This window comes from Streptomyces sp. 1222.5 (assembly GCF_900105245.1).
GTDB classification, from domain to species: domain Bacteria; phylum Actinomycetota; class Actinomycetes; order Streptomycetales; family Streptomycetaceae; genus Streptomyces; species Streptomyces albidocamelliae.
Map to the genome: position 1 here is coordinate 111,186 of NZ_FNSZ01000001.1, position 920,208 is coordinate 1,031,393.

Consider the following 920,208-nt stretch of genomic DNA (forward strand, 5'->3'; position numbering starts at 1 on the left):
TCTCCCCGCAGATCAATCCGCAGCTGAACCCGCAGATCAACCCGCAGATTTCTTCGGCAGCGCCGCAGGCCGGGCAAGGCACTTCGGCGGGCCAGGCCAACCTGTTCCGCCCGGCCCAGGAGTGCAGTCCGCAGACCCTTCTCGACGCGAATGTCCCGGTGGCGCTGCTTGCCGCGTCCCAGACCCGAGGCGTTGATTGCACCCAGGCCAACAGTCAGTCGAACTCGTTCGCCAGCGTGCAGTAGCGCTGTCGCCGTCAAGCGCCGCCACTCCGCGGGCCGTCGACGAGTGCACTCGGAGGCATTCGATCGATACGGCCCCGGGGGCTTCGTGTGTTCGAAGGCGGCGCGTCGTTGTCCGGTTTGGAGTTTTTCGCACTAATCTCCCGTAACTGTAAAAAGGCGATCCCGCACAGATCGCCCTCACTCACCTCACCGGAGATGACATGCGCAAGCTTCGCAACGTTGCCGTCCTGGTCGCCGCGATCGGCACCATCGGTCTCATGGGCGGCACGGCCCACGCCGACCAGGGCTGGGGCAAGAAGGGCGGGGACCACGGCGACAAGTACAGCGTCCAGCAGAGCGCCAACTGCAAGTCGCACGACCTGAACCTGGACCTCCTCGGCGAGGTCGGCCTGCTCAGCGGCCTGGCGGGCAACGCCCTCAACGGCGAAGGCAACCCGGGCGCCCAGGCCACCAGCATCGGCTCCACCATGGGCTGCAACAACAGCGCCTTCTGAGATTTCCTCCGACGCAAAGACGTCGGACAGTGAACGGTCCCAGCACCGAGCCTCGGGCAGAGTGCCGGGACCGTTCACGTACATCGGCAGTCTGCGAGGCAGCGAGGCGCGCCGCCGGACGATTCACGCCTGCGCACCTGGCGCCCTTGCAGAGTCCACCACTCATGTCGGTCTGCCCAGATCGCTTCACTTCCACCTGACTTCGACGGAGATGACATGCACAAGGTCCGCACGGCCGCCGTCTTGGTGGCCGCCTTGGGAAGCCTCGGTTTCATGAGTGCCGGCGCTGCCCATGCCGACCAAGGCCCGGGCAAGGGCCACGGCGGTAGCTTCAGCGTCCTGCAGAGCAGCAACTGCCAGTCGCACGACAGCAACGTCGACCTCCTCGGCGAGGTCGGCATCGGCAACGGCCTGGGGGGCAACCTGCTGGGCGGCGAGGGCAACCCGGGCGCCCAGCAGACGTCTCTGGGCTCCACGATGGGCTGCAACAACAAGGTCGGCTAGTCGGTACGTCCTTTCCCGGTACGCAGGCTCCGTGCATGTGTGCCGGGAAGTTTCATGTCTGCGGCGTCTGCCTGCACATGACGAAATGCTGGTCGGGAATCGTCTTCCGGACCAGCATTCGCACGAGCGCTCACACGTTGATATGCGGCTTCGTGAACCCGTCAGGCAGTTTGGCCGTGTTGGAGCACTCCACAACCGCACCGTCCCTGGTCGACTCGCCTTCCAGCACTGAGTCGTCCTGGAACATCACGTTGGGGCGGTCTGTCGACGCGCAGTCCTGTTCCTGCTTGACGACGTGCGTGCCGTCCTTGTCGATGTAGGTCTCACTCTTCTTCGCGCAGACGACGTCGCCTCGGACGGTGTTGGTGCAGTCATCCGATTTCCCGCCGGCGTACGCGTGTCCAGTGCCGACGATGACCGCGGCCAGGCCACCGACGAGCGCTGCGACGGTGGCAGTCTTTTGGGGAGAGAACATGTGGTGACTTCCTTTGCATGAAGGCCCGCGCGAGCCAGTGCAGTTGCAAGGCGCGCGCGGGCCGGGGAGGTCGAGGATGATGCTTTGCCGATGCCGGAAGGATGGCCGCAGCCCGGACGCGTGAAGTTGCGTCCGGGCTGCTGTCACCACGCCAGCACACCGTGCCCGTCCGGGCCCGTTGCCGGACCTAGACGCCACGGGTGAGGGACCGCGGCACCTCTTTACTCGTCGTCGTCGCCCTCGTGCTGGCCGTACGTCTGCTCGGGCGCGTGCTGACCGTAGGAGGCATGCTCGGGCGCGGAGTGCTTGTGCTCCTCCGGCGCAGCCGCCGGCTTCGACGGCGCCTGCACCTGCGGCTGCTCGTAGTAGTAGCCACCCCCGACAGCCACCGCGCTGGAGTTGGCAACGGCGGTGACAGGCACGCCACCGTCGTTGCCGCCGGCGAAGCTGACGCCGCCACCGAAGGCGGAGAGCCCTGCAACCGCCGCCGCTACGACCGCAGCACGCTGAAACTTACGCATGTGTAACCCTTTCGTGCCCAGACAGGACGCCTGGATTGACTACTTAGGGTGATAATTACATACGCTACGTAGTTACCTGGGGATCTACACTCCCCTTGGTGCGTCGACGCCCCGCACGGCGGGGCCGCGGCAGCGGTGACTGCGGACCTCTGCGGTCAGAGGAAGCTGGGCGCTTCCTGCTTGCCGTCGGCCTCTGCCGGCACTCCGGTCGTCGTGGACGCGCAGGTCACCTTCGGTCCGAGCCGCGTCGTGCCCGTGCCCAGAGCGGCGGGCAGCGTCAAGGGCTGCACGGGCATGCAGTTCTCCTGGTGAGGAATGACGCCGTCTTCCGGAATTTCCCCCGTGATGCGCTGAGTGCAGGTGACACTCCCCAGGAGGTCCCGGGTGCAGGTCCCCTGGTCTGCCGCAGCGTAGGCGTGCGTGAGGCCGGTGGACGCCACGGCGAGACCACCGACGAGTCCCGAAATGGCAGCGATCTTCTTCCTGCTGAACATGTGATGCGTGTCCTTTTTGCGGGTGCCCGGGCACCATCTGTCGCGAACGTTGCGCCGGCGCTGTTGCGACACTCAGGCAGCCGATCGGAATGCGCCCCAGGGGCCGCGCCGATGGGTGTGCACCGAGTGTCGCCACGGTGACGCGCTGTCGGCCTCAGCCAGTGAAGGCGCTGTTGTACTGGCCGTTGTACTGGCCACAGGTGGTGTCCGTGGTCTGAGCGAGACCGAGCACGCTGAGCGGGATGTCGTTCTCCGCCACCGTCTGCGGGCTGCACTCCTGGTACGGGCGGTAGACGTCAGACCGCTCCGGCCCGTTGCTGCCGTAGGTGTCGGCGGCAGCGGTGCCGGTGCCGATGGCGGACAGGCCGCCGGCCGCCACTGCTGCTGCGATCACGACCTGCTGAAACTTACGCATGGAACCCTCGGTTCTCCATCGCTTTACCTGAAAGGCCAATTGCCTAGAGTGACTGAGCAGACACTAGCAGTAGCGACATAAGGCGTTCCACATCAGTCAAACGTGTCCCGTGAAACATGGACGCTCACGAACAACTGGCCTCACTGCACGGTGGCTTGCGGCGCGGGCAGTACCGGCGCCGCCGGACAGGTTCCGCCTGGTGCACCGCGGCAGCACGTCAACACGGGGAATACTGGACGGAATCCGCGTCAAACCGATGACGGCTTCGGGCCCGGGATGTGAGGGCGAGCAGAGACGGCGAGGATCAAGTCCCGGAGCTTTTCGACATACAAGCACACGTTCTTGTAAGCGATGTCGGTGTCCGGATAGCGGCAGGCGAGCCACAGCCCCTCATGCAGCCGGTTCACCCACGCGCACACCTGATCGCCGTACGACACACGGAGAAGTCCATATGCCTTCTGCTCGGCCCAGTTGACCGAGCCGGGAACGAGACGGGCATCCACGTAGGAAATGATCGAGTACATGTCGGGTGAGGTGGGGCGGAAGTCCTTGCCCAGCAGACGCAGAACCCGGGCGAGCGGAATGCGCGCCAGTGACCGGTTGGCCTGCAGTTCGGCGCGGACCGAGGCGAGTGCACCGTCGAAGTCCCGTGCCGCCGGCACTTCGATCGGGGCGCCGCCGACGTACCAGCCCACCGACTCCGACCATGCGGACTTCAGCCGGGTGTGGAACGGCACGACTGTGCGATAGACCGGTTGCCCGCCCAGCTCGTGGACGATCAGACTGGTCGCAGCCAGGATGCCCACCAAACTGCCGCCGTAGGGGCGGCAGTACGTCTCGAACGCGGCGGCTGCGTCCGCGTCGACGAGCGGCTCACGCACCAGCTTCTGGGCGGGCAGAACCCCACCGGGTTCGAGGCCCAGATCGACGGGGAACTCCGGCAGCCTTCCGTCGCACCGGCCGATGAACTCCCGCCAGCGGCTGACGATCGTGTGGGTGTCGTCGATGGCGTCCGCGTTCGCCCGCTCCTGCTCGCAGAAGTCGACGTAACTGCCGACAGGTGTCCCGGCGACGGACCGTCCTGTCAGCCGTGCCGTGTACAGCTCGTGGATCTCGTCCGGGATGCGCTGCAGCGAGTAGGCATCGACGTTGGTGTGGTCGAAGGCCAGGTACACGCTGGTGCAGTTCTCGCGGACGACTGCGGCATAGATGAGGTTGGGCCAGCCGAGCGCGTCCGCCGCGGCGTCGAAACGGTCCTGCAGATACCGGATCAGCAACTCGGCGTCAGCGTAGTCACCGACCACCTCGCGGCGAAGAGTCACGTCGTCCTCGTCGAGAGTGAACCGCTGCATGTCGTCACCGGACCACCTGAACCCGCTGCGCAGCGTCTCGTGGCGCAACGTCCAGTCGCGCAGCGCCTGTTCCAGCGCGTCGAGGTCGACCTGGCAGGGCAAGTCGAATGCCGCACCGAGCCAGGTCGGCACGAACAGCCCGTCCTCGCGCACCGACCGCGCCGTCCTGATGTGCGACTCCTGGATGTAGGCCGGCGGCCGCGGATCCGGCGGTAGCACTGCTGCGGCCGCGATAGTCGCCGGGCTGAACGTCCACTCGACGAGCCGCCCGGGCCGGATGTCGCAGCGCTGAATGTCAGAAATTCGCACAGTGGCGTCTCCTTCGCAGGAGACACAGGCTTGATCAACATGAGGTTGCACGCGAGCGATTGCCTGCTGTGTCGTCAGCTTTTCAGCAGGACGGGTGACACCTCGAACAATGGATCGGCCGCAAGCCGCATCAGGAAAGGCCCGCCCCTTAAGGGGACTTGACAGACAATACGAAGACAGAGTTCCCCGGAATCGTCAGCACCGAGGGAACTCTGCCCGCGCGTCGATTCCCGCACCGATCCTACGCACATTCGTAGATGCGGCACACGTCCTTCAGCTATTGCCGGCGTCACGTGCCACGGCGGCCACTTCTAGTGCCGGGCACGCCGCTCTGCAGCGACGGCCGACCTGTGAGCTGCGAGGCTCAGCGCAGGCGGTAGCCGGGGACGTTGCCGTACCGGGCCCTTAAAGGTCCACGAAAGAATGATGCGTTCACAAGGCGGTGGCGTTGACGGAAACGGCGCGGCCATCACACCGCCGAAGCAGTTCAGTTGGGGGTTGCGACATGGGCGTTCCGGTGCCTCATGCGCCGCCCCTCCAGCAGGTTGCAGAACCTGTGGGTCGGCTCAGCGCGGTGAACGGACATGTCCAAGACGGCTGTCACTGCGTGATCACACCGGCCACATCGTGATCATTCCAACCGGTCGGTGGAGCCGTAACAGACTCAGGGCTTCGGGATGAAGGCGGGGTCGATGCCCATCCCGTCGATGCCCTCGCGCACGGCACGATCGAACCGCTTGACCTCTGCTACGAGAACCACCCAAGCCACGGGTGGGGTCCAGAAGTCCGGCGTGAAGACGGAACCGACCCGCCAGCCCTCATCGGAGTGGACGATGCGGATCATCCCCTCCTGGGCCTGCATCGAATCAAGCGCGAAGTCCTCATGACCGGCAGCCGGGCTCTACCGGCTTCATTCGCAGTGCGTCGGGCTTCAGCCCGGTGGTGAAGCGAATCTATAGCCCGCTCTGACCTTGGCCGTGGGCATGGAGCTGCACTGTTGGCCCGCGCCCACGACGGTGGTCACGCCGGGCGGTTCTGCTGCTCGATGTACTGCTTCACGATCGACAGCGGGCGCCTCCGACCGAGCCGGTGAAGTAGGAGCCGGACCAGAGTCGCTGTGCCCGCCAGTAATGCTGTACGAGGTCGGTGAATTCCTGCCGAAGCCGTCGGGAGCTGACGCCCTTGAGGGAGTTGACCAGCTTCGACAGGGTGACCTTCGGGGGGAAGCTCACCAGCAGATGTACGTGGTTGGCCTCGCCGTTGAACTCCTTCAGCTCGACCTCGAAGTCCTCGCAGACGGCCCGCATGATTTCTTCACACCGGATCAGGTGTCGGTCGGAGAAGACCATGTGACGGTACTTCGTCACAAAAACCAAGTGCGCATGCAGCACGAACGCGCAGTGCCGACCAGTTCTGATGGTGACATATTCAGCCATAAACCAAGTATGTATGGTTATCGTTATGCAGCTCAGGTACGGCTTCCGCCTGTACCCGAACGGTCCTCAGCGCGCAGCGCTGGCACGGACGTTCGGGTGCGCACGGGTGGTCTTCAACGACGCGCTTCGTGTTCGTGAGGACGCCCGCGTCGGTGGCCGTTCGTCACCTCCGCCGAGCTGGGCAAGCGGCTCACCGCCGCGAAGAAGACCCCCGAGCGGGCATGGCTCGCAGAGGTCTCCTCGGTCGTATTGCCACAGTCGCTGCGGGACCTGGACACCGCCTATCGGAACTTTTTCGATGCTTTGAAGGGCAAGCGCCCCAAGATGGGGGCGCCCCGTTTCAAGAGCCGAAAGGACACCCGGCAGGCCGTACGGTTCACCGCCAATGCCCGCTGGTCGATCACGATCGGTGGTGACCTGCGCTTGCCGAAGATCGGCGATGTGGGTGAAGTGGTCCCGAGTGCTGCCCTCCACACCGTCCAAGGTGACGGTGATCAAGGACAGCGCGGGACGGTTCTTCGCGTCGTTCGTCGTAGAGACCGACCCGTCCGAAGTACTGCCTGCCACGACCCCCGAGGCCGGAATTGACCTGGGACTCGGGCACTTCGCCGTCCTCTCGGACGGCACGAAGATCGACAGCCCCCGTTTCCTGCGCCGGGCCGAGAAGCGCCTCAAGCGCACGCAGCAGTCCCTGAGCCGTAAGACAAAGGGATCGAAGAACAGGGAGAAGGCCCGGCACAAGGTCGCCCGTGCTCACGCACGGGTCGCCGACGCACGGCGCGAGTTCCACCACCAGCTCTCCACCAAGCTGATCCGCGAAAACCAAGCCATCGCGGTGGAAGACCTGGCGGTCAAGGGACTCGCCCGCACACGCCTGGCCAAGTCCGTGCACGACGCCGGATGGTCGACGTTCACGGCCATGCTCGAATACAAAGCCGCACGGTACGGGCGCACCTTCGTGCGCCTCGGCCGGTTCGAGCCGACCTCTCAGGTCTGCTCGGCCTGCGGGATCAAGGACGGACCCAAACCCTTGCACGTCCGCGTGTGGACGTGCAAAGAGTGCAGGACCGTACTGGACCGGGACATCAACGCGGCGGTCAACGTCGCAAAGGCGGCCGGACTGGCCGTGACAGCCCGTGGAGCGCAGGTAAGACCGGTACCCGTACCGGCACAGCGCGTTGAAGCAGGAACCCACCGAGACGGTCAGACGACCGTGGTAGGAATCCCCGCCCTTTAGGGCGGCGGAGCGGAAGTCAATCATCAGGGCTCTGCGGACAACAGACTGCTGTTCCCTTCACCTTCAAGGCTGAGCCACGTCATCCCGTGACGCCCGGGAAGCAACGTCGTTAAAGCAATGCGTTCCCATGATCCGGGCCCCGGGAAGTCCTCGCACAGTCTTCCCGGGGTTCGCGGTCGGCCGCCCTGGTACATGGACCAGGATCTGCGGCCGGCTGACTGGGCGGGCAGTCGTGCGGAGCGGCCACGTGGGCGCGCCGACCGGGTTTCGAGTACGTCCCCGGTACGGGCAGGATGCCGGCGCAGGTGCCGGCACCCGGGACACGCTCCAAGGTGTCGGCGCCCGCTCGTCCGGCCGTGGAGGCCTGGCCGTCCCCGCGTGTCGGCCGAACCATCACGGGGGCGTGACTGCGTTTTCTGGCCGAAGCCGTCGAAGCGCTGCCCTGGTCAGGGCAGCGCTTCAGCATGGCGCTCATGGGGCGAGGGCTCAGTTGCTGACTTCCGCCGATCGGAGCCCGCTTCTCGCTTCACCGAGGCTCACTGGTCCCTCAGCTTCGCGGCCCAGGCAGCGCTGCTCCTCAATCATTCAGTTGGCAGCAGGTGGAGGAGGGTGTCCGGGAGCGAAACAGGGCCTGCCTGGAGGAGGTTTCCCAAGGGGTTCGGTTCGACGCCTGTGCCGCGGGCCGCTGCGTGGTGCACTCGCGTCTGCGCCTGCACGGGGCAGGCGGACAGCATCATGCCGGCCGACGCGGCAAGAACCGCGGTCGCAATCATCTTTTTCATGGCTTGATCAACGAGGCTTGAGGCGATCGGTTCGCCAGACGAAGATCACGGCACGAACTCCTCACCCATTGAGACGGTGCGCAGGCGGATGCGCGGTGCGAGCTCCGCAGGGGCGGGGTTCTCAGCGGGGACCCGGGGTGCCGTGCCCGCGTCGTCCGCCCTGATGGCCCTCGAGCGGCCCGTCGCCCGACTGGCCGCTCCCGTTATGCAACGCTCTGGCGTCGGGACTGTTGCATTAGATTCCCAATCGTTGCAACGATTTCCCTGCATCACCCTGCGAATAAAGGGATTTGAGGCAACAAGGAAGTTGCCCGCTAGGTGAATGCAACGTAGCGTTTCCGGTGTCAGAAACGGCGGGCCGCAGGAGCCCGCACCTGAAGACCGAGGAGTCTCGCCATGCCGAAGTTCGCCACCCCCGCCCCCGTGACCGCCCACCTCGACATCCCCGCCGGACGCATCCAGCTCATCGCCGCCGACCGCGCCGACACCACCGTCGAGATCCTGCCCGCCGACCCCTCCAAGGGCCGCGACGTGAAGGCCGCCGAGCGGATCGACGTCAGCTACGACGCCGGCGTCCTGCGCATCACCGCCCGCGAGCCCGCACACCGCGTCCTCGGCAACCCCGGATCCGTCGAGGTCACCGTCCAACTCCCCGCCGGCTCCCACCTCCACGCCACCGCCGCCCTCGCCGAACTCCGCGGCGTCGGACGCCTCGGCCACGTCACCCTCGACGCCGCACAGGCCACCGTCAAACTCGACGAGACCGACGAAGCCCGCCTCACCCTCAAGGCCGGCGACATCACCCTCGGCCGCCTGGCCGGCCCCGCCGACATCAGCACCCAGAAAGGCGACCTGACCGTCACCGAGGCCCACCGCGGCACCCTCACCCTGCGCACCCAGCACGGCCGGATCTGCGTCGGCGCCGCCCGCGGCACCTCCGCCACCCTCGACGCAGGCACCGCCTACGGCCGCATCCACAACGCACTCGCCAACACCGACGGCGCCACCGCCGGCCTCACCATCCACGCGTCCACCGGCTACGGCGACATCGACGCCCGCAGCCTGTGAGGGAGCGCCGCATGACCAAGCCCGTCCTGTGCGCAACCAGGTCCCACAGCCCCGAACGGTCGAGGTTCGGGCCGCGCGTGCCGGGACGGGGCTAAGGGCCGCCCCAGGCCCCCCGATCGGTGACCCGGCCCCCACTCCCGTCACGGGCGGTCCTGCACAAGGTCAGCAGGGTGACGCGGTCAGCAACACTGTGTCGCCCGCCGCGGGTGGCCAGGTCACAACGTTGCGATGGTTCAGGTTCAGGCGCGCCGGTCCGGTTTCAGCGCGGTGGTCGCTGTGGAGGTGTTGTTGCCCGAGCCTTCGCGAGGAAGCCGACCAGTGCACCGCCCTCCCCAGCGGCGCTCTTCCCCCAGCGGAGGCCGGCGGCTGACGACGCCCGGAACGACATCAAGGACACGCCGCCGCCGTTCCTGCGTGATGAGGGCAGGCCCGCTTCGTAGCATGAGCCGATGATCACGTCCGATGAGCAGGGCCCCCAGCGGCGCGGGCGGCGAAAGACGGGGCGCCACCGCCACCGGCTCAGGCTCACCCTCGGCCTGGTCGGGATCGGCGTGATCGCTGCAGGGTTCGTCTTCCGCGACGGCTTTTCGCAGCCGGCCCCCCTCGGCTTTGCCGGCACTCCACCGCCGACGGCCCGGAGCACGGCCTCCCCGGTCCCGGCGGCGGCGCCTCCGGCACCGCGTCCCACCGGCGACGTGCGGATCGCCGCCGTGGGGGACGTCGTGATGGGCACGCTGCCCGACGATCTGCCGCCGGACGACGGCGCCTCGTTCTTCGACCCGGTCGAGGACCTGCTCGCCGGCGATGTGGTGCTGGGGAACCTGGAGGGCACCCTCACCACCGGCGGGACCAGCAAGTGCGACGGCGACAGCCCGCATTGCTTCGCCTTCAACGCCCCGCCGTCCTACGGCCGCTGGTTCAAGAAGGCCGGCTTCACCGTGATGAACCTGGCCAACAACCACATCGACGACTTCGGGGCGGAAGGGCGGCGCCAGACGTTCGCCGCGCTGCGCGCCGCGGACCTGCCGTTCACCGGCCGGGCGGGACAGATCACCCTCCAGCGGGTGCACGGCCTCCGCGTCGCGGTGCTCGGGTTCGCCCCCGATGAGGGGTCCGCCGACCTCACGGACATCCCCGCCGCGAAGCGGCTGACCGCCCGCGCCGCGGCGATGGCGGACCTCGTCGTCGTCACCATGCACGCCGGCGCCGAGGGCGCGGACCACACCCATGTCGAGCCGGGCACCGAGTACTTCCTCGGCGAGGACCGCGGCGACGCCCACCGCTTCAGCCGCGCGGTGATCGACGCCGGCGCCGACCTCGTGGTGGGCAGCGGCCCGCACGTCATGCGCGGGATGGAGTTCTACAAGGGCCGGCTGATCGCCTACAGCCTGGGCAACTTCGCCGGCTACAAGGTGTTCGGCCTCGACGGCATCCTCTCCACCAGCGGCGTCCTGCAGGTCACCCTCCACGCCGACGGCACCTACGCCTCCGGACGCCTGCATCCGACCGAACTCGTGCCGCCGGGCACGCCGGAGCCGGGCGGCGACGCGATCGACCTCGTCGCCGGCCTGTCGGAGGAGGACTTCGGCCCGCACGCCGCCCGTATCGCCGACGACGGAACGATCCGGCGCCCCTAGCCCGCGCACCTGTCGGGGTGCCGGTCCAAGAGCGCCCGGTCCAGGAGCGCGCCCGGTTCCACTCTCCCATTTAGATTGTGCACAATTTAATTGTGTGCTTTGATTCGGGTCGGGGCACCCCGGACCTTCCCCAGCAGGGAGGACGGACGCGCGCCGGAGAGCGAGCGATCCCTTCGCCCTCCCCCGCGCCTGTCCCAGGTGCTCGACGCGCCCGCCGCCGACCGCGGTGCGGCGCTCCCGACTCACAGGAACCGGAACACGCCATGAACTCCCCCAAGAGGCTGCTCGCGCTGTCCGCACTGGCGACCGCGGCGGTCGTCGCCGGCACCGCCCCGACCGTCGCGACGGCGGCGCCGCGGCACGAGGACGAGCCGGCCAGGCCGACCGTCGTGCTGGTGCACGGTGCCTTCGCCGACGGGTCGAGCTGGAACAAGGTGACCCGGCGCCTCCAGGCCGCGGGCTACCGGGTCGTCGTCCCCGCCAACCCGCTGCGCGGCCTCGAGAGCGACTCCGCCTACCTCTCGAACGTGCTCAAGAACGTGCCCGGCCCCGTCGTCCTGGTCGGCCACTCCTACGGCGGCGAGGTCATCACCGACGCGGCCGCCGAAAACCCGCAGGTCAAGGCACTCGTCTACATCGCCGCCATCGCCCCGGAGAAGGGCGAGAGCGCCAACGACATCCTGGGGGCCTATCCCGGCAGCGAGCTGCCCGGCGCCCTCAACCCCCTGCCCTACCCCCGCCCCGGCGGCAGCACCGGCACCGACCTGTACGTCAAGCCCGACAAGTTCCGCGCCGTCTTCGCCGCGGACGTCCCCCCCGCCGAGGCCCGCGCGATGGCCGCGGCGCAGCGCCCCATCGACGCCTCCGCGCTCGACGCCCGCAGCGAGCACGCCGCCTGGCACACCCTGCCCTCCTGGTACGCCGTCGCCCGCAACGACCGTACGATCCCTCCCGCCGCCGAGCGCCACATGGCCGAGCGGGCCGGGGCGCACATCACCGAGGTCGACTCCTCCCACGCCATGGCCGTCTCCCACCCCGGCGCCGTCACCCGCGTGATCGAGCAGGCCGCCCGGGCGACCGCCTCGCCGTGACGACACCTCGCCTCCCGGCGCGGGCCTTGAGGATCGGCCGCCGGCTCACCGGCTCCAGTACTGGGCGAGGGCTCCCTCCCGGTACGGGGCCGGGCTGACGCTGAGTTCGCCGGCGAACGGGCGGTCCAGGACGAAGACCAGGAGCAGGCTGAAGCCGACCAGTCCCGCGACCGAGGCGACGAACAGGAGCTGGACCCGCAGTTTGCGCATGCCGTAGAGGAACGTGAGCGGGACCAGGACGAGTGCACCGCCGAAGGCCAGGACCTGCAGCAGCGGGGGGAGTTCCTGTCCGGCCATGGTCAGCCGGGCGCGGCGCTGGGAGGCGACGTCGTTGAGGTGGCTGACGGCCTCCTCGTAGAAGACCTCCTCGCGGCCGCTCTTCGGGTCGAAGGACTGCAGCACCTCGAAGGCGGCCCGCAGGTGGCTCTCGGTGGCCCCGTAGCTCGGGTGGCCCGCGCGCATCCGGGGCCACTGGTCCTGGACGACCGCGTGGACGTAGCCGCTCAGGCTGGCGTCGAGGCGGGCGTGTACCGGTGCCGGGAAGGCCGCGGCATCGCGGGCGATGAGGGCCGCGTCGGTGGCCTCGGACGCGACGATGGTCTGGGTGTCCTCCATCTGCGTCCACAGGGTGACGATGACGAACGCGAGGATGATGCCGTAGATCGCGCCGAACATACCCAGCGTCACCCCGACCATGTCGTTGTGCTCGCCGCGGGCGACCGAGGGATAGCGGCGGCGCAGCAGCACACTGCCGGTGACGGCCACCAGGACGGTCCCGCCGACGGCGACGACGGCGAGGGTGAAGGTGCTGAAATGGTTGAGCAGCCACAGCGACGACATGGGCGCGGAGTCTAGGGCGCGGCGAGGCGCCCTTCGCGCCGGTGCGGGCGCGTGAGCGATGCGGGGGCGGGGAGTTCGGGCGGGCGGTGCACACCATCGAGTGAGCGGCGTTCCCGCCTCGGCCCCCAGCACCGACGTGTGTGCCGTGCGCGGCGGCACGGTCGTCGCTGCCGTGCCGCCGCGTGTCCACCCACCTCCACCACCGTTGCGGGTACCCGCGGGCAGGCGGCTCACCCCGGGCCGCCGCCGAGCCGTGCGGACCATGGCCGGCCCGGCCGTCCGGGCAGCCACCGGGCAGGCCGTTGGAGCAGGCCGTCGCGCCGGTGCGGTTTCGGCCTCAGGTCTGTGCGGGCGGTGCCCAGGGCTTCGCCGCGGGACGCGGGGCCTCGAAGGCGCTGCGGAGGGTCTCCTTCAGGGACTTGGGCGGTGCTTCCTTCTCCTGGGTGGAGTGCATGAGCCGGGCGACGCTCACGCGTAGGTGGCACTCGCGGTGCCGCTGGCGCACGAGCACCACCCATGTGCCGTCCCGGGTGAGCAGGGCGTGCCGGGCCGGTTCGTCGCCCGGCCGGACGTGCCGGGCGAGTACGCCGGGCGTGTGGTTGCGGGCCGCGTCCTCGGCGGCCGCGACGGCCTGTGCTTCGTCCCCGTCGATGGGGTGGGTGCCCACCAGCATCCAGCGGTGCAGCTTCAGTTCCGAGCCGTCGACGTGCTCGGTCACCCGGGTGTCCTCCTCGATGAGGACGTACCACTGTGCGGTCATGCCGGTGCTTGCCTGTCTGTTCAGGGCCTGGTGAGGGGCCTGGCGAGGTCACACGAGCATGCGGTCCGGGCACCGGCGAGGACGCCCTTCGGCCGGCTGGGACGTCGTGCCTGTCGTGCTGTTCGTTCCCGAATCCTGCCATGTGGATCTTGAACGGCGGGTGCCGGGGCCGCGCCCGCGCACGCCGCGCCGTGGTGGCCGCCGGCGGGGGGTGGCCGGGTGGCCCGCGAGGGGGACCATCGGGCCCTGCCCGCCGGCACCGCTGGTCACCGACCCTGAAGACGGCACCTTCGCATCGGCCGGGAGAAGGCGATCGCCATGATGTGGTACGGCGGCTGGGGGCCGGGCGGCTGGTTCCTCCTGCTCGTGACCATGCTGCTGTTCTGGGCTCTCGTGGTCGCGGCGGGCGTGGCCCTCGTGCGCCGGCTGTCCGCTCCCCCGCGCGGCCGGCAGGCCGCGCCGCCTTGGGGGGCCGGTGATCCGCGATGGGGCGGCCGGCGGGCGCAAGAGCTGCTCGCCGAGCGGTTGGCGCGCGGGCAGATCGACGAGGAGGAGTACGAACGCCGTCTCGCGCTGCTGCGGGAACACCGGTGACGGCCCCGCGCGCCGCGGCCAGGGGCGCGGCAGGAGGCGGGGGGCGGCGGGTGACCGCAGGCGGGTTCACTCGTTTGCCGGATTGCCGGGCCCCACCTCCTAGGTCGCGGAAGGCAGCCGCCTGATGGTCTCGTCCTTGCTCCGCCGCTTGCCCAAGGTCTCCCCCCGCGGCCTGCTCCACGCCGAGCAGCGGCTCGCCGAGCGGTACGCCGATCTGGTGCGGCTGGCGTATCTGGTACTGCCCCCGGCCCTGGGCAGACACCGGCGGGTCCTGCTCGCCCACGCGCTGGTGCAGCGGACCCTGCACGCCGCGGCGCCCGGCGTCCCCGCGCCCCGCGCGGCCCGGGACGACGCCCCGCCCATGTTCCGGTCGCCGTATGTGCCGGTGCTGCGCGAGGTCCTGGCCGTCTCCCGGCGGCCGCCGGTCTGGCCCGGCCGCGTCCCGCCGCCGGGGATGCTGCTGCCCCGGCTGCCCGTGGTGTGGGGGCTGCGGCTGTCGCCCCGCGCGGGCGGGGCCGACGAACTCGCCCTGAGCCGGGCGCTGTCGGAGCTGTCGGCGACCGCGCGGGCCGCCTTCATCCTGCTGCGGGTGGAACGGCTGACCGAGGCGGAGACACGCGGGGTCCTGGAGGCGGCCGGGTGCGGCGGCGTCGAGGCCGAACTGCGCGCGGCACTCGATCTCGACGCCGTCCTCGACTCCAGCGCCGCCGGGATCCTCACGTCCGAGGAGTTCGACCCGTGCACGGTGCGGGCCCGGCCGAGCGATCTGCTGCGCCGGCGCCGTCGCGTGCACCTGGCGGGAATCGCCGTACTGGTGGCGCTGATCACCGTGGTGACGCTGGTGGTCAGTGACGGTGTCCCCACCGTGCCCGCGGGGGCCGGGGCGCACCGTGCGTCCCGGCCCGCGCCGGCCGTCGACGACGTGGTCCGGGTGGCTTCCGGGGCGTGGGCCGCCACCTCCCGGGTGGACTTCACGGCCTGGCCCGCGCGCGGCCGGCGCGTGAAGGACCGGGCGCTGCTGCGCCGGGCGCTGACGGCGTGGGCCGGGGACGCGGACGCCACGCGGATCAGCCGGAGTGCCGGCACCGCGGCGGGGCCGCCCCTTGACGCACCGCACCTGCTGTACGCCGGGCCGGTCGGCGGCAGCACGGTGGTGCTGCTGTACGACGGTCAACGCCTCGCGCGCTACCGGGAAGCGGCCTTGGGAGCTGCCCGGTCCCTGGTGCTGGCCCGGGTGGACGACGCGGACGTGACGACGGCCGCCGCCGTCGCCCTGGACGCGTCCGGGGAGACGGTGCGCTACCTGCTCGCGCCCTGGGTGGCCGAGTCGCGGACCCGCGACCTGATGCGTCCCGACACCCCGGCCCGCCCGCTCGCCGTGGACGGCGACGGGCTGACCGCGCCGGTCCCGGGGTTCGGCGCGGGCCTCGGCTGCGGCAGCCGTACCGTGCTCCAGCTGCGCTCGTCCTCGCGGATCGCCGAACACCATGCCTTCCTGCTGGCCGGGCTCGGCGAACTCACCGCCGTGCACCTGACCTACACGCCCCTGCCGGGGCACGGGGCACCGGCGCGGCAGCCGCGGGAGGCCACCGGCCCGGCCGCCCTGCTCGCCTGGGCCCGGACGGGCTGCCCCGTCGGCCCGCCGCGCGGGTCGGGGGTGAAGGCGGTCAACGCCTGGGACTTCGCCGAGCAGGACCTGCCCGACGGGGCCGGACACGGCGTGTGGACGTGCGCGCGGGCCGACACCTGGCGCGGTCCCGGCGAGGTGACGGTGGCCCTGCGCACGGGCGGGGCGGGCGCCGGCGGACAGGCCCGGATCGTGGCCAGGGCGCGGGCGACCGGCGCCTGCGGCAGGTTCGGTCAGCACGTCGTCGTCCACACGAACTGGCGGTCCCCGAAGGGTGCCTGGTACGTACTCGCGGCGGGCAGCCGCGCCGTGAAGGGGCTGATCGTCACCGGTGACGTCACTGCCGGCGCCGACGGCGCCACCCTCGCGGTGCGCGCTCCGGCCCGGGCCCGCACCACGGTGCGGGCCCGGCTGGCCGCGGGCCTGCGGCCCGTCGACCTGTCGGCGGCCGTCGTGGCGCTGCGGTCAGGGGGTGCCTACAGGCAATCGGTCCAGCCCCCGCTCGGGTGAGTGCGCAATCCTCCGAGCGCGTCAGGATCGTCCCGGCGGGCGCTTTCGGTGCTGGCTCCCGGGGAGGCCCAGCGGCTGCCCGTGCCGCTCGGCGAGGAGGAGACGCTGCGGGTGGAGCACGCCTGTGCGCCCAGGTCCGTGACGGACATGGAGTCGGAGCTGCCCGGTTTCCGGGTCACCACTGAGGACTGGCAGTCGCTGGTGCACCGCGCCCTGACCGCCGGCATTCCCGCGCCGCGCATCGCGCAGCGCGCCGGTCCGGGCCCGCTGGACGTCGTCCAGGCCGTCGGCGACGGACCCTGGGCCTCACACCTGTCCCCGCCTGGGGCGCCGGCCCTCGCGGGTCCCGGGCCGGTCATCCGGGGTCGGTGCAGCCGAACAGGCCGGCGTGGCCCGGCGGCAGCTGGGTGAGCAGACGGCGCAGCAGTGCGTCGTCCGCGGCCCTGGCGAGGGTGGGCAGGACTGCGTCGATCTCGCGTCTGGCCTCGGCGAGGCCGGCGTTGCTGCGGTCGGCGACGGCCTCGACGAAGGAGGCGGGGGTCAGCGGTTCGCTGGCCGGCTCGGCCGCGGTCAGCAAGGACGCGCACCCCTCGGGCAGGAGGGCGGCCAGGTCCGTGCGGTCGTCGCCCACCAGGTGGGCGCCGAGGACCTCCAGCACGTTCTGCACGGCTCTGGCTCCCTGTCGGGGCCGGTCGTAGCCCGCGCGTTCGGTGACCTCGGTGAGGAAGGTGCCCAGACTCCAGTCCATGACAGCTCCTAGTCGTCGCATCTCTTCTCGGCGGTGGCCCGTGCACGTGCCGTGCGGTGACCCGCCGTCCGCCCGGAGCCCCGGGTGGTGCGCGGCGGGTGGGGGCGTCAGACGGGCGCGGTGGCGTGCACCAGGCGGTGGACGTGGGCGACGCTGCCGCACCGTGCCGCCAGCAGGTCGGCCTTCGTCCTGGCGTAGCCGGCGCCGAGTTCCTCCCGGCACGGCCGACTGAGGTGCTGGCGCACCCGGTTGACGAGGGTGCGCTCCTGCTCGTCGGTGTGGCGGCCGGTGGCGCAGGCCAGTTGCCGCAGCCTCCACTCCCCCTCCGCGGAAGCGAGCTCGCGCACCCGCAGGAGCGCGAAGAGGACCTTGACGGCTTCCTGGTGTGCGGTCTCGATGTGTTCGACGGTGTCGTCGTCCTCGAAGCAGGTGAGGAGGACCGGGTGCACCGAGGCCCGCTCGGCCTCACCGTGCGCGATCATCAGATGCGCGAAGTCGTGGAGCGCGGCGGAGCGGTCGGCCTCGGTGCTGCGCATCAGGCGCAGGAGGTCCTCCATCGTGCGGTGGTCCTCGAGGATCAACTCGACGACATCCTGGGCGGGGTTCATGGATGCGCCTCCCTACGTGAGTGGGTTTCACCTCCGCTACCCGCACCATCATCACAAATTCCCTACTTTGCCCCTTTTGCCCAGTCTTCGCAGGTCACCAGGGTCGCCGGGCGGGGGCCGGCCCGCAGCGGCGCGGCCCCCGCCCCGCGTCGGGGCACCGGTCCGTCAAGTCGCGGGGACGGGCGCCCGCGTGGGGCCGGGCCGGGTGCGGCAGGAGCGTGTCGTCCGCGGAGCGTCGCGGGGGAAGTGCATACGGTGATCCGGCGGGGGCACACGGTGTCGCGGAGCGTGTATCCGCTCCGTCCGACCGGAGTGCCGCCATTTCACAGGTGTGCGCTCGGCGCAGGTCGCGGGACCGGTGTGACGGCCCGCCGCACGAGAGGGGTTGCTGCTGTGCTGCTGCCGGCGGAGAAGGAACTGCGCGCGGTGCTGGCCCGCTTCGCCGAGGCCCGCTTCCGTCATGACCTGCAGCCCACCGGCCGCTCCAGCCGGGAACTGGAGGAGACCTCCGCCCGGTTGTGCGCCATGACGTCCACGGGGTCGGTGGACCAGGCCCTCGCCGCCGCCGACGTCCTTCTGGAACAGCTGCGGACGCAGCGCCGCACGGCCGCCGCGGCGGGCCGGGCCCTGGCCGCCTGAACCACCGGCAGTGCGGTCACGGCAGGGGAAAGCCCCGGCCGGTGGACCGGCCGGGGCTTTCCGCCACACGCTGTGATCGTGAAGGGCGGTCGCCTGCGCGGCGAAAGGCACTGCGGGGCTTCAGCCGAACGATCGTCCCCGCAGGCAGGGGTTGAGGCCCGGGGACACTGTCCCCTTCACCATCACGCCCTGTCCAACCGCATCCGCCCGCCGGACATTCCCGCGGCACCCGGCACCCGGCACCGCTCGCCGGCGGCCCGCTCGCCGTGTGGGCCGCGCTATCCGCGGGGGCCGCTGATCCGGTCCGGCTCGATCACGTAGATGACACGGACCTGGTCGCGGCCGCCGAACCACGGGTACGGGCCGCCGAGATACCTCCGGGACAGCGACTCGATGTGCTCGACCGCGCCCTGCGTCCGTACCTCGGTCACCCGGCCGCGGATCTGGACGTACGACGCCGGATCCGCGGGATCCGCGACGGCCACCGCGACACGGGGATCACGGGCGATGTTCCGGGTCTTCTGATGGCTCTCCACGCTGTTGATGAGCACATGACGCCCGTCGGTGTCCACCCACGTCTGGGTGAGCTGGGGGGAGCCGTCCGGCATGAGGGTGGCGAGGTAACAGGTGGCCGGACGGCGCAGCAGCGCCACCAATTCCTCGCCGAGCAGGACAGGCACCCGTTCCTCCGTTGCGCGATCACCGAAGCAGGCCGCCACGGTAGCCCGCGGACGGCGGCCGCGGACGTGTGCCGCGCGCGCTGGGGTCTTCGGTCCTGCCGGGGCGGGGCGCCCGGCGGTCAGCCGCCGGGGCGGAAGCGGAGCGCGGACCAGGTGTCGTCGATGGCGATCTGCCGCACGGGGCGTACGCCGTGCGCGGAGAGCGCGGCGGCCAGGATGTCGCGGTTGAGGTCCGTGCCGAGCTTTCCGCCCTTGGGGTAGGCCACCCAGGCGAGGACGTCGCGGCGCGCCGCGTCGAGCACCGCCCGGGCATCCGCCCCGAGCAGGTCACCGGAGGCGGTCACGAAGACGAGCACCGCGTCGGCCGACGCCGCGTCGCCCGCGGCCACCCCGCCCGCGGCTTCGACCTCCAGGGGGACGTCGTCGGGCTTGCCCAGGACGGCGACGCTCTGACCGGGCTTGATCTGCAGTTTGCTCATGACGGACACCCCCTGATGCTGTCATCCGGGATACGGCTCCGCCCACCGCGGGGCTCATGCCCGCGGGCCTGCCGCCTCCTCCCTTTTTTTGGGGGGAGCCGTGGTGCGCCCCGGCCGGGGTCGGCGGGAGGCGTGCGCCGGCTGCCGGACCTCTGTGCCGCACGCGGCTCAAGGTGCCGCGGGCGGCCGTCCTGCGGCTGTGGCGGCCGTGCCGTTTCCTACACTCGCGGGATGAACTCCTACACGTGCACCCACTGCGGCACCGTCGGTCTGATGGAGGGTTTCATCGAGGACGCCGGCGAGCACTCACGCGGGTACGCGCGCTGGATCGAGGGCGCATTGGAGCGGGGGATCTTCGGGGGCGCCAAGCGGTTGGGCCGGCCCCGGCGGCAGATAGAGGCCTACCGCTGCCCCAAGTGCGGGCACCTCGAACTGTTCGCCACCGGCGAGGTGTAGCCGCACGCTCGCCGCTGTGCGGCGGGCGTGCGGCACGGAGGTCGGCGGGCCGGCCCCGCTTGTCACGGCGAGGCGTGGTGCGGGGGCAGGTCGGCGATGGTGCCGGTGCGGGCCGTCGTCACGCGGAACTGCGTGCGGGTTCCGGTGAGTTGCAGGACGCGCTGCGGCTGGGCCTGCAAGCCGGACAGGACGAGGAGTCCGCCCTGGGTGTCGGTGTGCCGGTGCAGGCCCTGCAGGAGGCCCAGGCCGCTGGCGTCCAGGAACGGCACTCCCGCGAGGTCCAGGCAGAGGGTGCGGTTGCGGATGCGCACCGCGTCGGTCACCCGGGTGACCCGCGGGCAGGTGTCGAAGTCCAGTTCGCCCGTCACCGTGACCACGGTGCGCTCGAGAAGGTCGCTGACGTGCACGTCGAAAGACGGCATGGGGAAACCACCGTTCGGGATCCAAGCCCATCACGGTCGGCTCCCACTGCCGGAAGTTGGCCGTCAAGCGCGCGGCATGCGGTGCCGCATCACAGCCGAGCGAGACCACCCGCACCATCCACCGGCCACCCGGTCCCTTTGTCACCGCACGGTGGCGCGGGGTCTCCCACCAGACCAGGCTGGTTCTCCTCCGAGCGTGTCACATCGGGGCAACCGGCACCAGAGCTCCCGTGGCGGTGGGGGCGGCGGGCGGGTGATTGGGTTGCCTGTGGGCGGTTTGCGCCGATGCCGCGCCTGTCCTGCGCTTGCGAGGGAGGGTGCCGGGTCTGCGCGAGGTCGCCGTCCCGGGCGTGGTCGGCGGCGGGCGCCGTCCTGAACGGCTGTTCCGTACCCTGGCGGCATGCGCATGCGCCCCACGTTGAGCTGGACCCCTGCGGACAACTGGCCGCCGGGCACCACGGACGTGGGGCCGGTCGCCGATGCGCTGCGCGCGGGCGGGGTGCTGGTGCTCAGCGGGGCGGGCATCTCCACGGAGTCGGGCATCCCCGACTACCGGGGCGAGGGCGGCAGCCTGAGCCGGCACACCCCGATGACCTACCAGGACTTCCTCGCCGGCGCTCAGGCCCGACGCCGGTACTGGGCGCGCAGCCACCTCGGCCGGCGCACCTTCGGCCGGGCCCGCCCCAACGCGGGCCACCGGGCGGTGGCCGCGTTCGCGCGGCACGGCCTGCTGGCGGGGGTGATCACCCAGAACGTCGACGGCCTGCACCAGGCGGCGGGCAGCGAGGGCGTCGTGGAACTCCACGGAAGCCTCGACCGGGTGGTCTGTCTGTCCTGTGGTGCCTTCAGCCCGCGCCATGAACTCGCCCGGCGCCTGGAGGCAGCCAATCCCGGTTTCGATCCGGTGGCCTCCGGCATCAACCCCGACGGTGACGCCGACCTCACCGACGCGCAGGTCGGCGACTTCCGGGTGCTGCCCTGCACGGTCTGCGGCGGCATCCTCAAACCGGACGTGGTGTTCTTCGGGGAAGCCGTTCCCCCGCAGCGGGTCGAGCACTGCCGCGCGCTGGTGCGGGAAGCGGCCTCGCTGCTGGTCCTGGGGTCCTCGCTGACGGTGATGTCCGGGCTGCGGTTCGTCCGTCAGGCCGCCGAGGCCGGCAAGCCCGTACTGATCGTCAACCGGGATCCGACCCGCGGCGACCGGCACGCCCTCACCCGCGTCGCGCTTCCCCTGGGCGGGGCCCTGACCGCCGTGGCCGGCCGGCTGGAGATCCCCTTCGACGGCCCGAGCGCGGCCTGATACGCCCGGAGGAAAGATCCGGGCCGCGCGGGAGGCGATACGGCCGTGGTTCGGGGGTAGCCGCTGATCCGGCCGGTGAAGGGAGACGCGGCGCATGGCTGTGGAGGCGAACTCCGCCAGGATCACGGGGAAGGTCCAGGGCAGGGACATCGTCCTGGACGGGCCCCTGTCCAAGGACGAGATCCGGGACAGGGTGTGGTGGTGGCGGATGGCCCGCCCCCGGACGTCCAAGGAGCAGGAGGACTGTCGGCACGAGTACGACGGCTCCCGGCGGGACGTGATCGCCACCCTGGGCGGGTACTACGAGGTTCCCGGCGACCCGCGCGCGCCCGAGGCCGCCGAGTTGACGGAGATGCTGTACGCGGAGCTCAACCCGGACGGTTGAGCCGGTTCGCGCGGTGGTGGGCGCGGCCCGGCCGGTGCTCGCGCCCCTCTCCTCGCGGTGGAGCGGGCGCGTGGCGTCATGCGGCCGCGCCGGGCCCCACGGGCCACGGGGTGGCTCAGTACGCGGAGTTGACGTTGTCGATGGAACCGTAGCGGTGCGCGGCGTAGTTGGCGGCCGCGGTGATGTTCGCCACCGGGTCGGTGGAGGTGTGGGCGGTGCCGTCGACGTGGTAGGCGTTGAAGGTGGGGTCGATCACCTGCAGCAGGCCCTTGGACGGGGTGCCGTTCTTCGCGTTGACGTCGTAGTTGTTCTGGGCGTTGGGGTTGCCGCTGGACTCACGCATGATGTTGCGGTGCAGGCCCTCGTAGCTGCCGGGGATGCCCTTCTTCTTCATGATGGCCAGCGACTGCTTGATCCAGCCGTCGAGGTTGTTGCCGGCGGCAGCGGGGTCGGCGTGACCGTCGCGCGCGGGGGCGGCGGCGCTGTGCGCGGCCTTCGGCGCCTCGGCGGCGTGCGCGGAAGCCGGCACCAGGGTGAGGGCGGCGGCAGCGGCACCGGTCGTGGCGAGGCCGGTCACGGCGAGGCGGGCAAGACGGCGGGAAGCGGTGATCGCGGTCAAGGGACTCTCCTGTGGGACGTCGTCGAGGCGCCGGCCGGATATCCGGTCGCGGCCTGCAGGGCGTCGGGGCGAGCCCTGCTGCACGCTCCAGCGGGCACGTCCGGCGATCAACGCCCGGTCGGCCAGCGGCTTGCGGCAACGACCAACATGGTTAGCGACCCGCGGAAGCCCACGCAAGAATGTGACGTACTACCCACTTTCGGAGAAACATCCTAAATCGGGCATCGAGTGGCTTTTCTTCCTGTTCGCGGCGGTGCGGACCTACGGCCCCGGATAGGACGTGACATGGCTCCTATGGGGCTCATCACCCCTGCGCCGGTGAATCCGGCCCCGCTGCGGCCCCCGCGCCCCTCCCGCGAGGGGCGCGAGCGGGGCCGGGTGCGTCACGGTCCGCGTACGGAGGGTCGCCTAGCGGGCACCGGCGGTGGGGGCGGGGGCCGGACCGGCTGGACCGGAGCGCACCACGGCGGTGGTCGGTCTCTCGCCGGCGTCAGGACTGAAGGTGCCGGCGGTCCCCCATCACCACCACGGGGTGCCGTGCCGGGTCCAGGGTGCGCAGGAGGGTCTTCATGCCGGGCTCGGGGACGGTGACGCATGCCGACGTGCCGTCGCCGTGGTCCATGTGGAGCCAGATCCCGCCGCCCTTGTCCACGCCGTCGGGGCGGTTCCAGTCGAACGGCGGTGCGCCCTTGAGCCGGTTGTAGTCGATGGCGATGACGTAGTCGAAGTCATGGGCGTGGGCGGGTTCCGGGTTCAGCATGGTGGCGTAGGCGTTGTCGTCGTACCAGTACCTCAGCCGGCTGCCGGGGTCGGTGAGCGTGCCGCCCGCGTCGGTGAGGGTGAACACGCCGACGGGGCTGTGCTCGTCGTCGATGCGGTGGTCGGTCGTCCAGCCCAGTCTGCCGTTGTGCGCGGGCCAGCTCTGCGTCCGGTACCAGGTCGAGCCCTGCTTCTCGTACAGCACGGCGAGGCTGTCGGGGGAATCGGGGCCTTCGCCGTAGACGACCACGGCCTGCCCGGTGCCGGGGGGCAGCTGACGGGACATCCGGTCGCCGACACCCGGAAGGCGGAGGCCCACCGCCTGGCCGGGGCGGGCCGACGCGGCGCCGGGCGCGCCGCCGGAGACCTTCCGCTGGGCACCCTGGCCGCACGCCGTGGCGGTCAGCAGGACGCCGCACGCGAGGGCGGCGCATATGGCGTGCCGTGCACCGCCGCGCCGCACCGGCCGACGAGGGGAGGGGGTCACCGTGAATATCCGCATGGTCCAGATCCTGTGACGCGGCGTACGGCCCCCGCATCCGGACGCGGCATCCGGCGCAACCGCCCCTTGAAAGGGGCGGCGCCGGCCCGGTCCCGGTCCGCCTTCCGCGCCAAGTCCCCGTCCCCGCCGCGCTGCTGGGGCTGCCGGCCGCACGACGGCCCGCCGCCTGCTCCCGCGGCGCCGCCTCACGCGCCCGGCCCCCGCGTGGGGGCCACGAGCTGGGGGGCCTCGCCGGATCCCCCGCTCAGGCTCGCTCCAGGGCCCGCTGCAGTTCGTCGACCACGACGGTGGGGGTGCCGGTGCCCTGGACCAGTGCCGGCACGTGTTCGGCGACGCGGTGCAGGTCCAGGCCGAGGGTGTGCGCGACGTCCCGCAGCACCGCTGCGGCCCGCTCGACGGGCAGGTGCCCGGGCACCGCCACGGCGCCCTCCGCCATGCAGATCCGCGAGCGCACCGCCACCTCGTGGCGGAGCTGCTCGAGCTCCGCCCGGAGCAGGACGCCGTCGTCCCCGAGCGCCTGGTCCACCGCGCACAGCGGTTCCCCCGGGGCCTGCCCGAGCCGGTAGAACCGCATGTGATCACCTCAGGGAGTAGCGGAACAATGGCGCTGCTACCCAGGCATCCGCGCCGCAAAGCTCTGCGGGGCCGCCACCGGGCGATCGTCCCCCGCGGGCGGGGCCCGGGGCGCTCGGCCTGGACCGAGGAGGGGGTCGTATGACGTGGACGGAGCACGTGCGGCGGGCGGCCGGTGAGGTCGTCGCCGGGTTTCCGGCCGACAGCGGGATCTACGCGGTGACGTTCCGGATCGACAGTGTCGAGCAGGACCCGCGGTTTCCGTACGTGGCGGTCGGCTACACCACCGAGGCCGACGCGGCCGCCGCGGCGGGGGCGGCGTCGGACGCGTGGGAGGCGCGCTGGAGTTACGCGTTCTTCCCGCGGACGGGACTCGAAGGGGTCGAAAGCGTCGGGCGGGACGCGGACGGTGCCGCCTGGCACCGGCGGGAGGCCGAGGCGCGGGGGCTGTGTACGAGGACGACGGCGAGCCGGGGGATCGCGACGAGCGGCTGGCCGCGTGGTTCTGCCAGGTGTGCGTCGCGGCGGCCCGGCATCTGCACGAGGACGGTGTCATCGTCCGGGCGCTGGGCCGGCCGGTCCCGGTGATCCTGTACGACATGTTCGACCCGGACGCGATGTTCGCGCTGACCGCCTGCGCCAATCCGGCGGAACTGGTCGCCGAGTTCATGGCGCAGGACCCGGGCGGGGAGGGTACGGCGCTCGCCGGGCCGGGCGGGTGAGGCGCGCGCCGGGCGTCGCACCGGCGGCGAGGGGCGGCGCCCGGGGGTGGGTCCCCCGGGTGCCGCCCCGGTGTGGTGCCGGGTGTCAGCCGACGCCGACCGCGGTCCAGGCCGCGGCGACCGTCTTGGCTTCGGCGCTGTCCGCGCCGTACAGGTCCGTCGCCGCCTTCAGGGTGCCTTCGCGGGCCGCCTTGTAGTCGGTCTTGGACGTGAAGTACGTGGTCAGCGCCTTGTACCAGACCTGCAGGGCCTTGTCGCGGCCGATGCCGGTGACCTTGGAGCCGTCCTTGGTGGGCGAGTCGTAGCTGACGTCGTTGATCTTCTTCGCGCCGCTGCCCTCGGCGAGGAGGTAGAAGAAGTGGTTGGCGACGCCGGAGGAGTAGTGGACGTCCTTGTCGCCGACGTCCGCGGACCAGTAGTCGGCGGAGCCGCCGTCCTTGCTGGGCTTGTCCATGTAACGCAGCGGGCTGCCGTCGCCGTTGATGTCGATCTTCTCGCCGATGAGGTAGTCGCCGACGTCGGTGGAGTTGTTCGCGTAGAACTCCACGCCGGTGCCGAAGATGTCGCTGGTGGCCTCGTTCAGGCCGCCGGACTCGCCGGAGTACTCCAGGCCCGCGGTGTGGGAGGTGACGCCGTGGCTCATCTCGTGGCCGGCGACGTCGAGGGAGGTGAGGGGGGCGGCGTCCTTGGTGCCGTCGCCGTAGGTCATGCAGAAGCAGCTGTCGTCCCAGAAGGCGTTGACGTAGGCGTTGCCGTAGTGGACGCGGGAGTAGGCGCCGACGCCGTCGTTCTTGATGCCGCTGCGGTTGAAGGTCTTCTTGTAGAAGTCCCAGGTCTCCTGGGCGCCGTAGGCGGCGTCCGCGGCGGCGGTGGCCGCGTTGGAGACCTTTCCGTCGCCCCAGGTGTCGCTGTCCTGGGAGAACAGCTTGCCGGTGCCGTCGGAGCCGTGGTCGAGGTTGTAGGTCTTGTGGCCGCCGCGGGTGCCGTCGGTGAGGGTGTACGACGATCCGGCCTGGGTGCTGGTCAGGTCGACCTTGCCGCTGTACTGGGTGTTGCCGACGCCGGTCTCGATGCCCTGGTACTGGAAGAGCTTCTCGCCGGTGGCGGCGTCGGTGATGACGTGCAGCTGGTTCGGGGTGCCGTCGTCCTGGAGGCCGCCGACGACCGTCTCGTAGGCGAGGACGGGCGTGCCGGAGCCGGCCCAGATCACCTTGCGCGCGCCGTTGGCGGAGGACGTGGCGGAGCCGAGGGTCTTGGCGGCGGTGACCGCCTGCTTCTCGGCGTGGGCGGCGGAGATCCGCGGCGTGAGCGAGGCGGGCTTGATGGCGGAGGTGGTCGCTCTGGTGACGCCCTCGGTCTTGCCGGACTTGGCCGTGTGGACGACCAGGTCGCCGCCGAGCACGGGCAGGCCCGCGTAGGTGCGCTCGTAGCGGGTGTGGGTCGTGCCGTCGGTGTCCCTGACGACGTCCTTGACGACCAGCTTCTCCTTGGCCCCGAGGCCTATGCGCTGCGCGGTGCCGGCGGCGCCGGCCTGCGCCTTGTGGATCAGTGTGGTGCGGGCGGCGGCCGACAGGGTGGTCGGGGCCGCGGCGAGCGGCTTCGCGGCCGCGGGTTCCGCCGGGATCTGGGCGGAGGCACTGGTGGCCAGGCCCGTGGAGAGCAGGGCTCCGGCCGCCACCGCGGTGGCGATGGCCAAAGTGGTGCGCTGGTGACGCACGTTGAGGAGGCTCACGAACAAAGGCTCCTTGTTGTGGGGGGAACGCCGCCCGGCCGGGGTGGGGCCGGCCCAGACGGACATGGGATGGATCGTGCTCGTACAGCGGGTGGACAGAGACTGACACTTATGACGTGTACATGTCACTACCTGCCGGGTGATGTTGGTCGAGAATCGGCCGACCGGCGCCGGCGGGGGAAAACGGCAGGCGGGAGCAGCGGCGCGCATGTGTGCGTGCGGCCGCGGGTGCCGCGGATCGCGGGGCGCCGCGACGGGCGGGGGGCTGCGGGTGACCGCGGGCGGGTGCGGCGGTCAGCGCCTCAGCGGGCGGGGGCGGACCGCCGCCGTAGCGCTGGCCTAGCTGTAGCCGCAGTTGCGGTGCCGCGGGGTCCGCGGCACTCACCTCGCGGCGGGCGGGGGTGCCGGGTGCGGGTGTGAGGAACCGTGGGCCCGGCGGCGGTCAGGTGCGTCCTGGACATCCCCGGCGGAGCAGGCGGAGCCGTGCGGCGGGCAGGCCAAAAGCAGCGGGGGGCATGAAGTCTCCATGAAGTGTGGGGGGTTGGAGATGCACACACGAGAAAACCCCAGTCACGTCGCCGCGGGCTACGCGGGGCGGCCAGATACGACAACTCCCCCACGTCCCCTTCACCGGGCGGTCACCGCAGCGGCGGTCGCACGGTGCGGCCCGCACACATCCCGCACACATCCGAACGTCTTTCGCGCACATCCCGGCGGGCCCGCGGGGCGGGTATGTGCGGCGCTGACGTGTCCTCAGACGCCCGCTTCGACGAGGTCGTCGGTGTGGAAGGTGCGGCGGTAGACGGCGGGTGAGACACCGAAGGCCGCGCGCATGTGGGCGCGCAGGGAGTTGGCGGAGCCGAAGCCGGAGCGGTGGGCGACCAGGTCGATGGACAGGTCGGTGGTCTCCAGCAACTGCTTGGCCAGTTCCAGGCGTTGTGCGGTGAGCCACTGCACGGGGGTCATGCCGACCTCGTCGCGGAAGCGGCGGGTGAAGGAGCGCAGGCTCATCCGGGCGTGTTCGGCCAGGCGGTTCAGGGAGAGGGGCTCGCCGAGGTGTTCCAGGGCCCAGGCGCGGGTGGCGGTGGTGGTGGCGACGGTGGGTTCGGGCACCGGTCGGTCGATGTACTGGGCCTGGCCGCCGTCCCGCCAGGGCGGTACGACGCACATGCGGGCGGCGCGGTTGGCGGCGGCGGCGCCGTGGTCGCGGCGGATCATGTGCAGGCACAGGTCGACGCCGGCGGCGACGCCCGCGGAGGTCAGGACGTCGCCGTCGTCGACGAAGAGGACCTCCTCGTCGACCTTGACGCGGGGGTAGGCGCGGCGGAACTCGGGGGCGAGGTTCCAGTGGGTGGTGGCGGGCCGGCCGTCGAGGAGGCCCGCGGCGGCCAGGACGTAGGAGCCGGTGCAGATGGACACCAGGCGGGTGCCGGGCCGGATGCCGGCGATGGCCGCGGTGACCTCGGGCGGCAGCGGGCCGCCGCGGCCCAGCTCGGGCATGGCGTGCGTGGGCGGGACGATCACGGTGTCCGCGGCGGCCAGGGCTTCGGGGCCGGCCGCGGGCTGCACGGTGAACCCGGCGTCGCTGAGGACCGGGGCGCCGTCGGCGGTGCAGACGGTGACCTCGTACAGCGGGCGTCCGCCGGCGTCCAGGACGCTGCCGAAGACGCGGGAGGGGATGCCGAGTTCGAAGGGCGGGACGCCGGGCAGGGCGAGGACGGCGATGCGGTGCCGCCCGGCCGCGTCGGCGCTCCGGTCGGGGCGGGGGTCGGTGCACGGCCACTGCATCTCGCTCATGGCCAGATCCTGTCACATAGTGGCCAAACGGCCAACACCATGGTGGGGGCGGGTGCCGGATCGTGGACTCACGTCGCACCGGGAAGGCCCGGGCGGCGGCATCCGATCGAGACGGAAAAGAGTGAGGCGGACAGCATGCGTGCGGTGGTCGTGGAGCAGTGGGGCGGACCGGAGACGCTCGTCGAGCGTGAGGTCGCCCGGCCCGAGCCGGGACTGAACGAGGTCCTGGTGCGGGTCCACGCGGCCGGTGTGAACCCGGTGGACTTCAAGACCCGGGCCAGCGGGGCCCTGATCGAGTGGGGCGATCTCCCGGCGGTCGGCTGGGACGTCTCCGGCACCGTGGAGGCCGTCGGACCGGGCGTGGGGATGTTCCGCCCCGGGGACGAGGTGTACGGCATGCCGCTGTTCCCGCGGCAGGCCGGCGCCTACGCCGAGTACGTCGTCGCCCCGGCGCGCCACCTCGCGCCCAAGCCGGTGAACCTCACCCACGTGCAGGCGGCGGCGCTGCCGCTGGCCGCGCTGACCGCCTGGCAGGCCCTGGTGGACACCGCCGGGGTCCGCGCCGGTGAGCGGGTGCTGGTGCACGCGGCGGCCGGCGGGGTCGGTCACCTGGCCGTGCAGATCGCCAAGGCCCGCGGCGCGTACGTCATCGGCACGGCCAGCGCCGGCAAGCACGACCTGCTGCGGCAGCTGGGCGCGGACGAGGTGATCGACTACCGCACGGTCCGCTTCGAGGACGCCGTCGGGGACGTGGATGTGGTGCTGGACGGGCTCGGCGGCCAGAACGCCGAGCGGTCCCTGAAGGTGCTGCGCCCGGGCGGCCGGCTGATCACCCTGCCCGGCCCCGACGACGTCCCCGCCGACGTCCCCGGCCACGTGCGGGCGGTGTGGATGCTGGTCGAGCCCGACCACCTGGGCCTGCGCGAGATCGCCGCCCTGGCCGAGCGGGGCGCGCTCACGCCCGTGGTCGAGACCGTCGTACCGCTGGCCGAGGCCGCGAAGGCGCACGAGATCGGCGAGCAGGGCCGCACCACCGGGAAGATCGTCCTGAGCGTCGCCTGACGCCGGCCGGCCCGGCCGGGCCGGCTGCGGACAGGTGCAGGGGGACTGGAGCCCCGGGACCGACCGGTCCCGGGGCTCTGGGCGTGCCGGGCGGGCGGGGTGGGGGCTCGGGTCTTCGGGGGCGGGGCGGGACCCTCGGGCGCGACTTCGGTGGTGGGGGCTAGGCTCGTGGCTGGTCACGGTCACCTACAAGGGGGTTCGGGGTATGGGCGGGCGAGTGACGGCGGTCAGCAGCAACGGGGAGTACTCGTTCACCAAGCCGAACCGGGACAGCGTCAGATTGCTCGCCGGACTCGGCGTGGAGGGGGACGTGCATGCCGGCGTGACGGTCAAGCACCGCTCGCGCGTCGCGCAGGACCCCACCCAGCCGAATCTGCGCCAGGTCCACCTCCTTCACGAAGAGCTCTTCACCGAGGTCGGCGAAGAAGGGTTCTCGGTGGCGCCCGGCGAACTCGGCGAGAACATCACCACGCGCGGCATCGATCTGCTCGCTCTCCCGGTCGGCACCCTGCTGCGTATCGGCGAGTTGGCGGTCCTGGAAGTCACCGGCCTGCGCAATCCCTGCCTCCAGATCGACACCTTCCAAGGCGGCCTGCTGAAGCGGGTCGTCGGCCGCGACGATGCGGGGAACATCGTCCGCAAGGCCGGAATCATGAGCATCGTCAGAGAAGGCGGCGTGGTGCGCCCCGGCGACACGATCGAGGTGGACCTCCCGGACGGGCCGCACCGGCCCCTGGAGCGGGTCTGACCGGCTTGCCGGGCAGGCCGTGACATGACGACGGCCGCGGGGGATCTTTGAGGTGCCGAGCCCCCCGGCCGAACTCCCGGGCCGGCTCGTGCTTTCCCCGTGGCACCGACGGCCAGGACTGACGCGGACTTCCACCGCCCCGCGGACGCCGCGACGCGCCGGACACCCCTGCCCCGCCGGGCCGGTGAGTGTGTGTCATGTGTGCCGGGCGCGGCACCGCGCCACCGTGGGGGCGGGTACGCCCTGACTTCCGGCCATTCTGCGGGGTGTGACGACCATGGCGACCTGGTCTTTCACCCCCACAAGACTAGTCAGATTCACACTAGTCCGAACTGAATGGAGATCTGCCGCAGGTGGGCCGTGCCCGTGACCTGCCCACACGGCGTTCACACCCCGCACACAGGGAGGGCACGTCTCAAACACGGTCCGTCAACTGGCCTTGCCCCGTTGCTCAGGCGAAGCTGCTCCCGGCCCACAAGGCCGTCGACCCTCACGAAGGAGCTTTCATGCGCACGAACCTGCGCTTCGCCGTCACCGCCGCGGCAGCCACCGCCCTGATCGGTGGAGCGCTCGCCGTCACCTCGGTCACCGCCACCGCGGCACCGGCCGGCCTGTACGCGCCCTCGGCCCTGGTCCTGACCGTGACCCACCCCGGCGGGACGACCGACACCGCAGCTCGCGCCGTCACCCTGAGCTGCATGCCCGGCGCCGGCGGCACCCATCCCGATCCCGCCGCGGCCTGCGCCGACCTGCGCGCCGCCGGCGGACAGCTCGACTCGCTGCTGTCCACGGCGCCCGGCCAGGCGTGTACGCGGCTGTGGTCGCCCGTCACCGTCACGGTCGACGGTGTCTGGCAGGGCACGCGCACCTCGTGGAAACACACCTTTGCGAACTCCTGCGAAATGAACAACGCCGTCGCGCAGAGCAGCCTGCTCAACTTCTGATCCCGCGGGCGCTCCCCCGCCCCGGCTTCCCGGCCCTGCCCGAAAGTGGCCCTTGCCTGCCGCGCGCTAGTGTTCCCGCGTGGCAGGCAAGGGCATATCCACGGCGCGTGGCGACGGGCGCGTCGAGCGGGGCAACCGGACGCGGCGGCTGGTGCTGGCGCAGTCGGTGCGGATCGCGTCCGTGGAGGGCCTGGAGGCGTTGTCCGTGGGCCGGTTGGCGGCGGAGACGGGTCTGAGCAAGAGCGGGGTGTTCGCGCTCTTCGGGTCCAAGGAGGAGCTGCAGCTCGCCACCGTGCGGGAGGCGGGACGCGTCTTCGCCGAGCGGGTGGTGCATCCGGTCGCGGCGGAGCCCGCCGGGATCGGGCAGGTGTGGCGGCTGTGCGAGGCATGGCTGGAGTACTCGCGGTCGCGGGTGTTTCCCGGCGGCTGCTTCTTCTACGAGATCGCCGCCGAGTTCGACGCCCGCCCGGGCCCGGTGCACGACGCCGTGGTCCGCGCCCAGCGCGACTGGTCGGCCCATGTGGAGCGCACCCTCGCCGAGGCGGTCGGCGCGGGCGGCCTGCGGGCGGACACCGAGGTGGCTCAGCTCGCCTTCGAGCTCGTGGCGCTGATGGAGGCGGCCAACGGCATCGCGGTCCTGCACGGCCAGGAGAGCGCCTACCGGCGGGCCCGCACAGGCATCGCCTCCCGCCTGCGGGCAGCCGCCACCGACCCCCACCAGGCCCCCCAAGTCCCGTGAACGCTCAGGCGTTTGCGCTCGCGCCGGGCCGTCCAAAACAACTAGCACGACCGTTCGTACAATTTTAGGCTCGGGTCCATGACCCTTCACGCAGCGGACATCGTCGAGTGGAACCGGATCGCCGTACAGGAGGCGGTGCGGGTGGTGGATCTGGCGGGGGACGACGACTGGGAACGCGACAGCCCGTGTGCGGGGTGGACGCTGCGCCGCCTCGTGGCGCACATGGCGGCTCAGCACCACGGTTTCGCGGCCGCCGCACGGGGCGCGGGGCACGAGGCCGCCCACTGGCGGGAACCGCGGGACATGGGCGAGCCGGCGCGGGTGCACCGCGCGGCCGCGGCGGCCGTACTCGACGCCTTCGCAGAACCGGGCGCCCTCAAGCGGGAGTTCGTGCTGCCGGAGCTGGGCGGCGCCTTCCTGGGCCGCCGGGCCGTCGGCTTCCACCTGGTCGACTACGTGGTGCACGCCTGGGACGTCGCCGCCACCCTCGGAGCGGAGGTCTTTCTGCCGGACGAGGTGCTGCTCGCGGCACTGGCCGTCGCCCGGCGCGTCCCGGCCGACCCGGCCCTGCGGGGGCCCGGCGCCGCCTTCGCCCCCGTGGTACCCACGCCCGAGGAGGCCGAGGGGGCGGGAGCGCTGGAGGAGACGCTGCGGCTGCTGGGGAGGCGGCCGGAGCTGTGGCCGGTGCGCGGGTGAGCACACGCCCACGGCCCGCCGCGCGACGGCGGCTTGCGTGCGCTGCGGCTGCGGCTGCGGTCGACCGCTGCCGCCCCGCCGCGGACGCCACGGCCGCTGCGGCGGACGCGGCGGACGCCCGGCGGTCGCCTCGGTCGCCGGCCGCGACGACGGGGGCGATCTGGAGTGGTCCGCCCGGCCGAGCGGCCGGGGTGCCCGGCCGTACCACGCGACTTCGGTGAACCGGGCCCTTGGTGAAGAGGACCTGGTCATGGCCCGAAGGACTTCTGCGGCACTGGTCACGGCGGTCCTGGCGGGGGTCGACGCGGCCGACGTGCCTGTCGGTGTGACGGCGGCCGGTGATCACCGATTCGCCGATGACCGGTCCGGGCCTGATGCCGTTCATCGATTCCAGCACGCCGCTCTTGGTGGTCTCGGAGGGGAAGCAGGCGACGGCGCAGCGCAGGTGGCCCTGCCGAGAAGGGAGAACGGCCTGATCAGGGTTGAAGCGGTGTGCGGGAGAGGGCGCGGATGCCTCGGGCGCGTCGCGGGCTGGGCCTGGGCCGCGGCGGGGTCAGGCGAACGATCCGTGGTCGCCGAGGATGTCGCGCAGGCGGACGTGGTCGGTGTAGGCGGTGTTGTCGCAAACGGCGACGAGTTCGGTCCGGGTGACCAGGTGGGTGCCCTCGTCGTCCCGGTCGCAGACGACCAGTCGGAGCGTGCCCGCGGCGGCCATGACGGCCAGCGCCACCTCGACGCTCATGTCGTCACAGACCCGGGGTTCGGCCGCGTCCATGATCTCTACCGCCGCCTTCTGCGCGGGGGCGGCGCTCGCCGGGCGGGGCTGCATCTGAGTCGGTGTCAAAAGGTGCCTCCTGCAGAGATGGGTCGGCTTCCTGAGCACGAAGGTTCTAGACCGCCGGGTCCACGGCGGATGTGCGCAGGGGGGTGCGCCGGGTCGCCGAAGAGGGACGGCGGCGGCGTCGGGAGGTGGCGCGCTCGGGGCGTTCGGCCACCGGTGCGGTGATGACGACGGGGATGCCGGACGGGGCCTGGGCTCCGGTGATCCGGCTCAGCGCCTCGTCGCCCGAGCGGATCGGGGTGGTCTGCGGCCGGATGCCGGCGGCCGACATGACGCGGACCATGGCGCGGCGCTGGTTCGGCGTGACGAGGGTGACGACGCTGCCGGACTCCCCGGCGCGGGCGGTACGCCCGCCGCGGTGGAGGTAGTCCTTGTGGTCGATCGGCGGGTCGACGTTCACGACGAGGTCGAGGTTGTCGACGTGGATGCCTCGCGCCGCGACATTGGTCGCCACCAGCACATCAACGTGTCCCGTCTTGAAATGCGTCAGCGTGCGGGTGCGCTGCGGCTGCGTTTTCCCGCCGTGCAGTGCGGCGGCCCGGACCCCGCTGTGGAGCAGTTCCCGTGTGAGCCGGTCGACGGCGTGCTTGGTGTCCAGGAACATGATCACGCGGCCGTCCCGGGCGGCGATCTCGATCGTGGCGGCGTGCTTCTCGGCGTCGTGCACGTGCAGGACGTGGTGCTCCATCGTCGTGACCGCACCGGCCGACGGATCGACCGAATGCACGACGGGGTCGGTCAGATAGCGGCGCACCAGCAGGTCGACGTTACGGTCCAAGGTGGCGGAGAACAGCATTCGCTGCCCGTCGGGACGCACCTGGTCGAGCAGTGCCGTGACCTGGGGCATGAAACCCATGTCAGCCATCTGGTCGGCCTCGTCGAGCACGGTGACGCCCACATGGTTCAGCCGGCATGCACCGCGGTCGATGAGGTCCTTGAGCCGTCCCGGGGTCGCGACGACGACCTCAGCCCCGCCTCGCAAGGCGCCGGCCTGCTTGCCGATCGACATCCCGCCCACCACCGTGGCGAGCCGCAGCTTGACGGAGCGGGCGTACGGCGTGAGCGCGTCGGTCACCTGCTGCGCCAGCTCACGCGTCGGTACGAGGATCAGCGCCAGCGGCCGCCGGGGCTCGGCGCGCTGTCCAGCGGTGCGGGCGAGCAGAGCTAGGCCGAAAGCGAGGGTTTTGCCGGAACCGGTGCGTCCGCGGCCCAGGACGTCGCGGCCGGCCAGGGAGTTCGGCAGCGTCGCGCCCTGGATCGGAAAGGGTGCCCTCACGCCCTGCTTGCCGAGTTCGGCCAGTAGCGGTTCAGGCATGTCGAGATCGGTGAAGGCCTCGACGGCGGGCAGCGCGGGAGTGATCGTCTCGGGGAGCGCGAACTCGCCCTGGGGCTCGGCGCGTCGGGGGGCGTAACCGCCGGAACGGGCCGGCCCTTGGGAACGGCGTGGGGCCGGCGAGCCGAAGCGGCTGCCGCCCTTTCGGGTGTCGGCGCCGGCGGCACGGGTACGGCCGGAGCGGTCGCCTGTACGGTTGCGGTTCATGCGGAACCTTCCTCGATGTGGCACATATCAAGGAATTCCCGTAGCTGTGACGGCACGAAGAATCGCAAGTATGGACCGATGAAACAATGAAGCGAATTCGCGCCGGCGGAAATCCCCGCAGGCGCCGGGCTGGAATCCGTGACGCTACGGGGGACGTGGAATCCTGCGTCGACTGCGGTGCGCGTCTTCAGGATGCGCCTGCCACGCAGGAAGCACCCGCGTGGGGGGAGACTGCGGGTCCGTCCGCATCGTCGGGCATGTTGAACCGCTGCGGGAAATACGTACAGCTGGGGCCCGCACCCCGAGGGATGCGGGCCCCAGCTGCAAAGTGTGTGTCAGCGTCAGGCCGGAACGATGTTCTCGGCCGTCGGGCCCTTCTGGCCCTGGCCGATGTCGAAGCTCACCTTCTGGCCTTCGAGCAGCTCACGGAAGCCCTGGGTGGCGATGTTCGAGTAGTGGGCGAACACGTCGGGGCCGCCACCGTCCTGCTCGATGAAGCCGAAGCCCTTTTCCGCGTTGAACCACTTCACGGTGCCAGTAGCCATGTCATATCTCCTTCGGGGGTACATCGGTATCCGCACTGCACGGACGCCATATATCGCTGAGATGATTACCCCGCCCGGAAAATGACCGGAATACATAAGAGCCCCTACCCGGCAGGAGCCGAGCGGGGCACTTGAAGCTTTGGGAACCACAACTGCAACTGAGATCGACAGTAGCACACCGGATCGGCCTGTCGGGGTTCAATAATTCCCCTCTGTTCATCGGGCCAGAAATCTCGCTGCATCGCCCGCCCGAAATCTCACCTCACGGACACAGATATTGATGCACACGGAGTGCAACGTTGCAGGACGTTCGTGTCGCCCACCGCAAGCGGGCTGCCCAGGGCGGGCCGCCACGCGCGGCTGTCCGAAGATCGGGCGAACGCACCGCCACGGCCGCATGGCCTTCGAGGCCGGCTCGTCGACGTCCGCCTCACGCATGTCACTGATGCGTGACGGCACAGAGCCGCGCGCAACGGCGGCGGGCTTGAGCGGCTGGCGGGCGGACGTGAGCACGCGTGCCGGTTGGCTGCCGATCGAGATGCGCCAGGACCCCGGCAGGGGGTGCCGGGGTCCTTCTGTCGTGCTGTGTGTACCGACTCCAGGCCGGCGTGGGGCGGCCGGCGCGGAGCCGGGACGGGCGCCTGGTCTGCTCCGCCCGTTCTGTCCGGCCCGGCGTCCTGGTCAGGCTGAGGTGTTCGGCTGCGGCCGGCCGCCCTGGGTGCGCAGTTGCTCGTTGATGCGCTGGGCTTCTTCGAGCTGGTCTTCGAGGATGACGATGCGGCAGGCGGCCTCGACGGGGGTGCCCTGGTCGACGAGTTCGCGGGCGCGGGCGGCGATGCGCAGCTGGTAACGCGAGTAGCGGCGGTGGCCGCCTTCGGAGCGCAGCGGGGTGATCAGGCGGTGTTCGCCGAGGGTGCGGAGGAAGGCGGGGGTGGTGCCGAGCATCTCGGCGGCCCGGCCCATGGTGTAGGCGGGGTAGTCGTCGTCGTCGAGATTGCTGGCGGGCCGGGTACTGGCAGGGGGCATAAACCTCTTCTTTCACGGACGCGTCGGGGGGCCCGGGTCGCCGTGCGGCGACCCGGGCCCCGAGCTTTCAACACCATCTACCGGCCGACTGCGCCGGCCTTCTGTGTCCGCAGGGTCCGCCTGGGAGGACGGGGCTGCGGGGATCGCGGATGCGTGACCGGGGACCACCTTCCAATCCGGGGCCTTGCGGTACCCGGGCGGACTTCCTCCTCGCCCGGGCGATCCTGATGGCGCTCTGCTCCTTACCTTCGACTACTCGGTTGCACTGCTACTTACCGCGGGTACTGCTCGCCACCCCATCGGGTCGCGTCCCGCCTGGCCTGTTCGCACGGCGTTCGGCCGTGCCCACGTCGACTTCCTGGGTACGACAGAAAGCGTAACTCCGCAGATGGGCAATGTCTACCGTCGCCGTGACAGATTTCCTCCGTTGCTGCCGCCATGATTCCTGCCCCGAGGGCGCCTGGAGGAGTGCTGCGCCCGGCCGACTCCGGGTCCGGCGGATCAACGTTACCGACACGGAGACGACTCGCCGACGACCCGGCCGGGGGTTGTGTCGTGCCGGGGGTTGTGTCGTGATGCATGCCGCCAGCCCCGCTGGCACCACCGCACCCGTGACACCGCCCGTGACGCCGCCCGCGCCCTCGACAGCCCGGCACCGGCCCTGGAGACGGCACGGGCCCTCGCAGCAGCGGCTTCTCGGCCGGCTTCGGCGCGCTGAAGCGCAGGAGTCCACCGGGCGTCGACCGAGGCGACCTGGCCGTTCGGGCCGCACTCCGCGGCGTCAGTGCTGCGCCGGCCCCACGGGCCGGGCGGCGGCCTGGACGAGGTTGTGCTCCAGGCGCTCCAGGGTGGCGAGGGCGTCGGCGCGCTCGTCGTCGGAGAGGCCCGCGGTGGAGAGGTCCTCCAGCCGGCTCCAGACCTTTTCGACCTCCCGGCGCAGGGCGTGGCTGGCGGCCGTGGGTTCGATGAGGGAGGCCCGCTTGTCGGTGGGCGAGGCGCGGCGGCGCACGAAGCCGGCCTGTTCCAGGCGGCGGACGGTGCGGGTCATGGTGGCGGCGTCGGAGTCCATCAGGCGTACCAGGTCGATCTGGCGTTGGGGGCCCAGTTCCCACAGGTGCATCATGACCAGCTCCTGGCCCGGGTGCAGGCCGATGCGGCGCAGCAGCTGTCCGGCGAACATGCGGTGCAGGCGGGCGAGGCGGAAGATGGCGTGGCTGATCGGCCCGCCGCCGGCCGCGCCCGGGACCGGGACGGTGGCCTCCCGTTGCGCCGCCGCGGATTCCTGTCCGGCCCCGGGTGTCGACTCGGCCATCTCTTCCTCACTCTCCTGTTTGGACAGGACAACTCTACCGTTCACCGATGCCTGGCAGAGGTTTCCTGCTTCTTCCCGGGTGCATCGGTGCAGCTGGAGTGGTGTTTGTGGCGTCGCTTCCGGCTTCGGGGAATGATCCAGTGGGCGTTTACTGTTCGGACAGTGATTTACTTGTTCGGACAGGCATGTGCGGGGAGCGGGTGCGCCCGGCCCGCCGAACGCCACGCATCCCACGAAGGAGACCTGCGATGACCACCGCGTTCGACCCGATCGTCCTGGGCGGCACGCCCCTGGCCAACCGCGTCGTGATGGCGCCGATGACCCGCAGCCGCGCCTACGGAGCGGGCGCCGAGCCGACCGAGCTGATGGCGACGTACTACGCGCAGCGCGCCGGCGCCGGCCTGATCGTCACGGAGGGCGTCCAGCCCTCCCCCGTCGGCCAGGGCTACCCCGACACCCCCGGCCTGCACACCCCGGGGCAGGTGCGGGCGTGGCGGACGGTGACGGACGCCGTGCACCGCGAGGGCGGCGTGATCTTCGCGCAGCTGATGCACACCGGCCGCATCGGCCACCCGAGCCTGCTGCCCGGCCACCTGGTGCCGGTGGCGCCGTCGGCCGTGGCCGCCCGGGGCCGGGTCTACACCCACGAGGGGCCGAAGGAGTTCGTGACGCCGAAGGAGCTCGGCGAGGCGGAGATCGCCCAGACCGTCGCCGACTTCGCGGCCGCGGCCCGCAACGCCGTCGCGGCCGGCTTCGACGGCGTGGAGATCCACGGCGCCAACGGCTATCTGATCCACCAGTTCCTCAGTGACAACGCGAACCTGCGCACCGACGCCTGGGGCGGCGGCGCCGAGGGCCGGATCCGCTTCGCCGTCGAGGTCGTCACCGCCGTGGCCGAGGCGGTCGGCGGCCGGCGGGTGGGGCTGCGGATCTCCCCGGGAAACCCCTTCAACGACATCGCCGAGGACAACCCGGGCGAGGTCTACGGCGCCCTGCTGGACCGGCTCGCCCCCCTGGACCTGGCCTACCTGCACCTGCTGGAGGGCCCGGACGCCGAGCTGACCGGGCGGCTGCGCAAGGCCTGGCCCGGCACGTTCGTCCTCAACCCCTTCACCCACCCCGACGCAACCGGCCCCGACGCGCTCACGCTGATCGAGGAGGGCGCCGCGGACATGGTGGCCTACGGCGCGCTGTTCCTCGCCAACCCCGACCTGCCCCGGCGCCTGGCCGCCGGCGGCCCGTTCAACACCCCCGACCAGACCACCTTCTACGGCGGCGACCACCGCGGCTACACCGACTACCCCGCCCTCACCGCCTGAACGCCCCGCCACCGCCTGGAGGTACCGATGTCCCGCGCGATCACTTTCTGCGAGTACGGCGCGCCCGAGGTGCTGCGGCCGGCCGAGGTCGCCTTGCCGGAGCCCGGCCCCGGCCAGGTCCGCATCCGGGTGCGGGCCGCGTCCGTGAACCCCCTGGACGTGAAGATCCGCTCCGGTGCGATGGCCGGCGCGTTCCCCGTCCGTTTCCCCGCGATCCCCGGTCTGGACGCGGCCGGTGTCGTCGACGCCGCCGGCGAGCATGCCGGCGCGGCCGTCGGCGACGCGGTCCTCGGGGCCACGGTCGGCGGGAGCTACGCCGCGTACGCGCTGCTTCAGGAGCCGGTGGCCAAACCCGCCGCCCTGCCGTGGGAGGTCGCCGCCTCGCTGGTCACCGTCGGCCGGACCGCCGCCCGCGTCCTGGGCGAGCTCGGCGTGCGGGCGGGCACAACCCTGCTCGTCCACGGCGCCGGCGGCAGCGTGGGCATCCTCGCGGTGCAGCTGGCCGCCGCCCGCGGGCTCACCGTCGTCGCCACGGCCGGCGAGCACGACATCGAGCGGGTCACCGCGCTGGGCGCCACCGCGGTCCGCTACGGCGACGGCTGGCTGCGGCGCGTGCGGGACGCGGCACCCCAGGGAGTCGACTACGTCCTGGACGCCTCCGGCGCCGGGGTCCTCGCCGACTCCGTCGCGCTGACCGGCGACAGCGCACGCGTCGTCACCATCGCCGACATGTCCGCCGCCGAGCACGGCGTCCGCTTCAGCGCCGGCGGCCCCGACCGGCCCGGCCAGACCGGCCGGGCCGACGACCCGCTGCCGCAACTGGCCCGAATGGCCGCCGCCGGCACGCTCACCCTGCCCGTCTGGCGGACCTACCCCCTGGAACAGGCCGCCACTGCACACGCCGACCTCGAAGCCCACCGCAACCACGGCAAGACCGTCCTGCTGCCCTGACCCACCCCCACCCGGCACCCCTTAGGCGATCCGCCGATCCGGCGATTCCGGCGATTCCGGCGATTCCGGCGACGGGAACGGCCCGCGGCCGCGGGCCGGACCGGGTCCCGGAGCCGGCCCGCGCCAAGTCCCTGGCAGGCCACCCCTGTTCGCCCTCCAGCCCCGCCCTCGCCCGTCCCGGTGCACAAGGCCCGGGGCCCGGGTGGCCGGCCGTGCGGCGGCCTGCCCGCGGCGGGAGCCGAGGGGGCGCACGGGCACCGCACCGTCCGGGCCGTCCGCGGCCGGGTCCGCCACCAGGCGGACAGCGGGCGGGCGTTCCGGTCCGTCAACAGGCGTGCGCCGGGCGGGTGTTCGGGCGGACGCCGTATCAAGTCCCCGCCTCCCGCGCGAAGGTCGTCACGATGTCTTGCAGGCTGTTTCAGCGGGCTGCGACGATCCCGGCATGGACGCGCGCGTGGTCGGCATACCCGAGGTGGACGGCACCGAGCAGGTGGCCGTGGTGATCGATGTGATGCGGGCGTTCACCACCGCCGCGTGGGCGTTCCACCGCGGGGCGGACAAGATCGTCCTCGCTGCCGACCAGGGCGAGGCGCTGAGGATCAAGGCGTCTCACCCGGGCTGGCTCGCGCTCAAGGACGGGGCGCCGGCCAGCGGGTTCGACCTGGTCAACTCCCCCGGCCGGATCCGGGAGGCCGACCTGGCCGGCCGCACCGTGGTCCAGAAGACCACGGCGGGAACCGTCGGAGCCCTGGCGGTCGTCGAGGCGGAACTGGCGCTGTGCGCGAGTTTCGTCGTGGCCGGCGCGGCCGGGGACCGCCCCGACGCCGGCCCTTTCCTGCACCGGGCGCGCACCTCCCCGGCCGCGGACGACCTGCGCGGCGGGCGACGCCGCGGTGCTCACCCCGCCGATGTGGAACTCTGCCTGGAAGTCGACCGGTTCGGCTTCGCCATGAAAGTGGGGCTGGAGGACGGGACGGCGGTGCTGCGGACGCGACCGGACACGGCATCGGCCGCGCACCGCGCACCGTAGATCACCATTCATGATTCATGCCGGCCGCGGGGGCGGGCGGGAAGAGGGCACCGGCCGGGCACGTAGGCTCCCGCCATGGCAAAGCGCAAGGTGCGACGGCGCGCGAGGAGGATCCTGGGTGCGGACCCGGTGGCTCTGGTCTGGTGCGAACTGGCCCGGCCCATCCCCGCACCCCCCGAACAGGTGCACCGGGCCGCGGGCAACAAACGCCTCAAGCCGGGCCGCCACTGGCTGCTCTACGCCGGCGCGGTGCTGTTCTTCTTCGTCGTCGTCCCCATGATGCTGATCGACAAGCTCGGCGACCGCCTCGAGCGCCGGCCGGCCGGCCGACGCGCCCCGCATCCCCGCAACGAACCGGAGCCGGCCTCAACCTCAAGTCCAGGGTCAGGGTTGCCCGATACCGCGTCCTCGCCCGGCGCCCCGGAACCCGGCCGGGACCGTCAGGGCCACCGTCGCCCGAGCGATCCCGCGCACGGCCTCTTCGACGGCGACTGGGAGCGCACCGCGGGCCGGCTGCTGCTGCACTGGTACGGGCACTCCCCCAACCCCCAGCGCCTGGTGATGCTCACCGGTGACGGCATCTGCCTGGCCGCCTCCCCGCGGCGCAGACTCTCCCCCACCAAAGCCGCCGACTTCCACGCCGTCGCACGGTTCTCCCCCGCCGAGGCCCGCATCGAGGCCGAGGCCGGCCGGCCGCGCGGATTTGGCACCTTCGTCCTCCACTTCCCGGACGGATCCTGGCTGGAACTGGGCCGGCTGGCAGGACCGGAGGACGCCGACCACTTCCTGCGCACAGTCAGCACCTGAGACGGACCAGGACCTGCCCGGCCGGGCTTCTTGGAGGGCTTCCCCGAACCCTTCCGGCACTCCTCGATCGCAGCTGACTGTACGTCACATTCCGTAACGGACATGCCGGTTGCGGAGTCGGCCTCCCGCGCGGCCGGACGTCCGGTGCCTGAGCGTCCCGGTCCCGTCAACGGCAGGTGCCGGTCGTCCACCGGGGGGAAATCGTTCGCCTGATGACGTGCGGGCCAGGACGCCGGGGGCATGGAGTTCCTCTGCTATCACCGCGACCGGCCCGCTTCCCTGCCGCTGCGCGAGCAGCTGCTGGAGGCCCACTGGTCGTACATGGACAGGTACGCCAAGCAGATGATCGCCCGGGGTCCGACTCTCGCGGACGACGGCGAGACCCCCACCGGAAGCGTGCACATCGTCGACCTGCCCGACCCCGCCGCTGCCCGCGCGTTCGCCTTCGACGAGCCCAACTACCAGGCCGGCGCCTACCGGGACGTGATGCTGCGACGGTGGCACAACACACTGGGGCGCACCATGTGGGACTTCCCGGGCGGCCGGAGGGGCGGCAACCGGTACCTGGTGCTCGGCCTCGGCACCGGGCAGGCCGCCGACCTCGCCGTGCCGCACGACCGGGACGAACTGATCGCCTACGGGCCGTTGCTGTCCGACGACGCCGCCACCTGGCTGGGCACGGCCGTCCTGCTGCGGGCACCGGACCCGCAGACGGCACGCGCCGTCCTGACCCCCCACGGCTACGCCGACATCGAGGTCCACGCCTGGCAGTTCGGCGGCCGGCCGTCATGACCGGCAACGGCAGCCGGCCCTCTCGCCGGACCGCCCGAGTGAACGGCAGCGCAGCACCTGCTCTGCCCCTTGGGGTTCACCGAGCGGAGTGCGGGGGCCGGGGGCCGTACCCGGGCGGCCACGGCGCGGCGCGGCCGGGCCCGCCCCCACGCCGTCCGCGATGTCCGGCAGCCGGCGCCTGGCTCACCGCGCTGCGGCGGAGCCGTCGAGGGCGGCCGCGAATCCGGCCAGAGCGGTGAAGTCGTCCCTGTGCAGACCGACGCGTGGATCGACGTGATGCAGCAGGAAGGGGGCGCGGTGGGCGGCGGCGACGTGGCGGTGGTCCGCGTCGCTCTGCTCGTCGTCCACCCAGGCGAAGGGCCGGCCACCGGCGTGGGCGATGAGTGGCGCCGACTTCCAGTGGACCGTGTCCGGGCGCTCGCGCAGCAGCGCGTCGCCGAAGTCGACGAACGGCAACGACGGCAGGCCGAGGGCGGGAGCGATCCACCGGTTCGCCTCGCCCATCCAGGTACTGGCCCAGCACAGCTCGGACCCGAGGGCCGGCAGGGCGGGACCGCGGGCCGGGTCGAGCCACACCGTCCGAGGACGCACGTAGGACGGCGGGCTGCCGGCCGCGGAGGGCCGGCGTGCCTCGGCCGGCAGGTCAACGGTGACGTAGCCCTTCGGGCACCTGCCCGAAGGCGTCGCGTACGGGTGCAGCGGCCCGTCGACATCCAGGAACAGCAACGGTCGGGGGCGAAACTGGGCGGTCGGGGAGTGTTTGCCCGCCCCGGCAGTCACCTGTCAGGATGGTGATGTGAATCTCGAGCATGTCTTCGTCTGCGGGAACCCGGCGCTGGACTTCGCCGCGACGCTGCGCGCGCGCCGTTCGGTGCGCTTCGAGATGTTCGTGACGCCGGACCGGCTGAACGCCTGGTACGTGGAGTCCGGCCTGGTCGACGCCGTCGCGCCCAGCACGCAGGCCGACGTCGAGCAGGCGAGGACCGTCCGGGAGGCCGTCTACCGGCTCGTCACCGCCCGCCGGCTCGCGGAGCCCTACGACACGGCGGCGCTGACCGTGGTGAACAGCGCCGCCCGCACCGCGCCCGCGGTGCCGCAGCTGACCCCGTCCGGGCGCTGGACGCAGGCCAGTGCCGACGAAGCCCTCTCCCTGGTCGCGAGGTGTGCCGTCGAGCTGCTCAGCGGGCCGGACGTACCGCTGCTCAAGGAGTGCGGCAACCCCGAATGCACCCGCACCTACATCGACCGTTCCCGGGGCATGCGCCGGCAGTGGTGCGGCATGGAATCCTGCGGCAACAAGATCAAGGCGGCCGCGTACCGCGCCCGGAAGAAGACCGCCTCCGCCCCGCCCCGCTGACCCTCCGCCCCCGCCGCCCGGCCGGAGCGGGCGCCTCCAGCGCCGAGCGAGGGCCGGCCGTCCCCCGGCCGCTGCCGGGCCGGCGGCGCCTGTGGGCCAGGAGGGCGCCGGCTTCCCGCGGCGATGCGGGCCGCCGGCCGGCGTCGCAGCGACGATAGGGGGTGGGCGATGTCCGATGAGTTTTTCCGTGGCCGGCAGTCAAAGATCACGGTTGGTGCGGCTCAGCCGCGCAACGGCCGCAGCGGGCACGCACCGACCGCCCACCACCCGGACACCAGACACCGAGGAACCACGATGCGCACCCTGATCAGCACCGCTTTCATCTCGCTCGACGGCGTCGTGGAGGCTCCCGGCGGCGAGCCCGGTCACCGCAACTCCGGCTGGACCTTCAAGCACACCGAGTTCCTCCCCGAGGCGTTCGAGATCAAGGGCCGGGAGCAGAAGGAGGCCACCGCCATGCTGCTGGGCCGCACCAGTTACGAGGCGTTCAGCCCCGTGTGGCCGGACATGGCGGACTTCGCCGACTACAAGGTCATGCCGAAGTACGTCGTCTCCACCACCCTCACCGACGACGACCTCGTGTCCGACTGGGGTGAGACGACGATCCTGCGCAGCGTCGAGGAGGTCGCCGCGCTGAAGGAGACCGAAGGCGGGCCGATCATCGTGCACGGCAGCGCCACCCTGAACCACGCCCTCTGCGACGCCGGCCTCATCGACCGCTACCACCTGCTCGTCTTCCCGCTCCTCCTCGGCGCCGGCAAGCGCCTGTTCAGCACCACGGACAAGGACACGCAGAAGCTGAAGCTCGTCGAGCACGAGGCGTACGCCAACGGCCTGCAGAAGCAGGTCTTCGACGTCGTGCGCTGAACCCGGCCGCCGCGCGAGCCGCGGTGGCCGGTCGGGCACGCCCTGAACTCGGGGCGGTGCGCACTGCGGTGCGCCATCGCGCCGGCAGGGCGCAGCACGGCCGTCGTGACACCGGCCTTCCCGTGCGCGTGCCGCGGTCACCTGCTCTGCGCGAGTCGCCCGGCTCCGGCTCCGGCTCCGGCTCCGGCTCCTATGAGATCTGCCCGGTGTGCTCCCCGCGGGGGGGGCGATCGTGCGCAGCCGATCCGCGGCGGGATCACTTCGCCCCCCCGGGGCATGCCCCTTTGTCCGGTCACGGCACTACAGTCGCCGCATGCGGCGAAGGACAGGCCTGGCGGTGTCGGCCGGAGCGGCGGTCCTGGCCTGGGGCGAGTGGATGAACTGGCGCTGGTCCCGCGCCCTGGTGGGCCACCATGAGGGCACCGCCGAGGCTGTCGTCGTACTCGGATACCGCAATCCGCAGAAGTCGGCGAACGCCGTCAACCGCCAGCGTGTGCGTGCGGGCATCCGCTCCGTCGCCGCCGACCGCGCACACAGCACGCGTGTGATCTTCAGTGGCGGCGCGACCGGCGGCGCTGCCCCGGAGGCACGGGTGATGGCCGGCTACGCGAGGCGGGTGCTCGCCTTCGAGGGGACCGTGGTCCTCGAAGAGGCCAGCGGGACGACCTGGGAGAACATCACGAACGTGATCCCGCTGCTGGAGGACGCCGACCGCATCAAGATCGCCTCCCAGCCCGCCCACGCCTTCAAGGCCCGCGCCTACCTGCGCCGCCAGCGCCCCGATCTCGCCACCAGGCTGGTGCGCGCCGGCGACTACCGCCTGGGCGAATGGACGGCCCTCAAACCGCTGCTGGCCCTGTACGGGCTGTGGACCCTGCGCGCTCTGACACCGGGCGAACGCACGATCACACCGTAGGCGGCGCTGCCGCCGGAGCCGTCCGGGACGGCGCGGCCCTGTCGGCCGAGAGCCGGTCGCCCCAACAGACGCGCCGCCGCCGGGGCAGGGAACCGCCTCACAGCGCGGCATCAGGCCGACCGGGAGATCTGCCGCGTTATCACCGTCCCGGCCCGCCCGCGCCACCGCCTCACCGGCACCGGCACCGAGCCCGGTGGACCGGCCCGCGCCGGCGCTCAACCAGGCGGGCCGGGCGGCATGAGCGGCCCCGCCGGTGCGGCAGGCCGGGCACAACCACCCACCGCAGCAAACCTCTTGCTCTTGCAAGTAAGATGCAACAAGCTAGTGGGGTCCTTACCTGCCGTGCCGGACCTGGAGTCTTGTATGCCCCGATGGATGCCCGATGCCGGACCGCAGCGCATCCTCGCGGCGTCGAACCTCGTCTACACCCTCGGCAGCGGTCTCCATCTCACCGCCGGGGTGCTGTACTTCACCGAGGCGGTCCGTCTTCCGGCGGGCGAGGTGGGCCTCGGTCTGGGCATCGCCGGTCTCCTCGCGCTGGCCCTGGGGGTCGCGGTCGGCCACCTGGCCGACCGCCGCGGTGCACGCGGCATCTATGCGGCGACCCTGGTGGTGCAGGCGCTGGCCACGGCCGGCTTCGTCCTGGTTGACGGCTTCTGGCCGTTCGTCGTGGCCGTCTGCGCGGCCGCCGCGGCGAAGGCGGCCGGCACGGCCGCCCGCTCCCCGCTCATCCGGCACCACGGAGGAGACCGGCCGCAGCAGTTCAGGGCCTACCTGCGTGCGGTGACCAACGTCGGTATCTCCCTGGGTGCCCTGCTGGCGGGCTGGGTGGTTCAGGTGGGCACGCTCACCGCCTACCGGGGGATGGTCGCCGGCAACGCGCTCGCGTTCGCGGCCGCGGCGGTGATCCTTCTCCGCCTGCCGCCCCTCGCGCCCCTGCCCGCCGCCGGCGGCCCGCGCCGCATCGCCCTGCGAGACCGCCCCTACCTGCTGCTGACCGCCCTGGACGGCGTCATGGCCGTCCAGTTCAAGGTGCTCACCGTGGCCGTCCCGCTCTGGATCGTCGGCGCCACCACCGCCCCTGCCTGGCTCATCTCGGCCACCATGCTCACCGGCACCGTGATGGTCGTCGCCTTCCAGGTCCGGGCCGGCCGCAGCGTCGACTCCCCCGCCGCCGGCGCCCGCGCCTACCGCCGGGCGGGCGTGGCCTTCCTCATCGCCTGCTCGCTGTTCTCGCTGTCCGCGGGCGTCCCCGCGGGGGCGGCCGCGGCCCTGCTCCTCACCGCGGTGGTGATCCACACGGTCGGTGAACTCTGGCACTCGGCGGCCGGTTTCGAGGTCTCCTTCGCCCTCGCCCCGCACCACGCCACCGGCCAGTACCTGGGGGTGTTCGGTCTCGGCGCCGGCCTGGCCGAGGCCCTCGGCCCCGGACTGCTCATCGCGCTGTGCATCACCTGGGGCCGCCCCGGCTGGTACGTCGCCGGAGCCGTGTTCGCGCTGACGGGCCTGGCCGCACCGCCCGCGGTGCGCTGGGCACAACGCCACCACCACGCTGCGCACACCCGGCCGACACCCGCGCACCCGGCATCGGCCGCCGCCTGACCCGGAAGCGGACAAGGGAGCAGCCCGGCACCGGCCCGCGGCCCGCGCGGACACCGCGGCGAGGGGGCCGCCCAGCCCGGGCGGCGCCGCCCCCGCGCCGCCCCGGCCGCACCGCCCGCCAGAGGGGTGCGCCGCCCACCCGGGGGGTGCGCCGCCTGCCGCACCACTGCGGGATGAAAACGCGGCGGGCAGGGTGTGTCAGCCCGAAGCAAGCTCCGTTCGCGCAGGTACGGTCCCCCGCATGGTGACGCCCGACCACCCCTGTCCCGGCCACCGCTCCCCCGCCGCCCTGGCGAAGGGAAACCCGCGACGCCGGGCATGCCGGAGGGCGGTCACGCTCCTGCTGTACACCGTGCTGTTCGCCGCCCTCGGGGCGGCGACGGCGCCCGCGGCACCGGCAGCCACCACCCGTGCCGCCCCGGCAGCGGCACCGGCAGCGCCCGCGGCCCCCACAGCCCCAGCGGCGCCGGCGGCGGCGGCGCCGACCTGCCAGGTCGGCGCCTACGTCACCGACCTCTACGGACTGGACGTCTCACCGCGGACCATCAACGCCGACTTCTGGCTGTGGAGCGTGTGCCCCAGCGCCGGCCTGGACGCCACCCGGCGCCTGGAGTTCATCAACGCCACCCAGGTCAGCCAGAGCGACCGGTCCGTGGAGAAGGTCGGCGACCAGTACTGGTCCCAGGTGAAGGTCTCCGGCACCTTCCGCCAGCAGTTCGACCTCAGCGAGTACCCCTTCGACAAGCAGGACGTCCAGATCCAGGTCGAGGACTCCCAGCTCAACGCCTCCCAGTTCGCCTACGTCGCCGACCGGGCGAACTCCGGCTACGACCACGCCATCAGCCTCGACGGATTCGAGATCCGCGACTTCAGCGTGCGGGTGGTCACCCACACCTACCAGACGTCCTTCGGCGACCCCCGCATCAAGCACGGGCAGCAGAGCCGCTACAGCCAGTTCGTCATCGAACTCCACCTCGACCGCGTCGACCTGGCCGGGTTCATCCGCCAGGCCTGGCCCGCCTACGTCGCCTTCCTCATCTCCCTGATGTCCTACTTCATCTGGGCACCGGAATTCCTCACCGTGCTCGCGGCCCGCCTCGGCATCCTCGGCGCCTCCCTGTTCAGCGTCGTGCTCAGCATGCGCTCCACCAGCCTGACCGGAACCCAGTTCGGTGTGACCCTCGTCGACCAGATCCACCTCGCCACCCTGCTCTACACCCTCGTCGGCGTCGGCTGCACCACCTACATCCTCCTGAGCTGGGCCAACCCCGACAAACGTGCCGCCGTACGGCGCACCAACCGCATCGTGGTCTGGTCGATGACCGCCGCCTACGTCGTCGCCAACGCCATCTCCATCGGCTTCGCCGTCACCTGACACCCCACCACCAGCCCCCCGGTGTACGCAGCCCGGCCGGCGGCGCCGGTCACCCGGCCTGCGGGGCTGCGGGGCTGCGAGGAGGACGACGTGATCGGCCTCGACGTCGAAGCCGAGCACCCCGACGGCCATGGTGTCGGCGGCGCCGCTTGGTGCGGATACTGGCGGTCATGGCCCTCTACGACGTACTCGGCGCGACCTACACCCGAACCCGCCGGGGCGATCCGCGGATCGCCGCGCAGATCCACGCCGCGCTCGGCGACGCCCGCGAGGTGATCAACGTCGGTGCGGGCAGCGGCTCCTACGAGAGCGCGCGCACCGTCCTCGCCGTCGAACCCAGCCCGGTCATGATCGCCCAGCGGCCGCCCGGCGGTGCGCCCGCCGTGCGGGCCGTCGCCGAGCACCTCCCGCTCGCGGACGGCTGCGCGGATGCCGTGACCGCCCTGCTCACCGTCCACCACTGGAGCGATGTGGCGGCCGGCATCGCCGAACTGCGGCGCATCGCCCGCCGCCGCATCGTCGTGTTGACCTGGGACCAGCAGGTGTTCAAGGAGCGGTTCTGGCTCGTGCGGGACTACCTGCCCCAGGCGGCCGCCCTCGACGACAGCCGCGCCGTGCCCCTCGAGGAGCTGGCCGGCCTGCTCGGCACAGCACGCACCCAACCGGTTCTCGTCCCCCATGACTGCCAGGACGGATTCGGCGCCGCCTACTGGCGCCGCCCCCACGCCTACCTCGAGCCCGCCATACGCGCCGGGATCTCCCTGCTCGCCCAGAGCGGCGAGGACGTCCTCGCGCCGGGCCTGGCCCGCCTCGCCGACGACCTCACCACGGGTCGCTGGCACACCCGCTACGCCGACCTGTTCGCCCACGAAAGCCTCGACGTCGGCTACCGGCTCCTCGTCACCGACACCACCCCCTAGCCCCTCCCGCCCCCTCCCTTGCGTGCACCGGCACGGTCAGCCGGCCCACGACACACACGGGGCGGTACTCTCTGCGCCCGGCCCGGTGCGCCGCCGGCGGTCACAGGGGCAGGGGGGGCATGGGGACAGCGCGGCAGCGGCAGGCCGGAACAGAGGCGGGCACGCAGGCGGAGGCGGCGGGAGAGCGGAGTCTGCTGCCGGTGCTCGGGGTGGTCGTCGTGCTGGCCGCCGTACTGGAACGCTGTCTGTCGCTGTTCGGCGGACCGAAGACGTACATCCTCTGCGACGGCCTTGCAGAGCTGTCCGGACGGTTGGAGCAGGAAGCGAGCAGGAACCGGTGGGCCCTGCTGGCCGGCCTCGTGCTGTCCGTGACAGCACTGGCCCTCTCCCGCCTGCGCCGCGGACGCGTCCTTCCCGTGCTCATGCTGTCTTCGGTGCTGGTCCTGGTCGTCGTGGCCGACGACTGTGCGGCGCGCGCCGACGCCGTCGCCCTGCAGATCTCCGCATCCCAGACGTGCGAGGAACCCACCACCGTCTACGACACGTCCCGAGGCTGGTTCCACTTCGATCCCTTCGGCCAGGCGCCGTGACCCCTTGGGATCTGCCGGGTCCGGGCGGGGTTCCCGGCGGCGAGGCGGAGAAGGGCCGGCGGCCGGCCCCGGTCGGGCTCGCGCGGCGGCGCGGGTCGCTGCCCGGCCTGGGTGATCGCCGCTGCTGCACCCTGGCCTACGATCTGCGGACACCAGCAGGCGGGCCGCGGTCGTGTCCGAGAAGAAGTGCGCGGTGGCGGGCGTTGCGTTCTTACCGGGCCCTGTGGGCTCTGGCCGCCGTGGCGTCCGCCCGCGCCGGCTGTGGCCGGCTGGCCCCGCCGCCGGTCCCGGACGGTGAGCCCACCGAGCTGCCGCCCCAGCGGATGACGACCGTGTGGAGCGACGGCAAGGGCGGCGTGCTGAAGCTGAAGCCGGACGGAACGTTCACTGCCGACCGTGTCTGCGGCGACTACGACATCGACGCCTTCGGGCCGAAGAACGAGCCCCGGTCGGGATCGGACACGTGGAAGGCCGACGACTGGAAGGGACAGACCAGCATCACGGTCTCCTACGACCCCGGCGACGTCGACTCCGGCTACGAGGCCCTGCGAGAGGGCACGACCTCGAAGCTGTGGACCTACGTCGGTGACCCCGACGACGGCCACTCGCTGTGCGTCCTGGCCGAGCGGCACGGCTGAACCCGGCGGCGGCAGACCGCCGAGGCCCACCCTTCTGCCGTCCGGCCGGCCTCACCGGGCAGCCCGCACCGGGCACCGCGGGAGGACACCCCCTCCGTGCGGTGCGGGCCGCAAGGCATCGGGACGGGACGAGAAAGAAGGGGGGAAGGCCGCCGCCTCACCGGGGGTGGCGGCCGGTTCAGCCGGCGCAGTCGTCCGCCGCCACCGGCTGGGGCTTCGACAGCGACACCTGGTCCTTGACCGTCTGGTCGTCGGGGTCCTTCACCGGGGACGTCGCCGTGAAGTCGGTGAGGGCCCAGTAGTGGTGGCCGTGCCCCTGCAGCGGGCCGGTGCCGGTGTGCTCGTAGTCGATCCACAGCACCCCGCTGACCTGCTGCCGCTGGTAGCGGTGCTGCAGGTGCGCCTTGTGGCCCTTGGGCACGAACGCGCTGAAACTCTGCGTCGTCCCCCGCGACGAGCCCCACGTGTACTGGAAGTCCGTGCGCAGGGACGCCTTGACGAGCTCGCTGAGCCCGATCTCGACGCTCGCGCCGACCGTCACGCTGTTGGAGGTGGTGTACTCGCTGTGGTCGCTGTAGGTGATGTTGTTCTGCTCGTTGCCGCCCCGGCAGTTGGCGTAGTCGGCCGTCAGCGGCTCCCAGGGGCCGAACCCCTTCGTCTCCGGCTCGCCGTAGGGGTAGAAGCCGCACGCCACGCCGGGCGCGTCGGCCTGCCGGTCCACCGCGCAGTCCTCGACTATCTGCCGGGCGGTGATCTGGCTGTCCGTCGGCGTGTCCGGGTAGGAATCGGCGGGGCCGCCGAAGACGGTGCCGTCGGCCAGGCAGACGTACCTGGCCCGGCAGGAGGTGGGCGTCTCGGCGAACGCGGTCCCGGCGCCCACGGCACCGAGACTCACGGTGGCTGCGGTCAGCGCGTACAGGCGGGCTTTGCGACGGGTCATCGGCAGGTCTCTTCCTGGTGCGAAGTCCCTGCGTGAGCCGGACCACGCCCCCGCACCATCCCACCCGGTTCACGCCCCGCTCGGGGGGCTGCGGGCGGGGTCATGGGCCGTTCTGCTCCCCCAAAGGTCCAGGGCGGGCAGCCGCGGCCGCGCGCAGCGGGGGTGGGGGGCTTGTGGCCGAAATACCGCTACGGGACAGGCCGGTCCGCCCCTCACGCCGGCATGGCGGCCCGTCGTGGTCGGTGCCGGGCCGGGCCGGGCCGGGGCGCGGGCCGGAAGGCGACAGCGAAGGCCGGGCCGGCATGCCGCGGGCGCGGGCAGCCGCCCCGGACAGGGGGTGGGGGGTGGGGGGTGGGGTGTCGGGCTCAGCGAGGAGGGTGGTGGGGGGTGGACGGCACGGCAACGCCGTGGGGGCGCCGCCGTGTTGGAGTGCGAGCCTAGAAAAACCGCCCCGGCAGGCACAAGCGTTCCCCCGACAACGTCCGGAAGGACCGGCCGGCGTTCGGTGAACCGGCCGGTAACGCTTACCGTTTGCTGATTTTGGCCCCCCTCCCGCGCCTCCGGTGCGGCCGGCGTGCCGCGCCCCGGTGGCCGCGCGGGGCGTGAGGGAGCACGGGCGGCATGCCGCGGCAGCCATCAGGTGGCGGCGTGCGGGGCAGCGGACCGCCGCCTGCCTGGACCGGGCACCGCACCGCACCCGGCACGGGCGGGGCGCGGCCGGGTCCGTGGCCCGGCCACCCGGCGGCGCCCCGCGCAGCGGGGAGGGTGCCGCCCGTCGGGCCGGGCCCCACCAGGGCCGGCACGCCCCTGTCCGAGGACAGGCGGGGGCGATATCCGGCCATGCGTGCGCGCTGCCGGCCTGTGATCGACGGCTTGGCGTCGACCGCTTCACCCGCCCCAAGTCCGCTGCCCGGGACTATGGTTGAGCGATGCGCGCGCATCCTGTCGGCCGGCCGGCCGATCTCGACGTGGTGCGGGAGTCCTATGACCGCGTGGCCGACAACTACGCCCGTATGGTGATGACGACGGGAGTCGGTGACAAGGCGTCGATCGACGCCTTCGCCGACACCGTGGACGGGCTCGGGCCTGTCCTCGACGTCGGCTGCGGCCCCGGAACGGTGACCGCCTACCTCGCCGGCCGCGGACTATCGAGGTGTCCGGGGTGGATCTGTCCGCCCGCATGATCGACCATGCGCGCCGTCTTCATCCGCACTGCCGTTTCCGTGTCGCCTCCGCCACCGACCTCGACCTCGGTGAAGCGTCTGTCGGGGGCGTGCTCGGGTGGTGGTCGTTATTCAACCTCCCCCGTGACGTGCTTCCTCAGGTTCTCGCCGTGTTCGCGCGCGCGTTGAAGCCGGGCGGGCACTTCATCACCGCCACCCACGTCGGTGACGAGGACGCGGTGCGGACCGAGGACTACGGGGGCGTGCCCGTTCGCTGGACGAGCTACCCATGGCGGCCGGAACAACTCATCGCCCTGATCGAGCAGGCGGGCCTGCGCACGGTCGCCGAACTCCGGCTGCCCGCCGAGGAGTACAGCGGGCCGGGTGTGGTCGTCATGGCCAGGCGCCCCGGCTGACGCTCCGCCCGCGCAGACGGCACCAGGTCCGGGCCGGGGCCCGCCGCCTCCCCCCGGGGGGCCTGGGCAGGCAGCCGAGCCTCCTTCGCGACCGCGGAAGGAAAAGCCGCGCGCGCCGCCCGGCGCTGCGGCCGGGAAGGTCCGCCGGGTCGCGGGAGGCGGTACGGGGAGCGCGGAATTGCGTTTCCCCGGGAGGCGGTACGGGGGTGCGCGGGCACGGAAAAATGTGTTTCGGCTGTTGCCCCGGCGTCTTTACGGTGGCGCGGTGACGACTCAGGTGATCGTGGTCAACGGTGGTTCCAGCTCGGGGAAGTCCGCCGTCGTGCGGTGTCTGCAGGCCGTCCTGCCGGGTCCGTGGCTGGCCTTGGGGACGGACACGCTCATCGAGGCGATGCCGGCGTCCCTGCGGGCGTCGCAGGGCGGGATCGAGTTCGCCGCGGACGGAAGTGTGAGCGTCGGGGCCACGTTCCGGGCGCTGGAAGCGGCGTGGATCGAGGGGGTCGCAGCGATGGCCCGGGCCGGTGCCCGCGTCCTCGTCGATGAGGTGTTCCTGGGCGGGTCGGCCTCGCAGCAGCGCTGGCGCCATGCCCTGGGTGGCCTGGGGGTGCTGTGGGTCGGCGTCAGGTGTGACGCGGCCGTCGCCGCGGGCCGTGAGGTCGCACGGGGTGATCGGACCATCGGGATGGCCGCGTTGCAGGCCGACGTGGTGCACCGCGGTGTGACCTACGACCTGGAGGTCGACACCACCGGCGCGGAAGCGATGGCGTGCGCACGGACCATCGCCGCCCAGGTCACATGAGCGGACGCCCCCCGGCGTTCTGCCGCCCGGCCGGGGGCACCGGGACACCTCGGGCAGCGGTCGTGCGCGGGCGTCCGCCCGGCCGATGCCCCCCTCCTCTCGCCGCGGACGCGGGCGCCTGGCCGGCGTGGTGCGGCACGAACGCACACGACGTCGGCATGCCCCCCCTGGCCGGTCCGGCCGCTGCGCTTGTCCGGCATCCGCTCTCACACCGCGCTTGCTGCGCGCCCCCCACTTCGTGTGCTGCACGATCGATCTCCTCCGGGCGTCCAGACCGGATCCTGGCCGACTGCCGCGGACCGGCGGGTGGCGACGAAACCGGCGCCACCCGCGTCGTGTTCGTTGCCCCGACTGCCGCGGACCGGCCCGTTGACGCGGCAGCCACCGGCGCCGGCTGGGGTCAGCGCATGTCCCACTCGTCCGCCAAAACGCAGTCAGGCACCGTGCACGCCCAGTTGTGGAAGCCGGCGACGAAGAAGGCCTCGACAGCAGGATGTCCCCGGCCCGCTGGGCCCGTACCGGCAGCCCGAGTTCCTCCGCTACGGCCATCGCCCTCCGCACAGACCGCAGGCGGCATGCCACGGTCCCGGGCATCTTCCTGGAGCTGTGCGGTCCCTTCGGTGGGAACTTGTCCGACCAGGCCAAGCTCCTCGATGCAGGCCTGCGGACCGCACCAGGCGTCCACCGCGACAGCGGCCAGTTCCCCAAAGGTGCGGCAGCAGACCGTGAGGGCCTCCTCGTACGGCGGCGCGGTGGGGAAAGGACATCCGGCCCGCCGTACCAGAGCACCGTGCGGCCGGTCATGGATGCAAGGAGTGCGGGTGAAGCCCTGCGCCCCCATCGTCGTGGCCACTTCCTCGATGCTCATGGCGGACCGGAGCGGGCCCACGGTCCTGGACGCCGACACAGTCCCGCCGCGCTGTGCCGGCGTCGTCGATGACGGAGCACATCGGTGCACCCCCCTTACGGTGTGGTGCTCGACCGCGTCGTGCGGCACGCTGATGCGCGGCGGCTGAACAACCGGGCTCCCACCAGCCTGTGAGACCGGCGGATCGGCAGAAGGAGACGACGCCTCGGCATCCGGGTCCGGCGGGCTCCTCAAAGCGGGTTCAGCCCTTGGCCACCAGACAGAAGGGGTGCCCGGCCGGGTCGAGGAGGACCCGCCAGCGATCCTGCTGGGGCTGGTACTGCGGCCTGCTCGCGCCGAGATCGAGCAGCCATGCCTCGGCCTCGTCGAGGTCGTCGACGTCGAAGTCGAGGTGGAACTGCTGAGGAACGGTCTGCTCCGGCCGGCGGGGAGCCCGGTAGTCGTCGACCCGCTGGAAAACCGAGGAAGAGTCCGTCCCCGTCGCGGAGAGCGGCAAAGTGGGCGTCGGACTTCGGATGCGGCTCGAGACCGGTGGCCCGCTGGTAGAACGCCGCGAGCGCCGGCGGGTCGGGGCAGTCGAGTGTGATCGCGGACAGCTTCATCTGCGATGGCATGGCAGCTCCGGACCGGTCGGTGGCTCTCGCGACCTCCCACCCTGGCCGCGCGGAAGGAGTACCGGGGCGAGGGCGTCAGGCGAGGGCTTCAACCGGGCCCGAGGCCGGCAGCGCTGCCGCCAGGGCGGCCGGCACCTGCTCTTCGAGGCGTGGACGGCTGCGTTCCCTTCGCCGGCGATCCGTGCGAAGGACTCGTCTCGCCCTGATCATCGCCCTGCGCAAAAGCAGCCGTGGCCGGTCGCGGCCGCCCAGGGGCCACAACGCCGCGCGCCCCCGGGCCCGGCCGCCGAACGCCGCCGCGCCTCACGGCTTCTTCGCCCTGCTCGCCCTCGACGTCGTCCGCCGGCAACCTCCGCCGCACCCCTCATGACCGTATGACCAGCACACCGGGCCGGCGGGCACGCGGACCGGCACGCGGCCGTGACCACCGGGCGCGGGCCCGGTGGCCGCCTCCCCCGGGCGGCGCCGGCGCACACGCCCCCGGGGGCCCCGCAAGACCCGCAACCGGGCGAGAGGCAACCGAGTTGATCCGACCCCATGCAGGGACGGGCGCCCCGGGACGCTCCGGGCGGACTGCGCGGCCGGACAGGACGGCCGCGTACGGCGGGGGCCATCTCCGGTCGTTCGCACGGTACTTCACAGCCGGCGGGCGGGTGTCGCGCAAGGCGTCGGCGTCTCACGGTGGACCAGGTGCGCGGTCGGTCACCGCTGTTGCTGGGGAGTCGGGCGGGGCGCTGTCCGGGTGACTTCGCCCGTGTCGCGGTGGATGCGCGGTCGGCGGGTGCGACAGGTTGGAGCGGCAGAGAGTCCGATTCTCTACCTACCGCACGAAAGGGCTGCCGTGAAGAAGGTAGGCATCTACGCGACCCTGTCCCTCGCCGCTGCCATGGCGTGGACGGGCACCACCGCGAGCCAGGCGTCCGCGGCACTGCGCACCGACCCCGTACCCCCCGCGAAGATCAACGTGATCTTCAACAACGGCGGCTGGATTGGCGACATCTCCAACACCGGGGACGGCAACAGCAACAACGTCCAGGTCGGCAACCTTCAGGGCGGCACCCAGGGCGGCACCGGCAACACCCAGGGCGGCACCGGCAACACCCAGACCGCGGCGCAGGGCGGCACCCACAACATCCAGAACGGCACCCAGGGCGGCACGGGCAACGTGCTGGGCGGTACCCAGGTCGGCGGGAAGAAAAACACCCAGGGCGGCGTCCAGGGCGGCACCCACAACGTCCAGGGCGGCACCCAGACCGGCCGGACCAACACCCAGGGCGGCGCGCAGGGCGGCACCAACAACGTCCAGGGCGGCACCGTCAGCGGCACCCGCAACACCCTCGGCGGCTCCCAGGGCGGCACCGGCAACACCCAGGGCGCCACCCAGGGCGCCGGGAACAACAACACCCAGGGCGCCACCCAGGGCGGCACCCACAACCTCCAGGGCGGCGCCACCCAGGGCGCGACGCTGGCCAGCGACGAGGACATCGACAAGGCCACCGACCGGATCATCGCCGACTCCTTCGCGATGGCCTCCCACCTCGCCACCCCCTGACCCCCCTGCCCTCCCTGACCCCCCTGCCCCCCTGACGCCCCCGGCGCGGGCCCCGCTGCCGCCGCATCACGTGACGGCAGCACCGCCCCCCCCCGGCAGCCGCAGCCGCGATCCGCAGCCGCGGATCCGGGGCCCTCACCGGACGGCACCCGAGACGACCCGGCATCTCCACCAGCCCCCCACGGGGGGCGTGGGCGGCGCCGGGGCGGGGGCGTGTCCGGCGGGCCCGGGGGCGCCGGGTGCGGATCGCGGCCGTCGTCGTAGGTCATGAACCAGTGGGTGCCGACGTGGTGGGCCGGCGTGTCCGGGTGGTGCGCATCGAGGAGGATGCGGCAGACGAACTGCGCGGCCGGGCAGGCCAAGGCGGTGTCCATGGGTGTCGAAGGAGCGGACCGCCACGGGCCAGCCGTCAAGGTCCTCGCCCTGCATCCGCCAGCAGTACAGATCCTTTGTGTTCCGTGACCGCCCAGATCAGCAGCCCGTCTTCCCGACGGTCCGTCCACGGCTCCTGGTTCAGGTCCAGGCAATCCGTCGAAGCCACCCACGCCGAACGTCCCGGCCATGCGCCGGCAGTCACCCGGCAGTTGGGTACCCGCCCGCGGCTGAACCGGGCCCCAGCCACCTCCGGCCGCCGGGCACGGCCGCGACCAGCCGGTGATCTCCCTCAGCCGCTGCACCCAGCCGGCCCCGGCCCCGCCCTCGTTCTCGTTCTCCTTAAGGGCGGCCGCCGGCATCTCCGGCACCTGCCGGTGCGCGGCCACCAGCACCGGCCGTAGAACCCCAGCAGCATCGTGTGCCGTCCCCGTGGCGACCCGCCCGGTCCCCGCACGCCCACACCCCCCTCTTCACCACCCGCCCCGGCAGAGGGATCCAGGACAGCCGCCCGCACCGGCACACTCCCCCGGCCGTCGGATCGGTGAAACCGTCCAGGACAAGGGTGCGCGCAACACCGAACCGGCCGGCGAGCAGCCCGGTCAGCGCCTGCGGCTCAAGGCCGGCGGGCAGAGACAGATGACCGCCCCCGGAGCCGGAGCCGGAGCCGGGCCGGCAGATCATCCACACTCGCGTGCGTGAGCTCCATGACGCCCCCGTGAAACCCACCGGCACTGGCCACGCAGGGCGCCCGCACACCTGGGCATCCAGGGCTGCGCCGGACACAGCCTTCGGCCCTGGGGTGCCGGGATGATCCCGATTCATAAGGAGTTCGCACAGAGCACCGTCGCCCGCGAGCAGCAGGCCGGGGCCGCGTGGCTCGCCGAACTGCCCGGAATCGTGCAGGAACTACTGGCGCGCCGGGAATGCGTGCCGCGGGGCGGGGTCATGCACGGGGGCGTGGGGGTCATCGTCCCGGTACGGCGGCGCTTGGAGGACAGCGCCGCGCTGACGGTGTCGTTCCCGCAACCCGGCAACGTCCACGAGCCCGACGCGTTCGTCGCATGGGGCGGGTGCGGTGCCGTCCTGCTGCACGAGCGCGACGACGAACGGTTCGCGATGCTGCTGGAGCGGGTCCAGTCCTCGACGGCCGGGTCCAGTCCTCGACGGCCGGCGTTCAGGACGGCGACGAGGTGATGAGGGCCGCCGGACGGCTCAACCGCCGCCTGGCCGTCCCCGCACCGCACAGCCTGCCCCGGCCCCTGCTGCGTGAGCAGGGTCGATGCCTGGCAGGAGCACCTGGGCAAGAACGCCGCACAGCTGCCGCACGCACTGCCGCAGCAGCTGCTCGATGCCGCCGCGGGGGACCGCCCGGGAGCCGGGCCGGGCCCAGCCGGACACCCTCGTGCATGGCGACCTCCATGCCCGCAACAACCTGCGCGCCGGCCGGGAGCCATGGCCGGCCGTCAACCCCCAGGGGCATACGGGAGATCCCGCCTACGACGGCGCCACCCTGGTGAAGTCCCGTGCGCTGACACCCCTTCAAGCCGATGACCTGGGCAAGGCCGCCCACCGCATCGTGGACGTCCTCGCCGAGGCCGCGGAACTCGACCGTGAACGCGTCCGGCGGTGAGCCCGGTTGCCTGCCGCCCCAGGCCGCGTTCCGGGGCCGCCGTCACAGGTCCCGTGGGGCCCGCAGCGGACCACAGCTGGACCGGCTCACCGCATGCGCCGACCGCCCGGCCCCGTTGCTCACCCCACACCCCTCATGCGTGACCGTGCCGGCCCGGCCGCAACCGGTGCACGCACCGGTATACGGCCACCGTCGCCGGATACCGCCCCCGCACACGCACCAGGCACGCCGACGGCGGGCACGACACGGCGAAAACGCGCCCGCAGGCACGCATCATCCCCCCACAGCCCCTGCTGCCTCCTCGGCGCCCGCGGCGCCCTCGGTGCCCACGGCGCCCTCGGTGCCCACGGCGCCCGCGGCGCCCACGGCGCCCACGGCGCCCACGGCGCCCACGGTGCGCTCGGTGCCCGCGGGGTCCGCGGTGTCCTCGGCCTCCCAGCGCAGCAGATCGCCCGGCTGGCACTGCAGCACCTCACACAGCGCGGCGAGCGTGGTGAAACGCACCGCCCTGGCCCGGCCGTTCTTCAGCACCGCCAGATTCGCCGGCGTGATCCCCACACGCTCCGCGAGCTCGCCCACCGACATCTTCCGCCGGGCCAGCATCACATCGATGTCCACGGCGATCGGCATCAGATCACCTCGTCCAACTCCGCCTGCATCCGCGCCGCTTCCCCATCACGGGCAACAGCCTGCACGAGGAGCATCCGCAGCACACGCACGATCAGCGCCACCCCCAGCACAGCCACCCCCACGCCGCCCATGATGACAGTGACCCCCGGATCGTCCCGCTGCCCCGGCGCGTTCACGGCCGTCACCGCGAACCACACCACAGCAGCCGCCACGATCGCACCGGTCAACGCGTCCACATACCGGAACGCGGCGTGAGAGAACACCGTCTCCCGCCGCACCATCCCCACCAGCCGCCCCACACAGACCACAGCAACCTGCACCGCCACCATGCCCACGGCCGTGAACACCCGCAGCCAGGCCAGCGCCGGCGACCCGCCCTCCGGATCACTCCCACTGGCCACCACCCACACCATCGACACCTGCACGAACACCGTGCCCGCGAACACCACCACCAGCACAGCCCGCAACGCCCCCACCATCAGCCTGCCCACAACCCCACCCTCCTCACGAATGACAACCGAAATCTATCGAAACTCGATAGGACGGGCAAGCCGCGGCATCCCCCGCCACCCCCAGGTGCACCACCACAGCCGCCACAGCCGGGAACGATCCCCCACCATGGACGGACCCCAAAGACGGACATCGGGCACCGGGCCCGACAGACACCATTTCGACGCCGTGCCCAAAGCACCAAGTTCGAGCTGCGCACGTCTGCTGATCGCACAGGTCCCGCACCACGGCGGACGCCAGGAGACGGCCCCGCACCACGGGCAGGGACCCCCGGGGACCCTCTCGCCACCGGGCGGACGCGTCACCCCCTCCCCCGGCACATGACGCGCCCGGACAGCCGGATCCCCCCACGGGAGGCGCAGACCACCGGGGCCGCAGACCACCGGGGGCGCAGACCACCGGGGGCGCAGACCACCGGGGGCGCAGACCACCGGGGGCGCAGACCACCGGGGGCGCAGACCGCGGAGAAGGCACGACGGCAGCACCCGCACAGCAGGACAACGCAGGAGAACCATGCCGCCGGCACCAGGCCCCCACGAGCCCGGGCGCGCGGGTCCCTCAACGGCCGGCGAGACGGCAGCACGGCAGCACGGCAAGCAGCCGGGCCGACCAGCCCCCCCCCGCGCACAGGGAACGTCCGCGGCCTGCCCCCCCCACGGGGCCGACACCAGCGGCAGGACGGGGCCGCAGCGACCGCAGCCCGGGACCGGGGCCAGGGCCGGCCACATGCCGCCTCGCGAGCCGTCACCGCCAGCAAGCACAGCGAGCACCAGGAGTACGCGGGCCGACCCGACGGGCAGGAAGCACCACAGCCTGCCAAGAACACGCAGTGACCCCACCAGGCCGGACGACGCGAACAGCGAAGGCGGCCACAGCACAGCCGCAGGCACCAAAACACACACTCACAGGCCGACGGCACCGGGCATACCGGGAAAGCAGCCACCCCGAACAGCCCGGGACACGTAAGGCACGGGGCGCCACAGCCCGCCGCACACACGGCGACCAGACCAGCAGGACGACACGACCGCAGACGAAGCCGGAGAGTGCAAAAGCACGGGCTCCGCCGGACTGCAGGCTCCGCCGGACTGCAGGCTCCGCCGGACTGCAGGCTCCGCCGGACTGCAGGCTCCGCGGGACTGCAGGCTGTGCGGGACTGCAGGCTGTGCGGGACTGCAGGCTGTGCGGGACTGCAGGCTGTGCGGGACTGCAGGCTGTGCGGGACTGCAGGCTGTGCGGGACTGCGGGCTGTGCGGGACTGCGGGCTGTGCGGGACTGCAGGCTGTGCGGGACTGCGGGCTGTGCGGGACTGCAGGCTGTGCGGGACTGCGGGCTGTGCGGGACTGTGGGCTGTGAAGGCCGGTCAGCGCGGCAAGTGAGGGGCACACGGCAGCCGGGGACGGGCGAGGCGCCGCAGCCCGCCGCAAACGCCAGGCAACCGGACCCGTACGGCGACACGAGGGCGGGACGGCAAAGCGGGAGCCTCAAGCCCACGGACACCGGTGAACACACAGAGCGGCAGGAACGCGCGGGCAGCCCGCGACGGGCCGGGACACCACAGCCTGCCGCAGAACACCACGGCGACCCAACCGCCAGGACGGGCCCGCAGCGACCCCGGCCAGGGCCGGACCAGGGGTGCAGGAGTGCTCCCTCACGGGACATCGAGGCTGCCCAGCGAGGCGGACAGGTCCCGGATGACGGTGCGCTCAAACGGTGAGCCGACAGCCGGCGTCAACCGGCCGGTCCACCGACCAGCGGACGAACACCAGCCACCCCAAAAGCTGAAATGAAGACACGCAGTCGCCGGACAGGAACTGCATCCACCCAAAAACACAGAAAACACGAGGATCTCTCATGCTCAACGCTCGACGTCACATGGCCCGCATCGCCGGCATCTCCTGCATCGCCGCCCTCGCCGCCGGAACGATCGGCGTGGCCAGCGCCGAAGCCGCACCCATGATGCAGCACCACGCGGCCGCACACTCATCCAGCCACCACCAGAACAACAACATGAAGGGCGGAAACACCCAAGGCGGCACCCAGGGCAACGGCCGAGGCAACACCCAGGGCGGTACGCAGGGCGGCGGCAACGGCAACACCCAGGGCGGCACCCAGGGCGGCGGCAACGGCAACACCCAGGGAGGCACCCAGGGCAACGGCCGAGGCAACACCCAGGGCGGTACGCAGGGCGGCGGAAACGGCAACACCCAGGGCGGCACCCAGGGCAACGGAAACGGGAACACGCAGGGAGGCACCCAGGGCGGCGGCAACGGCAACACCCAGGGCGGCACCCAGGGCGGCGGCAACGGCAACACCCAGGGAGGCACCCAGGGCGGCGGTAACGGCAACACCCAGGGCGGCACCCAGGGCTGACCAGCACAACAAACCCACCCAGCCCCGCGGAGACACCCTCCGCGGGGCACCCACCCGCCCCCCCACCCCAGCCCCAGCCCCCACCCACCACCACCGCACCGCCACCGGCCGGCACCGCACCACCCCGCAGACCCAAAAGACCGCACCGGCCCGCGACCACGCCCGGCACCGACCCAAAACCGCCCTCACCACAACCCAGCCGAACAGGCAAACCCCAGCACCCGCCCGCACCCAAAACAGCCACGCCCACACGGACCTACGAGTGCCACGGCGTGGCCCTGAGCACGTGATGACCCGGTTGCGTATGCACGCGGCCACCCTGGCTCGCGAACCCAGCACCGTCTTCTGCGCCGAGCTTTTGAAGTCTGCGTTCTGATCACAAATCCGATGACGTGGCCCTTCTGGCCAGTCGAAGGCGCCGATGGCGTCGGTGAAGGTGGTGCCGTCGGCGACCGTCGGCGACACGGCCGACCTGCTGGACGGTGCCGCGGGCCATGAGGCGGGAGCTGGGGTGCGGCCGGCCCTGTGCGCCTGAATGCGACCGCTGACGGGGCCATCGCATGCATGGCAAGCCGACGAGACGGCCCTCGGTTTCCAGGTGCGGTGCCTGACCGCGCCCCCTCTGCCTCAACGACTACTGAAAGCACATTAGTTGGCTCAGCCCTGGTGCCGATTTCGGGCAGGCATACTGGCAGCGGGGTTTCACGGCGTTGACGAGGGCTGCGGTGGACGGGGGAAGCGTCGTGGTGAGCCGGGAAGTGCGGACCATGAGAGTAGCCATGAGGGCCGTCGGCGTCGCCTCCAGCAGTTCGCGGGGTGCAGGAGCGGCGCTCGAGTTCTCGGCTTCAACTCCGGACCTGATTGCTCTCGCCCATGCTGCCGGACGCGCTCGACCAGTTGCCCGTGAACGCCTCGCGGACGCCATTGCTCTGGCCAGGGCTTTGGCACGCACTTCACACCTTGGACAGGCAGCGCAAGTCATCCGTCTTCTCGGAGCAACCGATGAGCAGGGGCAGGCGTGGCTCTCGCTCGTACGCCAGATCGCTGCTGACGGTGACGACGAGGCGGCCCGGGCGTTGGCTGACGCCATCGGCAGCCGGCCGTGGCATGCGAAGGCCGTAGGAGTGCTCGCCGAGAGCCGTGCTCGAATCGGCGAGTATGAGGCTGCGCGCTCGCTTGCGATGTCGATCCCCTATCCCCACGACCGCCTCCGAACCTGGGCTTCGCTGGCCGAGGCCTCCGCCGTATCCGGCAATCCCACGTGGACAGCCGAATTCCTTGACCGGGCGGAGCAGACAGAGACCCTCGACGACTGGACGGTGCCAACACTGCCCATCCTCATACGCGCAGCCGAGGCCGCAGGCGATCACAGCAGGGCGCTCGTGTTCCTTGCTCGCCTCGAAAGTGCCGCCCGACGTGAGCACGCCGACCGGGAGGCACTACGCGCCGTGCGCACAAGCCGATTGCAAGAGGGTGCTCTGAGCGATACCCCCGCGTTGCTGCCCCTGCTTCAGGCAGTGATCAGCGTCGGGGAATATGAGCGGGCGGAGGTCCTCTTGGCGAAGGTGCGCGGGTGGACGGGCCGGGCCAAGGCAAGATCGGCGGTTGCCGGCGCGCTCGCACAGTGCGGCAAGGCGGGTCGCGCGGAGCGACTGGCGTGTTCCATCAAGGATCCCGGTCATCGGGCAAGCGCGTTGGCGGCGCTCGCCGATGCCGCTGCTGTTGCAGGGAACGCGGCGAGAATCACCGCGGTGGGCAAGCTGGTCGCTGCGTCGGGCGAGCTGGTGAATACCGGGCCGGTCATCGCTGTGGGCGAGGCTTGGGCAGCCCTGGGTGCAGCCGACCGTGCCGAGGCCTGGGTCCGGTCCATCGCCATGCCCGCGCTTCGTGTGGAGGCGCAGGCCGCCGTCGCCGAGGCGCTGGCAATCGCCGGTGACCTGGGGCGTGCGGAAGCCCTTGCTCTCGATATCGGAGATCTTCAACTGCGCGGCGAGGCGCTGTACCCCCTCGTGACCGTCCTGGCCGAAGCAGGGCTCCTGGCTCGGGCCGAGGCTGTGGCCGGCTCGATCCCGGAGGCGAGCACGCGGGTGCGGGCGCTGGCGGTGATCGCGGCCCACGCCGAGAAGGAGGCCGAGGCGCGCAGGCTCGTCGGGCCGGCGCTCGGGGTGGGCGACTGGCCCGCAGTGATCGAGGTCTTGGCCCGCGTGGAGCCGACTGCCGTCACCACCATCGCCGAGGAGTCGCTGCACCACGTCGCAGACCGCCAACTGTGATGACAGCGGCAGCGCAGAGGCTGTTCGCTGCCGGCATCGCCATCAGGACAAGGAGAGCCACCCCATGGGGAACGACGTCGAGCAAGCTACCTACGAGGCCGCGACTTCCCGCGTGCGTATGGTCTTCGATGGCAGGACCATTACCGTCCATCGCCGTCTCGCGCGCGGACTGCCGTGGCAAACTACCCACTACGGCATCAAGTTGGTGCTGGGCGCGCACCTCGCCTGGCTGGGAGGAGAGGGGGAAAGACGCCGGTTCGATCTCTACCTTTGCAGGACACCGACCCCGCGGGTTCCTGTGGCGGTCGGCCGTAACCCCCACAAAGGCCGTGCGCGGGAGACCGAGAGCCAGTGGCGGCGCCTCGAATATGAGATCAACCAGGCATCCGCGCGCAGGATACGCGCAGTGCTGGACGCTACCCTGGGGGCCGGGCCGTGGAACGACAGCACCTGGCAGGTAGCGGAACAACTGGCGCCGGAACTGTGTGTGTTCACCGAGTGGGCTGTCGCCGCCCCGCCGTTGCAGGGTTCCGCGCCTCGGACGCACCGCGAAATGATCGAGCGCCTGGTCCTCGGACGCCTGCGGGGCGAGTCCGGGTCGAGCAGCGCCTCACCCTGCGCCTGGGAGGGATTTGCCGCCGATGACTCCGCCCTCGTTCGGGTCCAGGCCGAGGCCTGGCACAACCTCGTCGAACGGCTCGAATACACGGCCGACCGCAGTTGATCTGTTGGCGGAGGCCCTTGAACAGCGCTGGGCCGGCAGGCACCGGAGCGCGCAGGCAGAGCCGAACCTGTTCCGTATGGCAAGTCGCCGTGGGCTCAGGACACGGCGGAGCTGATCAGGGCGCCGGCCTCGGCGAGCGCGACGCGCGAGGCTACGCAGGTGCCGACCGGCTCCGACAGCGCCTCGAAGTGACCGGGCATCAGGGCCTCAGCAACCCGCCCACCCACCAGTCGTGCGGCTTGCCATCGTTGGCGATACCGCGATTGCGCAGCGTCCCTTCGACGGTGAAACCGAGTTTCTCTGCGACGGCACGCGAGCCGGTGTTCCCGGCCCACCACTCGATGCGGTGGACGTCGAGTGTGGCCCAGCCCCAGTCGCACAGGGCCCGAGCGGCCTCCACCGAGTACCCGCGTCCGCGCTGTCCCTTGACCGCCCAGTAACCGAGCTCCCAGAAGCCGCAGCTGACGAGAGTCAGGCAGTACGAGCCGACCAGGATGCCAGTGTCCTTACGGAACGCGCCGAGGGTGTAGTCCCTGTCCTCGGCCCACTGAGCGGGAGTTTCTCCCCTACGAGCTTCTTCGCGTCCGCGCGCCGGTACGGCACCGGCACCGGGGTGTAGAACTGGATGTCCTCGTCCTGGCAGGCTTCGTACACCGCATCCGCGTCGTCAGGTGTGAAGGCCCGCAGCACCAGACGGCCGGTCTCGAGCGTCACTGGATCCATCGCGGCAGTATGACCACCATCAACAAGCGGCGCCCAGCGAATATCCCGACAGAGCACCGCCCGTCGCGACACCGCGGGCTGGTCGACGGCCGACGCAGCACCCCACGACAATCGCCCCCGAGACAGAACTGCGCCCAGAAGACAGGGGCGAATCGGTGCTCCGGTGAACCACCGTCCGCCACCCAGTAAGAAGTGACACCAAGCTGCTGGTCACAGCCGCGTTGGAAACACCGAGCCGTCCCGGCTGGCGTAGGCGGGCGATGCGCCGACAGCGACCAGGTTGTCCAGGACGGCCAGCCCAGCGGAGACTGCCATCAGCGCTCCCAGATGTCTCCAGGCCTCCAGGATTTTCCGCGCCCTCAGCAGGCGATGGTGGTCCAGAAGTGGGCGGGGAAGGTGCGCGAGCCCGCTTGGCCGCTTGCCAGTATGTCGAGTTCGGCGCCGGTGGTCGGGGTGGTGATCACGGTCGACAACGTGGCCTTGCCGTCGGAGTCGAAGACGCCGGACACTCCGGAAGCGTAGGTCTTCTGGCCCACGATCCAGTAGTCGATCCAGACTGGCCGGCCCGAGTACCACGAGGGCCAGTAGGACGATCCGTGCGCGACGTCAACCGTCACGATGTCCTCGCGGATGTAGGCGTGCCTGCCACCGACGCCGATGTCGACGGTCTCGCACCGCTGGGAGACGCCGGCCACGGTCACGTAGTCGTTCCACGTCGAGGCGTCGACGTACGTGGTGTTGTCCAGGGCGCAGGGAGCCAGCGGGGCGCTCACGAAGTTGCTGTAATAGACACCGACGTCGTGCCACCACACCTGATAGGTGACCGTCAGCGTCGCGCCCGGCGGCGGGTTGGACACCGAGAAGTTGAACGTGGCGTTCTTCCTGGCGGTGTCGAACGCTCCCGGTGCGGTACCGGTCTTGGTGCTGCCGCTGATGGTGTAGAACGCGGTGATCGTGGTGTTGGCGGGCGCATAACCGACGGACTCGACGTTGAGGGTGACCCTGTCGACGGGTATCACGATCGTCGTCGGACCGCTGCCGCTGTTCTGCACGGCGCAGTGCTGGTCCAGGTTGGGCGCGACCGGGCCGCCCGGGTCGGCGGAAGCGGGTGACGCACCAGCGGCGCTCAGGCCGATCAGGAAAGCGAGAGCGGTGGTAACCGCCCTCCAGGATCTCCAGGTCGTCCAGGTTCTCTGGGTCTTTCGGGTCATCGCGGATCCCCCAGGTCGTTGATGCCGGACGGTGTTCTCCACTTGCGGCGGCAATGACGCCCGTACAGCACCCACGGTTCCTGGTCCGGTGCGGCTCTGCTCGGTCCCAGCGGAAGGACCAAGTACGCCCGCTAATAGGCCGTTTGGCGCACTGCCGAGCATCCCGAAGGTCCTCGCCCCTCTCGTCCGGGCAGAACACGATGTGCTCTACGGCGAATGCCTCGCGCCAGCCGGTGCACTGGGCGGCGCCGCGACCGAGAGAGTCAGCCGGTCGCAGGAGAGCGACCGGGCCGAGCGGGCCGTGGTCGCCGGCGTCCTGTCCAGAGCCAACCGTGCGTGGCAGCGGGCTGGGCATCGACGCCGTACGCACACTTGCCCGCCACCTCATCGACAATTGGGGCGGATGCCGGCCGGTCGGCATCACGCGGCAGTACGACCGCGGTCCGGACGGCACCTGGCACGACGGCCTCCTGATGGATCTTCTGGTCGTCGAACCAGCGCGCTGTCCCCTCCCCCTGGGCCGAGGGCCACGGCAGAGGGCAGCCGCTGCCACCGACCGGTCGCGACAGCATGCCCGGCGCCTGAAGGCGTTCGCGGAGCGGCACCGCCAGAGTCCGGTGGAGACGCCGCGCGCGAATGGGCCGGTTGACGCGCTTGCCGTACACGCCCGGTACGCCCTCGTCGGCAAGCGTAAGCATCAGGTCGACAAGGACCAGCGCGCGCTCTCGGCGTCGAGGTCGTCGCCGCCCGTCGCAGTGCCGCTGGCGTGCCACGCGTGCCGCGCCGATCTGGTCTGCAGAGTGTGCTGAACTGCTCCGGGCACCATGTGGGGACGGGCGGAGGACGAACCAGATGTGGGGCGCGGGCGACACGAACGAGCGAGCATTCGACGTCCGGGAACGGCTCGCCCTGTTGGCCGCTGCCCTGGCCTCGCTGGTGGTCGAGCTCGACTGGCTGGCCGTGAACGTCGCGATCCCAGGGATCGCGCACGACCTGCAGCGGTCCCCGACAGACCTGCAGTGGTTGATCAGCGCCTTCACGCTGGCCTTCGGTGGTGTGATGCCAGTCGCCGGCTGGGTCGTCGACGCTTTCGGGCGGCGCCGGACGACCATCTACGCCCTGGTGCTCTTCATTGTGGGCTCAGTGATCTGCGCGTTCGCAGATTCTCTGGCCTTGCTGATTGCGGGCCGGGCGTTGCAAGGCGCGGCCGGCGGCTTTGTGGTGCCAGGGGCAGTCGCGATGACTGTCGGTGGATTCACCGGGCGTCGGCGTGACATCGGGCTGGGCGCCGTAATGGCGACGGCGAGCAGCGCGGCAGCCCTGGCACCGTTTGCCGGCGGGCTGTTGGTCCACTTGTTCGGATGGCGGTCGGTGTTCTTCATGACCGTCCCAGTGGGCTTGGCCTCCGTCGTGTTGATCTACCACTTCGTGGTTCCGTCGAGCAATCCGATGGCGACGGCCCGGAGGCCACCTGTCCGCAACGGGGCGTGCATCATGGGCGGTGCCGTAGCCCTGACTGTCGCCGCGGACCGCGGGTCCACCTGGGGATGGACGTCACTGGCCACCTTCCTGTGCGTCGCGTGCGGAGTATGGCTGCTGGCGGGGTTCGTCTGGCTGGAAAGCCGCGAGTCCTCGGCCATGTTCAGCCGCAACCTGTACCAGGACCGGCGCTTGCACATCTTGACGCTCAGCGGGGCGACCTCCGTCATCGGATTCGTCATGCTGTCCACGCTCGCCATGTGGTACCTCCAGGCCGGCCGCGGCCTGTCCGCGTTTCTGACGGGAAGCCTCTTGCTGTGCTTCTCGCTGCCCAATGCGGCCGCCACCTACGCCGCGGGGCGCCTGGTGGCCCGACGAAGCTCGCACGTACTGCTCACCGCAGCTCTGGCAGCCGCAGCCGTCGGTCTCGTAGCGACGACTGCGGTTCCGTTCCCCGGTCCGTACGCACTTGCTCTGGCCGTGTGCGGAATCGGGGTCGGTCTGAGCGGCGGACTGACGAATATCTTGATCCAGCAGCGCTCCTCCGCTGAGGAGGCGGGAGCGGTGGCAAGTGTGACCACCGCTTTCAAGTACCTCGGTGCCGCCGTGGCCACCGCCCTGGCCGCCACCGCTCTGGAAACACTGCATCACAGCGTGGGTGGATCCGCGGCCGACGCCGGTGGAATCGATACAGTCCTCCGCGCCACCGCAGCCCTGCCCGCCGCGGCGGTCATCCTGACTGCTCCAGCTGCCCTGGCACGTCATCGTCGATGACCTGCTTGTTTTCGCTTCAACGGCGGCTGGGTGCAGGAGTCCGGACCGCGGTGAGCCGACGCATTCCACCGCTATTTTCCGTCCGCGCCCGGTCCATGGGAGAAAGCCGAGGAGAAGAGAGTCCAGCTTCCGCCGATCGATGACGGCGCTTCGATCGCGGCCGAGGAATTTGCTCCCAGGCAGACTGATCGCTGCTGCCACGGCTGGCGGAGGCGGACTGGCGACGGTTTCGTTCGCCCGGGCGAGTGTGGTGCTTCAGGCGCTGCCTGGTGACGTCGGCGTGCAGGGTGAGGGCTGCGGCTCAGGAGCCCGGAGCTCAGGGTGGCGCCTCGAACAGTGCGCGGCGGCGGGCGGGCTGGCGTCGCACGAGCGGGCAGCAAGCAGAACCCGGGCGCCTTGGCGCAGTACCGGATGACCATCATCGAGCAGATGCACCGGGTGATCAGCCCCCTGTGTGTATGGAACAGGCACGGTCGACCGCATCATGCTGCCGCAGGCCGGAACGGTGCGCCTCGCCGCGGACTCCCCGCAGCTACCAAGGTGACGCCAGTAAACATTGGACAAGCAAGCGAGTTCCACGCGCAAGGGAGCACGATTCAGATTGGGAAGACGTTCGGCATCGGCCAGCAATACAGTATCGAAGGTGCTCATGCCCGCGAAGGTGGGGAGGCGTACGCCGACGGCGTTCCGATTAGCTGACGCACGGTCAGGAACATGCAACAAGAGTGACCTTGCGAGTCCAAGCGATAACCAGATGACGAAGAGGCCGAGGATTGGGTTGAGGGATTCGGATCCCCGATTACTGGCACCCGCAACCCCGTCTCGAAAGGACAAAAGAGCTCCGTGAGCGGCAACGGTCATACGGCTGGACCAAGCCCGAGAAGGGCCAGCCGATCCAAGCGCGCGTCAGGCAAGTTCGTACACATGTACCGCCGCTACCACGCGTGGCGCGCCCCGTTCCCGCTGGGGGTGCGGATCGTGTGCGACGTCCTGTTCGGCGATCGGCAGCCTGTGTGGAGCGATCCTCATCGCAGCGCCTCTTCTCGGGTTCTTCGGGCTCGCGTCGAGTAAGGGGCACGACGACGGCATCGACTGGAGCGACCACCGAATGGGAGGGCAACCCAAGAACCCCGGGCCAAAATTCTAGGGCCTCCTCACGGTCCATGAATGCCATCCAATTTGTTCCTCCCCGCCCTGCACCCTCACCCGCTGCGTAGTAACGGGGTGCACAGCACGATGCAGCGCTGAAGCTGGACACCCTCTATCCGGATCGCTGACGCAGGCCGCCCGCGCCCTGATCCAGCAGGCGATCGGAGCCCTGGACTGACCCCAACGCCTGGCGACGGCGGCGTCGGCGGCAACGACGGCAGGGCAGCGGGGCCCGGCCGGCCGAGGACTAACGCGAACGGTTCACCAAGCTCAGGCATCGCACCCCTGCCCCGCAACGGGAGACGCCCCGCCGTCTGCATGGCTGAGCCTGCCGTCGTCGCCTTCACCAGCCAGGCACCCGTGCAAAGCGCCTTGCACAGAGCGGGATTGTCATCAGACGGCTTGCTCGTCCTGGTGCAGCAGGCGTCGGCCTGCTGCCAGTCCTCCTCGTCAACAGCCCGCTCTTGCCCCGTGAAGTGAGGGCGGAGCTCTTCAAGGCCAGGAAGCGTCTCGACTTCGCCGTGAACCCCCGGCATATCGGCGTCGGTCACGGTCAGCCAGGCAATCTCCTGGCCGCCGTAGTGGAGTAGCCAGATAATGCCCGGTTGGCCACATCCCCGTAATGGCGATCACCACTGACGGGCAGGTGAGATCCCAGGCGGGGTGTCGCTGTGGCCACCTCGAAACCGTATGTCGGCGAGCACGCTGAGGACGTGGGCCCCAGCAGGAGCCCTGATCGCCGGGCCGGCCACTCCCGACATGTAGAGGAAGGGGCGTGCATGACAGCAGACCATCACGATGCGCACCCCTCCTTGGAGAGCCCTCACGGCACCAGGGTTGACGGTGACGGCCGACGCCATGCCATTGTGGAAGCGACAAGGACGGCGGGTGACACGATGGCGACAGAGGCACACGACGGGCCCGGTCCCGAGCCCGCACGTGACCACGCGAGCCCACAGCCCAGCACTCCGAAGCCTCCGCGCGAGCAAGGCGGTTGGGCTGCAGACCATGTTCCTCTGATCATGCTGGCTCTCATCGTCCTGGTGCTGGGGATCGCGGGCGCGGCATCGAACGACAGCGTCACCTGCCCCGGCGGAGCCAGGAGTTGCGGCACTCCCTGAAACAACGCCACGGCCTCTCCAAATGATCAGGTCGGGGCGCGCCCAGTGCAGTGCTGTTGGGACGCCCCACAGCTTGGCTGCTCCTCGACCGAGAGGGCGCCCGGGGCGGATATCGAGGTTGCCCGTCAGGTGTAGTCCAGGTTCACGAATCTGGAGTAGGGGACTGCGCGAGACGGTCACCGCAGGAGGTGGGACCGGATCCGCCCTTTCTCGACGGCGAGGTCGACCTCGCCGGCTCGCGACGAGAGTTCGCCCCCTGCATCGTCCGAGCGCTCGACGTCCCCGTCGCATGGGGTACACCTGCTCGTCTACTCGCCGCACCGGCGGGAATGGTCCCCGCAGCCTCGTGAGGGGCGCATCCGGGCTGATCTGCTTCTGCGCTTGAGCCTCCTCCCCCGCTGGTCGATGTCCAGCGGTCGTCGGTGTTCTGCCGCAGGGAGGTCCGCCCTTGTGCGTGGGGCGGGCCACCGAGTCGATTCAGGTGGCGGTGGGCCAGGACCGCAGCAGGGTGGCGATCTTCCCGGCGGTGCAGGCGGGGTCCAGGAGCAGGTCCTTGAGAGCGATGGCATCCTCACGGGCAGGCTTGACGGGAATCCCGGCGGCCTCGAGGTACATGACGCCGGTGGCGGCGGCGACGGCGAGGTTGGAGCGCTCCAGCCAGCGGCAGCGGCCCAGCGTGTGTACCAGGGCAGCGGCTTTGGCGTAGGGGCACCCGTAAACGGGCTGTTCGAACAGCTCGGCCCGGTGGCGGCCGACCGCGGAGACGGGAACGCCGTAGTCATCGGGTGCCGGGGCGTCCGCTCCGGCGGCCTCGGCGACCTGCAGGATCCAGGGAACGTCGATGTGCAGTTCCATCAGGCAGCGCGCCCTCCCGAGGGTGTCTGCTGAGCTTGTTCGGCCTCGTCGAAGACCGACTGGTGGTCGGCCAGGAACCGGGCGGCGGCATCCACCGCGCGGGCGCGCAGGCCGCTGGTGTCGTCGTGCACGAGGCGGGCGAGGTAGTCGCCGATGCTCAGTCCGAGGTCGGCGGCCCGCTTCCTCGCGAGTTCCGCGACGTCTTCGTCCACGCGCGCACCCAACTGTGTCTTCGCCATACCAGCATGGTAACAGCTGTTACCATGATGAGTGGGTGAGCCCGGCGCGGGAGGGACGGCGGTGGCCAGGGTGTCGCCCCCGCGGCGATGCGCACCCTCGGTGGTGCTGCCGGTCCTCACGGCGGCCCCGCCTGAGGGCCGCCGAACGTCCTCAGAGCGCGCGCGCTTCGTACGCTAAATGTACGTGTCGTGTCGTGGTGGGAGACGTGGTTCGTCGGCAAAGGCACGACGAGCGTCGCGGTCTCCTTGCACCCCCTGAAGGACTGACGCGCGCGGTCGGCAGTACGCCAGCACGGTCGGGTCGGTACTCAGGGTGCCCGAGAACTCCATCAAGGTGATGGCCGGGCGTCAGCCGATGACGTCTTCGACGTTCCTCGCCTTGCCCACCGCCGACGGATTACTCGCCCCGGCAGGCTGCGGCGGGCCACCATGGCCCCGTGCAGGGCGCCGGATCGAGAGGGCCGCCCACTGTCGTGACAGGCACTAGTCGCACACAACCGTCGCGTGCACGCCCGCCTTGACCAGAACCCCGGTCACGTCTTGGGCGGCCTCGAGCCACACGGGCTCCGTGACCGCCACCGGTGCGCCGTCGAGCACCGCCCTGCTCTTGACAAGGCTGAAGCCGGGACAGTCCGGATCGCACGGACCGCCTCCGCCTCCATGGTGCGGTCCCCCGCCTGGGTCACCAGGACGCGGAAACCCGGCTCTTCCATCCTTCCTCCGGCGAGCCTGTCCAGGGTCAGCGTTGCTAGCCGGTCCGCCGACGCTGAGGCCGCGCGGGGCGCCGACCCGAGCGGCGGCCAGGAGCCGGAATGCCGTCGGCGGGTGCCACGCCGGGTGAGGAGAAGTCGCCGGGGACCTCTGGGGCGGGAGCCGGAACGGTGGCGGCAGGCTGTTCGGCGGCCCGGCGGAGGGCGGCATGCGGGATGAGCGGGGCGCGGGCGGCGCAGACTTCTTCGACGGTCCAGACGCGGCTCACGGTGGGGTCGTGACGCAGGATGAGCGTCACGGCGCCCGCGCAGTGCGTTCTGGCGTCCGGGTGTGCCTCGCACCCCGTCGAGCCGCACGCGGATGGTGGCCGCCTGTCCATTCGTAGAGCAGTCGCAGAGCAATCGCAGAATGTGTCGGTTCACTATGGGCTACCCGCTCCCGGCGGGACAGCAGGCCTGGGCCCGGCCGGCGACGCTGATACCGCTTGTGGTCGTCGCGACAGGCGGGGGCCCGGGCTCCACACAGCCCGAAGGGCGCCATCCTCGATGGCGCCCTTCAGGACCCGCCTCAGGAGCGGCGATCGGGTCGCTTTATCTCATCCTTGATGTCGCCCTTGACCTGCTGCCCTTCGCCCTTGAGTTCCTGCGCCTTGCCCTTGGCCCGCAGCTTGTCGTTCTCCGTGACCTTGCCGACGCCCTGCTTCACGTTGCCGATGGCCTCGTTCGCGAGGCCCTTGGCCTTGTCCTTGGAACCAGACATGACTCTCCTCTGGGTTCGGAATGAGTGAATCCCTCTACCAAGGACCGCACAGGGGGCCCTTGGCGTCCAGCTGGGGTCACCCAACCGGGCCATCAGCCCCTCGGAGTGCTGTAGGTGCGGGCGGGCGGCCGCCAGGAAGGGCTCGGTGCGTCGTCGGCGTAGCGGGCGGGGGGACGTTGCCCGTCAGGGCCGGCTCGTGATCCGCTGGCTGATGTGTTCGAGGAACTCCTGCAAGCTGGACGCGGCGACCTCGAAGTCGTCGAACCAGGAGGCCGTGGTGGACTTCCAGATGTGTCCGCTGTCTGAGATCGCGAACAGATGGCCCCCGCCGTCGCTGGCGAAGACGATCGCTTCGCCGTCGACCGGAGCGGGGCCGTATTCGCGGAAGTGCTCGGCCGCCGTCGCGGGTGAATGGATGAAGTACCCGCTGTCGATGCCGGGCAGCAAGGCCTCACTGATCACCCAGTAGAGCGCGGTCAGGTCGGAGGGGATCGGCGTCAGATCCACGAGGCCGCCCGTCGCCCGGTGGCTGTCATCGGTAGCCAGCATCAGAGCGTTCTGATCGGGCGGGAAGCCGTGCGTCCCATGGAAGGACCCGGTGAACTTCGCCAGCGCCACGTCGGCCCGCTCCCATCAGGACCGGACCCACTCCGCGTCAAGCCGCTCACCAGGCACGTATCCCCCTCAAAAACGGGTGGGACCTGCCGTCACGAGCCCGGGAAGAACCTACCGGAGGGTACAGAACGGGGTGCGATGGGAACCCACGCTGGCTCTGCTCACGAGTTTGCGTTCTGACTCACCTTCTGTGGTCCATGACTTTGGGTCACCTGTCACATCTCGAAGAGGGCTTCCGCTTGTGGCGGGATCGGGGGGGCGAGGACGTTGCGCAGGCGTGTGAGGTCTTGGCGCCATCTCGGCCCGTCCGTGGCCTCGTCCCACAGCTCGGCGATTTCAGACCGCTCGTCGACTACTCGGTCCAGGGCGCCGACGGCAAGCGCCCTAAGGTCGCAGGGCAACTCCGGCAGCGGCTTTGATGGGCCGTAGTTCGAGCACGCGGGCTCGCCATGAGCGTGCTGTGCGACCACCAGGGCCGCTGCGGCGACTGCTCGCTCGGCGTCGGGGGTGATCAGGTAGTCAGCTGGATCGGCGGCGCGTTTGAGGACTCTGCGGATCATGGACTCGCGTTGTTCCATGGGTGCCTCGTCCAGGTCGCCGGCGAAGTCTGCGGCGGTGTCATTGTCGAAGGGGCCGATGTCCCAGGTGCCCATATCTCTCCTCGCGTGATCCTCTGGGGATCGTCGCACTGGTCACCGACAACGAGGTTAGGAGGCAAGCATCACGCGCTTGCGCAGGGGCTTGAAGCGAGCGCGTCCGTACATCTGCCGTTTGATCACTCGCGCGTTGCTGCAGCGGTGATGCCGGCCTTCCTCAGCTTGCGGGCCAGGTGCTCCAACTCCGGAAGCGTCCCGGCGTACACACCGCTCACCACCCGCCGGGCCAGGGCCTTGGCGCTCGCCAGGTCGAGATCGAGTTCAGCCCGCAGTACCCGCATGATGGCGACACCGTTGACCGGCAGGCTGCTCACGTGCAGCCTCGCGGGTCCGTGCTCGGCGAGCATCTGGTCCCGCCGCTCGGCCGGCATGTCGCCACCGCACACGACTGCCGCCCCATCACAGGCGGAACACGATGCCTCGACGTCCCACCGCAAACGGCCGCCGGCGAGGGCCTGAGTCCCCCAACACTTCAGCTGCGCACCGCAGTCCGGACACACCGCCTCGTACGAGACGGATTCGCACACCACCTGCTCCATGCCCACCCCCATCCCAGGCGAGATTAAGCGACAAGCTCAGCGGGCGGGCGGCCGGTGGCCGGGACGGCGCTGCTCGGGCAACGGCTGACGCCCGGGTGAGGTGGCCGGCAGGCGGGCGGCGCGTCCGGTCGCAAGAAGGTGGGCGGGGACGTGGAGGTCGACGAGGAGGGTGAGGTCGAAGTACGTGTCGATCTCGTCGGCCCGCACGGGGCGGATCGTGATGGCGGGGGGTGTGGAGGTGGTCATGCGGGGTGCCCTTTCGGTCCAGGGGGTCCGGGCTCGCTGGGGTGGAGTCCGGCGGCGCGGGGACCGTGGCGGGGCGGGAGGTTAGCGAGGCAACCGGAACGCCGCCGGGGGGCGTACGGGACGGGGTGCCGGGGCGAGTCGGCAGCGCACCCCGGCGAGGGGGTGGAGGCACACGGCATGCGCGGATGGCGGCGCACGCGGGGTCCGTGCGGCGCTGGCTGGCCGTCCATCGCGGCCCGGTAGCGGGCGAGCAGCGTCGGGTCGTCCAGCAGTTCGGCGAGCCGCTTGCGCATCCCGTCCACAGCGTCGGCCTGGACGTCAGGGGCGGCGAGTAGGGGCAGGTCGCGCCTCCAGTCCTCGTGTGCGAGCAGCTGCTCGGACACCCACGTCATCAGGTCTGTCGCGGTGTGGGTCTGCAGACCGAAGGTGACGCCTCGCTGTCTGCGCCGTCGTTGGGAACGGTCAGCGCATCACTAGACGCACTCATGCCCCTGCCTGGTGACTTCTGCCGTGGCCTGCACGTAGAGCGGTGAGCGGACGACGACGCTCCTGGACGCTGTCGTGGCGCGTCGCTCGCCCGTTCGTTTGGAACGGTTAAGACGATGTCTCGATTGGTTAGACGAGCACCATATTGCGGTGTCCCGAGGCTGACGCGCTGCATGATCGTGACATGTCGAATCCTGCTTCCTTCCGTGACCAGTCCAACTGGGGCGACGGCTACGAGCTGGCCATCGAGGTTGGCTCAACTGGTGACGTCGAACTTCAGACTCTCCTGAGTGCTCTGTGGCCGGCGGCAGGCGTGCAGGGCTGCTTCGGGCGGCGCGACCGTGAGCCTGACGAGCAGGACGAGGTGTCGTGCACGGTGGCCTCGCTGACTGAGCACGGTCACCTGCTCGGCCAGGTGCGCTTGCCGACGGGGCAGTTGGCGATTTGCGGCTGCACGGCCGTCCGCGGTGGCGACGAAAGTAGCGACTGGCTGGACTTCTACATCCCCACAGGAGCATTGGACAAGGCCGGCATCGTGTACTGGGACGGCCGGCCGTTCTTCAGGTCTGCGGTCATCGACGACTGGCTCGTCGGCATCGCGACGGAGACCTTCAAGCAGGCGCCGTTCAGCCTGGGTCTCGTCGGCTGGATGGTCTCCGGAGGCGCCGATGCCTCGACGCTGGCGGGCGAGCTGCCCAAGAAGCGCGACATGGGATACCTGCTGTCGCGCGGCGGCGTCCTGCACTATGGGGCTGCCAACACCTGACGCCGACGACTTTCGCCCGCGAATGCTGCGGTAGCAGATCAGGCTGACGCGCTGGGGAGGCGGACCAGTTCGGCAGGAGTTCACCGCACCCGAGCAGGGCTCCCGCTGTGAACTGAGTGGGACTCCCCTACGACGGAACCTCACCGACGCGCCCGCAGCGCTGACCGACGGGATGGCCGCTCCGCTGTGGCCGTTGACCACACCCCCGCGCCGGGCGATCGCGCACACCTCATCCTGCCCCGCCCGTTCCGGAGGAGGCGCGGCATTTCTGAGGTCCGATGGATGAACCCGCACGGGTTTCGTAACGCATCCGATCTCGTCGCTCGTCCGAGCGATCCGGTGGAACGTCGTGCGCGCCATGGTCGCTGCATGACTGATGCCCCCCACCACAACGCCACGGACCCGCAGCGCGCCCCCGAGCCGGCCGAGAGCCCGGCCGGCGCCACCCGAAGGTCCGTCATCGCCACCCTCGGCGTGGCCGCACTGGGACTCGCCGCCACGCAGGCCGCGGCCGCGACGCCCCGGAGCGCGGACCGGCCCGCTCCCCCGCTCGCCGCGGCGTGCGTCCTCACGCCCGAGCAGACCGAGGGCCCCTACTACCTGGACCTGGAACGGGTCCGCAAGGACATCACCGAGGGCAAGGCCGGCGTTCCGCTGACCCTGCGCGTCACGGTCATAGACAGCACCACGTGCGCCACGCTACCCAACACGGCCGTCGACATCTGGCATTGTGACGCGGTGGGGGTCTATTCCGGCTACGTGGCCGGCGGGTCCACCCCCGACACGACCTTCCTGCGTGGTGTGCAGCTGACCGACGCGTCCGGGGTGGCGGAATTCACCACCGTCTACCCGGGGTGGTACGTCGGCCGGGCCCTCCACATCCACGTCAAGACGCACGCCGGCGGAACCGTCTCCAACGGGACCTATCACGGAGGCCATGTATCCCACACCGGCCAGCTCTACTTCCCGGAGACGTACAACACCAGGGTCGCCGCCCTGTCCCCCTACCGGAACAACACGGCCACGCGCACGCTCAACGCGAGGGACGGCATCTACCGCAACGGCGGTTCGGCCACCCTGTTGACCCTCACCCAGACGGGCAGCGACCTGAGCAAGGGCGTGACCGGGACTGTCGTACTCGGGATCGACCCCCGCGCCACACCCTGACGGTCCTTCCGGGAGCGGTGGCCGGGCGGGCCCTGGGACGGTTCCGGCCGCCGCGCGCACCGCCCACTCGCCGCACAGGGTTTCGGCACAAGAACGTGCGGCCAGGAATCGGGGATGAGCCGGAGTCGAACGTGCGAGGTATGCGGTACGACGCTGATCACGAGGCCGCAGGGCGGCCGGCCGGCTCGGTACTGTTCCAACGCCTGCCGGCAACGGGCGCTCCGGCGGCGGACGGCAGCGCGGGACACCGTCCGTCCCCAAGGTGCCGCGTCGGTTGCGGCTCCCACCGTGGCACCCGCTGTGGCGACCGCAGCAACCCGTGACCGCGCTCTGCCGCTGGCGCTCGACTCCTTCGTCGGCCGGCGGCGGGAGCTGTCGGCCCTGCGCGCGCTGCTCAGCAGCACACGGCTGCTCACGCTGACAGGGGCGGGCGGTGTGGGCAAGACACGGCTGGCGTTGGAGTTCGCCGGAGGGTTATCGAGCCGGTACGCCCGGCTCGACCTGGTGGAGCTCGGCTCGCTGCGGGACGGCGCAACTCTGACGCAGTCCGTGGCCGCCGCGCTGGGCGTGGGCGAACGGGCCGGCCAAACCGGGGTCGACCTCCTGGTCCACGCCATCGGAGACGCCTCCTGCCTGCTGCTGCTGGACAACTGCGAGCACCTCGCCGAGCCGTGCGCCCGGCTGGTCCTGGCCCTGCTGGGCCGTTGCCCCCGGCTGCGGATCCTGGCCACGAGCCGTGAGGCATTGCGGGTGCCCGGGGAAACCGTGTTCCGGGTCGGCGAGCTGTCCCTGCCGCCGGCGGACGCCGGGGACGACGTGACGGCCCTGCTGCGGGCAGACGCGGTACGGCTGTTCGTGGAACGGGCCGCGCGCCGCTCGCCCGGGTTCGCGCTGGACCGGAACAACGGCCGCCTGGTCGCGGAGATCTGCCGACGGCTGGACGGCCTGACCCTCGCCGTAGAACTCGCGGCCGGCCACATCGGCACCCTCGCGCCGGGCGACATCCTCGCGGGCCTGGACGACCAGTTGTCCCAGCTGGACCTCCTGGCCGGTGGGAGTAGGACCGGGCCCCGGCGGCACAGCGGGCTCGCCACCGCCGTCGACTGGAGCCACCAGCTACTGGATCCGGCGGAACAGGCCGTCTTCCGGCGTCTCGCGGTCCTTGTCGGAGGGTTCGATCTGGCCGCGGCGCGCTCGGTGTGCGCTGGCGGCGGCATCGAGCCGCGAGAGGTCTTTCCCCTCCTGTGCGCGCTCGAGGAGAAGTCGCTGATCGTACGGCTGCCGGGGGACGCGGCACCCACCCGCTTCCGGCAGCTCGGTGTCATCCGCGCCTACGCCATGGAACGTCTGCGCGCATCCGGCGAGCTGGGCTCCACCCTGCGCAGCGCCTTCGCGTGGCTCCACGAGGTGGCCGAGAGAGATGGTGGGGATGTGTTCGCCGACCAGGCGAGCAGCCCTCTGACGGCGGAACGGGACAACCTCGCCTCGGTGCTGTCCCGCGCCACCGGCCAGGGCGAGGCCGCGCGGGTACGGCTGACCCTGGAGCTGGCCCGGGTGCACTACCAGCAGGAGCAACCGTCGGCCGCGGGCGCACTGCTGAGCGGATTGCTGCGGGAACCCGGAGGTCGGGCACTGGGCGGGGAGGTGGCCGCGCTCGCCGCACGCGTGGCCGCCCAGCAGGCCGACCCGCACCGAGCACTGTCAGTGGGTGAGCGGGCGGTGAGCCTGGAGCGGCGGCGTCACGTGCCCGCCGGGCTCGCCAACGCACTCGACGCCAGGGCCGCAGCGTGGCTGTGTCGCGGCGCATTCGCCGAGGCCGTCACGGATCTGCGCGCGTGCCTGGGCGTCGTCGCCCCGCTCGGCTCGCCCGAGGACGTCGCGTGGTGCACCCAGCACCTGGCCTGGGCGCTGCTCCAGGCGGGCGGGGAGCACGAGGCCGACGAGCTGATGGCGGATTGCCTTCCGGTGCTCAGGGAGCAGGCTCCCTGGCACCGGGCTGCGGCCGCGCTGCACACCGCGGGCGCCGTACGGCTGGCTTTGGGGCAACTGGAGAGCGCCGAGGCCCTCTTCGCCGAAGTGCTGCGCATCGCACCCGGGGGGAGCTTCCACGCGCTGTACCCCGTCGAGGGCTTGGCGCTGGTGGCCACAGAGAGCGGTGACATGCAGCGTGCTCTGCGGTTGTGCGAGGCGAGCGCGCAGGCGCGACGCCGACTGGACACCGAGCCCGAGGCACCCTGGCGGTACAGGATCGAGCAGGCCGCGGCCCGTGCCCGGACCCTGCTGCCAACGGCGGCGCGGGAGGCCGCGGTCGTCGGCGCTCGCAAGCTGCACGGAGACCGGCTCGTCGCCTACGCCCTGCGGACAGGGAGCGGTGAGCAGGTCCGGCGCGGGCCGGACCACATGAGGATCGGCGACGAGCGGTGGCGGCTGACCGCCAGGGAGTTCATGGTGGTCGAACTCGTCGCGAAGGGGCTGACTAACCGACAGATCGCGGATGGGCTCGGGCTTTCGGCACATACGGTCGCCACGCACCTGAACAGGGTGCGCGACAAGCTGGGTCTTCGCTCACGCACACAGATCGCCCTGTGGTTCGGTCGAAGAGATTCGGAAGCTTCGGTTCCCTGACATCCGTCGCCTCCCGGCAGGCGGCGACCTAGGGCGTCTCTCTGATCGGTTGGTCAGTTGACCGGATGTGGCTGTCCGGTTAGTGATCACTGATGCGACGTGGGGCCGGATCGAGCCGCTGATGCCGGCCGATCCGGTTCGTGGTCGGCGGTGGGCCGATCACCGCCGAACTGTGGAGGCCATCGCGTGGAAGTACCGAACCTGCTCGCCTTGGCGGGACCTGCCCGACGAGCTCGGCTCGTACCAGACCGCCCACAAACGGCTGATCAGATGGGCCGTGGACGGCACCTGGGAACGCATCCTTGCCGCGGTCCTGGCAGTGGCCGAGGGTGCTGACGACATCAGCTGGACCGTGTCGGTGGACTCCACCGTCTGCCGGGCTCACCAGCACGCCGCCGGGGCCAGGGAAAAGGGGATCCAGGCCGGGCCGAACCGGACGATCACGCGCTCGGACGCTCCCGCGGCGGCCTGAGCACGAAGGTCCACCTCGCCAGCGACGGCCATGCACGACCCCTGGCCCTCCGCGTCACCGCAGGCCAGGCGGGCGACGCCCCAGCCTTCGAGAGCGTCATGGCCGGCATCCGTGTTCCGCGAAGCGGCCCCGGAAGACCGAGGACCCGACCCGACGCCGTGCTGGCGGACCGCGCGTACTCATCCCGCGCGATCCGAAATCACCTACGCCGACGTGGAATCCACGCTGTCATCCCACAGCCGTCCGACCCGGTCGGCCACCGTCTGCGGCGAGGCCGCGCCGGCGGTCGCCCACCGGCTTTCGACGCTGAGGCGTATAAGCAGCGCAATACGGTCGAGCGATGCATCAACCGGCTGAAGCAGTGGCGGTGATGATGAAGGGACGGCATTTCAGTCGTAGAAGAAGAGCTCAAGGTCCTCGATGGACCCAGGCCCGGTGAGGAAACCCTCGGCCTTCGCGATCTCGTCTTCTGGTGGCAGTTCGCCCTTCAGGAGCTGCTGCATCCAGATTTCTCCCTGCTCGCCGACCGCATAGATGCCAGACAGCAGCTCAGACATGCCAGCAGGGTTTGTCGGGATGCGTCCGGCGACCGGTTGGAGCACCCAACCGCCCGACCGGGCCGCGAGCCGCAGCACCCCGGCCCAGTTCGCGATCCTCGCTATGCGTATGTGCCACGAGTCCTCGGTGAACGGGGCCATCCGCCCACCGTGGAGAGGGTTGGTGGCGGCAGCGATGTCCCTGATGACTTGCCGTTCCACGGCGTCACGGACCCAGCGCCCTTCCTGCGCTTCTTCGATGGCGGCCTCCCACCACGTCCACCCGCCGTCGAGTCGGTCCGCGAATGTGTCCATGTGGACAGGGTTCCACGCGCGATGCCGCAAGCATTCAGGGGGCGCCGATCAGTGGATCGACTCATCAAGGAGACAGGCTCTAGGCCCCTTCGAGGCGGACCCGCCCCCGGTGCAGCCCGATCCTCCGCTGGAAATCCGGACAAGGCCCCGCCGAACCCCTACGAGGAGGCCCCCCGGTAGTGAGTGGCGGCCGTCACCCAGCTGAGGGCCGGGGGCGGCACTTCCGGCGTGGTCATGCCCGCGATGGTCCCGCTGAGGGCGGCACGAGACATCCGCAGATTTACGTAAAAGCGCTACTCAATCGCACCGCTGCGGGTGACGGCCCGCGGCGCCGTGACGGACCACTCGACCGCGGGTGCCAGGCCTTCGGGGGCGGGCCAGCCGTTGATCAGGGCGCGCAACTCGAGGTACCGGTCCCAGCGCGCGTCGTTCCCGCCGGCAGACGCCCCAGCAGCAGCCGGTGCAGCCCGGCGTCGTCGGGGCGGCCGCAGGCGCGGGCGCAGCAGGCGGTGAGCGCCGCGACGACGGGCGCGCGGCCCGGGCGAGTCGGGGGCGCCTTGCTCTCGGACCAACTGATGCGCATTCGCTTCCCGATCGTCAGCCCCGAAGGCGCCGGCCAGAGGGTTCGGGCAGGCTGGTCGTCATGAGCGTGATCTCTCCCCTGGTGCAGCAGTTGGGACTGGAGCCGCACCCCGAGGGCGGCTGGTTCCGCCGGACCTGGCAGACCCAGGCGCAGACCCTCCCGGACGCCCGCCGCGCCGTACGCCCCTGCGCGACCGGGATCTACTACCTGCTCCATCCCGGTGAGGTCTCCCGCTGGCACCGGGTAACGTCGGACGAGATGTGGCTGTGGCACCGCGGCCACACCCTGAGTCTCCGGCTCGGCGGCAACGGCCCCGACCCGGACCCCAGCCCGGCGGGGACGGTGGTCCTGGGACCCGATGTCGAACGCGGCCAACAGCCCCAGTACCTCGTCCCGGCCGGCGCATGGCAGACCGCCCAGTGCGAAGGCGACGAGCCGGTACTGGTGTCCTGCATCGTCGCACCCGGCTTCCACTACGACGACTTCGAGATGCGCTGACCCCGCCCGTCCAGCAGCCCGACCGGGCGGTGAGAGAGTGGTGGCATGTGCGGCCGATACGTCTCCACCCGGCGCCCGCAGGACCCGGCGCAGCTGTTCCACGCCGCCGAGTGGTCCCCCACCGAGGCGCTCGCACCGAACTGGAACGTCGCCCCCACTGATGACGTGTCGGCGGTTATGGAGCGCGCCCCGCGCGGCCACGGACTGGAGAGCCTGGTTGGGCTGGGTGAACGGGCCGCCGAGCGACGAGGACATTGAGGCGATGCCGGCGGAGGCCGAGACCGAGCAGACTCCCCCCGCCAGCGGATGTGGTCCGCTCCCAGCAGCCGCGAGGTAGCCACACCGCACCCCTGTGCGAAGCTTTGGGCGGGTCGGTGCACCGCTCGACCTCAGCCGTGGAGCCCGGAGGGCATCATCCGATGACGGATTCCGGTCCGAACCCAGGCAGGCCACCCGGCCCATACACGGGCCCAGGGTGGCACGCTGCTTCCGGCCCTTACCTCTCGCCCGGCCAACCAGCGCACCCGCCGGCGGTATGGAACGGCGCTGCCATCACCGCGCTGGTCCTCTCCCTGCTGTCGTTGCTGTTGCTTCTCGGTCTCGGCGTCCTAGGGCTGCTCGTGTCGTTTCTCGTCTTCACGCCGCTGGCGCTCGTTTTCAGCATCACCGCCAGCATCCAGGTCGCCCGACGGGGCCAGCGCGGCATGGGCCTGGCCGTCACGGGATTCCTCCTCGCGCTGCCAGGATGGCTGGTCACCGCTTTCCTGTTGTGGTGACCCCGCTCTCCCTGCCGATGGAACAGGGACGCCGTCCACAGACCGACCAGTAGCTTCGTCTGCCGGAGCAGGGGCAATGTGCGGGCGGCCCAGGGCGTTCCCGGTCGGAGTGGGCTGCCGGCGATCCCCAGATCCAGAGGGCGTGTTCGGGTGCGTCCCGGATCGCTCGGGTGGTCTTGGCGATGTTGTCCGCGGTCTCGGTCTCCACCGGCGACATCGTTCGCCTTCACCGTCATGCGGTGCGGGGTTACCGCCCCGCCGTAGTCAGGACACGGTCATCCGCCGGCAGCAGGCCGGCCTGCTGCACCGGACCGAGGGCGTGGGTGAAGGTGTGGGTGGTGGTCCAGATGGCGCCGTATGCGGCCTTGTAGGCGCGCTGGCCGGGGTCGGTGGTGGTGCGGCCCAGGTCGAGTGCCGTGCATCCGTCGGTCGTCAGATCCGCACACAGCAGGTGCAGCAGGGCATGGCCCGCGGCCATTTCGCGGCAGGCCGGGTCCATCGCGGTCACCACCGAGTACACGCGCGGCCGTGGTCGAAGGCACAACTGGGCGACGCGGCTGTTGCTGCCGCCCCCTGTACACGCACACGTCCACGACGAACGCCAGGACGCCGCCTCGCGGGCCGAGGCGCTGCTGGAGTATCTGGGCCACGGCAATCTGCCACGCTCGTGGACTTCACCACCCCCGCCGACATCCCGGTCGAGCTGGCCGGAATGGCCTGGCGTGACGCCGAGCAGCCGCACCGCACGCACAGCGCAGCGTTCGCACCCCCCGTCGACGCATCCATCGCCCCGTACGTCCGGTGGCGTGCCAGCGCGGCACACAACGCCCGCTACGACGAGGCCGCTTCCCCGCGCGCTCCTGCCACACCCCAGTCTGTTCCCCTTGAAGATGCCGACATCGCGCGGCGGGTCCGCTCCATGGCCGGCCACATCACGGGATCACGTTCGGTTGAGATACGGGATCTCCGGCGGCCGGCTTGACACCACCCGGGGAGCGGCTCGATCGGTTCGTCTATGAGCCGCCGACGTGGCCACGTTTGCCCGCTTTACGAAGTATAGGAGTTGGCGCATAGGTGACTTGACGCCTGGTGGACAGGGCAATGTGCTGACCTCGGCACTTGACGGCACCACGCTGTCCTCCCATGAGAGACATGAACAACAAGCGGCGCCGCTGGGTCCGCCCTCCCCGGCCTCGGCATACGGCGGCGGCCGCCGCCCTCGTGGCGCTCGTGGCCGGTCTGACCGCCGCCCCTGGCGCCGCTCAGGACCTCGGCCCGCACACCGGGCGAACGGAAGCCGCCGCGCAAACCGGAGCGGCCCGGTCGCCGATCACCTCCCGGCACCAGCTCACCCTGATCACCGGCGACCGCGTCACGCTGGAGACGGACACCTCGGGCAAGCAGAGCGTGTCGGTCGAACCCGCCAAGGGCCGTGAACGCGTCGCGTTCATCAAGCGCCAGGCCGGCCGCGACTGGACGGTCATACCCGCCGACACGCTCCCGCTGCTCGCGACGGGCCGCCTCGACAAGGCGCTGTTCAACGTCTCCGCCCTGGTCCGGGGCAAGTACGCGCAGCGCTCGAGCCTGCCGCTGATCGTCGAGTACGCCGGGGACGCGGGCACCGCCCGGCGACAGCTGACCGCCGCCGGCGCCGACACCGTCCGCCCCATCGGCGGCACCCCCTTCGCCACCCTCGGCGAACACCGCGCGGACGCCGCCGGGTTCTGGAAGGGCATCGCCCCGGGCCGGGCGGACGCCACCTCCTTCGGAGCGGGTGTGCGCCGGGTCTGGCTGGACGGCCACTCCAGGATCCAGCTCGACAGCACGGTGCCGCGCATCGGCGCCCCGCACGCCTGGGAGAAGGGCTACACCGGCACCGGCGTCAAGGTCGCCGTGCTCGACACCGGTTACGACCCCGGCCACCCGGACCTCAAGGGCCTCGTCACCGAGTCCGCGAACTTCACCACCGAGCCGAACACCGACGACCTGAACGGTCACGGCACCCATGTGACCTCCACGGTGGCCGGTTCCGGCGCGGCCTCCGACGGCAAGTACAAGGGTGTGGCACCCGGCGTGCAGATCCTGTCCGGCAAGGTGTGCACCGCGGACGGCAACTGCGACAACTCCGGCATCCTCGAGGGCCTGGCCTGGGCCGCCCAGCACGGCGCCAAGGTGATCAACCTCAGCCTGGGCGACACGGACACACCGGAGACCGACGCCCTCGAGGCCATGGTCGACACCGTGAGCCGTGACTACGGCACATTGGTCGTGGCCGCGGCCGGCAACAGCGGTCCCGACAAGGTCTCCTCGCCCGCCTCCGACGACCGGGCGCTGGCCGTCGGAGCGGCCGAGGACGACGACGACCTCGCCGTCTTCAGCTCGGTCGGCCCGCGGGTGGGCGACTCCGGCCTCAAGCCGGACATCATCGCCCCCGGCGTCAACGTCGTCGCCGCGAGGGCGGGCGGCACCACCGCCGACGACGGCTATGTCGCGATGAGCGGCACGTCCATGGCCACGCCCCATGTGACCGGAGCCGCCGCCATCCTGTTCCAGCAGCACCCCGACTGGACGGCGGAGCAGGTCAAGCGCCAGCTTATGCAGTCGGCGACCGGCGCCAGGGAGCACGGCGCCTACTTCCAGGGCGCCGGACGCGTCGACGTCGCCCGGGCGGTCGACCAGGACGTCACCGCCGACACCACCGCACTGGGCTTCGGGCTGATCCGCTGGACGGACGGAAAGCGGCCTCCGGTGACCAAGACCATCACCTACCGCAACCCGGGCGCCGCACCGGTCACCCTTCGGCTGAAGGACAACCCGAGCAGCGGGAAGAAGGACGTGCCCGCTCCCGCCGGGCTGTTCCGGCTCAGCGCCGACACGGTCACCGTGCCCGCGCACGGAACCGCGGCCGTCACCCTCACCGCGACCCCGGAAGCCACCACGACGTACGCCGCCTACAGCGGCGTGGTGACCGCGAGCACCGCGGACGACCAGGTGTCGGTGCGCGTCCCGTTCGGCATGGACGTCGAGCAGCCGTCCTACGACCTGCGCATCGGGATGAAGAGCCGCACGGGCGCCGCCCCCGACAACGCCTACCTGCTCGTCAACTCGGCTGACGGCAAGGCGTACGAGGTCGAGGCGCTCGGCAAGAGCAGCACGGTGGTGCGACTGCCGAAGGACACCTACTCGGTGAGCGGCTTCTACTTCGACGCCTCCTTCACCGAGGGCACCATCGTCGGCGTACCGAAGGTCGTGATGAGCGCCGACCGGCAGGTGACCATCGACGCCCGCAAGGCGAAGCCCGTCACGGTGTCGGCACCGAGCCGCTCCGCACGCATCATGTCGGCCGAGATCGGCACGATCAGCATGGCCGGGCAGCTGCTCTCGGTCACCATGTACAACGCGATCGGCACGGATCACATCGACGGCGTGTACGCGGTGCCGACGGACCAGTGCAAGGACTCGAAGTTCACCTACCTCGTCACCAGTATCTGGGGCGAACCGGCCGGCGCGGACGGGAACCCCGCCTCGGTCTACTACCTCACGCGACCGGTGCACGGCGCCATCCCGGCGGATCCCGCCTACAACCCCCGCAAGTCGGAACTGGCCAGGGTGAACACCACGTTCGCCGCCACCACGCCGGGAACCACGGCCACGCGCATCGTGTGGACGTACGTCGGCAACGTCCGCTTCAGCGGCCGGGCGATGGAGGGGATTCCGGTCCCGGCCCGGCGCGTCGACTACTTCTCGGCGGCAGACGGCCTGCGCTGGCAGACGGCCTTCGACCAGAACAGCTTCCTCGATCCGGACGCGCACGGGCAGAGCTATCTCAGCGACCTGCACGGCTACAAGGCCGGCTCCCAGGTCGACGAGCGCTGGAACGGCGGGATCCAGGCCGTGGGCCTCTCGTCCCAGATGGCCGCCTTCCGCGAGGGCGACACGATGTACCGGCCCTTCCAGTCGGCCGCGAACGGCAACCTCGACCTGGTGGCCGACACCACGTCCGGCCTGCCCGAGGTGAAGCTGTGGCGCAACGGTGAGCTGGTCTCCCAGGACTGGAGCATGAGCGACGTCCCGGCCGACGCCACCCCCGTTGACTATCGTCTGACGGTCGAGCACAACCGTGACATGGCCCCCAGTTCCGTCTCCACGAGTGTGCAGGCGGAATGGCGGTTCCGGTCGCAGACCACGGCGACCCGGCAGGCGCTGCCGCTGTACGCGGTCCGTATGTCGCCGAAGCTGGACGAGTGGAACCGGGCCAAGGCCGGCCGCAAGCTCGACATCCCGGTCCTGATCCAGCGGACGGCCGGCGCCCCGGCGTCGCCCATCCGCGTCTTCACCACCGAGGTCTCCTTCGACGAGGGGAAGACCTGGCAGTCGGTGCGGGTCAAGGGCTCCGGCATGGAGCACACCGTGACCGTGGAGCACCCGCGCCGCGCTGCGGGCGGCTCGGTCAGCCTGCGCGTCCACGTCGAGGACGCGGCGGGCAACTCCTTCAAGGAGACCGTCATCAAGGGCTACCTGCTCAAGTAGCCGCCTTCGCGTAGTACCCACTCGAGTAACTGCTTCCGCGAGTAGCGCAGCCCGGCCGCAGCGGCCGGACGCACACGAACAGGGCCCGCCGGACACGTCCGACGGGCCCTGTTCGTGAGGGTTGCGGCGTCCGCCGTACTCTCAGAGCCAGTCGCGGCGGGCCGCGTGCCAGCCCAGCTGCATACGGGTCGCGACGCCCGCCAGGCTCATCAGGCCCTGGATACGCCGCTGGACGGTGCGCTTGCTGACCCGCAGCTGTCCGGCTATCGCCTCGTCCGTCATACCGGCGACCATCAGGGAGAGCAGGTGCCGGTCCTCCCCGACCGGCGAGGCGGCATCCGTGGTGCCGGCGCCGCCGATCTGGCCCTCCTCGGTCACCCGGAGCGGGGCACCGATCTCCCAGTGGTGTTCGAACAGGGCGATGAGCGCGTCCAGCAGGCTGCTCTCCCGCACCACCGCGGCCCGCAGCTCCCTGGGGTTGCGGGACGTGCCCGAGGCCGCCAGCGGCAGGATGGCCACCGAGCGGTCGGCGATCGCCATCCGCAGCGGCAGCAGAGGCACCGCCCGGGCGACCTCTCCGGCGCACACGCCCTTGACGACAAAGTCCACCGAGTCGGGGTCGTCGAAGTACGCCTGCTCGTACAGGGCCCGGTAGAGCACGCCCCGGTCCAGCGCGTCGAACTCCTCCTGATTGCTCTCCGGTGACATGGCCACGTACTGGGCCTTCACGAACCACATCATCTCGCGGCAGGCGCCGTCCTGGAGCTGCCGCAGATGCTGGCGCAGTGCCGCGGCGCCGGTGATGATCTCGACGGCCTCGCCCGTGCTCCGGGCCCATGCGCTGCGGCGGTGTGTCTCCGCCAGTTCGTAGACGGCGGCCCGGGTCTGTTCCAGGGCGTCGAAGTGGCGTTGGAGCCGGGGCATGAGGGCCACCTGCGGCGGCACGGCCGTGAACCATTCGGGACTGTCCTCGACCACCGACGCCAGGCCCTTGTGCTCCAGCGCGCGCAGCAGCAGCCGCGCGGTGACGACGTCGAGGGCCGAGCGGCCGGAGATGTCCTGAGCGGACGCCGTCCCGGTGGCGACCAGAAGGCGGTACACCTCGCTCTCGTCGGCCGTCAGGCCCACCGTCTCCAGCATGTCGCCACCTTTCTCACCATCCTGGCCGCCTCCGCCCCGGTTTCCCGTAAGGGAACGCGGTGCACCCGGCGGATGTTCCATCAGCCCCTGCGCCCAGGCACCACGACGGTTGTCACCGGCGATCTGGTTCACCGTGACGGAGCGGTGCCGTCAGCATCTGGTGGATGCGGCTGGGCTCCGCCAACGCAAAGGCTGTCCCCGAACGCAGGAACCCCCGTCGCCACCTGGCCGACGGGGGTTCCTCAGCTGTCACGTTCCTGTCACCAACACCATCGACGCACCTGGACCCCGAAGGCCCACCTGCGTGAACGGCATCGATCTAGACCACGTGGACACCAGCAGACGCTTCCGCCTACCTGCGCCATGTGGTATCGCGGCCCACTCGCTAGCACCACGTACCACTCATCAAGATCCGGACGTGGTGCGGACCGAACCAGCCTGGCACTCGACGTTTCCACTCTTTGTCGCAGGTCAGGAGCGTGGTCAGGCGTGTACCACCAGCAGACGAAGAACCTCCTGGTGTCGTACTCGGCGAGAAGCTCGGCTTCATCTAGATCCGTCCGACGGACTTACGGACGGATGCGCAGGCCGAACGACGAAAGGGCGTCCGACCGGGCCAGGTGCCCTGCGGGCGCCCTCTTGAGCCGGCCGCGGAGCTTGAGGTGGCCCCGGCTCTTGAGGTGGCCGCCGCAAGCGCCTGCGCCGGGGTGACAGGAGATGCTGGGAGGGAGAGCGACCGACGAGGACGGCCTGGATTCCCTCCTGGCCAGCTCGAGCCGCGGATCCTTGGGGCGCGCGTGTGGCCCGGTGACCTTCCCGCACAAGAACAGTGCCACCAGCCCGGCCGGGCGTGCTCTCCAGCTCCGGGCCGTCGCTCGCTCTACACACGTTCCGCCAAGGCCGGGACCATGAGCTGGGCCACCGCTTCCGGCGGCCCGCTGAAGCAGACTTCGCTGGAGGACGTCTGCGGCGGCTCACTCACGACGTACTGCTCCCCTGTGCTGCGAACGGTTCCGCAAAGTGAACTCCTCTGTTAGCGGAAGTTCCCTACCCACACCCCGCCCCAGTGGTGAAGCCATCGGGTTCGATCCGGCGCGCTCCGGCCCGAACGTGGTCCCCGCGACCGCACGGGCCCCTGCGCGCCAGCGGCGTCCTCCACCGGCGCGCCGCCCGGCCGCCCGGAGACTACGGCCCCGGCGCGGCCGGGCCGGTGCTCCGCGGACCTCTGCTCATGCTCCGCCGCGGCGGGCCGGGACGGGCGCCGCGGATGCGGGGGCGAGGTGCGGGATGCATGCTCCTTGAGAAGCCGGATTCTGGACATGCTGGAGGAGCGGCGGTCTGCGGGCAAGAGACCGGTGAAGGCCGGGGAGACGGCGGTGGAGCCGGGCCCTCGACATGGAACACCTGTACGGCCGTGCTGTCGGAGGGGGCGTACACCGCACGACGAGGGCAGGGTTCAGAGGCTGAACAGGCTGGGGTTGTCGCGGACGTAATCGGCCACCCCCGATGGAGGCCGCCCGGTGACCTGCTCGACCCCGTCCGCCTTGCGGTCGTATCGATTCTCGGCGTGAAGACGAGCCATGGTGGAGATGTGCTGAAAGGCATGGTCCGGCAGCCCCAGCGGTCTGAGATCATCGTTGATCCATTCCTGCAGCGGGACGTCCGTGTACCTGACCGGTCGTCCCAGAGCTGTGGAAAGCTCTGCCGCCATGACGGCGGCGTCCTCCGAGCGCGGGCCGGTCAGCTCGTAGATTCGGCCGATGTGCGGGGACGGATCGGCCAGGATCTCCTCAACAACCGCGGCGACGTCCCGAGCCGTCACAGGGGAGGTTTTCGCCCGGCCGAAGGGCAGTCTGATGCTTCCGTTCTTCGCGATCGAGGAGAAGCCGACACGGAACAGCGGGTTCTCCATGAAAACAGTGGGCCTGATCTGGACGACGGGCAGGCCTGACCAGCCGAGGACCTGCTCCACCAACCAGTGCTGCCGCTGCTGCACGGACTCAGAGGTGCTGGTGAGATCCATCTCCGAGACAGTGAGCTGCGACATGTTCACGAACACTTCCAGGCGTCCGTACGCGCGGGCGACGGCCGCTGCCGTCACGGCAGCCTCCAGATACTGTGCCGACACACCCATACCGAAGTACATACGTCCACAACCGGCCAGGGCGTCGGCAACGTCGACCGCGCGCGTCAGGTCTCCGACGACGACCTCCGCTCCCATCGTGCGCAGCGCCTCCGCTCGCTCATCCTCGCGATGCGCCATGGCCCGGACGCACAGGCCCCTTTGTTTTAGGCCCTCGACCACATATCGGCCGACGGCACCGACACTGCCCGCCGCGCCCGTCACCAGAATGGGCAGCGCGCGGGCTTCCGGGGTGCCGTCCATACGAGCAGACTGGGGTGCGCACCGCCACGGCGCAACTGGAGACGGCCGGCCTCGCCGACGTTGTGCCAGGCAGTCACCGTCTGTGAAGCAGGTCGGCCTGTTCGTCCGCCTCGGGTTCCGAGGCCGTCCTCTGTACCGCTCGGCGCGGAGTGTGGTCCGTGCAGTGGCCGGGGTGATACGCCGGGGCATACGGGAACGCGGTCGGTAGCGACGGGGGCTGTCGGCGGGGTCGGCTACCTTCGAAAGGTCCCGAGTGGACCGCGCGTTCCCGCGCGCCTGATGGCTGCGGGCCGGGCGGGAACGGTGTGCTCGCCCCCCGGTTGTTCTGGCTCGGGGGCGGCCTCTTCCCAGCACCGGCTTTCCCCGGCCTCGCCCACGGTCCGGGCACCGGCCCGTGGGCGAACTGACCACACTCCGCCACCCCCGCGGACCGGACCCATTCCCCTCCCTGCCGACAGGAGACCCCCGCCGTGGCCCACACCGACCCCGCCATCCCCCTCACCCCATCACCGAGTGCTGGCCGGCGTGACAAGCCCGAACGGCAACCGCCCGCCAGAGTGCACCGAGATCGACCCCTGCGAGCCGTGCACCCAGGACGCGGAAGCTGCGGTAATCGAAGCCTCCATGGGCCTGCACGACCGACCGACAGGGACAGCCGAACCCCGACGGACGTCTACGACGCCTGCCTGCCGCCTCAGCCCACGACGCTGAGGAGCGCTACCTCATGGACGCCGAGGAGACCAGCAGCGAGACCGTCAGCCTGCGCGTCGACTCCACAACACGCCTGGACCCGGACGTGGCCCGCCGGCCGCAGGAGGCCCTCATCCGCCTCACGACGTAATACGACACGCTTCAGGGGTGCAGTGCTCGTTGCAGTGCCTCGATGGCGAGTGTGCGCGCGACCGTGGTCGCCTTGGAGTCGCGGAGGCTGTCGAGCATAAGGAAGTCGTGGACCATTCCCAGCACTCGGACCGCGGTGACGTCCACTCCTGCCTCGCGGAGCTTGGCCGCGTAGGCCTCGCCTTCGTCACGCAGTACGTCGGCCTCGTCGGTGATGACCAGTGTGGTGGGAAGGCCACGGAGCTGCTCGATGTCGGCCCGCAGCGGCGAGGCATAGATTTCGGTGCGCTGCTTGGGGTCCGAGGTGTACGCGTCCCAGAACCACTTCATCCCGTCGCGAGTGAGGTAATAGCCGTCGGCGAACTCCTGGTAGGACGGAGTGTCGAAGTTCGCGTCGGTGACGGGGTACAGCAGCACCTGGGCAGTCAGTTGCACATCTCCGCGTTCCTTGGCCATCAGCGCGAAGACCGTCGACATGTTGCCGCCCACCGAATCGCCGCAGACCGCTATCCGTGAGGCATCGAGGTTCTGTTCCCCGCCGTTTTGGAGGATCCACTTCCCGACCGCGTAGTTCTGCTCGATCTGAGTCGGATACTTCGCCTCGGGGGCCCTGTCGTAGACGGGGAAGACCACCGCGGCGTCCGCTCCGACCGCCAGTTCGCGGATCAGCCGGTCGTGCGTCTTCTCGTCGCCGAACACCCATCCGGCGCCGTGGATGTACAGGATCACCGGAAGGGTTTTCATCGTTCCCCGGGGACGGATGATACGCGTGCGGACGTTGCCGTACTGCCCGGCGTCGATGGTCACCCAATCCTCGTCCACCGCCGGCTTGGCCACCCCTTTCCCTTCCTGGAGACCATCGAGAATCTCGCGGCCGTTCTCCGGCGAGACCTCGTAGATGCGCGGATGTGGCGACGTGGCCTCCGTCAGCTCCCGGGCAGAGGGTTCTAGGACTGGGGTTGCGACGGATCGAGAAGCGGGCATGCTGCGCCTCCTGCCTAAGATGTAGCGGTACATGCGGCTGGCTCACCTCCCATCGTCTCTCAGCAGCGCATCGGTGCAAATCGCGGGACAGGCGTGAAGCCCAGGTCACGTTGGGTCGTCGAGGTCGCACCATGGCGCGGAACCACCGTCGGGTCCCGGCTTGTGGCTGCACTTCCGTCCCTAAGCGGGGCACCGCCGCATCCGAAATGGCCTGCCGAAGAAACCGACGGGCCGGCTGCTCGCTCAGGCGGCCCAACCGATCAGCACGCCCCACCCGGTGAACCTTCGCGGTCACAGCAGTAGGTTCTGTCTCTTTGGCCAGCGTCGTGTCCAGATGAGAATGGCGGCGAGGTGGAGTGCGGCCTGGTAGGCGGAGGCGAGTTTGTCGGTCTGTGTGACCAGGCCGCGCCACTGCTTGAGGCGGTTGGTGCACCGTCCGATGGTGTGGCGCTGCTTGTAGGCATCCGCGTCGAAGACGGGCGGCCGCCCGCTTCGGCCAGCAGCCCGGGTCCGTCGGGGCCCGACAGCCAGGGGTGGTTGTACGTGCTGGACAGGGCGTAGAGGCGGTCGGTGTCGGGCACGCGGCGTCTCCCTGGTCCCGGTGGTGTGTCGTCTGGGCGGGCTGTCGGTTCAGGCTGCCGCGCGCCGCGCCGCACGCGGCCGTCGAGGGCGGCCGTTCCCGTGTTGCGGGAGCGCGGCACGCGCGGCTGCCTGCGGCGCTCCGCCAGGCGGTCCGCAGGCGGCGTTCACCGCTGGGCCCGGGGGCGAGGCTGGACGCATGGGCCGGGGAGGGAACCGTGCAGGGCCCCGGACGCGGGCGCCCGCCCGGGATTGCGTTGAGGGGCCGGGCGGGCGCAGGGGCTGAGGGGGTGTCCTCCTTACGGGCGCGCCGCGGACGAGGCGAACGGGCGCGCGGCAAGGTCCTCCGCGGGGCGGGCGCACGCCCGGGCGGCCTCGGCCGGGCGGATGACGGAGAGCGGGCGGGAGGTGGACGGGCGGCGCTGGTTCAGCGAAGGCTCCTCGAGAGGGTGAAGCATCGGTCGGACAGAGGTGATCAGCAGCAGCGGCCCCCGATCACCAGGGACAGAAGCGGGCGAAATTCGCTTATCCCTTGGGGTGGGAGGGGAGTTGATGCAGCGGTCTGGGATGCGGGAGAAAGCCGGGTTCGCGCTCCCGGCGCAGTCCGTACGGCGAACCGTCCAACCGGCTTGTCGCTCCCTGGTGTGTTCCTGCCGGATGCCGCCGGTGGCCGTATTGGGGCGCGGCTCCGGATGAGGCGCCCGTGACAGCATGCTGCGGTGACAGACACACGTGACCAGCGTCCCGACGAAGACACTCTCGACTTCCTGCGTTCCGTGTTCCCGCCGGAATGGCGCGAGCCGGCGCTCGGGCATGAGGCCGTCGCGGAGTGGGAGCAGAAGAACGGGGTGGTCCTGCCGGAGCCGTACAGGACCTTCATCGCGGAAGTCAGCAACGGGTCGAGCCTGGGCCCCGCCGGCGACGGCGGTCTCCAGCCGCTCGGCTGGCTGCCCGACACGTGGCCCGCCCCCGGCCCGCGGCAGCCAGGCGAACCGTTCCCCCTGAGCGCAGCGTGGCCGTGGGAGGACGACGGGAGTGTCGTCCCCGAGGACCCGCGGATCGACGCGGCGTTCAACAAGGGGTCCATCGTTCTCGGGGCCGAGGACGGGCCGTCGTTCTGGCTCCTGCTGACCACCGGCCCCCGCCGCGGCGAGGTGTGGATGATCGCCGACGTCGGCGCTATCCCGGTGCCCGGCGACCAGGCATGGAGCTTCGAGGAGTGGGTGCGGCGCTGGCACACCAGTGACGACTGGTGGGACTGATCCCTCCGTCCAGGGCCAGGCGGAACTCGGGCGGCCGTCAGCCGCCGCGGGCACTGCCCGTCGGCGGCTCACGGCAAAGGCATGGCGCGCGGTGGGGGCAACGCGCAGGGCCTGCGCCCGGGCACCCGGAGGGGGGTGAGCCACGGCGCGGGCCCTGGGCCGGCGGGCGGTGTCAGTCAGTCTGCATCGGCACGTCGATGTACGTGCGGCTCACCCAGCCCCAATGGCCTTGTGGGCGCCGTAGTAGGGCTTGAGGTAGCCCCAGTTGCCCCGGTAGCAGGCCCAGTAGACGCCCTGGCCCTGGGTGAGCAGCCCGAGGTTGGTGTAGCTGGTGCCGGGCCCGGTGCGGAAGTTGACGGTGGCGGTGACCCGGGTGTCGAGCTTGACCTGGTGGGTGCACGCCTTGGAGCCCGTCGCCGCGCTCGCCGGCGCGGCCGCGGCGAGCGACAGTCCGAGAACTGAGGCGGCCACGGCCATGGTCCGGACACGGTGCGCGGGCGTGGTGCGGCGGAGGGCGGACGGAAACGGCACGGCGATTCTCCCCTTGCTCGGTGGTGGTGCGGGGAGCCTGAAGCCGGGCAGCGGCCCGCAACCGGTGCGGCGTTCGGGCGTGCCAGGGCCCGGCATGGCGATCAGGGACGGCGTTCCGTGCGGTGGGACCACTCCCTGGGCGGTGCGCGCGGGGTTCAGGCGGCGGCTGGTGCGGCCGCGGGCGTGGTGGGGGCTGAGAGCAGGAGTGCGCACAGGGCGGCCGGCCAGCAGCGGGAGGGTGAAGTGGCCGCCGAGCGGACCGGCCAGGGCCGTGCCGCCGGCCACGCCCAGGCGGATCGCGCTGGACATCCAGCCGACCGCCTCCGTCGAGGTGCCCGGCGGCGCGAGCGCGGTGACGGTCAGGCTGGCCACGGTGAGCAGGGGGACGAACAAGGCCCCCGGCAACACTGCCAGGTCGAGCACGGCCGGGGCCGGGAGCGGGGCGAGCAGCGGGAGCCATCCGGCCGCGAACAGGGCCGCCGGCACCAGCAGGTGCCGTGGCTGGGGGGCGGCAGCGCTCTGGAGGCGGGCGAACAGCACGCCGCCGAACAGTCCGGCAGCGGAGAACATCGCGGGCAGCGCGCCTGCCAGCCATGTGCCGCGTCCTGCCGCCCAGCAACGGCGATCCCGGCGACGTCGAGCGCCCCGACCGTGCCGCCGAGGAACACCAGCGCGCACAGCATCAGGCGCATGGCGGGCGGGCGCAGCACCCCCAGCGCATGCCGGTGGCGGGCCACGGGGCGCCAGACTCGGGCGGGGCGCGCGGTGGCGAAGACGAGGGAGCCGACAAAAGTGGCGGCGGCCGCCAGGACGAGGGCCGCTGCCGGGGTGAAGTAGGTGGAGACGGCGACGGCGAGGGCGGGCCCGCGACGTAGACGATCTGCTGGGTGGAGGAGTCCAGGGTGTAGGCGGTGCGCACGTGGGCGGCATCCGGCAGCACCGCTGGGTACAGCGATCTCAGGCCGCCTTCCAGGGGCGGGCATCCGGCTCCGGCCAGGGCGACGCACACGGCCGTGAAGGGGAGGCTGGCGGTGCCCGCCAGCGCCGCCGCCACCAGCACGGCTCCCAGGTGGCAGGGCAGTGGCAGGCCTCGCCGGTCGGCCAGCCGCCACAGCAGGGGCAGCCCGAGCGCCGGACAGACGCCGTAGAGGGCAGGCCAGCAGCCCGGCCGTGGCCAGGGAGTGGCCGTCGGCCCGCGCGTGGAGGATCAGTGCGACGGGCACGATGCCCAGGGCCAGGCGCCCGGTCACCGAGGCGGGCAGCAGGCGGCCGCAGCAGTGGTGGCGCAGCACGGCGCGGAAGGTCGGCGGAGTGGACGCGGCCGTCGCGGGGCGGGCCGGGACCTGGTGGGTGGGCGGCTGGGGTGCGGGCTCCGCCACTTCGGCGGTGCGGGAAACTTCGCGGACCCGCACCTGGGCCATGCCTGCCTGCCTCTGCGCGAAGAGTCGTGGTGTCCCGCCGGGGGGGCCGCCCTTCGGCGGCCTCGTCAGGGGCGCACGCCGTGCGGCCGGTGGCTGCGGCAGGGGGGAAGAGCCGCTGGTGGCACAGCTCAACAGGCCCACGTCACTGCCTCAACGCCGCATCCCCGGCAGCGGGCGACGCCGCGTGCGCGCCCAGCATCTGGTGCGGCGTTCCGTCGCGCCGGTCCGCCTCACGGCCCCGCAAAGGGTGGCAACGCCGGTGGCGAAAAGCCTCACGGCTGCTCGCCCACGGCAGCGGCCGACGGCGCCCCAGAGGAAGGGGCATCGGGCAGCCGGAGGAACTATTCGATTGCGGACGTAGCCGATGGCTTGGCACGGTTCAGCACACCGTGCGCGCCTGCATCCTGATCTGAGGAGGCCCTCGTGGCTGTCATTTCGGAACGCCGTTTAGCTCTTCTTGGAGGTGGCTTCTCCACCGACGACGACGGTCTGCTGGATGACTGGGTGCTCGAGCAGGTGCGCGCTCCTCGCCCCAAGGTGTGCTTCATCCCTACTGCCAGTGGTGACGCCCCCGCCTACATCGAGCAGTTCTTCGAGGCGTTCCGGTCACGTTCCTGCGAGCCCAGCGTCTTGCATCTCTTCCGACGTGAGCTCGATGACGACGCCCTGCGCACCTTCCTGCTCTCCCACGACGTCGTCTACGTAGGTGGGGGCAACACCGCGAACATGCTGGCGGTCTGGCGCGCGCACGGCGTGGACCGGCTCCTTCGCGAGGCCTTCGACCGCGGCACCTTGCTGTGCGGCATCAGTGCTGGTGCGAACTGCTGGGCCCAGGGCTCTCACACCGACTCTTTCGGGCCGCTGACCCACCTCTCGGACGGGCTGGGCCTGCTTTCCGGCTCGGTCTGCCCGCACTACGACAGCGAGCCCGGCCGCCGATCGTCCTATCAGGCAGCCGTGGCAAACCGCGCGCTTCCGGCCGGCTGGGCGGTCGAGGACGGCGTGGGTGCCCTCTTCACGGACGGACGGCTGGCGGACGCCGTGACGCGCACGCCTCAGGCCTGTTTGTATCGGGTAGAGGCCGGCGAGGATGGCGGAGTGAAGGAGCAGGCCATGCACTGTCGCCTGCTCGTCACACCACAGCAGCCCGCCTCACCTGCATGAAGTGGAGAGGGAGCGGCCCCGCCGGGTACGGACAGGATCAGCCTTGGAGCTCGCGTTCAAAAGGGAGCGGTGGCGCGCCCTGACATGACACACGGCGGCACCCCACCAGGGGAGTGCCGCCACGGTGAAGGCGTATCGTCGGGCCCTGTCCGCTGCGCGCAGGACACCCGTTTTCCCGGCGGAGCGCAGCTCCCGGCGGCGGTGGCCGTCATCGCCCGGACACGACGAACCTGTGGCGACCCAGGCCTGCATACCCGCCTGCTCAGGCAGACGGGGTCAGTCGGCCAGGCCCAGCAGGCCGTCCTGGCGCACCCAGCCCTTGGTGCCCTTGGGCAGGCCGGATGCGGAGCGGCGGGTGAGCTTGGTGTAGACCCAGTTGTTGTGGCTGCACATCACCGTGACCTTGTCGCCCCGGTGGAGCAGCCCGCGGCTGGTGTAGCGGGTACTCGGGCCCGTGCGGTCCCTCCAGCCGTTCTTGCCCGCGGTCGCGGGGAAGTCGCGGAAGTTTATCGAGCACGTGCGGCTCTCACCGACGGCATGAGCGGCCGGGGCGGTCGTCACGGTCATCGCGGTGGCGGCCGCCACCGCGAGGGTGACGGGTACAGCCGAGCGGAGGGCGAGACGGCGCATCATGACGGGGCGACCTTTCACAGCAAGACGGGCAGGGAGGCGCCCGGGCGGCTGCCCGGGCGCAGCCGATGCAGGCCCTGCGGTGCTCGCGCCTGCCTCCGGTACACCCAGGTCGCCAACGCGTGGGTGAGTTGGACGTCGTCGTGGGCCGGGGCGCGCAGCTGCTGGGCGACGAGCTCGCCGGGGGTGTGCTCGCGCAGGCGGCCGTCCCGGGAGCTGGTGATGGCGAGAGGTTCGTCGGTGCTGTCCCCCTCCAGCTCCAGCCACCGGCGCAGCGTCTCGCTTGGCCGTGGGTGACTTCCTGCAGCACCAGCCCGGGACAGGTCGGCGCCGGGCCGACCGGCCTCTGTCCTGCCGACCGTGGGCGCCGGGGCGGTCATCCAACGCAGGGGATCCTTGTCCTCACCGACCCAGGCCAGGGCGTAGGTGTCGGCGCCCTGCCGGGCAAGCCACGAGGGGAAGTCGTCGGCGCGGGAGTCCTGCTCGCTCATCGAGGGGCTTTCTGCTCGGCGGTGGGGACGCCGCGCTGGGGTGGAGACGGCGGCTTCGGGCAGCTTGCCCGCGCCCCCAGCACCCGGTCGGCCGGCCACTGAACCCGGACCGCCCGCCGGGACACAGCACGCCGCGGCTGACGGGGACGTCCCGCACGGCGGGACGCACACTTCCCGAAAGCCAAAGGCCGTTGGCCCGGCGGCTACCTTCCCCTGCGGCTGCGTACCAACGCCACGAGGGCAATCACGACAATGGTGATCAGGAGCCAGAGGGGCGGGTCGCCGACCCCCTTGTACGCCAGCACGGTCGAGTCGGTACTCAGGTGCACGAGAACTCCATCCCACGAGGTGATGGCCGGGCTCAGCCGATGGCGTCTTCGACGTTCTCCGCCTTGCCCACCGACGACGGATTACTCGCCCGGCAGGCTGCGGCAGGCCACCATCGCCCCGCGCACGACGCCGGATCGAGAGGACCGCCCACTGTCGCGACAGTGCGCTCCCACCAGTCGCACTCAACCGTCGCGTGGACGCCCGCCTCCGCGAGAACCCCGGCCGCGTCCCTTGCGGCCTCGAGCCATACGGGGCCCGTGCCCGTCACCGGTGCGCCGTCGAGCAGCACCTTGCTTTTGGCGAGGCTGAGGCCGGTGACCGTCCGGACCGCACGAACCGCATCCGTCCTGCGGTCCCCTGTCTTGGAGCTGCTGCGCGTCACGGGCCCCCTCGGGCCGACGGACGAGGCCGGGCCAGCCCCATCCTCTCTTGAGACCCCATGGTCAGCGGCAGGATCTCTCCGGTCACCGGCCACTACGTCACCCTCGACGTGGAGGACGCACAGTACAGCGTGTTCTACCTGGAGAACGGGCAGGGCACGCCTCTGGTGTGCCAGCACACCGCGGGCTGCCACAACCACCAGTGGCGGGGCCTCCTCGAGGACGAGGAGATCACCGGCCGCTACCGGGTGATCGCCTACGACCTCGCCCGGCACGGCAAGTCGGACCCGCCGTCGAACCAGGAGTGGTGGAAGGAGGAGTACCGGCTCACCGCGGACCACTTCACGTCCTTCATCGTCGCCTTCTGCGACGCCCTCGAACTGCAGGACCCGATCTTCATGGGTTCCTCGTTCGGGGGGGAACGTGGCCCTGCAACTCGCCCTGCGGTACCCGGACCGGTTCAAAGCGGTGATCCCCGTCGAGGGCGCGGACTACTCACCCGGCTTCCACCTCGACTGGTGGCAGCATCCCCACGCCAATGCCGCCCAGGTGTGCGCCAGCGGCGTGTGGGACCTCATGGCACCGCAGTCCCCGGAGCAGGACCGCTGGGCCACCCGCTTCTACTACACCCGGGGATCGGAGGAGTTCAGGGGCGACCTGTACTGCTACTCCGTCGACACGATCTGAGGGACCGGCTGGACGACATCGACGGCGACCGGTGTCCCGTGATCATGCCGACCGGCGAGTACGACTACCTCACCACCCCCAAGGACGGGCGCCGGACCGCAGAGGCCATCCGCGGAGCGGAGTTCATCGAGATGAAGGAGATCGGCCACTTCCCGATGAGCGAGAACTACCCGCGCTCCGCTCAATACCTGGGGCAGGCCCTGGAGCGGATCGAGAAGCGGACCGGCTCCTGAGGCCACGGCGTACGTCCGTGCGTCCCGCGCACACGGTCGCACGCGTGCCGGCCGGCCACTTCAACGGCTGGTCACCCCTCCGAGACCCGGACGTCAGCGAGGGCGCCGAAGGAGCGCGAACCGCGTGCCGTCCGGGTCCGTCACCTGGGCCACGCGTCCGTGGGCCCCATCGTGGGCCGGTACGCGGACCCGGCCGCCGAGGTGCGTGCGTGGCCGCGGCCGGTACGCTCGTCGTGGCCGTGATCCTCCCCCGCGGCCGTGTGCTGACGGAGGCCGTCCCGGCTCAGGCCGAGCACGGCGAGACGCCGCTCATCGCCGACCAGGCTTGAACTCCGGAGGGGGTGGCGCGGGCGTCCGCGACGACGAGCGGGGCCATGCGCAGGGTGAGTCAGCCGTCAGTCGGAAGCGTTCAGCAGTTCCTCAGCCCGGTCCCTGGCCGCGGCCACCTCTCGCTCGGCGAGGCCGCACAGCCGCAGGCACGACGACGCGATGGCGTCCGTGTCGGCCGGTTCCGGCTCACGGGAGTGCCGTATCTGGATGACGACCTCCACGAGCTGGATCAGCAGTTCGCCGATCCGTTCGGCGGGCATGCTCCGCGCGACGTCCCCGGTCGCCGCCAGGGCGCCGAGGGCGCCGTAGTTCGCCTGGAGTCGGCCCCGTTCGGCGCGGAAGGTGTCGAACCGTTCGGTCCGCACCTCCGGCAGCAGATAGAGCGTGCCGATGTTGTAGGTGGTGCCGGCGAGGGTGCGTACGTCCAGGGCGGCCACCGCGTAGAGGGCGGCGGCCGGCTCGGCCCGCTCGGGCACCAGCGCCCGGATCCGCTCCACCATCCGCAGACTGGGCCGTACGGATGTGGCCAGCAGCTCGGCGAGGATGTCCTCCTTGGTGGCGAAGTGGTAGTAGAGCGAGGCCTGGCGGATGCCGACCCGTTCGGCGATCGTGCGGGTGCTGGTGCCGGCGATTCCGCGTTCGACGAAGAGAGCCCCGGCGACGTCGAGGATCTGTTCACGGGCGGAGGTGCCGGGGTCGGACGGCGGCGTGTGCCGGGGCCTGCCTTGACGGGGACGCGTCGTCGTCATGGGCCCATCCTGCCACCCCGGTGCCAGGCACTCGGCCGGGGCCGGCAGGAAGACGGCTGCTGCGCCGCCGTCGCTCACGAGGAGGCCGTGTACGCCCGCCAGCCGCCGAAGCGGGTGATGTCGGGCGCGCTCTCGACGGCGTACGGCTCGACGAGGAAGCCGCTGACCTGCCGCCCGTCCGCCAGTTCCACGGTGCCGATGGTCATCGGCGGGGGGACGGCGGCGGTGAACGTTGCGAAGCCCGCCGCCGGAAGCCGCCAGACCTCGCCCTCGATGCCCGTCAGGGCCAGGTCGCCCTTCCCGGAGCCGCGCGCGGCCTCGGCGCTTCGCCCGGTGCCGGCGCCCTGCCCGGCCGGGGCGACCCGGACCAGGCCCGGCCGGGGAGGGTCGGTGGGCAGGGCGTACAGCCGGTAGCCGGCGGCCGTGCGCACCGGGCCCACCAGCGTGCCGCCCGCCTGCACCACCTGGGCGTTGAGCGGCTGCCCGGTGAGATGGGCGCCGACCACGAACAGGTCGAGCCCCGGGTTGGCGAACCGCTCGGCCAGGACGGCCAGGGCGCGGTCGGAGAAGGCCGGCCCGGTGAACATCACGCCGAACGGCAGGCCGTCCGCGAACCCCGCGGGTACGGCGAGCGAGGCGCAGTCCAGCAGGTTCGCGAAGTTGGTGAAACGGCCCAGCCGGGCATTGGCGCCGACCGGGTCGGCCGCCACCTGAGCGAGGGTGGGGTGCCAGGTGGTGGTCGGGGTCAGCAGCGCCGTACAGCCGTCGAGAAGGGCGCGTCCGGCGGAGCCCAGCGCGGCGAGGCGCGCGGTGTCGGCTGCCCAGTCGGCGGCCGTCTTCTCCCGGCCGGCCAGCACGAGGGCGGCGACGGTCGGATCGAGGTCCGTGCCGATCAGGTCGCGGTGCTGTTCCAGATGCGCGCCGACGGCGGCGTACCGCTCGGCGACGAACGCGCCGCCGTACAGCAGGTCCGCGGCCTGGAGCAGCGGGGTGATGTCGGTCTCGACGATCTCCGCCCCGGTGCTCGCCAGCCGGGTGACCGCGGCGGCGAAGGCCTCGCGCCAGCCGTCGGCCATGTCCTGGAGGTGCTGGGGGGCCGGGACGGCGATCCGCGGGCGGGCGGGGGGCGGCGGGAGCGGGGCGCCGGTGCGCGAGAGCGGGTCGGACGGGTCCGGGCCCTCGATCGACTCGGCTGCGGTGCGGGCGAGTCGCAGGTCGCGGGCGAAGACGCTCACGCAGTCGAGGGTGTAGCAGGCGGGGACCACACCGGTCACGGGCACGAGTCCCTTGGTGGGCTTGACGCCGACGATGCCGTTGAGGGCGGCGGGCACCCGCCCGGAGCCGGCCGTGTCGGTGCCGAGTGCGAGGTCGGCGATGCCGAGTGCGACCGCGACGGCGGAGCCGGAGGACGAGCCGCCCGAGACGCGGTCCGTGGCCCAGGCGTTGCGCACCGCGCCGTACGGGCTGCGGGTGCCGACGAGGCCGGTGGCGAACTGGTCCAGGTTGGTCTTGCCGAGGACCACCGCGCCGGCCGCGCGCAGCCGCGCGACCGCGGGCGCGTCGGCCCGCGGCACGTACACGTACGACGGCGCGCCCGCTGTGGTGGGGAGCCCGGCCACGTCGATGTTGTCCTTGACGGCGACGGTCAGGCCGGCCAGCGGCAGCGCCGGGTCGATACCGTCCGCCTCGGCGAGTGCCTGCCCGCGGGGCCTGAGGTGGATCCAGATCTCGGGTCGGCCGGCGTTCACGGCGCGGTCGTAGGCGGCTGCCACGCGTGCGGCCGGTGTCATGACGCTCATGCTCGCACCGCCGCGAGGATCTGGCCGGGCGCGACCTGTTCACCGGGCTTGACGTAGATCTGCAGCAGGGTTCCGGCGGCGGGGGCGTGCACCTTCGACTCCATTTTCATCGCCTCCAGGGAGAGGATCGGATCGCCGTCGGCCAGGGTGGCGCCGGGTTCCGCGGTGATCTGCCAGACGGTTGCGGTGAACGGCGCGGTGACCGGGACCGCGCCGTCCGGGACGGTGACGGCGGTGGGTGCGGTCGCGGGTGCCGGATCGTCGTCGCGGTCGAACTCGCCGGCCGTCCGCCAGCGCTGCCTCTCGGCCTCGAACGCGGCGTTCTGCCGCTGCCGGAAGGCGGCGATCGAGTCGGCCTCGGCGGTCAGGAAGGCGTGGTGCTCGGCGATGGAGAAGGTGCCCTCCTCGACCGGGAAGTCACCGCGGCCGGCATCGGTCTCGGCGCGCAGTTCGAGCAGTTCCTCCGCGGTGACGGGGTACCACTCGATGCGGTCGAAGAAGCGCAGCGCCCAGGGGGAGTCCTGGAACAGGCCGCCCTTGCGGAACCGGTTCCAGACCTGCACGGTGCGGCCGACGAACTGGTATCCGCCGGGTCCCTCCATGCCGTAGACGCACAGGTAGGCGCCGCCGATGCCGACGGAGTTCTCCGCGGTCCAGGTGCGGGCCGGGTTGTACTTGGTGGTCACCAGGCGGTGGCGTGGGTCCAGGGGGGTGGCCACGGGAGCGCCGAGGTACACGTCGCCGAGTCCGAGCACCAGGTAGGAGGCGTCGAAGACGGTGCGGTAGACGTCGTCGGCGGTCTGAAGGCCGTTGATACGGCGGATGAACTCGATGTTCCAGGGGCACCAGGGGGCGTCGTCGCGCACCCCGGCCATGTACCGCTCGATGGCCAGCCGGGTCGCCGGATCGTCCCAGCTGAGCGGCAGCCGCACCGTACGGGAGGGCACCACCAGTTCGTTGGTCGGCGGGACCTCTTCCTCCAGTTCCCGCAGCAGTGCGGTCAGGTCACGGGCCCGCAGCCGGCGGGGGTCGGTGTGGATCTGGAGGGAGCGGATGCCCGGGGTGATGTCGACGACGCCGTCGGGCGCGTGCGCGGCCAGGGTCTCCTGCAGGGCGTGCACCCGCATGCGCAGGCCGAGGTCGAGCACCATGGGGCCGTACTCGACCAGGACGTTGTCGTCGCCGTCCCGGCGGTAGGTGACGGCCGGCCGGGCGTCGGTGGCCTCCAGCCGGCCCAGCACCCCGTCGTCACCGTCACCGCCGGAGCTGGTCAGCGCGGGGAAGGCGCGGTGGTCGTCGAGGCCGGCCGCGTCGGCTTCCTTGACCGGTACGAAGCGGACGGTGTCACCCGGCCGGAGCTGGCCGAGCTTCCACAGGTCGCCGCTGGCGACCACGGCCGGGCACACGAACCCGCCGAGGGACGGCCCGTCGGGGCCCAGGACGATCGGGGTGTCCCCGGTGAAGTCCAGCGCACCCACCGCGTACGGGGTGTCGTGGATGTTGGAGGGGTGCAGTCCGGCCTCGCCGCCGTCCTGGCGGGCCCACCGGGGTTTCGGCCCGGTCAGGCGGATGCCGGTGCGGGCCGAGTTGTGGTGCACCTGGTAGTCGGTGGCGTAGAGGGTGTCGACGTCCTCGCGGGTGAAGAACTCCGGTGCCGCATGCGGGCCTTCGGTCACCCCGATCCGCCAGTGCGAGACGATCGCGGGCCGTCGCCCGGGCGGGGTCGGGCGGCCGTCCGTGGCCGGGCCGGTGCCGGGCCGCAGGACGTCCCCGGCGCGCAGCGCCCGCCCGCCGTGGCCGCCGAAACCGCCGAGAGTGAACGTCGAGGCGCTGCCGAGGTACGCGGGCACGTCGATGCCGCCCCGGACGGCCACATAGCTGCGCAGTCCGGGCCCCTGGCACGTGCCGAGGACCAGGGTGGCGCCGGCCGGCACCGGCACCGGTCCCCACCGGGCCACCGGGGTGCCGTCCACCGTCACCGGGACGGGGGCGCCGGTGACGGCGACCACGGTGGCGTGTGAGAAGCGCAGGGTCAGCCCGCCCGCGGTGACCTCCAGGCCCGGTGCCGTCTCCGGGTTTCCGGCGGCGAGGTTGGCCTCGGCGAACGAGACGGCGTCGAACGGCCCGCTCGGCGGCACGCCCACGTGCCAGTGGCCGAGCCGGCCGGGCAGGTCCTGCACGGTGGTCAAAGGGCCCGGCACCAGCACGTCGATGCGCGGCTCGGGGTCGTGGGCGGTGTCGAGCGTGCTGGTGCTGTGCACCGCCTCGCGCACCTCATCCCGCGCGGTCAGCGCGCGCAGCAGACCCAGGTTGGTGACGATGCCGTCCACCCGGCTCGCGTCCAGGGCCCGGCCGAGCAGATCGAACGCGGCGTCCCGGCCGGCGCCCCTGGCGATCACTTTGGCGAGCATCGGGTCGTAGTACGGCGAGATCTCCAGACCGGTTTCGGCGAAGCCGTCGACGCGGACGCCGGGCAGGGCGTCCGCGCCCTCGCCGGGAAAGACCGCCCGGGTGATCAGGCCCGAGGAGGGCAGCGAGGCCTTGCCGGGGTCCTCGGCGTAGACGCGGGCCTCCACGGCGTGCCCGGCGGGCGCCCATTCCCGCTCGAACACCGTGTCGTCGACCGTGCCGTCACGGGCCAGCAACAGCATGAGCTCGACGAGGTCGACACCGTACGCCTCCTCCGTCACCGGGTGCTCCACCTGGAGGCGGGTATTGACCTCCAGGAAGGCGGCCTCCTCGCGCACGGGGTCGTAGACGAACTCCACGGTGCCCGCGCCCCGGTAGCCGACCGAGGCGAGCAGCCGGCGCGACGAGTCGTGCAGCAGGGCGCGCACCGCCGCGGGCAGCGCCGGGGCCGGGGCCTCCTCGATCACCTTCTGGTTGCGGCGCTGCAACGAGCAGTCGCGGTCGCCGAGCACGGCGATCCGGCCGGTGCCGTCACCGAAGACCTGCACTTCGACATGGCGTGCGGGGCGCACCAGGCGCTCCAGGAACACACCTGCGGAGCCGAAGTGGGACTCGGCGAGCGCCGCGACCCGCGCGAAGGCCTCGCGTACTTCGCCGTCCGTCGCACATGCCTGCATGCCGATGCCGCCGCCCCCGCCGGTGGCCTTGACCATCACCGGCAGCCCGATCGAAGCGGCGGCCGTGACGGCCTCCTCGGCGCTCGCCAGCAGCTCCGTCCCGGCCAGCAGCGGCACCCCGGCGGCCTTGGCCAGGGCTCGCGCGGTGTGCTTCTCCCCGAAGGCGGTGATCTGGTCGGCGGTCGGCCCGGCGAACCTGAGGCCCGCCTGCTCCACGGCACGCGCGAAGGCGGTGTTCTCGGAGAGGAAGCCGTAGCCGGGGTGGACGATCCCGGCGTCGTGGGCGAGCGCGGCCTCGATGATCGCGTCGCCACGCAGGTACGACTCGCGGGCGGGTGCCGGGCCCAAGTGGACCGCGTGGTCGGCCTCGCGAACATGCGCGGCGGCCCGGTCGGCGTCGGAGAAGACGGCGACGGTGGCGAGCCCCATCCTCCTGGCGGTACGGATCACGCGGCGCGCTATCTCACCGCGGTTGGCGACGAGTACGGCGGTGGGACGGATCATGCGGCTCCCTCCGCGGTGCCGGCGTCCTGCGCGGACCGTGCGCCGGCGGCGGCTTGCGCGGGCCGTGCGCCGGCGGCGGCCGGTGCCGGGTCCACGACGAGCATCCGCAGCGGGGTCGGGTTGAAGTCGTTGCACGGGTTGTTCATCTGCGGGCAGTTGGAGACCAGCACCAGGACGTCCGTCTCGGCGCGCACCGCGACACGGCGGCCCGGCGCCGACATGCCGTCCACGATGCCCAGCGCGCCGTCCGCCTCGACGGGCACGTTCATGAACCAGTTGAGGTTGGAGACGAGGTCCCGCACCCCGAGACCGCGCCGACCGGCCTCGGCGAGGAAGTTCTCCCGGCAGCCGTGCTGGAACATCACGTGGTGGCCGTAGCGCAGGGTGTTGGACTCCTTGCCGCAGGCGCCGCCGATGGTGTCCTGGCGGTCGATCTCGTTGGCGACGACGGTCATCAGCGCCCGGCCCTCGTTGCTGCGCAGCACGGTGCCGGTGCGCACATAGGCATTGCCCTGCCAGGCCAGGGTGTCGGGGACGCTGTAGCGCTCCTCGGGATCGTGGGCGTCGTAGAGCAGGCAGTCGGCCGACTGGTTGCCGCCCACGTCGACGATCGTCAGGACGTGCCCCCGGCGCACCACCGCCGACCAGGGCGCGGTGGGGGCCACCGTCTCATCGAGGACGACGGCGCCCTCGACCAGGCTCGCCGCCCGGTCCAGGCGGGTGCCCTTCGCGTGGATCGCGCCGACGGGGACGGTGGAGGCGACGATGCCGCCCGAGACGGTCGGGTGGGTGACCGGTGTGTTCCCGGTCGGTGTGGTCGCCATGTCACAGCCCCCTGGCTTCGCAGTAGTCGACGGTGTTGAGATACGCCCGGTGCAACTCCGGGGTGGTGGTGAAGCGCGGCTCGCCGGGACCCGTCGGGGCGCCGCGCCAGGCGTGTACCCGCAGGGGGCCCACGACGTAGTCCGGGCGTGGGTCCAGCGGGTGGGTGACGTTGGCGACCAGCACCAACAGGGGCATTTCTGCGACGAGTTCGACATGTGTGCCCGGTCCGGCGCTGCCCTGCCAGCCGAGGGTGCCGTCCGCCTCGACGCGCACGCCCTGGAACATGGACACGCTGGGTGGCAGGTCGCGCCGGCCCAGGCCGTGCTTGGCGGCCGCCTTGAGGAAGAGCCCACGGCCCGACGGTGACGGGCCCTCGGGGCGGGCGTCACCGTACTTGCGCTCGTTCCAGGCATCGGTCGTGGTTCCGCAGAAGGCGTCGTGCCGGCCGGAGGAGTCGGCGCTGACGACGGCCAGGACCCGGCCGTCACCGGAGAGCAGAGGATGGTTCTCGCTCAGGTAGGCCTGCCAGGGCACCTTTTGGGTGTCGGCGACGTTGAGCCGCTCGACCGGTTCCAGGGCGTTGAAGAGCAGCAGGTGGGCGCAGGCGTCACCGGTCGGGTCGTCGAAGCGCAGCCGGGTGCCGCGGGCGAGCACTTTGTGGCTGTAGCCGCCGGGCGCCACCGTCTCGGCCCACACCAGGGCGGCCGGGTCCACTCCCGGCGGACGGTACGGGCTGCCGGACGCCGGAAGGTACGGCATCCACTCCCCCGGCCGCCCGCCCTGGGCACGGGCGTCGTGCCGGGCGCTGCGGACACTGTCGGTCGAACGCAGATCACGGGTGCGGGCGGTGACCCGCCCGGTCGGGCGCCGGCCGTGCGGCGTGCCGGCCGTCGAACTGTCCGCGGTGGTCATGGATTTCCCCTCGTCCCTTCGTCGGTGCGTGGTCGGTGTCGCTGCTCGCGTCGCCGGGCCCTCGGGCGGGCTGGGCCCTCAGGCGGGCTCGGCGACGGCTGCGGCCTCGCGGGGCGGCTCGGTATGCGTGTGCGGCACGTGCCGCAGCTCGATCCGGCGGTGCAGCCGGCGGCCCAGGAAGTAGCCGGCACCGACGGCGAGGCTGAGCCCGATGAACAGCAGGGCGCTCCAGCGCAGCCACCAGGTGCCGCCGGTGAGGTCGTAGATCTCCGCACGCGGCCAGATGAGATTGACCGTCATGCCGGCCTGGTAGAGCACCGCGACCGCGTTGACCGCCACTGCCCACCGGCCCAGCGAGAAAAGGGGCCGCCCGGTCTCGTCGACACCCGCTGGGAGCCCCCCGGCGGCCCGCCACCGCAGACGGCTGACCAACAGCGGCACAGTCACACCCAGGTAGGCCAGGTACAGCAGAGCGATGCAGAGGCTAGAGAGCGCGGTGAAGATCGCCGACTGGTGGATGTTCACGAGGAGCGCGGCGGCGGCCCCGGCGCCCACCACGATCGACGTGGTGACCGGTGTGCCGGTGCGGGCCGAGACCTTCGCAAGGTGCCGGTGGAAGGGCAGGGCGCCCTCGCGCGCCATGGAGTACATCATCCGCGCCCCGGAGGTCTGCACCGCCAGCGTGCAGGCGAACACCGCGACCGCCACACAGCACAGCAGCAGCCGGCCCACGACCCCGCCGAGCCGGTCGGTGAGCACCCAGGACAGTCCGCCCGCGGCCAGCTTGCCGTCGGTCAGGCTGCCCGCCGCCATCAGCCCCGACAGGATCAGCAGGGCCCCGCCGACTCCCGAGGTGATCAGCGCCCGCAGGATGGTCCGGGGAACGGTGCGGCGCGGGATGTGGGTCTCCTCCGCCAGCTCGCCCACCGAGTCGAAGCCGACCATGACGTACGCCGCCATCAATGAGGAGGCGAGAAAGGCTCCGGCATAACCGCTCTGCCCGGCCGAGCCGGTGTGGTGGAGCACCACCTGTGGCCCCCGCTCGGGCAGGAAGAACAGCACCAGGACGAGCGCGATCACGCCGATGATCTCGACCGTGACGCCGAAGCTGGTGGCGGCGGCCATGTGGCGGATACCCAGGATGTTCACCGCCGTGGTAACCACCAGCAGCAGGCAGCCCAGCAGGACCGCGTTGCGCGCGCCGGTCGCTGAGCCGACCGAGGGATCGGCGCCCGGCCCCCCGGCGATCTGGAAGCCCGACCAGATGCCCGGCAGGACCGCCTGAGCGGCGATCGCGGCCGCCGCGACGGTGAGGATCTGCCCGATGATCATGATCCAGCCGAAGAACCAGCCCGCCGTGGTACCGGCCAGCCGGCTCGACCACTGGTAGATCGCCCCCGAAATGGGCCAGCGCGCCGCTAGCTCGGCGAAGCAGAGCGCGACCAGCAACTGGCCCGCGAAGACCAGCGGCCACGTCCAGAAGAACGACGCGCCGCCGAGGCCGAAGCCGAGCCCGAACAACTGGAAGACGGTGGTGAGAATCGACACGAAGGAGAAGCCCGCGGCGAAGGACGCGAAGCCGCCCACTCCGCGCCGGAGTTCCTGCTGATAGCCGAGGGGAGCGGTCCTGGTTGTGGCGCCGCCGTGCTGACTCTGCCCTGGGGGGAGTTGGGGCCGGCTCATCACCGCACCTCCGATCGATCGACGGATACCTGTCACCTGACAGGTATGGCGATCGTCGGCGGGACCGGTCTCACGCCCGGGTCGGGGGAGTTAACTTCGTGTATCCGCAGCCACGAGAGCGCCCCGCCATGGTCTTCGCGGTCCTGCAGGAGGGCCGCCGACCCCCGGGCCCGGCATGACTGTCGCCCCCTGTGCCGCTGGTGCGTCCGCTGCCACTCCCCGCTCTCGGCGAAGGCGTGGGCCGGGGCCTGGGGCGGGCCTCAGCGGCCGGCCTCGCCACCGCCTGGCAGAGGCGACCCGGCTCACCCGGTGGTAACTGCTTGACGAAATGGCCGAGTCGAGCACGCCGAGCCGCCCCGTGAAGGCCGGGCACGGGGGTCGGGCCGGCAGACCGGCAGCAGCCGATGCGCGGGTACGACGCGGTCAGGCACATCACCGGCCGGCGGGCCCCTGAGCCGACGCCCACCTCGCCCTGAACGGTGTCACCCTCTGGTAGCCCCCCGACGGCGAGCCGGTCTCCCTGGCCGGTGTGATCCTCCAGTCCGCGGGCCAGGTCCGGAAGAACTGGAAGATCCTGCGCGACTGCCGCCAACGGGGCGACGGCCTCCATCACGCCGTCGCCACCATGCACAACCTCGCCATGGCACGGTGAAACAGCTGGCCGAAACACCACTCAGCCCCGCCCTCACCAAGCCTTCCCCGAGCGGAGGCTCGCCGTGGCGCGGTCCGCGTGGAACGCGACTCCGTAGGCCCGGCCGAACCGGTTGGCCTCCATGACCGCCACCGACTCGATCTGCTCCGCGTTCAGGCGCAGCGACCAGCGGTTGCCGGGCCGGTCGAAATACGCGGCGCGCATCCGTTCCGTCAGGCCGCCGGCACCCGCAGCAGCGCTCCGACCCTGAGGCACAAGCGCAGCGCGTCCCTCTCCGAGGGGCGTAGCTCGACCAGTGTCTCGCCCTCGGCATGCGCTGGACCTGCCTGTGAGCAGGCCCAGCGGTCCAGGCGCCAACCGGCACCTCGACGCGAAGGCCCGCAAGCAGTCCAGCGGGCGCATCGTCCACGAGTCGGCCATGACGTCGGCGGCGGCCTCCAAGTAGCCCCGCCGCCGCCCGAAGTCGAAGGACGCACTCCGCTTGGCAGGGTGCCTCCTTGAGCGGTGCAGCTCAGTCGGCGTCAGCGCAGTCCTGCTGCACCCCGGAACTCTCGGCCGCGAGCTGCTCGACGATCGCGTCCTCGCCATCCTTGCCCTGCGCAACCGCGAGGCCAATCGGGCCAGATCCGTCGGTGTAGTGCTTGACGAAGATCGCGTACAGCGGCGTCTGATGGACCGCGTTCTTATCCATAAACGTCTGGAGCATCGATCGGGTCTTGTCGTCCACCGGCTTCTGATCCTCACGCCACTTGGCAGCGAGAACTCCCATGATCTCGCGGGTACAACTCAGCGTCGGCGAGTTGGCGGCCTGCGCGGCCCCCGCCCCAGCGCCATCGGACTTGCCATGGCCACTGGAACAGCCTGCCACCAGCAGCACGGCAGCCAGCGACAGCCACAGCCTCTTCTGCATCTTTCCCCCAGCCCTGTCGCGCGACGCGCGGAGCCACATCCTGCCGCACGTTCAGCGGCCGCGCGGCCGATCAGCGGTACTGCCTCAGGAGCATGCCCAATGCGCCGATCTTGGCGCCGGTGTCCGGCTCACCCGCACCCTGCTCTTCTGACAGTTCCCTGACGGGGTGGAGCAGGACGCCGAGGCCGGGGTGCGCCTTGCTGTAGAGCAGGACCTTGCGGTGCCGGTCGCGGGGGAGGCTGGGCGGGCAGTGACACAGCCACCGCCGGCCTGGCCGGATCCGCTGGTCTGCGGGCCTTCGCTCTATTCGGCGTCGTTCAACTAGGCCTGGCCGTCGTCCATGCTCTGGCCCGCTATGCCGACACGCCAGCACCTCGCCTTCCGCAAGGAGCTCCGGCAGGTCGCCAAGCAGCTCCCAGTACCGGACCGCGCTCTTCTACTGCGCGACCTCGCCCGGTTCCCGATGGCGGTTGTCAGTCGTGCTGTCACCAGGTCACGGCGAGGCCGGCCGGAAGGGCCCCCGGGGGTGGCGGGGCCCGGTGATTTCTTGGACAGGTGTCCAGCTATCCTGGACACCTGTCCAAGAAGGGAGAGCTCGCTGCTCATGGAAATCGTGGCGAACGTGCTGGTCGGCCTGGTGGCCGTGTTGCACATGTACATCCTGGTGCTGGAGATGTTCCTGTGGCAGCGGAAGCCGGGGCGGGGGCTGCACGGGTTCGACCCGGAGACGGCCCGAGCGACCGCTCCGCTGGCCGCCAACCAGGGCCTCTACAACGGCTTCCTCGCGGCCGGACTGGTGTGGGGGCTTCTCGCCGCCGACCCGACCGGCTTCCGGGTCCAGGTGTTCTTCCTGTCCTGTGTGGTGGTGGCGGGCGTATTCGGCGCCACCACGGCCAACCGCCGCATCCTGTTCGCCCAGGCGCTGCCCGGCGCGCTCGCGCTGGCCGCCGTCCTCGCCGCACGATGAGCCGGGCGCCGCACGAGGACCCGAGGGCGGCGCGCACCCGCGCCAGGCTGCGCGCCGCCCTGCTCGCCGAGTGCGCCGAGCGACCGCCGGCGGAGGTCGCCGTGGCCGCGCTGGCGCGCCGGGCCGGGGTGGGCCGGGCCACGTTCTATGTGCACTACGACGGCATCGAGGCGCTGGCGGTCGACGCGTGCGCGGACGTCGTACGGCAGGCGGTGGACGCGCTGCACGCCTGGCGGGGGCGGCCCGATCCGGTCCACGCCCCGCCCGCGCTGCGGGAGTTCTTCACCGGTCTGTCCCCGCACGCGGCCCTGTACCGGTCGCTGCTCGCGCCGGGCGGCGGCGGGCCGCTCGGCCGGGTGCTGCACCGGGACCTGCGGGCCCGCAGCCTCGAGGAGCGCGAACTGGCCGGCGCGGCTGACGCCCCGCTGGTCGCGTCGGCGGTGGCGGCGACCTTCGCGGGTGTCCTCGCGGACTGGCTGCACGGACTGCTGCGGGCCGCGCCGGAGGAAGTCGCGGACCAGGTCTGGCAGTTGCTGGTCGCACTGCACCGGAGCCGGTGACCGGTCACTTGCAGGCGACCTCCCGCGCCGCCCGGGGCCAGGCCTCCACTCCGGAGGACGTGCGGACGTAGGCGGTGTCCCGGTCTCCGTCAGCCACAGGTGCCGGTCACGGTACCCGGTGTCGCGGACGCCCGCGGGCATGCGGACCTGCTTGCGGTACGGCGCGCTGAGCAGCCCGTCACGGGCGAGCACACCCTCGGAGATCACAAAGGCGATGGAAGAAGACGGCGACACGGCCTACGGTCCGTCCAATAGGTCGCCATTTCGCAGCAATCGCCCTGTAGCCCATGCTGATCATGGCGTGGCAGGATCGACCACAGTCGGTCACCGTTCGAGATCATCGACGTGAGCGAGGTCAAGCCCGAAGATGTGGGCACGCTGAGCCTGCGCTACGTGGACGGAACGCCCGTGCTCGTCGTCAACGGAGGAACGGCTATCCCACCTCGCGGTCGCGAACGCGGAGGGGGCGCTCGTGGCGTCGTACGCCATCAGTCCGGTAGCCGCCACCGAGCCAGCCGTCCAGACCAAACAGAACGTGTTCGAACTCGGCACTGACTGGGCAATCACGGATCCGCTCCACGCTCTGGCCGCAGTCCAACATTCCAATACTGAAGCGGACGGCTCGTAGAGCCATCTGTTGTAGCGCCGCCCCGGTCCGAGCCACTCAAAGCCCGTGCCGGGGCGTTCGCCTCCTGGCCCTCGGCCTGTCCCCGGGCCGGGCGGAGCTGATCCTCGGTATCCGCGGTGCCGCGGCGTGGCGGGGAGACGATCCGACGTTCGCCGCCGCCTGCGACGCGGTCAGCGCCGCCTCACCCCCAGGCGCGGGCAGCAGGGTCATCCGGCTGACTTCCCAGCGCGTGGCCCGTTTCCTTGAGGAACTGGCAAGCCGGGCACCACCGTCATCGCGGCCGCCGTGGAGTGGGCGTGATCTCCGCTGTCCAGGCGTAGCGCCGGACTGTGCGAGGCCCGGGGCTCTCGAAATTCGAGGCCCGGGGTTGCGCTGGAGAACGTCGACCGGGAGCTGCGGGAGGAGATCGGCGCGGCGCCGGACGCACTCACCCACGCACCACCGCGTGCCCGCTCGGCGAGCCAGTAGACGGTGCAAGCGCCGAACGACCGGATCGCCGAGGCGCGCCACCCCTCGCGCAGCTCAGGCAGCGACAACGGCACTGCGCGCTTGGGCGGGTGCGTCGAGTCGGCGGCGTGAGAGGCCAGCGCGTAGGAGGCACGCTCCCCCGACCGGCCAGTGCCAGGTGAAAAAAGTCTGCACTCGACCCGAACATCCGGCCGGGTTTCCCCCATAACCGTAGTACCAGGAATTCGACGCCCAGGACCACAAGCGATTGGCCCGGACCACGTGGTCCGGGCCTTCGACATGCCTCGGACCTTTCTTGCCGGCCGCTGCTGTCCAAGCTCCGGCTTCCAGCCCCAGGGGGTGAAGAAGCCGATCTCGGCAGGACGTGACGCAAGCTCTCGAAAAACCAGAACTCGACTCGGAGGTAGTACCGGTGATCCCCCGCCAGACGACCGAGGGAACGTCCGCACCGATCGCGGATACGCTGGATACGCCCACCCTGGGCCGGGCCGAGACCCCCCAGGGACGCTCTCAGGCAGAGAGCCGGAGCAGGACCGCCCACCGCGAGGCGTGCACCACCCCCACGCGGACGACACCACCACAGGTGTCCGCCGTCTCTGCTCCTCCGCCTCGTAGGAGACGCCCGATGCCTCGGGACCAGCACTCCCCCGCATCCGCACACCCTGATCCGCCCAGCACGCCCGGGCCACCGCCCGCCAGAAAACCGCCGCTCCTGTCACAGCGCACCGCGCTGATCCTCTTCATAGCCGTCGTCGGCGGCATCGGTGTCGGGCTGACCTTCCTGTCCGAGAAGTCCTACCCCACGGCGTATCTCGCCGGGATCGGCGGAGCTGCGGCCTGCACGGCAGGGCTGCACCAACTGATCGAGTAACCGGGGGCCGGGCCAGTCGATCGAGGTCCGCTTCGGCGCCAGCCGGGCCGAGGCCGTCGACGTCGGGGTTGTACTCGGCTTCAGGGGCGGGCGGGTGGGCAGGTGTGCGGCCAAGAGGAGGGCGTCGGGCTCACGTGGGTGGGGGCGGGACGTTGTCGGTGGCGGCCGGTACGTTGCGATCATGGGTGTCTATGTGGTGAGTGTCGCCGCGCAGGACTGGTCGCGGCCGGGGGAGGACGGATACGGGGACGTCGCCGCCGCGCTGAACACCGAGCTGGAGCGGCGCGCGCTGCCCCCTTACGAGCTGCGGCAGGCCGCACGGGAGGCGCCGGGCTGGTTCGAGGAGAAGGTCAGCCAGCCCATGGACGGCTTCGTGGCACTGTGCAGGACGCGGCTGACCGACGCGGAGCTGTCGACCCTCCTCGACTGGAGCGTGCTGGTGCCGTTCACGCTGGAGGAGGAGATCGTGCTCCCCGTCGGCACCGCCTACTCCGGCGAGGAGACAGCGGTCGCCGGGGCCCCTCAAGTGCTCGCCCTGGCCGAGCGGCTGGCCGACGCCGTCGCACTGCCCGTGGACGCGATGCCGGCGGGCGACAACCTCGCACTGAGCCTGTGGTTCCTGCAGGGCGGGGCGGAGTGGACCGCCCGGGTGCGGCCAGGAGCGTGGGTCGAGGACCGGGACGCGGCCTTCTACGTGGCGCTCTACCTGCGCGCCGCGCAGTACTCCCTGCGATACGGCTGCCCGATGACCTACTCCTGAGGCACGGCGGCGGCCCGACCGGCCGGAGCGGCCGTATACGGGTCCAGGGACGGGTCCGGGCCGGGGGCCGCGTCCGCCACGCGCCCCACCTGAACACCGCCGCGCTGCGTCGCTCCCGCGAACCCAGCGGCAGCGCTGATCGGAACACCCCCGCGGGCGCGGGGAGCACCCGCTGTGGTGGTTAGCAGCCGAGGCTTGGTTCGATGTGAGGCCTTACGACCGCATCCAGTCGGCGAAGGCGTCGACCAGGCCCGTGTAGAACCTCTCGCCGGGCACCGATGCCGGGTTCTTGCTGGCGCCGTAGAACGCAACGTTGGTACAGCTCCTCCATGTGCCAGTCATGATCCAAGATCAGGTAGACGGCAGCTCGCCGCCCCGTCATTCCACGGTCTGCGAGAGCCTGGCCGGCCTGCCGCGCGGGAGCCAGCAGGCCAGGAGCTCCCTCACACCGCCTCACCGCGCCTCCACACCAACTTGATCAGCCCAGGCCAACCCACCCACTTCTGATCACACCAACCGCACCTGGACACAGCGGCTCTCCGCTATCGGCATGCGGTGGGCGTAGTTCGGGTGCCCTGCCAATAACGTCCGCAACAACGGCCCCCTCGACCCGGTCAGCCTGTAACCGCGCCCTCGCCCCGGCCGTGCGGGAGGTGTGCCGCTCCCGCACGCTTGGCATCCTGACGGCGGTGGTGGCTGCCTGGCCCTACCGGGGCCAGGCAGCCACCACCGCGACCGGCCACAATTGTCGTACGAGCACAGCGATCAATCTGGGCGAGTTCCTCCGCACCCGCCGCTCCCTCCTGCACCTCGAAGACGTCGCCCTGCCGGATTTCGGAGGCCGACGCCGGGGTGCGGGCCTGCGCCGCGAGGAGATTGCCCAGCTCGCCGGAGTGAGCGTCGACTACTACACCCGGATGGAACAGGGCCGCGTGCCCAACCCCTCGGGCGCGGTACTCGACGCTCTCGCCCGCGCACTGCGGCTGGACGGGGACGCCGCCCGGCACCTGCACCGCCTCGCCCGGCCGCAGTCCTCCGCCCGACACGTTCGCCGGCGCCAAGCCCGGCCACAACGCGTGCGCCCGATGCTCCAGCGGCTACTGGACGATCTGGTGGGCACACCGGCAATAGTGATGGGCCGGCGCATGGACATCCTGGCCTGGAATACGGCAGCGTGCGCCCTGTTCGGCGATTACGCAGCCCTGGACCGAGCCGAGCGCAACATCGCCCGCATCACCTTCCTCGACGAGACGTCCCGCGAGCTCTATGCGGACTGAACCTCCTGCGCCCGCGAGAACGTGGCCTACCTCCACTTGGAAGCAGGACGACACCCCGAGGACCCCCGGTTGGCGAACCTGATCGGCGAACTGTCGATGAAGAGCGAGGACTTCCGCCGCTGGTGGGCCGAGAACCCGGTTCAGGACAAGACCTCGGGGACCAAGCGATTCCACCACCCGGTGGTCGGCGATCTGGAACTGGCCTACGAGACCCTGCGCCCAGCGGATGACCCCAAGCAGGCGCTGATCACGTATGCCGCCGAGCCTGGCAGCGCATCGCACGACGCCCTGCGGATGCTGCTGGCTTGGGCCAACGAGGCCCCTTCCCCAGTGCCGGCTGCGCTGACAGACAGCCAACCCTGCCGTCCGGTCGGCCGCTGAACGAGCCTTGGCGCCGCCTGCCGTGGGCGGGGCGGTAGATCCGCGCCCACGGTCCAAGCCCCGCCGGGTCAGCTTCCACTCGGCGCGCTCAAGCTGCTTGAGGCCCCCGCCAGCACCCAGTAAAAAGCGCCGCAACCATGTCCGGCAGCGGTTTTCCCGGAGCTCTGCTCCCCGCCTGTGATCAGGATGGACGAGGTGCGGTTGTTGATCCCGCCGCTGAGGCTCGGTGCGTCCTTGGTGAGTTAGAGGCTTTCACCGTCGAAGTCGCGGCCGTCGAACAAGGTGACCGCCCACCCTTCGGGGACGGAGCCGACGCTCCCTCGGACGATTCCTCTTCCATCCGTCCCAGGTGCTTGTCGCTGTCCGGCGCGGCAGGGTGCTTTCCAGCTCCGCCAGGGCTCTCGCCTCCCACGCCACACCAATCTGGCGAATCGAAACAGGCAAGCCGGTCATTGCGATGTGAATGTTGATCAGATTCCCTCTAAGCGGAGATACCGCAGGGGCGGGCAAGCCGCGTACATGCGTCAGTTGGGCGCACAGTACGCGATGGCATAACCAGTCTCGGTTTCACCGCTGTAGGGGTTGTCGACGAAGACCTCCCAGGTGTCACCCGGCGTGTTAGTCGTGTTCCGCGCAGACCTGCCAGCGATGGGCCCGAAGCTGAGATTGTGGCCGCCGGAGATCGCTGTCTGGCCGGCCGGACAAACAGCCCTGCTGATCCCGAAGCTGCCTGGCGCCACACTCACCGTAGGTCCCGCCACCTCCGTGGTGCTGACGGCAGGACCCGTCGCGCCGGTAGCTCCCGCGGCGCCCGTCGCTCCCGTAGCGCCGGTCGCTCCCGTACCACTGCCGGCGGGCCCGGTCGCACCAGTCGGCCCCGTCGCACCGGTCGCACCTGTTGCTCCCGTGGCGCCGGTCGCTCCCGTACCACTGCCGGCGGGTCCCGTCGCGCCAGTCGGCCCCGTCGCGCCGGTCGCACCGGTCGCACCGGTCGCACCGGTCGGGCCCTGGCATTCCTCGCCACCGACGACCTGAGAACCCCGGAGCGACTGCACGATATCGTGGACTTTGGCTTTGATCTTGCTGCTCATGCAGTGACCGTCGTCGCCGTAGCCGTCCGTGGCGGTCGTGTGATTGGTGACAGACTGCGCCGCGGCAGCAGCCGGGCTCACCACCCCGGCCGCCAACACCAGTGCAAGCGACGCCACCATTCCAGCCCTTTTGCATCGCTTGCGCGCAATGGGCCCAAGTCGCGAAGTCGTCCTGAGTGCAGGATTCATCGAGTACTCCTCGTTCCGCCAACTTCGGGTGAATCCCGAATGCAAGAACGAGGTTGGACTATGAGCTTCTGGTCGGCCTCTCTTTCTGGGAGAACCCGCCGCATCGTCCACTCATTGGACTAACTTGGAACTCCGATGGGGCGTTCATGGCCGACCGCGATGTTGGCACTCCGACCCATGAATTCCTCACTTGACGCTCGATCGCCCACAGGGCGTTCTGCAGCGTGATGCGTTCAAGGCGCGGAAGCTCCAGCACGTAGGCCGGTCAGCGCGAATTCCCTGTTCGCAAGGACACGCCCACGTTCGCCCTGCGGCAACGTCCCCCGGTCCAGGAGGGCTTCGCAGCATTGTAGCGATTCGCTATATTCGCCCATCCGACAGGATGATACGGCCAGCTGGTCCAGCGCCCGCCAGTCGTAAGTCGTACCTGTTCCACGAACAGAATGTCGTCAGGCCTGGGGGTGTCTTGCGCAAGGAGCGGCCTGTGAAAGAGACCTCTCGGGCCGAGTGGTCTCAGCACTTCCATGACGGCCGCGGGTTCCGGCAGCTGGGCGGCCCTGCTCGCCTAACTTGATCTTTAACCTGTGCGGCGGGGCTTCGGGGTGGTTGTCTTCTTCTTTGGTCGTTTTGCTGGTTGTGTTTTCTTGGGTGTGTGCACGTCGTGGCGGGGTGCGGGACGGGTGTTTTTCCGGCCTGGTGGCCGGCCGGGACCGGGGCGGGTGGGTTTCGGTGCTCTGGCCGGGCAGGCGGCCTGTGGGCGGATGTGCCGGAAGTCGCGGCGGACTCGGGCGGGAGTGAGCCTGTCCGGAGGGCTGGGTTTCTCCCAGGGACGGCGCCGGTCGGCGGCGAGTGGGCGGGCGAGACGTAGTTGGGTGTAGGCGGCGAGGATCAGCCAGGTCCAGCGGTCGGCGGCCTCGGGTGTGCGGATCTTCGGTGCGGTCCAGCCGAGGGTCTGTTTGAGCAGGCGGAAGGTATGTTCGATGTCGAAGCGTCGCAGGTAGGCCTGCCAGAGACGGTCGGCGTCCGCCGCAGTGGCGTCGGTGCCCGACCACCACAGCCAGACCGGCTTCGGTGTTGCTCCGCTGGGCAGGCGGTCGATGTCCAGGCGGATCACCGTCCCTTCGACGACTGGGAGGGTGCCGTCGGCGACTGCCCAGGAAGAGCGATGGGTGAGCCTGGGGTGCAGCCGGTCCCAGGAGCGGGCTCTGGCGGTGCCGTATAGACGTGTGTCGGTGACAGTCTCGGTGTCCGGGATGCCCCAGGTGTCGGGCTGGCCGAAGACGAACTCGCTGCCGTGCCGGGGTGGCCGGCCCTGAGTGTGAGGCTGCCGGGGCGGGACGGCCCGCCGCAGGACACGGTCCGAGCGCATCCGGGCCAGCACCTGCACCGGCAGGTCCCTGAGCAGGAACGCGAGACGGGGTGCGTCGTAGCCGGCGTCGGCGATGAGGAGGATCTTCGGATCGCCTTCCTGCCATTGGCCTGCCCTGATCAGCGTCTCGAGCAGTTCGCGCAGCTGCCGGGCGGTGACGGTGGCGGTGTCGTCCCCGGGTGCCAGGCGCAATGCGTCCAGCGGCGCGGTCCAGGAGCTGCGGCCCGGTTCGAGTGCGCAGATGATCGAGTACGGCCAGCCGGGAACCGGAATGTGCTGGTCTTTGCCCCGGCCGTAGGTGTGACACAGGATCCGTTGCGGTGAGGTGTGGGCACTGGGGCGCAGCCAGCAGGTGATGTCGACGGCCAGGACCAGCCGGCCGTCGACGGCCCGTGGCAGGGGCACCGAGGCCAGCACCCTCCGCAGCCGGTCGGTATCGACCCGGCCGCGGGCGACGGCTGAGTAGAGTCCGCCATGGCCGCGGCGGTGTTCGCCGACCAGCGACAGCTCGGGCAGTGACCTCACCGGCCCGTCGCCGCACAGGACAGCATCAGCCAGCTCGAACAATGCATCCGAACGAGCGGTGAGACAGGAGTAGAACTCGCCCCGGAAGCATGACAGTTGCTCCAAAGCATCTCGTCGCGTGTCGCGATGCAGCAGACTCATCCCCACGGCCTTCGTTCTGAAGATGTGTGTTCCTTGGTCGGAGCACATGTTCAGACGAAGGCCGCTTCCGCGTACGGCGGATACCGGACCGAGTGATCAAGTTCGACGCACCATTCGACGTCGGACGTTAAAGATCAAGCTAAAGGTTGTCCCGTAACCCGTGGGCCGGATGATCCGAAGTGGATCGAGCCGTTCTCCGGGTTGTCCGAGGTGCAGTTCGCCAGGCTGGTGGCACTGGTACGGCGCCGTGGCGGTGACGTTCAGCGCGGCCGTCCCTGGCGGCTGCCGCTGGAGGACCGGGTGCTGCTGGTGGCGACGTACTGGCGCACGAACCTGACATTGCGGCAGGTAGCGCCGCTGTTCGGAGTCTCGAAGTCCGCCGCCGACCGCATCCTCGATCACCTCGCACCCCTGCTGGCCATCTCACCGGCTCGCCGGCCGCGCAAGGACACCGTCTACATCGTCGACGGCACCCTGGTTCCTACCCGCGACCGCACCATCGCTGCGTCCAGCAAGAACTACCGCTACTCCACCAATCTGCAGGTCGTCGTCGACGCCAACAGCCGCCTGGTCGTGGCGATCGGACTGCCGCTGCCAGGCAGCCGCAACGACTGCCGGGCGTTCACGGAGTCCGGCGTCGACCGGGCCTGCCGCGGCGCACCGACTATCGCCGACGGCGGCTACCAGGGCACCGGCCTGCTCATCCCGCACCGCAAACGGCGTGGTAAGGAGAATCTCCGCCCGCAGCAGGAGGCGGAGAATGCTGTCCACCGACGGGCACGGGCACGGGTGGAACCTGCACTGTCCCGGCTGAAGAACTCTGTCGTGAGAGGAACACGCGGACCTCTTGGAAGCACGGCGGCGGGTGCCTCGGGGCTCGCCGCCAGCACGCTCGTCCAAGAGCTCGGTCATCCCATCAGAGGTCTGGGCCCGGGCGTGATCGGTGGTGGTGATCAGCGCAGGGCTGGTGACGTACCGTTCCCAGCGGTGCAGCCAGTGGGTGTACCCGTCCCTCGCCGGTTCTAGGCATGCCGCGCCATCTGCGCCGGGCCAGCGCCCCCGACGGCATGCTGACACAGCGCGGCGGCCGATGGCACCTGACGACCGTAGCGCGTCTGCTTTCTCCGGAGGCCCGGGAAAAATGCGACCACAGTCGGCCAGGGCACGGACGGAGCGGAAGGAGCAGCAGCGCCGGGACCAGGCAGCTCACCTGGTGTCCCAGCGTGAACGCTCAACTCAGCGAAGCTTGCCGCGGCCTCCGCCCGGGGCCGGCGCGGCACGACGCCCGCCAGTCGGCCGGCGCCCGAGGCGTGCCCGGCGCGGTTCGCCCTCCACGCCAGCTGCCCGCCGTGTCCTGGTCACTGAGGATCCCGCGTCCATCGGGGCGCTGACCATCGTCGCGCTCGCGGCGGAGGCGCAGGTGCTGCGCAAAGCGCTCACCCTGCGCCATCCGGATCTGAGGAACGCCTTCTACGACCAGGTCCGCGCCCGCGGCCAGACGCCGGACAGCGAGAAGCGGCTGCGTCGGCAGGTCCGCAAGCTCAAGGAGTTGCGGGCCGCCGACGCCGAAGAGATCGCCCAGCTGAAGGCCGACGTCGAGGCGCTGGTCGGCGCCCAGCACCAGGCCACGGTGGAGAACAGTCACCTGCGCCAGCAGCTCACCGACCGGCATTCGGTCGTGCGTATGCTTCCGGCGTAGATGCCGCCCGGAACGTAGCCGGTCAGCTTGCGCAGGCGCACCCGGCGGCGGCCTTCGCCTCCGCCGGGCTCTGCGCGGGGTCGAGGGCCTGCTCCTGGGGAGTGCAGCAGGCGGTGGTGCCGCAGCAGGCGTCCGGGGCGGCGTCGGCCTTCTCCAGGGTGTCGGCGTCAGCCTTGACCACGTACACCTCCCACGGCTCCTTGCCCGGGCCGGTCACCCACACCTTGTCCTGCAGCGCGTAGCAGCAGGAGGTGTCGTTCTCCTCGAACGTGGCCAGGCCCGATTCCTTCAGCCGGGTCGTGGCGGCGTTGACGTCCTCCGTGCCGGCGACCTCGACACCGAGGTGGTCCAGGCGGGTCTCCTCACCGGCCGCGCCCTCGATGAGGACCAGCTTCAGCGGCGGCTTGGTGACGGCGAAGTTGGCGTAGCCCTCGCGCCGCTTGGCGGGCTCGGTGCCGAACAGCTTGGAGTAGAAGGCGATCGAGCCTTCCAGGTCGGCGACGCGCAGGGCGAGCTGGACTCGGGACATGGCGGTCTCCCATCCGGGACGATGCTGTATCGACGACTGTCGATACAGCCGAGGTTGCCACCTGAATAGACATCCGTCAACATAGAGGTATGTCGAACCAAGCTGATCTGCCGGTACTCGGGCAGGACGAGGCGTGCTGCGCCCCGATGGTCCGCGAACCACTGGGCGAAGCGGATGCGGCCGAGCTGTCGCGGATGTTCAAGGCTCTGTCGGACCCGATCCGGCTGCGGCTGCTGTCCCTGATCGCCTCCCACGAAGGCGGGGAGGCGTGCGTGTGCGACCTGATCGGCCCGTTCGACGTGTCCCAGCCGACCATCTCCCACCACCTGAAGGTGCTGCGCGAGGCCGGGCTGGTCGGCTCCGAGCGGCGGGGGACCTGGGTGTACTACTGGGTGCTCCCCGAGGCCTTGGCCAGGCTGTCCACCCTCCTTGAGACACCGGGTGCGCCCGTGAAGGCGTCCGCGTGAGCGCGCCGGCCCCTCTCGCGCGGCGGGCAGCAGCGGAGGCCGTCGGCACGGCGGCGCTGGTGGCCGTGGTGGTCGGCTCCGGGATCCAGGCAACCGAGCTGACGCGCGATGTCGGCGTGCAGCTGCTGGCCAACTCCCTGGCGACCGTCTTCGGCCTGGGCGTGCTCATCGCCCTGCTCGGCTCCGTCTCCGGGGCGCACTTCAACCCCGCCGTGACGCTGGCCGCCTGGTTCGCCGGGCGCCGTACCGGCGACGGCCCCAGCCCGCAGGAGGTGGCCGCGTACGTGCTCGCCCAGATCACCGGGGCGATCGGCGGTGCGGTCCTCGCGGACGCCATGTTCGCCCGGCCGCTGGCCCAGTGGTCGACGCACGACCGCTCCACGGGACATCTGTGGCTGGGCGAAGTGGTCGCCACCGCGGGACTGGTCTGGCTGATCTTCGGGCTGGCGCGCGGTGGCCGCGCGCACCTGGCACCGGTCGCGGTCGCCTCCTACATCGGTGCCGCCTACTGGTTCACCTCCTCCACCAGCTTCGCCAATCCGGCGGTGACCATCGGCCGGGCCTTCACCGACACGTTCGCCGGCATCGCCCCCGCCTCCGTGGCACCGTTCCTCGCCGCCCAGCTCGCCGGCGCCGCCGCCGGCTTGGCCTTGGTCGCCGTGACCTTCGGCCGCCAAACGCCGGTACCCGGGGACGAGGTTGTCGTCCCGCACGGCGAGCAGCAGCTCTCCGCCCCCGCCCGACCTGCCGAAGAAAGCACCGTGTCCTCATGACCACTCCCGCCGCCCCGTCCGTGCTGTTCGTTTGCGTGCACAACGCCGGCCGGTCCCAGATGGCCGCCGCCTTCCTCACCCATCTCGCAGGCGACAAGGTCCAGGTCCGCTCCGCCGGCTCCGCCCCCGCCGACGCCGTGAACCCCGCCGTGGTGGAGGCCATGAAGGAGAGCGGCATCGACATCTCCGCCGAGACCCCGAAGGTCCTCACCGTCGAGGCGGTCCAGGCCTCCGACGTGGTCATCACGATGGGCTGCGGGGACGCCTGCCCCTACTTCCCGGGCAAGCGGTACCTGGACTGGAAGCTGGACGACCCCGCCGGACAGGGAGTCCAGGCCGTCCGGCCGATCCGCGACGAGATCGAGCGGCGCATCCGCGGCCTGCTCGCCGAACTCGGAATCGAGCCGGCGTCGTGAGCACAGCCACCGGCGTCCGTGTCGCGGCGATGCAGCCCGAGCACGCCGCGGCCGTGCTCTCGATCTACCAACTCGGCATCGACGAGCACAACGCCACCTTCGAGACCACGGCTCCGACCTGGGATGCCTTCGATGCGGCCAAGCTGCGCGAGCACCGCCTCGTGGCCCTCGATGACGACGACCAGGTGGTGGGCTGGGCAGCGGTGGTACCGGTGTCCGACCGGTGCGCGTACGCCGGGGTCGTCGAGCACTCCGTCTACGTCCATCCCGGCGCCCGCGGCCGCGGTGTCGGCTCGGCGCCCTGATCGACTCCACCGAGGCCGCCGGCATCTGGACGATCCAGTCCGGCATCTTCCCCGAAAACACCGCCAGCCTGACCTTGCACGAGCGGGCCGGGTTCCGGGTCATCGGTACGCGCGAGCGCATCGGCCAGCACGACGGTCAGTGGCGCGACGTGGTCCTGGTCGAACGCCGCAGCCCGGGCTGATCTCGTAGCGCAGGGAGTCGAGGCCGATCACGACCTCCACCGGCATCGTGGCGGCGAACGTGGTCTGGCCCGATGCGGCGGGGCCGATCGCGACGAGGAGGGTGCCGGGCGTCGGCTGCTGACAAAGGCGAAGACCGACGCACCCGGTGGGCGCACGCCCTATCGGGGAAACGATCACGGCGGGTCTCCAACCCGTCCAAGACGGCGCACCCACGCCGCACATCAGACACGCGCCGGCCCCGCGTAGCCCCTGAAGACACAGCCCCTCACGGAGTCCCCGCCTACGTCACCGGCTCTGCCCCTGGCTATGGGTGATCGTTGGGCTTCCCCGCCGAGCACGAGGCCCACTCCCCCGCCCGGCACTGCGCATCCCATGGCGTGCAGCCGAAAAAGGTGCCGTTAGCTAGCTTTCGCGCGTTTCATTCCTATTCTGCGTCCATGACTATCGACTACGCGGCAGTCTTCCAAGCGCTGCCCGGTGCGGTCGCTCTGCTCACCCCCGACCTGGTCTTCGCCGACGCCAACCTGGCATTCCTGCGGCAGGCCGGACGCAGCCGCGACCAGGTGGTGGGCCACTACCTCTTCGACGTCTTCCCCGACCACCCGGACGAGCCGCCAGCCTCCGGCGCCCGCAACCTGGAAGCGAGCCTGCGCCGCGTGCTGGCCAACCGCGAGATCGACACCATGGACCTGCAGCGCTACGACGTGGAATCCAGTCAGCGGCCGGGACTGTGGGAGGAGCGCTACTGGAGCCCGGTCAACGCGCCGGTCTTCGCGCCCGACGGCCACATCGCCCTGGTGATCCACCGTGTCGAGGAGGTCACCGGACTCCTGCGCGCCACCAGCCGGCCGGACGGCTCACGCCAGCTCGAGGCCGAGCTCTTCAGCCGAATGCGGCAGCTGCACGAAGTCAACGAACGCCTGCGCCGCGCCCACGCCCGCGAGCGTGAGGTCGCCCTCGCCCTGCAGCGCGCCATGCTCCCCGTCCCGGTCCCGATCGCCCACCACCAAGTCGCTGTGCGCTACCGGCCCGCAGTCGACTCCCTCAACGTCTGCGGCGACTGGTATGACCTCGTCGAACTCCCCGACGGCGACAAGATCGCCGTCGCCGTCGGAGACGTCGTCGGCCATGGCCTGAACGCCGCCGGCGTCATGGGCCAGCTCCGCAGCGCCCTGTCCGCCACCTCCCGGGTCGCCACAGGACCGGCCCAAGCCCTGGAGGTCCTCGGCCGCTACGCGCAATCGTTGACCGGCGCCGAGTCCACCACCGCGGTGACCGTCTTCATCGACTTCAACCACCACCTCATCACCTACTCCAGCGCCGGCCACCCTCCCCCGGTCCTCCTCCGCGGCGACGGCACCGTGGCCCTCCTGGACCAGGCCACCGACCCGCCGCTGGACGCCGCATTCGAACCGAGCCCCCGACCGGAAGCCACCACCGCCTTCACCGGCGGCGACACCCTCCTGCTTTACACCGACGGCCTCATCGAACGCCGCCACCAGGACATCGACACCGGACTCAGCCAGCTCACCGCTTCGCTGGCCCGCCACAGAGAACTCACCCACCCCGAAGCACTCGCCGACGCGGTGATCAACGACCTGATCCCCGCCGACGGCGTCACAGACGACACCGCCCTCGTCGTCGTCAGCCTGTAACGCGACCCAGTCCACACTGCCCGTCTCCACCCCTGCCGAGAATGCAGGGGTCACTGCCGCTGCGTGAGCGCGCCCAGACACGGAATGCGGTCTCCACGGACGCGGCCCGGCGGCCGGGCGCATCGGCGCTGGGCGCGGTCACCGGGCCCCCTGCCAGTGTCGGTTACGGCCCCGTGAACCGCCGGAAGCACACCGGCACATCAGGCAGGTGGCTCGGGACCAACGCTCGGGTCACGAGCCACCAGCCTGCCCTGCCGCACCCCTGGCTGATCCCTTCGCCAGAGGGCCGACGGCGTGGGCGGCCTTCCGCACCTAAGCCCCCTCGCGCGTGGGCACTGCTACGCCAAGCCTCTGCGTTGCCCCGACCGCCCGACACCTCAGGCCGGATGGTCCCACTCAATCCAGGCAGGCATGCATCGACACCCGTCCGCACGTCCACCGCCCGGAGGACTCCCCGACATGACCTCGCCCGGCAACCCCTCACCACCCAGGCAGCAAGCACCCCATCGCGCCGGACAGCGACGCGTACCTGGCGCGAACGGCAGAGGAAGTCACCCAGCTCCGCCATACCGTCGCCTCCCACGCGCGGGCGGAGTACGGAAGGTCAGGCCAGGTTGATGTTCTCGGCCTGGGGGCCCTTCTGGCCCTGGGTGACGTCGAACGTCACGCTCTGGCCCTCCTGGAGCTCCCGGAAGCCCGAGGAGTTGATCGCCGAGTAGTGGGCGAAAACGTCCGGACCGCCGCCGTCCTGAGCGATGAAGCCAAAGCCCTTCTCCGCGTTGAACCACTTCACAGTTCCCGTAGCCATGTCTCATGCCTTCCAGTCGATGGACGCCTCCCACAACGTGCGGAAGGCGGAGGTGATCGCCCTGGTTCCTGCGGCACAGCACAGCAAAACGCCCACGCCTACGGCGTGGGCAAAGGGAAATTCCGAACCACGACAGCTGACGCAGACGGTACACGCCCGCACATGCAGTCACCACAGGAAACGCGGCGGCCTGCGCGCCCCGGGTCAAGTCACGGCCGTTGGATGCGCCGATTCGGCGGCGCGGCGGTGTTCGGCGTCGATGCGCTGGGACTCCTCGAGTTGGTCTTCGAGGATGATGATGCGGCAGGCGGCCTCGATAGGGGGTGCCCTGGTCGACGAGTTCGTGGGCGCGGGCGGCGATGCGCAGCTGGTAACGGGAGTAGCGGCGGTGTCCGCCGCCCGAGCGCAGCGGGGTGATCAGGCGGGCTTCGCCGATCGCGCGTGAGGAAGCCCTGGTGCCGAGCATCTCGGCGGCCCGGCCCATCGTGTAGGCGGGGTAATCGTCGTCATCGAGACGGCCGAACGAGGCGTCTGCTGTCACCGCACCTCTCTGTGGAACGCGCGGAGGGGCCCGGGAGCATGTGGCTCCCGGGCCCCGAAGGAACTGCTACACCATCTGCCGGCCCTAGTACTGCGCCGGCCTTCTGTGTCCGCCCACCCGGCCTGAACTTCGCCGGGGGTGCGGGGATCGCGGATGCGTGACCGGAGACCACCTCACTATCGATGTCCTGCGGTACCCGGGCTCCGTATTGCTCGCCCGGGCGATCCTGATGGCGCTTGGCTCCTCCGTTCTTTCCTCTGGATCACTCACTTACCAAACGGGAACTGCGTACTGCTGATACTGCGAACTGCTTGTACTGCCGGTGTTGCGTCCTGCTGGTGGCCTCTCACAGCGCCACTTCGACAGCCGGCCCCGTCGCCCATCCTGCATCTGCTCTGGCTTAGAACTCCACTGCCGAACCTCCCGGTGCGCGCGCCCGCAGCAAGACGCCTTCACCGAGGTACCGCTCACTGACTTCACTGCTGGGTACTGCCATACGGGTACTGCCACTGCGGTACTGCTCACGGCGGCCCCTGATCACCGCGGGCCACCCGGTCCGGTCACCAGTCCCGTCGCCGTCCTGCAACCAACCTGGCTTCGAAACTCCGTCACCGCACCGTCCTGATCACTGCAACTGCTGGTACTGCGGTCCAGCCGCCCGGCAGTTCGTCTCTGCCGGGCCCTTCGATCTCTTCGGGCTACGAGAGAAACCATAACCACACCACAGCCCAATGTCTACTACGGCCAATACAGATTTCCTCGCGTTCGGCGATGAGGTAATCGGCCTCAACCAGCGACGCCGAAGCGCAGGGCGGCCTTCGCCGGGGTGCCCGCCACAGGCAGGAGGCACAAGAAGGCCGCTCTGACCGTGGTGGTCGGGCACCGCCGCCATCACGACGGACCTCGACCGCTGCTGACAGTCCTTCCCGCGACGCTCCGACACCGAGCACATGTTTCGCCTGTTCAAGCAGACGCTCGGATGGACCAAGCCGCGGCTCCGCAACCCGGAGGCGGCAGACCGGTGGACGTGGCTCGTGATCGCCGCCTGCACCAGCTCCGGCTCACCCGCCCACTGGCCGCCGATCTACGGCGCCCCTGGGAGAGGCCGCCCGAACCGAACAGACTGACATCCGCCCGCGTCCGACGAGGGTTCCGGAACCTGCGAGCGAGGACCGGCTCTCCAGCCGGTGCGCCAAAACCGTCCCACCCCGGGCCTGGCCGACCGCGTGGCTCGAAGAGCCGCCGTCTGGCCACCCGTCATGGCGTGGGCGGAGTCCCCCTTGCCGTGCCTCAAGACCGCTGGCTGGGAGTGTGGGGCCGCGCGTCCGTCCATCGGCGGCGTCTACTGGTGGGCTCTCGTATTCAGCTGTCGCCGGATCCCCACCCGCTTCTAGCCTGCGGTGCCCGAGGTGCTGGCTGCCGGCGTAGGGGTTCTGGGATCGGGGTGAAGATGAGAAGGCTGGGGTTGAAGGGCCTGCGTAAGGGCAAGGAATGCACCAATGCACCCACACGGTATGTCTATGGGCGGTAACGATGTCTATGGGTGGTAACGGCAGTGACGGCCCCCTCGTGTTCGACGCCGACGAGACGGGGTTTGAGCACGATGTGCTGCAGCGCTCTGCCGAGGTGCCGGTCGTTGTCGAGTTCTGGGCCGACTGGTGCGAGCCTTGTAAGTCGCTCGGACCTCGGCTGGAGCGGTTGGCAGCCGAATACGCGGGCAAGTTCGTGCTCGCGAGGTTCGATGTCGAGGCGAATCAGTTGCTGTTCCAGCAGTTCGGCGTGCAGTCGATTCCGGCCGTCTTCGCGGTCGTCTCCGGACAGGCGCTCCCTCTGTTCCAGGGCGCAGCACCGGAGCCGCAGATCCGCCAGGTGCTGGACGAGCTGATCGCGATGGCCGGCTGATGGCTGCCCCGTAGTTCCTCGACGCCCGACCAGACGTGGCGGACATGCCTGAACTTCCCTCGGATACCCGTAAGGCATGTACGAAATCGGCTACGTCCCTGACTTGCCTGTCACCTCCCAGACGCCCTAGATAATCCCCGCCGCGGCCGGGACCGGCACCGCTGGGACCTCATCCGGTACGGCCCGCAGCTCCTCTCCCGTGGCCGGGAACGCCATCACAGATGGTGTCCCGCCACCTGAACCACCGCGTGCTGCTGCCCGATCCTGCTCCGTGCGCGGGGACATGGTGGTGATCCCGTAGACGTACTGGGTGTCTCCGTCGTAGGTGGCCTTGTAATGCGTGCGGGCACGGAAGTGATAGGTCTTGCCGCTGTCCAGAGTCGGTGTCCAGGTGCCGGCGGTGCCGCTGCTCGTCCACGCTGACGGCCGATAGGTTGTCGGGGTCGTGCTGCTGCCGGCGTACAGCTCAAACTCCGGTCGCACGACAGCCTGCGAGCCGTCCGCCGAGGTGGGAGTGGCCGTGAACCGTGGAGTCTGGTCCCTGATGTACGGCGGGGAGGTTGCGGCAGAGCAGGACGTGCTCGGATCGGCGATCTTCACGTAGGACGGTGCGGTGTTCGGAACGCCGACGTACGTGATCGACAGCTTCGGTTTCCGCTCGGCCGTGATGGGGTCGTCCTTGGGCGACATGAACTGCTTCCACGCGTACGGGTCATCCTCGTCCGCGCGCAGTCCCAGCGTGGTGGTGGTGTCCTTGGCCTTGGCTGTGTAGGCCACGGCAGCGGTGGCGTCGAACTCTACGGAACCGTCCGGACAGCTGCCGGAGAAGCCCTTGGCCGCGGACACGGTGTCCACCCGGGCCTTCCATGACGGCGGACTGGACCACGTCCTGCCGGAGCTGATCGAAGACGTCCGCCACAGCTCGATGTCCTTCTTCGTACAGTTGGCCGACCACATCTCGTAGGCCGCGAAGTCGGCGTGCAGGATCTTCTTCCCGGCCACGGCCCGGGTGTCGAACTGGAAGAGCGAGCGGGCCTTCTTGTTGTCCACATACGCGTCGTAACCCACACCCAGCGCATGACTGGTGTTCCAGAACGACGTACCGGGCATGTTGGACCACAGAGACGTGTAGCCGACCAGCTTGACGGACACGGTCGGCGGATCGATGACCACCGGGTACGAAGTGTCCGGATCGATGAGGAACTGCTGCGGTCAGCCGGTCGGTTGTCAGCGTCGTGTCCGCAACGGCCGTGCGGGAGTCAGGCTCCGGGGTGACTGCCTCGACCGGATCGGCGGTTTCTCCGGCCGCCTCGGCGTCATCGTTCGAGTCGGCCGAACCCATCATGGTGCTGAGGCCGGTGTCTACACTGGAGGGGCCGGAGTCCCACATCAGCGGCGAGCCGCTGATGAAGGTCGGCCGTCCACCGCCATCGACCAGAGCGGTCACGCCTCCGTGCGTGCGGACCTTCAGATCTTTGGTGGTGACCGGGTAGCGGATGGTGCCCAGCGAGGCTGCAGCCTGCGGAGTGTGCACCACAAGGTTTTGGGTGAAGCCGTCCGGCAGCACCTGCACCACGAGGTCCACATCCGGCCGCGGTACACGGCGTGGGAGCCGTCCAGAACCGGCTCAGGGAGCGGCCACGGCGAGAACACCTCGTAAGCGTGGCCGTCCCGCTCGAACCGCACCAGCGGCTCCTCGCTGCCGCCACCGGACAGAGTCACATCGTGCGCGGCCTTCGGCGCGAGAGTGCCGTTGGCCTGCTGAACGAGGGTGGTGTCGACCGGCGTCCACTTTCCGTCCTTGCGGACACGTTCCACCGCGGGGCGGACTCCGCGGTGAAGGTGCCGTCCGGATTCGCGAAGACCTGGTTGGTCTCCGTGGTGAGGCCCTGCACCGCAACCCGCTGCCGCGTCTCCGCGGCCTTGCGGGATGCCTTCAGCTCCGCCGACTCGGCCGGAAGCCCGTCGTCTTCCCAGAATGCGCGGCCCTTCGCCTCATCGTTCGCCGGCATCGTGGATGCCCCACCGACACTCGTATCGGCACCGCCGTCCCCGTCAGCCGCACCCGCCGCTGGAGATCCGCCCAGCACACCGACTACGACAGCCGCCGACAGGATGGCTCCAACTGTTCCTGAGACGGGCCGGCGCCATCGGCGCCGATACTGTCCCACTCCCATACCTCAACCCCAACTACCAGCAGAAAACCACAAGTCGCGGCAGATTAAAGATCAAGTAAGGAAGCGATCAAGAGTCGGAAACCCGCCCAGCCAGGGGGTTGCCGCAACGAACCACCCACTAAGTCAACTGTGAAGAAAATCGCACGACTTACTCACACTTTGGTCGACTTCCGCACAGCAAACGCAAAGTCAGCACGTCCCTCCCTGACGTTCCCACAGGCATTTTCCGCCTTGATCGTGCCGCGTGCCGCCCGAGTGGCACGACTCCGGCCTACGCCGGTTGTCGCCATGGTGTCGCGACGGTGCAAACGAGCGAACTCACCAGCACCCGTCCTCACAAGCTCGAGAGAGGCTTCGCCGAAAACTTGGGCTGGCTGCGGGGCGGCTAGCATCACCCCGCTGCTACGGACACCCCTGGTCACACAGCTCAGGGGCCGGCCTTCCACCTGGGGGTTTCATGGGCAAGCGTGCCGCCGCAACGGCCGTCGCCACACTCACGATCACATGCCTTTGCACTTCGACGGCTTCGGCGGACGCCCATCGGGGTGACACACAGGTCCTCTCCGCCACCATCAACGGCGGCAAGGCTGTCTTGATCGGGACTGCCGCGCAGACGTCCTTCACGGCAACCGTCACCGCCAGCGACCCCCAAGGCATCGACTACATCGACCCGCTCCTTTATAGGGGGCCCATCGCCGCGCCCACTGGCTACCTCGCCGCAGCACAGGGACCCGAATGCGCCTCGTCCAAAGACGGGACCACACGATGCACCTGGCGCTTCGTCATGAGTCAATCGTGGCTCCAGAACGCCGATGCCGGAACCTGGCGGCTTCACGTCAACGCGACAGCACAGGACGGCGACTACCACTGGAAGGACGCCGCGGCATCCGTCGACGTCCAGCGCGCCTCACACCTGACGGCCAACCCCTCACCTGAGCCCGTAACCGAGGGAAAGTCCATCACCATCACCGGCGCACTCAGCCGCGTCAACTGGACCGACTCCAAGTACCACGGGTACGCCAACCAGCGCGTACGCCTGCAGTTCCGCACACCCAGCGGCACCTACAGCACCATCAAAACCGTAACGTCGAGCTCCACAGGACACCTTAAAGCCACCGCCACCGCCAGCCGAGACGGATACTGGCGCTACAGCTACGCAGGCAGCAGCACCACCGCTCCCATCACCGCACCAGGCGACTTTGTCAACGTACGGTAACTAGGGCTGACTTCAGCGGCGATGCCTGGCGCGGCCGGCCTCCGCTACCCGGCCCGCGTATGTCGGCGCGCTGGGCTCAAAGCGTGCACATGCCCGCTGCGCCCCAATCCTCACCAATGCTGGTCTCAACCAGACCCGCATTGGCCGCATCCACGGCCCGCTCGGCCTCGACTTGGGTGCACGCCGCACTCGACAGGCGCGAGGCCCGGGTTCTGCGAGGGGACGGGGCCGATCAACAGCTGACAGCAGGCCAGGAGTCATGCGGTCGCGAGGGACACCTCGGTTGACTTGATCAAGGCCACGACCGGCGAGCCGGCCGCCAGGCACAGCTCGGTGACCGCGTACTTGGTGATCGCCGCGGTGAGCTATCCCCCATCGATCGAGACCTTGACCGTGGCCATCGCACCGCTCGTGGCGACGTCGCTGACGGTGCCGGGCAGCTAATTGCGGGTGGACAGGGCTTCCACGCGGCCGGTGGCGAGCCCACCTCGGTGAACTTCGCAACTCTCACCTTGCTAGGCGGCGCGTCACAGGTTGTAGCGTCGTCCTCGTCCCCGGCACGGGCGAGGCTAGGGGAAGGACAGACGGCGACAGGGCGGCGGCAACGTCGCGCGCGTGCCAGCCCTCAGGCTGCCGGCGCCGCGGTCCAGCCGAGTTCCGGGCCCGGCGGCGTCTGATCGCACGGCTGGCACACCCAGCTGGCCAACTCCGGGGCGAGGAGGCCAACAGTGGCCCGAACGACGGCCCGTGGGTGAGCCTTGGCACTCCTGTGTCCTGTCGTTCGGCACAGTTGCGGATTATGATCAACAGCAAGGCGGGGTCGTAGCACAGAGGTAGTGCGCCGCGACATCATCTCGGAGGACGTCGGTTCGAATCCGGCCGCCCCGCCCCTCTCAGGGTGATGGCTGCTGACTGCATCCGTCGTCGCCCCGCCCAACGACGTCTGGGCGGTCCTGGAGCACACTCCGCCAGGCGAGGGCCCTGCGGTAGCCTCGCGGGAGCTGCGGCCGCTGCGCTGGGGTCTCGTGCCGACCTGGGCGAAGGAGGCGAAGATCGGCGCGCGGATGATCAACGCCCGGGTGGAGACCGTGCACGAGAAGCCGGCCTTCCGCCGCGCGTTCCTCAAGCGCCGCTGCCTGCTCCCCGCGGACGGCTTCTACGAATGGCAGCCGAGCACGGACCCGGCCACCGGCAAGGCACGCAAACAGCCGTACTTCATCCACCCCGAAGACGAGCAGGTGTGGGTTGTGCCCGGGCAACGGCGGGGTGTGCGGAGCGGGGGCGTTGATGTCCGCGACGTTCCATATCTGCACGACGGCGTCAGCGCCCACGCTGGCCAGTACGGTGCCATCTTTGTTGAAAGCGATTCCCTCTACAGAGTCTGCATGCCCGGTCAGGTACTTGGGGCGCGCTTGCGGGCGGCCGGGGTTGCTGACGTCCCACAACCGGACATCCTGGTCCGCTGTGACCAGTGTCTTGCTGTCGGGGCTGAACGCCAGCGACACGGCTCCATTCTTGTGCTCGTCATACGGCTTGTCGTACGGCTGTACAAGCGGTTTACCGACAGCACGTGGAGATTGCCGGTCGGCTACCTTCCACAACCTAATATTCTCCAACGACGTCTCGGTGGCCAACGTGTTGCCATCAGGGCTGAAGACCACTTCACCGACGGGTTTTGCGTCGGGAGAAGGACTCGACAGCGTCCGAGGGTCCTTCAGTTGCGTGATGTCCCACACCCACAGTCCGTCGGGGCTGCCGGCGGCAAGAGTGCGGCCCGAAGGGCTGAAAGCCACGGAGTCTGCGTCCGGATCCTGCCCGCTGCCGTGCAGATACGCACGCAGAGGGCTGCCGACCAGGGTGGGGTGCTGGGGGTCGGCCACATCCCACAGGCGCACAAGGCCATCGTTGCTCGCGGTGGCGAGCATCCGACCGTCCGCGCTGAAGCGGACCTCACGTACCTCCCCGGACCCGATACGAAGGGGCTTCAGCTGTCGAGCACCTGAAGAGGCGGCGAGATCCCACAGCCGTACCGTTCCCTCCGAGCAGGTACAGGCGAGCAGGTTTCCGCGAGGCGAGAAGTCCACCGCGTTGACCCGGTCCGACGGACCGTACAGCTTGATGGCCTGCGGGCTGCTCGCGTCTGTGATCAGTCGACTGGTGAGATCGGTGTTGTCGTCACTCACACGGCGGCGATATGCCGCTAGATCGAACTGCGCGGCCAAAGAAGGCTGTGTAGGACGCATCCGGTCGCCTTCAACCATGAGTCGCTGGAATATGGCCGCGTCCCGCTCGGTCCGGGCCTGGGAGCGCTGATGGAATGCGACGACGGCAGCAGCGGAGGCGATCAACGCCAAGGCGGACAGCAGGGCGATCATCGCGCGCCGCACATGCGTGGCGCGCTGTTTTTGCCGTATCGCCGAGCGGAGGAAGGCGCCTGCCCCAGGGCTGATCTGCTCGTGGTCGGCAGTCGCCCACCATGTGCGCGCCTGATCCAGCTTCGCCCCCCGGTACAGCAGCCCAGCATCGCACTGTTCGCGCTTCCAGGCGGCGGCGTCCTCTTCAAGGTCCTGCCGAATGAGCAGACCGGCACGGTCGGTCTCGATCCATGCGCGGAGGCGGGGCCACGCACGCAGCAGCACCTCATGCGTGATCTCGACACCGTCCTGTCCTCGGGTGAGCAGGCGCCCCTCCGTGAATGCGTCGATGACAGCAGCGGCATGGTCGACGCCGTCGGTCAGCTCCATGTGGGGGATACGGCGGCGGGTGTCCTCCACGCCGTCACCGATTTTGATCAGGCGGAGGAACACAAGACGTACGGCGGCCTGCGCTTCCGCGTCCAGTGCGGCGAATAGTTGTTCGGCCGTGTTGGCCAAGGCACGCGGGATGCCGCCAGTTGAGCGGTAGCCGTCCACGGTGAGTACGTGGCCATGCCGGGCCTGCCAGGTCATCCGTAGGGCATGCGCCAGCAGTGGCAGCCGCCCCACCTCGTAACCGCCGACTCCGTCCGGAGGGTAGGCATCGGCACGCACGGTGGTGGCCACGGGCTGGTCGAGGTCCCGGAGCAGGACCTCGACCAACCCCGGTTCGACCTCGAGGCCGGCGGCCGAGGCCGGGAACAGGATCGCCTCCCGTACACCTTCCCGCGACAGCGGTCCGAGGAGGACCTGGCCCTCCTGTAAGGCCGACCTCAGCTGTGGGAAGTCGGCACAAGGCGTATAGAAGTCCGACCGGAGCCCGAAGACGATCAGCGCAGCCGGGGCCTCGCCGTGCGAGCCGCAGGCAGCCAGCGCGGAAAGCACATCGAGGAAGGAGTGCTGTTCCGGGGCGCTCTTGCACAGCGTGAACAACTCCTCGAACTGGTCGACTACGACGACCAGCCGCTGTCCAGCCGCTCCCTCGGAAGCGGCGCTGTCTTCGCGTGACCGCAGCGTCTCACGCACCATTGCCGCACACGCCGCCGCCTCTTCCCGAACGGCCTCACGAAGGCGCTGCGCACTGATGCCAAGTGCAGTCGCCAACTGCGCCGTCAACGTATCTAATGGCGTGCTCGTAGGCGTGAAGGATAAGCGCGGCCAGTCAGCGGAGCCGGCCAGTCTTCCCTCCGCTATGCCCGCCAGCAGCCCCGCATGCAGCAGAGAGGACTTTCCCGCCCCGGACGGCGCGACCACGGCCAACGGTCCGCCCCCATGCAGTCGCTCATCGAGGCGGGACAGCAACTGTGCGGTGAGTTCAGCCCGCCCGAAGAACCAGCGGGACTGCCCGGTGTCGAACGGCGCAAGCCCCGGATACGGGCACTGTGCCTGAGGGCTGCTTGCCTGCGACTGCCGACGCCGGTGAACGCCGTCCTCGTAGTGGAGATGCAGGTCCCGCTCTGCAATGTTCTGGTCCCGCCCGGCCTGAAATACACGCGCCTGGTCTGATGCTGCGGCCCGCAGTCGGGCCTGTGGCTCGTCCTCGGCGGAGTCGCCCGCGTGCGTCATCGTTCGGTGATGCTTTGGTCGCGCCCGGCTTGGTAGACCCGGCCGTGACCGGAGGCGGTTGCTTTCATCACCTGCGAGCTCACCGCCTGCTGCTCCTGCGCTGGCAGGACGGGAGCGAGGTGGTCGTCCAGGAGCACCCGGAGCTGGTCGGCAAGGCCCGGATCGGCGCGCAGCAGCAGCTGCAGCCGCATCTGCCAGTCGGTCACCAGATCCTGCTCGCGGTTCTCGTCGTTCTCCCGACGCGCCTCAACTACATGGGCGTGTGCGTCGGTGAGTTCCCTGTGAACGGACTCGGCCTGGTCGGGTCGAACCAAACGCCACCACTCGACCACATGAGTACGGGCCTGCTGCCACGCATCCGTGGCCATCGCCCCCACCAGAGCCGTACCAGCTGCCATCACGATCGGATCCATGGTGCCCCCTAGCCGTGTCCGACTTCATCACCGTACGAGGGAGCCGCCTGATGCGCAGCCCTTGAACTCGGTTTGTCCGCCGCGATATCTGAGTGGATCGGGTGAGCCAACACTCGACCGAACGCGACCGTTGGGAAACGCAGTTCGGCCACCGACCCGCGATTCACAGAACAAGGGCGGCGTCGGCCAGACGTGGACGATCACCCCCGTGGAAGCCTGCCCCCCGAAGCGCACAGCATCGTGGGGCCTGCCATCCTCACCGGCCTCTTCGGGCCCATCGCCGCATACTTCGACAGCTGACCACTGGCCCCGGCCCACGCTCTGCAGGACGGCACTGCGGTCTTGTCCTGCAGACACAGCAGCCAGCCAAGATCATTCGTAGGTCCCATGGCGCAGCAGGGCTTCTCGGTGCATCAGCCGGTTGCCGGCCACGCCGGTACGGCTCTCGATGCTCACGAGTCCAGGAGGACCAATCCCCAACAGCCCTTGGCTTGGGGCACTCACTTGCGCTGTGGCCTTCCTCGCGGGAGTTGTAGCAGACAACTTGATCGAGACAGTCCTTGGCCGTGTGCCCCTGCTGGTTGCACACATAGCAGCGAGCGTTTCCGGACCACCGTAGGGCTGTCGCTCGCCTACCAGGCGTCCCCGCACTCCGACGCCGACCTCGCCGCCGTCAGCGAGGCGGAGCGGGAGCTGGGCGAGACCGGGCGGGCGCTGCTGCGGCCGTCGGGCACCGAGCCGCTGGTGCGGGTCATGGTCGAGGCCGCCGACATCGAGCAGGCCCGGTCGGTGGCCGGGCGGCTCGCCGATGCCGTGAAGTCGGCCCTCGGCTAGTGCGGTCCCCGCGCGCCTAGTCCGCGTTCACTTGACGCTGCTGTTTCCAGAAGTGCTTCTGGGCCAGCAGCGTCAGTGTTCCCGCGACGACGATGCCCAGCAGGTTCAGCAGGAGCTGGTAGGTCGAGCCCAGGGTCTGGCTCGTGTCGCCGTAGGCCAGGGCCACGGCAGCGTTGGCGGCGGCCGGTACCGTCGTCACCGAGATGGCCACGCCGACCAGCGCGCCCGACTTCGCCGAGGTCAGGGAGAGGGTGCCGGCGATGCCGGCCAGCACTGCCACGATGAACGAGAAGGCGTCGGGGGCGTATACGAAGGCGGTGTTGGGCCTCGCGCCCTCCAGGCCGGACTTGTGGAACAGTCCGGCGGCATCCATGAACAGGCTGAAGCCGACCGTCAGTGCCATGGCCACCGCGAAGCCCACCAGCAAGGCGATCACGGAGCGCCAGGCCAGCCGGGGATGACGCTGGACCAGCGCCGTGCAGATGCCCGCCAGCGGACCGAACTCCGGCCCCACCGCCATCGCGCCCACGATGAGGACGGCGTTGTCCAGCACCACACCGCAGGCCGCGATCATCGTGGCCAGGGTGATGAACGCGACGTAGGTCACTGACAACGTCGACTCCTCGTGGGTCGCGTCCGTCAGGCCCTCCCACAGCACCGCGTCCGCGCCCTCACCCGGGGCATCCGCCTCGGCCTTGTCCGCGCGACGGGACAGCGAGAGGTCGACGTTCTCCACGGCGATCGACCCGGTCCTGTCAAGCTCCAGCTCGCGCAAAGAGGTGAGGAGTCCGTCGCCCGCCTCTCGCGCAACATCGCACAGCACGAGGTCTCCGGCGGGATTGCGGGCGGCTCCCGGCAGGACCACGAGGTGGGCGGTGCCGACCGTGTTCTCGATCTTCCGCACCACCTCGTCCGTCTTCTCGGCCGGGGTGATCAGGCGCAGATGCAGCATGACGCCTTTCTAACAGGTAGCCAGGTACACGTCACAGCTTGCGCAGCCGGCCGCTACCGGCTCGAGGTCGGCATCTCCGATGAGCTACCCCCGCGGGCGCCGGGACGGCAAGGTCGTCGAGGCGGCCCTGAAGGCTGAGGGGGAGCTACCCCCGCGGGCGCGAGGACGACCGGCCCTGCTCGACCACAGTCCGGCGGTCGAACTATCCCCGCGGGCGCGGGGACGACTTCACCGCCGCGTTCAACGCGGACAGATCCCGCGAGCTACCCCCGCGGGTACGGGGACGCGGTACCCCGGTTCTGTGGGCCGCTCGGTGCCGCTACGACTCGGCTTGGGTCACTCCGGCCAGGTCTTGGCGGTCTCGTCGTCTCCGCGCTCCGGCCAGGACGCCGCGTCGCCCGCCCTGGGCCAGCCGTCGAGAACCGAGCTCCTCTTGTCGCGGGTACGCCATTCCGCGACCTGGCTGCCGTCCATGCGCTGCAGGACGAAGTGATCGCCCCGGTACCAGAGGGCTTCGGTGACCCGGTCACCGACGAAATACGTCCGGGTGACGATGTCCTCCTTCTCGCTGGTCTCGGTCTCCTCCGTGGCGCGCAAGACCCGCAGCTGGTCGGTGACGGTGGTGCTGATCCCGGCGGAGAAGCCCTTGAAGACGAAACCCGCCTCGGCCGTGACGGAGATACTCGTCGTCCGCTCGACCTCGGTCCTGTTCGACGTGGTCAGCCCGATGGTGGTCCGCTGCTTCTCCTCGTACTGGGAGAGACCGGAGTGCTCGTAGTAGAACACCCGCTCCCAGTAGCCGTACTGCTTGAGGATCAGGTACGGGTTGTGCTGCGCCTGCTGGTCGGCGGAGCCGCCGCCGTCCTGGACGCCGAAGGGAACGGCCACCTGGCCGATCAGCACCTCCGGAGTCCGCGCCGGCTCCGGCATGGTGTGCCCGGTCAGGCGGATCACATCACCCACACCGTCCGCAGGCCACGGCACCGGCTGCAGATCCGTGACCGGCCTGTACGTGTCGACGAGCTGGAACTTCCACAGCTGCGAGTCGAAGTTCGCGTCGCCCGGCTGCTGCGCGTAGTACACGTCCACCGCCGACCGCCCGCCGGACCAGCGCTCCGGCGTGATCGCGAGGCCGCTGGCCTTGTTGATGATCTGGTACCAGCCCGAGCCCCGGTCGACCAGGTTCCACAGCTGATGGGGACGCTTGTCCTCACGCTGGATGTGGTACTGGTCCAAACCCGACGGGCCGGTCGACCAGTACTCCGGCGTGAGCGCCATACCGCCGCGCTTGTTCACCAGGAGGTAGTCGTTGCCGTCCATCGGGAACAGGTGCCACGTCTGGCTGATCGCGCTTCCCGCGCCGGAAGCCTGGATGTCGTACTGGTCCACCGTCGACGGTCCGGTCGACCAGGACTTCGGAGTGAGCGCCAAGTTGGACCGCTTGTTAACGATTTGGTAGGTCTTGCCAGGAGCTAACGCCATGGTGTCTCTTTTCCCGCGCGGCCGGGCCTCCCCCGGCCCACGCGTGTCGTGACCGCACTGATCCGGCTGGGCCTTGCCCATGAGGGGCAGCCACAACGCCCCCACGCCTCCCTGAGCTGGCATGGCAGGGCGACAACCGGCGGGAAGAATGCCCTCCCCCTGACCCCCACAAACCGCTCTCAAAGAACATCAGCCGCAGAAACGTCACATGCGGCTGAACTGGTACGGCACCGGCACCACCCGCCGGCCACGCGCTCCGGGGGAAGGAGCACCATGATCCGCCGGTTCAGCAGGTGCCCGCGGTGGGCTTGGGGGCTCGTTCTGCCAGGTCAGGTCGGGCGTCGTCGGAGTCCTCACCCGCGACACACCGCGCAGTTTGCACTCTGGGACAACGATGGGAGTCCCGGGCGGCCGTGGAGCCAAGCCCGGGACGACTGCCTCCCGTTTCTCATGAACACTGCATATTCGCGCGAGCGTGTGACACATGGTGGCTTGCCGCGTCGATGTACGTCTTGGTGACGTCGGTGATGAAGTCGCGGCTGCTGTCGGGGCTGAGGGCCTGGGCCTGAAGGTGGTCATGGAGCACGCTGTAGTGCCGCACGTCGGATGGCTTCTCCAGATAGAGGTCGCTGGTGAACCGCTCCAGATACACCACCGTCGCCGCGGAGCTGTCGGCGAACCGCAGGATGGAAAGCTGTCCGGACAGGCCCGGATGGGCGCCCGCTGTGTAGGGGAGCACCTGCACCGTGATGTGCGGCTCGGCGCCGAGCGCGTTCAGGTGCTCCAGTTGTTCCCGCATGATGTCCGGGCTTCCGACGACACGGCGCAGTGCCGATTCGTCCAGGACAACCCACAGGCGCAGCGGACGGGCCGGGTCGTAGATCCGGTGCTGACGGCGCAGCCGCACCTTCAGACGCGTGCCGGCCTCTTCGACGGTGAGCAGGGGGATCGTTTCCCCGATGACCGCGTAGGCGTAGGCGGGGGTCTGCAGCAGAGCAGGGATCGCCATGGATTCGTAGGTGTGGAGTGAGGCGCCGTCCGTCTCCAGGGCGATGTAGACGCTCTGGGGGATGTCGCCGTAGGCGTGCCACCAGCCCGGTTGCCCGGATTCCTTGGCCATCTGCAGCAGTGAGTCGATGACCTGCGGGTCCGTCACCCCGTAGACCGCGCACAAATCGCGCATATCGCGGGGGCTGATGGTGCGGCGGCCGTTCTCGAGGTGACTGATCTTGGACTGGGAGACCATGAGGCGCTCGGCTACTTCGGTGCTCTTCAGTCCACTGGCCTGGCGAAGCCGGCGCAGCTCGGCTCCCAGACGGCGTCTCCTGACGGTGGGGTTGATGTTCGCCGCCACGAGCGGTGTACCTCCGGGGTTCAAGCCATCGTGCTGGTCCGCAGACTGCCACGGACACCGGCTGTTGATCATGCGCCATGCCGTCGTGTTCGCGGCTGCCAAAGCGGACTGTGACCTTGTCATTTGCCTCACGGGAGCGACCGCCAGACGTTCTACGGGGAGATACCGAAAGCAGGCACTGGGCAGACGGCCCGCCGGGTGCCCGCCGGGGTCATCGGCCAGCACGACGGCTGCCGTGATGCGCTTGCCCACCGGCTCCCGGCGCATCCCGAAGCTGCGGCACACGTGCAGCCAGGAGCCGATCTTCACGCCGCCGAGCTGGGTGTCGCGGGTGAGGGCGGCGGGGTCGGCGCCGGAGGCGAGGTGGGTGCGCAGCAGGTGGTATTTGCGGTGCCAGTCCGCGCCGTGCGGCAGCCGCCAGTACGGGGCGAGAGCGGTGAGGGCGTCGACCCGAGTCTGGTCGAGGACGGTCTTCGCGGCGAGGTGGCGTTGTTCGGCGAGCCAGACGCCGACGGGGGTGGTGGCGGGCGCGGCGATGCCCGCCTGCGCCACCTCACCCTGGCCCTGCCGCCCGAGCACGCCGCCGGCCTGTTCGACGCTCAGGCTGTGGGCGCCACCGAGCAGCAGCAGGTTGCTGCCCAGGCAGCCTCGGTCGCCAGTGGTGGTGCTCGGTTGCAGCAGGACGGTGTCGCTGCGCGCTGCACAGCATTTGCATGGGTTAGGCGGCACACCGGTGCTGCACGGGTAGCAGGCGAGTGGCAGAGCGCTTTCACGCGCTTCCTCGGGTCGGTGTCTCGATGTGGGCGCTGGATGGCTGGCAATCGCTGTGCTGCCTCAAATGATCCTCAGTAAGTAGATCTTGCGATTGTTGTGAGCATGCTCGATGGATAGCGTCCGAGCATCTGATCACCAGTGTGGTGATCCCACGAAGGGCGTCTACGTGTCCCTGCTCAGGAAAAAGCTCGCTGGTACGGGAGTTGTCGCGGTCCTTCTCGCGGGTATGGCCTCCGCTCCGGCCCTCGCCGACGACGAGCCCACCGTAGACGTGCCCACCGTCTCCGCGGACGAGACGACGGACATCAACGACCGCAGCGACTGGGAAGACGAGCCCGAGTCTGCGATCAAGCAACCCAACTACTGTGACGGCCCCTACACCTGGTACGCCATCACCTCGAAGAAGAACTACTTCGTGCCGTCGTGGTGGAACGGGACCTCCTGGAAGGACGGCCCCGGCGGGACCATGAACGTTTCGGTCACCAAGTCAGGGACGATCTCGGCAGAGGTAACCGGCTCCCTCGAATGGAGCTCCAACGCCGTCATTGCCAAGGCCAAGGCCTCGGTCAGTGTGAAGATCGGCGGCAGCTTCAGCATCTCCACCGGTCACCAGTACACTCACCCCGTCCACAGCAACAAGTACGGCCATCTGCAATACGGCTCGTGGGGATACAAGGTGACGTGGGCTCATTACCAGCGAGTCGGCTCCTGCGGGGTGAAGACCATCGGCAGCGGGAAGGCGATCCTGCCGACGTCCGAGACCGGCTGGAAGTACTGGGAGACCTCCTCATGAGTACTGCGCGCAAGCGGCTGGCCGCACCGGCCTGCACCGCCGCCGCAGCCATGTCGATCCTGCTTCTCAGCTCGTGCAGCCAGAGTTCCGACGACCACACCAAACCCTCCCCCTCAAGGGCGGGCACCATCTCTCCTTCAGGACCGAGTTCCACGCCGGACGGCCAGCTGATCAAACGCGCCACCTCCGTTGTGGCAAGCGTGCCCGGCGGAGCCCTGCTGGAAGGTGGGTCGGAGCGCGTGAAGGACGGTATTCATACGCGTCCTGTGCTTCGCGAGGGCAAGGCCTATCGGCTCGTGCTCGCCTGCGTCGGCCAGGGGCGCGCGTTGCTGACCGTCGTCCCCAAGAAGTCGGGCGCCGACGCGGTGATCCCCTGTGACCAGGCCGTGGTCCAGCAGCGAATCAAGGGGCACGGGCCGGTCCACATCGACGTCGTCGGGTCGAAGGGCACGACTGGCGCTCTCGCCTGGCGCATCAACGAGCTCTAAACCGCCCTGCGCTGTCCGGCCACCGCGACAGCCGGGTGTGGTGTTACCGCACGAGCCGGGCGAGTCAGCCGGCTGACTGCGGGACTCGGAGTTGGCAGCGGGTGTGACCTGCAGCGGCACGACGGCCATCGCCGATGACGGACACAACGGGCCGCACACCCGGCGTGTTCGGCAGAGGGAGGCGGTTCCGGAAGCATCCAGACCTCCGGCCGCCTCCCTGCGACCAGCCCGGCTACCCCGCTCACTCGAGCCTGAGTGCGGCCATCGCCTGGGCGATGCGCTCGGGATGGACGGTGAAGTCGAAGTGCCAGCGGCGTGCGATGACCTGGCTGGTCTCCTTGGGCAGGCGGTTGGCCTTGTCCGGTAGACGTTCGAGGATGCGGTGGTCGTGGCTGGTCAACGCCGTCGCGATGGCCCAGACGGGTTCGTAGGCGGTGCCCAGGATGGTCTCCGCCTCGGCGCCCGGCGGGATGTAGACGGGGACGATCAGGGAGGCGGTCTTGCCGGACACATCCAGGCGCAGGGCGCGGCCGAGGGACTGAACGCAGCGGATGACGCTGCGGGTGGGGTCGGCGAAGAGGACCGCGTCGACGCTGGGGATGTCGACGCCTTCGGCGATCAGCTTGGAGTTGGCGAGGTTCGCGACGTCGGCGGCGGCGAACTCGCCGAAGATGCGGGCGCGTTCCTCGGGGGTGTGCTCGACCGTGGGCGAAGAACAGCTTCGGGTCGATCCCGGGCGTCAGGCCCGGGTCGGTGGTGGCCAGCAGGCGCAGTATGTGGGGCAGTTCGCGGGTGAAGCGGCGGGCGTCGGAGACCAGGTTGAAGTAGACCAGCACCTTCCTCAGGCCGTGCTCGGTCATGGCGCGCAGGACCGCGAGGTGCAGGGCGGTGGTGCGCAGCGCACCGTCGTCCCTCTCCGCGTCCTGGCCTGGGGTGCCGGCCGCAGGCGTGGTGCCGGGGGCGGGCAGGTTCAGGCGGCGGCGCAGGCCGGTGTCGGTGAGGGTGGGCACCACGATGCGGTAGTCCGCCGCTCGGCCGTCCGCCACGGCCCTCGCCAGGGGGTATTCGATGACCTTCTTGCCGTAGACGGCCTAGTTGTCCATGGAGTTGGCGAATGCGTCCACCTCCCCGCCCTCCGGGCGGCGGCGCGGGCGGGTCACGTCGGCGGACTCCGCCAGCTCCGGGGCGGCGAAGATCCGGGGAGTGAGCCGCGCGACACGGGGAGTTGCCCGACTCTGGGCGCCGCGGCCCACTACAGGGAAGCACGCGGCGCCACCCGGCACCCTGCCGGGGACGAAACGGCCCCCGTCACATCTTTGGGCAACGGCGACCGTGCCCGTAGGCAGCATTCGGCGAGGCCTGAGGGGCCCAGTGTTCGACCAGCGATGCCACGTCAGAGCGGACGTAGGCGCGGACGTGACCTTGACCCGGGCGCTGCTGCCGCACCCACAACGAGCGGATTGCGTCCCATCATGGGGCGGCCCTCTGCACACTGCGCCACGTTCAGAACTTGTCCACCAGCCAACCGCAGACGCCGAAGAAGAAGGCGACACAGAACAGCCGGAAAGCAATGGCCTGCATGCGCTCCACCGTGCGTTTGTCGGCCTCTCGCTGTGCCAGTCCCACCTCGGCCGCGCGCTTCAGCTCATGTTCGTCTATGACTTCCCCCCTGATCAATCAGCCCCTGCAGAATGCCAGAACACCGCTGCCTCGTCGCGTCCGCCTGGACCGGGCGCAGTGGGCGTGGTCCGGTTCTGCGCTGACGGCCCACCAGCTGCATCCCTTGGGCCCGGACTGAGCGGGGTCGAAACCCTCGGCTTGCGCCGGACGAGAGCTCGGGCCTGTTCGGGCGGTCCCCTGGCGTGGCGGGGCTTTTGCGGTGACGATTGCGAGACGGTGAGGGGCGTCTATCAGGGGGGATCATGACCAAACCGAGGAAGGGCGAGTCTGCCTCCGAGGTCATGGCGCGACACAAAGCGGTCATGGCGCAGCGGGAGAAGGCGCTCGATCTCATGGCACGTCAGGTGGCCGCCAGGAAGGCCGAGTCCGACAAAGCCACGTCGCAGAAGCCGGCTACCAGACAACCGGCGCGCGTTGTACGGGTGGGTAGCAGTGTGCGGACTGTCTCTGGCGGCCTACCGTCTCTGGGCAAGCATCGCTGACCCACTGCGTGATCAACCTGGCTGCTGTCCCCGGCGGTTATGCCGCTGTACTCTCGACCGGCCTGGGGAGAGGGGCGCGGTATGCGCTGCTGCCCGGGCCTGTGGATCTCACAGGCGGTGCGCGGCGGGGGTGTTGTGTCGGTGGGGGCGCGTAGCGTGGGCCGGCACAGCCAACTCGCAGCAGGTACCACCATGCCACCACGTCTTGGAGAGCCGTCCGTTTCCGTCGCCGTGCCGGCCGCGCGGCAGCGTCGGCCGCGGCGGTCTTCGGTCCGTCACGGCCAGGCGTCGTGCGCCGACTACGGCTGCGCCCGCGCCGCCTGCCGCCAGGCGGGACTGCGTGCCCGCCGCCAGCGCGAGCAGGACCGTCTGCGTGGTCTGTCCGCTCGTGTCCCACCGCATACCGCCGCCCGGTGGGCTGTGCGGCTGCGCGAGTGGGGGATGTCCGCGCAGGACATCGCCGACCGGGCCGGCCTGTCCGTGACCCTGATCCGCCGCGTCCTGCGCACCCCCGCGCACGACACCGCAGCCCCGAACATCGCCCGTACTTCCGCGGACGCCATCCTCGGCATCCCGCTCCCCCACCGCCGCAACCCCGGCGCCCCCGGCACCCCTGGCCTGACCGGCTCCGCGGAAGCATCCCGGCTGCTGGCCGACCTGGCACGGGCCGGATGGCCCGCCACCACACTCGCCCAACACCTGAACGTCAACCCACGCACCGTCGCCGAAGTCCGCGACAAACGCCCCCGCCTCCACCTCGATCTGGCCCTGCGGATACGCCACCTGCACCGCGACCTGATCAGCCTCGACCCGGCCGGCCACGGCATCCACCCCACCGACATCGCCCGCACCCGCGCCGCAGCCACCCGACGCACCACGGCAACAGCCGCCTGATCCAGGCAGCTCCAACACACGGCACGTCGGGCGCTGAACCGGGATGTGTGGGGCCCCGCTGCGGTGGGCTCGATGAGTTCGCTGTGCCGTACACGGCGGCGTGCGGTGAGGTCCTCGAGCCCGCTGCTGCCGCCTACGGCGCATGGAATGCCTCTCGTGAAGCGAATACCGGAGGCGACCGGATTCCGTTCGCCCTGGGCTATTGGGGCGAGCGCTGCTTCCCTTCCGCGTGACTCAAGATCGTTCTTCCCTACCTTTCGCAAGGTGAGCAGGTACTCGTTGACCGCATGAACACAGAACCCCAGACCTCCGCCTCCACCGCCCTCCGGCCGACAGCACCACGTTGGCGTCGGCTGTGCCGGTCCGCCGCCGTTGTTCTGGGCGTGACGCTCGCTGCCGCCCCATACGCCGGTGCATCCGCCGCACCCCGCCCCGCAGATCAACGAACGGCGCCGGGAAGGGTCGAGGCTCCCGCCGCCGCGAGGTACGGGAAAGCCGTGATCCAGGTGACCAACGCAGAGCAGTTCTCCACGCTGCTCCAGACCAATCCGAAGGTCGTCGTGCTGTTCACGGCGGTCTGGTGCGGCCCCTGCAAACTCATCAAGCCCGAATTCGAGCGCCTCTCGACGGCGCCGGAGAACAGCACCATCGCGTTCGCGGCCATTGACGTCGACCAAGTTCCAGACGTGTCCGAGAAGGCCGGCATCAGAGCCATGCCCACGTTCCAGACCTACTTCGATGGAGAGAAGAAGGGCGAACTCCTCGGGGCCGACCCGCAAAAGCTCCGCAGGCTGGTCAACGAACTGGCCGGCGTCTAGCGCCCGATTCCACCCGCCTCGCTTGCGTGGCGCGGGGGCCGCATCGCCGTCCCGTGCCAGGGCTTCGGCCCCGGCACGTACGTCCCCCTGCGCGGTCGTCGGCGAGTGCCGCCCGAGCATGCGCCGAGCCGAGTACGCGGTGATGGCCGACTGAGCGGCCTCGGTCGCCTCGCGCCAGCGGCGCCAGGCGTCGTACTCCGCCCCGGTGAGGCCCGCGCGCTTCGCGCGTTCCTGATCAGCGGATCGGCCCAATGATCAGTTCACCGGTGCCCCGCCGAACTGGCCCGACGACAATCGCTACCGGAGCCGATGCTCGCCGCCCCCGTATATGACCGGGCCGGGACTGCCGCACAGCGGGCAATCGCTCTGTCCGCGATGAACGTGTTTGTCGGGGCGGCCCCGTACCAGGACGCGTGCCGGTATCCGCCGGGTCGCCGAAGCGCTGCTCGGACGGCTGCGGATCAGGGTGCCGCCTTCGGCTGGTGGGTCCGGACCCGAAGGCCGGGACGTCGGTGGGCGACAGGTCCGGGCGCGGCCGGTGCCAGCTCGCGGGATGCCGCCACCACCCGGCATTGTCGCGGGCTACGTCGACGCCGACCTCCACCACCAGTTCCGGCTCCACGAGGGTGACGTGCAGGCGCTCGCGTGAGCCCCATCCGGCGCTGAACGTCCAGCCCGTCCAGGGGTGGTCGTCTCCGGCCGGGTGAGGAGACCGGCCCGCGGTCTGCGGGAGCGTCGTGCTGCGCCCGATGTACCGCAGGCGCAAGTCGGTGTCGTAGCGGCCCAGCAGCAATGTGCGGGGCGCTGCCGGGGAGCCGGTGAACGCGCCGACGATGGCGTCCTCGGTCTCCCAGGCCTTGCGCTTGCGTCATCCTCGGACGGACGGCTCGTACCGTCCCTCCAGCCTCTTGTAGACCACGCCTTCGAGTCCGGCCGCCGTCCAGCTGGTCAGCCACTCACGCACGGTGGCCTCCTCGGTAGTGGAGGGGCACAGCACCCACAGCGCGGTGAGCCGACGGTCCGTGAAGAGGGCTTCCAGGGCGGCCCTGCGGCGGCGGTAGCTCCACCTGGTCGTGTCCGTGCTTGAGAGCCGGAGCAGGTCGAAGGCGACGAAGTGCGCCGGCCACTGCTCGGCCAGCCGTGTCGCGCCGGCGCCGCGGCGCTGAAAGCGGCCCTGCAGCCGCTCGAACGCCAGACGGCCCGCGGCGTCCTATACGACCGGCTCCCCGTTTATGTGGGCTACCGCACCTGTCTCATCGCAGCTCCTCTGCGAGGCGGTGTGCAAGGTGGAGAAGATCGGCCGGGCGCAGCACGCGTCCGTCGAAGCCTGGGATGGGGACGTGGAGCGGCTGGGTCCAGCGGGCGGGGATTGCGTCCAGCCCGTAGTACGCCCCCGCGAGGCCTCCGGTCACCGCGGAAACGGTGTCCGTGTCACCGCCGAGGTCGATCGCCGCGCGTATCGCGTCTTCGAAGCTGGTGGTGGTGCGCAGGGCCCAGCCGGCTGAGCCCAGACAGGGCCAGACGGCACCGTTGAACTCGGTCGCCTGCTCGGGGTGCCAGTCGGGCGCGAGGACGGTGGCGTAGCGGCCGCGGTGGTCGGGGTGGACAAGAGCCAGGACGTCCGGGAGCGCGGCGAGGGGGTCAATGTCCTCGAACGTGACACGGATGAGCTCGTGGAAGATCGCGGTGCCTTCCCAGGCCGCGCGGTCCCCGTGGGTGAGGGCAGCGATCCGGCGGGCCGCCTCCATGGTGACTTCTTGGCCGGCGGACGCGAAGTAGGCTGCGGAGGTCGACGCCCGCATCAAGGAGCCGTTTCCCGCCGCTCGTTGGTTGACCTGGAAGTGGATCGCGGCGGCGAGGTCCCAGGGCAAGCCGTTGGTCAAGACGTCCTCGGTCTGCAAGCCGATGTCCTTCGGCTCTGATGCCGCCCACCGCTGGAAGCGGGCGAAGATGTCCGGCAGATCCAGCCCGCCCCGCTCCAGCAGCGACTCCGCGACCAAGACGGCCATCTGCGTGTCGTCAGTGGCCTCGCCGGGGTCCCAGCCACCACCTCCGCACATCTCGCCACCGGCACAGGCGCGGGAAACCGCGCAGAGAACGCTCCCTGGGGGCCAAACTCGAAGGGGGCGCCCAGAGCGTCACCCACCGCTGAGCCGACGACCGCGCCAGCGGCCCGCTGAATCCACTTCATTCGCGCAGGTTATCCGCGCCGCGCCGACGGCTGTCCTGTCCCAGATAAGTGTGGGCAGGGCGAGGACCCTGACCTGCGGTGCCTAGAGTTGAGCGGGACACGAGAGCGGCCAATGTCTCACTCGGCCGTAGGCAGGACGATGAGTCGCTCACGGCGCCAGCGGTGGCCTAGTCACCACCTGGCGCGCAGCACGCCGTCGCTATCCGGCAAGGCAGCATGGAACAGCGGGTGGCGCTCGTCGAGAATCAGGGGCAAAGAGCAGGCTGCTTTCGCGCCCGCGACCAGGGAGGCGAGCTGTTGGTGATCGGTTTCGTCGATGGTGACGTGGCGGATTGTTCCGTTTGGTGCCTCCCAGACGAAGTCCATGGAGGCGTCTGCGGGCAGCGCAGCAAGGACCTCGTCAACATCGGGGTTGAGGTCCGGCCAGATCGCCAGGAGCGCGCGAGGACCGAGCCCAGAGCGTACCGGGTCGAGATTGCTCGCGGTGAGGCGGTGCCAACGGGTCGCGTTACGGACGTAGACCTCTTCCAGGAGCAGCGTCTGTTGCGACGCGAGTTCGACGCGGACTCGATCCCAGAAGTCCTCGTCGGCAGCCTCGGTCACTTCAGGTTCCTCAAGATCAGCCGCGTAGGGGGAGGCGCTGATTGGTTGTGCAAACAGGCCGAGTTCACGTGTCTGGGCGACCGCTGCGTCGCAGGGTCGGTCGCTGCTGACGTACACGTACTGGTCCCACCCGACGTGGATGGTGAACGTGTCCTCGCGCTCCAACCGGCACCAAGCACCCTCGTCGCGAAGCATGGTCCGCACCAGCTCCAACGCTACAGACAGTGAAACTTCGGCACCGTCGTAGTAGCCAGTCAGGTCCGGCGGGAACAGGTCGGCGAGGCCATGGCCGTCAAGCGGTTCTTCCAGGCCGAAGTTGACGAAGCCGGTGACCTCGGGTTCACGGATCTCCAGTGTGTCGATGCCCGCTTCCCGTGCGAAGGCGGCGATCGCTTCCAAGTAGGCCGCCTCGACCGGTCCGTGGTCGCTCACCGTGTCCTCAGCACCCGTGTAGTGCCCCCGCTCGTCACGGTCGGCGGGGTTGTACTTGGTTATCTGATGAGCGAAGGACGGCGGCACGAAGCTCCCTGAGCTGATGAGGCGGGGCCTCAGCATAATTCGTGCCATCAGACGTAGATCCCGCCTACACATCAACGGAACGCGGCCACTCACCCACAAAAGCGTGGGACTCCCTACACATAGCTGGGGCAGGACTCCGGGCCTCTGGAATGCCGCCGACTGACGGCACGACCGTAGGAGCCCTCAGCCACCGGCACAAGGCCGACGGACTCGGAACCTGCCTACAGAAAACTGGGACGCGGGCGCAGTCGCCTACAGAAGAGCGGGGACTGCCTACACATCGTTGGGACCTGACAACGGCCGCACGACCCTATCTCCTTCCTCGGCTCCCCGAACCATCGGCGGCGAACGCGTCTCGTCTACGGAGGTGCGCCGCCTGAGACACCTTGGGTCTGAGACACCCGTACAGGTCGCTAGAGTCGTCCTCGCGCCGGGCTGATGCGACTGTGGACGCGGAACCGGGCGGGCGGGTCACCGGGAGCGGGGCGAAGGTCGACGGCGACCGGTCCGGCGAAGGTGTACCCCTGTTCGGCGGCGTGACGGCACACCTGATGGACGAGGACGGGTGCCACGGGCGTGGGGTTGTCGGAGAGCTGCCGGTGGATATCCGGGGGCAGTTCGATGACGTAGGCGTTCGGCGCCACGATGTGCTGCCGGCCGATAATCAAGGCGTTGTCGTCACATTGCCGCAGGAGTATTGCCACGACCTCGCCCGGCCTCGTCCTGGTCGGCAGCAGGTAGCCCTGCACAGTCGTTGCCCAGCGCTCCATGACGCGTTCACTCGCGCGCAAGAACCTCATCGAGGGCTCCTGAAACAGGCGGGCACAGGGCCGCCGAGCAGTGCGGAAGCTCGCTGGAGCGGATCGACGATCCTCGCGGTCGCGGCCTTGGGAAGGGTGCGGCAGGTGAAGCCGAGCTGGGACATGGCCCGCAGGACCTCGCCCGCACTGAAGTCGCGGGGATCTTGACGAGTGACGGCCTGGCCGACCTGCTTGGCGGGGTAGGTGCGGCGGCCGATGATCACGGAGTCGCCGGCGACAGGCTCGGGCTTGACGCCCTTCATCGTTTCCAGCACGCCGTTCTTCGTCAGGTCGAACGGAAAGCGAGCGATGACACAGCGCATGATGCCTCAAAAGGAAGAGGGGCCGTAGCCGGCCGCGGGTGGGGCGGTTCAGCGGGAGAGGGCGAGGACGCCCAAGGCGTTGCCGTGGTCGTCGACCATGGGCAGGGCAGCGAGCCGCCGGTGGCGCATGGTGTGCTCAGCGTCGGCGATCGTGGTCAGTGGCGTGGCGAAGGGCACCCTGTTGCCGACGATGTCGCGCAGGCGGACCTGGTCGGTGTAGGCGCGGCTGTCCCGGACGGCGGTGAGCCGGGCCTGGGTGACGATGCCGGTGCACTGGGCGTCTTCGTCGCAGACGAGGAGGTGAGTTGTGCGGGCGGCGGCCATGACGGACAGCGCCACCTCGACCGTCATCGCGTCCCAGACCTGAGGCCCGGCCGCGTCCATGGGATCGGCCGCCGTCTGCACGGCGTTGCTGCTTGTGGAGCGGGGCTGCATCTGGACCAGCGTCACGATATGCCTCCTGCACAGGTGGATGAGTTTCCGGATCACGTGGTTCTCAGGCCGCCGCCGCGGCGAAGGTGGGCCGGCGCATGCCGGCGCGCCGGGCGGCCGAGGCGGGACCGCGGCGGCCGCGGGAGGAGGATGTGCTGCGCTTGGGGCGCTCGGACACCGGGGCCGTGATGGTGACCGGGATGCCGGAGGGGGCCTGGGCGCCGGTGATCCGGCTCAGATCTGCCTCACCCGAGCGGACCTGGGTGGTCTCGGGCACGATGCCGGCGTCCTGCATGAGGCGGTTCATGCCCCGGCGCTGCTGGGGGGTGACCAGGGTGACGACGGTGCCGGACTCTCCGGCCCGCGCGGTCCGGCCGCCGCGGTGGAGGTAGTCCTTGTGATCGGTCGGCGGGTCCACGTTGACGACGAGGTCGAGGTTGTCGACGTGGATGCCGCGCGCCGCGACGTTCGTGGCGACCAGGACGGTGACGTGCCCGGTCTTGAAGCGGGCGAGGGTGCGGGTGCGCTGCGGCTGCGACTTCCCGCCGTGCAGGGCGGCGGCTCGGACACCGGAGTTGAGGAGTTCCTCGGTGAGGCGGTCCACGGCGTGCTTGGTGTCCAGGAACAGGATCACCCGGCCCTCGCGCGCCGCGATCTCCGTCGTCAGCCGCTGCTTGTCGGGGCCCTGCACGTGCAGGACGTGGTGCTCCATCGTGGTGACCGCGCCCTGGGAGGGGTCCACGGAGTGGACGACGGGGTCGGTGAGGTAGCGGCGGACCAGGAGGTCGACGTTGCGGTCCAGAGTCGCGGAGAACAGCATCCGCTGGCCCTCTGGCCGGACCTGGTTCAGGAGCGCGGTGACCTGTGGCATGAAGCCCATGTCGGCCATCTGGTCGGCCTCGTCCAGGACGGTGACCGCGACCTGGTCCAGCCGGCAGTCGCCCCGCTCGATGAGGTCCTTCAGGCGACCCGGGGTGGCGACGACGACTTCGGCGCCGCTGCGCAGCGCGTTCGCCTGCCGGCCGATCGGCATGCCGCCGACGACGGTGACCAGGCGCAGCCTCACGGCTCGGGCGTACGGGGTGAGGGCGTCGGTGACCTGCTGCGCGAGCTCCCGGGTGGGGACAAGGACGAGCGCAAGCGGCTGACGGGGCTCGGCACGCAGGCCGACGGTGCGGGCCAGCAGGGCCAGACCGAAGGCGAGGGTCTTGCCGGAACCGGTCCGGCCACGGCCCAGGACGTCACGGCCCGCCAACGAGTTCGGCAGCGTCGCCCCCTGGATCGGGAACGGCACGGACACGCCCTGCGCGGTGAGCGCCGCCAGCAGGGTCTTCGGCATGTCGAGATCGGCGAACGCCTCGACGGCGGGCAGCGCCGGAGTGATCGTCTTCGGCAGGGCGAACTCCCCCCGCGCCGCGGCGGACCGCCGGCCCTGACCTCCCGAGCGGAGGGGAGTGCCCGAACGGCTCGGGGCGGACGACGTACCGAAGCGGCTGCCCCGAGTCGAACCGGCGGCGGAGCCGAAAGCGGGAGTGCCGGTCCGGCGGGTGCGGGAAGAGCGGCTGTTCGTACGTGTGGGGTTCATGCAGAACCTTCCTTGATACGGCACGCATCAAGGAATTCCCGCAGCGCAAGCAGCATGGGGAATCACAGGCACGGACCGAATGAAACGCGAAATCGGACGTGGCGCACGGGAATCCGTGTCGACGCAGGCATAAAGGATGCGCGCGGAAGTGAATCCGGGACATCGACGGGTACGGCTCCGAAGAGGAGACCGTGTCCCTCGACAGGGTGTTCCGGCAGGAGAACTCACTGCGGAAGCACATGCAGCTGGCGCCCGCACCCCGAGGGATGCGGGCCCCAGCTGCAAGAGATACGCGTCAGCGTCAGACGGTAACGATGTTCTCGGCCGTCGGGCCCTTCTGCCCCTGCGCGATGTCGAAGGTGACCTTCTGGCCCTCCCGGAGCTCGCGGAAGCCCTGGGCGGCGATGTTTGAGAAGTGGGCGAACACGTCAGCGCCGCCACCGTCCTGCTCGATGAAGCCGAAACCCTTTTCCGCGTTGAACCACTTCACGGTGCCAGCAGTCATGCCATATCTCCTTAGGGCAGTACATCGGCATCCGTACCGTACGGACGCCGTGTCGCCGCGATGATGCCCTGCCCGGAAAATGACCGGATATACAAAGCGCTTCGGGCGGCACATGGCCAGCAGGAGGCGCTTGAAGTTTTTGGGTACCAAAACTGCAACTAGGGTCGACAGTAGCACGCCGACGGCGGGTTGTACGCGCTGAATAATTCCCCCATGCCAGCAGCGCTGAAAATACTCCCCACCTTGACCGATAAATTCTCACTCCGCCGTGGCAGATATTGGTTTGGCCCCCGCCCGGACGGAGGAGAAAACCACTTTGACATCGCAATCGATGGACAGACCCTGATCCAACCGACAGCCCCGCAGATGAGAGCAGAAGGAAGGACGAGTACCCAGGTCAGGGGCGTGGCCGGCCAGGCCGGAACAGCGGTCGGACGGCGCCCTCGGTAGTGACGGGGACTTCCAGCGGCGAGGCCCACTCGGTCAGTTCAGGCTCCTCGCGGCTCGTGGCTCCCCCACCGAACTCGCCAAGGCCGCATAGGGCTACAGCCCCAGCTGACCACCACGCCTGAGCGAGCGTCAGAACGCAGCCGCGGGGGGAGCCCAATGGCGAAGGGGCCCACCGTTGGGGCCCCTTCTTCTGGTAGCGGGGACAGGATTTGAACCTGCGGCCTCTGGGTTATGAGCCCAGCGAGCTACCGAGCTGCTCCACCCCGCGTCGGTGGTGCCACCCTACACGGACGACGTGAGGGCGAGCGGACGCCGCGTCAGCCGTCTACTGCTGGCCGTACACGAACGTGGTCCCGGACGGAGGCTTGCCGCGCGCCAGGCGCCTCTGCGGCACGCCTGCAGCTTCGGCAGGCCGGGTCAGATCCTGGTCGACACCGCCCGTGATCGGACTCGTCTTGCCGGGGCCCGGTGGGCAGCATTGAACGCTGCTGGCCCCGGGGCGGTCGTGGCAACCGGGCAGCCGGGCTCTCGCGCGGGATTATGGGGGCGCCGGAGTTCCCTGTCTCCCCCCGGGGGGCAGGTCCCGGCGGCGGAGTGTCCGAAGGGCGGTGGGCCGTGTGGTGGAAGGTGTGGGGCGCGACGGAGAGCAGGAGAGTCGGGTGTCGGCGGCGGACCCGGGCCTGTGGCAGCGGGTGGTGGAGCAACTGGGTACGGCTGTGACGGTGGTCGACCGAGCAGGGCGGATCGTCGTCGTCAACCCCGCCGCCGAGCGGCTGCTGGGACGCCCGGCAGCGGCGTTGTACGGTCAGGACCTGCATGACCTGTGCCACCGGGACCCGGGAGGCGCCCTGATTCCACGCGAGCGCTGCCCGCTGCTGCGGGCACTGGCCGAAGGGCGTGCGGCGTACGGGGACGACGACAGGTGGCTGCGGGTTGATGGACGGCTGATCCCGGTCTCCTGGTCGGCCACGCCTCTGAGGGACGGTGGCCTCCCCTCGGGCATGGTCGTACTGGTCGTCGAAGCCGGGAAGGAGCGGCGAGGCGGTCGAGAACACGAGGAACGTGCGGAGCACGTGGAACGGGGCGAACAAGCGGAGCGAGCCGCCCGTGCGAGTGCTCTGGAGGACCTCACCGAGCGGCTGACGCTCGTTGCGGAGATCACCGACGTCCTCGGGCAGACCCTGGAGGTGGACGAGGCCCTCGCCCGGTTGAGCCGGCTCCTGGTTCCCCGTCTCGCCGACTGGGCGGCGGTGGACCTGCGGGTCGGCTCCCGCCAGGTGTACCGGGTTGCGGTGACCGGCCCCGAGGGCCGAGACACCGGACAGGAGGACTGGCGTGGTCACCTTCCGCCGGCCGGGGAAGGGGCCCGCTCGCCCCTGGTGCAGGTGCTGAGCGGGGGCGACCCCGTCCTGCAGGACCGGACGTGCGTGGACGTACCGCCGGACTCCCCCCTGGCCGCCGTCCACAGTGCCTTCCTCCGGGCGACCGGCGCAGCGTCCGTCATCACCGTCCCGCTGGGCGCCCGGGGGCACGTCACCGGCGCCCTCACCCTGGTGCGCAACGACCCGGCGCGCCCCTTCGACGACGGTGACGTGGACGTGGCGGGCGACATCGGCCGACGGGTCGGCCCAGTCATCGACAACGCCCGCCGGTTCGGCCGCCAGCGTGCCGTCGCCGAGGCCATGCAACGCAATCTTCTTCCCCCGCTGCCCCGGCACGGGCGGGTGCAGCTGGCCGCCAGGTACCAGCCCGCTCCGGCCGGCTCGCAGGTCGGTGGTGACTGGTACGACGCGTTCCCCCTGAGGGACGGCACGCTCGCCCTGGTCATCGGCGACGTCCTGGGCCACGATCTGACCGCGGCCGCCGGCATGGCGCAGTTGCAGGGCATCCTTCGTGCCCTCGCCTGGGACCGCACCGGTCCGACGGGTGCCGTCCTGGACCGGCTCGACAACGCCATGCAGGCCATCACCAGCGTGCCGATGGCCACCCTTATCCTCGCCCGGCTGGAGGGCCCCGACGCCCCCGGCACCGGCCCGTGGACGCTCCACTGGACCAGCGCCGGGCACCCGCCGCCCCTGCTGCTGACCCCCGACGGGAACGCGCAGTACCTCGAAGCCGGGCAAGGACTGCTCCTCGGGACGCATCTGGGCGTCGCCGCTCACCGGCCGAGTGCCGCCCGCGGCCTGCCGCCGGGATCCACGCTCCTCCTCTACACCGACGGGCTGGTCGAGGTACCCGGGAGCGACCTGGACACCGAGCTCGCCCGACTGCGGAACCATGCCCTCGCCCTCGCCCACGAGCCGCTGGACACCCTGTGCGACCGGCTGGCCGCCCGGATGCCCCCGGGCAGCACCGACGACATCGCCCTCCTCGCCCTGCGTCTGCCGGGTCTCCGGACCGGAGGTGAATGAGCGCTCGAATCCGCCATGCTGCGGGCGCCCGGGCGCTCAGCGATCGAGGACCAGGACGCGGCAGCGGGCCTGCCTGGGCGTCGCGCGGGCGCCCGGTACGGGTGACCGCCATCCCCAGGACCGCAGGGCCCTCAGGGTCTGTACGTCGCCGGGGGCCACCAGCGTGACGCCGAGCACCGCGCCATGGTCGGTCAGGAGCCGGCGCTGCAGGCGCCGGGCGAGATTCCAGTCACGGCCCGGGTGCTGGGCGCGTACCGAGGGCCTGACGACGATCGCGGAGACGGCGAAGAGCCTCCCGGACACGACGATCCGGCGCAGAGCGGCTGGAAGGCACCGGTCGAGACCGGGCCACCGGGGGCCATCGTCACTCACGGGGAAGCCGTAGGCGTATCCCGTCATGGTGGTGCTCTCCGCGATCAGCAGGGCGAAGCCCGGTCGCCGCAGATCCGTCACGAGTCGACGAAGGAACATTCCGCGCCCCTCGTTCCACTGCCACAGGCCCCCTCCGCAACTGTCCGCGTACAGGTCGCCGAGTTCCACCAGCCGGTCCGCGACCTGGCAGCGGGTCAGGGGGCGGAGGCACTCCCCTACCGGGGGCGATGCGGCCTTGCCCCTGGTGCGCGGTCGCTCACCCCGCTCGCGGTACGGCACTACCGCCGCAGGCCCGGACCGGTCCGGCACGTGCTCAGTCATGGAACGAACCCAGCCCCGGGAACGGACGTAACCGCAGCCCGGCGTCGTCGAGCGCCGAGAACGGCAACGACCCGGAGCCGGTGCGCGTAAAGCCCTCGGTAGACCCACCGTACTCCGGTGGCACAGGCGCACGACGGCTGTAGGCAGGGAAAGCAGCGCGCTGACGGGCAACGGTGAGCGGCGTCCAGTGCGCGCCGGATCTCCTCAGGCAGACTCTCGCTGGGGGGGCGGTGCTGCAGGCGTGTCAGAGGCTCCCTCGCCCTGGAACGTAACCACCCGCGATCAGTTCCTCACCAGCAGCTGACGTGATCCTGACAGCACCCTGCAGCGGACGACCGCTTCCGCACGATTCCTGAGCAAGACGTGAGCTTCGAGGCCAGCCGATGCAGCGAATACATGCGCCCTCGTCACCGCCGTTGGGCTCCCGCCTTCCCCAGCCGCGACTTCACGAGGGCACCTGGCGCTCCGTCCTTCTTCGGACGCCGACTCGTCTGGGCCGTCCGCGCGCTGCGCAGGGTCCAGTCGGGCACCACAGCGAGCTGGCAAGGAAGTTGGAAAGCGCTTCGTCAGGTACGTCCGGCTGGGTGTCGGGCGGTGACGGGCGGGGTTCGGGCTTGGTTCATGTGTAGAAGGAAGTCGCGATACGGGCCGAGACCACATCGTCCACCTCCCAGAGTATGCCCACCACATGGCGGAAGCCGGCCAGTTGGAGCGCTCCAGCCAGCGGCAGCGGCAGCGGCCCAGCGTGTGCACCCGGCGCGCTTGACGTAGCCCGGGCAGATCTCGAAGCCGCCCGGGCAGCCAACCAGGAAGTAGCCAGAGCTCTCAACCAGCGGAGCTGACACGCTCTGTCGGCATCACCTCTTCCAGCCGACCCGCTGGACGGATCAGGCCAAAAACGCCGACAGCCAGCGCCCAGAGCAGGAGAGGAAGAGCGGCGACCCGTTCCATACCACCCATGCCGAGACTGAGGTAGTGATGGGAGAGGAACAGCCCGAAGGCCGTGATCGCTGTGGCTCCCAGCAGGCTGGTGCCCCACCTCAGGAGAGTCGGCCCGTGTTCTGCCAGGCCGAACCCCGCCACGACGAGACCGATGTTGCCCCCTGCCATGATGAAAAGGGCGCCCACGACATGCTGGTTCTCATTGACGTCCGCCGGTGCCAGCCCGGCCAACCCGAATCCCACCCCGGCACCGGCGAGCAGCAGGCGGGCCAAGGCAGGAGCACGTCCCCTGCGCCAAAGGGCACCACCGGTCAGGGCGGCACCGACAACAAACAGCACCCCCAGGACGGCAAACGAGACATTCATCAGACCGTGTTCGGGGGAACAGATATACCGCGGTTCAGGATCTGGCTGCAGAGCGCAGTGAGCGTTACCTAAGTCGCTGATGTTGTTCCCCGCCCAGCTATACGTTCTGGCCCAAGCCGACTCGGCAATCCAGTGGATGACGAAGAACTGCGCCACGCCCACGATCCATACCAAGCACCCGATCCGGACTCGCACCGGTCCACCTTCCGCCACGCGAATACTCTGCGGACAGCCGATCATGCGGCGCCGGACTCAGACACTCCGACAAGCCCCCTGGGTGAAGGTGGGGCAGACCCGACTGTGGCCGGGCCTTTCTGACCGCCCTCGACCTCGAACTCGACGGGCTGCCCTTCTTTGGATCGCAGTGAAGTCGACGAACACATCCTTGCTGCCGTCCTCCGGGGTGATGAACCCGAACCCCTTGTCCTCGCTGAACCACTTCACAGCGAGCACAGTCCGCCTGCCATCAGCGGGCACCCCCCGAGGGCGGCGCCGAGGCTGCTTGAGCACGCCAGTGCCCGCAACATCAGGACGATGATGACCTTCCACAGCCGGGTCGAGGAGGCCGAGGCTTTCGCAGTCCATCTGCCGCAGACGGCTGGGGACCTGTATGCAGACGAGGTCACCGCCCACGCGCTCGACGAGGCCAGCCGAAGCGGAGGAAAGCCTGCCATACATTTTCCGTGCCAACGTCGTCAAGCGCGCGTTGCGCCGCCCTCAGTTCGCCCTCAAGTAGCCCCACCGCCTCGTCGACCAACGGCCTCCGCGTCATCCCCTGCCCTGCCTCATCGCAGCCGCACAGCCTACTCAACCCGGCAAAGGTTCTGCTCAGTGTGTCCCCGATCGCGAGGCGACCGCCCGTCACGGCCGGAAGTCCGCGACAGCTCAGTGACGCGGACTTCGGGCAGAGCGAGTGCCCACCCACCCCAGAGGAGCGCCGCGTCCTCGAGGATGATGCATCGGCTGCGCCCACGGCGACGCGGCAGTCATGGTTTCCGCTTGTCCAGTACACGATCGCGATATGCGCGCCAGGCGTCCAAGGCCGCGCGGGCAGAGTCAGCGGTGAGGAAGTCTCCCGACCCAGTGTCGAAGGCTCGCGCCTTCAGGGCATCCGCGACCGCGAGAGCCGCCCAGGCTGCTGGTTCGCTGTCGCCCTGGATGAACAGGCCCACCCCGGTGACCGGCGCGTCGTCAGCCTCGTTGAGCGGCGTGCTGATCGAGAAGCCCGGCCCTTCGTAGTCACCCCACCCGTCCGGTGAATACTCGATGCCCGCCCGCACGTTCGCCAGGGCACCGCGAACATCCCGGCCCGTGCCCAGACTCGGCGGATCCCAGTCATCGGGAATCTCGTCGATGGCACCAGCCTCGGGCGGAAACCGCATGATGAAGACGTCCCAGCTCACCTGCTCACGCTACGCGTCAGCACTGACACCCCTGTCGCCGGAGCATGGCCAAGAGGCGCTCGCCGCGACCCCGTCCCGCGCACCGGCCGCCAGGCCAACCGGCTCATCACCGTGCTCCGGCACGGCCGGGATCTGGACGTTGCGGCCACGGAACTCGGCATCGACCTGCGCGCTGTGTGGGCCAGGGCCCGTACCGACACCGACTGGTGATCGCTCTAGCCGGCCGGGATCCCGACGTCCCCGAGGAACGCGGCCGCACCCTGCGGGCCGACTACCTTCGCCTCCTGGACCTCGGCCCCTCCTCGGGCCGAGCGGAACTGATCCTCGGTATCAGCGGTGCGGGGGCATGGCGGGGAGACGATCCGACGTTCGCCGCCGCATGCGACGCGGTCAGCGCTGCCTCGCACCCATGCGGGGCCAGCAGGGTCATCCGGCTGACTCCCCAGCGCGGGCACCACCGTCGTCGCGGCCGCCGCCATCGGCGTGAGCAGCGCGGCGATCTACCAGCGTCGCGGCCGGGACGAGGAGTTCGCCAAGGCCATGGACGACGCGCGGGCATCCGCCCGACAGGCCGCTGCAGATCTGGCCTGACGTTCACCCACGAGACGTGCACAGCGGCGGACGGGTGGGCGAGGACCGTCCGGGAGACCGGTACTCCTGGGGCGACCGGCGACTGGATGCAGCCTCGTACAGATGCTCCGCAGCCGCTCCTGACCGCGAGCGACCAGCCGGGCGTCACGGCGTCGCGGGGCGGCTCCACGGGGCGTCGTCAAGTTAGTGAGGGGGTTGCCGGTTGGGGGTGTGGCGGGGCCGGGTGGGAGCCCTGGTTCATACAGCCACCTCGCGTGGGAGATGACCTCTGCCGGGAACCGGAACCCTTGTACGACGGCCCCGCTGACTCCACGTACGGCCCCTGCCCGAGAAGATCAGCAAACCCGGCGATCATCCTAGGCCCGAGGCCTCACTCCAGTTGACGACGCCTCGGTATCTCTTTCAGGGTGGTTCAGGCGACGGAAGGGAACTGCTCGGACGAGAAGTCCCCCTCGGACTGGTCGACTTGGGCTCTGGCCGCGGAGAGTAGTTCGGCGGCGTGCTCTGCGTCGTGCTGGCGCACGGCGCGCTCCAGCCGCACCAGCAGCCGCGAGAATTCCAGCGGGGCGTACGCGGTGGCCGCCAGACTCGCGTGACCTGCGGCGATGAGCCTGCGTGCGGAGCCGAGTACGGGAGGTTCGATGGCCGAGTCGGGGATGACCCTCGCATGGCGCACCGACGGCAGGAGGGCGGCCACGCGCGCCTCGTCGCGCTGTGCCAGAGCCGGGTAGAGGGACTCTCGCGCCTGGTTCTGCCCCGCTGTGATGCTCTTCTCGAAGAACATCTGGTCCAGCCCGGCCAGCAGTGCCGCGCCCCGCCCGAGAACGGACGCGGCGGCCTCGTCGCGGATCTGAAGGATCGTTGCGATGTTCTCCTCCTTGAACGGTCCGTGGTGCCCCGTCTGCTGGTCCATGTACCGCAGAATCTGGGCGCCGCCGACCCCCACCCCGTCGGTGCCGGTGTACGTGACGTCGGCGAGGTGGTGGAAGCGGAAGCCGGCGGAGAAATAGGTGAGGAGACCGGCCTCGTGCGCGCGGTGCACCAGGGTGACCGCCTGCTCGAAGGTGAGCTGCTCGATGACACAGCGGCTGGGGTAGGTGTCGGCCGTACCGTCCCAGGTCACCTTGTCGAACCCGGCCTCGGCGACCAGCTCGATGCCGAGCAGCCCCACCTCGAAGCGGTCGCTGATGGTCCGGGGACGTCCCGCATGGGACCGCATCGTCACGGGTCGGTCGTCAACGATGGGTGTGTTGAGGTTGAAAGCGGCGGCCAGGGCCTGGGTGTGGCGGTTGCGCCGCACATTCCCGGCGATGGCGCGCATGAAGTCGATCGCCTCGGTGGCGGTCATCCGCTCCATGGCCAGCTTGCACTCGGTCAGGCCGTCCATGAACAGCGCGGAGCATGCGGCGGACACGGTGTGCACGGTCTTCAGCAGGGAGTCGGCGACATTGCCCTCGAACATGGGGCGGCCCACGTAGGAGGAGACCGGTGCCGTCGTGCCGGTGTGCAGGCGAACCCGGGAGATCGACTGCGGTGCCGGGATCCGGTAGGGCTCCACGGCCTCACGGTCCTGTGCGTCGCCCCGCTCGAGGTGCTCGATGTGCACGATCACCCCTCGGAGGTTCTCGCTGCGCCGTGTGGTGCCGAGGAGGTGCCCTTCGCCAGGGTCGGTGATCGACATGTAGCTCTGGGTGTCTCGGAAGCCGGGGCTGCTCCAGGGGCGGACGGGCAACGGCACTCGCTCACCGTCCGAGGCCAGTGTGTAGGCGAGGTGTATGGCGAGGACCTCGTCCTCGCTGAGTGCCCTGCCGCGTTCGCGGGCCGAGACGAGACACCTGGACACAGCGGTCAGATAGTCATCACTGTCCAGGTCCGTTCGCTCAGGCCAGTGCACGGACACCTGGTCCTGCGCCCGCGAGCGGACATGGACTTCCGCCGCGTCCTCGGTTGCGACGATGCGGAAATCTCCGTCGTCCGGCGGCTCGGTCCCGCTCGTCCCGTGCTCGATGACGTACAGCCGGCGGCACTGCTCCTTCAGCGTGTCGAGCCCCTGCTGCCGGTCCGAGACAATGGGCAGAAGAGCTGCCATCTGATCGGCGAATTCACCTGCCTCAGCGGGAAAGTCCTCCAGCAGCCCCGCCACGAGTTCCTCGACTCGTGTACGCAAGCTCACTATGTCGTCCGGCCCGCGCAGGGCGAACGGGCGGCGTTGTACGTAGCTCTCGTCGGTGCGGTGACGCGTGGTCAGGTCGGTGCGCTGCCAGGCACATAGGTTGATGGCGTACTCCAGTACCGCTCGGCGCACCGCTCCGTGCGTGAAACGGCGGATGCGCCCTTCGTGGTGGGTGTGAACGTCACAGGGCATGGTCTTGTCCTTCAGGAGGGGTATTCCGACGTCGTTCGGATTTCGGGGTCGACGGTCGGCGGATCGGTGCGAGGATGGCCGTCGTCCCGGGGCATCCGGCGATGGCGGTAAGAAAGATCCCCTTCCGCCTGACCTACGGAGCGCATGTCCTACGAGCCCCGCACATCAAGTAGGCCCCGCCGGCGAAACCGACATGCAGGAGCCGCGGACGTAGTTGACGTGGGGCGATGCCTCCAGCGGCAGCGCCGGCACGTCGTCTGGCAGGCCCAGGACGGGACAGTGCACGCACAGGCGTCACAGGAGACCGGTCAGTCGCTCCTGCGTCGAGGTCCTGCCGGACGGCACCCAGGTGAATCTGGGGTGTACGACCGAGGTACCCACCGGCAGAGCCCCCGGCCGACCCCCCGGCGCAGCTCGAGCAGCAGGACGAGCCCCGTGGACCCCAGCACACCGGCTGAGAGCGACGACGGCGGTGAAGCCGGGCTCTGGCCTTCTCCTCGAGGGCACAGGGTCACCCGCCATCGTGCACGTCGAATGTACGCGATAGGTACGCTGAACGTCTGGTTCAGACGGCCGCCGAGGCGGGGCGCGTACGCGCGCCTGCTCAGGCAACTCACACAGCTCTACCCCGCCGCGGAGCACAGGAACACCGCTCCCCCCACAGCGCGGAAGGCGCCGCCTGCGCCCCCCCGTCCGGAGCCCGATGCTGCGGCCCCGGCCGCGTCCGACCAGCGCTGCCCGGGCCGGCGACGGCCTCACGCCGCCCGGCCGCGAAGGAGGCGGCCCCGGCGAACCCTGCCCGCGGCCGGCGGCGCGTACGCGCACGGTCCGCTGCTCGTCCTCGAACGCGGACGCCGACCGGAACGTCGCCGGTTACGGCGACGGCGCCGTTGGCGCCGGCGGTGAACGCCAGGTTCACGTCGAGGCCGACCAGGTGGCGCTTCGTGCACTCTGCGTCGGTCAGGAGGCGGCCGTCAGGCTCCTGGGCGGACTTGGCCACCGACTGCCTGTTGCAACGCGGTTTGGAGCCGGTCGCGGGCCTCGGTCTGCGCGGCGATCCGTTGGTTGAGGACTGCCAGACGTTGCAGCGCGACCCGCAGGCCCCCGTCCGAGGGCGGTGCCGCCGCCACATCACCGTCCAGGCACGGCAGGAACACCCGCACGTCGTCCAGGGTGAGCCCGGCGGCCAGTAGGTAGCGGATGTTGCCGACTCGCACCACCGCCCGCTCGTCGTAGACGCGGTAACCGTTGGAGGCCCGTTCGGAGGAGATCAGCCCGGCCTGCTCGTAGTGCCGCAGCGCACGAGCGGTCGTCCCGGTTGCCCTGGCCAGCTCACCGATCCGCACCCGTCCCACCTCCCGGGCCACTCCTATCACGCCACGACCGCTCCGCCGTCGACCGGGAGCACCACTCCGGTGACGAACGAGGCGCCCGGGGCGGCAAGCTGGGCGATCGCCCAGGCCACCTCCTCGGGGCGGCCAATCCGGGCCAGCGGGGTGTGCGCCAGTTGCCACTCCCGCACTGCGGCCATCCGCTCCGGCGTCAGACCCTGGTGCTCCCCGATGGGAGTGTCGATCGCGCCGGGCGCGACTGCCACCACCCGGACCCCGCGGGGTGCCAGCTCAACCGCCCAGCTGCGGGTCAGCAGCTCCAGAGCGGTTTTCGTCGCCGCATAGACCGAGCTGCCCGGCCAGGCCCGCTGTCCCACCGATGTACTGACATTGACGATCACCCCGCGCGACGCCTCCAGGAGCGGCAGCACGGCCTGAGCCAGCAGTATGGGGGCGACGAGGTTGGTGGCGAGCTGAGCCTCGATCATCTCGGGCGTCAGCGTGCCCAGAGCGCCGCTGCGCACGATGCCGGCGTTGTTGACGAACACGTCCAGCCGACCGTGTATCTCCCGTACGGCCTCGACAATGCGATGGGGCTCGCCCTCGGCAGTGATATCAGCGGCCAGCGGTGTGATCCTGGCGTCCCCAGCAGCGGTCTCCTCGAGCGGCCCGACTCGCCGCCCGATCGCGACTACGTGGGCGTCCTCGGCGGCGAAAGCACGGGCAGTGGCCCGGCCGATCCCGGTCCCGGCTCCGGTGACGGCGACGATCCTGCTGGTACGCGGTGCGGTGCAGTTCATGCCGGTCATCGTCCAACCCTGCCGCCAGCGACAAGGTCAAGCAGCGCCTACCAGAAGGCAGTCACCGCCGCTGGTTGCCGTGGGCGTGGAGGCCCGTCCCGCGGGCGGGGCCCTCCGAGAAGACGGCCTGTCGGCCTCAGGCGGGAATGGGAGCAACGCCTCCTGCCTCACAGCCCGGTACCTCGGCGAGCGACCGCGCGGTGAGACATGGGCGCATGTGCGGCCGATACGTCTCCACCCGGCGCCCGCAGGACGTCGCCCCCACCGACGACGTCTGGACGGTCCTGGAGCGCACCCCGCCTGCGGCGGTGTGCGTTCCCGCACGTTGCGTCTGAGGCGTGCCACCGCTGTGCAGCTTCACCGCCCGGCCCTGCAGCCCGACGGCCGGTGCGGGCAGACCGACCGGACCGATTCCCAGCAGACCGACTGGACCGATTCCCGAGGCCCATGCGCGACGCACGGCCGGCCCGCCGACCAGCGCACGGCCGGACACGCACGGCCGGACGCAGACCGCCCCGCACCCCGGAAGTACCGGGGCGGCCGTAAGGCAGGCGGGGCGTGTCGGCAACAGAAGCTGGCCGTCCTGCGCGCAGGCGTAGCGGGCGTGCTCCTGTACGGCCATGGGGTGGAGTGGTGAACGACGGGCGCGCGAGGCCGGTGGACGGCGTGCCAGCAGCGGGCACGCCCGCCGGACGGCGCCCGACGGCGCGGCCGGGAGCGTGGGGCCCTGGCGGCGCGGGACGGCCGAATGCCGGGAGGCAGGTGTTCGGGCGCCGCCGGACTGGCGCGGCCGCCGGACGATGCCGGGGTGAGGGTGGGCTGTCGGCGGTTACCGGGGCAAGGACGCGCGGCGGAGGCGGTGTTGGCATCTGCCTCCCGGCGTGGGGCCACCCCGCAGCCCGTTCCGGCGGCACCACGCCATGCTCGGCATCGCCCGGATGCACAACCTCGCCCTCGCCGGACAGGTCGCAGGTGGCACGATGGCCCGCCATGCCCGAGGCGGCTCCAAGATCTTTACGGGACACCCCTTAGGGCACGGTGAAGAGGACCTTGTCCTCGTCCGCGGCGGGGTCCGCCTGCTTGAGCCTGGCCCTGATGCTGGATCCGAGCTGCAGATCCAGGCCATTGGTCGAGACGACCTTGGCCAGCACGGCGGGGTCGGCCAGCCACACTTTGCCCTCGCGCGGCCTGCCCCGCTCCACGTCGGTGTCGACGACCGCGGCGTCGAACACCTCGCCCACGCGGTCCTTGAGCACCGCGGCCTCGGCCAGGTCCACGGTCTGCCGGTCCGCCAGGCCGCCCTTCCCCCGTGCCGTGTCGCACGGGATGCAGGACAGGGCGTCGAGCACCCAGTTCGGCGGGGCCTTGTCCGCGCACGCCATCACGCACAGCTCACCGGTGTACCGGTCGACCAGGCGCCGCAGCGGAGCCGTGCAATGGGTGTACGGGGCCGCGATCGCTGCGTGCATCGTGTACGCCGGCTTCTGGTTGTCGCGGAACACGGTGTACTCCGCCTTGAGCATCGTGCTCGTGGCCTCGGTGAGGAAGGCCATGTGCTGCTGGTTCTGGGGATCGAGCTTGCGGACCAGCGTGGCGTACGAGATGCCGGGCCGCCAGGCGATGCCCAGGGCCTTCGCGATGTCGTGCAGGCGCTTGATCACGTTCTGATCGGCCTGCTCCTTCTGGGTCCGCAGGATGCCGGTACCCGTGTCGAGCATGATCTGGGCCGCGGACATCCCGGTCATGAGGGAGATCTGCTCGTTCCAGCCCTCGACCGGCAGCGTCGCCACGTAGCGCAGCCGGAACGATCCGTCCTCCAGGGTGACCTCCTGGTCCGGCAGATTCACCGAGATGCCGCCGCGCGTGATTTCGACGGCCTCCCGAAGCTCGCCGATCTCGCGCAGCAGGGCGAGGGACTCCTCCGCCGTGCCGTTCTCGATGGCCTGCTGGGCGCCGGCGTAGTCGAGCTGGGCCCGACTTCGGATCACGGCCCGGCTCACGGACGAGTCGGTCAGATTGCCGTGGGCGTCGAGGTCGTGCTGCCACAACAGGGCGGGGCGGTCCTTGTTCGGCAGCAGGCTGGCCGCGCCCTCGGAGAGGACGGGCGGGTGCAGGGGCACCTTGAGGTCGGGGAAGTACAGCGTTTCGATCCTGTCGTGCGCCTCGATGTCCACAGGGCTGCCCGCCCTGACGAAGGTCGCCACGTCCGCGATGGCGTAGTACACGCGGTAGCCGCCACCGGGCCGCCGTTCCAGGTGCATGGCCTGGTCGAGGTCCTTCGAGGTCGGCGGATCGATCGTGAAGAACGGCAGGTGGGTAGCGTCCTTGTCGGGCAAGCGCGCCTCACCCGCGGCCTTGTCGGCCGCTTTGAGTACGCCCTTGGGGAAGCTCAAGGGGACCTTCAGCTCCGCGCGGAGTTCCTCCAGCGCGGTGCGCAGAGCGTCCTGGGCCTCGGCAGACATGTGCATCGGGCGGCGTTGCATGCCCCGAGCGTAGGGCGGCGGTCACGAACCGGCGCGGCGAGCGGGGCCGGGCGGCGTAGGGGAACAGCGCTGGTCCCCTGCGGACCGGCAGAGGAAGCGGCGCAGGGGCGCAGCCCGCAGACAGATGAGGCGAGTGGTCCCCCTCCTGGTGGGCCGTCGGTGGACGCACCGCGGAACGGCTGGCAGACGGCGGCCTCATGAAAGACGAACCGGCCGCGCGCGGCGCCCGCTCGGCCTCCGACGTGAGACTCACGGGAGGCCCCGCACACGAAGGCTCGAGTGCGCGGGGCCCGGGAGGCGCGTGGAGAACGTGGAGTAAGTGCTCTCCAGGCAGGCCTCACAGGGGCCTACTACGGGCTGGATGCAATCCCCACCCGCTGGACCCAGCCGCACCCCCATGTCCCACCTCCCAGGATTCGACGGACGGGTGCTGCACCTGGCGGATCTCCTCCACCTTGCACACCGCCTCGGAGACTGAACCGGGTGCTGCTCCGCACTCCCCCACCGGCTATGGCCCTCCACCGCAGTTCTCTGGCCAGTGGCTCCGCCATGGGGACCGGTCGAGACAACGCAGCATCCGCAAGAGGCAGTGGAAGCGCCACTCCGCGCCGAGGGCCACGACATCAAAGGGCAAGGAAGTGGCCCGCCTCTCCTCGCTCATGGACCGCACATCGACTTCCCGGGCCGCCCCCTCTTCACCATCAAGCCCGGCGGACCCGGGCAGGGCCTGTGCCCTTTCCGCTACCCAGAGCTGTCGAGGACGACAAGGATCGACGCGGCGAACCCTGCCCGCCGAGCCGGGCTCAGCACTGGTTCAACGACCTCGCTGAGTCCTGTATGGCACCCTCCTGCACGGGATCGCAGGATTGCGGGCGCACTGGATCATCGGCCGGGGCGGCGGCACGCAGCGCCGCCTCGACCCGGCGGTTGCTGGTCATGGTCGACGTGACTGCGGTCATGGTGAGGAGGAGGCCGGCAGCGGTGAAGAGCGGGGTGCGTACGTCGTAGGTGGTGGCCAACCAGCCGCCGAGGAAGGCGCCGAACGGGGCCGCGCACATGGCGAGCATGCGGGAGGTGGAGGCGACCCGGCCCATCAGGTCGGCGGGGACGATCGCCTGTCGGAGGGAGGGGCCGAGCACCATCGTGGCGCCCATCCCCGCGCCGCAGACGGCGAGCGCGAGGCCGGCGACGTACGGGTTCGGGGCTGCGGCGAGGCCCAGGACGGCGAGGCCCTCGACTGCGGCCGTGCAGGTCAACGCGGTGCCGGTGCCGAGTCGTCGGCCAAGGAAGGAAGCGATGCCCGCGCCGAGCAGACCGCCGGTGGCCTCCGCCGTGAGGAGCAGGCCGAAGCCGAAGGTCTGGATGCCGAGACGATCGTGCGCGAAGAGGGCGAGTACGGTCTCCACGGCGAGGAAGGCGATGTTCCCGACCGCTGGACGCAGCGCGAGCCCGAGCAGCAACCGATCCCGGAACACGTACGAGGCGCCGGCCCGCGCTTGCCGCAGCAGCGACTCACGGGCCTGTGGTACGGGACGGGGTGCAGCGGGCAGCGACCGTACGAGCAGTGCGGAGAGCGCGAACGACACCGCGTCGGCGAGTAGCGGAACCGCCCGCCCGACTGCGAGCAGGGCGCTGCCCGCGGGCGGCCCGGCGAAGCCGGACGCGGCGGTCTGGGTGCCGCGCAGGCGGGAGTTGGCGCGCTCCAGGAGCGCGGGGTCGCGGCCGAGCAGATCCGGCAGATAGGCCGTAGCAGCCGTGTCGAAGAAGAGTCCGCCGAGGCCTAGGCTGAAGGCAAGGGCCGCGAGCAGTGGAACGCTCAGCACGTTGAGTGCGGCCGCTGCCGCCGGTATCACGAGCAGTAACGCACGCGCCGCGTCCGTGACCCACATCGTGCGCCGGCGGTCCCAGCGATCCACCAGCGCACCGCCGAGCACCCCGAAGAGCAGCCACGGCAGGGTCCCCGCGGCCGTGACGACGGCGAGCGCCATCGGATCCCGCGTCAGCGTCAACGCCAGCAGCGGCAGCGCGGCATGCGTGACCCCGTCACCGAGTGAGGACACCGTCTGCGCAGTCCACAGCCGCCCCAACCCGGTCGGCAACTTCCGGACGTCTGAGGTCACTTGGCGTCCCCCTGGGCCTGCTCGCGCGATGCCGGGTGGAACAGTGCGAAGACGAGTGACGCGTCCGGCAGCGACGGATCCGACAGCTCCCGGTATTCGTCCGCCAGCGCCTGCAGCCGCGCGCCCAGTTCCGCGAACTGCTCCTCGGTCAGCCGCAGATGCGCCATCCGCACGTGCCGTGCACCATCCGTCGGCGCCGCCTCCAGGTCCGCCACCGCATGCCGCATCAGCACATCCGGCCCGCCCTCCCCCGGATCCGGGAGCACGATCGCCCGCGCGGCCATGGCGTAGTACCGCTCGGTGACCCCTCGGACCTTCCGCGTCCGCACCACCTTCACCAGGCCGGCTCGCTCGAGCAGCCGTACGTGGTAGCTGGAACTCCCCTTCGCAAGGCCCACTCGCTCGGCGATCTGCGTGATCGTCGCGGGCTCGAAGCGGAGTACGGCCATGATCCGGTGACGCGTGAGATTGGAAACGGCGCGTAGCTGTTCGTCCGTGGTGACGTGCAGCGCCTCGGGAAGATCATCGGTAGGCATGGTCTCAATGGTCAACGATTCTTGACCATTGGGCAAGGGGGTTTCATTCCCGGCTTCCGGAATCAGCTGTTCAGCAGGTGCGGCGATGGAAGGCCCACCTCACCCTGAGGCGGCGAAGGTGGAGGGTCAGACCGCCCTCACCTGGCGCAGGCAATCGGCCACCAGCCGGTTTCAGTCGGTACGGTCAAGATCGTGGTGCGCCACGACGAAACGGCTGGCCGGGGGCTTCTCTTCCCAGGATTGGACGCCGTGGCCGGACCGGCGCAGCAGGACCTCGCAGCCGACCGCGTTGGTGAGGAGGACGAGTTCGAGGTCCATGCCGACCCCGTCCCTCACACGGTCCCGCAGTTCGAGCATCTGGTAGAAGTCGTAGGGCTGGTCGATGTCCGGGATCCACTCCTCGTCAACCGCCCTGCCTCGCAGGTGTATCCGTGCCCGGAGAAGGGTTCGAGAACCGCCTCGTGCAGGGGCAGAGGCGAGACGTGCAGCAGGGCCTCGTCCGAACCGGTTCTCGGCGCAGTGTCGTCCACGCGCGTCCGCAGTTCCAGGACGACTCCCAGTGCACGCCCCGCCATTTCGGTGAACGGCGTCGCCCAGGGCTGCCGGACCGCGAACGGCACGACGACCTCCTCGCCCCTGGACACCGTGAAGGGGCCGTCCGCATAAGCACGGTTGACCTCGTCGTCCCCCGCGCGGACTCCGGGGGCGGCAGGCCATACGCGAGTACCTCGAAGGAGAAGCCCTGGATCTCCGTGGCGAGCAAGCCGCCTCGCACCGCCACCTGTCCGGGGACCACGTCTCCAGGACGGATGACTCCGGCGAACACTTGGGCGTCGACGTCCACCGGACGCCCGCGCGCGCAAGTATTCGAGTGCACATCTTCTCCGTAGCCTGCACCCATCCTTGCTGCTGCGGCGTCGTGTCCGCTTCATCTACCGCGGCTGCCCCTTTGGCGGGGCTTTCTTCTCTTCGGCGGCACCTTCTCCCGGAAGAAGAGGACGGTGGCCACGGAGCCGTGGTGGGCCAACACGTTGCTCAGATCGCCGTACACGGCGAGAGCCTCCACCAGCAACACCCAGCCCAGCGCCCGGCGATGACCCGCCACCAGCAGAACGCACAGGACCAAGGCCAAGACGACGTCACGGATTCCCTTGATGACCAGGAAGCCGTGGCCGTCGCCGTCAGGGCACCGGTGGTTTCAGGAGCGAGCGGCGACCAGCAGGGTGAAGGCGGCGATGATGACGGCGACGCGGACGTAGTGGTAGCGGTTCCAGCGGTGCAGCTGCTGCTTCCAGTCGGCGGGCCGGTTGTCGGGGGTCCAGGTCTTGTTTCGGTTGTTGATCGGGACGAGCAGCAGGATCGACATGACCACGCTGAGGATCAGAAGTCCGGCGGCGATGACGACGAGTACGGCGCCGTGATGGTGCCATCCGGCGACGGCCCAGATCGCGCTGAGGACGACCGAGCCTATGTACCAGAACGGCATCAGGGCGCCGAGCATCCGGCCGCCGTGGGCGTGGCCGAGCTGGCCGCTGTCCTCGGGAAGCGCGTCCAGGATCCGGTTCGTGATGAAGGCGACGCAGAACTCCACCCCCACCATCAGGCCGACGATCACGGTGGTGACGACTTCAAGGGTGTTGAGCATGACGATCCCTCCGCTTTCTAGCATTGCTAGCCGACAGGGCAACGCTAGTACTGCTGCCGCTCGGTTGTCTAGCAGTGCTAGGATCGATTCATGTCGGTAAAGGAACGCAAGGAGCGCGAACGGGCGGAGCGCGAACGCCTCATCGTGGCGACAGCCCGCGAACTCGCCGAGCAGCAGGGCTGGGATGCAGTTACCACCCGCCGGCTCGCCGAGCGCATCGAATACAGTCAGCCCGTCCTCTACAGCCACTTCCGCGGCAAACGGGAGATCATCGGAGCCGTCGCACTGGAGGGCGCCGCCGAAATGGCCACGGCGGTGCGGGCCGCGACCTCCGCCGAGGACGACCCGCGCGCCCGGATCGCCGCCCTGGCCCGCGCCTACCTCGACTTCGCCGCACGCAACCCGGCGGTCTACGACGCCTTGTTCCAGCTCGACGGCGGCCTCGCGTACGCCCAGGAGGACACCCCGGAGCCTTTGAAGGACGCCTTCGCCGCGCTGATGGAGAGCCTGGGCGAGGTCGCCGGGGACGGCGTCGATCCGGGGTTGTTCACTGAGGTGTTCTGGGCGTCCCTGCACGGCCTGGCGACCCTGACTCGCGCGGGCCGCCTGCTGCCCGAGTACGCCGAGTCCAGGGTGGAACTGCTGGTGGACCGGCTCGCCATGGTCTGACACCCCCGGCCCACGGGCACGCAGCCGGGACCCTCGGGCCCCGCCGCCTGCCTGCGCAACGCATCCGCCCACTCGCGTCCACACGGCGCAGCCGCAGATCGCCGGGCCCCGCTGGGCATCTTCAAACAGGCGGCCGTTCTGCTGGCCGTCACTAACTCTGTTGCCATTCTCAGAGTTCGACTTCACCACGACGCTGCGTTCATCCCGAACGCCTGTCGTCTTGGTGTGGTCGTGGTGTAGGAGAAACGGCAGGTCATGCCTTAGCCCAGTGCGCGCGGCGCGGCGGGGAACGGGCCGGGTCGGGGGGCGTGTTGGTCGCCGCCGTAGACCCGGCCAGTTTCAAGTGAAGAAGATGGCCCGCCCTCACGGGGGTTGAGCTCGTCCGCGTGATGGCTACCCTCGTCACGAGTGACTCGCGGCCCTCAGGGAACGCTCGCCTGCTGCGGGCACATATGGGAGTGGGGCCCGGCCGTATCCGGCCGAGCCCCATCACCTCTCGCGCGTGGCGCGTTCCTGGCGCCGGATGTGTCCGTCGCCTACCAGCGGTACCAGCGGCCCTTACGGCCGCCACTGTCCGCGGAACGGACGACGAAGCCCAGCAGCCACACGACGAGCACGATCACCGCGATCCACCACAGCGCCTTCAATGCGAAACCCGCACCGAAGAGAATCAGAGCCAGCAGAAGAACCAGAAGCAGGGGAACCATCGTTATCAACCTCCTGGCCACCAGATGCCCTCACCTCTGACTGACAAGCCCACAAGATGCGAGTTACTTCCGCGGGGAACGGGGCATATGCGCGGGCGCCGCCAGCCACGCATGGTTCCCCCAGCCCCACCCCTCACGCACCGCCGCACCGACACGTCGGCTGTGGTGGGCGGACCGGTGGCCAGGGTGGAGTGGGCCTTGCTGTCGAGCCTTGCCGCTCAGGCGCACCGGTCGGAGGCATCACGGCTGAGGCGCTGGTAGCGAGTGGCTTGCCGCACCCCAGGACGGCGGAGGTGTCACAGGCCGATGTCGCTGCGCGGCCGGGTCGGCCTGTGGCGGAAGTACTGGGAAGCCACCCTCCGCGACTGCCGCCGATGGGGCGCCGGCCTCCACCCCGCCGTCCAGGCCGTAGCCACCAGGCGCAACCTCGCCATGAAGGAAAACCGCAGGCCGGCCATCGTCCAGACCCGCCCGTCCACCAAGCCATTCGCAACACCCTCGCAAGACCCATTAGGCGCCGACAGCCGACGCACTGTACGTCGGGGACATGGCAGGCATCCCAAATCGCTCCGGCGAGTCCGGGCCGGCGTATGCGGCTCGGCGTGCCTCAAAAAACTGCCACGGAGCGGAAAAACCGCCTTCTGTCTCACATCTGTCATGCGGGGTGCTCCGCGTGTTTCATAGAGGTGTGGCCTGCGGTGCGCGACCATATGGATGCGGCACAGCACAATTTCCAACCGGTGAGCGCCGAGGCGCGCTGATTGTGTGGGTCGATGTACTCGACACCAGCAAGCAACGACGTAAAGGGCGGCAGCCGGCAGGAGGAACACCGACACAGGAAGAAGGACGGGCATGTCCGGCAGTGAAAGTGAGAATCCAGCAATCCCTTCGCCGACGCCCACACCGAGTCGGCGGCCCAGGACGAACCGGGACTGGTGGCCGAATCAGCTGGACCTCCAGGTTCTCCATCAGCACTCGCCCCGATCCAATCCGATGGACGAGGACTACGACTACGCGGAGGAGTTCGCGACCCTCGACGTGGACGCGCTCAAGCGTGACGTCTTCGAGGTGATGACCACATCCCAAGACTGGTGGCCCGCGGACTACGGTCACTACGGGCCGCTCTTCATCCGTATGAGCTGGCATGCCGCGGGAACGTACCGTATCGAGGACGGCCGTGGCGGTGGCGGCAGCGGCGCACAGCGCTTCGCCCCCCTCAACAGCTGGCCGGACAACGCGAGCCTGGACAAGGCCCGCCGTCTGCTGTGGCCGGTCAAACAGAAGTACGGCCGGAAAATTTCCTGGGCCGATCTTCTGGTCTTCGCCGGAAATTGCGCCATGGAATCCATGGGGTTCAAGACGTTCGGGTTCGGATTCGGGCGACAGGACATCTGGGAACCCGAGGAGATTTTCTGGGGGCCCGAGGACACATGGCTCGGAGATGAGCGCTACAGCGGCGACAGGGAACTCACCGGTCCTTTCGCCGCCGTACAGATGGGACTGATCTACGTCAATCCGGAGGGGCCCAACGGAAACCCGGACCCGGTGGCCGCCGCCCTGGACATTCGAGAGACGTTCGGGCGCATGGCGATGAACGACGAGGAGACGGTCGCACTCATCGTCGGCGGCCACACCTTCGGCAAGTGTCACGGTGCGGTCGAAGCCAGCTACATCGGCCCGGAACCCGAGGCCGCCTCCATCGAGCAGCAGGGACTCGGCTGGCGGAACACATACGGCACCGGCTCGGGCCCCCACGCGCTCACCAGTGGTCTCGAGGGCGCATGGACCGCTGAGCCCACCAAGTGGGACAACGGGTATCTGGACAATCTCTACGGGTACGAGTGGGAGCTGACGAGCAGCCCCGCCGGCGCCCATCAATGGACTCCCTCGGATCCCGCGGCCGTGAGCACCGTACGCGACGCCCATGATCCGTCGAAGCGGCACGCTCCCATGATGCTGACGACGGACCTCGCGCTGAAGGTGGACCCGGTCTACGCGCCGATCACCAAGAGGTTCCACGAGAACCCGGACGAACTCGCGGTCGCGTTCGCCAAGGCGTGGTACAAACTGCTGCACCGCGACATGGGACCCCTCTCGCGATACCTCGGTCCGTGGATTCCCGAGCCGCAACTGTGGCAGGACCCCGTTCCCGGCGTCGATCACGAGCTGGTCGGGGACGAGGACATCGCCGCCCTCAAGGGCAGGATCCTCGCCTCAGGCCTTTCCATCCCCCAGCTGGTCACCACCGCCTGGGCGTCGGCGGCAAGCTTCCGCGGCACCGACAAGCGCGGCGGGGCGAACGGAGCACGGATCCGGCTCGCTCCGCAGAAGGACTGGGAGCTCAACGACCTCCCCGAGATCTCCGAGGTACTGCGCACGCTCGAGCAGATCCAGCAGGACTTCAACCTCTCCCAGACCGGGGGAACGCGGGTCTCCCTCGCAGACCTGATCGTCCTCGGCGGGAGCGCGGCCGTCGAGGAGGCAGCGAGGAACGCCGGGTACGACATCACGGTTCCGTTCGCACCGGGGCGTACGGACGCCTCACAGGAGCAGACGGATGCGGCGTCGTTCGCCGTGCTGGAGCCCAAGGCGGATGCCTTCCGCAACTACCTTCCCGCCGGTGAGAAGCTGTCGCCGGAGACACTCATGCTGGACCGCGCCAACCTGCTGACGCTGACCGCTCCCGAGATGACGGTGCTGATCGGTGGCATGCGGGCAATGAACACCGGCTTCAAGGGGTCTCCCCACGGGGTCCTGACCCACCGGCCGGGAATCCTGACCAACGACTTCTTCGTCAACCTGCTCGACATGGGCACGGAGTGGAAGGCGTCGACTGCGGACGAGAACGTGTTCGAGGGTCGGGATCGCGCCACCGGCGAGGTCAAATGGACCGCTACCGCCGTCGACCTGGTCTTCGGTGCGCACTCCCAGCTCCGCGCCCTCTCGGAGGTCTACGCGGCCCAGGATGCGAAAGACAAGTTCGTACGTGATTTCGTGGCAGCGTGGAACAAGGTGATGAATCTCGACCGGTTCGACCTCGCCTGAGCCGGGCGTCCCGGGCGGTCCTCATCGGCCGCCCGGGACGTGGCGAAGAGCGGCGCTCTGCGTCCCTGAGTCAGGTGTCTCTCGGCAATTCGCCGGCGCCATGGCCGTAGTGACAAAGGCTGTCGAGGGAGCACGCCGAGGGTCAGCTTGGGTCGGTCACACCAGCGGCCCCGCCGGAGAGCATTCCGGCGGGGCCGCTGACGCATTCGGAAGATCCCCTGCAGAGCCCGAAGGTGAATCTGCGTCTGCTCGATCCGGAGATCCAGGGGCGTGAGCCCTATTTAGGCCACGGCTTCATCCCGTTCGGTGCATGAACGCAGATCAACGGGCGATCCGCGCTCACCATGAGGTCCAACCCCTCGCCAGGTGTGCTTCCAAGGCTCCATATCAGGCCGTTCGCGTAAGCGGCTACTGCACCGTCCTGCCGCATGAAGACGTGCGAATAGCTGAGCCACCAGCCGACGGGAAACCACGAGCCGCCGATGACGGAACCGATCACCGACGCTTCGTCCTGATGCCTCCCGCCGACCCCCACTGCGTCGACGAAGAACGGTTCACCGTTGATGAAGTTGGGGCCGTCCTCACGGGCCGGTCCGATCTTCAGTCCCCGGAACGATGCGAGGAAGTCGGTCGTCACTGGACTGGGAACGTACCCCTGCCCCTCCAGGGACTGGACGTCGGAGGACACGTCGACACATCGCCCGGGAAACCAGCCGGCCAGCCGCAGGGCGGCCATCGTCGTAGGAGTCAATCCGGAGGTGAAGTCCATAGGCCTGCCGCTCGCTAGTAGTTCACCCCCAGACTGTCCATGACTCGCCGGCATGCCTTGCACGGAGTCGCAGGGGCACCATGGTCGCCCTTGGGCGTATCGCTCACATGTACCGTGGACATGTTCCCCCCTCGGATTCCCGGCTCGTCCTCTCTTGCGTACGCCTTGCTCAGGCACTGCATCTCGGCACATCCACCGTTCATAGGGTGGTCCTGCTGATCGAGAATCTCCGCCATGTCGTCCGGAGCGGTGACGGGTTCCTTGTTGTCCGATCGGTAGACATGGCCGCTCCGAGATTCGTATTCGGCGGCGAAGTCGCTTCCGCAGATCTCGCCCGCGTCGGCCTGCGACCAGGACCGGCGTGATCCCAGCACATAGTACGTGTGCAGCTCGCTGACGTGAGGGACATAACGATCATCGCTCGCAGGGGCAACATGCCTGGCCAGAGACCTCTTTGCCAACAGGAGGATGCATGTACCAGCTACCTGCGCAAGAAATATCGGCGGGGAATCGCTGAGCTTTACTCCAGTTCGGGACTGCGCGGCCAATGAGGCGGCGAACAATTCAACTGACTGAGCCACAGAGCGCACGGCTCCTCAAAGTGACCCCGCCCCCGGCATCACACCCACCGCCGAGCACCGCCGTGCCCTGCTCGCGCGATGTTCCGGCTTCCGGCGAGATGGCCCTCGCTGTAACGGAAAGCGACCAAACGCCACATAAAGTAGACCTATTGCCAAAAGTCAATGGACAGGATTAGATCGCCTGAATTCATCCAGATCAGGATGGGTCCGGCGGATGTAGATCACTGCGGTCCGCCACCGATCACACAGAGCCCAGCCAGCACCCGAGCGGTGAGCGGAGGCGACAGTCGGCGTGGTGAATACCAGAAGCAGCGATGCGAACGGCATCGACTCCCCCAAGTCCCGCGCTCACCGTCCACCACACCAGACCCAAGGCCCGCGAACCCGGCAGACCATGGGGCCCCAGGAACGGCACAGTGTGCGCATGCGGCTGCTCGACGCCGTGGACGAGGACCGGCGTGATGTCGACGTGCTGGTGACGGCGCTCCAGCAGGCCGTGGCCGAGGTGCGCGGCTTGGGCGGAATGGTCCATCTCCCGGGCGGCGGGATGAGCGGCATCCTCTACCTGGTCGCCGACAGTGGCCTGCCGGAATCGATGACCCGGCCCTGGTTGGTCATCCCGGCACGGGGCACGGCACCGCCCAGCCGGGCCGCCCGTCACGACGCCATCATGTGGCAACCTCACCTGGCCCCGCCCGACCCGGTGCCGGGCCGGGACCCTGCCGCACTGTGGCCTTCCCGGCTCCCCGCCGGCATCGCGCACCTGGCCGTCCCCGTTCCGGGCGGCGGCAAGCGGCGGGGCGCGCTCTCGGTCCTCTTCTCAGCGGATGACCAGCCCGGCGCGGCGGAGTGCGCGTTCCTAAACGAGGTGGCCGCCTGGGTGTCCGGGAGGCTCAGTGCTTCCGGGATCCTCAACCCGTCTCCCGCCCTGCTGCGGGCCCTGGAAAACGGGCCCGGATCTGGGGAAGTGGACCCGTGGTATGCGGAAGGGGTGCCCTCCGTCACCTATACATGGGACCTGCGTACCGGTGAGCTGACCTCCGACCGGCCCGTGGAAAAGGTGCTGACCGGCATCGATCCGGAGGTGATGGCCGGCGGCATCGAGGCATGGGCGGCGCTGATCCACCCCGATGACCTTCCGGGGGCGGTCACCGGCTTCGACATGGGCATCCAGCTCCGCGGCGGCTTCCAGGACGAGTACCGGATCCGGCGCCAGGACGGCACGTACCTGTGGATCGAGGCTCGCGCCCGGACGATCACGGACGAAGCCGGGGCACCGGTGAAGGTGATCGGCACCCTTCGTGACAGCAGCGAAACGCACACCACCGCCGAGTCGGTGGGACGGGCGCTGCGACACATGAGCGACGGCTTCGTCTCCGTGGACACGGACTGGCGCATCGGGTTCCTCAACGAGGCGGCTGAAAAGCTGTTCGGTCCCGCGGGGGACGTGGCCGGATGTCTGCTCTGGGAGATTCCCGCACTGCAAGCCGTGCCGGGGCTCGAGCAACGGTGTCGGATGACAGCGGCCGAGGGCGGACCGGCCGGATTCGACGTACCGGGGCCGGACGGGCGGTCCTGGTACCACCTGCGACTGGTACCGGTCCCGGAAGGACTCACGCTCTACATCACCGACACCACCGAGCGGCATCTGCGCGAAGTCGAGCGAGCCGACGCGGAACAGGCAGCCGCGGAACGGGCGGCCCTGGTCCAGCGGATCACGCGGGAGCTGGCCGAGGCGGCCACCGCCCAGGACGTGATGGCGGCAGTGGCCGACAGCGTGATGAAACCCCTTGGGGCCACGGGGCTCATCATGCTCGGCGTAACCGGCGACCGGCTCACCGTCATCGGATCCCGCGGATATCCGGAACGCTTCATCCGACTTCTGGACGGCACCTGGGAACTGGGGGACACGACGAACCCGGTGGGGTACGCCCTGCACACCCGCGCTCCCCTCTGCATCTCCTCGCCCGAGGAGATGCTGGAGAGTTACCCGGCAACCGAGAAGCTGGTCCGCGAGGGAGGCAAAGCGACGTGGGCCTTCCTACCGCTGGCCGTGTCGGGGCGCGAGATCGGCGCGGCAGTGATCTCCTTCGGCCGACCACGGGCACTGGGCGAAGAGGAGAAGACCCTGTTGGCGGCTCTCAGCGGACTGATAGCGCAGGCGCTGGAGCGGGCCGGGCTCTACGACGAGGCGACGACGCGAGCCCGTACCCTCCAGCGCAGCCTGCTGCCCAAGGCACTGCCCGAGCTGCCTCAGGTGACGACGGCGGCCCGCTACCAGCCGGCGAAACAGGGAGCCGACGTCGGTGGTGACTGGTACGACGTGATCCCGCTTTCCGCGGCAAGGGTGGCACTCGTGATCGGTGACGTGATGGGCCACGGCATGGCCGAAGCCGCCATCATGGGCGGCCTCCGCACGGCTGTGCGCACCCTCTCGGAACTGGATCTACCGCCCGACGAAATCCTCAGTCACCTCAACGACATCGTCGGCAACCTGGGAAGCGACGCTTTCGCCACCTGTCTGTACGGCATATACGACCCGGTGACCCGACGTCTGGCCTACGCCAGCGCCGGTCACCCGCCCCCGGCCGTGGCTCACCCCGACGGCACCGTCAACTTCCTGCCTGTCACTCCGGACCCGCCGTTGGGGGTGGCCGCTCCCCCCTTCGAAGCCCTGGAGACCCTGCTGCCCGCCGACAGCCTCCTCGCCCTCTACAGCGATGGTCTCGTCGAGAGCAAGGACAGGGACATCATCACCGGCATGCGCCACCTCGCCGAGCTCCTCTCGCAGTCCGCGAACGCCCTGGCGACCTCGCCGGCGGACGCGTCGGAGCTGGACGCCCTCTGCGCCACACTCGCCTCCGCTCTCCTACCGGCCCACGGCGCACTGAGCGATGACGCCGCCCTGCTGCTGGCCGCCACCCACCCGCTGGCCGCGGAGAATGTGTCCGAGTGGCCGTTGCCCGAGGACCCGATGGCGGCAGGCCAGGCCCGCGAGCTGGTCCGTTCACAGCTCACCGAGTGGGGCCTGACCGATGAGGACCTGATCATGACCACCGAGCTGCTGGTCAGTGAGCTGGTCGGGAACGTCGTCCGGCACGCCTACGGCCCCATCCGACTGCGCATGCTGCGCAGCCGCACACTGACCTGTGAGGTCACCGACGCCAGCCTGACCACACCGCACATCCGCCACGCCTCCGCCATGGACGAAGGAGGGCGCGGCCTGCAGCTCATCTCCGCACTGTGCCAACGCTGGGGCACCCGGCACACCCGAACCGGCAAGTCCATCTGGACGGAGCAGCCCCTTCCACGGTCCCAATGATCTCTGAGCGTGGCGGGTAGCCGGACCGACGGCACATCGGGCGCAACCTGTGACCGCCTTCGTGTCGTTCGGCTAAGTCACGGGCAGCCCAGCCCTGTGACCCTGACGCCGGATCAGCTCGCCCTACGGCGCGACCGTCGCGCTCTGCCGCGGACTGTGGGCACTCGGTGTCGGCCAGCCGCAGCCGGCGGAATTCCTCTGCGTCGGAGAAGTCGAGCTCACCAGTGAGCCGGCCTTGGCCAGCGCGGGGAGTTCCGCCTCGGTGCGGGAGTGGACGCTGGAGTGGACGAGGCTGAAGGACGTCGCGTACGCCGAGCGAGTGATGACGTCCACCGGTCCCGGTCGCGTCAGAACCGCGCTCCGGACACGGGGGGACCCGAGGGCTGTCCCCCACCGGGTGTCGCGGCGCGGTCGGTACCGGCACCAAGGGCCTGCTCACGGAAAATGATTTGAGCGAGACGGCACCGCTCCCCTACTTTCGTGGTGGACCGTGAAGTCGTCGTATGGAGGTGAGCCCCGTGAACACAATCACCCATGGGTGCTCCCTCAACCCGTCACGGTCCGGCGGCTGACATTCGGTGTCGCCAGGAGCGCCTGAGATCGAGGCACTCCTGAGGAGACTCCGATGAACACAAGACCTCTCATTTCTGGCCTGAGCGACAACGCGGTGACCGTCACGCGTGTCGCGGACAGGCAATGGCACGCGCTGGAAGACGACCTGGTGGTCGGGCGCGGGCATGCGGAGCACCGGCCCGACGGACGCTTGTTCGTCAGCATCGACGCCTGGAACGACGCCGCCTTCGACCGGCTCGCCGAGGCGATGGTCGCGGAACTGCCGGCGCCTCTCTACACGGTGGTCGACGAAGCCGACGTCGAGCTGACGGCCGGCTGGCGGCGAGCCGGTTTCACGATCCGGCGCCGCGAGTGGGAGTACGTCGTGCCGACCGACCCGCGGGTCACAGGGCTCGAAGCAGTCCTGCCGCCTCCGGGCGTGACGATCGTGCCCGCCGGTCAGGCGGACGAGAGTCTGCTGCGGGCGTTGGACCGCGCGATCCGTGACGAAGTCGAAGAGACCGTCGGATGGCAGTCGATGCCCGCGGAGGTGATTCCCCGCCCCGCCGGCGACACCGTCGTCCACCCGTCGAAGTACGCGGTGGCGGCGACGCCGCACCGCTACCTGGGGCTGATCCGGGTGGTAACGGTGAAACGGCCCCGCATCGGGCTGATCGCGGTCCGGACCGGCGAGCAGCGCCGCGGCATCGCGCGGGCACTGCTGGCCCACGCGCTCGGAACGCTGTACGGCTCCGGGAGCACCGCCGCCTGGACCGAAGTCCACGAGTCCAACCACGCAGCCTCGGCGCTGTTCGACGGCATCGGCGCCCGGCCGATGAGCAGCAACCTGGAGCTGGTGCGATGACGAAGAACAAGAACGTCATCGAGGTCGAAGGCAAGGTCGTCGAGTGCCTGCGCAGCGCCATGTTCACCGTGGAGCTCGAGAACGGCCATCAGGTACTCGCGCACATCAGCGGGAAGATCCGCAAGCACTACATCAAGATCATGCTGGAAGACCGGGTGTTGGTGGAGCTCCCGCCGTACGACCTGACGCGTGGCCGGATCGTGTTCCGGTACCGGAACTAGCGGCGGTCGGCACCTTCCACGGAGGCTGTTCCTGGGGCGCCCCGGTCACGGCCATTGCGTGACCGGGGCTCCGAATGGCCTATACGGCGGCGATGTCACCGGCCCATCCCATCGAAGGCACACTCGCGTTGCATCGGCACGGTGGGGCGCCCTCGACGTGTGCACGCGACAGTGTGCGGCAACTGCTCGATCCACGGCTTCGAAGCCATGCCCGGACACCACCGCATTCCGGCCGCTTCCGCTACGGCGGCACGCGCGGCCCTGGGGCAGGGGGGTTCGGCCGTGGTGGCGGGGCGGGACAGTCGCGACGGTGGGCCGCCACCGGGCAAGACAGCGACCGACGCCCCTGTCCCCCTTGTCGCCCGAAGGCAACTGCGCTGCCACTCGGGAGCGTCGGGAGCCCACCTCGGAGCGCGGGTGGCCGGTGTCATCTACCGGTGGCTGCGCGAGAATCAGCGGCGGTGGGCTGCTGCAGGTGCACTTTAGTGTCTCGGGCAGTCGGTGCGCGCATGACTGGCCGGCCGCGCATGAAAATGACTCCACTCATCAGGCCCGCTGGAAACGACCATCTAGGCTGGCGCGGTGACTGATGAGCAGGAGCGGGTGCAGCCGTCGGGAGTGTGGGCCACAGCGGTGGGAGTGGCCAGGGTACGGGCGCTGGAGACCGAGCGGGAGAACGCGCTGTTCCGCGACCCACTCGCACAGGCCTTCGCCACCGCAGGCGGCCTGTGGCCCTCCTCGCCGCCGCTGCCCGATGACGAGGCCGCGCGACGGCGCCGGCTGGCCGTGTCGTTCTCCATCGTGATCAGGACGAAGTTCCTGGACGAACTGTTGCAGCAGGCCTCCGCCTCCGGGGTCCGGCAAGTCGTGCTGCTCGGCGCCGGCATGGACAGCCGGGCCTTCCGGATGGACTGGCCCGAGGGCACCCGGCTGTTCGAAGTCGACACCGCCGCGCCACTGGACTTCAAGGCTTCCGTGCTGCGCCAGGAGCGGGCCGTCGCACGCTGCGAGCGGATCACCGTCGCGGTGGATCTGCGTGAGGACTGGCCCGGCGCGCTGGCCAACGCGGGGCACGACCCGGCGTTGCCGACTGTGTGGATCGCCGAAGGGCTGCTGATCTATCTGCCCGAGGACGCGGTGGAGCTGCTGCTGGCCCGGATCAGCGCACAGTCGGCGGCGGGCAGTCGGATGGGGCTGACGTTGGGCTCGCGTGGCGTGCTCGAGCGCTTCGGCGCCGATGCCGCGCCGGGATCAGCGGCGTCCATGTGGGTCTCGGAGATGCCCGACGACCCGGTGGGCTGGCTGGCCGGGCACGGCTGGGAGGCCGACAGCCACACCCTGCGCGAACGCGCTGCCGCTTACGGCCGCCCACTCAGCACCCCGCCCCAGCGCGAGGAGGGACCCGGCGGACTGATCTCGGCGGTCCGCCGGTAGAGGGCTTCCTCGAGTGGGGCCTGGCGTCACCTTCGCCAGAACAGGTGGTGCGTCACGCCGCTCGGACTGGGCACGATCTCCAGGTGGAACCGGTCGAGCAGCTCATCGGGGGACTCCCAGAGCCGTAGTCCGGACCCGAGCTTCACCGGCGAGACCGCCACGTGCATGGTGTCGACGAGGTCGGCATCAAGGAACTGCCGGACGGTGGTGACCCCGCCGCCGAGTCGGACGTCCTTGCCCTGCGCCGCTTCCCGTGCCTGTGCGAGGACCGTGGCCGGGCTGCCGTCGACGAAGTGGAACGTGGTGTCGGACAGCATGAACGACGGACGCGTGTGGTGCGTCATGACGAACACCGGGGTGCGGAACGGAGGCTCCTGGCCCCACCAGCCGCGCCAGTCATGGTCCTGCCAGGGCCCGCGCTGGGGCCCGAACTTGTTGCGCCCCATGATCTCGGCGCCGATGTTGCGCGCGAAGTCCCGCGTGAAGTAGTCGTCGAGGCCCCGGCTCCCCCCGGAATCCCCGCGCATGGGCCAGCTCGCCGTGGCTCCGGCCCAGGCGAACAACCTCTCGGGATGATCGAAGCCGAACGGCCGCTCGAGACTCTGGTGCTCACCGGCACCGATTCCGTCACTCGAGACGTTGAAGTTCATGACTCTCAGCAGTTGCTCCACGTGCGTCCTCGTCAGTCCTGTCGCGCCGGCGTGCGGGAAAGCGCCGCACATCTTGACGTCGAACGGGACGTGGCCGGATCGACAGCTGCCCATAAATTTCTTCGCGGCGTGGCAGGTACCGACCCGTGCGAAGGGGCGTTGCCCCAGTTGCGGCCCTGGTAGCCGGGTGCGGTGAAACGGTGGGGCGAAAAGAGAAGAGCGACCCGGGCCCGGCGGTCAGGAGCATGTCGGGTTCAGAGCGTCCGGTAGGTCTCGTCGGGCCGCGTTTCGGGCCTTCTCCCAGGCCGGCCGACGGTAGCGGCTGCCGCGAGCCGACCGCTGGACCTCCAGCGCTCCGCGGCGGCGAGGCGGTCAGGGTGTGTCGCCGGAATAGTGGAAGCGGCAGGCCACCCCCGGGCCCGGTATGCGCGGTTCGTCAGCGTTCGGGTCGTACAGTGCTCGGCCGCCGGGCCACCGCGACAGTTCGGTGGACAGCGCGACGCCACCGTCGACTTCTTGCGCCGTCCACCCGGTGATGTCCAGCAACAGACCGTCCAAGGGGCCGCCGACGAGCGTGGCGTACGTCCGTTGGGGCAGGGGGCCGGGATTGGGGTCGTCGTGTTCGCAGCCGTAGACCCGGCCACGCAGCAACTGCTCATCGCCGTTCATACGACCAGCCTCCCAGCCACCACCGACAACCCGGACAGGCGCTGGGTCGTTCCCCGTGCGGGACTGCCGGATCAGCGAGGCCGCCAGCAACCCCGCGCCCAAGCGCCCGCCGGCGAGTAGGCCGAGGCGTGGAGCCCGGCGGATGAGCGCGGTTTCGGGTGATGCTGTGGTCATGTCCAGGGCTTCTCCGCAAAGCGCCCTCATGACCCGTACACCAGCAGCGGGGTAGTCCCCTAGGTCGTCAGCCTGAGGCTTTCCGGCATCTCCATCGCGCTCTCATCGTCCGCCGCGGTCGGCAACGCCTTATGGCCCTCCGACCAGTGATTGATCCACCCACAAACGCCGCATGCGTACCGGCCATTGACCCCGGCGACCTCGGAACCGCACCTCCCGCACTGGGTCCGGGTGATCTCCTGGCCGGCAAGGAACGCGGCGGCCGCCGCTGCCCGTTCAGGATCCGGCACCGGCTGTACGCGCTTCCGTGGTCGACTCACGCCCTCGACCCTATCCGCGGTTCGAGCGCAGCGAACCCGTCGGGGCCGAAGCGACGCTGCGGTGGCCCGGTCGGTGTTGAGCACTCCCCGGTCCCGGCTGCGGCCGTGGGCAGGGCGGCACGTACTGGACATTGCTGTACGGCGCGTGCGCGGGGCCGCCGTTGGTTCACCGTGCTTCGTTGACTTCAGGTGCCGTCACTTCAGTTCGATCTCGATGAAGGTCAGCGGGGCGGTGCCGGTGTTGACGACTTCGTGTTCGGCGCCGGCAGGGCGCGCGTAGGACTGGCCGGCCCGCAGTTGCGAGGAGGTGACAGTGCCGTCGGGAGTGACTACACCGGTTTGCCCGTCGGTGACGGGTACGACGACGTAGTCGTACCCGTGCACGTGACGGCCGGTGCTCTCCTGGGGTTCGAAGTCCCAGCGGGTGACCCGGACCCGCTCGTCTTCGTGCTGCACGGTGGCGCGGGCGGTCGTCGTCACGGGCGATCTCCTCATCGTCGGTTGCCGTACGGGTATGGCTGGTGTCCCAAGTGGCAGGCTATCCGCCGCGTGCTGCGACGGCGGGGAGGTGTCCGCTCCTCGCCGGGCGAACAGGTCGGCGACCAGGATGAGCGGAGGCCGGGCGCGGCGGCCGTCGCATACGACGGCGGACGCCCGCAGGACCACCGGGGCCCTGAGCGACAACAGACGGACTTCGGGCAGGGGCACCGCTCGGCAGCAGCCAACACCGAGTCGCCGCTGGTCGGCGCTGGCCGCATCTGCCAGGCGCGGTGTGGCCGAGTACCTTCCCGAGACCACGTCGATAACTGGGTGCTCGTCGCGTCGGCGAATGTGAGGATGACGATCGGTCGACGGACGGCGGACACACGGGATGGCAGTGGCGAGGACATCGGTCGAGGCGGTGGACGCGGTGGACTGGAGCCGGTTCCAGACAGGTAAGCCGGAGCACCATCCGATCGAGGAGGTGCCTCGAGCACTGCGACGCCTGGTCGGAAAGGGTCCCGCGGCGACGGAGGAGGACTGCTACCCGCTGTACGACTGCTTGTTCGGGCCCAAGGGTGCGCTGCCGTCAGCGGCGATCGCGGCCCTGCCGTTCCTCGCGGCACTCGCCTCCGACCCCGCCAACGGGGCGCGGCTCGCCCTCGTCGATCTCCTCGACGCTCTGAACGGCGCGGCGCGTGGGGCCGGTGAACAGGGCACGGGCGAGCAGTGGCAACAGGAGTGGCGACGTCAGGGCACCGCCATCATGGCCCTGCTCGCGGACCCGGACCAGGAGATCCGCCGGGCTGCCGTCCCCCTCGCGGACGGCAGCACGTTGCTGGAACGGTGGCACACCGAGACCGACCCGGCCGTACGCGTGGCTCTGCTGCTGGCGTTGTCCACCTCCGCCGTCGCTACCACCAGCGAGCCGGACACTCGGGCTCCTGACGGCCGGGATCAACTCACCTCCGCCGTACGAGCGGTGCTGGGCCAGGTACTGCGGGACGACGAGCCGGTGATGAAGGTCGCGGCCGTGTTCGCCTGGGCGTCCCTCGACCGTGACGTTGCCCTCCGCCACATCGATCTGCTGCTGGACGTCCTCACCGATCCCGCCGTACGGCCCCGCTTCGAGCAGATCTGGTTGCTGCCGGACGTCGAAGGCCCCCTGACCCGTGACGACGTCGTCCCATGGGTGACCGGTCTCTTCGACCACGTCCCCCGGACCGCCCTGTCGTTCGTGACCCGGTTGGCCGAAGCGGCGGAACGTACCGCGGACACCGGGCTCCGTCGGGTCGTCCTCGACGAGGCATGGCGGCTCTTGGTGCTGCTGCCCTCCGCAGCTCCGTCGGTCCTGCCGCTCGCGGCACGTCTGCTGGATTGCACCGACAACTGTGTGCGGCTGAAGGCCACTCATCTCCTCGCGATGCTCGTCCCTCACTCCGCACCGTACGCCGACCGTCTGGCGCCACTGCTCGACGACCCAGGAACCGACGACATCTCCTGGATCGAAGGGACAGTCGGCGCGTACGCGCGCTGGGCCCTCGTCCGCCTGGGCGACCCCCGTGCCCTCCCCGGCCTCGTCGATTACCTCTGCGCGCCCTACCGGGAGCACTACGGACGCAGCTATGTGATGGGCGACCCGCGCCTTCCGGAGATCCACGAGGTCCTCGCCCCTCTGCGGGAACACGCGGATGTCGTACTGCCCGCACTCCTTGAGGAGGTACGGCAGCAGTACGCACACCGCGGCGAACACGGCCCGCTCACCGGCGACCTTTTGAAAATCGCCGAAGAGTGGGGGCCGGACGCGCTGCCCGCGCTACCGGGCATCCTGCCGCTCCTGGACGATGCGCGGTACTCGCTCAGGGTGGTCGACGTGCTGGTCGCGATGGGGCCGGGCGCCGCGTTCACGGCGCCCGCCGTGCGCGACGCGGTGGTGCTTGACCACCCGGCCAATCATCACAAGATCGCTTGGGCCGCGTGGCGCATCGCAGGCGACGACGGCACCGCGCTGCGCCTCTTGGGCGGGGCGGTGGAACACGATCAGGGCCCGTGGTACGGGCCGGTCGCCCTCCTGTCCGACTTCGGCTCCGCCGCCGCCGGCCACGCCGGGCGGGTACGTCAGATCGTGGAGGACGCCAAGCACGGGCAGGTAGAGGCGGCGGTCGCGCTGTGGGCGATCACCGGCAATCCGCAGCCGACCCTGTCGGTACTGGAGAACACCGTCCTGAGCTTCACCGAGGACGACGACCGATACGGGTACCTCCTTGAGGCACTCCGCGGCTTCATCCGCATCGGCGCAACCACGCCGGCCGCGCGGAAAGCGCTCCACATCCTCAGAGCCTGCGATCGCCGCCTGTCCAACTACAGGGACTACCGGGCCGTCCTCGACGACCAGGAACTCCGATCCGTCATGGAGGCGGTGCTCGCCCTCCCTGCAACGGATTGACGGGGCGTCGGGATCGCCGTCGATCGCCGGCGTCAACCGCGGCGTGGGCCGGACCCGGCGCAGCGGACACAGGTCGTCGCCGCTGGACGGATCTCCAGACGTTCGGGCGGGATCGTCCCGCCGCAGCCCTCACACTGCCCGTACTGTTCCTGTTCGAGTCGTTCCAGTGCCCGGTCCAGTTCTTGAAGGTGCTCGCGCGTCTGCGCCATCAGCGCGGCAACGTGGGCCCGCTCGAAGGCGGTGGTGCCCCCTTCGGGATCGTGCTCGTCGTCCACCGCGACCAGGGCGTTCGCCGCGACGATCCCGTCGAAGTCACGGCTCAGCGCGGCTGCCCGAGCGAGGGTGTCCGCACGGTCGGCGGCGAGGCGTGCGTGCACGGTCGAGACGGTGGACGGGCCGGGCTCGTCGTGGCCGTACCGGACTTCATCACCCATGCTCCGACAACGCTGATCCGTGGTTTTCCATTCCCCTTGGCCATCCGTGTGCCGCCGCCGGGCGGTACCTGCGCCGGCAGGGATTGGATTGCGCGCCATGTAGGTGGCCGCAGGAAGCAGCGTCGACACGCGAGGACCTGCCACGGGCGCAGACTGGACGGCGGCCGAGTCAGGACTGCCGCCCGGTCCGTTCGGCTAGGTAGCTCCGGACGAGGGACTGGAAGCCGGGGTCGGGCCGCAGGCCGAGGGCGGCGGCGCGGCGGTTGTCGAAGACGGCGGGCCAGGAGGCCACGATGGCTTCGACGGCCGGGTCCGGTGCGACGGTGACCAGGTCGGCCGCGGTGTCGCCGGCCGTCTGCCGCAGCACGGCGAGCATCTCGGCGACCGTCACGGTGAGGGCGGGGAGGTTGACCGGTGCTTGGCCTTGGAGCCGCCCGGGCCCGGCGCCGCGGTCGACCCGCGCGACGCGGAGGAGGCCTTGGAGGGTCGTCCGGGGTGACGCCAGCGCCACTCTCAGGTCGGGCCGCACAGGACAGGTGGCCGGCAGTCCGGCGAGGGGTTCGCGGATGATCGAGGACAGGAAACCGGAGGCGGCCGCGTTCGGGCGGCCCGGCCGCACGCTGACGGTCATCAGCCGGGCCACACGCCCGTCCAGGAATCCGCGGCGGGTGTAGTCGGCGATCAGGTGCTCGCAGATCAGCTTCTGCGTTCCGTAGCTCGAGCGGGGCATCGCCGGGGTCGCCTCGCTGACCACGGGCGGCAGCGGCAGGGCGGGGTCGTGGCCGTAGACGGCAAGGCTGCTGGTGAACACCACCCGTGCCACCGGTCCCTGTGCGGCCGCCTGGGCGCGTGCGGCATCCAGCAGCGCACGGGTGGTGTCGACGTTGGCGCGCATACCGAGGTCGAAGTCGGCCTCGCATTCCGCGGACACGGCGGCGGCGAGGTGGAACAGGACGTCGACCGGTTCGGCGAAGATCTCGTCGAGCCGGTCGTTCAGATCCCCGTGGACCAGGTTCACGAGCGGATCGGCTGCCGTCGCGGAGTGAGGTGCCCTGACGCGGTCGGCGAGAACCAGCCCGGTGATCGGCACACCGTTGAAGGCCCGTTCGCGAAGGAGTGCCGTAGCGAGCCGCTCCCCCAGGAAGCCGGAGGCACCGGTGATGACGATCCTCATGCGAGCTCCTTCCGGGCGGGGTGATCGCCTGCGCGGGCTGCGGCCGCGACGACGGACGGGGTGTTCCCGGGCCCGCGCCAAGGGGCACGCGGCGCTTGTTCGGGCAGCAGGCAAGCGCAGTGATCATGTGGTGGCGACGGTGTTCGTGAATCCGCCGCGGTGGGAGGAAACCCGGCCATGCTTCCCTTCTGCGTCCGGGCGCGAGGCGGCGCCAGCCGCTGTACTTCAAACCGGCCGGCCCCGATCTGGAACCCGCACCCGAGGAAGGCCCTGCCAGGCTGCTTGTCGCAGCGAGGGTGAGCAAGACCAGGCTGATCGACGCGATGCCGCTATCCCCGCGCGCCGGCTCGCGGACCACGATCATGCGTCGTCCCGCCTCTCCCCCGCGGACACCGCCCATTCGGCAGCGGCGGTCGCACTACCCGGCCCCACCCATCCGTCAAACAGCGCAGTCCTCTCCATCCCAGCGCCGCCGCACCGGACAAGGCCACTTCACGCCACTTACCGAGCGGGTCGAGTGGTCCGATTACCGGGCGGCTACGCCGGCGAGAGGGCTGGGCCTGACCGGCCGTGGTCAGACGGTCTTCACGACGGTGCCGGCGCCTTCCAGTGCGGTCACCTCGTCGGGGGGTGCGGTGGCGTCGGTGACGAGGGTGTGCAGGAGCGCGGAGGGGCCGACGTAGGCGTAGGCGGTGCGGCCGAGCTTGCCGCCGTCCGTGGCGACGACGGTGCGTCGGGCGGAGGCGATGCTCGCCTTCTTCACCGCGGCTTCGTCCAGGTCGTAGGCGGTCAGGCCGTCGGCCGCGCTCAGTCCGCAGCAGCCGAGGACGGCGGTGTCGAAGCGCAGGGCTGCCAGGGAGGCGAGGGTGAGAGGGCCGGTGAGGGCTCCCTCGGCGGCGCGGGGCTGCCCGCCGGGCACCACCAGCGTGGCCTGGCCGGGTGTCTCGCCGAGCAGGTGGATGGCCTGCAGGGACAGTGCCATGACGGTGACGGGCCGCTCGCGCAGGAGACGGGCGACCTCGAGGCAGGTGGTGCCGCTGTCCAGCAGGACGCTCTCACCGTCGGCGATGAGGGCGCAGACCTCGGCGGCGATCCGGCGCTTGGCGTCCACCGCCTCGTGGGCGCGTAGCGCGAAAGGGGGCTCCGCGCCCCTGAGCAGCAGGGTGCGTGCCCCTCCTCGGACGCGTTCGAGGACGCCCTGCGCGGCCAGGGTGTCGAGGTCGCGCCTGATGGTCATCTCCGAGGCGCCGGTCAGCTCGGCGAGTTCCTGGACCGTGGCGCCGCCGGAGTCCCTGACGGTCTTCGCGATCAGCCCGTGCCGGTCTGCGTTGCTCATACCGGGATTGAACACCACCCGAAAACAAACATGCAAGGCGTTCATAAGAGCACCTTCCGAACACGAGTATTGTTCGTTTACGGTGGTCGGCATGGAACGTTCGCTTCGAGCCGCGCGTGTGGCGACCTATGTCCACTTCGTCCTGTGCGGCACCCTCATGGGCGCATGGGTCGTGCACATCCCGGCCGTCGAGGAGCGGGTGGGCATCAGCCACGCCACGCTCGGCGGCTTGCTGGTACTCCTCGGGCTGGGAGCCTTCGCAGGAATGCAGATGGCCGGCCCTTTGACCGACCGCCTCGGCTCACGCGTCGTGGTGCCGGCCGGCGGCGTGCTGTGCGGCGCGACCCTGGTGTTGCCCGGACTCGCCCATGATCCGTGGACACTGGCAGGAGCGCTGTTCGTCTTCGGGTTCTGCAACGGCTGCCTGGACGTCAGCATGAACGCCCACGCCGTGCACGTGGAGAAGGCGTACGGCCGGCCCGTCATGTCGGGCTTCCACGCCACGTTCTCCGTCGGCGGTGTCCTCGCCTCCCTCGTGGCGGCGGGCGCGGCGAGCGCCAGCCTCGACCTCGTCGCAAGCATGGCCGCCATGGGAGCCGTTGGCATCGTGATCGCCCTGGCGTCGGCACGCGCCCTGTTGCCGGCCGATCCCGCCGGCACCCGCGCCCGCTCCGCGGACGAGGCCGAGGCATCGCCGGTCGGCGCGCGCCACAGCACCGGGGGGCGGGTCTGGCTCCTCGCCGTCCTGGCGCTGATGGTCATGCTGTGCGAGGGCGCGGCCAACGACTGGAGCGCTCTGCACCTGAAGGACGTCCTCGGTGCGCCCGCCAGCACTGCCGCCTTCGCGTACGGCACCTTCGCTGCGACCATGACCATCGGCCGGCTGGTCACCGACCGCCTCGTCGCCCGGTTCGGTTCCACGGCGATCCTGCGCCACGGCTCGGCCATGGCCGCTGTCGGCATCACGCTCGTGGCTCTCGGTCCCTGGATGTGGGCCGCGTTCGCGGGCTGGGCACTGTTCGGACTGGGCCTGTCCGGGTGTGTCCCGCAGTTGTTCAGCGCGGCCGGGCACGCCGACCCCGCGGCCGCCGGCGCCAACGTCTCCCGCGTCGCCGGTCTCGGCTACGTCGGCATGCTCGCCGGTCCTGCCGTCATCGGCTGGCTGACCCGCCTCGTCGCCCTGAACCACGCCTTCGTCCTGCTGACCCTGCTGTGCGTGACCACCGCTGTGGCTGCCGGGGTTTTGCGCACCGGACGTGAACGCACGCGCCGGAGCGAGATGGTCCGCATAGGCCATTGACCGCTTGTGCGGCACGGTCCTGACCCCCGTGCCGCACAAGCCCCAACTCCTCACGGCCCCGGCCGGGAGCAGGCGAGGAGATGCTCAGCAGCCGCCGGCAGTACCTGTACGGCATGCCCGTGTGGAAGGCTGGTGGGTCGCTGGCCCGTCCGACGGTGGGGACCTACGGCGTCTCGGCCGACCTCGCCGACACCGCTCCGACCAAGCCGTCCGCCGACTCCACGGGCAACGGATTTAGCGGTGACCAGCGTTCTCAAACGGCCCGGCCTTTCCCCATGGTGGTGCGATGTGGAGAGCCCCGAACCCGCCCTCGCCGCCTCGGATCTGCACGTGGTGATGTGCTGTGCGATGTGCACGGTCACCTGTACGCGGTGCTGAGCTGCACTGTGTTGTGGGGAGTCGAACCCCCGCGTTGCTCTTCACGCGCCAGGAGTGGGCTGGAAAACCGCCGGCCCTCGGTGTGTGCACGCCTCCGAAGCAGCTACCTGCTCCACATCGTCCCAGCCTGCTGGACTACTCAGTCCAGCAGATCGACCTCCCAGTTCGTACGCTGGATCCGCACATCGACTTCGCGGATCTCCCGGGCGAGCGCATCCGCCTGACCGCGGAGTTCTGCGACCGGAAGCGCGGAAAGCATCATCAACTCGGACCGAAGCTGCCGGCCGTATCCCCGATCGCCCTTGCCCGCCGCCGCGTCCGCCGCCGCGGTGACCACCGAGTGACGCAGCCGCAGGACATCCCGGCGGGCGAGGGCATCGGTGAGCGTGCCGTCCGGACCCATCTCCACGGTGGCATTGGTGCGGTTGATCTGCCGGATCAGCGTTTCCAGAGCGTCCAGCACCTCGCCGGTCTCGGCCAACAGCTGCGCCGCATCCTCGGCGGGTGTCTCACCTTCCTGGTACCGCGCACTGCTGACCACACGCGCTCGCAGTTGTTCTACACGGCGCGTCGCTTCCGCACGTTCCGCCAGTGCCTCAGCAAGCTTCATCGTCTCCCGCCTCCCTTCCATGAGGTCGCACGAGTATACGAGTGCGAACCGGCTCCCCCGCACCTGGATATTGCTACGCCGGGGCCCTGCTTCTGCGTGGCAGGACTCGATGGTCAGCACGCCCCGCCCCTTCGGCAGTCCCGGTGACAGACCTATACCTGTGTGACAACTCTCGGTTGAGGTCTCCTTGTTCACCAATCCGTCAGGTAATGGGTAGTGGCTTGCGTATTGACGGTGCAGATCGAGCCGTACAGCCGCATGGCCCAGAATCCCTTCCCGTCCCTTCAGCCTCAACAGCGAACCCCCGAGGCGGAAGTGCGCCGTGGCAGAGCTGTACTGGTCGTAGCGCTCCAGGCCACCGTGCGCCCCATGGTCGCTCTCACCCTCGACGGCCTCGCTCGAATGCAAGCCGCCCTCCCGTTCTGGAGCACCGTGCAGTCCGAGTTCGAGGAGAGCTTCGGCGCCGACAAGGCGGCCCAGCTCCGCGCCACTCTCGAAGACATCCTGGACACCGGGTTCCGCCCCTGGGCCGAGTGACGGACATTCTGGTTTCGAGGGCATCGAGCGATTCCCCCCCCCGGTGTGGCTGCCGGGACCCATGCTGCCGGGGTGCGGTCGCGACCACTGAGGGCGACGCTGAGGGAGGCCGCAACCACTGTCCCTGCTGGCCGGACAGCGATGAAGGCCGGTGGCAGCACGAGTGGCACAGGAGGGATCACTGTGGGTGCTATGCGCATCGCCGTCGCCGGAGCGACAGGGAACATCGGGGCACGGACCGCGGCTGCCCTGGAACGGGCTGGGCACGAGGTGGTGCGTATCAGCCGCTCGCTCGGCATGGACCTGATCACCGGGGATGGGCTCGACGCCGCCCTGTCCGGCGTCGACACCGTCGTGGACGCGACGAGCCACGAGGCAGCCGACCGGGACGAGGCGGTGGCCTATTTCGGCACCGCGACCCGGAACCTGTTGGCCGCCGAGACGCGGGCCGGCGTACGGCACCACGTGCTCCTCACGATCGTCGGCGTGGACCGTGTCGAGGGGAACGCGCACTACGCCGGCAAGCGGGAGCAGGAGCGGCTGGTGTCCCAGGGCCCCGTGCCGTGGTCGATCGTTCCCTTCACGCAGTTCCACGACTTCGCCGCGACGGTGGTGGCCTGGACCGAGCACGAAGGCGTCGCCACGATCCCCCCGCTGCTCGTCCAGCCGATCGCGCCCGCGGACGTGGCCGACGTCCTCGCGGAGATCGCCGCGGGCACGCCCCAGGGGCGGTATCGCGACGTTGCCGGCCCGGAGCCGCAGGACCTCGTGGACATGGCCCGGCGCACCAACGACGCCCACGGTCATAGCGTCAGACTTGTCCCGACCTGGTCATCCATACTGGGGCCGGAGATGGCCGGCAACGTCCTCCTGCCCGGCGAGGACGCCCGTATCGCGCCGACCACCTTCGAGGAGTGGCTCGCGAACGATCGGCGAAGCGGCCGAGGCAACACCTAGTCGCTGCATGCGTCGAGGGTCGTCGACAGTGCCGTGCGGTCGCGGGCCGCGCAACTGCGGGGATGGCCGACGAGCCGAACCGGTGCGTGTCGGAATCACGCCTTCGGTCTCCGGGCGGGATGGATGCCCGCTTCGTTGGACTGGCCGTTGATCAGGTCCGTTGGAGCGGTTCCCCGGCGCAAGGATCGCGGAAGACGGTGCAGCGCCGCGGCCCGCGCGCCGTCCGCCTGGTCGAGGGCCCGGTCGGTCGGTGTGATCATTGCGGGTTCGCCCCGCGCGACCGCTCCACAGGACCGGACTGTGGATTCTTCACCGCACCGGGTGTGGTCGTGGCCCAGAAAGCTCATCGCTTTGTGCGGCTGTCGTGTTCAGCGGTGGGCTGCCCCGACGAGTAGCACGAGCGCAGTGAGGACGACCGCGAGGGTCATCGCCGTCGTGGCAGGCGCCCCGAGGACTCGCCGGTTCGCTGGACGCTGTTTGCGGGCGAGCCCGAGCGCCACCCACGCCGCCTGAGCCAGTACGCCGGCGACTACGGCGAGGAGCCACGGCATGAGGGCGTCCGGAATGGGGGCGGCGCTCGTCACGAAGGCCCCCGCGATCGGACTCACGCAGGCGAGCCCGATCCATGGAGCCATGCGCCGCCTCGGTTGCGTTCCCAGCAGTGCGGCCAGGGCGAGGCCTTCGCCGGCCGCGTGCACGAGGAGTGCCGCCACCACGGCGACCGAGGCGGTCAGGGCCAGGGTCGCCCCTTCCAGGAAGCGGTGCAGAGCGAGCCCCGCTGCCGCGCCTATGCCGCCCGCGCGCCCCAGTGCGCACGGGCAGCCGATGCGGGTCAAGGCGCCCACCAGCCAGAACGAGGCGAGCGCGGCCAGCGGTACCGCCCACTGCGGCACGCCGACCTCAGGGGCCTCGTCCCACGCGTCCGGCAGAAGATGGAGGACCGCAATGACCAGCAATATCCCGGACGCAGCTGCCAGTACAAGCGTCGAGCGGCCCGACGCCCGCCGCGCCGACCAGGCGCCCACCACAGTGGCCAAGGCCACCAGGAGCACAGCTACCAGTGATTCGGTGGAGGGCGGCTGCCATTCCGCTCCGTCGACGGTGCGCGCGCCCACTGCCTGAGCCACGAGGAGCATGTTCCCTCCTCCGGGAGCGGCGGGCTACGTGCCCAGCGCCCGCGTGCGCCGGCTTCGTCAGCGGCGGTAACAGTAGGAGTCCGAGGAAGCGTCACCGCCTTGCAGGCGTGTCTGGTGCACGCGCAGGCCGAGGAAGTCCGCGCCGTGCGGGAAGAAGCCACTGTCGACCGAGAGACCCCCCTGCGACGTGTCGGCGTCGAGTTTGATCATCCACGGATCGATGCCCGCGGGATAGAACTGTTCGTCCCAGGCGGCGTACAGGGAGTTCGTCAGGTAGACGCGCCGCCCGTCGCGGCTGAGCTCGACCATCTGCGCTCCGCCCGTGAGCGGTACGTCGGGCTCGGCGGGGTGCGGCTGCCCGCCGACGATGCCGCCAAGACGCACGGCCGCGGTTTGTCTCGGATGGAACGGGTCGCTCACGTCGTACTGGAGCAGGTCGCCGGTTCCCCATGCGGAGATGTACAGCCACTGGTCGTCCACCGACAGGTCGATGTCGGTGATCAATGGGGGGACGGCTCCGAACGGCTTCAGGGCCGGGGGCAGGTCCTCCGGCTGTGCGGGCTCGGCCGGAATGGTGATCACCTTCCGGACCTTGAAGTCCTCGCCCTCCCGGTTCCACAGCCATACCGAGGCCGACAGGTCCTCCACGTTGATCACGGTGTTGGTGAACCCCCAGGTCGCCTCGGGGTCGTGCGCCGGGCGCAGTTCCAGCACCATCTGGTGCTCGTCCCCGAGGTCCACCTGTTGCAGGTGCCGACCGGTTTCGAGGTCCCAGAAGTGCAGTGAGTGGCCGTACCGGCGGTTCAGCAGCAGTTCGGGGACGACGCCGCCCTCGATCATGGAGGGGCTCCCCCACTCACTGGTCACGGCGATGTTCTGGCGCAGATGCCACCAGACGTCGTAGGCGAGCCGCTGCGGCCCGCGTTCGCTCTCCCAGCTGCGCAGCACGTCGAAGCTTTCGTGGTCCAGGAGCGCCACGCCGCCGGGCCCGTCCGCACCGTCCGCGCCGCCCAGGCAGGACAGAAAGACTCCGTCGGGGCCGCAGTGCAGGGTGTGTGGGCGCGAATACCCGGCCTTGGCGGCCAGTTCCTCGGCCTCGATCACCTTGACCAGGCGAGGGCGCGCCGCGTCGGGGACGGTGTCGAAGATGTGCAGCCGGGAGGAGCGCAGCCCCGGAACGATGAGAAAGCGACGCGCGGCGTGGTGATGACCGGCGTGCGCCAGCGCGCTCGAGCAGGCGTTCCAGCCGAAATGATGGAGTTCATTGCCCAGGTCGGGCAGCGTGGCGTGGGACGTCACGCGGCCGTAGGTCGGGGATGCGGGGGCGGTGTCGACGGTGAACAACGCGTCCGCGCGCTGTGCGGTCGGATCGAAGCCGACGACATAGGCAAGCTCCTCGGGGGGCGCGGCGACGGCATCGGCCGGGGTGCGGTACAAGGTCGGGTCACCGTGGCCGTCGGAGTCATGAATGTGCTCGGTCGTTCTCATCGCTTTTCCTTACTCCCGAACGGAAGCCAGGATCGGGTGAACTCCCGGCAGACAGGCCGGATCCCTCGTTCGGCATCGACGTGCGGCGAGGGCCGGATGTGCCACCGATTCGAGCGTTTCACAGCCCCGGGAACTCTGCCAAGGCGGCAGCATGACGGCCATCCTGTATGAGCCATGTCCGCGGTTTCGGTGTCGGCACGGCTGCTGAGCGGATCGAACTTCCAGCGCCGTCTGCGGCTGCCGGAGCCGTTGGGCCACCGCCGACTCTGGGGCTTGCCGCCGACCTCCTCGCGGTATGTGACTGCGGCGCCACACCAGGTGAGCGCATGGTACGGCCCGGAGATCAAGGCAGCTCTCGTCCGGTCACCGGCGGCGGGGAAACCCGGACCTGATCGCGGGTCAGTGCCTTGACCATACGTTTCCGTCGTTCCGGTGGTTTGCCGTCCCTGCGCCGGTGCCCAGCGCGAGTCGCCTCGGACACTGACCGGGGCGGCACCGGCCGTCGGAAGGGGGGCGGCATGCCCGACGGCAGGATGCTGATTGCGGTGCGGGAGCACTCCGGTGCTCAGGGGGCGGCGCCCGAACAACTGCGCGCTGTTAGCGCGGCGCTCGAGACGAAGGGCTTCGAGGTCCGCTGGGCCGTGACCGCCGAGGACGCGCAGGCGGTACTGCGCACGGAGGCCGGACTGGCGGCGGCCCTGGTCGCCTGGGACTTGCCTGGTGATACGGCCACGGGCTCGTCGGACGGGAACGAGGGCGGCGGAGCGGCGGTGCTGCGGCACATCGGCCGTCGGTTCCAGGACCTTCCGGTGTTCCTGGTGATGGGGGGTGAGGGCATCCGGGACCTGCCGCTGTGGGTGTCGGAGATGGTCGTCGGCTACGTCTGGCCTTTGGAGGACACCGCAGGCTTCATCGCCGGCCGGATCGCGACGGCGGCCCGCGCCTACCGCGAGGCGGTGCTGCCGCCATTCTTCCGGGCACTGCGCCGCTTCGACGACGCCCATGAGTACTCCTGGCACACCCCGGCGCACGCGGGCGGCGTGGCGTTCCTGAAATCACCCGCGGGCCGCGCCTTCCACGACTACTTCGGCGAGCGGCTGCTGCGCAGCGATCTTTCGATCTCGGTGGAAGAGCTGGGCTCGCTCTTCGAGCACACCGGCCCGATCGGGGCGGCGGAGCGCAACGCGGCCCGCGTCTTCGACGCCGACCTGACGTACTTCGTGTTGCACGGGGACTCCACCTGCAACCGCCTGGTGGGCCATTTCAGCGTCACCCGGGACGAGTTGGCGCTCGTGGACCGCAACTGCCACAAGTCGGTACTGCACGGCCTGGTGGTGTCCGGGGCGCGCCCGGTGTACCTGGTGCCGACCCGCAACGGCTACGGTCTGGCAGGCCCATTGCCACCCACCGAACTGGCACCGGAGGCAGTGGCGGCCCGTATCGCCGCGCACCCACTGGCCGAGGGGGCGCTCTCCGCCGGCCCTCAGTACGCGGTCTTCACCAACTCGACGTACGACGGCTTGTGTTACGACGCGGTGCCGACGGCGCGTGCGCTCGCGGCGAGTGCGCCGCGGGTCCACTTCGACGAGGCGTGGTTCGCGTACGCCCGCTTCCACCCGCTGTACGCGGGCCGCTACGGCATGGCGGTGGACGAGTCGTCCTACCCCGGGCCCGACCGGCCGACCGTCTTCGCCACTCAGTCGACGCACAAGCTGCTCGCCGCGCTGTCGCAGTCGGCGATGGTGCACGTGCGGCCCGCGCCGCGAGCACCGGTGGAGCACGAGCGGTTCAACGAAGTGCTGATGATGCACGGCACCACTTCGCCTCTGTATCCGATGATCGCCTCCCTGGACGTGGCGACCGCGATGATGGACGGGCCGCAGGGCGAGTGGCTGGTCGACGAGGCGGTGACCGAGGCGGTCAGGTTCCGTCAGGAAATGGTCCGGCTGCGGCGCCGTATCGAGGCTGCCGGGGACCGTCCGCCGTGGTTCTTCGGCGTGTGGCAGCCTCCGACGGTCACCGACCCGGCGACCGGCGCCGAACTCCCCTTCGACGAGGCTCCCTCGGAGCTGCTGCGCACCGAGCCGTCCTGCTGGACGCTCGACCCAGGCGCCGACTGGCACGGCTTCCCGGGGCTGACCGAGGGGCACTGCATGTTGGACCCGGTGAAAGTCACCCTGTCCTGCCCAGGGATCACAGCGAGCGGAGAGATGGAGGAGGAGGGCATCCCGGCGCGCGTGCTGACGGCGTACCTGGCGACCAGGAACATCGTGGTGGAGAAGACCGACAGCTACACCACGCTCGTCCTGTTCTCCATGGGCATCACCAAGGGCAAGTGGGGCACGTTGCTGGACGCGCTGATGGACTTCAAGGCCTTGTACGACGGCGACGCACCGCTGGAGCGGGTGCTGCCGCAGGCCATCGCCGCCCATCCGAACCGGTACGGGGGACTGAGGTTGCGCGAGCTGTGTCGACAGATGCACGACCAACTGCGCTCGGCACGGCTGGTGGAGCTTCTGGACACCGCGTTCCAGGAGCTGCCGGAACCGGTGTTCCCGCCGCAGCACTGCTATCAGCGGCTGGTGCGGGGCGGCACCGAGCGGGTACGCATCGCCCAGGCGGCCGGCCGGATCGCGGCGGCGATGGTCACCGTCACACCGCCAGGCATCCCGGTGCTGATGCCCGGGGAGAGCGTCGGCGCGCCCGACGGCCCGCTCCTGCGCTACCTCACCGCGCTGGAGTCCTTCGACCGCCGCTTCCCCGGTTTCCGCAGCGAGACGCACGGGGTGACGATCGACGCCGACACGGGCGACTACCAGATCGAGTGCCTGCTCCCGGATGGGGACGAACAGCACGTCGCACCTCCGGCTCAGCGGCACGTCCCGCAGCCGGCCCGGCAGCCTTGACGTGTCCTACGCCGTGGTCGGGACAGGCGGAGGTCGAGTCGAGGTCCGCCACGAACGCGGTGCCGGCGAGTAGCAGCATTCCGCACTGCTTCCGGATGGCAGGAGAGCCGTGGCGGCTGTACCCGCGCCGCAGCGGCACGTGCATGCACCGGAGGGGGCTGGACCTGCTCATACCGCCGTAGCCGGAATCCGTGCATCTGTCCAGTCCCGAAAGGCAGTGCCATGACGGGGCAGGCACGCGGCGGGCCTACTGGATGCACCGGGGCCGCAGGACAGAGCGGCTCCCCCACGAAGGAGTCCCCCTCATGTCCCCCACCGCCACCACCCCCAGCACCTCCCGCAAGCGGCGACTGGCCCTGCTGGTGGCCACGACCGGCCTGGCAGCAGGCGGCGTCATGATCCCCGCCACCGCCTTCGCCGCCACCCCGCCCGCACACACAGCACCCGCGCACCACGGTCCACACGGCCACGGCAAGTCCACCAAGACCACCACCACCACGACCGAGACCACCACCAAGAACCGCCGCGGCACCACGACCACCAAAACCACCGAGACGACCACCACCACCAAGTCGCGACGCGGCACCACAACCACCAAGACCACGACAACCGAAACCAGCAGCAAGGGACGGAGCAAGTTCCACACCCACGACCAGCACATCGCCGGCGACGGCCCGGTCAACGGCCAATAGGGACACATGGCCGACCGGGCGGGCGGTCCGCGACCAACCGCACTGTCGCCGTAGTCAACCGGCCGCTGATCGCCGTAACGGGTGATCCGTCATCCACGACACGGCGGTGGTCCCCCCTCCTGACGCCCCTGAGGGCTGCCTGGACAGTGAGACCCATGGAGGCGACCGGTCCCACAAGCACCTGCCTGCTACCCGGACGCTCGCCTCGTGGTGCCACGCAAGTCCGGTCCGAGCCCCACTTCGGCATGGTCCTGCAGGCAGCGCCGCACGTCGTCGGCGGATCAGTGAGCCGGCAGACGGCGCGCCCGCAGGGACGATCGAGCGGCGAACCGGCGGGTTCCCCGTCCCCGATTACGGGGTCCGCCCACCGCCGCTCTTCGTGCCCAGCCCCACTGGGACGGTCAGGACCCGGCGGAGACGGCCGCGTCGAGGCCGCGCGAGGCGACGAGCTGTGCGCTGCCGTCGGCCAGGCGGTAGCACAGGCCCACCACGGCGGCCTTCCCGGCGGCGACCTTCTCGGCCAGCACCCGGGAGCGGTCCAGCAGCAGGTCGACGGTGTGCCTTATGTGCTCGGCGAGAATCTCGTCCGGCTCGACCCGCCCTGCGGCTCGCGCGGCCAGCACGCTGGGGGTCACCCGCTCGACGACGTCCCGGATGTATCCGGCCGGCGTCATGCCGTTCTCCAGGGCGGAGCAGGCGGCGGCGACTGCGCCGCACGAGTCGTGGCCGAGGACCACGACCAGCGGGGAGCCCAGCACGTCCACCCCGTACTCGATGCTCCCGAGCACCTCCGGTCCCATGACGTGGCCCGCGGTGCGTACGACGAACAGATCGCCCAGGCCGCGGTCGAAGATGATCTCGGCGGCCAGCCGGGAGTCGGAGCACCCGAACATCACAGCGAAAGGCTGCTGGGACGGCGCGATCTCGCTGCGGCGAGTGGCGTCCTGGTTGGGGTGCTCAGGGGCGCTGTTGACGAAGCGCTGGTTGCCGGCCAGCAGCAGCTCGAAAGCGTCGCGGGGTGTCGGGGCCTTGTTCTCAGTCATGGCCGCAGCCTAGGACGGGGCGCCGGCCGTCGCACGCCTGGCCCCTCCCTGCCGGCCGGCGTGCCGTCGAAATTCCTCGCCCTGAGCCCGACCAGCCCGGCAACGGACGCACCCCACTCTTGACGCGTCGGCGCCTCACCGGGCCCGGCGCCGAGTTCAGCTGGTGGCCGGGGCGGCGGCGTACTCCTCGTCGGTGACGGGCGTCAGCCAGTGCACGACGTCGTGATCGGCGTCCGCTTCGTTGAGGGCAAGATGCACCATCAGCCGGTTGGGTGCGGCGCCGTGCCAGTGCTCCTCGTCCGCCTCGAACAGGACGCGGTCGCCGGGCCGGATGACCTCGATCGGTCCGCCCCGGCGCTGGCACAGGCCGATCCCTTCGGTGACGAAGACGGTCTGGCTCAGCGGGTGGCGGTGCCAGTGGGTGCGCGCGCCGGGCATGAAGTGCACCAGGTTGGCGCTGACCCGGGACGGAGAGGGTGCGGCAGCGACGGCGTCGATGTAGACGTCGCCGGTGAACCGGTCGGCGGGACCCTTGACGGTGTCGATGGCGCTGCGGGTGATCTGCAAGGTCATGCCTTTCTCTGCGGCCGGCCTGCGTGGCCGGGCTGGTCGGTCGTGGGATCGTGTGGGCGGCGCGTTGCCGGAGAAACCGCGGCCCAAGGGGGTCAGGGCGTGAGCAGGGCCTTGATGGCGCGGCGCTCGTCCATCGCCTTGTAGCCCTCGGCGACCTGCTCCAGCGGCAGGGTGAGGTCGAAGACCTTCCCCGGGTCGATCCGGCCCGACAGGACGCGGTCGACGAGGTCGGGCAGGTACCGGCGTACGGGGGCGGGGCCGCCGCGCAGGCCGACGTGGGAGAAGAACAGCTCCTGGCCGTCGATGGCGACCTCGTGCGGTACGCCGACGAAGCCGACGTTGCCGCCGGGCCGTGCGGAGTGCAGGGCCTGCTGCATGGCCCGGGCGGTGCCGACGCACTCCAGGACGGAGTCGGCTCCGATGCCGTCGGTGAGGTCCTTGATCCGGGCGACACCCTCGTCGCCGCGCTCGGTGACGATGTCGGTGGCACCGAATTCGAGGGCGAGCCGCCGGCGGGACTCGTGGCTGCTCATCGCGATGATCCGCTCCGCGCCCATCTCCTTCGCGGCGATCACCGCGCACAGGCCGACCGCTCCGTCGCCCACGACCACGGCGGTGGATCCGGGCCTGACCTCGGCGGCGTCGGCGGCGTACCAGCCGGTGCCCATCACGTCGGAGACGGCCAGCAGGCCCGGCCAGTATTCCTCGCCGGGCACCTCACCGGTGGCGACCAGGGTGCCCTGGGCGTTGGGGATGCGGACGTACTCGGCCTGGCAGGTGCTCATGAACTCGCGGTTCACACAGTTCGACTGGAAGCCGTTACGACAGTTCGCGCAGGTGTTGTCCGACGTCGCGAACGAGCCGACCACGAACTGGCCCGGCCTGACCGCGGTCACCTCGGCTCCGACCTCCTCCACGAACCCGACGTACTCGTGTCCCATGGGATGCGCCGCATCGGTAGCGTCCAGGCCGCGCCAGGGCCACAGGTCGGAGCCGCACACGCACGTGACGGCCGTGCGAATGACGGCATCCGTCGGCTCGAGGATCTTCGGGTCGTCCAGGGTCTCGAAGCGCACATCGCCGGGGGCGTGGATCACTGCTCCGCGCATGGGGAAATCCTTACGTTCGTCGGAAGGGGGCGGGGCCGGCCCGGCCGCCGCCGTAGTGGGTGGCACGGGTCGGGGACCTGAGAGGGACGCCGTCGTCCTTCGCGCACTGCCCGGCCCGGGTACCCACCCGGGCGGCGGCGCCGCTCGGGGAGTGCCCCTTCTCCAGGTAACCGCTCGCGCCGACGGGTAGCGAGATACCAGTGAGAGGTGTACCGGCAGTACATCCCTCCCGCAGCGATCAGGCCGTACGGTCGAAGACATGGACAACCGTGAGGAGGTCCGCGAGTTCCTCACCTCGCGGCGAGCGAAGATCACCCCGGAGCAGGTCGACCTGCCGGCCGGATCGCGACGGCGTGTGCCCGGACTGCGCAGGAGCGAGGTCGCCGCACTGGCCGACATGAGCGTCGAGTACTACGCGATACTCGAACGGGGCAACCTGGCCGGTGCCTCCCCCGCCGTCCTCGAGGCCGTCGCCCGCGCGTTGCAGCTGGACGACGCCGAGCGCGCCCATCTGCTGCATCTGGCCCAGGCCGCCGACGGCTCCGACACCCTCACCCGGCCCCGGCGCCGGTCCACCAGCCGCCAGTGGACACCGCACCGCAGCCTGCAATGGACTCTCGACGCCATCACCGCGGGGCCCGCAGTCGTGTGCAACGGCCGCACGGACGTTCTCGCCGCCAACCCGCTCGCCCGGGCCTTCTACACCGATCTGTTCGCCCATGGCGAGAACCAGGCCAACCTGGCCCGCTTCAACTTCCTCGACCCGGCCTCCCGCCACTTCTACCCCGACTGGGAACTCTTCGGCGACATGGCCGTGGCCATGCTGCGCCGCGAAGCCGGCCGGGACCCCCACGACAAAGACCTGCACGACCTGATCGGGGAGCTCTCCACCCGCAGCAGGGATTTCCGCACCCGCTGGGGCGCGCACAACGTCCGCCGCCACGGCACCGGTACCAAACGTTTCCGTCACCCCGCCGTCGGCGACCTCACCCTCGCCTACGAATCCCTCGACCTGGCCGCCGAACCCGGGCTCACCATGACCATCTACACCGCCGAACCCGGCTCGCCCTCCGAGGAGGGACTACGCCTGCTCGCCTCCCTGGCCGCCACCGAGAACGCCGACGCGGCAGCACAGCACCCCACCGTCTGACAGCACCGCCCGCGAGGTCACGGCACATGCGTGCTCGAAGGCCACCGCGAGCAGAAGGAGACGTAGTGTCAGAGGGGGGCTCAATCAGGGCCGCCACGACTTCTCCGGACCAGGGAGCTTGCACAACTCGTTCGAAGAGCCTGCCGGCGAGATCGACGTCGACCGCTCGCATGAGAGGCCGGCAGGCTCACGGGCAGTGTGAGGTGGTGCGACGTGGCGTCGGAGGGTCGGGATCGCTGGACGCGGTCGGGCGTCGGGCTGCGCTGTGTTTCCCGGGGTGAGGAGCGGTGGAACTGGTTGTTCGTTCCGGGCCGTCCGGACCTCGGGTCGGAGTCCGGAGTCCGTACGGGGACTGACACGTGCAGCCGACGTGCCGAATACGGTGTTGCTGGTCGATCTGCGTCCGTTGCCGAGCTGGAAGGCAAGGTCGCCGGACTGTGCCTGGTCAGCAGCGCCCCGCACGCGGGATGGCGGCAGGCGTTCGGCAAGTGGGCCGAAGCGCGTCCGATCCACGGCCTGGACGAGGTGGCCGCAGCCTACGCGCGGGACCCGAGTGACGAATCCTCGCGTCGGTTGACTCTTGCCGCCGCGGAGTGGAACTTCACGCCTGACGGACTCGCCGCAGGCCCTGCCGTGCTCGACGATCTGCCCCACTGCCAGGACGCGGTTGCCTGGGCGGACGCTCACTTCGACGACATCTACCAGGCCCGGTGGAAACCTCGGAGCGGCGAGCCCGCAACGCTGATCGTGAGCGGCGCCGAGGATCACGTGGTCGACCAGAGTCTCTGGTCGGAGGACGCCGCTTTCGACCATCCCCGCGTGCTGCGGCGCACGATCGAAGGCGGAGGCCACTTCCCGTGGATCGAGAAACCCGAAGCAGTCCGCTCCGCCTTCGCCGACCTGACAGCCCTTGTGGACGGGCACCGGTGAAAAACCGTCAAGGCGCGGCTCGGCAGGACGAACGAACGGAGGTGTTCGTCGCGGGCCGCGACGAGGCGCAGTGCCCGCCGTGCGGCTGGCGTGACCGTGCCGATGCGCGGGAATCCGCGAAGGACCTCGCCCAAGTCGCCGTAGTGGTCGTCGTCCCCGGTGAAGCGCACGACGACCTGCTCCAGCACCGCCAGGGTGGCCCCGGATCGCCGGTGATCGCCCACAGGGTGACCGCCGCCGCCACCCTCCCGTACTCGGCGTTCTCCGTGATTTCGCGCACCCGTCCGGCGTGCGCCGCAGTGGCGGGGCCGAAGTCGGACAGGAAGGACCGGTCCGCAGGGCGGCGCCTGCTCGTCGTACCCCCCTTGGGAGCCGCAAAGCGGTGCCGTCGTCATCCCCCGCGATGCGCCACGCGGCCCACGCCGTCTTGCGGTGGTTGCCCGGGTGGTCGAGGACGATCGCGCCGCGCACGGCGCCCGCCGTCGAGGGTGCACCGGGACCCATCGCCAGCAGCACGTCGACCACACGCAACGAGTAGCGCGTGTGTGGAAGCAGCTCTCAGCCTGCGTGAACAGCGCGCCCGCGAACGCAGCTTGCGGCGTGCTACCCGGGTAGTGCCGAGTGCACCGGGCAGCGCAAACCCGGGTGCAGTGTGTCGTACCCGGAGACGATCCGGATCGCGACAGTGGAGCACCACCGTCGTCGAAAAGGACAATGCATGCCGGGGCTGACGACCGCTCGGCGACGAGCGCGCGGAGCTGCCGCGGTAGGTGTAGGTGCAGTCGCCACAGTCATGATCCGACGCAGCGCCCGGAGGCGCGGCGAGTCGCTTGGTCGTCAGGCGCCACCCACAAGCGCGAACGAGAACGCGCGCGTAGCCGGGACGGTGGCTGCGCTGCACGTCGAACAGCACGCGAAGGGCAGGTGGTTGGTCTTCCTCGCGTACGGACCGTTGGCGGCCGCGACCAGGCGCGCTTCGTGAACCACGCGCCCGTGACGCAGGACGCCGCGCAGCACTTCGGCGCTTCCATCGGCGCGATCGGCTGGCTGTCCCAGGTCTTCACGCTGATCTGCCGGCGGGATTTCCTCGCGAGCGCGGCCCGGGCACCATCGCCGCCCTGGGCCCGGCTCTCGACGAGGCCATCGCCGAACTGCGCTACGAATCCGGGGCCACCGTCCGGTCACCTACATGCGCGGGAACCGCGCAGGAGAAGATCGTATCTGACAGGGCGGTATGCCACCGCCGACGGATGGAGCCCACGCGTCGCCGGTCCGGCGGGGCACTCGGGGCCTCCGGCGTGGTGGCACTTCGGAGATTGGAGACACCCCCCATGCGTCTTTCCACCGCCTACAGAACCACGTCACGGCGGATCGCCTCCGCCGCTGTCGCAGCCGGCACGGTCGTCGGACTCCTCGGCACGTTCACCGCGGCAGCCGACGCGGCGACAGGAGCACACCCCGCCCGCCCGAACCGTCCCATCATCGGCGGCACCGAGAAGCCTGTCGGCTCCTACCCGTTCATGGCGGCGTTGCTGACCAAGGGCCGGGGCAACCCGCAGGACCGGCAGTTCTGCGGTGGCAGCCTGCTGGCACCGGACATCGTCATGACAGCTGCGCACTGCGTCATCGACGCACCGCCCAAGCAGCTCGAGACGGTCGTCGGCCGCACCGTGCTGTCCAAGAAGAACCAGGGCCACCTGCGCAACGTCACCGACGTAGTCGTCCACCCCCGCTACGCCCGGGGGCAGGAGGCGTACGACATCGCGTTCCTGATGTTGGACAAGCCCGTGACCGGTACCGCGCCGGTCAACTTGCCGACCGCTGGCACAGATGCTCTCATCCGCCCGGGCGCCAAGGCGACCGTTATCGGCTGGGGCAACACCGACACCGAAGTGCCGCACTACCCCGACCGGATACGCGCGGTGGACGTCCCGATCGTGTCGCACATCGAGTGCAAGGCGTCCTACCCGGACTACGACAAGAAGGTCAACGTCTGCGCCGGCGTCGAGGGCAAGGACTCCTGCCAGGGCGACAGCGGCGGCCCGATGTTCCGCAAGCTGCCGGGCCGCCGCGGGGTCTACCAGACGGGAATCGTTTCGTACGGCGACGGCTGCGCCTCCCAGGGCGCTCCGGGCGTGTACACGTACACCGGTTCGTCCAAGCTGTGGGACACCCTGAGCGAGTCCGCGAAGGGCAAGAAGCTGAAGCAGTTGCTCGGCCGCTGATCCGGCGCAAGGGTGGGCCCGGGTGACCGGCTGCCCGCCCCAGCGATACGTCCCGGGACCGGCAGGAGTGGTATCAGCGCTTTCACTCCCGCCGGCACGGAACCTTCACCCTCACCGCCTCCTCAAGACACTGCACGCGATCCCCCATTGCCCAAGGACGGTCCGCAGCGTGCTGGCCGATGGAGGCGTACCACTCAGGCCGGAAGGGACGGTCCAGGACAGCCACGCAGGGGCAACTTTCGGCACGAAAGGACACACGCACCGTGCAGCGGCCGCTGCTCCGATCCGATCACGCCGTATCAAGGACTAACCGGGCGACGCGGCTGCAAGTCGCGTCCCGACAGGCCACGGCAACCTTCACTGGGCCAACCTCACCCAGGCGCCCCTGGTCTTCCTCGACCGGGAGAAGTGGGGGCGCCTGCCCATCAGCTACGACCTCGGCTTTTCGGGTGGATGGGACTGGCGACCGTATGGACGCCGACACTCGACGACAGCAGTCATGTCCTTTTGGGCGTCCGCCATCTCCGACGAGGCCGACACGCGCAGCCAGGCAAGTCGAAGGCGCTGGGCAGCACGATTGACCCGCTTCTGCCCTTTGCAGGGCCTCTCACCGACCGGCCCTCGACACGCATTTGAACAGTCCGCAGAGCCAGGGCCACCTGTCCCCTCACTACTGACTGCCGTGTTGACACGATCTCGTTGGCGGAGCTGCCTAGGCAACCCTGCCTCTCCGACTTGCTGACGATCACTCAATGCCAAGGGCCCCGAAGCCTAGGTCTTCACGCATGAGACGACGCATCTGAGCCATGGCCGTGCGACGCGTTCCTATCAGCGACGCTTCCTCGGCGGAGCCGACTGCCGTCCCCCTGGCGTAAGCGTCGCGTATCGCGCGCAGGCGATGAAACGCCTCATTACTCGCCGCTACAACCTGCGGCGGGCCCACGAGCCAGAGGCGCTCGCTGGCTGTATAGAGTCCGGTGCCACGGACGGCCTCCCTCACAGCCGCGTCACGCGCCGACTCGGACCTGTGATCGCCCAGGGCAACGGCCCGCATCTCCTCTCCTGCCGCTTTGAGAGCGGACACGAACTCCGTGTACACCTCGCGCCGTACTTCCAGCGCGTGCCTGCCCTCCTCCCGGCGCCACCGGTTGCGATCGGCGATCAACGTGGCTGTGATACCGATGACGGCACCGGTCAGTGTCGAGAGAAGCGACATCCAATCCATGTGCCGCAGCTTGACTCAACTCGTGCACCGGCACCAGTGGCTCTCACCACGGAAGCGGGCGCAGTAGTCCTCGGGAATAGTGGGAGTCGTCATCAGTGGACCTCGCTGAGCCCGCAGGACTTCCCTTGCAACGCATCCCGCATCCACCGAAGCACCTCGCAGACCTTCGCGAATGCTCCACCTGGCCGGAGGTAAGCGCCGCGGGCGCTGCCACGTCCCTGAGCTTCGCGCGGCTCAGGGACGCGGGCACGCGGCGGCCGACGCGTCGGCAAAGGACGGGCCGCCTGTTCCCTCACACCTCTACGAGGAGGAGGAACCTGTCGAGAAGGTGTGGCGGACGTTTTGACAATCTGCTTGCCGCGGCTGACGAGCTGAGCCATGGACGCCTCGGGCACTAGGGCCTGTCCGATGGGTCCGAAACCGATTCAGTGCCTGTTTCGCATTTCCTGACCCGTGTCAGTGGCTCGCGCTCCGCAACGCGGTCGGGGCTGCTGGTCCGCTGACGTCACAAAGCCGGCGAGGATTGCGGCCAAAGCCGGGTCACGAGCTGGACGCCGATCCGTCCGCTCCGTACCGGAGGCCGTCGAGGAGCAGGTCGAGGAGGCGTCCGGCCCGTTCGCGCTGGTCCGGAGCGCTGGTGATCAGCCCGATGCCGGCCAGGTTGAAGCCGACATCGAAGGGGTCGATGCCCGGGCGCAGGAGACCGGCGTCGGCGCCGGCGTGCAGCAGGGTGCCCAGCGCGGTGGCGAGCTTGTCGAGGGTTTCGGCGAAGGGGTCCGCACCGGATGCGGCCGCGGCCCGCAGTGCGTCCGCCATGCCCTGCTTGGCAGTGAGGTAGTCGATGAAGTCGTCCATCCACAGGCGGATCGCCCGGTCCGGCGCATGGTCGGCGAGGAGGTTCGTGGCGCTGTCGCAGACACGGGCCAGCTCGTTGCGGTAGGCCGCCTCGATGAGTGCCTCGCGTGTGGGGAAGTGGCGGTAAAGCGTGGCCGAGCCGACGCCCGCGGCTTTGGCGATGGTGTCGATCGCGACGTCCGGGCCTTTCTCGGAGAAGGCGCGTACGGCCGCTTCGAGGATGCGCTCGCGGTTGCGGCGGGCATCGGCGCGCAACACGCTCGGCTTGGTGGTCAAGGCTGCTCCCTTCGTCAGGGGATCAGTCTATCTGGACAACCGGGGAGTTCCCCGGTTACCGTCATGACTAACCGGGGAACTCCCCGGTTACGGCGTTGCTCGTGACGCTTCACGCGCAAGGAATGGCGATCATGACAGCACAGCAGCCCATCGGTTCCGGCTTCGGGGCCCGCAGCACCACGGCCGACGTCCTGGCCGGCCTCGACCTCACCGGAAAGCTCGCAGTCGTGACCGGCGGTAGTTCCGGACTGGGGCTGGAGACCACACGCGCCCTGCGGGGCGCCGGCGCGACTGTCGTCGCAGCCGTCCGCCGTCCGGAAGCGGCCGCGGAAGCCTTCACCGCAGTGGACGGGGTCGAGGTGCGCCGTCTCGACCTGGGCGACCAGGCCAGCGTGCACACCTTCGCGGACGAGTTCCTGGCAAGCGGCCGCAGCATCGACATCCTCATCAACAACGCCGGCGTGATGGCCCTGCCCGAGACCCGCCTCGGACCCGGCTGGGAGGCGCAGTTCGCCACCAACCACCTGGGCCACTACACACTCACGAACCGGCTGTGGCCCGCCCTGGCAGCCGACGGCGGCGCGCGCGTGGTCGCGCTCAGCTCTGCCGGACACCGTTATTCGCCGATCCGCTGGGACGACGTCATGTTCGCAAACGACTATGACAAGGCCGTCGCCTACGGGCAGTCCAAAACCGCGATCGCGCTGTTCGCCGTCCACCTCGACGCGCTCGGCCGCGAGCGCCAGGTGCGGGCCTTCGCCGTCGCCCCCGGTGCCGTCATGACCCCGCTCCAGCGGCACATGACCCGCGAGGAGATGATCGCCTTCGGCTGGATCGACGACCAGGGCAACACGGCCCCCAGTTTCAAGACCCCCGAACAGGGTGCCGCTACTCAGGTCTGGGCGGCCGCCTCCCCGCAGCTGGCCCACACCGGCGGCGTCTACCTGAACGACTGCGACATCGCCCCGCTCTCCCAGGACGACGCACCCGGAGTACGGCCCTACGCGGTCGACCCCGAACAGGCCGCACGCCTGTGGACCCTGTCCGCCCAGCTGACCGGCACCAACGCGTTCGCGAACCGGTGACACGACGGCATAGCGCACTCCCCTCCAAGAAGCCCGCACCTGAAATCTCTGCAAGAAGGGTCACGAAATCATGACGCACACCGATCTGGCCGCCGTCGCGAACGAAGCACAGGCATGGTTCGACAGCTACGTCGAGACGTTCATCGGACTGGCAGCAAAGGGGAGCACCGATCCCGTGCCGCTCCTCGACTACTTCTCGGTGCCGATCAGCATGACCACGGGCACGGCCCACACCGCTCTCACCTCCACCGAGGCGCTCTCCCAGGGACTCGCACACGAGCTGCGCGCACTGCGCGACGCCGACTACGGGGGCAGCAAGGCCCTCGGCCCGGTGGTGCGCGTGCTCAACGAGCGGGCCGCGCAAATCGAGGTGACCTGGGCGCGCCAGGACAGCCAGGGGCGGGAGTTCCAGCGTGTCCGTGTGCTCTACCTGGCCGCCCGTACCGACGCGGGATGGCGGACGGTCGCCTCCGTGATCCTGGCCAGCTGACGAAGCACATTGCCCGCGCGGTCCCCCGCGGTGCGCTCGCCAGTCAGCGAGGCGACAGGACCCCGCCACAAGATCGCCAACGCGACAGTACGTGCTGATCGATGTCACGTCGATGCTCGTCCCCACGGCTTAGGGGCTATCCGGTGGGTCGGCGGGGATTCCTTGCCTGCCTTCTAGGCCGGCGCCATGGACAACGGGCTCGCTCACGAGGGAAGCGCCTTCATCAATTTTCGACACTACGTCCCGGATCCGAAGGAGCACGGGTTTCGGTGGGTCGATATCAAGCGGCTCCGCTTCTCCGCGGGGGCCCTGGACGATAGAGGGCTGCTTGCCGCACTGATTGGGCATGAGCAGTTCCGGGACGACTATGCAGGTGGTGGAGTGCTGCCGGGCGGGCCCAGGCATGGTCCGTATTGGCTGTGGTTGATCACTCCCGACCTCTACGGGCCCATCAGCCAGGAGAAGGCCGTGCAGGTCCTGCGGGAGTGGGTGGATCCGCTGTGGGACGTGCCCACCGAGCTGGAGGCAGATCTGCAGCGGGAGGTGTTCGACCGCCTGGCTGCAGCCGATGGCATCTACTACCTCAGCGAGCTCGGTGATGAGGCGATTCATGACTGGGGACGTGTGCACGACTACTTCCACGAGTTCGTGCTCATCGACCGCTCGTCTGGGCAGATCACCCTCGTCGTCGCGGCCGACGACCGAGCCAACTACCGGGGCATCCGCTGCAGTGGCTGATATCAGTAGCGGAGCCACAGCCGAATCGCGGCAAGAGTGACCGTGCCGTGGAAGACGTAGGCCCTCTTGTCGTAGCGGGTCGCCACTGCTCTGGAGCCCTTGAGCGCATTGAAGCAACGCTCGACTTCGTTCCTCCTTTTGTAGGTTGTGCTGTCGAAGCCGGTCGGCCGCCCGCCGTGGCTACCGCGCCGTTGGCGGTTGACCTTCTGATTCTTCGGCTTGGGGATGGTGTGCTTGATCTGGCGTCGCCGCAGATAGCGGCGGTTTCCGCGGGAGCTGTACGCCTTATCGCCACACACGTGGTCCGGTCGCGTCCGCGGGTGACCGCCAGTGGGGCGCCGGACACGAACGCGATCGAGAACCTTGATCAACTGTGGCGCGTCACCCCACTGACCGGGGGTGACCAGCACGGCCAATGGGCGGCAGCTGCCGTCACTCGCCAGGTGAATCTTCGTCGTGAGGCCACCCCGTGAACGGCCGAGCGCCTCATCGGGGCGATGTTCGGCGGGACGGCGCCAGCGCCCCAGCACCCGGGGCAAGCGGTGATGAGCCCCGGCCGCCTGCTGATGGGCGCGGCAGACCGTCGAATCCACGCTCACCACACTCCAGTCGATCTGCCCCTCGACATCGGCGTCGGCCTGGACCGTCCGCAGGAGACTCTCCCACGTGCCATCCGCGGACCACCTGCGATGCCGGTCATAGACCGTCTTCCACTTCCCGAAGCGGGTCGGAAGATCACGCCACGGCAGGCCAGTGCGCTGCCGGAACAGAATCCCGTTGATCACGCGCCGGTGACACTGCCAACGTCCGCCCCGTCCAAGGTTCTTGGGCAGATGCGGTTCGAGTCGAGCCCACTCGTCGTCCGATAGATCACCCCGGCCCACATCAGCCGGAACGAGCCACCGCCAGGTGAGTCACTCGACTCGTCGGACAGGCCCTAGGCCGCGGAGATAGGGCGGAGCCAAGCAGCGGATCGCGGTTCCACACGCTCACGTCCACCAGGTCTGCGATGGGCTGCGTCAGATCCACCGCCCGCGCCGACGCCGACAGACCGACGACGGTCATGGTAGACAGGCCCACTCATCACCGCCCAACCGAACAGTGCCGGACCTTATCGACGGGAACTATCACCGCCCTGGCATGCTGAGCGGCCAGCAGCCCCGGCAAGGCCGTCCGAAAGCAAGGAACCGAGTTGAGATCTGCCCTGTTGGCAGCGTGTGCCGTCACCATGCTCACTGCGTGCGCCGCGCAGGAGCAGTCGCCGCTCCGCACCAGCGACGCCCAGAAGCCATCGCCTTCGCTTCCGGCTACGCCCAGGTGCCAGGCGGACGGTTTCACCTGGCAGTCGGTTGTCCACCGAACAGCCCTGATCGGACTCTCCGATGCCAAGGAGATCCAGATACCGGCACATGGCTCGGCTTCTCCCCCCAAGCCGAAGTTGATCCGCACGCTGTCGGCCAGCATCTCGCCCACAGCCGTCGAAGCGGGGGTGCGCTCTACCGACGCACTGGCATCGTTGGAGGACAAGACTTCGGAGATGCTGGAACCGATCAATTCCCGCGTCGCCCTCCACGATCCGGCCGAACTCACGACGTCGAAAATGATCAACGACTCCGATGCCACGGTCAGGGGCCGGTTCGTCGAGGCCGTGGGCCTCAGACTCGTGACGGGGACGTTCACGGTCACCTGCACGGGTGGCACGGTCCACGGGACGGTCACCACCTGGGGAAGGGGCCGCAGCTACGAGAGCCTCCGATGCGGAATCAAGGACCATCTGTCGGGCATAGGTCGGGAAGCCGAACGGAAAGCCTGTACGGATAGGAGGGCCGTCAACCAGACGGCCTTTGCAGCGCGCCGGCGGGCCGGTGCCGCGGCCGTGTTCTCAAGCGTCGATGGCTCGGGGCGGCGACGGTTGTACTCGGACCGGCCGTGACCGCCGCGCGGCGTGCGGCCATAGAAGACTGCTGCTGTCAGGCAACAGGTACCCGGAGAGCGCGCAGAGCCGGTCACCGCGGCGGCGGCCCGCCTGACGGCAGGAACGCGCGGGGTCATTGGTGGCGAAGGCGAGGGCCCAGTGACGGCGGTGGCCGCAGACAGGGCCAGGAAGGCCGCCGGAGGAGCCAGCCGGTCACTGCCTGCACGGACGACGGAGCAGCCGCAGGGCTTTTGAAGGACACCGAGATCGAGATCGACCGCCGTTCGGAGTCTTCAGACTTCGCGTCTTCGGAACGCAGACTCCAGCGACTCTCCATGTCCGTCAGATTGGTGCAGGGCCGAGATGAAGTGCGGCCAACGGCGGCAGCCGTCGGCGCATCTGGCACCATCGAGTCCCGCCCCGGGACCCAACCTCCGAGCACGCGACGCGGCCATGAGACAGGACCCGGCTAAGGGTTTTCCACCTGATGGATCCGGGCTCTCATCGCCGCCCGGCGCGGCAACTTCGACGGAGTCCAAGCCCTACCACGCCGGGCGGGGGTCCCGGAGCTCCGGCGGCGTCTGCTTGGGCAGTCGCTGGTGAGCGTCAGTGCGCAGCAGAATCCCGGGGCTCGGCACGAACTCGTCGGTCGGCGGTGCAGGCTCGTGAAAACGCTCCGTGCGCGGCAACGCCACCTCCACCAGCTTGCCGTCGTGGAACATCCACAGGCCGAAACAGTCGTCGTCCTGGTCGCGGATCAGCACCTGCACCCCGTGCGGATTCGGCCAGGGCAGCGCCTGCAGATCTGCGAGGAGCCCGGAACGTCCATGGGCTTTGTCGAACTCGAGCGCCCAGCCGTAGCCGAAGCCGCCGTCCTGGCCCTGCACAGGTTCGAACCGCCCCCGCCAGCTCCGGCCGGGGTCCTCGCGGGTCAGCGGTTCCATCACGTCGTCACTGTAGGGGGCCAGCACGATGACGTCTGCGGCTCTGCTCATGGCGAGATGGGACCACGCACCGTACCCACCCGACAACCTCTGTTACGCGGCAGGCACTCGGCGAGCAGGTCGAGGACGTCACGCCAGGCTCGCTGTGCGTGCTGTGGGTGGTAACCGACTCCGGGGACCACGGCGTGGTCGACCGGTGGGTGGTGGAAGGCGTGCAAGGCGCCGCCATAGACGACGAGGCGCCAGTCGACGGCTGCGGCCTGCATCTCCGCGGCGAATGACTCCCGTTGCGCGCGTGGCATGATCGGGTCTTCCGAACCCACTCCGGCCCACACGGGGCAGCGGATGCGCGCCGTCTCGCCCGGCCGGCCCGTGGTCAGGGCATTGACCGTCCCGATCGCGCGCAGGTTGACGCCGGCACGTCCGAGTTCCAGCGCGATGGCGCCCCCAGTGCCGTAGCCGACGGCGGCGATCTGGTCGGGGTCGGTCCGCGGCTCGGCGCGGATCACGTCGAGCGCCGCGTGGCCGATGCCTCGCATGCGGTCGGGGTCGGCGAGCAACGGCATGCAACGGGCGAGCATCTCCTCGGGGTCTTCCAGGTAGCGACCGCCGTGGAGATCGAAGGCCAGTGCCACGTATCCCAGCTCGGCGAGCGCATCGGCCCGGCGGCGCTCGACGTCGCTGAGCCCCATCCCTTCGGGCCCGACCAGAACCGCGGGCCGACGGTCGAAACCGGCCGGAAGTGCGAGGTGTCCGATCATTGTCAGGCCGTCGGCCAGGTATTGGACCGGGCGCGTTGTCATCGTCCTCATGCGCTGCGACTGTAGTGATCGACGGCCCTGATAGGGCCAGGGTTCTGCCACTGGCAGACGGGGCGAACGCATCGCGTCCCAGCGTCCCCTGAGAACCCGAGATCGGAGCGGAGTTCACAGGGTAGGTCGGGTGTCGGCGTGGTGCTGTCCGGGACCGAGGATTTCGGTCTGCTTGCCTCGCTCCCTGCGGTTCCACGCGGTGGCGTGTGCCGGTACAAGCGGAGGACGGCCATGCACTGCAGCGCCATTGACAGCGCCATGGCCCAGCAGATGCCTGCCAGACCCGATCCCGACATGCCGTAGGCGAGCGCCAGTTGCAGCGCCACCCCGCCAGACGTGATGCGGGCGAGAGCCGGGCTACTGCCGCTGCCCTCGAAGACTCCGCCGAGGGCGATGAAGCACGCCAGCAGTAGGAGGTAGGGTCCAATGCCGCGCAGATAGAGCGCTCCGGCTTCGACCACCGGGCCCTCGGCACCGAATACCCGCATGATCCACGGTCCGGCGGCGAGCAGTGCCAGGGCGGCCGTGAGTCCCAGCCCTCCGGCGAGGGCCAGTGCCTGGTGTCCGATGCTGCGCCGCTCGTCCCGCCCGGCACCGAGCAGATGCGCGGTATGGATGGCGGCAGCCTGGCGTACCGAATAGAAGGCCATGGTCGCGACGTACATCGCTTTGGTCGCGATCCCGTAGGCGGCGACGTCGCTCACGCCGATGTGGGCGACGACCGCGACCAGCGCGAGTGACCCCGCCATCCTGATGAGGAAGTCGGCAGACATCGGCAGACCGGTCGCAGCGGTTCTGCGCACGTCGGTGATGAGCTTGCCGGCTTGGGGTGAGGTCTCGCTCGCGGCCTGCCGCAGTGTGCCGTTGCGGTGCAGAACGAGGAGACCACAGGTGAGTGCGGCTGCCCGCCCCAGCACGGTGGAGATCGCAGCCCCGCGCACTCCGAGTCCCAGACCGAGAACAAGGACGGGATCCAGTCCGAGTACCAGCGCGTTCGCCACCACTGACAGTTTCATCGGGGTACGAGTGTCGCCGGTGCCCTTGAGGATGCCGTCAACGACGTTGGTGGCGAAGAACACCGCGACGCCGGGAAACGCGATCGAGAGGTAGTCGCCGGCGAGGGACAGAGAAGGGCCGTGGCCGCCCAGCACGAGTCGAGCCAGCGGCTCGCGGAACAGGTATCCGCCGATGGCGATCGGGGGTGTGACAAGTGCCCAGAGCGCCCAGCCGCCGCGTACGGCCGAACGTATCGCCGCCGGATCTCGCGCACCCCTGGCACGCGCGACCAGCACGGTCGTGCCGGAGCCGGCGATGAGGATGACGCCCAGCAGGAGGTTCTCGACGTTGGTGGCGACCGCCACCGCGGCGACCGCGTCCCCGCCGAGTCGGGCGACCCAGAGCATGTTGATGATCCCGGCTGTGACCCCGGCGAGGAGCTCGAAGTAGACCGGATAGGCAAGCGAGATCAGCTTGCGACGGTGTTCCGTTGCACCCATGGCAGGTCCCCCTCTTTTCGCTGTACCTCGAATCGAGGTACAGCGAAAAGAGATAACATGACGGAGCGGAGGGAACAAGCCCACGGACGAGCGAACCAGGAGATCGGTGCATGCTGGAGCTGTCGATTCTCGGCTTCCTCTACGAGGAGCCCCTGCACGGCTACGAGCTGAAGGCACGCATCCAAGCCCTCAGCGGCCACATCCGTCCGGTCAGCGACGGCGCGCTCTATCCAGCCATCGCACGGCTGGCGAAGGCAGCCCTCCTCGAGCAACGCACCGAACCCGGCAGCGGTGCCGCACATCGCCGGATCCTGTCCCTCACGGAGACAGGCCGGACCGAACTGCTGGCTCGCCTGAGGAACCCCAAAGACACAGAAATCACCGACGGGCAACGCTTCTTCACACTGCTGGCATTCTTGCGCCACCTGCCGGACCGCGCCGAGCAGGCCGCCGTTCTCCGACGCCGTCAGTCCTTCCTCGACACCCCGTCAAGCTTCTTCTACCGCGATGGCGAGCCGGTTCGAGCCGAGGAAGCACCGGACGTGTTCCGGCAGGGCATGCTGCGCATCGCGCGTGCCACCGGAGCCGAGGAGAGGGCGTGGCTGGACGAGGCGATCCGTAGCTTGGAAACCTGAGCGAGAGCCGGCCGCTGCGGCCACGGCACAAAAGAGACGGGCTTTCACCCGGGAGAGCCTCCACGATGCTCCTGGGTTCTCGCCGACGCAGCACACCGAGAGCAGGCGAAGGGGACGCGGCCGGTCAGACCCACGCCTAGGGGGATATGACAGCCCTTAGGGCAGTGGCCTGCACACGTCTGGGCCTCCATATGGAGGTTCGGATGTCATGCAGTCAATCAGCAGTCGTCGCCGCCTTCTTGCCTCGTTCCTACCTCCGAAGCGGAGAGCAAGGCGTCCAAAGCCGCTCGGGCCTCGGCAATTCGGTTACGCCACTTGTCGCCTCGCAGGGCCGCAGTGTCCCACTCAACTACCGGTTCGGCGCCTGTCGTGCAGTAGCCATACACCTGATGGGCCACCCGGCTGGTGAGGAGTTCGTCGTAGTGGAACGTGCCCTCGAAAGCTGCCCAGGCCACTGCCCGCGTGTCTGCGCAGACACGCCGCAGTACTGCTCCCGTGTACTCGCGCAGATCGAGCGAGACGTCAGAGAAGTCAAGGTCGTATGACACTAGACCGAGTCGCTCGATGGCCTTTGGTTGCCCCAACAGAGGGAAAGACAGGAAGGCGTCAGGGACCATCCCGGCGAGGTGAAAGGCCTCCTCCGGCAACGGGGTGTTGCCAGAGCCGATGACGAAGACGTTCACCGAGGCCGGACCTCGCCAGCACAGCAAATCCCTTATCTCAGCAGCCATCGTCCCGTCCCCTCCAACGGTATACGTCGGCGAACAGAGGGGACCCACCCGCCGGCCACTGCCGCTCCCCGCTCCGTCGCTCACGCCGGTAGCAGCCCACGCCGCAACCGATCGACGTCCCAGGCGTACAGGATTCCGCGGCCGCTACAGGGCTGGGGTGAGTTGGGCCTGGCCGAAGAGCAGAGCATAGCCGGTGGGAAGCTGCTGCAGGATTCGGGTGAGGAGGTCGGGGCCGGCGAGGGTAGCCACAGTTGTGAGGACGGATCCGGTGTCCCAGCGGGTGGTGGCGAGGGAAGCACCGGCTTGTGTGGCGAGGTCCTTGACGAAGGCCCAGCCGGTCAAGGGCTGGAGGGTGGGGATCTGTGCGGAGAGGATGCGTGCGGCTTCCAGGGGAAGGCGGGCAGCGAGCTCGACGCGTTCGTCGCCCGTCAGCTGGCGTCCGAGGCCCGCGAGGACGAGGCGGACGGCTTCTTCGGCTCTCTCCCGGGTGGGGTAGGCCCCTTCGTAGCGGACCTTCTCCAGCATCTGCTCGTAGGTGCTGGTGGAGTTGTGCTGCAGCGGTGCATGCAGGTCGGTCGTCACTGCAGTGGCTGCCTTTCGTGTTTCGGTCGCGGGGGCCCGGTAGGACGGGAGGGCGGCGGCACTCCCGTGCGGGTCCGCGGGCATCCGGTGAGTGTGATCAGTCGGGTTGGGGGTGGCCGAAGAGGAGGTCGTAGCCCGCGGGGAGCTGGAGCAGGATCTTCGACATGAGGTCGTCGCCGGCCGCGTCGGCGACCGTGCTGAGCACGGCGCTGACGTCCCAGGCGGCGGTCTGCTCGGTGGCCCCTTCGATCCAGGCCGCCGTCGCCCTGACGAACCTCTCCGGGGAGAGGGGTTCGGTTGCCTGCAGCGGGTTGAGGAGGATCAGGGCGAAACCGTCCGGCAGGCGAGCCGCCAGCTGGGCGCGCACCTCGCCCACCAGATGTGCGCCCAGCAGGGCCAGCACGACGCGGGCCGCTCGGTCGGCTTCCTGTCGGTTGGTGTACTCGCCGCGTTCGGTCACGCGGTCGAGGAACGCTTCCATTCGCAAGGTCACATCGACCGCCACCTTTCCTCAGCCCGTGGAGCGGAGGACGGGCGAAGAGAGCGAGGCGCCCGTCCTGCGCTGCTGCTCGGCCTGCTGTCGCCGATGGCTCAGCCGGAGATTTCCCTGCGGTCCGATCCCCCGCCGACAGCGATCTTGCGGGGCTTGGCCCGCTCGGCGATCGGGATACGCAGGGTCAGCACGCCGGCGTCGTAGTCGGCCTTGATCCGCTCGGTGTCGAGCGTGTCCGCCAGCACGATCTGGCGGGAGAAGACGCCCAGCGGCCGCTCGGACAGTTCCATCTGCACGTCGTCGGACTTCGCCACCGGCCGGCGCTCGGCCCTCACGGTCAGCATATTGCGTTCGACGTCGATGTCGATCGCCTCGGCGCTGACGCCGGGAAGGTCGAAGACCACGACGTACGCGTCGCCCTCACGGTAGGCGTCCATCGCCATCGCCGACGGCCGCGACCACGTCCCCGGGCCCACCAGCTGCTGAGCCAGACGGTCCAGCTCACGGAAGGGGTCAGTGCGCATCAACATCGGAAAACACCTCCAGCAGGTTCAGGCAGTTGCTGCCAATGCGCCTCACGGAAACCGTTGTAACATGTCATCCAATGGATGACAACCTCGACGTCATCCAGGCGACGACCACAGAAGGAGGTGCCCATGAAGTCACCCGACCAACCCGACAGGCCGCCCGCCGCGAGGGCCAGCGCCCCGAACCCGGCGTCCTTCCTCGCGGCCGCGGCAGCCCTGGAGGCCATAGACAACGCCCTGCAAGCCGCCCAGCACCAACCCACACCCACCCCCGCGACCGCGTCCGCGTCCGACGTGGGCCCGGAGCAAGCCCTCGCCTCGCTGCACCTACTGCGACACGTCCGTGAGCAACTCGCCGGCTGGGAGACCGGCCTGATCGAAACCGCCCGCGAGGCAGGCGCAAGCTGGGCCGACCTTGCCCCTCCCCTCGGCGTCGCCAGCCGCCAGGCCGCCGAACGCCGCTACCTGCGCGGCCGGCCCGGCCCCGCCGGAAGCACCGGCGAACAACGCGTCCAGGCCACCCGCGACCACCGCGCAGCCCAGCGCAGCACCACCGCCTGGGCCCGCCGCCACGCCGCCGGTCTGCGCCGCATCGCCGGCCAGATCACCGCCCTCACCGACCTCCCGGCGGCAGCTCGCCAACCCCTGCGCCAGCTCGACGAGGCCCTCGGCCAGGACGACCCCACCGCACTCCTCGCACCCCTCAAAGCCACACAGCCACACCTCGCAGCCCACCCCGACCTCGCCGCCCGACTCGACACCCTCACAACCTCCACCACGACCACGAACAATCCCGACTGATGCCCCACCCCGCGACAGACCGCGCCCCGCCCCATGGGATGCCTGGCGGAACGACCTCGGCCAGGCATCACGGGGTAAGGCGTTCACAACCCCGGAACTGGCACCGTCGGCTTCTCGCGACCACGCTTCAACTGCCTGCTCAGCGGCGCCCCAGACCCTCTTCCTGCAATTGATCACGTTGCTCCGATGACTGAATTGTGAGGTATCCGCGACCATGCCGACCGAGACCTTCGAGTTCCAGGTCGAGGCCCGTCAGCTGCTCCAGCTGATGATCCACTCCGTCTACTCGAACAAGGACGTCTTCCTCCGCGAACTTGTCTCCAACGCCTCCGACGCACTCGACAAACTGCGCCTGGAGAAGCTGCGTCACGACACGCTCGACGCCGACATTTCCGACCTGCACATCGAGATCGGCATCGACCAGGACGCCCGCACCCTCACGGTGCGGGACAACGGCATCGGCATGTCCTACGACGAGGTCGGGCAGCTGATCGGCACGATCGCCCACTCCGGCACCGCCCAGTTCCTCCAAGAGTTGCGCGAGGCCAAGGAAGAGGCAGAGGAAGGGCTCATCGGCCAGTTCGGCGTCGGCTTCTACTCCGGCTTCATGGTGGCCGACGAGATGACCCTGCTGACACGACGCGCCGGGGAAGGGGAAGGCACCCGCTGGACCTCCCGCGGTGAGGGCACCTACACCCTGGAGACGGTCGCTGACGCGCCGCAAGGCACCTCGGTCACCTTGCACCTCAAGCCGGCCGACCCCGACAACCAACTCCACGACTACACGTCGGCGTTCAAGGTCCGGGAGATCATCAAGCGGTACTCGGACTTCATCACCTGGCCCATCCGCATGGCACCCGAAACTCCGGCCGCCGAAAGCGATGACGACGGCAAGGGCGACAGGGCACCGGCGCTCGAGACGTTGAACTCCATGAAGGCGCTGTGGGCGCGGTCCCGCGACGAGGTGTCCGAGGAGGAGTACCACGAGCTGTACAAGCACGTCGGCCACGACTGGCGTGACCCGCTGGAGACGATCCGGCTCCAGGCGGAGGGCACCTTCGAGTACCAGGCCCTGCTGTTCCTGCCGGCCCATGCCCCCTTCGACCTGTTCACCCGTGACTACAAGCGCGGCCTGCAGCTCTATGTCAGGCGGGTCCTCATCATGGAGGACTGCGAAGCACTGCTGCCGCCGTACCTGCGCTTCGTCAAGGGGGTCGTCGACGCGGCAGATCTGTCGCTCAACGTCTCCCGGGAGATCCTCCAGCAGGACCGCCACATCGAAATGATGCGCCGTCGCCTGACGAAAAAGGTCCTCTCCACGGTCAAGGACATGATGGCCAAGGACCCCGACCACTACGCCACTCTCTGGCGGGAGTTCGGCACGGTCCTCAAGGAAGGGCTCGTCACCGATTCCGAAAACCGTGACGCCCTCCTCGCCGTCGCATCGTTCGCCAGCACGCACCACGACACCGAGCAGACGACCCTCAAGCAGTACGTGGAACGGATGAAGGAGGGGCAGGACGCCATCTACTACCTGACCGGGGAGTCCCGGCAGAGCATCGAAGCCTCCCCGCACATGGAGGCGTTCAGGGACCGCGGCATCGAGGTCCTACTGCTGACCGACCCGGTCGACGAGGTCTGGGCCGACGCGGTCGGCGAGTACGAGGGCAAGAAGCTGCGCTCCGTCGCCAAGGGCCAGATCGACCTCGACACCCGGGGCGGCGACACCTCCGACGAGGAGCAGAAGAAGCGGGACGAGGAGTACGCAGCACTCCTCGGATGGATGACGCAGGAGCTGGGCGAGGACATCAAGGAGGTACGCCTGTCTTCGCGGCTGACCGTCTCCCCCGCGTGCATGGTCTCGGACAACGGCGATCTGACCCCGGCTCTGGAGAACATGTACCGCGCCATGGGGCAGGAAGTACCCCGCACCAAGCGGATCCTGGAACTCAACCCCCACCACCAGCTGGTGCAGGCCCTCAACCAGGCGTACAACGAGCGAAAAGACCACGCAGAGCTCGGCGAGACCGCCGAAGTCCTGCATGGCCTGGCGGTCCTCGCCGAAGGCGGCCAGCCCAAGGACCCTGCACGGTTCGTCAAACTGACGGCAGACCGCCTGGAACGCGCTCTGTAGCCCACCCCACGACACACCGACGCCCACCTGGGAACAGCTGGCCGGCTTGCTTCGCTCAGCACGAGCAGGGGCGCTGGCCGGCCCGGGGCGCGCCGCGCAACCTGCCATGCGGTGCGCCCCGGCCGAGCGAGGGACGCTGGATGCGGCAGCGGAAAGACCCGGGGCGGCACGGTGGATGACCGCCGTGCCGCCGTGCCGCCGTACGAGGGGTGACACATCCGGCTGCGGCGGCTCGTCCGGCGGCAGATGCTGACGAAATCCAGCTGGCCAGTTCCGTCATGACACCGCCGGCAGGTCGCCTCAGGGCTGGACCGGCCATGCCCTACCCACGGCTCGCGAGAGTAGCCGCCGTCTCCAAGGAGGCGGCGGCTACTCCGTGGACCCTCAATTCCCGTTTCCCGATGGCCCCGAGAGTCTCAGTGACTGCTGGTGTCACCGTGGCTGCGGACGATCTCCTTCACTTTGGCGACCGCGAATCCCCATCCTTGCTCAACCGTCGGCTTGGCGGGCACAGCGATCTCGTCAGGGTTGGTGAGCACGTCGAGGAGCACCGGCCCGGGGCTGTCGAAAGCGCGACGTACGGCCTTCTCCAGTTCGGCCGGGTCACTCACCCGGATGCCGGTGATCCCCATCGCGGTGGCGACCGCTGCGAAGTCCGGGTTGTCCAGTACTGTGCCGAACTCCGGAAGGCCGGCCTGCTCCTGTTCGAGTTTCACCATGCCCAGACGGCGGTTGTTGAAGACGATCAGCTTCACAGGAAGTTGATGGGTCTTGAGTGTCATCAGGTCGCCCAAGAGCATGCTCAGACCACCGTCCCCGCAGAAGGCCACGACCTGCTGCTCTCGATTCAGGCATTGGGCGCCTAGCGCTTGTGGCATGGCGTTGGCCATCGACCCGAGGTTGTAGGAGCCGATGAGGCGGCGTTCGTGTCGCATTTCGACGAAACGGGAAAGCCATACGGTCGCCATGCCCGTGTCGGACGTGAACACGGCATCATCCGCCGCAAGCCGATTCACCGTGGCCGCCAGCGCCTCCGGACGAATGTCCTGAGTGCGGTTGTCGAGTGAGGAGCGAATACGGCCGATCAGGCCCTTGTCGTGCGCGGGATCCGCGAGCCGGAGCTGACCTTCGTGCCACCGGTCGAAGCGCTCACGCGCCTTTTCCAGGTGCGACCGGTCCCGTGCACCCCGAGCCCCCGGTGCCGGTGCGGAGAGGTGGCGCAGGAGATCACGAACGGTAGCGCCCGTGTCGCCGACGAGGCCGATGTCGACAGGTACCCGCCGCCCGATGTGTGCTGCCTCGCTGTCCACTTGGATGACGGTCTTACCCTGCGGATACCAATCCCGGTAAGGAAAGTCGGTGCCCAGGAGCAGGAGGGTGTCGGCGTCTTCGAGGGCTGCTGCAGCAGCCGGGTTGCCGATCAAACCGGTCTGGCCGACCTGGAACCGGTTGGCTGCGCCCTCGAAGCCCTCCTTGGCCTTCAAGGTGAGGACCATGGGAGCGGCCAGGCGGTCGGCCAGGGTCAGCACATCATCACGTGCGGCCCGGGCGCCCCTTCCCACAAGCAGCGTGATGCGCTCGGCATCGTCGAGGGTTTCGGCCGCTCGCCGCACGGCCGACTCGTCCGGTCGGCTGAGTGGGGCATTCAAGGAGAACCTGGCCGGACGGTCCCCGCTCAGTTCCTGTTCCCCGAGGTCACCCGGCACGGTCAGAACAGCTACGCCCTTGCGGCCCAGAGCAGTGCGAACCGCGGTCTCCAGCATCTGCGGGAGTTGTTCCGGGGAGGTGATGGTGGCCCGGAAAACGGCCACGTCACTGAAGAGGGCATCGTTGTCGACTTCCTGGAAGTAGTCGCTGCCGAGTTCGGCAAGCGGCACCTGGCCGGCGATCGCCAGGACCGGGGTATGGCTCTTGGCTGCGTCGTACAGGCCGTTGAGGAGGTGGACGGAACCAGGTCCGACCGTGCCCATGCAGACACCGAGAGTGCCGCTGAGCTGCGACTGGGCGCTCGCGGCGAATGCGGCAGCTTCCTCGTGCCGGCATCCCACCCACTCCACGTCGTCGGTGGTACGGATGGCGTCGGTCAGAGGATTGAGCGCATCTCCCACGACGCCGAAGACCTGGCGTACGCCAAGATCGCTCAGTGCGTCCACGATGACGTGCGCAACAGTACGAGCCACGTGAGTCCTCCAGATCAAACAGTGAAACGGTCGGGGTCAGCGGCCTTCCAGTCGGCCGCCCAGGACTGCGGAGGCTCGGCGAGAAGCCGTCCCGGCTCGAGCCACTCGTGCAAATCTGCGTAGGAGCGCTCGGTGTGGGGGGCTATTCGCCGGCGGAGCATGTGCGGACGCAACTCGGCAGGATCGGTGACGCCCATGGACGCCATGATCTGCAGCGCACTGGATACGGTCGCTTCCTGGAAGCGCTGAACACGCGGTGCCTTGTCGCGGACGTCGAGAGCGCGGGCACGTCGTGGATCCTGCGTCGTCACACCGGTGGGGCAGGTATTCGTGTGGCACCGCTGAGCCTGGATGCAGCCGACGGCGAACATCATCGCCCGCGCCGCGTTGCCGTAGTCAGCGCCCTGTATCAAGCGTTTGACCAGATCAGTACCGGTCGCGATCTTGCCACTCGCCCCGACTTTGATCCTGTCGCGCAAGCCCGCACCGACAAGCGCGTTGTGCACCGTGAGCAGGCCCTCGGTGAGCGGTGCCCCCACGTGGTCGGCGAACTCCATGGGGGCGGCACCGGTGCCCCCCTCTCCTCCGTCTACGACGATGAAGTCGGGCGCCGTGCCTTCCGCCAGCATCGCCTTGCACACGGCGAGGAACTGCCGGCGGGATCCTACGCACAGTTTGAATCCTGTCGGCTTGCCGCCGGACAGCTCCCGCAACCTGGCGATGAACCGGATCAGTTCCCTGGGGGTGGAGAACGTTCTGTGGTACGGCGGCGAGATGACCGTCCGACCCTCGGGCACGTCCCGTACCTTCGCGATCTCGGCGTTGACCTTCGTACCTGGCAGGACGCCGCCAATGCCTGGCTTGGCACCCTGAGAGAGTTTCAGGGAGACGCACTTGACGTGATCGTGCGCGGCCTTGTCGGCGAACTCGGCAGGATCGAAGTCACCGTCGCCAGTGCGGCATCCGAAGTACCCGGTGCCTATCTCCCAGATCAGGTCCCCACCGGGCCTGAGGTGGTACTCCGACAGGCCGCCCTCACCGGTGTCCTGCGCGAAATTCCCCGCAGCCGCCCCACCGTTGAGCGCAAGGACGGCGTTGGCCGACAGCGAGCCGAAGCTCATCGCCGACACGTTGAGCAGCGCCATGTCGTAGGGGTGCTTGCAGTCGGGCCCCCCGACCCGCACCCGCGGCGGCGTCTCTGGCACCGGGCAGGGAGCCATCGACGGCACGAGGAATTCGTAGCCAGGCTGATAGACGTCCCGTTCGGTGCCGTACGGCTGCTCTGCGTCGGTACCTTTGGCCCGCTCGTAGACGAGGGTGCGGACATCCCGGTCGAAGGGGCGCCCATCGAAGTTCCGCTCAATGAAGTACTGCTGCAGTTCCGGGCGGATGCGCTCCAGAAGAAACCGGGCATGCCCCAGCACGGGATAGTTGCGCAGTACCGAATGCTGGCGCTGCAGCAAGTCGACCCCACCCACCAGCCCCAGCAGCGTGAGCGGGACAGCGGCCGCCCACCACCAGGGCGACAACCCGACCGCGGCCACGGCCGCCGCTATGCCAGCGGCCAGAGTGAGAGCGACGAAGAGAGTGCGTATCACCCTTGGCTTCCTTGCCCTGGATCGGCGATCCACTCCTGCGATTTGGCCCACACCTGAGGTGTCCGCGGCCTGGGTCGATGCAAAGTGATCAGATCCTGCGTCTATCGCCCGTGCAGCCGTCAGCAGCCGGTCGACCCGACGTGCTGTCATCGCCCTGCCCGCGGACGAGGCCCACGGCTACCACCACCCGCACCGAGACGGCCTACGCCACCACCCCGGGGCGGGCCCCACCGGTACGAAGATCCCGTTCAACACCGAGAGGGCAGTCAAGTCGGCTCACACGGTCAAGCCACGCAGGGCTCGGTGGATGACGTTCTGCGGGTCCGCCCCGTATACCGCCGACTCCCGCAGCGTCCGCCATGTACGTAGACAGGTGTCGACACTGGCCGAGTCATCGACCCACAGTTCCGCATGCCAGTTCTCGACGATCACCTGCCGGTCGTCGTACAGCCAGAAACCAGTGGCTGGGGAATTTTCACGGACGCGGTCAGCGGGACGATCCCCAGCTCCACGGTGTCCAGGCCGATCGATGGAGAAGCCTTAGGTGCGTCGGTGGCCGCCTCGACTCCCTTACCGGCCCCTCTCGCCGGCCGTGACTGAAGCTTTTGCACTTCGCTCATGCGCCTGTTGGCCCTGGGACGCGCAGGACGCTGGTGAGTGGGGCCAGTACGCGCCATCCCATCGTTTCGTACAGGGCCCGCCCATCTGGCGTCGCGCCCAGCACGCCTGCTGTAGCCCCCTGCTCTGCGGCAGCGTCGGCGAGCCCGCGCATCACCACACGCCCCAGGCCGCGGCGCTGGTGGGCCGGGTCTGTCTCCACCTGGTCGACGACGGCGGTGGGGCCGGTGACAGCGATCTGTCCACGCGAGGCGAAAGCGCCGTCGGCCGTCCGCACCAGGGCGCGGGTAACGCCAGCACGTGTCCAGGTCGTCAGCTGATAGCCGGCAGGGAGGGGGCCCGGGACCTGGGTGGGGTCGACGAGTAGGGACGCGGACATCAGGTAGCCGGATCCGCCGGCGAGTTGCCAGCCCGGGGCCAGCCAGGGTTCGAGTGTTTCGGGTGGGACGAAGGCCTTCAACCAGACACCGGGCGTGGTGGTGCGCTTGGTGATCTCTTGGAGGGTCGCCTCGACCGCGGAGGACAGGACGTGGCGCATGACGTGTCCGGGTAGGCCCACGTCGACGGTGAAGCCCCAGGGCGACGGCACAGGTTCGGCTGCACCGCGCGAGGCGGACCAACCGTGAACCCATGCCCGTACAGCCTCGTCCGTGCTTGCGAAAGGCAAGGCTTCTCCCTCATGCCGGTAACAGGTGCACCTCGCAGGTGATTATTACATCAGGAGATCCACCGCGAGGGAAGGCTCGTCCCGGCAGGCCTTTGCCATGCCTCCTGGTCTCCCGCCATGGCCGGTCGCCGACCCTGGTTGCGCGGTGGCTCAGCCAGGGAAGCCACGGTCCACACCGGCACGGCCATGGCCTCAGGTTCCGAAGCACCCCAAGTAGTGCCAGACCTTCTCAGGCGCCTGCGCGTCACCCGGGATGGCGAGCACGGTCAGCGGTCAACACCCGCTCGCGGAGCGCGCTTTCGCCGCACCTGCATTGGTTCCACGTGAAGGGAAGCAGCATGTAGAGCCGCAGAGAGCCGGGAAACGGCCAGGAAAGAGGGGCTTCGGCCACGAACAGATTGCCCCTGCCTCATTCCTGTTTGCGCCGGGCGAACCAGTTGGCCGCCAGCAGCCAGGACCACAGCAGGACCAGCACGGCCGCTATCGCTATGCGGCTCACGCTGTCCTTGTCCATCAGGCGCCACACCAGCAGGCCGATACTGATACATAGCATCGGCCAGAAGAGTCGCGGGCCCCACCGATTTCCCGGCCTCGTCCACCGCGGCGGGACACGAGGATCGGAAGGTTGCGTCATATGCGCCCTCCTTTCCGGCAGCCGTGCGCCCTGACTGTCCGGCTGTACCGGACACACGGCGGGCGCCGCCTCAAGCAGTCTGACTTACCGTCAAATGTTGTGCACCAGCATCCAGGTGGCGAACGCCAGGAAGACCACCCCTGTCACCCGCTGCATGGCGTACCCCTTCCCCGTGGGTTCGGTCCCCTCAGGATTCTTGACCCAGCCCCGCTGCATTCGACTATTCATCCGCCACAACAGCTGAGGACGGATGACCTGCACGAGGCCCGTGATCAGGAACAGGGACATGAACACGATGAAGGCGGGGCTGGAATTGCCGCCGTCGGAGGCCACACGCACTATCGCACTGTGTTCCATGATGCCCCGCTTCCCTGACGTCTCCTCAACAAACGTACTGTCATATGCACGCCTGAATGTGTGTGGTGTTTCATGCGTGCAACGGCGGTTGTCGGAATGGGCGTGGCGTCTGGCGCTTTTCCGCGCTGTGTTGGATGACCCGCTGGGCTCCTGTCGCCGCTTGACTGTCAGCGTTTGTTTCGCCGACGAATCGCTACCGCGGCCAACACGAAGCCCAGCACGACAATCAGCACCTCCACCCACGCAGGGACGAAATCCGGTGCCCGGCCGCCCACCGCCGTCACGACCCACTCTCCGCCGGCCATACCCTTCCCTTCCCTCAGGCGAGCCACATGTGCAGCTCTGACTCGCGGCCGACGTAACCGCCATGGATGATGTGTCAATGTCGGTTGGCGGTAAGCGCTCATCGGACCGCACGGTCGACGACTGGTGCCGGTGACGTCCGCCGCGCGGTGTCACCTCGACGGACGACGCGCCTCGGACTCATCCCCGGTAGCGCCGCCCGGGGGCTCGTTCTGCAGCGCCGCGCGCATCGTGCGAAGCCGGCGGGTCTGAAGGTTGCTGTTGTAGACCATCCATCCGATGAAGACCACAGTGAGCACGGCCATGCCGATGGTCTGCCGTGGTCCGGCGGTGAGCGCGGTCAGCACGGTGATGGCACTGAAGAGCACCGCCAGGAAGGCCAGCGCCGCCACGCGGTGCCGGCTCCGGTGCAGCCGCTGCCCGACCAGGTCGCGCATCGCGGTCCGCTCTTGCGGATCCGACGGCACCTCACCGGTTCGCAGCTTCCGGTCCAGTGACACGAGGCCGTCTGTCGTACCGCCCGCGGCCCGCTTCTCCCTGCGGCGCGCGACCAGCGCCACGCAGATCCCGCCAAGGGAAATGACCGCGGTGCGCACCACCACGGAGGGAAACGACCGCCCCGGGTACAGCAGCGTGATCAGGACACTGGCAGCAAGGACGGACAGAGCGATCTGCGCCCACAGGTGCTTCGCCAGAAACACGTTGATCCGTTCCATGCCCGGCCTCCCTAGATCCGCTTCCTGGCCCGGACGGTCGTGAGCAGCATGGCGCACGCCACGGCCAAAAGGATCCAGGCCACTGCGCAGTACGCCCAAGCCGTCATCCCCCGTACCGCGCCGACCGAACTCGCCACCGCCCACACGGCCAGGACGAAACAGAGGGCGGTCCATGCGATGTCGGCGAACCGGAAGCGTAGTTGAGCGCGCTGACGGGTGCCGGGCTGCAACGTGCCGAGTCCAGTGACCTCGGCCCTCTTGCGCGATTCCACGAAACGTCACTCCTCTCAGCCGGACTGGGTCTCCCGACTACCCGGGCCCTACGCGCACACGCACCAAGTAGGCCTATGTATGCGGAAGTTGTTGATCCGTTTACCTCTGGCCGGAAAGCCACCCAAGGGCCTGTTCGACCTCACCATCACTTGCCGAGAACCCTCGTTTGCGATGGATGGACGGGGGCACGAGGTCTTCACCGCAACAATGGCGAAGACCCTACGAGGAGGCGTGCCTCATGAGTGCCGGCGAAAAGGCCAAGGCGAAGACCGAGCAGGCTCAGGGAAAGGCCGAACAGGCTGTCGGAAAGGCCGTCGGGAACGACCGCATGGCCGCCGAGGGCCAGGCCAAGAAGAACACGGGTGACGCCCGCGAAGCCAAGGAAAAGGCCAAGGACGCCTTCAAGCACTGAGCCGCCCTCGGCGCATGAGAGGGGCTGTCCCGGGAAGAACCGGGGCGGCCCCTCTTTCTCGTGTGCTCCGGAACCGCCGACCCTCCGAAGGCCGTCACCTGCTTGTGTCGACAGCCTCCTGATCACCAGCAGCAAACCTGGTCATTCGGCTGTGCGGCCTCCGACAGCTCCCTTTTCGACGTGGGGGCGGCCGCCACGCTCTACCCCCTCATTCTCCGTCGACAGCATTCGACGTCCACGCTTGCCAACACGCGCACAGACGCGACCGCTCTGACCTGCGGCACAGATCGCCGACCCGAGCCCGCGGCTCGGTACGGCACGGTGCACCCCATCGCAGCGGACATCTGACACGCTCCCCGCCTCGCCAACCTCCTCCATGTGTTTTGTCATGGGAGGTGGGGGCATTCGCAGCCTGCATCGAGGCGACGCGGGTATCGGCACCAGGCTGCCCACGACGTTCCGCGGACGGGCCAGGCCGAATCAGATGACGAGGGGTTGGTCACGATGACCGTGGCACGGCAGCAGGGCAGCGGGGGCGGCTCCAGCGGCCTGTACGACGTACTGGAGCTCATCCTCGATCGCGGGCTCGTCATCGACGCTTTCATACGCGTCTCCGTCATCGGCATCGAGATCCTCACGATCGACATACGGATCGTCGTCGCCAGCATCGACACCTACCTCCGCTTCGCCGAGGCATGCAACCGCCTCGACCTGGAATCCGGACCCCGCAAACCAGCGGGCCGCACCGACCTGACGGAATCGCTGACCGAGTCAGGCGCCCGTGGCAAGACCAAGGGAGCCCTCTCCGGCGCCGCCGAGACCGTCTTCGACGCCTACCAACAGGCACGCGACGAAGGCAGAGCCCGTCAGAGCGAGCGCGCTGCGGACCGGGAAACGGAGTGACGTGACGACTACCAGGGCTGACAGGGTCAGCAGTGCCTCCCCGCCGCAGTTCCAGGTCACTATCGGCTGTACTGCCGCCGGGCGGTCCGGGTAGCGGAAGGTGGTCTGTACCCGGTCGCTGCTCTCCATTTCCGTCCGTGGCCGACATGCCGCAGGGAGCTGGGCGTCCAGCCGTGCCACCGCCCCACTGGCTGCCGGGGCGGCGCACGCCTGTCGTCCCGACGACCTCGATGCAGCGGTATCCGCTGACGGCGATGGTCTGCGTGTTCTCCGGCGGGGCGGAGATCATGGCCGTACGGGAGGTCCGCTCGGACAAGACGGCAGGTGGGCTATGGCTCCTGCGTCGGGTGCGTCCCCCTGCCGCCTTCTGAGAACCTGGTGACGAGGGGTGGTATCCCATGACCGGTTCGTGCGGCGAGCTGAATCCTGGCTTCGGGGACGCCGTTCTGCGTGACCTGGGTGCCGGTGTCTTCACCCTCGACGCGGCCGGGCTGATCACCTACGTCAATCCATGGGCGGAGCGTCTGCTGGTCCGGCCGGCGGCGCAGATGCTGGGGCGTGACGCGCATGATCTGCTCCACCGCAGCCCGGACGGCGGTCGGGTTCCGCCCGAGCGGTGCCTGCTGCGGGCTCCGCTCGCGGGCGGCACGGATGCGGTCGAAGGAAGCGAGGAGTACTTCCTGCGCGGGGACGGGGTCCTGCTGCCGATCATCTGGTCGGCGACGCCGCTGGTCCTTCGCAGTGGCGCGCCCAGCGGGTTGGTGATCGTCTTCAGTGACTTCAGCTTGCACCGGGACGCCGAAGACCGGGCGACCGCCCATACCGCCGCTCTGGAAGCGCTCACCGACCGGCTGAATCTCCTCTCGGAGGTTTCGTCGGTCCTCATGTCCCACATGGACGCCACCGTCGCCGTGCGCGAGCTGCTTCCCTTGCTGGTACCGGTACTCGGTCACTGGGCCGCTATCGACCTCGTCGACGCGCGATCCGGCGCCCTGCAGCGCGTCGCCGTGCGCAGCCCGGCCGATCCACGCCTCGCCGGGCAACTGACCGGCCCGCTTCCGCTGCCGGCGACGCATCAGCCGGAGATCATCCGCGGCGACCGTCCGGTCCTGTTGCAGGCGACCGACATGCTGGATGCGGACGTGCCGCTCGCGACCACCCACCGGATCTTGTTCGAACGACTCGGCGGCCATTGGGCCACCGCCGTACCCATCCGGTCCCGCCGGCGGTACTACGGCGTCCTGACCGTGGCGCGAGCCGAAGAATCCCCTCCGCCGGCCGAGGCCGAGATGCGGCTGCTCGCCGACATCGGACGCCGTCTCGCGCTGGTGCTGGACAACAAGCAGCTCTACGACGAGCAGCGCAACGTCGCGGAGACCATGCAACGCCAGCTACTCGCCCCACTGCCGCAGGTCGACCACCTGCGCATGGCCGCCCGCTACCTGCCGGCGCAGCGCGCCCTGGAGATCGGCGGCGACTGGTACGACGCCTTCCTGCTCTCCGACGGCGTCATGGCCCTGGTGATCGGCGACGTGGTGGGCCACGATCTGCAGGCCGCGGTCCACATGGCCGAGGTACGGAACATGCTGCGCGCTCTGGCCTGGACCCACGTGGAGCCCCCCAGCATGATCATGCAGCGGCTGGACGAGGCAGTGACCCACACCAGCGACGCACCCATGGCCACGCTGATCTTCGCCCGGGTCGAAGGCCCAGAAGGAGGGCCTTGGCGGCTGCGCTGGGTCAACGCCGGTCACCCTCCGCCGCTGCTGATCACGCCCGACGGAGCGACACGATTCCTCAGCGGCGGCCACGGGCCGCTGATCGGCATGAGCACCACCTTGCACCTGGGCCTGACCTGGCCGGACGCGTGTGAGGACCTACCGGCGGAGGCCACCGTGCTCTTCTACACCGACGGCCTGGTCGAGAGCAGGGAACAGCCCATCGACGCCGGCATGGCCAGACTCCGCCACCACGCCTCCCTCCTGGCCAAGCGACTGGACGCCGGGACCATCGACGACTTCTGCGATGAACTCCTGCGGCGCCTCTCCCCTCACGGCGACGACACAGCCCTGCTGGCCCTGCGCCTCCCACCGGCCGGAGCCGGCGCCCGCGACGACCACAGTCCGGCACCCCCACCGCAAGACCCTCACAGCCCCGCCGCCCCTGAACGGGCCGCTCCCGGTTCACTCCAGGAACACGCTCCCGTCCAGGACCCCACACGAGCGACCCGCGAGGCCCGGCGCCCGCCGGACAGACCCGACATGTAGGGCCCGCGGTCGATGGGAGGGCAGACTCTGGTTCCTGAGCACTCGCTACGAGGCCTCTGTGTCGGACGTGAGCGCGGTTGTTCCCATGAATGCCGCCCTACGTCCTCTGCGCATGGGCCTTGTTGGCCGTACTCGCAGGACAGAATCTCTGAACTGACGACGCGCAACCGATCGAGTCGTTCGCGAGGTCAGTAATTCAGGTGAGGCCACCCGGTCGAGTTGCCCGCCCTCTGGTGGGGGACGCGCGCCGTCCTGAGGTGATGGCCGTCCGAACGACCTGGCGGTACCTCGATTGCCGGCCGACGGCGGCGTGCACCACCATGCTCACCCCAGTACAGGACGCTACCGGCAGCCAGGGCAAAGCCGATTCCCGCGCCCACCAAGGCACCGAAGGCACCTCCCGAGGCGAAGCCGAGCACGGCTCCGGTCAGCAAGCCCGCCAGCGAGGCACGGATGAAGTACCTGCGAATCCTCTCGTCCACCAAAATCACCGCCTTTCACAGGGCTCTCTGCCCAGCCCTCCAGCAACTAACCGGCGATTCGTCAGACCAGGTGAATGATCGGCAGTTTCGGCGAGGCCTGAAATATCGACCAGAGGACTGGGAAGGTTCCTCCTTCGTGGCCGGTCCGTGAATACCAGCTTGGCAAGGGCCAGTTACTGTCGCCTGTTCAGTTCAGGTGGGCGTCGAAAGGCCATGTCGAAATCGACGGTCAGGTGTTGGAACCGCCGCTGGTGTGGCGTTGCCCGGAGCGGCTGCCGTGCCAGTCCAGCACCAGGGTGGTGGCGTCGTCCGCCAGCGCGCCGCGTTCCCGCATGCCGTCGGTGAGCAACACCAGGCGGTCGCCCGGTTCCGGACGCAGCCGCTGCACCTCGTAGGTGACCAGGGCGGGCACCCCGAATGGCAGGTTGACATTGAGGGGTAGTTCCTCCACTCGGCCTTCGCGCATCCGCAGGGGCTGGGAATGGCCGGCGTTGACCAGCTCGCAGGCTCCGGTGTCCAGCTCGATGCGCAGTAGCTGCCCGGTGGCCATGCCGCGGGCGTGGCTGGAGAGCGCCCGGTGTGCGGTGTAGGCCTGATCGAGGATGCTGTGCCCTGCGCGGCGGGCTCCGCGCAGGGCGTTGACGGTCAGCGTGGCCAGCAGCGCGTAGGCCGTGTCGTGGCCCATCGCGTCGGTGATCGACAGGTGGAGGGTGTCCTGGTCGAGGGCGCAGTCGTAGGTGTCGCCGCCGATCTCGTCGGCCGGGGCCAGAGCACCCGCCAGGGTGAAGTGGGCCGCCCCGCAGCAGGACGCCGACGGCAGCAGCTGGTGCTGGATCTCCGCGGCCAGACTCATCGGGGTGGTGCGCCGGCCCCAGTGGTAGAGATCCGTGAAGCGGCGGTCGGTCACCACTACGTAGGCCAGCGCGTGCGCCGCGCTGCCCACCGCCTCATGTACCGCGTCGTCCGTGTACGGCACGATCAGGTCCAGGACGCCGATGCAGTCACCTCGGTTCGTCACCGGCGCCACCAGCCGGCAACCGCCCTCGACGTCCTCCTGGTGCAGTCGCTGGGACCGCAGTGCCCGGTCGTAGACGCTGCCCGCCGGCGCGATCCGCTCCGTCTCGCCTCGCGCCTGGGCGGCTGTGCCGGCTCTCGGTAGCCGTACTGCTTCATGCCCGAGCATGTCGACGAACAGAAACGACACCTTCGCCGCCGAGAACCGCTTCTCCAGGTTCCGGGCGACCACGTCCACCGACTCCACCGGCGCTGCGTCCTCCGCCGCCCGCAGCACATCGTCCAGGCCCGAGCCCGCATCACCGGCCACAGCCACCTCCCCAGTCCACTCGAACCGGGTTCCCGGCAGCCCGGGTATGGATGCGCCCGGCCGACCGCCGCGCGTAGGTCCGCCGTGGTTCGCGCGCGGGCCCTGGGCACCGGGCACCGGGCACCGGGCACCGGGCACCGGTCCCGAGCGTCGGGGCGGCGCACACCACTACCGCAAGCGGGGCATAACCGTTTAATATTCTCCAAACCTCTGCCGGAACTACGACGCTGCCCGCGTCGTGGTCACCGTTCGCCTCCCCGCAGGCACCCGGAAGGGGTTTCTCCATGACCTGCACTCCGAGCGAAGACCCGGCAGGCTCCGACTGGCGTGATCAAGCGGCTTGCGTCGGAGAAGATCCCGAGATCTTCTTCCCTCTCTCGGACCTCGCGGCTCCGCATGCCGAAGCTACCCTGGCCCGCGCGATATGCCGCCGCTGCCCCGTGATCATCGCGTGCCGCACCTGGGCACTCGACCACGGCGAGGACGACGGCATCTGGGGCGCCACAACGGCCGCCCAGCGCCGCGCCATCCGACGAGCGACCACAGAATCCCCGGCAGCGTCCAGGCGCCACAGCGACGAGACGGGAGAGCCGTCCGAGTTAGCGGTCCGGATGCACGCCGTACCGCAGCAGCGCCTGCGGGAGGGCCCGCATGGCCGGCCACCCCGGTTCGCGGGGCGGCCTTGGTCAGGCGGCGCTCTTCTTACGACGCCGGCCGGCGCGGGCAAGGGCGTCGATGAGGTCCTCGCGGCTCATCTTCGATCGGCCCGGCACCTCCAGCTCGGTCGCCCGCTGATACAGGTCCGCCTTGCTCAGCTTCTGCAGCTCCCGTTTCCCGCCGGTCGCGGCGCTTCGGGAGCGGTTCGAGGCTGCTCCGGTCTTCTTCGGCGGCGCCTTCCGCGTCGGAGTCTTCGCCGCCCTGCCGGCCGCACCCTTGCGAGCGGTCCCGCCCGGCGCGGACGTCCGCTCGGCGGTCGGCTCCTCTCCACCGCCACGGCCGGAGCGGGCGGCCTTGAGGCTGCCCTTGAGAACCTTCATCAGGTCGATGACGTTGGTCGCCTCCGGCGGCGCATCGGCCGTGGCGATCTCCTGGCCCTCTGCTTTGGCCTTGACCAGCTCACGCACCTTCTCCTGGTAGGTGTCGCGGTACCGCTTCGGATCCCAGTCGGTGCTCAGCGCGTCGACCAGCTGCAACGCCATGTCCACCTGCTTGCCCTGTCCCGCCTCTCCGGAGGGCAGTCCGGGCAGTTCCTTGCCCGGGTCGCGGACCTCGTCCGCCCAGTGCAGGGTCTGCAACACGAGCACCCTGTCCTCCGCGCGCAGGGCGGTCAGGTACTGCTTGTTGCGCATCACGAAAGTCGCGATGCCGGCCTTGCCGGTCCGCAGCAGGGCCGCGCGCAACAGTTCGTAGACCTTGGTGTACTCCTTGCCACGGGGCGCGATGTAGTAGGTGCGATCGAGGTACACCGGCTCGATGGCGTCCAGGTCGACGAAGTCGGAGATCTCGATGCTCTGCGAACGCCCCGGCGCGACCTCATCCAGCTCGTCCGGCTCGACCACGACGTACTCGCCCTCGCCGACCTCGAAACCCTTCACGATGTCGCCCGTGCCGACCTCGTCACCGGTGCGCTCATTCACCCGTCGGTTGCGGATCCGGTCGGAGGTGCCGCGCTGCAGCTGGTGGAAGTGCACCGTGTGGTCCTCGGTCGCGGTGTACAGCCCCACCGGCACCGTGACCAGCCCGAACGTGATCACACCGGTCCATATCGCCCGCCCCATACCCCTGCTCCGTCCCGGCCGCCCGGCCACGCCCGGCACGACGGCCGGTGCTGCGCGCCTTGCCTCCACGCTCGCACCGCCCACACCTCCTCGCGCGCCGGGCGGCCAGGTCAGGCGCCCGAACGGGCCTCGACCGCAGGCGGAGAGGCGCCGTGCCGTCGTAGCGGGCCGAATGTTCGAGTACACGATGCGTAGGGACGCGCCTGCACCGGGGATCCCAGGCCCTTGCGGTGTCCGGCCGTGACTGGGACTCGTGCCTCTGTCCAGTCCCGAAAGGCAGTGCCATGACGGGGCAGGCACGCGGCGGGCCTACTGGATGCACCGGGGCCGCAGGACAGAGCGGCTCCCCCACGAAGGAGTCCCCCTCATGTCCCCCACCGCCACCACCCCCAGCACCTCCCGCAAGCGGCGACTGGCCCTGCTGGTGGCCACGACCGGCCTGGCAGCAGGCGGCGTCATGATCCCCGCCACCGCCTTCGCCGCCACCCCGCCCGCACACACAGCACCCGCGCACCACGGTCCACACGGCCACGGCAAGTCCACCAAGACCACCACCACCACGACCGAGACCACCACCAAGAACCGCCGCGGCACCACGACCACCAAAACCACCGAGACGACCACCACCACCAAGTCGCGACGCGGCACCACAACCACCAAGACCACGACAACCGAAACCAGCAGCAAGGGACGGAGCAAGTTCCACACCCACGACCAGCACATCGCCGACGACGGCCCGGTCAACGGCCAGTAGGGCGCGCACCGGTAACGGCTACGACCTGGGGCCGGTCGCCCTGCTCCTCACCCGAGGCTTCTCCTCACCCGCCGGTGCCGCCGCCCTGCGAACCCTCCGGCACGCCATTTCGGCCCGCGAAACCGCCGCGCGAGGCAGACCTTCTGTCGCGTAGTGTCCCCGGTCATGACCGTGCTGCATGGTGCCTTAATCGTACTCCGCCCGAGCGTCACCGAGGACGTTCCCGCCCTGGCGGCCATCCGGGCCACTCCCGAGGTACTTGCCCGATGGAAGGGTGCGGACGATCTCGAAGCCGACGTCGCAGCCGGCCTCGAAGACGACGGCTGCCACTGCCTGACCGTTCACCACCAGCAGCGAATCATCGGCATGATCCAGTGGTATTCCGAGGAAGACCCCGACTACCGGCACGCCGGTATCGACATCTTCCTCGACCCCGCCGTGCACGGCGGCGGACTGGGCACCGACGCCGTACGCACACTGGCCCGCCACCTCATCCACGATCGCGGCTACCACCGGCTGGTCATCGATCCGGCGGCCGACAACACCGCGGCGATCCGCTGCTACGAGAAGGTCGGGTTCCGCCCGGTCGGCATCATGCGGCAGTACGAGCGCGGTCCGGACGACACCTGGCACGACGGCCTCTTGATGGATCTACTGGCCTCGGAGCTGACGCGCTGAGCCCTCCCCCGTGGCGTCGTCCGGTGACCGGAGAACGATCGTGCGCGCCCTCTGGCCTTCGGTCTCCTGCTGCCTTTAGGTTCGGTGCTGCGGGATCACCGAACCTCGTCAACTGCCGTTCCTCTTGGGAGCTTCACTCGTGAGTGAGCCTAGTCCCCGTCTGCGTCAGACGCTCGCGTCCTGGGAGGAAGCTCCGGGATGTGGGAGCAGTCCGCCGGAACGCCAGGACGTCCGCGTGGACCCCGGATCAGTTCACCGAGATGGCCGGCTGGATGGCGAGCACGGCGGCGGACATCACGCGCGCCGCGGACGCGATCTCGACCATGAAGCCGGGGGCTGACAGGTGAGGAGCGCTCCCCGGCTGGCCAAGGAGCAGAAGCAGCTGACGTCCGAGCTGATCTCCGCCGTCGCCGGCCGAGTCGAGGTTCCCGCGGAGCCGACGGTCCTGTTCGAGGCGCTGTGCTCTGCCATGGGTGAGCGACGCGGCCGGCCCACGACGCTCAGCATCCGGGAGTTCCCGAAGGACATCGCCCACGGCACGACCGGGCTCTGGCTGGACCTCGAAGGCCAGGATCTCGTGGTCATCGAGGAGAACCTGACTCCAGACCACCAGTTGGTGGTTCTCGGGCACGAACTCTGGCACATGCATGCCGGTCACTCGGGACACGGCATCGGCAGCGGGGCGATGGCCGCACGAGTGGCTCTCACCGCGGAGATCGACTGGCCGGAAATCGTCCGTCGCGTCGCCGCCCGTAGCCACTCGGTTCAGGAGGACGAGGTCGCGGCGGAGAAGTTCGGACTGCTCATGGGCAGCCAGATGCGCACCTGGCTGCTCGACCCCGGCGCCGCCGGTGTGCAGCTCGACGAGGTGGCGCGACGTATCAACGCCGCCTTGGGGTACCCCGGAGTGCGGGGATGACCGCGTGAACATGGGCGACTTGGTCTACAACCCCTACACCGGCGTCGCGATCCTCCTCGTGGTTGTGCTGTTGTACAAGGTGCCGGCCTTCGTCAGGGCCTGGCGCAATCCTCTGGTCCGCCAGGTGGGCGGGCTGCTCACGGTGGCCTGCTGCGTCTTCATCTTCGTCGTACCCTCAACCATCAAGAGGGTCAACCAGGTCACGGGGGTCACGAACTTCTCGGCACCGTGGGTCTACAGCCTGCTCACGGGCTTCTGTGCCTCGTGTCTGCTGCTGATCATCAAGTGGCGGGGCGGGCTCCAGGTGAAGGTCCGGCGCGCCACCATCTGGGTCTACGGCAGCTACGGGGCGGTCGTCACCGCGCTCTGGGTGCTCTTCGCGCTCGGTGACCACCACGTCGAACGAGTCAAGGACCTGGACACGTACTACGCCACCACCCTGTACATGCGCGAGATGGTCGTTCTGTACCTGCTCGCGCACACCGTGGCCGTCCTGATCACCTCCGCCCTGCTGTGGAGCTGGGAGAGCCGCGTGCGCGGCACCGGCTGGCTGCACGTCGGAGTGGTCGTCCTCGGCGTCGGCTACGCGCTGAACCTGGCCTACGACGTCGCCAAGGTGATCCCGGTGGTGGCTCGGTGGACCGGTCGGACCGGTCTCGACTGGATGAGCACCGACCTGGCGCCGCTGATCGCCTCGCTCGGCGGACTGCTCATCGGCATCGGATTCGTCCTGCCGCACGCCGCCGAGCGCTTCTCCCACCGGTGGAGTGCCCGCCGCCTGTACTGGGCCCTGCGCCCCTTGGGCCGCGTCCTGCGGATGGTCCCCGCGGCATCGGCGCCCGTGGCGCTCGGCCGGTTCGAGTCGCTGGACCTGCGCCTGACGCACCGGCAGACCTTCATCCGGGATGCCCTGCGGCAGGTGAGCCCCTTCATGGACGCCGCCCTGCGCGAGGCGACCCGGGAGCGGCACCTCGCCGCCGGCGACGATCCCGCCGCGGCCGCGGCCGCGGCGGACGCCGCCGTCATCCTTGATGCCGTCCCACGACTGCACGTCAGCAGCATGCCCGAACACCCGGTGGAGCGACCGGCGGAGAGCATGCGGGACCTGGCCGCGATCTCGCGCGCCATTCGCCGCTCTCCGCGTGTGCGGTCCACACACCGGGCAGTGCCCAACCAAGAAGAGAGCGTGAACTCATGAGCGCGAGAGCCGCCATATCCACCACCGTCCACGCCGATGCCGATCAAAGGGCGATCGTCATCGGCGGCGGCCTGACCGGGATGCTCGCCGCGCAGGCTCTCGCCGGTGAGGCGCACGTCACCGTCATCGAACGTGACACGCTCCCCGCCGCTCCGGAGCCACGGAAGGGGCTGCCGCAGGCGCACCACGCGCACCTGCTGTGGTCCGGCGGAGCGGACGCCATCGAAACGCTCCTGCCGGGAACGGCCGAGGCTCTGGCCGGGCGCGGCGCACGCCGCATACCGCTGACCACCGGCATGGTCGGCTTGAGTCCACAGGGTTGGTTCCGCCGCTGGGACGAGAGCCACTACGTGATCGGCTGCACTCGTGACCTCCTGGACGCGGTTGTCCGCGACCTGACGCGGAAGCACGCCGGCGATCGCATCACCCTTCTGCAGCGGACGGAGGTGCTGGGCCTGGAAGGCGATGCCTCCGCCGTCACCGGCGTTCGTATTCTCCGGGAAGGGGGCGAGGAGGAGACCCTCTCCGCCGGCCTCGTCATCGACGCGAGCGGCCGGGCCTCTCGCACCCCGCAGTGGTTGGGCGTCCTGGGCGTGCGGGCGCCGGCCTGCCGGGTGGTCGACTCCGGGCTCGTCTACGCCAGCCGGCTCTACCGGGCACCCGAGAAGACCCACCACATGGCGTGGCCCATCATCAACATCCAGGCCGTCAACCGCGGCGAGGGCCCCGGCCAGTCCGGCGTCATCCTGCCTGTCGAGGACGGCCGCTGGCTCGTCACCCTCTCCGGGACCAAGGGTGGGCAGCCCACCGGCGACAACGACGACTTCCTGCCGTTCGCGCGGCGGCTGCGGCACCCCGTCGTCGGCGAGCTGATCGAGAACCTCACCCCGCTGACCGACACCCGGATCAGCCGGACCACGGTGAACAGCCGACGGCTCTACGAGAAGACCGCCATGCCGCAGGGCTTCGTCGTCCTCGGTGACGCGGTGGCCGCCTACAACCCGGCCTACGGGCACGGCATGTCCGTAGCGGCCTTGAGCGCGCTCACGCTCCGGGACACCGTACGCCGATACGGCTGGGCCGACCCGGGAGTGTCCCGGCGTGCGCAGAAGGGCGTGGCCGCTCACGTGAACACGGCCTGGACCTTCGCCGCCGGATCCGACGTCTTCTATCCCGGAGCCACCGAGAACGGCCCCACACTGGGCGAGCGCGTCGCCGCGCGATTCGTGGACCGGCTGATCTACACCGCGACCGGTTCCGGACGCGTGGCGCGCGGCGTCACCGACGTCATGACGCTCCAGGCCGGCCCGCACACGCTCGCCCGCCCCGGCACCCTGGTCGCGGCCATCCGCGGCCCTCTCAAACCGCAGCTGTCCCAGCCCCCGCTGACGGCCGAGGAACGTCAGGCCCTCGCTGCGACCTGACCGATCTGACCTGGGACCGCGGCTCGGGACGGCCTTTTCCTGACTGCCCCGAGCCGCGGACCGGCCGGTTCCTACTGCTTGCCGAGGATCTTGTTCATCTCGGCGATCTCGGCCGACTGCGAGGTGACGATGGACTTGGCCATCGTCGTCGCGGGCCCGTAGGCGCCCTTGGCCTGCTCGGTCTTCGCCATCTCGATGGCACCCCGGTGGTGGCTGACCATCATCTGCACGAACGCCTCGTCGAAGGAGTCACCGGACAGGTCCTTCAGCTTGCCCATGTCGTCGCCCGACATCATGCCGGGCATGGACGAGTGGTCCATGCCGGGCATCGACGAGTGGTCCATGCCGGACGTCCCGGCGTGCGGGACCTTCTCGCCCCAGGCCTTCAGCCAGCCCGACATGGTGTTGATCTCCGGATCCTGCGCCTGCTTGATCTTGGCCGCGAGGTCCTTCACCCGCTGCGACTTCGCGCGCGACGGCGCCAGGTCGGCCATGGCCACGGCCTGCCGGTGGTGCGGGATCATCCCCAGCGCGAACGACTCGTCCTGCCCGTTGTGGCTGCCCTGCGCAGCCGGTGCGGTGGCCGACGCCCTGGCGGAGGACCTCGCCCCCATGCCGTGGCCCGCGTGCTTGGAGGAGGAGGACTCACTGCTGCCGCAGGCGGCCAGGATCACCGCAGCGACGGCGGCAGCGGCCGGCACGGCGGTCCGGCGGATGAGAGAACGGCGAAATGCCATGGAAGTACAGCTCCTTGAGTGCCCGCGCCCACGCGCGGGAAGAAACGGATACAGACACACCGGGGCACACCACCCGCCTCGGGCGAGTGCTGTGCGGGCGCCTCTAGATCCGCAGAAGCTGCAGCTCGGAAAGATCCGGCGGAGCGCGTCCGTCCACCGCTCCGGCGGCGGGAACGCCGCCGGCGGTCGCTGCGGGCTGGACGGCAGCGGGTGACGGCATCAAGGCCGGCGGAATGTAGGCAGCGGCCGTACCGCCCGCTGCGCACGTTCCGCCCGCATGATCCATGGCCATACCGCCGTCGCCCGCGTCCGACAGGTGCCGGCAGTCTTCACCGCCCGTATGGGCGAGTGCGGGCCGATGCCCGTGGCCCGTCGACTGTGCGGCCATCAGGGCGTGCTGTCCCGTTGCCGGCATACCGGCGGGCGACAGGGAGTGCATCCCCAGCACCCCCGCCACCACGGCGAGGACCAGCCACATCCAGCGCGCAGGACTCACCTCGGAGTTGGTGCGCGCGCTGGACATCATGGACCCATCGTATGGGTGCTGCATTCCTCGGGGGCGCAACGGCCCTTCAAGTGCCGCATGCCACACCCCTTCCCCGCCGGTGTCCGCAACGTTCAGTCCTCGACGGCGCGCCGTACGCGGCGGGAGGGTGAGAACGCGTAGAGGTCCAGGATGTCCGGGGGTTCGGCGATGCCCGGGCCGCCCGCCCGGACCCACGCCGTGATGTCGGCTGTGGCGTCGGTGTCGTTGACCAGTCCGAGCCACGCCGGTCTGCCGCCCGCGGCCCGGCCCGCCGGGGAGGGCTGTACGACGATGACGTTGGCCTGTTCGCAGGCGTCGAGGCAATTGACCGCGCGGACCTGCGCGATCGGACCCAGCTCGGCCCTGAGTGTGGCGAGCTGGGCCGCGTGGTCGACGCCGGGACCTTGGCGGTGCCGCAGCAGCAGCCCCGGCACACCGTGACCGTGCACCTCGGCGTGGCCTGCTCCTTGTCCGCCTTGCCGCGGCTCGTGCGGCGGCTCATGCGGCGGCCCGCTTCCACGCAGCCTCGCGCAGCAGTCGCAGGCCGTTGAGGCCGACGATGACGGTGGAGCCCTCGTGGCCCGCGACACCGAGTGGCAGCGGCAGAGTGCTCGCCAGGTCCCAGATCACCAGGCCCGTGATGAACAGACCGGCGATGACGAGGTTCTGCACGACCAGGGCGCGGGCCCGGCGCGACAGCGAGATCACGGCCGGAACGGTGGCGAGTTCGTCGCGGACGACGACCGCGTCCGCGGTCTCCAGCGCCAGGTCGGAGCCGGCCCTGCCCATGGCGACACCGGTGTGGGCTGCGGCCAGCGCCGGGGCGTCGTTGACGCCGTCGCCGACGACCAGCACCTTGCGGCCGGCGGATTCCAGTTCCCTGACAGCGCTCACCTTGTGCTGCGGCAGCAGGCCGGCGCGTACGTCCTCGATGCCGACTTCCTCGGCGAGGCGGGCGGCGGCACGGGGGTTGTCGCCGGTGAGCAGCACGGGCGCCGTACCGGTCAGGGAGACCAGTGCCCCGACGGTCCGGGCCGCGTCGGGGCGGAGCCGGTCGGCGATGCCGAGCAGGCCCACCGGCCGGCCGTCCACGGTGACCAGCACGGCCGTACGGCCCTCTTCCTCCAGTGCGGCGGCGAGGACCGCGGCGCGGGCGGACGAGGAGTCCGTGGCCCCGGTCAGCAGCCGGGCGGGTGTGCCGACCGCGACGACCTGTCCCTCGACGGTCGCGGTGACGCCCACGCCGGGGGTCGAGTCGAAGTCCTCCGCGAGCGGCAGGGACAGCCCCCGCTCCCGGGCCGCTTCCACGATCGCCCGCGCCAGTGGGTGCTCGCTCGGGTGCTCCGCAGCGGCCGCGACGCTCAGCAACTCCTCGTCCGTGAGGCGGGATCGGGCCGGCGACCGGACTTCGGTGACCCGCGGGGTGCCTTCGGTGAGGGTGCCGGTCTTGTCCAGGGCCACCGCGTCGACCTGTCCCAGGCGTTCCATCACCACGGCCGACTTCACCAGGACCCCGTGCCGTCCGGCGTTGGCGATCGCCGACAGCAGCGGCGGCATGGTGGCCAGCACCACGGCACACGGCGAGGCCACGATCATGAAGGTCATGGCCCGCAGAAGGGAGCCGTCGAGGTCCGCGCCGAAGGCGAGGGGCACCAGGAACACGGCGAGGGTGGCGGCCACCATGCCGAGGGAATAGCGCTGCTCGACCTTCTCGATGAACAGCTGTGTCGGCGCCTTGGTCTCCGACGCCTCCTCGACCATGCGCACGATCCGGGCGATCACCGAGTCCGACGCGTCACGCTCCACACGCACGCGCAGCGCGCCGGTGCCGTTGAGGGTGCCGGCGAAGACCTCGTCGCCCTTGTCCTTGGCCACCGGCAGGGGCTCGCCGGTGATGGTCGCCTGATCGACGTCACTGGCCCCGTCGAGGACCCGGCCGTCGACGCCGACACGTTCGCCGGGCCGCACCAGGACGGTGTCGCCGACCGCGAGATCCGCGACGGGGACCACATGCCCGGTGCCGTCGTGCGCCAGGCGCGTCGCCGTGGCGGGCGCGAGGTCCAGCAGCCCGCGCACGGAGTCGGCGGTCCGTGCGGTGGCCAGCGCCTCCAGCGCGCCGGACGTGGCGAAGATGACGATCAGCAGTGCGCCGTCCGTCACCTGCCCGATCGCCGCCGCCCCGAGCGCGGCCACGACCATCAGCAGGTCCACATCGAGGGTCTTCTCCCTGAGCGCCTGTAGCCCCGCCCGACCGGGCTCCCAGCCGCCGGCCGCGTAGGTGAGCGCGTACAGCGGACCCCAGGCCCAGGCCGGGGCGCCGGTCAGCTGCAGCGGCAGGGCGAGCAGGAAGAGGACGAGAGCGGCGGCCGCCCACCGTGCCTCGGGCAGGGCGAGGACGCGGGTACGGCGTCGGGGCGCATCGCCCTCCCGCATGGGGACGGCCTTGCCGGTGGGGGCCGGAGCGAGGGTTGTCACGGAGATGCGGTCCTTCGAACGGCATGAGCAGACTTCGGGCTTCCGGGTTGCGCGGTGCCACGTAAGCCACCGTACAGGATTGAATGAAGAGTCATTCATGCGTTCATGGGTGGTCGTCCGTAGGATGAAGGCCATGGGCCACGGAGCTGATGCCAAGACCACCGCCACCGCGCGCCAGCGCCTGGAAACACTGGGCGCCGCCGACGTGGCCGCCACTCTCCAGGCCTTGGCGACACCCTCCCGGCTGCGGATCCTGGCCCGCCTCCAGGAGGGACCGTGCGCGGCGACCGAACTGGCCGACGCGGTCGGCATGGAACAGTCCGCCTGCTCGCACCAGCTGCGACTGCTGCGCAACCTGGGACTGGTCACGACCGAGCGCCGGGGCCGATCGATCATCTACGCCCTCTACGACAACCACGTGGCCGAACTTCTGGAGCAGGCCCTCTACCACCTCGAGCACCTGCGGCTGGGACTGCGCGACGCCTCGGCCACGCCGACCGCGGCGGCCGAGGCGCACTGAGGGACGGCCCCAGTTCGGTTCCTCCGCCGGCCGCTGCCGAACGACCTGCCCGGGCTCCGAGCGAGCCGTGCCGGCGGCAGCGGGCCTAGGAGTCAGGCGAGGTTCGTCAGGGCGTGGACCAGCCCCCACGCCGCCCGCTCGGCCGCGGCCGTCACCTTCCTCAGCGCCCTCGCCACGGACTACGAGTGGATGCGGGCCGAAGTCCTCTACTAGCGCCTCTACATGGCCGGCCACGTCGCCAGTGACCTCACCGCGGGAACCCTCCTGGGCGACCCGATCGGCGACTACGCACTCGCCGTCAGCGGCCAATCACCCTTGCCGAGCGGCACCTTCCCCGGCGAGGCGGGTCTCGAAGCCGTCGAGGAGCGACTGGAGGCCGAACTCGAAGGTCCGGTCGGGCGCTGCGACGTACTCCGTGGCGGCTGCGGTGTCGAGGCGTTCCCGCAGACGCGGGAATCGCTTGGCGGTCTCGGTGGCGCGTGTCATGGCGTCGGCCATCAACTGCCCGGCGTCCGCGCCGTCCTTGCTCAGCCGGCGGTTGAGCGAGACCTGGGCGGCAGGCCCGAGCGCATTGCCGAGCACGAAGGTGAACACGGCGGCGGCCGCCCGGTCCGCGTCGTCCGCGGCGAAGCCCGCCTCTTCGTAGATGGCCAGACCGAGGTCGTTGTAGCGGGCCTGGCCGGGACCGTACAGAAGGTGGCTGCCGAACGCCTGCACGAGCCAGGGATGCCGGGTGAGCATCGCATGCATGGCCCCTGCATGGGCGGTGGCGGCAGCGCGCCAGCCGGTGGCACCGAGATCGGGCAGCTCGACCTCGCCCCAGATCGCGTCACCGGCGAGTCGGACCAGATCGTCCTTGGTCTTGATGTGCCAGTAGACGGCCGTGGCGGCCGAGCCGAGCCGTTTGGCCAGGCTCCGCATGTTGAGGCCGTCCAATCCCTCGTCATCGAGCAGCTCAATGGCCGCACGGACGATCCGGTCTGCGGTCAGGGTCTCGCGGGGCATGCACTCATCTTACTTGCACTTAGTTCAGGGAGCCTTGCACTTTGTTCAAGTCATGCCTACGAGGCCAATGCGCTCGGTGTCCCCGGTGTCGCCGTCGGGGTCCTCCACGGCGGTCAGGAGATCTTCGCCTCGCACGGCGTGACCAGCGTCCGCACCCCACTGCCGGTCGACGAGAACACGCTGTTCCCGCTGGCTTCGGTGTCCAAAACCTTCACGGCGACCGCGCTGATGCGCCTGGTCGCCGAAGGAAAGGTGGACCTTGACGCCCCGGTACGGACGTACGTGCCCGAACTGAAGCTCGCCGCCGAGGAGTCCGCGGCACGTATCACCGTTCTGAACCTGCTCAACCACACCGCGGGCCTGGAGTGGAACCTGATCGACGACGGCGAGGGCGACCGCTCCCTTGCCGGGCTCGTGGCAAAACTCCCACAACTGCCGCTGATCGCACCGCCCGGAGCCCGCGCCTCCTACAGCCAGGCCGGTTACAACCTGGCCGGCCGGATCATCGAGAAGGTCACGGGCCTGCCCTTCGAGCAGGCCATGGCCTCGCTCGTCCTCGAACCGGTCGGCCTCGCGGACACCGTGTACGGCCTCTCCGAGGTGATGGTCCGCAAGTTCGCCGTGGGCCACAACCGCGGGGAGGACGGCGCATTGCGCCCCGCCCGGCCCTGGGCGGCATTCAAGGAGGGCGCGCGCGGCGACAACCCGGGCGGGGGCCTCGCCTCCTCGGCGAGCGACCTTCTGCGCTGGGCACGGTTCCAACTCGGCGACGGTGGAGGCCTGCTGCCGGCCGCGGAGCTGCACCGCATGCGGGAGCAGACGGTACGGCTGCGCGCCAGCACACTGGGCGAAGGCTTCGGCATCTGCTGGTTCCTGCACGATCTGGACGGCCTGCCCGGGATCGGCCACGGCGGCTCGGGAAACGGCCAGTTCGCCGAGCTGCTGATCGTGCCCGACCGCGACTTCGCGGTGGTCTCCCTGGCCAACGCCGGCCCGGACGGCTACCCCTTCAACCAGTCCGTCGTTCGATGGGCCCTCGAGCACTACCTCGGCGTCATCGAGAAGGCGGTGGAGCCGGTTCCGTACGACGAGGGGCGAGCCCGGCAGGTCGCCGGCCGCTATGAGATCGACGCCATGAACCTCGACATCGCCGCCGACGGTACCCGGCTCACCCTGGCGGTCGGCATCAAGCCGGAGATCCGTAAGGCGTCGGACGAGGAGATGCCCCCGGACTACCCGGCCGCGGACATCGGCTTCCTCCCCGGCGACGGCGACGAGTACATCGTCACCGAGGGCGGCCTCGCAGGGCAGCGCGGCTACTTCTCCCGCGACGCCGAAGGCGCGATCACCGGTGTCGACCTCGCCGGCCGACTCTTCAACCGGGTCGCGGAAGCACCCTGATCGAACCCCGGCAGACAGCAGGGGGAGGCCACTGGCTGGACCGTGCCCCACCGGCTGTGACAAGCCCGTATCGCTCCGCCTGGTCACCGCCCAGGGGCTGCTCGGACGCCGGGCCACGCGATGTCGTCAACGGCGAGAAACGGCTCCCTTGCCACGACCGCAGGGGTCGCCCCGGTGAACTCCACGACCTCCCGGTGCAGATGGGACTGGTCGGCGTAGCCGGCGTCGGCCGCGACGCGGGCCACGCCTTCACCGGCGACCAGGCGGTGGGCGGCATGGTCGAAGCGGACCAGCTTAGCGGCGCGCTTGGGCGGCAGCCCGAGCTGCGACCGGAACCGGGACCACAACCGCTTACGACTCCAGCCGACCTCGGCCGCGAGGTCGTCGACCCGGGCCAGGCCGCGGCCGGCGACGATCCGGTGCCAGGCCCAGGCCACCTCCGGGTCCACCGGCGGGCCGTCCTCCTGCCGGCGAGCGAGCAGCGAGTCCGTCAAAGCGAAGCGATCCTGCCACGCGGAGACCTCCCCGAGTTGCTCGCGGATCCGGGAAGCAGCCCTGCCCCACAGGTCGTCCAGCGAAACGACGACACCGTCCAGTTCGGCCGGCGACGTGCCCAGGATCGCGCCTGCGATCACCGGGGACAGCCGCACCTGCACACACTCGACGTTCTCTCCCCGCGCACGGACGGCGCCCGCGGACCCGAGCCCCGGCCCGGCGACCACGCTTCCCAGCTGCTGCCGCCCGCCGGCACCGTCGATGACGGGCGAGCCGGCGCCGAAATCCAACAGCAACGTCACGGCCGGGTGCGGGACGATCCGGAGTGCTTGAAGGTCACGGACGTGGAATCCGGCCATGGTGACACCGTCCACTCGGCTGGGCCGTCGCGGGCTCTCGACACCCCACACAGCCGCACCGTGCACGAAGGTCCGCATGGTCCCATCGTAGGCGTGCCGGCTGAGGGGAACATTCGTCCAATCCAGCTGCGCGCACCGCCGGAGACAGTGGGCGCATGACTGTTTCTGACGGTTCGTACGCGAACGACGGTGCCGGCGTCGCCGAGGCCTCGCCACGGTCGGCCTTGACCCTGTCGCTGGAGGACGGCGACATCCATGTGTGCCAGGACGGTCCCCGTGACGCCCCCGCGCTCCTGCTCCTCCACGGTTCGGCGTCCTCGGGGCGCTCGTGGGGCCCGATGGTTCCGCTGTTGCGCGGATCCCACCGCGTCATCCGTATCGACCTGCTCGGGCACGGCCGGTCGGCCAAACCGGCCGACGGCAGCTACACGATCCCTGACCAGGCGCGACGCGCCGCCGCGGTACTGGACCGCCTCGGCATCGAGCACACGGTGGTCGTCGCTCACTCCAGCGGTGGCACGGTCGCCACCGCCCTCGCCGAACAGCGGTCCGAGCTCGTCACCGCGCTCGCACTCGTCAACACCGGCCCCAGCTTGGCCGCCTACCTCGCACCGGACTCCGCCGCGACCGGCTTCTTGCAGTGGCCGCCGACCGACGAACAGCTCCGGGAGCTGGCGAGCACCGGCTTCAGCCGAGCGGGCTATCAGGTACCGGAAGAGCTACTGGACGACGTCCGAAGCATGACCCACCACACGTTCATCGCGACGATGCAGGCCACCCGCTCCTACCTCGAGCAGCGCGCGCTGCCGGACCGGCTGGCGGTCCTGGGCAAACCGCTGTTGGTGATCTTCGGTGCAAACGACCGCAGATGGCGGTCCTCATCCGCCGGCGAGTACCGCGCTGTTGCGGGCGCCGAGGTCGCGTTGCTGCCCGGTCTCGGGCACTCGCCGATGCTCGAGGATCCACCACGAACGGCCACCCCGCTGCTGGCATTCGCCGCGAAACACGCCGTACCGGCGGACCGATGAAGAGGAGCCGCGCCCTGCGCGTACTGGTCTCCGGCGCCAGTGTCGCCGGCCCCGTGGTGGCCTACTGGCTCAGCAGGCAAGGCTTCGCCGTCACGGTCGTCGAGCACGCACCCGCCCTGCGCAGGACCGGTGGCCACGCGGTCGACCTGTTCCGGCCCGCGATGGACATCTCGCAGAAGATGGGAGTACTCCCGAAAATCGAGGAGCGGGCCACCACGACGAACCGTATGACCGTCCATCGGGAGGGCTCACGGCGTCCCGTCCGGGCGGACCTCTCCAAGATCTTCGGTGCCGCCTCCGACCGACACGTGGAGATCATGCGCGACGACCTCAGCGAGATCTACTACGACGCCGCACGCGACGACGTCGAGTACATATTCGGCGACACGATCACCTCGATCTCCCCCGACGGCGACGTGCGATTCGCGCACGCCGCGACGCGCCACGTCGACCTCGTCATCGGCGCGGACGGGTTGCACTCCAACGTGCGCCGTCTCGCCTTCGACAGAGAGTCCAGCTGCCACGACTTCATCGGTGCCTACTTCGGAGTGCTGACGCTGCCGAACGTCGCCGCGCTCGACGGCGAACTCCTCATGCACGTCGGCATCGGCCGCACCGCAGGCATGTACGGCGCGCGGCACCTCGGCGACGCGCGAGCGCTGTTCCTGTTCCGCAGCGAGCGTGAACTCGCCTACCACCGCCACGACGTGTCCCGTCAGAAGGAGTTGCTGCGCGACGCGTTCGCCGGCATGCACGTCCAGGTGGACCGCTGGCTGGACGAACTCGACCATGCCCCTGCCTTCTACTTCGACTCCATCACCCAGCTCCGTATGGACACTTGGTCCACGGGGCGGGTGACCCTCGTCGGCGACGCGGGCTACTGCCCCGGTCCGGCCGTCGGCGGCAGCACCAGCCTGGCCGTCGTCGGCGCGTACGTACTCGCCGGGGAGCTGGCACGGGCGGACGGCGACCACGGGCGTGCCTTTCCCGCGTACGAACGCGCGATGGCAGGGTACGTGCGCAACAGTCGCGAGGTCGCGCTGAGCGCGGCCAAGACCCTGATCCCCACCTCACATCTCGGCGTACGGGGGCTGGTTCAGGGCGCCCGCCTGATCTCCGCCCTGCCCGCCGGGCCCAGCCGCGCCCTCCTCCGCCTCACCACCAAGAGCGCCCGCCTCCACAACTCCGTGGTGGTCGACGAATATCCGGCGTCGACCACCGCGTCACGACGCCGCGCCGTCCTCGCGGGCGACGCCCCAGACGGGCTCGGAAGGGAACAGTCACCGCGTCCTGACCACCGAGGGTCGCTGTCAGAGGGCGGTTGACCACGGCGAGCGCGGCCTCCGACTTCGGCCACTGTGCGGTCAGGTACGGCGGTTGCCGGACGCGGCGGGGCACGGGGCAGAAGCCGTAGCGGATCGTGTGCCGAGGCAGGCAATGACACGGTCCGTTACGCGATGATCGGGCCGACTTCGGCTGGCGGAAACAACCAGTTGCACGAGACGGGGCCGACGGGCCGAAGGCACGAGCCCGTCAGGCCCTTTCGGGCTTGCGGGCCAGCAGGCAGACGTGCGGTCTCTTCACCCGGCCGCCGGGCTCCTGCTCCAGCCTCGCGGTGACGACGAGTCCGGCCTGCTCCATCAGGCCGACCATGCTGTCCGAGGGCAGCAGGTACGACTCGTAGGACACCGGGCGGCCATAGCCCTGGGTCGGCTGCAGCCGCTCATCGCCGACATGGTCTTCCCAGAGCAGGTAGCCGCCAGGTGCGAGCGTGCGATGGAACTCGGCGAACACCGCCGGCAGCCACTGTGGGGGTGTGTGGTGGGTGGAGTACCAGGCCAGGATGCCGCCGAGCTCGTCGTCCCTCATCTCCAGCGCGGTCATGGAGCCCTCCGTGAACCGTAGGTTCGGATAGGCGTGCCGGGCAAGTCCGATCATCTTCGGTGACAGATCGACTCCGAAGGCGGACACCCCCGGCCCGGCCAGGTGCGCCGTCACCCGGCCGGGGCCGCATCCCAGGTCCGCGACCGGCCGCGTCCGCACGAGCTCGGCGAACCCCGCCGGCATCGCGCGTGACAGCGGGTCCAACTCGGCGGGAGGCGGGACGCGTTCGACGTAATCGGCGTGCGGCGACCGTGTCGTACGACTCGCGCACGGCGGCCAGGAAGGAGGGCTCAGCCATGCGGGCGACCCTAGACCAGGGGACCGACAGGCCTTGTCACGACCTGACAGTTCACCCACCACCCCGGTAAGTCGGCGGCCGGCTCATGCGATCATGCGGGCGGCTCTCGATCGAACGGTGGACGGTCAACTGATCGGGCGGTCGCACGAATTGAGCCCTCGGAAGTCGAGCGGTCGAATGAGAACGGGAGTACGGCGTGAGCGGGGCCGAAGGACAGGACGGGTCGTCCGTGTCGGACGAGGAGTGGGAGCGGTTCCTCCGTGAATCGGCGACGGGGGCAGCCGGGGCCCCCGTGGAGCCGTCGGCACGTGACCGTGAGGCGCAGCGGCGCCTGCGGGAGCGCCCCGGGCAGCCTGAGGGCCGGCGTACGTACTCACCGGCCAGACCTCGACGCAGGACAGGCTGGTACGTGACCGGGCTGGTGGCGGCCGTGGTCCTCCTGGTCGTGGGGCTCTTCCCGCAGCAGGTCGTCGGCTGGTTCGGTGGCGGCGACAGCGGGCGGGACGGGACGCCGTTGGCCGGCGAGTCGGAAAGGCCGCGCAAGGCGCCCGGCTCCGAGCCGGATCTGCGCCCGACGCTCGCCGAGCCCTTCCGCGGTTCGCCTGCCGCCCGCTGGGCCGACGGCGCGGCAGGGATCACGGTGCCGCCGGCCAAGGCGACCGGCTGGATGGACGCCTCCCAGGTCGATCGGGCGCTGCGGCAGAGCCGGGACTTCCTGGCGGCTGCGGGGCTCGACTCCCGCGTGCTGCGCGGTGATCGGCCCACGAAGGCCATCGCGTTGTTGAACCCGCACCAGAAGGACGTCCAGGCGTATCTCCGTGCCGCCCTGTCGTCGGCGGCGCCCGCTCCCAAGACCGACCCGCTGCTGCTGTTCAGCCGCTTCCAGCCTCAGCGGACCCGACTGGTCGGCGACGTGGTCAAGACGCGCGGTCGGCTCACGTACCAGGAGGGGAAGCGCGGGGCGCTCGAGGTGACGGCCGACGTCACCTTCGTGTACCCGGTCACTCCGGCGGGCCACAGCGGGCGGGACGCGGAGGTCGTCCGCACGATCGTGCGGCGAAAGATAGTGATGAGCTGGGACGACCCGGCCAAGATCATCACTGAACCGGGCACGATGTCCCTCGTTCTGTACGAACTCGACATGACCAACGGCGGCTGCTCCGCCCCGTCCGGGTACTTCGTGCCGCCCTTCGGCACTGGCGACGAGGAGCCCACCGACGAGAGCCACACCGTTGATCCGTACGACCGCAGCAAGCCGATCGGCACGACGGCCACGGGCGAGGACTGCGCGACCGCCACCCGCTCCTGAAGCCGGCCGCACGTGGCAGGCCCGCGTCAGGGGCCTTGGGCCGGTCGGCCTGGGGCGCAAGCCGCCTCGCCGCGGGTCGGACGTGGCCACCGCACCACCCGGAGGGTATGCGGTGGCCGGCAGCGGCGCTGATGGAGCGCAGGCCCGGCCTGCTGGTTACAGGCCGACCGGGTTGACGTAGGTGCCCGGGTGGGTGGCACCGTCCTGCTTGAGGATCTGGCCGCCGAACGGCCACTTCAGAGCGAAGTGCTTCGTCTCGTTGGGCGGGGTGACCAGGAACTTCGCCGGAACGAACTTCTCCTTCTGCGGCGTGGACCTGGCCACCGGGAGCAGGTTGATGCTGAAGTCGACCGTGTCCCCGTGCCCCAGGACCATCTTCTCGGGCTTCTTGGCGGAGCGCACCAGCGACCAGGTGCTGTCGGTCTTCTGAGCACCGATCATGTCGACACCGGCGAAGCCGGACAGGGTGCAGCTGCGGTTGCTCTGGTTGGTGAACCAGATGAACGCCTGGGTCTGCTTCTTGGTCTGGTCCATCTCCGGCTTCGCGTCCTCCCCTGTCGCGAAGCCGGCCTTCAGGTCTGCGGTGTGGCAGCGGGTCGGCGCGGCCTTGGCGGGGGCGGCCGAGGCCGGCACGGCGGCAGCGGCGGTACCGGCGACGACGACGGCCGCAAGGGCCACGGCGGTCAGCTTGCTCTTCATGGAGTTTCAGGTTCCCCTCGTATACGAATCGGCGCGCGAGGTCAGCGCGCGCCTACGCACCTGAAGACGTGCAATACCTGGAGGACGTTCCGTGTGCCGGGCAACCACTTCCCGCGGCCAGGCTCCCAGTCCGCGTCTTCTGACGGCCGACCTGCTCTTGCCGGCCCCGGAGCCGGGCGTCGTCCACGGCGTTGCCCATGCTCACCGGGCCGTGGCTGCCGTCTGGGATCCAGGCCGGCACACACGCACGGACGCACGCGATGCAGAGGGAGCTGATGCGGTCGTTCCAGTAGGTGGGGACGTTCTCCATGTGGTTCGGGCCGGTGGAAATACCGCCCCGGATTCTGGTCCTCTCCTGCGATGCGGTCGCCGCCACGCCTCGGTCAGGTGAGGGGCTCGACGGTCCGCGCCGTCGAGTCATAGCTCCGGGCAGCGTCGAAGGTGCCGTCCCACTGCTGTGACAGTTCGGCGGGGAGCAGTTCATCCGGCCAGGAGACCGCACCGGACCGGGCCCGCGCCAGGCTGATGTGCGGGACCCAGTTGCCCGGCTCGTGCGGGCTTCCTTCTCCCGAGCCGCACCCGGCCAGCACTTCCCACACCTGCCGCTGCAAGGCCGCCAGCGCTGCGTCCGGCACCACGCGCCAGGCCAGGACCTTCACTCGCCCAGAGAAACGGATGACTCCCCGCAGGCTCAGCGGAAGGGGAAGCGCCGTAAGAGCCGCGCACAGTTCACGTCGTACGACCCATGGCAGCTCGGGCGATGTCGCGAGCGTCAAGTGCGGCCGGTTCGTCGGGTGCGGGTGAGCGGCCAGACTGGGCAGACCCGCGTCGGCAAGCCGCTGCCAGACGTGGCGCACCCGCTCCTCGGTCGAGGTGTCGGCCAACAGTTCTACGGTGTGCACCGAAGTAGCCTAAGAGCTGTCCCGCAAAAGCTGGTGGGGCCACGCAACGCGGACTTCGTGCCTGTGGCAGCCTGCCGTCATGCCGGCCGAGCTGCGTGAACATGCAGGGCGTCATTACGCCATCCAATTCCACTACGCCTTGCCCGACGATGCCTGGGCTGTGGAGCTGAGCGAGGCCGTGGCTGCGCCAGCTGCGTGGGCCGAGGATCCCAGCGCCGATAGGCACCTGCCTGGAGCAGCCTTCTTGGTGGCGTTCGTCCCTGACGAAGATCCGGACCTGGAACCGACTGTCCACATCCACAGCCATGATGAACACGTCATCCCCTACGAGATCATGCGCTGGTTCATGGAGCAGGTGGCCGGCCAGGTCGAACGCTGCCGCATCGCGTTCGAGCAAGACGGGCCGGAAGCGGTGGAATGATGTTGCCATGGCTGGTGTGGTCACGGCGTAGGAGGCTTCCTGCTCAGTCCAGTTCACCGGGCTGAGCTGCGGCAGTTCGGCAGGGTCGATGCCCCCCTCTGATGATGCCGCAGAGGTTGTTGGCCATGTCGGCCAGGCCGGTACCGAGCGGTCGGTCGCTGGAATCGACGACGAAGTCGTCGAACGCCCCTGACTGGCAGCATCACGGAGCTGCAGACAGTGCCTTCTTCGCAGACGTGGGACGGCAGGCGTCGCCAAGAAGCCACAGCGGTCCCGGCCCGTGTGCGACCGCCTGATTCGCGCGTGGCTCCACCGGAGTGCAACCTGTGCGGGAAGTGGGAATCGGCATCGTGGCGCACCCCTTGTCGGCCAGGGGTCGCACCGACCCACGGGCAATCAGCTCCGAATCGAGTTGGGGATAGGGTGATTCGATGCCACAGAAGCGCCCATCCTTGATCACTGAGGCGGCGGCTCTGGCCGTCGCCGGGGTCGGGCTCCACCGGTACGAGATGGGTCCGGCCGTGATCGGGGCGGGGGTGGATGCGACCGTCGTCATCGTCGAGTCCGGGGACGATCCAGGGGTCGGCGGTGTTCAGGACGCTACCAAGGTGCTTCTGCGAGGGGATGCCGTTCCGGCATTGCGCCCACGGCTCGAATTCCGGGCTCCCTGGCCCCTTCATGTCTTCGTCCGCCTGGACGGGGGCTGCCTTCCTCTGGGCACCGCACTGTGTCGGGGAGGGTCGTCGATACCTGCCCACCTCCCCTATGCTCTTCTGAAACTGGACAAGCCTCTGACCCGCGAGGTGTTGGACGCGGTGCGGCCCGTACCGGAACCCGGGCCGGTACCGGGGGTGGACTGGGTCGGCCACGTGGAATCAGATCCGATCCGCGCCCTGGAGGCTTTCGTGCTCGGCTGGTTTCCCGCCGAGGCAGCAGGATCGATCGGCGAAAGAACCAACGAGGGTGAGCAACCGGACGATCTGCCGGAGGCGTTGACAGCCTTTTACAGCGTGGCCCGCCGTCGCCCCGCTGTCCTCGGGTTCCGTAATCCGGTGCTGCAACAGCCTCAGCGGACGTCGGGCCCACTCGGCGGCCGACTGGTCTTCGCCGTAGATGCCGAAGGAATCCGGGACTGGTCCGTCGCTTGCCCGCCGAAGACCAAGACGTCGGGCGAAGACGATCCCCGTGTATGGCTCACCGAAGATCCCTCCACGGATGACCCGGAGACGAGCCCTGAGGAGGAACCGCTCAGTCGCTTCCTCCTGCAGTACACCCTCTATGAGGCCATGAACATTGCCCCCTACCAGGCACGGACCTACTGCATGCCGACCCCGTGCCTCGCCCCGCTGCGGAGCGTGTTGCGTCCGGTTCCCCTGAGCCCGTTCCTGCCGGCCTACACCGGTGAGCGGTTCTTCGCCGCACCTGGACTGCTCGCGGCGATCAGCAGCGACGAGAAGGAGGCCGTCGTCACCTTCGCCGCGCTCCATCGCGCCACTTTGACACCACTGCTCGCGCACGGGTACCGCTGGTTTCATTTCGACGGTTGAGACGCGAGTTCTGCCACCATCGCGGACACCTGTTCGTCAGGGGAATCGCGGCTGTGCCCACGGCGGTCTCGTCGCGTGCGCCGTACCCGAACTGCCCATGAGGGTTGTCCGCCAGCCGAAGGTTTGCGCACCGCAGCCGGCTGCCTGCGGCGGGCCAAGGGGCCGCTAGCCTGCCTCCATGGTCACGGGCGAGGACGCTGAGCACATCGGAACCGATCTTGCGGCAAAGCGCTGGGATGCGACCCGCGCGTGGGCGGAGAAGCAGCTCGTCGAGGGCGAACACATCGAGGCAGTCGTACGATTGCGTGGCGGCTGGACGTCGGAGATGCGCAGATTGGACGTCCGCGGGCCTGGCGGTCGACGCTCGCTGGTCCTCCGGTCGTTCATCAGGCCCTTCTTCGTTCGCCACGCCGAGGGCCTGCTGACCCGCGAGGCAGCCGTGCTGCGCCTGCTCGACGGTACGGACATCCCCGCGGCCAGACTCGTGTCCGTGGACGCGGCAGCCGAGTACTGCGATCACCCCTCCTTGCTGATGTCCCGGTTGCCGGGGACTCTGCGCCTGGGCGATGAAGATGCGGAGCAGCTTGCGGAGTTGCTTGCCCGACAGTTGCTGCGCATCCACCGGCTGCCGGTGACCGTCGACACCAGGCCCCGTGACTATCAGGCGTGGACCTCTCCTGAGCGTGTGAGGCCGCCTGCATACACAGCGCAGCCCAGGCTGTGGCAGCGGGCCGTGGACGTGATCCGCCGCGAGCCACCGCAATACCGGGCCTGCTTCCTGCACCGGGACTTCCACCCCGGAAACGTCCTCTTCACAGGGGACGGTGACGGCTTGAGGGTCAGCGGCGTCGTCGACTGGGTGGAGACCTCGTGGGGACCGGCCGACCTGGACGTGGCCCACTGCTCGACCGCCCTGGCTCTCCTCCACGGGGTTTCCGCGGGCATGCAGTTCGCCGACCGCTACCTTGCGGCGGGTGGAACGCTGACCGACGACCCCGTCGACCATCTCTACTGGCGGCTGTTGGACGCCTTGGCCTTCGCTCCGGACGCCGAGAAGGTCGCCGCCCCTTGGCGCGAAGTGGGCCGTGCCGATCTGACCCCGACCCTGCTCACCCGGCGGCTTGAGGGATATACGAGGGCCCTTCTCGATCGCTACGCCTGAAGCCGTAGCCGTATAGCCGTACGGGCGACTTCGCATGGAGTGCGGGGAGGAGGATCGACCACCTGCTAGCGTGCGCGCATGGACGACCTGGGACTCGTGGCGTGGCCGCCTGCGCCGATCAGGACCGGGCGGCTCGTCCTCCGTGAGCCGGAGGCGGGGGACCGTGCGGTGTTCATCGAGCTGCTCTCTTCACCAGAGGTGAACACCTACCTCGGCGGCCCCCGCCGGCGTGACGAGCTTGAGCGCGAGACGCCTGAGGTGCCCGAGCGGTGGCCCGGGAGTTTCGTCGTGGATCTCGACGGGGCGATGATCGGCCAGATCCTGCTCAGGAGAGCGACCGGGCACCGTCGTCCGGCTGCCGTGGGGAAGGCCGATCTCGGTTACCTGTTCCTGCCCCAGGCTTGGGGATTCGGGTACGCCGCCGAGGCCTGCGCGGCAGCACTCGGCTGGTTCGACGGCGTCCTTCCCGGCGAGCCGGTGGTACTCACCACCCAGACCGCCAACGTCGGCTCGATGCGCCTCGCGGCGACGCTGGGGTTCACGGAGGTGGAGCGGTTCGAGGCATGGGGCGCCGAGCAGTGGCTCGGCATGTGGTCCCCGGGCGCACCGTCCAGTTGATCGCCGTCGACCGATGCCTACGTCGGCCGCCGGTGACACCTCGACCGGTAGTCCGACCATCAGCGTGCGCCTCACGTGCCATCAGTCAGCAACCGCGAGCCGAGCGGCCCATGCCGAGCAGATGCTGCGACAGCTCTATGCGGGTGAACCGCCGGACCGCTCCGCACGGAGCATGGAGTAGATCACTTGATCGTGCCACTGCCCGCCGCGCCACTGCGCGGAGCGCAGCACGCCCTCCCTGACGAAACCCGCCTTCTCCAGCGCACGCTGCTCGGCGAGGTTGGCACGGTCCGTCCAGGCTTGGAGCCGTTCTGCCCTGGTGTGGTCGAAGAGGTACTCGGCCAGCAGCCGCTGAGCCTGCGTGCCTATGCCGCGGCCGTGCGCGGCGGGCACCAGGCCGATCGCCAGGGTCCAGCAGGTGGAGGTGGCCGGCCGCCCCCAGGTGCTGGCGAACCATTCCACCCGCCCCACGGTCCGGCCCGCCTCCGCTACGCAGAGCACGCCGCCGTCGGGCCTGAGCAGGCCGGTATCGGCGAACTCCCGCCGCAGGCCGGCCGGTGAACCGAAGCCGAACCACTGGTAGGGGCCGACCCCCTCGGGCCCGTTGAACTCACGCTCGAACAAGTCGAGGTCGTCGGCTGTCACCGGACGCAGCGTGATCTTGTCGGACATGGAACGCCTCCTGCTCCTCATGACCCCACGGCTCGACCCCGTACGGCCGGTGTGGGCAACGGCGCCTGACTCTTCCACACACCTGGCCAAGCCCACGCGGGGTGCCGCGAGTTCGGGCCCGGAAACGATCACCGAAAGGCCGTCGAAGGCCGCCGGCGGTCCGGGTGCCTGCCCCGTCAGGCCCGGCTGGTCGCCCTGGCGTGGAGATGGTTGAGGGCGGTCACGACTGCGGTGTTGCGATACCACAGCAGCCACCTGCCGACCTGACTGCCGAGTTCCTGCAGCACCGTGAGTTGGGCGGGTGCCAGGTCGTGCAAGGGCTGCTCGTGATGGGAGGAGATCATCCCGATCACGGTGCCGTCCGGCCGGAACAGAGGGACACTGTGACAGGCGCGGCTACCCGTCTGGAGAATCACCTGCCGGGAACCGTCGTCGAAGCTGTCCGAGGCGGCGACGTCCTTGACGGTCACCTGACGGCGGTCGAGCGCCGCCTGAGCACACGAGGTCGTCGATGCTCCTACGAAGGCGAAGTAGTCGCTGAAGCGCCGGTTCACTCCGACATGCTTCTCCATGCGCAGCATCCCGTTCTCCACCAGCTGCACATTGCCCATGCGGGCGCCGGTCACGCTCAGCGTCCTGCGCAGCGCAGCGGTGAGAACGGCGCCCGGATTGTCGAACTTGGCTCCGACCGCTCGAAGGGCCGGCACCGACGGTGCGGCGATGCCCTCAGTGCTCGGCACCCATTTGGCAGCGTCCGGCTTCGGAGCAGGCAGCTGCACGGCGACGTCGGCCAGGGTGTGCAGCTTGATGTTGAACTTCTGGGACGAGCTACGGAGCAGATCGAACGCCTCCCGCTTCGAGGACAGTCTGAAGTGCTTCACGAGCAACTTCTCGGCACGGGCGACGCCGGCGTGAGCCAGCCGACGATTGCGCTCATCGACTTCCTGCCCCGCGTCGTGTTGCAGCTCAGTCTCTGCGACAGCCAGCGGGGCGGGCGCCTGCGGTTGTTCGGTCACTGACGGGCCTCCAAATCGGGAAAACACCCGTACGCCAGCACGCGGCTGCGTCCGCGCACGAGCGGAAGCACTGCGGTGCCTGCTGGCCGAAGCACCCACCCCCACTCTAAGACCATGTCCTACATGGCAGTTGTTGAGTGGGGCATGGGGAGTGGATGGTGGGGATGGATTGTTCCGGCAGGTCTGTGCGAGATCGCAAGGTCGTTGCTGCCGCCGTCGCGGGTGCGTCCGCAAGGCGGTGGGGTTGCGAACATCGATGATGAGGCGGTGTTCGCCGCGATCATCTATGTGCTGGTCAGCGGCTGCGCCTGGCGGGCGCTGCCGCCTTGTTTCGGTGCGTCGAAGTCGACCGTGCATCGCCGGTTCCTGATCTGGTCCAGGGCTGGTGTCTGGGGAGGCCCGCATCGAAGGGTGCTGCAGCTGCTGGACGAGCGAGACCTGGTCGACCTCTCCCGTACGGTCCTCGACTCTGCCCACGTGAGGGCGAAAAAAGGGGGCGAACACGCAGGTCCGAGCCCGGCGGACCGGGGTAAGCCCGGTTCCAGGATGCACGTCCTGTCCGACGCGGACGGACTGCCCTTACGGGTCGGGCTTTCCGCGGCCAACACCCACGACAGCCTCGCCCTGAACCCGATGCTGTCCCACTTCCACATGGGACACGAATCCCATGCAGCCGACTCCAAGCCCGTGCGTATTCACGCCGACAAGGCCTACGACATCCCTCACCTGCGACGATGACTGAGAGGCAAGCACATCGGCGTGCGCATCGCCCGCAAAGGTATCGAGTCCAGCGAGCGATTGGGCCGCCGGCGCTGGGTGATCGAGCGCACCATCTCCTGGCTGTCCGGGTACCGCAGGCTCAGCCCCCGCTACGAACGGGACCCGAGGAACTACCTGGCCTTTCTCGGCCTTGCCGCGGCCATCTGCTGCCACAAACGACTGCTCAACCTGACCATGTAGGACACGCCGCAAGGGAGTCGCAGAGACTGCACTGGCCGAGCCTGTGTCGCGGGTGGCCTCGGTTCGCCGCCGGACGGGGTAGAGATGCGATGCGCTCGGACCGCATGCTCGCGAGTCTTCCCAGTAGCCGGCGAAGGAGACGGAGGCACTCGCTGCGCACAATGACGTCGAAGTCCTGAGGCGTCGACCGGCACGGGCCGCGGTCGACGCCTCACTGACCGACGCTCAAAGCGTCAGGCGAGGTGTCGGGAAAAGAACCTCACCGTGCTGTCATGCTCGAGGGCCGGAACGTCCCCGTGCTTGCCCGGGTTGGCGTGGAGTGTTTTGTCGGCGGAGGCCAGGGCGTCGAAGAGTGCCAGGCTCTGATCCCGTGGGACGCGTTCGTCGTCCCACTGCACTAGGAATTCGACCGGGACGGTGACCCGGGCGGCGTCTTCGCTCGTCCCTAGGACGCCTCCAAGACCCAGTACCGCCGCATGGACACGGGGTTCGGCCGCGACGAACGGCACGCCGAGTCCGCAGCCCAGCGAGATCCCCCAGTAGCCCACGGGGCCGGCGCCGACATGATCGAGCCGCTGGACCTCATCTACGACCGCTTGCCATTCGGGAACGGTCTGACGGGCCACCATCGCCTGGAATCCGGCGATCAGCGGCGCAAGCTCTTCGCCGGCTTCCACACGTGCCTGGTTGTCGGCCGCGATCCGGTTGTACTCCTCAACCACCGGCCGGTCCCCATGCCCTGGCACATCAACTGCCACGACCGCGAAACCGCACTCGAGGACGAATCGACGCGCAAGGTGCACCACGTCAGGATCCTTCTTGTGCCGGCCGCCGCCGTGCCCCACAACGATGAGCGGACGAGGACTGTCAGCACCTTCCGGTGTCCACAGCACACCGGGGACCTCGCCGAGGAAGAAGAGCTGCTCGCGGACGCCGTCGGCCGACGTCTCAGCGGTGAAACGCATAGCGATTCAAGCCTTTCGGGATGCCTCCTGCGGGCACTCCCTAGACCATGCAAGAGAGGGAGACCCGACCTGTCACAGTGTTAATCGGTCTCACCTCCTTGGTTCGCAGCAATGCACGGCGCACAGAAGCTACCACGAAGATCTGCAACTACGCATCACTGGACGACACTTCACGTCGGACAGTCAGGCGCCCAACAGCGACGGACACTTGGGCTGGCAGTCCGTGGCGCGACAGCCGTCTTTTCGCCCCACACACGTGGAAACGGTGAAGGACAGAGATAGCAGGTCTGCCGCTGCCCGCAGACAGGCAGACAAACCAGCTGAGGTGTGAGTACAGGTACTCATGCCCGCGAGCCAGTACTCGGAAAGGCTGGCCCTATGACTACCTCTTCGGTGCAGATCCACTCTGCTCTGCCGCGCGTGCTGGGCGCAGCCGCCACGGGAGCGATTCTGGCCATCGGCGCCCGAAGCTACCTCTCCTGGGCCGACCGCCGCAGCGCTCAGACTTGCCAGGACAGCGACACCCTCTGCGTCACCTGGTGGAACCTGACGGCCCTGCCCCTCATCCTTGCGGTCACCCTGCTCGTGCTCACCATTACCTACAAGCACCTGGACATACGACCAAGACTCGTCATCATCCCGCCGACAGTTCTGCTAGCTCCCATTCCCCTCGCCGTCGGCGCGGGGAGGGGATGGTCGGCCGTCGCCCTCGCTGGCGCCGCTTGGTCGGGTTGCCTGGCCCTCGCTGCATGGAAGCGCTCCCGAGTCCTGGCCCTCACAGCGTCAACAGCGATTTTCCTCGCCGCCATGATCCTTACCTACCACTGACGCCCGCCAGCCGAAGCGGACGCCCGTCGCCGGGCGGGGCGGTAGCGGTGGCGCGTCTCACGAACTGCCCCCGGCCTGCGTCCGTCACGGCATGTCGAGTTCAGGCAGCGAGAAGAGCTCCGCGATCGCCTGCACGATTCGTTCGTCGTCATCGTCACCGATCGCTGCTTCAGGTCCGATCACCTTGGCGGCCGTAAGAGCTTTCACCAGCATATGCGGGTCTTCCCCTCCTGGGCGGGACGGATCCTCGAAGCTGAAGTGAGTGATCAACTGTCCGTCCCGGTAGTACTCGAAGGCGGGAGCATGTGCCTTGGCCACGCAAGGTTCTGTCGCGAAGACGGCCAGCTCACCACCATGACGGCACAGCTGCCCGTACGGGACGAGATCGTGGTCTCCGCTCTCCCAACTGAGCATGTGATGCATGATGACGCTCCAGTCCTCGCCTTTGCCGTAGGCCAGCGGCAGGCGACGCGCGGCTAGAAGTCCTCGGGTCAGCGCGTCCGTGGACACTCCTCTGAAAAAGACGACGTTGATCTCCTCCTGCTGTGGCAACGGCCTTCGAACCCAGTTCTTCATGTCTGCACGATAGAAGTGCCGACTGACACCCGCGTTCTCCAGCCCAACCGGCAAGGAGTCAACACGCCCTCTGCCGGTACGTGGCCTTGCGCCACACGCATGCCCTCTACGCTGTCTTGAACGCTGGACCTAACCATCAGCGCCGGCTCCCACACTCCGTTTCGTGGCCGCGGGGCTTGACGAACGATCACGCCATGTAGACGCCGTTACTCACGGCAAGAGCGAGAACTGAGGGCCTGGGAAATCCCGACTGTCGAGCTCATGCACAGTAAGCGGCGAGACGTCGCAGACTTCGGCCTGGCCCGTGGGCACGTCTGCCGTGCCAGGTCCGCGCTCTGCTGGTGGGACAGCGGGCCGCCGAAGGCTTGGATGGTGTCACTCATGCTCGTGAGGGCCAAGGTGCCGGGCCAGGGCCCGCCAGGGCCCACAAGTTGGAGTTCTTCAGGTAGGCGATGCCGTGTTCGACGCGGAAATCACAGTGGAAGGCCTTGACTGGCTGCCGGCCACAGCCTGACGCCGCCGTAGGAGGGGATGAATCCTCCTGCGACGTCCCCTGCATGGCGATGCTGCTTGCACCCGTCTGAGTACGAGTACTCATGCCTGCCCCGACCCTCCTGCTGAACAGTGGCGGACGGCTGACCTTCAGCTGTTGATGAAAGGCAGACAAGTATGTGGGACATCGCGCGGCGCCGGGTCGCCTCAAGAAGCGTCTGGACATCGTTGGTGCTTGTGGCTCTGCTGGCCGTCTCAGCCTGTTCCACGCCCCCGGACCGAGCCGTCAACGAGAAGGAACTGCGTACGCTCGGGCAGAACGATCCGGCGGTGCGGGCTCGGGGGCGAGCAGAACGAGAGCTTCGGAGCACAGCTCGGGCGTACGCCGACCGCGCATCACTGCCGTTGGGGCTGATCGTCGTGCGGGATTCCTGCGTGCCGGGGTCGGGACCCGGCTGGTTCTTCCAGCAGGAGACCGACAACTTCAAAATTGTCTGCTCGATGGACGTCACCGCCTACTACGGCGCCGATCCCCGGGACCTGGGTGACACGCTCGACGGAATTCTCACCGCGGGCGACCACGACCGGTCCGGTCGAGGCGAGCCGGATAGCCGCATCCCATTCACACATGACCGCGAGGGCAAGCGGCTGGTCGACTACTACCGAGCACACGGTCCCACACGAAAGAGTCCCCATGCCCCCGAGTCGACCGACCTGACCGCCTCCGGGCAGATACTGAGCTGGGACGCGACCGCGGGCGGGCCCTCGCGCCAACTGGTGGAGGAGCCCTACGCCGGCCTCGTCAACGATCCGCCGGTGTCACGCGTCGTACATGACCCGAAGGCCGCTACAGTCTCGGCCATCCGCAGACAGTACGGATTGGTATTCAAACTCCAACTTCCGCAGACGGGTTATTACGCAATACTCAAGAACGGTCAAGTGCGCACGAAGTGACCACTACACCAAACGAGGAAGTCGAACCCGGGACACGACGGTCCTCGACGTCGAGGTAACGGTCACGGACGGACCTCCCGTAAGGCACGCGATTCGATTCACGTTGCCCTCAAAGTGCTCGCGAGCGACCAAGGAGTACCTCAAGATTCACGATCGCGGAGCGGGACCACTTCTCCCTGGACCAAGATTCAAGGATCACGCCTGCCTGACCCGTACCCGACCACCGGGAGTTGCCGCACGCATCTCCCCGGCGCCTTCCGGGGCGGAGTGGATGGACCGAGCCACATGAGTTGCCCGAGGAGATGACATGAAAGAGTCACCTGCGAGTTGGAGGGACGACCCCGTAAGCCCTCATCGTCACAACTCAGCCCTACAGCGGTTTTATTGAGAGGAATCATGCGTAACATAACCACTTCCGCCGCCCTCATCACGGTCTGCTGCGTCGGACTCCTCACCGCCTGCACCCACGGAGACGACAGGGACGAACCCAAGCCCAGTGCGCGTGCCACGTTTGAACTGGGTCAGAGCGCGGATACCGCCGGCGTAGGCGGCAACGGGACCATGCGCATCACTCCTGACACGGTTCTCTACATCAGCAGGACGAACGCCGGTGCACCGGAGCATGATCTGTACGCAGTCGTCACTTTCAGCGCCGAAAACCGATCCAAAACACCGGTGACAGCGACGACCAAAGTCGGCGGCTTCCGATGGAAGGCGACCAAGGGGCACAGTGTGAGTGCAGGAAACAGCAAGAGTGCGGCAAGGATCGCTCCCGATGGCTTCGCCGACGGCGGCCCGACCGTACCGAGCGGCAACTTCCGCAGAAACACTATTGCCTTCGACATCGCTAGCGCCGAAAAAGGCGGCATCCTCGTTTACGTTGATGGCAACGGTGACGCCTATCGGTGGCGGATCCCCAACGCCAGCACGGGGCCCGTCGTGTCCGCGCTGAAGCTCGCACTCACATGAAGAGGGCGGCTTTGGACGGGACCTCGACCGCTCTCAGTGGACTCAGCCGGCAACCTGTGTCCCGCGGACGAACCTGAAGCTGTTCACGACTCGTCACAAGATCTCGGCGAGTCCGCGGGCCGCACGTTCCCGATGTGATGATCCGACCACTGCTGGGCTCGTGAGTGCTCGGCCGTTGATCGTGGACGATGACCTGTGGCAGCTCATCGAGCCGTTGCCGCCGCCCTGGCCCGAGCGGTCGCCTGGGCCGAAGCCGGTGGATGACCGGCGGTGCCTGCAGGACATTCTGTACGTCTTGGTCGATGACATGGCCTGGCAACTCCTGCCGCTGGAGTTGGGGGTTCGGCTCCGGACAGACCCGCTGGCGCCGCCCTGGACCGCTGGCAGCGGGCCGGGGGCCCCGACCAACTGCGCCGCGTCCTGCTCGCGAAGCCGCACGCGGGCCTGTGAACTCGACTGGACGCGTGCGTGGGTGGCCCCCCACTTTCGCGCGATAAGGAGGGAGCCGCGACCGGCCCGTCACCGGTCGGCCGGCGGAAAGCGGCAAGCACCATCTGATCTGCGACGGAGCGCCCCGCTGTACGTCATCATTTACCGCGGCAAACGTCAACGACATCACGCAGACCCTAGCCCTCGTCGACGGCATCCCGCCGCTGGCCGGATGCCCCGGACGTCGCCGCCGACCCCCCAAGCCGTGCTGGGCAGCAGGCGTACGACTCCCGGACCGTGCGCCGCGAACTCCACCATCGCCAAATCCTCCTTAAGGACTCCCTGGCCGTAGAGGGGCTGGGCAGACTCCGCTACGTCGTCGGGCACACGCTCCTGAAGATGGCCCGCTCATAATGCTGTTACGAGTTCCGGGAAGGCGGAGAGTGCGGGGGACACCCTCCACGCGTTCGCTTCCTACTCACCTGTCTCGTGCTCCGCACGATCCGTGGCCGGCGGCTCATCAAAGACGATCACGACCGGCGCGTTTGCCTCCGCTTGTGCGCGGTCCGACGCCGTCACGATCTCTTCGTAGGTCCATTCCCTGTACAGGCGCTCCCCGTGGGCATCGGTGATGTCAATGATTACGCCGGTCCCCTCCTCAGCGGGTTGCTCGGGGACGAGTCCCAGCTCGTACGTGGCGTTCTCGAGGAGGGCTTCGGTGACGCGGATGCCGGTGAGTCTTTCGGCCAGAGCGAGGACCGCCGCCTTCGGGTCGACGTCCGGGGCGCTCTCGTCGTGCTCCCCCTCAGGAGTGACGGGGAATCCGACTTCCCGCAGCAGGGGGACCAGTTCATCGGGGGTGCTGCCGTCGCGCGAGGAAGGGACCTCGAACGTCGTACGGAGTTCGCCGTCCTCGAACCAGTGGAAGAGGTGGATGGGCTTGCCGCCGTTGGTCGAGTGCACCACCACCCGACCACCCTTCGACAGCGTCTGCACGCACGCGCCCGCGAGCCCCAGGCCACCGTCAAAGCCGAGGACGATGGTCCAGTCGCCCTTCTCGCCCGGAGCGCGGAAGGCGCCCGCGACGTAGGACTCGTCCCAGTAGTTGTAGTCCACCTCGGCGCGGTGGGCGTCGTCCGCCTCGATCAGCCCGGCCGTTCCCTCCCCTGTGCCGCGTGGTTCCGCCTCTATCGCGCGCAGCACATCGCGCGGGCTTCGCCCCCGTACCAGTGTCAGGGTGTACCCACTCTCCATTGCGTGCCGGAAAAGCGGGGAGGTGCGGATCCAGGTGTAGTCGTGCGCGGTCACCGAGTTCATACGCCGCAGTGTGCCTGATGCCGCTGACAACGCTCGGTGTCAGCGGGTATCGCGGCTAAAGCTGGTCCCCGGGCCGCGCCACTTCAAGAACAAGGTCGGGTTACGAGCTCGACGTGCCCGCTCCGCCATGCAGAGGTGGGGCATGCTCCGTTCGCGCAGCGGTGATCGGCGGTGGACGCCGGCGCGCGAGGACTGCGATCGGCCGGCTATTCCAGGTCTCGTACGTGGTGTACAAGACTGGCGACTGCTGACGCGGCTGGGTGATCTGGCACTGCAGCGGTGACGGGAGCAGGTTCAGGGTCTGATCTCCAGCTCCTGCGCGACCGCCCTTATCAAGGGAGGTGGTTGCCCCGCGAGAAGGAGACCATAAACCAGACGACCAGAGGGATTAGAACCAGCAGGACGAATCCTGCCAACACCTTCGCCCAAGACGCAGTCCTACCTCGTCCTTCAGCCTGCATGGCCTTTCCCCCCGTCCATGATGCGGCAGAAGCCGAGTGTATGCGGAGGTTCGGAGCGACAGCAGTCACGCGCCAAGAGGAGCCGTGCAGATCCGCGCTGGGCCAGGTGGAGTGACGCCTGTACGTCGTACCATCAGGCTGCACCACGAGGTGAGGCCACAGGGCCGCAGCAGCACCCAGCCTGACGATGCACCGCCCGCAGCTCGCACTGCTCGCCTACACACCCCTCGCCCGACTCGCTCTGCACCGCCTGGCAGGCCCTGACCTCGCGGCCGGTTGCTCGGAGCTGTCCGGCCGTTGCGTCCGGCAGGTGGTAGTGCAACGGCCCCGCAGACAGGATAAGCAGGGTTCAACTGCTACGCCTGCGGGTCCGGTGCATCTGGAGGCAGCAGCATACTGCGGTGTCCTCGCGGGGCACCTTCTTCATCCGGCTCACGAGCGCCAGAAGGTCTGGCCGGGCATGCCTTCTGCCATGCGGCCAAAGATCACGCCAAGATCACAATGTTCACCGCGCAGCAAAGTTCCTTTTGTCTCATTCAGGCGAGAAGTGGTGGAGGACTTGTCTTTTTTGCCTCTATTGTCTTGACCCCCGGCGTGTGGAATCACAGCCGGATCGAGCATCCGGCGTGAACTCAAAGCTCTTCTCGTGCGGAGTGTGATTGATCGGGCTGCATAAGTTGCCCAGGAGACGACATGAAGGAGCCCCATGTGAGAGCACTCTCCCCAACGGGGGGTCGACCAGACCCCGCTGAGGATGCCGCTCTGCTCCAGGAGCCGCAGGGCGCCTCTCAAGAGTTCGCCGAGCTGTATGACCGATACGCACCCGCCATCCACCGCTACGCCACACGCCGCTTGGGCGCTGGGCTGGCCGACGACGTCGTAGCAGAGACCTTCCTCGTAGCGTTCCGTCGCCGACAGCGCTTCGATCCGGCCCAAGGTCAAGTCCGCCCTTGGCTCTACGGCATCGCGAGCAACCTGATCGCGGCGCACCGGCGTTTCGAAGTGAGGCAGTATCGCGCGCTGGCCAAGACCGCGATCGACCCGCTACTGACGGACTATCACGACGATGTGGACGATCGGGTGGCTGCCACAGCGGTCGCACGCCAACTGGCCGCCGCGCTCAGCCACCTCTCCAAAGGAGATCGAGACGTCCTCCTCCTGATCGCGTGGGAGTCCTTTTCCTACGACGAAGTGGCGCAGGCGCTGGCGATCCCCGTCGGCACAGTGCGCTCGCGGTTGCACCGGGCGCGCAAGAAGGTCCAGAAGACTCTTGGTGGGGTGAACCCCGCCGCGGTACACGAGGAGTTCGCGGATGGATGACATGACGCTGCTGCAGCAGATGCGCGCCGAAGTTCCCCGCCCCGACCCGGCACGGCTGGCCATCGGCCGGGAGCGGCTGCTGGCAGAAATCAGGCAAGAACCGTCGAACAGTCCAGCCCCCCGTCGTACGGCGGGAAGTGTCCTGGGCAGAAGGAATCGGGGTGTCGGCGCCTCTGCGTCCGCGGGCACGGTCCGGCCCCGTTTGCTTGGCCGGCCAGTGATTCGCGCCGCCCTGGCCACGGTTGTGGTGGCCGCCATAACCAGTGGTGTGGTGACGGTGGTGGACGCCACCTCACGCGAGGACCGCCATGCGGCAGCGCCCGGCGCCGACTCCCCTCGCATGCGGGCCGTCAGCGCCAGCACCGTCCTCAAGGCTGCCGCTGCCCATCAGCGGCGCCAGGAGAAGCAAATCGCCCCGCGCGACGATCAGTTCATCTACACCAAAGAGCTCGTCACAGAGACCGAGATCAAGACAGGGAAGACGCGAACGCTCGTCGATGAGAACTGGCACTCGGTGGACGGCACCAAGCGCGGTTGGACGATGGAGGTGGGGAAAGGCTGGTGGGCCGAACCACTGAAGCCCAACCAGTCGATGTGGCCCCCCGCCAAGTGGCAGGAACTGGAGAAACTGCCCACCGAACCGTTCAAGCTGATTCTCTTCGTACAGAAGCGGCTCATCGGCCGGAAGCCGACCCCGACCCCCGACATCAGGGATCACGACTGGCCCATGATCGAATTCGGCCTTGTCAACCTCCTCCACAGACGGCCAGTGATGCCGCCGGGGCTGCGAGCAGCGGCGTTCGAAGCACTCGGCATGATCCCCGGCGTCACCGCGACCCCCGGAGTCACGGACGCCGACGGACGCCCCGGCATCGCGATCGCCTACAAGGACCCCTTCCATCAGTTGCCGACGAGCGACGTCCTCATCTTCGCCGACGACACCTACGACTTCCTCGGCTTCGAGGACTCACATGTGGGAGAAAGAAGGGCGTACAAGCGCATCTTTACTCTCGAAAGCTACGCCATAGTCGACAAGGTCAAGCAACGGCCATAAGACGTTAGAGCTGAGTGCGGCAGGCCGAGAGCTTGGATCCGCGCATGGCGTGCGCGTTGGCATCCTCCGCACCCGCAGGTGGGGTCGAGCGGGGTGAAGTCTGTTTGGGCACCCAAGAAGCAGCGCTGTTCGCGCTGCGGCTACGTCAGGCGGCGTCCGGATGCTCCTGCTGCAAGGTGATCCGACCTTTCACCTGAACGGTCAGAACCTGTCGGCGGATGGCCGGGTCGCCGGGAGTTCCCACCTGATCTCGCCCTCATGCCGGTGGCTGGTGGGCGCCAGACCAGCAGCACCGGCGACGGCAGCGGAGGCGTGGTGATCCGGATGGATATGGGCACGGATCGCCCCGACTTCCTGTTCGCGCAGCCAGGCAACCAGTGCTCGTGCCGCCTCGGTGGCAATCCCACGCCCCTGCCACCGAGTCCCGACCACCCAGGCGACCTCGGCGGCACGTTCGAACTCGCCCCCGGTGATCGTTGCTTGCACCGTCCCGACCAGACGCTTCTCCGCCCGAAGCCGGATCACCCAGTTCCACCACGTCTGGGAGGCATGGGGAGAGCCCGCCACCAGGCGTGCGTACCGTGACCGCAATGCCTGCGCAGAGTAAGGGGTACCGCCCGTGAAGGCGTGCAGAGCCGGGTCGGAGAGTACTTCGGCCATCTCGTCCGCGTGCTCGACGGCCAGCGGTACGAGGCTCAGCCTCTCGGTCTCGACGGCCTCGATCTTCAGGGCGTCCACGCCGCCTCCGGTACGGACGCTCGCTCTTCCGCCGTCCCGGCGCGCACCTCCGCACTCCGGCACGCATGCACGGCCCGGGGGCTCAACGCGGTCGGCCCGCGCGTCGACGTCGCTGCGGGCGTCGGGTGGGCATGGGTACGCCTTCGTCCGGGACCGCTGCGGGCGAGGAGAACCCGCCGGGAACGCTCGCCCGGGCGGCAGCCGGGACCTGTGCGACGGGCCGCTCGGCCGCTCGGCGTGGACGCGCGGCGCGGGCCACGACGGTGACGTGCGGGATCCGCGGGGCGCAGGCCTCGCAGACCTCTTCGACGCTCCATACCTGGCCCACCGTCGGATCGTGGCGCAGGATCAGCACCACTGCGCCGGCGCACTGGACCGTCTCGGGGTGGGCGGAGCACTGCTGGGCGCCGCAATAGCAGAAGGCATGGGGGCGGACGGTGGCCGCCTTGGCGTGAGCGGCCGCATGCCCGGCCGCGAAGGCGCGCAAGGCCGCAAGGTCGCGGGAGCGGGCCGGCATCCGGCAACCCTCCTTGCTGCACGTGACCGTGGCGGAGTGGTCGCGGTGTCCGATGAGGCGGACGGTCCAGGCCCGCCCGGGGACCCGCTCGGTGGGGGATGCGCTGTACGCGGTCGTCACAACAACGGCCGTCCATTCTTGGTCGCGAGAAAAGATGCGTCCACTATGAGTTACCCACCGAGCGAGCATGCACCGGTTTTCCCTCCACCGCCGTGCGCGCCATCGATCCGGCGGCTCAGATGGTGACGCAGATCCCGTCCTCGATCACCCGGCCGTCGCGCTCCAGGCCGCCGCACACGAGCTTGGCGCCCGCCTGCTCGTAGCCGACCGCCCAGCGGTGACTCGCGGCGGAAACCTTCGAGGAGTGGAAGTTCCCCCAGTACGACCGCAGCGTTCCGGGGAGTCCGTCCCTGGTCTGCACGGTGATGTCCTGCACGAACCTGTTGTGGTGCGCCGTCATCACACAGATGTACTTGCCGCACTGGCTGTCGACCTGTGCGCTTGCCGGCGTGGTGGCGAGCAGCGAGAGGGCACATGCTGCGAGCAGCGTCGCAAGCTTCTTCATGTTGTTCATGCCCTGCTGAACGATCACATGGCTCCAAGGTGACGAGAGTCAATACGTGCGCCGCGACATCGATGACAATCCCGACGAAGGTCCTTTCCGTAGGAGTCATAGGAGGCAAAACCTCCAGCATGCTCGCCGGCTACCCGCACGGCCTCGGAAGCGACAGGACCACAGCGGTACGCGCCCCCAGCCCGGCCATGTCGCGCCCGACCGCGCGGCGACGTCACGGAGGGCGGCAGCCCGGCGAGGGGCGCTACCTGCGATCGGTGAGACGCGCCCGTGCCCTCCGCACGCGGTCACCCGTTTCGCCGGCGGGCCCCTCCGTACACATGAACGACTGGAGTCGCCATGAACTCCATCTCCGCCACCGACGTCACTCTGAGGGGCCTGGGAGCGTGCTGCGCCGTCGGCAATGTGGTGCTGCACGCCCTCCTCGTCCCTGATCACCTCGAGGAGAATTTCTACGTCGGCGTTCTCTTCGCCCTCGGCAGTGTCGTCATGCTCGCCGTGGCGGCGGCACTGGTGACCTTGAAACGCCCCATGATCGCGTGGCTGACCGGAGCCCTCGTCAGCTTCGGAATGATCATCGGCTTCCTGCTGTCGCGCACCGTAGGTCTGCCCGACGGCTATTACGAATCCGGCTGGGAGCCGCCGTACGGCCCGCTTTCCTTGATCGTCGAAGGACTGTTCATCCTCGCGTTCCTCACCTGGCTGACCAACACGCCGCCGACCGCCGACACAGCGAAACCGCCGCGGAAAGCGGACCGGGAACCGGTCGTGGCCGGGCGAAACGGTTGGTGGCGGTGATACAGCAGGCGTCTGCCGGACATGACTGCGCGGTGGGCCGCGGTGCGCGGCGGCGTGCCCGCTGCTTCAGCTCCTCCTCGTCGACAAACGTGAGCATCGGCTGCCCCGGTTCGCACAACATGGTGACGGCGAACTTGGTCGGCGCGTCCGCCAGGGCGTTGCCGTCCTGGTAATGGATCACGTCGCCGCCGGGTTCCCTGAACGTCTCACCGGCCTTCACCATGCGCTCCGGCTCTGCTTCCAGTTCGAGCCGGTGCCGGGATCGCCCGGAGGCCACTCGGCGAGGACGGCCGGCGCACCAAAGTCACGTCAGCTGTGGCAATCCGTGCGCAGTCGCTGCCTCGTTCAGGGTTTGAACCCCGGAAGTCAGCTCCCCCAGTATTTCCTCAGCTGACCTTCCATGAACGGGTTCGGACTCACACTCACTTCACCGGCGAAGGGGTAGTCGAGAACGAGGACGAGGGTAAGACTCAAGCCGACCAGCAACGCGATCGTGCCTACGAAAAGCAGCTGCACCTTGAGGTTCTCCACCCCGTAAAGCAGGGTGACCAGCATCACGACCACCGCTCCCCCGTAGGTGAGGACCTGCAGAAGAGCGGGCAATCGTTGCGTCGCGGCCAGAATGCGGATTCTGCGCTGTGCGGTCACATCGTTCAGCCGCTCCACCGACTCGTTGTAAAAGGTCTGCTCGGAAGCGCTTTTCGGATTGTAGCCCTGGAAGACTCCGTACAAAGCCTCGAGTTTGCCCGAGGTCGCGCTGAGACTATTCCTCCCTTCACGCATGAGCGGCCATGCGTCCTCTACGACGGCGTGGATGTATCCCCCGATGGCCACATCCAGTTTTTTCTGCACCTCATCCGGAAATGAATGCGCGTTGCGGGAAATCACAGCAAGATCTGTGGCCTCGGAAGTCACCACTGTCTGCACTTGCTCAAGCTCGGTCCACAAGGTCACGATGACGAAAGCAAGGACGATTCCGTAGATGGCTCCAAACAGCTCGAGGACCGTGCGCGACACGTCGTTGGTCACGCCATGGGTCAGCTGAGGAAAAATTCGACGCGCCACCAGGCAAGCGGCGAGCGACAGAACAACAACGCCTCCCACCATGACGAGTGCGAGGCCGGCGGTGTTCAGGTTGTTCAGGAGCCAAAGTCCCACAAGGCCCACTTTACCATGCATGACCATCTATTCCGGATTTCTGATGAATCCTCCACACCCGACCCTGCTCATGGTCTGCGTGGGTAAAGTTGGGGAGCCGGACGAGTGAAATCCCCGCTATACGGGTTTTCAATCGAGGGTTCCACCTCCCCAATCTGTGGCCTGCGGGACGTCCTACCCGGACTACCTGAGGTAAATCGTGTGACCGTGCCGCCCGGGCACGCTACTTTTGGCGCATGAACGTCACTGGCCGAAGCACCACAGCGACCGCGCGAGCGACCCGCTCGCCGGTTGCCGCCGCCTGACGTATTCCACTTCCCATCGGCGACCGGAAACGGTTTGCCGGTGGTTCCATGGCGTTCCCGCCCAGGTTCCGATGATCGTGCCGCCCGTTTCCGGTGCCTCCCCGCCGCACACGCGAAGGAGCCACCCCATGAACACCGATCACGTCGTCCGCACATTCGTCGAGTACTTCGAGGAGCGCGGCCACCGCCGGATCACCGGCTCGACTCTGCTGCCGCCGCCCGGCGACCCGGTGCTGTTCACCACCTCCGGTATGCACCCGCTCACCCCCTACCTGGAAGGGCGGCCGCACCCCCTCGGCAGGCGCCTGGTGAACGTGCAGCGCTGTCTGCGCACCACTGACCGTCGCCGAGTGACCAGGTACCGAGCATCTCGAACACGGTCAGATGCGTGGTGTCGCCGACCTCACGGGTGTCTCCCACCGCGCGGGCTGCCCGAAGGGCATGTGTGTGAACGGTCAGCGCGTCGGTGAGGTGCCCCGAGCGTTCGTAGTGCCGGTGGAGCGTGGTGGCTCCGCTGGCCCTGCGAGTGGCGGCCGAACTGGCCCTTTCACACCCCCTGGATCCACTGGCCCAGGCGGAAGATCCCAGCCTCTCATCGGTATGACCCAGCCGGTGAGCATGGAGAGATGAGGGCGAGGAGGCGCGACTGTTCAGGCTGCTGGGCCTGCACCCAGGGCCCGACGCGGACGTGTACGCCGCCGCCGCGCTGACCGGCGGAACCGCGGAGCGCGCCCGGCGGTCCCTGGACGCCCTGTCCCGCGCGCACCTGGTGCATCGGAGCGGGCCCGGCCGTCATGCCATGCACGACCTGCTGCGCGCCTACGCCGCGGAGCTCACGAGCCGGCACGACGTGGCGGCGGAGCGTGACGCCGCCCTGACCCGCCTGCTGGACCACTGCCTGGCGGCGTCTGCTCTTCCGCTGGTGGCCAGTCCGCGGATCAGCAGCACGGCGAGGGGCTCGTTCAGCGGGTGCTCCGTCAGCAAGGGCCGCAGGACGGCGGGCACTTCCTCGGACTTCCCCTGTCCCAGCAGGGCGTGGGCCCAGGCGAGCGCCGTCTCCAGACGCTCCTGTGTCCAGGCGGTACGCGTGCGCTCCGCCCACGCCCCCGGCAGCCCCGCCAACGGCACTCCGCGCCACAGTCGCAGCGCCTCTCCGAGGAGTCGGATGCGGCGTTGGTCGGGCAGATGCGGCTCGCGCGCCCGCACGACGAGCGAGCGGAGACGTCCTCTCCCCGGATGAGGCACTCGCGCTGCTGCGCTCCCTGATCGGACCGCGCGTCGATACGGACCGCGCGGCGGCCACCGCCCTGGCGGAACAGTGCGGGCGCCCCTGGTGGAGGAACTGCGGGACGAACGGCGGCGCCTGGACCTGCTCGACTCCGGAGACGGAGATCCTCCTGGAGTTGTGGCAGGAGCGCGGCGTGCCCGTGGAGCTCACCACCGAGGACACGCCTCTACATCGACCCTCACCCGAGCCAGGAACACGGCGACTCCAACAGCGACGCCACCACCTGGAAAGTCGGCGTCTGGCCTGGCGTTGGTGCTCAGCGGCCTCGTCGTGACTTTCCTGGGGCAGCAGTCGTCTCCGGAGTCGCGGGCATCGGCAAGACCGCGCTGGCGGTGCGCTGGGCCCACCAGATGCGTGACTCCTTCCCCGACGGACAGCTCTACGTCGATCTCCGGGGCTACGACCCGGACGAACCGGTCTCCGCCGCCCAGGCCCTCTCGGGCTTCCTCTCCGCCCTGGGTGTGCCCGGCCCGGAGATACCGTAACGGAGCAAGTCGACGGCGTGTAGGTCCGCCTCCAGGACGTATCCGCCGGAGGTGCGTGCGATGCGAAGCGGCGTACCGGGTACGGCTGCCCCGTCACCGCCTGCCGTGGGCGCCACGCCGTCCGTGGATGCCGCGCCGTCGAACAGCCGCCTCAGACGGCTGATGTGGGAGTAGAGGGCCGAGCGGGCGCCGTCGGGCGCGGCGGTGTCCCAGACCCGGTCCACCAGCGTGCTCGCGGGGACCGGTCGGCCGGTGTCGGCCGCCAGCGCCGCGAGGACCGCTCGGCGACGCGGCTCCCCGATGTCGACCGCGCGCCCCGTGACGCGCAGTTCCAAGGGTCCGAGCAGGTGCAGGTTCATCGCGCCTCACGCGGGAGGGAGGAGGGAACGGGCTTCACGCGGTGGGGTGTTCGTCCGCCGGGCAGGGCCGGCATGCCCTCAGTCCTCCGTCGTTCGCTCCGGGGCCGCCGGCCGGGCAGCCGTCACAAGGTTTCCGCAAGGTTCACCGTAGATCCTCACCTCACATGCCGTCAGGCGGATCGCGGCAAGCACCGCGTGCAGGGGGAACACCGACGTCCGCTCCCGGAGCCTTCCCGGGAGCGGCGTGTCCGCCCGCCCCGCCGGCAGTCGCGTCAGACGTGACCAACCCGACGCAACAAGAGAATGGAATTGTCATGCGCAAGATAATGTCCCGAGCCAACCGGACGGCCGTCGCCGTCGTCGCGACCGCCTTCATGGCGTCCGGAGCGGTCGTCGCGGGGGCGACGACCGCCTCCGCGGACGGCTGTGTGGGTCCCCTGTGCGGCGCGGTGAAGAACCGGACCGGCGAGACGATGCACTACACGATGAGTCTCGGCGAGGGCCCGCACTACTGCGACGTGTGGAACTGGGGCGGCGGCACCGGGAGCGAGTTCAAGCACGCGAAGTGCAAGCAGGAGTCGTTCGGCAACGGAACGCGGGGCGGCAACGGCACCGGCAAGGACGTCGACGCCTTCACGTTCGCCACGCACGGCTACCACGAGCGGTTCTCGCGGGTCGGCACCTGGCACTGGCGGGCCAAGGGGGTCTGGACGAAGATCCGCAGCGGGGAGATCGGCGACTGCGGCATCGGCGACCACAACGAGGTCTGGTGCACCGTACTCGTGCAGGCCTGAGGGGAGCCGCTGGTAGTCGGGCATTCCCAGGAAGGCGGCGGCACGCGTGTGCCGCCGCCTTCCGGCGGGACCGGCCTCCGCGGCCCGCGCCCACCCCACGACGGCGCCGACGCGTCGAGGCATCTCACGCGGCGAGCCCCCTTACGGAGTGTCAACGGCCGACTACGCACGCGCACGCATCGGGCAGTCGGCCGACGGGCGCCGCACGCTTCCGGCCGGCCCTCCCCTCCCCCGACCTGAACCGGTCACCGGACCGGGCTATTCTGGCCGGCATACCTGGACACGGGGTGCCCCTGCACGGGGGCTGAGATCACACCCGTTGAACCTGAACCAGTTAGGACTGGCGGAGGGATGTCGTATGTCGTTGCCGTATGCCCATGAAGAGACGGCCGTCGCCGAGTCGCGGGGTGTCTTCGACGGCCGGATGCCGACCGCCCCCGGAGATCTGCGAGTGGAGGCGCGCGGCATCGCGCCGGTGCCCGAGGACGCTCGCTACGGCAGCCCCCGCCGGCTGTTCACCGTGTGGTTCGCCCCCAATCTGACGATGACCGGCGTCTTCACCGGTACGGTCGGCGCGGCCCTCGGACTGGACTTCGCCACCGCGCTGCTCGCCGTGGTGCTCGGCACCGTGCTCGGCGCGGTGCCCACGGCCTACCTGGGAACCTGGGGCAGCCGGACCGGGGCGGGCCAACTCCCGCTGGCGAGGCTGGCCTTCGGACGGGCCGTGGCTCTGCCGGGCACCCTGCAGTGGCTGTCCTCCATCGCCTGGGACGCCCTGATAGGCCTGTTCGGGGGCGACGCGCTGGCCCAGCTGTTCGGCTGGCCGTTCTGGCTGGGCGTCCTGGTGATGCTCATGGCCCAAGGGGCGCTCGGCGTGATCGGGTACGAGGCGATCCACCGCCTGCAGACGGTGATGACCTTCGCGCTCGCCGCCTCGCTCGTCGCGTTGGCGGTGAAGCTCGTGCACGGCACCCAGCCCGCGACGGCCGCGACCGTGCACGGCGCCGACCAGGCGGGAGCGTTCGTGCTGACCTGCACCATCGCCTTGAGTCTCGCGCTCTCGTGGGCCCCGTACGCCAGTGACTTCAGCCGCTACCTGCCCCGCACGGCGTCGCGTTCCAGCATGTTCTGGTGCACCCTGCTCGGTGTCAGCGTGTCCTTCGTCGCCGTGCAGGCGCTCGGTCTGTGGGGCGCCGCTGAGTTCACCGACCAGACCGCCCGCGGTGTCGACCATCTGCTCGGCGGCGGCGCGCTCGGCGCGTTCGGACTCCTCGCGGTCGCCGTCGCGGCCCTGTGCAGCAACGCCATGAACGACTACAGCGGGTCGCTGGCGCTGCAGACGATCGGAGTGCGGCTTCCGCGGCCGGTCGCCGCCGCGCTCGCCGCGGCGCTCGGCTTCCCGCTCGTGCTGTGGATGCACGCCGCTGACACCACTGCCCGCTTCCAGAACGTGCTGTTGTTCGTCGGCTACTGGATCCCCGCGTTCGTCGCGATCGTGATCGTCGACTGGGTGGCCCGCGCACGGGCGCGCGGCGACCGCCCGGTCGACCTGGCGGAGGAGGAAGCCGCGCCGCAGCCGTGGTGGCCCGCCGTCACCGCGTTCGTCGTCGGTTTCGCCGTGGCGGTGCCGTTCATGAGCACCAGCCTGTACGTGGGTCCGGTCGCCCAGGCCCTGCACAGCGCCGACCTCGCCTACCCCGTCGCGTTCCTCGCGGCGCTGCTCGTCTATGCGCCGTTGCGGGTACGACGCCGGTCCTGACCCGCGCCCGCTCCTCCTGGGGGAGTTGCCTGCCCCTGCTGGGCGGATCGTGTGCGGTGGCGTTCCGGGACTCGGCTCAGCGCGTCACTCGGTGGCGGAGGTAGACGACTCGCGAACTGAAGGTGCGGGTCTCGACGAGTTCGAGATCCACGCGGCGCTCGTGCCGGGGGAAGAACGGGATGCCACCGCCGAGGAGCACCGGGTAGACCAGCGTCCGGTACTCGTCGATCAGATCCAGCGCGGCCGCCTCGGCGGCGAGGGCGGCGCCGCCGATCGCGATGTCGCCCTCCCCCGGCTCGGCGCGCAACCGCTCGATCTCCTGCGTCAAGCCGCCGGAAGCGAGCCGGGCATGGCCCTCGACCTCCGACAGCCTGGTGGAGAACACCACTTTGGGGAGCTGCTTCCAGAGCGCCGCCCATTCGAGCTTCGAGTCGTCGAGCGACGGGTCCTGATCGGCGGTCTCCCAGTACAGCATCGTCTCGTACAACCGTCGTCCCAGGAGGTGGACGCCGACGTCTCGTACCCTGTCGATCCAGGAGCGAAAGATCTCCTCGTCGGGCACCGTCCACTCGACGCTGCCGTCCGGTCCCACGATGTAGCCGTCGAGCGAGACGCTCATCGAATAGGTCACTCTGCGCATCGGAAGGCCTCCTCGGCAACGGTTCGAGAGTACGACCGCCCAATGCCGTACGCTTGTTGCGGCTCGCGACAGCCCCTCCCGATGTCGCCACTCCACGGGCATTCGCCCCGTACCTGAGTACGTTCTGAGTAGGCGCGCTCATGTGGTACGACGTGGTGCGGGACACACTCCGAACCATGACACATGTTCCGCCACCGGCCGAGGAGCTGCGGCTCATCGACACCGAGCTGTGGCAACTGGACGCTCGTCGGGCCCAGTTGCTGGCGCGCCGCGCCTGGCTGGTCGCCCATCTGCCCTCGCTGTCACAACCAAGTCCGGTGCCGCCCACGGCCTTGCCCGCACCGCACGGCCCCGAGGCCACCGCGCCGCGCGTGCAGAATGTGCTGCTGCTCCTGGGCGGCCTGCTGCTGACCATCGCGGCGGTCGCGTTCACGCTGGTCAGCTGGGGCCATCTGGAGATCGCCGGACGCTCGCTCGTGCTGGGCGCGGTCACGGTGGCCGCCCTGGCCGCCCCGCTGCCGCTGCTGGGTCGCGGTCTGCGTTCGACGGCCGAGGCGGTCGCGGGGCTGGCGCTGGCACTCACGGTGCTCGACGCCTACGCGCTGCACGCGGTCGCCCTCACCGGCGTGGACGCCACGGGGTACGCCACCGGGGCGTCGGCGGTGCTGGCGGCCGTGTGGACGGGGTACGGACGCGTGCCGCGTACGAGCACGCTGCGGCTGCCGCTTCCGGCCGCCCTCACCGCGGCGCAGCTGCCGCTCCTGCTGGGGGCGGTGGCGGCCGACGCAGGGCGGTACGGGATCACCGGCGCGCTGCTCGTGACGGCCGCGTGCGACACGGCCGTGGCGCTGCGCGCTCCGGCCGGGCCGGTGCGGATCACGGCCACGGTCGGCGCGTACGGCATGGGGGCCTGGGGAGTGCTGGGTGCTGCCCGGCTGTCGTGGACGGCGGACGGTCCGGGCGCCGGGGCCCTCGCGGCCGTGCTGCTGTTCTTCGCGGCCGGTACCGCGCTGGCGGCGGCATGGCGGGGTCGTGCCGCGGGGCACGCCGTCGGGCTGTCCGTCGCCGTCGGTCTGCTTGCCGTCGCCGCGCTCGGCGGCATCGTCCACCCGGTACTGCCGGTCGCCTGGCTGGTCCCCGCTCATCTCGTCCTGGGCACAGCACTGCTGGCTGCGATACGGGCCGTTCGGCTGCCGGAGCCGGTGCGGCGCGGCCTCGTCCTCGCCTCCGCCGCCGTGCAGGGACTGGCCGTGCTGTGGGCGCTGCCCCTGCCCACGCTGACGCTGCTGGGACCGGCCGGCTGGACGGCACGGATCTGGTCCGGAACACCGGGTGGTGCCCGGGAAGCCGTGTCGGCGGACGCGCCGTGGCTGTCGCAGCTGCTGACGGCGCCGCTGGTCCTGGCCGCCGTAGCGGCCGTCCTCGCACTCGCGGTCCGCGCTACGACGTGGCGCCCGAGGGCGCTGATGGGCGCGCTGGCGCTGGGGTGGTCCGCGCTCATGGCGGTCCCGGTGGTGCTCGACGCGCCGTACCCGGCGGTGCTCGTGGTGGAGCTGCTGGCGACGGCGGCGCTGCTCGCGGCGGGGCCGTGGTCTCGGGTGACGGAGAGCGGCGGCCCGCTCCCGGCGCTGGTGCTCGCCCTCGTCACGTCGGTTTCCCTCGCGTTCCTCTCGCTGCCGACGCGGTCCGCGACCGTAGGGGTGCTCACCGCCCTGACAGTGCTCTTCGGGGCGGCGTCCCTCGGGCAGCGCCTGGTCATCGTCGCGGTCCCGGCCGCGCTCGGGTACGGCACCGCTCTGGCCTGCGCGGTGGGTACCGCGGCGGGCTGGGCACCGGAGCACACCGCGCTGCTCGTGCTCGTGGTCCCCGCCGTGGCGGCGCTGTCCGCCGCACGGGCGACCGACGCGCGGACGGCCTTGGTCACCGAGGTGACGGGAGCGGCCGCGGGGCTCCTGGCGATCGGGCTCGCGGTCGGCGATCCGGCGATGCTCTCCCTGACGCTGTCCCTGTCCGCGGTGATCGCCGCGGGTACGGCCGTGCGCGCCGACCGCCGTCCCGCCGCCTACGCGGCCACCGCGCTGTTCGCGCTGGCCGCCTGGGTGCGTCTTGCCGCCTGGGGTGTCACTGCACCTGAGGCATACACGGTGCCGGCGTCCCTCCCGGCGCTCTTGATCGGCGCGCTGAGGCGGCACCGGGATCCGCGGGTGTCGTCGTGGGTGGCGTACGGCCCCGGGCTGGCCGCCACGCTCCTGCCGAGCCTCGCTGCCGCCTGGACCGACGCGCACGCCACCCGACCGTGGCTGCTGGGCGCGGCGGCACTGCTGGTCACCCTGGTGGGCGCCCGACACCAGCTGCGCGCACCGCTGCTGCTCGGTGGTGGGGTGCTCGTGCTGGACGCACTGCACGAACTGGCGCCCTACCTGGTGCAGATCGCCGGCTTCCTTCCCCGCTGGGTGCCGCCCGCGCTCGCAGGTCTGCTGCTGCTCGCCGTCGGCGCGACGTACGAACGGCGGCTGCGGGACGTGCGGCGGGTGCGGGACGTACTCGGCCGGATGAGCTAGTCCCGTACTTCGCGGGTCGTTGATTCGGATGGTTCGGGTCCCGGAGCGGTGTCCGGGGCGGGTTGTGGCGCGTTGGACCGGGTGTGTGGACGACTTCCCGGTCCCCCGCGGCCACGGTCTGAGTGTCAGCGCCTTCAGTGCGTGGTGACGTCCGTGGTGGAGAAGCGTCTGGGCGCTCTGCCTGTCGCTGGCGAGTTTCCCCGTGCATGCGCGGGTCTTCGACGGCGGGACCGCCGAGGTTTCCCAGGTCGTCGGTGCGATGAAGGACTTGCGGAGACTGGCCGGGCCGCAGGAGTTCTTGATGGTCGCCGACGCCGAGCTGGTGTCCTACCCGCACATCGCGGCCCTGCTCGAAGCTGGGGTGCCGTTCATCGCCCCGGTCGCGGCCGCCCAGATCAAGGACGAGGTCTACGCTGTCCTCGGCCTGGAAACCGCCCGAGTGGTGGACTGGGTCCCCGACCGGGAGGCGGGCAAGAAGCCTGGCGAGCGCGAGGTCTGTCGGGTTCTGGAGGACGTCCACCACCTGGCCGGCCCTCGCAATCGCGGCCCGGTGTTCGCCCTGCGGCGGATCCTGGTCCACTCGACCGGCAACGCTGCCGGGCAGCGGGCCGCCCGCGCCAAACGCCTCGCGAAGGCGGCCGAGGACATGGACAAGCTCGCCCGAGCCGCCGGCGGACGCCACTACAAGACGGCGGAGAAGGTTGCCGCCCGCGCCGGAGTGATCGCCGCCAAGCGTCGCGTGACCGCCTGCCTGCGCCGGCAGGTCCGTGAGGACGAGGCGGGCGCCCCGCCCTGGAGCGGGGCTTCGACCAGGACGTGCTCGACGCCGAAGCGAAGGCTGACGGCTGGTACGCGCTGATCACCCCGCTCATCGCCGAGCAGGCCGACCCCGCCCAGGTGCTGATTCGGTACAAGGGCCAGGGCGCGGTCGAACGCCGCTACGCGGACTTCAAAGGCCCGCTCGCCGTCACGCCACTCTTCGTCCAGCACAACCGCCGCGCCGCCGCCCTGATCCAGGTGATCTGCCTCGCGCTGCTGGTCTTCTGCCTGATCGAGCGGCAGGTCAGACGCGCCCTGGGCCCCGACCAGACCATGGCCGGGCTCTACCCGGACAACCGCACGACCTACACTCTCCGTTGTGACAGCCGTGGAGTCAGTGATCCGCCCAGCGGTCCCGGCCGACCTGAGCGCCGTGGCCGAGATCTTCACGCACTATGTCCGCCACACCGTGATCACCTTCGAGGAGACCCCTCCACCGGTGGCCGCCTGGCACCAGCGGCTCGACGACCTCACCGCACAGGGCCTGCCCTTCCTGGTCGCCGAACTGTCGGGCGAAGTCGTGGGCTATGCCTACGCAGCCCCGTGGCGTCCCAAGCCCGCCTATCGGCACACCGTCGAGAACTCGATCTTCCTCGCCCCCCGCCGGACGGGCCAAGGTCTCGGTGGCGCCCTGCTGGAAGCCCTACTGACCGCCTGTGCCCGGACGCACGTACGACAGATGATCGCCGTCATCGCCGACGCCGGCACCGACGCGTCGGTCACACTGCACCGCCGTTTCGGCTTCGCCGACGTGGGCCGGCTGGCTGCCGTCGGCTACAAGCATGACCGCTGGATCGACACCGTACTGATGCAACGAACGCTTGGCCACACACCGGCAAGCCCACACCCGGACTCAACGGAGATCACAGACCTGAATCGGTGACCTGCGAAGTACGGGGCTGGTGGTGCTTCGTCAGGTTGGGTGTCCACACGTCGGCAGCGGGCCGCATCCGGTCCCAGCTCGCGGATGCCTTCGGAGAACACCGTTGTGGCATGGGGGAAGGTCCCCGTGTCGTCGTTCCACTCAGGCGGTGGCTGTCAGCGGGGCATGGGCACTGGCTTCCCAGACAAAGTCGTCCAGATCCTTGCAGGGGCCGGCAACGCCGGAGAGCAGGAGTCGATGCGATCCGGTGCCCTCGGCGGAGACGCCCACGTCCTTGGCGAGACCGCGGCGCTTGTACAGACCGAGCTTGACGTGGCCGGCGTCGGTGGCGAACTCGACGTACTTGCCGCCGAAGCTCTTGCCCACCCTCAGTCCCCGCTCTGCGTAGAACTGCTTGGTGGCCTTCACGTCCTCGACGCCCAGCAGGACCACGAACTCGTCGAAGTCCCGGGAGACCGGGCCGGTGTCCTTCTTCGACGACGTCGCGATCTTCACGATCGTGCCGTCCGGGGCCTGGACGACGCCGCCGTAGCCCCACAGCGACTTCGAGGCGGCCTTGAGGGAGGTGGCACCGGCGTCCAGAGCCGCCTTGATGAGAGCGTCGGCGTTGCCGGGCTGGGACACCACCAGCGACAGGGTGAAGCCGCGGAATCCTGTCGTAGGGGTCCCGGACGCCCGCAGGCGCAGGTGCGGCGAGTCGGGCCCCAGAAGGGCGGAGTAGAAGCGGTTGGCCGCCGCGAGGTCGGCCACTTCCAGGATGACGGCGTCGATGGAGTTCATGCCGTCGACGTTACGGGCGGCGGGGCAACCGGTGCTTCTCGAAAACTGACCGATCGGCCCGCCGACCTTGATCAGATCACCGGCGGTCCCGCTTCGATCCGGCGCAGCACCGGAGGGAGGCGGTCCAGCCCGGGGCCGGTCTGTATCTGTCGCTCGTCCCACCAGGTGGCACCGGCGTCGTACAGGGGACCGATCACGTCCCTGGCCTTCGCCGCGTCCGGGGGCGTGGCACCGCCGAGCACGCACTCGAAGGGGCGCTCGGCCTCGGCTGTGCGGTGCTTGCGCACATAGGCGACCAGCTCGCGTACGTCCGACACGTCCGGCACGTGACCGTGCCGCGCCGTCTCGAAGAGCGGCACCGCGCCGTCCCACCGCGCTGCCCGCCGCATGGGCGCACGACGCGGCCAGAACCCGCCGATCCACACCGGCGGTCCGGGCCGTTGCACGGTGGCGGGCAGCAGCGTCACGTCGCGTACCTCGTAGTGCCGGCCGTGGTGGTTCACCGGTTCGCCGGACCAGAGGCGGGGCAGCAGTTCCAGCCCCTCGTCCAGCCGCTCGGCGAGGACACGCGGCTCGGCGGTGTCACCGAAGCTACGGTATTCGTCCTCGATGGGGCCGCCCAGACCGGCGGCGAAGATCACCCGGCCGCCGCTCAGGTGGTCGAGGGTGGCCACCTGGCGGGCCAGTTGCTGCGGACGGTAGCGGGGAACCGGCGTCAGCAGCGTGCCCAGTCGGATCCGGGAGGTGGCCAGCGCCGCCGCGGTCAACAGCATCCAGGGGTCTGCGAAGGGACGCCCTTGGTGCTGTCGGTGCAGTACGTGGTCCCAGACGAACAGACCGTCCCAGCCGGCCTGTTCGGCGGCAGCCGCGACGGTCGCGACCTTACGGGGGTCGGCGAATTCACCGAAGTTCGGGATGTTGACGGAGAAGCGCATCCCACCAGGTTGCGCAGTCGGGCGCAATGCGGCAACCGGACGTACATACATGCGGCTTGAACGTGCGATACGAGCCGCACAGGGGGTGTTGCACTCGGCCGTCGAGCGCGCTCGCCAAGACCGCTCGACGTTGGTCGCACCTACGTGACCGGGAACAACCGGAGAGCTGTTTCACTGCCATCGCCGCGTCCTCGCCCTCGCTCTCGCACAACCAGTTCGCCGTCGTCATCGACGGCGAACTCTGGAGCAACCCCGTCGTGACCCGGCACGGGTGGGGTTGCGGCGGGCAGCGAAGGTGGCAAGGTGGTCCGGGCTCAGGAACTGTTCGTCGGCTGGGGCAGTCCCGCTCACGCAGCACGTACGCCTCGACCACATTCGCGTCACCCGCGAAGGAGACACAGTGCCCGCTGAGGACATCAACGCACGAGCCTGGACACTCTACGGGCAGCGCCAGCTCGCCCGCTCCTACCTGCCGCCCATCCCCGATCGACTGTCCTGGGCACCGTGGGAAGGGGTGGGGCCCGGTGCCGAGATCCTCGGCGACATCGCCGGCCGTCGCGTCCTGGACATCGGCTCCGGCGCCGGCCACCATGCCGTGCACCTCGCCCAGGCCCACGGTGCGCGCGTCATCGGGATCGAGCTGTCGCCCACCCAGTACGAGCGCGCCGTCTCCGCTCACGCGGGCGTCGCAGGCGTGGAGTTCGTCCGGGCAGACCTGGTCGACCACCTCGCCGGGGCCGAGCCCTTCGATGCCGCATACGCCATCGGCACCCTGGCGTTCCTCGACCCGCACCGCTCCCTGCCCGCGATCCGTGACGGCCTGCGCCCCGGGGCTCCGCTGATCCTCTCGCTCCTGCACACCGACCTGTACGACCGCGGCCCGTCCACCGAGGTCGTGCCACGCGAGCAGTTCATCCGGCTCAGGGACGATCCGCCACTGCCCACCCAGATGTGGGTTCTGGCGCCCCACTTGTGGGAGGACCTGCTCACCGAGTACGGCTTCCGCGTCGAGGCAATCGACCTGCTGCGCCATCCCGACCGTAGCGAGCGGGTCGTGCAGCAGCTCATCCGGGCCCGCCGCCTCGCCGTCCGGCCCGCACGTCTCTCCAGCCGCCCTCGCACCGGGCTGCCTCCGACGCCGCACGCGGCCATCGGTGTCGGGACGATCCTTCTCGGCGAGCAGGGTCTGCTGCTCGGTCGCCACAGGCGCGGCACCATCGAACTGCCCGGCGGTACCGTCGAGGCCGGGGAGTCCTTCGAAGCGGCTGCTGTCCGCGAACTCCGCGAGGAGACCGGCCTGATCGCCAGCCCCGAAGACGTCGAACTTCTGGGCACGCTCGTCGACCACGCCGGAGGCATCGTGCGCGTCACAGTGGGCGCCGTGGTCGGCGCGTGGGAGGGCCGACCCGCCACGCAACCGGACGAGAGCGTAGGCGACTGGGCCTGGTATCCCCTGGACCAGCTGCCCGACGGCCTCTTCGTGTGCAGCGCGCAGATCCTCACGGCCTGGCGCCCCGGCCTGCCCATCGACCACTCCCCGGCGCACTTCACGCCCTTCGCCACCTACCACACCCCTCAGTCCGCTACGCCCCTGACGGACCGCTTCGCGTGAGGACCGACGCGCAGCCAAATGGGCTTGAGTCTCCAGTAGATGGAGACGGCAGAGTGAGGGCATGGACGTTACGACCCTCTGCTCGATCGGGGAGCTGTCTCGGCGGACCGGCTTGTCCGTGAGGACCATCCGGTTCTACTCCGACGCGGGGGTGGTGGCGCCGACCACCCGAAGCCCCGCCGGTTATCGGCTCTACGACCTCGACGCACTGCTTCGCCTGGAACTCCTCCGCACACTGCGCGAACTGGGCATGGACCTGGCCACGATTCAACAGGTCCTGGACCGCGAGCTCTCGCTGGCGGACGTCGCAGCGGCACACGCCGACGCCCTAGATGTCCAGCTCCGAGTGCTCCAGCTGCGTCGGAGTGTTCTGCGAGTCGTGGCCCGCCGGGGCTCCGATCCGGAGGAGATCAAGCTCATGCACAGGCTCACGCAGTTGTCCGCCGACGAACGCCGCCGTTTGATCGACGAGTTCCTGGACGGAACCTTCGGCACAGCGGATGCCGATCAGGCCGCGGTGGCCATGATCCGCGCCGCCACTCCCGACCTGCCCGACGACCCGTCCGACGAGCAGGTCGCCGCGTGGGTGGAACTCGCCGAGCTGGTCGGCGACGAGGACTTCCGGGCCCGGATGCGCCGTACGGCCGTACGCCAGGCCGCCGGGCGCCCGCTCCACATCGAGAGCGAAGCCGGCGAGGACCTGACGGACTTCACCCGCCAGAAGGTGGCCGAGGCCATGGAGGCGGGCATCGACCCGCTCAGCGACAGGGCCGTACCCATCATCGACGATCTTGTGCACCGCTTCGCCAGGGTGTTCACGCGCACCCCCGACAGGGCATTCCGGAACTGGATGGCCCAGCAGTTCGAGGAGGCTCACGACCCCCAGGTCGACCGGTACTGGCGGCTGGTGTGGATCGTCAACGGCTGGGAGGTGGTCCCCGGCCTGACCCCGGTGTACCCCTGGCTCGTCCAAGCCCTGCGCAACGACGACGCCGCCTAGGCCGTGTATCGAAAGCGGATCCTGAGCTGTGAATGATCTCGGTTCATGGGTCGGGGAGATCTCACGGACGAACAGTGGGCGGTGCCGGAGCCGTTGTTGCCGAAGGGCACGAGGGTCGGGCGGCCACCCATCTGGCCTCGGCGGCAGTTGATCGACGGCATGCGGTCCCGGGTCCGGACCGGTGTTCCGTGGCGGGACGTGCCCGTCGAGTACGGACCTCGGCACCCTGGGATACGTGGTGGAGGACGCGGCCCGCCCCGGGACGGCACTCGTCGTGGAGACCGGTCGACCGGCCGTCAAGGAACCGGACCCGGTGCCGGCCGAGCTCGTCCTGCCACGCGAGGTCACCGCGGGAAATCCGGGCCGCGCGGTCGAGCGGCTGGACGCCCCGCTCCGGCGGCTCGCCGTTCGAGCCACGCCTTTCAGCCGCCGGCTGACGGAGACGGAGCGCCGGAGGGTCCAAGAAATGGTTTGCCGACCCGGTGGCTGTGTGTCACCGTTCGGCCTGGACCGGCAGTTGATCATCGGCGGCCGGTCGATGTCGACATGTCGGCGGCCTCTCGGGGATCCACCGGAGAGCTGACGAAACGATGGGAACCGGGGCCGTGGGGAACAGTTACGAGGACGAGTGTCGCCGGTCGTTGGCCGAGGAGCAGGCGAAGAGTCTTGCTGGGACCAACGACTGGGAACATGTGGACAGGGAGCGGGTCCACCAGGACTGGGACGTCCTGTACCGGGAGATCACGGCTTTCCTGGACGGCGGCTCCCTGCCGGGGGACCAGCAGATCCAGGAGCTCGTCCGCAGGCACTTCGACATCGTCAGCCGGTTCTACACCCCCTCCAGGGAGGCTTACGTCGGCATGTCGCTCTTCTACGCCGAGGACGAGGCCATGAGGGCGTTCCACGATTCCTACCACCCCCGGATGGTGGAGTTCCTGGGCGCCGCGATCAAGGTGTTCGCCGAGCAGGGGAGCGGGTTCGCCCCCAGCGCAGGGGCCGAGGCTTCGGCGTAGTCGGGCGACACGGCCCAGGACATGCATGGGCGGGGTTCAGGCCCAGGGGCTGTCGCAGCCCGTGGGTGGAGGAAGCAGAGACCGGGGTCTCGGGCTGGTGCCGAGGCAACATCGTGCGTGAGGACGACTTCGTCTGCGTCTTCTGCGGGAGCGATCTGCCCGCGGCGTGGAACGTGGATCCCGCTGCGTGAGACCGCGCGTCACAGCCACTCGATGGTCGCGACGAGGACGGTCGCCTCGTAGCGGACGGCGAGCTTGTCGTATCGCGTGGCGACAGCGCACTGTCTCTTGAGGCGGTTGATCCGGCACTCGACCGTGTGACGCTCGCGGTAGTCGGCCGGGTCGAATCGCGGCGGCCGGCCGCCGCGGGAGCCGAGCTTCCGCCGGTTGCGCGCCTGGTCGGCCTTGTCTGCGATGGTGCAGCGGATCCCGTGTCGGCGCAGGTAGGCGTGGTTCTTGCGGGAGGCGTACGCCTTGTCGGCCCGCACCCGGTCGGGGCGGAGGCGCGGCCGGCCCGGCCCGATGCGAGGCACCCGGACCAGTGGTCGTTCAGCTGATTCTCATCATGAGGCCACACACTCCGGGTGTGGTGTCGGCCGCCTGTCAGGCCCAGAATCGACGATTCGTCAGAGTCGCGGTCCAACACACCACTTGAACGGCTGTTGAAGGAATGTCCGGGGGATAACAGTCATGAGGAACGCGTTCAGGCGCCTGAGCCTGCGGTTGAGGCTTGGTCTGTCCGCCGCCTTGGCGGTGACCATCGCCGTCAGTGCCGTCGCGATCGCGTCGTGGCTGGTGACCAAGCAGCAGTTGACCGATCAGCTGGACTCCAACCTGCAGAACGTGCAGGCGTCGCCGGGATACGTCCAGGAACTGCTGAGCCTCTGTGGTGCTGAGCTGCCGGGTCAGGATCAGCGCACCGAGACACCCACGCCCTATGTGGTGCAAGTCATCACGTCTGACGGCACGGTCTGCGTCGCCCCAGGCCACAAGAAGCTGGAGGTCGGCGAGTCCGACCTCGCCGTGGCCCGGGGCATCCTCAGATCGACGGTCCACGACACCGTGTCAGCCGACGGCCGGAGAATGCGCGTCTCGACCACGCGCCCGAACACGCCGCCAAGGTTCTCCGGGGGCTACGCCGTATCGATCGCCCAGTCGTTCAGCGTCGTCGACAAGCCATTGGGCAGTCTTGCTCTCTGGTTGCTGGGGTTCTCGGGAGTCGGCATCATCGGGGCGGCGACAGCGGGCATCGCCATCAGCCGAGGCGGCCTGAAACCGGTGGAAGAACTGACCCGGGCGGCAGAACACATCGCCCGGACACAGGACTTGGCCATCCGCATCCCGGCTGGCGGTGGCGACGAGATCGCCCGGCTCTCCAAGAGCTTCAACGAGATGACAGAAGCGCTGGCGGTCTCGCGAGACAGTCAACAGCAGCTGATCGCCGACGCCGGCCACGAGTTGCGTACGCCGCTGACATCGCTCCGCGCGAACGTCCAGCTGCTGGCCAGGAGCTACCGGTCCGGCCGAAAGCTCCCCGAGAAGGTGATGGACGATCTGCTCACCTCCGTGGAGTCACAGACCGGGGAGCTCGCCGTCCTCATCGCCGACCTTCAAGAGCTTTCCCGTTCCGACGCGGTTCACGATGCGACCACTGCCGGTGTCGTGCCGATGCATGAGGTGGCTCGTCGTGCCATGGAAAGAGTGAAACACCGCGGGAGTGACATCCAGTTCATCAGCGACCTCGGCGAGTGGTACGTGATGGCCGAAGCAGCCGCGCTGGAACGGGCCGTCGTGAACCTGCTGGACAACGCGGTGAAGTTCTCACCGCCCGGTGCGGTCGTCAGTCTGCACCTCAGCAACGGACAACTCGTCGTACGCGATCGAGGGCCAGGGATCCCCGCCGACGAACTACCGCACGTCTTCGACCGGTTCTGGCGGTCCCCGACGTCTCGCAGCATGCCGGGAAGCGGCTTGGGCCTGGCCATCGTGGCGAAAGCGGTCGAGGGAGCAGGTGGCACCGTGACACTGCGGGCCGCTGCCTCTCGGGGAACCGAAGCAGTCGTACGAATTCCAGGTACCCGGACACCGCCCCCGGAGGGCCCCGGCATCCCCTGAAGCCAAGGCGGTCGCGTCCGCAGCAACGCGGCTCCAGGGTCCCAGGTGCCAGGTGTCAGGTGTCAGGTGTCAGGCGACGGAACCCGCGGAGCCCGTCCGCTCGTAGCGGCTGGGGAACGGGAAGTAGGACTCCAGGAAGGCCTGGAGTTGGCCGGCGAGGTGATCACGCTGCTCGGCCGGGGTGTTCACGTCGTTGAGGCAGAAGAAGTCGAAGCGGCGGGTCGCCAGCAGATCTGCCATGCGGTCGGCGGCGTCGGGCCGGGCGACGTCGATGTAGCGCAGCTTGAACGATCCCGGCACGGCTCGGCCGGTGAGATACGCGTGGTGGTGGTGCAGGGACGCGCCCATGGCGATGTCGGTGGTGTCCCGGAGGCGGGAGCGACTGGTGCGGGCCACGTCCTCGGCGAACCGCTCCTCGATGTCGCGCATCACGGACCGGATCTGCGGGTGCGGGGTGTGCATGAACTTGTTCACGGTGAACCGCGCGTGCTCGCCCAGCAGGAGGCGGCGGACGTTCTTGCCCGCGGCATTGGGCGCGGGCTCGTCCGGGTGTGGGGCGCCCAGACCCAACTGGAAGGGCGAGAAGGGGAGCTTGGCGATGCCGTTGCCGTGGAAGAAGTGCCCGGCGGTGACGGGGCGGCCGACGAAGACGTCGTCGTTGAAGTAGAGGTAGTGCTCGGACAGGCCGTCGATGTGGTGGAGTTGGGTCTCGATGGCGTGGGAGTTGAACACCGGTAGTGCGGTGGGGTCGCTGAAGACGTCCTTGTGGTCGATGACCTGGATCCCGGCGGCGCTGGTGTCGAGCCAGTCAGGGGTCTGGCCGTCGGTCACGAGGTAGACGGTGCGGACGAACGGGGCGTACATCTGCAGGGAGCGCAGGGAGTACTTCAGTTCGTCGTGGCTGGTGTAGCGCGAAGCGCCGGTCTCACGGGCGTGGATGCGGGGGGCGGCGCCGTCGCCGAGGTGGGCCTGGCGCCTGGCGGCGTGGACGGGGTCGTTCCCGTCGACCCAGGTGTAGACGACGTCTATGGGGAAGTCGACGGCGTCGATGGTGGGCAGGAGGAAGTCGGCCCATGTGGGGTAGGTCCGGTCGGCTACGTCACGGGTGGCCGGCACGAGGGCGTCGGCGGGCAGGACATCCGAGACGGCGTTGGAACGCGGTGCGACCAGGGCTCCGGCGAGCACGGGACGCGGGGTCTGGGTGCGCAGGCCCTCGATCCGTTCGGCAGCCCGCTCGTCGCCGCTGTCCTCAGCTGCGAGGAGTTCGTCTCCCTCGCGCCAGAACTCCACGTCACAGCCCTGGGAGAGGTCGGCGAGCACCTGGTCCGCGGGGCCGAGCAGGATCTCGCCGAAGCGGATGGCGTCGCCTCGCTTGAGAGCCGTGGGCAGGGCGCCGTCCGCGTACAGGGCCGTGTCGGCCGGCCAGGGGTCCTTGCCGGGCTTCATGGCGTACAGGGCCGTCGACGCGTACAGCTTTCGCAACGCGTCCAGCAGTGCCTTGCGGTCCCTGAGGCGCACCCCGACGACGTGTCGCAGCGGTGAGCGGCCGGGCACCAGGAAGTACTGGACGCCCGCATGGTCCAGGGCGTCGGCGACCAGGGCCAGATTCCGGGCCGATGCCCCGGCCGCTGTGAGCGACTTCACCCGGCGACCGAAGTAGGTACGGCCTCCCGCGGAGAATTCCACCAGCTCGGCGTCGCCCGCGAGCAGCTTCCTGCGGCGGTCCGCCATCTTGTCAGCGCGTTCACGCTCGGCTGCACGTCGCTTCTGGTCAGCCGCTTCCGCTTCCGCTCGGCGACGCACCTCCTCGCGCTCGCGCTCCCGACGCTCGCGAACGGAGGCGGGAAGGAGCCGCTCACCTGCGGTCTTCAGTCGCGACGGCATGACGTGATCGGTTCCTTCTTCGCAGCGGACGACTGCCTCGCCCGGTTCGCGGCCCTGGCGGACATGACGGACAACGAAATCCGCTGATCATACTAAGCCGGTTTTCGATCGCGATCTCTTTCAGCAACCACAATGCGGCCACATGTAGCCATCTGGAACATACTCGGATATTTCGGATAATCAGCAGGGGCTCGGTACCGGCTTCTGAACAGGGCCCAGTCGCCAGCGAATTCACCGGTCATGACCGCCCCGCGAGCCGGTCCCCGAACCGCTCGGGCGCCAGAGCGCCGGCCAGGATGTCGACGTCTTCGTCGGGTGTGAGCGTCAGGACCGCCATGGTCCGCTCCACCGTGCCGCGGTACGCACCCGGACTCGGCACGCTTTCGATGTCCGCCGCACCGTCGGCGCGGTGGGTCACCCGCAGCGAGGGGTTCACCTTGGCGCCGACCCGGACGGCTCGCCGGACGCGCGTCAGGGCGCGAAGGTCCGACTCGTCGAGGGTGATCGGGTGGAGCGGGACAAGACGGCTGCCGTCCGGGGCGTGGAGCATGCTGCCACGGGTGGGGTCATCATGTGCGGCGTTCAGGGCACTCCTACTGACCAGGGCCGACGGGAACGCGCGATGGATGTTGCTCCAGGCGTCGAGGGCGGTCGGTGCGTCGAGATCGGTGATGTTCTCCAGGCCGGCGGGCCACGCGGGCGGGACGTGGTCGCCGATGCCGGACCGCCGGGCGGACCAGGCCGCGTGGTACGGCGCGAGCAGCAGGTCGTGGGTCATGCGGAAGTAGTGGAGCCAGTCCGGGTCACGAGGACGAGCCGGAGCGTGGCGGTTCCCGTCCCGGTGCCGCTCTGGGCGGGGGTCGTGGACGACCTCTCAAAGGGTTCCGAGAAGTCACCGACTCGACCGAGGCGGTGGCATCGACATCGACCACATATCGTCAGAGCGACGATATGCCTAGGGCGCGAGGAATCACATACGCGGACGAGCTGCCGTCGAGAGCTCTACCATGGAGCCGGTGACGAAGACACAGCCCGCGACGGGCAGTTCGGACTGGACGCGCCTCACGTCGGGGACCGACCACGATTGGCGCGTCCCCCTTCTGTGGCTGTCCGGGCTCGGCTACAACCGCGCCGCGCCCACCGAGCTGCTCGTCAGGCTGTTGGACATCGGCGAGACCAGCATGCTGTACCGTCACGACCTGCCCGACGGGGTCATGGATGTTGCGATCACCCACCGCAGGGAGGACGTCCGTACCGACGTCGCGACCATATGCGGTCGTCGGCTCTCCCCCGCCCAAGCGGAACGACTCTCCGGCGCCTCGCCCGAACCTGCCTTGCGCGAACGGTTGACGGGGCTCGCCGCGGAGAGCGCCGTGGCCCGACGGATACGCCGAGGCGTCGAGCCTGCCCCGGAACCCTACGCCGCGCCGCCCACCACACCGGCCGAAATCGCCGCGATGGCCGCCGAGGTTCCCGACATCGCCCCGGACAGGCTGACGACGGCACTGTGGTGGATCGGCGCGCTCCACGAAAACCCCGACGCCATGCGACTGCTCGCCGCCTCTCCCAAGTTGCTGGTCCGCCGCAGCGTCGCCAGAGCACCCCGTCTGCCCGCGGACGTGGTCGATCTGCTCGCCCGGGACGAGGACGACGTAGTGCAACTCTTCCTCGCCGAGTCCTGCGACGACGCGCCACCCGAGATGCTCCTCGCCGTGGCCGGCTGGTGGAACGGAAGCTTCTCGTTCCCGGGCCGGCCCCTGAACCATCCCAACTTCCCCCGCGCGGGCCTGCTGCGCTTCGCCACGGACCCCAACCCGCGACTGCGGGCACTCGCGCACCACGATCCCGCCTCCACCGCCGCAGATGTCGAACGGGCCGCCGGCGACCCCCATGAGACCGTCCGCAGAGCCGCGGCTGAGGACCACCGGCTCGCAGCCGAAATGGCGATCGCCCTGGCCGGTGATCCGGAGGAAGGGGTACGACTGCGCGCCTGGACGAACCCTGCCCTGCCTCCGCACGCGCTGGTACCGCTCCTGCTCGCACTGCGTAGCGCAGAGATGGCCGTCAAGAACCCTGGCATACCGGTCCCGGTCATGCACAGGCTGGTGGATTACGCCACTCCCCTGCTGCATGCCGCTGAGCGCCGGGCCGGCGAACGGACGGCAGGTCCTTCGTGACGACGGGTCAGCCCGCCGATCGTGCCGGACCGAACCGAGCCCGTCCGGCGTCAGGCGGACAGCCGACCCGCCACTACGCCGGCCGCCTTCTTCGCGTCGTCACACACCTTCGCGGGCGTGTCGCCTACTGTGACCGAGACCCGTACGAACTCCTCCGTGGTCACGTCGAGCGCCACCGAGCATTGGCGGCATCCAACCACCGGGTGATACTGCGGTCGAAGTCCACGGCCCCGGCGCGTACCTCGGTGTCCGCACCGGCGGCCAGCCGCCCCAACGCCTCCAGATGCTCTCTCAGCGCCACCCGGGCGTCCCCGCGTAGTTCCTCGCCCGCTGCTCCTACCAGTGCCGCGGCCCGCAGGTCGCCCAAGGCCCCGGACGGAGCCGAGTTCAGCGATGGCCGGGCGCCAACGCGTCTCGATGCGTCCCGCGGCCTGCTCGTGGTGCGCGTTCAGTACCGGTCCCACCACCGCGACGCCGATCGCCAGCAGCGCGGCCACGCCGACCAAGGCGATGAGCATCAACCTGGACCCGTTCAGACCACGCAGCGACAGCACACGATCGACGCTACCGATGCTCGAATCCCCCGCCCGCGGCACCACGCCGGATCCCGTGGTCGAGGTACCGGGAGGCCATGGCGTCCATGACCCGCCTGGCGCGCAGCCAATAGCGGTGTGGGCGGCCAAGACGAAGCCCTCGCCGAGGTGAGGGACCGTCGCTATTGCAGCCAGATCCCGTCGCGCATCACGACTCTCCCGCGCAGTTCCGGCTCGCCGCGCCAGGCGCGCACGGTCCTCGGGACCACGCGTACGTACAGGAAGGGACCCTCTTCCCCGCGGGGATCCCATCCGAACTTGTCGGCGAACGCCTCCGCCGCGTCGCCCGGCACCTCCTGGTCCGGGAAGCATTCGGCCTCACCCTGGAGGAGCACCACGTCGAAGGTGTCCGGTAGCGACAGGCGGACGCGCGGCTCTTCGCGTACGTTCCGCGCGGTCACGGAGGTGGCGCCGGTGCACATCCACACTGCTCGGCCGTCCCACGAGAACCACAGCGGCACCTGGTGGGGCCCGTGCTCAGGGTGAGCCGTCGACACCCATACATCCCGCTCGGTGGCGAGCCGCTCCTGAACGTCGCGTACTCGCTCCGCCGTCCGGCGACGACCGATTCCCGTGGTCTCCATGAGGAGCGACCCTAGCCAAGCAGGCGCACAGAGCGCCTGGGGCGCAGGACCTACTCCCAACGACCGATCACCCACTCGGCCTTCGTCCCGGGGCGCCCCACTTCGGTGCCCGGGTGGCGGGCGCGAATCGGCCAGGAGGCGACCGCTCCTCATCCGCCATGTCACAGATCGCCGGGCTGTCTTGTCTCAGGTGGTGAGGGCAGAGGCTTCCAACGGGAGGGTGATGGTCATGCGGGTGTTCGTGGCAGGTGGGAGTGGCGTACTGGGGCGGCGTCTGGTGCCGCGACTACGAGCGTCCGGACACCAGGTGACGGCCACGACCACGAGTTCGGCGAAGGTGGCACAGCTCGCGCAACTGGGCGCGGACGGCGTGGTGATGGACGGGTTGGACGCGGCATCGGTCGGTGAGGCCGTGGCGAAGGCCCGGCCGGACGTGATCGTGCACCAGATGACCGCGATCTCCATGGCGCATGCCGGCAAGCCCGACATCAAGCATCCGGACCGGTGGTTCGCCACCACCAACCGGCTGCGCACCGAGGGGACGGATCACCTGCTGGCGGCGGCCGAGGCGGCGGGTGTGTCCCACGTCGTCGCACAAGGCTACGCCTCCTGGAACGGCATCCGCGAGGGCGGCTGGGTGAAGACCGAACAGGACCCGCTGGACCTGCTCGAAGGGACGGCGGCGCACGTGGGGTTGAAGGCGCTGTGTCACGTCGAGGACGTCGTACTCAAGGCCGGCGGCGCAGTCCTGCGTTACGGCGCCTTCTACGGGCCCGGCGCCATCGACGACCAGGTCGAACTGGTCCGCAAACGGCAATATCCGCTGGTGGGGAGCGGCGCCGGCTACAGCTCGTGGGTGCATCTCGACGACGCGGCGAGCGCCACGGTCCTGGCCGTGGAGCAGAGGGCGAGGGGTGTGTTCAACGTCGTCGACGACGATCCGGCTCCGGCCCGCGAGTGGCTGCCTCACCTGGCGGCCTGCGCGGGGGCGAGGCGGCCGATACGTGTCCCGGTGTGGCTCGCCCGGTTGCTGGCCGGCGATCAGGCGGTGGTGATGATGACCGAAGGACGCGGGTTCTCCAACGCCAAGGCGAAGCGCGAACTGGGCTGGCAACCGCGCTACCCCTCGTGGCGTCAGGGCTTCGAGGAGGAACTGGCGTGACCCGGGTCGAGGAGTTCCAGGAGCTGCGGCCGCTGTTGTTCTCGATCGGTTACCGGCTCCTGGGCAGCGTGAGCGAGGCGGAGGACGCCGTGCAGGAAACCTGGTTGCGCTACGAGGCGTTGTCGGCCGCCCCCGTCTCGGCCAAGGCGTACCTGTCCACCGTGGTCACCCGAATCTCGATCAACACGCTGCGTTCCGCGCGCGTCCGGCGCGAGGAATACGTCGGGCCGTGGTTCCCCGAACCGTTGCTGACCGATCCATACGAGGATCCCGAGCGCTCGGCCCAGCTGGCCGACTCGGTGTCGATGGCGGCCCTGCTCCTGCTGGAACGGCTCACCCCACTGGAGCGCGCGGCGTTCGTGCTGCGGGAGGTGTTCGAGTTCGGCTTCCCGGAGATCGCCTCGGCGGTGGGCCGATCGGAGTCCGCGTGCCGTCAGCTCGTGGTGCGGGCGCGCCGTCACATGACCGCCGGGCGGCCGCGGTTCGAGGTCGACCGCCGCGAGCGCGAGGAGCTCGCGACACGGTTCTTCGGGGCCCTCGCGGAAGGGGATGTGGAGGCGCTGCGGGAATGGCTCGCCGCGGATGTGCAGATGGTGGCGGACAGCGGCGGCAAGGCCCCGCAATGGGCCCAGGGCTTCTGCGGCGTCGACCCCGTGTCCCGGGTACTCGCCCTGCTTCTCCCGCTGTTGGTGCGGATCGGCGGTGCGGTGGAGCCGCACCGGGTGAACGGGCAGCCCGGCGCGATCTTCCGCGACCGGGACGGCAAGGTCATCAACACTTGGACGCTCGACGTCGTCGACGGTCGTATCCAGACGATCCGCACGGTGAGCAACCCCGACAAGCTCGGCCACGTGGGCCCGGTGGCGGATGCCTGGGCCGTCCTCCGCGAAGCACAGCAGCCGGCCGAGGGCGCCGACTGAGCCGAACGGTCGGCGGCGCACCGGCGTGCATGCCGGCTCGCGCCACATGAGCCAGGGCCAGGAGCGGACGAGCAGAGGAGGAGAGGGACAGGCATGACGAGGATCGGCATCGTCATCGGCAGCACACGTCCGGGCCGCGAGGGCGATCGAGTGGCCGAATGAGTGCGGCGGCTTGCGACACAACACGCAGGCGGAGTAGCGGACTTCGAGCTTGTGGGCCTGTCCGACCACGGGCTGCCGCTGCTCGACGAGGTCGTCCCCGCGGCCAGTGCGCCGGCGGACAGCCGCACACCCGGCGATGGGCAGAGCGGCTCGGCCCGTACGACGCGTACATCTTCGCCACACCGGAGTACAACACCGCTCCGCCCGCGTCGCGGTCATGGCGGACATCGGGCCCCAAGTGGCTCTGTCGCTGTGCGAGGTCTTCGCGGAGTTCCGGCCGCGGAAGCCGCACAGGGCGGAGGTGCACCGGATGGCAGACGAGCTGCTGGGGTGGTCACTGGCGCTCGGCGCGCTGCGCACAACGGCGCCGCCAGTCCGCCAGAACGCCTAGTCACCGGGAAGGCAGCGGCCACCACAGGCCGCACGGTCTGCGGTCTTCGGAGGGAACGCTGCTACCCGGCCGGCTCCTCACCGGCCCGGCACTCGCCGCCGGGCCTCTTGCCAGGCGCTCGGCCGTCACCGCCCCGGCCGCGGGCCGCGAGCGGTGGCGAAGCGGCGCTGATACGCGGCGGGGCTCACGGACAACTCCCGTACGAAGACCCGCCGCAGGCTCTCGTAGCTCGGGAAACCGGCCAGGGCGGCTGCCTGTGTCGCGGTGTGTCCTTGATCGAGGAAGGCCTTGGCGAGGTCGAGCCGGATCGAGGCGACGTAGCGGGTCGGAGAGGTGGACAGCTCCTCACGGAACAGTCGTGTGAGATGCCGGGGGCTGACATGGAGGTGCTTGGCGAGTTCGCCGAGTGAATGGTCTCCCGAAGGATCCGCGAGGACCAGGTCCGCGACCTTGCGCAGGACGGGTGACCGTGGCGGTGGTCCCTGCAACGGAGCGGAGAACTGCGACTGGCCTCCGGGGCGTTGCAGGTAGACCACCAGGGCGCGGGCGACGTCCCGGCTCAGCTCGGGCCCGTGGTCCTCCTCCACGAGGGCCAGCGCCAGGTCGATGCCCGCGGCGACGCCCGCCGACGTGTAGGTGGTGCCGTCGCGCACGTAGATGGCGTCGGGCTCGACATGGGTCTTCGGACAGCGGGCGGCGAGCTCGCCTGCGACCTTCCAGTGGGTGGTGGCGCGCTTTCCGTCGAGCAGGCCGACGGCCCCCAGGACGAAGGCTCCGGTGCAGACGGAGGCGACGCGGTGGGAGCGGACCGCCAGATCCCTCGCCGCCTCGATCAGATCACGCGGGACGGGGGTCCTCGGGTAGACGTCCCCGCCCGGCACCACGAACGTAGCCGGGGCGGGCTCGAAGGCCGGGCCGCCGTCGACGCCGATCCTGATGCCGACCGACGACCTGACGTCGGCACCGGTCGGCGACAGGAGGGCGACCCGATAGTCGGCACCCAGTCGATTCGCCTCCGCGAACACATCGGCGGGACCTGCGACGTCCAGGAGTTTCACCCCGTCGTAGACGAGGATCGCGACCCGGTGGTGTGTGTAGGGGGTCAAGGTTCTCTCCCAGGACGTCTCGGTGTGAGTGGCCAGGGCGGCACCGCTCGTCTTCGAGAGTGCACGAGGCGCGCCGTGCGATGCGGGTCTGGACTCGCCGTCCCATCCTGAGGTGGCCGTAATCGAGTGGTTCCCGGCCGGACGGGTGCGGTGCCGAAGCCTGCCCGGTCGGCAGTGTGGACCACGGACGCACAGTCCAGTGGCCCGTAGATCGCAGGGAGAGCACGGACAGATGATCGACTTCATCGCGGGGGTGGAGATCCCCGAGACCTCGGCTGTCGTGGAGGCCACGAGCCTTCTCCGGGAAACGACCGCTCCTCTGCTCTTCCACCATTCCCGGCGTGTCTTCCTCTTCGCCTCCCTGCACGCTCGCAGGCTGGGCCTCCGGCCCGACCCCGAGCTGCTGTACATTTCGGCGATGTTCCACGACGCGGGTCTGCTGACCCCGTTCTCCGACGCGGAGCAGCGGTTCGAGCTCGACGGCGCCGACCACGCGCGCAAGTTCCTGCTGGACCGGGGTTTCCCCGAGAGCGCCTCCGACGTGGTCTGGACGGCGATCGCGCTGCACACGACGCCGGGGATTCCCGGCCGGATGGGCCCCGAGATCGCCGCGACGAACTTCGGTGTGCTGACCGACGCGGTCGGCTGGGGCCTGGACCGCCTGGAAGGCGACCAGGTGGACGAGATCGTCGCCGCCCATCCACGCGGAGACTTCAAGGGCGAGTTCCTGCAGGCTTTCGTCGAGGGACTCAGGAACCGCCCGGATACCACGTACGGCACGGTCAACGCGGACGTCCTGGAACACTTCGTTCCCGGTTTCCACCGCACGTCCATGGTGGAGCGCGTCATCCATGCGCCCTGGCCCCAGTGACGGTCGTCCGCACCACCGGCCGACGGCGTCCCGGTGCGCTCACCAGGCTTACCGCCCGGTTCGGCCGTACGGGCGAGGTGGTGGCGGCAGGAGCACGTCGATCACCCGCGAAGGGCATCAAGGCCCGGACAGAGGATTCCCTGCCGTGGACGATCGCGGCATCTCCCACCGCTTCCACGAGAGGAGCCGTCGTGCGAGCCATCACCGTCCGAGACCGCGAAGCCGGGGTCAATGGGCCGGTCCTGGAGGACATGCCGCACCCGCACGCCGCCGAGAACGACGTCATCGTGCGGGTGCACGCGGCGGGTTTCACCCGGGGTGAGCTCGACTGGCCCGGAACCTGGACCGATCGGGCCGGCCGTGACCGCACGCCCTCGGTGCCGGGGCACGAGGTCTCGGGAGTGGTGGCGGAACTCGGCTACGGGACCACCGGGCCCAGCGTCGGCCAGCGCGTCTTCGGGCTGACGGACTGGACTCGTGACGGCTCGCTCGCCGAGTACGTCGCCGTCGAAGCCCGCAATCTCGCTCCGCTCCCCGCCGACATCGACCACACGGTGGCAGCGGCGCTGCCGATCTCGGGACTGACCGCCTGGCAGGGTCTGTTCGACCACGCCCGCCTCGCCGCCGGGCAGACCGTGCTGGTCCACGGTGCCGCCGGCGGCGTCGGCTCGATCGCCGTCCAGCTGGCCCGCCAGGCGGGAGCCCGTGTCATCGGGACGGGCCGGTCCACCGACCGGGACACCGTCCTCGGTCTGGGCGCCGATACGTTCCTCGCCCTGGACACCGACCAATGGGCCGCAGCCGATCAGGTCGACGTGGTGTTCGACGTGATCGGCGGCACGGTCCTCGAACGCTCGGCCCCGCTCGTGCGCGCCGGCGGCACGCTCGTCACCATCGCCCACCCGCCGACCGTGCGCCCCGAGGACGGGCGGTCCGTCTTCTTCGTCGTGGAACCCGACCGCGCGCGTCTCGCCGACCTCGCGCAGCGACTTCGGGACGGACGACTCGAGGTGCGCGTCGGCTCCATCCGCCCCCTGGCCGAGGCAGCCGCCGCCTTCGCGCCGGACCGGCGCGTCGACGGCCGCACGATCATCCGCGTCGCCGAGTAGTGAGTGGTGAGAACGAGGCGGTGGTACGGACGGTGAACGGCTGCCCACTTCGGGAGTGGTGAACGGCTGCCCACTCGGGGAGCGGGGTGCGCCCTCGCCCTCCGTGCCGTGACCAGCGATCACCGAGGGGACCCCAGCCCCCACGGCGCCCTCACTGTCCGCGATCGCGGGGTGATCCGCCGATGTGGGCGAAGCGACTCCCGGTGTTATTCAATGAGGTGTGCGGTCAGGGATCTCGGGGCCCCGTCGCACGGGTCCGAGTACGGCCCCGGTGCTGCACCGGGGATTGCCGAGAGAGCCGCATGGACTCCACACCCTCCCCCTCGTCTTCTTCGCCGTTCGAGCTGGTCAGCAGCGCCCTCGGGCGCTACATCCCGCGCGGTGGAGCGACAGCGGCGGGTGGTCCTGTCGAGGCGCAGGGCGAGCGCGCCACCGGCCGGCGCGTGCCCGACAACGGGGCGGCAGGCCGACAGGACCAGATCCTCGGCGCGATCAACGTCGACGGGGATCTGAGGATCACCCGCTGCAATCTCGACGCCCCGGTGTTCGCGGGTCTGAACGCCGTGCCCGGGAGCCCCCTCGTCGACCTGCTGCCCCCCAGGGACGTACCGACGGTGACCCGGCGGTTGCGGCAGGTCCTGGAGACCGGTGAGGCGCATGTGGCCCGGATCCAGCGGCTACGGCGCGATGACGGGTCGGAACTGGTGGTCTCGCTGAGCATCCTGCCTGCCGCGGCGCCCCAGGAAGGCCTGACCGTCTCCGTGATCGCCATGGCCAGGAGGCTGCATCTGTACGCCGCCGAGACCGCGATCGGCACCTCTCTGGACATCGGCGAGACCGCTCAGTCGCTGGCGGAGTCCCTGCTGGCCTGGGGGGACGTGGCCGCCATCGACCTCGACTTCGCCGTGTGGACGGGCGAGGGGGTCAGCGAACGGGCGCACGGGCGCATCCGGCTGCGGCGGGCGGCCCTGGTGCCGGACCGGGTGTGGCCCGAGGGCTATGTGACTCCGGGTGACGATCTCCCCAGTGACGCGAGTCGCCTGCTGTCCCAGGCGGTGCAGCGTGACGACGCCCCGCAGGCCATCGTCATACCCGACCGGGAGTCGGTCGAGCGGGTGCTCGGCAGTCCACTCGTGATGCGTGCCCTGGTGCCGGGTGACCGGTCGGCGGGGGTGGCGTGCATACCTCTGGTCCTGGACAGCGTGCCGCCCGTCGTGCTGGGCGTGGCGGAGGTCTGGCGGCGGGCGGACCGCCCCTTCCGGGACAGCGAGCTGTTCGAGTTGCAGGAACTGGTGGCCAGGACCGCCCATCACGTCGACCTGGCCCGTCAGCACCAGCGCGAGCACACGCAGGTGCTGGCGTTGCAGCGCCGACTGCTGCCCAGGACCGGCGGCGACAGCGTCGAGATCGCGAGCGTCTACCAGCCCGCCACCCCGGACAGCGCGGGCGTCGGCGGTGACTGGGTGAACAGCTTTCCGCTGCCCGACGGCCGTACCGCGCTGGTGGTCGGCGACGTCGTCGGGCACGGTCTGGGGGCCGCGGCGACCATGGGGCAGCTGAGCATGGAGGCCCGCGCGCTGCTGTCCGCGGGTCTGGCGCCCGACGAGGTGCTGGAGCACCTGGACGAGACCGTGTCCCTGCTGGACGACGCGGAGTCCGGGCTGGCGGCCGGCTACAGCGCCCTCGGGTCGACCTGCTGCATCGCCCTCTACGACCCGGTCAGCCACCGCGTGGCGTTGTCCAGTGCAGGCCACCTTCCCCCGATCCTGGTGTCGCCGGACGGGCGCGCGGGCCCGCTCGCGGTCCGTCCCCATCCCGGGCTCGGCGCGGAGTTCGCCCTACGGGAGCCGTTTGACGTGCATACGTTCGACGCGCCTCCGGGTTCGCTGCTCGCCCTCTACACCGACGGCCTGGTGGAGGATCCGGCCCTGTCGATCGACGAGGGCATCGGCAGACTGGCGGACGCGGTGTCCGCGGTGCACCCGTGGGACGCCCTGCAACAGGCCGCACGGCGCGTCGTCGCGGTGCTCGCGCCCGTGCGGCAGCGCGACGACGTGACCCTGCTGCTGGCGCGCATGATCGGCTACCGCAAGGAGGACACCGCCACCTGGCGACTGCCCGCCCGTTACGACGCGCCCGCTCGCGCCCGGGCGCAGGTCTTGGCGCTGCTGCGGCAGTGGCACACCAGGGAGGACACCCTGAACAACGTGTCACTGCTGGTCGGCGAGCTGGTCACGAACGCGGTGCGCTTCGCGACGGGTCCCATCACGGTACGGCTGATCAGGTCCGGTCACGGCCTGCTGTGCGAGGTGGGCGACACGGGCAACGGCAGGCCGCGTCTGAGCCGGCGCGACCTCCTCGACGACGGCGGTCGTGGCCTGCACATCGTGCACAGGCTCAGCAAGCGGTGGGGGGTGCGGTGGACGGACTCCGGCAAGGTGGTCTGGGCGGAAGTCGCGAGGTGACGCGCTTCCGGACCGACGCGAGGCCGGCGTACGGGCAGCGCGAGGTACGGGCGGCGCATGGGGTGAGCTAGTGGCGGCGTGAGCGTGGCCCGGTCCGAGGGACGGCGCTCACAGCGGTACGGGTGGCGTGACCGGTGATCCGGGCGGCCCGTGCGCCGGTACGGGCCGCGTAGGTGCGTACTACAGCCACTCCCCCTCCAAGGCGGTGGCGGTGAGGCCGGGTGCCGCCGCGTAGAGGACGGCACGGCTGCCCGGCTTCTGTCCGGCGTCGTACGCCCGACGCATGATGTCGAACACGGCGGCGCCGCCGCGATTTCCGCTGGTGTAGCTGTCGCGGCTGTAGTCCAGCAGCCCCGACGGCCAGGTCTCGGGCATCGTCTGCTCCATGTACTCCAGCACCCGGGTCCCGCCGGGGTGCGCGAGCAGCACGTCGGGGTGCCAGGAGTCGGGGCTGTCCTCATAGCGGACGCGCAGCCACTCCCACATCGCGGTGACCGTCTCCTGTACGGCGCGCGGGCCCCGCCGGTCCATCACGAAGTGGGTGCCGTCGGACCGCGTCTCCAGGCGGTGCAGGTCCTGGGTGCCGGGCAGGGTGTGGTTCCAGGCGGCGTCCAGCCGCAGCACCGATTCGCGCCTCGGGCGGCCCGTGACCACGGCGGCGACCGCGGTGTCCGCGAACAGCAGCCGGACGATCAGGGACTCGAGGGTGTCGTCCGCGGGCTGATAGGTCGTGCTCAGCGCCTCCGCGATCACGACCAGGACCACTCGGTCGGGGTCTGCGGCCACGAGATCCGCGGCCAGCGCCAGGGACCGGGTTCCCGCGATGCAGGCCCACTGCGTGGCCGGCACCAGCATCGCGTCGTCGCGGAGCCGGAGCTTGTTGGCCAGGGCGATGTCCAGACCCGGCAGCGCCGGGGTGGTCGAGTTGCTGGTGATCAGGCAGTCGACGTCGGCGGCGTCGATCCCGGCGATCTGGAGGGCCCCGCGCGCCGCACGCTCACCGTAGTTCTGCACGGCCTCCCAGGCCGGCGCGGTCCGCTCCTGGACCGTCTGCGGCGCGGGTATCGCTCCGAGCGCGGCCATCACGCGGTCCACGTCCTGCTGGGTGAACCCTTCGCGCGCCAACGCCTCTTGGGCCGGTCCGGCGCCGACGGCCCCCAGGCTGCCGCCACTGCCCGGCGCGACGGCTGTCTCCAGCGGCAGCATCCATCCGCGGCTTTCGATGCCCGTGCCGGCCGCGATGCCGTCGATCCGCGGCGCCCAGGCGGCATCCGGGTGCCGATCGCGCACCTCCGCCACGATTTCGCTGGTCTTCACGGCGTGCTCGCCGTGGATCACGGCAGGAGCGCAGACGTAAGCAGCCATGGTGAGGCCCTTTCTGGGGGAAGCAGGGGGGAACGACACGATTGCTGTGTGATGCGCCACTTTGATAGCTCACGCCCAAGGGGGTGGCGGTTAGCTCCACTTCGGGAGTCAGTGGCCGGTTCGAGCATGGACGCTAAAGGGACATTTGCGCTGTGATGCACACAACTTGGCCACCTTTTGGGCGCGTGACACGGCACACATCGCCGAATGAAGGGGTTGCACCTCGGGGCGGGCCACGCCACGCCACGCCTGCCTGACTTGCCGTCAGCCGGACTCGGCTACCTCGACGGGGTCCCGCCAAGGGCAAAAGGGCGCGGAAGGCCGGTGCGAAGAGGGCAGCCCTTCAGGGGGTGAGGCCGCAGGCCGGCGCACCCTCGGCCACTCCGGCGGGCCCGCCCAGGCCGGGCACCCCGACGGCACAGGCGCCGCGCCGCTGTGTGACCTGAGCAGGCCGACGGCCCTGCTGGACAAATTGGGACAAATGCCTATTGAACTTCTCCGGCGGGAGAGCGCGTCCCGCTCGGCCGCCTCACCGAAGGGGCTTCTCGAGGAGCGTGTAGGACTTGGTCGTGCCACCCGGCTGGGGCTTGCCCTCCTTGTGCCCTACGACCCGGTAGCCGGCCTCGAGGTAGTACGCGGTAAGACGAGCGTTGCCGGCCAGACAGTCGAGGCGGGCCAGGGTGCGTCCCGCTTCCGCCACACGTCGCTCAGCGGCTCGCAGCAGGCGCAGTCCTGTTCCTGGCGGAGCGGCGGTACGGTCCACCATCAGGCGATGCACATACCCGGCCGTCGGAGGCTGCGGACCCCAGGCGTCCGGGTCCTCCCACCACAGTTCCCAGGCCCCGACCTGACGACCCTGCAGTTCCGCGATCCACACTTCCCCGTCTTCCATGATCCGGCGGAAGTGGTCCTCACCCAGTTCGCCGGGCTGCCACTGCCCGGTGGTGCCCCGGGAGTTCATCCAACGGGCAGCCTCGTCACGTAGGCGGACGAGGGTGGAGAGATCTGCGCCGGCAGCGGGGCGGAAACGTAGATCGTTCACCCGTCGATCCTCACACGAGCCTCCCGTGCTCCTCCCTCCGGGCCCCGTGGGTGACTCCCCAGGATGGCGAAGGCGATGCCGGAAAGGGCCCACGTACCAACGGACACATATGTGCGGCCGATGCACCGTGTCGGAGCCGGGGCCGGCATCCGGCCACCCGGCTCCGCCTGGCGTCGCTCTTCTCATACGGCGTACCGGACCCGAAAGCGATCGGGCGCTGCCGGATCTCGGTCCACGACCTGAATGGGCGCCCCGAGCCACTGCCACACGCGGACGCCGTTCTTTCGGGAGAACCGAATCCGCCCGCGGGTGCCGTCAACCGCGACGTGTGGCCAGGATGCGGCAACGCGCGCCCTGTCGGCGCCGTGCGAACGCAGCGCTTCGGCGAGGACAGTGATCGTGTCGTAGCCCTCGAAGGCAACGAAAGAAGGTGCTTCGGCGAGTTGGGCACGCAAGGCTGCCTCGACTCGTGCACCGAGTGGGCCCGGACGTTCGGGCAGGTAGCGCAGGAACGGGACTCCGGCGCCGTCGACACCCAGCAGGTCCGCCCATGCGGCGAACTCCGGTTGGCCGGCCGGTGCACCGATCAGGATCTCGTCGAGGCGCCGGTCGCGGCGGAGGGACCTGACCATGGACACTGCCGGTTCCGGGTGGCCGACCAGAAGGAGGAGTGCGGTCGCACGGTGGTCGACGAGTGCGTCGCACACCGCGGCAGGGGCGAGCGCGCGCGTGTCGAGTTCGATGACGGTGCCGCCGCGTGGAGTGAGGTGGTCCCGCAGGGCGCCGACTCCAGACGCCCAGTAGACACTCGGCTGGGTCGCCACGGCGATGTGGCTGTGGCCCGCACCGAGGAGGAAATCCGCATAGACCCGCCAGCCGTCGGACTGCGGCGGAGCAAGACGCGCGACCCATTGCGTCGGCTGTTCGGTGAGCGCGTCCAGGACCGCTGAGGAACACAGGAACGGCAGACCAAGGGCATCCGCCCGGTCGGCGACGGCACGAGCGACGACGCTGTGGTACTCCCCCGCCAAGGCGACCACACCCAGCCGAGCCAGTTCCTCCACGGCTGCCGCGGCTTTCCCAGGGTCCGCCGCGGTGTCTCGTACCACCAGTTCAAGTGGTCTTCCACCGATCCCTCCGGCGTCGTTGACGTCGCGCACGGCGAGCTCCAGCCCGGCGAGCAGGTGTCGGCCTGCCTCGACCCAGCCGGGCCGGGTCAGCGGAACGAGTGCGCCGATCCGAACGGACCCTTCAGTCTGCTCTGCCTGCACTGCTTCGGGTGGCGATGACGACGTACTCATGCGGTGGTCTCTCCCGTACGGCGATTCGGTCGCGGACGGGCGGTCCGCTTGGAACTCCCGACAAAAATAGTGGACTTCACCTGGTCAGTGGTCGGTGCCGTGCACGAGGCTGCGGGAGTAGCGAGGTGCGGTCAGCCACGTGATCGCAGGCGACAAACCTGGCGACGCCGACGGTCATCCCCGGGATACTGGCGCCCATGGATGAGGTCGAAGTCGTCGTCGCCCATTCCGAGCGCGCGACCCTGCGGGTCGGCGACGTGTTCCTGAAGGTGGACGCCGATCAGGCGCGCATCGACGTCGAGGTCGAGGTGATGGCCCTCGCGCCGGTCCCGACCCCGATGGTCCTGTGGCGCAAGCCGCCCGTGCTCGCGATGGCCGCAATTCCGGGAACGACGCTCGGGCGCCTCGGCGGGCCGTCGACCGGGTCGCCGGCGGCGTGGGCCGCGGCGGGCGCCGCCATCCGGACACTGCACGAAGCGCCCCTGCCACCCCGGCCCGGCCGCGCCGGCCGGAGCATCGCCGCCCTGGCCGCGGAACTCGACGAAGAGTGCGAATTGCTCGTGGCGAACGGCGTGCTGCCGGCGGACCTGGTCACCCGCAACCGCCAGGTCGCCGAGGCCGCGCTCCGGCCCTGGGCTCCGGCGTTCACGCACGGCGACCTGCAGATCGCGCACGTCTTCGTCGACGGCGACGAGGTCACCGGCATCATCGACTGGTCCGAGGCGGGCCAGGGTGATGCCCTGTACGACCTCGCCACCTTCACGCTCGGACACGAGGAGCACCTGGCCGACGTCATCGCAGGCTACGGCTCCGGCATCGACCTCGACGTGATCCACGCGTGGTGGTCATTGCGAAGCCTGCTGGCGGTCCGCTGGCTGATCGAGCACGGCTTCGACCCGTTCACGCCGGGCTGTGAGGTCGACGTGCTGAGATCCCGGATGTGAGGCTGCGCGGACCGACTGCTACGAAGGTGTTCTGCTCGGTCCGCACGTAGTGGACGGCTACTTGCCGGTCTGAGCCCCGGATCCTGGCCTGTCGGATGGTGTTGTCGCAGCGGCCGGACGAGCCGGGGCGATCATGCGGAAGGAAGGCTGCCGAGAATCTGTGGCTGCACGGGCCGAACCGGGACGGCATCGCGGCAGAACTGGCGACGCGGGCCGATGCCTCGGAGGCCCACTGATCATGCCTCAGAAGTCCGGCTGCCCATAGCTCACGAAGAAGTGCCCGGAGGCGTGGCTCATGGGATACCCCCACTGCACGTCTGTGAGCATGCGCAGGATGAACTCACCCGCTCCGCAGTCGAAATACCGCTCTTCGCCGCATTCCGACCGCGTGACAACGGTCCACTCGTCAGGGTCGGTCGCGCCCGTCGACCACATGAGTCCCGGTTCGAATTCCGACCAGCCCCAAGGCAGGAGTCCGCCGGATGCCAGGTCGGGGCCGTACCCCTTCCACGGGTTGCGGTCGACGCCAGAGCCGCCGGGCACGGCAAGTTCGAAGTACTCGTCGAAGCTGCCCACGCCGAACAGGTCGACGATCTCCTTGTAGTCGGTGGGCAGCCGTGTGCCGAGGTCGGCCTCAATGGTGGGCCAGTCGACGCGCGGTCCGGGTGCCGGTTCCCAGCCTGTGACGATGCACAGCTTCTCGGCCCAGGATGCGCCCTCCGGAAAGCCTGCCGACGCGGGGTCCTCGCGGTGAGCGATCACGACGACCGTACGAGGGCCGTGCGGCGAGGCGACCAGGCCACACCCGATCCAGCGGTTCCGGTAGCCCCAACCCCGCATCTCCAACAGTTCCCGCGCGTCGAAGGGCTCGACCAGCGGCAGGCCGGTGCGTTCGGTCAGCGTCGGATCGACGAACCCGCCCGCTGCCAGGTTCCGATGTTGTCCCGCCCATGAACCGACTGCCGCCACAAGTGCGTGCAGGTCCGTACCCTGGGGGTTCTCCATGATGACGGTTTGGTCCCGATCCGGGGGATGCCCCTCGATTCGGCACCGGACCGCGTCGACGACTGCACTGGTCTCCATGGCCGTAAGTCAAGCCCATGCCACTGACATCCCGGCGGCAGCCAGGTCTCACCAGGCCGCGCCTCCGTAGGAGCAGTTGGGACACCAGTGGTGGCTATGGCGTACAGCCGACTTTGACCGACCAGGCCGTGAGGGAGGCTGAGCGGCTGTTGGGCGTCGCACGCCCGGTGCGCTGCGGACCTGCTCCGGCGTCAGAACGGTGGCCAGGTCGGCGACAGCCGGTATGTCTTCCGCACCAGTCGGCAGACCTCATGGAGTTCCGACCACGTCCCGTTCGACAGCGTGACGGGCATCGGTCACCGTGAGCAGGCGCTGCTCCGGAGGTTCGGCGACGCGGTGGCTGCGGATGTCGTACGGAGCGGGTACATAGGATCGCCGGCATGGCACTACGACCTGTTCAGGTGAACATCAAGGCTCTTGACAGCTCGGCGGTCGGCCGGTTCTGGGCGGAGGCGCTCGGCTGGAGCGCGTACAGCCCCGGCGTGACGACCTACGTCGGGCCCGCCGGCGGTCCGGTCTGGCCGGACCCGGTCGCGGTCTGCATCGACGTCGTTCCCGTACCGGAACCCAAGACGGCGACGAAGAACCGTGTGCACCTCGATCTCGCCACCACCTCTGCGGCCCACTACGCGGAGTTGGTCGCACGCGTCCGGGCGCTCGGTGCGACGCCTGTCCACGTGGGTCAGGGCCACGTCCCGTGGACGGTCCTCGCCGACCCCGAGGGCAACGAGTTCTGCGTGCTCGAGCCTTGGGACGTCTACCAGGGCACCGGGCCGATCGCCGCGGTGGTGGTCGACTGCGAGGATCCGCGCGCCATGGCCAGGTTCTGGGGCGAGGCGCTGGACTGGACCCTGCACGAGGTGACCGACGATCTCGCGCGGCTGCGCTCCGCCAAGGGGAACGGCCCGTATCTCGAGTTCCTCCGCACACCCGACGTGAAGACCGTGCCGGACCGTGTCCATCTGGACCTGCTGCCGTACCCCGGTGACGACAAGGCGGCGGAGGTGGACCGGCTGCGGACTCTCGGCGCCACCGATCTCGACATCGGCCAGGGCGACGTCGCGTGGACGTGCCTGACCGACCCGGAGGGCCACGAGTTCTGCGTCTGCGCCCTGGCCTGAGCCGGTGGCGTGCCGGGCGCCCGGCATCCGAGTCCGTGCGCGAATCTGAACAGCCGGCTCCCGCGTCATCGTCGCCGGATCCACGATGTTGTGTGCCATGTCAGGCACGCTCTCGTCCACGGCGTCCAGCCAGGGTCTCCCTCACCCCCTCGCCAGCTTCTCCAGCCAGGCGTGTCCGGGATGTACGCGCTTCAGCCAGGTGTCGAGTCGGTCTTGCCGCGCTTGGCCGAGTAGGGGGAAGACGCCATGGAAGTCCGCATGGTCCTTGGGACGAGCCGCTTTCGCTTTGAACAGCAGGACGAGCTCGGGCACCAGATAGGGGATGCCGTCCGCGGTTCGCTCGATGAGCCTGTCGTACGGCAGTCTCAGGCTCTCGTCCCGCCGGCAGATCCATGTCCCGCCCTCGTGCGGCTCCCGGAAGACGTCGAAGAAGAACCGACCGCTTTCCGGGTCCCGCAGCCAGGTCTGGTGGGTGACGGCGAGCGCCTCCGCTCCTGCGCCCGTCCAGATCCGCCCCGAGCCCACCGCGTCGAAGACGTACGTCGGGAAACGGTCCCGAATCTCTGTGAAGCCCCCCGCGGGCACGGCGATTTCCAGATCACCGTGCGGCCGCGACTGCTCTCCGCGGAACAGATCCAGCGCCCAGCCCGCCGCGACGCACCACGGGGCATTGACCCCGGCCAGCCGCTCAGCGACCTGTTCCGGCCGCCAGGCGTGCGCCCACCGAGCGTCCTTTTCGTCCGGGTCGAGAACAGCGCCCCCCGGCGGCACGGAGTCGGTCACCGGATCGACGTACCGCTTGAGATGTCGTGGGAACGGCGACGCCGAAGGGCCCACGCACGGCGGAACTGTCGGGTCAGGACGGCAACGGAAGCCATCGGTGCCGGTCCTGTCTCCCGGTACAGGAGGTCACCGCCTTTGCGCCTCACCGCGGCCAACCGAAGTGCCTGGACACCGACGAGGGCGTCGATGAACGGTCGGTACTCGGCCACGACGAGTGACGGAAGATCTCGGCAAGCGGCAAGAGCCTTTTCGGCTCGGTCGGTCTGTGAGCGGACCAGATGTTCCAGAGCGGGTACGCACGCCTGCGATTTGCTCCGCAGGTCCTCGAACTGGACGCCATGCCGGATGAGTTCGTCCTGTGGGATTCCGATCCGGCCGTGGGTCACGTCCTCGGCCAGATCGGCGAGGAAGTCGCAGCGCTGCCATCCCTCGATCAGCGCTCGGCATCCGGCAGCGAAGGGGTCGTCCGCTCCGGCGTCCGGGCGGGGCGCGAGCAGCGAGGCTGTCAGCATCAGGGCGGGGAGGGCGTAGCGGTCCACGTAGTCCTGGAAGTCTGCCTCGGTGTCGAAGCCCGTCCAGGCGGCCTCGACCGGTGCACCCGCCAGAAAGGCGCGCACACGTGCGGCCATGTGGGGGTGCCGACGGACGGCGTCCCACAGAGCCGACAGGGTGTGATCCGCGGGCGGATCGTCGGCCTCCAGGGCACGTCCGGTCTGCTCGGCCCAGGAGCGCAGAGCCGTCCGGCGGGCGCTCACCTCGCCGGCGTCGATCAGCTCATCTGTCCTGTGCATGTACGCCACAGCGGCGATGACGGGCGGCTGAAGCCGAGCGGGGAGCAGCAACCGGACCGCCACGTACTCGTGCAGGGCAAACTTTCGCACGCCCCGGCGTCGGGTCTCGTAGGCCCGCCGCACGTGCGGATCAGTGATCCCCGCCTTGGCCAGAGCAGTGGACCAACGCATCGCAACCCTTCGGAAGACCGTCGAGCGGCCGCTGCCGGCGCTCCCACCACCGCGGCCGCCGGTGAACGGCCCGATGCACCCGCACTCCGGCACACGTTCGCGAACAGTACTTCGGGTCCGTGTTCAAGGTCCATCTGTCCAAGTCAAAGCCGCAGGACCGCCGGAGCGGCCGAGCACCGTACTGACCTGCCCGCAAGCAGACCACCGGTTTCCCGCAGCCGAACATCTCACCCCACATCGCCCTTGACTCGCGGCAATCGGGAACCTTGGACGTCCTGAGGCAATCGTTCATACCGTAGGCGTCACTCTGAGGCCGGGCGCTCGGCCTTGTGGCGTCGCTCAGGTGCGAGGCCTGGGGTTGAAAGGGTCTGCCGTGGGAGTGGAAGAAATCTTGGACGAACCTCGTCGTCGTGACGCGCGTACGCCGCCCGCAGGGCGCCACGGCACGGGCCACCGCACGGAGGCCGGCAGGACACACTGCATCCGGTTCGCCGTTCTCGGTCAGCTTCGCGCCACCCGCGCGGACCGGACTCTCCACATCGGCTCGCCGCAGCAGCAGGCGATGCTGGCGGTGCTGCTGCTGCGCTCCGGGCGGGCCGCGTCCATGTCGGAGCTCATCGACGGGGTGTGGGGCGAGGAGCCGCCGTATTCGGCGGCGGCGATGATGCGGACGTACGCCTGGCGCCTGCGGCGGAGCCTCGACGAGTCCCCCACCCAGCCACAGATCCTCGTCTCCGTGGGTGACGGCTACCGGTTGGTCCTGGATCCCGGCGATGTCGACGCGGTACGGGCCGAACAGCTCGCCGGGCAGGCGGCCGGGCACCGCGCGGCCGGGCGGCCTGCCGAGGCGGCCGCCCGGATCGGGCAGGCGCTCGCGCTCTGGCACGGGGAGGCACTGGCCGGTGTGCCCGGCCCGCACGCGGAGCAACAGCGGGGACGGCTGGAAGAGGTGCGGCTGACGCTGCTGGAACAGCACTTCGACCTGCTGATAGGACAGGGTTCGCCCCTGCTGGCGGTACCCGAGTTGGGCGCCCTGGTGAGCGCCCATCCGCTGCGCGAGAGCTTCCACGCGCTGTACATACGGGCCTTGCAGCATGCCGGGAGACAGGCCGACGCCCTGGCCGCGTACCACCGGCTGCGCACCCAACTGGCCGACGCGCTGGGCGTCGAGCCGAGTCGGGAGCTGCGCGCCCTCTACCAGCGACTACTCGCCGATGACGCCTCCTCCACCCCTGCCGCCGGACCAGAGGCCCCGGACCGCGCCTCGGTGGACTCCATTGCTGAGACTGGCCGGCGCTCCTCTCCGCGCATGCCCGACGGCGGCGAAGGAACCTCGGCCCGCCACGGGGCTGCGGTTTCGCCCGGCTCCGTGGATCAGGCTGCCGCGTTATCCATGACGGGCCTACCAGGCAGCGTCGGCGGCGATGCCCCGGGATCCCCGGCGCCCGCCGCCGCGGCCACGCCTTCCGCCGCAGCCGGCGGGATCTTCGTCGGCTCGCCTCCCGTTCCCGCACAGTTGCCGGCCGGCACCGTGGACTTCACCGGCCGCTCGCCCGCGCTCGACCAGCTCACGCGGGCGCTGGCCACGGACCACGGCGACGCACCGCCGGTCGTCGTGATCACCGGCATGGGCGGGGTGGGAAAGTCCGCCCTGGCGGTGCGGGCGGCGCACGGTGTCAGCGCCCGGTTCCCCGACGGCCAGCTCTACGCCGACATGCGTGGCAACCGGCACGACCCCACCGACGCCGGCGTGGTGCTCACCAGTTTCATCACCACGCTGGGAGTGGCGGCACAGTTCGTACCGGAGAGCCTCGACGACCGCGCCGGACTTCTGCGCTCGCTGCTGAACGGGCGGCGCGTGCTGATCCTGCTGGACGACGTGCGCGACGCCACCCAGATCTCGCCGCTGCTCCCCGGAGCGGCCAGCTGCGCAGTGCTCATCACCAGCAGGTCGAGACTGTGGGGGCTGCCCACCTCGGCCCGTGTGGACCTGGCTGCCTTCGAGGCGGACGAGGCGGTGTCCCTCCTGGAGCGCATCGTCGGCCCCGCCAGGGTCGCCGAGGACCAGGAAGCCGCACGGGAGTTGGTGCACAGCTGCGGTCTGCTCCCGCTGGCCGTGCGGATCGCCGCCTCCCGGCTGGCGTCGCGGCCCGCCTGGGGCGCACGGTCGCTGGCGGTACGGCTGGCCGACGAGCGCCGCCGGATGGCCGAGTTGCGTGCCGGTGACCTCACCGTGGCGTCGGTGTTCGAGATGGGGTACCGCCAGCTGAGTGAGGCGCAGGCCAGGACGTTCCGACTGGTCGCGGCGGTGTGCGACGCGGAGATCGGAACCCCGGCGGCGTCCGCCGTACTCGGCCTGGACGAGGAGGACGCCGAGGAGCAGCTCGAAGCTCTGGTCGACCTCTCGTTGCTGGACACCTCCGGCCCGGGCCGGTACCGGCTCCACGACCTGCTCCGTGTGTACGGGCAGCAGCAGGCGACGCGGGAGGAACGCCTGTCCGCGCTGGACCGGCTGCTCGACTTCCTGCTGGGCACCGCGGCAGGGGCCTTCCAGCGGGTGGTGCCCGGTGACGCGGTCGCCACCACGCTGAGCCCGACTCGCTCGGCCGGAGTGCGGTTCGCCGATGTGCGGACGGCCCGGGCCTGGGCCGCCGCCGAATCCGAGGCCGCCTTCTCCGTCGTCCTGGTCGCCGCCCGCGAGTCACGGGTGGCGGAGGTTGCCGCCCCGAGCGCTGGGCCACAAGCCGCAACCAGTGCGCCCCTCTTGCGCGTCGCAGTGGATCTGCTGATCGCCCTGACGGCCTTCGGGCCCTACGTGCAGCGGGAGCAACTGGTCCGGGCCGCCATGGCGGTGGCCGAGGCGGCCGAAGAACTCGCTGATCACCGCACCGTGGGCCGCGCCCGCTTCCTGTGCGGCAACATCGCGGTGCAGGGCGCCGGGTTGGTCGTGGCCAGGCAGCATCTGCGGGTGGCCGAGACCCACTGCCGGGAGAACGGCGACGCGCCCATCCTCTGTCAGATCCTCAACGACCTCGGACTGGTCGCGCTCCTCCAGCACGACCACGAAGACGCCGTGGACCGCCTCGACGAGGCGGTCCGGCTCGCCCGCGAACTCGGCCAGCGGTCCGGCGCTCTGGTGACGACGGTGAACGCGGCCCTCGCCAGGCTGCGTTGCGGGCGCGTCGAGGAGGCCCGGCGGGCGTGCGAGAGCGCACTGGCCGAGCTGAGAGCCGCCGCGGACCATCAGGGCGTGGCCTACGCGCTGTCCGTCCTGGGACTGTGCATGCACGAACTCGGCCGGTACGACGAGGCGGTGGCGCGCTACACCGAGTGCCTGAGCGTGTGCCGGGCGATGGAGCTGCACAGCCGGGAGGCACAGGCCCACTACCGATTGGCCGACACCCTCCGCGCCATGGGCCGACCGGCGGAAGCGGTGGCCGCCGCCGGGCAGGCGGTGGCCCGCTGCGCGGACGGCCGTTCCGAGCGCGACCACGGGCACGCGCTGGTCGCGCTCGGCCGGGCGCTCGCCGACCTTGGCCGGACCGCGGAGGCGGCGGCCCGACTGGGTGAGGCCGCCGCCGTGTTCACCCGGCTGGAGTTGCCGGACGCACTGCACGCGACAGCGCTGCGGGAGGAACTGCCCGTGTGACGGCGGGCGGGATCGGCGTCGTAGACCGATCAGCTTTTGGGCGGGGGCTGCGAGACGGTGTTGTTCCAGTCCTCCGGGCCACCCGCGAAGACGTGGACCCCGCCCGGCCCGTCGCCGTGCCGGTGTTCCGTCACGCCGCGGGCCACCACGACGGACGCCGCCGCGCACAGAAGCGCGGCCGCGAACAGTCCGACGGCGATCCTGGCGGGTGCCGGCTTTCGTGCGGCGCGCCCGTCCGGTCGACGGCCGGCCTCATGGGAACTGCGCATTCCACATCTCCTCGTGCTCTTCCGTGCTGACTTGCCGTGCGAAGGCGGGATCACCGTGGCAGGCTCCGATCTACATCGGATCTACGCCGCGATCCACGGTCGGGCGTCGGCGTACGGACGCCGGCCCCTCGGTCCCGGCCATCAAGTCCGGCCATCACTCACGGCGGCGCCGGACCGGTCCCTCAGCCTCGCAGGAACACCTCGGCCGTCACCGTCGAGTAGTGCAACGACATCAGACGGAAGGGAAGGCGCAGCAGGAGGATCAGCGCGCGCACCCGCTGCTGCTGATCCGCGTAGTAGTCGTCCAGGACGTTGATGTGGATCGCTCCGGGGCCGGCCTTTCCGAGTACGTCCGTCACGAGCGCCAAGACACCGGAGTCGGCGGACCCCAGACCGGTGACGGGGGCGAACTTCCGCTCCAGGAAAGCCAGTCGGCTGACCCTCGCCTCGTGCTCCAGCGCTTCGTCGAGAATGTCGGTCATCGCCCTGTGGGGATCATCGGGCAGCCCGAAGCGGTCCTGGAAATAGGCGTCGAAGCCGGCGGGATCGGTGCGGTAGGCGAGGAGGGCCGCCTCCAGCAACAGACCGCCGGTGCTTGTCACCTCCCCTGCGTCGGCGATCAGTTCGCGGTGACAGCCATCGCCCAGATCGATGAAGAGACCGCCGCCGTGCCGCTGCACCCGGTGTCCCAAGCCCAGCGCGAGCAAACGCTCGTAGAGGACGGTGGCGATCGCCCGGACGACGGGGCTGGACGCGGGGACGAGAACGAGCGGCGACTTGGGCAGCCGGAGCCGCAGATAGGCCCGGTAGTTCCTGGGTGACAGCCGGACGACCGGACCGTCATCGTCCATCCGGGCCGTCAACAAGGGTGTCTGCGAGGCTCCTTCGAGGAGTCGGCTCAGGACTGCGCCGCCTACGGCGGTAGCGGTCTCCTGCTCCGGACCCAGGCCCCTGTCCAGCCGTACTCGACCGGGCGCGACGCTGACAACGGCGCACTCCCGGTGGGCGCCGGCGATGCGGGCGGCGACGAGTGCCGCGGCACACTGCGCCGACCGGTTCGAGCCTGTGGCCGGGGTTGCCGCGGCGTACACCAGGGCGCGCACCGGTGCCCCGGCTGCGCGTTCGGCGACCACCTCGACGATTCCGGGGGCGGGCGCCCGGATGGTCACTGGTTCGCCCGCTCCGGCCACCAGGACCTCCCCGTGTGCGGGGACGGGGGCCACCGAGGGGAGCCGGTCACGGCAGAGCCGTACCGGATCGCGATCCGGCTGAGACCGAGGCCGGGGCCGGTAGGCCCACCGCGTTCTCCGCGGAGCGCCGTCGTGGGTCACCAGGAGGAAGTCGAGTGCCTCGGCCGGCTGCTCCTGGTGGACGTGGGCCCACAACGCCCACGCCGCGTCCGAGGGGGTGAGGTGCCACCGCAGGTCGTCGAGCAGCGCGGGAATCCCGCGGCCGGACCGCAGTCCCTCGCCTGCCACGACCAGGGCGTAGGCGTGATCGGCCGGGCTGATCAGAACGGTCTCGCGTTCCACCTGCTGGCCGAGGGAAGGGCCCGTGATCACGGGCCCGGGTAACAGGGGGTCGCGCATCAGGTGGGAGCGGATGGTGGAAATAGCCGAGGCGAGCGCCCCGAGGGAAGACGGAAACGGGGACTGGCCGGGCTGCGGGTCCGCCGTGGGAGGCAGGCACCGGCACCGGGGGGCGGCACGGCACGGATCGTCGCCCCCGTGACTCGGGGTGGCCTGTGAGCCGTACGCGTCAGAGCGCAGTGCGCGCAGGACCTCACCCGTGTGCGCGGCTTCGCCGGGTCGCCGCCCGGTCTCCAGGAACGCCTGGACTGTGCGTACGGCGTCCACGTCGTGGGAGGCACGGAAAGAGAGGGCGAGTGCGTCCAGCAGCCTCGCCGGTGCGTCCGGTCCGTGGGCAGCCGTCAGAGCGGTGAGGCGGAACAGGAGGCCGGTGACCGCGTGGAAAGCGCACTCTCCGGCACCTTGATCCGTCTCCCCCGCCGCACGGGCTGCCGCACCACCCTGCTTCCCTCCAGGCACGAAGAAGCCCTTGTGCGGCGCACCGTGGCGGTCGGGGCCGTCGAGCATCGCGTATGCCGCCAGGAGCCGACGGGCCGTCACGAGGTCCATGGAGCGGATCCTGTCGGCAGGTGATCAACAGTGCCTCTACGAGCATCCGTTGCCGCTCGTACGGGTGCATAGCGTGCGAAGAGTGAGCGTAGACCGGGATGCCTCAAGGTCGTATCAGGCAAGGGTGCTCCGGTCCGCCGGAACCGGTTTCCCGGGGCACCTCGAAGCGCACGAGCACAAGGAGACTCCCCGCATGGCCACCTCCCCCGTCATCCGCACGTCCGGAATCTCACGGCGCCGCACGTCCGCCGTCACGGTCGTGGCCGCCCTCCTGGCCGTGGTGTCCCTGCTGGTACTCACCAGTGGGACGCGGCCCGGAGCCGATGCCCGGAGCCAGCACTCCGCGTCGGCGCCGGCCCGGTCCAACCCGCCGCTGGATACGGATTTCCCGCCCTGCTGCTGAGTGACTTGACTGGTTGTTGAACTCTCTGGTTTACTTTCCGGTAACATATCCGGAGGGTTGATCAGCGTGCACGACATGGCGGAATTGGGGTCACGGATCCGTCGCCAGCGCCGCTTGAGGCGCATGTCGCAGACCGACCTCGCAGGCAGCGATCTCTCGCACAGTTACATCTCGCTCCTGGAAAGCGGCAAGCGCACCCCTTCCGAAGAGGTGCTGCGCCGCATCGCCGCGCGCCTGGAATGCGACCCCGGGTATCTGCTCGAGTGTCTCGCGTCGGAGCCCCCCGGCAACCTCGAGGTGGAGATCTCCTACGCGGAGATGTCCCTGGCGAACGGCGAGCCCGAGGCGGCTTTGACCACCTTCCTCGCCGCCCGCGAGAAGGCGGGCGACGGCGGACCGGCCGAGGTCCGGTCCGCCGTGGGCTTCGGCGTCGCCCGCTCACTCGAAGCGCTCGGCCGCCTCGAGGAGGCACTGGTCGAGTACGAGCGGCTGCGCGAGGCCGGCACCGATCACCAGGGACAGCCGGCGAGCGCGGTCGCCGATCTGACCGTGGTCATCGCCCTGTGCCGCTGCTACCGGGAGCTCGGCGACCTCGCGCACGCCGTGGAGCTGGCCGAGTCGAAGCTGGCCGACCTCCAGCGGCTGGAGATCCCTCCGTCCGTCACCGCGATCGAACTCATGTCGACACTGGTGGGGCTGTACAGCGAGCGCGGCGATCTGAACCGCGCCGGATACCTCGCCGCGCGCGCCATCGAGGAAGCGGAACAGCTCACCGACAGCCGGGCCCGTGGCGCGGCGTACTGGAACGCCAGCCTCGTCGCCCACCGCAACGGCCGGGCGGCGGACGCCCTGACGTTCGTCCGCAAGGCCCTCGCCCTCTATGCGGAGGGCGAGGACCAGCGGGCCATGGCCCGGTTGCGCAACGCCTACGCGGTGGTGCTGCTGGACGCGGAAACCCCGGACGCAGCCGCCGCCAAGCAGCAGCTCACGCTCGCGGAGCAGGAACTCGACCGCCACGGCAGCACCGTCGACCAGGCCTACTGCCAGACGGCGATGGCCCGTGCCGACCTGGCGCTGGACGACAGCGCCGCCGCCGCGGACCGGGCTCGGTCCGCGCTGAACCTGCTGGGCACCGGGCACCGACTGCAGAGCGCCCGGGCACTTCTGGTACTGGCCAGGGCCGAGCTGCGGCAGGGCCACGCCGAGCGGGCCCGTGCGGCCTGCGAGCGGGCCGCCCTCTCTCTCGAAGCGTCCGAGGCCACCCGCCAGGCCGGCTTCGCCTGGGCCGAGCTGGCCGAGACCCAGCAGGCGTCGGGGGACGAGCGGGGCAGCCTCGCGTCCTACCGGGAGAGCCTGCGTTGCCTCGGATACCGCTCCAGCACCGTTCCGGCCGCCGAACCGACTCCCGCCGCCGCCGAGGGCTGACACTCCCGCACACCCTCCGCCCGTGGACCATCCGTGGTCCACGGGCTTCTTCTTTGCCCCTCCCCTTGCCCGCCTGGCCGGGCGCACCTCCATCAGATCTCGACCCGGATTTGTGACTGACAATATTGACTAGCTAGTCACGCCTATGTGACCATGGTTGTGACAGCGCAGGAGATGTCGAATCGCGGAGGGATGGTGCTCGTCTTGAAAAAAGCAGCATCCTCACCTTTCCGTGGTCAGGGTGTCACGGTCCTCGGAATGTCCGCGGGAGTCGGCAAGACCGCCGTCTCGATCGGCATTCTCCGCAGCCTCTCCCGCCGGGGCGTCGACTGCGCTCCGTTCAAGGCGGTCGCCGTCGTCACCCCTGACGAATACGCCGGGCGGTCGCTGCCGCCCTGGCGACGGGGCGTGGTGCAGAGCTGCACGGCCGCCGGGACGGTTCCCCGCTGGTGGCACAACCCTGTCCTGGTGAACCTTCCGGACGCGCGCACCCCCGTGGGGGATCTGTACGTACGCGGTCGGCGCCTCGGACGGGTTCCGGTCACCGGGGCCGACCGCCTCGATCTCGGTTCGCTGCCGGACCGGCTGCGCCGGCGTTGCCAGGACGCCGTCGAGGAGGGCTACCGACGCCTCGCCGGCGAGGTGCCGTGGCTCCTCGTGGAGGGTGCCGCCGGGGCAGGAGACCTGCCCCCGGCCGCCGATCTGGCCAACCGGATCCTGCCCGAGCTGGCGGGACTTCCGGTGATCGTCGTGGCAAGCGCCCGGCAGGCGGATCCCGCTGACGTCTCCCGGCTCACGGACCGGCTGACCCCGGCCCTGCGCGCGCTCCTGCTCGGCTTCGTACTCAACCGGGTGAGCGACCACCCCGCCGCGGACGCAGCCGCCCAACGGCTCGCCCGCGCCTCGCGCTTGCCCGTGCTGGCGCGGATCACCGACGCACCACCTCCCCTCGGGTACGACGGCTCACCGGAGAAGATCGACCTCATGTGCGAGTACCGCGCCTCGTGTGTCGACGAGTCGGGGCTGATGCGCCTGCTCGACGCACTGCCCGCCGCCCGCCCCGGCCTCGTGGAGGCCACGCGATGAACGCCGTCGAGGTCGCGGGACTGCACCGAAGCTACCCGCCGTCACGCGGCGGAGGAACCGCGCGCATCGCCCTGAACGGCATCGACCTGTCGGTCGGCGAGGGCGAGGTGCACGCGCTGCTCGGCCCCAATGGAGCGGGCAAGACGACCCTCTGCAAGATCCTCGCCACCGTCCTGGTGCCCGGCGCCGGCAGCGCGCGCATCCTCGGACACGACGTCGTGAGCGAACTCGCCGCGGTACGCCCGCTGATCGGATGCGTCTTCGGCGGCGACCGGGGACTGTACGGCAGGCTCTCCGCGCGGCGCAACCTGCACTACTGGGGTGCCTTGTACGGCGTACCCGGCCGCGAGATCCGGCAGCGGACCGCCACGCTCCTGGAGCGGTTCGGCCTCACGAAGCACGCCGACGAGCGCGTGGAGACCTTCTCGCGCGGCATGAAGCAGCGCCTGCACCTCGCCCGCGGGCTGATGCACGGCCCGCGTGTGCTGCTGCTCGACGAGCCCACCACAGGAATGGACCCCGTAGCGGCCCGCGACTTCCGTGCCCTGATCGGCGAGTTGCGCGAGGAAGGGCGGTCCGTCCTGCTCACCACCCACGACATGGCGGAGGCCGAGGCCGTCTGCGACCGGGCCACCCTCATCGACGGCGGACGCATCCTGCGTACGGCCACCCCCCGTGAACTCGGCTCGCTCCTGTCGCGGCACGAGCGCGTCGAGGCGACCGGTGTCCCGGACGAGCTCGTCGGACGGATCCGGATCCATCCAGGCGTGGTCACGGTCGGCGCCGGCCCGCGCGGGACCACCCGGATCGAGGTGAGCGACCGTCAGGCGCTCGTACCCGTACTGCGGCTTCTCGTCGACGCCGGCGTCACCGAACTGGCGACCTCGCGCCCGGGACTGGAAGAGGTCTATCTGACCCTCATCGGCGAGCGCGGCATGGAGGTCGTCGGATGAGGACCTTCCTGGCCGGCCTGCGCCTGCAAGCCGCCCTGCTGCGCCGATCGCCCGGCGAACTGCACACGCTGGCGACCGTGCCGTTGTACACCCTGATCCTCCTGGCCATGACCGACGACCCCACCCGGCCCGGCATCGCGGCCAACGCGGTCATCGCGCCCATGCTGATGGCGCTCTGGTCGCTGGGACTGTTCACCGCCGGAGACCTGATCGACCGGGACCGCTACAGCGGCACCCTCGAACCCACGGTGGCGGCCCCGGCTCCGCTGGCCCTGGTCGTCGGCGGGCGCATCTGCGCCGTGACCGCGGCCGGTCTGATCGCCTTCGTCGAGGCCTGGGCGGTCGGCCTGTGCTTCGGCGTCCACTTGACGCTGCACCACCCGCTCGCCCTGCTCGCCGGCATCCTCGCGTCGTGTCTCGCCACGGGATGCACCGCGACGATGATCGCGGCGGTGCTGGTGCTCACCCGGCGCGGCCGGCCCTACCAGAACTCCCTCAGTTTCCCCGTCTACCTGCTGTCCGGCATCGTCCTGCCCATCAGTGCGCTCCCCCACTGGCTGCATCCGGTCAGCCGCCTGATCTACCTGTCCTGGTCGGCCGATCTGCTGCGGTCCGCCTTCCGGCCGGACGCACCCCGGCAACTGCCCGCGCAGTTGCTGGCACTGGTCCTGCTCGCGGCGGCCGGCCTGGGCGCCGCCACGCTCCTGCTGCGCCGTGTGCTCGACCGCGTGCGCGTCCTCGGCACCCTGGGGCACGCGTGACACCCCACCCGCGCCACAAAGCGCTCACCATACTGCGGCACGGCAGCGCGATCGCCCTGGCCGAGTTGAAGGCGGTCTACACCTGGCGGACCTGGTTGTTCGGCTGGCTGGTCCGCATGCTCAGCCAGGTGGTGTTCTTCACCCTCGTCGGGCGGCTGACCGGCGCCGGCGGCGACGAACGGTTCCTGGTCACCGGCAACGCCCTGATGGCGTGCGCCATCGAGGCCACCATGGTCGTCGCCTCCAGTGCCTGGGAACGCTCGCTCGGCACCCTGCCCCTGCTGGTCGCGGCACCCTCCCAGCTCGCCTGGACCTTCGTCGTGCGCAGCTTGCAGTGGGTCGTGAGCGGTACGGCCACCTCGGCGGCCGCACTGTTCGCCCTGGGCCCGGTGTTCGGGCTGCGCTGGACACCGGGCACCGTGCCGGTCGCCCTGGTGCTGGTCGTGCTGACGGCGCTCGGGACCTATTGCTTCGGGCTCACGCTGGCTGCCCTGGTCACCGATCGGCCCGCCCTGCGCAACGTCGTCTCCAACACGGCCTACCTCGGCATGATGGCGGTCTGCGGGGTCCAGGTCCCCACCGGCTACTGGCCCGGGCCGGTCCAGGCCATGGCCCAGGCGCTGCCGCTGACCCACGAACTCGCCGCGCTGCGCGCCCTTCTCGACGGTGCTCCGGCCGTACGGGTACTGCAACAGGCTTCGCTCGGCGCGGTCATCGGCGCCGGCTGGCTGACCGTCGCCGTACTCGCCTTCGGCCGGGTGGCACAGCGCGGGCGGCACACCGGAGCCATCGAGTTCGGCACATGACCACAGGACCACCGGCCAGGCGGCCTCCGACGCGTACCCGAGCACGCGGTCGTCGACCGCACGACCACCCGGCGCACGACCCCCCGATACACGACCACCCGGCACGCGGCCGTCGAGCACACGGCCGTAGCCGCTCATGAACCCCGTGAGCCCGGCCCATGAGCCACTGGCCGGCACATGGGTCCCCGAACCACCGGTACCGCGCCATGGTGCGGCGCCGGCGGCCGGCCGGAGGCTTCCGCCCGGCAGGCCATCGTCCCCCGGCCCCGACCCCGTGAGAGGAGGTGCACCATGGAGCGCAACCACGTCAGCCTTCTTCGTCCCCGCCTGGACAAGATCAAGGTGAAGCCCGTCAAGTAAGGCCCCGCTGCCGGGAAGCCGCTGTGCTTCCCGGCAGCGTCCGTCCGTCCACCGGCCTGGACCTCCGTGCGCCCGGCGGACCGTACCGCTATCCGCTGAGCGAGGGTGTATGAGCACGATGATCGGTGACCTGCCGATTACGGTGATCGGGGAGGGCGACGGGCGTTGGAGGACCACGACGCTCTGCCTGGCCGTCGACTTCGGTTCCCGTGACGATCCGCCCGCCCTGGGTGGAGTCGCCCATCTGCTGGAGCATCTACTGATGTCGGCGCCCGTCGACGGCGGCCGTTCGCTCAGCGAGCGTGTCGAGCGGCTCGGCGGACGGGCGAACGCCACCACCGGTCTCGATCGCATGTTCTTCCAGGCGCAGGTGCTGGGCGACCATGTCCCAGAGGTGGCCCGCCTCCTCACCCGGGCTGTGCTGGATCCTCAGCTCGACGATGCCGTGCTGGAGACCGAGCGCCAGGCAGTGCTGCAGGAGTTGGCCGCCGCGGCGGCCGATCCCAGCGACACGGTGCAGGACGCCTTTCTCGCCGCCTGTTTCTCCGGGCACCCGCTGGGCCGTCCGGTCGGCGGAACCGACGACGCCATGCGCGCGACGGAGTTGGCGGACGTGCTGGGCGTGCACCGTGGCGTCTTTCTGCGCAGGCGCATGACCCTGGTCTGCACAGGAGGAACCGCGCCCGCCGAGGTCGCCGAGCAGCTCGCCGGCACCCCCTGGGCGGAGGTCCCAGCGCCCCGCCCGTGGGCGGCCGCCGAGCCGGTGGCGGAGCCGCTGCCCGCTCTCGCGGCGGGGCCGTGGACACCACGGGCCACGAGTGCCGATCCGGACGGATTCTCCTGGTTCGCGACCGGAAGCCGTTCCCCGTCCGTGCACGATCCCCGGCGCCACGCCTTCACCGTCCTGGCCCAGTTGCTCGGCCCCTCCCCCGCCTCGCCGCTCTACCGCAGGCTGCGGGGCCAGGAAGGGCTGGTCTACGCCTTCTTCACCTGGTCGCGCGGCTACACGGAGACCGGAGCCTGGCGCATCATGGCCGGGGTCGAGAACCGCAGTCTCCGGCGCGCGCAGGAGGTCGTCCGCGAGGTGCTGCTGGAGGTCGCCGCGGACGGTCCCGATCCGGAGGACCTCGCCGTGGCCCGGCGCCAGGCGGTGACCGATCTGGTAACCACCGCCGAGCGGCCCTGGGACCACGCGATGGCCCTGAGCCAGGAGACCGGCCTGGGCACCCGCCCGTGGTCCCTGGAGATGGGGATCCGCGATCTGGAGAGCGTAACGGCGGAGCAAGTACGATACGCCGCCGCCACCGTGACGGAGCATCAGCTCACGGTCGTACGACCGGAGCCGGCATGATCCCCGCGGACGCTGGCCCCCAGGACGCCGACCCCGCCTATCTGGCGGCCTGCCGGGACGCCGGCCTGCTCGTGGACACCGGTACGGGGCACTGCGTGCTCGGCGCGACCCAGGACCCGTTGAACGGGCGCCACTACTGCCTCGTCGAGTACGCCCACCCGGCTCCGGTGACGACCGAGGCGGCCGAGGCGCTGCGCCGGTATGCCGCGGCCGTCCATCCGCACACCGGCGGAGTGCTCCTGCGTACCGGACCCGGCGTCCGGCTCGGCACGCCCTGGACCCCTCATCTGACCTACCTGCGGCACGATCCGCCCGCCGACGCCGACGCTGACGCCTCAGGCGGTGATACCGCTTCCGGTGTCGTGGTCCGTGCGGCGGGCCCCGAGCACCAAGGGCAGATCCGGGCCTGGCTCGCCGATGCCTTCGAGGCGGGGGCGGCCCAGCAGGGCGCGCCAGCGCTTCGAGGGGACGCGGAGGTGCAGGCGGACGCGGTCATGGCCGCACCCGGGCGCTCAAGCCTCGTCGCCGTCGCCGGGGGCGAGCCCGCCGGGCACGCGACGCTGCTGCCGTTCACCGACGAGGTGACCGGCACCGACTATCTCGAACTCTTCGACACCCTGGTCGCCGAGCCCTTCGACGTCCGCGCCGTGACCGCGCGTCTGGTCGAGGCCTCGCTCGCCCGGGCCGCCCGCGCCGGCGTTCCCCTGCTGGGCAATGTGGTCCACGGCGGCTCCGCGGGCTCCACGGAGCACGGCGCCCGCATCGTCGCCTCGCTGCAAGGGCGTGGCTGGCGTACCGAACACGTCTACTGGCTTGCCCCAAACCCCGACCGCCACCGCGAGGAAGTGACGTGACCGCGCACGACGACGCCCAGGCGTCTCGCCACGAGCCCCACCGCGCCCCCCTCCCGGTGCCGGATCTGGCCCTCTTCCGCCGCCTCCTCGACCTCCACGAGGACGCCACGCCCTACGAGGTGGTGACGGCGGCGGGCCGGGTCTCGCAGGCGTACCGGGCCCTGGTGATGACGGCGGCCGCCCGGGAGGGCGTCGTCGGCAGCGGATCGGCGGACGAGTTGCGGCGCCGGGCCGCGCGCACCGCGTTCTACGCCCGTGTCCAGGGTCGTTGTGCCGCACTGGGCGCCCGTCCCCTCAAGGGGCTGTCCCTCGCGGCGTGGTACCCGGACGACCTGCCCCGGCCGATGAACGACCTCGACCTGGTCGTACCGGACACGGCCACCCTGTGGCGGGTCGTCGGGACCTTGGTGGCCGAGTACGGGCCCCGGGAGATGGACCTGGCGGTGCTGGACGGCGAGGCCCGGCAGCTCGCGGTGGCCCTGTCCTGGCCGGGCGCGGACCCGCTGCTGGACTACGAGACCCGCGTGGAGATCCTGACCTGTGCGCTCACCGGCGACGAGGGTGCGGTGCCGCGGCGGCGCGTGCTGCCGGAGGATCCGCTCGCCGCGGGGCTCCTGGCCGTCGCCGAGGAGCGCTTCCAACGGCCCTTCAACGGCAAGGACGTGGTCGACGTCATGATGGCGCTGGCCCCGGGGCGCCCTCTCGATCTGCCGCTGCTCGCGCGCGCCGCCGACGCGTACCATCTCGCTCCCGAGCTCGCGGAACTCCTGGAGCTGTACGCCGGCGCCGTCCCGTACAGTGCCCCGGGCGCGGAGTCGGTCCCGGAACAGGGGCGGATGCCGTCCGGATTCCACGCGCTGCTCGCCGCGCTGGGCGAGGCGTCCGCGCGTGAGCTGCGGCGACGCGAGGACTGGCACAGGGAGCGCGGGACGGCGACCGCCCCGGGGGCGGGCGCGCTGCGCCACGGCATGCGGCTCACCGCCCTCGAATCCGTGCCGCGGCCGCATCGCCGGGCGGAGGCCGCCAGACTGCATCCGTTCGACGGCGGCAGCCTGCTGCTGACCCCGGTCGCCGATTTCCTGCTGGTGACCGGGGCCGTGGTCGATCCCGCGCTGTACGACGCGGCGAGGAGCGCTCTCGCGGAGGTCAGTCCAGCAGTCCAAGGGAGCTGAGCAGGGCACCCAGGGAGTCCGCGTCAGCGGTTCCGAACGGCCGCTCGGGACGCTCCTTCCGCGCTTCGGAGGCGACGCCCGACTTGCGTTCCGCGAACGCCGTGAGATCGCGGTTCAGACGCACCGCGTACTCCCCCACGGACGGCCCCCTCAGCAGCAGCGACACGGTTCCGGCCGCCGCGGTCGCGGAGTGTACGGCCTGCGGGGACAGGGCGTAGGAGCTGCCCACGGACTCGGTGCGCTCCAGCAGGTGCCGCGCCGGGCCGCCGTCCGCGGCCAGCCGTCGTTCCACGTCGGCCACGTCGCCGTAGAGCCGGTGGACGTAGCTGCCGTGCAGGATCGTGGAGGCGAAGGCCCAGCGGTGGTTGTGCGGTCGCCCGTGCGGGTCCAGGTCACCCCCCGCCCAGTGCTGCAGGCGCAGCCGGGCACCCGAGGACGGGTCCTCGTGGAGCACCATGCGGTTGCCCCAGGGCCTGACCTCCGAGAGGCCGAGCAGCCGTGGGTCGGTCCGCGCGGACCGCAGCAGTGCGGCCAGCCGGTCCGGCCGGGCGAACCGGCGCAGCGCGTCCTCGAGGGCTCGGGCGGTCTGTGCCGCGTCGTGCCAGTCGACCTCGGACAGGTGCGGGTCAGGCATGGGCGCGCGGGACGGCGGGAGGGGGCTGCGGCATGGTGTGCTGCCGGGCGATGCCCCGGGCGTAGGCGTCGGCCAGCCGGCGGCCGTCCGGGACGGTGAGCCACATCCGCATCAGATGGCGCTGCTCGTCCGGTCCGGTGCCGTTCTGGAAGCCGTCGCGGGCGTGCAGGACCGTGTGGTTGTTGACGTACTGGACGTCGCCCGGCACGAGGTCCATGGACAGGGCGACGCCGGGCTCGCCGGCGATGGTGTCCATCATCTCCAGCGCGTCCAGCTGCTGCCGGCTCGGCTCGGGGGGTGCCTGGCCGCCGGCCGGCTGGAGGTATGCGGGCTGCCCGTTGGCGGCGGCCCTGCGGCGCCAGGACGGCCGGCGGCGGAAGGAGAGCTTGCCGTCCAGCCAGGAGATGTGCGAGGCCGCGTAGTACGGGACGCGGTCGCCGTCGGCCTCGTCCTTGTTGTTCATCCAGAACGGTTCGTAGAGGCCGTCGACCAGGTCCGGCCTGCGGCGCAGCAGTTCGTTGTACACGGTGACCGAGCTCGCCACGCGCGAGGCGCCTCCCGTGCGGGACCGGCCGACGCACAGCAGGGACACGATGTCGCACCAGTCGGTGTGGAAGGGGAGTTCCACGTTGGTCTGGTAGGCGAACCGGTCGGGGCGCGCGGGGCCGTCCTCGCGGACGTGGGCCAGGTACAACTCCCGTTTGTCCTGCGGTGTCGGGAACCCGATGGCGCACGACAGCGCCCAGTACATGAGTTCCAGACGCTCCGGTGACTGGCCGGCCACCGGCATGCCGCGCACGAGCAGCACCCCGGGACCGTCCTCCAGGTGATGCCGCCAGCCCACGGCCTTCACCGCGAGCCGGGGCAGCCGCAGTTCGTCGGCGGGGATGTGGTGCAGCGGGCGGGATCCGCCGGCCAGCCGGGCGGCCAGTGCAATGAGTTCGTCCAGGTCCTGGTCGGTGAGGCGGACCTGCCAGTCGCCGGGCCGGGTGGCCATGCGGTCCCCGCGCCAGGCGGCCGGGGAGTCGAGCGGGGCGCGCAGGACCGGGCCTGCCGTGAGGTCGGTGTTCATAAGTCGACGCTAGCCTTCGGCGACACTTTGTGACAAGTAATGTGACTCGCCTGTCACAAACCCTTGATGGCTGGCTTGATGCTCTGTCATGATGGCCTTCCCGACGCCACTTTGGAGCAAAGTGAACGCTCATACACCTCTCGCGGATCCCGTAGTCCGGCGGTCCGCCGTGACCACCGTCGAGCCACTGGAGCCCGTGGACGTCGTCGTACGTCACGAATTCTGCGGACCCCTGCTGTGGAGCAATCGCCGCCACGCGTTCTTCCTGCCGAAGGAGGACAGCGAGAACTCTCTCGTCACGCGGGCCGTCGAGCGCAAGCGCGCCGACCAGGAATGGGACGACGGGTCACTGCCCGCCGGCCTCGCGGACGACCTGCGCGAACTGGGCCTGGACGGCCGGGTCCGGGAGATCCGGTCCCCCTACCAGGACCGGCTCAGCGGGCCACTGGAAATCTACTTCGACTACACGTGGCTGTGTAATCTGGCCCGCCACAAATGCGGCCAGGATTCCTTCTGCTACGCCGCCGAGTTCCTGGGCCCCACCACGATGCGTGAACAGCGCGTGCGTGAACTCATGGCCGAACTCGCGCAGTGGGGCGTCATGCGCGTCCATCTGGCGGGCGGCGAGCCGACCATCAACAAGCGCGCCCTGGCCAACTATTTGGACAGCGCGAGCGAGCAGGGGCTCTACACGTCGATGGCGACCAACGGTCTCCTCATCGACGACGACACGCTGGACATCATCCTGCGGAACGGGCTGAAGTCCGTCAGCTTCAGCATCGACGGCGCGTCGGAGGAGACGTTCGGGGCGGTGCGCGGCCCCGGTCTCTTCGACAAGGTCGTCGCCGCACTGCGGCACACCGTGCGGCGCAAGCGCGAGACCGGTTCCGACATGCGGGTGTGCGTCAAGCCGACGTACACGCCGTCCACCCCCTACTCCGAACTGGAGGCGCTGGTCGAGCTCGCCATCGACGCCGGCGCGGACGTGGTGAAGTTCGCCAACCCGGAGCGCTGCCTCCACCACGAACAGGGCTTCTACTCCCAGCAGGTGGACGAGTACTACGCCGCCATCGAGTACATCGGCACGCTGCAGAAGGCCTACGGCTCGCAGATCTCCATCACCAACGTCAGCAACCCGATGGCCGGCTGCGGCGACATCGGGATACCGGGCCTGTCCGGCTGCATCGGCGGTCAGGAGCTGATCGCGCTCAACCCCGACGGCAGCGTCACGCCGTGCCTGATGCACCCGCGCAAACTCGGCAACATCGACGACCAGTTCAGCGGCCTGCGGGACTTCTGGAACGGGTCGACGCAGCTCACCGACTTCTGGAAGGCCCTGGAGAAGCCCGAGGGCTGCTCCGGCTGCGACATCTACAGCTCCTGCCGCTCGGGCAGCACCACGCGCCGCATCGTCCAGATCGGCCGCTTCGACCCGGAGCGCACCACCGGCGACTTCAGCGCGGTCAAGGACCCGCTGTGCACCCGGGACTACCTCGCCCGGCATCCCGAGAAGAAGCTGCCCGAACCGCCGGCGGACCCCACGGCGTTGCGGCACTTCCGCGAGATAGCCGTACGCCACTCGTTGTGAACTCCCCTGCTCTTCGAGGAGCCCCCATGAGAGTCGCGCTCGTCAGTTTCTACGACTCGCAGCGCTTCGCCGAGTTCCCCATCACGCATGCGCTCAGCTCCATGCGACTCGGCGCCTACCTGAGCCGTCAGCACCCTGAGTGGGAGATCCGGCTGCGGGCGTTCGACGAGCAGGGCTGGTCGGCCGAGGCGGCCGGGGCCTCGCTGCTCGCCGAGGGGTTCGACGTGGTGGGCGTTCCCGCCTACATCTGGACCCTGGAGCGGACCCGGCAGCTGACCGTGGAGCTGTCGAACGCCCCACAGGCCCCGCTGGTGGTCTGCGGCGGGCCGGAGACCAGGGCCATGCCCTACGCCGACTGGCCCGAGGGAACGGTGTTCGCCATGGGGCAGGGGGAGGAGCCACTCACCTGGCTCTGCGAACAGCGTGCCGAGGACCCCGGGTTCGACGGGCTCCGCCTGGCGAACGGGCTGGCCCAACCGCTGTACTCGGCGCGCCGGGAGCGCCGGGACGCCTACCGCCACGCGGTCCCCGACCGGCGCGACCGACGACTCCCGCACGGTATCGAGCTGTTCGGCCCGGAGTTCGAGCAACTCCTGGCCGGTGACCCGGTGGAGACCGACTTCACCTGGTACGAGACCGCGCGGGGCTGCATCTACGACTGCAGCTTCTGCGGTCACAACACACTGCCGTTCTTCGCCACCTTCGACACCGACTTCGTGCGCACCGAGATCAGCAACATGCGGGCCCGGGGGATCCGCCGCATCTTCCTGATCGACCCGATCCTCGGCGGCAAGGCCGCCCGGGGCAAGGAGATCCTGCGCATGTTCCGGGACCTCGCCCCGGACATCGCCATCAACGCTTACATGCGCCCCGAGTTCCTCGACGACGAGTTCGTCGAGGTCCTGGTCGAGTCCAACATCGAAGAGCTGCTGATGGGGCTCCAGACGACCAACCCCAGCGTGCCCAAGCACGTGCGCGGCAACCACTTCGGAAAGATCATGAAGTACGTCCCGCACCTGACCGCCCGGGGCATCCCCTGGCGGGCCGAGCTGATCGTCGGACTGCCCGGGGACGACATGGCCGGCCTGCGCGAGTCGCTGCGGTTCACCGTGGAGGAGCTGCGGCCGTGGTCGGTGCACTCCTACCACCTGACGGCCATCCCGGAGACCAAGCTGTTCGAGCTGCTCGACCGCACCGACGACGAGATCTGGATCAAGGCCGACGACAAGCTGCGCGTGGTCTCCGCCAGCAGCTACAACGAGCGCGAGCTGCGGGACATGCTCATCTACGCGGGCGCCGTCACCTCCCTCCACGCCCACCTGCGCGAACAGGGCGTGTTCGACACCCCGTTCAGCGAACTCGACGCCCAGGTGGGCCGCATCCTGTCCGACCCCGCCGCCCGCGCCGCCCGCTCGACCTTCCTGCGCATGGGCCAGGACGCGGGGCGGGCCGCCTGGGCCGCGTACGGTGCCGGCGCCGTCACGGCCGCGGCCGGCTGAGGGGGACGGTCGTGGCAGCACACACCCCGGTGCGGTTGACCGTTCGCCGACACGCCGAGTCGGTGTGGAACGCGCAGGCCAGGATCCAGGGCGACATCGCCTCGCCGCCACTGACCGCGGCCGGAGCCGCCGAGGCCGAGCAGTGGGCGGCCGGGCTCCCCGACGACGCCGGCATCCGCACCATCTGGAGCAGCGACGCCGTGCGTGCCCGATCGACCGCGGCCGCCGCCGGCCGCCGACTGGGTCTGCCCGTGACCAGCACCCGGCTGCTCGCGGAAGCGGGCGCGGGGGTCCTGGAGGGACTCACCCATGCCGAGGCCGCGCGCACCCTCCCCGAACACCACCGGGTGTGGAAGGCACGCGGCGACCTGGACGCCATCCCGGGAGCCGAATCGGGCGACCGGCTCCAGGCCAGGGCGATCGCCTTCCTCACGGCCGCTACGGGACCCGGCGGAGCGGAACTGTACGGCGGCACCCAACTCGTGGTGAGCCACGCCGCGTTCCTGCGCTGCCTGGTGAACACCGCGCAGCGGCGGCCCCGCACCACCCCCGTGGCGATCGGCCACGGAGACACCCATCTGCTCACCGATCCCTGGACGGCTCTCCGGCCGGAGCGGCTCAACCAGCTCTGGCGGCCCGCGGCCCATCGTGTCTCCCCGGGCCCCGACGGCGACGCCGGCCCGGCCCCGCGGTTCGTGGTCAAGCTGGTCCCGGGCCTCGGCGCCGACGGAAGGCTGGACCGGTACGCAACCGTCCAGCACGCCGTGAGCACCGCGACCGGCACTCCCCCGCTCCTGGCTGCGGCGACCCGCGGTGACGGCTCGGCCGTCACGGTGCGCCGGTTCGTGCCCGGTGCCACCCTCGGACACCACCTCGGCTCCGACGAGGAATGGGAACTCCTCGGCTTCTACGAGCGGTTCAACACGCGGCTCGGGGCAGCGGTGGAGGCGGAGGCGCTCACCGGAGTCCGATCGCTCGGCGACCGCATCGACATCGCGCTGCGCGGACCGGACAACGAGGCAGTGCGCGAACTGCGCACCCTCACCGGCGACCGCGGACTACGCGCGTTGTTCTACGACCGTTCCCGGGTCGCGGACTTCGACCTCCACCGCGACAACACCCTGCGCACCGACACGGGGCAGTTGCTGCGGATCGACCTGGACTCGCTCTGCCCCGGCCCTCCACGGCTCGGCGAGGCCTGCGCCCTCGTCGGCGCCTCCGCCCTCTACTCCGCAGGGCGGTCCGCCTCATCGCACGAACGACCCCACGCCAGGCGGCTCGGCGGCGACTCGGACCACGCCCGGGAACTGCGGCACCTGGTCCGGGTCCGGCTCCTGCTGGGCCTGTGGTTCTTCCTCGCCGCCCCCGGAGCCGCCGGCACCGCGGGCAGCGAACGGCACGCCGCGCTCTACCGCGCGGCCCTGACCGAGCTGACGGCGCTCGACCAGGAGAAAGGCAACTGCACCCGATGACCCCACCGACCGAGGACTCGTTCCTCCTCCTCAAGCCCGACGCGCTGGAAAGGGGACTCGCCGACCACGCCGTCGACGCCCTCCGCCGTACCGGCCTCACCGTGACGGGGCGCGCGCCCATCCGGCTGACGGAGAGCCAGGTGGCGGGGATCTACCCGCAGGTCGACCCGGACCTGCGTCCGCTCACCGCCGGCATCATCCGGCGCTATCTGATCGGCAGGCCCGCCGCGTACATCACCGTGAACGGCAGCGATGCCTGCGCACGGGTGGTGGAGGTCAAGACCGCGCTGCGCCGGGAACTCGCCGACGTCCTGTACGGCAACCTCGCGCACAGCCCCGACACCCCCGACCAGGCCGCCTCCCAGCTGCTCGTGCTCGCCGGACGCGGACCCCACGCCGTGTTCACCCCCAAGCCCGGCCCGTGGCGCGGCTGGAGCCAGGAGCGTATCGAGGCGGCCCTCGACGTCTGGGCCGCGGACGCCGTCGAGGTGGGCACCAGCAGGCCCACCCGCTGGTCGCCGCTCCGGGAGACGGAGGGCCCCGGGGTACGGGTGGCCGTGCCGCGCCGCTGGGTGATCGCCTTCGACGACATCGGGGCCTTCCTCGCCCGGCTCGCCTGCCACGACGATCCGGGATTCGCCGTACGGGCGACGCTGGCCGCCCTCTACGACCGCGACGGACTGCCGCTCGCGGCGCCCACCGCCGCCGACGCGGAGGCCCTCGCCGCCCAGGTGACCGAGTTCGGCCTGCTGGCCACGCTCACGGCCGGGTCGGACGGTTCCCGACGAGTCGCAAGGAGTGCCACACGATGACCGGCAAGCTGGGCAGGAGCGTCCGCGCAGCGTCGGACCTCTGCTTCCGCGCGCTGTCCGCGGCGGCCAGACGGATCGCCCCCGGAGCGCGCGCATCCGCGCGGGAGCAGACCGAGTCGGATCTGATCCGCTTCCGGCGGGCGCGCAACCGCAGCGGCGACAGCTACCCGCTGTGGTGAGCCGCGCCGACGGGGCCGTCTCCGCCGTGTCGTACGCCCTGACCTCCGCCGTGTACTACGCCGTGCTCACCCCGCTGGCCCTGCTCGGGCGCATCGTCGGTGCACGCGCCCCCCTCGCTCTGCGGTCCTTCCGTGCGGGCCCCGGCTCGGCCCTGCGGCGACTCGACCGGGCGTTCGGACCGGACGACTTCCGGCCCGGACGGGCGGGGATCTCACCCACCGAACGTTCGTGCCACTACCACGACAGGCCGAAGGGACCGGTGCAGCCGTGACCGCCATCGTGGGCATCTCGGCCTTCTACCACGACAGCGCCGCGGCGCTGGTCGTCGACGGCGAGATCGTCGCCGCCGCGCAGGAGGAGCGCTTCACCCGGCGCAAGCACGACCCCGCCTTCCCGCAGCAGGCCCTGGCCTATCTGCTCAGCCAGGCACCCGGCGGAGTGGACGCGGTCGCCTACTACGAGTCGCCCTGGCTCAAGCGCCACCGTGTCCGGCGGAGTCTGCTCGGCGCCGCTCCGGGAGGGGCCGAGGCCTTCCGGCTCGCGCTGCGCGGCGGCATCGCGCGGCCCGACGGCACGGAGCGGCGCATCCGTGCGGGGCTGCGGGCCGCGGGACTCTCCGCGGACCTGCCGATCCTGTGGTCGAGGCACCACCTCTCGCACGCGGCGAGCGCGTACTACCCCTCCCCGTTCGAGCGTGCCGCCGTCCTGACCGTCGACGGGGTGGGCGAGTGGGCGACCACCGGCATCTTCCTCGGCGAGGGAGCGCGCATCACCGCCCTGGACGAACAGGTCTTCCCGCACTCCCTGGGCCTGTTGTACTCGGCGGTGACCCATTTCTGCGGATTCAAGGTGGACAGCGGCGAGTACAAGCTGATGGGCCTGGCGGCCTACGGCGACCCCGGCTCCCCGCAGACCCGCGCGTTGCGCGAACTGATCCTCGAGCGGCTCGTCGACGTGCGCGAGGACGGCTCGTTCGTCCTCGACATGCGGTACTTCACCTTCCACCGCGGCGGCACCATCATCGACGTACAGCGCTGGGAACGGCTGTTCGGGATGGAGCGGCGCAGGCCCGAGACCGGCGGTGCCGAGCGGTACGCCGACCTCGCTCTCGCCGTGCAGCAGGTCACCGAGGAGGTGATGGTGCGTCTCGCGCGCCACGCACGCGAGCGCACCGGCGCCGACGCACTGTGCCTGGCCGGAGGGGTCGCACTCAACTGCGTGGCCAATTCCCGGGTGCTGCACGAGGCCGGGTTCGACCGGGTGTGGATCCAGCCGGCCGCCGGAGACGCCGGCGGCGCGGTGGGCGCCGCCCTCGCCGCCCACCATCTGGCCCTGCGCGGCCCCCGTCCCACCGCTCCGGTCCCGGACGGGATGAGGGCGGCCCACCTCGGCCCGGACATACCCGACGGCGCGGTCGTCGACCTGGTGCACCGGTACGGCGCGCGCTGCACGTCGTACGACGACTTCGGCAAGCTGGCCGAGGAGGTGGCCGGGGAGCTGGCCGACGGGAAGGTGGTCGGCTGGGTCCAGGGGCGGATGGAGTTCGGTCCCCGGGCACTGGGCAACCGCAGCATCCTCGCCGATCCGCGCAACGCCGCCGCCAAGTCCTGGCTGAACTCGAAGATCAAGGCCCGTGAGGACTTCCGTCCGTTCGCGCCCTCGCTCCTCGCCGAGGCGGCGGACGCGTACCTGGAGCCCCCCGTGCCCTCCCGGTACATGCTGCTGACCACCCGGGTCCGGCCGGGCGACGACGGCTCGCCCATCCCGGCGGCCACACATGTCGACGGCACCGCACGGCACCACACCGTCGAGGCCGCGGACAACCCCCGCTTCTGGCGGCTCATCGACGCCTTCCGCACCCGCACCGGCTGTGCCGCCCTGGTCAACACCAGTTTCAACGTCCGTGGTGAGCCGGTGGTCGCCACCGCCGACGACGCGTACCGGTGCTTCCTGCGCACGGGCATGGATCTGCTGGTCATCGGCGACCACCTGTTCCGTCAGGCCGACCAGTCGGCCGAACTCGCCCACGACAGCCTGCCGCTCGACTGACCCGACCGAACCGGACGCCCCGTTCACCGGGACCACACGGCCGGCATCGCCGGCTGGCGTCCGTCGCAGGAGGAGAAGGACAACTCATGACCACCGCGCTGCTGTGCACCGGCTGGCCCCGCGGGATCGAGGTGGCGCTGGACCGGCTCGAACGCGACGGGCGACACCCCGCCCTGCTCATCCTGCCGGACACCGTGGCCGGCGACCGGGAGCCGGCGGATGCGGCCTTCGAACGGTTCGGGCTGCCGGTGCTCCCCCTCCCCCAGGCGGAGATCGGCGCCGGCCGGCTCTCTCCGGAGAGCAGGCGCGCGGTACGTGCCGCGGGAGTGACCGCTCTGCTGGCGTTCCGCAACGACGGCGGTACGGTCGACCGCAGGGCGGCGGTCCGGGTCGCGCTCTCGGTCCCGGTGCGCGAACTGCTGGTCATGCACGGGCGCGGGGACGTCACCCGGTACGGGCGTACGGCTCTGCTGGCCGCCCTGTTCCGCGACCGTGAACCGGGACGCGAGCGGTGGCGCGAGCGCGTACCGCGGCGCGGGCGTAGGACGGGGCGCGGTCGCCGGGAGGACGCCCCGCCGGCGGAGCTGTTCGATCCCGTGGCCGGACGTCACCTCCCCCGGGGCGGCGACTTCGCCGGTGTCGACGCGCGCGGCGGCCTGGAGGTCAGTCCGCTGGGGTTCCTGCGCGTGCCCGGGATGGCGGAGCCCGCCGATCTGGAACCGTCCGCCCGGCGCCGGGTGATCATGCTGGGCGGCAGCGCGCTGTACGGGCTCGGCCTGCCGGACAACGCCGCCACCGTCCCCGCACGCCTCTACTGGCGTCTCGGCGGCGCCGACGACGGGCCCGAGGTGCTCAGCTTCGCCGTGCCGGGAGGATGGTCGCGCGGCGAGTCCGCGATGCTGCTCTACCGGCTGCGCCACGCCCGGCCCGACAGCGTGGTGACCCTCTCCGGCTGGAACGACTTCAACACCCTGTTCGCCATGGACCTGGTCAACGGACCGGGTGCACAGGTGCTGAACTGGACGTTCTCCGACTACCACCACTATCTGCGGATCCACGCCCCGCACGAGATCGACGACACCCACGTCCCGTTCGCCCGCAAACCCTCGGTGGTGCGCAGCCTGCCGCACCTGGACTCCGCCGTCTTCCCCCGCTCGGGAGCACGGCTGCGCAGTTCTCAGTGGCTGGACAACCAGGCGCTGATGGCCACCGTCTGCGAGCAGCAGGGCAGCCACTTCGTCTGCGCCCTGCAGCCGCACTCCCTGCTCCAGCCGGCGCTGGGCACGGAGTTCACCCGAAATTGGGTCACCTCGCACTACGACTTCGCCTTCACCGGAAGGGACGGGCAGCCCGGCCGCGCCGAACTGTTCGACGCCTACGCCGATTCGATCGCCTCCGTCTACCAGGTCTACCGGCAGGGCCTGACCGCGTTGTCCTCACGCTTCCCGACCGCGACCTTCCTCGACCTGTCCACCGTCTACGCGGACGAGGACGCCCCCTGCTTCCTCGACGGAGTCCATCTCACCGCCCATGGAGCGGACGTACTCGCCGACGCCCTCGCGAAGGCGCTGGGGCAGCCGTCAGCGGACGTCCCCCACGGGGAAGGAACCTCGCTGCCCGCAGCAGCGGACAAGAGCCCGGACGACCTCGTCGCCCGGTACGACCGGCGCCTTCCCTAGCCCCCCGCGCTGCCGGCGCCATGGGGCGCTGATCCCCGGCGCGGCGCGACGAGCGTACTCCCGCCGCGGCCACCGTCAGGATTGATGCGCGTCACCGCCGGGAAGCCACCAGGGGCCGATCGACCGTCCCGTTCCGCGTGCCGAGCGTGCGTTCTCCCCTCCGCCCCTGGATCGGTGGACGGGTGACCGGCGAGGGGAAGCGACCGTGGGGGCGGTCGCGTGCAGTACACCGTGACGAAGTGGGGGGGAAGCAGCACATGACCACCGCGGCATTCACCAACAAGGCGATCCTGCGGTACTCGATCGCCTTCATCGGGTACGCGGACCTCGAGGGAGAGGTCCAGAGCGTCTCGCACCAGGCCCTGCGCGGGGACAACTACTACCAGGACCTGCCCGAGCCGAAGGACTGGACCGGAGCCCTCAAGGGCGTTCAGCACAGCAAGGACGCGGAACGGCAGGTGGTGAACCTCCTCGCCGACGAGATCTATCGCCACCTGGGATGCCAGAGCACCGCTCAGTACACCGCGCGAATCGGCGCGGTCCGCAAAGGCACGGTGGACCTGTACTCCGACATGGGCCCGTGTCACTCCTGCCGGTCGGTGATCAAGGACTTCCGCAGGGATTTCCCGGCCCTGACCCTCCAGATCCGCTACCGCAACGCGCTGCGCGGCGGCGGGTCGGCGGCCCTGATCCCGGCGGGCGACGGCCTGTACGGGCAGTACGGCATCGGCGACGCCACGCAGCGCACGGACCAGCTGTGGGCCAACACCTACCCCGGCAGTCCGGTGGCCGCGGCCACCGGCACCTTCGACGTCAAGGTCACCGGGCCCGGCGGCCGGCGATTCACCGGCACCGTGCGGGGCGTCGACCAGCAGCCCCACTCCTCGTACCTGTACCCGGCACCGAGTTCCACCGCGGCGCCGCTCGACGAGGTGGGCGCTGTCATGGACGGGATCGCACGGGACCTCAGCACCCAGATGGTGCCCGAGCGGCTGATGCGCCCGCAGGCGTTCCGGCAGTGGATCCGCGGCATCGGCCAGGGCACCGTACGGCTCGACTGCGAACGGGGGCCCGGCAAGGACGGCCGGACGGCGATCGAGGCGTTCATCGAGGACTTCCCGAAGGTCCGCATCGAGGTGGCCTACCCGGGCGCGACCGCGCAATCGGACGGCCGCGGCTACACGGACGCCACGGAACAGGACGGGGGCACCTGGCTGAAGATCTTCCCGGCCGCCCGCTGACCGACGGAGTCCTTCGCGCGCCCGTTCGCCCCTGCCGTTCCCGCCTCAGCCGAACCGGCGACGACGGCTTCCGGGGCTTCGGGCGCGTCGCCCTTCCACACGCCTGCGAGCCCCTGGGCTGACGCGTGTCACCTGGGCGCGCCACAAATCCGCTGCCGCAGGCCCCACCGCGTCCCGCAGGGCGTCCACCGCGATGGCGAACTGTGTCGCCTTCGTGGGCACAGCTCTGAAGGCCGCCGGGGCGCCGCGGCCTGGGACCGCGGCCCTACGGCTTGGTCATCTTCGCGGTCCCTACAGCTTGGTCATCTTGCTGTAGGGGCTCAGGATCCGCATCTGCTCGGAACCGAAATCCACGAGTACCGCGACTCCGTCCTCGATGCCGATCACCCGACCGAGGCCGTACGCGTCGTGCGTGACCTGGTCGCCCACGGCGAAGTGCTTCGGAGGCGGCGTGATGGGAGCCTTGAAGGGGCTCGTGGGCAAATGGCGCTTAGGTGCAGCAGGCTTTGTCATCGCCTCTAGTATGCGCCTACGAAGTGCACTGGTGGCTACCCTCGCTGACCGTTGGACCCCGTTCCAGCACGAGCTGAGCCTGCCGGTCGGCCGGCCGACGGGCGGTTCGACTTCGTAGAAGGCCGAACCGCCCGTACCCTTCTGGTGTCTACGGGCGTCACATAGCGGGCGCCGAAAAGTTGGAGGCAATACCTCGTGCTGATTGCTCAGCGTCCGTCCCTGACCGAAGAGGTCGTCGACGAGTTCCGCTCCCGGTTCGTGATCGAACCGCTGGAGCCGGGCTTCGGCTACACCCTCGGCAACTCTCTCCGTCGCACCCTCCTCTCGTCGATCCCCGGCGCTGCTGTCACCAGCATCCGCGTCGACGGTGTCCTGCATGAGTTCACCACCGTGCCGGGCGTCAAGGAGGATGTCACCGACCTGATCCTCAACATCAAGCAGTTGGTCGTCTCCTCGGAGCACGACGAGCCGGTCGTGATGTACCTGCGCAAGCAGGGCCCGGGTCTGGTCACCGCCGCCGACATCGCGCCCCCGGCCGGTGTCGAGGTCCACAACCCCGACCTCGCCCTCGCCACGCTCAACGGCAAGGGCAAGCTGGAGATGGAGCTGACCGTCGAGCGCGGTCGCGGCTACGTCTCCGCCGTGCAGAACAAGCAGGTGGGCCAGGAGATCGGCCGCGTCCCGGTCGACTCCATCTACTCGCCGGTCCTGAAGGTCACGTACAAGGTCGAGGCCACGCGTGTCGAGCAGCGGACCGACTTCGACAAGCTGATCGTCGACGTCGAGACGAAGCAGGCCATGCGTCCGCGTGACGCCATGGCGTCGGCGGGCAAGACCCTGGTCGAGCTGTTCGGTCTCGCCCGCGAGCTGAACATCGACGCCGAGGGCATCGACATGGGCCCGTCCCCCACGGACGCCGCCCTGGCCGCCGACCTGGCGCTGCCGATCGAGGAGCTCGAGCTCACGGTCCGTTCCTACAACTGCCTCAAGCGTGAGGGCGTCCACTCGGTGGGCGAGCTGCTCGCGCGCTCGGAGGCGGACCTCCTGGACATCCGCAACTTCGGTGCGAAGTCCATCGACGAGGTCAAGGCGAAGCTGGCCGGCATGGGCCTGGCCCTGAAGGACAGCCCGCCCGGATTCGACCCGACCGCCGCCGCCTTCGACGCGGACGACAACGGGGGCACGGGTTTCATGGAGACCGAGCAGTACTGATCGTCTCGCCGGGCCGCGCATAACGGGGAGGGCAGCCGCGCTGCCCTCCACCGATGACCCCGGGCCCGCGACAGCCCCCTCAGAGATCACTCTGAGGGGGCTGTCGTCTCCGCGCGTTGAGAGGCAGCAAGGTCGGGCCCAGGGCTCGCCACGAGGACGACATCCCGGTCCTGCGGGCCGAGCTCTACGACGACGTGGTCAACTCCTCCCGGGCCGGGAGCGGACCGTGGCGGCCGGTCACACCCGGCTACAAGGATCCGCGGCTCGTGGTGGAGGACGAGGAGCAGCGGCGCGCCGAGTTCTACGTGGTGGAGCTCGAGGGCGGCAGTCTGATCGGCACCACGGTGCTCTGGGGCATCGACCCCCACAACCGATCCGCGCACATCGGGCTGGGGCTGCTGCCGTCCTCCCGTGGCAAGGGCTACGGCACCGACGTGGTCGCGGTGCTGTGCCACTACGCCTTCGTCGTGCGCGGCCTGCAGCGGCTGCAGATCGAGACGCTGTCGGACAACACCGCGGTGCTGCGCTCCGCCGAGCGCAACGGCTTCGTCCGCGAGGGTGTGCTGCGTTCCTCGGCCTGGGTGTTGGGCGAGTTCGTCGACGAAGTGGTGCTCGGACTCCTCGCCCAGGACTGGAAGCGGGATGCGCAGGTTCAGGCTGCCGTCCGCACCCAGGGCTGAACGGTCAGCGGCCCTCCAGGTAGGTGGTGCGCCCGTCGTCGTCGAGTTCGAAGGGGCCCTCGGGGATGATGCAGAACTCGTTGCCCTCGGGGTCTGCCATGACCAGGAATCCCCCGTCCGCGTACTGCTCCAGTCGGCGCCCACCGAGCGCCTCGACCCGCTGCTGCTCGCTCGCCGGGTCGGGTGAGGTGATGTCGAAGTGCATGCGGTTCTTGCCCGACTTGGGCTCGGCGGTCTGCTGGAAGCCCAGGCCGAGACCGTTCTCCCGCCGCAGCCACACGTACGGCCCGGTCCGGCCCACGACCGGCCTGCCGAGCAGCTCGGCCCAGAACGCGGCAAGCCGCTCAGGGTCGGTGGCGTCGACGATGAGGGCGTTGATGTGCGTCGGGGAATCTGCCATGGTGGCATCCTCTCAGAACGCGTGAGGGTGCCTGACGTACACACGGTCACCGAAGCCCCCCGCCTCCCGCTCGTCCACGCCGGCGCCCCCTTCCAGCGCAGGCCATTGGCAGAACACGACTGGCCCCTCGCCGCCCGAGGAGCACCCCGGACCATGACCGCCTTCGACACCTGTGGCACGCGCGTCCACACCGCCCGGCAGCTTGCCGACCTGGTGACCGATCGCCTCGGCGCAGCCTTCGTCGAACGGGACAGCGACTACCTCGGCGTCTACCTCCTCGCCACGCTCAGCGACGCGACTCGCATCCAGATCCAGCCCAACGCCGTACCCGGCGACGACGGCGACCTCTACGACGAGCAGCACCCCGACCTGCCCGTGCTCCTTCTGATCGCCGCTCCGAGTCCAGACCCTGCCCTCCACGACCGACTCGCAGGCATCGAAGGACTCGCCAGGCTCACCCCGACGCGAAGCTGAAGCCATCTTGGCGAGCAATCGTCAAACCTGTGGACGTGGACGAGTTCTGGACCCGCCGACGGCGGGGAGACGCGGGTCACGTTCGTTCGTGTCACAGGGCGTCGAGTCACCTCGTCTCAAGTGGTGTAGCCACTGACGACCGCAGAGGGAGCACACCATGGACGCGCGACTGAACTACTTCGCCGGCCCGACCACCGGCAAGGTCCTGAAGCATTTCATGTCGGCGGGCAAGGCTCTCAAGGAGTCGCCGCTGCCGGCCGCGACGCAGGAGCTGGTGGCACTGCGCGTCAGCCAGATCAACGGCTGCGCCGCCTGCATCGACATGCACACCAAGGAGGCCGCCGCCGCCGGCGAGACCTCGGTACGGCTGCATCTGGTCGCGGCGTGGCGGGAGGCCACGGTGTTCACCGACGCCGAGCGTGCCGCGCTGGAGCTGGCGGAGGAAGGGACCCGGGTCGCGGATGCGGCCAGGGGCGTCAGCGACGAGGTGTGGGCGTACGCCGCCAAGCACTACGACGAGGAACAGCTCACGGCCCTGGTGGTCCTGATCTCCTTCATGAATGCGGTGAACCGGCTGAACATCATCACCCAGCAGCCGGCCGGCCACTACGAGCCCGGACAGTTCCACTGAGGGGAAGATGTCCGCGCCGGTGAGTGCGCCCGGGTGAGAAGGTGCACGGGGAGGGGTTTCGTCGTGAACAAGGTCGATGAGTTCGAGGAGTTGCGGCCGCTGCTGTTCTCGATCGCCTACCGCATTCTGGGCAGCGTGGGTGAGGCCGAGGACGCGGTGCAGGAGACGTGGCTGCGCTTCGACGGTTCGGCGACCCAGGTCGCGTCGGCCAAGGCGTTTCTGTCGTCCACGGTGACGCGGATCTCGATCGACGTCCTGCGCTCGGCGCGGGTGAGGCGGGAGGCGTACGTCGGCCCTTGGTTCCCCGAGCCGCTGCTCAACGATCCGTATCAGGATCCGGCGCGCTCGGCGGAGCTGGCCGACTCGGTGTCGATGGCGGCGGTGCTGCTACTGGAGCGGCTCAGCCCGCTGGAGCGGGCGGTGTTCGTCCTGCGAGAGGTGTTCGACTTCGGGTTCGACGAGGTCGCCGCGGCGGTGGGGCGGTCGGAGGCGGCGTGCCGGCAGCTGTTGGTACGGGCCCGACGGCACATGCAGGCCGGGCGGCCACGGTTCGAAGCGGATGGTCAGGAGCGGCAGGAGCTGGCGACGCGGTTCTTCGACGCGCTGAAAGGTGGTGACGTGGGCGGACTGCGGGATCTGCTGGCCGCGGATGTCCAGTTGGTCGGGGACGGCGGCGGCAAGGCACCGCAGCTCGCCAGGGCCGTCAGCGGTACCGAGAACGTGGCCCGGCTGCTCCTCTCCGTCTTCCCCCTGTTGGCCCGCGTCGGCGTGACGTTCGAGCCACAGGAGATCAACGGGCAGCCCGGCGCGATCTTCCGCGACCGGGACGGCAAGGTGCTCCACATCCTGGCCCTCGACGTGTTCGACGGGCAGATCCAGACCATTCGCTCCGTGATCAATCCCGACAAGCTCGGCCATCTCGGGCCGGTCGCCGACGCCTGGGCCATTGACCGCGAGGTGAAGCAGGTCCGGATCGGTGACTGCCGATAGACCTCGGCACGAACGTACCGTCCCGTCGCGAAGGCGTTCCCCTGCGGCCGGCGAAGCCGGTCCGGCACGACTGTCAGAGTCGTCTGTCAGGCTCTTCCCATGGAGATGACGCTGCAACTGACGATCGACTGTGCCGACCCTCAGCGGCTGGTGGCGTTCTGGAGCGAGGCTCTGGGATACATCCCCGAACCTCCCCCGCGCGGTCATGCCACGTGGCGGGAGTACTGGGCGGCCACGGGGGTGCCCGAGGAGGAGTTGCCCGAAGGTGCGGGCGACGTCCCGGAGTCGATCGTCGACCCCGCCGGTCGGGGGCCGCGCGTGTGGTTCCAGCAGGTCCCGGAGCCCAAGGCCGGCAAGAACCGCATACACCTCGACCTGAAGGTCGGCGGCGGGCGGGACGTCCCGTTGGCGGTCCGCACGCAGCGGGTCACCGCCACGGTGGAAAGGCTGGTGAAGGCCGGCGCCGACGTGCTCCGGATCACGGACGATCCGGACATGGGACAGTACGCCGTCCTGCTCCAGGACCCGGAAGGCAACGAATTCGACGTCGTCTAGGCGGGGTCGGGTCACGTTGCCGGGCGGACGCCTCTGGTGCCACTCGGCGGACAGGTCGGCGGGGAGCGGTGGCTAGGATGAGTCATGAACCCGAACTCCGTGCACCATCAACCTAGTTGGACCCAGCGGCGGCGGACGGCTGTCCTGGCCTCCCTGCTGAGCGCCGCGGCACTCGGATGGACCGCGGTCGCGCTGAGCGTGCACACGACCGGCTCGGCCGCACTGGACCCCGACCGTGTGACCGATGCCGACGTGGCCCGGCTGGGCGCCACTGTGATGGCCGGCATCGCGGCGCTGGCCGCGGGGCTGTGGTGGCGCCACTGGGCGACCGTGAGCCGGCCGTTGGTCGGCGGTGGTTCGGCGCGCGGGGCGTTCGCTGTATCCGCGCTCCATTCGCTCTTCGTCGTACCGGTGATCCTGCTCGCCTCCTGGGAGTGGAAGGCCCTTGCGATCGCCTTCACGTGCGCGGTGCTCGCCGCAGGTGTGCGGGAGGCCGCCGACGTGACCGGACGAGCCACTGAGGCTTTCGCCTAGGGGGACGCGGCTCCCCGCCGGGGGGACGCCGGTGTCAGCGGGTTGGCCGGCCTGCTGACCGGGACTCCGCAGCGGTGTCCCTGGCGCCTCGAAAGACTTCAGAAGGCCCAGTCCTCATGAGGGTGCGTGCGGCGGCCGTGTCGCTGGAGGAGCCTCAGGGCCGTTCGGAGTCCGTGCCTGATCGGTCGGGGCGGGCTGTGCGCTGGGCAGGTGGGGCGGTGAGACCCGTGCGTCGGCGGGCTGTACCTGGCCCGCGGGCGAAGCCCAGCCGAGGGGTGGGGCCACCCGGGGAGCCGCGCCGGCCGCTCCCTGTCCGTCCGACGGGGCCCGGTAACCGACGGGACCGCTCTGTTGTCCGTGCTGCGCGCCGAGCGGCGAGTAGTAGATCGGCCACGGGTGCGACGAGGTCACGTGGACGGCGGGTGCCTGAGGGACGACGGTACTCACCGTGGCGATGCCGCGGCGCCGTGCGAACCACAGGACCGCCGCGGCATAGATCAGGATCGTCGGTATGTCGACGGCCGCTTCCACCCAGCCCATGTCGGCGGCCGTCTCGTCCGAGTCGAGTGCACCCTTGATACCCGCCGCGATGCCCATCCCCACCAAGTTGTTGAGGGTGTGCAACGCGATGGAGGCTTCGAGCCCGCCGGTGCGTACCGCCAGCAGCCCCATCACGCCGCCGAAGACGACCAGATCGGCGAAGCCCCATGCCGTGCCCCACCCGTGAGCCGCGGCGAACAGCACGGCCTGGGGCAGCACGGCGATCCACGGTGACCGCAGCCAGGACCCGACCGCCTGCACCAACCAGCCCCGGAACACGTACTCCTCGGCAGCCGCCTGCAACGGTACGAAGCAGCAGAGCATCACGAGGGCGAGGAGGAACGAGCGCCAACCGACCCACTCGGCCTCCCCACCGCTGTCCCCCGTCCCCGGCAGCAGGAACGTGATCCCCAACGACACCACGACGACCGGCAGCGCCAGGCAGAGGCACAGTCCCAGCCAGCGTCGGCGCAGCCGTCCTGTCACCGACGAGACGGTCCCGGCCGGACGGCCCTGCACCCAGCGCGCCGCCAGAAGGACCGCCGGGATCGCGATGGCGATGGACAGCAACTCGACAGCCATGTCGCCGATCGAGCCCCAGGTGCGCATGTCGTCGGCGTCGGTCGGGCGGTCGAGGATCACCCCGCCGACCTCGGATGCGACGACGAGCACCATCATGAGCAAGGCCGTGCCGACGCCCACCACGACCGTCCCGGCCAGCGGGCGCCACCACCGCCCGCGCCGTCCCTTCAGGAGCGCCAGCCGGTGGAAGGGCAACGGAGCGACCGGGTCCGGGTCCTGCGGGACAACCGGAGGACCGTAGGGATCGGGGTAGTTGATCGACATGACGCCAGCATGCCAACTTATGCCGACCCGAGCACCCTGCTCATGGTCCGGTCCGGCCGGCACACCCCAGTCGACGCATGCAGGGCCGCTCCGAACGTCGCCTCGGCGCCAGGGCGGGGTGCGGTGGTGTTGAATACGGCTCCATGAGCGAGCGTGGGCGTGCGGCGAGTCGGACGGCTGTGCTTGTCTGCCAGGGCCGGGCGGCCGCGGACGGGGGAACTGCTGACGGCCGGTTCACGGATCCGGTGGCGGCACGGCTGCTCCGCGGCGCGGAACGTGCCGTCGTGGACCAGGTTCGTGCGGGCACTCCCCCACACGGCTGGCGGGAACGCACGATGTACGAGAGTGTGCGAGCGTGCGCCGAGGTGGTCGTACCCCGGACTGTCGCAATCGACGAGACGCTCGGTGCTCGCGCGACCGGCCAGCTCGTGATCCTCGGAGCCGGTCTCGACTCGCGGGCGTGGCGGCTGGCCGAGCTCGCGCGGACGGATGTGTGGGAGGTCGACCATCCCGCCTCCCAGCAGGACAAGCGCGTCCGTCTCACGGAGGCCGCCGCCGTACCGCGGGAGTCGGACGAGGGCGATCGGCACGGCGCCGAGTTGCCGGCTCTCGCCCGATCCGTACGGTTCACGCCGGTCGACTTCGCCATCGATGATCTCGGGACGGCGTTGGCGGCCGCCGGGCACGATCCGTCCGCGCCGACGACATGGCTGTGGGAGGGCGTCGTGCCGTACCTCAGGCGCGACGAGGTGCGCGCCACCGTGGCCGCTCTCGCCGCCCGGACTGCCCCGGGCAGCGCACTCGTCCTCAACTACCAGGCGCCGTCGGCGAAGGCGGCCGTAGGACGCCTCCTGACGCGGGTGCTCGGCAGTTCGATCACGGCGGGCGAGCCGTGGCGCTCGCTGTGGAGACCACAGCAGATGGCCGCACTGCTCGCGGAGTACGGCCTGCGCGTCGTGGCGGACGACCATCTCCTCGACCTCGCACACACCCTCGGCAGCCCGGCACGCGCGCGGGCGTCCTTGCGGTCGGGTCGCGTAGCCGTCGCGGAGAGCCGATGAGGCGCGAAGCGGCAACGGCAATCGGGCTGACAGACAGCGTGTTGCAGGGCGTAGAGCCGCTCGGGAGCGGTGCTACGCCCTGCAGTGCGGTGCGCGCGTCTGCCGCCTACGGTTCCGTGCCCCACACCAACGTGCCGCCCACGTACACGGTCACCTTCGCAGCGTCCGCGTACGACGTCCCGGTGCCCCGACTGTAGTCGTCGGTCTCGTTGAAGTCGGACCAGTCCGCTTTCGTCAGCCGGAGCTGGATGTCGCCGGTGTTCGCGCCCGCGGCGAGGGAGCCCGAGGCGAAGGTGACGTCGAGGCTGTGGTCGGCGCCGGTGCGGGCGGCCGGCAGGGTCGTGACGGACGTCTTCACGGTGGAGCATCCGACCTGGGCGTAGTCGCACCACGTCTGGAAGCCGGCGGACGACGACTCCCCGGTGAACCAGTAGCGGACGGTCACCCTGGACAGGTCGACGGCGCCGGTTCCCGTGTTGACGAGCTGGAGACCGGGCTTGATCTGGTTGTCGCCGGTGGCGGAGTCGTTGTTCTTGTACTGCGCCTTCAGGCCGCTGGTGCCGCCGCCCCCGCCGCCGGACGTCTTCGTCGTCGCAGAGACGGCCGCCGAGGCCACGGAGACGTTTCCTGCCGCGTCGCGCGCCTTGACCGTGTACCCGTAGGTGGTGGCGGGCGACAGACCCTGATCGGTGTAGGACGTGCCGGTGGCTGTCCCGGCCTTCACGCCGTCGCGGTAGACGTCGTAGCCGGCCACTCCGGTGTCGTCGGTGGCGGCGGTCCAGGTGAGGGAGACGCTGTCGGCTGCCGTCGCGGAGACGGTCAGTCCGGTGGGTGCCGTCGGCGCCTTCGTGTCACCGCCGGTTCCGCCGCCGCCCGAACCGCCCACGGGCGGGTAGGCGTTGGCGAGCAACTGGCGGAACTGGGCGGAGAACCAGTGACCGGCCAGCGGCGCGTCGGCCAGCGCTCCGGTGGGGTTGTTGCCGTTGCGCGCGTTGCCGGTGTACGTCGGGTCGCACATCCGGTCGAAGCTCTTGCCCTCGTCGTTGTCTATGGCCTTGCTCGCGCCGTCCGACTCGCCCGGCGGCTTGGCCCAGACGTAGGCGTCGATGCCGGGTTCGGGTGCGGTGGCCGGACGTTCGCCGAGTCCCGCGCCGCGCTGGTTGCACCAGTTGCCCGCGTGGATGCGACGGTCGACACGGCCGCCGTCGACGTAGGCGTCCACGCTGGTCGCCGGACCGGGACCGGTCGGCCTCGCGGAGCCGCCCCAGCCGTTGCGGGAGGTGTCGATCAGCATGCCGATGCCGCTGTCGAAGCCCTGGGCGACCAGCGCGGTGCGCAGGCCCTGGGCGTACGTCGTCTCGTCCACGTACTGGTTCCAGTCGATCCACTTCGACTGGCGGACTGTCTGCCCGTTCACCGTGTCGGTGATCTTGACGTTGGGTTCCTTGGTGGCCGAGTAGTTTGCGGTGTTCACGATGAAACCGGTCACGTCCCCGACGGTGGCGCCGCTGGTCGTCGCGGCCTTCTTGAACTCCTGCGCGGAGGGCACCAGGTTGCTGTCCCAGCCGAGCCAGCCGTGGTGGCCCGCGTCTATGTAGTTGTACGTGTTCGGCAGCGCGCCGAGCTTGTGCAGGGCGTAGCCCACGCCCTTCTCGTAGTTGCCGTTGGATTTCATGGTGGCGCACTCGGGGGTGGACCCGGCCGTGCCGCCGGCGTTGGTGACCAGATTGGGCAGCGAGTCGGGTTCGACGAGGTTGACGATGCGCAGGCTCGCGTACGCCGGGTCGGCGAGGACCGTGGCGATGGGGTCGATGTACTCGGTCTCGTAGCGCCCCAGGTCGTCGGGGCCCAGCTCGCCGTTGGAGGCGAGTGCCGCGCAGTCGCGGCCGGGCAGGTCGTAGATCACCAGTTGGACCAGGTTGGCGCCCTGTGCCTTGGCCGCGTCCAGGTGCGCCTTCAGACCGCGCGCCTCGGAGGTGCCGTTGATCGCGGCGATGCGGTCGAGCCAGACGAAGGTGGGCTGGTCGGCGACGGCTGATCCGCCGGGTTCCGCGGCCGCCCTGGCCGACCAGTCGGGGTTCACATAGGGCTTGGCGCCCACGTAGGGGTTGTCGAGTCTGGCGGCGGCCGACGCGGTGCCCGGCAGGGCTGCCACGCACAGTCCCGCCGCCAGTACGACGGACGCGACGGACGCCATGGCCGCTCGCTCGCGGCGACGTCCGGGGTGCGGTGGCGGGCCGTCCGGCTCGCGGAAGCGTGTGATGGGCCTGAGGAGGGACATGAAGCGACTCCTGAATTGACGGCGGTCTGGTGACAGGCTGTGGGGTAGGCGCGGTCCGAGCACGGACGGTCGGCTTCGCGGGCGCACGGGCGTGCTCACCGGGCGGGCACGGGCGGTTAAGGCTGCTTGTACGGGGTGCGCGCGTGGTGCGACTGGTGCGATCAGGAAGGTGCGCGGCGTACCTCGGTCCGACCGGAGCCCGGTCTGCGACACCGTGGCACGGGGCGCCCTGCCGATCACGGGGACTGCGGGCTGACCGGGGAGAAGCAGGCCGACGTGTGCCCCGCCGCCCGGCCGGGGGCGCACCGGCAGTCCAGTCCGGCCTTCCGTCGAGCGAGCAGGCGTGGAACCGACCGACTGAATGGCCGGCCGGCGGAGCGCGATCCGGTGCCGGGGTACGACGACCGTGGCGGAGCACTCGGGGGGCAGTGCCCGGCCGCTGGAACACGCGGAGGACAGGACACCGGCATTGGGAGCGCTCCCACGGTGCAGCCGTCCGGCCACTCGTGTCAACACCCTTGCCACGAAAGGTCTTTCGCTTCGGATTCTCACGCGGGGTACAGCGATTACGACCGCAGGTATTGACGTGTGCACGCTTAGTGGCTTCCATGGGCGCAGTTCGGCTCCGACGAGCCGGGCCGGCCCGGGGCGGGACACCCCGGACGGCCCGCGGGAGCCGTCGGCCGGACGCCCCCCAGCACCCGAACCCGGTAGGCAGTACCCCACGTCTGGCCATGGGAGCGCTCCCACACCACCAACGCCCCGCCGAGAGGACCCCCACGATGCGTCATCCTCCCGCTCACCGCCTCGGCCGCACCCTCGCCGCCCTTCTCTGCGCGACCGCCGCCGCGCTGGTACCCCTGCTGTCCCTACCGGCCACGGCGCAGGCCGCGGCGCCCTCCGAGCCGCATCGACCAGCGGCGGCCACCGCTCCGGGTGCCGGCTACTGGCACACCAGCGGGCGCCGGATCCTCGATGCGCAGAACGAGCCGGTGCGTATCGCCGGGGTCAACTGGTTCGGCTTCGAGACCGCCAACTACGCGCCGCACGGACTCTGGTCGCGTGACTACAGGTCGATGACGGACCAGATGAAGTCGCTGGGCTACAACACGATCCGGCTGCCCTACAGCGACGACATCTTCAAGAACACCACCCCCAACGGCATTTCGTACGCGGGCGGCATCAACGCCGATCTGGAAGGGCTGACGTCGCTCCAGGTCATGGACAAGATCGTCGGCTACGCGGGCTCGGTCGGCATGAAGGTGATCCTCGACCGCCATCGGCCCGACTCCTCGGGGCAGTCGGCGCTCTGGTACACCTCGGCCGTACCCGAGACCACCTGGATCGGCGACCTCAAGGCGCTGGCCGCACGCTACCTGGGCGACACCGCCGTCATCGGCATCGACCTGCACAACGAACCGCACGATCCGGCGTGTTGGGGATGCGGTGACGCGGCCACCGACTGGCGGCTCGCCGCTGAACGCGCCGGCAACGCGGTACTGTCCGTCAACCCGGACCTGCTGGTCTTCGTGGAGGGCGTGCAGACGGTCGGCGGCCAGAGTTACTGGTGGGGCGGCAATCTCGCCGGCGCCGGTTCGGCCCCGGTGCGCCTGAACGTGCAGGGCCGCCTGGTGTACTCGGCGCACGACTACGCCACCAGCGTGGCTCAGCAGCCCTGGTTCGGCGACGCGTCGTTCCCGGCGAACATGCCCGGGATCTGGGACAGGTACTGGGGCTACCTCTTCAAGCAGAACACCGCCCCGGTGCTCCTCGGCGAGTTCGGCACCACCCTCCGGTCCACTGTCGACCAGAAGTGGCTGGCCGCGCTGGTGGACTACCTACGGCCCACCGGTACGTACGGCGCGGACAGCTTCAACTGGACGTTCTGGTCGTGGAATCCGAACTCCGGTGACACCGGCGGCGTCCTCAAGGACGACTGGCAGACGGTGGACACGGCGAAGGACGGCTACCTCGCGTCCGTCAAGGCACCCGGGTTCGGCGGAGGCGGCTCCGGCGGCGACACCACGGCACCCTCGGTTCCGACGGGGCTCAAGGTGACCGGCACCACGGCGTCCTCGCTCTCGCTCACGTGGTCGGCGTCCTCCGACGACACCGGCGTGGCGGGGTACGACGTCTACCGGGGCACGGGCAAGGTCGGTTCGGTCACCGGTACCTCGTTCACCGACAGCGGGCTGACGGCGGGCACCACGTACGACTACACGGTCCGGGCGCGGGACTCGGCAGGCAACACCTCGGCGGCCTCCGCCACGCTCTCCGCGACCACGGCCGGCACCGGCGGGGGCGGGGACGCTGGGTGCTCGGCCGCCTACAAGGTGAGCAGCGACTGGGGCAGCGGCTTCAACGCCGACGTCACGGTCACGAACACCGGCCGCGCTACGACGAAGTCATGGCAGGTCACCTGGAGTTGGCCGGGCGGCCAGACCGTCACCGGGATGTGGAACGCCTCCTACACCCAGAGCGGCCGGACGGTGACGGTCACCGATGCCGGTCACAACGGCGCCGTCGCGCCTGGCGCGTCCACCTCGTTCGGCCTCGGAGCGGCCCCGGGCGGTGCGGGTACACCGGTCCTGGCCTGTCACGCGGGCTGACGCCCGACGCCCCGTGCGGGGAGAGCCGGCCGGCCCCGGGGCCGGCCGGTGGGACGTGGCAAGGGGCGACGGAGTGGCCTGTCGCAGCCGTACGCGATGGCCGGCCACGGCGCTCCCCCGTCCCCGCGGACCTCGGAGGGCCAGGCGAGGGCGTCGCGGAGGTAGCCGGGCAGCATCTGACAGACCGCGGGGTTCACCGTCGAGCCGTGCGTGCGGAGGTCGTCCGGCGAGATGGTCAGGCTGCCGCCCGCACCGGTGCGGACGACGGCCCGGAACGTTTCCCCACCGCGGGCCGGAACCCTGGCGAGGTGGCCGGCCAGGGCGGCACGGCCCAGCTCGCCCGGGTCGACATCGGTGGTCGTACGGCCGTAGCCCTTGCAGATCCACACACGGCTGAACGGCTCATACCGCTGGACCTCCCATACCACCAGGCCGTCGGCGTCACTCTCAGGGGCCATGACTGCGATCATGCCCCGAACCACCGACCGCACCGCCCCTACCAGCGAGTACTGGCCGAAAACAGTGATGGTGCCGGCGCGCGGGCGAACGGCCGTACGGTCGGAGGTCCTGCATCGACGGTCGGAGAAGGCGTCAGGCGAGGCGGCGGGAGAAGAACCGCACGGTGCTGTCCAGTTCGTGCGCCGGGACGTCTCCGTGCCTGCCCGGGTGGGCGTGCAGCGTCTTGTCCACCTTGGCGAGCGCGTCGAACAGGGCCAGGCCCTGCTCCCGCGGCACGCGTTCGTCGTCCCACTGCACAAGGAACTCGACGGGCACGGTGATCCGGACGGCGTCCTCGCCCTTCGCCAGCACTCCGCCGGGACCCAGCACGGCAGCGCGGACGCGGGGTTCGGCGGGCTTGAACGGCACGCCGAGGTCGCATCCCGACGAGATTCCCCAGTAGCCCACCGGGCCGGCACCGACATGATCGAGTCGCTGGGCCGCGTCCATCACCGCTCGCCATTCCGGAACGGTCCGGCGGGCCACCACCGCCTGGAACGCCGCGATCAACGCCGCGAGGTCCTCACCGGCTGCACGAAAACGTGGTTCCCGTACGGCGAGCGACAGTCAAGGCATCTGATACAGGTTGACGTCCGGTAACGATCTCCCGATGTCGGCCACACCAGTGCATGGAACATACATACGATCCCCTGCATGAACAGAGCTGTGAAGATCGGCCTCGCCGGTACGTGCACCGCCCTGCTCGTCCTCGGGGGAATCGGTACGTACAACATCGTGCACAGCCTGAGCTCCCCGGGCGACGGCACACCGGCTGCCGGGGGCACCTTCGACGCGGCGGCGCTGTCGAGCACGCCACCGTCCGACGCCGAAGCGGTCGAGCTGACCCGCGCGTTCCTGGACAGCTGGTCGCATCAGCACCTCGACGGCGCGGCGAGCGACACCGACGTGCCGAACACCGCCGGACAGGCCCTGCGGGACTACGCGGACGGCCTGCGGCTGAAGAAGCTGTCCTTCGCTCGCGTGCACGCCGCCGGGCCTTCTGCGGTCACCCAGGGCGCCACCAAGGTCGACTTCGAGGTCACCGCACGCGTCGCGGGTGGCACGTGGACGTACCCGAGTGCGGTGGCCGTACTGAAGAGCGCGGAGGGCGTGCTCGCCGTCCACTGGAACAACTCGGTGCTGTACCCGGGCCTGGCGGAGGACCAGTCGTTGACCGCGGGTGAGCTCCCCGCCGACGCGAGCGCGGTGAAGGTGGTGGCACGCGACGGGAAGACGAACCTGTCCGCATTCCCCTCCCTGCGGGAGATCACCACGACGATCCGCCAGAACGCCCGGGCCACCGGAGGCAGCACCGGGACCGGCGTCGCCGTGGTCGACGGCGGCGGCGCACTCGTGGAGCGAGTGAAGGTCTTCTCCAAGGGACGGCCGCCCGTCATCAAGACGACCATCGACGCCCGACTCCAAGCGGCCGCCGAGAAGGCGGTGAAGGACTCCCACTTGCAGGACAAGCCCGCCGGGACGGTGGCGCTCGACTGGAACAACGGCCACATCCTGGCGATCGCGCACACCGGTGCGGACGGGAACATCGCCATCAACGGCATCAAGTCACCGGGCTCCACGATGAAGATCATCACCACGGCGGCGTTGTTCGACCAGGCCGGCCTGACGGCGAACAGCCCGGCGCCGTGCACCGATTCGCTGATGGCCAACAGCCAGGTGTTCCACAACGATCCAGGTGTGAAGGCCAACCCGTCCTCTTCCCTCGCCCAGGCGTTCACGGTGTCGTGCAACACCTCCTTCATCAAGGACGGCTTCCACCATCTGGTGCACGGCGGGGACGCCTCCGCCCTGCACGACGAGGCCGTGAACGTCTTCGGCATGGGCAGCTGGTCGATCGGCGGCGGAGTGGCCACCACCGACCCGAGCATCCCGCCGGACGTACAGGGCAGTGACCAGGCCGCGCAGTTCATCGGCCAGGGCAAGGTCACGGCCACTCCTCTGTTCATGGCGTCCGTGGCGGCGACCGTGCGCAACGTCGGCTTCGAACAGCCGGTCATCCTTCCGGGGCAGCACCAGGACACCGCGCCGCAGCCCATCTCCGCGCGAACGGCCGGGGCTCTGCAGTCGATGATGCGCGGCGTCGCCGCCTCCGGTACGGCGGCTCCGCGGCTGGGCGGCCTGGCGGGCGTCGGAGCCAAGACGGGCACCGCCGAGGAGGGCGACCACACCAACGGCTGGCTGACCGCCTACAACTCCCGCATCTCGGTGGCAGCCCTCGTCGAAGGCGGCAGGTCCGGCGTGGACTCCGCCGGCTATGTCGTACGGCAACTGCTCACCGCCGGCTGACGCCCGTCCCACCCGAACCGGCGGGCGCCGGGCGTCGTGACTGCGCCCGTCCTCCACGCGCCCTTCTCCCGGCGTGATCGCCGCAGGGTCCCGGCACGCGAGGTGCAGGGACCCTGCGGAAGGACGGGCTGCCGGTCAGGACGAAGGCACGGTGTCCTCGAACGTGGTGCCGGCCGAGCGGTAGGCGGCCACCTTCGCCGCCACCGCCGCCGGGGTGAGCACCTGGTCCTTGACGTGCAGGACGTAGTCGACCTGCTCGTCGTACTTCCGCGGGCTGGTGCTGCTCTGGCCCGTCAGGTCGATGAGCCACTGGTTGAAGTTGATCGACATGGGCCGCTCCGGCAGGTAGGCGGCGTCGTGCGTGCCGAAGAGCCGGCCGTCGATGTAGTAGCGGATCGTGCTGTTGTCGATGGTGAGGACGACGTCGTGCCAGCCGTCGTAGCTCTGCCGGCCCTCGGTGTGCTGGTTCACGGCCTGCCACGGGTCGGGGTTGTAGGTCTCCCAGGACGTCGTGTACAGGATGTTCGACGGCTCGCCCCAGCCGCCGTTGGGCAGGTACTCGAAGTCGTACTCCGCGTAGTCGTCCGCCATCGGTGCCTTGAGGTCGTTGATGGTGAAGAACGTCTGCACCAGGTGGTCGCCGTCCGGGCCGCTCCTGGGCGCGTCGCCGAACTTGATCCGTGCCGCGTACGTGCCGTTCTTGAACTTCGTGGCCTTGGTGAGGACTTCCGTCTGCCGGGTGCTCTCGCCGGTGCCGGAGGTCGAGGTCTCCAGGTTCATCACCGAGTTGCCGCCGGAGGAGGAGAACGTCACGTTCTCGGGCGCCCAGGTGGCGCCCGGCACGCCGGGGCCGCCGGAGTTGGAGCGCACGTTCCAGCCGTGGGCCGAGATCTTCGGGTCGTTGTACGCGGTGTAGTCGAAGTCGTCGAAGAGGGCGGCCCCTCCGGCAGGTGGATCGGTCGGATCGGTGGGATCTGTCGGGTCGTTCCCCTCGGGAGCACTCCCCCAGACCACGGCCCCGTCGACCTGGGCGGTGACCTTGCTCCAGTTCCCGTACGCGGTCTGCGCCGGACCGAAGGAGTAGTCGTCGGCCTGGTTCAGCGGTTGCCAGTCCGAGCGGTAGAAGCGCAGTTGCAGGTCGCCGGTGTCGGTGCCGGGGGCGAGTGAACCGGCGCCGGCGGTGAACCCGATCTCCAGATAGCGGTCGGCGTTCGCCGTGGGACGGGCCAGGGTGCCGAACGTGCCGGTCACGTTGGCGCAGCCCTTGACGGCCCACGAGCAGGCGAAGCGGTAAGTGGTGCTCGGTGCGTCGGACTTGAAGTAGTAGCGCACCTTGAGGCCGCTGAGCGCGACACCGGCGGCGCCGCCGTTCTTCACCTTCAGCCAGGGTTCGGCCTGGTCGCTGCCGGTGGACCCGGTGTGGTACTGGACGGTCAGCTCGCCCTGGGCCGCGTTCGCGGTCGCCGGCTGCGCGGCGAGGCCGGCGCAGCCGAGCACGGCGGCTGTGGCGAAGGTCAGCGCGTTCTTCCTGGTTCTGCCGAGGCTGGGCCGGGGCATGTGCGTCCTCCTCATGGCTGTTCACTTCCGAAACGGTGGGGGCGTCGGGATGTGCGAGTCGGGGACGTACGGGTGTAGCGGCCGTGCCGGGCGCGATCGGCGGGTGCACGGACGGGGAGTTCGTACGGCCTACGTGTCCGGCCGTCGGAACCTGACCAGTCGAACTGGTCAGGTGACCTCTCGTAGAGGAGAAAGTGGCATAGACCAAACGCGCCGTCAACTCCCAGGCGGCACACTTTAGTTGTGGATCAGCGTCGGTGCGTGGTCAACTGGACAGGTAACTGGTCAGCCGGCGTTGAGGGGGCGGAAGGTGGACGCCGACGAGAAGAGGGGCGCGCCGGGGGCGGTGCTGAAACGTGAACGCGTGCGCGAGCACATCCTCGAACTCATCGAGGCGCGGCGCCCCGGCGATCCCATCCCCTCCGAGCGCACGCTCTGCGCGCACCTCGGCGTCTCCCGGCCCACGTTGCGCACGGCGGTCGACGAACTCGTCACCGCGGGCCTTCTCGTCCGCGAACACGGGCGCGGCATGTTCGTCGCGCCGGAGAAGATCACCCAGGAACTCGTCTCCCCGGGACACGCGTTGGCCGTGACCCAGGCCGCGGGCGCCTGGTCCAGCCGGCTGCTCGAATTCACCACCATGGCGGCCGGGGCTCGCGTCGGCCGCAAGCTGCGTCTTTCACCGGCCGCCGACATCGTCTACGTTGCCCGGCTGCGCCTCGTCGACGGCGCACCCATGGCCATCGAGCACCTGCACATCCGGGCCGACCTCGTCCCGGGCCTCAGCTCCCAGGAGTTGGAGAGTGGGGATCTCTACGAGCATCTGCGTGAACACCACGCCGTGCACGTCCGCGAAGCCGTCCAGGCGATCGAACCGACCGTCGTCACGCGCGCAGAGGCAGAACTCCTCGGCGTGCCGGAGCTGTCGCCCGCCCTGTTGTTCGAACGGCTCACCTCGGACGCGGACGGACGGCCCGTCGAGTACGTCCATTCGCTCTACCGGGGTGACCGCTACCGCATCGTCTCCCGGCTCACCCTGGGCCCGGCCGCGAACCCTCCCGACCCGCTGCCGGGGCATCATCCGGGCATCCCGCCGGGGGACTTCGCCCACCGCGACCCGGTCGTCTCCTCCACCCGGGGCGACGTGCAGGCGTAGCAGTTCCACGTACCCGTTCGACTGATCAAAGGTGAGGGGCATTCGGGGAGACCAAGCGCCGGCTCCTGACCCGTCTCACGGCGGCCGGTACGGCACCCTGCGACGGGTCTCCAGGCCGCGTGGGAGCCGACGTCGGGCGTGGACCTACTGAGTACGAGAACTCATGTGCGCCGGGACGGCGGCTGGCAGGCTCACCTGCATGACAAGCGGCAGAGGGGCGTTGACGGCCCTGCATCTCTTCCTGGTCTGGGCGACGACGGCGGCCGCGATGCCGGCGCTCGGCTACGCGTTGGTGGTGGCGGGCTGGGGCGGTGGCGCCGGGGCAGCGGTGCCCGTCCTCGTGCTGGGTGTGCCGATCACGGTGGTCCTCCTGGCCATGGCGGGCCTACCGGCGAGGACCGTGGTCCCCTTGTGCGGCTCGGCAGGCCGACGGGTCGGGTGGGCGGTGGCGGTCTTCGCCCTCGGCACGCCGGGTGTCCTGGCCGGGCTGGCCGCCTACAGCGGGGACGTCGACCTGGGGAGCGCCGGCACACGGATCGCGTTGACGGGGGTGCCGTACGCCGTCGCCGCGGCGTTCTTCGTGCCGAACCCGTGGGTCCGGCTGGGAGCGGTGGCCGCGCTGGCGGCCGGCCTGGTCTACGGGGGCTTCGTCGGCCCGGCGCAGGCGCGGCAGCGCCATCACACGGCGGAGATCGCCCGCTACCGGGAGCATCGTGGACTGCTGTACCTGGGCGCGGCGCCGCCCGGCATGCGGGTGTCCCGAGCCGTGGTCGGGCCCGCCTCCTTCATCGTGGACTACCGCCCTGTGCGGGAGGGATACGAGTCGGGGTACGTGGGCCTGGTGGTGCGCTCACCGCTCACGCGGGCACCCCGATGCCCGGAGCCCGCCGACAAGGGCACGACCTGCACGGTGAACGCGCACGGTGTGATGCGCGTGATCCGCCGTCTCCCCGGCGGCGCCCTCGCCGTCACCCTCATTCGCCGCCACCACGACGCGGAGGTCGAGGTCAGCAGCCAGTCCCTCGACGAACCCGGCCTGCGCCGCCTGCTGCACACGTTGCACCCGCTGTCGGACGCGGAGCTGGAATCGCTGATGCGGGAGAAGGTGATCAGCCAGGGCTACTGAGCCGGGCCGCCTCGGGCCGAGTACCCACCGGCGCCGGCAGCGGTCGGCGTCGCGCAGGACGACCCTGTGCGTGTTGGATGGGCACAGACGGTGTGCGTCCACGCTGAGGAGGAGATGGTGCTCGGAAGAAGCACTCGGCTGTTCGCGGGCGCCCTGACCGCGGTCTGCATGGTGCTCATCGGCTCCAGCGCGCCGAACAGCGCCCTCCTCGCCAGGCCACTGCCGATCGACGCCGCCAAGGCCGTCGTACCGAATCGCGTCATGACGTGGTACATCTGCAATCCCTGCAATCGGAGCGGGTACAACCTCGGCCGGGCAGCGGAGATCGCCACGTACGCGCCCCAGGTCATCGGCCTGCAGGAAGCGTGCGTGCGTGACGTCGAGGAGATCCGGAAGCTTCTGAAGAACCTGTACGGGTTGGACTACCAAGTCGAGTACGGGACCGTGCTGCGGAACTGGAACCGCTGCGGGGGTCTGCCGTGGCGACCGGGAGCCTACGGCCAGGCCATCCTCTCGGCGGCACCCATGACCGCGCGCGTCAGCGTCGAATATCCCGACGGCGGATCCGAGGACCGTGGGTACATGGCGGTCACCGCCCTCGTGGACGGCCGGCCCGTCCGCGTCTTCAACACCCACCTCGCCCAACGACGTCAGGAGGCGGTCCGGGCGGACCAGGTGGACGTGCTCGCCCCACAAGTCGCCCGGTACGACCGCGTGATCGTGCTCGGCGACTTCAACTCCGTGCCGTCCGCCGCCGAACTCCGGCGGATGTGGGCGCTGGCCTCGGATGCGGATCCCCATTGCCGGCCCTCGCCCGCCGACGCCTGTGAGACGACCACCGACTGGCACAGCAAGTTCGACTACGTGTTCCTGCGCGGCATCGCCCCACTCGCGCACGGTGTGCACCCGAGCCCGTACTCGGACCACCACCTCTTCCGCACCGACCTGGGGCCGGCCTGAGGCGTGTACCGCCGGATCAACCGCTGTCCGCCGGGCGGAAAAAGCAAAGGCAAGGAGAGACCTCTCCTTGCCGTACTCAAGTTATAGCGCGTCGGGGGGCTTGCGGCAAGACCCGGGTCACGGCGCAGAATCGTCGGCCGATGCCACAACCTGCAGAAAAGGGAGCGCAGTGATCGAGCGGTACGTGTTGGATCTTCAAGAGGCCGACGAGAATCAGGTCCCGCTCGTGGGTGGCAAGGGCGCGCACCTGGGCGGGCTGACGCGGATCGAGGGGATCCGCGTACCGGACGGCTTCTGCGTGACGACGGACGCCTTCCGGCGGATGATGGCGGAGGCTCCGTCGATCGATGATCAGCTCGCTCGGCTGTCGCGCTCGAACCCGGACGACCGGGAGACGATCCGCACACTCAGTGCGGAGATTCGCCGGACCGTCGAGGGGATCGCCGTCCCGGACGATCTCGCGACGGCGGTCACCCGCGCGCTCGCCCGGCTCGGTGCGGAGACCGCCTGTGCCGTCCGGTCCAGCGCGACGGCGGAGGACCTGCCGACGGCCTCCTTCGCCGGCCAGCAGGACACGTACCTGAACGTGGTGGGGCCGACGGCGATCCTCCGGCACATCAGCCGGTGCTGGGCCTCGCTGTTCACCGAGCGGGCCGTGACCTACCGTCAACGCAACGGCATCGACCACCGTACGGTCCAGATGGCCGTGGTCGTCCAGCGGATGGTCTTCCCGCACGCGGCAGGCATCCTGTTCACCGCCGACCCCGTCACGGGGAACCGGACGGTCGCCACCGTGGACGCCGGCTTCGGCCTCGGCGAGGCCCTGGTCTCCGGCCTGGTGAACCCGGACGTCTTCACGGTGCGGCACGGCGAAGTCGTCGCCAGGACGATCGCCGTCAAACAGCGTGCCGTGCACGCCCTGCCGGCCGGCGGAACGCGGGAGGTGGCGGTCGACCCGCCGCGGCAGGAGCAGCCGGTGCTGACGGATGCGCAGGTCGTGCGGCTCGTGGGGCTCGGGCGGCGGATCGAAGCGCATTTCGGCCGCCCGCAGGACATCGAATGGTGCCTGGCCGACGACGGCTTCCAGATCGTGCAGAGCCGGCCGATCACCACGCTGTTCCCCGTTCCCGACATCGGCGACCAGGAGAACCACGTCTACGTCTCCGTCGGCCACCAGCAGATGATGACCGACGCCATGAAGCCTCTCGGGCTCTCCATGTGGCAGCTGACGGCCATGGTGCCGATGCACGAGGCCGGCGGGCGGCTGTTCGTGGACGTCACCCGGCGCCTGGCCTCCCCCGCGAGCCGCGCCGGCCTCCTGGACGTCATGGGCAGGGGCGATCCGCTGGTCAGGGACGCACTCGAGACCGTCCTCGATCGCGCCGATTTCGTCCCGTCGCTCCCGGACGCGAGCCCCGGCGGGCCGCCTGCGGGCGGCGGGTCCGCCCCGATCGCGACCGATCCGGCCGTCGTCACCGAGCTGATCGAGCGCAGCGAGGCGTCCCTCGCTGCCCTGGAACGCGACATCCGGACGAAGACCGGACCGGCACTGTTCGACTTCCTGCTGGAGGCCTTCGAGGAGCACAAGCGAGTCCTCGGTGATCCGCTGAGCATCCAGGCGATCATGGCGGGCATGGAGGCCACCTGGTGGCTCAACGACCGGCTGCGAGAGTGGCTGGGCGAGAAGAACGCGGCCGACACGCTCACGCTGTCCGCCCCCGACAACGTCACCTCGGAGATGGGCCTGGCGCTGCTCGACGTGGCGGACGTGATCCGTCCGCACCCCGAGGTGGTGGAGTTCCTCCAGGGCGTCGAGGACGAGGGGTTCCTGGACGAGCTGGCGAAGCTCGCGGGCGGGACCGAAGCACGTGACGCCATCGAGGCCTACCTCGACCGGTACGGCATGCGCTGCGTCGGCGAGATCGACATCACGAGGCCGCGCTGGCGCGAGCGGCCCGGCACGCTCGTGCCCGTGATCCTGGACAACGTCAGGAACTTCGAACCCGGTGCGGCCGAGCGGCGCTTCGAGCTCGGGCGCCGGAAGGCACGGCAGAAGGAACAGGACGTGCTGGCACGCCTGCGGACCCTGCCGGACGGGGACCGGAAGGCCGACGAGACCAAGCGGATGATCGACCGGGTCCGCACCTTCATCGGGTACCGGGAGTACCCGAAGTACGGCATCGTCAGCCGCTACCTCGTCTACAAGCAGGCCCTGCTGGCGGAGGCCGAACGCCTCGTACGGGCCGGTGTGATCCCCGAGCGGGAGGACGTTTTCCACCTCACGTTCCAGGAGTTCCACGACGCCGTGCGCTCGAACCGGGTGGACCTGCGGCTGATCCAGCGGCGCAAGGACGCGTTCCGGTCGTACCAGGCGCTCACACCGCCCCGGGTGCTCACCTCGGACGGCGAGGCCGTCACCGGGGCGTACCGGCGCGACGACGTGCCGGCCGGCGCCCTGATCGGGCTCCCCGTCTCCGCAGGGACAGTCGAGGGAAGGGCCCGCGTCGTCCTCGACATGGCGGACGCCGATCTCGAAGCGGGCGACATCCTGGTCACGGCCTTCACGGACCCCAGTTGGTCCCCGCTGTTCGTCGGCATCGCGGGCCTGGTGACGGAGGTGGGCGGTCTGATGACCCATGGCGCGGTGATCGCCCGGGAGTACGGCTTGCCGGCCATCGTGGGGGTGGAGCAGGCCACCCGGCTGATCCGGGACGGGCAGCGGATCCGCGTGCACGGCACCGACGGGTACGTGGAGATCCTCTCGTGACCGACCCAGATTCGTGAGGCCCCCCTCGCCGGCCCCTCGGTGGCCGAGGGGCCGGCGAGGCGTGGACCGGCGTCACTTCAGGGCGGGAGGTGCCGCTTCCCTGCCGGTGCCCCAGGAGGAGGGCGTCGAGCCGACCTGGAAGGACAGTTCGCGCAGCCGGCGGAGGTTCTCGGTGGTCAGGTACGTCTTGCCGTAGGCGGTGCCGTCCGTCCGCGCGGACTGGATGTAGCGCTGGGTGTCCGAGGTGCCCGGCGCGCGCACGGTCAGCCGGCCCTGCGGGTAGTAGCGGCGGTCGAGCGTGATCTCGACGCGTTCGAAGACGGGCGTGGACAGGCCCCAGGTGTCGGTGCCGGGCTGCACCGGGAAGAGGCCGATGGACGAGAGGACGTTCCAGGCCGACATGGTGCCCAGGTCGTCGTTACCGGTCATACCGGTCGGCGCGTCCGTGAACAGGGTCAGTGCCGCGTGGACCACGTCGGTCGTCTTCCAGGGCTGCCCGGTCGAGAGGTAGGTGTAGGGAGCGATCAGGTCCGGTTCGTTCTGCGGGTTGTACTTGTCCGCGTTGTAGTAGTCGTACGGCCCGTTGACCCACACCTCGCGGGCGGTCTTCGCGGGGTCGGCGACCAGCTCGTCGTAGGCGAAGAAGGAGTCGAGCCGCTGGTTGGCGGCGTCCTTGCCGCCGATCAGGTCGATCATGCCGGGCAGATCCTGGGGCACCAGCCACTGGTACTGCCACGACGTCCCCTCGTGGAAACCCTCGCTGCGGGCCGGGTCCGCCGGTCCGGTGAAGGCGCCCGAGGCGTCGCGCGCGCGGAAGAACCCGGTCGACCGGTCGTAGATCTTCCGGTAGTTGCGTGCCCGCTCGGTGTACCGCTGTGCGTCCGCGCGGTGTCCCAGGTCCTTGGCCATCTGCCCGAGCATGGCGTCGGACAGGGCGTACTCCAGGGTGGCCGAGGCGCCGTGGTCGTAGTCGGAGTCGCCGGGCTTGGCGTGCGGCCGGCCCTTGATGTAGGGAGCGAAGCCGTCGGCGATGTACTCCTTGTTGGCCTCACGGCCGACGGGAGCGGAGTCGGCGGGCGGGACGCCGTCGGCGTTCCGCTTCAGCGCCCGGTAGGCGTCCTCCTCGTGCCCTTTCAGCAGCCCCTGCTGGTAGGCGTTGGTGAGGAAGGGGGTGACGGGGTCACCGGTCATGATGTTGGTCTCGACCGTGCCGTACCCCCACTTGGGCAGCCAGCCGCTGTCCTTGTCGATACGGATCACGGACAGCGCCATGTCACGTGCTTCACGAGGCGCCAACAGGGACAGCAGCTGGGTCTGGGTCCGGTAGGTGTCCCACAGCGACCAGTTCTGGTAGTAGGTGAAGTCCTCCGCGCGGTGCACCTTCTGGTCCCAGCCGGTGTAGCGGCCGTCGGCATCGCTGCCGATGTTCGGTGCGAGGAACGAGCGGTACAGCGAGGAGTAGAACGTCCGCCGCAGGGTCGTGCTGCCGCCCTGGGCTCGTACGTCGTCGAGCCGGTCCTCCCAGGCGTCCACCGCGGCCCGGTGGGCCTTGTCGAAGGAACGGCCGCCCTCGGCACGGAGGTTGAGATCCGCCCCTCGCGCGTCGACGTACGACAGCGCGGTGGTCGCCTCGACGGTACGGTCCTCGGAGGTGTCGAAGCGTACGAAGGCGCCGTTGCGTTCACCGTCCGCCTGTGACTTCTTCGAGCCGTCGGTGACGTCGGCGCCCTTCCAGGTTCCGGACGCGGTGAACGGCCGGTCGAACCGCGTGATCGTGTAGACCGTGTACGGCTTGGTGTCCTGGCAGAAGCCGCTGCCCGTGACGGCCGTCCGCACGGTCCGGTTGTCGAGGATCTCCACCTCGGTGTGGAGCGTCTTGTGCAGCGACTGGCCGGCGTTGATGAGCACGTTGGCCTTGTCGGTGGCCGGGAACGTGTAGCGCTGCACGGCCGTGCGCTTGGTCGCGGTCAGCTCTGCCCTGACACCGCTGTCGAGGCCGACGCCGTAGTAGCCGGGCGAGGCCGTCTCGTCGTCGTGGCTGAATCCCGCGGCGTAGGTGGCGTCGTCCGTGCTGGTGATGTCGCCCGTCGTGGGCAGCACCGGGAGGTCGCCGCCCAGCCCGCAGCCGACCCCGGACAGGTGGACCATGGAGAAGCCGCGTATGTGGTCCTGTGAATAGTCGTAGCCGGTGTTGTGCCCGGTGTCGGGGGAGAACTGGACCATGCCGAACGGTACGGCCGCGCCGGGATAGGTGTTTCCCTCGTTCTCCGTGCCGATGAAGGGGTTGACCAGATCGGTCAGCCGGTCCGCGCCGCGCGTCCCGTCGACCGCGGCGTGCGCTGCCGGTGTGACGAGTCCGGTGCCCGGCACTCCGGTGCACAGTCCCGCGCCCAGTAGAGCGGCGACCGCCAACGCGCTCAGGGAGCGCGGCCGGTGACAGCTGATGCGTTGTTTCATCATGCGCCTTTCGACAACGTTGTCAGGGCCGCGGGTCATTCTTCGTGAGCGGTATTGGGGCGTCAAGGTGGCCTACAGCGGCGGTTGTTGGGGGCTCCTGCGTTGTTCGATGGATCGGACGCACCCGGGTGCGACGGCCGATCGTCCGACGGGAGCCGGTCGGTGGACGGCCGGCCGGTCGGAGACAGCCGGGCCCGGCCGGGCTTCAGCGGCACCGTGTCGATGGCAGGTACCGATGAGGCACAGTGGGAGAGTCACTCCCACGTCCCGTCGCCCGACGGCCCCCGCACCACGCCCCCAGGCCCCACCTGGCCGAAGCCGGCCAATGTCGATGCCAGCACTGGAGCAGGAGGACACCGATGCGTCTCTACGCCCAGACCCCGCCCCGCCGGATCCGTCAGGTGCTCGCGGACCTGATCGCCGTGGCTCTGATCGCGGCCTCGGTCTGGTTCGCGCTGACCGTCCGCGACGTGATCATGTCGCTGGCCGAGCCCGGCCGGAAGGCACAGAGCGCGGGTGACGACCTCGCCACGGGCCTCAACAACGCCGCCGACAGCGCCTCCGGAGTACCGCTGATCGGGGGCGCCCTGAAGAAGCCTCTCCAGGCCGCGGCCGGCGCCGGCGACGGTCTCTCCGACGCCGGCCGGTCACTGCAGGACGTCGTGGGCCAGGTCGCCGACCTGACCGCCCTCGCGTTGATCGTCTTTCCCGTCGCCTTCGTCCTGGTGCTCTGGCTCCCGCCGCGCCTGCACTGGATCCGGCGCAGCGCCACCACCGAGCGACTCCTCGACGCACCCGGGGGTGCCGACCTGCTGGCCCTGCGGGCCCTCACCGGACCGCTGCGGGATCTCGCCCGGGTCCCCGTCCCGCCGGGTGGTCTGGCCGACGCCTGGCGCCGCGGAGATCCGCAGGCGATCGCCGACCTCTCCGAGGTCGCCCTGGCACGGGCGGGGTTACGGGCCTGACGGCCGGAACGGGGCGGTACGGGCGGCGCCCCGGCTGACCGGGCTCTCCTCCCCGTGGGGGGCGGACGCACTCCCCCGCCGTGACCGTCCTCCCCCGCTCGGGTCGGCCGTCAAGACGCCGTGAACCAGGCCGGCCCGCTCCGAACGACAGGCCCTAGCCGCGTGGGGTGATCCGGTGGTCGAACCCGAGGGTCCCGGGATCGAGGGCCGTCGCGCCGCCGTCGACGGTGAGGACCGAGCCGTTGACGTACGACGCCGCCGGGGACAGCAACCAGTCGATCACCTCGGCGACTTCACCCGGTTCGCCCGGCCGGCCCATGGGCAGGAACGCGGTCGCCGCGTCGTAGGCGGCATCCACACCGCCCTCGAGGCCCGCTTCCTCCGCGAAACGCGTCATGCGCCGGTCGGCCATCTCGGTGCGCACCCAACCGGGGCACACGATGTTGGCCCGCACGCCCTGACGCCCGTAGTCGACGGCGACGGAGCGGCAGAGCTGGAGCAGGGCCGCCTTGGAGGTGGCGTAGGGGGCGTTGCTCGTGCCGTTGCGCAGCGCGGACACCGAAGCGACGGCGACCACGGCCCCGCTCGCCGCCACCAGGTGCGGGAGCGCCGCACGCAGGAGCATCAGCGGGCCGGTGACGTTGGTCCGCATCACCTCGTCCCAGTCCTCCAAGGACAGGTCCCCCACGGCTCCGCCGCGCCCGATGCCCGCGTTGAGCACCAGCCCGTCGAGTCGCCCGTGGGCGGCCAGGGCCGCCCGGACGAGACCATCGGCCGCCGCGGGGTCCCCCACGTCCGACGGATGGGCCAGGACCCCGGTCTCGGCTTCGAGGCGTCGCAGGGGCTCGCTGCGCCGGCCGCACGCGACCACGTGGTGGCCGCCCTGGCTCAGCAGCCGGGCGGTCGCCTCCCCGATACCCGAACCCCCACCCGTCACGATGACAACTCGCTTGTCCGTCACTGCTGTTCAACGCCCTCCTCCGGGATCACGAAGCACGACCGAGCCTAGGTCCCGGCGATCCGTCCCGGACGACTTTGAGACAGGTGGCCATCGCGGGCGACGCAGCGCATGTGAGGGACGGCGGGCTGACCGGCGGCTCCGCCGGACGCCCAGGCAGAGGCCGTCGCGCCCCCTCGCCCGATCTCGTCGGCGGGCCGGGAATATCGAGGTCACACCCCGCGTTGCGGTGATCATGACGTCGCCGCTGCCCGAAGTTCTGCGATACACGGCCTTCTCCAGCGACCCGGAGGGGGGTAATCCCGCCGGGGTCGTTCTGGACGCCGCCGGCCTGGACGATGATGACATGCTGGCCATCGCCGCCGACCTCGGCTACTCCGAGTCGGCGTTCCTGACCGTCCTGCCGGAAGGCGTCGAGGGGCGCACGGAGCGGGCCTACGGCATCCGCTACTTCAGCCCCAAGGCCGAGGTGCCGTTCTGCGGGCATGCCACCATCGCGACCGCCATCGCGCTCGCCGAGCGGACCGGCCCCGGGGAGCTGGTGTTCGCGACGCGCGCGGGTACGGTGCCGGTCGAGGTGGTCGCGGAGGGCGGCACGCTGCGGGCCACGCTCACCAGCGTCGCGCCGCACATCGAGGAGGTCTCCGACGCCGACGTCACCGAGGCGCTGGCAGCCCTCGACTGGCCCCGGACCGAACTCGACCCGGCCTTCCCACCCCGAATCGCCTTCGCCGGCAACCGCCATCTGGTCCTCGCCGCAGCCACTCGCGCCCGCCTGGCCGACCTCGCCTACGACTTCACGCGTCTCGAAACACTCATGCATCGCCTCGACCTGACCACGGTCCAGTTGGTGTGGCGGGAGTCGGACACCGTCTTCCACGCCCGTGATCCCTTCCCGGTCGGCGGCGTCGTCGAGGATCCGGCGACCGGCGCCGCTGCCGCCGCGTTCGGTGCGTACGCCCGCGAACTCGGCCTGGTTCCCGAGCAGTCCGTCCTCACCCTGCGCCAGGGCGAGGACATGGGCCGCCCGGGCGAGCTCACGGTGACGCTTCGCGCGGACGACCCTCGCGTCCGAGTGAGCGGAGCCGGGGCTCTCATCGGCTGAACGGGGCTCGGCGCCGACGCGCTCGCGCTGACGCCGCCGAACGAGCGCACACCTGGGACGGTTCGAGTCGAGCGCCGACCGGGTCCGTCGCCGCGTGGGGCCCGCGTCGTCGGCGGACCGTGCCTCGACCGGACCTCGGCGCCGTCCCGTGTCGCACGCGCGGTTCGGACTTCGGTCGGCGTCACCGCTCGGGTCGGCGCCGTAGTGTCCGTGCACTCCGGTCTGCCCTGGCGGCGCCCGCGCAGTCCCGGCTTCCGGGACAACGCGCGCGGCACCGCCCGAATCTCCTCGTTCTCGAAAAAGTTCCGATCCGATGCAACCCGGCCCCCGGCCCGTGCGTATACGAGGCAACACTGCACCTCACACGGGGGAACACCCATGCATCTGGACCGTTCGGCCGGTCGGACCGCCGGCCGTCCCGGCACCGCTGTCACGGCCTGCGCCGCTGTCACCGCCTGCGTCGCTCTGCTCTCGGCCGTCGACTGCTCGACGGACGCGGGGACCGGCGTTCGTGTGGCCGACGACGCACCGCTCACGCGGGACTCCGCGACTGCCCCCGCCCAGGCCAATGGCAGGACGGCCCATGCACGCCCCGCTCCGTCCACGCCGGAACCCGCGGTACTGGCGCGGGCGACGGTGCACCTGTCCGACGGCCAGACGGTCGGTGTGGGCATGCCGATATCCGTCACCTTCCCCCAGCCGGTTCCCGCCGCCGACCGCAAGGCCGTCGAGGACTGGCTGCGCGTGCGGACCTCGTCCGCTGCCACCGGCGCCTGGAGCTGGGTGAAGGGACACAACCTCCTGGACGGGCAGCGTGTCGACTTCCGCCCGAGCACCACAAAGTCCGATCTCCCCTACCTCGGCAAGGACCACATCCTGGGCGCCATCGCCCTCGCTCCGGCGGACGGGAAGCGGGTGTACGACGCCGTGCGGCCCGGCGCACGTGTGGAGATCAAGGGCCGGCATGCCACGAGCAAGGGCTCGGACTCCGCGTGCATCGACCGTCAGCCGATCACCCCCGGCCGCTGACGCCGAACCTCCGACGCGCCGCCCTGGACGAAGGAGGCCGGGCGCGTGCACCGGACGTCCGCGCCGGACGAGCACTCGCCGGGCACGCAAGCCCGGATCATCAAGGAGAGGAAGTCCCATGGCCCCCACCGGTATCGAGGCAGCTCTGAACGATCTGCTGTTCAACCGCGCACTCACTCTGCAGGAGGCGGCCGATCGCCACTTCACCCCGGAGTACCGCCAGCGCACCGACGGCCGGTGGGCGGATCGCAACGAGTTCCTGGAACACATCGCTCACCTGCGCACCCTCGTCGCCGACGGGCACGTCGAGGTGCACGAGGAGCTGTACGACGGAAGCAAGTACGCCGACCGGCACACCGCCCACATCACCAAGAAGGACGGCTCCTTCGTCGGCATGGAGGTGTACGTGTTCGCCGATCTCGCGGCCGACGGCCGGTTCAGCCGCATCGAGGAGACCACCCTGATGCTCCAGGGCTCCCACTCGGACCGCGACCTCGGCAGCGCCCGCTGACCGCCCCCGCCGAGCGTCGTCGGACTCGCCCGGAGGAACGCGCCGCCCGCGGCAGGCGTCAGGAAGCGTTCGCGAGGATCTTCCGCGCCACCTCGGCCGCGGCGTGCCCGCCGTCGTCTCCACCCGACGGCGGGGACAGCCCTTCGATGCGGACGGCGACGGCGGTGCGGCGTCCGCCGGGCGCGTCCGTGCAGCCGATGAACCATGAGGTGGCGGACTCACCCCGGCCGCCGACGGTCCAACCCGTCTGTCCGTGCCGCCCGATGACCTCCCGCAAGGCGTCAGCCGTGCCCCGGGAGATCGCCCGCTTCGCGGAACGGCCGTCCTCGGCCTCGGGCGGCCGGTGGGTGGAACCGTCCGCATCCGTCACCCGTTTCACCAGCTGTGGGGGAACCAGCCGTCCGCCGTTGGCGACCGCGGCCACCACTCGCGCCATCGCGAGCGGAGTCGCCCGCACCTCTCCGGCACCGATCCCCGTCAGGGCCACGCCGGCGGACGACGTGCCGACGGTGGGGTAGCTGCTCTCGGCGACGGACAGGGGCACCTTGAGCGTGTCGTCGTTGAAACCGAAATTCCCTGCCATCGCGCCGAGTCGCGTCAGGCCCATGTCGGCGGCCATCTTGACGAAGACGTTGGCACAGGAACGGCGGAGCGCCGTTCGGATCGAGGCGTTCTCGCACTGTGGCGACGTGCCGGTGACCCGGGTCGTGGAGAGGGGCAGAACGAAGGTGAGCGGGCTGACGGTGGACTCGTCGACCGTCGTGTAGAGCTTGTGCTCCAGAGCCGCGGCCGCGACGACGACGCTGAAGGTGGCCCCTGGGGCATCGGGCTTTTTCAAGGCCCGGTTGAGCATTGGGGAACGGCTGTCGGTGGTGGCCGCCTTCCACGCCTGAGCGTCCTTCGCTCCCCGGCCGCTGAATCGCGCCGGGTCGTAGGACGGCGTACTCACGACGGCCAGGAGCTCCCCGGAGTCCGCGTCGAGCGCCACCGCGGCGCCCTGCTGGTCGCCCAGCGCGTCGAACGCGGCCTTCTGGAGGGCGGGTTCGATGGTCGTCGTGACGTTGCCCGGTGCGGCCCCGGACGCTCCGGCGCCCAGCGTGTGGTCGTACACGGCTTCGAGGCCGGTGTTGCCGTACACCATCGATCGATAGCCGGTGACCGGCGCGTAGAGAGGGCCGTTCGTATAGGTGCGCTGGTACGGGACCCTGGCGAGGTGACTGGGCTTGGAACCGGTGACGGCCTGCCCGCCCACGATGATGTCACCCAGCCCGTGCGTCGACCTGGGCGGAGAGACGCCCTTGCCCGCGGTGCCGGTGCCCGTGTCCTGGCTGCAGCCGCTCGTCACAGCCGCGATTGCGACGAGAGCCCCCGTGACGCCGAGCGCCACTCTCGTGTTCGTGTGCATGGGTGCATCCTAGGGAACAGGGCCAACAGGACGAGCAGTTGCGCACGAACGGTTCATAAGTGCCGCTTCCACACGAGCATCTGGACAGTGCGTGGATGCGCGCCTTCAGTCTCCGCCAGGGCGATCGGAAACGCCTGGAAGCGCAGGTTCCGACTTCGGCCGCTCGCCCTCCACCCCCGCGGCACGGCCGAAATCGTCCGGCGCGGCCGTCGGCACGCCGCGGCTGCTCCGCGTGCGGATCTCCGCTGCGCCCTTTATCGTGCACGCGCGCGGGCGGAGGACGGCTCCGGTTGAAGTCGTCGGCGGGCAGGCTGACAGTGGAGGGTATGAGCCGTCACCGGCGCCCGCCTCGCAAGGCCCCGTGGATCGCGGCCGGCGCGGCTGTGCTCGTGCTGGGGGGCGTGGGTGTGTGGCTGGCGAACACGGACGGTGGTACACCCCATCCCAGTCCGTCGCCCTCGAAGGACATCTCCCTGCCGACGTCGACCCCGCACCCGTCCCGGACCCCCGCGCCGGAGACGTCGAGCAGCACGCCGTCGGCGACACCGACCACCCCGGCGCCCCGTCCGACGAGGACGGCACCGAGCAGGCCGCCCCGGACGTCCCAGGCGCCGAGCACCCCGCCGGCACACCGCCCCGCGCCCACCGTCTCCGCCCCCGCCCAACCACCGACCCACCGGTCGACGCAGGCGACACCGAGACCGGTCCGGCCACCGGTGACCACTCCGGCGCCGGCGACCACTCCCGCGGTAACGCCCTCGCGCCCCACGACGACCACGGCTCCACGGCCATCGACTCATCCGCCGACCCGGCCGCAGGCACCCGCTGCCACCCGCACTCCCACCCCCGCCCCGACCGCCACCGGGTCCGGTCCGACGACGACGTGGTACACCTCGGCCGCCGCGATCGCCGCCGCGCAACGGATGGCGGCGGCCGGGACCGTCGGTGACCCCGCGTGTTCGATGGCCTCCGTGGGCCGGCCGGATCCGAGCCTCGTCCCCCAGGGCGGCCGTATCGGCATCGGGAGTTACGGCGGCTACTGGTGCCTGATCTGGTAGGAGCGGCCGGACGGACGGTCAGTCCCGAAGCACCCAGCCCGGCGTCCAGGTTCCGGCGGTGTCGTGGCCGGTGGCCGTGGCTGCCAGGTAGGTCCGGAGGGTGGCCAGTGCCGGGTGGGGGTTGTCGCGGTGCCAGACGAGCGAGTGCGGGTAGACGGGCTGCGGGTCGGTCACCGGGATCCGGCGCAGGCCGTGGGCGGCGGGCCAGACGTGACGTGTGTGCTCCCCCATGAAGGTGGCCAGCGCAGGGGTGTCGGCGATGGTGTCGAGGAGTGCGTCGGAGCCGAAGTTGGGGCCGGTCGCCTCGATCGTGAGGCCGAACTCGGCGACGAGGTCGTCGTAGAACGCGGCCCATTCGGAACCGGGGACGATGCCGGGCATCCAGATCCGGTGCCCGGCGAGCTGAGCGACGGTCACCGAACGGGCGCCCGCCAGCGCGTGGGCGGGGCCGGTGAGGAGCTGGAGAGGCTCGTCGAGCACCCGGGCGGACTCGATGTCGTCCGGAAAGGGCCGGCCGGGCATGGCGACCGCGCGGAAGGACGCGTCGATCGTGCCGGACCGGATGGCGGCGACGGCAGTCTCGATGTCGAGGAGCATCAGCACGTCGAGGTCGATCTCGGGGTGTGCCTCGTGGAAGCCGCGCATCAGGCCGGACGCCGCGCCGCGTGAGGCGATCACGTCGACGCGCAGCGGACGGCGACTGGTGTGCACGGACGCGACCGCGCGCTCGGCGACACGCAGCAGCTCGCGCGCGTGGGGCAGGAAGGCCTGCCCGTCGATGGTGAGCTCGGCACCGCGCGGCGTGCGGGTGAACAGTCGTACGCCGAGAGTGCGCTCCAGCGCGGCGATGCGCTTGGACACCGCCTGCTGGGTGACTGCCAGCTGGGCGGCGGCCTCCTGGAAACGCCCCGCGGCGGCGGCGACGACGAAGGTCCGGACGGTGTCGAGGTCCATGACTGCACCCTACGGCCACAACCATGGGTTGTGGGTGGCGCCTCTGGAGTTGTTTGACCCCTGGTAGAGCGCTCGCTTTGATGATTCCGGTCGCGATTCGGTTGTGCAGCTGAGCGGTGTGGGGGGCAGGCGTGAGGAGCGGGCACCGGCTGGAACGGCTTCGCGGACATCGACTGGGGAGGCCCTTCGGGTGGCTCTGGGCTGCCTACGGGACCAGCGCGCTCGGCACATGGCTCGCCTTCGGCGCGGTCCCGCTGATCGCCGTCCATGTGCTGCGGTGCGGGCCGGCGGAGGTCGCCGCGCTCTCCTCCGTGGGGGCGGCGGTCGGCGCGGCCGTGGCGGTGCCGCTCGGGCCGTGGGTGGAGTTCCGTCGCAAGCGGCAGGTGCTGATCGCGACGGACCTGGTGCGGTTCGCGGCGCTGCTGACGATTCCGGCCGCGTTCGCGCTCGGCGCGCTCACCTTCGTTCAGCTCATGCTGGTCTCGATCGTCGTCGCCGCGGCGGACATCACCTTCCGCGCGGCCTCCGGCGCGTACCTGAAGGCGCTGCTGCCGGCCGAGGATCTCCTCGTCGCGAACGCCCGGTTCGAGTCCACGTCCTGGACGACCACGATCATCGGACCGCCACTGGGAGGTGTGGCGATCGGACTCCTCGGTCCGCTGGCGACGGTGGTGGCCGACGCGGTCAGCTACCTGCTGTCCGCTCTGGGTCTCCGTGCGATGGGCGGGGCGATGGGCGGGCACGAGCCGCGGCCCGAGGGCCGGAGGACCGCGCGCTTGCGAGCCGGGGAACTGCTCGACGGCTGGCGGTACCTCCTCACCGACGTGGCGCTGCGGCCGCTGTTCTTCAACACCGCCCTGTTCAACGGCCTGGTGATGGCCACCCAGCCGCTGCTGGCCGTCCTCATGCTCGGCCGACTCGGGTTCTCGCCGTGGCAGTACGGCCTCGCCTTCGCGGCACCCTCGATCGGCGGGCTGGTCGGTTCACGGCTGGCCCGACCGCTCGTCACCCGGTTCGGACAGCACCAGGTCCTGGTCGTGACCGGGGCGCTGCGCGCGCTCTGGCCCGTGGGCCTGGCCTTCCTGGGACCGGGCACCGGAGGGCTGGTGCTGGTGATGGGCGTCGAGTTCGGGCTCATCTTCTGCTGCGGGGTCTTCAACCCCGTCTGCACCACCTTCCGCCTGGGACGCACCGCGACCGACCGGGTCACCCGCACCCTGACCGCCTGGGCGGTGTCGACGAAGGCTGCGACCGCCCTCCTGACGGCCCTCTGGGGTGTGCTGGGCAGTCTGCTCGGCCCGCGTACGGCCATCGGGCTGGCCGGCGTGTTCCTGCTGGCCACCCCGCTCCTGCTCCCCCGCCGGGCGGCGGGGCGTGTCCCGGAGCCGGCAGCGGCACCGAACCGCGCCTGACGACCTCCAGGTGGCACCGAGGGCGTGCGAGGCCCGAGCCCCCGACCGCTCTCCGCGGTGGGGGGCTCGGGCGTTGTTCATGCCGTCGGCAGCAGCGGGCCGGAGGCTTCCGGTGCGGCGGCGCCGCCTTCTTCGCCGGACTGGAGTCGCAGCTCGGGGGCGGGACGGCGGAAGCCCTTGGTGATCGCGCCCAGCTCATCGACGCGACCGCCAGGACCGTGGTGGACCTCGGAGCCACAGCCACCGAGCTGCGCGACGTCGCCAGGGCCGCGGGTGTCACCCCCGCCTCGGTGCTCTACTACTGCGCCGACATCCAGGAACTGTTCTCCGCCGTGTTCGAGCGCAGCGCCGCGACGTACATCGTCAGCCGCGAGGAGGACATCGCGGCGGCGGGCCCGGTGGCACGGTTGCGTGCCTGCGTCCAACACCCGGCTGCTCTTCGAACTGTTCCCGGTCGCGCTGCGCAACGAAGGGGCGGCCGACCAGCAGCGCACCTTCGTCGGCCGGCAGACCGAGCTCACGCCCGGGCGCGTGTCGTGCGGCCCGGCGGACGTGATGTGCGCGGCCACTCGTCGCCGGCCGTACCCGACCGAACGGGGCACAGGATGTCGGGTCCGCCCGGGTGCGTCCTTCCTAATGTGAGTGATCGAAAGGGAAGGAGGCCGGGGTGCTGGAGCGACTGAACCAGGCCATGGAACACATCGAGTGCCGGCTCGACCGGCGGATCGAGGGCGCCGACCTCGCACGCATCGCGCTCACGTCGGAGTACCACCTGCGGCGGCTGTTCTCCGCGCTGGCGGGGATGCCGCTGTCGGAGTACGTCCGGCGCAGGCGGCTCACGGTCGCCGGTGCCGAGGTGCTGGCCGGTGACCGGACGCTGTTGGAGATCGGGCTGCGGTACGGCTACACGTCCGGCGAGGCGTTCGCGCGTGCGTTCCGCGCCGTGCACGGCGTCGGTCCCGGCGAGGCCAGACGGTCCGGCGCGCCTCTCCAGTCCCAGCCGCGGCTTTCCTTCCGTCTCACCGTCGAAGGGAGCAGCAGCATGCGATACCGGATCGTGCAGAAGGACGAGTTCCGTGTGGTGGGCAGGAAGGCGCGCGTCCCCCTCGTGCACCTGGGGGTGAACCCTGCCATCGCCGAGTTCGTCCGCGGCCTCGGGCAGGAGACGCTGCAGCGTATCCAGAGCCTGTCCGATCAGGAGCCGCAGGGGATCGTGGCGGTGACCGACAACCTGGACCCCAGTCGGGCGGAGGGGACCGAACTCGACTATTACCACGGGGTGGTGACCCGGGCCGCCGCGCCGCAGGACATGGACGCGCTCACGGTGCCGGCCGGATCGTGGGCCGTGTTCGGGAACTCCGGGCCGTTTCCCGAGGCGCTCCAATACCTCTGGCGGGACGTGTTCACGCAGTGGTTCCCGTCCAATCCGTACCAGAGCCGGCCGGGACCGGAGATCCTGCGGACGAGGCTGTCGCCGGACGCCACCCGGGCGGACGCGGAGCTGTGGATCCCCGTGGAGCGGACCCTGCTCTGACGGAAACGTCCGTCCTGGTCGTGGGAACCGTGCCCCGGCGTCGCCCGCCGGGGCCGGGGCACGGGGTCGTCAACCGCGCAGCGTCGTCGGCGCGCTGTTGTACGCCTCCGCCGTCAGCACCGGACGGCGGGACGAACAGGCGTCCGACGGCCAGGACAGCCGGACCGTGCGCGACTCCCCGGGCAGCAACCACAGGTAGTTGTCGCTGTACAGCGTCGGCAGCACCCGACTGCCGTGGGCGTCCTCCAGCAGGGACAGCCGGACCATGGCGGCCACCGCCGAACCGCGGTTGGCGACGGTCGCCGTCAGTCCGTGACGGTCCCCGGAGCGCGACACCTTGGTGATCGCACCGGTCAGTCTCACCTGCTCGGCCTTGTTCAGGTCGCGCAGGGAGGAGGCGTCGCGGTACCGCCAGTACGTGTTCCGTGACACCTCCTCGCCCCGGGCGTCCGTCAGGGTGAGTCGCAGCAGGTGCAGGTCCGGGAGGTCCTTGCTCCACTCCGCGGTGAACGCCTTCTCCGTGCCCGCCCGGCTGACGTTGACGTGGGCCGTCCTGGCCGGGCCGAGCTGCCGGCCGCCCAGGTCGAACACCCGGGCCGAGACAGTCGCTCCACGCAGGTCGGTCGAGGTGTGGTTGACCGCGATGACCTGCCACTTCACCGGGTCGGCCTGCACGTGCAACGGCTCGCAGGCAGAACGGGCGCCGTAGTAGGTCCCGTTGACGTCGAAATCGTAGTCGTACGTCTGCCAGACCGTGCTGTGCCAGGCCGGATGGGACATCCACAGCATGAGGCCGGACGCGTTGTCCCACAGGTTGGCGTTCCACGCCTCGAACATGGCGCGGGTGTTCTCGTAGTTGACGAACTGCGCCTTGCGGGCGAAGTCGTCCAGGTCTCCCGCTTCACCGAGGCGCGCTTCGATGGCCGCCTTGTAGACATGGGGTGCCTGGTTGCCGCGATCGCTCCAGTCGTGGAGGTACCAGGCGCCCTTGATGGGCCACTCCGGCTCGTCACCCGTCATGGTGCGCACGCTCGCCGCGGTGGAGACGACGGGCATGCCGATCTCGGTGTGGAAGCCGAAGTCCTTGCTGCCGTACGTCATGGGGTCGAAGTACTTCTCCGGCTCCACCCAGCCGTACGGGCCGCCGCCCGTGACGATGCCGCCCGCCGAATTGTTCTGGTAGAGCAGGCCGGGCGCCTGCTCTGCCACGGCCGCGCGCATGCCCTTGTCGATGGCGGCAGGGGGGTTGCCCTCGTTGGCGCCGCACCAGAGGACCACGCACGGGTGGCTGCGGAAGCGCAGCACGGTGTCGCGGGCGAGTGCGACGAACGCCTCGTGGTCCGGCGGGTCCATGCCCCAGGCGTTGGGGAAGTCGTTCCACACCAGGATGCCGTGCCGGTCGCAGGCGGCGAAGAACTCCTCCCGGTCGCTGCTGCCGACCCAGTTGCGGATCATGGTGAAGTTCATGTCGCGGTGCATGCGCACGGCCGCGTCCATGCGTTCCGCCGGCATACGGCGCAGCAGCTCGTCCCAGCCCCAGTTGCCGCCGCGGGCGAGCACGCGTACACCGTTGACGCTGATCTTCAGCGGATCGGGGGTGTTGGAGACGGACTTGACGTCGGTCCAGTTCTCGCCGTCGTCGGACACCTGGATGACGTACGTCTTCGGGTACGCGGTCTCCCAGACGACGGCGACGCGGTCGAACCCACGCCGGGATCCGAGGTCGACCTGGATCCACTGGTGGTCCTCGTAGGCGGAGGACCAACGGGTGTTCGGGTTGCCGTCCGTGGCGTTGGACGCGGGGTTGTCGGACTCCTCGGTGGAGGCGGTCGCCTTCTGGCGCAGGGAGAGGTCGGTGCCCGGGACGGCACGGTCGACGACGCTGAAGGTCCACAGCGAGTTGCCCCAACTGGTGTTCCGGAGACCGCAGTCGAGGCGGACGTAGCGTGCGGTGCGCCGGTCGAAGTCCTCGACCTGGAGGCTGGCGTTGCCGTTGCTGAACGGAAGCGGCACCGCGCCGTTGTCCACGGACTTCACGTCGGTCCAGTCCGAGCCGTTCGCCGAGACCTGCACGACGAAGGTCTTCGCGTACGCCTGCTCCCAGGTGAGGTCGACCCGGTCGAACGACTGGACGGAGCCCAGGTCGACGCGTATCCACTGGTCGTCCTCGTAGGCGGAGGACCAGCGGGTGCCGGCGTCGCCGTCGGTGGCGTTGGCCGCGCCGTTGCCGTCCTGATCGGTGGTGGAGGCCTCGGCGGCGGCGTGCAGGGCGAGGTCGACGCCGGGTCTCGCGCTGTCCCCGACGGAGAGCGTCCACAGGGAACTGCCCCAGGAGGTCGCCCGGGTCAGGCACTTGACGCGGAGATGCCGGGCCTGCTGCCGCTCAAAGGTCACGGTCTGCGTGTAGGCGTCGCGGGACGCGGTGAACGGGAGCGGCACCTCGTACTCGTAGCCGAACTGACGGATGCCGAAGCGGGTGGTGCGCCGGTCGCTCTCCTGTCCGCCGACCGCCGCCGTCAGCGTGAGATCGTGCAGACGGGCCTCGCCCAGTCCGTTGGGCCACCACAGTTCGGGGTCGCGCAGCTTCAACTGCGCGAAGGCGTCGGGGGCGAAGACGACGTCGGCGCTCTCGCCGGCCTTCACGGTCACGCTCTTCGACACCCGCGCGCTTCCGAAGGCCGCCGTGACCGTCGCCCGGTGATCGACGGAGTCGGCGTTGCGCACCGGTACGACGACGGTGACCTCGGCGACCGACACGTCCGGCAGGTCGGGCAGGACGGTGTCCACCCGTGGATCGCCGATGACGACGTGCCCGGTCGAGCGCAGCCGCACGTGGTTCCAGATGCCGGCCGCACGGTCGCGTACGGCGGGCATCCAGTCCCAGCCCGACGACGCGAGGTACGTCGGGGAGTTGAGGTTCATCTGCTGGGCGCCGGCATCGACCCACGCGTCGCCCTCGGGACCCTTGTCCCCAGGGCTGCCGGGCACCGGCATCGGGGTGATCCGTACGGCGAGCCCGTTCTCGCCGGCCCCGTCGAGCTGCCGGGTGATGTCGAAGGCGGCACGGGCGAACGGGTACGTCAGGTCGCCGACCTGCTTGCCGTTGAGCCATACCTCGGCCTTGTGGTTGACGCCGTCGAACTCCAGCCACACATGCCGTCCGGCGCCGGTGCGCAGTCCGCGCGGGAGCGTGAAGTCCCTTTTGTACCACCAGGAGTGGCGTGACAGAGCCTCCGGAATGCGCAGGTTGTTCAGGCCCGCCACCGGGTCGGGCAGTTTGCCCTGGTCCACGAGCGAGCCGAGCACCGTGCCGGGAACGGTCGCGGGCAGCCAGCCGCCGGTGTCCACGGACGTCCTGGACAGGGCGGCGCCGTCCGCGTCCGCCCAGTCGTCCATGGTGAGCCGCCAGCCCGACTCCACGGGCACGCTCCCGTCGTCGGCGACGGTGAGCCCGGGTGCCTTGCCCGGGTGGGAACCCCAATCGGTCCAGCCGGTGGCCGAAGGACGGTGATCCTCGGCGGTGCCGTACACCTCGAAGCCGTTGAGGCCGAGGGGCAGCGGGCTGGAGCGCTTCTGGGAGGTCATGCGCACCCGGCGCGCCCTGACCGGGCGCGGAAGCTGGATGTTCACGACGCCCCCGGTGCCCGCCGTGGTGCGGTACGCCGCCGTCCAGGACTCGCCGTCGGTGGACGTCTCCACCACGAAGGCCGTCGAGTAGCTGGACTGGACCTCTTTGCCGGTCGTGCCGCTGTGCACATTGCCGCTGGTGGGCGGCGTGTAGACCGGGGTGGAGGCGGCCGCCTCGAAGGTCAGGCGGACATGGGTGACCTCGCAGACGGCCTGGAGGTCCACGGCTATCCACTGGGGGTCACCGCCCTCGGCGCGCCATCCGCTGCCTCTGACTCCCTGAACGGAGAGACGGTCGACCACGAAGGAACCGAGCGTGGCGGCGTAGGCGGTCGAAGAGACCGAGACCGGTCGGTAGAGGGCCAGTTCGCCGGAGGTGGAGCGTTCGACGGGTGCGCCGGTGGGGACGGCAGCAGCATGCGGCACGGGGAGCACGGAGCCCAGGCCGAATCCGGCCAGCAGGGTGCTACCCGAGGTGACGACGGTCCGTCGCGACAGGTGCCGCGACGGACTCGACTGATCTGTCATGTGTGTGACGTCCCATCAAAATACGCGGGCCGAACCGGCTCCGCACGCCCCGCGCCGAAACGGATGACAACGTTGCCAAAGGCTGTGTCGGATGGCGTTTCCTGTCAACCCCTGATCGCCGATTGCCTCCGTCGGCAGCGAGTGCTCCCTCGTGGGGGTTGCCTGTGGCAAACACTCGGCATCGATGTTCGGCCGGTGGAGTCTCGAGCGCGTAGAGGGGATCGGAAGGTTTCGAGAGACCTCGCCGGGCGGGAGTCGTGGGCCTCGACTTCCCTCATCGAAGCTGGTGTTGGCTGGCCCCCCGCGTCAGGCGTCCGCCCCTGCCGACGCGAGCCGGAGGGGCCGCGGCGCGGCGCACAGTCGCCCGTCCGTCCCGACGTTCCATCGCTTGTGCAACTGGCATGGTTGCCTGATGGCATACAGAGGTCGAGCCCCGGAGATCTCGCCCAGAGCAGGAACGACGCGAGACCGACCGCCGCTTCGCAGGAGGTGGCGGTGCTGTCGTTTCTGGTGGCGATGCCGCGGGAGCCTTGGAGGCGCGCCAGGAGATCGGCCATGTGGCTGGTGATGTCCGGCCGGACGGCAGAGATGGTTCGGACATATGGCCGATGTTTGCAGCGACATTTTGTCGCAGCCTGGAAGCGTGGGAAGCCGCCTATCCGGGGGCCCGCTGTGGGCCCGCTGTCCGGGTTTCCGACCTCGGGCGCCCCTTCCTGCCGTGAGTAGCTCACCCGCTCCGCCTGGCATCTCCGTGCAGAGCTTTGGAGTGGGCCTTTCTCCATGTACTTGGCAAGGGTCGGCGGCAGGAAGTTTCGGCGGTTGTCAGACGGGTGCCTGGCCTGAACGGAGGCGAAGTCACATGTGCTCCGACGTCACCGCCGCCGATACGAGCGGTGCGACAGTCTCCACTGAGATGAAGATGGCCGAGGTCCTGGCCGGTGTCCTGCGCACTGAGCGGGTGCCGGTCGAAGGTGACTTCTTCACGGAGCTGGGTGCTGATTCGCTGGTGATGACGCAGTTCTGTGCGCGTGTGCGGAAGCGTGAGGATCTGCCCACGGTGTCGATGAAGGACGTCTATGGGCACCCTACGATCCGGAGCCTGGCCGCCGCCTTCACGGAGCATCCGGCCGCCGGCCGGCCGGAGTCGCCTGCCACCTCACAGACCGCCATGCCCGCCTCGGCAGAGAGTGACCACCGATCCGGCGTGCCGGCCGCGCCCCGGTTCGCCCCGTGGCGGTACGCGCTGTGCGGAATGGCCCAGCTCTTGGCCTTCCTCGTCTACTCCTCCGTCGCCGCCACTGTCGCCGTGTTCGGCTACCAGTGGACCGTGGAGGGCTCGGGGGCGGCGGGCGTGTATGCGCGGGCGGTCCTGTTCAGCACGGCGCTCTTCGTCGGCGCGTGCGCATTGCCCATCCTGGCCAAGTGGATACTCATCGGCCGCTACCGTCCCGGCCGGATTCCCTTGTGGAGCTTCGCGTACCTGCGCTTCTGGTGCGTCAAGACCCTCATCCGCACCAGCCCGGTACGTCTGTTCACCGGCTCACCGCTGTACGTGCTGTACCTCAGAGCCCTTGGCGCACACATCGGAAAGGGGGTCACCATCCTGGCCCACCAGATCCCCGTCTGCACCGACATGTTGTCCATCGGCGACGGCACAGTCGTCCGCAAGGACGTTCTGCTGTCCTGCTACCGGGCGCACGACGGGTGCATCGAGACGGGACCCGTCGCCCTCGGGGCCGATGTGACCATTGGTGTGCAGGCTGTCCTCGACATCGACACGTCGATGGGCGACCACTCCCAGCTGGGGCATGCCTCCTCCCTGCACCCTGGACAGGCGATCCCGGCCGGAGAGTCGTGGCACGGGACGCCGGCGCAGCCGACGACGACCGACTTTCGCACCGTCGAACCCGCCACGTGCGGAGCTCTTCGCAGGGTTTCCTACAGCCTGTCGCAGCTGCTCGCCTTCCTCCTGGTGTACCTGCCCCTGACCGTCGCCGGTGTAAGCCTCGTGTTCATGGCGCTGCCCCGACTCAACTCGGCATTCACGCCCGGCCTGCAGGCCCTGGACAACCCCGCGTTCTATCTCGAGGCCCTGGTCGCCTCTGTCGTGGTCTTCTTCGGAGGCATCGCCGCGGGTCTGGTGGCGCTGAGCACGATGCCGCGACTGCTCAGCCTGGCGATCCGACCGGGCAGGACCTACCCGCTGTACGGCTTCCACCACGGCGTCCAGCGGGCGATCACTCGTCTGACCAACGTCAGGTTCTTCACCACGCTGTTCGGTGACAGCTCCGCGATCGTGCACTACCTGCGGTGCCTCGGTTACGACCTGTGCCGCGTCGAGCAGACCGGGTCGAACTTCGGCTCGGTCGTCCGGCACGACACCCCATATCTCAGCACCGTGGGCCGAGGCACGATGATCGCCGACGGCCTCTCGATCGTCAACGCCGACTTCTCCAGCTCGTCCTTCCGCTTGTCCCGCGCCTCGATCGGGCCGAACAATTTTCTCGGCAACCACATCGCCTACCCGTCCGACGGCCGGACCGGTGACAACTGCCTGCTCGCGACAAAGGTCATGGTCCCGATCGACGGCGAGCTACGCGAAGGCGTGGGCCTGCTTGGCTCACCCAGCTTCGAGATCCCGCGTACGGTGCTGCGCGATACGCGATTCGAGCGGATCTCCCACGGGGAAGAGCGGCGCCGCCGGCTCGCCGCCAAGAACAGGCACAACACGACCACCGCGAGCCTGCACTTGCTGTCGCGCTGGTTCCACTTCTTCGTACTCGTGCTCATCACCATGACCGCCATAGAGCTCTACCACGCCATCGGTGTACCGGCGTACGCGCTGGCGGGCCTGCTCACCCTCGTGTTCACCGTCGTCTACTTCACTCTGATCGAAAGAGCCGTCACGGCGCTGAAGCCGCTGAGGTCGCTGTACTGCTCGATCTACGATCCGGACTTCTGGAGCCACGAGCGCTACTGGAAGCTGACGGCGCACGACTACGTGCACCTGTTCAACGGCACCCCGTTCAAGACCATGATCTGGCGATGGCGGGGCGCCAGAATCGGCCGTCACGTCTTCGACGACGGCTGCATGATCTCCGAACGCGGCCTCACCAGCATCGGATACGGCAGCACGCTCAACGCCGGCTGCATCATCCAGTGCCACTCGCAGGAGGACGGTGCCTTCAAGTCCGACCGCGTCGCGCTCGGCGCGGGTGTCACCATCGGCGTGGGTGCCCTCGTCCACTACGGCACGACGGTCGGCGACCAGGCGCAGCTCGCTGCTCACTCCTTCCTCATGAAAGGCGAGGAAATCCCACCCGACGCACGGTGGGAGGGAAACCCCGCTGGGGACGCGGACGCGATCAGCCGGCGATAGGCCACGCGGCGGTGGGCGCCTCCTGCCCAACAGGGGAAAACCTCTTGTCGATCTTCGAAGGGGTGTGGGACTCTACGAGCCGAGTCATCCGGCTCACCCGTCTCACGGACTGTTCAAGGACTGAGGCCATGATCACGGCGTCCCCCAGCGGCCGCCGTCAGCACTGACCCGCCTGCCTCTGTAGCAGCGCCGGCGACCGGTGCGACTGACGTCTCCTCACGGCGGCCACACAATGCGGTGCCTCGTGCACCCCGGTCAATGTCATGCCTTTTCACGTGAGGTCATCATCACCATGGACATCGATGTCCAGAGCTTTGCCGTTGCCAATCTCCGCCGCCGCCCCGTGGTGACTGAAGTCCGCGGATTCGTCGTGGGATTCGACCCCGGCACCACCAGCCCGTACATCAACTACGCCACCCCGCTGCCGGGCGCGAGTCCCACCGACCGGGACATCGCCGCGCTGATCGGGGCGTTCCACGAACGCGGTCTCAAGCCCCGGCTGGAGTTCGCCCCGGACTCCGCACCCGTCGTGGAGGCCGCCCTCCAGCGGTATGGCTTCACCACCGAAGCAGTGCACCAGTACCTGACCTGCACACCGACCACGCTGACTCGGCCGTCGGGTGTTCACGACGTCGAGACCCCGACCACCGACCAGGAGTACGCGGCGATCGACGGCGCCCTGGCCGAGGCGTTCTCCGGCGAGTTCGCCGCTTCCCCGGAGGGCGCGGATCGGCTGCGCCGCACCCAGGAGAACGGCGGGGCGGTCCGGTTCGTCCGGGCACCCGATGGCGGCTGCGCCGGTGCGGCCACCTGCTCCGCACCCACCGTCGGCACCTCGGAACTGGCGGGGGTGGGCACCCGTCCCGCCCACCGCGGCCGGGGCATCGCCGCCTCGGTCACCGCCGCGCTGACCGAGGCCATGTTCGCGCGGGGAGCCCGTTCCGTCTGGCTGGAGTACTCGGGCGACGGATCGCGGCGCGTCTACGAGCGCGTCGGTTTCCGGCCCGGAGGCACCCGTCTGTACATGTCGCTACCGCACGAGGGCTGACGTCAGGGTTGGGGACGGCGCAGCGCCGTCCCCAACCCTGACGCGGGCGAGCCGCCTCGGCACCTGACGGTTCGCCCGCCGTCCTCGGCGTTCTTCGCCACCGACATGCCCTGCGCGGACAACAGCACCGTCCGGGCCCGCCTTCAGCTCATCACCGACCCGCTCCTCTGCGGATGGCGTTGCTCGATGCGGCCCTAGGTCGGCTCCCGGTCGCCCATCGGCGCACCGGCCGCCAGCTTCAGCAACTCGTCGACCGACCACTGGTCGTAGGCGTGCTCGCCGTACTTGGCGGCGAGCACGCGGCCGTCGCGCGCGACGAGGAAGTCGCCGGGCAGGCCGAGCCGGCCGCCGTGGGGGCGAGTGACGGGCAGACGCTCCCGGCCACGGACGACGTTCCAGATGCCACTGAGGACGGCCCATACGATCGGTCCCCAGACACGCGGGTCGAGCAGGGCGCGGGGTGAGCTTTCCACGCCGAACTCGACGTACAGCCGCCGGTCCGGGTCGGCCACGACGGCGAACGGCAGATCCTCCACATGCGGCGCCAGTTCCTCGGCCGGCGAGTGGAACAGCACGACTTCGCGCACACCGGCGGCCTCTGTCTCCTCGTGCCGCCGCACCACGGTCCGCAGGTGCAGATTGCAGACCGGGCATCCGGCGAAGCGACGGAACTGCAGGTGGACCAGTCGGTCAGGGTCGGGAAGGGCGATCCGCTCCCCGGCGACGGTGGACAGATGGCGTGGGTCGACGGTGGATCCGGGCTCCACCGGGCTGCGGGTACGACGCATGGTTCCCCCTGTAGGCGTACGGCATACACTTACGAGTGTTAGGCGTATGCCGTACGCTGTCAACCGCCATGCCACGCCCTCGTTCGCTCACCCCGGACCAGCTCGCTTCCGCCGCCCTCGCCGTCATCGACCGCGACGGGCTGGCCGCGTTGTCCATGCGTGCCGTCGCCCAGGAACTCGGCATGAGCACCATGGGCCTCTACCGGTACGTGGAGGACCGCGGGGAACTCGAAAGGCTCGTCGTCGAGCGGGTTCTGCACGATGTGGACACCGGGACGCCGGATCCAGCAGCGTCATGGCGCGAGCAGGTCTCGGTCATGGCACGGCGCCTGCGCGACACCGTGGGCGCCCACCCGGAGGTGGTCCCCCTCACCGTGGCCCACCGGCATCACTCCCTCGGGGTACTGCGCTGGTCGGAGACGGTGCTGGCCGTCCTCACCGCGGCCGGACTCGATGGGGAGCGGCGAGTCGTCGCACTGCGCGGTCTCCTCAGCTACGTCATCGGAGCCATCCAGCTGGAGCACCTCGGGCCCCTGTCCGGCCCCGGAACGACAGCCATCGCCCGACTCTCCCCCACCGACTTCCCGCTCATGACCCGGACCGCCCGGGACGCCCGTGACGTCGGCGCCGACCAGGAGTTCCTGGGTGGCCTCACCATGCTGCTCGACGGCCTGGAGCCCTAGGACGCCGAGCGGGTCCTCCCCGGGGCGAGGTGAACACGAGGGGCGACGCCGCGCGGGACTTCGTCGGCCGGGCACGCCCGGGGCCCCCGTGTGGCTGCGCCGGTCAGCCGGTTCTCGGAAGGCGCCGAGAACTCGGATGGTCACAGTCGCCGTACGCGCAGTACGCCGGTTCGCATCGGGAAAGTGAACTCGCCGCGGGCGGTCTCCGGCCGGGTCGCGAGGAAAGCGCGGATCCGGGCCAGCGTGGCGTCCCGCTCCGGTTCCGGCAGGACCAGCGTCCCCGCGCGAGTCGCCAAGGTGGCGACGAGGGAATCGGCTGTGCGGCGCTGACCGTGCGGGAACTCGGCCTGCTTCGGCCATCCGAATCGGGCGGCCGCGCCGCGCCCGGGAAGGTGCATGTCGGCCGTCTCGGCGCGCCAACCGGCGGGCCTGTCACGGGGGCCGACAGCCGCGTCCCCGCTGACCCGTGCGAGAGCGGCCACCCACTCGACCTGGTCGTCCATGAGGTTCCACAGGCCGGCCAGGATGCCGTCGGGTGCGAGGACCCGGGCGATCTCCGGTCCCGCGGCGGCCATGTCGAACCAGTGCATCGCGTTGCCGGCCGGTACCGCATCCACCGAGGCGTCCGGCAGCGGGATCGCCTCGGCACCCCCCGACAGGGCGCGGACACCGGGCAGCCAGCGGCGAAGTTCGGTCCGCATCCCCGCGTCGGGCTCGACCGCGATGACTCCGGCACCCAGGGCGACCAGCGTGGCGGTCAGCTTGCCGGTTCCGGCGCCCAGGTCGAGTACGCGGGGGCCGGGCGCGGGTTCGAGTGCCCAGCGCACCGCGGCCTGCGCATAGTCCGGTCGGTGCGCGGCGTACGCGTCCGCCACCGCACGAACGACGAGGCGTGAAGCTGCCGTTCATCCTGATCCACGGGGTGACCCTAGCGGTGCGGCCGACGGTCGGCCATACCGCCCGGCTGGGCGCGTGCGCCCGTCGACGCGCCGGGGTCACCTGCGCGGTGAAGGCAACACGATGCCGGTGGGGGTGTTGAGGCCGGTGAGGGGAACGGTGGTTTGCCGTTCGCCGCTCTCCTGGACTCTCACGACGCGATGGTGGGAAGCATCGGCCACGTAGAGGTTCTTGTGACCGTCGACGGCGAGGCCCAGCGGACCTCGCAGACCGGTGATCGGCACCGTGGTCTGAGATCCGCCGCGCCGCGCCACCTTCACCACGCGGTCGTTCCCGCTGTCGGAGATGTAGAGGTCGCCGCCGGCGTTCAGGGCCAGCCCGGTCGGCTGGGAGAGGCCCACCGTGGGCACGGTGGTCTGACCGCTTCCGTCCACCGCTACCTTGACCACCCGGTTGTTGATGAAGTCCGAGACGTACAGGCTGCCGTCGCCGGCGAGCGCGAGACCCCAGGGGTGCAGCAGGCCGGTCGTCGGGAGGGTGCTGCGCCGCCCGTCGGGCGTCACCCTCACGACGCGGTTGTCGAAGCTGTCGGCGATGAACAGGTTCCCGCCCCTGTCGACTGCGAGGCCCAGGGGGCGCGAGAGGTCGCCCGCGGGCACCGTGGACTGCGTGCCGTCCGCGGCCAGCTTCACGACCCGGTTGTCGCCCGTGTCGGAGACGTAGAGGTCGCACTCCGCATCCCATGCCAGACCGGTCGGACGTACCACGCCGTCGAGCGGAACGGTCGCCTGTTCGTCTTCCGCGGCCGGCAGCGTGACCACTCGGTTGTCGCCGTAGTCGGACACGAACAGTGCTGCCTCGGCAGACGTGCGCGCGTCGCCTTGCACGGCGCCGGCGGAGGGGATCGACAGCGCACAGACCATGAGGAGGCTCGCGGCGCCCGCCAGCCGCCCGGTCCATCTGCGCGTGCGGTCGGCTCCGGGCAAAGCCGTGTCCGTTCGTGACGTCGCGGTGGTGTGCTCCACGATTCACCCATCTGTCATCGACAGCCGGCGCCCTGCCGAACGTCCTCTCGCCGACCTTAGGAAGCGCTGCGACGGGGTGCGGGAACCACGCCACCGTCCGGTGTGCTGATCACTCCGATGCCCGCGCCCGGCCGTGCTCGGACGGGGGCGGCTGTCGGCTCATGGCGGCCGAAGCCCGGCGTTGCCCTGGAATGCGCGAAGGGCCCGGCCTGATCGGCCGAGCCCTTCGATTGGTAGCGGGGACAGGATTTGAACCTGCGACCTCTGGGTTATGAGCCCAGCGAGCTACCGAGCTGCTCCACCCCGCGTCGGTAGGACCACTCTACCCCCTCCAGAGCGGCGGCCCGACCAGCCGGCCCGGACGGCCCGCCGCGTCATGCCGAGCCGCCCCGGCGGGCCGGTCCGGGCCTCCGGGGACCGGCATGGTCACGGCCGGCCCTCTCTTCGTCAAGTCCCGAGTCCTCGGAACGTGACCCTGTTCTCGCATTCGGGCCTACTTGAAGCACGGGCCGCACCGGAAAGACCGGAAACCGAAAAGGTCCCGATAACAAGTAGGAGATGACCATGCAGCGCACCAGCCACACCACCCCGGAAATCCGAACCAAGCGCGGCTTCCGTATCTCGACCCTCGTCGCCTCGGCCGTGGTCGTCGCCGGCGGAATCATCCTTCCGGCCACCGCCGCGTCGGCGGGCACGATGCCCGACTCGGTCGTGACGACGGTGGCCGCCCACCATAAGAACCACGATCAGAAGGATCATCACAAGAAGAGCCAGCACAAGAAGGAGCACGAGAAGAACAAGGGCAATGCGACGGGTGGTGACGGGGGTAATGCCACGACCAACGGTGGCGGAAATGCGACCGGCGGAAACGGCGGCAACGCCACCACCAACGGTGGCGGGGACGCGACCGGCGGAAACGGTGGCGACGCCACGACCAATGGCGGCGGAAATGCGACCGGCGGAAACGGCGGCGATGCGACCACCAATGCCGGCGGCGATGCGACGGGCGGCAATGGCGGCGACGCCACGACCAATGGCGGTGGCGACGCGACCGGCGGAAACGGCGGCAATGCCACGAGCAACGGCGGTGGCGACGCGACCGGCGGAAACGGTGGCGATGCCACTGCCTGAGGCCCAGGCCGCTGACGGCGGCCAGTGAACGACGGGGGTGGGTGGCGCGACCACCGGCCGCGCCACCCACCCCCTGATCCTCGATCCCGAGCCCCGGCATCCCCGATCTCCAAGGAAACGGCACTCCTCATGACCCGCAACGTCCGGAAGCACGGCCTGGCCATGGCCGCCGCCTCGATCCTGCTCCCCCTCGGCATGGTTCTGATCCCGGCAGGCGGCGCGATCGCCGCCACCGCACCGCACTCGATGGCGGCCTCGGCCAAGCACGACGACCACGGCAGCGGCAAGAAGGACCACGGCGACCACCACAAGGGCGATCACCACAAGAAGCACGACGAGCACGGCGACCGGCACCACAAGGACCACGGCGACCACGACACCTGCCGCGCCGGGAACGGCAACGGCGGCAACGGCGGCAACGGCACCGGTGGCGACGCCACCGTCTGCACCGCCCCGGGCGGCACCGGCACCGGCGGCACCGGCGGCCGGGGCAGGGGCTCCTGCGGCGGCAAGGGGACCAACGGCAGCAACGGCACGGGCACCAACGGCAAGAACGGCCCGCCGTGCCCCGACGGGAAGACCCCGCCCCCGGACAGCGGCGGCGGCTCCAGCACCCCGGACGGCACCGGCAGCACCCCGCCGCCCGAGAAGCCCGCTCCCCAGCCCGACACCGGCGGGTCCGCACCCGACGCCCCCGCTCCGCCGCCCCCGCCCGACGTGGTCGTCAAGTGAGCGCGCCCGACAGACACCCCAGGTGAAGCTCTCCGACCCACTGCCCCGCCGCCCTCCCCGCGGCGGGGCAGCGCTGTGTTCCCCGATCGGTCAGCCGACGCGGCGGGCTCGGCGATTCGGCCACCGCCGGCTCGGAGCCGGCCCCTTGTGCGGCAAGGTTCGATGCACGGCGCAAGCTGCCCCGCACGCTGAAACGCGGGACGACTCGCCCGGCCCTCAGGCCGAGGAGTTCCAGTACCGGGACACGTCCCGGCTACAGGCCGGTGCGCAGATGACGGCCGGCACGATGGCGCGTCGGCTGCCCTCGCTGGTCCTGCGCTCCCTGAAGACGGCATGGCAGGTGGACCGGGTGGCCGCGGTGGGGCTGCTGGCGTGCCAGGTGGGCACGGGGGTGCTCGCCGCGCTCGGGCTGCTCGCCGTGACCGGTTCCTCTGGTCGACGCGGATTGTCGCAAACTCCTCACAGAGGGTGACACCGTCTGTCATTCTGCACCCGGGTGGGCTCTCGGCCGGAGCCCGCCCGTCACCTGGCCCGTGACGCCAGAGTCGTCTGCTCGAGGAAGGCCTTCGTGCGTAAGTGGCACATCACCACCCTGTCCATGGCCGGCGCCGCCTGTCTGTCGTTGAGCGCGTCGGGGTGCGGCGGTACGAAGAACGCCGACACCTCCGCCGCAAAGGGCCCGGCGGTCACCCGCTCGTCCCAGAGCGCTCCGCCCTCCCCCTCGGGCGCCGGGCATGACGGTGACTGGCACGTCGTCAACAGCGCCCGGCTGCCGCCCGATGAGGATGCGGCTACGGCGAAGAGGGCCGACGACGGGAAGGACCTCGCGAAAGAGCGGCAGGCCATCGACGCCGGAACACCCGACCCGTGTGCGTTCATGACCATGCGGACCTACAGCGACATCACCGTGCACGACGCCTACATCGCCGTGCACGGCGGCGGCCCGTACGTGGGCGACCCGACCAGCTCCTCGCCCGCGGATCGCCGCAACTGCTACATCACCAAGGGCGAGTGGGACGGCAAGCTCAAGAACAATCCACTCACCGGGGAGGTGATCAGCGTGTACAAGGACCCGGACGGCTACATGGCCGGCCGGCTCCGCAAGCGGCTGGCGGGCGATGAGCCGTGCGCCATCGGACCGCAAGGGTATGTCCAGAAGGTCCAGGGATGCACGGTCGTCAACCTCGACCCGTACGGCGCTGGCTTCGACCGCAGCAGGAGCAACGCGAACGTTCCCGACGCGTGGTTCAACCTGCAGCGCGACGGTGACGGCGTCGACACCATCACGGTCGTCATAAAAACCAGCAACGGCTACCTGACGCAATGGACTTACTACGGCGCCGACCAGGGCGCCGCCCTCAACGGCGGCCGCATCATCGCCAATGGACTGCGAGTCGCGTTCGGCCTGGACGACGCCTGAGCCAAGACACCGCGAGGCGAAGCGCGTGAGCCCTTCGCAGGGCCGGCGCGTCGCCTCGCGCTCCTGTGGCGGCCAACGTCGCCGCGCCGTCCGCCTCCGTTCGCGGGAAAATCGGATGGAGGGGTGCCGTGACGCCCCTGCGTCCGCATGGCCCCGATTCGGGAGTGAGTGCTGTGGGAAATCAGCCCGGCATGATCGATAGCGTGGTGCGCGGAGGTGCGGCAGGCGCCGCCGGCACGACCGTACTGAACGCCGTGACCTATGCCGACATGGCGGTGCGAGGCAGGCCGTCGAGCCGGGCCCCGGCCGAGGTGGCGGAGAAGATCGCCCAGGACACGGGGCATCCGGTTGCCGGAGCGGGCGAGACCCGGGACAACCGCCTCTCGGGCCTCGGTGCGCTGTCCGGTATCGCCGTCGGCTGCGGGATGGGCGTGGCCGTCTCGCTGATGCGTCAGGCCGGCCTACGGATGCCCTGGTGGCTGGGTGGTGTCGTGACCGGTGGCCTCGCCATGGCCGCGACCGACCTGCCGATGGCCCGGCTGGGCGTGAGCGATCCGAGGACCTGGTCGGCGAAGGACTGGGTGTCGGACGTGATACCGCATGTGGTGTACGGACTGGTCACGTACGGGATCGTGACGGCTTCCGACCACCGGACGTGAGGGGCGCCGGGATCCGGCTGCCGTACCCAGGTGCCCGGCACGGTCTCAGAGGCTCGCCAGGATCTGCGGCGACAGGTTCCTGATCATGGTGTTGGTCCAGCGGATCTGCCGCAGCGTCTGCGGATGGCACTCCGAGGCCAGGGTCAGCGGCGCGTCGTTCCTGGTGGCCTGTGCGACCTGGGCGAGCATCTCCCGGTGCAGGGAGTTCTCCGTGGCGTCGAGATGCAGTGCGCGCAGGTCGCGCAGGAGGAGCAGGCCCGGCTCCGGACGGTGTCCGACCGCTTCGGCCGCCTTCCGCCTGAGCTCGGCGAGGACGCCGGAGCTCGTCCCCGAGGAGTCGTCGAGGTCGAGGCCCTGGTCGTGAGCGGCCTGGGCCAGTCGCAGCGCGTGTTCCTCGGACCATCGGGCGAGGTCGGTCGCGACATGGTGCACCTCATGGTCGGTGCGGTGGCGGTCGGCCACCAGTTGGAGTTCCCTGGCCAGGTGCTTCTCCCCGCGGTGCAGCACGCGCAGGCTGAGGGTGATGCCGTTCATGGGGCGTCCTCCGTACGGTTGTCCCGGGCCGGCTGCGCGGTCTGTGCGACGACGGCGGACGGTCCTCCGGCAGTGGCCGGTACGGCGTCGGCGTGCACCGGCGCGGACGCGGTCGTCGTAGGGGCCGGGGCCGGTGTGCCCCGACCGGGTTCGACCAGGCGGAGTGCCGCCGCGGCGGTCTTGAACAGCGGTTGTTCGGAGGCCGGGTCCCAGTCGGGGTTCGCCTGCCATCCGAAGAGGTCCTTGGGCCCCGGCCGGCCCCGGTTGACCCGGTCGTCCATCCGTCCGCGCACACCGACCATGCGCCCGTCCTTCACGGCGATGTCCATGGCGTCGCCGTCCGAGTGGAGAATCGACGCGGCCTGCACCCAGTGCTGTACCGCTTCGGGCTCGACACCGGCCTCCAGGAACGTGTCCACGCGTGGCGGCCACGGCTCGCGGCGGCTGTAGGGGGTTCGCAGTCCCCAAGGCCGCGCGATCCGGTCCATCGAAGCGTCCATGCCGGCCTCCTGGTTCGCCGCACGGAATCCGCCGCGTGGCCTGTCCTGGGTACCCTGCGGAGCTGCGCCGTACCGTTCGGTGTCTGCGCCCGGCACCCGTAGTGCCTCGGTACGGCCGGCCGGTCTCACCGACGTGCACGTCAGAAGAGGGTGGCCGCGCCCACCGACGGAGCGTCGTCGTAGACGAGGAGGCCGTCGTCGCGCAGGCGCACGCCGGGCGTCGGGGTGTGCGCGGTGAGGCGTCCGTCGTGCATGAGGTGGCGGACGGGCTCGCCCAGGGCCAGTACGGCGAAGTCCGCGATCAGGCGGCGGTGGCATCGCCACCACACCGCCTCGCTGCACATCACCGCGGTGCGTGCCTCACCCGCCTGCCGCATCAGCTCGTCCATGGCGGCGACGAACCCCGGGCTGCGGGTGTGCGCCGCGTAGCCGCGGAAGGAGTCGTTGCGCCAGACGGTGTCCGGCGAGTCCGGCGACGGCTTGCGCCATCCGCCCAGCCGCTGCTCCCACCGGTAGTCGAGGTGCTCCTCCGGCATCCACTCGGCCAGCCGCTGCCGTGACAGGTCGGGGTTGCGGCGGCTGCCGGGCGCGGTTCTGACGTCCACGACGGCGGTGACACCGGCTCCTCGGAGGAGTTCGACCAGCGTGGTCCGGTCCGCTGTGCTGTGGCCGAAGGTGATCAGTCCGGCGTGGCTCCGTGGCCCCTCGGACGGGGCCGCTCCGGTCATCGCGGGCCCCGTCGCCGGCCGAGGACCGTGCGTGATTCAGCCGAAAGCATCTCGTTCCTCCGGTTGCGGGCGATGTGCTCCCCCGCCCCCGGTACCCGTCCCCGTCCGGTCCGATACGTCGCGGCGGGCGGAAGGGCGGCCGAGGCCGGCAAGGCGGCCCCGCGCCACCTCCTCCGCCGGCCGGCCGGTCGGCGCGACGGGACGTCGACGGTCAGCCGCGGCCGAACTTCCGCCGCTCCAGCGCGACGGCCAGTTGGGGATACCGGCCGGGAGCGAGTCGTACGAGCCGGTCCACGATCTTGGCGTCGGTGCCGACTCGGATACGGGGACGGCCGGCCTCGACGCCGTCGACGATGATGCGGGCCGCCTGTTCGGCGGGCATCTTCAGCAGCTTCTCGTTGTAGACGCGGGCGCGGTCGAGCTGCTGGCGTGTCGGGGCGAGGCCGCGTGCTCGGGCCTGTTCCAGCGCGGCGGTCGCGATGTTGGTCTTCACACCGCCCGGGTGGACCACGCTCACCCGGACCGGGTGACGGCCGGCGAGCATCTCGGTGCGCAGCGCCTCGGTGAAGCCGCGGACGCCGAACTTGCTCGCGCAGTAGGCGGACAGGGTGGGCTGTGCCAGGTATCCGTTGAGGCTGGAGATGTTGACCACGTGGCCGTCGCCGGAGGCGATCAGGTGCGGCAGGAACGCCTTCGTGCCGTGGATGACGCCGAACAGGTTGACCGCCAGCGTCCGGTCGTAGAGTTCCCACTCCGCGTCGAGGACCGACTGGCCGCCACCGGCGATGCCGGCGTTGTTGTAGATCTGGTGGACCACGCCGAAGTGCTCGGCGACGGTGGCGGCGTAGGCCTCGACCGCCGCGCGGTCGCTGACGTCGAGGTGGGCGGTGTGCACCTCCGCCCCGAGGGCCTTCGCCCGGTCCGCGGTTTCCTCCAGGCCGCGATCGTCGACGTCGCTGACGGCCAACCGGGCTCCCCGCTTGGCCAGTTCGAAGGACAGGTTCCGGCCGATGCCGGACCCGGCTCCGGTGACGGCGGCGACCCTGCCGCGGACGCTGCTCATACGGGATCTCCTGTCGGTGGGGCGGGCGTGACGGGGGCGGTGGCGGCGCCGGCGAGATCGCTGGTGAGCTCGACCAGGCGGTCGAGGAGGCCGGGGGCGAGATGGTGGCCCATGCCCGGGATCTCCACGTGCCGGGCGCCGGGGATCGCGGCGGCGGTGGCACGGCCCCCGCTGGGGTGCACCATGCGGTCGGCGTCTCCGTGCACCACGAGCGTGGGCGCGGTGATACGGCGCAGTTCGGCGGTGCGGTCGCCGGAGGCCCGGATGGCGTCGATCTGACGCGCCACCGGTGCGCCGGCGCGGTTGCCGCCGCACCGGTCCCAGACGGTGGCCGCCCAGGCTCGTTCGAGGGTCTCGTCGGGCCGGTACGACGTCCCGCCGATGTGGGCGAGCATCGCCAGGTGCCGCTCCACGGACTCCTCGACGGTGCGGGCCGGGGCCTTGGCCAGCCGGACGAGGGTCGACCAGGCCGGCTGCCCGACCTGCCGGCTCCCCGTGGTGGAGAAGATCGAGGTGAGCGTGGCGACCCGCTCGGGATGCCGGGCCGTGAGGGTCTGCGCGATCATGCCGCCCATCGACATGCCGACCAGGTGGACCCGCTCGATGCCGAGGAAGTCGAGCAGGCCGACGGCGTCGGCGGCCATGTCGGCGAGGTCGTAGGCGTCCGGCCGGGGCCGGGCGAGGAGCTGCCGCAGCCGGCCCGGCGGCGGGGCGTCGATGCGGCTCGACCGGCCGGCGTCCCGGTTGTCGAACCGGACCACCCGGAAGCCGCGGCCGGTGAACCCGTCGACCATCCGGTCCGGCCACGAGGTGAGGTCGAGCCCGAGCCCGGCGATCAGCAGCAGGGGGACGCCGTCGGCCGGACCTTCGACGCGGAAGCAGAGCCGCGGCCCGGCCGGCAGGTCGACGAAGCGGTCCCCGGTGTCGTCCGCCTCGGTGGACGCCACGCGCGCGACGCCCGTCACGCGGTCACCTCCGCGGGGGCTGCGGCACGGGAGAAGTGCAGCTCGGGATCGGACACACCGCTGCCTCGCAGCAGTTTGACGTCCTCCCGGTAGTCCATCGAGGTCAGCCACGGCATCCGGTCGCCCTGTCGGGGCAGGGAGTCGACGGCGCGCCGGATGTAGCCGGCGCCGAAGTCGAGGAACGGCCGGGTCGGCATGTCCGGGTCGGCCGGTTCGGGCCGGCAGATGTCGTACGCGTGCCGGTCCATGTGCGCCACCAGCCGGCAGAAATGTTCGCAGAGGAGGCCGATCTTCAGCGTCCAGGAGGAGTTGGTGTAGCCGATGGCGTACGCGAGGTTCGGCACGCCGGAGAGCATCATGCCCTTGTAGGCGAGGGTGTCCGCGAGCCGCACCTGCCGGCCGTCGACGGTGACGTGGACGCCGCCGAAGGCCTGCACGTTCAGCCCGGTGGCGGTGACGATGACGTCCGCTTCCAGTTCCCGGCCCGACTCCAGCAGGACGCCCTTCTCGGTGAAGGAGGCGATGCGGTCGGTGACCACCGAGGCGTCGCCGTCGCGGATCGCCCGGAACAGGTCGCCGTCGGGGACGGCGCACAACCGCTGGTCCCACGGGTTGTACGGCGGGTTGAAGTGCTCGTCCACGGCGAAGCCCTCGGGCAGCTGCCTGACGTTGATCCAGCGGATCAGCCGTCGCGCCGCCTTCGGATGCCGCTGGCACCAGCTCCAGATGAAGCGCTGCTGGGCGATGTTCTTGCGCCGGGTGAGCGCGTAGCCGCGCTCCGGGCCGAGGTACTTCTTCAGCGCGTTGCCGATCAGGTCCTTCCGCGGCACCGGCAGGATGTACGTCGGGGTCCGCTGGAGCATCGTCACGTGCGCTGCGGTGCCCGCCATCGCCGGTACCAGCGTGACTGCGGTGGCACCGCTGCCGATCACCACGACCCGCTTGCCGGCGTAGTGCAGGTCCTCGGGCCAGGCCTGCGGATGCACGATCGGCCCGGTGAACCGGTCGCGGCCGGGGAAGGACGGGGTGAACCCCTCGTCGTAGCGGTAGTAGCCGCCGGCGCAGAAGATCCATCCGGCGGTCAGCGTGATCCGTTCCCCGGTGTCGGTGCGCTCCACGTCGGCGGTCCACCGCCCCTCGTCGGTGGACCAGGACACCGCGAGCACCTTGTGGTGGTAGCGGATGTGCGGGTCCAGGCCGTTCTCGGTCGCCGTCTCCCGCAGGTACGACAGGATGCGGGGGGCGTCGGCGATGGACTGCTCGTCCCGCCAGGGCTTGAACTCGTAGCCGAAGGTGTGCAGGTCCGAGTCGGACCGGATACCCGGGTAGCGGAACAGGTCCCAGGTCCCGCCGGAGGCCTCGCGGGCCTCCAGGATCGCGAAGCGCTTCGACGGCAGCTCGGTCTTCAGATAGCGGGCGGCACCGATGCCCGAGATCCCGGCCCCGACGACGAGGACGTCGAGGTGCTCCGGGGCGGGTGACTGGGGGGCGGTTGACATGGCTGGCGGCTCCAGGCGTTGTCGGTCGACGCGTCCATGGTGTGCGGCGGCCCGCGGGACCGCAAAGGGCATGTCGCACCGCTCCTGCCCGTTCGAGGTGGCGATCTGCACCTCTACGATGGGCGCCATGTCGTGGAAGACGCCGTCGCCCCGGGTCCGGGAGCTCATCCGCCAGGGTGCCGAGATCGCGCTCAATCCGCCGGCCGAGTGGCTCGCCGAGCTCGATGCCGCCACGCTGACCGGCCAGGCGAGGCAGCAGATCGCCGCGGACCCGGTGCTCGCCGCGGGCACCCGCCGGACCAACCGCTCCAACCTGCTGTTCTGGGCCGCCGCCAACGTCCGCGCGCCCGGTGAACCGGTCCCGGCGAACGACACCGAGGCACCCCTGGCCGTCGCCCGGGACCTCATCCGGCGCGGCCTGGACGAGTCGGCCCTCGACGCCTACCGCGCCGGCGAGAGCGTCGCCGTACGGCTGTGGACGCAGGTCGCCTGCTCGCTCACCACCGATTCCGAGGAACTGCGCGAGCTGCTCGACGTGTCCCTGCGGTCCATCGCCGCATTCGTCGACGACACGGTGAGCGCGATCTCCGTCCGTATGCGCGCCGAACGGGACGAGCTGACCCGCGGCACGCACGCGGAGCGCCGGGAGACGGTCGCCCTGCTGCTGGAGGGCGCCCCGATCACGCGCCGCCGCGCAGAGAGCCGGCTGGGCTACGGCCTCGATCCCACGCACACCGCCGCGATCGTCTGGACCGACGCCCCCGACGCCGACCTGCGCCACCTCGACCGTGCCGCCGACTCCCTCGCCGAGGCGGCCGGCCAGGCACGCCCGCTGAACATCCTCGCCAGCGCCGCCACCCGGTGGGTGTGGGTTCACGGCGGCCCCGACACCGACCGGCTGCGCGCCGCACTCGACAGGCTGCCGGGGGTGCGGATCGCCCTGGGCTCCACGGTGCCGGGCATCGACGGCTTCCGCCGCAGCCACCTCGACGCGCTCACCACCCAGCAGATGCTCACCCGGCTGACGTCGCCCTCCCGGCTGGCCTCCCACCACGAGGTCGAACTCGTCGCGCTGCTCACCGCCGACCCCGAGCGCGCCGACCGATTCGTCAAGCGCACCCTGGGCGACCTGGAGACCGCACCGCCCGAGGTCGTCGAATCGCTGCGCGTCTTCATCGCCGAGCAGTGCAACGCCACGCAGGCCGCCGTACGGCTGTTCACCCACCGCAACACGCTGCTACGGCGCCTCGCCCGCGCGGAACGCCTGCTGCCGCGCCCCCTCGCCGAGCACTCGGTCGAGGTCGGCGCCGCCCTCGAGGTCCTCCGCTGGCGGGGACATCCCTGAGCCGCTCCTGCCCACACGTAACCGTTGGGTAATTGTCCGGTGCCGCGGTGTGGTTGCCGGGCAAGCTCCCCGGATGCAGATGACAGAGGACTTCGCGACGACGGCCGCATCCGTGGCCTCGGCCATCTTGATCGCCGCCACTGTGGAGGTCAGCGCGTACCGCAAGTCCCTCCAGAACTCGGCCAGGACCGGATTCACGAGCTACCGCCGTCTCTCCGAGGAGTGGCGCGCACTCCCGCCCGAGGGCCGGCGGGCGGCCGCGCGAACCTTCTTGGAATCGGACGGTCCCGCCCTCGGGGTCGGAGCGCTCAAATCCTGGTGGACCGTGGTGGTGGCGTGCGTCTGGTCCGTGTTGATGCTGGCGCAGGGCGTGGTGATCGTGGCGAGCCTCGCATGGCTGGCCTCGGACCATCCGAAGGCGGAGCGGTTGGCGCTGGCCATGCTCACGATCGTGGCGGGCGGATCGCTGATGGTCGCTGTGGTCCCGATCCTGCGAGTGCTGCGGGCCCCGTTCGAGCCCTTCGGCGACATGTGGGCCGAACGGTTGATCCGGGACCAGGTGGAGCGGGTTCTGGCGGACGAGAACGCCGGTGCGGACACCGCTGACGGCGGCGCCCGGTCGCGGGGGGCGGCGGGCACGGATGAACCGGCACCTCGCACAAGTTGACCTTGTGCGAGGTGCCGGCTTGTCTCAACCGTCAGCCCTGCGTACCGCCCTGGGTGTTGCCGCTGCCACCACCCTGGGTCCCACCCTGGGTGTTGCCGCTGCCACCACCCTGCGTACCGCCCTGGGTGTTCCCGCTCCCGCCACCCTGCGTCCCGCCCTGAGTGTTGCCGCTCCCGCCACCCTGCGTACCGCCCTGGGTGTTGCCGCTGCCACCACCCTGCGTACCGCCCTGGGTGTTGCCGCTGCCACCACCCTGGGTCCCGCCCTGGGTGTTGCCGTTGCCGGAGCCCTGGGTGCCGCCCTGGGTGTTGCCGTTGCCGGAGCCCTGGGTGCCGCCCTGGGTGTTGCCGCCCTTCGGCATGCTCTTCGAGGAGTTGCTCTTCGACGAGCTGTTGGAGCCGCTGTTCTTCGACGAGCTGTTCATGGAGCTCTTGGAGCTGTTGTGGGAGGAGCTGTGCCGGTGGTGATGGTCGCTGGCGTGGGACGCCGTGTGGTGCTTCATCATCGGCGCGGCCTCGGCGCTGGCCACACCGACCGATCCCGCGGCCAGAGCGGCGAGGCAGGAGATACCGGCGATACGGGCCAGGTGACGTCGGGCGTTCATCATGGGGGATTCCTCGGATTTCTGAATTCTGTGATCTGTGTGGATTGCAGTTCGTGGTGAACTTGCTTGATTTAATTTCAGCTCTTTCGGCCACCGCTGTACGTCCCCCAGCCGGTGGAGCGATCGGTTGACCCGCGCTTCGCCCCCTCGGCCGACCGGTTGCGGAGCATCGTGAGTGGTGAGGACCATTTCCGTGAGGTCTTCTGGAGACACATGGCGAGGAGCCGGTTAGAGGATGAGATGACATCTCCGAACGCGTTGCCGACCGCCCGCGAGGGCCGACCGCCCGGTCACGGAGGGGAGGCCGAGGTTCCCGCGCTGCATCTGCGCAGGTCGTTCCGGTGGCAGGCGCTGCTGCGGATCGCCGTGGTGATCGCGTTCGCGGTGGATCTGGCGGTGTTCCCGCCGTCGGAGCGGCTACCGCTGTCGGTGGTGGTGGCCGCCGTCTACGTACTGTGGACCGTGGCGACGCTGTGGGCCGCGTTCGGACCGCACCAGCCGTTTCCGAACTGGGTGTACCCGCTGGCCGACCTGACACTGCTCACGGCGTTGATGGCGGTTTCCGGGAATTTCTCCGACCCGAACTGGAGCTCCCCGCTCTCGGCCGACATTTTCCTGTTCATTCCCGTTCTCGCCTCCTTTCAGATGGAGCCGATTCTCACCGCAGCCTCCGGAGTACTGGCTGCGGCGAGCTATGCCATCGGCACCAGCCTGGGACACATGCAACAGCCGTACTGGCATTTCATCTTCGTCCACACCTTGTTCATTCTCGTGGTCTGCGCCGGCTGCGTTCTGCTCTCCGACGTCCAGCAGCACCGGGTGCGGTCGATCAGGGAACTCGCGGAACATCGCCTACGGCTGCTGGACCGCATCATGGCGGCGGAGGAACGTGAACAGCGGAAGATCGCGGAAGTGCTCCACGACGGTGCCCTGCAGAACGTCCTCGCTGCCCGGCACTTCATCGACGAGGCGGCGTGCAGCCCGGAGGATGTCACCGATTCCCTGCAGCGCGCCGACGAGGCCCTCACGGCCGCGAGCAGGCAGCTCCGCTCCTCGGTACGGACGCTGCACCCCGAGGTGCTCGTCTCGGGCGGCCTCGTACCCGCCCTGGAACATCTGACCCAGCAGGCGTCCGAGCGCGGCAGATTCCACGCCGAGGTCCACGCGGCCATCACCACCGCGGGGAGCGCCGACCGGCCGCTCTACTGGCTGGCCAGAGAACTGCTGGAAAACGTCGTGAAACACGCGCAGGCGAAAAATGTCACCGTCACCCTGCAGAAGAACGACTCGGCGAGCGTACGGCTGTCGATCCGCGACGACGGCATCGGGATTCCCCCCGACGCCATGACCAGAAGTCTTTCTTCCGGGCATATCGGTATCGCCTCACATCGTGCCCGCATCGAAGGAATGGGAGGCACGTTCACCCTCCACGCCAACCCCTCCGGCGGCACCACGGTCGAAGCCATCCTCCCCCTCGGATAGCCGCCGGTCCTTGCCGGCGGCGAGAGGCTGCGCACCGTAGGTGATGCGGACGACACCGTCGGCGTGCCGTTCCGCGGACGCCCGTACGCCGAACACGTCGGCGAGGATCTCGGGGGTGAGCACTTCGAGGACCGGTCCCGCGACGACCACCGTTCCCTCGTGCAGGACGACCACGTGGTCGCAGAGCCGGGCGGCCAGGTCCAGGTCGTGCAGGACCGCCAGCGTGGTGACGCCGGTGGTGCGGATCAGGTCCAGCAGTTCGAAGCGGGCGCGGATGTCGAGATGATTGGTCAGCTCGTCGAGCACGAGCAGCCGGGGCTGCTGCGCCAGTGCCCTCGCGAGCAGGACGCGCTGCCGCTCCCCTCCGGACAGGGAGGCGTAGTCACGGTCGGCGTAGGGCCGCACGCCGCACCGGTCGATCGCGTCCTCCACGGCCCGGTGGTCCTCGGCGCCGTCGCGTCCCAGCAGACCGTGGTGCGGGGCGCGGCCGAGCGCGACGATCCCGGTGACGGTCAGCCCGGAGGTGGTGCCCGTGGCGTCCTGGAGGACGGCGGCGGTGCGGCGGGCCGCGGCTCGTGCGGACAGGGCCCACACGTCGTCGCCGCCGACAGCGACCACGCCGTCCGCCGGGCGGAGCGAACGGTAGACGGCGCGCAGCAGTGTGGATTTTCCGCTGCCGTTGGGGCCGACCAGGCCGACGATGTCGCCTTTGCGTGCCTCCAGGCTCACGGCGTGCAGGATCGGCCGGTGGTCCAGGGTGATGCGGAGCTGGTCGACGGTCAGTTTCATGGGTCAGTCCAGGCCCTTGTCGCGGCGCAGCAGCCACAGGAAGAAGGGGGCGCCGAGCAGGGCGGTGAGGATGCCCAGCGGCAGTTCGTTGGGGCGGTCGAGGGTGCGGGAGAGCAGGTCGACGAGGACGAGGTAGAGGGCGCCCAGCTGGGCGGTGAGGGGCAGGAGGCGGCGGTGGTCGGCGCCCAGGGTGAGGCGGACGAGGTGGGGGATCATCAGGCCGACGAAGCCGATGCTGCCGGCCACGGCGATGACCGTGCCGGTCAGGAGTGCGCTGAGCACCAGGAGTATCGCGCGCAGTCGGTTGACGTCGACGCCCAGCGCGGTGGCGGACTCGTCGCCCGCCAGCAGGACGTTCAGGCGCCGTCCGAACAGTGTCAGGAGGGCGGTGCCGGTCAGGACGACCACGGCGACGGTCGGGAGCCGGCCCCATTGGGCGCCGGCCACGCTGCCCAGCATCCAGAACATGACCGTGCGCAGTTCGGTCGGTGTCGCCTGGAGCTGTACGTAGGACGTCGCCGAGAGGAAGACGTAGCCGACGGCGACACCGGCCAGGACCAGTCTGGTGGGTGCCATCCGGCCCCGGCGTCTCCCGAGCGCGAAGACGAGTGCGCCCGCCGCCACCGCGCCGAGGAAGGCAGCCGCCGACACCCCGAGCCCGGCGAGTGCCACGCCCCCGCCCAGGGTGATGACCAGCACGGCGCCGAGCGTGGCGCCGTAGGAGAAGCCGAGGACGACGGGGTCGGCGAGCGGGTTGGACACCACGGTCTGCAACACTGCACCGGAGACGGCCAGGCCCGCGCCGACCAGTGCGGCGAGGACCACCCTGGGGGTGCGGAAGTTCCACACGATCTGGTCGGTGGCGAGGTCGGCGGCCGTGCCATGCCCGGTGATGTGGTGCCAGACGATGCCCCAGACGTCATCGAGCGGAACGGTGACCGCTCCGATGCTGATCGCCACGATCATGGTGGCGATCAGTGCGCCGGGCAGGAGGGTGAAGGCCAGAACGGCCCCGAGCCTGTCGTGTCGGTTCAGAAGGCGTCCGGGTGCAGCATCCGCGCGATCTTCTGTACGGCCAGGTCGTTGCTCGGGCCGAGGTACATGGAGTCGGACAGGACCACGAACGTGTTCTTCCTGGCGGCCGGCCACTGGGGGAACTCCTTCAGCAGTTTCCTGGCGTAGGCCGCCGGGTCGGGGTCGTGGTAGCCGATGACGACGAGTGCGTCGACGTCGGTGGCGGCCACCTTCTCCTTGCTCAGGTCGGCGAAGGCGGTCCTGGAGGCCGACTCGAAGGCGTTGGCGCCGCCGGCCCTGGTGAGGATGTCGTTGTAGATGCCGTGGGCGACGACGGAGCTGAAGTCGTTGCCGCCCATGGACATGTTGGAGAAGAGCACCATGACCTTGGGCCTCTTCTTGCCCTTGACCTTGGCTGCCACCTCGTCGATGTGTTTCCGGGAGGCGGCGATCAGCTTCTCGGCCCGCCGGGGGACGTTGAAGACCTTCCCCATGTCGCGCAACAGCGTGTAGCTGTCGGCGACGGTCATCTTCGAGGTGTCCTGCTCGCAACCCTGGGGTGAGACATAGGTGTTGGCCCCGACCTGCCGCAGCTGGTCACGGGTGGCGAAGCCGTTCTTCTCGTCGAAACCGTACGACGTCGTGGACAGCACCAGGTCGGGGCGCAGGCCGAGCATGGCCTCGCGGGGAATGTCGTAGGCGTCGTTGAGTTCGATGTGTCCGGTCGGCAGCGCCTTGACGGCCTTGGCCCGGCCCGGTACCTCGCTCATGCCGTAGTTCTGCTCGTTGGCAACGATTCGGTCCCCGAGGCCGAGGGCGAGCAGGGTCGAAACCTCCGCCACGGAGGCGCCGTTCATCACGACGACCCGACTCGGTGCCTTCTTGAAGGTCTCGGACCGGCCGCAGTTCTCGAGGGTCACCGGGTGCCCGGTCCTCGACGCGGCCTCGGTCTGGTCGCCGTTCGTCGTCCCCTCGGTCGAGGAGTCGGCGCATGCCGTCGTGACCAGGCACAGGGCCGCGGTCAGCACCGCGGCGACCGGCCGTTTGATGGACATGGTGGCTCCTCGCTCACAAGCTCGGTGATGTTCTGTTGCAGTAGTCGTGGCGCGGTGGTCTCGAGTTCCCGACGCGGTCCGACTACTGCTTCCGGGAGGCCGGACGGGGATCGTGTCCGGCCGGTGCGGGCAGCTTGCCGGTGGTCACGCAGTGGTCGAGGTACCGGAAGACCAGGTCGCGGTCGATGGGCGGACAGGTGATGCCGCTGCCGCGCAGGCCCTGGCGGACGTTGTCGGCGCGGACGTGTCCGAGGCGCAGGTCGGGTGTACCGCTCCCGGTGGTGTCGTGGGCGTCGAAGAAGGCGAGCAGGGTGGCGGCGGGCCCGGACGACGCGGGCAGTTGGTCGCGCCATCGGGTGAGCGGCAGGCGTCGTACGGCGTACCCGTACTCCTCCACCCAGTCGTAGAGGTCGCTCAGCCGGACCCTCGGAACCGCCGCGTGGTTGAAGACGGGCCCGGCGGCCGTGCGGGCCAAATGCACCACGGACTTGGCGATGTGGTCGACCGGTGTCCAGGTCTCGTCCTCGGACAACTCCGGGAGGATTCCCGCCGGGAGACCGGCGCGCAGCACGCTCCACAGGAAGTCGTCGGCGTTGACGTACCCGGAGCCGGCGGGTCCGACCACGCGTCCCAGACGGTGCACGGTGACCGGCAGACCACGCTCGGCCGCCAGTTCGAGCAGGCGTTCGGAGGCCCACTTCGACTGCTGGTAGCCGTGACGCAGGCCCGCGTGCGGTGGCAGGAACTCCTCTCGCACCTCGGAGTCGAGGTTCGCCGGCGGGGCCACGGACAGCGTGGACACGTAGTGGAGGGGAATGGTCCGTTGGGCCGCCAGGCGCAGCAGGTGCCGGGTGGACTCGGTGTTGACCGCGCGCAGGGTGCCGTACTCGCGCAGGATGCTGACCGTGGCGGCGTTGTGGAAGACCGCGCCGCAGGTCCCGGCCAGTTCGCCGAGGAGATCGGGTGCGAGGCCGAGGTCCGGGCGGGCCAGGTCGGCGGGGACGGCGGTGATGCGCTGCCGCGCGGATTCCGGAAGCCCGAGGTGGTGTTCCCGCAGGGCTTTGTGCACGCGGTCCGCGGCCGCGTCGCCGGTGGGCGCCCGGACGGTGCAGACGATCTCTGCGTCCGTGGCGGCCAGGAGTTCCGCGAGCAGGTGCGCGCCGACGAAGCCGGTGGCTCCGGTCAGCAGGATGCGCGTCGGAGTGTCCGTGCGCCTGCATGTCCCGGGGCGGATGTCCGGGTCGAGGACGGTGTCGGTGTGCAGCGCCGCGGGGAGGCCGGTGGCGGCGGGTGAGCGGTCGTCGAGGAAGCGGGCGAGTGCCGCCGCCGTCGGGTGCTGGAAGAGCCAGGCGACCCGTACGTCACGGGCGAGTACCGTGCCGAGCCGGTTGGCGGCCTGGATGGCCTGCAAGGACTGGGCGCCCAGGTCGAACACGTCGTCGTCGGGGGCGATGTCGTCGACACACAGGATCCCTTGCCAGACACCGATGACGGTCCGTTCCAGGCGACTGCCGACGGTCGGGACGCGGGGCTCGGGCGCGGTGCTCAGTGCGGGTCGGTCGATCTTGCCGGATCCGGTGCGGGGCAGACGGGTGTGGAAGGCGACGGCCGAGGGGATCATCGCCGCCGGCAGCCTCGCCCGGAGGTGAGCCCTCACCTCGGAGGCGGACGGGGTCGGGGGGTCCGTGACCAGATGGGCGGCGAGCCCGCGGGCGCCGTCCGGCATCGTCCGGCCGACGACGGCCGCCTCACGGATCCGGGGATGGGTCAGCAGCGCGCTCTCCACCTCGGCCGGGTGGACACGATGACCGCTGATCTTGAATTCCTCGTCCGCTCGGCCGAGGAACCGCAGTTGCCCGTCGTCACCGATGTCCACCAGGTCGCCCGTACGGTAGGCGCGGGGCGCTCCCGGAAGCGCCGCGAGAGGCACGAACCGAGCGGTGTCGCGGACTTCGGTCCCCCGGTAGCCGAGGGCCAGGTTGTCACCCAGGAGGTACAACTCCCCGCGGACGACGGCGGCCCTGGTGCCGGGCAGTGGCAGCCCGATGGGTACGGCGTCCGGGGCGAGCCCGGGGGCGTGCAGGTCGGCGACGGTGGCGACCACGGTGGCCTCGGTCGGGCCGTAGGTGTTGAACAGCCGGACCGAGGTGCCGACGGCCTTGCGCCAGCGCTCCACCCGTTCCGGCAGCGCGGCCTCACCGCCGATGACGACGGTCCGCACGCCCGCGGGCAGGGCGGCCGTACCCGTCGAGAGGGCGTGGGCGAGTTCGTGCCAGTAGGCGGTGGGCAGGTCCAGCACGCTGATCCGCAGGCGCTCGCACGCGTCCAGGAACCGCGGGACCGACTCCGTCATGTCGTCGGTACGGACGACGAGGGTGGCTCCGGCGCAGAGCGTCAGGAGGATCTCCTCCACGCTGGCGTCGAAGTGGAGCGGCGCGAACTGCAGGACGCGGTCGTCGCTGCTCAGCCCGTAGCGGTGGGTCGCCCCGGTCACGAAGTTCGCCAGGGCGCCGTGGCTGATCTCGACGCCCTTGGGGCGGCCGGTGGAGCCGGAGGTGTGGATGAGGTAGGCGGGGTCCTGGGGCGAGGGAGGTCTCGGTGCGGGGCCGGGCGGCGAGTCCGGCTGGTCGAGCGCGAGTACGGGTGTGCCTGTGAAGGTGTCCGCCCAGGTGGTCGTCGTCAGGACCAGGACGGGCTCGGTCTCGCTCAGCAGCTGTGTCGTCCGGTCGGGCGGAGCGGCCGGGTCGAGAGGACAGTAGGCCGCGCCCGCGCACAGCACGCCGAGGACCGCGGTGACGGCACCGATCCCCCGCGGCAGCGCCACGGCCACCAGGGTGTCCGGGCCGGCACCCCGCGCCGTCAGGCGGAGGGCCAGATCGCGTGCGTCGGCGTACAGCCGTGCGTACGTGATGCTGTCCCCGGCGTGCTCCACGGCCGCCACCGCGCCCCGGTGGGTGGCGTGGTCGGCGATCAGGCTCAGCACCGGGCGGGCGGGGGCGGGCAGTGGACCGCCGTCGAGAACCCGTGCGGACGGCGGGCTCAGGGGCCGGTCGGGAGCGGCCACCGCCTCGGCCAGCAGTGCGAGCAATTCCGTGTGGAAGGCGGCGACTTCGGTCTCGTCGTACAGGTCGGGGTTGGCGTCGGTCGCGATCCGCAGTCCGGTCCCGTCCGAGCGGTCGTACACGTTGACCGCCAGGTCGTCGACGGGACCGGCGGAGACGTTGTGGACGGTGCTGCGGCGTCCGGCGAACCGGAGATCGTACGCGAACGGCATGATGTTGACACCGGGCCCGGACAGGCGCCGCTGCCCGCCCACCAACTTCAGGTCGCGGCGCAGCTGTTCGTAGCGGTAGCGCTGGTGCGGCAGTCCGGCGCGGAGTTCGCCGGAGACGCGGGCCGCCAGGTCACGCAGGCTGTCGTCAGCGGTGACGGACACCCGCAGCGGCAGGATGTTGCGCACCATCGCCGGTACACGCAGCGACACCGAGCCGAGGCGGCCCATGACGGGCAGGCTCAGGATGGCCTCCGCCGCACCGGTGACGCGGTGGAGATGGGCCGCCGTCACCGCGAGCAGCACCTCGGACCAGGTCACCGACAGCTCTCGGGCGACTGTGCGCAGCGCGTCCACCTGGTCCGGTTCGAGATCGGTGACGCGGCGGTGGAAGGTGTGGGCGGGCAGCGCGGACCGGCCGGCCGGTGAGGCCACCGAAGGGCGGTCGGCGTACCGCGTGTTCCAGTGGGCGCGGTCCCCGGCGTGCCGGTCGCTCTCCCGGTACGCCTGTTCCTCGGCGCGGACGGAGTCCAGTGTACCGAAGCCGCTGTCCGGGATCGGCTCGCCGGCCATGAGGGCGGTGTAGACCTGGGCCACACGGCGGGCGACCAGGGAGAGGCCGAAGCCGTCGAGGGCGATGTGGTGCACCCGGTGGTACCAGAGGTACTGCTCGTCTCCGGTCTTCAGCAGGGCGTGGCCGAATACGGGTCCCCTGGCCAGGTCCACGGGCCGGGCCAGGTCCACGGTCATCCACGCGACCGCGGCACCGCGCGGGTCCGGTTCGCCGGTGAGGTCGACGATGTGCGACTGCCAGTCGGTGACCGGGGTTTCGAGCTGCCAGGGCCGCCCTGCCCCGTCCGCCTCGTAGGTGACGTTGAGGGCTTCGGTCTCGGAGACGACGTGGTGGAGGGTGAGTTCGAAGACGGCCGCGTCGACGGGCCCCTCTATGCACACGTATTCGGCCGTGTTGTAGGCGGGACTGTCCGGGTCGAGCTGCTGGCCGGTCCAGATGCCTTCCTGCGCGGCCAGGAGGGGATGGCGGCGTGCGTGTCTAGGTGTCGGCATGGTTCCCCCCTCCCGGGCGTTCGGCCAGCAGCCGCCACCACTGGGCGAAGGAGGTGCGCTCGGCGAGGTCCACGAAGCTGACCTCGGCACCGGCGGACTGCCACCGTTCGAGCAGGGTGACGATGCGCAGGGAGTCGAGGCCCGCGTCCAGCGGGTTCTCGTCCAGGTCGACTTCGTCGGGGGTCAGGTACAGGAACTCGGCGAGGTCGGCGCGGAAGCTGTCGAGGGTGAGGGGTTGAGACATGGTCTCTCTCTACGGCGGTGTCGGCGGCGTCAGTTGACCTTGCGGGCGGAGTCGCCCCAGAAGCGGTCGCGCAGCTCCCGGCGGAGGATCTTGCCGCTGGGGTTGCGCGGTACGCGGTCGATGAACTCGTAGCGCGAGGGCAGCTTGAAGGCGGCCAGCCGCGGCACGAGGAACGTGTGCAGGTCCCGTGGGCTCGGCCGCTCGCCGGGAGCGGGGACGACGAAGGCGTGGACGCGTTCGCCCCAGCGCTCGTCGGGGGCTCCGACGATCACGGCCTCGGCCACGCCCGGGTGGTGCTCCAGCACGTTCTCGATCTCGGCGGGGTAGACGTTCTCGCCGGCGACGAGGACGGCGTCCTTGATCCGGTCTTGGATGAACAGGTAGCCGTCCTCGTCGAGGTACCCGGCGTCGCCGGTGTGGATCCAGCCGTCGACCAGGGTCTGGGCGGTCCTGTCGGGCAGGCCCCAGTACTCGACCATGCGGGCCGGGGTGTGCAGGCAGGCCTCTCCGATCTCGCCCGGTGGCAGCGCTCGGCCCTTGTCGTCGATCACCTTGGCGCGGACGCCCGGATAGGGGCGGCCCGCGGCCTGCATGCGCGGTCCGCCGGGCACATGGTCGGCCGGTGGCAGGCACAGGGCGGTGTTGCCGGTCTCGGTGAGGCCGTAGATCTGGGCGAACTCGCAGTCCAGGACGGTGAGGCTCTCCTCCAGCAGGTTCTCGGAGATCGGTGAGCCGCCGTAGACGGTCTTGCGGAGCGTGGTGAAGTCCTCCGCGGTCACGCCCGGTTCGGTGAGCAGCAGACGGAGCATCGCCGGCACCACGCAGGCGGTGGTGACGCCGAGTTCGCGGATCAGGTTGACGGCGTGGCGGGCGGCGAAGGCGCGCATCGCCACGATGGTCGTACCCGCGTTGAGGTTCTGCGTGGCCCACCACAGGCCCCCGATGTGGAAGCCGGGGATGCCGACGAGCGCGATGTCACCGTCCCGCCAGTCGATCCAGTCGAGGCCTTCGCGCACCAGGGCGTCACGGACGGCGAAGAAGCTGCGGTGGGCGAGGACGACGCCTTTGGGGAGTCCGGTGGTGCCGCTGGTGTAGAGCTGGGCGACCGGGGTCCCGGCTTCGGCCGCGAACTCCGTTTCCGTGCAAGGGTGTTGTGCGCTCCACGCGGTGATGGTTTCCAACGGTACGACCGTCTCGGGCGGCGCGGTCGGCATGCGTGCCACGATCGGCGCGAACTCCGGCTCCAGGAACAGGAGTCTGGTTCCGGAATCCTGGAGGATGTGGCTCACCTCGGGTGCGGTGAGCCGCCAGTTGATGGGGACCAGCACGGTGCCGCTCTTGGCGCAGCCGTAGAGGATCTCGTAGTAGTGCTCGGACTCCTTGCCGAGGTACGCCACGCGGTCGCCCTCGGCGAGTCCGGCTGCCCGGATGGCGTGGGCGATGCGGTTGCTCTCGTGGTGCAGGGCGCCGTAGGACAGGCTGCGGCCTTCGCAGAGCACGGCCGGGGTGTCGGGCCGGTGTACGGCGTGGAAGCGGACGGTCTCGACGAGGGTTTCCATGGGCGGTCCCTTCGGTGGCCGGGTCAGGGGAGGTTGACGAAGGCGAGGGTCGCCTCGCCGTCGCAGCGTCCGCCGTCGGCGTCCCAGTAGCGGTAGGAGGTCTTGGCGTGGAGGAACGGCTTGCGGCCGTCGGGCTCGCGCCGGGTGACGGACAGGAACTCCACCTCGCCCGAGAAGGAGCGGGGGTTGATCGGGCGCCGGAAGCTGCCCGAGAAGCGGGCGATGAGGACGTCCGGGAGCTGATGCCGCCAGAAGTCGTCCAGGGTCCAGTCCTCGAACCCGGCCAGGAGTCCTTCCCGGACGGACTTCGCGACGAGGTAGTACATCATCTGGTTGTAGGCGATGTTGACCTCGACCGAGTTCAGGTGCCCGGTGTCGTCGATGTAGCAGGACTCGGGGATCGCGAACTCGCAGCGCGCTGCATGGTGTTCGGGCCCCGTCGTGACGACCGCGGACGTCAGGTACTTGCAGTGCGCCTTGTACGGCGCCAGGACACGCTCCAGGAGGTCGGTGTCGGTGGCGTACGGGCGCTGGGCGGAGGTGGTGGTCATGGCACTCGTATCCCGTCGTGCAGTTTGTGGTCGTCGTGGACGGTGACGCGGTAGGAGACGGTCGGTTCCGGGGTGGCCGTGTGCCGGGCGCGGTGGACGAGGCTGCGGTTGTCCCAGACGAGCAGATCGCCCTGCTCGAAGCTCTGCAGGTGGATGTCGCCGTGCTCGAAGGTGTCGTCGAGTTGGCCGGTGGCCTCGAAGAGGCGGTGCAGGAGGTCGTCGTCGAGTGGCCTGCCGTCCGCGTCCTCCATGCCGACGGTGAAGCCCTCACTGATGTAGAGGACGGTCTCGCCGGTGAAGGGGTGCGTGAACGTGGTGGGTTGGCGCACGGCCGGAGTCTTGCGCTCGACCTCCTCGACGACTTCGGAGAGCGGGCGGTAGACGTCCTGCGGGCGGATCTTGAAGTACTTGCGGACGGAGTGCCGGCAGTAGGTGCCGGCGATCCGCTTCCGGAGATCCTCGGGCAGTTTCGCGTGGGCCCGGCCCATGTCGATGAAGTAGGTGCCGCGGTCGCGCAGCGGGACGACCTGGGGGTGGATGAGGGTGATGCCGAAGGGATCGGGCATGAACTGGTAGTCGGCGTGCCAGAAGTTGCCGGTCCTCGGTACGCCTATCTGTCTGCCGTTCTCCGGGACGTTGGAGGACACGAAGATCTCCGGGAGTTCGGGGTGGTGGTACATCGGCTCGTAGTAGGTCTCCGGGCGTCCGAGACGGCTGCCGAGGTCGAGGAACTGTCGGGGGGTGAGGTCCTGCGCCTTCAGGACGGCGATCTTCTTCGTGTAGACGGTCCGCTTGAGCCTCTGGACGTCCGCCTCCGATGCGGTGGTGTGGTCGAAGCCCTCGATCGTGGCGCCGAGGGCGGAGCCGGGATGTTCGGTGATCTTCATGAGTCGATTCCTTCGTGGGGGTGTTCTGAGAACGGGTGCCGGGAAGTCCGGGGGGCGGCGCTGTCTAGGAAGCGGCGGGGGTTCTGCGCACGGCGTGGGCCAGGGGCACACCGCAGGCGATCCCCGCCGCTATCGCGAACACGGCGGTTCGCAGGCCGGCCGCCGAGGGACCGCCGGCCGGATGCCGTCCGATGGCGCCGGCCAGCGCCACCAGCACCGCGAGACCCACGGCGCCGCCGATCTGAAGACCGGTGGAGGTGATTCCTGACGCCACGCCCTGCTCGTCGGGGGCGACACCGGCACCTGCGGCGATCCATATGCAGGTCCAGGCGGCGCCCTGACCCAGACCGACGAGCACGATGCCCGGGAGGAGCAAGGGGTAGGAGCCGTGCGGGGTGAGTGCGAGGCCGAGGACGGCGGCCCCCGTCGCACCGAGTGCCATGCCGCCGGCCAGCGTGCGGTGCACACCGACGGCCGCGACGGCCCGCTCCCCGGCCTGTGTGCCCACCGCGACCACGACAGCAGGAACCAGGAAGGCCAGGCCGGTCGCCAACGCGCCGTACCCACGCACCTCCTGGAAGTACAGGGTCAGGAAGTACGGCAGTGAGCTGAACGTGGCGCTGTAGACGGCGGTCACGGCGATCGGCGCCACAAGCCCGCGGTGCCCGAACAGGCGGCCCGGCACCAGCGGATCGCGTGAGCGCGTCTCGACGACGGTGAAGAGGGTGAGCAGAGCCACCGACAGCACCGCGCTCACCAGGACGGACGGGTTGACCCAGCCGGCCTCGGGCGCCCGCACCAGCAGGAACACCAGCAGGGTGATGCCCGCGGTACCGGTCAGCGCGCCCGCCAGGTCGAAGCTCCGCGCCGCGACCGGTGGGACGTCCGTGGGGAAGAGCACCCAGCCCGCCCACGCGACGGCCGCCGCCAGGGGAACGCTGACGAAGAACACCGACGGCCAGCCGAACTCCTCCACCAGGACGCCTCCGAGAAGGGAACCGAAGCAGAGACCGCCGGCGCCCGCGGCACCCCACACCGCCAACGCCCGGTTCCGGTCCGGTCCTTCGGCGTAGATCGTGTTGATCAGGGACAGGGTGGCCGGGAAGAGCAGGGCTCCCCCGATCCCCTGGACCGCCCGCACGGCGATCAGTACTCCCGGAGCCACGGAGAACCCTCCCACCAGCGAGGACACCGCGTAGACCGAGGCCGCGACGACGAACGTCCGGCGCCTGCCCAGCAGGTCCGCGGCCCTGCCACCCAGCAGCAGGAAGCCCCCCGTCGTCACGACGTAGGCGCTGACCACCCACTGCAGATCGTGTTCCGCGAAGCCGAGGTCCGTGCCTATGGCGGGCAGGGCGACGTACACGATGTTGAAGTCGAGGGCGACGACCAATTGGGCCAGCGCCAGAACGAGGAGCGGCAGTCGTGCCGACATGGTCCGCTCCACCTACTCGTTCGCTCCCATCAGCCGCCTGATCTCCGTGATGAGCACCACCAGCGCCTGCCGTTCGGCCAGGGTCGTCTCGGGATGCCACAGGTCCACGAGGAGACAGGTGCGTGGACGGTCGCCGTCATTGCGCGCCTCGTGCTCGAAGGAGTAGTCGAAGAGCAGGCACCGGCCCTCCTGCCAGGTACGGGTCTCACCGGCGACGGTGATGCTGCACCCCTCGGGGATGTCCACGGCGAGGTGCAGGTTGATGCTGAAGTTCCACAGGTCGCAGTGCGGGGCTATGGACGCCCCGGGCAGCAGGATGGAGAAGTGGCTCTCCAGGAGGGGGCAGATCTTCCCCTCGTCGACGGCGAACTCCTCGAGCACCTTGTACGCGGTGGGCACGAGCGCGGCCGACGGCTCGACCATGGCTCCACCGCGGTACAGGTGGAGGGCCTGCCAGTCATCCTGCCTGGTCAGATGGTGCTCGTAGTCGGAGAACGCCTCCCGGCGCATCTCCCAGGCCGAGGTCAGCTCGTCCTTGATGGCGGGATGTGCGCCTTCCAGTGCCTCGACGACGGAGACCAGTTCCGGGTGAGCACGGGGATCGTGCCACGGGGTGGGAGACAGTCCCGGCAGGATCCATCTGGCTCCCCGCCGGCGCGGGTGCCGGGCCTCACCCCCTCCGGGTTCCAGCATCCGCTCCACCCGGCTGAGGGATGTCGCACCGTGGTCGCTTCTGATCGCCGCGAACGCGTCGTCCAACTCGGGTGTCATGAGGTCCTCCTGGCCGCTCGTGCGACCGTCGCTGTGCCGTGCCGTCGCATCAGTAGTCGGGCGATTGACCGGACGAGTTCCCACGACTTCTGGGCAAGGTGGCGCGTCACCAGGGGACTTGGCGCCTCCGTTCACTCGTGAGGGGCTGGGGCGAGGCGTCGCTGCCGGGGTCACGGGCCCACGCCGCCGGCTGCCGGCGCCGCCTCGCGTGTCGTCCGCGGGCGGCGCCGGTCCGGTCGCCGTCAGGCCGCCCGACCGGCCGGGGCGGTCCCGGGAGGGGTGGGTTTGCCGGCGGCCGCGCTGCCGGCGGGTCCGTCGGCTTCGGCGAGCAGCGCCGTGAGGGTCATCCGCGCGCGGGCCACGCGCGAGCGCACCGTCCCGACCGGGCAGCCTCCGAACCGGGCCGCCTCCTCGTAGGACAGGCCGACCACCTGAGTCAGTACGAACGCCTCGCGGCGTTCGTCGGGGAGGGCGTCCAGCAGGTCGAGGAGGGCGATGCCGTCGTCGAAGCCGGGCAGACCCCTGGGCTGCGCCCACTCGGCGGCCGCCTGCCAGTCGTGGGTGTGGGCCGTCCGGGGACGTACGGCGGCACGGCGGAAACTGTCGACGACCGCGCGGCGGGCGATGGACAGCAGCCAGGTACGGGCGGAGGCCCGGCCCTCGAAGCGGTGCAGGCTGTCGAGTGCCCGCACGAACGTGTCCTGGGTGAGGTCGTCGACGTTCTGCGGGTCGGCGCCCAGATGGGTGACGAAGCGCAGCACGTCGGAGTGCAGGGCCCGCACGAAACGTTCGGCCGCTTGCGGGTCACCGCTCCGGGCGGCCAGCGCCCAGGCGGTCGCGGCGGCGTCCGCCGAGGCCTTGTGCGTTCGCGAAGCGGGCAGGGCAGAAGTGATCACGAGGTGTCCTTCGCAGGTCCTCCGGAGCCCGGTCATGGTGGGACCGCGGGTTCTCCGGTGAGTGGGGTGCCGCCGTAGGGGTGGTACGGCGGCGCCCGGGGCTCGTGCGCACTTGTGCGCGGGCAGCGGTGATCGGGGGTTCTCGGGAACCCATCAGGTCCTCAGGGGCCACTCATGGCCTCAGGACCACTCAGGTCCTCGGGAACCGCTCACGACACCACCGCTGAGCTCTTCCGACGAGGCCTCAGAACGCCCGCTGGAAGGGAAGGAAGGTGGAGCCCCGGTGGATCCGGCTGTCTCAGGCGACAGCGAGGCCCACCGGCGGCCCGCGGGAGATGATGGCGTGGCAGAGCAGGAGTCGCGCCAGGGGGCGGTGCCCGGAGTCGCGGCGCCTGCGCACCGGCGGCCGGCTCGGCGGCACGGGCAGGGCGAGCAGCATCCGCAGAGGGGTCACCAGGCGCGTCGCGGCGGTCCTCAGCAGGCGGAACACCGCGCGCTCGCCGTGCGCCAGCCACAGGCCGCAGAGAATCGCGGCGAGCAGGTGGGCGGCGAACATGCCGAACGTGCCGTTGCCGCCCATGCTGTGTGCCATGTGCGCACCGGGGTCCATGGGCGTCATGGAGCCCGACCCGATGTCTCCCAGGCCGGGCATGTGCATCGCGTCCATGTGCATGGACCCCATGTGCATGGGCCCCATGTGCCTCGAACCCACGTGCGGGGAGCCCATGTCCGTGGGGTTCATGTGCAGGGAGCCAGCGGGAGCGGCCCCCGTGCCCGTGGCGTCCACGCCCTGTGCCACGGCGGACGAACTCTCGGACCGGCCGGACACGAACGCCTGCGCCAGCGAGAAGCCCTCGTGCAGGACCACCTGCGCACCGACCACGACCGTGACGATCAGCGCCTGTCCGCGCTCACGCCCGGCGAGGCACCAGCCGGCGGCACCCGTCCCGGCGGCCCCCGCCACCATGGCCCACCACGGCACCGGGACACCGGACATCATCACGTGACCGAGGGCAGCGAGCAGCACGCAGGCGGCGGCGAACACACCGGCCCGCAGCGTGCGGCACCACCCTCCGACAGTCATGACGCGCCCATCTTCCCACCAGTGGTCCGGTCGTCGTCAGGGGGTACGTACGAACGCGCGCCCCGGACTCAGCCAGAGAAGAGTGACACACACCGAACCGTCAGGGCGGGAACTCCACGGACATCGCGGACGACTCCGGCAGGTGACCGTGCTCAGGCGCGGCAGCGCAGCATCTCCAGCGGCGGCCTGGTGTGGAGGTCCGTCCAGAAGTCCGCGCCGAACTCACGGACGCCGGCCTCGGACACCTGGAGCGGGACCCACTCCACCGCGCGGAAGCCGGCCGCCCGCAGACAGTCCTCGTAGACCTCGCGGCGCGGGGCCGTGGTGACGATGCTGATCGGCTCGGGTTCGACGAGGGCGGTGACCCGCACCCGCGGACCGGTCTCTGTCTCCTCGCCGGTCGGTTCGCAGCGGAACCCGTACCTCTCCAGGGACGGACAGTCGAACCGGTAGTCGGGCTTCTGCGCCAGCACGAAGAATTCCCCGCCCGGCACCAGGCTCCGGTGGATGTTGCGGCACATCCGCTCCATCGCTGCGACGCCCTCGGCACAGTTGAGACACTGGACGCCCATGGTGACGTCGAAACGCCGTTCGATAGGCCGGAGTTCGGTCACGTCGCCGACCTCGTAGCGCACTCCCGGCGGGTCACGCCGCTCGATGTCCCGGGCGGCGGCGACCATTTCGACGGAGATGTCCACGCCGAGGCCGTCCGTGGCACCGCGCCGCTTGAACTCCCTGCTGTACAAGCCGGTGCCGCACGCCACGTCGAGGACCGCCCTGCCGCTCACGTGCCGCCCCCTCCTGCGCTCGGTCATGTACGTGGCCACGCCGGCCTGCCCGAGGTGAAGACGGGCCGGGCCGTGGTCATGGCAGCGAGTCTTCTCCGTGCCCGCCCGGCCGACGTACTGGCAGATGGCACGGGGAAGTCGGGCGACGGCCTCCGAATCGACCAATGCCGTTCGAGCACGGCGTTCACGGCATGCGCCTCGTCGACACGGTCAGGGCCGGAAAGCGGCCGTCCCCGCGCGGACCACCACGGCGGACATCCGTACGCGGCCGCCGCGGCGGAACGTCAGTGTGAACGGCACCCGGTCACCCGCCCGCCACGCGCCGGCCGGGACCGGCACCGTCAGGTCCATTCCGTGCGGCGACATCGCGACCGTCCGCCCGGCCGGTATCTCGACCGATGCGATCGAGGATCGGTAGGCCGTCGCCCCTCCGCCCATGCGGTGCCGGGCGAGTGTCACCCCACCGGGGACGCCGGGCGAGGTGACCCCCAGCAGACGGTCGGTCGAGCCGCCCTCGTTGGTGATGCGGAAGAACGCCGCCGTCTCGGGCGAGCCGCCGGTCGGGAGCAGCACCCGTCCTTCGGTGACGTGTATGCGGGCGGGGCTTCCCGCGTGGCCCGCGCCGACCCAGGTGGTCAGGCCGGCCAGCGCCAGGCCGGCCGCGGCGACGGGCACAAGAGTGGCGAGGAGGGCGTCGGTCAGCCGCCTGCGATCGGTGAGCCGGGCGACGGCGCCGGCAAGGAGTCCGTTCACCGGGGCACCGCCCGCTTGCGCCGCCGCGCGCGTGCCGGGGCGGGTGTGGGCCGCCACGCCCGCAGGCGCAGGCTGTTGCCCACCACCAGTACGGAGCTGGCCGACATCGCCGCCGCCGCCACCATGGGGTTGAGCAGCCCGGCCACGGCGAGCGGCACGGTCACGACGTTGTAGCCGAAGGCCCACACCAGGTTGGTCCGGATCGTACCGAGCGTGCGCCGGGCGAGCAGCACGGCGTCCACCAGGGCTTCGATGTCCTCGCGTACGAGTGTCAGGTCGGCCGCGCCGATGGCCACGTCCGTACCGCTGCCCATGGCGATGCCCAGATCGGCGCCGGCGAGTGCGGCGGCGTCGTTCACGCCGTCCCCGACGACCGCGACCCGCCCGCCACCGTCCTGCAACCGCCGGACGAGGGCTGCCTTGTCCTCGGGCGTGCAGCGGGCGTGCACCTCGTCGATGCCGAGTGCGCCGGCCACGGCTCTGGCGGGTGCCTCACCGTCACCGGTGGCGAGAACCGGCCGGATCCCGAGTCGGCGCAGTCGGTCCACGGCTCGGTAGCTGCCGGGCCGGACGACGTCGCCGACCGCGATCAGCGCCTCGGCGCGTCCGTCGACGCGTACGAGGACGGGTGTGTGCGCGGCGTTCTCCGCGGCCGTGAGCGCGGCCCCCAGCACGGTCGGCAACTCGCCCTCCGGGGAGAGGACTTCCACTGTTCGGCCGTCGACGCGGCCGCGTACTCCCCGTCCCGGTGTGGCCGTGAAGTCGCGGACGGCGGGGAGCGGTTGCCCGGCCAGTGCGCGTCGCGCGCAACTGGTGACGGCTCGCCCGAGCGGGTGTTCCGAACCCTGTTCCACGGCACCGGCCAGGCGGAGGACCTTCTCCTGGCCTAGACCGCCCGGAGCCGCGGTGATCCTGGCGACGGTCATGTGGCCGCTGGTCAGCGTGCCGGTCTTGTCAAGGACCACGGTGTCGACGTGCCGCAGTGCCTCCAGGGTCCGCGGACCGCCGACCAGTACGCCCAGTTGGGCGCCGCGGCCGGTCGCGGCCATGAGGGCGGTGGGCGTGGCCAGGCCGAGCGCGCAGGGGCAGGCCACGACGAGTACGGCCACGCACGCGGTGATCGCCGCCTGGGGGTCGGCTCCGGCGCCGAGCCAGAACCCGAGCACGGTGACGGCTACGGTCAGCACGACGGGTACGAACACCCCGGCCACGGCGTCGGCCAGGCGCTGCGCCCGCGCCTTGCCCGCCTGGGCGTCGGTCACCAGCCGGGTGATCCGGGCCAGTCGGGTGTCGCTCCCGACGGCGGTGGCTCGCACCAGGAGCAGACCACCGGCGTTGACCGCTCCTCCGACGAGGGCGGATCCGGGCCCCACCTCGACCGGCTCGCTCTCGCCGGTGACCAGGGAAAGATCCAGGGCGGAACTGCCCTCCACCACACGGCCGTCGGTGGCGACCCGCTCACCGGGGCGCACGGCGAAGACCTGCCCCACCCGCAGCTGTTCGATGGGCACGGAACGCTCGCCGTGCCCATCGTGCACGGACACCTCCTTGGCGGCCAGCTCCGCGAGCGACCGCAGGGCGGCTCCGGTACCTCGCCCGGCCCGCGCCTCCAGGAACCGTCCGGCGAGCACGAACAGCGGTACGCCGACCGCGGCTTCCAGATACACGTGCGCGGGGCCGTCCAATGCGGACGGCAGCAGACTGAACGGCATCCGCATCCCCGGGTCGCCCGCTCCCCCGAGGAACAGCGCGTACGCCGACCAGGAGAAGGACGCCACCACGCCCAGCGACACGAGGGTGTCCATGGTGGCCGCGGAGTGACGCAGTCCGCGCACCGCCCGTACGTGGATCGGCCAGGCGCTCCACACCGCCACCGGGGCCGCCAGCACGAAGCACAGCCACTGCCAGTTCCGGAACTGCAGGGACGGCACCATCGACAGGACCAGCACGGGAACGGCCAGCAGCGCGGTGACCACGAGCCGCTCGCGCTCCTGGAGCGCGGCGGACTCGGCATCCTTCTCGCCACCGTCGGTCCCGTCGCGCCTGTCCGGTGCGGCGGGCTCGGGCAGCGCGGCCTCGTACCCCGCCCGCTGGACGGCCGTGACGAGGTCCTCCGCGGGGATGTCCGCGGGATGGCTGACCCGGGCGCGTCCGGTGGCGAGGTTGACGGTGGCCGTGACCCCGTCGAGCCCGGCCAGATTCTTCTCCACCCGGCGGACGCACGCGGCACACGTCATACCGCCGACCGTCAGATCCGTGACCACCAGCGGCGCCAGGGGTTCGGCCCCCATCACTCACCGCCGCCGTGCATGCCGGGCATGTCACCCGTGCCGCCTCCGCTGCCTCCGCCGCCTCCGGAGCCGTGCATGCCCGGCGCCACCGGCCCGGCGGCCGATCCCACGGCGTACGCCGCCGAGAAGACCAGCACCAGCAGCAACAGGAAGCCACAGAGCCTGGGCGGGGGCAGCAAGGTGCGGGGAACCGCGGCCGCTCTGCGGAAGGGGTGTCGGGACTCGGCCATGCTCGACCTTTCTGGTCGCTCGAACCGTCGTACGGCGCAAGAGATCGCAGCCGTACCGCTCCAGCAGTCGGACGGATCGGTGGCGGAGTTCCCGCACGGGACGATGGCGTAGGCCACATGGCGGACCCGTGCGGAGCTCGACGTCAGCCGGTGTCGGCGGAGCGGGTGTTCCAGCGTTCCTCGATCCTGGCCAGGCGCCAGTAGGCGATGGCGACCGCCCAGACGACCACGAACAGACCGACGATGACGTAGCCGACGCTGTCCAGGTCGAGCCCCGCGATCCAGCCGGTGACGCCGTCGCTCAGGCCGAGCTTGTCGTGCAGGACGCCGACCAGTTCGATGGTGCCGACGAAGAACGCGACGGCGATGGACAGGCCGGTGATCGTGAGGTTGTAGAACACCTTGCGGACGGGGTTCGAGAACGCCCACTGGTAGGCGAAGTTCATGAACGTGCCGTCGAGGGTGTCGAACAGGCTCATGCCGGCGGCGAACAGCAGGGGCAGGCACAGCACCGCGTACCAGGGCAGCCCGGCGGCGGCGCCGTTGCCGGCCAGCGCGAGGAGCAGGACCTCGGTCGTGGTGTCGAAGCCGATCCCGAAGAGGAAGCCGAGGGGGAACATCTGGCCCGGGCGGCGGATGGACCTGGTGAGCCGTCCCAGGATGCGGTTCATGAACCCGCGCGAGTCGAGGTGCGCCTCCAGCTCGGCCTCGTCGTACTGGCCGGCGCGCATGGCCCGGAAGACCCGCAGGATGCCGAACAGGGCCACGAGGTTGAGCGCGGCGATGAGGTACAGGAAGGACCCCGAGACCGTGGTGCCCACGGTGCCCAGGACCTGGTGGGTACGGGAGCCGTCGTTCATCAAGGTGCCGGCGAGCTTCGCACCGCCGGCGACCAGGGCGGCCATGGCGACCACGACGCTGGAGTGCCCGAGGGCGAACCAGAAGCCCACGGAGACGGGCCGCTTGCCGTCTGCCATCAGCTTGCGGGTGGTGTTGTCGATCGCGGCGATGTGGTCGGCGTCGAAGGCGTGCCGCATGCCGAGCGTGTAGGCGGTGACGCCCAGCCCGACCCCGAACGCCTTGGTGCCGACCTCGTAGTGATGCGGTATCACCAGCAGGAAGAGGATCCCGAAGGCGACCACGTGCAGTGCCACGATCACGGCCAGGAGTCCCGCGGTGCGGACGGTGTCCTCGCGACGCCAGCGGAAGGACGGTTCGGCGTCGGTTTCGGGCACGCCTTGGGACACGGTCATGCGGTCACGCTCCAGCACCTCGTGGATCAGCTTCGTGATGCCGTGGCCGGTCTCCTGGCTGACGGGTCGACGCGCCCGCCCCTGCCTTCCCGGCCGTGCGGCCAGTGGCATACGTGGGGCGGGAACTCCCCGATCACAGTGGCGAGGGCCGCTCCGGACTGAGCCCCTGAGGGCTGTCACCGGTCTTCCCGAACACCACGGCCCGCCCACCCTAGAAGGCCGAGGTCGTCGGCTGCAAGATTGCACAACTGCGCAGGTATGGAGCCGATCGTCCGGGGCTGCGATGATGGCGGCATGCATCTCGTCCCCGCGGACCGTGCCGGGCGGCGCACCATCGACGGCCACCGGGTCTGTGACGCCATCGCCGCCGTCGGCGAGCCCGAGCGGGTGCGCACCTGGGCCGACCGCTTCTCCCTGCTCTCCGATCCCGGGCGGCTGTCCCTGCTGCTCGCCGTCCACGAGGCCGGTCCCATCGCCGTCTCCGACCTGGCCGTGGCCACCGGAATGCGCGACACCACCGTCTCCCAGGCACTGCGCCTGCTGCGGGCCGCGGGAGTGGTCGAAGGCCGCAAGGACGGCCGGATCGTGCGCTACCACCTCGTCGACGGGCCGACGGCCGCGCTGCTGGAGCACTGCAAGTCCGCCGACACCGGCGACGTCCGCGTACGGCCCCACCGGTCCGAGGAGTAGGGCACCGAACGCGGCTGCGCACCGGGGAGCGACCGCGGTACCGCGCCGCGTCGGCATCCGGGCCGGTGTCGGCCGGAGCCCTCAGCCGCGGGCGCGGGCGTTGAGCCGGGCGGCCTGTCGCGTCAGGTGGTCGCGTTCCGCCAGGTTGGGAGCCTTGTGCGCCGCCTCGGCGTACAGGCGGGCGGCCGTCACCACATCCCCGTCGCGCTCGTGCAGGTACGCCGACACGGCCGAATGGCGGGGCAGCGACGCGTCCAGTTCCGCCAGCGCGGCGAGCCCGGCACGCGGGCCGTCCGCCTCGCCGACGGCGACGGCGCGGTTGAGCCGGACGACGGGGCTGTCGGTGAGGCGTACCAACTCGTCGTACCACTCGACGATCTGCACCCAGTCCGTGTCCTCCGCACGCTGCGCGTCCGCGTGCAGGGCGGCGACGGCCGCCTGGGCCTGGAACTCGCCCAGCCGGTCCCTCGACAGAGCCGCCTGCAAGAGGGTGATGCCCTCGGCGATCGCCTTCGTGTCCCAGCGGCCGCGGTCCTGCTCGGCGAGCGGCACCAGGCTGCCGTCCGGCCCGGTCCGGGCGGGCCGCCGGGCATGATGCAGCAGCATCAGCGCGAGCAGCCCCGCCACCTCCGGGTGGTCGATCCCGGCCGCGAGCTGCCGGGTGAGCCGGATCGCCTCCGCGGCGAGGTCGACATCACCGCCGTACCCCTCGTTGAAGATCAGGTACAGCACGCGCAACACGGTGGCGACGTCGCCCGGCCGGTCCAGCCGCACGCCCGAGACGGTGCGCTTGGCCCGGCTGATGCGCTGGGCCATGGTCGCCTCGGGCACCAGGTACGCCCGGGCGATCTGCCGGGTGGTCAGCCCGCCCACCGCGCGGAGCGTCAGTGCCACCGCCGACGACGGCGTGAGCGAGGGGTGTGCGCACAGGAAGTACAGCTGGAGCGTGTCGTCCACCGCGGGCGAGGGCGCCGGTGGCGGCTCCTGGTCGACACGGTCCTCCCGCCGGCGGCGGGCGGCATCCGCCCGCACCGCGTCGAGGTACCGGCGCCAGGCCACGGTCACCAGCCAGCCCTTCGCATCCCGCGGCGGATCGGCCGGCCACACGCGCACCGCTTCCAGCAGCGCGTCCTGTACGGCGTCCTCGGCCGCGGCGAAGTCCGCGCCCCGCGCCACCATGACGGCGAGCACGCCGGGCGTCAGACTTCGCAGCAGCACCTCGTCCACGGCCGGGTCACTCCGTGACGGTCGGCGGCTCGGCGAGGAACGGGCGCAGCTCCAGCCACTCGTGGATCGGCTCGCCGCCCGCGCCCGGCGCGGCCGACAGTTCGCCCGCCAGCTCGACCGCCCGCTCGTAGGTGTCGACGTCGATGACCATCCAGCCGGCGATCAGGTCCTTGGTCTCCGCGAACGGGCCGTCGGTGACCGGCGGGCGCCCCTCACCGTCGTACCGGACCCACGTCCCCTCCGGGGCCAGCGCCTGGCCGTCGACGAACTCCCCGGTCTTCTCCAGCCGCGCCGCGAAGTCGCGCATGTACTGCACGTGCGCCGTGATCTCGTCCTGCGTCCACTGGTCCACGGGCACGCAGTTGGCAGGGGCCGGCGCGCCCCGGTAGTGCTTCAGCAGCAGATACTTCGCCATGGTGACCTTCTCCTCGAATCTCGTGCGGCCCATTGTGGCCGCCTTCACCCCGGAGACGGAGCGGGTCACGCGATCTCGACATCGCCGCCGGAAGTTTTTCAAGCCGGGTGCGACGCCCTTGCCCGAACGGACTTCCCGCACGTCGGCTCGGCCGTGCCTCAGCCGCCCGGGCTGCCGGCCTCGGGGAGTCTGCGTGCCATGCGTTCGTCGTGCACGAACAGGGCCAGGCCGGCCGCCAGCACCACGCAGGCCGCCCACACCGCGTGCACACCCCATTGGAACGTCAGCCAGCCCCCGCCGAACGCCCCCGCGAGGAAGGCCAGCACGACGGCCGCGAAGTGGCGTGCCCGGCGCCGGGCGTCCGCGCTCCGGCCGACCACCGCTTCGTAGGCGTTCTGCATGGCCGAGCGGAGGTTCCCGGTCGTCATCGTGCTGTTGTAGACCGTGTCGACCAGGGTGCGGAAGGTGGACATCTGGACCGACGCCATGAACGCGATCAGGACCGTGACCAGGGCGTCCGGCGCGCTCGCGGGGATGAGTCCGACCACCGCCAGCACCACGCACTCCAGCACCATCGCCACGCAGGCCGGCCGGCGCAGGAACGCCGCCACCCTCGGCCGCCGCAGCGTTTCGGCGACCAGGACACCGGCGAGGAAGGCGACGACCGCCGGGAGGTGGCCCAGCGCCTCCCACCAGTGCCGCTGCGCGGCCGCCACGCCCATCAGGACCACGTTGCCGGTCTGCGCGTTGGCGAACACCCCGCCACGGCTGATGAAGGTGTAGGCGTCCAGTCCCCCGCCGACCAGCGCCAGCAGGATGCCCAGCCGTACGGACCGGTCCGTCGGCAGCACCTCTCCGGCCGCACCCGGCCCTATGGCACCGGGGCCCGCGGCACCACCGGCCGGCCGGGCGACCGGGCTCGGCCCGGTTGCAGCGCCACGCCCCGCGGCACCATCGGTCCCGGTCGCGGCAGGACCCGACTGCTCGACCGGGCGTCGCCCCATGGCGCCGTCGGACCCCGCGGCGGCGCCCGGCTCCGTGGCACCGGTGGCGGGCGGGCTCTGCTGCTGCTCGGAGTGGCCTCCCGCCTGCGGTGTGGCGTCCGACATGCCTGCCCCTTCCGCCTCCCGCGGCCCGTCGCCGCCGAGCCGCCAGGCAACCTGGCGCGCGGGCGTCGAGCCTGTTGTGTCCCCCGGCCGGCAGTCCGTGCCGCCGCAGCCCAGGTCGATCAGCCGCCGTCCGTGCACCTGCCGATCCGGCAACCGGCCCCCGGCCTGCTCGCGCGCCTCGGCGCCGCTCCGACCGGAGGCTCGCCCTGCCGGAGCCGCCGTATGTTCCGGCCGGCCCGAAGCCCCGGCGCGGCGCGGCGCGCAGATGTCTTCCGATCATCCCCCACTCCCCCGGCCGCTGCCCGGTGGCGCCGGGCAACCCCGGCCCGGCGTCGGCCTCGGACGCCCTGCCCGGGAAAATAAGCGTCCGCGCGCGCCGGCCTTCCCGAGGATCTGGCCGTGGAACTCCGGGGCGGACCCTTCCTGGCCGGTCCCGCCCAGAGCCCGCTGGACCCGCAGGACCCGCTGGTGACCGGCCCGCCCGCGTCTCCGTTCCGCGTTCGCCCGGCCACGGCCCACTCCGCGACAGGAGCTCGCGGACGCGGGCGTGCGGCCTCCCGAGCGCCAGGCGGATGCGCCCGCCGCATGCCGGGGGGAGCATGGAGAACAGCTCACCACACCCAGCTTCAGCCTCACGCGCCCTCCGGACGGGCGTCCGACGCGGGACATGGCCATGAACGAACCCACGGACCCCCACACCACTCTGCACCGGGACTCCGCCCTCGCGACCACCTTGCGGGACGTCGTCGAGCACCTGGGCGCGAACACGGGCCTGGCCTACCTGCTCGACAAGGACAAACAGACCCTGCGGACCGCGATCGTCGCCGGGGCCCAGCCCGCGATCTACACCATGCCGGAACGCGTGGACCTCAACGCTCCCTACGCCACCGCCGCGGCGTTCCGCACCGGGCAGATGACCATGGCCGGGTTCGCCGCGCCGTACTACCCCGACCTGAAGCTCGCCAGCCGCATCCCCTTCCCCTATTCGGTGATCTCCCTCCCCCTGGACGCCGAGAGCAGCCGTCTCGGCGTCCTCACCTTCGCCTGGGTGCCGCCCCGTACCCGCTTCCTGCACGCCCACGAGATCGCCTGGCTGACCGACCGGGCCGAAGACCTCGGCCGTACCCTGCACACCCTCCTCGGCCAGGGCGTCGACATGCATCCCGGCACCAAGCCCGCGCTGATCCCGCTCTATCAGTCGAAGTCCCATGCGGCGCAGGCCGACAACTCGGGCTGGGGGCTGCCCCACGTCCCGGGCTCCACCGAGGTCAGCTTCATGTACCAGGTGCACCAGCTCGCCGCCGAGCTCAACGAGGCCGCGAGCGTCGACGAGATCATGCAGGTCGCGCGCGACCGGGTCATGGCCCCGTTCGGCGCCTCCGCGTTCGTCGTGAGCACGCTCAAGGACGGCAGACTCTGGATCACCGGGCACAGCGGGTATCCCACCGTCGCCCTCAGGCTGCTGCACGGCCAGGCCGCCGGCCCCCATCGCCCCGACGCCGACGCCCTCCTGACCCACACCCCACTGTTCTTCGAGGACCACGCCACCCTCACGCAGGCGTACCCGCACGCCGTGGACGACGAGCTCGAAGCGACCTGCATCCTGCCGCTCATCCTCAAGGACCGGCTCACCGGGGTGTGCACTCTCGGCTTCGGCCGGCCCCGCACCTTCAGCTCGCAGGAACGCGCCGTCGCCATGATGATGATGGACCTCCTCGGTCCCGCGATCGAACGCGCGAGTCTCGACGAGAACGCCCGCTCCCTGGCCGAGAACCTGCAGAAGAAGCTCCTTCCCCGCGATCTCGTCGAGGTCCCCGGCATCACCACCACCGCGCGCTACCTGCCCGCTCCCTCCACCGCCGGACTCGGCGGCGACTGGTACGACATGATCCCGCTGCCCGCCGGCCGCCTCGCCCTGGTCATCGGCGACGTCGAGGGGCACAGCATCGAGAGCTGCGTGGTGATGGGGCAACTCAGGAGCGCCGTCCGCGCCTACACCACCGAGGGCCACCCCCCGGACGCCGTCATGACGCGCGCCAACCGTCTCCTCAACGCCCTCGACACCGATCTCATGGCCACCTGCTGCCTCACCACCGTGGACCCCTCGACCGGCGTCGCCGAGACCGCCCTCGCCGGTCATCCGCCGCCGCTCATCCGCACCCCGAACGGCCACATCGCCGCCCCGGATCTTCCTCCGGGTATGCCTCTGGGGATCGACCCCGAGACCACCTACACCGCCGATGAGACCCCGCTCAGCCCCGACACCCTGCTCATCCTCTACACCGACGGCCTCACCCACACGTACACCCATGACACCGTGCTGTGGACCCACACCCTCGACACCACCACCTCGCCGCCTCCCCACGCGGCCGTGTCGGCCACCCCCGCCCAGGACGCTCCCTCCCTCGACACCCTCGCCGACCATCTGATCGACCAGGCCACCACGCACGGCACGCACCACGACGACGTCGCGCTCCTCCTCGCCCACTACGAAGGACCGGACCCCGGCCCCAACCGGCGCATCACGCGCACCACGTTCCACCGCCACGACCTCACCGCGGTCAAGGCGGCCCGCGAGTTCATCACCGACAACCTCCACCAGTGGGGCCTCGACGACCTCATCGACAACTTCCAGCTCATCACCAGCGAGATCGTCACCAACGCCCTCATCCACGCGGACAGCGACGTCGATCTCCGCCTCCGCGAATACCCCGACCATCTGCGGCTCGAAGTACGCGACACCAATCCCACGCCGCCCATCCCGACGCCCATCACCCAGACCCTGGAACAGAATCAGCACGCCGAACACGGGCGGGGGCTCAACATCGTCGACACCCTCTCCACGCAGTGGGGCAACACCCCCAGCGGGCGGGGCAAGACCATCTGGGTCGACATCTACAACACCTAGCGAGCGGTCGTCCGCCTCCCCGGCGCAACCATGTCCCCCGCACGGACGGGACGGTTCCGCCGGCGAACCCCCCAAGTGGACGACGGCGCTTGTGGCGACGGTCCTCAAATCTGGACGCCAGGGCACGAACCCGTGCCCGCGCCTGTTGAAAGGACTGTCGAGATGAAGCAGTACAACCGGTCGGTGTCCATAGCGCTCGTGGCCGTGTCCGTGGTGGGTGTGTCGGCGGGCATCGCGTCCGCGGACGGCATGGCCCCGTCGCACGCCCAGAGCGACAAGGCTTTCGTCGCGTTCATGGCGAACGTGAACGTGAGCGAGATCGCGGCGGGGAGCAACGCGCAGAAGAACGCGACCAGCGAGTGCGTCAGGCAGGCGGGCCATGTCCTGTACGACAACCACACGCAGCTCGAGGTGAAACTCAAGCCGGTCGCGAAATCCTTGGGCGTGCCGCTGCCCAGCGGTCCGACCAAGGCCGACCAGCGAATGTTCGCCCCCGTGGCGGACAAGGCGCACACACCCGCCTACGACACGGCCTGGCTGAAAATGATGTACCCGGGGCACAAGGAGGCACTGGCCACCATCGACCAGGAGATCGCGAGCACACGGAACAGCCAGGTCAAGGCGTACGCCGAGATGGCCCGTCCGATCATCCAGGCCCACCTGGCCATGGTCTACGGCGCCAAGTGCCACACGCCCCCGAGCACGGGCTGACCCGCCGGTGCAGGAGGTCCGGGTACCGCGGCGGGGCGGATCCTCTCGGGGGGTTCCGCCCCTGCCCGCGTCGGGTTGTCGGCGTGCGCGCCGCCCGAGGGTGTTCGCCCCGGTGCCGTCACACCGGGGAACGGCATATGGTCCGTATATGGGTGATGCTCGACTGCTCGCCGTGGGTGGAGCGGCACGGGGCTGCCGCTGTTCCACGCCGGCGCGGGTGCCCGAGCCGGCCGGGCAGGTGACGCGCTGGGCGGCGACCGGTGCCGGCGCCCGGAGGTGAAGCGTGTCCGACGCGCTCACCGGCCCTTCCGCCGCCGGCTCCGATCCCGGGACGGTGGGCGCCGTCCTCGGCCGGCTCGCGCGGGACACCGGCGCCTACGCGAGCGCCGTCTATCTGATGCCGCCGGACCGGCAGGTGCTGCAACTCGCCATGCTGAGCGGTGTCCCGATGCGGATCGCCTCGCCCTGGTCCCGGGTGGCGCTCGCCGCCGCGACTCCGGTGAGCGACGCGGTGCGCGAACGGCGGCTGGTGTGGATCGGCGGTCAGGAGGAGCTGGCGCGCCGCTATCCGCAACTGGCGCTCGTCCTCCCCCACCCCTTCGCCATGGCCGCCGCACCGATCGTCACCGGCGACCGGGCATGGGGTGGAGTGGTGCTGCACTGGGCCGCCACCCACGCGTCCGCGCTGAGCGCACAGGAGCGGGACGCCATCTCCGGTGCCTGCCACCACCTGGGGCTCCTTCTGCGGGAGGCCGCCGCCGGCGGACACCCGGTGCTGGCCGGTCCGGAACCGCGGGTGCTGCCCACGCTGCGGCCCCGTGCCACCGCGCCGGCCGAGGCACAGGCCGCGGTCGACTTCGCCGAGCGCCTCCCCAGCGGCTGCTGCGCGCTCGACCAGGACGGCAGGATCACCTTCCTCACCACCGCCGCCGCCGAGCTCCTCGACGCCGACATCCCCGACCTTCTGGGCAGGCGGCCCTGGGAGGCGCTGCCGTGGCTGGACAACCCCGTGGCCGAGGACCGCTACCGGGCGGCGACGCTCAGCCGTCAGCCGACGTCCTTCACCGCCCGGCGACCCCCGGACCAGTGGCTGTCCTTCCACCTCTACCCGGACGCGTCCGGCATCAGCGTGCGCGTCGTCCCCACGCAGTCGGGCGGCACCGTCGTTCCCCCGCACCTGCTGCACCCCGCGCCCGCCGCCGGACCGGGCCGCGCCACGGCGCTCTACCACCTGATGCATCTGGCCGCGACCCTCACCGAGGCCGTCGGCGTGCGGGACGTCGTCGAGAAGGTCGCCGATCAGGTCCTTCCGGCCTTCGGCGCCCAGGCCCTCGCACTCATGGCCACGGAGGAGGCCCGGCTGCGGATCATCGGGTTCCGCGGCTACTCCGCCGAGATCCTGCACCGCTTCGACGCCGCCCCGCTGACCTCGGACACGCCCTCCGTGCACGTCCTGACAACGGGTGCCGCCAGGTTCTTCGGCACCTTCACCGATCTGAAGCGGGCCTACCCGCCCCCGGTCCTCCAGGACGGCATGGCCGCCTGGGCGTTCCTCCCTCTGATCACCTCCGGGCGTCCCGTCGGCTCGTTGGTCCTCGCCTACGACCGGCCCCGCACCTTTCCGCCGGAGGAGCGCTCGTTCCTTTCCTCGATGGCCGGACTGATCGCCCAGGCACTGGACCGCGCCCGTCTGTACGACGCCAAGCAGCAGCTCGCCCACAACCTCCAGGCCGGTCTCCTGCCCCGCACCCTGCCCGGCGTTCCCGGCCTGGACGTGGCGGCCCGCTATCTCCCCGCGAGCCGCGGCATGGAGATCGGCGGCGACTTCTACGACCTCATCCGCCTCGACGAGTCGACGGCCGCGGCGGCCATCGGTGACGTCCAGGGCCACAACGTGCAGGCCGCCACCCTCATGGGGCAGGTCCGTACGGCCGTCCACGCCACCGCCGGCGCGTCTCCCGGTGAGGTGCTCGCCCGGACGAACCGCCTGCTCAACGACTTGGACGCCGGTCTGTTCACCAGTTGCCTCTACGCCTATCTCGACCTCGACCGGCAATCCGCCTGTCTGGCCACGGCCGGCCATCCACCGCCGATCCTGCGCCACCCGGACGGCCGGACGGAGATCCTCCATCTACCGCCCGGAGTCCTCCTCGGCATCGATCCGGCCGCCGACTACCCGACCACCGACGTGCCGTTCCCGCCCGGGTCCGTGCTCGCCCTGTACACCGACGGACTCGTGGAGGCTCCGGGCACGGACATCGAGGACGCGATCGACGCCCTCGCCGACCGGCTGGCGCAGGCCCGGGAGCGGACCATGGACGCCCTCGCCGACACCCTCATCGACAAGGCCCGGCTCACCGAGCCCCGCAGCGACGACATCGCGCTGCTCCTGATCCACCCCCAGCGGACGCCCCGCTGACAAGCTCGGCGCCGGCGGGTCGCTCAGTGGTCCGTCACCGACCGGGCGGCCGCCTCGATCACACCGGTGACCGCCGCGGGACGGGCGACGGCGACCGCGTGGGAGGAGTCCACCTCGGTGACATGGGCGTTCGCCCGCTCGGCCATGTGGCGTTCCGCGGCCGGCGGGATGACGCGGTCGTCGTTCGCGACCAGGCACCAGGACGGGAGGGCGTGCCATGCGGCGTTCTCGCTCCGGGCCCCCAGGGCGGAGGCATCGATGGGCCGTTGGGTCGCGGCGAGCACCGCCGCCTCCCGTTCCGGGACGTCCGCGGCGAACACCTGTCGGAACAGCTCCGGCCTCACATACAGGTCCGTTCCCCGCCCGCCGCCGGGCAGCGGGTAGGAGGCCTGGTCGAGCGCGCCGGGGAGCAGGCTGCCGGGGAACGCGCCGAGGATGTCATCGGCGCTCTCGCCCTTCTCGGGGACGATCGCGGCCGCGTACACGAGCGCCTTGACCTGAGGGCTCGACGCGGCGGCGTTCGTGATCACCTCGCCGCCGTAGGAGTGGCCCACGAGGACGACCGGTTCCTCGATGGATTCGAGGATGCTGCCGAGGTAGGCGGAGTCCTCCGCCAGGCCGCGCAGCGGGTTGGCCGGGACGACGACGCGGTAGCCGAGGGTCTGAAGCCTCTCCGTCACCAGGTTCCAACTGGATCCGTCGGCGAAGGCGCCGTGCACCAGGACGATGGTGGGGTTCTGCGGCCGCTTCTTCGCCGGGGCGGCGAGAGAGGTCGTGGCGGTGCTGATGACGGCCGCGGCGGCGAGCGCCGAAACGGCCGGAAGGGTTTTGATCATGATGAGTTCCCGTGGAGTGTCGTGCGCGCACGCACGCTTGGCGGAGCAGTGTTCCGCCTTCAAGGTCCCTGATCAGACCCTCCCGGCTCATCAACCGATCGGCCCACCGGGCGGGGGAAGGGCAGGGGCCCGATCGTCCGACCCGGCCCTTGCCGGCGACCACGGTGCCTCGTACTGACGCGGGCCAGAGGCCCAGTGGGTCGCTCAACAGTGCGGCCGGTGGCGGCCGTTCGCCGGTCACTGCGGCGTGCTCAGCCCCCAGCGTTGCCCGATGGCGCCCCGAGCGGTGTCGTCGGGTCCAGGTCGTCGAGGATCTGCTGGAAAGGGCGGCGCAGGGCCACCGCCGCGGGTCGGCTGTCGGAGTGGGCGTAGGCCGCCAGTGCCGCGCGGGCCTCGGTGACGAAGGGCCGGAACTCCTGCTCGGAGAGCAGGGCGTCGATGGCCCGGGCCGTGGCGTCCGCGACGGGACGCAGCTGCCGCTGGGCCCGTCGCACGTCCGCGACCAGATCCGGGCGGTAGGAGAAGGCGGCCGCCTCACGGGCGAGGGTGCCGAGATCCGCGGCGATCCGCTCCGCCGTCTCGATGGCTCGGACGAGGCCGGCCACGGCGCCCCGGTGTCCGCGCCGCAGCGGATTGAAACGCATCGCGCGCTGGGCCTCACCCGCGCGGGTGGCGTCCGCCTTGACGGCGGCGATGTGACCGTTGACGACGGCGAGGTTGTCCCGTGCGACGGCCGGCCCGCCGGTGAGGACGGCGGGGGCGACCGTGACCCCCTGGGCGAGCCGGTTGCGGGCGTCGTCCGCCAGGGCCTTCAGGACGCGCCGCGGATGCGGGGGCCAGAGCAGTGGGGCGAGCGCTGTCGTCACCAGCGCGCCCATGGCCGTTTCCCAGAACCGGGACAGGGCGTAGGCGTCGGGAGCGGGGTTGGCGAGGACCAGCAGGGAGGAGGCGGGAACCTGGACGTTCAGGCCGGCGCCCTTGGGGAAGAAGATGCCGACGGCGAGGCCGAGGGCCACGACGACCACGAGTGACGCGGTCGACGGCCGCAGGACGTTCAGCGTCGCGATGCCGATCGCCACGCCCGCGACGACGGCCAGGACACGCTCATAGGAGATCTGCAGGGCGCTCATCGGGTCGCCGCGCAGGGCGACGAGGGGGACGATCGCCGCGTAGACGGGTGGCTGGTCGGCCCCGACCCACTTGGCCGCCGTCCAGGCGGCGACCACGGTGACGAGGATCCGGCAGGCGGCTGGTCCTTCGGCGCGCAACTGGTCGCGGATCCGGTCCCATCGGCTCACCCGTGAAGCGCTGTCGGGCTTCATGAAGGGGAGAAATGATCGGAAACCGTCACGCGGGCACCATATCCCGAGCACGGTTCCCGCAAGGGGCAACTCCGTGCCGGGGCGCAGGTGTCGTACGCCGGGTGTCCGGGCCGTCCGCCGGGGTCAGCCGGCGGGGCGCGCCGACGGGGCGGGGATCGCGGCGTCGACCCGCTCGACCAGGATCAGGGCCGCATCGTCCTGTCGGCGGCCTCCTCCGTGCCGGAGGAGGTCGTCGCGCAGGGTGTCGAGCAGGACCGCGCCCGTGAGCCCGGTCCAGCGCTGCAGCCGCCGTAGCAGGGGGTAGAAGGTGCCGTCGTCGGCACGGCATTCGGTCACTCCGTCGGTGTACAGCAGGATGCGGTCGCCCAGCCGGAAGGGCCTGGTCACCAGGTGGTGCCCGGCCTGGGCCAGGTCGCCGAACCCCAGCGGCAGTCCGCTCACGGACGGGGTGAGGGGCACCGAGCAGCCGCTGCGCAGCAGGAGCGGCCGGGGATGGCCGAAGTGCACGATGCGCACGACTTCCTCGGTGGGGATCTCGACGATGACGGCGGTGGCGAAACACTCGGAGAAGGCGCCGGCCGAACGCGCGTAGCGTTGCGTGCTGTCCTCCAGGCGCTTGGCCAGGCGGTCCAGCGACCTCTCGGTGTGCGCGGCCTCCCGGAAGCAGGTCAGCAGTGCGGCGGCGGCGTCGACGGCGGGCAGGCCCTTGCCGCGGATGTCGGCGATGAGCACCCGCACGCCGAAGGCCGTCTCCAGGCATTCGTAGGCGTCCCCGCCGATGCGCGCCCGGTGGTGTGCGGCGAGGTACAGGCCGTTCAGGCGGACCGGTCCGAGGCGTTCGGGCACCGGCCGGAGGACCACCCGCTGGGCCGTCTCGGCGATCAGCCGGACGTCGGCCAGTTCCTGTTCCCGGCGCAGCCGGACGGCTCCCGCCCACATGGCCGCCAGGGACACGGCGGCGATGCAGATGATCGTGCCCAGGGACGGGGCGTCGAGGAGCCAGCCGTGGAGCCATGCGACGAGCAAGGAGGTCAGGCTGGTGAGCAGCCCGACACAGGCTATGCCGGTCACGGTGCAGGTGGCCGCCGCCAGTGCGGGTACGGCCGCGAACACGGGTCCGAACCGGGTGTGCGAGGGAGCCCAGAGGACCAGGACGGCCGAGACGACCAGGGCGAGGAGGGGCACGAGGATCCCTACGGTCGCCCCGTACGCCACCTCGCCGACCGCGCGCCGGGCACGGGGCATGTGTGTGCGCTCCTGTACGAGCACGGGATCTCCTGTTCAACGGGCTGCTGACGCGCCTCCGTCGGGGGATCGGCAGTGGATCCGGAAGGCGTCTTCACGCTAGGCGCGGCACCGGACGCCGCTCGTGGCCCGTCCGGCTGTTTCCGCGGGCAGGGGGCCGTCCTCCGAGCGGCGGAACGGCCGGGTCCGCCGGTCGGCCGACGGCGGCGTTCCCCCGATCGGCCGACACCTGTGTCAGGAGCCGGGTCCCTCCGCCGGTCCATTCGGCGGCCCGTGCGGCGGGCCTAGCGTCGAGGCATTCCCACTCACACAGGAGGACGACATGCCCGATGTCTTCGCACGCCTGGCCCGGGAGGGCGTCTCCGTCTGGCTGGACGACTCCGGCCGGGCCCGCCTGGACGCGAGCTCGATCGACGTGCACGTACGGCGGGGACGGGTGTCCGGACTGATCACCGATCCGGCTCCCACCGCCCTGTTGCGCTGCCTGTACGCGAGCCGCGTCGGTACGCGGGGGCTAGTCGGCGGGGCAGCCGACAGGACGCCTTCGTGGTTCCCCGCTCCCGCCGTGCTGCGCGACATGGGGGCTGCGGATCTCCGCCTCTCGTGCGATCTGCTGGCACCGGTCCACCGGGACAGCGGCGGCCGGGACGGGTACGTGAGCGTCGCGCTCTCCCCCCGGACCACGAACCGTGCGACCGACGTGGTGAACGCGGCCGTAGCGCTGCGCACACGGGTCGGACGGCCCAACCTCATGATCCGGATCCCGGTCACGGACGCGACCCTGCCGGCGATCTCGGCCTGTCTGGAGCTGGGCATCCCCGTCCAGGCGACCGGGGTGTTCAACCCGCTTCGGCACGAGCAGGTGCTGTCGGCCGCGTGCACCGGCCTGGAGCGGGCCCGGGACCGGAGGCAACGGCTGAGTGACGTGGCCTTCGTGGTGTCCTTCTCCCCCGGCGCGGTGGACGTCGCCGTCGACCGGTGCCTGGAGCTGGCGGGCGGAGCCGAGGCGGCCGCGCTGCTGGGCGCGGCGGGGCCGGCACTGGCCCGCCTCGCTCAGGAACGCCAGGAACGGCTGCTGGACAGCCCCCGCCTGCGGCGGCTGACGGCGGCCGGAGCGCTGCCGCCGCGCCTGCTCTGGCTGTCCTCCGTCCCGGCCCGGTCCGCGGACACCCGGTACGTCGAGGAACTGGTCTGCCCCGGCACCGTCACGGCGGTGCCCGAGAGATTGCTGAGCGCGGTCGCGGATCACGCGTACGTCAGCGGGGACCGGGTGCGTGGACGTTACGACGACGCCCGTCGCCGGCTCGGCCACCTCGCGTGGTTCGGCGTCGAGCTGGACAGCCTGACCACGGCTCTGGAGCAGGAAGCGGCCCGTAGGACCCGTCGAGGACGGATACCGGCCACGCCGGTCGCCACGCCCGACGCCTCCCGGGTACGGCACACGACGGGGTGCTCCCCGCGGCGGGCATCGCAGCCTGACGGGAATCGGGCTTCCACGCACCGGGCCGGTCCTTCAGGCCCTTCACGGCATGCGGAGGCCCCTCTCGCCGGATAGGCTCTTTTCCCGCTTTCGCAGGGGAAATCGGTTCTCCCATCGCAGATGGGCTCTTCCCCGGGAATCGGTCATGCGCAGAACGCAGAGGACAGCTCGCGTTGGTGCCGCTGTGGCGGCCGCGTCGCTGCTCGGCGCGGGGCTCGGTCTCACACCCGCCGCCGCGGCCGCGCCGCCGGCCGGCACGCCCTCCCCCGCGTCGAGTGCCGGGCAGGACGCGATCACACCGGTCACGGCGTCCACCACGACCGTCCCCGTCCCCGTCCGGGGCACGGACGGCAGGACACACCTGGCGTACGAGCTCACGGTGGTCAACGAGAGCACCCTGCCGGCCACGCTGACCGGGGTGACCGTGCAGGATCGCGACGGCCACCGCACCCTGCTGAAGCTGACCGGCGACTCCCTCGAGGCGCACTTCCGGCCCTCCGGTTCGGCCCCGGCACCAAGCCCACCGACCAGTTGTCGCCGGGGCGTCAGGGACGGGTCTGGATCGATGCCGTCGTACCCGCCGGCACCTTGTTCCCGCTGCGGCTCGGCCACCAGGTGTCGGTGACGTATCCGAAGGCCGTCGGCCTCATCCCCGGGCATGTGACGGAGTCGGTGGCGAACCTGACGGTCCCCGACCGGCATCCGGTCGTCCTGCGTCCGCCGCTCGGCGGCGCGGGCTGGCTCGACGGCAACGGATGCTGCGACCAGGTCACTTCGCACCGGGCCGCGGGTTCCCCGCTGAACGGGTCCACCTGCTTCGCCGAGCGCTTCGCGATCGACTTCGTGCGCCTGGGCGCCGACAACCGGTTGCGCACCGGCGCGGTGGACAAGGTGAGCAGCTATCCCTACTACGGCGTCCCCGTCACGGCGGCGGCCGACGGTGAGATCGTCTCGGTCGTCGACGGTCTGCCGGACTCCACACCGGGCCAGAGCCCGGCGAACCTCCCGCTGAGCGACTACGCGGGCAACCACGTCGTGGAGAAGCTGCCGGGCGGCGAATATGTGCTGTACGCCCATCTCGAACCGGGCTCGACAGCCGGCAGGGTGCGGGCCGGTCAGAAGGTGGCGGCGGGCACGCAGATCGGGCAGCTCGGGAACTCGGGCAACAGCGACGCCCCGCATCTGCACTTCCAGGTGATGAGCGGACCGGACCCGCTCGCCTCGAACGGACTGCCGTTCGTGTTCTCGTCCATGTCCCTCCAGGGCGAGCTGAACGGCTCCATCGACCGCCTCTTCAGCGGGAAACCGGCCCGGATCGGCCCGGCCCCGGCCCACCGGGCCCGACGCGGACGACGAGATGCCCCTCTACCTCGACCAGGTCGGCTTCCCCGCGAACCGGTGACTTCCGGGTTCCCCCGGCCCGCCCTCATGTACGGCTGGTGAAGAACTCGGTCCAGACGGCCTTGCCGTCCGCGTCGTGGCTCTCGTACCCCCACGCCGCGGAAAGCGACTCCACGATGAGCATGCCGCGCCCGCCGGTGTCACCTTCCGCCGGCTGCCGGACACGAGGCGTGCTCAGCGGGTCGTCGTCCTCGACCTCGACCCGGATGAGGCTGTCGTCGGCGTCGATACGGACGTGGAAGACATGGCCGCCGTCCTCGGCGCGGGTCCCGTGGTTGACGGCGTTGGAGGCCAGTTCGGAGACACACAGCCGCACGTCGTCCACGCGACCGGTCACCTGCCAGGCTTCCAGCGTTTGCTCGGTGAAAGCCCGGGCGGCCGCTATGGACTCGGGGACGGCGGTGAACGAATGCTCTGCATGTTCTTGCTTGTGCATGGCATATGTCGCAATCAGGGGGCGCAACCGTACGGCGCGCGTGTCCTTTTCTTGTCCAGAGCCGGCGCCGGTGAAACGCCTGTTCTCCCTGCGAGCGGCGGCGCTGCCGTTCTGCCCACCAGTACGCCTCCGTGGGCGCTCGGGCCGCCTCGTCCGAACGGCTGACCTTGCGGGGGACTCGCGTCCATGCGGGTTGCAGTTGCCGCTCGGACGAGTCGAAACGGCAACCGCGACCGTTGTGCAAGGCACCCGATACGCCGCCAGAAAGGCCCCGCCATGCAGCGCACGACCTTCTTCCTCGCCCTGGGCGCCCTCCTCAGCGCCGCGGCCACCGGGTTCCTGGCCACCACCGCCATCCGGAACCACCACGAGCATCACTGACCTGTCGCGGGGGGGGACGAGAGCCGCATCGCCAATCCAAATGCGCGCCGCCCACGTATCACGTGATGAGGTGACCTCGGGTCGGCCCGTCACGTGCCGCCGAGGTCGTGCGCGACGATGGAAGAAGGCGTATACCCATGCGAGCAACACGCTCGACGCGTCTCGCCGTGGCGTCCGCGGTCGGCATCGTGCTGGTCGGCGGCGCCACGATCGGCGCGGCGGGGACGGCCGCGGCAGCGACCCCCGCCGTGCACACGAACGTCGGCACCGACTGGTGCGGCGGCGGAGGCGACTGGAACCGCTGGTGCTTCGACCACCACGGCGACCGCTTCGACAACCGCTTCGACAACCGTTTCGATCACCGCTTCGGCAACCGTTTCGATCACCGATTTGATCACCGCTTCGATCACCGCTTCGACCGGGGCGCCGTCGTGATCATCGTCCTGTAGTCCCCGCCCCGGGGAGCCGCCCGGTCGCCCTCCTGCCTCCGCTCGTACGCCGCCTCGACCGGCTACGGGTGCTCGTAGAGCTGAAGCACGCCGGCGAGCGAGAAGCAGAGGGCGCCCGTGAGGGTGCCCCAGTTGGCGATGTCGGCGTTGACCAGGCTGCCGGTCGCCGGGCGGGTGTACGCGGCGAGTGCGGAGACCATGAAGAGGACGGAGCCGAGCTGGTTCACGGCGACGATCCACCAGCCCAGGCTGTGCGGGTGGACGCAGGGCCGGCCGTGGCAGAGCTCGACGAAGCCCAGGTGCCCCGAGACGAGGAACAGTACGCAGCCGATCACGTCGGGCACCCAGATCAGCCGGTTGACCTGCTGGACGCTCAAGCCCTGGAGGAAGGAGTCCAGCAGGTTGACCGCGAAGACGAGCGTGCCCAGGAAGAGGACGAACGCGCCCAGCCAGTCCACCCGCATCGGCTCGTAGCTCCACCACCGCCAGCGGCGGGTGGCGAGTCGGCCTGCCCCGGTGGTGTCGTGGCGGGGTGCGTTGATCACCTGGAGCAGCGAGACATAGCCGCCGGTGTTGAAGAACAGGCCGCCCGCGAAGTAGATCGACGCCAACTCGGTGGCGTCGCCCGACCCGTACAGGGCGAAGCCGGCACCGGCCGCGAAGAGGCCCCCGCCGATGACGAACGCGACCGCCGCGATGACGTTGAGTCTGCGCAGCCGGCCGAGAGCGGCGACGTCCGCACGGGTGCACCGGCTCTCCGTCCCGCCGGGCGGGCGGACGGCGAGTGCTCCGCGCCGTCGTGCGGTCCGTGACTCCCACACCGCCTCCCCGCCGCCGGGCAGCGGCCAGGTGACTTTGGTGACGAACGGTCCAGCGCCCTCGGCATGCTGCTCAGGCTGCCCCACGCGCCGAGCCTAGACATCGGCCGGGACCGCAGGGCTCACGAAACGCCGAACCGCGCGCGGGTCCCGCTGGGTAAGCTCGCACGCAATTGTTCTCGGCCGTGCGGGGAGGGGTCGTGGCGGGCCAGCCCGGTGCGGACGTGGCGGACAGCGAGACGGCGGGGCTCGGCGCCGGCCGTCTTCTCCGCGATCGATCCCCCGTAAAACCCGCGCGACATCCCCCGATAACATGTTCGACTTATGGCGATCGACCTGGACACCGGCCCTTACACCGGAAAAACGCACCATCCAGCTCGATCGGCAACCTTCATGGACAATATCGACTAAAATCGGCCGGAAAATTGACACCAACAACACCGCGGGTATTCGCGCGAATAGACTGGAGATCCGCATTCGCCGCATGGCGCCGGCCGCGGGCGATCCTGTGGACCGTGGCCGGGGCCGTCACCGTCGGCTTCCTTGTCGCGCTGGAGATCGCCGCACGCCACTACGGCCTGCCCGGGCCCATGACGAACCAGGCGAAAGAAGTCGTACTCGCGCCCAAATCCGGGCCGCTGCTGTACGCCAGCATGGCGTTGATGATGGTCGTGCTCCCCTGGCGGCAACGGTTCATCGCGGCCGGTGTGGCCGTCGGCATCGACATCGTCTTCTTTCTGGTGCGGTGGGCTGTCGACGCCAAGATGATGTTCGGCAACGGAGCGTTGTGGGTGGTGCTGGGCTATGCGGTCATCGCGGTCGCACGACGCACAGGCCGGGAGCGCGCGCTGCTGCTGAAAGGCGTCGGCCTGGCGCTGCTGCTGGTGGCCGGCCGCAAGACGGGTGACACCTGGCTGCTCATCACGTCGAAGACCCGCCCGACGGTGCTGGACCAGTACGTCGCGACGGCCGACCACGCGCTGGGCAACCCGTCGTGGGTGGTCGGGAGAGTGGTCAGGGCCACCGGTCCGGTCGGCACCCATCTCCTCGACTACGTCTACATCCAGCTCGCGGTCGCCGCGGTCGTCGTCGCGCTGTACCAGCTGCGCGACGTGGCGAAGGAGGGCCGCTTCCCGAGCCACCACCTCGTGCGCACCTTCCTGGTGATCGGCCTCCTGGGGCCCGGCATCTACATGCTCTTCCCCGTGGTCGGCCCCGTCTTCGCCTACGGCCCCGGCGCCACCGGCACCGGCGGTCTGCACTGGGCGGTGGGCGACCTCTGGCCGAACACGCCACCGGTCGGCGCGCCGCACCCGATGCTCTACGACGATCTCACCCCACGGAATTGCATGCCCAGCCTGCACACCGCGTGGGCCACCGCGATCTTCATTCATTCCCGCAAGGCCCCACGCGCTCTGCGCATCGGAGGCGCGTTCTGGCTCGTCGCCACCCTCGGCGCGACTCTGGGTTTCGGCTACCACTACGGTGCCGACATCATCGCCGGCGTGGTGTTCACGCTCACCATCGAGGCGGCTCTGCGTTCGGCCGCACGCGGCTGGGATCGCGCGGGAATGCAGTTCGTCGCCTACGGAACAACGGTTTTCGGCGTGCTGCTGATCTCGTACCGCTATCTGCCGGTGGAGATGGCGAAGCACCCGTGGGCGTTCGGCCCCCTTCTCGTGCTGGCGACGGCCTCGGTGATCCAGGGCTACATTCGGACCACCAGAACGTGGGAACCCCAGGTCGCCCCGGTCGTACAACCGGAGCCCCAACCTGAACCCGTCTGAAGCCTGCCGCACCGAGATGTCGACCGGGTGAATCACCAGTGGCGGAACACGGTGTCGAGGGAAACGGAATGAGTTCGCCGCTGGTCCGGGCCCGTCGTCCCCGGACCGGCCGGCGCGTCCTGGAGGACACGGAACACGGTGAGCGCCGCCAGTCTTCCGTGCCGTTCCGGCCGCCCGCCACTTCGCTCCGCCGACGCTCTCGGGCGGTCGGGCGCCCGTCGCCCCCGGGGCCGTTCGGCTACAGGCGGACGACGATCAGGGCGACGTCGTCGCGTCCGCCGTCGGCCACGCCGAGCCGGGTCAGGAGGGTGTCGGCCAGTTCGTCCGGGCTCATCCGCGCGTGGCGGCCGATGACGTCGGTGAGGCGGCGCAGCCCCACGTCGATGTCCTCGTCGCGGCGTTCGACGAGTCCGTCGGTGTACAGGACGAGCGTGTCGCCCCGGTTGTACGGCACCGTGACCTGGGGGCGCTTGTCCTCGTCCAAGGGCACGCCGAGCGGCGGATCGGTGGCTTGGTCGAGCAGGACCGTGGTGCCGTTCGCCTGGGTCAGCACGGGCGGCAGATGCCCGGCGCTGGTGTAGATGACGCGCTCGGCACGCGTGTCGACCACAGCCTTGACCGCGGTCGTGGCCAGAGCGCCCTCGCAGGTCTGGGCGTAGCGGCTCAGGACGTCCATCGCTCTGCCGGGTTCGTCGGTGGCTCGGATGGCGGCGGACAGCGTGCTGCGAAGCATGCCCATGACCGCGGCGGCGTCGAGGCCGTGGCCCACGACGTCGCCGACCGCGACGGTGTACCGGCCCTCCGGCAGGTCCACGACGTCGTACCAGTCGCCGCAGACGTTGAGTGAGCGCGCGGCCGGCAGGTAGCGCACGGCGATGTTGCGGTGCTCGGCCAGGTCCGGGGTGTGCAGCATGGACTCCTGGAGCCTGAGGGCGGTCTGCCGCTCCCGGCCGTGGGCGTCGCGGAGTTCGTCGTTCAGGCGCTGGAGTTCCTGTGCCCGCGTGTACAGCTCGGCCTCCATCGCGGCCCGCTCGCCGCACGGGTCGTCGGGCCCCGCCCGCAGGTCCCGGCTCATCAGGAACTCGGTCATGTCCTCGACCCGGTGGATGATCCACGCGACCTCTCCGTCGGGCCCCAGAACGGGCGTGTTGATCGGCGACCACCACTTCACCTGGAAGACGCCCGGACTGCCGGTCACCGGGACGTCGTACTTCTGCACCGCCATGGTGTCCGGCCTCCGCGAGGACAGGACCCGTTGCAGGGATGCGCTCAGATTGCGCACGCCGTCGGCATGCGGGTCGGCGGGATTGTCGGGGTGGACGTCGAAGAGGTAGCGGCCGATCAGCTCGTCCCGGGTGCGGCCGGTGGCCCGCAGGTACGCCTCGTTGACCTCGGCGATCACCAGGTCGGGGCGGAGCACCAGGTAGGGGCTGGGCGTCACGGTGAACAGCGCCCGATAGTCGATCCGCGATGTGGTCACGGTCGGCCTCCCGTCGCGCCGCCGGCTCCCGTACCAGAAGTATGCGCCCGGGGGCCGCCCGCGAGCGCGCCCGAGGGGGGGCCTTCAGGGGCGCGGGCCCGCGCCGCCGCCGAGTCCTCCCGGCACCAGACCCGTCCACTCGGCTGCCACGGTGGCCGGCTCCGTGTGCGGGCCGATCCACTCGCACAGCAGCACGGTGGCGTCGTCCTGGAGACGCCCTTCGTGGTACTCGAGCACGGCATGGATGAGGCGGCGCAGGGTCTCGGGCACGGGCAGGCCGTCGGCGTGGTGGCGGATGAGGAAGTCGGTGAAGCGCTCGATGCCGAACTCCCGGCCACCCGGCCGGCGGGCCTCGGTGATGCCGTCGGTGTACAGGACGACGCGGTCGCCCGGCTGGAGGTGCTCCTGGCAGGCGGTGGTGGGCAGCCCGAGGTCGGTGCCCATGGGATGACCGGGCGTGCAGGCCAGGCGGGTGGTCCAGCGGTTGTCCCGGATGACGATCGGCGGGTGGTGGCCTCGGTTGACCCACTGCAGGACGCCGGTGCCGGTGTCGAGGGTGGCCAGGATGCCGGTGACGTACCGCTGGTGGTCGTACTGCTCCAGCAGGGCCGCTTCGACGGCATCGGACCTGCCGACGAGGTCGGCGCCCTGGCGGCGGGCATTGCGGTAGGCGCCCAGCGCGAGCGCTCCGGACAGGCCCGCGGCGGTGTCGTGGCCCATCGCGTCGAAGATCGCCAGGTGCACCAGGGGGCCGTCGACGGCGTACTCGAAGACGTCGCCGCTGATCTTGTAGGCCGGTTCCAGCGAGGCGGAGATGGCCACTCGCGCGTCCGCGTAGGTACGGGGAGGCAGGAGATTCCACTGCATCTCCGCCGCGAGGCTCATCGGCTGCGCCCGCACCCGCTTGGCCAGCTCGTCGCTCGTCGGCCGCTTGCTCACGATGATCAACGCGATGAGCGCGGCCAGCGCCTCCATGTCCGTGCGGGTCGCGGCGTCGTTGCGGCCCGCGCTCACCCGGATCAGCCCGATGCGTTCCGTCCCGTCCAGCAGCGGTACCCACCACTCGAAGACGTCCCCACCCGCCGACGCGGCGGGCAGGACGTCGCTGTACTGATACGCGCGTCCCGGTACGGTCCCCTCCACGTGGAGTTCCGCCTCGTGCTGCCCGCCGGTCGCCTCGTCCCCGGCCAGCAGGCGAAGGCTGTTGCGCTGCAGGTCCGCCACGTAGATGACCACCTGGTGGAAGCCGGCGGCGCGCGCGCATTCGGAGGCCTTGGCGGGCAGCATCTCGGCCGGCATGCAGTGGCTGGCGCGCAACAGATCGGCGAGCATCGCCCGGCCTCCCTCGCCGCTCCCACCCTCGCCGCTCCTTGCCGTCACCGTCCACCTCCCGTCGTCGCCGGTCCGACACGAGCACACACGCCTCCCTCACTACGAAACACCAGGAAGCGGCGAACGCGCACGAGCACGCGGGCGCTGCGGCGGGGCCGCGACCGGACAGCGGTGGGGCCAGGCGGCCGGCGTATCCGCGTGCCGGCTACGCGGAGGCCTCGATGGCCGCCGGGAGGCCGTTCAGGCGGAGGCGGACGGCACCCCGCAGATGGGCGAGGTCGGCGGCGCCGTCACCGGTGGGTACGAGGAAGGCCGCCTGCTCGGTCCAGGTCAGCGAGGTGCCCCGGCCCTCGGGGGTCAGTTCGACCGTCACCAGCGAGGTCCAGCGCAGGACGTCGTCGACGAGTGACTCGTAGCCCTGGACGATGCGCCTGTCCGGCACGATGTCGAGGTAGCGGGAGCGGTACTCGACGCGTTCCTCGGTGCCGTCGAGGTGGCGGAAGGTGCCGCGGGCCCGATCGCCGCCGCCGATGCGGAAGTCCAGTGTGTACGTCGCGCCGTGACCGGGGAGTTTGAACCAGCGCCGCAGGACCTCGGGATCGGCGAACGCCCCGTACACCGCCCGGGGTTCGGCGTCGAGGTGCCGGGTCTCGGTGAAGGCGGTGTGCTGGGCGGCCGTCACCGCTCGCGCGTGGGTCATGATCGGTGAACGCGGGGCCGGCGGCCCCCATTCCCGCCCGCGACGGGTCCGGCCGCCTCAACGCCGTTCAGGGACGGCCGTGTTCCGGCACAGGCGTCTCGCGCCGACGGCACGCGCGGCCGGGGACGCCTGCTCTTCGGTCGAGCGGGCATACGGCGTGAGCCGGGGGACGGACGCCGCCGGCGACCGCCGTACGCCCGCTCGACCACAGGGGGAACCATGCCGACCGCCGCGACCCGGAGAACCGCCGGCCCTCCGCAGCCGACGCGGGAGAAGTGAATGGGTACCGCCACGAAGGTTCCCGAGACCCGGGACATGAGCGGCGAGGAACTGTCCGGCGACGAGGCGTGGGCCGCCCTGCGCCGCTATGGCGGCTGGTCCCTGCTGCGTGACGCCTTCACCCGATTCCGGTACGCCGACGGCTTCAGCCACTCCCGGGCCCTCGCCCTGCAGACGGTCCTGGCCGTCATCCCCCTGACGATCGCCTTCGTCGGCCTGTCGGCCACCCTGCACACCGAGACGCTGGGCAGGCTGGCCGAACTGACGATCCACCGGATCGCCCGGGGGCCCAGCGCCGGCGTCGTCGACGACGCCCTCACCCGCGGCCGGCGCACGGCCGGTGACGGCGCCGCGGTGGCCCTCTGGCTCTGTGCCGCCTTCTCCCTGGTCAACGTCACCACCGCGATGTGCCAGATCGAGCGGGGCGCCAACCGGATCTACGGCAACGAACGCGACCGTCCTTTCCGTGCCAAGTACCTGCGCGGCCTGCTGATGGCCCTCGGCGCGGGGCTCCCGCTCGGCCTCGGGTTCGTCGTCCTGGTCGCCGGTGACGACCTCGCCGCGGCGGCGGTGGCGGTCTACCACCTCGACGACAGCGCCCGGACGGCCTGGGACGTCCTGCGCTGGCCCTTCGGGCTGCTGCTGGCCCTCATCTCCGCGAGCACCGTCTTCCGCCGCTCCCCGCGCCGCAGGCAGCCCGGCTACACCTGGCTGGCGTTCGGCGCGGCCGTCTACCTGATCCTGTGGATGACACTGACCTGGCTGCTGACCCTCTACCTGAACGTCAGCGGTTCCTTCGACACGATCTACGGCCCCCTGAGTGCCTTCATGTCCTTGCTGCTGTGGGCCTACCTGACCTCCGTCGCCCTCTTCCTCGGACTCGCCTTCGCCGCGCAGCTGGAGGCGGCGCGCGGACGGCGGCCCGAACCGATCCGGGCCGACCCCGGAGTGTGAGTGCTCCTGTGCGGGCACCCGTCATTCTTGGGACACGTTTTACGCAACGCACGCAACTGGGTCCGGTCCCCTGTCTGTCTGACAGGGAGTCGGGCCCATGAGGGCCGAAGGGCTAGAGAGCGGGGGCAGGTCGTGGGACGGCGCAAGGGCGGCATAGGGATCGCACTCGTCACGGCTGCGGTGCTGGTGGGCGCGAGTGCCTGCGGCGGGGGCGGTGGTGACAAGGCGGGCGGGGACGACGCCAAGGCGTCGGGCAAGCCGGGTGCGAGTGCCTCGCCCTCGCCGAAGAAGCCCAAGGGGCCGCCGATGCTGCTGGAGACGATCACTCCGCAGAGCGGAACCACGGTGGGCGTGGCCATGCCGATCTCGGTGGTCTTCACGAACCCGGTGGCGGCGAAGGCGCGGGCGAACGTCGAGAAGCACTTGAAGGTCAGCACCTCGCAGCCGGTCACGGGCGCCTGGCACTGGTTCGGCGACAAGCGGGCCGACTGGCGGCCGCAGACGTACTGGCCCTCCGGCACCAAGGTGAAGATCGACGCCGACATGACGGGCGTCGGCAACGGCAACGGACGCTACGGCGTGCACGGCTACACGCACACCTTCAAGATCGGCGACGATGTGCGCGCGGACGTCTCCGTGACGGGCCACACCATGAAGGTGACCCGCAACGACAAGACGGTGCGCACCCTGTCGATCAACGCGGGCAGCCCGCAGTACCCGACGTGGAACGGCACGATGGCCGTCATCGACAAGCAGGAGAAGGTCCACATGACCTCCTGCAGCGTCGGCATCAGCTGTGACAAGGGCAGCTCCAACTACTACGACCTCACGCTGCCCTGGGACGTCCACCTGACCCAGTCCGGCACCTACGTGCACTACTCGACCGGCGACCCCAACCCGGGCAGCGGCAGCGCCCGCGGCTCGCACGGCTGCGTCCACCTGTCCATGTCGGACGCCAAGTGGTTCTACGGCCAGGTCAAGCAGGGCGACCCCGTCACCATCACCGGCTCGTCGCGCGCCAAGGCCCCGGCCGACAACGGCTATGCGGCCTTCAACCTGAGCTGGGACGAGTGGCTCGCGGGCAGCGCGTCCGGGAAGGGAACGACCTCGGCGCTGTGACGTCCTGATGTGACGGGCGGGCCGTCCGCCGCTCCCGCGGTCCTGTTCTCCTCCCGGAGAGCGGGACCGCCGTCCTTCCCGGCCGGCGGCTCAGCCGGTCTCGCCCCCGGACTTGATGAGCGGCGCGTCCCGAGCGAACTCCCGGAACCCGACGCCGTAGTACAGTCCGCGTGCCCTGGGGTGCCCCGGTGCGCCCAGGCAGGCGACCGTCATGTGGTCGGCGCCGGCCTCACGGGCCAGCCGCATCCCGTGCAGCAGCATCGCCCTGCCGAGCCCGCGCCGCCGGTGGTCCGGGTGCGTTCCGACCGGCTCGAACTGGGCGGTCCTGTTGGCCGCGTCGAGCCACATGATCGTCGATGCGGCCATCGTCCGGTCCGGCGCCTCCACCAGTACGTGCAGGTCGCCTCGGTACGGCGGGGTCCGCCGTACCCCCTCGTAGCCCTCGGCCGTGTACGTCGACGGTGTCCAGGCGTCCACGTGCGCCTGGACCGCGGCCCGCGGCCCGGCCTCGTCGGCGGTGCGGAACCGGAAGCCGTCGGGCAGTACCGGACGTTCCACGTCGTCGAGGTCCCGCTGGTTGAGCTGCGTCCAGGAGCCGGTGTCGCCGAGTGCGGCCGGATCGGTCCCGTAGCCGTGCGCCGCCCAGCGCCCCATGGCGTACTCGTCGGCGGCGCTCGGCACCACGGTGCGTTCCACGCCGGCCGCCACGGCGTCGTACCAGTCGATCACCTCGTCCACCAGTTCACCGTGGTCGGGATGGACCTGGTAGCTCAGACCCGCGCCGGTGACGTTCTTCACCGTTCCGTCGCTCCGCGTCACCCGGTGGGGCAGGACCACCCACCCCCAGGCGACCAGGACGTCACCGGAGAACCACAGGCGGCGGACCCAGCTCCCGCCCTCGCGCGCGTGGCCCTTGCCCCAGATCCACGCCAGTTCCCCCAGCGACGCGTCGCTGTTCACCAGGTCGGGACGGATGGCGGTGACCCGCTGGGCCAGGTCCTGCATGAGCTCCACGTCGGCCGCCGTCAGAAGCTCGAAGTCATCCATGGTGCGCCACTGTGCCAGGGCGCCGCGGCGCCATCGACTGCTTTTCCGGGCGCGGAGCCGGAGCCGAGGGGCGCGCGGGGCTTGCCGCGCGCCTCTGCGGTCTGGTTGGGTACCAGCGCCGCAGGCACGGTGGGCGTGCCGGGCGGTGGGAGCGGAGCGATCAACGTGCACACGACGGTACGGCAGGACGGCTCGTGGTCCTTGCCCGAGGGGCTGGGACAGGCGATCCGGGGCACCGCCGAGGAGATCGCCACGCTGGTGCGCGGCGCGAGCGACACGGCGCTCGCCGTGCCGGGGTCGAAGTGGACCATCGGCGAAGCCGCCGCCCATCTCGCCATGGCCAACGAGCTGATGGCCGACCTGGCGGCCGGACGGGAGCGCCCCTACGGCGACGGGACCCCGCAGAGTCTCGCCGAGGCGAACGCGAAGTCGCTCGCCGTCTTCGACGAGCGCGGGGCGGAGCCTCTCGCGAGGATGATCATGGAGCAGGCCGAGGCGTTCCTGGACGCCGTGTCGGGTTTCGAGGCCGACGGCCCGGCACCCACCACGCCGCTGGGCCCGATGGACCGCTCCGTTCTCGCGTCCTACCTGCTCACGCACATGCTCGGCCACGGGTACGACCTCGCTCTCGCCATGAAGCGGCCGCACATGATCGACCGGGCCCGGGTGGGCCTGTGCATGCCGTTCATGCTGTCGGTCATGCCGCGGGTCGCGAACCCGACGGCCACGGCCGGGCTCGACGCCCACTACCGCATCCGGCTGCGCGGGGGCGGCATGTTCGGCGTGGCCCTGGCCGACGGCGCCGTGCGGGTGACACCGGGGCCGCCGCCGCGGCGCGCGGACTCCACCATCCTGCTGGATCCCGTCGCCTTCCTGCTGATCGCGCTGGGCCGGCTGAATCCCTGGCGTGCCATCGCGCAGGGGCAGGTCCTCGCGTGGGGCACCCGGCCATGGCTGGCCCCCCGCTTCCCCACCCTGTTCACCGCGCCCTGAGCCGACGGTCAACGGATCGACGGTTGTCCCCGGCGCGGGCGGCCGGTGGCACCGCCGCGGGAGCGGTAGACCACGTAGGGCCGCGCCAGGCAGCCGAGGGGTGGCGCGAACGCGTGGACGACCCGGCTGAACGGCCACAGCGCGAACAGGGCCAGGGCGAGCAGCGCGTGCACCTGGTACACGAGCGGTCTGTGCGGCATGGCCGTGACGTCGGGTTCGAGGGTGAACAGGCTGCGGAACCAGACGGCGACACCGAGCCGGTGGTCGTAGGGGTCGGCCGCCGAGGAGACGGTGGCGGTGAGCCCGGCGAGCAGGACGAGGGCCGGCAGGGGGTGCATCACCCGGTCGCTGCGGCTGGTCCCGCGGCGTACGGCGGGCACGCGCAGACGGCGGTACAGCAGCAGGCCGAGACCGGTGGAGGCGGCGACGCCCGCTGTGCCGCCCATCGCCAGGGCGACGGCGTGGTACTGCTCCCCGCCCATCCCCAGGCGCCCGGTGAGGGCCTCGGGGACGAGCAGGCCCACGACGTGGCCGCAGGCCCGTTCATCGCCATGGACGCGCCCACCGAACTCCTCGGCGCACTGGAGCCGTTCCTCGAGCGTCAGGCCTCATGGATGGGCGGCCTCGGGGCATACCGGTGACGCGTCCGGTGCCGGCCCTCTCTCGACGAGAGCGAACACACCCGTGGGGGCCCACCGGCCGGACCGGCGGACCCCCACGGCGGTCGCCTCCTGGGTCAACCGAGCGCGTTCCAGAACGCGCAGTGGTGGCGGAGCCGTGCCGTGCCCGTGGGCGCGATGTGGTCCGGTGCCAGTGACTGCACCGTTTGTTCGGACCAGGGCGGTGCGGACGGGCCGTTCGGGTCGGCGGTGCGGGCGAAGCGGGTCCAGTAGTCGATCATGGTGTCGGCCAGCCGCTGCTGTGGCGCGGTCAGCTCGCGGGGGCGTCCGCCCAGGTCGAACAGATAGGGCAGCTCGCTCGCATGCGGTGCGCCGAGTGGGAACGGCGGTGTGCCGGGGGTGAGCGGCGGGGCATGTTCGTCGGCGAACTCGTAGCGCCAGACGGGCACATGGGCGGCGAGCAGGTCGCCGGTGCGTGCCGTGGGGCAGGCGAAGTCCGCGTCACCGATGACCGCGCCGAACACCTGGCCGCCGTCGTTGCGGTGCACCGGGTACTCTCGGACGATCGCCTTCGCCCGGCCCGGGGCGGGGAAGAAGGCGGCCGCGACGTCGGGCCAGGTGCCGGGAGTGACGGGATTCCCGGCCTGGACGATACCCGCGGCCCAGCCGTTGCCCTCGTCGTGGTTGTTGCCGATGAGCACGGGGACACGGTGGAAGTGGCCGGCGGCGATCGCCGCCGCGGGCTCGCCGGGCAGCAGGGGCGTGCCGTACGCGGGCTGCTGGTCGGTGTCCTGGACGGCGAGGAGCCGGGTGACGTCCACGCGTCGCAGACAGGCCATCACCTCGGGGGCGGATCCGCAGCCGGCCGTCGCCGCCAGGTCCGCGCCCGTGGCACGGGCCCTGGAAAGCGCGACGGAGGAGGGGGCGAACGGCCGGTCGGGGCGCCCCGTGCACGGGCCGCTCTCGATGATCGCCCGGTCGAAGAGGCCCGCGGCGGCCGGTGACGCGAGCTGGGCGCAGACGCTGTAACCGCCCGCCGACTCGCCGGCCAGTGTCACGTCGTGCGGGTCCCCGCCGAAGGCTCCGATCTCGGCCCGGACCCAGCGCAGCGCCGCCTGCTGATCGGCCAGGCCGAAGGTGCCGGAGCCGGGCAGCCCGCGGTGTGCGAGGAAACCGAGGGCTCCGAGGCGGTAGTTCACGGTGACGACCACGACGCCGCCCCGGGTGGCCATGCGGTGGGCGTCGTACGAACTGCCCGCTCCGGTGGTGAAGCCGCCGCCGTGCAGCCACACGATCACCGGCCGGGAGCGTGCGGGTCCCGCACCGTCGGGCGTGGTGACGTTCAGGTGGAGGCAGTCCTCGTCGGTGCTGCCGCCGGGCACCTCGCCGGCGGGTTGCGGGCAGGCGCTCGCGGGCCGGGTCGCGTCCCGCACCCCGGACCAGGGGGCCGCCCGGTGGGGCGGCGCCCAGCGCAGCCCGCCGCTCGGGGGCGCCGCGTAGGGGATGCCCTCGAAGGTGCGGTAGCCGTCGTGGCGGGCACCGCGCACCAGGCCGTCGTGGGTACGCAGAGTCGTGGTGGCACCCGGCGCCGAGCCGGCAGGGGTGCGGGTCGTCGCTGCGGCGGGACGGCCGGGCTCCGGCGATGGCGCCGCGGACCAGGCCGTCGCGAGTACGGCGGCCAGGGCGCAGCACAGGGTGGTCAGGACGCGGTGCGTGGTCATCGTCTCCCCCAGCGGGTCAGCTGCCGCCCATGCCGCCCTGCGCGGCGATCATGGTCGTCGGCAGGGCGCGTACGGCCTTCTCCAGTCCGGGCGCGAGGGCTGCGAGCCGTGCCGTGCAGGCGTCGATGCGGGCCCGGAAGGTCTTCTGGTCCTGGCGTGACACGACCGAGCGGACTCCGCCGGCGGCGGCCAGCGCGAGCAGCGCGGCGTCGGCCAGGGGGATGTCCTGTGCGGGGCCGTCCCCGTGCAGCGCGGCGGACACGCGGGTGTGCGGTGCGGCGGGCGCGGCGTGGTCCGTCAGGGTCAGCCGCCGGGTGCCGAACGGGGTGCGGGGTTCCCGCACGGTGAGGAGTCCCTCCGCGGCAAGCCGGTCCTCCACCTCCGTCAGGGTCCGCTTGCGGTGGCGGCGCACGAGCTGCTTCCAGCCGTGACCGCCCGCGGCGTCGCACAGCACGCCGTCCAGGACGGGGTCGCCGGTCGGCCGGGTGCCGGACACGGTGACGGTGCCGCCGTCCTCCCCGAGCCGGCCGCGCATCGCGAGGTCGACCAGGGCGGCGGCACGGACCAGCAGCTCCGTCCGGGAGCGGTCGTACGGGCCGTGGGCCGCGTCGTCGTGGGCGAGCAGATACATGTGGCGGGTCAGGTCGTCGGTCACGTCTCGACGCTACGGCCGGGCGCCCCGGCCACGGATCGGCCGCGGGAAGGGACCGGCACTGGGAGCACAGGAGGATCGCGGCCCGGTCTCCTCCTGGAGGAGGAGACGGCTGTCAGGGGCGCCGCGGCTGGACGAGGCCGTGGTCATAGGCGGCGACCACGGCCTGGACGCGGTCGCGCAGACCCAGTTTGCGCAGCATCGCGGTGACGTGGTTCTTGACGGTGGCCTCCGACAGGCGCAGCCGCTCGGCGATCTCCGCGTTCGACAGGGCCTGCCCGATCAGGGTGAGCACCTCGCGCTCGCGGCCGGAGAGGTCCCGCAGGGAGGGCGGCGGCTCGAGGTCGGGCGTGGTGCGCAGGAACCGGTCGAGGACGCGACTCAGCACGGTCGGCGCAAGGAGCGCGTCGCCGCGCGCCGTGAGCCGGATCGCGTCGACGAGTTCGGCGGGACGGATGTCCTTGAGCAGGAACCCGCTCGCCCCGGCGCGCAGGGCGGCGACCACGTGCGCGTCCACGTCCCAGGTGGTCAGCACGAGCACTCGGGCCCGGCTGCCGCACTCCGCGATCCGCCGAGTGGCCTCGATGCCGTCCAGGACGGGCATGCGTACGTCCATCAGCACCACGTCGGGCTCCAGCTCCCGCGTCAGCCGCACCGCCTCCCGGCCGTCGGACGCCTCACCGACCACCTTCAGGTCGTCCCGGGCGTCGATGATCATGCGGAATCCGGTGCGGACCAGGGTCTGGTCGTCGGCCACCACCACGCGCAGCGTCATGACGCACGCTCCACCGGCAGCCGTGCCGCCACCTCGAAACCGCCTCCGGGCAGCGGACGGGCGCGCAGGCTGCCGCCCACGAGCCGGGCGCGCTCGTTCATCCCCACGAGACCGCGTCCCGATCCGGCCGTACCCGAACCACCGGACGGGGTACGCCCGTTGTCGACCACTCTCACCGTCACGCACTCCTCCTCAGCCGTCACGCGCACACTCACCTCGTCGGCGCCGGCCGCGTGGCGCAGAGTGTTGGTCAGGGCCTCTTGGACGATCCGGTACGCCGCCAGGTCCACCGCGGCCGGCAGCCCCTCGGTGGCGCCCTCGCGGTGCAGGCGCACGGTCATCCCGGTGGCCCGTACGGTGTCGGCCAGCTCGTCCAGACGCGCGAGCGAGGGTACCGGCTGCCTCGGCTCCCCGGCCTCCTCCCCCTCGTCGGGCCGGAACGCTCGTAGAAGCAGGCGGAGTTCGCCCAGCGCCGAGCGGGCACTCGTCTCGATGGCCCGCAGCGCCTGCCGGGCCTGTTCGGGCCGTTCGGTGAACACGTGGTCGGCGGCGCCCGCCTGAATGACCATCACCGAGAGGGTGTGGGCGACGACGTCGTGCACCTCGCGCGCGATCCGTGCGCGTTCCTCCACCACGGCCCGGCGCGTCTCCGCCCTCGTGCGGGCCCGTTGCGCGCCGCGCCACTGCCCTGCGGTCCATGCCAGGACCACCGTCAGCAGATAGACCGTGAGCCCCGTGGGGCCGCCCGCCGCGAACGCCAGCGGCGCCGGCAGACACATCGCCGCGAGCGCCCGCGCCGACATCCACCGCGGTCTGGTCGCCGACAGCACGCACAACGTGATCTGCGCCGCGAGCAGCGCTCCGGTCAGGGTGACGGCGGGCAGCAGCGCCCACACCGCGAGACCTGTCACCGCGTCGGCCGCGAGTACGGCGATCGGGGCGCGCACCTGCCACCTGAGGGCAAGGACCTGCGCGAGGACCAGGGCCACGGCCACGGCCGGCCGCGGGCCGTCGTCCGCGCCGGCGACAAGCACCGAGGTGCCGAGCACCGCGAGCACCAGACCGGCCGACCCCCACCACAGGGCGCTGGCCGAACGGGGCGGCACCCGGCCCGGCGCCTCCCCGTCGAGGGCGTCGTCCTCGCCGCCTCTCACGGCCGGGGCCGGCCCGCCGCGCCGGGCCCGAGCGGCGTCCTCCGGGGGGTGCCCTGCCGGCATCGTGTCTCCTGCCGCTGATGGTGGTACGTCACCGACCCTAACCTCCGCCGGGGGCGCGGCGGGGTCCGTCCACGCACCACCGGTCGTGTGCCGCGCCCTCGCTGTGCAGGGCGAGCCTGCAGCACGGGATCAGCGGTCCGGGCCGCTCACCCGGTACGCGGCGCCGCCTCTCCCATTCCTCCTGCCACAGCCGGCGGCGGTGGTCGGCGCGCAGGCGCCGTTCGCACCAGCCGAGGAAGACGGCGCAGTAGAAACCGGGCACGCACCACCAGGAGGCGTGGACCGCGAAGTAGACACCGGTGGCGGCGCTGGAGGTGGCGAGGACCAGACAGACACGGGCGTCTCGCAAGCTGTTCGTCATCGGCTGCTCCGGGTGTGTCGGCTGCGGAGGGCTCGGCCCGCCCGGCTGAGGCCGAGCAGAGCAACGGTGATGAACTGGAAACGACGCCGCCTACCGGGAGGACGCGGACATTCACCGTGTCATTCCCGGTCAGGCCGTGGGCATGCGCACGGAGGTTCGGCGCGGACACGGCCTAGCGCATCGCCGTGGCCGTACGCGCCGGAATCGGTGTTCCCGAGTCGGGCATTTGCCTGAATCGTCGGCGCATCTCGGGCCCTGTGGCGGGCAGGCGGGCTGCTTCGCTTGAAGGAGACCGCAGGAAGACACCACGTGTCAGGCGCGCTCGAAGGCCGCCGTACAGCGCAGGCCGCCTTTCGCGCAGGGACCGACCAGCAGAGGAGTTGGGTATTCGTGAGCAAGGTGCTGTACGTGCATGCCAAGGGCGGCCCCCCGGTGGGACATGCCCTGTCGCGGGTGGCCGCCAGGTCCGCGGTGCACCTGCTGGCACTCAGCGAACTGCCCGCCACCGTCACGGCGGAAGCCGCCCGGCTGTGCGCCACGGCCGTCACCGTCCGGGACGCCGACGGCGTCGACCTCGTCGAACTCATCACCGACCGTGCCCGGGAGGTCGGCGCCGAGGCCGTCATCACGTTCTCCGAGTACGCGGTGGTCGCTGTCGCCGAGGCGGCACGGCGGCTCGGGCTGAAGGGTCCCGGACCTGCGGCGACGCTGGCCCGGGACAAGCGGCTGATGCGTGCCGCCTGGGAGCGGCACGGCATCCCGCAGCCCCGGTTCCGCGGGGTGCGGACCGTTTCCGAACTCGACGCGGCGGGGCGGGAGTTGACGTACCCGCTGCTCCTGAAGGCGGCTTGGAGCGCCGGCTCCACCGCGCACCAGATCATCGACTCGCCCGAGGACCTGCACGGCGCCTGGGCGCGTTCGGGTGCGGTGATGACGGAGTCCGCCCGGCTCGGCTTCGCGGAACTGCATGTCACCGGCGCCGGCGAGGACTTCATCGTCGAGGAGATCGTCAGCGGCTGCGCGCAGGAGTGGTTCGACGGCCCCGGCTGGGGTGACTACGTCAGTGTGGAGGGCGTCGTGGTCGACGGCGTCTTCCAGCCGGTGTGCCTCAGCGGCCGGATGCCGACGATCGCCCCCTTCACCGAGCGCGCGGGGATCACTCCGGCCGCTCTCGGCAGCGAGGCGCAGGACAGGATCGTGGAGCTGGCCCGACGGGCCGTGGCGGCGCTCGGACTCGAGAACTGCGGCACCCACACCGAGATCAAGCTGGGCACGGAGGGCCGTATGTGGGTCATCGAGACGGCCGCCCGGTTCGGTGGTGCGATGACCGTGCCACAGATCGAGGAGGTGTTCGGACTCGACCTGGTCGGCCTGTTCACCGACCAGTTGCTGGGCAGGTCGCCGGACTGGCCCGCACGCGTCCTGACACCCGACGACGCCGACGGCGCGGCCGGGTCCCTGGTCGTGCTCGCGGTGGACGGCGACGGCAAGGCGTGGCCGCAGCGGCACGTCTGGGACGCGTCCGCCGTCGTGCGGTCCGCGCCTCTCGGCCCGGGCAGCACGCTGTCCGTGGTCGCGGAGAGCTCCCTGCCGGACGGCACCCCCGTGCCGGTCTACGACCCCGCCGCGGGCGCCAACACCATGGCGGGCCTGTGCCTGCTGTCGGCCGACCGGCCGCAGAGCGTCGTACGCGACTTCGCGGCCCTGGTGGAGGCGCTGCCGCACATCCTGCCCGCGGGCATCGGTGGGGAGGCACGGGCATGACGCTCGCCGTGGACCAGGCAGGCCTGCCCGAGGCGGCGGGCGACCGTACCGTCGTCGGCGCCAACCTGTCGCTGCCGCTGTTCCGGACGCTGTCCGGGGTGCTGGCCGGTCATCCGTACCTGAAGGTGGTGCTGGACCGGTCCGAGGACACCTGGCATCTCCTCGACACGCGGGTGCACCCCTTTCACGTCAACTACATCGCCACCCGGATCCTCGGCATGACGCTCGACGAACTCGACGCGGATCTGGACGCGTTCAACGCCTCCGTGTACATGGACCCGGAGCGCCGTTTCCTGCTCGGGGTGCTGTCCCTGCACACCGACGACGACCCCGACGGCTCCGAGCGGCCCTTCCTCGTGCTGGAGACGACCGAGGCCGACACGATGAGCGGTGCGCTGCTGGAGGAGTTCTACACCTATGTGCGCGGGCGGGTCGACGGGCGGCTGCCGCTGCTCCTGAAGCCCGCCAATCACGGGCAGGAACAGGAGCTGGCCTCGATCGGTGAGGCCCGGGTGCCGCGCATCCTCAGCCACGAGCTGTTCGGCAACCGGACCCGGACCTGCCTCAACCCCGGGGAGGCGGAGGGCCGGCTGCGGTACTTCCGCAGCACGGCGGAGTACGCGGCCGCGGCCGCCGAACTCGGCTGGTCGGACATCGTCGCCATGCCGTGCCTGCCGGACGACGTGCCGCGGGTCGCCGGATTCGTCAACACGGCCCCCATCACACCGCTTTCGCACACCAACGTCCTCGCCTCGGGCTGGGCCATTCCCAACGCGATCGTCCGTGACCTCGACGCGCTCGTGGAGCGGGACGGTCTCGACGGCGCCTGGGTGCGCTACCGCGTCCGCGAGGACGCGATCACGCTGGAACGGCTGCCCGGCGCACCGGCTCTGGACCGGCCCGTCTGGCATCAGCAGCGCATCCGCATCGGGGCGCCGCTGCTGGAGGAGGCGCCCGTCCTGGCACTGCACCGGCTGCGGCGGACCGACCGCGACAGCTATGGGACCAAAGCGGCCAACCTCGGGGAGCTGCACCACGTCCTGGACAGCCGCACCGCCGATCTGACCGCGTTCTACGCACGGCCGCGCCCGCCGCGCCCGCATCTGCTCACCCACCTCGCCGCCCGTCTCGGTGAGACGGACCCGTCGATGGAGCGGCTGCGCGCCGCCGCGGCCGAGCGCGTGGCGGACACGGTCCGGGCGCCGGAGGGCGTGGCTCTGCCCTTCCGGCTGCACCACCTCTTCCTCACCTCCTCCCCCGCGCTCCAACAGGGCATCGGCAAACTGAAGATGGCCCTCGAACTGGAGGCGTTCGACGTCATCGACTCGCTCTGCCTTGGCCTGCAGCGTCTGATCCACGGCACACCCATGCCGGAGGAGGTCGCCCGGATGATCACGGGCGCGGTGCCGGCCGCTCTGGCGGACGGCCGCCGGCTGGTGGTGCGCTCTTCCTCCAACGCGGAGGACCTGCCCGGCTTCTCCGCCGCCGGCATCTACGACTCCGTCACCACGGTGCAGGGCGAGGACCAGCTCATGGACGCCGTCCGGCAGGTGTGGGCCTCCCTGCTCTCGCCGCGCAGCGTGCGCCTGCGGCACCAGGTCGGCATCTCCCTGGACGACACCTACATGGGCGTGATCGTCCAGGAGTACGTGCCCGCCGGCCTCGGCGGTGTGCTGGTGACGTGCAATCCCACGCGCCGCGAGGACTTCCGCAACGTGTACCTCAACTGCGCGCCCGACTCCCCCGAGCGGGTGGTGGACGGTACGGTCCTGCCGCACCAGTACCTGTACAACACCGTGGAGGGCGGCGGTCGTACCGTCGACGTCGGCTCGTCGGGCGCGGACCTCCCCGGGCCGACTCGGGCGGCACTCGCCCGACTCGCCCTGACGGGACGTCTGTTGCAGTCGCACTTCAGCGCGGAGGATCCCGACGACGCACTGGACATCGAATGGCTGATGACCGCCGAGGGCGCGTTCCGGCTGGTCCAGATCCGCCCCTACGCCCGGTGAGGCACCGTATGTCCGCCCTGCCCTTCCGGAAGACCGCGGCGGTCGCGCCCCCGGCCGCCCGGCACATCATCCGCCTCAACAACGGCTTCCAGCTGCTGTTCAACCTGCTGTGGTGGATGCCCGTCTTCTACGCCTACCAGCGGGACGCCGGTCTGTCCGACGGCCAGATCTTCGGCATCCAGAGCATCTACTACATCGCGTTCTGCCTGTTCGAGATACCGACGGGAGTGGTCGCCGACCGTATCGGCGCCCGCAACTGTCTGCGCGCGGGCGCCGTGGTCATGACGGCGGCCAACCTGGTGCCCGTGGTGTCGGCGTCGTACCCGGGCTTCCTCGTGCACTTCCTGGCCATCGCCGCCGGCCGTTCGCTGACGTCGGGCGCGGCGAGCGCCTACCTCTACGAGGGGCTGCGTGCCGAGCGGGCGGAGTCGCACTACCTCCGGGCGGAGGGTACGGCCCGTGCGCTCGGACTCGCCGCCAAGGTCGGCTGCTGGCCTCTGGTGGGGCCGCTGATGGCGCTGGCACCGCAGGCCCCGTACGTGCTCAGCGCGGCGAGCGCGGCCGGTTCGCTCGGCTGCGCGCTCGCCCTGCCGCGGCTGGCTCCGGGCGGCGCGGACGCCGGGGCGGACGCCCGGCGGGGCCGGCGTGGCTCCCTGCTGCGCGACTCGGGAGCCGCGCTGCGTGCCCTGCGGGCTTCGCCGTGGCTGGCTCTGCTCATGGTGCAGGGAGTGGCGGTGTTCACGCTGTCCCGGATCTGTCAGGTCAACCTGTTCCAGCCGGTGCTGCTGGAGCACGGGGTCGGGGAGAGCACGCACGGCAGTGTGCTGGCGGCGATGACGGTCGCCGAGGCCGTGGCCTCGGGCCGTCCGCAGTGGCTGGGCCGCAGGCTGTCGCCGATGGCGTGGGTGTCGGTGCTGAGCGTGGCGCTCGCCGCGACACTCGCCGGTACGGCCCTGGGCGGCCCGTGGGCCGTGATCGCTCTTCTGTGCGCGTTCGCCGCGATCACCGGGTTCGTGTATCCGGTGCAGCGCAAGCTGGTCAACGACGCCATTCCGCTCGACGCACCGCGTGCCACGCTGTTGTCGGTGGAGAGCATCGTCGACCGTGGTGTGTGTGCGATCGCCGCGGTCGCCGCCGGGGCGTACCTGGCGGCGGGGCGGCTGGACGCGCTGCTGTGGCAGAGCGCGGCGGTCACCTGTGTGCTCATACCGGCGATCCACATCGCTCTGCACCGGATGAGCCCGGAGAAGGCCGCCCGGCGGGCGAAGGGAGCCGCCTTCTCCGCCGGTTCCTCCGCCCGCTCCGGCACCCGGGCGGCACCCCTGCCACCGGAGCAGCCGGTGCCCCTGCCGGTCGACGAGGGAGCGGCACCCCGCCCGTGATCCGCCCCAGGTGCGGGTCACGGCCGCGCAGCCGCGACATCGGCTGGCCGGAACTGGCCGGTCCGGCACCCACCTGAAAGGACACGCGTGGTATGTGACGCACAGTGAGCGAGTCGGTACGGCGGAGGAGTTGTCGATGGACGAGGCCGATTTCCACACGCTGCTGGCGTCCTTCCCCGTGTCCTGGCGGGAGATCGCCCGCGGCGCGGGTCCGGTCGGGAGCGGGGGTGGTGCGTTCGCCGACGAGCGCACCGCCCGCCGCTTCCTCGCCGCCTTGTGCGCCGAGCGCGCCGGTCCGTCGCGGTTGCCGGACGACGGCGCGTACCAGACCCTGCCGTTCGCCGATCTGAGCCCGGCCGCGGTGTTCGTCCGCGATCCCCACGGCCGCTACGTCTGGGCCAACCACGCGTACGCCCACATGTACGGGACCACACGGGACACGTTGATCGGGCGCCACCTGTCCGACTTCGACGAGCCCGACGACGCGGCCCGGTTCCTCGCCCTCGACGAGGAGGTGCTCACCCGTGGCCACCCCGTGCGGCACACGCTGGTCTACCAGCGCTCGGACGGTTCCCCGGGCCACGCGGCCGGCTACCGCTTCCCCGTGCACTGGGGCTCCCCCTGTGTGGCGGGCATCTACGTCGACATCACCGACTACGTCCACGCGTTGGACGAACGGCGCCGGGCCGAGGAGGACCTCCGCGCGCTGCGGGACCACAGCGGTCTCCCGTGTCTGCGTCTGTCGGCGGACGGAGTGGTCGGGGAGGCCAGCGCCGCCGTCGCCGAGGTGCTCCGGGTACGCCTGCGTGACCTCGTCGGACACCCCGCCGACCGCCATCTGGCGCCGACGCCCGAGCGGACCGCGTTGCACCGCGTCTGGGGCGACCTCGTCGGCGGCCGCCGCAGAAGCGTGCGTACCAGCGCGGTCATCGTCGACGGCGACCAGCGCCGGCGCCGGGCCTGGGTCTGCCTGAGCGCCAGTCGCCACGCCCCGGAACGCCGCCCTCACATATGGGCCGTCATCACCCAACTGGGCCTGAGCGACGAGGCGCAGCCCCCACTGACGGCGACTCAGGTGCGTATTCTCGCCCTGCTGGCCGCCGGCCACAACAACGTGGACATCTCCAAGGCCCTGCACCTGTCGCGGCAGACCATCGACTATCACCTGGGACGGTTGCGGCACCGGCTGGACGCACCGACCCGCCCCGCCCTCGTCGCCCGTGCCTACGCGCTCGGCATCCTCTCCCCCCATGTCTGGCCGCCCCGCGCCACCACGGCGACCCATCCGCGAAGTCCCGCGTGAGCGGCGCGGCGGGGTGAGGCCGTGACCCGCCGGCATGGGCGCTCCGGGCACCGCACGGGTGCCCGGACGGCGGGGACCGGTGCGTCGGTGCAGCGCGAACCGTCGCAGGGCCGGGAGCCCGCCGCCTGCGATGCGGCGGGGAATCCGATCAGCACGCCGAGGGCGAGGGTCAGGGCCGCCACCGCGACCGTCGCGGCCTTCACCAGCCGGCGGCCGGAGGCGGCAGCCCCGCGTAAGGCTCTCGCGACCAGAGCCGATCTTGGAATGAGCATGACAATCCTCATCCGGAGTCGGACCTGGAGCGGATGGGTGGGTCGCACACAGAACGGCGTCACGCATCGGTGGCTCGCGCAGGTTGCTTTGCGCACATCGGCGTGAACGGTGCGCGGCGCGCCGGCTTGCCGGCAGCGCCGCACACCTCCGCTTCTACTTCAGCTCGGCGCCGAACGCCGCCTTGCTGTACGGCGCGCCGACGGCCTTCCCGCCGAAGCTGAGGACGCTGTCGGTGACCACGCCGGACGGGCCGCCGCGCAGCACCCAGACCGCGCCGTTGCCGTTGTCCTCCCACGGCGCGTCGGCGGCCAGGTCGGCACGGCCGTTGCCGTCGGTGTCGAGCAGCCGGACGGTGGCGCCGAAGGCGTCGTACTTCTCGGCGGTGCCGGGGACGCCCTGGGTGTTCTGCCCGATCGACTGGGCGCCGGCACCGGTCAGACCGGCACGGCTGCCGCGCAGGACGTTGACCACGCCCATGTCGTTCTCGCCGGGCACGCCGACCGCCACGTCGTCGATGCCGTCACCGGTGATGTCCCCGACGGCGATCGACGCGCCGAACCGGTCGTCCTCCTCCCGGCTGCCGGGGACCCCGGGCGTGTCCTGCGAGTACGTCGCCCAGGTCCCCTCCCCGCCGAGGCCCCCGGCCCTGCCGTACATCACCGAGACCGAGTTGTCGTTCTCCGAACCGGTCAGGAGGTCGTCGTACCCGTCGCCGTTCACGTCGCCGGTCGCCACCGCGCCGTCGCCCTCCGGGTGCTGGTCGGTGACGCGCTTGAGCCCGGTGGGACCGCTCAGGTAGAGCGTGCTGCAGTAGCTGCCGTCGCCGCAGTACTCGGTCACGACCAGGTCGGCGCGGTGGTCGCCGTTGATGTCGCCGGTGTCGCCGTCCCGGACGTCGATGTACTTCAGGTGGCCGGGGTCGAGCGGGGTCTTCGCGGCCGGGACACCGGTGCGCTTGAGCGGGCCCTTCCAGATCGTCCCGGTGGTGCCGATCGGGTCGTCGCCCGGGGCGAAGCCCGCCCGGAACACGGCGAGATCGAGGCGCCCGTCGCCGTCGAAGTCGGCGGTCTGCGTGGAGGTGGCCGGGATGGACCGGCCGCCGGACAGGCCGTGCGGGCCGCCCCAGACCACGACCGCGCCGTCCCGCGTCGAACTGCTGCCGACGACGAGGTCCGCGTAGCCGTCACCGTCCAGGTCGCCCTTGGACAGCTGGCTCCCGAAGGCCTGTCCCTTGACGGCACTGCCGGGGATGCCGGTGGTGGCCCGGCTGAGGTTCGTACGGCGGGTGGTGGACAGGCCGTGCGGGCCGCCGTACATGACGGTGACGAATCCGGCCTTGGCCTGGCCGCCGACCGTGCCGCTCGGGGCACCGACGGCCAGGTCGGCGTAGCCGTCGCCGTCGAAGTCGTCACGGACGGGCGTGCCCTTCGGCGGAGCGGCGGACGCGACCGGGACGGTGAGGGCGAGGGAGGTCAGGCCGAGGGTCAGCGGCAGGGCCCAACGGACGTGCGAACGCGAGCGGAACAAGGAGGAACCCCCTGGTGTACAAAGGATGGTCACCGCAGGAGACTCACGCCGCGCGCGAACGGTTGTACGACCAGGGGCTGTTCACCGTTCGCCGGACCCCGGCCGGGCGCCGGCCACGTCCGCCGGGTGTCCCCGGTCGTCCCGTACCGCTGCGCCGGAAAGGGGCTCTCCTGCCGTGCGCCGGGGGCCGCGTCGGCCCGGGCCGCGGCCGGCACCTGCCGGGAGGGTCAGGACGGCGAGGCACATGACGACGAGCGCGACACCGGCCCAGCCGGCCGCGGGGAGGCGCTCGCCGACGACGAGGACGGCCAGGACGGCCGCCACGGCCGGTTCGAGCAGGGACAGGGTGGTGGCCGTGCTCGCCGGCACATGTGCGAGACCCCAGCCGAACAGGACGTAGCCGGCGAACATCGGGACGAGCGCCATGTAGGTGCCGACGGCCGCGTTGGTCCAGGAGCCGACGAGCGGGCCGCCCGTCACCAGCAGGACGGGGACGAGGAGCACTCCGCCGAGCCCGAAGACGGCGCCCATCGCCGCACGGGAGGGGATCCCTCGGGTGATCAGCCGGTGGGCGGCCCAGGAGTACAGGGCGTACGTCCCGGCCGCGACGAGCCCCAGTGCGACGCCGAGCAGCGTGCCGCCCAGGGACGACCGTTGCGTGCCGCCGGAGGAACGCGTGGCTTCCACGACGCACAACAGGACCGTGCCGAGCAGGCCGAGCGAGGCCGCGACCATCCAGCGGCGGGTGAGCCGGCGACGGTCCACGACCCGTTCGATCACCGCCGATGCCAGTGGCGCGGTGCCGATCGACACCACGGTGCCCACCGCGACGCCGGCCCGGTGCATGGAGCTGTAGAACGCCAGGGGGTAGAGCCCCACCGAGACGGCGCCGAGGAGTACGGTCCCGCGCCGGGCGCGCAGTCGCTGCGCGCTCCGGGCGACCGGGCCCGCGGCCGCGAGGGCCTGGAGGAGCCCGCCCAGACCCATGGCCACGGCGCCGATCGCGAGCGGGCCCACGGCGGGGGCGAAGGTGGCGGCCGTGCCCGTCGTACCCCACAGCACGGAGGCCGCCAGCACGCACAGGGCGCCGGTCGTCGCGGACCGGCCGCCGTCCACGCCCTTCACAGCCGGTCCAGCAGAGCGGCCGCGAGGGAGCGGGCGCGCCGTAGCCGCTCGTCGTCACCCTCCAGACCGGCGCGGGCCATCGCGCCCTCCAGCAGGAAGGCCAGATGCTCGGCGGTCGTGCGGGCCTCGTCGGCGCGCCCGGGCAGCAGCTCCGCGAGATGCCCGGCGATCAGCCGCTCGACCTCCTCCTTGTGGGCGCGGACCACGGCTCGGCCCTCGTCCCCGGCCGGCAGCTCGGCGGCGGCGTTGAGCAGTCCGCAGCCGCGGAAGCCGCGCTCGTAGGTGAACGCGGCGTGGTCCGCGTACGCGTCGAACACCGCCAGTACGCCCTCGCGCGGCCCGTCGGCGTGCTCCAGCCGGGCCCGGTACAGACCGAGCCACTCCGCGTGCCGGGCGTCGAGATAGGCCCTGACCAGCTCGGCCTTGGAAGCGAAGTTGTTGTAGAGACTCATCTTCGCCACGCCGGCCTCGGCGGTGATCGTGTCGATGCCGGTCGCCGCCACACCGTCGGCGTAGAAGCGGCGGGCCGCCGCCTCCAGCAACCGCTGCCGGGCCGGCCGGCGGCGGCCGCCCGTCCTCACATCTGCTTCCGTCTCGCCCATCACAATCCAGACTAGGTAGGTAGGTCTACCTAGATTAGACGCGGGCGCCGGGCCGCGCCACCTTCGGCGCGGGTGGCCGCGCAGACCTCAGTGGCAGACGAACGACTTGTCCGCCGTGCTCGTGCTCAGGGCGCACGTCTTGCCGCGTACGGCCCCGGCCGCGTCGTGGAAGGTCAGGTTCCAGGCGCCGCCGCTGTTGAGCACCGCGTATCCGAAGACGCGGAGACCTCCCGGGGTCTGTTCCTGGGTGATCGACGGGTGCAGGGCCTGGCGCGGCGTGCCGATCAGCTTCCCCATGACCTTGGTGTCGTCCGGGCCCCTCGGCGCGTCGGTCGGCGACTACCTCTCCCAGCCGGCCGGAGACGGCGGCCTGGGCGTGGGCACGGTGGTCACCAGTGTGCTGTTCCTCGCGGTCGTCCTCGGTCTGGTCGTGTACCTCGGAGTGACACGGAAGGACGTCGTCGCGCCGGAGCCTGGCGCGCGGCACTCGGTCTGACCGGCCGCACGGCACGTGTTCAGGATGCGTTCAGGCTTCCTGTGCCACGGTCGGGGATCTCGGCCGCCACCGGCGGTCGCTCATCCGACAGGGCGCTCGTCCCGCATTGCGGGGCGGGCGCCCTGTCGTTCGACCGGCAAGGAGAAAGTGACTTGGAGACACCGGAGGTCCTCACCGACCTCGATGTGGCGAGCACGTCGAGTACGACCAAGTCGGTGATGAAGAAGCTGCCCGAGGTGACGCTGGCGTTCTGGGTCATGAAGATCGCCGCGACGACTCTGGGCGAGACGGCGGGCGACCTCTTCGCGCAGACCCTGAAGCTGGGCTACTTCCTCACCACGATCGCGCTGTTCCTGGTGTTCGTGGTGACGCTGGTCGTCCAGCTGCGCTCGTCCCGCTACCACCCGTTCTTCTACTGGACCGTGATCCTGTCGACCAGCATGGCCGGCACCACGATGTCCGACTTCATGAACCGCGACGCCAGCGCCGCGTACCTCTCGAACGGCGCGACCAGGCTGGGCTGGGGCCCGCAGGGTCTGGGGCTGGGTTACCCCGCCGGTGCGGCGATCCTGATCTCCGTCCTGCTGGCGATCTTCCTCGCCTGGAAGCTGAGCGGGATGACGTTCCAGATCCGCGACATCGTCACCTTCAGGGGTGAGGCCCTGTTCTGGTCGGCGATCCTCGTGTCGAACACCCTCGGCACCTCCATGGGCGACTTCCTGTCCGACAGCTCCGGATTGGGCTACGCCGGGGGCGCGCTGCTGGTGACCGGCGCACTCGCCGTGCTCCTGGCGCTGATGCGAGTGCCCGCCGTCTCGAACGTGCTGCTGTTCTGGATCGCCTTCGTCCTCACCCGCCCGCTGGGCGCCACCGCGGGCGACTTCCTCACCAAGCCGGTGGCCAAGGGCGGCTTGGATCTCGGTACGGCGGGCTCGTCCGCCGTCCTGCTCGCCGTCCTGTTCGGCCTGATGGCCCACGCGCAGGTGCGGGAGCACCGGGCCGCCGGCCGGCCGGCCGGGGCGGAGCGGGCCCCGGTCACCCGGCGGGCAGACCGACCGTGAACCTGGCCCCGGGCCGGTGCCCGGGGTCGTAGGACACCTCGCCTCCGACGGCGCGGGCCAGGCGTCGCGCGAGCGACAGGCCGAGGCCCGCGCCGTCGTGCCCGTCGTCGGAGTCGGCGCGCCGGCCGGGCTGGAACAGTTCGTCGACGAACGCCTCCGGCACCCCCGGGCCGTCGTCGGTGACGTCGATCCGTACGGCTCCGGGGACGCGCCGTGCGGACACGGTGACCTGGCAGTGGGCGTAGCGGACGGCGTTGGCGAGCAGGGGGCTGAGGATGCGTTCGAGGAGAGCGGGGGCGACCCCGGCCTCCAGCGCCCGGGCCCCGGCCTCGCGCACGGTGGGGTCCGTCTCCACCACGGTCTTCACCCCGTCGGGCACATCGAGGCCGCGGAGCAGCCGGTCCAGAACGGGCAGGACGCCGGTGGTTCCGGGGGCCGTCGCCGGGCCGGCGGCGTTCTCGCGGGCGTCGGTCAGCAGGGTGTCGCAGATCGTGCGCATGGACCGGGCGGCCTCGGCGATCACCTCGTGGGTCGAGTGGATCTCGGCGTCCGTGCGGGGGTGGGCCCGGGACCAGTCGAGTTCCATGATGATCCGGGTGAGCGGTGTGCGCAGTTCGTGGGACAGCTCTCCCGTCAGCTGCTGTTCGTGGCGCAGGACGGTGCGTATGCGGTCGAGCAACGCGTCCAAGGAGGTACCCAGCCGGGCGAGTTCGGCCGGGTGCTGCTCGTTGCCGAAGCGCTCGGCCGAGCCCACGGCGCTCCACTGCGTGGCCTGGTCGGTCATCGTCCGCACCGGGCGCAGGGCCCGGCCGACGGACAGGCGGGTGAGGACGTACGTGAAGCCGAGCATCACGGCGTCCAGGACGAGCGACCCCAGCAGCAGGGCGTCGGCCGAACTCCGGTACGGGGTCAGGTCCAGCGCGGTGACGACGGTGGCGGTGGCGCGGCCCCCGTGGAGGGGCTGTGCGCACAGCCGGACGGGCCGGTGATCGTGTGCGTCGACGGTCGCGCAGGCATGCCTCCGCTGCGCGGCCAGCCGGTCGGCGGCCCGGGTCGGTGGGCTGCCGGCCGTGACCGACGGCGGTTTCTCCAGCAGCCGGGTCCCGGCGTAGATCCACACGTTGGCGTCGAGGAGGCGGTCGTTGACGCTTTCCAGGACGCGCACACCGGGTCCGGTGGTGTCGACGGTCGTCGCCACCGCCGCGGCCCGGCTGCGCAGTTCGTCGTCCGCCTGGTGCTGCAGGTGCCGGTCCGTCACCGCGTTGAACACCACGGTCAGGATTGTCATCAGCAGGGCGGCGGTGGTCAGTGCCACCAGGGAGAGGCGGCCGCGCAGGGTGCGCGGGGCGAGGCGGCGCAGGGTACGCGGGGCATGGTTCACGACAGGCGGTGTCCGATCCCGCGCGCCGTGTCGATGCCGAGGCCGCTGCCGGTCTCCCGGAGCTTGCGGCGCAGCCTGCTCAGGTACTGGTCCAGGGTGTTGTCGCTGACCTGTGCGCCCTCGGGCCAGCCGGCCCGCACCAGGTCGCGGCGGCGTACGAGCGTTCCGTCCGCGGCGACGAGCGTGGCCAGCAGCCGGAACTCGGTCGGTGACAGGGCGCTGCGCTCACCGCGCACGCTCATACTGTGGTCCACGGCGTCCAGGACCAGGTCGCCGGTTGTGGCCGCCGCCGTCGCCGGGGTCCGTTTGAGGACGGCTCGCAGTCTCGCGGCGAGTTCGGCGAGGTGGAAGGGCTTGGGCAGGTAGTCGTCGCCCCCGGCGGAGAATCCCGACAGGCGGTCGGTGAGCTGGTGCCGGGCGGTCAGAAAGATCACGGGGGCGGTGAAGCCGTTGGCCCGCATGGCCTGGCACACATCTCTTCCGTCCGCGTCGGGCAGGCCGATGTCCAGGACGGCGGCGGCCAGGTCGGCCGTGGCCAACCGCAGGGCGGTCGCGCCGTCGGCGGCCGGCACCGGGGCGAAGTCCTCCTCGGACAGGCCGCGGCGCAGCACGTCGCGCAGAGCGTGATCGTCCTCGACGACCAGGATCTTGGGGCGCATGATCCTCCGGCGGGTCGGGTGTGCGGGCGGGGAGAGCGGTGGGCGGCGTACCGGCGCGCCCTCAGCCGTCCATCGGCAGCCACCTTACCGTCTACAATGACGTAGACACTCTAGCGGACGCAGGCCCGCCCCAGCCGCACCGGAGTGCACACGGCGGGCGCGGCGACTCCCGCGTCGTCCTGCTGAGCACAGGTGTGCCAGGACGACACGGGAGCGTGGTGGGTGACCCGGAACCCGCCGGTGTGCCGGGTGCCGCTACGGCCGGGGCCGGGTCGGCCCGGTCGCCGGTGAGCAGGTCGCGGGTCAGGGCGACGGCGAGCACGCATGCCGCGACCAGCCCGGAGAAGATCAGCCGCTCCCGCCCTGACGGGTCGGTGAGCATGGAGAAGAGCACGAAGGAGAGGACCCCGCCCGGGGGACGCCACGGGCGGCGGTCCGGGTGAAGGACGCCGGGGCGTCGCCGCGGCGACCAAGGGAGTAGGCCATGCAAGAGGGCCTGCGGGCCCGGCATGACTGTGTCCCCTCTGTCGAAGGTATGACCTGGGGGTGGTGTCACCGGGCCGGGGAGGTGCCGTCCGAGACGCTGATCAGAGGTCCGATCACCGTCCCGCGCAACGCCGGACCGCCCTTGCGCGGCAGGTGCTGCAGAGCCCGATGCCGACCTTGAACAGGTCGAAGACGCTGACGCTCATCCGGTGCCTCCCCGGTACTCCGTGCAGGCGTCGAGCAGCCAGGTGGCCAGGTAGCACGCGAAGGAGGCGCGGACCAGCAGCCAGACGGCGGAGGCCGCCTCGTCCCGCACCACGAGGGTGACCGGGGCCTGCGCCAGCAGGGTGGTCGGGCAGGAGCCGACGGGCGTGACCCGCGGATCCAGATCGATGGCACAGCCCTGGGCCAGCACCTCGCGCAGGAGGTGCCCGGACAGGGCCAGCGTGGTGCGCTGCGCGGAGACGTCGGTGACGGAGGCGGAGCCGTCGTCACCGATGGCGTCCCGCAGCCGGGCGAGCAGCTCCTGCCGCCGGCCGTCGGGCGCCACCAGCAGCCATTCGTCCGGGCCCATCCACAGCGCCTTGACGTCGCCCGACAGCTCGGCGCGCACGGGGTCCGGCAGGGTGATGCCCAGACAGGCTTCGACGGCCTTCGCCGCGGCGCTTCCGGGCTGCGCGCGCAGGCTGAGCTGGGTCAGGAAGGGCAGTTCCCGCACCCGCAGTCCGGAGGGCAGCCCCGCGAGGCGGTCCTGCCACTCGGCCAGGGGGCTGAAGCGAGTGGGTGTCTCAACCGTCACGGCGAGCTCCCTCCTTGTCGAAGAGCACGGGTTCGGTCACGGTCACCGGGACGGTACGGCCGTCCAGCGGGACGTACAGGGTTTCGCCGATACGCCGGGTTCCCGCGCGCACCAGGGCCAGGGCGAACGTCCGCTGGAGGGCGTCGCTGCGGTAGCTGGAGGTGACGTGGCCCAGCATGGGCACCGGGGGCGCCGGAACACCGCTGGTGGCGATGATCTGGGCCCCTTCGGGCAGCAGGACTCCCGCGTCGGCCGGCAGCAGGCCGACCAGCTGCTTGCGGTCGTCACGCCGGTTCTCCGTGCGGGTGAAGGACCGCTTGCCGACGAAGTCCGCCTTCTTCTTGGACACCACCCACGACATGCCCAGGTCCTGCGGGGTGACGGTGCCGTCGGTGTCCTGCCCGATGATCGGGTAGGCCTTCTCGGCGCGCAGCACGTGCATCGTCTCGGTGCCGTACGGGGTGATGCCGAAGGGACGGCCGGCCTCGTACAGGGCCTTCCACACCGTGATGCCGTACCAGGCGGGGACGTTGATCTCGTAGGCGAGTTCACCGGAGAAACTGATGCGGCACACGCGGGCCGGCACGTCGGCGACCGTGGTGTCCTGCCAGGACATGAACGGAAAGGCGTCGTTGCCGACGTCGAGGCCCGGGGCCAGCAGGGCGAGTACGTCGCGGGAGCGGGGGCCGACCAGAGGGATCGTCACCCAGTGCTCGGTGACCGAGGTGAGGTGCACCCGCAGGCCCGGCCACTCCGTCTGCAGCCACTCCTCCATCCATTCGAGGATCTTGGCCGCGTTGCCGGTGGTCGTGGTCAGCAGGAACTCCTGCTCGGCGACCCGGATCACGGTGCCGTCGTCGATGACCATGCCGTCGACGCCGCACATCACGCCGTAGCGGATCCGGCCCACCTCGAGGGTGCTCATCAGGTTCGTGTACAGCCGGTCCAGCAGGACCCCGGCGTCCGGGCCCCGCACATCGATCTTGCCGAGCGTGGAGCCGTCCATCATCGCGACGCCGGTACGGGCGGCCCGGCACTCGCGGAGCACGGCGTCCTCCATGCCCTCGCCCGCCCGGGGGTAGTACCGGGGGCGCTTCCACTGGCCGACGTCCTCGAAGGGAGCGCCGTGTTCGACGTGCCAGGGGTGCAGGGCGGTCACCCGTACCGGGTCGAACAGTTCACCGCGGTTGCGGCCCGCGAGGGCGGCGAAGGCCACCGGTACGGCGGGGGGGCGGTGGCTGGTGGTGCCGAGGTCGGCGACGTCCACCCCGAGGGCCTCGGCGACGATGCCCGAGGTCATGACGCCGGAGGTGCGGCCCTGGTCGTGGGCGGTGCCGATCGTGGTGTAGCGCTTGACGTGCTCCACCGAGCGCAGGCCCGCGCCGACCGCCCGCAGGACGTCGCTGACAAGGGCGTCACGCTGCAGGTCGACGAACTGGTGGGAGCCGTCCGGTGTCTCCTGGGGGCTGGGGACCCGCCACAGCACCCGGGTGGGCGCTCCCTCGGGCTGCGGGGCGCCGGTCGGCAGGGTGACCGGCTGTCCGGTCAGGCCGAGGGCCGACAGGGCTCGCGAGGCCGCCTCCGCTCCGTCGGCGAGACAGCCGGCCAGGGTGAACGTGCCGCGGGCCGATCCCGCGGTGCGGACCGTGTCCGGGCCGTGGCCGGGGACGAAGGCCCCGGTTCCGGCGTCGTAGCGCAGGGTGCCGCGGGCCTGGCTGAACAGGGCCACGGCGGGGTTCCAGCCGCCGGACACCAGCAGCAGGTCGCAGTCGATGCCGTGCCGGTCGCCGAGGCGGCCCCGGCCGAAGGCGGCCACGTGGGCGCGGGAGACACGTTCGGTGCCGCTGGTGCCGGTGACCACGTGGCCCGCGCGTACCTCGACACCGCGTTCGGCGCACGCCGTCTGCCAGTGCGCCGGTACCTCCTCACGCGCGTCGATGACGGCGGCGACACGGACGCCGGCGTCGGCCAGTTCGAGCGCTGCCGGGTAGGCGCTGTCGTTGGTGGTGAACACGACGGCCCGCCGCCCGGGGAGCACCCCGAAGCGGTTGAGGTAGGTGCGGGCCGAGCCGGCCAGCATGATGCCGGGGCGGTCGTTGTCGTCGAAGGCGACCGGACGCTCGTAGGCGCCGGTGGCGTACACGACCTGCCGGGCTCGGATGCGCCAGACCCGCTGCCTCGAGATGTGGGCCGGTGCCGCGGCACCGAGGTGGTCCGTGCGCTTCTCCAGGGCCAGGACGAGTCCGTCGTCGTAGTGGCCGAAGGCGGTGGTGCGGTGCAGGACCCTCACGTCGGCGTGGCCTTCGAGTTCGGCGGTGACGTCGTCGGCCCACGCGGTCGCCGGCGCGCCGTCGAGGAGGTCCCGGCTGCCGAGCAGCGACCCGCCGGACCGCGGGAGTTCGTCGACGAGGATCACGCGGGCACCGGCACGGGCGGCGACCAGTGTCGCGGCCAGGCCGGCCGGACCCGCGCCGACGACCAGGAGGTCGCAGTAGGCGTGCATGGTGTCGTAGCGGGCCGAGTCCGGCCGGCTGCTGAGCCGGCCCCGGCCGGACAGGCCCCGGGCCACGAGTCCCTCGTACAGCTCGACGGTGGTGGCCGTGAGCATGGGTTCGGGGAAGGGGGCTTCGATCTGCACGAGCGCGTTGGGCTCTTCGGCTCCGGCGGCGAGGACGCCCCGCGGCCGTCCGTACTTGATGCCGCTCGCGACGTGGTGCACTCCGTTGGCCAGCAGGGCCGAAGCGAGGGTGTCGCCGGGGTGACCGGTGTAGGCGGTGCCGTCGAAGGAGAAGGAGAGCGTGGTGTCCCGGTCGACGTGGCCGTGGCCGGGGGCACGGAAAGGGGTGTTCATCGGCTGGCCTCCTGGCCCGTCGCCTGCGGTGCGGCGGGTGCGGTGCTCGGGATGGAAGGGCGCTCGGCGCCGATGGTGTGGACGGCGAGGAACTCGTGGGTGACGGTGTCGCGCAGGGCGTTGAACCAGCGCCGGCAGCCGGCCGAGTGCACCCACCGTTCGGCGAAGGGGCCCCTGGGGTTGTCGCGGAAGAACACGTACTGGGCCCACTGCTCGTCGTCGAGGGCGTAGGGGTCGTCGGGGTAGGGGACGTGCGCCTGACCGCCGTAGTGGAACTCGATCTCCTCGCGGTCACCGCACCAGGGGCAGGTGATGAGCTGCATGTCGGTACTCCTCGGCTAGTGGGCGACGGCGGCCGCGCCGTGCTCGTCGACCAGGGCGCCGGTGGTGAAGCGGGAGAGGGTGAAGGGCGCGTTGTAGGGGTGCGGTTCGCCGGTGGCGATGGTGTGGGCGTAGCACCAGCCGACGCCCGGTGTGGCCTTGAAGCCGCCGGTCCCCCAGCCGCAGTTGAGGTAGAGGTCGTCGACGGGGGTCAGGCCGACGATGGGTGAGGCGTCCGGGGTGACGTCGACGATGCCCGCCCAGGTGCGCAGCATGTGGGCGCGTGCGAAGACCGGGAAGAGTTCGAGCGCGGCGGCCGTCTGGCGCTCCAGGATGTGGAACGCACCGCGCTGTCCGTAGCCGTTGTAGCTGTCGATGCCGGCGCCCATGACGAGCTCGCCCTTGTGGGCCTGGGAGACGTACACATGGACGGCGTTCGACATGACCACGGTCGGGTGCACCGGTTCGAGGAGCTCCGAGACCAGGGCCTGGAGCGGGTGGCTCTGGAGCGGCAGCCGCAACCCGGCCATGGACGCCAGCACGGACGAGTGGCCCGCGCCCGCGAGCGCGACCTTCCCCGCGGCGATGGGACCGCGGGTGGTCCGCACGCCTCGGACGCGGCCGCCCTGGATGTCGAGCCCGGTGACCTCGCAGTCCTGGATCAGGTCGATGCCGTACTCGTCGGCCCTGCGGGCGAAGCCCCAGGCCACGTAGTCGTGTTTGGCGATACCCGCGCGCGGCTGGTACGTCGCGCCGAGCACCGGGTAGCGCACGTCGGGCGAGACGTTGACGATGGGGCAGACCTCGGCGACCTCGTCCGGCTCCAGCCACTCGGCGTCGATGCCGTTGAGCTGGTTGGCGTGGACGCGGCGCTTGCTGTCCCGGATGTCCTGGAGACTGTGGGCGAGGTTGAGCACGCCGCGCTGGCTGAAGAGGATGGGACAGCCGAGGTCCTCCTCGAGGGTCTCCCACAGCTTCAGTGAGTGCTCGTAGATGCCGGAGCTCTCGTCCCAGAGGTAGTTGGAGCGGATGATGGTGGTGTTGCGGGCCATGTTGCCGCCCGCGAGCCAGCCCTTCTCCAGGACGGCGACGTTGGTGATGCCGTGGTTCTTGGCGAGGTAGTAGGCGGTGGCCAGGCCGTGTCCGCCGCCGCCGACGATGACGACGTCGTAGGACGGTTCGGGGTCGGGGTTGCGCCACAGGAAGTCCGGGTGGTCGGGCAGGACGTCTCCGGGCGTGGCCGGTCGGTTGTCACGCGGGTTCATCACTGGGCAGCCTCCTGGGCCGCGAGCTGGGGATCGGCGGGGTAGAGCGGGAAGCGGTCGGTCAGGACCCGGACGCGGTGGCGCAGCGCGTCGGCGGTCCGGTCGTCGAAGCCGGGCAGGAGGGCCGTGGCGATGATGCCGGCGACCCCCGTGAACTCCTCGGCCCCGAAGCCGCGGGCGGCCAGGGCCGGGGTGCCGATGCGGACGCCGGAGCCGACCGTCGGCGGGCGCGGGTCGAGGGGGACGGCGTTGCGGTTGGCGGTGATGCCGACCCGGTGCAGCCGGTCTCGGCCTGCCGGCCGTCGAGTTCCGCACGGCGCAGGTCCACCAGGACCAGGTGCACGTCCGTGCCGCCGGTCAGGACACTCACCCCGGCTGCCCGGGTGTCGTCGGCCGGCAGCCGCTCGGCCAGGATCGACGCCCCTTGGAGCGTGCGGCGCTGACGTCGGCGGACTCCGGCTGGGCGGCCGTCGTGAAGGCCACCGCCTTCGCGGCGATGACGTGTTCGAGGGGGCCGCCGAGCGTCTTGTGGGTGGTGGTGGTCACCACATGCACGTGGGACACCGGAGAGGGGTGCAGACCGGCGGCGACCAGGCCCGCTAAGTGGGCCATGTCGACCATGAAGCAGGCGCCGACCTCGTCGGCGATCCGGCGGAACTCGGCGAAGTCGAGCCGGCGGTGGTACGCCGACCAGCCGGCCACGATCAGCTTCGGCCGGTGTTCCTGGGCGAGCTTGCGGACCTGCTCCATGTCGATGCGGTGGTCGTGTTCGCCGACCCGGTAGGCCGCCGCCTTGTACAGGCGTCCGGAGAGATTGATCCGCATGCCGTGGGTGAGGTGGCCGCCGTGCGCCAGGTCCAGCCCCAGGACGGTGTCGCCGGGCTGCAGCAGGGCGGCCATGGCGGCCGCGTCGGCCTGTGCGCCGGAGTACGCCTGCACGTCGGCGGCCTCGGCTCCGAACAGCTGCTTGACGCGGTCGACGGCGAGCCGCTCGAGCACGTCGACGTGCTCGCAGCCGCCGTAGCAGCGGCGTCCGGGGTAGCCCTCGGCGTACTTGTTGGTCGGCACCGAGCCCTGGGCCCGCATGACCGCGAGGGGCACGAAGTTCTCGCCGGCGATCGTCTCCGGGGTGCCACGCTGCCGGGCCGGCTTCGCGTCGATGGCCGCGGCGATCTCGGGATCGAAGTCGTCCAGCCGGGTGCCGAGCACGGCGGAGCGGGCCGCTCGCTGACCGGTGGCTTGGGCGTTCATGGAAAACCCCCTGGTGAGCGACTGAAAGCCAACTGATATATTAATCCGTTGTTGCGCTACAGTAGGAGCGCCGTAGGACAGCGTCAAGGGAGGTTCCGGGGTGACTTCGTCGACCGTTGTCGGCCCCGGTGGGGGAACGCTGGCCGACCGGGCCTACCGCTCCATCTCCGACCGCCTGGTGACCCTCCGGATCCATCCCGGGGAACCGATCAACGACGAGCGGATCGCCGCCGAGCTCGGCTTCGGACGCACCCCGGTCCGCGAGGCGCTCAAGCGGCTGGAGCACGAGCGGCTGATCGTCTCCTACCCCCGGCGCGGAACCTTCGCCACGGAGGTGCAGATCGCCGACCTCGGCCACATCTCGGAGGTCCGCAAACAGCTGGAGCCCCTCGCGGCGAGCATGGCCGCACAGCGCGCCGGCGAGCGCGACCGTCAGGACCTCGAAGGACTGCTCGCAGAGCTGGCGGACGCGTCCGACCGCGGGGCCGACCTCATCCGGCTCGACATGACCGTGCACCGCGCGCTCTACGCCGCGACTCGGAATCCCTACCTCGAGGACACCCTGATCAGGTACGACAACCTGGCCACACGCATCTGGTGCCTCTTCCTCGACCGGCTGCCGGGCCTGGCGGGCCATGTGCACGAGCACGGGCCTCTGCTGCGCGCCGTCATCGACGGTGACGCGGAGAAGGCCGCGGACCTCGCCTCGGGACACGTGGCAGGGTTCGAGGCGGCGATCCGCAGCGTCATCTGACCCGCCCCGCCGCGGGCGGTCGCCACCCCTCATCACGTGTGCCGTAAGGTCTCTTTGGCATATACAGCTAACGTTTGGTGGGGATGACGTGACGATCGACAGCAACTCCCGGCATCTGACCGAGAGGCTGACCGCCGAGCGCGACGCCTTCCTCACGCAGTGGGCCCGGGTGGTCGGCATGGACGTGCAGGGCCGCCTGAGCACGGTCGAACTGGAGCGTGAACTGGGCGAGTTGTACGACGCCGTCGTCGCCGCCCTCACCACGGGCGGACTGGACGGCAGGGGCGAGCACTTCCGGGAGGTGCGCAGCCTGTTGATCGAGCTTTCCCGCAACCGCGCCCGGCAGGGTTTCACGCCCACGGAGACCGCCCGATGCGTCTTCGCCCTCAAGGAGGTGCTGGAGCCGACTCTCGCCGGGGACGAGAACGGCATGCGTACGTATCTGCAGTTCGCGCGGCTCCTCGACGACCTGGGTCTGCTGACGACGGAGGCGTACGTACGCACCCGGGAGGAGATCATCTCCTCGCAGGCCGAGCAGCTGCTGGAGCTGTCCACCCCGGTCGTCCAGCTGTGGAAGGGCGTGGTCGGCGTTCCCCTCGTTGGCACGCTCGACTCGGCCCGTACCCAGGTGGTGATGGAGAAACTGCTGCAGAACCTGGTCGACAGCGACTCCACCCACGCCATCATCGACATCACCGGCGTCCCGACCGTGGACACCCAGGTCGCCCAGCACCTGCTGAAGACGGTGGTGGCCGCCCGCATGATGGGCGCGCAGTGCATCATCTCCGGCATACGCCCGCAGATCGCCCAGACGATCGTGGCGCTGGGGATCGAGTTCGGTGACATCCCCACCAACGCCTCGCTGTCCGACGCGCTGCGCCGGGCGCTGAAGGAAATCGCCCAGGACGCCGAGGACGATGTGCGGGGTCTGCTGTGACCGACCGCGTCCCCGTACTCAAGATCGGCGAGATCCTGCTGGTCTCCATCCAGACGGACCTCGAGGACCAGATGGTGATGGACCTCCAGGAAGACCTGTCGAACCGTATCGTCGCCGACGACGCCAAGGGCGTCGTCATCGACATCTCCGCACTGGAGATCGTCGACTCCTTCGTCGGCCGGATGCTGGCCACCAATGCGGCGATCTCGCGCGTTCTCGGCGCGGAGACCATCGTCGTCGGCATGCGGCCCGCCGTCGCCATGACGCTCGTCGAACTCGGCCTCTCCCTCCAGGGTGTCCGGACGGCCCTCAATCTGGAGCGCGGGCTGAAACTCCTGCGTCGTCTCAGCGCGAGCCGCGCATGAAGAACTACGGCACCGCGAGCGCCTCGATCGAGACCGTCTCGGTTGCCACCAGCAGCGACGTCGTCTCCGCCCGCCAGATGGTGCGTTCCCTCGCGCACAGCAACGGTCTGTCGCTGATCCATCAGACGAAACTGGTCACGGCCGCGAGTGAACTCGGACGCAACATGCTGGTCTACGGCGGTGGGGGCGTCGTACGGGCGGCTGCCGTCGACGACGCCGGCCGCTGCGGCATCTTCGTGGAGTTTGAGGACCAAGGGCCGGGTATAGCGGATCTGGAGCTTGCGCTCACCGACGGGTGGACCTCGGGCAACGGCATGGGGCTCGGGCTCAGTGGCGCCAAGCGGCTCGTCGACGAGTTCGACATCGAATCGGGTCCCGGGGGTACCACTGTGCGCATTGTGAAGTGGGGCAGGTGAACGGCACTTTTGTCGGCGCGGCCGGCGAAGTCTGCTGGCTGAGGTCGGACATCGCGCTGGCCGCGGCGGCCCGCCGTCAGGCGGGGCTGCTGGCCCGCGGCATCTGCCTGTCCGAGGAGCGGGTTGCACGCTTCGAACTGTGCGTGACGGAGATGGCGACCAATCTCCTCAAGTACGCCGACGACGGCTCCCTGGCGCTGCGCCTCGTACGCGTTCGCGACCGCGTGGGCGTGGAGTGTCTGTCCCTGGACAGCGGTCCCGGGATCGACGACGTCCAGCGGGCGCTGCGCGACGGCACCTCCGCGTCCGGGAGCCTCGGCATCGGCATGGGCGCCATCGAACGGCTCGCCGACGTCTCCGGCATCCACTCCCTGCGCGGCCGGGGCACCGTCGTCCAGGCGCGCTTCTGGGCGGACGGGCAGGTGCCGCCGCCCGGTCCCGCGGAGACCGACGGGCTGACCCGGCCGATCAGTGGCGAGCAGGTCTGCGGTGACACGTGGGCCGTGCGCGCGGTCGAGAGCGACGGCGCCGAGGCGCTGCTGCTGATGATGTGCGACGGGCTCGGGCACGGGCCCCTGGCAGCCCGCGTCGCCGACCGGGCCGAGGAAGCCTTCCGGGACAGCCGGCACAGCCGTCCGGAGACCGTGCTGCAGGACGTGCACAGCAGTCTGCGCGGCACCCGCGGTGCCGCGGTGGCGATCGCTCTGCTCGACCCGGCCGGGCAGCGTGTGCAGCTGTGCGGGGCCGGCAACATCTCGGCACTGGTCGCGTCCGCGGACACCCGCACCGGGCTGCTGTCCATGCCGGGGATCGTCGGGGCGCAGCTGCCGCGTCCGCGTTCCTTCGAGGCCGCGTTCCCGCCCGGCGCCGCCCTGATCATGCACTCCGACGGCCTCAGCGACCGCTGGAAGCCGGCGGACTTCCCCGGCCTGTTCGCACAGAACCCCTCGCTCATCGCCGCGCAGATCCTCAACCAGGCCGCGGTCCGCCGGGACGACGCCGGAATCGTCGTGGCGGTGCACAGGCAGCCGTGATCGCCGGAAGGTCTCTGCACGAGCTGATCACCATCGCCCTGGGGGAGGCGAGGGACGTGGTCACCCTGCGCCGTTGCACACAGGCGGTCTGCCGTGCCACGGGGGTGGCGGGCACTCCCCTGGTGCGGCTGACCACCGTCGTGAGCGAGGCCGGCGAGCACCTCCTCGGTACGCAGGACCTCACCGCGGAGCTGTGCCTGGAGGAGTCCGGCACCGTCGCGGTCGCCGTGCGGTTCCGCTGGAGAGAGGAACGCCGTCCGTCGGACGCCCTGCTGGCCACGGCCGCCCGGCTGCTCGACGCCACCCGTCTGGAGCCCGTCGCGGACAACGGCCGCCATGAACTCGTCCTCTCCAAGCGTGCTCCGGCCCGGGCCGGGTCCTGGCCCTGTACTCGGAGCTGACGAGCGAGCTCCAGGCGACGAACAGCGGCGTCGTGGCCCTGTACGCGGAGCTGGAGGACAACACAACGGCGCCACACAGATCTCCAGCTCTCCCTGAGCCATCTCGCCGAGACCGTGAGCGCGGCTCCCACCGGGCCGGAAGAAGCCTGCACCCACCTGCTGGAGCACCTGCCGCCGGACGGCAGTGACGACGTGGCCCTGATGGTCGTACGGCTGCACGCCGTCCGAACCGTCTGACCGACGCCGCCGGCCGGGGACGGAGGGCGACTGGGGCAGAGTCGCGTCATCCGCCGCCGCGGAAACGATCCGAATCACTCATTAGGTTTCAGTGATTGCTTTAGCCCGATTCGGCGGACATCACTCATGGCATGTTGACCTCCTCACACCGCCTCGGGAGGATCCGCGTGCCCAACTCCCCCACGCCCATGGACGCGTCGCCGCGCTACCCCAGGTGGGCCGACCGACTCATACGCCAGCTGGACGCCTTCGCCGCCACCCGGTCCGGAGCGGAGCGAGTGCCGGCCCTCGTCCTCAGCCGTCAGGAGGGCGGCGACGCCAGGTCACCCGCGTTCATGATCCGGGAGTACGCGCACCGGCTCTCACCGGTCCGCGGCACCTCCCACTTCCAGGTGCCGCATGCCGTCGTCGACGACCAGGAGCTCACCGGCGGCTTCCTCGCGGCGATCGACCGCGTGGCCCTGCGGTTCCAGCTCACGATGCCGTCGGGACGGCTGCGGCTGCCCTCCTTCCACACCTGCCGGGCCGTGCTGGAGGCGGAGCGGGGCACGGGGGATCTCCAGGCCCAACAGCAGCCGATCGTCGACGACCTGTACACCGCGCTGCTGACGAGGCGGAGGTCGCTGCGGACCGGCGCGCGCGTCGCGGAGCTGTTGGGGCAGCACCTCCTGACCGGCTGGCTGCAAGGGCTCGTCGCCGCGCTGATCGTCGGCTTTCCCAAGCTCTGCTACCGCTTCCACCTGCGCCACCGGGGTCTGCGCTGGGTCGCGGACGAGAGCAACGCGTCCTGCTTCCTGGACGCGGCACTGACCTTCTGCCGCGACGGCGAGCTGGACCGCGACGATCCGCGGGTGCGGCGGATCCTGCTGCGCGCGCTGCTCACCGACCTGCGGAAGGCCACCCGGAGCAGGACCTGGCTGAGCCATCTGTGGGCCCGGCGCCGGTGGTCCTTCGTCGTCCTCGTCCCGGAGATCGACGACGTGGACGGCGCCGGCCGGGCGTTCCTCGGCGCCTTCGAGGAACTCGCCGGCGACCAGCCGTCCAGACCCCTCCTGGTCCTGGCCGCCTGCGCGGGTCCGCCCCCGGCGTACGCCGCCCCGCTCGACGCCGACCTGAGCCGGCCGAACGGCATCCCCGACAAGGTCTTCACCTACCTCAAGGAAGGCAGTGCCGAGCCCGTACGTCTCGTCACCCTGCCGGCCGAGGACGACACCGAGGGCAAGGCGAAGGAGAGGATCGAGACCCACCCCGGTGTCATGGTCCGCAGGGACAGCCCCCTGGACTGGATGCGTCCGGCCGTGCTTCCCGCGCTGGCCCTGGCGAGCGCCGGCGTCCTCCTGGCCCCGCACTACCTCTGGCCGACGCCCCCACCCAAGCCGCCGGCGGCGCCCTCGTGCGTCACGGTCGGGACGGGCGAGCGGGTGGGCGTCACGGACGGCAGGCAGTGCAGCCTCGCCGTGCCGGGAAGCCGCGGGAAGGAACTGCGCGACCTCGAACGCCAGGTCGCCGAGGAGAACGCCCTCGTCCCGGGCGGGCGTTACCGCACTCTGGTCTTCCTCGCTCCTCTCAGCCTCCAGAACGGCGTCTACGACGATCCGCCGGTGGGACTGCAGATCCTGCGCGGTGCGATCGCGCAGCAGCACCGGCTCAACGCCGGGGTCCGCCAGAACAAGATGCCGATCCGGCTGCTGATCGCCAACACCGGCCAGTACTTCAAGTACGGTGCCAGGAACGCGCGGTCACCGAAGGATCCCGACGTCACCCGGATGATCGTCGAACGTCGGCGGAAGGACCACATCGCCGCCGTCATCGGGCTCACGCAGAGCCGGCCGGAGTCGCTCGAAGCGGCCCGGGAACTCGACCAGGCCGGCATCCCGGTCATCGCCAACGCAGTGACCGGCAGCAACATGGTCGGGCCCGACTCGCCGCAGCGCTACTTCCAGATCTCCGCACCCAACGCGCGGGTCGCGCCGGTCCTCGCCGACTTCATCGAACACTCCCCCACCGTGCACGGCCTCAGCAGCGGCACACCGCACGCCGTGGTCGTGTACGACCCGACCGACGCATACTTCAGCACGGACCTGAAGAACCTGTTCCTCGACTCCTACGGCAAGCACGGCGGCGTCGACCTGGTCGGCTTCAGCGAGAAACCCGGGGCGACCACACCGGACAACATCGCGACGGACGTGTGCAACAAGGTCTCCGCCACCCACGGCATCATCGTGTACCTGGGCCGTTCCGGGGTCCTGCCCAGCCTGCTCAACGCCATGCAGAGCGCGGGCGGACACTGCCAGCCACCGGAGGGCAGCACCATCCCGCTGATCGCCGAGAGCGCCCCCATCGACTTCCAGCTCCATCCGGCCGAGACGGCGCGCGCGTACCCGTACATGACGCTCCTGTACGAGACGGCGAACGCCCCCACGCAGGACCCTCGCGACCCCTACGCGCAGTTCACCCGGGATTTCGCGGCCGTCTTCGGCGGCCGCAGCGCCGACGCCGACGCCGCCGGCGGTTTCGACACGGTGGGCATCGTCACCAAGGTCGTCGAGAACCTGCTCCCGGCGTCCCACGACGTGCAGCCCAACGACATCTACCTGTGGCTCACCGCCCACGGAGTGTCCCAGTACCCCGGCGCCTCGGGTGTGCTGCGACTGGACGGCAAGCACAAGTACCCGCCGGACAAAGCGGTGTTCATCCGCGAGATCGGCCAGCCGGACGGCGCGACGGCCACCCTGCTCAGCTGCGGGATACTGCCCAACCGGCAGCACCCGGCGCGCTGGGGGTCCGCGCCCGACACCTTCCCCTGCCCCCGGGACGGCACCCCGCCCGCCTTCTGATCCGGTGCCGAGGACGGCTGCACGACGGGGCGGTCAGAGACCGACCACGATCAGTGCGATGTCGTCGCGTGCGCCATGGCTGACCCCCAGGCGCTCCAGCAGTGCGTCGGCCAGGTCGTCCGGGGTCTGCCCGAGGCAGTCGCGCAGGGTGTCGGTCAGACGCTGCAGTCCCTTGTCGATGTCTTCGTCACGGCGCTCGATCAGGCCGTCGGTGTAGAGGACCAGGGTGTCCCCCGGGTGGTAGGCGGAGCCCGCCTGGGGGCGCGGCACATGTGTGGGTCTGGCGCCGAGGGGCGGGTCGGTGGCCTGGTCCAGGAGTTGGCAGGTGCCGTCGGGGCGCATGAGGACGGGCGGCGGATGACCCGCGCTGGAGTAGATGACCAGCCGGGAGCGGGTGTCGACCAGCGCGGTGACGGCGGTCGCCGCCAGTGCGCCGTCGACGGAGCGGGCGTACAGGCCCAGCACCTCGAGCGCCTGGGCCGGGCCCGCCACGGCACGACTGGCCGCCGACAACGCGCTGCGCAACATGCCCATGACAGTGGCGGCCTCCAGTCCGTGGCCGACCACGTCGCCGACGGCCACGAAGAAGCGCCCGTCGGTCAGGTCGACGGCGTCGTACCAGTCGCCGCACACGTTCAGCGAGCCGATCGCCGGCAGGTAGCGCACCGCCATGTTGGAGTGCCGCGCCAGGTCGGGCGAGTGGAGCATGGCCTCCTGCAACGTCATCGCCACCTGCCGCTCGCGCGCGTGCGCCCGCCGCAGTTCCTCGTTCAACCGTTCCAGTTCCTTGGCGCGGGCGTACAGCTCCGCCTCCAGGCCCGCGGGCGGGGGGCCCGGCCGGTCGACGGGTTCCGGCCGCCGCCGCTCACGGCGGCTGCGGACGTAGCCGGTCACGTCCTCGACCCGATGGATGATCCACGCGACCTTGCCGTCCGGTCCGAGCACGGGGGTGTTGACCGGCGACCACCAGCGTTCCTCGAAGGAGCCCGGCTGCCTGGTGACGGGGATGTCGTACCGCTGGACGGCCATGGTGTCGGCCCTCCCCGTGGTGAGCACCCGTTGCAGGGAGGCCGACAGGTTCCGCCTGCCGTCGGCCTCCGGGTCGGCCGGGTTGTCGGGGAACGCCTCGAAGATGTACTGCCCGATCAGTTCCTGACGGGTGCGGCCGGTGACCCGGCAGTAGGCGGCGTTCACCCCGACGATCACCAGACCGGGGTCGACGACCAGGTAGGGGCTGGGTGTGGCGGCGAACAGCGCAGCGTAGTCGACCAGGTCACCGCTCGGCTGCTCTCCGACATCAGTAGCACCCACGTGTCCAATGTAAGCGGGCATCGCCCGGCAGGCTCGCGTACGCGCGGCCACCACGGAGGACCACCGTCGCGGGGCGCGGTCAGCGTCCGGCGTACAGCGTCTCCAGGTCTCCCGAGAGCGCGGCGCGCACACGCCGGGTGACGTCGTCGGCGAGCACCTCGGGTGCGTCGTCGAGCAGGGCGGCCATCGTCATCTCGGCCACGTCGGCCGGGAGGATCTTCGGGGAGTCGATGTCCGCCGCGAGGTCGGTGTCCACGTAGCCCGCGTGCACGCCGACGACCAGCGTGCCCTGTTCGCGCAGCGCCAGCCGGAAGGCGTTCGTCAGCGACCACTGGGCGGACTTGGAGGCCGCGTAGCTCGGGAGCCGCCGGTTGGCCACCCAGGACGCCACGGACAGCATGGTGACGAGAGCCCCGCCGCCGTTGGCGGCCAGCACGGGCGCGAACGCCCGGGACACGGCCCAGGTGCCGAAGTAGTTGACCTCCATCTCGCGCCGTGCGCCGTCGAACGACCCTTCGAGGAGGGCCGGACCACCCGCGACGCCGGCGTTGTTGATGACGATGGTGACGTCGTCCGCGGTGCGCGCCGCCGCGGCCACCTGCTCCTCGTCGGTGACGTCCAGCCGCAGCGGGGTGACTCCGGGTTCACGCATGCTCTCCGGATCCCGGACACCGGCGTAGACCTTGGCGGCACCGTGCGCGAGCAGCGCCCGGGCGAAGGCCAGGCCGATGCCGCGGTTGGCTCCCGTGACGAGAGCGGCGGAACCCTTGATGTCCATGGTCGGCCCTCCTGTGAGGGAATGGAATGTCGAACGTCCTGCCGGCCCGGCGGACACCGTCACTCGACGCAGGGCGTGAATCCGGCAGCGGCGTGCGGGAAAGGGCCGGACACCTCCCGGCCCTCGTCCCAGTCTCCCCTTCCGGCATGCTGATCGCCTTCCGGCACGGGCGGCGGACCGGACCGGCCGGGGACCCGGCCCGGTCAACGGGGCCGGCGCGGCGGCCGGGGAAAGAAGGAGCCGGTGCGTGCCGCGTACGCGTCCCAACCGGGAAGTCCGGCCATGTGCCGTTCCAGCAACCGTTTCCCGCTTCCGTCGATCAGCAGCACGCTCATCACCAGGGGCGGGGCGACGGACACGGCCGTCGCCTGCCATCCGCCGTCGCAGGCGACGAGGAACAGCCCCCACCAGACACAGAAGTCCCCGCAGTAGTCGGGTGCCGGGTGAAGGGCCACAGCCCCCGGTCCATGACGCGGCCACGGTTGGCCGGATCCGCCTTGAAACGGGCCGGCTGGGCGTCGCCGACGGCCTCGAAGAACAGCCCGACGGCCCAGCCGGCCGTGCCCGCCCAGGCCAGGGCGGACAGCGGCCGGGACGGGTACTGGGCCGCCTGCACCGGCAGGGACACCACCTGGACCAGGGCCCCCTGGAGCAGGTAGATCATCCGCAGGGCGTACGGGTTCCGGTCGCCCCGCGTGCGGGCCGGCATCGCCTCGTACCGCGGGTCCTCACCGTGGCCGCGGCCCCGGTGCGGGGCCGGCGGGCGCTGGGGGGCGTCACATCTTGGGCATCAGGACGGTGTCGACGATGTAGACGTTGGCGTTGGCGGTCCTGACGTTGCCGCAGACGACCTTGGCGGTGTCGTCGACCGTGTAGGACTCGCCCGATCCGGAGGTCGTCACCTTGGACTTCTCCAGCGTGTCGAAGGAGCCGTTCTCCAGGTCCTTCGGCGCGAGCTTCCGGCCGACGACGTGGTAGGTGAGGATCTTCGTCAGCTGGGCCTTGTCGGCCAGGGCCTTGTCCAGGGTCGCCTTGGGGATCTTCTTGAAGGCGTCGTTGGTCGGCGCGAACACCGTGATGTTCTGGGCGTTGTTGAGGGTGTCGACCAGGCCGGCCTTCTTCACCGCGGTCACGAGGGTGGAGAGCGCCGGGTTGTTGGAGGCGGCGGTGGCCACCGGGTCCTTGGCCATGCCGTCGAAGGAACCGGCGCCGTTCTTCGGCACGGCGGAACAAGCCGCACCGAACGGCTGGTCCATGCTGCTCGCGCCGCTGCTCGAACCGTTCATGTCGGCACCGCCCTTCGTGGCCGAGGCCGACGCCTTGCCGGCGGAGTCGGACTTGTCCGAATCGCCGCCGGAGCAGGCGGTGAGGGCCAGGGGCAGTACGGCGGCCGCGGCGAGAAGGCCGGTGGTACGGCGGATACGCGTGTTCATCATGTTCTCCTGTTGAATCGCGCAGCACTGTGCGGCTGCGTCAGGGGGTGTGGGGAAAGTGGCTCTGGAGGGCATGAGGCCCAGGTGACGAGGCCGGCCGCATCATTCGACGGTCACGACCACCGAGTGCCATCCGCTGGCGCCGTCGGGAACGGTGCGGGTGCGTCTGTCCGTCTGCACGGCTCCCGTGCGGTCGGTGGCGCGCACCGTGAGGGTGTGGCTGCCTTGGGTGGCCTGCCAGGCGAGGGACCACTGGCGCCAGGTGTCCCGGGTGTCCTCGGCTGCCAGGTGGGTCTCCTGCCAGGGGCCGTCGTCGACGCGGACCTCGACCTTGTCGACGCCCCTGTGCTGGGCCCAGGCGACGCCGGCGACCATCACCGTGCCGGCCTCGGGCCGGGCGAACGGCCTGGGGGTGTCGATGCGCGACTGGGTCTTGACGGGAGCCTTGCGCGCCCACCCGCGCTTGACCCAGTAGGGGTCGTAGGAGGCGAAGGTGGTGAGTTCGATGTCCTCGATCCACTTGCAGGCCGACACGTAGCCGTACAGGCCGGGGACGACCATCCGGACGGGGAAGCCGTGTTCGAAGGGCAGGGGTTCGCCGTTCATGCCGAGGGCGAGCATCGCGTCGCGGCCGTCCATGACGTCCTCGACCGGACTGCCGATCGTCATGCCGTCCACCGAGCGGGCGACCAGCTGGTCCGCCGGTCCACCGCGGGAGGGGGGCCGCACCCCGCACTCGGCGAGCAGATCGGCCAGTCGTACGCCGGTCCAGCGGGCGTTGCCGACATAGGGCCCGCCGACCTCGTTCGACACGCACGTGAGGGTGATGTCCCGCTCGATCAGCTCCCTGCGCAGCAAGTCGTCGAAGGTGTGGACGGCCGGACGGCGCACCCCCTTGCCGTGTACGCGCAGCCGCCAGCCGGTGGCGTCCACCTTGGGCACCACCAGCGCGGTGTCCACCCGGTAGAAGTCCTCGTTCGGGGTGACGAAGGGACTGATCCCGGGGACCCGCGGCCCCGCCCGCTTCGGTACCGGCTGCGCCGGTGACCCTGGGCGCGGCAGTACGACCCGCCGGCGCGAGGCGACGGCGTTCTGGCCGCGCGAGCCGTTCAGCGACCGTCCGACGGCACCCACGGCGGCCGAGGCCGTCGCGGCGGAGGCGGCAGCCACCACGAACCCGCGGCGGTCCCAGTCCTCGGCGGCGGTCCTCTCAGCTCCCCCTTCCCCGGCCGCGGTCCCGGACTCCGGTGAGGATGACTCCCTCACCGTGGTCAGGCGGTGGACCAGGACGTACAGCAGCAGCGCTCCGAGGAGCGCCCCCACGACGGACGGCAGGGCGTCGGTGATGCCCTGGGAGTCGGGGCGGCTGAGGGCGGCCGCCGCCCCGACGGCCCCGAAGAGCAGGACCCCGGCGGCCCCGGCCCGCCTGAACCGTGTCGCCAGCACACCCAACCCCAGGGCCAGCACGGTCAGTACGGCGAGGATGCCGAGCTGCAGGACGAGCTTGTCGTCGGTGCCGAAGTGGCGGATCGCCCAGTCCTTGACCGGGGCGGGCGTCGCGTCGATGGCCGCGCCTCCGACCGCGACGACCGGACCGGCCTGCGGCCGCACCGCCGCCGCGGCCAGTTCTGCCACGGCCAGGGCGGCGCAGCCGGCGAGCACTCCGCTCAGCGCGCCCAGCGCGCCCAGCGCAGGACGCGGCGGAACCGGCCGTGTTCGCTGATCCTTCTCTTCGTCCCTCACGCCGGGAATCCGGTTCTGCCCGCCCACCGGATTGGTGATCGCCCCGATCAGGTGAAAGAAGATCTCGCGCCAATCCGCCGTGCGTTCCGCAACGGATGAAGGGCTTCACCTGTTCCGGCTCGCGGATGTTCCCTCGTCCGCGGACGGCCGGGCGGCCCAACGCCGCGTCGGCGGGGAGTACTTGCTCAGCACCCGATACGGCTGGAGCATCAGCCGCACGACAACCCGTCCGTCGCCAGGGAGGAAGGCATCGAATCGATGGCGCGAGGTCACGACGGCCGACCGGCCGACCCGGCTCTATGGGTCCGGCACTGCCCGCAGCAGCCGGAAGCCGCGGTCATCACCCTTCACGGAGGACGGGCGGACGGCTACCAGACGTCACGGCCCTGGCATCTGGCGGCGCTGAGGATGCGTCCGGTCCTTCGCAGCGCGGCGTCGGCCGTCTCGCTCCAGGAAGCGGTGCTGGGACACGTCCGCTACCGACACCGGGGGTGGAACCACGAGGATCCCCTCCAGGACGCCTACCGCGCGCTCGACGAACTCGAACAGCTCGCGGGTCCGGTACCGGTGGTCCTCATCGGCCACTCCATGGGAGGCAGGGCGGCCTTGCGCGCGGCCTCCCATCCACGGGTACGGGGTGTCGTCGCCCTCGCCCCCTGGCTGCCACCGGAGGAACCCACGGCGCACCTGCGCGGCAAACGCGCCGTCGTCCTGCACGGCGACCGCGACACCGTGACCAGTCCGGACGCCTCCCTGCGCTACGTCCGACGGGCCCGGCTCTCGGAGTCCCGCGCGGGCATCGTCCTGATCCGGCACGGCGACCACGCGATGCTGCGCCGGGCCGCCCTGTGGCACCGCTGTGTCGGCGGACTGGTCGCGGACCTGCTGCACCCGCGGGAGAGCCCGTCGGGACTGGCCGCCGAGAGCTACGCGGCCACCCTCCCTCTCCTGCTGTAGGCAATCGGGCCGACCTGCCCCTCGACGCTCTCCGCCGGTCTCCGCGCGCGGTCGGCGGTCAAGATCGATTGTCAGTGGTGGATGGGAGAGTAGGAGCATCAAGACGGAACGAGGGGGAGCTGTCATGTCAGGAACCCAGAACTACATCAACCACGTCGCCCTGGTGCTGGACGCAAGCTCGTCCATGAGACATCTGAGCAGCAAGGTCATCGAGGTCGCCGACCAGCAGATCGCCTATCTCGCCCGCCGGTCCAGGGAACTGGACCAGGAGACCCGCGTCACGGTGTACGTCTTCGCCGACAAGGTGGAGTGCGTCATCTACGACAAGGACGTGCTGCGGATGCCGTCGCTGAAGCAGCTGTACCGGGTCGGCGGCATGACGGCCCTGCTGGCGGCCGCGCTGAAGTCGCAGGCGGAGCTGGCACAGACGGCCCAACTGTACGGCGACCACAGCTTCCTGACGTTCGTCCTCACCGACGGTCAGGAGAACGCGAGTCACCGCTGTCCCGACGCCCCCACCAGGGATCCTCGTGAACTGGTGCGGGCCGTGGCCGAGATGATCGAGACGCAGCAGGACAACTGGACACTGGCCGTCCTCGTGCCGGACCAGATGGGCAAGCGCGAGGCCATGCGCTGCGGCTTCCCGAAGGACAACATCGCCATCTGGGACGCCACGAGCACCCAGGGTCTGGAGGAGGCCGGCCAGGTCATCCGGGAGGCCACCGAGAAGTTCATGGTGGGCCGCACCAAGGGCATCCGGGGGTCGCGCGCGGTGTTCTCCGTGGGCGCCGAGGCGGTCAACAAGGACACCATCAAGGCGGCCGGCCTCACTCCGGTGGATCCGACGCAGTACGAGCTGATCCCGGTGGCCCGGGACGCGGCGATCCGGGAATGGGTCGTGGAGAGCGGCCACACCTACCGCACGGGTGGCGCCTTCTACCAGTTGAGCAAGTCGGAGAAGATCCAGGCGCGGAAGCAGATAGCGGTGCTGGAGAAGAAGACGGACCGGGTGTACACGGGCCCGGAGGCCCGAGCCCTGCTCGGCCTGCCGGACGTGGAGGTGCGCGTCAAGCCGGACCACAACGACGACTTCACGATCTTCGTGCAGAGCACCAGCGTGAACCGGAAGCTGGTGCCGAACACCCGTCTGCTGCTGATGAACTGACGCCTCGAAGGTCCGCCGCGCTTACGTGATCCCCCCGGGTGGCCGTCAAGGCGCCGCCGCCCTGGCCGGCCTCGATCGGGGCCGGCCGCTCGCCTCACGTGACGGGTCCTCGGCCACCGGGCGCAGGCGTATGGCGGCGTCAAGGCCGGGGCCGGGGGCCGGGCTCAGGGGGTGATGTCGCCGCCGGAGGCCTGGACGAGGTGGCGGACGACGGGCAGGCCGAGGCCGAGCAGGACCAGGTCCGGGGCGCCTCGGTGCCGGCCAGTCCGGCGGCACCGGTGCGGGCGTGGTCCACGGGACAACTGCATCGGCGGAGGACGGGGTTCGGCATGCCGAAGGTCAGCGAGCGCGGGGCAGGCTGATCCGGAAGGCGGCCCCTCCGGCGGGGGCGTCGGTCAGGGTCAGGGTCCCGTCGTGGCGGCTGACGACGTCGCGGGCGATGGCCAGGCCCAGGGCGGCTCCGCCCTCGTCGCGGCTACGGCCCTCGTCGAGGCGGACGAACCGTTCGAAGACACGCGTGCGGTCGGCCGGGGCGACGCCGTCTCCGTCGTCGGCCACGGTCAGCACGACGGCGTCGCCCACGGCGTCCACGGTCACGGTGATGCCGGTGGACGCATGCCGCTGGGCGTTGTCCAGCAGGTTCCCCAGCACCCGGGAGAGCTGGTTCCTGCTGCCCTTCACCTCCAGTGCGGTGTCGGCGGCGGTGACGGCGGGGGTGATGCGGTCGATCCGCGCCCGCCGTGCCACCTCTTCCCGCACCAGGGCATCCAGGTCGACCAGGGTGTCCAACGGCCGCTCGCCGGCGTCGAGGCGGGCGAGCAGCAGCAAATCGGCGGCCAGGTGCTGGAGGCGCACGACGTCCTGCAGCAGGTCGGGCACGTCGAGCAGCTCGGAGTGCTGTTCCGCCACCTCCAGTTGGGTGCGCAGGGAGGCGATGGGGCTGCGCAGTTCGTGGGAGGCGTCGGCGACGAAACGGTGCTGGCGCTCCACCGACTGCTCCAGCGCCGCCAGGGTCTGGTTGGTGGTGCGTGCCAGCCGGGCGATCTCGTCGCGCGAGCCGGGCTCGGGCACCCGGCGGGCCAGGTCGCCGCTGCCGGTGATCTCCGCCATCTCCGCCCGGATGCCCTCCACCGGCCCGAGCGCTCGCCGCGTGACCAGCCAGGTGACCCCCGCGACGACGACGAGGAGACACGGCAGACCTGTCAGCATCGCGCGGACGACCTGGTCCGACGTGGCCTGTTCGTCCGCCAGCGAGGCCCCCGCGTACACGGTGTAGGTACGGCCGTCGTACGTCGTTCCCTGGACGGCCGCGAACCGGTACTCGTGGGACTCGTCGCCCACCCGCACGGTGAGCGTCCTGCGTCCGACCTCGGTGCCGACCTTGCCGCGCGCCGGGGTGCTGTCGTGCCCGTGGTCGTCGTTGTCGTCGTCGTCCTCGTGCCTGCCGCCCGACGCCGTGCCCTCGGGTGCGGGTGCGGGCGCGTAGTCGCTGATCACGCCGCGGCCGCGCAGTTCGTCACCGGCGGCCACTACCTTGCCCGACGCGTCGGCGACCTGCACGAGGTCGTCCTCGTCGTCGGGCAGGTCGAGGGTGCCGAAGTCGCCGTTCAGCGCGGCCTGGGCACCCGCCACGGTGCGGGCGGTGACCTCGGCCTCCAGGCCGGCCCGCTCGGTGAGGTTGTGCCGCAGGACGGCGACGACGAGGATGCCCGCGGCGACGAGAGCGATCGAGACGACCGCGGTGGCGGCCAGCGCGGCGCGGGCGCGCACGGAGGCGAACGGTCTAGGCATGACGGCCCCCGTCGGCTTCCAGCCGGTAGCCCGCTCCGCGCAGGGTCGTGATCGACCGCCGTCCGAAGGGCACGTCGATCTTTCGGCGCAGGGCGCTGACGTAGACCTCGACGATGTTGGGGTCGCCGTCGTAGGCGAAGTCCCATACGTGATCGAGGATGTCGCTCTTCGACACCACCTGCCCGGCGTGCACGGCGAGGTGTTCCAGCACCGCGAACTCCTTGGCCGTCAGGGCGATGTCCGCCCCGGCGCGCTCCGCGCGCCTCGCGGCGGGGTCGACCGTCAGGTCCCCGATGCGCAGCACCTGGACGCCGGCCCGGGTGCGGCGGCGCAGCAGCGCGCGGATACGGGCGAGCAGCACCACGTACGAGAACGGCTTGGTGAGGTAGTCGTCCGCGCCGGTGTCGAGGCCCTCCGCCTCGTCGTACTCACCGTCCTTGGCGGTGAGCATGAGGATCGGGGTGTCGTGGCCCGCGGCCCGCAACTGTGCGCACACGCGGTAGCCGTTGAGGCCGGGCAGCATGATGTCGAGGACGATCAGGTCGTAGTCCTGCTCCCGCGCGAGATGCAGACCTGTGACGCCGTCATGGGTGACGTCCACGGCGAAGCCCTCGGCACCGAGTCCACGGGCCAGGGCGGTGGCGAGACGTCTCTCGTCCTCGACGATCAGCAGGCGCATGCCTCCAGCGCCGCAGACCCTTGCTGAAGGGATCTCCAGGAACCTCCAGCGTGGCTTCAGGATCGCTCGTCGATGGTGGTCGGCGTCGGGACGGCACACACCGTCCCGCACTCGTCCAGAGCCTCGTCCGGAGGCTCGTCCGAGAAGGGAGACTTCCTCATGAGGGCTCGTTCGCACACGCCGGCCGGTCGTCGGCGCACCGTCGCCACCGTGCTCGCGGCCACGGTGGTGCTCGGCGGCGCGGGGGCCGCGACCGCCGTCGCCTTCGCCGAGGACGGCGATCACAGGGGGTTGGAGACGGCCGCGGCCGGCTCGGCCGGGACCGACCGCGACGACCACGGCGACCACGGCAGTGACCGCACGATCGTCAAGGCCGGCAAGGTCGATCTGAAGCAGGCCGTGGCGGATGCCACCCGGTCCACGGCGGGCACGGTCACCGAGATCGAACTCGACGACAGCCTGAGCAAGCCGGTCTGGAAGGCCGAGGTCGTCGACGCCAGGGGCACCGAGCGCGAGTTCACCGTCGACGCCACCGACGGCATGGTCACCGCCACCGCCACGGCGAAGGACGACGACTCCGACGATGACGCCGCCCTCGCCAAGTCCGCGGGGACCGACGTGACCAGGGCCGTGGACGCGGCGCTCGCCAGGATCAAGGGCACCGCGACCGCGGCGGAACTCGAAGGCGAACACGGCACGCCCGTCTGGCACGTCGACGTGACGGACGCAAAGGGTCGCGACCACGAGGTCACCGTCGGGGCCCGGTCCGGCAAGGTCACGGCCTCGGAGGCCGACGACCACCACCGGCACGGCGACTCCGACGACCGCGACGACGACTGACGGCAGAGGACGGAGGTACTGGTGTACTGACGTGCCGCGAACCGGGCGGGGACCGCTCCGGCGGACACCCCCGCCCCGCCCGGACCCCACTGGCTCACGGATTGCGATGCGAAACGACGGCAATCTCGTTGCCACGAACGGGGGTTGACCGGCCCGGTCAGAGCGGCTGCCCGACGGAGGGGTCGCCGGTGTCTCAGGAAGTCGAACGTCCCAAAGCCCTCGTCGTGTCCCACAAAGTAGACGGAACCCCTGAAGCCGCCGCCGCCGAACACCTCGTAGAGCTCCTTGGAGTCCTCTGGCAGCGGAACCCCCGGCTTCCCCTCGATCGCCGCCCAGTCGACGGAGAACGTGCCCGTCAGGCCCTTGACCGGGTGCCGCTTCGACGGAGGATGGGGCAGAGAGGGTCTGCGTGGTGAAGTGTAGGACTCTGACAACTCCGACAGCAGGGAGCGTTTCTTCCGATGGCCGCACAGCCCGCACGCCCTGAGAGCAGCGGTCCCGAGACCGCCTCGGTCATGGATGTCTCGCCGTTCAAGCCTTCTCTCGTCAAAGCGGTGTTCAGGGACGTGACCCCGATGCACCTCTCTCGATCAGCCGCGTGGGCCGCCGCGTCGGTGACGCGGACCGTGCTGAAGGAGATCATCGACGGCGCGAGGAGTGCGGCGGCGGAACAGGCCCGGAAGAAGCTGATTCCCGGGGACCTTCTCTCGGCGATCGAGCGGAACGTCGAGCTCGAGGTGGGGGTCGAGTGGTACGACCACAGCCCGACGTTCCAAGGCCTGACCGGTGTCCTGTACGACGCCGAGGGTGTCATCGTGCCTTCTCGTAAACGCAGCAGGTCGCGCAAACCGAGTGCTGTGGTCGGTGCCCACAGGTTCGAGGCCGGGGTCAGGAAGCTGCTGCGGAGCCAGGGGACGACGGCCGTCCCAGCGCTGGTCCGCGACCTGGACGGAATCGCGAGCGTGTTCCTGACGGACCTCGCCCGGGACGCGGCCAGGGTCGTCCGAGAGGGCGGGGTCAGACGTGTTGGTACGGTCACCCTGGTGATGTCGGGTGAACCGGCCCCACCTCCGTCCCTCAAGGATTCCTTCCGGGCCCCGGCCGCCCGCAGGGAGGACGGGCGGACCATCGGCAGGGATGACGTCCTTGCCGCCACCACGATTCAGTTGTTCGGCGGCAACCTCAGGCAGCGAGCCCTCACCGAAGCACGCGAGGCGACACAGAGTCAGCGCCGGTCTCGATGACGGTGCCGTTGAAGGGAATCATGCACCGCTCCGCCACCATATCCACCGCCCTCATCACCGTCTGCTGTCTCGCGCCTCTCACCGCCTGCACCGGCGGCGACAACAACAACAGCAGCCCGAAGCCGAGTGCGCGTGCGGCGCTCAAGCTGAACCAGAGCGCCGACACTGCCGGTGCCGGGGGCGGTGGGACCCTGCGTATCACCCCCGACACCGTGCTCTACCTCCGCAGGACGAGCAGCGGCACCCCCGAGCGCGACCTGTACGCCATCGTCACCTTCAGCGCCGAGAACCGCTCCAAGAGACCGGTGACGGCCACGACAAAGACCGGTGGCTTCCGCTGGAAGGCAGCCAACGGGCGCACCGTCAGCGCAGGGAACAGCAAGAGCGCGGCGAGGATCGCACCCACGGGTTTCGCCGACGGCGGCCCGACCGTCACCAGTGGCACCTTCCGCAGAAACACTGTCGCCTTCGACATCACCAACGCGGAGAGGGGCGGCACCCTCCTGTACGTCGACGGCAACGGTGACGCCTTTCGATGGCAGATCCCCGCCACCAGTTCTGGGCGTGCCGTATCGGCGTTGAAGCTTGCTCTCACTTGAGTGATCCCCGAGCAGGGGATCCAACCCGAACCGCTTCCCTGTGGCGGAGCGGTGCAGATCCGTACCTTGGCCTCTTGAACCACCGATGGAGGTGAGTACGGATACTCAGGCTCCCCGGCCCGCGTTCGGGAAGGCTGGGTCAATGACCGCCTCCCGTCCGCACCGATACCCCGTCCTGCCGCGCGTACTGGGCGCGGCTGCCGCGGGAGCGGTACTGGCCACCGGTGCCCGGTGCTACCTCTCCTGGTCCGACCAGCACAGCGGCCGGGCCTGTCAGGCGACCGACAGCCTCTGCATGACCTGGTGGGACGTGACGGCCGTCCCCTGATCCTCACAGCCGCGGCCCGGACCACCGTCATCGAAGAGATGACGGCCCGCCTGGGCCCGGGGCCGGTTGCCGCCCCCACGACGGCGTACGTCTTTCGCGGCGCGTCCTGAGCGCAAGAGGGCCTGCGCCGGTACCCGCCGCGCCTGAGCGCGATCTGGCCCGGGCTACGCGACTACCGTGACCCCGTCACTCCGCGTCGGATAGACCACTCAACCAGGCCGCGAGAGCCGCGCCGATCTCGTCGGGGGCGTCCTCCTGCACCATGTGGCCGCCTCGGACGGTCAGGTGTGTCTGGTTCGGCCAGGCCCGGGCGACGGCCCGGTGCGAGGCGAACATGGCCCCCGGAACGGCCTCGATGAACAACTTGGGCACCGTCGACTTCGCCAGCCATGCGGCATAGCGCATGATCGCGTCGTGCACCTCGCGCGGCTCGCCCGCGACGGGCACCTCGCGGGGCCACGTCAGCGTCGGCCTGCGCGATTCCCCGGGCTCCGCGTAAGGGCGGCGGTACACGGCCATCTCCGCCTCCGACAGACCTCGCAGCACCTCCGTGGGCAGAACCTCCTCGACGAAGAAGTTCCGGTCGAGGACCATGCCCTCGCCCTCGGCGGAACGGATCGCCCGGAAGACGGGCACCGCGGACTCCGGCCAGTCGCTCCAGGAGTCGATCGGGGCCACGAACGCCTCCATGTAGGCGATGGCCCGGACGGCGGAGGGGTGACGGTACGCCCAGTCGAAGCCCAGGGCCGAACCCCAGTCCTGCACCACCAGGATCACCCGCTCCCGCACACCCAGCGCCTGGAGGAGCGCGTCGAGGAAACGGCGATGCTCCACGAAGCGGTACGAGCCCGGTCCGCTGTCGGGGAGCTTCACGGAGTCCCCCATCCCGATCAGGTCGGGGGCGATGCAGCGGCCCTTGTCCACCAGGTACGGCAGCACGTTCCGCCAGACGTACGACGACGTCGGGTTGCCGTGCAGGAACACGATCGGATCGCCTTCGCCCTCGTCGACGTACGCCATCTCGAGTCCGCCGACGTCGATACGGCGCTTCCGGTAGCGCTCCCCCGCCGAAATCACGCAGCCCCTCGCTTCCGCCGCTCCACCGCACGAGGTGATTATGGGCCGATTCGGCCGGAATGCCGTGGGAGTCGCGCCGAGCCCTTCGCCCGGACGGCATCACGCATGCCGGAGGGGGCAGGCGCGTCACCGGTTGTGCAAGGGCGTGCCGGGGCCGCCGGGGACGGTCACTCAGGTCGGAAGGTCGGCGATCGTTGCCGTGACCGCCGCCGGAACCGCGGCGAGGAGATCGGCCACCTCGATCCTGATGCTTCTGTCGGGCCGGCCGCTGCCGCAGTGCACACGCCCCGGGCCACGGGTGGCCGGGCAGTGCTGCCGGCAGGAGACGGTCCTCCGGAGGACCGAGGGAGGCGAAAGCGTTCACCCTGCCCAGGTCAGCGGGCCGAGCGGCCCCGGGTGCGGAGCGGGACCGATACGGGAGAAGCAGACATAGAACAAAATTACGATCGTACCGACCCCTTGACCGAAGCCGACCCTGGCGGGAGCCTGCTTGGCCTGCGACGGGATCGGGGGGACTTCGAGCATGCCCGAAAGGGTTCTTCAGTATGTAGATTCACCGGATTACGCCCACGATCTGCGCGCCGTCCGCACCGTTTGGACGGCCCCCGGCATTCTGGGTGGAGCGGGCATGTTCATCTTCACCACCTACGTGACTCTCCCGCTGCTCACCCGCGTGGGATCGGCCGACGGCCGCGAAAGCGCGCTGATGCTGCGCAAGATCGCCGACGGTGGACGGGAGAGGCAGTTCCTGACGAGCCTGCTCGGCATCGGGGACGCGCACACGCGGGGCCCGGGCATAGCCGATCCCGCGGTGCGTCGGCGCATCGGTGAACTCGGTGCCGTCCACAGAGGGCTCCCGGGCATGAAAGGCGAATACCTCGACGTCTTCGCCGGTGTCATCGCCCTCTCGTACCCGCGCACCGCGGCCGCCCTGAAGTACCGCCCCGACACGGACGACTGTGACCGGTACTGGCGCTACTTACGCCATTCCCTGGCACTCTTCGGAGCCCAACTCGGCGAGCGGAAAACGGTTACCGACATGTGCGAGCGATTCGTGACGCGGCACTCCGGAGCCGACCGCCATGCCCACGCCTGTCTGGCCCAGCTCCGGGCCGCCCATCCCCGGCACATGACGACGTGCCACCGCGCCCTGTTCCCGGCAACGCGAAGAGTCGTCGGCACCACGCTCGCCGCAGAGCCGGACCGGCGCCGGTGCGTCTCATGACGGTCCTTCCGCGCACGGCCGGTCGCACCCGCACGGCGTTGCGGCTGCTCCCCGGATACGGCCGGCATTTGCTCCTTCACCCATATCGCAAGGGACTGCCCGCCGCAATGGGCGGCCGGGCGCTGGAAATCGCCGCCTACGACCTCTTCGTCGGCCTGCTGCTGGCCGGTTTCACCGAAGCGACCGGTCGGCGAACACGGCGGGGAACGGCGCAACTGCTCATCCTGGTCAACAGGATCGCCTTCCTGCTCGATGACGAATTCGAGCGCCGCGTCGGCCTTGAATCCGTGCACTTCGACGAACTCGCCCGGACCTCGGACATCGAGCAGGCCATCGTCAACATGCGTGCCCATCTCGACGCCACCTGTGACCCGGCCCGGCGCGACAGGATCCGCCGGGCGCTGCGCCGGACCGTCGACAAGGACTACCGGCGCTACGCCACCTCGATCGAGAGCCGAAGCACCACACCGTCGGTGGACGAGCTCCTGGAGGACGCGGAGGTCGACTGCGGCGTCGTCATGAGACAACTCGCCGAACTGATAGGCCTGTTCCAAGGACGTATCGCACCGCAAGGTGCTCTGGACGACTTCCACGCACTTGGCCTCGCCTGCCGTTTCGCCGACGACCTCAGGGACTGGCGGCACGACCACATGACAGGCGGGGCGAACATACTCCTGAGTCTCGTCGACCGGCACCCGATCGAAAGCCGGCGCCTCGCACGGGCACGGGAATCGGGCGTCCGGATGAGCGAGAAACAGTGGAGCCGTCGCTGCCCCGACGCATTCTCCGAGTTCACCCGCCTCTACGAGAGGCACTATGCGGTCATCCGCTCCCACTCCCTGCGCATCGCCGCGGATCTGATGATGGAGCCGGGCCGTGCCGGTCACCGCGCGAGAACCGACGGGCCGACAGCCGCCCGTGCATAGGTCCCGGGCGCGGAACACAGGCAACAGACAAGGAAGCCCCATGCGCAAACCGTCGGACCCGCCCACCACCCTGGCACTCACCGACGGCCGGGCGACGGATCCGCAGGTCACCGGGTACAAGGCGGCCACTCTCGCCCGGCTGCTGAGAGAGGGGTTCCCGTGCGCCGACGGCGTCGTCATCCCCACCTGGATCCACCGGCGACACCAAGAGGACACCGCCACCGCTCCGAACGGCCGGGCCGGCCACTTGGCCCCCCTGGAGCACGCCCTTGTGGAGATCACGGACCTCCATCCCACGGAGCCGCTCGCCGTACGGTCCTCCGGCACCGCCGAGGACACGGTCGAGGCCTCCTGCGCCGGCCTGCACACCAGCGTGCTCGACGTGACCGGACCCGACGCGCTGCGGACCGCTGTCCTGGAGTGCTGGGCGTCCGCGGAGAACCCCGCACGCGCCCGGTACGCGGGAGCCGTCGACGCTCCGCCCATGGCAGTCCTGGTGCAGCGCATGCTCGAACCCGAAGCGGCCGGCGCCGCCTTTGCCACCGGATCCGAGGGCGGCGGCCCAGGCGCGGTGTCAGTCTCCGCGGTACGGGGCCGTGCGGACCGACTGATGCAGGGAGAGTCGCCTGCCGACGAGTGGACGGTCACGGGCACCCACGCCGACCGCCTGCGGAGCACCTGCGCGGTCATCACCTCCGAACAGGCAGTTGCCGTGGCGGAGTTGACTCGGCGGGTTTCCGCGGCCCTGTCCTGTCGCGCCGAGATCGAGTGGGCCCTGCGCGACGGCGACATCACCCTGCTGCAAGCCCGGCCGGTGACCCACGCCGACGCGGTCGAGCCCGCCTGGCCGGTGCCGGCGCGCGGCGAGTGGCGGCGCGACATCCGCCTCGGTGAGTGGCTGCCGGAACCGGTGACCCCACTGTTCGCCACCTGGTTCCTGCCGGCAGTCGACCTGCGGTTCCGGCGCGCCCAGTGGCAGCGCAGCGGAGTGCTGGTGTCCACACCGTCGTACCGGATCGTCAACGGCTGGTACTACCACTCACCGCTCGGTGAACGCCGCTCCGTCGCACTGCTCGAAGGGATGCTCGTCAACCCCCGTTTCGCCTGCGCCATGCTCGCCGGCCGACACCGGCCGTCGGTCCCCGACAGGTTCGTCACGGCCAAGGAGACGGCCGCACTCGACCACCACACACGCCGGTACCGAGAGCTGCTGAGCTCGGTGACCGCCGGGTTCGAGTCGATGTCCGAACTCCAAGTGGCCGAGTTCGTGGACCGCGTCGTGGCGGTCGTCGGAGACTATCTGTGGCCGATGCTCCTGGTGGGCGGCGCCGCCTGGCGTGCCGAACAGGCGCTGGCCCGCTACTACCGGCGGCGGCTGCACCCTTCGCTGGGGGCGCCGTACCAGGAACTCCTGGTGGAGCGTGGACGGAGCGAACCGGCACCCGCGCACGCGGTCTCCACCCTGGACTGGTACCGGCCGACCCTCGGCGAAGTGGCCGAAGCACCCGATCCGCGGGCAGGCGCTCCCGTGACACGCGCCACCGGCGCCCTGCGGCTCGAGCAGGCGTGTCTGTCGGTGCTCCTGCAGCACAACACCGATCCGGCCCCTTTCCAGCGTCTGCTCACCCTCGCACGGGACAGTGCCCGCCGACGACGGCTGCACACCGGGAAGCTCACCGAACCCTGGCCGGTTCTCCGGCGGGCGCTGCACCGGCTCGGTACGGCGCTCGTGGACCAAGACGTCATCGACCGCCCGGAAGACGTGCACTTCCTGACCCTGCCCGAATTGCGGACCGCCCTCTCCACGGGATCGGGCACCTCCATGCGGGAGGCGGTCGCGGACCGGGTTTCCGCCTGGGCCCGTCAGCGCGCCTTGCGCCCGCCGTTGGCGCTGGGCACCGCGGCCTGCCTGCTCCCGCTCCTGCTCGGGCGTCCGACCACGGCGAGCGCGTCGGACGGCGACGTACTGCACGGCATCGGGGTCAGCCCCGGAAGGGCCACCGGCCGGGCCAGGATCGTCGACCATCCGGAGACAGCGCGGATGGCGGCCGGTGACATCCTCGTCGTCCGCTCCCTCGTGCCGGCGCTCGCTCCGCAGATCATGCGTGCCGCGGCGGTCGCCGCCGACGTGGGAAGTGTGGCCGCACACATGTCGGTCATCGCCCGCGAGTACGGCGTGCCTGCCGTCGTCGCCCTGCACTCGGTCACTCGGAGCATCCGTGACGGCGAGGTCATCACCGTGGACGGTACGACGGGCCGCGTACATCGGCGTGGGGCCGTGGGGTAACGCGGCGGACGAGGAGACGGAAACCATCCATGGCGCACAGCGCTTCCCACATGGGGACGGGGAATCGGCTCGCCGCAGCCTGCCGGATCACCCGTCCGATCACGTGTCTGTTGGCGGCGCTGTCCGCGGCGTGCGGCGGCAGTCTCGCGGGCCACCCGGCCGCGGCGGGCTGGGGCCGTGACACCCTGTCAATGGTGTCCATGGCCGGGGTGATGGGCGTCGCGAACGCCGTGAACGACATCGCCGACCTGCCGGCCGACCGGATCGGCAAGCCCTGGCGGCCCATAGCCTCCGGACAGCTGGGGGTCCGTACCGCCTGGTCCGTGGTCCTGGCGCTGGCGCTGCTGACCATGACGACCGCCGCCGCGCTGGGACCGACCCAGACACTTTTCGCCGGTGCACTGCTCCTGCTCGACCTCGCCTACTCCTACCGGCTCAAGGACACCGTGCTGGTCGGCAACCTCGTCGTCGGTGTGGTCTGTGGCGGCACATTGCTGTTCGGTGCCTCGGTCACCGGCGGACTCACCCTCCGACCCTGTGTGGCGGCCGGGACGGTCCTGCTGTTCGTGCTCGGCTACGAGATCGTCAAGACGTTGCAGGACAGCGCTGCCGACGGCGAGGCCGGCTTCCGCACGCTGGCCACGGTCTTCCGGCCGGAAGTGAGTGTCGGCGCCTACGCCACCGTGGCCGCCGCCCTGTGCTTGGCGGTGCTCGCCGTAGGCGCCCCGGTCAGTTCGGCACCCTCCCTGTTCCTCGTCTGTGCCGCCCCGTTCCTGATCACGCCGGTATGCCTGTGCGCCTGGATCCTGTGGACCTCACCGGATCGGGACGCCTCGACGGCGCGGGTGCTGCTCATTCTGCGCCTGGCCTGGTTCCCGGGCCTGTTCTCCCTTGCCCTGCTCAAGTAATGCCCTGCTCGAACGAGGTGTGTGGTGGATACCTGATGAACCTGACGAACCATGTGCATACGCATCACATCGCGCTGGTGACGGGCTATGCCGTCGTGAGCTATCTCATCGGCTGCGTCTCGACCAGTTACTACGTCACGAAGGCCCACATCGGGCAGGACATCCGCGACCTCGGCAGCGGGAACGCGGGCGCCCAGAACGTGGGCAAGGTCCTCGGCCGGCCCTGGTTCTTCGTCATCCTGCTCCTCGACATGCTCAAGGGCTACGTCGTCGTCCTCGGCGGTATCCACCTGGGCCTGTCGAGCACGGTCGTCACCCTGGGGATCGTCGCCGTCGTCTCCGGGCACATCTGGCCGGTGCACATGGGGTTCAGGGGCGGGATGGGCATCGCCACCTCGCTCGGTGCCGTTCTGGCGTTCCACTGGCTCGTGATGGCCGGCATCGTCGGGATCTTCGCCGCGACCTACTTTCCCCAGTTGTGGACCGGACGCACCGTGGCCCGCAAAGCGGCCGCAAGAAGTGCGGTCGCGGCGATCAATCTGACGGCCCTGTCGATGGTGCTGCTCAAGGAGCCGTTCATGAGCTGGTTCTCGCTCATCATCCTGGGCTTCGTCCACTACGCGGCCTACCGGTCACGCCTCGCAAGGGGCTGGCCGCGCCCGGCCAGGGACAGGGCGGCCGCATGAGCACCGCACTGCGCGAGCACTACTCGGACCAGTTGCACGCCATCGACGAGCGCATGCGCGCCGGCTTCGCGCTCTGGCCGTGGGGTCACCACGACCGTATGCGCGCCCTGGTGGAACGCCAAGTGGCCCGGAAGGGCAAACGGCTCCGGTCGCTGTTCGCCCTGCTCTGCGCGGAACTCCTCGGCGGCGACCTGGAGAAGGCGCAGCCGCTGGCCGCGGCCGTCGAGTTGTACCACGCCGCGTCACTGGTGCTCGACGACGTCCAGGACAACGCGGACTTCAGGGACCGCGACCGTGCCGTGCACGTCAGCGAGAGCGTCAGCAACGCGATCAACCTCGCCTGTGTCGTACGGTCGTTCGCGCACCATCCCCTGCACTGCTCCGATCTCACGCTGATCGAGAAGGACGGGGTGCGGCACCAGCTGGATGTGATGGCGACACTCGTGCCGCTCGGCCAGAGCATGGACATCGGGTGGCACCAGGGCTGGTACGACTTCCGTTCGGTGCCCTATGAGGAGCTGGTCCGGCTCAAGACCGGTGCGCCTTTCGCCTGTGTCGCCGCGGGTGCCGCCGTGACCGGTGGCCAGGACGAGGCCACGCGTGCGGCGATGGAACGGCTCGGCTACCGCGTCGGAATCCTCTACCAACTGGTCGACGACCACAACGACATGTTCCAGACCGCCGGGGACGGCGACGGGGAGGACGCATCGGGCCGCGTGCCGAGCGACCTCGTCGAGGGCAAGTTCACCAGACCGATCGGCTTGCTGTGCGAACGGCTGAGCGCGGACGGCCGTGAGGATCTGGCCGAACAGGTGGTGGCCCGGCTGCGGGATCCCGGCGGAGACGGTCCACGGTGGATTCTGGACCTCATGGCCGCCCACTCCGTCGCCTCACGAAGCGTCCGGGAGATCCACGACCGAGCGGTGGGCATCGAGCGGGACGCTGCGGCGCTCTCCCACGTTCACGGCGTCGCGACCGGCCGCATGTCGGAGTTCGTCCGTCATCTCGCCTCGATGGCCGGCGGGGGGTCTCACCCCTTCGAGGTGCTTCCGTCCCGGTCGTAGAGCAGTCGTTCCAGGTAGCGGGTCAGAGGCAGCCCCGCACGCATGTCCAATTCGTTGCCGAGGATCCGCTTCGCCCAGATGGGAGCGAGGACCGCGGCGACGGACGGCAGCGCCGCACGCCGCCTTCGGGTGAGCAGGGTGTCCGACAGCAACAGGAGTTGGGAAGCGAAGGCTCCGAGTCCCGACTCCCGGCAGGCATAGCCGAGAGTGGGGCCGCCGAGGATCAGGGCGGCCCCCCTCCAGTCGGTGCTCAGCAGCGCTCCGGTCGCCGGCATGATGCCCCGACCACCCGAACCCCTCAGAAAGGGCGACCAGTTGTGGCCGGCGACCACCAGTGCCGCATGCAGGGCAACCGTGTGCCGACTCCGCCCGGCCAACCTGGTGGCCGCGTATCCCTTGGCCATGTCCAGCGCCGCCACGGTCAGAAACGGCACGAGTCCCGCGGCCCGGTACGCCCCGGTCGCCGACACGCACTCCGGGTGTGCCGTGCGCAGGTCGACACCCACCGCACACCTGGTCACGAGCTGCGCGGACGGCAGCGCCCCGATGAGGAACGAGCAGCCGGCTCGCCACAGTCCCGCGCCGACGGGCATGACCGGTCTCGCTCCGACCGGTTCCGCGCTCTCGAAGACGACGCTGTCAGGCACCCTCAACTCCCCACGTCCGGCCGGGTCCGGTGCCCTGGGAGCCTGTCCCACGGCTGCGCCTTCATGCGCGGCGCCGACGACCGGTGCCCGCACCTTGATCGTGGTGGTGGCCGTGGAGGCGCGGCCGGGGCAGCCGTGTTTCGCCGTTGCCGCAGTCAGGGAGAACAACTAGGGTTGCTCGACGTGAACACCGGACCGGCACTACGCCACGCACGGATCGGCTACCCGGTGGAGGGCTGATCGCACGGTGGGTGCGCGAACGGCACCCCACTTCGGCACGCGGACCTCCCCGCGCTCGCGCACGACGAGTCCCTTTCCCGCGCGCAGCGACAGCGAGGTCAACCGCATGTCAGTCACGTTCAACCACACCATCATCGCCGCCAAGGATCGCGGTGAGTCGGCGCGGTTCTTCCGCGAACTGCTGGAACTTCCGGAAGCGCCGTCCTGGGGTCCGTTCATCAACATCCAGCTCCATGACGGGGTGCTGCTTCAGTTCGCCGAGCCGCCGGTGGAGATCCAGATGCAGCACTACGCGTTCCTGATCGACGACGACCTGTTCGACCGGGCGTACCGGCGACTGTGCGACCGCGGTGTCGAGCACTGGGCCGATCCGCAGATGCGACGCCCCGGTGAGATCAACGACGAACACGGCGGACGCGGGGTGTACTTCAAGGACCCCGCCGGTCACGCGATCGAGCTGATCACCCGTCCGTACCTGTAGGCGAGTCCGGTAACCGGGACGAAAGCCGGCCGGGCGCCCGAAACGCGGCGCCCGGCCCGCGATCCGCCTAGCCGACAAGCCGGCGGCGCCAGTTCAGTGAGGTGACGGAGATGGCGCGGGCGGGGTCGCGGTCCCACTCGGCGTCGAGTCCGGCCGCTTCGAGGGCGGCCACCACCTCGTGCCCGATCGCCGTGGTGGTCTCGGACGAGCCGTCGAAGCCGCCGTACAGGAGCATCAGGCCGTGGCCGGACGCGGCGGAGTCGGTGCACTGGGAGTGGAAGTAGACGAAGCCGCGGGTGTCCGGACCGCCCTCGGCACCGATCTCGGCGTCACCGCAGTTGCGGCAGCAGGTGAAGTTCTCGCGGGCGGTGACACCGGCCTCCTGGAGGGCGGTGAACGCGCGGGTGAGCCGCTCGGGGTCCGTCTCGCCCTCCCAGGTGGCCTGCTCCGCGACGCGCTCCAGCCAGAGCCGGTCGGCCAGGGCGGTCGCCTGCTCGCGCGACACGGGCCGGTGGTCGCCGGTGACCAGGTATTCCTCGGCCAGCTCGGCCAGTTCGGCGCGGGAGGCGTAGCCGCCGGCCAGTACCTCACGAAGGCGGCTCTCCAGGTCCCGGCGGTCGCCCTCGTCCAGGTCGAGCGGCGGCACCTCGCGGACGGGGCCCATGTCCAGCGGCGACCAGGCGAAGCCGGCGTCCCAGCCGTCCTCCCGTCGGGCCCAGCCGGTCAGCGCGGCTGTCACGGCCTCCGGTGTGCCGGCCGTCGTCTGGAAGTGCCGGTCGGCGGCGCCGTCGCGGTGCTCCAGGGTGTAGTCGCCGCCGGTCTTGTGCCAGACCTGGGCGAAGACGTCGGGCAGGTCGGGTATCCGCTGGAGCACCAGGAACCGGTCGTCCTCGCCCCCGATGCGCCGCACCAGCCCGGCCAGTTCGTCGGCGGACACACGCTCGTGCCGCTGCCGGTTCTCCGTCTTCACCACGATCTCGAGCATGCACGCAGCCTGGCACACGCCACTGACATCGGGGCCGACGGGGCGTGCGGCCACGGCGGTCGGCCGGTCGCGACCACGCGGCACGGCCACTTCGTACGGACGGTGCCGGCGACCGGCGGGTGTTCAGCAGTCGAACACCGACCAGCAGATGTCGTTGCGCAGACGCTGGTCGTCTCCTCACGCAGCTGGTGGGCACTGCCCCGCCTGCGGTCCTCCCGGCCGACGAACCAGGTCGCCGGCGCGGCCGTGACCATGCCGTAGGTCGTGATGCCGACGACCATGACGACCGCACCGACCACCCTCCCCCACGGTGTGACCGGGAAGAAGTCTCCGTAGCCGACGGTGGTCGCCGTCTCGATCGCCCACCACTGGGCTTTCGGGTACGACGTCAGGTTCGCGTGGCGGGCGCCCTCTTCGGCATCACCACGGCCCAGGAACCGGCGAGCATCACCAGCACGAGGACGATCGCCGCGCCGCCCGCCGCCTTCAGGTGCAGTGACCGCCCCTCCCGGCCGACCAGCACGGCGAACACCCTGGTGAAGAACCGGGAAGCATGATCACTCCTTCCGCCCGGGGCCAGTGTCCCCGCGGGCCGGCGACCTCGCATGCCGGGAGGGCCGTGCGGGCCCCGCCGGGGCGCGGGTCGGTGGCTTCCGTGCCCGGGCCGCGAGCGGACCGAGCCAATTGGTCGGTGACATCTCTGGGCATGGCGTCCACCGCGCTCTACCCTCTGTGCCCGACCTCGGCCTCTTCCCCCAAGGAGGACGTACGACGATGAGACGCAGCACGAACGACACCCCGGACCACACCCGTTTACGACGTTCGGCCGCCGGTCTGGTCGCCTCGCTGCTCGCTGTCGCGGTGATGGTGATCGGCGGCGCACCGGCGCACGCGGCGCCGACGGCACCGTCCGGCCGGGCGCCCGCCGCGACGGTGGATCTGTCGCGGTGGATGGGCGACATGCACGGCTATCTCGACGGGCAACCGCTCAACCGGATCGCCATGCCCGGCAGCCACGACTCGGGCAGCTGGAGCATTCCGGCCGACCCGGCGCTGTGCACCAGCGGTTGGTCCTACAACGTCGCCAAAGTCGATCCGCGGCTGGCCGCCAGCATCTCGCGCTCCCAGAGCGGCAGCCTCACCGACCAGCTCGACCAGGGCGCCCGCTATGTCGATCTGCGGCTGTGCTTCGAGGGCGGGCAGTGGCGGACCTTCCACGGCGCCCCGATGGGAGGGGTGTTCTTCGACGATGCCTCGGGTGAGGCGGCCTCGGTGAAGCGCTGGGTCGACGCACACCCCTCGGAGGTCGTCGTCTTCAGCGTTTCGGTGGCCGCACCGGCGGGCACCGACGTGAAGGAGCCTCTGACCCGGTTGCGGGACCTGTTCGGCTCCCGGGTCGCCACCCGGACCGACCTGTCCCCGACCTCCACCTACGGCGACTACGTGAAGGCCGGGAAGAACGTCGTACTCGTCGACTCGTCGGGTGCGGTCGACCAGCCCTGGGCCTGGCACGGGGACAGCGTCTCCGACCGTGGCAGCTACCCGACGGGCGCCCCGTCCTGGTGGGACATCCTCAAGTCGTTCTTCAACGGAAGCCCGCCCCAGCAGATCTACGACCAGACGCTGACCCTGAACCAGGCGGCGCTGGCCCGTGATCCCGGCGCCGACGCCGGCCGGTTCTTCGTGCTGTCGAGCATCGTCCAGCCCGATGTGCAGATACCCCAGCTGTTCCTGATCCGGTTGCTGTCACCGTTCTTCCCGGCCTCCGTCCGGGACAACTACCTGATGTATCTCGCGAACGGGCTCAACCCGCAGGTGGTCACCAAGCTGCGGACGGACTGGCGTGCACCCGGACTGGCCCGCAACATGAACATCGTGACGATCGACGATCTGGGCGGCCGGCCGCAGGGCGATCTCCAGCGCGCCGTCATCGACATCAACACCCTCCCGGGACGCACCACTTGACCGGCCCCTGAGCCCGCCGGTCCCCGATACGGGGACCGGCGAACGCGGCGGGGTGCTCGTGCGTCACAGGTCCGGCGACCACTTCCGGATTCGCCTCGACGACGCACCGTAGGACCCTGGGGGACTCATGCACACGACCACGACCACGGCCGCCCGCACCGTGCGTCTGCTCACCGCGGTCGCCCTGTCGGCCGTCACCACCGCCGCGGTCACCGGATGCGGCGGCGACCGCCACGACGGTCCGCCGAATGACCACCCCGACCGGTCGGCGACCCGGCCCGAGGTCCGGGCCCGCCAGGTGGCCGACGCCTGGGACGGCTCCCCGGCGGCCGCGAAGTGGCGCACGGGCTACTACCCGATGGCGGACGCGATCCGGTTGCCCGACGGCGGTCTCCGTGGTGCGGCCGACCGGCGCGCCTACGAAACCGGCAACTTCGACCTGCGGGGAGCACTGCCCTCCGCGCCCCGGCCGGACGGCGAGGTGAGGTGGAGGAACGGTGACACCCTCGGCATGCCGATCCTTTCGGCCCAGGAGGTGTACACGACCCTGGATCGCGACGGCGGTCCCGGCCCCCGCCTGACCGTGACCGCGGCGAAGCCGGGCGAGACGACCGTGGTCACCAGCCGGGGCCGCGCGACCGTCCCGGCGTGGCTGTTCACCGTGAAGGGCTACGACACCCCGCTCAGGGTCGCCGCCGTCAGCCCTTCCCCGCTCCCCCAGGCCCCCATCAGGCCGCTCGGACCGGAGCCGACCGACGAGCTGACGCCACTCGGCGCAGTGGTCGACGTGGCCCCGGACGGCAGGTCCGTCACCGTCCGCGCCACGCACGGCTCCTGCGACGACGGTCCCGTCGTGAAGACCCTCGAGACGGCGCACAGCGTCGTGCTGTCCGCGTCCGTGGCGGGGGCCCGGGACGGCATCTGCCCCAGCAACCTGCTCATCGAGCGGGTGAGGTTGACGCTGAAGTCCCCGGTCGGCGGCCGCGCCCTCCTGGACGCGTTCACCGGCCGGCCACTGACGCACAGCCAGTGACGCGGCTGCTGGGAAATGCGTGGGGGCCCTCGTCTGTCGGCCGGTAGCGTCGGAGGAAGACTCGGGGGGTGGGCCGGTGCGGCCGGTGCTGTCGGTGGACGTGGACGGGCCGCTGAATCCCTATGCGGCGAAGCCGTCCAGACGGCCCGAGGGTTACGGCACGCACCGGTTGATGACTCCGCGTTGGGCTGCGGCCGAGCGACGGCGCCTGGCCGCCTGGGGCCTTCCCGACAGGGCGGCGAAGCCCCTGCGGGTATGGCTGAACCCGGCTCACGGCCCGGCGCTCACCGCCCTGCCCTTCGATCTGGTGTGGGCCACGACGTGGGAGGAGGAGGCCAACACCTCTCTCTCGCCTCTCCTGGGGCTTCCTTCGCTGCCGTACATCGCCTGGACCGATCCCCGTGCCCAGCCGGAGGGCGGAGTGTGCTGGAAGACGCCGGACGTCGTCGCCTGGGCGAGGGGCCGCCCCTTCGCCTGGGTCGACGACGAGATCACGGACGTGGACCGGGCCTGGGTCCGAGCCCATCACAGAGGTCCGGCGCTCCTCCGCCATGTCGATCCGCGGACCGGCCTGACCTCGGAGGACTTCGCGCGTCTGACGGAATGGGCGAGCCTCTTGGCCGGCTGACGGTACCGGCGCACGGCGCGGCGGAGCCCGCCGTGCGCCGGTCAGCGGACGTGGCGCGCGAGCCGGGTGGCCGTGTACACCGCGTGTTCGAGGGGGCCGCGCCGGAAGCGGTGGGTCCACAGGGTCGCCACGAGAGCGGCGGCGGCGACGAACCCGAGGAGCACCGGCAGCGCGCTCATGCCGTCGCCGTCGATCGCGGGCACGTACCAGACGTCGAGGAGGAGCCAGAGGGCGACGACGTGCAGGACGTACGCGGTCAGCGCCGTCATCCCGACCGCAGCGATCGGCCTGGTCAGGTGGTTGACGCGGGGCAGGCGCTCCGCGACGGTCAGGCACCCGGCCAGCACCACCAGGGCGATACCCGTGCTGCCGATGACGGAAAAGGTGGTCTGGCTGTGCGGTGCGGCCACGAGCAGCCAGGCGAGCGGGGTGTGGTCGTCGGGGCTGCCGACGGTGTCCGACCACCACGCCGACGCCGGCGAACCGCCGTCCGTCGCGGCGGCGACGGCGGGAAGAGCGCCCGGCACGGTGTGCAACGCCAGCCAGGAGCCGCCGTGGCCGAGCACGGCGAGCGCCCCGCCGGCCAGGGCCAGCCTGGGCCGGATGCCGGACCGGGTGAGGTCGAGTCTGGCGACCGCCATTCCCGCGACGAGGAAGGGGATCCAGGTGAGAACGGGGTACGTGCCCGTGAACAGCAGCTCCACGACACCGCCCGTGTCGGTGAGCCGGGCCAGCGGGTCCCACGCGATGACGGTGTCCGCCCAGTCACCTGCTTCGGCCGACTGCCGGATCACGTACAGGATCTGCGGCAGGACCAGCGCGCCGGCGGCGGCGATGAGCGCGAGCGTCCCGGCCCGCAGCCGGTACAGCGGGAGGACCGCCAGGAAGAGCAGCCCGTAGAAGCTCAGGATCACGTCCACGTCGGTGTCCAGCGCGGTCAGGACGTAGCCCATGACCACGAGGACGGCCGCGCGGATCGCGACCCGGGCGACGGCCTGCCGACCGGGCTGCCCGGTCCGGGGCCGCGGCCGGCCGGTGATGATCACGAGTGAGAATCCCGCGAGGAGCGCGAAGAGGGCGGACGAACGGCCCCGCGCGCACTCCACCAGGAACCCCACCGGACCGCCCACCGCGGTGTCGGGGCCGACGTGGGCGGAGTACATGCCGAAGACCGCGAGGCCGCGGGCCAGGTCGATGCCGACCAGCCGCCCTGCCGAGGACGCGGCCGGACGGAGAGCGGTGGGGGACGGGCCCCCGTCGAGCACACGCGACACCACTGTCGGCACGGCAGGCCATGCGTTCTGCCCCATGTCCTCATGGTTTGCCCGGCGCCCGGAACCGCTCACCCGACGTGTTTCCGAAGGCGCCCCGCCGACCGGCCGAAGCCAACCCCGCCGACCGGCGGGGGCCGGGCCGCCAATCGGACGGGATCCGGCTCCGCGCCGCGCGGTGCGGGCGTCCGCGTGGTAGGCATCGAACAGCGGGCACGCAAGGAGCGGAGCGCAGGTGATCCGGGTACTGGTGGTCGATGACGAGGCCCTGGTCCGTACGGGCTTCACGCACATCCTCAACACCGCGGACGACATCGAGGTCGTGGGGGCGGTCCCCGGCGGCCAGGCCGTCCGGACGGTGCGCGAGGCACGCCCCGACATCGTCCTGCTGGACATCCGCATGCCGGACGTGGACGGACTCACGGTCCTGTCCGAGCTGCGCCGCATGCCGGACTGCCCGGTGGTGGCGATGCTCACCACGTTCGACTCCGACGAATACGTGGCGACGGCGCTGCGCTCGGGCGCCGCCGGCTTCCTGCTGAAGGACACCGATCCGGAGCAGCTCCCCTATCTGGTGCGGGCTCTGGCAGAGGGCGGTACGGTGCTGTCGTCCAAGGTCACCCGCACGGTGGTGGACGGCTATCTCGACCAGGGCGGCCGTGAACCCGCCGCCCGTCTCACGGCCCGGCTGACCGAGCGTGAGCGTGCCGTCCTCGTCCTGATGGCGGAGGGCCTCGCCAATGCGGACATCGGCGAACGGATGCATCTGAGCGCCGGCACGGTCAAGGGCCATGTCAGCGCCGTGCTGAGCAAGCTGGAGGTCGGCAGTCGTGTGCAGGCGGCCTTGATCGCCGAGCGGGCGGGCCTGCTCGGACCGTCGCGGGAGGAGGACACCCGGTGAAGCGCCGGGGAGTACCGCCTCCGCTGCTGGACGCCTTCCTCGTCCTGGTCGCGCTGATCGACACGTGGGCCAACGTCGGCTTCGACCGGGGCGCACCCCTGGGCTGCGCGCTGCTCGCGTCCTTCGCCCTGGTGCTGCGCCGGCACCTGCCGCTGACGACGTTCCTGCTCACGCTGCCCACGGCCCTGGTCACGGACGCGGTGTTCGCCACGCTGGTGGCGCTGTACACGCTGTCCTCGCTCAACCGCCACCGGGTGCTGCTGGGACTCTGCGCCCTGACGTACGCGGTCATCGACTTCCTCCCCTGGCCGTGGTCGAACCTGCGGGCCACCGAGCTCGGTGGCACCCGCAACGTCGTCCACATCCTCTACTCCGTCGCCTCGGCGGCCGCGCCGGTCTTCCTGGGCCAGCTCGTCCAGGCCCGCCGTGAACTGTCGCTCCGGCTGAGCGAGATCACCGAGGCCCGGGAGAACGAGCGGCTGCTGACCGCCCAGAGCGTGCTGGCGAAGGAGCGGGCGCAGCTGGCGCGGGAGATGCACGACGTGGTCTCCCACCAGGTCAGCCTGATCGCCGTACAGGCCGGAGCACTCCAGGTGGGCAGCCGGGACCCGGAGACGAAGTCGGCCGCGTCGACCATCCGGCGGCTCAGTGTGCAGACCCTCGACGAGCTGCGGCACATGGTCAGCGTGCTCCGCGCGTCCGGCAGCCGTCCCACGGAGCTCACTCCTCAGCCGTCCCTCGCCGACCTCCAGCGTCTGGTGGACGGCAGCGGTATCGAGGCGGAACTGAAGACTGATCTGCCGGGGGACCTGCCGCCCGCGACCCAGCGCGCCGTCTACCGGACCGTGCAGGAAGCGCTGACGAACGTCCGCAAGCACGCCCCCGGCGCCAGAGCCATAGTCGCCATCCACCACCTGAACGGCACCATCGGCGTCACCGTCACCAACACCGCCCCCACCCAGGCGCCGCTCCCGCTGCCCGGTGCCCACCACGGTCTGGTGGGGCTGCGCCAGCGGGCCGAACTCCTCGGGGGGACCATCACGTCCGGCCCCACCTCCGACGGCGGCTACGAGCTCCACCTCGAGCTGCCGATAGGGACCACGTAGTGACCGGGGCGCCACAGCCCGGTACCGGCACCTGGTCGACGGCCCCGAGGGCTGGGACGACACCACCCACCGGCTACGGCGCCGGGGAGGTCGGCAGGCCGGCGTCCGTCGTCGTGACGAGCGCGCCGCCCGCGTCGGTGCGGCTCACCGACCTCGACCGGACGTTCGTCACCACCGGCCTGCCCGACGCCGTCGCCGCGGCGTGCGAGCGCGCGGAGGCGGCCTCCTCGGCGTCCGGCGACTACCTCGACGTCGTCCTCATGGGCGGCGGCTCCGCGTTCGACGCCGGCTTGGTCGACGCGCTGTCACTGCACCTCGCGCCCGTCGTCCTCGATGCCGGGACGCCGCTGTTCACCGGCCGTACCCGACGCACGCTGGTGCAGCGCGGGGCGACCGTGACGTCCACGGCGACGCATCTGTTCTACGACGTGCGCTGAGGCCCGGGTCCGTCATGCGGCCGCGGTGAGCGCGGCCGCGGTCAGCTGTATCGCCGTGTCGGCGCGGGCGAGGACGACCAGGCGGATCCCCCCGATGTCGGCGTCGGCCTCGAGCAGGCGCCGCACCGGAGCGCTGTGGGTGGCCACGGACATCACCAGGCCGAGGCGGCTGCACAGCCGGTGCACGCGCAGCACCACGCCGACGGCCGTGCCGGACGCCGCGGGCCCGTCGAGCACGAGGACGAGGGAGGTCGGTGCGTGCCCCTCCAGGAGATCACTGATCCGGGCGAGCAGGACCGCACGGCCGTCGCTGCCGGGATCGTCGTGCACCGTGACGACGAGTACGCCTTGATCGAGCGCATGGGACACCATCACGGCCATCCATCTCATTTCCCGACCAAACGGTTCATACTCGGACTACCCCGTCCGGGCGGGCTGATGCCGACAGCGGCCGGTCCCCGCCCGGGGCCATAAGGGTGTCTCCGGGCGGTGCCGGGAGGCGGGCGCGGGGCCGCGTGGTCATGCTGGGCCAGGTAGTGGCAGACACCAGGCGACAAGGAGCACGGTATGCCGACGGACACGGTCGGACGGTTTCTGACGGCACTCGACCCGGACCACCGGGAGGCGATCGCCGCCGAGCCGCGCGAGGAACAGGAGCGGCTGGCGGCGGCCTGGGAACGCGAGCTGGAGGCCGACGACGAGCTCGACACCCTGGACGAACTCTCCCCGCCGGCGGCGGAGGCCGAGGCGGCCCGCCGCGTCCTGGAGCGCGAACTCGGCTAGAGCGCACCCGGTCATTGCGGAATCATGAACAATCCTCACGTTTCTGTGGACTCCTCGACAGGGCTCTCCTAAGGTCGCCGCGGCGCGACCACCCGTCGTCCGCATCCCGAGGAGCCCCATGTTCCGCAGGACACTCCACCGTGCCCTGGGCCTCGCCCTGGCCCTGGTCGCGGGTACGGCCGTGGCCGGGCCCGTGCCCGCGCAGGCCGACCCGATATCCCAGGCACCCGGCCACCGCCTGGTCGACGCCTACACCGGCGCCCCGGCCGCCGCCCGGCCGCTGCCCGGCACCCGGCCCCCGCAGCACCCGTACCTCGCGCCGAACGGCCGGTCAGGGATGCACGCGGACGGCTGGGGCAGCGCCACCTACGGCTGGTCCGGCCCGCTCGGCGAGCACCCGCGGGTCGACAGCGAGCGGATGGCGCTGCTCGGCGGCGAGTGCGCCAACGTGACCTTCGACCGGGCCGGCCGGATCGTCACCGTCTGCGGGACGTTCACCGGGTTCCTGGTGAAACTGCTCGACCCGCGGACCCTCGCGACGCTGGCCGAGTACAAGCTGCCGCAGCGTCCCTCCACGGTGGAGGCGATCACGCGGCTGGACTTCTCACGGATCTTCAAGGACACCTCCGGCGGTGCCTACTCGTACCTGGACGACCAGGACCGGCTGGTGCTCGCCGACTCCCGACAGCACATCGTCCGCCTCGCCCACCGGCAGAGACCGGGCGGCTGGGAGTTCACCGTCACCGACGACTGGGACCTCACCGCGCGGGTGCCCCACGACTGCGTGACCTGGACGAACCTGTACCCCACCGGGACGTGTGACCCGGTCACCTCCGTCATGCCGGACTGGCAGGGCCGGATCTGGTGGGTCACCCGGCAGGGTCGCGTCGGCACGGTCGATCCGGGCAGCGAGGCCGTCCGCTCGATCCGGCTGGACGGGGAGGAGATCCAGAACTCCTTCTCCGTCGCCGCCGACGGGGTCTCGATCGTCTCCGACCACGCCCTGTACGAGTTCACCGCCACGGCGGACGGGACACCCGCGGTGGTGTGGCGGCAGACCTACGACCGGGGTACCGGCACCAAGCCCGGCTCGGTGAACCAGGGCTCGGGCACCACGCCGGACATCTTCGGCGAGGGCGGCCGGTACGTCGCGATCACCGACAACGCCGACGACCGCATGCACGTCCTCGTCTACCGGCGCGGTGCCGGCATCCCCGCCGGGCGACGGCCGGTGTGCGAGATCCCCGTGTTCCGCTCCGGCGCGTCCACCACGGACAACTCCCTGATCAGCTGGGGCGACAGCCTGGTGGTCGAGAACAACCACGGCTACGAGAACGTCACCTCGCTCACTTTCGGGCGGAGCGTCGTCGGCGGAGTCACCCGGATCGACGTCCGTCCCGACGGCAGCGGCTGCGACATGGTCTGGGCGAGCGCCGAGCGGTCGCCGTCCGTCGTGCCGAAGCTGTCCACCGGCAACGGGCTGCTCTACCTCTACACCAAGGATCCCGACCCCCTCGGCATCGACGCCTGGTATCTGACCGCCGTCGACTTCCGCACGGGACGCACCCGGTGGAAGCAGCTCGTCGGCACGGGCGCCGGCTACGACAACAACTGGGCACCGATCACGCTCGGCCCGGACGGCACCGCCTACGTCGGCGTCTTCAACGGCCTGGCCGCCGTACGCGACGACGGCTGAACGGGGGCGGGCATGCCGACGGTGTGCGGAATCCTCCCGTCGGCATGTCCCGCGAAAGTAGGGTGCTGCCCATGAAGGCACTTTTGTTGTCTGGTGGCTCGGGTACCCGTTTGCGCCCTATAACCCATACATCGGCGAAACAACTCGTGCCGGTCGCGAACAAGCCGGTGCTGTTCTACGGCCTGGAGGCGATCGCCGAGGCCGGCATCACCGAGGTCGGGATCATCGTCGGCGACACGGCCGAGGAGATCCGGGAGGCGGTCGGCGACGGCGGGGCGTTCGGCCTCGACGTCACCTACATCCCTCAGGAGGCCCCGCTCGGGCTGGCCCACGCGGTGCTGATCGCCCGTGAGTTCCTGGGTGACGACGACTTCGTGATGTACCTCGGCGACAACTTCGTCGTCGGCGGCATCACGGATCTGGTGACCGCCTTCCGCGCCGAGCGGCCGGAAGCGCAGATCCTGCTGACGAAGGTGCCCAACCCGACCGCGTTCGGGGTGGCCGAGCTGAACGCGGCCGGCCGGGTCGTCGGTCTGGAGGAGAAGCCCCGGCATCCCAAGAGCGAGCTGGCGCTGGTCGGCGTCTACCTGTTCACGCCGGCCATCCACGAGGCCGTGCGCGCGATCGAGCCGTCCTGGCGCGGCGAGTTGGAGATCACGCACGCCATCCAGTGGCTGATCGACACCGGCCGTGACGTGCGCTCCACGACGATCTCCGGGTACTGGAAGGACACCGGGAACGTCACCGACATGCTCGAGGTCAACCGCTCGGTGCTGGAGACCGTGGAGCGCCGGATCGACGGCACGATCGACGACGACAGCGAGATCATCGGCCGGGTGGTCGTCGAGCGCGGCGCGAAGGTGACCGGCAGCCGGATCGTGGGTCCGGTGGTCGTCGGCGCGAACACCGTCATCGTCGACTCCTACGTCGGCCCCTTCACCTCGATCTCCGCGGAGTGCAGGATCGAGGACAGCGAGATCGAGTACTCGATCGTGCTGCGCGACTCCTCCGTGAGCGGCGTACGCCGCGTGGAGGCCTCCCTCATCGGCCGCAACGTCGAGGTCACCCCGGCGCCCCGCAAGCCGGCCGCCCACCGACTCGTCCTCGGCGACCACAGCAAGGTGCAGATCTCCTCATGACGACGAACATTCTGGTGACCGGCGGTGCCGGCTTCATCGGCTCGCACTACGTCCGTACGCTCCTCGGCCCCGCCGGGCCCGGTGACGTGACGGTCACGGTCCTGGACAAGCTCACGTACGCGGGAAATCCGGCCAACCTCGACGAGGTGCGCGACCACCCGGGATTCACCTTCGTCAAGGGCGACATCTGCGACGCGGAACTGGTGGACGGGCTCCTCGCCACGCACGACCAGGTGGTGCACTTCGCCGCCGAGTCGCACGTGGACCGTTCGATCCTGGGGGCCGCCGAGTTCGTCCGGACCAACGTGCTCGGCACCCAGACCCTGCTGGACGCGGCGCTGCGCCACGCGCCGCGGACCTTCGTGCACATCTCCACCGACGAGGTGTACGGCTCCATCGAGTCCGGCTCCTGGCCGGAGACGGACCCGCTGAGCCCCAACTCCCCCTACTCCGCCTCCAAGGCGTCCAGCGATCTGCTGGCCCTGTCCTACCAGCGCACCCACGGCCTCGACGTGCGGGTGACCCGCTGCTCCAACAACTACGGGCACCACCACTTCCCCGAGAAGGTCATCCCGCTGTTCATCACCAACCTGCTGGACGGCCGGAAGGTCCCGCTGTACGGCGACGGCGGCAACGTCCGCGACTGGCTCCACATCGACGACCACGTACAGGCCGTCGAACTGGTGCGTACCAAGGGGCGCGCCGGCGAGGTCTACAACGTCGGCGGCGGCACCGAGCTGTCCAACAAGGAGCTGACCGCCCTCCTGCTGGAGGCCTGCGGCGCGGACTGGAGCAGCGTCGAGTACGTCACCGACCGCAAGGGCCACGACCGCCGCTACTCGGTGGACTGCGGCAAGCTGCGGACGGAGCTGGGCTACGAGCCCCGCAAGGACTTCGCCACGGGCCTCGCGGAGACCGTCACCTGGTACCGCGAGAACCGCGCCTGGTGGGAGCCGCTGAAGGAGCGCGCCGCGCTCTAGTGCCATGGCCGGGGGCGGTGGCCCTCGCCGCCCCCGGTCCCCTTCCGACGACGAACAGGGAACCATGACCACCACTTGGCTGATCACCGGCGCGACGGGGATGCTCGGGCAGGACGTTCTGGCGCGGCTCGGCCGGGACGGCGAGGAGGCCGTCGGCCTGGGCAGCGGCGGTCTCGACATCACCGACCCCGACGCCGTGCACGACGCGGTCGCCGCGCACCGGCCCCGGACCGTGGTCAACTGCGCCGCGTGGACGGCCGTGGACGACGCCGAGGCGCACGAGGCGGACGCCCTGCGTGTCAACGGTGACGGGCCCCGCAACCTCGCCGAGGCCTGCGAGAAGGCGGGCGCCGGACTGATCCAGGTGTCGACCGACTACGTGTTCGCGGGCGACGGCACCAGCCCGTACCCCGAGGACGCGCCGACGGCACCGCGCAGCGCCTACGGACGTACCAAGCTGGCGGGGGAACGGGCCGTGCTGGCGGCGCTCCCGGAGACCGGGTACGTCGTGCGCACGGCCTGGCTGTACGGCGCGGGGGGCGGGAACTTCGTCGACACGATGATCGGGCTCGAGGCGGCCCGGGACACCGTCGACGTGGTCGACGACCAGCGCGGACAGCCCACGTGGACGGTGGACCTCGCCGACCGGCTGGTGCGGCTCGGCCGGGCCGCACTGGCCGGCACCGCGCCCGCCGGTGTGTACCACGGCACCAGCGGCGGGGAGACGACCTGGTTCGGGCTGACCCGGGAGATCTACCGGCTCCTCGGCAGCGACCCCGGACGCGTCCGGCCGACCACCAGCGCCGCCTTCGCCCGGCCCGCGCCCCGCCCCGCGTACAGCGTCCTGGCGCACGACCGCTGGCGCCGTGCCGGTGTGGAACCGATCCGCCCCTGGCAGGAGGCGCTGGCGGCGGCCTTTCCCGCTCTGCTCGAGAAGAAGAGAGGTTCAGCCAGGTGAGCAACAGAATCCAGCCGACCGCCCAGGTCGACGAGAGGGCCACTGTCGGTGACGGGACGACGGTCTGGGATCTGGCCCAGATACGCGAGGACGCCCGGCTGGGCACCGGGTGCATCGTGGGCCGGGGAGCGTACGTCGGGCCGGGGGTGCGGATCGGCGACAACGTGAAGCTCCAGAACTACGCGCTGGTCTACGAGCCGGCGGTGCTCGGTGACGGGGCGTTCGTCGGGCCCGCGGCGGTCCTCACCAACGACTACTTCCCGCGGTCGGTGGACCCGCAGGGCCGGCTGAAGCGCGGGGACGACTGGGAGGCCGTGGCGGTCGTGGTCGGCGAGGGGGCGTCGCTGGGCGCCCGTTCGGTGTGTGTGGCACCGGTGCGCGTCGGCCGCTGGGCGCTGGTCGCGGCGGGTGCCGTGGTCACCCGGGACGTGCCGGACTTCGCGCTCGTGGCGGGTGTCCCGGCCCGCCGTATCGGCTGGGTGGGCCGGGCCGGGGTGCGCCTGGTCGAGCGGGAGGACGTGCCGGGCGGGTGGGAGTGCCCGGAGACGGGAGCGCTGTACGAGGAGAAGGGCGGCGAGCTCGTCGAGCGAGCCTGACGCCGATTTGCCCAAAACGCCGATCCTCGAACATCGGCAGGCATAACATGTGTTCGAACTGTGCAGACCGGGCACAGTGAGGCCACAAGTCGGTGGTGCCCAGGGGGGGTTACCGGGTGAGGACACCTGTGCCTGAAGCGAGGAGCGGGCACCGCTCCGTCGCCTGACGTCTTTCTTCTTCTCGCCGCTCGGCCTTCGCGCCGCGGCGCTCATGAGTCTGTGCAAGCACAGGACCCACAGGGGGGTTGGTGTGTCCGAACGATGACCAACACACGTCTGGCGGCGCTCGGCAGCGAGGATCCGCCACTGCTCTCGCTCACCCGACGACTGCTCACGCTCGCCGAGTCGGGGCTGCCCTCGATGCTGCTCCCCGGCGGCGAGGCCTTCGCCTTCACCATGGCCGGACGGGAGGCGCCCGACAGCACCTGGACCCTGGAGCGGCGCGGAACGAGCATCCGGTACGCGGCCATCACCGTGCTGGGTGCCCGGTTCCTGCCCGAGAACCGTCAGCGCGCGGTGCTCGGCGGGCGTACCGCCCAGGAGTTCGCGGGCCTGCTGGTCGAGTCGCTGCCCACGGTGACCAACCTCGGTGACGCGGCGCTCATCGCCTGGGCCGCCGCCGACACCGCGCACCCCAAACTGTCCGACGCCCTCGCCCGGCTGAACGTCCTGGACGAGGCGGGCCGGCCGCAGTACACGGTCGAGGCGGCCTGGGTGCTGTCCGCCCTCGCGGCGGCCCGGGAAGCGGCCGACGTGGAGGACCGGCTCACCGCGGCCCGCGACCGGCTGCTGCGCGCCCGGATCGGGGGCGGCCCGCTCTTCCCGCACGCCACCGGCCCCGGCCTGGTGCCCTGGTACCGGGCGCACGTGAGCTGCTTCGCCGACCAGACGTACCCGTTGCAGGCGCTGGCCCGCCTGCACGCGAGCGGCGACGGCGGCGACCCGGAGGCACTGGCCGCGTCCGAGGCGTGCGCCGTGCGCATCTGCGCACTGCAGGGCGACGGCGGCCAGTGGTGGTGGCACTACGACGCGCGCACCGGCGGTGTCGTGGAGGGCTATCCGGTCTACAGCGTCCACCAGCACGCGATGGCGCCGACCGCGCTCTTCGATCTCACCGACGCCGGCGGCAGCGACTTCGGCGCGGCGGTCCGCAAGGGCCTGCGCTGGATGACCGAGGTGCCCGAGCTCGCCGAACACCCCGAGCACCGCGAGCCGTTGATCCTCGACGAGCTCGGCGTCACCTGGCGCAAGGTATACCGGGGCGATCCGAAGAAGGCCGTACGCGCCGCCCGGGGCCTCGGCACCCGGGTCGCGCCGGGCCTGCGACTGAAGACCCTGGACCGGGTGTACCGCCCCGTCTCCGTGGACCGCGAGTGCCGGCCGTACGAGTTCGGCTGGATGCTCCACGCCTGGCAGGGGGGCGGGATATGAGTGTCCGTCAGTCCCTGTTCGGAGTCGAACTCGACCCGCTGACCTTGGACGAGACCGTGGAGCGGTGTCTCGAGGCCGTACGCGACGGCAAGAAGCTCGAGATTGGCGTGGTCAACGCCGCGAAGCTGGTGAACATGCGGCGGGACCAGCGGCTCGCCCGGGCCGTGGCGGGCTGCGATCTCGTCCTCGCCGACGGACAGGCCGTCGTCTGGGCCGGCCGGGTGCTGCGCGCCCCGCTGCCGGAGCGGGTCGCCGGGATCGACCTGTTCCTGCGGCTGCTGGGCGAGGCGGAGTCCGCGGGCATGTCCGTGTACTTCCTCGGCGCCAAGCAGGAGGTGCTGCAGCGGATGCTGCTCCGGGTGGCCGACCGCTTCCCCGACCTGAAGGTGGCCGGCAGCCGGAACGGCTACTTCGACGACTCCGAGCAGGAGGCGATCGCGGACGGCATCGCCCGCAGCGGCGCCCGGATGCTGTTCCTCGGCATGACCTCGCCGAAGAAGGAGATCTTCACCGCGGCCCACGGCGAGCGCACCGGCGCCCGCGTCGTGCACGGCGTGGGCGGCTCCTTCGACATCCTCGCCGGGGTCACCAAGCGGGCCCCCGAGGTCTGGCAGCGGTGGGGCATGGAGTGGCTCTACCGCGCGCTCCAGGAGCCGCGCCGCCTGGGCCGGCGTTACGTCACCACCAATGCTGCCTTCCTTCTCATGACGGCGCGCGAGTACTTCCGGCCCGCCCCGTCGCCCGCTCCCGCGAACAGGAGTCGCTGATGCGCGTAGTCGTGGTTGGACAGGGTTACGTGGGCCTGCCGCTGGCGATCCGCGCCGCCGAGGTCGGACACGAGGTGGTCGGCTACGACGTCGACTCCCGCCGGGTCAAGAGCCTCGCCGCCGGTGAGTCCTTCGTGGAGGACGTCTCCTCCGAGCGGATCCGCACGGCACTGGACGCCGGTGTCTACCGCGCGAGCGACTCGGCCCGCGACTGCGCCGGTTTCGACGTGGCCGTCGTGACCGTGCCGACACCGCTGCACGAGGGCACCCCCGACCTGCGCTACATCAAGGAGTCGGGGACCACCCTCGCCCGCTACCTGCGCCCCGGGGCCACCGTGGTCCTGGAGTCGACCACCTACCCCGGTACGACGCAGGAGCTGTTCGCCCCCATCCTGGAGGACGGCTCGGGGCTCACGGCGGGCACCGACTTCCATCTCGGATACAGCCCGGAGCGGATCGACCCCGGCAACGCCGTCTGGGGATTCCAGGAGACGCCGAAGGTCGTCTCGGGCGTCAACGAGCGGTCGCTGAAGGCGGTTCAGGGCTTCTACGCGCAACTCGTCGACACCACCGTGCCCGTGGGCTCGCCCAAGGAGGCCGAGCTCGCCAAGCTGCTGGAGAACACCTTCCGCCATGTGAACATCGCGCTGGTCAACGAGATCGCGATGTTCGCCCATCATCTGGACATCGACGTCTGGCAGGCCATCGACGCCGCCTCCACCAAGCCCTTCGGCTTCATGAAGTTCACGCCCGGGCCGGGTGTCGGCGGCCACTGCCTGCCCATCGACCCGTCGTACCTGTCCTGGCGGGTGCAGCGCGAACTCGGCCAGAGCTTCCGCTTCGTGGAGCTGGCCAACGACATCAACAACCACATGCCGGAGTATGTGGCCCGGCGCATCGGCGAGTTGTTCAACGAAAGACGCCGCTCCGTGAACGGCTCGAACATCCTGCTGCTGGGCCTGGCGTACAAGAAGAACACCGGTGACGCCCGGGAGTCGCCCGCCCTGCGCATCTCCCAGCTGCTGCTCGACATGGGGGCGCAGGTCAAGGCGGCGGACCCGCACGTCGTCGAGAGCCTGCCGGTGGACACCCGTCTGGTGCGGGTCGAGCCGACCGCCGAGGAGCTGGCGGCCGCCGACGTGGTGGTCCTGCTCACCGACCACGACAGCTTCGACTACGGCGTCATCGCCGAACACGCCCCCTTCGTCCTCGACTGCCGCCGGCGGCTGTCGCCCGGACCCACGATCGAGGTGCTCTGAGCCATGCCGCGTGTCGTCTGCGTCGCCGGGGCCCGCCCCAACTACATGAAGATCAAACCGGTGATGGACGCCCTGGAGAGCCGGGGCGCCGAGGTGGTCCTCGTCCACACCGGCCAGCACTACGACCCGGCGATGAACGACGTGTTCTTCGCCGACCTCGGCATCCGGCCGCCCGACCGCTTCCTCGGGGTCGGCTCCGGTACCCACGCCGAGCAGACCGGACGCGTGATGACCGCGTTCGAGCCGCTGCTCGGCGAGGTGTCCCCGGACATCGTCGTGGTGGTCGGCGACATCAACTCCACGCTGGCCTGCGCCCTGGTCACGGCCAAGGCAGGACCGCTGCTGGCGCACGTCGAGGCGGGCCTGCGCAGCCGCGACTGGAGCATGCCCGAGGAGGTCAACCGCGTCGCCACCGACCGGGTCAGCGACTACCTGCTGGCCCCCTCCCCCGACGCCACCGAGAACCTGCGCGCCGAGGGGTACCGGGAGGACCAGATCCACCTGGTCGGCAACGTCATGATCGACACACTGCTGGCCAACCTCGACCGGGCCCGGGCGTCCGACGTGCTCGGCCGGTACGCCCTGGCCAGGGGCGAGTACGGCCTGGTGACCCTGCACCGCCCGGCCAACGTGGACGACCCCGAGGTCCTCGCCGGACTGCTGAAGGCCCTCGGCGAGATCGCCGGCCGCTGCCCGCTCGTGCTGCCCGTGCACCCGCGCGCGGCCGAACGGCTGGCCGAGATCGGCGTGCCCGGGGGCGTCAGGCTCGTACCGCCCGCCGGATACCTCGACTTCATCGCCCTGCAGGACTCCGCCCGCCTCGTGCTGACCGACTCGGGCGGCGTGCAGGAGGAGACCACGGCGCTGGGGGTGCCGTGTGTGACCCTGCGGGACAACACCGAGCGGCCCATCACCGTCGAGGAGGGCACCAATGTGCTGGCCGGCCGGGACCCGGCGCGCATCGTGGCCACCGTGAACCGGGTGCTGGACGATCCACCCGCTCCGCGCCGGCCCGAGCTGTGGGACGGCCGCGCGAGCGACCGCATCGCCGACGTGCTGCTGGAGGGAGGGACGGTGGGCACCCGGCCGAGGCCCACCGATCGAACGTTCCCCATATGATCCGCTTGCAACCTATGCTCGTTGGACGTCGGGTCGCTAGGGGGGACCGCCATGGATCTCGCTGAGATCTTCCGTGTCATGCGCAGGCGCTGGTACGTACTGCTGCCCGGACTGCTGCTGACCGCGTGCCTGTCCGTGGCCGTGGCCCTGGTGGTTCCCGTCACCTACCAGTCGCAGAGCACGGTCGTGCTGCTGAACTCGCAGAAGGCCACCGTGGCCTACGACGGCAACCCCTTCCTCAGCACCCAGACCTCGCTCACCGGCATGGCCGACAGCCTGGCCCGCAACCTCAACTCCGACATCTCCCTGCGGGAGCTCAAGTCCCGTGGCGCGAAGGGCACGTTCGAGGCCAAGCTCGCCGACAACGCGCAGGGGCCGCTCATGTGGCTGACCGTCACCGGCACGGACAGGACCGCCGTGCTGACCTCGGACCGCCTTCTGACCGCCTATGCCAAGGAACGGCTGGACCAGTTCCAGAAGCAGCAGTCGGTGGCCCCCAAGGCCATGATCCGCATGACGACCATCGTGCCCCCGCAGAACCCGGTGGCGCAGACCAAGACCCGGCTCGAGTACCTGATCATGGCCGGGGGCCTGGGTCTGGTCCTGAGCCTGGTCGCCACGTTCTACGTCGAGGCACGCCGGCGGTCGCGCACGGCCGCGGCACAGCCGGACGCGGCCGTCGGCCCGGACGGGGACCAGACCGCCGGGCCGGTCGCCTCCCCCGACCCGGTGGCCGGGGAATCGGTCACCGAACAGACCATCGCCCTGCGGACACAGCCCAGTTGGGCACGGTCCGCCGAGAACAGGCCCGCCGCCGAGCCGAGGGCCGGGCGTCCCGTCATGGCCGCGGCGCCCGCCGCCGAGCCGCTGGACGAGGAGTCGTCGCATGGACAGCGTTCGCACACCGGACAGCGACCCCTCTGAGGAGAGCGGCGCCCCCGCGCCGCCCGAGCCACCGCCACCGTCGCCTTCCCCGTCTCTCGGCAGAAAGGTCCGTTCCGCGGCCCGCTGGAGCCTGATCAACACCGTGGTCATGCGCCTGGGCAACTTCGCCACCGGCATCCTGCTGGCACGGTTCGCCCTCGGACCGGCGGAGTGGGGCGTCTACGGCATCGCCCAGACCGTCCTCCTGGTCCTGCTGTCCGCCAATGAGCTGGGCGTCGGGCTGGCCATCGTCCGCTGGGACGGCGACCCCCGCCGCTTCGCGCCGACCGTGCTCACCCTGGGAGCCGTCTCCAGCGCCCTGCTGTACGCGGCCATCTTCGTCTCGGCACCGACCGTCGCCGGCCTCCTCGACTCCCCCGAGGCCTCGGGCGTCCTGCGGGTGATGTGCCTGTGCCTGGTGATCGACGGCGTGGCCCAGGTCCCGGCCAACTTCCTCACCAGGGAGTTCGCCCAGGGCAAGCGGATGGTCATCGACGCGCTCAACTTCGTCCTCAGCACCGCCGTGACCCTGGTGCTGGCCTTCGCCGGCTGGGGCGCGATGAGCTTCGCGTGCGGCGCGGTCGCGGGCAACGTCGCCGCTCTCATCGGCTGCGCCCTGGCCGCCCCCGGCACCGTGCGGTTCGGCTGGGATCCCCAACAGGCCCGCGCGCTGCTGGGGTTCGGACTTCCGCTGGCCGGCGCGAGCCTTCTCGCCCTCGCCGTCGTCAACGTGGACACCATGATCGTCGGTTCGTCCCTCGGCCAGGTGTCCCTCGGTTTCTACGTCCTGGCGTTCAACATGTCCGGCTGGCCCGTGCGCATCATCAGCGAGGCCGCACGCCGTGTCTCCTTCGCCGGCTTCTCCCGCCTGGCCGGCTCCCCGGCGGCCCTCGCCGAGGGCTTCGGCCGCGCCCTGGGCGTCCTGGTCACCGGCACCGTGCCGCTGTGCGTGCTGCTCGGCGGCCTCGCCGCACCGGTCGTCCAGCTCGTCTACGGCCGTACCTGGGTGCCCGCCGCGGCGGCGCTGCCCTGGCTGATGGCCCTGGGCCTGGTCCGCATCGGCTGTGAACTGGCCTACGACTGTCTCGTCGCCGCCGGACAGCGCCGCTCCCTCATCCTGGTCCAGGCGCTCTGGCTCGTCGCCCTCGTCCCCGTACTGGTCGTCGGCGCGCACGTCAACGGCATGGTCGGCGTCTCGCAGGGCCATGTGCTGGTCGCCGCCGGACTCGTCGTACCCGCGTTCCTCTACGCTCTCCGCCGGGCCGGGATCGGGCTCGGCCACATCGCCAGGGCCTGCGCCTGGCCGCTGCTCGGGGGAGCCGTGATGGCTCTGGTGCTGCTCGCCGCGCGCCGGTTCCTCGGCGACAGCGCCCCGGCCCTGGTCCTGGTCGGCACGGCCGCCCTGGCCTGCTACGTGGTGTGCGTCCTGCCCAGCCGCCGGTTCCTGCTGGGTTCCCGAGCGGTGGAGACCGTATGAGGGGGCTCCGCCACCTGCTCACCGTCCTGCTGCTCGCGCTGTGCGCCGCCTGCTCCGGTGGCGGCGGCTCCGCCGAGGACGGCAAGGGAGCCACCACCGGCCCCGGCAGGGCCGGGCCGGCGCACCCGCCGAGCGGCACGGGACGGGAAGCGGGCTTTCCCGACGCCAACACCACCGGCCCCCGTGTTCCCTTGACACCGCACGACACGGGCGACATGACCATCAGGACCGACGGCACCGTCATCAAGGGCTGGGACATCGCCGGCTCGCTCGACATCTACGCGAACGACGTGACGATCGTCGACACCAGGATCACCTCCGCCAACTGGTGGGGGATCAACCTGCGCCCCGGCCACCGCGGGCTGAAGGTCCTCCACACCACCATCACCGCGGTACCCGGCAAGGGCCCCGACAACGGCGGGGTGGACTACGCCGTCTCCAACATGAGCACCAGCTCCGTCGAGGTCGGCTGGTGCGACATCTCCGTGTTCGGCAACGCCCTGTCCATGGGCCAGGGCCACATCCACGACAACTACGTCCACGGCCTCGTGCCGTTCCGCAACGCGGGCGGCGAGTGGCAGCACACGGACGCGGTGATCAGCGGCGGCAGCAACAAGGGCAAGCTGATCATCCGGCACAACACCCTGCTCAATCCCGTCGCCGTCGGCCAAGGGGCCTCGGCGAGCATCGGGCTGTTCTCCGACACCGGCCCCGTGTCCAACACCGTCGTCGACGGCAACCTGCTGGCCGGGGGCGCGTACACCCTCTACGGGGGCGGCAAGGGCGCGACCGGGATCACGGTCACGAACAACGTCTTCTCCACCCGGTACCACCGCAACGGCGGCGGCTACGGAGCCGTCACCGCCTGGAACGCCGACGGCTCCGGCAACGTCTGGCGCGGCAACCGCTTCACCGACGGCACCCCGGTCACCCCCGCGCCGGCCGGCTGAGGAAGAGGAACATGCGACGGATCGTCCGTGCCCCCTGGGAACTGCTGAAGCGCGCCTTCGGCTGGCTCGTCCTCTTCGAGCTCCGCAACAAGGTCCTCCTCGCCCCTACCGCGCTGCGGCTGCGCCGGCTGGAGACCGCCGAGACCCGCCGGCTCTCGGCCTGCACCGCCGAGGCGCCGGCCGCCCTCGTCGCCACGGTCATCGCCACCCACCGCCGCCCCGACCAGCTGCGGGCCGCCGTCCGCTCGGCACTCGCCCAGACGGTGCGCGACCAGGTCGTCGTGGTCGTGGACGACGGCGCCGGACTGACCGAACTTCCCGACGACCCAAGGCTGTTCGCCGTGTCGCTGGCGCGGAACACCGGTGTGGCCGGTGTCGTGCGGAACGTGGGCATCCGCCTCACCCGCTCGCGCTACGTGGCCTTCCTGGACGACGACAACCTGTGGGAACCCGATCACCTGGAGCGATCGCTGGCGGTGCTGGAGGCCCCCGGCGGCCCGGACGGTGTCTACACGGCGCTGCGCCGCGTCCTGCCGGACGGTACCGAACGGGACGTGCTGTCCGTGCCGTTCGACCGCCGCCGGGCCGCCCGGGAGTCCTTCCTCGACACCAACGCGTTCGTCGCGCGCCGCACCCCGGGGCTGCGGTTCAGCCGGCTGCGGCGGACGCCGGAGGTGCTGCCGCGCGAGGACTGGGAGCTCGTCTTCCGGTACAGCCGCGGCCACCGCGTGCGCCACGTACCGCACGCCACCGTGCGGTACCTGGTCAACCCCGAGAGCTTCTACACGACCTGGTCCGGCTGAGCGGCGCCCGGCCGGGCCTCACGGTCCCGCGGGCGCCCGCAGCGCGCCCGGCCGGAGCAGGGCGGCCGCCGCCGCACGGCTGGCCTCCCTGCCGAGAACGGCACGCGACGCCTCGCGCAGGAACACGGCCGCCCGGAAGCATCCGGTCGCGAGGGCGCCGTGCCGACGCCCGTACAGGCGTACGCGGTTGAGCGTGAGCAGGGTCCACAGCCGGGGCGACACCCGGGATTCGCCGCCCAGGTGCACGGCCTCCGCGGTCGGCTCCAGCTGTGTGCGGTAGCCCAGGTCCCGGGCGCGGAGGCAGTACTCGGTCTCCTCGGAGTACAGGAAGAAGGACTCGTCCCAGGGACCGCACGCGGCCAGGCAGTCCGCCGAGAGGGCCATGAGCGCGCCGGTCGCCCAGTCCGGGCGGGTCGGGCGGGCGTAGGCGGCGGGGTCGGTGACCAGTTCGCTCAGCCGCGGGAACCGTCCGGCCCGCCGGTTGCCGATGACCGCCTCGCCGAGCGCCCGGGCCAGCGTGGACTCACGGCGCAGCGAGTACAGCGGCGCCTCGCGGCCCTCCTCGTACAGGAGGGGTACGGCGATCCCCACCTCGGCGTCGAGCCGGTCGACGAGCCGCTTGGCGCAACCCTGCCGCATCCGGATGTCGGGGTTGCAGACCAGCACGGTTCCGTAGCCGCCGTCCCATTCACCGGCGGCGTCGAGCGCGGCGTTGATGCCCGCCGCGTATCCGGCGTTGCGGCCGGTCTGGACGATCGTGGTGTCGGGAGCGAGGGTGCGCAGCACCTTCACGGTGTCGTCGGCCGAGTCGTTGTCGGCGACGACGAGCCGCCAGTCGAGGCCGGCCATGCCGTCCGGGAGGGCGGCGAGGAACCCGGGGAGCACCGCGGCGCTGTTCCAGGTGACGACGACGACTGCGACGGGGCTCATCGGATCTCCACGAGTCGGGGCGACGGGATGTCGGGGGTCTTGCCGGGCACCGGGGCGGGGGCAGCGGCAGCCGCCTCGCGCCGGACGAAGCTCAGATAGCTGCCCCCCGCCCCCAGGACCAGGAAGAACATGCCGGCGAACATGGGGAAGCTGAGCGAGTCGAAGGTGGCGCTGATGACGAGGGCGACCAGGGACGAGGCGAAGAACGCCTGGCCCAGTTCGCGGTCGGAGTCGGTGCGGGCCAGGCGCCGGATGGAGCCGCCCTGGTGGATGCCGGTGATGAACAGCACGAGCAGGGCGATCGCCCCGAGCACTCCCATCTCGGCGAGGGTCAGCATGTACTGGTTGTCCGTGAAGAAGTACAGGTCCGGTGTGAAGGTGCCGAAGCCCCGCCCGAACAGGGGGTGCTCCTCGAGGTAGGGCACGATCGCGCTGTACTTGACGGTGCGGGCCTGGGTGCTGCTGTCGGAGTTGGACAGGAACGACGCGAACAGTTCGGTGATGGTGCCGATCAGCCCGGGGATGAGCACCTTGAAGCCGGCCACCGACGCCGTCATCAGACCGATCGCGGCCCAGCGGCGTTGCGGCTTCCAGCGGGGCACCATCACCAGGGCGATCAGCAGCATGCCGATGATCGAGGTCCTGGACACGGTCAGCGGCAGCGCGCCGGCCATGAGGACGACCGGCCCCCAGCGGCGCAGAACGTGGAGGTGGCGGCGTACCGGGTCGAACGCCTGCTGGACGGCGAACGGCACCAGGATCGCGAGCATGCCGCCGAACTCCAGCGGCTGGGCGGTGGTGGACCGGGGGCGGGTGAAGGAGCCGCGGTCCATGGCGGTGACCTGAGCGACGCTGGTCTGCAGTCCGGGGATGTGGATCGAGTCGGCGATGTTGGTGGCCGAGAAGAAGTCGTAGTAGCCGATCGCGGCGACGACGGTCCCCATCACCACCAGGCGGCGCATCAGGACGTCGAGCCGGCCGCGCTCCTGCACCCCGGCCGAGGTGAGGACGACCAGCGACACCCACACCAGGAATCCGATGAGTCCGCGGTCGGCCCCGAGGACCTCCTGGTGCGAGCTCTCGCGCATCGAGTTGGCGATGTACGCCATGAGGACGGCCGTGCCCAGCACGCACATGGCGATCCGAGGGAGCCGGGTCCCCGGCGCCGGGAGGATGCGGCCGCCGAGCCAGGTCGCGAGGTACCACAGCAGTCCGAGCAGGGCGAACACGTTGGCCGGGGTGCCGACGCCCCCCAGCGCGGGCAGGGCCAGGTTCGACGGGACGAAGAAGGCCAGCACCAGATAGACGGTGAGGATCGCGGTGGCGTCGACGCGCCGGCTCAGCGCGCCCGCGCGCAGCCGCTTCGGGGCGCGGGTCTCCTTCTTCGGCGCGGCGGCGCTCGGGCCTGCGCGCCGCCGGCGGCGCACGACCGAGACGCCCTCCATCAGGATCGACAGCAGGAACGCGCTGACCACGCCCAGGATGACGACGGCGGCGATGTCCTGGTAGCGGCTCTTCGACTTCGCCACCGGGGTCTGCGGCAGCACGACGGGCGTCGTCTGCACACGGTAGGGGGTCGGGACCTTGTCGGCGGACTGCAGGGCCTTCAGCTGCTCACCGGCGAAGGCGGTCAGGGTGTTGGTCTCCTCGAGCACCTTCTCGCGGTCGGTGCCGGTGACGCTGAGCACGAGCAGCGGGCTGTCGCTGGCCGGGGCGAAGCCGGCCGTGTACGGATCGGTCACGCCCCGGCCGCGCAACTCCCTGGCGGCGTCGCTCGATTCGAGGGTGCGGATCAGCACGTCGGCCGTGACGATGAGCGAACCGCCCGCGTTCGAGATGGGGTTGCCGAAGGTGGGGGCCAGCCGTGCGACGGCCGAGGAGTCCAGCAGGGCGACGGAGCTCTGCGACTGGTAGGAGACGGGCACGGTGACGTACAGATAGCCGCCGCCGAGCAGGCTGAGCAGCGTGAAGGGCACCATGAAGTACCAACGTCTGCGCAGAATGGCCCATATCTCACCAAGGCTCACGAACCATCCCCCCATTCGGTGGCATCCAGCCGTGTGTCCTGCCAGTATCGGGGGTGACGGAAGGATCTCCTATGTCGCCCGGGAACGTCGCCGACGCGCTGCTGCGCCGCTGGTACGTCGTGGTGCTTGCGCTGTTGCTGACGACGGCCGGCGCGTACCGGGTGGTGCGCCCCGCCCCGCAGTTCACCGGCTCGGCGGTGGTCGTCCTCAAGCCGCCGGCGACCCGGAACCAGCCCAACCAGCTCACCAACCTGCAGCCGCCGCTGGCCCTGGTCTCGTACGGGATCGTCGAGCAGTTGCAGTCCCCCGCGGGGGCACGGGAGTTGCGGGCGGCGGGCGTGCGGGGGACCTATCACCTCGTCCCCCGCAACAGCGGCACCAGCGCGACGCCCCGCTATCTGATCCCCTCCTTGCAGGTGCAGTCGCAGGCGTCCGGCTCGGACGCCGCCGTGACCGCGGTCCGCCGGATCATCGACGTCTACACCGAGCACGTCGAGCGGTTGCAGACCGCGCAGGGCGTCTCCGCCGGAGCGCGGATCACCGCCGCCGTGCTGGTCGCGCCGAGCGCCGCCGAGGTACAGGGTGACCGGAGCCGGGGTCTGGCGGGCACGGCCCTGCTGGGCGCGGCGGCCGGTGTCCTCGGCGCGTTGTGGCTCGACCGGTACCTGATGGGCCGCAGGACGGTGTCCCCCGGCCGCCACGCCGGTGCGGTGGCGGTGGCCGACTGAGTGGTGCCGGTGCTCCATCAGATGCCGCGGCGCTTCCACGACTCCCACCACAGCCGTTCCCGGCCGCGCTCGGCGACGGCCGACCACACCAGCGGCTGCAGGTAGGGCATCGCCTTCGGGCCGATCCGCCGACGGAGCCGCAGCGCCCGGTACTCCGGCAGCGCCGCGTAGCCCGGCAGGCACTCCGCGGCGAACGCCACGCAGTCGTCGACCGGGACGACCTCGGTACGCCCCCGGTCGTAGGCCCGGTAGGCGCGGCGCAGGGCGAACCGGGCGAGCCGGGTGTGGACCTGGTCGGCCAGGCGGTCGGCGTGGGGCAGCCGGTCGCCGCACTTGGCGAGTACCGAGTCGAAGGCCACCAGGCGCTGACGCAGGTCGTCGAGCTGGCCGCCGAAATCGGTGGTGGACATGTTCTTGCCGTGGACGCGGTAGAACGCCTGGTCGGCGCCGCGTACGTAGCCGACGTCGGCGTGGGCGGCGAGCCGCATCCACATCTCGATGTCGCCGGCGTGGGGCAGGGCCGGGTCGTAGCCGCCGACCGTGCGCTGCAGGCTGGTGCGGACCACGACCTCGGGCGAGGTGATGCAGCCGGTGCCCTCGCGGAACCGGCGCTCCAGCCACCACTGCCCGGGGTAGACGACCGAGCCGGTGGAGCGGGTGCGGGCCCGCGGCAGGGGGCCGCCGTGCTGGAAGCGCAGCGGCCGTCCGTAGGCGAACCCCGCCTCGGGGTGGGCGTCCAGGAGGGCTGCGGCCCGGACCAGTGAGCCCGGGACCAGCCGGTCGTCGGCCGACAGCAGGGCGACGTAGTCACCGTCGGCCCATTCCAGCAGGCCCTCGTTGTAGGTGGCGATGTGGCCCTTGTTGGTCTCGTGGACGAGGACCTCGATGCGGGGGTCGGAGGCGGCGAGTTTGAGCGCGGCCTCCGCGGAGTCGTCGGGCGAGGCGTCGTCGATGATGAGCACCCGGACGTCGACGCCGTCCTGCTCGTCCAGGACGCTGCTGACGCAGTCGGCGAGGAAATGGCCGTACTTGTAGCACGGGATCACGACACTGACGGTGCTCATCGGTGGGCAAGCCAATCCCCGGTGGTGGTCTCGGCCCAGCTGGGCGGAGACCACCACCGGTGGGTGCGGTCGGTCAGTTCTTCTTCTTGCGGACGGTCTTGCTGGTCAGGGTCCAGCTGTGGGTCTTCACCGGGTGGCGGTGCTTGTCCCGGGCCGTGAGCGTGACCTTGAACCGTGTGCCGTCGGGCAGCGGTGCGGACAGGTGGACGGCCATCCTGTGGGTGGCCCGGTCGTAGGAGGTGACGGCCGTGACGTGGAGCTTCCTGGCGGCGGCCGCCTTGGTGCCCGACAGGACGGTCACGGTCGCCTTGACGGACGACAGCTTCGTCCTGGCGGGGAGCGTCACGGTCAGGGCGTCGGACGCGTCCGCGGTGTGCTTCAGCGAGGACGTGGTCACCTCCGAGGAGGTGGCCTTGGCCAGCGATCCACTGGGGTTGTCCGCGGTGAAGACGGGGCCGACCCAGTAGTTGGCCGATCCGTACGAGCTGTTCGGGAAGGCCGGGCCGGCGCCGTACCGGTAGAGACCGTTGTGGTGCGCGGTCGTGTCGGCGGTGCCGGTCAGCGGGTAGGACTGGTGGGCCGCCGTGAAGTACCCGCCGTCGACGGCGTAGTGGCCGTTCGGGGCGTGGTAGGAGACGACGTAGGCGGTGTCCGCGGTGACGGCCACCGGGGTGGTGAACGTCATCTGCTGCCAGCCGGACGCGGTCTCGCCGGTGAAGGTGCCGGTGGCGAGGAGCGTGCCGTCGTCGGACCACAGGCTGCCGGTGTGGGTGCCGGTGTTGCCGGTGCCCTTGTAGAAGGTGACGCCGGTGATCCAGCCGGCCGCCGAGGAGGTGAACCGGGTGCCGAGCTCGACGGAGTTGGTGTCACCGGTGACATCGGTGGTGGCCGGCACCGTGGAGGGGTTCCACAGCGTGCACGGGCAGGTGACCGCGGGCGGTGTGGAGCTGGTGGTGAAGCTCCATGTCACCGGGGCCGCCATGGCGTTGCCCCACAGGTCGGAGGCCTGGACGGACGCGGTGTACGTGGTGTGCAGCGCCAGCTCGGTCGACGGGGTGAACGTCGCCTTGTTCGAGGCGGGCAGTGTCTTCGCGCCGGGAACGGCGTCGCCGTTCGCGTCCTTCAGGGTGAAGGTCAGGGTGTCGGCGTCGATGGCCGAGCTGAACACGGCCGACACCGGTGCGGTGATCGAGACGCCGGTCGCGCCGGACGTCGGGGAGGTCGAGGTGACGGTGGGCGGGGTGGTGCTGGCCGTCGAGGTGTCCAGCACCACGTCGACCCAGTAGTTGCTGCCGGAGGACGCCGAGGACGGGAAGCCGCTGGTCGAACCGTAGTGGTAGACCCCGTTGCCGCCGTCGGTGCCGGACTTCAGCGCCGTGAGCGGGGCCAGGCCGGCGTCCTTGTCGGAGAAGTAGCCGCCGTCGTAGGAGTAGCCGCCGTTGGGGGCGAAGTACGAGGCGACGTAGGTGGTGTTGGCCTTGACGGACACCGGGGTGGAGAAGTTGAGCTGTTGCCAGCCGGAGGCCGTCTCGTTGGTGAAGGTGCCGGTGGCCAGGCGGGTGCCGGAGGCGCTCCACAGGCTGCCGGTGTGGGAGCCGGTGTTGGCGGGCGACTTGTAGAAGCGGACACCGGTGATCGAACCGGCGGCGGTGGTGCGGAACTTGACGCCGAGCTCCACGGAGCTGCCGTCGCCCGCGTTGACGGTGCCGGGCACGGCGGAGGCCGGCCAGACGGTGCAGGGGCAGGCCTGCGGGCCGACGGTCACCGGGACGGTGGTGACGGCGCCGATGTTGACGCTGTCGTCCACCGCGCGGACCTTGATGGAGGTCGCGCCCGGGGTGGTCGGGGTCCAGCTGTAGCTCCAGGAGGTCAGTCCGGTGGCGGCGTTCCAGGTGGATCCGCCGTCGGTGGACACCTCCACGCGGGCCACCACACCGCCGGCCGAGTCGCCGGCCGTGCCCTTGATGGTGACCGGCTTCAGCGCCGGGACGGTGACCCCGGAGGCCGGGGCGGTGACGGTGACGGCCGGGCCGGTGGCGTCGGTGGTGGCCGTGGCGGCGGTGAGGTTGCTCTGCAGGCTCTTCGGCTGGACGCCCATGTCGGCGAGGACGTTCACGGTCGCCTGCTGCATGCGGCTGTCCTCGGTGACCACCGTGTCGTCGGGGTTGTACGTGGGCACGTTGGTCAGTCCCCACGACCACTGCACGGTCCCCGACCCGAACACCAGGGCCCCGGAGTCCTGGTCGCGGAACTCGACGAGATTGTGCGTCGCGGTGCCGTTGCCGTAGACGTTGCCCCAGTCCATGCGGAGCTTGCCGTCGTTGATGTCGACCGTCGTCGACGAGACGTCGATGGCTCCGGCCGGACGGGTGCTGTTGTCGAGGTCGCTGTCCCACTCGTAGCCGAGGGTGCCGGTCGGGAAAGTGGCGGTCTGGCCGGCGGAGAGGTTCGCGACGGAGGTGTTGCGCCAGATCCGGTTCTTGCCGTACGAACCGGGGACGGTGATGGCGTCGCTGCGGTAGCCGTTCACCGTGAACATGGAGCCGGTGAGGATGTTCGGCGGCTGGTAGGTCTGCCCGTACTGGGTGCTGGTCGGGTCCATCCAGGTGCCCGTCCAGGTGCCGCTGGGGTCGGCGATGCCGTTGCCCTGCGCCATCTTGGTCATCTTGTAGCAGACCATGGTGCGGTTCGCGGTGTTCGCGCCGTCGATGCTCGGGGCTAGCCGCGTCTTCCAGAAGACCTCGTTGCCGCTGAAGAAGGCCTCCCGGACCCCCGACTTGCGGGCCGCGAGCACGTTGGAGTACTGGCTCTGCGTCCAGTACTCGTCGTGCCCGGAGGACACGTACACCTTGTGGTTCTTCAGCAGGGTCGCGCCGTTGGTGGACACGTCCACCCCGGAGAGGTAGCTGACGTCGTAACCGTTGCGCTCCAGCCAGGACAGCATCATGAACTCGGAGCCGTAGATGCCGTTGTCGCCGCCGATGTCCAGCGGCCGGTTGTAACTGACCTCGTAGGCGCGCCCGTCCGGCGCGGGGCCCGCGCCGCCGTACAGGTCCTGGCCGCCGTAGTCGTTGTAGGCCTGCCAGGTCTCGTCGCTGGTCTGCACGACGACGTCGGAGGTGCTGGAGTCCTTGCGGACGACGAACGGGTACGGCATCAGGCCGTCTCCGTCGGTCTGCGTCAGGTTCGCGATGTACAGGCCGGACACCGCGTCGCTGGGCACCGTCCAGCTCGCGGTCACCGGCCAGTTGCCGCAGTCGACCAGGCCGGTGCCGGCCTTGGTGGTGCAGTTGGCGGGCTTGGTCGTGTAGTTGGCGGGATAGGTCACGGCTGCCTGTGCCGCGGTCGAGATCTCACGGGCGCCGTCGCCGCCGTACCAGCCCAGGCGGTAGATCTCGATGTGGTACGAGGTCTTCGACTGGACCTTGAACTGGACGGTGTCGCCGGCCTGCACGCTCTCCTTGGTGGAGAAGCCCTGGATGTCGCCATAGGCGTTGGGCGAGAACCAGTCGGACTTGGGGTTGCCCGGCTTGGAGTTCTCGCAGACGATCGGGTTCGAGCCCGAACCGCACGGATCGGACGCCGCCTGGGCGGGCACGGCCTGCGGGAGCACCGCCCAGATCAACGCTGCCACGACGGCGAGGCTTCTGCCCCGGATCCGTCTGCTCCATCTTTTCATGTGTACCTCTCAGCGGTGCTGTGCAGGACCGACCCGTGCGGTCGGGGTGGTGCGTGAGGCCAGGTACCGATCAGCCTCGAAGCGCGTCGGCGAGCGCGTCCACGACCCGCTGCTGCTGGTCGGGGGTGATCTGCGGGTAGAGCGGGAGCGACAGGATCCGATCCGCGGCCTTCTCGGCGTTCGGGAAGTCGCCCCGGGTGTGCCCTAGATGCCGGTACGCCGGTGTGAGGTGGACCGGGGCGGGATAGTGCACACCCGCGCCGATGCCCTCCGCGTTGAGCTTGCCCACGACGTCGTCGCGGTCGGCACCGGTGACCTGGACGACGTAGAGGTGCCAGACGTGGATGTTGCCGGCGGCCGTCGCCGGGAGCACGACCCGTCCCGCCGCGGCCAGATCGGCGAGCAGCGTGTCGTAACGGGCCGCTGCGGCGCGCCGGGCGGCGTTGCCGTCGGCGAGCCGGGCCAGCTTGGCCCGGAGCACGACGGCCTGGAGCCCGTCCAGCCGGCTGTTGAACCCGGGCACGTCGTGGCGGTACTTGGCGACTCCGCCGTGGTTGGCGATGGCGCGGACCAGACCGGCCAGTTCCTCGTCGTCGGTCAGTACCGCGCCCGCATCGCCGTAGGCCCCCAGGTTCTTGCCCGGGTAGAAGCTGGTGGCCGCGATCCCGCCGCTGCCCGGCGACCGGCCGTCGCGGGTCGCGCCCTGGCTCTGCGCGGCGTCCTCGACGACCCGCACCCGGCCGGGCAGCCGGCCGGCCAGCCCGGTCACCTCGGCGCACTGCCCGTACAGGTGCACGGGCACCACCGCCCGGGTGGCCGCGCCGACCGCGTCCAGCGCGGCCTGCGGGTCGAGCAGGTAGCCGTCGGGCAGGCAGTCCGCGAGCACCGGCCGCGCGCCGGTCCTGGCCACCGCGCCGGCGGTGGCGATGAAGGTGTTGGCGGGCACGACGACCTCGTCGCCGGCCCCGACCCCCACGGCGCGCAGGGCGAGTTCGAGGGCGTCGGTGCCGTTGGCGACGCCCACGCAGTGCGTGACGCCACCGAACTCGGCGTACTCGCGCTCGAACCGGCGGACCTCCTCGCCGCCGACGAACGCGGTGTCGGCCAGGACCCGTTCGAATCCGGTCCGTACCTCGTCGGCGACTTCCTCGTGGGCCGCCTTGAGGTCCACAAGCGGAATCTGGTTCATGTGGCCGGTCCCCCCGTTGTCCGTGTCCCGAGCTCGTCCAGCACCGGGGCGGCCGCCGCACGCAGCCGCCGCGCCGGGTTCCCCGCCCAGACCTCGCCGGGCGGCACATCGCCGAGCACCGTGCCGCCCATCCCGACCAGCGACCACGCGCCGACCGTCGTGCCCTCCCGGACCAGGGCCCCGGCGCCGACGTAGGCGCCCCGCTCCAGCCGCGCTCCCCCGCCCAGCCGGGCGCCGGACGCGAGCGTGGCGAAGTCCTCGACCACGTCGTCGTGGGTGAGGACGACGTGCGGCATCACCGCGACGTGCGCGCCGACCCGCACGGCGGCGGTCAGGGCACAGTGCGCGAGCAGCACCGATCCGGGGCCGACGCGCGACGTCGAGGAGACCGCCGCCGTCGGATGGATCACGGTGGCGTAGCGGTCCCCGGGCAGGCCGAGCCGGCGCACCAGACGGGCGCGGGAGGCGTAGTCCCGGGGGTTGCCGACGCAGACCACGACCTGTGCCGCGGAGCGCTCGTGGACCAGGTCGCAGCCGCCCAGTACGGGCACGCCCTCCACCTCCGTGCCGTACAGGGCGGTGTCGTCGTCGAGGTGCCCGAGCAGCTTCAGGTCGCCCGCGTCCCGTACGGCCTGCGCGGTCTCCCGGGCGAAGCCGCCCGCGCCGATGATCAGCAGTTCGCTCATGGGCGGCCCTGTTCGCGCAGTACCGCCACCACCCGGTCCTGCTGGGCCTCGGTCATCGTGTGGTACATGGGCAGGATCAGCGAATCGCGGCTGATCCGCTCGGTGACCGGCAGCGGTGCGCGGGGGTGGTCCGCGTAGGCCGGTTCGAGGTGCGTGGCCATGATCCCGCGCCGGGCGGAGATGCCGGCCGCGGCGAGCGCGGCGAGCAGGTCGTCCCGTCCGACGGGGAAGTCCTCGGCCGGGAGCACCCAGTAGGACTGGAAGTTGCTCTGGCCGTGGGCGGGGTCGCGGACCGGGACGAGGCCGGGGACGTCCTGGAGGAGCGCGTCGTAGCGGGCCGCGAGGTGGCGGCGGCGCTGGATCATCGCGTCGAGCTTGCCGAGCTGGACCAGGCCGATCGCGGCCTGGACGTCCGTCATGCGGTAGTTGTAGCCGACCTCGAGGTAGCTCTCCAGGACCGGCCGGTCGCTCGCGTGACGCTCGGCGGCCGAGACGTTCATCCCGTGCTCGCGCAGCCGGCGCAGGCGCGCGGCCCACGCGGCGTCGTCCGTGGTGATCATGCCGCCCTCGCCGGTCGTGACGACCTTGCGGGGGTGGAAGGACCAGGCGGCGAGCAGCGCGCCGTGTCCGACGGGCTTGCCGCCGACGGTGGAGCCGATGGCGCAGGCCGCGTCCTCGACCAGGGGCACGTCCCACTCGGCGCAGGCGGCGCGCAGGGCGGCCACGTCGGCGGGTACCCCGCCCTGGTGGACGGCGAGGACGGCCCTGGTGCGGGGGGTGCGGACCGCGTCCACGGTGGCCGTGGTCAGGTTGCCGGTGGCCGGGTCCACGTCCGCGAACACGGGCTCGGCGCCGACGTATCGCACGGCGTTGGCCGTGGCGATGAACGACAGCGACGGGACCACGACCTCGTCGCCGGGTGCCAGGCCCAGCGCGACGAGCGACAGGTGCAGGGCGGTGGTGCAGGAGCTCACCGCGATACCGTGCTCGGCGCCCACCCGCTCCGCGAACGCCCGCTCGAAGGCGGCGACCCGGGGCCCTTGGGCCACCCAGCCGGACAGCACGGCGTCGGAGGCGGCCGCGGCCTCCTCCTCGCCCAGCCAGGGGATCATCACCGGGATGCGGTCCGTGCTCATCGCGCGGCCTCCCCGGCGGCGTCGGCGGCGCGCTCCGCACGCCACCAGTCCACCAGGTCCCGCAGGCCCGTGCGCAGGTCGATCCGTGCGGTGAAACCGAGTCGTTCGGCGGCCCGGCCGGTGTCGGCGAGCCGACGGGTGACCCCGTTCACGGCGCGCGCGGGTCCGTGCTCCGGCGCCAGGCCGGACGCGCCCATCGCCTCCAGCAGGCCCTGGGCGAGCTCCTTCAGCGAGGTCTCGGTGCCGCTGGCGACGTTGAACACCTCGTCGGTGAGGTCCGACTCGGCGGCCAGCACATTGGCCCTGGCGATGTCCCTGACGTCGACGAAGTCCATGGTCTGGCTGCCGTCCCCGAGGATCAGCGGCGGCTCGCCCGACTCGATGCGCTCCATCCAGCGGATGAGGACCTCGGTGTAGAGGCCGTGGATGTCCATGCGGGGGCCGTAGACGTTGAAGTACCTCAGGGCCACGTAGTCCAGGCCGTACATGGCGTGGAAGCTGCGCAGCATGCCCTCGTTGAACGCCTTGGCCGCGCCGTAGAAGGTGTCGTTGTTGTAGGAGTGGTGGCGCTCGGTCGTGGGGAACTCCTCGGCCATGCCGTAGACGGAGGCCGAGGAGGAGGCGATCACCTTGCCGACGCCGGCCTCGACGGCCGCCTCGAGGACGTTGAAGGTGCCGTCGACCATCACCTCGTTGGCGAGCCGGGGTTCCTCGGCGCACTGGGTGATGCGGATGGCGGCGAGGTGGAACACCAGGTCGGCGCCCTCGGTGACCTTCCGTACGGTGGCGGCGTCGCGGATGTCGCCCTCGACGACCTCCACGACACCGCTGCCCAGGGCCCGGTCGAGGTTGCCCATCCGTCCGCGCACGAAGTTGTCGAGTACGACGATCTCGCGGGCACCGCCCTCGGCCAGGAGGTCGACGAGGTTCGAGCCGATGGTGCCCGCCCCTCCGGTGACCAGGATCTTCTTGCCTCGTACGCTGCTCAACTGAACTGCCCTCTCGGTGGGTGGAACTGTCAATGCCCGGCGCGGAGGCCGACGACCGCGCCGCGGAACTCCAGGCTCCGGGAGGCGGCTTCGAGAATGTCCAGCACGCGCAGGCCGGCCCGGCCGTCGGTGAGCGGGGCACGCCGGTGCCGAATGGCGTCGGCGAACTCGTCGACCATGCTGCGCAGCGCTTCCTTCTCGCCGATGGCGGGGGCGACCATGTCACCGGAGCGGTACGAGACGAGCATCTCCCGGCGCTCGTCCGCGCCGATCTCCTGGGGCGCGGCCAAATCCACTCCGCGGTCGTAGACCGAGACGCGCTGGAGCGGGTTGAGGTCGTCCCAGAGCAGGGTGCGCTTGGCGCCGCCGACCATGGTGGTCCGCACCTTGGTCGGGGAGAGCCAGTTGACGTGCACGTGGGCGATGGCACCGGTGTTGAGCTGGAGTGTCAGGTAGGCGACACAGGCCTGCCCGGCGCCGATCGGGTCGGCCCCGTGGGCGGCGACGGCGACCGGTTCGACGGTGTCGGGGAGGATGAAGTCCAGGATGGAGAGGTCGTGCGGGGCCAGGTCCCACATGACGTCGATGTCCTTCTGGACGAGCCCGAGGTTGATCCGGACCGAGTCGACGAAGTGGATCTCGCCGAGTTCCCCGGAGCGGACCAGTTCCCGGATGCGGCCCACGGCGGGGGTGTAGCAGTAGGTGTGGTCGCACATCAGGGTGAGTCCGCGTTCCTCCGCCTCGGTCACCAGGCGCAGGCCGTCGGCGTAGGTCGCGGCCAGCGGCTTCTCCACGAGGACGTGCTTGTCGGCGCGCAGGGCGGCCAGGGCGATGTCGAGGTGGGTGCCGGCGGGTGTGGCCACGGCGACGGCGTCCACGGAGGGGTCGGCGAGGACGGCCGCGTAGTCCGCGGTGGCCTGGACGGTCGAGTAGCCGCCGAGGACGCGCTGGGCCCGGTCTACGTCCAGGTCGCACAGCCAGCGCAGCCGGAACCGGTCGCTGGCCTGGAAGTTGCGTACGAGGTTGGGGCCCCAGTAGCCGGCCCCGACGACCGCGACGCCCAACGGCTGCGTGGTGCTGCTCACCGTGTCCTTCTCCTTGTGGTTCATCAGTAGGCCCCCGTTCCCCGCACCACGGCCGAGCCGGTGCGCATCAGAATCACCAGGTCGAGGCCCATCGACCAGTTGTCGACGTAGCCGAGATCGAGCCGGACCGCCTCGTCCCAGGGCAGGTCGGAGCGGCCGCTCACCTGCCAGAGCCCGGTGAGGCCGGGTTTCACCAGCAGCCGGCGCTTGACCTCCGGCGTGTACTCCTCCACTTCGTCGGGCAGCGGCGGGCGCGGTCCGACGAGGGACATGTGGCCCTTGACCACGTTGATGAGCTGGGGCAGTTCGTCGAGCGAGCTGCGGCGCAGGAAGGATCCGACGCGGGTGATGCGCGGGTCCTCCTTCACCTTGAACAGCAGCCCGTCGCTGTTCTGGTTGAGGTGTTCCAGTTCCGTCCGGAGGTCCTCCGAATCCGGCCGCATCGTGCGGAACTTGAGCATGGTGAAGTGGTCGCCGTACCGGCCCACCCGCTGCTGCCTGAACAGGGCGGGCCCGGAGCTGTCCAGGCGGACGATCAGGGCGATCAGCAGCATGGGCAGGGCGAGGAACAGCAGGAGCGCCGCCGCGAGCGAACGGTCCAGCATTTCCTTCGGCAGCCGGGACATCGGAGAGAGGTTGGGTGCCTGGATGCGCAGCAACGGCACGCCGTTGGTGGGCTGTACGGTCAGCCGGGGGGCGGACACGTCGGCGAGTACGGGGGCGAGCAGGAAATCGACGTCCTGCACCGCCGCCGTCCAGGACATCCGGCGCAGTACGGAGGCGTCGAACTCGGGGGCCGGCAGCACCACCACGGTACTGACGCCCAGGGCTCGGACGGCGTCGTCGATGTCGCCGACGCCGCCGACGACGGGGAGGCCCAGCTCGCGGATCTCGGCGGCGTTCTCCGGATCGCTCAAGCACACACCGGCGACCTGGAGTTCGTGCACGCCACCGGCGCGCCGCAGGGCGGCGACCAGTTCCACGGCGGAGTGCGACGGTCCGACGAGAAGCGTCGTGCTGCGGTCCCGGCCTCGCGCCCAGCGCCGGTAGAGCCGGCGGCGGAGCGCGTAGCGGACCGGCAGGGCGAAGGCGGCGGCCGGCACGGCGGCCATGATCATGTCATGGAGAAGCCCCCAGTCGTGCGTGAACAGCCAGTGCACGCAAGCCGCCAGAGCCGGCAGCGCGACCGCACCGCGCAGCACCCGCACGTACTCCTCGGACCCCAGGCCGAGGGCACCGCGGTCGTAGGAGCGGTGGGCCAGCATCGTCACGATCCACATCGGCGGCAGCACCAGGGCGACCGCCCAGCGGCCGTACACCGCGTGGATCATTAAGGCCGCGCCGACGGCGGCGAGGCCGTCCGCGGCCAGCAGGACTAGCCGGTACTTCCGTTCCCAGCGTCTTCGGCGAGCATCCGGGATGCTCCGTTCCACAACCAGCTGCTCATGCGTGACCTCAATGGTCATGCCCCCCCCACCACATACGCGGCGATCCCTGACCGAACCGAACGGGCACATTCGGTCGCCAGTCCTTGGTCAGGGCTGAATCAGCGCCGCTGCGTCTCCTCCACGCAGCGGCACTGGAAAACGAGGGAGCTTCGACGGTTCCCCAACCGCCTCATGCCCCCCGCATGGTGCGCATTGCCGATCCTGATCCGGTTCACAAGGCCGCGCCCTGACGTCCCGCCAAGGCCGCTTCCCCCTCCCAAACCGGTCCGGCGGTCATCAATCTAGACCACTGGACGCAGTCGCGGGAACAGTTGGACGAAACACTCGGCGCACGCCTGATGACGACGCCATACTGCCCAGGTGACGAGCATCGTGATACCGGCGCACAACGAGGGGCGCGTCATCGGCCGGCTCCTCGATTCGCTGCTGACCGATCCCTCCGACGACGACACCGACATCGTGGTCGTGTGCAACGGCTGCACGGACGACACCGCCCGGATCGCGGCCGAACGGGGCCCGCGCGTACGGGTGATCGAGATTCCCGTCCCCTCCAAGCACGCCGCGCTGCGGGCCGGTGACGATCACGCGCGGGGCTTCCCGCGCGTCTATGTGGACGCCGACGTCGTGCTCACGGGCTCCGACGTACGGACGCTGACCGGACCGTTGCAGGACGACACCTCGGGCGTCCTCGCCACCGCCCCCGAACGCCGCGTCCCGCTGGCCGGCTGCGCCTGGCGGGTGCGCGCCTACTACCGGGTGTGGCAGCGGCTCCCGGCGGTGCGCGAGGGGTTGTTCGGCCGGGGGGTCATCGCGGTCTCCAAGGCCGGTCACGCCCGGATCGCCGCGCTGCCGCCGCTGATGGCGGACGACCTGGCCGCCTCCCTGGCGTTCACCCCCGAGGAACGGCTCGTCGTCCGTGAGGCGGGTGTCGTGGTGCACCCGCCGCGCACCTGGCCGGACTTGATCAGGCGACGGGTCCGGGCCGCGGTGTCCACCGCCCAGGTGGAGCGGCACCAGCCACCGGAGCAGGCCTCGGCACGGACGAGCAAGGCGGACCTGAAGGACCTGCTCCGCGGGGAGCCAAGGCTCTTCGCCGGCGTCGTCGTCTTCGTCGCGGCGGCGGTCGTCGCGCGACGGAAGGCCGAAAAGGCCATCCGCGCCGAGGACTTCGGCACCTGGCTACGGGACGAGAGCAGCCGGCAGAACTGACCGCACCGCACCGGAGTTCTTGAACATGTACCTCACCGACCGCTCCACCCCTCCCGACGCGGACACCGGGACTGCCCGAGGACGCGGCCCGGCGCGCAAGGTCGCCCCCGTGGTGCTCGTGCTGGGCACGGTCAGCCTGATCACCGACATCTCCTCCGAGATGGTCACCGCCGTCCTGCCGCTCTACCTCGTCACCCGGCTCGGCTTCAGCCCCCTCGGATTCGGCACCCTCGACGGCGTCTACAACGGTGTGAGCGCACTCGTCCAGCTCACCGGCGGCCACCTCGCCGACCGGGTGCGCAACCACAAGCTGGTGGCCGGGCTCGGCTACGGCCTGTCCGCGCTGTGCAAGCCGCTGCTCCTGCTCGCGAGCAGCGTCGGCACGCTCGGCACCGTCCTCGCCCTGGAACGGACCGGCAAGGGTCTGCGCACCGCCCCGCGGGACGCGATGATCTCCCTGTCGACACCGTCCGCGAACCAGGGCCGGGCCTTCGGCGTGCACCGGGCCATGGACACCACCGGCGCGATGCTCGGACCGCTGGCGGCCTTCCTCATCCTGCGCACGGCCGCCGACGGCTACGACGCCGTGTTCGGGGTGAGCGCGTGCGTCGCCGTGCTCGGCGTTCTCGTGCTGGTGCTGTTCGTACCGGGCAGGCGCCGGGGCGCGCCGGGGGCAGAGGAGCGCAGGCCGCCGGTCCGCGTCCGCGAGGCGCTGGCGCTGCTGCGGCTGCCTCGGCTGCGGGCCCTCGCCGGCTGTGCCGCGCTGCTCGGTCTGACCACCGTCAGCGACGCCTTCGTCTACCTGCTCCTGCAACGGCGCGCGGGCATCGGCGACGAGTGGTTCACGCTGCTGCCGCTGGGCACCGCGGCGGTGTTCCTGCTGCTGGCCGTGCCCCTCGGGGCGCTGGCGGACCGGATCGGGCGGCGCACCGTGTTCCTCGCCGGGCACGCCGGTCTGCTCACCGCCTACGCCCTGTTGCTGTGGACCCCGTCCACAGCGGCCCTCCCCCTCCTCGTGCTCGCCCTGCACGGCTCGTTCTACGCGGCCACCGACGGCGTGCTGCCGGCCGCCCTCGCCGACGTCGTGCCCGAGCAGCTGCGCGCGACCGGTCTGGCCGTCGTCGGCACCAGCCAGGCGCTGGCCCGGTTCTGCTGCTCGCTGGCCTTCGGCGCCGCCTGGACGGTGTGGGGGGACGGCCCGGCGCTGGCCGGATCGGCGGTCGGTCTGCTGTGCTGCGCCGCCGTCGCGGGCATGGTGCTGCGGCCCACCGGCGGTGAGCGATGATCTCGACGACGACAAGGATCCGGATGACACCGCTGGGCCGCCGCCTGCTCGTACTCGTCACGGCGGTACTGGTCCTCGCGGGCGTGGGCACGGGCATCGTCCTGCACGCGGCCGCACGGGCGGACCGCGTGAACCAGCCGCGGTCGGGCGGTCCCGGCGTCAGCGCGGGCAAGGTGTCGCTCGATCAGCAGGGCCGCCTGATGTTCGTCAACGCGGCCACGGGCCCGCACCGCACGGCGGTCGCGTCCGTCCCGGCCGGCGACCCCGGGTCCGGGCGCACCGCCGCGAGCCTGAAGTGCGCGCGCTTCTACGCCGCCGCCGGCACCGGCGTCTGCCTCCAGTCCGTCCCCGGCGTGCTCAAGCAGAGCAACCGGGCCCTGCTCCTGGACGCCGGTCTGCGCACGGTGCGCACCTTCCCGCTCGCGGGCAACCCGAGCCGGGCCCGGGTCTCCCCCAGCGGCCGCTTCGCCGCCTGGACCGTCTTCGTCTCCGGCGAGTCGTACTCCTCCGCCTTCTTCTCCACCCGGACCTCGATCCTGGACACCCGCACCATGCGGCTGACCCCCAGTCTGGAGACCTTCTCCATCGTCAAGGACGGCAAGCCGTACCGCGCCTCGGACGTCAACTTCTGGGGTGTCACCTTCGCCGCGGACGACGACACGTTCTACGCCACCCTCAACACCGCCAACCGCACCTACCTGGTGCGGGGTTCGCTGTCCCGGCGTGCGGTCACCACGCTGGTCCAGAACGTGGAGTGCCCGTCGCTGTCCCCCGACGGGACGCGCCTCGCCTTCAAGAAGCGGATCCTGTCGCGCACCAACCTCTGGCACGAGTACGTCCTCGATCTGAGGACGCTGCGCGAGACCGCGCTCGCCGAACGCCACAGCGTCGACGACCAGGCCACCTGGCTGGACGACCACACCCTCGCCTACGCCCTGCCCAGCGACGGGAAGGTCGGCAGCAGCGACCTGTGGAGCGTGCCCGCGGACGGCTCGGGAACCCCGCGCCTGCTGATCGCGGGCGCGTCCTCCCCCGCTCCGCTGTAGACCCGGGCCGGCGGCGTCCCTGGGGCGAACGGGGGGCATGACGGCGACAGGCCCGCGCCGGACGCCGTCGCCCCGGGAGCACGGCCGTACGCTCGGGCGCATGGTCCGGCATCGCATGATTGACGTGAACGGCGTTCGGCTGCACATCGCCGAACAGGGCGACGGCCCGCTGGTGGTGCTCCTGCACGGCTTCCCGGAATCCTGGCACTCCTGGCACCGCCAGTTCGACCCGCTGGCCGACGCCGGCTTCCGGGTGGTCGCGCCCGACCAGCGCGGTTACGGGCGCAGCGACCATCCCGAGGACGTCGGCGCGTACACCATCCTCCACCTGGTCGGCGACGTCGTCGGGCTGATCCGGACACTGGGCGAGGAGAGGGCGTACGTCGTCGGGCACGACTGGGGCGCGCCGGTCGCCTGGCACACCGCGCTGCTGCGGCCGGACGTGGTGCGCGGGGTGGCGGGCCTCAGTGTGCCGCCCCCGTTCCGCGGGACGCGGCCGCCGCTCGCCACCATGGAGGAGATGTTCGGCGGCCGGTTCTACTGGAACCACTTCGCCCGCCCCGGTGTCGCCGACGCCGAGTTCGGGGCGGACCCGCGCACCGCCCTGCGGAAGTTCTTCTTCTTCGCCTCCGGTGACGCTCCCGACGCCGGTGAGGGCAAGCAGCCGCTCGTCGACCCCGAGCGCGGCTGGCTCGCGACCATGCCCGATCCCGAGGTGCTGCCGCGGTGGTTCACCGAGGACGATCTCGACGCCCTCACCGAGAGTTTCTCCCGGGGCTTCACCGGCGCCCTCAACTGGTACCGCAACCTCGACCGCAACTGGGAGCTCACCGCTCCGTGGCACGGCGCCGTGGTGGACCGGCCCGCCCTGTACGTCTACGGCGACCGGGACGTGGTCCCCGCCTTCCCCGGCACACCCGAACTCATCGCCGAGCTGCCCGAGTTGATGCCCAGCCTGTGGCGCCCGCCCCTCGAACTGGCCGGCTGCGGGCACTGGACCCAGCAGGAACGCCCAAAGGAGGTGAACGCGGCCCTCCTCGAGTTCCTCCGGGCCTGCGGCTGAGGCCCGACCGCCCGGCCCGACAGGCCGGCCGGGCCCCTCGGCTCTCCAAGCGGTCCCCGACCGGGACCCCGCACACTGCGCGCAGTCAGCAGCCGCTGCAACCCAAGGAGAGCCGTGTCCACACGTCTGTTCACCTCGGAGTCCGTCACCGAGGGGCACCCCGACAAGATCGCCGACCAGATCAGCGACGCCGTCCTGGACCACCTGCTGGCGGCCGACCCTGCCGCCCGGGTGGCCGTCGAGACCCTGATCACCACCGGTCAGGTGCACGTCGCCGGCGAGGTCGGCACGACGGCGTACGCGCCGGTCGCCCAGCTCGTCCGGGACACGGTCCTGCGCATCGGGTACGACGCCTCGGCCAAGGGGTTCGACGGGGCGTCCTGCGGGGTGTCCGTGTCGCTCGGCGCCCAGTCGCCCGACATCGCCCAGGGGGTCGACACGGGCGGCGCGGGCGACCAGGGGCTGATGTTCGGCTACGCCTGCGACGAGACGCCGGAGCTGATGCCGCTGCCGATCCACCTCGCGCACCGGCTCTCCGCCCGCCTCGCCGAGGTGCGCCGGGACGGCACGGTGCCCTACCTGCGCCCGGACGGCAAGACGCAGGTCACCATCGAGTACGACGGTGACCGGCCCGTCCGGCTGGACACGGTGGTCGTCTCCTCGCAGCACGCGGCGAACGTCAGCCTGGACGGGCTGCTGGCGCCGGACGTGCGCAGGTACGTGGTGGAGCCGGTGCTGGCCCGGCTGGCCGAGGAGGGGGTGAAGGTGGACACCGAGGGCCACCGGCTGCTCGTCAACCCGACGGGGCGGTTCGAGATCGGCGGTCCGATGGGTGACGCGGGCCTGACCGGCCGCAAGATCATCATCGACACGTACGGCGGCATGGCCCGGCACGGCGGTGGTGCCTTCTCCGGCAAGGATCCCTCCAAGGTGGACCGTTCGGCGGCGTACGCGATGCGCTGGGTGGCCAAGAACGTGGTGGCGGCGGGCCTGGCCGCCCGCTGCGAGGTGCAGGTGGCCTACGCGATCGGCCGGGCCGAACCGGTCGGGCTGTTCATGGAGACCTTCGGCACGCACGAGGTGCCGGTCGAGCGGATCCAGGCGGCCGTCACCGAGGTCTTCGACCTGCGCCCGGCCGCGATCATCCGCGACCTCGGCCTGCTGCGGCCCATCTACGCCCAGACGGCTGCGTACGGGCACTTCGGCCGGGAGCTCCCGGACTTCACCTGGGAGCGCACGGACCGCGTGGACGCGCTGCTGTCGGCGACGGGGCTCTGACATGACGGACGCACCGACGCACCGGGGCCGCGGTTCCCGGACCCTCGCCGTCACCGGGTCCCTCGCCACCGACCATCTGCTCACCTATCCCGGGCGGTTCGTCGAGCAGTTCCTCCCCGGCCGGCTCGACCACGTGTCGCTGTCCTTCCTCGCCGACACCCTCGACGTACGGCAGGGCGGGGTCGGCGCCAACATCGCCTACGGACTGGCCGCGCTGGGGCACCGGCCGGTGCTGGTCGGCGCCGCGGGCACCGACTTCGAGCCGTACGGCCGGGCGCTCGCGGCACACGGGGTGGACGTCTCGGCGGTGCACGTCTCCGAGACCCGCCACACCGCCCGATTCATCTGCACCACGGACGCCGACGGCAACCAGCTCGCCACCTTCTACCCGGGCGCGATGGCCGAGGCGGACCGCACCGACCTGACCGAGGTGATCCGGGCCCGGGAGGTGGACTACGTCCTGATCGGGGCCGACGACCCGGCGGCGATGCTGCGCCATACCCGCGCCTGCCGCACCCTCGGGGTGCCCTTCGCCGCCGACCCGGCCCAGCAGCTCGCCCGGCTCGACGGTCCCGCGGTGCGCGAACTCGTCGACGGGGCGGACCACTTGTTCACCAACGAGTACGAGCACGACCTGCTGCTCACCCGCACCGGCTGGAGCCGTGCGCAGGTCCTCGACCGCGTCGGCACCTGGGTGACCACGCTCGGCGCCCGGGGCTGCCGGATCGAGCGGGTCACCGGCGACGGGACGGTCGTGCCGGCCGTGCCGGTGGCGACTCCGATCGACCCCACGGGGGTGGGCGACGCCTTCCGGGCCGGATACCTGGCGGGTCTGAGCCGCGGCCGGCCCGAGGCGGACCGGGCCCGTCTGGGCTGCGCCATGGCCTCGCTCGCCCTGGCCGCGGTGGGCACGCAGACGTACACCGTCGAGCCGGGCGTGCTGGGCGCGGCGCTCACCCGGGCCTACGGTCGGGACGCGGCCGCGTCGGCGGACCTGACACGAGTGGAGGCGGCATGACGGAGATCGCACTGGTGACCGGGGCCAACAAGGGGCTCGGCAAGGAGATCGCGCGGCGACTGGCCGCCGAGGGCCTGACCGTGTACCTCGGGGCCCGGGACGAGGAGCGGGGTCTCGGGGCCGCGAGGGAGCTGGCGCGGGCCGGGCGGGAAGCGGTCCCGGCCGGCGGGGACGTGCGGTTCGTCCGGCTGGACGTCACGGTGCGCGACCAGGTCGACGCGGCCGTGCGGCGGATCGAGGAGGAGTGCGGGCGACTCGACGTCCTGGTCAACAACGCGGGGATCGTCACCGAGTGGGGCGTCCCCGTGGAGGAAATCACCGAGGATCACCTGCGCCGGGCGTTCGAGGTCAACCTGTTCGGCACGGTCGCCCTGACCCAGGCCTGTCTGCCGCTGCTGCGGCGCTCGAAGGATCCGCGGGTGGTCAACCTGTCCAGCCCGCTGGGCTCGTTGAGCCTGCTGAGCGATCCCGGCGGTCACCCGGCGGCCTCCCGCGGTCTGCTCGCCTACAGCTCCTCCAAGGCGGCGCTGAACGCGGTCACGCTGGTGTACGCCGAGGCCCTGCGCGCGGAGGGGATCCGCGTCAACGCGGCCAACCCCGGGCTCGTCGCCACGGACCTGAACGCCGACTCGCCGTTCAGCCGGGGCACGCGCACGGTGGAGCAGGGTGCCGAGGTACCCGTGAGGCTGGCGCTGGGCGCGGGGGGCACGGGTGGCTTCCACGGCGGTATGGAGGGGGACGTGACCGAGCGGGTGCCGTGGTGACCGTCGGCGCGGGACGGAACGCGGGCTGAACGCGGCCCGAGAGGACGCGGGTCGCGTCGCAGCGGGACGGCCCCCGGCGGCAGAGGTGCCGCCGGGGGCCGTTCCCGTCGGAGGGTGTGCCCGGGCCGGTCAGCCGCCGGTGCGGACCGCCCCGTTCGCCAGGTCGAGCAGGTTGCGGGGCGTGCGGGCCTCGGACACGTCCTCGTCGGGCAGCACGATCCCGTACTCGTCCTGGATCGCCGCCGCCGTCTCCATGAGCGCGAGCGAGTCGTAACCCAGCTCCTCGAAAGGGGTGTCGAGCGTGGCACCGCTCACCTCGACGCCCTCCTCCTCACCGGCGCAGTCCACCAGGATGCGGCGCAGGTCCTCGATGTCCAGGGTTGCCATGGCAGTCGTCTCCTCGAAGTCCGTGTGACGTGGTCCCGGACATCGTGCGGCCACCGTCTTGGAGGCCGCTGGAACCGGTCCAGCGGCGCTCCGGTGGCCTCCCAGCCGCCCGCGATGCCGGTCTCCCACCCTGAGGAGCACCCAACGGGGGGCTTCGGAAGGGGCGGTGGGCCATGGGCACGGACGACCGGCGGGTACGGGTCGCGGGAGGCGGGGGGCCTGCCCGGACGGGAGGCGCCCGGTCGAACGGGCTGAGGGTGGTGCCCGGCGGGCTCGGTCCGCTGGAGCCCCGGCGGCTGGTCGAACACGCGGAGGCGGCGCTGGAGGTCGTCGTCGGGGCCGTGGGCGGTCCTGCCACCGGCCGCCTCGGCCGGGTGCCGTCGGACGCCGTGGGCGCCTGCTACCTCGACCTGTGGATCTGCGATCGGCTCCTGCGCCACGACGGGGGTGGCCGGTCGGCCGCGGCCCAGTGCCTCGTCCCGCTGCTGTTGCTGGAGGGCGTCGGCGGGTTGGCTGCCGCTCTCGGGGCCGGACTGCACCGGCCCGAGCCCGCGGCGGTCGAGTACCGGCGCCGGCGGCGGGTGCTGGTACGGGCGGCACGGGAGCGCTCGCCGCAGGTGTGGGGGCGGCTCGCCCGGCGGATGGACCGCCTCGCGGCGGGCGAGGACCGTCTGGCCCACCCGCTCACCGCCGTACGGCACCGCGCGCTGCCGCGTCCGCTGCCGGAACTGGTCGGCGGGCTGGAGGAGGAGCGGCACCGCCTGGCCGCCGCCGCGGCCCGCGAGCCGGCCGCCGACGTGCGGTACGGTCCCGCCGAGCGGTACGCCCTGCTGACCGCCGCGGCCGCCTGCGTCGACGGCTGGCAGCCGCGCGACACCGGTGTCCACGACGCCACCCTCGGCATCGGTGCCCGTCGCGCCCGCCTGTGCGGGGCTCTGTGCCGGCTCTCCGTGCGGCTCGATCTGCCGGTGTCCGAGGCGGCGCGTACGGCGTGGCGGGCGGACGTGCTGCGATGCGCCGTGGCGTGACGCCGCTGCTTGCCGTGGCGCCGGCGGACTCCTTCGGGCCGGTGCGGGCGGCGCTCGCCCGGTACGGCGATGTGGCCGTGCACGCGGATGCCGCGGACTGGGCCGTGGACCGGGAGGAGGAGGCCGCGCTGTGGGCGGGCGCCGAGCGCGGGCGGCTGGCCGGGCCGCTTCCCGCGCCGGTGCGGCAGCGGCTCGTGGCGTCCCGGCGGCTGGTCAGATGCGTGGCGGGGGCCGTCCTCGGGGTCGATCCGCTTCTCCTGGAACTCACCCGTGATCCGGGCGGCCGGCCCAGGCTGCGCGGGTACGCCCACCTCCAGGTGAGTCTGAGTCACACCGGGAGCCGGCTGGTGCTCGCGCTCGGTGCGGGCGGAGTGCCGGTGGGGGTGGACGTGGAGCGTGCGGACCGGCCGGTGCGGGTGGAGACACTCGCGGGCCGCATCTGTACACCCCACGAACGGGCAGTGCTGGCGGGCCTGCCGCCGGCCGGACGTCCCGCCGTACTGCTGCGGTTGTGGACCCTGAAGGAAGCCCACGCCAAGGCGCTCGGGGCCGGACTGCGGCTGCCGTTCACCGGCTTCGGATTCCGCTTGCTGGGCCGTACGGCGGTGCTGACCGACGACCGGGGGCGGCCGGTGCGGCCCGTGGAGTCGCGGTTCACGACCCATCTCACCGGCACCGGGCACCTGGTCAGCGTCGCGGCGGCTCCCCCCGCGGGGTGATTCCGCTTGGCGGACACGAACTCCGGCGGAAATTCGTACGCCTTTTCGTCGACATTGTGTGAAGACCGTCCCGGGCGCCAGTGAATGCACCCGCCAATTAGAGCAGTCCACGGCTAGTGTGACGCCGATCACTTCTGAGCCGCTGGCATTGATTGCGTTTGCTCTTATACCGTTCAAAACAGACGTGGACTGGACCATCAGGTGGTACGCGGACGGCCGCACGGGGGCACCGCGGAGCATTCTCGCCACATCCGACGTCACCTACATCATCCGTAGCGGACGGAGATCGTTTGCACGATTCGGCGGACCATTTCGCGTGCTCGAAAAACAGGGGGAAAGAAATTGAAGTTCAAACTGCTGGGACAGTTCGAAGTCGTACTGAACAACGGCCGGCCGACGACCCTGACCAGGTCGAAAGTCAGCCAGCTCCTGGGACTGCTGGTCGTGCAGAACGGCGAGTCCGTCGGAGCCCACACACTGATCGAGGAGCTGTGGGGGGAGAACGTACCGCGCAGCGCGCTGACCACCCTGCAGACGTACATCTACCACGCCCGCAAGCTCTGCGGCATCGGCCCCGGCCGCCAGTCCGTCCTGGTGACCCGGCCCGCCGGCTACAGCATCGAGGTGCCCGGCGACTCCGTCGACAGCGTCGTCTTCGAGGGCCTGGTCAACCGCGCCCGCACCGCACTCGACCAGCGGGACGCGGCGAAGGCCGCCGGGCTGCTCGACCAGGCGTTCGCCCTGTGGCGCGGCCCGGTACTGGCCGGGATGATCACGGGGCCGGTGCTCGACGCCCACCTGACCTACATCAACGAGCTGCGACTGTCCGCGCACGAGCTGCACATCGCGGCCTGCGCGCGCCTGGGCCGCCATCAGGAGATCATCCCGCGACTGCGCCTGCTGGTCGCGGAGAACCCGCTCAACGAGAGTTTCCACGCCCAGTTGATCAAGGCCCTGTACAAAAGCGCGCGGCGGGCCGAGGCCATCCAGGCCTACCGAAATCTCTGTCGCATACTCGACACGGAACTGGGCATCGAACCCGCACCGGAACTGCAGACGCTGCAGCAGGACCTCATGACCGGAATTCCGGCGGGCCAGTCCACCGACCACTCCTTCGGGCAGGTTCTGTTAGCCGAAGGAGCAGTCCCCCGACGCAGCTATTGCTGACAGCCTTGAAGCGTGCCCGAGCCGCGGCAGCGGAGATCGGGCGGGTATTCACCCACACAATTCTTGGCTGTCCGGAGGGAAACGCATGTCCGAGAACCCGGTATCCGTCGCCATCGCTTATCACAGCGGGTACGGGCACACCACGAGAATGGCCGAGGGGGTCGAGGAGGGCATCAGGTCCGTGGCGGGCGCCGCGGTCGAGGTGGTCAAGGTCGACGGCATCACCGAGGAGGACTGGGCCCGGCTCGACGCCGCCGACGCGATCATCTTCGGATCACCCACCTACATGGGTTCGGCGAGCCCCGCCTTCCACACCTTCGCCGCGGCCACCAGCGGGCGCTGGTACGGGCTGGCGTGGAAGGACAAGGTCGCGGCCGGTTTCACCACGTCCGGCGCGATGAGCGGCGACAAGCTGAACACGCTCCAGTACTTCACGGTGCTCGCCGCACAGCACGGTATGCACTGGGTGAACCTCGACCTGCTGCCCGGTGACACGGAGAACGACCTGAACCGGCTGGGCGGCTGGCTGGGGGCCATGGGCCAGTGCCCGGGCGACCAGGGTGCGGAGTCCATGCGCAAGGGCGACCTGCTCACCGCTGCCCACCTCGGGCGCCGGGTGGCGGAACACGCCCTGCTGCTGCGCACCGCGCGGGAGCGCACGGCCGCCTGACGCCGGCACCACGCACGAAGAGGGTGCCCCGGGGATGCAACCCCCGGGGCACCCTCTTGTGCCTCGTACGCCGGGCCGCTCAGTCCGCCCGCAGACCGCGGCGCAGCGCGTCGATCTGGTCGCGCACCATCCGGCGGGACACGGCGGCGTGCCCGATGCCGACGGAGGCGTGGAACGTCCCGGGGTAGTGGACCAGTTCGGTGGGCACGCCCGCCTGGATCAGCCGGTGCGCGAAGTGGATTCCCTCGTCCCTCAGCGGGTCGTACGCGCACACCCCGACGAACGCCGGCGGCAGCCCCGACAGGTCCTCCGCGCGGGCCGGGGCCGCGAGGTGGGAAGCCGGTCCGGAACCGGTGTAGTGCTTCCAGCTGAGCACCAGTGCGGACCGGTCCAGCACCGGCGTGTCCGTGAACTCCCGTGCGGAGACGGTCTCCAGGCGGTCGTCGAGCTGCGGGAAGAGCAGGTACTGGTAGCGGATGCGCGGACCGCCGGTGTCGCGGGCGCGCAGCGCCAGGGCCGCCGCCAGGGCGCCGCCCGCGCTGAACCCGCCCACACCGATCCGGTCCGGATCGACGCCCAGTTCACCGGCGTGCGCGCGGGTCCACTCCAGTGCCGCCCAGCAGTCGTCCAGGCCCGCCGGGAACGGGTGTTCGGGGGCGAGGCGGTAGTCGGGGGAGACCACCACCGCGCCCACCTGGTCCGCGATCCGGGCGGCGAACGCGCGCGGGGTGTCCAGGTCCCCGGTGACGAACCCGCCCCAGTGCGGGAAGAGGAGCGCGGGCAGCGGGTCACCGGGCCGGACTGCCGGGGCGTACGTCCGCACGGTGAGGCCGGGGCCGCCCGCGACGGGCAGCACCCGGTCGCTCACCCGGACCCGGTCGAGGTGCTCGTAGTGCGGCTGCTTGGCCATCACCTGACGCATGACCGCCCGGGCCGACTCGGGATCGGCGTAGTCCAGCGGCCGCATCCCCGGTGCCTCCGGGGCGAGTTGGGGGTCGAAGTCGTAGGAGGACGGCATGACGGAACTCCTCGGGAACGGCAAGGGACGGCGTCGGCGGCCCGGCCGGCTGCTCGCCGGGCCGCCGACGCCGTCGAGGGGGTGGGACGGTGGTCGGTGGTGGTGCCGCCCCCCGGAGGGACGGCGGGGCGGGGCTCCGTCAGCCGGCGTTCCGGCTGAAGACGGTGAACCTGCGGACCCCGAGGGCCGCGCCCTGACCCCACAGACGGTTCTCCGGACGGCTCGCGTCGTCGAGGAAGGTCTGAGCGGTGGGCTCGCCGCGCACCGGGTCGTAGTAGTGCCCCGTCTCCGTGGTCAGCCGGACCAGGCCCGAACCGGGCACGCCGGGGCGGGCGCCGTCGAGGGCGTCGAACAGACCGAGCCCGAAGGTGAACTGGCGCGGCGTCACCGTGGCGGGTGTGCCGCCGTGGTCGAGCAGCAGGTGGCGTCGGGAGGGCAGCAACTGGCCGATCCGGTCGACGGTGAACACCTCGCGTCCCTCCAGGCACCAGCGGATCACGCCCCGGGAGCGGTCGTACTCGATACGGACGTGGTGTTCGGCGGTGGGCGAGGAGCGGCGGGCGACCGGCACGGCGTAGGTGAAGGCCGCGTAGTCACCGAGGGTGTCGCGGTGGTTGGGGAGGCGCTCGTAGAACGCGTACACCGTCTTGTCGGTGAAGAAGAAGTCGACCGCGATGCCGGTCTCCTGGTCCTCCGCGGGCAGTCCGGCCATGGCGAGGCGCAGATCGTCGTGCGGGTCGGCGACCGCGGAGCCGAACGGGTGCGCCGCCGTGCCGAACGTGCCGGCCGTCAGCCGCGCCTCGGCGACCAGGAGGCGGCCGGGCTCGGCGGTGAAGCCCAGCGTGCCCTCGGCGGTGTGCTGGTCGGGGTACGACAGCCACTTGACGTGGTCGAGCGAGCCGGGCAGGCCGCTCGGCTCGTGCTGGCCGAGGGTCAGGGTGAAGGCGGGCTCGCCGGTGTGCGGGTTGCTGCCCTTGGCGGCGAGGCGCAGGCCGCGCCCGGACGTGTCGGCCACGGCGTCCTCGCCGACGCCGCCGCCGAAGGGGATCCGGGTCCAGCGGGCGCCCGGGCCGCTGGTGGCGAAGCCGCCGGAGAAGTCGTCCTCGAACAGGACGCGCCGGCCGGCGGACGAGGCGGTGCCCCTCGCCGAGGCCGGTCCGGCCGACAGGGCGGTGCCGGCGAGTGCGGCGGCGGTGACGGTGAGTGCCGTGCGGCGGCTCAGGGACATACGGGTTCCTTTCCGAAGGACGTGCGCGGGGCCGGTGGGCGGATCAGAAGCCGAGCGACTGGTAGGCGTAGGCGGTGGCGGCGGACTCCACCTGGAGACCCTGGTGGCCGGCCATCGAGTTGACGTCCCGCCAGAACCGCTGCACCGGTTCGGCCGTGGACTGGCCGGTGGTGCCGACGCCGCGGAAGAGCCGGTTGGCGACGCCGACGAGGAGGTCGGTGGCCATGGCGCAGTCGCGCCAGCCGCGCATGGTCTGCGCCGGGGTGAGACCGTGGCCGCTCTCGTCGGCGCTGCGGGCGGCGCGCTCCAGGAGCAGCTCGGCCGCGTCGATCTCGCCGGCGCTTCGCGTCAGGGTCACGTCCCAGGTGACGCGGTTGAAGGACGGCATGCCGGGCAGCGCGGGAGCGGGGTTCCGCGCCGCCGCGCGGATCTTGCGTTCGGCGTGCCGCCGCCAGGCCGCGAGCGCACCCTTGGCGGCGCCCAGTGCGGGAGCCGCGAACATCATGGTCGTGCCCTGCATCGGGACCGCCAGGCGCGGCGCGACGTCGACGGCGCCCCGCCCGCTGAAGAGGTCCTCACGGCTGACGGAGCGGGCCTGGGGCACGAACACGTCCTCGACGGTGACGGTGTGGCTGCCGGTCGCGGCCATGCCGACGTTGTGCCAGGTGTCCTCGGTGCGCCAGGCGCCGCGGGGCACCGCGAAGACACGGGGGGCGCCGGCCGGGCCGGACCCGGCCGGCGGGTTCGCCGCGAGCAGCGCCCAGTCGGCGTGGTCGATCGCGCTGACGAAGCGCCAGGTGCCGCTGAGCCGATGGCCGCCGGGGGCGGGGTGCGCGGTGCCGAGCGGGGTGAGGGAGGCGACGAGGAACGCGTCGGGTCCCTCGGCCCACACCTCCCGGCGGCCCTCCCGCGGCAGATGGGCCGCCATCCGGCCGACGTGCGCGGCGAGCGAGACGCACCAGGCGGTGGCCGCGCAGCCCTCGCCGACGGCGCTCACGGCCCGCCCGAGTTCCAGGAAGGTCCCCTCGGTGCCGCCGTGTGCCGCGGGCACCAGGTACCGCGCGAATCCGGCGGCCACCGCCGCCTTGACGACGTCCGGTGCCAGGCGCCGCTCCCGCTCGGCGGAGGCGGCGCACCGGGCGGCCTCCTGGGCCACGTCCCGGGCGGCCGCCACCAGCGCCTGACGGTCCGGCGGTACGGAGGTCGTCGTGTGCGGAGGGTCGGTGCTCGGTGTCGGGGCCATGCTGGTCTCTCCTCGACTCGTACGGTGGACCGCTTCGGGCGCTGTCGCAGCCGGGCCGCGGCCGGCCGGCGACCGGGAGCCTCGCCGCCACCGCCCGTATTTCGCTTGGCCGGCGCTTGGACGTGCCTGGCGCGGTGCACGCCGGACACCAGCGCGCTCCCAGCCGACTGCGAGGCACCGCCGGGACGCTGTGGCCCGTTACCGCTTCCCGTGCGCCTCGGAGGAGAGCCCGTGATCATCCACACCCTCGTCTACCGGTTCGCGGACTCGGTCGACGAGTCCCAGCGCCGCGAGTTCTTCACCGACCTGGAGAAGATCGCGCGCGGCTCGGGCCTCGTCACGCACTTCGGTCACGGACCGCACCACCGGCTGCCGGTCGACGACCACGCCGCCGGGACGACCGCCAACGCCGTGGCCCAGTTCGCCTGCCGCGACCTCGACGACCTGCGGGCGTTCTCGGAGCTTCCGCACGTGCACGAGCACATCGCCGGCTGGCGGTCCCGCATCGAGTACGACGCCGCCTACGCCAACCACGACGACCTGCTCCACGTCATCGCGCCCGCACTCACGAAGGAGAGTCCCATGCACCACACCGAACACACCGTCACCGTCAACGCCCCGGCCGCGATCGTCTGGGACGTCCTCGTCGACGTCGAGGGCTACGCGCGCATCTTCCCGCCCACGGAGGACGTGAAGATGCTGGAGGAGTCGCCCGAGCACCAGATCGCCCGCCTGACCGTCGACGTCAACGGCGAGGTGCAGTCCTGGATCTCCCGGCGGGACATCGACGCCGGGCGCCGCGTCATCGCCTACCGGCAGCTGGAGAACGCCCCGATGATGGGTTACATGGGCGGCGAGTGGCGAGCCCTGCCCATCGACGAGCACACCACCCAGCTGGTCCTGACCCACGACTTCAAGCCCCGCGAGCCGGAGGACGGCCTGATCGCCGGGAAGTTCACGTACGAGCAGGCCGACGAGATGATCAAGGCTGCGGTGGAGCGCAACAGCGTGGCGGACCTCGGCGCGGTCAAGGACGAGGCGGAGAAGCTCGCCGTCGAGGGCGCCGCCGAGTGAGGCGCCTCGTCGACCTGAGCGTGGTCACCCGGCACACGCCGAGCGAGGCGACACCCGTCACGGTGGAACTCCTCGACCACGTCACCGGCGCCACCGTCCTCGGTCTGACGCCCGAGGACTTCCCGGACGGGATGGCGATCTCCAACGAGACGGTGACGCTGACCACCCACACCGGCACGCACATGGACGCGCCGCTGCACTACGGCCCGGTCAGCGGCGGCGCGCCCGCCAAGAGCATCGACCAGGTCCCGCTGGAGTGGTGCGTGGGTCCGGGCGTACGGCTGGACGTGCGGCATGTGCCGCCCGGCGAGGGCATCACGGTGGAGCACCTGCGCGCGGCACTGCGCGCGGCCGAACACACCCTGCGGCCCGGCGACATCGTCCTGCTGTGGACCGGTGCCGACGCGCTGTGGGGCGAGGCCGAGTACCTGACGAAGTATCCGGGCCTGACCGGCGAGGGCACGGCGTTCCTCGTGGAGTCCGGGGTGCGGGTGATCGGCATCGACGCCTGGGGTCTTGACCGGCCCATGCGGTCGATGATCGACGACTACCGCCGGACCGGCGACAAGAAGACCCTGTGGCCCGCGCACGTCTACGGCCGCACACGCGAGTACCTCCAGTTGGAGAAGCTCGCGCAGCTGGCCGCGCTGCCCGCGCCGACGGGCTTCACCGTGGTGTGCTTCCCGGTGGCGGTCGCCGGGGCGGGGGCGGGCTGGACCCGGGTGGTGGCCCTTCTCGACGACGAGGGCGGTCATGCGCGCTGACGACCTGGTCGGGGTGTGGCACCTGGTGTCGTTCCGGGAACTGGACGGCGCCGGCACCCCCGGCGTGGGCCCCCTGGGCGACGCTCCCCGGGGCCGGCTCGTCTACACCCGGGACGGACACGTCTCGGTGCACATGATGCGCGGTCCGGACCCCGGCCCCGTCCCGTACATGGGCTACGCCGGGACCTGGCGTCTGGAGGGCTCCCGGATCGTGCACCGGATCGAGGTCACCCCCCGGCCCGACTGGATCGACACCGAGCAGACCCGGGAGGCGACGCTGGCCGAGGGCCGTCTGACGCTGCACGCCCGCACCCGCGTCGACGGGGTGGAGCACCGCAGGGTCCTCGTCTGGCGCAGAGACCGCGCCTAGGGGCGGGCACGCCCGAGGGCCGCGACCACGGATGCGTGGTCGCGGCCCTCGGGTCTGCCGTACGGCGTCCCTGCGACGACGTCGGTGGACCAGGGCTACGACGTCAACGCCGGCGCGGTCGGGAACCCCGCCGCCAGTGCCAGCGCCGCCGCCTCGCCCCGCGTGCTGACGTCCAGCTTTCTCAGGATCTTCGCCACGTGGAACTTCACCGTGTGCTCGCTGATCAGCAGACGCCCGGCGATGGCACGGTTGCGGTGGCCCTGGACGAGCAGTTCCAGGACGTCGAGCTCCCGCGGGTTGAGGTCGCCGAGCGGATCGTTGCGCTGCCGCTCCGGCGCGGCCAGCGGCAGCCGGACGGTGACGATCGTGCCCCATCCCGGTACCGCGTCGACGTCCACGGCACCGCTGACGGCCGCCGCCCGGTCGGTGAGCCGGTGCACGGCGAGCGCGTCACCGGCCAGGGTGCCGGGGCCGTCGTCCCGGATCACCGCGCGCACCTCGGACTCCTCGACGTGCCAACTGATCCGGACCCGGCTCACCGCGCCCTGCTCCAGCATGGTCAGCACGGTGCCGCGGGCCGTCGTCCGCGCCGTCTGGGCGATCACCGAGGGGATCAGCCGCTCGGCCGCCTCCCCCACCGGGCCCTCGAACTCCAGCCGCACGTTGCCGTAACGGGACAGCAGTCCGAGCATCTCGGTGAGCCGTCCGAAGGCGTCGTGGGCCGTCTCCTCCCCCGGTACCCGCTCGGTGTCGCCGACCGAGCGCAGTTCGATCAGCGAGGACACCGCCAGGTCGACGGCGGTCCGGCGGGCCGTGCCGTCGTCGAGGCTGCGGTTGCGCAGCAGCCCGATCAGCGAGGTGAGCGTCGACGCGTGGGAGTCCGTCAGATCGGAGACGATGCGCGCGCGTTCGCTGTTCGCCATCCAGGGCGCCGTCTGGTTGACGGGGACGACGGTGGGCCACAGGGCCATCACCCGCAGCATCGCCAGATCCCACAACTGCTGTACGACGGGCAGGACTTCGGGGTCGGGTGCGGTGCCCTCCACCGGCAGCACCGCGAGCAGCGCGCCCGCCGAGCCGGGTGGCGCCGAGGCCACCGCGAGGACCGGGCGTGATGCGTCGGCGAGTCTCGCCCGGTCGAACCGCGGCCTGCCGATGTCGACGTGTGTGGCGAGCTGGGCCATCTCGGCCGCGGTGACCGCCTCGGTCAGCTCGGCGTCCCCGTGGCTCCAGGTCGCCGACGTCGGGCAGTCGCCGGTCAGCATCACCAGGGCCTCGTGCGCCACCAGGTCGGACAGCGCGTCGGAGAGCGTGGACAGTACCTGCTTGATGGGTGCCTGCATCAGCGCGGCCGCAACCGTCAGGGCACGCTGCGGGTTCCCCCAGTCCCGATATGCCATGTCTTTCATGCTACGGGCCCGGCGTCCGCTCCCCACTCGCCGAATGGCTGGTAGTGACCGGCCGTTCGGGTGGTCCGCCGGGCCCCGGCGGACGCCCCACCATCCTCCCAGCGCCGTCCCAGCGGCCCGTAGGGCGGTGTCGGTCATGTTGGGTGCGGCGCACGGCACATGGCCGTACGCCGTCAGCTTCGGCACGAAGGGGGCCACAAGGTGAACGAGTCAGCAGCGGCTCGGCAGACGGGCGGGACGCGATGACCCGCCGCACGGTGATCACCGGCATGGGGGTGCGGACACCCGGCGGGAACGGGGTGAAGGCGTTCTGGGAGCTGCTGACCTCCGGCCGCAGCGCCATCCGCCGCATCTCCTTCTTCGATCCGTCGCCCTATCGGTCGCAGATCGCCGGCGAGGCCGACTTCGACCCCGTGCTGGAGGGGCTGACCCCCCTGGAGATCCGGCGCATGGACCGGGCCACGCAGTTCACGGTGGTCTGCGCGCGGGACGCGGTCGCCGACAGCGGGCTCGGCTTCGAGCGGCTGGATCCCGGCCGGATCGGGGTGAGTCTGGGCAGCGCGGTGGCCGCGGCGACCAGCCTGGAACAGGAGTACCTGGTGCTGTCGGACAGCGGACGCGACTGGCTGATGGACACCGCCAACCTGTCCCCGCACATGTTCGACTACCTGGTGCCGAGCGTGATGCCGGCCGAGGTGGCCTGGACGGTGGGCGCCGAGGGCCCGGTGGCCATGGTCTCCAACGGCTGCACCTCCGGGATCGACTCCGTCGGCCACGCCTGCCGGCTCATCGAGGAGGGCAGCGCCGACGTGATGCTCGCCGGTGCCGGCGACACTCCGGTCACGCCGATCGTCGTGGCCTGCTTCGACGCCATCAAGGCGACCACCTCGCGCAACGACGAACCCCAGCGGGCCTCCCGGCCGTTCGACCGCACCCGCAACGGCTTCGTCCTCGCCGAGGGCGCCGCGATGTTCGTACTGGAGGAGTACGAGCACGCCCGGGCGCGCGGCGCGCACATCTACGCCGAGATCACCGGCTACGCCACGCGCTGCAACGCCTACCACATGACCGGGCTGAAGGCGGACGGCCGCGAGATGGCCGAGGCGATCCGCTCGGCCCTCGACGAGGCGCGCACCGACGCCACGGACATCGACTACATCAACGCGCACGGCTCGGGCACCAAGCAGAACGACCGCCACGAGACCGCCGCCTACAAGCGCAGCCTGGGCGAGCACGCCCGGCGCACGCCCGTCAGTTCCATCAAGTCGATGGTCGGGCACTCGCTGGGCGCGATCGGCTCGATCGAGATCGCCGCCTCGGCCCTCGCCCTGGAGAACGGCGTGGTCCCGCCCACGGCCAACCTGCACGAGGCGGACCCCGAGTGCGACCTGGACTACGTACCGCTGACGGCGCGCGAGCGCGGTCTGCGCAACGTCCTGACCGTCGGCAGCGGCTTCGGCGGCTTCCAGTCCGCCATGGTGCTCCGGCACGTCCCTGGAGGTACCGCGTGAGCAGCGCACTCGTCACCGGAATCGGCCTGATCGCGCCGAACGCCACCGGCCCGGAGCCCTACTGGGCGGCCACGGTCGAGGGGCGGACCGGCATCGGCACCCTGACCCGCTTCGACGTGTCCCGCCATCCGGTCCGGCTGGCCGGTGAGATCCGGGACTTCGACGCGTCCGCCCAGCTGCCGGGCAGGCTGCTGCCGCAGACGGACGTCTCCACCCGGTACGCCCTGGTCGCCGCCGAGCGGGCGCTCGCCGACGCGGGGATCGAGCCCGGCGCCTACGCCGACTACGACATGGGCGTGGTCACCGGCAACGCGCAGGGCGGCTTCGAGTTCACGCACCGCGAGTTCCGCAAGCTGTGGTCGCAGGGCCCGGAGAAGGTCAGCGTGTACGAGTCGTTCGCCTGGTTCTACGCGGTGAACACCGGCCAGATCTCCATCCGCCACCAGCTGCGCGGCCCCAGCAGCGCCCTGGTCGCCGAGCAGGCCGGCGGTCTGGACGCGATCGGGCACGCCCGGCGTACGATCCGGCGCGGCACGCCGATGGTCGTGACGGGCGGCGTCGACTCGGCGTTCGACCCCTGGGGCTGGGTGTCGCAGATCGCCGGCGGGCGGCTGACCACCTCCGGCGACCCGGACCGGGCCTACCAGCCGTTCGGCACGCACGCCGGCGGCCATGTGCCCGGCGAGGGCGGCGCGATCCTCGTCCTGGAGGACCCGCGGACGGCGCGGGAACGGGGTGCCCGGCAGGTGTACGGGGAGATCGCCGGCTACGCCTCCACCTTCGACCCCGCTCCGGGCTCCGGCCGGCCGCCGGGCCTGCGCAGGGCGGCCGAACTCGCCCTGGTGGACGCGGGGCTGGCACCCGGTGACATCGACGTGGTGTTCGCGGACGCGGCCGGCAGCCCGGACCTCGACCGTGTGGAGGCCGAGGCCGTCAGCGGGCTGTTCGGTCCGCACGGCGTACCGGTGACCGCGCCCAAGGCCCTGACCGGCCGGCTGTGCTCCGGCGGCGGCCCGCTGGACGTGGCCGCCGCGCTGCTCAGCCTCCGCGAGGGCGTGATCCCGCCGACGTACGGCACGGACGAGGTGCCCGAGGAATACGGCATCGACCTCGTGCGCGGCGCGCCCCGGGAGGCCCCGGTCCGGGCGGCGCTGGTGCTGGCGCGCGGCAAGTGGGGCTTCAACTCGGCGGTCGTCGTACGCGCTGCGGGGGCCCGGGATGACTGAGGGACTCAAGGAGGTCGTGGAGACGACCGGCGGGCTCCGGGAGGCCATGGCGCGGTTCCCGACGGGGGTCGCCATCGCCACCGTGCGCGACGAGCGCGGACTGCCGCACGGGCTGACCGTCAGCTCCTTCTGCTCGGTCTCCCTGGACCCGCCGCTGGTCCTGCTCTGCGTCGCCCGGTCGGCGCAGTGCTTCCCGGTGTTCGCGCGTGCCTCCGAGTTCGCGGTGAGCGTGCTGCGCGAGCACCACGCGGAGCTGGCCGTGCGGTTCGCGACGGCCGGGGCCGAGAAGTTCGGCCCGGGCGGCCTGGGGCGCACCGCGCGGGGAGGCGTGGTCGTCGACGACGCCCTCGCCGTCGTGGAGTGCCTGGTGGAGCAGCGGCACGACGCGGGTGACCACGTGATCGTCGTCGGCAGGGTCGTCGGTACGCACCTCACCGAGTCGGGCGCGCCCGCCGTCTACTTCAACCGCCGGTTCGCCGCGCTCGGCCCGGCCTCATGACGACCCCCACTCCGGACACTTCGAAGGTGACGCACATGGCGTTCAGCCGGCCGCTGCGGCCGATTCCCGACGACGAGACCCTGCGCCGCCAGCTGGCCGGTGCGGACGTGCCCGCGCTGTTGCTGACGGTGGCCCACCTGACGGGGGACACCACCCTGCTCCGCGACGACCTGCGCGCACCGGGCTGGCTGTTCCAGCCGCAGGGCGGCCTGACCGCCGCGCGGCAGGAGGAGGCCCGCCGGCTCGCCTTCGAGGCGCTGACCGCGTGGCGGGACCGGGGCGGCACCCACGAACCGCCGGACCCCGCGCTGCTGCGGACGATCACCACCTGGGCCATGGGTTCCGACACCGGTGATCTGCTGGAACTGCTCGCGGAGGAGATCGCGCTGCCGCGGGACGACCCCAAGGCGCCCGACTGGACGCTGGAGCGGCTGCGCCCCGGCGCCGATCTGGACGTGGCCGTGATCGGCGCCGGGTTCAGCGGGCTGCTGGCCGCCCACCGGCTCGCCCAGGCCGGAGTGCCGGTCGTGGTGTATGAGAAGAACGAGGACGTCGGAGGCACCTGGTTCGAGAACACCTATCCGGGCTGCCGCACCGACGTGGCCAGCCACCTGTACAACTACTCCTTCGCGCCCCGCGCCGACTGGCCGGACCACTTCTGCCGGCGCGACACGGTCCTGGAGTACCTGCGGGACTTCGCGAAGGAGTCGGGGGTCGCCGACCGCGTCCGGTTCGGCACCGAGGTGCGGGAGCTGCGCTGGGACGACCGGGAGCGCCGCTGGCACCTCACCCTGGACGGCCCCGACGGCCCCCGAACGGTCACGCACCGGATGGTGATCAGCGCCGTGGGCCAGCTCAACCGGCCGCAGCTGCCGGCCGTCGACGGACTCGGCAGCTTCACCGGGCCCGCCTTCCACTCCGCCGCCTGGGACCACACGGCGGACCTCGCGGGCAAGCGGGTCGCGGTCGTCGGCACGGGCGCCAGCGCCTACCAGATCGTGCCCGAACTGGCCGGTGTCGCCTCCGAGGTGGTCGTCTTCCAGCGCAATCCGCCCTGGCTGCGGCCCACCCCGCACTACCATGAGCCGCTGTCCGGCAGCACCTCCTGGCTCTGCGAGCATCTGCCGTACTACGCCCAGTGGTACCGCTTCTGGCTGTTCGCGCCCGGACTGCGCGGCATCCTCGACGGCTGGATCGTGGACCGCGACCACCCGCCCACCGAACGCGCCGTCTCCGCCCTCAACGAGCAGCTGCGTGCCTCTCTCCTTGAGTCCATGGAGGCCCAGCTCACCGACGCCCCCGCGCTGCGCGAGAAGGTCGTGCCGCGCTACCCGGTCGGCGCCAAGCGGGTACTGCGGGACAACGGCACCTGGCTCGCCACCCTCAAGCGGGACGACGTGACGCTGGTGACCGCCCCGGTGGAACGGGAGACACCGCGCGGACTGGTCGCGGACGGCGAGGAGTTCGAGGTCGACGTCATCGTCTACGCCACCGGGTTCCAGGCCTCGCGGTTCCTCACCCCGATGAAGGTGACCGGCGAGCAGGGCGTCGACCTGCACACCCGTTGGGGCGGGGCCCCCCGTGCCCACCTGGGCATCAGCGTCCCCGGCTTCCCCAACCTGTTCTGCCTGTACGGGCCGAACACCAATCTCGTCGGACAGGGCGGCAGCATCGTCTACTTCTCCGAATGCGCCACCCGGTACGTCCTGGACGCGATCCGCCTGCTGCTCACGCGGGACGCGGACGCGGTCCAGGTCCGCGAGGACGTGCACGACGACTACAACGCGTGGGTCGACGCGGCGAGCGCCGACCGGGCCTGGGTCTGGTCGAGGGTGAGCGGCTGGTACAAGGACGGCTCCCGCTCCTCCACCAACTGGCCCTTCTCCGCGGCCGAGTACTGGACACGCACCCGGCGCGCCGACCCGGACCACCTCCGACTCCGCTGACACGCGACGGCTTTTCCGAATCTAGGACGGGACACACAGATGGTGGACACAACCGCCGGCCCGCTGGCCACGGCAGCCCGCGACATCGCGGCGACCGCCGCCGGGCTCGCCGCCCGCATGGCCGAGCAGCGGCACATCGACGCCGGCCTGGTGACGGCGATGCGCGAAGCCGGCTTCATGAGGCACCTGGCACCCGCGCGGTACGGCGGCGCCGGGGGCACTCTCGCCGACCTGCTGGACGCGGTGGCGACCCTGGGCGAGGCCTGCCCGGCCACCGCGTGGTGCGCCTCGCTGTTCGCGAGCACGCCCCGCTTCGTGCCCTGCTTCCCCGAGGCCGGGCAGAAGGAGTTCTGGGCCGACGGTCCGGACACCGCGTTCGTCTGCTCGGTGCTGCCGTTCGGCGAGGCGGTGCCGGACGCCGACGGCGACGGGCTGCGCGTCAGCGGACGGTGGCCGTACATGAGCGCCGCGGAGCACGCGGACTGGCTCATCGTCTGCGCCCGGACCACCGGCGCCGGCGGGTCCCGGCTCACGCTGGTGGCGGTGCCCGCGTCGGCCGTCCGCATCGAGGACACCTGGAACAGCGTGGGGATGCGCGCCACCGGCAGTGACACCGTGGTCCTGGAGAACGTGCCCGTCCCCGCCGCCCGGTACGTCGACCGGGACGCGGTGTTCGCGGGGCGGGCCGCCGACGGAACCTCCATCGCCCCGCTGGCCGCCGTGAACGGCCTGACGTTCGTCGTCCCCGCGCTCGGCGCTGCACAGGGCGCCCTGGCCGAGCTCACCCGGCACCTGGCGGGCAAGCTGGCGGAGGTGACGCCGACGCCGGGCATGCCCGGCCCCGGCGGCAACCTGGCCACCCAGGAGATGACCCTGGCCCGCTCGGCCGCCGAGATCGACAGCGCGCGTCTGCTGCTCACGCGCATCGCCCGACTCGCCGACGACGGTGGCCCGTTCACCGGGCGGACGATCGCGCGGAACATGCGCGACAGCGCCTTCACCGTCGAACTGCTGCTCTCCGCCGTCAACCGCGTCTTCCGCGCCGCGGGCACCGGCGGGCAGGCGGCCCACGGAACGCTGGAGCGCTTCTGGCACGACGTCAACGCCGTCGCCACCCACCAGGCCGTGCAGTTCGAGCCGGCCGCGCACCACTACGCGCGCGCCCTGTTCACCACCCCTTGAGGAGGACGTCATGAAGAGCACGAACCCGCCCCCGGAGTCCGCCCCCTCGGCCGACCGCATCCTGGAGACGGCCCTGGCCTTCCAGGCGTCGAGGACGCTGCTCAGCGCCGTCGAGGTCGGCGTCTTCACCGAGCTGGCCAAGAAACCGGCCGACGTCCACGAGTTGCGGGAGCGGCTCGGCCTGCATCCGCGCGGCGCCCGGGACTTCTTCGACGCGCTGGTCGCGCTGGGCTTCCTGCGCCGCGAGGACGGCGTCTACCACAACACTCCCGAGTCCGAGGCCCACCTGGACCGGGCCAAGCCCGGCTACGGGCATGTCGCACCGATGCTGGAGATGGCCGGGTCCCGGTTGTTCGGCATCTGGAACCGGCTGTCGGACGCCCTGCGGACCGGCCTCTCCCAGGACGAGTCCAAGGACGTGGACCGGGACACCTACGACGCCCTGTACGCGGACCCGGCCCGCCTGCGGACGTTCCTCTCGTCGATGACGGGCATCAGCCATCGCGCGAATCTCCGGATCGCACGGCAGGTGCCCTGGGAGGACTACACGACGATGGCCGACATGGGCACCGCGCAGGGCGACCTCGCGGTGCAGGTGCTGCTCGCCAACCCGCGGCTGACCGGCATCGGTTTCGACCTGCCCCAGGCGGAGCCGGTGTTCACCGAGTACGCCGAGCGGCACGGCCTGACGGACCGGCTCGGCTTCACCGGCGGTGACTTCTTCACCGACCCCTTCCCGCGGGCCGACGTGCTGACCTTCGGCCACATCCTGCACAACTGGGACCTGGAGAGGAAGAAGATCCTGCTGCGCAAGGCGTGGGAGGCGCTGCCGCAGGGCGGCGCGGTGGTGGTGTACGACACCCTCATCGACGACGACCGGTCCGAGAACGCGTTCGCCCTGCTCATGAGCCTGAACATGCTCGCCGTCACGGACGGCGGCTTCGGGTACACCGGCCTCGAGTGCCAGGGGTGGATGCGGGAGGCCGGTTTCGAGCGCACCTGGACGGAACACCTCGTGGGGCCCGACTCGATCGTGGTAGGGGTCAAGGAATGAACGCGATGAAGCAGAACAAGGAACTGGTCTCCGAATACATCCGGCTGTTCTACAACGAGAAGGACTTCGACCGGGCCCGGGAGCTGCTGACCGAGGGCTTCGTCAACCACCACCACGGTGTCGGCGCCGGCCGGGACCGTACCGTCGAGACGTTCCGGGCCGCCGTCTCGGTGATGCCCGAGTTCTCGCTCACCGTGCGGCGCGTGGTCGCCGAGGGCGACCAGGTGTGGACCCACAGCGTGGCCAGGGCGGCGCCGGGGGCGCACCCGTCGGTCGTCGTGGACATCTGGCGCGTCGAGGACGGCCGGCTGGCCGAGCACTGGGACGTCGGCCAGCCCGTGCCGGAGGGTTCGACCCTGGACGCGATGATCGAGGGCGCCGGATGACCGCTCTGATGCGGGCCGTCGTCCAGCGCGCCTTCGGCGGGCCGGGCGTCCTGGAGCCCGCCCGGGTGCCCCGGCCGGCCCCGGCGCTCAACGAGGTGCTGGTCCGGGTCCACGCGGCCGGTGTGAACCCGATCGACGCCCTCGTCCGGTCGGGGGAGCTTCCGCTGCTGGGCGCACCGCCCTTCACCGTCGGCTGGGACGTCTCCGGTGTCGTGGCCGGGACCGCTCCGGGCGTGACCCGGTTCGCGGTCGGGGACGAGGTGTACGGCATGCCGTGCATCCCGCGTGCGGCGGCCGCCTACGCCGAGTACGTCGTGGCGCCCTCCCGGCAGCTCGCCCGCAAACCGGCATCCGTCGATCACCGTACGGCGGCGGGGCTGCCGCTGGCCGGGCTGACGGCGTGGCAGGCGCTGGTCGAGACCGGGTGGGCGGGGCGGGGCACACGGGTGCTGGTGCACGGCGGGGGCGGCGGCGTGGGCCATCTCGCCGTGCAGATCGCCAAGGCCCGCGGGGCCGAGGTGACCGCCACGGCGAGCGCCGGCAAGGCGGCCTTCGTGCGTGCCCTGGGCGCCGACCGGGTGATCGACTACCGGGCGGTGGACTTCGCCGCCGAGGTCCGGGACGTCGACGTGGTCCTCGACGGCGTCGGCGGCGACACGGCCGTACGCTCGCTCGACGTGCTGCGGCCCGGTGGCGCGCTGGTGACGATCGTGGAGATGCGGAACACGGAGCTGGCCCGGCTGGCCGAGGCGCGCGGGCTGCGTTTCCACGGTGTCACGGCGGAACCGGACCACGTGGGTCTGGCGGCCCTCGCGGACTTGGTCGACGCCGGTCTGCTGCGCCCGCACATCGACCGCTCGCTGCCGCTGGACGAGGCGGCACAGGCCCACCGGCTGCTGGACACGGGCACGCTGACCGGGAAGGTGGTGCTGGAGACGGCCTGACGTCGGGGGCCGGCTCCGTCAGGCGGGCGCGAGCGGTTGTACGCAGGCGATGAGGAGGGCGACGTCGTCGTGGCCGGCGGGGTGCCGTAGCTCCCGCAGGAGCCGGTCGCAGGTCTCCTCCGTCGACCGGTCCTGTGGTGTCAGGAGGCGCATGAGGTCGTCCAGCCGCTCGTCGATGGGGTCGTGGCGGGTTTCCACGAGTCCGTCGGTGTACAGGACGAGGCGGTCGCCGGGCTCCAGGTCGAGGGTCGTCACCTCGAAGGGGACCCCCCGGACGCCGAGCGGGGTGCCGGTGGGCAGCCGGAGCAGTTCCGGCTGCCGGCCGTCCCGCACCAGGACCGGAGGCAGATGGCCGGCGGATGCCGCGTGCAGCCGGGCGCGGTGGGGGTCGTACACCGCGTACAGGCAGGTGGCGAGGTGGTCCAGATCGGCGGTGATCTTGTCGAGGTGGGTGAGGATCCGGGCCGGGTCGAGGTCCAGGTCGGCCAGGGTGGAGGTGGCGGTGCGCAGCCGGCCCATGGTGGTGGCGGCGGTGACACCGCTGCCCATGACGTCGCCCACCGCGAGGGCGGTCCGGTCGCCGTCGAGGGCGATCACGTCGTACCAGTCGCCGCCCACCTCGCTGAAGGCCTGGGCGGGCCGGTAGCGGGCGGCGACCTCGAGGCCGGGTCGTCCGGGCGGGAGCTGCGGGAGGAGGCTGCGCTGCAGCGTCTCCGCGGCACCGCGGATGTGCTGGTGCAGCACGGCGTTGTCGATGCTCAGCGCGGCGGACGAGGCCATCTCGCACGCGAGGGTGAGGTCGTCCTGGTCGAACGGCAGGGGGTTGCGGGCCCGGGCCAGGCCCATGACGCCGATGATCTGATCGCGGGCGATCAGCGGCACGGCCATGTCGGTGTGCACACCCGCCCGGGCCAGCAGACGGGCGGCCTCGGAGTCGGCGGCGATACGGCCCAGATCGTCGCCGCTCACATGGGTGATCAGGAGGGGGCGGCGGGTGCGGACGCAGTGGGACGCCGGATGGTCGGCGTGGTACGTGACGAGGCTGCCGGGCGGCACGATGGCCCGGTCGGCGTCGGTGGGGTAGGCGGTCTTCACCGCGACGGCACGGAACAGGGCCGGGCCCTGGTCGAGGTCCGCCCGGCCCGTCTGCAGGACCGAGTCCAGGAGGTCCACGGCGACCATGTCGGCGAGGTCGGGCACCAGGACGTCGGCCAGTTCCCGTGCCGTGCGCTCCACCTCCAGGGTGGTGCCGATCCGGCCCGAGGCTTTGGCGAGGAGACGCAGCCGGTGCTGGGCCTCGTCGGCCTTCTTCGCCGCCCGGTACCGGTCGGTGACGTCGACGACGACATAGGCGAGGCCCAGGACGTGACCGAGGTGGTCCTCCAGCCGGTAGGTCGACACCGCCCACGCGTGGTCGGTCTCCGGGTCGGCGGCGGTGCGCCCCACCACCTGCTGGTCCACCACGGGGGCGCCTGTCGCCAGCACGTGCCGCATCACGGTCTCCGCTCCCAGGAAGGGGGCGCCGGGCAGGATCTCGCGGAACTTCCGGCCCACGTGGTCGGACTCGGGGACGCCGTGCATCGCCGCCAGGGCCGGGTTGATGGCCAGGTACCGCAGGTCGGGGTCGAGGACGGCCAGCCCGATGGGTGCCTGGGTGACCAGACGGGTGGACAGGGCCACCTTGCGTTCCACGTGCCGCACCGTGGCCCGGTCGGCGGCCAGCCCGAGGGCGTAGTGGTCACCGAGGTTGTCGGTCAGCCGCATGTTGCGGAACTCGACCATCCGGGTGCTGCCGTCCTTGTGCCGGACGGGGAACGCCCCGGCCCAGTCCCGGCCGGTCGCCATCACGTCGGCGAACAGTTCGATCACCGCGTCCTGGTGCTCCGGGCTGACGAGCAGCGGTGCGGCGTACTGCCCGACCGCCTCACTGCGGGCGTAGCCGAACAGCTGCTCGGCCTGGGGGCTCCACATGTCGATCCTGCCGTCGGCCTCCAGCAGCACCGCGGCGACGTTCAGCAGGTCCATCAGCCCGCTCGGGGCCACCGCGCCGCTCGCCGGACGATCGGCCGGCTGCGAGCCCGGGCTCGCTCGCGTCATCGCACGCGCTCCTTCCACCTGCCGGTCCCGGCGGGCGTACCGGCTTCGCCTCGCCGGTCGGGCGGAACGGCGTCCTCCCGGGAGATCAGCAGCTCTCTCCACGATGCAGCACCGGACCGGGGACGGCCACGGCGGCGGACCGGACCGCCCTCGGCGGCGGTCGGCCGGCCAGGGGGGAAGCCCGGCGCGGCATGGCCGCGGAGCCGGCGGGCACCCGTGGTCCGTGCCCAGGCCTCCCGGGGTGGCCGGAAGGAGCGGGGATGATCGACGAGCGTCCGGGATCGGACGAAAGGCGGGCCCGGCGACTGCGCGATACCGCCGCGGAGGTGTTCGGCTGGGCGGAGCTGCGCCCGGAACAGCTCACCGCCATGGAGTGCGTGCTCCAGGGCAGGGACACGCTCGTCGTCATGCCGACCGGGTCCGGGAAGTCCGCCGTGTACCAGGTCCCCGCCCTGCTGCTGGCCGGCCCGGTCGTGGTCGTGTCACCCCTGCTGGCCCTCCAGCGGGACCAGATCGCCGGGCTGCCCGACGGCGACCGCTCCCCCGGCGCCGTGGCCCTGAATTCCGACCTCGGCGCGGCGGAGACGGAGGACGCCTGGGACGAGGTGCGCGGCGGGGAGGTCCGGTACGTCTACCTCTCCCCCGAGCAGCTCGCCAAGGACGACGTCGTACGGCGGCTCGCCGATGCGCGCCCCGGGCTGTTCGTCGTGGACGAGGCCCAGTGCGTGTCCTCCTGGGGCCACGACTTCCGGCCCGACTACCTGCGGCTGGCGCAGGCCGCGCGGCGCCTGGGCCGGCCACCGGTCCTCGCGCTCACCGCGACCGCCGCTCCCCCGGTCCGGCAGGACATCGTCGAACGGCTCGGCATGGACCGGCCGCGGCAGCTCGTCACCGGATTCGACCGGCCGGAGATCAGGCTGGAGGCGCGCCGCCACCTGGACGACGACGAACGGCGGCGCACGGTCGTCGAGCGGGCCGCCGCCGAGGAGAAGCCCGGCATCGTCTACGCGGCGACCCGCAAGGACAGCGAGTTCTACGCCGCCGAGCTGAGCGCGCTCGGGCTCGCGGCCGAGGCGTACCACGCGGGCCTGCGCGCCGCCGAGCGCCGGCGGATCCACGAGGCCTTCCTCGCGGGCCGGACGGATGTTGTCGTGGCGACCTCGGCCTTCGGGATGGGCATCGACAAGGAGGACGTGCGTTTCGTGCTGCACGCCTCGCTGCCGGGTTCCCTGGACGCCTACTACCAGGAGATCGGGCGCTGCGGCCGGGACGGGCGCTCCGCCCTCGCCGTGCTGCACCACCGGACCGAGGACACCGGGATGCAGGCCTATTTCAGCGGCCGCACCCCCAGCGGGGACACCCTGGCGACGGTCCTGCGGGCCGTGCACGGCCGCGGCGATCCGGCGGGGCTCGACGAACTGAGACGGGACACCGGGATGGGGCGCACCCGGCTGACGAAGGCCGTGAACCTCCTGGAGGAGGCCGGCGCCGTCGTCACGAACGCCTCGGGCGCCGTCGGGCCGGTCCCGGGCACGGCCGAGGCGGGCGCGGTGCGCCGGGCCACGGACAGCGCCGAGGCCCACAGGCGCATGGACCGCTCGAGAGTCGACATGGCCCGCGCCTACGCCGAGACGACCGGTTGCCGACGGCGCTTCCTGCTGGGCTACTTCGGCGAGGAGTACCAGGAGCCCTGCGGCAACTGCGACGTCTGCGACGGGCCGGAGGCCGGGCGCGGTGACGGGACGCCGGGCGAGCGTCGTCCGGCGCATCCGGACACCGGCCGCTATCCCGTCGGCGCCGCGGTGCGGCACCAGGGGTGGGGCCGGGGGACGGTGCTGAGCGAGGACGGGGACCGCATCACCGTGCTCTTCGACGAAGTCGGCTACCGGACACTCGCCCTGGACGCCCTGGCCGGCCAGGACGGCCTCCTCACGGTGACGGACGCACCGGACGGGCAAGGGCCCGACACCTGACGGGGCGGCCATCCCCCCGATGACGTACGCGAGTTGGAGGCACGGACGCCTGCACCGGCCCGTCGGCCCCACCGGTCGTCATCTGCCGGCCGCGGCCCTGCGGTGCGCCTGCTCGAACTCGGTCAGCGGGTCGCCGTCGGCCTGCCAGGGCCACGCCGTGACGACGCCTCCGAGCGCTTCGAAGACCGCGCCGGCCTCCTGGCGCCGGTCGGCGGCCATCAGCGCGTAGGCGAGGACGTTGAGGTCGGCGAGGGCCCTGGCGTGGCGGAGGAAGCCGGGCTGCGCCCACGTGTGGGCCACCTTGTCGACGGCCTGCGTGGCCATCGGCTGCGACCAGTGGTTCCGGGCCACCAGCGCCTCCACTCCGCCTCGGCCCATGAGCGAGTGGTACTGGTTGACCTGCGCGGTGAGTTCCGTGGCCACGCAGGGCACGTTCGCCGGCATGCGCAGGCCCAGGGAATCCACGAACTCCAGTACCTGGACGCGCGATCCGGCCTCCTCCGGGCTGAGGTAAGCAAGCATGCCGAGATAGGCCTCGCGGTTCCAGCGGTCGCGCGCGAGGACCTCGTTCCACACGCCGAAGACCTGCGACTGCTCCCAGGCCTCCAGGCGGGCGACCGCCAGCAGGATGACCCAGGGGGTCGGGTCGTCCGGGGACGTCTCGGCCGCCCGGACGCACAGGTCCACGGTTGCGTCGGCGTCTTCGAGGGAGCCCCGCCGCCGACCGCGTTCGACCTGCGTCCAGGCGTGCAGTGCGAGCGCGTCGGCGTTGTGCGGTTCGCGGGCGGCCCACGCGCGCGACAGCTGCGTTTCGGTCAGGTAGTCCGCGAGTACGCCCATCCGGTGCGCCCGGCGGTCCCAGTCCCCGCGGTCCTGGTCGAGGAGCCGGGAGATCTGCGCCACGCACAGGTCCGTCGTCGCGATCATCCCGGTCTTCGTGGTCGCCAGCAGCGACTTCAGAAGCTTGCCGAGGTCCTGGTCGTCCAGTTCCGGGGCAAGGCGCGACCTTTTGCGGCGACCTGAAAGAAATCCCATGCCGGGAGGCTAAAGGGGACGGGGCGGTACGCAAGGTTTGCGCCAAGATCGTTATGGATTACACGACTCAGGCGCGTGATGACACGTCTCAACTCCCGGTTACCCGCTCGTAGCGTGGACTGCTCCGGCGCCACGGGTGCGCGGGCCGGTCAGGCGCGTCGACGGGTACGCGTGCGTGCGGGACGGCTACGCGCGGGTGCGGGGTGAAAGCGCGGAGGCCGGCAGCCGAACGCTCGGCACCGGCCTCTCCGGGCGCCCGGCGTCCGGGCGCGGCCGATCGGTCCGCACTGCTCACAGAGAGCCGGGCGGAAGGTTCCCGCCGGGCGCGTGCGCCCGCTGCCGCGGCACGTTGACGACGGGCCAGGGCGCCGAGGGCAGCACCCGGGACAGTTGGTCGCGGACGCGGTTGGCCTCGTCACGGACCTGTGCGGGGACGTCACCACGCTCGGCGACCAGGCGGTTGAAGATCGGGGTTTCGTGGAACACGCGGAATCTGCCTTTCGGGCGCTCGCGACGGCGATCGCCGGCCGCGACCGCCGATCATGGACTGACCGAGTATCCGATGCCGAGGGCCGGGCCGGTGACCAGTTGAGGCCGACCGGACGAGGGAATTGGTCACAGAGCGGTGGCGTCGGGCCGACGGAGCGTTCCCGGGGCGGTCAGTGCTCCCAGGTCTCCGGGCCGGCGCCCCGCCACTCGATCCACTCGGCGTTCGTGACGTCCGCCGGCTCGACGTCCTCCAGACCGGCGGCCCGCAGGAACTCGACGATGTCGATGAGCGTGTACGCCATCCCGGCGAAGGACCGGCCGATGCGGACGCGGCGGCCACCGTCCTCCGCGGGCGGAAACACGGTCACCTGGTACATGGAGCCACCTTCGCCCGGGCCGGGCCGTGGCGCATGCGGAGGGCCCCCGGGCGGGTGGTGGTCCGGGGACCCGCCCACGGTCCCGGCCTCCCGGGTGCGGCCCCGCGCCCCTCCCTCAGGATGGGAGGGCGCACGCACCCGGGAGGAACAGGTGGAGGCAGTGGCCGACACGACGAGCGACGACGAGAAGCGCGAAACCTGGGACACCTTCGGCGAACTGGTCGCCATGACACCGTCCGCCCCGGAGAAGTGGCTGGCGACCGACGCGTCGCGGTCGGCGGGGCAGCACAAGGACGGCGGCGGGTCGACCGGACATGCCTCGGGCCGGGCCGTCGTCGAGATCCTGCGCAAGAAGAAGGGCGATCTCACGGACTCCGACTACGCCACATGCGCAAGGTCAACGGGTACATCCACCGCCGCCTGGCGCAGCGCCCGTCCGGGGACGTGCGGGACAGCCGGGGCGGCACTCGCTGATGAACTGGGGGCACGACCCCCTGGACGAGAGCTGACCGCGCGGGCCCTGCTCGGCCGGCGCCGACATCACACGCGCGATCGGGGGTACCCCGCTGATGGAGGTCATGATGTTCGAGGCTGGAGACATCCGTGAGTGGCGGGGACACGACGTGGTGGACCGGGACGGCCACAAGATCGGCACGCTGGAGTCGGTCTACGTGGACACGGCGACCGACCGGGCCTTCTTCGCCACGGTGACCGTGGGCATGCCCACCCGCCGCCGTCTGGCGTTCGTCCCCCTGCCCGGCGCCACGGTCGGGCCGGGCTACGTGAAGGTCGCCCACAGCAAGGACGTGGTCAAGAAGGCCCCGTCGATCGACACGGACGGGGAACTGCCCGCCGCCGAGGAGCCGGGCGTCTTCGCCTACTACGAGCTGGACTACGCGACGGGCGCCGGCGGCCAACGACGTCTCGGCCGCCGCTGACCCGCTGCGGAACTCGGGAGATCCGATGGTCCTGTTCCTGTTGCTGATTCTGGTGGCCCTTGTCCTGGGCATCGTCGGGTTCGCCGTTCACGGCCTGTTCTTCCTGCTGATCATCGGCGCCGTCGTGCTCGTCCTCGATCTCGTCTACGCCGCGACGCGCTTCCGGCGCGGTGGGCGGAAGCACCGCATCGTCCGCTGACCCGGCCGGTGCCCCGGCGCATCGGGCCGGGTCAGTCCACTGCCTGTCCGATGCCCAGCATGTTCCCCTCGCTGTCCCGGAACCAGGCGCCCCGCGCCCGCCGTGGGCCCGGCGCACGGGAGCTCAGGTAACCCTCGACGTCCACGATGCCGTCCCGGGTGTGCGCGCCGCCGTACACGGAGGGCAGGCCGAACTCCTCGAACTCCACGCCGCGCCGCCGCAGTTCCGCGACGACCGCTTCGATGTCGTCGACCTCCCAGGACATCTGCGTGAAGCTGCCGGACGAGGCGCCCGCGGAGTGGAACACCTGGAACTCCGCGCCTCCGCACCGGTACAGCAGCCCACCGGGTCCTTCCTCGGCGGGCCGCAGTCCGAGCCGCTCGGCGTAGAAACGCCGGGCCCGGTCCAGGTCCTGGGCCGGAAGCCTGGTCGCCACACGGCCGTGGGCCAGCAGGGTGCCGTCTCCTTCGTTCATGACCCCAGTCTGGGCGCCGACCGGCCGCGGACCGCGGAGGCGTGACGCCGTTTCGAAATATCCCGCGGACAGCGGTACAACCAATCCGTTCCTTCGGTGGTCACATGATGCAAGGAGCAATTACCTCCAGGACTTACTAGGGGGAGAAATGCGATTCACTCGTTCCGCTCTGGCCGCCACCGCCTTGGCGGCCCTCTCCGTGGGAGCCACGACCGCATTGGCGGCCCCGGCTTCCGCGGCGGCCAACACCACCCCGCAGAAGGTCTGCGGGAGCGGCTACAAGACGGTGAACTCCGCACCTGTGGGCTCGCTGGGCACCGTCTACCTGACGTACAACGCCACCAACGGCAAGAACTGCGTCACGACCATCCGCAACAACCCGGGCACCGCCCTCTCCATGTCGGCGTGGGTGTACGTCTCCGACACCGATCAGGGTGACGACGACTACGGCGTGTACACCTCGTACGCGGGTCCGACGTACGTCTACGGCAAGGCCCACTGCGTCGACTGGGGCGGCCAGATCAAGAACGTGTACGTGCAGGTCACCGGCTCCAACTGCGCCGCTCTGAAGGAGAGCCGGGTCACCTTCACCCGCTGACCCGCCCGCTGTCCCCCACCCCGCCCGGGACGCCTTCCGTTCCGGGCGGCGGTGAGGTGCCAGGGGGCTTCCGTTCCCTGCGCGAATTCGCTCGCGCTCGTCGATCACGACGCTTTCGGGGAGCCGGAGGACCGACGAGCCGCGCACCACGCGAGGCATTCCGTCCCTGCGCGGAACCGGATTCACCGGATTCACCGGATTCACGCCCGGAGGGCGATTCCCGGTGCCCTCCTTTTCGTTTTCGCGTCGCGATACGGCCACGTTCCCGGAATCCGCGACATCCGTGCACCGCGCCCGGTCCGGGCGCTGAAGCGCCGTACCCCTCCCGCCGGCTCCGTGCGCGTGCCGGACGTTTCCGCCGGCCTTTCGAGAAGCGGTGGCATTGCCGTGCGGCGACGGTGACGGCCGAGTTCACGTCGGTCCCCCGGGCGACCCGGCCGCTCCCCCACCCCGCACGAGTCTTGATTTCCTACGCGTCAGTAGCGATCCTTCCTGGGCAGCAGACCGCCCAGTACATGACAATCGGACCGCCGACCGAGGGACGTGGGTCGTGAGCGCAGGTGTCAGGCCGTACCGCCGCAAAGAAGTGACCGTCGTGTCGCTGCTCCTTCTCGTACTCGCCTGCGTCCTCGGCCCGACGCCGAGTTCCGCGGCGGCGAACGAATGGTGGGTGCCGGTCTCGCGGCCCGCACCGGACTCCCGGATCGATGTCACCGGCGAGCCGTTCACGGGCACCGACGCCCAGGGCAGGGTGCGCGGCTTCGTCGACGCCCACGACCACCTGTTCGCCAACGAGGGTTTCGGCGGGCGCCTCATCTGTGGCAAGACGTTCTCGCCCGCGGGGATCGCCGACGCGCTCAAGGACTGCCCGGAGCACTACCCCGACGGCTCGCTCGCCGTCTTCGACTTCATCACCAAGGGCGGTGACGGCCGGCACGACCCGGTCGGCTGGCCCACGTTCAAGGACTGGCCCGCGCACGACTCGCTGACCCACCAGCAGAACTACTACGCGTGGGTGGAGCGGGCCTGGCGCGGCGGCCAGCGGGTGCTCGTCAACGACCTCGTCACCAACGGCGTGATCTGTTCGGTGTACTTCTTCAAGGACCGCAGCTGCGACGAGATGACGTCCATCCGGCTCCAGGCGAAGATGACGTACGACCTCCAGGCCTACGTCGACAAGATGTACGGCGGCACCGGCAAGGGCTGGTTCCGGATCGTCACCGACAGCGCGCAGGCCCGCGAGGTGATCGAGCAGGGCAAACTCGCGGTCATCCTCGGCGTCGAGACCTCCGAGCCCTTCGGCTGCAAGCAGGTCCTGGACATCGCGCAGTGCGACAAGCACGACATCGACGCGGGGCTGGACGAGCTGTACGCGCTGGGCGTGCGCAGCATGTTCCTCTGCCACAAGTTCGACAACGCGCTGTGCGGGGTGCGCTTCGACTCGGGCAGCCTCGGGACGGCGATCAACGTCGGGCAGTTCCTGTCCACCGGCACGTTCTGGAAGACGGAGAAGTGCGCGGGGCCGCAGGCCGACAACCCCATCGGCAACGCCGCGGCCGCCGGCGCCGAGGCGAAGCTCCCGGCGGGCGTGGCCGTCCCCTCCTACGCCGCGGACGCCCGGTGCAACACCCGCGGGCTCACGGACCTCGGCGAGTACGCCGTACGCGGCATGATGAAGCGGAAGATGATGCTGGAAGTCGACCACATGAGCGTCAAGGCCGTCGGACGTGTGCTCGACATCTTCGAGGCCGAGTCCTACCCCGGTGTCATCTCCTCGCACAGCTGGATGGACCTGAACTGGACCGAACGGGTCTACGGACTCGGCGGCTTCATCGCCCAGTACATGCACGGCTCGGAGGGCTTCAGCGCCGAGGCGAAGCGCACGGACGCGCTCCGCGACAAGTACCACGTCGGGTACGGCTACGGCACGGACATGAACGGCGTGGGCGGCTGGCCGGGACCCCGCGGTGCCGACACCGCCAATCCCGTCAAGTACCCCTTCCGCAGCGTCGACGGAGGCTCCCTGATCGACCGGCAGACCACCGGCGAGCGCACCTGGGACCTGAACACCGACGGAGCCGCGCACTACGGCCTCGTACCGGACTGGATCGAGGACATCCGCCTCGTGGGCGGTCAGGACGTGGTGGACGACCTCTTCCGTGGGGCGGAGTCCTATCTCGGTACCTGGGGAGCGACCGAGCGGCACCAGGCGGGCACCGACCTCGCCAAGGACGCACCGGCGACGGCCAGTTCCACCGAGTGGAACCCGTTCACCAGCTACGCGCCGGGCCGGGCCGTGGACGGCAGCCGCGACACCCGCTGGGCCAGCGGCTGGAGCGACGGGCAGTGGCTGCGGATCGACCTGGGCTCCACCCACCTGGTCGGCCGTGTCACGCTCGACTGGGAACGCGCGTACGGGAAGTCGTACCGCATCGAGCTTTCGACCGACGGCGTGAACTGGCGGACCGCCTGGTCGACGACCTCCGGTGACGGCGGCCTCGACACCGCGCGGTTCACCGGCACACCGGCCCGCTACGTCCGGGTCACCGGCACGGAACGCGGCACCCAGTGGGGCTACTCGCTGTACGACGTCGGCGTCCACAGCGGCTGACCCCGGCCGTCCCGTCCCGGGCGGCGCTTCCACCGGGCTCCTCGCCGCCCTCACCCGTTCGAGGCACCCGTCGCTGCGCCTGCGTGTGTCGGCGGCGGGGACGCCGGAGTGTGCCCCCCGTGGAAGCTACGGCCGACGGGCGACGGGGAGACGAGATGATCGTGTCGGTGGTGTCGATGCCCGCGGGGACCACCACGCGTACGGACCTGGCGGAGGCACGTGACCGCCTCGCCGCGTCCGATTTCCTGCTCGTCGACGTCCAGCTGCCCGACGAGCAGGCGAGCGAGGCGGGACCGGTCGTCGACGGGCTCGGACTCGTGGCCGAGTGTCCGCCCTGGTTCGGCAGGGCGGGTGAGCCGGCGCGGGCCCAGTTCCTGGGCGACCGGACCGGCCTCGTCGTCCCCGTCGTCGACGACGGCCAGGTGGACCACGTGCACGTCCTCGTGACGGAGCGGCACCTGATCACGCTCCACCGGGGGCCGGCCGAGCCACTGGAGAGTCTCCTCGTCCGGCTCGGGCAGGAGAACCCACCCGACACCGTGTCCCTGCTGTTCCTGCTGCTGGAGGAGGCCCTGGACACCTTTCGCCGGGCCGCGGTCGCCGACCTCCTGGTGGTCGAGGACCTGGAGGACGAGATGTTCGAGAGCCGGCGTCCCCAGCAGGTCTACCGCCTGTCCCAGCTGCGGCGGCGTTCCGCGCTGCTGCACCACTACCTGCTGCCCTACCTCCAGGCGACGGACGAGCTCATCAACCGCAGGGTGCTCAACCGCGCCTTCCCGGAGGACCGCCAGCGGCTCGCCCGGGAGTTCCAGCACACCGGCCGGCTGGTGCTCACCGACATCCAGTCCCTCCAGGAGGCCAACCGGCGCGCCTTCGCCAGCTACTCCTCCCTGGTGTCGGGTGAGCAGAACGGCGTGATCAACCGGCTGGCCATCGTGTCGACGATCTTCCTGCCGCTGACGTTCATCACCGGGTACTTCGGCATGAACTTCACCTATCTGACGGACGAGATGGAGAGCAAGGCCGTCTTCTGGCTGCTCGCGGTCGCGTTGCAGGTGGTCGTCCTGTTCGGCGCGATGTACGTGCTGCACCGCACCCACATCTGGCGCAGACTCCGCGACGACGGGCTGGACGACGGCTGAGCGAGCGCGTCAGTCAGGGGCGAAGGAGAAACTGCGCCACGGGCCGGTGGACCTGACGACCTGGTCGGACGACGGCCCGTCCAGGTAGATGCTCTCACCGCCGGGCGGCACCGTGCAGTCCGGTGTGGTGTACATGAGCAGGCTGCTCGTCGTGTAGTTGTCGACGCGGGTCACGCCCTCGCGGAAGCGGTAGCACCCCTCGGTCACCGGATTCGAGATGGTCTGCACGTGCCGGGCGCCGTTGTGGGCGACGATCTGACCGTTGGCCTGATCCTCGCAGGCGGTGAGCGCGAGACCGAGCACGGCGATGCCGGTGAGCGCGGCCACGGACCGTGAAGCGGGCATCGAGCCTCCTGTGCCGGGGGACGGGGAAAGCTGCCGGGGAGTCCTCCCGCCCACCACTATCCGCCAGAGCGGGCGGACACGCCTTTTGAGTACGACCGTCGCGGTCACGTTCGCGGTCACGGCCGCCCCTTCCCCCGCCGGCCCCGTCCGGCCGGGTGACCGGCCGGACGGCAGCTCACTCGCGCGGGCGGCGCGTTCCGCCGTGCCGGGCGATAGTGGAGGCGTGTGCCGGCGAGGCCGCCGTACCGAGCCGGTCCGCGCTCACGGGAGGTCGCGGATGGATCTGATCCACTTCCGGCTGCTGGTGCCGCCCGACCTCACCCGGCCGGTCCTGGACCTGCTCACCCCGCACGACCGCGTCCTCAACCTCACGGTCGTGCGGGGTGCCCATGTGCCGGACGGCGACTGGGTCGAGTGCGACGTGCTGACGGGCGCCGCGAACGGCCTCCTGGCCGATCTGCGCGAGCTGGGCGTCGACCGGACGGGGTCGATCGCCGTCGACGACGTCGACACGATGTTCTCGGACCGCGCCGAGCGGATCGCGACCCGCCTGCCCAGCGCACTCGTGCACGCGCCGCTGTGGGCCGCCGTCGAAGCCCGGATCCGCAAGGCGGGCACCTATCCGCCCTCCTTCTACCTGTTCTTGGTCATCGCCGGCCTCATCGGCTCCGTCGGCATCATGACCAACTCGCAGATCCTCATCGTCGCGGCCATGGTGGTCGGTCCGGAGTACAACGCGATCACCAGCATCGCCCTCGGCCTGGACCGTCGTAGCCGCCCCAGGGTGCGGGAGGGGATGCGGGCACTGGCCGCCGGCTTTCCGCTGGCCATCGTGGTCACGCTGGGTTTCGCGGCCCTGGTACGGGCCTTCGGCCTGCAGTCCCGCGCCTTCGAGCGGGGTGTGCGCCCCGTGTCCCACCTGATCGACACGCCGGACTTCTTCTCCGTGGCCGTGGCCGCCCTCGCCGGCGTCGTCGGCATCGTCTCGCTCACCGAGGCACGCGGCAGCGCCCTGCTAGGGGTCTTCATCTCCGTGACCACGATCCCCGCCGCCTCGGACGTCGCGGTGTCGGTCGCCTTCGCCGACTGGCACCAGGCGTGGGGTTCGCTGGTGCAGCTGCTGCTGAACGTGATCGTCCTCGTGGCCGTAGGTGTCGCCACCCTGCGTCTGCAGCGGCGCCTGTGGCGCCGCGCCGCCCGCCGGGCCGCCGCGCAGACGCAGCGCTGACAAGCCCGGCCCTCCCTCCTGACCTGGGCATATCACCAGGCGCGAGTCCGACGGGCCGCAGCCGCATCCCCGGCTTACGCTGATCCGAAGGGACGCGTTCGGGTGAACCGCGCACCGGAAGGGGCAGCCCGATGGACGACTACCCGCGCATCGAGAACCACGGCCTGCTCGGCGATCTGCAGACGGCGGCGCTGGTCACCACCGACGGAACGGTCGACTGGCTGTGCCTCCCGAGGTTCGACTCGCCCAGCGTGTTCGGAGCGCTGCTGGACAAGGACAAGGGCGGCCACTGCACGGTCCGGCCGGTGCACGAGATGTACGCGACGAAGCAGTTGTACCTGCCCGACACGGCGGTCCTGGTGACCCGGTTCATGACCGAGGCGGGCGCGGGCGAGGTCCTGGACTTCATGCCCGTGACGGGGACGACCGCCACCCCCAGCCACCGCCTCGTCCGGCTGGTGCGGTGTGTGCGCGGCACCATGACGTTCGACGTCGAGATCGCTCCGCGGTTCGACTACGGCCGTACGGCGCACCGGTTGCACATCACCGAGCACGGGGCGCTCTTCGCGGCGGAGGACGGCACGGAACTCACGGTGCACCCCATCCGCGAACCGGAGGACGAACGGCTGGTGGACGTCCTCACCGACCGGGGGAACGACCTGCACTTCACCTTGACGCTGGAAGCCGGACAGCAGCGGGGGCTGGTCCTGGAGTCGGCCGCCGACGGGCCGCCGCGGCAGATCCGCCTCGCCCAGTACCAGGAGCTCTTCGAGGAGACCATCAGATTCTGGCGCTCCTGGTTGAGTCAGTCGCAGTACTCGGGGCGCTGGCGGGAGACGGTGGAGCGCTCGGCGATCACGCTGAAGCTCATGACGTACGCCCCGACCGGTGCCCTGGTGGCCGCCCCGACGACGGCGCTGCCCGAGCAACTGGGCGGGGAACGCAATTGGGACTACCGCTTCACCTGGATCCGGGACGCCTCCTTCTCCGTGTACGCCCTGCTGGGGCTGGGGTTCACCGAGGAGGCGAGGGCGTTCATGAACTGGCTGGGCGACCGGGTGAAGGAACGGGCCGGCAGTGACGGCGATTCGGGCCCGCTGAACATCATGTACCGGGTCGACGGCTCCTCCGACCTGGTGGAGGAGACCCTCGACCACTGGGAGGGCTACGCCGGTTCGGCGCCGGTGCGGATCGGCAACGGCGCGGCCGACCAGCTCCAGCTGGACATCTACGGCGAGGCGTTGGACAGCATCTACTTCGCGCACCGGCACGGGATCAGGCTGGGACACCAGGGCTGGACCTCCCTGCTGACCAATCTCGACTGGCTGGTCGACCACTGGGACCAGGCGGGCGAAGGGCTGTGGGAGACCCGCGGCGGCCGCAAGAACTTCACGTACGGCCGCGTCATGTCGTGGGTGGCGTTCGACCGCGCCCTGCGGCTCGCCGAGTCGCACGGACGCCCGGCCTCGACCGCCCGCTGGAGCAGCGAACGGGACGCGATCTACGAACAGGTCATGGCCAAGGGCTGGAGCGAGGGACGGCAGGCCTTCGTGCAGCACTACGGCAGCGACGTGCTCGACTCCGCGCTGCTGCGCATGTCCACGGTCGGGTTCATCACCCCCGAGGATCCGCTGTGGACGTCGGCGCTCGACGCGATGGAGGAGGAACTGGTCAGCGACAGCCTGGTCTACCGTTACAACCCCGAGGCCTCGCCCGACGGTCTGCGCGGCTCCGAGGGCACCTTCTCGCTGTGCACGTTCATGTACGTCGACGCCCTGGCGCGCGCGGGGCGCACCCCCCGGGCCCGGCTGGTGTTCGAGAAGATGATGGGGTACGCGAACCATCTGGGCCTGTACTCCGAGGAGATCGACCCGACGGGCCGCCAACTGGGCAATTTCCCGCAGGCGTTCACACATCTCGCCCTCATCGACGCGGCGCTCACCCTGAACGAGACTCTGGAGAAGCGGTAACCGGGGCCCGGTTCAGGAGGGCGACGGCACCGGTCCGAGCAGGACGACCGTGTCGCCCTGCCGCCCGGGGGCGGGCGACGGGTCCTCTGTGACCGGTTCCAGGGCGCCGCCGGCCCGTACGACGAACAGGGCGTCGTGACCGGGCGGCCGGGGCGCCGACGCCGGCTGGACGTGGAAGCGGGCGCCCCGCCCGTGGCGGTCCGCGAGCGCGTGGCGGACCAGGCGCGGGCCGAACAGCGTGCGGCCCGCGGTGCAGGGTGCGACCACGCCTTCGCCGCCCGGGGGCGGGCCGATGCGGTAGACCGGCCCGTCGACGCCGTCCTCCAGGAGGATCGAGGCGAGCGCGTTGAAGTCGTCGTCGGCCGTGAACAGGAAGACCGAGGTGACCCCCTCCAGTTTCGCCTGCGGCTCGGTGGCCAAGGCCATCAGCTCCCCGCCGGCGAGTTCGACCCCCGCCCGCTCGATCCGCTCCCGCTCCTGTGAGCTGCCCGCCCACATCAGAACGTCCACACCGGCGGTGCGCAGTGCACGCGCGAGTTCGACGACCCAGCCGTCGCCGCCCACCAGCAGCGGACGCGCCCGCTGGGGACGCCTGACGCCCAGCCGACCGGCGACCGGCATCGCTGTGAGCCCGTAGACGAGGACGGTTCCGACGATGACGAGGAAGGTGACGGGGAGGATCTTCCCGGCGCCGTGCAGCCCCTCGGCGGTGAGCGAGGCGGAGAAGGTCGTGGCGGTGGAGGCGGCGACGATGCCGCGTGGGGCCATCCAGCCGACGAAGGCCCGTTCACCGGCGACGAGGTCCGTGCGAGCGGTGGACAGCACGGCCACCAGCGGTCGGACCAGTACGACGAGCACCACGACGAGCACGAGCGAGGGCAGCAGCACGCCTACGAGGGACTGCGGTGTCACCGTGGCCGAGATGGAGACGAACAGCAGGCCGATGATCAGCTGGACGAGCGTCTCGAAGAACGGCCTGCGTGCGGGCATGTCGAGGCCGGGCAGATTCGCCACGGCCAGCCCGGTGACGATCGCGGCGATGAGGCCCGTGTCGTCGTACGCCATGTCGCAGCCCGCGGCCACCGCGACGACGGTGGCCAGCTGGGCGAGCGTCCCCAGCGACTCGCCGAGGCGCAGCTTGCGCAGGGTGTACCAGAGGAGCGCGGCACCGATCGCCCCGCCGGCGAGCCCGACGGCGAGGCCGACGAAGAACGCGCCGAAGCGGAAGTGACCGCTCCGCAGCCCCCCGGAGACGATCGAGTGGAAGGTGACCGCGCCGAGGATGCCCCCGACGGGATCGATCAGGGTGCCCTCCCACATCAGGACCCGCCGTGCCTTCTCCGACGGCCGGACGTGCTCCAGCAGCGGGCCGACGACGGTCGGCCCGGACACCACGAGGATGACCCCGATCATGCTGGCCACGGCCACCGGCACACCGAGCAGAGCCGGTCCCAGGACCACGACGGCTCCCCAGGTGAGGACCACGCCGAGCACCATCAGCCGGACGACGACACCGCGGATCGCGCCCCTGAGGTGGCCCAGGTCCAGGCCGAGCCCGGCGTCGTAGAGGATGATCGCCACGGACACCGAGACGAGCGGGGAGAACGCAGGCCCGAGGAGCTGGTCGGGGTGGATGTCGTCGGTCAGGGCCCCGGCGGTGAACCCGGCCGGCAGGAGCAGGAGCAGGGCCGGGATCCGCAGTCGGCTCGCCAGGATCTGGCACCCGACGGCGAGGGCGACGGTCAGCCCGACGCCCAGCAGGATGTCGTCGGTGGTCACGCGGACTCCACTCGCGCCCGCACGCCCGGCACCGGTCGGGCCGCCGCCGGGTCAGCCCTCGTCACCGGTGCCGGCGCGCCGCAGGTCGGCGTCGGTGAGGCTCTCCAGCTCGCCGTGGGTGTCCAGCCAGTAGAGCAGGACGACCGTGGGGATCACGAGCACCAGCGCGACGAGGGTGACGAAGCCCAGCCAGCGCATGGTGCTGTGCGCGCCCGCGCCGTCGGCGACGGTCAGTGAGGTGGGGATGAGGTAAGGGCGCTGCGCCATGCCCCAGGCGAGGACGGCCGAGGCGACAGCGGCGACGGCCGTGACCCGGGACCAGGCTCCGGAGGGGCGGGTCAGCAGCAAGGCGGTGGCGGCGGTGGCCAGCGCCGCCACGACCACGAAGACGAGGCCGACGCCGTGCGTGAGCCCGTGCCACACATGAGGGGCGTCCCCGTGGGTGACGACCAGGGTGATCACGGCGAGGACGGCGAGGCCCGCCAGGGCGCCCCAGGCCCGGCGCCGGAAGTAGACGTCCAGGTCCGGCGCGGTGAACCGGCGGGCGTCGGCGGCGAGGAAGACGGCGCCGAGCGACGCGGTGGCGGCGACGGCGAGCAGCCCGAACAGCAGTGAGGTGGGGTTGGCCCAGGCGTCCGTCGAGGCCGTCGTCGTCGCGTTCACCCGGCCCGAGGCCACTCCCCCGGCAGCGGCGCCCAGGAAGAACGGTGTCAGCAGGGAGGCGACGGCGAACACGGCTCCGTACAGGCGCCGGCCGGCCAGCTTCCGGGCGGGCTTGCGCAGGGCGAAGCCGGCGCCGCGCAGCACGGTGCCCACGGCGGCGAGCACCAGGGGCAGCCACATCGTGACGAACACCTGCTGGAAGAAGACCGGGAATCCCGTCCACATGATGACGAGGACGAAGATCAGCCAGACGTTGTTGACCTCCCAGACGGGAGCCATCGCGTGGTCGATCAGCCACCGCGGACGCTTGCCTCGCTCGGCTCCGCCTGCGGTCAGGTCCCAGAAACCGGCTCCGTAGTCGGTGCCGCCGCCACAGGCGTAGGCGGCCACCGCGAGCAGCAGGACGACGGCGATGACCCCGGCGATCACCGGGGGCTCCCGGCGGAGCGCGGCCCGTACGGGGTGTCGGTCTCCGGTGCCTCCCGCGGTGGGCGCGGGCCGCCCGCCGCGTCGGCCTCGCGCCAGCGGGTCCGCATCTTCAGCAGCACCACCAGGAACGACCCGAAGACGAACACGTAGACCACGATGACCAGGGCGAACATCAGCCACAGACTGGACGCGCGCGTCGAGGTGACCGCTTCGGCCACGCGCATGTTCTGGTACACGATCCAGGGCTGGCGGCCCACTTCGGTGGTGATCCAGCCGCATTCGACCGCGACCACGGAGGCCACGCCCGCGACGGCGGCGCAGCGGTAGAACCAGGGGGAGGCGGGCAGCCGCCGGTGGCGCAGCCACACGAAGGCGTAGCAGAGGGCGAGCAGGATCAGCCCCGACCCGATGAAGACCATGGTGTCGAACGTGAAGTGGGCGATGGTGGCCTCGGCGGCGGTCGGCCGGTCACTGGCGGGCACCGAGGTGAGCCCGGTGACCTTGGTGTCCGGGCGGAAGCCGGCGAGGATCGAGTCGAGCTGGGGGACCTTGATGCCGCCGGAGACCGTGCCGTCGGGATGGAGCCGGCCGTAGAGGTACTCCGGGACATGGGTGTCGGTCTTCCAGACGATCTCCATGGCGGCGAACTTCACCGGCTGCTTGTGGAACACCTGCCGGGCGATGGAGTCGCCGAGCACGAACTGCACCGGTGTGCACACCGCGGCGAGGGTGAAGGGGATCGTGAAGCCGAGGCGGTGGTAGTGGTCCCGGCGCCCGCGGAGCCAGCCGGTCGCGTAGACACCGGCCACGACGTAGCCGGCCGTCAGGAACATCGCCACGACGAAGTGCCAGTACTGCGGGCCGAACATGGGCGTGAAGATCGCCTTCCAGATCTTCACGTCGGTCGGGTTGCCGGCGGCGTCGAGGGTGAAGCCCCGCGGGGTGTTCATCCACGAGTTCGCGGCGATGATGCCGAAGGCGCCCAGCAGGGCCGCGAAGGGCAGGGGCAGGCCGAGCAGGAAGTGGGTGCGCGCGGGGAGCCGCCGCCAGCCGTAGAGATAGACGGCGATGAGCACGGCCTCCAGGAAGAAGGCCCAGGCCTCGACCCCGAAGCCGATACCGAAGACGTCGCCCCACCGGCCCATCATGCCTGGCCAGAGCAGTCCGAACTCGAAGGACAGCACGGTGCCCGTGACGACCCCGATCGCGAACTGGACCGCCATCACCGCCGACCATCGGCGCGCCAGCAGAAGGGCTGTCGCGTCTCCGCGGCGCAGCCCGTAGCCGTGCATGATCAAGGTGATCAGCGGCAGGGCCACACCCAGCGGCACCAGGATGATGTGTGAAGCGAGGGTGAAGGCCATCTGGGATCTGGCCGGGAGCATCTGCGCGGGCATGTCCGCCAGCATCAGAACGGTGGGCATGGGTGCCTTTCCGGGAGGCGGCGCCGGGCGGGTGGGTTCAGCCGCCGGTGGCGAAGCCGGGGAACAGGGTCATGCCGCCGTCGACGTAGAGGGTGGTTCCCACGACGTAGTCCATGAGGTCGGAGGCGAGGCCCACCACGGCGTGGGCGATGTCGTCCGGCTCGCCGACCCGGGCGTAGGGGATCAGCTTCAGCAGGTCCTGCTCCGCCTGCGGCGTCTCCCAGGCACTGCGGTTGATGGGTGTCTTGATGGCTCCCGGGGCGACCGCGTTCACCCGGATCTTCTTCGGGGCGAGTTCCTGCGCGAGGGTCTCCATCATCATCTGCACGCCGCCCTTGGACGAGGCGTAGTTGACGTGGCCGGCCCAGGGGATGAGCTGGTGCACCGAGCTCATGCAGATGATCTTCCCGGCCGCCCGCGACACCTCGGGGACGACTCCGCGGCGCAGGAACTCCTTGGTCGCCTCGCGGGCGCACAGGAACTGACCGGTGAGGTTGACGTCGATGACCTTCTGCCACTGGGCGAGGGTCATGTCGGTGAAGGCGGCGTCGCGCTGGAGTCCGGCGTTGGCGACCAGGATGTCGATGGTGCCGAACTCCTGGACCATCCGGTCCGTCATGGCGACGACCTGGTCCTCCTTCGAGACGTCGGCCTCGTAGGCGGCGGCCTTCACCCCGAAGGCGGCGATCTCCCGGACCACCTCCTCCGCCTCGTCGCCGCCGGCCACGTAGTTCACGACGACGTCGGCTCCGGCCCGGCCGAGGGCGACGGCGGTCGCCCTGCCGATCCCGGAGTTGGCGCCGGTGACCAGCGCCTTCTGACCCTCCAGCAGCTGTGCCGGAATCACGTTCTTCGGTGCGCCCTCGGTGGAACTCACGATGCCCTGCTCCTCTGCCTGCCCGGATCGTCCGGACGCGGCCCGGACGGTTCAGGCGCCAGACAAACACCGCGCCGCGCGTTCGGCATGCCGGGACGGACCGCATTGCGCCTTGCGGCTGAGCATCTTCGCCCGCGTGGAGGGCGCGGCCCGGCGGCCGCGTCAGCCGAGGCGCTCCAGCAGGTGGTCACCCACGCGCAGGGCGTTCGCGATGGCCGTGAGGGACGGATTGACCGCGCCGATGCTCGGGAAGAAGCTCGTGTCGACCACATAGAGGTTGTCGAGGTCGTGGGCCTTGCAGTTGAGGTCCAGGGCCGAGGACGCCGGGTCGGTTCCGAAGCGCACGGTGCCGGCCTGGTGGGCGGTGGCGCCGATCGGCATGCCCTTGTGCAGGTAGATGCTGCGGGACAGCAGCTGGTGCTCGTGCATGCCGAGCCGGCCGAGCATGTGCTGCAGCTTGTGCCGCAGCCGCTTGAGACCGGCGATGTTGTTGTCCTCGTCGAGCGTGAGCCGGATACGGCCGTCCTTCTCCAGGGTCACCCGGTTGTCCGGCTGGGGCAGGTCCTCCCCGCACAGCCAGAAGTCGACGGCGTGATGTGCCATGACCTCGAAGGGCATGTCCGGCGACACCGCGCCGGCCCAGCGGGGGGCCTGGCCGTGGATCTGCTCGGCGTCCGACTTGCCGAGCATCTGGATGCCGCCGAGCGGGTAGTCCCAGTCGTCCGCGCCCAGGTACCAGTCGTGCAGGGCGAGGGTCTTCTGGAACTGCGTGTCGTTGGGCTCCTTCGAAAGGGCCATCAGCGCGAGGTTGTTGTGCCGCATGTAGTTCCGGCCGACGACGCCGGAGCCGTTCGCCAGCCCGTCGGGATGCCGGTCGTCGGCGGAAGCGAGCAGCAGGGCCGCGGAGTTGACCGCGCCGCAGGCCACGACCACGACGCTCGCGGAGAACCGGGCCTCCTCGTCGCCGGGGAGCTGGGCGACGACGGTGGTGACGCTGCGCCCGGTGGGATCGGTCTCCAGCCGGGTCACGCGCGCGTGGGTGACCATGTCGACGTTGGGGTGCTCGAGTGCCGGCTCGACGCAGATCACCTGGGCGTCGGACTTGGCGCGGACCAGGCACGGGAAGCCGTCCACCCGGTTGCAGCGGATGCAGGCGCTGGCGTGGGTGGCCCCGCCGAACTCGTCCTGGGTGAGGTTGACCCCGATCGGCAGGTGGAAGGGGTGCAGCCCCTGGTTCTCCAGGTCCTGGCTCAACTGCTGGATGCGGGGCTCGTGTTCGACCGGTGGGTAGGCGTACTGCGCACTGCTCGGCCCCTCCGTGGGGTCCTCGCCGTGCCGGCCGTGCACCAGGTAGAGGTGCTCCGCCTGCGTGTAGTACGGCTCCAGGTCCTCGTAGGCGAGGGGCCAGGCGGGCGAGACGCCGTCGTGGTGGCGCAGTTCGCCGAAGTCCTCGGGACGCAGCCGGAACAGCGCGGCGCCGTAGAACTTGGTGTTGCCGCCGACGTAGTAGTTGACCTCGGGCGGGAACTCGTTGCCGTGCCGGTCGAGCCAGAACTCCGGGGCCCGGTACTTGGCCTTGACGAAGACGGCGGTGGAGTCCCAGTTGTCACGCTCGCGCGGCAAGTAGCCGCCGCGTTCGAGGATCAATACCCGCTTGCCCGACGGGGCGAGGCGGTGCGCGAGGGTGCCGCCGCCCGCACCGGTACCGATGACGATCACGTCGTACGGGGGGAGTGCGTCCACGGCAACCACCGTCCTCGCTCGTGTGGTCTGGGCTGTTGCCGGCTTTTCCTCTTCGAACGTACGCGCAGTGCGGTCGTGCGGCACCCGGAGCGGGACCGGCCGGCTCACAGAACGGCGATCGGGTTCACCGGGGAGCCGGTGGCCGCGGGGAGCCGCAGAGGGGCCACGACGCACAGGAAATGCCAGCGGCCCTGCTCCTCGCAGACCGGGACCAGCTCCTCGAAGTCCAGCCAGTCCAGCAGGTGCACTCCCATGGCGTTGACGGCCAGTACGTGCACGGGGAACGGGACCTCCGCGACGGCGCTCGGCGCCGCGTCGCTGTTGCCGTCCGACCCCAGGACGGACACCTGCCGCTCGGCCAGGAAGCCCATCGCCGTCGGGTGCAGGCCGGCCCGCGCCCGTGTCACGTCCCAGGCGCCCAGGGTCCGGCGCCGGAGCCGGTGGCCGATGCGCACCAGCAGTACATCGCCCGGCCCGACGCGGGTCCCCTGGGCGGTCTCGGCCGCGGCGAGGTCCTCGGCGGTCACCTGGTCCCCGGGGTCGAGCCAGGGCACTCCGCGCAGGCGCGGGATGTCCAGGAGCACGCCCCGGCCGACGATGCCGTCCCGGACCAGGTCGACGGTGAGGGTGCCGGCGCCGTCCGGGGTCACGGTGCCGGCCGGGACCCCGCCGTACAGTTCGCCGTCGAACATCACGTGGCACAGGGCGTCGAGGTGGCTGTCCACGTCTCCGTGCACGTTCATGGCGAACCGGTCGCGGGCGAAGTACAGCCCGTGCTCGTGGCCTTCGCGGTCCGTCGGCGCGGTCATCCGGTGGGTCGCGGGCTCCGGGCTGTCCGGACCGGGCCGGGTCTCGACGGGGGCGGCGAGCGACACCGTGCGTCCGGACCGCACCCCGGTGGCGGCCGCCACCACGCGCCCGGGTGTGATCAGGTCCAGCGCGCCGCGCCGGTGCTCCCCAGCCCGCTCGCGCAGCCTCCGGTACAGCTCGCGGAAGGCCGCTGCCGACAGGGGCCGCGCGGCGGCGGGCGGCTGCGCGCTCATCGTGCGCTCCCGGGCGTCGGCCCCGGCTCGGGCTCGGCGCCGTCGTCCTCCCAGGTGGCCGCCGGCCGGGCCGCCGGCAGGCCGGCGGGCCTGCCGACCGGCGGCACGGCGCGCCCGGGCGGCAGCAGTTCGACGGTGACGAAGCCGACGACGGCGGCGAGGATCGCCACGGGGATCATCGCCCCGCTGCCGAGCACGAGGACGACGAGCAGCACACTGCTGACCGGGAGCCGCAGCGCGGCGGCCGTCGCGGCGGCCATGCCCGCGGCCATGCCCGGCACCACGCCGAGGCCGGGCAGCGGCGCGAGCAGAACGCCCACCGCCGCACCGAGGAACAGGGAGGGGAAGACGGGGCCGCCGCGCAGGCTGCCGAGGCACAGCGCGTACGCCACGGCCTTGCACAGCAGGACGGCGATCAGGGCGCCCACGCCCCAGGCGTGCGGATCCGCGGCCAGCCGCTGCAGCACGGCCTCGCCGGAGGAGGCCACGTCCGCCGGCGAACGGCCCACGGCCAGGGTGTACACCGCGGCACACGCCCCGGCGGCGAGCGCGCAGAGCGCCGTGCGCAACACCACCCCGCCCGCGACGAACACCGCGGCCCGGCGCCCCATGGACAGCACCAGGTGCACGGCGGCGGCGATGGCGACGGCCATGAGCACGGACCAGAGCACGTCTCCCGCGTCCAGGCGGGGGAACGGGACGCCCACGGTCATCGAGAGGCTTCCGGTGGACAGGCCCGTCCAGCGGCCGAAGCCGGTGAAGACCAGCGACCCGATGCCGCTGGAGAGCAGCGCGGGCAGCATGACCGCGAAGAGCTGCGGGCCGCCCACTCCGGCGACCTCGATCAGGATCACCGCGCCGATCAGCGGATTGCCGAAGATCGCCGACAGGGCCGCCGCGGCACCGGCGGCGCCCACCAGGGCGGTGCCCCGCGCGGTCGCCGGGGTGCGGATCAGGTCCCGGAAGAACAGGGCGAGTCCGCCGCCGAGCGCGATCAGCGGGGCCTCGGGGCCGAGGGTGGCGCCGAGCGGCAGGCTGGCCGCGGCGGCGAGCACCACTCCTGGCAGGGCGGCCGGGGACATCCCGCCGGAGTGCAGACCCGAGGCGGGGATATGCCCGCCGGCGCCCCGCATCCGGCTGACGACGAGACCGACGAGGAGGCCGGAGACCGCCAGCAGGGGCAGCGGCCACCACCAGGGCGGCGTGCTCCAGCCCAGATCGGCCGGGAGCCCCACCCACAGCAGGTGTTCCAGTTCGTGGAGCCCGGCGAGGAACCAGAAGGCGGCCAGGGATACCGGCACGCCGACGACCGCCGAGAACACGAGCGTCCTCTGGTAGGCGGGGTCGCGCAGCAGATCCCGCAGCCGGTCGGCCTCTTCCGGCTGGGTCCCGGCGGCGGGGGCGGGAGTTGCATCGGACCGGGTCACGACACCGTCCCTCCCGTGTCAGCCGGGGATCGTGCGCTGGTGTGCCGGGCGCCTCCCTGGCGGAGCGTCTCCCGTCATTGCAGCATTCGGCAGTTGGCCCCGCACGTCCGGACGGCTTCCGGAGCGGGGACGGTGACGGCTGCCCAGCGCCGTTCCCGGACAGGGACAGGGCCGTTCGGGTGCGGGTGCCGCCCGGGCGCCCCGCTCGGTGTGCGGGACCCGGCCGCGCCCCCTTCACTGAGATGGACAGACCGATCCGAGTGCACGGAGGCGCGGCATGACAGGGAACTGGACACGGGGTGCGGCCGGCACGGCGCTGGCCCTGGCCGTCACGGTCGGGGCGGCCGGCTGCTCCGACAACTCCGGAACCCCGTCCACCGGCTCCAGCAAGGCGGCTTCGGCGGCCTCCTCCCTCGCTTCACAGGGGACCGACGCGCTGGCCTCCGCCACGGCGGAGGCCAAGCGCAAACTCGACGAGGCCAAGGGCGGTGTCAAGGCCAAGGACGACGTGAGCCTCGGCTCCGCCACCATCGGCAGCGACGGCAAGGCCACGGCCAAGGTGACCGCGAAGAACACCGCGGACGCCAGTAAGTCCTTCGCCGTGCAGGTCAACTTCACGGACACGAGCGGCAACCTGCTGGACGTGACCGTGGTGAAGATCAGCGACGTCGCCGCCGGCGCCTCCGGTGACGCCACCGCCACCAGCAACCGGAAGCTGACCGGACAGGTCAAGGCGGACGTCGCCACGGCCCTGCGCTACTGACCGCCCGTGGCCTTTGCTCACCAGGTGTGGGCCACGTCCACCACCAGACGGTCGGCCACGTGCTGCACCCGGAACGGCAGCCGTGCCCGCACGCCCAGACCGACCTGGGTGACTCCCTCGTAACTGGAGCCGAACTTGGTGTCCCTGAAGGTGCGGTAGCCGGTGACGCTGACGCCGGGCAGCGTCTTGCCGGGCCGGGCGGGGTAGGTGGGTTTTCCGGTCTCCGGGTCGTACGCGGGCGCGCCCACCCTGATGTCGAGGATCGCCCCTCCGGCGACCGGTATCACCGTGTCGGACGGGTCCTGGCGGAAGGTCTTGACGTAGGCGACGGAGTAGGTCAGCGGAGCCGTGCCGCCGCCGACGTCGAAGACCATGCGGTCGTAGCAGGTGTGCCGTCCGGTGCGGATGTCCGTCAGCGAGTGCGCGACCGCCGAGTCGCGGGTGGCGCGCTTGGGCAGACTGCCCCATCCCGTCGGGCACGTCGTCGCGGCGGCGGCCGACGTCCTGCCGTCGGCCGCCGACGCGGCCGTGGCCACGAGGTTCAGTGATCCCGCTGTCACGAGCGCGACCACGGCGACCACCGGCCATCTACGCTTGTTCATGTTTTGCCCCCTGGCGTGACGGTATCGAGCGAAGCGTCACTCATATGACGTTCGCCACCGGCGTTTGGTTGTGCTGTCGCCGGAACGATGTCTACCGCCCCGCTCTGTCCGCCGGTCCCGCCGTTGCGTACCGTACGGTGCGACGGAGGAGGGGACCACCGATGGCCGAACTGCGCCTGGGGCCACTGCTGAGGCACACCGACGACTCGTCCGCCACCGTGTGGGTGGAGACGAGCCGGCCGTGCGCCGTCGAGGTGCGCTGCTCGACCGGGGCACGGGCGGACGCCCCGACGTTCCAGATCGCCGGGCACCACTACGCGCTCGTCACCGTGACCGGACTTGAGCCGGGGACCTCGGCCTCCTACGAGGTCTTCCTGGACGGCGACGCGGTCTGGCCGTTGCCCGGCTCCGCGTTCCCGCCCTCGGTCATCCGGACCCCCGCCGAGGGCGACACCATCAGGATGGCCCTCGGTTCCTGCCGGTGGGCCGCGCCGCCCGCGGACGGCAAGGACCCGGTCGGCACGGACGCCCTGGACAGCCTCGCCACCCGGCTGGCCACCGACCCCGACGCCGAACGCCCGGACGTGCTGCTGCTGTTGGGCGACCAGGTCTACGCCGACGAGACCTCCGCGGACACCCGGAACTGGCTGGCCTCCCGCCGTGACCTCCGTGAGGCCCCGGGCAGTCAGGTCGCCGACTATGAGGAGTACTGCCACCTCTACTACGAGTCCTGGCTCGACCCGCAGATCCGCTGGCTGCTGTCCACCGTGCCGAGCCTCATGATCTTCGACGACCACGACGTCGTCGACGACTGGAACACCTCGGCCGCCTGGCTGGCCGACATGCGCGCGACCGCCTGGTGGCAGGAACGGCTGCTGAGCGGCCTGATGTCGTACTGGGTGTACCAGCACCTCGGCAACCTCACCCCGGCCGAGCTCGCCGACGACGCGACGTACGCGGCGGTGCGTGACACGCCCGACGGCACCGATGTGCTGCGCGCGTTCGCCGCCAAGGCGGACGCCGACTTCGCCTCCGTGCGCTGGAGTTACCGGCGTGACTTCGGCCGGGTCCGGCTGCTGATGGTGGACTCGCGGGCGGCCCGGGTGCTCGACGAGGACCGCCGTGCCATGCTCGACCCCGCCGAGGCGGAGTGGGTGCGGGAGCAGGTGCTGACCGGCCCGGGATCGTACGACCAGCTCCTGATCGGCACCTCGCTGCCCTGGCTGCTGCCGCATCTGGTGCACGACGCGGAGGCCTGGGACGCGGCCCTGTGCGCGGGAGAGCGCGGGGCGCGGTGGGCGCGGCGGGGCGAGCGTCTGCGGCGCGGGGCGGACCTGGAGCACTGGGCGGCGTTCCCCCGGTCCTTCGCCGACCTGGCCGCTTTGATCGCCGAGGCCGGTTCCGGGGCGGGTGCGCCGGCCGGTGTGTACGTGCTGTCGGGGGACGTGCACCACGCCTATGTGGCGGAGGCCGAGTGGCCGTCCGGTGGCCCCGACGCGCGGGTCGTGCAGCTCACCTGCTCGCCCGTGCACAACTCCGTGCCGGTCTGGATGCGGCTCGGGTTCCGCTTCGGCTGGAGCCGCCCGGCCCGGCTCCTCGGCCGAGTACTCGCCCGGCACGGCCGCTGCCCCCGGCCGCCGGTGAAGTGGCGCAGGAAGGGCGGCCCCTGGTTCGGCAACCAGCTCATGACCCTGACGCTGCACGGGCGTTCGGCACGGCTGCGGCTGGAGCGGGCCGGCGCGGACGGCGGGCTGCGCACCGTGCACGAGACTACGCTGACCACACGGTGAGCCCGCAGCCGTGCGGCGCCGGCGTCCGTCAGGGGCTGGGGGGATCGCCGCCGGTGCGGAAGGTGAAGATCTGGTCGAGGCCGACGATGGTGAGGGTGCGCAGCAGGCTCGGCGGGACCTCGGCCAGGACGACGTCGGCGCCCGCGGCCATGGCACGTTGCCGTGCGGCCAGGAGTTCCGTGATGCCGGTGGAGTCGCAGAACTCCAGGCCGGACAGGTCCAGGGTCAGGCTCTCCCCCGGGTTGAGGACGACGTGCTCGACCTGTCGGCGCAGGGTGGCGGCCTGCTCGTAGTCGAGTTCGCCGGCCACGGTCAGCACGGGCCCGGTGGCGGCGGCGCGGTGAGTGATGTTCAGCGGAGTCATCATGAGTGATTCGTTGCCGGGCGGGTGGCGGATTGGTGGGCGGGGACGCCCAGGGCGAGCAGGGCGGTGTCGTCGTCCAGGCCGTCGCCGAACCCATCGAGGAGTCCGGTGAGCGCGGTGATCACCGCGTGGGGTGGGGCCGGTGCCTGCTCGGTGACGAAGGCCAGCAGGGCCTCCTCGCCGTACAGGTCGTCACGGGTGGGTCCCTTGCGCGCCTCGGTGAGCCCGTCGGTGTAGAGCAGGAGGGTGTCGCCGGGAGCCAGTGTGGTCCTGGCGGTGGTGAAGGGGGCGGTGGGGACGACGCCGACGAGCAGCCCGCCGGGGGTGGGCAGGTACGCGGCGTGGCCGTCGGCCCGCAGGACGAGGGCCGGGGGGTGGCCGCCGGAGGCGAGGTGGACCGCGGTGCGGCCGTCGGCGCCTGGTTCGAGGATGCCGAAGATGCAGGTGCAGTACCGGGGGTCGCCGGTGCCGGTGTACCGCTCGTGCAGAACGGCGTTCAGCGTGGCCAGCGCGGCGGCGGGTTCGGGGTCGTGGTGGGCCGCGGCGCGCAGGGTGTACCGCGTCAGCGAGGTGACCGCGGCCGCCTCGGGGCCCTTGCCGCACACGTCGCCGAGGAAGAACGCCCATCTGGCGCCGTCGATCGGGAAGAGGTCGTAGAAGTCGCCGCCGAGCCGGTCGGGAGAGGCGGCGTGGTAGTGGACGGCGGTCTCGACACCGGGGACGACCGGCAGGAAGTCGGGGAGCAGCGACTGCTGGAGGACGGCGAGCGTGTCGGCCAGGCGCTGCCGGTGGGCGTCGGCCAGCAGGCGGGCCTCCTGGGCCTCCGCGCTCGCCTGCTCGGCCTGCGTACGCGCGTGCTCGGCCTCCGCGCGCGCCCGCTCGGCCTCGGTGCGGGCGCGTTCGGCCTCCTGGCGGCGGCGCAGCAGTTCCTCCTCGTACGCGCGCCGGTCGGAGGCGTCGAAGAGCGTGGTGCGGATCAGCAGGGGCTGGCCCTCGCTGCCCTGTTTCACGGCGGAGGAGACCAGCACCGGGAGCCGGTTCCCCGCGGCGGTCCGCAACTCCAGGGCGATGCCCTTGATCTCGCCCTGCATCCGCAGCAGCGGTGCGAAGTGGGTCTCGTGGTACAGCTTGCCGCCGACGGTCAGCAGGTCGGCGAAGCGCTTCCTGCCGACCACGTCCGCGCGTGCCAGGCCGAGCCAGTCGAGCAGGGTCGCGTTGATCTTGGCGATGGTGCCGTCCATCAGCGTGGACAGGTAGCCGCAAGGCGCCGACTCGTACAGTTCCTCGGCGCTGTCCTCCAGCAGCGCGGAGAACGCGGCGTCCGTCCGGGCCTCGCCCCCGGTGCCGGTCGGCTCGGGCGCCCCGTCCTCGCAGCACATCACGGCCGGCTCTCCAGGAAGCGGAGGATCTCCTGGACGGTGGCCTCCGGAGCGCTCAGCTGGGGGCAGTGCCCGGTGGCGTCGAGGGTGACCAGGCGGGAGGTGGGGATCGCGGCGTGCACGAAGGCGCCGACCTCGCGCGGGGCGATGGCGTCCTGGGCGCACTCCAGGACCAGGGTGGGCACGGTCACCTTGCGCAGGTCGTCCCTGCTGTCGCTCAGGAAGGTGGTGCGGGCGAACACGCGGGCGATGTCGGGGTCGGTGGCGCAGAAGCTGTTGGTGAGCTCCTCCCCCAACTCGGGGCGGCCGGGATTGCCCATGATCACCGGGGCCATGGCGGAGGACCAGCCCAGGTAGTTCGACTCCAGGGAGGCCAGCAGTTCGTCGATGTCCTCCGCGGTGAAGCCGCCGCGGTAGCCGGCCTCGTCGATGTAGCGGGGCGAGGGGGCCACCATCACCAGTGCGCCGATCCGCTCCGGCACCGCGTCCACCGCGAGCGCGCCGATCATGGCGCTGACGGAGTGCCCGACGAACACCGCGTCCTCGAGATCCAGGGCCGTGCAGACGTCGGCCACGTCCTGGGCGTAGCCGTACAGGGAGGAGTACCGCTCCTCGGTCCAGGCCGACAGGTCCGAGCCGCCGCAACCGACGTAGTCGAAGAGCACCACCCGGTGCCGTTCGGCCAGCGCGGGCACGATCAGCCGCCAGAGGTTCTGGTCGCATCCGAAGCCGTGCGCGAGCACCACCGCCGGGGCGTCGGCCGGGCCGGTGACGGTGACGTTGTTCCTGCGCCGGATGTCCATGGGGACCATGGTGCCATGCGCTCCGACGTGGCCGGACACCGCTCGGGTGCCGCCTGCGGCCAGGGGTGCCACGGTGGCCGGCGGCCGCGTCAGGTCGTCGTCAGGTGGCGCTGGATCCAGTCGGCGGCGGTACGGCGGAAGAGGCGGCGGTTGTCCGCGCGGCGGAAGTCGTGGCCCTCCTCGCGCAGCATGAGGAGTTCGGCGTCCAGACCGCGCTCCCGTGCCGCCCGGACGAACTGCCGCGACTCCCCCACCGGCACGTTGGTGTCGTGCTCGCCGTGCACGGCGAGCACGGGGACGCGCAGGGCGTCGATGCGGCTCATGGGTGACAGGGCGCGCAGCAGGTCGGCGTCGCGTTCCGGATGCCCGTACTTGTGCGCGGCCGACTCGGCGATCCACGGTTCGGTGCCGACGAAGAAGGTGGACAGGTCCGACATCCCGCAGACGGCGACCCCGGTGCGGAACAGCTCGGGATGCCAGACGAGGGAGGCCATCGTGAGGTAGCCGCCGTACGAGCGGCCCATCACCGCGAGGCGCTGCGGGTCGGCCAGGCCCGCCACCACGACGTGGGCCGCGCAGTCGGCCACGTCCTCGATCGCGGCGAACCGGCCGGTGCCGAGGTCCGCGTCGACGAAGGAGCGGCCGTGGCCGGAGGAGCCGCGGACGTCGGGGGCGAAGACGTCCAGGCCGCGTTCGAGGAGTTCGTGGTAGAGCGGCTGGAGGACGGGGCGTTCCTGTTCCTCCGGGCCGCCGTGCAGATGCAGCACGCACGGCGCGGCCTCGTCCGGGGAACGGCCCGGCGCGCGGTAGTACCAGCCGCCCAGGGAGAGCCCGTCCCGGGCGGTGGGGTGCAGGGGAAAGGGCCGTACGGGCGGATGCCCGGCGGCGAGGACCGCGTCCTGGTCGCGCGAGGACCAGGGGGTGCGCAGGGCCGTGCCGTGCGGCAGCCACCACACGCCGGGCCGGCGCCGCGAGCCGGACAGGGCCACCACGGGGCCGTCGGGGTCGGCGGTCGGTACGACGCGGGTGACCACCTCGTGCGGCAGCGGGACACCGCGCGAGGTGCCGTCCGGGGAGCCGTCGGCGGGCGGCTCGCGGAGGTCCGTGCCGAACTCCAGCGGCGCGCGTGCGGGCAGGGCGGTGATCTCCAGGTCGCTGACCCCGTGGCGGTTCCAGGACAGTACGGCGTGCTGCCCGTCCCGGTGCAGGCCCAGCAGTTCCAGGTCGCAGTCCGGGCGGCCGGCGGCCACGCGCTGTCCCAGCCACTCCCCGCGCGTACCGAGCCGGACCTCCAGCAACGCGGCGAACTCACGGTGGGTGTCGCTGCGCAGCCAGAGGGTCTGGCCGTCCGGGGAGAAGCCCCCGATCCAGGGGTCGCCGTCGGCCGCCCGGACGGTGCCGGTCACCGTGCGGTCCCGGCGCCTGAGGACGACGGCCTCGCGGCGTCCGCGTGGCCCCCGGCGCAGCAGGGCGAGCCTGCCGTCGCGGGTCAGGGCGCATGCGCGCAGCGTCGGTGCCCCCGCCTCTCCGGCGACCAGTTCCGGTGCGCTCGTGCCCTCCGGGTCGACGAGGTAGACGGCCAGCGCTCGCGGGGCGGCCTCGCGCGTCTGCGCGGTGTGGTCGGCCTGGACCACGGTCCGCTCCGTCTCCTGGTGGGCGGCGGTGGTGAGCGGCCTGCCGCCCAGCAGCACCGCCTGGCCGTCGCGGCCGGCCCAGCGGCCGGTGTGGGCGGGGGCGGGCAGGTCGGTGGTCGGCGGGGGCCCGTCGGGTCGCGCCCGGACGTCTCCGGCGGGCGCGGGTTCGGTGACGGTGACCGCGACGGCGGAACCGTCATGGGTCCAGCAGCCGAGGTAGGCCGACGCGCCGGGTTCACCCCCGGCCAGGAGCCGCCTTCCGGTGCCGTCGGGGCGCACGCAGAGGACCCGGGTGAGTTCCCCGCCGCCGGGGGCCGTGGTGTAGGCGATCCACCGGCCGTCCGGCGACCAGGAGACCTCCGTGACCGGGTCGGGGTCGGCGTCCAGGAGCCGGGGCTCGTCGCCGTCCACCGGGCCGGTCCACAGCTGCGGCACACCGGTGCGGTCGCAGATGAAGGCGACGTTCCGTCCGCCGGGATCCACGGACGGATACCAGCAGCTGTGCGCGGCGAGCCGCTGCGGTACGTCGTACGGGACCGAGGCGTCGGCGAGGAGCACGGGCTCCGGCGCCGCGCGGGCTGCGGTCGCGGCCGCCGTCGTGCCGGCCTCGGCGAGTGCCGTGAGGGCGGCGGCCGCCGTGCCGTCCCCGCCCGGCGCCGCGGCGTCGGTGTGCGGCGGCGGTGCCCCGGTGTCCGGGCGCGGACCGGTGGTCAGCGGATGCCGTGTGTCTGCAGCCATGTCTCCAACAGCGCTACCTGCCACAGTGTGTTCGCTCCTCGCCGGGTGCGGTGCGCGTTCGGTGCCGCGAGCAGTTCGTCGATGTGGTCCTGGCGGAAGACGCCCCGCTTGACGGCTTCCGGGGCGGTGAGCGCCTCGCGGACCCGTTGCAGCACCGGGCCCGCCATGTGCTTGATCGCCGGGACCGGGAAGTAGCCCTTGGGCCGGTCGACGACCTCTCGCGGGAGGACCTTGCGTCCGGCGGCCTTCAGGACGCCCTTTCCGCCGTCGGCCAGCTTCAGTTCCGGCGGGCAGGCGGCGGCCAGCTCGACCAGTTCATGGTCGAGGAAGGGCACCCGGGCCTCCAGGCCCCAGTCCATGGTCATGTTGTCCACGCGTTTGACGGGGTCGTCGACCATCATCACGTGCGTGTCCAGCCGCAGGTCCGCGTCGAGCGCCGTGTCGGCGCCGACGGCCGCCATGTGGGCGTGCACGAACTCGGCGGAGACGTCCCGCTCGGCCAGCATCTCCGGTTCCAGGATGCGGGCGAGCTCGGCGTGGGACCGGTCGAAGTAGGTGTCGATGTAGGCCTGCGCGGCCCGCTCCCGGGGCACGTCGGCCATCGCCGGGTACCAGCTGTAGCCCGCGAACACCTCGTCGGCGCCCTGGCCGCTCTGGACGACCTTGACCTCCTTGGCGACCTGTTCGGACAGCAGGTGGAAGGCGACCACGTCGTGGCTCATCATCGGCTCGCTCATGGCCAGCACCGCCGATTCCAGGGCTCCCGACACCCGGTCGGAGGGCACCATCAGCTGGTGGTGGTTGGTGGCGAAGTGGCGGGCCACCAGGTCGGAGTAGGGGAACTCGTCGCCCTCCTCGCCCCCCTCGGACTCGAAACCGACGCTGAAGGTGGCGAGGTCGTGCTGCCCCTCGTCGGCGAGCAGGGCGACGATGAGGCTGGAGTCCAGTCCGCCGGAGAGCAGTACCCCCACGGGCACGTCGGCCACCATGCGGCGGCGCACGGCGGTCCGCAGCGCCTCCAGCACCGCGTCCGTCCAGTCCTCGGCGTTCAGACCGGCGTGCTCCGGGCGGCGCGTGTACGGCGGCTGCCAGTAGCGGTGGTCGCGGAAGGTGCCGTCCCGCTCGATGACGCGGACGGTGGCCGGGGGGAGTTTGCGGACGCCGTTCAGGACGGTGTGCGGTGCGGCGACGGTCGCGTGCCAGCTGAAGTACTGGTGCAGGGCGACGGGGTCGAGGGAGGTGTCGACGTCGCCGCCCGCCAGGAGGGCCGGCAGGGAGGAGGCGAACCGCAGCCGGTCGAGCGTGTGCACCAGGTAGAGCGGCTTGATGCCGAGCCGGTCCCGGGCCAGCACCAGGCGGCCGGTGTCCAGTTCCGCGATCGCGAAGGCGAACATGCCGAGGAAGTGATCGACGCAGTCGGTGCCCCACTGCCGGTAGGCCTTGAGCACGACCTCGGTGTCGGAGTCGGAGTAGAACGTGTGGCCGAGCGCGCGGAGTTCGTCCCGCAGCTCACGGTAGTTGTACACGCAGCCGTTGAAGACGCCGGCGATTCTCTCGCGGGGGTCCGCCATGGGCTGGGCGCCGCTCTCCGACAGGTCGATGATCTTCAGCCGGCGGTGGCCGAGGGCCACCGGTCCCTGGGACCACAGGCCGCGTCCGTCGGGGCCGCGGGGCGCGAGTCGGTCGGTCATCCGTTCCACCGCCGCCATGTCCGGCCGCTCGCCGTCGAACCGTATCTCTCCGCTGAGTCCGCACATCAGAGGATCCCCTTCTCCCGGGCTGAGGACCGTACGGTGCGGGCCGTACGTCCGTTGCGGCGGAGCTGCCGGCCGGGCGGCCCGGTGCGGGACGGGTGCCCCGGCGATGGGTGCTCGGGAATCGGGGGGTCCTGTGGGATGAGCATGAGCTTGTTCGCACTCCTTTTTCGGACGACGGCGGCCGGCGGTTTCGGCCGCGCGGCCGGCCCGCCCGCCGATCGCGGGCGGGGCGGTCTGATCACGCGCTCGGGGTCGGGGCGGGGGGCCTGCCGGGGCGCCGGTGGGCGGCGAGGGCGTCCAGCCGTGCGGTGGCGGGCCGCCGGCCGGCCGCGGGGCGCGAGGCCGGGCGTTCGCCGCGGGTCTCGGCCACCATGAGGTCGACGCTGGCGAGGAGGTCCTCGGCCTGGGCGGCACGGCGCAGCCGGTGCGCCGCGGTACCGGTGGCCAGCGCCTCCTCCAGCAGGCCGTGCACGGTCTCCCAGTCGCCGGCCGCCTCCAGCGCGGGGCGCAGCCGGGCCAGCATGCCCGTCAGTACGTCTGGCGCCGGCGCCCCGTACCGGGTGACGGGGTCGACCAAATGTCCCTCGAGGCCCGATCGCGCCGCCCGCCAGGCAGCTGCCCGCAGCCAGTCGTGGCGGCCGTCGCAGACGGGACCGTCGGCGTGTTCCAGCTGCTCGCAGGCCTCACGCACCAGGGCCCGGAAGAGGCCCGCGACCAGCACCACGGTCTCCACGCGGGGGCAGGCGTCGCAGATCCGCAGTTCCAGGGTGTTCTGGTGGGCCGAGGGCCGGACGTCGTGGTAGATCATGCCGGCGTCGCTGATGACACCCGAGCGGATCAGTTCCGCGACCGCCTCGTCGTAGTCGGCGGCGTCCCGGTGACAGCCCGCCGGTCCGGCGGTCGGCCACCGCTGCCACAGCATGGTGCGCCAGCTGGCGTACCCGGTGTCCGTCCCCAGCCAGAACGGTGAGCTGGCGGAGAGGGCCAGCAGTGGCGGCAGCCAGGGCGACACCAGGCACATCGCGCGGACGGCGGTGTCCCGGTCGGGGACGTCCACGTGTACCTGTGCGCTGCAGATGAGCTGTTCGTCGGCGACGCGCCGGTAGTCGTCGGCCATCCGCTGGTAGCGGGGATCGGCGGTGACGTCCCGGGAGCCGAGACCGGCCAGCGGGACGGTTCCCGCGGCGACGACCGCAAGGCCCGCGGTGGAAGCGGCCGCGTCCAGGCGGCGCCGGGTGGAGGCGAGGTCCGTCCACAGACCGTCGAGGGTGTCGTGCACACCGCTGTTGCTCTCCACGACCGACCGCTGGAGTTCGCTGGTGAGGCCGGGCCTGTCGAAGCGGCCGAGCAGTTCGGCGGCCCGCGGGACGAGCCGCCCGCTCTCGACGTCGAGGACGTGGAATTCTTCTTCTGCCCCGAGGCGCACTGTCACGATCTCTCCCCGGTAGTGGTGGACAGCCGCCGCTACGCCGGCGGACCGGCCGGATGACGGCGGTTGACGTGGGTCCGGGTTCCCTCATCGTCCGCCAACAAGCCGCATACAGCACATTTTGTGGCGAAGATCGCTCATCTGAGCATACGACTGCTCCTACGACGCTGGGTCACGGCTGACACACGCGTACCCGGACAGCGGCCATGTCTCACCCGTCCCGGGCGAAGCGGTTCCCCGTCCCTTGCCGGACGGGGCTGCGCCTCAGGGCCGCGGGCCGTCGGAGCCGGGCAGGCCGGCGTTCCAGTCGAGGCGGAGGACGGCGAGGTCGTCGGTGTGCCGGTCGGCGTTCAGGGTGCGGGTGCCCGCGATCAGCCGGTCCAGGTGGATGCCGGGGTCGGGGGTGCGGATGCCGTCGATGATGCGCAGCAGGCCCTCCACGCCGAGCCGGGCGCCGGTGCTGTCGGCGAAACCTTCGACGAGGCCGTCGGTGTAGGCGATGAGCGCGCCCCGGGCGGGCAGCGCGAGGGTGGTCGCGGGCCACTTGCCGAGACCGGGCGCGATACCGAGGGCGACTCCGTGCGCGGCGGCGATCTCCCGGGTCCCGTCGGGGGTGATGAGGAGGGGCTCGTGGTGCCCGGCCAGGTGCAGGGTGAGGATGCGCGCACCCGCATCGAGGGTGATGAGGGTGCAGGTCGCGAACAGGTCGCTGCCCGTGCGTTCGGCGATGTGGATCTGTTCCAGGAGGTGCAGCAGATGCTGGTCGCGGTGGCCGCCGAGCGTCAGGGCACGCCAGGCTATGCGCAGACAGACACCGAGCGCGGCGGCGTCCGGGCCGTGGCCGCTGACATCTCCGATGACGGCGTGGACCTGTCCGTCGTCGGTCTGGACGACATCGAGGAAGTCACCGCCGAGGAGAGCCTGTGCCCGGCCGGGGTAGTAGCGGCTGGAGGCGGTGACGGCGCCGGGCGAGAGCAGCGGTTCCGGCAGCAGACCGCGTTCCAGACGGGCGTTCTCCTCGGCGCGCAGGCGCCCGATCTGGAGGTCCGCGTTGGCGCGCTCGGCCTGCTTTCGCTGGACGGCGTAGCGGACGGCGCGTTGCATCAGGTCGGGGTCGACCTTGCCCTTGACGAGGTAGTCCTGGGCGCCGGCGGCGAGGGCGTCGACTCCGGCGCGGGGTTCCTCGAGGCCGGTCAGCACGATGATGGCGGCACGGGTGGCGGCCTGGACGGCCTGGACCGTCTCCACTCCGGACGCGTCGGGCAGGTGCAGGTCGAGCAGGACGCAGTCGACGGGGTGCGAGGCGAGCGCCGTTCGCGCGTCGGCGGCCGTGCGGCAGCGCGTCAGGGCGTGCGGCATGTCGGTGTCGTAGAGGAGTTCCTCGACCAGGAGGGCGTCTCCGTCGTCGTCCTCGACCAGCAGGATGCGGAACCGCTCCGCGCGAACCGCGGCCCGGCCGGTCACGACTGCGTCTCTCTCTCGGCGGCGGGCGCGGGCCCGACGGCGGGCAGGGTGAGGACGACTCGGGTGCCCGGCTTGTAGTCGGGGTCGATCCCGATCGTGCCGCCGTGGAACTCGACGACCTTCTTGCACATCGCGAGACCGATGCCCGTGCCCGGATAGGCGTCCTTGGTGTGCAGCCGCTGGAAGAGGACGAACACCTTCTCCTGGAACTCCGGTGCGATGCCGATGCCGTTGTCCGTGACCGTGAACTCCCAGACGCCGTCGTCGGACACGGCGCCGACGTGGATCCGGGGCGGGCGGTCCGGGCTGCGGAACTTGATCGCGTTGGACAGCAGGTTCTGCCACAGCATGCCCAGCTGGGTGCTGTCCCCGACGACCGTGGGCAACGGGTCGTGGGTGATCTCGGCCCCGCTCTCCTCCACGGCCACGCTCAGCACGTCCAGCGTCCGGTTCAGCACGCCTTCGAGGTCCACCGTCTGGTGGTCGTTGTGCACCCGGCCGACCCGCGAGAAGGCCAGCAGGTCGTTGATCAGGAGCTGCATGCGGTTGGCGCCGTCGACGGCGAACGCGATGTACTGGTCCGCCTTGTCGTCCAGCTGTCCGCCGTAGCGCCGCTGGAGGAGCTGGGTGAAGCTGGACACCTTGCGCAGCGGCTCCTGGAGGTCGTGGCTGGCGACGTAGGCGAACTGCTCCAGTTCCGTGTTCGACCGCTTGAGGTCCTCCGCCTGCTCGTCCAGCAGACGGCGGGCCGCCTCACTGAACTGGAGCTCCTCCACCAGCCGTCGGCGCATCGAGTCCACGTCGGAGGCCAGTTGCCGCAGGTCGGCGGGGCCGGTGCCGGCGAGGGAGCGGTCGAAACGGCCCCGGGCCACCTCACGGGCGGCCGTGCCCAGCCGGGCGAGCGGGCCGGTGACACCGCGGCGCAGCCCCTCGAAGACGAGCACGGCGACGAGGGCGATGACCATGGCGATGACGGCGAACATCCAGTTCCGCAGGGTCACCGCCCGCCGCAGGTCGCGCACGGCCTGCTCCCGCTCGCTCTGCAGGTGGGCCTGCTGCCGGGTCATCGCGCCGCGCAACGCGTCGAACTCCGACTTGCCCTCGGCGGCCCGCCGGGTGGACAGTACGACCGCCTCCTGGGCGGGGGCGGCAGAGACGGGCTCGGCGATGCGCTTCTGCCAGGTGCCGGCCAGCTCCTCCACGGTGGCCAGGTCGGCGCGGGCCCGGGTGTCACCCTCGACCAGGGGCCGCAGTCGGCGCAGGGCGGCCTTCTCGTCGGACACGCCCTCCGCGTACGGCTGGAGGAAGTCCGAGCGGCCCGACAGTCCGTAGCCGCGGATGCCCGTCTCCTGGTTGACGAGAGCCTGTTCCACCCGCATGGCGTCGATCAGCGCGGGCGAGCGCCGGTCGACCAGCTGGGTCGTGATCTGGGACGTACGCCACATGGCCCAGCCGCCCAGTGATCCGAGGACCGCCAGGACGAGCAGGGTGCCGGCGACCCCGGTCCGCAGCCAGCGCCGGGTGGTCCAGCCGGAGAACGCGGCCGTGGCGGACGGCTCGGTCTGTATCGCGCTCTGCATTCTTCCCTCGACGAGTCGGCCGCTGTTGTCATGTGGCAAGCACACTGTACCCAGGGACCGACAACGCATGTTGTCTCGTCACCGATCGACGCCGTAGGGTGACGCCATGCCCGCTCACCCTTCCCCCTCGCCTTCGCACGGGGAAACGGCCGCGCTGGTGACCCAGGTGGTGGAGGAGCTCACCCGGCGACTCGCCCGGGACGCCCACCACCCGCCCGCGGGCACGGTAGCCGACGCCCGAAGACGGGCGCTCGTGCGCCTGCGCGTCCTTCGCGGCGTCAAGCAGGCCGTCCGGCACCTGGAGGACCAGGCAGCCCGCGCCGCGGCCGCGAGCGGAGCCGGATACCCCGAGATCGGCCGGGCTGTGAACATGAGCCGTCAAGGAGCCCGACGCCGCTGGCCCGGGCTGATCAGCAACCGCACACCTTCCCCCACCTCGCCCGAACCCCGGAGCTCGTGACCCATGGCTGCCGCCGCAATCCGCCCCTACGACGTCCTGCTGGTCGAAGACGACGTCGCCGACGCCATGCTCATCCAGGACGCCCTCGCCGAGCGCGGTACCCGGAACCTCACCCAGGTCTCCGACGGCATCGCCGCCCTGGAGTACCTGCGCGACCCGGACAACGAGCGCCCCGACCTCATCGTGCTCGACCTCAACATGCCGCGCATGAACGGACGCGAATTCCTCGCCGTGGTCAAGGAGGACGCCGATCTGCGGACCATTCCGGTCGTCGTCCTGACCACGTCCGCCGCGCCCGACGACGTCACCGGCGCCTACCGCCACCACGCCAACGCCTACGTCACCAAGCCGGTGAACCTGGAGGACTTCGAGGCGGCCGTCCGCAGCATCGACACCTTCTACCTCGACATCGCGGTCAAGCCGCCCCGGGAGTAGGACCCCGGGCAGGGGCGGCGCCACGCCGCCACCGCTCCGGGACACACGTGACGAACGGCCGGATCCGGTGGATCCGGCCGTTCTGCGTCCGCTCCGGGCGCGCTCTCAGTCCGCGCTGAGCATCCCCTCGCGCAGGCGGGCCAGGAGGCGGGAGATCAGTCGGGAGACGTGCATCTGGGAGACGCCGAGACGTTCGCCGATCTCGGCCTGCGTGAGTTCCTCGACGAAGCGCCAGTGGATGATCCTGCGGTCGCGTTCGCCGAGTTCGGCGATCATCGGTGCGAGGGCGTGGAAGTCCTCGACCAGTCCGAGAGCCGCGTCCTCGTCGCCGATGAAGTCGGCCAGTGCCGCCTCACCGTCCTCGCTGCCGCTGATCGCCGCGTCCAGGGACGCCGACTTGTAGCCGTTGGAGGCGAGCTGGGCCTCGACGACCTCGTCCTCCGGAAGGCTCATCAGCTCGGACAGTTCCTTGACCGTGGGGGTACGGCCGAGCCGGCTGCGCAGCTCCTCGTTGGCACGGGCCAGCTGGACGCGGGCCTCCTGCAGACGCCGGGGCACGTGCACGGCCCAGGACGTGTCGCGGAAGAACCGCTTGATCTCGCCCACGATGTACGGCACCGCGAAGGAGGTGAACTCCACCTCACGGGACAGCTCGAACCGGTCGATCGCCTTGATCAGACCGATCATGCCGACCTGGACGATGTCCTCCATCTCCTCCGCACCCCGGCTGCGGAACCGCGCCGCCGCGAAACGGACGAGGGACATGTTCATCTCGATCAGCGTGTTGCGCGCGTACTGGAACTCGGGCGTGCCCTCCTCCAGCACCGCGAGCTGGTCGAAGAACACCTTGGACAGCGCCCGCGCGTCCCGGGGGGCGACCTTGGACGGGTCCGCTATCGCCGGAACGTCCACCTTCTGCTCAGTGCTCTGCACGGTCGTCGTCGCCATCATGCGCCCCACCCGGTCGATCGGCCCTGTTGTCGTCGGCTCCGCGGCCGACGCTCCCGCGTCTACCCCGGCTCGCCACATGCATGCCCCCCGGGTTCGGAATCCGGGTCCAGGGCGATCGTCGCGGTGACCCGCTTGCCCGTAGCCGCCCGCTCCGCGCCGAGCGCCACGGCGATGGCCTTGACGATCTCCAGCCCGTGCTGGCCGACCCGCCCGGGGTCCGCCACCCGCGCGGTGGGCAGCACGGGATCGCCGTCCCACACCTCCACCTCCACCGTGTCCCCCGACACACGGAGCTTCAGCAGCACCGGGCCGGGCGCGTACTTGCAGGCGTTGGTGACCAGTTCGCTGACGACGAGCTGGACGAGATGCACACTCCGCTCGGACACGGTACGACCCCCGGCAGCGACCTCGGCCAGGAACCCGACGGCGAGGTGACGCGCCTCGGCTATGCAACCGCCGTCACCGGACAGCACGGCCGCCCTCACCGGTCCGCCCACCACGATCGCCTCAGCCACCGCCAGCGGCTCGGCCGTCGGGACCGGGTCGGCTGCCGTCATCGACCCGGCCGAGGCCGACGGCCCGGCCGCCGTCGCCGACGCGGTGGTCGGCACCGGGTCGACGGCGGCCACCGGCTCGGTCGCCGGCAGGTCGGTCGGTGTCGGAGCCGGTCCCCTCACCACCGGCCCGGCCATGACCGACGGCTCGGCCACCGTCATCGACTCACTCCTCGGCGAAGGGGCGACGTCGGTCAAGGGCCCGGCAGCCTCCACCGGCCCGGCCACCACCATCGTCTCGGCCGTCGGAGGCAACCCGGTCCGCGGCGCCGAAGGCACGGCCGTCACCTCGGGGTCCGGCATCGGCACCGGGTCGACGGCGGCCACCGGCTCGGCCGGCGGCAGGTCGGTCCGCGACGAAGGCACGGCCGGCGTCGGCGGCCCTGCCGAGGCGGACGGCGCGGCTGCCGTCGTCGGGTCGGTGGTCGGCAGCACGTCGATGCCGGTCGAGGGCTCGGTCGGCGGCACCTCACGAGTGATCGCCGGTTCGGTCGGCGTCGGAGACACAGGCGTCGTCGCCGGCTCGGCAGGCGTCACCGGCCCGGCCGCCGCCGTCGGCTCGGTCGGCGGCTCGTCGTCCGGTATGCCGCCACACCCGCCTTCGCGCTCCAGACCCATCGGCTCTGCCATACCCACCTCATCCACACGGCTCCGCACCCGGGCGGACACGGGGTCCGCGCTTCTGCTGCCTGTGCCGAGGCCATCCGGGTGCATAACCAGTACCACGCGCGCGCCACTCCCCGGCCCGGAAACCGTCCGCGCCCCGCCGGAACCGTGTCCCCGTAGGGCTGAACACCCCTCCCGCGGCCCCGGGGAGTGACGCGGTGGCCGCCGGGCATCTGATTGTCCGGGCTGGATCGGAGGCCCGCATCACGTCTTGCACAGATGAAGGAGACCGGGCGTGACCCTCGACGGCATAGCGGCAGCCCCCGTTCGCACCGGCGAACCGGACCTCGCGGCCCGCAAGCAGCGCCTGCGCCGGCGCCTGGAGCGGCTGATCGGCGTGGCCGCCACCGAAGGCAACGAGCTCGTGCCCCTGCGCAACGGCGACAAGATCTTCCCGGCGATGCTCGGCGCGATCCGCGCGGCCGAGCACACGATCGACATGATGACGTTCGTGTACTGGCGCGGCCAGATCGCCCGCGACTTCGCGGCGGCGCTCACCGACCGGGCCCGCGCGGGCGTGCGGGTACGACTGCTGCTGGACGGTTTCGGCGCCCAGCAGATCGAACAGCACCTGCTCGACATGATGGACGAGGCGGGTGTGGAGGTGGCCTGGTTCCGCAAGCCCGTCCGGCTCTCGCCGTTCAAGCAGAACCACCGCTGTCACCGCAAGGCCCTCATCGTCGACGAGCACACCGCGTTCACCGGTGGCGTCGGCATCGCGGAGGAATGGTGCGGCGATGCCCGCAACCCCGGCGAATGGCGGGACACACACGTCCAGGTGCGCGGCCCGGCCGTGGACGGTGTCGCGGCCGCGTTCGCCCAGAACTGGGCCGAGTGCCACGACGAACTCTTCGACCACCGCGACCGGTTCGTCGAGCACCAGCAGCCGGGCTCGTCGGTCGTGCAGGTGGTGCGCGGCTCCGCCAGCATCGGCTGGCAGGACATGCAGACCCTGATCCGGGTGATGCTGACCTCCGCCGAGGAACGATTCCGCCTCGCCACCGCCTACTTCGCCCCGGACACCTTCTTCATCGACCTGCTGTGCCGGACCGCCGAGCGCGGCGTCACCGTGGAGATCCTGCTTCCCGGCCCGCACACCGACCAGCGCGCCTGCCAGCTCGCCGGACAGCATCACTACACCCGTCTGCTCGAAGCGGGCGTACACGTCCGTCAGTACCAGCCGACGATGATGCACGCCAAGATCATCACCGTGGACTCGGTCGCCTCCCTCATCGGTTCCACCAACTTCAACCGGCGCTCCATGGACCACGACGAAGAGGTCATGCTCGCCGTCCTGGACGAGGAGTTCACCGCCACCCTCGACGCCGACTACGACGCGGACCTGAAGAACAGCGTCGACATCGACCTCGGCCGGTGGAGACGGCGCGCGATGCTCCAGCGCGCCAAGGAGGCGGCCGTCACCCCGGTCCGCCGGTTCCTCTGACCCGGTTCGGTGACCGCTCGCCGGGTGTACACGCTTCAATGGGCGGGTGATGGAGATTGCGTTCCCGCCCGTCGAAGGTTTCGTGACCGCGGGACATCGCCCGGCCGGACGCGCTTGCCCCGCGACACTTCGGGTACCGCGATGGAATAAGAGTGGTAACCGTGTGGACCGGCGATTACTGAAAGCGATGCGTTCGTGACTGGCCTCAGTGGCTCCGGAGACGGCCGAGTGAGCGGACCGGACGACGACTCCGTGTCCCTCGCCTCGACGATCGCCGAGGCCGTGGACAGACTGGCCAATCTGTGGTCGGTCGCCGCTCAGGGGGCGAGCCTGCGCTTGTCGCCGCACCAGTTGCGGGCCCTGCGGATCCTGGAAGCGGAGCCGGGGCAGAATCTCACCGCGCTGGCGGTGGGCATGGACATCGGGCTGCCGACGGCCAGCCGGCTGTGCGACCGGCTGGAGGCGGCCGGTCTGCTGGAGCGGGTACTGCACCCGCAAAAACGCCGTGAGGTGCAGCTCCACCTCACCGGACACGGCCGGCAGGTCCTGCACGAGGTGGCCTCGCGCAGGTCGCAGGCGCTGGCCGCCGTGCTCGCGGCCATGGAGACGACCGAGCGCGACGCGCTGCGGCGGGGACTCCAGAGCTTCCTGGCGGCCCAGGACGGGGACTCGCCGGAGGGGGGCGGCCCCGGCTGACGGGGGCGCGTCAGCCCTGGTGGCCGCGCCAGTCGAGGCAGACCACGGCGGCGTCCGACACGAGGTCGTCGCTCCCGAAGTGCTGGACCAGGCCGGCGACGACCGCGCGTGCCGCCTCGTGCGGCGGCGCGGGACGGGTGGCACTGAGGATCTGCCGCAGGGCGCCCTCGCCGAAGAGGTCGCCGCCCGCGGAGCGGGTGCCGTGCACGCCGGTACTGACCACTATCAGCCGGTCGTCCGGTTCGAGCTGGAAGTGCTGCTCGACGTATTCGGTCTCCTCGAACATGCCGAGCGGGAGCTGGGCGTCCAGCTCGACGCGTTCGGTGTGGCCCCGCCGCTGGCGGAACAGTTGCGGTGAACCCGCGTCGACGGCGGTCATCGTGCCCGTGGCCAGGTCGCACCTCAGCAGCAGTGTCGAGGCGTACGCCTTCCCGCCGTACTGGGCGTAGACGGCCTGGTCGGCGAGGCAGGCCTGGTCGGCCAGGCCGAGACCGCCCCGCCGGGCGTTGCGCAGCGCGCCGACCGTGAGGCTGGTGAGGAGAGCGGCCTCGATGCCCTTGCCCATGCCGTCGGTGACGGTGAGCGTGAGGTGGCCGGCGTCGGCCGACCAGTCGAAGTTGTCGCCGCCGATGGAGTAGGCCGGCTCCAGATGGGCGCCGATGACGTATTCCTCGCGGGCGGAACCGCGGCCGGGCAGGAGCTGCCACTGCATCTCGGCCGCGAGGGTGAGCCGGCGGGTGCGACGGGCCTGGAGGTACAGGTCGGTTTCGTGGTCGGCGGTGACGACCTCGTGGCCGAGTGCCGTGGCGAAGCCGCCCAGCTGGAGCACGGTCTCCGGGTCCGCGGCGCCGTCGGGCAGGCGCACCGAGAGGACGCCCAGGCGGTCTCCGCGCACGGTGATGGGGAGGTGCACCAGGTGGGCGGCCGGGTCGCGGAGGACCTCGATCACCGGGCTCTGCCGGACGAAGGCGCTGCCGACCGGGCCCTCCTGCGCGGGTATCGGGTCTCCTGTGCAGGGCAGGTGGGAGACCGGCTGCAGGACGGCCAGTCCGTAGTCGGCGAGCAGGAGGGTCACCTCATGCGCACCGAGGCGTTCGGCGAGGATGCGGTGCGCCGCGGCGACCAGGGCGTGGGGCGGGGCCGCGCGGAGCTGGGCCTCCACGGACGGGAGCGGTTCAGAGGCTGTCACGGCATCGGCCCTCTCGACTCGTAGAGCCACGCTATCGTGCCCGGCGTACCGGCGAACGGGGAGCGTCACGACCGGCCGGGCCGCCCGCGCCAGTCCAGGCACACCACCAGCGCGTCGTCGTCCGGCAGGGCGCCCGTACCACGGTGACGGTTCAGCTCCGTCAGGATGGCGCGGGGCACGTCGGGCGCGGGCAGCAGCCGGGTGGACTGGATGGCCCGCACGAGGGCCGCCTCGCCGTACGCCTCGCCCTTCGGGGAAGCCACCGCGTGGACGCCGTCGCTGACGAAGACCAGCCGGTCGCCGGGCTCGACCGCGAAGTCCTGCGTCACGTAGTCGGTCTCCTCGAACATGCCGAGGGGGAGCTGGGCGTCGAAGGTGACGCGCTCGACGGTGCCGCCCCGCAGCCGCAGCAGCTGCGGGGAACCCGCGTCCACGACGGTCGCCCGGCCGGTGGCAAGATCGAAGTCGAACATCAGGACGGACAGGTAGCAGCGCCCGCGGTAGTGGGCGTAGACGGCCTGGTCGGCCAGGGCCGCCTGGTCGGCGATGGGGATGTCGGCGCGGCGGGCGTTGCGCAGCGCGTTGATGGCGAGGTTCGTCAGCAGGGATGCCTCTATGCCCTCGCCCATGCCGTTGGTGACGTACAGCATCAGGTGGTCGGCCGTGGCGGACCAGTCGAAGTTGTCGCCGAAGATGGCGTAGGCGGGTTCCAGCTGGGCTCCGAGGTCGTACTCGGCGCGGGAGCAGGAGCGGCCGGGGAGCAGTTGCCACTGCATCTCGGCGGCCAGGGTGAGGCGTTCCTTGCGGCGCGCCTGGAGGTACAGGTCGGTGTCGCGCTCGGCCACGATCACCTCGTGCCCCAGCACATCGGCGACCTCGGCCAGCTCGGACACCAGCTCGTGCGTAGCGAGGCCGCCCGGGAGGGTCACCGACAGTACGCCGAGCCGGTCGCCGCGTACGCTCACGGGCAGATGCACGTACGTCCGCCCGTCCCGCCCCTCCTCGCAGTACGGCGCCTGCGAGGCGAAGGCCCGGCCGACCGGGCTGCCGTGCACCGGGACCGGCTCCAGGGTGTGCGGCAGCACGGACACCGGCTGAAGCACCGTCAGGCCGTAGTCGGCCATGAAGAGCTCGACGGCCTCCGCGTCGTACCGCTCGGTCAGGACGGCACGGACGGCGTCGAGCAACTCATGGGGAGCCGCTGTGCGCAGGGCGCGTTCAGCTGCTTCGAATCTCTTCACGATGGGGATACACCAATCTTTCTCCGTACGCCGTGCGGGCTTCCCCGGGCCGGGTTCGGCGGGAGGAGCCGCGTCGGTCGCCCCGAGTCATCTGTAGCCGGCGCGGGCGCCTAGTACGCTGAGGGGCACCACAGTGCCTGCGAGAGTGTGACCGTGACTGCCTTCCGCCGCCGCCCGGAGCCCGACGAGGTCGCCCGTGTGACCACCACGGCCGCCGAGCTGCTGGAGGTCGTGTGGGGTCGCGCGTCCACCGCGCCCACCTCCGCGTCCCAACTGCGCGTGCTGCACATCCTCGAGCACCAGGACGGCATCAACCTGCGCACCCTGGCCGAATGCCTGGCCTCCACGCCGCCGTCGACGAGCCGGCTGTGCGACCGGCTGCAGGCCGCGGGGTTCATCGAGCGGGTGGTCGGCACGGAGGACCGGCGCGAGGTGCGGCTGCACCTCAGCGGCAGGGGCCGCGCGTTCCTCGCCGACCTGCGCGCCCGCCGGGAGCAGGAGTTGCGGAAGGTCCTGGCGGACATGCCCGCCGCCAAGCGCGTAGCCCTGCTGGACGGGCTGGAGGCCTTCTGTGCCGCCGCGGCGACGCAGATACACAGGGACACGCCGGACTCCGGCAGCCAGACCGCCTGAAGTTCCGCACGCGGCAGCGGTGTCACCACCGCCCTTCGGCGATCATGACCAGTACACGGAGAGGTCTCCGTCCACCGGAGCATTCCACGTCCTTCCCCGCGTACATCCGACACGGCTACTCTGTTGCCTCATGACTATTGTTGTCAAACAACAACAGTGCCCGAGGGGCGTCCTGTCCGAAAGTTCGAATACCCCGTACCGGGGAGATCCGCCGTGACTGTGTGCCATGTCTCGCGGAGCCGGTGGCCCGGCCGCGATCCGGGTCGGCGGTGACACGGTCGCGCGCGGCGAGAAGAGGTTCACACCGGTGACACACAGCGGCGTCCCGGACGCCCGGGAGGGCGGGCCCTGCCGACACCTGTGCCGCTCGGACGGGAGCGCTCCGCGATGTCCTTCATGAGTGCCCCTTTACCCGCTGCGACGGGTCACATGGGGGAAATCACCCGGGGCCGACGCACTGCGTACAGCCGGCACGTACGACTAGACCCGCAGAACTCTGCGCTGTGAGGATGACTTCATGCACGCGGCTCCCGAGACAAAAGTTCACGTAACCCGCCACGAGCAGACCTGCGTTCTCACCGTGCGCGGCGAGGTGGACCACGACGACGCCGAGGACTTCGACGCGGCGTGGGAGGCGGCCGACCGGGCGGCGCTGCCGGTGACGGCGGTCGATCTGTCCCAGGTGAGCTTCGCCGACAGCATGCTCCTCAACGCCCTTCTGGGGGCGCGGCGCCGGCATCTGGCCGACGGCCGGGACCTGGTGGTGCTCGGCCCGTTGCAGCCTGCGGTCCGCAGACTCCTGACCATCAGCGGCACCATCGACCACTTCCACGTCGTCGACGCCGGCCACGGCCACAGTCACGGCCATGTGGACGGCACCACACCATGAAGCGGATCACCCCGGGTAGGCGAAAACGGCACAACGAGAACACTGTGCTGTCAACGGCACAGACTCAACAGGCACGGAGACGCATCCATGGTCATCCCGCTTAGGAAGCAGGCGGCGGATGAACAACACGACGAGGGCCCACTGCGGTCCGGCACGGCCTGGGACACGGCCGGGATATCCATCGCCGACACCCGGCGGACGGTCCGCACGCTGCTGGCGCGGGCAGGTCATCATCCCGACGACCGGCCGAGTCAGGACGCCCAGCTGGTGGTCAGCGAACTCGTCACCAACGCCCTTCGCCACGCGCCCGGACCGGGCGCCCTTCTGCTCGAACTGTCGGCCGAAGACGCCGTGTTGCTGATCGCCGTCCGCGACGGCTCACCCCGCCCGCCCGACGTGCGCCCCCAGGACGGCAGCCGGGTCGGCGGACACGGTCTGCGCCTGGTCACGCAGTTGTGCGAGCAGGTGCGCACGGACCCGTGGAGGACCGGCAAACAGGTCACGGCACACCTGCGGTTGGGCACCCCCACCGACTGACGGTCGAACTGCCGCACGGGGCGCCTTGTCACGCCCCGTCCGGCGCCCCTCCCCCGGTTCCTCCGCCCGCCGTCGGCAGGCGTGCCGGTCCGCCTTGCGGGCAACCGGAAGCACGAGGGGAAACGGGGCCGGACATGGGGGAAGACCAGAAGGAGGTCGGCGATGGTGTGGTGGCTCTGGGTGGTCCTCCTCGTCGCGGTGGTCGGACTGCTGAGCGCGGCGACGCTGGCGGTTCAGGCCAGGCGCCGCGCGGGGACCGTGATCGCGGTGCGCGGAGGCCGCCGCCCCGGCCGGGGAGGCCGGCTGTGAACAGGCTGATGCTCGCCTCCGAGTTGGGCAGGCGCGTGGTCGTCACCCTGGCCGGTGAGGCCGTGGCGCAGATCAAGGACACCGTCTTCGACGCCGGGGCGGGCCGGATCACCGGCTTCACCCTGAGCGGACGGGGCCTGCTGGCCGGCCCGCTGAAGAAGAGCCTGCCGTTCTCCGCGGTGCACGCCGTGGGGCCCGCGGCCGTGATGATCCCGAGCGAGACGGTCCTGGAGGACCGGGACGCCGTCGTGGGGTCGCGGGACGCGGGACACGGTCAGGTGATCGGGGTGCCCGTGCTCACCGACGAGGGCACCGAGGTGGGCACCGTGCGCGACATGGTGATCGAGGCCGGCGCCGACGGGCGGGTGGTCGGTTTCGAGATCGCTGCCAACGAGAACCTGGACCCGCACAAGCGCCGGGTGTTCATCCCCCGCGGGCAGACGCTGGCCGTGTCGGGGCAGGCGGTGGTCGTGCCCGCGCGGGCCAGTCATTTCGTCGCCGACGACCTTCCGAGCTTCGACGCCCAGGTGGAGGCCTTCCGGGCGGACGCCGCCCGGGCGGTTCCCGAAACCCGTACGGCCGGCGAAGGAGACCTCGCATGATGCTCTTCACGCAGACCCGGGGCCTGCCGGTGATCACCGCCGAGGAAGCGGCGACCCTGGGCACGGTGAAGGACCTGACCATCGATCCCCACTCCAGGAGCGTCGCCTGTCTGCGCCTGTCCGGGGCACCGAAGGACGCCACGGTCGTCGACTGGAGCGCGGTGGAGGCGGTGGGCAAGGACGCCGTCATCGTGCGGTCGCGCAACGCCGCGGGGGCCGGGCAGGACCACCTCCCCGAGCATCACGAAGCAGTCGGGAGCCGGGTTCTGACCGAGTACGGCGTGGAGCACGGCACCGTCAAGGACATCGCCTTCGAACCGGCCACGGGAGCGATCCTCACCGTGTACACGGCCCTCGGCGACATCGCGGGGGAACGCCTCATCGGCCTGGGCTCGCATGCCATGGTCGTACACGCCGAACGAGCCTGACGGGCCGCCAGTGCGCCGCGGCCGGTTCGGGAACCGGCCGCGGCACTTTCCAAGGAGCACGGGCTGAGCCCTCAACCCCGCACGCGCCGGGTATCCCCGACTCCCGGGACCGGTCGGCTCCATACGGGTGATCACGGAAAACGGCGGAACGGACCGTCAGTGCTCGGCCACCCGGCGAACCACGCCCGTGCCCAGCGTGATCACGGCTCTGGGGCGCATGGGCTCCTCGCCCCGGCGGGAGAGCACGACCACCTCCTCCACCACGGCCGAGCGCGCGGCGAGCCGGGCGGTGCACTCGGCGGCGAGGCCCTGCGGGTCCTGGGTACGGCCGAGGGACAGGTGCGGGGTGAAGCGGGCGCCGCGTCCGCGGCTCAGCGGGAACCTCGCCGCCAGCACCGCGTGCAGCCGGGCCCACGGTGCCGGCCCCGCCGCGGCGGGGTCGAGCCACACGGTCGCGTAGTGCCGGTGGCGGAAGTACCGCACCCCGGCCAGGCGCGCGGTGAACGCCCGGCTCTCCGACGCGGCGGCGGCCAGCAGCGGCAGGGCCGCCCGGAACTCCTCCTCGGGTACGAAGCCGAACAGCAGGTTCACGTGCGGTGGCCACCGGCGTACCTGCGGGTCGTGCTCCCAGCGGATGTCCTGGATCGCCGGCCAGAGCTCCCGCGGCGGCAGCCACGCCACCGCCGTACGGGGCGTCGGTGCCACTTCGAGCGCGTCCACCGGCTCGGCCCCACCGGAATGCGGTTTTCCGTCCACACTCCATGATGCGGTCCGCGGCCCGCGGGCCACGGGTGGCGGGACCGGTGCCGCGGGTGGGGCGCCTCGGTCGCGGAACGGCCGTCAGGCGCCGGCCGTCGCGAGCAGGAGTCCGAAGGCGATCAGCGTGACGCCCGTGGTGCGCCCGAGCGCGCGGTGGATCCGCGGCTTCTGGAGTACGGGCCCCGCCCTGGGCAGCAGGAGCACGTAGCCGCCCAGCCAGGCCAGGGTCAGGGCGGTGTGGAGCAGGACGAGGAGTGTCATGGCCCGGGCCGGGGGCAGCCCGGGCGGGGCCGGCGTGGGCAGCAGCCCGGTCTAGAAGACGGCGATCTTCGGGTTGAGGAGGTTGCTGACCAGTCCCGTCCGCCAGGGGCTGCCGACCGCCGCGGGACCCGCGTACGACGGGGCGGCGGACGCGGCGCGCCGGTGCTGCCACAGCGTCTGGGCGCCCAGGAACACCAGGTAGCCGGCGCCCAGGAGCCTGACGGCCAGGTAGGCCGCGGGCGAGGCGGCCAGCACGGCGGCGAGCCCGGCCACGGCCAGCGCGCCCCAGACGAGCAGACCGGTCGCGATCCCGGCCACGGTGCGCAGCGCGTCCCCGAGGCCGGCCACGAGGGCGCGCCGGGTCACCACCGCCATGTCCGGGCCCGGTACGACGGTCAGCAGGTCGAGGACGCCGATCGCGGCGACGAGATGGGTCAGCACGCTGCCGTTCCCTCAGTGGACGACGGTGGAGTGGGGGTTGGCGTCGGCGCCCTCGGTGCTGAGCAGCACGACCACCGAGGCCGAGTCGAGCCCCAGCGCCGTACGGCGTTCCCCGGCGCCCGGCCCGGTGAGCGCCGCGTGGCAGCCGGCGAGCGCCGCGGCTCCGCAGGGGCCCGAGGAGACACCCAGCGCGGCGAGGCGGGCGGCCGCACGGGCGGCCGCGGCGTCGGGGACGGCGACCGCGGCGTCCAGTCCGCCGTACAGGTAGGGCCAGGCGTTGCGGGAGGGCGTACCGCAGTTCAGCCCCGCCATGACGGTCCGCGCGGTGGGGACGCTGACCGGTTCGCCGGCGTCGAGGCTCGCCAGGACGCAGGCGGCGGTCTCCGGCTCCACCGCCAGCAGTGCGGGGGCGGGACCGGCGGGGCGGCCGCGGTAGTGGGTGAGGACGGCCTGCGCCAGCGATCCCACCCCGACGGGTACGGCGACGAGGTCGGGGCCCGCGGCGACGCCGGCGGCGGTCAACTGCTCGTCGATCTCGGCGCACAGGGTGGAGTAGCCCTCGACGATCCACCCCGGTATCCGCTCGTAGCCGGGCCAGGCGGAGTCCTGGACGAGGACCGTGTCCGGGTCCGCGGCCGCCTCGGACACGAGGCGCACCGCGTCGTCGTAGGAGCCCGTGACCTCGGTGACCTTCGCCTGCTCGGCGACGATGGCCTCCACGGCCCGCGGGTGCACCCCCTCCGGGACGTAGACGTGAGCCTGCTGCCCGAGTCTGCGCGCCAGCCGGGCCACCGCCCGGCCGTGGTTGCCGTCGGTGGCGGTCACCAGCGTGACCGGGCCCGGCCGCTCACCGCTCGCGGCGCGCTCGGCGAGTACGCGGTGGATCGCCCAGGACGCGCCGAGCGCCTTGAAGGCGGGCAGGCCCAGACGGCAGGACTCGTCCTTGACGAAGACGCGCCCCACGGCGAACTCCGCCGCCAGCGCGGGAAGTTCGGTCAGCGGGGTGGGGAAGTAGTCGGCCAGCGAGGAGTGGAAGGCCCGTACCGCGGCGGTGGGCGCGGGGGCGCACCGCCACTGCCGGGCGCCGGGACGCACGCGCCAGGGCAGTGCGGACGAGGGGGAGGCGTTGTCGGACACACGTACAGGATCCGGCAGGGTTCTATGATCGGTCCAGCGAATGTTTCCGACTCGCACCCATCGGATGAGCCGATCGTTCGAGGGAAGCGGGACGGGCGGGAGGCGGGCCCACCATGTTCGATCTGCACCGGCTGCGGCTGCTGCGCGAGCTCAAGCGGCGCGGCACCCTCGCGGCCGTCGCCGCCGCCCTCTCCTACGCCCCCTCGTCCGTCTCGCAGCAGCTCTCCCTGCTGGAGGCGGAGGCCGGTGTGCCGTTGCTGGAGCCGGTCGGTCGGCGGGTGCGGCTGACCGAGCAGGCCGAGATCCTGGTCGCGCACACGGAGGCAGTGCTGGAGCGCCTCGAACGCGCGGAGGCGGACATCGCCGCCTCGCTGACCGACCTGACCGGGACGCTGCGTGTCGCCTCGTTCCAGACGGCCGCGCTGACTCTCGTACCGGCCGCGCTCGGCCTGTTGCGCGACAGGCATCCGCATCTGCGGGTGCACGTCACGCACATGGAGCCGGAAAGGGCCCTTCCGGCCTTGCAGGCACGCGACTTCGACCTCGTCCTCGCCGAGGAGTATCCCGGCGACCCCGGCCCGCGGCCCACCGAACTCGAACAACAGGACCTGCTGGAGGACCCGCTCCGGCTCGCCGTGCCCGAGGCGGCCGGCTCCCGCGGCCGGGGACCGATGGCGGCGCTGCGCGCCCTGGCCGGCCACCCCTGGGTGATGGAACCCGAAGGCACGGCGGCACGGCACTGGGCCGTGGCGGTGTGCCGGGACGCCGGCTTCGAACCCGACGTGCGGTTCGAGACCACCGACCTCCTGCTGCACCTGCGCCTCGTCGAGCAGGGACACGCCGCGGCCTTCCTGCCCGACCTGCTCCGGACCGCACAGCCCGCGACCGTCCCACTGCGACCGCTCCCCCGCGGCCGGAACACCCGCCGCATCTTCACCGTGGTCCGCCGCGGCCGGGGCGGGCACCCCGCCGTCGTGGCGTGCCGCGACGCGCTCATCGGCGCGGTGGAGCGGGGCGCGGGCCCGGCGCGGGGCGGCACGGCCGGGTGAGCGGTCGCCGGCCTCAGTCGACGAACTGCTGGCCGCCGTCGACGTCATAGGTCGCCCCGGTGAGCGCCGTGTTGGTCATGAGGTGCACGGCGAGCGCGGCGACGTCCTCCGCCACGACGACCCGCCCGATGGGCAGCGTGGCGCGCAGGTGCTCGCGGCGGGCGTCGAGCTCGTCCCCGAGGAGCCTGGCCGACAACGGGGTGTCGACGAAGCCCGCGGCGATCAGGTTGACGCGGACGGGCGCCAGTTCGAGGGCGAGGCCGGCGGTGAGCGCGGGCAGCGCCGCGGTTACGGCCGAAGCGCTGCCGAGGCCGCCGCGGACCCGCCGGGCGCCCGTGCCGCCCATGAGCAGCAGGCTGCCGCCCGGCCGCACCCTGCCGGACAGGTGGCGGGCGACCTCCACCGCGAGCACCATGTGCCCCGTGAGCGCGCGGCGCGCGTCGTCGGGGTCCATGTCCAGCAGGCTTCCGTACGACGGGTGGCCGGCGGTGATCAGCACATGGTCGATCGGCCCCGGCAGTTCCTCGAAGAAGTTCCGCAACTGCGCCGGGTCGTCGGCGTCGAAGGCGGCGGTGCCGACCGCTTCGGCCTCGGCGGCCGCGGTGCGCAGCCGCTCGGGGTCCCGGCCGGTGAGGATCACGTCGGCGCCCTCGGCGCGGGCATGCCGTGCGGTGGCCAGTCCGATGCCCGCGCTGCCGCCGATCACGATGAGGGTCTGTCCCTGGAGAGCGGGATCGCGGGGGTCGCACGCCGCCGATGGCTGAGCACTCATGGACCCTCCTCCGCCGCGGCGACCTCGTCCTCTGCCAGCCTGCACCCTTGACGGCGGCCCCGCATGTGAGCGGCGCCGTGCCCGGGGGCCCCGGACCCGTGCCCCTCCCCCTCCGCCTCGCGCGAGGCGGAGGGGGGGTCCGCCGGGTGTGTCCGGTCAGGGCTTCCTGGCGAGTCCGCCGTGTTCGGCGATGACCTCCCCGGCCGGCCCGCCGGGCTCGGGACGCCACTGCGTGACCGGAACGACGCCGGGCTCGATGAGTTCCAGGCCGTCGAAGAACGAGGTGATCTCGTCGACGGTGCGCAGGTTGTAGGGGACCGCACCGCTCTTGTTGTAGCCGTCCTGGGCATCCTCGAAGACGGGGTCGATGCCTCGCGACCCGTCGTTGATGGAGAGGTAACTGCCCGACGGCAGCGCCGCCATGAGCCGGGTGACGATGGAGCGGGCCTGCTCCCGGTCGGCGACGTGCCCCAGGATGTTGCTCAGGATGAGCGCGGTGGGGCGGCTGAGGTCCAGCGTCTCGGCGGCGGCCGCGAGGATGCGCTCCGGATCCGTCACATCGGCGTCGATGTAGGCGGTCGCGCCCTCGCGGGACGAGTACAGCAGGGCGCGGGCGTGGGCCAGGACCATGGGGTCGTTGTCGACGTACACGATCCGGGCGTCGGGCGCGAGCCGCTGGGCGACCTCGTGGGTGTTGTCGGCGGTCGGCAGGCCGGTGCCGACGTCCAGGAACTGCCGGATGCCCGCCTCGGTGACGAGGTGGGTGATGTTGCGGCGCAGGAAGGCCCGGCTGCTGCGGGCGATGGTGACGATGCCGGGGAAGACCGCGGTGTAGGCGTCTCCGGCCTCCTCGTCGACGGGGTAGTTGTCCTTGCCGCCGAGCCAGTAGTTCCAGATGCGCGCGGAGTGCGGCACCGAGGTGTCGATCTTCTGGTGCGTCTCTGGTTCGGGCGTCGTAGCGGGATCGGTCATGAGTCGAGTCCGTCTTTCAGCCAGGGCGTGGATCAGTCATGGCACAACCTACGTCCGAACACCGCCCGCCCACTCACCAGTTCGGGTTTCCGACCACTCCGCCGGGCGGCCCGCGCCCCAGGCTGCCTCGGGGCGCTCCGGACTTCTTGGACGTACGTGGATCGCGCGCTGGGTGTGGCCCCCTGATCAGCGGCTACGTCCTGGCTCCCGGACCACGGGCCGCGGCTCCGCCGCCCGGTGCGCGAACCGTGGGCGAGCGCCTGCTCCGGCGACGCGGAGTCCTCATCCGGACACCGCGGCCCGGTCCCTTCCCGGGGAGGGGCGCCACCCCATGGGCATCACGGGTGCGAAGACACGTCGGGGGCTATGTGAGACCGTAGTGCAAGGAAAGTTGCCCGCGGACGGGGCCGACAGCATGGGTCTCAGGGATATGGCGAACGAGCACCGGGGCGATCCGTTCGGCATCACGTCGGCCGCCGTCGTCCTGGTGGACGTGCACGGCATGATCCGTCACTGGAGCGAGCGGGCGGAGACTCTGCTCGGGTATCCGGCGGCGGACGTGCTCGGGCGTCCGGCGATGTCCGTGCTGGTGAGCGAGGAGTCACCGGCGTCCATGATGTCGCGGGCCCGGCGTTTCGAGGGCTGCTGGGAGGGCCTGGTCACCGTCCGTCATCGTGCGGGCCACCCCGTGGAGCTGGCCGTGCGGGCGTGCCCGCTGGACGCGGAGCAGGGCTCCGGCTGGCTCGCCGTGGCCTGTGACGTCGCCTCCTCGCGTCAGTGGGAGTTGGACCAGGCGGTGCTGCGGAGCCTGCTGGAGGAGTCGCCGATCGGCGTCGGGGTCCTGGACGCCGATTTGCGGTTGCAGTGGGTGAACCAGGTGCTGGCCGCGATGGAGGGCCTGCCGCTCCACGACGGGGCCGAGGGCACGGCCCGTATCCCGCAGTCGGGTGAGGTGCCGCCGTCCGTCGACTGGCAGGCGCGCCAGGTGCTGATGTGGGGCCGGGTGTCACCGGCCCTGGAGCAGGTGACGCCCCCGGCCGGCATGTCCCGGCGGGGCTCGCACGGTCACCTCAGGCTCCGCTCCTCGTTCCCGTTGCGCGATCCCTACGGCAAGACGCTCGGGGTGTGCCACACCGCCGTCGAGTTCAATGCCGAGGACCGGGCGCGCGAACGGCTGGCCCTGGTCAACGAGGCGGCGCAGCGCATCGGCACCACTCTGGACCTCGACCGCACGGTGCAGGAACTCGCCGAGGTCCTCGTGCCGCAGCTGGCCGACTTCGCGGCGATCGATCTCTTCCAGGGCGTCCTCGCCGCCAAGGACCTCAGCTCCGGCCCGATCGCCGGGGGCACGCTCCAGCGGGCCGCGCACCTGTCGATCCGCGAGGAGATACCGGAAGCGGTCGTCCCCATCGGGGAGCCCACCGGCTACCCGCCCAAGTCTCCGCAGCGACGCTGTCTGACCACCGGCCGGCCGATCCGTGATCCGGTGCTGAATCCGACGACCTGGTGGCTGGCCGGCGATCAGCAGCGGCTGGCCAAGCTCGTCCGGCTCGGGGTGCACACCCACCTGGTGGTACCGCTCCGGGCGCGGGGCGTGACCATGGGGGTGGTCACGCTGTTGCGCTGGGACAACCCCGACCCGTTCGACGAGGAGGATCTCCTGCTGGTCGAGGAGCTGGTGGCCCGCGCCGCGGTCTGCGTGGACAACGCCCGGCGTTTCGTCCGCGAGCACAATGCCGCCCTGGCCCTGCAGACCAGCCTCCTGCCGCCCGATCTGCCCGACCACTGCGCCGTCGAGGTCGCCTACCGCTATCTGCCGACCGACGCCGAAGCGGGCGTGGGGGGCGACTGGTTCGACGTCATCCCGCTGTCCGGCGCCCGGGTCGCCCTGGTCGTGGGGGACGTCGTCGGCCACGGCATCCATGCCGCCGCGAGCATGGGGCGGCTGCGTGCGGCCGTGCAGACGCTGGCCGACCTGGACCTGACCCCCGACGAGCTGCTCGCCCACGTCGACGACCTGGTGCTGCGCCTGGCGGAGGAGGCCGAGGCGGCGACGGACAACCCGATGGTGGTCGGGGCCACCTGCGTGTACGCCGTGTACGACCCGATCTCGCGGAAGCTCAACGTGGCACGGGCCGGCCATCCCACCCCCGCCATCGCCCATCTCAGCGAGCCCGTCGAGCTGCCCGACATCCCCGCCGGTCCCCCGCTCGGCCTGGGCGGTCTGCCCTTCGAGTCGGCCGAGATCGAGCTGGAGGAGGGCAGTGTCGTCGCCCTGTACACCGACGGTCTGATCGAGGCCTCGGACCGCGATGTCGACGTCGGCTTCGAGCGGCTCTGCTTCGCCCTGGCCCACCCCGACCGGCCGCTGGAGGAGATCTGCGACACGATGGTCCGCATCCTGCTGCCGGACCATCCGCGCGACGACGTCGCCTTCCTGATCGCCAGGACCCGCGCGCTGACCCCGGACCGGGTGGCCTCCTGGGAGGTGCCCGCCGATCCGCAGGCGGTGCACGAGACCCGCGAGAAGGTGGCGTGCCAGCTGGCCGCGTGGGGGCTGGAGGACGTCGCCTTCACCACCGAGCTGATCGTGAGCGAACTGGTCACCAACGCCATCACGCACGCGTCGGGGCCGATCGGTCTTCGTCTGATCCATGAGCGGACCCTCATCTGCGAGGTGTCGGACACCAGCAACACCTCGCCCCACCTGCGGCGTGCGCTGAGCACCGACGAGGGAGGACGCGGTCTGTTCCTGGTCGCGCAGGTCGCCCAGCGCTGGGGCACCCGGTACACGGCGACGGGCAAGACGATCTGGGCGGAACAGCAACTGCCCGGCACCGGCTGCCGCTGAGGGCGTCCGGCCCAAGGGTCGCGCGGGTCAGCCGTCGTCCCTCGCGCCGCTCGCCTCGTGGGCGCGGCGCAGCGATGTCTCCTCCGCCCGGTCGGCCAGTGCCAGCAGGCGGTCTCGTCGGCGGGGCCACCACAGCAGGTCGGCCAGGAGGAGGACGACCAGCAGCCAGGAGGCGATGGTCTCCCCGGTGGTTCCCGTCAGCGTGTCGTACACGGCGAGAGCGAGCGCGAGCACGGTGACGAGGAGGATCACCCAGCGGCGCAGCCGGTCCTCCTCGGCGGCCCGGCGCAGGGCACCCGCGTACTCGGAGACGGCGGGCGCCAGCCGGGGGTCACCGACGGCCTCGCCCCGCCGGGTGGCGCGGACGACGGCCGCGCGGTCGGCGGCGTTCATGTGCCCGGCGGCGGGCCAGAGCCTGTCCGCCCGGCGGGCCACACGGATGCCGTAGAACACGCTCAGCACCACGAACACCACGGCGGGCCCCAGCCAGGACCCCGACTCGACGAACACGAAGGCCCCGAAGAACACGCCGGTGGCGACGCCGGCGCCCAGCGCCCTGCCCGCCCGCCCCCGCCGCCACAGCACGCCCGGTACGAGGATCATCTGTCCACGGTGGCCATCACCCGGCACGGCCGCAACCGGCGCGTCCGCGCGGCGGCCGGGAGCGGGCGCCGCACCGGTGCCGTCACATACCGCTGGTCCTGCGTTTCCACTTCGTACGGGTGGCGCCGAAGCCCGTCTCGTGGTCCCAGATGTGCGTGCACGAGGGGCACTGCAGATGGAGGAGACTGCCGGTGTTGCTGAGCAGGTAGCGCCAGTGGTCCGGGCACCGGCGGCCCTGCTCGCACACGGCGCACTCCCGGTGGTCCTCGCAGTGCGGGCAGGTCACCCAGGCGCGGCGCCCGATGTCCGCCTGCGGATCAAGCGGAAGCACGGCCGTTTCCGCGTTCGGGGAGAACGCCGGCCCGGACGAGGGTGTCGTACACCCGCTGCTGCTCCTCGTCGAGGCCGGAGTACAGCAGGTCGTACGCCTCCTCCTCGTCGCGCAGCACCTTCACGGGGTCCCAGCCGGGGCCGAGCGCGTCCATGACGTGGGCCCGCCGGATCATCTCGTGGCTGTTCAGATCGACGGCGAAGTCGACCGGCTCGGTGGGAGGAGTGGGATCATGGAGGGACATACCATCGAACTTAGGTACGCCTTCCCCACCGCGACAAGGGCAGGTGGGGGACATCACAGGCCGGCGCGGGACGCCGGATCAATTCGGATGCGCGCACCGGGGGCCCGCGGATACCGTCCCCCGTGACGTCTTCCGATGCGCCGAGCCCCGGTTACTTCCTGACGACGAAACCCACACCGGTGCCCAATCCTTCTCGGGAGACGTCCCCACGCTTTCCCTCACTTCCCTACGCGCCTGTCCACCGCACCCTCCAGGGGGATCTGTCTGCATGACCCGGTTCAGCCGCCAGCGGGCCAAGACCGAAGCCAGGAACGAGATTCAGGCCGAGGTGCCCGGGTTGACCGCGCGAGGACGCACCTCGCCGCTCTCCACGCACGGGCAGTGGATCCTGCCCGCACGGCGGCGGGCACCCGCCGTGCCCTCGGCCGTGACCGTCAATCACGAGGGCGGCGCGGGATACGCCCGTACGCCGAAGGAGGAGCTGTTCCTGCTGGCCGTCGGCAACCTGGTCGGGCAGGAGACCTTCTACGAGAGCGCCGGCTCACGGGACGACCGGTACTCCGCTCTCGTACGGCGGCTCGCCGTCAGCGATCCCGCGTGGACCCTGGGGCTGCTCCGCTGGCTGCGTACGGAGGCGCACATGCGGACCGCGTCCGTCGTCGGTGCGGCCGAGTTCGTCCGGGCACGCCTGGAGGCCGGAGCCTCCGGGTACTCTCGGCAGGCGGTCGGGGCGGTGCTGCAACGCGCCGACGAACCCGGTGAGTTGCTCGCCTACTGGACCTCCCGGTACGGCAGCCGACTCCCCCAGCCCCTCAAGCGCGGTGTCGCCGACGCCGTACAGCGGCTGTACACCGGCGGTGCGCTGCTGAAGTACGACACCCCGTCCCGGGGCTTCCGCTTCGCCGACGTCCTGCGCCTGACCCATCCCGTACCCGCGCCCGACCGGCCCTGGCAGGACGGGGTGTTCCGGTACGCCCTCGACCGGCGCTACCGGCCCCACCTCGCCCTGCCGCCCGCCGGCGACCACCTCCTCCTCGCGCACCGGGCCCTCATGGCCGTGGCCGTGGCGGAGCGGTACGACCTCGTCACCTCGCCCGGCGGGGCCGAGCGGCTCTCCGCCGCCGGAATGACCTGGGAATCCGTGGCCGGATGGCTCCAGCGCCCGCTCGACGCGGCCGTGTGGGAGGCGCTGATCCCCTCCATGGGTCCGATGGCCCTCGTCCGCAACCTGCGCAACTTCGACGCCGCCGGCGTCGACGACCGTGTGGCGGCCGAGGTGGCCGGCCGCATCTCCGACCGGGACGAGGTGCGCCGCTCGCGCCAGTTCCCTTTCCGGTATCTCGCCGCCCACCGCAACGCGCCCTCGCCCCGCTGGCACGACGCCCTGGAGACCGCTCTCGGGCACTCGCTCGCCCAGGTGCCCGCGCTGTCCGGCCGCACCCTCGTCCTGGTCGACCGGTCGGGGGCGATGTTCGACACGCCCAGTGCCCGGACCCAGCTCAACCGCGCCGATTCCGCGGCCGTGTTCGGCAGCGCCCTCGCGCTCCGCGCCGAGCACGCCGACCTCGTCGAGTTCGGCACCGGCAGCCGGGTCGTCGCACTGGCGCCCGGCGAGTCCGTGCTGCGCGCGGTGGACCGGTTCCACGAGCTCGGCGGCACCAGCACCGCCGCGGCCGTCCGGCGGCACTACCGCCACCACGACCGCGTCGTCGTCGTCACCGACGAACAGGCCCACCCGTCCTACGGCGTCGACCCGTTCGCCGCCGTCCCGCGGCACATCCCCGTCTACACGTGGAATCTCGCCGGATATACGTACGGTCACGCCGCGAGGGGACGGCACCGGCACACGTTCGGCGGCCTGAGCGACGCCGCCTTCCGTCTCGTCCCGCTCATCGAGTGCGGCCTCGGGGCGGCCTGGCCCTGGGAGACCGGTGCGCGCCCGATCGGCTGACCGGCGTGCGTTTCCCTTTCGGGCAAGCCTCGTTAGGTCACACATGATCAAGAAGATTGCCTGTGCGTCCGCCGTCGCCGCAGCTCTCCTGGCTGCCGCCCCCGCCGCCGAGGCGGCCCCGAAGCCCGCCCCCGCCTCCGGAGTTCCCGCGGCGCCCCTCCTGAACGGGCTCCTCGGATCCCTCGAGGTCGGGCATCCGGTGACCTCCCTCAAGACGATCGTCCCCACGGGCGTACGGGGCGAATGACCGGCTCCGCCCCCGGCGCGCGGGCGACCGGCACGACCGATCGCCGCGACCCACCGCTGCGGCCCCCGGTCCTGGGTACACGAACTCCGTCGGGTCGTACCAGGAGAGGGTCGCAGTGGACGGATCGTCGCTCCGGGCAGTGGGCTGGGCACGCTCGCTGCCGCTGGACAGTGAGGTGAAGGTGGCACGGGACTGGGCGCGTGCGCACTTGAAATCCCTCGGCTGGACCAGTGATTACCCCGAGACGGTGGACGCGGTGCTGCTCGCCGTCTCGGAACTGGTCACCAACGCCCATGCCCACGCGCACAGCAGCGCGCAACTGGTCCTCACGTGGGACAACAACTGCCTGCACATCGCCGTGCACGACGCGTCCAGCAAGCTGCCGACGCCCCGTCCGCCCAGTACGGACGGGCTCGGGGGCCGGGGCATGCTCCTGGTGGACGCCGTCGCGGACGAGTGGGAGGCCCGCCCCTGCTCGCGGGGCAAGACCGTCATCGCCTGTTTCCGGCCGCGCGCCGAACCGAGCGGGCCTGAAAAACGATGACTTGACGATCTCCCTTTCACCGGTTTTCGTCGCCGGCCTCCGTCCGGGAGCGCTCCGACCGGGCCAATTGCCCTTGTCACGTGCCGTCGGAGAGAAGTCGCGCCAGACGAAAGGGTGATAAGCCATAACCAGGACACATGTAGCGGCGTTTCATCGGGTGCGGGTGATTGCCCGCGACCATGTATGGAAGGCAAGGGACCTATGAGACGGGCTACCCGAAACAGTGTCATCGCCGTCGCAGCCGCTTCGGGCGCGATGGCCTTGGTGGGCTCGGCGCACGCCGACTCCGCAGCGGACGGTGCCGCGGTCGGTTCGCCCGGACTGATCTCCGGCAACAGCATCCAGTTGCCGGTGCACATCCCGGTGAACGCGTGCGGGAACACGGTGAACGTGGTGGGGCTGTTGAACCCCGCGATGGGCAACCGCTGTGCCAACGAGGGCGGTGGGGCGGCCGGGACCGGCGCCTCCTCCACTTCGAGCAGCCAGGCCGCCGAGGCCGCGAGCGTCACGCGCGATTCGCCGGGTGTCGTCTCCGGCAACGGTATCCAGCTGCCGGTCGATCTCCCGGTGAACGTCACGGGCAACTCCATCGACGTGGTGGGAATCGCGAACCCCGTCTTCGGCAACCAGTCGACGAACACCTCGCACCACCCGGAGACCGAGACGCCGGCCGAGCCCTCGCCCGAGCCGCCGACCCGCGTCACGCCGCCGGTCCACAGCGAGCCTCCGACCGCGCCGCGACCGCACGTCCCGCCGAAGCCGGCCCCGGTGCCGGACAAGGCGGTGCCCGTGCTCCCGCACACCGGTACGGACGGCATGCTGGCGGCGGCCGGGGTGAGCGCGGCGTCGCTGCTCGGCGGCACGCTGCTGTACCGGCGCTTCCGCACGCCGGCCGCCCAGCTGAAGGGCTGACCGGCCCGCGCTCGGCTGCCTCTGATACGGACCGGGTCACCTGATCGAGGGGGCCGCGGGCCCGCACACCGCGGGCCCCGCGGCCCCTCCCGGGACACGGAAGGACGGTCAGGGCAGGATCGAGTCGATGTACCCGCCGTCGACGCGCAGCGCGCCGCCGGTCGTGGCCGAGGCCTGCTCGGAGCCGAGGTAGACGACCATGTGCGCGATCTCCTCGGGCTCGATCAGCCGCTGGAGCAGGGACTGCGGGCGGTACTCACGCATGAACGCCCGCTGGGCCTCGTCCCAGGGCAGGTCCCGGTCGACGAGTTCGTAGACGAAGTCCTCCACACCGCCGGTGTGGGTGGGGCCCGCGATGACGGAGTTCACCGTCACGCCCGTGCCCGCCGCCTTCTTGGCGAATCCGCGGCTCACCGCCAGCAGGGCCGTCTTCGACATGCCGTAGTGGATCATCTCCGCGGGGATGACGACGGCCGAGTCGCTGGCGACGTACTGGATCCGGCCCCAGCCGCGCTCGGTCATGCCCGGCAGGTACAGCCGGGTCAGCCGTACGGCGGCGAGGACGTTCACCTCGAAGTAGCGCCGCCACTCCTCGTCGGTGATCTCCAGCGGGTCGGCGGTACCGAAGACACCCAGGTTGTTGACGAGGATGTCGATCTCGGGCAGCAATTCCGTCACCTTGTTCGCGCCGTCGTCGGTGGAGACGTCGGCCGCCACCGGCACGAGGTCGGCGCCGGGCACCTCACCGGTCAGCGACTCGACGCTGTCGGCCACCCGCCGCTCGTCGCGCCCGTTGATCCCCACGCGGGCCCCGGCCCGGGCGAGGGCCGTGGCGATGGCCGCTCCGATGCCCTGCGTGGAGCCGGTGACCAGGGCTGTGCGTCCTGTCAGGTCGATCTGCATGGGGGGACGGGTTCCCTTCGTACGCTCGTGAATGCGACGGCCCGTCAAGTGTGGCGGGGCGGCACGCGGAAGGGACGCGGGGCGCGAGCGCGATGGCCCTTTCGGCCCAGGCGCCGGAACGGCGGCCGGGCGCGAGAGGTGACTGCTGTCCGTAGGGAGCGGACCGTGTACGGCGTTCACCCGTTCGGCGTCAGCTTCCGGGGTGTGGCCCGCAGATCCCCGAGGGCCTGTGGGGCCCGGACGCCAGTGGGTCTGACCTGGTCTTTTCGGACCGTGTTCGGGCATCGCGGGGCACTGTCCGGGGTGCGTAATCGCATACGTGTCCATACCGTCGGAGTCGGGATCAGCAGCGCCCGACGGCCGCTCGATGTGGGTGGGCGACGCGGAGGTTTCAGGCTAGTCAGGGAGACGGACAGGCATGAGCCGAGCCAAGCGCAGGCCCCACGGTGCGGCCCGCCACGGGGAGACGTCGACGCCGGACGAGCAGGGTGCGGGCTTCCGCCCGCACCGGGAGAGGGATGCCGCCGGGTTCCGGCGAATAGTGCCGCCCGACGACGTCGGGCCGCTGACCACGCACCGGAGCCCGGCCGGCGAGCACCCGGGATCCGTGCCGCCGCCCGGCCCGGCACGCCGATCCGGCCCCCGGACGATGCGGGTGCGCATCTCCGAGGGGGATCCCTGGTCGGTGATGGTGACCAGCTTCCTGCTCCTGGCCGGTCTCGGCGTCGTCGCGATCGTCACCACGGTCGTGCTGTGGGTCATGCTGGAGGTGCTGGCCCCGAACGCCCTGCCGGACCTGACGACCGTGCTGGCCATCGCCGTCGGGGTGGTGACCCTCGAAGTCGTCCTGGGCGCGTGCCTGGCGACGCTGAGCACCTTCGTCTACAACCTGTCGGCGCAGTACCACGGGGGGCTCGAAGTGGCCGTCACCGACGACCTGTCCGACCCCACCCCGGCCGCCGCCCAGGCGCTGCTGCTCATGGCCCGGAGCCGGGCACGCGCCCGCACGTATCTGCGCCGGCACAGGCCGTCCTGGGCCGGCCAGGCCGTACGGCGACTGCCCGCCGGCGGCCCCCACACCGGTGGGCCCTCGCCCGACCGGCCGGCGCGGACGGCCGACGGTCCGGACGGGGCGCGGAAGGGATCCGACACCGCCTGACCGCCGCCGCCCCACGACGAGGGGCTCCGGACCCCTCAGCCGTCGACGGGTATCCGGTACGCCAGAGCCGTGACGTTCAGATCGCCGTTGTCCACCCACTGCGGGAACTTCAGCGTCTTGTGCCTGGTCGCGGCCGGCGGGGTGACCTGGAGGTAGGAGGCGTGCACCGCGTCGGACGTCCCGGTGTTGGCGTGCGTCCAGGCGACGACGGCCTCGGCGCTCTGGCCCCGGTGGAGGGTCAGCGTCGACTTGGCGGGGCTCTTGGCGTACCAGGTGTCGCCCCAGTGGGTGGTCGAGGGAAGCGTCCGGTGCGTGCCGTTCTCCAGGCCGAGACCCGGGTAGCCGCGCAGCAGGCAGGTGCGGGCGCCGACGTTCTTGAGCTTCAGGACCACGCCCTGATGGTTCATGCCGCCGGCCAGCTGCTGTCCGAACGAGGCGCTCAGACCGGCTACGGAACAGGTGGGCGTCGAGGCCGCCGCGCCCGTCCCGGTCGCCCCCGCGACACCGGCGGCGGTGATGCCCAGTCCGGCGGCGGCGGTCACCGCGAGCGCCGCGCGCACGAGGCTCCGGCGGCGCTCGGAGCGGTCGGCCGCGGCGGGCCGGGGTGTGAGGCTCTGGTGCTGGGTCATGGCGAGCGTTCTCCCTTCGCTTGCGTTCTCGGGTTCTCCTTCACCCTGGTGTGATGCCGGAAGCGAGAGAAAAGTTCGGGAGGAAGGGCGGGAATGGCGCGAAAAGGCCGGAGCACCACCGGCGCGGTGTGCGCGGTGGTGCTCCCGTCCCCGTGGTGCCGCCCGGTGGGGCCGCGGGTGACTCAGGCGCCGGCGAGAAGACCCAGCGTGTCGATCACGCGGTGGGAGAAGCCCCACTCGTTGTCGTACCAGGCGACCACCTTGATGTGCCGGCCGTCCACGCGGGTGAGGGCCGAGTCGAAGATGGAGGAGGCGGGGTTGCCCGTGATGTCGGCGGACACGAGCGGGTCCTCCGAGTACTCCAGGACGCCCGCGAGCCTGCCCTCCGCGGCGCGGCGGTAGGCCGCCAGCACCTCGTCGCGGGACACGTCGCGGCTGACGGTCGTGTTCAGCTCGACGATCGAGCCGACCGGGACCGGCACACGGATGGAGTCGCCGGACAGCTTGCCGTCGAGGTTCGGCAGGACCAGGCCGATCGCCTTGGCGGCGCCCGTGGTGGTCGGCACGATGTTGACGGCGGCGGCACGGGCGCGGCGGGCGTCGCGGTGGGGGCCGTCCTGGAGGTTCTGCTCCTGGGTGTAGGCGTGCACCGTGGTCATGAAACCGTGCTCGATCCCGGCGAGGTCGTCGAGCACGGAGGCCAGCGGGGCCAGCGCGTTGGTGGTGCAGGAGGCGTTCGAGACGATCGTGTGCAGGGCCGGGTCGTAGGCGTCGGTGTTCACACCGAAGGCGAGCGTCACGTCGGCGCCGTCCGAGGGCGCGCTGACGAGTACCTTCCGCGCACCCGCGTCGAGGTGGGCCCGGGCGGCCTTGGCGGAGGTGAAGCGGCCGGTCGCCTCCAGCACGATGTCGACGCCGAGCTCGGCCCACGGCAGCTGCGCCGGATCGCGTTCGGCGAGCACGCGGATGCGGCGGCCGTCCACGACCAGGGTGTCGCCGTCGACGGTCACCGGGCGGCCGAGCCGGCCGGCCGTGGTGTCGTAGGCGAGCAGCCGGGCGAGGGTGGCGGGCTCCGTGAGGTCGTTCACGGCGACGATCTCCAGGTCGCTGGAGCGTTCCAGCAGCGCGCGCAGCACGTTGCGTCCGATGCGGCCGAATCCGTTGACGGCGATGCGAGTCATGTGTGGTGTCCCTTCGTCCGGGGACCAGCCTCGCGTCCGGACGAGGTCCGTGGCCGTGGCGTGAGCGCCACGGTTCGCAAGGATCGCGCCAGGGCGCGCCGAGAGCGGTGAGGCCGGCGGCGGAGGCCGGCTACTCGCCCCGGGTGAAGGTGCGCCGGTACTCGCTCGGAGTGGTGCCGAGGATGCGCTGGAAATGGGCGCGCAGGTTCGCACCGGTGCCGAGGCCGACGTCGTTGGCGATCTGCTCGACGCTGCGTTCGGAGCGTTCCAGCAGCTCACGGGCCATGTCGATACGGGCGCGCATGACCCATTGCATCGGTGTGTAGCCGGTGTCCTCGGCGAAGCGCCGCGAGAAGGTGCGGGGCGAGACCGCCGCGTGCTGCGCGAGCACCTCCAGGTTGAGGGACTCGTCGAGCCGGTGCAGCGCCCACTCGCGGGTGGCTGCGAAGCGCTCGCCGAGCGGTTCGGGCACGCTGCGCGGCACGTACTGGGCCTGGCCGCCGCTGCGGTAGGGCGCCGCGACCAGCCGGCGGGCCGCGTGGTTCGACGCGGCCACGCCGAGATCGCCGCGCAGGATGTGCAGGCACAGGTCGATGCCCGAGGCCGCGCCGGCCGATGTCAGGACGCTGCCCTCGTCGACGAAGAGCACGTTCTCGTCGACCTTGACCAGGGGGTGCTTCGCGGCGAAGGCGCGCGTGTAGTGCCAGTGCGTCGTGGCGCGCCTGCCGTCCAGCAGACCGGTCGCGGCGAGCGCGAAGGCGCCCGTCGAGATGGCGGCGAGCCGCGTCCCCCGGTCGTGGGCGTCGATCAGCGCGTCCACGACGGCGCCCGGCGGGTCGTCACGGTCCGGGAACCGGTAGCCGGGGATGAAGACGATGTCGGCCCAGGCGAGGGCTTCGAGGCCGTGGGCGACGTGGTACGACAGTCCGTCGCCGCCGGCCACCGGCCCGGGCGCCGCACCGCACACCCGGACCTCGTAGGGCATGCTCGCGCGGGTCGTGAACACCTGTGCCGGGATGCCCACGTCGAGCGGCTTGGCGCCTTCGAGGACGACGACGGCTACGCGGTGAAGACGCAAGGACGGCACGGGACCAGCGTAGATGCAGGGCGCTCCGCCCCGGCCCGCTGCCCGCGCCTTTGGGCCAGCGGGTCCCGCGCCGCTGTGACATGCAGGCCGGGCGAAGGGCGGTTAGCGTGAAGGGGAAGGGCCGCGTTCCCGGGGGGTACGCCCGCCCCCGCGGGCGAGAGCCCTGTCTTCGGGGCCGACAGCCCACGTGGCGCATGTCGTGCTTCTCGTCCCCGCGCGGTTCCGTCCGTGGCCGCGTCGTACCTTCCCCACCGCGGCCACGGCACCTTCCCCCTCGTCCCGGAAACCCCCACAAGAGGTGGAAAGAAGGAAGGCAGGCCCATGAAAGGACAGCGAGCGAGGCGCCTGTGCGCGTTGACCGCGATCGGCGTTCTCATGGCCGGTGGCGCTGCCGTCGGAGCAGCGGGCTCGGCCTCCGCGGCCACTCCGGACCACGCACCGGCCTATGGTGGCTGCTCCGATGGCGGCGGCTGGTGGAACGGCTACTGCAACGGCTACGGAAACCGGGGCGACTTCTACCGCAACGGCTTCATCGGCGGCAACGGTTTCGTCGGTGGCGGCGGTGTCGTGGTGATCGTGCTGGGCTAGGCGGTGGAGAGGAACAGCAGGCACAACGACCGCACAGGACGGTCGGGGCATCATGCCGCGGCCCGATGACACGAGTTCGCACGGTTCACGCCGGGCACGGCCCGGCGTGAACCGTGCGGTCGTCGGAACATGCCGCCTGGTGGAGCAATCACGGTGTGCCGCGGCCCGGCGCAGCAGGCTGGTGGTTCTTGTCGGGGCCGGGTGACGGGAGACCGGGGTGCGAAGGCCGCGTAAGCCGAACCGACGGGCGGGCCGTGCGCCCGCGCGCCGTACCACCCGCACCGCTCCGCCCGTTCGCGCGCAGGCCGCGGCGTCCGCGCACGGGAGCGACGGGTGAGGCTCGGACAGGGCCGGCGGGACCCGCAGGCCGTCCCGGCCGCCCGGACCGGGCTGCCCGCGCCGCCGGCGTGGATGCGCTGGCTCCCGGTGCTGTACGTCGCGGGCCTGCTGGTGCTGGAACCCTTGACGCCGGTGGACTGGCCGGTGAGTTTCGTGCTGGTCGCGCTGCCGCTGGTGGCGGCCTTCGCCCACGGGCCGGCGGTGGTGGCCGCCACGACGGTGTTCGCCATCGTCTTCGAAGGCGTCCTGGCGGGCACCCCGTGCTGCGCGGGCCGGGCCGTCGGCTATCTGTGGGACCGCCACTACGTGGCCTCCTACGTGTGCACCGCCCTGGTGGGAGCGCTCGGCACGGTACTGGCCGCCCACCGCACCCACCGTGAGCGCACGCTCGCGGACGTACGCTTCGTGGCCGACATCGCCCAGCGCGTCCTGCTCAGACCCGTGCCGCACCGGATCGGCGCCCTGCGGCTGGACAGCCTCTACGTGTCCGCCGACGCGGAGGCGCGCATCGGCGGCGACCTGTACGAGGCCGTCCCCACGGCGCACGGCGTCCGGCTGCTCATCGGGGACGTACGCGGCAAGGGCCTGCTCGCGGTGGAGACCGCCGCCGCGCTGCTCGGCGCCTTCCGCGAGGCGGCGCACGACGAACCCGATCTCCCCGCGCTGGCGGACCGCGTGGAGACGAGCATGAGCCGCCGGGCCACGCAGCTCGGCGGCAGTGAACTGGCGGAGCGGTTCGTCACCGCGGTCTTCGCCGAGATCCCGCCGCGCGGGAACGTCGTGCGGGTCGTCAACTGCGGCCACCCTCCCCCGCTCCTCATCCGCCCCGGCGAGGTGCGCGAGCTGGACCGCGGGCGGTCGGCTCCGCCGCTGAACCTCGGCATGCTCGTCGGGGACACCTACACCGTCGACGAGTACGACTTCGGCCCCGGAGACCAGCTCCTGCTGTACACGGACGGCATCACGGAGACCCGCGACCCGGCCGGCACGTTCTATCCGCTGCTCCAGCGGCTGCGGTCCTGGGGCCCGTTGCCGCCCCGGGAACTGCTGGCGAACCTCCACGGCGATCTGCGGGCCTACAGCCACAACCGGCTCACGGACGACACGGCGGCGCTCTCCGTGTACCTGCTCGCCGACGAGCCGTCCCGGGCGGCCCCGCCGTCGGCCGACACCGGCCGGAGCGGCGAACCGGGCTGAGACCAGGGGCCCGGCCCGTCGAACAGGTGCGTGGTAGCGTCCCGGCGGAGGCGCCGACGTGCCTGCCCCGGACGAGATGTGCGCCGTACCCGGTCCGCCAAGACGACGCACGCGCGGAGGCATCGTGGACAACGGCACGCACCCGATCGACTTCGGCGGCACCCCGCCCCGGGCCCGCCCGCTGGACGTGCGGTGGATCCACGGCTCGCCGTCGGCCAAGCACAACACCGACCCCGACATCCAGGTCCACGCCTACGACGAGCACACCTTCGTGCTGCGGCAGAACAAGGCGGTTCACTACGAGGCGCCGTTCCTGTTTCTGCTGTGCGGCGCGGAACGGGCCGTGCTCATCGACACCGGGGCCACCGAGTCCGCGGAGTTCTTCCCGCTGCGCCGGGTGGTCGACGCGACGCTCGCGGACTGGCTCGAACGCCATCCCCGGGACGGATACGAACTGCTCGTGCTGCACACGCACGGACACGGTGACCACGTCGCGGGCGACGGCCAGTTCGCGGACCGCCCCCGCACCACGGTGGTGGGCGCCGAACCCGCGGTCGCCTGGCGGTACTTCGGGTTCGACGCGGACCCCGACGCGGTCGCCCGGGTCGACCTCGGCGGCCGGGTGCTGGAGTGCCTGGCCACCCCGGGCCACCACGAGGCGGCCGTCACCTATTACGACCCGCCCACCGGGCTGCTGCTCACCGGTGACACGGTCTATCCCGGCCGGCTCTACATCCAGGACGTGGCCGCCTTCACCCGCAGCATGGACCGCCTGATCGAGTTCGCCGGCCGCCGGCCTGTCACGCATGTGCTCGGCTGCCACATCGAGATGACGACCGAGCCGGGCGTGGACTACCCGGTCCGCACCACCTACCAGCCCGACGAGCCCCCGCTCCAGCTGACCCCCGGCCACCTGCGCCGGATCCGGGACGCGCTCGCCGACCTGGGCGACGACGGGTCCCGGTACGCCCACTCCGACTTCATCCTCTGCCCGCAGGACTGACCGGATCCGGGACCCGGACCGGTCGGGGCGTGGATCAGGCCGCGGCCGTGGCGCCGCCCGGTTCCCGGTCGCGGTGGATCGGCGTTCCCGAACCGGTCAGCGGAGCACCCGTGCCGCCCCGCCGGGCGGCGACGATCTCCGCCGCGATCGACAGGGCGGTCTCCTCGGGGGTACGGGCGCCCAGGTCGAGACCGATCGGCGACCGCAGCCGGGCCAGTTCGCGCTCGCTGACGCCTTCGTCCCGCAGCCGCCGGTCGCGGTCCTCGTGGGTGCGGCGCGAACCCATCGCCCCGACGAACGACACCGGCATGGCCAGTGCCGTCCTGAGCAACGGTACGTCGAACTTCGGGTCGTGGGTGAGCACGCACAGGACCGTGCGGGCGTCGGTCGTGGTGCGCCGCAGGTAGCGGTGCGGCCAGTCGACGACGACCTCGTCGGCGTCGGGGAAGCGGGCCCGGGTGGCGAAGACGGGGCGGGCGTCGCAGACGGTGACGTGGTAGCCGAGGAACTTGCCCGCCCGTGCCAGCGCCGCCGCGAAGTCGACCGCGCCGAAGACGATCATCCGCGGCGGCGGCACGCTCGACTCGACCAGCAGGGTGAGGCCGCCGGGGCAGCCCGAGCCGTCCGCCGAGACGTCCACCGTGCCGGTACGGCCGGCCTCCAGCAGGGCCCGCCCCTCGGCGGCGGCGGTCCGGTCCAGGCCGGCGTGGCCGCCGAGACCGCCCTCGTGCGTGCCGTCGGCCCGCACCAGCAGCGCGCGGCCGAGGAGTTCGGCGGGGCCGCGGGCGACGCGGACGAGGGCCGACGGTTCGCCCCGGGCGGCCGAGGACACGGCCGGCCCGAGGACCGCCCGGGCGGGCGCCCGCCCACCCACCGGCGTGATCAGCACCTCGATCGTCCCGCCGCAGGTCAGTCCCACCGCGAAGGCGTCCTCGTCGCTGTAGCCGAAGCGTTCGACGATGCTCTGCCCGGTGTCGAGCGCCTGTCGGCACAGGTCGTAGACCGCGCCCTCCACGCAGCCGCCCGAGACCGAGCCGATGACACTGCCCGCGGTGTCGACCGCGAGGGCGGCGCCGGGACCGCGGGGGGCGCTGCCGCCGACGGCCACCACGGTGGCCACGGCGAACTCCCGCCCCTCCTCGATCCATTGATCCAGTTCCCCGGACAGGTCAAGCATCCGGCGCTCCCCCGGTTTCCGGTCCGTCTCCCGGCAGCGGCCTGCTTCCGGAGGCCCCCGCGTCCCCGGACGCCGCGAGGACACGGTCCGGCCGGATGGGGAGGTTGCGGTGACGGGTGCCGGTCGCGTGCCAGACCGCGTTGGCGATGGCGGCCGCCGCTCCCACGATGCCGATCTCGCCGATGCCCTTGATGCCGACGGGGTCGTTCGGGTCCGGGTCCTCGATCCAGTCGGCCTCGACGCGGAGCACGTCGGCGTTCGTGGCCACGTGGTAGCCCGCCAGGTCGGCACCGACGACACCGCCCGAGGCCCGGTCCCGTACGGCTTCCTCGTGGAGAGCCATGGAGATGCCCCAGATCATGCCGCCGACGAACTGGTTGCGCGCGGTGAGCGGGTTGACGATCCGGCCCGCCGCGAAGACGCCGAGCATGCGCCGCACGCGGACCTCGCCGGTGGCGGGGTCCACGGCCACCTCGGCGAACTGGGCGCCGAAGGAGTGCCGTTCGGCCGGCGCGAGGGCGCCGATGGCCGCGGTGGTGTCCGACCGTACGGTGATGCCCTCCGCGGGGATGTCCGTGCCCAGGGCCAGCCTGTCCCGCAGTTCGCCGGCGGCGGCCGTGACGGCCCAGGCCCAGGAGCGGGTGCCCATGGAACCGCCTGCGATCATCGCCGGGCCGAAGTCGCTGTCGCCGATGCGCACCCGGACGCGCTCCGGGGGCACACCGAGCGCGTCGGCGGCGACGAGGGTGAGGGCCGTACGGGCTCCGGTGCCGATGTCGGCAGCGGCGATCCGCACGCTGAAGGTGTCGTCCGGGTGGGCGGTCACGGTCGCGGTGGACGGCGCGGCGCCCGCCGGGAACGAGGCGGCGGCCGTGCCGGTGCCCAGCAGCCAGCGTCCCTCCCGGCGCAGGCCGGGTCGCGGGTCGCGGTCCGCCCAGCCGAACCTGCGGGCGCCCTCCCGGAAGCAGGCGGCCAGGTTGCGGCCGGCGAACGGCAGGCCGGAGACGGGGCCCTTGTCGGGTTCGTTGCGCAGGCGCAGCTCGATCGGGTCGAGGCCGCACTTCTCGGCGAGTTCGTCCAGCGCCGCTTCCAGGGCGAACGATCCCGGTGCCTCGCCGGGGGCGCGCATGAACGTCGGTGTGGGCACGTCGAGGGGTACGACGCGGTTGGCGGTGTGGTGGGCGTCGGCGTCGTACATCACGCGGGCGACGCCGGCGCTCGGTTCGACGAACTCGTGGACGGTGGAGGTGAGGCTGACCGAGCGGTGCTCCAGTGCGCGCAGGCGGCCGTCGGCGTCGGCGCCGAGCCGGACGTGCTGGGTGGTGGGGCTGCGGTAGCCGGCGAGCGAGAACATCTGGCGCCGGGTCAGGACCACGCGTACGGGGCGCTGCAGGACGGTCGCGGCCATCACCGCGGCCACCTGGTGGGCGCGCACGCCCTTGCTGCCGAAGCCGCCGCCGACGTGTTCGGAGCGGACGCGCACGGCGGCGGGGTCGAGCGAGAAGAGGTTCGCGAGCTCGCCGATGACCCAGGTGGCGCCCTGGTTGGAGTCGATGACCTCCAGCCGTCCGCCGTCCCAGCGGGCGGTCGCCGCGTGCGGCTCCATCGGGTTGTGGTGCTCTTCGGGGGTGGTGTACTCCTCGTCCACGACGGCGGCGGACGCGGCCAGTTCGACGTCCAGGTCCCCCTTCTCCGTCACGGCGGGCATGTGTCCGTCCACCGGGTGGGCGTCGGGGTGCTCGCCCGTGAACTCCACGTCGTGGGGCTGCTGTTCGTAGTGGACCACCAGTGCCTCCGCGGCCTCCCTGGCCTGTTCGGAGGTCTCGGCGACGACGAGGGCGACCGGCCAGCCCAGGTGCGGTACGCGGTCGTGCTGGAAGACGGCGCAGGTCGGGTCCGGCGGGATGCCCAGCAGGCCGACGTAGTCGGTCGAGACGCGGGGCGCGTTGCGGTGGTCCAGGACGGCGAGGACGCCCGGCATGGCGAGGACGGCGTCGGTGTCGATGGCGCTGATGCGGCCGCGGGCGACGGTGGACAGGGCCAGCCAGCCGTACGCGAGGTCGGCGAAGGGCACCTCGCCCGCGTAGCGGGCCGCTCCGGTGACCTTGTCCCGGCCCTCCACGCGGGTGTGCGCCGTACCGACTGCAGGGGCGGGTGCGGGTGTCCGGGTTCCGGTGGTGGCGGTGGTCATCGGGCGGACTCCTCGGTGAGTCGGGTCAGCTCGGCCACCACGAGGTTGCGCATGAGGGCCACCTTGTATCCGTTGTGCGGCAGCGGCCTGGCCGCCGCCAGTTCGGCGTCCGCCGCTGCCGCGAAGGTCGTGGCGTCGGCCGGAGCGCCGATGAGGACGCGTTCGGCTGCCAGGGCGCGCCAGGGACGGGAGGCGACCGCGCCGAGCGCCAGGCGCGCGTCCCGGACGACGCCGTCGCGGACGTCGAGCGCGGCGGCGAGGGAGCCGATGGCGAACGCGTACGAGGCACGCTCGCGGACCTTGCGGTAGCGGGAGCCGGCGGCGACCGGGACGGGCGGCAGCGTGACGCCGGTGATCAGCGCGCCGACGGGCAGGGCGGTCTCCAGGTGCGGGGTGTCGCCGACGGGCAGGTAGAACTCGCCGAGCGGCAACTCCCCCGGCCCGTCGGGGGCTTCGTAGTGCACGACGGCGTCGAAGGCGGTGAGGGCGACGGCCATGTCCGAGGGGTGTACGGCCACGCAGTGGTCGGACGCGCCCAGGATCGCGTGGTTGTGGTGGTCGCCCTCCAGGGCGGGGCAGCCGCTGCCGGGTACCCGCTTGTTGCAGGGCGCGGTGATGTCGGTGAAGTAGCCGCAGCGGGTGCGCTGGAGCAGGTTGCCGCCGACCGTGGCCATGTTGCGCAGCTGGCCGGAGGCCCCGGCCAGCACCGCCTGTGCCAGCGCCGGGTAGCGCCGCCGGACCTCGGGGTGGGCGGCCAGGTCGCCGTTGGTGACGGTGGCGCCGATGCGCAGGCCGCCGTCGGGTGTGGATTCGATCTCGTCGAGGGGCAGTTCGCGGATGTCGATGAGCCGGTTCGGCCGTTCGACACCGGTCTTCATGAGGTCGACGAGGTTGGTGCCGCCGCCGAGGAAGCGGGTGTCCGGGTCCGCGCCGAGCAGGGCGACGGCGCCGGCCACGTCGGACGCGCGCTGGTAGCCGAACTCCCTCATGCCACAGCCCCCTCGGCGTCGGTCGCGGAGCCGGCGGGCGCCCGTCCGTGGGTGTCCGCGCTCGTGCCGGCCGCGGCCGCGCGGGCCACCGCCTCGACGATCGAGACATAGGCGCCGCAGCGGCACAGATTGCCGCTCATCCGTTCTCGGATCTCGTCGGCGGTCAGGGGCGGTGGTCCCGCTTCGGGCCTGACGTCGTCGGTGACGGCGCTCGGCCAGCCGGCGGCGTGCTCCTCGATCACCCCGATCGCCGAGCAGATCTGTCCGGGGGTGCAGTAGCCGCACTGGTAGCCGTCCAGGTCGAGGAATGCCTGCTGCACGGGGTGCAGCCGCTCGCCCTCGGCCAGTCCTTCGACCGTGGTGATCTCGTGGCCTTCGGCCGCCACGGCCAGTTGCAGGCAGGAGACCGTTCGGCGCCCGTCGAGCAGAACGGTGCAGGCACCACATTGCCCCTGGTCACAGCCCTTTTTGGAACCGGTCAGATCGAGGCGCTCACGCAGGGCGTCGAGCAGCGTGGTGCGGTGGTCGACGGGCAGTGTGTACTTCTCGCCGTTGATCTTCAAGGTGATGACACTGGACGTCGATAGGGCCATGAGCAGCTTCTTTCGCGTTTCCAAAGGGAATTGGGGGTCCGGCGACAGGAGTGCCGGCTGGTGCGAAGCGTGCGAGGTGGGTGCCGGGGCAACGTGAGGAACCGGATGCGCGGGGACCTGACCGCGGGCGGCAGGTCCCGACTGCCGGTCGGCGGATACCGAGGTGGCAGGCGCCGACTGCCGTGAGGCCTCGCCCGCGGCTATCGTGGGCGTAACCGGACGACTGTCCGCTACCCCTGAAACGTAACGGACAGTTGTCCGCTTAGCAAGTGCGGGCTTCGGCCAGGAACCCGCGAGGAGGACGAGTGCCGCAGAAGAAGGACGCACCCCTGCGCTCGGACGCCCAGCGCAACCGTGAACGCATCCTGGAAGTGGCACTCACCGAGCTGACGCGCTGCGCGGACGCCCCGCTGAGCGCGATCGCGAAAAAGGCCGGCGTCGGGCAGGGCACGTTCTACCGCAACTTCCCCAACCGCGAGGCACTGGTCCTCGAGATCTACCGGCACGAGATGCAGCAGGTCGCCGACAGCGCCTGCCACTTGCTGCGGACCAGGCCGCCCGAGCGTGCGCTGCGGGCCTGGATGGACCGGCTGGCGGAGTTCGCCATGGCCAAGGCCGGCCTGGCCGACGCGATCCGGCAGGTCACCGGTGCCCCGGGCGGACCGGCGAAGCCGGAGCCCACACCGGTCGCCGCCGCGGCGGACCTCCTCCTGCGCGCCAACGAGGAGGCCGGCACCATCCGCCCGGGCGTCACCGCCGACGACCTCCTCCTCGCCATAGCGGGCCTCTGGCAGCTCGCTCCGCACGAGGACTGGCAGCCACGCGCCGCCCGCCTCTTCGACCTCGTCATGGACGGCCTGCGCACGGGGGCGCCCGAGGGCTGAGCACGTCCGGCCCACGTCGCCCGGCAGAGGCTCGGCAGGGACGCGGCGCCGCCGGTGTCCGCCGACGGGTCCGTGCCCGGCGCGGCGCCACCGGTGCCCGCCCGACGAGTTCGATCACGGCCGGGAACGACCGCGACGGGGCAGCACGCGGTACCGGCCCCCGGCAGGTGCTCGGCAGGGACGCGGCGCCGCTGATGTCCGCCCGCCGAATTCGAGCCCGGCCCCGCCCTCGGGCACCACAGGGTGGCGGCCCGCCTGCCGGAGCACGGCCGGAAACGACCGCGACGAGGCGGCACGCGGTACCGGAGGCCGGGTGCCGACACCACTCACAGGACCGAGGTGTCCGCCGACGGGTTCATGCCCGGCCCCGCCCTCGGGCACGACAGGATGGCGGCCCGCCTGCCGGAGCACGGCCGGAAACGACCGCGACGAGGCGGCACGCGGTACCGGAGGCCGGGTGCCGACACCGCTCACAGGACCGAGGTGTCCGCCGACGGGTTCATGCCCGGCCCCGCCCTCGGGCACCACAGGGTGGCGGCCCGCCTGCCGGAGCACGGCCGGAAACGACCGCGACGAGGCGGCACGCGGTACCGGAGGCCGGGTGCCGGCGCCACGTCGCCCGGCGGGGGCCCGGCAGGGATGCGACGCCGCCGGTGCCCGCCGGCGGGTCGGCGCGCGTACCGGAGGCCGGGTGCCAGCGCCGCTCACAGGCCCAAGGTGACCGCCGCTCCGACCCCGCCCAGGCCGAGGGCGACCGCGGCCTCGGGCCAGCCGCCGCGGCCCCAGGGGAGGTAGTGGTCGACGGAGAGGCGGCCGGGACCGATGGCCGCGACGGCCAGGGCGGCCACGGCGATGCAGACGTTGTACTCCACACCGCCGTCCTCGTCCCAGAGACCGTGGGCGCCGGTGACGGTCACCATCGCGTTGATCATCGTGCCGATCAGCGCGGCGGCCGCGAGCGGCGTCAGCAACCCGAGGGCCAGGCCGAGTCCGCCGAGGAACTCGGACCCGCCGCCGATGACGGCGAAGACCTTCCCCGGGCGGTATCCGAGCCCGGCGAAGGCCTGACCGGTCGCCGTCAGGCCGCCGCCGCCGAAGAGTCCGAACAGTTTCTGCGCGCCGTGCGCGGCCATCAGCAGCCCGAAGGTCAGCCGCAGAAGCAGCAGGCCCCAGTCCGCGGCGGACGACGTCGATGCGTTCGTGGCGTGCGCGTCCGCCGGACCTGGCGGACGGCGCGGAATGCGATTCTCGTTCATGCCAGTGCTCCGATAGCGCGCCGCAACGGGCATTGCCCCCCTGCCGATCCTTCCGCCGCGTCCATGATCACGCATCCGGGGCGGGCCCGGACCCCGGGCGGTAGCCTGCTCGTGAGGACAGCCATGGCCGACGAGGTACGCATCCGGCTCCTCGGCGGGTTCGCGGTGGCGGTCGAGGACCGCCCGGTCGCCGCCGGGGCGTGGCGCCTGCGCAAGGCCCGCAGCCTGCTGAAACTGCTCTGCCTGGCACCCGGCCACCGGATACACCGCGAACAGGTCTACGACCTGCTGTGGCCCGGCCTCGACCGGTCGGCGGCGTCGAACAACTTGCACCAGGTGCTGTACGCGGTGCGCCGCGCGCTGGCCGCCACGGGAGCGCCGGGTGAGGTCGTGGTGCTCCGCGACGACATGGTGGTCCTCGGCCCGGAGGGCGGCGTACGGGTCGACCTCGACGCCTTCGACGAGGCGTCCCGGCGGGCCTCCGACGGTGGCGGCACCGCGGCCTACCGCGCCGCACTCGACCTGGCCGGGCCCGGTCTGCTGCCGGAGGACCGGTACGAGGCCTGGGCGGGCGAGGCGGCCGAGGCGCTGGAGAGACGGCGCGCGGCCCTGCTGCTCGGCCTCGCCGAGGCGCTGGAGCAGGATCACGACACGGCCGGGGCCCTCGACGTACTGCGGACCCTGGTGGCCGGGGATCCCCTGCACGAACCCGGTCACCGGGCTCTGATGCGCGTCCTGGCCGAGGCGGGGCGGCGCCGGGAGGCGCTGGCCGTGTACGAGAGTCTGCGGGACGCGCTCCGGCGCGACACCGGCGCCGACCCCGACCCGCAGACGCGCGGGCTCTACCGTGCGCTGCTGGCCGACTCGGTCGAGCCCCCAAAGGAGCCGGCGCCCCTTCGGCACCGGCTGCCGGCACCGGCCACCGCGCTCATCGGGCGGGAACGGGAGATGGCGGAGATCGTACGGTCCCTGGGGTGCGGCAGGTTGCTCACCCTCACCGGGGCCGGTGGTTGCGGCAAGACCCGGCTGGCGCTCGCCGTGGCTGCCCGCCGGGGCGGCGACTTCCGGGACGGTGCCTGCTTCGTGGACCTGGCCGGGCTGGCGGAGCCGGACCTCGTGCCCGAGGCGGTCGCGACCGCTCTGGGGCTCCCCCTGCCGCCGTCGGGCGGGAGCCGGCAGGCGCTGGTGGCCCAGCTGACCGGACGGGAGCTGCTGCTGGTGCTGGACAACTGCGAGCACCTCGTCGACGCGTGCGCCGCCCTGGCCTCCCAGGTCATCGCGCGCTGTCCGGGCGTCGTCGTCCTCGCGACCAGCCGGGAGCCGTTGCGCAGCTACGGGGAGCGGACCTTCCGGGTGCCCTCGCTGGGGCTGCCGGATCCGCACCGGCTGCCGTCCGTGGCGGAATTGGGCCGCTTCGCCTCCGTACGGCTGTTCACGGAGCGCGCGGCGCAGGCGGACCCGGGGTTCCGGCTGACCGACCGGAACGCCACCGCCGTCGCGCAGATCTGCTTCCGGCTCGACGGCATGCCGCTGGCCCTCGAACTCGCGGCGGCCCGGGTGCACGTGCTGGCGCCGCGGCAGATCGCCGAACGGCTCGACGACGCCCTGGTCCTCCTCGGCCGGGGCGACCGGCGGGGCGTGACCCGGCAGGAGACGCTGCTGGCCACCCTGGAGTGGAGCCATCGCCTGCTCGACGAGGAGGAACAGCGCCTGTTCCGCCGGCTCGCGGTGTTCGTGGGCGGGTTCTCGCTGGCCGCCGCCGAGCAGGTGTGCGCGGACGGCGCGGACGAAGGCGCCGTCCTGGACGTCCTCGACCGGCTGGCCGACAAGTCCCTGGTGTCGGTGGAACCCCGGCAGGACGAGGTGCGCTACCGGCTGCTGGAGACCATCCGCCAGTACGCCGCGGGCCGGCTGCGGGCCGCCGGGGAGGCGGCGGCGACCGAGGTCCGGCACCGGCGTTTCTACCTGGCGCTCGCCGAGTCCTGGGACCGCGAGCCGCCCGCGGGGGTGCCGGCCGCCACGTCGCTGGAGCTGGAGGCCGACCACGGCAATCTGCGGGCCGCCCTGCGCTCCCTCCTGCGCGACGAACCGGACGGCGCGCTGCGGCTGGCCGTCGCCCTGCGGTCGTTCTGGGCCGAACGGGGACTGCTCGCCGAGGGCCGGCGATGGCTGGAGGACGCCCTGGCCGCCGCGCCGGACCCGTCCCCGCAGAGGGCACGGGCGCTGATGGGACGGGCCGTGCTGGCGATCCGCCTGGGTGACGGCGCCCCGCTGGAGGAGATCGCCGAGCAGATCGTGGCGGTGCACCGGGGACGCCCGGACCCGGCGGCGCTGGCGTCCGCCCACTGCCAGCGGGCCATCCTGCTCTGGATGCGCGGCTCGTGGGAGCGGGCCCGCACCGCCCTCGACGTCGCGCGCGCCCTCGCCCTGGAAGCGGGTGAGCCGTCGGTCCTCGCCGCCGCCGCGCATCTCGCGGGCGTCTGGGCCGTCTGCCGCGGTGAGGGCGCGGCGGCCCGGGAGGCAGCCGGGGAGAGCCTGCGGCTGCTGGAGGACGTCAAAACCGGCTGCCGGCCCTTCTTCCCGGTCATCACACCGGGTTACACGGTCGAGGAGGCCGCGTCCGGACAGGTCTCGCTGTACTTCGAGGAGACGGTGCTGGCCGGCCGAGCGGTGGGCCCGTCCCGCGCCCGCGGCCACGCCCTGGCGAACCTCGCGTGGGCGTGCCGCCTCGACGGGGACACCGGCGCCGCCACGACGGCGGCGGAACGCGGTGTCGACTGCTTCCGCGGGCTGGGCGACCCGTACGGCGAGTCCCTGGCCCTGAACACGCTCGGCAACGTCCTGCGCGGCGCGGGCGATCCGGAGGCCGCCGGCCCGTGCCTGGACGCTGCGCTGGCGATCAGGCGCCGCCTCGGGGACCGGCGCGAGGAGGGCATCACCCTCGGCTGCCTGGGGCTGCTCCGGCTGGCCGGTGGTGAAACCGGCGCCGCCCGGACCGCCTTCACCCGGGCCCTCGCGGGCTTCGAGGAGACCGACGATCTCCCGGGCACCATCAACGGCCTGCTGCACCTGGGGCTCGTCGCCCGGGCCTCCGGCGACCCGGTACGCGCCCGTACCCTCCTCGGCCGTGCCCGGGAGCTGGAGCACGTCGCCGGGTCGACGTCCGCCGCCGGCTGGGTCTGCCTGATGCTGGCGCGGTTGCAGGAGCAGGCGGGGCAGCACCGGGCGGCCGAGGCGACGGCCGCCCGGGCCGGCGAGTTGTTCGCCGGCCTCGGCGACGCCCGGGGAACGGCCGCCCTGCGCCGCACGATGCCACGGGCGGCCGGCGGCAAAGCCGCTGCTGAGTGAGTGCTAAGAGCCGCTGCCTACGGTCGTGGGAGTCAGCCGAAGCACTCACACCGAGGAGCCGACCATGTCGATCGACACGGCAAAGGGGGTCCTGGGGGACGCCACGATCGCCGAGCTGGAGGCGGGCCTGCGCGGCACCGTCGTGCGTCCCGACGACGCCGACTACGACCGGGCCCGCGCGGTCTGGAACGGGTGCCACGACAAGCACCCGGCCCTGATCGTGCGCTGCGCCGGGACGGCCGACGTGATCCGCGCCGTCGAGTTCGCCCGCAGCCAGGACCTGCTCGTCGCCGTGCGCGGCGGCTCGCACAGCATCGCCGGGTTCTCCACCTGCGACGACGGCATCGTCATCGACCTGTCCGCCATGAAGGGCGCGGTCGTCGACCCCGTGCGGCGCCGGGTGGTCGCCCAGCCGGGCATGACCTGGGGGGACCTCGACCACGAGACCCAGGCGTTCGGGCTCGCCGTGACCGGTGGCCTGGTGTCCACGACCGGCATCTCCGGCTTCACCCTCGGCGGCGGGGTGGGCTGGCTGCTGCGGCGCCACGGCCTGGCCTCCGACAACCTGACGGCGGCCGAGGTCGTGACGGCGGACGGCCGCGTGGTGCGCGCGGACGCGCGGGAGCACCCGGAGCTGTTCTGGGCCCTTCGGGGCGGCGGCGGGAACTTCGGTGTCGTGACCTCCCTGGAGTACCAGCTGCACCCGGTCGGGCCGCAGATCCTAGGCGGCCTGATCGTCTACCCCCTGGATCAGGCCCGGCAGGTCGTCACGGGCTGGCGGGACCTGATCGGCGGCATGCCCGACGAGCTGACGACGCTGGTCAACCTGATGACGGCGCCTCCCCTGCCGTTCCTGCCCGAGGAGGTGCACGGCACCAGGGTCGCGGTGGTGCTCGGGATGTACGCGGGCGCCCCGGCCGCCGGCGAGGCGGCGGTGGCTCCGCTGCGGGCGCTGGGCACCCCCGTCGCCGACCTCATGGGCCCGATGCCGTACACGGGCATGCAGTCGATGATCGATCCGCTCTGGGCGGCCGGTGCGCAGAACTACTTCACGTCCGCGTTCATCGAGCCTTCCGACGCCGCGCTCGACGCCGTCCTGCGCCGGCACCTGACGACACCCACGCCGAACAGCGAGCTGCATCTGCACCAGCTGGGCGGTGCCTTCGCCCGGATGCCCGCCGACGCCACCGCCTTCAGCCAGCGGGACGCGGGCGTGCTGTGCAACGTCGTCGCGCGCTCCCCCGACGCGACGGATTTCGACTCGCACATCGCCTGGGCCCGGAGCACCCGCGAGGAGATCGCCCGCCATGGCCGCGGGGCCATGTACGTCAACTTCACGGGCGACGCCGCCGAGGACAAGGTGCGCGCCTCGTACCCGGACGCCGTCCACCGGCGGCTCGTCGCCGTCAAGGACACCTACGACCCGGCCAACGTGTTCCGGCTCAACCAGAACATCCGCCCCTCGAAGACGAGTTGACGGCAACCAACAGCCCGGCCGCCCTGCGGAGGGCGGCCGGACCCGTGTCAGAAGGCGATCTCGTCGAACAGCACGGGCAGGTCCGGTTCCGGGGCGCGGCCCAGTACCTGCTCGGCCCAGATGACCTTGCCCTTCGCCACGTACCGTGTCCCCCAGCTGTCCGCGAACTGGGACACCAGGAACAGCCCGCGCCCTCCCTCGTCGTTGGATCCCGCGCGGCGCAGCCGGGGCGAGGTGTTGCTGCCGTCGGAGACCTCGCAGACGAGGGTGCTGCCCAGCAGGATCCTGACCCGGCCCGGCGGGGCGCCGTAGCGGATGGCGTTGGTGAGGAGCTCGCTGAGGATCAGTTCCGTGCTGAACGCCTGCTCCTCCAGCCCCCAGTCGGCGAGTCGCGTGCTCACCTCGGTGCGGGTCCGGGACACGGCCGTGGTGTCGAACGGTACGTCCCAGGTCGCGACGCGGGACGGGTCGAGCAGCCGGGTCCGGGCCACCAGCAGCGCCACGTCGTCACTGGGGTGCTCGGGCAGCATCGTCGTCATGAGGGCGCGGCAGGTCTCCTCCGGGGTCTGGTCGGCGTGCGCGACGGTGGAGCGGAGCATGTCCAGTCCCTCGTCGATGTCCCGGTCGCGGCTCTCGATGAGGCCGTCGGTGAACAGGACGAGCCGGCTGCCCTCGGGGAGGTCCAGCTCGCCCGTCTCGAAGGGGTGTCCGCCGACGCCCAGGGGCGGGGACAGCGGCAGGTCGGGGAAGGTCACTCGGCCTTCGGGGTCCACCACGGCGGGCGCGAGGTGGCCTGCGCGGGAGAGGGTGCAGTGCCCGCCGACGGGGTCGTAGATGGCGTAGAGGCAGGTGGCGCCCGTGAGCGGTGCGCGGTCGTCCTCGTGTGCCGTCGGCGTGTCGAGGCGGGTGACCATCTCGTCGAGGTGCCCGAGCAGTTCGTCGGGGGTCAGGTCGAGGGAGGAGAAGTTCAGCACGGCGGTGCGCAGCCGGCCCATGGTGACCGCGGCCTGCAGCCCGTGTCCGACGATGTCGCCGACGACCAGGGCCACCCGGAAGCCGGGCAGCGGGATGACGTCGAACCAGTCTCCGCCCACACCGGAGCGCGCGGGCAGATAGCGCGAGGCGATCTCCAGCGCGTCCTGTTCCGGCAGGCCGAGGGGCAGCAGGTTGCGCTGGAGGGTCACCGCCATGGCGTGCTCACGGCCGTACCGGCGGGCGTTGTCGATCGCGACGGCGGCCCGGGCGACCAGTTCCTCGGCCACGGCGACGTCGCCCTCCTCGAACCGGGGGGAGTCGGCGGCCCGCCAGAAGTTGACCATGCCGAGTACCACCCCGCGGGCGCGGAGCGGCACCGTGATCAGTGAGTGGATGCCGGAATCCAGCACTCGCCGGGCCCCGTCCGGGTCCTGGGCCCGCCAGTCCTGGGCGTCGTGCAGTGTCGGCACCAGGACGGCCTTGCCGCGGCGCAGGGCCGCCACGCTCGGCGTGTCCGCCATCACGAAGCGGATCACCTCGCCCACCGGTTGCAGCGGCGTCCCCGACCGGGAGGCGCGCAGCGCGGTGCGCCGCATCTGGCGCACCGCTCCCGTGGGCTCCTCGCCGCGCAGCACGGAGTCGAGGAGTTCCACCGTGACGACGTCGGCCAGCCGCGGGACGGCCACCTCGGAGAGCTCCTCTGCGGTGCGCCGCACGTCGAGCGTGGTGCCGATCCGCATCCCGGCCTCGTACAGGAACGACAGCCGGCCCCGCGCCAGCTCGGCCTGCCCGGATAGGGCCCTCAGCTCGGTGGTGTCCCGGAAGGTGGCGACGAGGCCCTGGGCATCGCCGTCCGGTCCGATGAGCCGGGTGTTCACCGCCAGCAGCCGGTCGCCCGCCGGAGTCACCTCGTCGGACGCGGACTCCCCTGACAGCAGCAGCCGTCGCAGTCCGGGCCCCAGCTTCAGCTCGTTCAGCTTGCGCCCGTCGGCGTCCTCGGGCAGGTCCAGCAGCCGGTGTGCCTCGTCGTTGGCGAGCAGCACGCGTCCGTCGCCGCCGATGATCAGGACGCCTTCGCGCACCGCGTGCAGCACGGCGTCGTGGTGCTCGTACATCCTGGTCATCTCGGCCGGGCCGAGCCCGTGGGTCTGCCGCAGCAGCCGGCGGCTGACGAGCGCGGTGCCGCCGGTCGCGAGCAGCAGTGCCCCGGCCGCCGCCCCGAGCAGGATGGGCAGCTGGTCGTTCAGCACGTGGGCGAGGTTGGCGTACTGGATACCGGCGCTGACCATGCCGACCACGCGCCTGCTCGCGTCCGTCACGGGGACGACCGCGCGCACGGCGTCGCTGGGCTGCCCGTGGTACGTCTCGGTGAACGCCTCGCCCGCGGCGGCCGGCCCGACACCCTCGGCCTTCTTGCCGATGAGGGCCGGGTCGGTGTCGGCGAGCCGGACACCCTTGGGGTCGAGGACGGTGATGAAGTCGACTCCGGCGGCCTTCTCCGCCTCCTCCGCCGCCTGCTGGAGCCGTACGCCGGCGCCCGGTGACCGCAGGGCGAGCGCCGTACCGGGTGCGTGCGCGAACGCCTCGGCGGCGGCCAGCGACTTCTCCCGGGCGCTCTGCTCGCCGTCGTAGCGGCCCTGCACCACCAGGGCGGCGGACGCCACGGCGACGAGCACCAGCACGATGAGGGCCTGGAGCAGAAAGACCTGCGCGGCGAGCGTGCGGATGCTCAAAGGTGATGTGAAGCGGCGTCCGCGTGACGGCCCTGGACCGCGGGGCGGTCCGGACGACCGCCGCCAGCCGAGCGGCAGCGCCGCTCTCGCCCATGACCGGCGGGAACGTCCGCTCATGCCCCTTTTCTAACACTCAGGCTCGTCGGTCGGCGACCGGTGCGTCCGCCGCCGACGGGTCCGGGACGGGAAAACGCCTGGTCGGGGCGGGTTCTGGCCGGTCCCTCCTTGTCATGTGGCGGGCCGGGAACAGGTGACGTCCCGGGCCGGCGGCCGGCCACTCGCCAGGCAGGCGTCGACCGCGGTGTCGACGCAGGAACTGCCGAAGACGCCGTAGAGCGCGTGCTGGTCCGCTCCGCGCAGGGTGATCAGGCGGGAGCCGGGCCGCCTTCGGTGCACCGCCCGCGCGCCGGGATGGACGGTTCGCGGGTCGCCGGTGGCGTTGACGAGCAGGGCCGGCAGGTCGGCGCGGATCCTCGTCGGCCGCGCGCGGGGCGGGTCCCAGAACGCGCACGCGCCGATGTCGTTCGTGACGGGGGCGAACAGCGTGTCGGTCGTGTCCGCGCGCCGCAGGTCGCGCCGGTAGGTCTCCGGGGCGGGCACGGTGTGCCGGCGCGGCCGCCGTCGACCAGGACCGCGGCGCCGGCGATCCGGTCACGGGTCACCAGGTGGTGTACGGAACGGCGCACCTCCGCGGCTGTGCCGCACGGTCGGGGCGGGTGGCGCTAGGGCCGCGCGGAGGCCGCCGCCGGAACGGTGCCGAGCGTCGTCGGTGCGGTGACGCGTGCGAGGGCCGTGGCGAGGGCCGCGGTCAGGAGGCGGGTACGCCGGCACGGTGCGGGACTCGGTACGTGGATCGCCATGGGGCATCACGCCAGGCATCGCCCGGGTCGCGGTCACTGCGGCAGGCAGCCGGTTCACGGTGGGGGCGGCACCAGCACGGCGAGAGGAGCGGCCCCCCCCTTGCCCAGGGGACGCAACCTCGGCCCGTGCGTTGCCCTCTCACCCTCCGGAAGGGGGACACATGAAGATCACGCTTCGATCCGCGTCCGTCGCTGCGGCGCTCGCCGGCTGCTGCCTGGCACTCGTCTCGTGCGGCACGGATCACCCGGAGGCGCGCGGGACGGGTGGGCCGACGGGTCCGGCCGCCGGGACGGCCACGGCCACGCCCGCGCCGGGAGTCCCGGCGCTCCGGGCGTTCCGGACGTACCTGCGGACGGAAGGGCCGAAGGCGGACGCCGCCATCGCCTCACATGTGCTGGGCGTCCGTGTCCACGAGGCCGGGTCCGGCGCGCGGACCAGGGCCACGGTCGAGGTGGACTACGGGGTGTGGGACGACGAGCGGCTGGACCGCACCGCCGAGGTGTTCGCGCGGTGGCGGCGTTCCGTGTACGGCGACCACGGCCACGTCCGGGTACTGGCACCGGCGAAGATGGACGCGGAACGGGACTGGTAGGAGGGGCGCGGCCCGGCTCAGTCGTGGACGGGTGTCATCTCCGCGGTGGCCCCGGCCGTCTGGTCGCCGTACGCGATGCGTGACATGTCGGTCAGCAGCGAGTCGAGCCAGGACACGGTGGCGTAGTACAGGCGCGGGGCGCCGGGCGGCTCCAGGGTGAAGCCCGCGAGGACGGAATCGATCAGCGGCAGGGGCGCGGTCGGGGTGTCGTCGCCGGGGTCGAGGGCCGCCGACACCAGCAGCATCCGCCCGGCCACCCGCTCCCCCAGTCCGCCGACCGAGTCGGCCGCGGCCATGTTCAGCCTGGCGAGCGGTGGGTCCAGCAGCCGGTCGGAGCCCCACAGGGTGTGGTGCCCGGCGATCAGCACCGACTGCCAGTCCGCGGGCTGCACCGTCTCGTGCCCCCGGCCGCCGAAGGGCGTCGGTTCGCTCTGGTACTGCGCGTACGCCGACTCGGCGAGGATGACCGCGCGTTGCAGGGACCGATGGCCGGGGACCCGCGAGGGGGCGGCCGTCCCGCAGCCGCCCGCGACGGAGGCGCCGGTCGCGACCACGATCTCGGCCGCCCTGCGCAGGAGTTCCGCCCCCGCGTGCCGCAGCTCGTCATGAGCTCCCCGGGGCCAGGCCAGCAGGCCGAAGACCGCGCCGATCGCGCTGCCGACCAGCACGTCCAGCATCCTGGCCTCCGCCAGTCGCCAGGTCGGCGGCGCCAGCTGGGCGAAGACGAGGGCGACGAGCACGGTGAACAGACCCTGTGCCCAGCCGACGCCCTTGACCGGCCCCACGGTGAAGGCGAACAGCATCCACAGGGGCAGCAGGGCGGCGTACACGGCGTTCTCGCCGCCCGCCGCGGTCAGGATGCCGGCGGCCAGCACGGCTCCCGCGAGCGTGCCCGTCAGCGCCCGGCGGATGGTGCTCCAGGTCTCGTCCATGGTGGTCCGGGTCAGGGTGAGCGTGGCCAGGGTGGCCCAGAAGCCGTGCGGCAGGGTGTCCAGCCCGGCCACGAGCCTGGCCGCCGTCAGAGCCAGGGCGATACGGACCGCGTTCTGAAAGAACACCGACCCTCGTCCGGCGTGGCCGCGCAACCGGTGCCACCACAGGACGGGGGCCGAGGCGGTGGCGTACCAGAACCGGCCCCGTGCCACCTCCACCCGGGCGTGCCGGCCCCGCACGGCCAGATCGGCCGCGGTGCCCATGGCGAGCGCCGCGTCGGCGATCTCCAGCAGGGCGGCGTGCAGGCGCAGTACGGCGGGCGGGAGACCGGCCGGCGTGGTCCCGTTCTCCGGTACGGATCGGGCGGAGCCGGTGGCGAGGAAGGCCGGGCCCCCCGCCCCGGCCGTCAACGCGGTACCGGGTTCGGTGGCCGGGCCGGGTCCCGCCGACGCGGCCGACAGACGGGCGCGGGCCTCGACCAGCTCCTTGTGCGGCTCCACGGGGGACGGCCCCCCGTCCAGGCACGTCTCGGTCGCCGTGGCCAGCCGTGCCACGGCCCGCAGGACCGCGAGCACCTGGGGGCCCGGTCGTTCCCCGCGCACCGCGCGCAGCCGTGCCAGCCGCCCGAGCAGGGCACGGGTGGCGAGACCCGTGTGGGACAGTGCCCGGTCGCGCACCCCGGGCCCGGCGGGGCGCTCCGCCTCCGGCACGGTCAGGGACCGCAGCGACTGGCCCGCCTCCCGGGCCTCGCGGATGTCGGCGGCGGTCAGGGCGTGCGGCGGCGCGACGAGGAGGATCGCGCAGCGGGCGGCGGTCCCCGCGGCCCGGGTGGCTCGCGCGCGGTACGTCTCCGGGCGCCGCTCGGGCAGGATCAGCGCCTCGGCGGCGATGAACAGGGCCAGCCCGGTGGTCGTCCCGATCAGCCGGTCGTCGAGGGAGGCGGGGTCGTACGGGGGGAACGACGGCAGGATGTACAGCAGCTGCAGGCCCGGTGCCGCCCCCGCCTGACGGGGCCCGCCCACGGCGGAGAAGGCCAGCGCGAAGCCGACCACCAGCATGCCGACGACCGCGGTCCACGTCCGCACCGACAGGTAGGTGCCGACGACGACCAGCACCCAGCACACCGGCACCAGGCGGGCCACCACCGCCGCGCGCTGCCGTCCGGTGCCCGGGATCCGGGAGAGGCCGCCGAGGGCCACGGTGGCGAACAGCGCGTAGGTGGCCGCGACGGGGTCGCCGAGGCCGTAGCGGAAGAGGAAGAAGCCGGCTGCGGCGACCAGCGTCACACGTATCGCCCGGCGGCCCGGGGCCACGTAGGCGGCCGGTATCCGACCGGCTGGGACACCCCACACCCCTACAGAATCTCCCACCCGCGCACGCCCGGCACCTTTCAGGGTTCTCGGTGCTCGTGCGCGGCGCGCTCCAGCTCCTGTGCCTCCGCCTCCGCCAGCCGGGTCTCGGCCTCCACGTCGATCGAGCGGGTCAGCCACCAGTAGAGCAGCGCGGACACCGGCAGCCCGATGAACAGGGAGATGTCGGCTCCGCCGAGCGCGTCCGCGGCGGGGCCGACGAACAGGGTGCCGACGGAGAAGAACGGGATCATGACGGCGAAGCCGACCAGGTAGGCGATGATGCCGTGCCAGCCCCACCGGCCGTAGATGCCGTTCGGCTTGAAGATCTCGGCGATGGCGTAGTGGCCGCGGCGCACCACGTAGTAGTCCATGAGGTTGACCGCGGTCCAGGGGATGAACAGGTAGAGGACCAGCAGCAGGAAGTTGTTGAAGTTGGCGAGGAAGTTCGCCGTCGCGGACAGCGCGCCGATCAGGGAGAGCGCCGCGGTCAGGCCGATGGTCAGCAGGCGTACGCCCAGCGTCGGCCGTACGCGTTTGAACGAGTCGATGGCGCTGATGAGGGTCAGCGAACCGCCGTACATGTTGAGCGCGGTGACGGAGACCAGGCCGAGGGCGGCGAAGAGCAGCACGATCGCGCCGAAGCCGCTGAAGACCTTGTCCCCGGCGGCGTTGATCGACTTGATCGTCTCGAAGTCCTGGCCGGCCCACGCGGCGAGCAGTGCCCCGAGGACCATCAGCCAGATGCCGCCGAGCGCGGAGCCGAAGTACGTCCAGTAGAACGTCTTGCGCACCGTGACGTCCGGCGGGAGGTAGCGCGAGTAGTCGGAGACGTAGATGGCCCAGCTGATCTGGTAGCCGGCGACCACGCCGAACTGCGCGAGGAACGGGGTCAGCTTGAAGTCGCCGAGGTCGAAGGAGCCCGCCGGGTAGTGCAGGGTGACGAGCACGCCGACGGTGAAGATCCCGAAGACGACCAGGAAGGTGTACGTCAGGACCCGCTCGGCCTTGTGGATGATGTCGTAGCCGATCAGCGCGATGACGAGCGCCACGATCGTCACCACGACCACCCACAGTTTGACGCTGCCGTGCAGGGTGGTGTGCAGGGAGTCGGCGGCGAGGATGGTGTTGAAGACGTTGAAGCCGGCGTACTGCACATAGGCGAAGAGCCACACCAGCAGGGCACCGACGTAGCCGAACTGGGGGCGCGACTGGATCATCTGCGGCAGGCCCAGCTGGGGGCCCTGGGCCGAGTGGAAGGCCATGAAGAAGGTGCCGATGACCGTGCCGGAGACGATGGCCAGCAGCGACCAGATGAGGTTGCCGCCCTCGGTGATGCTGATCAGCCCCACGGCCAGGGTGGCGATCTGTGCGTTCGACATGAACCACAGGGGGCCCAGGTGCCAGAGTTTGCCGTGCCGCTCGTCCAGCGGGACGTAGTCGATGGACCGGACCTCGAGACCGGACACCCGCGGCTCCGCTGAAGTGCTCATGACGCCTCCCGAGGCCAGTGTGCCCCTGAAGGACATTGTCGTCTTCCCAGGACGCGGTGACGAGCGCGGATCGGGCGTGGATCGGGCGCGGACCGTGAACGGGTTCCCGGCCGCTCGCATTGCGGTTGTCCCCGGCTCCGTTCCGGTTCTAGGGTGCCGCGGTGGATCACTTCTCGCGTTCGTGGACGGCGTTGCGCACCGCGGTGGCCGAGCTGGGGGACGCGGATTTCGCGCGGCCGTCCGGCTGTGCCGGCTGGCTCGTACGCGACCTGGTGTGCCATCTGGTCATCGACGCCCAGGACGTCCTGATCACCCTGGTCACGCCCGTGGACGCCGAGCCCACCGTGGACGCGGTCACCTACTGGAGCCTCGTGGAACCGCCGACCGGCGAGGACCCGCTGGACGCGCTGATCCCGCGGCTTGCGGCGGCCTACGGCGAGCCGTGGCTGCTGAGGTTCCACCTCGACGACGTGGGTTCCGCCGCGGGCCGCGCCGCCGGACTCGCCGATCCGGCCGTACGGGTCGGCACCCGCGACCAGGTGCTGACCATCGGGGACTACCTGACGGCGTACGTGCTCGAATGGACGCTGCACCACCTCGACCTGATCGCGCATCTGCCGTCGGCCGCCGGGCCGCCCGCCGACACGCTCGCCGCGGCCCGCGCCGCGCTGGAGGACATCGCCGGGGCCCCGTTCCCCGCCTCCCTCACCGACCGGGACGCGCTGCTCGTCGGGACCGGCCGCCGCACACCGACCGACGCGGAGACCGCCGCCCTGGGCGCCCTCGCGGCGAGACTCCCGCTCGTCCTCGGCTGAGGGGACGCGGTCGGTCCGCGGCCACGCACTCAGTCGGCGTGGAGACGCGTGTCCAGCCAGTCGAAGACACGCTGTTCGAACAGGGCGCGGCCCATCGGCTCGCAGTGCATGTGCGCTCCCTCCGCCTGCGTGAAGCGCACCAGGTGTTTCGGGCCGGGCAGCGCGTCGTGAAGGCGCTGCGAGGCTCCGGGCCAGAAGTGCTCGCCCTCGGGGTCGGTGATCAACAGGGGCGTGGTGATCCGGTCGATGACGGGGGTGAGGTCGTACCGGGAGACCTCGGTCAGCAGGTCGAACGGGGAGTCGACGGCATAGGGCTTGGCACGCCAGCGCCAGGTGGCGGCCAGGGCGGGGTCCTCGTCCAGCGCCTCCAGGACGACCTTGTCGAAGGTCGCGCGGTCGCCCGACTCCCACAGGGCGCGCAGGTCGGGCCCCAGGTTGCGCCACCAGCTCTCCACCACACCTACCACCCCGGGGTCCGCGACGGCGGCGGCGACGCGGTGCTCGAACGCCAGCGCACGGGGCACCCAGTAACCCGCCTGACTGATGCCGGCGAGGACGATGCGGCGGGGGTCGACGTCCGGGCGGGCGACGAGGAAGTCGACGAGCGGTGTGACGACGTTCTCCCAGTCGTGCCGGAAGGTGACGCCGCGTTCGAAGAGCATGGACTGCTGGCCCGGGCCGTCGAAGAGCAGCGCACGGTATCCGCGGGCCACGGCCGGCGCGGCGAGCAGTGTCCACGCGGAGCTGATGGGGCCGTCGCTGCCGTTGTTGGCGATCAGTACGGGCAGCGGGCCGGCGCGGTCGGCCGGGCCCACCAAATATCCCGGCAGGGAACCGCCCTCGTACGGGATCGCGACCCGTTCGGCGGGGGGCTCCCAGGCACGCAGGAAGCGGTCGAAGCAGTCGCGGTGTTCGGGGAAAACCTTCCGCAGATGGGTCTCCGGATCCGGGAAGGCGTCGACGGCGACGAGGGCCGTGCCGAAGTAGCCGGCCGCGCGGAGGTACGCGTCGCGGGCGCTGGTCGTGTGTCCGGCGGCCCCGCTCCGCTCGGCCTGTGCGCGGACCCGCCGGGCCAGGTCGGTCCACACGGTGAACCACCGCCGCCCGTCGCCGTCCGCGACGGCGGACGCGGCGGACAGCACCTCGCCCACGTCCGCGCCGTGCTGCCAGGCCGAACCCAGCGCGAGCAGGATCTCGTAGTCGAACTGGTCGTTGTCGCTGAATCGGTGGGTCATGGCTGCTCCCGGACGGACCGGCACCGCCCCCGCGTCCGGACCGTACTCCCACGGTAGGAGCCCGCCCGACGGCCCGCACGCGGTGCGGCGTGCGACCGGTGGTGGGCGACCGCATGATGGAGAAGCGGTGGCGGGGGCGGTCACGACAGTGAGGGGAGAACCGCATGGCGCAGCAGCAGTCGGCGACGAAGGCCCCGGCCGAACAAGCCGTCGGCGCGGGCAGTGTGTTCCTCTCGTTCGCGCCGTGGATCATCTTCGGGGTGGTCGCGAGTCCCAGCACCTGGGAGTACGCGGCGCTCGCCGCGCTGGTCGCCGCGATCGTGCTGTCGGGCAAGGACATGCTCCGCGGGAGGCTCCGCGTCCTGGACATGGCCGGCATCGTGTTCTTCGCCGTGCTCTCGGTCCTCGCCCTGGCCCTGGACCGCGGTCAGCTCATCTGGCTGGAGACCTACGCGCAGGTCATCTCCAACGGGCTGGTGGCGGTCGTGGCGCTCGGCTCGCTCCTCGTCGATCCCTTCACCGCCCAGTACGCCCGCGAGTCGACGCCCCGGGAGTACTGGCACTCGCCGGTCTTCCTGCACATCAACCGGGTGCTCACCGGCGCCTGGGGCCTGGTGTTCGTCCTGATGACGCTGTCGACCTGGCTGGCCATCCGCTTCCCGTCCCAGGACGACTGGTTCAACTGGGTCGTCCCCGTCGTGCTGCTGGTGTGGGCCATCAGGTTCACCAACAGCTACCCGGAGTCGTACAAGGCGCGCGTGACCTAGGGGTGCGTCCCGGCGCCCGGCGGAAGGAACCGCCGCGGCGGCTGTGTCCCGTCCGCGCCCGTCGCATGGTCGCCGGGCGCGTTCGTGACACGCTCCCCGGTGAGACGGGGGAAGGCCCGGGCCGCCACCAGGAAGACCGCCGCGGTCAGCACGAACGGCCAGGTGAGCACGTGTCCTCCGGACGGGGCCAGCAGAGCGGCGACGGCGGGTGTGAACGTGGTGGCGGTCGCGGCGCCGAGCAGCGCGTACCCGAACGTGGCCCGGGTCGCCGCCAGGCACCCCCCGTGGAGCGCGAGTGTCACGAGCACGGCGTTGTACCCCATCGTGCCGTCGGCGATCCGCGCGCCCGGCGCCCCCAGCGCCCAGGCGGTGAGGAGGCCCGCCGCGCTTCCGGAGCAGGCGGCCAGCCCCGCCGCCCGGCTCGCCAGGAAGAGCCCCGCGAGCAGCAGTGCCCCCGCGTACCACTGGTCCAGGAAGAGGACTTGGGACACGTTGCGGAAGAACGCCCGCCACAGGTCGTACGGGGGGAGGGTGGTCGGGCCGGTGGCCGGGCGCGGGAGCACGGCCCTGCCGTCTCCGGAGGGCCGGATCCGCCGGAAGGCGGGCGCGGCGAGGGTCACGGCGCCCGCCAGCAGACAGAACGGCACGGTCAGCGGCGGCAGGCTCCACCCGCGCAGCAGCCGGGTCACCGCCGCCGTGACGATCGTGGCCAGAACGGAGCTCGCCGCCGCGAGCAGCGCCGTCGCCGGCCGGCCCGCGTCGAGGAACACCGCACAGCCCAGGGCGGTCAGACAGGAGTTGAAGCCCTCCAGCCCCGCTCGCACCCGGTCGCGGTCCACGCCCAGCAGGCACGCGGTCGCGGTGCCCAGGGTGGCGCCGCCCACCGCGTAGGCGCCGTAGCGCCAGTCCGCCGCCAGCAGGGCCAGGCCGAGGACGGCTCCGGCCCAGGCCCGGTCCAGGAACAGGACCTGGGCCAGGCCCCGCAGCACGTACGCACCGAATGCCGGGCCCCTCCGCCCGGGCTCGTCCGGGCGCCGCCCCCGTCCTCGCTTCGACGCGTGCCCACGGCCGGGCACCGGCATCCTCGTGCCGCACCGCATACGCTTGCCCCCCCACCCCTTGGCTTTCCGCTTCGCGGTACTATATTTCCGCGATACGACATGGGGGTGCGGTCGGCCACGTAGTGGACAGCCCTTGCCCGCCGGGGCCGCTCAGGGAGCTGTCGCGACCTCGAAGTCCCAGGGGCGGGGCCCGGTGCCGTCGTGCCAGGCGCTCAGTTCGTCGCCGTTCACGCACAGGATTCCGCACTGTTCGGCGTATTCGAGGGCGGGGGCGGTGAAGTCGCTCGTCGTGACGACCACGGCTATGTCGGCCTCGTGGACGGTGAAGCAGGTGCCCCCGAACCGCTGCAGATCCTGCGAGCCGACCTTGTTGGTCTCGCCGTAGCGCTTGCACTGCACGATCAGGCGCCGCCCGTCCGGGGTGACGGCCGTGACATCGGCTCCCAAGTCGCCGGCTCCTCCGACCACTTCGACATCCCCGCAGCCGTCACGCAGGCACAGGTCGGCTATTGTCCGCTCGAAGGCATCGGGGTCGAGTTCGGCGCAGTCCACCGGCTGGTCGAGGACGGCGGTGAGCTCCTCCCCCGCCGCCGTCGTCAGGTCGGGCGCCTGCGGCACCTCCGGACGGAGGGGATCGGCGCCGTACCCGGGGGCCGGGGCCGCCGCGCCGGTCGGGCACTCGACGGCCGGCACCGCCGCGGCCGCCGCCATGCCCTGCACGCCTTCGGCCGCCGTCGAGCCGCACACGCCTTCGGCCACCGCCATGCCGTACGTGTCCGCCGTCGCGCCGCGCATGTCGCGGAGGTTCTCGGACGCGGTCTCGGCCGCGGCCTCCAGCGCCTCGGCCGCGCGGCGCGCGCACCTCGCGGCGGACAGCCTGCGCCACCGGGACCGGGAGGCGAGCACGGACGCGACGATCAGTACGGCGAGCAGTCCGGCCCACACCGGGCGGCGCTCCGCCATCCCCACCGCGAGGCGCGCCACCGATGCCACGAGACACAGGACGAGCGCCAGCAGGACGAAGAACAGCGTGGTGGTACGGAGGTCGAACCGCCGGTCGGTGTACAGGCGTCGGTCACGTGGTGCGGGTACGGTCATGCCGGTCTTCCCCTCCCGAGAACGAAGATCGTTCATGTCCTCGTTCCCAAGATCACCGACTTCACCGGTGGGGAGGGGAACCCGAGTTGGGGACGACCGGGCGAGGAGCGCGGCACCTCCGGACGCGGCGGAGCGGGTTCCCGCACGGACGCGGGAACCCGCTGCCGGCACCCGCCTTTCGGTGCCGGACCTCTATGAGGTCGGGTCGGTCACCAATAGTGCCGTCGGCCGGCGACCGCGTGCCCCATGGAACCCAGGATCCACAGAACAGCCCCGATCACCACCAGGATGATGCCGATGGTCCACAGGATCGATACGCCTGTGAGGAAACCGATGATGAGCAGGATGATGCCGAGGGCGATCATGTCGTGCCTCCTGCCGATAGCATTCCTTCTGCTCTCCGTGTGCCCCCAACTCGCTTTTATGTGCGCCGAAAAGAGCAAAAGGTTTCCGGGGAGATCCACGCTTGGGGGAAAAGCTCGGGATCGAGCCGCATTGAGGATGGAAAGCAAGATGCCCGACGCCACCTTCCTTCTCATTTCAGGTTGACCGGCGAATTAATCTTCGTATCACCGACCATGACCGATCGGAGTGGCGTCGAAGCGATCGCGCCGGTTCGTCTGCCGGTCGTGAGGGCGACGGTCAGCAGGAGGAGTCCGCAGGCCGCGACCAGGAGCCAGCCGGGGCGGGAGGCCCGGGCGAGCCCGGCGGGTTCGGCACCGGACACGAGCGCGCCCGCGAGGGCGATGCCGAGGGCGGCGCCGAACTGACGTGCCGTGGAGGTGATCGCCCCGGCCACGCCGGCCCGGGCGGGAGGCAGCCCGCTGACCGCGGTGTTGGTGAGCGGCGCATTGGCGAAGCCGAAACCGACGCCGATCAGGAGGGAGGCGAGCAGCAGCAGGAGAAGACTCGTGTGCGGTTCGAGGCCCGTGAGGCACAGGCCTCCGGACGTGATGAAGACCGCGCCGAGGATCAGCGGGAGCCGGGGGCCGACGCGCCCGACGAGCCGGCCGGACCAGGGTGCGCACACGGTCGCTCCGACGGCCATGGGAAGGGTCACCGTGCCCGCGGCGAGGGCGGTGTATCCCCGACCGTGCTGCAAATAGAGGGTGTTGAGCAGAAGCGTCACGTTCAGCGCGACGAAGACCGCCGTCGCGCCCACGGCCGCGCCACTGAGCGAGGGACTGCGGAAGAGCCGCGGATCCATCAGCGGCTCGGCCCGTCGGGACTCCACCCACACGAATCCCACGGTCACGGCGGCACCTGTCGCGTAGGCACCGAACGCCGCCGGGGCCGTCCAGCCGATGCGGGGGCCTTCGATGAGCACGCCGATGAAGACCGCGATGACCACGGTCAGCAGGACCTGCCCCGGCACATCGAGCCGGCGGGCCCGCGGCGCCCTGGACTCCGGTACGAACACCGCGCTGAGCACCAGGGCGGCCACCACGACGGGGGCGTTGATCCAGAACAGCGACCGCCAGCCGAACCCCTCGACCAGCGCGCCGCCCGTGACCGGGCCGACCGCCATGCTGAGCCCGAAGACGGACGCCCAGACTCCGATCGCCTGCGCCCGCTCCCTCGGATCGGGCATCGCGTTCACCACGATCGCGAGCGCCACGGGACTGAGCATCGAGGCGCCGGCCCCCTGGACCGCGCGGGCCGCGACGAGCGCGCCGACCGACGGAGCCAGCGCGCAGACCAGCGAGGCCGCACCGAACACGGCCAGCCCGCACTGGAACACGCGTCGCCGCCCGAACCGGTCCGCCAGTGCGCCGGACGAGATCAGCAGGGCGGCCAGGACGATGGTGTACGCGTCCACGGTCCATTCGAGACTGCGCGTCCCGACGCCGAGTCCGCTTCCGATCGCGGGCAGGCCCACGTTGACGACGGTGGTGTCCAGGCCCACCAGGAACATGCTCAGACAGCAGACGGCCAGCACCGTCCAGCGTCTGCGTGAACTCGGTTCGGGTCCTGCCGGGAGAACAGTTGTCGCGGCCACGGTCGCCTCTCAGGTACGGGAGCACTGAGAGGCCAGGCTGGGCCAGGACGGCAACAATCGACCAGCGTTTTTGCGGGGACCGCAAAAGAACGGCGTGCCGGGCCCTGGGGTCGTTCCCCGTCGGCCCCCGCCCCTCAGGCGACCGGCGCCGTGATCTCCCGCTTGAGGATCTTGCCGCTCGGACCCATCGGCAGGGCGTCCGCCAGCCAGACACGGCGCGGGTACTTGTAGGCCGCCACCCGGTCGCGGACGAACCGCTGGATCTCCTCGGTGTCCGCCTGGACGCCGGGGCGCAGGACGACCGCCGCGGCGACCTCCTCGCCGAGCCGCTCGTCCGGCACACCGAGGACCGCGGCGAGGGCGACGGCCGGGTGCTCGTGCAGTACCTCCTCTATCTCCCGCGGGTAGACGTTGTAGCCGCCCCGGATGATGAGGTCCTTCTTGCGGTCGACGATGTACAGGTAGCCGTCCTCGTCCCGCCGGGCCAGGTCGCCGGTGCGCAGCCAGCCGTCGGGGATGGTGGCGGCGGTCTCCTCGGGCCGGTTCCAGTAGCCCTTCATCACGTTGGGCCCGCGTACGGCCAGTTCGCCGACCTCCCCCGGCGCGACGTCGCGGCCCTCGTCGTCGAGCAGCCGCACCTCCACGTCGCGTATGGGGGTGCCGATGGAGCCGGCCTTGCGGGGGCGGTCGGGGTGGTTGAAGGAGACCACCGGGCTGGTCTCGGACATGCCGAACCCTTCGAGCACCATGCAGCCGAAGCGCCGCTCGAACCCGTGCAGGACCTCGACCGGCAGGGACGCGCCGCCCGACACGCACATGCGCAGGCTGGACAGGCCGGCCGCGCCGGCCTGCGGATGCTGGAGCAGCGCGGCGTACATGGTGGGGACGCCCTCGAAGACGGTTGCCCGGTCGCGGGCGATGGCGTCCAGGACGATCTGCGGCTCGAAGCGCGGGACGAGGGTGAGGGACGCGCCGCTGAACACGGCGACGTTCATCGTGCAGGTCTGACCGAAGATGTGGAACAGCGGCAGACAGCCGACGATCACGTCCTCGGACGTCATCCGCTGCACCTCGGTGACGTTGACCTCGGTGTTGTGGCGGATACCGGCGTGGGTGAGCGAGGCGCCCTTGGGACGGCCGGTGGTGCCCGAGGTGTAGAGCAGTACGGCGATGTCGTCGCCGGCGGTGGCGGCCACCTCGTGGCGCGGTTCCAGACGGGCGAGTTCGGCGGCGAGGTCGGCCGGTTCGACCGCCAGGTGCCGTACCCCGGCCGCCGCGGCGCCGGCCGCGCCCTCGCCGGGCGCCTGGTGCCACTCGAAGAGCAGCACGGCGCCGGAGTCCTTCAGGTGGTACTCGGTCTCGCGTTCCTTGAGCAGCGGGTTCATCGGCACGACGATCGCACCGGCGCGGAGGACGGCGTAGTAGAGGACGACGAACTCGGGTACGTTCGGCAGCATCAGTGCGACCCGGTCGCCCGCGCGCACGCCCTCGGTGTGCAGGAGGGCGGCGGCCTGGGCGCTGAGCCGGTCCAGCTCGGCGTAGGTGGTGGTCACCGGTCCCAGCCGCAGGGCCGGGTGCCCGGGCAGCCGGCGCGCCGTGTCCACCAGGAATTCCGCCAGGTTGGCCATGATGCCTCCTCGCATCCGTGCTCTCGGCGTTGGCGGGTCCCGTCGTCAACGCTCACGAGATGGTGTCCCGCAGGATCATGGACGTCCATGGCAGCGCCGACAGTTCGGACGTCCCGGTGTTGTTCCGGGCCACAATTCGGCTGCCTTACGCTGCGGTCATGGGTCTGACGAGTGTGGGTGCCGCCCTGCGGACGCGCCTTCCGGAGCTGGGTGAGCTGATGACCGAGCGGATACGCGCGGAGGTCGAGTCGTACGCCGACGACGCGCTCATCCCGTTCTCCTCGCTCCGGGAGTCCTGCGAGGACAACGCCGACCTGCTGCTCGCGCGTTTCGCGTTCGGCGCCGGGCCGGACGTCGGGGCCGCGCAGCAGACGGGGCGGCTGCGCTCCGAACAGGGCGTGCCCCTGGCGGACACCTTGCACGCCTACCGGATCGGCTTCGAGTTCCTGTGGTCGGAACTGGTCGACGAGGCCCGCAGGCACCCGGATGTCACCGATGCCGAACTGGTCGCCGGGTCGTCCGAGATCTGGGCCCTGTTCGGCCGGTACGCGGAGGCCGTGGCCGCGGCCTACCGGGAAGCGAGCGCGGAGCTGACCCTGCAACGCGAGGCGCGCCGGTCGGCCCTGGCCGAGGCGCTGTTCACGGGCGCCCTCGCGGACCGTACGACGCCGTGGGAGGCGGCCAGGCAGCTCGGTCTGCCGGAGCGCGGCCCGTACGCGGTGGTGGCCGCGTCCGTGCCGGACCCCGGGCAGGAACCGCTGCCCGGGATCGAGACGGCACTGCGCCGCTCCGGTGTGCCGTCGGTCTGGCGGCTGCTGCCCGACCAGCAGATCGGGCTGATCGCGCTCACCCACCGCGACGCGGAGTCGGTGGGTCTGCGGGCGCTGCGCAGCCGGCGCGCGAGGGTCGGTGTCAGCCCGCGGTTCGACTCGCTGCGGGACACCCCGCAGGCGCTCCGTTTCGCCCGGCTGGCGCTGACCGGGCTGCCCGGCGACGGGCCGGGCGTGACCCGCTTCGACGACAGTCCGCTGGCCATGCTGGTCGCGGCGGCCCCGGCGGAGGCGAGCCGCCTGGTGGAGGTCTCCCTCGGGCCGGTGCTCGCGCTGCCCGCGGCCGAACGTGGCCGGTTGCTGCGCACGCTCGGGCACTGGTTCACCGCGGGCGGCGTGACCGCCGACGCCGCGGAGGGCCTCTTCGTCCACCCGAACACCGTCCGCTACCGGCTGCGCCGCGTCGAGGAGTTGACCGGCCGCTCGCTCACCGACCCGATGACCGCCGCCGACCTGGGCGCGGCACTGTACGCCCTACGCCTCCTGCCCACCTGACGCGAGCCGACGGCACCTGATCGCCGGCCGGCGTGGCGACCGGACCGATGCCCGTCGTCCAGCCGGCGTGGTAGGCCGGGCGGCACCTGTTCTCGACCCTCCACTTGACCGCCGACGCCACCGAAGGCCTCTTCGTCCACCCGAACACCGTCCGCCACCGGCCGCGCCGCGTCGCGGAGTTGACCGGCCGCTCGCTCACCGACCCGATGACCGCCGCCGACCTGGGCGCGGCACTGTACGCCCTACGCCTCCTGCCCACCTGACGCGAGCCGACGTGATGACCGGGCCGATGCGGGCGGTACGGAGCGTCGAGCCCAGGTGTCAGCCGACGTGGCGCATGGAAGAGGCGGTGCTGCCGGCTGTGGCAGCACCGCCCTGGCGCCCTTCCCGTCAGCCGCGGCGGCCGGCCGGATCGTGGGTGACCGAGTCCCGGCCGGCACCGCCGGAGGCGTCTGACGGTCCGGTGCCCGCACCGGACGCCGTCGGCTTCGCCTGGTCCCCGTGGCCCGGCCACCACGCCGCATGCCCGATCAGCGCGGTGAGGCTCGGGGTGAAGAACATCGCCATGACGAACGCGGCGACGGCGATGCCGAAGGAGACGGCGAAACCCATCTCCGTGAGCAGGGCGTTGCCGGCGAGCATCATCGTGGCGAAGGTCGCCGCCAGGATGAATCCGGCCGCGGCCACGGTCGGCCCCGCGTGCCGCAGTGCCATGCCGGCCGCCTCGCGCGGCTCGCGGCCCTCGCGGGCCTCCTCCCGGAGCCGGGCGATCATGAGGATGTTGTAGTCGGTGCCGATGGCGACCACGAAGAGGTACATGATCACCGGCAGCATGAACATCAGGCCCGAGTGGCCCTGCCCCTCCTGGAAGATCCACACGGTGGCGCCGAGAGTCGCGCCGAAGCCGAGGCCCACCGAGGCGATCAGATACCAGGGGGCGACGACACTGCGCAGCAGCAGGCCGAGGATGACCATGATCAGCAGGGCGGCGACGGGGAAGACCGTCCGGTAGTCGTGGTTCACCGCGCTGTCGATGTCCTTGAAGATCGAGGACATGCCGCCGACGAGGGCCTCGGTGCCGTCGGGTGCGGCCGAGTGGGCGACGTCGCGGACCTGGCCCACGGCGTCGATCGCCTTGTCCGTCGACGCCTCGTACTTGAGGGTCACGGTGAAGTCCGCTGTCGTACCCGCCTTGTTGACCTGCGCCATACGGGCGTTCGCGACCCCCTCCACCGCGCCGAGCTTCTGCGCGTAGGCGCCGAAGGCGGCCTTGTCCAGCGGCTTGCCGTCGGTGCTGGACAGATAGACGTCGGTGGGTGCCGCGGCGCCCGCCGAGTACGCCTGCTGCATCTCGTCCTGGACGACCATGGACTCCTTGGTCTTCGGCATCGAGCCCGACGCCAGGTCGAACGTGGCGTTGAAGCCCAGCGTGCCGAGCGACAGGACGACCAGGACGAGCCCGGACAGCACGGCCGTCAGCCCGGGACGGCGCTGCACACCCCGTCCGAGGGCGGCGAACCGGGCGTTCTCCGGCTCCTTCTGCCAGGACTTGGAGGGCCAGAACACCTTCGGGCCGATGAGGGAGACCACGGCCGGGATGAGGGTGAGGCCCGCGATCAGCGTGGCGCCCACGGCGATGGCGAGCGCGGGGCCCATCTGCTTGAGGAAGCCCAGCGTCGACAGCACCAGCGCGAGGAAGGCGATGATGACCGCTCCGGCGGCCGAGGCGATGGCCTCGCCGACCCGGTCGACCGCGTTCACCATGGCCTGCTTGGGTTCGTCACCGGCGCGCAGACGTTCGCGGTACCGGAACATCAGGAAGAGGAAGTAGTCCGTGCCCACGCCGAACAGCACGACGATCAGGATCGACGAGATCGAACTGTTGGCCTGGAGATCGAACAGCTTGGTGGCGTACGCGATCAGCCCGTTGGCGATCGCGGACACCAGACCGATCAGGAGCAGGGGCAGCACGGCGAGGATCGGCGCCCGGAAGATGATCAGCAGCGTCACCAGGATGATCACGAAGGTGCCGATGCCGATCAGGGCCTGGCCCCGCTTGGACGAGTCCTCCTGGTCGAGGGCCTGCGCGGCGGAGCCGCCCAGCTTGACGTCGAGATGCGTGCCCTTGGCCAGGTCCTTGACGTCCTTGCGCAACTCCTTCGCGGCGTCCACCTGTTCGGGCTGGCCGGCGTTCTTGCTGTCCATCTGGACCAGGGTCATGGCGTACTTGCCGTCCTTGGACGGCTGGCCGGGGACGACCTTCTGCACCTGGTCGATGTGCTTGCCGCCCAGTTCGGAGGTGATCCGGGCGACGTCCTTCTGATCGGCGGCGGTCAGTCGGCCGCCGTCGGTGCGCTGGTACAGCGCGATCGCGGACGGAGTGAAGGCGCTGGGGAACGCCTTCTCCTGGAGCTCCGCCGCTTTGATGGACTCGTAACTCTTGGGCAGGAAACTGCTCTCGTCACTGTTCGAGGGCAGACTCGGAGCGGTGGCGACGATCGCCACCGCGGCAATCAGCCATGCAACGATCGTCCAGACGGGATGTCGGACGACGACGTTGCCTACTCGTCGGAACATGCGGAAGGTCCTCCTGGGCAGGAAGATCACCGCAACCCGGGGAGCGGTCCCTGGTATCGGCGACCCCGACCGGCTGCCTGGAACGGGCCGGTCGAATGGTTGTCTTGGTCTCACATCGTAGTGACCACGCCCCAACCCCGCCGAGGCGGCCGCGTCTTGGCGTGTCCCCGGCCGTCCGCGCACCTCAAGGCCCCGGCCGCGCAACCCCGGCAGAGGACGTCACGCGTTCGTCCGGGTTCGGTTCAGACGGGTGCGGGCGCGCCCGGCCGGCACAGCGCGGCGGTGTCGCCGCCGCTCCTCGCGGGTACGGCGCCGAGCCGGTAGGAGCCGGACAGGTCCCGCACCTCCACCGAGAACACCGCGCCGACCGCGCCGTCCCCCGGCAGGTGCTCGGCGAGCAGCGCCAGGATGCGCTCGGACAGACGCGCCTTCCGCGCCTCGGGCCGGCCGGGCATGGGGCCCACCTCGACGTGCACGAAGACCGTCTCCCGGCCCGTGCGGTCGCCGACGTACGTCTCCACCGGGCGGAACAGCGTCTTGCACACGCCGGTCGAGCCGGACTCCTCGACCACGAGCGGGTGCAGTTCCCGCGCCAGGGTTCCCGGGTCGAGGACTCCTGCCAACCGGGACGAGTAGGCGATGGCGAGGTGCGGCATGGGGGACCCTTCCCGGATCTAGTTTCTCAGGGCAACGATTTTCCCCTACCCCGCGACGGGGCCGAACCCCGGCCCCCGCCGCTTGACCTTGCCCTTGAGGGCAGGGTCTACCGTGCGAGTGAGGTGAACGGAATGAGAATCAGCGAGCTCGCACACGAGGCCGGCGTGACGACCAAGGCGGTTCGGTACTACGAATCGCTGGGCCTGGTCAGACCGGCGCGCCTGCCCAACGGATACCGCGACTACACCGGGGACGACGTACGGCTCGTTCGGGAGATCAGGGCGCTGCTCCGGCTCGGCATCCCGGTCGAGCGCACCCGGCCGTTCCTGGAGTGCCTGGCGGCAGGGAGGGCGCACATCGACGACTGCCCCGCCTCACTGGCGACCTATCGCGAGGCCATCGACGAGCTCACCGGGCGCATCGAAGCCCTGACCGCCCGCCGGTCGGCGCTGATCGCCCACCTCGACGCCGCCGCGCGCCGGGGCAGCACCGTCGTACCCACCGGCACCGGGGCCGCGCACGACACGCACCTGTCCCTGCCCGCGGACCTGCCCGCTCCCGAGGACGACGGAGCCGCCGACCACCTGCCCGGCACGAAGGCACCCGCCCTCGTCCTGGCCGACACGGCAGGCCGCAGCGTTCGGCTGGACGAGCTGGGCCCCCGGCGCACGGTGATCTATGTCTACCCGCTCACCGGCCGGCCCGGGGTCGATCTGCCGGAGGGCTGGAACTCCATCCCCGGGGCTCGCGGCTGCACCACGGAGGCCTGCGACTTCCGCGACCACTTCCAGGACCTGCTCGAAGCCGGCGCCGGCCGGGTGTACGGGCTGTCGAGCCAGGACACCGGCTACCAGAACGAGGTCGTGGACCGGCTGCGGCTGCCCTTCGGCATGCTGTCCGACCCGGACTTCGCCCTGGCCGGCGCTCTCGGCCTGCCCACCTTCGACGCGTCCGGCACAAGGCTGTACAGACGCCTGACCCTGATCCTGCGGGGCGACAGGGTCGAGCACGTCTTCTATCCGGTCTTCCCCCCGGACGAGCACGCCGGGCAGGTCCTGGACTGGCTGCGCGCGAATCCGCTGTAGGGCCGGACCGCGTACGGCCGACCGGGTCCGCGGGGGTGTCCGGCCGGCCGTGGCCCCACGCCGTGCGGCCGGGGGCGTCAGGCACGAAGTTCCGGGGGGAAACCGGTCCAACGGAGCTCGGGGGTCAGGTGGGACATGTCGTTGGAGAAGAGGAGCGCGGCGGGGCGGTCCGGGCTGTAGCGGATGACGGTCAGGGAGGCGTTGCCGTGGTTGAGGCCCATCCAGCGCCAGGGCGGTGCGTCCAGGGCGTCCCGGACGAGCCAGGCGATGAGGAAGTTGTGCGTGACGACCAGCTCGTGCCGGGGTTCGTCGCCGTCGACCGGACCCGTGAAGCGGGCCAGGGCCCGCCGGGCGAGGTCGGGCCGGCGCTCCTCGGCGGGGAACGGCGCCAGCCGGTCGAGCATGGAGTCGGCGAACTCGGCAGGCAGCTCGTCCCGTTCGGGGAGGTGGGGGAGGTAGTCACCGGCGAGTTCCGAGGACTGCACCGGAAGCCCGTCGAGTTGACCGGCGACCAGGCGCGCGGTCTGCTCGGCGCGGGGCAGGGGGCCGTGGTGAACGGCCGAGAGCGGGGTGTCGCGCAGCCGAGCGCCGAGGAGTTCGGCCTGGCGGCGGCCGGCGTCCGTCAGTTCGCTCCCGTCCTCCGACGCCTCGCCGTGTCGCGCGAGGTAGAGGTAGCGAGGAGCTGTTCCGGTCGTGGTTCCGGTCATGCGGGTCCCCCAGGGCCTTCGGCGTCGACGTGGACGATCTTGTGCATGATCGGAGGGACGCCGCCCGTGCCGGCCCGGTTCCCCGCGGGACCGGTGGACCGCCGGCCGGTCAGCTGTCGTGGGCGGCCACCGGCAGCGGCGGGCGCACCATGAACACGTCCACCGGATCCTCGGAGTCCACGGTGAACCCGTGCCGCTCGTACAGCCGCCGGGCGGGGCTTCCCCGGAGCACGTTCAGCCGGACCGGGTGTCACGGTCGCACCGGGACAGCAGCCGGCGCAGCACGGCCGCACCGATCCCACCGCCCTGCAAGAGCGGGTCCAGGTAGAAGTGCTCCAGCCAGAGGCCGTCCGCGCCGGGCCGCAGGGACACGCAGCCGGCGAACCCGCCGCCCGCCTCGATGACCCAGGTGTGCGCGGGCACGAACCCGTCACGCAGCCGCTGCCGTACCCGCCGCTCGTCGTAGCGCCCGAGCCGCTCCAGGTCGGCCCGCAGCACCACGGCCCGCAACTCGGCCACCGCCTCGACGTCCGCCGCCACCGCCGCCCGTATCTCCCACTCCGCCATGATCGGCAGGTTGGCGGGGGTGGCGACACAGGGACGGAGATCCACCACTGAAGCCTTGTTCAACAGTTAGAGGTGTCGGCGGGACACAAAAATCGCGGGCCCCGCCCACCCAGAACTAGGATCGGGGACGGCGCACGACGCACCGCTCCGTGAGGGGGCTCCCCGGCTCATTCAGGAGAATCGCCATGGCGACGCTGCTGTCCCTCAATGTGGGAATGCCCAAGGACGTCCCCTGGCAGGGGAGGACGGTACACACCGGCATCTGGAAGACCCCCGTCCAGGGGCCCCGCACGGTCCGGCGTCTGAACATCGACGGTGACGGCCAGGGTGACCTGGCGGGGCACGGCGGCGAGATGCGTGCCGTCCTCGTCTACCAGGCGCAGTCCTACGACCACTGGAGGCGCCACCTGGGCCGGGACGACCTGGACTTCGGTGTCTTCGGGGAGAACTTCACCGTCGACGGGCTGCCGGACGACGAAGTGTGCATCGGCGACCGGTACCGCATCGGCGATGCCGAGTTCGAGGTCAGCCAGCCCCGGGTCACCTGCTACCGCGTCGGCATGCGTCTGGGCGAACCCGCCATGCCCTCGCTCCTGGTCGCCCACCACCGACCCGGTTTCTACCTGCGCGTCATCACCGAGGGCCAGGTCCGGGCCGGCGACGAGATCACCCTCACCCGCAGGGGGCCCGAACACCTCAGCGTCGCCGACGTGGACGCCCTGCTCTACCTCCCGGGCCGCGACCCCGAGTTGCTGCGCAGGGCATTGAACATCCCCGCTCTCAGCCCCGGTTGGCAGCAGTCATTCCGTGAACTCTCCGCCCCCCGGGAACCGGATCGGCCCTCGGAGGGCGCCGGCGCGCAGCCGGCCGCGCGGGGATGGCCGGGTTTCAGGGCGATGCGCGTCGCCCGCATCGTCGCCGAGACCTCCACCGTCTCGTCGCTCTACCTCGACTCCACCGACGGGACGCCCCTGCCCGCGGCCCGTCCGGGCCAGTACCTCTCCCTGCGTCTGCCCGTCGGCGCCGCACCCTCCGTGCGCAGCTACTCCCTGTCGTGCGCGCCCGTCGACGGCGTCTACCGCATCAGCGTCAAGCACGAGCCCCACGGACAGGTCAGCCACTACCTGCACACCCGGCTCCACCCTGGAGACAGGGTGGACGTGGCGAGCCCCCGCGGGACCTTCGTACTCGAGGACGGCACGGACCCGGTCGTGCTCGCCTCGGCGGGAATCGGCGCCACGCCCGTACTGGCCATGCTCCACCAGCTCGCCGCCACCCGGGACCCACGCCCCCTGTGGTGGATCCACGTCGCCCACGACCGTGCCGGCCATGTCTTCGCCGACGAGGCCCACGCCCTTCTCGCTCAGCTGCCCCACGCCGAGGAGCACATCTACTACACCGCGGCCGGGGACACCGTCCCCGAGGCCGGCCGGCCTCCCGTCACCCCGGGCCGCCCGAGTGCCGCGTCACTGGCGGCCATGGGCATCACCGCCGACGCCGACGCCTATCTCTGCGGGCCGACCGCCTTCATGGACGACTTCGGCGCACTCCTTCGCGACCTCGGCCTGCGCCCCGAACGGATCCGCACCGAGCAGTTCAGCGCCCTGTCCGCCATCAACCCGGGCATCACGCCCGCGGAGGTGATCCGGCCGCACCAGCCACCCGGCCCGCCCGGTTCCGGCCCGCTGATCACCTTCGCCCGCAGTGGCATCACCACGGCCTGGTCACCGGCTCACGCCTCCCTGCTCGACCTCGCCGAGGCCTGTGACATCCCCACGCGCTGGTCCTGCCGCACCGGGGTCTGCCACACCTGTGTCACCCCTCTCGTCGCCGGTGACATCACCTACACCACCCAGCCCCTCGAACCGCCCGAGCCCGGCACCGTCCTCGTCTGCTGCAGCGAGCCCACGACCGAAGTCGTCCTCGACCTCTGAGGACCGTCGATGCGACCGACCGCCGGCCCCGTCGCCCACCGCCCTGTGCCGCCGCTCCCCCGGGCACAGGTGACCGATCCCTCATGCGTCCCTCCGTGAAAAGGGTGGACCCGCCGTCCGCCACGGCCGATCGTGGGCGGCATGAACGATCACCGTGAGGTCCCCGCCCGCCCGTCCGGCGCCGCCGCGTCGAGCGACATCACCGGCGCGCGCGACGAGGCCGGTGAAGTCCGCCGATTCTGGGGCCGGCTCGGTCTTCCCGGGCTGGTCGACGTCCACACGCACTTCATGCCCGAGCGGGTCCTGCGCGAGGTGTGGGACTACTTCGACACGCAGGGGCCGCTGACCGGTGGACTCGCATGGCCGATCGGCTACCGGAAGGAGGAGGCCGAACGCACCCTGCTCCTGCGGGAGTTCGGGGTCCGGGCCTTCACCTCGATGCTCTACCCGCACAAACCCGGCATGGCCCCGTGGCTGAACGGCTGGGCGGCCGGGTTCGCCCGCCGCACCCCCGACTGCCTGCACACCGCCACCCTCCACCCCGAGCCGGGCGTCGAGACGTACGTGCGGGAAGCCGTCGAGGCGGGCGCCCGTGTGTTCAAGGCACATGTGCAGGTCGGTGCCTACGACCCGGCGGACGAACTCCTGGAAGGGGCCTGGGGGTTGCTGGCCGAGGCGCGGATCCCCGTCGTGATCCACTGCGGCTCGGGGCCCGCGCCCGGCAAGCACACCGGGCCCGAACCGATCGCGCGGGTGCTGGCACGTCACCCGCGGCTACGGCTGATCGTCGCGCACATGGGCATGCCCGAGTACGAGGACTTCCTCGGCCTCGCCGAACGGTACGACCAGGTACGGCTGGACACCACCATGGCCTTCACCGACTTCGCCGAGCGGCTGGCGCCGTTCCCGCCCCGTGCCCTGCCCCGGCTCGCCGCCCTCGGTGACCGCATCCTGCTCGGCTCCGACTTCCCCAACATTCCCTATCCGTACCTGCACCAGTTGCGGGCGCTGGAGCGGCTGGACCTGGGGCGGGAGTGGCTGCGGGCGGTGTGCCACGACAACGCGGCGAGGCTGTTCGGGCTGCCGGGGGACGAGGGGAACGGCGCCACCGGGTGACGCCGGGCGGGCCGCCCCGGGTCAGACGGCCGTCGTCAGCAGTTCGCTGAGCGGCTGCGCGGAGTCGGTGCCCGAGTGGCCGAAGGGCGCGTCGAAGCTCCAGACGAGGAAGAGCAGGAAGACCACCAGGGCGCTGAAGGCGGTGGCCAGCATCAGTTCGCGGGTCGAGCGGCGGATCTGCAGGGTGTAGAGAAGGCCGAGGGTGATGACGGCGCCGGCGACGAGACCGAACCACACGGCGCCGGGCAGGGTGGTGCCGGCGCTGTCCAGGCGCTGGTGGCGGGCGTCGTCCGCGGCGGCGACCTGGTCCAGCAGGGGCTGGTAGGCCTGGGCCTGGAGTTCGTCGGACGGGGTGTGGTGGGCGATGTCGCTGCGGATGCGGCGCAGCAGGGCGGCGCCGGTGCCGTCGACGGGCGCGTCCTTCTCCATCGCGGGCCATTCGGTGCCGACGGCGTGCCTGGCGTAGTCGTTGATGTGCTGTTGCACCTGGGTGTGGAAGGCGGCCGGATACACGTCCAGGCGCTGGTCGATCTCGTACAGCGCCTGGGCCTCGCGCTGGACGGTGTCCTCGGCCGCGCCGCGGGCCTCCCAGACGCCGGCGATGGCCAGGCCGAGCACGATGGCGTAGACCACGCCGACCATCATGACCATGTACTCCAGCACGTCCGGGGTCTCTGAGGTGTCCTCGTCCACGGCGACGCGGCGGTGGCGCAGCACGATCGCCGCGACGACGAGGACACAGACCAGGATCGAGACCAGGGTGTAGACGAGCCACTCGGGCACAGCACAACTCCAGGGGGCGGACGAACAGGGGACGGGGTGGACGGGGCAGGTGTGGCCGGCCCGGCGGCCACGCGGAGGCCACGGCCGGTCGTGGCGCGGGGTCAGCCGCGGGTGCGGCGGCGGGAGGGCCGTAGCGCCGCCGCGGCCAGGATGGCCGGTGTGGTGACCACGACGGTGGTCATGGTCGTCGGCGTGCCGGTGAACGCCGACCGGCGCGGGCCGCCCGTGTAGTGGGCGCGCGGCACCCATCGGAAGGCGGGGGGTGCCTTCGGCGGGGCGGAGGCGGCCGCGCGGACCGGAGTCGCCGCGGGAGCCGGTGCGGACTCGACCCGAGCCGGCGGGTCCGCTTCCCGAGGGACGGACGGGGCCACTGCCGGAGACTGGGCGGGCGGGGCCGGCCGCGGGGTCCCGGAGGGCGGCGGCGGCACCTCCCGGGGTGTCTGCCGAGGTGGTTCGGACACCGGAGCCCGGGCGGCGGGCGCGGGCGCGCACGGTGAGGGGGACTGCCGGGTAGACGCCGGTGCCGGCCGCGGGGGTCCGGACGCCCGGGCTCCGTGGCCCATGTCGATCCACACATCAGGGGCGCAGACGACCATGTGCGCTCCCGACGGCGGGTGGTCGATCGTGATGGTGGTGTCACCGTGCTGGGACAGTGGCCACAGAGCGGCGGCCGCTCCGAGCCCGACGCTGATCCAACCACCCACCGGCAGCTCCTTGCCTCGAGGACGTGCCTGGCGACACGCCTTCCGACACGTCCGGTTGTCCACCGGGACGCGGGGGTCGCCGCTCCGAGGCGGCGTCACCGGAAGTAACGATCATGGCCGGTTCCGGACACGGACAGCGACATCCGAACAAGGGGTCGGCCGGCCCGCTCGACGAAAGGGCCGGTCGGCGCGGCACGTCTCCGTGATCCGGCCCGCGTCGGACCGTTGACGCCGGGGGTCCCGCACCACGATAGTTACCAGCCAGTAAGTATCGCTCTCGCCGCCGCGACGGGCCTACCGTCCACCGTCACCCGAGGACGTCCCGCGGGAAGCCGGCGGCCCGAACCCCGGGGGCTCGCCGACCATGACCGACCATGCCCGCGCGGCACAGGAACTCCTGCGCGACGGCAGCCACTTCACGTGGTAGGAACGTGCTGTTCGCCGGCCTCGCGCTGTGGGGCATGGACTGGTTCAACGAGACAGTCAATGCCCTCGTGCGACCGCCTGTGTGGCGGTCGCACTTTGGCTGCACCGGGTGGGGGTACTGCCCTGGGACTGGAGTTGGTGGCGGGCAGGCGCCCTACCTCATCCTCCTCCTCGGCTACGCCCCCTTCTTCGTGGTGAGTTTCGCCGTGCACGACATGGCGCGGGTGCGGACGAAAGTCGTCACGGTGGGCGCCTGTTCGTCTTCGGTTCTCTGGGCTGGATCTGACCGGTCAGGTGTGCCCCCGACGCGGCATGGAACTCATCAATTCCGGGGGGAAGATGTCGACCAAGTGGAAACAGGTGGACCGACCCGTATCATCCATGTGTCGGGCCGGACCCGCAGTACCCCACTTCTGGTCCCCGCTTGCCACGACCACCCACCGGGGAGCCCGTCAGGGTTACGGATGGAGGACAGATGTCTGAGAACACCACCCCCGTCACCGAGTTGACTTCGCACTACGTCAATCAGGTGGCCGGCGACCTCGAACAGAACGTCAAGGAACAGGAACGCCTCGCGGCGGAGATCGGCTCCCTGCAGCAGCAGTTGGCGACGCTGCAGCAGGACCACACCATTCTGGTGAGCATGCAGCAGGCACTCGGCGCGGTGGCCTCGGTCACCACGGCCACGGAGCCCGGCGGCCCCGTGGTGCCCGCACCACGGAAGAAGTCCTCCGCCGAGCCCGTCAAGCGCCGGGTGGGGAAGGCGTCGTCGACCGCCGAGCAGGCCGGGACGACGAGGAAGGCCTCCGCCAAGAAGGCGGCGCCCAAGCCCGCGGCCAGGTCGACGGCCAAGCCCGCGAGGAAGACGGCCGCCAAGACGGCTCAGCCCACCCTCGTCGAGCTCGTCCGCGCACATCTCGCCGACCAGAGCGAGCCCCGCTCGGCGGCGGAGGTCACCGAGGCTCTCGGCCGGGCACACCCGGACCGCGAGATCCAGACCAAGGTCGTCCGCACCACCCTGGAGAACCTGGTGGCGAGGACCGGTGCACAGCGCACCAAGCAAGGGTCCTCCGTCTTCTACACCATTTCCGGTACCCAGGAGCCGACGACGGGAGACGAGGAGCCGGCGGAGTCGGCCGTCGCCGGGTAGGTCCGTCGAGCGGGCCGGCAGTCGGGTCAGGCCGCGCGGGGGCGGCCCGCCTCGGTCGGGCGAGGCGGACGGGCGGCGGTCGGTGCCGTCCCGTCGTATCCCGTGTCGGGCAGGGCCCCGGCCGTGCGCAGCCTGCGCCACTCCCGGGGCGAGTGGCCGTACGCCCCACGGAACACCCTGCTGAAGTGGGCGGGATTGACGAATCCCCAGCGCTGGGCGATCGCCGACACGGCGGGCGCGGCGCTGCCGCCTCGCGCGAGTTCCCGCGCGCACTCCTGGAGCCTGCGGCGCTGGATGAGACGGGCGACGGTGATCCCCTCGTCCTCGAACAGCCGGTGCAGGTAGCGGACCGAGATGTGGTGTGCCCCGGCGACGGTCTCGGGGGCCAGGTCCGGGTTCCCCAGGTGCCGGTCTATGTGGTCGCGGATGCGCAGCACGAGCTGTTCGCGCGCGGTGTCGGCGATCCCGACCCGGCTGCGTTCCGCCACCAGCGTGGCGAACAGGTCCACCGCGCTCGACGCGAGCCGCCCGGCGACGGCCGGCGGGTAGGAGTGCGCCTCGCCGACGAGCGTCGCGAGGAACGGCGTGAGGATCGCCCCGAGCCCGGCCGTGGCGGTGATCGGTGTCGCCGTGATGTCGCGCAGGTGCTCGTCGGGCACGTCCAGCGCGCGGCGGGGCAGTTGGACGACTCGGCCGGCGAACCGCTCGGGGAAGTCCAGGGTGTACGGACGCGCGGTGTCGTACACCACCATGTCGCCCGGGCCGGCCGTGACATGGCGGCCGTCCTGCAGAAGGGTCACCCTGCCCGCTGTCTGGACATGGACGGCGACGCAGGAGTCCGAGCCGCCTATGTGTGCGGGGGTGCGGCTGATGCGCTGGGCGTCGGACTCCACGGCGGCCACCCGCAGCCGGCCCAGCCGGCCGCCGGTGATCCGTCCGTGGAGCGGGCCCGCGCCGCGGGGTACGACGGACACCGGGACCAGGGCTCTGCCGACCGCGTCCCGCCAGTAGGCGAGTTTCTCGTGGTCGGGGACGGTGTCCGTCGACAGCACCAGGTCCACACGGGTCTCCTCTCCGTCACCACGAGCCAACCAGGCGGGCCGCACGGATCACCAGGCACCTTCGAGGCAGAAACCGCGGGCACCGGCGGGTCGGGGAGAGTGCGCGGAGGGAACAGCGGCGTGCGTCCGGCGGTACGTGCCCTCGCGGGCGCAGGACCTGTCGTGGTGTCACCGGGCACCGCCCACGGTGGTCATCGGTCCGTGTCCATGCGGTCGAGGTGGGCGCGCACCCGGGCGACGCGCGAGGGGTCCGCGCCGGGGCCGAGGGAGACACAGCGATCGAAGGCCTCACGTGCCTCCTCCGGGCGTCCGGCGGCGAGCAGCGTCTCGCCGAGCACGGTGAGGTAGCGGCTCTCCAGGGCGGTGTTGCCCTGGGCCCGGCACAGTTCCACGGAGGTCCGCAGATGGCGGACCGCTTCCTCCCAGCGGCCCAGGCGGGCGTGGATGCGGCCGAGGCCGACGAGCCCGCTGCCCCGGGTGAACGCGGCGATGTGCGGGTCGACACGGTCGCCGGCCTCCTCCAGCCGGTCCAGGGTCTCCCGGTAGGCGACGAGGGCCTCCTCGTTGCGCTCGGCGCTCTGGAGGTCGTAGGCACGCTGGAGCAGCGCCTGAAGCAGGCCGTGCACATCACCCGCGGCGCGGAACAGCGGGATGGCCCGCTCGTTGCGGTCGGCGGAGGAGACGGAGTCGCCCAGGAGGCGATGGGCCCAGCCGGCGTACTGGTGCGCCCACGCCTCCTGGACCGGATCACCGGCGAGCCGTGCGGCGGCCAGGGCCCGTGCGGAGTAGGGCAGGCTGTCGCGGGGCCGGCCCTCGCACAACAGCGTGGCCCAGGCTTGGTAGTTGAGGTGGGTCGCTTCGAGCAGCGGGTCGCCGAGCGCCTCGGCGGAGCGGGCGGAGGTGCCGAAGACCTCGGGCCAGTGGCCCCAGAAGATCCACTGGTCGGAGAACCAGTGCAGGGACTCCGCCACCTCGACGACGGTGGCGTGCTCCCCGTCCGCGGCGGCCGCGCGCAGGGCCGCGAGCCAGTTCATGCCCTCCGCCTGGAGCCACTCGCGGGCCTTCCCGGCACTGGACAGGTCCACCGTGCCGCGCCAGGACGCCGGTGGCGCGCCGTGCCCGGGTTCGTACCAGCGGCCCGCGACGACCGCCGTCTCCAGCAGCCAGTGGAACATCGACCGGCGCGCCCGCTCGGCGTCCTCGGGGCCGTCCTCGGCGGCGAGCCGGTCGCGTGCGTAGAGGGCGAGCAGGTCGTGCAGCCGGTAGCGGTCGCCGGCGGTGCCGAGCAGTCCGGCCTCGACGAGTTCCTCCAGGGTGTCCTCGGTGTCGTACAGGTCCTGACCGGTGAGCCGGGCGGCGCAGGCGGCGCCGGTGTCCGGGCCGGGGACCAGGCTGAGGCGCCGGAACAGCCGAGCGGCCGTGGGGGTGAGCTGGCGGTACGACAGGTCGAAGGCGCCGGCCACCCGCAGGTCTCCGGCGGTCAGCGCGTCGAGTCGCCGTTCCTCCAGGGCCAGCCGGTCCGCGAGCCGGCGCAGGCTCCAGCCGGTGCGGGTGGCCAGCCAGTTGCCGGCCACCCTGAGGGCTAGCGGCAGGTGCCCGCAGAGCCGGGCGACCTCCGCGAGGGCCGCCGGATCGGCCGCCGCGCGGTCCTCGCCGACGAGGGAGGAGAGGAAGGCGGCCGACTCCGCGGTGCCGAGGCCGCCGAGGGGCAGGCGGTGCACGCTGTCGAGGCCGGTCAGCATGCGCCGGCTGGCCACCAGCACCAGCGCGCGTCCGGTGCCCGGCAGCAACGGTCGTACCTGGGCCTCGTCGCGGGCGTTGTCCAGGACCAGCAGGCACCTGCGGTCGGCGAGCACCTGCCGGTACAGGGCGGGGTGGGCCGGTGCGCCGGCCTTGGCGAGGTCCCGGTCGGGCACGCCCAGCGCCTTGAGCACACCGACCATCAGTTCGGCCGGGGCGGGCGGGGTGTCGTCCGTGCCGCGCAGGTCCACCACGAGCTGCCCGTCCGGGAAGCGGTCGGCGAGCCGGCGAGCCGCGCGCAGGGCGAGGCTGGTCTTGCCCGTGCCCGGTGCGCCGGAGACGGCGACCACGACGGGCTGGCGCGCGGTGGCGTCGTCCTCGCCGGTGAGGTCGCCGGGTGATCCGGCGAGTTCCGTCAGCCGCAGCAGTTCGCCGTCGCGGCCGACGAAGTCGTCCGTGCCGCGCGGGAAGGAGCGCACACCGAAGGGGTGGTATCCGGGGGTGCGGCCGGTACGGGCGGCGGCGAGCAGGCGTTCCCGGTCGGTGTCGTGGAGTCCGAGGCCGTCGGCGAGGGCGGCCACGGTGCGGCGCTGCGGGGCCGCGCGGCGTCCGCGCTCCAGGTCGCCGATGCCCCGCACGCTGACCCCGGACGCCTCGGCCAGCCCTTCGATGGTCAGCGAGTTGGCAAGCCGGAGTTCTCGCAGCAGCGCCCCGAACGACGCGTCGTGTGCGGACACGGCCCACCCCTTCTCGCACCAGAGGTTGAACATTCTATGAGGTGGGAGGCGTTGTCGATCAAGGAACAGGGGTGCGGCGAAGTCCGGCCACCGCGCACGGGGCGGGGCGGCGAATCGTTTCGCGAGACGCGCGGCCGGGTGGCCGCCGACCTCCGCCGGAGCGGATTCCACCTCGGCGCCGGCGCCGCCCGACGGCGGCCGGGATGACCGGAGCCGGTGGTTCATGTGGCGCGATCTCCTGTACGCGACCTGCGGAACGTCTGGTACAAAGCGGGATCAACCAGCCCCGTCCGGTCGCCGCAGGAGCGTCTCGCATCCCATCTTTACCAGCGCTTTTTTCTGTCTGTCGAGTACGCCTGCCCTCTTGCGTCACAACCGGAATTTCCGCTTCTGCTGAACGGTCGGCAACGGCTGACAAATCGTTCGACATGGTTACGGTCAATTGTCGCCAACCTGACCCGTACCACTACCCCACCCTGGGGCAGATGTCTTAGATTCTGCCCCAGGAATAGATTCCAGACATGACGGTCAACCTACCAGCTTTGCCGGTCCACAAATGATCACCGGGAGCGGAATGGAACCCTTCTGTAACACCGAGCGAAGCCTGGCCGGCGTACTGCAGGACGCGGCCGGGAGAGGCACCATCAGGGGGACGCGGGTTCACATCGGCCGGCGGGAACACGTCTACAATCTCGGCCAGCCCGACGCGAACATTTATCTCGTCGAGAGCGGCCAGGTCAAAACACTCACCCACACACGCGACGGCAAACAGTGCCTCCTGTCGATACACGGCCCCGGGGACGTGTTCGGGGAATCCAGCGTGCTGGCCGCGAACCGCACCGAGACCGCACAGGCCATGCAGGTCACGACGCTGGTCCAGGTGCGCGTGGCGCAGATCATGAACGACTGCGACCCACCCCTGCGCGAGGCGCTCATCGGCCACATGGCGAGCCGGCTGCTGGAGCAGCAGCAGGTGATCGCCAACCTGGTGACGATGGACAGCGAACACCGGCTCGCGGCGTTACTGGTGAATCTCGGCAAGAAGGTCGGAAAGCGTAGGGACCAGACGGCACTGATTCGCGACCGGATAACCCAGGAAGAGCTGGCGGAAATGGTCGGGACGACCCGTTCGCGTATCGGCTACTTTTTGAAAAGGTTTTCGGTTGCCGGCGTGGTGCATCGCACCGAGGACGCACACCTCTGCATTCATATAGCGGAACTGACGGATTATCTGGAGAATTCCTCGCTGTCCGCCGGCCTGTAGGACCTGCAGACCGGGGCCGGATATCCCGGAATACTTCTCGGCGGCGCCGGATCGGCGCCGCCGGATTCCGGGACCTCTTCCCGCACGGCCTTCTCCATACGTCGGACCATTTCCTCCAGCAAGCGCTGCGAGGTGCCGAAGTTCAGGCGGATGAAGCCTTCGCTCCCGTATTCGCGGCCGTCGCTGACGGCGACCTTCCCGCGGCTCAGGAAGAACTCCGCCAGGTCGTCGGTGCCCAGCCGCTCCGCCAGCCGGCGGCCGTCGAGCCAGGCGAGGTAGCTGGCCTCGGGGGGTACCAGCACCAGGTCGGGGCCGAAGGACTCCAGCAGTTCGGCCAGCACCTGCCGGCTGCCGTGCAGATAGTGCCGCAGGGTCCGCAGCCAGGGACCGCCCCGCGTGAAGGCGGCCTCGCTCGCGCTGACGCCGAGGATGCCCACGCCATCTCGTTCCCTGGGGCGCATCTCCATGAGCCGGTCGTGGTCCTCGGGCCGGCCGGCGACGGCCATCGCGCACTTCAGACCGGACAGGTTCCAGCCCTTGCTCGCCGAGGCGGCCGTCACCGTCGGCACCCGGGCGGCCTCCGGCAGCGAGCCGAGCGGTACGTGCCCGTGCCCGGGGTGGGTGAGCGGGGCGTGCACCTCGTCCGAGAACACCGCCACCTGGAACTCGGCGGCCAGCTCCAGCACTTCGCGCAGTTCCTCACGGGTGAGGACGCGGCCGGTGGGGTTGTGCGGGTTGCACAGGAAGTAGGCCGCCGCTCCCGACCGGAAGGCCCGGGCCAGCCCTTCCAGGTCCAGCCGCCAATGCCCCCCGCGCAGGCGCATCGGCCGGGAGACGACCTGCCGTCCCGCCGCCGCGATGGCCTCGAAGTACGGCGGATACGCCGGTACGTCGACGACGACGGCGTCACCCGGCTCGGTGAACCGCTCCAGGGCCACCTCCATCACGCGCATGGTGTCGGGGAACAGCACCACCTTCTCCGGCTCCACCCGCCAGCCCCAGCTCTCGTGCGCCCACGCGGCGAACGACCGCTGCACCGGTGCGTCGGTGGTGTAGGCGTAGGCGTAGCCGAGGTCCCCGCCCTCCGTCAGGTGCGCCCGGACGGCGTCGATCACCGGCTCGGCCACCGGGAAGTCCATCTCGGCGATGAAGGCGGGGAGGATGTCGGGCGGGTAGCGCCGCCACTTCTCGCTGCGCCGCCCGGACAGCGTCACGGCACGCAGACCGTCGAACAGGTGGATGAGCTCCCGCTGTACCTCCGACAACGCTCCTCCTCCGGGCGGTGGGCGCGGCTGGCGGCCGCTGGTGGGCCGATGCCGGCTCACCAGGTGACCGGCAGCTCCTTGACGCCGTGGATGCCGAACAGGTGGTGCCAGAAGGGCACGTCGGCGGCGGGGACGGCGAGCCGCAGTCCCGGCAGCCGGGTGAACAGCCGGCCGAGCGTGACCTGGAGCTCCACGCGGGCCAGGGACTGTCCGGGGCACTGGTGGGGTCCGTGACCGAAGGCGAGGTGACCGCGGGCCGTACGGGTCACGTCGAAGCGGTCGGGATCGGCGAAGACGTCGGCGTCCCGGTTGGCGGTGGCGAGCTGGCACACCACGCCCTCCCCCGCGTGAATCGTTTCTCCGCCGAGGGTGACATCAGCCGTGGCGATGCGGTTCATGCCGATCTGCATGGCCGTCTGGTGCCGCAGCAACTCGTCGACGGCGCCGGGGATCAGGGCCGGATCGGCCCGCAGGGCGGCGAGCTGCCCGGGGTTCTCGAGCAGCAGCATGGTGCCCGTTCCGATCATGGTCGCCGTGGTGTGGTGGCCGGCCGCGAGCAGCAGCCAGGCGATGATCGCGACCTCCGCGCGGTCCAGCAGACCCGGCGCCACCTGCTCGACGAGCAGCCGACTGATCAGGTCGTCGCCCGGCTGCTTCTCCTTGGCCGCCACCACCCCTTCCAGGTGGTCGAGGATGTCGTCCTTGGCCCGCATCATCTCCTCGGGGCCGCTGCGGCCGTTGATGAGGACGCGGGTGCGCGACTCGAACAGCGGACTGTCCTCGGCGGGCACTCCGAGCAGTTCACAGACGACGGTGGACGGAACGGGGTAGGCGAGCGCCTCCATCAGGTCCACGGGGCCACCCTCGGCCTCCATCAGGTCCAGGCGGCCGTCGACGATCTGCTCGATCCGGGAGCGCAGTTCCTCGGCCCGGCGGCCGGTGAAGTCCCGGGCGAGCATGCGGCGGTAGCGCAGGTGCTCGGCGCCGTCGAGCCGGGGGAAGGTGCCCTTGAGGACCTGCGGCACGGGACGCGGGAACATCCGGGGGAAGTCCGGGTGGGAGCTGTCGGCGCTGAAGCGCGGATCGTCCAGCACGGCCCGGACGTCACGGTGCCGGGTGACCACGCGCGCCCGCTGCCCGCTGGGCAGGGTGGCCGGGGCGAACGGGTCCTCCGCCTGCAGCCGGCGGTACCCGGGGGGCGGGTCGAACGGGCAGCCGGGCGCCTTCTCCTGGGGGAAGGCCGGTGGCTCCGCGCCGGGGGCCGGGGCCGGCTCCCCCTGCGTCCCGGTCGTGTCGGTCGAGTCCGTCATGTGTCACCCTTCCCTCGCTGTACCCGCGGTCGGCACCGGCACGGGCTTCGACGCTACGTCCCGGCGTCCGACGGTTCTGTTCACTTCTGAGCATCACCGGGCCCGGATCGCTCGTTTCACGCCTCCCGGTGGGCGAGAACGACGGCGGAGTTGATGCCGCCGAAGCCGAACCCGTTGGACAGCACGAACCCGTCGCGCACCGGCCGGGCCTCCTCGCGCACGAACCGCAGCCCGGGGTCGACGGGATCCAGCAGGCCGGGATCGGGGTGGACGAACCCGGCCCCCAGCTGCACCACCGCGGCGACGGCTTCCACGACGCCGGCCGCGCCGAGGCAGTGACCGGACAGGGCCTTCGTCGCGTTGATCCACGGTCCCTCCTCGCCCGTCCCGAACACCTCGCGCAGGGCCTCGGCCTCCGTCCGGTCCCCGAGGGGCGAACCCGTGCCGTGGGCGCTGACCCAGCCGATGTCGCCGGCGCCGACGCCCGCCTGAGCCAGCGCGCCCCGCATGGCCCGGACCTCGCCGTCCACCGACGGGTCGGCCAGATGGTTGCCGTCGAGGACGACGGCACACCCCGCGAGCCGGGCCAGCACCGTCGCCCCCCGTCCGTGGGCGGACCGCGCGGACTCCAGGACCATGCAGGCCGCCGCCTGTCCGGGGTGGAAGCCGCGCCGGCCGGTGTCGAACGGCGCGGGAGCTCGGGTGGGCGAACCCTCCGCCGGGGCCATGGCTCCTAGGGCGAGGTACCCGCGCGTCTGGAGCGTGGACAGCCGGGTCATCGCGCCCACGACCACACAGACGTCCGCCGCCCCCGCCGCCAGCATGCGGGAGCCGTGGGCCAGGGCGAGGTTGCCGCTCGCCGAGGCCCCGCCGACGGTGCATCCCTCGCCGCGGACGCCGAGGACGCGGCTGAGCGTGCCGACGTGGTCGGTGTCCTGCTGGTGCAGGGCGTACCGGGCGGGCAGATAGGCCGCGCTGCGCTGTGCGCGGAGCCGGCCGTCCTCGGTGACCCGCTCCGTGAGGTTGTTGCCCGCCACGACGATCCCCACGCGCTCGGGCGGGGGTGCCGTGCGGTGCAGCCCGGCGTGCCGCCACGCCTGGAGGGCGGCGACGACCGCGGCGCGTACGGCGACCGGGGAGCGCAGAGCGGTGCGGCGGGCGAGCGTCCGCAGGTCCGGCGGCAGGTCGGGCACCGCCTCCAGCGCCTTGTCGGGGGTGTCCTCGGCCGCCAGTTCGGCCGTGAACGCGGGCCAGGCCACGCCGGGTTCGCCGGCGTCCTCGGGGGGCCGCGGCGCGGCGAGCGCTCCGCGGCCGGTCCGCAACGCGACGGCGAGGTCCCCGGGATCGGACGCGATGGCGCCAAGGACGCCGAGTCCGGTCACCACCACGGCGCCGGCCCCCGCCGGTCCGCTCACAGTCGCTTCCGCATGACGGCGGCCAGCGTGCCGATGTCGAGGCCCTGGTGGAACTCGTGCACGGGCACCACGATGCCGAGTTCCTCCATGGTCAGGGTGACGATGTCCGCACGGTCGATGCTGTTGCACCCCAGGTCCGACAGGGTGCGGTCGGGGGTGAACAGGGCGGGGTCCACCTCCGGCACGATCTCCAGGGTGGTGCGGCGCAGCACCGCCAGCACACGCTCCTCGTCGCCGTCCGGACCGGGGACGCTCGCGGCTGATCCGTTCACTGGTGGTACCTCCGGTTCGTCAGATCCATGCGTAGCGGCGGTGGTAGTCGCGTACGCCGGTGAGGGCGAGCAGCTCGGGGCGGTCGACGGCCCGTCGCAGCAGGGCGTCGTACCGGCCGGGGTCGATGTCGCGGTGGGGTTCCGGCCGCAGGCAGGCGGTGTTCTCCGGGAGCAGGGCCGAGTACTCCTCGAAGTCGAGGTCGGCGCGGGCCCGCAGCCGTGGTCCGATGCGTGCCTCGGCGACGGCGGTGGCCGACTCCGGTCCGGCGACACCGCTGAAGAACTCCGAGGAGCAGCCGGAGCCGTAGGAGAAGAGGCCGACGCGGGCGGGCCCGTCGATCGGGGCGTGGTCGAGCAGGCTGGCCAGGGCGAGGTAGAGGGAGCCGGAGAACAGGTTGCCGGTCTGGCCGGGGTGGATCAGCGACGGGGCGACCCGGCGTTCGAAGTCCTCGGTGACGGCGCCGGCCGGGCTGCGGTACAGCTCGCGCATGAGGCGCCGGTGCGCCGCCCTGACCATGCCGGAGAACGGGGTGTGCAGGGCGAGGAGGTCGAACGTCGTGGCGAAGTCGGCGCCCTCCACCCGGGACCGGTAGTCGGCGAAACTGCGTGAGAAGCACTCCAGATAGGCCATCAGCGACCGGTCGGCGTCGGCGATGTCGAGGTCGGGCCGGGGCCGGGCGGAGTCCAGGGTCTCGAAGCTGTGCACACCGAACGCGCCCAGGTCGGCGGCGAGGACGCGGGGGCGGTCGCCGACGAGCAGGGCCACCGCGCCGGTTCCGGTGACCGGTTCGGCGTACTGGGCGCGGGCGTCGGCGAGGGACATGTCGGTGGAGACGATGAGCACCTTGGCCCCGGGCGAGAGCCCCGCGGCCAGGTAGCCGACGGCCAGCTGGAGCGCCGCCGTCGCGGCGTAGCAGGCCTGCTTCATCTCCAGCAGCCGGCAGGTGGGCGGCAGGCCCAGGTGCTCGTGCACGTACGAGGCGACGGACTTGCTGTGGTCGAGTCCGGACTCGGTGGTGGTGACGAGCAGTTCGATCCGGTCGCGGTCGGCCGGGTCGAGCCGTTCGAGCAGCGGCCGGGCCGCGTTGACGGCGTGGGTGACGGGGTCCTCGAAGGGCAGTGCCACGGACCGGCGGTCGGAGGCGACGTTGTCGAAGCGGCGCGCGTCGAGGCCGCGTCCGTCGAAGACCGCCCGGGCGCTGATGGCCGCGCTGCCGGCGTACACGTCGAGGGCCTCGATGCCGTACCCGGCGCCCGTGCCGCTCATCCTTCCTCCTCCGCGGTGGCCGGCGCGGCGGAGTCCTGCGCGGAGGTGCCGGAGGCGTCGAGGGACGTGAGGAACGCGAGCAGGGCGGTGGTCACCCCGTCGGGGTCGGTCACGGTCGGGAAGTGCCCGGCCTGCGGCAGTTCGTGGTAACGGGCGTCGGGGATCGCGCCGTGCATGAGGTGCGAGGTCTTGCGCGGGACGACCGCGTCGACCGCGCCGGCCACCACGAGGGTGGGTACGGCGATGTCACCGAGCCGGCCCAGCAGATCGGGTTGCTGCGCGAACACGTCCAGGTAGCGCAGGCCGATGTGCGGGGCCATGCTCTCGCAGCGCAGCAGCCGGGCCGTGAACTCCGCGCGCCGCCGGCCGACGCCCGCCGCACCGGCCGCGACGACCCGGTCGAGGTCCTCGGCGACGAGGTCTTCCAGGCGGTTCACCTCGCCGGCGCGGTTGGCGTACTTGTACGAGCTGCACACGAGCGCCAGGGACGCGGCCCGCTCCGGGTGGGCGAGGACGAAGCTCTGGGCGAGGAGTCCGCCGAAGGAGGTACCGACCACGTGCACGGGACGGCTCAGCCCGAGGCGGTCCAGTACGCCGCCGTACAGGTCGGCGATGCCGGGCAGGGAGATGTCGTCCGCGCCGGTGGTGGCGCCGACGCCGGGATGGTGCACGACGAGCACGCGGTACCGGTCGCACAGGCCCGCCACCTGGTCGGCGAAGACGCCGGCCCCCATGTTGAACGGAGGCAGCAGCAGCACGGTCGGACCGGTGCCGCAGTCGAAGACCTCGACCGCGCCGCCGCCCATCGGCAGCAGATGACGCCGTGTCCCGGGGGCGCGTTCGCGCAGGACGGTGTAGTTCTCGGACGCCGGAGGCGGGGAGCCGGGCTCCTCCTCCAGCGCCCGGCGGATGTCCGCGGGCAGGGCGTCCGTCGGATGGTAGGCGCGGAGCGCCGAGGGGCCGGCCGCGCCGGGCACCTCGGTGAGATCCCACACGGGTGCCGGGTCGGCGACGAGTTCCGCGAGCCGGTCTGCGGCGCTCTCCAGCTCCTTGCGCTCGATGCCCAGGGGCACGGCGAGCCGGATCAGGTTCCGCTGCGGCGGTTCCGATCCGTCGGTGAGCCGGACACCCGGGGCGAGGTGCGGGCCTCCGCGCACCCCGGTGGCCGCGTAGATCCAGGACAGGTAGGAGGCCACGGGGTGCCGCAGTGCGGTGCCGGGCGCGGCCTCGTCCACGTCGAGCAGCACGCAGTGGGCGGCGGGCCCGGGCACCAGCGGCACCCTGCCCAGCTCCAGGCGCTGCCGGAACGCGGCCACGTCGGCCACCCTGCGGGTCACGAGACGGTCCGTGGACTCCTGGTCCAGCAGGGCGGCGGACAGCATCCGGCGCGCGGACAGCCCGGGTTCCCGGCCGCGCTCCAGCATCCGTTCCGTGAGCCGCTCGGCGAGGCGCTCGTCGGTGGTGGCGAGAAGTCCGCCGCCGTCGACGCCGAAGTCCTTCGACAGACTGAACGTCACGGCCTGGGCGAGGCCCAGCATGTCCTCGGCGACCTGCCACAGGTCCTGGGCCGGCCGTCCGGAGTCCGCCGCCACCAGCAGCGCGTTGTCGAGCAGCCGGGTGGCGTCGAGGACCAGCGGCACGCCCCGGGCACGCGTCCGGTGTGCGACAGCGCGCAGGTTGTCCAGGGACAGCGGGGCGCCGCCGTGGGCGTTCGTCGCGGTCTCCACCAGGACGAAGGACACGTCGCCCGCGTACCGGTCGAGCGCCTTGTCCAGCGCGTCCAGGTCGAGGTCGGCCGCGTAGGGCCCCTCGCCGGCGACGGGCAGCGCCACGGACGGGTCGAAGCCCTGCTCCACCAGCGTGGCCAGCCAGGTGGGGAACGCCGAGTTGTGCAGGACCCGGCCGCGGGGCCCGGGCCAGGCACGGCACAGCCGTTCCTCGGCGGCACGGCCCGACGCGGCGAAGAAGCGGTGGGCGAACGGCAGCCAGGGCAGCTCCGGCGGCTGCTCCCCCGTGAGCTGGGCCTCGTCGGCGAGTTCGGCGAGCGCCCGCGTCCGTTCCCGCTGCCAGGGGTCGGCGCGGTCCGCCCACGAGTCCGTGACGAGGTCGAGCTCCACCTCGACGTGCGGGATCCGGACGGGGTTGTGACCGTGGGCGGCGAGCTGGACCAGACGGGGGCCCCGGTCGGGGGCGGAGTCCGGCTCGTGGGCGCGGGACACGGGCTCGCTGTCGGCGCCGGAATCCTGCCGGCCGGCGTCGCCACGGGGCCGGTCGCCGGTACCGGCGGTGACGGTGGACGGCGTCGTGTCCGCGGCGGGTACCGCGGGGTCGGCGATCAGCAGGATGACGTCACTGACCTCGGTGGCGTCCTCGCCCTCGGGCTGCACCAGGTACAACGTCCGGTTCTCCGGGCGGAACTTGTTCTTGAACTGGTAGTTCCCGCCGCCGAAGATCCCGGCGTCACGGAGCTCGGCCAGTGCGCGCACGGCCCTGCCGGAGGCGTTGGGCGACGTACCCATCTCACCGCCGAAGCTGGCACCGAAACTGAACACCTCGCAGCCCTCGCCGCGCAGACGCTCCAGGATCCGGACGAGGGCGAACTCCAGCCCGCCCAGCGGCATGGCGTCGGGGTAGAACTCGACGTCGAGCAGATGGCCGTTCTCGGACGGGATCCGAGTGATCACGACCGCGTTCACCAGGGCGTCGTCCAGGTAGGTCAGGAAGACCCGGTGCCGCTGGTCGAGCCGGCCGCCCGCCAGCTCGTCGCGCACGCGCCGTACGTACGGGTTGACCATCTGCTTGGTGGCCGCCCAGCCGTCCACGAGGCGGGCCAGCTCGGCGTCCACGGCCGGATCGTCGCCGCTGCGGTACTCGTCCGTACGGCAGGCACCGGCCTTCTCGAACCGCTTGACCATGTAGCGCAACCGGCTCATCCGGCCGCCGGAGAGCTTGAACGAGCCGAGGTCCTCGATGCGCTGCAACGCGCCGAAGGGGGTGGCGGTCACGGGCGCGCCGTCCACCTCCTCCAGCCGTACCAGCGACAGCAGGTTGGGGCGGAGGCCGTGCTGCCGGGCGTGGCGGAAGTACTCTCCGGCCAGTTCCGCGAAGTGCTCCTCAGGGCCGGTGTAGTTCCACACCAGCATGGCGCCGCCCTGCCGCGAGAGCGCGAAGAAGCCTCGGCGTTCGGCACCGACGAAGAGGTGGGGCGCGATGTCACGGCCGCCGAGCCCGCTCTCCTTCCCGTGCCGCTCCTCCAGTTCCCGGAGCACCGGGGCGAGTTCGGGGTCCGCCGCGGCCTCGGTGCGCGTCAGCGTCCGGGCCCGCGCCGGGGTGCCGGGTTCGGCGGCGGTGCCGACGGCCGGGACGGGGCCGGCGGCGGGACCGGGCTGCGGGGCGGGCGGCCGGACACGGGCCACGGCCGCCTCTCCGTGTGTCTCGCACAGGGAGCCGGCCAGTGACTCCAGTGTGGGCCGGTCGAACAGCAGGGCCTTGGGCAGGGCACCGAGCCCGGACTCCAGGGCGCTGACGCTGCGGAGCATGTCGAAGGAGGTGAAGCCGTTCGCCTCGAAGGTGACCGCAGGGTCGAAGGGGCGCCCGAGGACGCCTTCGAGCAGTCCCCGCAGGGCTTTTACGGCGTCCTCGCGGCCGGCGGGTGCCTGCGTGCCGTGCGGCGGGGGCGCGGGCGTGTCGTCGCCGCCCGAGCCGGCCGCACCCGGTAGGGCCGCCGCTGCCGGCGAGGGCGGGATCTCGCGCGGCGCCGGGCGGGGGGCGGCGGCCGCCGCGGACGCCCGGACGTGCGCGGCCAGCGCGGTGATGGTGTCGTGCTCGTAGAGGTCGGCTCCCTGGAGGTCCAGGCCGTGCAGGTCGTTCAGGGCGCGTGCCACGTCCATGCGGAAGATGGAGTCCAGACCGAGGTCGCCGAACGGTGTGTCGTCCGCGAGGTCGTCGGCGGAGAGGCCGAGGACGTCGGCGACGAGACCGCGTACGGTGCCGCGCACCTCGGTGTCCGGGAGGTGCCGGGCCGCTCGTTCCGGCGCCGGGGGCGCGTCCCCGTGGCGCGGGGCGGTCGTCGGTCCGTCGGCGGCCGATGCGGCGGGAACGGCGGCGGTGGGGCCTCGCCCGTCGGCCGAACCGCGGTCGGCCGGTTCGGGTGCCGGGGTGTCCGCCCGGGCGGGTACGGCCTGTTCCGGGGACGGGGCCGGCACGGGAGCCGTGGTCAGGGGCTGGAGCCTGATCCTGGGACGAGGCGCGGGGGCGGGTGGCGGTGCCGTGCCGGCTTCCGGTGCCGGCGCGGTGGCGGGTGCGGTGGTGGATCCGGTGGTGGATGCCTGGGGGACGTGCGACAAGGGGTTCTCCGTCCTCGCTTGCCGGGTGCCGGTACCGGGCGGGTCGCCGAACCAGTGGCGGCGCGGCCGGAACGCGGCCCGCGGCCCTGACCGGGTGTGCTCGTCCGGCCGGTGGGCGTCGTCGGGCGGTGTCCAGGCCTCCAGCACCACATGGGCGTTGGTGCCGCCGAACCCGAACGAACTCACCCCGGCCCGCCACGAGATGCGTCCGTGCTCGTCCTTCGCCCCCTCCCAGGGAGCGGTCGCGGTGCCGATGCGGAACGGCGTGCCGTCCAGTTTCAGGAAGGGGTTCGGCTCCCGCAGATGCAGGTGGGCGGGCAGGGTGCGGTGAGTCATGCACAGCAGCACCTTGAGCAGGCCGGCGATCCCCGCCGCGGCCTCCAGGTGCCCGATGTTCGTCTTCACCGATCCGAGCGTGATGTGCGGTTCGCCCGGCACGGGTTCGCCCGCGTCGGCGTACAGGCGGCCGAAGGCGTCCTTCAGGCCCTCGGCCTCGATCGGGTCGCCGAGCCGGGTCCCGGTGCCGTGCGTCTCGACGTAGGTGACGGTGGCGGGGGCGATGCCCGCGGCCCGGTGGGCGCGGACGACGACGTCGGCCTGGGCGCGCGGATTGGGCGCGGTCAGGGAGGGCGACCGGCCACAGTGGTTGACGGCGCTGCCCCGTACGACGGCCAGCACACGATCGCCGTCGGCCTCTGCCCGGTCGAGCGGCTTGAGCAGGACCGCGCCGACGCCCTCGCCCCGCACGTATCCGTCGGCGTCCTTGTCGAAGGTACGGCAGCGTCCGGCGGGGCTGAGCAGCCCGGACTGGTCGAAGACCCGGAAGAGGCCGGGGCTCAGGGCGAGGCTGACACCGCCTGCGACGGCCTCGTCGCACTCGCCGGAGGCCACGGCGCCGACCGCCCGGTGCAGGGCGACCAGCGAACTGGAGCAGGCCGTGTCGACGGTCTCGCTCGGGCCCCGCAGGTCGAGCAGGTGGGAGATGCGATTGGCGACCAGCGACCGCGCCACCCCGGTGGCCATGTGGGCCTCCGTCGGGGCGCCGGAACGGGCGATCAGCTCGCCGTAGTCCGAGGTGGCGACGCCCACGAACACTCCCGTCGAGGTGCCCGCCAGGTCCTCCGGGCGGTATCCGGCGTCCTCGAAGGTGCGCCAGACCGTCTCCAGGAAGAGCCGGTGCTGCGGGTCCATGAGGCGTGCCTCGGTCGGGGAGATACGGAAGAAGGCCGCGTCGAAGTCGGCCACGTCCGCGAGGAATCCGCCGCGGAGCCCCGCGGTCGCGGGGTCGGCCAGCAGCTCGGTGCGGTCCGGCGGTACGGGTCCGACGAGGTCGTCGCCGGCGGCCAGGTGCCGCCAGAACGCGTCGAGGTCCGGCGACCCCGGCAGGCGTCCCGCCATGCCGATGACGGCGACGTCCCGGCGGCGGGCGGGGCCCGCGGTGGCGAACGCGGGCCGGGGCGGCGGGGCGGGCGCCACGGCGGCGGTGTTCCCGACGTGCCGCGGTGCGGCGGCGCTGTCCTGGACGGGTGCGGAGCCGCCGGTGGCCTCGGCGGGCCGGGGATCCGGGGTGGTCGCGGGCGTCGCCCGCACAGTGGCCGGTCCGTGTGCGGCGCGTACCGCGGCCGGGTGCGCGCGGCTCAGGTACGAGGCCACGTCGCCCAGCGTAGGGTGCTCGAAAAGGACGGTCGGCAGCAGTTCGAGACCGTACCGGTCGTTGATCCGTACGATGAGTTCGCTCAGCGAGAGCGAGTCGAAACCGAGGTCCATCAACTCGGCCCCGGTGTCGACCTCGTCCGGGTCGACCATCAGGAACTCCGCGCCGAACAGTTGCAGTTGCCGTCGTACCGGCTCGGTCCGGTCGTCGGCGTCCGGCTCCTGTGGGGCCGGGGCCGGCCGCGCCGCTTCCAGGGGTTCGGTGTCCGTGTGTGTTCCCTTCTCGGCCTCCGCCGCCGCGTCCGTCGCCGGCCGCTCCACCGGAAGGAGCCTCGGCTCCGATCCGGCCAGGGCGGTGCGGAAGACGGCGAGACCCGTGTCGGTGCGCAGGGGGACCATCGACCACAGCTGGGCGAACAGCCGGCGGGTGGCGTCGTCGACGTCCATGCCGCCGTCCTCCCACAGGGGCCAGCCGATGGCGACGGTGCGGCCCGAACGCTCGCCCAGGTCCCGCAGCCGCTCCCGCGCCTCGGCGAAGTCCAGCTGGAAGGCGTTGGCGTAGGCGTAGTCGCTCTGCCCCAGGTTGCCGGTCTCCCCCACGAGCGAGGCGCACAGGACGTAGAAGTCGAGGTCCTCGTCCCGGGTCGCCTGATCGAGCAGCACCGTGCCGGTCACCTTGGGACCGAGCACCTCGGCCGCCTCGTCGGCGGTCTTGAGCACCGCGCGCGCGTCCCGGTGCACGCCCGCCGCGTGCACGATGCCGTTCAGCGTGCCGTAGCGGGTGCGGATGTCGGCCAGCAGCCCGGTGACGTCCTCGGTGGAGGCGAGGTCGGTCTGCCGGTACCAGACCGTGCTCCCGCCGCGCCACAGCTCCGCCGTGCGCCGCTCGATGGCCTCGTCGAGCGGGGTGCGCCCGGCGAGCACGAGATTGACGGGGGTCTCGTCGGCTAGGAAGCCGCCCAGGATCCGGCCCAGGGCACCCGCGCCGCCGGTGACGAGGTAGGTGCCGCCCGGCCGGATCGGCAGGGGCCCGTCCGGCGCCGCCTGGGGTGCCGGCCGGTCGGTCAACCGCCGTACGTGACACAGGCCGTCGCGGTCGACGACGAGTTCGGTGACGCCGGTGGTCACCCGGGCGAGTTCGTCGGCGAGGACGGTCGCGAACCGGGCCGCCGCCGTGCCGCCGTCCGGCCGGGCCGCCTCGTCGTACGTGTCGAAGGCGATCCGTACCCCGGCGCAGCCGCTGTGCTCCAGCGCGAGGGACTTCAGCAGGCCGCCGGTCGCCGAGAACTGCGGCTGCCGCCAGGCGGGCCCGTGCGCGACGGCGGTGCGCAGCCGCACTCGACGGTCCCGGGCGAGCAGGGCCGCGGCCGCCCACAGCAGCGGGTACGGTCCGGCGTCCAGGTCGTCGCCGAGGGTGCCCGGCCGTGGCGGCCCGGCGTCCGGCGGGCAGGCCAGGACGACGGCGTCGGGCAACCGGTCCCGCTCGGCGAGGAGTTCGGCGAGCCGGCGCAGGTCGGCCGGGGCGGGACGCGACGGGAGGACGACGGAGTCCTCCTCCAGCGCACAGCGGTCGCCGGGACGCGTCGTCAGGCAGTCGGCGCCCCTGCGGGCGAATTCCGCGGCGACGGCGCGGCGCACCGGGGACTGGGGCCCGAGCAGCAGGACGCGGCGGGGTGTGTCCGCCGTCCCGGGCACGTCCGCGGCCCGCGGTTCGAGCACGGGCGCCAGACGGTACACGGTGGTTCCGCCGGGCTGCGGGTCCCCGCCCGTCGCGCTCCCGGACGAGGCGTGCGCCCCGGGGCGGGGCTCTTCCACGATCCGGTCGTGCGGGAGTTCCGCAGCCGGGCCGGGCGTGCCCAGGGTGGGGTCGGTGATGCCCGTGTCCAGCCAGTGCCGGGTCCGGTCGAAGGGGTACGTCGGGTAGGTCACCCTGCGTGCCGCGCGCCCCGCCCAGAGCGCGGTCCAGTCGACGTCGTCCCCGCTCGTCCAGCGCGCGCCGAGCCGGGCGAGAGCCGCCTCCGGCTCCGTACCGGCGGTGCCGTCCGTGGCCCGGGCGTCGCGCAGCAGGGCGGAGCCGGGGCCATGCCGCCCGCTGCCCGGGCCGGGAACCGCCCGGCCGACGGTGATGCCGGGAACCTCCGCCCGGCCCGTGTCGGCGTAGGACCGCAGCAGGGTGGCGAGCCGGGCCGTGTCGGCGCAGACCACCGCGAGCCGCTCCGGGAAGTGACGGCGGCCGGTCTGGCTGGTCCGGGCGAGTGACGCGAGGGCCGTTGCGGCGCCGGACGGTGAGCCGAGATGGTCCGCCACCCGGCCCGCGTAGGCCCGGAGCCGTTCGGCGGAACGTGCCGACAGCAGGAACAGGTGCGGTCCGGGTTCGGCCGGGGAGATGTCGTCGGGCTCGCGGTACTCCTCCACGACGAGGTGGGTGTTGGCGCCGCCCGCGCCGAAGGAGCTGACGCCGGCCCGGCGGGGGCCGCCGTCCGGCGGGGCCGGCCAGTCGGTGAGCGTACGGACCGGCTCCAGCGCCGATCCCGCGAAGTCGATCTTCGGGTTGAGGTCGTCGAGGTTGACGCAGGGGGCGAGTTTCCGGTGCCGCAGCTGGAGCAGCAGCTTGGTCAGGCCGGCGATGCCCGCGGCGCCCTCCAGGTGCCCGATGTTGGACTTCACGGACCCGACCGCGCAGGGACCCGGCCGGTCCGGTCCGCCGAGCGCCCTGCCGAGCGCGGCGATCTCGATCGGGTCGCCCAGCGAGGTGCCGGTGCCGTGGCACTCGACGTACGACACCGTCCCGGGCGCCACCGAGCAGTTGTCCAGGACCCGACGGACCAGTTCGGCCTGGGCGTTGGGGTTGGGCACGGTGTAACCACCGGTCTTGCCGCCCGCGTTCATCGCGCCGCCCTTGATCACCGCCCAGATCCGGTCGCCGTCCGCGACGGCCCGGTCCAGTGGTTTGAGCAGGACGGCGCCCACGCCCTCACCGGGCACGAAACCGTCGGCCCCGGCGTCGAACACCTTGCACCTGTCGTCGGCCGACAGCATGTTGAGGGCGCTCAGGGAGACGTGGTGCGCCGGGTGCAGGATCAGGTTCACCCCTCCGGCGACGGCGGTGCGGCATTCTCCGCGCCGCAGGCTCTCGCAGGCGAGGTGGACGGCGGTCAGCGAGGAGGAGCACGCGCTGTCCACGGCGATGCTCGGGCCGTGGAAGTCGAAGAAGTACGACACCCGGTTGGCCACCGACCAGTGGGCCGAGTGCGCGCCGGACAGCCTGCCCTGGGGCCAGCCGGTGGCGGCGAGCTGACCGTAGGTGCCGTACATGACGCCCACGAAGACCCCGGTGTCCGCCTCATGGGTCTCCGTACCGAGCCGGCCGTTCTCCTCCAGGAGGTTCCAGGCCGTCTCCAGGAACAGCCGCTCCTGGGGATCGATGTGGGCGGCGTCCCGGCCGAGGATGCCGAAGAACGCCGGGTCGAACAGGTCGATGCCGTCCAGGAACGCGCCCCAGCGGCTGTACGAGCGCTGCGGGGTGACCCGCCGCGCGTCGAAGGTGGGCCGCCAGTCCCAGCGTTCGGCCGGTACCTCCCTGAACGAGGCGGTGCCGGCGGCCAGGTTGCGCCAGAACCCGTCCACGTCGTCCGCGCCCGGGTAGCGGCCGCTCACGCCGATGACGGCGATGTCGGACGCGGCGGACCCGGTGGGCGGGGCGGCCGGGACGGCGGGGGCCGTCCGGGGGCGTACGTCCGTGTCCGCGTCCCTGTCCGTCCCTGTCTGCCGCGGCCGCACATCCACGGCCGGGGCGGTGTCGGCCAGCAACGCGTCGAGGGCCGCGCCGTGTTCGGTGGCGAAGTGGTCGGCCAGCTGGGCGATCGTCAGCTTCTCGAACAGCAGCGTGGCGGGCAGTTCCCCGAAGTCCTCCTCGAAACGGCCGATGATGCGCAGGCTGACCAGCGAGTCGACGCCGTAGTTCTCGAAGGTGACCTCGTCCGCCAGGGAATCGGGGTCGAACTTCAGCACCTCGGCGAAGACACCGCGCACATAGCCGCGGACCCGCGCGTCGTCGGTCGCGGACGTCGTGCCGCGCTCCGGGTCCTGGCCGGAGACGTCGGCGACGAACACACACTGTTCGAGGTCGTCGGCCGGGGTGCCGGGCACGCCCAGTGTCCTGAGGGGCCCGAACCCGCACGCCGTCAGCTCCCGGTGCCACTGGGCGGGCCCCAGCAGCGGCGCGTGCGGCAGCCGGTGCTCCGCGTCCTCGAAGGCCCACCAGCCCGGCGTCAGCCCGAAGGTGAGCGTGAGGAAGTCGGAGGCCCGGGTCACCTCGTTGATCAGCAGACTGCCACCGGGGGCCACGAGTTCGCGCACGTGCCGCAGGGTCCGCCCGATGTCCGCCGTCGCGTGCAGCACGTTGGTGGCGAGGACCAGGTCGTAGCCGTGAGGGGTGAAACCCTGGGCGGCGGGGGGCCGTTCGATGTCCAGCGTGCGACAGTTCAGGTACGGGCGTCCGGGTCCGAACTCCCGCTCGCCGTGGGCGAGGAAGACGGGCGAGACATCCGTGTAGTCGTAGGAGACCGGCGGTTCCTCGCGGGCCGCGCCGGGGTCGCCGAGTGCCACGTCGAGCGCGTCGAGGACGAAGGCGGTACCCGCTCCCGTGCCCGCGCCGATCTCGAGGATCCGCAGCGGGCGTCCGGCGGTGGCCGCGGCCCGGTGACGGCGCAGCACCGCCACGGTCTCCGCCGCCATGAGCCGGTGGTAGTGGTCGGACAGCGGCTGGCCCCGGTAGACCGCTTCGACCGGTTCCACGGAGCCGCCGGGGAAGAGGACGTCCGTGGGCGGGCGGGTGCCGTCGAGGACGTCGGGCAGCGCCGCGACACAGCGTTCCAGCAGCGTCACGTGCGGCCGCATCGCCGGATGACGGGCGACCAGGGCCTCGGCCGGGTCCGGGCCGCCGCCGGCGGCGGGTCCGGTCCTGAGCAGGATGTCCGTCACCGCGTCCAGCAGACGACGGCCCGCGCTGCCCTCGGGGTGCCCGTCGGCCCACCGTCCCGGCTGCGAGGTGCCCGAACCCCCGGTCGAGAACGCCGCGTTGCGCCGCAGCAGGCCGGCGGCGACGCGCTCCAGGCCGGCGAAGGCGTCGCGGGCTTCCTCGAGGGAGTCCGGGACGGCCCCCAGCAGGGCCAGGCCCTTCGGTGTGCCCTTGACGACGACGGCCTGTCCGAGGCCGGCGCCGAGCACGTCCGTCAGTGCGGCGATGCCTTCGGCGGGTTCGAGGGAGCCGATGCCGAGAGCGGCGAACCGTGCGACGTGGTGCCGTTTCGCGACCGCGCCGACACTCCCCCAGAAGCCCCAGTTGATCACGGTGACGGGGAAGGACGCGTGGTCACGCAGGTGCGCGGCGTAGGCGTCCTCGAAGGTGCTGGCCGCCGCGTAGTTGGCCTGGCCCGGGGCGTCGGCGAAGGAGATCGCCGAGGAGAAGCAGACCAGGAAGCCGGGCGGGTCGTCGCGGAGCGCGTCGGCGAGCGCCCGGAGGCCGGCCGTCTTGGGGGCCAGCACCTCGAGGAACGTGTCCTCGTCCATGGCGGCGAGCGTCCGGTCGCGCAGGACGAGCGCACTGTGGAAGACGCCGTCGATCCCGCCCGCCCAGGTGCGCGCCTCCGCGACGACGCGGCGAGCCTCCGCCGGGTCCGCGATGTCGCCGCGCAGGTAGACGGCCTCCCCGCCGAGTGCGGACAGCTCCGCCAGCAGGGCGCGGACGGTGTCGTCGAGGGGGCGGCGGCCGACCAGGGCGAGACGCGCGTGGTGGGTGCGGGCCAGGTGGCGGGCGAGCACCGTGCCGATACCGCCCGCGCCGCCGGCCACGAGATAGGCGCCGCCCTCGCGGAACGGACCCTCCGCGCCGTCGGGCCGGCCGGCCGGCGCCGGCACGAGCACGCGGACCAGACGGCGTCCGCCGCGCACGACGACGAGGGGGTGCGTGCAGGGTTCGGCGATCAGCAGGCCGGCGAGTTCCGCCGGCGAGGACGCCTGCGGGGGCAGGTCGACGCAGCCGGCACGCCACTTGGGATACTCGGCGGAGGCCGACCGCGCCAGGCCCAGCAGGCCCGCGCTGTGCGGCTGGACGGGGCCGGCCCCGTCCGTGGCCACCGCTCCGGACAGCACCACCTTGAGGGTGAGGCCGCGGCTTCCCGCGCCACGGGCGAGCAGCGCCTTCAGCAGCCGGAACAGGCCGAGCGTGGCCGGATCGGGGCTGTCGGCGGGCGCGGGCTCCGCGGGGTCGTGCGACGCGAGCCAGTACACGGTGTCGGGCGGCGCGCCCAGGGAATCGGGGAACTCCCGTTCGCCGACGGTCTCCAGGGGGACGGTGGTCACGGCGGACGCAGGGTTCTCCGTGGGGGTACCGGCACGGTCGAGGGCCGCGGCCAGGGCGTCGGCCAGGGAACGGGCCCCGGCGGTGTGGAACACCCAGGTCACCCCGCGCGCCGGGCTTCCCGTCGGCTCCGGGACGACCGGAGTGGCGTCCCTCAGGTGCGGAACGTGCACCACCGTCCGCGGAACCATGACCTCTTGGCCCGCCGCCGCGGACGCGGCCGCGGTCGTCGACGCGGACTGCAACGCGGACGATTGTGTCTCCTCCGCGCGCGTAGCCGGTGCGGCACCGGCGCCGGGCCCCGGCAGCTGCCGTAGGGCCACTCCGGCGAGGGACACACAGACCCGCCCCTCGGCGTCCGTCACCCGTACGGTGAACCCGGAGCCGTCCGGTGCCGCGTGCGCGTACCCCGTCCTGGGGACCGGGGCCCACACCTCCAGCGCCCGCATCGCGAAGGGCACCAGCGGGTTGCCGTCGTCACCGGCGGTCAGGACGGTGAGTGTCTGCAGGGCCGCGTCCAGGACGGCCGGATCGAGCGGCCAGGACGAGTCGTCGCCCACCGCCGCCTCCGGGGCACGCAGCAGGCCGAGTGCCTCGCCGTCACCGGCCCACACTCCCTCCAGCGCCTGGTAGGCCGGCCCGTAGGTGAGGCCCCCGGCCGCGAAGTCCGCGTAGAGCTCCTTCCCGGGGCGCCAGGACGGGCAGCGCCGGCGCACCGCGTCGGGGTCGAGCCGGTCGGTCACCGTTCCGTCACGGGTCAGCGTCTCGAAGCGGCCACGGGCGTACGGCAGTCGGTCCCCGTCGGCCGTCAGGACCTCGAAGCCCGCCGCGCGCCCCGGCCGGTCCGTGGTCGTCACGCGGACCTCGCGGCGGGCGGTCACCTCCAGCGGGCGCAGCCACTGGATCTGCGAGAGCCGGACGGGCCCGGTGACGCCGTGCCGTGCGGCGGCTCGAACGGCGAGGGACAGGCTCGCGACACCGGGAAGCACCGCCTTGCCGGCCAACCGGTGGTCGGCGACCACGCGGTCCCGCGGATCCAGCGTCTGCCGCGACGTGCCGGCCTCCTCGGCCGCCGCCCCGGCCTCCGGCGGCGCGGGTCGTACGCCGTCGACGGGCCTGAACTCGGCCGCCCAGTGCCGGTCGCGGGCGAACGGGTAGGTGGGCAGCGGCACCCGGCGGGCGCTGCCGGCCGGGTACCCGGCCACCCGATCGAGGGTCCCGCCGCGTACGTAGGTCTCGGCGAGTCGGCCCAGGCGTTCCCCTGGACCGCTCTCCGCGGCGACGTGGACATGGGGGACCTCGCCTCGTTCGGCCGCCGTGCGCAGCGCGCGGACCAGTTCGCCGCGGCCGTGTACGACGAACGCGGCGCGCAGCGGGAAATGGGTGCGGCCGGTGGTCAGTGTGAAGGCGACGTCGGCGAGTTCGGGGACCGGGCCGTGCGTGGTGTCGAGGGCGTCGGCGAGCCGGTGCAGGGCCTGTCGCAGCGCCTCGGGGGTCCGTGCGGACACCGGCACGAGGTGGGCCCGGGCGGCACCGGTGGTGTGACGGCGCGGCCGCGGGGCCGGTGCCTCGGCGACGACGGCGTGCGCGTTGGTGCCGCTGAAGCCGAAGCTGCTGAGCGCGGCGACCCGCACCCCCGCGCGGCCGGGCCGCCACTCGTCGGCGCGGGTGAGCACCCGGAAGGGGCCCCGGCCGAAGTCGATCTCGGGATTGGACTCGTGGTAGTGCGGGGAGGGCGGCAGTTGCCGGTGCCGCAGGGCCAGCAGCACCTTCAGCAGCCCGGCGACACCGGCGGCCATGGTGGTGTGGCCGATGTTGGCCTTCACCGAGCCCAGCGCCGTCCGGCCCGCGGAACCGCCGTCGTCGGTGCGGAAGGCGTCCTGGAGCGCCTTCACCTCGATCGGGTCGCCGAGCGGCGTCCCCGTGCCGTGGGCTTCGACGTACCCGATGTCCTCGGGAGCGACGCCGGCCGCGCGGTGCACCCGGCGGATCAGTTCGGTCTGTGCGGCGGCGCTGGGCGCGGTCATGCCGTTCGTCCTGCCGTCGCCGTTGACGCCGGTGGCCCTGATGACGCCGTGGATGTGGTCGCCGTCCGCGAGGGCCCGCGCGAGCGGCTTGAGGACGACCACGCCGACGCCCTCGCCGAGCACGATGCCGTCGGCGCGTGCGTCGAAGGGTGCGCTCGTCCCGGTCGGGGACAGCATTCCGGCGTTGCTGCACCTGATGTGCACCCGGGGGGTGAGCATCAGGGCCACGCCGCCCGCGAGGGCCGTCCCGCACTCACCTCGGCGCAGGCTCTCACAGGCCAGGTGGACGGCCGTCAGCGAGGAGGAGCAGGCCGTGTCGACCGCCAGGGTGGGGCCCGTCAGGTCGAGGAAGTACGCGATGCGCGCGGCCAGCACGGAGGGGGCGGAGCCGAGGAACGCGTGGCTGGTGTCGGACTGCCCGGCCGCCGCGAGGACTTCGTCGTAGTCACCGGTCCCGCATCCCACGAACACCCCGCAGTCGCGGCTGCCGCGCTCGTCGGCCCGGCCGGTCGCGCCCGATCCGTACCCGGCGTCCTCCAGCGCCTTCCACGCCTCTTCGAGGAAGAGCCGCTGCTGCGGCTCCATGGCCTCCGCCTCCAGGGGCGAGAGCCGGAAGAACGCCGGGTCGAACTCGTCGACGCCGCGCAGCAGGGCGGCCCATTTGCTGTCGGTGCGGTCGGTCATCGACCGGTCGGGGTGGTACCAGCGGCCCGTGTCCCAGCGTTCCGCCGGCACCTCGGCGATCTCGCTGCGACCGGCCGACAGGTTCTCCCAGAAGGCGTCCAGATCGTCGGCGCCGGGAAAGCGGCCGGACATGCCGATGACGGCGATGTCCGCAGCGCCGACGGGACCGCCCGGGTCGGCCGGGGCGGTGAACGGTTCGGGGGGCGGCGCGGGTTCGGGCTCGCCCTCCGGTTCGTCGTCGCCCTGTGCGGCCGTCGCCTCGGCCGGTGCGCGGCGGGGCACCGGACGGAGGGTCACCATGCCGTGGGCCGTGGCGGACACCGCCGAGGCCGTGCCCGCGCCGCCCGGCACGGTCGGGTGCGAAGGGGCCGGCAGGTGGGGCTGCGCACCGGTCCTCGCCGGGGTGCCGCCCGTTCCGGACCCGCCGGGTTCCCGGGCCCTGTCCCCCGCATCCGTCTCGGCCGCCTGGCCGGAGTCGGCCTCGGCCCGTTCGGGCTCGGGGTGACGGGGTCCGGCGGACGGCTCGGGGGCGAGGGCCGCGCGGTGCAGGGCCGTGGCGCTGCTCCGGGCGGCCGACAGGGCGGCCGTCATCGCGGGCACCGTCGGGTGGTCGTACACCGCGACCGCCTCCAGACCCGCGCCGTGGCGCTCGTTGAGGTCACGGACCACCTCGACGGCGCCGATCGAGTCGAGTCCCATCTCGGCGAAGGTCCGCTCGTCGTCGATCTCCTCGGGGCGCAGGTAGAGCACCTGGGCCAGGGAAGCGACGACGTCCGCCCGCAGCTCTGCCGCCGAGGGCCCAGGGCGTTCCGGGTCGGGCCCGGGCCCGGCGGCGGTACGGTCGTCCGCCCGGTGTGCGACGGGTGGCGTGGGCGCCTCAGCCGTCCGAGCGGCTTCGGCCGGGGGGCTCGGCCGGGCCTCGGTCTCGGCCGAGCCCGGCTCGGGGCCGGCCGTCGGCCGCTCCTCGTCGCCGCCGGCGGTGTTCCGGAACGCCGCCACGCGGGCGAAGTGGCCCCGGACCCGGTCGCGCGCCTCGGTGCCGAGCACCTCTTCGTGCATCCGGACCTCCCGCCCGACCACGTCGTCCAGCCGGGCGAGGACCCGGCCGGCCAGTTCCTGCTTGAGGCGGCGCACGGCGCCCTGCGGCTGCGCCGCCAGCGTGCGGGCGCGGTCCAGCGCGGCCGGCAGGACCTCGCGGCGCGGCAGGACCGTCACCATGGCGCCGTGACGCCGCAGTTCGGCCCCGGTCAGGGACCTGCCCGTGAGCATCATCTCGTCGGCCAGCGCGGAGCCGAACCGGCGTTCGAGGACGTAGGTGGCGCCCATGCCCGGGGTGAAGCCGTAGGTGACGAAGTTCGCGCTGTAGACGCTCTCTTCGGCCATGAGGACGACGTCGGCGTACAGCCCGAAGGCCAGCCCGCCGCCGGAGGCGTGTCCCTCGATCGCGGCGACCACGGGCCGGTCGCACCGCAGGAGTCCCTCGTACACGAACGGCTGGTCGGTGAAGCGCCCGTCGCCGCCGGCGAGCGTGGCCAGGGCCTCGGAGGTGCCGCCCATGCTGAACACGCCGTCCGAGCCGGTGACGACCACGGCCTTGATGTCCGTCCGCGCGGCCACCGTGTCGAAGGCGGACCGCAGTTCCCGCAGCAGCCGCTCGGTGAACATGGGCGAGGCCATGCGGATCAGGCCGATCCCGCCGTCCAGGACGACGAGTTCGGCTCCGCTGTCCCGGCCGGACGGGGTCCGTGCGGGCGGGGTGGCGGCTTCCGCGGGCGGGTGGGAGGGGCCGGCCGCCGTGCCCGTGGGTGCGGCGGCCGTGGCATCGGCGGTGGCGGCTGTGGCCTCGGCGATGGCCGCCGTGGCATCGGCGGTGGCGGGTACGGCCTCGCGATCGCCGGTGGATCCCGTCCAGCCGCCGGGCCAGCACCGCTCCTCCCGGAAGGGGTACCCCGGCAAGGGGATCCGGCGGGGAGGAGTGCCGTCGTCCGTGCCCGGCTCGGTCCAGTCGGCCCCGGTCTCCCCCGCGACCCACCGGCGTGCCCATTCCTCCAGCGCGGCCCCCTGTCCTGCGGACGCGTCCTGCGCCCGGGACGGCACGGGCGCCCGGTCGTCCGTGCGGGCGGTGTCCGCCGGAACGGTTCCCCGGTACTCGCCGGGGCCCGGTTCGGCCCCCTTCACCAGGCGCTCCAGGGCCGCGCGGAGCGGCGGCAGGCCATCGGCCACCGCCGCGAACCGGACGGGCATGGCGGTACGGCCCACCCGCAGGGTGTGGGCGAGATCGTCGGTCCTCGGCAGCCCGTCCTCGGTGCCGGCCCGCGCCTCCAGGGCGGTCCAGACGCGGGCGGCCTCGTCGAGCGTGACGCCCGGGTGGACGGCGGCCACGAGGTCCGCCGCCGTCGGCGCGCCGGGCCCGATGTGGTCCGCGAGGTCGTGGGCCAGGGTCAGGAGGGCGGCGGGGTCGAGGCCGAGGTCCTCGAAGGTCTCGCCGCCGCCGAGCGAGGTCTCCGGCACGGCGAGGCGCCGGGCGGCCAGCGCCCGTACCAGGGCGTCGGAGGTGAGGGGTGCGGGCCGGGCGGCGGCCCGTTCGCCGTGCGGGGCGAGGAAGTCGAGCAGCGCGGACGCGCGCTCGCGCAGGGCTTCGTCGTCCTTGGCGGACAGCACGAACAGCCGTGGTCCGCGAGGCGCGGGCCGGGCCGGGAGTTCGGGGGGCTCCTCGAGCACCAGGTGGGCGTTGGAGCCGCCCGCGCCGAAGGCGCTCAGACCGGCGAGCCGGCGGGCGCCGGCCGGACGGGGCCAGGGCGCGGCGGTGCGCTGCACGGCCAGCCGGCCGTCGCCGAAGTCGAGGTGTGGGTTGAGCGTGCCGGCGTGCAGGGAGGGAGCCAGCGCGCCGTGGCGGAACTGGAGCAGGACCTTGGTGAGTCCGGCGATGCCGGCGGCGCTCTCCAGATGGCCGATGTTGGTCTTCACCGAGCCGATCGCCACGTGCTCGGGGCCCGGCTCGAAGGCGGCCAGGGCCGTGCGCAGGCCCTCCAGTTCGATGGGGTCGCCGAGGGCGGTGCCGGTGCCGTGCGCCTCGACGTAGCCGAGGGCGCGCACGTCGGCGCCGGCGTCGCGGACGGCGGCGGCGACGAGCGCGGCCTGCGCGGCGGGGCTGGGTACGGTGAAGCCGCTGGTGCGTCCGCTGTGGTTGAGGTGGGCGGACCGGATGACGGCGTGGATGTGGTCGCCGTCGGCGAGCGCGCGGTCCAGGGGTTTGAGCAGGACGGCCCCGACGCCTTCGCCGGGCACGTAGCCGGTGCCGCCCTCGCCGAAGGCGCGGCACCGGCCGTCCTGGGACAGCCAGCGCCCGCGGGCGAGCTGGAGGTACTTCTGGGGGTGCGGCATGAGGTTGACGCCGCCGGCCAGGGCGAGCGTGCTCTCGCCGCGGCGCAGGCTCTCCACGGCGAGCTGCACGGCGGTCAGCGAGGAGGAGCACGCGGTGTCGACGGCGAGGCTGGGTCCGCGCAGGTCGAAGGCGTAGGAGACGCGGTTGGCGACCGAGGAGTGGAGGGCTACCGGGGCCGCCCCGTCGTCGGGGTCCTCGACGAACTGGAAGTGGTTCCACATCACCCCGGCGAAGACGCCGACCTGTTCGCCCGCGAGGGCCTGCGGCGGGTGTCCGGCGTCCTCCAGGGTCTGCCAGGCGATCGTCAGGAACAGCCGCTCCTGGGGGTCCATGCGCTCGGCCTCGCGCCGGGAGATGCCGAAGAACAGCGGGTCGAAACGGTCCATGCCGGCGAGGAAGCCGCCCCAGCGGCCGTAGGTCCGGCCGGGCCGGCCGACCTCGGGGTCGAAGATCGCGTCGTGGTCCCAGCGGTCGGGCGGCACTTCGGTGACGCAGTCGCGGCCCGCGGCGAGGTTGGCCCAGAAGGTCTCCAGGTCGGGTGCCTGCGGGTAGCGTCCGGCGACGCCGACGACGGCCACGGGCTCGGCCGCCCGGCGCTCGCGGGTCCCCCTCGTGGTGGCGGCCCGGCGCGGGGCGGCGGGTTCGGCGGGGACGGGCTCGTCCAGTGGGGCGAACAGCCCGGAGGTGAGCGGGCCGGGGGTGCCGCCGTCGTGCGTCGACAGGGCTCGCGGGTCGGCGTGCACGGCCACCAGCCGGGTGGGGCCGGCGGGTTGGGCCAGGTACCGGTCCAGCAGGCGCAGCGCGGCTGCCGTGGGCAGGGGCCGCAGGCCGGCGGTCGCCGCGCGGGCGAGTGCGGCGGTGTCGGCGCGCATGCCTCCGTCGGACCAGTAGGGCCAGGCCAGGGAGAGGGTACGGCCGGTGCGGGCCGCGTCCGCGGCGCGCCGTTCGGCGAAGGCGTCGAGGTAGGCGTTGGCGTAACCGTAGGCGCACTGGCCGGGGTTGGGCAGGACGGCGGACAACGAGGAGAACAGCACGAACAACGCGGGGTCGTCGGCGGCGGTGGCGCGGTCGAGGTGCAGGGTGCCGGCCAGCTTCGGGGCGAGGACGGCACGGGTGTCGGCGGGGTCCTTGCGGAAGTGCAGCGCGTCGTCCGTGCGGCCGGCGCAGTGGAAGACCGCGTCGATACGGCCGAACAGCTCACGGCAGCGGGCCGCCGCGGCCTCGGCGCCCTCCGCGCGGGCGATGTCGGCCTGGACGTGGTGCGCCTCGCCGCCGAGCGCCGCGCAGCGGTCGAGCAGGTCCGACACCGCGGGGTCGAGGGGCCGGCGCCCGCACAGCACGAGCCGTGCGCCGTAACGGCCGGCCAGGTGCTCGGCGAGCAGCGAGCCGATGCCTCCGGTGCCGCCGGTGATCAGGCAGACGGCTCCCCGGGGCAGAGCGGGGGCCGTGGCGCCGTCGAGGGTGTGCGGGGTGAGGCGGCGGACGTCGCGCTCGCCGTCGGGGCCGTGCCGGTACCGGGTCTCGCTGTCCTCGGTGGGGTCGGCCGCCTCCGCCAGGAGGATGCCGACCAGGTCGTCGGCGTCCGGGGTGCCGACGACGAGGGTGCTCCGGCAGTGCAGGGCGGGGTTCTCCGCGGTGATGCCCCGGGCCAGGGCGGCGACTGCCGTGTGCTGGGGTGCGGCTTCCTCGTGGTGGGCGCTGTGGAGGAAGCGGAGCCGGCGGGTGCCGTCGGCCGTCCTGCTCGCCAGCGCCGCGGCCAGGGCCCAGACGACGTCGTAGCCGTCGGTGGTGCCGGCGGCGGGGCCGGAGGCCGGGGCGGGGCAGACGGCCAGCACCGTCGGGGAGGTGCCCTCGGCGGCGAGCTCGTCCAGCAGGCGGGCGAGGTCGGCGCGGCTGCCGGTGGGCAGCCGCCAGGAGTCGGGTCCGGTCCGCTCGTAGGTGTCGGCCGGCTGCGCGTGGACCGTGCGGCGGGCGGGGCCGGTGCGGTGACGCAGCGCGGCCGGCAGGGCCGGGTCGGGGGTGACGACGAGCAGGTCACCGGGCGCGCCCGGGGCCGGGTCCGCCTGGGCGGGTCGGGGGGCCCAGACGGGGCGGTGGACGAACAGCCTGGCGTCGGCCGTGCCGTCCGCGGGGTCTGGCGGCGGGGCGGCCGGTGACGCGGGTCGCGGGGCTTCGGCGGGGGCGGCCGGTGCCGCGGCTCCCGGTGCGTCGACGGGCAGCGTGAGCGTGTGCCGCCGGGCCAGGTGCCGGGCGACGGAGGTGACGTCCGGGTGCTCGAAGAGCAGGGTCGGGTAGAGACGGCCGTCGACGACCTGCTCCAGTTCCGTGCTCAGTGAGAGCAGGGCCACCGAGTCGAGTCCGAGTTCGTAGAAGCCGCGGTGCGGGTCGACGGCTTCGGGGGCGCGGCCCAGCAGCCGGCCGATGAGCGTACGGAGGTGGCCGGCGAGCCGCCGCTCGGTGTCGTCACCCGCCGTGGCGACCGCCCGGGCGACGGCCGCGGTGGCCGCCTGCGACGGTGCCGCCGGTGCGGTCGCCGCGGGGGTGTCGAGGAGCCGGGTGATGAGTCCGGCGTGCCGGACCCGCTTGCAGCTGAGCTTGGTGAACTTGGCGACGAACCGGCCCTGTTCGTCGTGGATCAGGCAGTCGTTGTGCATGACGTCACCGGACGGGGCGAGCGTCTCCGGTGCGGGCACGTGCACCCAGCAGGGCCCCGCCACGGCGCGCGGGGCGCGGAACTCCTCGATGTAGACGGGGATGAACGGGTCGGGTCCGGGCGGCGGCCGGTGGCCGAAGGCGACCAGGGTGGCGGCGTCCAGTTTCGCCGGATGGAGGTGGAAGGCGCTCTCCTGCTCACGGGAGCCGGGGTCCAGTTCGAGGCGGGCCAGCAGCCCGCCCGTGTCGAGGAGGTGGAGGGCGCCGAAGCCCATCATGGGCGGGCCGTGCTCGATGTCCTCGGCGCGTGCCTGCCGGTACAGCTCGGCCATGTCCCGGGTCCGCTCGGAGCGGGTGAGCAGGGCGCGCGGGTCGACCGGAGGGGGCGGCGGCTCGTCGGTGAACTCCAGACGGGCGGAGAAGTGCGGGCGCCAGTCGACACCTCGGGGCGCGGTGGCCGTGTCCTCGCCCGGTGCGACGATCGCACCGGCCGCCTCTACGCGGCGCGCGCCGGTGGTGTCCGGGGCACCGATCGTGACGCGCACGGCGAGGTCGCGTCCCGGAGCGGTGGCGATCGGCTCGGCGAAGAGCACGTCCCGGAGCACGGCGCGTGCGGTGTCCACCCGCTGGGCGCGCAGGATCCGGTACACGATGTCGAGGAAGGTCGCGCCGGGCATGACCGACACCCCGTGGATGCGGTGGTTGCGCATGATGAAGTCGTCGTGCGGCAGCGAGAGGTGACACTCGATCGGGTCGTTCACGGCTTGGTCTCCCCCTCGTGTCCGAGCCGGCCGGCGGCGTCCTCGCGCAGCCGCGACCGGTCCGTCTTTCCGTGGGCGTTCACTGGTGCGTCGGGCAGCCACCACAGGTGGCGGGGCAGCATGTAGGGCGGCAGGCGTTCGGCCAGCCGCTCGGCGAGCGCGGCCGTGTCGGGCTCGGTGCCGCCGAGCAGGTAGGCGACGAGCCGGGTGCCGCCGGGGGCGTCCAGGGCGAACGCGACGGCGTCGCCTCCCGAGGTGTCGCGCAGGGCGGCCTCCACCTCGCCGACTTCCACGCGATAGCCGTTGATCTTCACCTGGGCGTCCTTGCGGCCGAGGTGGACCCAGCCGTGCCCGGTGGCGCGCACCTGGTCGCCGGTGCGGTACCAGCGGCGGCCGTCGCGGTGCAGGAAGCGGCCCTCGTCCTGCCGCGGGTCGAGATAGCCGCGGAACATCTGCGGGCCGGTCATGACCAGTTCGCCGGTGTCCTCGGCGGGCCGGCCGTCGGGGGCCAGCAGCATGGCCTCCATGCCGTCGTTCGGGTGGCCGATGGGTACGGTGGCGCCGTACTGCGGGCCGGACAGGTCCTGGTCGGGGTCCCAGCGGAACGCGGTGCAGGCGATGGTCAGTTCGGTCGGTCCGTAGATGTTGTCGAGGACACCGCCGGGCGCGGCCCGCTGCCAGTACCGGGCGGTGTCCACGAGGAGCGGCTCGCCGGCGAACACCGACTGGCGCAGACCGGTGAGGCTGCCTGGGGCGAGGCGGTCGGCACGTTGCAGGCTGCGCGCGAGGCTGGGGGTGCTGTGCCAGACGGTCAGTCCGTAGCGCGGGACCCAGCGCGCCGGGTCGAGCGCCTGGAGCCGGGACAGCACGCACACACAGGCGCCGCCGGCCCAGGCGGGGAAGATGTCGCACATCGCCAGGTCGAAGGTGGTCTCGTGGACCTGGCTGAAACGGTCGTCCGGGCGGACGCCGTAGCGGGGCAGCGACGTGGCGAGGAACGCGGAGACGTTCGCGTGGCTGACGGGTACGCCCTTCGGGGTGCCTGTCGAGCCGGAGGTGAACAGGATGTAGGCGATGTCGTCCGGGGTGCCCACGGGGCTGTGCCGGCCGGTCGCCGGGGCGGGTTCCGTCAGTTCGTCCGCCGTGAGGACCCGGGCGCCGCCGACGGCGGTGGGCAGTTTGGCGGGCAGGGCCGTGCGGCCGGTGCGCGGGGCCAGTACGGCGTGCACCGGCGCGGACTCCACCAGTCGGGCCACTGCGCCGGCGGCGTCCGGCTCGGCGACGACGGCGCCGCAGCCCGCGGCGCGCAGGACGGCGGCGTTGCGGGCCGGCGGGTTCTCGGGGTTCAGCGGCACGGCCGGGGCTCCGGCGTACAGGGCGGCGAGCAGGCCGATGTACGCCTCGGGTGTCTTCGAGGCGAGGACCGCGACCGGGGCGCCGGGTTCGCCCAGGGTGCCGATGGCGGCGGCCCACGCCCGTGCCGTGCCGTCGACCTCGGTGTAGGTCCAGCGGCGGTCGAGGATGCGCAGCGCCGGGCCGTGCGGGTTGCGAGACAGGCCGTCGGCGAACCAGTCGTGGAGCATCCTCGCGCCGTGCGGCCGTACGACCGCCGCGTCGGCCCTCACCGGTTTGCCAGGCAGCCGCTGACGACCCGCCAGAGGTCGCCCGCCGTGGCGAAGCTGGCGGGCACGAGGGCGCCTTCGGGGAACTCGATGCCGTACGCGTCCTCCAGCCGGGCGGAGAGGCCGACCATGCCGAGGGAGTCCAGGCCGTGCGCGGGCAACGGGACGTCGGCGCGCAGCGGAGCGGTCGGGGGGTAGTCGGTGAGCGCGGCCCTGACCAGCTTCTCGTAGGTGTCGTCCCAGTTCGTCGCCACGGTGCGCCTCGTCCTTCTCGTCGTCGCCGGGGTTGGTGCCGGGGTGCCGGGTGAGCCGTATCGATGTGCACGCGTCGGACGGTTCCGGGTGGGCGTCGCGGAATGGGCGTGCGGGCCCGGAGAGATAATTCCGGCGCGGGGATGCTAACGACGGAATTTCGGCCGCCGCAAGGGCGTCAAGGGACTTTTTCGGCGTGCTCAGTATTGAGCAGAATTCCGGTGTGTAAATGCAGGATCATCTGGGGTCTTCACTTTTCCCCGGCCGCTGGAATCACGCGCTCGGCGTTCTCGCCGGCCCTCGGTGCGACGGGTTCGCGAGCCGGCACAGGAGGACGGAACGCATGCCGCAGCGTGTGCTGATCGCAGGTACCTCGGCGCTGCTCGCCGGCCGTCTGGCGGCCCGCTGCCTGACCGCTTCCGACGAGACCGAGGTGGTGCTGCTGTCCGCCGCCGTCTCGCGGCCGGGCGCGATCGCCCCGGACCGGAAGGAGATCGCCTCGTTCGTGGCGCAGTCGGCCCGGCTGCCCGATCCCGGGGACAGGCTGACCGTCGTGTGCGCGGCACCCGGGGCGGTCGCGGGCGAACTCGGGGCGCTGACGGCGGATCAGGTGTGGTGCGTGGTCCCGGGCTGGGACCGGGCGCCGGTGCGCGGGGCGCGCGGGGACGCGGCACTGGCCGGCTCGGTGCTCGCCGCGCTGCCCGCGCTCGGGGCCGTCGGATACGTGCACGTCGGGCCGGACGGAGCGGTGGACGACGGTCCCGCCGGACCGGTGCGCCGCGGCTACCGCGAGCTGGAACGGCGCGCCGTGGAGGCGTGCCTGGACGCCGGTGTGGCCTGGCGGGTGCTGCGTACACCGCCGGTGCTGGACGACCAGGCACCGGTGTTCGGCGAGTGCCCGCCGGGCGCGCACCGGCTGCTGTGGGCCCTGCACGCGGTGCGGACCGAGGTCGAGGACCGGGTGCCCGACTGGTTCGAGCGGCATCCGCTGCGGGTGGCCGGCGCGGCGGGGCTGGGGCTCACCCTGCTGCCCGCCGAGCAGGCCGCCGAGGAGCTGTGGCGGGCCGGTGCGCCGGGCGGGCTCCCGGACGGGTTCGCGACGGTGCCCGCGCCGGCGCCGGTCCCGCTGACCGAGGTCCTGGCGCGGGCCGGCGCGGTCCACGGCATCGACGTCCGCCTGGTGGCGGACCGCGAGGGCCTCTCCGCCGCCGACCGGCTGCTCGATCTGCGCCTGGCGGACGTCCGCGCGCAGGCCGCACGGCTCGGGAACGGGGCGGAGGTCCCCGTACCCGGACCCCTGTCCGACGGTACGGCCCCCCGGGCCGGCGTCGGCGCGCCGGATCCCACGGCGGCCGCCCGGCAGCCCGCGCCGACGGCGTCCGGGCGGCCCCCGGCGCCGTCGCCGGCCGTACCGGAAACCGCGGCTCCCCCACCCGGATCAGGGGCCTCCCCCACCCTCGCCACGCCGCTGTCCGCCGCCGGGCAGTGGGAGTTGTTCGGGAGCGTGCGGGCGTACCAGGCGGTCGCCGGGCGGGCGGCGGGGACGGCGGGGCGGGAGGACGTGACGCTGCGCCGGCGTACCGTCGAGGTCGCCGGGCGGCCGCTCGCCGTGTACGAGGCGGGCGACGGTGACGGGCCGCCGCTGGTGGTGCTGAACGCGCTCGGTCAGGGGCCCGGGTTCCTCACCCGGCTGTGCGCCCGGCTCGCGCCGCACCACCGCGTCGTCACCTGGCAGGTCCGCGGCACGGAGCGGGACGATCCGCCGTGGCGGGCCGGGGACCAGCTCGACGACCTGGAGGCCGTCCTCGACGCGGCCGGGGCCGACCGCGCGCATCTGCTCGGCTGGTGCACCGGCGCCAAGATCGCGACGGCCTTCCAGCGGCGCAGGCCGGACGCTGTGGCCTCCCTGGTGTTCCTGAACGCCACGTTCCGGCAGAACGGCCGCTGGGACGGCATGGACACCAAGTACGAGGCCGACCTGGCGGCGGTGTGCCGTGCCCTGGACCGCAGCCCGGCGAAGGCCGCCCGGATGCTGGGCCTGCTGGCCCCCGGCGCTGCGGGCGGCAAGGGCAGCCCCGGCGCCCGGGACGCGGGGGTGCTCGGGGTGCTCAGCCGGGCCCTCGCCGACGAGGTCCGGCGGCCGTTCCGCGACGCGGAGGTGCTGGTGCGGTACGCGCGGCAGCTCGTGGACCTGTGGCGGCTGGACTCGGCGAGCCAGGCGGCGCATGTGACGGCGCCGGTGCTGTTCGTCTGCTCGGAGTTCGACGGGATCTCGTCGCCGGCCCGGGCACGCGAGGCGGCCCGCTGCTTCCCGCGGGCGCGGTACGCGGAGCTGGCGGTCGCCGGTCACTACGCGCCGCACGATCGCCCGGCCCTGGTGGCGGAACTGATCACGGAGTTCGTCCGCGCGCCGGACGAGGTCGCGGACCTCGTGCGGTACGCGGAGATCACCTGGCACATCGACACGGAGGGAACTGCACGGTGAGCGAGGCCAAGGCCTTCGACCGGGTCGCGGACGACTACGACCGGATGCGGGGCGGAATGGAACGCGGCCGGCAGGCCGCGTCGCAACTCGCCGGGGACCTCACGCCCGGCACGGTGCTGGAGGTGGGCGTCGGCACCGGCATCGTGGCGGCGGGGCTGGCCGAACTCGGCCACCGGGTCCACGGCGTCGACCTGTCGCTGCCGATGCTGTCGCGGGCCGCGGAGCGGCTGGCGGGGCGGGTGACGGCCGGCGACGCCCGGGCCCTGCCGTTCAGGGACGGCACGTTCGACAACCTGGTCTTCACGCACGTCCTGCATCTGGTCGGGGACATGCCGCGCGCCCTCGCGGAGGCGGCGCGGGTCCTGCGCCCCGGCGGGCGGCTGCTCGCGGTGCACGGCGACCCCGCGGCCGACCCGGACGACCTGGTCGCCGTACTGGACCGGCTGGCGGTGCTCCAGCCGCCGCGGCCCGACACCCCCGAACGGCTGGACGCGGCCGCGGCCGCGGCGGGGCTGACCCGGCTGCGGCACGAGTTCGCGCCGGACTACGAGCGGGCCACCACGCCGCGTCAGCTGCTGGAGAGTCTGGAGCGCCGGCTGCCGCCCTACCTGTGGGAGGTCGACGACGAGACCTGGGGCCGGGTGGTGGAGCCGGCCCTCGCCGAACTGCGGGGCCTCGCGGACCCGGGCCGGCCGCGGGTGCAGCAGTGGCGGGTGCATCGCAGCGTCTACGTCAAGCGGTGAGGCGCCGGGGGCCGGGGAGGGCCGACGCGGGCCGGCCGCGCTCCCCGGTCCCCGGCCGTTCAGCGGGGTATCAGCTCGAAGGCGATCGCCGGGCGGCCGCCGAACCGGGCCCCCATCGCCTGGGCGAGTCCCAGCAGGGGCCCGCGTACGTCCGTGACGGGCGGCTGCATCGCCGCGAGATAGCTGGCGTGCGCCTCCAGGGAGGCCACGGCCCGGTCGATGTGCTCGCCGACGTCCACGGCGTGGGTGGGCCGGGGCGAGTTGGAGATCGCCACGTACCGGACGCCCTGCCAGGGGCCCGGTCCGTCCTCGGGAAAGATCCACCGGTTGGCCGCGTCGCCGACGGCGTCGAGCAGGGCCCGGCCGGTGTTGCGGTGGTCCGGCGAGTTCCAGCGTCCGGTCGAGGTGTGGTCGTGGTGGCAGAAGCCCAGCACGAGTTCGGGGCGGTGCCGGCGGATCGCGGTGGCGAACTGGCGGCGCAGCTCGGGGGAGTACTCGATGCGTCCGTCCGGATGGTCGAGGAACTCCACGCCCGCGGCGCCGACCACGGCGGCGCTGGCCCGCTGTTCGGCCTCACGGATCTCGGCGGCCTTCTCCGGCGCCATGGTGTCGATGCCGGCCTCGCCCCGGCTCGCCACCACGTAGGTGACGGTCTTTCCGGCCGCGGTCCAGCGCGCGACGGCACCCGCGGCTCCGAATTCCATGTCGTCGGGGTGCGCCACCACGGCCAGGGCGCGGGTCCAGTCCTCGGGCATTTCCTGGAATTCATCGCTCATGGGCCGAAGATAACAGCGGGCATTACTCCGCCGGTACCCTGGGAATGGATTTCACTGAACTCCGCCCGGCCATTGCGTCCGGCCATTGCGTCCGGCTTGGAAAATACCTCGTGACGCCCTGCTGGAACGCTCAATTGTGAGCAGAGCCGCGGGTGGGGACGCGCGAGGATCCGGCTGATCCCCGGCGGCGGCCCGGTCACCGGCGCCGCGGTCCCGCGAGCGAGAGGACAACGCATGCAGACGCAGTCGACCAGCACGATGACCTGGGACCCCTGGCAGCCGGCCCCGTTCGAGCAGACCGACGGCGCCCCGGTGCTGCTGCACGGTGAGGTGGCCAACCACTACCGCGGGACCATCGAGGCCGAGGGCGTCCAGCAGGTTCTGATCGCGCTCTCCCCCGGGGGCGCCAGCGTGTTCACCGCGCTGGAGCGGGTGACCGGCCGGATCGGCGACCGCAGCGGCAGCTTCGTCCTGCAGATCAGCGGCACCACCGGCGGCGGCGCGGCGAAGGCCACGCTCGAGGTGCTGGAGGGCTCCGGGACCGGTGGGCTCGCCGGGCTGCGCGGCACCGGCACCTACTTCTGTGACAACCCCGGTCCGGACGGACACGCGAGCGTGACGCTGGACCACTCCTTCGAGTAGTCCCGGCGATCCGCGTGCGTGTGTGTCGGCCGAGGGCATAGGCTCGTCAACACCGGAGCACCACGCGGCAGTTGCGTGCCGGAGACGGCCGACCCTTGAGGAAGGAAGTTTTTCATGTCCCCCATTGGGCAGCTGGCAGCGGTCACCCTGGACGCGCCGGACCCGAAGGCTCTCGCGGAGTTCTACAGCGCCGTGACCGGCTGGGAGTCCCTGTTCGCGAGCGAGGACTTCGCCTACATCGGAACCCCGGACGGGTCCAGCCGCATCGGCTTCCAGCGGACCGAGAGCCTGAAGAAGCCCTCCTGGCCCGGCGACGACAAGCAGATGCACCTCGACTTCAGTGTGAGCGACCTGGAGGAGGCGGTGGAGCGGCTGACCGCCCTCGGGGCGACCAAGCCGGAGCACCAGCCGGGTGGCGAGAAGTGGGTCGTGCTGATCGACCCCGCCGGTCACCCGTTCTGTGTGACCACCATGGCCTGACGCCTGCCGGTACGGAACGCGTCGGGACGGACGTCCTGCGCGGGGCCCGGCACATGTGTCACGACGGGGCCGCGGCACTCACCGAGTGCCGCGGCCCCGTCGTGTCGCGGGTGCCGGCCGGAGCCGTCAGTCGCCCCAGTACTGCGGTGTCAGGCAGCCGTCGTGTCCGCTGCCCTCCAGCATCAGGCTGTCCCAGCCGCCGCCGCCCTCCTCGCGCGGGACCCAGTCCTGCATGTAGGTGGCGCGCGGGGCCTCGGGGTCCGTGCGGGCGTCGATGCCCATCAGCTTGTACATGGTGCCGAGCGTCCTCATGTGGATGAGGAAGTGCATCCGCTCCATCGTGCCGAAGAGTTCCTCGAAGACCAGTGCGGTGGCGTCCCCGCCGGAGCTGAGGTTGGTGTTCTCGGCGACGGTGCGGGCGAACAGCCGGGCCTCGGCGCGGTACTTGTAGCTGAAGTCCACCACCCGGTGCATCACCACACCCGCGGTGGCGGTGTTGAGGAGGCCGTCGGCGGGGACGGACGTCTGGTGCTGTGCGGGGAGCACCTCGAACCAGGGCTCGTCCCGGTCGGCGGCCAGGGGACTCATGGAGGGGTCCTGTGCCATCGTCCGGGTGGCGGTGCCGAAGATGCCCCAGCGATGCGGGAGCATCATGGTCTCCCGCACACTGCCGGGCACGAAGGCGGCCTGCCAGTCGTCCGCCTGGTGGTGTGCCACGTAGCCGCCGAGGACGCCGTCCCGGAAGTCGCGCGCGCCGCCCATGTGCAGCAGCCGTTCGTAGTCCTCCAGGGACCGGAAGTGGATCAGCCAGTGCAGGCGGTCCTTGACGCCGAAGGTCTCCTCGTAGACGAGGACGGTCGCCAGTCCCGGGTGCTTGGCGTTGACGAACTCGGCGGCCTCCCGCGCCATCCGGCGGGCGGTGTCGCCCTGCCCGCCCGCGATCTGGGCGACCCGCTCGACGACGACCCCGGCGTTCGCCGAGTGCAGGATCTTGTCCGCGGGCTGCGCCGTCTGGTGCCGGGCGGGCGGGACACTGGGCATGCCGCTGTCCACGGTCATGTGGCTCTCCTCGGTGTGTGGTGACGGGTGACGCACGCCGGGTCAGGCGTAGGCGGCGAGGCGGTCGCTGAGGACACCGGCCGCCCCGGTCATCAGCAGGTCGGCGATGCGTTCGACGTGCCGCTCCTGCCAGGGCTCCAGAGCGGTACCGCCGACGCAGCGGTTGAAGGCGCCCGCGGCGGGCCCGCAGTGCACCTGGTAATTGGCCCGTTCGGCGGGATCGCCCTCCTGGGCGGCCCGGTTGGTGCGGGCGAAGTAGGACTTGAAGACGAGTGCCATCCGGTGCTTCGGGTCCCGCTCGGCGCGTTCGGTCTCGTGCGCGCGGCCCGCGTCCCGGTAGTAGGCGCACGTCTGCTTCCACACCTGGTCCAGGGGGGCGCGCAGGCAGTCGCGTTCCAGCCAGGCGCGGGTGGGCCCGTCGAGGTCGTCGAGGCCCGTGTGGGTGCGGTAGAGCTGGTAGAGCTTGTTGGCGCGGGCCGCGAAGAGGGTGCCCTTGCGGACCACCTGGACGCGGGAGCCGAGTTCGAACAGGTCGCCGGCGGGCGCGTACGCGGTGTCCTGCACGTCCAGGGCGGCCAGCATCTGCTTCACCGCGTCCGAGGTGCCGGCCTGCGGGGAGCACTGGTTGACCGAGCCGGTCACCACGAAGTCCGCGCCGAGGACGAAGGCCGCGGCCACCGCCTCCGGGGTGCCGAGGCCGCCGCACGCACCGACCCTGAGGCGGCGCGCGTAGCCGTACCGCTCGGTGAGCCGGGCGGCCAGCGCGACCGTGGTCGGCACCAGTGCCAGGCTGACGCCGCCGTCGGTGTGGCCCGCCGAGTCCCCCTCGACGCAGACGTCCTGCGCGACCGGCAACACGCGCGCCGCGTCGGCCTCGGCGGAGGTCAGCCCGCCCTCGACGACCAGACGATCCAGCAGTTCCGGAGCGGGCGGTGCCATGAACTGGGCCGCGACCTCGGGACGCGAGCACTTGGCGACGACGGTGCGTACGGCGGCGGGGGTGCCGTCCGCGGCACGGTGTGCGCCGTGGAAACGGAACCGGACGAGGTCCGGGGTGACGGCGGTGAAGGCGGCCGCCTCCACGTGCCGTACGTCGTGCCGCAGCAGCAGGTCGACCAGGGCGCGCTCGGCTCCCGGACGGGTGAGGTCGTGCAGCAGGTTCACTCCGTAGCGGCCGTCGAGGCCCGGGGTGCGGGCCAGTTCGGTGACCGCCTTCCCGACCGTCTCCAGGTGCAGGCCGCCGGCGCCGAAGTAGCCCTTCAGGCCCGCCCGGCCGAGCCGGGCGACCAGGTCCACGGAGGAGACGCCCCGGAACATGCTGCCGGCCAGGTAGGCGTAGCGCAGTCCGTGGTCGTGCCGGAACTCCGCGGAGCCCAGCCGCGCGGCGGCGGGGTCCCGTACGGGCTCCGGCTCGGGTGGGGCCGTCCGGGACGTGCGTCCGATGGCCGCGGTGGTGGCGGCCGGCGGGGAAGCGGTGCCTGCGGGCGGCGGGTGCGGCGCGCCGCTCGCGGGGGCGGGGCGTGCGGACGGTGCCGTACGGGCTTCCGGGCCGGGTCCGGTCCCGGGGGCGGCGGTGGCCGCCGTACCGCCGGGGCGCCGCCGGGCCGGTGGGGCGGGCTCGGCGACCACGGAGTCCCACATGGGCCGCAGCATGGGCCGGGGACCGAACTCGCGTGCCTCCGTGACGCCCCGGCGGATCAGTTCCCGCAGGGACTCGTGCCAGCGCACCGGAGCGGCGATCTGCCGGGCCAGCAGGCCGGCGACGCCGTCCGGCGGGTGGGGACGCGCGGTGACGTTGGCGATCACCGGGATGCGGGGCGGGCGGAACTCGACGGTGTCCAGGAAGGCGGCGAACCGCTCCTGGGCCGGCCGCATGTGCCGTGAGTGGAAGGCGCCGCTGGTGGCCAGCGGCACGCACCGGGCCCCCGCGGTCGCCCGCACCTCGGTCTGCACCGCCTTCACGGCCGCGGCCGGGCCCGACACGACCACCTGGGTGGCGGTGTTGAGATTGGCCAGGTCCACGTCCGTGGCGCCGCAGCGGTCCAGCAGGGCGCGCACCCCGTCGGGCGGGAGTCCGAGGACGGCCAGCATGGCGCCGCCGTCGGCCTCCCCCATCAGCTCGCCGCGCCGTTTCACGATCCGCAGGCCCGTCTCGAAGTCGAAACACCCGGCGGCGAGCAGCGCGTTGTACTCGCCGAGGCTGTGACCGGCCAGGAAGTCGGGCGCGGGCCCCTCCGCCAGCGCTTCGGCGCAGGCGAGCGCGTTGACGACGTACAGCGCGGGCTGGGTCCAGCGGGTGCGGTTCAGCCGGCCGGCGGGATCGTCCAGGCACAGTGCGCGCACCGGCTCGCCGAGCACACGGTCGGCGACCGCCACGTACTCGGGGAAGCGGTCGAAGAGCCGCTCCCCCATGCCCGCGCGCTGCGCCCCCTGGCCGGCGAAGAGCCAGGCCCTCACTCGGCCGCGGTCAGCTGGTGCGGCAGCAGCAGGGTGTCCTCGATGGTGCCGGGGACATAGGTGCGGCCCCAGGTGCCGCCGCCCTTCTGTTCGGCGATGAACCGCCGCTCCCCCAGGGCCCTGAAGTCCTTGTCGGTGCGCTCCAGTTCGAGCAGCTCCTGGTAGGCGTCGAAGTCCTTCAGGTGCACGAGCCAGTGCAGCCGGTCCATGACGCCGAAGGTCTCCTCGTAGAGGTAGGAGGTGGCGCGTCCGGGCAGTTTGCGGTTGACCTCGTTCTGCCAGGCGAAGGCGTAGAGCCGGGCCTCCTTGCGGAACTCGTGGGTGGCCTGGCCCGTGCGGTGCAGGGTGAGCATGGCGTTCGCGGAGTGCAGCAGTTCGCCGTCGGGCCGGCCGGTCTGGAGCTTGGCCGGGTCCACCCAGAGGTCACCGGGGTCGTGGTCGTCCTCCTCGTGCACGAGGCCGTGCTGGGGGACGAGGATGCGTTCCTGGACGGAGCCCTCGACGACGGCGCGGCCCCAGACGCCCGCGCTGGCGTCGTCGACGACGCGGTCGCTCTCCAGCAGGTCGATCATCTTCTCGTCGTGGTCGACCATGTGCAGGCTGATGGCGTAGTCGTTGGGTGTCTTCCAGTGGATCAGCCAGTGGACCCGGTCCTGTTTGCCGAACGCCTCCTCGTAGAAGTAGAAGGAGGCGCCGTTGAGGTCGGACTGGTTCATGTAGGCGATCACGGAGGCGAAGAGCTTGCGGCCCTCGTCCCGGTGCTCGTACTTCAGCTGGGCGCTGCGGGCGATGGTGAAGCCCGAGTTGCCGGAGTGCAGCAGCTTGTCGGCCGGCACGGGGCTCTGTGCCGACGCGGGGCTGAGACCGGCCGTCCTCCGGGCTGTCCGCTGATCCATGGAATGGCCGTCCTTCCGGTGCGGAGATGCGTGGCTCGGGCCGGCCCGCGGGGGGGCCGGCGCGAGCCACGCTAGGCGGACCGCCGCCGGGGGGCTGCACAACTTTGAGCAGGCGGGGGGCGGTTCGCCGCCCCGCTGCTCGTCAGCTCGTCGCGGGCGCCTCCTCGGCGGGCCGCTCCGTCGCGGGGTCGGCCCGGCGGGGCATCTCCTTGAGGAACAGGGACACCACGAGGGCCACGGCGACGAGCAGCACGCAGACGAGGAACATGTCCCCCATCGCGTGTGCGTAGCCGTCCAGCGCCCGTCCGCGCAGCGGCTCGGGCAGCCCGTGCAGCGCGGTGACGCCCTTGTCGGCGGCCCGCGCGGCGTCGGGGCCGACGTCGGTGAGGCGGTCGGTCACACGGGTGGTGAGGACGGTGCCGAGCACCGCCACGCCGACCGCGGAGCCCATCCGCTGGAAGAAGTTGGCGGCGCTGGTGGCGGCACCGATGTCCTGGGGCGGTACGGAGTTCTGCACGGCCGTGATGACGGGCTGCATCACCAGGCCGACGCCGGCGCCGAACAGGAAGGCGTACAGGCCGATCTGCCAGTAGGGCGTGTCGGCCGTGAGGCGGGACAGCAGCAGCATGGTGACGACGAGCAGCGCGGACCCGGAGACCGGGAAGACCTTGTACTTGCCGTTCTTGCTGATCAGTTGTCCGGAGGCGATGGAGGTCACGGTCAGGCCGAACATGGCGGGCAGCATGGCGAGGCCCGAGCGCGTGGAGGACATGCCCATGACCGCCTGGAAGTACAGCGGCAGGAACACGATGCCCGCGAACATGGCGGCACCGGCCAGCAGCCCGAACAGCGCGCCGATGCCGAACACCGGGTTGCGGAACAGGCCCATGGGGATGACCGGTTCGGCCGCCCGGGTCTCCACCCACACGAACAGGACGCCCAGGGCGACGGCTCCGACGGCCAGCAGCAGCGACCCCGGCGCGGCCCAACCATAGGTGTCACCGGCCCAGTTCAGGTACAGCAGGGCGCAGACGACCGCACCGGCGACCAATGCGGCTCCGGCGAAGTCGACGGTGTGCGGCCGCTGCGGGCTGCGGATACGCAGGCCCACCGCGGTCGCCACCAGGGCCAGCACACCGACCGGCACGTTGATCAGGAAGATCCAGCGCCAGCCGGGTCCGTCCGTGAACCAGCCGCCGACCAGCGGCCCGACCACGCTGGACAGGCCGAACACCGCGCCGAACATGCCCTGGTAGCGGCCCCGGCGCTCCGGTGGCACGACGTCGGCGATCACCGCGAGCGCCAGCACGAACAGTCCGCCCGCGCCGAGACCTTGCAGCCCTCGGAAGACGATGAGCTGCCAGATGCTCTGGGCGACGCCGCACAGCACGGATCCCACGACGAACACACCGATGGCGCACTGCACCACGGTCCGGCGGCCGTAGAGGTCGGAGACCTTGCCCCACAGCGGTGTGACCGCCATCGAGGTGACCAGGTAGACCGTCACCACCCAGGGCAGGCGCTCCAGTCCGCCCAGTTCGCCGACGATGCTCGGCAGGGCGACGCTGACGACGGTCTGGTCGAGGGCCGACAGCAGCATCCCCGCCATCACACCGGCGATGGCCAGTGTGGCCTGACGAGGGGTGGGCAGGGCCGGTGCCGCGTCCGCGGCCGCGGGGGCCGCCTCTGCGGAGTTTTCCATGGCTGGTCCGTTCCTTCCGTGGGGGGTCTGGCCGGCGGGCCGGGCGCTACGGCACGGGCGCCGCCGGGGTGGGTGCGGAAACCTCGCCCGTCACCCGGCGGGTGACGAAGCGCAGATCGAGGATGGCGGCGCGCACGGGGACCGGCCCGGGATCGGGCGTGCGGTCCGGCGTGCCTGCCCGGGTGACGGAGTCGGTGGCCGGGCCCCTGGCGGAGATCGGGTCCGGCGTGGGCGTGCCGGCGGCGGGACCGGTGTACGTGGGGGCGGCGGTGTCCCGCTCCAGCCACAGCCGCCTGCGGCGGTACTCGGGGGCGGGCAGCGGCCGTCGTACCGGTACGCCCGCGGGACGGTCGCGCGGGTCGAGCGCGGAGGCGACGAGGTGGGCGTTGGTCCCGCCGAGCCCGAAGGAGCTGATGCCCGCGACCCGCCGCTCGGGCGGCGCCGCCCATTCCTCGACCGCCGTCACCGGCCGGAACGGGGAGTGCGCGAAGTCGAAGCGCGGGTTGGGTGTGTCGCAGAACAGGGTGGGCGGGACCAGTCCGTGCTCCAGGCTCAGCGCGACCTTGATCAGACCTGCCACGCCCGCCGCGCTCAGCAGGTGCCCGACGTTGGCCTTCACGCTGCCGATGGCACAGCGGCCGTACGGTTCCTCGGCACCGCCGAACGCGTCGGTGAGCGCCTTGAGTTCCATCGGGTCGCCGATCCGGGTGGCGGTGCCGTGCGCCTCCACGAGCCCGATCTCGTCGGCCCGGCGGCCCGCGGCGGCCAGGGCCTTGCGGACGACGGCGGTCTGCGCGGCCGGATTCGGTGTGGTCGTGCCCATCGTGTGGCCGTCGTTGTTGACGGCGACCGCCTCGATCACGGCGTGGACCGGGTCGCCGTCGCGCAGGGCGGCGCCCAGCGGCTTCAGCAGTACGGCGCCGCAGGCCTCTCCGGGCACGATGCCGTCCGCCTGCTCGTCGAACGGGCGGCAACGCCCCGTGGGCGACAGCACCCGCGCGGCGCTGAACTCCAGGTAGGGGCGTTCGTCCAGCAGGATCTCCACCCCGCCGGCCAGGGCGAGCTCCGACTCCCCGGACAACACGCTGCGGCAGGCCAGCTGCACGCTCACCAGGGACGACGAACAAGCGCTGTCCACCACCATGTTGGGGCCGCGGAAGTCGAACCGGTGCGCCACCTGCGCGGCGAGGAAGTTCTGGTCGGACTGGAGCACGTCGGGCCGCAGCGGCGCGCGGCGCGGGTAGGTGGAGATCCGGCCGCCGACGAACACGCCCACGTCCCGGCCGCGCAGCTCCTCGCCCCGGTACCCCGCGTCGGCCAGGCAGTCCCGGGTGGCTTCGAGGAACAGCCGGATGCCCGGGTCCAGGACGGTGGCCTCGTCGTCCGTGAGCTGGAACGGCTCGGGATCGAAGCGTTCGAGGCCGTCGAGGAACCCTCCCCACTTCCCGGTGCTGCGGCCCGGTGCGTGGTCGGGGCTGTAGAGCGCCTCGGTGTCCCACCGCCCGGGCGGTACCTCTTTGACGGCACAGTGTCCCTGGAGGAGGTTGCGCCAGTAGGTGGCGACGTCGGGCGCACCCGGGAAGCGGCCCGCCATGCCGATGACGGCGACCTTGGTCTCCGTACCGCCGTGCGCGGGGCGGGGGGCGGCCGCGGGGGCTTCTACCGGGTGCGAGGGCTGGTGGGCGGGTGGCGCGGAGACGGCCGCGACGGCGGGGGTACCCGCGGCGGGCGCGGGAGCGTCGGCGGGCGGGGACGTACGCGGTTCCGCCTCATGGCGCGGGGCCAGGCCGAGACCGGTCAGGTGGCCGTGCAGCTGCTCGACGCTGGGGTGTTCCAGCAGCAGCGACGGCGGGAGGCGTTCGCCGACGGCCTCCTCGACGTGGTCGAGGAGTTCGCCCAGCATCACGGACTCCACGCCGAGGTCGGCGAAGTCCGCCGTGACGTCGAGGTCGGCCTCCGGGGTGCCCAGCACCGCGCACACCAGCCGCACCAGCCAGGCGGGTCCGCCGTCCGTCGAGGATCCCGCCGAGGACACCTCGGCGCGGGCCGCGTCGGGCGCGGACCGCGGACGTGCGCCGGCCACCGGCCGCGCGGCCGCCGTCCCCCCGGCCTCGCCGGCCCGGCTGTCGAGCAGTGTTCCGGCGTCGAACGACGGGTCCAGCGGGACGGCCGGCAGGACCGTGCCGCCCCAGGGCATCGCCAGTACCTGGTCGAGGACGCGCAGGCCCTGCGTGTCGTTCAGGCTGTCCAGGCCGACGGGCGCGCAGACGTTCTCCTTGCCCCGGGCCGCTCCGCTGTCGGTCCACATCGGCCAGCACACCGAGCGGAAGTGGGCACCGCCCTGCCGCACCCGGTGGGCGAGGAGGAAGTCCATAGCCGCGTTCGCTGCCGCGTAGTCCGTGACGCCCACGGCCAGGCGGGGAACGAGCGCGCAGGCCGAGGAGAAGGCCACGAAGAAGTCGAGCCGGTCGCCGGCGCAGAGGGCGGCGAGGGTGTCGAGACCGTCGGCCTTGGGTGCGAAGGACGCGCGTATCGAGGCGGTGTCCTTGCCGACGAAGGCGGGGCGGCCGGTCCCGATCCCGCCGGCGCAGTGCACGACGCCGCCCAGGGGCGCGAGTTCGGTCCGCACACGGTCCAGGAAGGCTCCGAGGGCGGACGCGTCGGTGAGCGGGCCGGTGTGCACCAGGACGCGGGCGCCGAGCCGTTCCAGCCGTCGTACGTTCTCCACCGCCTCGGCCTCGGCCTCGCCGAGGGCCTCGGGCGCGTCCCACAGGTGACGGGCCGGCAGCGGCCGGCCGCCGAGGACGGCGATCGCCCCGGCACCGCGTTCGACGAGGTGGGCGGCGACGCGGGCGCCGATGCCTCGGGTGCCGCCGGTGACGACGTAGGCGCGGTCCGGGTCCGGGGTGAAGGGGACGGCCCGGCCGAGGGTGGGGCGCAACAGGGGTTCGTAGCGCAGCCCGTGCCGGTGGCAGATCTCCGCCCTGGCGCCCGGCAGGTGCCATTCGCCCCACAGTGAGGCGGCCAGCCGGTCGGTGTCGGCGGTGGCCAGGTCGGTGTCGACCACGGTGGTGTCCAGCCGGCCGTACTCGGCGCCGAGGCAGCGCAGGAACCCGGCCATGCGGGCGCCGGAGGGGTCGGGGGCGGGGCCGTCGAGGTCCTGGAGTCCGCGTACGGCCTGGATTCCGCGCAGTCGTGTGCCGGGCCGGGCTCCGAGCAGGCGACGGATCAGCAGCAGACGGGCGGTCCACGGCCCGGGATCCGCGGGGTCCGCGCGGTCCAGGTCGGTGAGGTCCATCCAGCCGGCGATCAGCGGGTGGCGGGCGAGCAGGTCGCCGGTGACGGCGTCGGCCTGCTCGTCGTCGGCGAACCCGACCGTGCCGTCGAGGAGTTCCTGCGTGCCGTGGTCGTCCCGGACGAGGACGGGGACGAGGGTGCCCCGTGGTGCCGTCGCCGCGAGCGCGTCCGCGAGACCGCGCGTGGCCGTGCCGTACAGACAGAGCACCACGCCCTCGGCGGGGCCGGAGCCGGCGTTCACCTCGCCGGTGGGCAGCCACTCCCGGCGCAGCAACACGGCGTCTCCGTCGGGCTGTTGTCCGGCCTCGACGGGACCGGTCGTAGCGGCGTGCGCCTGCACCGTCTCCACGGGCCGGGACGGGCCCGCGGCCGCGGGTGCCGGGGCGTCGACGGCGGGCGCACCGGCTGCGGTCTCCGGTATCCAGCACCGCATGCGGGCGAAGGGGTACGCCGGCAGGGTGGTGACGCGTGGCCGCACCTCCGGCTCTCGTGGGTGCAGCAGGGGCCAGTCCACCGGCCCGCCGGCCGCCCAGTGCCGGGCGAGCGCGCCCAGGTCGGCCTCGGGTCCGTCGGGCAGCAGCCGTCCCTGCGGCCGTCCCCCGTGCGGGGCCCGCCCGCGTACGACCCCGCCGGTGGCGGAGCCGGCCGCGAAATCCGCCAGACGGGCGGACGCTTCGGCGGGGTCGCCGACGACGAGCGCCAGCCGCTCCCGCAGCGGTTCCCGGCCCACCTGGAGGGTCCAGGCGACATCGGCCAGGGCGGGTGCGTCGGGAGCGCGCAGCCGTGCGGCGAGGCGCGAGGCGGAGTCCTTCAGACGCTGCCCGTCGTAGGCCGACAGTACGAGCAACTGGGGCCGGCCCGGTCCGCTCGCCCGTGGTGCGGTGGTGTCCGGTTCGGGGCGGGCGGGGTACTCCTCCACGATCAGGTGGGCGATGGTGCCGCCGGCGCCGAAGGAGCTGATGCCGGCGCGCCGGGGGCGCGGTGTGCCGTCCGGGCCGGTCGGTCGCGGCCACGGGGCGGCGGTCCGCTGGGCCCGGAAGGGGACGGTGTCCCAGTCGATGTTCGGGTTGAGGTCGTCGGCGTGCAGCGTCGGGGCCAGGGTGCGGTGCTCCAGTTGGAGCAGGACCTTGGTGAACGCCGCGATGCCCGCCGCGGCCTCGGCGTGCCCGATGGTGGACTTCACCGAACCGATCGGCAGGGATCCCGGCGCGCGGTCGGCGGTGCCGAAAACCCGGCCCAGACCGTCGATCTCGACCGGGTCACCGAGGGCGGTGCCCGCTCCGTGGGCCTCCAGGTAGTCGATGTCGCCGGGGAGCAGTCCCGCGTCGGCGAGGGCACCGCGGACCACGTCGCCCTGCGCGGCGGGGGACGGGACGAGATAGCCGTTGGTGCGTCCGGCGTGCACCACGGCGCTGCCCCGGATCACGGCGCGCACCCGGTCGCCGTCCGCGAGGGCGCGTTCCAGCGGCTTCAGGACGAGGACGCCCACGGCCTCCGCCGGTACGAACCCGTCGCCGCCCGCGCCGAAGCTGCGGCACCGGCGGGAGCTGGAGGTCAGTGACATCAGCCGCTGCTGGACGAACTTGTTGGGGTGCAGGGACAGGTTGACGGCACCCGCGAGGGCGATCTCGCAGTCGCCGGCCCGCAGGGCCCGTACGGCCAGGTGCAGGGCGGCCAGCGAGGAGGAGCACATGGTGTCGACGGCGAGGCTGGGGCCGTGCAGGTCGAGGATGTACGAGACGCGGTTGGCGATGTTGCCGAGCGCGCCGCCCGCGTAGGCGGGGCGTCCCCGCAGGGTTTCCTCGACGCCGAAGAAGGCGTAGTCGGCGTACATGGCGCCGGCGTACACCCCGACCCGGGAGCCGTGCCGCTCGCGCAGCCGCTGCCGGGGGTGGGCGGCGTTCTCCAGGGCGGCCCAGGCCGTCTCCAGGAAGAGCCGTTCCTGCGGGTCCATGAAGGAGGCGTCGCGCGGGGTGATGCCGAAGAGCAGCGGGTCGAAGCGGTCGACGTCGTCGAGGAATCCGCCGATCATGTCGTCCACGGGCCAGCCGGGCCGGTGCCGTTCGGGCGGCAGGGCGGTGACGCAGTCGTGTCCGGTGGCCAGGTGGGACCAGAAGGTCTCCAGGTCCGGGGAGTTCGGGAAGCGGCCGGCGACGCCGATGACGGCGATCGCGCCGGTGCCGTCCGCGGCGGGCCGCGCGTCCGGGCCCACGGCCGGATGTGCCGCCCCGGCCGGGAGGGTGCGGGAGGCAAGGTCGCGCGGCGGGGGTTTCGGTGCCGGCTCCTGCGTGCGGCGCCGGGCTCCGCATCGGTGCACGGCGTCCGCGGCCACCTCGGCGATGTCGCCGTGCTCGAAGAACAGGGTCCGGCTGCCGACGCCCCAGTCCTCGGCCAGCAGCGCGTTCAGTTCGCCGATCTGCAGCGAGGTCAGTCCGTACTCGACGAAGGGCGTCCGCGCGTCGAGCTCGTCCCGGGGTATCCCCGACACCTCGGCGTACCGGTCGAGGAGGGCGGCCTCCAGTGCGGCCACGCGCGGTTCGGCCGGATCCGGCGCCTGTGCCGCCTCCGGAGTGCCGGGCACGCGAGAGATGTCCGGTACGTGCGGTCGTGTGCCGTCGGCGGACAACGACACGGACAGGGACACGGACTCGGACTCGGGCTCGGGCTCGGCTCCTGCCCCGGCCTCCGTCTCCGTCTCCATCTCCGCGAACGGGTACACCGGCAGCGGCACACGGGACCGCCGCGTACGCCAGTAGCTCTGCCAGGGCAGGTCGGCGCCGTCGGCCCACTGCCGGGCCGCCTCCGCCGCGGTGGCGGGGGGTCCGGTGGCGGCCTGTGCTCCGGGGCCGGCCTGCCCCGTGTGCACGGCCGGGTCGGGGCGGCCCGCCAGGAAGGCGCCGAGCCCGGCGAGGACACCGTGGAGATCGGGGTGCACGACGGCCAGCCGGTGCCGCATCGGCACCCTGCCGGTCTGCGTCGTCCAGGCCACGTCGGCCGCCGCCGGCGCCCGTTCCTGCCGCAGCAGGTGGGCGAGGCGGTCGTGCAGGGCGCGTGCGGCACGGGCCAGCCGCGCCGGGTCGCCCGCCGACACCAGGACGACGGCGGGATCGGCCGGACCCGAGTCGGCGCCGGCGGGCCGCGGGTCGGGGGCCGGCGGCGGAGCGGAGGTACCGCCGCCGGGGTGGCTGTCGATGTCGGTGCGCTCCATAGGATTCATGCCGTCTCACTCCACGGGTGTCGACCTCTGCTCGGTCCGTGTCGGTCCGGGCACGCGGCATGCCCGTGGGGTCCCGTGTACGGGACGCCACTGTCCGTCGCAGACCGTATCGGCGATTGCTGGGTGTGTCCGCTCATTCATGGGCGCATTTCAGCCCGGCTCACCACGCCCGCGGCCAGTAGTTCCGCGGCTTTTGTCAGGAGGTGTCCGGCGACCGCGCCGGGGGTGCGGGCCTGTCGTGCGGCGAGTTCGGTTCCGACGGCCGCGCGGTTGAAGTGCGTCAGTTCCGGGTCGCACGGGAGCTGGTGGTCCAGGGGCCGGACGGGGTCCCCCGCGCTGGTGCGGCGGGCCGTCTCGCGCACGTACCAGCGGAAGACGTCGGCCGTGCGGACCCCACCGTCGACGGCGCCGGGCGGCAGTTCGGCGGCCGGCCCGCCCAGCACCTCCTCCTCGATGTGCCGCCGCCGGGCTTCCGGGACCTCGGCGAGGAACCGGTGTGCGCGCAGGAGGCGGTGCAGCAGGTTCGCCCGGGCCGGGAAGAGTGTGCCGCGCCGGACCACCCGTGCGGGGACACCCAGCGTGGCGTGCCGCTCGGTGGGCGCCCAGGCGATGTCGTCGTCCCCCACCTCTGTGAGGGTCCGGCCGAGTTCCGCGGACAGCCGGGCGTTCGGCGCGCAGGCCGTGAGCGAGGTGGAGACGAGGAAGGCGGCGCCCAGCGCGAAGGCGGTGGCGGCCTGTTCGGGGGTGCCGACGACGCCGCGCAGGCCGACGTGGACGGGTTCCGGACCCGGGCCACGGGCGGCGAGCGCGGCCACGGAGGGCAGCAGCTGATAGGCGTCGGCGCCGTCGGCGTGCCAGCCGGCCGGGGCCTGGACCGCCAGGTCCGAGGCGACGGGCAGCTCCCGGGCGGCGTCGGCCTCCGGCGCCGACAGCCCGCCGGTGCGGACGAGTTCGGCGAGCAGGGCCGGCGAGGGGGGCCGCAGGAAGGCGGCTGCCTGGTCGAGCCCGGACACCCGGGCGAGGACGTGCCGTCGGGCGACGGGGGTGCCGGCCGGGGTGCGCCGGGCACCGGTGAAGCGGAAGCGGACGAGGGCCGCGTCCGGGCCGTAGGGGTGGTCGGCCTCGACGTGGCGCACTCCGCGGGCGAGCAGCAGGGTGACCAGCCGGTCCGCGTCGGGCCCGGCGCGCAGACCGATCCCCCAGCCGTGGCGCGCCGCGGCGGTCACGGCCGGTACCAGTGCCCCGACGGCGGCTTCCTCGGTCCGGGCTTCGTCCCACGCCGGGTCGGCGACCGTCGCATCGGCCGGGCCGGGTAGGACCGCCGGACCCGTCGGGCCGGCGAAGGCCGAGGGATCCGTCGGGTCGGCGAAGGCCGCCAGACCCGCCTCCCGTGCCGCCCGGCACACCTCCACCCCGACGGCCCCGTCACCGGTTCCGGACGCCACCCAGGCCAGACGCAGTCCGTAGCGCTCCCGGAACCGCGCCGCTCCCAGCCGTTCGGCCGCCGGCCGCCCGGCACGCGCACGGGAAGGCGCGCCCGGCGGCCCCTCGGCGGGCGTCACTGCCCCGAGCGACGGGGGCACCGCCCTCGGTGCGTCGGCCCGTACCTGGCGGGCCGCCCCGGACACCTCGGTCGCAGCACCGGCCTCGGCCTCCGCCTCCGTGCGCGCCCCCGCCGGCGTCTCCTCCCCCGCTGCCGGCCCCGGGAGTTCCGCCCGTGCCACCGCCCACAGTTTCGACAGGACGTTTCCGGGGCCGACCTCGACGAGGTCGGTGACCCCGTGGTCGACGAGGTGGGCGAGGCTCTCCCACCAGCGCACCCCCTGGCACATGTGCTCGCGCAGGCGTGTGGCGATCTCGTCGGCACGGTGCGGCCGGGCGGTGACGTTGGAGACGACGGGGACGCGGGGTTCGCGGAAGGTGACGGTGTCGAGGACCGCGCCGAGCCGCCGCGCCGCTTCGGCCATGTACCGGGAGTGGGCCGCCACGCTGATGTGCAGCAGCACGCACTTGCCCGCGCCCGCGCGCCGCAGCACGGGCGCCAGCCCGCGGATCGACTCCTCCGGCCCCGAAAGGACGCTCTGCACGGGCGAGTTGTGGTTCGCCAGATCGATGTCGTCCGCGCCCTCCCGGCGCAGCACCTCTCGCAGCCGGTCGACGTCCAGGCCGACGACGGCCAGCATCCCGCCCCCGCTCGTGCCGCCCATGATGTCGGCGCGGGCGACGACGAGACGCAGTCCGGTCTCGAAGTCGACCGCCCCGGACGCGTAGAGCGCGCTGTACTCGCCGAGGCTGTGTCCGATCATGAAGTCGGGCTGCGGCCCCCGGGCGGCGAGGTCCAGATAGGTCAGGGCGCTGATCGTGTAGAGCACGGGCTGGAGGGCACGGGTGTCGCGCAACGCCTCCTGGTCCGCGCAGAGTTCGCGCACCGAGCGGCCGAGTACGGCGTCGGCCCGGGCGACGACTCGCGGGTGCCGGTCGAAGAGACCGGCACCCATGTCCTTGCGCTGTGAGCCCTGGCCGGGAAACGCCCATACGACGCTCATCCGCGCTCCTCCCTGCGGTGCGGTCGGCGGCTTCGGGGCGGCGGGTTCACCGCTCCCACGGATAGCGTCCTTCGGCGGCGAACCGCGCCATGCCCTCGCGGACTCCCGGCGCGGCGGCGAGCCGTGCGAACGCGGTGACCGCCCGCTGCTCGGTCTCGGCGGTGAGGGGATGCAGCGCGGAGAGGTAGCCCTTCGCCTCCCCGATGAGCCGGCCGTCGAGCTTGGTCAGCCGGGACAGCAGCCGCCGCACCAGCACTCCCGAATCGGGCGAGAGCTCGTCGGCGAGTCCGCGCCGCACCGCCTCCTGGGCGGTCAGCGGCAGGGTGGTGAGGGTCATGGTGCCGGCCGTGCGGAAGCCGGTGCGGCGGATCAGGAACGGCAGGACGGTGCAGGGCAGGAGACCCCAGAGCGCCTCGGGGAGGCTGAACACCCCGCGTTCGGTCGTGTGGACGAGGTCGCAGGCCGCGGCGAGACCGACCCCGCCGCCCGCGACCCGCCCGTCCACACAGGCGAGGGTCAGTCTCGGCATTTCGGTGATCCGGCGCAGCAGCCGGAAGAAGCCGGCCCCGTCGGACGCGGCCGGGCCGAGCCCTTCGTCGCCGGTGCTCCCGGAGGACGGTCCGAAAGCCTCCTCCGCCGCGGCCTCCGCCATGTCCATCCCGTTGCAGAACACCTGGCCTGGCGAGTCGATCAGGACCAGCCGGCAGGTGTCGGACTTCTCGGCGGTGTCCAGCGCCCCGTGCAGGTCCGCGATCAGGTCGGAGTCGACGGTGTTGCCGCGCTCGGGGCGGGCCAGGGTGATCCGCAGGACGGCGGGGTCCTGGTGCTGGACGCGCACGGTGCCGTGGCTCATCGGTCGGTCAGCTCCAGGAGTAGAGGCGGTGGAAGTTCTCGATGCGGTCGAGGATCAGCAGTCCCGCTCCGTCGAACAGGTCGTCGTAGAGGTCCGCGTAGGGTTTGGTGTCGACGTCCAGGTCCCGCACCCCGAACGCGCGGTCGCCGCCGAGTTCGGTCACGGCGTCGTACTCGGCCATGGTCAGCTCGCGCCGGGCGTCGAGGGCGGCACCGATGCGCATGGATTCGGCTTCGGCGACGGCCCGCTCGCCCAGGACACCGCTGAAGAACTCCGACTGGCACCCGGAGCCGTAGGAGAACAGGCCGATGCGGCACGGCACTTCGGGGCGCCCGTGGTCGAGGAGGGAGCAGAGCGCGAGGTAGAGCGAGGCGGAGAAGAGGTTGCCGACGCGGGAGCCGTATTCGAGGGTGCGGGCGACCCGGCGGGTGAAGTCCTCGGCCGCGTCGCGGGGCCCCATGCCCTTGTGGCTGCGCAGCAGCATGCGGTGGGCGCCCTTGACCATGCCGGCGAACGGGGTGTGCAGCACCAGGTGCTCGAAGCTGTCGACGACGTCGGCACCGGCCACGCGCTCGCGGTAGGCGGCGAAGCTGCGCTCAAGGCAGGTCATGTACGACAGCAGGGACACGTCGGAGTCGACGACGTCGAGGTCCGGGCGGGGCCGCAGGGTGTCCATCACCTCGAAGGTGTGCAGCCCGCTGGCGCCGGGATCGGGTTCCAGCACCCGCGGGTCGCGGCCGACGAGGAGGGCGACGGCGCCCGCGCCCTCGGAGGGCTCCCAGTAGGTGCCGCGGGCGGCGGCACTGGGCGCGTCGGCGGCGATGACCAGCGCCTTGGCGGTGCCGACGGGGGACGCGCCGATGATGCCGGCCGCGGTCTGCAGCGCCGCCGTGCCGCCGTAGCAGGCGTGTTTCACCTCGAAGGAGCGGCAGCGGGAGCTGAGGCCGAGGTGGTGGTGGATGTAGGTGGAGATGGGTTTGCCGAGGTCGAGCCCGGACTCGGTGCCGACGACGAGGAGTTCGATCGCCTCGCGTTCCTCGGGGGTGAGCCGGTCGACGAGCGGCTTCGCCGCGTTGACGGCGTTGGTGACCGCGTCCTCGCAGGGCAGGTTGACCGACTTCTGACGCATCATCAGGTTGTCGAACCGGGTCATGTCCAGGCCTCGGCCGCGGAACAGGTCCGCCACGCCGAAACAGGCGCGTGCCACATAGGCGTTGATCGCCTCGATGCCGACGGCCATGGTCGCTCCCGCGGTCGGGGGCCGCCCACCGGGCCCCGGCTCTCCCGGTTGTAACCGTCGTGGGCGTCCTGGATCTGCTCACTTTTGAACGGCACGGGTGGTTCCGTCGGGCGCAGGCTCGCTCCGAGGCCTCCGGGGGCGTGGACCGTTGGGGCCGACGGCATCGGGAGGCGGCTGTGCACAGCGGAACGGAGGGGGATCCGCCGTCCCGGTCCCGGCCGCCCGCTCCGCTTCCGCTGCGTCACGCGGTCACCGGCGCTCCCCTGGCCCATGTGTGGGCCGTCGCCCCCGGCACGTACGGGGACCGTCCGCTGCCGTCGGCCGGGGAGCGGCGGCGTCTCGCGGTCTTCCGTCGGGACGAGGACCGTCTGCTGTACGTCACCGCGCGCGGTCTGCTGCGGGCCGCGCTCAGCCGTTGTGTGCCCGAAGTCGCGCCCGCGGACTGGCGGTTCACCACCGGGCCGCACGGCCGGCCCGAGCCGGCGGGACCGCGCACCGTACCCCGGCTGCGCTTCAGCGTCGCCCACGCCCCTGACCTGGTGGTGTGCCTGGTCTGCCCCGAACTGGACTGCGGAGTCGACGTGGAGGTGCTGGACCGCCCGGTCGACCCGGTACGGGTGGCCCGCGCGATGTTCCACCCGCGGGAGGCGGCGCGGGTGCTCGCGGCGCCGCCGGCGGAGCGCGCCGCCGTGTTCCCGCGCCTGTGGACGCTCAAGGAGGCGTACGGCAAGGCGCGGGGCCTCGGCTTCCTGCTGCCCTCGGACTCCTACGCCTTCACACTGCACACGACGGGGGCGCCGCGGCTCGGCTTCTCCGCCGACGACGACGGCAGCCGGTGGCAGTTCGCCCAGTGGTCCCAGGGTGCCCGCCATGTCACGGCGGTGGCGGTGCGCCGGGGTGACGGGCCGGACGTGACGGTCGTACGGCACTCCGGCCCGCCGTGAGACCGGCGGTGACCGCGGCGGGTCAGGACACCGTCTGCCGGATGTCGGTGCGCAGGTCCTCCAGGAGGTCCGTGCGCAACGGCTCGGGCAGCCCGGTCAGATAGAAGTGGTCGCCGTCGTACACCCGCATCCGGAACGGGCCGTCGGAGACGGTGTCCCAGAGCCTCAGTTCGAGCGGGGTGACCTCCGGGTCCCGGTCTCCGGTGAACCCGGACACCGGGCAGCGCAGCCGGGGTCCGGGCAGCGGCCGGTACGACTCGTTCAGGTGGAAGTCGGCGCGCAACGCGGGCAGGAACATGCGCATCAGATCGCGCTGCCGCATCACCTCCTGGGGGGTGCCGCCCAGTTCGGCGACGACCCGCAGGAAGTCGTCGTCGGCCAGACCGGCGAACGGCGGGCGCCGGGCCGCCAGATGCGGGGCTCGCCGCCCGGAGACCAGCAGGCGGCGCGGGGCGCGCCGCGGGTCGTCCTGGAAGCGGCGCGCGACCTCGTAGGCGACGGCCGCCCCCGTGCTGTGGCCGAACAGCGCGTAGGGCCGGTCCAGGTAGCGGGCGAGGCCCTCGCACAGCGGGCCGATCAGCTCCTCCATGCTCCGGTGGGCGGGTTCGGCGACCCGGGTCTCCCGGCCGGGCAGGATCACCGGGCACACCTCGACCTCCGGCAGGACGAACTCCCGCCACGGCCGGAAGAAGCCGCCTCCGCCACCGGCGTGGGCGAAGCAGAACAGGCGCAGCGGCGCGTCACAGGTGGCGTCTCCGCTCTTCAGCCAGGTACCGGTCACCGGTGTCCCCTCACTCGGTTCCTCTCGAATCCTCCGGTGCGGCGCGCGGGAGGCGGGCCGCAGGGGGCTCCTGGGATGCCCGGCCGCCGCGGGCGCGCTCACCGGTCGCCGTCCGCGGAGCGGAGCACGGCGTGGCCGTACGAGCCCGTCGCCGAGACCGCGTTGACCAGGGCGCGCAGGGGAGCCTCCGGGACGGCGGGGGTCCAGGGCCGGGCGGTGTCGGCGACCGTGAGCCGGGTCCAATCCGCCAGCTCGGTGCGCCGGGGTGCGACGGCGGTGGGCGCCAGCGTCCGCTCGCGCAGCTGCAGCAGCACCTTGGTGAGCTGGGACAGCCCGGAGGCCGCCTCCAGGTGGCCGATGTGCGGTTTGACAGTGCCCACGAGCAGTGGGCCGGTGGCGCTCGGCGGCCGCAGCGCGGAGAGCAGGGCGTCCAGTTCGGCGGCGTCGGCGAGCAGCGCGCCGGAGGCGGCGCACTCGGCGTATCCGATGTCCGCACCGGTGAGGCCGTGCCGGTCGAGCATGCGGGTGAGCGAGCGGGCGAGCGGGTCGGCTGACGGCATGCCGAACGGTCCGGGACGGCCGGCCGCGCCGGTACCGGTGGCCTCGACCACCCCGTGCAGTACGTCGCGGCGGTCCACGGCGTCCCGCAGCGGGCGCAGCAGCAGGGCTCCCGCGCCTTCCCCGGGCGACCAGCCGCCGTCCTCCGCGGCGAAGGCCCCCGCTCCCGGCCGGTGCGCCGACAGGCCCAGGTCCCGCAGCAGGGCCAGGTGGTAGGGGTGGGCGACGACGTTGACTCCACTCACCACCGCCGCGTCGCACTCCCCCTGCCGCAGGCTGGTCGCGGCGAGGTGCAGGGCGGTCAGCGAGGAGGAGCAGGCGGTGTCCACCGCGACGGCGGGCCCCTCGAATCCGAAGCAGTGCGCTATCCGGGCCGGGAGGTCGGAGGCGGCGCCCGCCTGCCGGGCCGGGCCGCCCGCGCGCCATGCGGCCTCGCCGGTCTGGCGGTGGTCGTGCCACATCGCGGCGGTGAACACCCCGACGCGCTCGCCGTCGCGGGTCAGGCTGCCGGGGGTGTGACCGGCGTCCTCCAGGCACTGCCACACCACGGGCAGCAGCAGCCGCAGGTGCGGATCGAGGCCCTCGGCCTCCTGGGGCGAGATGCGGAACATGCGTCCGTCGAACCCGTCGCCGCCCGGCAGATACCCGCCGTGGGGCAGCGCCTCCGGGTGCGGTACGGGTGTGCCGGGTCCGGCGGCGGCCGCCAGCGCCGCCAGCCGCTCGGCGGACAGCGGGCCGACCGAACGGCGCCCCGACCGCAGGTTGTCCCAGAACTCGTCGAGTGTGCGCGCACCGGGGTACCGGCCCGCGGCCCCGATGACGGCGATCTCCGCCGAGGCCGCACGGGGCGCCGGTCCGGGTCCGGCCCGGAGCCCGGTGGTCACGGCGGGCCGCTGCGGGCGGGCGTCGGCGGCGGGCGCGAGGGGCCCGGCGAGGAAGGCGTGCAGCAGCCTCTGGCCCGGGTGGAGCCGGAGCGCGTCACGGACGCGGCCGAAGGCGAGACCGCCCACGGCGCACAGGCCGACGCCGGTCTCCCGCTGGCCGCTCATCAGCAACTGGCCCATGTAGCCGGCCTCGACGGCCAGGTACAGCTCCGATTCCTCGCCGTACAGCGGTTCGATGCCGCGCGGTTCGGAGACGAGGTACACCTCGAAGGCGGCCCGGTCGTAGACCGCGCGGTTGTAGGAGAAGTGGACGGTGCGGTCGATGCCGGGGTCGGCGGTGACGCGCTGCAGCGCGTGGTCGTCCGGCCGGTGGTAGTACAGGCCGCCGGGGATGCCCTCGACCGCCCCGGGCTTGACGTGCAGATAGGTCTGTACGGCGTAGGTGTCGCCCGCCGAGGCGTACAGCCGCCGGGGACCGTCGCCCGACGGCCGGGCGCGCAGGGCGTTCAGGAAGGCGAGGAAGTCCTCGTGCGGGAGCGGGCCGTCGGCGAAGTCCCGGCGCGTGGCCCGTTCCCGGTACCTCTCCGCGGGCGGGAGCGGCCCGTCGAGCACGAGGAGCGGTTCGTCGTCGTGGCGCCGGCGCAGGTGCCAGGCGGCCGACTTGTACCGGTCGCGGTCCTCGGGCGAGAAGAACTCCACGGCCTCCGGGTCGGTGCGGGGCTCGGGCGGTCGCGTCGACTCCGTGGGAGAGGCGGCCGCGGTGAGGTCCGCGCCGGCTGGTGCGGGGGTGCCGGGCCCCGCGAGATGGCGGGCCATCCCGGTCACCGTCGGCTCGGCCAGCAGGGCCGACACCGGGATACGGCGCCCGTAGCGGGCCCTGAGCGCCGAGGACAGCTGGGCCAGGGTGAAGGACGTGGCGCCCTGGTCCCAGAGGTCGAGCGTCGGGTCCAGCTCCGGAACACCGATGAGACCGGCGAGCAGGGCACCGATCTCCTCCGCCAGCCGGTCGGCGGGCGGGAACGCCGGGAGCTGGTCGTCCGTGCTGTCGGCCGTCTCGGCAGGGGCCGGCTCCTCGGGCCCGGCCGCCGGGGCGGTCGTCCCGGGCCCGTCCTGCGCGGATGCGGCCTCCGCACCGGGCGAGCCGAGCGCGTGATCGGGTGAGTGATCGGGTGCGCGATCAGGAGCGCGATCGGGTGCGGAATCCGGCACGGGATCAGGCGCCTGATCGGATGCCTGGCCGGGCGCCCGGTCGGGCGCGGGCAGCGGCCACGGCAGCGCGTCACGGTCGAGCTTGCCGTTGCCCGTGGCGGGGAACGACGGCAGGAATCCCACGAAGTTCGGGACCATGTAGTCGGGCAGCGTCCGGGCCGCGTGGGCGCGCAGCTCGGACACGGAGGGCCGTACGCCGCCCGGCTCGGCGAGCAGGTACGCGACCAGCCGCCGGTCCCCGCTGCCGTCGGGCCGGGCGACGACCACGGCGTCGTGCACGGCGGGGTGGCTGCGCAACCGGTGCTCGATCTCGCCGAGTTCGACCCGGAAGCCCCTGATCTTGACCTGGTGGTCGCGCCGCCCCAGGAAGACGATGACGCCGTCGCTGCGGAAGCACGCCCGGTCGCCCGTGGCGTACATGCGGGCCTCGGGGCCGCCCGCGAAGGGCTCCGGGACGAAGCGCTCCCGGGTCAGTTCCGGCTGCCCGTGGTAGCCGAGGCTGAGCACGTCGCCGGCGATGTAGAGGTCACCCTCCTCGCCGACGCGGCACGGCTCCAGCCGCTCGTCGAGGACGTAGTAGCGGGCGTTGTCGATGGGCCTGCCGTACGGGATGCTGCGCCACTCCGGTTCGATGTCGCCCACGGGGAACCAGTTGGACCACACGGTGGCCTCGGTGGCGCCGCCGAGGCTGATCACCCGCGCCCGGCCGAACACGCGACGGACGTCGTCGGGCAGGGACAGCGGGATCCAGTCGCCGCTGAGGAAGACCAGGCGCAGGTCGCCGGTGCCCGGGTGCCCACGGCGTTCCTGGAGCAACGGGGCGAGCCGGGCGAGCGTGGTGGGCGCGGAGTTCCAGAACGTGACCGGTTCCCGCAGCAGGGCGTCCACGAGCAGTTCCGGGTCCCGCTGCTCGGCCTCGTCGGCGATGTACAGGGCGGCCCCGTGGCCGAGCAGGCCGAGGATGTCGAAGACGGACAGGTCGAAGCCGAGGGAGGTGACGCACAACCCGGTGTCCTGCGGGCCGAACGCGAAGGTGCGCGTGCACCAGTCGATGAGGTTGTGCAGGGAACGGTGGGCGACGACCACGCATTTGGGCCGGCCCGTGCTGCCGGAGGTGAACAGGCGGTAGGCGACGGAGTCCGCTCCGGTGACGGGTTCCGGGTCGCCCGGGTCGGGCAGGTGCGCGCCGGTGACGTCGGCGGCGTCCAGGTCGACGAGGTGTACGCCGTCCGGCACCTGCCAGCCGGGGCCGCCGGCCGTGACGAGGAGGTGGCGGGTGCCGGTGTCCCCGAGCATGCCGTGGGCGCGGTCGCGGGGCAGTGACGGGTCCACCGGAACGTAGGCGCCGCCCGCCTTCAGGACCGCCAGCACGGACACGGCCATCGCCGGGCCGCGGCGCACGGAGAGCCCCACCGAGGTGTCCTCACCGACGCCCGCCCGTCGCAGCCGGCCCGCGACGAGGTTGGCCCGGCGGTTCAGCTCGCCGTAGGTCATGGTGCCGCCGCGCCAGCGCAGGACCACCGCGTCGGGCCGGAGGCGGGCCTGCCGTTCGAAGAGCAGGTGGACGGGGCCCTCGGCGGGGTAGGGGCGGGCGGTGTCGTTCCACGCGTACAGGACGCGGTGCCGCTCGCTGTCGTGGCCGTCGGCCGTTCCCGTGTCCGGTGAGCCGGCCGCTGCGGGTGCTTCGGGATCGCGCTCGTCGGCCGATGTGGGCACGGGCGCACCGGTGACGCCCTCGTCCGGTGCGTCCGCTTCCTCGGCGAGCCGGGTGAGCGTGTCGACGTAGTGCGCGAACGCCGTGTCCAGCAGTCCTTCGGGAAAGCGGTCGTCCAGAGCGTCCCACGCGAGGTGGAGGGTGACGCCGTCGTCGACGGTCACGCAGTCCAGGGCCACGTCGGTGGTCGCGGTGCCGGCGGGGCCGGGCCGGACGCCGGCGGGCAGCGGACGGCCGGTGACGTCGAGGACGGTGGTGAACACCACGGGGTGCTCGAAGCTCTCGTCCCTGCGGCGCCGCATGACGTACGAGCGCATCTCGGACAGTCCGGCACCCCCGCCCTCGGCCAGGTCGGCGGTGAGCTGCCGGTGGCAGGCGCGGGCCGCGACCGCGGGGTCGGTGCCGCGGGCGGGTGAGCGCACCCAGGTCAGCTCGGTGAACTCGGCGGGCCGGGCCGTGTCCGCGCCGGTGAAGCACACCACCGGGAGGGCGAACGGCTCGTCGTACACCGCGCCGAGGGCCGCGCAGTAGGCCGCCAGCAGGGTCGCGTCGAGGGTCACTCCCCGTCGGCCGGCCCAGGCGGCGAGGGCCGCCCGGTCGCCGAACACCCGCTCCCGGCGTCGCGGGCACGGCGGTCGCCGCTCGTCCCGCAGCGGCGGACCCGCCGGCAGGCCGGCCAGCCGGTCGCGCCAGTACGCGGCGGCTTTCCCGGTCGCGTCCCCGGGCTCTCGCGGCAGCCGGGTCGCGGGGGGCGGGGCGCCCGCGGGGTCGGCGTACCGGGTGAGGAGTTGCCGGGCGAGCAGCACGATGCTGCGGGCGTCCCCGACCAGCAGGTCGACGGACAGGTGCACGGTGGCCGGCCGGCCGGGGGAACGGACGACCCTCAGGTCGGTGAGCGGCCCCCGGTCCAGGCCGAAGGAGCGGTGGGTCATGTCGGCGCGGACGGCACGGTCGACGGCGTCGGGGTCCACGTCCTCGGGTACGTCGGCGACCGGGATCCAGGCGTTCGCCGGCGCGCCGTCCAACACCCGGAGCGTGCCGTCGGCCCCGGCCCGCAGGCGCAGCGCCTCGTGGGCGCTCACCAGTTCCTGCCAGGCGGTGCGCAGCCGGTCCACGTCGAGGTCGTCGACGTGGAAGCTCTGGTGGTACTGGCAGCCGCGGCCGGTGGGCCCGTCGAGGCGGGCCACGAGATAGGCCTGCTGGAGTTCCCGCGGGGGTACGGCCGCGTCGGGCACCGGTTCGCACAGGGCCTGGAGCAGCCGGCAGAAGCGGCCGAACAGGGCGTCGGGGGTGCCCGGCGGGAAGAGCGCGTCGGCGGTGTCCCAGCGGAAGTCGAGGCCGCCGTCGTGCTCGCGCATCTGGTGGTCGAGCGCGATCCCGGAGGTCTGGCCGACGGCGTGGCGCTCGTGGCGCGCCATGCCGCCCCGCCCGCAGCCGCCGCGGCCCACGTCGAGCAGGCTGGTGAAGACCACGGGCAGCGCGGGCGACCCGGCGCCGTGCGCGCGCAGTTCGCGCAGGACCTCGACGCTGCCGGCCGACGCGTGCGACAACGCCTCCCACACCCGCTGGTGGGTGGTACGGGCCGCGTCGTCGAGGGCGGACCCCTGGGTGCGGGCGTCCACGACGAGCAGACAGCCGGAGGTGTACGGGCCGACGAGTTCCTCGGCGGCGGCCGGCAGGCGCGGCCGGTCGGTGGTCGTGAGGACGAGCGTGAAGGGCTCGACGGAGCCGGGCGGTGAGACCGCGTCGGTGAAGGCGGTCAGCACGAGCGAGGTGGGTGAGACGCGCAGCGCGGCGGCTCGGGCGCGCAGCCCCTCCCACTGGGCCGGGATGAGCCGGCCGCGGCGCGGGGTACGCAGATGGCCGTCGAGGCCGGGCGGCGGCTCGGGGGGCGCGGCCAGCAGGACGGCGGGACCGCCCGGCAGGCCCTTGAGCCGTTCGGCGGCGCGGGCGACGGCGGCCCGGTGTGTCTCGGAGTCGCGGTGGCGGGCGAGGGCGTCCAGGGTGTCGCGGAGGGTGAACGGCACCTCGGGAAGCCGGTGGCCGTCGTCCGTGTACGCCTGCCACCAGTGGCGCAACAGCAGATCGGTGCCGTGGGCGTCGGTGACCGTGCCGTCGAGGCTGAGGTGCACCACGGCGCGTCCAGCGGGTTCCCGGCAGATCTCGACCTGGAACGGCGGCCACTGCCCGGGCGGGTACCGGTGGTGGGACAGCCGGCGGCGGACGGCGGCCGCCTCGGTCTGAAGGGCGTCCGGGTCCGGGGTCTCGTGGACGGCGGGCTCGGGCACGTTCACGTGCTCCTGGACCCGCTGGTTGCGGCCGACGCCGGTCAGGCGGAGGGCGTCGAAGTGCTCGACGAGCCGCTTCCAGGCCCGGGCGAGGCGGGGGGCGTCCAGTTCCCCGAAGGCGAACTCGTGGTAGTGGTGGCAGCCGAGGGCGTCCGGGTCCAGCTCCGGGTACTTGCCGACGACGTACGCCTCCTGCATCGGGGTCGCCGGTGCCGGTTCGTACCGCGACTCCGGGGCCGCGACCACGTCCAGCGGGCCGGAGCCGCCGGCGGACTCCTCGCCCGTGTCCCGGTCGATCCAGGCGGCGAGGTCGCGCGGGGTGCGGCAGTCCAGGAGTCTGGAGAGGGGCACCTCGATCCCGAACTCCGTCTCGATGTCCAGCATCAGGCGTACGGCGGCGAGCGAGGAGAGTCCGGCGTCGGCGAGTTCGCCGTCCGGGTCCAGTGGGCGGCCCTGGGCGACCAGCGGTTCCAGGATGCCGAGCAGCCGCTCACAGGTTGCGCTGGCGGTCACCTCGGCGGATGACGCGGTGACGGGCTCCGCGGGCTTCAACGATCCCCCCTGGGTTCGGTGGTCGGTATCGGCAGGGCCGGTTCACCACTGCCAGCGGCCCAGTTCGGGGTACGGCGGCTGGAGCATGGGGTGGTTGTCGTCCTGCGACGCCTTGGTCGTGAAACCGGCCGCCTTCTCGACGTTGGCGGTGAACGCCTTGCGGAAGCGGTCGTCGTCGGGCAGCCCCACCGCGTCGGCGGACGCGAGCATCAGCGTGACGAACCGCTCGCTCATCTCCGGGGTGATCCGCATGCCGAGATGGGCCCGCAACAGGGCGATGAATCCGCCGAGTTCCCCGGTGTACCGGGCCGGACCGCCGAGCATCTCGGTGAAGAACGCCGCCAGGTGGTCGGCGTGGTCCGGTGAGCCGGCGCGGAACAGAGGTGCCAGCAGCGGGTCGTCGAGCACCGTGTGGTGGAAGTGCTCCGCGAACCGGCGCAACGCCTTCTCACCGCCGACGTGTTCGTACATCGTCGTCATGGATCCGCCCTCCCGTGTGCCGCTCGACCAGCGGGGACGGTACGCCGGGGCACCTGGCCCCGGCTGCTCAACTTTGTGCACCTCCGCAGGCGGGGGCGGCAGGCGGGGCGGACGGCGGGCCGAGCCGGCCGGGGGCCGCCGCTCCTGTCACGCGGTGGTGGCGCGCAGGCGCGCGGGCACGGCCCACCACTGGTCCGGGCGGTCCACCACCGGTGCGTCCGGTCCGGTCTCGACGAAGCGGGCGAGACGGAGCAGGTACGCCGCGATGCCCGCCGCGCCCTGCATCCACGCGGTGCCCGGGGGCAGCAGCGGCGGGTCCCGGCGGTGTTCCAGGAAGCGCCAGCGCGTGCCCGTGTCGTCCCTGATCGCCCGTGTCACCAGCGCGTCGCCCATCGTGCGCGCGGCCCGCACCAGGGTGTCCGCCCGAGCGGGCGTCCCGCAGTCCTGTGCCGCGTCCAGCAGTACGTCCCCGACGCCCGCGGTTCCGCAGCAGCGGCCGTCGTTGTCCCAGAAGCCGGGGCGCAGTCGCTGCGGGACTCCGGAGGTCAGCAGCGAGGTCAGGCAGCGGTCCCGCAGCTCGCCGACCGGCAGGCCGGACACCTCGGCGACGCCCGCGTGCGCCAGCGCGGCGAACAGGTGCGAGGTGCCCGCCGGGCCGTGGCACCAGGTGTAGGTCACCGGTTCCACGTCCCGCTTGGAGGGCGGGATGGTGTGCGGGACGACCAGGCCGCCGCCCTCCAACGAGCCCATGGACACCACGTGCCGGGCGCCTTCCACCGCCGCCTCGACGAAGTCCGCGCGGTCGAGCGCCACGCCGGCCACGGCGAGCGCCGATGCCACTCCGGCGGTGCCGTGCGAGTAGTTCGGGCACTTCGAGGTGGCGCCCGGGGCGATGCCCCAGTCCAGGCCGGCCTCGGTGCGGTCGGCCACGCGCAGCAGCGCCTCGCAGCCCGTCGTCGCGATGGCCTCCGCGGATTCACCGCCCGCCCACACCGCCGTCAGCACCACTCCGGCGTTGCCCATGACGATGTCGTTGAGGGGGGCGTCGGAACCGGGTTCGAATTCGAGCGTGGTCCGCCACCCGTCGGGGGTCGCCAGGTGGGCCAGCCGCCGCAGGGCGACCGACTCCGTGCCCGGGGCCAGCAGCCTGAGTGCCATGGCGTCGCCCGCCAGGCCGTCGTAGAGGGACGGTTCGGCTCGGTGCGCGGCCTGAGCCGACAGCCGGGAGACGATTCCGTCCGCCAGGCTCCGCTCGCCCGCCGTCGGTTCCCGGTACCGCGCGATCTCCGCCAGCACCGGGGCGAGGCCCGCGATTCCCGCGTACAGCGTGTCGCGGTCCGGCGCCGGTGCCCCGGGCGCGCCGTCCTCCGGGACGATCTCGGGCAGCCAGGGGCCGTCGTCCTCGCGGATCTGCCGCAACACCCATGCCCAGGCGCTCTCGCCCAGTTCCCGGTACACCTCGTTCGCCGCCACGCGGTCACGCTACAGCGCGTGCGTGGTGCTTCCTGAGACCCGGGTCCCCCGTCTCCCGCCCACTCGACGGAACGAGCAGGTCATGGGCGAGGCCCCCTGCCGTGGCCGCGCGGCCGCCTCCCCCTATGCTCCGGGCATGAAGTTCTTCCGGTCCCGCGGCCGCGACGGCGCCGGGCAGGCCACGGAATCGCCGTTGATCCGGGCCATGACCCTGTATCAAGGCGGGAGTTACGCGGAGGCGGAGGCCGAGAGCCGCGCCGTGGCGGCCGCCCGGTCCGGGCTGCGCGACGACCCGTACGTGCCGCTGGCTCTGGGCATGGCCGCGCTGGCGGCGAATGCCCAGGGCCGCCATGCCGAGGCCGTCGCCGCGTACGGCGGGCTGCTGCCGGAGTTCGGCAGGATCCTCGGTGCCGCGCACCCGCAGACCCTGAAGCTGCGCTCGGACCGGGCGCAGGCGCTGAGCGCGCTCGCCCGGTACGCGGAGAGCGAGGCCGAGTGCACGGCGTTGGCCAGGATCGCCCGCCGCGGCGCCGGCCCGCACATGGCCCTCCTGGCGGCGGCCGCCCGCAACGGACAGATCTTCGCCCTGAACGGCCTGGGCCGGCACACCGAGGCCGAGACCGTCGCCCGGGAAGCCCTGGCCGCCCACGGCGACCGGGACAGGTTCCGCCTCGTCCTGCTGCTCGGTCTGGCCCGCAGCCTGAACGGCCAGGGCCGGCACACCGAGGCGCTCGCCGAGGCCGGGCGCGCCGACGAGCTGCGCCGCGGCCTGCCCGAGGGCGAGGGACGCTCGGAGATCGGTGGTGTCGAACTGGCCTTCTCCACGGCTCTGTTCGGGCTGGGACGGGACGCCGAGGCCCGTACTCTGGCCGCTACGGCCCACGCCTCCTGCCTGGCCGCTTTCGGCCCGGACCACCGCCGCACCGTCGAGGCCCGGGAAGTTCTCGACCGCGCCGACACCCCTGACCGGCCCCACACCTGACCGCAACTTCCGACCGCGGGCACGCACTTCGGTGTGCGTGCCGCGCGCAGGCGCGTCTTCCGGACAACACATTGACACGGCCCTGACAATTTTACGGTTCCATGGCACTCTGCGTCACGCACGTCCGTCCATCCGCACCGTTCTTCGTTCCCCCACCCTGCCCGGACCCGACCAGTCCGGGCACGGCAGAAGGAGACCTGCGTGAGACGCCATCGCACTGCCGCGGGCACACTCTTGGCCGTCGGAGCCCTGTTCGCCGGCGGACTCGCCGGCGCCGGTGCCGCGGACGCGGCGCCCCGGCACACGGCCCACCGACCGTCCGCGGCGGTCCGCACCGCCCCGGCCGCCGAACAGCACCGGGCCCGCACCTTCTGGACCCCCGAGCGCATGCGCGGCGCCACCCCCCTCGATCTGCTGCTCACCCGGCAGGCCGCGAGGAGCCTGAAAACCCCGCACGCCGGGGCGAGCTCCACGACCGTCGCACCCACCGCCGCCCCCGCCTCCTTCCCGCAGGCCGGCGGACCGTGGACCGCCGGCGGCGCCGTCGTCCCGACCTCGGGGCGGGTGTTCTTCACCTTCCAGGGCCGCACCGCGTCCTGCACGGGCAACGCGGTGACCAGCCAGAACGCCAGCACCGTCATCACTGCCGGGCACTGTGTGAAGTACCAGGGCAGCTGGCACACCAACTGGGTCTTCGTACCGGGCTACGACAACGGCAACGCCCCGTACGGTCAGTGGAGCGCGGCCAAGACCCTCACCACCCCGCAGTGGGAGGCGAGCGAGGACATCAACTACGACGTCGGCGCGGCGGTCGTGACCCCGCTGAACGGCCGGAACCTCACCTCGGTCGTCGGCGCCCAGGGCGTCCAGTTCAACGGCGGCTACAACAAGCAGATGTACTCCTTCGGCTTCCCGGCCGCGTCGCCGTACGACGGCACGAAGCTGATCTACTGCAGCGGCAACAGCTCCAAGGACTTCCTCTTCTCGCAGGACCACAGCCTCGGCTGCAACATGACCGGCGGGTCCAGCGGCGGCCCCTGGTTCACCGGGTTCAGCGAGTCCGCCGGTACCGGGCTTCAGGTCTCCGTGAACAGCTTCGGCTACGTCTTCCTGCCCAACCGGATGTTCGGCCCGTACTTCGGAGACGTCGTCAAGGCCCTGTACGACAAGGCACAGGCCGCCTAGCCGAGCCGGTCGAGGCGGCCACGCGGGGGCGAACTGTGCACTCCGGGACGGTACTTGGGAATCCGCGCGGTGATCTTCATGCCCGCCCCGACGCCGGTCTCGATCACGAGGCCGTGCTCGTCCCCGTAGACCTGCCGCAGCCGCTCGTCGACGTTGCGCAGCCCGATGCCCGACGAGGGGCTGCCCTCGCCGCGCAGGATCCGGCGGAGCCGGTCCGGCTCCATACCGACCCCGTTGTCCTCGATGACGATCCGGGCCACCGCCCCCTCGTCCTGCGCGGCGATGGTGATCCGGCTGCGCTCGACGCTCTCCTCCAGTCCGTGTTTGACCGCGTTCTCCACCAGGGGCTGGAGGCACAGGAAGGGAACCGCCACGGGCAGCACCTCGGGGGCGATCTGCAGGGTCACCTCCAGGCGCTGCCCGAACCGGGCGCGCACCAGCTCCAGGAACTGCTCGACGGAGCGCAGTTCCTCCGCGAGGGTGGTGAACTCGCCGTGCCGACGGAACGAGTAGCGGGTGAAGTCGGCGAACTCCAGGAGGAGTTCACGGGCCCGCTCGGGGTCGGTGCGGACGAACGAGGCGATCGCCGCCAGCGAGTTGTAGATGAAGTGCGGGGAGATCTGCGCGCGCAGCGCCCGGATCTCCGCCTCGATCAGGCCGGTGCGGGCCCGGTCGAGGTCGGCGAGTTCGAGCTGTACCGAGACCCACCGCGCCACCTCCTCGGTGGCACGGACCACCGGGGCGGACTCCCTGACGCCCAGCACGACGAGGGCGCCGAGCACCCGCTGGTCGACGGTGAGCGGCGCGGCGGCGCCCCAGCGCACCGGGCAGTCCGGATCCCGGCAGTCGACGGTGAAGGTCCGCGTGCGGCCGGTGCCCAGCACCTGGCGGGCCCGGTCCAGGGCCGCCTCCTCGTGATGCCGGCCGGGGCCGTCCCAGGCCAGCGTCCGGTCCTCGGCGGTGAGCGCGAGGGCGGCCGTGCCGAACAGCGGACGGAGGCGGCGCACCGCCTTGCGCGCCGCGTCCTCGGTGAGTCCGGCGCGCAGCGGGGGCGCGGCCACGGAAGCGGTGTGCAGGGTGTGGAAGGCCGCGCGCTCCACGGGCGTGCCGAGGTCCGCCCGCTCCTCGGCGGCCCGGCGCACCAGCAGCCGGCCGGTGGCGAGTCCCGCGGCGAACAGCAGGGCGCCGCCCGCGAGCAGGGCGAGCGCGATCATGCGGGGGCCTCCGGGGCGGTGGGCCGGCAGGTCGTCATGAGGTCGCTCCCGGCGGCTGGTGGGCGCCCCGCGCCGCGGCGCGCTCGGGCAGGTGGAGGCGGGCCATGGCCGCCTCGGTGCCGGCCGGGATCCGGTGCCGGGTGGCGAGCGAGACCAGGATCATGGTCAGGAAGCCGAGCGGCACCGACCACACGGCCGGCCAGGCGAGCAGGGTGTGCGCCCAGCCGTCCGCCAGTGGTCCGGCGATGGTCAGGGCGACGGCGGTGAGGGCGCTGCCCCCGCCGGTGAGCAGGCCCGCGATCGCGCCGGGCGCGGTGAGTCCGCGCCACCAGATGCCGAGCACCAGCAGCGGGCAGAAGGACGAGGCGGCCACGGCGAAGGCCAGCCCCACGGCGTTGGCCACGGGCAGCCCGCTGACGGCCGCGCTGGCCGTGGTCGGCACGGCGATCGCCAGCAGCGTCGCCAGCCGGAAGTGGCGGACGCCCAGGGAGGGCAGGACGTCCTGGCTGAGCACGCCCGCGACGGACAGGGTGAGTCCGGACGCGGTGGACAGGAAGGCGGCGCAGGCACCGGCGGCGATCAGGGCGCCGAGGAGGTCGCCGACGACGCCTCCGACGAGGCGTTCGGACAGGACGAGGACGGCGGCGTCGGTGTTGCCGGTGAGGAGCAGGTCGGGGGCGTAGACACGGCCGAGGAGACCGTACAGGGGTGGCAGCAGGTAGAAGCCGCCGACCAGGGCGAGGACGATCACGGTGGTGCGCCGGGCCGCGCGGCCGTCGGGGTTGGTGTAGAAGCGGACCAGTACATGGGGCAGTCCCATGGTGCCGAGGAAGGTCGCGCAGATCAGCCCGTACGTCGTGTACAGCGGGTGGTCGTCCCTGCCGCCGGACAGCGGGGTCGCCCAGCTGGAGGCGCCGGTGTGCCAGCCGCCGTCGGCGTCGCGCTCGGGTACCGGGGTGTCCGGCGGGAACCGCAGTGTCGTACCGGCCCGGACCTCGTGCACGCCCGGACCCAGCGACACGCGGCCGCCGTCGTGGCGCTCGTCGTCCACGGTGCCGGTCACGTCGGCGCGCAGCGGCTCCGCGATCCTGAGGCGGACGGTGCTGTCCACGGTGACCACGGTGTGCCGCCGGAAGGTCGGCGGCTCGTCCAGGGCCGCTCCGGGGCTCGGGTCGCCGTGCCAGGCGGCGGCCAGGAACAGCGCGGGCACCAGGAGCGCGGCCAGCTTCAGGCAGTACTGGAACGCCTGGACGAAGGTGATCCCGCGCATCCCGCCCGCCGCCACGGCCAGGGTGACGACGACCGCGACGAGCACGCCGCCCAGTTCTCTCGGTGCGCCGGTGACCAGGCCCAGGGTGAGGCCGGCGCCCTGGAGCTGGGGCAGGAGGTAGAGCCAGCCGACGCCGACGACGAGCACGCTGGCCACGCGCCGCGCGGCCCTCGACTCCAGGCGCGACTCGGCGAAGTCGGGCAGCGTGTAGGCGCCGGAGCGGCGCAGCGGGGCGGCGACGAACGCGAGGAGGACCAGGTAGCCGGCGGTGTACCCGACGGGGAACCACAGCATGTCGACGCCCTGGGCGGCGACGAGTCCGGCGATGCCGAGAAAGGAGGCCGCCGAGAGGTACTCGCCGCTGACGGCCATGGCGTTGAGGTACGGCGGCACGGTGCGGGAGGCGACGTAGAAGTCCGAGGTGGTGCGGGAGATGCGCAGTCCCGTCGACCCGATCACCAGGGTCGCGACGACCGCCGCGGACACGGCCACGATGCCGTACGTCTGGTTCACCCGGCGACTCCGGACGAGTGGCCGGCGCACGGCTCGGCGGCGGTCACCTTCAGGCCCTCCCGACGAGGTCCCCGGCGTCCCGTTCGTTGCGTTCGGCGCGTACGACGTACCACCGGCCGATCAGCACGAGTGCGGGGTAGGCCGCCACGCCGAGGACGGCCCACACGATCAGCGCCCGGCCCGGCCAGGGCGACTGCGCGGGCAGCGCCGTGAAGACGAGGGGCAGCAGTCCGATCACCGCGACGAGCAGCCCGAACGTGCCCATGGCCAGGCGGAGTTGGCGGCGCATCAAGGCCCGCAGGACCGCGGAGTCGACGGCGGACAGCTCCTCGCGCGCGCGGACCTCACGGGCGGCGCGGGAGGGCCCCTGGGCCGCGCGCGGGGTCCGCGGGGTCCAGGTGACGACTTCACGCCTGGGAGTCCCGGGAGCACTCATGCCGCAGCCTCCGACCCACGATGATCACCGTTCGCAGTGGAGTGTACGCATCGCGAAATCCCCGGGGATAGGCCACGGCGCCGGCTCGGTCCCCGAATGTGACCTCCGCTCCCGTGCCGGACTCCCCCGGGATCAGCGGCCGTTGCCCGGCCGGCCCGCCTTGGCGTCGCTGAGGAGCAGATCCCGCAGCTCCCGGGCGTTCCGGCGGCTCACGGCGAGTACCGCGCCGCCGACCCGGACCGTCAGGCTGCCCGCGTCGACCCGCAGTTCCTCGATGCCGGCGACCGAGACCAGGTGGCGCCGGTGGATCCGGACGAACCCCCTCGCCCGCCAGCGCTCCTCCAGCGTCGACAGCGGAATGCGCACCAGGTGGCTGTCCTCGCGGGTGTACAGCCGGGCGTAGTCGCCGTGGGCCTCGGCGTAGGTGATGTCGGCTATGGGCAGGAAGCGGGTCACTCCCCCGCGCTCCACCGAGATGTGGTCCGCGAGGGGGGAGGCAGGAGGACGCGGCGGCCCCGGGACCGCGCCCGTGCCCGCGTTCGCCGCGGCCTCCGACGACGGGGGCGGGGACGGTACGGCGCGGGTGGCGCGGTCGGCCTCGACGAGTTCCGCGACCCGCCGTACCGCTTCCGCCAGGCGCTCCCGGCGCAACGGCTTGAGCAGGTAGTCGACGGCTTTGAGGTCGAAGGCCCGCAGGGCGAAGTCCTCGTGCGCGGTGACGAACACGACGCGGGGTGGCGCGGCGAAGCCGGTCAGGAGCCCGGCCACGTCCAGCCCGCTGAGCCCTGCCATGTGGATGTCCAGGAACACCACGTCGACGTGGTCCGCGCCGCCCGGTCCGCCGTTCTGGGCACGGCCCAGTCGGCGCAGTGCATCGGTCGCGGCCAGGGCTCCCTCGGCGGAGCGCACCCGGGGATCGGCCCGTAGCAGGAACAGCAGTTCCTCCAGGGCCGGTTCCTCGTCGTCGACCGCCAGCACGCGCAGCATGGGGCGGGAGTGTAGACCCTCGGCCGGGACCGGGCACGGGTGTCGGCTGAGGGCCCGGGTCACCGTCCGCGCAGGGTCCTCGCCGTTTCCCCGGTGCGTTCGCGCAGCAGGATACGGAGCGTGTTGGCGTGCTCGTAGCCGACCTTGCGGGCGATGACCTCCAGCGGCAGGTCCGTGGTGCGCAGCAGGTGCGAGGCGCGCTCGACGCGCAGGTCCCGCACGAAGCCGACGGGTGAGGTGCCCAGGGTGCGGCGAACGGCCCGCTGGAGCGTGCGCTCGCTGACGCCGACGGCCCGTGCCCCGTCGGCGATGGAGATCGGCTGGTCGAGGTGGTCCCGGGCCCAGCGCTCGAAGGCCGCCAGGGTCGGATCGCTCTGTGCCAGCGCGGCGGAGATCGTGTACGCCGCCTGCGAGGGCCGCTCGTCGACGACCAGGTAGCGGGCGACCAGTTCGGCCAGGACCGGGCTGCTCATCCGGACGATCGCCAGGGCCAGGTCGACGTGCCCGAAGGCCGCACCGGCCGTGGTCACCCCCTCCGACGTGGCGACCATCCGGCTCTCGTCGACCGTCACGGCGGGGTAGCGCTTGCGGAAGTACGGCGCCAGCCACCAGCTCGTGGTGGCCCGACGCCCGTCCAGGATCCCGGACTCGGCCAGCAGGAACGTGCCCGTGCAGGCGGAGGCGACGGGGGTACGGCGTTCACGGGAGGCGGCGACGAAGCGTCGTACGGGCGCCGCGTCCCGGCCCGAGACGTGCGCGATCAGGGCGTCGGGGCGCCGCTCCGCCAGGGCGGGCACCACCAGCAGGTCCGTGCGCTCCGCGGTCCCGACGGGGGTGGCCTCCACGAGATGCCCGGCGCCCGTGCGGATCCGCCTGCGGAAGCCGATCGTGGTGACCGTCAGGGCGGGCGGCGGCTCGGGCAGCTCCTCTCGCAGGGCGTTCGCCCCGTCCAGCACGTCGAGCAGGGCCGCGAGCCCGGAGTCGAAGACACCGTCGTAGGCCAGCACAGCTATGTCCATGACGGAAACGATATCGAACGCGTCGTTTCCGACACTGGGTGGGACGGTCCGGGCGGCATAGCGTCTCAGCGTCCGGACGAGATCCGGTGCCCGGTACCGGCACCGCACACCTTCCACGAAGATCCACACCACGGGAGTGCACCATGACGAAACTCGGACTGCTGGCACGCATCGAGGCCAAGCCCGAGTACGCCGACGCGGTCGAAGGCCTGCTGCGCGACGCGCTCGAACTGGCCCGGGCGGAGGACCGCACCGTCACCTGGTTCGCCTTCCGGCAGGGCGCCACCACGTTCGGCGTCTTCGACACCTTCGACGACGAGCAGGGGCGCCAGGGACACCTCCAGGGCAAGATCGCCGCCGCGCTGATGGACGCCGCCGGGACCATGCTCAGCGAGGCGCCGGACATCCGTCCCGTCGACCTCCTGGCGGTCAAGCTTCCCTGACCGGAAGGCGCCGGGCGGCGGCGCGCGCACCGCGCCGCCGCCCGGCGACCCGCACACCCCCACCCCCGGGCCGCGGGCCGTGAAGCAGCGGCCGCGCGCCCCTCGAAGGACGGAAAGCAGCATGGCGCAGTCCGCCACCCACGACCGCGGCGCCTTTGGCGGCACACACTCCGGCACCGCGCCCGGAGCCGGCACCCGGTCGCGCACACATTCCTGGGAGCCGCCGGTCGGCTATGCGGCGGCCGGTGACCGCACCGGCCTCGAACTGGCCCGCATGAGTCTCGACGGGCGTCTGCCGGAGGCCCCGATCTGCGGGACCCTCGGCTTCCGGCTGATGGGGGTCGAGGAGGGCAGGGCCGTCTTCGAGGGCGACCCCGGCGAGCACCTCTTCAACCCCATGGGCACGGTCCACGGCGGTTTCCTGGCCACCCTGCTCGACTCGGCCCTCGGCACGGCCGTACTGACCGCGTTGCCGGCCGGTCGCGCCTACACCACCGTGCAGCTCGGGGTGCACCTGGTCAGGCCGGTGTTCGCGACCACCCCGACGCTGCGCTGCGAGGGCCGCACGGTCCACGTGGGCCGGACGACGGCGACCGCGGAGGCCCGCGTCGTCGGGGCCGAGGACGGCAAGCTGTACGCGCACGGGACGACGACGTGCGCCCTCTTCGCGGTGCCCGGCGGGGTGTGAGCCCCTTCCGGGCGGGGCGTCCTAAGCGCGTCCCTCCGCGGGACGGTCCGCCAGGAGTCCGGTGACCTGCGGGCGGACGACCTCCCATGCGGCGGCCGGCAGGTCGCCGAGCGCCGTCCGTCGCAGTTCCTCCAGGGCCCGCCCGGCGTCGCCGGTCGCGGTGGCGACCCCGCTGACCACGTCGTAGCCGTCCCGCACGGCGACCAGCAGGCGGTTGCTCCCGCCGTCGCGGGCGTGCAGCGCCGAGGCGACGACGAGCGGGGGCGCCCCGCCCGCTTCGGCGGGCATTTTGCGGTAGGCCGAGGCGATCGGCGTGCGCCAGTGGAGGCTCAGCAGGACGGGCCGCTTGGCCACCACTTCGGCCAGGTCGGTCTCGTGCACGCCGTCGGGCTCCAGCACCGTCGCCCGGGCGTCCAGGACCAGCGCCGCGGGCAGCAGGCAGCGCAGCGTGCTGCCGACGAGGTTCCCACCGACCGTGGCCGTCCGGCGCACGGCCCCGGTGCCCACCGTGGCGGCGGCCAGCCGCAGGACGTCCGGCACCCGGTCGTCGATCCGGTGCAGGACGACGCCCGCCCCGACCGTCTCCGCGCCGAGAACGTTGGCCTCCGTCAACTCACGTAGAGACATGGCGAGTTCGGGGAACCCGTCCCGTTGCCAGGTGGCCCACACGAGGGTGGCCCCGCCGATCGGCGCGGCGCCCGCGGCCAGACATTCCTGCGCTTCGGACACGGACGTGGGCAGACGCAACAGCACGGGCCGACCTGCCTTTCTGGGGAGTCGGGCGACGAGCGGACGGCTTGCCGGTCACCGCCCCGCGGCAGGGAAGTCTGGCCTCCCCGGCGGGGGCGCGTCCAGGGCACACAGCGGCCTCCTGTGCGCCCCCGCCGAGTGCACTGTGGGTACACCAGCCGTACGCTCAGGGTCAATTGCCCTGCCTCCGGCCGATTTACGGTGACCTCCAGCGGTACCGGACACATCGGAGACACGTCCGGCCCGTGTGCCGGATCCCCGGCAGCCCGTGCAAGACGAGGAGAAGCCATGTCCGATGCCGTGATGCCGGTGAAGCCGGTACTGGAACCCGCCGCAGCCGCGTTCGCGGAGGCGACCGCCGACCCGCCGTACCTGTTCGACCTGCCGCCGGCGGAGGGCCGCAAGGCGGTCGACGAGGTGCAGTCCGGGGACATCGGGAAGCCGGCGGTCGACGAGGAGTGGATCACCGTCCAGGGCGGTCCCACCGGCACCGTCCGCGCACGGATCGTCCGGCCCGCCGGAGCCACCGGCACCCTGCCGGTCGTCCTCTACATCCACGGCGCCGGATGGGTCTTCGGCAACGCCCGAACCCACGACCGGCTGGTGCGCGAACTGGCCGTCGGCGCGCGGGCGGCCGTCGTCTTCCCCGAGTACGACCTCTCCCCCGAGGCCCGCTACCCGGTGGCCATCGAGCAGAACTACGCCGTCGCCCGGTGGATCGTGCGGGAGGGCGCGGCCAAGGACCTGGACGGTTCGCGGCTGGCCGTGGCCGGCGACTCCGTCGGCGGCAACATGACCGCCGCCCTCACCCTGATGGCCAAGGAGCGCGGCGGTCCCGCCCTGGTGCAGCAGGTGCTGTTCTACCCGGTCACGGACGCGAACTTCGACACGCCGTCCTACCACCGGTTCGCCACCGGCTACTTCCTGCGCCGCGACGGCATGCAGTGGTTCTGGGACCAGTACACGACCGACGAGTCCGAGCGCGCGCAGATCACCGCGTCCCCGCTGCGCGCCACCGTCGAACAGCTCCAGGGTCTGCCCCCGGCGCTGGTCGTCACCGGTGAGGCCGACGTGCTGCGCGACGAGGGCGAGGCGTACGCCAACAAGCTGCGCGAGGCCGGCGTGGCCGTCACCTCGGTGCGCTTCCAGGGCGTCATCCACGACTTCGTGATGCTCGACGCCCTGCGGGAGACCCACGCGGCCGGAGCCGCCATCGACCTGGCCGTGCGCACCCTGCACACCGCCCTGCACGGCGCCTGAGCCCGGGAGACGACACCGACATGACCACCACCACGCCCACCGTCGTGCTCGTCCACGGTGCGTTCGCCGACGCCGCGAGCTGGTCCGGCGTCGTCGCGGAGCTCCAGCGCGAGGGCATCCCCGTCGTCGCTCCGCCCAACCCGCTGCGGGGGCTGGCCGCCGACGCCGCCCACATCGCCTCCGTGGCCGCCCGGATCGACGGGCCGGTCGTCCTCGTCGGCCACTCGTACGGCGGCGCGCTCATCACCGTCGCCGGTACCGCCGACAACGTCGTCGGGCTCGTCTACGTGGCCGCGTACGTCCTGGAGGAGGGCGAGAGCCTCGCCGAACTCCAGGGCCGCTTCCCGCTCTCACCGCTCGTCGAGAACCTGGAGCAGTGGACGTACCCGGTGCCCGGCGGGCCGGACGCCGTCGAGGTGACCATCGCCGCGGACGCCTTCCCGTCGGTCTTCGCCGCGGACGTGGACCCCGAGGTCACCAAGGTGCTCGCGGTGGCACAGCGGCCGCTCGCGGCGGCGGCGTTCGAGGAGACCGCGTCCGCCGCCGCATGGCGGACCAAGCCGTCCTGGGCGCTGATCGCCGGCGCGGACCGGGCGATCAACCCGGAGGTGGAGCGCTTCGGCGCGAAACGGGCCGGCGCGACCGTCGTGGAACTGGAGGGCGCCTCCCACGCGGTCGCCGTGTCCCGCCCCGAGGCGGTCGCCGGCCTGATCCGCGACGCCGTCCACGCGACCCGCTGACACCCGACGCCGAGGACGGCGACCGGCAGGCACCCGTGGTGGGCGGCTTCGCCGGTCGCCGTCGCGGGCCCGGCAGATAGGTGTCCGTTCGCCGCCAGCACCGCCCGAGGCCGGCGGATGGAATGGGGGCATGACTTCACGAGGAACTCTGAACGGCAGGACGGCCCTGGTCACCGGCGGGAGCCGGGGTATCGGCGCGGCGACGGCGCTGCGCCTCGCCCAGGAGGGCGCGGACGTGGCGGTGACCTATGTGCGCGGCAAGGACCCGGCCGAGGAGGTGGTACGGGCGGTGGAGGCGCTGGGCCGGCGGGCGGTGGCACTGCGCGCGGATTCCGCCGACGCGGAGGAGGCGGCCGGCGCGGTCGACCGTGCGGCCGAGGCCCTCGGGCGGCTGGACGTGCTGGTCAACAACGCGGCCACCGGACTGATGGGGCCGCTGGAGGACATGTCCCGCGCCGACGTGGACCAGCTCCTCGCCGTCAACGTCCGCGGGGTGTACCTGGCGTCCCGGGCCGCCGCCGCGGTCATGACGTCCGGCGGGCGGATCATCACGGTCGGCAGCTGTGTCACCCAGCGCGTGCCCGGCCCGGGCGCCACGCTGTACGCGATGAGCAAGTCGGCCGTCATCGGCCTGACCAAGGCCCTGGCCCGCGAGCTGGGCGGGCGCGGAATCACGGCGAACGTGGTGCACCCGGGCCCGATCGACACCGACATGAACCCCGCCGACGGCCCGTACGCACCGGCCCAGGCGGCCAGGACCGCCCTGGGCCGCTTCGGTACGGCCGCGGAGGTGGCGTCCGCGGTCGCCTATCTCGCGGGGCCGGAGGCGGCCTACGTGACCGGCGCGGAGTTCTCGGTGGACGGCGGCCACGCCGCCTGACCGGCGGCCGGGCGTGGCGGGCCGGCCGGCCCGCCACGCCCGGTCCACGGCCCGGTTCACCTGCCGTCGAGCCGGCGTACGTCCTCCTCGTCCCACTTACTGGTGTCACGGGGCTGCGTGTAGGGTTCGGCCTCGGCCGGATGTCCGCCGGCGATGGCCCGCTGGCGCACGGTCTCCGCGTCGAACTCCAGCCCCAGCAGGATCGCCAGGTTGCTGATCCACAGCCAGACCAGGAAGACGATGACGCCCGCCATGGTGCCGTAGGTCTTGTTGTAGGAGGAGAAGTTGGCGACGTAGAACGCGAAACCCGCCGAGGCGATCAGCCAGATCAGCAGAGCGAGGAAACTGCCCGGGGTGACCCACCTGAGGCCCCTGACCTTGGCGTTCGGAGTGGCCCAGTACAGGATCGCGATCATCACGGTGACCAGCAGGACCAGGACCGGCCACTTCGCGATCGACCAGACGGTCAGCGCCGTGTCCCCCATGCCGAGCGCCCCGCCGGCCCGCCGGGCCAGACCGCCGGTGAAGACCACGATCAGCGCGCTGGCGACGGCCAGCACCATCAGCACCACCGTGACGCCGACGCGCACCGGGAGGATCTTCCACACCGGCCGGCCCTCGGGCATGTCGTACACGGCGTTCGCGGCGCGGATGAACGCGGCCACGTACCCGGATGCCGACCACACGGCCAGGAGGATGCCGATCACGGCGACGACCGAGCCGGTGCCCGAGCCGTTCTGCAGCTGCTCCACGGCCCGCGTGATGATGTCGCGCGCGGAGCCGGGCGCGAGGTGCTTGAGGTTGACCAGCACCTTGTCGGTGGCCGATTTGCCGGCGACCGCCAGCAGGGACACCAGGACCAGCAGGGCCGGGAACAGGGAGAGGACGGAGTAGTAGGTGAGGGCCGCGGCCCGGTCGGTCAGCTCGTCGTCCTTGAACTCGCGCAGTGACCCCTTGAGCACCGCGAGCCATGCCCCCCTGGGCAGCTTGGTGGGGGTGTCCGGCGCCGCCTCCTCGACCTCCGGATCCGGCCCGGCCTCGTCCGGAGTGGGCACGCGCGGCCCGGGATCCCCGTCGCCGGCTGGATGCTCTTTACGCCCTGGAAGATGCAGCTTCGCCATATCAGGCGGGTACCCAGTCGTGCCGCCTCAAGCCGGCGAGTGGTCCCGGACGGGTTCGCACGGGTTCCGGGGCGGTTGCTGAGCGTGATGGCGGTGGTAGACCGGGGGGGGCTCGCGTCGGCTCCGCGCCTGCGTCACGGACGGCCGGCAGCGGGCTTTCGTGAGGTCGGCCGCCTGCTGGGAACCGCTCGCCGGAGTGTTCCGGTTGTCTCCCCTGCGTCGTCTTTCGCCTTGTGTGCGGGGCGAGTTGGGGAAGCCGGCGTCCCGCCGTCGCGGGGCGCGCCCCGCGGGGCCGGTTGTTGACCGGGCCACGGGGGTGGGATTTCATGAGGACCATGTCTGAGGGATCACGGAACGCGGCGGATCCGGTCCTCCCCTTCGCCACGCAGGACGCGTGGGAGAAGTGGCTGGAGGAGAACCACGAGGTCGTCCCCGGTGTCTGGGTGAAGATTCCCAAGGCCGACTCCGGGATCGACGGTGTCGACTACGCGCAGGCGCTGGAGTCGGCGCTCTGCTACGGCTGGATCGACGGGCAGAAGAAGAAGTTCGACGACCAGTACTGGTTGCAGCGCTTCACCGCGCGGCGCAAGGGCAGCAAGTGGTCGAAGGTCAACCGGGACAAGGTCACCGATCTGATCGAGCGGGGCCGGATGCGGCCCGCCGGCCTGCGCGAGGTGGAGGAGGCCAAGGCGGACGGCCGCTGGGAGGCGGCGTACTCGGCGCAGAGCAAGGCGACGGTCCCCGACGACCTGCGGAAGGCGCTGGACGCGGCGCCGGCGGCCCGTGACTTCTTCGCCACGCTGGACAGCCGCAACCGGTACGCGATCCTCCACCGGGTCGAGGACGCCAGGAAGCCGGAGACCCGGACGGCCCGGATCGAGAAGTTCGTCGCCATGCTCGCCGAGGAGAAGAAGCTGTATCCCTGACCGGGGTGCCCCGGATGCCCTCCGCGGGGCGCGCCACGCCCTTCACCCTTGTCCGGATCAGGGGTGGAGGGCGTTCGCGGTCACCGCGCCCCGATGGTCGTCAGTGGGCGTCGGCGAAGCGCTTGAAGGCGGCCTTGGTGCCCGAGCCGGCGATCCCGTCGATGGCGCCACGGTAGCCGTAGGAATCCTTCAGCCGGCGCTGCAGGCCCTTGATCGTGCCCTTGCCCACGACGCCGTCGATCGGGCCGGTGTAGCCCCAGTACTTCTTCAGGCAGCGCTGGAAGGCCTTCCAGCTGTTGGGGCCGAGCTTGCCGTCGATGGAGCCGGTGTAGTGCCAGTAGCTCTTCAGCCAGCGCTGGACCTTCTTCGCCTGGGCGGTGCTCAGGCCGAGGTTGTTCACCGCCTGCGGGGTGACGGCCTCGGAGGCCGCCGCCGGGTGCGCGGCCGCGGGTGCGGCGAAGCTGGTCCCCGCGGCGGCGAGAGCCGCGACGGTGGGCATCGTTTCGTTCCCCCTGTTTGTCGGGGTGCCTCACGGCACAGCACACAACGTACGGTTCCGGGGCTGCCCGCGTCGCCGAACCGCGAGTTGACGTCCGCCTCCACCGGTCGCGGCAGCGGGGCCGGTGTACAACCTCCGCGGTGCCGGCGGCACGTCGGCGGGCTGACGGGACCGGCTACCGGTGAGTGGTGCCGCGGGCCGCCCACAGGTCGCGGAGGACGCCTATCTCCGCCATGTGGTGGATGAACTCGAGGTTCGCGCCCCACAGCACGGCCGCGTACGGGTCGTCGGGGTCGGAGCCGTAGGGGTACTGCGAGAGTCCGACGGTGTCGAGCTGTTCGTCGGTCAGGGCGGCGACGCTGTCCCGCCAGCGGTCCAGCAGCGACCAGAACCGCTCCAGCGCCGGGCCGGCGTCCGGGGTGAAGTCGACCAGCAGCTTCGGGTCGGTGCGCCGTTCGCCGAAGGTCCACTCCCACTGCCCCGCGAAGCAGAAGTGCAGGTGTGCGAGGCGCCACGCGATCGTGGTGACCGGAGAGTCGTCGGGTTGCGCCGGGCCGGTGTGGCGGAGGACCTCCTCGACGCGTCCGACGCTCACGCTCCAGTCCTCGGCGATCTTCGCGACCGTCATGCCGTCGGCCGCCTGCCGGGCGACCTCCGCGTACTCGCTCGCGGGGATGTCGGGGGCGCCCTGGTCGAGCACCCACTCGCCCGGGCCGAACGCCCTCGGTGTCGTCGCCTCGCCCCGGCGCCGGATCGACCAGCATCCGGGGACCGGCTCCCACAGGTACTCCTCGTCGCCGAGTCCCGTCAGCCGTACCCGGGCCTGCTCCCTGGCGCAGTCGAACTGGTCGAGCAGCAAGCCCAGTCGGTCGGTCCGTACGCGCTCGGTCCCCATGTGCGTTCCCCTCCACGGTCAGCCGCCTCGCTGCGGTGAGGCGGAGGCTAACGGCACGCCCGCGCGCGGCGCGACGGATTTCCGGGGCCGCACCGGGTCGACCGCCTTCGTGACGGCGGCACGCCCGGCGCCCGGCCTCTACGCAGTGCCGGCAGCCGGTAGCCGGTGACAAGGTGGCCACCGCTCACCCGGCTGAGCGGCCGTCGCAGGCCCCGGACTCCAGCACGCCGTACGCCCACCACACGCACGTGTCATCCTGTCGCTGATCAAGGTCAGGGAGAACTCGTACGGGACGAGCGCGTGGTGACGGGCAGGTCAACGCGAAGGGCGTCATCTCGGGTGCAGGCTGCGACCCGGTGAGTGACGACGGCGAGTGCGGTGACAGCGGGGACGGCAAGCGCACGGTGTTCTTCACGGACATCCCTCTGGCAGAGAAGGCGTTCCCAGGAGGGGTCAAGAAGTGCTGAAACGAACCGTGAGACTCGCAGTCTTCGCCATCGTGTCCGTCCTGGCGACGACCACGTCTGCGTGCAGCAGCGCCAAGCCCTGCGCCGGAGTCGGCGTCACCTCGCAGATCGGCGTGATGTTCCTCCAGCGGGGCTACACCGACCTTGCCGGCGCCACCTACGAACTGTGCGCAGGGGGCAGGTGCGTCAGGGATCACCTCGAACAGGAGGACATCACCCACGTGACCCTGCGCCTTCCCGACGACGTGGGCCCGGACCTCGGTACGGTCCGTTTTCGGGTCACTCCTCGGGGGAGCAACCATCCCGAGATCGACGCGTCCTCCGACGTCGAGCTGATCCGCCGGTCCGACGGCTGCGGTGGCGGCGCCTACAGCCAGGGCCTCGCCTTCACCAGAGAAGGCGGCCTGACCACGAAGATTCCACCCGGCGTGAGCGCGGCCTGGCACAAGCACATCAAGTCACTGGCATCGCCCTCCGAGTAGCCAGATGACGCAGCCGATCATCGTCTCGGCCATCGTCGCCACCTCGGCGACCACTGGGGGCCGGACGCGGTCGGCGGCGCGGTGGTGGTCGCAGCGGGCTTCGGTCTGTCACACCTGTCGAAGGGGCCGCGCACGCCGGCTGGTCACGCGGACGGCGGCGCTTCGGCCTGTTCCAGCCCAGTTCCGCCGCATGACGCGGGCGGCCGTATCCGTCTGGCTCGGCGCCATCGCCCGAGGCGCTTTGGCCGTCGCCTTCGTAGGCTCGCACAGCTCGCACGGCGCGGTCGTAGCGGGCGGCAGACTGTGCCGCACGGCGATGATCATTGCGCGGCGTCGCAGCGCCGCAGTTCAGGCTGGCGGTTCTTGGCGGAGACGGCTTTCACGCAACCGTTCACCCCAAACCGCCGCCGTATCGGCGGGCAGAGATCCCGCCCCCCGGAATCGAACCCGACCACGGCCCGAGCAGACATCCTCCCTGAGCCAGGTCCTCCGCGGCGGATGATGTGGGCGGATCAGCGGGCGACCGAGATCGCGAAGGGCGTGAGCCCGCTGGACCGGATCACGTGGGGGACGAACAGGATCGCGGCTTCCGTCGCGCGGGCGGTCTGGATTCCGCCGAGGTCGGTGATCCACTCCTGGCGCCAGCCGATGCCGGTGAGCAGTTCACGGACGGTGTGCTTGGCCTCGGCGTCCTCGCCGGAGAGGAACGCGGTCGGCGGCTGGGTGAGCGTGGCCGGCGCGGTCATCACCGGGAAGAGCATGGTGTTGAGTGTTTTGACTACGCGGGTTTCAGGGAGCGCTTCCTGAAGCTTTTCGGCAAGGCTCGAGCCGGGGTAGAGCAGGTCGGCGGGCAGTCCGTCCGGTCCGTCGAGGGTGGCGTTGGAGACGTCGACGAGGATCTTGCCCCGGAGTTCGGCGCGCAGCGCCGCGAGACGTTCCAGTGAGCCGGCGCCCGGGGTGGCGTTGATGACGATCCGGGCTGCCCGGGCGGCATCGGCGGCGGCGCCCGGCGTGCGGTCCGCCACGGTCACCTGATGCCCCGCCCGGGTGAGGGCGGCGGCCAGGGTGCCGCCGACGCGGCCGTTGCCGAGTACTGCGATGTTCTTCATGCGGATTCGTTCCTCTCGGTGGGCTCTCGTACGGGTCAGCGCGAGAGCGTCGACGCGGCTTGGGCGTGGACGCCGGGTGCTGCGGCCAGGAAGCTGCTGCTCTGCGGGGTCCACGGACGCCCTTCGGCGTCGGAGATCCGTCCGCCGGCCTCGGTGACGAGGAGCGCGCCGGGGAGCAGGTCCGCTCGGGCGCCGACGAACTGCCAGAAGGCGTCGATCCGGCCGGCGGCCACGTCCACCAGGTGCAGGGTCGCGGGCACGGCGGTGCGGACGACGAGTGCGTCGGAGAGCATCGCGGTGATCGAGGAGCCCACACGGCGCACGACCGTCTCGTCCTCGTCCGGCCGGGCCTGGCTGGTGGCCACGATGCCCAGGCCGAGGTCCGTGGTCTGCGAGACGTGCAGCGGCATTCCGTCACGGTGGGCGCCCCCGCCGGCGAGCGCGGTGTAGGTCTCGCCGGTCAACGGCAGATGGACCGCGGTGAGAGCCGGCTGGTTGTCGCGCACGAGGGTCGCGGTCACCGCCCACTCCGGCAGGGCGTGCAGGTGGTTGACGTTGCCTTCGGCCGGATCCACGACCCACCATTCGCCGGACGGCAGCGCGCCGCCGTCGAGTTCGTCCTCCACCCAACCGGCGTCCGGGCGCAGCTCCGTGAGGCGGGGGCGCAGGATGCTCAGGGCGGTGTCGTCGTTGGCTGCGAGTGCGCGCATCAGCTCGTCGCGGGTCTGGTAGCGGACCACCTCGCCGAAGCGCTCGCGCAGTACCGAACCGGCGGTGCGCACGGCGATCACGGTCTGCGCGAGCAGGTCGGCGTCGGTGGCGGAGCCGGCGGCCGCGGTAGTGGCCTGGAGTGATGCGGGCATGGTGGTACTCCCGTCTGAGCAGGGGGATGAGGTCGACTGGGCGGGCCGCGTGCTGTGTTGCCGCCCGCACTTCGAAGGCTAGGAGAGCCCATCGTTAACCTCAAGTGCATGTAAAGCACGGCTAGGATGACTCCCATGCAATTGGATTTGAATCTGCTCGCCGCGCTCGATGCGCTGCTGGAGGAGGGCAGTGTGGCCGGGGCGGCCGCACGTCTGCACGTCACCGCCCCCGCGATGAGCCGGAGTCTGGGCCGGATCCGTCGCACGACCGGGGACCAGATCCTGGTGCGCACCGGCCGCACGATGACTCCGACGCCGTATGCGATCGCCGTCCGGGAGCAGGTCCACGAGCTGCTGCACCAGGTCCAGGGCGTGCTGGCACCGAGCCGTGAGCTCGATCTGGCAACGTTGGAACGCACCTTCACACTCCGCTGGCACGACTCCCTGATCGCCCTGGGCGGGCCCGCGCTGCTCGCGGCCGTGCGGGGACAGGCGCCGGGTGTGCGACTGCGCTTCGTCGCGGAATCGAGCACCGACTCCCCCGAACTTCGGCGTGGCGAGGTCGATCTGGAGGCGAACGCCAACCGCCCGAGCGCACCGGACATCCGCACCGAGAGCGTGGGCGAGAGCCGTCTCGTCATCGTCGTGAGGCAGGGGCACCCCCTCACCAGCGTCCGAACGGTCACCGCACAGCAGTACGCCGCCGCTGAGCACATCACCGTCTCGCGGCGTGGGAACCTCAGCAACGCCCTCGACGACGCTCTCGCTCGGCTCGGTCTCACACGCCGCGTGGTCGCGACAGCGCCCACGGAATCGGCCGCGCTGGAGTTCGCGCGCGGCTCCGATCTCCTGGTCAGTGTCCCCGAAGCCACCACGCGCTCCGCGGTCGCCGACCTCGGCCTGACCGTGCTCCCCTTGCCGCTCGAACTGCCTTCGGCGCCCGTATACCTGTCGTGGCATCAGCGCTACGACACCGACCACGCCCACGCCTGGCTGCGCGGGCTGGCACGGGCCGCGCTGACCTCTTGCGACGCGCCGCAGCCGACAACGTCGGGCAGCTCAACCCGCTGATCCACGCGACTACTTCGCTACCGCACGGCCGACAGGAGCACGGACCGCGGATGTCGCCGCCCGCCCCGCCGATCACGTGGCCGCCCTCCGCGAACGCCTGCGCGCCCTGCCGCCTCCCGTGGACGTATCCGGCGCCGCAACCGCGTCACGCCGACGATGGACCTCAAGGGGCCCAGGCCTATGCCAGGGCCAGACGGAAGTATCTCGAGTGTCGACAAAGCATCAATAAGACAGGAGTGAGCCACGTTGTCACGTGCGTCCCGAGTCGCCGTCACCGCAGGGGCCGTTCTTCTCGCCCTGGGCACAGCCACCGCCGACGCGAACGCGAACGCCGCGCGCAGGCCACGAACTGTGTGGTCGACATCGACTCGGGCAGCAAGCAGTGCTACGACACCTTCCGCGCGGCTCCATGACGTCCACGGCCGGCACCGGGTGCCGGAGCGGGAACGGCCGGTACCGGGCGAGCTCCATCGCCATGCTGTAAAGCCGCCGCGAGGAACAGCGCCCGCCCCCGCCCCCCTCCCCCGGGGGCGGGCGCCGCGCCGTGCTCAGTCCGGCGACGGGCCGGACCGACCGTGACGAAGAAGACCTCCGGGGGCGCCGTGCCTGGAGGGCAGATCGCCACCGTCACCCGTCTCCGATGGAGTGCGCAGGTTCCGTCGACATCGGAGGCTGCCCGCACACCGGGCGTGTTCCGGGTGCCGGCGGCTCACAGCTGTTGGCCGGCCGGGGTGCCGCAGGCGTTCCTGCCGCGTCACCCCGGCTTCAGGGCCCTGGGGGCCGGGGTCGGGTCAGGTGCCGGCCGTGTCCAGTTCCGCCTGGAACGCGGCGGCCAACCGGGGGACGAGATCTTCCTGGGTGAACATCGTGTAGTGGTTGCCGGGCACCGGCACCGTGTGCAGGTCGCCGTCGACGTGCTTGCGCCAGTGCTCCTTTCCGAGGAGCTTGATACGGAGCATGCCTACCTCCTTCTCGGGGTGGGCCTCCATCGCGTCGAAGACCACGACGCGTCCGCGTACCTTGCCGTCGGGGTAGTAGCCCTTCAGCGCTTCGTGGTTGCGGCGCCAGATGGTGATGAACCGGAGGAAGTCCTGCTCGTTCGCCGCCATCCAGTCCGGGCGGTTCTTGAGCAGCTGCACCGCTTCCTGCACGGTGCGGGGTGCGGGCAGGTCGGGCTGCGGCTCCGTGCCGGGCATGACGGAGGCCATCAGGTGCGGGAAGGCGGCGAGGAACTCCTGTTCGGTCAGGCTCTCCCCGACGTAGGCCTCCGGCGGATGGGCGTCGAAGAGGTAGAGGCCGTCCGTCTTCTCCCCCGCCCGCTGCAGTTGCAGCGCCACTTCGAAGGCGAGGTTGCCGCCGAAGGAGTAGCCGGCCAGCCGGTACGGTCCGTGCGGCTGGACGGCGCGCATCTGCCGGACGTAGAGCGCGGCCAGTTCCCGGATGGTGACCTCGCCGTCGCCGAGTTCCTTGGGATAGGAGAAGGCGGTCAGCGGTCCGTCGTGGCTGAGGTGTTCGGCCAGCCGGAAGTAGCAGAAGTTGGTGCCGCCGGCCGGGTAGAGCAGGAACAGGTGGGGGCCCTTGCCCTCGCGGACGCGGACGGTGCCGGACCACGCGGATGCGGTGCCGGACAGGAGCGAGGCCACGTGCTCGCTCATGGCGCGGGGTGTGCGGAGGTCGGCGAACTCATCGAGGTCGATGTCGACCTGGTACGCGTCGCGCAGCAGGTTCACGGCGTCGACGGCGGTGAGGGAGTCGCCTCCCAAGTCGAAGAAGTCGTCCTCGGCGCCGATGGTGTCGGCGCCGAGGAGCTTCTTCAGGATCGCGATGATCTCCGCTTGGATGTCGGCGGACAGCGCACCGGGGTCTCCGGTGGGGGCCGCGGCCGTGTCCTGCGCAGCTGCCGGTGCGGGGGGCACCGGGGCGATCCAGTGGCTCTCGGGCTCGAAGGGGTAGGCCGGGACCGAGAGCTTCACAGCGGCATCGAGGTCACCGAGCCGCTCCGGGGGAATGTGCTGTCCGTCGACGAACGCGGCGGCCACGGGATGGTCGCCGGCGGGTATGCCGCGCTCGAGGTAGTCGTCGAGGGCCGCGCGGGCCTCGTCGGGGGTACGTACGGCGAAGGCCAGTCGCTCGTCGAAGTGCGTTCGGCCTTCTCCCAGGGTGAAGGCGAGGTCGTCGAGGCGCGGGGTGGCACGGTCGAGGTAGGACCGCAGTTGCCGTGCCTGCCGTTCCAGGGCCTGGGGAGTCTTCGCGGAGAGCAGCAGGACGTACGGCGCTGTGCTTGAGGGGGCCGGTCGGGCGGTGGGCGGTGTGTGGCGGGCGAGCACGCAGTGGCCGTTGGTGCCGCCGAGGCCGAAGGAGCTGACGGCCGCGTGGGTGAGGGGCTCGTCGGGCACCTGGGCCTGGGTGTGGACGACGAACCGGGAGCGCTCCAGTGGGATGCGGTGGTTGGGCGCCGAGAAGTTGATCTGCGGGGGGATCACCTGGTGGTGCAGGATCAGCGCGGTCTTGATGACGCCGACGACGCCCGCGGCGGCGTCGAGATGTCCGAGGTTGGCCTTCACACTGCCGAGCGCGCATGCGGAGCGGGCGTTGTGCGCCTGGGACAGCGCCTTGACCTCGATGGGGTCGCCGAGCGCGGTCCCGGTGCCGTGGGCTTCGATGTAGCCGATCGTCTCGGGATCGACGCCGGAGGAGGCGAGGGCCGCGGAGACGGCCCGGGACTGACCGCGGACGCTGGGCGCGGTGAAGCCGATCTTGTCGAGGCCGTCGTTGTTGACGGCGCTGCCGCGGACGACCGCGTAGACGTGGTCGCGGTCGGCGAGGGCGTCGCTCAGGCGCTTCAGTACGACGACCCCGGCTCCGTTGCCGCGCAGGGTTCCGCCCGCGGCCTGGTCGAAGGGGCGGCAGTGGCCGTCGGCGGACGCGATGCCGCCGGTCTTGTGGAGGTGTCCGCCGGTCTGCGGGACGGTGATGCTGACGCCTCCCGCCAGGGCCATGTCACAGTCGCCGTCGCGCAGCGCGGCGAGGGCCTGGTGCAGGGCCACCAGTGAGCTCGAGCAGGCGGACTGGACGGTCTGACTGGGGCCGGTCAGGCCGAGGCGGTAGGAGATCCGGGTGGCGAGGAAGTCCTTGTCGTTGCCGATGAGGACGGGGTAGCTCAGTTCTGTTCCGTCTCCGGCGTGTTCGCTCTTGAGGATGTTGTTGAGCAGGTAGGTACTCAGGCTGCAGGAGGCGAAGACCCCGACGGTACCCGGGGCTTGGTGCGGGGCCACGCCGGCGTCCTCCAGCGCGTGCCATGCGGTTTCGAGGAAGACGCGGTGCTGCGGGTCGGTCACGCGGGCCTCTTGAGGGGTGAGGCCGAAGAAGGACGCGTCGAAGTGGTCGACGTCCTCCAGGACCACACCCCTGGGGACGTGGTTCGGGTGGTTGCGTATCCGCTCCGGGACGCCGGCCTCGTCGAGGTCGGCCGGGGTGAACTCGCGCACCGCCTCGGTGCCGGCGAGCAGGTTGTGCCAGAAGGCGTCCAGGGTGCGGGCCTGCGGCAGCCGTACGGCCATGCCGACGATGGCCACGGGTTCGTTCATGGTGTTCACAGACTCCTCGGTCATGCCGTGCTCCTGGCGACGGCTCCGGTGGGCTTGTCCAGGTGTGCGGCGAGTTCGCGCACGGTGGTGTGTTCGAAGAGGTCGATGACGTCGAAGTCCGGTGCGTCGAACTGGGTGCACAGTCGTTCATGGACCTGGAGGACGTGGACGGAGGTCCCGCCGATGTCGAAGAAGCGGTCGTCGGCGCCGAATTCGGAATGGCCGAGGACCTCCCGCCAGATGCGGGCGACGGTGGCGACGGCCGGTGACGTGTCGTCGCCGCCCTCGGCCAGGGACAGGCCCGTACCGCCCTCGTCCTGCGGCCACGGCAGTGCCGCCGTGTCGATCTTGCCGTTGATCGTCAGGGGCAGGGCGTCCACGGTGACGTAGAGGGACGGCAGCATGTAGTGGGGCAGCCTGTCCTTCACGAGGGCGCGGATCGTTCGATCGTCTGCACGGTCGTTCCTGCCGGGGCTGTCGTGGCGCACCACGAAGGCGACCAGCCGGGGTTCGTCGGCCTGTTCGTCGAGGAGCACCGCGCAGTCCGTGACCGCGGGTACCGCGCGCACGGCGGTCTCCACTTCCCCGAGTTCGATGCGGTACCCGCGCAGTTGGACCTGCTGGTCCATGCGGCCCAGGTAGACGAGGTTGCCGTCGGGCAGGAGCCGTGCGAGGTCACCGGATCGGTAGAAGGTGCCCTCCGCGCCGGGCAGGCGGACGAAGCGCTGTGCGGTGAGGCCGGGTTGTCCGAGATAGCCCTGGGACACCCCGCCGCCGGCGATGAGCATCTCTCCGGGTACGCCGACCGGCACCGGTCGGAGGTCACGGTCGACGATGCGGATCTCCAGGTCGGCCAGGGGCTTGCCGATGACGCTCGGGCCGGCTTCCGCGAGGTCCTTGGGGGTCACCCGGTAGTGGGTCACGTGGACGGTGGTCTCGGTGATGCCGTACATGTTGACGATCTCGGCCCGGGTGCCGAACAGTTCGAACCAGCGGCTCAGGATCTCGAAGCGCAGCGCCTCTCCCCCGAACACCACGCAGCGCACCCGGACGGAGTCGGCGTGGCGCTCCTCCAGGCTCTGGCTGAGCCGGTGGAACGCGGAGGGCGTCTGGTTGAGCACCGTGACTCCGGTCTCGGCGAGGAAGTCGGCGAACTGCCGGGGCGACTTGCGTACGGCCTCGTCGGGGATCACGAGGCGGCCGCCGTACAGCAGGGCGCCGTACATCTCCCACACCGCGAAGTCGAAGGCGTAGGAGTGGAACAGGCACCAGGTGTCGTCGGCCGTGAAGGTGAAATGCCGGTCGGCGGCGAGGAAGAGGCGCAGGACGTTGGCGTGGGTGACCTGGACGCCCTTGGGTTTGCCGGTTGATCCCGAGGTGAAGATGACGTAGGCGGTGCGATCACGCAGGTCACCGGCGGGCACGGGGGTGCTGGGCTCGCCGGCGCAGTCGGCCAGGAGCGTGTCGAGGGCGATGCGGTCCTCGTGGGCGAGGTCGGGGAAGACAGCGGGGCCGGTGATCAGGGGAAGGGCGTCGAACTGGTCGATGATGTGCCGTACGCGGGCCTCGGGGGCCGCCGGGTCGAGGGGCACGTAGGTCTTGCCGGCCTTGAGGACGCCGAGCAGGACCGCGATCAGGTCGCAGCCGCGGTCCATGGCGATGGCGACGTGATCCGAGGGGATGACGGCGCGCAGCCGGCGGGCGATGCGGTTGGCGTGTTCGTCCAGCTCGCGGTAGGTACGACGGTCGCCTTCGTACTCCACGGCGATGCGTGAGGGGTGCTCGGCGGCCCGTCGCTCGAAGAGGGCGTGGAGAGACGCCTCGGTGGGGAGGTCGGCGTGTTCGTTGAGCATCCGGTCGATGTGTTCGACGTGCCCGGCGGAGACCCGTGTCACGTCGGTGAGCGGCACGTCGTGGCCCCGGGCGACGGAGCGCAGGGTCGTCAGGAGGGTGTCGCGCGGGTCGCTCGGCTCCAGGGCGTGGGTGTAGGCCAGGTGGCAGCCGTAGGTGTCGCCGAAGTCCTCGATCCGGGTGACCAGCGGGTGGACCAGGTCCGAGCGCGGGACGTGCAGGCTTTCGGCCTGGTGGCCCCCGATGTGGAAGGCGAGCTGCTCCCGGTAGTAGGTGCAGGAGCTGCTGGGCAGGACGCGGCTGACCGTGCCCCCGGGGAAGATCGCTTCGGCGTGGGCGGCCAGGTCGAAGTCCTCGTACCGGATGAGGGAGGCCATGCGGGTCTCGATCGCCCGGCACAGGTCCCCGAAGGTCGGGTGGGCGTCGAGGTCCACGGCGAGCGGCAGGGTGTTGACGAAGTAGCCGAAGGCCAGCGGCCGCAGCGGGTCCTGGCGGCGGTTGCCGAGGGGGACCCCCACGGTGACGGTGCGGCTGCCGGTGAGGGTGCCCAGCAGCAGCATGTGCACGCCCAGGAAGAAGCTGAACTTGCGCACGCCGAGGGCGGTGATGGTGGCGTCGACGGCACGGGTGAGGCCGGTCTCGAACGGCACCCACACGTGGCGCCCTTCGAAGGTGCCTTCCGGGGTGCGCCCAGCCTCCAAGTGTTCGAGGGCCAGGGACGGCAGGCCGCCGAGCATCTGCCGGAAGAACTCCACGGCCCGGCCGGTGTCGGAGACGTCGTCGGGGAAGTCGGCCGGGCTGTAGGCGGCTCCTTCCACCGTGGCGTCGGGGTCTCGGTAGAGGCGGTCGATCTCCCGCCCGATGTTGTAGAAGGAGAAGACGTCGCAGACGAGGTGCGACATGAACAGGGTGAGATAGGTGGCGTGGTCGTCGGTCTCGACCGTGTACTCGTACAGCGGCCACCGGTCGGCGGGGATCTCCTGGCGCAGCCGGCGTCCGAGGCGGTCCCTCAGCAGCTCCGACACGTCGCCCCGGTGCGTGACGAGGGGTACTTCGTAGCGCAGGCCGGGGTCGTGGACGGCCCGCACGTCGCCGTCCCGGTCGACGAAGACGGTGTTGAGGGCCACGTTCGAGCGTACGAAGCGTTCGACGGCGTCGCGCAGGCGGACGCTGTCGATGCCGCCGGTGATGCGGAAGACGTACGCCAGGTTGTGCGAGATGTCGTTCTGGAAGACCTTCTGGTGCAAGTAGAGCCTGCGTTGCGCGGCCGTCAGCTGGGCGACCCTGAGCGGCATTTCCGAACCCCCTGTAGGTGACGTCTCATCAGGTCTGGTCAAGTGCGCGAACTCGTCCGTCAGCCGGGTTCGCGGGATGGTGAGCATGGGCGGCACGCACGCGCCACCGCGGCGCGACGCGGTTCGTGAACCGTCCTCGGCGCTTTCAGGAATGCCCGGGGACGAGCCGTGAAAAAGGGTCCACAAAATGACACTCGGCAACGCCCGACATGCTTTCCCCCGGTTCTGACTTTTCCCTGCTGAACGCGCTTCTCGGCGCTGAAGCGTCGCGTCCGCCGAACCGGCGAGCCCTCCAGCCGCTCTGGATCGGTGACGGTCGCTGTTGCGAGGCGACCACGATAGCCCCAGCTCAAGGGGCAGTTGGTACATCCACTCGGCAACTTTAGAACGATGCGTCTCGTTCTACAGTAGGATCGGACCGCAACATCGTCAAGGGCCCGTCGGTGCCACGCACCCCGCGCCGGAAAGGCACTTGTGCAGGAGCGTTCAACGGCTACAGTCGTCCCGCTCCGCAATTCAGGGGGAATGGTGAGCGATCAAAAAAGACCCGCTGTACCGGAATCGCGAGAGGACCTTCGGGCTGTCCTGTCCGCGGTCGAGCTCGTGCCCGTGAGCCGGCTCCGGCCGGCCGACTCCCCACGCTCCACCGTGGAGGACGTGCACCACGCCCGCACCCTCGCGCAGTCCGGGGCCGTCCTGCCGCCGATCATCGTGCACAGACCCTCGATGCGGGTCATGGACGGCACGCACCGACTGCGCGCGCTGACGGAACGCGGCGAGGAATGGATCCGCGTCCGCTTCTTCGACGGCTCGGAACAGGACGCCTTCCTCATCGCGGTGCGGGAGAACACCCGGCACGGACTGCCACTGCCCCTGCACGACCGGGCCGCGGCGGCCGTGCGGCTGATCGGCTCGCACGGGCACCTCTCGGACCGGGCGATCGGCGAGGCGGCCGGGCTGTCCCCCAAGACCGTGGGCGACATCCGCCGGTCCGCGCACGCGGCGGCGCCGCAGCACGCCGGACGCGTAGGACGTGACGGCAGGCACCGGCCACTCAACAGCGCACAGGGCCGCATGCTCGCCGGTCGGCTCATCACCGAGATGCCGAGCGCTTCGCTGCGCCAGATCGCGCGGCTGGCGGGCGTCTCCCCCGGCACGGTCCGCGACGTACGCGCCCGTATCGCCCGTGGGGACGACCTCCTGCCCCCTGCCGTGCGGCGGCGCCGGCGCGCGGCAGGCGAGGGGCCCGAGCCCGGTACGGCGGGCAGATCACCCGCGGAGGTGCCGGATTGCCGGCGGTCCGGGGCGGCGGCGGAACCGGCGGGCGGCCCCGTTCCGCCGCGGATCACCGCCCGGCATGCACAGCCCGCGACCCACCGCACCGATGCCGTCGTCGCGGCGGCGCCGCCCGGTCTGCTGGCGGATCCCTCGCTCAAGTACACCGAGAACGGACGCCTGTTGCTGCGTCTGCTCAGCAGTAGCCTGATCCCCGCGCAGCGCTGGGACGCCCTGTACGACGCCGTCCCCGGACACCGGATCGCCCTGACCGCCGAGGCCGCGCGCGCCTGCGCCGACGCCTGGCGGCAGTTCGCCGAGCGGCTGGAGAGCGCCGGGTGTGCAACTGACGACGAGCGCCGGTTGCACACCACGTTCGCCGCCTGAGGCGCGCTTCACGAGCCGCCCCGCCAGGGGCCGCCTCTCCCCTGGCCGTCCGCTCGGGACACCGCCCGGCCGATCCGCACGGATCCCTCGAGAAACCCCATGCGACAGACAAGGGACACAGCCATGACAGAAATCATCGACGCGCCGAGCCACACCGAGATCGGCACCGGTCTGCGCCACCCCGTCGGCGTCCTGGGTACCGGCCTCTACGTCCCCGACCGGGTGGTGACCAACGAGGACCTCACCCGGACGCTGGACACCTCCGACGAGTGGATCACCTCCCGCACGGGCATACGCGAACGCCGCTTCCTCGAAGAGGGCCGCGTCACCTCGGACATGGCCGTGGAAGCCGCCCGGCAGGCCCTGGCGGACGGCGGTGTCGCTCCGGAGAACCTGGACGCGATCATCATCACGACGTTCACGCCCGACCAGCCGCTGCCCTCCACCGCCATGATCGTCAAGGAGCAGCTCGGCGCCCACCGGGCCATGCCGCTGGACCTGACCCAGGCGGCCTGCGCCGGCGGCGTGTACGCCCTGCTGACCGGGGCGCACCTGCTGCAGAACCCCTCCTTCGAGCACGTCCTGGTCATCGGTGCGGACGCGGGCTCACGGGGTACCGATCCCCAGGAGCGCACCACACGGGTCTTCCTCGGCGACGCGGCCGGTGCCGCGCTGCTCGGCAGGACGCCGTCCGGCTACGGGCTGCTGTCCTGGGACACCGGCGACGAACTGTCGTACGAGGTGCAGATCACCGCCGGCGGATCGCGGATGCCGACCACCGAGGAGACTGTCGCGGCACGCCAGCAGTATCTGCAGATGAACGGCAAGGCCGTGTGGAACATGGCCACCGACAAGCTGCCGAAGTCCGTGCTGAAGACCGTTCAGCGGGCCGGGGTCGACGTGGCGGACGTCCAGCACATCCTCCTCCACCAGGCCAACCTCAACATCATCAACGAGGCCGCCAAGACCCTCGGGGTGCCCGCCGAGCGGGTCCCGACCACCGTGCAGCGCTTCGGGAACACGGCGGCGGCCAGTGTGTTCACGGTGCTCCACGAGACCTTGCGCCGCCGTGCCCGGCACGGTGACCTCCTCGTCCTGGCGGCCATCGGCGCCGGGTTCCTGTGGGGGTCCGCCTGCTTCCGTCACTTCGATCCCCGCGGCGAGGTGTGACGGTGTTCGCGATCGCCGCCAAGGGAGCGGATCCCGCGGATCCGCTCGGCTGTCTGTACGCCGGGCACTGGCCCGAGCCGGAACCCGCCGACGGCTGGACGACCGTGACGGTCCGGGCCGCCGCGCTGAACCGGCACGACCTCTGGACGCTGTGCGGTGTCGGTGGCCCCCGGGGGCGCATGCCCGTGGTCCTCGGCTCCGACGCGGCCGGCCTCGACGAGGACGGCAACGAGGTCCTCGTCCACTCCGTCGTCGGCGATCCCGCGGCGGGGCACGGAGACGAGACGCTGGACCCCGAACGGGCCCTGATCGGCGAGGACTTCGACGGCACTTTCGCCCAGCGGGTCGCCGTCCCGCGGCGGAACCTGGTGCCCAAACCGCCGGGGCTGTCCTTCGAGGAGGCGGCCTGCCTGCCCGGTGCCTGGCTCACCGCCTACCGGATGCTGTTCGTCTCCGCCGCGCTGCGGCCGGGCGACACCGTGCTGGTGCAGGGCGCGGGCGGTGGTGTCGCCACGGCGCTCATCGCGCTCGGCGCGGCGGCCGGCTGCCGCGTGTGGGTCACCAGCAGGTCGCCGGAGCGACGCCGGCTCGCGGAGCTGCTCGGCGCCGACGCCGCCTTCCCCGTGGGGGCACGGCTGCCGGAGCGGGTCGATGCGGTGCTGGAGACCGTCGGTGAGGCGACGTGGGCGCATTCGTTGCGCAGCACCCGCTCCGGCGGACGGATCGTCGTCAGCGGCGCGACGACGGGGACGATGCCGCCGGCAGAGCTGAACCACGTCTTCTTCCGGCAGTTGACCATCGTGGGCTCCACGCTCGGGACCCGCGACCAGTTGCTCGGGCTGTCCCGCCTGTGCACCGAGACACGGATCGTCCCGCTCGTCGACCGGGTGCTGCCGCTGGAACGGGCCCGCGAGGGCTTTCAGGAGCTCCTGGACGGCAAGGCGTTCGGGAAGATCGTCTTCACCCCGCCCGCGTGACGGCGGTCGGGGGCGGCACGTGGCCGCCCCCGACGGCCGTGTCAGCGCGAACCGAGCCGCAGGGCGCCATCGATGCGGATGGTCTCGCCGTTGATCATGGGGTTCTCCACCACGTGCACGGCCAGGGCGGCGAACTCGTCCGGGTCGCCGAACCGGGCCGGGTGCGGCACCTGGTCGCCGAGCGAGGCCCGGGCCCGCTCGGGCAGGCCGTCCAGCATGGGCGTGCCGAAGAGGCCGGGCGCGAGGGTGACCACGCGGATGCGCCACGGCGCCAGGTCCCTGGCGACGGGCAGGGTGAGGCCCACGATGCCGCTCTTGGAGGCGCTGTAGGCGGCCTGCCCCACTTGTCCGTCGTACGCGGCGATGGAGGCCGTGTTGATGATCACTCCCCGCTCGCCGTCGATCTCCTCGGCCTCGCCGATGCGTTCGGCGGCGAGCCGGACGACGTTGAAGGTGCCGGTCAGGTTGGCGGCGACGACGCGCTCGAAGTCGGCGAGCGGCATCACGCCCCGCCGGCCGAGGGTCCTGGCGGCGCTGTCGGTGCCGGCGCAGCTCACCGCCACCCGCAGCGTTCCCCACTCGGCGGCGGTGTCGAGGGCAGCGGCGACGTCCGCCTCGCTCGTCACGTCACCGGCCACGAAGACGGCGCCACCGCCCAACTCCTGGACGGCCTCGGCCCCGCGCGCGGCGGATCGGCCGAGGAGGACGACACGCGCCCCGCTCTTCACCAGGCGCCGGGCCGTGGCGAGACCGAGCCCGGAGGTGCCTCCGGTCACCAGGGCGACGCTTCCTGCGATGTCCATGCTGCTCCTCCCGTGGTTTCCGGCGGCCGCATTCCGCCGCCGGAGGCGGCCGATGGTATGCCGGGCCGGCTCTGTGCGGAGTTTGCACACCGGCCTGCACACGGCGCCGGTGGGACGGCGCGAGGCGCGCGCGGCACCCGCCGCGGATCCGATTCCCCCGAACTCCCCCGCGCGGGGGGAGCCCGACAAGAAGTGGAGTGTTCCCTCTTGCTGAGGCAGCATCACCGACCGGGTCTGTGGACCTCCGGTTCCGACGACGGCCGCCCCCTCGTACTCGTCCACGGGATCCGCCTGTCCGCCCACATGTGGACTCCCGTCGTGGCCCGGCTGACCCCGGAGTTCCGGATCACGGCCTGCGACCTGCCGGGTCACGGCTCCCTGCGACAGGAGCGGTTCACGCTCGAGGCGGCGGTCGAGGTGATCGGCGCGGCCGTCTCCGAGGCCACCGCCGCGACCGGGCGCAGGCCGGTCGTCGCCGGCACGTCGCTCGGCGGCATCACCGCTCTGGCCTACGGCGCGCTGGGTCCGGGCGGGGCCGCGGGACTGCTGTGCCACGCGTGCACCCTCAGGACGAACGGACCGCTGCTCCTGCCGCACCGTGGCGCAGCCCTGCTCCAGCGCCTGCTGGGCGAGGAGCGGTCGTACCGGCTGAACGAGAGGGCGCTGCGCGCGGCGCTGCCGCGGGAGAGCTTCGCCGGGATCATGGCGGGCGGGATCTCCCGGCACGCCTTCGGCGAGGTCCTCGCGGAGCTCTCCCGGTGGGACTCCCTCGCTCTCGCCTCGCGGGTCACGACGCCGGTGGTCATGGCCAACGGGCTCGCTGACCCGCTGTTCCGCGTCCAGGAGCGCCGGTTCCTGCGCCGGGTGCGGGACGCCGGCACGCCCGTCCGGCTCGTCCATGTCCCCGGCCCGCACCTGCTGTCACTCACCGACCCGGACGTCTTCGCCGCGGTGGTCCGCCGCGGCTGCGAGGTCCTGTCGGCGATGACGGGCGAGCAGCCGGAAGCGGCCGGCTGAGAGGCGGCGGGTCCGGACGCACGGCCGGGTACCGGCCCGCGCGCGGCAACGGCAACGGCCCTGCGGGCCCCTCCGGAGGTGAGGGACGGGCCCGCAGGGCCGTTCGTGCAGCGGCCGGTGCGACCCGCTACGGCACCGCCACGGCGGGCTCGGCCGCCGGGCGGGGCACGAACTCGTGCTCCTGGGCACGGTGGTAGCCGCGGCGGTCGTACCAGCGGCAGACGGCCCAGCCGACGAGCACGGCTCCGGCCGCGTAGGCGCCCAGCACCAGCCAGGCCAGCCGGACCCGGTCGCCGTGGCCGCCGAAGAAGAGGAGCGAGCGCACCCCTTCGACGACGTGGCGTGCGGGCAGGGCCTTGCCGAGGGTGTCGTGGGCGCCGGAGAGCTCCTCCTCGGGGATGGCCCCCGCGGACAGTGGTACGCCGACCATGGTCACCGTGAACAGGGCGAGGATCTGGCCGGGTGCCCCGAACACGGCGAAGAGGGCCAGGGTGAGCAGGGCGACGGCCGCGCACGCGGCGCTGCAGAACAGCACGAACGCACCGGTGTCACCGGGCTGAAGGTCTGTCATCCGCAGCGCCACTCCGGCGACTACGGCGCCCGCCACACCTCCCACCGCGATCCCCAGGACCGCCTTGGCCAGGAACGTGGACGAGCGGGTGATCCGGATCAGGGGCTGGACGATGCGACGGGGGCCGATCTCCAACGGCACGTATCCGAGCCCGGCGTCGACGAACATGGTGAGCAGTGTGGCCGGGACCAGGCCCGAGATGAGCAGCGCGATGGCGATGTACAGCGGGAGGGATCCGGCGGCCGAGCCGACGGGTCCGGAGGGCGGCTGGCGTACGGCGGTACGGACGCCGACGGGATCGTCGAGCAGGGCCAGCAGTCCTGCCGGCACCGGCCCGGCCCGGGTGACCGGAGCGGTCCCGGAGGCGCCGGGGTGCCCGGCTCCGGGGCCGGGCGTGCCCGTGGCTCCGGTGGGAGGCGCGGTGTCGGTGGTCCCGGTGGACGGGGGAGGTGTGCCGGCCGCCGCGCCGGGAGCGTCCGTCGCCGGTGTGGTGGTGTGACCGCGCCGGGCGTCGGCCGCCGCCTTCTTCTTGAGTTGCGCGCCGAGACGGTTGGAGGCCCGCGCCACGGTGAGGCGCATCAGCCTGTCCGTCGTCGAGGCCGCCACACCGCTGACTCCGCGGGGCTCGACGAGTTCGAGCACCGGGCGCCGGGTGCTCGGGCCGGTGCCGAGCAGGGCCAGCGTTCGGCGGGTGAAGTCCGAGGGCACCACCAGGGCCCCGTATGCCTCCTGGGAGTCGAGCATGTGCCCGGCGTCCGCGCGCGTGCGGACCACGGTCCAGTGCACACGTCCGTCCTTGCGTGCGGCGCGGGTGACGGCGTCGGAGAGGTCGGCGCCCATGTTCACGGTGCCGTGGGGTCCGGGGGCGCCGCGGTCCCCGCTGACCAGGACCAGGGGCAGGTTGTGCAGTCGGGTCTCGGGATCGGAGGCCGGCCCCAGGTAGCTGACGGTGCAGAGGCCCGCGAGCAGGGATCCGATCAGCACCACGATCCATGTCCTGGGCTGTTGCCACAGTGTCTTGGCGCGCAAGGAAATCACCTTCGTCGAGTCGTTCAGGAGGGGCGGGGCAGGGGCGAGAGGCCTTGGGCCTGCTCCCCCGCGACGGCGTGCTCGGCGAGCGCTGTTCGCGCCAGGCCCGCGAGGAACCGCGGCACGGCGTCGTCCTGCCAGGGGAAGAAGTGGCCGCCGGTGAACAGGCGCAGCCCCTCCCAGTGGCGGGCGTGGTGCTGCCATGCGGCCACGTGGCTCGGCGGGTGGACGACGTCCTGTTCGCCGGCCAGGGCGTACAGCGGGACCGTCACCGGCCGGGTCGGTGCGGTGCCGGCCTCGGCCAGCAGCCGCATGTCGGCCCGGAGCGGGCGCAGGACGAGGGCGCGCATCTGCGGTTGGGCCAGCACTTCGTCGGGTGTCGCGCCCAGTCGGGCCACATGGTCGAGGAGTGCGTCGGGGTCGTCGGCGAGTGCGTGGTTGGCGTGTGCGTCGAGCAGCTCGCCGGGCCCCATCGCGGAGATCACCAGCGCCTTGGGAGGTGTGCCGAGCTCGCAGAGTCTGTGGCACACCTCGTGGGCGAGGAGTCCGCCCATGCTGTGCCCGAAGAGGATCATCGGGGCGGTGGGGTCACCGAGACGCGGCAGGACGTCCTCGACGACGCGTGCCACGCCGGCGTGGGGCGCCTCGGCGATTCTGCGGCCGTGGCCCGGGAGTTCCGGTGCGATCAGCTCGCAGGCCCGAGGCATGTGCGCGGACCAGGGCCGGTAGGCGTGGGCGGAGCCGCCCGCGTAAGGCAGGCAGACGACACGGACGTTCATGTTTCCCCTTCGAGCGGGCTCGGCCCCCGACCCGAGGTGTTCCGCCGTGTGGGGCGTGGAATGCCTCGGACACCCCAGAACGCAACGCAACGGTGCGTTGCACTTTGAGTCTACGGGGGCGACTAGACTTGGCGCAACACAACGTTGCGTTCGGCTTGTCGGGCCGGTCGGAGGTCGTCATGGCAGCAGGTGGAACCGCCTCCGGCGGGCAGGCGGGCGGAGGGTCGCGCGGCCCCCGGCGCAGGGACGACATCTTCGCCGCCTGCCTCGAACTGCTCGCCGACCAGGGCTACGACGAACTGACCATCGAGGGCGTCGCCCAGCGTTCAGGTGTCAACAAGACGACCATCTACCGCTGGTGGCCGTCGAAGTCGGAGCTGCTGCGCGACGCCCTGCTGCACTCGGGCTCGATGGCCCTGGAGCTCCCGGACTCCGGGAGTCTGGCGGGCGACCTGACCGACCTGGCCTCGCAGGTCCAGGAACTCCTGGACGATCCCCGCACGGGTGCCGTGGTGGAGGCGGCCCTCGTGGGAGCGGTCCGTCATCAGGCGATGCGCGAACTCGTCACGCACTTCCTGGAGGACCGGCTCGGGCGCCACCAGCCGGTCTTCATCCGGGCCGTGGAACGAGGAGAGCTGCCCGCCGACTTCGATCCGGCCCTCCTGGTGGACGCCATGGCGGGCGCGCTGTGGATCCGCCTGCTGGTGCGCCGCCGGCCGGCCGAGCCGGGGTTCACCGAGAAGCTGATCTCGATCCTGCTCAACGGCATCTGAGGGCCGGCCCTCCGTCAGGCCGGCCACCGCGCGCTCAGCCCTCCAGGGCCGCCCTGATCCGGCCGAGCGTGGTGCGCATGCCGGATCGGTTGACCTCCGCCCGGTCGACGGGACGCGTGCCGGTGAACACCCGCCCGAGGAACTCCGCCGCCCGGGCGCCTGGGCCGGTGCGCAGGTCCTCCCAGTACTCGGTGACCCTGGTGACATCCCCTTCCGGCCGGAAGCGGTACCCCCACAGGGCCACGGGGAGCCCGAACGCCGTGACACGGAAGGCGAACTCGTCCGGCCGCTCGGCCCGGGTCACCCGGCAGGTGGTGAACCAGACGAAAAGCCCCTTCCGGTTGAAGCCGACGAACGCGGAGCCCGCGCCGGCGCCCCGGCCCCGGGACCACACGGCAAAGCACTCCGGGCTCCACTTCCCCAGGTTCCGCACGTCGGCCACCGCGGAGTACACCTCCGCCACAGGCGCGTCGACGAGGACGCTTTCCTCGACTTTCCACAGACGATTCATCATTGCTCCCGAGCCGAATAAAGGATTGCGACGAGACCGGATCGGCGGGACTTTAACCAGCCGCGGACGCCGACGGCAACCAGCAACAGGCAGGCGGACAAAGGGCCTTGACGGTCGCCGTGCACCGATCTACGGTAGAACGAGACGCATCGTTCTCAACGCGCGCCCTCGCGCGAACTTCGGCAGGTCACGCCCTTACAAGCAGGAATGACGGACGAGGAAGCACATCAGCCGCCTCCGGCCGGCTCCTCGGACCTCGGCATTCCGCCGACGTGCCGCGCACGGTTTTCGCGCGGACGATCCACCGACCTTTCGTTCATCCGGCCACCGGAAAGCGACATTCCACTGTGCCGCATTGCCTCACGACCAGAAGGACCGAATTGTGACCCGAATTCCCGTGGAAGCCGACTGGGACAGCGCCCCGGGCGTACTCGAAGGCGCCCGCGAACTCGAACTGACCCCGGGCCAGTGCGACCTGCCGTACTGGCTGGAGCATGTGGCCGGCTCCATGCTGCGCCGGCTGTCGGACGGCACCGTGACGGCCGCGCCCCCGACGGAGGCCGTGCTGCGCCCGGGCCCCCTGCGGGAAGCGCTCGTCGACGAGTTCGCCTTCCGTACGCTGGCCGAGGACAAGGCGACCCGCGCCCTGTCCTTCCTCGTCTTCCACGCCCCGGACCGGGAGTGTCTGGAGTTCTACACGACGCAGCTCGTCGACGAGGCACGGCATGCGCGTGCGTTCCGTGACCACCTGCTGGTCGCGGGCATGTCCGCCCAGGAAGTCGACGCGGCCGTCGCCCGGACCGCCGCGAGCTCCGGGGCCGCCGTCCTCGACCCCCTGGAGGAGTTCGGTCTGGCGGTCCTGCGGGACCGGCAGGACTTCTACGGCGGTGTCCTCGTCCTCACCGTTCTGGTCGAGGGAATCCTCGCGCCCGCGGCCGAGCTCAGCGAGCGCAAGTGGAAGGTGCTCGACCCCTCCGCCGCCCTGGTGGAGCGGGGAGCGAACATGGACGAGATCCGTCATCTGGCCGTGGGCAGCGCGATCGTCCGCCAGTACCTCATGGACCGCCCGGAAGCCCGGTCGGGGCTGCTCGACCTGGTCCGAGAGGGCCGTCGACTGTGGGACGAACTGCCCATGCAGGACGTCCTGTACCGGCGGGAGTCCCTCTTCCAGGAAGGGCTCGCCGAGCACGGGCACCTGCTGGGTGACCACGAGATCTGGCCGGGTCGGCGCCTGGTGGACACCGGCATCGAGGAACGCATGGCGGCCGCGGAGCGCTGGTCGCGCGAGACCCAGGACGCCCGGCTGAAGTACATGCTCCTGGACGAGGCGTCATGACGACCGGATCCGCGCACGGCAGCACCTGGCGGATCGAGGTACCCGACGCGCGGGACGGCGTCCAGCACCTCGGCGCGAGCGTCGTGGACGCCCGGTCCGCACCGCGGGCCGTGGTCGTGATCTGTCCGGCGCTCGGTGTGAACGCGTCCTACTACGGGCCGTTCCGCGCCCACCTCGCACGCAGGGGCATCGCCACCGTCGCCGTCGACCTGCGGGGCCAGGGCGACAGCCGCCCCCGTGCCGGGCGGCACACCCGGCACGGCTACCACGAACTGGCCACCCGCGACTGGCCGGCCGTCATCCGCGCGACACGCGACCGCTTCCACCCCGACGTCCCGCTGTTCCTGCTCGGGCACAGCATCGGCGGGCAGGTCAGCGTGCTGCACGCGGCGCACGACCCGAAGAGCGCGGACGGCGTCATCCTCGTCGCGGCCGGCTCGGTGGACCACCGAGGCTTCTCCGGGTCGGCCCGGCTGCGTGTACTGGCCGCCACCCACTTCATCGCCGCGGTCGCCTCGCTCTGGGGCTACTGGCCGGGTCACCGCCTCGGCTTCGGCGGCCGCCAGTCCGCGCGGCTCATGCGGGACTGGGCCAGGATCTGCCGCACCGGCCGTTTCGCCCCGGCCGGGGCGGACTTCGACTACGAGGCGGCCATGCCCGGGGCCGCGCTCCCCGTGCTGGCCGTGTCCGTAGAGGGCGACCGACTGGCGCCGCGCCGCGCGGTGGACCGCCTGTGCGCCAAACTGCCTTCGGCGACGATCGACCGCTGGCACTTCTCCCCCGAGGACGGAGCCCGCCTCGACCACGTCCGGTGGGCACGCGACGGCGAGGGCATCGCGGAGCGGATCTCCGAATGGCTCGGCCGGCACCACGCGCACTGACAGGGCTCGCACATACGCACACGAAGGGCGTTCCTCCCCCCGGATCTGCGGGGGAGGAACGCCCTTCGTGTGCTGGCCGGACGGCCGGCGGCGACCGGACTCAGACGGAGTTGGTCAGTCTCAGCAGATTCCACACCGCGCCGGGACGGACGCCGCCCTGGAAGGCGGCGTACTCCGGCTCCAGGACCTGCGGGTCCCACTTGAGCTTGAACGCCTCCTGCGTCCGGGCCGGGTAGACCGCCCTGCCGTGCTCGGCGACCAGGCGCAGCGCGCGGTTCAGCCGCCGGGAGGCCGACGCCGGCTCGTGCCGGTCGCTCAGGCCGGCGAACGGTGTCAGCCCGAGGTGCAGCCAGGCCGTCCCCTCCGCACGGAACATCTCCAGCGCCGTCAGGTTGACGAGCTCGATCGTGCCTACCGGGGCCTGCGGTGTGCGCCTCGTCAGGTCGTACAGCCATCCCGGCCGGGCACCCCAGGCCGGGGAGTAGGTGACGTAGCCGACGACCCTGCCCTCCTGCCGGGCGACGAAGGTGCGGCGCAGCGCGGCGCCGGGGCCGCCCCGCTCGCCGATCAGGAAGGACAGCTCCTTCACATGGCGCCCCTTGGCCTTCAGCCATACGGTGTCCACCGCATCCAGTTCCGACTGCTCGGGCGACCGGGAGTCGACCTCGTGGACCGTGACGCCCTCCCGGCGGGCGCGGGCGACGTTCTGCCGGACCTTCGCCAGCCGCCGGCCGCGCAGGGTGAACGCGGACAGGGCGATGCTGTAGGAGGTGCCGATCTGGTTGACCGTACATCCGCGGGCCTCGTACAGCCCCACATCATCGGAACGGAGCTGAGCGGCCGTCAGCCGTGCGGGGCGTGCACCGCCTGCCACCACCCGGTCGAGGAACTCGTCGAGCAGCGCTCCTCTGTCGGCCGTGGCGGCGAAAGGCCCGCCGAACTGGACGACATGGCGTCCCGATCGCCGGTAGGCGACGATTCCGGGGACCCGGCTGCCGGACCATCGTGCGGTGGCCTCGTTGAGGGCGAGTGCACCACTGGGATGGTCGGCGTGGGCGCCGAGGAGCGTGATCTCCCCGGCACCCTGCCGCGTCATCGGGTGTCTCCGGCGGCCGCCGCGCGACCGACGGTGGCCGGCACCTCGGCAGGCCGTGCCGCCCCCGGCCCCTCGGGGGCGGCGGCCAGAGCCTGTTCGAAGGCGGTGAACGCCGGATGCGCCCTGGGTTCGAAGGCCACGCCGAACGGCTTGAGGAAGTTGCCCAGCAGCCCCCTGTCGCCGCACAGGTGGACCGGCACGGCCAGCAGGGCCCACTCCCAGTGCACCAGCCAGCCCCACAGCGCCACGACCGCGCCGGCCGTCAGCCAGCTGTGCATCGTGTTGTACAGCACGTAGTAACCGCGGTGGATCGGCCTGCCCTTGGCCCGGTGGTGCGCCCACGCGCCGGGCAGGTAACCGAAGATGTCGATGTACGCGAACATGCCGACGGCCACCGGCCAGTTGATCGCGTCCCAGTGGGCGAACATCAGGCCCGCGCTGAGGAGCAGTCCGGCCGCGTACTCGGCCCGCAGCAGGCGGAAGGTCACGGGCGTCTCGAAGCGGTTCAGCGGGTCCATCAGAGCACCTCCCCCGCGCCGAGCAGCGCACGGAGTATGTGCTCGATGGTCTCTCGCAGGACGCGCTCCGCCACCGGGTCCACGATGTTGGCCAAGGTGGGCAGACCGAAGTCGAAACCGGCGGTGAAGGCCACGCGGGCGCCGTCGCCACTGCCCTCGACGCTCCACGCGCCGTCGAACGCCTCGAAGTCCCCGTGCAGTTGCCGGAAGGAGATGCTCAGCGCACCGTCGTCGAAGACGTCCTCCTCGGACCAGGCGAGCACGCCGTTGCGGAAGTCGACTTCCCAGTCGCTGTGCAGGGATCCGTCGTCGAGCGTCGGGTGGACCGTCACCTTCCGAACGGTGTCCACGAGGTCCGGGTAGCGGGCGAAGTCCCGGATCCGGGCGTAGGCGTCGGCGGCGGCGACGCCGTGCGCCTGGAAGTCGAGTCGTACCGAGCGCATCTCAGCGCCCTCCTGTCGGCGGGTTGGTGGAGTCGGGGCGGTGGGGGAAGCGTTCACCCAGGGTTCGGGCCGACTGCCGTACGGCTTCGGTCAGTTCCTGTGCCTCCGTGTCCGTGAGGACGGCGGGCGGGGTCAGCCGGACCACGGCGTGGGCGTTGAGGGAATGGTTGACGATCACGTCGCGGTGCAGGAGTTCCAGCAGGAACTCGCCCGCCAGGCCCGCGTCGTGGAACTCGACGCCGATGAGCAGCCCCTCCCCGCGGACCTCCCGGACCAGGTGGGGGCAGTGCTCGGCGACCGCGTGGGCGATGTGTGACAGGAGCGCCGTCCCCAGAGTGCGGGCACGCTGCACCAGTTGCTCGTCCTCGATGACTTCGACCGCGCTCGCCGCGGCAGCCATCGCCACGGGGGCGGCGGCGAAGGTGGAGGTATGGATGAACGGGTCCCGGTCGAAGGGTGCGAAGGCGCGTTCGGTGGCAACGGCCGCGGCCACGGGGATCACACCGCCGCTGAGGGCCTTGCCGACGAGCAGCACGTCGGGCACCACGCCCTCCCGGTCGGCGCCCCACCAGTGGCCGAGCCGGCCCAGTCCGGTCATCACCTCGTCCAGGACGAAGAAGGCACCCCTCTCGGCGCACAGAGCCGCCACGGCCCGGAGATAGCCGGGTGGCGGTATCACCACGCCCGCCTCGCCCTGGACGGGTTCGACGACGACCACGGCGTCCGAGCCGTCGGGGCCGAGCTCACGGGCGAGTGCCTCGGCATCACCGAACGGGACGTGGGCGGTGTCCGGCAGCAGCGGCACGAACGGCGCGCGGTAAAGCTCCTTGCCGGTGGCGGACAGGGCACCGAAGGTCTTGCCGTGGAAGCCGCCCTCGGTGGCGACGATCCTGCGGTGCCCGTGGCAGCGTGCCAGCTTCAGCGCGGCCTCCACGGCCTCGGCGCCCGACCCGCAGAAGTGCACCCGGTTCAGTCCCTCGGGGGCGACCCGGGCCAGCGCGGCGGCGGCCCGCCCCGCGCCGGGGTCGAGCAGCAGCCGGGTGGACAGCGGATGCGTGCGGATCTGCCGCTCGACGGCGGCCACCACCCTGGGGTGGCAGGCACCGGCGAGAAACACGCCGTAGCCACCGCAGTTGAGGAAGGACCGGCCGTCCTCGGTGCGCACCCGGGAGCCGTACGACGACGACTCGACGTGCCCGCCGAACATCTCCCCGAGCCGTCCGCGGCCGCTGCTCAGGTGCGCCTTGTACAGGTCCGCCGTCGTGTTGCCCCTGCTGGTCGGCGGTTGCTGCCGCGCTGTTCCTCCTGTCGTGTTCACAGCACCCTCAGCGGGTCGCCGGCGTGGTGGTCGAGCAGCGCCTGGGCGGTGGCGGTGCGGGACGGCGGGTGGAAGGCCAACGCCCTGCTGACGGCCAGGAGATGGCCGGTGTCGGGCGACGCGGCGAAGGCCAGCCCGCCCAGCAGCTCGGCGGCCAGATCGGCCGTGTCGACCAGCAGCTCCTGCACCGCGTAGCGGGCGGTGAGCGCCGCTCCGAGCTCAGGGTTGCCGACGACCTCGGCGTCCACCGTGTGGGCGACGTTCTCCGCGAGGCCCGCCGCCGCCTCCAGGCCGGTGACCAGAGAGGCCCGGTCCGTCGTGCTGCCCCGGCCCGACCTGAGCGCAGCCTCGGCCAGCCGGCCCACCGCGCCCGTGTACGCGGACGTCACGAGCAGCTCGAACCACACGAAACCCACGGTCTGGAGCGTGTCCATCCCCGTGCCGAGCTCCACCTGGGGGCGGAGCATCAGCTCGGGCGGCACGTGCACGTTCTCCAGTACGATCTCGTCGCTCTCGGCGCCGGCGAGGAACGGCGCCCCCCAGAACGGCCGGCGGGTGATCCCGGCGGATTCGGCCGGGACCAGCGCCACGCCCAGCTCGCTCGTGCCGTCCGCGCCCGGCAGCGCCACACCCGCGGTGAGCAGGTGCATCGAACGGGACAGACTGCACGGCTTCTTGGAGCCATTGACCAGGAAACCGCCCTCCACCGGAGTCGCGGTGACCGCCGCGTCCAGGATTCCTGCGCCTGCGCGGCCCTCGGCGAAGCCGGACGCCACCAGCAGTCCGTCCCTGGCGATGCCCTCGATCAGCAGCCACTCGAGGCCGCCGGCGTCGGCCGAGGCGACCAGGGCCACCAGGGAGGCCACCGAGAAGTTGTGCATGGCGGTGGCGACGGCCAGCGAGGGCGACAGCGCGCCCAGCGCCCGGGTCACTCGGACCGCTTCCAGTGCCGTCGCGCCCCGGCCGCCGTAGGTGCCGGGAACCAGCAGGCCAGGGCCACCCGCGGCCCGGAACGCCTCCAGGCCGTCGTTGCCCGGGGACTCCAGCTCGGTGAGCGCCCGGTGCTGAAGGCGCTCGGCCAGGCCGGGCAGCGTCTTGTCGCACGTCTGCCGTGCGAGGTCCATCGCGCGGATCACAGGGTCCCCCGTTCGTCGGTGCCGGCGAACACGGCGCCGGCCGGATCGATCCCGGTGGCCACGCTCACGCCCTGGAGGTGGCTGGTACGCAGCGCCGGGTAGTTGGCCTCGCCGCCGGGACCGCCGGTGAGGCCGGTGCCGCCGTGGGTGGGCAGCACGGGCAGGAATCCGATGTGGGAGTCGTTGACCTTGAGCAGGCCGCCGCTGCGCACGCCGGCCACGAACGCCCGCACCACCTCGGGGTCCCGCGCCCACAGCGAGTTGCGCAGTCCGTACTGGTTGGCGTCGGTGAACTCCACGACCTGTTCGAGCAGGTCCGCGTCCGACGCGTCGGGCACCACCACCGGAAGCAGCGGGAAGAACGTCTCCTCACGTACGGCGCGCAGGTCGCGCGCCGACTTGAGCCCGTCCACGCGGATCACGGTGGGCTCCAGGAACATGCCGCTGACCTCGTTCGGCGTGCCGTCCACGTCGAGCCGCCGGCCGCCGCACACCAGCCGGGCCCCGCGGTCGAGGGCCTCGCCCAGCACCTCCTGGAAGGCGTCGGTGCGCCGGACCGGGGACAGCAGGACGTCGGGCTCCTCGGGCATTCCCGGCCTGATACGGCGGGCCAGTTCGCCCAGCTTGTGCAGCAGTTCGTCGGCGACATCCGGGTGGACCACCGCGCAGTTCGGCACCATGCAGATCTGTCCGGAGCCGTAGAACGCCTCGGCGAGGGCGGCGGCGGCCAGGTCCAGGTCGGCGTCGCGCCAGACCACGCAGGTGTCGTTGCCGGCCAGTTCCAGTACGGGCTTCTTGCCGTGCCGGACGCACTCGGCGCCGAACGCCACGCCCTGTTCGCTGCCGCCGAAGTACATGATGTCGTCGACCAGCGGGCTGTTCAGCCACTGCTGAAGTGTCTGCGGGGCGTCGGAGCAGACGACGGACAGTACTTCGGGTGGGGCTCCGGCGTGCTCCAGGGCGGGGACCACCAGTTCGTGCATGGCGTGCAGGACGCCCAGCGGGGCGCTCCGGGGCGCGCGGACGACCAGGGCGTTGCCCGCGGCCAGTGCCCACGCTCCGAGCATCGCGTTGGCCAGGGTGGCGTTCTGCGGGGGGTTGAGGCAGACGACGCCGTCGGCCACCCGGCGCAGGGTGAACCGCCGCTCGCCCGCGTCGATGTGCTGTTCCAGCTGCGTGGCCAGGAAGTCCCTGGTGTCCTCGCGGGTGTTGACGAGGATGCCGGACACCTCCCAGCGGGCGAGGGCCCGCGGATGGCCCTCGGCCACCAGCATCTCGACGATGTCGTCGTGCTTCTCCCGGGTGAGCCGGTGCAGTTCGGCCACGAACCGCAGACGGTGCCGCAGGGGCGTGGCGGCCCAGGTGCGGACCGCGGCGGAGGCGGCGGCCAGCGCGGCTTCGACGTCGTGGTGGTCGCCCACCGCGCAGCGGCCGATCACCGACTCGGGGGCCCGGTCGGCGGGCAGCCTGCCCCGGTCGAGGTCGCGCTTGGTGCGAATGGAGCCGATGACGTCGTCGAGCATGGCGGACGCTCGCACGGTGTGGGTCCACTCGCCGGAGTAGGTCTGGTTGCCGCCGATGTAGGAACCGTAGGTCAGCACGGTCGGTTCACCTCCTGGCCGGCGCCGCCGGCGTCGGCACGGTGGAAAGCGGAGACGGTCTCGTCGAAGGCTGCGGCCAGGGCCCGCACGGGCTCCCCTTCGGCGAACATGGAGAAGTGGTCGCCGAGCACCTTGCGCACGGTCAGGTGTCCCGACAGGTGCGCTTGCCACAGCGTCTTGTCGACCAGGTTCATGCGCAGTGCGGTGTCCAGCCGGAGGGTGTTGCCGGCCTCCTCCGCGCGCAGGAGGACCGCGTCCCCGCGGAACCGCTGGTCGGGATAGTGCGCCTTGAGCAGGTCGTAGTTGTGCTTCCAGATCTGGTAGAAGCCCTTTGCGCGCAGCTCCTGGACGTCCGGCCCGTCCTCCGCGACGGCATCCAGGAGCAGCGGGAAGGCGTCGGAGAACTCCTCGTCGCTCAGGTGCCGGCCGACGTAGGTCTCGGGCGGGTAGCTGTCCAGCATCACCAGTGCCTCGACCTCCTCGCCGGCGGCCTGGAGCTGGAGCGCCATCTCGTAGGCCACGTTGCCGCCGAAGGAGTAGCCGCCGAGCCGGTAGGGGCCGTGGGGCTGCCGGGCGCGGATGCGCTCCAGGTACAGCGCGGCCAGCCCGCGCAGGGAGCTGGGTGCGGTGCTCACGTCGGCGGGGAAGGACAGGGCGGTCAGGGGTACGGCCGACCGGGAGTGGGCGACCAGTCCGGTGTAGACGAAGTTGGTTCCGCCGGCGGGGTGTACCAGGTACAGCGGCCGGCCGGTGCCCTCCCGCAGGCTGACGAGGCCGTCCGACGGGGTGCCCGCGCCGGTGACGAGGGCGTCCAGCCGTTCCGCGATCCGCTCCGCCGTGCGCAGTTCGGTGAACTCGTCGTGGCCGAGATCGACGCCGAACTCCTCGCACAGGCAGGTGGTGACCTCGACCGCGAGCATCGAGTCGCCTCCCAGGTCGTGGAAGTCGTCGTCGGGGGCGATGTCCGCCATGGCCAGGTGCTGTTCCAGGACGGACAGGACCCGTGACAGGGTGCGGCCCGTGGCGCCCCGGCCGGACGCGGGAGGACGGGTGCTGCCGGCCGGTATCGGCGGCGCGGAGTCCCTTGCGGGCACGGCCGGCTCGAGGTCGGGCCGGATCCAATGGCTTTCCTCGTGCAGCGGGTGGCCGGGGAGGGAGACCTTGCGTCCCGGGGCTCCCGGCCAGTGGGCGGGCGGCTGTTCCTCGCCGGCGGCCGCCCCCGCGGCGACCGCGCGCAGTCCGGCCCGCACCTCCTGGAGGGTGGTGACGTCGAGGACGCGCGTGGCGGCCATCCGGGCACGGCCGGTGAACAGGGTGTAGGCCAGGTCCCGGACCGTGGGGGCGGTCGCGTCGTCGGCGAGGTGGTGCAGGAGCTCGGTCGCTACGGTGCGCAGCGCCTCGTCGTCGCGGGCGCTGAGGACGAGCGGGTGGACCCCGGCCTCCTCGTCGGCGGGCACGGTGGGTGCGGGAGCGGCCTCGAGGACGCAGTGCACGTTCGTGCCGCCGAGGCCGAAGGAGCTGACCGCGGCCGCGGCGAGCGGTGTGTCCGCGTAGTGGACGGGTTCGGTCGGCACCGTGAACGGCAGCGTGCGGTCGGTGTGCGGACTCGGCCGGTCGAAGTTGATCTGCGCCGGCACGGCCTGGCGGTGCAGTGCGAGGGCCGTCTTGATGAGACCGGTGATCCCGGCCGCCGCGTCGAGGTGGCCGACGTTGGCCTTCACACTGCCGATGCGGCAGTCGGGGGCGGGTCCGCCGGCCGCGCGGTAGGCGGCGGCGAGCGACATCAGCTCCAGGGGGTCGCCGACGGCTGTGCCGGTGCCGTGCGCCTCGACGTAGCCGATGTCCGCCGCGTCGAGGGCGGAGGCCTCCAGGGCGGCACGGATGACCGACTGCTGGCCGTTCGGGCCGGGGGCCGTGAAGCCGACCTTGTCGGAGCCGTCGTTGTTGACGGCGGTGCCACGGATCACGGCGTAGATGCGGTCTCCCTCGGCGAGGGCGTCGGCCAGCCGTTTGAGGACGACGACTCCGCAGCCGTTGCCCTTGACCGTGCCGGCCGCGTCGGCGTCGAACGGGCGGCAGTGGCCGTCCGGGGACAGGATGCCGCCCTGCTGGTAGCGGTAGCCGCCGGTCTGCGGCACGGTGATGCTGACGCCTCCCGCCAGAGCCGCCTTGATCTCGCCGCGCTCGAGGGCGGCGCAGGCCAGGTGCACCGCGGTGAGGGAACTGGAGCAGGCGGTCTGGACGCTCAGGCCCGGGCCGTTCAGGTTGAGCTTGTACGACACGCGGGTCGCCAGGAAGTCCTTGTCGTTGCCGAGGAGCACCGGGTAGCTGAGGGCCGTGCCGGCGAACTCCTTCGACGCCAGTACGTTGGAGAGCAAGTAGGTGCTGAGGCTGGTGCCGGCGAAGACACCCACGGGGCCGTAGTCGGGGCCCGGCGCGGTGCCGGCGTCCTCCATCGCCCGCCAGGCGCAGGTCAGGAAGATCCGGTGCTGCGGGTCCATGAGCTTGGCGTCCCGCTGGGTGACGTCGAAGAAGCGGGCGTCGAACAGGTCGGCGTCCGCGATGTCGGCGCCACGGCGTACGTATCCGTCGGCGTCGGCCTGTTCGGCGGGCACACCCGCGGCGGCCAGTTCGTCGTCCTCGAAGCGCCGGACCGACTCCTTTCCCGCCATCAGGCCTTCCCAGAGCTCCGTGGTGTCCCGGGCCCCGGGGAAGCGACCGGCCATGCCCACGATCGCTATGGCGCTGCCACTCGTCCGGCTGTCAGGCATGTGCTGTCCCCCGTGTCGATTCGATGTGCGCCGCGAGCCGGCGCACGGTGGTGTGGGTGAAGAGCTGGAGCATCTCCAGCCCGGGAACGTCGAGTTCCTCCTGGAGCAGGCGGTGGACCTCGACGATGTGCAGGGAGGTGCCGCCGACGTCGAAGAAGTTGTCGTCGGGACCGAAGGCGGTGGTGTGCAGCACCCGGCTCCACACCTGGTGCACCGTGGCGGCCGTGGTGCCCGCGGCTGCCGGGGCCGGGCTCGTGGGCTGGTCGGTGAGGAGGGGCCAGGGCAGGGCCGCGTCGTCGACCTTGCCGTTGACGGTCAGGGGCAGGGCGGGTGCCCGCACGACGCGGGCGGGCACCATGTAGGCGGGCAGCCGGTCGCGCACCTCCTGGCGGATCTTGGCGTCGGGCGGCAGGTCCGGGCCGGCCACGAAGGCCACGAGGGACGGGTGTTCGGGTTCGCGCTCGTCCAGTCGGACGGTGCACTCCACGACGCCGGTGACGGCGAGGTAGGCGGACTCGATCTCGCCCAGCTCGATGCGGAAGCCACGCAGCTGTACCTGCGTGTCCATCCGTCCGAGGTGGACCAGCGTGCCGTCGGGCCGGATCAGGCCGAGGTCTCCGCTGCGGTAGACGCGGTGGCCGTCGACCACCGGGAACCGCTCGTCGTTCAGGTCGGGTCGTCCCAGGTAGCCGAGGGTGACGCCGGCCCCGCCGACCAGGATCTCGCCGGGGACCCCCGGCGGGCAGGCGTGGCCGTCCTCGTCCACCACGCGGACGGTGAGGTGGGGCAGCGGGCGGCCGATCACCGAGGCGGTCTCCGTCTCGGCCTGGTCGGCCGTCACCTCGTGACGGGTGACGTGCACCGTGGTCTCGGTGATGCCGTACATGTTGACGAGCTGTGCGCGTTCGCCCATCAGGTCGAACCAGGGGCGGAGCGCGGCGTAGCGCAGGGCTTCGCCGCCGAAGACGACGTGCCGGACCGCCAGGTCGTCGGCGTCCGTGGGGCGCAGCACCTTCAGCAGCTGGTTGAAGGCGGACGGGGTCTGGTTGAGCACGGTGACCCGCTCGCGGACGAGCAGCCGCCGGAAGTCCTCGGGGGACCTGGCGGTGTCTTCCGGGACGATGACCAGGCGGCCGCCGTGGAGGAGGGCGCCGAAGATCTCCCATACGGAGAAGTCGAAGGCGTAGGAGTGGAACAGGCTCCAGGTGTCCTCGGCGCCGAATCGGAAGTCGCCCTGCGCGGCGTCCAGCAGGCGCATCACGTTCCGGTGGGTGACGCGCACCCCCTTGGGGCGGCCGGTCGATCCGGAGGTGAAGATGACGTAGGCGCAGTCGTCGGGGTGCCTCGTGGCGGGGCCGGTCTGTTCGGGGCGGGCCGGGTCACCGGCGGGGAGGGGGGACAGTCCTTCCGCGTCGGGCCAGCGGCTCTCGTCCTCGATCACCGGCAGTCCGCCGGGGAAGCTGTCGAGAATCTGGTGGATGCGCGGGGCGGGCGAGTTGGGGTCCAGCGGCACGTAGGCCCGGCCGGCCTTGAGCACCCCGAGGACGGCTGCGATGAGCTGCGGGCTCCGGCGCATCGCGATGCCGACGTACTCGCCCGGGGCGTGTGCCTCCACCTGCCTGGCGACGCGGTCGGCACGGTCGTTCAGTTCGCGGTAGGTGAGGGTGGCGCCGTCGTGGACCACGGCGGCGCGATCGGGGTGGGCGAGGGCGACGGACTCGAACCAGTCCGCCAGGGACGCCGGAAGGGCTGGGTCCCGGTCCTCGGCGTGGTGCGCGTTGACCAGCGCCTCCAGCCGCTGCCGGGCGGGGCCGTCCAGGGCGGGCAGCTCGGTGATGCGACGTTCGGGGGCTTCGGCCACCAGACGCACGATGTGGTGCATCACCGCCAGGGGGTCGCGGTCCCACTGCCGGTGGGAGCACTCGGCATGGATCTCGAAGTCCGAGTCGTGGTCCTCGACGTTCATGGACATCGGGTACTTGACGGCCGTGCGGTGCAGCGGAAGCTGCTGCACCGTGCAGTCGCCCAGTCGGACCTTCAGCGGCTGCTTGTAGTACGTGAAGGCCTGGTCGGCGCTCAACGGGCCGTCCAGGGCGCCGGGACAGACGTCGCGGGCGGCGGCCGCCAGGTCGAAGTCCTGGTACCGCAGCATCTCGGTCTTCTTCTCCTCCAGCGACACGCACAGGTCGGCGAAGGTGTCGTACTGCGTCAGGTCGGTCACGAGCGGCAGGGTGTTGACGAAGTAGCCGAAGGCGGCGCGCTGGCGCGGACCGCGGCGGTTGGAGAAGGGGACACCCACCACGGGGGTCCGGCCGCCGGTGCACCGGGCGTAGGTGACGAGGTACGCGGCGAGGAAGAAGGTGAACGGCGTGCAGCCGAGTTCCGCGGCCCGCTGCCGGACCAGCGCACTGGTCTCGGTGCCGAGCAGCAGGTGACGTTCCTCGCCGTGGAGGATGCCGTCGGGGCCGCGGCGGCCTTGGAGGCGGTCGTCGCCCAGGGCGGTCATGCCGGCCAGTTGCTCGCGGAAGAAGGCGAGTGCCTGCTCGGTCGGTGGGCTCGGCCGGACCAGCGTGGACGGCGCGTCCAGCACGGAGTCGGGAAGCTCGGCATCGGGATCGTCGTAGAGCCGGGCGATCTCGCTTACGAGGTTGAAATGGCTGTAGCCGTCGGCGACGAGATGGGAGAAGAACATCGTCAGGTAGACCGCTTCGTCGTCGCGGTAGAGGTGGAAGGCGAACTGGCGTGGGGCGTCCGGCGCGAGAGGTGTGTCGGCCTGCCGGGCGAGCAGGTCGGTGACCGTGCGGCGGCCGTCGCCGTCGAGTCGTGTGACGGGTACGAGGTCCTCGGGGCTGCGCCGGCAGGGGCGGTGGACGGCCTGGACCTGTCCCTCGTGGCGTTCGAACGAGGTGTTGAGGGCGCGGATGCCGGCGCCGAGCCGGCCGAGGACTCGTCGCAGGCGCGGCAGGTCCAGGTCGCCGGTGATCCGGAACGCCACCGCGAGGTTGTAGGCGGGGTCCTCGGGATGTATCCGGGCGTGTGTGTACAGCTTGAGTTCCGCGGGTGTGGCTTGCGCGGCAGAAGACTGTGTTTCCATGGATGGATTCCCACTTCACGTCATCAGGGGCCCGGTAGCGGCAGGAGTCGAGCCGCATGAGCCGGACTTCTCGTGAGTCGTATGAATTCGACGCGGAAAGCACACGTCGACGTCGGGTGACGAGGGAATTCGGCGGAAGGCACCCGTGAGTGATGCACGGGCCCGACGAGGGCTGGATTCCTCGGTGCGGGTGCGCCGAATTCACGCAGGCGAAATCTTCGCCACGCCGGTCGGCGTGACGGCCTGGAAGTGGATCAGAGGGCCCGGTGGGCCTGCGAGGCGCCGATCCCGGCGAGCGCGGCCAGGACGTGAGTGGGTGGCGCGAGTGATGCCAACTTCATGAACTCCCCCGTTCATTGAGCATGATGAGCGGCAGCGGGCTCGCCCGGACACCGCCCGACCCACCGGCGACATGGTCAAGTGCCTGGCCAGGGTGGGGTTTTTCGCAGTCGGTCGCGATTGTTCCGCGTGCTTCGGGAGTGCGCCTCGGAGGCTGTCCCCCCGCAACTGAGAACGATCCGACTCGTTCCAATCTAGGCATCACCCTCGCTCCCGTCAAGCGTTGATCATGCACGCCGCACGCAACCGGAGTCCCTACGTCAGCCACCTGGCAAGCCAGTTGCTTTTCCGGTTACCGGCAAGTACTGTGCCGCCCCGTTAGTCGTCGAACGGCCATTCACCGCCGCCGGGACGACCACTTCCACCGCCACTGGACGAACTTCGTCGGCGCAATCACCCGACCTCGTCCGCCGATTCCGTCGGTACGCCTGCCGCAGTACGGCGGGCGATCCGATTCCGCCCCGCGCAGACATGCCGGGAATTCCGTGCGGCGGGTTGCGCCGCACCACACTCAGGGGGAAATCCATGCGCTGCTCCGGCCGTGATCCGATATGACCGTCCGCAGGAGCCCGGCCGGCCCCGCCGGGCCTCACATGCCGGACCCGCCTCGCGCCACGTCTCCGTTCCACGCCCACGCCACGGCATCGGCGATCCGGCCGGATGCCTGCCGTTCCGGCGGGAACGCCCGCCCCTGCGGGCACCTCCGTGAGCGGCCGGGCATCCGCCATCTCATCTACGGCGGAAGGCGGTTCGCGGCCGCCGTACACCCGGCCGGCTCGATCCGCATCACCTCCCCTTCCTCCGCCCGGCACGCCGGGCGGAGGACGACCGCCTCGGCCCCTGACCCGGCCCGAGGCTGCGCGAGCCGCGGGACCTCGCGCCACGCCGTCCGTGCTCCGCTGCCGCTTGGGCACGGCACCCGCCCGTCCACACCACACCTCGCGTTCCCGCCCCGGCCCGTGGAGGACCTGTGAACTCCTGGCTCCGCACCGTGAAGCCCGTCGCCCGCGTCCGCGCCCGGATCGTGTGTCTTCCCTGCACCGCGGGTTCAGCCTCCGTCTACCGCTCCTGGGCGCCGATGCTGCCCCGGGGGGTGGAACTCACCTCCGTCGAGCTGCCCGGCCACGGGACGCGGGTCGGAACGGAACCCGAGGAGCGCGTGGAGCGGATCGTCCACCACGTCAGCCGCGAGCTGGCCCCGCTGGCCCTCGCGTCGCCTCTCGTGCTGTTCGGGCACAGCACCGGCGCGCTCCTGGCCTACGAGACGGCCCGCCGCCTGTGCGCCGAGGGGGCACCCCCCTCCCTCCTGGTACCGGCCGCCCTGTGTCCCGCCGACCGACTGGACCGCAAGGCCAACGGCGTGCTCGCGGAGCGACCGGACCGGCTCAGGGCACACCTCGGCCGACTCGGCCAGGCCCCACCGGGCGTCGCGGCCTCACCCGGCCTGCGCACGGCGGAACTGGGAGCCGCCAGGGCGGGACTGCGAATCCTGGCCGACGCACCGGCCCCGGGAGCTCCGCTCGACGTACCACTGATCGCACTCGCGGGACGCCACGACCCCCTCTACCCGCCGCCGCTGATGGTCCCGTGGAAGCACCTCACCCGGCGCTGGCTGGGCCTGCGCATCCTGCACGGCGACCACTTCTTCCCCTGGCAGAGCGACGAGGTACCCCGGCTCCTGGCCGACATGACACTGCTCGCGTCGGGGAGCAGCACCGACACCGAATGGGACGGCGCCCTCGTCGCCGACTGAGCACAAGCCACTACCGGAATGAGAAGGGACGCCCGGATGGGAACCATCCTCGTCGTCTGCGCGAGCCCGTCCGCCCGCTCCACCACCCGGGCGGCACTGCAGCGGGCCGTCGTGCCCCGGCTGGAACACCTGGGACACGACACGGGCTGGCTGTCCGTGCGGGACCTGCCCGCGGCACCCCTGATGGCGGCCGACCCCACCGCGCCGGCGCTGCAGCGGGCGGCAGCCGCGCTCGACTCCGCCGATGGGGTCGTCCTTGGCACTCCGGTCTACAAAGCGTCCTTCTCCGGCCTGTTGAAGGTCTTCCTGGACGTCCTGCCCCGGGACGCGCTGGGCGGGAAGGCAGTCCTGCCGCTGGCGACCGGCGACTCCCCCCTGCACGGGCTGGCGCTGGACTTCGCGCTGCTGCCGGTCCTGAACAGCATGGGGGCCCGTCACGTCGTCCCCGGATGCTTCCTCACCACCCGGGAGCTGAGAGCCGACGCAGCCACCCCGAGCACCCTGGAGCGGGCGGCGGACCGCCTGCACACGGCGGTCCGCGCCGCGCAGGTCGGCGTCTGAGTCGGCGACCGGCGCGGCCGCCCGAACCTCCGCACGGCACCTGTCTGTCCGCCCGTCGCGATCCCGCGGCTATGGTCGTCCCTGGAAAAGCACTGGTGACGCTCCATCAATGGGACGGGTATGCACATAGGCACGGACGAGGGTCCCTCCCGGGAAAGGGAACCCTCGGAAGGGGAACCGAGTCGGCAGGAGACCTCGGCGGCGGAGCTGGCCGAGGTCCTCCGAGAACGCCTCGACCGGCTGGCCGACGGCGCCACGGCCGCGGTCCTGGAGCAGCTGCCCAGCTTCAGCGACTGCGGCCAGGACCGCGCCGAGCTCACCGCCACCGTACGGCAGTTCCTGCGCGCGGGGATCGACGCGGTGGCGGAGTCCCGTACGGCCACCACCCCGGCGGAGACGGAGTTCGCCCGGATCTACGGCGCCCGCCGGGCCGTGCAGGGCATCCCGTCCGAGGAGCTGACCCTCAGCTTCTACGTCGCCCTGCGCGCGGTGTGGATCGGGTTCCCCTGGAGCTCTGCCCGCGGCGACTTCCTCACCACTTTGGTGGGCGCGATGGAGCGTTCCATGCTGTGGCTGCAGAATGTCGTGGCCGCCGTGGGCGCGGGCCATCAGCAGGCGCTCGTCGGAACCTGGCTCGACGTCAGCGTGCTGGGACAGCAGCTGCTGAACTTCCTGGAGGACGGATCGGCACCCGATGCCGACGTGCGGACCGTACTGGACCGTCTGGACATGGACAGCGCGGGACGCTTCCAGGCCTGGGTCGCGCCGCTGCCCGACGACGGCACGACCGGCCGGCTCCTGCACACCCGCCTGCAACAGCAGCCCGGCCGCTGCGCCGTCGTCCACACCCACGGCCACCTGGTCCTGCTCAGTCAGGACACGGAGGCGGTCGCGGTCGAGAACGCCCTGTCGGAGGCCGGCGCGGCGATCGTCGGCGTGGGTCTGTCCAGGCAGGGGGCGGCGGGAGCCCGGCGCAGCCTCGCCGACGCCCGCGGTGCCCTGCGCGCCGCACGACACCGTCCGGGCGTCCACCGGTACGCCGACGTGTGGCTGTTCGCGCTGGCGCAGGACCCGGCGGCCGGTGCCGAGCCCCTGTTCGAGACCGCTCGCGCCACGGCGCGCGCGCAACCCCATTTGGCCGACGCGGTGCGTACCTTCGCCGACCACGGCTTCTCGATCGCCGCCGCGGCCCGCGCCCTGCACCTGCACGCCAACACGCTCACCTACCGACTGGAACGCTGGCGTGAACTGACCGGCCTCGACTGCCGCGACTACATGGGACTGGTCACCTCCCGTACGGCCGTCGAGCTCGCCTGAGCCGCGTCCGTGTGCCGGGACCTCACCGGGAGTACAGCCAGGTGATCAGCCGCTCGAGCCGGGCCATGTCCCGTGCGCCACGCGCGTAGGTGGTCACGGCCAGCGGCACGTCGAACAGCTTGCGGGTGCGGGCGGCGGGCATCGCGAACTCCCGCAGCCCGTCGGCTCCGTGCACACGTCCGTACCCGGATTTTCCGCGGCCGCCGAACGGCAGGGCCGGGACGGCCGGGAAGGAGAGGACGTCGTTCACGCTGACCATGCCCGCGTTCAGCCGGTCGGCGAGCTCGCCGGCCCGGCGGCGCGCGAACACCGCCGCGCCGAGCCCGTAGGCGGAATCGTTGGCCCGCGCGACGCCCTCGGCCGCGTCCGTGACCCGGTTGACCACCAGTACCGGCCCGAAGGTCTCCTCTAGCACCGCCGCCGAGTCCTCGGGGACGTCGGCGAGAATCACGGGGCCGGTGACGTAGGGCGGCGCCACCGACTCCGGGCCTCCCACGACCGCACGACCGCCCCGGGACAGGGCGTCCTCGATGTGCCGGCGGATCACCTCGAGCTGCCCTGGCACGGTGATGGGGCCGAAGTCCGTGCGGGCCCGCACCTCCCTGGCCCGGCGGGCCAGCAGGGTGAGGAATTCGTCGTACACGGGGTCGGCCACGTAGACCCGCTCGATACCCGCGCAGGACTGGCCGGCATTGCTGCACCCACCCCACAGCGCGGCCTCCACAGCGGCCGGAACATGGGCGTCCTCGGCCACCACGAGGGCGTCCTTGCCGCCGAGTTCCAGCAGGACCGGGGTGAGCGTGGGCGCGCAAGCCGCGAGGATCCGAGCGCCGGTGCCCGGGGAGCCGGTGAACGCGACCTTGTCGACGCCGGACGTGCACAGCGCCGCGCCGGTGCCGCCGTCCCCGGTGGTCAGCTGCAGCACGGACCGTCCCGGCACCGCCTCCGCGAACGTGTCCACGAGCCACCGGCCGGTGGCCGGGGTGTACTCGCTGGGCTTGAACACCACCGTGTTCCCGGCCGCCAGGGCGTAGGCGATCGAACCGAGTGGAGTGTGCACGGGGTAGTTCCACGGGCCGATCACACCGATCACCCCGTAGGGCCGGTACTCCACGGTGGCGAGTTGGTTGGCCATGAGCAGTCCCGAAGGGACACGGCGCCGCGCGAGGACCCTGCGCGCGTTGCGCGCGGCCCAGTCCACCTGCGCGAGGGCCGCCGTCATCTCGATGACCGCGTCGGCCCGCACCTTGCCGTTCTCCCGTTCGAGCAGGTCGAGGATCTCGGGCAGTCGGCGGGCCATCAGCCGCCGCCACTCCAGCATGCGGGAGCGCCGTCCCTCGTGACCGATCTCCTGCCACCAGGAGGTGGCCTTCCTGGCCCGGGCCACCTTGCCCCGGACGGTCTCCTCGTCGTCCACGGGGAAGCCGGCCGTCGGCCGGGGGGCCGCCGGTCCGAGCGAGTCCGGGTCCGCCGTCCGGGAATCTGCGGTGGAGACCATGCCTGCGTGCCCTTTCGTGACGGCCGGACGAGCCGCCACGGCATCGCGGCGGCCCTGGGGAGTCTTGACAGCAGCGTGCCAAGTTCCTAATCTGAAACGAAACGATTCGTTCTGACAGAGTAAAGCATTGCGCACGGGAACCCCACAAGGGCCCATCCTCCCCGCCGAGTTCACCCGCGAGCCGAGAATCCCTCGCTCGAGACACACGGCAGGGAAGCAGCACCCCTCGGGCCCCACCCCTCCGCCCTGCTCATGCCGACGCCCCCACGCGTAGCCGGCCCGCGCAATGACGAAGGCGACCGCCATCTCCCCTCGCCGGCCGGTCGCCCCACGGCACGGGGCGGGCTGCCGCAACCCATAATGAATACGAACCGAATCGTTCTGACACGAGTCCGTCGGACGTCCGGTCACCCGGAACAGGCAGCGCAGGAGAGGCGAATGGGGACGAAGCGAACCTTGCAGAACGTCGTGGATGCGAGTGGTCCACATCGCCGGGACCTCGAGGCGAGAAAACGCATCCTCGCCGCCACGCTCGAACAACTCGAAGAGCGCGGATACTCGCGTATGACCATCGAGCAGGTGGCCGTCAGCGCCAAGGTCGGGAAGGCTACGCTCTACCGCTCCTGGCCCAACAAGGCGGCTCTGGTCCTGGACGCGGTCCGCAGCCGACTCAAGGAGGTCCCCACCGCGGAGACCGGCGATACGCGCGACGAGCTGCTGAGCGTGGCGAAGCAGGCCCTCGCCAGCTTCTTCGGGTCCGTGCAGGTGCAGGCCATCCTGCCCGCACTGGTGGCAGACATGTCCCAGAACCCCGACCTGCGCCAGCAGTTGCGCGAGGAGGTGATCGAGCCGCGCCGGGCCCGGTCCCGCACCGTCCTGCAGCGTGCCATGGATCGGGGTGACCTGCCGGAGGACACCGACGTCTCACTGGCTCTGGAGATGTGGGCCGGCGCGATGATGTTCCGCAGCGTCTTTTACGGCGACGGGTACGACGACGCCACGCTCGCCCGCATGGTGGACGCGACGCTCGCCTCCCCGCCGCGTTTCGATGCGGAGGATGACACACGCCTCGCCGATGACGCCTGACCCTCCGTGGCCTCCTCATCCTGACAGGACGTCTCCCCCGTCACCACTGTGGATTCCCAGGGATGCGCCCGGCTGATCCCGTGAATTCCCCAGGGCGCACCGGTGCCCGGCACGAGCGGGCCGTACCAACGCCGGGCGGTCCGCAAGGCAGCCCCGACTGGTGACGCGGACCGAGGTGTTCGACGACATCCGGGAAGATCCGAAAGGGCCCGGGCGTCACCGCGGCCCCCGGCCGAGCCGCCCTGTCGCCGAATGCGCCGACGGGCCCAAAGCGATGCGGTCGCGATGGGCCCGCAGTTCGGCGCCGGCCCGCTGAGGACTTCGCGCCGGCGCTGCGCACGGGCACGGCGGGGCCCTGAATTCGGATGATCGCCGCAGCGGCAGCCTGGAGCAGGCACATACGCGATGTCGCCGTCACCCTGCCGCCCTCCGAGCCCTGGTGGCCCGCTTCCGCGAGGATCTCCACCGCGGGCCGGTCGGCCTACGACGGCAGGCTGCGCGAGTGCACGCCCGCGCTCCGACCTGGTTCCTGCTCCCAGCGGCGCGGCAGTGGTCTTCGGCCGTGACTTCGCCAGGGCCCCGTCCTCCACCGAACCGGTGGGCCCGTTCATGCATGCGGCCTACCAGGGGATGCGGCGGCTTCCGCCGTTGACGACGCTGGACGAGGGTGCCTGAGCAAATCGGGACCGTGCACGCACCGCCTGCTGGCATCTGCGAGGACGAATGCAGCAGCGCAGCACCCGAAAGGAGGCCATCTTGACCCAGCTGACTCGCATTTCGCTGGATGGCGAGGGCTGCATTCTGGTCGAGGAACCAGCAGGTGTGCTGGAGGGGCCGGTGAAGGCCGGTCGCATCGCTGAGGCCATCGGTGAGCTTCCCAGGACGCTGCAAGAAATACTTGCGCCCGTGACGGAGGCGGCGCGCGTCACACTCGACCAACTACGCAGGGCTCATCCCGACGAGATCGCGGTCGAGTTCGGTGTCGACCTTGCGGCGGAGGCCGGAGCAGTGATCACCAAGAGCCAAGCGGGTTGCCACCTCAAAGTGACCATGTCGTGGAAGACGAAGGACGATACGGGTCGTCCTTCTCGTCCAGACGCACGCACAGGCTGACCCGATGGCCGGCACCACGAAGACACCCGACGACGGCATGGCATGGGGCCTGCCCACTGCCGTGGCACAGGTCCTCGGACCGGACGGAGTGGTCGCCGGGGCCGGTTTTCCGGTGGCCGACGGACTACTGGTCACCTGCGCCCACGTCGTCGGGCTTGCCGGAGGGGGGCCCGGTACACAGGTGCAGCTGCGCTTCCCCCACCTCGAGGGCGGCCTTCAGGTGAACGGGCTGGTCCTGCAGGCGCTGTGGCGTGCCTCGGAGGATGAGGATGTGGCGGTCGTCCGCCTGAGCAGTATGCCGCCCGGTCTGAGGCCGTTGCCGCTGGGCTCCGCTGCCGGCTGTAGCGGTCACAAGGTGCGCTCGTACGGGTTCCCCGCACAGGCCCCGTCGACGGGGCACCTCGGCTTCGGTGAAGCGGGCGATCTGCTGCCACCCTCCCCCCAGCGGGGCACCCATCTGCAGTTGACCGACGCCAACGATCTCACCACCGGCTTCAGCGGCGCGCCGGTTCTCGACGAGGTGACCGGGCTGGTCATCGGCATGCTCACGGAGATCACCGCTCCCGACGTCCACCGACGGGGGCAAGGGATCGCCTACGTCACTGCTACCCAGACGCTGCGGGAGATCGTGCCGGAACTCGCGGTGCAAGAGGTGTGCCCTTATCGGGAACTGGAACCCTTCACCGTGGAGCATGCCCGCTGGTTCCACGGCCGGAAAGACGCGGTGCGGCAGGTAGTTGCGCAACTCGCTGGGCAACAGCGGCTGACATTGCTGCTCGGCCCGTCCGGCTCGGGCAAGTCGTCCCTGGTCCAGGCCGGGGTACTACAGGCGCTGGCCGCTGGTGAGCTGCCCGGCAGCGACCGCTGGCTACCCATCGTCGCCCGGCCTCGGCAGAACCTGTTGGCGGAGATCGAGCGCGCCGGGCTCCCCGGGGCGAGCACGGGGGGCATCGCCGCGGCTGTCAGCCGCAAGCTCTCGGCGGACCAGGACTACGAGCGCGTTCTCCTGGTCATCGACCAATTCGAGGAGCTGTTCACTCAGCCCAGCCGTGGCCAACGGCAGGACGGCTCGCGCTGCGTGGAACAGATTACCGCTGCCGTCGGCGCCCCCGTCGGGCTGAGCGTAATTCTGATCATGCGGGACGACTTCTACCCGCAGCTGGCGGCCCTTGCCCCCGACCTTCTGGCCGCCGCCATGCCAGGTCTCCTGAATGTGCCGGGCACCCTCAGCCAGCAAGACCTGTACGACATCATCACTCTGCCCGCCCAGGACGTGGGACTCCGCTTCCAACCAGGCTTGGCGGAACAGATCGTCGCGGATGTCCTGGCCGTCACCCCGGACGCGGCCACGGCCCGCCGGGCACCCGTCACCGTGCTGCCTCTGCTGGAGCTGGCACTCAGCCAGCTGTGGGCCCGCCGCGAGGACGGCTACCTCACGCACGAGGCCTACCGCCGCATAGGAGCGGTCAGCGGAAGCCTGACCACGTGGTGCGACAACGCCCTCAACGGGCTGCCCCCCGATCAACGCCCCATCGCGCGGCGCGTCCTGACTTCCTTGGTGCACCCGGCCGATCCCAGCCGCAACATACCTGCCGTACGTGCCCAGTTGCCCCTCGACGACCTGCTTGACCTGGCAGCTGGCCCCGACGATACGGCCGACGGTCACGTCGACGACGTCATCAGCGTTCTGACCCTCCACCGCATCATCACCACCCAGATGCTGCGCTCTCCTGAACACCCCGACGCCCCTCCGAGCGAGCCGGTGGCCGAACTGATCCACGACGCACTCATCCGGGACTGGGGTACTCTGCGCGACTGGGTCGCCCAGGACCGTCGCTTCCATGAGTGGTTCAACCGGATCCGTGAGCGGCGAGCCCTCTGGGCGGCGACGTCCGACCCGGGAGAGCTACTCAGCGGTGCGGCGCTCGCCGAAGCGCTCGAATGGTCACGGAAACGGCGCCTGCCAGGAGACGTCACCGCCTTCCTCACGGCCAGCGGGCAGCGGCAGCAGGCCGCCATCCGACGCAGCAGGCGTCTCAACACCGTCCTCGCGTCCCTCCTCGTCCTCACGCTCCTCGCTGCGGCAGGCGTACTTTGGCAGTGGCGGACAGCAGTCGACGAGCGACAGGCAGCCCTGTCCCGACAGCTCGCCACCCAGTCCGGCACCCTCATCGACACGAACCCCGACCTCGCCTCGCTGCTCGCCATCCGGGCCTACCGCACCAGTCCCACCCCCGAAGCCCTCGCCGGCCTGGAAGACGCGGCAGCACTGCCGCTGAAGCAGCGCCTGACAGGCCATACAGGCGACGTCGAGACGGTGGCGTTCAGCCCCGACGGAAGCACCCTCGCCACCGCCGGCGAGGACAAAGCAGTCCGGCTGTGGGACGTGTCCAGCCGGAAAGTTCGCGCCACACTGCATGGCCACACCGACAAGGTCTCGACCGTGGCCTTCAGCCCCGACGGACGCACCCTCGCCACCGCCAGCACCGACAGGACGGTTCGGCTCTGGGACATGGCAACAAAAGAATCCCGCGCCACCCTCACCGGCCACACCAAGGCCGTGACGTCGGTGGCCTTCAGCCCCGACGGAAGCACCCTTGCCACCGGCAGCGACGACGCGACAGTGCGGTTCTGGGACGTGACCAACGGAGCAAGTCGCGCCACCCTCCCCGTCAGCGCCGACTACACGGTGACGTCGGTGGCCTTCGGCCCCGACGGACGCACCTTCGCCGCCGGTAGCGGCGACTCGACGGTGCACTTGTGGGACGTACACTCGGGAGAAGCCCTCGCCGCGCTCACCGGCCACACCGCGCCCGTGCTCTCGATGGCCTTCAGCCCTGACGGGAGCACTCTCGCCACCACCAGCCAGGACTACACAGTGCAGCTGTGGAACCTGAGCACCAAAAAGCCCCGCGGCGCTCTGACCGACCAACTCCAGCGTGTGTTCTTCGTGGCCTTCAGCCCCGACGGGACCACCCTTGCCGCAGCAGGCGAGGACAAAACTGCCCGGCTGTGGGACGTGAAGACGGGAAAGCCCCGTGCCGTTCTCAGCGGCCACACCGATTCTGTGCTGGCGGTGACGTTCAGCCCGGACGGAAGCACCCTCGCCACCGGCAGCGCGGACGCGACGGTGCGGTTGTGGGACCTGAGCAGCGGATATGCCCGCGCTCCCCTCCCCGGTCACAGTGATCCCGTCATGTCTTTGGCATTCAGTCCCGATGGGGACACGCTCGCCAGCGGCAGCTCCGACAAGACCGTACGGCTGTGGAACCTGCAATCCGGCAAACCCCGGGCCCCACTGACCGGCCACGCGGACACGGTGATATCCGTGGCATTCAGCCCCGACAAGCGCACCCTTGCCAGCGGCAGCACCGACAAAACGGCACGGCTGTGGGACCTGACCACCGGAAAAATGCGGGCCAAACTCACCGGTCATACCGACGCAGTGCTGGCTGTGGCCTTCAGTCCTGACGGAGACACCCTCGCAACCGCCGGCGGCGACAAAAAGGTACGGCTATGGGACGCCACCACCGGAAAGCTTCGCGCCACTCTGCCGGACGCCACCGGCGGTTTGTGGTCCGTGGCATTCAGCCCCGACGGCCGTACCATCGCCGCCGCCGCCGAAGACAAAACGGTCTGGCTGTGGGACGTCGTCACCAAAAAGGCCCGGGCCCCCCTGACCGGCCACACGGACAGAGTCTGGTCCGTGGCATTCAGTCCCGACGGCGATACCCTCGTCACCGGCAGCAGCGACAAGACAGTACGGCTGTGGAGCGTCGCTACCGGCAGGGCAAGAGCTCCACTGACAGGTCACACCGCCCGAGTCTGGTCCGTAGCCTTTGGCCGCGACGGTAGGACCGTCGCCTCTGGCAGCGACGACTTCACGGTTCGGCTCTGGGACGTAGGCACCGGAAAGACCCGCGCCACCCTCACCGGCCACACCAACGCGGTGACGTCGCTGGCCTTCAGCCCCGACGGGCACACCCTCGCCAGCGGCAGCGGTGACACCACCGTGCGGCTCTGGAACGCGGTCCTGCCCGAGCCCCATGCAGCGATCCGGAAAATCTGTCAGGCCGTCCACCGTGATCTGGCCGCTGACGAACGGGCGTCCTATCTGTCCGGACAATCGGATGGGCACGTCTGCCCATCAGGCTGACAGATGAAGCCATAGAAGCGCGGGCGCTGGTCCCGCGAAGGCTCGCACTCGCGGAAGTGGCCTCCACCGAGCCTGCTGCATCCAGAAAGGACAGAGCAGTCGCCGCTGAAGTCGTGGTGACCGTCGCCTGCGCACCGCGGCCAGCCCGTACAGCGCCACCGGCAACCACCCATTTCTGGAACAGTGGCTACTGCTGCTCCCACTGTTCCTTGGTGATCTCGTACCGCACGCCCCCGTACTCGGAGCCCTCGACCATCTCCATGTCCGCAGGAGTGGGGATGGTGTCCGCGAGCGTCATCTCGAGCTTCTCCATGACGTGGCGCGAATTGTGGTTCACGGTCATCGTCTCGGCCCAGACCATGCGCACACCAAGCCCGGTGAACGCCTTGCCCAGCAAAGCCCGCGAGCCCTCGGTGGCATAACCCCTGCCCCAAGCCGCCTGCCGTAGCCGGTAGCCCAGTTCGACCTCGTCCAGCGGGCCTTGGGGCTCGGGACGCAGGCAGAACCAGCCGATGAACGCGCCGCCGCTCTTCTCGTGCGCGGCGAACAACCCAAGATCGCCGCGCCACCTCTCGTAGCCGGCGATGATGTTGGGCAGGTGCCGCTCACGGATCTCCTCAGGGGCGGTCGGCATCCCCCCGGTCAGGAAGCGCATCACCGCGGCGTCGCTGTCCAACTCGATCAGCAGGTCCGCGTCGTCGGGAGTGAAACGGCGCAGGGTCAGGCGCTCGGTCTCCAAGTAGTTTTCCACAGAGTTGATCATGTCTAGGGAAGGCCGGACAGTTCAACGGCTTTGTTCAGGTACTGTCGGCCGACCTCGCGACGGCTGCCGCTGCAACCGCGCAGTGGTCGACTCTGCCAGGGGCCGTTGTGGCCCTTCCGAGCACCCAGCACCACGACTCCGAGGTGCCGACGGACCGAGTAGGCAGTACGACCGCCGGCTTCGGCTGCGGCAACCGCCCCAGCCCGGCCCCTGCCTGCCCCGACGTGGTTTCCCCGCCGGGGCAGGTGATGGGCCCTCAGAGCCCCGTACAGTGCCGTCCTCATGCGACGGACCGTGCGCACCGTCGGCCTGGTATCCGGCCGAGGTGCCGTGAACACATCGAGTCGGTGCACAGTGATCCGCGGGTCAAGGACATCGCGAAAGCCAGAAGCCCGGATACGCCGACCTCATGCCCGCGGCCGATGACGACAAGCTGCCAGTGGCCGGCCTGGACCGGTCTCGTCGGCGGGGTTCCCCGCTCCCCTGTCCCTGACCCCGGAAGCGGGCCCCGGGTTGCTACTGGACGTCGACGAAGTCGCTGGCGGACGTCGCGGCGTCGGTGGATGTGGTACCCGCGTAGAAGAAGCGGTAGTACCCGTCGCCCTTCGCTGTCGTCGTGGCCGTCACCGCTCCGCCGGAGCCGCTGGTGACGGTTTTGAGGGTCGTGTACGTGCTGGTGCCCGACTTGCGGTACTGGAGCTTCACCGACACGTTGCTCAGACCCGCGTACGCATGGGTCTCCCAATTGGCGCGGGTGAGCGTGCCCTTGACCGTGATGGTCCGGCCATGAGCCACGGGTTCGGGCGAGGCGTTCGCGGTCAGCGTGGTGTTGCGCTTGATGTGCACGGAGCCGGCGTATCCGTCGCTGACGGAACCGCTCGGGCGGCCGTACACGATGGCGTACGCGTGCCAGGTGCCCGCATAGGAGTTCTTGGTCATGTCCACCTTGGGCGCCACGGTGAAGTGGACCGTGCACGTCGACGTCTGGGCATCGGCCGCCACGCAGGAGCCCGACCCCTCCTCGGCGGGCATCAGAACGCCGTCCCTGCCCTGGTCGTCGAAGGAGGTGCCGTGCCACAGGGCGACCCAGCCGCCGGTGACGCCGTCCGGGTCGGACGCCGTCACCGTGGCGGTGAACGACTTCTTGGCGGAGGTGCCGAGGACGATGTCCTTGCCTCCGTTGACGACGACCTTCGTGATCGTCGTGTCGTCATTGGTCATAGGCCCCGCGTGCGCCTGCGCGGCAGCGGGAAACGCCAGAGCCGAAGCGAGAACCAGGGCACCGGACAGAGCGGCGACCGAAGCGCGTATGCGCATATGCATCCCCACGGTGAGAAGAAGGGCCCCGGCTGGGCGTCCCCCGACAAGAGCCCATGGGCGCACGCATCGTACAGATTCTTTCGAGCCACGACGAGAGGTGAGGAACCCTCAATCCCTCCCTCGAGCCTCGTGCGCGCGTTCCCCTCCCCCGTTCTCGGGCAGCGGGCCGACGTGTGCCTGAGCCCGCGTCCGGCTGAGGGGGCCGACCGCGCGGTTCCCGGTGTCGATCGGCGGTCGTTGCGGGAGTGAGCGGGCGGGAGAGGATAGTTTCGCGGCATGGGTGTACGCGGTGGGCCCGGGCCGGAGACGAGACGTGGTACCGGTACGGGATTCGGGTCGGTGGTCGAGGCGGGGCCCGGCTCCGCGGCCGGCGGGTCGGTGCTGACCGTCGTGGTGGCGGCCGCGGCCAACCTGGGAGTCGCCCTCGCCAAGGCCGTCGTCGGCGTCATCGGCGGGTCCAGTGCCATGCTCGCGGAGGCGGTGCACTCGGCGGCCGACACGGTGACCGAGCTGATGCTCCTGACCGCCCTGAAGCGCGGCGCGAAGCCCGCCGACGAGGACCATCCCCTCGGGTACGGCCCCGCGCGCTACATCTGGGCGCTGCTCGCCTCCGTCGCCACCTTCGTCGGGGGCGGGGTGTTCGCCCTGTACGACGGCGTCCACGCGCTGACCCACGAGCGCAGCCCCGGCGACCCCCTGTACTCGTACATCGTGCTGGCGATCGCGTTCGTGCTGGAGGGACTCTCCCTACGCACGGGGCTCAAGCAGGCCACCGGGAGGGCGAGGCGCTTCCGCATGCCCTTCCTGCACTACCTCCGGCGCACCCCCGACACGGCGGTGAAGGCGGTCGTCCTGGAAGACTCGGCGGCCCTCATCGGGCTGGTGGTGGCGGCGCTGGGGCTGCTCGGCAGTCAGCTCACCGGGTCCGGTGCGTGGGACGGCGCCGCGTCCATCCTCATCGGGGTGCTGCTCGTCGTCGTCGCCTGGGTCCTGGGCCGCTCCAACACCGAACTGCTCATCGGCCGCGCGCTGCCCCGGCCGATGCGGGACGCGGTGCGCGGTGAGCTGATGGCTGTTCAGCACATCGACGACGTCCTGGAGTTGATCACACTCGTGCAGGGCCCGGAGGAGATTCTCATCGCCGCGAAGGTCGACTTCCGGGACATCTCCACGTCGGACCAGATCGAGTGGGCCTGCGAGGACGCCGAGGCGCGCCTGCGTGCGCTGCTTCCGGCGATCCGGCGCGTCTATCTGGACCCGACGCCGAGGCGCCGCGGCGGCTGAGGCGGCAGGCGCACCTCGGCTCGGGTGCGCCGACACCCGTCGGACGACACGCCTCGCCTCGGGTGCGGACGAGCCGCCGGCCGGCGTCGGCTAGCAGGACGTGGGCGGTGAAGGCGTGAAAGCCCTTCAGTTGCCGCCGACTCCCACGTGGCGCAGGGCCGCTGCCGCCGCCTTGGCGCCGCACATGCCGTGCGCCCCGGGGCCGGGCGGGGTGGCCGCCGAGCACTGGAAGACCCCGGGCAGCCCGGTGGAGTAGGGATCCAAGGTGGGCCTTGTCCCCAGGACCAGTTGGGAGACGGTCTCGGCGCCGGTCATGATGTCCCCGCCCGCGAAGTTGGGGTTGAACTCGGCGAAGTCACCGGGGCTGGTGACCTGGACGCCCAGGACGCGTTCGCGGGCACCGGGGGCGAAGCGTTCGATCTGGCCGAGGACGGCCTGCGTCGCGTCCCGGTCGTAGCCGTACGGGACATGGGCGTACGCCCAGACCGGGTGCACGTCGCCGACCGAACGGGAGGGATCCGCCAGATACTGCTGGCCGACCAGGACGAACGGACGCTCGGGCATACGGCCGGCCGCGACCTCCCGTTCCGCCCGCGCGACCTCGGCGATGGTGCCGCCCAGGTGGACGGTGCCGGCGCGGCGCGCGTGCGCGTTCCGCCAGGGAATGCCGCCCTCGACGGCCAGATCGACCTTGAAGGCGGCCGGACCCCGGCGGAAGCGCCGGTGGGCGGCGCGCACCCGGCGCGGCAGCCGGTCGCCGTAGACCGCCGCGATCTGGCCGGGGTCGAGATCGAGGAGGGTGACGTCGGCCGGCGGGATCTGCCGGTGGTCGGTGATGCGGACGCCGGTGTGGATCGTGCCGCCGTGCTCGCGCAGCACACTCTCCATGGCGCGCGCTATGGCCTGGGAGCCGCCTTCGGCCACGGCCCATCCGGCGGCGTGTCCGGCGGTGAGGATGCCCAGTCCGATCGCCGAGGTGAGCGGCCGGTGCAGGGGGCGGAACGCGTGCGCGGCGACGCCGGCCCACAGGGCCTTGGCCTGCGGGGTGGTGAAGAGGCGGGCGAGGGCGGTGGCCGGCAGAGCGGTCGGCAGACCGAAGCGCGCGAGGAGCAGGGGGTGCGAGGGGATCCGCAGGAGGGGGCCCATCACGTCCTGGGCCAGGGCGTCCCAGCGGCGTACGGAGGGCTCGACGAGTGCGCGGTAGCGGTCGCCGTCGGCGCCGAGCAGCCGGACGGTGTCCTCGACCGACTTCGCGAGGACCCCGGCGCTCCCGTCGTCGAGCGGGTGGGCGCAGTCGAGGTCGGCCAACAGCCAGCGCAGCCCGTGCCGTTCGAGATCGAGTGCGCGCAGGGCGGGCGAGGTGACGGCCATGGGGTGGATGGCCGAGCAGTGGTCGTGCAGCAGTCCCGGCAGCAGTGCCTCGTAGCTGCGGGTGCCGCCGCCGACCTCGTCCGCCGCCTCCAGCAGGGTGACGTGCAGCCCGGCCTTGGCGAGGAGGGCGGCGGCGGCGAGTCCGTTGGGCCCGCCGCCGACCACGACGGCGGACGTCATGAGGCGGCCCGGCCGCGCGGAGTCATGGATCTCACGGGGAGAAGTCTGCCGGTGGAGCCGCCCGCCCCACAAACCGGCCGGATCGGGGACGGGGCCGTCAGGGACGGGCGCCCGGTACCGCGGCCGTCTCTCTACGGCGCCTCAGCACTGGGGACGGCGGCCGTGGTTCGCGGAGTGCTTGCGGCGGGACTTCTTCTTGCGGCGTCGCTTCGAGGACATGGACCTCTCCTGACGGGGACGGGACGGGGACGGGCCGGGGACGGACGGAGACCGTGCGGCTCCGGAGAACGCACAGACGAGTACGTACCGACAAACACCGTATCTCTGGATGTTTCACACCTCTACCGGAGACCTGCGAGCGGGTGGCGGGGGTGGCCGCGGCGAGGGGAGGCACGGGCTCGCACCTCGACATCCGATTGATATGATGCGGAATGTCGGACTTGTCGATCTTCGTCCGGCTGTTCCGTCTCCGTCGGAGGAGCAGACATGACCGGTGGTCCCGAGCCGATCAGCGCCGAGGCCCGGCGCGGCCTGGAGCAGGAGCTGGCCGACCTGCGCGACGAGCGCCGGCTGGTCGCCGGAACCCTCAAGAGCGACACCGAGGTGGGTGATCAGGCCGACCAGGCCGACGAGTTGCAGCGCGCGGACCAGCTGGACCGCCTGGACCGCCGTATCGGCGACATCGAGGAGCGACTGCGCGAGGCGTCGCAAGCCGGTCCCGCCCCCACCGACGTGGTCGGGGTGGGCAGCACGGTCACCGTCCGCTTCGCGGACGGCTCGCAGGAGACGCTCCAGGTCGGCGAGGTCGCCGAGGCTCTGGACCAGACACTGGTCACCGCGGACAGCCCGCTCGGCCGTGCGCTCCTCGGCTGCCGCCCGGGCGACAGCGTGCAGTACGACACCCCGGACGGCCACGCCGGTGTGGTCGTCGTGTCGATCGGGGACACCCCCGGCGGGAACTGACACCTCGGGCAGGGACTACCCGGGAGCGAACCGGCGCGCGGACGGCCTCGGCCGACCGCGCGCCGTCCGCCTCAGCCCTCTTCGCCTTCGCCGGCCTTCGGCTTCCGCACGAGGCAGTGCAGCGAGTCGTCTCGCACATCGGCGACGATCGTGTCCCCCGGGTCCGCCTCGCCGCTGAGGAGCAGGGTGGCGATGCGGTTGTCCAGTTCCGCCTGGATGGTGCGGCGCAGCGGGCGGGCACCGAACTCGGGCTGATGGCCGTGCGCGATGAGGAGCTTCTTGGCGGCCTCCGTGACCTCCAGGTGCAGGCCCTGGGCGCGCACCTTGTGCTTGCTCATGTCCAGCAGGTGGTCGACGATCTCGCCCAGGTCGTCCTCGGTCAGGCTGTGGAAGATGATGATGTCGTCGATGCGGTTGAGGAATTCCGGCAGGAACCGGCCCCGCAGGTCCTCCATCAGCGCGTCCCTGAGTTCGGACACGTCGCCCTGGTGGTCGAGGATGCGGTGCGCGCCGATGTTCGACGTCATGATGATGACGCAGTGCCGGAAGTCGACGGTACGGCCCTGGGCGTCGGTCAGGCGGCCGTCGTCGAGGATCTGCAGCAGCGTGTTGAAGATGTCGGGGTGGGCCTTCTCCACCTCGTCGAACAGCACCACGCTGTAGGGCTGGCGGCGCACCTTCTCGGTGAGCTGGCCCGCCTCCTCGTAGCCGACGTATCCGGGAGGGGCGCCGACGAGCCGGGCCACGGTGTGCTTCTCCTGGAACTCGCTCATGTCGAAGCGGATCATGCGGTCCTCGTCGCCGAACAGCAGGGAGGCGAGGGTCTTGGCGAGTTCGGTCTTGCCGACACCGGTCGGGCCGAGGAACAGGAACGATCCCACGGGGCGGTTCGGGTCGCCCATGCCGGCGCGGTTGCGTCGTACGGCCTGCGAGACGGCGGTGACCGCCTCGTCCTGGCCGACGATCCGGTCGTGCATCTCGTCCTCGAGCCTGAGGAGCTTCTCCTTCTCACTGGCGGTGAGCTGGGAGACGGGGATGCCCGTGCGGCGGGAGACGATGTCCGCGATGTCGGCGGCCGTGACCGAGACGACGCCCTCCCGGCGCTCCTCGATACCGGCCAGTTCGCCCTCCACCTCGGCGATCTCCCGCTTCACCTCCGACGCCTTCTCGAAGTCCTCGGCGGTCACGGCCTGTTCGAGCTCCCGGCGGAGTTTGGCGATGCGGTCCTCGCGGCTGACGATCTCCGTGGAGCGGCCCGCGCTGCGCAGCCGCACCCGGGCGCCGGCCTGGTCCATCACGTCGATCGCCTTGTCGGGCAGGAACCGGTCGGTGATGTAGCGGTCGGACAGTTCGGCCGCGGCTGCCAACGCACCGTCGTCGAAGCGGACCTGGTGGTGCGCCTCGTAGGAGTCGCGCAGGCCTTCGAGGATCTGCACCGTCTCCTCGACGGTCGGCTCGGGGACCAGCACTGGCTGGAACCGGCGCTCCAGGGCGGCGTCCTTCTCGATGTACCGGCGGTACTCGTCGATGGTCGTGGCACCGACCACATGGAGTTCACCGCGCGCGAGCGCCGGCTTGAGCATGTTGCCCGCGTCCATGGCACCCTCGCCGGTGGCTCCGGCCCCGACGACGGTGTGCAGTTCGTCGATGAAGAGGATGATCTCGCCGCTGGCCGCCTGGACGTCCTCGATGACCTTCTTCAGACGTTCCTCGAACTGCCCGCGGTACTGCGCGCCGGCCACCATGCCCGACAGGTCCAGGGCGACCACCCGCTTGTTCTTCAGGCTCTCGGGGACCTCTCCCGCCACGATGCGCTGTGCCAGGCCCTCGACGATGGCGGTCTTCCCGACTCCGGGTTCACCGATCAGCACGGGGTTGTTCTTGGAGCGGCGGGAGAGGATCTCGACGGTCTGCTCGATCTCGTCGGAGCGGCCCACGACGGGGTCGAGCTTGCCCGCCTTCGCCTCGTCGGTCAGGTCGCGGCCGTACTCGTCCAGGGTCGTGGCCGGCTGCTTGCGCTCCGCGGCCGGTGCGTCTCCGCGTGCCGTCTGGTCGGCCAGGCCCGCGACGCGCTTGGTGTCCACGCCCTCGGCCTGCAGCAGCCGGGACGCGCCGGTGTCGCTGTCGCCGAGCAGGGCGCCCAGGATGTGCTCGGGGCCGATGTAGGACACGCCGGACGCCTGGCTGTGGGCGAAGGCGGCACTCAGGGTGCGCTTGGCCGCCGGGGTGAGGCCGGGCTGCGCGGAGGGCTCGACGGACTTGCGCGGCAGGATCTTCGCGATCTCGGAGGCCAGCGAGTCGGGGTCCACGCCGACCTGGATGAGGAGCCTGCGCGACGGGTCGACCTGTGTGGCCGCCCAGAGCAGGTGTTCGGTGTCGAGATCGGTCGTGCCGTTCTTAACGGCCCGCTGGGCGGCGAGGCTGAGCAGTTCCTGCGACGACTCGGTCAGCAGTCGTCCGATGGGCACACGCTGCACCGCCGGCGGCGAGGACGCGGGCGACATGCCGAAGAAGCGGTTGAACATCTCACTGAACGGATCCGAGGAACCGAACGGTGCGCCGAACGACATCGACATGACAGCTCCAGATGCGCGAGGGGGCGCGAAGGGGCCCGCGACGGGGGTTCGCGAGGGGGTCCGTACCTCACTGAACCCCCGTGCAGAGTGCCTCGCAAGCGGAGGGCAGCCGCCCCGGTCGGGCCTCCGTGGGGCTCAGGACCGCGGGGGTGCGGGCAGGTCGTCGAGGAAGGTGAGGGTCGGTACGTGGAAGAGACTGCCGGTGACCGGGACGGAGAAGTCGAGGATCCGGTCGTGCCGGCCCGGCTGCCTGCCGAGGAACATGTTCCGCAGCATTTCCTCGGTGACGTCCGGGGTGCGGGCGTACCCGATGAAGTAGGTGCCGAACTCGCCCTGTGCGATGTTCCCGAACGGCATGTTCTCCCGGACGATCTTGCGTTCGTTCCCGTCCTCGTCGGTGATGGTGTTGAGCGCGACGTGGGAGTCGTCGGGCTTCACCTCGTCGGGGAGTTCGACGTTGGCCTGCTTCGTGCGCCCGATGACCTTCTCCTGCTCGTCGGCGGTCAGGGCGTTCCAGGCGGCCATGTCGTGCAGGTACTTCTGGACGATCACATAGCTGCCCCCGCGGAAGTCCGCGTCCTCGTCGCCGATGAACACCGCGTCGTCGGCGAGACCGCCCTCGGGGTTCTCGCTGCCGTCCACGAATCCGAGCAGATCGCGCTCGTCGAAGAACTTGAAGCCGTGCACCTCGTCGACGACGGTGGCCGCCTCGCCGAGCCGGTCCCCCAGCAGCCGCGCGAGTTCGAAGCAGAGGTCCATGCGCTGGGCGCGGACGTGGAAGAGGAGGTCGGCGGGGGTGCCCCGGGCATGGTGGCGCGGTCCCAGCAGGTCGGTGAAGGGGTGCAGCTCCCGCGGGCGTGGGCCGCTGAAGAGCCGGTCCCAGGCCGCCGATCCGATGCCGACGACACAGCTCAGTTCCATGTCGGGGGCGCGGAAGGCCACGGAGCGGCGCAGGCCCGAGACGTCCTCCAGCAGGTCCCGGACGGTGTCCTCACCGTCCGGTGCGATCGTGGCGACGAGGAACACGGCGGCCCGGGCGGGCGGGACGACGACGGGCTGCGGCTCGAGCACGGGCGTGTGCCTCCTCATCGGGCTCTCCGGCACCGGGCTGTCGGTGTCGGGGCCTCCCGGACGCATGCCGCCCGGTTCGCCCCTACCGCACCAGCATGGCCCGGCAGGGCCGACTCAGCAGGTCGGGCGGCCCGGCCGGGCTCCGGGTCACCGGGTCACCGGGTCACCGGGTCACCGGGGGTCGACGCCCGGGGGCGGCTGCCCCTGCGTCCAGATCGGCCGGACCACGAGGCGGCTGAAGCGCCAGCCGTCGGGGGTGCGGCGGAGTTCGGCCTCGAACCGGCCGCCCACCGTGAACAGGGGGTCGGCGCCGCTGCCACGCAGGCGGAGCGTCGCCTCGTGGTGGACGTGGGTCATCAGGGCGTTCCAGGAGGCGGTGGCCCGTTCCGCCGTGGCGTCCGCGTCGGTGACGATCCCGGAGGCCATGTGCTGAGTGCGGTCGAAGCGTGCGAGCGCCTCCTCGGCGGCGGGGAGGGACTCGGCTCCCCGGGACACTCCCACGGGGGTCTCCATGAGCGCGTCGTCGGTGAAGAAGTCGCGGGCCCGCTCCGGTGCGAGCTCCCGTTCGTCGAGCAACCGGAAGAGCCGGTCGACGAGCATGCTGATCTCCGCGTGGTCCGTCTGCGTGGTCATGCCGAGAGCGTCCTACCTCAAGTCCGCTTGAGGTCAAGGCGGTGCTTTTGGGGTTGCCGTGCGCCGACGCCCGCGCTCGTTCCGTACATATTCGCCGGGTATTCGGGCGGACCGGAGCGCCGACGCCGCCGGAGGATGTCCTGTCGCTAGTGTGATCGGATGTTCCGTCAAGTGACCGACGCCGACACCGCCGTGGCCGCCGGCAGCGGCGACGTACCCGTCCTCGCCACCCCGAAGCTGATCGCATGGCTGGAGGCGGCGACCGTGGAGGCCGCCGCGCCCTTCACCGAACCGGGCCGCACCACCGTCGGTACGGCGATCCGTATCGAGCATCTACGCGCCACGCCCGTGGGCGGCCGGGTGGAGGTGTTCGCCGAGCCCCCGTCCTCCGTGGCGGGACGGCGGCTCACCTTCTCGGTGCGGGCCGTCGACGACTCCGGCCGGCTGATCGCCACGGGCGAGATCGACCGGGAGATCGTCGGCCGCCAGCGGTTCCTCGCGAGCCTGCCCCATCCGGCGGCCGACCGGTGATCCGGCCCGCGGACCGGTGCCGTCACACCGGTGTGTGCCCCTGGAGATAGGTGCGCACGGCCCTCGGCAGAGGGGCGCCGGCGGTGTCCGCGATGGCGGCCCAGCGCAGCCGCTCCGGGGCGAGGCGTGCGCCGTCCGACGGTTCCTCGCTCAGCAGTTGGCACACCACGGCCGGGGCCTCGTCCGCCCGTGCGCTGTCGTGCGGTCCCAGCGTCTCCGTGCCGTCGACGAGGTAGCCGCTGAGCTCGTAGACGACGCGCGCGGCGGTGGCCTGCGCCGACTCGGCCGGTTGCGGTGTGCCGGACGGCAGTTCCCACCCGTCGCCCGGGCGTACCAGCAGCACTCGTCCGTCGTACAGGACGAGTGCCTGCACCGCGCCCTCTCCGTGTTCCCGCGTCATGACCGGCCTTCCCTCCCCCGGCCCCCTGCCAGGTGCTCTCCCCCTACCCAGGGGCGCGCCGCGACGCACCTGTACCGGGGTCCGTCGCACCGCGCTTCGGGCCGTGCCGTCAGTACAGCACCGGCAGATCGGCGGGGCGCACCCGCAGGGTGACCGGCAGGGTGGCCTCCACCTCGCCGTCGGCGCCGTACGGGACGGGCCGGGACGCCTCGATGCGGAGCTCCTTGCCGCGCAGGACGCGCACCTCGGGGCGGCGGACGTGTTCGCCCGTCCTGAGCTCGTTCATGAGGGTGAAGAAGAGCCGGCGTGGCGCCTCCCGGATCATCACGATGTCGAGCAGCCCGTCGTCGACCTTCGCGTCGGGGGCGATGAGCCGGCCGGAGCCGTAGTAGGGGGAGTTGGCCGCGACGACGGTGTAGCCGCGGTGGGTGTGCTCCTCGCCGTCGACGGTGACGCGGTAGTCGGCCGCCCGCCAGGTGGTGACCGCGCGCAGGCCGCCCGCGTAGTACGAGGCGGAGCCACGCAGCAGACGGGCGTTGTTGGCGTGCCGGTTGGCCTCCGCGTCGACCCCGGCGTACACGCTGCCGAGGACGACGGTGCGCGGGTGGACGGCCGACTCCACCTCGATGGTGTCGACCGCCCGGGGTTCCGCGTGCAGCAGGATGCGGGCGAGTGCGGCGGGGTCGGCCGGCAGGTCCAGTGCCCGGGCGAAGTCGTTGCCGCGTCCGGCCGGTACGAGGCCCAGGACCGTGCCGGTGCCGCTCAGCGCACCGCCGATACCGCCGGCGATCCCGTCGCCGCCGACGGCGAGGACGATCCGGCCGCGTTCCCCCGCCCGGACGGCGATGTCCTGGGCGTGGGCGAGGCTGTGGCTGTACTCCGTGTCCAGCTCGGCCCCTGCCTCGCGGAGCAGCCGGGCCAGCTGGAGCAGGGTGGCCGCCCCGGTGGAGCCGCCCGCTGTGGGGTTGACGACGGCGGTGAACTGTCGCATCGGTGTGCCTTTCGGGGCGGGCGGGTCGGTGGGATCAGTCGGTGGGCAGCAGGACGCCGGGGTTGAGCAGTCCCTCGGGGTCGAGTCGTCGTTTCACGGCGCGCAGGGCCGAGATGCCGAGCGGGCCGGCCTCGCGGACGTACCAGTCTCGGTGGTCGGTGCCGACACCGTGGTGGTGGGAGATGGTGCCGCCGGCGGCGAGCAGGGCTTCGTTGGCCGCGTGCTTGGCCGGTTCCCAGTGGGCCACCGGGTCCTCGCCCTGGGCGCTGACGACCGTGAAGTACAGCGAGGCGCCGTTCTCGTACACGTGGGAAATGTGGCACATCACCAGGGGCGGGGTGCCGGCCTGGGTGAGGGTGTCCGTGAGCGCGGTGCGGACGGCCGTGTACAGCTCGGGGATGCGGGACCAGAAGGCCGCGGTCTCCAGGGTCTCGGCGAAGGCGCCGACCTCGAGCAGGGAGTCGCGCAGGTACGGCGCGGAGTAGCGGCCGTGGGCCCAGCGCTCGCCGGGCTCGGTGCCGACGAGGGTGCCACCGCACGCGGTCAGGACGGCGGCCGCCTGCTCGCGGCGCAGGGCGGTGTCCTCGGCGGTGCCCTCGTAGCCGGTGATCGCCATGCAGCCGGCGTCGCCCTGGGTCAGTCCGGCCCCGATGGCGTCGGGCTGTGCCAGGCCGATGAGCGTCTCGACCTCGTCGGACAGGCGCAGCACGGTCGGGCGGGGTCCGTCCTGGGCGAGCCGGCGCAGTGCCGCGGCTCCCTCCTCGAAGGACGCGAACCTCCAGCCTTCGTAGACACGCACCTCGGGCACCGGGCGGATCCGCACGGTGACGGAGGTGATGACGCCGAACGCGCCCTCCGAGCCGAGGATCAGCTGGCGCAGGTCGGGTCCGGCGGCGGAGCGCGGGGCGCGGCCGGTCTCGATGGTGCCCGCGGGGGTGGCGAGGGTCAGACCGAGCACCATCTCGTCGAAACGGCCGTATCCGGCGGAGGCCTGCCCGCTGGAGCGTGCCGCGGCGAAGCCGCCGATGGTGGCCCACTCGAAGGACTGCGGGAAGTGTCCGAGGGTGAACCCGTGCTCGGCGAGCAGCGCCTCGGCCTCGGGGGCGCGCAGGCCCGGCTGGAGGACGGCGGTCCGCGAGATCGGGTCCAGCTCCAGCAGGCCGCTCATACGGCGCAGGTCGAGGGCGACGAAGGCGCTGCGCTCGGGGGCGAGGCCGCCGACCACGGACGTGCCGCCGCCGAAGGGCACCACGGCCAGTGCGTGGGCGGAGCAGGCACGCAGGACGGCGAGGACCTCGTCGTGGGAGCCGGGCAGGACCACGGCGCGCGGGAGGTCCGAGAAGTCGCCGGCGCGGATGCGCAGCAGGTCGGGCGTGGACTTTCCGCGGGTGTGCCGGATGCGGCTCTCCCCGTCCGTGCGGACGTACGCCTCGCCGCCCACGGCTTCGGCAAGGGCCTTCAGGGCCGCGGGATCGGCCGTGTCGGCGGGCAGGCCGATGTCCTCCAGGGTGAGCGAGGGAGTGGTGCGCGGCTTGACGCCGAGCATGTCGCGCAGCAGTCCCGTCACCGAGTCGGGCAGCGGCGCCGCCTTCGCCGGGTCGCCCCAGCCGTTCCACAGCATGTCCATTGAACGGTCGTCCTCACAGGTCGGTGTGCTCGGTTTCGCGCGGCTCGGCTGCCGTCCCGGGACCTCGGCCGCTTCCGTCCGATCCCCGGGGCGTTACACTGTGACACATGACGCCTATTCGTCACAACGGTTCGGACAGCGATCATGTGCTCGACGCGGTGCGCGACTGCGTACTGGCCGTCGGCGTGCGCCGCACCACGCTCGCCGACGTGGCCCGCCGCGCGGGCGTCTCCCGGATGACGCTGTACCGGCGCTGGCCGGACCTGCGCACCCTGGTGGGCGACCTGATGACCCGCGAGTGGATCGACGTGGCCTCCCGCGCGATCCCCCCGGCAACACCGGGCACCGGCACGCGCGGCCGGATCGTGGACGGGCTGGTGGCCGGGACCGAGGCGTTCCGGGCGCACCCCCTCTTCCGCAAGATCGTGGACGTCGATCCGGAACTGCTGCTCCCCTACGTCCTCGACCGTCGCGGAGCGAGCCAGGAAGCGCTGCTGGCGCTGCTGGCCGACGCGCTGCGCGAGGGGCACGCGGACGGCTCCGTGCGCCCCGGCCACACCGAACGACAGGCTCGCGCCCTGCTGTTGACCGTGCAGTCCTTCACCCTGTCCCTGCGCACGATGACCGACGAGGACGATCCGGAGCTGGACTCCGCCGCCTTCCTCGGTGAACTGCGCACCCTCCTGGAGAGGACCCTCACGCCATGAGCCACACCGAGGCCGCACCCGGCTCGTCCCTCAGCGCACCCCGCCGGATCCGGGAACTGGCCGAGGCCGCGGACGGCCGGGTGGCCGACGTCCTGGTCGTCGGCCTCGGCGCCACCGGGGCCGGCGCCGCCCTGGACGCGGCCGCCCGCGGTCTGGACGTCGTCGCGGTGGACGCGCACGACCTCGCCTTCGGCACGTCCCGATGGAGCTCCAAGCTCATCCACGGCGGGCTGCGCTACCTGGCTTCCGCGCAGCTCGACGTGGCGCACGAGAGCGCCGTCGAACGCGGGGTGCTGATGACCCGTACGGCTCCGCATCTGGTGGCCGCGCAGCCGTTCGTGCTGCCGCTGACACCGCTGGTCTCCAGGGCCCAGGCCTCGCTCGCCTGGGCCGGGTTCCGGGCCGGGGACATGCTGCGGCTGGCGGCCCGGACTCCGCGGCAGGTACTGCCCGCGCCGCGCCGCCTGTCGGCGACGGAGGCACGGCACCTGGCGCCGTCGGTGCGTGCGGCGGGCCTGCGGGGCGGTCTGCTGTCCTGGGACGGCAAGGTGACGGACGACGCCCGGCTGGTGACCGCCCTGGCCCGGACGGCCGCCGCGCACGGCGCCCGGGTGCTGACCCGGGTCAGGGTGCTGGAGCTGACCGGTAGGGGCGCCCGCGTCCGCGACGAACTGACCGGCGAGGAGGGCGAGATCAGGGCCCGTGCCGTGATCAACGCCGCCGGTGTGTGGGCGGACGGCCTCGTCGACGGCATCCGCATCCGCCCCTCCCGCGGCACCCACCTGGTCCTGCGCTCCGAGCGGCTCGGCGACCTGCCCGCCGGCCTCCACATCCCCATCCCCGGCGAGACCAACCGCTTCGTGCTGGTCCTGCCCCAGGGCGACGGCCGGGTGTACGTCGGCCTCACCGACGAGCCGGTCGAGGGCGGGATACCCGACGTGCCGGAGGTCCCCGAGACCGACATCGGCTTCCTGCTGGACGTGCTGGGTTCGGCCCTGGACACACCCGTGTCCCGGGAGGACGTCGTGGGCGCCTTCGCCGGTCTGCGCCCCCTGCTGGACGCCTCCGGGCACGACGGGTCCGCGGGGGTACCCGCCCGGACCTCCGACATCTCGCGCCGGCACGCGGTGCTCACCTCACCCGACGGCGTCACCACGGTGGTCGGCGGCAAGCTCACCACCTACCGGCGGATGGCCCAGGACGCCGTGGACGCCGCCTCCGCCGCCCGGGGGCTGAGCGCCGCTCCCTCCCCCACGGCCGCACTGCCGCTGGTCGGCGCCGCCGCGCCCGAGCGGCTGCGGGCCCTGCCCGTGTCGCACCGCCTGGTCCGCCGCTACGGCACCGAGGCCGCCGCCGTCCAGGATCTCGCGGCCTGGGATCCGTCCCTCGCCGAGCCGGTGCTGCCCGGCCACCCCGTCACCCGGGCGGAACTCCTCTGGGCGGTCCTGCACGAGGGCGCCCTCGACGAGTCCGACCTCCTGGACCGCCGCACCCGCATCGGCCTGGTCCCGGCGGACCGCGCCGAGGTGCTCACCACGGCCCGCGAGACCCTGGACCGGGCGACGACCGCGCAGTCCTGAGCCACCGGGGACGGCTCGTCACAACAGGCGGCGGATGTCGCCTCGGACGCGGTAGAAGCCGCCTGCCGCGGGGTGCAGGGCGTCGACGACGTAGCGCGCGCCGGGCTCGCGTATCGCCCGGGGGAACTGGACGTTCCACGAGGTGTCGTAGCCGTCGGACAGCACGTGGACGCGGAGTCGGCCGAACTCCTGGACGCACTCGACCACGACCGCCCCGGCGGGGACCTGGGCCACGGTGGCCACCGCCGCCACGGCGGTCGCGGGCGCGTAGGTCGGCAGCGCGGCGGCGAGCTTGACGTCCCGGACGACCGGCACGGTGCCCTGCTGGGCCGCGGTGACGGCCGCCTCGCTCGCGTCCACGCACACCAGCGAGCCGTCCGTGGTCACCAGGTAGAGCCGCTCGTCGCGGTACTGCATCGACAGCGCCGAACCGCCGCCCGTACCGAGCTTCCACAGCCGCGTGCCGTTCCGGTCGAAGCAGTAGACGGACGAGGCGGCGTCACCGGCGAAGACGAAACGTCCACCGGGCGAGGTGGCACAGGAGTACACCGCGCTGTCGCAGGCGTACGTCGCCTCGATGGCGCCGTTCGTCTTGGACAGCCGCTGGACCACGCGGTGGGCGGTGCCCGCGTACACCGCGTCGTCCTCCTGCCAGCCGAAGAGCACACCGCCCCGGGTGGCGCTGTGCCACAACTCGCCGCCCCCGTCCGGGGCGTAGGCCGTGACGCCCGACTGGTGGCCGTGGTAGACGGCCCGGTCGTCGGCACGGACCATCCAGGCGTGCTCGCCCCGGCTGCGGCGGGCCCACTGGTGTTCGTCCTCGTGGTCGATCACGGTGAGCCGGCCCTCACGGTCCGAGACGTTCAGGATGCCCTCGTGGATGTCCAGCCAGAAGATGTCGACGTCGGCGGCGATGTCGTACGCGGCGAACGGGAGCTTCGAGGAGAGGTCGTAGACCTTGCCGTCGTCGCAGCCCGCGTAGATCCAGAAGTCGTCCGCGACGAGGCACTTCACGCCGTCCGGCAGGTTGAACCGGGCGCGCACCGAGCCCTCGTGGTCCAGGGTGTATACGTCGCCGGCCTGGTTGCCCACCCAGCAGTGCTGGTCGTCGACGTGGATGCCGAAGGCCGCGGAGCCCGTGCGGAACCGCCACAGGACCGGTGCCACGGCACGGGCGGTGGACGGAGCGGAGCTGACCTGACGGCGGGTCACCGAACGCGGGGCGCGCTGCCCCTGGACGGCGGGGGCGTACCCCTTGCGGACCTTCTCCCCCACCTTCTTCGCGGCGGCGGCCCGCGCCTTGTCGACGGTCGGGAACGTCGTCGTCTGCGTCTGCCCGGCGGCACCTATCCGTCCGTACCGCACCGTCACCGTCTGGCCGTCGACGGTCACTTCGTAGAACTTGTGGGCGCCGTCGCCCTCTTGTGACAGCTCCAGATACGTCGTCGACACCACGGACGCCGCGGACATGGCAGACCCCTCCCCAGGACGGACCCGCGGCCGTTCCGGCAGGTCCCCACTGCTGAGAACCGTAAGGGGAGCCACTGACAACGCCCCGGCGACGGCCCGTCCGTGGGGCGCCGGCGGGCCCGGACCGGCGGTGGGGCGGCCGCCGGGCCGGGCCGTGGGGCGCGGGTCAGCCGAGGGTGACCAGGCCTCGGTAGTCCTCGGTCCACAGGTCTTCGTCCGCGTCCGGCAGGAGCAGGACGCGGTCCGGGCGCAGGGCGTCGAGCGCGCCTTCGTCGTGGGTCACCATGACGATCGCGCCCGGATACGAGCCGACGGCGGTCAGGACCTCGTCCCGGGAGGCCGGGTCGAGGTTGTTCGTCGGCTCGTCCAGCAGCAGCACGTTCGCCCCGGAGTGGACGAGTCCGGCGAGTGCCAGACGCGTCTTCTCCCCGCCCGACAGCACGGCCGCGCACTTGTCCGCGTCGTCCCCGGCGAACAGGAACGCGCCCAGGACGCGCCGTGCCTCGCCGGCGTCCAGCCGCGGCGCGGCCAGGGTCAGGTTCTCCAGCACGGTACGTCCGGTGTCGAGGGTGTCGTGCTCCTGCGCGAAGTAGCCGAGGCGCAGCCCGTGACCGTGCACCACCCGCCCGGCGTCCGGTCGTTCGGCCCCGGCGAGCACCCGCAGCAGGGTGGTCTTGCCGGCGCCGTTCAGGCCGAGCACGACCAGACGGCTCCCCCGGTCCACCGCCAGGTCCACTCCGTCCAGCACGCGGTGGCCGCCGTAGGACTTGGACAGGCCGATCGCGCCGAGCGGCATGCGCCCGCACGGGGCCGGCTCCGGCAGCCGGATCCGCGCGGTCTTCTCGGCGCGCCGGGCCGGCTCCAGCTCGGCCAGCATGCGGTCGGCGCGGCGGGTCATGCTCCGGGCCATGGTGGCGGTGGCGGAACGGGCCTTCATCCGGTCCGCCTGTGTGTGCAGCGCGGCGGCCTTGCGTTCGGTGTTCGCCCGTTCCCGGGTGTGACGTCGTGCGTCCGTCTCCCGGCGGGTCAGGTAGGTGTGCCAGCCGGTGTTGTGGATGTCGATCGTCGCGCGCGTGGCGTCCAGGTGGAACACGCGGTTGACGACGTCGGCGAGCAGGTCCGTGTCGTGGCTGATCACCACCAGGCCGCCCCGGTGGCCCTGGAGGAACGTGCGCAGCCAGGTCAGGGAGTCGGCGTCGAGGTGGTTGGTCGGCTCGTCCAGCAGCAGGGTGCCGTCGGTCCCCCCGAACAGGATCCGGGCGAGTTCCACGCGGCGCCGCCGGCCGCCGGACAGGGCGCCGAGCGGTTCCGCCAGCACACGTTCGGGCAGGCCGAGTCCGGCCGCCACACGGGCCGCCTCGGCCTCGGCCGCGTATCCGCCGCCGGCCTGGAAGGCCGCTTCGGCGCGGGCGTAGGCGGTCATCGCCCGTTCCAGCGCGCCCGGCCGGTCGGCCGCGGCCATGGCAGCCTCCGCCCTGCGCAGTGCGTGCAGCGCGGTGTGCAGTCCGCGGGCGGACAGCAGCCGGTCGGTGACGGTCATGGCGGGGTCGGCGGCGCGGGAGTCCTGGGCGAGGAAGCCGACGCGCCCGGTGCGGGCGACCGTGCCCGCGGCGGGCGCCGACCTGCCGGCGAGCGCGGTCAGCAGCGTGGTCTTGCCGGCGCCGTTGCGGCCGACCAGACCGATCCGGTCCCCGGGGGAGACGGTGAGGGAGATGTCGGAGAGCAGCAGGCGCGCGCCCGCGCGCAGCTCGACACCACGAACGGTGATCATGAAGGAACGCTCCGAATAAGCGAAAGGACACACTTCTGGCGTGGAAGCGGGTCCTCAGCTAGGAGATTCGGGGCGTGGACATGCCTTCACGCTAACGCAGGGGCTCGGAGCGCGGTACTCGTTTTCCGTCCCGACGGTCGGGCGTACGTCTCGCGGGACGGAGGATCACCCCGTCAGGGCGTGGCCGTGACCTCGACCTTCGCGAGGCGTCCGATCTCGTCGAAGTGGACCTCGGCAGCGCTGCCTCCGGGCAGGTCGGCGGTGATCCGGGCGGGCGCCGCACGCTGGGGCAGGCCGTGGTGGTCGAAGTAGCCGCCGACGACATGCCGGGCGGAGAAGCCGATCAGGCCCGCTCCGGTCAGGAGGACCCGTGGCAGGGTGACCGGGTCGGGGGCCGCACGGGGGACCTGCGCGTCGTCGGGGAGGAAGTACACCCGGGTGTCCCCTCCGGCGGGCACGCCGATGTAGCCAGGTGCTCCGGTGATTCCCATGCCGGTGAAGGCGAGCATCTCCGCCGCGCGCCGCGGATCGGTGAAACCGGACAAGTCCAGGGTTTCCTCGGAGAGTTCCGCGATCCCGTGCGCCTGTCCGTACCGCTCGACCGCCACGGCCGCCGCCACGACCTCGGTGCCCCGCAGGCCCGGGTTGGCCCATCCCCACATCCAGGTCCGCTCGGCCGTGTCGTAGGTCCCCAGTACGGCGACCCGCAGGTCCAACTCCCCCTGCCGGTAGGCGCATGCGGCCAGGTCGGCGCTCCACGGACCGTCGGGCAGGAAGCCGGTCAACACCTCGAGCTGGGCCGCACCCCAGGCGGCGTGCCGTTCGGCCTCCAGCAGGAAGGCGTCGCTGAATTCACTGATCATGCCCCGACCTTAGAGGTCACGGTCGCTTCCTTGGTGCTCGCGGTCGTTGCACGGCTCATGGTGGACCTGGTTGAGCGGCCGGCGCCGGAGGAGTTGGGGGAAATGTTCCGCGCGGTGGTGCTTCCGACCGAGGTCGTACGCCCGCACGGCGGGGGTCGGCAGCGGGTCTGGGCCCGGCTCGTCAACGTCATCCTCGACGAACGGGGCGCCCGCGGTGCGCTGGACCGGCCAGGTGCGCGGTCGGCTCGGGCAGCATCCGGGCCGCGACGTCACGCCTTCAAGGCGATGAGCCGGTACAGCGGATCCGGGCGTGCCGCGTCCTGGTCCGGGAGCTCAGCGAGCCGTCGGCACACGTCGGTCACCTGGCCCGCGGCCGCATGCGAGGACCACGGGATGTGCCCCGCCTCGATCACCTCACGCCACCTGCGCGGGCTGCGGCCCTGCCCCGTTCCGGGGAACACGGTCTGTCCTGCAAGACCCAGCCCCCACTCCGCGGCCCGACCAAGCACGAGTGCGGAACCGTCGGGCACCCGGGGTGCGTACGGCCCGCGCCCCCTCGTCAGGCGCTCATGAGCCGGCTGAACCTCTCGGTGTCGATGTTGCCGCCGGAGGCGATGACGCCGATGCGGGGCGGCAGGTCGAGGTGGCCCGCCAGGAGCGCGGCGAGAGCGGTGGCGCCGCTGGGCTCCAGGACGATCTTCAGGCGCTCGAAGGCGAAGCGCATGGCGCCGATGATCTCCTCGTCGGTGACGAGCGTGACGGCGTCCACCAGGCGCTGGTTGATGGTGAACGTGATCTCGCCGGGGGTGGGCAGGGCCTGTCCGTCGGCGATGGTGCGGGGCACGGGCACGGTGACGCGCCCGCCGCTCTCCAGGGAGCGTTTGGTGTCGTCGCCTGCTTCCGGCTCCACGCCGACCACCCGGACCCCGGGATGCAGGGCCTTGGCGGCGATGGCGCTGCCGGCGATGAGGCCACCGCCACCCACCGGTACCAGGAGGGCGTCCAAGGGGCCTGTCTCGTCGAGGAGTTCGAGGGCGGCGGTGCCCTGGCCTGCGATGACATGCGGATGGTCGTAGGGCGGGATCAGGGCGAGACCACGATCTTCGGCGAGCGCTTCGCCGAGGGCGGTGCGGTCCTCGGTGTAGCGGTCGTATGTGACGATCTCGGCCCCGTACCCGGCGGTGGCCTCCCGCTTGGAGCGGGGGGCGTCCTCGGGCATCAGGATGACGGCGCTGGTGCCCAACTCGCGGGCCGCCAGGGCGGTGGCCTGGGCGTGGTTGCCGGAGGAGTAGGCGGCGATGCCCTTCGCGAGCTGTTCCGGGGAGAGCTGGGCGGCGGCGTTGTAGGCCCCGCGGATCTTGAAGGCTCCGACGCGCTGGAAGTTCTCGCACTTGATGAACACCTCCGCGCCGACACGGGCGTCGAGGGTGCGGGAGGTGAGGACGGGGGTGCGGTGGGCGACGCCTTCGAGTCGTACGGCGGCTTCCCGGATGTCGTCGAACGTCACGGGCAGGGCGGCGGCCATGGCGGTGTCCTCTTTCCACGTGGTGCCGCTGGTCACGGCGTCGTCTTCGCGTAGTTGTAGACCGTCGCGCGGGAGACGCCGAGCAGATCGGCGATGGTCTGCGCCGCGTCCCGCGAGTCGAAGTGGCCGTCCCGGTGGAGCTGCCGTACGAGGGCTCTCTTGTCCTCGCGGCTCAGCGACCGGGGGGTGGCGGCACGCCGGGCGCACAGTTCCTCCACCGCTCGGCGCAGCTCTCGCGCGTTGCGGTCCCGCAGCGTCTCCAGCGGCTGGTCCCGGTGCGCGGTGTCGGTGGCCACGAGGTTGGCCAGGGTGAGCGTCAGGGGTGACAGCACGGAGACGTCGAGATTCAGGCAGAGCGCGGCGACGTACTCCCCGTCGGCGTTGCGGATGCCGATGGACGTGCTCTTCGCCGGGCGGCCGTCGGGGAACCGGTTGGGGTAGTTCTGGACCACGTCGGGGTATGCGGGGTCGGCGATCCGGGCCAGACCCAACTCGGTTGCGGAGTCGCCGACCTGACGCCCCGACAGGTTGTTCTCGATCGCCCGGACCGCGTGGTCCGGGTCCCGCAGGTCGTGCAGCACGACCTCGCACAGTCCGGGGAACATCCGGCCGAGCGCTACGGCGATCTTCTCGGCCTCCCGGATCAGGTGCTCGTCCAGCTCCGCGAGGTCCGGCCGTGCCGGGGGTGCCACGCCGAGGTCGTCCTGCGACGCCTCGACCGAGGATTCGCGCACCCGGCCCTCCTTGGAATTCCCGTCCATCTCTGGACGGAAAGACTAAGGAGCGTGCCGGGCTCTGTCCAGTGCCCGCCGGAGCGGGAGCCGCCCGTCAGGCGGCCAACTGCGGGTACATCGCGGCCAGGTCTCCCGAGAGCCCCGCCTTCACCTGTCGGGACACGTCGTCCGCCAGGACCTCGAACGCGCCGGACTCGACGCCGTCGAGCGCCAGGGCGGCCACGTCACCGGGCGCGGACTTCGGGGCGTCGACGTGCGCGGCCATGTCCGTGTCGATGTAGCCGACATGCAGTCCGGTGACCTCGATACCGCGCGGACGCAGCTCCAGGCGCAGGGTGTTGGTCTGCGACCACAGGGCCGCCTTGGTGGCGCTGTAGGAGCCGGCGAGGCCGATCCAGGAGAGCACGGAGTGGACGTTCAGCAGGTGTCCGCCCCCGTTGCCCTCGATGACCGGTGCGAAGGCGCGGGTGACCAGCAGCGGTCCGAAGAAGTTCGTCTCGAACTCCGCACGGATGTCACCGACCGCCGAGTCGAGGAAGGAGGTCGCGCCGAGGGAGACGCCGGCGTTGTTGACGAGCAGGGTGACGTCCGGGGCCTGGGCCACCGCGGCCCGGACGGACGCCGGGTCGGTGACCTCCAGGGCGAGGGGTACGGTGTCGGGATACGAGACGCTGCGGGGATCGCGGGCGGTGGCGTACACCTTGGCGGCGCCGCGCGCGTACAGCTCCTCGACCAGCGCCTTGCCCAGTCCGCGGCTGCCGCCGGTGACCAGCGCGACGGAGTCCTTGATCGCAGTCATGGTGATATCTCCCAGTAGTGGAAACCGATCGGTTTCCACCAAGGTAAACCGATCGGTTTCCCACGGCAAGCGGAACGGTCCACGAGGTGGACCGGACATGGGCGCACGGCGGCGTCCCCGAGCAGCGGGGCCGGCCAGCCGCGTCCCGACCGCCCAGCTGCCGGCCGGGCACAGGAGTGATCGTCCCCCTCGCCTCTCACCCCCGGCGGAACTCCCCAGCCCCTCGACCAACCCCCCGTGCACACCTCCATACCGGCGGCCGAATCGATGTGGCCAAATCGATTTGGCCGCCGTCCACGGCCGGATCGTCGAGGCCTGAGCCGAGCGAGCCGAACGGAGCCCGCGCGTGTCCAGTCCCGCACATCCCGTCGACCCCACTCCCCCGCCCACCGGCACCTCCGGTGCGGTCCATCCCGTGGACGAGTCCCGGCCCCTCGGCCGGATCCTGGTCTTCGGCGTCCAGCACGTCCTCGTCATGGCGGCGACCCCCATCTCCGCGATCTTCCTGATGAGCGCCACCCTACGGCTCAGCCCCGGGATCACCGTCGATCTGCTCTCGGCGGCCCTGCTGCTGTCCGGGATCGGATCGCTCGTGCAGTCCCTCGGTCCCTGGAAGTTCGGGCCGCGACTGCCGTTCGTGATGCTGCCGGGCGGCGCGCCCCTGATCCTGTTCATGGCGATCGCGCAGCAGCACGGACTGCGTACGGCCACCGGCGCGGTGATCCTCACGGCGGCCTTCACCTTCCTGGTGCTGCCGCTGTTCGCACGGCTGCTGAAGTTCTTCCCGCCGCTGGTCATCGGCACGATGATCGTCATCGTCGGCGTCAACCTCGTGAAGGTCGGCGCGCTGCTGGCCACCGGGCACCCGGGTGCGCCCGGCTTCGGCGATCCGGCGCGACTGGGGCTGGCGTTCGCCACCATCGGCCTGATCGTCCTGTTCACCCGGTTGCTGCGCGGCATACTGCGGCAACTCGCCGTGTTGCTGGGCCTGGCCGGGGGCACGGCCCTCGCCTTCGCCCTCGGTCAGGTCCACCTGGACGCGGCGCTCTCGGGCGGGCTGGTCGGCGTACCGCGGCCCTTGCCGTTCGGGGCGCCCGTCTTCGACCTGCTGGCCGCGCTGCCGCTGATGCTGTACAGCCTCGCGTCCATGGCGGAGGCGACCGGGCAGACCGTCATCAACGCGGAAGCGGTCGGCAAGGACATCGACGTCCGCTCGGACGTGCCGCGAACCGTACGCGGGGACGCGCTGACCTCTCTGCTCGGCGGTTGCTTCGGGCTGCCGCTGATGGTGACCAGCGGGGAGAACATCGGGATCGTGCGGGTCACCGGCGTGCGCAGCCGGTACGTGACGGCCGCCGCGGGCGTGGTCCTCGTCGTCCTCGGTTTCCTCACCCCGGTCGCGCGGGCGATCAGTGTGATGCCCTCCGCGGTGGTGGGAGGCGCCGCCATGGTCGTCTTCGCGGTGATCACCGTGCTGGGTGTGCAGATGCTGCAACGGGCCCGGCTGGAGGACCACACGTCCATGGTGACCTGCGCCGTCGCCCTCGCACTGGGGCTGCTGCCGATCCTCGTCCCCGGGGTGTACGCCGGATTCCCGTCCGGCGTACGGATCCTGCTGGAGAGCGGGGTCGCCGTGGGCGCGTTCGTCGCGGCCGTCCTCAATGTCGTCTTCCACCATCCGTGGCGACGTGGCGAGGCCGTCACGGCCCGGCCGGCCGAGGCGCCGGGCCCGGCCGCCCGCGTATGAGCGCCGCCTGCCGCACCCCCACCACGACCAGCCGTCCGCAGCTCTGCCCGCAGCCTACGGAGAACCATGACCGACCCCACCCACGACCTGCTCCGCCACGACACGCTGCTGCTGGTCCCCGGCGTGACGCTGACCCCCGACGGCCCGCTGGACCGGCACGCCGTCCTGGTGCGGGACGGTGTCTTCGATGACGTCGGCCCCGTCGAACGACTCCTGCGCACCCACCCGTCGCTGACACCCGTGCGGCTGCCGGAGCACGTGCTGATGCCCGGCTTCGTCGACACGCACCACCATCTGACCCAGAGCTTCGGCGGCGCCCTCGCCTTCGGGGAGCCGTCGGAGATCTTCCGGCGGGTGTGGGTGCCCCTGGAACGCGCCCTGGACGAGGAATCGGCCTACGTCGCCGCCAAGTTGGCCGCGCTGGAGTCGCTGAGGGGCGGCTTCACGACCGTCGCCGAGTCCGGCACCCGAGCCGCCGTGGACGTCGACGTGGTGGCCTCGGCCACGCGGGACGCGGGCATCCGCTGCCTGCTAGGACTCGTCTGCAACGACGCCTCGGACGGCACCGGCGAGGACGCCGACCCGCGGGCCGTGCTCGCCGCCGCCGAGAGGCATCTGGCGCGCTACGGCGGCGGCGACCTCGTCCACCCGTCGCTCGCCGTGTCGGTGCCGGAGGCGGCCACCGCGTCCACCCTGGCGGCCACGGCACGGCTCGCCGCCGAGGCGGGAGCGGTGGTGCAGATCCACGTGAACGAACACCTCGTCGCCGTCGAGCGGTCCCTGGTCCGGCACGGGCTGCGGCCGCTGGAGCATCTGCGCCAAGTCGGCGCACTCGGCCCGCAGTTGCTGGCCGCGCACGCCACCCTGCTCACGCCGTCGGAGGTGACGCTGCTCGCCGACAGCGGCGCCGCGGTGAGCTACAACCCGGTGGCAAGCGCCTGGAAGGGCAACGCGGTCGCCCCGGCGACCGCGTTCGCCGAGCGTGGTGTCCGGTTCGGGCTGGGCACGGACGGCACGCGCGGGGACGGTTTCCGGCTCGCGGACGCGGCCGAGTTCGCGCAGCGGCTCACCTACGGCCTGGCCAGCGGCGACTCGTCCTGCGGTGCCGGCTGGACCTGGCTGGAACGGGCCACCGCGGGCGGTGCCGAGGCGGCCGGACTCGGTGGGCTCACCGGGCGCGTCGCCCCGGGCGCCGCCGCGGACTTCCTGCTCGTGGACGTCGGCGGGCCGGAGATGCAGCCGTCCTGGGACCTTCCCTGGGAGCTGGTCCGGCGGGGCAACCGGGACCAGCTCACCGCGGTGTTCGTCGCCGGCCGGCTGCGGCTGTGGCGGGGCTGGCCGTCGGACTGGGACGGCCCGGCCCTGGTGCGCCGGGCCGCCGCGCTGGGCCGGCGGGTGGTACGGCGGGCGCAGGTGGTCCGGGCCCACCCGACCTCGGTGGCCGCGAGGAACCGCGGGGCGACGGTGCCCTCCCCGTGCCCCGGATCCTCCCCCGACGCGGCAGGGTCCGCCGTAGCGGCAACGGCCGCCCCCGTCACGGCTCCCGCGCGTCCCGAGGGCTGTCCGCGATGAGCGGCGGCATGCTCGCGGTGCTGGCGCTGACCGTCGCGGCGGCCGCGTTCGTGCAGGGCGCCAGCGGCCTGGGGTTCGCGCTGATCGTGGCCCCGGTCGCGGGACTGCTCGACCCGGGTCTGCTGCCGGTGTTCGTGCTGACGGCGATGATCCCGCTCAACCTGTACGTCGCCTGGCGCGAACGGCACAGCCTCGACCTGCGTGGCGCCCGGTGGATCACGGCGGCCCGGCTGGCGGCGACGCCGGCGGGACTGGCGCTGCTGTGGGCGATCCCGGAGAGCGACCTCGGGGCCGTGGTCGGAGCGGCCACCGTACTGGCGGCCGTGGTCAGCCTGGTCGTGCCCGCCTTCGCGCCGGGGCCCGGCGCCTACATGGGCGCCGGACTCGTCACCGGCCTGACGGAGACGGCGACCGGGGTGGGCGGGCCGCCTCTCGCCCTCGTCTACCAGCACCGGCCGCCCGGGGAGCTGCGGGCCACGGTCGCCGTCTGCTTCCTGGTCGGCGAAGTCGCCTCCCTCTGCCTGCTGTTCGTCACCGGGCGGGGCCGCGCGGCGGACATGGGCTGGGCGCTGCTGCTGCTGCCCGCGCTCGCGGCGGGGGCCTGGCTGAGCCGGCTGGTGCACCAGCGCGTGGACACGCGGAGGATGCGCGCCTTCGTCCTCGTCTTCGCGCTGGTGTCGGGGGTGGTGCTGATGGCGGGCACCTGACCGGGCGAGTCCGCCTCAGTCGGCGGTCCGTTCCGGTCCCCCGGCCGGGCCCGGCACCGCCCGGTCGTCGGGGCCGGCCAGGTGCGGCCGGCGCAGTGACGAGGCACGCGGGACCAGCCGGGGCTCGGGCGCGGGCCTCACGCGCCCGGCGGCCGGCGACTCCCCCTCGCCGAGGGGGCGTCCGCCGCCCAGCCGGGCGAGCAGCAGCTCCACCGCGTCCCCGGCGGCCCGGTCCAGGCGCAGGTCGACCGCGGTGAGCGGCGGCTCGCAGGTCCGGGCCCGCAGTCCGTCGTACCGGGTGACGACCATGACGTCGTCGGGTACGCGGCGTCCCGCCTCGCGCAGCGCCCGTACGGCACCGACGGCGAAGGCGTCGACGAGGACGCACAGCGCGTCGACGTCCGGGTGTTCGGCGAGCAGCGCGGCACAGCGCTCGTATCCGGCCTGTTCGCCGCCGTCCTCCGGCACGCAGGCGACGACCGGCGGCCAGCCGTGTGCGGCCGCCGCCCGTTCGTAGGCCGCGCGGGCGTCGACCGCGGAGTGGCGGGTGCCCGCGCCGACGACGAGCGCGGGGTGCCGGGCGCCCTGCGCGCGCAGGTGCTCCAGCAGCAGGTCGACGACCTTGCCGCCGTGCAGGTCCACGTAGGGTGCGTCGTCGTCGGGGCCGGTGGGCCGGCCCAGGGCGACGTACGGCAGGCCGCGCTCGCGCAGTTGGGCCACGGCCGGGTCGTCCGCCTCGGGTTCGACCACGATCGCGCCGTCGATGTCCACCGAGTACAGGGCGGACGCGGACTGCACGGGCGGGATCAGCACGAGGGCGTACTCGTGGACGAGGGCCCGCTCGGCGGCCGCCGCGGCCACCTCCATGTAGAACCCCAGGCGCGAGGGGCCGCCGGCCACCGCGAAGGGCATGGAGGAGGCGAGCGCGATGGCCCTGGCCTGCCCCCGGCGCAGCCGCTGGGCGCGCAGGTTGGGCCGGTAACCCAGTTCCGCCGCGACCCGCTTGATGCGCTCGCGGGTGCGGGGGTCGACCTTGCCGATGCCGTTGAGAGCGTGGGACACCGTGGTACGCGACACCGACGCCGCCTCGGCGACGTCGGCGATCGTGGGCCGGCGGTCGCCTCGGGGCATGGTCATGCGCCCATCTTGCCTCAACCGCCGGGTGCCGGGACCGGCACCCTCGCCCGCCCCACCGCACTCCGTCGACGGCGCGCCCCCACTGGTGCAGGGCGGCCCATGAGCTTGCCCCGGTCACGGAGAGTCGCGGCCGATGACCCGACGCCGATCTCAGCTCCACTCTTCTTGCTCTGCCGGAGGCACCGGTACTCGCCGTTCGTGCGGGCCGCGTGCGACATCCATGCCGTACCAGCGCTGCCCGTCCCCGTCAGCGGCCTCGGCGCCTGAGACGCAGGGCGCCGAGCAGCTGGGTGAGTACCCTGAGCGCCGCCTGCCGGCGGACGGGCTTGCGGGACCGGACGGAGGGATGAGGCCCAGGCCGTCGTCGCCGACCAACGGTTGCGCAGTTACGAGTTCGTGCACGCGACCTTCGGTGAGTATGTGACCGCTCGGCTCCTGGACCACGCGCTGCTCCTTCTGCCGACGCGGTTCCGGGAAGCAGAACGACTTCCGGATGACGCCGAGTTGTACGCACTGCTGTCCTTCACTCCGCTGACCGACCGGGCGCAGGTCGTTCAGAATCTTGCCGACATGCTTGACACCTGCCCGGACGAGGAGCGGGCGGAGCTGTCGGCTCTGCTCGTCCAGTTGTTCCGGGGAGTGCGGTGGGAGGGCACCCACCGCACGGACCACCCGCATGCACCGACACGCCGGACCAGGCCGTACCGCGACGCCGCCGGCCGGGACCTCGCCCGAAAACCGGCAGGTCAGCAGCTCCTACCGGCCGTGGCTTGGCACCTCCTCCGGGGCACGTAGCGACTCTCGCTGAACCCCAGTGCCGGGAGGGGAAGGAAGACTCGATCCCGCACCGCCCATCAGGGCGCCTCGGGGCGGGGCGCGGGCGCCGTCCTGCGAACCGGCGAAGACCGGCGGCGAAGGTGGAGGGCAAGCGCGCCGATCACCATCGGCGTCCGTCGGCACCTCTACCGTGCTGGCTTGTACGCACTCGCCCAGGTGAGGAGGGGTGTTGCCGGATCAGCCGCGGGAAGGACCCGCAGCCAGTGAGAGCGGTCTGTCCCTGTGGGTCTGGTCCTTGCTCGGGCTGTTCGCCGCCTGTGTGCCCGGGGCACTCCTCGTGGTGGAGAAGTCGGGCTCCGCGCTGTCCCCCGCACCGCTCGTACTGGTCATTCTCGCAGCTCTGGCCGGCTACCTGGTGGCCGTGCGGGTCGTGATCAGGGACAGATTCGGGCAGCGTCCGCGGCGGGCCCGACTGCTGGTGTGGGCCGTAGCTGCTGGTCTTTTCCTCGGCAGCGTGGCGGTGCTCTTCGCGTTCCGTCCCCCGCCGCCCCCTCTTACCCGGATGAGCGGGGCGCGTGACGTGGCCGTAGTCGGTTTCGCCGGCCACGACGGACGGCCGGACAAACGAGTACTGGCCGATGTCGCGGCAGACTTCACCCATGCCATGGCGGGGCGGATCCCCACCGCCGGCGCCGTACGCGACTACACCGGCGAGGTTTCGCTGCCGCTCACTCAACTGGAGGAAGCACACCGCGACGCACTGGAGCACGAGACCTCCAGGTTCGCGGACGAGAGCGACGCCGAGATCGTGGTGAGCGGTCTGGTGGCCACGGACCCGGCCGGCCAGACCACACTGCGGCCGGCCGTCTACGTCAGGGCCGACCAGGTCCCCGACGCACCCGAACTCGCGAGCTGGTTCCTGGGCGCACCGATCCTCATGGCACGCGGCTGGGAGTCGGCGCAAGGACGTGCTCAACTTCGCACGGAACTGACGCGGCAGATCGGAACCCTGGCGCAGTTCATGGACGCGCTGGACACGTGGCGCAACGGCCGCCCCGCCAGGGCTGTCCAGATTCTGAACGGTCTACTCGACCCGACGCGGCGGAGCGGCACCGACTCCTTGGTACCCCTTGACCTGCTGCGGCTGTTCCATGGCCATGCCGCCGAAGCGCAGGCCGTGGGCGAGCCGGCAGACGGTCGGCAGAAGCTGCTGCAGCAGGCGCGCACCGATTACCTCACCATCGACGACGGCTCCGCGGCCGGCCGGCGTGCCGCGCTCAGCCTGCAGTACAACGCCTATCTGCGGGCCCGGAACGGCGCACAGGGCTGCGAGCCGGGGAACGTCAACGGCAGAGAACTCGCCGACATCTCCCGGGCCCTGCGCGCCCTCGCCCAGGACCGCCGGTTGGGCGAACTGGGACGGCTCAGGGCCACGGTGAACCTTGCGCAGGCCGAACAGTGCCGTATCACCGCCCATCTGGCCAAGGACAACGGTGCAGTGCAACGGGCCGTGGCACCAGCGTTGAAGGCGCCGGACATCACCGGCTCCACCGACATCCGGGCGCTGGCGGCGGCCATCGCCGCCGTCAACGCGAACGACCGGGGCGACGTGACATCAGCGATCCGATACATCCGCCTGGCCATCGCCAACGGGCAGGATCTGCAGCAGCGAGCTGTCTGGCACGGCCTGCTGGCGACCTGGAGCCTGGCCCGCTGCGACCTTCGAACCGGCCGTACCGCCACACAGGACGCCCTGGCCCAGTTGGCCGCGGCCGAACGCGCGGGCAGGACGAGCCCCCAGCTCCACCACCAGCTCGAACAGGCTTTCACGACGCAGCTGTCCGGCGCCGAAAGACGCTGCGGCGCGGTCGGACAAGAAACGAGGTGACATGAACAGGCAACTGGCTGGGTGGCTGGCCGGGACGTGCGTTCTCCTCCTGGGCTGTCAGGCACAACGCCATTCCCCAGCGTTGCCCACCAAAACGGCAGCCGCGCTCTCCCCGACCACCGCCAGTCCGACGGCGTCAGCGCTGGAACTGCTGCTTGCCCAGCAGTTCGACATGGGGATGAGCGGCGCCGGTCCGCACGGCTGTCTCGACGACCTGGCCTTGATCAAGCACCGGCCTTCGGCCGGCCACCCCCTGGCCTGGGTGTCGTCCTATGTCGAAATGGCCGACAAGGTCACGGTACGCCTGGGCAGAGAGACCCTGCTCTGCCTGTCCGGTTTCCCGAAGGACAAGCCGGTCACGATCACGGTGCGGGCGGGAGGACGTCAATACACCGTGCCGGTGCGACATGTGGCGAAGGATCACGCCGCGCCTCCGGACGACAACGCCCTGTTCGACGGGCGCACCATCGACGTCGAGGACGCCGGTGATGATCTTCAAGAGAGCACATTCTGGCGGTTTCTGCCCGCCGACCCGGCTCGCAAGTCCGTCGCCCTCGCCGGCCGACTGCCTCTGACAGCGATGGCCGGCACGGTCGAGAGCAGCTATGAGGTACCGCTGAGCTGGGAACAGGGTGCGGCGTCCCTGGAGAAGTGGGAGCGCACGAGAAAGATCGCGGTGTTCGGCTACCCGGTCGGCGCAACGGTGCCCATCGGTCTCTATCGAGTGGGCCGGCAAGGGCAGGAAGCGGTGCTGGAACGGACGGTCGGCCACGTCGTCATGCCGGCTTCCCGGGTCGCCCTCTTCACCGTACCGAGGGACGTCTTCCGTCTGGTGAGCGAAGAGCCGTCGGCGGGTGAGGATTCCCACTGCCTGTCCGTGCCACAGGAGCGCCAGGCATGCATGGGGTAAACCGCGCCCTCGAGTCCCGCAGGGATTGCGCCACCGTCGGCAGGGAACAACCGACGGCCGACTCTGCGAGTCCTATGGCTGCGAGGCGGCCGTCCGGTCGGCACCGGCGGGCAATCCGCATGCCGCCGGTGCTGCACAGCGGCGTCCGCCTCGACCCTTCGGGCGGGGCGCAGTGGCTGGACGATGGAGCGGACGCAGTCGCCGCGCGCGGCGGCCACCCTGACGGCCCGGCTGGTGATCACGACGAGGCTCTGTCCGGCACCGGGCAGCAGATCGTGCACGTGATCGGCGTCATCGGCGTTGTCCGGCGCCACGATCGCGCGCCGCGAGATCCACACGGGGAATTGGCCACCGGGGAATGGCGGCGGTCAGCAGGTGCGCGGCGTGCACAGCCGACGCGGACTCGCCCACGCCGCCCATGCCGTCGACCGCCAGCACTCCGTCCGGTCAGGTCACGCGGCTGCCGTGGAAACCCCGCCGGCTCCTCACTCCGCACCCTACTCATAAGTGATCTTGTGACGGAAGGCGGAGATGCCGTATGAGCAGGCACGAATCAGGAATCCAGGCTTCCGGCCGGTCCGCATGCATGCCCCTTGATCACCCCGGTCCGGTCGCCATCCGCTTGGTGCGGTTCGCGCGATGGTGCGACGCTTGGGGGGGAGAGGTGCCCGACGAGGGGATTCCTGGAGGGCCGATGGGACGGGACGTCCCGGCGCTCGTCTTCACCCGCGAGGACCGCCGCCGGTACCGGATCAAGATGCAGGAATGCCTGGACGTACTGGCCCAGATGCTGCGCGACGAACGGTTCGAGTCCGAGCGGCCCCAGGTCGGCCTGGAGATCGAGCTGAACCTGGTGGACGACGACGCCGAGCCGGCCATGCGCAACAGCGACGTGCTGGAGGCCATCTCCGATCCCGCCTGGTCCACCGAGCTGGGCCGGTTCAACCTGGAGATCAACGTCCCGCCGCGGCGCCTCACGGCGGGCGGCCCGGACGCCTGGGAGTCGGAGATCCGCGCTGCGCTCAACCACGCCGACGAGCGCGCCCGGTCGGTCGGCACCCGGCTGATCATGGTCGGCATCCTCCCCACCCTGCGGCAGCAGGACATCGGGGAGGACTCACTGTCGGAGAACCCCCGCTACCGGCTGCTCAACGACCAGGTGTTCGCGGCCCGGGGCGAGGATCTGCGCATCGAGATCGACGGCGTCGACCGGCTGCGGACCTACGCGGACACCATCACCCCGGAGGCCGCCTGCACGAGCACGCAGTTCCATCTCCAGGTGTCACCGGAGGAGTTCGCCCCGTACTGGAACGCGGCGCAGGCCATCTCCGGCGTCCAGGTGGCGCTGGCCGCGAACGCGCCGTTCCTGTTCGGCAAGGAACTGTGGCACGAGACCCGTATCCCGCTGTTCGAGCAGGCCACGGACACCCGCCCGGAGGAGATCAAGGTCCAGGGGGTGCGGCCCCGGGTGTGGTTCGGCGAGCGCTGGATCAACAGCGTCTTCGACCTGTTCGAGGAGAACCTGCGCTACTTCCCGGCACTCCTGCCGCTGTGCGACGAACAGAACCCGGCGGAGACCCTGGACCGCGGTGACATCCCCGAGCTGGGCGAGCTCACCTTGCACAACGGCACCATCTACCGCTGGAACCGGCCCGTCTACGCCGTCGCCCACGACGTGCCGCACATCCGCGTGGAGAACCGGGTGCTGCCGGCCGGGCCGACCGTCGCCGACACCCTCGCCAACGGCGCCTTCTACTACGGGCTCACCCGGGCCCTGGTGGAGGAGGACCGGCCGGTGTGGTCGCGGATGTCCTTCGCGGCCGCCGAGGACAACCTGCACAACGCCGCCCGGAACGGCATCGACGCCCTCCTGTACTGGCCCGGGATGGGCGAGGTGCCGGTACCGGAGCTGGTGCTGCGCAGGCTGCTGCCGCTCGCGCACCGCGGCCTGGAACACTCGGGCATGGACGCGGCGTGGCGGGAGCCACTGCTCGGGATCATCGAGCAGCGCTGTGTGACGGCGCGCAACGGAGCCGTGTGGCAGAAGGAGATGTTCCAACGTTTCGAGACGACCGGGCGTACCGGCCGTCATGAGGCGCTGCGGCGGATGGCACAGCTGTACATGGACTACATGCACCTCAACGCCCCGGCACACACCTGGCCGGTGGACTGACCCCGGTCAGCGGTGCCTCGCCAGGAGGCGCACCGCCCGGTCGAACGCCGAGTCCCGGTTCTGCGCGAACTCCTCCTCGGTGAAGACCGGTTCGGCCAGTTGCGGCGGGATGCCGGCGCCGTCGAAGGTGCGGCCCGTGCGGGTCAGGTACTCCTCGTTCGGCAGGGCGAAGAGCATGCCGTCGGGGAGGTGGCGGACCAGCACGTCCGAGAAGACGCCCTGGGTGGACTGTCCGATGCGCACGGTACGGCCGGGCCGGTCCATCAGCGCCTGGGTGAAGGTCTCGCCCGCGCTGACCGTCGATCCGCCGGTGAGTACGGCGATGGGGCCGCCGTAGCGGGGTGCGCGGGCCGGGTGGACCCGTACGGGTTCGGGCCGCGTGTGCCGGGCGGGGTCGGCCGGGTGGTTGCGGGCGCGTTTCGCGTAGGCGGTGTAAGGCGGGTCGGTCAGCCGCTCGGCGACGCGGATGCCGAGCGTGTCGGAGCCGCCGTCGTTGACGCGCAGGTCGATGATCAGGCCGCGCAGGCGCCGGGTGCGGTCGCGGGTGAGGACGGTGTCCAACGCCCGGTCCAGTGCGGCCCGTTCGGCGGAATGTGGCGCGTCCTCGCCGGTGTAGCCACCGAAGCCGGAGATCCGCAGGTAGCCGAGATCGCCCCGCAGGTCGGCGTAGGTGATCCGGCCCGCGCCGAAGTCCTGGCGGCCGGAGGCCGGCCGGAGGTCCCGGGCGACGACGAACTCCTTGGTCCTGGCGTCCAGTTCCGGGGTAGGCCGCGCGGTGCCGGGGCGTATCTCGCTGAGGACGCGGTCGCCGTACCGCAGCGCGACATGGGCGTCGTACAGGGGACGGAGCATCCGGCTGAAGATCTCGAACAGCTGGTCACCGGTGGTGTCCCGGTGGACCTGCGGCCGGTAGCGGTCCCGTACGGCGTGCCAGTCGACGCCCTTTCGCGCGAAGAACGGGTAGTTCTCCTCGAAGGTCTGCCAGAGGATGTCGAAGGACGTGCGCGGGTCGGTGGCCGCCGGCCGCGCGCAGGCGGCGGGAAGGGCCGGCAGCCGGCGCAGCCGCCGGTGGCCCGTCGAGGTGTCGGCGGTGAGCCGGGCTCGGTCCGGGTCGTGCGTGGTCCGTACGGTCAGGACGGTGCCGGCCGCCGTCGTGTAGGTACCGGGCCCGGTGCGCCGCGCGGTGTCGCCCCTGACACAGGTCAGGGACGTCGTCTGGTACTCGCGCAGCGCTCCCCCGCCGAGGACGAGGACGGTGCCGTATCCGTCCGTGCGCCACACCCCGTCGGTGCCGGGCGGTCCGGGTCGCTCGGCGGCCGTGGCCGGTACGGCTCCGGCGGCGAGGGTCAGGGCGGCGGCGACGGCCATGACGATGCGCACGATCAGTCCTTCCGGTACGGGATCACGGGCCACCAGGGTGACCGACGCCCGCACCCCCGGCCACCGGTCCGCATCCTCGGGTCACCGGCCAACCGCCCGCCGACGGAGCGGCACCGCGCAGGAGTTGTACGGAAAGAGGCGGTCCCCACCAGGCTCAGTTCGACGTCACGCAGCTCGGCGGCACCCCGTGATCCATGGTGGGCCGGGCTAGGCAGTCGCGCCGGCCGGCCGCTCCCGGTCCAGGCCGGTACACGGTCCGGCGTCCGGCAGATGGACCTTCGCCCACTCGGCGAGCTCCTTGAGCGCGGGTTCCAGGGCGGCCCCTGCGCCGGTCAGCCGGTAGGAGACGCGCAGCGGCGGGCCCTCGTCGACCTCGCGCAGGACGAGACCGGCGGCACCGAGTTCCGCCAGGCGGTCGGACAGCATGCGTTCGCTGATGCCGGGGACGGCCCGGCGCAGGTCGGCGAAGTGCGCGGGCTGTTCGACCAGGACCGCCACGATCGGGCCGCTCCATCGTTTTCCGAGCAACTGGAAGACGCGGGTGATGCCCTCGTCCACCCGCTTGCACGCCGCGCTGTCGTGGTTCTGGTCTGCCGCCATGGGATCAGGGTACTACCCCGAGGTAGGGGGATGAAAAAAAGTAAGTCCCTGTGTTAGACATAGTCGAGTACGAAACATCAGCCCGTTGTCGTCGGGGCACCGGGCTGCCCCTTCCCGCTTTCTGGAGATCCCCATGGCCACCCTGCTGCACATCGACTCCTCCGTGTCCTCCGGCGAGGCGTCCTCCTCGCGCGCCGTCACGGCGGCCTTCCGCGCGCACTGGCAGGAGCAGCACCCGGAAGGCACGGTCGTCTACCACGACCTGGCCGCACAGCCCGTCGCACACATCACCGCGGACGCGCACTTCGCCGGGTTCGCCGACCCGGCCGCCCACACCCCCGGACAGGCCGCCGCCTTCGCCGAACGCGTCAAGCTGATCGAGGAACTGGAGCGGGCGGACGCCGTGCTGATCGGCGCCCCGATGTACAACTTCTCGATCCCCTCGACCCTCAAGGCCTGGCTGGACAACGTGATCCTGTTGGGCCGTACGGCGGGCGAGGCGCAGTCCGCCAAGGGCACCCCGGTGACGGTCGTCGCCAGCCGGGGCGGCTCCTACGCGCCGGGCACCCCGCGTGAGCCGTTCGAGTACGTGCAGAACTACCTGTCCGCCGTCCTCGGCACCGCTCTCGGTCTCGACGTCGACTTCATCGTCCCGGAGCTGACCATGGCCCCGCTCAACCCGGCGATGGCCGAGCTGGTCCCGCTGTTCGAGGCCTCCCGCGACCGCGCCTTCGAGGAGGCGGCCGCGAAGGCGAAGGCGCTCGCCGGGCGCGCCGCGGCCTGACCGCCGGCCGGCCCGGGCACCGCGGCGGTCGCGGTGCGCGGGCCGGTGGCGTGTCCGGAGCTCGGGGCTCGCGGCTCGGCCGCGTCCGGGTTACCGCCTACGGGTATTCGCAGTAGACGGGGCTGCTGTCGGTCTCGGTCGGGACACCCGGGACCGGACCGTCGTTGGAGCCTCCGCTGACGTAGACGGCGCTCACCCAGCCGAGCCAGCCCTGCGAAGTGACGATCTCCACCCAGTAGTGGTTGTAGTAGGGCCCGTCGGCCACCCGGTCGCCCCAGCGCTGGCAGTAGGCGTACACCTGGACGTTCGTCAGCCGCTCACTGCTCGCCAGACCGCAGGTGGTGCTCGCGCACTGGCGCACCCTCACCTGACTTCCCCAGATGTGCACCGTGCCGCCCGAGGCCGCGGCCCGGGCCGGGCCCGGCGCGACGCCCAGCAGGGCGACCATGCCGAGCAGGGCGGCGAGCAGGGCGCGCACGGGGAGCCGTGACACGAACGAGCGGGTCGTGATCTTCGAGGTCACCGCGGATGTCCTTTCCTTCACACACGGCCGGCGGTCGACGCGGTCAGCGACAGTCACTGTCCGTCGGCAGCCCGGGAACCGGTTCGTCGTTGCCGCCGCCGCGCACGTAGACCGCGCTGATCCAGCCGATGGGTCCGCCCGCGTCGACCTGGACCCACCAGTTGTTGCGGTACGGGCCGTCCGTCACCTCACTGCCGGTGCGCTGACAGAAGGCCGTGACCCACCGCTTCCCGATCTGCGCGTGGCTGATCGGCGGGCACGCGGAGGACACCTGCGGGCAGGCCCGGACGTTCACGCCCGTCGCCCACACGTACACGCTGGTGTCGCTCGTGGTCGCCTGCGCCGGTGCCGCACACAGCAGGGGCACCACAGCGGCGGCGGCTACGGCACCGGCCGACAGCGTGCCGCGCAGGGCGCGTCCGGTCGTACGAAGGCTGGTCGTCATGGCTCTCCTGTTCCGGGGCGCTCCTCGGCGTGCCGCGGGGACGCGGGGGCGGGGCGGGTCGCTGTCGCCGGAGGGACCCCCCGGGCGGCCCTGCCGTATGACTGCGGCGTCCACGACTTCTTCCGGGCGCGCCGACGGCGGGCGGGAACGGACCGGGGCCCTTCTCAGGGGGCGGGGAGCCGGCGCCTCACGCCAGGACGAGCACCAGGGGGATCCCACGGCACGGCACCAGGCGCATGCCGTCGTACGTGCCGGGCCGCCCCTCGGCGAGGAGTTCGCCGAAGTCGGGACCCTTGGTGAGGGAGCCGGCCAGATGGGCGGGGTCGGTGGAGGCGGCGACCCGGCCGCGGGCGTTGACCAGGCGGGCGGGGCGGCCCAGGCGCCGCAGCAGGGGCAGGACGGCGGCCTCGAAGTGCCGCAGGTAGACGTCGGCCGCGGCCACTCCGGCGAACCGTCCCTGGACGCACACCGGTTCGGACAGGGTGAGGCTGTACTCGTCGGAGCAGAGGTAGTCGACGTACGGTCCGGCCACGGCCCGGCGGCCGGTGTCGCGGGGCAGCGCGAACCAGTCCCAGTGGGTGTAGTCGGAGTACGCGGAGTGGCCCGGGTCGAGGTCCAGGACGAGCGGGCGCACCTCGCCGTCGGCGTTCGACTGCCACCACTCGAGCCAGGCGGGCACGTCGGCCAACAGGCCCGGCGCGACGACGAATCCGGCGCCGGAGACGAGTTCCTCGCGGGTCAGGCGCAGGTGCAGTCCCGGGCGGAGGGCGGCGAGGTCGGCGCTGATGGGGCGGCGGCCGTCGGTGGTCGCCCGGCCGAGCAGGGCCGCCGTGTCCGCGCGGGTCGCCGCGACCGCGTCGAAGACCGCCTCCAGCGCACCGCCCACCTGTTCGGCCACCCACGTCTCGGTGTCCGTGCCGAGGGTGGCCGGCCCGGAGCTGACGCCCATGGTGTCCTCCAGCGCACGGGAACCGGACGCGGCGCGGTCAGAGGGACAGGCGTACGGCGACGAGTCGCGCCGCGGCGTCCCTGACGCACCGCTCGGCCAGCGTGCCGGCCGATTCGTGGGCCCCATCCTGCACGGCGGAGATCACGGTGCGGTGACGTTCCGCAACTTCTTCACGATATGCGTCGTCGGCGAGGACGAGGCAGAGCAGCGCCCCCACCTCGCTCTGCAGCGCGACCTGTTCACGGGTGAGCCGGGCGGACTGGGCCGCCGCGGCGAGTTCGACGTGGAAGCGGCCGTACAGCCGGCTGCGCGCGCCCGCGTCCCCGGCGTGTGCCAGGTCCTCGGCCGTACGGCGCAGGGGGTCCAGTTCCTCGGGTTCGGTGCGCTGGGCGGCGAGGCGGGCCGCGGCACCGGACAGGGCGGCCCAGTGGTCGCCCAGATCGCGCAGCTCCTCGGTGCTCCAGCCGCGCAGCCGTGCCTTGAGGCGGTCGTCGGCGGGGACTTCGGGCAGGGAGACGAAGCTGCCGCCGCCCCGGCCCCGGCGGGTGGTGACGAGGCCCTGCTGCCGCAGGGCCATGAGCGCCTCGCGCAGGGTCACGGTGGAGACCCCGAGCTGTCCGGCGAGTTCGGTCTCGCCCGGAAGCTGCTCGCCGTCGGCCAGGAGGCCCAGCTCGATGGCGTCGCCGATGCGGCGGACGACGGCGTCCACGCGGGCCCGGTTGTCCACCGGGCTGAAGACGGCCTTGCGGGCGCCGCCGTCGATCCCGTGCTGCCTCACGGCCACCACCTCGTGCGTTGACTCAAGCTTTACCCTAAGGGGCCCTTGAGCTTTGAACTATGACTTCATATGTTTACTGTCAACGTACAGCGCGCCAGAAAGGTTCCCCCATGGAGGGAATTGCGATCCGGCTGCGGGACCTGCGGAAGTCCTTCGGCGGGACGACCGCGGTGGCCGGGGTCGACCTGGAGATCCGGGACGGGGAGTTCTTCTCGATGCTCGGCCCGTCCGGCTCCGGGAAGACGACGGTCCTGCGGCTCGTCGCCGGGTTCGAGTCGCCCGACCAGGGCCGGATAGAACTCGCCGGACAGGAGGTCACCGGCCTCGCCCCGTTCGAACGGGACGTGCACACCGTCTTCCAGGACTACGCCCTCTTCCCGCACATGACGGTCGAGCAGAACGTCGCCTACGGACTCCGGATCCGCAAGGTGCCGAAGGCCGAACGCCTCGTCAGAGCCCGCAAGGCGCTCGCGGAGGTCCGCCTCGAGGGCTACGGCCAGCGGCGGCCCGCCCAGCTCTCCGGCGGGCAGCGCCAGCGCGTCGCGCTCGCCCGCGCCCTGGTCGGCCGGCCCCGCGTGCTGCTGCTGGACGAGCCGCTCGGCGCCCTCGACCTCAAGCTGCGCGAGCAGATGCAGGTCGAACTCAAGGCCATCCAGCGGGAGGTGGGGATCACCTTCGTCTTCGTCACCCACGACCAGGAGGAGGCCCTGACGATGAGCGACCGCATCGCCGTCTTCGACCAGGGCCGCATCGCCCAGGTCGGCACGCCCGCGGAGATCTACGAACGCCCGGCGACCCCGTTCGTCGCCTCCTTCGTCGGCACCTCCAACCTGCTGGAAGGCGAGAGCGCCCACCGGATCGTCGGCAGTCCCGGCACCTACAACATCCGGCCGGAGAAGATCCGCGTGCTGAAGGAGTCCGCCGAGGCGGACGAGCCGGAGCACACGACCGCCACCGGCACCGTCGCCGAGGTCGTCTACCTCGGCGACGCCACCCGCTTCCTGGTCGACCTCGACGGCGGCGGGCGGATCACCGCGCTGCAGCAGAACCTGGAGACCTCCTCCGAGGACGTCGCCGCCTATCGCGGCACCCGGGTCCGCCTGCAGTGGCACCGCCGGCACGCCGTCCCCCTGCCCTCCTGAACCCTCCCCCACCTCTACGTCCCCCTGGAGAACGTCGTGCGTCCCACCCGCGTCTCGCGTGCCGCCGCCGCGGCCGCCGCGCTGCTGCTCGCCGCCGCCTGCGGCTCCTCCTCCGGTTCCGGCGGGTCCTCCGCCACCGGGCTCAACCCGCCCGACCTCAAGGCCCCGACGAAGCTCGGGAAGACGGAGGGCCAGGTCAATCTGATCGCCTGGGCCGGCTACGTCGAGGACGGCTCGAACGACCCGAAGGTCGACTGGGTCAGCGACTTCGAGAAGCAGACAGGATGTCAGGTTCACTCCAAAGTCGCCGCCAGCTCGGACGAGATGGTCAAGCTGATGAAGACCGGCCAGTACGACGCCGTCTCCGCCTCCGGCGACGCCTCCCTGCGGCTGATCGCCTCCGGGGACGCGGCCCCGGTCAACACCGCCCTCGTCCCCAACTACAAGGACGTCTTCAGCGGGTTGAAGAACGGCGCCTGGAACTCCGTGAAGGGCCGCATGTACGGCATCCCGCACGGCCGGGGCGCCAACCTGCTGATGTACAACACCGAGAAGGTGAAGCCCGCGCCCACCTCCTGGTCCGCCGTGTTCGACGACGCCGGGCGTCACAAGGGACACGTCACCGCGTACGACTCGCCCATCTACATCGCCGACGCGGCCCTGTACCTGAAGGCCACCAAACCCGAGTTGAAGATCGAGAACCCCTACGCCCTCGACCAGAAGCAGTTCGACGCGGCCGTGGCCCTGCTCGAACAGCAGAACGCGGACATCGGCGAGTACTGGAGCGACTACCTCAAGGAGGTCTCCGCCTTCAAGAGCGGTGACTCGGTCGTCGGCACCACCTGGCAGGTCATCGCCGGCCTCACGGCCTCCGAGGGCGCCAAGGTCAAGGCGCTGGTGCCGAAGGAGGGTTCGACCGGCTGGTCCGACACCTGGATGGTCTCCGCGAAGGCCGCCCACCCCAACTGCGCCTACAAATGGCTCGACTGGATCGTCTCGCCCGAGGTCAACGCCCAGGTCGCCGAGTACTTCGGCGAGGCCCCGGCCAACTCCAAGGCGTGCGCGCGGACCAGCGACAAGCACTTCTGCACGGTCTACCACGCGGCCGACGAGAACTACTGGAAGCGGATCGCCTTCTGGAACACGCCCATCGAGCAGTGCCTCGACGGCCGCAAGGACGTCCGTTGCGTGCCGTACGCCAAGTGGGTGCAGGCCTGGACCGAGATCAAGGGCTGAGCCGTGACGACCGAAGTGACGACCGCCGCCGGCCGGGGAACCGTCCGGCGGCTCGCCGGAACGCTCCACCGCAGGCCCCGGCTGCGGCTGACCCTCCTGCTCACCGCGCCGCTGCTGTGGCTGGCCGTGCTCTACCTCGGCTCCCTGGCGGTCCTGTTCGTCTCGGCGTTCTGGACGACCGACTCCTTCACCTCGCAGGTGGTCAAGGTCTGGTCGACGGACAACTTCCACGAGCTGTTCACCACCCCGGTCTTCCGTCAGGTGATCCTGCGCAGTGTGGGCGTCGCGCTCGCGGTGACCGCGTTGTGCGCCCTCATCGCCTTCCCGGTCGCCTTCTACACGGCCCGCGTGGCCCGGCCGCGCCTGCACCCCCTGCTCGTGGTGGCCGTCCTCACCCCGCTGTGGGCGAGTTACCTGGTCAAGGTGTACGCGTGGCGGCTGATCCTGTCCGAGGGCGGGCTCGCCGACTGGATGCTGGCCCCGCTCGGACTGAGCGGTCCCGGCTTCGGACTGCCGGCGACAATCCTCACGCTGACCTACCTGTGGCTGCCGTACATGATCCTGCCGATCCACACCGCCCTGGAGCAGCTCCCGGCCAATCTGCTCGACGCGTCGGCCGACCTCGGGGCGCGGGCCGGGCGGACCTTTCGGTCGGTGGTTTTGCCGATGGTGCTGCCCTCGGTGGCGGCCGGCTCGGTCTTCACCTTCTCGCTCAGCCTCGGTGACTACATCACCGTGCAGATCGTCGGCGGCAAGACGCAGCTGATCGGCAACCTCGTGTACTCCAACATCGAGCTGAACCTGCCCATGGCCGCCGCGCTGGGCACCGTACCCGTGGTCGTGATCGTCGTGTACCTGCTGGCGATCCGCCGCACGGGCGCCCTGAACAGCCTGTAGCCCGCCCCGAACGCCTGGAGAAGAAGAGCGCCATGCATCTCAGCCGTACCGCGCGCGTCGCCCTGCGCATCGGCGCCGGGCTCGGTTTCGCGGTGATCTACGTCCCGCTCCTGCTCGTCCTCGTCAACTCCCTGAACCCGGACCGCAGCGCGAGCTGGCCGCCGCCGGGGCTCACCGTGCGCTGGTGGTCGGTGGCGCTGCACAACTCCGGTGCCCGCGACGCCCTGTGGGTCTCGGTGAAGGCGGGGCTGGGTGCCACCGCGATCGCGCTCGTCCTGGGCACGCTCGTGGCTTTCGCCGTCGCCCGCCACCGCTTCTTCGGCCGGGGCACCGTCTCCTTCGTCGTCGTGCTGCCGATCGCGCTGCCCGGCATCGTCACGGGCATCGCCCTCAACTCGGCCTTCAGCACGGTGCTGGAGCCCCTCGGAGTGGGTCTCGGGCTGTTCACGGTGATCGTCGGGCACGCCACGTTCTGTATCGTCGTGGTGTTCAACAACGTGGTGGCACGGCTGCGGCGCACGGCGGCCTCCTACGAGGAGGCGGCCATGGACCTCGGCGCGACCTCGTTCCGCGCGTTCGCCGACGTGACCTTCCCCCTGGTCCGCTCCGCCCTGCTGGCGGGCGGCCTGCTCGCCTTCGCCCTGTCCTTCGACGAGATCGTCGTCACGACCTTCACCGCGGGACCCGGCATCGAGACCCTCCCCATCTGGATCTTCGGCAACATGACCCGCCCGCAGCAGGCGCCGGTGGTGAACGTCGTGGCCGCCGTCCTGGTCCTGCTGTCGGTGATCCCGATCTACGTCGCCCAGCGTCTGTCCGCCGACACGGCGACGGCGAGCCGGGTATGAGGGGAACCATGGCCGGCCGACGACGGATCGTCCGCCACGACGGGAGGACCCCATGAGCACAGCGCACCCCACACCTCCGGCGCGGACACTGCGGGCGGCCTACGAGGCCTCCGCCGCCGTGGTCGCGGGGCTCGGGGACGACGAGTCGTGGCTGCCGACCGGCTGTACGGGATGGGCCGTTCGGGATCTCGTCTTCCACTGCCTGCAGGACGCCCAGCGCGGGCTGGTGGCGCTGCACACGCCGGCGGACGGGGACACCGACCGGGACGCGGTGACGTACTGGCGGGACTGGCGGCCGAACACCACCGGGGCGGCGAACGGGCGGCGGTGGGTGCGGGTGAACGCGAGCATGTTCCTGGACTTCGGCCAGTTGCGGAGGCTGTATCTGGACACGCTGGCGGCGGCCGTGCACGCGGCGGACGCGGCCGATCCCGCGCGGCGCGTGGCCACCCAGGGGCACGTGCTGACCGCCGCGGACCTGATCGACACGCTCGCGGTGGAGGCGACCGTCCACCACCTCGACATGACCGTGCGGTTGCCCTCCGCCCCCGGACCCTCCGCCGAGGGGCTGGCCGCGGTGCGTGCCGTCCTGGACGGCCTGCTCGGCCGGCCCGCCCCGCCGGAATGGGGCGACGCGCACTACGCCCGCGCCGGTACCGGGCGGGCCGCCCTCACCGACGCCGAGCGCGCCGCCCTCGGTCCGGCGGCGGACCGGTTCCCGCTGTTCGGCTGAGGACCGCCGGCGGCACACACCCAACACGGGGACACCCGTGGGCGACATCTGCGCGGTGCGGGGCATGCCGGGCGGACAGATGGAAACCTGCGCCCCATGAACAACCCTCCCAGCATCAACAATTACGTCGACCGGGTCACCGCGGGTCCCGGCGGGGCGATGACCGAAGAGGTCGGCGTCATCACCGGCGATCTCACCGTCGCGACGATCCTGCTGTCGGACGGCCGCAGTGCGCGCGTCGCCGTCCAGCACTCCGACGGCGACACCTGGTACACCCTCAGCGGCAGCCCCGCCCCGGTGCCGCAGGGCCAACTCGCGGCCTACCACCGGGACCTGCTCGGCCGTATCCGCCGGGGCGGCGGAACACGCGCCACCTGAGTCCCGCGGGTCCGGAGCGGGAGTCGGCCGGATCCGCTGCGTGAGAAGGCTTCCCATGGGTAACCGGCGATGTCATGAACACGTTGACACAGTGCCCGCAGAGGGCGCCACGCCGTCCGGGCTCGCGACCGCCGACCGTGGCCACGGCCACCGGCCCGGGGAGGTAACCGTGCTCTTCCTTGTCGTCGCCCTGCTCCTGCTGGGCATCGTCGTGGGGGCCGCCGCCTATCTCCCCTGGCCCGTCGCCCTGTTACTCGGCTGCTTCATCGCCGGCTGGCTCGTCGTCTTCGCGGGACGCGAGCGGCGGCGCCGCAACCGGACGAGGAGGGCCTGACCATGCGGCTGACCGCGCCACCCTCGCGCCGGACGGGCCGGCAGGACACCGAAGGCATGGCCGTGGCCTCCTTCGTCCTCGGCCTCGTCGGGCTGCTCGTCCTCAACATCGTTCTCGGCCCCATCGCCATCGTGCTGGCCGTCATCGCCCTGCGCCGGGACACCCCGCGCCGCTTCCGCGCCTGGCTGGGACTGGGGCTGGGCGTCGCCGACCTGGTCGTCCTCGCCCTCCTGGCGGCCGGACAGGGAACGGCGAGCTGGTCGGTGTGGGGCGGCTGAGCACCCGGTGACCCGCGCGCCGGGTTTCGGCGGCCGCCCCTGGGGGAGTCGGTGCCCGTGGTCTCGTACGGGCCTGAACAACGCGTGTACGTTCCCGAGCTGCGGGCCGACTGGCTGACCCAGACGTCCGTGCACTGGGCCTACTCCCCCGACCAGGTCCAGCGCCTGCTGCCGGACGGACTCGCCGTGGACACGTTCGGCGGATCGGCGTGGGTGAGTCTCACGCCGTTCGTCATGGCCGGTGTGCGGCCACCGGGGTTCCGCGCCGCACTGCGCCCGTTCGCCGAGACCAACCTGCGCACCTATGTGCGCGGGCCCGACGGCCGGGACGGGCTGTGGTTCCTGTCCCTCGAGGTCGCCTCCCCGGTGATGCTGGCCGCCCGCGCGGTCGGGATGCCCTACCACCTGGGCCGCCTGCGGCTGAACCGGCACGCGGGGGCCCTGGAGTACACCGGTGCCCGGCGCGGCGGCCACCCCCGCTATCGCCTGGCCGTCCGCCCGGGCGAGCCGATCCGGCCCACCCGCCGGGACGTGTGGCTGACCTCGCGGTGGCGGGCGTACACCCGCAGGTGCGGTGTGCTGTGGGAGACGCCCGTCGAACACGCGCCCTGGCCTCTGCGCGAAGCGCACGTCGACGTCGTCGAGGAGTCCCTCGTCCGGGCGGCCGGGCTGCCCGCGCCCACGGCCGTACCGCTCGCGCACTTCTCCGACGGGGTGCGCGATGTGCGCCTGGGTGTCTCGCATCCGGTCCGGCCGGCCCGGGGGCACCCGGCCGGACCGAGGACACCCGTGGCGCACCCCGCGACAGGAAGGGAACGGCCGTGAACCCGCCCAGGGCCGTGGCACGGAGCGTGGGACCGGTGGCGGGCCGGCACCCCGGCCCGGGCGGATGAACCCCCACGGGCCCGGCGGCGCCCGGGCCGCCCGGCTGCGGTTCGACGGCTGGATCGCCGGTGTCGGCACCACGTCGGGCACCCGTCTGGTGCTCGGCCACTGGCCCCGCTCTCCCTTCGGCCCGTTCAGCGACGTGATGGTCGAGACGCCCGACGGCCACCGCACCCTGCTGGCGCCCACCCGGCGGATCGCGGACTTCGTCGCCGGCACCTACGCCTTCGACGAGGTCCGGGTCGTACCGGTGCTGGTGCGTGTCACCGGTGACCACTGGTCGGTCGACGCGGGCCCGCTGCTCCGGCTGCGTCTGGCCGTCGGCCGCAGAGGAGTGCCGGGGCTGCTGCTCAGGGCGGTGCCCGGAGCACTCGCGGGCCGGCCCTCCTGGACGGCGGTGACCGATCCGCTCGCCCGCGTGCTGCTCGGCACCCGCACCCGCGGCACCGCCGGCGGCGGACGGCGCGAATGGTACGGCGCCCGCGACCTGCGACTGATCACCGGGGCGACCGCCGTCCACGAAGGGCGCGACCTCGGCCGCCTCTCCCCCGTCGAACCCGCCGTGCGCTTCGGGTTCGGCTCGACGCCCCGTACGCCCAGCCTGGTGCGTGTCACGACGACGGTGGGCACGGCCGCGCCGGTCGCGCCACGTCGCCGGACCCGTCCCTCCACCGGCACACGGCGTGGGCTCCCCCGCCCCTCCCCACGAAGGAGACCCGTCATGAACGGCCCGTCACCGAACCGCGCGCTCGCGTCCGAGTCGGCCCGCGGTACCGCCATGAAGCTGCTCGCCATCTATCTCAACGACCACCTGGCCGGGGCCACCGCGGGCGTCGAGCGGGCCGCCCATCTGGCACGCGCCACCCGAGGCTCCGCACTGGGCCGCGCCGTCGCTCCCGTCGCCGCCGAGATCAGGGAGGACCGGGCCGCGCTGCTCGGCATCATGCGCGATCTGGACGTCTCCGTACGCCGCTACAAGGTCTGGGCGGGCTGGGCGGCCGAACGCGCGAGCCGGCTCAAGGCCAACGGCCGCCTGGTACGGCGCTCGCCGCTCAGCACCGTGCTGGAGCTGGAGGCGCTGCGCATGGCCGTGGAGGGCAAGGCGGCCGGCTGGCAGACCCTGCGCCGGCTGACCGCGACGGACGACCGCCTGGACCCCCGGCTTCTCGACGACCTCCTCGAACGGGCCCGGCGCCAGCAGGACACGGTGGAGGAGTGGCGGGTGCGTCAGGCGGACACGGCCCTGCGCACGGCGGACCGCGTGACACCGTGACCGGAAACCGTCCCGGCGCCCACCGCGTCCCCGGACGCCCTGCGGGCGGGCCCGCCGCTCCCGGGTCCTGCTCGTACCGGCGGGGTGTCAGCGCGTGGGTACGGCCGCGCTGATGTGGCCCAGCGTGGACTCGGGGTCGTACTCCAGAGCGACGTCGCCCAGGGCGACGATGCCGACCACCCTCCCGTCCTCGACCACCGGCAGCCGGCGCAGCGCCTTGCCGCGCATGAGCTGCACGGCACGGTCGACGTCGTCGTCCGGCGCGACGGTGACCAGCTCGCTGCTGCACGCCTCGGCCACCGTTCGTCCGGTGACGTCCCCGCAGTCGGCGAGGATGCGCACGGTCAGGTCGCGGTCGGTGACCAGGCCGCGCAGCCGGTCGCCCGCGCAGACGAGGACCGCGCCGATGTCCTCGTCGCGCATGCGGACGGCGACCTCGCAGACCGGGGTCTCCGGCGTCACCGTGATCGGATTGCAGGTCATGATCTCGCGGACCGCCTGCGTCATGCGCTCCTCCTCGTCCCTCGCCCCGGCGCCCTCGTCGGGCAGGTACCCCGGATTCGGCCGGACCCGGCGCGGCGGCGCCGCCTTTCGTAGGCTGAGGAGCCCCGAGCCTTCCCCGGGAGATCCGCCGGCAGGCAGGAGACCGTCGTGATCGAACTGGCCGCGGCGTTCGCCGTCGCGGGAGCGGCGAGCAACGCCGTGGGCACCGCGTTCCAGCGGAAGGCGGCCTCGGCCAGCAGCCGCGGTGGTCTGCGGCTGCTCGTGGAGCTGGTCCACCGGCCCTTCTGGGTGATCGGCATGGCCGGGGTCATCTGCGCCGCGCTCTTCCAGAGCCTGGCGCTGGTCAACGGCCCGCTCGCGCTGGTGCAGCCGCTGTTCATCCTGGAGCTGCCGTTCGCCCTGCTCGTCGCCGCCCCGCTGATGCACCGGCGCCTCCCCCACTCGGGCTGGTGGGGTGTCGGCGGCTGCGTGGCGGGCCTCGCCGTCCTGCTCGTCGCGGCCGCGCCGCACGGCGCGACCGACCACGCGCCGCTCGTCCGCTGGATCCCGGCCCTGTGCCTGTGTGTGGGCGCGATGGCGGCCGCCGTGCTCCTCGCCGGACGGGGGCGCCCGCCCGCTCGGCGTGCGGCACTACTGGCGGCCGCCTCCGCCATCGGCAACGCGATGACCGCCGCTCTCCTGAAATCGGCCAGCGGCACCTTCGCCGACCAGGGCTTCACGGCGTTCCTGCGGTCCTGGCAGACGTACGGCTTCGCGCTGGCCGGCGTCGCCTCCGTGCTCCTGCTGGAGAACGCCCTCCAGGCCGGTCCGCTCGCGGCCGCCCAGCCGGCGCTGACCATCGGCGACGCGGTGGTCAGCCTGACCCTGGGCATCTTTCTGTTCGCCGAGCGGATCCGCACCGGCTGGTGGCTCGTGCCGGAGGCCGGCGGCGCGCTGCTGATCGTCGCGGGCGTCCTGGTGCTGAGCAAGGCCGTCCAGCGCATCGTGGTGCTGCCGGCCCCGGCGGAGGAGCGGCACATGGCCACGTGAGCGACGTGCGGCGCTCAGGCGGGAGTGCGGCACGCCCCCTGATCTGCTCCGTCCCGGCCCGGCGCCCTTCCTACCCGCCCGCGATCCCGTCGATCCAGGACTGGAGCCGCTCCCCCTGGGCCGCCATCAAGCCGGGGTCGCGCAGGGTGTTGGTGAGGACCGACATGCCCTGGTAGGCCGCGACGAGTTCGACGGCGAGCGCGGCGGCGTCCGCGCGGCCGAGCCGGGCGAACTGGGACTCCACCCAGTCGATCAGTGCCCGCATGACCTCGGCGGCGGCCACATCCAGCCCGTCGTCCCGCTTGTCGAGTTCGGTGGCGAGGGTGCCGAAGGGACAGCCGAACCGCGCCGCCGTCTCCCGCTGGTCGACCCAGCCGGCCACCAGGGCCTTCAGCCTGGCGGCCGGATCGGGAAGCTCGTCCAGACGGGCCGTGAGCGCGTCGAGCTGCTCGCTGTGGGCGTCCACGGCGGCCTCGACCAGCTGGTCCTTGGTCTTGAAGTAGTAGTAGACGTTGCCGAGCGGGACCTCGGCCGTGCGGGCGATGTCGCCGAGAGTGGTCTTCTCCACGCCCTGCTCGTGGAAGACCCGGACGGCCGCCCGCACCAGCGCCTCGCGCTTGCCGCCGCGGCCGGACCGGCCCGACCGCGCCTCGGCCCCCGCCGGAGATTTTGAGTCAGTCACCTGACTAACCATAGACACCGATCACCCGGGGGTCCTAACCTCTCGACTTAGTTAGTCAACTAACTCATACAGGAGGACTCTCATGATCACTGTCACGGGTGCCACGGGTAACGTCGGCCGGGCTCTGGTCGCCGAACTGATCAACGCGGGCGAGACGGTGACCGCAGGCGCCCGGAGGATCGCGCCCGAGGACGTTCCGCCGGGCGTACGGGCCGTCGCGGTCGATCTCGGGCAGCCGGAAAGTCTCGCCCCAGCCCTGGAGGGCGCGGACGCGCTGTTCCTGCTGGTGGCGGGCGACGACCCGGACGGGGTCCTGCGCGAGGCCGCCGCGGCCGGGGTCCAGAAGGTGGTGCTGCTGTCCTCGCAGGGCGTCGGCACCCGGCCGCGGGCGTACGCGCACGCCGCACGCTTCGAGGCGGCCGTGACCCGTTCAGGACTGTCCTTCACGATCCTGCGCTCGGGCGGGATGGCCTCGAACGCGCTCGCCTGGGCCGAACCGGTCCGCCGGGAGCGCGTCGCACCCGCGCCCTTCGCCGACGTGGCGCTGCCGTTCGTCGACCCGGCCGACGTGGCCTCGGTCGCCGCGACCGTACTCCGCGAGGACGGGCACGACACGGCCACCTACACCCTGACCGGCCCGGAGCCCCTCACCCCGCGCCGGCGTGCCGCCGCGGTGGCCGACGCACTCGGGGAACCGGTGACGTTCGTCGAGCAGAGCCGCGAGGAGGCGTACGCACAGTTGCTCCGCTTCATGCCACCCGCCGTCGCCGAGGGCACGTTGGCCATCCTGGGCGAGCCCACGCCGCAGGAGCAGGCCGTGAGCGAGGACGTGGAGCGCCTGCTGGGCCGCGCCGCCACCCCCTTCGCCGCCTGGGCGGCCCGCAACGTCGCGGCATTCCGCTGACCCGGCGCTCGCCCCCGGTCGCCTCGCCCCGACAGCGGACACCCGACCGGCACCTGCTCGGGGCCCGCCACGCCACGCCGGACCCAATCATCCGATTCATAGGCTTATCGGCCTTATTGTTCCCGATGAGAGGGCCACCGGCCGGGGTGCACAACGCGTCCGCAGCGGACGCGGGTTGGGATGGCGATGAGTGGAATCAGCCGCCGGGGCCTGGCACGCCTCGGCCTCGGTGCCGGTATCGGCGTGGCCGCCGCGGCCTGGGCCGGCTGCGGAGGACCGGGCGACTCCCCCGCGGGAGCGGGCGGCCCGGGTGCGGCGACCCGGCTGATCGGGGACGGCTCGACCTCGTACACCGGACCCCAGCCGCACCAGCCGGACCCGCCCGTGGCCCTCGAACCCGGCGAGACCCCACCGCAGTTCGTGGTGTTCTCCTGGGACGGCGCCGGCGAGATCGGCACGGGCCTGTTCCCACGCTTCCTGGAACTCGCCCGGACGCACCGGGCGCACATGACGTTCTTCCTGTCCGGGCTCTATCTGCTGCCGGAGGAGAAGAAACGGCTGTACCGGCCGCCGAACAACCCGCCCGGCGCCTCGGACATCGGGTACCTGACCGACGCACACCTCAAGGACACGCTCAGGTACGTGCGCGAGGCCTGGCTCGACGGCCACGAGATCGGCACGCACTTCAACGGGCACTTCTGCGAGGGTCCGGGATCGGTGGCGAACTGGGGCCCGGGGCAGTGGCGTTCGGAGATCGAGCAGGCGCGGTCCTTCGTCAAGTCCTGGCGTACGCACACCGGCTGGCACGAGCTGCCGCCGCTGCCCTTCGACTACGACAGGGAACTGATCGGCGGCCGCACCCCGTGCCTGCTCGGCCAGGAGAACCTGCTGCCCGCCGCGCGCGAGCTCGGCTGGCGCTACGACGCCTCGTCGCCGGGCGGGATGCAGCTGTGGCCGAGGAAGCGGGGAGGCGTCTGGGACCTCCCCCTGCAGAGCATCCCGTTCCCCGGGCACTCCTTCGAGGTGCTCTCCATGGACTACAACGTGCTGGCCAACCAGTCCAGGAGCACGACGCGCGCACCCTCGTACAACTACCCGTACTGGCGCGCCCAGGCGACCCAGTCCTACATGGCGGGGTTCGACCGGGCCTACGAGACCAACCGGGCGCCGCTGTTCATCGGCAGCCACTTCGAGCAGTGGAACGGCGGCATCTACATGGACGCGGCGGAGGAGGCGCTCCGGCAGATCGCCATCCGCCCGGACGTGCGCCTGGTGTCGTTCCGCCAGTTGGTCGACTGGCTCGACGCCCAGAACCCGCGTGTCCTCGCACGACTGCGCACCCTGGAGGTCGGCCAGAAACCGGAGGGCGGCTGGGCGGAGTTCCTGCGCGCCTGAGGCGACCGCCCGGCCCGGCCCGGTCTTCGTACAGGGTTCGGCCAGGACCCACACCGGCGAAGTGCGCCTGGTCATACGGGAGATGACGGTGCGGTCGGCCCGGAACGACGGGCCTGTCACCCCTCCGGGCGGACTGGATGCCGGCTCATGATCGAGACTCGGTTGAACGCGTTGATGGTGACCGCCACCCAGATCACCGCCGCCGTCTGGTCGTCGGTGAGCACGTCGCGCGCGGCCGCGTACGCGGCGTCCTGCGCGGTTGCGTCCGCGGCGGCGGTCGTCGCCTCAGCCAGGGCGAGGGCGGCCCGCTCGGCGGGCGTGAACACCTCGGTGTCCCGCCAGGCGGCGAGCACCCCGAGACGCTGCGGGGTCTCGCCCGCCCGCAGCGCGGCGCGGGTGTGCACGTGCAGGCAGTAGGCGCACCCGTTGATCTGGGAGACGCGGAGATTGACCAGCTCCACCAGGGCGCGGTCCAGTCCGGCCTCGGCGGCGGTCGTGCGGACCGCCTCGGACGTCTGCACCAGCGCGTGGTACGCCTTGGGGCTCTGCTTGTCGATGTAGATCCGCCGGGTGGCGCCGGTCGGGACGGGACTGGTCAACCTGGACTCCTCCGGGTGCCGTGGCCGGCTCCCCGCGCAAGCGGATGCGCGGAGCCGGGGCAAGGGTTATGCTCGCAATAATTGTTGAAACTAAAACTATCATGGATGGGAGGTGGGCTCGAATGAGCAACACCGAGACGAGGCCCGCCGAGATGCTGTGCGGGTCCCCCGCCGAGCGGGAGCGGACGGGCGCCGACGCCCCGGTCGAGGTGCTCACGCCGCGCGACGTGCCGCTCGGCGGCCCTCGCGCGATGACGGTACGCCGTACGCTGCCGCAGCGGGCCCGCACCCTGATCGGCGCCTGGTGCTTCGCCGACCACTACGGCCCCGACGACGTCGCCCACAGCGGCGGCATGGACGTCGCCCCGCACCCGCACACCGGACTGCAGACGGTGAGCTGGCTGTTCAGCGGAGAGATCGAGCACCGGGACAGTCTGGGCAGCCACGCCCTCGTACGGCCCGGCGAGCTGAACCTGATGACCGGCGGCCACGGCATCGCCCACACGGAGGTGTCCACGCCCCGCACGACCGTGCTGCACGGCGTGCAGCTGTGGGTGGCGCTGCCCGAGGAGCACCGGCACACCGCCCGGGACTTCCAGCACCATGTGCCCGAGCCCGTACATCTCGACGGCGCCGTACTGCGGGTGTTCCTGGGCTCCCTGGCCGGCGCGGTCTCGCCGGTGCGCACCTTCACCCCGCTGCTCGGTGCCGAGATCGTCCTGGAGCCGCACGCCACGCTCACGCTGGCGGTCGACGCCGGCTTCGAGCACGGCGTGCTCGTGGACGAGGGCGACGTCCGCGTCGGCGGCACCCCGCTGCGGGCCGCCGAGCTCGGCTACGTCCCCGACGGCTGCGGCACCCTCGACCTCGCCAACGCATCGGACGGCCCGGCCCGCGTCGTCCTGCTCGGCGGCCCGCCGTTCGGCGAGGAGATCGTGATGTGGTGGAACTTCATCGGCCGCACGCACGAGGACATCGTCGAGGCGCGGGAGGACTGGGAGAAGGCCACCGAGCGCTTCGGCGCCGTGCACGGCTACCCGGGTGAGCGGCTGCCCGCGCCCGTGCTGCCGAACGCCACGCTGAGCCCGCGCGGCAACCCGCCCCGCCACTGACCGGGCCCGCACGGACACCCCTGAGCCCCCCTGGCGCGCCGAGCCCGGCCGGCTCCCGGGCCGGCCGGCGTTTCCGAGGCGTCCGGTGCGCCGCCGGTCTCACTCCTCGCCGTTCCCGCCCTTCCCACCCCCCTCGCCCGGCAGCGGGTGCTCCTCGACGAAGCGCCGGATCTCCGCCGTGAGGGCGCCGGGGTTGTCCAACGGGACCAGCGTGCGCGCGTCCGGGATCTCCACGTAGCGGGAGTCGGGCAGGAGCCCGGCCAGCCGGCGTCCGGTGGCAGGCGGCATCATGCGGTCCTCCGCGCCCCAGGCGACCAGGGCGGGCCGGGTGAACGCCCGTAGGTTGCCGGCCGCCTCCAGATAGCAGTCCTTCCGGGTGGAGCGGAGGAACTTGGCCAGGTCGCGCCGGATGTGACGGCTGGTCAGCAGGGGGCGGTACCAGCGAGCGATCAGCTCCTTCGGCAGCGGCCGCTTCGCCATGCCGCCGAGCGAGGTCTCCATTCGCGCCAGGAACGGGAACCGGAAGGTCTGGACGAGGAGGAAGAGCCCGCCGGGGACCCGGCCGGCCGCGCACAGGAGCCGTCCCTGGAGACCCGGCGGATAGTTGTCCAGCGCCTCGCAGGAGGTGAGGACGAGCCGCGCGATGCGCTCGTCCCGTACGCCGACGAGGAGTTGGGCGGTTCCCGCGTCGTTCTGGACGAGGGTGACGTCGTTCAGTTCCAGCCGGTCCATGAACTCGGCCAGCAGCCGGGCGACGCCGTGCGCGGAGAGGTCGGCATCGGGGCGCATCGGGCGCCGGTGGCTGCCGATCGGCAGGACGGGCACCAACACGCGGAAGTCGGCGCCCAGTTCGGCAACGACGCCGGCCCACACCGACTCGTCGAAGCCGAGGCCGTGGGCCAGGACCACCACCGGGCCGTCACCTCCGGTGTCCTCGTAGTCGATCGTTCCCGCGCTCAGCTCGATCTCCGGCATGCCCGCCTCCGACCCCGTTCCACTGCCCCAAGCCCACTAGATAGATCGTTCTAGTGACAGAATAGGGCCCGACCGCCCTACGGCGACAGTGGCTCCGCGGAGGTGTCCCCCTTGAGCGACGGCAAGGCCGCCGGCACCCATGAGACCCGGCAGCGCATCGTGACCGCCGGTACCGAGCTGTTCCGGCGCACGGGGTACACCGGCACGGGCATGAAGCAGATCGCCGGGGCGGCCGGTGCGCCCTTCGGGTCGATCTACCACTTCTTCCCCGGCGGGAAGGCCCAGCTGGGCGAGGAGGTGATCCGCACCTCGGGCGCCGTCTACCTGGAGCTGATCGCCGAGCTGACGGCGCCGTACGCGGACCGGGTCGCGGCCACCGCGGCGGCGTTCACCGCGGCGGCCGGCACCCTCGCCGAGCTGGACTTCGCCGATCCGTGCCCCATCGCGACCGTCGCCCTGGAGGTGGCGAGCACGAGTGAGCCGCTACGACAGGCCACCGCCGACGTCTTCGGCAACTGGATCGACCACCTCGCCGACTACTACGCCGGAGCGGGCGTCCCGGAGCCGGCCGCCCGGGACACCGCGAGCTCGGTCATCGCCCTGCTGGAGGGCGCCTTCATGCTCGGGCGCGCCACGCGCAGCACCGCACCGGTGCTCGCGGCGGGCAGGGCGGCAGCCTCCGTGGTGCGGGCGGCACTGGACGGGGCGTGACACCGAGCCGAGTCCGTCAGCCCTGCCCGCCCGGTGGAGGTCGCGAAGCAGGGCGATCTCCGCTCCGTGGTGCAGCAGCGGTCGCTAGTCGGGCAGGTCGGGTGCGTAAGCGACGAACAGCGGCGTCGCAACGACCAAGGGACGGGCTTGCCACGCCTCGGTGGACCGGGTCGGGAGGCGGGTGGCCGAAGGAGCGCGCCAGCCGCCCGCCCTGGTGAGAAGCCTCATCGACGGGAAGCGGCCCTGGACTGTCCGTGGGAGAACGAGTTTGGGCTATGAGCGTCGCGGGTCGCCCGCCTGGTTTTCGAGCAAGCGTGCGCCTTCGCCGTCGACCTCGTCGAAGTCGGTGGAAAGGCTCAGGTGCCGCCACTTTTCGTCTTCCGTCAGGCGCCTGTTCCATGCGGTACGTCCGTAGGTGTAGGCGTCCTTGCCCAGGAGCAGACGCAGGGGCGGATCGTCGAGGTGCGCGATCTCCAGTACGACCTGCGCGACCTTCTCGGGATTGCCGTGGGCGGTTTCGGTGAAGTTTCGCATCGCTTCGACGGCCGCGCCGACGGTGGGCTCGCAGGGCTTGCCGACCGGGGGGATGTGCATGGACGATCCGGCCCAGTCGGTGCGCATGCCGCCGGGTTCGAGGACGGTCACCTTGATGCCGAGGGGTGCGACCTCGGTCGCCAGGACTTCCGAGAAGCCCCCCACGGCCCATTTGGCGGACTGGTACGCGCTCATGCCGGGGCTGGCGATCCGCCCGCCGAGCGAGGCGATCTGGATGATGTGGCCGCTTCCTTGCCGCCTCAGGACGGGGAGGGCTGCCTCGCTGAGATACACGGTGCCGTAGAAGTTGGTGTCTATCTGGCGGCAAAAGGCCTCCAGGCGGGTGTCCTCCAGCGACGCCCGGTCGCCCTGTCCGGCGTTGTTGACGACGACGTCGAGTCTGCCGAACGCGGCGACGGTGTCCGTGACGACGCGCTCGGCCGCATCGGCGTCGGTGACGTCGAGCCGTGCCGCGCGGATCCGGTTGCCGTGGGCGGCCACAAGATCGTCAAGGGCGTCCGGATCACGTGCGGTGGCCATGACTTCATGGCCGGCGGCCAGAGCGGCCACTGCGATCTCCCGGCCGAGGCCGCGGGAGGATCACTTTGGGCATAGCAATCTCCAGAAACTGAGCCCGGCCCGGCGGCCGGAAGGCGGCGGGGGTGCGGCAAGACGGCGCCGAGCGGTGCTGGAACACGTCGGCCCGGCGTCAAGTGGTGATGACGTCGGCATTGCAGAACTGCGAGTCGGCTGCCTTGCCCCGGTGCATCCGTACGGTGGCGATCACCGGCCGGCAGGGGGTGTGGAGTCTTCGTGCCCCGTCCGGGCCGGTGACCGCCCCCGGCTCGGCGTCAGCCCAGCGGGTTGGTCGTGTCGCGGAGCGCGGTGAGGACAGGGGCGTACATGCGCGCCTTGATGGTTCCGAGGGTGTCGCCGGCCTTGTTCGCGTGAGCGTGGGCGAGTTCGAGGGCGGCGGTGCGCAGGGTGGCCTCGTCCGCGGCCTGATCGACGATTCCGGCGGCGGCTGCTTCCTGGCCGCCGAAACGACGGGCGGAGACCATGGCATGGTGAGCCGTTTGCGGGGTCAGCCGGGACTGGATGAGGGCGGACATGCCCGGGGTGAACGGGATGTTGATGTCTGCCTCGGGCAGGCACCAGAAGCCTCGGTCGGCGCGCATGAGCCGGAAGTCATGGGCCAGGGAGAACATCGCTCCGGCGGCGAACGTGTGTCCCTGCAGCGCGGCGACGGTGATCAGCGGGAGGGACAGGAGCCGTGCGAACAGTCCGTGGACGGAAGTGACGTAGTCCTGGTGCTCGTCGCTGTGCGCGGCGAGCCATTCGAGGTCGAGTCCGTTGGAGTAGAACTTGCCGGTCGCGGCGGTGACCAGGGCGCGGGGGCCTTCCGCTTTCTCCACTTCGTCCAGGGCAGCGTTGACCGAGGCGATCCAGTCGGGGTGGAAGCGGTTCTCACCGTCACCGAGGTCGAGAACGAAGACGGCGTCCTGGCGGTCGAGTGTGGGCACGATGGCTCCTCTGGAGACGTTTCGGTGGGGCAGGGCATGTTGGCCGCGGCGGAGTCCGGGTCGGCTGGGCCGCGGATCGGCGCTGCGGGGCGTTCGGGATGCGTCTCGCCGCCGCCGCGGCGGAAGTCAGATGGGACGTGCTCTCCTGGCCCGGTGGTGCAGGGTGGCCGCGGCCAGTAGGCCCAGCGCGACGGTCGCGCCGGCGAGGAGAATCCCGGAGAGGGCCGGCTCACCGGGAAGTGCGGATCCGTGTATCCAGCGGATGGTGAAGTTGGTACTCGCCGCTATGGGGAAGCTGAAGATCCACAGGCCCGGATGGAACGCGGGCTGGCGCAGCTCAGGGAGGAGGAAGACGACGAGGAGGACGGTGAAGAGCAGGGCCCCGGCGAAGCCGTAGCCGACGGCATCGAAGACGCCCTTGTGAACGGCGGTCCAGGCGATTCCGCCCGTCGCGGGGGGAATGGTCAGGACAGTGAGTGCGGGGCGGGCGGGCCCGGGCAGGGGGCCGTTGGTGACGAGGCTGCCGAGAATGACGGTGCCGAAGGCGAGCCAGTACAGCAGCCCCACCGCGAAGGCCGCGTCGGCGACGCCGGGAAGTCTGAGCGTGGAGGCCATGGCGCTGGCGACGAAGGGGGCGGAGGAGACGGGCAGCAGATAGCCCGGGTGCAGAGTGGCACTGCTCAGGGCGCCCGTGAGCCAGTGGGCAAGCAGGCGTGCGGCGATCAGGGCGGCCGCGGTGAGGAACACCGCGTAGGCCCAGCGTGCCCCGGTGAGCCCGAACCGGGAGAAGTGGCCGACGATCAGCATGCCGATGATGGGGACGTACCCAAGGGCGAAGCCCTGGCCGGGATGGCGCAGGTCGTGGCGCAGATTGCGCCATCGGGCCCCGCCATGGCTGAGGTACTGGGCCAGCAGAACCAGCCAGATGAGACCGCTGACCGTGAACAGCGTGTCGCTGACCGGCAGAGCGGGCGAAAAGGTGGTTGCCGCCGCCTGCCAGGCTCCGCCGAGGCCGGCTGTGCCGAGGGAGACGGACAGCAGCCCGATCCTTGCGGCGCGGGTCGCGTGGCGACCGTGGGTGTCGGCGACGGTGTCGGTGGCCGTCCGCGGCCGCCCGCTGTCACGCGGGGCTGGACGGGCTCGCCCGCTGCCACGCGGGGCCGTACTGGTGTGCTCTGTCGTGTCGACCATGTCGGTCATGGGGAACCTCTAGGGGAATGCTGAGGGCGCGGGCCGGGACCCGTCCGCTCGACGGCGCGGGTCGCGGCGTGGTCAGGCGGCCATGTCCAGGACGACGCGGAAGCGTGCCTTGCCCGAGAGCATCCGCTCGTAGGCGTCCATGGCGTGGGTGAAGGGCATGGTCTCGGTGGAGGGGCGGATACCGTGGGCGAGGCTGAAGGCGAGGTTGTCCTCGTTCTGGATCGATGATCCGGTCAGGCTGCCGACGATGCGACGGGTACCGAAGATCAGGTCGGCTGTGGCGACCGTCAGCGGATCGGGGGCGGCGCCGACCACCACCAGCGTGCCGCCCGGGGCCAGCCCTCGGACCAGGGGGTTCATCGACGTGCCGCTGGACGCGGTGGCGACTATGACCGATGCGCCGCCCAGGTCGGCAAGCGCCGTGCCGGGGTCGGTGCCGGTGCTGTCTATGTACTCGTCGGCGCCCAGCTCCCTGGCGAGAGCCTCCTTCTCCTGGCCGCGGGCGATGGCGACCACACGGTGTCCGAGGCCGCGGGCGTACTGGAGGGCCAGATGACCCAGCCCGCCGATCCCCTGCACGGCGACCAGCGCGCCCGCGCGGGCAGGGGCCTGTTGGAGTGCAGTGAGGGTGGTCAGGCCGGCACACAGCAGCGGAGCCGCCTCGACGGCCGGCATGCCGTCGGGGATGCGCACCAGTCCGCTCGCGCGGGCGTACGTCACCTCCGCGTATCCGCCGTCGGTGGTGGTGCCGGTCTGTTCCTGGTTCAGGCAGTTGACGAAGTCGCCGCGGCGGCAGGGCTCGCACTCCCAGCAGTGTCCGTTCAGGAAGCCGACGCCGACGCGGTCGCCGGGCCTCCAGGCGGTGACACCCGCGCCCACGGCATCGATCACGCCGACGATCTCGTGGCCGGGAACCACCGGATGGGACGGGTCGGGGCGCAGTCCCTCCACGGCCAGCACGTCGGAGTGGCAGACATCGCACGCCTCCACTCGGAGGCGGACGTGTCCGGGCTCCGGCTCGACCAGCTCGCGCTCGACGAGCCGGAGCTGGTGGACGCCGGTGGCCTCGAATGCTCGGTACGCGGACATGACGCTTCTCCTCGGTGCTGCCTCTGCCGGCACGGGGAGGGCCGAGGACTTGGGGCGGGTACCTGTGTTCAATATGACCGGTCACTTTAAAATTCGTCAAGCGGTACCGACAGCCGAACCGCAGGCCATGTGCCGTCGTGGACGGGCGCTGCTTTCCCTGCTGGCTCGGGTTTGACCCAAGGGAAGGCGACCGGACATATTGGCTTTTGAGGTGGTGGTGAGGATGGCACGCGCGTCCAAGCGCGAGGAGATCGCGCAGGCAGCCCTGGAGCAGTTCCGTACGCGGGGCTTCAATGCCACGGGGATCAGCGACATCACCTCGGCGGCGGGGGCTCCGAAGGGCTCGTTCTACAACCACTTCGCCAGCAAGGAGGAGAGCGCCCTCGAGGCGCTGAGCCGCTACGCCGCCGGGTTGCGGTTCGACATGCTCGACACGCCAGGACGCCCTGCGCTGGAGCGGCTGCGGGCGCACTTCGAGTTCCTGGGCGCGGACACCGTCGACAGCGGCTTCGCCCGCGGATGCCTGGTCGGCAACCTCGGCGCCGAGGTGGGGGACCACTCCGAGGAGATCCGCTCCGCCGTTCAGGGCGGCTTCCAGCGGTGGGCCACGCGCATCCGGCAGGTGCTCACCGAAGCCAAGGAAGCGGGAGAGCTGAATGCCGCTCTCGATGTCGAAGAGGCCGCGCTGTTCATCCTCAGCGCCTGGGAGGGCACGCTGATCGCTGCCCGTGCGGACAAGTCCTCCGCTCCCTTGGACGCCTTTTTCCGCATGGTCTTCGACGTCCTTCTGCGCTGATCCCCGCTGAGGATCCGCAGGCGTCGCACCACGGTTCCTGGTCGGAGGGGCGCTACGGGTGCTGTGACGGGAGGGCTTGCTCGGTCCAGACCGTCTTCCCGTTGTCGGTGTAGCGGATACCCCAGTTGTGTGCGAGCTGGGCGCAGATGAACAGGCCGCGGCCGCCTTCGTCGACCGTCCGGGCGTGGCGCAGCCGCGGAGCGGAGATGCCGGAGTCGTGGACCTCGCAGGTGAGCGTCCGGTCGTTGATGAGGCGCAGTTGCACGGGCGGCGCGCCGTACCGCAGGGCGTTGGTGACCAGCTCGCTGACGATTTCCTGGGTGTCGTAGGCAGCGTCCTCGTCCACGCCCCAGTCGGTCAGTTGGCGCCGTGCGTGGCGCCGCGCGAGGGCAGGAGCGGTGGGCTCATCGTCCAGCGGCCAGGTGACGACGCGGTCGGCGGGGAAGGGGCGGGTGCGGGCGAGGAGAAGGATGGCGTCGCCGGGAAGAGCATCGGTCCGGAGTCGGTAGAGGATGTCGTCGCACAGGTCCTGCAGGGGCCGCTCGGTGTCGGCGAGCAAGCGCTGAAGCGGCTGCGTGTCGCTTGTGCCGTCCTCGGGCCGTGCCGCAGACAGGAGCGAGGCCGTGTAGAGGGCGAGCACGTCTCCATCGCCCAGAGTGACGGTGGTGGCGGCGTACGGGGGCCCTCCCCTGTCGCCGAGGGCGGCTCCGGCGGCCATGTCGACCACTCGGGTGCTGGAAGCGGCGCCGGCGACGATGGGCGGCGAGTGTCCGGCTGAGGCGATGGTGCACGTATGGGTGAACGGGTCGTAGAGCACGCACAGGCACGTCGCGCTGAGGGGCTCGTCGCGCAAGGGGTCGCCGAGTGGCAGCGCCCTCCGCTCGCGTGCGAGACGTGTCATGGTGTCGTCGAGCCGGGCGAGCAGTTCGTCGGGTTCCAGGTCCAGGGCGGCGAGCGACTGCATGGCGGTCCGGAGCTGGCCCATGGTGACGGCGGTGTGGATGCCATGGCCGACGACTTCCCCGACGACCAGGGCCGTACGGGCGCCGGGCAGGGCGCAGGCGTTGGACCAGCCCCCCGCGCCCCGGTCATCGGCCACGTACAGGTCGGCGGTCTCGATCGCGGTCTGTGACGGAGGAGCCGGGGGCAGCAGATGGCGCTGCAATGTCGCTGCGATGGTGTGCTCGCGGGCGTAGCGGCGGGCGTTGTCGATGCTCAGGGCGGTGTGCGTGGCCAGTTCCAGGGTGAGAGGGAGTTCCTTCTCGTCGAATCCGCCGGATCGCTGTGTGCGGTAGAGACTCAGCAGCCCGAGCACCTTTCCGCGCAGCGTCAGCGGTGCGACGAGCAGGTAACGTGCGCCGGATGCGTGAATCGCTTCGGCCCGCGCCGGATCGGCCGCCAGCCAGGGCGTGTCGGGGCCGAGGGCAATCGTGCGCGGCTTGAGGTCGGCCAGCGCCTGCGCGTACGGGGTCGGGAACGGCAGTGCGCGAACGTCTCCCACCGGATGCGCCCGGGCCTGCTGATCACCGCCGCTGTTCCCGAAGGCGGCCCGACGCAGCGGCACATTCCGGCCCAGCGGGCTCAGCGGTGGTTCCTCTCCGCGCACCACAGGCTCCACCACTTCCACCACGGCGATATCGGCGAGATCGGGGATCAGCGCGCGGACCAACTCCTGGCAGGTGGCCACCGCATCCAGGGTCTGTCCCACCCGCTCCTGGACGGCATGCAGGGCCTGGACTCCGCGGCGTGCCTTCTCCTGCTCTGTCACGTCGTGTGCCACGACCACCGCCCCCCGTGCGTCCCGCAGGGGAAGCACCGAGACGTTGTGCGTGTGCTGGGAATCATTCTTCGGGTCCGTCCGCATGACGTGGTCGACCGCCGGCCTACCGTCTCCCATGGCCTGGCACAGCATGTTCTCCAGTTCGCCGGGTGACGTAAGGGGCCACATATCGGTGAGGGGGCGTCCTCGTATCTGCGTTGTGCTCGCGTCGGACAGGGCCTGTGCCGCCGCATTGGCCGACACGACGTGCAACTCCTCGTCCACCACGAACAGAGCCGCTGCCATGTGGGCGGACAGCGTCTCGAGCACCGCGCTCTCGATGCCGGGCACCAACCCGTCCGCAGGTGGCAGGAAGACGCCCCACGCCGCCGAACCGTCGTCACGCAGCACCGGCCGCACACACAGGCCCCCGCCGGCGGCGCCCTCTGAAACATCACGCGGGCCGCCATCACTGCAGCGCTCCACGTCGCCACCGCCTGGCGCGGGGACAGGGCTGGCCAGGTCGGTTGCCGGACGCCCGACCACCTCGCCCGCCGGACGCCCCCACAACTCCTCCGCCTGGTGGCTCCACTGCACGACATCGCCCCCGCCGTCCACGACCATCAGCGGCGTCTCACCGGCCATGGGAACCACCTCCGCCTTCCAGCGTGCCTGGCTGCCAGGGGCTGCGCCGCCGCAGATCGGCGCCATCCGAGGCTCTGCACGCCGGCCGGGTACGAGTGAACCCCTACGACAGCCGCCGGTGGACTTGCATCAAACCGCCACGCCAACGCTGGGGACGGGTTTGACCAGCGGATACTTGCCGTCCACGACAGTTCCGCCCGGGCTTGCAGCGCACTGAGGGTCAGCGCCCGGGGTGCGTGACGCCGACGAACCAGTGAACGATGAGAGAGCCGCCCGGCCTGCGAGGGTCACCGCGTATCGCATGGCTGCGGCTGCGTCTACGGCTGCGGCTGCGGCTGCGGCTGCGTCGCCGAAGCCGGGCCGCCCGATCGACGTCCCTTTGGCCGCCTCCCTCTGGCGTGACCGAGCAGGAGACCGACATGAACACGTTGCTCGCAGACGTCCTCGACGCGCATGGCGGCCTCGACCGCTGGAACGCACTCACCATGGTCCGCGCGACCATCGTCAGCGGTGGCGACATGTTCGTCATCAAGGGGATGCCGCAGGACCCCACCCCCCGGGAGATGATCGTCTGGCTGCACGAGCAGCACGCCTCCGTGATGCCGTTCGGCGCCCCCGACCAGAAGACCGACTTCACGGCCGACCGCATCGGCATCGAGAAGATCGACGGCCGGGTCGTGGCCGAACGCGACCAACCGCGGAAGTCGTTCGCAGGCCACGAGCTCAACACCCCCTGGGACCCGCTGGACCGCGCCTACTTCAACGGATACGCCCTGTGGACGTATCTCACGACGCCCTTCCTCCTGGTGATGCCCGGCTTCACCGTCACCGAAGTCGAACCGTGGCGGGAAGGAGACGAACTCTGGCGTGGGCTGCGCGCGACCTTCCCGCCCGGCATCGCCAGCCACAGCACCCAGCAGGACTTCTACTTCGGCCCCGACCATCTCCTGCGTCGGCACGACTATCACGTCGACATCGCGGGCGGGTTCGCGGCAGCGCAGTACGTCTACGACATGGTGGAAGCGGACGGGATCCGTCTGCCCACCAGACGCCGGGCCTACCGAAGCGCTGCGGACAACCGCCCGATCCTGGACCGGACGATGGTCTCCATCGACATCGGCAACGCTCGGTTCACCTGACATCGGCCCGTACGCGGCGCGTGCTGGGCGGGACCGGCGGCTGCGCGCCTCGCGCCCATTCAACCGCGCCGGCTCAGGCGCCCAGGCCAGCCGGCGCAGGGCGCTGAGGCTCGCACTTCCGTGAGGATTCCGGCAGGTCACTCTCCGAGGAGCCCCACCGCCCCGTACCACACCGGGCCCGGGTTCAGGCGGTCCGGCTGGAGCGCGGTCATCTGGTCGAAGTACTGGCGGGCCGTGGGGTTCTGGCCGAGCAGCCGGATGGCGTCGAGCAGGTACTGCCGAGGTTCACCAAGCAGCCCGATGCACGTAGACGCCGCGGGAGGGTTCAGCGGTGGCCGCGCTTCTTCTGTTCGGTCCAGATGATCAGCACGCTCACGGCCAGCACGGCGGACAGGATGCCCAGGAACCAGCCGGGAGGGCCGACGAAGACCGATACGACGAACCCCAGGAATGTGGCCAGCAGGGCCGTGCTCGCCCACAGCTCGCGATCACTCATGCGTCCCCCTGCGCGTGGTGAGCCCTCGTCCGCCCCGGACGGGCGAGTAAAGCAAGAGAAACATCACCAGAGGCACGGCAGTCGGTCAAGGGCCAGCCCGGCCTGTGCGGCGATGCCGGGGCCGACGGCGTCCACACCAAGGCGGCATAGGAGATGCCGCCCGCCAAGAAGACCGCGGCGAAAGACGGCCGCCAAGCCGGGTCACGGCTCGTACAACGACGTGAAGGCCACGGTGTCGGCGATCTCCACTGGGCCGGGCGCAGGGCGAGGTCCGGTCCGCGTCTGGATGACCGGGAGCAATCTCGTCGCACGAGAACACGCCCCCCGAAGTGGAACGGCACCAGGGACAACACCCGGATAGTCGCAGGTCAACGGCGTGCTGAGTGAGATCACCACGCCAACGACGAGGGGCTTCGCCACGTCACCCCACCTGACCAGCCTGCTTCACTCCTCAGACCCCAGGATGAAAGAGGTTCAATCTGGCATATCGGATCAAGCGCCATCGCGAGAGGGAGTCCCGCAGGTTGATCACCATTCGATATGTGCATATCTAGCCTGCTGGCAGAGCGGCGAGGAGCTGGGTTCGCAGGAGCTGCGCGGCTGGGGGGTGCTGACCTCGGCGGGCGATGAGTCCGAGCCGGGCGTGCGTGGCGGCGTCGGTGAGCGGGACCGTCTGCAGGCCGCTGCCTTGTGTGGAGGACGCGCTGAGCACAGCGACGCCCGCACCGCGCTCAGTGAGGCGGAGCAGGGTGACTGGGGAACTGGCGTCGATGTCCACGCGTGGGCCGAGACCGATCCTGCGGCAGGAGTCCTCATAGGCGGCGCGGATGCCGGTGCCTGGGGAGAGGCAGAGAATCTTCTCGCCCTGCAGGTCACCGAGGCGCAGGTCCCGCCGGTCGAGGGGGTGCCCGGCAGGGACGGCTGCGGTGATCGGCTCGTCGATGACGATGCTCGCCTCCAGACCCGGGGCGACGCTGCCCGCGTAGCCGATCAGGGCAAGGTCGAGGGAGCCGGCAAGGACCTGGGCCTGGAGGTCGTCGGAGTAGCCCTCGTGAAGGCTGACCTCGATGCCGGGGTGGGTGCGGCCAAGGCCGGCGATGGTGTCGAGGAAGGCTGGGATCGAGCAGCCCATGATCATGCCGAGACGGACCCGGCCGCGGACGGCATCGGCGAACTCGCCGGCGGTGTGCTTGATGGCTTCAAAAGTGGCGAGGGCGTTCTTCGCAAGGGGGAGAACGGCATTACCGGCCGGGGTGAGGCGGATTTGACGGCCGGAGCGGTCGAGCAACCGTTGGCCCAGTTCCGCCTCCAGCTTGGCCACTTGGGTGCTGATGCCGGACTGACTGACGTTCAGGCGATGGGCGGCAGCCGTGAAGGTGCCCTCGTCCACGATTGCAGCGAAGTAGCGCAGCTGGTGCATCTCCATATCCAGTAATGATAGACGCCATCTGATCTATCTGTTGGACGGATTGATCGAAGTGGCTGGAGGATGGAGGCATGACGACGAGGACTGCACGAGAGCTTGCCGAGACCTACTTCACCGCCTGGGAGGCGGGCGACTTCGCTACCTTGCGGGGGTTGCTCGCCGAGAATGTCGACTTCGTCGGAGCGCTGGGAACGGCGTCGGGGGTAGAGGCGGCACTCGTCGGCCTGAAGGGCCTCGGTCAGGTGCTGGAGAAGATCGACGTGAAGGCGCGGGTAGCGGAAGGTGATGAAGTGATCACCTGGTTCGACCTGCACACAAGCGTCGCGCCGCCTACCCCGACGGCAAACTGGATGCACGTCGACGACGGGAAGGTCACCCGAATCCGGGTGACCTTCGACCCCCGCGCACTGCTGGCGGGACTCGAGAGGCAGAACTGAGCGGGAAACCCAGACACGATGTTGATCACGACTCGATACGCGCCCTAGTACTCCAGTGCGGCTTCGTGATCTGGCTAGGCGTCGAGGTAGTGGTAATCCCCATCAGGAAGGCCGATCACCAGGCCGCCGTTGTGAACCCTCCACTCACTCATGCCGTCGACATCGTGGCTGACCAGAAACAGCCCCCGAGGCCTATCGTCGTACTCATCATCTTGGTAGGAGGCCGGGATCTGGGCGATCTGACGCAACCTCTCCTCGAACCAGTCGAGGGACACCGCACGGATGTTGCCCCCGTAGAAGGCCCACCTGACGCTGTTGTACTGCCGAGCGGGGAAGGCCCAGCCCCCGCTGTAGGTGCGCTCCGGATCGTCTGCTTCCACGATCTCCTTGATCTGGGCCGGCTGGCCGTCGTCACACTGCAGCCAGCCCCTGACCGAGACCATGATTCCCATGGCGGTTGCTCCTCATTCGTGTGGCGCGCTGCCCTCGCGCACGATTCCTATGCTCTTGCACGCTAGAGGTGCTCTTGCACGGGACTATTACTCGATGATCACGCGTTGGCCGTTCTCATACTCACAGGGCCCCAGCGCAAAATTCGCGAGGGCCGAGTGGATGGGTGCGGCGCACTCTCGCCCGAGGCGGCTGATCCACCTGCCAATCCCTTTGTGCGACCGAGCAGGTCACCTCTAAGAGCGGGGTCGTGGCGGGAGACGCCACCGCTTCCGACGGCTACGACCGGGCCTGTGCGGTGGACGATCCGGCCGGTGTGATCGCCGTTGGCGAGAACGGTGTGCACGGCCGGGGCGGACGTAGTCCTCGCCGACGCGGCTACGGTGTGGGCGGAGTAAGGCACCTGGGTCGCGGACGGTCCGGCCGCGCTCATGGACGCCGCTGAAGCAGCTCCTTTAATTGCAGGTGCGCCGGTGGCCCGCCGTGGTGCTGGCGCGCAGGTTCGATGGCCGGGCGCTGAGTTCGGGTCAAGCAGCGGGCCCGGGAGAAGAGTTCCGGGCCCGCTGTGAGCCGCACGTCGTGACTGTGAGGCCCTTGGACGTGCCTGCGCGCGATGAGCAGGTCCTCGGGGCCGTCGCGGTTTCACCTGATGGTGGCCGCGGCGCCGTCGGCTTGGGGCGGCTTGGCCGGCGCCTTGTAGGGGGCGATCTTCCACTTCTGGCCGGGGTGGCCCTTGGCCTTGCCGACCAGTCGGCCGTCGTCGTCGGACCCGTAAGTCTGCTTGCCGCGCACGGTCTGGCTGTCCGAGGCGGAGATGTAGATGCAGTCGTAGCTCCACCGGTAGGTGCTGCCCTCGTATCGCTTGGCGCCGCAGCCATACAGTTCCGTGCGCGAGCCCACGCGGATGGGGCGGGTGGTAGTGCGGGCCGTCCGGGTGGCGTCCCCGCTCCGCCCCGAGCAAGCGGGGCGGGCGCGGCGTTTGCCCCCGTATCGCTCCGTAGGGCTGAGGCCGGTACTCCCGAAGGTGCGGCCAGGGGACAACCGCACCTTCGGGAGTACCGGGCCGCGTGCCGATTTGAAGGACACCTCAGGCGCGTCGCGATGTGCGAGGGTCGAGCACCTCCCGCCAGCCGCCTGCCGCCCTCCCATTCCCGCACGGCGAAGGGGTGAGGGCGGCCGCTACACGACGACCCGGTTCCCTCTGCGCGCGCGGTGTCGGGCCTTCGACATCGTGTTTCTGCTTCCTGATCTCAGTTGTCGGTTGTGCCCGGGTCGATCGTTGCGCTGATGCCGTTGATGGCGCCGTCCTGTGCGAGCGCCACGCGGAGGATGACGGGCTGGATGGGGTGCGGTGGGACGGTCGGGATGATGGGGCCCGGCGGATAGACGTTGAAGAAGGTCGGGTGGAACGTCAGCGGGGCGATGGGGCCCGGCGGAAAGGTGACCACGTTGTGGTCGCTGCCGACGAAGCGGTAGGTGCCGCCGCTGACCTGGCCGACGCCGGTGGTGCGGAGCATGGTGCTCGTCACATGGGCGGTGCCACCGCCCCCTTGTGCGGTGTCGGTGACGACCTTGACGCGGAGACTGCCGGTGACGTCGATCGCCTCCGAGCCGAGGGTTCTGAAGGTGCCGCTGAGGGGCAGTACGACGGTTTGTTGATGGAAGGTCTGTGCGGCCGGGGCGGCGGTGGCTGTGGTGGAGGGGACGACCAGACCCAGGGTGGCCAGAGCGAGGCAGACCTTCGCGGCAGCGCGCGCGAGACGACGGCGCATAGGTGCTCCCATCAGTGAGGCGAGAGGGCGCGTATCCACGCCCGTCCCGCAGACGGAAGTCCAGCGTGTCCAACCGACCGAACACGTGTCGCGTCGGACCGGCCCGGACGAGTGCAACTCTCACCTGCCAGGTCTATCCGTCGTCACCCTCCTGGCGGGCTCGTCGGGTGACAGGCCGCGCCGCTCCTGGCGGTCAGGGCGTGAACACCTCTTCTGGGTGGTCGATCGCTCCACTGCGCTACCGACACCATGCCGCGCGGATAGCAGGCTGGATGTGGGATTCGGACTACTCCTCGGCTTCGGAGTACGTGCAGGACATGTGTGACTCGCTGCCCTCACAGTCGAAGGACACCTCGCCCGCCCAATGGCTCGCCGAGGCCGGCTATATGGACGAAGACGGCCAGAAAATTCTGGGGTACGGGGTCCCCAAGCTCTGTCCGAAGTGGACCAAGACCATCAAGGCAGCCGTCTCCGGGAACTACCCCCGATACATCTCCGGGGGCGAGTACGAGGTGAAGACCAACCCTGCACCGTACGACCCCGACTCCGGCTCGGACGTCCAGGAGATCGGCCCCGGCACCTATGTGGCAGCGGGTCACTTCTCCGAATGCTACTGGGAACGGACAGCTGCAAACGGGAACATCATCGACAACCAGTTCGTTACGCAGGCAACCCGGCTGACAGTGACGCTGCAGGTCGGAGAACTGTTCAAGAACGAGTGCGGCACGTTCAAGCCTGCCAGCTGAAGCCGAACGAGCACCGGATCGGACCGGAGTTCTTTCCGGTCGGGGCCCACAGCCGCTGCGGCAACGGGAGCCGCGCGGTTTTGGTCGTATCGCAGAATCCGTCTCATCCAGTTCGGTTTGCTCCGCGCCCGCTAGGAGACTGCTTGCCTTCCGGGGCGCATCACCCGAGATACGGCGCACCCCCGGCGGGCGTTACACCGCGGCAGTCGTCCCCGCACCCGCGGGGGTAGCTCCCGCACAGGAGGAGGCGTAGTGGGCGCCGACCGCATACGGAAACCCGCGGGTGATGCCCATCGGAGGTCTTACAGGTCGAAGTCGAGCTGCTCGACGTCGGTCAGCTCGACCTCGAGGCCGTGGGGGCGGCGGCCATTGTCGCGGAAGTAGACCTCGCCGAGGGCTTCGGCGGTGATGGTTCGCAGCTGCTGTTCGGTGGCGCCGGCGGCTTGGGCGTCGAAGAGGCATGCGCCGTACTCGGGTGACAGGGCGCGGGTGAGGTGGCGCAGGCGGGCGTCGTCGGTGGTGCCGGGTGCGGCGGTGAATCCGAACCGGGCGCGGGTGTCGATCATCAGGCCGGTGGAGGTGGCGGCCTGGCGTCGGGCTTGTTCGCGGATGGGGGCTGCCGGCGGGCGCGGACGGCGTCCTCGAGGCGCTGGGCGAGGTCCGGGCGGGGCCGGCGGATCTGGTCCTTCACGTGGCGCTCCACGGTGCGTTGGGAGACGCCGAGCAGCTCGGCCACCGCCCGGGTGCCCCTGAGCTGCTTGACGAGGTAGCGCATCTGGGCGCCCGCGGACACCCGCGGCCCGTAACGATCCACCACCTGCACCCGGGGCTACCCCGGACTGGTTTTGTTGGTCGCGCCCAGACCCACGCCACGGCGGACGCGCCGTGGGCACCACCACCGGCTTTGGGTGTGGTCCACGCCGTGGCGGGGTGACCGAGGGGTTCATGCGGGAGGCAGGGCAGCAGGGGCCGAGCCAGTCGGCTGGTGTCGGCTTTGTCGACCGCATCGAGGGAGAGAAGCGGTGAGGCGGTGTTGGGCCGGCCGTAGCCTTCGGTGTCCGCACTCGCCGGCAGCAGATCCCGTGCAGGGCGGATGGCTGCCGGCTCGGCTGTGCGCCGAACGTCCGCCGGACGACCGCACCCCAACGCGCGAGGCCGACGCTGCACGCAGTGTGACACCGACCGGCGAACCGGTCGGGCCCACACCGTTGGTCGAATGGCGGCCCGTGCCTGACGCGGGCGCTACCGCACGTCGACGAAGTCGCTCTCCGAGGTCTTGGCGCTCGTGGTCGTGGTGCCGGCGAAACTCCACCGCCAGTAGCCGTCAGCGGAAGCGGTGACCGTTGTCTTCAACGCACCCGTGCTGCTGGTCTTCACTGTCTTGATGGTCGTGTAGGTGCTGCTGCCCTTCTTGCGGAATTGCAGCTTGACCGGCTGGCTGGTGTAGCCGTGGTACTTGTAGTCGTCCCAGCTCGCGCGCTTCAGCGCTCCTGTGACCGTAAGAGTGCTGCCCTTCCGCACCGGCTCGGGCGACGCGTTCGTCGTCAGTGTGCTCGCGCGCTTGAGGCGGAAGCTGTCGATGCGCTCGTCCCAGCGGTAGTCGTCATCGATGGCATCCACCCAGGACCCGACGTACCACGTGCCGGCCTGGCTGTTGTCCAGGTCGACGCGGGGGTCGAAGGTGAACGTGTGGGTGCATGAGTAGTCGGTTTCACAAATGGTCTCGTCACTGGCGTACCCGGCGCCGGGGCCGTCCAGGTCGGTGTCCGCGGACAACAGGCCCGAATCGTCGTAGGCGTCGATCTCCACATCGAACGACTTCGAGTATGTGGTGCCGATGATCACACTGGAGCCGTTGTTGACGGTCACACCGAGGATCTCGGTGTCACCGGCGCCGCCGTCGGCGTAGGCGGCCGGAGCCACCAAGCCGATGACTCCGAGCGCGGCGGCAATGGACATGGCAATGCGCTTATCCATGAGATGTCTCTTTCTGCCAGGTCACGGCGCGCACCAGATGTGCCGTGGCGTGCGCACGGCCTGGAGTGCAGTCCGCTCCCGATTGTTCGTTGTGCTGTCGATTCCAGGCTTCGCGTGGAAAGTTGGCACGGCGAGCTACGAGGGGGGCCTCCTGCCAGACCCTGCTTCGACGCCGCTCGCGCAGCCATGTAACAGCCGTGGACAGTCCAGGCCACGCCACCGGCTCGCTCGCGGCTGGAGACCGGGGGCAGCTTCGAGGGGCGAGGACGCCGTTTTCCTACCGACGGTGTCCGGCTCGATCGGCAGGACACGCGACCCACGAAGCCGCTGCGCCGTTCACCTCGGTGCGGGACGTGCTCTGACTGTCAGCATTCCTGCGTACAGCCAGGCACAGCCGCACAGCGGCGGCCCGACGACGGTAACGGTCGACCTCATGCATCGATCATGAACGACAGATGAACGCCGTGGAAGATACGTGATCATCTTGTGATGACCCAGAACCGGGTACGGCTGGTCGGCCATCAGCACAGTTGCCGACGGCTTGTCACACCGCGGTGACAGCCAAGTCACTAGGGGTTCGTTGCCACCGACTCGCCCTACACCACGGCCCATGGACCCGACAACGGGTGTGGGGGTACATGAAGACCTCCGTTCGCCGCTGCGCTAAGGGCTGTCCGCTGCCCACTCACCGGCGCAACTCAGACGCCAGGGCCCGCCTGGCGCGCCTGATCTCGCACAGGGTCGGATAGCTGCGGCGTCGGCGAGCAGGGCGGCCGGCTACTGCGGGCTCTCTGCCGAGGCGGCGCGTCCTGTACCCGGTGGCCGCACGACGACCGCCGGCATGTCGACCACTCCGACGGCCGCAAGCAGCTCGGCGACGCCTCCGGCACCGAGTGGTTCGACTAGGCCGTGTTTTAGAAGTTGCTGGTGTGCTGGGTGGGCCGTCCGGGGAAGTCGCGGGCGGCCATCCAGATCGTGAGGTCTCGGGCGATCCGATCGATGCTGGTCTCGGCGATGACGTCATGCTCACGGCGGGTGGTGTCGCGCCGGACGACCTCATAGCCGCCTTCGTCCAGGACCGCGACGGAGGTGAACCAAGCCGGGTCGTCGTCATCGGGCTGGATGACGACGAACGTGTTGTCCGAGTCGTCGAGGTCCTCGATCAGCATGAACAGCGCGTCCTCGGACGGGTCGTCGATGTGGTCGCCGCTCTCACTCTTGGCCCGGTAGTACACAGCCCCCATCGGCCCTGTCTCCCCTTCCTCGCCGCAGCTGCCCTCTAGAGCGTGAACAGGTCTGTCAGATAGGTCGGTTCGGCCTCCACCTGTGCATAGCGCCCGGTCTCCTTCGACCATGCGACGTTCCCGGCGGTGAGCGCGTGGAAATCCCTGACGCAGCGCAGTGCGTCGTCGACGACGTCCTCGGCGAGCCCCGAACGCGCTAGACGCCCGGGCAGGACCTGTTCGAGGTCAATGATGCGCTGGACGTAGCCGGCCTGCATGACGGCCACTCGATCCACCGCCTCCTGAAGGTCGCACCGGTGATGGTGGCTGATCACCGTGACGGCGTTGAACGCATACTCGTGCGCGAGTTCCTTGGGCAGCGAATAGAGATCGTTGACGCAGGCGTTCGCATAGATCACCGCCTCTCGCATGTCCGCGAAGGCCGGGTTCGCGTGCAGTCGGTCGGACAGGTTCACATCGGTGGCGATTTCCACCAGGTCCAGGACGGCGTCGAACGCGAACGAGGCGCGTCGGTGGGCGAGGTATTGGTGCAGGCCGGGTATGCGTCCTTCTTCCCGATAGATCATTTCGGCCCGGTAGCTGTCGAAATACCACAGCAGGTGGGGGATGAATCTGCGTTGCCATGCGGAAGAACGGACAGCCGTCGTACGACGCCAGAGATCGGCCAGGGAGCGCGCCAGCCGCCCAGCCATGACGGTTCCGTCGAAGACTGCGAACAAGGGGCCGAACGCTTCCTGCCACCGCTCGGGCTGGTATCCCCGCACCGGGTCGTCGTCGAACTGGTCGTCCAGTTGGAACAGCCACGCGTTCCACTGGGTTATCAGTGTCAGTGCCTCCTGTGAGGCGTTCGGGCACAACCACGCGGTGAGCCGGTCCACGCGAGTGCGATGCACATGCCGGCGTGCTTCCTCGGTGGGCGCGAGACGGAACTCGTCCAGCCACACCTCGGTGGCCGCCGTGGCCGCCCGGAGTTGCGGATTGAGCGCTGCCGGTACGGGTGCGTAGAGGTCCGGGATCCGGAACTTATCCATACGTCAGCTCACTTTCCGGTGCTTCTCTGCCGTTCCTGACGTTTAGTCACATCGCCGATGCGGCACGCCCGAGGCCGCATGGCGCCATGACCAGGCAGCCCCGGCCACCGACGTAAGCACCCTGCCTGGTGATGGCGTTCGGCAGAGGTTTCGTTTCTCCGGTGCCATATCGCTCTTGGCGGGCCGGCACCGCAGGGAATGGGCGAGTTCCGCTGTGCGCTGACGCAAGTAAACGGCGAATCAGGCCCGTTGTGAACAGGTGGGCCAGGAGCGGGTCAGCCGCGGTGGCCGCGCCGATGCAGCCGGGCCAGGAGCAGGGCGACGTCGTCCCCCGGGCTGTGATCCTTCCGTGTACCGGCGAGGAGGTCGTCCACAACGGTCTCCAGGTCCGCCGTGGCAGCGCCTCGCAAGCCTTCGAGGAACCTCGCGGTGCCCTGGTCGATGTCCTTGTTCACGGCTTCGAGCAGGCCGTCTGTGGTCAGCGCGAGCACGCTGCCCGGAGCGATGCGCAGGCGGGTGGTCGGGTACCGCTGCTCCCGGTCGATTCCCAGAGGGAGCCCGCCCGCGACCTCCAGGAGGCGCGGTGGCTTGCGGGGTGTGACCAGCGCCGGTGCCGGATGACCCGCCCGGCACACCCGGAGCGTTCCATCGGAGGGGTTGAGCGCCATGTAACAACACGTGGCGAAAAGGGCCGTGTCCGGATCGGTGTTCAGCTCGGCCAGCAGGCAGTTGGTGCGTTCCAGGACGGCCGCGGGCGGGTGTCCTTCGTTCGCGTAGGCATGTACGGCGGTACGCAGCCGCCCCATGAGGGACGCTGCGTGAACACTGTGTCCCTGTACATCCCCTATGACCAGAGCGACGCCGCCGTCGGGCAGACTGATGGCGTCGTACCAGTCGCCACCGATCCACATGCCGGAGGTGGCGGGCTGGTAGCGGGCGGCGATGGTCACACCCGGCACCGTGAGCGGCCCGCGCGGCAGCATGCCGTGCTGGAGCTCGGTGGCAAGAGCGTGTTCCGACTCGTACATGCCGGCCCGCTCCAGTGACTGGGCGAGCAGTCCCACGGCGGCGACCAGGAGGGCCCGCTCCTCGGGCAGGAACTCCTGCGGCTCGGGGAAGCTGACGAGGCAGGAACTGACGCCGCCGCGCGAGTCCATGACCGGCAGTGCCGCCCATGCCTGCGAGGCCGACGGCGCGAGGGGTGCCAGGTGTGGATGAGCGGTGGTAAGCGCGTCCGCAGAGCCGATGAGAACGGGCGCCCCACGGTCGAGCGACTGCCACACGAGGGTGCGGGCCGTGGCGTCTGGGACCTGCAGGGAGTTCTCACCCCGCTCGTCGTCGGAGCACGAGGCGACGACGGTCGGCCGGTTCCCCTCCAGAGCGATCACCGCCAATGCGTCCGCCCCGAAGACCCGCAATCCCGCCTGTGCGGCGGCCATGATGTCCTTGACGGTCACCGCGACGGCCAGAGCCGCGGTCAGCTCCCGCATCCACCGGTCACGGGTCGCACGCTCGTACAACCGCCGCCTCTCCGCCTCGTGGCGTTCGTGCACGGCCGTGGTGTCCATGACCACTCCGACCATGCGGGCCGGCAGCCCGTCGGCGCCGGGCAGGACGCGGCCCCGGGCTTCCAGGGACCGGTGCCGGCCGTCGTCGGAGGTGACGCGGTACTCGATCTGGTAGTTGCCGCAGGACTTCGCTATCAGTCCCAAGCCGTCGCGCACGTCGGCCAGATCCGCCTCGTGCACTGCGGCGAGGAAGCTCGAGATGTCCGACGGACCGCTTTCGGGCATGCCGTGCAGCGCGAGGGTGAGGGGATCGCAACTCACCTCGCCTGTGGCGATCTCCCAGGAGTAGAAGCCCGCCTGCACGATGCTCGCGCTGGCCTGGAAGGCGCGGGAACCGGACTCATCTTCCCGGCGCACGGCAGTACGCACCGATCCGACGTCTTTCACTAGATCTCCCTGCCGCGGCGTGAACTTCCCTCTGAGGGATAAACGGTGCTCGACCGGATAGGCCACGCACTGTAGTCAGTGGCCGATGGAAACCGGCCAATGGGGCGATTCGAGAGCCTACGGAGCTGCGGCACCGTCCCTCGTCGACGTGAACGGGCGCTCTCGAAGAGGAGTGTGTTCGCGCTCTTCTCAGAGATGATCGCCTGACTGACCCGACTGTGGCCGGATCGTGCGCATGGAAGTGAATTCCCTGATCTTGCGCCGGACACCCCACCGGCAGACCGGTGCCCGCGCCTTCGGCCTCCGCGAAGGCCCCTCCGCTGTCTCACAGGGCAGCCGGGCGACCGGGCTGTTCAGGACACCCGGGAACGACACGGATGCGAACGGCTCGCCGGAGGTTGGTGACGCCGCACGCGGGCGAGGGGCCGGCGTATGCGGTGGAGAAGTCCCCCGTACGGAACTGCGCCGGCGTCCGGAGCGCACCGCCCACGAGGTGACGAAGGACTGACCTCGGCGTTTCGGCTGAGGTGATGAGGCGTCACAGATCGTCTGCCGTCAGGTCCGGCGGGGTGATTTCGGTGTTCTGGATTCGCGCAGTGTCCCGTCCTGATCCAGGGCGGGGTGCCAGACCTGCTCGGGCAGGGCCCGGATCGCTCGGCGGACCGGCTCGGTGACCGCGTGTCCGACCGAGAAGAAGGTGCGGACTCCGCGTGCACGTAGCTTTCGGACGTGGGTGAGGAAGGCTTTCGCGGATCCGGCGCTGTCGGTGCGGATCAGGATGTCGGTGCCGTGCCGGTGGGCGTCGGGGATCTGCGCAAGAGCGTCGTCCAGTACCGCGATGTGGTCCGCGGCGGTGTTGGTGCCTGCGTTTCCGGGCCGCAGCCGTCCGGACATGCCCTCGCCGGTGTTGGCGAGGAAGCACAGCAGCGGGTGGAAGCCGAAGCTGCCTTGTAGGTGAAATCGGCCTGCTCTTTCCCGGAGTGGCAGGTGATCAGTGTGGCGTCGATGTCCAGGACCAGGCCGGGCACTTCCCGTCCGCCGGCTTTCGCCGCCGGTGTGCCGCAGCGAGTCTCGGATGCCTGAAGCCAGGCCACTTCCCGGGCCCGGGCCCGGGCTGAGCGCAGACGGTCCAGTACACGTTCGCCGACGGCGGCCAGCAGCCGCCAGGCAGTCGGTGTAGAGGCGACGGGGCCGAACACTTCGCTCTGGTCCCGCAGCACGGCCAGATCCGCAGTCGACTCGGCGCGGTGGAGTACGAGCTGGTCAGCCCGGTGGCATCAGCCAGATCAGCCAGTAGCCGCGCACCGGTTCATCGTCCCAGCTCAGGAGGCACTTCCGGGTTCACGCCCATGATCGGGACGGACTCCAGGTGAAGCCCGAGGCCAAGGCTTCACGGGCTCCAGCCGCAGCCGCTGGGTCGGCCAGGGTGCCGGTTCGGCCGGGCCGAACCAGATCCGGACATCCTCCCCGGTGCGAACGGGCAGGCGGGGAAAGTCGTTCTCGGCGTGCTCGGTGCGGTGCAGTGCATGCCCGGGGCCCAGGTGCCGGGCGGCGTACGTGTCGAAGTCGGCCGCGTCGGTCGGATGGCAGACGGTCGCGAGCACCTCACTCGTCCCCGGCTCCGGCGTGAAGCCCGGGCCGCGCAGCAGCAGGACGTCGTCGCTGTCGATCATGGTGGCGTTCGCGGTGTCGCGGTGCTCCCGCCAGACCGGGCCAGTGTAGAACGCCTCCAGCGCGCGCCGGCGGTGCGCCATGTCGGGGAACGCGCGCAGCCAGACGAAGCGGTCCGGGTCGTCCAGATCGCGGAACCGGCCGCCGACGGTGATACCGACCGCCTGCTGACCGGTCACGAACTCGCGCTCGAACAGCTCGATCAGCGTCTCTCTGGCGCCGGGATGCAGGGTGTACTGCCGGAGTTCGACGATGCTCATGCGGTGGCCTGCCCGGTGCGCGTGAGGTCCATGGTCCAGTTGTCGTCCATGCGCAGCAGGTTAGGGCCGGTCTGCTGACATCCACTGTCAGTGGATACTGAGCCGCATGCGTGCGAGCCGGCTGGTCACCCTGCTTCTGCTGCTCCAGAACCGGGGCCGGATGACGGCCCGGCAGCTAGCCGACGAACTGGAGGTCTCCGTCCGGACGGTCTACCGGGACGTCGAGGCGCTCGGTGCCGCCGGTATCCCGCTGTATGGCGCCGCCGGCCACGCCGGCGGCTACCGGCTGGTCGACGGCTACCGGACCCGGCTCACCGGACTGACCGTGGACGAGGCGCGGGCCGCGTTCCTCGCCGCACTCCCCGGCGCCGCCGCCGAACTCGGCCTCGGCGAGGCGCTCGTTTCCGCCCGGCTCAAGCTGCGGGCCGCCCTTCCGGCGGAGCTGCGCGAGCACACCGAGCAGATCCAGGAACGCTTCCTGCTCGACGCCCCCGGCTGGTACGGCGACGTCGACCAAGTGCCTCACCTGGCCGTGGTCGCCGCCGCGGTGTGGGCGCGGCGGGCGGTGGTACTGCGGTACCGGCGCTGGCGGGCGCCGGAGGAGATCGAGCGACGGGTGGAGCCGTACGGGCTCGTCCTCAAGGCCGGCCGCTGGTACCTGGTCGCCGGTGGGCCGTCGGGGATCCGCACCTACCGAGTCGACCAGATCCTCGAAATCCGGTCGCTGGAAGAAGAGTTCGTCGTCCCGGACGGGTTCGACTTGGCCGGATACTGGAACCTCTATCTGGCCGACTTCCGAGCGCGACTGCACACCGCGGACGCCCTGGTGCGGCTCACCCCGGAGGGCGCCCGCCGCCTCGGCGTGACACCCACGGGTGACGGATGGACGGAGGTCCGCGTACCCATCGAGTCGATCGACCACGCCCACCGAGCCTTCCTGCGGCTGGGCGCCGATGTCGAGGTCCTGGCACCGGCCGAACTACGCAGCCGCATCGCCGAGACGGCACGAACCCTAGCTGCCCGCTACGAAGCGTGACCCCGGGCAGAAGGTTCTCCTGCCGGGCACCGGTCACCCGCACACGCGTGTAGGACCCGATATGCCTCTTCACCTGAGAAGTGCAGCGTTCCTGACCGCGCCAGGACTCTGAACAGGTTCCATCGCGCCAGGTCAGCGGCACTCTCACTTCGTCGATCACAGGTAAGACAGCCACGCTCGTGAAACCGCGAGGCTGAGGCCCGCGTCGGCACGTGCGGCCGTACGGCGGGCCGATGGGCCGTACGGCCGGCCGATGCCCACTCCCGGCAGACCCGGGCCCTGCGCCGCCCCTCGCCGGGTGGACCCACGGACCGGGAGCCTCCCGCAACGGAGCGCCTGGCTCCGCCTGTTACCGGCACTTGGCCCCCGGAGGCCGAGCCCGCCGGGGGTTCTTCGCGGAAGCGCCGCGGAATTGTCCGTGATCTGTAACAGAGGGATCCCCGGTTCCCTTCTGCCCGTCCTGACTGATGCACGGGAATGAACCGACGGACACGGCACAGGGGCGGGGCGGACATGGCGCGGCATGGTGGCGGGCGGGGATGGTACGGCCGGGTGGCCGCGGCGGCGGTCGGGGTCACCGCGGTGGCCGCCGCCACCTCGGTGTGGACCGCGCAGGCCGGGCAGACGGGCGGCGGGTCGGGAACGAACGCGGGGGCGCGGCCCGCCGCGTCGAAGCCGGCGGCGGTCTCCCCCGTCATCGCCCACTCCTCGGACAAGGGCGCGCACGCGGTCAACATCACCATCGACGACGGCCCGGACCCGCAGTGGACGCCGCAGGTGCTCCAACTGCTGCGCGACAACGGTGTGAAGGCCACGTTCTGCATGGTCGGCACCCAGGCCGAGGCCCACCCGGACCTGGTCAAGAAAGTGGTCGCGGCCGGGCACCGGCTGTGCGACCACACGGTGTCGCACGACACCACGATGGACACCAAGTCCCAGGCCTACCAGAAGCAGCAGATCCTGAAGGCCGAGCAGCAGATCACCAAGGCGTCCGGTGGTGTGCGGCCGATGTACTACCGCGCGCCCGGAGGTGCCTTCACCCCGTACAGCCGGCACCTCGCGGCCGAGCGCGGGATGCGGCCGCTGGGCTGGAACGTGGACTCCAAGGACTTCGAGCGGCCGGGCACCGACGCCATCGTCACCACCGTCAAGACCGAACTGACCAACGGGCCGACGATCCTCTTCCACGACGCGGGCGGCGACCGCTCACAGACCGTGGCCGCCCTGCGCACCCTGCTTTCCTGGCTGAAGCAGCAGGGGTACTCCTTCGGCTTCCCCGTGCGCTGAACACACCTTCGCCCCGGTGAATGCCGGGGGAATCCGTGGTCGTCGAATTCCTGGGGCGGATGTCCGCTCCCATGACGATGCCTACGATGAGGCTGTCCCGGCGGCGCCCGCTCGGCCGCCGGGACGGCCGATCCTGAACGTTCCGGGGAGGCTCGACCTCCGCCCGACGTGACCCGGGCCGGGAACTCCCCGAGTCGTCATTCCGAAGGGATGCGGAACTCGAATTCGGGCCGGTCCCACGGTACGGCGGGCGGGTTCGCGAGCGCGGTCCCGATCCGCAGCGCGCCGACGCGGTGGTAGAAGTTCTCGGCGGGAACGTGCGACACGACCAGGACGCGTTCGAGCCCGGCGGCACGGGCCTCGGACTGCATGTGCGCGACGAGCAGTCGCCCGATCCCCCGTCCTTGCGCTTCGTCGGCGACGAACAGCAGGTCGAGCTCCGGCGGGGCGAGGACAAGCGAGTAGAACCCGAGGACCTGGCCTCCCTGCGCGTCGGCGCCGACGGCTACGAAGACGCGGTGGGCCTCGATGTAATCAGGGCCCACCCGGTAGCCCTCGACTGCGGCTGCGTACTTGCCCTCGTAGGCGCCTGAGCCACGCACGAGCCGTGTGAGCCGTTTGGCATCTCGCGCGACGGCCCTCCGTATCGTGATCGGCCGACTGGTCGGGGAAGCCGATGAACTCATCAGGAAAGTATGTCGCACCGTGGGGCGCCTTCATGCGACGGGTCGGCTGCTCGGGCAGGCGTTCGCCGCACAGCGCCCGGACCGCGTCGGAAGTGCGGGCCGACTCGGAGAGGGTTCGCGACACCCGCCTGAGCGTCTGTGCCGTGGCCGAGGTGCCGCGCAGGAGGCAGCTCCGCGGAGCTTGCGATGACACGTACAACCAATCCCTCACATGGATGGTCTTCTGCTCGCCCGGACTCCGAGAGCGGAGATCCGGCTCACCGTTCCTGGAGAACCATGCACATCCGTACGGCCGCGGCCGCCACCGTCGGCAGCCTGGCGCTGATCACCCTCAGCGCGCCCGTCGCGCAGGCGGACGATCACAAGGGCGACACCGTCTTCACCTCGGTGACCTTCAGCAAGACCACCGTCAACGTCGGCACCAGCAAGCCCCAGAAGCTGACCGTCACCACCACCGCCAAGGACAACTCCGGCATCCGGAACATGTACGGCCTCAAGCTGGTGAGCTCCGACAGCCGCTTCCAGTACGCGAAGTCGTCGACGTGCAGCCACCCCACATCGACGACCATGAAGTGCACCTGGACGTACAGCCTCGAGTCCGACCTCACCGACTACGCCGACCTCCGCAACAGCTCGGCCGGCACCTGGCACCTCGATGTGGAGGCCGCCGCCGAGGACGGCGACTTCTACACCCTCGACAGCAGCTCCACCGTGAAGATCAAGCGCTTCGCCAACCTGGCAACCACCCAGGCGACGCCCGAACCGGTGACCAAGGGCCGAACGCTGACGGTGACCGGCGCCCTCACCCGGGCCGACTGGAACACCAACACCTACACCGGCTTCGCCGCCCAGAAGGTCGCCCTGCAGTTCAAGAGGTCCGGCGCCTCGGCGTACATCACCGTCAAGACGGTGACCACAGACAGCGCGGGCAAGCTCAAGGCGACGATCACGGCGAACACCTCCGGCACCTGGCGCTGGCACTTCACCGGAACGGCGACGACCGGCTCGGCGACGGCGACCGGCGACTCGGTCGCTCTGAAGTAGGGCCTCTCCCGACGCGGCTGATGGGGGGCTGACCCACCGAAAGGAGGCCAGCTCCCTCGATCGCCGCCTTGGCCGGGCAGAGACGATCGCGGTCGGCGCCGCACGCAAATCAGTGGTCCCACGGTCGTCCGGGCTGCTGGAATGGCGCGATGCGGCAACCACACTCGATGATCCTGGACCGTGGCGCGTACCCGGACGCGGTGACTCCCTGGGAGCGGGAGACCTGGCGCGCCTCCGCCCTCGGCTGGGTGGAGGACGGACTCGCGGCGCACGGTCTGCGCGGGACCGGCGGGCTTCGGGTGCGGCTGCGGCCGTGGTCCGTGCTGGTGCGGGTGCCCGTGGAGGGGCGGAGCGTGGTCTGGTTCAAGGCGAGTCCGCCGGCCGCCGCGTTCGAGGGCCCGCTGACCGCCGCGCTGGCCCGCTGGGTGCCCGAGGACGTGCTGAAGCCGCTGGCCGTCGACGCCGGGCGCGGCTGGACACTGCTGCCCGACGGGGGCGAACTGTTCCGCGACCTGCTCGCCCGGGAACCCGTGGCCCCGCGGGTCTGGGAGAGCCTGCTCGGCCGGTACGCGCGCATGCAGCACGCCCTGCTGCCCTACGCGCGGGAGATCGAGCGGCTGGGCGTACCGGCCGCCCGGACACGCGACCTTTCCGAGGTGTTCGGCAGGCTGCTCGACGGTGCCTCCGCGCTGAGCCCGGACGAACGCGCGCGGCTCGACGCGCTCCGGCCGCGTGTCGCCGAGTGGTCCGCCGAACTCGCCGCCCTCGGCATAGGGGACACACTCGACCACGCCGACCTGCACGACGGCCAGCTGTTCTGCCCGGCGCCGGGCCGGTTCACCTTCTTCGACTGGGGCGACGCGACCGTGTCCCACCCGTTCTGCAGTCTGCGGATACCGGCCGAGCGAGCGGTCGACCGGTACGGGCCGGGGGTGCTGCCCCGGCTGGTCGACGCCTATCTGGAGCCCTGGACCGGCGCCGGCCGCACGGCGGCCGACCTCCGCCACGCGGTCGGGACCGCCTGGCGCCTGAGCGCGCTGGGCCGCGCCGCGTCCTGGGGCCGTATGTTCCCCGATCCCTCCGGCGTGGCTCCCGGAGCCGGACAGAGCGCGCGGTGGCTGCTCGAACTCCTCAACAATCCTCCGCACACCGTGTCATGAGGTGACGTCAGGGCAGTGGCGTGCCACCCGTCACATTGACGATCTCCGCGGTGACGTAGCCGGCCTGCGCAGAGGCCAGGTAGACGTAGGCCGGGGCCAGTTCCGCGGGCTGCGCCGGCCGGCCGAGCGGACTCCGCTTGCCGAACTCCCGGGTGTCCGGCAGGGTCGACGGGATGAGCGGCGTCCACACCGGCCCGGGTGCGACCGCGTTGACCCGGATGCCGCGTTCGGCGGCCATCTCCGCCAGCCCCTGGGTGAAGGTGACGATGGCACCCTTCGTCATCGCGTAGTCCAGCAGGTGCGGGCTCGGCTTGTACGCCTGCACGGACGCGGAGTTGATGACACAGGCGCCGGAAGGCATGTGCGGCAGGGCGAACTTGGTCAGCCAGAACATGCCGTAGAGGTTCGTCCGCAGTACCCGGTCGAACTGCTCGGTGGTGATGGCCTCGATGCCGGCCGGCTGGGACATCTGGTAGGCGGCGTTGTTGACGAGGACGTCGATGCGGCCGAACTCGGCCACCGCCCGGTCGATCAGAGCGCGGCAGTTGTCCTCCTCGCGGATGTCGCAGGCCACGGCGACCGCCTTGCGGCCGGCGTCCTCGACCAGCCGGGACGTCTCGCGGGCCTCGTCCTCCTCTTCCGGGAGATGGGTGAACAGCACGTCGGCGCCCTCCCGGGCGAAGGCGAGCGCCACCGCCCGGCCGATGCCGGAGTCCCCACCCGTGATCACGGTCTTGAGGCCGTCGAGACGGCCGGCACCGCGGTAGGACTCCTCGCCGTGGTCGGGCGGTGGGTCCATCGGACCGGTCCAGCCCGGATGCGGCTGGTCCTGGGAGGGGAAGTCCGGGCGGGCGTGCCGGGTGACCGGGTTCGGCCGGTCGGCGCGCGGGTCTGTCACGACGGCCTCCTGTGTCTCGGGGACGGGACGGCCGGCCGGGTTCCCGGATCACGACCGCCGAAAGGCCGGCGGCCAGGTGGACCGTCGCAGGTCGGGGTCAGGCCGTGGGGGCGTGCCCTCCCATGGCGCGCATCCGGTCCCTGCGGGCGATGTTGTAGAGCCGCAGAAGATGCTTGGCCACGGCACAGGGCGCGGCATCGACATGGCACTGGCGGCAGGTCCGCATGTGCTGTTCGTAGGTGAGGCGCGCGTTCTCGAACGCGTCATCGACAGAGGGCATGGATATCTCCGGGCTGGGCGCGTCGGAAGACAGCGCCGAGTTGACTGACTGGTGCAACCGGAGACAAGGTGATCATGTTACTTGCGGTACTGGGAAACCCGCGGAAGAGCCCGGTCCGGGAACGGTCCGCGCACCGGCCCGGTTGGTCCGTCTGCTCCGGCTGCGCCATCATGCGCACCCCGGACGGCTGACCTCCGCGAGGGGCGCGGGCCGCGTTGTCAGTGCCCCCTGCGACTGTGGACACATGACGCCCACCACCGTGGAAGCCGCCCCCGACACGCTGGTCGAGGTGCTCCGCCTGCCGGTGTGGAACACCCTCGCCCAGCGGGCCGACAGCATCCGACACACACTGCCCCCACGTCCCGAGACGGTCGTGGAGAGGCTCGTCTGGCTGCGGTCACTGACACCCGAGCAGGCCCGCCGCGCGGCCCTCCTCGATCACCTGGACGCCCTCTGCGGGCACATCGCCGGGCGCCCCGCGCTCGGCTACCGGGCCGACGACCCGTTGCCGGACGCGGCCCTTCAGGAAGCCGAGGGCTACAACCGGCAGCTCACGGCGCTCATCGCCGCCTACCGGGCGGCCCGTCGGCATCCGCCCACACGCAGCGGTTCAGTCGACGACTGAGGGCCCGGAGACGCCCACGGAACCGTCCGGTACCTCAGCGCCGCCCTGCTCCCGGTGCTCCCTTGATGCGCCCTGTGCGCACCGGACCGGAGCCCGCACGCTCGACGGTATGGGCGAGACCGACAGCATCGTCCCGTTTTCCGTACCGGGACCGGACGGAGTCCGCGTGCCGGCCGTCGGCACCCCACGGCCGTGGGAGGCCGCCGACCGTGCCCAGGCGGCTCGCGACGGCGCCACCGGACCGGAACCGCCCGGCCCCCCGGTCTGCCCCGAATGCGGGCTCGTGGGGGAGCGCCGCGCCACCTACACCGGGCAGCACGTCCTCCTCCAACCCGGCCGGCCCGTGCCTGCCCACCTCGTGCCGGGCGGGCACCGCTGGCATGTCGACGGCAACGGCGTCGCGTGGAACGGCGGCCTGGACGAACCGCTCCCCGGGGCGACGTGCCGGATTCCGCACCGGCTCGCCTGCCCGGGAGTCTCCCTGGACGAGATCCGGCCCTGGAGCCGGCTCGCCGAGGTGCGGGAACACAACGCCCTGTCGGCACGGCGGAAGGCCGACGAGGAGGCCGTACGGCGGACACGGTTTCCGGACGCCGGGTGACGGAGGGACGGCGGACACTGCCTCCCGGTACGGGGAGGCCGCCGGCCGGAGCCGTCACGAGGGGCCGGGACCTGCCCCGTCCGCGTCCTCGTCGTGGGCCCGCAGCCGCTCGCGCTGAGGTTCGACCACGTACGCGGGGTCCTTGGTGGACACCACCCCCGCCTCGAAGGTGCCGAACCGCTGGAGCACACTCCCCGCCAGCAGGGCCAGCCCGCCCGCCGCGGCAGCCGTGCGACTGCGCCGGGCGAGGGTCATCGCCGCCAGGGCGCCGCCCAGCGTCAGGTACTCGGACGCCTTGCGGAGGCGATGCGGGCGGCCGGTCGTGTAGGCCTGCGTCACCAGCCCGGGACGCCGGTCGACGAGGCGGGAGGCGGCGATCTCGGCCGCCGCGCCCACGACGCCGAGCCGCCGCGCCGGACCGGCCTCCGCGACCGGGGCCAGCAGCATGCCCAGCCCGGCCCCACTGGCCGCGGCGGAACCGGTGAAGACGAACGGCAGCTCCTTGTGCGCCTCGTGCCACGCGGGGACCGCCGTCTGGGACAGCAGTGCCGCCGTGTACGAGGCGACCCCGGGCGCCAGCAGGGCCGCCGACAGTCCCGCCGGACGTGCCGTCAGGCCCAGCAGCCGTCCGGGCAGCGTGGCCCGGACACCGGCCGGCAGCAACTCCGCCGTCGCCGCCAGCGCGCTGCCCGGGCCGTACGCGACGAGGACCCAGGTGCCGACGGACATCGGCGAACTCGGCTTGGCGACCCGCAGCATGTGATGGAAGCGCTCGGGCCGGCCGAGGTCCGCGACGAGCAGGTACATGCTCGCCAACAGGGCGGCGAAACCGCCGACCCGGCCTGCCCGGCGCAGTTCAGGGCGCTCGGTCAGGTCCGCGCCGGCCGCGAGCAGGGCGGCTCCGGCGGACAGCCCGCCGGTGAAGAGGTAGGCGGGGATCTTCCACTCCCACACGGGCGGCTTGAGGACCGGACGGCCGTAGTAGGAGCGGAACTTCGCCTTCGGCACCATCGACCGCTCGCGGCTGCCGTCGTCGTCGCGGCCGGGCCGGTGGCCGTCCGGCAGCCCGTGCCGGAGCGCCCCGTCCCCGCTCATCGCCGCGTCCCCGCTCATCGCCGCGGCCCGCGGACGAAGACGGCCGCGGAGGCGGCCAGCAGCGCCGACGCGGCCACGCCCACGTGCTTCCAGATCGACACGAGGTCGCGGGTCGGCACCACCGGATCGGGTGGGAAGCCGTATACCTCGGGTTCGTCGAGGAGCAGGAAGAAGGCGCCGTCGCCGCCCACCCCGTCCTCGGGGTCGCGGCCGTAGAGCCGGGCCTCGGGCACGCCCGCCTCGTGCAGGGCCGCCACCCGCCGGTCGGCCCGCTCACGCAGTTCGTCCAGCGGGCCGAACTGGATGGAGTCCGTCGGGCAGGCCTTGGCGCACGCCGGTTCCAGGCCGTCCTTCAGCCGGTCGTAGCACATGGTGCACTTCCAGGCCCGTCCGTCGTCCGGCCGCCGGTCGATGACGCCGTAGGGGCAGCCGGACACGCAGTAGCCGCAGCCGTTGCAGATGTCGGGCTGCACCACCACGGTGCCGAACTCGGTGCGGAACAGCGCCCCGGTGGGGCACACGTCGAGGCAGCCCGCGTGTGTGCAGTGCTTGCACACGTCCGAGGACATCAGCCAGCGGAACTCCGTGCGCGCCTCCGCTCCCGTGCCCGCGCCGGGCAGTTCGAAGGAGGGGAAGCCCAGGTCCACCGGGGCCGTGCCGAGGTCCGCGCCGCCGCGCCTGGCGAACTCCAGGGCGTCCGCGACCACCTCCTCCGTGTCTTCCGTGCCGGACGGGCCCACGGGCAGGTCGGCGAGGCCCGCGTCCTGGCGGCCCAGCGGGCGCTGCTGCTCGACGAACGCCACGTGCCGCCATGAACTCGCGCCCAGCATTCCGGTGTTGTCGAAGGACATGCCCAGCAGGTCGATGCCGTCCTCGGGGACGTCGTTCCACTCCTTGCACGCCACCTCGCACGCCTTGCAGCCGATGCACACGGAGGTGTCGGTGAAGAAGCCCATTCGCGGCGGGTGGTCGACGTGTCCGGCGTTCTCGGCGGGGTCCTCCAGCGGACCGTAGAAACTGTTGTCCGGGGTCATGACGGCGCCTCCGGCGGTTCGTCCGTCTCGGTGTGCGTGCACTCGGCGCAGCCGTCCGCCGTCGCGATCCGCGTGCCGGTTTGAGGTGTGATGCCGGCCCGGCGGCGGTAGTCCGCCACGTACGCGAGCAGGTCGGGGCCGCGCGGGCGCGGTCCGGGCCGTACGTCGCAGGTCAGCACCTTGCTCTCCTGGATGAAGACATTGGGGTCGGCGACCACGCCGATCAGGTCGTTGACCACGTCCCCGGTCGTCAGGCCCGTCGAGCCCCAGTGGTACGGCATCCAGACCTGGTGGACCACACGGCCGTCGATCCGCAGCGGTGCCATCCGGTCGGTGACCACCACCCGCGCGTCGACCGCGGTTCTGCTGGTGATCACATGGGCCCAGTCCAGATGCCTGAGTGCGCGCTCCCGCGCGAGCTCCGGGGACACCTCCACGAACAACGCCGGCTGCAACTCCGCCAGGTACGGCAGCTGGCGGCTCATGGCGCCCGCCGTGTGGTGCTCGGTCAGCCGGGCCGCCGTGAACACGTAGGGGAACACCTGGGAGTGGGCCTCCGGCGGCGCGGGGTTGGACGGGTTGTCAGGGCGCCCGTAGACCTTGCGCACCGGGTTGCCCTGCTGGCCGTAGAGCAGATTGCGCATCGGCGACTCGTGCGGCTCGTAGTGCGTGGGCATCGGCCCGTCCGCGAGTCCGGCCGGCGCGTACAGCCACGCCTTGCCGTCGCTCATCATGATGAACGCGTCGTCGCCGCTCAGCGCCGCCGGGCCGGACGCGCCCTCCGGCGGCCGGTAGTGCGGCGGTTTGGTCCGCTCGAAGTCGGGGGTGTCACGGCCGGTCCACTCGCCGGCTCCCTCGTCCCACCAGATCAGCTTCTTCCGCTCGCTCCAGGGCCGCCCGTCCGGGTCGGCGGAGGCGCGGTTGTACAGCACCCGGCGGTTCAGCGGCCAGGTCCAGCCCCACTCGGCGTCGTACGGTCCCGTCTCGGAGCGGGGGGTGCGGCGGCGCGCCTGGTTGGTCTCGCCGGCGTACACCCCGCTGTAGATCCAGCAGCCGCACGCCGTGCTGCCGTCGTCACGCAGGTCGAGATAGCTGTCGACGGTGCGGCCGGTGCTCAGGTCGATGCCGTTGATGTGGCGCAGCACGTCCGACGGGGACGGCTCGTCGCCCTCCATGTCGTAGTCCCAGGCGAGGTCGAGGACGGGGCGGTCGCGTTCGTCGGCCGAGCCCGCGAGGCGCTCCTTCAGCAGGAGGCCGAGACGGTGGAAGAACCACAGCTCGGAGCGCCGGTCGCCGATGGGCTCCACGGCCTGGTCCCGCCACTGGAGCATCCGCTGCGTCTGGGTGAAGGTGCCGGCCTTCTCCACGTGCGACGAGGCCGGGAAGAAGAAGACCTCCGTGCGGCAGCGCTCGGTGACGATCTCCCCGGTCTCGATCTCCGGCGCGTCCTTCCAGAAGGTCGCGCTCTCGATCATGGTGAGGTCGCGGACGACGAGCCAGTCGAGGTTGGCCATGCCCAGGCGCTGCAGCCGGCCGTGTGCCGAGCCGACCGCGGGGTTCTGCCCGAGCAGGAAGTAGCCGAACACCTTGCCGTCGACCATGTCCATCACAGTGCGGTAGGTGCCGTGGTCGCCGTCGACGCGGGGCAGGTAGTCGAAGCGGTAGTCGTTCTCGGCGGTCGCCGCGTCGCCCCAGTACTCCTTGAGCAGCGAGACCATGTAGGCGTCGGCGTCGCCCCAGAACCCCTTCTGCCCCGTGCCGCGCACGGTGCCGAGATAGCCGGCCAGGTTCTGGTGGGTGACGCTCGGCATCGGCAGATAGCCCGGCAGCAGGTTGAACAGGGTGGGCACGTCCGTGGAGCCCTGGATGCTGGCGTGGCCACGCAGGGCGTAGATGCCGCCGCCCGGACGCCCGATGTTGCCCAGCAGCAGCTGGACGATCGATCCGGCCCGGATGTACTGGGCGCCGACGGAGTGCTGGGTCCAGCCGACGCTGTAGACCAGCGCGGTGGTCCGCTCCCGGCCGGAGTTCTCCGTCCAGGCCCGGCACACGCCGAGGAACAGCTCCCGCGGCACTCCGCAGATCCGCTCCACCATCTCCGGGGTGTAGCGCGCGAAGTGCCGCTTGAGCACCTGGAACACGCACCGGGGGTGTTCCAGGGTGGGATCGGACTCGATTCCCCCCTCGGCCTCCTCGACGAGCGGGCCCCTGGCGCCGTGCTGGTAGGGCTCGGAGGTCTCCTTCGCGTGGCGGCCCGGCCGCTCCTGGGCGCGGACGCTCGCGTACGACCAGCTCGACGGGTCGTACGCCGCGGTGTGCGGGTCGTAGCCGCTGAACAGCCCGTCCAGGTCCTCGGTGTCCTGGAAGCTCTCGTCCACCAGGGAGGGCGCGTTGGTGTACGCCCGCACGTAGTCCCGGAAGTCCAGGTCGTGGGTGAGGATGTGGTTGATCACGCCGCCCAGGAACGCGATGTCGGTGCCGGCCCGGATGGTGACGTGCTGGTCCGCGTGCGCGCTGGTGCGGGTGAAGCGCGGGTCGATGTGGATGACCTTGGCGCCGCGCGCCTTGGCCTCGATGACCCATTGGAACGCGACCGGATGGGCCTCGGCCATGTTCGAGCCCATGATGACGATGCAGTCGGCGTTGACCAGGTCCTGCTGGTAGTCCGTGGCGCCGCCACGGCCGAGCGAGGCTCCCAGACCGGGAACCGTGGCGGAGTGTCAAATGCGGGCCTGGTTCTCGATCTGGAGGGCACCGAGAGCGGTGAACAACTTCTTGATGAGGTAGTTCTCCTCGTTGTCCAGCGTCGCCCCGCCCAGACCGGCGAACCCCATCGTCCGCCGCAGGGTCCTGCCGTCCGCGTCGGTTTCCTGCCAGCCTCTGCGGCGGGCGTCCAGCACCCGGTCGGCCACCATGTCCATGGCCGTGTCCAGGTCCAGCTCCTGCCAGTCGGTGCCGTACGGCGCCCGGTACAGGACGTGCTGCTCGCGCTGCGGGCCGGTGACCAGCTGCTTGCTGGCGGACCCCTTGGGACACAGCCGACCGCGGGAGATGGGGCTGTCCGGGTTGCCCTCGATCTGGATGATCTTCTCGTCCTTGACGTACACGCGCTGGGCGCAGCCCACCGCGCAGTACGGGCACACCGAGTGCACCATCCGGTCGGCGCTCTCGGTCCGGGAGCCCAGGGCCGAGGAGCGGGCCGACTGTGCCGCCTTGCCGCGGCCCAGCGGATCCGTGCCGGTCAGCTGCCGGTACACCGGCCAGGCGTCGAGCCAGCGCTTCAGGCCCATCGGATCGCTCCCTCGTGCGGGGCCCCAACTCCAGTCGACGCTACCGGCCGGGCAGGCGCCCGCAAGTCGGTACGGGAGCGATCAGACGGCTGCGGTCCGGGTACGGCCGCTGCTCACCGGCCCTCGGTGGGCCGCCCGGCCCGGTCGCCTCACTTCGTGGTGTCGCCGAACTTCACGAGCTGGTCCTTGACCCAGGGGTCGAACACGGCGAGCCGCTGGGCCGACGACGGGTAGAAGGTCGCCAGCTGGTCCTCGATCCACGGGTCCGTGGGCTGCCGGGCGTCATGGTGGCGCCCGGCGGACGGCCGCTCGGCGCCGGCCGCGGCGGGGTGGTGCCCGGGGGTGTGAGGAGTGGCCGCGACCGCGGGACCGCCGCCGACCGCCATCGCGCCTGCGGCCATCGCCGCGGAAGCGCCGACGATCGCGATCCGTCGCGTGAACTTCATGGTTTCCTCCTCCGTGACGTGCTCGGACGGCGCTCCTACCCGCTCCCCCACCTCGCACACCCTTTCCGGAACATCCCGGACATCAGGGGTCAAGGAGTCACCGCAGCATGCCCTGGATGACGGCCCCGTCCACGGTGGTGGCGCCCCTGGTGCCGACCCCGGCCGAAGACCCGCGCAGCCGTACCGTGTCGCCGAAACCGTCGTCCTCCCGAGGTGCGCGGGGGATGCCGGGCGTACTGCGGGTGATCCACCGGGCGCCCTTGCCGGACAGGCCCGAGGCCGAGCCGTACAGGACCTCCGCGCTCGCGTACGGATGTCCGGACAAAGTCTCGCCGTAGACGCCGATGGCCAGGTCCCGGTAGCCGTCGCCGTTGCTGTCCCCCGACGAGACGCTCGAACCGAAGGCGTCGTCGGCCTCGGGGCGCGTCCGGGAGGCGAAGCGATCACAGAGACTCCGCCAAGTGACCAAGGGTTGCGCGGGACTCGGCGGAATTGCCGCCGGACCGAACGGCTGGGCTGGTGCGTTCTTCCTGGCACGACCACATACGGCCCGACCGCAGGCAGGCCGGGCCGTCCGGGATGCCGTTTCCGGCCGTAGCCGTCTCGCGAAGTACGGTGACCCGGAGGCCCGTCGCCACCGCCACAACCGTGACGTCGACCTCGCCAACCACTACATCCCGACGGCACCGCAGGTTCCCGGGAACCTGCCCATCGGCATGTAGACGAGGCACACACACCCCTCAGGCTGGTGGGGCCTCGGCAGGGGTGTCGTCGCTTCGCCGTCCCGGACGGATGTGCGGCAGGTGCGCGTCCGCCGGGTCCGCGGTGACGGAAGCGTCGGGGGCCGGGAGCAGCACCAGGATCCTGTCCTCGGCGGACCAGACGCGCCGGTCGCTCTTGCGGGGGCAGAGCACGACTTCCGCGGGGTGCGGGCCCTGCTCGTGGTAGCCGATCGCGCACTGGCCCCGGTCCAGTGCGGCCGCCACCACGGTCGCGAAGGACGCCTCACGGCCGGGCAGGACGTACTCCCCCGCCGGACGCAGGTCCAGCGCGCCGCCGCGCCTGACGAAGATGTCGTCGAACACCGGGGCGAGCGACGGGTGATGGGTGATCTGCGCCATGAGCAGCGCGGTCAGCCGGCCCCGCACCACCGTGCCCGCGGCCGGGCCGAGCGGGGCCAGACGCTCGGTGCGGTGGTCGTGCAGTTCGGCGACCACGGGCAGCGTCCGGCCGGCCGCCTCCTCGAAGGAGTGCAGTATGAGCAGGGTCAACAGGGCCCGGTCGTCCGGGCGTTCGCCGGTATGGCAGGTGTCCGGGCCGAGCACGATGACACTGTCGTAGCCGAAGAGGTCCAGGCCGCGCAGGACTTCGGGGCGCGTGGGGTCGCCCGGACGGTGGGTGACGGCGAGCCGCCCGTCGTCCGGTTCGCCGGCCTGCTGCCCCGGGAGGAGGCCGGTGTCCGGGCCGGCGATCACGTCGAGGACGGATCCCGGGCGGGCGCCGCGCCGCAGAAGATCCGCGATCAGCGGCCCGCGCCGATTCCAGCCCAGCAGCAGGACGCGCACGGGCCTGTCGGCCGCCGGCGTGGCCGCGCTCATCGCCGTGGGGTCCACGTGCGAGCGGTGGTCGGTGGGCGCCGCGGGCCGGTCGTCGTGGGCGACCACGACCAGCCGGTCCCCGGCGGTGAGCACGGCGCCCGGTGGCGGCGTGAGCAGGAGACCGCCGTCGGCGCGCAGGAATCCGACGGCACAGGACGTGTCGTGGCGCAGGGCGATCTGCCGGAAGGTGAGCCCGGCCAGGTGCGGAGCGTCGGCCAGGTGGAACTCGGCGCCGGCGAAGTCGAGGAGGTCGCGCAAGGCGGACGTCAGTCCGGGGCGCCGCGCGGCCTGCACGAGCAGCCGTGCGGTGGTGCCGTCCGTCTCCAGCACCGTGCCGCGCGCTCCGGCCGCGAGTCGTGCGGCGGGCAGCCGACGGCCGTCGCGTACGGCGGACACCACCGGCGGTCCGCCCTCCGGCCCGGTCAGGGCCCGCAGGGCGAGCAGGACGCGCACGACCTCGGTGTCCGCCTCTCCCTCCGCCGCCGGCAGGACCAGCACCGAGGCGGCGGTGGCCGGGCCGACCAGGGCCAGCGCCGCGGGGTCCGCGGGCGAGCCGGTGCGGCACACGAGCCGGGCACGGCCCCGGACGCCGGGGACGGCCAGCAGTTCCTCCTCCATCCCGGTCGAGTCCCGGTCGGCGAGTACGGCGATGGTGGTCCGGCCACGATCGCCGTGGGCGGCCGCGAGCTCGCCGACGATCGTGAACACCTGGTCCGACCAGCCGAGAACGACCACATGCCCCCGCTCCAGCACCATGGAGCGGCCCCGGCGCAGCTCCGCGACGCGGTCGCCGAGTCCGGTGGTGATCACTCCCACCAGGGTCGAGACGCAGAGCAGGGCGATCAGGCCGAGCAGGACGGAGAGGAGCATCCGCAGCGGCGCGCCGGTCACGGCGCCGAGCCGGAGCGTCTCCGCGCTGGTGCGCCATACCGCGGTGAGCCTGCCGGACAGCGAACGGGGTGCCGCGGGATCCATCCACACCAGCGCGGTGCTGACCGGCACGACCACGGCCAGACAGCACGCCGCCAGCCAGCCGAGGAGGGTGCCCGTGCTGCGGGCCAGGGTCTGGTCGAACCGGTAGCGTGCCCGGTCCCGTAACGCCGACCGCCGCCTGGCCACATGTGCCCCCTGCCGTCCCGCTCTTCGCCTGTCGACGGGGATCCTGCTTCGCCGGCACCTGCGACACGCCGTCCGACCGGGGCATTCATCCTTTCGGGCACGGCGTGGGGTGACGGGCGGTCCGACGCGTACTCCCAGTCGTCCGGGGCACCACGGCGGAGGTGGCGGCGCGGGGCGCACAGGGCTCCGCAGGCCCGCCCGTCCCGGAGGTGGAACCCTGGCAGCATGAGCAAGACCGCGCTGATCGTCATCGACATGATCAACACCTACGATCACCAGGACGCCGAGCTGCTGCTCCCGTCCGCGCGGCAGGTCGTACCGGTGCTGACCGATCTGCTGCGCCGCGCGCGGCGGGACGGGGCGACGGTCATCTACGTCAACGACAACTTCGGGGAGTGGCGCTCGCACCACGGCGAACTGCTGGAGCACGCTCTGCGGAGCCCCCACGCGGATCTCGTCGAGCCCCTGCGGCCCGACGGCGACTCGCTGTTCGTCCTCAAGGCGCGGCACTCCGTCTTCTACGAGACTCCCTTGTCGTATCTGCTCCAGCAGCGGGGGATCCAGCAGTTGGTGCTGTGCGGGCAGGTGACCGAGCAGTGTGTGCTCTACTCCGCGCTCGACGCCCACATCCGCCATTTCGAGGTCGTCGTCCCCCGGGACGCCGTGGCACACATCCACGACGACCTCGCCGAGGCTGCTCTGCGCATGATGGAGACGAACATGGGTGCTCGCGTGTGCACGAGCCAGGACCTGTGGACGTGACGGCAAGGGCCGGGCGGCGACCGGACGTCCCGGTGCGGCCGACCGCGCCACGCACGCTCTGTTGACCAATCAATTACGCAGGCGATTGATCGAGTTGCAGGCCGTGACACGCGGCGGCAGGCTGGGAACGTAGGGACTCAACGGCCCCACTGTGCCCACCGCCCTCTCTCATCGGGCCCCGGTTGGTTGCCCCGTGATCCACGTGGGAGTGATGACGGCGCTGACGCTCACTCACATGGTCTGACAAGCCTTTCCAGAGGTCGCTGGAAGGGTTGCCCAGCCGTTTCACACCACCGTCGCCGGCTCCGACGAGCCCTGCGCGGGTGAGGGCGCACATCGGGCGAGTTCTCTTGCCCACGGGCGATCCCGGTCGGCGAAAGGGCCGACCGCAGGAATCGCACACTGCCTCGATCCACCCCTTCAGTCGCGTTCAGCCACCGCCCATGGGCGAGTGGTGCGAAGGGACACCTCATGGCCATCGTCACCACCGACCACTCGGTCCCGCACACGTCGACCGTCCCCGCCACGATCGGCCAGAAGGTCGAACTGTTCGTGCGGGAGCACGACGGCACGCCCTCCGGCCCGCCCGCGAACCGCAAGGCCGTCCTCATGCTGCACGGCAGGAGCGTTCCGGCACTTGCGGGCTACGACCTCCAGCACACCTCGTACGGGTGGGCCAAGGCCGTCGCCCAGGCCGGGTACGACGTCTTCATGATGGACCTCCAGGGCTCGGGTCTCTCACCGCGTCCGCGGATGGAGGACCCGTGCAACGTCAATCCCACGCAGCAGGGCGCCGTCACTCCCCCGCTGATGGGCACGCGCACGGCGAGCTACCCGTACGTCCTGACCAACTCGCAGAGCGACCGGGACGAACTCGGCACCGTCGTCGACTACATCCGCGGCGAACGCAACGTCACCAAGGTCGCGTTCATCGGCTGGTCGGCCGCCGCGTTCGCGATGGGACCGTACGCGGTCAACAATCCGGGGAAGGTGGAGAGCCTGTTCCTCCTCGCGCCGATCTTCCCGCCGCTCGGGCCCTCGACCCCACCGACCCTGCCCGCCCCGGGCTTCCCCACCCATGTGCTCACCCATGACGGCCTCGATCTGGCCTGGGCCAAGGAAGCCAAGTGCCCGAACCAGCGCGAGGAAGGCATGATCGACGTCGTGTGGGACGCCCTGATGGAGATCGACCCCCTCGGCCGCACCTGGGGGCCGATCGAGGACGGGCGTCCGGTGGGGGCCAGCCGGTACCGGAACTTCGTGTCATGGGGCTGGAACAACACCACCGCGGGGCAGGGCGGCGTCCTCGGCGGAAGCGTGCCCGTACTGATCGTGCACGGCGAGCACGACAAGACGGCCAACACCACACCGCCCAGCTCCAACCCGGCGCTCGACTTCCATGTCCCCGCTCTCTACGACGCCATCACGGGAGCGCACAACATTCTGGTCACGGTGAAGTGCGCCGGTCACTCCATGCCGTGGGAGATCCAGCACAAGAACCTCCACAACCTCTCGAAGAACTGGCTCAAGCACCTGTCGGTCGCCGGCAAGACGCAAGGCCGCTACGAGATGGACCTGAACGGCGACATCAGCCCGGAGCCGGAAGTCCCACCGGTGCTGTAGGACCTGCACACGCTCGCCCCCCTGCCCGGCGACATCTCCGAGCGCTGGATCGGTCTGTTCCGGGCGTGGCGCCCCCTGCCACCGCCTTGCCGGTGGACGGCACACCGGCCCTCCTCTTCGACGGGCAGGTGGACGACGGGCGGACCAGGATCGACCCCCGAGTGTCCGACAGCATGGCCGGAGCGCGGGTGCTGTTCATACCGGCCGGTGCCGCCGTCGCCGAGCGGGACGCGCCGGAGGGTCCGCGGCTGGGGCGAGTGCGCACCAGATCGGCGGTCACGCGGACCCGGACCAGGACGAGGTGGAGACCGAGGTGGCTCACGGCGCGCCGGGCTGCTCGGCGTTGGACGATCCCCGTGTCCGCGAGGAGGCCCTGCGCTGGGTGCGGCTCGCCCAGTTCGGCTCGGACGACGACGCGAACATGATGTGGGGCGACTGCGGCACCCTCTACTGGCTCGTCCGACCGAAGGACCTGGCCGAACGACGGTTCGACCGGGCGATGTTCACCTGGTAGTGCGGCTGACGGCCCCGGATCGGGACACCGCGAGTGCGGAGCACCGGCCCGCGGACGGATCGGGGGTCAACTCGCCCTGAGGTCGGCGGTCTTGGCCGCATGAGTGCGCTGGTGTTCCGCACGGGCCGTTTCCAGCAGGCGACGCCAGGAAGTGACAGTGGGCCGGCGCCGCAACAGGGCCCGGCGCTCCCGCTCGGTCATGCCTCCCCAAATGCCGTGCTCGATACGCTGGTCCAGGGCGTACGCGAGGCACTCGGTCCGGACGCCGCAGCCGCCGCACAGTGCCTTCGCGCGGTTCTGCGCGGCCCCCTCGACGAACAGGTCGTCAGGGTCGGCCGTCCGGCAGATCCCCAGTTCACTCCAGTCGGTCCCCGCCATCCCGTGATGCCGTCCTCTCCCCTACCCGCCGTGTCGTTGCCTCTGCTGAAGGCAGCGGGCATATGACACTACGCCGTTCGACCCTTACCCCTTCCTCCGCTGCGCAGCATCACACCTTCGGGTGAGCCACATTTGCCTTCTGCACGGGGCGACGCTAAAGAGATAAATCTGACGGACCGCCTCGGGGCCCCGGGACGGTGAGTTCCCGGGGCCCCTTGCTGCCGGCGGACGGGCGGCGTCTCCTCGTCGTGGCTCAGGCCGCGCTGTCGTCCGCGTCGCCGTCGGGGACCCAGGAACCGTGGAGCCCGGCGTTCACCCGGTGGGGCAGGTGGACGGTGGCGATCCGGTCGAGGCCGGAGGCGTCGAGGACCAGCGGCTGCGAGGCGTTCTGCTTGAGGTCGGAGACCACGGTGAGCAGGTAGCCGTCGTCCTCGCGGGTCGCTCCGTCGGCGGGCACGAAGACGGCTTCGCCGGGCAGGCGGGCGTCGCCGGCCCGGTGGATGTGGCGGGCCCCGGTCGTGCGGTCGTACTTGACCACGCCGTAGCCGCCGTAGCCCTGTTCGTCGGGGAAGGAGACGGCGTACTGGTAGCGCTTCTCGGCGCCCCGCCCCGGTGGTCAGCGGCCCCGAGCCGAGGACCTGTTGCAAGGACCCCGCCCGCGCCGCCCGCCCCGGAGACCGCGCCCCGCACCCCCAGCGCGCTGCCGCGTCCGGGTCCAGGCGGGAACAGGTCCATGGCCAGGGCGAGCGCGGCCGGGGCGACGGCGGCGGCACCGAGGCCCTGTACGGCACGGGCCGTGATCAGCACGCCCGGCGAGCCGGCCGCTCCCGCCGCCAGGGAGCCGGCCGTGAACAGGGCGAGCCCGACGACCAGCACCGGGCGGCGCCCGAGCAGGTCGGACGCCCGCCCGCCGGCGAGGAGCAGCGCCCCGAACGCCAGCCCGTAGGCGTTGACCACCCAGGTGGCACCGGTGTCCGACAGGCCGACCCCGGTCCGGGTCTGCGGCAGCGCCACGTTCACGATCGAGCTGGCGACCATGACGAGGAACTGGGCCGCGGCGAGTACCGCGAGGACGGCCGTCCGCCGAGGGGCGGCTGGCGTCCGCCCCGGCCGAGTGCGTGGGAGGTTCATGGCGCACAGCGTCGTGCGGGGCCACTGTCCACTCTCCAGGCCGGACAGGGACGTTCACTGTCCACTCCTGTCCGCACCTGTCCACTCGGCCGGTGCCCGCGCCGACCAGGCAGCGCGAACTCCCCTGTTGCTGCGAAACGAGGTAGGACGGCGTCCCGGTTCGGCAGCCCGGCATGGGTGGGACGAGTCGGGATAAGGACCTGTGGACCCGGGTGACCGGAGCGGCGCCGCGGCAACCCGACCATGCCAACTCCCCAGCACAGGCACTAGGATTCCGTCCGCGGCCGGAGTCAAGTCGTCACCCGGCGGCGGCCCGCGCCGCCGGTCACGACGGTTGGTCCTGGCCGTTGGTAGCGCCGGAAGCCGAGATGAGCGCATCGGGGGAACTGTGGGCACCAGGAGGGAGATGCGTCGTCTCGCCGACGCTCTGATCGGCTCCATGAAGGTGCCGGCGCTGCCCGCGGATCCCGAAGCGC

At 71.3% G+C, this 920,208-nt stretch carries 778 protein-coding genes, 2 tRNA genes, 51 pseudogenes and 3 riboswitches (2 of these 834 running past the window's edge); of the genes and pseudogenes, 399 read left to right on the forward strand and 432 right to left on the reverse strand.

Annotation, left to right across the window (positions count from 1 at the left end; genetic code table 11):
- The 3 genes from BLW57_RS00550 to BLW57_RS00560 all read left to right on the forward strand — a co-directional run.
- A protein-coding gene (locus tag BLW57_RS00550; RefSeq protein WP_093471340.1) for a hypothetical protein crosses the window boundary here: on the forward strand, positions 1-245 show its 3' portion. The gene continues 238 nt to the left of window position 1, outside the view; the window shows 245 of its 483 coding nt (coding positions 239-483); the start codon falls outside the window, past its left edge; it ends in the stop codon at positions 243-245.
- A 200-nt stretch (positions 246-445) separates the two neighbouring features.
- Positions 446-739 (forward strand): hypothetical protein, encoded by a 294-nt coding sequence (locus tag BLW57_RS00555; protein WP_093471341.1) that lies wholly within the window; start codon positions 446-448, stop codon positions 737-739.
- 216 nt (positions 740-955) lie between these two features.
- Complete coding sequence (locus tag BLW57_RS00560) at positions 956-1,243, forward strand: hypothetical protein (protein WP_093471343.1); 288 nt, start codon at positions 956-958, stop codon at positions 1,241-1,243.
- Positions 1,244-1,373: 130 nt separating this feature from the next.
- Here the strand turns inward: BLW57_RS00560 and BLW57_RS00565 are convergent, their stop codons facing one another.
- The 7 genes and pseudogenes from BLW57_RS00565 to tnpA all read right to left on the reverse strand — a co-directional run bounded on the left by BLW57_RS00565 (position 1,374) and on the right by tnpA (position 6,245).
- On the reverse strand, positions 1,374-1,718 hold the full coding sequence (locus tag BLW57_RS00565; RefSeq protein ID WP_256339310.1) for a hypothetical protein: 345 nt from the start codon (positions 1,716-1,718) through the stop codon (positions 1,374-1,376).
- A 221-nt stretch (positions 1,719-1,939) separates the two neighbouring features.
- Positions 1,940-2,239, reverse strand: a complete 300-nt coding sequence (locus BLW57_RS00570) for a hypothetical protein (protein ID WP_093471344.1) — start codon at positions 2,237-2,239, stop codon at positions 1,940-1,942.
- Between the two features lie 155 nt (positions 2,240-2,394).
- Positions 2,395-2,733 carry a hypothetical protein gene (locus tag BLW57_RS00575; protein ID WP_093471346.1) on the reverse strand — a complete coding sequence of 113 codons (339 nt, stop codon included), beginning with the start codon at positions 2,731-2,733 and terminating at the stop codon, positions 2,395-2,397.
- Between the two features lie 154 nt (positions 2,734-2,887).
- Positions 2,888-3,148, reverse strand: a complete 261-nt coding sequence (locus tag BLW57_RS00580; protein WP_093471347.1) for a hypothetical protein — start codon at positions 3,146-3,148, stop codon at positions 2,888-2,890.
- Positions 3,149-3,396: 248 nt separating this feature from the next.
- Positions 3,397-4,809, reverse strand: coding sequence for a condensation domain-containing protein (locus BLW57_RS00585; protein WP_093471349.1), 1,413 nt, complete (start codon positions 4,807-4,809; stop codon positions 3,397-3,399).
- Positions 4,810-5,473: 664 nt separating this feature from the next.
- On the reverse strand, positions 5,474-5,653 hold the full coding sequence (locus BLW57_RS00590) for a hypothetical protein (protein ID WP_176985385.1): 180 nt from the start codon (positions 5,651-5,653) through the stop codon (positions 5,474-5,476).
- 176 nt (positions 5,654-5,829) lie between these two features.
- Positions 5,830-6,245: pseudogene (gene tnpA, locus BLW57_RS00595) on the reverse strand (IS200/IS605 family transposase).
- Between the two features lie 25 nt (positions 6,246-6,270).
- Between tnpA and BLW57_RS00600 the strand changes: the two are divergent.
- The 4 genes and pseudogenes from BLW57_RS00600 (at position 6,271) to BLW57_RS00620 (ending at position 12,060) form a co-directional block, all read left to right on the forward strand.
- Positions 6,271-7,482: pseudogene (locus tag BLW57_RS00600) on the forward strand (RNA-guided endonuclease InsQ/TnpB family protein).
- Positions 7,483-8,660: 1,178 nt separating this feature from the next.
- Positions 8,661-9,332 (forward strand): DUF4097 family beta strand repeat-containing protein, encoded by a 672-nt coding sequence (locus BLW57_RS00610; RefSeq protein WP_093471352.1) that lies wholly within the window; start codon positions 8,661-8,663, stop codon positions 9,330-9,332.
- Between the two features lie 449 nt (positions 9,333-9,781).
- A complete protein-coding gene (locus BLW57_RS00615) occupies positions 9,782-10,969 on the forward strand; it encodes a CapA family protein (RefSeq protein ID WP_093471353.1) in 1,188 nt (395 codons plus the stop codon).
- Positions 10,970-11,232: 263 nt separating this feature from the next.
- Complete coding sequence (locus BLW57_RS00620) at positions 11,233-12,060, forward strand: alpha/beta fold hydrolase (RefSeq protein ID WP_093471355.1); 828 nt, start codon at positions 11,233-11,235, stop codon at positions 12,058-12,060.
- Positions 12,061-12,105: 45 nt separating this feature from the next.
- Here the strand turns inward: BLW57_RS00620 and BLW57_RS00625 are convergent, their stop codons facing one another.
- Positions 12,106-12,900: a bestrophin-like domain gene (locus BLW57_RS00625; RefSeq protein ID WP_093471356.1), complete on the reverse strand. Its 795-nt coding sequence runs from the start codon at positions 12,898-12,900 to the stop codon at positions 12,106-12,108.
- Between the two features lie 337 nt (positions 12,901-13,237).
- Complete coding sequence (locus tag BLW57_RS00630; protein ID WP_093471358.1) at positions 13,238-13,660, reverse strand: hypothetical protein; 423 nt, start codon at positions 13,658-13,660, stop codon at positions 13,238-13,240.
- Positions 13,661-13,978: 318 nt separating this feature from the next.
- Between BLW57_RS00630 and BLW57_RS00635 the strand changes: the two genes are divergently transcribed.
- The 3 genes from BLW57_RS00635 to BLW57_RS41905 all read left to right on the forward strand — a co-directional run bounded on the left by BLW57_RS00635 (position 13,979) and on the right by BLW57_RS41905 (position 16,802).
- Complete coding sequence (locus tag BLW57_RS00635) at positions 13,979-14,254, forward strand: SHOCT domain-containing protein (RefSeq protein ID WP_093471359.1); 276 nt, start codon at positions 13,979-13,981, stop codon at positions 14,252-14,254.
- A 124-nt stretch (positions 14,255-14,378) separates the two neighbouring features.
- Entirely contained in the window at positions 14,379-16,391 is a 2,013-nt protein-coding gene (locus BLW57_RS41110) for a hypothetical protein (protein WP_093471361.1), read from the forward strand.
- A 111-nt stretch (positions 16,392-16,502) separates the two neighbouring features.
- Entirely contained in the window at positions 16,503-16,802 is a 300-nt protein-coding gene (locus BLW57_RS41905; RefSeq protein WP_256339777.1) for a DUF6003 family protein, read from the forward strand.
- Here BLW57_RS41905 and BLW57_RS00650 read toward each other — a convergent pair.
- Positions 16,747-17,139, reverse strand: coding sequence for a DUF2267 domain-containing protein (locus BLW57_RS00650; protein ID WP_256339311.1), 393 nt, complete (start codon positions 17,137-17,139; stop codon positions 16,747-16,749). The two genes, BLW57_RS41905 and BLW57_RS00650, sit on opposite strands and share 56 nt — an antisense overlap.
- A gap of 107 nt (positions 17,140-17,246) precedes the next feature.
- Positions 17,247-17,747 carry a hemerythrin domain-containing protein gene (locus BLW57_RS00655; protein WP_093471365.1) on the reverse strand — a complete coding sequence of 167 codons (501 nt, stop codon included), beginning with the start codon at positions 17,745-17,747 and terminating at the stop codon, positions 17,247-17,249.
- Positions 17,748-18,140: 393 nt separating this feature from the next.
- Here BLW57_RS00655 and BLW57_RS00660 point away from each other — a divergent pair, with 393 nt between their 5' ends.
- On the forward strand, positions 18,141-18,386 hold the full coding sequence (locus tag BLW57_RS00660) for a DUF5133 domain-containing protein (RefSeq protein ID WP_093471367.1): 246 nt from the start codon (positions 18,141-18,143) through the stop codon (positions 18,384-18,386).
- A 278-nt stretch (positions 18,387-18,664) separates the two neighbouring features.
- Here the strand turns inward: BLW57_RS00660 and BLW57_RS00665 are convergent, their stop codons facing one another.
- Together BLW57_RS00665 and BLW57_RS00670 are read right to left on the reverse strand one after the other, a co-directional pair.
- Entirely contained in the window at positions 18,665-19,066 is a 402-nt protein-coding gene (locus tag BLW57_RS00665; RefSeq protein ID WP_093471368.1) for a PPOX class F420-dependent oxidoreductase, read from the reverse strand.
- Positions 19,067-19,185: 119 nt separating this feature from the next.
- A complete protein-coding gene (locus tag BLW57_RS00670; protein WP_143051554.1) occupies positions 19,186-19,545 on the reverse strand; it encodes a hypothetical protein in 360 nt (119 codons plus the stop codon).
- A gap of 231 nt (positions 19,546-19,776) precedes the next feature.
- Here BLW57_RS00670 and BLW57_RS00675 point away from each other — a divergent pair, with 231 nt between their 5' ends.
- A complete protein-coding gene (locus tag BLW57_RS00675; protein WP_093471371.1) occupies positions 19,777-20,001 on the forward strand; it encodes a hypothetical protein in 225 nt (74 codons plus the stop codon).
- A gap of 62 nt (positions 20,002-20,063) precedes the next feature.
- Here the strand turns inward: BLW57_RS00675 and BLW57_RS00680 are convergent, their stop codons facing one another.
- Positions 20,064-20,423, reverse strand: a complete 360-nt coding sequence (locus BLW57_RS00680) for an STAS domain-containing protein (protein WP_093471373.1) — start codon at positions 20,421-20,423, stop codon at positions 20,064-20,066.
- A 400-nt stretch (positions 20,424-20,823) separates the two neighbouring features.
- Between BLW57_RS00680 and BLW57_RS00685 the strand changes: the two genes are divergently transcribed.
- Both BLW57_RS00685 and BLW57_RS00690 read left to right on the forward strand, forming a co-directional pair.
- On the forward strand, positions 20,824-21,723 hold the full coding sequence (locus BLW57_RS00685) for an NAD-dependent protein deacetylase (protein ID WP_176985387.1): 900 nt from the start codon (positions 20,824-20,826) through the stop codon (positions 21,721-21,723).
- A 94-nt stretch (positions 21,724-21,817) separates the two neighbouring features.
- Entirely contained in the window at positions 21,818-22,108 is a 291-nt protein-coding gene (locus tag BLW57_RS00690; RefSeq protein ID WP_093471375.1) for a hypothetical protein, read from the forward strand.
- Between the two features lie 115 nt (positions 22,109-22,223).
- Here the strand turns inward: BLW57_RS00690 and BLW57_RS42930 are convergent, their stop codons facing one another.
- From BLW57_RS42930 to BLW57_RS00705, 3 genes are all read right to left on the reverse strand, one after another.
- Positions 22,224-22,727, reverse strand: a complete 504-nt coding sequence (locus tag BLW57_RS42930; protein WP_093471377.1) for a transglycosylase SLT domain-containing protein — start codon at positions 22,725-22,727, stop codon at positions 22,224-22,226.
- A 490-nt stretch (positions 22,728-23,217) separates the two neighbouring features.
- Complete coding sequence (locus BLW57_RS00700) at positions 23,218-23,988, reverse strand: L,D-transpeptidase family protein (RefSeq protein ID WP_093471378.1); 771 nt, start codon at positions 23,986-23,988, stop codon at positions 23,218-23,220.
- A 244-nt stretch (positions 23,989-24,232) separates the two neighbouring features.
- Positions 24,233-24,562 carry an ANTAR domain-containing protein gene (locus BLW57_RS00705; protein ID WP_093471380.1) on the reverse strand — a complete coding sequence of 110 codons (330 nt, stop codon included), beginning with the start codon at positions 24,560-24,562 and terminating at the stop codon, positions 24,233-24,235.
- Positions 24,563-25,010: 448 nt separating this feature from the next.
- On the opposite strand from BLW57_RS00705, the gene BLW57_RS41915 reads away from it, so the two are divergent.
- Positions 25,011-25,283 carry a hypothetical protein gene (locus tag BLW57_RS41915; protein ID WP_256339312.1) on the forward strand — a complete coding sequence of 91 codons (273 nt, stop codon included), beginning with the start codon at positions 25,011-25,013 and terminating at the stop codon, positions 25,281-25,283.
- Positions 25,284-25,368: 85 nt separating this feature from the next.
- On the opposite strand, the gene BLW57_RS00715 is transcribed toward BLW57_RS41915, so the two are convergent.
- Positions 25,369-27,015: a M4 family metallopeptidase gene (locus BLW57_RS00715; RefSeq protein WP_176985388.1), complete on the reverse strand. Its 1,647-nt coding sequence runs from the start codon at positions 27,013-27,015 to the stop codon at positions 25,369-25,371.
- 753 nt (positions 27,016-27,768) lie between these two features.
- On the reverse strand, positions 27,769-28,803 hold the full coding sequence (locus BLW57_RS00720) for a GlxA family transcriptional regulator (protein WP_256339778.1): 1,035 nt from the start codon (positions 28,801-28,803) through the stop codon (positions 27,769-27,771).
- A gap of 144 nt (positions 28,804-28,947) precedes the next feature.
- On the opposite strand from BLW57_RS00720, the gene BLW57_RS00725 reads away from it, so the two are divergent.
- The 5 genes from BLW57_RS00725 to BLW57_RS00745 all read left to right on the forward strand — a co-directional run bounded on the left by BLW57_RS00725 (position 28,948) and on the right by BLW57_RS00745 (position 33,001).
- Positions 28,948-29,874: an NADP-dependent oxidoreductase gene (locus tag BLW57_RS00725; RefSeq protein WP_093471385.1), complete on the forward strand. Its 927-nt coding sequence runs from the start codon at positions 28,948-28,950 to the stop codon at positions 29,872-29,874.
- 205 nt (positions 29,875-30,079) lie between these two features.
- Complete coding sequence (locus BLW57_RS00730; protein WP_093471386.1) at positions 30,080-30,622, forward strand: MOSC domain-containing protein; 543 nt, start codon at positions 30,080-30,082, stop codon at positions 30,620-30,622.
- Positions 30,623-31,128: 506 nt separating this feature from the next.
- The gene (locus BLW57_RS00735) at positions 31,129-31,566 is read left to right on the forward strand and encodes an SSI family serine proteinase inhibitor (RefSeq protein WP_093471388.1); all 438 of its coding nucleotides are present in this window, start codon (positions 31,129-31,131) and stop codon (positions 31,564-31,566) included.
- 94 nt (positions 31,567-31,660) lie between these two features.
- Positions 31,661-32,305 carry a TetR/AcrR family transcriptional regulator gene (locus BLW57_RS00740; RefSeq protein WP_093480434.1) on the forward strand — a complete coding sequence of 215 codons (645 nt, stop codon included), beginning with the start codon at positions 31,661-31,663 and terminating at the stop codon, positions 32,303-32,305.
- 78 nt (positions 32,306-32,383) lie between these two features.
- The gene (locus BLW57_RS00745; RefSeq protein WP_093471390.1) at positions 32,384-33,001 is read left to right on the forward strand and encodes a TIGR03086 family metal-binding protein; all 618 of its coding nucleotides are present in this window, start codon (positions 32,384-32,386) and stop codon (positions 32,999-33,001) included.
- A 243-nt stretch (positions 33,002-33,244) separates the two neighbouring features.
- Here BLW57_RS00745 and BLW57_RS41920 read toward each other — a convergent pair.
- The 6 genes and pseudogenes from BLW57_RS41920 to BLW57_RS00770 form a co-directional block, all read right to left on the reverse strand.
- Positions 33,245-33,446, reverse strand: a pseudogene (locus BLW57_RS41920) (SCO5918 family protein); the annotation flags it as partial.
- 108 nt (positions 33,447-33,554) lie between these two features.
- Complete coding sequence (locus tag BLW57_RS41115; RefSeq protein ID WP_176985389.1) at positions 33,555-33,845, reverse strand: CBS domain-containing protein; 291 nt, start codon at positions 33,843-33,845, stop codon at positions 33,555-33,557.
- Positions 33,846-33,891: 46 nt separating this feature from the next.
- Positions 33,892-35,382 (reverse strand): DEAD/DEAH box helicase, encoded by a 1,491-nt coding sequence (locus tag BLW57_RS00755; protein ID WP_093471393.1) that lies wholly within the window; start codon positions 35,380-35,382, stop codon positions 33,892-33,894.
- A 341-nt stretch (positions 35,383-35,723) separates the two neighbouring features.
- Entirely contained in the window at positions 35,724-35,927 is a 204-nt protein-coding gene (locus BLW57_RS00760) for a cold-shock protein (protein ID WP_093471394.1), read from the reverse strand.
- A gap of 681 nt (positions 35,928-36,608) precedes the next feature.
- On the reverse strand, positions 36,609-36,953 hold the full coding sequence (locus BLW57_RS00765) for a MerR family transcriptional regulator (protein WP_093471396.1): 345 nt from the start codon (positions 36,951-36,953) through the stop codon (positions 36,609-36,611).
- A 781-nt stretch (positions 36,954-37,734) separates the two neighbouring features.
- The gene (locus BLW57_RS00770; protein ID WP_093471397.1) at positions 37,735-38,265 is read right to left on the reverse strand and encodes a MarR family winged helix-turn-helix transcriptional regulator; all 531 of its coding nucleotides are present in this window, start codon (positions 38,263-38,265) and stop codon (positions 37,735-37,737) included.
- A 248-nt stretch (positions 38,266-38,513) separates the two neighbouring features.
- Here BLW57_RS00770 and BLW57_RS00775 point away from each other — a divergent pair, with 248 nt between their 5' ends.
- From BLW57_RS00775 to BLW57_RS00795, 5 genes are all read left to right on the forward strand, one after another.
- The gene (locus tag BLW57_RS00775; RefSeq protein ID WP_093471399.1) at positions 38,514-39,584 is read left to right on the forward strand and encodes an alkene reductase; all 1,071 of its coding nucleotides are present in this window, start codon (positions 38,514-38,516) and stop codon (positions 39,582-39,584) included.
- Between the two features lie 27 nt (positions 39,585-39,611).
- The gene (locus BLW57_RS00780) at positions 39,612-40,535 is read left to right on the forward strand and encodes an NADP-dependent oxidoreductase (protein WP_093471400.1); all 924 of its coding nucleotides are present in this window, start codon (positions 39,612-39,614) and stop codon (positions 40,533-40,535) included.
- Between the two features lie 442 nt (positions 40,536-40,977).
- Entirely contained in the window at positions 40,978-41,565 is a 588-nt protein-coding gene (locus BLW57_RS00785) for a 2-phosphosulfolactate phosphatase (protein WP_176985390.1), read from the forward strand.
- A 75-nt stretch (positions 41,566-41,640) separates the two neighbouring features.
- Positions 41,641-42,372 carry a hypothetical protein gene (locus tag BLW57_RS00790; RefSeq protein ID WP_093471402.1) on the forward strand — a complete coding sequence of 244 codons (732 nt, stop codon included), beginning with the start codon at positions 41,641-41,643 and terminating at the stop codon, positions 42,370-42,372.
- 240 nt (positions 42,373-42,612) lie between these two features.
- On the forward strand, positions 42,613-43,164 hold the full coding sequence (locus BLW57_RS00795) for a YciI family protein (RefSeq protein WP_093471403.1): 552 nt from the start codon (positions 42,613-42,615) through the stop codon (positions 43,162-43,164).
- A gap of 183 nt (positions 43,165-43,347) precedes the next feature.
- Here the strand turns inward: BLW57_RS00795 and BLW57_RS00800 are convergent, their stop codons facing one another.
- Positions 43,348-43,890: a hypothetical protein gene (locus tag BLW57_RS00800; protein ID WP_256339313.1), complete on the reverse strand. Its 543-nt coding sequence runs from the start codon at positions 43,888-43,890 to the stop codon at positions 43,348-43,350.
- A 70-nt stretch (positions 43,891-43,960) separates the two neighbouring features.
- Here BLW57_RS00800 and BLW57_RS00805 point away from each other — a divergent pair, with 70 nt between their 5' ends.
- The 8 genes from BLW57_RS00805 to BLW57_RS00840 all read left to right on the forward strand — a co-directional run bounded on the left by BLW57_RS00805 (position 43,961) and on the right by BLW57_RS00840 (position 51,429).
- Positions 43,961-44,521 (forward strand): CGNR zinc finger domain-containing protein, encoded by a 561-nt coding sequence (locus tag BLW57_RS00805; RefSeq protein ID WP_093471406.1) that lies wholly within the window; start codon positions 43,961-43,963, stop codon positions 44,519-44,521.
- Positions 44,522-44,815: 294 nt separating this feature from the next.
- Positions 44,816-45,388 (forward strand): dihydrofolate reductase family protein, encoded by a 573-nt coding sequence (locus BLW57_RS00810; protein ID WP_093471408.1) that lies wholly within the window; start codon positions 44,816-44,818, stop codon positions 45,386-45,388.
- 313 nt (positions 45,389-45,701) lie between these two features.
- Positions 45,702-46,304: a YdcF family protein gene (locus BLW57_RS00815; protein WP_093471409.1), complete on the forward strand. Its 603-nt coding sequence runs from the start codon at positions 45,702-45,704 to the stop codon at positions 46,302-46,304.
- A 375-nt stretch (positions 46,305-46,679) separates the two neighbouring features.
- Positions 46,680-47,906: an MFS transporter gene (locus tag BLW57_RS00820; RefSeq protein WP_256339314.1), complete on the forward strand. Its 1,227-nt coding sequence runs from the start codon at positions 46,680-46,682 to the stop codon at positions 47,904-47,906.
- Positions 47,907-48,147: 241 nt separating this feature from the next.
- Positions 48,148-49,281, forward strand: a complete 1,134-nt coding sequence (locus BLW57_RS00825) for a ligand-gated ion channel (protein ID WP_093471413.1) — start codon at positions 48,148-48,150, stop codon at positions 49,279-49,281.
- A gap of 170 nt (positions 49,282-49,451) precedes the next feature.
- Complete coding sequence (locus BLW57_RS00830; RefSeq protein WP_093471415.1) at positions 49,452-50,201, forward strand: class I SAM-dependent methyltransferase; 750 nt, start codon at positions 49,452-49,454, stop codon at positions 50,199-50,201.
- Positions 50,202-50,320: 119 nt separating this feature from the next.
- A complete protein-coding gene (locus BLW57_RS00835; RefSeq protein WP_143051555.1) occupies positions 50,321-50,791 on the forward strand; it encodes a hypothetical protein in 471 nt (156 codons plus the stop codon).
- A 203-nt stretch (positions 50,792-50,994) separates the two neighbouring features.
- On the forward strand, positions 50,995-51,429 hold the full coding sequence (locus tag BLW57_RS00840) for a hypothetical protein (protein WP_093471418.1): 435 nt from the start codon (positions 50,995-50,997) through the stop codon (positions 51,427-51,429).
- A gap of 178 nt (positions 51,430-51,607) precedes the next feature.
- Here BLW57_RS00840 and BLW57_RS00845 read toward each other — a convergent pair whose 3' ends face one another.
- Positions 51,608-52,369, reverse strand: a complete 762-nt coding sequence (locus BLW57_RS00845) for a hypothetical protein (protein ID WP_093471420.1) — start codon at positions 52,367-52,369, stop codon at positions 51,608-51,610.
- Between the two features lie 929 nt (positions 52,370-53,298).
- Between BLW57_RS00845 and BLW57_RS42935 the strand changes: the two are divergent.
- Both BLW57_RS42935 and cpt read left to right on the forward strand, forming a co-directional pair.
- Positions 53,299-53,948: pseudogene (locus BLW57_RS42935) on the forward strand (class I SAM-dependent methyltransferase).
- A gap of 265 nt (positions 53,949-54,213) precedes the next feature.
- On the forward strand, positions 54,214-54,747 hold the full coding sequence (cpt, locus tag BLW57_RS00855) for a chloramphenicol phosphotransferase CPT (protein ID WP_143051556.1): 534 nt from the start codon (positions 54,214-54,216) through the stop codon (positions 54,745-54,747).
- Positions 54,748-55,856: 1,109 nt separating this feature from the next.
- Here cpt and BLW57_RS00865 read toward each other — a convergent pair.
- Positions 55,857-56,229 (reverse strand): annotated as a pseudogene (locus tag BLW57_RS00865) (VOC family protein).
- 841 nt (positions 56,230-57,070) lie between these two features.
- Here BLW57_RS00865 and BLW57_RS40800 point away from each other — a divergent pair.
- The 3 genes from BLW57_RS40800 to BLW57_RS42945 all read left to right on the forward strand — a co-directional run bounded on the left by BLW57_RS40800 (position 57,071) and on the right by BLW57_RS42945 (position 59,786).
- Positions 57,071-57,781 carry a hypothetical protein gene (locus BLW57_RS40800; RefSeq protein WP_093694806.1) on the forward strand — a complete coding sequence of 237 codons (711 nt, stop codon included), beginning with the start codon at positions 57,071-57,073 and terminating at the stop codon, positions 57,779-57,781.
- Between the two features lie 1,182 nt (positions 57,782-58,963).
- A complete protein-coding gene (locus BLW57_RS42940) occupies positions 58,964-59,350 on the forward strand; it encodes a hypothetical protein (RefSeq protein ID WP_371127764.1) in 387 nt (128 codons plus the stop codon).
- A gap of 154 nt (positions 59,351-59,504) precedes the next feature.
- A complete protein-coding gene (locus BLW57_RS42945; RefSeq protein ID WP_371127765.1) occupies positions 59,505-59,786 on the forward strand; it encodes an aminoglycoside phosphotransferase family protein in 282 nt (93 codons plus the stop codon).
- Positions 59,787-60,197: 411 nt separating this feature from the next.
- Here BLW57_RS42945 and BLW57_RS00890 read toward each other — a convergent pair.
- Together BLW57_RS00890 and BLW57_RS00895 are read right to left on the reverse strand one after the other, a co-directional pair.
- Positions 60,198-60,416, reverse strand: a pseudogene (locus tag BLW57_RS00890) (helix-turn-helix domain-containing protein); the annotation flags it as partial.
- Complete coding sequence (locus tag BLW57_RS00895) at positions 60,416-60,907, reverse strand: DUF2975 domain-containing protein (protein WP_093471427.1); 492 nt, start codon at positions 60,905-60,907, stop codon at positions 60,416-60,418. The gene BLW57_RS00895 and the pseudogene BLW57_RS00890, both read right to left, overlap by 1 nt.
- A 1,870-nt stretch (positions 60,908-62,777) precedes the next feature.
- Between BLW57_RS00895 and BLW57_RS00900 the strand changes: the two genes are divergently transcribed.
- From BLW57_RS00900 to BLW57_RS00910, 3 genes are all read left to right on the forward strand, one after another.
- A complete protein-coding gene (locus BLW57_RS00900; RefSeq protein WP_143051557.1) occupies positions 62,778-63,296 on the forward strand; it encodes a hypothetical protein in 519 nt (172 codons plus the stop codon).
- Between the two features lie 779 nt (positions 63,297-64,075).
- On the forward strand, positions 64,076-65,569 hold the full coding sequence (locus BLW57_RS00905; protein ID WP_176985391.1) for a hypothetical protein: 1,494 nt from the start codon (positions 64,076-64,078) through the stop codon (positions 65,567-65,569).
- A gap of 64 nt (positions 65,570-65,633) precedes the next feature.
- Positions 65,634-66,293 (forward strand): hypothetical protein, encoded by a 660-nt coding sequence (locus BLW57_RS00910; RefSeq protein ID WP_093471432.1) that lies wholly within the window; start codon positions 65,634-65,636, stop codon positions 66,291-66,293.
- A gap of 199 nt (positions 66,294-66,492) precedes the next feature.
- Here BLW57_RS00910 and BLW57_RS41940 read toward each other — a convergent pair whose 3' ends face one another.
- The 3 genes from BLW57_RS41940 to BLW57_RS00920 form a co-directional block, all read right to left on the reverse strand.
- On the reverse strand, positions 66,493-66,789 hold the full coding sequence (locus tag BLW57_RS41940; protein WP_371127840.1) for a GNAT family N-acetyltransferase: 297 nt from the start codon (positions 66,787-66,789) through the stop codon (positions 66,493-66,495).
- Positions 66,765-67,016, reverse strand: coding sequence for a GNAT family N-acetyltransferase (locus tag BLW57_RS41945; RefSeq protein ID WP_256339316.1), 252 nt, complete (start codon positions 67,014-67,016; stop codon positions 66,765-66,767). The genes BLW57_RS41940 and BLW57_RS41945 overlap by 25 nt, the downstream gene beginning before the upstream one ends.
- A 359-nt stretch (positions 67,017-67,375) precedes the next feature.
- Positions 67,376-68,227 (reverse strand): hypothetical protein, encoded by an 852-nt coding sequence (locus BLW57_RS00920; RefSeq protein WP_143051559.1) that lies wholly within the window; start codon positions 68,225-68,227, stop codon positions 67,376-67,378.
- 852 nt (positions 68,228-69,079) lie between these two features.
- Here BLW57_RS00920 and BLW57_RS00930 point away from each other — a divergent pair.
- Positions 69,080-70,480 (forward strand): MFS transporter, encoded by a 1,401-nt coding sequence (locus BLW57_RS00930; RefSeq protein WP_176985392.1) that lies wholly within the window; start codon positions 69,080-69,082, stop codon positions 70,478-70,480.
- A 2,747-nt stretch (positions 70,481-73,227) separates the two neighbouring features.
- Here the strand turns inward: BLW57_RS00930 and BLW57_RS00935 are convergent.
- The 7 genes from BLW57_RS00935 to BLW57_RS00965 form a co-directional block, all read right to left on the reverse strand.
- Positions 73,228-73,605, reverse strand: a complete 378-nt coding sequence (locus BLW57_RS00935; protein WP_093471436.1) for a fic family toxin-antitoxin system, toxin component — start codon at positions 73,603-73,605, stop codon at positions 73,228-73,230.
- Positions 73,605-73,844 (reverse strand): hypothetical protein, encoded by a 240-nt coding sequence (locus tag BLW57_RS00940; protein ID WP_093471438.1) that lies wholly within the window; start codon positions 73,842-73,844, stop codon positions 73,605-73,607. The genes BLW57_RS00935 and BLW57_RS00940 overlap by 1 nt, the downstream gene beginning before the upstream one ends.
- A gap of 1,278 nt (positions 73,845-75,122) precedes the next feature.
- Entirely contained in the window at positions 75,123-75,314 is a 192-nt protein-coding gene (locus tag BLW57_RS00945; RefSeq protein WP_093471439.1) for a CsbD family protein, read from the reverse strand.
- Positions 75,315-75,497: 183 nt separating this feature from the next.
- Positions 75,498-75,932 (reverse strand): hypothetical protein, encoded by a 435-nt coding sequence (locus BLW57_RS00950; RefSeq protein WP_256339317.1) that lies wholly within the window; start codon positions 75,930-75,932, stop codon positions 75,498-75,500.
- A gap of 212 nt (positions 75,933-76,144) precedes the next feature.
- Positions 76,145-76,582 carry a DUF4259 domain-containing protein gene (locus BLW57_RS00955; RefSeq protein ID WP_093471441.1) on the reverse strand — a complete coding sequence of 146 codons (438 nt, stop codon included), beginning with the start codon at positions 76,580-76,582 and terminating at the stop codon, positions 76,145-76,147.
- A gap of 122 nt (positions 76,583-76,704) precedes the next feature.
- The gene (locus BLW57_RS41955; RefSeq protein ID WP_256339318.1) at positions 76,705-76,956 is read right to left on the reverse strand and encodes a hypothetical protein; all 252 of its coding nucleotides are present in this window, start codon (positions 76,954-76,956) and stop codon (positions 76,705-76,707) included.
- A 204-nt stretch (positions 76,957-77,160) separates the two neighbouring features.
- Positions 77,161-77,370: a hypothetical protein gene (locus tag BLW57_RS00965; RefSeq protein ID WP_093471444.1), complete on the reverse strand. Its 210-nt coding sequence runs from the start codon at positions 77,368-77,370 to the stop codon at positions 77,161-77,163.
- Between the two features lie 670 nt (positions 77,371-78,040).
- On the opposite strand from BLW57_RS00965, the gene BLW57_RS00975 reads away from it, so the two are divergent.
- From BLW57_RS00975 to BLW57_RS00990, 5 genes and pseudogenes are all read left to right on the forward strand, one after another.
- Positions 78,041-78,622, forward strand: a complete 582-nt coding sequence (locus BLW57_RS00975) for a hypothetical protein (RefSeq protein ID WP_256339319.1) — start codon at positions 78,041-78,043, stop codon at positions 78,620-78,622.
- A 130-nt stretch (positions 78,623-78,752) separates the two neighbouring features.
- Positions 78,753-78,862 (forward strand): annotated as a pseudogene (locus BLW57_RS41965) (NAD(+) kinase); the annotation flags it as partial.
- Between the two features lie 129 nt (positions 78,863-78,991).
- Positions 78,992-79,789 (forward strand): intradiol ring-cleavage dioxygenase, encoded by a 798-nt coding sequence (locus tag BLW57_RS00980; RefSeq protein WP_093480438.1) that lies wholly within the window; start codon positions 78,992-78,994, stop codon positions 79,787-79,789.
- Between the two features lie 300 nt (positions 79,790-80,089).
- Entirely contained in the window at positions 80,090-82,414 is a 2,325-nt protein-coding gene (locus BLW57_RS00985; protein WP_256339320.1) for an ATP-binding protein, read from the forward strand.
- Positions 82,415-82,481: 67 nt separating this feature from the next.
- Positions 82,482-83,254 (forward strand): annotated as a pseudogene (locus BLW57_RS00990) (IS5 family transposase); the annotation flags it as partial.
- 21 nt (positions 83,255-83,275) lie between these two features.
- Here BLW57_RS00990 and BLW57_RS00995 read toward each other — a convergent pair.
- Entirely contained in the window at positions 83,276-83,737 is a 462-nt protein-coding gene (locus tag BLW57_RS00995; RefSeq protein WP_093471447.1) for a hypothetical protein, read from the reverse strand.
- Positions 83,738-84,380: 643 nt separating this feature from the next.
- Between BLW57_RS00995 and BLW57_RS01000 the strand changes: the two genes are divergently transcribed.
- From BLW57_RS01000 to BLW57_RS01010, 3 genes are all read left to right on the forward strand, one after another.
- Entirely contained in the window at positions 84,381-84,818 is a 438-nt protein-coding gene (locus tag BLW57_RS01000; protein WP_093471448.1) for a cupin domain-containing protein, read from the forward strand.
- Positions 84,819-84,863: 45 nt separating this feature from the next.
- Positions 84,864-85,076, forward strand: a complete 213-nt coding sequence (locus BLW57_RS01005; RefSeq protein WP_107450006.1) for an SOS response-associated peptidase family protein — start codon at positions 84,864-84,866, stop codon at positions 85,074-85,076.
- 323 nt (positions 85,077-85,399) lie between these two features.
- Complete coding sequence (locus BLW57_RS01010; protein WP_093471450.1) at positions 85,400-85,594, forward strand: hypothetical protein; 195 nt, start codon at positions 85,400-85,402, stop codon at positions 85,592-85,594.
- 247 nt (positions 85,595-85,841) lie between these two features.
- Here BLW57_RS01010 and BLW57_RS41970 read toward each other — a convergent pair whose 3' ends face one another.
- The gene (locus tag BLW57_RS41970; RefSeq protein WP_371127766.1) at positions 85,842-86,345 is read right to left on the reverse strand and encodes a GNAT family N-acetyltransferase; all 504 of its coding nucleotides are present in this window, start codon (positions 86,343-86,345) and stop codon (positions 85,842-85,844) included.
- On the opposite strand from BLW57_RS41970, the gene BLW57_RS41775 reads away from it, so the two are divergent.
- Positions 86,262-86,576 (forward strand): hypothetical protein, encoded by a 315-nt coding sequence (locus BLW57_RS41775; protein WP_180361925.1) that lies wholly within the window; start codon positions 86,262-86,264, stop codon positions 86,574-86,576. The two genes, BLW57_RS41970 and BLW57_RS41775, sit on opposite strands and share 84 nt — an antisense overlap.
- A gap of 161 nt (positions 86,577-86,737) precedes the next feature.
- The gene (locus tag BLW57_RS01020) at positions 86,738-90,124 is read left to right on the forward strand and encodes a S8 family peptidase (protein WP_093471453.1); all 3,387 of its coding nucleotides are present in this window, start codon (positions 86,738-86,740) and stop codon (positions 90,122-90,124) included.
- Positions 90,125-90,265: 141 nt separating this feature from the next.
- On the opposite strand, the gene BLW57_RS01025 is transcribed toward BLW57_RS01020, so the two are convergent.
- From BLW57_RS01025 to BLW57_RS01035, 3 genes are all read right to left on the reverse strand, one after another.
- Positions 90,266-91,264, reverse strand: coding sequence for a helix-turn-helix domain-containing protein (locus BLW57_RS01025; RefSeq protein WP_093471454.1), 999 nt, complete (start codon positions 91,262-91,264; stop codon positions 90,266-90,268).
- 1,456 nt (positions 91,265-92,720) lie between these two features.
- Entirely contained in the window at positions 92,721-93,650 is a 930-nt protein-coding gene (locus tag BLW57_RS01030; RefSeq protein WP_093471456.1) for an NmrA family NAD(P)-binding protein, read from the reverse strand.
- 852 nt (positions 93,651-94,502) lie between these two features.
- Entirely contained in the window at positions 94,503-95,474 is a 972-nt protein-coding gene (locus BLW57_RS01035) for an alpha/beta hydrolase (RefSeq protein WP_093471458.1), read from the reverse strand.
- A gap of 1,298 nt (positions 95,475-96,772) precedes the next feature.
- Between BLW57_RS01035 and BLW57_RS01045 the strand changes: the two genes are divergently transcribed.
- Positions 96,773-97,315, forward strand: a complete 543-nt coding sequence (locus tag BLW57_RS01045; RefSeq protein WP_093471459.1) for an SMI1/KNR4 family protein — start codon at positions 96,773-96,775, stop codon at positions 97,313-97,315.
- 210 nt (positions 97,316-97,525) lie between these two features.
- Here the strand turns inward: BLW57_RS01045 and BLW57_RS41975 are convergent, their stop codons facing one another.
- Positions 97,526-98,416: a hypothetical protein gene (locus BLW57_RS41975; RefSeq protein ID WP_256339323.1), complete on the reverse strand. Its 891-nt coding sequence runs from the start codon at positions 98,414-98,416 to the stop codon at positions 97,526-97,528.
- 1,274 nt (positions 98,417-99,690) lie between these two features.
- On the opposite strand from BLW57_RS41975, the gene BLW57_RS01060 reads away from it, so the two are divergent.
- The gene (locus tag BLW57_RS01060) at positions 99,691-100,431 is read left to right on the forward strand and encodes a Type 1 glutamine amidotransferase-like domain-containing protein (protein ID WP_093471461.1); all 741 of its coding nucleotides are present in this window, start codon (positions 99,691-99,693) and stop codon (positions 100,429-100,431) included.
- Positions 100,432-100,707: 276 nt separating this feature from the next.
- On the opposite strand, the gene BLW57_RS01065 is transcribed toward BLW57_RS01060, so the two are convergent.
- From BLW57_RS01065 to BLW57_RS01075, 3 genes are all read right to left on the reverse strand, one after another.
- Complete coding sequence (locus BLW57_RS01065) at positions 100,708-101,064, reverse strand: SH3 domain-containing protein (RefSeq protein ID WP_093471462.1); 357 nt, start codon at positions 101,062-101,064, stop codon at positions 100,708-100,710.
- Between the two features lie 14 nt (positions 101,065-101,078).
- Entirely contained in the window at positions 101,079-101,552 is a 474-nt protein-coding gene (locus BLW57_RS01070) for a hypothetical protein (protein WP_093471464.1), read from the reverse strand.
- Between the two features lie 361 nt (positions 101,553-101,913).
- A complete protein-coding gene (locus BLW57_RS01075) occupies positions 101,914-102,264 on the reverse strand; it encodes a ribosomal protein L7/L12 (protein ID WP_093471465.1) in 351 nt (116 codons plus the stop codon).
- A 57-nt stretch (positions 102,265-102,321) separates the two neighbouring features.
- Here BLW57_RS01075 and BLW57_RS01080 point away from each other — a divergent pair, with 57 nt between their 5' ends.
- On the forward strand, positions 102,322-103,182 hold the full coding sequence (locus BLW57_RS01080; RefSeq protein WP_256339324.1) for an alpha/beta fold hydrolase: 861 nt from the start codon (positions 102,322-102,324) through the stop codon (positions 103,180-103,182).
- 395 nt (positions 103,183-103,577) lie between these two features.
- Here BLW57_RS01080 and BLW57_RS01085 read toward each other — a convergent pair whose 3' ends face one another.
- The 6 genes from BLW57_RS01085 to BLW57_RS01110 form a co-directional block, all read right to left on the reverse strand.
- Positions 103,578-104,261: a TetR/AcrR family transcriptional regulator gene (locus BLW57_RS01085; RefSeq protein WP_093471467.1), complete on the reverse strand. Its 684-nt coding sequence runs from the start codon at positions 104,259-104,261 to the stop codon at positions 103,578-103,580.
- Between the two features lie 74 nt (positions 104,262-104,335).
- The gene (locus BLW57_RS01090; RefSeq protein ID WP_093471468.1) at positions 104,336-106,051 is read right to left on the reverse strand and encodes an allophanate hydrolase; all 1,716 of its coding nucleotides are present in this window, start codon (positions 106,049-106,051) and stop codon (positions 104,336-104,338) included.
- A gap of 5 nt (positions 106,052-106,056) precedes the next feature.
- Positions 106,057-109,650: an urea carboxylase gene (gene uca, locus BLW57_RS01095; RefSeq protein ID WP_093471470.1), complete on the reverse strand. Its 3,594-nt coding sequence runs from the start codon at positions 109,648-109,650 to the stop codon at positions 106,057-106,059.
- A complete protein-coding gene (locus tag BLW57_RS01100) occupies positions 109,647-110,474 on the reverse strand; it encodes an urea amidolyase associated protein UAAP2 (RefSeq protein WP_093471471.1) in 828 nt (275 codons plus the stop codon). Before BLW57_RS01100 ends, uca begins: the two co-directional genes overlap by 4 nt.
- Position 110,475: 1 nt before the next feature.
- The gene (locus tag BLW57_RS01105; RefSeq protein ID WP_093471473.1) at positions 110,476-111,387 is read right to left on the reverse strand and encodes an urea amidolyase associated protein UAAP1; all 912 of its coding nucleotides are present in this window, start codon (positions 111,385-111,387) and stop codon (positions 110,476-110,478) included.
- 78 nt (positions 111,388-111,465) lie between these two features.
- Positions 111,466-113,070 carry an amino acid permease gene (locus BLW57_RS01110; RefSeq protein WP_093471474.1) on the reverse strand — a complete coding sequence of 535 codons (1,605 nt, stop codon included), beginning with the start codon at positions 113,068-113,070 and terminating at the stop codon, positions 111,466-111,468.
- Positions 113,071-113,629: 559 nt separating this feature from the next.
- On the opposite strand from BLW57_RS01110, the pseudogene BLW57_RS40355 reads away from it, so the two are divergent.
- Positions 113,630-113,722: pseudogene (locus tag BLW57_RS40355) on the forward strand (IS5/IS1182 family transposase); the annotation flags it as partial.
- Between the two features lie 33 nt (positions 113,723-113,755).
- Here BLW57_RS40355 and BLW57_RS41130 read toward each other — a convergent pair.
- Together BLW57_RS41130 and BLW57_RS01115 are read right to left on the reverse strand one after the other, a co-directional pair.
- Complete coding sequence (locus tag BLW57_RS41130; protein ID WP_176985394.1) at positions 113,756-113,926, reverse strand: hypothetical protein; 171 nt, start codon at positions 113,924-113,926, stop codon at positions 113,756-113,758.
- Positions 113,927-114,233: 307 nt separating this feature from the next.
- Complete coding sequence (locus tag BLW57_RS01115; RefSeq protein WP_143051560.1) at positions 114,234-114,632, reverse strand: hypothetical protein; 399 nt, start codon at positions 114,630-114,632, stop codon at positions 114,234-114,236.
- Between the two features lie 604 nt (positions 114,633-115,236).
- On the opposite strand from BLW57_RS01115, the gene BLW57_RS01120 reads away from it, so the two are divergent.
- The 4 genes from BLW57_RS01120 (at position 115,237) to BLW57_RS01150 (ending at position 118,886) form a co-directional block, all read left to right on the forward strand.
- The gene (locus tag BLW57_RS01120; protein WP_055496002.1) at positions 115,237-115,599 is read left to right on the forward strand and encodes a DUF1304 domain-containing protein; all 363 of its coding nucleotides are present in this window, start codon (positions 115,237-115,239) and stop codon (positions 115,597-115,599) included.
- Entirely contained in the window at positions 115,596-116,159 is a 564-nt protein-coding gene (locus BLW57_RS01125; RefSeq protein ID WP_093471477.1) for a TetR family transcriptional regulator, read from the forward strand. The genes BLW57_RS01120 and BLW57_RS01125 overlap by 4 nt, the downstream gene beginning before the upstream one ends.
- Positions 116,160-117,880: 1,721 nt before the next feature.
- Entirely contained in the window at positions 117,881-118,126 is a 246-nt protein-coding gene (locus BLW57_RS01145) for a hypothetical protein (protein WP_093471482.1), read from the forward strand.
- Positions 118,127-118,307: 181 nt separating this feature from the next.
- Entirely contained in the window at positions 118,308-118,886 is a 579-nt protein-coding gene (locus tag BLW57_RS01150) for a hypothetical protein (RefSeq protein WP_093471483.1), read from the forward strand.
- Between the two features lie 213 nt (positions 118,887-119,099).
- Here BLW57_RS01150 and BLW57_RS41990 read toward each other — a convergent pair whose 3' ends face one another.
- On the reverse strand, positions 119,100-119,228 hold the full coding sequence (locus BLW57_RS41990; RefSeq protein ID WP_256339325.1) for a hypothetical protein: 129 nt from the start codon (positions 119,226-119,228) through the stop codon (positions 119,100-119,102).
- Positions 119,229-119,578: 350 nt separating this feature from the next.
- On the opposite strand from BLW57_RS41990, the pseudogene BLW57_RS01155 reads away from it, so the two are divergent.
- Positions 119,579-120,544, forward strand: a pseudogene (locus BLW57_RS01155) (helix-turn-helix transcriptional regulator).
- A gap of 1,857 nt (positions 120,545-122,401) precedes the next feature.
- On the opposite strand, the gene BLW57_RS01165 reads toward BLW57_RS01155, so the two are convergent.
- Positions 122,402-123,859 (reverse strand): NF041680 family putative transposase, encoded by a 1,458-nt coding sequence (locus BLW57_RS01165; RefSeq protein ID WP_093471485.1) that lies wholly within the window; start codon positions 123,857-123,859, stop codon positions 122,402-122,404.
- A gap of 183 nt (positions 123,860-124,042) precedes the next feature.
- On the opposite strand from BLW57_RS01165, the pseudogene BLW57_RS01170 reads away from it, so the two are divergent.
- Both BLW57_RS01170 and BLW57_RS01175 read left to right on the forward strand, forming a co-directional pair.
- Positions 124,043-124,675, forward strand: a pseudogene (locus BLW57_RS01170) (transposase); the annotation flags it as partial.
- A gap of 604 nt (positions 124,676-125,279) precedes the next feature.
- Positions 125,280-125,558, forward strand: a complete 279-nt coding sequence (locus BLW57_RS01175; protein WP_218138102.1) for a hypothetical protein — start codon at positions 125,280-125,282, stop codon at positions 125,556-125,558.
- 22 nt (positions 125,559-125,580) lie between these two features.
- Here BLW57_RS01175 and BLW57_RS01180 read toward each other — a convergent pair whose 3' ends face one another.
- The gene (locus BLW57_RS01180) at positions 125,581-126,087 is read right to left on the reverse strand and encodes an ArsI/CadI family heavy metal resistance metalloenzyme (RefSeq protein WP_093471486.1); all 507 of its coding nucleotides are present in this window, start codon (positions 126,085-126,087) and stop codon (positions 125,581-125,583) included.
- A gap of 89 nt (positions 126,088-126,176) precedes the next feature.
- On the opposite strand from BLW57_RS01180, the gene BLW57_RS01185 reads away from it, so the two are divergent.
- The 5 genes and pseudogenes from BLW57_RS01185 (at position 126,177) to BLW57_RS01205 (ending at position 129,886) form a co-directional block, all read left to right on the forward strand.
- Positions 126,177-126,554 (forward strand): ArsR/SmtB family transcription factor, encoded by a 378-nt coding sequence (locus tag BLW57_RS01185; RefSeq protein ID WP_256339326.1) that lies wholly within the window; start codon positions 126,177-126,179, stop codon positions 126,552-126,554.
- Positions 126,551-127,327, forward strand: a complete 777-nt coding sequence (locus BLW57_RS01190) for an aquaporin (RefSeq protein WP_093471489.1) — start codon at positions 126,551-126,553, stop codon at positions 127,325-127,327. The genes BLW57_RS01185 and BLW57_RS01190 overlap by 4 nt, the downstream gene beginning before the upstream one ends.
- The gene (locus BLW57_RS01195; RefSeq protein WP_093471491.1) at positions 127,324-127,743 is read left to right on the forward strand and encodes an arsenate reductase ArsC; all 420 of its coding nucleotides are present in this window, start codon (positions 127,324-127,326) and stop codon (positions 127,741-127,743) included. The genes BLW57_RS01190 and BLW57_RS01195 overlap by 4 nt, the downstream gene beginning before the upstream one ends.
- Before the next feature lie 29 nt (positions 127,744-127,772).
- Positions 127,773-128,230 (forward strand): annotated as a pseudogene (locus BLW57_RS01200) (N-acetyltransferase family protein).
- 438 nt (positions 128,231-128,668) lie between these two features.
- A complete protein-coding gene (locus BLW57_RS01205) occupies positions 128,669-129,886 on the forward strand; it encodes a PP2C family protein-serine/threonine phosphatase (protein WP_093471492.1) in 1,218 nt (405 codons plus the stop codon).
- Positions 129,887-130,490: 604 nt separating this feature from the next.
- Here the strand turns inward: BLW57_RS01205 and BLW57_RS01210 are convergent.
- Both BLW57_RS01210 and BLW57_RS01215 read right to left on the reverse strand, forming a co-directional pair.
- The gene (locus BLW57_RS01210; protein ID WP_093471494.1) at positions 130,491-130,694 is read right to left on the reverse strand and encodes a cold-shock protein; all 204 of its coding nucleotides are present in this window, start codon (positions 130,692-130,694) and stop codon (positions 130,491-130,493) included.
- A gap of 204 nt (positions 130,695-130,898) precedes the next feature.
- Positions 130,899-131,235 (reverse strand): annotated as a pseudogene (locus BLW57_RS01215) (MerR family transcriptional regulator).
- An 869-nt stretch (positions 131,236-132,104) separates the two neighbouring features.
- Here BLW57_RS01215 and BLW57_RS41995 point away from each other — a divergent pair.
- Positions 132,105-132,505 (forward strand): annotated as a pseudogene (locus BLW57_RS41995) (transposase); the annotation flags it as partial.
- Positions 132,506-132,795: 290 nt separating this feature from the next.
- Positions 132,796-133,131: pseudogene (locus BLW57_RS01225) on the forward strand (thioredoxin family protein); the annotation flags it as partial.
- A gap of 132 nt (positions 133,132-133,263) precedes the next feature.
- Here the strand turns inward: BLW57_RS01225 and BLW57_RS41135 are convergent.
- Positions 133,264-134,289, reverse strand: coding sequence for a hypothetical protein (locus tag BLW57_RS41135; RefSeq protein WP_176985395.1), 1,026 nt, complete (start codon positions 134,287-134,289; stop codon positions 133,264-133,266).
- A gap of 1,482 nt (positions 134,290-135,771) precedes the next feature.
- Here BLW57_RS41135 and BLW57_RS40805 point away from each other — a divergent pair.
- On the forward strand, positions 135,772-136,530 hold the full coding sequence (locus tag BLW57_RS40805) for a calcium-binding protein (protein ID WP_143051561.1): 759 nt from the start codon (positions 135,772-135,774) through the stop codon (positions 136,528-136,530).
- Between the two features lie 25 nt (positions 136,531-136,555).
- On the forward strand, positions 136,556-136,822 hold the full coding sequence (locus tag BLW57_RS42950) for an XdhC family protein (RefSeq protein WP_093471495.1): 267 nt from the start codon (positions 136,556-136,558) through the stop codon (positions 136,820-136,822).
- Here BLW57_RS42950 and BLW57_RS01240 read toward each other — a convergent pair.
- Positions 136,788-137,012: pseudogene (locus BLW57_RS01240) on the reverse strand (molybdopterin-binding protein); the annotation flags it as partial. The gene BLW57_RS42950 and the pseudogene BLW57_RS01240 overlap by 35 nt on opposite strands.
- A 471-nt stretch (positions 137,013-137,483) precedes the next feature.
- Between BLW57_RS01240 and BLW57_RS42000 the strand changes: the two are divergent.
- Positions 137,484-137,726: pseudogene (locus BLW57_RS42000) on the forward strand (SOS response-associated peptidase family protein); the annotation flags it as partial.
- A 147-nt stretch (positions 137,727-137,873) separates the two neighbouring features.
- Here BLW57_RS42000 and BLW57_RS42955 read toward each other — a convergent pair.
- A pseudogene (locus BLW57_RS42955) lies at positions 137,874-140,510 on the reverse strand (NACHT and WD repeat domain-containing protein); the annotation flags it as partial.
- Positions 140,507-140,923 (reverse strand): hypothetical protein, encoded by a 417-nt coding sequence (locus BLW57_RS01255; protein ID WP_093471498.1) that lies wholly within the window; start codon positions 140,921-140,923, stop codon positions 140,507-140,509. The gene BLW57_RS01255 and the pseudogene BLW57_RS42955, both read right to left, overlap by 4 nt.
- A 666-nt stretch (positions 140,924-141,589) precedes the next feature.
- Between BLW57_RS01255 and BLW57_RS40370 the strand changes: the two are divergent.
- Positions 141,590-141,757 (forward strand): annotated as a pseudogene (locus BLW57_RS40370) (phosphoglucosamine mutase); the annotation flags it as partial.
- Positions 141,758-141,773: 16 nt separating this feature from the next.
- On the opposite strand, the gene BLW57_RS01270 reads toward BLW57_RS40370, so the two are convergent.
- From BLW57_RS01270 to BLW57_RS01280, 3 genes are all read right to left on the reverse strand, one after another.
- The gene (locus BLW57_RS01270) at positions 141,774-142,709 is read right to left on the reverse strand and encodes a DUF389 domain-containing protein (protein ID WP_093471501.1); all 936 of its coding nucleotides are present in this window, start codon (positions 142,707-142,709) and stop codon (positions 141,774-141,776) included.
- A gap of 336 nt (positions 142,710-143,045) precedes the next feature.
- Complete coding sequence (locus BLW57_RS01275) at positions 143,046-144,314, reverse strand: RICIN domain-containing protein (RefSeq protein WP_093471503.1); 1,269 nt, start codon at positions 144,312-144,314, stop codon at positions 143,046-143,048.
- 325 nt (positions 144,315-144,639) lie between these two features.
- Entirely contained in the window at positions 144,640-145,545 is a 906-nt protein-coding gene (locus BLW57_RS01280) for a helix-turn-helix domain-containing protein (protein WP_093480443.1), read from the reverse strand.
- A 940-nt stretch (positions 145,546-146,485) separates the two neighbouring features.
- Between BLW57_RS01280 and BLW57_RS01285 the strand changes: the two genes are divergently transcribed.
- Positions 146,486-147,112, forward strand: a complete 627-nt coding sequence (locus tag BLW57_RS01285; protein WP_256339328.1) for a hypothetical protein — start codon at positions 146,486-146,488, stop codon at positions 147,110-147,112.
- Complete coding sequence (locus BLW57_RS42015; protein WP_256339329.1) at positions 147,109-147,600, forward strand: hypothetical protein; 492 nt, start codon at positions 147,109-147,111, stop codon at positions 147,598-147,600. The genes BLW57_RS01285 and BLW57_RS42015 overlap by 4 nt, the downstream gene beginning before the upstream one ends.
- Positions 147,601-147,841: 241 nt before the next feature.
- Here the strand turns inward: BLW57_RS42015 and BLW57_RS42020 are convergent, their stop codons facing one another.
- From BLW57_RS42020 to BLW57_RS41140, 3 genes and pseudogenes are all read right to left on the reverse strand, one after another.
- Positions 147,842-148,111 (reverse strand): hypothetical protein, encoded by a 270-nt coding sequence (locus BLW57_RS42020; protein ID WP_256339330.1) that lies wholly within the window; start codon positions 148,109-148,111, stop codon positions 147,842-147,844.
- Positions 148,112-148,174: 63 nt separating this feature from the next.
- Positions 148,175-148,273, reverse strand: a pseudogene (locus tag BLW57_RS42025) (hypothetical protein); the annotation flags it as partial.
- A gap of 830 nt (positions 148,274-149,103) precedes the next feature.
- A complete protein-coding gene (locus BLW57_RS41140; RefSeq protein WP_176985397.1) occupies positions 149,104-149,277 on the reverse strand; it encodes a hypothetical protein in 174 nt (57 codons plus the stop codon).
- A 926-nt stretch (positions 149,278-150,203) separates the two neighbouring features.
- On the opposite strand from BLW57_RS41140, the gene BLW57_RS01300 reads away from it, so the two are divergent.
- A complete protein-coding gene (locus tag BLW57_RS01300) occupies positions 150,204-150,656 on the forward strand; it encodes a hypothetical protein (protein WP_093471506.1) in 453 nt (150 codons plus the stop codon).
- Between the two features lie 497 nt (positions 150,657-151,153).
- Positions 151,154-151,474, forward strand: coding sequence for a thioredoxin family protein (locus BLW57_RS42960; RefSeq protein WP_176985398.1), 321 nt, complete (start codon positions 151,154-151,156; stop codon positions 151,472-151,474).
- 868 nt (positions 151,475-152,342) lie between these two features.
- Here BLW57_RS42960 and BLW57_RS42035 read toward each other — a convergent pair.
- The 9 genes and pseudogenes from BLW57_RS42035 to BLW57_RS01350 all read right to left on the reverse strand — a co-directional run bounded on the left by BLW57_RS42035 (position 152,343) and on the right by BLW57_RS01350 (position 159,150).
- The gene (locus BLW57_RS42035; RefSeq protein WP_256339783.1) at positions 152,343-152,669 is read right to left on the reverse strand and encodes an ATP-dependent DNA ligase; all 327 of its coding nucleotides are present in this window, start codon (positions 152,667-152,669) and stop codon (positions 152,343-152,345) included.
- A gap of 58 nt (positions 152,670-152,727) precedes the next feature.
- Positions 152,728-153,665 (reverse strand): annotated as a pseudogene (locus BLW57_RS01315) (ADP-ribosylglycohydrolase family protein).
- A 171-nt stretch (positions 153,666-153,836) separates the two neighbouring features.
- Positions 153,837-154,835, reverse strand: coding sequence for an RNA-binding protein (locus BLW57_RS01320; protein WP_256339332.1), 999 nt, complete (start codon positions 154,833-154,835; stop codon positions 153,837-153,839).
- A gap of 365 nt (positions 154,836-155,200) precedes the next feature.
- Complete coding sequence (locus BLW57_RS01325; RefSeq protein ID WP_093471512.1) at positions 155,201-155,587, reverse strand: FhaA domain-containing protein; 387 nt, start codon at positions 155,585-155,587, stop codon at positions 155,201-155,203.
- Positions 155,584-155,910 (reverse strand): SCO5918 family protein, encoded by a 327-nt coding sequence (locus tag BLW57_RS01330; protein WP_093471513.1) that lies wholly within the window; start codon positions 155,908-155,910, stop codon positions 155,584-155,586. The genes BLW57_RS01325 and BLW57_RS01330 overlap by 4 nt, the downstream gene beginning before the upstream one ends.
- A 48-nt stretch (positions 155,911-155,958) precedes the next feature.
- Complete coding sequence (locus BLW57_RS01335) at positions 155,959-156,360, reverse strand: CBS domain-containing protein (protein WP_093471515.1); 402 nt, start codon at positions 156,358-156,360, stop codon at positions 155,959-155,961.
- Positions 156,361-156,406: 46 nt separating this feature from the next.
- Positions 156,407-157,927 (reverse strand): DEAD/DEAH box helicase, encoded by a 1,521-nt coding sequence (locus BLW57_RS01340; protein WP_093471516.1) that lies wholly within the window; start codon positions 157,925-157,927, stop codon positions 156,407-156,409.
- 301 nt (positions 157,928-158,228) lie between these two features.
- Positions 158,229-158,432: a cold-shock protein gene (locus tag BLW57_RS01345; RefSeq protein ID WP_093471518.1), complete on the reverse strand. Its 204-nt coding sequence runs from the start codon at positions 158,430-158,432 to the stop codon at positions 158,229-158,231.
- Between the two features lie 641 nt (positions 158,433-159,073).
- A tRNA-Met gene (locus BLW57_RS01350) sits at positions 159,074-159,150 on the reverse strand.
- 391 nt (positions 159,151-159,541) lie between these two features.
- Here BLW57_RS01350 and BLW57_RS01355 point away from each other — a divergent pair.
- Positions 159,542-161,293, forward strand: coding sequence for a SpoIIE family protein phosphatase (locus BLW57_RS01355; protein WP_256339333.1), 1,752 nt, complete (start codon positions 159,542-159,544; stop codon positions 161,291-161,293).
- A 36-nt stretch (positions 161,294-161,329) separates the two neighbouring features.
- Here BLW57_RS01355 and BLW57_RS40810 read toward each other — a convergent pair whose 3' ends face one another.
- The 10 genes and pseudogenes from BLW57_RS40810 to BLW57_RS01405 all read right to left on the reverse strand — a co-directional run bounded on the left by BLW57_RS40810 (position 161,330) and on the right by BLW57_RS01405 (position 172,267).
- Positions 161,330-161,986, reverse strand: a complete 657-nt coding sequence (locus BLW57_RS40810) for a hypothetical protein (protein WP_143051562.1) — start codon at positions 161,984-161,986, stop codon at positions 161,330-161,332.
- Between the two features lie 619 nt (positions 161,987-162,605).
- A complete protein-coding gene (locus BLW57_RS42965) occupies positions 162,606-162,815 on the reverse strand; it encodes a CHAT domain-containing protein (RefSeq protein WP_176985399.1) in 210 nt (69 codons plus the stop codon).
- Positions 162,812-163,450, reverse strand: a complete 639-nt coding sequence (locus BLW57_RS01365) for a DUF998 domain-containing protein (protein WP_176985400.1) — start codon at positions 163,448-163,450, stop codon at positions 162,812-162,814. Before BLW57_RS01365 ends, BLW57_RS42965 begins: the two co-directional genes overlap by 4 nt.
- 80 nt (positions 163,451-163,530) lie before the next feature.
- Positions 163,531-163,747: pseudogene (locus BLW57_RS42040) on the reverse strand (cold shock domain-containing protein).
- Between the two features lie 533 nt (positions 163,748-164,280).
- The gene (locus BLW57_RS01380; protein WP_093471524.1) at positions 164,281-164,697 is read right to left on the reverse strand and encodes a hypothetical protein; all 417 of its coding nucleotides are present in this window, start codon (positions 164,695-164,697) and stop codon (positions 164,281-164,283) included.
- Between the two features lie 1,003 nt (positions 164,698-165,700).
- The gene (locus BLW57_RS01385; protein WP_093471525.1) at positions 165,701-167,653 is read right to left on the reverse strand and encodes a hypothetical protein; all 1,953 of its coding nucleotides are present in this window, start codon (positions 167,651-167,653) and stop codon (positions 165,701-165,703) included.
- A gap of 868 nt (positions 167,654-168,521) precedes the next feature.
- Positions 168,522-168,623, reverse strand: a pseudogene (locus tag BLW57_RS42970) (transcriptional regulator); the annotation flags it as partial.
- 4 nt (positions 168,624-168,627) lie between these two features.
- Positions 168,628-168,999, reverse strand: a complete 372-nt coding sequence (locus BLW57_RS01395) for a MerR family transcriptional regulator (protein ID WP_218138103.1) — start codon at positions 168,997-168,999, stop codon at positions 168,628-168,630.
- A gap of 26 nt (positions 169,000-169,025) precedes the next feature.
- On the reverse strand, positions 169,026-169,793 hold the full coding sequence (locus BLW57_RS01400) for an SDR family NAD(P)-dependent oxidoreductase (protein ID WP_093471530.1): 768 nt from the start codon (positions 169,791-169,793) through the stop codon (positions 169,026-169,028).
- Positions 169,794-170,812: 1,019 nt separating this feature from the next.
- The gene (locus tag BLW57_RS01405; RefSeq protein ID WP_093471531.1) at positions 170,813-172,267 is read right to left on the reverse strand and encodes an RNB domain-containing ribonuclease; all 1,455 of its coding nucleotides are present in this window, start codon (positions 172,265-172,267) and stop codon (positions 170,813-170,815) included.
- A 321-nt stretch (positions 172,268-172,588) separates the two neighbouring features.
- On the opposite strand from BLW57_RS01405, the pseudogene BLW57_RS42045 reads away from it, so the two are divergent.
- Positions 172,589-172,745 (forward strand): annotated as a pseudogene (locus BLW57_RS42045) (ADP-ribosylglycohydrolase family protein); the annotation flags it as partial.
- Positions 172,746-173,070: 325 nt separating this feature from the next.
- On the opposite strand, the gene BLW57_RS01415 reads toward BLW57_RS42045, so the two are convergent.
- From BLW57_RS01415 to BLW57_RS01440, 6 genes and pseudogenes are all read right to left on the reverse strand, one after another.
- Positions 173,071-174,387 carry an MFS transporter gene (locus BLW57_RS01415; RefSeq protein WP_093471533.1) on the reverse strand — a complete coding sequence of 439 codons (1,317 nt, stop codon included), beginning with the start codon at positions 174,385-174,387 and terminating at the stop codon, positions 173,071-173,073.
- On the reverse strand, positions 174,384-174,923 hold the full coding sequence (locus BLW57_RS01420) for an ArsR/SmtB family transcription factor (protein WP_093471534.1): 540 nt from the start codon (positions 174,921-174,923) through the stop codon (positions 174,384-174,386). The genes BLW57_RS01415 and BLW57_RS01420 overlap by 4 nt, the downstream gene beginning before the upstream one ends.
- 171 nt (positions 174,924-175,094) lie before the next feature.
- Positions 175,095-175,241, reverse strand: a complete 147-nt coding sequence (locus BLW57_RS41155; RefSeq protein WP_176985401.1) for a hypothetical protein — start codon at positions 175,239-175,241, stop codon at positions 175,095-175,097.
- Positions 175,242-175,255: 14 nt separating this feature from the next.
- The gene (locus BLW57_RS42975) at positions 175,256-175,855 is read right to left on the reverse strand and encodes a sporulation protein (protein ID WP_093471537.1); all 600 of its coding nucleotides are present in this window, start codon (positions 175,853-175,855) and stop codon (positions 175,256-175,258) included.
- A 62-nt stretch (positions 175,856-175,917) separates the two neighbouring features.
- Positions 175,918-176,109, reverse strand: a pseudogene (locus BLW57_RS01435) (DUF4267 domain-containing protein); the annotation flags it as partial.
- 12 nt (positions 176,110-176,121) lie between these two features.
- The gene (locus tag BLW57_RS01440) at positions 176,122-176,568 is read right to left on the reverse strand and encodes an anthrone oxygenase family protein (protein WP_093471540.1); all 447 of its coding nucleotides are present in this window, start codon (positions 176,566-176,568) and stop codon (positions 176,122-176,124) included.
- Between the two features lie 90 nt (positions 176,569-176,658).
- On the opposite strand from BLW57_RS01440, the gene BLW57_RS01445 reads away from it, so the two are divergent.
- Complete coding sequence (locus BLW57_RS01445; protein ID WP_093471542.1) at positions 176,659-177,237, forward strand: TetR/AcrR family transcriptional regulator; 579 nt, start codon at positions 176,659-176,661, stop codon at positions 177,235-177,237.
- Positions 177,238-177,773: 536 nt separating this feature from the next.
- On the opposite strand, the gene BLW57_RS01450 is transcribed toward BLW57_RS01445, so the two are convergent.
- Positions 177,774-177,944, reverse strand: coding sequence for a DUF5670 family protein (locus tag BLW57_RS01450; RefSeq protein WP_059247750.1), 171 nt, complete (start codon positions 177,942-177,944; stop codon positions 177,774-177,776).
- An 852-nt stretch (positions 177,945-178,796) separates the two neighbouring features.
- Here BLW57_RS01450 and katG point away from each other — a divergent pair.
- Positions 178,797-180,989, forward strand: coding sequence for a catalase/peroxidase HPI (gene katG / locus BLW57_RS01460; RefSeq protein ID WP_093471545.1), 2,193 nt, complete (start codon positions 178,797-178,799; stop codon positions 180,987-180,989).
- A 277-nt stretch (positions 180,990-181,266) separates the two neighbouring features.
- On the opposite strand, the gene BLW57_RS01465 is transcribed toward katG, so the two are convergent.
- A complete protein-coding gene (locus BLW57_RS01465) occupies positions 181,267-181,758 on the reverse strand; it encodes an SUKH-3 domain-containing protein (protein ID WP_176985403.1) in 492 nt (163 codons plus the stop codon).
- Between the two features lie 1,005 nt (positions 181,759-182,763).
- On the opposite strand from BLW57_RS01465, the gene BLW57_RS01470 reads away from it, so the two are divergent.
- The 4 genes from BLW57_RS01470 (at position 182,764) to BLW57_RS01485 (ending at position 188,733) form a co-directional block, all read left to right on the forward strand.
- Entirely contained in the window at positions 182,764-185,661 is a 2,898-nt protein-coding gene (locus tag BLW57_RS01470; RefSeq protein ID WP_256339334.1) for a SpoIIE family protein phosphatase, read from the forward strand.
- Positions 185,662-186,286: 625 nt separating this feature from the next.
- A complete protein-coding gene (locus tag BLW57_RS01475; RefSeq protein ID WP_093471549.1) occupies positions 186,287-187,078 on the forward strand; it encodes a GNAT family N-acetyltransferase in 792 nt (263 codons plus the stop codon).
- Positions 187,075-187,299: a translation initiation factor IF-1 gene (gene infA, locus BLW57_RS01480; RefSeq protein ID WP_004936508.1), complete on the forward strand. Its 225-nt coding sequence runs from the start codon at positions 187,075-187,077 to the stop codon at positions 187,297-187,299. Before BLW57_RS01475 ends, infA begins: the two co-directional genes overlap by 4 nt.
- A 582-nt stretch (positions 187,300-187,881) precedes the next feature.
- Positions 187,882-188,733: a class I SAM-dependent methyltransferase gene (locus tag BLW57_RS01485; protein WP_093471550.1), complete on the forward strand. Its 852-nt coding sequence runs from the start codon at positions 187,882-187,884 to the stop codon at positions 188,731-188,733.
- Between the two features lie 26 nt (positions 188,734-188,759).
- Here BLW57_RS01485 and BLW57_RS01490 read toward each other — a convergent pair whose 3' ends face one another.
- The 3 genes from BLW57_RS01490 to BLW57_RS01505 all read right to left on the reverse strand — a co-directional run bounded on the left by BLW57_RS01490 (position 188,760) and on the right by BLW57_RS01505 (position 191,026).
- Positions 188,760-189,404 (reverse strand): dihydrofolate reductase family protein, encoded by a 645-nt coding sequence (locus BLW57_RS01490; RefSeq protein ID WP_093471552.1) that lies wholly within the window; start codon positions 189,402-189,404, stop codon positions 188,760-188,762.
- Positions 189,405-189,755: 351 nt separating this feature from the next.
- The gene (locus tag BLW57_RS01495; protein ID WP_093471554.1) at positions 189,756-190,052 is read right to left on the reverse strand and encodes a hypothetical protein; all 297 of its coding nucleotides are present in this window, start codon (positions 190,050-190,052) and stop codon (positions 189,756-189,758) included.
- Positions 190,053-190,741: 689 nt separating this feature from the next.
- Positions 190,742-191,026, reverse strand: a complete 285-nt coding sequence (locus BLW57_RS01505) for a cupin domain-containing protein (RefSeq protein WP_093471558.1) — start codon at positions 191,024-191,026, stop codon at positions 190,742-190,744.
- Positions 191,027-191,417: 391 nt separating this feature from the next.
- Here BLW57_RS01505 and BLW57_RS01510 point away from each other — a divergent pair, with 391 nt between their 5' ends.
- The gene (locus tag BLW57_RS01510; protein WP_143051564.1) at positions 191,418-193,472 is read left to right on the forward strand and encodes a hypothetical protein; all 2,055 of its coding nucleotides are present in this window, start codon (positions 191,418-191,420) and stop codon (positions 193,470-193,472) included.
- 32 nt (positions 193,473-193,504) lie between these two features.
- Here the strand turns inward: BLW57_RS01510 and BLW57_RS01515 are convergent, their stop codons facing one another.
- From BLW57_RS01515 to BLW57_RS01530, 3 genes are all read right to left on the reverse strand, one after another.
- On the reverse strand, positions 193,505-193,906 hold the full coding sequence (locus BLW57_RS01515) for a TraR/DksA family transcriptional regulator (protein WP_093471561.1): 402 nt from the start codon (positions 193,904-193,906) through the stop codon (positions 193,505-193,507).
- 169 nt (positions 193,907-194,075) lie between these two features.
- Complete coding sequence (gene denD, locus BLW57_RS01520) at positions 194,076-195,080, reverse strand: D-erythronate dehydrogenase (RefSeq protein WP_093471563.1); 1,005 nt, start codon at positions 195,078-195,080, stop codon at positions 194,076-194,078.
- Positions 195,081-195,654: 574 nt separating this feature from the next.
- On the reverse strand, positions 195,655-196,416 hold the full coding sequence (locus BLW57_RS01530; RefSeq protein WP_093480447.1) for a DeoR/GlpR family DNA-binding transcription regulator: 762 nt from the start codon (positions 196,414-196,416) through the stop codon (positions 195,655-195,657).
- 91 nt (positions 196,417-196,507) lie between these two features.
- Between BLW57_RS01530 and BLW57_RS01535 the strand changes: the two genes are divergently transcribed.
- Positions 196,508-197,716 carry an MFS transporter gene (locus tag BLW57_RS01535; protein WP_093471566.1) on the forward strand — a complete coding sequence of 403 codons (1,209 nt, stop codon included), beginning with the start codon at positions 196,508-196,510 and terminating at the stop codon, positions 197,714-197,716.
- Positions 197,717-198,233: 517 nt separating this feature from the next.
- On the opposite strand, the gene BLW57_RS01540 is transcribed toward BLW57_RS01535, so the two are convergent.
- Positions 198,234-198,704, reverse strand: coding sequence for a DIP1984 family protein (locus BLW57_RS01540; RefSeq protein ID WP_093480448.1), 471 nt, complete (start codon positions 198,702-198,704; stop codon positions 198,234-198,236).
- Between the two features lie 369 nt (positions 198,705-199,073).
- On the opposite strand from BLW57_RS01540, the gene BLW57_RS41165 reads away from it, so the two are divergent.
- Together BLW57_RS41165 and BLW57_RS01550 are read left to right on the forward strand one after the other, a co-directional pair.
- Positions 199,074-199,241, forward strand: coding sequence for a hypothetical protein (locus BLW57_RS41165; protein ID WP_176985406.1), 168 nt, complete (start codon positions 199,074-199,076; stop codon positions 199,239-199,241).
- Positions 199,242-199,433: 192 nt separating this feature from the next.
- On the forward strand, positions 199,434-200,198 hold the full coding sequence (locus tag BLW57_RS01550) for an SDR family oxidoreductase (protein WP_093471569.1): 765 nt from the start codon (positions 199,434-199,436) through the stop codon (positions 200,196-200,198).
- Positions 200,199-200,566: 368 nt separating this feature from the next.
- Here BLW57_RS01550 and BLW57_RS01555 read toward each other — a convergent pair whose 3' ends face one another.
- Together BLW57_RS01555 and BLW57_RS01560 are read right to left on the reverse strand one after the other, a co-directional pair.
- Complete coding sequence (locus BLW57_RS01555) at positions 200,567-201,334, reverse strand: hypothetical protein (RefSeq protein WP_093471571.1); 768 nt, start codon at positions 201,332-201,334, stop codon at positions 200,567-200,569.
- A gap of 57 nt (positions 201,335-201,391) precedes the next feature.
- Positions 201,392-202,822, reverse strand: a complete 1,431-nt coding sequence (locus BLW57_RS01560; RefSeq protein WP_093471573.1) for a selenium-binding protein SBP56-related protein — start codon at positions 202,820-202,822, stop codon at positions 201,392-201,394.
- Between the two features lie 518 nt (positions 202,823-203,340).
- Between BLW57_RS01560 and BLW57_RS01565 the strand changes: the two genes are divergently transcribed.
- Both BLW57_RS01565 and BLW57_RS01570 read left to right on the forward strand, forming a co-directional pair.
- Positions 203,341-205,728, forward strand: coding sequence for an Orn/Lys/Arg family decarboxylase (locus BLW57_RS01565; RefSeq protein ID WP_093471575.1), 2,388 nt, complete (start codon positions 203,341-203,343; stop codon positions 205,726-205,728).
- Positions 205,729-206,033: 305 nt separating this feature from the next.
- Entirely contained in the window at positions 206,034-206,420 is a 387-nt protein-coding gene (locus BLW57_RS01570; protein WP_093471577.1) for a hypothetical protein, read from the forward strand.
- A 401-nt stretch (positions 206,421-206,821) separates the two neighbouring features.
- Here the strand turns inward: BLW57_RS01570 and BLW57_RS01575 are convergent, their stop codons facing one another.
- From BLW57_RS01575 to BLW57_RS01585, 3 genes are all read right to left on the reverse strand, one after another.
- Positions 206,822-207,463, reverse strand: coding sequence for a carbonic anhydrase (locus tag BLW57_RS01575; RefSeq protein ID WP_093471579.1), 642 nt, complete (start codon positions 207,461-207,463; stop codon positions 206,822-206,824).
- A gap of 156 nt (positions 207,464-207,619) precedes the next feature.
- Entirely contained in the window at positions 207,620-208,030 is a 411-nt protein-coding gene (locus BLW57_RS01580; RefSeq protein ID WP_093480449.1) for a (R)-mandelonitrile lyase, read from the reverse strand.
- A 98-nt stretch (positions 208,031-208,128) separates the two neighbouring features.
- Complete coding sequence (locus BLW57_RS01585) at positions 208,129-209,145, reverse strand: zinc-dependent alcohol dehydrogenase family protein (protein ID WP_093471581.1); 1,017 nt, start codon at positions 209,143-209,145, stop codon at positions 208,129-208,131.
- 259 nt (positions 209,146-209,404) lie between these two features.
- Between BLW57_RS01585 and BLW57_RS01590 the strand changes: the two genes are divergently transcribed.
- The 3 genes from BLW57_RS01590 (at position 209,405) to BLW57_RS01600 (ending at position 213,450) form a co-directional block, all read left to right on the forward strand.
- On the forward strand, positions 209,405-210,295 hold the full coding sequence (locus tag BLW57_RS01590) for a helix-turn-helix transcriptional regulator (protein WP_093471583.1): 891 nt from the start codon (positions 209,405-209,407) through the stop codon (positions 210,293-210,295).
- 213 nt (positions 210,296-210,508) lie between these two features.
- Positions 210,509-211,225, forward strand: coding sequence for an alpha/beta fold hydrolase (locus tag BLW57_RS01595; protein WP_176985407.1), 717 nt, complete (start codon positions 210,509-210,511; stop codon positions 211,223-211,225).
- Positions 211,226-212,556: 1,331 nt separating this feature from the next.
- A complete protein-coding gene (locus BLW57_RS01600) occupies positions 212,557-213,450 on the forward strand; it encodes a S1 family peptidase (RefSeq protein WP_093471586.1) in 894 nt (297 codons plus the stop codon).
- Between the two features lie 745 nt (positions 213,451-214,195).
- Here BLW57_RS01600 and BLW57_RS01605 read toward each other — a convergent pair.
- Both BLW57_RS01605 and BLW57_RS01610 read right to left on the reverse strand, forming a co-directional pair.
- Positions 214,196-214,666: a hypothetical protein gene (locus BLW57_RS01605; RefSeq protein WP_093480450.1), complete on the reverse strand. Its 471-nt coding sequence runs from the start codon at positions 214,664-214,666 to the stop codon at positions 214,196-214,198.
- A 549-nt stretch (positions 214,667-215,215) separates the two neighbouring features.
- Positions 215,216-215,806 (reverse strand): TetR/AcrR family transcriptional regulator, encoded by a 591-nt coding sequence (locus BLW57_RS01610; RefSeq protein WP_093471588.1) that lies wholly within the window; start codon positions 215,804-215,806, stop codon positions 215,216-215,218.
- Positions 215,807-215,934: 128 nt separating this feature from the next.
- Here BLW57_RS01610 and BLW57_RS01615 point away from each other — a divergent pair, with 128 nt between their 5' ends.
- The 3 genes from BLW57_RS01615 (at position 215,935) to BLW57_RS01625 (ending at position 218,119) form a co-directional block, all read left to right on the forward strand.
- Positions 215,935-216,891, forward strand: a complete 957-nt coding sequence (locus BLW57_RS01615; protein ID WP_093480451.1) for an SDR family NAD(P)-dependent oxidoreductase — start codon at positions 215,935-215,937, stop codon at positions 216,889-216,891.
- 70 nt (positions 216,892-216,961) lie between these two features.
- Positions 216,962-217,381, forward strand: coding sequence for a DUF6841 family protein (locus tag BLW57_RS01620; RefSeq protein WP_093471590.1), 420 nt, complete (start codon positions 216,962-216,964; stop codon positions 217,379-217,381).
- 186 nt (positions 217,382-217,567) lie between these two features.
- On the forward strand, positions 217,568-218,119 hold the full coding sequence (locus BLW57_RS01625; RefSeq protein ID WP_093471592.1) for a hypothetical protein: 552 nt from the start codon (positions 217,568-217,570) through the stop codon (positions 218,117-218,119).
- Positions 218,120-218,121: 2 nt separating this feature from the next.
- On the opposite strand, the gene BLW57_RS01630 is transcribed toward BLW57_RS01625, so the two are convergent.
- Positions 218,122-219,003, reverse strand: a complete 882-nt coding sequence (locus tag BLW57_RS01630) for an IS5 family transposase (RefSeq protein ID WP_093471594.1) — start codon at positions 219,001-219,003, stop codon at positions 218,122-218,124.
- Between the two features lie 308 nt (positions 219,004-219,311).
- Here BLW57_RS01630 and BLW57_RS01635 point away from each other — a divergent pair, with 308 nt between their 5' ends.
- On the forward strand, positions 219,312-220,052 hold the full coding sequence (locus BLW57_RS01635) for a hypothetical protein (protein WP_093471596.1): 741 nt from the start codon (positions 219,312-219,314) through the stop codon (positions 220,050-220,052).
- A gap of 524 nt (positions 220,053-220,576) precedes the next feature.
- Here the strand turns inward: BLW57_RS01635 and BLW57_RS01640 are convergent.
- From BLW57_RS01640 to BLW57_RS01650, 3 genes are read right to left on the reverse strand one after another with little or no spacing between them, the layout of a single operon-like run.
- Positions 220,577-221,029: a hypothetical protein gene (locus tag BLW57_RS01640; protein ID WP_093471598.1), complete on the reverse strand. Its 453-nt coding sequence runs from the start codon at positions 221,027-221,029 to the stop codon at positions 220,577-220,579.
- On the reverse strand, positions 221,026-221,790 hold the full coding sequence (locus tag BLW57_RS01645; RefSeq protein WP_093471600.1) for a dienelactone hydrolase family protein: 765 nt from the start codon (positions 221,788-221,790) through the stop codon (positions 221,026-221,028). The genes BLW57_RS01640 and BLW57_RS01645 overlap by 4 nt, the downstream gene beginning before the upstream one ends.
- The gene (locus BLW57_RS01650) at positions 221,787-223,286 is read right to left on the reverse strand and encodes an MATE family efflux transporter (protein ID WP_093471602.1); all 1,500 of its coding nucleotides are present in this window, start codon (positions 223,284-223,286) and stop codon (positions 221,787-221,789) included. Before BLW57_RS01650 ends, BLW57_RS01645 begins: the two co-directional genes overlap by 4 nt.
- 110 nt (positions 223,287-223,396) lie before the next feature.
- Here BLW57_RS01650 and BLW57_RS01655 point away from each other — a divergent pair, with 110 nt between their 5' ends.
- On the forward strand, positions 223,397-223,921 hold the full coding sequence (locus BLW57_RS01655) for a PadR family transcriptional regulator (protein ID WP_093471604.1): 525 nt from the start codon (positions 223,397-223,399) through the stop codon (positions 223,919-223,921).
- Between the two features lie 218 nt (positions 223,922-224,139).
- Here the strand turns inward: BLW57_RS01655 and BLW57_RS01660 are convergent, their stop codons facing one another.
- From BLW57_RS01660 to BLW57_RS01675, 4 genes are all read right to left on the reverse strand, one after another.
- Positions 224,140-224,652: a hypothetical protein gene (locus BLW57_RS01660; protein WP_143051565.1), complete on the reverse strand. Its 513-nt coding sequence runs from the start codon at positions 224,650-224,652 to the stop codon at positions 224,140-224,142.
- Positions 224,653-224,796: 144 nt separating this feature from the next.
- Positions 224,797-225,177, reverse strand: coding sequence for a DUF2267 domain-containing protein (locus BLW57_RS01665; protein WP_256339784.1), 381 nt, complete (start codon positions 225,175-225,177; stop codon positions 224,797-224,799).
- 154 nt (positions 225,178-225,331) lie between these two features.
- Entirely contained in the window at positions 225,332-225,727 is a 396-nt protein-coding gene (locus BLW57_RS01670; RefSeq protein ID WP_093480452.1) for a DUF2267 domain-containing protein, read from the reverse strand.
- A 98-nt stretch (positions 225,728-225,825) separates the two neighbouring features.
- On the reverse strand, positions 225,826-226,257 hold the full coding sequence (locus tag BLW57_RS01675; RefSeq protein WP_093471608.1) for an Hsp20/alpha crystallin family protein: 432 nt from the start codon (positions 226,255-226,257) through the stop codon (positions 225,826-225,828).
- Between the two features lie 126 nt (positions 226,258-226,383).
- On the opposite strand from BLW57_RS01675, the gene BLW57_RS01680 reads away from it, so the two are divergent.
- Both BLW57_RS01680 and htpG read left to right on the forward strand, forming a co-directional pair.
- Entirely contained in the window at positions 226,384-227,055 is a 672-nt protein-coding gene (locus tag BLW57_RS01680) for a type III effector protein (protein WP_093471610.1), read from the forward strand.
- A 214-nt stretch (positions 227,056-227,269) separates the two neighbouring features.
- Positions 227,270-229,189: a molecular chaperone HtpG gene (htpG, locus tag BLW57_RS01685; RefSeq protein ID WP_093471611.1), complete on the forward strand. Its 1,920-nt coding sequence runs from the start codon at positions 227,270-227,272 to the stop codon at positions 229,187-229,189.
- A gap of 416 nt (positions 229,190-229,605) precedes the next feature.
- On the opposite strand, the gene BLW57_RS01690 is transcribed toward htpG, so the two are convergent.
- From BLW57_RS01690 to BLW57_RS01720, 8 genes and pseudogenes are all read right to left on the reverse strand, one after another.
- The gene (locus tag BLW57_RS01690) at positions 229,606-231,369 is read right to left on the reverse strand and encodes a thiamine pyrophosphate-dependent enzyme (RefSeq protein ID WP_093471613.1); all 1,764 of its coding nucleotides are present in this window, start codon (positions 231,367-231,369) and stop codon (positions 229,606-229,608) included.
- Positions 231,370-231,383: 14 nt separating this feature from the next.
- Entirely contained in the window at positions 231,384-232,967 is a 1,584-nt protein-coding gene (locus BLW57_RS01695) for an FMN-binding glutamate synthase family protein (protein ID WP_256339335.1), read from the reverse strand.
- 276 nt (positions 232,968-233,243) lie between these two features.
- Positions 233,244-233,497 (reverse strand): annotated as a pseudogene (locus BLW57_RS42055) (Scr1 family TA system antitoxin-like transcriptional regulator); the annotation flags it as partial.
- Between the two features lie 86 nt (positions 233,498-233,583).
- On the reverse strand, positions 233,584-234,123 hold the full coding sequence (locus tag BLW57_RS01705; protein ID WP_257572511.1) for a GNAT family N-acetyltransferase: 540 nt from the start codon (positions 234,121-234,123) through the stop codon (positions 233,584-233,586).
- Between the two features lie 538 nt (positions 234,124-234,661).
- A complete protein-coding gene (locus tag BLW57_RS41170; protein ID WP_176985410.1) occupies positions 234,662-234,805 on the reverse strand; it encodes a hypothetical protein in 144 nt (47 codons plus the stop codon).
- 171 nt (positions 234,806-234,976) lie between these two features.
- On the reverse strand, positions 234,977-235,243 hold the full coding sequence (locus tag BLW57_RS01710; protein WP_093471617.1) for a DUF6199 family natural product biosynthesis protein: 267 nt from the start codon (positions 235,241-235,243) through the stop codon (positions 234,977-234,979).
- Between the two features lie 455 nt (positions 235,244-235,698).
- A complete protein-coding gene (locus BLW57_RS01715; protein WP_093471619.1) occupies positions 235,699-236,262 on the reverse strand; it encodes a hypothetical protein in 564 nt (187 codons plus the stop codon).
- An 11-nt stretch (positions 236,263-236,273) separates the two neighbouring features.
- Positions 236,274-236,534, reverse strand: coding sequence for a hypothetical protein (locus tag BLW57_RS01720; RefSeq protein ID WP_093471620.1), 261 nt, complete (start codon positions 236,532-236,534; stop codon positions 236,274-236,276).
- A gap of 239 nt (positions 236,535-236,773) precedes the next feature.
- Between BLW57_RS01720 and BLW57_RS01725 the strand changes: the two genes are divergently transcribed.
- The 4 genes from BLW57_RS01725 to BLW57_RS01735 all read left to right on the forward strand — a co-directional run bounded on the left by BLW57_RS01725 (position 236,774) and on the right by BLW57_RS01735 (position 240,117).
- Entirely contained in the window at positions 236,774-236,947 is a 174-nt protein-coding gene (locus BLW57_RS01725) for a CsbD family protein (protein ID WP_093471622.1), read from the forward strand.
- 504 nt (positions 236,948-237,451) lie between these two features.
- Complete coding sequence (gene gvpJ / locus BLW57_RS01730; RefSeq protein WP_093471623.1) at positions 237,452-237,850, forward strand: gas vesicle protein GvpJ; 399 nt, start codon at positions 237,452-237,454, stop codon at positions 237,848-237,850.
- A 173-nt stretch (positions 237,851-238,023) separates the two neighbouring features.
- A complete protein-coding gene (locus tag BLW57_RS40815; protein ID WP_143051566.1) occupies positions 238,024-238,221 on the forward strand; it encodes a hypothetical protein in 198 nt (65 codons plus the stop codon).
- A 27-nt stretch (positions 238,222-238,248) separates the two neighbouring features.
- Entirely contained in the window at positions 238,249-240,117 is a 1,869-nt protein-coding gene (locus BLW57_RS01735; protein ID WP_093471625.1) for a SpoIIE family protein phosphatase, read from the forward strand.
- Positions 240,118-240,828: 711 nt separating this feature from the next.
- Here the strand turns inward: BLW57_RS01735 and BLW57_RS01740 are convergent.
- Positions 240,829-241,923, reverse strand: coding sequence for a PP2C family protein-serine/threonine phosphatase (locus tag BLW57_RS01740; protein ID WP_093471626.1), 1,095 nt, complete (start codon positions 241,921-241,923; stop codon positions 240,829-240,831).
- A gap of 284 nt (positions 241,924-242,207) precedes the next feature.
- Here BLW57_RS01740 and BLW57_RS01745 point away from each other — a divergent pair.
- Positions 242,208-242,441, forward strand: a pseudogene (locus BLW57_RS01745) (WhiB family transcriptional regulator); the annotation flags it as partial.
- Positions 242,442-242,609: 168 nt separating this feature from the next.
- On the opposite strand, the gene BLW57_RS01750 reads toward BLW57_RS01745, so the two are convergent.
- The gene (locus BLW57_RS01750) at positions 242,610-243,701 is read right to left on the reverse strand and encodes a non-homologous end joining protein Ku (RefSeq protein WP_093471628.1); all 1,092 of its coding nucleotides are present in this window, start codon (positions 243,699-243,701) and stop codon (positions 242,610-242,612) included.
- A 367-nt stretch (positions 243,702-244,068) separates the two neighbouring features.
- On the opposite strand from BLW57_RS01750, the gene BLW57_RS01755 reads away from it, so the two are divergent.
- The 5 genes from BLW57_RS01755 to BLW57_RS01775 all read left to right on the forward strand — a co-directional run bounded on the left by BLW57_RS01755 (position 244,069) and on the right by BLW57_RS01775 (position 248,674).
- Positions 244,069-244,455, forward strand: a complete 387-nt coding sequence (locus BLW57_RS01755) for a hypothetical protein (RefSeq protein ID WP_093471629.1) — start codon at positions 244,069-244,071, stop codon at positions 244,453-244,455.
- A 165-nt stretch (positions 244,456-244,620) separates the two neighbouring features.
- On the forward strand, positions 244,621-245,133 hold the full coding sequence (locus BLW57_RS01760; protein WP_093471631.1) for a GNAT family N-acetyltransferase: 513 nt from the start codon (positions 244,621-244,623) through the stop codon (positions 245,131-245,133).
- Positions 245,134-245,476: 343 nt separating this feature from the next.
- Complete coding sequence (locus BLW57_RS01765) at positions 245,477-246,052, forward strand: toxin-antitoxin system, toxin component (protein WP_256339336.1); 576 nt, start codon at positions 245,477-245,479, stop codon at positions 246,050-246,052.
- Between the two features lie 10 nt (positions 246,053-246,062).
- Positions 246,063-247,250: a DUF6545 domain-containing protein gene (locus tag BLW57_RS01770; protein ID WP_101377058.1), complete on the forward strand. Its 1,188-nt coding sequence runs from the start codon at positions 246,063-246,065 to the stop codon at positions 247,248-247,250.
- Positions 247,247-248,674, forward strand: coding sequence for an FAD-dependent oxidoreductase (locus tag BLW57_RS01775; protein WP_176985411.1), 1,428 nt, complete (start codon positions 247,247-247,249; stop codon positions 248,672-248,674). The genes BLW57_RS01770 and BLW57_RS01775 overlap by 4 nt, the downstream gene beginning before the upstream one ends.
- Positions 248,675-248,745: 71 nt before the next feature.
- Here BLW57_RS01775 and BLW57_RS01780 read toward each other — a convergent pair whose 3' ends face one another.
- The 4 genes and pseudogenes from BLW57_RS01780 to BLW57_RS01795 form a co-directional block, all read right to left on the reverse strand.
- Positions 248,746-249,411, reverse strand: coding sequence for a DUF305 domain-containing protein (locus tag BLW57_RS01780; RefSeq protein WP_093471634.1), 666 nt, complete (start codon positions 249,409-249,411; stop codon positions 248,746-248,748).
- Between the two features lie 103 nt (positions 249,412-249,514).
- Positions 249,515-249,937: a DUF6153 family protein gene (locus BLW57_RS01785; RefSeq protein WP_093471636.1), complete on the reverse strand. Its 423-nt coding sequence runs from the start codon at positions 249,935-249,937 to the stop codon at positions 249,515-249,517.
- Between the two features lie 92 nt (positions 249,938-250,029).
- A pseudogene (locus BLW57_RS01790) lies at positions 250,030-250,439 on the reverse strand ((2Fe-2S) ferredoxin domain-containing protein).
- Positions 250,436-252,370, reverse strand: a complete 1,935-nt coding sequence (locus tag BLW57_RS01795) for a heavy metal translocating P-type ATPase (protein WP_093480455.1) — start codon at positions 252,368-252,370, stop codon at positions 250,436-250,438. Before BLW57_RS01795 ends, BLW57_RS01790 begins: the two are co-directional and overlap by 4 nt.
- Before the next feature lie 175 nt (positions 252,371-252,545).
- On the opposite strand from BLW57_RS01795, the gene BLW57_RS01800 reads away from it, so the two are divergent.
- Positions 252,546-252,932 (forward strand): ArsR/SmtB family transcription factor, encoded by a 387-nt coding sequence (locus BLW57_RS01800; protein WP_093471637.1) that lies wholly within the window; start codon positions 252,546-252,548, stop codon positions 252,930-252,932.
- A gap of 309 nt (positions 252,933-253,241) precedes the next feature.
- Here the strand turns inward: BLW57_RS01800 and BLW57_RS01805 are convergent, their stop codons facing one another.
- Positions 253,242-253,937, reverse strand: coding sequence for a TetR/AcrR family transcriptional regulator (locus BLW57_RS01805; protein WP_093480456.1), 696 nt, complete (start codon positions 253,935-253,937; stop codon positions 253,242-253,244).
- Between the two features lie 6 nt (positions 253,938-253,943).
- Here BLW57_RS01805 and BLW57_RS01810 point away from each other — a divergent pair, with 6 nt between their 5' ends.
- Positions 253,944-255,338 (forward strand): serine hydrolase domain-containing protein, encoded by a 1,395-nt coding sequence (locus BLW57_RS01810; protein WP_093480457.1) that lies wholly within the window; start codon positions 253,944-253,946, stop codon positions 255,336-255,338.
- Between the two features lie 83 nt (positions 255,339-255,421).
- On the opposite strand, the gene BLW57_RS01815 is transcribed toward BLW57_RS01810, so the two are convergent.
- Entirely contained in the window at positions 255,422-256,270 is an 849-nt protein-coding gene (locus BLW57_RS01815) for an AraC family transcriptional regulator (RefSeq protein ID WP_093471639.1), read from the reverse strand.
- A gap of 77 nt (positions 256,271-256,347) precedes the next feature.
- On the opposite strand from BLW57_RS01815, the gene BLW57_RS01820 reads away from it, so the two are divergent.
- Positions 256,348-257,220: an alpha/beta fold hydrolase gene (locus BLW57_RS01820; RefSeq protein WP_093471640.1), complete on the forward strand. Its 873-nt coding sequence runs from the start codon at positions 256,348-256,350 to the stop codon at positions 257,218-257,220.
- Positions 257,217-258,545, forward strand: coding sequence for an FAD-dependent monooxygenase (locus tag BLW57_RS01825; protein ID WP_256339337.1), 1,329 nt, complete (start codon positions 257,217-257,219; stop codon positions 258,543-258,545). The genes BLW57_RS01820 and BLW57_RS01825 overlap by 4 nt, the downstream gene beginning before the upstream one ends.
- Positions 258,546-258,753: 208 nt before the next feature.
- Here BLW57_RS01825 and BLW57_RS01830 read toward each other — a convergent pair.
- A pseudogene (locus BLW57_RS01830) lies at positions 258,754-259,402 on the reverse strand (class I SAM-dependent methyltransferase).
- A gap of 229 nt (positions 259,403-259,631) precedes the next feature.
- On the opposite strand from BLW57_RS01830, the gene BLW57_RS01835 reads away from it, so the two are divergent.
- Positions 259,632-260,711 carry a hypothetical protein gene (locus BLW57_RS01835; RefSeq protein WP_093480459.1) on the forward strand — a complete coding sequence of 360 codons (1,080 nt, stop codon included), beginning with the start codon at positions 259,632-259,634 and terminating at the stop codon, positions 260,709-260,711.
- A gap of 156 nt (positions 260,712-260,867) precedes the next feature.
- Here BLW57_RS01835 and BLW57_RS01840 read toward each other — a convergent pair whose 3' ends face one another.
- Both BLW57_RS01840 and BLW57_RS01845 read right to left on the reverse strand, forming a co-directional pair.
- Positions 260,868-261,410, reverse strand: a complete 543-nt coding sequence (locus BLW57_RS01840; protein WP_093471642.1) for a DUF4232 domain-containing protein — start codon at positions 261,408-261,410, stop codon at positions 260,868-260,870.
- 383 nt (positions 261,411-261,793) lie between these two features.
- A complete protein-coding gene (locus tag BLW57_RS01845) occupies positions 261,794-262,312 on the reverse strand; it encodes a 2'-5' RNA ligase family protein (protein WP_093471643.1) in 519 nt (172 codons plus the stop codon).
- 79 nt (positions 262,313-262,391) lie between these two features.
- On the opposite strand from BLW57_RS01845, the gene BLW57_RS01850 reads away from it, so the two are divergent.
- From BLW57_RS01850 to BLW57_RS01865, 4 genes are all read left to right on the forward strand, one after another.
- On the forward strand, positions 262,392-262,733 hold the full coding sequence (locus tag BLW57_RS01850) for a hypothetical protein (protein ID WP_093471645.1): 342 nt from the start codon (positions 262,392-262,394) through the stop codon (positions 262,731-262,733).
- A 431-nt stretch (positions 262,734-263,164) separates the two neighbouring features.
- Positions 263,165-264,280: a hypothetical protein gene (locus tag BLW57_RS01855; protein ID WP_093471646.1), complete on the forward strand. Its 1,116-nt coding sequence runs from the start codon at positions 263,165-263,167 to the stop codon at positions 264,278-264,280.
- A gap of 178 nt (positions 264,281-264,458) precedes the next feature.
- Positions 264,459-265,442, forward strand: coding sequence for a phosphotransferase family protein (locus BLW57_RS01860; protein ID WP_093471648.1), 984 nt, complete (start codon positions 264,459-264,461; stop codon positions 265,440-265,442).
- A 78-nt stretch (positions 265,443-265,520) separates the two neighbouring features.
- On the forward strand, positions 265,521-266,060 hold the full coding sequence (locus BLW57_RS01865; RefSeq protein WP_093471649.1) for a GNAT family N-acetyltransferase: 540 nt from the start codon (positions 265,521-265,523) through the stop codon (positions 266,058-266,060).
- 135 nt (positions 266,061-266,195) lie between these two features.
- On the opposite strand, the gene BLW57_RS01870 is transcribed toward BLW57_RS01865, so the two are convergent.
- Together BLW57_RS01870 and BLW57_RS01875 are read right to left on the reverse strand one after the other, a co-directional pair.
- Complete coding sequence (locus BLW57_RS01870; protein ID WP_256339338.1) at positions 266,196-266,732, reverse strand: GNAT family N-acetyltransferase; 537 nt, start codon at positions 266,730-266,732, stop codon at positions 266,196-266,198.
- Positions 266,733-266,908: 176 nt separating this feature from the next.
- Positions 266,909-267,748: a GAF and ANTAR domain-containing protein gene (locus BLW57_RS01875; protein WP_256339339.1), complete on the reverse strand. Its 840-nt coding sequence runs from the start codon at positions 267,746-267,748 to the stop codon at positions 266,909-266,911.
- A gap of 144 nt (positions 267,749-267,892) precedes the next feature.
- Here BLW57_RS01875 and BLW57_RS01880 point away from each other — a divergent pair.
- Positions 267,893-268,708: pseudogene (locus BLW57_RS01880) on the forward strand (IS5 family transposase).
- 233 nt (positions 268,709-268,941) lie between these two features.
- Here BLW57_RS01880 and BLW57_RS01885 read toward each other — a convergent pair.
- Positions 268,942-269,673, reverse strand: coding sequence for a dienelactone hydrolase family protein (locus BLW57_RS01885; RefSeq protein ID WP_093471651.1), 732 nt, complete (start codon positions 269,671-269,673; stop codon positions 268,942-268,944).
- Positions 269,674-270,051: 378 nt separating this feature from the next.
- On the opposite strand from BLW57_RS01885, the gene BLW57_RS01890 reads away from it, so the two are divergent.
- The gene (locus BLW57_RS01890) at positions 270,052-270,501 is read left to right on the forward strand and encodes a hypothetical protein (RefSeq protein WP_093471652.1); all 450 of its coding nucleotides are present in this window, start codon (positions 270,052-270,054) and stop codon (positions 270,499-270,501) included.
- A gap of 84 nt (positions 270,502-270,585) precedes the next feature.
- On the opposite strand, the gene BLW57_RS01895 is transcribed toward BLW57_RS01890, so the two are convergent.
- Positions 270,586-271,077: a hypothetical protein gene (locus BLW57_RS01895; RefSeq protein WP_093471654.1), complete on the reverse strand. Its 492-nt coding sequence runs from the start codon at positions 271,075-271,077 to the stop codon at positions 270,586-270,588.
- Between the two features lie 729 nt (positions 271,078-271,806).
- Here BLW57_RS01895 and BLW57_RS01900 point away from each other — a divergent pair.
- From BLW57_RS01900 to BLW57_RS42980, 3 genes are all read left to right on the forward strand, one after another.
- Positions 271,807-272,523: a hypothetical protein gene (locus tag BLW57_RS01900; protein WP_143051567.1), complete on the forward strand. Its 717-nt coding sequence runs from the start codon at positions 271,807-271,809 to the stop codon at positions 272,521-272,523.
- Between the two features lie 396 nt (positions 272,524-272,919).
- A complete protein-coding gene (locus BLW57_RS40820; protein ID WP_143051568.1) occupies positions 272,920-273,492 on the forward strand; it encodes a hypothetical protein in 573 nt (190 codons plus the stop codon).
- Positions 273,493-273,673: 181 nt separating this feature from the next.
- Positions 273,674-274,273, forward strand: a complete 600-nt coding sequence (locus BLW57_RS42980; protein ID WP_176985412.1) for a transposase — start codon at positions 273,674-273,676, stop codon at positions 274,271-274,273.
- 122 nt (positions 274,274-274,395) lie between these two features.
- Here the strand turns inward: BLW57_RS42980 and BLW57_RS01910 are convergent, their stop codons facing one another.
- Positions 274,396-275,238, reverse strand: a complete 843-nt coding sequence (locus tag BLW57_RS01910; RefSeq protein WP_093471659.1) for a DUF6461 domain-containing protein — start codon at positions 275,236-275,238, stop codon at positions 274,396-274,398.
- Between the two features lie 1,154 nt (positions 275,239-276,392).
- On the opposite strand from BLW57_RS01910, the gene BLW57_RS01915 reads away from it, so the two are divergent.
- Entirely contained in the window at positions 276,393-277,019 is a 627-nt protein-coding gene (locus BLW57_RS01915; protein WP_093471660.1) for an RNA polymerase sigma factor, read from the forward strand.
- Complete coding sequence (locus BLW57_RS01920; RefSeq protein WP_101377054.1) at positions 277,012-278,073, forward strand: CU044_5270 family protein; 1,062 nt, start codon at positions 277,012-277,014, stop codon at positions 278,071-278,073. Before BLW57_RS01915 ends, BLW57_RS01920 begins: the two co-directional genes overlap by 8 nt.
- 201 nt (positions 278,074-278,274) lie before the next feature.
- Here BLW57_RS01920 and BLW57_RS01925 read toward each other — a convergent pair whose 3' ends face one another.
- The 3 genes from BLW57_RS01925 to BLW57_RS01935 all read right to left on the reverse strand — a co-directional run bounded on the left by BLW57_RS01925 (position 278,275) and on the right by BLW57_RS01935 (position 279,920).
- The gene (locus BLW57_RS01925; protein WP_093471663.1) at positions 278,275-278,811 is read right to left on the reverse strand and encodes a GNAT family N-acetyltransferase; all 537 of its coding nucleotides are present in this window, start codon (positions 278,809-278,811) and stop codon (positions 278,275-278,277) included.
- Positions 278,812-278,893: 82 nt separating this feature from the next.
- Positions 278,894-279,448, reverse strand: coding sequence for a hypothetical protein (locus BLW57_RS01930; RefSeq protein WP_093471665.1), 555 nt, complete (start codon positions 279,446-279,448; stop codon positions 278,894-278,896).
- Positions 279,449-279,563: 115 nt separating this feature from the next.
- Entirely contained in the window at positions 279,564-279,920 is a 357-nt protein-coding gene (locus tag BLW57_RS01935) for a hypothetical protein (protein WP_256339340.1), read from the reverse strand.
- A 321-nt stretch (positions 279,921-280,241) separates the two neighbouring features.
- On the opposite strand from BLW57_RS01935, the gene BLW57_RS01940 reads away from it, so the two are divergent.
- Positions 280,242-280,700: a hypothetical protein gene (locus BLW57_RS01940; protein ID WP_093471666.1), complete on the forward strand. Its 459-nt coding sequence runs from the start codon at positions 280,242-280,244 to the stop codon at positions 280,698-280,700.
- Between the two features lie 28 nt (positions 280,701-280,728).
- Here the strand turns inward: BLW57_RS01940 and BLW57_RS42060 are convergent.
- Positions 280,729-280,953 (reverse strand): annotated as a pseudogene (locus BLW57_RS42060) (cupin domain-containing protein); the annotation flags it as partial.
- A 113-nt stretch (positions 280,954-281,066) separates the two neighbouring features.
- Positions 281,067-281,858, reverse strand: coding sequence for a bestrophin-like domain (locus BLW57_RS01950; protein WP_093480462.1), 792 nt, complete (start codon positions 281,856-281,858; stop codon positions 281,067-281,069).
- A 433-nt stretch (positions 281,859-282,291) separates the two neighbouring features.
- On the opposite strand from BLW57_RS01950, the pseudogene BLW57_RS01955 reads away from it, so the two are divergent.
- Positions 282,292-282,504 (forward strand): annotated as a pseudogene (locus BLW57_RS01955) (alanine--tRNA ligase-related protein); the annotation flags it as partial.
- Positions 282,505-282,982: 478 nt separating this feature from the next.
- Here BLW57_RS01955 and BLW57_RS01960 read toward each other — a convergent pair.
- Positions 282,983-283,369, reverse strand: a complete 387-nt coding sequence (locus BLW57_RS01960; protein ID WP_176985413.1) for an AfsR/SARP family transcriptional regulator — start codon at positions 283,367-283,369, stop codon at positions 282,983-282,985.
- Between the two features lie 369 nt (positions 283,370-283,738).
- Between BLW57_RS01960 and BLW57_RS42065 the strand changes: the two are divergent.
- Positions 283,739-283,933: pseudogene (locus tag BLW57_RS42065) on the forward strand (hypothetical protein); the annotation flags it as partial.
- On the opposite strand, the gene BLW57_RS01970 reads toward BLW57_RS42065, so the two are convergent.
- Positions 283,849-284,295 (reverse strand): AfsR/SARP family transcriptional regulator, encoded by a 447-nt coding sequence (locus tag BLW57_RS01970; protein ID WP_093471669.1) that lies wholly within the window; start codon positions 284,293-284,295, stop codon positions 283,849-283,851. The pseudogene BLW57_RS42065 and the gene BLW57_RS01970 sit on opposite strands and share 85 nt — an antisense overlap.
- A gap of 314 nt (positions 284,296-284,609) precedes the next feature.
- On the opposite strand from BLW57_RS01970, the gene BLW57_RS01975 reads away from it, so the two are divergent.
- Both BLW57_RS01975 and BLW57_RS01980 read left to right on the forward strand, forming a co-directional pair.
- Positions 284,610-285,089 (forward strand): hypothetical protein, encoded by a 480-nt coding sequence (locus BLW57_RS01975; protein WP_093471671.1) that lies wholly within the window; start codon positions 284,610-284,612, stop codon positions 285,087-285,089.
- Between the two features lie 273 nt (positions 285,090-285,362).
- Positions 285,363-285,458: riboswitch (TPP riboswitch) on the forward strand.
- Entirely contained in the window at positions 285,448-286,848 is a 1,401-nt protein-coding gene (locus tag BLW57_RS01980; RefSeq protein WP_093471672.1) for a purine-cytosine permease family protein, read from the forward strand. Its footprint overlaps the riboswitch before it by 11 nt.
- A gap of 76 nt (positions 286,849-286,924) precedes the next feature.
- On the opposite strand, the gene BLW57_RS01985 is transcribed toward BLW57_RS01980, so the two are convergent.
- On the reverse strand, positions 286,925-287,488 hold the full coding sequence (locus BLW57_RS01985; RefSeq protein WP_093471674.1) for a dihydrofolate reductase family protein: 564 nt from the start codon (positions 287,486-287,488) through the stop codon (positions 286,925-286,927).
- 176 nt (positions 287,489-287,664) lie between these two features.
- Between BLW57_RS01985 and BLW57_RS01990 the strand changes: the two genes are divergently transcribed.
- The 3 genes from BLW57_RS01990 to BLW57_RS02000 all read left to right on the forward strand — a co-directional run bounded on the left by BLW57_RS01990 (position 287,665) and on the right by BLW57_RS02000 (position 291,751).
- Positions 287,665-290,049, forward strand: coding sequence for an SCO7613 C-terminal domain-containing membrane protein (locus BLW57_RS01990; RefSeq protein WP_256339341.1), 2,385 nt, complete (start codon positions 287,665-287,667; stop codon positions 290,047-290,049).
- Positions 290,050-290,251: 202 nt separating this feature from the next.
- Positions 290,252-290,908 carry a hypothetical protein gene (locus BLW57_RS01995; protein ID WP_093471677.1) on the forward strand — a complete coding sequence of 219 codons (657 nt, stop codon included), beginning with the start codon at positions 290,252-290,254 and terminating at the stop codon, positions 290,906-290,908.
- Positions 290,909-291,187: 279 nt separating this feature from the next.
- Positions 291,188-291,751 carry a GNAT family N-acetyltransferase gene (locus BLW57_RS02000; protein ID WP_093471678.1) on the forward strand — a complete coding sequence of 188 codons (564 nt, stop codon included), beginning with the start codon at positions 291,188-291,190 and terminating at the stop codon, positions 291,749-291,751.
- A gap of 141 nt (positions 291,752-291,892) precedes the next feature.
- Here BLW57_RS02000 and BLW57_RS02005 read toward each other — a convergent pair whose 3' ends face one another.
- Together BLW57_RS02005 and BLW57_RS02010 are read right to left on the reverse strand one after the other, a co-directional pair.
- A complete protein-coding gene (locus BLW57_RS02005; protein ID WP_093471680.1) occupies positions 291,893-292,531 on the reverse strand; it encodes a VOC family protein in 639 nt (212 codons plus the stop codon).
- Between the two features lie 71 nt (positions 292,532-292,602).
- Positions 292,603-293,466 carry an LLM class flavin-dependent oxidoreductase gene (locus BLW57_RS02010; RefSeq protein ID WP_093471681.1) on the reverse strand — a complete coding sequence of 288 codons (864 nt, stop codon included), beginning with the start codon at positions 293,464-293,466 and terminating at the stop codon, positions 292,603-292,605.
- A 400-nt stretch (positions 293,467-293,866) separates the two neighbouring features.
- On the opposite strand from BLW57_RS02010, the gene BLW57_RS42860 reads away from it, so the two are divergent.
- From BLW57_RS42860 to BLW57_RS02030, 4 genes and pseudogenes are all read left to right on the forward strand, one after another.
- Entirely contained in the window at positions 293,867-295,078 is a 1,212-nt protein-coding gene (locus BLW57_RS42860) for a bifunctional class I SAM-dependent methyltransferase/NUDIX hydrolase (RefSeq protein WP_093471683.1), read from the forward strand.
- Between the two features lie 61 nt (positions 295,079-295,139).
- Positions 295,140-296,078 carry a MerR family transcriptional regulator gene (locus BLW57_RS02020; protein ID WP_093471684.1) on the forward strand — a complete coding sequence of 313 codons (939 nt, stop codon included), beginning with the start codon at positions 295,140-295,142 and terminating at the stop codon, positions 296,076-296,078.
- Between the two features lie 45 nt (positions 296,079-296,123).
- Positions 296,124-296,288 (forward strand): annotated as a pseudogene (locus BLW57_RS02025) (transposase); the annotation flags it as partial.
- Between the two features lie 395 nt (positions 296,289-296,683).
- Positions 296,684-297,091 carry a TipAS antibiotic-recognition domain-containing protein gene (locus BLW57_RS02030; protein ID WP_093480463.1) on the forward strand — a complete coding sequence of 136 codons (408 nt, stop codon included), beginning with the start codon at positions 296,684-296,686 and terminating at the stop codon, positions 297,089-297,091.
- 200 nt (positions 297,092-297,291) lie between these two features.
- Here the strand turns inward: BLW57_RS02030 and BLW57_RS02035 are convergent, their stop codons facing one another.
- Complete coding sequence (locus BLW57_RS02035; RefSeq protein ID WP_256339342.1) at positions 297,292-297,624, reverse strand: transposase; 333 nt, start codon at positions 297,622-297,624, stop codon at positions 297,292-297,294.
- A gap of 157 nt (positions 297,625-297,781) precedes the next feature.
- Between BLW57_RS02035 and BLW57_RS02040 the strand changes: the two genes are divergently transcribed.
- Positions 297,782-299,206, forward strand: a complete 1,425-nt coding sequence (locus tag BLW57_RS02040) for a sensor histidine kinase (protein ID WP_093471686.1) — start codon at positions 297,782-297,784, stop codon at positions 299,204-299,206.
- Positions 299,207-299,275: 69 nt separating this feature from the next.
- Here the strand turns inward: BLW57_RS02040 and BLW57_RS02045 are convergent, their stop codons facing one another.
- On the reverse strand, positions 299,276-301,090 hold the full coding sequence (locus tag BLW57_RS02045) for a stealth family protein (protein ID WP_093471687.1): 1,815 nt from the start codon (positions 301,088-301,090) through the stop codon (positions 299,276-299,278).
- Positions 301,091-301,328: 238 nt separating this feature from the next.
- Positions 301,329-301,868: a hypothetical protein gene (locus BLW57_RS02050; protein ID WP_093471689.1), complete on the reverse strand. Its 540-nt coding sequence runs from the start codon at positions 301,866-301,868 to the stop codon at positions 301,329-301,331.
- A gap of 229 nt (positions 301,869-302,097) precedes the next feature.
- Between BLW57_RS02050 and BLW57_RS02055 the strand changes: the two genes are divergently transcribed.
- The gene (locus BLW57_RS02055) at positions 302,098-303,267 is read left to right on the forward strand and encodes a hypothetical protein (RefSeq protein WP_093471690.1); all 1,170 of its coding nucleotides are present in this window, start codon (positions 302,098-302,100) and stop codon (positions 303,265-303,267) included.
- A 715-nt stretch (positions 303,268-303,982) separates the two neighbouring features.
- On the opposite strand, the gene BLW57_RS02060 is transcribed toward BLW57_RS02055, so the two are convergent.
- Complete coding sequence (locus BLW57_RS02060) at positions 303,983-304,444, reverse strand: pyridoxamine 5'-phosphate oxidase family protein (protein ID WP_093471692.1); 462 nt, start codon at positions 304,442-304,444, stop codon at positions 303,983-303,985.
- A 229-nt stretch (positions 304,445-304,673) separates the two neighbouring features.
- Between BLW57_RS02060 and BLW57_RS02065 the strand changes: the two genes are divergently transcribed.
- From BLW57_RS02065 to BLW57_RS42080, 3 genes are all read left to right on the forward strand, one after another.
- A complete protein-coding gene (locus BLW57_RS02065) occupies positions 304,674-305,606 on the forward strand; it encodes an NAD-dependent epimerase/dehydratase family protein (protein WP_093480464.1) in 933 nt (310 codons plus the stop codon).
- On the forward strand, positions 305,603-306,526 hold the full coding sequence (locus BLW57_RS02070) for an RNA polymerase sigma-70 factor (RefSeq protein ID WP_093471694.1): 924 nt from the start codon (positions 305,603-305,605) through the stop codon (positions 306,524-306,526). Before BLW57_RS02065 ends, BLW57_RS02070 begins: the two co-directional genes overlap by 4 nt.
- Before the next feature lie 379 nt (positions 306,527-306,905).
- Entirely contained in the window at positions 306,906-307,079 is a 174-nt protein-coding gene (locus tag BLW57_RS42080; protein ID WP_256339343.1) for a hypothetical protein, read from the forward strand.
- Between the two features lie 125 nt (positions 307,080-307,204).
- Here BLW57_RS42080 and BLW57_RS02080 read toward each other — a convergent pair whose 3' ends face one another.
- Positions 307,205-308,185, reverse strand: a complete 981-nt coding sequence (locus tag BLW57_RS02080; protein WP_093471695.1) for a GlxA family transcriptional regulator — start codon at positions 308,183-308,185, stop codon at positions 307,205-307,207.
- A gap of 232 nt (positions 308,186-308,417) precedes the next feature.
- Between BLW57_RS02080 and BLW57_RS02085 the strand changes: the two genes are divergently transcribed.
- The 3 genes from BLW57_RS02085 (at position 308,418) to BLW57_RS02095 (ending at position 312,630) form a co-directional block, all read left to right on the forward strand.
- Positions 308,418-309,056: an HD domain-containing protein gene (locus BLW57_RS02085; RefSeq protein WP_176985415.1), complete on the forward strand. Its 639-nt coding sequence runs from the start codon at positions 308,418-308,420 to the stop codon at positions 309,054-309,056.
- A 191-nt stretch (positions 309,057-309,247) separates the two neighbouring features.
- The gene (locus BLW57_RS02090) at positions 309,248-310,165 is read left to right on the forward strand and encodes an NADP-dependent oxidoreductase (RefSeq protein WP_093471697.1); all 918 of its coding nucleotides are present in this window, start codon (positions 309,248-309,250) and stop codon (positions 310,163-310,165) included.
- A 302-nt stretch (positions 310,166-310,467) separates the two neighbouring features.
- On the forward strand, positions 310,468-312,630 hold the full coding sequence (locus BLW57_RS02095) for an ATP-binding SpoIIE family protein phosphatase (protein WP_093471698.1): 2,163 nt from the start codon (positions 310,468-310,470) through the stop codon (positions 312,628-312,630).
- A gap of 180 nt (positions 312,631-312,810) precedes the next feature.
- Here the strand turns inward: BLW57_RS02095 and BLW57_RS02100 are convergent, their stop codons facing one another.
- From BLW57_RS02100 to BLW57_RS02110, 3 genes are all read right to left on the reverse strand, one after another.
- Positions 312,811-313,995, reverse strand: coding sequence for a beta-ketoacyl-[acyl-carrier-protein] synthase family protein (locus BLW57_RS02100; RefSeq protein WP_093471700.1), 1,185 nt, complete (start codon positions 313,993-313,995; stop codon positions 312,811-312,813).
- A gap of 529 nt (positions 313,996-314,524) precedes the next feature.
- Positions 314,525-315,037 carry a GNAT family N-acetyltransferase gene (locus tag BLW57_RS02105; RefSeq protein ID WP_093471701.1) on the reverse strand — a complete coding sequence of 171 codons (513 nt, stop codon included), beginning with the start codon at positions 315,035-315,037 and terminating at the stop codon, positions 314,525-314,527.
- Positions 315,038-315,219: 182 nt separating this feature from the next.
- Positions 315,220-316,338, reverse strand: coding sequence for an ABC transporter substrate-binding protein (locus tag BLW57_RS02110; RefSeq protein ID WP_093471703.1), 1,119 nt, complete (start codon positions 316,336-316,338; stop codon positions 315,220-315,222).
- A gap of 197 nt (positions 316,339-316,535) precedes the next feature.
- Here BLW57_RS02110 and BLW57_RS02115 point away from each other — a divergent pair, with 197 nt between their 5' ends.
- Positions 316,536-317,282 carry a phosphotransferase family protein gene (locus tag BLW57_RS02115; protein WP_093471704.1) on the forward strand — a complete coding sequence of 249 codons (747 nt, stop codon included), beginning with the start codon at positions 316,536-316,538 and terminating at the stop codon, positions 317,280-317,282.
- A 243-nt stretch (positions 317,283-317,525) separates the two neighbouring features.
- On the opposite strand, the gene BLW57_RS02125 is transcribed toward BLW57_RS02115, so the two are convergent.
- Entirely contained in the window at positions 317,526-318,365 is an 840-nt protein-coding gene (locus BLW57_RS02125) for a hypothetical protein (protein ID WP_143051569.1), read from the reverse strand.
- Between the two features lie 380 nt (positions 318,366-318,745).
- Here BLW57_RS02125 and BLW57_RS02130 point away from each other — a divergent pair, with 380 nt between their 5' ends.
- The gene (locus tag BLW57_RS02130) at positions 318,746-319,486 is read left to right on the forward strand and encodes a VOC family protein (RefSeq protein ID WP_093471707.1); all 741 of its coding nucleotides are present in this window, start codon (positions 318,746-318,748) and stop codon (positions 319,484-319,486) included.
- Between the two features lie 141 nt (positions 319,487-319,627).
- Here BLW57_RS02130 and BLW57_RS02135 read toward each other — a convergent pair whose 3' ends face one another.
- Together BLW57_RS02135 and BLW57_RS02140 are read right to left on the reverse strand one after the other, a co-directional pair.
- Positions 319,628-320,269, reverse strand: a complete 642-nt coding sequence (locus BLW57_RS02135; protein ID WP_093471709.1) for a nucleotidyltransferase domain-containing protein — start codon at positions 320,267-320,269, stop codon at positions 319,628-319,630.
- On the reverse strand, positions 320,266-321,183 hold the full coding sequence (locus BLW57_RS02140) for a squalene/phytoene synthase family protein (RefSeq protein WP_256339344.1): 918 nt from the start codon (positions 321,181-321,183) through the stop codon (positions 320,266-320,268). Before BLW57_RS02140 ends, BLW57_RS02135 begins: the two co-directional genes overlap by 4 nt.
- Positions 321,184-321,622: 439 nt before the next feature.
- Between BLW57_RS02140 and BLW57_RS02145 the strand changes: the two genes are divergently transcribed.
- Positions 321,623-324,880, forward strand: a complete 3,258-nt coding sequence (locus BLW57_RS02145) for an AfsR/SARP family transcriptional regulator (protein ID WP_256339345.1) — start codon at positions 321,623-321,625, stop codon at positions 324,878-324,880.
- Positions 324,881-324,909: 29 nt separating this feature from the next.
- Here the strand turns inward: BLW57_RS02145 and BLW57_RS02150 are convergent, their stop codons facing one another.
- Both BLW57_RS02150 and BLW57_RS02155 read right to left on the reverse strand, forming a co-directional pair.
- On the reverse strand, positions 324,910-325,149 hold the full coding sequence (locus BLW57_RS02150; protein ID WP_093471712.1) for a hypothetical protein: 240 nt from the start codon (positions 325,147-325,149) through the stop codon (positions 324,910-324,912).
- Positions 325,150-325,331: 182 nt separating this feature from the next.
- Complete coding sequence (locus BLW57_RS02155) at positions 325,332-326,711, reverse strand: hypothetical protein (protein ID WP_143050278.1); 1,380 nt, start codon at positions 326,709-326,711, stop codon at positions 325,332-325,334.
- 769 nt (positions 326,712-327,480) lie between these two features.
- Here BLW57_RS02155 and BLW57_RS02160 point away from each other — a divergent pair.
- The 9 genes from BLW57_RS02160 (at position 327,481) to BLW57_RS02200 (ending at position 336,458) form a co-directional block, all read left to right on the forward strand.
- A complete protein-coding gene (locus tag BLW57_RS02160) occupies positions 327,481-327,690 on the forward strand; it encodes a hypothetical protein (protein ID WP_093471715.1) in 210 nt (69 codons plus the stop codon).
- A gap of 75 nt (positions 327,691-327,765) precedes the next feature.
- On the forward strand, positions 327,766-329,115 hold the full coding sequence (locus tag BLW57_RS02165; RefSeq protein ID WP_093480467.1) for a helix-turn-helix domain-containing protein: 1,350 nt from the start codon (positions 327,766-327,768) through the stop codon (positions 329,113-329,115).
- A gap of 192 nt (positions 329,116-329,307) precedes the next feature.
- Complete coding sequence (locus BLW57_RS02170; RefSeq protein WP_256339346.1) at positions 329,308-330,201, forward strand: nucleotide-binding protein; 894 nt, start codon at positions 329,308-329,310, stop codon at positions 330,199-330,201.
- Positions 330,198-331,154, forward strand: a complete 957-nt coding sequence (locus tag BLW57_RS02175) for an ABC transporter ATP-binding protein (RefSeq protein WP_093471718.1) — start codon at positions 330,198-330,200, stop codon at positions 331,152-331,154. The genes BLW57_RS02170 and BLW57_RS02175 overlap by 4 nt, the downstream gene beginning before the upstream one ends.
- Positions 331,151-331,915 carry an ABC transporter permease gene (locus BLW57_RS02180; protein WP_093471719.1) on the forward strand — a complete coding sequence of 255 codons (765 nt, stop codon included), beginning with the start codon at positions 331,151-331,153 and terminating at the stop codon, positions 331,913-331,915. Before BLW57_RS02175 ends, BLW57_RS02180 begins: the two co-directional genes overlap by 4 nt.
- Complete coding sequence (locus BLW57_RS02185) at positions 331,912-332,721, forward strand: ABC transporter permease (protein WP_093471721.1); 810 nt, start codon at positions 331,912-331,914, stop codon at positions 332,719-332,721. Before BLW57_RS02180 ends, BLW57_RS02185 begins: the two co-directional genes overlap by 4 nt.
- A 469-nt stretch (positions 332,722-333,190) precedes the next feature.
- Entirely contained in the window at positions 333,191-334,432 is a 1,242-nt protein-coding gene (locus BLW57_RS02190; protein ID WP_093471722.1) for a M16 family metallopeptidase, read from the forward strand.
- On the forward strand, positions 334,429-335,286 hold the full coding sequence (locus BLW57_RS02195) for a hypothetical protein (protein WP_093471724.1): 858 nt from the start codon (positions 334,429-334,431) through the stop codon (positions 335,284-335,286). The genes BLW57_RS02190 and BLW57_RS02195 overlap by 4 nt, the downstream gene beginning before the upstream one ends.
- Positions 335,283-336,458 (forward strand): hypothetical protein, encoded by a 1,176-nt coding sequence (locus BLW57_RS02200; RefSeq protein ID WP_093471726.1) that lies wholly within the window; start codon positions 335,283-335,285, stop codon positions 336,456-336,458. Before BLW57_RS02195 ends, BLW57_RS02200 begins: the two co-directional genes overlap by 4 nt.
- Here BLW57_RS02200 and BLW57_RS02205 read toward each other — a convergent pair.
- Together BLW57_RS02205 and BLW57_RS02210 are read right to left on the reverse strand one after the other, a co-directional pair.
- Positions 336,433-337,092, reverse strand: coding sequence for a hypothetical protein (locus BLW57_RS02205; RefSeq protein ID WP_093471727.1), 660 nt, complete (start codon positions 337,090-337,092; stop codon positions 336,433-336,435). The genes BLW57_RS02200 and BLW57_RS02205 overlap by 26 nt on opposite strands.
- Positions 337,085-338,164, reverse strand: a complete 1,080-nt coding sequence (locus tag BLW57_RS02210; protein ID WP_093471729.1) for a TauD/TfdA family dioxygenase — start codon at positions 338,162-338,164, stop codon at positions 337,085-337,087. The genes BLW57_RS02205 and BLW57_RS02210 overlap by 8 nt, the downstream gene beginning before the upstream one ends.
- A 169-nt stretch (positions 338,165-338,333) precedes the next feature.
- On the opposite strand from BLW57_RS02210, the gene BLW57_RS02215 reads away from it, so the two are divergent.
- From BLW57_RS02215 to BLW57_RS02255, 9 genes are all read left to right on the forward strand, one after another.
- On the forward strand, positions 338,334-339,752 hold the full coding sequence (locus BLW57_RS02215; protein WP_176985416.1) for a radical SAM/SPASM domain-containing protein: 1,419 nt from the start codon (positions 338,334-338,336) through the stop codon (positions 339,750-339,752).
- A gap of 26 nt (positions 339,753-339,778) precedes the next feature.
- Positions 339,779-341,251, forward strand: a complete 1,473-nt coding sequence (locus BLW57_RS02220) for a B12-binding domain-containing radical SAM protein (RefSeq protein ID WP_093471732.1) — start codon at positions 339,779-339,781, stop codon at positions 341,249-341,251.
- An 11-nt stretch (positions 341,252-341,262) separates the two neighbouring features.
- Positions 341,263-342,723, forward strand: coding sequence for a histidine phosphatase family protein (locus BLW57_RS40825; protein WP_176985417.1), 1,461 nt, complete (start codon positions 341,263-341,265; stop codon positions 342,721-342,723).
- The gene (locus tag BLW57_RS41175) at positions 342,720-343,535 is read left to right on the forward strand and encodes a nucleoside-diphosphate kinase (RefSeq protein ID WP_176985418.1); all 816 of its coding nucleotides are present in this window, start codon (positions 342,720-342,722) and stop codon (positions 343,533-343,535) included. The genes BLW57_RS40825 and BLW57_RS41175 overlap by 4 nt, the downstream gene beginning before the upstream one ends.
- Positions 343,532-343,714 (forward strand): hypothetical protein, encoded by a 183-nt coding sequence (locus BLW57_RS02235; RefSeq protein WP_093471735.1) that lies wholly within the window; start codon positions 343,532-343,534, stop codon positions 343,712-343,714. Before BLW57_RS41175 ends, BLW57_RS02235 begins: the two co-directional genes overlap by 4 nt.
- The gene (locus tag BLW57_RS02240) at positions 343,711-343,986 is read left to right on the forward strand and encodes a hypothetical protein (RefSeq protein ID WP_143051571.1); all 276 of its coding nucleotides are present in this window, start codon (positions 343,711-343,713) and stop codon (positions 343,984-343,986) included. Before BLW57_RS02235 ends, BLW57_RS02240 begins: the two co-directional genes overlap by 4 nt.
- A complete protein-coding gene (locus BLW57_RS02245; protein ID WP_093471738.1) occupies positions 343,983-345,764 on the forward strand; it encodes a carbamoyltransferase family protein in 1,782 nt (593 codons plus the stop codon). Before BLW57_RS02240 ends, BLW57_RS02245 begins: the two co-directional genes overlap by 4 nt.
- A gap of 86 nt (positions 345,765-345,850) precedes the next feature.
- Positions 345,851-347,443, forward strand: coding sequence for a hypothetical protein (locus BLW57_RS02250; protein ID WP_093471739.1), 1,593 nt, complete (start codon positions 345,851-345,853; stop codon positions 347,441-347,443).
- A 257-nt stretch (positions 347,444-347,700) separates the two neighbouring features.
- Positions 347,701-348,684 (forward strand): deaminase domain-containing protein, encoded by a 984-nt coding sequence (locus tag BLW57_RS02255; protein WP_093471741.1) that lies wholly within the window; start codon positions 347,701-347,703, stop codon positions 348,682-348,684.
- Between the two features lie 291 nt (positions 348,685-348,975).
- On the opposite strand, the gene BLW57_RS02260 is transcribed toward BLW57_RS02255, so the two are convergent.
- A complete protein-coding gene (locus BLW57_RS02260; protein ID WP_093471742.1) occupies positions 348,976-349,197 on the reverse strand; it encodes a hypothetical protein in 222 nt (73 codons plus the stop codon).
- A 195-nt stretch (positions 349,198-349,392) separates the two neighbouring features.
- Here BLW57_RS02260 and BLW57_RS02265 point away from each other — a divergent pair, with 195 nt between their 5' ends.
- Positions 349,393-350,409, forward strand: coding sequence for a DNA-directed RNA polymerase subunit alpha (locus tag BLW57_RS02265; protein WP_093471744.1), 1,017 nt, complete (start codon positions 349,393-349,395; stop codon positions 350,407-350,409).
- A gap of 116 nt (positions 350,410-350,525) precedes the next feature.
- Entirely contained in the window at positions 350,526-351,089 is a 564-nt protein-coding gene (locus tag BLW57_RS02270) for a GNAT family N-acetyltransferase (protein WP_093471745.1), read from the forward strand.
- Positions 351,090-351,093: 4 nt separating this feature from the next.
- Here the strand turns inward: BLW57_RS02270 and BLW57_RS02275 are convergent, their stop codons facing one another.
- A complete protein-coding gene (locus BLW57_RS02275; protein WP_093471747.1) occupies positions 351,094-351,489 on the reverse strand; it encodes a VOC family protein in 396 nt (131 codons plus the stop codon).
- A 153-nt stretch (positions 351,490-351,642) separates the two neighbouring features.
- Here BLW57_RS02275 and BLW57_RS02280 point away from each other — a divergent pair, with 153 nt between their 5' ends.
- The 5 genes from BLW57_RS02280 (at position 351,643) to BLW57_RS02300 (ending at position 354,673) form a co-directional block, all read left to right on the forward strand.
- Positions 351,643-351,963 (forward strand): hypothetical protein, encoded by a 321-nt coding sequence (locus tag BLW57_RS02280; RefSeq protein ID WP_093471748.1) that lies wholly within the window; start codon positions 351,643-351,645, stop codon positions 351,961-351,963.
- Between the two features lie 157 nt (positions 351,964-352,120).
- Positions 352,121-352,594: a carboxymuconolactone decarboxylase family protein gene (locus BLW57_RS02285; RefSeq protein WP_093471750.1), complete on the forward strand. Its 474-nt coding sequence runs from the start codon at positions 352,121-352,123 to the stop codon at positions 352,592-352,594.
- A gap of 63 nt (positions 352,595-352,657) precedes the next feature.
- Positions 352,658-353,584: an RNA polymerase sigma-70 factor gene (locus tag BLW57_RS02290; protein WP_093471752.1), complete on the forward strand. Its 927-nt coding sequence runs from the start codon at positions 352,658-352,660 to the stop codon at positions 353,582-353,584.
- 99 nt (positions 353,585-353,683) lie between these two features.
- Positions 353,684-354,139: a VOC family protein gene (locus BLW57_RS02295; protein ID WP_093471753.1), complete on the forward strand. Its 456-nt coding sequence runs from the start codon at positions 353,684-353,686 to the stop codon at positions 354,137-354,139.
- An 84-nt stretch (positions 354,140-354,223) separates the two neighbouring features.
- Positions 354,224-354,673: a hypothetical protein gene (locus BLW57_RS02300; RefSeq protein ID WP_093471755.1), complete on the forward strand. Its 450-nt coding sequence runs from the start codon at positions 354,224-354,226 to the stop codon at positions 354,671-354,673.
- A 114-nt stretch (positions 354,674-354,787) separates the two neighbouring features.
- On the opposite strand, the gene BLW57_RS02305 is transcribed toward BLW57_RS02300, so the two are convergent.
- Complete coding sequence (locus BLW57_RS02305; protein ID WP_256339347.1) at positions 354,788-356,059, reverse strand: CPBP family intramembrane glutamic endopeptidase; 1,272 nt, start codon at positions 356,057-356,059, stop codon at positions 354,788-354,790.
- 143 nt (positions 356,060-356,202) lie between these two features.
- On the opposite strand from BLW57_RS02305, the gene BLW57_RS02310 reads away from it, so the two are divergent.
- On the forward strand, positions 356,203-357,120 hold the full coding sequence (locus BLW57_RS02310; protein ID WP_093471756.1) for a class I SAM-dependent methyltransferase: 918 nt from the start codon (positions 356,203-356,205) through the stop codon (positions 357,118-357,120).
- A gap of 106 nt (positions 357,121-357,226) precedes the next feature.
- Here BLW57_RS02310 and BLW57_RS02315 read toward each other — a convergent pair whose 3' ends face one another.
- Positions 357,227-359,317 (reverse strand): glycoside hydrolase family 6 protein, encoded by a 2,091-nt coding sequence (locus BLW57_RS02315; protein WP_093471758.1) that lies wholly within the window; start codon positions 359,315-359,317, stop codon positions 357,227-357,229.
- An 866-nt stretch (positions 359,318-360,183) separates the two neighbouring features.
- On the opposite strand from BLW57_RS02315, the gene BLW57_RS02320 reads away from it, so the two are divergent.
- Positions 360,184-362,010: a cellulase family glycosylhydrolase gene (locus BLW57_RS02320; protein ID WP_093471759.1), complete on the forward strand. Its 1,827-nt coding sequence runs from the start codon at positions 360,184-360,186 to the stop codon at positions 362,008-362,010.
- On the opposite strand, the gene BLW57_RS02325 is transcribed toward BLW57_RS02320, so the two are convergent.
- Positions 361,998-362,468 carry a hypothetical protein gene (locus tag BLW57_RS02325; protein ID WP_176985419.1) on the reverse strand — a complete coding sequence of 157 codons (471 nt, stop codon included), beginning with the start codon at positions 362,466-362,468 and terminating at the stop codon, positions 361,998-362,000. The two genes, BLW57_RS02320 and BLW57_RS02325, sit on opposite strands and share 13 nt — an antisense overlap.
- A gap of 133 nt (positions 362,469-362,601) precedes the next feature.
- Positions 362,602-363,042, reverse strand: a pseudogene (locus tag BLW57_RS02330) (alpha/beta hydrolase); the annotation flags it as partial.
- A 120-nt stretch (positions 363,043-363,162) separates the two neighbouring features.
- Between BLW57_RS02330 and BLW57_RS02335 the strand changes: the two are divergent.
- Positions 363,163-364,815, forward strand: coding sequence for a penicillin-binding transpeptidase domain-containing protein (locus BLW57_RS02335; RefSeq protein WP_093471761.1), 1,653 nt, complete (start codon positions 363,163-363,165; stop codon positions 364,813-364,815).
- A 135-nt stretch (positions 364,816-364,950) separates the two neighbouring features.
- Here the strand turns inward: BLW57_RS02335 and BLW57_RS02340 are convergent, their stop codons facing one another.
- Positions 364,951-366,372, reverse strand: a complete 1,422-nt coding sequence (locus BLW57_RS02340) for a cellulose binding domain-containing protein (protein WP_093471762.1) — start codon at positions 366,370-366,372, stop codon at positions 364,951-364,953.
- A gap of 310 nt (positions 366,373-366,682) precedes the next feature.
- Here BLW57_RS02340 and BLW57_RS02345 point away from each other — a divergent pair, with 310 nt between their 5' ends.
- From BLW57_RS02345 to rph, 4 genes are all read left to right on the forward strand, one after another.
- Positions 366,683-367,528: a GntR family transcriptional regulator gene (locus tag BLW57_RS02345; RefSeq protein WP_093471764.1), complete on the forward strand. Its 846-nt coding sequence runs from the start codon at positions 366,683-366,685 to the stop codon at positions 367,526-367,528.
- A gap of 199 nt (positions 367,529-367,727) precedes the next feature.
- On the forward strand, positions 367,728-368,654 hold the full coding sequence (locus tag BLW57_RS02350) for a hypothetical protein (RefSeq protein WP_093471765.1): 927 nt from the start codon (positions 367,728-367,730) through the stop codon (positions 368,652-368,654).
- A 114-nt stretch (positions 368,655-368,768) separates the two neighbouring features.
- On the forward strand, positions 368,769-369,614 hold the full coding sequence (locus BLW57_RS02355) for an endonuclease/exonuclease/phosphatase family protein (protein WP_093471767.1): 846 nt from the start codon (positions 368,769-368,771) through the stop codon (positions 369,612-369,614).
- A 169-nt stretch (positions 369,615-369,783) separates the two neighbouring features.
- Complete coding sequence (rph, locus tag BLW57_RS02360; protein WP_093471768.1) at positions 369,784-372,381, forward strand: rifamycin-inactivating phosphotransferase; 2,598 nt, start codon at positions 369,784-369,786, stop codon at positions 372,379-372,381.
- 72 nt (positions 372,382-372,453) lie between these two features.
- Here rph and BLW57_RS02365 read toward each other — a convergent pair whose 3' ends face one another.
- Positions 372,454-374,841, reverse strand: coding sequence for a GH92 family glycosyl hydrolase (locus BLW57_RS02365; RefSeq protein WP_371127767.1), 2,388 nt, complete (start codon positions 374,839-374,841; stop codon positions 372,454-372,456).
- A 356-nt stretch (positions 374,842-375,197) separates the two neighbouring features.
- Here BLW57_RS02365 and BLW57_RS02370 point away from each other — a divergent pair, with 356 nt between their 5' ends.
- Positions 375,198-375,803, forward strand: coding sequence for a hypothetical protein (locus tag BLW57_RS02370; protein ID WP_093471770.1), 606 nt, complete (start codon positions 375,198-375,200; stop codon positions 375,801-375,803).
- 154 nt (positions 375,804-375,957) lie between these two features.
- On the opposite strand, the gene BLW57_RS02375 is transcribed toward BLW57_RS02370, so the two are convergent.
- Positions 375,958-376,764, reverse strand: a complete 807-nt coding sequence (locus BLW57_RS02375) for an SDR family NAD(P)-dependent oxidoreductase (protein WP_093471772.1) — start codon at positions 376,762-376,764, stop codon at positions 375,958-375,960.
- 232 nt (positions 376,765-376,996) lie between these two features.
- Between BLW57_RS02375 and BLW57_RS02380 the strand changes: the two genes are divergently transcribed.
- From BLW57_RS02380 to BLW57_RS02390, 3 genes are all read left to right on the forward strand, one after another.
- Positions 376,997-377,866 carry a PhzF family phenazine biosynthesis isomerase gene (locus BLW57_RS02380; protein WP_093480471.1) on the forward strand — a complete coding sequence of 290 codons (870 nt, stop codon included), beginning with the start codon at positions 376,997-376,999 and terminating at the stop codon, positions 377,864-377,866.
- 378 nt (positions 377,867-378,244) lie between these two features.
- A complete protein-coding gene (locus BLW57_RS02385) occupies positions 378,245-378,895 on the forward strand; it encodes an Ig-like domain-containing protein (protein ID WP_093471774.1) in 651 nt (216 codons plus the stop codon).
- A 118-nt stretch (positions 378,896-379,013) separates the two neighbouring features.
- Positions 379,014-379,406, forward strand: coding sequence for a nuclear transport factor 2 family protein (locus tag BLW57_RS02390; protein ID WP_093471775.1), 393 nt, complete (start codon positions 379,014-379,016; stop codon positions 379,404-379,406).
- Positions 379,407-379,464: 58 nt separating this feature from the next.
- Here BLW57_RS02390 and BLW57_RS02395 read toward each other — a convergent pair whose 3' ends face one another.
- Positions 379,465-380,811 carry a penicillin-binding transpeptidase domain-containing protein gene (locus BLW57_RS02395; protein WP_176985420.1) on the reverse strand — a complete coding sequence of 449 codons (1,347 nt, stop codon included), beginning with the start codon at positions 380,809-380,811 and terminating at the stop codon, positions 379,465-379,467.
- A gap of 409 nt (positions 380,812-381,220) precedes the next feature.
- Here BLW57_RS02395 and BLW57_RS41180 point away from each other — a divergent pair, with 409 nt between their 5' ends.
- The gene (locus BLW57_RS41180; protein ID WP_101377052.1) at positions 381,221-381,760 is read left to right on the forward strand and encodes a hypothetical protein; all 540 of its coding nucleotides are present in this window, start codon (positions 381,221-381,223) and stop codon (positions 381,758-381,760) included.
- Between the two features lie 127 nt (positions 381,761-381,887).
- On the opposite strand, the gene BLW57_RS02405 is transcribed toward BLW57_RS41180, so the two are convergent.
- The gene (locus tag BLW57_RS02405) at positions 381,888-382,823 is read right to left on the reverse strand and encodes a LysR family transcriptional regulator (protein WP_093471778.1); all 936 of its coding nucleotides are present in this window, start codon (positions 382,821-382,823) and stop codon (positions 381,888-381,890) included.
- A 131-nt stretch (positions 382,824-382,954) separates the two neighbouring features.
- Between BLW57_RS02405 and BLW57_RS02410 the strand changes: the two genes are divergently transcribed.
- From BLW57_RS02410 to BLW57_RS02420, 3 genes are all read left to right on the forward strand, one after another.
- A complete protein-coding gene (locus tag BLW57_RS02410) occupies positions 382,955-384,235 on the forward strand; it encodes an MFS transporter (protein ID WP_093471780.1) in 1,281 nt (426 codons plus the stop codon).
- Positions 384,236-384,456: 221 nt separating this feature from the next.
- Positions 384,457-384,918: a TetR/AcrR family transcriptional regulator gene (locus BLW57_RS02415; RefSeq protein ID WP_256339786.1), complete on the forward strand. Its 462-nt coding sequence runs from the start codon at positions 384,457-384,459 to the stop codon at positions 384,916-384,918.
- A complete protein-coding gene (locus tag BLW57_RS02420; protein ID WP_093471782.1) occupies positions 384,903-385,769 on the forward strand; it encodes an AraC family transcriptional regulator in 867 nt (288 codons plus the stop codon). Before BLW57_RS02415 ends, BLW57_RS02420 begins: the two co-directional genes overlap by 16 nt.
- 69 nt (positions 385,770-385,838) lie before the next feature.
- Here the strand turns inward: BLW57_RS02420 and BLW57_RS02425 are convergent, their stop codons facing one another.
- Positions 385,839-389,924, reverse strand: coding sequence for a discoidin domain-containing protein (locus BLW57_RS02425; RefSeq protein ID WP_093471783.1), 4,086 nt, complete (start codon positions 389,922-389,924; stop codon positions 385,839-385,841).
- A gap of 913 nt (positions 389,925-390,837) precedes the next feature.
- Here BLW57_RS02425 and BLW57_RS02430 point away from each other — a divergent pair.
- Both BLW57_RS02430 and BLW57_RS02435 read left to right on the forward strand, forming a co-directional pair.
- The gene (locus tag BLW57_RS02430; RefSeq protein ID WP_371127841.1) at positions 390,838-393,303 is read left to right on the forward strand and encodes a Pls/PosA family non-ribosomal peptide synthetase; all 2,466 of its coding nucleotides are present in this window, start codon (positions 390,838-390,840) and stop codon (positions 393,301-393,303) included.
- A gap of 292 nt (positions 393,304-393,595) precedes the next feature.
- Positions 393,596-394,351, forward strand: a complete 756-nt coding sequence (locus BLW57_RS02435; RefSeq protein ID WP_093471786.1) for a GNAT family N-acetyltransferase — start codon at positions 393,596-393,598, stop codon at positions 394,349-394,351.
- A 194-nt stretch (positions 394,352-394,545) separates the two neighbouring features.
- On the opposite strand, the gene BLW57_RS02440 is transcribed toward BLW57_RS02435, so the two are convergent.
- The gene (locus BLW57_RS02440; RefSeq protein WP_093471788.1) at positions 394,546-395,139 is read right to left on the reverse strand and encodes a peroxiredoxin-like family protein; all 594 of its coding nucleotides are present in this window, start codon (positions 395,137-395,139) and stop codon (positions 394,546-394,548) included.
- Between the two features lie 68 nt (positions 395,140-395,207).
- On the opposite strand from BLW57_RS02440, the gene BLW57_RS02445 reads away from it, so the two are divergent.
- Positions 395,208-395,822 (forward strand): TetR/AcrR family transcriptional regulator, encoded by a 615-nt coding sequence (locus tag BLW57_RS02445; RefSeq protein WP_093471789.1) that lies wholly within the window; start codon positions 395,208-395,210, stop codon positions 395,820-395,822.
- A 140-nt stretch (positions 395,823-395,962) separates the two neighbouring features.
- Here the strand turns inward: BLW57_RS02445 and BLW57_RS02450 are convergent, their stop codons facing one another.
- From BLW57_RS02450 to BLW57_RS02460, 3 genes are all read right to left on the reverse strand, one after another.
- Complete coding sequence (locus BLW57_RS02450) at positions 395,963-396,697, reverse strand: class I SAM-dependent methyltransferase (RefSeq protein ID WP_218138105.1); 735 nt, start codon at positions 396,695-396,697, stop codon at positions 395,963-395,965.
- A gap of 120 nt (positions 396,698-396,817) precedes the next feature.
- Complete coding sequence (locus BLW57_RS02455) at positions 396,818-397,744, reverse strand: virginiamycin B lyase family protein (protein ID WP_256339350.1); 927 nt, start codon at positions 397,742-397,744, stop codon at positions 396,818-396,820.
- Positions 397,745-397,975: 231 nt separating this feature from the next.
- A tRNA-Met gene (locus BLW57_RS02460) sits at positions 397,976-398,052 on the reverse strand.
- A gap of 256 nt (positions 398,053-398,308) precedes the next feature.
- Between BLW57_RS02460 and BLW57_RS02465 the strand changes: the two genes are divergently transcribed.
- From BLW57_RS02465 to BLW57_RS02490, 5 genes are all read left to right on the forward strand, one after another.
- Complete coding sequence (locus BLW57_RS02465) at positions 398,309-398,875, forward strand: hypothetical protein (RefSeq protein ID WP_143051572.1); 567 nt, start codon at positions 398,309-398,311, stop codon at positions 398,873-398,875.
- 129 nt (positions 398,876-399,004) lie between these two features.
- On the forward strand, positions 399,005-399,607 hold the full coding sequence (locus BLW57_RS02470; protein WP_093471792.1) for a hypothetical protein: 603 nt from the start codon (positions 399,005-399,007) through the stop codon (positions 399,605-399,607).
- A 286-nt stretch (positions 399,608-399,893) separates the two neighbouring features.
- A complete protein-coding gene (locus BLW57_RS42985; protein ID WP_371127768.1) occupies positions 399,894-400,079 on the forward strand; it encodes a hypothetical protein in 186 nt (61 codons plus the stop codon).
- A gap of 96 nt (positions 400,080-400,175) precedes the next feature.
- The gene (locus BLW57_RS40830) at positions 400,176-401,027 is read left to right on the forward strand and encodes a hypothetical protein (protein WP_143051573.1); all 852 of its coding nucleotides are present in this window, start codon (positions 400,176-400,178) and stop codon (positions 401,025-401,027) included.
- A gap of 191 nt (positions 401,028-401,218) precedes the next feature.
- Complete coding sequence (locus tag BLW57_RS02490) at positions 401,219-401,686, forward strand: hypothetical protein (protein ID WP_093471797.1); 468 nt, start codon at positions 401,219-401,221, stop codon at positions 401,684-401,686.
- Between the two features lie 45 nt (positions 401,687-401,731).
- On the opposite strand, the gene BLW57_RS02495 is transcribed toward BLW57_RS02490, so the two are convergent.
- From BLW57_RS02495 to BLW57_RS02520, 6 genes and pseudogenes are all read right to left on the reverse strand, one after another.
- Positions 401,732-402,220, reverse strand: a complete 489-nt coding sequence (locus BLW57_RS02495; protein WP_093471798.1) for a hypothetical protein — start codon at positions 402,218-402,220, stop codon at positions 401,732-401,734.
- 206 nt (positions 402,221-402,426) lie between these two features.
- Positions 402,427-402,720 (reverse strand): annotated as a pseudogene (locus BLW57_RS02500) (nitrate reductase); the annotation flags it as partial.
- Positions 402,721-402,860: 140 nt separating this feature from the next.
- Entirely contained in the window at positions 402,861-403,448 is a 588-nt protein-coding gene (locus BLW57_RS02505) for a DUF488 domain-containing protein (protein ID WP_093471800.1), read from the reverse strand.
- Positions 403,449-403,659: 211 nt separating this feature from the next.
- Positions 403,660-404,511 carry an SDR family NAD(P)-dependent oxidoreductase gene (locus BLW57_RS02510; RefSeq protein ID WP_093471801.1) on the reverse strand — a complete coding sequence of 284 codons (852 nt, stop codon included), beginning with the start codon at positions 404,509-404,511 and terminating at the stop codon, positions 403,660-403,662.
- Entirely contained in the window at positions 404,508-405,476 is a 969-nt protein-coding gene (locus BLW57_RS02515) for an alpha/beta fold hydrolase (RefSeq protein ID WP_256339351.1), read from the reverse strand. The genes BLW57_RS02510 and BLW57_RS02515 overlap by 4 nt, the downstream gene beginning before the upstream one ends.
- Positions 405,473-406,975, reverse strand: a complete 1,503-nt coding sequence (locus BLW57_RS02520) for a flavin-containing monooxygenase (protein ID WP_093471803.1) — start codon at positions 406,973-406,975, stop codon at positions 405,473-405,475. Before BLW57_RS02520 ends, BLW57_RS02515 begins: the two co-directional genes overlap by 4 nt.
- A 127-nt stretch (positions 406,976-407,102) precedes the next feature.
- On the opposite strand from BLW57_RS02520, the gene BLW57_RS02525 reads away from it, so the two are divergent.
- Entirely contained in the window at positions 407,103-408,320 is a 1,218-nt protein-coding gene (locus tag BLW57_RS02525) for a PucR family transcriptional regulator (protein ID WP_093480475.1), read from the forward strand.
- A gap of 112 nt (positions 408,321-408,432) precedes the next feature.
- Positions 408,433-408,987: a hypothetical protein gene (locus BLW57_RS02530; RefSeq protein ID WP_218138106.1), complete on the forward strand. Its 555-nt coding sequence runs from the start codon at positions 408,433-408,435 to the stop codon at positions 408,985-408,987.
- 31 nt (positions 408,988-409,018) lie between these two features.
- Here the strand turns inward: BLW57_RS02530 and BLW57_RS41190 are convergent, their stop codons facing one another.
- Entirely contained in the window at positions 409,019-409,594 is a 576-nt protein-coding gene (locus tag BLW57_RS41190) for a hypothetical protein (protein WP_176985422.1), read from the reverse strand.
- Positions 409,595-409,831: 237 nt separating this feature from the next.
- Between BLW57_RS41190 and BLW57_RS02540 the strand changes: the two genes are divergently transcribed.
- Positions 409,832-411,073 carry a sensor histidine kinase gene (locus tag BLW57_RS02540; protein ID WP_176985423.1) on the forward strand — a complete coding sequence of 414 codons (1,242 nt, stop codon included), beginning with the start codon at positions 409,832-409,834 and terminating at the stop codon, positions 411,071-411,073.
- Here the strand turns inward: BLW57_RS02540 and BLW57_RS02545 are convergent.
- From BLW57_RS02545 to BLW57_RS02625, 17 genes are all read right to left on the reverse strand, one after another.
- Complete coding sequence (locus tag BLW57_RS02545) at positions 410,975-411,862, reverse strand: ABC transporter ATP-binding protein (protein WP_093471809.1); 888 nt, start codon at positions 411,860-411,862, stop codon at positions 410,975-410,977. The two genes, BLW57_RS02540 and BLW57_RS02545, sit on opposite strands and share 99 nt — an antisense overlap.
- Positions 411,863-411,865: 3 nt before the next feature.
- Complete coding sequence (locus tag BLW57_RS02550; RefSeq protein ID WP_093471811.1) at positions 411,866-412,828, reverse strand: FecCD family ABC transporter permease; 963 nt, start codon at positions 412,826-412,828, stop codon at positions 411,866-411,868.
- A gap of 65 nt (positions 412,829-412,893) precedes the next feature.
- On the reverse strand, positions 412,894-413,931 hold the full coding sequence (locus tag BLW57_RS02555; protein ID WP_093471812.1) for an ABC transporter substrate-binding protein: 1,038 nt from the start codon (positions 413,929-413,931) through the stop codon (positions 412,894-412,896).
- Between the two features lie 82 nt (positions 413,932-414,013).
- Entirely contained in the window at positions 414,014-418,267 is a 4,254-nt protein-coding gene (locus BLW57_RS02560) for a non-ribosomal peptide synthetase (RefSeq protein ID WP_093471814.1), read from the reverse strand.
- Entirely contained in the window at positions 418,254-418,511 is a 258-nt protein-coding gene (locus BLW57_RS02565) for a phosphopantetheine-binding protein (RefSeq protein ID WP_093471816.1), read from the reverse strand. Before BLW57_RS02565 ends, BLW57_RS02560 begins: the two co-directional genes overlap by 14 nt.
- Before the next feature lie 29 nt (positions 418,512-418,540).
- Positions 418,541-420,070 carry a long-chain-fatty-acid--CoA ligase gene (locus BLW57_RS02570; RefSeq protein WP_093471817.1) on the reverse strand — a complete coding sequence of 510 codons (1,530 nt, stop codon included), beginning with the start codon at positions 420,068-420,070 and terminating at the stop codon, positions 418,541-418,543.
- 23 nt (positions 420,071-420,093) lie between these two features.
- Entirely contained in the window at positions 420,094-420,621 is a 528-nt protein-coding gene (locus BLW57_RS02575) for a (2E)-enoyl-ACP glycyltransferase (RefSeq protein WP_093471819.1), read from the reverse strand.
- Complete coding sequence (locus BLW57_RS02580; RefSeq protein WP_093471820.1) at positions 420,618-421,508, reverse strand: (3R)-3-[(carboxymethyl)amino]fatty acid oxygenase/decarboxylase; 891 nt, start codon at positions 421,506-421,508, stop codon at positions 420,618-420,620. Before BLW57_RS02580 ends, BLW57_RS02575 begins: the two co-directional genes overlap by 4 nt.
- A gap of 64 nt (positions 421,509-421,572) precedes the next feature.
- Positions 421,573-422,943: an MFS transporter gene (locus BLW57_RS02585; protein ID WP_093480476.1), complete on the reverse strand. Its 1,371-nt coding sequence runs from the start codon at positions 422,941-422,943 to the stop codon at positions 421,573-421,575.
- 12 nt (positions 422,944-422,955) lie between these two features.
- The gene (locus tag BLW57_RS02590) at positions 422,956-423,714 is read right to left on the reverse strand and encodes an aspartyl/asparaginyl beta-hydroxylase domain-containing protein (protein WP_093471822.1); all 759 of its coding nucleotides are present in this window, start codon (positions 423,712-423,714) and stop codon (positions 422,956-422,958) included.
- 242 nt (positions 423,715-423,956) lie between these two features.
- On the reverse strand, positions 423,957-424,610 hold the full coding sequence (locus BLW57_RS02595) for a sigma-70 family RNA polymerase sigma factor (RefSeq protein ID WP_093471823.1): 654 nt from the start codon (positions 424,608-424,610) through the stop codon (positions 423,957-423,959).
- 298 nt (positions 424,611-424,908) lie between these two features.
- Positions 424,909-425,694: a hypothetical protein gene (locus BLW57_RS02600; RefSeq protein ID WP_093471825.1), complete on the reverse strand. Its 786-nt coding sequence runs from the start codon at positions 425,692-425,694 to the stop codon at positions 424,909-424,911.
- Positions 425,695-425,846: 152 nt separating this feature from the next.
- The gene (locus BLW57_RS02605; protein ID WP_256339352.1) at positions 425,847-426,482 is read right to left on the reverse strand and encodes a class I SAM-dependent methyltransferase; all 636 of its coding nucleotides are present in this window, start codon (positions 426,480-426,482) and stop codon (positions 425,847-425,849) included.
- Positions 426,483-426,692: 210 nt separating this feature from the next.
- Complete coding sequence (locus BLW57_RS02610; protein WP_093480478.1) at positions 426,693-427,235, reverse strand: copper chaperone PCu(A)C; 543 nt, start codon at positions 427,233-427,235, stop codon at positions 426,693-426,695.
- Positions 427,232-429,526, reverse strand: a complete 2,295-nt coding sequence (locus BLW57_RS02615; RefSeq protein ID WP_093471826.1) for a heavy metal translocating P-type ATPase — start codon at positions 429,524-429,526, stop codon at positions 427,232-427,234. The genes BLW57_RS02610 and BLW57_RS02615 overlap by 4 nt, the downstream gene beginning before the upstream one ends.
- On the reverse strand, positions 429,526-429,756 hold the full coding sequence (locus BLW57_RS02620) for a hypothetical protein (RefSeq protein WP_093471828.1): 231 nt from the start codon (positions 429,754-429,756) through the stop codon (positions 429,526-429,528). Before BLW57_RS02620 ends, BLW57_RS02615 begins: the two co-directional genes overlap by 1 nt.
- 143 nt (positions 429,757-429,899) lie before the next feature.
- Positions 429,900-431,009 (reverse strand): Nickel transporter NicT, encoded by a 1,110-nt coding sequence (locus BLW57_RS02625; protein WP_256339353.1) that lies wholly within the window; start codon positions 431,007-431,009, stop codon positions 429,900-429,902.
- Between the two features lie 26 nt (positions 431,010-431,035).
- Positions 431,036-431,224: riboswitch (cobalamin riboswitch) on the reverse strand.
- Positions 431,225-431,303: 79 nt separating this feature from the next.
- Here BLW57_RS02625 and BLW57_RS02630 point away from each other — a divergent pair.
- Positions 431,304-431,699 carry an ArsR/SmtB family transcription factor gene (locus BLW57_RS02630; protein WP_093471829.1) on the forward strand — a complete coding sequence of 132 codons (396 nt, stop codon included), beginning with the start codon at positions 431,304-431,306 and terminating at the stop codon, positions 431,697-431,699.
- An 81-nt stretch (positions 431,700-431,780) separates the two neighbouring features.
- Here the strand turns inward: BLW57_RS02630 and BLW57_RS02635 are convergent, their stop codons facing one another.
- The 3 genes from BLW57_RS02635 to BLW57_RS02645 form a co-directional block, all read right to left on the reverse strand.
- Complete coding sequence (locus BLW57_RS02635; protein ID WP_093471831.1) at positions 431,781-432,926, reverse strand: RNA polymerase sigma factor; 1,146 nt, start codon at positions 432,924-432,926, stop codon at positions 431,781-431,783.
- Positions 432,927-432,933: 7 nt separating this feature from the next.
- A complete protein-coding gene (locus tag BLW57_RS02640) occupies positions 432,934-433,341 on the reverse strand; it encodes a YciI family protein (protein WP_093480480.1) in 408 nt (135 codons plus the stop codon).
- A gap of 158 nt (positions 433,342-433,499) precedes the next feature.
- Positions 433,500-434,450: a YoaK family protein gene (locus BLW57_RS02645; RefSeq protein ID WP_218138107.1), complete on the reverse strand. Its 951-nt coding sequence runs from the start codon at positions 434,448-434,450 to the stop codon at positions 433,500-433,502.
- A gap of 673 nt (positions 434,451-435,123) precedes the next feature.
- Between BLW57_RS02645 and BLW57_RS02650 the strand changes: the two genes are divergently transcribed.
- From BLW57_RS02650 to BLW57_RS02660, 3 genes are all read left to right on the forward strand, one after another.
- Entirely contained in the window at positions 435,124-437,358 is a 2,235-nt protein-coding gene (locus tag BLW57_RS02650) for an ATP-binding SpoIIE family protein phosphatase (protein ID WP_143051574.1), read from the forward strand.
- Positions 437,359-437,520: 162 nt separating this feature from the next.
- A complete protein-coding gene (locus tag BLW57_RS02655; RefSeq protein WP_176985424.1) occupies positions 437,521-438,069 on the forward strand; it encodes a DUF4142 domain-containing protein in 549 nt (182 codons plus the stop codon).
- 283 nt (positions 438,070-438,352) lie between these two features.
- Entirely contained in the window at positions 438,353-440,488 is a 2,136-nt protein-coding gene (locus tag BLW57_RS02660) for a SpoIIE family protein phosphatase (protein ID WP_093471835.1), read from the forward strand.
- A 23-nt stretch (positions 440,489-440,511) separates the two neighbouring features.
- Here the strand turns inward: BLW57_RS02660 and BLW57_RS02665 are convergent, their stop codons facing one another.
- From BLW57_RS02665 to BLW57_RS02675, 3 genes are all read right to left on the reverse strand, one after another.
- Positions 440,512-441,324 carry an alpha/beta fold hydrolase gene (locus tag BLW57_RS02665; RefSeq protein ID WP_093471837.1) on the reverse strand — a complete coding sequence of 271 codons (813 nt, stop codon included), beginning with the start codon at positions 441,322-441,324 and terminating at the stop codon, positions 440,512-440,514.
- A gap of 251 nt (positions 441,325-441,575) precedes the next feature.
- Entirely contained in the window at positions 441,576-442,622 is a 1,047-nt protein-coding gene (locus tag BLW57_RS02670; protein WP_093471838.1) for an FUSC family protein, read from the reverse strand.
- Positions 442,623-442,769: 147 nt separating this feature from the next.
- A complete protein-coding gene (locus BLW57_RS02675; RefSeq protein WP_101377048.1) occupies positions 442,770-443,891 on the reverse strand; it encodes a PP2C family protein-serine/threonine phosphatase in 1,122 nt (373 codons plus the stop codon).
- Positions 443,892-444,213: 322 nt separating this feature from the next.
- On the opposite strand from BLW57_RS02675, the gene BLW57_RS02680 reads away from it, so the two are divergent.
- The 3 genes from BLW57_RS02680 to BLW57_RS02685 all read left to right on the forward strand — a co-directional run bounded on the left by BLW57_RS02680 (position 444,214) and on the right by BLW57_RS02685 (position 446,814).
- Complete coding sequence (locus BLW57_RS02680) at positions 444,214-445,446, forward strand: transaldolase family protein (RefSeq protein WP_093471841.1); 1,233 nt, start codon at positions 444,214-444,216, stop codon at positions 445,444-445,446.
- A 109-nt stretch (positions 445,447-445,555) separates the two neighbouring features.
- The gene (locus BLW57_RS40840; RefSeq protein WP_143051577.1) at positions 445,556-445,996 is read left to right on the forward strand and encodes a hypothetical protein; all 441 of its coding nucleotides are present in this window, start codon (positions 445,556-445,558) and stop codon (positions 445,994-445,996) included.
- Entirely contained in the window at positions 445,993-446,814 is an 822-nt protein-coding gene (locus tag BLW57_RS02685) for a M23 family metallopeptidase (protein WP_176985425.1), read from the forward strand. The genes BLW57_RS40840 and BLW57_RS02685 overlap by 4 nt, the downstream gene beginning before the upstream one ends.
- Here BLW57_RS02685 and BLW57_RS41195 read toward each other — a convergent pair.
- The gene (locus BLW57_RS41195) at positions 446,798-447,208 is read right to left on the reverse strand and encodes an ATP-binding protein (RefSeq protein ID WP_176985426.1); all 411 of its coding nucleotides are present in this window, start codon (positions 447,206-447,208) and stop codon (positions 446,798-446,800) included. The two genes, BLW57_RS02685 and BLW57_RS41195, sit on opposite strands and share 17 nt — an antisense overlap.
- Positions 447,209-447,726: 518 nt before the next feature.
- Between BLW57_RS41195 and BLW57_RS02695 the strand changes: the two genes are divergently transcribed.
- Positions 447,727-448,038, forward strand: a complete 312-nt coding sequence (locus BLW57_RS02695; protein WP_143051578.1) for a hypothetical protein — start codon at positions 447,727-447,729, stop codon at positions 448,036-448,038.
- A gap of 62 nt (positions 448,039-448,100) precedes the next feature.
- Here the strand turns inward: BLW57_RS02695 and BLW57_RS02700 are convergent, their stop codons facing one another.
- Entirely contained in the window at positions 448,101-448,943 is an 843-nt protein-coding gene (locus BLW57_RS02700; RefSeq protein WP_093471847.1) for a hypothetical protein, read from the reverse strand.
- A gap of 416 nt (positions 448,944-449,359) precedes the next feature.
- Here BLW57_RS02700 and BLW57_RS02705 point away from each other — a divergent pair, with 416 nt between their 5' ends.
- Entirely contained in the window at positions 449,360-450,643 is a 1,284-nt protein-coding gene (locus tag BLW57_RS02705; protein WP_371127842.1) for a phosphatase PAP2 family protein, read from the forward strand.
- Between the two features lie 238 nt (positions 450,644-450,881).
- On the opposite strand, the gene BLW57_RS02710 is transcribed toward BLW57_RS02705, so the two are convergent.
- From BLW57_RS02710 to BLW57_RS02720, 3 genes are all read right to left on the reverse strand, one after another.
- Positions 450,882-452,123, reverse strand: coding sequence for a PP2C family protein-serine/threonine phosphatase (locus BLW57_RS02710; protein ID WP_093471850.1), 1,242 nt, complete (start codon positions 452,121-452,123; stop codon positions 450,882-450,884).
- 84 nt (positions 452,124-452,207) lie between these two features.
- Positions 452,208-453,455, reverse strand: coding sequence for a PP2C family protein-serine/threonine phosphatase (locus tag BLW57_RS02715; RefSeq protein WP_093471852.1), 1,248 nt, complete (start codon positions 453,453-453,455; stop codon positions 452,208-452,210).
- Between the two features lie 205 nt (positions 453,456-453,660).
- Positions 453,661-454,155, reverse strand: a complete 495-nt coding sequence (locus BLW57_RS02720; RefSeq protein ID WP_093471853.1) for an SRPBCC domain-containing protein — start codon at positions 454,153-454,155, stop codon at positions 453,661-453,663.
- A gap of 279 nt (positions 454,156-454,434) precedes the next feature.
- On the opposite strand from BLW57_RS02720, the gene BLW57_RS02725 reads away from it, so the two are divergent.
- Positions 454,435-455,388 carry a YihY/virulence factor BrkB family protein gene (locus BLW57_RS02725; protein ID WP_093471855.1) on the forward strand — a complete coding sequence of 318 codons (954 nt, stop codon included), beginning with the start codon at positions 454,435-454,437 and terminating at the stop codon, positions 455,386-455,388.
- Between the two features lie 132 nt (positions 455,389-455,520).
- Positions 455,521-456,507: a L,D-transpeptidase gene (locus tag BLW57_RS02730; protein WP_093471856.1), complete on the forward strand. Its 987-nt coding sequence runs from the start codon at positions 455,521-455,523 to the stop codon at positions 456,505-456,507.
- A gap of 90 nt (positions 456,508-456,597) precedes the next feature.
- On the opposite strand, the gene BLW57_RS02735 is transcribed toward BLW57_RS02730, so the two are convergent.
- Positions 456,598-457,554: a GNAT family N-acetyltransferase gene (locus BLW57_RS02735; protein WP_093471858.1), complete on the reverse strand. Its 957-nt coding sequence runs from the start codon at positions 457,552-457,554 to the stop codon at positions 456,598-456,600.
- Between the two features lie 165 nt (positions 457,555-457,719).
- Here BLW57_RS02735 and BLW57_RS02740 point away from each other — a divergent pair, with 165 nt between their 5' ends.
- The gene (locus tag BLW57_RS02740) at positions 457,720-458,547 is read left to right on the forward strand and encodes a maleylpyruvate isomerase family mycothiol-dependent enzyme (RefSeq protein ID WP_093471859.1); all 828 of its coding nucleotides are present in this window, start codon (positions 457,720-457,722) and stop codon (positions 458,545-458,547) included.
- An 8-nt stretch (positions 458,548-458,555) separates the two neighbouring features.
- On the opposite strand, the gene BLW57_RS02745 is transcribed toward BLW57_RS02740, so the two are convergent.
- The 6 genes from BLW57_RS02745 to BLW57_RS02770 all read right to left on the reverse strand — a co-directional run bounded on the left by BLW57_RS02745 (position 458,556) and on the right by BLW57_RS02770 (position 463,893).
- On the reverse strand, positions 458,556-459,071 hold the full coding sequence (locus BLW57_RS02745; protein WP_371127769.1) for a respiratory nitrate reductase subunit gamma: 516 nt from the start codon (positions 459,069-459,071) through the stop codon (positions 458,556-458,558).
- Between the two features lie 212 nt (positions 459,072-459,283).
- Entirely contained in the window at positions 459,284-460,888 is a 1,605-nt protein-coding gene (locus tag BLW57_RS02750; protein ID WP_093471862.1) for a carboxylesterase/lipase family protein, read from the reverse strand.
- A 16-nt stretch (positions 460,889-460,904) separates the two neighbouring features.
- The gene (locus tag BLW57_RS02755) at positions 460,905-461,543 is read right to left on the reverse strand and encodes a GOLPH3/VPS74 family protein (protein ID WP_093471864.1); all 639 of its coding nucleotides are present in this window, start codon (positions 461,541-461,543) and stop codon (positions 460,905-460,907) included.
- Between the two features lie 112 nt (positions 461,544-461,655).
- A complete protein-coding gene (locus tag BLW57_RS02760; RefSeq protein WP_093471865.1) occupies positions 461,656-462,315 on the reverse strand; it encodes a response regulator in 660 nt (219 codons plus the stop codon).
- Positions 462,312-463,373 carry a sensor histidine kinase gene (locus BLW57_RS02765; RefSeq protein ID WP_093480482.1) on the reverse strand — a complete coding sequence of 354 codons (1,062 nt, stop codon included), beginning with the start codon at positions 463,371-463,373 and terminating at the stop codon, positions 462,312-462,314. The genes BLW57_RS02760 and BLW57_RS02765 overlap by 4 nt, the downstream gene beginning before the upstream one ends.
- 196 nt (positions 463,374-463,569) lie before the next feature.
- Positions 463,570-463,893, reverse strand: coding sequence for a hypothetical protein (locus BLW57_RS02770; protein ID WP_093471867.1), 324 nt, complete (start codon positions 463,891-463,893; stop codon positions 463,570-463,572).
- 390 nt (positions 463,894-464,283) lie between these two features.
- On the opposite strand from BLW57_RS02770, the gene BLW57_RS02775 reads away from it, so the two are divergent.
- The 4 genes from BLW57_RS02775 (at position 464,284) to BLW57_RS02790 (ending at position 470,351) form a co-directional block, all read left to right on the forward strand.
- Positions 464,284-465,657, forward strand: coding sequence for an ATP-grasp domain-containing protein (locus tag BLW57_RS02775; protein WP_093471868.1), 1,374 nt, complete (start codon positions 464,284-464,286; stop codon positions 465,655-465,657).
- Positions 465,654-467,666 carry a PEP/pyruvate-binding domain-containing protein gene (locus tag BLW57_RS02780; RefSeq protein ID WP_093471870.1) on the forward strand — a complete coding sequence of 671 codons (2,013 nt, stop codon included), beginning with the start codon at positions 465,654-465,656 and terminating at the stop codon, positions 467,664-467,666. Before BLW57_RS02775 ends, BLW57_RS02780 begins: the two co-directional genes overlap by 4 nt.
- Positions 467,667-467,674: 8 nt before the next feature.
- Positions 467,675-469,048 (forward strand): MFS transporter, encoded by a 1,374-nt coding sequence (locus tag BLW57_RS02785; protein ID WP_256339354.1) that lies wholly within the window; start codon positions 467,675-467,677, stop codon positions 469,046-469,048.
- Positions 469,049-469,184: 136 nt separating this feature from the next.
- Entirely contained in the window at positions 469,185-470,351 is a 1,167-nt protein-coding gene (locus BLW57_RS02790) for a PAS domain-containing protein (RefSeq protein WP_093471871.1), read from the forward strand.
- Between the two features lie 426 nt (positions 470,352-470,777).
- On the opposite strand, the gene BLW57_RS02795 is transcribed toward BLW57_RS02790, so the two are convergent.
- The 4 genes from BLW57_RS02795 to BLW57_RS02810 form a co-directional block, all read right to left on the reverse strand.
- Positions 470,778-472,151 (reverse strand): FG-GAP-like repeat-containing protein, encoded by a 1,374-nt coding sequence (locus BLW57_RS02795; protein WP_093471873.1) that lies wholly within the window; start codon positions 472,149-472,151, stop codon positions 470,778-470,780.
- Between the two features lie 81 nt (positions 472,152-472,232).
- Positions 472,233-473,276 carry a DMT family transporter gene (locus tag BLW57_RS02800; protein ID WP_256339355.1) on the reverse strand — a complete coding sequence of 348 codons (1,044 nt, stop codon included), beginning with the start codon at positions 473,274-473,276 and terminating at the stop codon, positions 472,233-472,235.
- Complete coding sequence (locus BLW57_RS02805) at positions 473,273-473,878, reverse strand: TetR/AcrR family transcriptional regulator (protein ID WP_093471874.1); 606 nt, start codon at positions 473,876-473,878, stop codon at positions 473,273-473,275. The genes BLW57_RS02800 and BLW57_RS02805 overlap by 4 nt, the downstream gene beginning before the upstream one ends.
- Positions 473,879-473,965: 87 nt before the next feature.
- Complete coding sequence (locus tag BLW57_RS02810; RefSeq protein WP_093471876.1) at positions 473,966-474,175, reverse strand: hypothetical protein; 210 nt, start codon at positions 474,173-474,175, stop codon at positions 473,966-473,968.
- Positions 474,176-474,188: 13 nt separating this feature from the next.
- On the opposite strand from BLW57_RS02810, the pseudogene BLW57_RS02815 reads away from it, so the two are divergent.
- A pseudogene (locus tag BLW57_RS02815) lies at positions 474,189-474,374 on the forward strand (hypothetical protein); the annotation flags it as partial.
- A 152-nt stretch (positions 474,375-474,526) separates the two neighbouring features.
- Positions 474,527-475,435: a COG4705 family protein gene (locus BLW57_RS02820; RefSeq protein ID WP_093471877.1), complete on the forward strand. Its 909-nt coding sequence runs from the start codon at positions 474,527-474,529 to the stop codon at positions 475,433-475,435.
- On the opposite strand, the gene BLW57_RS02825 is transcribed toward BLW57_RS02820, so the two are convergent.
- From BLW57_RS02825 to glyA, 7 genes and pseudogenes are all read right to left on the reverse strand, one after another.
- On the reverse strand, positions 475,410-476,816 hold the full coding sequence (locus BLW57_RS02825; protein ID WP_256339356.1) for a sensor histidine kinase: 1,407 nt from the start codon (positions 476,814-476,816) through the stop codon (positions 475,410-475,412). The genes BLW57_RS02820 and BLW57_RS02825 overlap by 26 nt on opposite strands.
- Positions 476,813-477,475, reverse strand: a complete 663-nt coding sequence (locus BLW57_RS02830) for a response regulator transcription factor (RefSeq protein WP_093471879.1) — start codon at positions 477,473-477,475, stop codon at positions 476,813-476,815. Before BLW57_RS02830 ends, BLW57_RS02825 begins: the two co-directional genes overlap by 4 nt.
- Positions 477,476-478,163: 688 nt before the next feature.
- Positions 478,164-478,760 carry a sarcosine oxidase subunit gamma gene (locus tag BLW57_RS02835; protein WP_093471880.1) on the reverse strand — a complete coding sequence of 199 codons (597 nt, stop codon included), beginning with the start codon at positions 478,758-478,760 and terminating at the stop codon, positions 478,164-478,166.
- A complete protein-coding gene (locus BLW57_RS02840) occupies positions 478,750-481,611 on the reverse strand; it encodes a 2Fe-2S iron-sulfur cluster-binding protein (RefSeq protein WP_093471882.1) in 2,862 nt (953 codons plus the stop codon). The genes BLW57_RS02835 and BLW57_RS02840 overlap by 11 nt, the downstream gene beginning before the upstream one ends.
- A complete protein-coding gene (locus tag BLW57_RS42990; RefSeq protein ID WP_093471883.1) occupies positions 481,608-481,934 on the reverse strand; it encodes a sarcosine oxidase subunit delta in 327 nt (108 codons plus the stop codon). Before BLW57_RS42990 ends, BLW57_RS02840 begins: the two co-directional genes overlap by 4 nt.
- A 15-nt stretch (positions 481,935-481,949) precedes the next feature.
- Complete coding sequence (locus BLW57_RS02850; RefSeq protein WP_093471885.1) at positions 481,950-483,197, reverse strand: sarcosine oxidase subunit beta family protein; 1,248 nt, start codon at positions 483,195-483,197, stop codon at positions 481,950-481,952.
- Positions 483,197-484,448 (reverse strand): annotated as a pseudogene (gene glyA, locus BLW57_RS02855) (serine hydroxymethyltransferase). The gene BLW57_RS02850 and the pseudogene glyA overlap by 1 nt, the downstream one beginning before the upstream one ends.
- Positions 484,449-484,548: 100 nt before the next feature.
- On the opposite strand from glyA, the gene BLW57_RS02860 reads away from it, so the two are divergent.
- The 8 genes from BLW57_RS02860 to BLW57_RS02890 all read left to right on the forward strand — a co-directional run bounded on the left by BLW57_RS02860 (position 484,549) and on the right by BLW57_RS02890 (position 491,429).
- On the forward strand, positions 484,549-485,202 hold the full coding sequence (locus tag BLW57_RS02860) for a GntR family transcriptional regulator (RefSeq protein ID WP_093471886.1): 654 nt from the start codon (positions 484,549-484,551) through the stop codon (positions 485,200-485,202).
- Between the two features lie 88 nt (positions 485,203-485,290).
- On the forward strand, positions 485,291-486,139 hold the full coding sequence (locus tag BLW57_RS02865) for an STAS domain-containing protein (protein WP_093471888.1): 849 nt from the start codon (positions 485,291-485,293) through the stop codon (positions 486,137-486,139).
- Complete coding sequence (locus BLW57_RS02870) at positions 486,136-486,504, forward strand: STAS domain-containing protein (RefSeq protein WP_093471889.1); 369 nt, start codon at positions 486,136-486,138, stop codon at positions 486,502-486,504. The genes BLW57_RS02865 and BLW57_RS02870 overlap by 4 nt, the downstream gene beginning before the upstream one ends.
- On the forward strand, positions 486,501-486,920 hold the full coding sequence (locus tag BLW57_RS02875) for an anti-sigma regulatory factor (RefSeq protein ID WP_093471891.1): 420 nt from the start codon (positions 486,501-486,503) through the stop codon (positions 486,918-486,920). Before BLW57_RS02870 ends, BLW57_RS02875 begins: the two co-directional genes overlap by 4 nt.
- Positions 486,917-487,954 (forward strand): ATP-binding SpoIIE family protein phosphatase, encoded by a 1,038-nt coding sequence (locus tag BLW57_RS02880; RefSeq protein ID WP_256339357.1) that lies wholly within the window; start codon positions 486,917-486,919, stop codon positions 487,952-487,954. Before BLW57_RS02875 ends, BLW57_RS02880 begins: the two co-directional genes overlap by 4 nt.
- Positions 487,951-488,355 carry a hypothetical protein gene (locus tag BLW57_RS02885; protein WP_093471894.1) on the forward strand — a complete coding sequence of 135 codons (405 nt, stop codon included), beginning with the start codon at positions 487,951-487,953 and terminating at the stop codon, positions 488,353-488,355. Before BLW57_RS02880 ends, BLW57_RS02885 begins: the two co-directional genes overlap by 4 nt.
- Positions 488,356-488,469: 114 nt before the next feature.
- Positions 488,470-488,592, forward strand: a complete 123-nt coding sequence (locus BLW57_RS42095; protein WP_256339358.1) for a hypothetical protein — start codon at positions 488,470-488,472, stop codon at positions 488,590-488,592.
- Between the two features lie 167 nt (positions 488,593-488,759).
- A complete protein-coding gene (locus tag BLW57_RS02890) occupies positions 488,760-491,429 on the forward strand; it encodes an ABC transporter substrate-binding protein (protein ID WP_143051579.1) in 2,670 nt (889 codons plus the stop codon).
- A 33-nt stretch (positions 491,430-491,462) separates the two neighbouring features.
- Here BLW57_RS02890 and BLW57_RS02895 read toward each other — a convergent pair whose 3' ends face one another.
- From BLW57_RS02895 to BLW57_RS02915, 5 genes and pseudogenes are all read right to left on the reverse strand, one after another.
- A complete protein-coding gene (locus tag BLW57_RS02895; RefSeq protein ID WP_093471897.1) occupies positions 491,463-492,761 on the reverse strand; it encodes a PP2C family protein-serine/threonine phosphatase in 1,299 nt (432 codons plus the stop codon).
- Between the two features lie 58 nt (positions 492,762-492,819).
- A complete protein-coding gene (locus tag BLW57_RS02900) occupies positions 492,820-493,518 on the reverse strand; it encodes an SDR family oxidoreductase (protein WP_093471898.1) in 699 nt (232 codons plus the stop codon).
- Positions 493,519-493,721: 203 nt separating this feature from the next.
- Positions 493,722-494,266 (reverse strand): annotated as a pseudogene (locus BLW57_RS02905) (DUF1295 domain-containing protein); the annotation flags it as partial.
- A 28-nt stretch (positions 494,267-494,294) separates the two neighbouring features.
- Entirely contained in the window at positions 494,295-494,951 is a 657-nt protein-coding gene (locus BLW57_RS02910; RefSeq protein ID WP_093471900.1) for a fasciclin domain-containing protein, read from the reverse strand.
- A 102-nt stretch (positions 494,952-495,053) separates the two neighbouring features.
- A complete protein-coding gene (locus BLW57_RS02915) occupies positions 495,054-496,694 on the reverse strand; it encodes a molybdopterin-dependent oxidoreductase (RefSeq protein WP_371127770.1) in 1,641 nt (546 codons plus the stop codon).
- Positions 496,695-496,952: 258 nt separating this feature from the next.
- Here BLW57_RS02915 and BLW57_RS02920 point away from each other — a divergent pair, with 258 nt between their 5' ends.
- On the forward strand, positions 496,953-497,651 hold the full coding sequence (locus BLW57_RS02920; RefSeq protein WP_093471901.1) for an alpha/beta fold hydrolase: 699 nt from the start codon (positions 496,953-496,955) through the stop codon (positions 497,649-497,651).
- 124 nt (positions 497,652-497,775) lie between these two features.
- Positions 497,776-498,816: a vWA domain-containing protein gene (locus BLW57_RS02925; protein ID WP_093471903.1), complete on the forward strand. Its 1,041-nt coding sequence runs from the start codon at positions 497,776-497,778 to the stop codon at positions 498,814-498,816.
- 164 nt (positions 498,817-498,980) lie between these two features.
- Here BLW57_RS02925 and BLW57_RS41205 read toward each other — a convergent pair whose 3' ends face one another.
- The 3 genes from BLW57_RS41205 to BLW57_RS02935 are packed head-to-tail and all read right to left on the reverse strand — an operon-like array spanning position 498,981 to position 501,286.
- Positions 498,981-499,124: a hypothetical protein gene (locus BLW57_RS41205; protein ID WP_176985430.1), complete on the reverse strand. Its 144-nt coding sequence runs from the start codon at positions 499,122-499,124 to the stop codon at positions 498,981-498,983.
- A gap of 31 nt (positions 499,125-499,155) precedes the next feature.
- Positions 499,156-500,607, reverse strand: coding sequence for a sensor histidine kinase (locus BLW57_RS02930; RefSeq protein WP_093471904.1), 1,452 nt, complete (start codon positions 500,605-500,607; stop codon positions 499,156-499,158).
- Positions 500,600-501,286: a response regulator transcription factor gene (locus tag BLW57_RS02935; RefSeq protein WP_093471906.1), complete on the reverse strand. Its 687-nt coding sequence runs from the start codon at positions 501,284-501,286 to the stop codon at positions 500,600-500,602. Before BLW57_RS02935 ends, BLW57_RS02930 begins: the two co-directional genes overlap by 8 nt.
- 159 nt (positions 501,287-501,445) lie before the next feature.
- Here BLW57_RS02935 and BLW57_RS02940 point away from each other — a divergent pair, with 159 nt between their 5' ends.
- From BLW57_RS02940 to BLW57_RS02955, 4 genes are all read left to right on the forward strand, one after another.
- Complete coding sequence (locus tag BLW57_RS02940; RefSeq protein WP_176985431.1) at positions 501,446-502,126, forward strand: PepSY domain-containing protein; 681 nt, start codon at positions 501,446-501,448, stop codon at positions 502,124-502,126.
- Between the two features lie 461 nt (positions 502,127-502,587).
- On the forward strand, positions 502,588-503,370 hold the full coding sequence (locus BLW57_RS02945; RefSeq protein ID WP_093471909.1) for a hypothetical protein: 783 nt from the start codon (positions 502,588-502,590) through the stop codon (positions 503,368-503,370).
- Between the two features lie 20 nt (positions 503,371-503,390).
- Positions 503,391-503,969, forward strand: coding sequence for a hypothetical protein (locus tag BLW57_RS02950; protein WP_093471910.1), 579 nt, complete (start codon positions 503,391-503,393; stop codon positions 503,967-503,969).
- Between the two features lie 142 nt (positions 503,970-504,111).
- Positions 504,112-504,297 (forward strand): hypothetical protein, encoded by a 186-nt coding sequence (locus BLW57_RS02955; RefSeq protein ID WP_093471912.1) that lies wholly within the window; start codon positions 504,112-504,114, stop codon positions 504,295-504,297.
- Positions 504,298-504,483: 186 nt separating this feature from the next.
- Here BLW57_RS02955 and BLW57_RS02960 read toward each other — a convergent pair whose 3' ends face one another.
- Positions 504,484-505,374: a haloalkane dehalogenase gene (locus BLW57_RS02960; protein ID WP_093471913.1), complete on the reverse strand. Its 891-nt coding sequence runs from the start codon at positions 505,372-505,374 to the stop codon at positions 504,484-504,486.
- 628 nt (positions 505,375-506,002) lie between these two features.
- Here BLW57_RS02960 and BLW57_RS02965 point away from each other — a divergent pair.
- The 6 genes from BLW57_RS02965 to BLW57_RS02990 all read left to right on the forward strand — a co-directional run bounded on the left by BLW57_RS02965 (position 506,003) and on the right by BLW57_RS02990 (position 512,470).
- Entirely contained in the window at positions 506,003-506,599 is a 597-nt protein-coding gene (locus tag BLW57_RS02965) for a hypothetical protein (protein ID WP_093471915.1), read from the forward strand.
- Between the two features lie 107 nt (positions 506,600-506,706).
- Entirely contained in the window at positions 506,707-507,525 is an 819-nt protein-coding gene (locus tag BLW57_RS02970) for a hypothetical protein (protein WP_093471916.1), read from the forward strand.
- Between the two features lie 40 nt (positions 507,526-507,565).
- Complete coding sequence (locus tag BLW57_RS02975; RefSeq protein WP_093471918.1) at positions 507,566-509,812, forward strand: PEP/pyruvate-binding domain-containing protein; 2,247 nt, start codon at positions 507,566-507,568, stop codon at positions 509,810-509,812.
- Positions 509,813-509,841: 29 nt separating this feature from the next.
- The gene (locus BLW57_RS02980; protein ID WP_093471919.1) at positions 509,842-510,720 is read left to right on the forward strand and encodes a UbiA family prenyltransferase; all 879 of its coding nucleotides are present in this window, start codon (positions 509,842-509,844) and stop codon (positions 510,718-510,720) included.
- A gap of 35 nt (positions 510,721-510,755) precedes the next feature.
- A complete protein-coding gene (locus BLW57_RS02985) occupies positions 510,756-511,406 on the forward strand; it encodes a glycerol-3-phosphate acyltransferase (protein WP_176985432.1) in 651 nt (216 codons plus the stop codon).
- Positions 511,403-512,470, forward strand: coding sequence for a polyprenyl synthetase family protein (locus BLW57_RS02990; RefSeq protein WP_093471923.1), 1,068 nt, complete (start codon positions 511,403-511,405; stop codon positions 512,468-512,470). Before BLW57_RS02985 ends, BLW57_RS02990 begins: the two co-directional genes overlap by 4 nt.
- Here the strand turns inward: BLW57_RS02990 and BLW57_RS02995 are convergent.
- Entirely contained in the window at positions 512,437-513,117 is a 681-nt protein-coding gene (locus BLW57_RS02995; protein WP_093471924.1) for a glycerol-3-phosphate acyltransferase, read from the reverse strand. The genes BLW57_RS02990 and BLW57_RS02995 overlap by 34 nt on opposite strands.
- Positions 513,118-513,463: 346 nt before the next feature.
- Here BLW57_RS02995 and BLW57_RS03000 point away from each other — a divergent pair, with 346 nt between their 5' ends.
- On the forward strand, positions 513,464-513,838 hold the full coding sequence (locus tag BLW57_RS03000) for a VOC family protein (RefSeq protein WP_093471926.1): 375 nt from the start codon (positions 513,464-513,466) through the stop codon (positions 513,836-513,838).
- Positions 513,839-513,905: 67 nt separating this feature from the next.
- Here the strand turns inward: BLW57_RS03000 and BLW57_RS03005 are convergent, their stop codons facing one another.
- Together BLW57_RS03005 and BLW57_RS03010 are read right to left on the reverse strand one after the other, a co-directional pair.
- Positions 513,906-514,823: a DUF6891 domain-containing protein gene (locus BLW57_RS03005; RefSeq protein WP_093471927.1), complete on the reverse strand. Its 918-nt coding sequence runs from the start codon at positions 514,821-514,823 to the stop codon at positions 513,906-513,908.
- A 173-nt stretch (positions 514,824-514,996) separates the two neighbouring features.
- A pseudogene (locus tag BLW57_RS03010) lies at positions 514,997-515,355 on the reverse strand (ion channel); the annotation flags it as partial.
- A 242-nt stretch (positions 515,356-515,597) separates the two neighbouring features.
- On the opposite strand from BLW57_RS03010, the gene BLW57_RS03015 reads away from it, so the two are divergent.
- The 3 genes from BLW57_RS03015 (at position 515,598) to BLW57_RS03025 (ending at position 518,449) form a co-directional block, all read left to right on the forward strand.
- Positions 515,598-516,788, forward strand: coding sequence for a phosphatidylinositol-specific phospholipase C domain-containing protein (locus BLW57_RS03015; protein ID WP_093471929.1), 1,191 nt, complete (start codon positions 515,598-515,600; stop codon positions 516,786-516,788).
- 127 nt (positions 516,789-516,915) lie between these two features.
- Positions 516,916-517,821, forward strand: a complete 906-nt coding sequence (locus tag BLW57_RS03020; protein ID WP_093471930.1) for a hypothetical protein — start codon at positions 516,916-516,918, stop codon at positions 517,819-517,821.
- 85 nt (positions 517,822-517,906) lie between these two features.
- Entirely contained in the window at positions 517,907-518,449 is a 543-nt protein-coding gene (locus tag BLW57_RS03025; RefSeq protein ID WP_093480486.1) for a hypothetical protein, read from the forward strand.
- A 41-nt stretch (positions 518,450-518,490) separates the two neighbouring features.
- On the opposite strand, the gene BLW57_RS03030 is transcribed toward BLW57_RS03025, so the two are convergent.
- Complete coding sequence (locus BLW57_RS03030; RefSeq protein WP_093471932.1) at positions 518,491-519,759, reverse strand: DUF418 domain-containing protein; 1,269 nt, start codon at positions 519,757-519,759, stop codon at positions 518,491-518,493.
- Between the two features lie 196 nt (positions 519,760-519,955).
- Here BLW57_RS03030 and BLW57_RS03035 point away from each other — a divergent pair, with 196 nt between their 5' ends.
- The 3 genes and pseudogenes from BLW57_RS03035 to BLW57_RS03045 form a co-directional block, all read left to right on the forward strand.
- On the forward strand, positions 519,956-520,621 hold the full coding sequence (locus BLW57_RS03035; protein ID WP_093471933.1) for a response regulator: 666 nt from the start codon (positions 519,956-519,958) through the stop codon (positions 520,619-520,621).
- Positions 520,618-521,727: a sensor histidine kinase gene (locus BLW57_RS03040; protein WP_093471935.1), complete on the forward strand. Its 1,110-nt coding sequence runs from the start codon at positions 520,618-520,620 to the stop codon at positions 521,725-521,727. Before BLW57_RS03035 ends, BLW57_RS03040 begins: the two co-directional genes overlap by 4 nt.
- 31 nt (positions 521,728-521,758) lie before the next feature.
- A pseudogene (locus BLW57_RS03045) lies at positions 521,759-522,164 on the forward strand (dihydrofolate reductase); the annotation flags it as partial.
- A gap of 12 nt (positions 522,165-522,176) precedes the next feature.
- Here BLW57_RS03045 and BLW57_RS03050 read toward each other — a convergent pair.
- Positions 522,177-522,554 (reverse strand): hypothetical protein, encoded by a 378-nt coding sequence (locus BLW57_RS03050; protein ID WP_256339360.1) that lies wholly within the window; start codon positions 522,552-522,554, stop codon positions 522,177-522,179.
- A 177-nt stretch (positions 522,555-522,731) separates the two neighbouring features.
- Here BLW57_RS03050 and BLW57_RS03055 point away from each other — a divergent pair, with 177 nt between their 5' ends.
- From BLW57_RS03055 to BLW57_RS03120, 14 genes are all read left to right on the forward strand, one after another.
- Positions 522,732-522,947 carry a hypothetical protein gene (locus BLW57_RS03055; RefSeq protein WP_093471936.1) on the forward strand — a complete coding sequence of 72 codons (216 nt, stop codon included), beginning with the start codon at positions 522,732-522,734 and terminating at the stop codon, positions 522,945-522,947.
- Positions 522,948-523,065: 118 nt separating this feature from the next.
- Positions 523,066-524,643 carry a hypothetical protein gene (locus BLW57_RS03060; protein WP_093471938.1) on the forward strand — a complete coding sequence of 526 codons (1,578 nt, stop codon included), beginning with the start codon at positions 523,066-523,068 and terminating at the stop codon, positions 524,641-524,643.
- Positions 524,644-524,714: 71 nt separating this feature from the next.
- On the forward strand, positions 524,715-525,782 hold the full coding sequence (locus tag BLW57_RS03065; protein ID WP_093471939.1) for a glucose-1-phosphate thymidylyltransferase: 1,068 nt from the start codon (positions 524,715-524,717) through the stop codon (positions 525,780-525,782).
- Positions 525,779-526,762 (forward strand): dTDP-glucose 4,6-dehydratase, encoded by a 984-nt coding sequence (gene rfbB, locus BLW57_RS03070; protein WP_093471941.1) that lies wholly within the window; start codon positions 525,779-525,781, stop codon positions 526,760-526,762. Before BLW57_RS03065 ends, rfbB begins: the two co-directional genes overlap by 4 nt.
- 64 nt (positions 526,763-526,826) lie before the next feature.
- Entirely contained in the window at positions 526,827-527,720 is an 894-nt protein-coding gene (gene rfbD / locus BLW57_RS03075) for a dTDP-4-dehydrorhamnose reductase (protein WP_093471943.1), read from the forward strand.
- Positions 527,717-528,316, forward strand: a complete 600-nt coding sequence (locus tag BLW57_RS03080; RefSeq protein ID WP_093471944.1) for an acyltransferase — start codon at positions 527,717-527,719, stop codon at positions 528,314-528,316. Before rfbD ends, BLW57_RS03080 begins: the two co-directional genes overlap by 4 nt.
- A gap of 261 nt (positions 528,317-528,577) precedes the next feature.
- Positions 528,578-529,747, forward strand: a complete 1,170-nt coding sequence (locus BLW57_RS03085; RefSeq protein ID WP_093471946.1) for a hypothetical protein — start codon at positions 528,578-528,580, stop codon at positions 529,745-529,747.
- Positions 529,744-530,514, forward strand: coding sequence for a WecB/TagA/CpsF family glycosyltransferase (locus BLW57_RS03090; RefSeq protein WP_093471947.1), 771 nt, complete (start codon positions 529,744-529,746; stop codon positions 530,512-530,514). Before BLW57_RS03085 ends, BLW57_RS03090 begins: the two co-directional genes overlap by 4 nt.
- Complete coding sequence (locus BLW57_RS03095) at positions 530,514-531,773, forward strand: nucleotide sugar dehydrogenase (protein ID WP_093471949.1); 1,260 nt, start codon at positions 530,514-530,516, stop codon at positions 531,771-531,773. The genes BLW57_RS03090 and BLW57_RS03095 overlap by 1 nt, the downstream gene beginning before the upstream one ends.
- Before the next feature lie 3 nt (positions 531,774-531,776).
- Complete coding sequence (gene wecB, locus BLW57_RS03100; protein WP_093471950.1) at positions 531,777-532,892, forward strand: non-hydrolyzing UDP-N-acetylglucosamine 2-epimerase; 1,116 nt, start codon at positions 531,777-531,779, stop codon at positions 532,890-532,892.
- 51 nt (positions 532,893-532,943) lie between these two features.
- Positions 532,944-533,816: a Wzz/FepE/Etk N-terminal domain-containing protein gene (locus BLW57_RS03105; protein ID WP_093471952.1), complete on the forward strand. Its 873-nt coding sequence runs from the start codon at positions 532,944-532,946 to the stop codon at positions 533,814-533,816.
- A complete protein-coding gene (locus BLW57_RS03110; RefSeq protein ID WP_093471953.1) occupies positions 533,779-535,293 on the forward strand; it encodes an oligosaccharide flippase family protein in 1,515 nt (504 codons plus the stop codon). The genes BLW57_RS03105 and BLW57_RS03110 overlap by 38 nt, the downstream gene beginning before the upstream one ends.
- The gene (locus tag BLW57_RS03115) at positions 535,290-536,243 is read left to right on the forward strand and encodes a hypothetical protein (protein WP_093471955.1); all 954 of its coding nucleotides are present in this window, start codon (positions 535,290-535,292) and stop codon (positions 536,241-536,243) included. The genes BLW57_RS03110 and BLW57_RS03115 overlap by 4 nt, the downstream gene beginning before the upstream one ends.
- 11 nt (positions 536,244-536,254) lie before the next feature.
- On the forward strand, positions 536,255-537,046 hold the full coding sequence (locus BLW57_RS03120) for a glycosyltransferase family 2 protein (RefSeq protein WP_093471957.1): 792 nt from the start codon (positions 536,255-536,257) through the stop codon (positions 537,044-537,046).
- Positions 537,047-537,064: 18 nt separating this feature from the next.
- Here BLW57_RS03120 and BLW57_RS03125 read toward each other — a convergent pair whose 3' ends face one another.
- Together BLW57_RS03125 and BLW57_RS03130 are read right to left on the reverse strand one after the other, a co-directional pair.
- Positions 537,065-537,976 carry a glycosyltransferase family 2 protein gene (locus tag BLW57_RS03125; protein ID WP_093471958.1) on the reverse strand — a complete coding sequence of 304 codons (912 nt, stop codon included), beginning with the start codon at positions 537,974-537,976 and terminating at the stop codon, positions 537,065-537,067.
- A complete protein-coding gene (locus BLW57_RS03130; RefSeq protein ID WP_256339361.1) occupies positions 537,973-539,955 on the reverse strand; it encodes an O-antigen ligase family protein in 1,983 nt (660 codons plus the stop codon). Before BLW57_RS03130 ends, BLW57_RS03125 begins: the two co-directional genes overlap by 4 nt.
- Positions 539,956-540,074: 119 nt before the next feature.
- Here BLW57_RS03130 and BLW57_RS03135 point away from each other — a divergent pair, with 119 nt between their 5' ends.
- Positions 540,075-540,731 carry a hypothetical protein gene (locus BLW57_RS03135; RefSeq protein ID WP_093471960.1) on the forward strand — a complete coding sequence of 219 codons (657 nt, stop codon included), beginning with the start codon at positions 540,075-540,077 and terminating at the stop codon, positions 540,729-540,731.
- Between the two features lie 17 nt (positions 540,732-540,748).
- On the opposite strand, the gene BLW57_RS03140 is transcribed toward BLW57_RS03135, so the two are convergent.
- From BLW57_RS03140 to BLW57_RS03175, 8 genes are all read right to left on the reverse strand, one after another.
- Complete coding sequence (locus tag BLW57_RS03140) at positions 540,749-541,795, reverse strand: glycosyltransferase family 2 protein (RefSeq protein ID WP_093471961.1); 1,047 nt, start codon at positions 541,793-541,795, stop codon at positions 540,749-540,751.
- 73 nt (positions 541,796-541,868) lie between these two features.
- Positions 541,869-545,429 carry a DUF4082 domain-containing protein gene (locus tag BLW57_RS03145; protein WP_256339362.1) on the reverse strand — a complete coding sequence of 1,187 codons (3,561 nt, stop codon included), beginning with the start codon at positions 545,427-545,429 and terminating at the stop codon, positions 541,869-541,871.
- Between the two features lie 115 nt (positions 545,430-545,544).
- Entirely contained in the window at positions 545,545-546,663 is a 1,119-nt protein-coding gene (locus tag BLW57_RS03150) for a DegT/DnrJ/EryC1/StrS family aminotransferase (protein ID WP_093471964.1), read from the reverse strand.
- A complete protein-coding gene (locus tag BLW57_RS03155) occupies positions 546,660-547,349 on the reverse strand; it encodes an acetyltransferase (protein WP_093471966.1) in 690 nt (229 codons plus the stop codon). The genes BLW57_RS03150 and BLW57_RS03155 overlap by 4 nt, the downstream gene beginning before the upstream one ends.
- Entirely contained in the window at positions 547,346-548,485 is a 1,140-nt protein-coding gene (locus BLW57_RS03160; protein WP_093471967.1) for a DegT/DnrJ/EryC1/StrS family aminotransferase, read from the reverse strand. Before BLW57_RS03160 ends, BLW57_RS03155 begins: the two co-directional genes overlap by 4 nt.
- Positions 548,482-549,474, reverse strand: coding sequence for an NAD-dependent epimerase/dehydratase family protein (locus BLW57_RS03165; RefSeq protein ID WP_093471969.1), 993 nt, complete (start codon positions 549,472-549,474; stop codon positions 548,482-548,484). The genes BLW57_RS03160 and BLW57_RS03165 overlap by 4 nt, the downstream gene beginning before the upstream one ends.
- Positions 549,475-549,503: 29 nt before the next feature.
- Entirely contained in the window at positions 549,504-550,559 is a 1,056-nt protein-coding gene (locus BLW57_RS03170) for a Gfo/Idh/MocA family protein (protein ID WP_256339363.1), read from the reverse strand.
- A gap of 23 nt (positions 550,560-550,582) precedes the next feature.
- Positions 550,583-552,025, reverse strand: a complete 1,443-nt coding sequence (locus BLW57_RS03175; RefSeq protein ID WP_093471972.1) for a sugar transferase — start codon at positions 552,023-552,025, stop codon at positions 550,583-550,585.
- Positions 552,026-552,367: 342 nt separating this feature from the next.
- On the opposite strand from BLW57_RS03175, the gene BLW57_RS03180 reads away from it, so the two are divergent.
- The 7 genes from BLW57_RS03180 (at position 552,368) to BLW57_RS03210 (ending at position 559,670) form a co-directional block, all read left to right on the forward strand.
- Positions 552,368-553,216 carry a glycosyltransferase family 2 protein gene (locus BLW57_RS03180; protein ID WP_093471973.1) on the forward strand — a complete coding sequence of 283 codons (849 nt, stop codon included), beginning with the start codon at positions 552,368-552,370 and terminating at the stop codon, positions 553,214-553,216.
- Positions 553,217-553,241: 25 nt separating this feature from the next.
- Positions 553,242-554,501, forward strand: a complete 1,260-nt coding sequence (locus BLW57_RS03185) for an MFS transporter (protein ID WP_176985434.1) — start codon at positions 553,242-553,244, stop codon at positions 554,499-554,501.
- Positions 554,502-554,524: 23 nt separating this feature from the next.
- On the forward strand, positions 554,525-555,547 hold the full coding sequence (locus BLW57_RS03190; protein WP_093471975.1) for a TolB family protein: 1,023 nt from the start codon (positions 554,525-554,527) through the stop codon (positions 555,545-555,547).
- Positions 555,548-555,662: 115 nt separating this feature from the next.
- Positions 555,663-556,610 (forward strand): alpha/beta fold hydrolase, encoded by a 948-nt coding sequence (locus BLW57_RS03195; protein WP_256339364.1) that lies wholly within the window; start codon positions 555,663-555,665, stop codon positions 556,608-556,610.
- A gap of 114 nt (positions 556,611-556,724) precedes the next feature.
- Positions 556,725-557,888: a methionine adenosyltransferase gene (metK, locus tag BLW57_RS03200; RefSeq protein WP_093471978.1), complete on the forward strand. Its 1,164-nt coding sequence runs from the start codon at positions 556,725-556,727 to the stop codon at positions 557,886-557,888.
- A 1-nt stretch (position 557,889) separates the two neighbouring features.
- Complete coding sequence (locus BLW57_RS03205) at positions 557,890-558,906, forward strand: carbohydrate kinase family protein (protein ID WP_093471979.1); 1,017 nt, start codon at positions 557,890-557,892, stop codon at positions 558,904-558,906.
- A complete protein-coding gene (locus BLW57_RS03210; RefSeq protein ID WP_093471981.1) occupies positions 558,903-559,670 on the forward strand; it encodes an SDR family NAD(P)-dependent oxidoreductase in 768 nt (255 codons plus the stop codon). Before BLW57_RS03205 ends, BLW57_RS03210 begins: the two co-directional genes overlap by 4 nt.
- A gap of 129 nt (positions 559,671-559,799) precedes the next feature.
- On the opposite strand, the gene BLW57_RS03215 is transcribed toward BLW57_RS03210, so the two are convergent.
- On the reverse strand, positions 559,800-560,057 hold the full coding sequence (locus BLW57_RS03215) for an acyl carrier protein (RefSeq protein WP_093471982.1): 258 nt from the start codon (positions 560,055-560,057) through the stop codon (positions 559,800-559,802).
- 173 nt (positions 560,058-560,230) lie between these two features.
- On the opposite strand from BLW57_RS03215, the gene BLW57_RS03220 reads away from it, so the two are divergent.
- The 4 genes from BLW57_RS03220 to BLW57_RS03235 all read left to right on the forward strand — a co-directional run bounded on the left by BLW57_RS03220 (position 560,231) and on the right by BLW57_RS03235 (position 563,641).
- Positions 560,231-561,085, forward strand: coding sequence for a hypothetical protein (locus BLW57_RS03220; RefSeq protein ID WP_143051581.1), 855 nt, complete (start codon positions 560,231-560,233; stop codon positions 561,083-561,085).
- Positions 561,082-561,804 (forward strand): 4'-phosphopantetheinyl transferase family protein, encoded by a 723-nt coding sequence (locus tag BLW57_RS03225; RefSeq protein ID WP_176985435.1) that lies wholly within the window; start codon positions 561,082-561,084, stop codon positions 561,802-561,804. The genes BLW57_RS03220 and BLW57_RS03225 overlap by 4 nt, the downstream gene beginning before the upstream one ends.
- Positions 561,805-562,146: 342 nt before the next feature.
- Complete coding sequence (locus tag BLW57_RS03230) at positions 562,147-562,971, forward strand: AfsR/SARP family transcriptional regulator (RefSeq protein ID WP_093471987.1); 825 nt, start codon at positions 562,147-562,149, stop codon at positions 562,969-562,971.
- 85 nt (positions 562,972-563,056) lie between these two features.
- Entirely contained in the window at positions 563,057-563,641 is a 585-nt protein-coding gene (locus BLW57_RS03235; protein WP_093471988.1) for a flavodoxin family protein, read from the forward strand.
- A gap of 79 nt (positions 563,642-563,720) precedes the next feature.
- On the opposite strand, the gene BLW57_RS03240 is transcribed toward BLW57_RS03235, so the two are convergent.
- The 3 genes from BLW57_RS03240 to BLW57_RS03250 form a co-directional block, all read right to left on the reverse strand.
- The gene (locus tag BLW57_RS03240) at positions 563,721-564,659 is read right to left on the reverse strand and encodes an alpha/beta hydrolase (RefSeq protein WP_093471990.1); all 939 of its coding nucleotides are present in this window, start codon (positions 564,657-564,659) and stop codon (positions 563,721-563,723) included.
- A gap of 139 nt (positions 564,660-564,798) precedes the next feature.
- Complete coding sequence (locus BLW57_RS03245) at positions 564,799-565,887, reverse strand: DUF6081 family protein (RefSeq protein ID WP_093471991.1); 1,089 nt, start codon at positions 565,885-565,887, stop codon at positions 564,799-564,801.
- A gap of 43 nt (positions 565,888-565,930) precedes the next feature.
- Entirely contained in the window at positions 565,931-567,130 is a 1,200-nt protein-coding gene (locus BLW57_RS03250) for an acyl-CoA dehydrogenase family protein (protein ID WP_093471993.1), read from the reverse strand.
- Between the two features lie 231 nt (positions 567,131-567,361).
- On the opposite strand from BLW57_RS03250, the gene BLW57_RS03255 reads away from it, so the two are divergent.
- From BLW57_RS03255 to BLW57_RS03265, 3 genes are read left to right on the forward strand one after another with little or no spacing between them, the layout of a single operon-like run.
- A complete protein-coding gene (locus tag BLW57_RS03255; RefSeq protein ID WP_093471994.1) occupies positions 567,362-568,204 on the forward strand; it encodes an aromatase/cyclase in 843 nt (280 codons plus the stop codon).
- Positions 568,201-568,968, forward strand: coding sequence for a cyclase family protein (locus BLW57_RS03260; protein ID WP_093471995.1), 768 nt, complete (start codon positions 568,201-568,203; stop codon positions 568,966-568,968). Before BLW57_RS03255 ends, BLW57_RS03260 begins: the two co-directional genes overlap by 4 nt.
- Entirely contained in the window at positions 568,958-569,338 is a 381-nt protein-coding gene (locus tag BLW57_RS03265) for a lipocalin-like domain-containing protein (protein ID WP_093471997.1), read from the forward strand. Before BLW57_RS03260 ends, BLW57_RS03265 begins: the two co-directional genes overlap by 11 nt.
- 95 nt (positions 569,339-569,433) lie before the next feature.
- On the opposite strand, the gene BLW57_RS03270 is transcribed toward BLW57_RS03265, so the two are convergent.
- Positions 569,434-570,738, reverse strand: coding sequence for a LuxR C-terminal-related transcriptional regulator (locus BLW57_RS03270; protein ID WP_218137959.1), 1,305 nt, complete (start codon positions 570,736-570,738; stop codon positions 569,434-569,436).
- A gap of 251 nt (positions 570,739-570,989) precedes the next feature.
- Between BLW57_RS03270 and BLW57_RS03275 the strand changes: the two genes are divergently transcribed.
- From BLW57_RS03275 to BLW57_RS03310, 8 genes are read left to right on the forward strand one after another with little or no spacing between them, the layout of a single operon-like run.
- Positions 570,990-572,258 (forward strand): beta-ketoacyl-[acyl-carrier-protein] synthase family protein, encoded by a 1,269-nt coding sequence (locus BLW57_RS03275; protein WP_093471999.1) that lies wholly within the window; start codon positions 570,990-570,992, stop codon positions 572,256-572,258.
- Positions 572,255-573,484: a ketosynthase chain-length factor gene (locus BLW57_RS03280; protein ID WP_093472001.1), complete on the forward strand. Its 1,230-nt coding sequence runs from the start codon at positions 572,255-572,257 to the stop codon at positions 573,482-573,484. The genes BLW57_RS03275 and BLW57_RS03280 overlap by 4 nt, the downstream gene beginning before the upstream one ends.
- The gene (locus tag BLW57_RS03285; RefSeq protein ID WP_093472002.1) at positions 573,477-573,983 is read left to right on the forward strand and encodes a flavin reductase family protein; all 507 of its coding nucleotides are present in this window, start codon (positions 573,477-573,479) and stop codon (positions 573,981-573,983) included. Before BLW57_RS03280 ends, BLW57_RS03285 begins: the two co-directional genes overlap by 8 nt.
- A 35-nt stretch (positions 573,984-574,018) precedes the next feature.
- Positions 574,019-575,929: a flavin-containing monooxygenase gene (locus BLW57_RS03290; RefSeq protein WP_093472004.1), complete on the forward strand. Its 1,911-nt coding sequence runs from the start codon at positions 574,019-574,021 to the stop codon at positions 575,927-575,929.
- Between the two features lie 39 nt (positions 575,930-575,968).
- Positions 575,969-577,111 (forward strand): acyl-CoA dehydrogenase family protein, encoded by a 1,143-nt coding sequence (locus BLW57_RS03295; RefSeq protein WP_093472005.1) that lies wholly within the window; start codon positions 575,969-575,971, stop codon positions 577,109-577,111.
- 10 nt (positions 577,112-577,121) lie between these two features.
- On the forward strand, positions 577,122-578,165 hold the full coding sequence (locus BLW57_RS03300; protein ID WP_093472007.1) for a methyltransferase: 1,044 nt from the start codon (positions 577,122-577,124) through the stop codon (positions 578,163-578,165).
- Positions 578,166-578,170: 5 nt separating this feature from the next.
- The gene (locus BLW57_RS03305; protein ID WP_176985436.1) at positions 578,171-578,551 is read left to right on the forward strand and encodes a nuclear transport factor 2 family protein; all 381 of its coding nucleotides are present in this window, start codon (positions 578,171-578,173) and stop codon (positions 578,549-578,551) included.
- Positions 578,552-578,559: 8 nt separating this feature from the next.
- On the forward strand, positions 578,560-579,495 hold the full coding sequence (locus BLW57_RS03310) for an NADP-dependent oxidoreductase (protein ID WP_093480490.1): 936 nt from the start codon (positions 578,560-578,562) through the stop codon (positions 579,493-579,495).
- An 18-nt stretch (positions 579,496-579,513) separates the two neighbouring features.
- Here BLW57_RS03310 and BLW57_RS03315 read toward each other — a convergent pair whose 3' ends face one another.
- A complete protein-coding gene (locus BLW57_RS03315) occupies positions 579,514-581,592 on the reverse strand; it encodes a SpoIIE family protein phosphatase (protein ID WP_093472010.1) in 2,079 nt (692 codons plus the stop codon).
- 260 nt (positions 581,593-581,852) lie between these two features.
- Here BLW57_RS03315 and BLW57_RS03320 point away from each other — a divergent pair, with 260 nt between their 5' ends.
- Positions 581,853-583,565 (forward strand): RecQ family ATP-dependent DNA helicase, encoded by a 1,713-nt coding sequence (locus tag BLW57_RS03320; protein WP_093472011.1) that lies wholly within the window; start codon positions 581,853-581,855, stop codon positions 583,563-583,565.
- A gap of 78 nt (positions 583,566-583,643) precedes the next feature.
- Here BLW57_RS03320 and BLW57_RS03325 read toward each other — a convergent pair whose 3' ends face one another.
- The 3 genes from BLW57_RS03325 to BLW57_RS03335 form a co-directional block, all read right to left on the reverse strand.
- Positions 583,644-584,600: a hypothetical protein gene (locus tag BLW57_RS03325; protein ID WP_093472013.1), complete on the reverse strand. Its 957-nt coding sequence runs from the start codon at positions 584,598-584,600 to the stop codon at positions 583,644-583,646.
- 291 nt (positions 584,601-584,891) lie between these two features.
- Positions 584,892-585,086 (reverse strand): hypothetical protein, encoded by a 195-nt coding sequence (locus BLW57_RS03330; protein ID WP_093472014.1) that lies wholly within the window; start codon positions 585,084-585,086, stop codon positions 584,892-584,894.
- Between the two features lie 173 nt (positions 585,087-585,259).
- A complete protein-coding gene (locus tag BLW57_RS03335) occupies positions 585,260-585,466 on the reverse strand; it encodes a hypothetical protein (protein ID WP_093472016.1) in 207 nt (68 codons plus the stop codon).
- Positions 585,467-585,692: 226 nt separating this feature from the next.
- On the opposite strand from BLW57_RS03335, the pseudogene BLW57_RS42100 reads away from it, so the two are divergent.
- From BLW57_RS42100 to BLW57_RS41215, 3 genes and pseudogenes are all read left to right on the forward strand, one after another.
- A pseudogene (locus BLW57_RS42100) lies at positions 585,693-585,975 on the forward strand (DUF3140 domain-containing protein).
- A gap of 72 nt (positions 585,976-586,047) precedes the next feature.
- A complete protein-coding gene (locus tag BLW57_RS03345) occupies positions 586,048-586,404 on the forward strand; it encodes a PRC-barrel domain-containing protein (protein WP_093480491.1) in 357 nt (118 codons plus the stop codon).
- Between the two features lie 25 nt (positions 586,405-586,429).
- Positions 586,430-586,603 carry a hypothetical protein gene (locus tag BLW57_RS41215; RefSeq protein WP_176985437.1) on the forward strand — a complete coding sequence of 58 codons (174 nt, stop codon included), beginning with the start codon at positions 586,430-586,432 and terminating at the stop codon, positions 586,601-586,603.
- A 31-nt stretch (positions 586,604-586,634) separates the two neighbouring features.
- Here the strand turns inward: BLW57_RS41215 and BLW57_RS03350 are convergent, their stop codons facing one another.
- A complete protein-coding gene (locus BLW57_RS03350; RefSeq protein ID WP_093472017.1) occupies positions 586,635-587,078 on the reverse strand; it encodes a VOC family protein in 444 nt (147 codons plus the stop codon).
- Positions 587,079-587,226: 148 nt separating this feature from the next.
- Here BLW57_RS03350 and BLW57_RS03355 point away from each other — a divergent pair, with 148 nt between their 5' ends.
- From BLW57_RS03355 to BLW57_RS03365, 3 genes are all read left to right on the forward strand, one after another.
- Entirely contained in the window at positions 587,227-587,676 is a 450-nt protein-coding gene (locus BLW57_RS03355; protein ID WP_093472019.1) for a spore-associated protein, read from the forward strand.
- 550 nt (positions 587,677-588,226) lie between these two features.
- Entirely contained in the window at positions 588,227-590,287 is a 2,061-nt protein-coding gene (locus tag BLW57_RS03360; RefSeq protein WP_093472020.1) for a galactose-binding domain-containing protein, read from the forward strand.
- 155 nt (positions 590,288-590,442) lie between these two features.
- On the forward strand, positions 590,443-591,429 hold the full coding sequence (locus tag BLW57_RS03365) for a CorA family divalent cation transporter (protein ID WP_256339365.1): 987 nt from the start codon (positions 590,443-590,445) through the stop codon (positions 591,427-591,429).
- Between the two features lie 9 nt (positions 591,430-591,438).
- On the opposite strand, the gene BLW57_RS03370 is transcribed toward BLW57_RS03365, so the two are convergent.
- Positions 591,439-591,774: a hypothetical protein gene (locus BLW57_RS03370; RefSeq protein ID WP_143050265.1), complete on the reverse strand. Its 336-nt coding sequence runs from the start codon at positions 591,772-591,774 to the stop codon at positions 591,439-591,441.
- Between the two features lie 277 nt (positions 591,775-592,051).
- Between BLW57_RS03370 and BLW57_RS03375 the strand changes: the two genes are divergently transcribed.
- A complete protein-coding gene (locus BLW57_RS03375; protein ID WP_093472023.1) occupies positions 592,052-593,002 on the forward strand; it encodes a DUF389 domain-containing protein in 951 nt (316 codons plus the stop codon).
- A gap of 131 nt (positions 593,003-593,133) precedes the next feature.
- Positions 593,134-594,972, forward strand: a complete 1,839-nt coding sequence (locus tag BLW57_RS03380; RefSeq protein ID WP_093472025.1) for a glycoside hydrolase family 15 protein — start codon at positions 593,134-593,136, stop codon at positions 594,970-594,972.
- 12 nt (positions 594,973-594,984) lie between these two features.
- Here BLW57_RS03380 and BLW57_RS03385 read toward each other — a convergent pair whose 3' ends face one another.
- From BLW57_RS03385 to BLW57_RS03415, 7 genes are all read right to left on the reverse strand, one after another.
- Positions 594,985-596,751, reverse strand: a complete 1,767-nt coding sequence (locus BLW57_RS03385) for a cation:proton antiporter (protein ID WP_093472026.1) — start codon at positions 596,749-596,751, stop codon at positions 594,985-594,987.
- Positions 596,752-596,802: 51 nt separating this feature from the next.
- Positions 596,803-597,843, reverse strand: coding sequence for a cytochrome d ubiquinol oxidase subunit II (locus BLW57_RS03390; RefSeq protein ID WP_093472028.1), 1,041 nt, complete (start codon positions 597,841-597,843; stop codon positions 596,803-596,805).
- Positions 597,840-599,267, reverse strand: coding sequence for a cytochrome ubiquinol oxidase subunit I (locus BLW57_RS03395; protein ID WP_093472030.1), 1,428 nt, complete (start codon positions 599,265-599,267; stop codon positions 597,840-597,842). Before BLW57_RS03395 ends, BLW57_RS03390 begins: the two co-directional genes overlap by 4 nt.
- Positions 599,268-599,304: 37 nt before the next feature.
- On the reverse strand, positions 599,305-600,144 hold the full coding sequence (locus BLW57_RS03400) for an SDR family oxidoreductase (protein WP_256339366.1): 840 nt from the start codon (positions 600,142-600,144) through the stop codon (positions 599,305-599,307).
- Between the two features lie 162 nt (positions 600,145-600,306).
- On the reverse strand, positions 600,307-601,896 hold the full coding sequence (locus BLW57_RS03405) for a GMC oxidoreductase (protein WP_093472032.1): 1,590 nt from the start codon (positions 601,894-601,896) through the stop codon (positions 600,307-600,309).
- 95 nt (positions 601,897-601,991) lie between these two features.
- A complete protein-coding gene (locus BLW57_RS03410; protein ID WP_176985438.1) occupies positions 601,992-602,930 on the reverse strand; it encodes a cyclase family protein in 939 nt (312 codons plus the stop codon).
- Complete coding sequence (locus BLW57_RS03415) at positions 602,927-604,357, reverse strand: chloride channel protein (RefSeq protein WP_093472033.1); 1,431 nt, start codon at positions 604,355-604,357, stop codon at positions 602,927-602,929. The genes BLW57_RS03410 and BLW57_RS03415 overlap by 4 nt, the downstream gene beginning before the upstream one ends.
- Before the next feature lie 277 nt (positions 604,358-604,634).
- On the opposite strand from BLW57_RS03415, the gene BLW57_RS03420 reads away from it, so the two are divergent.
- On the forward strand, positions 604,635-605,120 hold the full coding sequence (locus BLW57_RS03420) for a hypothetical protein (protein WP_093472035.1): 486 nt from the start codon (positions 604,635-604,637) through the stop codon (positions 605,118-605,120).
- Positions 605,121-605,137: 17 nt separating this feature from the next.
- Here BLW57_RS03420 and BLW57_RS03425 read toward each other — a convergent pair whose 3' ends face one another.
- On the reverse strand, positions 605,138-605,722 hold the full coding sequence (locus BLW57_RS03425) for an AMIN-like domain-containing (lipo)protein (RefSeq protein WP_093472036.1): 585 nt from the start codon (positions 605,720-605,722) through the stop codon (positions 605,138-605,140).
- Between the two features lie 161 nt (positions 605,723-605,883).
- On the opposite strand from BLW57_RS03425, the gene BLW57_RS03430 reads away from it, so the two are divergent.
- The gene (locus BLW57_RS03430; protein ID WP_093472038.1) at positions 605,884-607,512 is read left to right on the forward strand and encodes an alkaline phosphatase D family protein; all 1,629 of its coding nucleotides are present in this window, start codon (positions 605,884-605,886) and stop codon (positions 607,510-607,512) included.
- A 28-nt stretch (positions 607,513-607,540) separates the two neighbouring features.
- Here the strand turns inward: BLW57_RS03430 and BLW57_RS03435 are convergent, their stop codons facing one another.
- The 8 genes from BLW57_RS03435 to BLW57_RS03470 all read right to left on the reverse strand — a co-directional run bounded on the left by BLW57_RS03435 (position 607,541) and on the right by BLW57_RS03470 (position 618,660).
- A complete protein-coding gene (locus BLW57_RS03435) occupies positions 607,541-607,879 on the reverse strand; it encodes an STAS domain-containing protein (RefSeq protein ID WP_371127771.1) in 339 nt (112 codons plus the stop codon).
- Positions 607,876-609,255 carry a PP2C family protein-serine/threonine phosphatase gene (locus tag BLW57_RS03440; protein ID WP_093472041.1) on the reverse strand — a complete coding sequence of 460 codons (1,380 nt, stop codon included), beginning with the start codon at positions 609,253-609,255 and terminating at the stop codon, positions 607,876-607,878. The genes BLW57_RS03435 and BLW57_RS03440 overlap by 4 nt, the downstream gene beginning before the upstream one ends.
- Positions 609,255-610,058, reverse strand: a complete 804-nt coding sequence (locus BLW57_RS03445) for an alpha/beta fold hydrolase (protein ID WP_093480495.1) — start codon at positions 610,056-610,058, stop codon at positions 609,255-609,257. The genes BLW57_RS03440 and BLW57_RS03445 overlap by 1 nt, the downstream gene beginning before the upstream one ends.
- An 89-nt stretch (positions 610,059-610,147) precedes the next feature.
- Complete coding sequence (locus BLW57_RS03450) at positions 610,148-612,430, reverse strand: prolyl oligopeptidase family serine peptidase (RefSeq protein ID WP_093472042.1); 2,283 nt, start codon at positions 612,428-612,430, stop codon at positions 610,148-610,150.
- Positions 612,403-614,187, reverse strand: coding sequence for an N-acetylglutaminylglutamine amidotransferase (locus tag BLW57_RS03455; protein WP_093472044.1), 1,785 nt, complete (start codon positions 614,185-614,187; stop codon positions 612,403-612,405). The genes BLW57_RS03450 and BLW57_RS03455 overlap by 28 nt, the downstream gene beginning before the upstream one ends.
- Before the next feature lie 238 nt (positions 614,188-614,425).
- A complete protein-coding gene (locus BLW57_RS03460; RefSeq protein WP_093472045.1) occupies positions 614,426-615,619 on the reverse strand; it encodes a carboxylate-amine ligase in 1,194 nt (397 codons plus the stop codon).
- Positions 615,620-615,880: 261 nt separating this feature from the next.
- Complete coding sequence (locus BLW57_RS03465; RefSeq protein WP_093472047.1) at positions 615,881-617,080, reverse strand: PP2C family protein-serine/threonine phosphatase; 1,200 nt, start codon at positions 617,078-617,080, stop codon at positions 615,881-615,883.
- Positions 617,077-618,660, reverse strand: coding sequence for a sensor histidine kinase (locus BLW57_RS03470; RefSeq protein WP_093472048.1), 1,584 nt, complete (start codon positions 618,658-618,660; stop codon positions 617,077-617,079). The genes BLW57_RS03465 and BLW57_RS03470 overlap by 4 nt, the downstream gene beginning before the upstream one ends.
- A gap of 106 nt (positions 618,661-618,766) precedes the next feature.
- Here BLW57_RS03470 and BLW57_RS03475 point away from each other — a divergent pair, with 106 nt between their 5' ends.
- Together BLW57_RS03475 and BLW57_RS03480 are read left to right on the forward strand one after the other, a co-directional pair.
- Entirely contained in the window at positions 618,767-619,120 is a 354-nt protein-coding gene (locus BLW57_RS03475) for a hypothetical protein (RefSeq protein ID WP_256339367.1), read from the forward strand.
- A gap of 3 nt (positions 619,121-619,123) precedes the next feature.
- Entirely contained in the window at positions 619,124-619,555 is a 432-nt protein-coding gene (locus BLW57_RS03480; protein ID WP_093472051.1) for a response regulator, read from the forward strand.
- A gap of 105 nt (positions 619,556-619,660) precedes the next feature.
- Here BLW57_RS03480 and BLW57_RS03485 read toward each other — a convergent pair whose 3' ends face one another.
- Together BLW57_RS03485 and BLW57_RS42995 are read right to left on the reverse strand one after the other, a co-directional pair.
- The gene (locus BLW57_RS03485; protein WP_093480496.1) at positions 619,661-620,503 is read right to left on the reverse strand and encodes an RNA polymerase sigma factor SigF; all 843 of its coding nucleotides are present in this window, start codon (positions 620,501-620,503) and stop codon (positions 619,661-619,663) included.
- A 62-nt stretch (positions 620,504-620,565) separates the two neighbouring features.
- Positions 620,566-621,690 (reverse strand): ATP-binding protein, encoded by a 1,125-nt coding sequence (locus BLW57_RS42995; RefSeq protein WP_371127772.1) that lies wholly within the window; start codon positions 621,688-621,690, stop codon positions 620,566-620,568.
- 271 nt (positions 621,691-621,961) lie between these two features.
- Between BLW57_RS42995 and BLW57_RS03495 the strand changes: the two genes are divergently transcribed.
- Both BLW57_RS03495 and BLW57_RS03500 read left to right on the forward strand, forming a co-directional pair.
- The gene (locus BLW57_RS03495) at positions 621,962-623,170 is read left to right on the forward strand and encodes a phospholipase D-like domain-containing protein (protein WP_176985439.1); all 1,209 of its coding nucleotides are present in this window, start codon (positions 621,962-621,964) and stop codon (positions 623,168-623,170) included.
- Between the two features lie 195 nt (positions 623,171-623,365).
- Positions 623,366-623,866, forward strand: a complete 501-nt coding sequence (locus tag BLW57_RS03500; protein WP_093472053.1) for a MarR family winged helix-turn-helix transcriptional regulator — start codon at positions 623,366-623,368, stop codon at positions 623,864-623,866.
- A gap of 10 nt (positions 623,867-623,876) precedes the next feature.
- Here the strand turns inward: BLW57_RS03500 and BLW57_RS03505 are convergent, their stop codons facing one another.
- Entirely contained in the window at positions 623,877-625,055 is a 1,179-nt protein-coding gene (locus BLW57_RS03505) for a PP2C family protein-serine/threonine phosphatase (protein ID WP_093472054.1), read from the reverse strand.
- Positions 625,056-625,120: 65 nt separating this feature from the next.
- On the reverse strand, positions 625,121-626,296 hold the full coding sequence (locus tag BLW57_RS03510; protein WP_093472056.1) for a PP2C family protein-serine/threonine phosphatase: 1,176 nt from the start codon (positions 626,294-626,296) through the stop codon (positions 625,121-625,123).
- Between the two features lie 147 nt (positions 626,297-626,443).
- On the opposite strand from BLW57_RS03510, the gene BLW57_RS03515 reads away from it, so the two are divergent.
- The 6 genes from BLW57_RS03515 (at position 626,444) to BLW57_RS03535 (ending at position 629,694) form a co-directional block, all read left to right on the forward strand.
- Complete coding sequence (locus tag BLW57_RS03515; RefSeq protein WP_256339368.1) at positions 626,444-626,929, forward strand: MarR family transcriptional regulator; 486 nt, start codon at positions 626,444-626,446, stop codon at positions 626,927-626,929.
- A gap of 517 nt (positions 626,930-627,446) precedes the next feature.
- A complete protein-coding gene (locus BLW57_RS03520; protein ID WP_093472058.1) occupies positions 627,447-627,818 on the forward strand; it encodes an STAS domain-containing protein in 372 nt (123 codons plus the stop codon).
- A gap of 87 nt (positions 627,819-627,905) precedes the next feature.
- Positions 627,906-628,355, forward strand: a complete 450-nt coding sequence (locus tag BLW57_RS03525; RefSeq protein ID WP_093472059.1) for an ATP-binding protein — start codon at positions 627,906-627,908, stop codon at positions 628,353-628,355.
- Positions 628,356-628,517: 162 nt separating this feature from the next.
- Positions 628,518-628,664 carry a hypothetical protein gene (locus tag BLW57_RS41220; RefSeq protein WP_176985440.1) on the forward strand — a complete coding sequence of 49 codons (147 nt, stop codon included), beginning with the start codon at positions 628,518-628,520 and terminating at the stop codon, positions 628,662-628,664.
- The gene (locus BLW57_RS03530) at positions 628,661-629,266 is read left to right on the forward strand and encodes a PRC-barrel domain-containing protein (protein ID WP_093472061.1); all 606 of its coding nucleotides are present in this window, start codon (positions 628,661-628,663) and stop codon (positions 629,264-629,266) included. The genes BLW57_RS41220 and BLW57_RS03530 overlap by 4 nt, the downstream gene beginning before the upstream one ends.
- Positions 629,263-629,694, forward strand: coding sequence for a PRC-barrel domain-containing protein (locus BLW57_RS03535; RefSeq protein WP_093472062.1), 432 nt, complete (start codon positions 629,263-629,265; stop codon positions 629,692-629,694). The genes BLW57_RS03530 and BLW57_RS03535 overlap by 4 nt, the downstream gene beginning before the upstream one ends.
- Before the next feature lie 156 nt (positions 629,695-629,850).
- Here BLW57_RS03535 and BLW57_RS03540 read toward each other — a convergent pair whose 3' ends face one another.
- The 3 genes and pseudogenes from BLW57_RS03540 to BLW57_RS03550 all read right to left on the reverse strand — a co-directional run bounded on the left by BLW57_RS03540 (position 629,851) and on the right by BLW57_RS03550 (position 632,292).
- A complete protein-coding gene (locus BLW57_RS03540) occupies positions 629,851-630,414 on the reverse strand; it encodes a 2'-5' RNA ligase family protein (RefSeq protein WP_256339369.1) in 564 nt (187 codons plus the stop codon).
- A gap of 120 nt (positions 630,415-630,534) precedes the next feature.
- Positions 630,535-631,155 (reverse strand): annotated as a pseudogene (locus tag BLW57_RS03545) (LysE family translocator).
- A gap of 12 nt (positions 631,156-631,167) precedes the next feature.
- Positions 631,168-632,292, reverse strand: a complete 1,125-nt coding sequence (locus tag BLW57_RS03550; protein ID WP_093472065.1) for a diaminopropionate ammonia-lyase — start codon at positions 632,290-632,292, stop codon at positions 631,168-631,170.
- Positions 632,293-632,405: 113 nt separating this feature from the next.
- Between BLW57_RS03550 and BLW57_RS03555 the strand changes: the two genes are divergently transcribed.
- A complete protein-coding gene (locus BLW57_RS03555; protein ID WP_093472067.1) occupies positions 632,406-633,341 on the forward strand; it encodes a LysR family transcriptional regulator in 936 nt (311 codons plus the stop codon).
- Positions 633,342-633,354: 13 nt separating this feature from the next.
- Here the strand turns inward: BLW57_RS03555 and BLW57_RS03560 are convergent, their stop codons facing one another.
- Both BLW57_RS03560 and BLW57_RS03565 read right to left on the reverse strand, forming a co-directional pair.
- The gene (locus BLW57_RS03560; RefSeq protein WP_093472068.1) at positions 633,355-634,113 is read right to left on the reverse strand and encodes an SDR family oxidoreductase; all 759 of its coding nucleotides are present in this window, start codon (positions 634,111-634,113) and stop codon (positions 633,355-633,357) included.
- A gap of 156 nt (positions 634,114-634,269) precedes the next feature.
- Positions 634,270-635,085, reverse strand: a complete 816-nt coding sequence (locus BLW57_RS03565; protein WP_093472070.1) for an SAM-dependent methyltransferase — start codon at positions 635,083-635,085, stop codon at positions 634,270-634,272.
- A 415-nt stretch (positions 635,086-635,500) separates the two neighbouring features.
- Between BLW57_RS03565 and BLW57_RS03570 the strand changes: the two genes are divergently transcribed.
- On the forward strand, positions 635,501-637,936 hold the full coding sequence (locus tag BLW57_RS03570) for a SpoIIE family protein phosphatase (protein ID WP_176985441.1): 2,436 nt from the start codon (positions 635,501-635,503) through the stop codon (positions 637,934-637,936).
- A 27-nt stretch (positions 637,937-637,963) separates the two neighbouring features.
- On the opposite strand, the gene BLW57_RS03575 is transcribed toward BLW57_RS03570, so the two are convergent.
- The 3 genes from BLW57_RS03575 to BLW57_RS03585 all read right to left on the reverse strand — a co-directional run bounded on the left by BLW57_RS03575 (position 637,964) and on the right by BLW57_RS03585 (position 639,114).
- Positions 637,964-638,539, reverse strand: coding sequence for a hypothetical protein (locus BLW57_RS03575; RefSeq protein ID WP_093472071.1), 576 nt, complete (start codon positions 638,537-638,539; stop codon positions 637,964-637,966).
- An 82-nt stretch (positions 638,540-638,621) separates the two neighbouring features.
- Entirely contained in the window at positions 638,622-638,870 is a 249-nt protein-coding gene (locus BLW57_RS03580) for a hypothetical protein (protein WP_093472073.1), read from the reverse strand.
- Positions 638,857-639,114, reverse strand: coding sequence for a DUF6400 family protein (locus BLW57_RS03585; protein ID WP_093472074.1), 258 nt, complete (start codon positions 639,112-639,114; stop codon positions 638,857-638,859). The genes BLW57_RS03580 and BLW57_RS03585 overlap by 14 nt, the downstream gene beginning before the upstream one ends.
- A 268-nt stretch (positions 639,115-639,382) precedes the next feature.
- On the opposite strand from BLW57_RS03585, the gene BLW57_RS03590 reads away from it, so the two are divergent.
- The 4 genes from BLW57_RS03590 to BLW57_RS03605 all read left to right on the forward strand — a co-directional run bounded on the left by BLW57_RS03590 (position 639,383) and on the right by BLW57_RS03605 (position 642,768).
- The gene (locus tag BLW57_RS03590) at positions 639,383-641,065 is read left to right on the forward strand and encodes a TROVE domain-containing protein (protein WP_093472076.1); all 1,683 of its coding nucleotides are present in this window, start codon (positions 639,383-639,385) and stop codon (positions 641,063-641,065) included.
- Positions 641,066-641,108: 43 nt separating this feature from the next.
- Positions 641,109-641,312 carry a hypothetical protein gene (locus BLW57_RS03595; RefSeq protein ID WP_093472077.1) on the forward strand — a complete coding sequence of 68 codons (204 nt, stop codon included), beginning with the start codon at positions 641,109-641,111 and terminating at the stop codon, positions 641,310-641,312.
- A 115-nt stretch (positions 641,313-641,427) separates the two neighbouring features.
- The gene (locus BLW57_RS03600) at positions 641,428-641,856 is read left to right on the forward strand and encodes an ATP-binding protein (RefSeq protein ID WP_093472079.1); all 429 of its coding nucleotides are present in this window, start codon (positions 641,428-641,430) and stop codon (positions 641,854-641,856) included.
- 255 nt (positions 641,857-642,111) lie between these two features.
- Positions 642,112-642,768 carry a chaplin gene (locus BLW57_RS03605; RefSeq protein WP_305656449.1) on the forward strand — a complete coding sequence of 219 codons (657 nt, stop codon included), beginning with the start codon at positions 642,112-642,114 and terminating at the stop codon, positions 642,766-642,768.
- A 108-nt stretch (positions 642,769-642,876) separates the two neighbouring features.
- Here BLW57_RS03605 and BLW57_RS03610 read toward each other — a convergent pair whose 3' ends face one another.
- A complete protein-coding gene (locus tag BLW57_RS03610; RefSeq protein WP_093472082.1) occupies positions 642,877-643,671 on the reverse strand; it encodes an SDR family NAD(P)-dependent oxidoreductase in 795 nt (264 codons plus the stop codon).
- A 418-nt stretch (positions 643,672-644,089) separates the two neighbouring features.
- Between BLW57_RS03610 and BLW57_RS03615 the strand changes: the two genes are divergently transcribed.
- Complete coding sequence (locus tag BLW57_RS03615; RefSeq protein ID WP_093472083.1) at positions 644,090-644,830, forward strand: DUF3566 domain-containing protein; 741 nt, start codon at positions 644,090-644,092, stop codon at positions 644,828-644,830.
- A 35-nt stretch (positions 644,831-644,865) separates the two neighbouring features.
- On the opposite strand, the gene BLW57_RS03620 is transcribed toward BLW57_RS03615, so the two are convergent.
- From BLW57_RS03620 to BLW57_RS03630, 3 genes are all read right to left on the reverse strand, one after another.
- Positions 644,866-645,459, reverse strand: coding sequence for a DUF4232 domain-containing protein (locus tag BLW57_RS03620; protein ID WP_093472085.1), 594 nt, complete (start codon positions 645,457-645,459; stop codon positions 644,866-644,868).
- A gap of 182 nt (positions 645,460-645,641) precedes the next feature.
- A complete protein-coding gene (gene gap, locus BLW57_RS03625) occupies positions 645,642-646,640 on the reverse strand; it encodes a type I glyceraldehyde-3-phosphate dehydrogenase (protein WP_093472086.1) in 999 nt (332 codons plus the stop codon).
- Positions 646,641-646,770: 130 nt separating this feature from the next.
- Positions 646,771-647,727, reverse strand: coding sequence for a GlxA family transcriptional regulator (locus tag BLW57_RS03630; RefSeq protein WP_093472088.1), 957 nt, complete (start codon positions 647,725-647,727; stop codon positions 646,771-646,773).
- A 321-nt stretch (positions 647,728-648,048) separates the two neighbouring features.
- Between BLW57_RS03630 and BLW57_RS03635 the strand changes: the two genes are divergently transcribed.
- From BLW57_RS03635 to BLW57_RS03645, 3 genes are all read left to right on the forward strand, one after another.
- Complete coding sequence (locus BLW57_RS03635; RefSeq protein ID WP_093472089.1) at positions 648,049-648,315, forward strand: hypothetical protein; 267 nt, start codon at positions 648,049-648,051, stop codon at positions 648,313-648,315.
- A gap of 411 nt (positions 648,316-648,726) precedes the next feature.
- On the forward strand, positions 648,727-649,851 hold the full coding sequence (locus tag BLW57_RS03640; protein ID WP_093480501.1) for a PP2C family protein-serine/threonine phosphatase: 1,125 nt from the start codon (positions 648,727-648,729) through the stop codon (positions 649,849-649,851).
- A gap of 44 nt (positions 649,852-649,895) precedes the next feature.
- Positions 649,896-649,963, forward strand: a riboswitch (guanidine-III (ykkC-III) riboswitch).
- A 12-nt stretch (positions 649,964-649,975) separates the two neighbouring features.
- Positions 649,976-650,854: an MBL fold metallo-hydrolase gene (locus tag BLW57_RS03645; RefSeq protein ID WP_256339371.1), complete on the forward strand. Its 879-nt coding sequence runs from the start codon at positions 649,976-649,978 to the stop codon at positions 650,852-650,854.
- A 34-nt stretch (positions 650,855-650,888) separates the two neighbouring features.
- On the opposite strand, the gene BLW57_RS03650 is transcribed toward BLW57_RS03645, so the two are convergent.
- Genes BLW57_RS03650 through BLW57_RS03665 form a run of 4 tightly spaced genes read right to left on the reverse strand, consistent with a single transcriptional unit; the run spans position 650,889 to position 655,804 of the window.
- On the reverse strand, positions 650,889-652,031 hold the full coding sequence (locus BLW57_RS03650) for an XdhC family protein (protein ID WP_093472092.1): 1,143 nt from the start codon (positions 652,029-652,031) through the stop codon (positions 650,889-650,891).
- Positions 652,024-654,222, reverse strand: coding sequence for a xanthine dehydrogenase family protein molybdopterin-binding subunit (locus BLW57_RS03655; RefSeq protein WP_093472094.1), 2,199 nt, complete (start codon positions 654,220-654,222; stop codon positions 652,024-652,026). The genes BLW57_RS03650 and BLW57_RS03655 overlap by 8 nt, the downstream gene beginning before the upstream one ends.
- Positions 654,219-655,211 (reverse strand): FAD binding domain-containing protein, encoded by a 993-nt coding sequence (locus tag BLW57_RS03660; RefSeq protein WP_093472095.1) that lies wholly within the window; start codon positions 655,209-655,211, stop codon positions 654,219-654,221. The genes BLW57_RS03655 and BLW57_RS03660 overlap by 4 nt, the downstream gene beginning before the upstream one ends.
- Complete coding sequence (locus BLW57_RS03665; RefSeq protein WP_093472097.1) at positions 655,208-655,804, reverse strand: (2Fe-2S)-binding protein; 597 nt, start codon at positions 655,802-655,804, stop codon at positions 655,208-655,210. The genes BLW57_RS03660 and BLW57_RS03665 overlap by 4 nt, the downstream gene beginning before the upstream one ends.
- Positions 655,805-656,109: 305 nt before the next feature.
- Here BLW57_RS03665 and BLW57_RS03670 point away from each other — a divergent pair, with 305 nt between their 5' ends.
- A complete protein-coding gene (locus BLW57_RS03670) occupies positions 656,110-656,688 on the forward strand; it encodes a TetR/AcrR family transcriptional regulator (RefSeq protein WP_093472099.1) in 579 nt (192 codons plus the stop codon).
- 704 nt (positions 656,689-657,392) lie between these two features.
- Here BLW57_RS03670 and BLW57_RS03675 read toward each other — a convergent pair.
- Positions 657,393-657,944, reverse strand: coding sequence for a DoxX family membrane protein (locus BLW57_RS03675; RefSeq protein WP_093472101.1), 552 nt, complete (start codon positions 657,942-657,944; stop codon positions 657,393-657,395).
- 123 nt (positions 657,945-658,067) lie between these two features.
- Here BLW57_RS03675 and BLW57_RS42865 point away from each other — a divergent pair, with 123 nt between their 5' ends.
- Complete coding sequence (locus BLW57_RS42865) at positions 658,068-661,292, forward strand: ATP-binding protein (protein ID WP_176985442.1); 3,225 nt, start codon at positions 658,068-658,070, stop codon at positions 661,290-661,292.
- Positions 661,293-661,356: 64 nt separating this feature from the next.
- Positions 661,357-662,769, forward strand: a complete 1,413-nt coding sequence (locus BLW57_RS03685; RefSeq protein WP_093472104.1) for an FAD-binding oxidoreductase — start codon at positions 661,357-661,359, stop codon at positions 662,767-662,769.
- A 47-nt stretch (positions 662,770-662,816) separates the two neighbouring features.
- Here BLW57_RS03685 and BLW57_RS03690 read toward each other — a convergent pair whose 3' ends face one another.
- Together BLW57_RS03690 and BLW57_RS03695 are read right to left on the reverse strand one after the other, a co-directional pair.
- Complete coding sequence (locus BLW57_RS03690; RefSeq protein WP_176985443.1) at positions 662,817-665,594, reverse strand: SpoIIE family protein phosphatase; 2,778 nt, start codon at positions 665,592-665,594, stop codon at positions 662,817-662,819.
- Between the two features lie 111 nt (positions 665,595-665,705).
- A pseudogene (locus tag BLW57_RS03695) lies at positions 665,706-666,068 on the reverse strand (alpha/beta hydrolase); the annotation flags it as partial.
- Positions 666,069-666,498: 430 nt separating this feature from the next.
- On the opposite strand from BLW57_RS03695, the gene BLW57_RS03700 reads away from it, so the two are divergent.
- On the forward strand, positions 666,499-666,930 hold the full coding sequence (locus BLW57_RS03700; protein WP_093472107.1) for a hypothetical protein: 432 nt from the start codon (positions 666,499-666,501) through the stop codon (positions 666,928-666,930).
- 17 nt (positions 666,931-666,947) lie between these two features.
- Here BLW57_RS03700 and BLW57_RS03705 read toward each other — a convergent pair whose 3' ends face one another.
- Together BLW57_RS03705 and BLW57_RS03710 are read right to left on the reverse strand one after the other, a co-directional pair.
- Positions 666,948-669,149 carry an FUSC family protein gene (locus BLW57_RS03705; RefSeq protein WP_256339372.1) on the reverse strand — a complete coding sequence of 734 codons (2,202 nt, stop codon included), beginning with the start codon at positions 669,147-669,149 and terminating at the stop codon, positions 666,948-666,950.
- Positions 669,150-669,253: 104 nt separating this feature from the next.
- Positions 669,254-670,705 (reverse strand): purine-cytosine permease family protein, encoded by a 1,452-nt coding sequence (locus BLW57_RS03710; RefSeq protein WP_176985444.1) that lies wholly within the window; start codon positions 670,703-670,705, stop codon positions 669,254-669,256.
- Between the two features lie 161 nt (positions 670,706-670,866).
- On the opposite strand from BLW57_RS03710, the gene BLW57_RS03715 reads away from it, so the two are divergent.
- The gene (locus BLW57_RS03715; protein WP_093472112.1) at positions 670,867-671,520 is read left to right on the forward strand and encodes a maleylpyruvate isomerase N-terminal domain-containing protein; all 654 of its coding nucleotides are present in this window, start codon (positions 670,867-670,869) and stop codon (positions 671,518-671,520) included.
- Between the two features lie 29 nt (positions 671,521-671,549).
- Here BLW57_RS03715 and BLW57_RS03720 read toward each other — a convergent pair whose 3' ends face one another.
- Positions 671,550-672,755 (reverse strand): alpha/beta hydrolase family protein, encoded by a 1,206-nt coding sequence (locus BLW57_RS03720; protein WP_093472113.1) that lies wholly within the window; start codon positions 672,753-672,755, stop codon positions 671,550-671,552.
- Between the two features lie 164 nt (positions 672,756-672,919).
- On the opposite strand from BLW57_RS03720, the gene BLW57_RS03725 reads away from it, so the two are divergent.
- The gene (locus tag BLW57_RS03725) at positions 672,920-673,522 is read left to right on the forward strand and encodes a hypothetical protein (RefSeq protein WP_093472115.1); all 603 of its coding nucleotides are present in this window, start codon (positions 672,920-672,922) and stop codon (positions 673,520-673,522) included.
- Here the strand turns inward: BLW57_RS03725 and BLW57_RS03730 are convergent.
- The 5 genes from BLW57_RS03730 to BLW57_RS03750 form a co-directional block, all read right to left on the reverse strand.
- The gene (locus BLW57_RS03730) at positions 673,519-674,511 is read right to left on the reverse strand and encodes an urea transporter (protein WP_256339373.1); all 993 of its coding nucleotides are present in this window, start codon (positions 674,509-674,511) and stop codon (positions 673,519-673,521) included. The two genes, BLW57_RS03725 and BLW57_RS03730, sit on opposite strands and share 4 nt — an antisense overlap.
- Positions 674,512-674,733: 222 nt before the next feature.
- Entirely contained in the window at positions 674,734-675,681 is a 948-nt protein-coding gene (locus BLW57_RS03735; protein WP_093472118.1) for a restriction endonuclease, read from the reverse strand.
- 209 nt (positions 675,682-675,890) lie between these two features.
- Positions 675,891-676,046, reverse strand: a complete 156-nt coding sequence (locus tag BLW57_RS41225) for a DUF6131 family protein (RefSeq protein ID WP_093472119.1) — start codon at positions 676,044-676,046, stop codon at positions 675,891-675,893.
- Positions 676,047-676,216: 170 nt separating this feature from the next.
- Entirely contained in the window at positions 676,217-677,680 is a 1,464-nt protein-coding gene (locus BLW57_RS03745) for an MFS transporter (protein ID WP_218138109.1), read from the reverse strand.
- Between the two features lie 134 nt (positions 677,681-677,814).
- Positions 677,815-679,308, reverse strand: coding sequence for a long-chain-fatty-acid--CoA ligase (locus BLW57_RS03750; protein ID WP_093472122.1), 1,494 nt, complete (start codon positions 679,306-679,308; stop codon positions 677,815-677,817).
- A 158-nt stretch (positions 679,309-679,466) separates the two neighbouring features.
- On the opposite strand from BLW57_RS03750, the gene BLW57_RS03755 reads away from it, so the two are divergent.
- A complete protein-coding gene (locus BLW57_RS03755; protein ID WP_256339374.1) occupies positions 679,467-680,633 on the forward strand; it encodes a PucR family transcriptional regulator in 1,167 nt (388 codons plus the stop codon).
- A gap of 104 nt (positions 680,634-680,737) precedes the next feature.
- Positions 680,738-680,896: a helix-turn-helix domain-containing protein gene (locus tag BLW57_RS03760; RefSeq protein ID WP_306822962.1), complete on the forward strand. Its 159-nt coding sequence runs from the start codon at positions 680,738-680,740 to the stop codon at positions 680,894-680,896.
- Positions 680,897-681,023: 127 nt separating this feature from the next.
- Here the strand turns inward: BLW57_RS03760 and BLW57_RS03765 are convergent, their stop codons facing one another.
- Together BLW57_RS03765 and BLW57_RS03770 are read right to left on the reverse strand one after the other, a co-directional pair.
- Positions 681,024-683,210, reverse strand: a complete 2,187-nt coding sequence (locus BLW57_RS03765) for an MMPL family transporter (RefSeq protein ID WP_093472127.1) — start codon at positions 683,208-683,210, stop codon at positions 681,024-681,026.
- 242 nt (positions 683,211-683,452) lie between these two features.
- Positions 683,453-683,866, reverse strand: coding sequence for a 5-carboxymethyl-2-hydroxymuconate Delta-isomerase (locus BLW57_RS03770; protein WP_093472128.1), 414 nt, complete (start codon positions 683,864-683,866; stop codon positions 683,453-683,455).
- Between the two features lie 132 nt (positions 683,867-683,998).
- On the opposite strand from BLW57_RS03770, the gene BLW57_RS03775 reads away from it, so the two are divergent.
- The gene (locus BLW57_RS03775) at positions 683,999-684,952 is read left to right on the forward strand and encodes a MerR family transcriptional regulator (RefSeq protein ID WP_093472130.1); all 954 of its coding nucleotides are present in this window, start codon (positions 683,999-684,001) and stop codon (positions 684,950-684,952) included.
- A 77-nt stretch (positions 684,953-685,029) separates the two neighbouring features.
- Here BLW57_RS03775 and BLW57_RS03780 read toward each other — a convergent pair whose 3' ends face one another.
- A complete protein-coding gene (locus tag BLW57_RS03780) occupies positions 685,030-685,659 on the reverse strand; it encodes a histidine phosphatase family protein (protein ID WP_093472131.1) in 630 nt (209 codons plus the stop codon).
- Between the two features lie 109 nt (positions 685,660-685,768).
- Positions 685,769-686,226: pseudogene (locus BLW57_RS03785) on the reverse strand (GNAT family N-acetyltransferase).
- A 185-nt stretch (positions 686,227-686,411) separates the two neighbouring features.
- Here BLW57_RS03785 and BLW57_RS03790 point away from each other — a divergent pair.
- Positions 686,412-688,160, forward strand: a complete 1,749-nt coding sequence (locus tag BLW57_RS03790) for an MOSC and FAD-binding oxidoreductase domain-containing protein (RefSeq protein ID WP_093472133.1) — start codon at positions 686,412-686,414, stop codon at positions 688,158-688,160.
- Positions 688,161-688,301: 141 nt separating this feature from the next.
- The gene (locus BLW57_RS03795; protein ID WP_093472134.1) at positions 688,302-689,276 is read left to right on the forward strand and encodes an amidohydrolase family protein; all 975 of its coding nucleotides are present in this window, start codon (positions 688,302-688,304) and stop codon (positions 689,274-689,276) included.
- Between the two features lie 21 nt (positions 689,277-689,297).
- On the opposite strand, the gene BLW57_RS03800 is transcribed toward BLW57_RS03795, so the two are convergent.
- A complete protein-coding gene (locus tag BLW57_RS03800; RefSeq protein ID WP_093472135.1) occupies positions 689,298-690,059 on the reverse strand; it encodes a bestrophin-like domain in 762 nt (253 codons plus the stop codon).
- 101 nt (positions 690,060-690,160) lie between these two features.
- Positions 690,161-690,304: a hypothetical protein gene (locus tag BLW57_RS41230; RefSeq protein WP_176985445.1), complete on the reverse strand. Its 144-nt coding sequence runs from the start codon at positions 690,302-690,304 to the stop codon at positions 690,161-690,163.
- Between the two features lie 1,360 nt (positions 690,305-691,664).
- Here BLW57_RS41230 and BLW57_RS03805 point away from each other — a divergent pair.
- Positions 691,665-692,339: a hypothetical protein gene (locus BLW57_RS03805; protein ID WP_093472137.1), complete on the forward strand. Its 675-nt coding sequence runs from the start codon at positions 691,665-691,667 to the stop codon at positions 692,337-692,339.
- 26 nt (positions 692,340-692,365) lie between these two features.
- Here BLW57_RS03805 and BLW57_RS03810 read toward each other — a convergent pair whose 3' ends face one another.
- Both BLW57_RS03810 and BLW57_RS03815 read right to left on the reverse strand, forming a co-directional pair.
- Entirely contained in the window at positions 692,366-693,400 is a 1,035-nt protein-coding gene (locus tag BLW57_RS03810; protein ID WP_093472138.1) for an AraC-like ligand-binding domain-containing protein, read from the reverse strand.
- A gap of 191 nt (positions 693,401-693,591) precedes the next feature.
- A complete protein-coding gene (locus tag BLW57_RS03815) occupies positions 693,592-695,877 on the reverse strand; it encodes an ATP-binding protein (RefSeq protein ID WP_093480503.1) in 2,286 nt (761 codons plus the stop codon).
- Positions 695,878-696,433: 556 nt separating this feature from the next.
- Here BLW57_RS03815 and BLW57_RS03820 point away from each other — a divergent pair.
- Positions 696,434-697,141: a Crp/Fnr family transcriptional regulator gene (locus BLW57_RS03820; protein ID WP_093472140.1), complete on the forward strand. Its 708-nt coding sequence runs from the start codon at positions 696,434-696,436 to the stop codon at positions 697,139-697,141.
- Here the strand turns inward: BLW57_RS03820 and BLW57_RS03825 are convergent.
- From BLW57_RS03825 to BLW57_RS03860, 8 genes are all read right to left on the reverse strand, one after another.
- On the reverse strand, positions 697,105-698,406 hold the full coding sequence (locus tag BLW57_RS03825) for a MalY/PatB family protein (RefSeq protein WP_093472141.1): 1,302 nt from the start codon (positions 698,404-698,406) through the stop codon (positions 697,105-697,107). The genes BLW57_RS03820 and BLW57_RS03825 overlap by 37 nt on opposite strands.
- A gap of 56 nt (positions 698,407-698,462) precedes the next feature.
- Positions 698,463-699,716, reverse strand: coding sequence for a cytochrome P450 (locus BLW57_RS03830; RefSeq protein ID WP_093472143.1), 1,254 nt, complete (start codon positions 699,714-699,716; stop codon positions 698,463-698,465).
- Positions 699,717-699,832: 116 nt separating this feature from the next.
- Positions 699,833-701,131, reverse strand: coding sequence for a beta-ketoacyl synthase N-terminal-like domain-containing protein (locus BLW57_RS03835; protein WP_218138110.1), 1,299 nt, complete (start codon positions 701,129-701,131; stop codon positions 699,833-699,835).
- On the reverse strand, positions 701,128-701,403 hold the full coding sequence (locus tag BLW57_RS03840; protein WP_218137956.1) for a phosphopantetheine-binding protein: 276 nt from the start codon (positions 701,401-701,403) through the stop codon (positions 701,128-701,130). Before BLW57_RS03840 ends, BLW57_RS03835 begins: the two co-directional genes overlap by 4 nt.
- A gap of 19 nt (positions 701,404-701,422) precedes the next feature.
- Positions 701,423-702,670 carry a hydroxymethylglutaryl-CoA synthase family protein gene (locus tag BLW57_RS03845; protein WP_093472144.1) on the reverse strand — a complete coding sequence of 416 codons (1,248 nt, stop codon included), beginning with the start codon at positions 702,668-702,670 and terminating at the stop codon, positions 701,423-701,425.
- Positions 702,667-724,539: an SDR family NAD(P)-dependent oxidoreductase gene (locus tag BLW57_RS03850; RefSeq protein WP_093472146.1), complete on the reverse strand. Its 21,873-nt coding sequence runs from the start codon at positions 724,537-724,539 to the stop codon at positions 702,667-702,669. Before BLW57_RS03850 ends, BLW57_RS03845 begins: the two co-directional genes overlap by 4 nt.
- On the reverse strand, positions 724,536-726,164 hold the full coding sequence (locus BLW57_RS03855) for an AMP-binding protein (protein ID WP_101377040.1): 1,629 nt from the start codon (positions 726,162-726,164) through the stop codon (positions 724,536-724,538). Before BLW57_RS03855 ends, BLW57_RS03850 begins: the two co-directional genes overlap by 4 nt.
- Positions 726,161-726,415 carry an acyl carrier protein gene (locus tag BLW57_RS03860; RefSeq protein WP_176985446.1) on the reverse strand — a complete coding sequence of 85 codons (255 nt, stop codon included), beginning with the start codon at positions 726,413-726,415 and terminating at the stop codon, positions 726,161-726,163. Before BLW57_RS03860 ends, BLW57_RS03855 begins: the two co-directional genes overlap by 4 nt.
- A 341-nt stretch (positions 726,416-726,756) precedes the next feature.
- Between BLW57_RS03860 and BLW57_RS03865 the strand changes: the two genes are divergently transcribed.
- Complete coding sequence (locus tag BLW57_RS03865; RefSeq protein WP_093472151.1) at positions 726,757-728,898, forward strand: alpha/beta fold hydrolase; 2,142 nt, start codon at positions 726,757-726,759, stop codon at positions 728,896-728,898.
- Positions 728,895-729,641, forward strand: coding sequence for a class I SAM-dependent methyltransferase (locus BLW57_RS03870; protein ID WP_093472153.1), 747 nt, complete (start codon positions 728,895-728,897; stop codon positions 729,639-729,641). Before BLW57_RS03865 ends, BLW57_RS03870 begins: the two co-directional genes overlap by 4 nt.
- Positions 729,642-729,700: 59 nt before the next feature.
- Here the strand turns inward: BLW57_RS03870 and BLW57_RS03875 are convergent, their stop codons facing one another.
- A complete protein-coding gene (locus BLW57_RS03875) occupies positions 729,701-730,417 on the reverse strand; it encodes a PIG-L deacetylase family protein (protein ID WP_093472155.1) in 717 nt (238 codons plus the stop codon).
- A gap of 234 nt (positions 730,418-730,651) precedes the next feature.
- On the opposite strand from BLW57_RS03875, the gene BLW57_RS03880 reads away from it, so the two are divergent.
- Both BLW57_RS03880 and BLW57_RS03885 read left to right on the forward strand, forming a co-directional pair.
- Complete coding sequence (locus BLW57_RS03880; protein WP_093472157.1) at positions 730,652-731,059, forward strand: DUF3224 domain-containing protein; 408 nt, start codon at positions 730,652-730,654, stop codon at positions 731,057-731,059.
- 114 nt (positions 731,060-731,173) lie between these two features.
- Entirely contained in the window at positions 731,174-731,539 is a 366-nt protein-coding gene (locus BLW57_RS03885; protein WP_073890565.1) for a VOC family protein, read from the forward strand.
- A 126-nt stretch (positions 731,540-731,665) separates the two neighbouring features.
- Here the strand turns inward: BLW57_RS03885 and BLW57_RS03890 are convergent, their stop codons facing one another.
- The 8 genes from BLW57_RS03890 to BLW57_RS03925 form a co-directional block, all read right to left on the reverse strand.
- A complete protein-coding gene (locus tag BLW57_RS03890; protein ID WP_093472158.1) occupies positions 731,666-732,598 on the reverse strand; it encodes a DUF6039 family protein in 933 nt (310 codons plus the stop codon).
- A 42-nt stretch (positions 732,599-732,640) separates the two neighbouring features.
- Positions 732,641-735,055 carry an ACP S-malonyltransferase gene (fabD, locus tag BLW57_RS03895; protein WP_093472159.1) on the reverse strand — a complete coding sequence of 805 codons (2,415 nt, stop codon included), beginning with the start codon at positions 735,053-735,055 and terminating at the stop codon, positions 732,641-732,643.
- Complete coding sequence (locus BLW57_RS03900; protein WP_143050264.1) at positions 735,052-735,951, reverse strand: DUF6039 family protein; 900 nt, start codon at positions 735,949-735,951, stop codon at positions 735,052-735,054. The genes fabD (BLW57_RS03895) and BLW57_RS03900 overlap by 4 nt, the downstream gene beginning before the upstream one ends.
- Positions 735,952-736,093: 142 nt before the next feature.
- On the reverse strand, positions 736,094-737,653 hold the full coding sequence (locus BLW57_RS03905; RefSeq protein ID WP_256339375.1) for an MDR family MFS transporter: 1,560 nt from the start codon (positions 737,651-737,653) through the stop codon (positions 736,094-736,096).
- Between the two features lie 46 nt (positions 737,654-737,699).
- Positions 737,700-744,167, reverse strand: coding sequence for a beta-ketoacyl synthase N-terminal-like domain-containing protein (locus BLW57_RS03910; protein WP_093472161.1), 6,468 nt, complete (start codon positions 744,165-744,167; stop codon positions 737,700-737,702).
- Positions 744,168-744,304: 137 nt separating this feature from the next.
- Positions 744,305-746,713 carry an ACP S-malonyltransferase gene (gene fabD / locus BLW57_RS03915; RefSeq protein ID WP_093472162.1) on the reverse strand — a complete coding sequence of 803 codons (2,409 nt, stop codon included), beginning with the start codon at positions 746,711-746,713 and terminating at the stop codon, positions 744,305-744,307.
- Positions 746,714-746,759: 46 nt separating this feature from the next.
- Complete coding sequence (locus tag BLW57_RS03920) at positions 746,760-747,566, reverse strand: enoyl-CoA hydratase-related protein (RefSeq protein WP_093472163.1); 807 nt, start codon at positions 747,564-747,566, stop codon at positions 746,760-746,762.
- Between the two features lie 7 nt (positions 747,567-747,573).
- Positions 747,574-748,806, reverse strand: a complete 1,233-nt coding sequence (locus BLW57_RS03925; protein WP_093472165.1) for a hydroxymethylglutaryl-CoA synthase family protein — start codon at positions 748,804-748,806, stop codon at positions 747,574-747,576.
- A gap of 176 nt (positions 748,807-748,982) precedes the next feature.
- Between BLW57_RS03925 and BLW57_RS03930 the strand changes: the two genes are divergently transcribed.
- Positions 748,983-749,750: a 4'-phosphopantetheinyl transferase family protein gene (locus BLW57_RS03930; protein ID WP_176985447.1), complete on the forward strand. Its 768-nt coding sequence runs from the start codon at positions 748,983-748,985 to the stop codon at positions 749,748-749,750.
- Positions 749,751-749,772: 22 nt separating this feature from the next.
- Here BLW57_RS03930 and BLW57_RS03935 read toward each other — a convergent pair whose 3' ends face one another.
- The 4 genes from BLW57_RS03935 to BLW57_RS03950 all read right to left on the reverse strand — a co-directional run bounded on the left by BLW57_RS03935 (position 749,773) and on the right by BLW57_RS03950 (position 759,689).
- On the reverse strand, positions 749,773-750,531 hold the full coding sequence (locus tag BLW57_RS03935; RefSeq protein WP_093472168.1) for a thioesterase II family protein: 759 nt from the start codon (positions 750,529-750,531) through the stop codon (positions 749,773-749,775).
- Between the two features lie 98 nt (positions 750,532-750,629).
- Positions 750,630-757,697: a non-ribosomal peptide synthetase gene (locus tag BLW57_RS03940; protein WP_093480507.1), complete on the reverse strand. Its 7,068-nt coding sequence runs from the start codon at positions 757,695-757,697 to the stop codon at positions 750,630-750,632.
- A gap of 81 nt (positions 757,698-757,778) precedes the next feature.
- Positions 757,779-758,216, reverse strand: coding sequence for a group II truncated hemoglobin (locus BLW57_RS03945; protein WP_093472170.1), 438 nt, complete (start codon positions 758,214-758,216; stop codon positions 757,779-757,781).
- A gap of 147 nt (positions 758,217-758,363) precedes the next feature.
- On the reverse strand, positions 758,364-759,689 hold the full coding sequence (locus BLW57_RS03950) for a lanthionine synthetase LanC family protein (protein ID WP_256339376.1): 1,326 nt from the start codon (positions 759,687-759,689) through the stop codon (positions 758,364-758,366).
- Positions 759,690-759,825: 136 nt separating this feature from the next.
- Between BLW57_RS03950 and BLW57_RS03955 the strand changes: the two genes are divergently transcribed.
- The gene (locus BLW57_RS03955; RefSeq protein WP_093480509.1) at positions 759,826-760,671 is read left to right on the forward strand and encodes a tetratricopeptide repeat protein; all 846 of its coding nucleotides are present in this window, start codon (positions 759,826-759,828) and stop codon (positions 760,669-760,671) included.
- A gap of 201 nt (positions 760,672-760,872) precedes the next feature.
- Positions 760,873-761,856 (forward strand): trypsin-like serine peptidase, encoded by a 984-nt coding sequence (locus BLW57_RS03960; protein WP_093472172.1) that lies wholly within the window; start codon positions 760,873-760,875, stop codon positions 761,854-761,856.
- Here BLW57_RS03960 and BLW57_RS03965 read toward each other — a convergent pair.
- The 5 genes from BLW57_RS03965 to BLW57_RS03985 all read right to left on the reverse strand — a co-directional run bounded on the left by BLW57_RS03965 (position 761,853) and on the right by BLW57_RS03985 (position 767,295).
- A complete protein-coding gene (locus BLW57_RS03965; protein ID WP_093472173.1) occupies positions 761,853-763,070 on the reverse strand; it encodes a sensor histidine kinase in 1,218 nt (405 codons plus the stop codon). The two genes, BLW57_RS03960 and BLW57_RS03965, sit on opposite strands and share 4 nt — an antisense overlap.
- A 34-nt stretch (positions 763,071-763,104) precedes the next feature.
- Positions 763,105-764,853 (reverse strand): sodium/solute symporter, encoded by a 1,749-nt coding sequence (locus BLW57_RS03970; RefSeq protein ID WP_093472175.1) that lies wholly within the window; start codon positions 764,851-764,853, stop codon positions 763,105-763,107.
- A 49-nt stretch (positions 764,854-764,902) separates the two neighbouring features.
- Complete coding sequence (locus BLW57_RS41235; protein ID WP_176985448.1) at positions 764,903-765,289, reverse strand: hypothetical protein; 387 nt, start codon at positions 765,287-765,289, stop codon at positions 764,903-764,905.
- Between the two features lie 132 nt (positions 765,290-765,421).
- Complete coding sequence (locus BLW57_RS03980) at positions 765,422-766,276, reverse strand: LytR/AlgR family response regulator transcription factor (protein ID WP_093472176.1); 855 nt, start codon at positions 766,274-766,276, stop codon at positions 765,422-765,424.
- A gap of 59 nt (positions 766,277-766,335) precedes the next feature.
- On the reverse strand, positions 766,336-767,295 hold the full coding sequence (locus BLW57_RS03985) for a GlxA family transcriptional regulator (RefSeq protein ID WP_093480511.1): 960 nt from the start codon (positions 767,293-767,295) through the stop codon (positions 766,336-766,338).
- 143 nt (positions 767,296-767,438) lie between these two features.
- Here BLW57_RS03985 and BLW57_RS03990 point away from each other — a divergent pair, with 143 nt between their 5' ends.
- Entirely contained in the window at positions 767,439-767,738 is a 300-nt protein-coding gene (locus tag BLW57_RS03990) for a putative quinol monooxygenase (protein ID WP_093472178.1), read from the forward strand.
- 121 nt (positions 767,739-767,859) lie between these two features.
- Positions 767,860-768,426 carry a PaaI family thioesterase gene (locus BLW57_RS03995; RefSeq protein ID WP_093472179.1) on the forward strand — a complete coding sequence of 189 codons (567 nt, stop codon included), beginning with the start codon at positions 767,860-767,862 and terminating at the stop codon, positions 768,424-768,426.
- Positions 768,427-768,447: 21 nt separating this feature from the next.
- Here the strand turns inward: BLW57_RS03995 and BLW57_RS04000 are convergent, their stop codons facing one another.
- Positions 768,448-769,179 (reverse strand): FAD binding domain-containing protein, encoded by a 732-nt coding sequence (locus BLW57_RS04000; RefSeq protein ID WP_093472181.1) that lies wholly within the window; start codon positions 769,177-769,179, stop codon positions 768,448-768,450.
- Positions 769,180-769,464: 285 nt separating this feature from the next.
- On the opposite strand from BLW57_RS04000, the gene BLW57_RS04005 reads away from it, so the two are divergent.
- The 3 genes from BLW57_RS04005 (at position 769,465) to BLW57_RS04015 (ending at position 772,056) form a co-directional block, all read left to right on the forward strand.
- Entirely contained in the window at positions 769,465-770,436 is a 972-nt protein-coding gene (locus tag BLW57_RS04005) for an alpha/beta hydrolase (protein ID WP_093472182.1), read from the forward strand.
- 20 nt (positions 770,437-770,456) lie between these two features.
- Positions 770,457-771,176 (forward strand): alpha/beta fold hydrolase, encoded by a 720-nt coding sequence (locus BLW57_RS04010; protein ID WP_093472184.1) that lies wholly within the window; start codon positions 770,457-770,459, stop codon positions 771,174-771,176.
- Between the two features lie 130 nt (positions 771,177-771,306).
- Positions 771,307-772,056 (forward strand): SDR family oxidoreductase, encoded by a 750-nt coding sequence (locus BLW57_RS04015; RefSeq protein WP_093472185.1) that lies wholly within the window; start codon positions 771,307-771,309, stop codon positions 772,054-772,056.
- Positions 772,057-772,112: 56 nt separating this feature from the next.
- Here the strand turns inward: BLW57_RS04015 and BLW57_RS04020 are convergent, their stop codons facing one another.
- Positions 772,113-773,177: a YihY/virulence factor BrkB family protein gene (locus tag BLW57_RS04020; protein WP_093472187.1), complete on the reverse strand. Its 1,065-nt coding sequence runs from the start codon at positions 773,175-773,177 to the stop codon at positions 772,113-772,115.
- Between the two features lie 335 nt (positions 773,178-773,512).
- On the opposite strand from BLW57_RS04020, the gene BLW57_RS04025 reads away from it, so the two are divergent.
- On the forward strand, positions 773,513-774,103 hold the full coding sequence (locus tag BLW57_RS04025; protein ID WP_093472188.1) for a YdeI/OmpD-associated family protein: 591 nt from the start codon (positions 773,513-773,515) through the stop codon (positions 774,101-774,103).
- A 100-nt stretch (positions 774,104-774,203) separates the two neighbouring features.
- On the opposite strand, the gene BLW57_RS04030 is transcribed toward BLW57_RS04025, so the two are convergent.
- Entirely contained in the window at positions 774,204-774,602 is a 399-nt protein-coding gene (locus tag BLW57_RS04030) for a peptidoglycan-binding domain-containing protein (RefSeq protein WP_093472190.1), read from the reverse strand.
- 175 nt (positions 774,603-774,777) lie between these two features.
- Entirely contained in the window at positions 774,778-775,497 is a 720-nt protein-coding gene (locus BLW57_RS04035; RefSeq protein WP_093472191.1) for a DinB family protein, read from the reverse strand.
- Between the two features lie 475 nt (positions 775,498-775,972).
- Here BLW57_RS04035 and BLW57_RS04040 point away from each other — a divergent pair, with 475 nt between their 5' ends.
- A complete protein-coding gene (locus BLW57_RS04040) occupies positions 775,973-776,446 on the forward strand; it encodes a hypothetical protein (RefSeq protein WP_143050263.1) in 474 nt (157 codons plus the stop codon).
- Positions 776,447-776,958: 512 nt separating this feature from the next.
- Here BLW57_RS04040 and BLW57_RS04045 read toward each other — a convergent pair.
- Positions 776,959-777,555, reverse strand: coding sequence for an NADPH-dependent F420 reductase (locus BLW57_RS04045; protein WP_093472195.1), 597 nt, complete (start codon positions 777,553-777,555; stop codon positions 776,959-776,961).
- Between the two features lie 35 nt (positions 777,556-777,590).
- Positions 777,591-778,418, reverse strand: coding sequence for a 3'(2'),5'-bisphosphate nucleotidase CysQ (locus BLW57_RS04050; RefSeq protein WP_093472196.1), 828 nt, complete (start codon positions 778,416-778,418; stop codon positions 777,591-777,593).
- 135 nt (positions 778,419-778,553) lie between these two features.
- Between BLW57_RS04050 and BLW57_RS04055 the strand changes: the two genes are divergently transcribed.
- A complete protein-coding gene (locus tag BLW57_RS04055; protein WP_093472198.1) occupies positions 778,554-779,489 on the forward strand; it encodes a LysR family transcriptional regulator in 936 nt (311 codons plus the stop codon).
- Positions 779,490-780,280: 791 nt separating this feature from the next.
- On the opposite strand, the gene BLW57_RS04060 is transcribed toward BLW57_RS04055, so the two are convergent.
- A complete protein-coding gene (locus tag BLW57_RS04060; RefSeq protein ID WP_093472199.1) occupies positions 780,281-783,100 on the reverse strand; it encodes a beta-ketoacyl synthase N-terminal-like domain-containing protein in 2,820 nt (939 codons plus the stop codon).
- Entirely contained in the window at positions 783,097-786,222 is a 3,126-nt protein-coding gene (locus tag BLW57_RS04065; RefSeq protein WP_176985449.1) for a non-ribosomal peptide synthetase, read from the reverse strand. Before BLW57_RS04065 ends, BLW57_RS04060 begins: the two co-directional genes overlap by 4 nt.
- A 609-nt stretch (positions 786,223-786,831) precedes the next feature.
- Between BLW57_RS04065 and BLW57_RS04070 the strand changes: the two genes are divergently transcribed.
- The 3 genes from BLW57_RS04070 (at position 786,832) to BLW57_RS04080 (ending at position 790,031) form a co-directional block, all read left to right on the forward strand.
- On the forward strand, positions 786,832-787,884 hold the full coding sequence (locus BLW57_RS04070; RefSeq protein ID WP_256339377.1) for a ParB/RepB/Spo0J family partition protein: 1,053 nt from the start codon (positions 786,832-786,834) through the stop codon (positions 787,882-787,884).
- 123 nt (positions 787,885-788,007) lie between these two features.
- Positions 788,008-789,054 (forward strand): 3-oxoacyl-ACP synthase III family protein, encoded by a 1,047-nt coding sequence (locus BLW57_RS04075; protein WP_093472204.1) that lies wholly within the window; start codon positions 788,008-788,010, stop codon positions 789,052-789,054.
- A 2-nt stretch (positions 789,055-789,056) separates the two neighbouring features.
- Entirely contained in the window at positions 789,057-790,031 is a 975-nt protein-coding gene (locus BLW57_RS04080; RefSeq protein WP_093472206.1) for a zinc-binding dehydrogenase, read from the forward strand.
- Positions 790,032-790,072: 41 nt separating this feature from the next.
- Here BLW57_RS04080 and BLW57_RS04085 read toward each other — a convergent pair whose 3' ends face one another.
- Positions 790,073-790,834 (reverse strand): SDR family NAD(P)-dependent oxidoreductase, encoded by a 762-nt coding sequence (locus BLW57_RS04085; protein ID WP_093472208.1) that lies wholly within the window; start codon positions 790,832-790,834, stop codon positions 790,073-790,075.
- Between the two features lie 207 nt (positions 790,835-791,041).
- On the opposite strand from BLW57_RS04085, the gene BLW57_RS04090 reads away from it, so the two are divergent.
- A complete protein-coding gene (locus BLW57_RS04090; RefSeq protein WP_093472209.1) occupies positions 791,042-791,851 on the forward strand; it encodes an alpha/beta fold hydrolase in 810 nt (269 codons plus the stop codon).
- Positions 791,852-791,978: 127 nt separating this feature from the next.
- Here the strand turns inward: BLW57_RS04090 and BLW57_RS04095 are convergent, their stop codons facing one another.
- Positions 791,979-793,451: a YhgE/Pip domain-containing protein gene (locus BLW57_RS04095; RefSeq protein WP_176985450.1), complete on the reverse strand. Its 1,473-nt coding sequence runs from the start codon at positions 793,449-793,451 to the stop codon at positions 791,979-791,981.
- A gap of 23 nt (positions 793,452-793,474) precedes the next feature.
- Positions 793,475-794,230: a thioesterase II family protein gene (locus BLW57_RS04100; protein WP_093472212.1), complete on the reverse strand. Its 756-nt coding sequence runs from the start codon at positions 794,228-794,230 to the stop codon at positions 793,475-793,477.
- 179 nt (positions 794,231-794,409) lie between these two features.
- Between BLW57_RS04100 and BLW57_RS04105 the strand changes: the two genes are divergently transcribed.
- Positions 794,410-795,003, forward strand: a complete 594-nt coding sequence (locus BLW57_RS04105; RefSeq protein WP_093472214.1) for a TetR/AcrR family transcriptional regulator — start codon at positions 794,410-794,412, stop codon at positions 795,001-795,003.
- A gap of 34 nt (positions 795,004-795,037) precedes the next feature.
- Here the strand turns inward: BLW57_RS04105 and BLW57_RS04110 are convergent, their stop codons facing one another.
- A complete protein-coding gene (locus BLW57_RS04110; RefSeq protein WP_218137953.1) occupies positions 795,038-795,517 on the reverse strand; it encodes an SRPBCC family protein in 480 nt (159 codons plus the stop codon).
- 379 nt (positions 795,518-795,896) lie between these two features.
- On the opposite strand from BLW57_RS04110, the gene BLW57_RS04115 reads away from it, so the two are divergent.
- Positions 795,897-796,850: a VlmB-like protein gene (locus tag BLW57_RS04115; protein ID WP_306822960.1), complete on the forward strand. Its 954-nt coding sequence runs from the start codon at positions 795,897-795,899 to the stop codon at positions 796,848-796,850.
- On the forward strand, positions 796,847-797,731 hold the full coding sequence (locus BLW57_RS04120) for an alpha/beta hydrolase family protein (protein ID WP_093472217.1): 885 nt from the start codon (positions 796,847-796,849) through the stop codon (positions 797,729-797,731). Before BLW57_RS04115 ends, BLW57_RS04120 begins: the two co-directional genes overlap by 4 nt.
- A 100-nt stretch (positions 797,732-797,831) precedes the next feature.
- Here BLW57_RS04120 and BLW57_RS04125 read toward each other — a convergent pair whose 3' ends face one another.
- From BLW57_RS04125 to BLW57_RS04160, 8 genes are read right to left on the reverse strand one after another with little or no spacing between them, the layout of a single operon-like run.
- Complete coding sequence (locus BLW57_RS04125; RefSeq protein WP_093472218.1) at positions 797,832-798,827, reverse strand: DUF2156 domain-containing protein; 996 nt, start codon at positions 798,825-798,827, stop codon at positions 797,832-797,834.
- A complete protein-coding gene (locus BLW57_RS04130) occupies positions 798,824-799,345 on the reverse strand; it encodes a hypothetical protein (protein ID WP_218138111.1) in 522 nt (173 codons plus the stop codon). The genes BLW57_RS04125 and BLW57_RS04130 overlap by 4 nt, the downstream gene beginning before the upstream one ends.
- Entirely contained in the window at positions 799,345-799,788 is a 444-nt protein-coding gene (locus BLW57_RS04135) for a type II toxin-antitoxin system RatA family toxin (protein WP_093472219.1), read from the reverse strand. Before BLW57_RS04135 ends, BLW57_RS04130 begins: the two co-directional genes overlap by 1 nt.
- 1 nt (position 799,789) lies before the next feature.
- Entirely contained in the window at positions 799,790-801,106 is a 1,317-nt protein-coding gene (locus tag BLW57_RS04140) for an aspartate aminotransferase family protein (protein WP_256339378.1), read from the reverse strand.
- Positions 801,103-802,230, reverse strand: a complete 1,128-nt coding sequence (locus BLW57_RS04145; protein WP_093480514.1) for an acyl-CoA dehydrogenase family protein — start codon at positions 802,228-802,230, stop codon at positions 801,103-801,105. Before BLW57_RS04145 ends, BLW57_RS04140 begins: the two co-directional genes overlap by 4 nt.
- A gap of 8 nt (positions 802,231-802,238) precedes the next feature.
- Positions 802,239-803,843, reverse strand: a complete 1,605-nt coding sequence (locus tag BLW57_RS04150) for an aldehyde dehydrogenase family protein (RefSeq protein WP_256339379.1) — start codon at positions 803,841-803,843, stop codon at positions 802,239-802,241.
- The gene (locus tag BLW57_RS04155; RefSeq protein WP_093472221.1) at positions 803,837-806,614 is read right to left on the reverse strand and encodes a polyketide synthase; all 2,778 of its coding nucleotides are present in this window, start codon (positions 806,612-806,614) and stop codon (positions 803,837-803,839) included. The genes BLW57_RS04150 and BLW57_RS04155 overlap by 7 nt, the downstream gene beginning before the upstream one ends.
- Positions 806,607-809,708 carry a non-ribosomal peptide synthetase gene (locus tag BLW57_RS04160; RefSeq protein ID WP_093472222.1) on the reverse strand — a complete coding sequence of 1,034 codons (3,102 nt, stop codon included), beginning with the start codon at positions 809,706-809,708 and terminating at the stop codon, positions 806,607-806,609. Before BLW57_RS04160 ends, BLW57_RS04155 begins: the two co-directional genes overlap by 8 nt.
- Before the next feature lie 1,309 nt (positions 809,709-811,017).
- Between BLW57_RS04160 and BLW57_RS04165 the strand changes: the two genes are divergently transcribed.
- The 3 genes from BLW57_RS04165 to BLW57_RS04175 all read left to right on the forward strand — a co-directional run bounded on the left by BLW57_RS04165 (position 811,018) and on the right by BLW57_RS04175 (position 813,678).
- A complete protein-coding gene (locus BLW57_RS04165) occupies positions 811,018-811,800 on the forward strand; it encodes a thioesterase II family protein (protein WP_176985451.1) in 783 nt (260 codons plus the stop codon).
- A 36-nt stretch (positions 811,801-811,836) separates the two neighbouring features.
- Positions 811,837-812,361 (forward strand): NAD(P)H-dependent oxidoreductase, encoded by a 525-nt coding sequence (locus BLW57_RS04170; RefSeq protein ID WP_093472225.1) that lies wholly within the window; start codon positions 811,837-811,839, stop codon positions 812,359-812,361.
- Between the two features lie 120 nt (positions 812,362-812,481).
- On the forward strand, positions 812,482-813,678 hold the full coding sequence (locus BLW57_RS04175; protein ID WP_093472226.1) for a helix-turn-helix domain-containing protein: 1,197 nt from the start codon (positions 812,482-812,484) through the stop codon (positions 813,676-813,678).
- A gap of 22 nt (positions 813,679-813,700) precedes the next feature.
- Here BLW57_RS04175 and BLW57_RS04180 read toward each other — a convergent pair whose 3' ends face one another.
- Positions 813,701-815,176 (reverse strand): aldehyde dehydrogenase family protein, encoded by a 1,476-nt coding sequence (locus BLW57_RS04180; RefSeq protein ID WP_093472228.1) that lies wholly within the window; start codon positions 815,174-815,176, stop codon positions 813,701-813,703.
- A gap of 438 nt (positions 815,177-815,614) precedes the next feature.
- On the opposite strand from BLW57_RS04180, the gene BLW57_RS04185 reads away from it, so the two are divergent.
- The 3 genes from BLW57_RS04185 to BLW57_RS04195 all read left to right on the forward strand — a co-directional run bounded on the left by BLW57_RS04185 (position 815,615) and on the right by BLW57_RS04195 (position 821,531).
- Positions 815,615-816,262 (forward strand): TetR/AcrR family transcriptional regulator, encoded by a 648-nt coding sequence (locus tag BLW57_RS04185; RefSeq protein WP_176985452.1) that lies wholly within the window; start codon positions 815,615-815,617, stop codon positions 816,260-816,262.
- Positions 816,263-817,018: 756 nt separating this feature from the next.
- The gene (locus BLW57_RS04190) at positions 817,019-817,375 is read left to right on the forward strand and encodes a CU044_2847 family protein (RefSeq protein ID WP_093480516.1); all 357 of its coding nucleotides are present in this window, start codon (positions 817,019-817,021) and stop codon (positions 817,373-817,375) included.
- A gap of 4 nt (positions 817,376-817,379) precedes the next feature.
- A complete protein-coding gene (locus BLW57_RS04195) occupies positions 817,380-821,531 on the forward strand; it encodes an nSTAND1 domain-containing NTPase (protein WP_093472231.1) in 4,152 nt (1,383 codons plus the stop codon).
- 187 nt (positions 821,532-821,718) lie between these two features.
- On the opposite strand, the gene BLW57_RS04200 is transcribed toward BLW57_RS04195, so the two are convergent.
- Together BLW57_RS04200 and BLW57_RS04205 are read right to left on the reverse strand one after the other, a co-directional pair.
- Positions 821,719-822,282, reverse strand: a complete 564-nt coding sequence (locus BLW57_RS04200) for a GNAT family N-acetyltransferase (protein ID WP_093480517.1) — start codon at positions 822,280-822,282, stop codon at positions 821,719-821,721.
- A 528-nt stretch (positions 822,283-822,810) separates the two neighbouring features.
- The gene (locus BLW57_RS04205; RefSeq protein WP_256339380.1) at positions 822,811-823,515 is read right to left on the reverse strand and encodes a DUF5707 domain-containing protein; all 705 of its coding nucleotides are present in this window, start codon (positions 823,513-823,515) and stop codon (positions 822,811-822,813) included.
- A 375-nt stretch (positions 823,516-823,890) separates the two neighbouring features.
- On the opposite strand from BLW57_RS04205, the gene BLW57_RS04210 reads away from it, so the two are divergent.
- Positions 823,891-824,898, forward strand: a complete 1,008-nt coding sequence (locus BLW57_RS04210) for a cation diffusion facilitator family transporter (RefSeq protein ID WP_093472235.1) — start codon at positions 823,891-823,893, stop codon at positions 824,896-824,898.
- A gap of 126 nt (positions 824,899-825,024) precedes the next feature.
- Here the strand turns inward: BLW57_RS04210 and BLW57_RS04215 are convergent, their stop codons facing one another.
- Complete coding sequence (locus BLW57_RS04215) at positions 825,025-826,479, reverse strand: phytoene desaturase family protein (protein ID WP_371127843.1); 1,455 nt, start codon at positions 826,477-826,479, stop codon at positions 825,025-825,027.
- Positions 826,480-826,935: 456 nt separating this feature from the next.
- On the opposite strand from BLW57_RS04215, the gene BLW57_RS04220 reads away from it, so the two are divergent.
- The gene (locus BLW57_RS04220; RefSeq protein WP_093472238.1) at positions 826,936-827,412 is read left to right on the forward strand and encodes a GreA/GreB family elongation factor; all 477 of its coding nucleotides are present in this window, start codon (positions 826,936-826,938) and stop codon (positions 827,410-827,412) included.
- Positions 827,413-827,483: 71 nt separating this feature from the next.
- Here BLW57_RS04220 and BLW57_RS04225 read toward each other — a convergent pair whose 3' ends face one another.
- The 3 genes from BLW57_RS04225 to BLW57_RS04235 all read right to left on the reverse strand — a co-directional run bounded on the left by BLW57_RS04225 (position 827,484) and on the right by BLW57_RS04235 (position 831,692).
- Positions 827,484-829,988, reverse strand: coding sequence for an ATP-dependent Clp protease ATP-binding subunit (locus BLW57_RS04225; protein ID WP_093472239.1), 2,505 nt, complete (start codon positions 829,986-829,988; stop codon positions 827,484-827,486).
- A gap of 135 nt (positions 829,989-830,123) precedes the next feature.
- On the reverse strand, positions 830,124-831,059 hold the full coding sequence (locus tag BLW57_RS04230) for a Dyp-type peroxidase (protein ID WP_093472241.1): 936 nt from the start codon (positions 831,057-831,059) through the stop codon (positions 830,124-830,126).
- 171 nt (positions 831,060-831,230) lie between these two features.
- On the reverse strand, positions 831,231-831,692 hold the full coding sequence (locus BLW57_RS04235; protein ID WP_093472242.1) for a nuclear transport factor 2 family protein: 462 nt from the start codon (positions 831,690-831,692) through the stop codon (positions 831,231-831,233).
- A gap of 159 nt (positions 831,693-831,851) precedes the next feature.
- On the opposite strand from BLW57_RS04235, the gene BLW57_RS04240 reads away from it, so the two are divergent.
- On the forward strand, positions 831,852-832,223 hold the full coding sequence (locus tag BLW57_RS04240) for a thioesterase family protein (RefSeq protein WP_093472244.1): 372 nt from the start codon (positions 831,852-831,854) through the stop codon (positions 832,221-832,223).
- A gap of 22 nt (positions 832,224-832,245) precedes the next feature.
- On the opposite strand, the gene BLW57_RS04245 is transcribed toward BLW57_RS04240, so the two are convergent.
- The 3 genes from BLW57_RS04245 to BLW57_RS04255 form a co-directional block, all read right to left on the reverse strand.
- Entirely contained in the window at positions 832,246-832,623 is a 378-nt protein-coding gene (locus tag BLW57_RS04245) for an NUDIX hydrolase (RefSeq protein ID WP_093472245.1), read from the reverse strand.
- A 109-nt stretch (positions 832,624-832,732) separates the two neighbouring features.
- Positions 832,733-833,614 (reverse strand): YegS/Rv2252/BmrU family lipid kinase, encoded by an 882-nt coding sequence (locus tag BLW57_RS04250; protein WP_093472247.1) that lies wholly within the window; start codon positions 833,612-833,614, stop codon positions 832,733-832,735.
- Between the two features lie 34 nt (positions 833,615-833,648).
- Positions 833,649-835,241, reverse strand: coding sequence for an FAD-binding oxidoreductase (locus tag BLW57_RS04255; protein WP_093472248.1), 1,593 nt, complete (start codon positions 835,239-835,241; stop codon positions 833,649-833,651).
- A gap of 107 nt (positions 835,242-835,348) precedes the next feature.
- Between BLW57_RS04255 and BLW57_RS04260 the strand changes: the two genes are divergently transcribed.
- Both BLW57_RS04260 and BLW57_RS04265 read left to right on the forward strand, forming a co-directional pair.
- A complete protein-coding gene (locus tag BLW57_RS04260) occupies positions 835,349-835,948 on the forward strand; it encodes a TetR/AcrR family transcriptional regulator (RefSeq protein WP_093472250.1) in 600 nt (199 codons plus the stop codon).
- Positions 835,945-837,528, forward strand: a complete 1,584-nt coding sequence (locus tag BLW57_RS04265; RefSeq protein WP_093472251.1) for a glycerol-3-phosphate dehydrogenase/oxidase — start codon at positions 835,945-835,947, stop codon at positions 837,526-837,528. Before BLW57_RS04260 ends, BLW57_RS04265 begins: the two co-directional genes overlap by 4 nt.
- A gap of 18 nt (positions 837,529-837,546) precedes the next feature.
- On the opposite strand, the gene BLW57_RS04270 is transcribed toward BLW57_RS04265, so the two are convergent.
- The 7 genes from BLW57_RS04270 to BLW57_RS04300 all read right to left on the reverse strand — a co-directional run bounded on the left by BLW57_RS04270 (position 837,547) and on the right by BLW57_RS04300 (position 844,690).
- A complete protein-coding gene (locus BLW57_RS04270) occupies positions 837,547-838,998 on the reverse strand; it encodes a WGR domain-containing protein (RefSeq protein WP_093472253.1) in 1,452 nt (483 codons plus the stop codon).
- Between the two features lie 166 nt (positions 838,999-839,164).
- Complete coding sequence (locus tag BLW57_RS04275) at positions 839,165-840,769, reverse strand: ABC-F family ATP-binding cassette domain-containing protein (RefSeq protein ID WP_176985453.1); 1,605 nt, start codon at positions 840,767-840,769, stop codon at positions 839,165-839,167.
- Positions 840,770-840,942: 173 nt separating this feature from the next.
- A complete protein-coding gene (locus BLW57_RS04280; RefSeq protein ID WP_093472255.1) occupies positions 840,943-841,632 on the reverse strand; it encodes a DUF6882 domain-containing protein in 690 nt (229 codons plus the stop codon).
- 269 nt (positions 841,633-841,901) lie between these two features.
- A complete protein-coding gene (locus BLW57_RS04285) occupies positions 841,902-842,093 on the reverse strand; it encodes a hypothetical protein (RefSeq protein ID WP_176985454.1) in 192 nt (63 codons plus the stop codon).
- Positions 842,094-842,191: 98 nt separating this feature from the next.
- A complete protein-coding gene (locus BLW57_RS04290) occupies positions 842,192-843,157 on the reverse strand; it encodes a threo-3-hydroxy-L-aspartate ammonia-lyase (RefSeq protein WP_093480519.1) in 966 nt (321 codons plus the stop codon).
- A gap of 32 nt (positions 843,158-843,189) precedes the next feature.
- Positions 843,190-843,849, reverse strand: coding sequence for a helix-turn-helix transcriptional regulator (locus tag BLW57_RS04295; protein WP_256339794.1), 660 nt, complete (start codon positions 843,847-843,849; stop codon positions 843,190-843,192).
- A 136-nt stretch (positions 843,850-843,985) separates the two neighbouring features.
- On the reverse strand, positions 843,986-844,690 hold the full coding sequence (locus BLW57_RS04300) for an SDR family oxidoreductase (protein WP_093472258.1): 705 nt from the start codon (positions 844,688-844,690) through the stop codon (positions 843,986-843,988).
- 346 nt (positions 844,691-845,036) lie between these two features.
- Here BLW57_RS04300 and BLW57_RS04305 point away from each other — a divergent pair, with 346 nt between their 5' ends.
- From BLW57_RS04305 to BLW57_RS04315, 3 genes are all read left to right on the forward strand, one after another.
- The gene (locus BLW57_RS04305) at positions 845,037-846,437 is read left to right on the forward strand and encodes a uracil-xanthine permease family protein (RefSeq protein WP_256339382.1); all 1,401 of its coding nucleotides are present in this window, start codon (positions 845,037-845,039) and stop codon (positions 846,435-846,437) included.
- 66 nt (positions 846,438-846,503) lie between these two features.
- A complete protein-coding gene (locus BLW57_RS04310) occupies positions 846,504-848,009 on the forward strand; it encodes an amidohydrolase family protein (protein WP_093472259.1) in 1,506 nt (501 codons plus the stop codon).
- Positions 848,006-848,716, forward strand: coding sequence for a sulfite exporter TauE/SafE family protein (locus BLW57_RS04315; protein WP_093472261.1), 711 nt, complete (start codon positions 848,006-848,008; stop codon positions 848,714-848,716). The genes BLW57_RS04310 and BLW57_RS04315 overlap by 4 nt, the downstream gene beginning before the upstream one ends.
- 15 nt (positions 848,717-848,731) lie before the next feature.
- Here the strand turns inward: BLW57_RS04315 and BLW57_RS04320 are convergent, their stop codons facing one another.
- A complete protein-coding gene (locus BLW57_RS04320) occupies positions 848,732-849,853 on the reverse strand; it encodes a LacI family DNA-binding transcriptional regulator (protein WP_093472262.1) in 1,122 nt (373 codons plus the stop codon).
- A 420-nt stretch (positions 849,854-850,273) separates the two neighbouring features.
- On the opposite strand from BLW57_RS04320, the gene BLW57_RS04325 reads away from it, so the two are divergent.
- The 4 genes from BLW57_RS04325 (at position 850,274) to BLW57_RS04340 (ending at position 855,601) form a co-directional block, all read left to right on the forward strand.
- Positions 850,274-850,648 carry a hypothetical protein gene (locus BLW57_RS04325; protein WP_143051582.1) on the forward strand — a complete coding sequence of 125 codons (375 nt, stop codon included), beginning with the start codon at positions 850,274-850,276 and terminating at the stop codon, positions 850,646-850,648.
- A 496-nt stretch (positions 850,649-851,144) separates the two neighbouring features.
- A complete protein-coding gene (locus BLW57_RS04330) occupies positions 851,145-852,518 on the forward strand; it encodes a hypothetical protein (RefSeq protein WP_143051583.1) in 1,374 nt (457 codons plus the stop codon).
- 1 nt (position 852,519) lies between these two features.
- On the forward strand, positions 852,520-853,428 hold the full coding sequence (locus tag BLW57_RS04335; RefSeq protein WP_093472267.1) for a hypothetical protein: 909 nt from the start codon (positions 852,520-852,522) through the stop codon (positions 853,426-853,428).
- Positions 853,429-854,122: 694 nt separating this feature from the next.
- On the forward strand, positions 854,123-855,601 hold the full coding sequence (locus BLW57_RS04340) for a glutamate-cysteine ligase family protein (protein ID WP_093472269.1): 1,479 nt from the start codon (positions 854,123-854,125) through the stop codon (positions 855,599-855,601).
- A gap of 6 nt (positions 855,602-855,607) precedes the next feature.
- Here BLW57_RS04340 and BLW57_RS04345 read toward each other — a convergent pair whose 3' ends face one another.
- Together BLW57_RS04345 and BLW57_RS04350 are read right to left on the reverse strand one after the other, a co-directional pair.
- Entirely contained in the window at positions 855,608-856,981 is a 1,374-nt protein-coding gene (locus tag BLW57_RS04345; RefSeq protein WP_093480521.1) for a S41 family peptidase, read from the reverse strand.
- A 207-nt stretch (positions 856,982-857,188) separates the two neighbouring features.
- Positions 857,189-857,581: a winged helix-turn-helix transcriptional regulator gene (locus tag BLW57_RS04350; protein WP_093472270.1), complete on the reverse strand. Its 393-nt coding sequence runs from the start codon at positions 857,579-857,581 to the stop codon at positions 857,189-857,191.
- A 133-nt stretch (positions 857,582-857,714) separates the two neighbouring features.
- Here BLW57_RS04350 and BLW57_RS04355 point away from each other — a divergent pair, with 133 nt between their 5' ends.
- A complete protein-coding gene (locus BLW57_RS04355; RefSeq protein WP_093472272.1) occupies positions 857,715-858,365 on the forward strand; it encodes an FMN-dependent NADH-azoreductase in 651 nt (216 codons plus the stop codon).
- Between the two features lie 97 nt (positions 858,366-858,462).
- On the opposite strand, the gene BLW57_RS04360 is transcribed toward BLW57_RS04355, so the two are convergent.
- The 4 genes from BLW57_RS04360 to BLW57_RS04375 form a co-directional block, all read right to left on the reverse strand.
- Positions 858,463-858,888, reverse strand: a complete 426-nt coding sequence (locus tag BLW57_RS04360) for a hypothetical protein (protein WP_093472273.1) — start codon at positions 858,886-858,888, stop codon at positions 858,463-858,465.
- Positions 858,889-858,931: 43 nt separating this feature from the next.
- Positions 858,932-859,333: a hypothetical protein gene (locus tag BLW57_RS04365; protein ID WP_093472275.1), complete on the reverse strand. Its 402-nt coding sequence runs from the start codon at positions 859,331-859,333 to the stop codon at positions 858,932-858,934.
- Positions 859,334-859,520: 187 nt separating this feature from the next.
- Positions 859,521-860,282 carry a cache domain-containing protein gene (locus BLW57_RS04370; protein ID WP_093472276.1) on the reverse strand — a complete coding sequence of 254 codons (762 nt, stop codon included), beginning with the start codon at positions 860,280-860,282 and terminating at the stop codon, positions 859,521-859,523.
- Positions 860,283-860,319: 37 nt separating this feature from the next.
- Positions 860,320-861,060: a FadR/GntR family transcriptional regulator gene (locus BLW57_RS04375; protein ID WP_093480522.1), complete on the reverse strand. Its 741-nt coding sequence runs from the start codon at positions 861,058-861,060 to the stop codon at positions 860,320-860,322.
- Between the two features lie 110 nt (positions 861,061-861,170).
- On the opposite strand from BLW57_RS04375, the gene BLW57_RS04380 reads away from it, so the two are divergent.
- From BLW57_RS04380 to BLW57_RS04430, 11 genes and pseudogenes are all read left to right on the forward strand, one after another.
- Positions 861,171-862,202 carry an ABC transporter ATP-binding protein gene (locus tag BLW57_RS04380; RefSeq protein WP_093472278.1) on the forward strand — a complete coding sequence of 344 codons (1,032 nt, stop codon included), beginning with the start codon at positions 861,171-861,173 and terminating at the stop codon, positions 862,200-862,202.
- Between the two features lie 36 nt (positions 862,203-862,238).
- Complete coding sequence (locus tag BLW57_RS04385) at positions 862,239-863,438, forward strand: ABC transporter substrate-binding protein (RefSeq protein ID WP_093472279.1); 1,200 nt, start codon at positions 862,239-862,241, stop codon at positions 863,436-863,438.
- 3 nt (positions 863,439-863,441) lie between these two features.
- The gene (locus tag BLW57_RS04390; protein WP_093472281.1) at positions 863,442-864,335 is read left to right on the forward strand and encodes an ABC transporter permease; all 894 of its coding nucleotides are present in this window, start codon (positions 863,442-863,444) and stop codon (positions 864,333-864,335) included.
- 32 nt (positions 864,336-864,367) lie between these two features.
- Positions 864,368-865,183, forward strand: coding sequence for an ABC transporter permease (locus BLW57_RS04395; RefSeq protein WP_093472283.1), 816 nt, complete (start codon positions 864,368-864,370; stop codon positions 865,181-865,183).
- Between the two features lie 52 nt (positions 865,184-865,235).
- Positions 865,236-865,916 carry a maleylpyruvate isomerase N-terminal domain-containing protein gene (locus BLW57_RS04400; protein ID WP_093472284.1) on the forward strand — a complete coding sequence of 227 codons (681 nt, stop codon included), beginning with the start codon at positions 865,236-865,238 and terminating at the stop codon, positions 865,914-865,916.
- Between the two features lie 96 nt (positions 865,917-866,012).
- The gene (locus tag BLW57_RS04405; RefSeq protein ID WP_093472286.1) at positions 866,013-866,294 is read left to right on the forward strand and encodes a hypothetical protein; all 282 of its coding nucleotides are present in this window, start codon (positions 866,013-866,015) and stop codon (positions 866,292-866,294) included.
- Between the two features lie 169 nt (positions 866,295-866,463).
- Positions 866,464-866,628 carry a hypothetical protein gene (locus tag BLW57_RS41240; RefSeq protein ID WP_093480523.1) on the forward strand — a complete coding sequence of 55 codons (165 nt, stop codon included), beginning with the start codon at positions 866,464-866,466 and terminating at the stop codon, positions 866,626-866,628.
- Between the two features lie 2 nt (positions 866,629-866,630).
- A complete protein-coding gene (locus BLW57_RS04415; protein WP_073890699.1) occupies positions 866,631-866,906 on the forward strand; it encodes a DUF4190 domain-containing protein in 276 nt (91 codons plus the stop codon).
- Between the two features lie 84 nt (positions 866,907-866,990).
- Positions 866,991-867,731, forward strand: a complete 741-nt coding sequence (locus tag BLW57_RS04420) for a YqjF family protein (protein WP_093472288.1) — start codon at positions 866,991-866,993, stop codon at positions 867,729-867,731.
- A 64-nt stretch (positions 867,732-867,795) separates the two neighbouring features.
- Positions 867,796-868,479, forward strand: a pseudogene (locus BLW57_RS04425) (hypothetical protein); the annotation flags it as partial.
- Positions 868,480-868,512: 33 nt separating this feature from the next.
- On the forward strand, positions 868,513-869,064 hold the full coding sequence (locus BLW57_RS04430; RefSeq protein ID WP_093480524.1) for a hypothetical protein: 552 nt from the start codon (positions 868,513-868,515) through the stop codon (positions 869,062-869,064).
- Between the two features lie 87 nt (positions 869,065-869,151).
- On the opposite strand, the gene BLW57_RS04435 is transcribed toward BLW57_RS04430, so the two are convergent.
- Positions 869,152-869,571: a CBS domain-containing protein gene (locus BLW57_RS04435; protein ID WP_073890702.1), complete on the reverse strand. Its 420-nt coding sequence runs from the start codon at positions 869,569-869,571 to the stop codon at positions 869,152-869,154.
- 144 nt (positions 869,572-869,715) lie between these two features.
- Here BLW57_RS04435 and BLW57_RS04440 point away from each other — a divergent pair, with 144 nt between their 5' ends.
- On the forward strand, positions 869,716-870,597 hold the full coding sequence (locus tag BLW57_RS04440; protein WP_093472290.1) for a DMT family transporter: 882 nt from the start codon (positions 869,716-869,718) through the stop codon (positions 870,595-870,597).
- 70 nt (positions 870,598-870,667) lie between these two features.
- Here BLW57_RS04440 and BLW57_RS04445 read toward each other — a convergent pair whose 3' ends face one another.
- The gene (locus BLW57_RS04445; protein WP_371127773.1) at positions 870,668-871,279 is read right to left on the reverse strand and encodes a TetR/AcrR family transcriptional regulator; all 612 of its coding nucleotides are present in this window, start codon (positions 871,277-871,279) and stop codon (positions 870,668-870,670) included.
- An 82-nt stretch (positions 871,280-871,361) separates the two neighbouring features.
- On the opposite strand from BLW57_RS04445, the gene BLW57_RS04450 reads away from it, so the two are divergent.
- Both BLW57_RS04450 and BLW57_RS04455 read left to right on the forward strand, forming a co-directional pair.
- Positions 871,362-872,183: an SDR family oxidoreductase gene (locus tag BLW57_RS04450; RefSeq protein ID WP_093472293.1), complete on the forward strand. Its 822-nt coding sequence runs from the start codon at positions 871,362-871,364 to the stop codon at positions 872,181-872,183.
- 186 nt (positions 872,184-872,369) lie between these two features.
- A complete protein-coding gene (locus tag BLW57_RS04455; protein ID WP_093480525.1) occupies positions 872,370-873,578 on the forward strand; it encodes a polysaccharide deacetylase family protein in 1,209 nt (402 codons plus the stop codon).
- Between the two features lie 116 nt (positions 873,579-873,694).
- On the opposite strand, the gene BLW57_RS04460 is transcribed toward BLW57_RS04455, so the two are convergent.
- Positions 873,695-874,177: a carboxymuconolactone decarboxylase family protein gene (locus BLW57_RS04460; RefSeq protein ID WP_093472295.1), complete on the reverse strand. Its 483-nt coding sequence runs from the start codon at positions 874,175-874,177 to the stop codon at positions 873,695-873,697.
- A gap of 122 nt (positions 874,178-874,299) precedes the next feature.
- Between BLW57_RS04460 and BLW57_RS04465 the strand changes: the two genes are divergently transcribed.
- Positions 874,300-875,289 (forward strand): pirin family protein, encoded by a 990-nt coding sequence (locus BLW57_RS04465; protein ID WP_093472296.1) that lies wholly within the window; start codon positions 874,300-874,302, stop codon positions 875,287-875,289.
- 99 nt (positions 875,290-875,388) lie between these two features.
- On the opposite strand, the gene BLW57_RS04470 is transcribed toward BLW57_RS04465, so the two are convergent.
- Entirely contained in the window at positions 875,389-876,264 is an 876-nt protein-coding gene (locus BLW57_RS04470) for an alpha/beta fold hydrolase (protein ID WP_093472298.1), read from the reverse strand.
- 111 nt (positions 876,265-876,375) lie between these two features.
- On the opposite strand from BLW57_RS04470, the gene BLW57_RS04475 reads away from it, so the two are divergent.
- Positions 876,376-876,975 (forward strand): TetR/AcrR family transcriptional regulator, encoded by a 600-nt coding sequence (locus BLW57_RS04475; protein WP_093472299.1) that lies wholly within the window; start codon positions 876,376-876,378, stop codon positions 876,973-876,975.
- Between the two features lie 273 nt (positions 876,976-877,248).
- On the opposite strand, the pseudogene BLW57_RS04480 reads toward BLW57_RS04475, so the two are convergent.
- The 4 genes and pseudogenes from BLW57_RS04480 to BLW57_RS04495 form a co-directional block, all read right to left on the reverse strand.
- Positions 877,249-878,109, reverse strand: a pseudogene (locus BLW57_RS04480) (SDR family NAD(P)-dependent oxidoreductase); the annotation flags it as partial.
- Positions 878,110-878,360: 251 nt separating this feature from the next.
- Positions 878,361-879,032, reverse strand: coding sequence for an enoyl-CoA hydratase-related protein (locus BLW57_RS04485; protein WP_093472302.1), 672 nt, complete (start codon positions 879,030-879,032; stop codon positions 878,361-878,363).
- A 126-nt stretch (positions 879,033-879,158) separates the two neighbouring features.
- Positions 879,159-880,232, reverse strand: a complete 1,074-nt coding sequence (locus BLW57_RS04490) for a TDT family transporter (protein WP_093472304.1) — start codon at positions 880,230-880,232, stop codon at positions 879,159-879,161.
- A 72-nt stretch (positions 880,233-880,304) separates the two neighbouring features.
- The gene (locus BLW57_RS04495) at positions 880,305-881,321 is read right to left on the reverse strand and encodes an alcohol dehydrogenase catalytic domain-containing protein (RefSeq protein ID WP_093472305.1); all 1,017 of its coding nucleotides are present in this window, start codon (positions 881,319-881,321) and stop codon (positions 880,305-880,307) included.
- A gap of 223 nt (positions 881,322-881,544) precedes the next feature.
- Here BLW57_RS04495 and BLW57_RS04500 point away from each other — a divergent pair, with 223 nt between their 5' ends.
- Entirely contained in the window at positions 881,545-882,117 is a 573-nt protein-coding gene (locus BLW57_RS04500; RefSeq protein WP_093472307.1) for a TetR family transcriptional regulator C-terminal domain-containing protein, read from the forward strand.
- 52 nt (positions 882,118-882,169) lie between these two features.
- Here BLW57_RS04500 and BLW57_RS04505 read toward each other — a convergent pair whose 3' ends face one another.
- Positions 882,170-884,587, reverse strand: coding sequence for a SpoIIE family protein phosphatase (locus BLW57_RS04505; protein WP_107450009.1), 2,418 nt, complete (start codon positions 884,585-884,587; stop codon positions 882,170-882,172).
- A 353-nt stretch (positions 884,588-884,940) separates the two neighbouring features.
- Between BLW57_RS04505 and BLW57_RS04510 the strand changes: the two genes are divergently transcribed.
- On the forward strand, positions 884,941-885,660 hold the full coding sequence (locus BLW57_RS04510; RefSeq protein WP_093472308.1) for a hypothetical protein: 720 nt from the start codon (positions 884,941-884,943) through the stop codon (positions 885,658-885,660).
- 325 nt (positions 885,661-885,985) lie between these two features.
- Here the strand turns inward: BLW57_RS04510 and BLW57_RS41245 are convergent, their stop codons facing one another.
- Together BLW57_RS41245 and BLW57_RS04520 are read right to left on the reverse strand one after the other, a co-directional pair.
- A complete protein-coding gene (locus BLW57_RS41245; RefSeq protein WP_176985455.1) occupies positions 885,986-886,156 on the reverse strand; it encodes a hypothetical protein in 171 nt (56 codons plus the stop codon).
- A 550-nt stretch (positions 886,157-886,706) separates the two neighbouring features.
- Positions 886,707-887,576, reverse strand: coding sequence for a LysR family transcriptional regulator (locus tag BLW57_RS04520; protein ID WP_176985456.1), 870 nt, complete (start codon positions 887,574-887,576; stop codon positions 886,707-886,709).
- A gap of 77 nt (positions 887,577-887,653) precedes the next feature.
- On the opposite strand from BLW57_RS04520, the gene BLW57_RS04525 reads away from it, so the two are divergent.
- Complete coding sequence (locus BLW57_RS04525; protein WP_093472313.1) at positions 887,654-888,019, forward strand: nuclear transport factor 2 family protein; 366 nt, start codon at positions 887,654-887,656, stop codon at positions 888,017-888,019.
- A 74-nt stretch (positions 888,020-888,093) separates the two neighbouring features.
- Here the strand turns inward: BLW57_RS04525 and BLW57_RS04530 are convergent, their stop codons facing one another.
- The 3 genes from BLW57_RS04530 to BLW57_RS04540 all read right to left on the reverse strand — a co-directional run bounded on the left by BLW57_RS04530 (position 888,094) and on the right by BLW57_RS04540 (position 890,241).
- A complete protein-coding gene (locus tag BLW57_RS04530; RefSeq protein ID WP_093472314.1) occupies positions 888,094-888,471 on the reverse strand; it encodes a hypothetical protein in 378 nt (125 codons plus the stop codon).
- A 640-nt stretch (positions 888,472-889,111) separates the two neighbouring features.
- Positions 889,112-889,369, reverse strand: coding sequence for a hypothetical protein (locus BLW57_RS04535; protein ID WP_093472316.1), 258 nt, complete (start codon positions 889,367-889,369; stop codon positions 889,112-889,114).
- Positions 889,370-889,719: 350 nt separating this feature from the next.
- A complete protein-coding gene (locus tag BLW57_RS04540; RefSeq protein WP_093472318.1) occupies positions 889,720-890,241 on the reverse strand; it encodes a hypothetical protein in 522 nt (173 codons plus the stop codon).
- A gap of 200 nt (positions 890,242-890,441) precedes the next feature.
- Here BLW57_RS04540 and BLW57_RS04545 point away from each other — a divergent pair, with 200 nt between their 5' ends.
- Positions 890,442-890,987 carry a hypothetical protein gene (locus tag BLW57_RS04545; RefSeq protein WP_143051584.1) on the forward strand — a complete coding sequence of 182 codons (546 nt, stop codon included), beginning with the start codon at positions 890,442-890,444 and terminating at the stop codon, positions 890,985-890,987.
- A gap of 302 nt (positions 890,988-891,289) precedes the next feature.
- Here the strand turns inward: BLW57_RS04545 and BLW57_RS04550 are convergent.
- The 7 genes and pseudogenes from BLW57_RS04550 to BLW57_RS04580 all read right to left on the reverse strand — a co-directional run bounded on the left by BLW57_RS04550 (position 891,290) and on the right by BLW57_RS04580 (position 899,125).
- Positions 891,290-891,810, reverse strand: a pseudogene (locus tag BLW57_RS04550) (XRE family transcriptional regulator).
- A gap of 419 nt (positions 891,811-892,229) precedes the next feature.
- Positions 892,230-892,964 (reverse strand): calcium-binding protein, encoded by a 735-nt coding sequence (locus BLW57_RS04555; protein ID WP_093472320.1) that lies wholly within the window; start codon positions 892,962-892,964, stop codon positions 892,230-892,232.
- 914 nt (positions 892,965-893,878) lie between these two features.
- Positions 893,879-894,208, reverse strand: a complete 330-nt coding sequence (locus BLW57_RS04560; protein ID WP_093472322.1) for a hypothetical protein — start codon at positions 894,206-894,208, stop codon at positions 893,879-893,881.
- Positions 894,209-894,243: 35 nt separating this feature from the next.
- Positions 894,244-895,239 carry a terpene synthase family protein gene (locus BLW57_RS04565; protein WP_093472323.1) on the reverse strand — a complete coding sequence of 332 codons (996 nt, stop codon included), beginning with the start codon at positions 895,237-895,239 and terminating at the stop codon, positions 894,244-894,246.
- A gap of 275 nt (positions 895,240-895,514) precedes the next feature.
- Complete coding sequence (locus BLW57_RS04570; RefSeq protein ID WP_093472325.1) at positions 895,515-897,164, reverse strand: SpoIIE family protein phosphatase; 1,650 nt, start codon at positions 897,162-897,164, stop codon at positions 895,515-895,517.
- Positions 897,165-897,782: 618 nt separating this feature from the next.
- Positions 897,783-898,500, reverse strand: a pseudogene (locus BLW57_RS04575) (transposase); the annotation flags it as partial.
- 16 nt (positions 898,501-898,516) lie between these two features.
- Entirely contained in the window at positions 898,517-899,125 is a 609-nt protein-coding gene (locus BLW57_RS04580; protein ID WP_093472326.1) for an NIPSNAP family protein, read from the reverse strand.
- Positions 899,126-899,231: 106 nt separating this feature from the next.
- Here BLW57_RS04580 and BLW57_RS04585 point away from each other — a divergent pair, with 106 nt between their 5' ends.
- Positions 899,232-900,161, forward strand: coding sequence for a helix-turn-helix transcriptional regulator (locus tag BLW57_RS04585; protein WP_093472328.1), 930 nt, complete (start codon positions 899,232-899,234; stop codon positions 900,159-900,161).
- A gap of 513 nt (positions 900,162-900,674) precedes the next feature.
- Positions 900,675-901,448 carry a polysaccharide deacetylase family protein gene (locus BLW57_RS04590; protein WP_093472330.1) on the forward strand — a complete coding sequence of 258 codons (774 nt, stop codon included), beginning with the start codon at positions 900,675-900,677 and terminating at the stop codon, positions 901,446-901,448.
- A gap of 197 nt (positions 901,449-901,645) precedes the next feature.
- On the opposite strand, the gene BLW57_RS04595 is transcribed toward BLW57_RS04590, so the two are convergent.
- A complete protein-coding gene (locus tag BLW57_RS04595; protein WP_093472332.1) occupies positions 901,646-902,134 on the reverse strand; it encodes a GNAT family N-acetyltransferase in 489 nt (162 codons plus the stop codon).
- Positions 902,135-902,410: 276 nt separating this feature from the next.
- Here BLW57_RS04595 and BLW57_RS04600 point away from each other — a divergent pair, with 276 nt between their 5' ends.
- Both BLW57_RS04600 and BLW57_RS04605 read left to right on the forward strand, forming a co-directional pair.
- Positions 902,411-903,178: a hypothetical protein gene (locus BLW57_RS04600; RefSeq protein ID WP_093472334.1), complete on the forward strand. Its 768-nt coding sequence runs from the start codon at positions 902,411-902,413 to the stop codon at positions 903,176-903,178.
- A 149-nt stretch (positions 903,179-903,327) separates the two neighbouring features.
- Positions 903,328-904,338 carry a phosphotransferase gene (locus BLW57_RS04605; RefSeq protein ID WP_256339383.1) on the forward strand — a complete coding sequence of 337 codons (1,011 nt, stop codon included), beginning with the start codon at positions 903,328-903,330 and terminating at the stop codon, positions 904,336-904,338.
- A gap of 7 nt (positions 904,339-904,345) precedes the next feature.
- Here BLW57_RS04605 and BLW57_RS04610 read toward each other — a convergent pair whose 3' ends face one another.
- Positions 904,346-905,236 (reverse strand): SDR family oxidoreductase, encoded by an 891-nt coding sequence (locus BLW57_RS04610; RefSeq protein WP_093472335.1) that lies wholly within the window; start codon positions 905,234-905,236, stop codon positions 904,346-904,348.
- A gap of 97 nt (positions 905,237-905,333) precedes the next feature.
- Complete coding sequence (locus BLW57_RS04615) at positions 905,334-905,516, reverse strand: hypothetical protein (protein ID WP_093472337.1); 183 nt, start codon at positions 905,514-905,516, stop codon at positions 905,334-905,336.
- A gap of 244 nt (positions 905,517-905,760) precedes the next feature.
- On the opposite strand from BLW57_RS04615, the gene BLW57_RS04620 reads away from it, so the two are divergent.
- Both BLW57_RS04620 and BLW57_RS04625 read left to right on the forward strand, forming a co-directional pair.
- The gene (locus BLW57_RS04620; RefSeq protein ID WP_093472339.1) at positions 905,761-906,141 is read left to right on the forward strand and encodes a hypothetical protein; all 381 of its coding nucleotides are present in this window, start codon (positions 905,761-905,763) and stop codon (positions 906,139-906,141) included.
- Positions 906,142-906,250: 109 nt separating this feature from the next.
- On the forward strand, positions 906,251-906,742 hold the full coding sequence (locus BLW57_RS04625; RefSeq protein ID WP_093472341.1) for a DUF6083 domain-containing protein: 492 nt from the start codon (positions 906,251-906,253) through the stop codon (positions 906,740-906,742).
- 54 nt (positions 906,743-906,796) lie between these two features.
- Here the strand turns inward: BLW57_RS04625 and nrfD are convergent, their stop codons facing one another.
- The 6 genes from nrfD to BLW57_RS04655 all read right to left on the reverse strand — a co-directional run bounded on the left by nrfD (position 906,797) and on the right by BLW57_RS04655 (position 915,324).
- Entirely contained in the window at positions 906,797-907,837 is a 1,041-nt protein-coding gene (nrfD, locus tag BLW57_RS04630) for an NrfD/PsrC family molybdoenzyme membrane anchor subunit (protein WP_093472342.1), read from the reverse strand.
- A 14-nt stretch (positions 907,838-907,851) separates the two neighbouring features.
- Entirely contained in the window at positions 907,852-908,871 is a 1,020-nt protein-coding gene (locus BLW57_RS04635; RefSeq protein ID WP_093472344.1) for a 4Fe-4S dicluster domain-containing protein, read from the reverse strand.
- Complete coding sequence (gene fdh / locus BLW57_RS04640) at positions 908,868-912,161, reverse strand: formate dehydrogenase (protein WP_093472345.1); 3,294 nt, start codon at positions 912,159-912,161, stop codon at positions 908,868-908,870. The genes BLW57_RS04635 and fdh overlap by 4 nt, the downstream gene beginning before the upstream one ends.
- A 149-nt stretch (positions 912,162-912,310) precedes the next feature.
- Complete coding sequence (locus BLW57_RS04645) at positions 912,311-912,607, reverse strand: hypothetical protein (protein WP_093472347.1); 297 nt, start codon at positions 912,605-912,607, stop codon at positions 912,311-912,313.
- Positions 912,608-912,704: 97 nt separating this feature from the next.
- A complete protein-coding gene (locus tag BLW57_RS04650; RefSeq protein WP_256339384.1) occupies positions 912,705-913,076 on the reverse strand; it encodes an FG-GAP repeat protein in 372 nt (123 codons plus the stop codon).
- Between the two features lie 271 nt (positions 913,077-913,347).
- Positions 913,348-915,324 (reverse strand): CASTOR/POLLUX-related putative ion channel, encoded by a 1,977-nt coding sequence (locus tag BLW57_RS04655; protein ID WP_093472350.1) that lies wholly within the window; start codon positions 915,322-915,324, stop codon positions 913,348-913,350.
- 225 nt (positions 915,325-915,549) lie between these two features.
- Between BLW57_RS04655 and BLW57_RS04660 the strand changes: the two genes are divergently transcribed.
- From BLW57_RS04660 to BLW57_RS42120, 3 genes are all read left to right on the forward strand, one after another.
- Positions 915,550-916,086 (forward strand): cysteine hydrolase family protein, encoded by a 537-nt coding sequence (locus tag BLW57_RS04660; RefSeq protein ID WP_093472351.1) that lies wholly within the window; start codon positions 915,550-915,552, stop codon positions 916,084-916,086.
- Between the two features lie 471 nt (positions 916,087-916,557).
- Entirely contained in the window at positions 916,558-917,709 is a 1,152-nt protein-coding gene (locus BLW57_RS04665) for an alpha/beta fold hydrolase (RefSeq protein ID WP_176985457.1), read from the forward strand.
- Positions 917,710-918,010: 301 nt separating this feature from the next.
- Entirely contained in the window at positions 918,011-918,223 is a 213-nt protein-coding gene (locus BLW57_RS42120; RefSeq protein WP_256339385.1) for a DUF1963 domain-containing protein, read from the forward strand.
- Between the two features lie 66 nt (positions 918,224-918,289).
- Here BLW57_RS42120 and BLW57_RS04675 read toward each other — a convergent pair whose 3' ends face one another.
- The 3 genes and pseudogenes from BLW57_RS04675 to BLW57_RS04685 all read right to left on the reverse strand — a co-directional run.
- Positions 918,290-918,601, reverse strand: coding sequence for a WhiB family transcriptional regulator (locus tag BLW57_RS04675; protein ID WP_093472353.1), 312 nt, complete (start codon positions 918,599-918,601; stop codon positions 918,290-918,292).
- A gap of 253 nt (positions 918,602-918,854) precedes the next feature.
- Positions 918,855-919,193 (reverse strand): annotated as a pseudogene (locus tag BLW57_RS04680) (carotenoid oxygenase family protein); the annotation flags it as partial.
- A gap of 104 nt (positions 919,194-919,297) precedes the next feature.
- A pseudogene (locus BLW57_RS04685) lies at positions 919,298-919,732 on the reverse strand (MFS transporter); the annotation flags it as partial.
- 406 nt (positions 919,733-920,138) lie between these two features.
- Between BLW57_RS04685 and BLW57_RS04690 the strand changes: the two are divergent.
- Positions 920,139-920,208, forward strand: the beginning of a protein-coding gene (locus BLW57_RS04690; protein WP_256339386.1) for a toxin. It continues 434 nt past the right edge of the window; only the first 70 of its 504 coding nucleotides appear in the window; it begins with the start codon at positions 920,139-920,141; the stop codon falls past the right edge of the window.

Excerpts from the sequence above, each read along its gene's own strand:
- BLW57_RS00555 (WP_093471341.1), top strand. The coding sequence starts at position 446 with ATGCGCAAGCTTCGCAACGTTGCCGTCCTGGTCGCCGCGATCGGCACC.
- BLW57_RS00560 (WP_093471343.1), top strand. The coding sequence starts at position 956 with ATGCACAAGGTCCGCACGGCCGCCGTCTTGGTGGCCGCCTTGGGAAGC.
- BLW57_RS00565 (WP_256339310.1), bottom strand. The coding sequence starts at position 1,718 with ATGTTCTCTCCCCAAAAGACTGCCACCGTCGCAGCGCTCGTCGGTGGC.
- BLW57_RS00570 (WP_093471344.1), bottom strand. The coding sequence starts at position 2,239 with ATGCGTAAGTTTCAGCGTGCTGCGGTCGTAGCGGCGGCGGTTGCAGGG.
- BLW57_RS00575 (WP_093471346.1), bottom strand. The coding sequence starts at position 2,733 with ATGTTCAGCAGGAAGAAGATCGCTGCCATTTCGGGACTCGTCGGTGGT.
- BLW57_RS00580 (WP_093471347.1), bottom strand. The coding sequence starts at position 3,148 with ATGCGTAAGTTTCAGCAGGTCGTGATCGCAGCAGCAGTGGCGGCCGGC.
- BLW57_RS00590 (WP_176985385.1), bottom strand. The coding sequence starts at position 5,653 with ATGATCCGCATCGTCCACTCCGATGAGGGCTGGCGGGTCGGTTCCGTC.
- BLW57_RS00610 (WP_093471352.1), top strand. The coding sequence starts at position 8,661 with ATGCCGAAGTTCGCCACCCCCGCCCCCGTGACCGCCCACCTCGACATC.
- BLW57_RS00615 (WP_093471353.1), top strand. The coding sequence starts at position 9,782 with ATGATCACGTCCGATGAGCAGGGCCCCCAGCGGCGCGGGCGGCGAAAG.
- BLW57_RS00620 (WP_093471355.1), top strand. The coding sequence starts at position 11,233 with ATGAACTCCCCCAAGAGGCTGCTCGCGCTGTCCGCACTGGCGACCGCG.
- BLW57_RS00625 (WP_093471356.1), bottom strand. The coding sequence starts at position 12,900 with ATGTCGTCGCTGTGGCTGCTCAACCATTTCAGCACCTTCACCCTCGCC.
- BLW57_RS00630 (WP_093471358.1), bottom strand. The coding sequence starts at position 13,660 with ATGACCGCACAGTGGTACGTCCTCATCGAGGAGGACACCCGGGTGACC.
- BLW57_RS00635 (WP_093471359.1), top strand. The coding sequence starts at position 13,979 with ATGATGTGGTACGGCGGCTGGGGGCCGGGCGGCTGGTTCCTCCTGCTC.
- BLW57_RS41110 (WP_093471361.1), top strand. The coding sequence starts at position 14,379 with ATGGTCTCGTCCTTGCTCCGCCGCTTGCCCAAGGTCTCCCCCCGCGGC.
- BLW57_RS00650 (WP_256339311.1), bottom strand. The coding sequence starts at position 17,139 with ATGGACTGGAGTCTGGGCACCTTCCTCACCGAGGTCACCGAACGCGCG.
- BLW57_RS00655 (WP_093471365.1), bottom strand. The coding sequence starts at position 17,747 with ATGAACCCCGCCCAGGATGTCGTCGAGTTGATCCTCGAGGACCACCGC.
- BLW57_RS00670 (WP_143051554.1), bottom strand. The coding sequence starts at position 19,545 with ATGAGCAAACTGCAGATCAAGCCCGGTCAGAGCGTCGCCGTCCTGGGC.
- BLW57_RS00675 (WP_093471371.1), top strand. The coding sequence starts at position 19,777 with ATGAACTCCTACACGTGCACCCACTGCGGCACCGTCGGTCTGATGGAG.
- BLW57_RS00680 (WP_093471373.1), bottom strand. The coding sequence starts at position 20,423 with ATGCCGTCTTTCGACGTGCACGTCAGCGACCTTCTCGAGCGCACCGTG.
- BLW57_RS00685 (WP_176985387.1), top strand. The coding sequence starts at position 20,824 with ATGCGCATGCGCCCCACGTTGAGCTGGACCCCTGCGGACAACTGGCCG.
- BLW57_RS00690 (WP_093471375.1), top strand. The coding sequence starts at position 21,818 with ATGGCTGTGGAGGCGAACTCCGCCAGGATCACGGGGAAGGTCCAGGGC.
- BLW57_RS00700 (WP_093471378.1), bottom strand. The coding sequence starts at position 23,988 with ATGCGGATATTCACGGTGACCCCCTCCCCTCGTCGGCCGGTGCGGCGC.
- BLW57_RS00705 (WP_093471380.1), bottom strand. The coding sequence starts at position 24,562 with ATGCGGTTCTACCGGCTCGGGCAGGCCCCGGGGGAACCGCTGTGCGCG.
- BLW57_RS00720 (WP_256339778.1), bottom strand. The coding sequence starts at position 28,803 with ATGCAGTGGCCGTGCACCGACCCCCGCCCCGACCGGAGCGCCGACGCG.
- BLW57_RS00725 (WP_093471385.1), top strand. The coding sequence starts at position 28,948 with ATGCGTGCGGTGGTCGTGGAGCAGTGGGGCGGACCGGAGACGCTCGTC.
- BLW57_RS00730 (WP_093471386.1), top strand. The coding sequence starts at position 30,080 with ATGGGCGGGCGAGTGACGGCGGTCAGCAGCAACGGGGAGTACTCGTTC.
- BLW57_RS00735 (WP_093471388.1), top strand. The coding sequence starts at position 31,129 with ATGCGCACGAACCTGCGCTTCGCCGTCACCGCCGCGGCAGCCACCGCC.
- BLW57_RS00745 (WP_093471390.1), top strand. The coding sequence starts at position 32,384 with ATGACCCTTCACGCAGCGGACATCGTCGAGTGGAACCGGATCGCCGTA.
- BLW57_RS00755 (WP_093471393.1), bottom strand. The coding sequence starts at position 35,382 with ATGAACCGCAACCGTACAGGCGACCGCTCCGGCCGTACCCGTGCCGCC.
- BLW57_RS00760 (WP_093471394.1), bottom strand. The coding sequence starts at position 35,927 with ATGGCTACTGGCACCGTGAAGTGGTTCAACGCGGAAAAGGGCTTCGGC.
- BLW57_RS00765 (WP_093471396.1), bottom strand. The coding sequence starts at position 36,953 with ATGCCCCCTGCCAGTACCCGGCCCGCCAGCAATCTCGACGACGACGAC.
- BLW57_RS00770 (WP_093471397.1), bottom strand. The coding sequence starts at position 38,265 with ATGGCCGAGTCGACACCCGGGGCCGGACAGGAATCCGCGGCGGCGCAA.
- BLW57_RS00775 (WP_093471399.1), top strand. The coding sequence starts at position 38,514 with ATGACCACCGCGTTCGACCCGATCGTCCTGGGCGGCACGCCCCTGGCC.
- BLW57_RS00780 (WP_093471400.1), top strand. The coding sequence starts at position 39,612 with ATGTCCCGCGCGATCACTTTCTGCGAGTACGGCGCGCCCGAGGTGCTG.
- BLW57_RS00785 (WP_176985390.1), top strand. The coding sequence starts at position 40,978 with ATGGACGCGCGCGTGGTCGGCATACCCGAGGTGGACGGCACCGAGCAG.
- BLW57_RS00790 (WP_093471402.1), top strand. The coding sequence starts at position 41,641 with ATGGCAAAGCGCAAGGTGCGACGGCGCGCGAGGAGGATCCTGGGTGCG.
- BLW57_RS00795 (WP_093471403.1), top strand. The coding sequence starts at position 42,613 with ATGGAGTTCCTCTGCTATCACCGCGACCGGCCCGCTTCCCTGCCGCTG.
- BLW57_RS00810 (WP_093471408.1), top strand. The coding sequence starts at position 44,816 with ATGCGCACCCTGATCAGCACCGCTTTCATCTCGCTCGACGGCGTCGTG.
- BLW57_RS00815 (WP_093471409.1), top strand. The coding sequence starts at position 45,702 with ATGCGGCGAAGGACAGGCCTGGCGGTGTCGGCCGGAGCGGCGGTCCTG.
- BLW57_RS00820 (WP_256339314.1), top strand. The coding sequence starts at position 46,680 with ATGCCCGATGCCGGACCGCAGCGCATCCTCGCGGCGTCGAACCTCGTC.
- BLW57_RS00825 (WP_093471413.1), top strand. The coding sequence starts at position 48,148 with ATGGTGACGCCCGACCACCCCTGTCCCGGCCACCGCTCCCCCGCCGCC.
- BLW57_RS00830 (WP_093471415.1), top strand. The coding sequence starts at position 49,452 with ATGGCCCTCTACGACGTACTCGGCGCGACCTACACCCGAACCCGCCGG.
- BLW57_RS00835 (WP_143051555.1), top strand. The coding sequence starts at position 50,321 with ATGGGGACAGCGCGGCAGCGGCAGGCCGGAACAGAGGCGGGCACGCAG.
- BLW57_RS00845 (WP_093471420.1), bottom strand. The coding sequence starts at position 52,369 with ATGACCCGTCGCAAAGCCCGCCTGTACGCGCTGACCGCAGCCACCGTG.
- BLW57_RS42940 (WP_371127764.1), top strand. The coding sequence starts at position 58,964 with ATGATCCCGATTCATAAGGAGTTCGCACAGAGCACCGTCGCCCGCGAG.
- BLW57_RS42945 (WP_371127765.1), top strand. The coding sequence starts at position 59,505 with ATGCCGCCGCGGGGGACCGCCCGGGAGCCGGGCCGGGCCCAGCCGGAC.
- BLW57_RS00900 (WP_143051557.1), top strand. The coding sequence starts at position 62,778 with ATGCTCAACGCTCGACGTCACATGGCCCGCATCGCCGGCATCTCCTGC.
- BLW57_RS00905 (WP_176985391.1), top strand. The coding sequence starts at position 64,076 with ATGAGGGCCGTCGGCGTCGCCTCCAGCAGTTCGCGGGGTGCAGGAGCG.
- BLW57_RS00910 (WP_093471432.1), top strand. The coding sequence starts at position 65,634 with ATGGGGAACGACGTCGAGCAAGCTACCTACGAGGCCGCGACTTCCCGC.
- BLW57_RS41945 (WP_256339316.1), bottom strand. The coding sequence starts at position 67,016 with ATGGATCCAGTGACGCTCGAGACCGGCCGTCTGGTGCTGCGGGCCTTC.
- BLW57_RS00920 (WP_143051559.1), bottom strand. The coding sequence starts at position 68,227 with ATGACCCGAAAGACCCAGAGAACCTGGACGACCTGGAGATCCTGGAGG.
- BLW57_RS00930 (WP_176985392.1), top strand. The coding sequence starts at position 69,080 with ATGTGGGGCGCGGGCGACACGAACGAGCGAGCATTCGACGTCCGGGAA.
- BLW57_RS00935 (WP_093471436.1), bottom strand. The coding sequence starts at position 73,605 with ATGGAACTGCACATCGACGTTCCCTGGATCCTGCAGGTCGCCGAGGCC.
- BLW57_RS00940 (WP_093471438.1), bottom strand. The coding sequence starts at position 73,844 with ATGGCGAAGACACAGTTGGGTGCGCGCGTGGACGAAGACGTCGCGGAA.
- BLW57_RS00945 (WP_093471439.1), bottom strand. The coding sequence starts at position 75,314 with ATGTCTGGTTCCAAGGACAAGGCCAAGGGCCTCGCGAACGAGGCCATC.
- BLW57_RS00955 (WP_093471441.1), bottom strand. The coding sequence starts at position 76,582 with ATGGGCACCTGGGACATCGGCCCCTTCGACAATGACACCGCCGCAGAC.
- BLW57_RS41955 (WP_256339318.1), bottom strand. The coding sequence starts at position 76,956 with ATGCCGGCCGAGCGGCGGGACCAGATGCTCGCCGAGCACGGACCCGCG.
- BLW57_RS00965 (WP_093471444.1), bottom strand. The coding sequence starts at position 77,370 with ATGACCACCTCCACACCCCCCGCCATCACGATCCGCCCCGTGCGGGCC.
- BLW57_RS00975 (WP_256339319.1), top strand. The coding sequence starts at position 78,041 with ATGTCGAATCCTGCTTCCTTCCGTGACCAGTCCAACTGGGGCGACGGC.
- BLW57_RS00980 (WP_093480438.1), top strand. The coding sequence starts at position 78,992 with ATGACTGATGCCCCCCACCACAACGCCACGGACCCGCAGCGCGCCCCC.
- BLW57_RS00995 (WP_093471447.1), bottom strand. The coding sequence starts at position 83,737 with ATGGACACATTCGCGGACCGACTCGACGGCGGGTGGACGTGGTGGGAG.
- BLW57_RS01000 (WP_093471448.1), top strand. The coding sequence starts at position 84,381 with ATGAGCGTGATCTCTCCCCTGGTGCAGCAGTTGGGACTGGAGCCGCAC.
- BLW57_RS01005 (WP_107450006.1), top strand. The coding sequence starts at position 84,864 with ATGTGCGGCCGATACGTCTCCACCCGGCGCCCGCAGGACCCGGCGCAG.
- BLW57_RS01020 (WP_093471453.1), top strand. The coding sequence starts at position 86,738 with ATGAGAGACATGAACAACAAGCGGCGCCGCTGGGTCCGCCCTCCCCGG.
- BLW57_RS01025 (WP_093471454.1), bottom strand. The coding sequence starts at position 91,264 with ATGCTGGAGACGGTGGGCCTGACGGCCGACGAGAGCGAGGTGTACCGC.
- BLW57_RS01030 (WP_093471456.1), bottom strand. The coding sequence starts at position 93,650 with ATGGACGGCACCCCGGAAGCCCGCGCGCTGCCCATTCTGGTGACGGGC.
- BLW57_RS01035 (WP_093471458.1), bottom strand. The coding sequence starts at position 95,474 with ATGCCCGCTTCTCGATCCGTCGCAACCCCAGTCCTAGAACCCTCTGCC.
- BLW57_RS41975 (WP_256339323.1), bottom strand. The coding sequence starts at position 98,416 with ATGTTCTCCGCTGCCGGACTGTTCGGCGGCGTGCTGTTCGCCCGCCTC.
- BLW57_RS01065 (WP_093471462.1), bottom strand. The coding sequence starts at position 101,064 with ATGATGCGCCGTCTCGCCCTCCGCTCGGCTGTACCCGTCACCCTCGCG.
- BLW57_RS01070 (WP_093471464.1), bottom strand. The coding sequence starts at position 101,552 with ATGAGCGAGCAGGACTCCCGCGCCGACGACTTCCCCTCGTGGCTTGCC.
- BLW57_RS01080 (WP_256339324.1), top strand. The coding sequence starts at position 102,322 with ATGGTCAGCGGCAGGATCTCTCCGGTCACCGGCCACTACGTCACCCTC.
- BLW57_RS01085 (WP_093471467.1), bottom strand. The coding sequence starts at position 104,261 with ATGACGACGACGCGTCCCCGTCAAGGCAGGCCCCGGCACACGCCGCCG.
- BLW57_RS01090 (WP_093471468.1), bottom strand. The coding sequence starts at position 106,051 with ATGACACCGGCCGCACGCGTGGCAGCCGCCTACGACCGCGCCGTGAAC.
- uca (WP_093471470.1), bottom strand. The coding sequence starts at position 109,650 with ATGATCCGTCCCACCGCCGTACTCGTCGCCAACCGCGGTGAGATAGCG.
- BLW57_RS01100 (WP_093471471.1), bottom strand. The coding sequence starts at position 110,474 with ATGGCGACCACACCGACCGGGAACACACCGGTCACCCACCCGACCGTC.
- BLW57_RS01105 (WP_093471473.1), bottom strand. The coding sequence starts at position 111,387 with ATGACCACCGCGGACAGTTCGACGGCCGGCACGCCGCACGGCCGGCGC.
- BLW57_RS01110 (WP_093471474.1), bottom strand. The coding sequence starts at position 113,070 with ATGAGCCGGCCCCAACTCCCCCCAGGGCAGAGTCAGCACGGCGGCGCC.
- BLW57_RS41130 (WP_176985394.1), bottom strand. The coding sequence starts at position 113,926 with ATGCGCGCCGCGTATTTCGACCGGCCCGGCAACCGCTGGTCGCTGCGC.
- BLW57_RS01115 (WP_143051560.1), bottom strand. The coding sequence starts at position 114,632 with ATGCAGAAGAGGCTGTGGCTGTCGCTGGCTGCCGTGCTGCTGGTGGCA.
- BLW57_RS01120 (WP_055496002.1), top strand. The coding sequence starts at position 115,237 with ATGGAAATCGTGGCGAACGTGCTGGTCGGCCTGGTGGCCGTGTTGCAC.
- BLW57_RS01125 (WP_093471477.1), top strand. The coding sequence starts at position 115,596 with ATGAGCCGGGCGCCGCACGAGGACCCGAGGGCGGCGCGCACCCGCGCC.
- BLW57_RS01145 (WP_093471482.1), top strand. The coding sequence starts at position 117,881 with ATGCCTCGGGACCAGCACTCCCCCGCATCCGCACACCCTGATCCGCCC.
- BLW57_RS01150 (WP_093471483.1), top strand. The coding sequence starts at position 118,308 with ATGGGTGTCTATGTGGTGAGTGTCGCCGCGCAGGACTGGTCGCGGCCG.
- BLW57_RS41990 (WP_256339325.1), bottom strand. The coding sequence starts at position 119,228 with ATGACTGGCACATGGAGGAGCTGTACCAACGTTGCGTTCTACGGCGCC.
- BLW57_RS01165 (WP_093471485.1), bottom strand. The coding sequence starts at position 123,859 with ATGAGTCTGCTGCATCGCGACACGCGACGAGATGCTTTGGAGCAACTG.
- BLW57_RS01180 (WP_093471486.1), bottom strand. The coding sequence starts at position 126,087 with ATGTCCCGAGTCCAGCTCGCCCTGCGCGTCGCCGACCTGGAAGGCTCG.
- BLW57_RS01185 (WP_256339326.1), top strand. The coding sequence starts at position 126,177 with ATGTCGAACCAAGCTGATCTGCCGGTACTCGGGCAGGACGAGGCGTGC.
- BLW57_RS01195 (WP_093471491.1), top strand. The coding sequence starts at position 127,324 with ATGACCACTCCCGCCGCCCCGTCCGTGCTGTTCGTTTGCGTGCACAAC.
- BLW57_RS01205 (WP_093471492.1), top strand. The coding sequence starts at position 128,669 with ATGACTATCGACTACGCGGCAGTCTTCCAAGCGCTGCCCGGTGCGGTC.
- BLW57_RS01210 (WP_093471494.1), bottom strand. The coding sequence starts at position 130,694 with ATGGCTACGGGAACTGTGAAGTGGTTCAACGCGGAGAAGGGCTTTGGC.
- BLW57_RS40805 (WP_143051561.1), top strand. The coding sequence starts at position 135,772 with ATGGGCAAGCGTGCCGCCGCAACGGCCGTCGCCACACTCACGATCACA.
- BLW57_RS01255 (WP_093471498.1), bottom strand. The coding sequence starts at position 140,923 with ATGGATCCGATCGTGATGGCAGCTGGTACGGCTCTGGTGGGGGCGATG.
- BLW57_RS01270 (WP_093471501.1), bottom strand. The coding sequence starts at position 142,709 with ATGCTGCATCTGCGCCTGATCACCCCGGCCGAGAAGACGGACGAGGTG.
- BLW57_RS01275 (WP_093471503.1), bottom strand. The coding sequence starts at position 144,314 with ATGCCAGCTCAGGGAGGCGTGGGGGCGTTGTGGCTGCCCCTCATGGGC.
- BLW57_RS42015 (WP_256339329.1), top strand. The coding sequence starts at position 147,109 with ATGAGTACTGCGCGCAAGCGGCTGGCCGCACCGGCCTGCACCGCCGCC.
- BLW57_RS01300 (WP_093471506.1), top strand. The coding sequence starts at position 150,204 with ATGTCCGCGCAGGACATCGCCGACCGGGCCGGCCTGTCCGTGACCCTG.
- BLW57_RS01320 (WP_256339332.1), bottom strand. The coding sequence starts at position 154,835 with ATGGCACGAATTATGCTGAGGCCCCGCCTCATCAGCTCAGGGAGCTTC.
- BLW57_RS01325 (WP_093471512.1), bottom strand. The coding sequence starts at position 155,587 with ATGAGGTTCTTGCGCGCGAGTGAACGCGTCATGGAGCGCTGGGCAACG.
- BLW57_RS01330 (WP_093471513.1), bottom strand. The coding sequence starts at position 155,910 with ATGCGCTGTGTCATCGCTCGCTTTCCGTTCGACCTGACGAAGAACGGC.
- BLW57_RS01340 (WP_093471516.1), bottom strand. The coding sequence starts at position 157,927 with ATGAACCCCACACGTACGAACAGCCGCTCTTCCCGCACCCGCCGGACC.
- BLW57_RS01345 (WP_093471518.1), bottom strand. The coding sequence starts at position 158,432 with ATGACTGCTGGCACCGTGAAGTGGTTCAACGCGGAAAAGGGTTTCGGC.
- BLW57_RS40810 (WP_143051562.1), bottom strand. The coding sequence starts at position 161,986 with ATGACTGAGCACGTGCCGGACCGGTCCGGGCCTGCGGCGGTAGTGCCG.
- BLW57_RS01385 (WP_093471525.1), bottom strand. The coding sequence starts at position 167,653 with ATGCCCTGTGACGTTCACACCCACCACGAAGGGCGCATCCGCCGTTTC.
- BLW57_RS01400 (WP_093471530.1), bottom strand. The coding sequence starts at position 169,793 with ATGACCGGCATGAACTGCACCGCACCGCGTACCAGCAGGATCGTCGCC.
- BLW57_RS01405 (WP_093471531.1), bottom strand. The coding sequence starts at position 172,267 with ATGCAACGCCGCCCGATGCACATGTCTGCCGAGGCCCAGGACGCTCTG.
- BLW57_RS01420 (WP_093471534.1), bottom strand. The coding sequence starts at position 174,923 with ATGCCTACCGATGATCTTCCCGAGGCGCTGCACGTCACCACGGACGAA.
- BLW57_RS41155 (WP_176985401.1), bottom strand. The coding sequence starts at position 175,241 with ATGGACCTCGAACTCGTCCTCCTCACCAACGCGGTCGGCTGCGAGGTC.
- BLW57_RS42975 (WP_093471537.1), bottom strand. The coding sequence starts at position 175,855 with ATGAAGCGGACACGACGCCGCAGCAGCAAGGATGGGTGCAGGCTACGG.
- BLW57_RS01440 (WP_093471540.1), bottom strand. The coding sequence starts at position 176,568 with ATGCTCAACACCCTTGAAGTCGTCACCACCGTGATCGTCGGCCTGATG.
- BLW57_RS01445 (WP_093471542.1), top strand. The coding sequence starts at position 176,659 with ATGTCGGTAAAGGAACGCAAGGAGCGCGAACGGGCGGAGCGCGAACGC.
- BLW57_RS01450 (WP_059247750.1), bottom strand. The coding sequence starts at position 177,944 with ATGGTTCCCCTGCTTCTGGTTCTTCTGCTGGCTCTGATTCTCTTCGGT.
- katG (WP_093471545.1), top strand. The coding sequence starts at position 178,797 with ATGTCCGGCAGTGAAAGTGAGAATCCAGCAATCCCTTCGCCGACGCCC.
- BLW57_RS01465 (WP_176985403.1), bottom strand. The coding sequence starts at position 181,758 with ATGGACTTCACCTCCGGATTGACTCCTACGACGATGGCCGCCCTGCGG.
- BLW57_RS01470 (WP_256339334.1), top strand. The coding sequence starts at position 182,764 with ATGCGGCTGCTCGACGCCGTGGACGAGGACCGGCGTGATGTCGACGTG.
- BLW57_RS01475 (WP_093471549.1), top strand. The coding sequence starts at position 186,287 with ATGAACACAAGACCTCTCATTTCTGGCCTGAGCGACAACGCGGTGACC.
- infA (WP_004936508.1), top strand. The coding sequence starts at position 187,075 with ATGACGAAGAACAAGAACGTCATCGAGGTCGAAGGCAAGGTCGTCGAG.
- BLW57_RS01495 (WP_093471554.1), bottom strand. The coding sequence starts at position 190,052 with ATGAACGGCGATGAGCAGTTGCTGCGTGGCCGGGTCTACGGCTGCGAA.
- BLW57_RS01510 (WP_143051564.1), top strand. The coding sequence starts at position 191,418 with ATGGCAGTGGCGAGGACATCGGTCGAGGCGGTGGACGCGGTGGACTGG.
- BLW57_RS01515 (WP_093471561.1), bottom strand. The coding sequence starts at position 193,906 with ATGGGTGATGAAGTCCGGTACGGCCACGACGAGCCCGGCCCGTCCACC.
- denD (WP_093471563.1), bottom strand. The coding sequence starts at position 195,080 with ATGAGGATCGTCATCACCGGTGCCTCCGGCTTCCTGGGGGAGCGGCTC.
- BLW57_RS01530 (WP_093480447.1), bottom strand. The coding sequence starts at position 196,416 with ATGAGCAACGCAGACCGGCACGGGCTGATCGCGAAGACCGTCAGGGAC.
- BLW57_RS01535 (WP_093471566.1), top strand. The coding sequence starts at position 196,508 with ATGGAACGTTCGCTTCGAGCCGCGCGTGTGGCGACCTATGTCCACTTC.
- BLW57_RS01540 (WP_093480448.1), bottom strand. The coding sequence starts at position 198,704 with ATGAAGCTTGCTGAGGCACTGGCGGAACGTGCGGAAGCGACGCGCCGT.
- BLW57_RS41165 (WP_176985406.1), top strand. The coding sequence starts at position 199,074 with ATGGTCGCTCTCACCCTCGACGGCCTCGCTCGAATGCAAGCCGCCCTC.
- BLW57_RS01550 (WP_093471569.1), top strand. The coding sequence starts at position 199,434 with ATGCGCATCGCCGTCGCCGGAGCGACAGGGAACATCGGGGCACGGACC.
- BLW57_RS01555 (WP_093471571.1), bottom strand. The coding sequence starts at position 201,334 with ATGCTCCTCGTGGCTCAGGCAGTGGGCGCGCGCACCGTCGACGGAGCG.
- BLW57_RS01560 (WP_093471573.1), bottom strand. The coding sequence starts at position 202,822 with ATGAGAACGACCGAGCACATTCATGACTCCGACGGCCACGGTGACCCG.
- BLW57_RS01565 (WP_093471575.1), top strand. The coding sequence starts at position 203,341 with ATGCCCGACGGCAGGATGCTGATTGCGGTGCGGGAGCACTCCGGTGCT.
- BLW57_RS01570 (WP_093471577.1), top strand. The coding sequence starts at position 206,034 with ATGTCCCCCACCGCCACCACCCCCAGCACCTCCCGCAAGCGGCGACTG.
- BLW57_RS01575 (WP_093471579.1), bottom strand. The coding sequence starts at position 207,463 with ATGACTGAGAACAAGGCCCCGACACCCCGCGACGCTTTCGAGCTGCTG.
- BLW57_RS01585 (WP_093471581.1), bottom strand. The coding sequence starts at position 209,145 with ATGCGCGGAGCAGTGATCCACGCCCCCGGCGATGTGCGCTTCGAGACC.
- BLW57_RS01590 (WP_093471583.1), top strand. The coding sequence starts at position 209,405 with ATGGACAACCGTGAGGAGGTCCGCGAGTTCCTCACCTCGCGGCGAGCG.
- BLW57_RS01600 (WP_093471586.1), top strand. The coding sequence starts at position 212,557 with ATGCGTCTTTCCACCGCCTACAGAACCACGTCACGGCGGATCGCCTCC.
- BLW57_RS01605 (WP_093480450.1), bottom strand. The coding sequence starts at position 214,666 with ATGTCGCTTCTCTCGACACTGACCGGTGCCGTCATCGGTATCACAGCC.
- BLW57_RS01620 (WP_093471590.1), top strand. The coding sequence starts at position 216,962 with ATGACGCACACCGATCTGGCCGCCGTCGCGAACGAAGCACAGGCATGG.
- BLW57_RS01625 (WP_093471592.1), top strand. The coding sequence starts at position 217,568 with ATGGACAACGGGCTCGCTCACGAGGGAAGCGCCTTCATCAATTTTCGA.
- BLW57_RS01640 (WP_093471598.1), bottom strand. The coding sequence starts at position 221,029 with ATGAGCAGAGCCGCAGACGTCATCGTGCTGGCCCCCTACAGTGACGAC.
- BLW57_RS01645 (WP_093471600.1), bottom strand. The coding sequence starts at position 221,790 with ATGAGGACGATGACAACGCGCCCGGTCCAATACCTGGCCGACGGCCTG.
- BLW57_RS01650 (WP_093471602.1), bottom strand. The coding sequence starts at position 223,286 with ATGGGTGCAACGGAACACCGTCGCAAGCTGATCTCGCTTGCCTATCCG.
- BLW57_RS01655 (WP_093471604.1), top strand. The coding sequence starts at position 223,397 with ATGCTGGAGCTGTCGATTCTCGGCTTCCTCTACGAGGAGCCCCTGCAC.
- BLW57_RS01660 (WP_143051565.1), bottom strand. The coding sequence starts at position 224,652 with ATGGCTGCTGAGATAAGGGATTTGCTGTGCTGGCGAGGTCCGGCCTCG.
- BLW57_RS01665 (WP_256339784.1), bottom strand. The coding sequence starts at position 225,177 with ATGCTGGAGAAGGTCCGCTACGAAGGGGCCTACCCCACCCGGGAGAGA.
- BLW57_RS01675 (WP_093471608.1), bottom strand. The coding sequence starts at position 226,257 with ATGTTGATGCGCACTGACCCCTTCCGTGAGCTGGACCGTCTGGCTCAG.
- BLW57_RS01680 (WP_093471610.1), top strand. The coding sequence starts at position 226,384 with ATGAAGTCACCCGACCAACCCGACAGGCCGCCCGCCGCGAGGGCCAGC.
- htpG (WP_093471611.1), top strand. The coding sequence starts at position 227,270 with ATGCCGACCGAGACCTTCGAGTTCCAGGTCGAGGCCCGTCAGCTGCTC.
- BLW57_RS01705 (WP_257572511.1), bottom strand. The coding sequence starts at position 234,123 with ATGCGCCACGTCCTGTCCTCCGCGGTCGAGGCGACCCTCCAAGAGATC.
- BLW57_RS41170 (WP_176985410.1), bottom strand. The coding sequence starts at position 234,805 with ATGCTATGTATCAGTATCGGCCTGCTGGTGTGGCGCCTGATGGACAAG.
- BLW57_RS01710 (WP_093471617.1), bottom strand. The coding sequence starts at position 235,243 with ATGGAACACAGTGCGATAGTGCGTGTGGCCTCCGACGGCGGCAATTCC.
- BLW57_RS01715 (WP_093471619.1), bottom strand. The coding sequence starts at position 236,262 with ATGGAACGGATCAACGTGTTTCTGGCGAAGCACCTGTGGGCGCAGATC.
- BLW57_RS01725 (WP_093471622.1), top strand. The coding sequence starts at position 236,774 with ATGAGTGCCGGCGAAAAGGCCAAGGCGAAGACCGAGCAGGCTCAGGGA.
- gvpJ (WP_093471623.1), top strand. The coding sequence starts at position 237,452 with ATGACCGTGGCACGGCAGCAGGGCAGCGGGGGCGGCTCCAGCGGCCTG.
- BLW57_RS01735 (WP_093471625.1), top strand. The coding sequence starts at position 238,249 with ATGACCGGTTCGTGCGGCGAGCTGAATCCTGGCTTCGGGGACGCCGTT.
- BLW57_RS01750 (WP_093471628.1), bottom strand. The coding sequence starts at position 243,701 with ATGGGGCGGGCGATATGGACCGGTGTGATCACGTTCGGGCTGGTCACG.
- BLW57_RS01755 (WP_093471629.1), top strand. The coding sequence starts at position 244,069 with ATGTCCCCCACCGCCACCACCCCCAGCACCTCCCGCAAGCGGCGACTG.
- BLW57_RS01760 (WP_093471631.1), top strand. The coding sequence starts at position 244,621 with ATGACCGTGCTGCATGGTGCCTTAATCGTACTCCGCCCGAGCGTCACC.
- BLW57_RS01770 (WP_101377058.1), top strand. The coding sequence starts at position 246,063 with ATGGGCGACTTGGTCTACAACCCCTACACCGGCGTCGCGATCCTCCTC.
- BLW57_RS01775 (WP_176985411.1), top strand. The coding sequence starts at position 247,247 with ATGAGCGCGAGAGCCGCCATATCCACCACCGTCCACGCCGATGCCGAT.
- BLW57_RS01780 (WP_093471634.1), bottom strand. The coding sequence starts at position 249,411 with ATGGCATTTCGCCGTTCTCTCATCCGCCGGACCGCCGTGCCGGCCGCT.
- BLW57_RS01785 (WP_093471636.1), bottom strand. The coding sequence starts at position 249,937 with ATGATGTCCAGCGCGCGCACCAACTCCGAGGTGAGTCCTGCGCGCTGG.
- BLW57_RS01795 (WP_093480455.1), bottom strand. The coding sequence starts at position 252,370 with ATGCGGGAGGGCGATGCGCCCCGACGCCGTACCCGCGTCCTCGCCCTG.
- BLW57_RS01800 (WP_093471637.1), top strand. The coding sequence starts at position 252,546 with ATGGGCCACGGAGCTGATGCCAAGACCACCGCCACCGCGCGCCAGCGC.
- BLW57_RS01805 (WP_093480456.1), bottom strand. The coding sequence starts at position 253,937 with ATGCCCCGCGAGACCCTGACCGCAGACCGGATCGTCCGTGCGGCCATT.
- BLW57_RS01815 (WP_093471639.1), bottom strand. The coding sequence starts at position 256,270 with ATGCGGACCTTCGTGCACGGTGCGGCTGTGTGGGGTGTCGAGAGCCCG.
- BLW57_RS01820 (WP_093471640.1), top strand. The coding sequence starts at position 256,348 with ATGACTGTTTCTGACGGTTCGTACGCGAACGACGGTGCCGGCGTCGCC.
- BLW57_RS01825 (WP_256339337.1), top strand. The coding sequence starts at position 257,217 with ATGAAGAGGAGCCGCGCCCTGCGCGTACTGGTCTCCGGCGCCAGTGTC.
- BLW57_RS01840 (WP_093471642.1), bottom strand. The coding sequence starts at position 261,410 with ATGAAGAGCAAGCTGACCGCCGTGGCCCTTGCGGCCGTCGTCGTCGCC.
- BLW57_RS01850 (WP_093471645.1), top strand. The coding sequence starts at position 262,392 with ATGCCGGCCGAGCTGCGTGAACATGCAGGGCGTCATTACGCCATCCAA.
- BLW57_RS01855 (WP_093471646.1), top strand. The coding sequence starts at position 263,165 with ATGCCACAGAAGCGCCCATCCTTGATCACTGAGGCGGCGGCTCTGGCC.
- BLW57_RS01860 (WP_093471648.1), top strand. The coding sequence starts at position 264,459 with ATGGTCACGGGCGAGGACGCTGAGCACATCGGAACCGATCTTGCGGCA.
- BLW57_RS01865 (WP_093471649.1), top strand. The coding sequence starts at position 265,521 with ATGGACGACCTGGGACTCGTGGCGTGGCCGCCTGCGCCGATCAGGACC.
- BLW57_RS01870 (WP_256339338.1), bottom strand. The coding sequence starts at position 266,732 with ATGTCCGACAAGATCACGCTGCGTCCGGTGACAGCCGACGACCTCGAC.
- BLW57_RS01885 (WP_093471651.1), bottom strand. The coding sequence starts at position 269,673 with ATGCGTTTCACCGCTGAGACGTCGGCCGACGGCGTCCGCGAGCAGCTC.
- BLW57_RS01890 (WP_093471652.1), top strand. The coding sequence starts at position 270,052 with ATGACTACCTCTTCGGTGCAGATCCACTCTGCTCTGCCGCGCGTGCTG.
- BLW57_RS01895 (WP_093471654.1), bottom strand. The coding sequence starts at position 271,077 with ATGAAGAACTGGGTTCGAAGGCCGTTGCCACAGCAGGAGGAGATCAAC.
- BLW57_RS40820 (WP_143051568.1), top strand. The coding sequence starts at position 272,920 with ATGCGTAACATAACCACTTCCGCCGCCCTCATCACGGTCTGCTGCGTC.
- BLW57_RS01910 (WP_093471659.1), bottom strand. The coding sequence starts at position 275,238 with ATGAACTCGGTGACCGCGCACGACTACACCTGGATCCGCACCTCCCCG.
- BLW57_RS01915 (WP_093471660.1), top strand. The coding sequence starts at position 276,393 with ATGAAGGAGCCCCATGTGAGAGCACTCTCCCCAACGGGGGGTCGACCA.
- BLW57_RS01920 (WP_101377054.1), top strand. The coding sequence starts at position 277,012 with ATGGATGACATGACGCTGCTGCAGCAGATGCGCGCCGAAGTTCCCCGC.
- BLW57_RS01940 (WP_093471666.1), top strand. The coding sequence starts at position 280,242 with ATGAACTCCATCTCCGCCACCGACGTCACTCTGAGGGGCCTGGGAGCG.
- BLW57_RS01970 (WP_093471669.1), bottom strand. The coding sequence starts at position 284,295 with ATGAACCTGCACCTGCTCGGACCCTTGGAACTGCGCGTCACGGGGCGC.
- BLW57_RS01975 (WP_093471671.1), top strand. The coding sequence starts at position 284,610 with ATGCGCAAGATAATGTCCCGAGCCAACCGGACGGCCGTCGCCGTCGTC.
- BLW57_RS01980 (WP_093471672.1), top strand. The coding sequence starts at position 285,448 with ATGTCGTTGCCGTATGCCCATGAAGAGACGGCCGTCGCCGAGTCGCGG.
- BLW57_RS01985 (WP_093471674.1), bottom strand. The coding sequence starts at position 287,488 with ATGCGCAGAGTGACCTATTCGATGAGCGTCTCGCTCGACGGCTACATC.
- BLW57_RS01990 (WP_256339341.1), top strand. The coding sequence starts at position 287,665 with ATGACACATGTTCCGCCACCGGCCGAGGAGCTGCGGCTCATCGACACC.
- BLW57_RS02005 (WP_093471680.1), bottom strand. The coding sequence starts at position 292,531 with ATGAACTCCATCGACGCCGTCATCCTGGAAGTGGCCGACCTCGCGGCG.
- BLW57_RS02010 (WP_093471681.1), bottom strand. The coding sequence starts at position 293,466 with ATGCGCTTCTCCGTCAACATCCCGAACTTCGGTGAATTCGCCGACCCC.
- BLW57_RS02020 (WP_093471684.1), top strand. The coding sequence starts at position 295,140 with ATGGACGTTACGACCCTCTGCTCGATCGGGGAGCTGTCTCGGCGGACC.
- BLW57_RS02040 (WP_093471686.1), top strand. The coding sequence starts at position 297,782 with ATGAGGAACGCGTTCAGGCGCCTGAGCCTGCGGTTGAGGCTTGGTCTG.
- BLW57_RS02045 (WP_093471687.1), bottom strand. The coding sequence starts at position 301,090 with ATGCCGTCGCGACTGAAGACCGCAGGTGAGCGGCTCCTTCCCGCCTCC.
- BLW57_RS02050 (WP_093471689.1), bottom strand. The coding sequence starts at position 301,868 with ATGACCCACGACCTGCTGCTCGCGCCGTACCACGCGGCCTGGTCCGCC.
- BLW57_RS02055 (WP_093471690.1), top strand. The coding sequence starts at position 302,098 with ATGGAGCCGGTGACGAAGACACAGCCCGCGACGGGCAGTTCGGACTGG.
- BLW57_RS02060 (WP_093471692.1), bottom strand. The coding sequence starts at position 304,444 with ATGGAGACCACGGGAATCGGTCGTCGCCGGACGGCGGAGCGAGTACGC.
- BLW57_RS02065 (WP_093480464.1), top strand. The coding sequence starts at position 304,674 with ATGCGGGTGTTCGTGGCAGGTGGGAGTGGCGTACTGGGGCGGCGTCTG.
- BLW57_RS42080 (WP_256339343.1), top strand. The coding sequence starts at position 306,906 with ATGGCGGACATCGGGCCCCAAGTGGCTCTGTCGCTGTGCGAGGTCTTC.
- BLW57_RS02085 (WP_176985415.1), top strand. The coding sequence starts at position 308,418 with ATGATCGACTTCATCGCGGGGGTGGAGATCCCCGAGACCTCGGCTGTC.
- BLW57_RS02095 (WP_093471698.1), top strand. The coding sequence starts at position 310,468 with ATGGACTCCACACCCTCCCCCTCGTCTTCTTCGCCGTTCGAGCTGGTC.
- BLW57_RS02100 (WP_093471700.1), bottom strand. The coding sequence starts at position 313,995 with ATGGCTGCTTACGTCTGCGCTCCTGCCGTGATCCACGGCGAGCACGCC.
- BLW57_RS02110 (WP_093471703.1), bottom strand. The coding sequence starts at position 316,338 with ATGAGTACGTCGTCATCGCCACCCGAAGCAGTGCAGGCAGAGCAGACT.
- BLW57_RS02115 (WP_093471704.1), top strand. The coding sequence starts at position 316,536 with ATGGATGAGGTCGAAGTCGTCGTCGCCCATTCCGAGCGCGCGACCCTG.
- BLW57_RS02125 (WP_143051569.1), bottom strand. The coding sequence starts at position 318,365 with ATGGAGACCAGTGCAGTCGTCGACGCGGTCCGGTGCCGAATCGAGGGG.
- BLW57_RS02130 (WP_093471707.1), top strand. The coding sequence starts at position 318,746 with ATGGCACTACGACCTGTTCAGGTGAACATCAAGGCTCTTGACAGCTCG.
- BLW57_RS02150 (WP_093471712.1), bottom strand. The coding sequence starts at position 325,149 with ATGCGCAGTTCCCATGAGGCCGGCCGTCGACCGGACGGGCGCGCCGCA.
- BLW57_RS02160 (WP_093471715.1), top strand. The coding sequence starts at position 327,481 with ATGGCCACCTCCCCCGTCATCCGCACGTCCGGAATCTCACGGCGCCGC.
- BLW57_RS02165 (WP_093480467.1), top strand. The coding sequence starts at position 327,766 with ATGGCGGAATTGGGGTCACGGATCCGTCGCCAGCGCCGCTTGAGGCGC.
- BLW57_RS02170 (WP_256339346.1), top strand. The coding sequence starts at position 329,308 with ATGGTGCTCGTCTTGAAAAAAGCAGCATCCTCACCTTTCCGTGGTCAG.
- BLW57_RS02175 (WP_093471718.1), top strand. The coding sequence starts at position 330,198 with ATGAACGCCGTCGAGGTCGCGGGACTGCACCGAAGCTACCCGCCGTCA.
- BLW57_RS02180 (WP_093471719.1), top strand. The coding sequence starts at position 331,151 with ATGAGGACCTTCCTGGCCGGCCTGCGCCTGCAAGCCGCCCTGCTGCGC.
- BLW57_RS02190 (WP_093471722.1), top strand. The coding sequence starts at position 333,191 with ATGAGCACGATGATCGGTGACCTGCCGATTACGGTGATCGGGGAGGGC.
- BLW57_RS02195 (WP_093471724.1), top strand. The coding sequence starts at position 334,429 with ATGATCCCCGCGGACGCTGGCCCCCAGGACGCCGACCCCGCCTATCTG.
- BLW57_RS02205 (WP_093471727.1), bottom strand. The coding sequence starts at position 337,092 with ATGCCTGACCCGCACCTGTCCGAGGTCGACTGGCACGACGCGGCACAG.
- BLW57_RS02210 (WP_093471729.1), bottom strand. The coding sequence starts at position 338,164 with ATGAACACCGACCTCACGGCAGGCCCGGTCCTGCGCGCCCCGCTCGAC.
- BLW57_RS02220 (WP_093471732.1), top strand. The coding sequence starts at position 339,779 with ATGAGAGTCGCGCTCGTCAGTTTCTACGACTCGCAGCGCTTCGCCGAG.
- BLW57_RS41175 (WP_176985418.1), top strand. The coding sequence starts at position 342,720 with ATGACCCCACCGACCGAGGACTCGTTCCTCCTCCTCAAGCCCGACGCG.
- BLW57_RS02235 (WP_093471735.1), top strand. The coding sequence starts at position 343,532 with ATGACCGGCAAGCTGGGCAGGAGCGTCCGCGCAGCGTCGGACCTCTGC.
- BLW57_RS02250 (WP_093471739.1), top strand. The coding sequence starts at position 345,851 with ATGACCACCGCGCTGCTGTGCACCGGCTGGCCCCGCGGGATCGAGGTG.
- BLW57_RS02255 (WP_093471741.1), top strand. The coding sequence starts at position 347,701 with ATGACCACCGCGGCATTCACCAACAAGGCGATCCTGCGGTACTCGATC.
- BLW57_RS02260 (WP_093471742.1), bottom strand. The coding sequence starts at position 349,197 with ATGACAAAGCCTGCTGCACCTAAGCGCCATTTGCCCACGAGCCCCTTC.
- BLW57_RS02275 (WP_093471747.1), bottom strand. The coding sequence starts at position 351,489 with ATGGCAGATTCCCCGACGCACATCAACGCCCTCATCGTCGACGCCACC.
- BLW57_RS02280 (WP_093471748.1), top strand. The coding sequence starts at position 351,643 with ATGACCGCCTTCGACACCTGTGGCACGCGCGTCCACACCGCCCGGCAG.
- BLW57_RS02285 (WP_093471750.1), top strand. The coding sequence starts at position 352,121 with ATGGACGCGCGACTGAACTACTTCGCCGGCCCGACCACCGGCAAGGTC.
- BLW57_RS02295 (WP_093471753.1), top strand. The coding sequence starts at position 353,684 with ATGGAGATGACGCTGCAACTGACGATCGACTGTGCCGACCCTCAGCGG.
- BLW57_RS02300 (WP_093471755.1), top strand. The coding sequence starts at position 354,224 with ATGAACCCGAACTCCGTGCACCATCAACCTAGTTGGACCCAGCGGCGG.
- BLW57_RS02305 (WP_256339347.1), bottom strand. The coding sequence starts at position 356,059 with ATGTCGATCAACTACCCCGATCCCTACGGTCCTCCGGTTGTCCCGCAG.
- BLW57_RS02310 (WP_093471756.1), top strand. The coding sequence starts at position 356,203 with ATGAGCGAGCGTGGGCGTGCGGCGAGTCGGACGGCTGTGCTTGTCTGC.
- BLW57_RS02315 (WP_093471758.1), bottom strand. The coding sequence starts at position 359,317 with ATGGCGTCCGTCGCGTCCGTCGTACTGGCGGCGGGACTGTGCGTGGCA.
- BLW57_RS02320 (WP_093471759.1), top strand. The coding sequence starts at position 360,184 with ATGCGTCATCCTCCCGCTCACCGCCTCGGCCGCACCCTCGCCGCCCTT.
- BLW57_RS02325 (WP_176985419.1), bottom strand. The coding sequence starts at position 362,468 with ATGGCCCCTGAGAGTGACGCCGACGGCCTGGTGGTATGGGAGGTCCAG.
- BLW57_RS02335 (WP_093471761.1), top strand. The coding sequence starts at position 363,163 with ATGAACAGAGCTGTGAAGATCGGCCTCGCCGGTACGTGCACCGCCCTG.
- BLW57_RS02340 (WP_093471762.1), bottom strand. The coding sequence starts at position 366,372 with ATGCCCCGGCCCAGCCTCGGCAGAACCAGGAAGAACGCGCTGACCTTC.
- BLW57_RS02350 (WP_093471765.1), top strand. The coding sequence starts at position 367,728 with ATGACAAGCGGCAGAGGGGCGTTGACGGCCCTGCATCTCTTCCTGGTC.
- BLW57_RS02355 (WP_093471767.1), top strand. The coding sequence starts at position 368,769 with ATGGTGCTCGGAAGAAGCACTCGGCTGTTCGCGGGCGCCCTGACCGCG.
- BLW57_RS02365 (WP_371127767.1), bottom strand. The coding sequence starts at position 374,841 with ATGATGAAACAACGCATCAGCTGTCACCGGCCGCGCTCCCTGAGCGCG.
- BLW57_RS02370 (WP_093471770.1), top strand. The coding sequence starts at position 375,198 with ATGCGTCTCTACGCCCAGACCCCGCCCCGCCGGATCCGTCAGGTGCTC.
- BLW57_RS02380 (WP_093480471.1), top strand. The coding sequence starts at position 376,997 with ATGACGTCGCCGCTGCCCGAAGTTCTGCGATACACGGCCTTCTCCAGC.
- BLW57_RS02385 (WP_093471774.1), top strand. The coding sequence starts at position 378,245 with ATGCATCTGGACCGTTCGGCCGGTCGGACCGCCGGCCGTCCCGGCACC.
- BLW57_RS02390 (WP_093471775.1), top strand. The coding sequence starts at position 379,014 with ATGGCCCCCACCGGTATCGAGGCAGCTCTGAACGATCTGCTGTTCAAC.
- BLW57_RS02395 (WP_176985420.1), bottom strand. The coding sequence starts at position 380,811 with ATGCACACGAACACGAGAGTGGCGCTCGGCGTCACGGGGGCTCTCGTC.
- BLW57_RS02405 (WP_093471778.1), bottom strand. The coding sequence starts at position 382,823 with ATGGACCTCGACACCGTCCGGACCTTCGTCGTCGCCGCCGCCGCGGGG.
- BLW57_RS02425 (WP_093471783.1), bottom strand. The coding sequence starts at position 389,924 with ATGACAGATCAGTCGAGTCCGTCGCGGCACCTGTCGCGACGGACCGTC.
- BLW57_RS02430 (WP_371127841.1), top strand. The coding sequence starts at position 390,838 with ATGAAGATGGCCGAGGTCCTGGCCGGTGTCCTGCGCACTGAGCGGGTG.
- BLW57_RS02435 (WP_093471786.1), top strand. The coding sequence starts at position 393,596 with ATGGACATCGATGTCCAGAGCTTTGCCGTTGCCAATCTCCGCCGCCGC.
- BLW57_RS02440 (WP_093471788.1), bottom strand. The coding sequence starts at position 395,139 with ATGCGTCGTACCCGCAGCCCGGTGGAGCCCGGATCCACCGTCGACCCA.
- BLW57_RS02445 (WP_093471789.1), top strand. The coding sequence starts at position 395,208 with ATGCCACGCCCTCGTTCGCTCACCCCGGACCAGCTCGCTTCCGCCGCC.
- BLW57_RS02465 (WP_143051572.1), top strand. The coding sequence starts at position 398,309 with ATGCAGCGCACCAGCCACACCACCCCGGAAATCCGAACCAAGCGCGGC.
- BLW57_RS02470 (WP_093471792.1), top strand. The coding sequence starts at position 399,005 with ATGACCCGCAACGTCCGGAAGCACGGCCTGGCCATGGCCGCCGCCTCG.
- BLW57_RS42985 (WP_371127768.1), top strand. The coding sequence starts at position 399,894 with ATGGCGCGTCGGCTGCCCTCGCTGGTCCTGCGCTCCCTGAAGACGGCA.
- BLW57_RS02490 (WP_093471797.1), top strand. The coding sequence starts at position 401,219 with ATGATCGATAGCGTGGTGCGCGGAGGTGCGGCAGGCGCCGCCGGCACG.
- BLW57_RS02495 (WP_093471798.1), bottom strand. The coding sequence starts at position 402,220 with ATGAACGGCATCACCCTCAGCCTGCGCGTGCTGCACCGCGGGGAGAAG.
- BLW57_RS02505 (WP_093471800.1), bottom strand. The coding sequence starts at position 403,448 with ATGACCGGAGCGGCCCCGTCCGAGGGGCCACGGAGCCACGCCGGACTG.
- BLW57_RS02510 (WP_093471801.1), bottom strand. The coding sequence starts at position 404,511 with ATGAGCAGCGTCCGCGGCAGGGTCGCCGCCGTCACCGGAGCCGGGTCC.
- BLW57_RS02520 (WP_093471803.1), bottom strand. The coding sequence starts at position 406,975 with ATGTCAACCGCCCCCCAGTCACCCGCCCCGGAGCACCTCGACGTCCTC.
- BLW57_RS02525 (WP_093480475.1), top strand. The coding sequence starts at position 407,103 with ATGTCGTGGAAGACGCCGTCGCCCCGGGTCCGGGAGCTCATCCGCCAG.
- BLW57_RS41190 (WP_176985422.1), bottom strand. The coding sequence starts at position 409,594 with ATGATGAACGCCCGACGTCACCTGGCCCGTATCGCCGGTATCTCCTGC.
- BLW57_RS02540 (WP_176985423.1), top strand. The coding sequence starts at position 409,832 with ATGACATCTCCGAACGCGTTGCCGACCGCCCGCGAGGGCCGACCGCCC.
- BLW57_RS02545 (WP_093471809.1), bottom strand. The coding sequence starts at position 411,862 with ATGAAACTGACCGTCGACCAGCTCCGCATCACCCTGGACCACCGGCCG.
- BLW57_RS02550 (WP_093471811.1), bottom strand. The coding sequence starts at position 412,828 with ATGATCGTGGCGATCAGCATCGGAGCGGTCACCGTTCCGCTCGATGAC.
- BLW57_RS02555 (WP_093471812.1), bottom strand. The coding sequence starts at position 413,931 with ATGTCCATCAAACGGCCGGTCGCCGCGGTGCTGACCGCGGCCCTGTGC.
- BLW57_RS02560 (WP_093471814.1), bottom strand. The coding sequence starts at position 418,267 with ATGCCGACACCTAGACACGCACGCCGCCATCCCCTCCTGGCCGCGCAG.
- BLW57_RS02565 (WP_093471816.1), bottom strand. The coding sequence starts at position 418,511 with ATGTCTCAACCCCTCACCCTCGACAGCTTCCGCGCCGACCTCGCCGAG.
- BLW57_RS02570 (WP_093471817.1), bottom strand. The coding sequence starts at position 420,070 with ATGGAAACCCTCGTCGAGACCGTCCGCTTCCACGCCGTACACCGGCCC.
- BLW57_RS02575 (WP_093471819.1), bottom strand. The coding sequence starts at position 420,621 with ATGACCACCACCTCCGCCCAGCGCCCGTACGCCACCGACACCGACCTC.
- BLW57_RS02580 (WP_093471820.1), bottom strand. The coding sequence starts at position 421,508 with ATGAAGATCACCGAACATCCCGGCTCCGCCCTCGGCGCCACGATCGAG.
- BLW57_RS02585 (WP_093480476.1), bottom strand. The coding sequence starts at position 422,943 with ATGTCGGCACGACTGCCGCTCCTCGTTCTGGCGCTGGCCCAATTGGTC.
- BLW57_RS02590 (WP_093471822.1), bottom strand. The coding sequence starts at position 423,714 with ATGACACCCGAGTTGGACGACGCGTTCGCGGCGATCAGAAGCGACCAC.
- BLW57_RS02600 (WP_093471825.1), bottom strand. The coding sequence starts at position 425,694 with ATGACTGTCGGAGGGTGGTGCCGCACGCTGCGGGCCGGTGTGTTCGCC.
- BLW57_RS02615 (WP_093471826.1), bottom strand. The coding sequence starts at position 429,526 with ATGGGGGCCGAACCCCTGGCGCCGCTGGTGGTCACGGATCTGACGGTC.
- BLW57_RS02620 (WP_093471828.1), bottom strand. The coding sequence starts at position 429,756 with ATGGCCGAGTCCCGACACCCCTTCCGCAGAGCGGCCGCGGTTCCCCGC.
- BLW57_RS02625 (WP_256339353.1), bottom strand. The coding sequence starts at position 431,009 with ATGACCGTGTCCCAAGGCGTGCCCGAAACCGACGCCGAACCGTCCTTC.
- BLW57_RS02630 (WP_093471829.1), top strand. The coding sequence starts at position 431,304 with ATGCATCTCGTCCCCGCGGACCGTGCCGGGCGGCGCACCATCGACGGC.
- BLW57_RS02640 (WP_093480480.1), bottom strand. The coding sequence starts at position 433,341 with ATGGCGAAGTATCTGCTGCTGAAGCACTACCGGGGCGCGCCGGCCCCT.
- BLW57_RS02645 (WP_218138107.1), bottom strand. The coding sequence starts at position 434,450 with ATGTCGGACGCCACACCGCAGGCGGGAGGCCACTCCGAGCAGCAGCAG.
- BLW57_RS02650 (WP_143051574.1), top strand. The coding sequence starts at position 435,124 with ATGAACGAACCCACGGACCCCCACACCACTCTGCACCGGGACTCCGCC.
- BLW57_RS02655 (WP_176985424.1), top strand. The coding sequence starts at position 437,521 with ATGAAGCAGTACAACCGGTCGGTGTCCATAGCGCTCGTGGCCGTGTCC.
- BLW57_RS02665 (WP_093471837.1), bottom strand. The coding sequence starts at position 441,324 with ATGATCAAAACCCTTCCGGCCGTTTCGGCGCTCGCCGCCGCGGCCGTC.
- BLW57_RS02675 (WP_101377048.1), bottom strand. The coding sequence starts at position 443,891 with ATGCCCCGTGCCCGGCGCGCGGTCGGCGAGGTGGCGTACGGGGCGACC.
- BLW57_RS02680 (WP_093471841.1), top strand. The coding sequence starts at position 444,214 with ATGCCCGATGTCTTCGCACGCCTGGCCCGGGAGGGCGTCTCCGTCTGG.
- BLW57_RS41195 (WP_176985426.1), bottom strand. The coding sequence starts at position 447,208 with ATGCACAAGCAAGAACATGCAGAGCATTCGTTCACCGCCGTCCCCGAG.
- BLW57_RS02695 (WP_143051578.1), top strand. The coding sequence starts at position 447,727 with ATGCGAGCAACACGCTCGACGCGTCTCGCCGTGGCGTCCGCGGTCGGC.
- BLW57_RS02715 (WP_093471852.1), bottom strand. The coding sequence starts at position 453,455 with ATGCTCGCCGATCTGTTGCGCGCCAGCCACTGCATGCCGGCCGAGATG.
- BLW57_RS02720 (WP_093471853.1), bottom strand. The coding sequence starts at position 454,155 with ATGACCCACGCGCGAGCGGTGACGGCCGCCCAGCACACCGCCTTCACC.
- BLW57_RS02725 (WP_093471855.1), top strand. The coding sequence starts at position 454,435 with ATGGGTACCGCCACGAAGGTTCCCGAGACCCGGGACATGAGCGGCGAG.
- BLW57_RS02735 (WP_093471858.1), bottom strand. The coding sequence starts at position 457,554 with ATGGATGACTTCGAGCTTCTGACGGCGGCCGACGTGGAGCTCATGCAG.
- BLW57_RS02750 (WP_093471862.1), bottom strand. The coding sequence starts at position 460,888 with ATGACCACGCACCGCGTCCTGACCACCCTGTGCTGCGCCCTGGCCGCC.
- BLW57_RS02760 (WP_093471865.1), bottom strand. The coding sequence starts at position 462,315 with ATGACGCTGCGCGTGGTGGTGGCCGACGACCAGACCCTGGTCCGCACC.
- BLW57_RS02770 (WP_093471867.1), bottom strand. The coding sequence starts at position 463,893 with ATGACGAACAGCTTGCGAGACGCCCGTGTCTGTCTGGTCCTCGCCACC.
- BLW57_RS02780 (WP_093471870.1), top strand. The coding sequence starts at position 465,654 with ATGACGCTCGCCGTGGACCAGGCAGGCCTGCCCGAGGCGGCGGGCGAC.
- BLW57_RS02785 (WP_256339354.1), top strand. The coding sequence starts at position 467,675 with ATGTCCGCCCTGCCCTTCCGGAAGACCGCGGCGGTCGCGCCCCCGGCC.
- BLW57_RS02790 (WP_093471871.1), top strand. The coding sequence starts at position 469,185 with ATGGACGAGGCCGATTTCCACACGCTGCTGGCGTCCTTCCCCGTGTCC.
- BLW57_RS02805 (WP_093471874.1), bottom strand. The coding sequence starts at position 473,878 with ATGGGCGAGACGGAAGCAGATGTGAGGACGGGCGGCCGCCGCCGGCCG.
- BLW57_RS02810 (WP_093471876.1), bottom strand. The coding sequence starts at position 474,175 with ATGGGGAAGCTGATCGGCACGCCGCGCCAGGCCCTGCACCCGTCGATC.
- BLW57_RS02830 (WP_093471879.1), bottom strand. The coding sequence starts at position 477,475 with ATGCGCCCCAAGATCCTGGTCGTCGAGGACGATCACGCTCTGCGCGAC.
- BLW57_RS02840 (WP_093471882.1), bottom strand. The coding sequence starts at position 481,611 with ATGAACACCCCTTTCCGTGCCCCCGGCCACGGCCACGTCGACCGGGAC.
- BLW57_RS42990 (WP_093471883.1), bottom strand. The coding sequence starts at position 481,934 with ATGCAGCTCATCACCTGCCCCTGGTGCGGTGACCGCGAGGAGATCGAG.
- BLW57_RS02850 (WP_093471885.1), bottom strand. The coding sequence starts at position 483,197 with ATGAACCCGCGTGACAACCGACCGGCCACGCCCGGAGACGTCCTGCCC.
- BLW57_RS02875 (WP_093471891.1), top strand. The coding sequence starts at position 486,501 with ATGAAGAACTACGGCACCGCGAGCGCCTCGATCGAGACCGTCTCGGTT.
- BLW57_RS02895 (WP_093471897.1), bottom strand. The coding sequence starts at position 492,761 with ATGCCCGCTTACATTGGACACGTGGGTGCTACTGATGTCGGAGAGCAG.
- BLW57_RS02900 (WP_093471898.1), bottom strand. The coding sequence starts at position 493,518 with ATGGACATCAAGGGTTCCGCCGCTCTCGTCACGGGAGCCAACCGCGGC.
- BLW57_RS02910 (WP_093471900.1), bottom strand. The coding sequence starts at position 494,951 with ATGAACACGCGTATCCGCCGTACCACCGGCCTTCTCGCCGCGGCCGCC.
- BLW57_RS02920 (WP_093471901.1), top strand. The coding sequence starts at position 496,953 with ATGGCGCGAGGTCACGACGGCCGACCGGCCGACCCGGCTCTATGGGTC.
- BLW57_RS02925 (WP_093471903.1), top strand. The coding sequence starts at position 497,776 with ATGTCAGGAACCCAGAACTACATCAACCACGTCGCCCTGGTGCTGGAC.
- BLW57_RS41205 (WP_176985430.1), bottom strand. The coding sequence starts at position 499,124 with ATGCAGTTGTCCCGTGGACCACGCCCGCACCGGTGCCGCCGGACTGGC.
- BLW57_RS02930 (WP_093471904.1), bottom strand. The coding sequence starts at position 500,607 with ATGCCTAGACCGTTCGCCTCCGTGCGCGCCCGCGCCGCGCTGGCCGCC.
- BLW57_RS02935 (WP_093471906.1), bottom strand. The coding sequence starts at position 501,286 with ATGCGCCTGCTGATCGTCGAGGACGAGAGACGTCTCGCCACCGCCCTG.
- BLW57_RS02940 (WP_176985431.1), top strand. The coding sequence starts at position 501,446 with ATGAGGGCTCGTTCGCACACGCCGGCCGGTCGTCGGCGCACCGTCGCC.
- BLW57_RS02945 (WP_093471909.1), top strand. The coding sequence starts at position 502,588 with ATGGCCGCACAGCCCGCACGCCCTGAGAGCAGCGGTCCCGAGACCGCC.
- BLW57_RS02950 (WP_093471910.1), top strand. The coding sequence starts at position 503,391 with ATGCACCGCTCCGCCACCATATCCACCGCCCTCATCACCGTCTGCTGT.
- BLW57_RS02955 (WP_093471912.1), top strand. The coding sequence starts at position 504,112 with ATGACCGCCTCCCGTCCGCACCGATACCCCGTCCTGCCGCGCGTACTG.
- BLW57_RS02965 (WP_093471915.1), top strand. The coding sequence starts at position 506,003 with ATGTTCATCTTCACCACCTACGTGACTCTCCCGCTGCTCACCCGCGTG.
- BLW57_RS02970 (WP_093471916.1), top strand. The coding sequence starts at position 506,707 with ATGGGCGGCCGGGCGCTGGAAATCGCCGCCTACGACCTCTTCGTCGGC.
- BLW57_RS02975 (WP_093471918.1), top strand. The coding sequence starts at position 507,566 with ATGCGCAAACCGTCGGACCCGCCCACCACCCTGGCACTCACCGACGGC.
- BLW57_RS02980 (WP_093471919.1), top strand. The coding sequence starts at position 509,842 with ATGGCGCACAGCGCTTCCCACATGGGGACGGGGAATCGGCTCGCCGCA.
- BLW57_RS02985 (WP_176985432.1), top strand. The coding sequence starts at position 510,756 with ATGAACCTGACGAACCATGTGCATACGCATCACATCGCGCTGGTGACG.
- BLW57_RS02990 (WP_093471923.1), top strand. The coding sequence starts at position 511,403 with ATGAGCACCGCACTGCGCGAGCACTACTCGGACCAGTTGCACGCCATC.
- BLW57_RS03000 (WP_093471926.1), top strand. The coding sequence starts at position 513,464 with ATGTCAGTCACGTTCAACCACACCATCATCGCCGCCAAGGATCGCGGT.
- BLW57_RS03005 (WP_093471927.1), bottom strand. The coding sequence starts at position 514,823 with ATGCTCGAGATCGTGGTGAAGACGGAGAACCGGCAGCGGCACGAGCGT.
- BLW57_RS03015 (WP_093471929.1), top strand. The coding sequence starts at position 515,598 with ATGAGACGCAGCACGAACGACACCCCGGACCACACCCGTTTACGACGT.
- BLW57_RS03020 (WP_093471930.1), top strand. The coding sequence starts at position 516,916 with ATGCACACGACCACGACCACGGCCGCCCGCACCGTGCGTCTGCTCACC.
- BLW57_RS03030 (WP_093471932.1), bottom strand. The coding sequence starts at position 519,759 with ATGGGGCAGAACGCATGGCCTGCCGTGCCGACAGTGGTGTCGCGTGTG.
- BLW57_RS03050 (WP_256339360.1), bottom strand. The coding sequence starts at position 522,554 with ATGAGATGGATGGCCGTGATGGTGTCCCATGCGCTCGATCAAGGCGTA.
- BLW57_RS03055 (WP_093471936.1), top strand. The coding sequence starts at position 522,732 with ATGCCGACGGACACGGTCGGACGGTTTCTGACGGCACTCGACCCGGAC.
- BLW57_RS03060 (WP_093471938.1), top strand. The coding sequence starts at position 523,066 with ATGTTCCGCAGGACACTCCACCGTGCCCTGGGCCTCGCCCTGGCCCTG.
- BLW57_RS03065 (WP_093471939.1), top strand. The coding sequence starts at position 524,715 with ATGAAGGCACTTTTGTTGTCTGGTGGCTCGGGTACCCGTTTGCGCCCT.
- rfbB (WP_093471941.1), top strand. The coding sequence starts at position 525,779 with ATGACGACGAACATTCTGGTGACCGGCGGTGCCGGCTTCATCGGCTCG.
- rfbD (WP_093471943.1), top strand. The coding sequence starts at position 526,827 with ATGACCACCACTTGGCTGATCACCGGCGCGACGGGGATGCTCGGGCAG.
- BLW57_RS03085 (WP_093471946.1), top strand. The coding sequence starts at position 528,578 with ATGACCAACACACGTCTGGCGGCGCTCGGCAGCGAGGATCCGCCACTG.
- BLW57_RS03090 (WP_093471947.1), top strand. The coding sequence starts at position 529,744 with ATGAGTGTCCGTCAGTCCCTGTTCGGAGTCGAACTCGACCCGCTGACC.
- BLW57_RS03095 (WP_093471949.1), top strand. The coding sequence starts at position 530,514 with ATGCGCGTAGTCGTGGTTGGACAGGGTTACGTGGGCCTGCCGCTGGCG.
- wecB (WP_093471950.1), top strand. The coding sequence starts at position 531,777 with ATGCCGCGTGTCGTCTGCGTCGCCGGGGCCCGCCCCAACTACATGAAG.
- BLW57_RS03105 (WP_093471952.1), top strand. The coding sequence starts at position 532,944 with ATGGATCTCGCTGAGATCTTCCGTGTCATGCGCAGGCGCTGGTACGTA.
- BLW57_RS03110 (WP_093471953.1), top strand. The coding sequence starts at position 533,779 with ATGGACAGCGTTCGCACACCGGACAGCGACCCCTCTGAGGAGAGCGGC.
- BLW57_RS03115 (WP_093471955.1), top strand. The coding sequence starts at position 535,290 with ATGAGGGGGCTCCGCCACCTGCTCACCGTCCTGCTGCTCGCGCTGTGC.
- BLW57_RS03120 (WP_093471957.1), top strand. The coding sequence starts at position 536,255 with ATGCGACGGATCGTCCGTGCCCCCTGGGAACTGCTGAAGCGCGCCTTC.
- BLW57_RS03125 (WP_093471958.1), bottom strand. The coding sequence starts at position 537,976 with ATGAGCCCCGTCGCAGTCGTCGTCGTCACCTGGAACAGCGCCGCGGTG.
- BLW57_RS03130 (WP_256339361.1), bottom strand. The coding sequence starts at position 539,955 with ATGGTGCCCTTCACGCTGCTCAGCCTGCTCGGCGGCGGCTATCTGTAC.
- BLW57_RS03135 (WP_093471960.1), top strand. The coding sequence starts at position 540,075 with ATGTCGCCCGGGAACGTCGCCGACGCGCTGCTGCGCCGCTGGTACGTC.
- BLW57_RS03140 (WP_093471961.1), bottom strand. The coding sequence starts at position 541,795 with ATGAGCACCGTCAGTGTCGTGATCCCGTGCTACAAGTACGGCCATTTC.
- BLW57_RS03150 (WP_093471964.1), bottom strand. The coding sequence starts at position 546,663 with ATGAACCAGATTCCGCTTGTGGACCTCAAGGCGGCCCACGAGGAAGTC.
- BLW57_RS03155 (WP_093471966.1), bottom strand. The coding sequence starts at position 547,349 with ATGAGCGAACTGCTGATCATCGGCGCGGGCGGCTTCGCCCGGGAGACC.
- BLW57_RS03160 (WP_093471967.1), bottom strand. The coding sequence starts at position 548,485 with ATGAGCACGGACCGCATCCCGGTGATGATCCCCTGGCTGGGCGAGGAG.
- BLW57_RS03175 (WP_093471972.1), bottom strand. The coding sequence starts at position 552,025 with ATGACCATTGAGGTCACGCATGAGCAGCTGGTTGTGGAACGGAGCATC.
- BLW57_RS03185 (WP_176985434.1), top strand. The coding sequence starts at position 553,242 with ATGTACCTCACCGACCGCTCCACCCCTCCCGACGCGGACACCGGGACT.
- BLW57_RS03190 (WP_093471975.1), top strand. The coding sequence starts at position 554,525 with ATGACACCGCTGGGCCGCCGCCTGCTCGTACTCGTCACGGCGGTACTG.
- BLW57_RS03195 (WP_256339364.1), top strand. The coding sequence starts at position 555,663 with ATGATTGACGTGAACGGCGTTCGGCTGCACATCGCCGAACAGGGCGAC.
- BLW57_RS03205 (WP_093471979.1), top strand. The coding sequence starts at position 557,890 with ATGACGGACGCACCGACGCACCGGGGCCGCGGTTCCCGGACCCTCGCC.
- BLW57_RS03210 (WP_093471981.1), top strand. The coding sequence starts at position 558,903 with ATGACGGAGATCGCACTGGTGACCGGGGCCAACAAGGGGCTCGGCAAG.
- BLW57_RS03215 (WP_093471982.1), bottom strand. The coding sequence starts at position 560,057 with ATGGCAACCCTGGACATCGAGGACCTGCGCCGCATCCTGGTGGACTGC.
- BLW57_RS03220 (WP_143051581.1), top strand. The coding sequence starts at position 560,231 with ATGGGCACGGACGACCGGCGGGTACGGGTCGCGGGAGGCGGGGGGCCT.
- BLW57_RS03235 (WP_093471988.1), top strand. The coding sequence starts at position 563,057 with ATGTCCGAGAACCCGGTATCCGTCGCCATCGCTTATCACAGCGGGTAC.
- BLW57_RS03240 (WP_093471990.1), bottom strand. The coding sequence starts at position 564,659 with ATGCCGTCCTCCTACGACTTCGACCCCCAACTCGCCCCGGAGGCACCG.
- BLW57_RS03245 (WP_093471991.1), bottom strand. The coding sequence starts at position 565,887 with ATGTCCCTGAGCCGCCGCACGGCACTCACCGTCACCGCCGCCGCACTC.
- BLW57_RS03250 (WP_093471993.1), bottom strand. The coding sequence starts at position 567,130 with ATGGCCCCGACACCGAGCACCGACCCTCCGCACACGACGACCTCCGTA.
- BLW57_RS03265 (WP_093471997.1), top strand. The coding sequence starts at position 568,958 with ATGCGCGCTGACGACCTGGTCGGGGTGTGGCACCTGGTGTCGTTCCGG.
- BLW57_RS03270 (WP_218137959.1), bottom strand. The coding sequence starts at position 570,738 with ATGGCATATCGGGACTGGGGGAACCCGCAGCGTGCCCTGACGGTTGCG.
- BLW57_RS03275 (WP_093471999.1), top strand. The coding sequence starts at position 570,990 with ATGACCCGCCGCACGGTGATCACCGGCATGGGGGTGCGGACACCCGGC.
- BLW57_RS03285 (WP_093472002.1), top strand. The coding sequence starts at position 573,477 with ATGACTGAGGGACTCAAGGAGGTCGTGGAGACGACCGGCGGGCTCCGG.
- BLW57_RS03290 (WP_093472004.1), top strand. The coding sequence starts at position 574,019 with ATGGCGTTCAGCCGGCCGCTGCGGCCGATTCCCGACGACGAGACCCTG.
- BLW57_RS03295 (WP_093472005.1), top strand. The coding sequence starts at position 575,969 with ATGGTGGACACAACCGCCGGCCCGCTGGCCACGGCAGCCCGCGACATC.
- BLW57_RS03300 (WP_093472007.1), top strand. The coding sequence starts at position 577,122 with ATGAAGAGCACGAACCCGCCCCCGGAGTCCGCCCCCTCGGCCGACCGC.
- BLW57_RS03305 (WP_176985436.1), top strand. The coding sequence starts at position 578,171 with ATGAAGCAGAACAAGGAACTGGTCTCCGAATACATCCGGCTGTTCTAC.
- BLW57_RS03310 (WP_093480490.1), top strand. The coding sequence starts at position 578,560 with ATGCGGGCCGTCGTCCAGCGCGCCTTCGGCGGGCCGGGCGTCCTGGAG.
- BLW57_RS03315 (WP_093472010.1), bottom strand. The coding sequence starts at position 581,592 with ATGACGCGAGCGAGCCCGGGCTCGCAGCCGGCCGATCGTCCGGCGAGC.
- BLW57_RS03320 (WP_093472011.1), top strand. The coding sequence starts at position 581,853 with ATGATCGACGAGCGTCCGGGATCGGACGAAAGGCGGGCCCGGCGACTG.
- BLW57_RS03325 (WP_093472013.1), bottom strand. The coding sequence starts at position 584,600 with ATGGGATTTCTTTCAGGTCGCCGCAAAAGGTCGCGCCTTGCCCCGGAA.
- BLW57_RS03335 (WP_093472016.1), bottom strand. The coding sequence starts at position 585,466 with ATGTACCAGGTGACCGTGTTTCCGCCCGCGGAGGACGGTGGCCGCCGC.
- BLW57_RS03345 (WP_093480491.1), top strand. The coding sequence starts at position 586,048 with ATGTTCGAGGCTGGAGACATCCGTGAGTGGCGGGGACACGACGTGGTG.
- BLW57_RS41215 (WP_176985437.1), top strand. The coding sequence starts at position 586,430 with ATGGTCCTGTTCCTGTTGCTGATTCTGGTGGCCCTTGTCCTGGGCATC.
- BLW57_RS03350 (WP_093472017.1), bottom strand. The coding sequence starts at position 587,078 with ATGAACGAAGGAGACGGCACCCTGCTGGCCCACGGCCGTGTGGCGACC.
- BLW57_RS03355 (WP_093472019.1), top strand. The coding sequence starts at position 587,227 with ATGCGATTCACTCGTTCCGCTCTGGCCGCCACCGCCTTGGCGGCCCTC.
- BLW57_RS03365 (WP_256339365.1), top strand. The coding sequence starts at position 590,443 with ATGATCGTGTCGGTGGTGTCGATGCCCGCGGGGACCACCACGCGTACG.
- BLW57_RS03370 (WP_143050265.1), bottom strand. The coding sequence starts at position 591,774 with ATGCCCGCTTCACGGTCCGTGGCCGCGCTCACCGGCATCGCCGTGCTC.
- BLW57_RS03375 (WP_093472023.1), top strand. The coding sequence starts at position 592,052 with ATGGATCTGATCCACTTCCGGCTGCTGGTGCCGCCCGACCTCACCCGG.
- BLW57_RS03380 (WP_093472025.1), top strand. The coding sequence starts at position 593,134 with ATGGACGACTACCCGCGCATCGAGAACCACGGCCTGCTCGGCGATCTG.
- BLW57_RS03395 (WP_093472030.1), bottom strand. The coding sequence starts at position 599,267 with ATGCCCACCGTTCTGATGCTGGCGGACATGCCCGCGCAGATGCTCCCG.
- BLW57_RS03410 (WP_176985438.1), bottom strand. The coding sequence starts at position 602,930 with ATGAGCGCGCAGCCGCCCGCCGCCGCGCGGCCCCTGTCGGCAGCGGCC.
- BLW57_RS03420 (WP_093472035.1), top strand. The coding sequence starts at position 604,635 with ATGACAGGGAACTGGACACGGGGTGCGGCCGGCACGGCGCTGGCCCTG.
- BLW57_RS03425 (WP_093472036.1), bottom strand. The coding sequence starts at position 605,722 with ATGAACAAGCGTAGATGGCCGGTGGTCGCCGTGGTCGCGCTCGTGACA.
- BLW57_RS03430 (WP_093472038.1), top strand. The coding sequence starts at position 605,884 with ATGGCCGAACTGCGCCTGGGGCCACTGCTGAGGCACACCGACGACTCG.
- BLW57_RS03435 (WP_371127771.1), bottom strand. The coding sequence starts at position 607,879 with ATGATGACTCCGCTGAACATCACTCACCGCGCCGCCGCCACCGGGCCC.
- BLW57_RS03440 (WP_093472041.1), bottom strand. The coding sequence starts at position 609,255 with ATGTGCTGCGAGGACGGGGCGCCCGAGCCGACCGGCACCGGGGGCGAG.
- BLW57_RS03445 (WP_093480495.1), bottom strand. The coding sequence starts at position 610,058 with ATGGACATCCGGCGCAGGAACAACGTCACCGTCACCGGCCCGGCCGAC.
- BLW57_RS03450 (WP_093472042.1), bottom strand. The coding sequence starts at position 612,430 with ATGGCTGCAGACACACGGCATCCGCTGACCACCGGTCCGCGCCCGGAC.
- BLW57_RS03455 (WP_093472044.1), bottom strand. The coding sequence starts at position 614,187 with ATGTGCGGACTCAGCGGAGAGATACGGTTCGACGGCGAGCGGCCGGAC.
- BLW57_RS03470 (WP_093472048.1), bottom strand. The coding sequence starts at position 618,660 with ATGCAGAGCGCGATACAGACCGAGCCGTCCGCCACGGCCGCGTTCTCC.
- BLW57_RS03475 (WP_256339367.1), top strand. The coding sequence starts at position 618,767 with ATGCCCGCTCACCCTTCCCCCTCGCCTTCGCACGGGGAAACGGCCGCG.
- BLW57_RS03480 (WP_093472051.1), top strand. The coding sequence starts at position 619,124 with ATGGCTGCCGCCGCAATCCGCCCCTACGACGTCCTGCTGGTCGAAGAC.
- BLW57_RS03485 (WP_093480496.1), bottom strand. The coding sequence starts at position 620,503 with ATGGCGACGACGACCGTGCAGAGCACTGAGCAGAAGGTGGACGTTCCG.
- BLW57_RS42995 (WP_371127772.1), bottom strand. The coding sequence starts at position 621,690 with ATGGCAGAGCCGATGGGTCTGGAGCGCGAAGGCGGGTGTGGCGGCATA.
- BLW57_RS03520 (WP_093472058.1), top strand. The coding sequence starts at position 627,447 with ATGCACGCGGCTCCCGAGACAAAAGTTCACGTAACCCGCCACGAGCAG.
- BLW57_RS03525 (WP_093472059.1), top strand. The coding sequence starts at position 627,906 with ATGGTCATCCCGCTTAGGAAGCAGGCGGCGGATGAACAACACGACGAG.
- BLW57_RS41220 (WP_176985440.1), top strand. The coding sequence starts at position 628,518 with ATGGTGTGGTGGCTCTGGGTGGTCCTCCTCGTCGCGGTGGTCGGACTG.
- BLW57_RS03535 (WP_093472062.1), top strand. The coding sequence starts at position 629,263 with ATGATGCTCTTCACGCAGACCCGGGGCCTGCCGGTGATCACCGCCGAG.
- BLW57_RS03555 (WP_093472067.1), top strand. The coding sequence starts at position 632,406 with ATGTTCGATCTGCACCGGCTGCGGCTGCTGCGCGAGCTCAAGCGGCGC.
- BLW57_RS03560 (WP_093472068.1), bottom strand. The coding sequence starts at position 634,113 with ATGAGTGCTCAGCCATCGGCGGCGTGCGACCCCCGCGATCCCGCTCTC.
- BLW57_RS03565 (WP_093472070.1), bottom strand. The coding sequence starts at position 635,085 with ATGACCGATCCCGCTACGACGCCCGAACCAGAGACGCACCAGAAGATC.
- BLW57_RS03570 (WP_176985441.1), top strand. The coding sequence starts at position 635,501 with ATGGGTCTCAGGGATATGGCGAACGAGCACCGGGGCGATCCGTTCGGC.
- BLW57_RS03575 (WP_093472071.1), bottom strand. The coding sequence starts at position 638,539 with ATGATCCTCGTACCGGGCGTGCTGTGGCGGCGGGGGCGGGCGGGCAGG.
- BLW57_RS03585 (WP_093472074.1), bottom strand. The coding sequence starts at position 639,114 with ATGTCCCTCCATGATCCCACTCCTCCCACCGAGCCGGTCGACTTCGCC.
- BLW57_RS03590 (WP_093472076.1), top strand. The coding sequence starts at position 639,383 with ATGACCCGGTTCAGCCGCCAGCGGGCCAAGACCGAAGCCAGGAACGAG.
- BLW57_RS03595 (WP_093472077.1), top strand. The coding sequence starts at position 641,109 with ATGATCAAGAAGATTGCCTGTGCGTCCGCCGTCGCCGCAGCTCTCCTG.
- BLW57_RS03605 (WP_305656449.1), top strand. The coding sequence starts at position 642,112 with ATGGCCTTGGTGGGCTCGGCGCACGCCGACTCCGCAGCGGACGGTGCC.
- BLW57_RS03610 (WP_093472082.1), bottom strand. The coding sequence starts at position 643,671 with ATGCAGATCGACCTGACAGGACGCACAGCCCTGGTCACCGGCTCCACG.
- BLW57_RS03615 (WP_093472083.1), top strand. The coding sequence starts at position 644,090 with ATGAGCCGAGCCAAGCGCAGGCCCCACGGTGCGGCCCGCCACGGGGAG.
- BLW57_RS03620 (WP_093472085.1), bottom strand. The coding sequence starts at position 645,459 with ATGACCCAGCACCAGAGCCTCACACCCCGGCCCGCCGCGGCCGACCGC.
- gap (WP_093472086.1), bottom strand. The coding sequence starts at position 646,640 with ATGACTCGCATCGCCGTCAACGGATTCGGCCGCATCGGACGCAACGTG.
- BLW57_RS03635 (WP_093472089.1), top strand. The coding sequence starts at position 648,049 with ATGAAAGGACAGCGAGCGAGGCGCCTGTGCGCGTTGACCGCGATCGGC.
- BLW57_RS03640 (WP_093480501.1), top strand. The coding sequence starts at position 648,727 with ATGCGCTGGCTCCCGGTGCTGTACGTCGCGGGCCTGCTGGTGCTGGAA.
- BLW57_RS03650 (WP_093472092.1), bottom strand. The coding sequence starts at position 652,031 with ATGCTTGACCTGTCCGGGGAACTGGATCAATGGATCGAGGAGGGGCGG.
- BLW57_RS03655 (WP_093472094.1), bottom strand. The coding sequence starts at position 654,222 with ATGACCACCGCCACCACCGGAACCCGGACACCCGCACCCGCCCCTGCA.
- BLW57_RS03660 (WP_093472095.1), bottom strand. The coding sequence starts at position 655,211 with ATGAGGGAGTTCGGCTACCAGCGCGCGTCCGACGTGGCCGGCGCCGTC.
- BLW57_RS03665 (WP_093472097.1), bottom strand. The coding sequence starts at position 655,804 with ATGGCCCTATCGACGTCCAGTGTCATCACCTTGAAGATCAACGGCGAG.
- BLW57_RS03675 (WP_093472101.1), bottom strand. The coding sequence starts at position 657,944 with ATGAACGAGAATCGCATTCCGCGCCGTCCGCCAGGTCCGGCGGACGCG.
- BLW57_RS42865 (WP_176985442.1), top strand. The coding sequence starts at position 658,068 with ATGGCCGACGAGGTACGCATCCGGCTCCTCGGCGGGTTCGCGGTGGCG.
- BLW57_RS03685 (WP_093472104.1), top strand. The coding sequence starts at position 661,357 with ATGTCGATCGACACGGCAAAGGGGGTCCTGGGGGACGCCACGATCGCC.
- BLW57_RS03690 (WP_176985443.1), bottom strand. The coding sequence starts at position 665,594 with ATGAGCGGACGTTCCCGCCGGTCATGGGCGAGAGCGGCGCTGCCGCTC.
- BLW57_RS03700 (WP_093472107.1), top strand. The coding sequence starts at position 666,499 with ATGAAGATCACGCTTCGATCCGCGTCCGTCGCTGCGGCGCTCGCCGGC.
- BLW57_RS03710 (WP_176985444.1), bottom strand. The coding sequence starts at position 670,705 with ATGAGCACTTCAGCGGAGCCGCGGGTGTCCGGTCTCGAGGTCCGGTCC.
- BLW57_RS03720 (WP_093472113.1), bottom strand. The coding sequence starts at position 672,755 with ATGACCCACCGATTCAGCGACAACGACCAGTTCGACTACGAGATCCTG.
- BLW57_RS03725 (WP_093472115.1), top strand. The coding sequence starts at position 672,920 with ATGGCGCAGCAGCAGTCGGCGACGAAGGCCCCGGCCGAACAAGCCGTC.
- BLW57_RS03735 (WP_093472118.1), bottom strand. The coding sequence starts at position 675,681 with ATGACCGTACCCGCACCACGTGACCGACGCCTGTACACCGACCGGCGG.
- BLW57_RS41225 (WP_093472119.1), bottom strand. The coding sequence starts at position 676,046 with ATGATCGCCCTCGGCATCATCCTGCTCATCATCGGTTTCCTCACAGGC.
- BLW57_RS03750 (WP_093472122.1), bottom strand. The coding sequence starts at position 679,308 with ATGGCCAACCTGGCGGAATTCCTGGTGGACACGGCGCGCCGGCTGCCC.
- BLW57_RS03755 (WP_256339374.1), top strand. The coding sequence starts at position 679,467 with ATGGGTCTGACGAGTGTGGGTGCCGCCCTGCGGACGCGCCTTCCGGAG.
- BLW57_RS03765 (WP_093472127.1), bottom strand. The coding sequence starts at position 683,210 with ATGTTCCGACGAGTAGGCAACGTCGTCGTCCGACATCCCGTCTGGACG.
- BLW57_RS03770 (WP_093472128.1), bottom strand. The coding sequence starts at position 683,866 with ATGCCGCACCTCGCCATCGCCTACTCGTCCCGGTTGGCAGGAGTCCTC.
- BLW57_RS03775 (WP_093472130.1), top strand. The coding sequence starts at position 683,999 with ATGAGAATCAGCGAGCTCGCACACGAGGCCGGCGTGACGACCAAGGCG.
- BLW57_RS03780 (WP_093472131.1), bottom strand. The coding sequence starts at position 685,659 with ATGACCGGAACCACGACCGGAACAGCTCCTCGCTACCTCTACCTCGCG.
- BLW57_RS03790 (WP_093472133.1), top strand. The coding sequence starts at position 686,412 with ATGGCGACGCTGCTGTCCCTCAATGTGGGAATGCCCAAGGACGTCCCC.
- BLW57_RS03795 (WP_093472134.1), top strand. The coding sequence starts at position 688,302 with ATGAACGATCACCGTGAGGTCCCCGCCCGCCCGTCCGGCGCCGCCGCG.
- BLW57_RS03805 (WP_093472137.1), top strand. The coding sequence starts at position 691,665 with ATGTCTGAGAACACCACCCCCGTCACCGAGTTGACTTCGCACTACGTC.
- BLW57_RS03820 (WP_093472140.1), top strand. The coding sequence starts at position 696,434 with ATGATCACCGGGAGCGGAATGGAACCCTTCTGTAACACCGAGCGAAGC.
- BLW57_RS03830 (WP_093472143.1), bottom strand. The coding sequence starts at position 699,716 with ATGACGGACTCGACCGACACGACCGGGACGCAGGGGGAGCCGGCCCCG.
- BLW57_RS03845 (WP_093472144.1), bottom strand. The coding sequence starts at position 702,670 with ATGAGCGGCACGGGCGCCGGGTACGGCATCGAGGCCCTCGACGTGTAC.
- BLW57_RS03865 (WP_093472151.1), top strand. The coding sequence starts at position 726,757 with ATGCCGCAGCGTGTGCTGATCGCAGGTACCTCGGCGCTGCTCGCCGGC.
- BLW57_RS03875 (WP_093472155.1), bottom strand. The coding sequence starts at position 730,417 with ATGAGCGATGAATTCCAGGAAATGCCCGAGGACTGGACCCGCGCCCTG.
- BLW57_RS03880 (WP_093472157.1), top strand. The coding sequence starts at position 730,652 with ATGCAGACGCAGTCGACCAGCACGATGACCTGGGACCCCTGGCAGCCG.
- BLW57_RS03885 (WP_073890565.1), top strand. The coding sequence starts at position 731,174 with ATGTCCCCCATTGGGCAGCTGGCAGCGGTCACCCTGGACGCGCCGGAC.
- BLW57_RS03890 (WP_093472158.1), bottom strand. The coding sequence starts at position 732,598 with ATGACCGTGGACAGCGGCATGCCCAGTGTCCCGCCCGCCCGGCACCAG.
- BLW57_RS03900 (WP_143050264.1), bottom strand. The coding sequence starts at position 735,951 with ATGGATCAGCGGACAGCCCGGAGGACGGCCGGTCTCAGCCCCGCGTCG.
- BLW57_RS03905 (WP_256339375.1), bottom strand. The coding sequence starts at position 737,653 with ATGGAAAACTCCGCAGAGGCGGCCCCCGCGGCCGCGGACGCGGCACCG.
- BLW57_RS03910 (WP_093472161.1), bottom strand. The coding sequence starts at position 744,167 with ATGAATCCTATGGAGCGCACCGACATCGACAGCCACCCCGGCGGCGGT.
- fabD (WP_093472162.1), bottom strand. The coding sequence starts at position 746,713 with ATGAGCGTCGTATGGGCGTTTCCCGGCCAGGGCTCACAGCGCAAGGAC.
- BLW57_RS03920 (WP_093472163.1), bottom strand. The coding sequence starts at position 747,566 with ATGAGCCACGGCACCGTGCGCGTCCAGCACCAGGACCCCGCCGTCCTG.
- BLW57_RS03925 (WP_093472165.1), bottom strand. The coding sequence starts at position 748,806 with ATGGCCGTCGGCATCGAGGCGATCAACGCCTATGTGGCACGCGCCTGT.
- BLW57_RS03945 (WP_093472170.1), bottom strand. The coding sequence starts at position 758,216 with ATGACGACGATGTACGAACACGTCGGCGGTGAGAAGGCGTTGCGCCGG.
- BLW57_RS03955 (WP_093480509.1), top strand. The coding sequence starts at position 759,826 with ATGAAGTTCTTCCGGTCCCGCGGCCGCGACGGCGCCGGGCAGGCCACG.
- BLW57_RS03965 (WP_093472173.1), bottom strand. The coding sequence starts at position 763,070 with ATGATCGCGCTCGCCCTGCTCGCGGGCGGCGCCCTGCTGTTCGCCGCG.
- BLW57_RS41235 (WP_176985448.1), bottom strand. The coding sequence starts at position 765,289 with ATGAGTGCTCCCGGGACTCCCAGGCGTGAAGTCGTCACCTGGACCCCG.
- BLW57_RS03980 (WP_093472176.1), bottom strand. The coding sequence starts at position 766,276 with ATGCTGCGCGTGCTGGCGGTCGACGACGAGGAACCGGCCCTGGAGGAA.
- BLW57_RS03985 (WP_093480511.1), bottom strand. The coding sequence starts at position 767,295 with ATGGACATAGCTGTGCTGGCCTACGACGGTGTCTTCGACTCCGGGCTC.
- BLW57_RS03990 (WP_093472178.1), top strand. The coding sequence starts at position 767,439 with ATGACGAAACTCGGACTGCTGGCACGCATCGAGGCCAAGCCCGAGTAC.
- BLW57_RS03995 (WP_093472179.1), top strand. The coding sequence starts at position 767,860 with ATGGCGCAGTCCGCCACCCACGACCGCGGCGCCTTTGGCGGCACACAC.
- BLW57_RS04005 (WP_093472182.1), top strand. The coding sequence starts at position 769,465 with ATGTCCGATGCCGTGATGCCGGTGAAGCCGGTACTGGAACCCGCCGCA.
- BLW57_RS04010 (WP_093472184.1), top strand. The coding sequence starts at position 770,457 with ATGACCACCACCACGCCCACCGTCGTGCTCGTCCACGGTGCGTTCGCC.
- BLW57_RS04015 (WP_093472185.1), top strand. The coding sequence starts at position 771,307 with ATGACTTCACGAGGAACTCTGAACGGCAGGACGGCCCTGGTCACCGGC.
- BLW57_RS04020 (WP_093472187.1), bottom strand. The coding sequence starts at position 773,177 with ATGGCGAAGCTGCATCTTCCAGGGCGTAAAGAGCATCCAGCCGGCGAC.
- BLW57_RS04025 (WP_093472188.1), top strand. The coding sequence starts at position 773,513 with ATGTCTGAGGGATCACGGAACGCGGCGGATCCGGTCCTCCCCTTCGCC.
- BLW57_RS04030 (WP_093472190.1), bottom strand. The coding sequence starts at position 774,602 with ATGCCCACCGTCGCGGCTCTCGCCGCCGCGGGGACCAGCTTCGCCGCA.
- BLW57_RS04035 (WP_093472191.1), bottom strand. The coding sequence starts at position 775,497 with ATGGGGACCGAGCGCGTACGGACCGACCGACTGGGCTTGCTGCTCGAC.
- BLW57_RS04045 (WP_093472195.1), bottom strand. The coding sequence starts at position 777,555 with ATGAAGAACATCGCAGTACTCGGCAACGGCCGCGTCGGCGGCACCCTG.
- BLW57_RS04050 (WP_093472196.1), bottom strand. The coding sequence starts at position 778,418 with ATGCCCGCATCACTCCAGGCCACTACCGCGGCCGCCGGCTCCGCCACC.
- BLW57_RS04055 (WP_093472198.1), top strand. The coding sequence starts at position 778,554 with ATGCAATTGGATTTGAATCTGCTCGCCGCGCTCGATGCGCTGCTGGAG.
- BLW57_RS04060 (WP_093472199.1), bottom strand. The coding sequence starts at position 783,100 with ATGACCGAGGAGTCTGTGAACACCATGAACGAACCCGTGGCCATCGTC.
- BLW57_RS04065 (WP_176985449.1), bottom strand. The coding sequence starts at position 786,222 with ATGCCGCTCAGGGTCGCCCAGCTGACGGCCGCGCAACGCAGGCTCTAC.
- BLW57_RS04075 (WP_093472204.1), top strand. The coding sequence starts at position 788,008 with ATGACAGAAATCATCGACGCGCCGAGCCACACCGAGATCGGCACCGGT.
- BLW57_RS04085 (WP_093472208.1), bottom strand. The coding sequence starts at position 790,834 with ATGGACATCGCAGGAAGCGTCGCCCTGGTGACCGGAGGCACCTCCGGG.
- BLW57_RS04100 (WP_093472212.1), bottom strand. The coding sequence starts at position 794,230 with ATGAACGTCCGTGTCGTCTGCCTGCCTTACGCGGGCGGCTCCGCCCAC.
- BLW57_RS04105 (WP_093472214.1), top strand. The coding sequence starts at position 794,410 with ATGGCAGCAGGTGGAACCGCCTCCGGCGGGCAGGCGGGCGGAGGGTCG.
- BLW57_RS04110 (WP_218137953.1), bottom strand. The coding sequence starts at position 795,517 with ATGATGAATCGTCTGTGGAAAGTCGAGGAAAGCGTCCTCGTCGACGCG.
- BLW57_RS04120 (WP_093472217.1), top strand. The coding sequence starts at position 796,847 with ATGACGACCGGATCCGCGCACGGCAGCACCTGGCGGATCGAGGTACCC.
- BLW57_RS04125 (WP_093472218.1), bottom strand. The coding sequence starts at position 798,827 with ATGACGCGGCAGGGTGCCGGGGAGATCACGCTCCTCGGCGCCCACGCC.
- BLW57_RS04130 (WP_218138111.1), bottom strand. The coding sequence starts at position 799,345 with ATGGACCCGCTGAACCGCTTCGAGACGCCCGTGACCTTCCGCCTGCTG.
- BLW57_RS04135 (WP_093472219.1), bottom strand. The coding sequence starts at position 799,788 with ATGCGCTCGGTACGACTCGACTTCCAGGCGCACGGCGTCGCCGCCGCC.
- BLW57_RS04145 (WP_093480514.1), bottom strand. The coding sequence starts at position 802,230 with ATGGACCTCGCACGGCAGACGTGCGACAAGACGCTGCCCGGCCTGGCC.
- BLW57_RS04155 (WP_093472221.1), bottom strand. The coding sequence starts at position 806,614 with ATGCCTGACAGCCGGACGAGTGGCAGCGCCATAGCGATCGTGGGCATG.
- BLW57_RS04160 (WP_093472222.1), bottom strand. The coding sequence starts at position 809,708 with ATGGAAACACAGTCTTCTGCCGCGCAAGCCACACCCGCGGAACTCAAG.
- BLW57_RS04170 (WP_093472225.1), top strand. The coding sequence starts at position 811,837 with ATGGGAACCATCCTCGTCGTCTGCGCGAGCCCGTCCGCCCGCTCCACC.
- BLW57_RS04175 (WP_093472226.1), top strand. The coding sequence starts at position 812,482 with ATGCACATAGGCACGGACGAGGGTCCCTCCCGGGAAAGGGAACCCTCG.
- BLW57_RS04180 (WP_093472228.1), bottom strand. The coding sequence starts at position 815,176 with ATGGTCTCCACCGCAGATTCCCGGACGGCGGACCCGGACTCGCTCGGA.
- BLW57_RS04185 (WP_176985452.1), top strand. The coding sequence starts at position 815,615 with ATGGGGACGAAGCGAACCTTGCAGAACGTCGTGGATGCGAGTGGTCCA.
- BLW57_RS04195 (WP_093472231.1), top strand. The coding sequence starts at position 817,380 with ATGGCCGGCACCACGAAGACACCCGACGACGGCATGGCATGGGGCCTG.
- BLW57_RS04205 (WP_256339380.1), bottom strand. The coding sequence starts at position 823,515 with ATGACCAATGACGACACGACGATCACGAAGGTCGTCGTCAACGGAGGC.
- BLW57_RS04210 (WP_093472235.1), top strand. The coding sequence starts at position 823,891 with ATGGGTGTACGCGGTGGGCCCGGGCCGGAGACGAGACGTGGTACCGGT.
- BLW57_RS04220 (WP_093472238.1), top strand. The coding sequence starts at position 826,936 with ATGACCGGTGGTCCCGAGCCGATCAGCGCCGAGGCCCGGCGCGGCCTG.
- BLW57_RS04225 (WP_093472239.1), bottom strand. The coding sequence starts at position 829,988 with ATGTCGATGTCGTTCGGCGCACCGTTCGGTTCCTCGGATCCGTTCAGT.
- BLW57_RS04235 (WP_093472242.1), bottom strand. The coding sequence starts at position 831,692 with ATGACCACGCAGACGGACCACGCGGAGATCAGCATGCTCGTCGACCGG.
- BLW57_RS04240 (WP_093472244.1), top strand. The coding sequence starts at position 831,852 with ATGTTCCGTCAAGTGACCGACGCCGACACCGCCGTGGCCGCCGGCAGC.
- BLW57_RS04245 (WP_093472245.1), bottom strand. The coding sequence starts at position 832,623 with ATGACGCGGGAACACGGAGAGGGCGCGGTGCAGGCACTCGTCCTGTAC.
- BLW57_RS04250 (WP_093472247.1), bottom strand. The coding sequence starts at position 833,614 with ATGCGACAGTTCACCGCCGTCGTCAACCCCACAGCGGGCGGCTCCACC.
- BLW57_RS04255 (WP_093472248.1), bottom strand. The coding sequence starts at position 835,241 with ATGGACATGCTGTGGAACGGCTGGGGCGACCCGGCGAAGGCGGCGCCG.
- BLW57_RS04260 (WP_093472250.1), top strand. The coding sequence starts at position 835,349 with ATGACGCCTATTCGTCACAACGGTTCGGACAGCGATCATGTGCTCGAC.
- BLW57_RS04265 (WP_093472251.1), top strand. The coding sequence starts at position 835,945 with ATGAGCCACACCGAGGCCGCACCCGGCTCGTCCCTCAGCGCACCCCGC.
- BLW57_RS04270 (WP_093472253.1), bottom strand. The coding sequence starts at position 838,998 with ATGTCCGCGGCGTCCGTGGTGTCGACGACGTATCTGGAGCTGTCACAA.
- BLW57_RS04275 (WP_176985453.1), bottom strand. The coding sequence starts at position 840,769 with ATGATCACCGTTCGTGGTGTCGAGCTGCGCGCGGGCGCGCGCCTGCTG.
- BLW57_RS04280 (WP_093472255.1), bottom strand. The coding sequence starts at position 841,632 with ATGATCAGTGAATTCAGCGACGCCTTCCTGCTGGAGGCCGAACGGCAC.
- BLW57_RS04290 (WP_093480519.1), bottom strand. The coding sequence starts at position 843,157 with ATGGCCGCCGCCCTGCCCGTGACGTTCGACGACATCCGGGAAGCCGCC.
- BLW57_RS04300 (WP_093472258.1), bottom strand. The coding sequence starts at position 844,690 with ATGACTGCGATCAAGGACTCCGTCGCGCTGGTCACCGGCGGCAGCCGC.
- BLW57_RS04310 (WP_093472259.1), top strand. The coding sequence starts at position 846,504 with ATGACCGACCCCACCCACGACCTGCTCCGCCACGACACGCTGCTGCTG.
- BLW57_RS04315 (WP_093472261.1), top strand. The coding sequence starts at position 848,006 with ATGAGCGGCGGCATGCTCGCGGTGCTGGCGCTGACCGTCGCGGCGGCC.
- BLW57_RS04320 (WP_093472262.1), bottom strand. The coding sequence starts at position 849,853 with ATGACCATGCCCCGAGGCGACCGCCGGCCCACGATCGCCGACGTCGCC.
- BLW57_RS04335 (WP_093472267.1), top strand. The coding sequence starts at position 852,520 with ATGAACAGGCAACTGGCTGGGTGGCTGGCCGGGACGTGCGTTCTCCTC.
- BLW57_RS04340 (WP_093472269.1), top strand. The coding sequence starts at position 854,123 with ATGGGACGGGACGTCCCGGCGCTCGTCTTCACCCGCGAGGACCGCCGC.
- BLW57_RS04350 (WP_093472270.1), bottom strand. The coding sequence starts at position 857,581 with ATGGCGGCAGACCAGAACCACGACAGCGCGGCGTGCAAGCGGGTGGAC.
- BLW57_RS04355 (WP_093472272.1), top strand. The coding sequence starts at position 857,715 with ATGGCCACCCTGCTGCACATCGACTCCTCCGTGTCCTCCGGCGAGGCG.
- BLW57_RS04365 (WP_093472275.1), bottom strand. The coding sequence starts at position 859,333 with ATGACGACCAGCCTTCGTACGACCGGACGCGCCCTGCGCGGCACGCTG.
- BLW57_RS04370 (WP_093472276.1), bottom strand. The coding sequence starts at position 860,282 with ATGGGCGTCAGCTCCGGGCCGGCCACCCTCGGCACGGACACCGAGACG.
- BLW57_RS04380 (WP_093472278.1), top strand. The coding sequence starts at position 861,171 with ATGGAGGGAATTGCGATCCGGCTGCGGGACCTGCGGAAGTCCTTCGGC.
- BLW57_RS04395 (WP_093472283.1), top strand. The coding sequence starts at position 864,368 with ATGCATCTCAGCCGTACCGCGCGCGTCGCCCTGCGCATCGGCGCCGGG.
- BLW57_RS04400 (WP_093472284.1), top strand. The coding sequence starts at position 865,236 with ATGAGCACAGCGCACCCCACACCTCCGGCGCGGACACTGCGGGCGGCC.
- BLW57_RS04405 (WP_093472286.1), top strand. The coding sequence starts at position 866,013 with ATGAACAACCCTCCCAGCATCAACAATTACGTCGACCGGGTCACCGCG.
- BLW57_RS04415 (WP_073890699.1), top strand. The coding sequence starts at position 866,631 with ATGCGGCTGACCGCGCCACCCTCGCGCCGGACGGGCCGGCAGGACACC.
- BLW57_RS04430 (WP_093480524.1), top strand. The coding sequence starts at position 868,513 with ATGAACGGCCCGTCACCGAACCGCGCGCTCGCGTCCGAGTCGGCCCGC.
- BLW57_RS04435 (WP_073890702.1), bottom strand. The coding sequence starts at position 869,571 with ATGACGCAGGCGGTCCGCGAGATCATGACCTGCAATCCGATCACGGTG.
- BLW57_RS04450 (WP_093472293.1), top strand. The coding sequence starts at position 871,362 with ATGATCACTGTCACGGGTGCCACGGGTAACGTCGGCCGGGCTCTGGTC.
- BLW57_RS04455 (WP_093480525.1), top strand. The coding sequence starts at position 872,370 with ATGAGTGGAATCAGCCGCCGGGGCCTGGCACGCCTCGGCCTCGGTGCC.
- BLW57_RS04465 (WP_093472296.1), top strand. The coding sequence starts at position 874,300 with ATGAGCAACACCGAGACGAGGCCCGCCGAGATGCTGTGCGGGTCCCCC.
- BLW57_RS04470 (WP_093472298.1), bottom strand. The coding sequence starts at position 876,264 with ATGCCGGAGATCGAGCTGAGCGCGGGAACGATCGACTACGAGGACACC.
- BLW57_RS04490 (WP_093472304.1), bottom strand. The coding sequence starts at position 880,232 with ATGACCGACATGGTCGACACGACAGAGCACACCAGTACGGCCCCGCGT.
- BLW57_RS04495 (WP_093472305.1), bottom strand. The coding sequence starts at position 881,321 with ATGTCCGCGTACCGAGCATTCGAGGCCACCGGCGTCCACCAGCTCCGG.
- BLW57_RS04500 (WP_093472307.1), top strand. The coding sequence starts at position 881,545 with ATGGCACGCGCGTCCAAGCGCGAGGAGATCGCGCAGGCAGCCCTGGAG.
- BLW57_RS04505 (WP_107450009.1), bottom strand. The coding sequence starts at position 884,587 with ATGGCGCCGATCTGCGGCGGCGCAGCCCCTGGCAGCCAGGCACGCTGG.
- BLW57_RS04510 (WP_093472308.1), top strand. The coding sequence starts at position 884,941 with ATGAACACGTTGCTCGCAGACGTCCTCGACGCGCATGGCGGCCTCGAC.
- BLW57_RS41245 (WP_176985455.1), bottom strand. The coding sequence starts at position 886,156 with ATGAGTGATCGCGAGCTGTGGGCGAGCACGGCCCTGCTGGCCACATTC.
- BLW57_RS04520 (WP_176985456.1), bottom strand. The coding sequence starts at position 887,576 with ATGCACCAGCTGCGCTACTTCGCTGCAATCGTGGACGAGGGCACCTTC.
- BLW57_RS04525 (WP_093472313.1), top strand. The coding sequence starts at position 887,654 with ATGACGACGAGGACTGCACGAGAGCTTGCCGAGACCTACTTCACCGCC.
- BLW57_RS04530 (WP_093472314.1), bottom strand. The coding sequence starts at position 888,471 with ATGGGAATCATGGTCTCGGTCAGGGGCTGGCTGCAGTGTGACGACGGC.
- BLW57_RS04540 (WP_093472318.1), bottom strand. The coding sequence starts at position 890,241 with ATGCGCCGTCGTCTCGCGCGCGCTGCCGCGAAGGTCTGCCTCGCTCTG.
- BLW57_RS04555 (WP_093472320.1), bottom strand. The coding sequence starts at position 892,964 with ATGGATAAGCGCATTGCCATGTCCATTGCCGCCGCGCTCGGAGTCATC.
- BLW57_RS04560 (WP_093472322.1), bottom strand. The coding sequence starts at position 894,208 with ATGGGGGCTGTGTACTACCGGGCCAAGAGTGAGAGCGGCGACCACATC.
- BLW57_RS04565 (WP_093472323.1), bottom strand. The coding sequence starts at position 895,239 with ATGGATAAGTTCCGGATCCCGGACCTCTACGCACCCGTACCGGCAGCG.
- BLW57_RS04580 (WP_093472326.1), bottom strand. The coding sequence starts at position 899,125 with ATGAGCATCGTCGAACTCCGGCAGTACACCCTGCATCCCGGCGCCAGA.
- BLW57_RS04585 (WP_093472328.1), top strand. The coding sequence starts at position 899,232 with ATGCGTGCGAGCCGGCTGGTCACCCTGCTTCTGCTGCTCCAGAACCGG.
- BLW57_RS04590 (WP_093472330.1), top strand. The coding sequence starts at position 900,675 with ATGGCGCGGCATGGTGGCGGGCGGGGATGGTACGGCCGGGTGGCCGCG.
- BLW57_RS04595 (WP_093472332.1), bottom strand. The coding sequence starts at position 902,134 with ATGAGTTCATCGGCTTCCCCGACCAGTCGGCCGATCACGATACGGAGG.
- BLW57_RS04600 (WP_093472334.1), top strand. The coding sequence starts at position 902,411 with ATGCACATCCGTACGGCCGCGGCCGCCACCGTCGGCAGCCTGGCGCTG.
- BLW57_RS04605 (WP_256339383.1), top strand. The coding sequence starts at position 903,328 with ATGCGGCAACCACACTCGATGATCCTGGACCGTGGCGCGTACCCGGAC.
- BLW57_RS04615 (WP_093472337.1), bottom strand. The coding sequence starts at position 905,516 with ATGCCCTCTGTCGATGACGCGTTCGAGAACGCGCGCCTCACCTACGAA.
- BLW57_RS04620 (WP_093472339.1), top strand. The coding sequence starts at position 905,761 with ATGACGCCCACCACCGTGGAAGCCGCCCCCGACACGCTGGTCGAGGTG.
- BLW57_RS04625 (WP_093472341.1), top strand. The coding sequence starts at position 906,251 with ATGGGCGAGACCGACAGCATCGTCCCGTTTTCCGTACCGGGACCGGAC.
- nrfD (WP_093472342.1), bottom strand. The coding sequence starts at position 907,837 with ATGAGCGGGGACGGGGCGCTCCGGCACGGGCTGCCGGACGGCCACCGG.
- BLW57_RS04635 (WP_093472344.1), bottom strand. The coding sequence starts at position 908,871 with ATGACCCCGGACAACAGTTTCTACGGTCCGCTGGAGGACCCCGCCGAG.
- BLW57_RS04645 (WP_093472347.1), bottom strand. The coding sequence starts at position 912,607 with ATGAAGTTCACGCGACGGATCGCGATCGTCGGCGCTTCCGCGGCGATG.
- BLW57_RS04660 (WP_093472351.1), top strand. The coding sequence starts at position 915,550 with ATGAGCAAGACCGCGCTGATCGTCATCGACATGATCAACACCTACGAT.
- BLW57_RS04665 (WP_176985457.1), top strand. The coding sequence starts at position 916,558 with ATGGCCATCGTCACCACCGACCACTCGGTCCCGCACACGTCGACCGTC.
- BLW57_RS04675 (WP_093472353.1), bottom strand. The coding sequence starts at position 918,601 with ATGGCGGGGACCGACTGGAGTGAACTGGGGATCTGCCGGACGGCCGAC.